Source organism: Gordonia sp. SID5947, assembly GCF_009862785.1.
Lineage (GTDB): Bacteria > Actinomycetota > Actinomycetes > Mycobacteriales > Mycobacteriaceae > Gordonia.
The window spans coordinates 4,315,374-5,011,469 of sequence record NZ_WWHU01000001.1 but is presented as its reverse complement, the minus strand read 5'-3'; the positions used below and the strand labels follow the sequence as shown (position 1 = coordinate 5,011,469).

Annotated in this window: 562 protein-coding genes, 4 tRNA genes and 34 pseudogenes (1 of these 600 cut by a window edge); 224 read left to right on the top strand and 376 right to left on the bottom strand. The window is 67.2% G+C overall.

The window, feature by feature from the left end:
• On the top strand, positions 1 to 260 hold a 260-nt coding region (locus GTV32_RS23710), incomplete at its 5' end, for a hypothetical protein (RefSeq protein WP_237421612.1).
• Between the two features lie 229 nt (positions 261 to 489).
• On the opposite strand, the pseudogene GTV32_RS22675 reads toward GTV32_RS23710, so the two are convergent.
• From GTV32_RS22675 to GTV32_RS22650, 6 genes and pseudogenes are all read right to left on the bottom strand, one after another.
• A pseudogene (locus GTV32_RS22675) lies at positions 490 to 2,547 on the bottom strand (ATP-dependent DNA helicase UvrD2).
• Between the two features lie 89 nt (positions 2,548 to 2,636).
• A complete protein-coding gene (locus GTV32_RS22670) occupies positions 2,637 to 2,921 on the bottom strand; it encodes a mycoredoxin (protein ID WP_161058437.1) in 285 nt (94 codons plus the stop codon).
• 64 nt (positions 2,922 to 2,985) lie between these two features.
• On the bottom strand, positions 2,986 to 3,930 hold the full coding sequence (gene nudC / locus GTV32_RS22665; RefSeq protein WP_343287149.1) for an NAD(+) diphosphatase: 945 nt from the start codon (positions 3,928 to 3,930) through the stop codon (positions 2,986 to 2,988).
• A pseudogene (locus GTV32_RS22660) lies at positions 3,927 to 4,996 on the bottom strand (potassium channel family protein). The gene nudC and the pseudogene GTV32_RS22660 overlap by 4 nt, the downstream one beginning before the upstream one ends.
• A gap of 37 nt (positions 4,997 to 5,033) precedes the next feature.
• Positions 5,034 to 8,426 carry a UvrD-helicase domain-containing protein gene (locus tag GTV32_RS22655; RefSeq protein WP_161058435.1) on the bottom strand — a complete coding sequence of 1,131 codons (3,393 nt, stop codon included), beginning with the start codon at positions 8,424 to 8,426 and terminating at the stop codon, positions 5,034 to 5,036.
• A complete protein-coding gene (locus GTV32_RS22650) occupies positions 8,419 to 11,997 on the bottom strand; it encodes an ATP-dependent DNA helicase (RefSeq protein ID WP_161062228.1) in 3,579 nt (1,192 codons plus the stop codon). The genes GTV32_RS22655 and GTV32_RS22650 overlap by 8 nt, the downstream gene beginning before the upstream one ends.
• Positions 11,998 to 12,091: 94 nt before the next feature.
• Between GTV32_RS22650 and GTV32_RS22645 the strand changes: the two genes are divergently transcribed.
• Positions 12,092 to 12,892, top strand: a complete 801-nt coding sequence (locus GTV32_RS22645) for an alpha/beta fold hydrolase (protein ID WP_161062227.1) — start codon at positions 12,092 to 12,094, stop codon at positions 12,890 to 12,892.
• Position 12,893: 1 nt separating this feature from the next.
• Positions 12,894 to 13,199: an MGMT family protein gene (locus GTV32_RS22640; protein WP_161058434.1), complete on the top strand. Its 306-nt coding sequence runs from the start codon at positions 12,894 to 12,896 to the stop codon at positions 13,197 to 13,199.
• A 62-nt stretch (positions 13,200 to 13,261) separates the two neighbouring features.
• On the opposite strand, the gene GTV32_RS22635 is transcribed toward GTV32_RS22640, so the two are convergent.
• The 6 genes from GTV32_RS22635 to GTV32_RS22610 form a co-directional block, all read right to left on the bottom strand.
• Entirely contained in the window at positions 13,262 to 14,005 is a 744-nt protein-coding gene (locus tag GTV32_RS22635) for a sirohydrochlorin chelatase (protein WP_161062226.1), read from the bottom strand.
• A complete protein-coding gene (locus tag GTV32_RS22630; protein ID WP_161062225.1) occupies positions 14,002 to 15,183 on the bottom strand; it encodes a uroporphyrinogen-III synthase in 1,182 nt (393 codons plus the stop codon). Before GTV32_RS22630 ends, GTV32_RS22635 begins: the two co-directional genes overlap by 4 nt.
• Positions 15,180 to 15,599, bottom strand: a complete 420-nt coding sequence (gene nirD / locus GTV32_RS22625) for a nitrite reductase small subunit NirD (protein ID WP_161058433.1) — start codon at positions 15,597 to 15,599, stop codon at positions 15,180 to 15,182. The genes GTV32_RS22630 and nirD overlap by 4 nt, the downstream gene beginning before the upstream one ends.
• Entirely contained in the window at positions 15,596 to 18,169 is a 2,574-nt protein-coding gene (gene nirB, locus GTV32_RS22620) for a nitrite reductase large subunit NirB (protein WP_161062224.1), read from the bottom strand. The genes nirD and nirB overlap by 4 nt, the downstream gene beginning before the upstream one ends.
• A 43-nt stretch (positions 18,170 to 18,212) precedes the next feature.
• Positions 18,213 to 19,688, bottom strand: coding sequence for a nitrate/nitrite transporter (locus tag GTV32_RS22615; RefSeq protein WP_161062223.1), 1,476 nt, complete (start codon positions 19,686 to 19,688; stop codon positions 18,213 to 18,215).
• 180 nt (positions 19,689 to 19,868) lie between these two features.
• Positions 19,869 to 20,723 carry a TIGR02569 family protein gene (locus GTV32_RS22610; RefSeq protein WP_161062222.1) on the bottom strand — a complete coding sequence of 285 codons (855 nt, stop codon included), beginning with the start codon at positions 20,721 to 20,723 and terminating at the stop codon, positions 19,869 to 19,871.
• Between the two features lie 159 nt (positions 20,724 to 20,882).
• On the opposite strand from GTV32_RS22610, the gene GTV32_RS22605 reads away from it, so the two are divergent.
• Together GTV32_RS22605 and GTV32_RS22600 are read left to right on the top strand one after the other, a co-directional pair.
• Positions 20,883 to 21,782: an RNA polymerase sigma-70 factor gene (locus tag GTV32_RS22605; RefSeq protein WP_343287420.1), complete on the top strand. Its 900-nt coding sequence runs from the start codon at positions 20,883 to 20,885 to the stop codon at positions 21,780 to 21,782.
• Complete coding sequence (locus GTV32_RS22600) at positions 21,770 to 22,246, top strand: SRPBCC family protein (protein WP_161062220.1); 477 nt, start codon at positions 21,770 to 21,772, stop codon at positions 22,244 to 22,246. Before GTV32_RS22605 ends, GTV32_RS22600 begins: the two co-directional genes overlap by 13 nt.
• On the opposite strand, the gene moeZ is transcribed toward GTV32_RS22600, so the two are convergent.
• Both moeZ and GTV32_RS22590 read right to left on the bottom strand, forming a co-directional pair.
• A complete protein-coding gene (moeZ, locus tag GTV32_RS22595; RefSeq protein ID WP_161062219.1) occupies positions 22,240 to 23,415 on the bottom strand; it encodes an adenylyltransferase/sulfurtransferase MoeZ in 1,176 nt (391 codons plus the stop codon). The genes GTV32_RS22600 and moeZ overlap by 7 nt on opposite strands.
• A gap of 102 nt (positions 23,416 to 23,517) precedes the next feature.
• Positions 23,518 to 24,501 carry a DUF3152 domain-containing protein gene (locus tag GTV32_RS22590; protein WP_237421996.1) on the bottom strand — a complete coding sequence of 328 codons (984 nt, stop codon included), beginning with the start codon at positions 24,499 to 24,501 and terminating at the stop codon, positions 23,518 to 23,520.
• A 264-nt stretch (positions 24,502 to 24,765) separates the two neighbouring features.
• Between GTV32_RS22590 and GTV32_RS22585 the strand changes: the two genes are divergently transcribed.
• Entirely contained in the window at positions 24,766 to 25,410 is a 645-nt protein-coding gene (locus GTV32_RS22585) for a TetR/AcrR family transcriptional regulator (protein WP_161062218.1), read from the top strand.
• 70 nt (positions 25,411 to 25,480) lie between these two features.
• Here the strand turns inward: GTV32_RS22585 and GTV32_RS22580 are convergent, their stop codons facing one another.
• Together GTV32_RS22580 and GTV32_RS22575 are read right to left on the bottom strand one after the other, a co-directional pair.
• Complete coding sequence (locus GTV32_RS22580) at positions 25,481 to 25,714, bottom strand: DUF3107 domain-containing protein (protein WP_161062217.1); 234 nt, start codon at positions 25,712 to 25,714, stop codon at positions 25,481 to 25,483.
• A 155-nt stretch (positions 25,715 to 25,869) separates the two neighbouring features.
• Positions 25,870 to 26,571, bottom strand: coding sequence for a ferritin-like fold-containing protein (locus GTV32_RS22575; RefSeq protein ID WP_161062216.1), 702 nt, complete (start codon positions 26,569 to 26,571; stop codon positions 25,870 to 25,872).
• A 304-nt stretch (positions 26,572 to 26,875) separates the two neighbouring features.
• Here GTV32_RS22575 and GTV32_RS22570 point away from each other — a divergent pair, with 304 nt between their 5' ends.
• From GTV32_RS22570 to GTV32_RS22560, 3 genes are all read left to right on the top strand, one after another.
• Positions 26,876 to 28,504 (top strand): DEAD/DEAH box helicase, encoded by a 1,629-nt coding sequence (locus GTV32_RS22570; protein ID WP_161062215.1) that lies wholly within the window; start codon positions 26,876 to 26,878, stop codon positions 28,502 to 28,504.
• Positions 28,505 to 28,545: 41 nt separating this feature from the next.
• A complete protein-coding gene (locus GTV32_RS22565; protein ID WP_161062214.1) occupies positions 28,546 to 29,829 on the top strand; it encodes a hypothetical protein in 1,284 nt (427 codons plus the stop codon).
• Positions 29,830 to 29,894: 65 nt separating this feature from the next.
• Positions 29,895 to 30,227 (top strand): VOC family protein, encoded by a 333-nt coding sequence (locus GTV32_RS22560; RefSeq protein ID WP_161062213.1) that lies wholly within the window; start codon positions 29,895 to 29,897, stop codon positions 30,225 to 30,227.
• Between the two features lie 21 nt (positions 30,228 to 30,248).
• Here the strand turns inward: GTV32_RS22560 and GTV32_RS22555 are convergent, their stop codons facing one another.
• On the bottom strand, positions 30,249 to 31,034 hold the full coding sequence (locus tag GTV32_RS22555; protein ID WP_161062212.1) for an AAA family ATPase: 786 nt from the start codon (positions 31,032 to 31,034) through the stop codon (positions 30,249 to 30,251).
• 86 nt (positions 31,035 to 31,120) lie between these two features.
• Entirely contained in the window at positions 31,121 to 31,528 is a 408-nt protein-coding gene (locus GTV32_RS22550; protein ID WP_161062711.1) for a hypothetical protein, read from the bottom strand.
• Positions 31,529 to 31,756: 228 nt separating this feature from the next.
• Between GTV32_RS22550 and GTV32_RS22545 the strand changes: the two genes are divergently transcribed.
• Entirely contained in the window at positions 31,757 to 32,725 is a 969-nt protein-coding gene (locus tag GTV32_RS22545; protein ID WP_161062211.1) for a diacylglycerol kinase family protein, read from the top strand.
• On the opposite strand, the gene GTV32_RS22540 is transcribed toward GTV32_RS22545, so the two are convergent.
• Positions 32,653 to 33,846, bottom strand: coding sequence for an MFS transporter (locus GTV32_RS22540; RefSeq protein ID WP_161062210.1), 1,194 nt, complete (start codon positions 33,844 to 33,846; stop codon positions 32,653 to 32,655). The two genes, GTV32_RS22545 and GTV32_RS22540, sit on opposite strands and share 73 nt — an antisense overlap.
• A 433-nt stretch (positions 33,847 to 34,279) precedes the next feature.
• Between GTV32_RS22540 and GTV32_RS22535 the strand changes: the two genes are divergently transcribed.
• Positions 34,280 to 34,534, top strand: coding sequence for a WhiB family transcriptional regulator (locus GTV32_RS22535; protein WP_161062209.1), 255 nt, complete (start codon positions 34,280 to 34,282; stop codon positions 34,532 to 34,534).
• 178 nt (positions 34,535 to 34,712) lie between these two features.
• On the opposite strand, the gene GTV32_RS22530 is transcribed toward GTV32_RS22535, so the two are convergent.
• The 4 genes and pseudogenes from GTV32_RS22530 to GTV32_RS22515 form a co-directional block, all read right to left on the bottom strand.
• Positions 34,713 to 36,218 (bottom strand): PAS domain-containing sensor histidine kinase, encoded by a 1,506-nt coding sequence (locus GTV32_RS22530; RefSeq protein ID WP_161062208.1) that lies wholly within the window; start codon positions 36,216 to 36,218, stop codon positions 34,713 to 34,715.
• Between the two features lie 64 nt (positions 36,219 to 36,282).
• Positions 36,283 to 36,498: a biotin/lipoyl-binding carrier protein gene (locus GTV32_RS22525; RefSeq protein WP_161062207.1), complete on the bottom strand. Its 216-nt coding sequence runs from the start codon at positions 36,496 to 36,498 to the stop codon at positions 36,283 to 36,285.
• Positions 36,499 to 36,950: 452 nt separating this feature from the next.
• Positions 36,951 to 37,277, bottom strand: coding sequence for a mycothiol system anti-sigma-R factor (gene rsrA / locus GTV32_RS22520; protein WP_161062206.1), 327 nt, complete (start codon positions 37,275 to 37,277; stop codon positions 36,951 to 36,953).
• Positions 37,274 to 38,010 (bottom strand): annotated as a pseudogene (locus GTV32_RS22515) (sigma-70 family RNA polymerase sigma factor). The gene rsrA and the pseudogene GTV32_RS22515 overlap by 4 nt, the downstream one beginning before the upstream one ends.
• Positions 38,011 to 38,354: 344 nt before the next feature.
• On the opposite strand from GTV32_RS22515, the gene GTV32_RS22510 reads away from it, so the two are divergent.
• Together GTV32_RS22510 and GTV32_RS22505 are read left to right on the top strand one after the other, a co-directional pair.
• Positions 38,355 to 38,852 (top strand): aminoacyl-tRNA deacylase, encoded by a 498-nt coding sequence (locus GTV32_RS22510; protein WP_161062205.1) that lies wholly within the window; start codon positions 38,355 to 38,357, stop codon positions 38,850 to 38,852.
• Positions 38,853 to 38,898: 46 nt separating this feature from the next.
• Positions 38,899 to 39,729 (top strand): SOS response-associated peptidase, encoded by an 831-nt coding sequence (locus GTV32_RS22505; protein WP_161062204.1) that lies wholly within the window; start codon positions 38,899 to 38,901, stop codon positions 39,727 to 39,729.
• A 16-nt stretch (positions 39,730 to 39,745) separates the two neighbouring features.
• Here the strand turns inward: GTV32_RS22505 and GTV32_RS22500 are convergent, their stop codons facing one another.
• The gene (locus tag GTV32_RS22500) at positions 39,746 to 40,774 is read right to left on the bottom strand and encodes a zinc-binding alcohol dehydrogenase family protein (protein WP_161062203.1); all 1,029 of its coding nucleotides are present in this window, start codon (positions 40,772 to 40,774) and stop codon (positions 39,746 to 39,748) included.
• 31 nt (positions 40,775 to 40,805) lie between these two features.
• Entirely contained in the window at positions 40,806 to 42,284 is a 1,479-nt protein-coding gene (locus tag GTV32_RS22495; RefSeq protein ID WP_161062202.1) for an NAD(P)/FAD-dependent oxidoreductase, read from the bottom strand.
• A gap of 225 nt (positions 42,285 to 42,509) precedes the next feature.
• Here GTV32_RS22495 and GTV32_RS22490 point away from each other — a divergent pair, with 225 nt between their 5' ends.
• Together GTV32_RS22490 and GTV32_RS22485 are read left to right on the top strand one after the other, a co-directional pair.
• The gene (locus tag GTV32_RS22490) at positions 42,510 to 42,935 is read left to right on the top strand and encodes a globin domain-containing protein (RefSeq protein WP_161062201.1); all 426 of its coding nucleotides are present in this window, start codon (positions 42,510 to 42,512) and stop codon (positions 42,933 to 42,935) included.
• A 71-nt stretch (positions 42,936 to 43,006) separates the two neighbouring features.
• Entirely contained in the window at positions 43,007 to 44,251 is a 1,245-nt protein-coding gene (locus GTV32_RS22485) for an MFS transporter (protein ID WP_202422898.1), read from the top strand.
• On the opposite strand, the pseudogene malQ reads toward GTV32_RS22485, so the two are convergent.
• Positions 44,248 to 46,379 (bottom strand): annotated as a pseudogene (gene malQ, locus GTV32_RS22480) (4-alpha-glucanotransferase). The gene GTV32_RS22485 and the pseudogene malQ sit on opposite strands and share 4 nt — an antisense overlap.
• A 146-nt stretch (positions 46,380 to 46,525) precedes the next feature.
• Here malQ and GTV32_RS22475 point away from each other — a divergent pair.
• Positions 46,526 to 47,140: a cysteine hydrolase gene (locus GTV32_RS22475; RefSeq protein ID WP_161062200.1), complete on the top strand. Its 615-nt coding sequence runs from the start codon at positions 46,526 to 46,528 to the stop codon at positions 47,138 to 47,140.
• Positions 47,141 to 47,147: 7 nt separating this feature from the next.
• On the opposite strand, the gene GTV32_RS22470 is transcribed toward GTV32_RS22475, so the two are convergent.
• From GTV32_RS22470 to GTV32_RS22460, 3 genes are read right to left on the bottom strand one after another with little or no spacing between them, the layout of a single operon-like run.
• A complete protein-coding gene (locus GTV32_RS22470) occupies positions 47,148 to 48,524 on the bottom strand; it encodes an FAD-binding oxidoreductase (RefSeq protein WP_161062199.1) in 1,377 nt (458 codons plus the stop codon).
• Between the two features lie 48 nt (positions 48,525 to 48,572).
• Complete coding sequence (locus GTV32_RS22465) at positions 48,573 to 49,220, bottom strand: SDR family oxidoreductase (RefSeq protein WP_161062198.1); 648 nt, start codon at positions 49,218 to 49,220, stop codon at positions 48,573 to 48,575.
• A gap of 47 nt (positions 49,221 to 49,267) precedes the next feature.
• Entirely contained in the window at positions 49,268 to 49,423 is a 156-nt protein-coding gene (locus tag GTV32_RS22460) for a hypothetical protein (protein ID WP_161062197.1), read from the bottom strand.
• A gap of 111 nt (positions 49,424 to 49,534) precedes the next feature.
• Between GTV32_RS22460 and GTV32_RS22455 the strand changes: the two genes are divergently transcribed.
• From GTV32_RS22455 to GTV32_RS22445, 3 genes are all read left to right on the top strand, one after another.
• On the top strand, positions 49,535 to 49,987 hold the full coding sequence (locus GTV32_RS22455) for a MarR family transcriptional regulator (protein ID WP_237421611.1): 453 nt from the start codon (positions 49,535 to 49,537) through the stop codon (positions 49,985 to 49,987).
• A 42-nt stretch (positions 49,988 to 50,029) separates the two neighbouring features.
• Positions 50,030 to 51,853 (top strand): MFS transporter, encoded by a 1,824-nt coding sequence (locus GTV32_RS22450; RefSeq protein WP_161062196.1) that lies wholly within the window; start codon positions 50,030 to 50,032, stop codon positions 51,851 to 51,853.
• A 150-nt stretch (positions 51,854 to 52,003) separates the two neighbouring features.
• Positions 52,004 to 53,512, top strand: a complete 1,509-nt coding sequence (locus GTV32_RS22445; RefSeq protein ID WP_202421895.1) for an MFS transporter — start codon at positions 52,004 to 52,006, stop codon at positions 53,510 to 53,512.
• A gap of 14 nt (positions 53,513 to 53,526) precedes the next feature.
• Here GTV32_RS22445 and GTV32_RS22440 read toward each other — a convergent pair whose 3' ends face one another.
• From GTV32_RS22440 to GTV32_RS22420, 5 genes are all read right to left on the bottom strand, one after another.
• A complete protein-coding gene (locus tag GTV32_RS22440) occupies positions 53,527 to 53,817 on the bottom strand; it encodes a hypothetical protein (RefSeq protein ID WP_161062195.1) in 291 nt (96 codons plus the stop codon).
• A 14-nt stretch (positions 53,818 to 53,831) separates the two neighbouring features.
• On the bottom strand, positions 53,832 to 54,482 hold the full coding sequence (locus tag GTV32_RS22435) for an LpqN/LpqT family lipoprotein (protein ID WP_343287419.1): 651 nt from the start codon (positions 54,480 to 54,482) through the stop codon (positions 53,832 to 53,834).
• A 38-nt stretch (positions 54,483 to 54,520) separates the two neighbouring features.
• Positions 54,521 to 55,030, bottom strand: a complete 510-nt coding sequence (locus GTV32_RS22430) for an O-acetyl-ADP-ribose deacetylase (RefSeq protein ID WP_161062194.1) — start codon at positions 55,028 to 55,030, stop codon at positions 54,521 to 54,523.
• A 45-nt stretch (positions 55,031 to 55,075) separates the two neighbouring features.
• Positions 55,076 to 55,294 carry a hypothetical protein gene (locus tag GTV32_RS22425; protein ID WP_161062193.1) on the bottom strand — a complete coding sequence of 73 codons (219 nt, stop codon included), beginning with the start codon at positions 55,292 to 55,294 and terminating at the stop codon, positions 55,076 to 55,078.
• Between the two features lie 92 nt (positions 55,295 to 55,386).
• On the bottom strand, positions 55,387 to 55,872 hold the full coding sequence (locus GTV32_RS22420) for a hypothetical protein (protein ID WP_161062192.1): 486 nt from the start codon (positions 55,870 to 55,872) through the stop codon (positions 55,387 to 55,389).
• 119 nt (positions 55,873 to 55,991) lie between these two features.
• Between GTV32_RS22420 and GTV32_RS22415 the strand changes: the two genes are divergently transcribed.
• The 5 genes from GTV32_RS22415 to GTV32_RS22395 all read left to right on the top strand — a co-directional run bounded on the left by GTV32_RS22415 (position 55,992) and on the right by GTV32_RS22395 (position 60,935).
• Positions 55,992 to 56,465, top strand: a complete 474-nt coding sequence (locus GTV32_RS22415) for an NUDIX domain-containing protein (RefSeq protein WP_161062191.1) — start codon at positions 55,992 to 55,994, stop codon at positions 56,463 to 56,465.
• Positions 56,466 to 56,622: 157 nt separating this feature from the next.
• A complete protein-coding gene (locus tag GTV32_RS22410) occupies positions 56,623 to 57,552 on the top strand; it encodes an NADP-dependent oxidoreductase (RefSeq protein WP_161062190.1) in 930 nt (309 codons plus the stop codon).
• Between the two features lie 54 nt (positions 57,553 to 57,606).
• Entirely contained in the window at positions 57,607 to 58,443 is an 837-nt protein-coding gene (locus tag GTV32_RS22405) for an aldo/keto reductase (protein ID WP_161062189.1), read from the top strand.
• Positions 58,444 to 58,513: 70 nt separating this feature from the next.
• Positions 58,514 to 59,698 (top strand): pyridoxal phosphate-dependent aminotransferase, encoded by a 1,185-nt coding sequence (locus GTV32_RS22400; RefSeq protein WP_161062188.1) that lies wholly within the window; start codon positions 58,514 to 58,516, stop codon positions 59,696 to 59,698.
• A gap of 34 nt (positions 59,699 to 59,732) precedes the next feature.
• A complete protein-coding gene (locus GTV32_RS22395) occupies positions 59,733 to 60,935 on the top strand; it encodes a serine hydrolase domain-containing protein (RefSeq protein WP_161062187.1) in 1,203 nt (400 codons plus the stop codon).
• A 4-nt stretch (positions 60,936 to 60,939) separates the two neighbouring features.
• Here GTV32_RS22395 and GTV32_RS22390 read toward each other — a convergent pair whose 3' ends face one another.
• Positions 60,940 to 61,593 carry a hypothetical protein gene (locus tag GTV32_RS22390; protein ID WP_161062186.1) on the bottom strand — a complete coding sequence of 218 codons (654 nt, stop codon included), beginning with the start codon at positions 61,591 to 61,593 and terminating at the stop codon, positions 60,940 to 60,942.
• Positions 61,594 to 61,705: 112 nt separating this feature from the next.
• Between GTV32_RS22390 and GTV32_RS22385 the strand changes: the two genes are divergently transcribed.
• From GTV32_RS22385 to GTV32_RS22365, 5 genes and pseudogenes are all read left to right on the top strand, one after another.
• Positions 61,706 to 62,362 (top strand): class II aldolase/adducin family protein, encoded by a 657-nt coding sequence (locus GTV32_RS22385; protein WP_161062185.1) that lies wholly within the window; start codon positions 61,706 to 61,708, stop codon positions 62,360 to 62,362.
• Positions 62,359 to 63,258 (top strand): carbohydrate kinase family protein, encoded by a 900-nt coding sequence (locus tag GTV32_RS22380; RefSeq protein ID WP_161062184.1) that lies wholly within the window; start codon positions 62,359 to 62,361, stop codon positions 63,256 to 63,258. The genes GTV32_RS22385 and GTV32_RS22380 overlap by 4 nt, the downstream gene beginning before the upstream one ends.
• A gap of 101 nt (positions 63,259 to 63,359) precedes the next feature.
• Positions 63,360 to 63,767, top strand: coding sequence for a RidA family protein (locus GTV32_RS22375; protein ID WP_161062183.1), 408 nt, complete (start codon positions 63,360 to 63,362; stop codon positions 63,765 to 63,767).
• Between the two features lie 174 nt (positions 63,768 to 63,941).
• Positions 63,942 to 65,338, top strand: a pseudogene (locus GTV32_RS22370) (FAD-binding oxidoreductase).
• Between the two features lie 25 nt (positions 65,339 to 65,363).
• On the top strand, positions 65,364 to 66,500 hold the full coding sequence (locus GTV32_RS22365) for a helix-turn-helix transcriptional regulator (protein WP_161062182.1): 1,137 nt from the start codon (positions 65,364 to 65,366) through the stop codon (positions 66,498 to 66,500).
• A 3-nt stretch (positions 66,501 to 66,503) separates the two neighbouring features.
• On the opposite strand, the gene GTV32_RS22360 is transcribed toward GTV32_RS22365, so the two are convergent.
• Positions 66,504 to 67,088: a TetR/AcrR family transcriptional regulator gene (locus GTV32_RS22360; protein WP_161062181.1), complete on the bottom strand. Its 585-nt coding sequence runs from the start codon at positions 67,086 to 67,088 to the stop codon at positions 66,504 to 66,506.
• A gap of 107 nt (positions 67,089 to 67,195) precedes the next feature.
• Between GTV32_RS22360 and GTV32_RS22355 the strand changes: the two genes are divergently transcribed.
• From GTV32_RS22355 to GTV32_RS22315, 11 genes are all read left to right on the top strand, one after another.
• Positions 67,196 to 68,971, top strand: coding sequence for an acyl-CoA dehydrogenase (locus tag GTV32_RS22355; protein WP_161062180.1), 1,776 nt, complete (start codon positions 67,196 to 67,198; stop codon positions 68,969 to 68,971).
• 32 nt (positions 68,972 to 69,003) lie between these two features.
• Entirely contained in the window at positions 69,004 to 69,765 is a 762-nt protein-coding gene (locus tag GTV32_RS22350; protein WP_161062179.1) for a 3-oxoacyl-ACP reductase family protein, read from the top strand.
• A gap of 44 nt (positions 69,766 to 69,809) precedes the next feature.
• On the top strand, positions 69,810 to 70,574 hold the full coding sequence (locus tag GTV32_RS22345) for an SGNH/GDSL hydrolase family protein (RefSeq protein WP_161062178.1): 765 nt from the start codon (positions 69,810 to 69,812) through the stop codon (positions 70,572 to 70,574).
• Between the two features lie 40 nt (positions 70,575 to 70,614).
• A complete protein-coding gene (locus tag GTV32_RS24205) occupies positions 70,615 to 71,403 on the top strand; it encodes an SGNH/GDSL hydrolase family protein (RefSeq protein WP_161062177.1) in 789 nt (262 codons plus the stop codon).
• A gap of 133 nt (positions 71,404 to 71,536) precedes the next feature.
• On the top strand, positions 71,537 to 71,722 hold the full coding sequence (locus GTV32_RS24200; RefSeq protein WP_343287418.1) for a hypothetical protein: 186 nt from the start codon (positions 71,537 to 71,539) through the stop codon (positions 71,720 to 71,722).
• A 189-nt stretch (positions 71,723 to 71,911) separates the two neighbouring features.
• The gene (locus GTV32_RS22335; protein WP_343287417.1) at positions 71,912 to 72,772 is read left to right on the top strand and encodes a DUF222 domain-containing protein; all 861 of its coding nucleotides are present in this window, start codon (positions 71,912 to 71,914) and stop codon (positions 72,770 to 72,772) included.
• Positions 72,773 to 72,987: 215 nt separating this feature from the next.
• The gene (locus GTV32_RS22330; RefSeq protein ID WP_161062176.1) at positions 72,988 to 73,488 is read left to right on the top strand and encodes a PH domain-containing protein; all 501 of its coding nucleotides are present in this window, start codon (positions 72,988 to 72,990) and stop codon (positions 73,486 to 73,488) included.
• Positions 73,475 to 74,620 carry a PH domain-containing protein gene (locus tag GTV32_RS22325; RefSeq protein WP_237421610.1) on the top strand — a complete coding sequence of 382 codons (1,146 nt, stop codon included), beginning with the start codon at positions 73,475 to 73,477 and terminating at the stop codon, positions 74,618 to 74,620. Before GTV32_RS22330 ends, GTV32_RS22325 begins: the two co-directional genes overlap by 14 nt.
• 5 nt (positions 74,621 to 74,625) lie before the next feature.
• Complete coding sequence (locus GTV32_RS23700; RefSeq protein ID WP_343287416.1) at positions 74,626 to 75,057, top strand: PH domain-containing protein; 432 nt, start codon at positions 74,626 to 74,628, stop codon at positions 75,055 to 75,057.
• Between the two features lie 110 nt (positions 75,058 to 75,167).
• Positions 75,168 to 76,979, top strand: a complete 1,812-nt coding sequence (locus GTV32_RS22320) for an FAD-dependent oxidoreductase (protein WP_161062175.1) — start codon at positions 75,168 to 75,170, stop codon at positions 76,977 to 76,979.
• A gap of 32 nt (positions 76,980 to 77,011) precedes the next feature.
• Positions 77,012 to 77,653, top strand: coding sequence for a TetR/AcrR family transcriptional regulator (locus GTV32_RS22315; protein ID WP_161062174.1), 642 nt, complete (start codon positions 77,012 to 77,014; stop codon positions 77,651 to 77,653).
• Positions 77,654 to 77,668: 15 nt separating this feature from the next.
• Here GTV32_RS22315 and GTV32_RS22310 read toward each other — a convergent pair whose 3' ends face one another.
• Positions 77,669 to 78,151 carry an NUDIX domain-containing protein gene (locus GTV32_RS22310; protein WP_161062173.1) on the bottom strand — a complete coding sequence of 161 codons (483 nt, stop codon included), beginning with the start codon at positions 78,149 to 78,151 and terminating at the stop codon, positions 77,669 to 77,671.
• A gap of 107 nt (positions 78,152 to 78,258) precedes the next feature.
• Here GTV32_RS22310 and GTV32_RS22305 point away from each other — a divergent pair, with 107 nt between their 5' ends.
• The 4 genes and pseudogenes from GTV32_RS22305 (at position 78,259) to rsgA (ending at position 81,245) form a co-directional block, all read left to right on the top strand.
• Positions 78,259 to 78,495, top strand: coding sequence for a hypothetical protein (locus tag GTV32_RS22305; protein ID WP_161062172.1), 237 nt, complete (start codon positions 78,259 to 78,261; stop codon positions 78,493 to 78,495).
• 2 nt (positions 78,496 to 78,497) lie between these two features.
• The gene (locus GTV32_RS22300) at positions 78,498 to 78,884 is read left to right on the top strand and encodes a VOC family protein (protein WP_161062171.1); all 387 of its coding nucleotides are present in this window, start codon (positions 78,498 to 78,500) and stop codon (positions 78,882 to 78,884) included.
• Positions 78,885 to 78,944: 60 nt separating this feature from the next.
• On the top strand, positions 78,945 to 80,210 hold the full coding sequence (gene aroA, locus GTV32_RS22295) for a 3-phosphoshikimate 1-carboxyvinyltransferase (RefSeq protein ID WP_161062170.1): 1,266 nt from the start codon (positions 78,945 to 78,947) through the stop codon (positions 80,208 to 80,210).
• 1 nt (position 80,211) lies between these two features.
• Positions 80,212 to 81,245, top strand: a pseudogene (gene rsgA / locus GTV32_RS22290) (ribosome small subunit-dependent GTPase A).
• A gap of 60 nt (positions 81,246 to 81,305) precedes the next feature.
• On the opposite strand, the gene GTV32_RS22285 reads toward rsgA, so the two are convergent.
• Positions 81,306 to 82,043, bottom strand: coding sequence for a GntR family transcriptional regulator (locus GTV32_RS22285; protein WP_161062169.1), 738 nt, complete (start codon positions 82,041 to 82,043; stop codon positions 81,306 to 81,308).
• A 63-nt stretch (positions 82,044 to 82,106) separates the two neighbouring features.
• Entirely contained in the window at positions 82,107 to 83,126 is a 1,020-nt protein-coding gene (locus tag GTV32_RS22280; RefSeq protein ID WP_161062168.1) for a LacI family DNA-binding transcriptional regulator, read from the bottom strand.
• Positions 83,127 to 83,268: 142 nt separating this feature from the next.
• On the opposite strand from GTV32_RS22280, the gene GTV32_RS22275 reads away from it, so the two are divergent.
• Genes GTV32_RS22275 through GTV32_RS22255 form a run of 5 tightly spaced genes read left to right on the top strand, consistent with a single transcriptional unit; the run spans position 83,269 to position 88,233 of the window.
• On the top strand, positions 83,269 to 84,444 hold the full coding sequence (locus tag GTV32_RS22275; protein ID WP_161062167.1) for a phytanoyl-CoA dioxygenase family protein: 1,176 nt from the start codon (positions 83,269 to 83,271) through the stop codon (positions 84,442 to 84,444).
• 19 nt (positions 84,445 to 84,463) lie between these two features.
• Positions 84,464 to 85,258 (top strand): SDR family oxidoreductase, encoded by a 795-nt coding sequence (locus GTV32_RS22270; protein ID WP_161062166.1) that lies wholly within the window; start codon positions 84,464 to 84,466, stop codon positions 85,256 to 85,258.
• Positions 85,258 to 86,331, top strand: a complete 1,074-nt coding sequence (locus GTV32_RS22265) for a Gfo/Idh/MocA family oxidoreductase (protein ID WP_161062165.1) — start codon at positions 85,258 to 85,260, stop codon at positions 86,329 to 86,331. The genes GTV32_RS22270 and GTV32_RS22265 overlap by 1 nt, the downstream gene beginning before the upstream one ends.
• A 13-nt stretch (positions 86,332 to 86,344) precedes the next feature.
• The gene (locus tag GTV32_RS22260; RefSeq protein WP_161062164.1) at positions 86,345 to 87,235 is read left to right on the top strand and encodes a sugar phosphate isomerase/epimerase; all 891 of its coding nucleotides are present in this window, start codon (positions 86,345 to 86,347) and stop codon (positions 87,233 to 87,235) included.
• Entirely contained in the window at positions 87,232 to 88,233 is a 1,002-nt protein-coding gene (locus GTV32_RS22255) for a Gfo/Idh/MocA family oxidoreductase (protein ID WP_161062163.1), read from the top strand. The genes GTV32_RS22260 and GTV32_RS22255 overlap by 4 nt, the downstream gene beginning before the upstream one ends.
• An 18-nt stretch (positions 88,234 to 88,251) precedes the next feature.
• On the opposite strand, the gene GTV32_RS22250 is transcribed toward GTV32_RS22255, so the two are convergent.
• The 7 genes and pseudogenes from GTV32_RS22250 to GTV32_RS22225 all read right to left on the bottom strand — a co-directional run bounded on the left by GTV32_RS22250 (position 88,252) and on the right by GTV32_RS22225 (position 95,216).
• Positions 88,252 to 89,430 carry a substrate-binding domain-containing protein gene (locus GTV32_RS22250; RefSeq protein ID WP_161062162.1) on the bottom strand — a complete coding sequence of 393 codons (1,179 nt, stop codon included), beginning with the start codon at positions 89,428 to 89,430 and terminating at the stop codon, positions 88,252 to 88,254.
• A gap of 113 nt (positions 89,431 to 89,543) precedes the next feature.
• Entirely contained in the window at positions 89,544 to 90,356 is an 813-nt protein-coding gene (locus GTV32_RS22245) for an ATP-binding cassette domain-containing protein (protein WP_161062161.1), read from the bottom strand.
• A gap of 7 nt (positions 90,357 to 90,363) precedes the next feature.
• Positions 90,364 to 91,422, bottom strand: a complete 1,059-nt coding sequence (locus tag GTV32_RS22240; RefSeq protein ID WP_161062160.1) for an ABC transporter permease — start codon at positions 91,420 to 91,422, stop codon at positions 90,364 to 90,366.
• A 34-nt stretch (positions 91,423 to 91,456) separates the two neighbouring features.
• A complete protein-coding gene (locus GTV32_RS22235; protein WP_161062159.1) occupies positions 91,457 to 92,482 on the bottom strand; it encodes a substrate-binding domain-containing protein in 1,026 nt (341 codons plus the stop codon).
• A gap of 121 nt (positions 92,483 to 92,603) precedes the next feature.
• Positions 92,604 to 93,356, bottom strand: a complete 753-nt coding sequence (locus tag GTV32_RS23695; protein ID WP_237421991.1) for an MFS transporter — start codon at positions 93,354 to 93,356, stop codon at positions 92,604 to 92,606.
• Between the two features lie 32 nt (positions 93,357 to 93,388).
• A pseudogene (locus GTV32_RS23690) lies at positions 93,389 to 93,931 on the bottom strand (MFS transporter); the annotation flags it as partial.
• A 76-nt stretch (positions 93,932 to 94,007) separates the two neighbouring features.
• Positions 94,008 to 95,216: a Gfo/Idh/MocA family oxidoreductase gene (locus tag GTV32_RS22225; RefSeq protein WP_161062158.1), complete on the bottom strand. Its 1,209-nt coding sequence runs from the start codon at positions 95,214 to 95,216 to the stop codon at positions 94,008 to 94,010.
• Between the two features lie 204 nt (positions 95,217 to 95,420).
• Here GTV32_RS22225 and iolC point away from each other — a divergent pair.
• The 6 genes and pseudogenes from iolC to GTV32_RS22195 all read left to right on the top strand — a co-directional run bounded on the left by iolC (position 95,421) and on the right by GTV32_RS22195 (position 103,160).
• Positions 95,421 to 96,408 (top strand): annotated as a pseudogene (gene iolC / locus GTV32_RS22220) (5-dehydro-2-deoxygluconokinase).
• A 33-nt stretch (positions 96,409 to 96,441) separates the two neighbouring features.
• Entirely contained in the window at positions 96,442 to 97,341 is a 900-nt protein-coding gene (locus GTV32_RS22215) for an aldolase (RefSeq protein WP_161062706.1), read from the top strand.
• 4 nt (positions 97,342 to 97,345) lie between these two features.
• Positions 97,346 to 98,218 (top strand): 5-deoxy-glucuronate isomerase, encoded by an 873-nt coding sequence (gene iolB, locus GTV32_RS22210; protein WP_161062157.1) that lies wholly within the window; start codon positions 97,346 to 97,348, stop codon positions 98,216 to 98,218.
• 75 nt (positions 98,219 to 98,293) lie between these two features.
• Positions 98,294 to 100,300 carry a 3D-(3,5/4)-trihydroxycyclohexane-1,2-dione acylhydrolase (decyclizing) gene (gene iolD / locus GTV32_RS22205; RefSeq protein ID WP_161062156.1) on the top strand — a complete coding sequence of 669 codons (2,007 nt, stop codon included), beginning with the start codon at positions 98,294 to 98,296 and terminating at the stop codon, positions 100,298 to 100,300.
• Complete coding sequence (locus tag GTV32_RS22200) at positions 100,297 to 101,358, top strand: Gfo/Idh/MocA family oxidoreductase (protein ID WP_161062155.1); 1,062 nt, start codon at positions 100,297 to 100,299, stop codon at positions 101,356 to 101,358. The genes iolD and GTV32_RS22200 overlap by 4 nt, the downstream gene beginning before the upstream one ends.
• 275 nt (positions 101,359 to 101,633) lie before the next feature.
• Complete coding sequence (locus GTV32_RS22195) at positions 101,634 to 103,160, top strand: CoA-acylating methylmalonate-semialdehyde dehydrogenase (protein WP_161062154.1); 1,527 nt, start codon at positions 101,634 to 101,636, stop codon at positions 103,158 to 103,160.
• Between the two features lie 94 nt (positions 103,161 to 103,254).
• Here the strand turns inward: GTV32_RS22195 and GTV32_RS22190 are convergent, their stop codons facing one another.
• Positions 103,255 to 104,262 (bottom strand): LacI family DNA-binding transcriptional regulator, encoded by a 1,008-nt coding sequence (locus GTV32_RS22190; RefSeq protein ID WP_161062153.1) that lies wholly within the window; start codon positions 104,260 to 104,262, stop codon positions 103,255 to 103,257.
• A gap of 104 nt (positions 104,263 to 104,366) precedes the next feature.
• Between GTV32_RS22190 and GTV32_RS22185 the strand changes: the two genes are divergently transcribed.
• Positions 104,367 to 105,437 (top strand): Gfo/Idh/MocA family oxidoreductase, encoded by a 1,071-nt coding sequence (locus GTV32_RS22185; RefSeq protein WP_161062152.1) that lies wholly within the window; start codon positions 104,367 to 104,369, stop codon positions 105,435 to 105,437.
• Positions 105,434 to 106,216: a TIM barrel protein gene (locus tag GTV32_RS22180; RefSeq protein WP_161062151.1), complete on the top strand. Its 783-nt coding sequence runs from the start codon at positions 105,434 to 105,436 to the stop codon at positions 106,214 to 106,216. Before GTV32_RS22185 ends, GTV32_RS22180 begins: the two co-directional genes overlap by 4 nt.
• A gap of 61 nt (positions 106,217 to 106,277) precedes the next feature.
• Here GTV32_RS22180 and GTV32_RS22175 read toward each other — a convergent pair whose 3' ends face one another.
• Positions 106,278 to 107,045, bottom strand: a complete 768-nt coding sequence (locus GTV32_RS22175; protein ID WP_161062150.1) for an IclR family transcriptional regulator — start codon at positions 107,043 to 107,045, stop codon at positions 106,278 to 106,280.
• Positions 107,046 to 107,212: 167 nt separating this feature from the next.
• On the opposite strand from GTV32_RS22175, the gene GTV32_RS22170 reads away from it, so the two are divergent.
• Positions 107,213 to 107,980 (top strand): CoA transferase subunit A, encoded by a 768-nt coding sequence (locus tag GTV32_RS22170; RefSeq protein ID WP_161062149.1) that lies wholly within the window; start codon positions 107,213 to 107,215, stop codon positions 107,978 to 107,980.
• A complete protein-coding gene (locus tag GTV32_RS22165) occupies positions 107,977 to 108,645 on the top strand; it encodes a 3-oxoacid CoA-transferase subunit B (protein WP_161062148.1) in 669 nt (222 codons plus the stop codon). The genes GTV32_RS22170 and GTV32_RS22165 overlap by 4 nt, the downstream gene beginning before the upstream one ends.
• A gap of 5 nt (positions 108,646 to 108,650) precedes the next feature.
• On the opposite strand, the gene GTV32_RS22160 is transcribed toward GTV32_RS22165, so the two are convergent.
• Positions 108,651 to 109,553 (bottom strand): LysR family transcriptional regulator, encoded by a 903-nt coding sequence (locus tag GTV32_RS22160; RefSeq protein ID WP_161062147.1) that lies wholly within the window; start codon positions 109,551 to 109,553, stop codon positions 108,651 to 108,653.
• Between the two features lie 82 nt (positions 109,554 to 109,635).
• On the opposite strand from GTV32_RS22160, the gene GTV32_RS22155 reads away from it, so the two are divergent.
• Positions 109,636 to 110,907: an MFS transporter gene (locus tag GTV32_RS22155; RefSeq protein ID WP_237421609.1), complete on the top strand. Its 1,272-nt coding sequence runs from the start codon at positions 109,636 to 109,638 to the stop codon at positions 110,905 to 110,907.
• Positions 110,908 to 111,075: 168 nt separating this feature from the next.
• Here the strand turns inward: GTV32_RS22155 and GTV32_RS22150 are convergent, their stop codons facing one another.
• The 9 genes from GTV32_RS22150 to raiA all read right to left on the bottom strand — a co-directional run bounded on the left by GTV32_RS22150 (position 111,076) and on the right by raiA (position 122,799).
• Positions 111,076 to 112,275, bottom strand: a complete 1,200-nt coding sequence (locus tag GTV32_RS22150) for a fatty acid desaturase (protein WP_161062146.1) — start codon at positions 112,273 to 112,275, stop codon at positions 111,076 to 111,078.
• A 68-nt stretch (positions 112,276 to 112,343) separates the two neighbouring features.
• A complete protein-coding gene (locus GTV32_RS22145) occupies positions 112,344 to 113,666 on the bottom strand; it encodes a fatty acid desaturase (protein WP_161062145.1) in 1,323 nt (440 codons plus the stop codon).
• 123 nt (positions 113,667 to 113,789) lie between these two features.
• Positions 113,790 to 114,863: a GNAT family N-acetyltransferase gene (locus GTV32_RS22140; protein WP_161062144.1), complete on the bottom strand. Its 1,074-nt coding sequence runs from the start codon at positions 114,861 to 114,863 to the stop codon at positions 113,790 to 113,792.
• 26 nt (positions 114,864 to 114,889) lie between these two features.
• Positions 114,890 to 116,008: a ferredoxin reductase gene (locus tag GTV32_RS22135; RefSeq protein ID WP_161062704.1), complete on the bottom strand. Its 1,119-nt coding sequence runs from the start codon at positions 116,006 to 116,008 to the stop codon at positions 114,890 to 114,892.
• A 90-nt stretch (positions 116,009 to 116,098) separates the two neighbouring features.
• On the bottom strand, positions 116,099 to 116,665 hold the full coding sequence (locus tag GTV32_RS22130; RefSeq protein ID WP_161062143.1) for a hypothetical protein: 567 nt from the start codon (positions 116,663 to 116,665) through the stop codon (positions 116,099 to 116,101).
• Between the two features lie 69 nt (positions 116,666 to 116,734).
• Positions 116,735 to 118,243: a wax ester/triacylglycerol synthase domain-containing protein gene (locus GTV32_RS22125; RefSeq protein ID WP_161062142.1), complete on the bottom strand. Its 1,509-nt coding sequence runs from the start codon at positions 118,241 to 118,243 to the stop codon at positions 116,735 to 116,737.
• 148 nt (positions 118,244 to 118,391) lie between these two features.
• Positions 118,392 to 118,886, bottom strand: a complete 495-nt coding sequence (locus GTV32_RS22120) for an Rv3235 family protein (RefSeq protein ID WP_161062141.1) — start codon at positions 118,884 to 118,886, stop codon at positions 118,392 to 118,394.
• A gap of 123 nt (positions 118,887 to 119,009) precedes the next feature.
• Positions 119,010 to 121,850 carry a preprotein translocase subunit SecA gene (gene secA, locus GTV32_RS22115; RefSeq protein ID WP_161062140.1) on the bottom strand — a complete coding sequence of 947 codons (2,841 nt, stop codon included), beginning with the start codon at positions 121,848 to 121,850 and terminating at the stop codon, positions 119,010 to 119,012.
• Positions 121,851 to 121,983: 133 nt separating this feature from the next.
• Positions 121,984 to 122,799 (bottom strand): ribosome-associated translation inhibitor RaiA, encoded by an 816-nt coding sequence (gene raiA, locus GTV32_RS22110; protein ID WP_161062139.1) that lies wholly within the window; start codon positions 122,797 to 122,799, stop codon positions 121,984 to 121,986.
• A 568-nt stretch (positions 122,800 to 123,367) separates the two neighbouring features.
• Here raiA and GTV32_RS22105 point away from each other — a divergent pair.
• The gene (locus GTV32_RS22105) at positions 123,368 to 124,027 is read left to right on the top strand and encodes a ComF family protein (RefSeq protein ID WP_161062703.1); all 660 of its coding nucleotides are present in this window, start codon (positions 123,368 to 123,370) and stop codon (positions 124,025 to 124,027) included.
• A gap of 21 nt (positions 124,028 to 124,048) precedes the next feature.
• Here GTV32_RS22105 and lpqB read toward each other — a convergent pair whose 3' ends face one another.
• Genes lpqB through mtrA form a run of 3 tightly spaced genes read right to left on the bottom strand, consistent with a single transcriptional unit; the run spans position 124,049 to position 128,230 of the window.
• Positions 124,049 to 125,818 (bottom strand): MtrAB system accessory lipoprotein LpqB, encoded by a 1,770-nt coding sequence (lpqB, locus tag GTV32_RS22100; RefSeq protein WP_161062138.1) that lies wholly within the window; start codon positions 125,816 to 125,818, stop codon positions 124,049 to 124,051.
• Entirely contained in the window at positions 125,808 to 127,547 is a 1,740-nt protein-coding gene (gene mtrB, locus GTV32_RS22095; RefSeq protein WP_343287415.1) for an MtrAB system histidine kinase MtrB, read from the bottom strand. The genes lpqB and mtrB overlap by 11 nt, the downstream gene beginning before the upstream one ends.
• Positions 127,544 to 128,230, bottom strand: a complete 687-nt coding sequence (gene mtrA, locus GTV32_RS22090) for an MtrAB system response regulator MtrA (RefSeq protein ID WP_267631395.1) — start codon at positions 128,228 to 128,230, stop codon at positions 127,544 to 127,546. The genes mtrB and mtrA overlap by 4 nt, the downstream gene beginning before the upstream one ends.
• A 96-nt stretch (positions 128,231 to 128,326) precedes the next feature.
• On the opposite strand from mtrA, the gene GTV32_RS22085 reads away from it, so the two are divergent.
• Together GTV32_RS22085 and GTV32_RS22080 are read left to right on the top strand one after the other, a co-directional pair.
• A complete protein-coding gene (locus GTV32_RS22085; RefSeq protein ID WP_161062137.1) occupies positions 128,327 to 128,962 on the top strand; it encodes a dTMP kinase in 636 nt (211 codons plus the stop codon).
• 323 nt (positions 128,963 to 129,285) lie between these two features.
• Entirely contained in the window at positions 129,286 to 129,990 is a 705-nt protein-coding gene (locus tag GTV32_RS22080) for a hypothetical protein (RefSeq protein ID WP_161062136.1), read from the top strand.
• Between the two features lie 131 nt (positions 129,991 to 130,121).
• On the opposite strand, the gene ahcY is transcribed toward GTV32_RS22080, so the two are convergent.
• The 11 genes from ahcY to GTV32_RS22025 form a co-directional block, all read right to left on the bottom strand.
• Entirely contained in the window at positions 130,122 to 131,588 is a 1,467-nt protein-coding gene (gene ahcY, locus GTV32_RS22075) for an adenosylhomocysteinase (protein ID WP_161062135.1), read from the bottom strand.
• Positions 131,589 to 131,720: 132 nt separating this feature from the next.
• The gene (locus GTV32_RS22070) at positions 131,721 to 133,229 is read right to left on the bottom strand and encodes an amino acid permease (RefSeq protein ID WP_161062134.1); all 1,509 of its coding nucleotides are present in this window, start codon (positions 133,227 to 133,229) and stop codon (positions 131,721 to 131,723) included.
• A gap of 155 nt (positions 133,230 to 133,384) precedes the next feature.
• Positions 133,385 to 134,308 (bottom strand): cation diffusion facilitator family transporter, encoded by a 924-nt coding sequence (locus GTV32_RS22065; protein ID WP_161062133.1) that lies wholly within the window; start codon positions 134,306 to 134,308, stop codon positions 133,385 to 133,387.
• Between the two features lie 147 nt (positions 134,309 to 134,455).
• Complete coding sequence (locus GTV32_RS22060) at positions 134,456 to 134,758, bottom strand: WXG100 family type VII secretion target (RefSeq protein ID WP_161062132.1); 303 nt, start codon at positions 134,756 to 134,758, stop codon at positions 134,456 to 134,458.
• A gap of 54 nt (positions 134,759 to 134,812) precedes the next feature.
• Complete coding sequence (locus tag GTV32_RS22055) at positions 134,813 to 135,145, bottom strand: WXG100 family type VII secretion target (protein ID WP_161062131.1); 333 nt, start codon at positions 135,143 to 135,145, stop codon at positions 134,813 to 134,815.
• 328 nt (positions 135,146 to 135,473) lie between these two features.
• Complete coding sequence (locus GTV32_RS22050; protein ID WP_161062130.1) at positions 135,474 to 136,529, bottom strand: PPE domain-containing protein; 1,056 nt, start codon at positions 136,527 to 136,529, stop codon at positions 135,474 to 135,476.
• 1 nt (position 136,530) lies between these two features.
• Positions 136,531 to 136,923 carry a PE family protein gene (locus GTV32_RS22045; RefSeq protein ID WP_202421881.1) on the bottom strand — a complete coding sequence of 131 codons (393 nt, stop codon included), beginning with the start codon at positions 136,921 to 136,923 and terminating at the stop codon, positions 136,531 to 136,533.
• Between the two features lie 52 nt (positions 136,924 to 136,975).
• Positions 136,976 to 138,256 (bottom strand): hypothetical protein, encoded by a 1,281-nt coding sequence (locus tag GTV32_RS22040; RefSeq protein WP_237421607.1) that lies wholly within the window; start codon positions 138,254 to 138,256, stop codon positions 136,976 to 136,978.
• A gap of 77 nt (positions 138,257 to 138,333) precedes the next feature.
• Positions 138,334 to 138,642, bottom strand: coding sequence for a hypothetical protein (locus GTV32_RS22035; RefSeq protein WP_161062128.1), 309 nt, complete (start codon positions 138,640 to 138,642; stop codon positions 138,334 to 138,336).
• 45 nt (positions 138,643 to 138,687) lie between these two features.
• Complete coding sequence (locus GTV32_RS22030; protein ID WP_161062127.1) at positions 138,688 to 139,014, bottom strand: YbaB/EbfC family nucleoid-associated protein; 327 nt, start codon at positions 139,012 to 139,014, stop codon at positions 138,688 to 138,690.
• A gap of 10 nt (positions 139,015 to 139,024) precedes the next feature.
• Entirely contained in the window at positions 139,025 to 139,435 is a 411-nt protein-coding gene (locus GTV32_RS22025) for a hypothetical protein (RefSeq protein WP_161062126.1), read from the bottom strand.
• A 179-nt stretch (positions 139,436 to 139,614) separates the two neighbouring features.
• Here GTV32_RS22025 and GTV32_RS22020 point away from each other — a divergent pair, with 179 nt between their 5' ends.
• Entirely contained in the window at positions 139,615 to 140,835 is a 1,221-nt protein-coding gene (locus GTV32_RS22020; RefSeq protein WP_161062125.1) for a CoA transferase, read from the top strand.
• 147 nt (positions 140,836 to 140,982) lie between these two features.
• Positions 140,983 to 142,428, top strand: coding sequence for a MinD/ParA family protein (locus tag GTV32_RS22015; protein WP_161062124.1), 1,446 nt, complete (start codon positions 140,983 to 140,985; stop codon positions 142,426 to 142,428).
• Positions 142,429 to 142,446: 18 nt separating this feature from the next.
• Here GTV32_RS22015 and GTV32_RS22010 read toward each other — a convergent pair.
• A pseudogene (locus GTV32_RS22010) lies at positions 142,447 to 143,075 on the bottom strand (DedA family protein).
• Between the two features lie 235 nt (positions 143,076 to 143,310).
• On the opposite strand from GTV32_RS22010, the gene GTV32_RS22005 reads away from it, so the two are divergent.
• Together GTV32_RS22005 and GTV32_RS22000 are read left to right on the top strand one after the other, a co-directional pair.
• On the top strand, positions 143,311 to 144,384 hold the full coding sequence (locus GTV32_RS22005; protein ID WP_161062701.1) for an alpha/beta hydrolase: 1,074 nt from the start codon (positions 143,311 to 143,313) through the stop codon (positions 144,382 to 144,384).
• Between the two features lie 189 nt (positions 144,385 to 144,573).
• Positions 144,574 to 144,873: pseudogene (locus tag GTV32_RS22000) on the top strand (TM2 domain-containing protein); the annotation flags it as partial.
• A gap of 13 nt (positions 144,874 to 144,886) precedes the next feature.
• Here the strand turns inward: GTV32_RS22000 and GTV32_RS21995 are convergent.
• Positions 144,887 to 146,889 (bottom strand): annotated as a pseudogene (locus tag GTV32_RS21995) (TIM barrel protein).
• Between the two features lie 221 nt (positions 146,890 to 147,110).
• On the opposite strand from GTV32_RS21995, the gene GTV32_RS21990 reads away from it, so the two are divergent.
• The 3 genes from GTV32_RS21990 to GTV32_RS21980 are packed head-to-tail and all read left to right on the top strand — an operon-like array spanning position 147,111 to position 150,215.
• Entirely contained in the window at positions 147,111 to 148,472 is a 1,362-nt protein-coding gene (locus GTV32_RS21990) for an MFS transporter (protein WP_161062122.1), read from the top strand.
• A gap of 51 nt (positions 148,473 to 148,523) precedes the next feature.
• A complete protein-coding gene (locus GTV32_RS21985; RefSeq protein ID WP_161062121.1) occupies positions 148,524 to 149,462 on the top strand; it encodes a shikimate dehydrogenase in 939 nt (312 codons plus the stop codon).
• Between the two features lie 39 nt (positions 149,463 to 149,501).
• Positions 149,502 to 150,215, top strand: coding sequence for a TetR/AcrR family transcriptional regulator (locus GTV32_RS21980; RefSeq protein ID WP_161062120.1), 714 nt, complete (start codon positions 149,502 to 149,504; stop codon positions 150,213 to 150,215).
• Between the two features lie 130 nt (positions 150,216 to 150,345).
• On the opposite strand, the gene truA is transcribed toward GTV32_RS21980, so the two are convergent.
• The 8 genes and pseudogenes from truA to infA form a co-directional block, all read right to left on the bottom strand.
• Complete coding sequence (gene truA / locus GTV32_RS21975) at positions 150,346 to 151,221, bottom strand: tRNA pseudouridine(38-40) synthase TruA (protein WP_161062119.1); 876 nt, start codon at positions 151,219 to 151,221, stop codon at positions 150,346 to 150,348.
• Positions 151,222 to 151,232: 11 nt separating this feature from the next.
• Entirely contained in the window at positions 151,233 to 151,841 is a 609-nt protein-coding gene (gene rplQ, locus GTV32_RS21970) for a 50S ribosomal protein L17 (RefSeq protein WP_161062118.1), read from the bottom strand.
• A 61-nt stretch (positions 151,842 to 151,902) separates the two neighbouring features.
• Positions 151,903 to 152,955: a DNA-directed RNA polymerase subunit alpha gene (locus tag GTV32_RS21965; protein WP_161062117.1), complete on the bottom strand. Its 1,053-nt coding sequence runs from the start codon at positions 152,953 to 152,955 to the stop codon at positions 151,903 to 151,905.
• A gap of 89 nt (positions 152,956 to 153,044) precedes the next feature.
• Positions 153,045 to 153,650 carry a 30S ribosomal protein S4 gene (rpsD, locus tag GTV32_RS21960; protein ID WP_161062116.1) on the bottom strand — a complete coding sequence of 202 codons (606 nt, stop codon included), beginning with the start codon at positions 153,648 to 153,650 and terminating at the stop codon, positions 153,045 to 153,047.
• Positions 153,651 to 153,674: 24 nt separating this feature from the next.
• Positions 153,675 to 154,082 carry a 30S ribosomal protein S11 gene (gene rpsK, locus GTV32_RS21955; protein WP_161062115.1) on the bottom strand — a complete coding sequence of 136 codons (408 nt, stop codon included), beginning with the start codon at positions 154,080 to 154,082 and terminating at the stop codon, positions 153,675 to 153,677.
• Positions 154,082 to 154,449, bottom strand: a pseudogene (gene rpsM, locus GTV32_RS21950) (30S ribosomal protein S13). Before rpsM ends, rpsK begins: the two are co-directional and overlap by 1 nt.
• Positions 154,450 to 154,620: 171 nt before the next feature.
• Positions 154,621 to 154,734 carry a 50S ribosomal protein L36 gene (gene rpmJ / locus GTV32_RS21945; protein ID WP_005207978.1) on the bottom strand — a complete coding sequence of 38 codons (114 nt, stop codon included), beginning with the start codon at positions 154,732 to 154,734 and terminating at the stop codon, positions 154,621 to 154,623.
• 108 nt (positions 154,735 to 154,842) lie between these two features.
• A complete protein-coding gene (gene infA / locus GTV32_RS21940; protein WP_005170487.1) occupies positions 154,843 to 155,064 on the bottom strand; it encodes a translation initiation factor IF-1 in 222 nt (73 codons plus the stop codon).
• Between the two features lie 461 nt (positions 155,065 to 155,525).
• Here infA and GTV32_RS21935 point away from each other — a divergent pair, with 461 nt between their 5' ends.
• A complete protein-coding gene (locus tag GTV32_RS21935) occupies positions 155,526 to 155,912 on the top strand; it encodes a phage holin family protein (RefSeq protein WP_161062114.1) in 387 nt (128 codons plus the stop codon).
• A gap of 14 nt (positions 155,913 to 155,926) precedes the next feature.
• Positions 155,927 to 156,640 carry an SIMPL domain-containing protein gene (locus GTV32_RS21930; protein ID WP_161062700.1) on the top strand — a complete coding sequence of 238 codons (714 nt, stop codon included), beginning with the start codon at positions 155,927 to 155,929 and terminating at the stop codon, positions 156,638 to 156,640.
• A gap of 41 nt (positions 156,641 to 156,681) precedes the next feature.
• Here GTV32_RS21930 and GTV32_RS21925 read toward each other — a convergent pair whose 3' ends face one another.
• Positions 156,682 to 157,521 (bottom strand): LLM class F420-dependent oxidoreductase, encoded by an 840-nt coding sequence (locus GTV32_RS21925; RefSeq protein WP_161062113.1) that lies wholly within the window; start codon positions 157,519 to 157,521, stop codon positions 156,682 to 156,684.
• 90 nt (positions 157,522 to 157,611) lie between these two features.
• On the opposite strand from GTV32_RS21925, the gene dtd reads away from it, so the two are divergent.
• Both dtd and fdhD read left to right on the top strand, forming a co-directional pair.
• The gene (gene dtd, locus GTV32_RS21920; RefSeq protein WP_161062112.1) at positions 157,612 to 158,064 is read left to right on the top strand and encodes a D-aminoacyl-tRNA deacylase; all 453 of its coding nucleotides are present in this window, start codon (positions 157,612 to 157,614) and stop codon (positions 158,062 to 158,064) included.
• 52 nt (positions 158,065 to 158,116) lie between these two features.
• A complete protein-coding gene (gene fdhD / locus GTV32_RS21915) occupies positions 158,117 to 159,001 on the top strand; it encodes a formate dehydrogenase accessory sulfurtransferase FdhD (protein WP_161062111.1) in 885 nt (294 codons plus the stop codon).
• A gap of 36 nt (positions 159,002 to 159,037) precedes the next feature.
• Here fdhD and map read toward each other — a convergent pair whose 3' ends face one another.
• From map to GTV32_RS21865, 10 genes and pseudogenes are all read right to left on the bottom strand, one after another.
• The gene (gene map / locus GTV32_RS21910) at positions 159,038 to 159,832 is read right to left on the bottom strand and encodes a type I methionyl aminopeptidase (RefSeq protein ID WP_161062110.1); all 795 of its coding nucleotides are present in this window, start codon (positions 159,830 to 159,832) and stop codon (positions 159,038 to 159,040) included.
• 34 nt (positions 159,833 to 159,866) lie between these two features.
• Positions 159,867 to 160,420: pseudogene (locus tag GTV32_RS21905) on the bottom strand (adenylate kinase).
• Positions 160,417 to 161,742 carry a preprotein translocase subunit SecY gene (secY, locus tag GTV32_RS21900; RefSeq protein WP_161062109.1) on the bottom strand — a complete coding sequence of 442 codons (1,326 nt, stop codon included), beginning with the start codon at positions 161,740 to 161,742 and terminating at the stop codon, positions 160,417 to 160,419. Before secY ends, GTV32_RS21905 begins: the two are co-directional and overlap by 4 nt.
• 230 nt (positions 161,743 to 161,972) lie before the next feature.
• Positions 161,973 to 162,413, bottom strand: coding sequence for a 50S ribosomal protein L15 (gene rplO, locus GTV32_RS21895; RefSeq protein ID WP_161062108.1), 441 nt, complete (start codon positions 162,411 to 162,413; stop codon positions 161,973 to 161,975).
• Entirely contained in the window at positions 162,413 to 162,595 is a 183-nt protein-coding gene (gene rpmD / locus GTV32_RS21890) for a 50S ribosomal protein L30 (RefSeq protein WP_161062107.1), read from the bottom strand. Before rpmD ends, rplO begins: the two co-directional genes overlap by 1 nt.
• Positions 162,595 to 163,260: a 30S ribosomal protein S5 gene (gene rpsE / locus GTV32_RS21885; RefSeq protein ID WP_161062106.1), complete on the bottom strand. Its 666-nt coding sequence runs from the start codon at positions 163,258 to 163,260 to the stop codon at positions 162,595 to 162,597. Before rpsE ends, rpmD begins: the two co-directional genes overlap by 1 nt.
• 61 nt (positions 163,261 to 163,321) lie before the next feature.
• The gene (gene rplR / locus GTV32_RS21880) at positions 163,322 to 163,726 is read right to left on the bottom strand and encodes a 50S ribosomal protein L18 (RefSeq protein ID WP_161062105.1); all 405 of its coding nucleotides are present in this window, start codon (positions 163,724 to 163,726) and stop codon (positions 163,322 to 163,324) included.
• 3 nt (positions 163,727 to 163,729) lie between these two features.
• Positions 163,730 to 164,266 carry a 50S ribosomal protein L6 gene (rplF, locus tag GTV32_RS21875; RefSeq protein WP_161062104.1) on the bottom strand — a complete coding sequence of 179 codons (537 nt, stop codon included), beginning with the start codon at positions 164,264 to 164,266 and terminating at the stop codon, positions 163,730 to 163,732.
• 12 nt (positions 164,267 to 164,278) lie between these two features.
• Positions 164,279 to 164,677, bottom strand: coding sequence for a 30S ribosomal protein S8 (rpsH, locus tag GTV32_RS21870; protein WP_161062103.1), 399 nt, complete (start codon positions 164,675 to 164,677; stop codon positions 164,279 to 164,281).
• 287 nt (positions 164,678 to 164,964) lie between these two features.
• Entirely contained in the window at positions 164,965 to 165,615 is a 651-nt protein-coding gene (locus GTV32_RS21865; protein WP_237421988.1) for an EthD domain-containing protein, read from the bottom strand.
• A 115-nt stretch (positions 165,616 to 165,730) separates the two neighbouring features.
• Here GTV32_RS21865 and GTV32_RS21860 point away from each other — a divergent pair, with 115 nt between their 5' ends.
• The 10 genes from GTV32_RS21860 (at position 165,731) to GTV32_RS21815 (ending at position 180,133) form a co-directional block, all read left to right on the top strand.
• Positions 165,731 to 166,822, top strand: a complete 1,092-nt coding sequence (locus tag GTV32_RS21860; RefSeq protein ID WP_161062101.1) for a PQQ-dependent sugar dehydrogenase — start codon at positions 165,731 to 165,733, stop codon at positions 166,820 to 166,822.
• Between the two features lie 28 nt (positions 166,823 to 166,850).
• Entirely contained in the window at positions 166,851 to 167,180 is a 330-nt protein-coding gene (locus tag GTV32_RS21855) for a LuxR family transcriptional regulator (protein ID WP_161062100.1), read from the top strand.
• Between the two features lie 154 nt (positions 167,181 to 167,334).
• Complete coding sequence (locus tag GTV32_RS21850) at positions 167,335 to 171,057, top strand: nitrate reductase subunit alpha (RefSeq protein ID WP_161062099.1); 3,723 nt, start codon at positions 167,335 to 167,337, stop codon at positions 171,055 to 171,057.
• The gene (gene narH / locus GTV32_RS21845; RefSeq protein WP_161062098.1) at positions 171,057 to 172,721 is read left to right on the top strand and encodes a nitrate reductase subunit beta; all 1,665 of its coding nucleotides are present in this window, start codon (positions 171,057 to 171,059) and stop codon (positions 172,719 to 172,721) included. Before GTV32_RS21850 ends, narH begins: the two co-directional genes overlap by 1 nt.
• Positions 172,718 to 173,395, top strand: coding sequence for a nitrate reductase molybdenum cofactor assembly chaperone (gene narJ, locus GTV32_RS21840; RefSeq protein ID WP_161062097.1), 678 nt, complete (start codon positions 172,718 to 172,720; stop codon positions 173,393 to 173,395). The genes narH and narJ overlap by 4 nt, the downstream gene beginning before the upstream one ends.
• A gap of 3 nt (positions 173,396 to 173,398) precedes the next feature.
• Positions 173,399 to 174,145 carry a respiratory nitrate reductase subunit gamma gene (gene narI / locus GTV32_RS21835; RefSeq protein ID WP_161062096.1) on the top strand — a complete coding sequence of 249 codons (747 nt, stop codon included), beginning with the start codon at positions 173,399 to 173,401 and terminating at the stop codon, positions 174,143 to 174,145.
• A complete protein-coding gene (locus GTV32_RS21830; RefSeq protein ID WP_161062095.1) occupies positions 174,142 to 175,362 on the top strand; it encodes an MFS transporter in 1,221 nt (406 codons plus the stop codon). Before narI ends, GTV32_RS21830 begins: the two co-directional genes overlap by 4 nt.
• A gap of 191 nt (positions 175,363 to 175,553) precedes the next feature.
• On the top strand, positions 175,554 to 176,222 hold the full coding sequence (locus tag GTV32_RS21825) for a MarR family transcriptional regulator (RefSeq protein ID WP_237421606.1): 669 nt from the start codon (positions 175,554 to 175,556) through the stop codon (positions 176,220 to 176,222).
• Entirely contained in the window at positions 176,222 to 179,491 is a 3,270-nt protein-coding gene (locus tag GTV32_RS21820) for a DUF87 domain-containing protein (RefSeq protein WP_161062094.1), read from the top strand. The genes GTV32_RS21825 and GTV32_RS21820 overlap by 1 nt, the downstream gene beginning before the upstream one ends.
• Positions 179,492 to 179,560: 69 nt before the next feature.
• On the top strand, positions 179,561 to 180,133 hold the full coding sequence (locus GTV32_RS21815; protein WP_161062093.1) for a DUF4262 domain-containing protein: 573 nt from the start codon (positions 179,561 to 179,563) through the stop codon (positions 180,131 to 180,133).
• Between the two features lie 115 nt (positions 180,134 to 180,248).
• Here GTV32_RS21815 and GTV32_RS21810 read toward each other — a convergent pair whose 3' ends face one another.
• The 4 genes from GTV32_RS21810 to rplN are packed head-to-tail and all read right to left on the bottom strand — an operon-like array spanning position 180,249 to position 181,703.
• On the bottom strand, positions 180,249 to 180,434 hold the full coding sequence (locus GTV32_RS21810; protein ID WP_161062092.1) for a type Z 30S ribosomal protein S14: 186 nt from the start codon (positions 180,432 to 180,434) through the stop codon (positions 180,249 to 180,251).
• Between the two features lies 1 nt (position 180,435).
• Positions 180,436 to 181,014: a 50S ribosomal protein L5 gene (gene rplE / locus GTV32_RS21805; protein ID WP_161062091.1), complete on the bottom strand. Its 579-nt coding sequence runs from the start codon at positions 181,012 to 181,014 to the stop codon at positions 180,436 to 180,438.
• Between the two features lies 1 nt (position 181,015).
• Entirely contained in the window at positions 181,016 to 181,333 is a 318-nt protein-coding gene (gene rplX / locus GTV32_RS21800; protein ID WP_161062090.1) for a 50S ribosomal protein L24, read from the bottom strand.
• Between the two features lies 1 nt (position 181,334).
• Complete coding sequence (gene rplN, locus GTV32_RS21795; RefSeq protein ID WP_161062089.1) at positions 181,335 to 181,703, bottom strand: 50S ribosomal protein L14; 369 nt, start codon at positions 181,701 to 181,703, stop codon at positions 181,335 to 181,337.
• Between the two features lie 444 nt (positions 181,704 to 182,147).
• On the opposite strand from rplN, the gene GTV32_RS21790 reads away from it, so the two are divergent.
• From GTV32_RS21790 to GTV32_RS21775, 4 genes are read left to right on the top strand one after another with little or no spacing between them, the layout of a single operon-like run.
• Complete coding sequence (locus tag GTV32_RS21790) at positions 182,148 to 195,935, top strand: amino acid adenylation domain-containing protein (RefSeq protein ID WP_343287414.1); 13,788 nt, start codon at positions 182,148 to 182,150, stop codon at positions 195,933 to 195,935.
• Positions 195,932 to 196,192 (top strand): MbtH family protein, encoded by a 261-nt coding sequence (locus GTV32_RS21785; RefSeq protein ID WP_161062088.1) that lies wholly within the window; start codon positions 195,932 to 195,934, stop codon positions 196,190 to 196,192. Before GTV32_RS21790 ends, GTV32_RS21785 begins: the two co-directional genes overlap by 4 nt.
• Entirely contained in the window at positions 196,185 to 197,282 is a 1,098-nt protein-coding gene (locus GTV32_RS21780; protein ID WP_161062087.1) for an ATP-binding cassette domain-containing protein, read from the top strand. Before GTV32_RS21785 ends, GTV32_RS21780 begins: the two co-directional genes overlap by 8 nt.
• The gene (locus GTV32_RS21775) at positions 197,282 to 198,061 is read left to right on the top strand and encodes an ABC transporter permease (protein WP_161062086.1); all 780 of its coding nucleotides are present in this window, start codon (positions 197,282 to 197,284) and stop codon (positions 198,059 to 198,061) included. Before GTV32_RS21780 ends, GTV32_RS21775 begins: the two co-directional genes overlap by 1 nt.
• Before the next feature lie 45 nt (positions 198,062 to 198,106).
• Here the strand turns inward: GTV32_RS21775 and GTV32_RS21770 are convergent, their stop codons facing one another.
• Entirely contained in the window at positions 198,107 to 198,949 is an 843-nt protein-coding gene (locus tag GTV32_RS21770; RefSeq protein WP_161062085.1) for an anti-sigma factor, read from the bottom strand.
• On the bottom strand, positions 198,942 to 199,523 hold the full coding sequence (locus GTV32_RS21765) for a sigma-70 family RNA polymerase sigma factor (RefSeq protein WP_161062084.1): 582 nt from the start codon (positions 199,521 to 199,523) through the stop codon (positions 198,942 to 198,944). Before GTV32_RS21765 ends, GTV32_RS21770 begins: the two co-directional genes overlap by 8 nt.
• A gap of 123 nt (positions 199,524 to 199,646) precedes the next feature.
• On the opposite strand from GTV32_RS21765, the gene GTV32_RS21760 reads away from it, so the two are divergent.
• Positions 199,647 to 200,654: an alpha/beta hydrolase family protein gene (locus tag GTV32_RS21760; RefSeq protein WP_343287466.1), complete on the top strand. Its 1,008-nt coding sequence runs from the start codon at positions 199,647 to 199,649 to the stop codon at positions 200,652 to 200,654.
• A gap of 36 nt (positions 200,655 to 200,690) precedes the next feature.
• Here GTV32_RS21760 and GTV32_RS21755 read toward each other — a convergent pair whose 3' ends face one another.
• Positions 200,691 to 201,089 carry a LuxR C-terminal-related transcriptional regulator gene (locus tag GTV32_RS21755; protein WP_343287413.1) on the bottom strand — a complete coding sequence of 133 codons (399 nt, stop codon included), beginning with the start codon at positions 201,087 to 201,089 and terminating at the stop codon, positions 200,691 to 200,693.
• Between the two features lie 211 nt (positions 201,090 to 201,300).
• The gene (locus GTV32_RS21750) at positions 201,301 to 202,011 is read right to left on the bottom strand and encodes a response regulator transcription factor (protein WP_237421605.1); all 711 of its coding nucleotides are present in this window, start codon (positions 202,009 to 202,011) and stop codon (positions 201,301 to 201,303) included.
• Positions 202,012 to 202,200: 189 nt separating this feature from the next.
• Between GTV32_RS21750 and GTV32_RS21745 the strand changes: the two genes are divergently transcribed.
• A complete protein-coding gene (locus GTV32_RS21745; protein WP_161062083.1) occupies positions 202,201 to 202,974 on the top strand; it encodes an acetoacetate decarboxylase family protein in 774 nt (257 codons plus the stop codon).
• Between the two features lie 150 nt (positions 202,975 to 203,124).
• Positions 203,125 to 204,108: an alpha/beta hydrolase family protein gene (locus tag GTV32_RS21740; protein WP_161062694.1), complete on the top strand. Its 984-nt coding sequence runs from the start codon at positions 203,125 to 203,127 to the stop codon at positions 204,106 to 204,108.
• A 12-nt stretch (positions 204,109 to 204,120) separates the two neighbouring features.
• Here GTV32_RS21740 and GTV32_RS21735 read toward each other — a convergent pair whose 3' ends face one another.
• A complete protein-coding gene (locus GTV32_RS21735; RefSeq protein WP_161062082.1) occupies positions 204,121 to 204,978 on the bottom strand; it encodes a glycosyltransferase family A protein in 858 nt (285 codons plus the stop codon).
• A gap of 115 nt (positions 204,979 to 205,093) precedes the next feature.
• Here GTV32_RS21735 and GTV32_RS21730 point away from each other — a divergent pair, with 115 nt between their 5' ends.
• Positions 205,094 to 206,095 (top strand): pirin family protein, encoded by a 1,002-nt coding sequence (locus GTV32_RS21730; RefSeq protein ID WP_161062081.1) that lies wholly within the window; start codon positions 205,094 to 205,096, stop codon positions 206,093 to 206,095.
• Between the two features lie 13 nt (positions 206,096 to 206,108).
• Here GTV32_RS21730 and GTV32_RS21725 read toward each other — a convergent pair whose 3' ends face one another.
• Positions 206,109 to 206,786 carry a CE1759 family FMN reductase gene (locus tag GTV32_RS21725; RefSeq protein ID WP_161062080.1) on the bottom strand — a complete coding sequence of 226 codons (678 nt, stop codon included), beginning with the start codon at positions 206,784 to 206,786 and terminating at the stop codon, positions 206,109 to 206,111.
• Complete coding sequence (locus GTV32_RS21720) at positions 206,783 to 207,898, bottom strand: LLM class flavin-dependent oxidoreductase (RefSeq protein ID WP_161062079.1); 1,116 nt, start codon at positions 207,896 to 207,898, stop codon at positions 206,783 to 206,785. Before GTV32_RS21720 ends, GTV32_RS21725 begins: the two co-directional genes overlap by 4 nt.
• 129 nt (positions 207,899 to 208,027) lie before the next feature.
• Here GTV32_RS21720 and GTV32_RS21715 point away from each other — a divergent pair, with 129 nt between their 5' ends.
• On the top strand, positions 208,028 to 208,540 hold the full coding sequence (locus GTV32_RS21715) for a DUF4878 domain-containing protein (protein ID WP_161062078.1): 513 nt from the start codon (positions 208,028 to 208,030) through the stop codon (positions 208,538 to 208,540).
• 153 nt (positions 208,541 to 208,693) lie between these two features.
• Positions 208,694 to 209,245: a DUF4190 domain-containing protein gene (locus tag GTV32_RS21710; RefSeq protein ID WP_161062077.1), complete on the top strand. Its 552-nt coding sequence runs from the start codon at positions 208,694 to 208,696 to the stop codon at positions 209,243 to 209,245.
• A 45-nt stretch (positions 209,246 to 209,290) separates the two neighbouring features.
• Here the strand turns inward: GTV32_RS21710 and GTV32_RS21705 are convergent, their stop codons facing one another.
• The 7 genes and pseudogenes from GTV32_RS21705 to GTV32_RS24190 all read right to left on the bottom strand — a co-directional run.
• Positions 209,291 to 209,599: a hypothetical protein gene (locus GTV32_RS21705; RefSeq protein ID WP_161062076.1), complete on the bottom strand. Its 309-nt coding sequence runs from the start codon at positions 209,597 to 209,599 to the stop codon at positions 209,291 to 209,293.
• Between the two features lie 255 nt (positions 209,600 to 209,854).
• Positions 209,855 to 210,097 carry an MbtH family protein gene (locus GTV32_RS21700; protein ID WP_161062075.1) on the bottom strand — a complete coding sequence of 81 codons (243 nt, stop codon included), beginning with the start codon at positions 210,095 to 210,097 and terminating at the stop codon, positions 209,855 to 209,857.
• Positions 210,094 to 228,093, bottom strand: a complete 18,000-nt coding sequence (locus GTV32_RS23685) for a non-ribosomal peptide synthetase (protein ID WP_237421985.1) — start codon at positions 228,091 to 228,093, stop codon at positions 210,094 to 210,096. The genes GTV32_RS21700 and GTV32_RS23685 overlap by 4 nt, the downstream gene beginning before the upstream one ends.
• Complete coding sequence (locus tag GTV32_RS21690; RefSeq protein ID WP_161062073.1) at positions 228,003 to 235,019, bottom strand: non-ribosomal peptide synthetase; 7,017 nt, start codon at positions 235,017 to 235,019, stop codon at positions 228,003 to 228,005. Before GTV32_RS21690 ends, GTV32_RS23685 begins: the two co-directional genes overlap by 91 nt.
• Positions 235,019 to 240,637, bottom strand: a pseudogene (locus GTV32_RS21685) (condensation domain-containing protein); the annotation flags it as partial. The pseudogene GTV32_RS21685 and the gene GTV32_RS21690, both read right to left, overlap by 1 nt.
• Before the next feature lie 38 nt (positions 240,638 to 240,675).
• Positions 240,676 to 240,813 (bottom strand): annotated as a pseudogene (locus GTV32_RS24195) (hypothetical protein); the annotation flags it as partial.
• A 77-nt stretch (positions 240,814 to 240,890) separates the two neighbouring features.
• Positions 240,891 to 242,999, bottom strand: a pseudogene (locus GTV32_RS24190) (AMP-binding protein); the annotation flags it as partial.
• Between the two features lie 596 nt (positions 243,000 to 243,595).
• Between GTV32_RS24190 and GTV32_RS21680 the strand changes: the two are divergent.
• Genes GTV32_RS21680 through GTV32_RS21670 form a run of 3 tightly spaced genes read left to right on the top strand, consistent with a single transcriptional unit; the run spans position 243,596 to position 246,575 of the window.
• On the top strand, positions 243,596 to 244,966 hold the full coding sequence (locus GTV32_RS21680; RefSeq protein WP_161062072.1) for an ATP-binding cassette domain-containing protein: 1,371 nt from the start codon (positions 243,596 to 243,598) through the stop codon (positions 244,964 to 244,966).
• Positions 244,963 to 245,757 (top strand): ABC transporter permease, encoded by a 795-nt coding sequence (locus GTV32_RS21675; RefSeq protein ID WP_161062071.1) that lies wholly within the window; start codon positions 244,963 to 244,965, stop codon positions 245,755 to 245,757. The genes GTV32_RS21680 and GTV32_RS21675 overlap by 4 nt, the downstream gene beginning before the upstream one ends.
• Positions 245,754 to 246,575 carry an ABC transporter permease gene (locus GTV32_RS21670; RefSeq protein WP_161062070.1) on the top strand — a complete coding sequence of 274 codons (822 nt, stop codon included), beginning with the start codon at positions 245,754 to 245,756 and terminating at the stop codon, positions 246,573 to 246,575. Before GTV32_RS21675 ends, GTV32_RS21670 begins: the two co-directional genes overlap by 4 nt.
• Before the next feature lie 12 nt (positions 246,576 to 246,587).
• Here the strand turns inward: GTV32_RS21670 and GTV32_RS21665 are convergent, their stop codons facing one another.
• The 8 genes and pseudogenes from GTV32_RS21665 to GTV32_RS21640 form a co-directional block, all read right to left on the bottom strand.
• Positions 246,588 to 246,929 carry a hypothetical protein gene (locus GTV32_RS21665; protein WP_161062069.1) on the bottom strand — a complete coding sequence of 114 codons (342 nt, stop codon included), beginning with the start codon at positions 246,927 to 246,929 and terminating at the stop codon, positions 246,588 to 246,590.
• A gap of 194 nt (positions 246,930 to 247,123) precedes the next feature.
• Positions 247,124 to 247,357 (bottom strand): MbtH family protein, encoded by a 234-nt coding sequence (locus GTV32_RS21660; protein ID WP_161062068.1) that lies wholly within the window; start codon positions 247,355 to 247,357, stop codon positions 247,124 to 247,126.
• An 85-nt stretch (positions 247,358 to 247,442) separates the two neighbouring features.
• Positions 247,443 to 256,598 (bottom strand): non-ribosomal peptide synthetase, encoded by a 9,156-nt coding sequence (locus GTV32_RS21655; RefSeq protein WP_161062067.1) that lies wholly within the window; start codon positions 256,596 to 256,598, stop codon positions 247,443 to 247,445.
• Entirely contained in the window at positions 256,595 to 283,525 is a 26,931-nt protein-coding gene (locus GTV32_RS21650) for a non-ribosomal peptide synthase/polyketide synthase (RefSeq protein WP_161062066.1), read from the bottom strand. The genes GTV32_RS21655 and GTV32_RS21650 overlap by 4 nt, the downstream gene beginning before the upstream one ends.
• Complete coding sequence (locus tag GTV32_RS21645; RefSeq protein WP_161062065.1) at positions 283,447 to 301,206, bottom strand: non-ribosomal peptide synthetase; 17,760 nt, start codon at positions 301,204 to 301,206, stop codon at positions 283,447 to 283,449. The genes GTV32_RS21650 and GTV32_RS21645 overlap by 79 nt, the downstream gene beginning before the upstream one ends.
• Entirely contained in the window at positions 301,203 to 301,583 is a 381-nt protein-coding gene (locus GTV32_RS24185; protein ID WP_343287470.1) for a hypothetical protein, read from the bottom strand. The genes GTV32_RS21645 and GTV32_RS24185 overlap by 4 nt, the downstream gene beginning before the upstream one ends.
• A 60-nt stretch (positions 301,584 to 301,643) precedes the next feature.
• Positions 301,644 to 302,363: pseudogene (locus GTV32_RS24180) on the bottom strand (condensation domain-containing protein); the annotation flags it as partial.
• Between the two features lie 67 nt (positions 302,364 to 302,430).
• Positions 302,431 to 309,216, bottom strand: a pseudogene (locus GTV32_RS21640) (amino acid adenylation domain-containing protein); the annotation flags it as partial.
• 664 nt (positions 309,217 to 309,880) lie between these two features.
• Between GTV32_RS21640 and GTV32_RS21635 the strand changes: the two are divergent.
• Genes GTV32_RS21635 through GTV32_RS21620 form a run of 4 tightly spaced genes read left to right on the top strand, consistent with a single transcriptional unit; the run spans position 309,881 to position 313,511 of the window.
• On the top strand, positions 309,881 to 311,434 hold the full coding sequence (locus tag GTV32_RS21635) for an ATP-binding cassette domain-containing protein (protein ID WP_161062064.1): 1,554 nt from the start codon (positions 309,881 to 309,883) through the stop codon (positions 311,432 to 311,434).
• A gap of 11 nt (positions 311,435 to 311,445) precedes the next feature.
• The gene (locus GTV32_RS21630; RefSeq protein ID WP_343287465.1) at positions 311,446 to 312,246 is read left to right on the top strand and encodes an ABC transporter permease; all 801 of its coding nucleotides are present in this window, start codon (positions 311,446 to 311,448) and stop codon (positions 312,244 to 312,246) included.
• Between the two features lie 44 nt (positions 312,247 to 312,290).
• Positions 312,291 to 313,094, top strand: coding sequence for an ABC transporter permease (locus tag GTV32_RS21625; protein WP_237421981.1), 804 nt, complete (start codon positions 312,291 to 312,293; stop codon positions 313,092 to 313,094).
• Between the two features lie 48 nt (positions 313,095 to 313,142).
• On the top strand, positions 313,143 to 313,511 hold the full coding sequence (locus GTV32_RS21620) for a GNAT family N-acetyltransferase (protein ID WP_161062062.1): 369 nt from the start codon (positions 313,143 to 313,145) through the stop codon (positions 313,509 to 313,511).
• A 27-nt stretch (positions 313,512 to 313,538) separates the two neighbouring features.
• Here GTV32_RS21620 and GTV32_RS21615 read toward each other — a convergent pair whose 3' ends face one another.
• From GTV32_RS21615 to rpsJ, 14 genes are all read right to left on the bottom strand, one after another.
• The gene (locus tag GTV32_RS21615; protein WP_237421604.1) at positions 313,539 to 314,636 is read right to left on the bottom strand and encodes a hypothetical protein; all 1,098 of its coding nucleotides are present in this window, start codon (positions 314,634 to 314,636) and stop codon (positions 313,539 to 313,541) included.
• On the bottom strand, positions 314,633 to 316,981 hold the full coding sequence (locus GTV32_RS23680) for a hypothetical protein (protein ID WP_237421603.1): 2,349 nt from the start codon (positions 316,979 to 316,981) through the stop codon (positions 314,633 to 314,635). The genes GTV32_RS21615 and GTV32_RS23680 overlap by 4 nt, the downstream gene beginning before the upstream one ends.
• Positions 316,968 to 318,194, bottom strand: coding sequence for an ATP-binding protein (locus tag GTV32_RS21600; protein WP_161062060.1), 1,227 nt, complete (start codon positions 318,192 to 318,194; stop codon positions 316,968 to 316,970). The genes GTV32_RS23680 and GTV32_RS21600 overlap by 14 nt, the downstream gene beginning before the upstream one ends.
• 168 nt (positions 318,195 to 318,362) lie before the next feature.
• Positions 318,363 to 318,647: a 30S ribosomal protein S17 gene (gene rpsQ, locus GTV32_RS21595; RefSeq protein ID WP_161062059.1), complete on the bottom strand. Its 285-nt coding sequence runs from the start codon at positions 318,645 to 318,647 to the stop codon at positions 318,363 to 318,365.
• Positions 318,644 to 318,877: a 50S ribosomal protein L29 gene (gene rpmC / locus GTV32_RS21590; protein ID WP_161062058.1), complete on the bottom strand. Its 234-nt coding sequence runs from the start codon at positions 318,875 to 318,877 to the stop codon at positions 318,644 to 318,646. Before rpmC ends, rpsQ begins: the two co-directional genes overlap by 4 nt.
• The gene (gene rplP / locus GTV32_RS21585; protein WP_161062057.1) at positions 318,877 to 319,293 is read right to left on the bottom strand and encodes a 50S ribosomal protein L16; all 417 of its coding nucleotides are present in this window, start codon (positions 319,291 to 319,293) and stop codon (positions 318,877 to 318,879) included. Before rplP ends, rpmC begins: the two co-directional genes overlap by 1 nt.
• Positions 319,294 to 319,296: 3 nt before the next feature.
• A complete protein-coding gene (rpsC, locus tag GTV32_RS21580) occupies positions 319,297 to 320,115 on the bottom strand; it encodes a 30S ribosomal protein S3 (RefSeq protein ID WP_161062056.1) in 819 nt (272 codons plus the stop codon).
• A complete protein-coding gene (gene rplV / locus GTV32_RS21575; RefSeq protein WP_161062055.1) occupies positions 320,115 to 320,540 on the bottom strand; it encodes a 50S ribosomal protein L22 in 426 nt (141 codons plus the stop codon). Before rplV ends, rpsC begins: the two co-directional genes overlap by 1 nt.
• Entirely contained in the window at positions 320,540 to 320,821 is a 282-nt protein-coding gene (rpsS, locus tag GTV32_RS21570; protein ID WP_005203946.1) for a 30S ribosomal protein S19, read from the bottom strand. The genes rplV and rpsS overlap by 1 nt, the downstream gene beginning before the upstream one ends.
• Positions 320,822 to 320,841: 20 nt before the next feature.
• Positions 320,842 to 321,678, bottom strand: a complete 837-nt coding sequence (gene rplB / locus GTV32_RS21565) for a 50S ribosomal protein L2 (RefSeq protein ID WP_161062054.1) — start codon at positions 321,676 to 321,678, stop codon at positions 320,842 to 320,844.
• 32 nt (positions 321,679 to 321,710) lie between these two features.
• Entirely contained in the window at positions 321,711 to 322,016 is a 306-nt protein-coding gene (gene rplW / locus GTV32_RS21560) for a 50S ribosomal protein L23 (protein ID WP_161062053.1), read from the bottom strand.
• A gap of 1 nt (position 322,017) precedes the next feature.
• Positions 322,018 to 322,710, bottom strand: a complete 693-nt coding sequence (gene rplD / locus GTV32_RS21555) for a 50S ribosomal protein L4 (protein WP_343287464.1) — start codon at positions 322,708 to 322,710, stop codon at positions 322,018 to 322,020.
• 11 nt (positions 322,711 to 322,721) lie between these two features.
• Complete coding sequence (gene rplC, locus GTV32_RS21550) at positions 322,722 to 323,396, bottom strand: 50S ribosomal protein L3 (RefSeq protein ID WP_161062051.1); 675 nt, start codon at positions 323,394 to 323,396, stop codon at positions 322,722 to 322,724.
• A 19-nt stretch (positions 323,397 to 323,415) separates the two neighbouring features.
• Entirely contained in the window at positions 323,416 to 323,721 is a 306-nt protein-coding gene (gene rpsJ, locus GTV32_RS21545) for a 30S ribosomal protein S10 (protein WP_003938093.1), read from the bottom strand.
• Between the two features lie 424 nt (positions 323,722 to 324,145).
• Between rpsJ and GTV32_RS21540 the strand changes: the two genes are divergently transcribed.
• The 9 genes from GTV32_RS21540 (at position 324,146) to GTV32_RS23945 (ending at position 333,452) form a co-directional block, all read left to right on the top strand.
• Positions 324,146 to 324,631, top strand: coding sequence for a hotdog fold domain-containing protein (locus tag GTV32_RS21540; protein ID WP_343287412.1), 486 nt, complete (start codon positions 324,146 to 324,148; stop codon positions 324,629 to 324,631).
• Between the two features lie 102 nt (positions 324,632 to 324,733).
• Positions 324,734 to 324,937, top strand: a complete 204-nt coding sequence (locus GTV32_RS21535) for a hypothetical protein (protein ID WP_161062050.1) — start codon at positions 324,734 to 324,736, stop codon at positions 324,935 to 324,937.
• Positions 324,938 to 324,940: 3 nt separating this feature from the next.
• Positions 324,941 to 326,740, top strand: a complete 1,800-nt coding sequence (locus tag GTV32_RS21530; protein WP_161062049.1) for an N-acetylglutaminylglutamine amidotransferase — start codon at positions 324,941 to 324,943, stop codon at positions 326,738 to 326,740.
• An 11-nt stretch (positions 326,741 to 326,751) separates the two neighbouring features.
• On the top strand, positions 326,752 to 328,734 hold the full coding sequence (locus GTV32_RS21525; RefSeq protein WP_161062690.1) for a prolyl oligopeptidase family serine peptidase: 1,983 nt from the start codon (positions 326,752 to 326,754) through the stop codon (positions 328,732 to 328,734).
• Positions 328,731 to 329,438, top strand: a complete 708-nt coding sequence (locus GTV32_RS21520; RefSeq protein WP_237421602.1) for a GntR family transcriptional regulator — start codon at positions 328,731 to 328,733, stop codon at positions 329,436 to 329,438. The genes GTV32_RS21525 and GTV32_RS21520 overlap by 4 nt, the downstream gene beginning before the upstream one ends.
• 125 nt (positions 329,439 to 329,563) lie before the next feature.
• Entirely contained in the window at positions 329,564 to 331,132 is a 1,569-nt protein-coding gene (locus GTV32_RS21515) for an NCS1 family nucleobase:cation symporter-1 (protein WP_161062048.1), read from the top strand.
• An 18-nt stretch (positions 331,133 to 331,150) separates the two neighbouring features.
• On the top strand, positions 331,151 to 331,888 hold the full coding sequence (locus GTV32_RS21510) for an aspartate/glutamate racemase family protein (RefSeq protein ID WP_161062047.1): 738 nt from the start codon (positions 331,151 to 331,153) through the stop codon (positions 331,886 to 331,888).
• Positions 331,889 to 332,088: 200 nt separating this feature from the next.
• Complete coding sequence (locus tag GTV32_RS23950) at positions 332,089 to 332,838, top strand: amidohydrolase family protein (RefSeq protein WP_202421877.1); 750 nt, start codon at positions 332,089 to 332,091, stop codon at positions 332,836 to 332,838.
• Positions 332,733 to 333,452, top strand: coding sequence for an amidohydrolase family protein (locus GTV32_RS23945; protein ID WP_202421875.1), 720 nt, complete (start codon positions 332,733 to 332,735; stop codon positions 333,450 to 333,452). Before GTV32_RS23950 ends, GTV32_RS23945 begins: the two co-directional genes overlap by 106 nt.
• Positions 333,453 to 333,486: 34 nt before the next feature.
• Here the strand turns inward: GTV32_RS23945 and GTV32_RS21500 are convergent, their stop codons facing one another.
• The 6 genes from GTV32_RS21500 to mftE all read right to left on the bottom strand — a co-directional run bounded on the left by GTV32_RS21500 (position 333,487) and on the right by mftE (position 339,429).
• Complete coding sequence (locus GTV32_RS21500) at positions 333,487 to 334,605, bottom strand: MFS transporter (RefSeq protein WP_161062688.1); 1,119 nt, start codon at positions 334,603 to 334,605, stop codon at positions 333,487 to 333,489.
• A 107-nt stretch (positions 334,606 to 334,712) separates the two neighbouring features.
• A complete protein-coding gene (locus tag GTV32_RS21495; protein WP_161062046.1) occupies positions 334,713 to 335,390 on the bottom strand; it encodes an FCD domain-containing protein in 678 nt (225 codons plus the stop codon).
• Between the two features lie 62 nt (positions 335,391 to 335,452).
• Positions 335,453 to 335,881: a PPOX class F420-dependent oxidoreductase gene (locus tag GTV32_RS21490; RefSeq protein WP_161062045.1), complete on the bottom strand. Its 429-nt coding sequence runs from the start codon at positions 335,879 to 335,881 to the stop codon at positions 335,453 to 335,455.
• A gap of 25 nt (positions 335,882 to 335,906) precedes the next feature.
• Positions 335,907 to 337,247, bottom strand: a complete 1,341-nt coding sequence (mftG, locus tag GTV32_RS21485; protein ID WP_161062044.1) for a mycofactocin system GMC family oxidoreductase MftG — start codon at positions 337,245 to 337,247, stop codon at positions 335,907 to 335,909.
• On the bottom strand, positions 337,244 to 338,686 hold the full coding sequence (gene mftF, locus GTV32_RS21480; RefSeq protein ID WP_161062043.1) for a mycofactocin biosynthesis glycosyltransferase MftF: 1,443 nt from the start codon (positions 338,684 to 338,686) through the stop codon (positions 337,244 to 337,246). Before mftF ends, mftG begins: the two co-directional genes overlap by 4 nt.
• Positions 338,683 to 339,429, bottom strand: a complete 747-nt coding sequence (gene mftE, locus GTV32_RS21475) for a mycofactocin biosynthesis peptidyl-dipeptidase MftE (RefSeq protein WP_161062042.1) — start codon at positions 339,427 to 339,429, stop codon at positions 338,683 to 338,685. Before mftE ends, mftF begins: the two co-directional genes overlap by 4 nt.
• A 182-nt stretch (positions 339,430 to 339,611) precedes the next feature.
• On the opposite strand from mftE, the gene GTV32_RS21470 reads away from it, so the two are divergent.
• Both GTV32_RS21470 and GTV32_RS21465 read left to right on the top strand, forming a co-directional pair.
• Positions 339,612 to 340,724 (top strand): CaiB/BaiF CoA-transferase family protein, encoded by a 1,113-nt coding sequence (locus GTV32_RS21470; RefSeq protein ID WP_161062041.1) that lies wholly within the window; start codon positions 339,612 to 339,614, stop codon positions 340,722 to 340,724.
• Positions 340,725 to 340,956: 232 nt separating this feature from the next.
• The gene (locus GTV32_RS21465) at positions 340,957 to 341,898 is read left to right on the top strand and encodes a hypothetical protein (RefSeq protein ID WP_161062040.1); all 942 of its coding nucleotides are present in this window, start codon (positions 340,957 to 340,959) and stop codon (positions 341,896 to 341,898) included.
• A gap of 88 nt (positions 341,899 to 341,986) precedes the next feature.
• Here the strand turns inward: GTV32_RS21465 and GTV32_RS21460 are convergent, their stop codons facing one another.
• From GTV32_RS21460 to mftA, 5 genes are all read right to left on the bottom strand, one after another.
• The gene (locus GTV32_RS21460) at positions 341,987 to 342,799 is read right to left on the bottom strand and encodes a mycofactocin-coupled SDR family oxidoreductase (RefSeq protein ID WP_161062039.1); all 813 of its coding nucleotides are present in this window, start codon (positions 342,797 to 342,799) and stop codon (positions 341,987 to 341,989) included.
• Between the two features lie 157 nt (positions 342,800 to 342,956).
• Positions 342,957 to 344,153 carry a pre-mycofactocin synthase MftD gene (mftD, locus tag GTV32_RS21455; RefSeq protein ID WP_161062038.1) on the bottom strand — a complete coding sequence of 399 codons (1,197 nt, stop codon included), beginning with the start codon at positions 344,151 to 344,153 and terminating at the stop codon, positions 342,957 to 342,959.
• Positions 344,154 to 344,231: 78 nt separating this feature from the next.
• Positions 344,232 to 345,509, bottom strand: coding sequence for a mycofactocin radical SAM maturase (gene mftC, locus GTV32_RS21450; RefSeq protein ID WP_161062037.1), 1,278 nt, complete (start codon positions 345,507 to 345,509; stop codon positions 344,232 to 344,234).
• Between the two features lie 53 nt (positions 345,510 to 345,562).
• Positions 345,563 to 345,907, bottom strand: coding sequence for a mycofactocin biosynthesis chaperone MftB (gene mftB / locus GTV32_RS21445; RefSeq protein WP_161062036.1), 345 nt, complete (start codon positions 345,905 to 345,907; stop codon positions 345,563 to 345,565).
• On the bottom strand, positions 345,907 to 346,005 hold the full coding sequence (gene mftA / locus GTV32_RS21440) for a mycofactocin precursor MftA (protein ID WP_161062035.1): 99 nt from the start codon (positions 346,003 to 346,005) through the stop codon (positions 345,907 to 345,909). The genes mftB and mftA overlap by 1 nt, the downstream gene beginning before the upstream one ends.
• Before the next feature lie 112 nt (positions 346,006 to 346,117).
• Between mftA and mftR the strand changes: the two genes are divergently transcribed.
• The 3 genes from mftR (at position 346,118) to GTV32_RS21425 (ending at position 348,324) form a co-directional block, all read left to right on the top strand.
• On the top strand, positions 346,118 to 346,744 hold the full coding sequence (gene mftR / locus GTV32_RS21435; protein WP_161062034.1) for a mycofactocin system transcriptional regulator: 627 nt from the start codon (positions 346,118 to 346,120) through the stop codon (positions 346,742 to 346,744).
• 109 nt (positions 346,745 to 346,853) lie between these two features.
• Entirely contained in the window at positions 346,854 to 347,909 is a 1,056-nt protein-coding gene (locus GTV32_RS21430) for a ferredoxin--NADP reductase (protein ID WP_161062033.1), read from the top strand.
• 37 nt (positions 347,910 to 347,946) lie between these two features.
• A complete protein-coding gene (locus GTV32_RS21425; RefSeq protein WP_161062032.1) occupies positions 347,947 to 348,324 on the top strand; it encodes a DoxX-like family protein in 378 nt (125 codons plus the stop codon).
• A 45-nt stretch (positions 348,325 to 348,369) separates the two neighbouring features.
• Here GTV32_RS21425 and GTV32_RS21420 read toward each other — a convergent pair whose 3' ends face one another.
• The 10 genes from GTV32_RS21420 to GTV32_RS21375 all read right to left on the bottom strand — a co-directional run bounded on the left by GTV32_RS21420 (position 348,370) and on the right by GTV32_RS21375 (position 356,788).
• A complete protein-coding gene (locus GTV32_RS21420; RefSeq protein WP_161062031.1) occupies positions 348,370 to 349,098 on the bottom strand; it encodes a DNA alkylation repair protein in 729 nt (242 codons plus the stop codon).
• Between the two features lie 2 nt (positions 349,099 to 349,100).
• A complete protein-coding gene (locus GTV32_RS21415) occupies positions 349,101 to 350,315 on the bottom strand; it encodes an FAD/NAD(P)-binding oxidoreductase (RefSeq protein WP_161062030.1) in 1,215 nt (404 codons plus the stop codon).
• 21 nt (positions 350,316 to 350,336) lie between these two features.
• On the bottom strand, positions 350,337 to 351,002 hold the full coding sequence (locus GTV32_RS21410; RefSeq protein ID WP_161062029.1) for a hypothetical protein: 666 nt from the start codon (positions 351,000 to 351,002) through the stop codon (positions 350,337 to 350,339).
• Positions 350,972 to 351,589, bottom strand: coding sequence for a hypothetical protein (locus tag GTV32_RS21405; protein ID WP_161062028.1), 618 nt, complete (start codon positions 351,587 to 351,589; stop codon positions 350,972 to 350,974). Before GTV32_RS21405 ends, GTV32_RS21410 begins: the two co-directional genes overlap by 31 nt.
• Positions 351,586 to 352,146 (bottom strand): hypothetical protein, encoded by a 561-nt coding sequence (locus tag GTV32_RS21400; RefSeq protein ID WP_161062027.1) that lies wholly within the window; start codon positions 352,144 to 352,146, stop codon positions 351,586 to 351,588. The genes GTV32_RS21405 and GTV32_RS21400 overlap by 4 nt, the downstream gene beginning before the upstream one ends.
• A complete protein-coding gene (locus GTV32_RS21395; protein ID WP_161062026.1) occupies positions 352,143 to 352,721 on the bottom strand; it encodes a hypothetical protein in 579 nt (192 codons plus the stop codon). The genes GTV32_RS21400 and GTV32_RS21395 overlap by 4 nt, the downstream gene beginning before the upstream one ends.
• 102 nt (positions 352,722 to 352,823) lie before the next feature.
• Positions 352,824 to 353,693: an SDR family oxidoreductase gene (locus GTV32_RS21390; protein WP_161062025.1), complete on the bottom strand. Its 870-nt coding sequence runs from the start codon at positions 353,691 to 353,693 to the stop codon at positions 352,824 to 352,826.
• A 52-nt stretch (positions 353,694 to 353,745) separates the two neighbouring features.
• The gene (locus GTV32_RS21385; protein ID WP_161062024.1) at positions 353,746 to 354,345 is read right to left on the bottom strand and encodes a TetR/AcrR family transcriptional regulator; all 600 of its coding nucleotides are present in this window, start codon (positions 354,343 to 354,345) and stop codon (positions 353,746 to 353,748) included.
• Positions 354,342 to 355,640: a cytochrome P450 gene (locus GTV32_RS21380; RefSeq protein WP_161062687.1), complete on the bottom strand. Its 1,299-nt coding sequence runs from the start codon at positions 355,638 to 355,640 to the stop codon at positions 354,342 to 354,344. The genes GTV32_RS21385 and GTV32_RS21380 overlap by 4 nt, the downstream gene beginning before the upstream one ends.
• A gap of 152 nt (positions 355,641 to 355,792) precedes the next feature.
• Positions 355,793 to 356,788: an o-succinylbenzoate synthase gene (locus GTV32_RS21375; protein WP_161062023.1), complete on the bottom strand. Its 996-nt coding sequence runs from the start codon at positions 356,786 to 356,788 to the stop codon at positions 355,793 to 355,795.
• A 73-nt stretch (positions 356,789 to 356,861) separates the two neighbouring features.
• Here GTV32_RS21375 and GTV32_RS21370 point away from each other — a divergent pair, with 73 nt between their 5' ends.
• Positions 356,862 to 357,797 (top strand): oxygenase MpaB family protein, encoded by a 936-nt coding sequence (locus GTV32_RS21370; protein WP_161062022.1) that lies wholly within the window; start codon positions 356,862 to 356,864, stop codon positions 357,795 to 357,797.
• Here GTV32_RS21370 and GTV32_RS21365 read toward each other — a convergent pair.
• From GTV32_RS21365 to GTV32_RS21320, 10 genes are all read right to left on the bottom strand, one after another.
• A complete protein-coding gene (locus tag GTV32_RS21365) occupies positions 357,731 to 358,708 on the bottom strand; it encodes a hypothetical protein (protein ID WP_161062021.1) in 978 nt (325 codons plus the stop codon). The two genes, GTV32_RS21370 and GTV32_RS21365, sit on opposite strands and share 67 nt — an antisense overlap.
• Before the next feature lie 49 nt (positions 358,709 to 358,757).
• The gene (locus GTV32_RS21360) at positions 358,758 to 359,513 is read right to left on the bottom strand and encodes an alpha/beta hydrolase (RefSeq protein ID WP_161062020.1); all 756 of its coding nucleotides are present in this window, start codon (positions 359,511 to 359,513) and stop codon (positions 358,758 to 358,760) included.
• A gap of 55 nt (positions 359,514 to 359,568) precedes the next feature.
• The gene (locus tag GTV32_RS21355) at positions 359,569 to 360,483 is read right to left on the bottom strand and encodes an alpha/beta hydrolase family protein (protein ID WP_343287463.1); all 915 of its coding nucleotides are present in this window, start codon (positions 360,481 to 360,483) and stop codon (positions 359,569 to 359,571) included.
• Positions 360,484 to 360,740: 257 nt separating this feature from the next.
• Entirely contained in the window at positions 360,741 to 361,931 is a 1,191-nt protein-coding gene (gene tuf, locus GTV32_RS21350; RefSeq protein ID WP_161062019.1) for an elongation factor Tu, read from the bottom strand.
• Between the two features lie 103 nt (positions 361,932 to 362,034).
• Entirely contained in the window at positions 362,035 to 364,140 is a 2,106-nt protein-coding gene (fusA, locus tag GTV32_RS21345) for an elongation factor G (protein WP_161062018.1), read from the bottom strand.
• A gap of 81 nt (positions 364,141 to 364,221) precedes the next feature.
• Positions 364,222 to 364,692: a 30S ribosomal protein S7 gene (gene rpsG / locus GTV32_RS21340; RefSeq protein WP_161062017.1), complete on the bottom strand. Its 471-nt coding sequence runs from the start codon at positions 364,690 to 364,692 to the stop codon at positions 364,222 to 364,224.
• A gap of 6 nt (positions 364,693 to 364,698) precedes the next feature.
• Positions 364,699 to 365,070: a 30S ribosomal protein S12 gene (rpsL, locus tag GTV32_RS21335; protein ID WP_007619326.1), complete on the bottom strand. Its 372-nt coding sequence runs from the start codon at positions 365,068 to 365,070 to the stop codon at positions 364,699 to 364,701.
• Between the two features lie 384 nt (positions 365,071 to 365,454).
• A complete protein-coding gene (locus GTV32_RS21330) occupies positions 365,455 to 366,390 on the bottom strand; it encodes a hypothetical protein (protein ID WP_161062016.1) in 936 nt (311 codons plus the stop codon).
• A gap of 175 nt (positions 366,391 to 366,565) precedes the next feature.
• Positions 366,566 to 367,198 carry a hypothetical protein gene (locus GTV32_RS21325; RefSeq protein WP_161062015.1) on the bottom strand — a complete coding sequence of 211 codons (633 nt, stop codon included), beginning with the start codon at positions 367,196 to 367,198 and terminating at the stop codon, positions 366,566 to 366,568.
• 171 nt (positions 367,199 to 367,369) lie between these two features.
• The gene (locus GTV32_RS21320; RefSeq protein ID WP_161062014.1) at positions 367,370 to 368,266 is read right to left on the bottom strand and encodes an exodeoxyribonuclease III; all 897 of its coding nucleotides are present in this window, start codon (positions 368,264 to 368,266) and stop codon (positions 367,370 to 367,372) included.
• A 224-nt stretch (positions 368,267 to 368,490) separates the two neighbouring features.
• Here GTV32_RS21320 and GTV32_RS21315 point away from each other — a divergent pair, with 224 nt between their 5' ends.
• Positions 368,491 to 370,017, top strand: coding sequence for a helix-turn-helix domain-containing protein (locus GTV32_RS21315; RefSeq protein WP_161062685.1), 1,527 nt, complete (start codon positions 368,491 to 368,493; stop codon positions 370,015 to 370,017).
• A gap of 33 nt (positions 370,018 to 370,050) precedes the next feature.
• On the opposite strand, the gene GTV32_RS21310 is transcribed toward GTV32_RS21315, so the two are convergent.
• Entirely contained in the window at positions 370,051 to 371,187 is a 1,137-nt protein-coding gene (locus GTV32_RS21310) for an HPP family protein (RefSeq protein ID WP_161062013.1), read from the bottom strand.
• A gap of 172 nt (positions 371,188 to 371,359) precedes the next feature.
• Here GTV32_RS21310 and GTV32_RS21305 point away from each other — a divergent pair, with 172 nt between their 5' ends.
• Complete coding sequence (locus GTV32_RS21305) at positions 371,360 to 372,856, top strand: aldehyde dehydrogenase family protein (protein ID WP_161062012.1); 1,497 nt, start codon at positions 371,360 to 371,362, stop codon at positions 372,854 to 372,856.
• 30 nt (positions 372,857 to 372,886) lie between these two features.
• Positions 372,887 to 374,005, top strand: a complete 1,119-nt coding sequence (locus GTV32_RS21300; RefSeq protein WP_161062011.1) for an NDMA-dependent alcohol dehydrogenase — start codon at positions 372,887 to 372,889, stop codon at positions 374,003 to 374,005.
• Between the two features lie 76 nt (positions 374,006 to 374,081).
• Here the strand turns inward: GTV32_RS21300 and GTV32_RS21295 are convergent, their stop codons facing one another.
• A complete protein-coding gene (locus tag GTV32_RS21295) occupies positions 374,082 to 375,134 on the bottom strand; it encodes a YdcF family protein (RefSeq protein WP_161062010.1) in 1,053 nt (350 codons plus the stop codon).
• Positions 375,135 to 375,272: 138 nt separating this feature from the next.
• Here GTV32_RS21295 and GTV32_RS21290 point away from each other — a divergent pair, with 138 nt between their 5' ends.
• Positions 375,273 to 375,710: a hypothetical protein gene (locus GTV32_RS21290; protein ID WP_161062009.1), complete on the top strand. Its 438-nt coding sequence runs from the start codon at positions 375,273 to 375,275 to the stop codon at positions 375,708 to 375,710.
• Between the two features lie 28 nt (positions 375,711 to 375,738).
• Here GTV32_RS21290 and GTV32_RS21285 read toward each other — a convergent pair whose 3' ends face one another.
• From GTV32_RS21285 to GTV32_RS21245, 9 genes and pseudogenes are all read right to left on the bottom strand, one after another.
• A complete protein-coding gene (locus GTV32_RS21285) occupies positions 375,739 to 376,368 on the bottom strand; it encodes a TetR/AcrR family transcriptional regulator (protein WP_161062008.1) in 630 nt (209 codons plus the stop codon).
• Positions 376,368 to 377,165 (bottom strand): enoyl-CoA hydratase family protein, encoded by a 798-nt coding sequence (locus GTV32_RS21280; protein ID WP_161062007.1) that lies wholly within the window; start codon positions 377,163 to 377,165, stop codon positions 376,368 to 376,370. Before GTV32_RS21280 ends, GTV32_RS21285 begins: the two co-directional genes overlap by 1 nt.
• A gap of 11 nt (positions 377,166 to 377,176) precedes the next feature.
• Positions 377,177 to 378,363 (bottom strand): annotated as a pseudogene (locus GTV32_RS21275) (acyl-CoA dehydrogenase family protein).
• Positions 378,360 to 380,384: a biotin carboxylase N-terminal domain-containing protein gene (locus GTV32_RS21270; RefSeq protein ID WP_161062006.1), complete on the bottom strand. Its 2,025-nt coding sequence runs from the start codon at positions 380,382 to 380,384 to the stop codon at positions 378,360 to 378,362. Before GTV32_RS21270 ends, GTV32_RS21275 begins: the two are co-directional and overlap by 4 nt.
• Before the next feature lie 7 nt (positions 380,385 to 380,391).
• Complete coding sequence (locus tag GTV32_RS21265) at positions 380,392 to 381,990, bottom strand: acyl-CoA carboxylase subunit beta (RefSeq protein ID WP_161062005.1); 1,599 nt, start codon at positions 381,988 to 381,990, stop codon at positions 380,392 to 380,394.
• Positions 381,987 to 383,147 carry an acyl-CoA dehydrogenase family protein gene (locus GTV32_RS21260; RefSeq protein WP_161062004.1) on the bottom strand — a complete coding sequence of 387 codons (1,161 nt, stop codon included), beginning with the start codon at positions 383,145 to 383,147 and terminating at the stop codon, positions 381,987 to 381,989. Before GTV32_RS21260 ends, GTV32_RS21265 begins: the two co-directional genes overlap by 4 nt.
• Positions 383,144 to 384,985, bottom strand: coding sequence for an acyclic terpene utilization AtuA family protein (locus GTV32_RS21255; protein WP_161062003.1), 1,842 nt, complete (start codon positions 384,983 to 384,985; stop codon positions 383,144 to 383,146). The genes GTV32_RS21260 and GTV32_RS21255 overlap by 4 nt, the downstream gene beginning before the upstream one ends.
• Positions 384,982 to 385,791 (bottom strand): TIGR03084 family metal-binding protein, encoded by an 810-nt coding sequence (locus GTV32_RS21250; RefSeq protein ID WP_161062002.1) that lies wholly within the window; start codon positions 385,789 to 385,791, stop codon positions 384,982 to 384,984. Before GTV32_RS21250 ends, GTV32_RS21255 begins: the two co-directional genes overlap by 4 nt.
• A gap of 385 nt (positions 385,792 to 386,176) precedes the next feature.
• Positions 386,177 to 387,112: a hotdog domain-containing protein gene (locus GTV32_RS21245; protein WP_161062001.1), complete on the bottom strand. Its 936-nt coding sequence runs from the start codon at positions 387,110 to 387,112 to the stop codon at positions 386,177 to 386,179.
• A gap of 233 nt (positions 387,113 to 387,345) precedes the next feature.
• Between GTV32_RS21245 and GTV32_RS21240 the strand changes: the two genes are divergently transcribed.
• From GTV32_RS21240 to GTV32_RS21225, 4 genes and pseudogenes are all read left to right on the top strand, one after another.
• Entirely contained in the window at positions 387,346 to 387,819 is a 474-nt protein-coding gene (locus tag GTV32_RS21240) for a hypothetical protein (protein WP_161062000.1), read from the top strand.
• A 78-nt stretch (positions 387,820 to 387,897) separates the two neighbouring features.
• A pseudogene (gene fadD1, locus GTV32_RS21235) lies at positions 387,898 to 389,492 on the top strand (fatty-acid--CoA ligase FadD1).
• A gap of 6 nt (positions 389,493 to 389,498) precedes the next feature.
• A complete protein-coding gene (locus tag GTV32_RS21230) occupies positions 389,499 to 390,575 on the top strand; it encodes a phosphotransferase (protein ID WP_161061999.1) in 1,077 nt (358 codons plus the stop codon).
• Positions 390,572 to 391,594 (top strand): NAD-dependent epimerase/dehydratase family protein, encoded by a 1,023-nt coding sequence (locus GTV32_RS21225; RefSeq protein WP_161061998.1) that lies wholly within the window; start codon positions 390,572 to 390,574, stop codon positions 391,592 to 391,594. The genes GTV32_RS21230 and GTV32_RS21225 overlap by 4 nt, the downstream gene beginning before the upstream one ends.
• A gap of 22 nt (positions 391,595 to 391,616) precedes the next feature.
• On the opposite strand, the gene GTV32_RS21220 is transcribed toward GTV32_RS21225, so the two are convergent.
• From GTV32_RS21220 to GTV32_RS21185, 8 genes are read right to left on the bottom strand one after another with little or no spacing between them, the layout of a single operon-like run.
• On the bottom strand, positions 391,617 to 392,519 hold the full coding sequence (locus GTV32_RS21220; protein WP_161061997.1) for an SDR family oxidoreductase: 903 nt from the start codon (positions 392,517 to 392,519) through the stop codon (positions 391,617 to 391,619).
• Positions 392,519 to 393,787, bottom strand: coding sequence for a hypothetical protein (locus GTV32_RS21215; protein WP_161061996.1), 1,269 nt, complete (start codon positions 393,785 to 393,787; stop codon positions 392,519 to 392,521). The genes GTV32_RS21220 and GTV32_RS21215 overlap by 1 nt, the downstream gene beginning before the upstream one ends.
• A 7-nt stretch (positions 393,788 to 393,794) precedes the next feature.
• On the bottom strand, positions 393,795 to 394,340 hold the full coding sequence (locus tag GTV32_RS21210; RefSeq protein ID WP_161061995.1) for a nuclear transport factor 2 family protein: 546 nt from the start codon (positions 394,338 to 394,340) through the stop codon (positions 393,795 to 393,797).
• A gap of 11 nt (positions 394,341 to 394,351) precedes the next feature.
• Complete coding sequence (locus GTV32_RS21205; protein WP_161061994.1) at positions 394,352 to 394,549, bottom strand: ferredoxin; 198 nt, start codon at positions 394,547 to 394,549, stop codon at positions 394,352 to 394,354.
• Positions 394,550 to 394,555: 6 nt separating this feature from the next.
• Positions 394,556 to 395,899 (bottom strand): cytochrome P450, encoded by a 1,344-nt coding sequence (locus GTV32_RS21200; protein ID WP_161061993.1) that lies wholly within the window; start codon positions 395,897 to 395,899, stop codon positions 394,556 to 394,558.
• Positions 395,896 to 396,696: an SDR family oxidoreductase gene (locus GTV32_RS21195; RefSeq protein ID WP_161061992.1), complete on the bottom strand. Its 801-nt coding sequence runs from the start codon at positions 396,694 to 396,696 to the stop codon at positions 395,896 to 395,898. The genes GTV32_RS21200 and GTV32_RS21195 overlap by 4 nt, the downstream gene beginning before the upstream one ends.
• On the bottom strand, positions 396,696 to 397,934 hold the full coding sequence (locus tag GTV32_RS21190) for a cytochrome P450 (RefSeq protein ID WP_161061991.1): 1,239 nt from the start codon (positions 397,932 to 397,934) through the stop codon (positions 396,696 to 396,698). The genes GTV32_RS21195 and GTV32_RS21190 overlap by 1 nt, the downstream gene beginning before the upstream one ends.
• Positions 397,934 to 398,515 carry a TetR/AcrR family transcriptional regulator gene (locus tag GTV32_RS21185; RefSeq protein WP_161061990.1) on the bottom strand — a complete coding sequence of 194 codons (582 nt, stop codon included), beginning with the start codon at positions 398,513 to 398,515 and terminating at the stop codon, positions 397,934 to 397,936. The genes GTV32_RS21190 and GTV32_RS21185 overlap by 1 nt, the downstream gene beginning before the upstream one ends.
• Before the next feature lie 64 nt (positions 398,516 to 398,579).
• Between GTV32_RS21185 and GTV32_RS21180 the strand changes: the two genes are divergently transcribed.
• The 6 genes from GTV32_RS21180 (at position 398,580) to GTV32_RS21155 (ending at position 404,181) form a co-directional block, all read left to right on the top strand.
• A complete protein-coding gene (locus tag GTV32_RS21180) occupies positions 398,580 to 400,046 on the top strand; it encodes an aldehyde dehydrogenase (RefSeq protein WP_161061989.1) in 1,467 nt (488 codons plus the stop codon).
• A gap of 63 nt (positions 400,047 to 400,109) precedes the next feature.
• Positions 400,110 to 400,856, top strand: coding sequence for an SDR family oxidoreductase (locus GTV32_RS21175; RefSeq protein WP_161061988.1), 747 nt, complete (start codon positions 400,110 to 400,112; stop codon positions 400,854 to 400,856).
• Positions 400,853 to 401,758 carry an NAD(P)-dependent oxidoreductase gene (locus GTV32_RS21170; protein WP_161061987.1) on the top strand — a complete coding sequence of 302 codons (906 nt, stop codon included), beginning with the start codon at positions 400,853 to 400,855 and terminating at the stop codon, positions 401,756 to 401,758. The genes GTV32_RS21175 and GTV32_RS21170 overlap by 4 nt, the downstream gene beginning before the upstream one ends.
• Positions 401,755 to 402,138: a carboxymuconolactone decarboxylase family protein gene (locus GTV32_RS21165; RefSeq protein WP_161061986.1), complete on the top strand. Its 384-nt coding sequence runs from the start codon at positions 401,755 to 401,757 to the stop codon at positions 402,136 to 402,138. The genes GTV32_RS21170 and GTV32_RS21165 overlap by 4 nt, the downstream gene beginning before the upstream one ends.
• Positions 402,135 to 403,487, top strand: a complete 1,353-nt coding sequence (locus GTV32_RS21160; protein ID WP_343287411.1) for an alpha/beta hydrolase domain-containing protein — start codon at positions 402,135 to 402,137, stop codon at positions 403,485 to 403,487. Before GTV32_RS21165 ends, GTV32_RS21160 begins: the two co-directional genes overlap by 4 nt.
• Before the next feature lie 40 nt (positions 403,488 to 403,527).
• Positions 403,528 to 404,181 carry a PaaI family thioesterase gene (locus tag GTV32_RS21155; protein ID WP_161061984.1) on the top strand — a complete coding sequence of 218 codons (654 nt, stop codon included), beginning with the start codon at positions 403,528 to 403,530 and terminating at the stop codon, positions 404,179 to 404,181.
• Between the two features lie 83 nt (positions 404,182 to 404,264).
• On the opposite strand, the gene GTV32_RS21150 is transcribed toward GTV32_RS21155, so the two are convergent.
• The 3 genes from GTV32_RS21150 to GTV32_RS21140 are packed head-to-tail and all read right to left on the bottom strand — an operon-like array spanning position 404,265 to position 409,060.
• The gene (locus tag GTV32_RS21150; protein WP_161061983.1) at positions 404,265 to 404,984 is read right to left on the bottom strand and encodes an ATP-binding cassette domain-containing protein; all 720 of its coding nucleotides are present in this window, start codon (positions 404,982 to 404,984) and stop codon (positions 404,265 to 404,267) included.
• Complete coding sequence (locus GTV32_RS21145) at positions 404,981 to 407,761, bottom strand: branched-chain amino acid ABC transporter permease/ATP-binding protein (RefSeq protein ID WP_161061982.1); 2,781 nt, start codon at positions 407,759 to 407,761, stop codon at positions 404,981 to 404,983. The genes GTV32_RS21150 and GTV32_RS21145 overlap by 4 nt, the downstream gene beginning before the upstream one ends.
• A gap of 54 nt (positions 407,762 to 407,815) precedes the next feature.
• Complete coding sequence (locus tag GTV32_RS21140) at positions 407,816 to 409,060, bottom strand: ABC transporter substrate-binding protein (RefSeq protein ID WP_161061981.1); 1,245 nt, start codon at positions 409,058 to 409,060, stop codon at positions 407,816 to 407,818.
• A gap of 333 nt (positions 409,061 to 409,393) precedes the next feature.
• Between GTV32_RS21140 and GTV32_RS21135 the strand changes: the two genes are divergently transcribed.
• Positions 409,394 to 410,242, top strand: a complete 849-nt coding sequence (locus GTV32_RS21135; protein ID WP_161062684.1) for an amidohydrolase family protein — start codon at positions 409,394 to 409,396, stop codon at positions 410,240 to 410,242.
• 13 nt (positions 410,243 to 410,255) lie between these two features.
• Here the strand turns inward: GTV32_RS21135 and GTV32_RS21130 are convergent, their stop codons facing one another.
• The 4 genes from GTV32_RS21130 to GTV32_RS21115 form a co-directional block, all read right to left on the bottom strand.
• Positions 410,256 to 411,005 carry an amino acid ABC transporter ATP-binding protein gene (locus GTV32_RS21130; RefSeq protein ID WP_161061980.1) on the bottom strand — a complete coding sequence of 250 codons (750 nt, stop codon included), beginning with the start codon at positions 411,003 to 411,005 and terminating at the stop codon, positions 410,256 to 410,258.
• Positions 411,006 to 411,008: 3 nt separating this feature from the next.
• The gene (locus GTV32_RS21125; RefSeq protein ID WP_202422848.1) at positions 411,009 to 412,748 is read right to left on the bottom strand and encodes an ABC transporter substrate-binding protein/permease; all 1,740 of its coding nucleotides are present in this window, start codon (positions 412,746 to 412,748) and stop codon (positions 411,009 to 411,011) included.
• 158 nt (positions 412,749 to 412,906) lie between these two features.
• On the bottom strand, positions 412,907 to 413,182 hold the full coding sequence (locus GTV32_RS21120) for a DUF2277 domain-containing protein (RefSeq protein WP_161061978.1): 276 nt from the start codon (positions 413,180 to 413,182) through the stop codon (positions 412,907 to 412,909).
• Positions 413,183 to 413,259: 77 nt separating this feature from the next.
• Entirely contained in the window at positions 413,260 to 414,228 is a 969-nt protein-coding gene (locus GTV32_RS21115) for an NADPH:quinone oxidoreductase family protein (protein ID WP_161061977.1), read from the bottom strand.
• Positions 414,229 to 414,277: 49 nt separating this feature from the next.
• On the opposite strand from GTV32_RS21115, the gene GTV32_RS21110 reads away from it, so the two are divergent.
• Positions 414,278 to 414,967, top strand: a complete 690-nt coding sequence (locus GTV32_RS21110) for a class I SAM-dependent methyltransferase (protein WP_161061976.1) — start codon at positions 414,278 to 414,280, stop codon at positions 414,965 to 414,967.
• A gap of 100 nt (positions 414,968 to 415,067) precedes the next feature.
• Here GTV32_RS21110 and GTV32_RS21105 read toward each other — a convergent pair whose 3' ends face one another.
• The 4 genes and pseudogenes from GTV32_RS21105 to GTV32_RS21090 all read right to left on the bottom strand — a co-directional run bounded on the left by GTV32_RS21105 (position 415,068) and on the right by GTV32_RS21090 (position 419,311).
• Complete coding sequence (locus tag GTV32_RS21105; RefSeq protein ID WP_202421873.1) at positions 415,068 to 416,036, bottom strand: hypothetical protein; 969 nt, start codon at positions 416,034 to 416,036, stop codon at positions 415,068 to 415,070.
• A 281-nt stretch (positions 416,037 to 416,317) separates the two neighbouring features.
• A pseudogene (locus GTV32_RS21100) lies at positions 416,318 to 416,967 on the bottom strand (SDR family NAD(P)-dependent oxidoreductase); the annotation flags it as partial.
• Complete coding sequence (locus tag GTV32_RS21095) at positions 416,964 to 417,911, bottom strand: alpha/beta fold hydrolase (protein WP_161061975.1); 948 nt, start codon at positions 417,909 to 417,911, stop codon at positions 416,964 to 416,966. The gene GTV32_RS21095 and the pseudogene GTV32_RS21100, both read right to left, overlap by 4 nt.
• Entirely contained in the window at positions 417,908 to 419,311 is a 1,404-nt protein-coding gene (locus GTV32_RS21090) for an NAD(P)-binding domain-containing protein (RefSeq protein WP_161061974.1), read from the bottom strand. The genes GTV32_RS21095 and GTV32_RS21090 overlap by 4 nt, the downstream gene beginning before the upstream one ends.
• A gap of 122 nt (positions 419,312 to 419,433) precedes the next feature.
• Between GTV32_RS21090 and GTV32_RS21085 the strand changes: the two genes are divergently transcribed.
• Entirely contained in the window at positions 419,434 to 420,051 is a 618-nt protein-coding gene (locus GTV32_RS21085; protein ID WP_161061973.1) for a TetR/AcrR family transcriptional regulator, read from the top strand.
• Positions 420,052 to 420,074: 23 nt separating this feature from the next.
• Here GTV32_RS21085 and GTV32_RS21080 read toward each other — a convergent pair whose 3' ends face one another.
• The 5 genes from GTV32_RS21080 to GTV32_RS21060 form a co-directional block, all read right to left on the bottom strand.
• On the bottom strand, positions 420,075 to 420,929 hold the full coding sequence (locus GTV32_RS21080) for an LLM class F420-dependent oxidoreductase (RefSeq protein WP_161061972.1): 855 nt from the start codon (positions 420,927 to 420,929) through the stop codon (positions 420,075 to 420,077).
• A gap of 74 nt (positions 420,930 to 421,003) precedes the next feature.
• Positions 421,004 to 422,041 (bottom strand): prenyltransferase, encoded by a 1,038-nt coding sequence (locus GTV32_RS21075; RefSeq protein WP_161061971.1) that lies wholly within the window; start codon positions 422,039 to 422,041, stop codon positions 421,004 to 421,006.
• A complete protein-coding gene (locus tag GTV32_RS21070) occupies positions 422,038 to 422,766 on the bottom strand; it encodes a class I SAM-dependent methyltransferase (RefSeq protein WP_161061970.1) in 729 nt (242 codons plus the stop codon). The genes GTV32_RS21075 and GTV32_RS21070 overlap by 4 nt, the downstream gene beginning before the upstream one ends.
• A 36-nt stretch (positions 422,767 to 422,802) precedes the next feature.
• Complete coding sequence (locus tag GTV32_RS21065; protein ID WP_161061969.1) at positions 422,803 to 424,086, bottom strand: glycosyltransferase family 4 protein; 1,284 nt, start codon at positions 424,084 to 424,086, stop codon at positions 422,803 to 422,805.
• 2 nt (positions 424,087 to 424,088) lie between these two features.
• Complete coding sequence (locus GTV32_RS21060; protein ID WP_161061968.1) at positions 424,089 to 425,768, bottom strand: FAD-dependent oxidoreductase; 1,680 nt, start codon at positions 425,766 to 425,768, stop codon at positions 424,089 to 424,091.
• A 99-nt stretch (positions 425,769 to 425,867) separates the two neighbouring features.
• Here GTV32_RS21060 and GTV32_RS21055 point away from each other — a divergent pair, with 99 nt between their 5' ends.
• A complete protein-coding gene (locus tag GTV32_RS21055; RefSeq protein ID WP_343287410.1) occupies positions 425,868 to 426,695 on the top strand; it encodes an acyl-ACP thioesterase domain-containing protein in 828 nt (275 codons plus the stop codon).
• Positions 426,696 to 426,826: 131 nt separating this feature from the next.
• On the opposite strand, the gene GTV32_RS21050 is transcribed toward GTV32_RS21055, so the two are convergent.
• From GTV32_RS21050 to GTV32_RS21010, 9 genes are all read right to left on the bottom strand, one after another.
• Positions 426,827 to 427,375 (bottom strand): DUF3558 domain-containing protein, encoded by a 549-nt coding sequence (locus GTV32_RS21050; protein WP_161061966.1) that lies wholly within the window; start codon positions 427,373 to 427,375, stop codon positions 426,827 to 426,829.
• Positions 427,372 to 428,268, bottom strand: coding sequence for a DUF3558 family protein (locus tag GTV32_RS21045; RefSeq protein WP_161061965.1), 897 nt, complete (start codon positions 428,266 to 428,268; stop codon positions 427,372 to 427,374). The genes GTV32_RS21050 and GTV32_RS21045 overlap by 4 nt, the downstream gene beginning before the upstream one ends.
• Before the next feature lie 13 nt (positions 428,269 to 428,281).
• The gene (locus tag GTV32_RS21040) at positions 428,282 to 428,476 is read right to left on the bottom strand and encodes a hypothetical protein (RefSeq protein ID WP_161061964.1); all 195 of its coding nucleotides are present in this window, start codon (positions 428,474 to 428,476) and stop codon (positions 428,282 to 428,284) included.
• Between the two features lie 105 nt (positions 428,477 to 428,581).
• Entirely contained in the window at positions 428,582 to 430,072 is a 1,491-nt protein-coding gene (locus GTV32_RS21035; RefSeq protein ID WP_161061963.1) for a hypothetical protein, read from the bottom strand.
• Positions 430,073 to 430,257: 185 nt separating this feature from the next.
• Positions 430,258 to 431,919, bottom strand: coding sequence for an allophanate hydrolase (gene atzF / locus GTV32_RS21030; RefSeq protein ID WP_161061962.1), 1,662 nt, complete (start codon positions 431,917 to 431,919; stop codon positions 430,258 to 430,260).
• A complete protein-coding gene (locus GTV32_RS21025) occupies positions 431,916 to 433,958 on the bottom strand; it encodes a 5-oxoprolinase/urea amidolyase family protein (protein WP_161061961.1) in 2,043 nt (680 codons plus the stop codon). The genes atzF and GTV32_RS21025 overlap by 4 nt, the downstream gene beginning before the upstream one ends.
• Before the next feature lie 5 nt (positions 433,959 to 433,963).
• A complete protein-coding gene (locus tag GTV32_RS21020) occupies positions 433,964 to 434,656 on the bottom strand; it encodes an urea amidolyase associated protein UAAP2 (RefSeq protein WP_161061960.1) in 693 nt (230 codons plus the stop codon).
• Positions 434,657 to 434,687: 31 nt separating this feature from the next.
• Complete coding sequence (locus GTV32_RS21015; protein ID WP_161061959.1) at positions 434,688 to 435,530, bottom strand: urea amidolyase associated protein UAAP1; 843 nt, start codon at positions 435,528 to 435,530, stop codon at positions 434,688 to 434,690.
• A gap of 55 nt (positions 435,531 to 435,585) precedes the next feature.
• Positions 435,586 to 437,127, bottom strand: coding sequence for an amino acid permease (locus GTV32_RS21010; protein ID WP_161061958.1), 1,542 nt, complete (start codon positions 437,125 to 437,127; stop codon positions 435,586 to 435,588).
• Positions 437,128 to 437,353: 226 nt separating this feature from the next.
• On the opposite strand from GTV32_RS21010, the gene GTV32_RS21005 reads away from it, so the two are divergent.
• Entirely contained in the window at positions 437,354 to 437,998 is a 645-nt protein-coding gene (locus GTV32_RS21005) for a TetR/AcrR family transcriptional regulator (RefSeq protein WP_161061957.1), read from the top strand.
• 146 nt (positions 437,999 to 438,144) lie between these two features.
• On the opposite strand, the gene GTV32_RS21000 is transcribed toward GTV32_RS21005, so the two are convergent.
• The gene (locus GTV32_RS21000; protein ID WP_161061956.1) at positions 438,145 to 438,864 is read right to left on the bottom strand and encodes a hypothetical protein; all 720 of its coding nucleotides are present in this window, start codon (positions 438,862 to 438,864) and stop codon (positions 438,145 to 438,147) included.
• Positions 438,865 to 439,218: 354 nt separating this feature from the next.
• Here GTV32_RS21000 and GTV32_RS20995 point away from each other — a divergent pair, with 354 nt between their 5' ends.
• Positions 439,219 to 439,722, top strand: coding sequence for a MarR family transcriptional regulator (locus tag GTV32_RS20995; RefSeq protein WP_161061955.1), 504 nt, complete (start codon positions 439,219 to 439,221; stop codon positions 439,720 to 439,722).
• 102 nt (positions 439,723 to 439,824) lie between these two features.
• Here the strand turns inward: GTV32_RS20995 and mmsB are convergent, their stop codons facing one another.
• From mmsB to GTV32_RS20980, 3 genes are read right to left on the bottom strand one after another with little or no spacing between them, the layout of a single operon-like run.
• Complete coding sequence (mmsB, locus tag GTV32_RS20990; protein WP_161061954.1) at positions 439,825 to 440,694, bottom strand: 3-hydroxyisobutyrate dehydrogenase; 870 nt, start codon at positions 440,692 to 440,694, stop codon at positions 439,825 to 439,827.
• 42 nt (positions 440,695 to 440,736) lie between these two features.
• The gene (locus GTV32_RS20985) at positions 440,737 to 441,903 is read right to left on the bottom strand and encodes an acyl-CoA dehydrogenase family protein (protein WP_161062682.1); all 1,167 of its coding nucleotides are present in this window, start codon (positions 441,901 to 441,903) and stop codon (positions 440,737 to 440,739) included.
• A 5-nt stretch (positions 441,904 to 441,908) separates the two neighbouring features.
• The gene (locus tag GTV32_RS20980; protein ID WP_161061953.1) at positions 441,909 to 443,450 is read right to left on the bottom strand and encodes a CoA-acylating methylmalonate-semialdehyde dehydrogenase; all 1,542 of its coding nucleotides are present in this window, start codon (positions 443,448 to 443,450) and stop codon (positions 441,909 to 441,911) included.
• 190 nt (positions 443,451 to 443,640) lie between these two features.
• Between GTV32_RS20980 and GTV32_RS20975 the strand changes: the two genes are divergently transcribed.
• On the top strand, positions 443,641 to 444,102 hold the full coding sequence (locus tag GTV32_RS20975) for a flavodoxin family protein (protein ID WP_161061952.1): 462 nt from the start codon (positions 443,641 to 443,643) through the stop codon (positions 444,100 to 444,102).
• Between the two features lie 6 nt (positions 444,103 to 444,108).
• Here the strand turns inward: GTV32_RS20975 and GTV32_RS20970 are convergent, their stop codons facing one another.
• The gene (locus GTV32_RS20970; protein ID WP_161061951.1) at positions 444,109 to 444,972 is read right to left on the bottom strand and encodes a DMT family transporter; all 864 of its coding nucleotides are present in this window, start codon (positions 444,970 to 444,972) and stop codon (positions 444,109 to 444,111) included.
• Positions 444,973 to 445,077: 105 nt separating this feature from the next.
• On the opposite strand from GTV32_RS20970, the gene GTV32_RS20965 reads away from it, so the two are divergent.
• The 3 genes from GTV32_RS20965 to GTV32_RS20955 all read left to right on the top strand — a co-directional run bounded on the left by GTV32_RS20965 (position 445,078) and on the right by GTV32_RS20955 (position 446,379).
• Entirely contained in the window at positions 445,078 to 445,359 is a 282-nt protein-coding gene (locus GTV32_RS20965) for a hypothetical protein (protein WP_161061950.1), read from the top strand.
• Entirely contained in the window at positions 445,356 to 445,850 is a 495-nt protein-coding gene (locus GTV32_RS20960; RefSeq protein ID WP_161061949.1) for a histidine phosphatase family protein, read from the top strand. Before GTV32_RS20965 ends, GTV32_RS20960 begins: the two co-directional genes overlap by 4 nt.
• Positions 445,851 to 445,998: 148 nt before the next feature.
• Positions 445,999 to 446,379 (top strand): metalloregulator ArsR/SmtB family transcription factor, encoded by a 381-nt coding sequence (locus GTV32_RS20955; RefSeq protein WP_161061948.1) that lies wholly within the window; start codon positions 445,999 to 446,001, stop codon positions 446,377 to 446,379.
• A gap of 16 nt (positions 446,380 to 446,395) precedes the next feature.
• Here the strand turns inward: GTV32_RS20955 and GTV32_RS20950 are convergent, their stop codons facing one another.
• On the bottom strand, positions 446,396 to 447,310 hold the full coding sequence (locus tag GTV32_RS20950) for an AraC family transcriptional regulator (protein ID WP_343287409.1): 915 nt from the start codon (positions 447,308 to 447,310) through the stop codon (positions 446,396 to 446,398).
• Between the two features lie 205 nt (positions 447,311 to 447,515).
• Between GTV32_RS20950 and GTV32_RS20945 the strand changes: the two genes are divergently transcribed.
• From GTV32_RS20945 to GTV32_RS20935, 3 genes are all read left to right on the top strand, one after another.
• Entirely contained in the window at positions 447,516 to 448,970 is a 1,455-nt protein-coding gene (locus GTV32_RS20945) for an aldehyde dehydrogenase (RefSeq protein ID WP_161061947.1), read from the top strand.
• A 44-nt stretch (positions 448,971 to 449,014) separates the two neighbouring features.
• Positions 449,015 to 449,812, top strand: a complete 798-nt coding sequence (locus GTV32_RS20940) for a maleylpyruvate isomerase N-terminal domain-containing protein (protein ID WP_161061946.1) — start codon at positions 449,015 to 449,017, stop codon at positions 449,810 to 449,812.
• A 78-nt stretch (positions 449,813 to 449,890) separates the two neighbouring features.
• Positions 449,891 to 450,727 (top strand): SDR family oxidoreductase, encoded by an 837-nt coding sequence (locus GTV32_RS20935; protein WP_161061945.1) that lies wholly within the window; start codon positions 449,891 to 449,893, stop codon positions 450,725 to 450,727.
• Between the two features lie 21 nt (positions 450,728 to 450,748).
• Here the strand turns inward: GTV32_RS20935 and GTV32_RS20930 are convergent, their stop codons facing one another.
• The 6 genes from GTV32_RS20930 to GTV32_RS20905 all read right to left on the bottom strand — a co-directional run bounded on the left by GTV32_RS20930 (position 450,749) and on the right by GTV32_RS20905 (position 457,856).
• The gene (locus GTV32_RS20930) at positions 450,749 to 451,717 is read right to left on the bottom strand and encodes an alpha/beta fold hydrolase (RefSeq protein ID WP_161061944.1); all 969 of its coding nucleotides are present in this window, start codon (positions 451,715 to 451,717) and stop codon (positions 450,749 to 450,751) included.
• Positions 451,717 to 452,853, bottom strand: coding sequence for a DNA polymerase IV (locus GTV32_RS20925; protein ID WP_161061943.1), 1,137 nt, complete (start codon positions 452,851 to 452,853; stop codon positions 451,717 to 451,719). Before GTV32_RS20925 ends, GTV32_RS20930 begins: the two co-directional genes overlap by 1 nt.
• Positions 452,854 to 452,997: 144 nt before the next feature.
• Entirely contained in the window at positions 452,998 to 454,137 is a 1,140-nt protein-coding gene (locus tag GTV32_RS20920) for an alpha/beta fold hydrolase (protein WP_237421976.1), read from the bottom strand.
• Between the two features lie 195 nt (positions 454,138 to 454,332).
• Entirely contained in the window at positions 454,333 to 455,061 is a 729-nt protein-coding gene (locus tag GTV32_RS20915; RefSeq protein ID WP_161061942.1) for a hypothetical protein, read from the bottom strand.
• 313 nt (positions 455,062 to 455,374) lie between these two features.
• Complete coding sequence (locus GTV32_RS20910; protein WP_161061941.1) at positions 455,375 to 456,190, bottom strand: carbon-nitrogen hydrolase family protein; 816 nt, start codon at positions 456,188 to 456,190, stop codon at positions 455,375 to 455,377.
• Between the two features lie 4 nt (positions 456,191 to 456,194).
• The gene (locus GTV32_RS20905) at positions 456,195 to 457,856 is read right to left on the bottom strand and encodes an NAD(P)/FAD-dependent oxidoreductase (RefSeq protein ID WP_161061940.1); all 1,662 of its coding nucleotides are present in this window, start codon (positions 457,854 to 457,856) and stop codon (positions 456,195 to 456,197) included.
• 158 nt (positions 457,857 to 458,014) lie between these two features.
• Here GTV32_RS20905 and GTV32_RS20900 point away from each other — a divergent pair, with 158 nt between their 5' ends.
• The gene (locus tag GTV32_RS20900; RefSeq protein WP_161061939.1) at positions 458,015 to 458,380 is read left to right on the top strand and encodes a VOC family protein; all 366 of its coding nucleotides are present in this window, start codon (positions 458,015 to 458,017) and stop codon (positions 458,378 to 458,380) included.
• 25 nt (positions 458,381 to 458,405) lie between these two features.
• On the opposite strand, the gene GTV32_RS20895 is transcribed toward GTV32_RS20900, so the two are convergent.
• Positions 458,406 to 459,197 carry a hypothetical protein gene (locus GTV32_RS20895; protein ID WP_161061938.1) on the bottom strand — a complete coding sequence of 264 codons (792 nt, stop codon included), beginning with the start codon at positions 459,195 to 459,197 and terminating at the stop codon, positions 458,406 to 458,408.
• 58 nt (positions 459,198 to 459,255) lie between these two features.
• Positions 459,256 to 460,710, bottom strand: coding sequence for an MFS transporter (locus tag GTV32_RS20890; protein ID WP_161061937.1), 1,455 nt, complete (start codon positions 460,708 to 460,710; stop codon positions 459,256 to 459,258).
• Between the two features lie 111 nt (positions 460,711 to 460,821).
• On the opposite strand from GTV32_RS20890, the gene GTV32_RS20885 reads away from it, so the two are divergent.
• On the top strand, positions 460,822 to 461,520 hold the full coding sequence (locus GTV32_RS20885) for a TetR/AcrR family transcriptional regulator (protein WP_161061936.1): 699 nt from the start codon (positions 460,822 to 460,824) through the stop codon (positions 461,518 to 461,520).
• 132 nt (positions 461,521 to 461,652) lie between these two features.
• On the opposite strand, the gene GTV32_RS20880 is transcribed toward GTV32_RS20885, so the two are convergent.
• The 15 genes and pseudogenes from GTV32_RS20880 to rplJ form a co-directional block, all read right to left on the bottom strand.
• Positions 461,653 to 465,609 carry a DNA-directed RNA polymerase subunit beta' gene (locus tag GTV32_RS20880; RefSeq protein WP_161061935.1) on the bottom strand — a complete coding sequence of 1,319 codons (3,957 nt, stop codon included), beginning with the start codon at positions 465,607 to 465,609 and terminating at the stop codon, positions 461,653 to 461,655.
• A 42-nt stretch (positions 465,610 to 465,651) separates the two neighbouring features.
• Positions 465,652 to 469,140, bottom strand: a complete 3,489-nt coding sequence (locus GTV32_RS20875) for a DNA-directed RNA polymerase subunit beta (RefSeq protein WP_161061934.1) — start codon at positions 469,138 to 469,140, stop codon at positions 465,652 to 465,654.
• 354 nt (positions 469,141 to 469,494) lie between these two features.
• On the bottom strand, positions 469,495 to 470,502 hold the full coding sequence (locus tag GTV32_RS20870) for a hypothetical protein (protein ID WP_161061933.1): 1,008 nt from the start codon (positions 470,500 to 470,502) through the stop codon (positions 469,495 to 469,497).
• The gene (locus GTV32_RS20865; protein WP_202421869.1) at positions 470,502 to 471,164 is read right to left on the bottom strand and encodes a hypothetical protein; all 663 of its coding nucleotides are present in this window, start codon (positions 471,162 to 471,164) and stop codon (positions 470,502 to 470,504) included. The genes GTV32_RS20870 and GTV32_RS20865 overlap by 1 nt, the downstream gene beginning before the upstream one ends.
• 76 nt (positions 471,165 to 471,240) lie before the next feature.
• Positions 471,241 to 472,482 carry an MlaD family protein gene (locus GTV32_RS20860; RefSeq protein ID WP_161061932.1) on the bottom strand — a complete coding sequence of 414 codons (1,242 nt, stop codon included), beginning with the start codon at positions 472,480 to 472,482 and terminating at the stop codon, positions 471,241 to 471,243.
• Complete coding sequence (locus tag GTV32_RS20855) at positions 472,482 to 473,867, bottom strand: MCE family protein (protein ID WP_202422837.1); 1,386 nt, start codon at positions 473,865 to 473,867, stop codon at positions 472,482 to 472,484. Before GTV32_RS20855 ends, GTV32_RS20860 begins: the two co-directional genes overlap by 1 nt.
• Before the next feature lie 2 nt (positions 473,868 to 473,869).
• A complete protein-coding gene (locus tag GTV32_RS20850; protein WP_161061931.1) occupies positions 473,870 to 475,204 on the bottom strand; it encodes an MCE family protein in 1,335 nt (444 codons plus the stop codon).
• Positions 475,204 to 476,313: an MCE family protein gene (locus GTV32_RS20845; protein ID WP_161061930.1), complete on the bottom strand. Its 1,110-nt coding sequence runs from the start codon at positions 476,311 to 476,313 to the stop codon at positions 475,204 to 475,206. The genes GTV32_RS20850 and GTV32_RS20845 overlap by 1 nt, the downstream gene beginning before the upstream one ends.
• Before the next feature lie 83 nt (positions 476,314 to 476,396).
• A pseudogene (locus tag GTV32_RS20840) lies at positions 476,397 to 477,473 on the bottom strand (MlaD family protein); the annotation flags it as partial.
• A complete protein-coding gene (locus GTV32_RS20835) occupies positions 477,470 to 478,804 on the bottom strand; it encodes an MCE family protein (RefSeq protein WP_161061929.1) in 1,335 nt (444 codons plus the stop codon). The gene GTV32_RS20835 and the pseudogene GTV32_RS20840, both read right to left, overlap by 4 nt.
• A 3-nt stretch (positions 478,805 to 478,807) precedes the next feature.
• Complete coding sequence (locus tag GTV32_RS20830) at positions 478,808 to 479,680, bottom strand: ABC transporter permease (RefSeq protein ID WP_161061928.1); 873 nt, start codon at positions 479,678 to 479,680, stop codon at positions 478,808 to 478,810.
• Positions 479,681 to 479,682: 2 nt separating this feature from the next.
• The gene (locus tag GTV32_RS20825; protein WP_161061927.1) at positions 479,683 to 480,489 is read right to left on the bottom strand and encodes an ABC transporter permease; all 807 of its coding nucleotides are present in this window, start codon (positions 480,487 to 480,489) and stop codon (positions 479,683 to 479,685) included.
• A 2-nt stretch (positions 480,490 to 480,491) separates the two neighbouring features.
• On the bottom strand, positions 480,492 to 481,724 hold the full coding sequence (locus GTV32_RS20820) for an ABC transporter ATP-binding protein (protein WP_161061926.1): 1,233 nt from the start codon (positions 481,722 to 481,724) through the stop codon (positions 480,492 to 480,494).
• A gap of 359 nt (positions 481,725 to 482,083) precedes the next feature.
• Positions 482,084 to 482,473 (bottom strand): 50S ribosomal protein L7/L12, encoded by a 390-nt coding sequence (rplL, locus tag GTV32_RS20815; protein ID WP_161061925.1) that lies wholly within the window; start codon positions 482,471 to 482,473, stop codon positions 482,084 to 482,086.
• Between the two features lie 92 nt (positions 482,474 to 482,565).
• Positions 482,566 to 483,090, bottom strand: a complete 525-nt coding sequence (gene rplJ, locus GTV32_RS20810; RefSeq protein WP_161061924.1) for a 50S ribosomal protein L10 — start codon at positions 483,088 to 483,090, stop codon at positions 482,566 to 482,568.
• A 124-nt stretch (positions 483,091 to 483,214) separates the two neighbouring features.
• On the opposite strand from rplJ, the gene GTV32_RS23940 reads away from it, so the two are divergent.
• The 3 genes from GTV32_RS23940 to GTV32_RS20800 all read left to right on the top strand — a co-directional run bounded on the left by GTV32_RS23940 (position 483,215) and on the right by GTV32_RS20800 (position 486,809).
• A complete protein-coding gene (locus GTV32_RS23940) occupies positions 483,215 to 483,343 on the top strand; it encodes a hypothetical protein (protein ID WP_272918241.1) in 129 nt (42 codons plus the stop codon).
• Between the two features lie 52 nt (positions 483,344 to 483,395).
• Positions 483,396 to 484,616, top strand: coding sequence for a glycoside hydrolase family 76 protein (locus GTV32_RS20805; RefSeq protein ID WP_343287408.1), 1,221 nt, complete (start codon positions 483,396 to 483,398; stop codon positions 484,614 to 484,616).
• A gap of 171 nt (positions 484,617 to 484,787) precedes the next feature.
• On the top strand, positions 484,788 to 486,809 hold the full coding sequence (locus GTV32_RS20800; RefSeq protein WP_161061922.1) for a CocE/NonD family hydrolase: 2,022 nt from the start codon (positions 484,788 to 484,790) through the stop codon (positions 486,807 to 486,809).
• Between the two features lie 15 nt (positions 486,810 to 486,824).
• Here the strand turns inward: GTV32_RS20800 and GTV32_RS20795 are convergent, their stop codons facing one another.
• Genes GTV32_RS20795 through GTV32_RS20785 form a run of 3 tightly spaced genes read right to left on the bottom strand, consistent with a single transcriptional unit; the run spans position 486,825 to position 489,875 of the window.
• Positions 486,825 to 488,459 carry a hypothetical protein gene (locus tag GTV32_RS20795; protein ID WP_161061921.1) on the bottom strand — a complete coding sequence of 545 codons (1,635 nt, stop codon included), beginning with the start codon at positions 488,457 to 488,459 and terminating at the stop codon, positions 486,825 to 486,827.
• Positions 488,459 to 489,361, bottom strand: coding sequence for an ABC transporter ATP-binding protein (locus tag GTV32_RS20790; RefSeq protein WP_161061920.1), 903 nt, complete (start codon positions 489,359 to 489,361; stop codon positions 488,459 to 488,461). Before GTV32_RS20790 ends, GTV32_RS20795 begins: the two co-directional genes overlap by 1 nt.
• Before the next feature lie 7 nt (positions 489,362 to 489,368).
• Positions 489,369 to 489,875, bottom strand: a complete 507-nt coding sequence (locus tag GTV32_RS20785; RefSeq protein WP_161061919.1) for a TIGR04338 family metallohydrolase — start codon at positions 489,873 to 489,875, stop codon at positions 489,369 to 489,371.
• Positions 489,876 to 489,972: 97 nt separating this feature from the next.
• On the opposite strand from GTV32_RS20785, the gene GTV32_RS20780 reads away from it, so the two are divergent.
• Positions 489,973 to 491,076: a YhjD/YihY/BrkB family envelope integrity protein gene (locus tag GTV32_RS20780; RefSeq protein WP_343287407.1), complete on the top strand. Its 1,104-nt coding sequence runs from the start codon at positions 489,973 to 489,975 to the stop codon at positions 491,074 to 491,076.
• On the opposite strand, the gene GTV32_RS20775 is transcribed toward GTV32_RS20780, so the two are convergent.
• The 11 genes and pseudogenes from GTV32_RS20775 to GTV32_RS24170 form a co-directional block, all read right to left on the bottom strand.
• Positions 490,974 to 491,804: a DUF2786 domain-containing protein gene (locus tag GTV32_RS20775; RefSeq protein WP_161061918.1), complete on the bottom strand. Its 831-nt coding sequence runs from the start codon at positions 491,802 to 491,804 to the stop codon at positions 490,974 to 490,976. The two genes, GTV32_RS20780 and GTV32_RS20775, sit on opposite strands and share 103 nt — an antisense overlap.
• 52 nt (positions 491,805 to 491,856) lie before the next feature.
• Entirely contained in the window at positions 491,857 to 492,312 is a 456-nt protein-coding gene (locus GTV32_RS20770; protein ID WP_161061917.1) for a VOC family protein, read from the bottom strand.
• A 68-nt stretch (positions 492,313 to 492,380) separates the two neighbouring features.
• Positions 492,381 to 492,650, bottom strand: a complete 270-nt coding sequence (locus GTV32_RS20765) for an excalibur calcium-binding domain-containing protein (RefSeq protein WP_161061916.1) — start codon at positions 492,648 to 492,650, stop codon at positions 492,381 to 492,383.
• A gap of 99 nt (positions 492,651 to 492,749) precedes the next feature.
• Positions 492,750 to 493,703: an L-lactate dehydrogenase gene (locus tag GTV32_RS20760; RefSeq protein ID WP_161061915.1), complete on the bottom strand. Its 954-nt coding sequence runs from the start codon at positions 493,701 to 493,703 to the stop codon at positions 492,750 to 492,752.
• 252 nt (positions 493,704 to 493,955) lie between these two features.
• Complete coding sequence (rplA, locus tag GTV32_RS20755) at positions 493,956 to 494,672, bottom strand: 50S ribosomal protein L1 (RefSeq protein WP_161061914.1); 717 nt, start codon at positions 494,670 to 494,672, stop codon at positions 493,956 to 493,958.
• A gap of 132 nt (positions 494,673 to 494,804) precedes the next feature.
• Positions 494,805 to 495,239, bottom strand: coding sequence for a 50S ribosomal protein L11 (rplK, locus tag GTV32_RS20750; RefSeq protein WP_161061913.1), 435 nt, complete (start codon positions 495,237 to 495,239; stop codon positions 494,805 to 494,807).
• Between the two features lie 127 nt (positions 495,240 to 495,366).
• On the bottom strand, positions 495,367 to 496,242 hold the full coding sequence (gene nusG / locus GTV32_RS20745) for a transcription termination/antitermination protein NusG (protein ID WP_161061912.1): 876 nt from the start codon (positions 496,240 to 496,242) through the stop codon (positions 495,367 to 495,369).
• A gap of 70 nt (positions 496,243 to 496,312) precedes the next feature.
• Positions 496,313 to 496,759, bottom strand: a complete 447-nt coding sequence (gene secE / locus GTV32_RS24175) for a preprotein translocase subunit SecE (protein WP_161061911.1) — start codon at positions 496,757 to 496,759, stop codon at positions 496,313 to 496,315.
• A gap of 37 nt (positions 496,760 to 496,796) precedes the next feature.
• A tRNA-Trp gene (locus tag GTV32_RS20735) sits at positions 496,797 to 496,869 on the bottom strand.
• Between the two features lie 296 nt (positions 496,870 to 497,165).
• Positions 497,166 to 498,329: a PLP-dependent aminotransferase family protein gene (locus GTV32_RS20730; protein ID WP_343287406.1), complete on the bottom strand. Its 1,164-nt coding sequence runs from the start codon at positions 498,327 to 498,329 to the stop codon at positions 497,166 to 497,168.
• A 98-nt stretch (positions 498,330 to 498,427) separates the two neighbouring features.
• Positions 498,428 to 498,565, bottom strand: a pseudogene (locus GTV32_RS24170) (hypothetical protein); the annotation flags it as partial.
• On the opposite strand from GTV32_RS24170, the pseudogene GTV32_RS20725 reads away from it, so the two are divergent.
• Positions 498,540 to 499,382, top strand: a pseudogene (locus GTV32_RS20725) (DMT family transporter); the annotation flags it as partial. The pseudogenes GTV32_RS24170 and GTV32_RS20725 overlap by 26 nt on opposite strands.
• A 167-nt stretch (positions 499,383 to 499,549) precedes the next feature.
• Here the strand turns inward: GTV32_RS20725 and GTV32_RS20720 are convergent.
• The 5 genes from GTV32_RS20720 to GTV32_RS20700 all read right to left on the bottom strand — a co-directional run bounded on the left by GTV32_RS20720 (position 499,550) and on the right by GTV32_RS20700 (position 501,504).
• On the bottom strand, positions 499,550 to 500,632 hold the full coding sequence (locus GTV32_RS20720; protein ID WP_161061910.1) for a fused (3R)-hydroxyacyl-ACP dehydratase subunits HadA/HadB: 1,083 nt from the start codon (positions 500,630 to 500,632) through the stop codon (positions 499,550 to 499,552).
• Between the two features lie 251 nt (positions 500,633 to 500,883).
• Positions 500,884 to 501,051 carry a 50S ribosomal protein L33 gene (rpmG, locus tag GTV32_RS20715; protein WP_003929651.1) on the bottom strand — a complete coding sequence of 56 codons (168 nt, stop codon included), beginning with the start codon at positions 501,049 to 501,051 and terminating at the stop codon, positions 500,884 to 500,886.
• 81 nt (positions 501,052 to 501,132) lie between these two features.
• Positions 501,133 to 501,206 (bottom strand) — tRNA-Met (locus GTV32_RS20710).
• 20 nt (positions 501,207 to 501,226) lie between these two features.
• Positions 501,227 to 501,299, bottom strand: a tRNA-Thr gene (locus GTV32_RS20705).
• A gap of 124 nt (positions 501,300 to 501,423) precedes the next feature.
• Positions 501,424 to 501,504: transfer RNA gene (locus tag GTV32_RS20700), tRNA-Tyr, on the bottom strand.
• Between the two features lie 148 nt (positions 501,505 to 501,652).
• Between GTV32_RS20700 and GTV32_RS20695 the strand changes: the two genes are divergently transcribed.
• Positions 501,653 to 502,144 (top strand): YajQ family cyclic di-GMP-binding protein, encoded by a 492-nt coding sequence (locus tag GTV32_RS20695; RefSeq protein WP_161061909.1) that lies wholly within the window; start codon positions 501,653 to 501,655, stop codon positions 502,142 to 502,144.
• 94 nt (positions 502,145 to 502,238) lie between these two features.
• On the opposite strand, the gene htpX is transcribed toward GTV32_RS20695, so the two are convergent.
• Positions 502,239 to 503,099: a zinc metalloprotease HtpX gene (gene htpX / locus GTV32_RS20690; protein WP_161061908.1), complete on the bottom strand. Its 861-nt coding sequence runs from the start codon at positions 503,097 to 503,099 to the stop codon at positions 502,239 to 502,241.
• Between the two features lie 89 nt (positions 503,100 to 503,188).
• Positions 503,189 to 504,208, bottom strand: coding sequence for a polyprenyl synthetase family protein (locus GTV32_RS20685; protein WP_161061907.1), 1,020 nt, complete (start codon positions 504,206 to 504,208; stop codon positions 503,189 to 503,191).
• Between the two features lie 102 nt (positions 504,209 to 504,310).
• Between GTV32_RS20685 and GTV32_RS20680 the strand changes: the two genes are divergently transcribed.
• Positions 504,311 to 505,585 (top strand): geranylgeranyl reductase family protein, encoded by a 1,275-nt coding sequence (locus tag GTV32_RS20680; protein ID WP_343287405.1) that lies wholly within the window; start codon positions 504,311 to 504,313, stop codon positions 505,583 to 505,585.
• Between the two features lie 26 nt (positions 505,586 to 505,611).
• A complete protein-coding gene (locus GTV32_RS20675; RefSeq protein WP_161061906.1) occupies positions 505,612 to 506,550 on the top strand; it encodes an oxygenase MpaB family protein in 939 nt (312 codons plus the stop codon).
• A 119-nt stretch (positions 506,551 to 506,669) separates the two neighbouring features.
• On the opposite strand, the gene GTV32_RS20670 is transcribed toward GTV32_RS20675, so the two are convergent.
• From GTV32_RS20670 to GTV32_RS20660, 3 genes are all read right to left on the bottom strand, one after another.
• Entirely contained in the window at positions 506,670 to 507,368 is a 699-nt protein-coding gene (locus tag GTV32_RS20670) for a demethylmenaquinone methyltransferase (RefSeq protein WP_161061905.1), read from the bottom strand.
• 129 nt (positions 507,369 to 507,497) lie between these two features.
• Positions 507,498 to 508,640, bottom strand: coding sequence for a glycosyltransferase family 1 protein (locus tag GTV32_RS20665; RefSeq protein ID WP_202421865.1), 1,143 nt, complete (start codon positions 508,638 to 508,640; stop codon positions 507,498 to 507,500).
• A gap of 113 nt (positions 508,641 to 508,753) precedes the next feature.
• Complete coding sequence (locus GTV32_RS20660; protein WP_161061904.1) at positions 508,754 to 509,911, bottom strand: phosphotransferase; 1,158 nt, start codon at positions 509,909 to 509,911, stop codon at positions 508,754 to 508,756.
• Positions 509,912 to 510,022: 111 nt separating this feature from the next.
• Here GTV32_RS20660 and GTV32_RS20655 point away from each other — a divergent pair, with 111 nt between their 5' ends.
• Positions 510,023 to 510,637 (top strand): Type 1 glutamine amidotransferase-like domain-containing protein, encoded by a 615-nt coding sequence (locus GTV32_RS20655; protein ID WP_161061903.1) that lies wholly within the window; start codon positions 510,023 to 510,025, stop codon positions 510,635 to 510,637.
• Here GTV32_RS20655 and GTV32_RS20650 read toward each other — a convergent pair.
• The 3 genes from GTV32_RS20650 to menD all read right to left on the bottom strand — a co-directional run bounded on the left by GTV32_RS20650 (position 510,589) and on the right by menD (position 513,997).
• Positions 510,589 to 511,089 (bottom strand): DUF3592 domain-containing protein, encoded by a 501-nt coding sequence (locus tag GTV32_RS20650; RefSeq protein WP_161061902.1) that lies wholly within the window; start codon positions 511,087 to 511,089, stop codon positions 510,589 to 510,591. The two genes, GTV32_RS20655 and GTV32_RS20650, sit on opposite strands and share 49 nt — an antisense overlap.
• A 135-nt stretch (positions 511,090 to 511,224) precedes the next feature.
• Complete coding sequence (locus GTV32_RS20645) at positions 511,225 to 512,145, bottom strand: hypothetical protein (RefSeq protein WP_161061901.1); 921 nt, start codon at positions 512,143 to 512,145, stop codon at positions 511,225 to 511,227.
• 178 nt (positions 512,146 to 512,323) lie between these two features.
• Positions 512,324 to 513,997 carry a 2-succinyl-5-enolpyruvyl-6-hydroxy-3-cyclohexene-1-carboxylic-acid synthase gene (gene menD, locus GTV32_RS20640; protein ID WP_161061900.1) on the bottom strand — a complete coding sequence of 558 codons (1,674 nt, stop codon included), beginning with the start codon at positions 513,995 to 513,997 and terminating at the stop codon, positions 512,324 to 512,326.
• 86 nt (positions 513,998 to 514,083) lie between these two features.
• Here menD and GTV32_RS20635 point away from each other — a divergent pair, with 86 nt between their 5' ends.
• From GTV32_RS20635 to GTV32_RS20625, 3 genes are all read left to right on the top strand, one after another.
• Positions 514,084 to 514,701: a class I SAM-dependent methyltransferase gene (locus GTV32_RS20635; protein WP_161061899.1), complete on the top strand. Its 618-nt coding sequence runs from the start codon at positions 514,084 to 514,086 to the stop codon at positions 514,699 to 514,701.
• Between the two features lie 132 nt (positions 514,702 to 514,833).
• The gene (locus GTV32_RS20630) at positions 514,834 to 515,934 is read left to right on the top strand and encodes an AbrB family transcriptional regulator (protein ID WP_161061898.1); all 1,101 of its coding nucleotides are present in this window, start codon (positions 514,834 to 514,836) and stop codon (positions 515,932 to 515,934) included.
• A gap of 46 nt (positions 515,935 to 515,980) precedes the next feature.
• Entirely contained in the window at positions 515,981 to 517,264 is a 1,284-nt protein-coding gene (locus tag GTV32_RS20625; RefSeq protein ID WP_161061897.1) for a saccharopine dehydrogenase NADP-binding domain-containing protein, read from the top strand.
• Between the two features lie 39 nt (positions 517,265 to 517,303).
• On the opposite strand, the gene GTV32_RS20620 is transcribed toward GTV32_RS20625, so the two are convergent.
• The 3 genes from GTV32_RS20620 to GTV32_RS23180 all read right to left on the bottom strand — a co-directional run bounded on the left by GTV32_RS20620 (position 517,304) and on the right by GTV32_RS23180 (position 520,108).
• Positions 517,304 to 519,121: a hypothetical protein gene (locus GTV32_RS20620; RefSeq protein ID WP_161061896.1), complete on the bottom strand. Its 1,818-nt coding sequence runs from the start codon at positions 519,119 to 519,121 to the stop codon at positions 517,304 to 517,306.
• 132 nt (positions 519,122 to 519,253) lie between these two features.
• The gene (locus GTV32_RS20615) at positions 519,254 to 519,907 is read right to left on the bottom strand and encodes a PaaI family thioesterase (protein WP_161061895.1); all 654 of its coding nucleotides are present in this window, start codon (positions 519,905 to 519,907) and stop codon (positions 519,254 to 519,256) included.
• A gap of 24 nt (positions 519,908 to 519,931) precedes the next feature.
• Positions 519,932 to 520,108, bottom strand: coding sequence for a hypothetical protein (locus GTV32_RS23180; RefSeq protein ID WP_202421863.1), 177 nt, complete (start codon positions 520,106 to 520,108; stop codon positions 519,932 to 519,934).
• Between the two features lie 127 nt (positions 520,109 to 520,235).
• On the opposite strand from GTV32_RS23180, the pseudogene GTV32_RS20610 reads away from it, so the two are divergent.
• Positions 520,236 to 521,200 (top strand): annotated as a pseudogene (locus GTV32_RS20610) (1,4-dihydroxy-2-naphthoyl-CoA synthase).
• Between the two features lie 7 nt (positions 521,201 to 521,207).
• Here GTV32_RS20610 and GTV32_RS20605 read toward each other — a convergent pair.
• On the bottom strand, positions 521,208 to 522,272 hold the full coding sequence (locus tag GTV32_RS20605) for an LLM class F420-dependent oxidoreductase (protein ID WP_237421600.1): 1,065 nt from the start codon (positions 522,270 to 522,272) through the stop codon (positions 521,208 to 521,210).
• Between the two features lie 222 nt (positions 522,273 to 522,494).
• Between GTV32_RS20605 and GTV32_RS20600 the strand changes: the two genes are divergently transcribed.
• The 4 genes from GTV32_RS20600 (at position 522,495) to menE (ending at position 525,726) form a co-directional block, all read left to right on the top strand.
• Positions 522,495 to 523,730 carry an inorganic phosphate transporter gene (locus GTV32_RS20600; protein WP_202421860.1) on the top strand — a complete coding sequence of 412 codons (1,236 nt, stop codon included), beginning with the start codon at positions 522,495 to 522,497 and terminating at the stop codon, positions 523,728 to 523,730.
• Positions 523,731 to 523,798: 68 nt separating this feature from the next.
• Entirely contained in the window at positions 523,799 to 524,080 is a 282-nt protein-coding gene (locus GTV32_RS20595) for a hypothetical protein (RefSeq protein ID WP_161061894.1), read from the top strand.
• Positions 524,081 to 524,221: 141 nt separating this feature from the next.
• Entirely contained in the window at positions 524,222 to 524,569 is a 348-nt protein-coding gene (locus tag GTV32_RS20590) for a DUF3349 domain-containing protein (RefSeq protein WP_161061893.1), read from the top strand.
• A 38-nt stretch (positions 524,570 to 524,607) separates the two neighbouring features.
• On the top strand, positions 524,608 to 525,726 hold the full coding sequence (gene menE, locus GTV32_RS20585) for an o-succinylbenzoate--CoA ligase (RefSeq protein ID WP_343287404.1): 1,119 nt from the start codon (positions 524,608 to 524,610) through the stop codon (positions 525,724 to 525,726).
• Between the two features lie 16 nt (positions 525,727 to 525,742).
• Here menE and GTV32_RS20580 read toward each other — a convergent pair whose 3' ends face one another.
• The 3 genes from GTV32_RS20580 to GTV32_RS20570 are packed head-to-tail and all read right to left on the bottom strand — an operon-like array spanning position 525,743 to position 528,089.
• Entirely contained in the window at positions 525,743 to 526,489 is a 747-nt protein-coding gene (locus GTV32_RS20580; RefSeq protein WP_161061892.1) for a pyrimidine reductase family protein, read from the bottom strand.
• Entirely contained in the window at positions 526,486 to 526,989 is a 504-nt protein-coding gene (locus GTV32_RS20575) for a flavin reductase family protein (protein WP_161061891.1), read from the bottom strand. Before GTV32_RS20575 ends, GTV32_RS20580 begins: the two co-directional genes overlap by 4 nt.
• A 53-nt stretch (positions 526,990 to 527,042) precedes the next feature.
• On the bottom strand, positions 527,043 to 528,089 hold the full coding sequence (locus tag GTV32_RS20570) for a YihY/virulence factor BrkB family protein (protein WP_161061890.1): 1,047 nt from the start codon (positions 528,087 to 528,089) through the stop codon (positions 527,043 to 527,045).
• Between the two features lie 87 nt (positions 528,090 to 528,176).
• On the opposite strand from GTV32_RS20570, the gene GTV32_RS20565 reads away from it, so the two are divergent.
• Positions 528,177 to 528,959 (top strand): DUF4396 domain-containing protein, encoded by a 783-nt coding sequence (locus GTV32_RS20565; protein ID WP_161061889.1) that lies wholly within the window; start codon positions 528,177 to 528,179, stop codon positions 528,957 to 528,959.
• A 13-nt stretch (positions 528,960 to 528,972) separates the two neighbouring features.
• Here GTV32_RS20565 and GTV32_RS20560 read toward each other — a convergent pair whose 3' ends face one another.
• Positions 528,973 to 530,046 carry a DUF1524 domain-containing protein gene (locus GTV32_RS20560; protein WP_161061888.1) on the bottom strand — a complete coding sequence of 358 codons (1,074 nt, stop codon included), beginning with the start codon at positions 530,044 to 530,046 and terminating at the stop codon, positions 528,973 to 528,975.
• 406 nt (positions 530,047 to 530,452) lie between these two features.
• On the opposite strand from GTV32_RS20560, the gene GTV32_RS20555 reads away from it, so the two are divergent.
• Positions 530,453 to 530,824: a PLDc N-terminal domain-containing protein gene (locus GTV32_RS20555; protein WP_161061887.1), complete on the top strand. Its 372-nt coding sequence runs from the start codon at positions 530,453 to 530,455 to the stop codon at positions 530,822 to 530,824.
• 20 nt (positions 530,825 to 530,844) lie between these two features.
• On the opposite strand, the gene GTV32_RS20550 is transcribed toward GTV32_RS20555, so the two are convergent.
• A complete protein-coding gene (locus GTV32_RS20550; RefSeq protein WP_161061886.1) occupies positions 530,845 to 531,369 on the bottom strand; it encodes a hypothetical protein in 525 nt (174 codons plus the stop codon).
• A gap of 113 nt (positions 531,370 to 531,482) precedes the next feature.
• On the opposite strand from GTV32_RS20550, the gene GTV32_RS20545 reads away from it, so the two are divergent.
• On the top strand, positions 531,483 to 531,695 hold the full coding sequence (locus tag GTV32_RS20545; protein ID WP_161061885.1) for a dodecin: 213 nt from the start codon (positions 531,483 to 531,485) through the stop codon (positions 531,693 to 531,695).
• Between the two features lie 56 nt (positions 531,696 to 531,751).
• Here GTV32_RS20545 and nadE read toward each other — a convergent pair whose 3' ends face one another.
• Positions 531,752 to 532,579, bottom strand: a complete 828-nt coding sequence (gene nadE / locus GTV32_RS20540; protein ID WP_161061884.1) for an ammonia-dependent NAD(+) synthetase — start codon at positions 532,577 to 532,579, stop codon at positions 531,752 to 531,754.
• Positions 532,580 to 532,597: 18 nt separating this feature from the next.
• Positions 532,598 to 533,110 (bottom strand): CinA family protein, encoded by a 513-nt coding sequence (locus GTV32_RS20535; protein ID WP_343287462.1) that lies wholly within the window; start codon positions 533,108 to 533,110, stop codon positions 532,598 to 532,600.
• Positions 533,111 to 533,382: 272 nt separating this feature from the next.
• On the opposite strand from GTV32_RS20535, the gene GTV32_RS20530 reads away from it, so the two are divergent.
• From GTV32_RS20530 to GTV32_RS20505, 6 genes are all read left to right on the top strand, one after another.
• Positions 533,383 to 534,225 carry an ABC transporter ATP-binding protein gene (locus GTV32_RS20530; RefSeq protein ID WP_161061882.1) on the top strand — a complete coding sequence of 281 codons (843 nt, stop codon included), beginning with the start codon at positions 533,383 to 533,385 and terminating at the stop codon, positions 534,223 to 534,225.
• 2 nt (positions 534,226 to 534,227) lie between these two features.
• Positions 534,228 to 535,406 carry an ABC transporter permease subunit gene (locus tag GTV32_RS20525; RefSeq protein WP_161061881.1) on the top strand — a complete coding sequence of 393 codons (1,179 nt, stop codon included), beginning with the start codon at positions 534,228 to 534,230 and terminating at the stop codon, positions 535,404 to 535,406.
• A gap of 151 nt (positions 535,407 to 535,557) precedes the next feature.
• Positions 535,558 to 535,887, top strand: a complete 330-nt coding sequence (locus GTV32_RS20520; RefSeq protein ID WP_237421599.1) for a hypothetical protein — start codon at positions 535,558 to 535,560, stop codon at positions 535,885 to 535,887.
• A 318-nt stretch (positions 535,888 to 536,205) separates the two neighbouring features.
• Positions 536,206 to 537,207 carry a DUF6745 domain-containing protein gene (locus GTV32_RS20515; RefSeq protein ID WP_202421859.1) on the top strand — a complete coding sequence of 334 codons (1,002 nt, stop codon included), beginning with the start codon at positions 536,206 to 536,208 and terminating at the stop codon, positions 537,205 to 537,207.
• 57 nt (positions 537,208 to 537,264) lie between these two features.
• A complete protein-coding gene (locus GTV32_RS20510) occupies positions 537,265 to 537,717 on the top strand; it encodes a hypothetical protein (RefSeq protein WP_161062672.1) in 453 nt (150 codons plus the stop codon).
• Between the two features lie 93 nt (positions 537,718 to 537,810).
• On the top strand, positions 537,811 to 539,394 hold the full coding sequence (locus GTV32_RS20505) for an HNH endonuclease signature motif containing protein (protein ID WP_161061878.1): 1,584 nt from the start codon (positions 537,811 to 537,813) through the stop codon (positions 539,392 to 539,394).
• Between the two features lie 26 nt (positions 539,395 to 539,420).
• On the opposite strand, the gene GTV32_RS20500 is transcribed toward GTV32_RS20505, so the two are convergent.
• Positions 539,421 to 539,951, bottom strand: a complete 531-nt coding sequence (locus GTV32_RS20500) for an ester cyclase (RefSeq protein WP_161061877.1) — start codon at positions 539,949 to 539,951, stop codon at positions 539,421 to 539,423.
• Between the two features lie 355 nt (positions 539,952 to 540,306).
• On the opposite strand from GTV32_RS20500, the gene GTV32_RS20495 reads away from it, so the two are divergent.
• From GTV32_RS20495 to GTV32_RS20480, 4 genes are all read left to right on the top strand, one after another.
• Positions 540,307 to 540,564: a hypothetical protein gene (locus GTV32_RS20495; RefSeq protein WP_161061876.1), complete on the top strand. Its 258-nt coding sequence runs from the start codon at positions 540,307 to 540,309 to the stop codon at positions 540,562 to 540,564.
• Positions 540,565 to 540,588: 24 nt separating this feature from the next.
• Positions 540,589 to 541,098: a nitroreductase family deazaflavin-dependent oxidoreductase gene (locus GTV32_RS20490; protein WP_161061875.1), complete on the top strand. Its 510-nt coding sequence runs from the start codon at positions 540,589 to 540,591 to the stop codon at positions 541,096 to 541,098.
• A gap of 298 nt (positions 541,099 to 541,396) precedes the next feature.
• Positions 541,397 to 542,266 (top strand): 1,4-dihydroxy-2-naphthoate polyprenyltransferase, encoded by an 870-nt coding sequence (locus GTV32_RS20485; protein WP_161061874.1) that lies wholly within the window; start codon positions 541,397 to 541,399, stop codon positions 542,264 to 542,266.
• Between the two features lie 25 nt (positions 542,267 to 542,291).
• Complete coding sequence (locus GTV32_RS20480; RefSeq protein ID WP_161061873.1) at positions 542,292 to 543,533, top strand: FAD-dependent oxidoreductase; 1,242 nt, start codon at positions 542,292 to 542,294, stop codon at positions 543,531 to 543,533.
• 14 nt (positions 543,534 to 543,547) lie between these two features.
• Here GTV32_RS20480 and GTV32_RS20475 read toward each other — a convergent pair whose 3' ends face one another.
• From GTV32_RS20475 to GTV32_RS20435, 9 genes are all read right to left on the bottom strand, one after another.
• Positions 543,548 to 543,871: a hypothetical protein gene (locus GTV32_RS20475; protein ID WP_161061872.1), complete on the bottom strand. Its 324-nt coding sequence runs from the start codon at positions 543,869 to 543,871 to the stop codon at positions 543,548 to 543,550.
• 108 nt (positions 543,872 to 543,979) lie between these two features.
• Complete coding sequence (locus tag GTV32_RS20470) at positions 543,980 to 544,879, bottom strand: Clp protease N-terminal domain-containing protein (protein ID WP_161061871.1); 900 nt, start codon at positions 544,877 to 544,879, stop codon at positions 543,980 to 543,982.
• On the bottom strand, positions 544,872 to 545,162 hold the full coding sequence (locus tag GTV32_RS20465; protein ID WP_161061870.1) for a helix-turn-helix domain-containing protein: 291 nt from the start codon (positions 545,160 to 545,162) through the stop codon (positions 544,872 to 544,874). Before GTV32_RS20465 ends, GTV32_RS20470 begins: the two co-directional genes overlap by 8 nt.
• A 75-nt stretch (positions 545,163 to 545,237) precedes the next feature.
• The gene (locus GTV32_RS20460; protein ID WP_161061869.1) at positions 545,238 to 546,950 is read right to left on the bottom strand and encodes an alpha/beta hydrolase; all 1,713 of its coding nucleotides are present in this window, start codon (positions 546,948 to 546,950) and stop codon (positions 545,238 to 545,240) included.
• Positions 546,947 to 547,249 carry a hypothetical protein gene (locus GTV32_RS20455; protein WP_161061868.1) on the bottom strand — a complete coding sequence of 101 codons (303 nt, stop codon included), beginning with the start codon at positions 547,247 to 547,249 and terminating at the stop codon, positions 546,947 to 546,949. The genes GTV32_RS20460 and GTV32_RS20455 overlap by 4 nt, the downstream gene beginning before the upstream one ends.
• A 161-nt stretch (positions 547,250 to 547,410) precedes the next feature.
• The gene (locus tag GTV32_RS20450) at positions 547,411 to 549,978 is read right to left on the bottom strand and encodes an FtsX family ABC transporter permease (RefSeq protein WP_161061867.1); all 2,568 of its coding nucleotides are present in this window, start codon (positions 549,976 to 549,978) and stop codon (positions 547,411 to 547,413) included.
• Complete coding sequence (locus tag GTV32_RS20445; protein WP_161062671.1) at positions 549,975 to 550,604, bottom strand: ABC transporter ATP-binding protein; 630 nt, start codon at positions 550,602 to 550,604, stop codon at positions 549,975 to 549,977. The genes GTV32_RS20450 and GTV32_RS20445 overlap by 4 nt, the downstream gene beginning before the upstream one ends.
• A gap of 150 nt (positions 550,605 to 550,754) precedes the next feature.
• Positions 550,755 to 551,888, bottom strand: coding sequence for a PLP-dependent cysteine synthase family protein (locus GTV32_RS20440; protein ID WP_161061866.1), 1,134 nt, complete (start codon positions 551,886 to 551,888; stop codon positions 550,755 to 550,757).
• A 7-nt stretch (positions 551,889 to 551,895) separates the two neighbouring features.
• Positions 551,896 to 552,252: a DUF4229 domain-containing protein gene (locus tag GTV32_RS20435; protein WP_343287403.1), complete on the bottom strand. Its 357-nt coding sequence runs from the start codon at positions 552,250 to 552,252 to the stop codon at positions 551,896 to 551,898.
• A gap of 175 nt (positions 552,253 to 552,427) precedes the next feature.
• On the opposite strand from GTV32_RS20435, the gene GTV32_RS20430 reads away from it, so the two are divergent.
• The 3 genes from GTV32_RS20430 (at position 552,428) to GTV32_RS20420 (ending at position 553,537) form a co-directional block, all read left to right on the top strand.
• Positions 552,428 to 552,649 carry a BldC family transcriptional regulator gene (locus tag GTV32_RS20430; protein WP_161061864.1) on the top strand — a complete coding sequence of 74 codons (222 nt, stop codon included), beginning with the start codon at positions 552,428 to 552,430 and terminating at the stop codon, positions 552,647 to 552,649.
• A gap of 69 nt (positions 552,650 to 552,718) precedes the next feature.
• Entirely contained in the window at positions 552,719 to 552,928 is a 210-nt protein-coding gene (locus GTV32_RS20425) for a hypothetical protein (protein WP_161061863.1), read from the top strand.
• A gap of 153 nt (positions 552,929 to 553,081) precedes the next feature.
• The gene (locus GTV32_RS20420) at positions 553,082 to 553,537 is read left to right on the top strand and encodes a helix-turn-helix transcriptional regulator (RefSeq protein WP_161061862.1); all 456 of its coding nucleotides are present in this window, start codon (positions 553,082 to 553,084) and stop codon (positions 553,535 to 553,537) included.
• Between the two features lie 10 nt (positions 553,538 to 553,547).
• Here GTV32_RS20420 and ccsB read toward each other — a convergent pair whose 3' ends face one another.
• From ccsB to GTV32_RS20375, 9 genes and pseudogenes are all read right to left on the bottom strand, one after another.
• Positions 553,548 to 554,564, bottom strand: a complete 1,017-nt coding sequence (ccsB, locus tag GTV32_RS20415) for a c-type cytochrome biogenesis protein CcsB (protein WP_161061861.1) — start codon at positions 554,562 to 554,564, stop codon at positions 553,548 to 553,550.
• Positions 554,565 to 554,596: 32 nt separating this feature from the next.
• The gene (locus GTV32_RS20410; protein WP_161061860.1) at positions 554,597 to 556,300 is read right to left on the bottom strand and encodes a cytochrome c biogenesis protein ResB; all 1,704 of its coding nucleotides are present in this window, start codon (positions 556,298 to 556,300) and stop codon (positions 554,597 to 554,599) included.
• Positions 556,297 to 557,101, bottom strand: a pseudogene (locus tag GTV32_RS20405) (cytochrome c biogenesis CcdA family protein). The gene GTV32_RS20410 and the pseudogene GTV32_RS20405 overlap by 4 nt, the downstream one beginning before the upstream one ends.
• A gap of 2 nt (positions 557,102 to 557,103) precedes the next feature.
• Positions 557,104 to 557,751, bottom strand: coding sequence for a TlpA disulfide reductase family protein (locus GTV32_RS20400; protein WP_161061859.1), 648 nt, complete (start codon positions 557,749 to 557,751; stop codon positions 557,104 to 557,106).
• Positions 557,752 to 557,759: 8 nt separating this feature from the next.
• Positions 557,760 to 558,368 (bottom strand): histidine phosphatase family protein, encoded by a 609-nt coding sequence (locus GTV32_RS20395; protein ID WP_161062670.1) that lies wholly within the window; start codon positions 558,366 to 558,368, stop codon positions 557,760 to 557,762.
• Between the two features lie 17 nt (positions 558,369 to 558,385).
• Positions 558,386 to 559,723 (bottom strand): glutamate-1-semialdehyde 2,1-aminomutase, encoded by a 1,338-nt coding sequence (gene hemL, locus GTV32_RS20390; RefSeq protein ID WP_161061858.1) that lies wholly within the window; start codon positions 559,721 to 559,723, stop codon positions 558,386 to 558,388.
• Between the two features lie 176 nt (positions 559,724 to 559,899).
• The gene (locus GTV32_RS20385) at positions 559,900 to 560,751 is read right to left on the bottom strand and encodes a DUF559 domain-containing protein (RefSeq protein WP_161061857.1); all 852 of its coding nucleotides are present in this window, start codon (positions 560,749 to 560,751) and stop codon (positions 559,900 to 559,902) included.
• Between the two features lie 182 nt (positions 560,752 to 560,933).
• Entirely contained in the window at positions 560,934 to 561,797 is an 864-nt protein-coding gene (locus tag GTV32_RS20380; RefSeq protein ID WP_161061856.1) for an SGNH/GDSL hydrolase family protein, read from the bottom strand.
• Positions 561,794 to 563,296 (bottom strand): PucR family transcriptional regulator, encoded by a 1,503-nt coding sequence (locus GTV32_RS20375; RefSeq protein WP_161061855.1) that lies wholly within the window; start codon positions 563,294 to 563,296, stop codon positions 561,794 to 561,796. Before GTV32_RS20375 ends, GTV32_RS20380 begins: the two co-directional genes overlap by 4 nt.
• 103 nt (positions 563,297 to 563,399) lie before the next feature.
• Here GTV32_RS20375 and GTV32_RS20370 point away from each other — a divergent pair, with 103 nt between their 5' ends.
• The 6 genes from GTV32_RS20370 to GTV32_RS20345 all read left to right on the top strand — a co-directional run bounded on the left by GTV32_RS20370 (position 563,400) and on the right by GTV32_RS20345 (position 571,397).
• Positions 563,400 to 564,794, top strand: a complete 1,395-nt coding sequence (locus GTV32_RS20370; protein WP_161061854.1) for a gamma-aminobutyraldehyde dehydrogenase — start codon at positions 563,400 to 563,402, stop codon at positions 564,792 to 564,794.
• 10 nt (positions 564,795 to 564,804) lie between these two features.
• On the top strand, positions 564,805 to 566,175 hold the full coding sequence (gabT, locus tag GTV32_RS20365; protein ID WP_161061853.1) for a 4-aminobutyrate--2-oxoglutarate transaminase: 1,371 nt from the start codon (positions 564,805 to 564,807) through the stop codon (positions 566,173 to 566,175).
• Positions 566,172 to 568,217 (top strand): primary-amine oxidase, encoded by a 2,046-nt coding sequence (locus GTV32_RS20360; RefSeq protein WP_161061852.1) that lies wholly within the window; start codon positions 566,172 to 566,174, stop codon positions 568,215 to 568,217. The genes gabT and GTV32_RS20360 overlap by 4 nt, the downstream gene beginning before the upstream one ends.
• Before the next feature lie 48 nt (positions 568,218 to 568,265).
• Positions 568,266 to 569,735 carry an NAD-dependent succinate-semialdehyde dehydrogenase gene (locus tag GTV32_RS20355; protein ID WP_161061851.1) on the top strand — a complete coding sequence of 490 codons (1,470 nt, stop codon included), beginning with the start codon at positions 568,266 to 568,268 and terminating at the stop codon, positions 569,733 to 569,735.
• Positions 569,736 to 569,802: 67 nt separating this feature from the next.
• Positions 569,803 to 570,351, top strand: coding sequence for a YdcF family protein (locus tag GTV32_RS20350; protein WP_161061850.1), 549 nt, complete (start codon positions 569,803 to 569,805; stop codon positions 570,349 to 570,351).
• An 89-nt stretch (positions 570,352 to 570,440) separates the two neighbouring features.
• Positions 570,441 to 571,397, top strand: a complete 957-nt coding sequence (locus GTV32_RS20345) for a hypothetical protein (protein ID WP_237421598.1) — start codon at positions 570,441 to 570,443, stop codon at positions 571,395 to 571,397.
• Between the two features lie 90 nt (positions 571,398 to 571,487).
• Here GTV32_RS20345 and GTV32_RS20340 read toward each other — a convergent pair whose 3' ends face one another.
• Positions 571,488 to 572,651, bottom strand: a complete 1,164-nt coding sequence (locus GTV32_RS20340; protein WP_161061849.1) for an acyl-CoA dehydrogenase — start codon at positions 572,649 to 572,651, stop codon at positions 571,488 to 571,490.
• Between the two features lie 104 nt (positions 572,652 to 572,755).
• Entirely contained in the window at positions 572,756 to 573,478 is a 723-nt protein-coding gene (locus GTV32_RS20335; protein WP_161061848.1) for a TetR family transcriptional regulator, read from the bottom strand.
• Between the two features lie 196 nt (positions 573,479 to 573,674).
• Between GTV32_RS20335 and GTV32_RS20330 the strand changes: the two genes are divergently transcribed.
• On the top strand, positions 573,675 to 575,711 hold the full coding sequence (locus tag GTV32_RS20330) for an acyl-CoA dehydrogenase (RefSeq protein WP_161061847.1): 2,037 nt from the start codon (positions 573,675 to 573,677) through the stop codon (positions 575,709 to 575,711).
• Between the two features lie 2 nt (positions 575,712 to 575,713).
• On the opposite strand, the gene GTV32_RS20325 is transcribed toward GTV32_RS20330, so the two are convergent.
• From GTV32_RS20325 to GTV32_RS20285, 9 genes are all read right to left on the bottom strand, one after another.
• The gene (locus GTV32_RS20325; protein ID WP_161062668.1) at positions 575,714 to 576,328 is read right to left on the bottom strand and encodes an EbsA family protein; all 615 of its coding nucleotides are present in this window, start codon (positions 576,326 to 576,328) and stop codon (positions 575,714 to 575,716) included.
• A gap of 53 nt (positions 576,329 to 576,381) precedes the next feature.
• The gene (locus GTV32_RS20320; RefSeq protein WP_161061846.1) at positions 576,382 to 576,798 is read right to left on the bottom strand and encodes a hypothetical protein; all 417 of its coding nucleotides are present in this window, start codon (positions 576,796 to 576,798) and stop codon (positions 576,382 to 576,384) included.
• Positions 576,785 to 577,570, bottom strand: a complete 786-nt coding sequence (locus GTV32_RS20315) for a hypothetical protein (RefSeq protein WP_161061845.1) — start codon at positions 577,568 to 577,570, stop codon at positions 576,785 to 576,787. The genes GTV32_RS20320 and GTV32_RS20315 overlap by 14 nt, the downstream gene beginning before the upstream one ends.
• A 60-nt stretch (positions 577,571 to 577,630) precedes the next feature.
• Positions 577,631 to 578,608 carry a porphobilinogen synthase gene (gene hemB / locus GTV32_RS20310; RefSeq protein WP_161061844.1) on the bottom strand — a complete coding sequence of 326 codons (978 nt, stop codon included), beginning with the start codon at positions 578,606 to 578,608 and terminating at the stop codon, positions 577,631 to 577,633.
• Between the two features lie 117 nt (positions 578,609 to 578,725).
• Positions 578,726 to 580,435: a bifunctional uroporphyrinogen-III C-methyltransferase/uroporphyrinogen-III synthase gene (locus tag GTV32_RS20305; RefSeq protein WP_161061843.1), complete on the bottom strand. Its 1,710-nt coding sequence runs from the start codon at positions 580,433 to 580,435 to the stop codon at positions 578,726 to 578,728.
• A gap of 112 nt (positions 580,436 to 580,547) precedes the next feature.
• Positions 580,548 to 581,480, bottom strand: coding sequence for a hydroxymethylbilane synthase (gene hemC, locus GTV32_RS20300; RefSeq protein ID WP_161062667.1), 933 nt, complete (start codon positions 581,478 to 581,480; stop codon positions 580,548 to 580,550).
• Positions 581,481 to 581,530: 50 nt separating this feature from the next.
• Positions 581,531 to 582,892, bottom strand: coding sequence for a glutamyl-tRNA reductase (locus GTV32_RS20295; RefSeq protein WP_161061842.1), 1,362 nt, complete (start codon positions 582,890 to 582,892; stop codon positions 581,531 to 581,533).
• Positions 582,889 to 583,689, bottom strand: coding sequence for a redox-sensing transcriptional repressor Rex (locus tag GTV32_RS20290; protein WP_343287461.1), 801 nt, complete (start codon positions 583,687 to 583,689; stop codon positions 582,889 to 582,891). Before GTV32_RS20290 ends, GTV32_RS20295 begins: the two co-directional genes overlap by 4 nt.
• A 172-nt stretch (positions 583,690 to 583,861) precedes the next feature.
• Positions 583,862 to 584,119: a glutaredoxin family protein gene (locus GTV32_RS20285; protein WP_161062665.1), complete on the bottom strand. Its 258-nt coding sequence runs from the start codon at positions 584,117 to 584,119 to the stop codon at positions 583,862 to 583,864.
• Between the two features lie 335 nt (positions 584,120 to 584,454).
• On the opposite strand from GTV32_RS20285, the gene GTV32_RS20280 reads away from it, so the two are divergent.
• The gene (locus GTV32_RS20280; protein ID WP_161062664.1) at positions 584,455 to 585,531 is read left to right on the top strand and encodes an HAD-IB family hydrolase; all 1,077 of its coding nucleotides are present in this window, start codon (positions 584,455 to 584,457) and stop codon (positions 585,529 to 585,531) included.
• 138 nt (positions 585,532 to 585,669) lie between these two features.
• Here the strand turns inward: GTV32_RS20280 and GTV32_RS20275 are convergent, their stop codons facing one another.
• From GTV32_RS20275 to GTV32_RS20230, 10 genes and pseudogenes are all read right to left on the bottom strand, one after another.
• Positions 585,670 to 586,833 carry a zinc-binding dehydrogenase gene (locus GTV32_RS20275; protein WP_161061841.1) on the bottom strand — a complete coding sequence of 388 codons (1,164 nt, stop codon included), beginning with the start codon at positions 586,831 to 586,833 and terminating at the stop codon, positions 585,670 to 585,672.
• 54 nt (positions 586,834 to 586,887) lie between these two features.
• Positions 586,888 to 588,087: a lysophospholipid acyltransferase family protein gene (locus GTV32_RS20270; RefSeq protein ID WP_161061840.1), complete on the bottom strand. Its 1,200-nt coding sequence runs from the start codon at positions 588,085 to 588,087 to the stop codon at positions 586,888 to 586,890.
• A 156-nt stretch (positions 588,088 to 588,243) separates the two neighbouring features.
• Positions 588,244 to 589,299 (bottom strand): NAD-dependent epimerase/dehydratase family protein, encoded by a 1,056-nt coding sequence (locus tag GTV32_RS20265; RefSeq protein ID WP_161061839.1) that lies wholly within the window; start codon positions 589,297 to 589,299, stop codon positions 588,244 to 588,246.
• Positions 589,300 to 589,439: 140 nt separating this feature from the next.
• Positions 589,440 to 589,541, bottom strand: coding sequence for an AURKAIP1/COX24 domain-containing protein (locus tag GTV32_RS20260; protein ID WP_003402602.1), 102 nt, complete (start codon positions 589,539 to 589,541; stop codon positions 589,440 to 589,442).
• A 242-nt stretch (positions 589,542 to 589,783) separates the two neighbouring features.
• The gene (locus GTV32_RS20255; protein ID WP_161061838.1) at positions 589,784 to 590,017 is read right to left on the bottom strand and encodes a helix-turn-helix domain-containing protein; all 234 of its coding nucleotides are present in this window, start codon (positions 590,015 to 590,017) and stop codon (positions 589,784 to 589,786) included.
• A gap of 189 nt (positions 590,018 to 590,206) precedes the next feature.
• On the bottom strand, positions 590,207 to 591,076 hold the full coding sequence (proC, locus tag GTV32_RS20250) for a pyrroline-5-carboxylate reductase (protein WP_161061837.1): 870 nt from the start codon (positions 591,074 to 591,076) through the stop codon (positions 590,207 to 590,209).
• Positions 591,077 to 591,139: 63 nt separating this feature from the next.
• Positions 591,140 to 591,997 carry a thioesterase family protein gene (locus tag GTV32_RS20245; protein WP_161061836.1) on the bottom strand — a complete coding sequence of 286 codons (858 nt, stop codon included), beginning with the start codon at positions 591,995 to 591,997 and terminating at the stop codon, positions 591,140 to 591,142.
• 37 nt (positions 591,998 to 592,034) lie between these two features.
• Positions 592,035 to 592,958 carry a sugar phosphate isomerase/epimerase gene (locus GTV32_RS20240; RefSeq protein WP_343287402.1) on the bottom strand — a complete coding sequence of 308 codons (924 nt, stop codon included), beginning with the start codon at positions 592,956 to 592,958 and terminating at the stop codon, positions 592,035 to 592,037.
• An 8-nt stretch (positions 592,959 to 592,966) separates the two neighbouring features.
• A complete protein-coding gene (locus tag GTV32_RS20235) occupies positions 592,967 to 594,574 on the bottom strand; it encodes a hypothetical protein (protein ID WP_161061835.1) in 1,608 nt (535 codons plus the stop codon).
• A gap of 174 nt (positions 594,575 to 594,748) precedes the next feature.
• Positions 594,749 to 595,669 (bottom strand): annotated as a pseudogene (locus GTV32_RS20230) (Ppx/GppA phosphatase family protein); the annotation flags it as partial.
• Between the two features lie 145 nt (positions 595,670 to 595,814).
• Between GTV32_RS20230 and GTV32_RS20225 the strand changes: the two are divergent.
• On the top strand, positions 595,815 to 596,642 hold the full coding sequence (locus GTV32_RS20225) for a hypothetical protein (RefSeq protein ID WP_161062662.1): 828 nt from the start codon (positions 595,815 to 595,817) through the stop codon (positions 596,640 to 596,642).
• Positions 596,643 to 596,695: 53 nt separating this feature from the next.
• Here GTV32_RS20225 and GTV32_RS20220 read toward each other — a convergent pair whose 3' ends face one another.
• The 4 genes from GTV32_RS20220 to GTV32_RS20205 form a co-directional block, all read right to left on the bottom strand.
• Complete coding sequence (locus GTV32_RS20220) at positions 596,696 to 597,382, bottom strand: response regulator transcription factor (protein WP_161061833.1); 687 nt, start codon at positions 597,380 to 597,382, stop codon at positions 596,696 to 596,698.
• A complete protein-coding gene (locus tag GTV32_RS20215) occupies positions 597,383 to 598,789 on the bottom strand; it encodes an ATP-binding protein (RefSeq protein WP_343287401.1) in 1,407 nt (468 codons plus the stop codon).
• A 152-nt stretch (positions 598,790 to 598,941) separates the two neighbouring features.
• A complete protein-coding gene (locus tag GTV32_RS20210) occupies positions 598,942 to 599,274 on the bottom strand; it encodes a GNAT family N-acetyltransferase (protein ID WP_161061832.1) in 333 nt (110 codons plus the stop codon).
• Positions 599,275 to 599,337: 63 nt separating this feature from the next.
• Positions 599,338 to 600,084, bottom strand: a complete 747-nt coding sequence (locus tag GTV32_RS20205; protein ID WP_161061831.1) for a phosphoglyceromutase — start codon at positions 600,082 to 600,084, stop codon at positions 599,338 to 599,340.
• 115 nt (positions 600,085 to 600,199) lie between these two features.
• Between GTV32_RS20205 and GTV32_RS20200 the strand changes: the two genes are divergently transcribed.
• Complete coding sequence (locus GTV32_RS20200; protein WP_161061830.1) at positions 600,200 to 601,633, top strand: APC family permease; 1,434 nt, start codon at positions 600,200 to 600,202, stop codon at positions 601,631 to 601,633.
• 79 nt (positions 601,634 to 601,712) lie between these two features.
• Here the strand turns inward: GTV32_RS20200 and GTV32_RS20195 are convergent, their stop codons facing one another.
• Positions 601,713 to 603,317, bottom strand: a complete 1,605-nt coding sequence (locus tag GTV32_RS20195; RefSeq protein ID WP_161061829.1) for an AMP-binding protein — start codon at positions 603,315 to 603,317, stop codon at positions 601,713 to 601,715.
• 170 nt (positions 603,318 to 603,487) lie between these two features.
• Here GTV32_RS20195 and GTV32_RS20190 point away from each other — a divergent pair, with 170 nt between their 5' ends.
• Both GTV32_RS20190 and GTV32_RS20185 read left to right on the top strand, forming a co-directional pair.
• Positions 603,488 to 603,967, top strand: coding sequence for a DUF2975 domain-containing protein (locus GTV32_RS20190; protein WP_161061828.1), 480 nt, complete (start codon positions 603,488 to 603,490; stop codon positions 603,965 to 603,967).
• Entirely contained in the window at positions 603,967 to 604,173 is a 207-nt protein-coding gene (locus GTV32_RS20185; protein ID WP_161061827.1) for a helix-turn-helix transcriptional regulator, read from the top strand. The genes GTV32_RS20190 and GTV32_RS20185 overlap by 1 nt, the downstream gene beginning before the upstream one ends.
• 27 nt (positions 604,174 to 604,200) lie before the next feature.
• Here GTV32_RS20185 and GTV32_RS20180 read toward each other — a convergent pair whose 3' ends face one another.
• Both GTV32_RS20180 and mshA read right to left on the bottom strand, forming a co-directional pair.
• Complete coding sequence (locus GTV32_RS20180; RefSeq protein WP_161061826.1) at positions 604,201 to 604,818, bottom strand: YbjN domain-containing protein; 618 nt, start codon at positions 604,816 to 604,818, stop codon at positions 604,201 to 604,203.
• Positions 604,819 to 604,822: 4 nt separating this feature from the next.
• Entirely contained in the window at positions 604,823 to 606,172 is a 1,350-nt protein-coding gene (gene mshA / locus GTV32_RS20175; RefSeq protein WP_161061825.1) for a D-inositol-3-phosphate glycosyltransferase, read from the bottom strand.
• Positions 606,173 to 606,293: 121 nt separating this feature from the next.
• On the opposite strand from mshA, the gene GTV32_RS20170 reads away from it, so the two are divergent.
• Together GTV32_RS20170 and GTV32_RS20165 are read left to right on the top strand one after the other, a co-directional pair.
• Positions 606,294 to 607,586, top strand: a complete 1,293-nt coding sequence (locus tag GTV32_RS20170; RefSeq protein WP_161061824.1) for a cytochrome P450 — start codon at positions 606,294 to 606,296, stop codon at positions 607,584 to 607,586.
• On the top strand, positions 607,579 to 608,184 hold the full coding sequence (locus tag GTV32_RS20165) for a TetR/AcrR family transcriptional regulator (protein WP_161061823.1): 606 nt from the start codon (positions 607,579 to 607,581) through the stop codon (positions 608,182 to 608,184). Before GTV32_RS20170 ends, GTV32_RS20165 begins: the two co-directional genes overlap by 8 nt.
• A gap of 12 nt (positions 608,185 to 608,196) precedes the next feature.
• Here the strand turns inward: GTV32_RS20165 and GTV32_RS20160 are convergent, their stop codons facing one another.
• A complete protein-coding gene (locus GTV32_RS20160) occupies positions 608,197 to 608,550 on the bottom strand; it encodes a DUF5313 family protein (RefSeq protein WP_161062660.1) in 354 nt (117 codons plus the stop codon).
• A 272-nt stretch (positions 608,551 to 608,822) separates the two neighbouring features.
• Between GTV32_RS20160 and GTV32_RS20155 the strand changes: the two genes are divergently transcribed.
• From GTV32_RS20155 to GTV32_RS20145, 3 genes are read left to right on the top strand one after another with little or no spacing between them, the layout of a single operon-like run.
• Positions 608,823 to 609,752 carry a zinc ABC transporter substrate-binding protein gene (locus tag GTV32_RS20155; protein ID WP_161061822.1) on the top strand — a complete coding sequence of 310 codons (930 nt, stop codon included), beginning with the start codon at positions 608,823 to 608,825 and terminating at the stop codon, positions 609,750 to 609,752.
• Between the two features lie 4 nt (positions 609,753 to 609,756).
• Positions 609,757 to 610,641, top strand: a complete 885-nt coding sequence (locus GTV32_RS20150) for a metal ABC transporter ATP-binding protein (RefSeq protein WP_161061821.1) — start codon at positions 609,757 to 609,759, stop codon at positions 610,639 to 610,641.
• Positions 610,638 to 611,513 (top strand): metal ABC transporter permease, encoded by an 876-nt coding sequence (locus GTV32_RS20145; RefSeq protein WP_161061820.1) that lies wholly within the window; start codon positions 610,638 to 610,640, stop codon positions 611,511 to 611,513. Before GTV32_RS20150 ends, GTV32_RS20145 begins: the two co-directional genes overlap by 4 nt.
• A 40-nt stretch (positions 611,514 to 611,553) precedes the next feature.
• Here the strand turns inward: GTV32_RS20145 and GTV32_RS20140 are convergent, their stop codons facing one another.
• On the bottom strand, positions 611,554 to 612,036 hold the full coding sequence (locus tag GTV32_RS20140; RefSeq protein WP_161061819.1) for a DUF2599 domain-containing protein: 483 nt from the start codon (positions 612,034 to 612,036) through the stop codon (positions 611,554 to 611,556).
• A 93-nt stretch (positions 612,037 to 612,129) separates the two neighbouring features.
• Here GTV32_RS20140 and GTV32_RS20135 point away from each other — a divergent pair, with 93 nt between their 5' ends.
• Entirely contained in the window at positions 612,130 to 613,194 is a 1,065-nt protein-coding gene (locus tag GTV32_RS20135) for a beta-mannosidase (protein ID WP_343287460.1), read from the top strand.
• Positions 613,195 to 613,201: 7 nt separating this feature from the next.
• Here the strand turns inward: GTV32_RS20135 and GTV32_RS20130 are convergent, their stop codons facing one another.
• From GTV32_RS20130 to GTV32_RS20115, 4 genes are read right to left on the bottom strand one after another with little or no spacing between them, the layout of a single operon-like run.
• Complete coding sequence (locus tag GTV32_RS20130; RefSeq protein WP_161061818.1) at positions 613,202 to 614,968, bottom strand: glycosyltransferase family 39 protein; 1,767 nt, start codon at positions 614,966 to 614,968, stop codon at positions 613,202 to 613,204.
• On the bottom strand, positions 614,965 to 616,482 hold the full coding sequence (locus GTV32_RS20125) for a glycosyltransferase (protein ID WP_343287400.1): 1,518 nt from the start codon (positions 616,480 to 616,482) through the stop codon (positions 614,965 to 614,967). The genes GTV32_RS20130 and GTV32_RS20125 overlap by 4 nt, the downstream gene beginning before the upstream one ends.
• Positions 616,479 to 617,999, bottom strand: coding sequence for an exosortase/archaeosortase family protein (locus tag GTV32_RS20120; RefSeq protein ID WP_161061816.1), 1,521 nt, complete (start codon positions 617,997 to 617,999; stop codon positions 616,479 to 616,481). The genes GTV32_RS20125 and GTV32_RS20120 overlap by 4 nt, the downstream gene beginning before the upstream one ends.
• Positions 617,996 to 619,975, bottom strand: coding sequence for a cellulose biosynthesis cyclic di-GMP-binding regulatory protein BcsB (locus GTV32_RS20115; RefSeq protein WP_237421597.1), 1,980 nt, complete (start codon positions 619,973 to 619,975; stop codon positions 617,996 to 617,998). The genes GTV32_RS20120 and GTV32_RS20115 overlap by 4 nt, the downstream gene beginning before the upstream one ends.
• 185 nt (positions 619,976 to 620,160) lie before the next feature.
• On the opposite strand from GTV32_RS20115, the gene GTV32_RS20110 reads away from it, so the two are divergent.
• Positions 620,161 to 620,961, top strand: a complete 801-nt coding sequence (locus GTV32_RS20110) for an alpha/beta hydrolase (protein WP_161061815.1) — start codon at positions 620,161 to 620,163, stop codon at positions 620,959 to 620,961.
• 10 nt (positions 620,962 to 620,971) lie between these two features.
• Here GTV32_RS20110 and GTV32_RS20105 read toward each other — a convergent pair whose 3' ends face one another.
• From GTV32_RS20105 to eltD, 12 genes and pseudogenes are all read right to left on the bottom strand, one after another.
• Positions 620,972 to 622,522, bottom strand: a complete 1,551-nt coding sequence (locus GTV32_RS20105; protein ID WP_161061814.1) for a carboxylesterase/lipase family protein — start codon at positions 622,520 to 622,522, stop codon at positions 620,972 to 620,974.
• Between the two features lie 155 nt (positions 622,523 to 622,677).
• Positions 622,678 to 623,442: a 5-oxoprolinase subunit PxpA gene (locus GTV32_RS20100; RefSeq protein WP_161061813.1), complete on the bottom strand. Its 765-nt coding sequence runs from the start codon at positions 623,440 to 623,442 to the stop codon at positions 622,678 to 622,680.
• A gap of 28 nt (positions 623,443 to 623,470) precedes the next feature.
• The gene (rlmB, locus tag GTV32_RS20095; protein WP_161061812.1) at positions 623,471 to 624,424 is read right to left on the bottom strand and encodes a 23S rRNA (guanosine(2251)-2'-O)-methyltransferase RlmB; all 954 of its coding nucleotides are present in this window, start codon (positions 624,422 to 624,424) and stop codon (positions 623,471 to 623,473) included.
• 1 nt (position 624,425) lies between these two features.
• Entirely contained in the window at positions 624,426 to 625,820 is a 1,395-nt protein-coding gene (gene cysS, locus GTV32_RS20090) for a cysteine--tRNA ligase (protein WP_161061811.1), read from the bottom strand.
• A 54-nt stretch (positions 625,821 to 625,874) separates the two neighbouring features.
• The gene (locus GTV32_RS20085; protein ID WP_161061810.1) at positions 625,875 to 626,354 is read right to left on the bottom strand and encodes a ribose-5-phosphate isomerase; all 480 of its coding nucleotides are present in this window, start codon (positions 626,352 to 626,354) and stop codon (positions 625,875 to 625,877) included.
• Positions 626,351 to 628,104: pseudogene (locus GTV32_RS20080) on the bottom strand (dihydroxyacetone kinase family protein). Before GTV32_RS20080 ends, GTV32_RS20085 begins: the two are co-directional and overlap by 4 nt.
• A complete protein-coding gene (locus GTV32_RS20075; protein WP_161061809.1) occupies positions 628,101 to 629,258 on the bottom strand; it encodes an ABC transporter ATP-binding protein in 1,158 nt (385 codons plus the stop codon). Before GTV32_RS20075 ends, GTV32_RS20080 begins: the two are co-directional and overlap by 4 nt.
• A complete protein-coding gene (locus GTV32_RS20070; RefSeq protein ID WP_161061808.1) occupies positions 629,255 to 630,388 on the bottom strand; it encodes an ABC transporter ATP-binding protein in 1,134 nt (377 codons plus the stop codon). The genes GTV32_RS20075 and GTV32_RS20070 overlap by 4 nt, the downstream gene beginning before the upstream one ends.
• The gene (locus GTV32_RS20065; protein ID WP_161061807.1) at positions 630,388 to 631,281 is read right to left on the bottom strand and encodes a carbohydrate ABC transporter permease; all 894 of its coding nucleotides are present in this window, start codon (positions 631,279 to 631,281) and stop codon (positions 630,388 to 630,390) included. The genes GTV32_RS20070 and GTV32_RS20065 overlap by 1 nt, the downstream gene beginning before the upstream one ends.
• 1 nt (position 631,282) lies before the next feature.
• Entirely contained in the window at positions 631,283 to 632,239 is a 957-nt protein-coding gene (locus GTV32_RS20060) for a sugar ABC transporter permease (RefSeq protein ID WP_161061806.1), read from the bottom strand.
• A 14-nt stretch (positions 632,240 to 632,253) separates the two neighbouring features.
• Positions 632,254 to 633,675, bottom strand: a complete 1,422-nt coding sequence (locus GTV32_RS20055) for an extracellular solute-binding protein (protein WP_161061805.1) — start codon at positions 633,673 to 633,675, stop codon at positions 632,254 to 632,256.
• A gap of 61 nt (positions 633,676 to 633,736) precedes the next feature.
• Positions 633,737 to 634,825 (bottom strand): erythritol/L-threitol dehyrogenase, encoded by a 1,089-nt coding sequence (eltD, locus tag GTV32_RS20050; RefSeq protein ID WP_161061804.1) that lies wholly within the window; start codon positions 634,823 to 634,825, stop codon positions 633,737 to 633,739.
• A 170-nt stretch (positions 634,826 to 634,995) separates the two neighbouring features.
• Here eltD and GTV32_RS20045 point away from each other — a divergent pair, with 170 nt between their 5' ends.
• A complete protein-coding gene (locus GTV32_RS20045) occupies positions 634,996 to 636,039 on the top strand; it encodes a sugar-binding domain-containing protein (protein WP_343287399.1) in 1,044 nt (347 codons plus the stop codon).
• 52 nt (positions 636,040 to 636,091) lie between these two features.
• A complete protein-coding gene (locus GTV32_RS20040; protein WP_161061803.1) occupies positions 636,092 to 636,883 on the top strand; it encodes a glucose 1-dehydrogenase in 792 nt (263 codons plus the stop codon).
• On the opposite strand, the gene GTV32_RS20035 is transcribed toward GTV32_RS20040, so the two are convergent.
• The 4 genes and pseudogenes from GTV32_RS20035 to GTV32_RS20020 form a co-directional block, all read right to left on the bottom strand.
• Complete coding sequence (locus tag GTV32_RS20035) at positions 636,868 to 638,367, bottom strand: FGGY-family carbohydrate kinase (RefSeq protein WP_161061802.1); 1,500 nt, start codon at positions 638,365 to 638,367, stop codon at positions 636,868 to 636,870. The genes GTV32_RS20040 and GTV32_RS20035 overlap by 16 nt on opposite strands.
• A 25-nt stretch (positions 638,368 to 638,392) precedes the next feature.
• Positions 638,393 to 638,857, bottom strand: a complete 465-nt coding sequence (gene ispF, locus GTV32_RS20030; RefSeq protein ID WP_161061801.1) for a 2-C-methyl-D-erythritol 2,4-cyclodiphosphate synthase — start codon at positions 638,855 to 638,857, stop codon at positions 638,393 to 638,395.
• A 149-nt stretch (positions 638,858 to 639,006) separates the two neighbouring features.
• Positions 639,007 to 639,669 (bottom strand): annotated as a pseudogene (gene ispD / locus GTV32_RS20025) (2-C-methyl-D-erythritol 4-phosphate cytidylyltransferase); the annotation flags it as partial.
• A 42-nt stretch (positions 639,670 to 639,711) separates the two neighbouring features.
• Positions 639,712 to 640,200 (bottom strand): CarD family transcriptional regulator, encoded by a 489-nt coding sequence (locus GTV32_RS20020; protein WP_161061799.1) that lies wholly within the window; start codon positions 640,198 to 640,200, stop codon positions 639,712 to 639,714.
• Between the two features lie 355 nt (positions 640,201 to 640,555).
• Here GTV32_RS20020 and GTV32_RS20015 point away from each other — a divergent pair, with 355 nt between their 5' ends.
• Both GTV32_RS20015 and radA read left to right on the top strand, forming a co-directional pair.
• Entirely contained in the window at positions 640,556 to 641,143 is a 588-nt protein-coding gene (locus GTV32_RS20015) for a hypothetical protein (RefSeq protein ID WP_202421852.1), read from the top strand.
• 126 nt (positions 641,144 to 641,269) lie between these two features.
• Complete coding sequence (radA, locus tag GTV32_RS20010) at positions 641,270 to 642,649, top strand: DNA repair protein RadA (protein WP_161061797.1); 1,380 nt, start codon at positions 641,270 to 641,272, stop codon at positions 642,647 to 642,649.
• A gap of 9 nt (positions 642,650 to 642,658) precedes the next feature.
• Here radA and GTV32_RS20005 read toward each other — a convergent pair.
• Positions 642,659 to 643,188: pseudogene (locus tag GTV32_RS20005) on the bottom strand (PaaI family thioesterase).
• A gap of 86 nt (positions 643,189 to 643,274) precedes the next feature.
• On the opposite strand from GTV32_RS20005, the gene disA reads away from it, so the two are divergent.
• Positions 643,275 to 644,357, top strand: coding sequence for a DNA integrity scanning diadenylate cyclase DisA (disA, locus tag GTV32_RS20000; RefSeq protein ID WP_161062656.1), 1,083 nt, complete (start codon positions 643,275 to 643,277; stop codon positions 644,355 to 644,357).
• A gap of 19 nt (positions 644,358 to 644,376) precedes the next feature.
• On the opposite strand, the gene GTV32_RS19995 is transcribed toward disA, so the two are convergent.
• The gene (locus GTV32_RS19995; protein WP_161061796.1) at positions 644,377 to 645,519 is read right to left on the bottom strand and encodes a CoA transferase; all 1,143 of its coding nucleotides are present in this window, start codon (positions 645,517 to 645,519) and stop codon (positions 644,377 to 644,379) included.
• Positions 645,516 to 646,703 (bottom strand): acyl-CoA dehydrogenase family protein, encoded by a 1,188-nt coding sequence (locus GTV32_RS19990; RefSeq protein WP_161061795.1) that lies wholly within the window; start codon positions 646,701 to 646,703, stop codon positions 645,516 to 645,518. Before GTV32_RS19990 ends, GTV32_RS19995 begins: the two co-directional genes overlap by 4 nt.
• Positions 646,704 to 646,815: 112 nt before the next feature.
• Here GTV32_RS19990 and GTV32_RS19985 point away from each other — a divergent pair.
• Positions 646,816 to 647,822 (top strand): annotated as a pseudogene (locus tag GTV32_RS19985) (LacI family DNA-binding transcriptional regulator).
• A 59-nt stretch (positions 647,823 to 647,881) separates the two neighbouring features.
• On the opposite strand, the gene GTV32_RS19980 reads toward GTV32_RS19985, so the two are convergent.
• Positions 647,882 to 648,667, bottom strand: a complete 786-nt coding sequence (locus tag GTV32_RS19980; protein ID WP_161061794.1) for a hypothetical protein — start codon at positions 648,665 to 648,667, stop codon at positions 647,882 to 647,884.
• A gap of 117 nt (positions 648,668 to 648,784) precedes the next feature.
• Positions 648,785 to 649,420, bottom strand: coding sequence for a carbonic anhydrase (locus GTV32_RS19975; RefSeq protein ID WP_161061793.1), 636 nt, complete (start codon positions 649,418 to 649,420; stop codon positions 648,785 to 648,787).
• Between GTV32_RS19975 and GTV32_RS19970 the strand changes: the two genes are divergently transcribed.
• Positions 649,419 to 650,315, top strand: coding sequence for an A/G-specific adenine glycosylase (locus GTV32_RS19970; protein WP_161061792.1), 897 nt, complete (start codon positions 649,419 to 649,421; stop codon positions 650,313 to 650,315). The two genes, GTV32_RS19975 and GTV32_RS19970, sit on opposite strands and share 2 nt — an antisense overlap.
• On the opposite strand, the gene GTV32_RS19965 is transcribed toward GTV32_RS19970, so the two are convergent.
• Together GTV32_RS19965 and GTV32_RS19960 are read right to left on the bottom strand one after the other, a co-directional pair.
• Positions 650,272 to 651,111: an alpha/beta hydrolase gene (locus tag GTV32_RS19965; protein ID WP_272918294.1), complete on the bottom strand. Its 840-nt coding sequence runs from the start codon at positions 651,109 to 651,111 to the stop codon at positions 650,272 to 650,274. The two genes, GTV32_RS19970 and GTV32_RS19965, sit on opposite strands and share 44 nt — an antisense overlap.
• 91 nt (positions 651,112 to 651,202) lie before the next feature.
• Entirely contained in the window at positions 651,203 to 651,583 is a 381-nt protein-coding gene (locus GTV32_RS19960) for a DUF427 domain-containing protein (RefSeq protein WP_161061790.1), read from the bottom strand.
• A 64-nt stretch (positions 651,584 to 651,647) separates the two neighbouring features.
• On the opposite strand from GTV32_RS19960, the gene GTV32_RS19955 reads away from it, so the two are divergent.
• The 3 genes from GTV32_RS19955 to GTV32_RS19945 all read left to right on the top strand — a co-directional run bounded on the left by GTV32_RS19955 (position 651,648) and on the right by GTV32_RS19945 (position 654,250).
• Positions 651,648 to 651,956, top strand: coding sequence for an antibiotic biosynthesis monooxygenase (locus tag GTV32_RS19955; RefSeq protein WP_161061789.1), 309 nt, complete (start codon positions 651,648 to 651,650; stop codon positions 651,954 to 651,956).
• A 29-nt stretch (positions 651,957 to 651,985) separates the two neighbouring features.
• Entirely contained in the window at positions 651,986 to 652,621 is a 636-nt protein-coding gene (locus tag GTV32_RS19950) for an LON peptidase substrate-binding domain-containing protein (protein ID WP_161062655.1), read from the top strand.
• Positions 652,622 to 652,747: 126 nt separating this feature from the next.
• On the top strand, positions 652,748 to 654,250 hold the full coding sequence (locus tag GTV32_RS19945) for an aldehyde dehydrogenase (RefSeq protein ID WP_161061788.1): 1,503 nt from the start codon (positions 652,748 to 652,750) through the stop codon (positions 654,248 to 654,250).
• A 257-nt stretch (positions 654,251 to 654,507) separates the two neighbouring features.
• Here the strand turns inward: GTV32_RS19945 and GTV32_RS19940 are convergent, their stop codons facing one another.
• The 13 genes and pseudogenes from GTV32_RS19940 to GTV32_RS19880 form a co-directional block, all read right to left on the bottom strand.
• On the bottom strand, positions 654,508 to 655,110 hold the full coding sequence (locus tag GTV32_RS19940; RefSeq protein WP_161061787.1) for a hypothetical protein: 603 nt from the start codon (positions 655,108 to 655,110) through the stop codon (positions 654,508 to 654,510).
• Positions 655,111 to 655,557 carry a hypothetical protein gene (locus GTV32_RS19935; protein ID WP_161061786.1) on the bottom strand — a complete coding sequence of 149 codons (447 nt, stop codon included), beginning with the start codon at positions 655,555 to 655,557 and terminating at the stop codon, positions 655,111 to 655,113.
• An 83-nt stretch (positions 655,558 to 655,640) separates the two neighbouring features.
• A complete protein-coding gene (locus GTV32_RS19930) occupies positions 655,641 to 656,048 on the bottom strand; it encodes a hypothetical protein (protein ID WP_161061785.1) in 408 nt (135 codons plus the stop codon).
• Positions 656,045 to 657,484 (bottom strand): MlaD family protein, encoded by a 1,440-nt coding sequence (locus GTV32_RS19925; RefSeq protein WP_161061784.1) that lies wholly within the window; start codon positions 657,482 to 657,484, stop codon positions 656,045 to 656,047. The genes GTV32_RS19930 and GTV32_RS19925 overlap by 4 nt, the downstream gene beginning before the upstream one ends.
• Positions 657,484 to 658,734 carry an MlaD family protein gene (locus tag GTV32_RS19920; RefSeq protein WP_161061783.1) on the bottom strand — a complete coding sequence of 417 codons (1,251 nt, stop codon included), beginning with the start codon at positions 658,732 to 658,734 and terminating at the stop codon, positions 657,484 to 657,486. The genes GTV32_RS19925 and GTV32_RS19920 overlap by 1 nt, the downstream gene beginning before the upstream one ends.
• The gene (locus GTV32_RS19915) at positions 658,734 to 659,999 is read right to left on the bottom strand and encodes an MlaD family protein (RefSeq protein ID WP_161061782.1); all 1,266 of its coding nucleotides are present in this window, start codon (positions 659,997 to 659,999) and stop codon (positions 658,734 to 658,736) included. The genes GTV32_RS19920 and GTV32_RS19915 overlap by 1 nt, the downstream gene beginning before the upstream one ends.
• Before the next feature lies 1 nt (position 660,000).
• Positions 660,001 to 661,224 (bottom strand): MCE family protein, encoded by a 1,224-nt coding sequence (locus GTV32_RS19910; protein ID WP_161061781.1) that lies wholly within the window; start codon positions 661,222 to 661,224, stop codon positions 660,001 to 660,003.
• A complete protein-coding gene (locus GTV32_RS19905; protein ID WP_161061780.1) occupies positions 661,221 to 662,279 on the bottom strand; it encodes an MCE family protein in 1,059 nt (352 codons plus the stop codon). The genes GTV32_RS19910 and GTV32_RS19905 overlap by 4 nt, the downstream gene beginning before the upstream one ends.
• Entirely contained in the window at positions 662,272 to 663,450 is a 1,179-nt protein-coding gene (locus GTV32_RS19900) for an MCE family protein (RefSeq protein WP_161061779.1), read from the bottom strand. The genes GTV32_RS19905 and GTV32_RS19900 overlap by 8 nt, the downstream gene beginning before the upstream one ends.
• Before the next feature lie 5 nt (positions 663,451 to 663,455).
• A pseudogene (locus GTV32_RS19895) lies at positions 663,456 to 664,306 on the bottom strand (ABC transporter permease).
• 3 nt (positions 664,307 to 664,309) lie between these two features.
• Entirely contained in the window at positions 664,310 to 665,074 is a 765-nt protein-coding gene (locus GTV32_RS19890; protein WP_161061778.1) for an ABC transporter permease, read from the bottom strand.
• Between the two features lie 90 nt (positions 665,075 to 665,164).
• Positions 665,165 to 666,054, bottom strand: a pseudogene (locus tag GTV32_RS19885) (3-oxoacyl-ACP reductase).
• Between the two features lie 95 nt (positions 666,055 to 666,149).
• Entirely contained in the window at positions 666,150 to 666,338 is a 189-nt protein-coding gene (locus tag GTV32_RS19880) for a ferredoxin (protein ID WP_161061777.1), read from the bottom strand.
• A gap of 157 nt (positions 666,339 to 666,495) precedes the next feature.
• Between GTV32_RS19880 and GTV32_RS19875 the strand changes: the two genes are divergently transcribed.
• The 5 genes from GTV32_RS19875 to GTV32_RS24160 all read left to right on the top strand — a co-directional run bounded on the left by GTV32_RS19875 (position 666,496) and on the right by GTV32_RS24160 (position 671,621).
• Positions 666,496 to 667,713, top strand: coding sequence for an acyl-CoA dehydrogenase family protein (locus tag GTV32_RS19875; RefSeq protein ID WP_161061776.1), 1,218 nt, complete (start codon positions 666,496 to 666,498; stop codon positions 667,711 to 667,713).
• A gap of 86 nt (positions 667,714 to 667,799) precedes the next feature.
• Positions 667,800 to 668,948 carry an acyl-CoA dehydrogenase family protein gene (locus GTV32_RS19870; RefSeq protein WP_161061775.1) on the top strand — a complete coding sequence of 383 codons (1,149 nt, stop codon included), beginning with the start codon at positions 667,800 to 667,802 and terminating at the stop codon, positions 668,946 to 668,948.
• Positions 668,945 to 670,585 (top strand): long-chain-fatty-acid--CoA ligase, encoded by a 1,641-nt coding sequence (locus tag GTV32_RS19865; RefSeq protein ID WP_161061774.1) that lies wholly within the window; start codon positions 668,945 to 668,947, stop codon positions 670,583 to 670,585. The genes GTV32_RS19870 and GTV32_RS19865 overlap by 4 nt, the downstream gene beginning before the upstream one ends.
• 98 nt (positions 670,586 to 670,683) lie before the next feature.
• On the top strand, positions 670,684 to 671,070 hold the full coding sequence (locus GTV32_RS24165; protein WP_343287398.1) for a hypothetical protein: 387 nt from the start codon (positions 670,684 to 670,686) through the stop codon (positions 671,068 to 671,070).
• Positions 671,071 to 671,072: 2 nt separating this feature from the next.
• Positions 671,073 to 671,621, top strand: coding sequence for a hypothetical protein (locus GTV32_RS24160; RefSeq protein ID WP_343287397.1), 549 nt, complete (start codon positions 671,073 to 671,075; stop codon positions 671,619 to 671,621).
• Positions 671,622 to 671,696: 75 nt separating this feature from the next.
• Here GTV32_RS24160 and GTV32_RS19855 read toward each other — a convergent pair whose 3' ends face one another.
• Both GTV32_RS19855 and GTV32_RS19850 read right to left on the bottom strand, forming a co-directional pair.
• Positions 671,697 to 672,845 (bottom strand): nitronate monooxygenase family protein, encoded by a 1,149-nt coding sequence (locus tag GTV32_RS19855; RefSeq protein WP_161061773.1) that lies wholly within the window; start codon positions 672,843 to 672,845, stop codon positions 671,697 to 671,699.
• Between the two features lies 1 nt (position 672,846).
• Entirely contained in the window at positions 672,847 to 674,490 is a 1,644-nt protein-coding gene (locus tag GTV32_RS19850) for an acyl-CoA synthetase (protein ID WP_161061772.1), read from the bottom strand.
• Between the two features lie 70 nt (positions 674,491 to 674,560).
• Here GTV32_RS19850 and GTV32_RS19845 point away from each other — a divergent pair, with 70 nt between their 5' ends.
• A complete protein-coding gene (locus GTV32_RS19845) occupies positions 674,561 to 675,382 on the top strand; it encodes a crotonase/enoyl-CoA hydratase family protein (protein WP_161061771.1) in 822 nt (273 codons plus the stop codon).
• 51 nt (positions 675,383 to 675,433) lie between these two features.
• Here the strand turns inward: GTV32_RS19845 and GTV32_RS19840 are convergent, their stop codons facing one another.
• The 3 genes from GTV32_RS19840 to GTV32_RS19830 form a co-directional block, all read right to left on the bottom strand.
• The gene (locus GTV32_RS19840; protein WP_343287396.1) at positions 675,434 to 676,849 is read right to left on the bottom strand and encodes a cytochrome P450; all 1,416 of its coding nucleotides are present in this window, start codon (positions 676,847 to 676,849) and stop codon (positions 675,434 to 675,436) included.
• Positions 676,850 to 676,880: 31 nt separating this feature from the next.
• Entirely contained in the window at positions 676,881 to 677,525 is a 645-nt protein-coding gene (locus GTV32_RS19835; RefSeq protein ID WP_161061770.1) for a TetR/AcrR family transcriptional regulator, read from the bottom strand.
• A 127-nt stretch (positions 677,526 to 677,652) separates the two neighbouring features.
• On the bottom strand, positions 677,653 to 678,690 hold the full coding sequence (locus tag GTV32_RS19830) for an LLM class F420-dependent oxidoreductase (RefSeq protein WP_161061769.1): 1,038 nt from the start codon (positions 678,688 to 678,690) through the stop codon (positions 677,653 to 677,655).
• Positions 678,691 to 678,782: 92 nt separating this feature from the next.
• Here GTV32_RS19830 and GTV32_RS19825 point away from each other — a divergent pair.
• The 3 genes and pseudogenes from GTV32_RS19825 (at position 678,783) to GTV32_RS19815 (ending at position 682,086) form a co-directional block, all read left to right on the top strand.
• A pseudogene (locus tag GTV32_RS19825) lies at positions 678,783 to 679,816 on the top strand (OB-fold domain-containing protein).
• Positions 679,817 to 679,858: 42 nt separating this feature from the next.
• On the top strand, positions 679,859 to 680,908 hold the full coding sequence (locus GTV32_RS19820; RefSeq protein ID WP_161061768.1) for a thiolase domain-containing protein: 1,050 nt from the start codon (positions 679,859 to 679,861) through the stop codon (positions 680,906 to 680,908).
• Complete coding sequence (locus GTV32_RS19815) at positions 680,908 to 682,086, top strand: thiolase domain-containing protein (RefSeq protein ID WP_161061767.1); 1,179 nt, start codon at positions 680,908 to 680,910, stop codon at positions 682,084 to 682,086. Before GTV32_RS19820 ends, GTV32_RS19815 begins: the two co-directional genes overlap by 1 nt.
• A 149-nt stretch (positions 682,087 to 682,235) precedes the next feature.
• On the opposite strand, the gene GTV32_RS19810 is transcribed toward GTV32_RS19815, so the two are convergent.
• The 3 genes from GTV32_RS19810 to GTV32_RS19800 form a co-directional block, all read right to left on the bottom strand.
• Positions 682,236 to 682,784, bottom strand: a complete 549-nt coding sequence (locus tag GTV32_RS19810; protein ID WP_161061766.1) for a carboxymuconolactone decarboxylase family protein — start codon at positions 682,782 to 682,784, stop codon at positions 682,236 to 682,238.
• Between the two features lie 125 nt (positions 682,785 to 682,909).
• Positions 682,910 to 683,371, bottom strand: a complete 462-nt coding sequence (locus GTV32_RS19805) for a nuclear transport factor 2 family protein (protein ID WP_161061765.1) — start codon at positions 683,369 to 683,371, stop codon at positions 682,910 to 682,912.
• On the bottom strand, positions 683,368 to 684,591 hold the full coding sequence (locus GTV32_RS19800; protein WP_161062653.1) for a cytochrome P450: 1,224 nt from the start codon (positions 684,589 to 684,591) through the stop codon (positions 683,368 to 683,370). The genes GTV32_RS19805 and GTV32_RS19800 overlap by 4 nt, the downstream gene beginning before the upstream one ends.
• A gap of 406 nt (positions 684,592 to 684,997) precedes the next feature.
• On the opposite strand from GTV32_RS19800, the gene GTV32_RS19795 reads away from it, so the two are divergent.
• The 3 genes from GTV32_RS19795 to GTV32_RS19785 all read left to right on the top strand — a co-directional run bounded on the left by GTV32_RS19795 (position 684,998) and on the right by GTV32_RS19785 (position 688,015).
• Positions 684,998 to 686,161: a steroid 3-ketoacyl-CoA thiolase gene (locus GTV32_RS19795; protein ID WP_161061764.1), complete on the top strand. Its 1,164-nt coding sequence runs from the start codon at positions 684,998 to 685,000 to the stop codon at positions 686,159 to 686,161.
• Positions 686,161 to 686,649 carry a nitroreductase family deazaflavin-dependent oxidoreductase gene (locus tag GTV32_RS19790; protein WP_202421850.1) on the top strand — a complete coding sequence of 163 codons (489 nt, stop codon included), beginning with the start codon at positions 686,161 to 686,163 and terminating at the stop codon, positions 686,647 to 686,649. The genes GTV32_RS19795 and GTV32_RS19790 overlap by 1 nt, the downstream gene beginning before the upstream one ends.
• 121 nt (positions 686,650 to 686,770) lie before the next feature.
• Positions 686,771 to 688,015 (top strand): cytochrome P450, encoded by a 1,245-nt coding sequence (locus GTV32_RS19785; RefSeq protein WP_161061762.1) that lies wholly within the window; start codon positions 686,771 to 686,773, stop codon positions 688,013 to 688,015.
• 47 nt (positions 688,016 to 688,062) lie between these two features.
• On the opposite strand, the gene fadD8 is transcribed toward GTV32_RS19785, so the two are convergent.
• Positions 688,063 to 689,703, bottom strand: a complete 1,641-nt coding sequence (gene fadD8 / locus GTV32_RS19780) for a fatty-acid--CoA ligase FadD8 (RefSeq protein ID WP_161061761.1) — start codon at positions 689,701 to 689,703, stop codon at positions 688,063 to 688,065.
• A gap of 182 nt (positions 689,704 to 689,885) precedes the next feature.
• Between fadD8 and GTV32_RS19775 the strand changes: the two genes are divergently transcribed.
• Positions 689,886 to 690,539 carry a GNAT family N-acetyltransferase gene (locus GTV32_RS19775; protein WP_161061760.1) on the top strand — a complete coding sequence of 218 codons (654 nt, stop codon included), beginning with the start codon at positions 689,886 to 689,888 and terminating at the stop codon, positions 690,537 to 690,539.
• Between the two features lie 99 nt (positions 690,540 to 690,638).
• On the opposite strand, the gene GTV32_RS19770 is transcribed toward GTV32_RS19775, so the two are convergent.
• The 3 genes from GTV32_RS19770 to GTV32_RS19760 are packed head-to-tail and all read right to left on the bottom strand — an operon-like array spanning position 690,639 to position 692,760.
• Positions 690,639 to 691,022, bottom strand: a complete 384-nt coding sequence (locus tag GTV32_RS19770) for a hypothetical protein (RefSeq protein ID WP_161061759.1) — start codon at positions 691,020 to 691,022, stop codon at positions 690,639 to 690,641.
• 2 nt (positions 691,023 to 691,024) lie between these two features.
• Positions 691,025 to 691,921: an SDR family oxidoreductase gene (locus GTV32_RS19765; RefSeq protein WP_161061758.1), complete on the bottom strand. Its 897-nt coding sequence runs from the start codon at positions 691,919 to 691,921 to the stop codon at positions 691,025 to 691,027.
• A 47-nt stretch (positions 691,922 to 691,968) separates the two neighbouring features.
• On the bottom strand, positions 691,969 to 692,760 hold the full coding sequence (locus tag GTV32_RS19760; protein ID WP_161061757.1) for an SDR family oxidoreductase: 792 nt from the start codon (positions 692,758 to 692,760) through the stop codon (positions 691,969 to 691,971).
• Between the two features lie 92 nt (positions 692,761 to 692,852).
• On the opposite strand from GTV32_RS19760, the gene echA20 reads away from it, so the two are divergent.
• The 4 genes in view from echA20 to GTV32_RS19740 are tightly spaced (each overlapping or abutting the next) and all read left to right on the top strand, a layout consistent with a single transcriptional unit that may run on beyond the window.
• Complete coding sequence (echA20, locus tag GTV32_RS19755) at positions 692,853 to 693,626, top strand: (7aS)-7a-methyl-1,5-dioxo-2,3,5,6,7,7a-hexahydro-1H-indene-carboxyl-CoA hydrolase (protein ID WP_161061756.1); 774 nt, start codon at positions 692,853 to 692,855, stop codon at positions 693,624 to 693,626.
• A complete protein-coding gene (locus tag GTV32_RS19750) occupies positions 693,626 to 694,525 on the top strand; it encodes a CoA transferase subunit A (RefSeq protein ID WP_161061755.1) in 900 nt (299 codons plus the stop codon). The genes echA20 and GTV32_RS19750 overlap by 1 nt, the downstream gene beginning before the upstream one ends.
• Positions 694,522 to 695,307 (top strand): CoA-transferase, encoded by a 786-nt coding sequence (locus GTV32_RS19745; RefSeq protein ID WP_161061754.1) that lies wholly within the window; start codon positions 694,522 to 694,524, stop codon positions 695,305 to 695,307. The genes GTV32_RS19750 and GTV32_RS19745 overlap by 4 nt, the downstream gene beginning before the upstream one ends.
• Positions 695,304 to 696,096 carry the 5' portion of a nitronate monooxygenase gene (locus tag GTV32_RS19740; protein WP_161061753.1) on the top strand. Its footprint extends 296 nt past the window's final position, so the window shows 793 of its 1,089 coding nt (coding positions 1-793); the start codon lies at positions 695,304 to 695,306; the stop codon falls past the right edge of the window. The genes GTV32_RS19745 and GTV32_RS19740 overlap by 4 nt, the downstream gene beginning before the upstream one ends.

The following is a 696,096-nucleotide window of genomic DNA, read 5'->3' as shown; positions in this document are numbered from 1 at the left end:
CCGCTGGGATGAACTCGATCTCGATCATCTACGACAAGGGCCACGGGTTCGCGTCTGCGATTCGCCCGTGGCCCGAAAGGTGCGGAGTTAACTTCTCCGCAGACTTCGTATCTGCACGGGAACCGCTGGGCGGCTCGCGCACCGGCGACTGCCGGATCTGCGAGCGCTACTGCTGCGGCGGGCGCATGCGTCGGACGCACGGGGGTCAGGTCGACACAGGAGCGGTCGCGACGGAGTTCGATACCGACGAAGTCGGCTGACGCCCAAGACATCGCCACAGGCACGCTGACGCTCGCCTGAATGTTGATTCCGTTCACTGATCCGCTCCTTTCCGTGCTCGCAGGCTTCCACATGTGAGGCGACCCGTTACGGACAAACAGGTAGCGCCCCGTGCTGACCAATCCAGACTAGGGGTGCGGCAAAATTCGCACAACCTATTTTTGACCAGCGGGTTTCGATACGGCCCGGGCTCGATATGGCGCGTACTCGCTACGCTCGCACGGACCTACTCAACCCAGGGCCGTTCACGAGGCCGAGGAGTTCTCGACCGAACTCCTCGAGTTTCGTCGGTCCGATCCCGGGGATCGCGCCGAGGAGCGGGCATCCACCGGGCGCTGGTCCGCCACCGCGTCGAGCATCGCGTCGGTGAGGATCGCCGACTCCCGCACTCCGCGCTGCCGGGCACGGTCGGCGCGCCAGGCCTTCAGCGCGGACACCAACGATTCGTCACGATCCTCGATACGGCAGCTCGCGCAGCGTCCCCGCACCCGAGACTCTGGGTTCACCAGTTCGGCGCCGCACACCGTGCACCGTCCACTCCGGTTCGGATCGAGGTCGATACCGTCGAGAAACCGGGTGCGCCGGCGCGTGGCACGTCCGGCCCCGATCGCGACAGGCTCCACGAGAGATAAAGGTGCTCGCGGGCCCTGGTGATGCCGACGTAGAACAGACGACGTTCTTCCTCGATCGCATCGTCGCCGTGGTCTATCGCCTGGGTGATCGGAACCGACCCTTCGGTGAGTCCGACCAGGAAGACCGCATCCCACTCCAGCCCCTTCGCCGCGTGCAGCGACGCCAGTGTGACACCCACCTGCGCGGGGGTGTGCCGCTCACCGGCACGCAGCGACAACTCACCCACGAGGCGTCGCAGCGTCATACCCGGCTGATCGGCGATGATCTCGTCGACGACGGCCATCAAGGTACGCAACGATTCCCATCGAGTCTTCGCTGTCGGGCCGGCTGGTTCGGTCTCACTCAGACCAAGCGGCGCCAGAACCGCGCGCACCACCCGCGTGGTGTCGGCGTCGGGCGGAAGATCGTCGCGGCCGGCGGCGGCCTCGAGATTGCGCATCGCCTGCCCGATCTCGGTACGCATGAAGAACGCCTCGGAACCCCGCACCTGATATGGGATGCCGGCCTCTGTGAGCGCCTCCTCGAACCGCTCGGACTGGGCGTTGACGCGATAGAGCACAGCGATCTCCGATGGTGAGGTACCGGAGTTGACCAGGTGTTTGATCTGCGCGGCAACACCGTTCGCCTCACGCACGTCGTCGGCGAACTCGGCCGGGCGGGGCACCGGGCCCCGCGGTCGTTGCCCACCAACTCCAGCCGGGTTCCCGGTGACCGCTCGGTCGCCGCGCCGATGACCTGATTCGCCAGCGAGACCACCTCAGGGGTGGAGCGGTAGTCACGTTCCAGACGGACCAGGGTGGCATCCGGGTGGCGACGCGTGAAGTCCAACAGGTACTTCGCTGTCGCGCCGGCGAAGGAGTAGATGGTCTGGTTCGCATCGCCGACCACCGTCAGGTTGTCGCGCTCCCCCAGCCACGTCTCGAGCAACCGCTGCTGGATCGGCGTGATGTCCTGATACTCGTCGACGACGAAACACCGATAGCGCGAACGGAAATCAGCTGCGTGATCGCTCTCTCGGAGCAGCTCGCCCGCGTAGATGATCAGATCGTCGAAATCCAGGAGCAGATGTGCACCATCACGTTTCGCGGCTTCGTAGGTGTCGAAGACGGCGGACACCATGTCGTGCGGGAACGGCGTGTCGCGACCGGCCGCGGCCGCCCGCGCGGCGTAGTCGCCGGGCGCTATGAGAGACCCCTTGGCCCACTCGATCTCCGACGTGAGGTCCCGCAACGACTCGCTGGTCGTGGTCAGGCCGACGTGGCGGGCGGCGCGGGCGACCAGCGGGAGTTTGTGGTCGAGCAGTTCCCAGCTCAGTCCGCGCGGCCAGAAATAGCGGAGCTGCCGTAGGGCAGCCGCGTGAAAGGTTTGCGCCTGAACCGAATTGCCGGGTCCGGCGATGTCCAGCGACCGAAGCCGCGAACGCAACTCTCCGGCCGCTCGCGTGGTGAACGTGACGGCGAGCACCTGGCTCGGGTTCACCTGTCCGCTGTCGATCAGATGCGCGATGCGACGGGTGATGGTCCGCGTCTTGCCGGTTCCGGCTCCGGCCAGCACACACACCGGGCCGCGGGGGGCGAGTACCGCCCGCTGCTGCTCGGGGTCGAGGCCGTCGAGGATGCGGTGAAGATCGGGCACCCGGTTCACTATGCCATCCGGCACGGACACCCGACCGTCACGCACAATCGTCGAGAAACTGCGCCCGGTCGGCGCAGAGGGGACAGAGATCAGACGCCGAGCTTGGCCTTGACATCGGCGATCGACGGATTGGTGGCCGTACTGCCATCGGCGTACAACACGGTCGGGACGACGTGGTTTCCGCCGTTCACGCTGCCGACGAACTCTGCCGCATCAGGGTTGAGCTCGATGTCGACCTCCTGCCACGTGACCCCGAGGCTCTTCAGCCCCGTCTTCAGGCGTGCGCAGTATCCACACCAGCTGGTGGTGTACATCGTCAGTTCGCCGGTGTCGGAGACCCGGGCCGAGGCGTCGTCGTCGATCACATTGCTCATGTCACCCATAACAGCACGAAACGGCGCAGTGTTCCCGGCGAGCCGACCGCCGACCCTCCAGCCGTCAGCGGTCCGCGTACGCCCATGCCGTGATGAGCGATCGCGCGATGGAGATCGACCCCGGCAGGCGCAGCCTGCGCTCGTCGGTGCCCGTGCCGACCGATCCGTCGGCACGCACCCACTCGGCGCCCTCCTCGAGCGCATCGATGACCTCGGCGCGGTCGAACCATACGGCGTCGCCGATCTCGCCGTCCAAGAACGCCAGCGGTTCGTCAGGGTCGCCGATGGCCGCGAATCCCAGCATCAGCGACCTCGGGAACGGCCAGGGTTGACTGCCGAGATAGCGAGGTTCGCGGATGGTGATGCCGACCTCCTCGTGGACCTCGCGGGCGACGCATTGTTCGAGCGACTCTCCGGGTTCGACGAAACCCGCCAGGGTCGAGTACCAGCCGTCGGGCCAGATCGCCTGCCGACCGAGAAGGACCCGGTCGCCACCGTCGTGCACGACCGTGATGATGGCGGGATCGGTTCTCGGGAACTCATCTGCCCCGGTGTCGACGTGCCGCCGCACCCAGCCGCCTCGCGCCGGGACCGTCGCCGACCCGTCGACAGGCGAGAAGCGTGCTGTGGCATGCCAATTCAGAATGCCCAGCGCGGTGGCGAGGAGCCCGGCCTCGTCGGCGTCCAGGCCGTGGGCACCGCGACGCGGGTCGTCGGTGGGACCGTCGATGTGATCGACACGCCGCGCCCAGAGATCATTGCCGCCCGGTGAGACACCGAGGAAGACCGCATCTGCCAGGGGCTCCGGGCCGAGGTCGACCGCGGCCATCCAGTGCAGACCACCGCCGTCGGCCACCGGGTAGCGGCCAGTGGAGTCGACCAGCAACACTTTGGCGGCCGGCCATCCCGCCTGCATGCGGGCCGGATCGTCACGAACCTCGTCGGCACGGTCGAACGTCGCTCGCGACAGCAGCGGCGGTTGGTCGAGGACGAACTGATCCCCGATCACTCGGACTGTCCCTTGCGCACGTACAGCAACCTGTCTCCTGCCTCGATCTGCTCGACCTCACTGTCGTCGACACGATGCAACACCCCGTTGCGCACCACCCGAGCACGATGTCACGGGTGTGCACGGGTGATCCACCCGTCTCGGTCGGATCGACCTCGCGTTCTGCGATCGCGTACCCCGCATCCGGCGTCAGCAGATCCTCGATCACCTCGACCACCGACGGAGTCATGGTCGCGATACCGAGCAGACGGCCTGCCGTCTCCGACGACACCACCACCGAGTTGGCACCCGACTGCCGCATGAGATGGGTGTTCTCCGATTCCCGGATGGACGCGACGATCTTTGCTCGCGGATTCAGTTCCCGCGCGGTCAACGTGGCCAGCACCGCTGTGTCGTCGCGGTTCGCGGCGACCACGATGCTCGCGGCGTGCGCGACACCCGCGAGCCGAAGCACGTCGGACTTCGTGGCATCGCCGCGCACGGTGACGAGGCCATCGGCGGCAGCGGCCTCCAGGATGTTCGGGTCCGAGTCGACCACGACGATCTCGGCAGGCTTGATGCCGTCGCCGATCATCGCGTCCACCGCGGTCCGACCCTTGGTGCCGTAACCGATGACGACCGTGTGATTACGCACGCTGTTCCTCCAACGCTGGATCTTGAGCGCCTGCCGCGACCGTTCGGTCAGCACCTCCAGTGTGGTTCCGATCAAGACGATCAGGAACAGCACGCGCAACGGTGTGATGATCAGAAGGTTGATCAGTCGGGCGGACGGGGTGAACGGGGTGATGTCGCCGTACCCGGTGGTCGAGAGGGTCACCGCGGAGTAATACATCGCGTCGAGAAACGACAGCGAGTTCTCCTGGACGTCCCGGTATCCGTCGCGGTCGAGATAGACGATGATCGAGGTCGCGAAGAGCGCGAAAACCGCGAAGACCACCCGCTTGCCGATCGCCCTGCCCGGACTCTGCTGCAGTTCCGGAATCCGGACGACTCCGACGAGTGCATAGTCGGGGCTGTCCGCGAGTTCCTCGGACCGCAGGCGTCGCCGAAACCCCCTGGATCGCATCAGCCATACCGCCGTTCGCTCACGAGTGGAATCTAGCTCATTTCGCCAGCATTGCAGCGAGCGCGGGCCGATCGGGCAGGTCGTCGGGCTCCAGCGTGAAACCGGACCGCACATAGTGGAACGCGGCGCGCACGTTCTCGAGCGGGACGCCGGCCAACTGTGCCCACGCGATGCGGTAGGCCGCGAGCTGGACGAAAAGCGATTCACGGCGCGCGGGTTCCGGCACCGACCCGGTCTTCCAGTCGACCACCAGCCACCGCCCGCCGGGTTCGGCGAACACCGCATCGATGCGGCCGCGGATCACCGTCGGACCGATCACCGTCTCGAACGGCACCTCGACCTCGGTCGGGCTGCGCTGCGCCCACCCGGACGCCAGAAACGCCTCACGCAGTTGATCGAGGTCGGTGTCGGGTGACGCGGTCGCATCGGCGGCGCCCGGCAACTCGTCGACGTCGAGCAGACGCGTCGCGCCGAACCAACGCTCGACCCAGGCGTGAAAAGCAGTACCTCGCCGGGCAGTCGGGTTGGGCTGGTATGGCGTCGGACGCCGCAGTCGTCGCGCGAAGGCCGCCTCGTCGGTGTCGAGCTCCACGAGCTGGCTCACCGACAGGTGCGTCGGCAGCTCCACGTCTACCTCGGCCTGGTTGGTGCTGTGATGTTCGGCGAGCAGGGCGGCGACCTCGGCGCGCCACGCGGCGATCTCCTCGTCGTCCTCGTCGCCGGGCAGCCGCTCGGACGTCTGCGCATCGAACAACGCGGGCGCGTCCCGGTCGGCGACGGCGTCGAGGACCAATCGGGCCGCGGCCGTCACGGCATCGCGACGCTCGCCGAGCAGATCCCGCGGCCACGGCTCACTGACGATGCGCTCGGCCAAGGGATTCACCGCGTCATCGACCGGGTCGGGCGCGTCGACGTCGATCACCATGTCGGTCGAATCCACATCAGGATCGGCGATGGAAGCCGCCATGATCGTCCGGATCTCCTCGAAGAACGGTGAACCACCCCGAGGCTTGTCACCCGTCTCGGACCAGTGATGTGCCGAGATCAACAGCTCGTGTTTCGCGCGGGTCAGGGCGACATAGAGCAGCCGACGGTCCTCCTCGAGCCTGCGCTGCCCGATCGCCTCCTTGTGTTCGGTCAGCGTCGCCTCCAGCTCCTTGCGATCGGCCACCGATCGCAGATCCAGCGCCGGGAAGCCTTCTGCATCGGCGTCGTCGGCGAGATCGCCCCGCAACGCGGCAGGCAGCTCCTTGGCGCTGCCCAGCCAGGTCGTGTCGGCACGACCACCGGGAAAGATGCCCTGACACAGATGCGGGAGCACCACGACATCCCACTCGAGCCCCTTGGCCGCATGCACCGTGAGAATCTGCACCCGCTGTTCGGCCACCTCGATCCGACCGGGTTCGAGACCCTTCTCGATGGTCTCCGCGGTGTCCAGGAATGCCAGCAGCCCAGGGAGATTCGCTCCGGGCCGGTCAGCGTAGGCGGTCACGTAGTCGGCAAACGCATCCAGATGCTCGCGTCCGGTGATCGCACCACGCATGCGATGCGCTCGGATCTGCGCCTCCACCGCCACCCCGATGGTGTGTTCGACGTCGGCGACGAGTTCGGGAAGCGGCTGTCCGATCCGGCGGCGCAACGACTCGAGCTGCGCGCCGAAAGCACGGATCCGGGCGTATCCCTGCGCGCTGTAGCGCTGTGCGTCGCCGGGATCGACGATGGCATCCGCGATTCCGGCGCGATCGACGATCTCAGTGGGCAAGACCGCATCGAGGGCATCGTCGAGCTCCTCCCGCGACGCCACCACACCGGTTGATCCATACGATTCGACCGCGGCCAACTCGGTGGCGCGCCGCCACAGAGTTGCCAGGTCACCTGCGCCGAGCTGCCATCGGGCACCGGTGAGTAGCCGCATCGCCGCAGTTCCGGCCATCGGGTCGGCGATCACCCGCAACATCGCGACGATGTCCTCGATCTCGGGCACATGCAGCAGGCCACCGATGCCGACGACCTCCGCGGGGATTCCCCGACTCTCCAGCTCCGCGGCCAACGGGGCGGAATCCTCGTTGCGTCGCACCAGGATCGCCGTGGTGGGCGGAACCTCGCCGGCCGCCTCCGCCTCCCGATAGTGCCGTTCCACGTGACCGGCAACCCAGTTCCGCTCGTCGACGACGGTCTCGGTGAGGGCAAGGCGGACCGAGCCGAGCGGAGCGTCCGGACGTGGCCGCAACACGCTGACGGGGATGCCCCGACGACGGAGCTCGTCCGACGTCTCGTTCGCGAGCCGCAACGCGTGCACCGCATTCCGCCAGCTGGTGAGCAATTCCAGCCGAACCGCGGGCGACGAGTCGGACTGCCGGAAGTCATCGGCGAACCGGGGTAGATTGGCCGCCGACGCACCTCGCCACCCGTAGATGGACTGGATGGGGTCGCCGACCGCCGTCACGGCAACGCTGCCGACGACGTCAGTTCCACGTCTCGGATTCGATACCCGGCCGGCCGGCGCCACGCCGAACAGTGTCGCCAGCAGGATTCGCTGCGAGTGACCGGTGTCCTGATATTCGTCCAGTAACACCGCTCTGAACGATTCTCTCTCGGCGGCAACCACTTCGGGATTTCGCATCACCAGTCGAGCCGCCAGCGACATCTGGCTGCCGAAGTCGAGGGCGGTGGCCGCACGCATCGACTCCGAGAGCGCCTCCACCATCGGGATCAGTTCGCGGCGCTCGTCGATGACGTCGCGTACCTTCAGCAGCGCCTGAGTGGGTGTGTCGCGCTGACGGGGTCCTTTCGGCAACGTATCGATCAACTGGTACAGGTCGTCTCCGGCACGTCGCAGGTCGTCCATGTCGACGAGGTGCTCGGCCATCTCGCCGTAGAGCTTCAGCACCGCCTCGGTGACACTGGCCGGGACCTTCTTCGTCTGCAACTCCCCGGTCCAGTTCGCGACCACCGAGAACGCCATCTGCCACAGCTCGGTCTCCGACAACAGCGTCGAATTCGGTTCCACCGGCAGCAGCAGACCGTAATCGGCGATGAGCCGACCCGCGTACGCGTGATATGTACTCACCTCCGGATCACCACCGCTCAACCGTGCGGCAACGGAACCATCGGGATCCCAGTTCCGCAACGCGGGCGAGGCCGCCAGCATCGACAGACGCCGCCGGATACGTGCTCCCAGCTCACTGGCCGCCTTCCGCGTGAAGGTCAGACCCAACACCTGATCGGGCGCCACCATGCCGTTGGCCACCAGCCACACCACCCGGGCCGCCATGGTCTCCGTCTTGCCCGCACCCGCACCGGCCACGACGAGGATCGGCTCCATGGGCGCCTCGATCACCGCCACCTGTTCCGGGGTGGGTGTGGGCAGCCCGAGTGCGGCCGCCAGCGACACCGCGGAGATCCTCCGCCGCCCGTCTCGGTCAGTCATCGATCACCGTCTTGCCGCGCAGTTGCGCCGGGCAGCTGGTGGCCAGCGCACAGTGGGCACATCCCGGGTTGAGCGTCGCGGCGAAACGCGGTCCCACACTGGCCCGGGCTGCCTTGCGTACCACCGTTATCCACTCATCCACTCGTTCGGCCGTGAGGGGCTCCTGGACCCGCTCGGTGGCACCGCTGTTCCGGTTCGCCGCCGAGACGTAGACGAGACGGCCGCCCCCGGGGTCCGCGTTTCCGGTGCCTTCGACCCCGCCGAGCGCCAACGCGAGTTGGTACGTCGCCAACTGTGCGTGATCTTGCGCGTCCGCCTTGGTGATCGCGGTCTTCGCGGTCTTCACGTCGACCACCACCGGCCGGCCGTCACGATCTCGCTCGAGCCGGTCGATCCGGCCGCGCAGGCGTACCGGCACCCCCGCCTCGCCCTCGGGATCGGCCTCCGGTGACCCGGCAGGCAACGTCGCGTCGATCTCCGCCTCGACGCCCATCTCCGACAACTCGTCACGCGAGAGCCGCAGCCAGTCACGGAAATTCGTGAGCATCGCCTCGGCCCGCTCGAGCTCCCGAACCGAATACCAGGCCGCCCCGGTGTCGACGCGATCCCAGATCCCGCGCAGCGCCGCTGTCACCTCGGCCGGTTCGATCTGGCCGGCCACGGCCTGCACCAGAGTGTGCACCAGGGTTCCGGTCAACGCGGGCGTGCCGTCACCGTCGCGCCCGCCATGTCGTTCCAGGACCCAGCGCAACGAACATCGTGTCAACGACTCCACGTTCGACGGCGACAACATCACCGGCCCGCGGTCGGGAGTCCACAGGGACGCATCCGTACTCGGTCCGGCCAGCCCGTACCAATCCTTTGGTGCGGCCCCTGGAATGTCGGAATCGGCAAGCTCGGCAAGCAGTTCCGCGGCCGCACGGGTACGCGCGTCGCTCGCTCCACTCCCGGCGCCGGTCACATCCGGCCCGCTCGCTCCACTCCCGGCACCGATCACATCCGGCCCGCTCGCTCCGCTCCCGGCGCCGATCACATCCGGCCCGCTCGCTCCGCTCCCGGCGCCGATCACATCCGGCCCGCTCGCTCCGCTCCCGGCGCCGGCCACAACCGCGGAACGCAACGTCGCGATCAACGACGGCAACGAGAGCACCCGGTCGACTCCCGGGTCCAACGGCAGTTCCGCAAACGGCTCCGCCGGTTCGGCCTCCACGGCATCGGACGAGGCGCGACGCGATGCGAGCGCATCGGCTATCTCCGCGACGAACCGCGACGGCGAGGCGTCACCGCTGCCGTCCTCCACCGCCGTGACCAGCAGTCGCCGTCGCGCCCGCGTACACGCCACCAGCAACAGCCGCCGTTCGTCGGCCAGCGCGGACGTGCTGCGCGCCACCGTGTCCAATGCCTCGGGATCGACGCCGTCGAGGAGATCGACCAACTGGCCGGTACCCAACACACTGCCCCGACTTCGCAGCGACGGCCACAGACCGTCCAGCACCCCCGCCACCGCGACGACATCCCATTCACGACCGGCGGCGGCATGCGCCGACAACACGGTGACGGCCTCGGCACCAGCGCCCGGAACACGGCTGTCCCGAGGAATCTGCAATGCCCCGAGGTACCGCACGAAACCCGCCGGGCCGGCCGCCGGAAGATTGTCGGCGAACCCGGCGGCGGCCTCGAACATCGCCATCACCGCGTCGAGATCCCGGTCAGCCTGCTCCCCTGCCGGCCCACCGCGGATCGCGCCGGCCATCCACCGACGCTCCAGTCCGGTCGCCTGCCAGGCCGCCCACAGCGTCTCCTCCACGCTGCGCCGCGCCGCATCGGTCCGATGAGCAGCGTCGACCACCTCCAGCACACGGACCAGCGGGCGGGCCTCGGCGTCGGTGAGAGCTCGGAGGTAACGTTCGGCCTCGTCGCGGTCGAGGATCGCGCGACGCAACGCGATCAGCGAATCTGTCGCCGCACCACCGTCGCCCGTCCGCTCGTCGAACCGGCGGACGCCCCGACGCAGCCGACGCATGGCACCCGGGTCGGCCCCGCCCACCGGGCCGGACAACAGTGCGACCGCTTCCTCCACCCCGAACTCCTCGACAGCCTCGTCGTCGGACAACCCCCGCGCCGCGACGGCACGCAAGACCTGCATCAACGCCGCGACGGCACGCTGACGGTGCAGGGGCAGATCGCTGGTCGGCGTGGTCACGGGGACTCCGGCCGAACGGAACGCGCGCCGCAGAGCCGGTAGCGCCAGCGAAACCGAACGCACGATCACGGCCATCCGCGACCATGGGACCCCGGAGAACAGATGCGCTCTACGTAACAGATCGGCGACCGCCGTCGCCTCCTTGGCGGCCGAGCTGAAGACCCTCACCTCTGCGCCGCCGAGCGGGTCCTCGACCGGCTCGGTGCCGGCCGGCCCCGACTCCGGCCCCGCGGGATACGGATGTGGGCGGGCTCCCGGCAGCCGGGAGGCCAGCGCGGCCCCGACCGCGGCGATCGCCGGATCATTCCGGAAGCCTTGTGCCAGCACGATGTCTCGGCCGGAACCTCGCTCGGCGAGGTCGTCGGCGAACCGCGGGCTCGCGCCTCGGAATCCGAACACCGACTGATCTGTGTCGGCGGCGACGATCGTCGAATCGGTGCCGGTTCCGATCAACGTCACCAGCGCCGCTGCCTGGGGATCGAGATGCTGCGCGTCGTCGACCAGGAGATGCCGGATTCGCCGACGCTGACCGGCGAGGAGCTCGGGATCGGTAGCGAAGGCCGACAACGCCGACCCGACGAGTTCCGCGGCATCGACCGCGGGTGCCGACGCACCGGGAGAATCCGCTCCGACCGCGCCGCGCAACAGCATGTTCTGCTCGTACTGGCCGTACGCCCGGCCCGCCGCCACCCACTCCGGGCGGCGATGGCGGCGCCCCAGCGCGGTCAGTTCCTCGGGGCCGACCCCGCGTTCGGCCGCCCGCATCATCAGATCGCGCAACGCCTGGGCGAACCCATCGGTGCCCAGTGCCGGCCTCAGCCGATCGGGCCAATACTCCGCACCGTCCTCGATGTCACCGGCCAGCAACTCCCGCAACACCATGTCCTGCTCGGAGCCGGTGATCAGGCGGGGCGGCGGATTCCCGTGCGCGGATGCCTGCAACCGGAGGACGGCGAACGCGTAGGAGTGCACCGTGCGCACCAAGGGTTCTCGCAGCGCCTGACCCGCGCCCTCGCCATCGTCGCTCCCCGATGCCGCCAACACACGCCGTGTGATCTCCTCGCGGAGCATCCCGGCGGCGCGGCGCGACGAGGCCAACACCAGCACCGACTCGGGATCGACCCCCGGACGGACGAGCCGGGACACCGCGGCATCGACGATCAGGGACGTCTTCCCCGTCCCCGGGCCGCCATGCACACGGATCGGCGACCACGGCCGTCCAGGGTCCGCCGAGGTCCATTCACCGATCGCGGCCTGCACTTCGGCAGGCCATCGCCGGGCGACGTCGTCGGCGCCGGCCCGGGGGGCGACCAGTCGCGTGCGTAGCGCGGTGCCGGTCCCGGGCGGGGAATCGACGCGTCGTGCCATGCCCCTATGGAATCACGCGACAACGACAACGGTTCTGCCACGACCCCGCGATCCCCAGGCGACGGCCCACCAGAGATGCGGCAGGATGGCAGCCATGTCGTTGACCACCTACGTCTTCGGGCCGGAGGGGCCGGAAGCGCCGCATGTCCTTGCGATCCACGGACTGACCGGGCACGGGAAACGCTGGGAGTCGCTCGCCGCCGGTCACCTCGCCGACCTGCGTGTGATTGCTCCCGATCTCCTCGGACACGGACATTCCACCTGGGTGCCGCCATGGTCGTTCGAGGCACATGTGGCGTCACTGGTCGATGTGGTCGACCGGTACGTCGCGGTGGCCGCCCGCCCATTCGTGATCGTCGGGCACTCGTTCGGGGGCGCCATCGCGGTGCGTCTCGCCCGGCAGCTGGGCACCGACTCCGTCCGCGGACTGGTGTTGCTCGACCCGGCCCAGGGGCTCGACCCCGCCATGGCGCTCGAGGTCGCCACCGACAGCCTCGAGCACTGGGACTACACGGACGCGGTGGCGGCAAAGGCGGCAAAGCGCGCAGAAGGATGGTCCGACGTCCCGGAAGATCTGCTGGACAAGGAGATCGACGACCACCTCATCGACAACGCAGACCGACGGGTCGGCTGGCGTGTGTCCGCACCGGCGGCCGCGACGGCGTGGAGCGAGATGGCCCGCGACGCCGCCTTGCCGCCGGCCGGTGTGCCGACCACCATCGTCGTCGCAGATCGCGTCGATCCCCCGTTCGTCCGACCCGCCTTCCTCGAAGCCTGCACTTCGCAACGTCCCGACACGGTCGAGATCGTGCACGCCGATTGTGAACACATGGTGCCGTTCCTTGCTCCCGAGCTCACCGCGCGCACGATTCGGTCGATGTTCGATCGGGCCTGACGTGGCGTCGGTCACCGAGGACGAGGTCGAGCAGGTACGCGCCCTGGTGGCCGCGATCCCGGTCGGCCAGGTCACCACCTACGGCGACCTCGCCGCGGCCGTCGGCCTGTCCAGTCCGCGGATCGTCGGATGGATCATGCGGACCGATTCGGCCGATCTGCCATGGCATCGGGTGATCTCCGCGAGCGGAAGACCTGCCGCACATCTCGCCGGCCGACAACTCGAACGCCTACTCGGCGAGGGAGTTCCGGTGCGCGACGGAAAGGTTGTGCTGCGGGAGTGTCGGTGGGACGTCCCGGGCCGGTGAGGGTGGTCTCGAGACGCCAGGCGAGCCGGCTGTATCGAGATCCCACTGCGCGACAAGGACCTTCAGCGCACCGGCTGCCGACGGCGATACGGGCTGACCGCGGCCCGCATCCTGGTCACGATCAGATCGACGATACGACGGTCGGCGCCGAGTGGATCGGCGACGGCGTCAGCACCGTAGGTGTGCAACCGGTCGTGGAAGAGCCCGGGCGCCAGCAGATGCGTTGCGATCACCACGCGGCGACCGTTCCGCGAGGCACGCTCGAGCGCCTCCGGCACCGACGGCGACGAGGTGGTGATGAATCCGACCTCGACCCGCCCCCCGATGAGAGATTCCAGCTGACGGGCCGCGAGATGAACCTGACCACAAGCACTTTCGTCGGATGATCCGGCCGCAGCCAGCACCACGGCATCTCCCGGCCGCCAACCCGCCTCGATCAACCGGAGCCGCGCCACGGCAGCGATCCCAGGGTCCGGTCCAAGCGCCCGGGTGATCACCGTATCCGGCCGCCCCGCTGCCGCGACATGGTGCGGGATGTCCTTGCGTACGTGATATCCCGAGGCCAAGAAGGCGGGGACGAGCACTGCGGGACGATCGACGTCCGCGATCACCTCGGCGGGCGTCGGTCCGAGCACGTCGACAAAGGCGGTCCGGGTGGTGCCGATCCGCTCGCTCACAGCCTCGGCGATCTGAGCGATCACGTTGACTCCGAGAGGATTTCGGGTCCCATGCGCGACCAGAACCGGACTGATGTCGCGGAGTCGATCACCCTCAGGCAAGATCGGGTCACTGCTCCTGCGCGTCATTCGGGATCGTCCTCTCCGTCGTACTCCAGATCGACCGCGAGTCGATACCCCCGCTTCACCACCGTCTGGATCATCTTGGGGTCCCCCAACGCGTTTCGTAGCCGTGCGACGGCCACCTCGACGGCATGCGTGTCGCAGCTGTCACCGGGGAGGCCCGTCAGGAGTTCCTGGCGCGAGACGACCCGACCTGGAACCGTCGCAAGGGCCTTGAGCAGACTCAGGCTGGTGGCCGACAGATCGCGGAGTTCGCCGTCGACGACTACGGCCTGACCACGAATGGCGGTGTCGTGACCGTGGATCCGCAGATTGTGACTGCGTCGCGGAAGCTCTTCGGTGATCAGCCGCGCCAGCGCACCGAGGCGGAACCGCTTCGGATAGATGGTCGGGATCTGCAAGGCCTCGAGCGGTCCAGCCGTGACCGACCCCACACACATCACCGGTACGGCGGTGCGCATGGCATGGACGAACGGCGAGAGCTTTCCCAATTCCTTGGCGCGGGTGAGGATCGCGGCCGCCGCCGGCGCACTCGTGAACGTGATGGCGTCGAGGTCACCCCTTGTGACGGCGCCGACCATCCGGTCGATGCGATCGACGTCGGGATGCATGTTCCAGCGGTAGACGGGCACCGGCAGCACGTGGGCCCCGGCGGCCCGCAGCACCGCACAGAAATCCGGCAACGGTTCCCACTCGGTGGTCGCCCCGTGCAACTGCACCGCGATGCGCACCCCGTCGACGCCCTGCTCGAGCAGCCGGTCGAGTACCTCCGACGACGACTCGCTCTCCGGAGACCACTCCTCCCGCAGGCCGGCGGCGCGGATGGCACCCTTGGCCTTGGGTCCGCGGGCGATCAGGCGACTCTTCCCGAGCGCGTCGATCAGAGACTCCGCGCTTCCCCATCCGTCGGCCGCCTCCACCCAGCCCCGAAACCCGATGCCAGTGGTGGCGACCATGAGGTCGGGCGGGTCGACGATGATCTCCCTCGTCACCCGCTCGAGCTCTGTGTCGTCGGTCAGCGGCAGGATCCGGATCGTCGGTGCTGCCATGATCTCGGCTCCCCGACGAGTCAACAGTGCCGCGAACTCATCTGCCCGGCGTGCAGCGGTGATGCCGATGGTGAAACCGGCCAGCGGCAGGTTCTCCGTGTCGTCAGGGGATGCGGTGTTCTTGTTTGTGCTCATCGGCGCGGAAAGAACACCTCGACCATGTCGTCGACGATGTGTACCGCATAACTCGCCACCGACGTCGTCTCGTCGTCGATGCACAGCCCGGTGCGCAACGAGAACACCTGCTTGCCCAGGGGACTCGCGACGGTCGGCTCACCCGAACGGTCACCGGTCACCCCGCGCGAGAGCACCGCGGCGTGGGAGAACGGATCGATGTTGCCGATCGCATACAGCCGCGTGCGGCCGACGACCGCCTCCCGATCGGTCTCCACCGCGGGCACGCGGAACAGTGCGGCCTGTTCGAAACCCGGGCCGAGGACCCCGACACCCCGGCCGATCGCCAGATCGGCCACTGCACAGGCCCGCACCCATTGCCCGGGCACCGCGTCGGGATGGGTCCCGGGTTCGGCGGGTTCATGAGCGAGGATCACGTCGGCACTCCTTCACGTTCGGGTTCGGTCACGTCATTGACCGCGAGTTGCAGTCCGGTCGCACGTGGCGGCATCGCAGGCATGTCGAGCAGCACCGGCACCTTCCGATCGGCGTCGGCGAAGCGGATCGTCGGGTCGACCACGTCGGGCGCGTTCACGAACGAGACGAAGCGCTTCAGTTTCTCCTCGTCGTCGAGTACTGCGGCCCATTCATCGCGGTACCCGGCGACGTGTGCTTCCATCGCCGCCTCCAGCTCGGTGGCCAGTCCAAGGCTGTCATCACAGACCACCGCACGCAGATGATCGAGACCGCCCTCCAACGACTCCAGCCACGGCGCGGTGCGCTGCAGCCGGTCGGCAGTACGGACATAGAACATAAGGTACCGATCAATGTATGCGACCAGGGTCTGGTCATCCACTCCACTGGCCAGGAGTTGCGCGTGCTTCGGGCTCTGGCCGCCGTTGCCGGCGACATAGAGATTCCACCCGTTCTCGGTGGCGATCACGCCCACATCCTTGCCGCGCGCCTCGGCACACTCGCGTGCGCAGCCCGACACCCCGAACTTCAGTTTGTGGGGCGACCGGAGTCCGCGGTAGCGATTCTCCAGGAACACGGCCATGCCGACGGAGTCCTGTACCCCGTACCGACACCAGGTGGACCCGACGCAGCTCTTCACGGTGCGCAGACTCTTCCCGTACGCCTGCCCCGATTCCATCCCTACGTCGACGAGCCTGCGCCAGATCTCCGGCAACTGATCGACCCGCGCCCCGAACAGGTCGATCCGCTGACCACCGGTGATCTTGGTGTACAGACCGAAGTCGCGGGCGATCTCACCGATCACGATGAGCTGTTCGGGGGTGACCTCCCCACCCGGCATCCGCGGCACCACCGAGTACGACCCGTTCTTCTGCATGTTCGCGAGGAAGTGGTCGTTGGTGTCCTGCAGAGCGGCCTGCTCCCCGTCGAGAATGTGATCGCTGGACGTGGACGCCAGGATCGAGGCGACCGTCGGCTTGCAGATCTCGCATCCCTGACCCGTCCCGTACCGCTCGACCAGTTCGGAGAACGTACGGATTCCGGTGACGGAGACGATCTCGAACAACTCGCTGCGCGACTGCCCGAAATGCTCACACAGCGCCTTGGACAGCTCGACACCCGATGCGGCGAGCAGCGACTTCACGCTCGGCAGACACCCACCGCAGGTGGTCCCGGCGCACGTCGCCTTCTTGATGTCGGCTATCTCACATGCGCCCGCCGCGATCGCCGAGCAGATCGATCCCTTGGAAACCCCATTACACGAACAGATCTCGGCATCGTCGGGCAGCGCGTCGATACCGACCCCGGGCCCGGCGGCAGGAGCGATCAGGGCGGCCGGGTCTCCTGGGATCTCGCGACCCACCATCGGCTTGAGCATCGCATACGCCGACGCATCGCCGACCAGGATGCCGCCGAGGAGCGTGGTGGCGTCGTCGGATACGACCACCTTCGCGTACCTGCCTGCCACCGCATCGTGATAGACGATCTCGAGAGCGTTCTCGGTGGTGGCCATGGCGTCACCGAAGCTGGCGACGTCAACGCCGAGGAGCTTGAGCTTGGTGGACATGTCGGCACCCGGGAAGGTGCTGCGCGTGCCGAGCAATTGGTCGGCGACCACCTCGGCGGTGCTGTACCCCGGCGCGACCAACCCGTAACACCGACCCTCCACCGCGGCCACCTCGCCGATCGCGTAGACGTCGGGGTCGTCGGTTCGACAGTTCGTGTCCACCAGTACGCCGCCCCGCTCACCGACGGCCAGGCCCGCGTCGCGGGCGAGTTGATCGCGCGGCCGGACCCCCGCCGAGAAGACGACCAGCGCCGCCTCGATCTCGCTGTCGTCACTGAGCGTGACGGTCACACCGCCCGACGCGCTGTCGGAGATGTCGGCGGTGCCGACCCCGGTGTGCACGGTCAGACCCAGATCGGTGACCAGGTTCTCGAGCACGGCACCACCGCCGGCATCGACCTGCATCGGCATCAGTCTCGGCGCGAACTCGACCACGTGGGGTGTCATCCCCATCAATTTCAGTGCGTTGGCGGCCTCGAGGCCCAGCAGGCCGCCACCCACCACCACGCCCGGCGCACCGGGGCCGGCCGCCTCGGCGGCATCCCGGATGGCGTCGAGGTCGTCGAGCGTGCGGTAGACGAAGCACTTCTCGTGGTCGTGACCGGGCACCGGCGGCACGAACGCATAGGAACCGGTCGCCAGAACCAGTGCGTCGTAGTCGATCTCGCGACCGCTCGAGGTGACCACCCGACGACCCGAGCGATCGACGTCGGTGACCGCCTCGCCGAGATGGGTGACGACCAGATCGTCGTCGTCGTATGCGTTCCCCTCCAGCGCCAGCGAATCACGCTGCCACGAGCCCACATACGAGGACAACCCGACACGGTCGTAGGCCGGATCCTGCTCTTCGCAGACCACCTCGACACGCCACGTGCCCTCGGCGTCGCGGTCACGCAGCGTCTGCACGAAGCGGTGACCGACCATGCCGTGGCCTACCACGACGACTGTCCTGGATTCGCTGGTCACTGGTAACTCCCTTGATGTTCGGCTTCGAGAACCCGACTCGCGGTCAGGCCATCGCCTTGTCGGTGGACCCGGGGTCCGTGGTCGATTGGTGGGACGTGCCGCCGGGTTCTGCCACCTGCAGATCGGTGGTGACGCCGGCGACGATCGGGCGACGGGCGTAGAACCACCAGGTGATGAGACCGGCGACCACGTAGAAGCCCATGAAGATCCAGAAGGCCACGGTCGCCGACTGATTCGACTTGTAGCTCGCCCGCAGGACCAGGTTGATCCCGACGCCGCCCAGTCCGCCTGCGGCACCGGCGATCCCGATCAGCGCTCCCGACATGCCGCGTGACCATTTCGCCTTGCCGTTCGCGTTGAGGCTGGTGAGGTTCTGCGACTTGTGTTCCCAGATTGTCGGGATGATCTTGTACACCGAACCGTTCGCGACCCCGGAGATCAGGAACAGCAGGATGAATCCGACGATGAACGCCGCGAGCACTCCGCCGCTGATGACCTTGCCGTTCGCGTCCGCGACAGATCCGGCGACCACGAGAATCGCAGCCGAGAACGTCATCGCGACAAAGCTGTACATGGTCACCTTGCCGCCGCCGACCCGGTCGGCCAGCTTTCCGCCGTACGGCCGGGACAACGATCCGAGCAACGGGCCGATCCAGGCGATCTGCGCGGCGGCGAGAGCCGGCTTGGCGGCGCCCGCGGAGGTGAAGCTGATGTTGAGAACCTGACTGAACGCGAACCCGAATCCGATGAACGAACCGAACGTCCCGATGTAGAGGAAGCAGATCAGCCAGGTGTCGCGGTGCTTGAGGCAGTCCAGCATTGCGCGGCCACTCGACGTCTGGTGATCGAGATTGTCCATGTAGATCGCCGCGCCGACACCGGCGAATGCCAGTGCCACAAGGTAGACGGCGCAGACCATCTCGGGCTGATCAGAGGCGAGCCAGATCACCAGCAGGCCGACCAGCTGGATGACGGGGACACCGATGTTGCCGCCACCCGCGTTGAGACCGAGGGCCCACCCTTTGAGCCGCTGAGGATAGAAGGCGTTGATGTTGGTCATCGACGAGGCGAAGTTGCCGCCACCGAAGCCGGTCAGTGCCGCGACGGCAAGGAACCAGCCGTACCCGAACTCGCCGGGGTTCATCATCAGCATCATCGTGAGACCGGTGGGGACGAGTAGCACGATCGCACTGAAGATCGCCCAGTTGCGACCACCGAAGCGAGCAGTGGCCTGGGTATAGGGAATTCGCAGGCACGAACCCACGAAAGTGGCCGTCGCAGCGATCACGAACTTCTGATCGAGGCTGATGCCGTACTCCGGGCCCATGAAGAGGGCCATCACCGAGAACAGCGACCAGATCGAGAAGCCGACGTGTTCGCAGATCACCGACCAGACCAGGTTGCGCTTGGCGACCGCCGCGTTGCCGCCGTCCCAGGCCTCTCGGTCCTCGGGGTCCCAGTCGGTGATCGTGTGATCGCGTGTCAGCGCGCTCCGCAACGCGGAGACGGATACAGGCATGGGCCATCCAATCGTGTGAGCTGGTGGTTGGCCGACGACATTGTCGGACGATTGGATCCCAAGTTAGAGAGCCCGTGTTGCCGGGACTTTCCCTCGCGTGACCGAAGAGTCACGTTGTGCTCACTTTGTGGCGCGTGTGCTGTGAGACGCTCCGCAGAGCCCCTACCTGCGAAGATCCACCTAGAGCAGCAGTCGGACGAGGTCGACGACACGCTGCAGACCGGGGAGGGCGCCTGCGGTCGCCCGCGGATGTAACGCGTGCACGGCCAGTCGGAACATGGTCGCGCGGAGCATCATCTGCGGCCATTCGGGCTGATCTGCCCAGCGATGCACCAGATCGTCGTCTGCGCCGCCCCACGCGAGCGAGTCGACGACGACGACTGCGGCGGCCCACGGAGCCGGGCGCCAGTACGGGACGATGTCGGTGATGCCCGGGGCGGCGGCACCGGCGAACAGCACCGTGCCGAAGAGGTCGCCGTGCACCACCTGCGATTGCAGATCGACATTCTTGCGAAGCGTGGCAAGAGTTTTCAACATCTGGACGCTCGCCACACCGTCTTCGGACGTCGGCTCGCCCATGGCGGCAGCACGAGCGGTGCGCAACGGGACGTCCTCCCAGGCCGCGCGGTCGGCGGCGGTGAACACGTCGACGTCGGTGTGCGGTGGCGCCGGGGATTGCAGCAGGAACCGCGGCCGCTCGAGTTCGGCCGTTGCCGCGTGCAGTCGGTCGGCGACCAGGACCACCTCGTCATGGCGCGGCTCGGGCACCCCGGCGATATAGGTGTCCGCACGCCATCCCGACACCACGTAGCGGCCGTCGGTGGCGCGGAAGGGGCGCGCCACCCGCAGCCCCTCGACGTAGAGCGACTCCCGGACCGATGCCGACCAGGCCGCACGCGCGTGATCCGGGACCAGCGACAACACGACCTCGCCCACACGCCATCCGCCGATCCAGGAATCACCCATGGGGATCGGCGGGTGGGCGGTCAGCCCGAACGTGTTGAGCACATGTTCGGGTGGCTCGAGGGTCTTCACATCTGCAGAGATTACCGATGGAACCAGGGAGAACGCGGGAGCGACGCACGTCGTCGACGCCCCGGTCTCGACTGCCGGATCAAGGGCCACGAGTCAAATGTGATGCACACCACACACCGGATCTGTCACAACCCCGTCACCTGCGGTGTCATTGGTGTTGTGACAGAGGCCGACGACGTGTTCACCGACCTGCGACCACTGCTGTTCGCCGTGGCCTACGACCTGCTCGGCTCGTCGACCGATGCCGACGACGTCCTGCAGGACTGCTATCTGCGGTGGCGGACCCGTCCCGCGACCGAGATCGAGGATCCGCGCGCGTATCTGGTCAGCGCCGTGAGCCGAACGGCCTTGAACCACCTCAGGGCCGCGCGGCGTCGCCGCGAGAGCTATGTCGGCAACTGGCTGCCCGAACCCATCCGCACCGACGAAGACGCGAGCCGCGACACCATCCTCGCCGAATCGATATCGTTCGCGATGCTCCTCGTCCTCGAAACCCTGTCGCCGGTGGAGCGGGTGGTGTTCGTGCTGCACGAGGTGTTCGACTATCCGCACGCCGACATTGCGGCGATGGTCGAGAAGTCCGAACCCGCCGTCCGGCAGATCGCGCATCGGGCACGCGAACACGTCCGTGCGCGGCGCCCCCGGTTCGAGGTCGACCACGACAGACGAGACCTCGTGGCGGACTTCCTGCACGCGGCGCACACAGGTGACGTCGGAGCACTCCTGTCGCTGCTCGACCCGGACGTGGTCCAGATCTCCGACGGTGGCGGACAGGTCGCCGCGTCGCGTCATCCGATCGTCGGTGCCGAGAGAGTCGCCAGATTCTCGATGGGCCTCGCCCGGACCTCGATGGCAGACGCCCGGGTGCGGATCGACAGCTTCAACGGCGCCCCGGCGGCGGTTTTCAGCCTCGACGACACCGTCGACTCGGTGGCCGTCTTCGAGATCGCCGGACACCGGATCACGCACTTCTACGCGATCCGCAACCCCGACAAACTCACGACCGTCGACCGGCGCCGCCGGCTGACCCGACAGAGGAGCACATCATGGAGACAGTGACCGCCGAGCGCACCATCGATGCACCCGTGCCGATGGTCTTCGACTGGATGAGCAACGCCCACAACTACACTCGCGCGCGCTGGGTCGTCACCGAACGACTGGTGACGCCCGGCGTCGAGGCGCCGTACGGCACCGGCGCGGTCCGGGTGCTGTGGTGGACGGTGGGTCGGTTCGCCGAGCGCATCACGAGCTACCGCCCGCCGCACTCGTTCGACTATGACGTGTACCGCAGCTTCCCCCCGTCGCGCCACGAGTTCGGGAGGGTTTCGTGCCGTGACGTCGACGGCGCCACCCACATCACCTGGACCACCACCTTCGAGTTGGCGATCCCCGTGATCGGTGCCGCGATGACACGTCTCGTCGCCCGTCCGATCATGCGACGTGCCTTCGAGCGCATACTCGACTCCGCCGTCGACGACCTTCGATCCGCGGCCGCCGACGACTCGTCAGCCCAGCGTCAGTAGACCGGCAGCGTCTTGTCGACCTGACTCGCCCACGCCGTCACGCCACCCTGCAGGTGGGTCGCGTCGGCGAACCCGGCACGTTTCAGTGCGGCCAGTGCCTCGGCGGACCGGATGCCGGTCTTGCAGTACAGCACTGTCGGGCGGTCCTGCGGCACCTTCGCCAGCCCGGCGCCCGAAAGGATCTCGTCCTTCGGGATCAGCGTCGCACCATCGATGTGGACGATGTCCCATTCGACGGGCTCCCGGACGTCGATCAAGGCGAGCTTGTCACCCTGATCGATCTTGTCCTTGAGTTCGGCGGGGGTGAGCGTGGAACCCGCCGCGGCGTCGGCCGCGTCGGTGGACACCACGCCACAGAAGTCGTCGTAGTCGATCAGCTCGGACACTCGCGCACCCTCCGGATCCTTACGGATCTTGATCGTGCGATAGGTCATGTCGAGGGCGTCATAGACCATCAGCCGGCCCAGCAGCGGTTCGCCGATGCCACAGATCAGCTTGATCGCCTCGGTGCCCATGATCGACCCGATCGAGGCGCACAGGATGCCCAGCACCCCGCCCTCGGCGCACGACGGCACCATGCCGGGCGGCGGCGCCTGCGGGTACAGGTCGCGATAGTTGAGGCCGCGACCATCCGGCGCGTCCTCCCAGAACACCGACGCCTGGCCTTCGAACCGGTAGATCGAACCCCACACGTACGGTTTGTGCGCGAGCACCGCTGCGTCGTTGACCAGATAGCGGGTCGCAAAGTTGTCGGTGCCGTCGAGGATCAGGTCGTACTGCGAGAACAACTCGATCGCGCCCTCTGGCTCGAGTCGCTCGTCGTGGATGTGCACCGTGACGTAGGGATTGATCTCGGCGATCGAGTCGCGGGCGCTCTCCGCCTTGGGACGGCCGATGTCCGACTGGCCGTGGATGACCTGGCGCTGCAGATTCGACTCGTCGACGACATCGAATTCGACGATCCCGATCGTCCCCACACCGGCCGCGGCCAGATAGAGCAGGGTCGGAGATCCGAGGCCGCCGGCCCCGATCACCAATACTCTGGCGTTCTTCAACCGCTTCTGCCCGTCCATCCCGACGTCGGGGATGATCAGGTGCCGGCTGTAGCGCGCCACCTCTTCGTTCGACAGTTCCGCTGCGGGTTCGACCAGCGGGGGCAAGGACGACACGGGCGCCTCCAGTACATCTGACTCAAAGTGGACTGTCGTACTCAACGGTCTGGACCCCGTGCTCATTCCGCCGCGCACGCCGGCGTGCCGCGGCCGCGGCGCTCACTTGTTGGGGAACGGCCAGGGATTCGGTTTGCAGACGAGGCTGCGATCAGCCTGCATCTGCGGGTCGAGCGCCATGATCTGGCTGTTGGCGACCCCGAACGACTGTTGCATCATGACCGGGGCGAGCGCCCCGTTCTCCTTGCACGGCTCGTGGGACTCGTAACCGATCCCGTGGCCGGTCTCATGGTTGACCAGGTACTGCCGGTACAACAGATCGTCGCCCTCATATGACAGAGCGCCGCGCACCCACCGCGCCTCGTTGAGCGTGACCCGCTTCTCCGGCGGATAGAAGCAGGACGTCTCGAGCTGGATCTGGTATCCACAGAGTTCGCGTGCGGTCGCCGGTGAGGCCAACGTGATCCGCAGATCGGGGTCGCCGCCCGTGATCCGGCGGAAGGACACCTTTCCGTCGCCGATCCAGCTGCGCTGATTCGCCAGTGTGGAGTCGACCATCTTCGCGAACGAACGATCGCCGCCGAAGTCCTGCGAGTTGACGCCGTTCTCCACCTCGACGCTGTACGTATAGACCTGCGGCCCGGTACCGACCTGCTTTCCCGCGCCGGGGACCACGTGATACGACTCTCGGCCCTTCTGCGTGTACGGGCCCCCGGCAGGCAGGGTGCCCGCAGGCAACGACGCGGCCTGGATGGTCCCGGTGGGCGCGCCGATCGGCTTGGTCTCCTTGCTGACGTCGGTGTTGCGTGAGGCCGAATCGGGATTGACGTCGGCAGCAGGCATCACCGCGGAGTCGTTCCCGTCGCGAACGGTCACCACGATCAGCACGATCGTCAAGACGATGAGCAGTGGGATCGCGTACGCCCGCCAGCCGTAGGTCGCCACGAACCGCCCGAGTGCACTCTGCTTCTTCCGGTCCGGCTGCGCGTCGCGGTCGACTCGAACACGCCCACTGTCGTCGGTGGGGTCCCAGCGCGCCCGCAAGGGCTGGTCAGGTCTCGGGCGCGTCCGAGGACCCGCCTCCATCGTCGACGGTCCGCCGGTCGACGGTCCGCCCGACGACGCACCGTCCCGCCTGGGTGCTCCCGACCCCATGTCCCTGCCACGTGCTCGCGTGCCGCCGGCCCCGGCGTCGGGTGCGCCCGCACCTGCGCTCCCGGAGTTCGGCCCGCCTCCTGGGTGACTCACAGGGTCAACTTTCTCACAGGTCAGCGTGGATCTGGGGAACCGAGGGCCGACTTCGGTCTGTGCGAATCGGTTCCGTCGTAGGCCCCCGAGTACGCTCAACGCATGTCGACCACCACGAACTCTGCGCACAGCGCGGGGCGGAGCACGCGTTTGCCACGCAGTGCACGTCGGATGCAGCTACTCGACGCCGCCAGCGAGATCTTTGTGGAGCGTGGCTACCACTCAGCCGGCATGGATGAGATCGCGGTACACGCCGGGGTCAGCAAACCTGTTCTCTACCAACATTTTCCGTCCAAACTGGATCTGTACATCGCGGTGGTGGACTCGCATGCGGAGAAATTGGTCAGCGACGTGAATCGGGCATTGCTGACCACCACCGACAACAAGCAGCGCGTGCAGGCGGCCGTACAGGCCTTTTTCGACTTCATCGACCAGGACAATTCCGGATACCGACTGATCTTCTCGTCGGACGCGATGGACCCCGCGGTGATCCGCCGGGTGGAGGGCGCCACCGAGGCCTGCGTGGACGCCGTCTACGGGCTGGTCATGCACGACTCCGGGCTCGACCCGTATCGATCGCGGATGCTGGCCGCCGGTCTGGTCGGCGCGAGCCAGGTCAACGCGCGCTACTGGCTCGAGGCCAAGCGCCCGGTCGACAAGCAGGCAGCCGTCGACACGACCGTGGCATTGCTCTGGGGCGGGCTGTCACACGTGCCGATGCACGAATCGGCCGACGACGAATCCTGACCGACCGGCGGCTGTCGGGCACACGGGGCGCTGTGCCCGGTCCCGACAGCAACCGATCGCAGGAGCCGGATCAGGTGGCTCCGAAGCCGACCCGCCGGTTTTCCGAGCTGCCCACCTCGACGTAAGCGATCTTCGCGACCGGCACCAACAAGCGTGCGCCCTTGTCGTCGACGAGAGCGAGCAGCTGCTGGCCGCCCGACAGCGCAGCCTCGACTTCGGCGTACGCCTTGTCACTGGTGAGCGTGGTCTGAATGGACAGCTCACGTGAACTGTCGGTGATACCGATCTTCACTTCGACGGCCATGGCCACCCTTCTTCTCCTCTGACGGCGCCCACGCCGACGAGCCGACACCGGTGGTGCCGACGCCGACGGCGCACGACGACTCTGTGCCGCACCAGGCTAGTTCAGCGTGCGACGGCCCCGACAGCGGCTCCGCTCACAGCGCAAACCGCGCGACGTCACCCCAGACCGAGGTCGTTCATCCGCTTCCCGTGTTCGTCGGCGATCGCATCGAAGAAGGTGGCCACCCCGTGCAGGGAGCCAGCCCCCGCGAACAGGAGGTCGGTGACCTCCTCCTCGGCCGCGAGAACCCACTGAGCATGCGTGACCGCCTCCCCGAGCAGCCGGCGACCCCAGAGGGTGAGGGGTGCTTTGAGCGCCGGATCCGCGGCCACGGCCTCGGCCACCTGGTCCCGGGCGAAGCGGGAGTTGGCGGTCTCGGCCATCACCTCGCCGACGATCGTCTGGGCGGCGACGGGCAGCACCCCCGCGGCCTGGGTGTAGAAGTCGGCGGCGAGCCCGTCACCGACGTAAGCCTTGACCAGCGCCTCGTACCAGGTCTTGGGGGTGGTGACCTGGTGGTACTGATCGAAGATCCCGCGATACCGTTCGACGGCCTCGGTCGGGTCGATGCCGCGGGCCGCCACCTGCGCGGCGAGCGTGTCGAAATGTCCGATCTCCGACGCCGCCATCCGGGCGATCGCGATCCGGCTGTGCACGTCTGGCGCCATCCGCGATTCGTCGATCAACCGGTAAAAAGCGGCGTACTCACCAGCGAGGAGTACTGCGAACAGCTTCGCGATCGCACCGCCGTCGTCGTCAATCGTTGGACCTGCGGAGGGCTGGGGCGTGACTCCGGATGGGGGCGGCGCAGTCGACATGGTGGAGATGGTAGGCGGGCCGTGGCGTTCACCAAGTACACTTGACAACGGTGCACTGACGCGACCATGACGATCCGGTGTCAGCGCGACAGGCTCACGGCCGGTCGACCGACCCGGATCGCACGCGCAGGCACCGGACAATGTGCGCGCACTCATCGTCGGGCGATGCAGCCCGGCCTGGCCACCACACAGTCACCGACCACGGTTTGCCCGGTCCACCCGGACCCCTTTCTCCGCAAGCCGCTCGATCCCACTGTGGTGCCTTTCGTGCGTGCGGGAAATGCAGAAAGGCATACAACCTCACATGAGCGATCCCATCGCGACACAGACGAACGACACCGCGCCGGCAAGTGGCGCGGACGACGACGTGAAGACCACCATCGTCGACGAGACCCACACCTCCCCCACCTTCGCCGAACTCGGCGTCGACGAACGGATCGTCTCGGCGCTGGCCGACGACGGCAAGACCCACACCTTCGCCATCCAGGAGCTGACCCTGCCGCTCGCGCTGTCCGGCGACGACCTGATCGGTCAGGCGCGCACGGGCATGGGCAAGACCTTCGGCTTCGGCGTCCCGTTGCTCCACCGCCTCGCACATGCCGAGGAGTCGGGCCTGCGCGCCCTCGACAACACGCCTCGGGCGCTCATCATCGTCCCCACCCGCGAGCTGTGCCTACAGGTCACCGGCGACCTCGAGGTCGCCGCACCCAAACTCGACGTCACCCTGGCCGACGGGACCAGCCGGCCACTGAAGATCACCTCGATCTACGGCGGCCGGCCGTACGAGTCGCAGATCGCCGACCTGCAGTCGGGGGTCGACGTGGTGGTCGGAACCCCGGGGCGGCTGCTCGATCTCGCTCAACAGGGTCACCTGATCCTCGGTAAGGTCTCGGTACTCGTCCTCGACGAGGCCGACGAGATGCTCGATCTCGGCTTTCTCCCGGACATCGAACGGATCATGTCGGCGCTGCCCACGCCGCGACAGACGATGCTCTTCTCGGCGACCATGCCGGGCCCGATCGTCACCCTGGCACGGACGTTCTTGCATCGTCCGACGCACATCCGTGCCGAACATGCGAACGATTCGGCGATTCACGAACGCACCACCCAATACGTCTACCGTGCCCACGCACTGGACAAGGCCGAGCTCGTCGCCCGCATCCTGCAGGCCGAAGGCCGCGGCGCCACAATGATTTTCACGCGAACCAAGCGGACCGCCCAGAAGGTCGCCGACGACCTCGGCGAGCGGGGGTTCTCCGTCGGCGCCGTCCACGGTGATCTCGGCCAGGTGGCGCGGGAGAAGGCGCTCAAACGATTCCGCAACGGCGACATCGACGTCCTGGTCGCCACCGACGTCGCGGCCCGCGGCATCGACATCGACGATGTCACCCACGTCATCAACTACCAGTGCCCCGAAGACGACAAGACCTATGTCCACCGCATCGGGCGCACCGGCCGCGCGGGCCGTACCGGCATCGCGATCACCTTCGTCGACTGGGACGAGATCCATCGCTGGGAATTGATCAACTCCGCTCTCGGGCTCGACATGGCCGACCCTGTGGAGACCTATTCCACTTCCGAGCATCTGCGGTCCGAGCTCGGCATCCCCGACTCGGCCACCGGACGGATCGCGGCGCCGAAGGGAAGTTCGGACAGCGAGACGAAGTCCGAGCGGCGCCCGAGGTCGGAGCGACCCAAGTCGAACCGGACACGCCGGCGCACCCGCGGCGGCCGTCCCGCGACTGCCGACGGCTCATCGACTTCCGACAAGACCGCGAGCACGACATCCGACAAGGCGCCTGCCGACGGTTCCTCGGACGAGGCAGGCGACAAGCCGCGTCGACGTCGTCGTCGTCGGGGCGGCGCCAAGCGCGGCGACGCGGCGAACGCACCGCACACCGAGGAGAGCCCGGCCGCCTCCGCTGCCGAGTGACCTCTACTCAGTAACTTCCCAGCGCGGCGACCGGAGGGTGCGTGGTACGAATCCGACCTGAGCGACGAACGCCGGTCGACCTCGTCGTCAGTGCTGCCATCGTGGTGATCCTGCTCGTCGTGGGGCTGGTGGTGTGGGTCAACAGCACGGCTCGCCACACCGACAGCGCTCAGGCTGCGGTCACCGCGCCGGCGGTCACCGCAGCGACCGCCGTGCCGGCTCGTCTCACACCGCTCTGGCACGCACGGTCACCGGTCACCAGCACCCCCGCGATCGCACGCTCGCTGGTGATCACCGCGGATGGCGGCTCGGTGGTCGGACGCGATCCCACCACCGGCCACGAGGTCTGGCACTATCGTCGCGATCTCGGCCTCTGCGCGGTGCTCGCGGCCTGGCCGTCGAGCAACAACGAGGTGCTGGCCGCCTATCGGAACTCCCGCGGATGCGGCGAGGTCACCGCGCTCGACGGCTCGTCGGGACAGCGCGAAGGCAGCCGCAGCTCGGACGCCGACGACCGCATAAACCTGGCGTCGGACTCCGGTTACGTTGTGTCCCAAGGTCCTACACGGCTCGAGACCTGGGGATCCAATCTGGTCCGCGGCATCGAGTACGGGCGCGTCGACGCTCCGGTCAAACCGGGTGTGCAGCCTGGCCGGACCGGATGCCGGCTCATGTCGTCGACGATCGGCGGCGACCGTGTCGCGATCGTCGAACATTGCGGAAACGAACCCGGGTATCGGCTGACCGTCCTCGGAGCGGTGTTGAACAAGGACGAAGAGGTTCAGCAGTACGGGTCGTCGTTGATCACCGACGGCACGTCCGGGCCGCCGCCGGTGGCGATCGCCATGAGCAGCTCCGGGATCGCGGTCTACGACGGCGGCGGGAATCGTCCGGCCCCGGCGTCGAACGACGCCCCGGCGGAAGCCCCAGCCCCCTCGGTCCGCCAGTTCACCACCGACGGCGTACCCACCGTGGTGAACACGGTTGCCGGTGCACCGGCGCCTCCCGACGGCGCCGTTCCGGTCACCAACGGCGGCCTCACGTCCTATTTCACCGGCGGCACGACCGTCGTGCTCAACGCGCAGAACGTCCATCCGATCTATCAGGTGCCGGGGGCCATCGGGTCCGGCGACGTGATGGCCGATCGGCTATTGCTCCCGACCGCGACGGGAATCAGCGTGCGCGACGCCGCCACCGGCCGGGAAGTGCGATCGATCCCTGTACAGCGTGACGGGTACACCGGCGGCCCGATCAGCCTACGGGTGCTCGGTACCACGGTGATCGAACAGTGGGGATCGACCGTCCAGGCCTACGGACCAGCGTAGCGTCGGCGAGGACGGCCGCGGCCGCGATCGCCGCGGCGACCCCTCGACGTCGAACGGAGCGCGCCATGACGATCTGCGGAGTGCTGGCCCAATCAACCGTGTCGGAGCTCGCCCGCGCCGAATCCTGGTACACCGCCGTCCTCGGCACCGGTCCGACCGACCGGCCGATGGACGGGCTCGTCGAATGGCAGTTCGGCGAACACTACGGCCTGCAGGTGGAACTCGAACCCGAGCGTGCCGGCCGATCGACGGTGGTCCTGGTCGAGTCGGACCTCGACGGGTTCGGTCGTCACCTCGACGCGGTGGGCATCGATCACCCGGCGATCGTCGACGCCATGACCGTGCGGTACCTGCAGCTCGAGGACCCCGACGGCAATCGGGTGGTCGTCGTCCAATGAAACCGACGGACGCGCCGTGGGTCAGACTGACGTACGGACCGGCTCACCCGCGTCCCAGTACTTCCACAGGTTCTCCGCGAGCTCTCGATATGCGTTCGCGCCCTTGTTCTTTCGCCCTCGCATAACCGAGGTCCCGGACGCCGAGGCCTCCGCGAACCGGACCGTACGGGGAATCGGCGGCGCCAGCACCTCGAGGTCATAACGATCCGAGACGTCGGACAGTACGTCGCGGCTGTGCGTGGTCCGCGCGTCGAACAATGTCGCCACAGCGCCGAGCATCGTCAGACCCGGATTGGTGATCTGCTGAACCTCGTGGACGGTGCGGAGCAATTGCCCGACGCCGCGATGGGCCAGCATCTCGCACTGCAGCGGCACCACGACCTCGTCCGCGGCGGTCAACCCGTTGAGGGTCAGCACGCCCAACGACGGCGGGCAGTCGATGAGGACCACGTCGTAATCCTCGGCGACCTCGGCGAGCGCTCGTTTGAGCGCGTACTCGCGCCCGGGACGCATCAGCAGCAGCGCCTCGGCACCGGCGAGGTCGATCGTGGCAGGCAACAACGTCACGTTGTCGTCGGTGTCGAGGAGCACGTCGGCGATCTCCTCCTCACCGAGGAGGACGTCGTGCACCGACGCCTCGAGCTGGTCGGGATCATGCCCCAGCGAAAAGGTAAGACAGCCTTGGGGATCGAGATCGACCACGAGAACTGACACGTCGAGGTCGGCGAGTGCCGCACCGAGCGACGCAACAGTCGTGGTCTTGGCAACCCCACCCTTTTGGTTCGCGATGGCGAGCATACGGGTCATGGCCACAACTGTACGGCCGATCAGCTCGCTCGTCGGGGTTAACGTCGGTCGGGCCGAAGAATCACGATCGGCGACCCGGCCAGAGTTCAGCGCTTGCGAGGGCGGCGACCGCCGGCCTCCGGCCCCTCTGGTTCGTACTCCCCCACCAGCCACCGCGTCGATGCCGGGCTGAAGATGAGGACCAGCACCGCCAGTGCCGCGATGGCCAGCGGGATGCCGAACCACGGCTGATGACTGTCGGTGAGCAGTGCGTAGGCGACCGGTAGCAGCAGGATCTGAGCGACGACCGCGATCGCGCGGCCCCAGCGCCGCCCGGTCAGCAGGGCGATCCCCCCGACCAGCACGCCCGCACCGATGATCCCGAACCACGCAGCCGTTCCGTAGCCGCTGATCGCGGCTTCCCGGTGGCCGCCTGCCTCGCGAATCGCGAGGACCACGGCGACGATGACCGCGATCGCACCTTCCAATGCGGTGACCGCTCCGGCCACCCGGATGGTCGACGGCGCCTGCCCCGGATCGGCCTGTTGTTCCGGCTCCCGATGCTGGTCGTCACCTGCATCGGCGTTGCCGCCCCGCTTCGTGCTCACGCGTCCAGCCTATGGGTGAGTCGTCGTGCGGCGCCGCTCACCCCCGCGAGACGACGCCTCGCGAAGGCGCGTGGCATCCGCACCGACGACGGGCGGATGTACGTCACACCTGCACACCCCATATCGTGGGGTCTCGTGCGTGTCATGCTCATCGTCAACCCGTTCGCCACGGCCACCAGTCCGGCCGGCCGCGATGCGCTCGCGCACACCCTCAGTTCGCGGTTCACCCTCGACGTCGAACACACCACGCACCGCGGCCATGCGGGCGAACTGGCACAACGCGCGGTCGCCGAAGGAGTCGACGTCGTCATCGTGCACGGCGGCGACGGATCGGTGAACGAGGCCGTCAACGGAATCCTGGGGTCCCCCGGGGCCACCGATCCCACCCGCCGACTCCCGAAAGTCGGCGTCATCCCCGGCGGCAGCGCGAATGTCTTCGCCCGTACGCTGGGCATCCGCTCGGACCCGCTCGCGGCCACCGCGCAGATCATCGACCTCCTCGAGGCCGGCCGGTGCCGACGGATCGGTCTGGGCCACACACAGGACCGCTGGTTCCTGTTCAACACGGGTATGGGCATGGACGCCGTGGTGGTCCATGCCATGGAGGACAAGCGCCACGCCGGCAAGGCTGCGACTCCGTCCCGGTACCTGTGGACGACCATCGCTTCCTTTGTGCGCCACGCTGCCAGCCGAGCGGCGTTCACGGTCGAGATCCCCGACCACGAACCGATCACCGGTGTCCGATACGGGTTCGTGAGCAACACCAGTCCGTGGACCTTTCTCGGCGACTACGAGATCCGAACGAATCCGACGACCGGATTCGACACCCGCCTCGGTCTGTTCGCGGCCACGTCGACGTCGGTGGCGCGGAATCTTCCCCTCGCGGCACGGCTCCTGACACACCGGAACCCGAAGGCCCGGCACCTGCACCGCGACGACGACCTGGCGTGGGTGCGATTCCGGGCAGACGAGCCGATCGACGTCCAGATGGACGGTGACTACATCGGCGCCCACCGCTCCATCGACTTCGGTTATCGGCCGGAGGCCCTCGCCGTGGTCGCACCCGACGACGAGACCATCAACACCAAGGCCATCACGGCGTAGGGAACAGCGGCGACGGCGAACGACGTCGTGGGTGCCAACCACGTCGATCCCACCGCCCAGGCTCCGAAGGCGCCGATCGCGACCATCTCCTCACCCACTCCGACCACCGAGGTGATCGTGGCACGGGCACCCGACGGGAGGCGGCGCTGCATGATCGCGTCCGCCATCACCAGCGACCAGCTGAAGACACCGAATGCGAAGGCCACCAAGATGATTCCCGCTGGATGGCCGGAAATGGCACCGAGGCCCAGGGCTGCGGCGCCGGCGAGGAGCCAGGGAACCAGACGCCGGGGCCGGAGGTCGGTGACGTCGGTGCGTGAAGCCGCATGGCCGCCGGCGATGTCGCCCACCGCCACCACCACCATGAGCATCGACACCCCTGTCGCGGCCGAACCCCACCACGCCGTGCCCGACCACATGGTGTCCGCCAGCAGCGGCAGATATTCGTCGAGCGCGGAAACCCAGGTCAACGCAATCGCCAGGACGACGACGCGACGCAGCAGACGGTCCCCGCGCAGGTGTGCGAACGCTTCGGCGACCACGCCACGCCACCCCGCCGCGTCGCTGTCGGGCCGAGTCCCACCGTCGCGATCCCGGTGAGCGGCGTCCTCGCGGTTCCCCACGCGCCGCGGGGGCGCATCCTCGGGCAGCATCGCCGACGCCGCGGCACAGAACAGGCACGCGATGACGCTGGCCGCTCCCGCTGCCGGGTAGCCACCCCAGGCGGTCAGCGGGATCGCCGTGGCGGTCCCGACGAGGACACCGGTTGCCCCCATCGCCCGGACGCGACCGGCGAGAGCTGCGTACTGCATCGCCTGCCCCCGTGCGGCGAGGGTGTCATAGAGCAACGCCTGCAGGGCGCCGGAGCGCAGCGCGGTCCCCACGGCCCACAGCACGAATCCGGCCGCGAACGACCCATAGGACGGCCACCAGGTCCACAACGCGAATCCCGCCCCGCTGCACACCGGCCCGGTCACCACCAGCAGTCGGCGCGGTATGCGATCGGCCAGAATCCCGGCCGGGATCTCGAACAGGAAAGAACAAGCCGACCACAGGATGAACAGAGATGAAATCGCCGCCGCCGACAAACCTGCTCCCGGTACTGTGGGGTCGGCGAACATCACCGCATAGAGCGGGTAGAGCGGGATGGCATCCTCGGCCAGGGCGGCAACAGAGGCGGCCGCCCTCAGTCGATGTGATGAAGATCAACATCGTCGTCGTGGCATGGCTCACAGAGTACTGCGGTTGACGCCAACACCACCAGTGATCCGTGACGACGACCTGGGAAATCAGGCGAATTTCGCGTGAAGAGCGGGTAGACTAATACATCGGTGCACATCGAGTGCAAGCACCCCCAGGAAATCGGGGTGGTCACCACAGTGATATTGCACACGTGTTAACGGAACACCATTGACTTCGCCTGGATTCGTGAAAGTATTCACAAGCAACAGTGCGGAAACATTCGGTGGGTCCGCGTGAACTAGCGGTTACAGCCACAACACACCAGACATGGGAGTTGTCGAGTGGTGCGTAAAAGCACCTGAAGGAGAAGGAATGGACTGGCGTCACAACGCAATCTGTCGCGACGAAGATCCGGAACTGTTCTTCCCAGTGGGAACCAGTGGCCCGGCCATCGCGCAGATCGCTGATGCGAAGCTCGTCTGCGCCCGGTGCCCCGTCACGGCCGAATGCCTTTCGTGGGCCCTGGAATCCGGCCAGGACGCAGGCGTCTGGGGAGGCATGAGCGAAGATGAACGGCGCGCACTCAAGCGGCGCACCGCGCGTACCCGGACGCGCAGCAGCGTCTGAGAGCATGACCCGAGCCGCGTGAGCGGCCATGAAAGAGACCCGGCCTCGGCCGGGTCTTTTTCGTGGAAGCCTGGGCTGAGATGTTGCACGAGTGGCCATTCGATGACCGCGACGCCGTAACACCAACCGGTACGACGTGATTCGGTTCGCGAGTACTGTGATCTCTTGCCACACATGGCTACCGGAGCGGGATGACGATACTCACCTCGGTGCCCCGACCCGTCGGGTTGGAGCCCATCGTGAGCGTGCCGCCCAGTTCGATCGACACCAGCGTCTGCACGATCTGCAATCCGAGTCGGTCCGAGGTTGCCACCTCGAATCCTTCTGGCAGCCCGGAACCGTTGTCACGCACCGAGATCCGCAATTCGCGGACGTCCCGGTCGGCAACCACCTCGATCTCGCTGTCAGACGTGGAACCCGTGAAGCCATGCTCGATGGCGTTCTGGATCAACTCGGTCAACACCATCACCAAGGGCATCGCGAGTTCCGCGGCCAACACACCGAGTCGGTCACGGTGGGTGACCCGGACCGTGGCATCCCCGGACGCCACGTCCACCAGGATGGGAACCAGCCGGTCGACCGCCTCGTCGAGGTCCACCTCTTCATCGACGCTGCCCGAGAGCAGTTCGTGGACGAGTGCGATCGACGCCACCCGACGGACCGCCTCGGTGAGGGCGCCGCGTGCCTCGGGGTTGGTGGTGCGGCGGGCCTGTAGCCGCAAGAGGGCCGAGACCGATTGCAGATTGTTCTTCACCCGATGATGGATCTCGCGGATGGTGGCGTCCTTGCTGATCAGCGCGAGGTCGCGGCGCTTCACCTCCGTGACGTCGCGGATCAGGACGACGGCCCCGGTACTGCCACCACGCGGCCGGAGGGGAACGGCTCGGAGCAATGCGGTCGCGCGCCGCGCATCGGCCTCCATCCGCATCCCGACATCCCGGTACGGTCCGGCCGGCGGTTCGCTGACGCCGACCGCCTCGTCGATCATCACCGCGACGTCCTCGGATTCGAACGGATCGGTCAGCAGGGAAGACGCCACCTCGGAGAGCCGAGCGTGGGTGAGTTCGGTGGTCCATCCCATCCGGTGGAACGCGGACAAGGCGTTGGGACTCGCGTAGACGACCATGCCGTTCTCGTCCACGCGGACGAAGCCGTCGCCCGCGCGCGGTGTGGACAGACCGCGCGGATTGCCCTCCAGATGCGGGAACGAGCCGTCGGCGACCATCTGGCACAGGTCGTTGGCAGAGTCCTGATAGGCGAGCTCGAGCGGCGACGGCAGACGGGGATGCGTGAGATCGATCGCGCGGGTCAGCACCGCGATCGGGCCGTCGGCGTCGGCGAAGCCGACCGGCACCGCCTCCCGCCGGATCGCAACCGAGCCGAGCCACTTCGGGTCCTCGTCCCGCAGCACCCGATCGGCGGCAAACGCACGTTCGAGTTGCCGGTTGACCTCGGGTTCGGCGATGCGCCCCACCTCGTCGCTCGGGAAGACCGTCGACGCGGTGTTGGGCCGGCACTGGGCCACCGTGACGATATCGCCGCTGTCAGTGCGAACCGACATCAAGAAGTCGGCGAACGAGAGATCGGCGAGCAGCTGCCATTCGGCGACCAGACGCTGTAGATGCGCGGCTGCGGCATCCGACAGCGTGGTGTGCTCGGCGAGGAGGTCTGCCAGGGTCGACATGACGTGATCGGTTCAGCGGAGCTGCGGCGTCGGTGGCGCGGGCGACGGTGGCACCGAGCGTTGGCTACTCGTAGACCGCGATGACGTCACCGGCCTGGATCACATCACCGACCTTGACCTTGATGTCCGCGAGAGTGCCGGATTCCTCTGCGAGGACCGGGATCTCCATCTTCATCGACTCGAGCAGGAAGAGCGTGTCGCCGACGTCGACCTGTTGGCCGGCGGTTGCCCGCACCTCCAGCACGCTTGCCACGATCTCTGCGACGACGTCTTCAGCCATGCACATAACCTAGCCCACTTCCGATGCCGCCATGACGGGGTCCGCGCCACCTCTCGGCGAGCTCTCGACGAGCCGTGCGGGGCCTCGGGGGCCGTCGGAACGAGGCGATTGGGATCGCGGACCCCCGACATGGGACAATCGAGGACGCACACAGCACGAAGGAGATCCGTCATGGGTAAGCGCGGACGCAAGAAGCGCGCTCGGAAGAAGAACGCTGCCAACCACGGCAAGCGTCCCAACTCCTGAGTCGAGCACGACTCAGCCGAGTACGAGCACACGTCCGGGCGCCGGCGACGACATCACGTCGACAGCGCCCAGCAGAACATCGAGAGCATCCACGGAGTTCTCGAGAGCAATGACTCTCGAGCACAGTGGATGCTCTCGACGTTTCTGGGGGGGCCGGCGCCGACGTTTCTCGGTGGCGCGAGACCGTTTCTCGGTGACGCGAGACGTCAGTCGACCGAGCCGCCGGTCTCCCGGACGATGACGGTTTTGCGGATCTCGACCCGCAAGCGGTCACGCAACCCCTCGGGCGCGTGATCGCCACCGCATTTGCGGTTGATCAGGGTCTTGAGTTGCTGCTCGATGCCGTAGTGGGCGAAGCACGACGGGCAGCTGTCGAGGTGGCCCTGGAGACGCGAACGGGCGTCCGAGTCGCACTCGTTGTCGAGCAGCAACCACACATCGGCGATCACCGCCGAACAGTCGAGCTGCAGGAATTCCGGATCGATGTCGTCGGAAGCCGACTGCGGCTCCTCAGGACGATACGTGCCGCTCATCGCGCCGCTCCGCTCTCCGAGGTCTGGGCGGACCGGTTGAACCCACGCTCGCGAGCCACGTCGGCGAGCAGTTCGCGCAGTTGACGGCGGCCGCGATGCAAACGCGACATGACGGTGCCGATCGGGGTGTCCATGATCTCGGCGATCTCCTTGTACGGCAGACCCTCCACATCGGCGTAGTACACCGCCATGCGGAAGTCCTCGGGCAATTCCTGCAGGGCCGCCTTGATGTCGTCGTCCGGGAGGGCATCGAGGGCCTCTATCTCGGCCGACCGCAAGCCGGTCGAGGTGTGTTCGGCAGTGGCCGCGAGTTGCCAATCGGTGATCTCGTCGGTCGGATACTGCGCCGGCTGCCGCTGCTTCTTCCGGTAACCGTTGATGTAGGTGTTGGTGAGGATCCGGTACAGCCAGGCCTTCAGGTTGGTGCCCTCGCGGAACGAGGAGAAGGCGGAGAACGCCTTGACATACGTCTCCTGCACGAGATCCTCGGCGTCGGCCGGGTTGCGCGTCATCCGCAGGGCCGCGCCGTACATCTGATCGAGCAGCGGCAACGCGTCGCGTTCGAAGCGCTCGGTGATGGCCGCGGGCGACTCACCAGGATCGGCCCGGCGGGGGCCTGCGACCCGGCACCGGCGGACTTCGACGACGCGTCGGACGCCTTCGCCGGGGTCGACTCCTGCTGGTCGATGTCCTGAGGCGACTGATCTGGTGAATCGGGTTCGACCACTACGATCCCTTCGGTGACGGCATGCGCGGAAAGGACATCCACGGCCGGCGCAGCCCTGCGGCGCGCCGACGCGGTCTTGCCGCTGTCGGTCAAGCTTACCGATGCCGTCGCGGCCGCGAGGCCGCGCGGGTCCACGGCCTCGGAGAACCTGTCGTGAACCGCTGGAGTGGGTGCGAGCAAGCCGGTGGTCATCAGGCTGATCGACCTTCCTTCGGAGTCGTGGGCGTTGTACCGGTCACGGCGACGAAACGGCTCATGGCCTCATCGCCAACCCAGTCAACAGACGAACCTCGACAAATGTTCCACGGTGACCGGTGCCTTCCGGTTCCGACAAGCAAGGAGGCGAGCCGATGGCCGCGACGCCCGCGGTGACCGCACTCGAACGGGCGGGCATTGCCCACACGGTCCACCGGTACCCCCACGATCCACGCAGCGAGTCCTATGGTGACGAAGCCGTCGCCGCGCTCGCGGACACCCTGGGTATCCACGCGGGACAGGTCTTCAAGACCCTTGTCATCGACGTCGGAGGAACACTCGCCGTGGCAATCGTCCCGGTACCGCGTCGCCTGTCACTCAAAGCGGCCGCCGCCGCGCTCTCGGAGGCGACCTCCGGCGGGACGAAGGCACGGATGGCCGACGAGCGGTCGGTGACCCGCTCGACCGGCTATGTCCTCGGTGGTGTGTCGCCGATCGGACAGCGGTCCGCCCTGCCAACCGTCGTGGACCGAACAGCGCTCGACTGGCCCGAGGTCTTCTGTAGCGCCGGGCGACGGGGCCTGGAGGTGTCGCTGGCGCCGGCCGACCTGATCTCTGTCACCCGGGCGGTGGTGGCCGACGTCGCCATCTGAGGCGCTCAGGCAAGAGATCGTCGGACCGCCGTGACAGCATGGACGCATGTGCGGACGTTATGCGGTGACCACCGACCCGGCGAAGCTCGCGGCGGAGATCGACGCCATCAACGAGGTACCGGTGCCGCTCGACCCCGCTTCGGGCTCCGGCGGTGCCGAGGATTCGTCCACGGCCGAGCCGGCTGCCGCCGCGGCGACTGCCGACGCCGAGCCCGACACGGCAGCGCGACGGATTCCCGGACCGAACTACAACGTGGCCCCGACGACCACCGTGATGACCGTGGTCAGACGTCACTCCCCCGATCACCCCGACGACGACCCCGCCCTCCGCATCCGCGCGATGCGCTGGGGCCTGGTGCCGCCCTGGGCAAAGGAGATCGGCAAGGGACCGCTCCTGTTCAACGCGCGCGCGGAGAGCGCGGCGGAGAAGAGTTCGTTCCGCTCATCGGTGAAGTCCAAACGCTGTCTGGTTCCGATGGACGGCTGGTACGAGTGGAAGAAGGGACCGCCCGACGCCAAGGGCAAGCCGACGAAGGTGCCGTTCTTCATGTCCCCGGTCGATGGCACTCGACTGTTCATGGCCGGCCTGTGGTCGGTGTGGCATGCCAAGGATGCGCCGAAAGACGAGGCACCGCTCCTGAGCTGTTCGATCCTCACCACCGACGCGGTCGGTCAGCTCCGCGACGTGCACGATCGGATGCCGCTGATCATGCCGTACGCCCAGTGGGAAGAGTGGCTCGATCCCGATCACACCGCACCGCGGGAACTCTTCTCACCGCCGGCCGAGGCTGTCGCGGATGCCATCGACATCCGCGAGGTCGCGCCGCTGGTCAATCGGGTCGCCAACAACGGACCGGAGCTCCTCGAACCCGTGTGAGCGCACCACCGCATCCTCAGTCGGGCACCAGCACCGCTGCGCCGTCGAATCGCCCCGCCTTGAGGTCGCGCAGCGCATGGTCGGCGTCCGACAGTGGGTACCGGTGGGTGGTGGCGGTGACGCCATGGCGTGCGGCCAGGCGCAGGAATTCGCGGCCGTCGGCGCGGGTGTTCGCCGTCACGGACCGGATCTCCTTCTCGTAGAACAATTCCCGCTGATAGTCGAGGGACGGTACGGCGGAGAGATGGATGCCGGCGATGGCGAGCACCCCGCCCCGATCGAGCGCGCGCATCGCGACCGGCACCAATTCGCCGACCGGCGCGAAGGTGATCGCCGCATCCAGCGGCTCGGGTGGGCTGTCGGTGGCATCACCGGCCGAGGACGCACCGAGCGAGAGCGCGAGTTCACGCGCACGCGAGCCCCGCGTCATGACGTGTACACGTGCACCGAGGGCGATGGCGAGCTGGGCGCACAGATGGGCGCTCGCACCGAAACCGTAGAGGCCGAGTCTCGGCGGCACCGTGACCGCGGGGTCGTCGGTCCCGCAGATCGCGCCGGCCCGTTTCAGCGCCCGATAGCCGATGATCCCCGCACACAGCAGCGGCGCCGCCGCGACGCTGTCGAGATCGTCCGGGATCCGGTAGGCGAACCCCGCAGGCACCGTCGTGTACTCCGCATAACCTCCATCGACGTCCCAGCCGGTGTACGACGAGGCCGGACACAAGTTCTCGGCCCCGCGCAGACAGTACGCACACGTCCCGTCGGTGCTGCGGAGCCACGCCACTCCCACGCGGTCGCCGACCACGAAGCCGTCGGCATCCGCTCCGAGTGCGACGACTTCTCCGACCACTTCGTGACCGGGCGTGATCTGGTCTCGACGGATCGGCAGATCACCTTCGGCGACATGCAGATCGGTGCGGCAGACCCCGCATGCGAGCACGCGGACCACGAGGTCGTCGGCGGTCGGCCGCGGCGTCGGCTTCTCCACGTATCGCAGCGGGTGTCCGTCGATCGGTCCCGGTCGAGTCACCGCCCACGCGCGCATGTTGCCAGAATAGGACGAGATGGGCCGATGATCAGCGGAAACGGTAGGCATCAAGCGGGAAGCGCTCCATCTGCCGCAGGGTGGCGAGGGTCGAGTTGGGTCGCAGGAGCGCCGCCTCGCCGTGCTGGTTGAAGTAGTAACTCCGCGCGGAGGCACAGTCGCCGTTGTAGAACACCGACGACTGCAGATGGTCGGTGACCTCCGCCAGAAACCGGTCGTTCGCCTCGTCGGTGACCTCGAAGGTCGTTCGGCCCTGACGCTGCAACTCACCGAAGAGACGACGCATGTGCTTCATCTGGCCCTCGATGGTCGTGAAGTACGACAAACCGCTGTACGAATACGGGCTGTTGAGCGACAACAGGTTCGGGAACGAGGGCATCGTGATCCCCTCGTAGGCCTGAAAACGGTTCTCGCGCCACCACTTCCCGAGGTCGCGGCCGCCCCTGCCGACGATCTGGAACGCCGGGAAGTTGACGTCCCACAGATCGAAACCGGTCGCGAGCACGAGCGTGTCGACAAGAACCTTCTCGCCGTCGGCCGTGACGATCCCGTCGGGTTCGACCCGCACGATCGACTGCGTCTGCAACGAGACGTTCGACCTGTTGAACGCGCGGAGGTAGGTGTTGGAGAAGGTCGGCCGCTTACAGCCGAAATCGTATGAGGGCGTCAGTGACCGCCGGGTCGCGCGATCGCGCACCTGAGCGCGCAGGTGCGCTTTGGCCACGAGGGCGGCCAGACGATTGCCGGGTTTCGCCTGCTTGAAGTGCAACACACCGAACACCATCAACGCCTCGAGCAAGGAGGTGTTGACAACCCGAGCGACCCGCTGCGTGAACGGCACCATGGCGAACATCTTCTGCACCACATGCGGGATCGCGAAATCCAGCTTGGGCACCACCCAGATCGGCGTCCGCTGGAAGACCGTCAATTCTTCCGCGGCATCGGCGATCTCCGGGACGAGCTGCACAGCGGTCGCCCCGGTGCCGATGATCGCGGCGCGCTCACCGGTGAAATCGTGGTCGTCCTCCCAGGCCGCGGTGTGAATGATCCGGCCACCGAACGAATCGATACCCGGAAAATCCGGCGTGTGCGGCTGCGAGAGAAACCCGGTCGCGGTGACGAGATGACGGCAGGTGCGCACGCCTTCGTCGGTGGTGACCCGCCAGAACTGCTGCGAGTCATCCCATTCCGCCCTGGCGACGAGTGTGCCGAACTCCATGTGCCGCTTGAGGTCATATCTGTCGGCGACATGGTCGGCGTAGCGCTTGAGCTCGGCTCCCGGCGCGAAAAGTCGTGACCAGTACGGATTGGGCTCGAATGAGTACGAATAGGTCACCGATGCGATGTCGACCGACAGACCCGGGTAATGGTTGACATGCCATGTCCCACCGAGGTCGTCTTCCCGCTCGAGGATGGCGATGTCATCGATGCCGAGGCGTTTCAACTCGATCGCCGCGCCCATCCCACCGAACCCCGCACCGACGATCACCACCTCATGGTCTGGCCGCATGTCCCGCTCCCGTGTGACGTCCGAGGTCTGGCGTCCCCAGAATTGCTGTTACGCGAGACACAGTAACCGCCTGCGCGCCGCGTGACCAGACTTCGTCGCCATCCCGCCCGTCACCGCTCCTCACCGCTCGCCGATCGTCCTGTGAGATTTCGGTTACCGCCTCGGCAACCACCTTTGTCGTCTCGGTAATTGCCCGGTAACGCCCGCTCCCCACCATCAATGTGCATGGACAAGACACTTCTCGAGCACAGCCTCTCGCTCGTCGATCTTCCCGACGACGGGCTCACCGTCCGCTTCTACGACATCCTCTTCACCCGATATCCGGAGGTGGAACCGATGTTCAGCCGGGAGACGCGGCAGCAGGCGGCCATGTTGCGTACGGCGATCATCTCCGTCGTCGATCACCTCGACGACACGGCGTGGTTGTCGGCGAACCTCGGCGCGCTGGGACGGCGCCACGCCGGCATGGGCGTGACCGAACCGATGTACGCCGCCGTCGCCGAATGCATGATCGCCGCGATGGCCGAGATCGGAGGTGATCGGTGGACCGTTGAGATGACCGAGGGGTGGAGCGAGGCACTCACCGCTGTCGCATCGTTGATGCTCGCCGGCTATCCGGCCGAGGACCAAACCGCGTCCGGCGCCGCATGACGCTCGCGGCCCCGCGGTGAACACCTGAGCGACGGGGAATAGTGACCGGCGTGCCGATGCTGGACAAGGGTATGCCGCAACAACACCCGAGTCCGGCCGGCGAGGGACCGCCGAACGCCGCGAGCCCGAGGGCATTCGTGTCGGCGGTCGCCGCATTCGCCGTGGTCATGCTCGGCACCACCTTGCCGACACCCCTCTACGCCATCTACTCCGATGAACTCGGCTTCGGGGTGGCCACCACGACCGTCATCTTCGCGATCTACGCGGCGGGCGTGATCGCCGCGCTGATCGTGTTCGGTCGCTGGTCCGACGTGATCGGCCGCCGGCCGCTGTTGCTCGCCGGTGCGGCGTTCTCGGTGGCGAGCGCGGTCGTCTTCATCACCGCGGGCCCGGTCTGGCAGCTGATGATCGGACGTGTCCTGTCCGGACTCTCCGCGGGCATCTACGCCGGCGCCGCGACCGCTGCCGTCATCGAGCTGGCCCCCGATGGATGGCGTCAGCGTGCGCCGGCGATCGCCACCGCCGCGAACATCGGCGGCCTGGGGCTCGGACCGCTGCTGGCAGGTCTGCTCGCCCAGTTCGCGCCCGCACCGCTGCATCTCCCCTTCGCCGTCGACTTGGTTCTCCTCACGCCGGTCCTGGTGGGGATCTGGCTGATCGCCGAGCCGGTCGAGGTCAGATCGGGGGCGCGGCTCTCGGTGCAACGGCTGTCGGTGCCATCGGAGGTTCGTGGCGTGTTCGTCCGCGCCGCGATCGCCGCCTTCGCGGGCTTCGCCGTGATGGGCACATTCACCGGCGTGACGCCGTCGTTCATCTCGCACATCCTCGGTATCGACAGCCATGCGGTCGCCGGCGTCGTCGTGGCGGTGCTCTTCCTGTCGTCGGCGGTCACCCAGATCGTCGGACGTGGCTATCCCACCGAACGTGCGCTGGTCGTCGGCTGCGCGATCCTGGTCGCCGGAACCGTGATCCTGATCGTCGGGCTCCTCGCCGCCTCCCTCACCACACTCGTCGTCGGCGCCGTGGTCTGCGGTGTCGGGCAGGGACTCTCGTTCAGCAAGGGCCTGGCCGCCGTCGTCGCGGCGAGCCCCAGGGACCGCCGTGCGGAGGTGACCTCCACGTATTTCGTGGTCGCCTACGTCGCCATCTCCATCCCCATCGTCGGTGAGGGCATCGCGGCCTCGCACTGGGGATTGCGAACCTCGGGCGTGGTGTTCAACATCGCGGTCGCGGTACTGGCACTCTTGGCGCTCCTGCTCACGGTGGTGGCCGTGCGGCGGTCACCACGCGCCGACGACGCGCCCGCGGCGACCTAACCGGCGCCTACCCCTTCGCCGTTCAGAGCCGCGACGAGACTCGCGAATCGAGCGTTGCCGGCGAGATCCTCCACCAGCACCGCCCGGCCGTCGTCGTCGGCGAGCGGGATGCGCCAGTTCGGATACTGTGCGGCACCGGTGCCCGGCTGATTCTGGATCCGCCGTTCGCCCACCGCGTCGACGAGCGCGACACCGAGCAATGCCGACGGTGTGGCCGCGATGAGGCGATAGAGCGCCTCGACCGTGCGCTGATCCGTCAGCGGGATGCCCTCGGGCAGCAGCCCGCGCGCCCGTGCCATCGCCAGCACGGCGTCACGCTCCCGCTCGTCACGCGCCCGCTCGGCTTGTTCGCCGGTCTCCAAGAGGCCCAGCCGCGAACGCAATTCGATGTGATCGCCTGCCAGATAGCCGACGGTCGGCGGCAGGTCGTGTGTGGTCACCGAGGTCAGGCAGAGCTGTCGATACTGTTCCGGCGGGATCGCACCATCTGGGCCGTGTTCGAACCAGAGAATCGATGTCCCGAGAATCCCACGCTGCGCCAGCGCTTCCTGGACATGGCGCTCGAACACACCGAGATCCTCACCGATCACGACGGCGTCGGCGCGCTCTGCCTCCAGCGCCAGGATGCCGATGAGCGCATCGTGGTCGTAATGGACGTAGGTGCCGTCGGCCGGAGTCTTGCCATCCGGGATCCACCACAGCCGGAAGAGTCCGAGGATGTGATCGACACGCAGACCTCCCGCATGGCGGAGCACGGTCCGGAGCATGTCGCGGTAGGGGACGTAGCCTGCCTCCGCCAGGCGTCGTGGATGCCACGGCGGCTGATCCCATCCCTGGCCCTGCTGGTTGAAACCGTCCGGCGGAGCACCGACCGTGGCACCGCGCGCCAGCACGTCGCCCAGCATCCAAACGTCGGCGCCGTGCCGGGCCACCCCGACCGCGAGGTCGGCGATGATCCCGATGTCCATCCCTGCCGAGCGTGCCGCATGTTGTGCGGTGGACATCTGCTGGTCGCAGATCCACTGGAGCCACGTGAAGTACTCGATCCGGTCCGCCAGACGGCGACGCTGCTCTGCCACGAAGGCCGGGTCGAGCAGCTGGTCCGACCACTTCGGATCGTCGGGCCCGTAGCGCTCGGCCAGCGCGCACCAGGTCGCGAAGCTGCCCAGCCCCTCCCCTCGCGCTTTCGGAAGGCTCGGTACTCCGCTTCCCTGGCCGCGTTCAGTGGCACTCGGTGAAGCTCCTCGAGCATCGCCATCTTGGCCCGGAACGACTTGTTGCGCTTGATCTTCCGAGGATTCAGATTGTCGTCGAAAAAGTTCCGCTCCAGGGCGCGCAGCGTCTTGCGGGTCGTCTTCTCCAGCCCCGACATCTCGGGGACGTCGGTCACCCGGATGTAGAGCGGGTTGACGAACCGGCGGGTCACCGGCAGGTAGGGCGAGGCCTCGACAGGTGCGTGCGGTTGTGCGGCATGCAGTGGATTCACCTGCAAGAAGTCAGCGCCGTAACTGCTCGCGGCGATCTCACAGATCTGGGCCAGGTCGGCGAAGTCGCCGACTCCCCATGATCGAGCAGATCGTGTCGAGTAGAGCTGAACCGCCAGCCCCCACCGTGTGCGTCCGGTCAGCCTGTCGGTGGTGGACAATCGCCGCGGCGTGACGATGAGCGGACGTTCATCGGTGGCCTCGGCGACGGGATCCAGCGCGTGGAGCACGTGATAGCCGGGCGGCAGGTCGCGTGGAACCTCGAATGTCGCACGCCCGACGAGTATCTCGTCGACCTGGCGCGGTTCCGACCAGACATCGAGCTGGGCCGGGTGGACCGTGGCACCGTCTTCGGTGGTGATCCACAGATGCACGGGGTTCCAGTGCGGGACGTGCACGACGAAGGTCGATCCGGAGCCCTCGGTGGACACCGTCACCGGCGGCAGCATCGCGCGCCACGGTTCGTCGTCGAGCGTGGCATGCGCCGCGGAGATCTCCTCGTGCGAACTCGCAGCGATACCCAGCGACCCCAGCACCGCGACGATCGTCTCCGAACTCACGTCGTGAGCGAGCTCGTCCCAGCCGATGTAGCTCGTCGCCACGCCGGCGCGCCGGGCGAGGCCGGCCAGCTGCCCGCGAGCCAGATCGTCGGTCGTCACATCTGAATCGTCTCAGGATTCGGTCACAACCGCGCGCCGTCCCGGCCATCCGGCGCCGACGAGGTCGCTCCGCTAATGTGATCCGCATCACCGAATCCAGTGGGCACCCGCGTGCCCTCGAAAGGGAGACCATGGCCGACACCTTGACCCTCGACCCCGACGCCACCGCGCTCGTCCTCATCGAATTCCAGAACGAGTTCACCAGCGACGGCGGCGTACTGCACGACGCCGTCTCAGAGGTGATGGACAAGACCGGGATGCTCGCCAACACCGTCGCGCTGGTGGACAAGGCGAGGGCCGCAGGCGTGACGATCATGCATGCGCCCATCACGTTCGCGGCGGGCTACGGCGAACTGACGCGACATCCCTACGGAATCCTGAAGGGTGTCGTCGACGGGAACGCGTTCGTCAAGAACACCTGGGGCGCAGCCATCGTCGACGATCTCACCCCAGGCGACGGCGACATCGTCATCGAGGGCAAGCGCGGCCTGGACACCTTCGCCAGCACGAACCTCGATTTCATCCTCCGCAGCAAGGGCATCACCACCATCATCCTGGGCGGTTTTCTCACCAACTGCTGCGTGGAATCCACCATGCGATCGGGCTACGAGAACGGCTATCGCGTGATCACGCTGACCGACTGCACCGCGGCCACCTCGGTGGCCGAGCACGACAACGCGATCAGTTTCGACTATCCGATGTTCTCCGAACCGGTGAAGTCGAGCGCGGTGCTGTCGGCCCTCTGACGCGCGGTCAGCCGAAGATCACACCCGGATTGAAGATGCCCCGCGGATCGAACGCGTCCTTGATCCCCCGCATCGCGGCGAGATCGGCCTCGCTGCGACCGAGATGAGTCCACGGTGTCTTTGCACGACCGATGCCGTGTTCCGCGCTGATGCTGCCCCCGTTGGCCGCGACGATGCCGAACACATGCGCGGTCACATGATCGGCGCGATCCTCGGGGACGTCGAGCAGATTGACGTGGATGTTGCCGTCCCCGATGTGGCCGAAGAGGATCGGGCGGCATGGATGATCGACCACCCCGGCCACCGCGTCGAGTTCGGCCAGCGCTTCGGGGAGGGCCCGGATCGGAACCGACACATCGAGTTTGACCACCGGGGTGGTGCTCGAACGCGCGATGGACTCGGTGTGCTGTTCGCGCGCCGACCACAGCGCGCGGGCCGGGCCCGGCTCGAGCACGGCGTCGGCTACCGGTGCGTTCTCCATTACCTCGAGGACCACGGCCTCCACATCGCCCGGTCCGGACGTCTCGACCAGCACGTAGAAGGGCGCCCGCGCGGCAACCGGGCGTCGTGATCCGTACTCCTCGACGAGCGAGATGCCCGCCTCGGACATGATCTCGGCGGCCTCGATGTTCAGTCCCCGCCCGGAGAGCGCTCCGAGTAGATCGATGGCATCGGCGACATGATGCACGGCTGCCACGGTCACCAGCGTGCCGTCCGGCGGTGCGATGAGACGGAACAGGACGCGGGTGATCACCGCGAGGGTGCCCTCGCTGCCGGCGAGCAGTCCCGGAAGGTCGTAGCCCACATTGTCCTTCACAAGCGATGTCCATCGACGCAGGATCCGACCGTCGGCCAGCACGGCTTCGATGCCGAGGACCTGCCGGCGTGTGTTGCCGTGCCGGATCATTCGGATGCCACCCGCGTTGGTCGCGACCAGCCCACCGGCGGTCGCCGATTCCCGCGAGGCGAGGTCGACGGGGAATCGCAATCCGCTCGCGGCGGCCTGACGATCGATCGCGTCGATCGTCGCACCGGCCTGCGCCCCGACGCACCGACCTATCGCATCGACGCCGTCGATGTCGGTCATCCGTGCGGTCGTCATGAGAATCAGCGGGCGCCGGGCCGGATCGCCACCGGCGGGCGGCACCGACCCGCCGACCAGTCCGGTGTTTCCGCCCTGCACGCAGATCACGACACCGGCATCGGCGCACAGCGCCACCACCGCGGATACCTCATCGGTCGTGCGAGGCCGGATCACTGCGTCCGCGTGGCCGGTCCACCGCCCGGTCCAATCGGTCAGATGACCGGCGGTCGCGCCGGCGTCATCCAGCACATGCGCATCACCGACGATCGCGCGCAGTTCGGTCAGCGGTAGCGAGGGCATCACTCGGTCCCGGACAACTCTCGAGTGTCGACCGAGAGCGCCGGCGACTCAGCCGAGCGCGTCGGCGACCGGGGTGTCGCCGTCACCGAACTCGATGGTCCGCCTGATCGTCGACGGGTCCGCGAGGACCGCGGCCGCCACCAGCGCGACGTTGTCGCGGCTGACCTCGCTGCTCGCCGACCGGTTGTCGCCCACGGTGATCCGTCCGCTGCCCTGCTCGTCGGTGAGCCGACTCGGCCCCAGAATGGTCCAGTCCAGATCGGTGCCCTTCAGATGCGTGTCGGCCTCCGCCTTCGCCTCGGCATATGGATAGAACGAATTATCCTTGGGGACACCATGATCGGGCCCGGCGCCGAAGTAGGACACCATCACATAGCGCGCCGCCCCGGCCGACTCGGCAGCATCCATCGATCGGATCGCCGCATCGCGGTCCACAGCGTAGGTCCGATCCGGGTCGCCACCGCCCGCGCCCGCCGACCAGACCACCGCGTCGTGGCCCGTCAGGACCGACGCGAGCCCGGCGCTGTCCAGCTCTTCCACATCGGCGACCACCGGTGCGGCGCCGGTGGCGGACACGTCCTCGACGTGTGCCTCATTGCGAATGATCGACGTCACGTCGTCACCGCGCTCGGCCAATGTCTTCGCCAGGCGCAAAGCGATCTTGCCGTGCCCTCCGATGATTGCCACGCGGGCCATCTTGGACTCCTCTCGATCGGGATCGTCTTCCATCCACGCTACCGACCTCAGGCCTTGGTGTGCCGCCGCATGAGCCCGACCGGCCGGATCAGCAGACAGGCGCCGGCAAGCCGGGGCACAACGCTGACGAATGCCGCCACCCTCGACACCGACGTCGAACAGCGGTGGATGAACTCACCGATCAGGCCGCCGACATGTCGCACAGCCGACCCTTTACCATTCGCTTACTTAGCACTAAGCAACTAATGTGCTCAGCAAGGACAACCAGTGACCGCGCGATCTCCACGCGGCCTTCGGGCAATGGGAGGCAGGCCATGACACGAGCCATGTCCGGTGACGGCATCGTCGGTGGCGCCGACGATGTCGCGACGCTGTATCACCTGCTCACGCGCATCAATCGCACACTGCGCACGCGTGGCGGAAGCCGCAATCTCAGTGCAGGCGTCGCCGCCGCGTTGTGGACGATCATCAATCACGCCCCCATCCGCCTCTCGGAGCTCGCCGACCGCGAGTCGGTAACCGCGCCGACGATGTCCCGGATCGTCGCGGCGCTCGAGGAACAGGGCTTTGTGGAACGAACCCCGGATCCCGACGACGGGCGTGCCCGGTTGCTGAATCCGACACCCGCGGGGGTGGAACTCATCTCGAACGCTCGTACCGAGCGCGCACGCGTGCTCGCAGAGGCACTCGACGGGCTCGACGACGCCGATCGGTCGACCGTCGGGCGCGGATTGGTGATCCTCGCCGACGCCCTCGGCACGATCTGACCTCATCCCCTACCGGTTCGTCCCGGCTCCCCAAGGACCCTCATGACCCCCAGCACCGTCACCTCGTCCGTCGGCCCGGCCGCCGATTCCCGATACAAGTGGATCGCGCTCTCCAACACCACGCTGGGCATGCTGATCGCGACGATCAACAGCTCGATCGTCCTGATCGCCCTGCCCGACATCTTCCGCGGGATCCATGTGAACCCGTTGCTCCCCGAGAACACGAGCTATCTGCTGTGGATGATGATGGGCTTCCTCGTGGTCACCGCCGTGCTGGTGGTCAGCTTCGGACGCCTCGGCGACATGTTCGGTCGCGCCCGCATGTACAACCTCGGCTTCGCGATCTTCACCGTGTCGTCGATCTTCTTGGCCATCACCTGGTTCGACGGCGATGCAGCGGCGATCTGGCTGATCTCGTGGCGCATCGTCCAGGGCGTCGGCGGCGCCTTCCTGATGGCCAACTCATCGGCGATCCTGACCGACGCCTTTCCCGCCGACCAGCGCGGGCTCGCCCTCGGCATCAACGGCGTCGCCGCGATCGCCGGCTCCTTTCTCGGCCTGCTCGTGGGCGGCCTCGTCGCACCCATCCACTGGAATCTGGTCTTCCTCGTGTCGGTGCCGTTCGGGGTCATCGGGACCATCTGGGCCTATCTCAGACTCCGGGACACCGGCGTGCGACGCCGGGCCCGGATGGACTGGTGGGGCAACGTCACCTTCGCGGTCGGTCTGGTCGCGGTCCTGGTCGGCATCACCTACGGCATCCAGCCCTACGACGGGCACAGCATGGGCTGGTCCAGCCCGATGGTGTTGTGCTGCCTGATCGGCGGCGTCCTCGTCCTGGTCGCGTTCGTGTTCATCGAGACGTGGGTGCCGAGTCCGTTGTTCGATCTGCACCTGTTCGCCAACCGTTCGTTCACCTTCGGCAACATCGCCAACCTGATGTCGTCGATCGGCCGTGGCGGACTCCAGTTCATCCTGATCATCTGGTTACAAGGAATCTGGCTCCCTCAGCACGGGTACAACTTCGAACAGACACCGCTCTGGTCGGCCATCTACATGATCCCGATAACCATCGGATTCCTGCTGACCGCACCGTTGTCGGGTGCGTTGTCGGACCGGCTGGGCACCAAATGGTTCACCACCACCGGAATGCTCATCACCGCCGGGACATTCGCCGCGCTCATCACGATGCCGGTCGACTTCCGATACCCGGTCTTCGCGGTCGTGCTGTTCCTCAACGGCGTGGGCATGGGGATGTTCTCGTCGCCGAACCGTGCCGAGGTCATGAACAGCCTGCCCGCCGACGCCCGCGGTTCCGGATCGGGCATGATGACCACGTTCCAGAATGCCGCGATGGTGCTGTCGATCGGCCTGTTCTTCAGCTTGATGATCAGCGGTCTCTCGGCGCATCTCCCCGCGACGATGGGCGCAGGCCTGACAGCGAACGGGGTGCCCGCGGTGCAGGCCGATCAGATCGCGCACCTGCCGGCGGTGGCCGTCCTCTTCGCCGCTTTCCTCGGTTACAACCCGGTGGAACAGCTCCTGGGGCCGCAGCTGTCGAGCTTGCCGCCGGCCGATCAGAACACGCTGACCGGACTGGATTTCTTCCCCCACCTCATCAGCGGCCCCTTCGCCGACGGCCTCACCGCCGCCTTCACCTTCGCCATCGTGTGCTGTGTGATCGGCGCGTTGGCGTCATTGTTCACCGTCGGCCGCAGACCGCAGCCCGCGGCTCGACGACTCGAGGACCCCGAGGAGGTTTCCGAACTCGCCGGGGCAAACCTCGATGCGTCTCCCGGCCCGGTCGCGGCGGTCCGGAAGCGGCGTAGCGCGCCCGCCGGTCGCGATCCGGTGTCGCCGAGGTGAATGGACGACGACGTCGGGTGCGGGAACACCGGCTGCCGGGGACACTGGCAGCGGGGACACTGGCTGCGGGGACACTGGCTGCGGCGGGTTCCGTCGGCCGTCAGCCGAATCCCGACCGACGGCGAGTCTCCGTCGTGTGAAGGAGCGTGCATGTCCTCCGTCAGCGAGTCCGGAAGGACCGTCCAGGAATACATCGACGACAGGCCGCTCTGGGCCGACGGCACAGAAACATCCACGTCCCCGATGACCGGTATGCAGTGGCGCATCTGGTGGCTGGCGGCGGCAGGCAAGTTCTTCGAAGGCATCATGATCTTCATGACCGGGGTCGCCCTCCCTCTGGTCACGATCGACTTCTCCCTCAGCACAACACAACAGGGCTTCGTCTCGTCCGCGTCCTTGGCCGGCATCCTGGTGGGCGCCACGGCCCTCGGTGGTCTGGCCGACCGTTTCGGCCGCAAACGGATGTTCATCGCCGAGATGGCGATCTTCGCCGTCTTCGTCACCGCGACCACCTTCGCGCCGAATTTCGTGGCGCTGGTGGTCTTCTTGTTCGGCGCCGGCATCGCGCTGGGATGTGATTACCCGACCGCCCACATGGTGATCTCGGAGAGCACCCCGACCACCCGTCGCGGGCGGCTTGTGCTCTCCGCGTTCGGGTTCCAATCCGTCGGCGCGTTTGCCGGCACCTTCCTGGGCTTCTTCATCCTGTACCACAACCCGGATGTCGGAGCCTGGCGCTGGATGTACGCGACGGTCATCGTCCCGGCCATCGTCGTGCTCATCGGCCGGTTCTTCCTGCCCGACAGTGCGCATTGGCTCATGTCCCGCGGGCGCCGGGAAGAAGCAGAAGCAGAGACGCAACGTCTGCTGGCCCGGCGGCCGGCCTATCCGACGCACGTCAGGTTGCGCCCGAATGCGGAGTCCGAGAACCAGTCCCGCCAGTCGGGCCGCTACCGGGATCTCTTCGGGAAGAAGTACCGGAGGGTGACGCTCTTCGCCTCGGCGCCCTGGGTCCTCCAGGATCTGAGCACCTACGGCGTCGGCATCTTCACCCCGGTGCTTCTCGCATCGGTGATCGGCAGACAATCCGACCTCAACTCGCTGCAGGATGTCATCCACAACGACATGCTGGGCGCCAAGGGATCCGCGGTGATGGACGTCGTCTTCGTCGCGGGCATCATCGGCGCCATCGTCCTCGTCGAACGAGTCGGTCGGCTACGCCTCCAGATCATCGGGTTCGTCGGTTGCGGCTCCGGCCTGTTCCTCGTCGCATTGGCGACGCTGTCGCCGCACAACTACCACATACCCCTCCTGTTCGCCGGTTTCGTGATCTTCTACTTCATGAACAACCTCGGACCGAATTCGATGACCTACCTCATCTCGGGTGAGGTCTTCCCCACCGAGATCCGGGGCAAGGGAGCAGGTTTCGCAGCTTCGACGGCCAAGGTAGGCGCGGTGTCGGCCGCGTTCTTCTTCCCGATGCTCGACGACGCGATCGGCACCAGCGCGCTGCTCTTCATCCTCGTCGGTACGACGATCGTCGGTGTCCTGGTGACGATTCGATTCGGCATCGAGACCAGCGGCACCAGCATCGGAGAACTGGGTGGGGTCGCGGACGATCCCGGCACGCCGGCACGCTCGGCATCGATGAGCGTGTGAGGCGGGCGTCCACCTCAGTCGTGGAACTCGTTCTTCGGCAGCCGCGGTCGCGCCCCGGCAGGCCAACGACGACCCGGTACGCGCAGGGCCCATCCGGCAGGCGCCACTGTGAAGTCCATCCACCGACCGTCACCGAGCCAGAGCGACCACAGATCCTCGTCGGGAAAGTCACCGATGCGGACGAACAGATCCTGCCCGGCGACGTGCGCGGTCATCCAGCCCTGGTCATCGGGATCGTCGACGAAGGTCGCCGTCGCCGCGAGCGCGGCCTCCAGATCGTCCACGCGGTCAGAACGTTTCACCATCCGTCGTCTCCCCGTCAGTCCTCGAAGCGAACCGAGCTGACCGCCGAGGCGATCGACCGTCGGAATGTCTCGCCCTCGCGGGCCGGCGCGGTTCCGGTGGTGTGCAGCAGATACGCGACGTTTCCGCGGCGATAGGCGGCATATCGGATCGCGCAGTACCAGGTCTGGTCGTCACCGACGTAGGTGCCCGTCTGCATCGAGGAACCCTCCGTCCGAAAACCCGGTTGAGTCCGGGTCGCCTCGTTCTCGCTCCACTCGGGTAACGCGCGCGGTTCGACGAAGGCGTGATCGATCAGGCGGGAGACGTCGGCGCCGTGGTCCACGACGAAACGCGTCACCACAACCGCCACGGTTCCGTCGTTGCCGTGATCGGCGATGAACAGATGGAGGTATCCCGCCGCGTTGGCCCGCCGCCAGATGTCTCGGTCGACGTCGATGAGCACCTCGCCCGGGATGGATCGTTCGTCGGTGACGCGGCTGGCGGCGACCGCCATGCGTTCGAGCCGTTCCAGGATCGGCGTCTCCTCACCGTCCTGTGCACGGGCGACTCGACGAGCCCTCGCCGCGGCGCCGTAGGCAACCGCATACGGGCGCAGGACCGTCGGCTCCACCAATCGGTCATCCCCCTGGGGTGCGCGGTCGAGATGATCGGTCTCAGCGGTCACCAGCCGAGGATAGTCACCGGGGACCGGCGAATGCGTGATCAACTCAGGGCGCGGCGTGTGAGATCTGCGATCTCGTCCGAAAAGGCAACGAGCGTAATGGATTCGACAGTGGAATTTGCATCTTTGACAGCCCGAACCTGTTGTTCGACCGCGTCGTCGAGGGGCCACCCGTACGCCCCACCGGAGATCAGCGGGAAGGCCAGGGACCGGGCGCCGAGCGAGTCCGCCAGGCACAGGCTGCGGCTGTAGCACGCCCGCAACGCCTGTGATCGGTCCTCGGTATCGGAGTAAATGGGCCCGACGGTATGGATCACCCAGCGAGCGGGCAGATCGCCGGCCGTGGTGGCAACGGCGGCACCGGTCTCGAGTCCCGACGGCAGGGTGGTCTCGCGGAGCAACCTGCATTCGCGGAGGATGGCGGGGCCGCCGGCGCGATGAATCGCCCCGTCCACGCCACCCCCGCCGAGCAACGACGAATTCGCCGCGTTGACGATCACGTCGGTGCGCATCGACGTGATGTCGCCGGTGATGACGTCGATACCGCTCATGCTCTCCAGATTGTAGGCGTGCCTACGGCGACATCGTAGGCGTGCCTACAGCGACGAGGAACTGTTCTGATGCCTGCCCGACTTGGACCGGTACAACATGTAGCCGCCGTAGATGGCCAGGCCGAACAGCGCGATCCAGAAGAGTCCCTTCAGGAGCGGGCCGACGATCGCCAGCGCGAGCAGCACCACCGCGATGATGCCGAGGATCTTCCAGAAGCCGAAGCCGGTTCCGGTGGTGCCAGTGGAGTTGGTTGGTGTGGTCATGACTCCACTCTGGACCTCTCACGTCCGCAAATCATCAGGCGACCGTCGAATTCGGGGAAAGATCAGGGGCATCCCTGACACGGAGCCGCGGGTCACCGCGGCTCCGTGTGCGGGAGCCGCGTCGGCTCGGTGTACGAGCAGCCGAGAGCGGCGGGCGAAGCGCAGCCGCAACGGTCCCGGAACCACGCGACGCCGATCTCGGCGACGCGGCGACGAGAACGACTCATCAGGTACCCGTGGGTGCACTCGTCGAACACGTCGTCGTAGAACCAGGTGTCGAGCGCGCTGCGCGGCACACTGAACGACGCGAGCAGAGGTGCCGACATGACCACGGTGGAGAGCCGGAGCAGGAACGTCTCCGAGCTCAGCGATTGGATCTGCGCGCATTCGACGTCCTCGGTGTCATCGATCGGACCCCCGGCCGGACCGATGTCCAGGATGGCGGCGCGCGGCATCTCCCCCATCGATTCCACGAGCCACCGTTCCATCGCGTGCCACGTCATGGCAGGGGACGCGCCGGCGGGGTCCGACGCCGTTCCGTGCATGTCCGGATGGGGATCTGGTTGCTGCGCGCTCACGGGCACCTCCTGTGGTCGGTATGGCGACAGTGAATCACCGACCACCGACAGGGACCGCCGGGCAGACTCCCGCCCTCCGTCCGAACGCAAACCGGTGGTCGCCTTGGCAGGATGGCCCTGTGCCCATCCCAGATTTCATCCGTGACCTCCGCCGCCATGTCGGACACGAACCTCTCTGGCTGTCCGGGGTCAGCGCGGTGGTTCTCGACGCGACCGGACGCATCCTGCTGACCCACCGCGCGGACACCCGTGAATGGGCGGTGGTCTCTGGCGTCCTCGAACCCGGCGAAGAACCCGCACGGGCGGTACTTCGCGAGATCGCCGAAGAGACCGGGGTGCAGGCCGAGCTGATACGCCTGACCAGCGTGGACGTGACGCCGATGATCGTGTACCCGAACGGGGATCACTCCCGGTACCTCGACATCTGCTTCCTCGCGCGCCATGTGGGTGGCGAGCCACATGCGGCAGATGACGAGAACACCGACGTCACCTGGTTCCCCGTGGACGACCTACCCGCCGAGCTCGCCGAGACGTCGCGGTTGCGCATCGAGCACGCCCTCCGGGACGACCCGGCGGCGTGGTTTCGCCAGTAGGTCCCCGGTCCGTCGGCGCGTATGCGCGTCCCTGCAGGTGACGCGTCCGCGCTCTGTGTGCGGAGATCCGCCGGAAAAGACGTCCACAGGCCCCAGCGCACGGCTCCGACATCGTCGCATCGGAATACTCGCCCCTGGCCGTACCCTTGAACCAGACATGGCCAAGAGATTCATCGCGACCGCCTACGGCGACCCTGCCGATGTACTCGAGTACGTCGACCACCAGATCCCGGCTCCCGCGCCGGGTCAGGTGGTCGTGCAGACCCGGGCCATCGGGATGAATCCGGTCGACATCAAGTCCGTGCGCGGTCAAACCGGGAGCGATGCGTCGAAACTGCCGATGCCCATCGGGTACGAGATGGCCGGCACGGTGACCGCCGTCGGCGACATCGCCGACCCCTTCGCGGTGGGTGACGAGGTGATCGTCTATCCCGCATCCGGCGCATATGCCGACAGCGTGCTCGCCGATGTCCGTGCGGTGCGTCCACGCCCCGCCGCGCTCGACGTCGAGCGGGCGGGCGGCCTGCTCCTGGTCGGGGTCACCGCGGCCGACGCCGTGCGTACCGCCGGCCTGACCGAGTCAGACGTCGTCCTCGTCCACGGTGGTTCGGGCGCGGTCGGCGCGATCGCCGTGCAATTGGCGGTACAGGCGGGTGCAACCGTCATCGCCACCGCGAGCCCCGCCAACCACCGGTTCGTGCGCGCACTCGGCGCCGTCCCCGTGTCCTACGGCGAGGGACTCCTCGACCGCGTCGAAGCAGCCACGTCGACGCCGATCACCGCCGTGATCGACACCGTGGGCAACGACGAGGCGATCGACGCCTCCCTGGCACTCGTCGACAACCCCGGCAAGATCGTCAGCATCGCCGCCTTCGGCCGCGCCGCCGACGGAATCGTCCTGGTGAACGGAAGCACCCCGGAAAGCAGACGACATCGCGCCGAAGCGGTCGACGATCTCATCGCCGGCGCCGCGGCGGGAACGCTGCTGACGGAGGTGGCGGCGACCTTTCCGCTCGCCGACGCCGCTTCCGCACTTGTCGAACTCGAACACGCACATCCGCGGGGCAAGTTCATCCTGTTGCCCTGACCCCACTGCCGTGACCCAACCGAAAGTCTGACCCAACCGAAAGGAAGTAGCCGAATGTCGGTTCCCACAATCACTCTCAACAACGGTGTGCAGATTCCCCAGCTCGGTTTCGGCGTTTTCCAGATCCCGCCGGAAGAGACCGAGGCGGCGACGCTGACCGCACTCGAGGTCGGCTATCGCCACATCGACACCGCCGAGATGTACGGGAACGAGAAGGGCGTGGGCGCCGCTCTCGCCGCGTCCGGGCTCGATCGCCGCGACGTGTTCATCACCAGCAAACTGAACAACGGCTTCCATGCCTACGACGACGCATTGGCGGCCGCCGATCAGACGTTGACCGACCTCGGTCTCGAACAGATCGACCTGTTCCTGATCCACTGGCCACTCCCCGGTGTCGGCGACTTCGTGGAGACGTGGCGAGCACTCGAGAAGTTCCACGGCGACGGCAAGGCGCGAGCCATCGGCGTCTCCAACTTCCAGCGCGCTCATCTCGAGCGGTTGTTCGCCGAAACCGATGTGGTCCCCGCGGTCAACCAGATCGAGGTCCATCCATACCTGACCCAGAACGCCTTGCGCGCTTTCAACTCCGAGCACGACATCGCCACCGAGGCGTGGTCGCCGATCGCCCAGGGCGACGTCCTCGACGACCCGGTGCTGGTCAAGATCGCACAGGAGAAGAATCGCACCACGGCTCAGGTCACCTTGCGCTGGCACATCCAGCGGGGCGACATCGTGTTCCCCAAGTCGGTGACCCGCTCACGTGTCGAGGAGAACTTCGCCCTCTTCGATTTCGAACTGTCTGTGGAAGACGTCGCCGCCATCGACGGCCTGAACAAGGACCGCCGTCGCGGACCCGATCCGGACGAGTTCAACTACATCCCGGAGAGCTGACCCGGCTGCGAAAACCGAGAACGACACGCCCGCGTCACACGACCTCGGTCGCTGGGCTCACAATGACCCCATGAGGATCTCCCAGCGCGCCGAGGCCGTCGCGCCGTTCTACGCGATGGAGTTCGGAAAGCGGGCCGCCGAACTCGAGGCCGCCGGTCACGACGTCGTGAAATTGAGTATCGGCGAGCCCGACTTCGGTGCACCGCCCGCTTTTCTCGCCGCGATCCGTGCGCTGGCCGACGGCAGGCCGCTGACCTACACCGGGGCGCTCGGGCTACCCGAACTGCGCTCGGCCATCGCCGGGTTCTGCGGGACCCGTTTCGGCGTGGACGTCGATCCGCGGCGCGTGGTCGTGACATCCGGCGCCTCCGCGGCGCTGCTGTTGAGTTGCGCGGCACTGGTCGACCCAGGTGACGAGGTGTTGGTGGCCGATCCCTCATATCCCTGCAATCGACAGTTCGCCGAGAGTTTCGGAGCGCGGGTACGTCTGATACCCACCAGCCCGGCGACCCGGTTCCAGCTCACCGCCGACCTGGTCGAAGGCGCCTGGGGCGAGCACACACGCGGCGTGATGGTCGCGTCGCCATCCAATCCGACCGGCACGTCGGTGCCATATGACGAGTTGGTCCGTATCTGCGCCGATGTAGCCGACCGCGGCGGATGGCGCATCGTCGACGAGATCTACCTCGGCCTCGCCGATCCCGGTCCCGACGGCGCCCACCCGACGAGCATCCTGGGCGCGGACCCAGGTGCCGTCGTGATCAACAGCTTCTCCAAGTACTTCGGAATGACCGGTTGGCGCCTGGGATGGTGCGTGGTGCCAGACGAACTGGTCCCGGTACTGGAACGGCTCGCGCAGAACTACTACATCTGCCCGCCGACGCCGGCGCAGTATGCCGCCCTCGAGTGCTTCACCGACGAATCGCTGGCGTTGAGCGAGGCCCGTCGCGAGGAGTTCCGGATCCGCCGCGACCTGGTCATCGACGGCCTGGCCCGGATCGGCCTCGATGTCCCGGTGGTACCCGATGGCGCCTTCTACGTCTATCTCGATGTCTCGGCGACCGGACTCACGTCGTCGGAGTTCTGCGATCGCGCGCTACGCGAGGTACACGTGTCCCTCACCCCGGGAAAGGATTTCGGCCATCACACGGCCGACGACCACGTCCGGTTGTCGTACGCGGCGTCGACCGACGAGTTGACCGAGGGAGTGCGCAGGCTCGGCGAGTTCATGGGTACGCTCCGGACACCGGCCTGAGACAGTCCGTCAGCGCATCGAGGAGGATGACAGCATGGGTCCACGCAGCATCGATTCACGAAACGTGGAGAGCGCGGTACGTACCGCGATCGATGCCGCGGTCACGGGTTCGCCTCGCGTACCCGGCGTGGTCGCGGGCGTGACCACCGACAAAGCGACTCTCACCCTGGCCGCGGCGGGGGTGCGGGCCATCGACGGTACCGATCCGATGACGACCGACACCGTCTTCGCCATGTTCTCGGCGACCAAGGCGATCACCGCAACCGTCGCCCTGCAACTCGTCGAACGCGGCCTGCTCGACCTCGACGCCCCGGCCAAGGAGTACGCTCCCCGGCTGCGAGACATCCAGGTGCTCGACGGGTTCGCCGACGACGGAAGTCTTCGGCTGCGGCCCCCGGCGTCCGATGTGACGATGCGTCAGTTACTCACCCACACAGCCGGTTTCGGCTACGACTTCTTCAATCAGGATTACCGGCGGCTGACCCGGGACCACGGCGTCCCGGCCGTTATCAGCGCCACGATCGAGTCGATCTCGACTCCGCTGTTGTTCGATCCCGGCACGCGCTGGGAGTACGGCAGCAGCATGGACTGGGCCGGACGCGTCATCGAGGGCGTCACCGGTCATCGCCTGGGAGACGTGATGTCCGAGCACCTGTTCAGCCCACTCGGTATGTCCGACACGTCGTTCGACCTCACCGACGACCTGGCGCGTCGGCGCGCCGTGTTGCACCACCGCGCGCCGGACGACTCGCTGTCACCGAACCACAAGTGGAAGATGCCCGACGATCCTGAGGTACAGATGGGCGGGCAGGGCCTCTACTCCACTGTGCGCGACTACATCGCGTTCATCCGGATGTGGCTCAACGACGGTCTTTCCGACTCCGGCGAGCAGATTCTGCGCCCCGAGACGATCGTCGAGGCGGGACGGAACCAGATCGGTGACCTCACGGTGACCAAGCTGCCCGGTGTGATCCCGGCGTTGTCGCATGACGTGGACTTCTTCCCCGGTGTTCCGAAGTCGTGGGGTCTCAGCTTTCTGATCAACGACGAGGATGCGCCCACGGGACGACCGGCGGGATCGCTCTCCTGGGCCGGGTTGGCCAATCTCTACTACTGGATCGATCGACGCACCAAGATCGGCGGATTCTGGGCGACACAGATCTTCCCGTTCGTCGATCCGACCGCCTACGACGCCTACCTGGACTTCGAGACAGTCGTATACCGAGCCATCGACTGAGGTCTCACGGGAGCGGTTTTCGCCACGCGGTGATGTTCACGGCGATCCGCTCATGCCGTGAGCCAGACCAGACCACCTCGAGTCCGCGCCGGCGTAGGGTCTCGACGATCTGTTGGACCAGCAGCGTCTCGGTTCGTTCGTACGCGGCGTGCTCGGCTTCGGAGTCGCCCGCCGACATCGCGTCGAGCAGCGCCGCCGGCAACGTGGGGTGCGGTCGAAAAGCGCTGTAGCCCAGGTACAGGACGGCTTCGTCGTCGGCCAGCCGTTCGGCGTCCTGCTCGTGAAAGAAAACGTAGGCCCATTCGCGGAACCCGTACCAGTCGTCACCGTCGGGGTCCGGGGTTCGTTCCCGGTCGATCTGCTGCGTGGCGCATCGACCACAGCACGAGAAGTTCATCCGTGCCAGCACCCCGGCCGCGTCGAGATCGTCGAACGCGGCACGCAGCCGCGCGTAGTCGCCGGTGTCGGTCCACTGCCGCTGTGCTTGCGCCCGATCGTCCCAGAGCCGGCGGACCTCGACGACAGCGTCGTCGGGCGACTCGCCGACATCCTCGGCCCAGTCCCGCGCGTCCGCCTCGATCTCGACGAGCCCGGTGAAGCCGGGGATCAATCGGGCCCTGACGAGACCACGCAGATCTGCGAGGTGCGTGCCTTGCATGAAAGAGCTCCATCCGACGGGTCTGATTGGCAATTGGACGCTGCTACCGCCCCGCAGGTTCCACGATCACGGCGGTTCGTCTGTTCGGACGACACCGCGTAATCTCTCGGACGTGCGCTTCTCCGAGGAACGCGCGGCGCTCGCCGCCGCTGCCCACCGACTGGCCCGCGCGGGGATGACCCATGGCACCGGGGGGAACGTCTCGACCCGGGTGGACGACCACGTCCTCCTCACCCCATCCGGATGCCGGCTCGCCGATGTCACCCCCGAACAGATGGTCGCGGTCGACCTCGACGGAACGGTTGTGGAGGACACCCCTTTTCGGCCGACTTCGGAACTTCGCATCCACCTCGACGTCTATCACCACACGTCGGCCGCCGCGGTCGCCCACGCCCATCCGATCGCCTCGATCGCCGCGGCCAACATCGTCGACGAACTGCCCGTCGTCCACTACACGGCCGCACTGATCGGCGGCACGATCCGGGTGGCGCCGTACGCGGTGTTCGGCAGTCGCGAACTCGGTGACGCGGTGGCCGCCGCGCTGATCGATCGCACGGCCGCCCTCATGCGCAACCACGGTTCCGTCGCATACGGCGACGACCTCGATTCGGCCTGTGACCGAATCGAACTCGTGGACTGGCTGGCCGAGATGTACCTGCGTTCGGCAGCGGTCGCCCCACCGGCGACCCTCAGCCACGACGACATCGTCGATGTCGTGGTCACCGCGACCCGTCGGCAGTACTCACCGTTTCCCGGGAGGAATTCATGAGAGTGGCGACGTTCGGCGCCCACGTTCTCGACGTACTCGCGCAGCCGGTGGACGAGATCCCCGACGGCCAGGGCGCGGCCCTGGTGCGCAACATTCGGATGTCACCTGCCGGTCCGGCGGGGGGCACTGCGATCACTCTCGCCAAATTGGGCGTGGAGGTCTATACCGTGGGAGCGGTCGGCGCCGACGACCCAGGCGATCTGCTGACCACGATGCTCAATCGCCGAGGCGTCAACACCGACCATCTCCTCACGGTCGACCAGCCGACGTCGATGAGCATGTTGCCGATCCGCAGCAACGGCGACCGCCCCGCACTGCATCTGCCGGGCGCCAACCTCGCGTACCCACTGGGCAACGCACCGTTCGAATTCCTGACCGGGGTGGACCATGTCCACATCGGCGCACCGGAGCTCCTCAACCCGCCAGAACTCGCCCCGTTGCTCGCCGACATCCGCGCCACCGGTACCACCATCTCCGCCGATATCCTCGCCGACGGCGACCCGGGTCTGCTCGCGTGGATCGAACCCGTTCTGCCACAACTCGATTACCTCCTCCCCAACGACGATCAGGTCTGCGGGTTCACCGGTGAGACGGACCTCATCACCGCGTGCCGCCGCCTCATCGATCGCGGCGTCCTCTGCGTGGCGGCCACCGCCGGGGCCGACGGCGCCCACGTGGTGACCGCCGACGACGCCGCACACGCACGCGCCCGCGACGTGACCGTGGTGGACACCAGCGGATGCGGCGACTCCTTCTCGGCAGGCTTCCTCGCGGCGCGCGGCCACGATCTGGGACTGCTCGCCGCCGCCGAGATCGGGTGTGCCGTTGCCGGGATCGTCGCGACCGGATTGGGCAGCGACCACGGTGATTTCACCTGGGAGTCGATCGTGGCCTGACGCTCGCGTCGACCGATCGCACGACCCCCAGAAATCTGGGTTGCCAACTCCCCCGATATCGGGGATGGGAATCGGCTTGTGCACGAGTCAGTCTCGAAGTCATGAGCACACCAGCCACCACCACCCGGATCAACCCGTCGTCGTGGAATGCACCCTTCCGGTTCGATCACGCCCAGTTGCGACCTGCCCCACGCGAGGTGTTCACCATCGCGGGTCAGGCCTCCGTCGACGACGACGGGCGCGTACTCCACGAAGGTGATGTCGCGGCCCAACTCTCGCTGGCGCTGCATCACATCGAACAGCTCCTCTCACACGTCGAGATGACCTTGGCCGACATCTTCTCGCTCACCATCTACACCACCGACATCCCGGCCACCCTCGCCGCCTACGAGGCCCTCACCGAGCGGCTCGACGCGCACGGCGCGACACCGCCCGCCGCGCTCGTCGGCGTCACCGGCCTTGCCTTCCCCGGTCTCGCCGTCGAGATCACCGCGCAAGCAGGCCGCTGACACCTGCTTGCGGTTCCACTCCCCTCCCGCCGCCGCCGGCGTACACCAAGCCGCCCACCCGCCGATCGAGTAGGCAGCGAGCGCAGGCCGCCCACCCGCCGATCGAGTAGGCAGCGAGCGCAGCGAGCCGCCGTATCGAGATCACCCACCCCCTCACGATTCAGGAGAATCACCATGTCCCTCACCTCCCCCGGCACCGCCGCAATCGCAGCCACCGTCGCCGGCCCGGTCCTGGCTCCGGCCGATCCCGGTTATGCCGACGAGCTGGCCGGCTTCAACGTTGCGGCGGTTCCTGCACCAGACGTCGTGGTCGGCGCCACCTCCGCCGCCGACGTCGCGGCCGCCATCGCCTACGCCCGCGAGCGCGGGCTCCGGGTGGGCGTTCGCGCTACCGGTCACGGGCCAGTCATCGACGGCGACCGATACCTCACCATCAGCACCTCCCGGATGACCGACGTCAGCGTCGATCCGGCCGCGAAGACCACACGGGTCGGCGCGGGAGCACGCTGGCGTGACGTCGTCGCCGCAACCGCGCCGCATGGTCTGACGGGCCTGGTCGGCTCCTCGTCGGCGGTCGGGGTTGTCGGGTTCACCCTGGGCGGTGGCCTGAGTCCGCTCGGCCGGCAATTCGGTTACGCCGCCGACCTCGTCCGGCGCATCGAGGTGGTGACGGCCGACGGCACCATCCGGACCGTGGACGCCGGGGCGGGCTCCGACCTGTTCTGGGCCTTGCTGGGCGGCCGCGACGGCTGCGGGATCGTGACCTCGATCGAGTTCGATCTGATCTCGCTCGCCACGATCTATGGGGGCGGCCTGTTCTTCGCCGGGTCGGCCGCCGCAGATGTGTTGCACGCGTGGCGCCGGTGGGCGCCGACGCTGCCGGACGAGGCCGGGACCTCGGTAGCCATCCTGCGGCTGCCGCCAGACCCTCAGCTCCCTCCGCCGCTGCAGGGTCAGATCGCCGTGCACGTGCGGTTCACCTACACCGGTGATCCCGCGATCGGAGCCCAGCTGCTCGCGTCGATGCGCTCGGCCGGACCGATCCTGCTGGAGAACGTCGACGAGTTGCCCGTCGCTGCCCTCGATGCCGTTCACATGGATCCGCCCGGCCCGATGCCCGGCCTCGAGCGCGGCTGTGCCCTCGCCGACCTCCCCGCCGAGGCGATCGACGCCCTGGTGGCCGCGGCCGGGCCGCAGGTCGCGAGCCCTCTGGCGATCGTCGAGCTGCGCCTCCTCGGAGGCAGATTGTCAGCTCCCCGGGGGTGCCGAATTCGGTGACCGGCCGCGCTGCCGCCTACAACGCAATCGCGATCGCGGTCCCAGACGGACCGCTTGCCGACCGGGCGGGCGCCCACGTCGACGCAGTGACATCCGCGCTCGAGCCCTGGGCGAGTGGCGGGCTGCTGAACTTCGTCGGGCAGGCGTCAGCAGCCGATGTGGCCGCCTTGTGGTCGACGGCCGACCGTGAGCGACTCGCCGATATCCGTGGTCGTCACGACCCCTGCGGTATGTTCCGTCGCGCCGAGCTGTCCGCCGAACGTCTGCCCCACAAATCTGGGATGGACATCTGACCTGCACAGACGGAAACTTGTGACCATGGCCACAGCCCTGACCGCCGAGCGTGTACGCCGCGACATCGACGTCCTCTCCCACGCGGGCCTGGGGGTCAGCGAGTTCATCGCCGAATCGGTCGCATCCCTCACGCGGGCCGTCCCGCATTCCGCCGCCTGCGCGGCAACCGTGGATCCGCACACCCTGCTGCTGACGAGCGTTCGTAAATACGGCTCGCTCGTCGGTCAGAACACCCACGATGACGAGTGGAGCCTCATCGAGTACGGCACGGTCGAGTCGTCGGCGTTCCGCGAACTCGCCATGACCGGCACCGACGCGATCGGGATGCATCAGATGACCGGCGGCGACACCCATTCGTCCCTCCGGATGGCCGAGTTCATGACGCCGCGGTTCGATTTTCGCGACGAGGCGCGACTGATCCTCCGCGACGGCCGGCAGGTGTGGGGCGGGTTCGCCTTCTTTCGCGAGGGCGGCGAGCAGCCCTTCGAGGATGCCGAAATCGATTATCTCGATTCGCTCTCACAGTCGATGGCCCGCGGCATCCGGGCCGGGTTGCTCACCACCGTCGTCGCCGAACCGCAGGCGGCGCCATCGGGTCCGTGTGTGATCATCGTCGACAGCGCGAACGAGATGATCCAGATGAGTTCGGACGCAGTGCAACAGGTCGCCGACCTGCTCGCCGGGGCCAACAGCGGAGCCGCCACGTCGGTCATCACGGCGCTGGTCGGGGCGGCACGCCGTTACGGACGGGGCGAGACCTCGGTACCTCCTCGACTACGGGTTCGCGGTGCATCCGGCATGTGGCTCGTGGTCCATGCGTCGCCGTTGTCGAACACCGCGGGTCGTGTCGGGGAGGTGGTGGTGACCATCGAGGAAGCACGTCCACCGGAGATCGTGCCGCTGGTGGTCGCGGCCTTCGGCCTCACCGCCCGTGAACGGGACGTCACGCAGATGGTCCTGCAGGGCGTGGCGACCAAGGACATCGCCACCGCGCTCCACCTGTCCGCGTACACCGTTCAGGACCACCTCAAGTCGATCTTCGGCAAAGCCGGTGTGCGGAGCCGGCGCGAGCTCATCGCCCGCATCTACTTCGACCAGTACGCACCGCGGATGAACGACCCCTTGCTGCCGTCGGGGTCGTTCGACGTGGCCGCCGGATAGCCGCTACCGGACCATCCGCACGGCCAGATCACCGTAGGTCCGGCCCAGCGTCTCGGGATCACGGTGTGTCCGCGACGGGAACCATCGGCACACGTCGACACACAGCGACGAGAGCGCCAGCACGGCATCGTCGGGTGCGTCGACGGTGAACTTCCCTGACGCCACACCCCGACGCACGATGGCCCCGAGAATCTCGGACGTATCCCGACGGATCGCCGTGATCTCGCGGTAGTGTTCACGCGTCAATCCGTGCAGTTCGTACTGCACGACTTTCGCGAGTTGATGGTGCTCGGCCTGCCATTGCGCGAATTCCCGTACGACCGCCCGCAGCCGCTCGTCGTCGGGCAGGGAATCATCGTCGACGGCCCGCAGAGCCGCCAGCACACCGCGGTGGCCCTGAAGTGCGATGGCGTAGAGGAGTTCTTCTTTCGATCGGTAGTGCGGGTACATCGCGGCGGCACTCATGTTCAATCGTTTGGCGATCTGGCGCGTAGACGTCCCGCCGTACCCGACCTCGGCGAAGGAGGCGATCGCCGCCTGACGGATCCGTTCGGCTGCCGCCGAGTCACCGGCACGCGTCACGGTCATCATCCACCTCGCTCCCGATCGCGGCCTTGTTGACCAGATCGCACTGTCCGGTGCATCATAAGCGAGCGCTTAGAAATGAGCGAGCGCTTAGTTGACGAAGGAGTCCCATGGCCGCCCCACTCTCCCGTCGCGATCTAGAGTTCCTGCTCTACGAATGGCTTGACGTCGAGGAGCTGACCAGCCGCGATCGGTTCCGCGAACACTCGCGGGAGACGTTCGACGCGGTACTGGAACTCAGCGAGGACCTGGCCACCAAACGCTTCGCCCCCTTCAACAAGCTCGGCGACCAGAACGAACCGTTCGTCGGTGACGACGGCAAGGTCGTGCTGCCCGCGGAGATCGGTTCCGGCATCGCCGAGTTCGTCAAGGCCGGCCTGATGGCCGGTTCGTTCGACGAGGAACTGGGTGGCATGCAGCTGCCCACCGTGATCAGTCGGGCATCGAGCGCCTGGTTCCAGGCCGCCAACGCGGCCATGTCGTCGTACACCTTCCTCACCATGGGCAACGCGAATCTGCTCGCCGAATACGGGACGCCCGAACAGCTCGACACCTGGGTACGACCCATGGTCGAGGGCCGCTTCTTCGGCACGATGTGCTTGTCGGAGCCTCAGGCCGGCTCGTCACTTGCCGACATCACCACCAAGGCCGAGCCGATGGCCGACGGCACCTACCGGATCACCGGCACCAAGATGTGGATCTCGGCGGGCGAGCACGAACTCGCGGAGAACATCGTGCACCTGGTTCTCGCCAAGGCGCCCGGTGGCGGACCCGGCGTCAAGGGCATCTCCTTGTTCATCGTGCCCAAGTACCTGGCCGACGGCACCCGTAACGATGTCGCGCTCGTCGGCCTCAACCACAAGATGGGCAACCGCGCGACCACCAACACGCTTCTCAACTTTGGCGATGGAACACACTCCCCGACAACAGAATCCGGCGCCGTCGGATATCTGGTGGGCGAGGAACATCGCGGCCTGAGCTACATGTTCCACATGATGAACGAGGCGCGGATCGGGGTCGGATTCCTGGCCACGTCCCTGGGATACGCGGGCTACCTGGCGTCGGTCGAATACGCCAAGGTCCGCACGCAGGGACGGCCCGTCGACCAGAAGGACCCGGCGAGCAAGCCGGTACCGATCATCGAGCACGCCGACGTCAAGCGAATGCTGCTGGCGCAGAAGTCATATGTCGAAGGCGCGCTGGCGCTCGGCCTGTACTGCAGCAAGCTGGTCGACGAACAGGCCACCAGCAGCGGCGAGGCCCACTCCCGGGCGGGTCTGCTCCTCGACGTCCTGACCCCGATCGCGAAGAGCTGGCCGTCGCAGTGGTGCCTGGAGGCCAACAGCCTCGCCATCCAGGTCCACGGCGGTTACGGCTACACCAAGGAATTCGACGTCGAGCAGTACTACCGCGACAACCGGTTGAACCCGATCCACGAGGGCACCCACGGCATCCACGGACTCGATCTACTCGGTCGCAAGGTGGTCATGCAGGGCGGGGCGGGCCTGAGCCTGCTCGCCGAGACCATCGGCGCCACCATCAAGCGGGCCGCCGCCGACGATGCCACCGCCCCGTATGCCGACGAGCTGCGGGTGGCTGTCGACCAGCTGGTCGCCACCACCGCCCAGGCGTGGTCGGCCGGCGATCCGGCACTGTCACTGGCCAACGCCACCGCCTACCTCGAGGCCGCCGGACACATCGTCCTGGCCTGGATGTGGCTGGAGCAACTGCTCGCGGCCGCAGATCAGACGGGCGACTTCTACGACGGGAAACGTGCTGCCGCCCAGTACTTCTTCCGCCATGAGCTGCCGAAGACCGAGGTGGCGCTGTCGCTGGTCGCAGCACTCGACCGCACCACCCTGGACACCGACCCGGCCTGGTTCTGACCGGTCGCCCACCAACCCCGAGGAGACAACAGATGGCAGTTCTGGACATGTTCAGCATGACCGACAAGGTGGTCGTCGTGACCGGCGCTTCGTCCGGCCTCGGCGTCTCGTTCGCGACCGGTTTCGCCGAGGCGGGCGCCGACATCGTGCTCGCGGCCCGCCGCGCCGAACGCCTCGCCGAGACCGCGTCGTCGGTGGAGGCCCTGGGCCGCAGGGCGCTCGGCGTCCCTGCCGACGTCGCCGACCCCGACCAGTGCCAGGCCGTGATCGACGCCGCGATGGAGACCTTCGGCCGAGTCGACGTGCTCATCAACAACGCGGGTGTCGGGACCGCGTTCCCCGCGACCCGCGAGACACCCGAACAGTTCCGCTCGGTCATCGACGTCAACCTCAACGGTTCGTACTGGATGGCACAGGCGTGTGGGCGGGTCATGCAGCCGGGCAGCGCGATCATCAACATCTCGAGCGTGCTCGGGATCACCACCGCGGGACTACCACAGGCGGCATATGCGGCGAGCAAGGCAGGCGTCATCGGCCTCACCCGCGACCTGGCCCAGCAGTGGGGGTCCCGCAAGGGGATTCGCGTCAACGCGATCGCGCCAGGCTTCTTCGCCAGCGAGATGACCGAGACGTACCACGACGGTTACCTGGACACGCAGCTGCCGCGCGTGGTCCTCGGACGCATGGGCGAGGGCGAGGAGCTGGCGGCCACCGCGGTCTGGCTGGCCTCACCTGCGTCCGGTTACGTCACCGGTCAGACCATCGCTGTCGACGGCGGGGTCACCATCACCTAGAACCTCCAGATCAACAGACCGGGCACGAGAAAGACAGGGGCACAGTGCGATACGTTGCTGTCGGCGACAGTTTCACCGAAGGCGTCGGAGATGAACCCGGCGGGGTGAACCCTCGCGGTTGGGCCGATCTGGTGGCGGCCGGTCTCGCCGCCCACCACGGCGAGATCCAATACGCGAATCTCGCGATCCGCGGGCGCCTGCTGGCACCGATCGCCACCGAGCAGGTCGACGCTGCGCTGTCGCTCGATCCCTTGCCGACCCTGCTCACGTTCAACGGCGGCGGCAACGACATGTTGCGCCCCGGCAGCGACCTCGCCGAACTGATCGAACTCACCCGCACAGCGGTGCGCCGATGCACCGACGCCGGGGTCCAGGTCGTCTTGCTCGCCGGCGCGGACCCGTCGTCGGGGCTGCCCTTCGGAGAGAAGATCCGCGACCGGGGTGAGTACCTGACCGCAGAGATCGCAGCGTTGGCCGCCGAAGAGGACCTGACGTTCGTGGACATGTTCCACGACAGCGAGATCCGACGCCCGGCCTACTGGTCCGACGACCGCCTCCACCTCAATTCGATCGGTCACCAGCGGGTTGCGGCGCACGTGTTGCGCGCCCTCGGCGTGCACACCCTGGCGGTGCCCGACCGGCCGGCGTCGCCGATCAGTGGCTACCGCTGGACCGAGGATCTGCGTTTCACCCGCAGCCACCTGGCCCCGTGGGTCATCCGCCGACTCCGGGGCCGATCCTCGGGTGACGATCGGGAGGCGAAGTACCCGATGTGGACCGCGGTCGAACCACAGGCAATGTCGCGGTAGTCGCCGTTCGCGGCGGCCGACAGGCTGGCACGATGGGCGGGTGTCCGACATCCGCCTCATCGCCGCCCTCGGCAGCTCGTACGCGGCCGGTCCCGGAATCCCGCCGGTGGACGACCCGGCTGCGATGCGCTCCTCACGGAACTATGCCCACCTCCTCGCCGACCATCTCGATGCCCGACTGGTCGACCTCTCGGTGTCAGGCGCGACGACTGACAACATTCTCCGCACCGACCAGATCTCGCCGACCGGCGCACGATTCGGGCCGCAGATCGACCGGCTGCCGGCCGATGCCGACGTCGTCACCGTCACCGCGGGCGGAAACGATCTGCAGTACATCGGATTCATGCTCGCCGCCGCGTGGCGCCAGCACGCGCCGGCATCGCAGATCGCGATGTTGGTCGCCGGAATGGTCAGCGATCCGGTTCCGGATCCGACGAATGACGACATCGAGCGCACCGCCGATGGCCTCGCCGAGGTGGTCGACGCGGTACGCGAACGCGCCCCACGGGCGCGAATCGTTCTGGTCGACTATCTGACCGCGATCACCGACCGCACCGTCGCGGGACATGACGTCCCTTTTTCCGCAGCAGATCTGACCAAGGCGCAGCGTATTCAGGCGGCCCTGCATGACGCTCACCTGCTGGCGAGAAACAGATCTGGTGCCAAACTGCTGTCCGCGTCCTCACTGAGCGAGGCGCACGCCCTTGGCGACCCGGCACCCTGGGTTTTCGGGTTCTTCACCGATCTCAACCGGGTCGGGGCGTCTTTTCACCCCAACGCCGAGGGCATGGCAGCGGTCGCGGAAGGGCTGCGCGAGTTGCTCGGATGACCGCTTGAGCCCTGCCGATGTTGTCGGGATAGCGCGGTAGTCTGAAGAGTCTGCCCGGTGTCGCAACGACCAAATTGGTTGCAGCCCTGAAGAATTCCTTGACTCGAACACCTGTTCGAGTAGACTGGTTGTCATGGGGGAGATCAGCTCGGCTATCGAGGTCATGCGTGAGGTCACCGTCGCCGATGCGGCGTCGGGACGGCAGGTGTTCGACGCGACGAAGGCGTTGATGGAACTGCGCAACCTGGTCGATCACCTGCTGGCGATACACGCCGCGGCACTCGACCGGCTGGGGGGTGGCGGCACAGTCCGGGGGTAAGACCCGCAACCTGTTGATGGAGATGGGTGCCGCACCCGGTGTGGCCGCCCGCTGGTTGCGCATCGGTGCCGCACTGGTGTCGTTGCAGCGGCTACCCGGTTACGCCGGCGACGGTGCGTTCTCCGGCGAACACGTCGATGCAATGGTGCAAGGGCTGGCCCACATCGCCCGGCGCGCCGCCGACGGACTGTGCGACGAGGAACGCCTCGAGCACGAACGGGCACTGATCGCCCAGACGCTCTCGGGTGCGACACCGACAGAGCTCGAGCAGACGGCACGGGCGATCGGCAACCAGATCGCCGCCGAAACCGGGGGACTACCCGCGGGGAAGATCGCCGGCTCAACGAATTCACCATCGTCGCGACCCCGGACGGACGGGCGGCGATCACCGGCGACCTCGACATGATCATCGGCGAAAAGCTGATCGCGGCGATCAACTCGTTGGCCCAACCACGCCCGGAGCCGGACGGTTCCCCCGACACCCGCACCCGTGGCCAGCAACGCGCCGACGCACTCGAACAAATCCTCGACGCCGCCGCCACCGCAGATTCGAGGCGGGTGACACCACCGAAAGCCCACCTCACCCTGACCATCCCCGTCGACACCCCCGACCTCGCATCACTGACCTGGTTGGGCCCGATATCACAGGCGACAGCCAAGATGCTGGCCTGCGACGCCGGCATCACCGAGATCATCATCGACGCCAACCGGGCACCCCTGGACATGGGCTACGAACAGCGCCTGTTCACCCCACACCAACGCACAGCCATCACCACCCGCGACCGATGCTGCATCAAATGCGGCGGCCCCGCCGCCTGGAGCCACATCCACCACATGATCCACTGGCACGACGGTGGCCCCACCGACCTCGACAACGGCTGCCTACTCTGCCCCTCCTGCCACGCCCACGTCCACGCCCACGGCTGGGACATCGTGATCGGAATCGACCGCCACCCCTGGCTCATCCCACCCACCACCATCGACCCACACCGAACACCACTACCCGCCCACAACCGCCGCACCATGCACCTCGACGAGACCGCCGCCTGACCCGAGCCGACCAGACCACCGAGGCGAAACAGACCACAGCGCAGCACATTCCACGTAGCACTTTTCCGCACAGTACCTTTTCGCACAGTACTTTTCCGCGCACCCGACCACCATCGGGACCGCGCACGACCCTTGACAACTCAACAGTGTGGGCGGCCCCGCAGACACAGTCGCGTCGACGTCCGCGCATCGACAGTCGAATAGACTCGGCCGCGATGGAACCGACACCGCAGTTTCTGCTCCGCGAACCCGTCCACCAGGTGGATCCACGTGCCGTGACCATGTGGCGGATGACACCGCTGCTGTCGGGTATCCCGGTCGTGGCCGTCGCCGTGGTCGTCGCAGCCCTCGCCGACCCGGCGCGTTGGGCAGCACTCGCGGTCGCGATCATCGCCGTCGTGCTCACCGCGTTCTTCGTGACCGTGGTACCGGGATGGCGGTATCGCTTTCACCGGTGGGAGATCAGCGATGATGCGGTGTACACCCAGTCCGGTTGGTTCGTCCGGACCAGGGTGATCATCCCGATCGCTCGCATCCAGGTGGTCGACACCGCGGCAGGTCCCATCGAACAGTTGCTGAACCTGGCGACCCTGACGGTCACCACCGCATCCTCGGCGGGGACCATCCGGATCGTCGGTCTCGACGCCTCGGCCGCCAGGACCTCCGCAGCCGATCTCACCGCGCGCACCCAGGCCCACACCGATGACGCAACCTGAGCGGCCCTTCGCGGACCGCTTCCGCGACGACTCCCCTGATGAGTGGCACCGCCTGTCCCCGTGGATGATCGCTGTCAGGCCGATCGAGCAGCTGCCCCAGCTCATCCCGTTGATCATCGCCATCGTCTTCGCAGGCCGCGGCGCGCCGGACATCAGCATCATCCTCACCGCGATCGCGATCCCGCTGATCACGATCGTGCCGTGGCTGGTGACACGCTATCAGGTGACCGATGAGCATGTGCGGGTCCGCAGCGGTCTGATCACCCGGAAGGTCGCGACCGCACGGCGAGATCGCATACGAAGTGTCGACCTCACCGCATCGGTACCGCATCGCGTGTTGGGGCTCAAGAAGATCCGGATCGGCACAGGCGGCGACAAGGAGTCGTCGGTGGTTGAACTCAACGCCATCCCGGCCGCCGACGCCGACAGGTTGTACCGCCACCTGATGGCGACCGCGGTGCGGACCGCGAACACGGTCGAGGCCACCGGGACTGGCCCGCCGTCGACTCCGCCGGAACAGCTGACCAGACTCCAACTCTCGTGGTTGCGGTTCGCGCCGTTCTCGTTGACCGGGTTCGCAGCGGCCGCCGCCGCGGGTGGCCTCGCGGCGCAGTTCGCCAACGAGGCCGGCCTGTTCGAGCAGGGCGCCACCGCAGCCGAAGAGGCCTTTGACCGCATCCGCGACATCCCGGTCCCGGTCGTGGTGACCGTTTCGGTGATCGCCGTCGTCGTCGTGGGTGCGCTGCTGTCCTTTGGCGGTTACGTACTCGCATACTGGAACTTCTCACTCGTCCGCAATCACCAGGACGGGACACTGCTCGTGCGTCGCGGCCTTCTCACCACCAACGCCGGCAGCCTCGACGAAGAGCGCGTCCGGGGCGTCCATCTGCACGAGCCGGTGCTGATGCGTGTGGTCGGTGGCGCGCGACTCAACGCGATCGCCACCGGATCGTCGAAGCATCCGTTGTTGCTGCCGCCCGCGCCGGTCGACGAGGCGGTCCGGGTGGGTCAACTCGTCGCACATGATGGCGACGAACTCACCGCGCCCCTTGACCGGCACGGCGCAGGGGCGCTGAGTCGGCGTCTGACCCGCGGCTTCTCGGGGGCCTGTTGTTCGCCGTCGTCATGGTGATCGCGGTGATCGGTCCGCTCACCTGGCCGTGGTTGATCGTTGCCGCGGTGGTTGCCGTCGCGTCGGCGGTGCTCGGACTACTGCGGTACCGGCATCTCGGTGTCCGTGTGAGCGAGCGGGCCGTGGTGATCGCCCCGCCACGCATCGCGCGCCACCGCTACGTCGTCAGCCGAGATGGAGTCGTCGGTTGGGCCTCGTCGGCGTCGTTCTTCCAGCGGCGTCGCGGCGTAGAGACGGTCGTGCTCGCCACCGCTGCCGGGTCCGAAGCGTATGCCGCCGTCGATCTCGATCCGGTCGCCGCGTCCGCGCTGATGACCTCGGTGTCATCAGAGCTCATCGCGCCGTTCGTGGTCGTACCGTCGACACCGCCCGATCGGCCATGGCGCGACCGAACAGTCGCCGATCGCATTTCGGCCCGCCACCCCACCGCCGAGTGAGACGATTGACCAAGTTTCTGAGACTTTTCCACGATTCAGTCCCACGCGCTCACAAAAGAGTGGTAAACCTCACAATCAGTCAGTGCTGACTGATTTGAAGGGACGGGGACATGGACGACGATCACAACGACTTCTCCCGGCGTTCGGTGCTGAGGGGCGCAGCCGCCGCGGCCGTGCTGGCCGGCACCGCCGTCGCGCTTCCGAATGTGAAAGTGCCGTCGGCACAAGCAGTTCCACGAACCAATACCCGCAGGCCGCGCGAGGTCGCCATCTTCGGTGGTGGCATGTCGGGGCTGGCCGCCGCGCATGAACTCATCGAACGGGGTTTCCGGGTCACCGTTTACGAACCCGCCTACCTGGGCGGCAAGGCGCGAAGTCACGATGTTCCGGGAACTGCGCGCGGCGGACGACTCCCCCTCCCCGGCGAGCACGGCTTCCGCTTCTTCCCGGGGTGCTATCAACACGTGACCGAATCGATGGAGCGTATCCCGCTGTCGCGGGGTGGCAACGTCAAGGACCGGCATCTCATCAACGTCGAGACCGCGGTCATCGCCTTCGACGAGGCCGGTTACGCACCCACCACGGCACCGGCGTCGATCATGGGTTTCGTCGACCACGCGCCGGCCATCGTCGCACTGGACAACCTCCGCAACGCATTGACCACGGGACTCAAATTCATCGTCGACGTACCCCCGCAAGAACTCGCCTACTTCGTGACACGGGAACTCATCATCGCGACCAGCTGTCAGGAACGACGACTGGGTCAGTGGGAGAAGCAATCCTGGATTCAGTTCGTGAAGGCGAAAGGCAAATCACCCGCCTACCAACGCTATCTGGCCGGCGCCCTCACCCGAGCACTGGTGGCGGCCAAGTCGCAGACCGCCTCGGCGCGCACGATCGGGCAGATCGGACTGGCCCTGGCCACCTCGGCAACGGGGCTGGTCGGTCAATACGACGCAGGCCTCGTCCACGGTGGCGTGGACCGAATTCTCAACGCCCCCACCAATCACGCCTGGATCGACCCCTGGGTCGCGCACCTTCGTCACCTCGGGGTGAATTTCGTGATGGGTGAGGGTGTCACCGACTTCCAACTCTCACGCGGCCGCATCACCGGCGCGGTTCTGGGATCCGGCGGCTCGGTCTCCGCGGATTGGTACGTCGCGTCCATGCCACTCGACCGTCTCCGGCCACTCCTCAGCCCGTCGTTGCTGGCGGCGGATCCGTCGCTCGCGGGCATCCGAGAACTCGAGGACGACTGGATGGTCGGCATTCAGTACTTCCTGTCCCGCCGCTCGGATATGCCGCCGAGCCACATCGCCGCGCTCGGCACGCCGTGGGCCTTGACCGGGTTGTTCCAGGCCCGGCCCTGGGACGTCGACTTCGCCAAGACCTATGGCGACGGCCGGGTCCGCGACTGTCTGTCCATCGACATCTCCGACTGGGAGAAGCCGGGCATCCTGTACGGCAAACCCGCAAAGCAGTGTTCCAAACGAGAGATCGCGCGGGAGGTCTGGGCGCAGATGAGCCGGGCGATGAACTCCGGCGGAAAGAAGATCCTCCGCAGCGAGGAGATCGTCACCTGGTCACTCGACCCGGGGGTCACCTGGTCACCACAGATCGCCAACGCGACGCCCCTGATGGTCAACACCGCAGGGTCATATCAACACCGCCCAACGGCCTACACGAAGATCCCGAACCTCTTCATCGGTGGCGATCACGTCCGCACCAACATCGACCTCGCCACGATGGAGGGCGCCAACGAGTCCGGACGGCGGGCCGCCAACGCCATTCTGACCGCGGCGGACAGCTCGTCCCGTCCCGCGCCGGTTCTCCCACTGTGGGAGTTGCCGATGCTCGACCCGATCAAGGCGGAGGACCGCAAACGTTATCGTGCGGGACTACCGCACTTCCTCGACGTCTGATCACCGCCCCACAGGGCGGATAGGATCACCGAGTGGACCGATCGGAGTTCGACGCGACACCGCGCGATGCGGGAACGGAGACACCGGAAACGGGGACACAACAGCGCGGAGACCGTACCCGTACCCGGATCCTCGATGCCGCGATCCGTGTTCTCGTCGACCGTGGATACGCGGGCGCGAGCACCCTCGCCATCCAGGCCGAGGCCGGTGTGAGCCGCGGCCGGCTTCTGCATCATTATCCGTCGCGCGACAAGTTGCTGATGGCCGCCGTCGATCATCTCGCGCGTACACGCATCGAGGCCATGCCGGCTCAGATCGATTGGCCTGCGGACCCGGCCCTTCGGATCGGTCCCGCGATCGACCTCGGCTGGACGACCTTTCACCAGCCCTACTTCGTCGCGTCGATGGAACTGTGGACCGCCGCCCGCACCAACACCGTCCTGCGCGACGCCCTATTGCCGACCGAACACCGCCTCGGCCCGACCGTCCGCCAGGCGGTCGCCGGATTCCTCGGTCCCGAATTGACCTCGCGCCCACGCTATCCCGAGCTGTACCCGCTGCTGCTCTCCAGCATGCGCGGGGTGGCCGCGACCTACCTGATCGATCCACGTGACCCGACCACCGACCCACACCTGGATCTGTGGAAGGCGATGACGGCCACCTACCTGCTGTGAGGCCACGAGGTGAGGTCAGTCGGTCCGTGCCTCGAGGCGGTCACACAACCGCTCGATGAACTCGGCCTGCGCCGGGTTCAGTTTCATCCGGGCGATATCGGGGACGACCCATTCCGCGCGGTCGACCTCCGGGAAACTCTGCATTCGACCCGAACGCGGGGGCCACTGCATCTCGAAGGTGTTGCTCACGACCGCGGACGTGTCCAGATCACCCTCGACCGCGAACCCGGTCACCACCTTCCCGCTCGCGAGCGTGACGTCGCCGAGTTCGAGAACCGGACCGTCCGGGGCCGGGGTGCCGATCTCCTCGGCGAACTCGCGCCGGGCCGCGTCGAGCGGCCGTTCGTCCGGTGCGTAGAGCCCCTTCGGCAATGACCACGCACCGTCGTCCTTCTTCGCCCACAGCGGGCCGCCCGGATGAGCGATGAGCACTTCGAGCGACGTCCCGGCTCCTCGGTACAGCAACAATCCCGCACTACGTCTCGATGTCGCGGCCATCGCACCATTGTGTCGTCTGACCGGGTCTGGGCCGAACGCGGCATCCCGCGAGAACAAACTCCACGCAGCAGACCGTGCAGGCTGCCGTGTCGGCTTATCGTTGGTGTATGTCCGACAGCCCACGCCACGATCACACCCCGGCCGATGCCCTGATCGACGACGATCCCGACGTGCCGCACGAGTACACGCATGACTCGGCCTTCGCATTCGGCGACGCGACTCCGATCGGCGAAACCGACCGGATCGCCCGCGAAAGGGCGATCTACGAGGCCGCCCGGCACGGCAACGACCTCAATCGCGGACATGCGCTCGGCGGGTCCGACGGGACCACCGAGGGCCAATAGACGTGGAGATCCTCAGCAGCCGGGTCCTGCTCCGCACGCGTGACCCGCAACGATTGCAACAGTTCTACCGGGACAGCCTGAAGCTCGCCGTCGCGCGCGAGTACCCGGGTGGCGTGGTCTTCCATGCCGGCAACGGCCTCATCGAGGTGCCCGGGCACATGAGCGACGACGTCGGGGGTGGCGGCGGAGCCGACGCCGCGCTGTGGCTCCAGGTCCGTGACGTCGAGGCCGCCGAACGCGAGTTGCGCGCCGCCGACGTGCCGATCACCCGGGAAGCACGTACCGAACCGTGGGGTCTGATCGAGATGCACATCGCCGACCCCGACGAGCGGACCATCATCGTCGTAGAGATCCCCGAGGACCATCCGCTACGGCGTGACACCCGGTGACCTGCCGCGGACCTGCGCCGTCCCACGGAGACCGCAATCAGCCATGACAAACTGGATCGCATGAGTATCTGGAGCGCACCCGTCGCGACCTCGCCGGTCGTCGCGACCGTCGAGTTGCCCGGCTCCAAGTCCATCACCAATCGGGCGTTCGTCCTCGCGGCGTCGGCCCAGGGCCCGTCGACCGTGCGGGGGGCGCTGCGAAGTCGGGACACCAACCTGATGCTGAACGCGATCAGCGGGCTCGGGATCGGGGTACAGACAGACAGCGACGACGAGACGACCGTCGCCATCGACCCCCGGCCCATGCACGGCGCCGAGGTCGATTGCGGCCTGGCCGGGACCGTGATGCGGTTCCTGCCACCGGTGGCCGCATTCGCCGAGGGCGTCGTCGCGTTCGACGGCGACGAGCAGGCACGCACACGGCCGCTCGCAACGATCCTCGACGGTCTGCGCGGCCTCGGCGTCGAGATCGCGGGTGACCGGCTGCCCTTCACGGTCACCGCGCGGGGCTCGGCGCGCGGTGGCGAGATCACCATCGACGCCTCCGCGTCGTCACAGTTCGTATCCGGCCTGCTGCTGTCGGCGGCGCGATTCGACAACGGCGTGACGATCCGCCACGTCGGTCCTCCCGTGCCGTCCATGCCGCATATCGACATGACCCTCGACATGCTGGCCACGGCGGGCGTGGTCGTCGAGCAGCCAGCTCCGGACGAATGGCGGGTGGCGCCGGGCCCCATCCGAGCCGTCGACTGGGAGATCGAGCCCGACCTCTCCAATGCTGCGGCATTCCTGGCCGCCGCCGCCGTCACCAACGGCGCCGTCACCGTGCCGCGGTGGCCCGTGAGCACCACCCAGCCGGGCGCGCAGATCGTCGACATCCTCGGCGAGATGGGTTGTGCGGTAAACCTTTCCGATGGACATCTGACCGTCCGGGGTCCCGCGAAGCTCACCGGGGTCAATATCGACCTGCGTGACGTCGGCGAACTGACTCCCACGGTTGCCGCGTTGTGTGCGCTCGCCGACGGGGAGTCGGTGCTGTCGGGTATCGGCCACCTGCGGGGCCATGAGACCGACCGACTGGCCGCGCTGTCGACCGAGATCAACCGGCTCGGCGGCGACTGCACCGAAACCGCCGACGGTCTGCGGATCGTGCCGGCGCCGATGCACGGAGCGGTCTGGCAGTCCTACGCCGATCACCGTATGGCCACCGCCGGTGCACTCATCGGCCTCGTGGTCACGGGTGTCTGTGTCGACGACGTGGAGACCACCGCCAAGACGTTGCCCGACTTCCCGGGGATGTGGCAGAAGATGATCGGGCACGTGTGACGTGACACGACGCGCCTCGAGCTACGACGAATCCGACGTCCGGATTCGTCCCGGCAAGGGCACCCGGCCGCGTACCAAGACCCGGCCAAGCCATGACGACGCCGAGGACGCCATGGTGGTATCGGTCGACCGCGGCCGATGGGGTTGTGTGATCGACGGCGATCCCGAACGTCATGTGGTCGCGATGCGGGCCCGCGAGCTCGGCCGCACGCCGGTCGTCGTCGGCGACCGCGTGTCGATCGTCGGTGACCTGACCGGGCGCGCGGATACATTGGCGCGCATCGTGAAGGTCACCGACCGAACCACTGTCCTGCGACGGACCGCCGACGACACCGATCCTTACGAACGGATCGTCGTGGCGAATGCGGACCAGCTGCTGATCGTGACCGCGCTGGCCGATCCGCCGCCGCGGACCGGTTTCGTCGAGCGTGCGCTCGCGGCGGCGTTCGTGGGGGTCTGATGCCGATCCTGTGCCTGACCAAGTCCGATCTCGCGGATCCCGCCGAATTCACCCGCGCCTTCGCCGATCTCGATCTCCCGATCGTGCTCGGCGGGCAGGCGGACCCGCTCGAGGCAGTATCCGACATTCTCACCGGACATATCACCGCGCTCATCGGACACTCCGGCGTCGGCAAGTCGACACTCGTCAATCGCCTTGTGCCCGATGCAGATCGGGCCACCGGCGTCGTCTCCGGCGTCGGCAAGGGTCGGCACACGTCCACGCAGTCGGTGGCGTTGCCGCTCCCCGGCCCCGCCGACCGACGGGGCTGGGTGATCGACACCCCTGGCATCCGCTCGTTCGGTCTGGCCCATGTGACCCCCGACGACATCGTCGACGCCTTCGACGATCTGCGCGATGCCATCGAGGACTGTCCCCGCGGATGTACGCACCTCGGTCCGCCCGCCGATCCAGAATGCGCCCTCGATCAGTTGGAGGGGAACTCGTATCGTCGCGCGATGGCGGTACGCGCATTGCTCGTCGCGGTCACCGACTCCCCCGCTCCCGACGCCCCACGTATGCACGACCCGTCCTGACCACCACGGCCGCCCCGAACCGACGATCGGGCAGTGCCCGATCGGTGCCCGGGGGACGGGTCAGCGATCGACGACGGTGGTCTCGAAGAAGTAGCGATCGGCGCGGTAGGCGTGCCTCCCGACCTCGACGACCCGTCCGGCGTCGTCGAACGCCGTGCGCTGCATGGTCAGCAACGGCGCACCGACGTCGTCGCCGAGGGCCGCGGCCTCCTCGGCATCGGCCGCCTTCGCCCCGATCCGTTGCCGGGCCAGCCGAATGTGCACTCCGCGCCCCCGCAACCCCTTGTAGAGACCGCCGTTCTCGAGTTCGCCGGCCGGTGGGCAGATGTCGGCGGGCAGATGATTGGTCATCAGCGCCAACGGTTCTCCGCCCGCACAACGCAGCCTCTTGACCGTGACCGCCTCCGCGCCGACCGCCATTCCCAGTTCGATGCGGAGGTCGTCGTCGGGCACCCCGATCCGATACTCGAGCAGCTGCGTCGTCGGATGCATTCCCGCCGTGGTCAAATCGTCGTACAGGCTGGTCAGCTCCACGGACCGGTGGACCGGGTTCTGCACCACCTGGGTTCCGACTCCGCGCTTGCGAACCACCACGCCTTTGTCGACCAGTTCCTGGATCGCCTGACGGATCGTCGGGCGGGACAACTTCAGCCGACTCGCCATGTCGAGTTCGTTCTCGAGTCGATCACCCGGCGTGAGGTCACCTCGCACTATTGCGGCCTCGATGGCCTGCGCGAGCTGATGGTAGAGCGGCACCGGGGTCGACCGATCGAGTTCCACCGGGATGGGCGTGATCACCACGACACATTAACACCGGTGACATGGACATTAATATGTCTTGACAAGAATCGATCGTCGAGATCAATCGGGAAGATTGTGTGGGGTGACGATCTGAATCCCCGACACCGCCGACGGCTGGTCGCCGGGGATCGCACCGTGGAAGCGCATCACCGACTGCGCCACCTGCCGCATGTCCGCCCGCAGATCATGGTGCAACACCGCGGTGAGGTGGCCACTGCGCAGCAGCGCCCGGTTCGCATCGCCGAGATCGTGTCCGATGAACGTCTCGCAGGTCCGCCCGGCGGCACCGAACGCCGCGACGATGCCCCGGTTGCCGCCGCCGATCGAGTACACCGCTCCGATGTCCGGGAACTCGCGCAGCGCGCGGGCGGCGAGCGTCTCGCAGGTCGCGTCGAGCCCGTCCGACTCCGACACCTCGACCACCCGACGGCCGGGATCGTAGGTGCGCATCGCCGACCGGAACCCCATCTCGCGCTCCTCTTCTCCGCGGAACATCGCACTGCTGGTGAGCACCAGCACGTCGGCTCGCACGTGCCGGAGCCATTGACACATCAGGTATCCGGCAGTGGCCCCGGCGGCACGGTTGTCCATCCCGACGTAGGCGATCCGCGTGCTCATCGGCACATCGGTCACCAGGGTGATCACCGGGACCCGCGCGGAAGTGAGCCGGCCGATTGCCGCGGCCACCTCGGGTGTGTCCGGCGCCTTCAGCACCACGGCATGACTGCCCTGTCGGGCGATCGCGTCGAGCTCGGCGATGAGGTCGTCGGTCTCCCAGGTCTCCCGGAGGTGATAGCGCGCCCGCATCACCGCCGGACGAAGTGCCGGGAACACCTGCTCCATCGCCTCACGCACCAGACCGGAGAACTGCCGCGGCGTCTCCATGACGAGGTCGATCAAGAAGCGTCGACCGGACAGCCGCAACTGGGTGCGCTGCCGGTCGAGATCGGTGATGGCCTGCTCGACCTGCAACACGGTTCCCTCACGCACGCCTGCTCGCCCGTGTAGGACCCGGTCGACGGTCGCTTCGCTCACCCCCGCCTGCCGGGCGATCTCCCGGATCGGATAGCGATGTGGCACGGGACACTCCTGAGGGATTCTTGATGGATATCTGCTCTTGTCCGGACAATAAGATCTTGCCATTCTGGTCAAGTGATCACGGCGGAACCGCCGAGGGCCCGATCTCGCATCCCGACCTTCATCCCGAGAGGAGCGCACGCACATGACACTGCGCAGCGCCACGACTCCCCGTGCCGGCCGAATCACCCCGACCGAGTGCGACCTCGACGACTTCATCGAACTCACGCGACGGAACACCGACCTCGCCGACTACCCGCACGCCACGAGCACCGAGCGCGGTGTGCTGTTCTACGAATCCGCGGACGTGGCCGCGCTGAGCGTCGGCGACCGCGAGGTGCTCGCCGACGAACTGGCCGAGGCCCTGCTGAACGGCCCTGGCATCGTGGTGTTCCGCGGCGCGTTCGACGAGCGCCACGGCCTCGTCGAAGCCACCGCGCTCTTCGGCGAGATCATCGCCGACCAGCACGCCGCGGGCGTCTCCAACGGTGACCACTTCGCCAAGCCGGGCGCCAATGACCGCGTCTGGAATGCCCTGCAGAAGTTCGCCGAACGCGACCCCGAATTGTTCACGCGCTACTACAGCAACGACGTGCTCGCCCTGATCAGCAAGGCCTGGCTGGGTCCGTGGTATCAGGTCACCTCCTCGGTGAATGTCGTGAACCCGGGCGGAGAGGCACAGAATCCCCACCGTGATTATCATCTCGGCTTCATGTCCACCGGCACCGCCGCCGAGTTCCGCGCGCACATCCACCGGTTGTCACCCGCGCTCACCTTGCAGGGTGCGGTCGCCCACGTCGACATGCCGGTCGAATCCGGTCCGACGATGTACCTGCCGTACTCGCAGACCTATGAGGCCGGTTACCTCGCCTTCAACCTGCCCGAGTTCCGGGAGTATTTCGCCCAGAACCACATTCAGTTGCCGCTGTCGGCCGGTGATGCGGTGTTCTTCAACCCCGCGCTCTTCCACGCGGCCGGCCACAACACCTCCGCCGACATCAGACGGATGGCCAACCTGCTCCAGATCTCGTCGGCCTTCGGCCGTGCGATGGACGCCGTCGACCGCACCGCGATCATGGGTTGGATCTACCCTGCCCTGCGCGAACTGGCCGTGGCCGGCGACGACAGAGCGGTCGCCAACGTGATCGCCGCCAGTGCCGAGGGCTACGCGTTTCCCACCAACCTCGACCTCGACCAGCCGATCACCGGACTGACCGGTGAGTCGCAGGCCGAGCTCCTGCGCCGTGCCATCGCCGACGACCTCGAGCCGGACGCGTTCCACGCCGAGCTCAAGGCACTCGACGCCCGGCACATCCCATGACCGAGAGGACCCACTGACGATGACCGACCGACAGGCGCTTGCCGACAAGGTGCTTGCCGACAAGGTGCTGCTGGTCAGCGGCGGGACACAAGGCATCGGGGCGGCGATCGTGTCCGCGGCCGTCGACGCCGGTGCCCTGGTCGTGTTCAGCGGCCGCAACGTCGAGAGAGGCAAGCAGCTGGCAGCGCAATTCGATGGCCTACCAGTTCGTTTCGTGCCCGCCGACCTCGCCGATCCTGAGGCCGCGTCCGACACCGTCGCAGCGACGGTCGCCGAGTTCGGCCGGATCGACTGCCTGGTGAACGCCGCGGGGACCACCACCCGCGGCAGCCTGCTCGACACCACACCCGAACTCTTCGACAGCCACGTCGCCATCAATCTGCGCGCCCCGTTCTTCACCATGCAGGCGGCCGTGCAGGACATGTCCGCCCGAAAAGCCCCGGGCAGCATCGTCAACATCATCACCATGTCGTCGTACGGAGGTCAGCCGTTCCTCGCCCCCTATTCGGCGTCCAAGGCAGGCCTGGTCGGCCTGACGAAGAACGCTGCACACGCCCACCGCTGGGATCGGATCCGGATCAACGGACTCAACATCGGCTGGAGCGAGACCGAGGGTGAGGCCGAGATCCAGAAACGGTTCCACCACGCCGACGACACCTGGGTGGACGATGCCAACGCCTCGGTACCGATGGGCAAACTGGGACAGCCCGACGAGATCGCCGACTTCGTGGTGTTCCTGCTGTCGGACCGCAGCGGGGTGGTGACCGGGTCGGTCATCGACTGGGATCAGATCGTGATGGGTGGAATCGACTGATGGGACTCACCGTAGGGGTCATCGGACTCGGACGGATCGGCAGTTTTCATGCCGACACGTTGTCGGCCATTCCGGCGGTGGACGACGTGGTGGTCACGGATGCCGTGCCGGCAGCCGTCGACTCGACGCTCGCCCGACTCCCGTCGGCGCGTGCCGTGATCGATGCCGACGCACTACTAGGGTCCGGCATCGACGCAGTCGTCATCGCGAGCGCCACCCCGACTCACGCCGAACTCATCGAGAAGGCCGTGGCCGCCGGGATCCCGACCCTGTGCGAGAAGCCGATCGCCTTGTCGGTCGCGGACTCCGCCGCGGTCGTCCGCCGGGTCGACGATGCCGGTGTACCCGTGCGCATCGGCTACAACCGTCGCTTCGATCCGGCCATGGCCGCGGCTCGTGCAACCGTCGCCTCTGGTGATCTCGGTTTCATCACCACCGTCCGGTCGACCACTCTCGACCCGGCGCCGCCGCCGCGTGACTATGTCGCCGTCTCGGGAGGGATCTTCCGCGACTGCGCGGTGCACGATTTCGACACGGTACGTTGGCTTCTCGACGACGAGGTGGTGGAGGTGTACGCCACGGGTGGCAACCAGGGCGATCCGCATTTCGCCACCGTGGGTGACGTCGACTCCGCCGCCGTCTTGCTGACCTTCGCATCCGGCACCATCGGCGTGGTATCGGTGACCCGTTACAACGGGCGCGGATATGACTGCCGACTGGAGGCACACGGCAGCGCCGACTCCGTCGTCGCCGGATGGGACGACGGCACTCCGGTCCGAAACCTGCAGAGCGGCTCGGGCTTTCCCGCCGGTACACCACACAGGTTCTTCATGGACAGATTCGCACAGGCATACCGGGCGGAACTCACCGCATTCTGCGACGAGGTCGCCGGTGACCGCAGGGGCGCGACCGCGTTGTGCACCGCGGCCGACGCACTCGAGGTGGCCATCATCGCCGAGGCGGCCGACCGGTCTGCCGCCACGCACCGACCGGTCCGCACCGATGCGATCCGGGCGCACCACGTCATCGCGAACCACCGTGGCACCGCCACCGTGGCATCGCACAACCAGTGAGGACCGACACCACATGACCACCAGCGAACTCCGCATCGCCGCCGCACCCATTTCCTGGGGAGTGTGCGAGGTCCCCGGATGGGGATATCAGCTCAGCCCCGAGCGAGTACTCGGCGAGATGCATGAACTCGGCGTCACCGCCGCCGAAACCGGCCCCGAAGGGTTCCTACCCGCATCACCCGCGCAGTTGCGTGACACGTTGGCCTCCTACGAACTGCGTTGCGTCGGGTCGTTCGTGCCGGTCGTCCTGCACAGATCCGACCACGACCCGACCCCCGCGGTGAACGAGGTCCTCGACCGACTCGAGACGTCCGGCGGTGACGTTCTCGTCCTCGCCGCCGCCACCGGCGTCGACGGCTACGACGACCGGCCGGATCTGTCCGAGGAGGAGTGGACGACGTTGCTGGCCAACCTCGATCGTCTCGGCGCGCTGGCGGAGAGACGCGGCGTCACCGCGGCGCTGCATCCCCACGTGGGCACGATGATCGAGAAGCGCGACGAGGTCTACCGCGTGCTGGAGGACTCCACGATCGGCCTGTGTCTCGACACGGGTCACCTCCTGATCGGCGGCACCGATCCCCTCGAGGTGACGCAGCAGTACACCGCCCGCATCACGCACGCGCACCTCAAGGACGTCAAGGTCGACCTCGCCCGACAGGTGCAGAGCGGCGGGCTCACCTACACCGAGGCGGTGGCACAGGGCATGTACGTGCCGCTCGGCGCCGGCGAGGCCCACATCGCCCGCGTGGTCGGAACTCTCGTCGATGCCGGCTTCGACGGCTGGTACGTCCTCGAGCAGGACACCATCCTCGACGACGAGGCAGACGGGGACGCCGCCGCAGGCAACGTCGCGGTGTCGATGTCGTTCCTGCGCAAGATCGCTGCACGGCCGGTGCGGGTGTGACCGCCCCATCCGGCCGTCCGCTACGGATCGGGGTGCTCGGTGCGTCCCGCATCGCCGAGTCGGCGATCGTCGGCCCGGCGCAGGCCCTCGGCCATCGTCTGGTCGCCGTGGCGGCCCGCGATCGCGGTCGTGCCGAGGCGTTCGCGCGCAAGTACGGGGTGGAGCGAGTGCTCGACACCTACCAGGATGTCATCGACGACCCCGAGGTCGACGTCATCTACAACCCGCTGGCGAACTCGCTGCACGGGCCGTGGAATCTCGCGGCCGTCCGGGCCGGCAAGCCTGTGCTCTCCGAGAAGCCCTTCGCGCGCAACGAGTCCGAGGCGCAACAGGTCGCCGCGGCCGCCGTGGCCGCGGGTGTGCCGATTCTCGAGGGCTTCCACTACCTGTTCCATCCCCTCATGGCGCGCACCGTCGAGTTGCTCGAGGGTGGGACGATCGGCGATGTCCGGCATGTCGAGGTGGTGATGGCGATGCCCGCTCCCGGTGACACCGATCCGCGGTGGTCCTACGACCTCGCCGGCGGCGCCTTGATGGACCTCGGCTGCTATTCATTGCACGTCTCACGCGTGCTCGGCCCGTGGTGCGGTGGCCCGCCGCGCATCACCGGCGGACGAGCCGTCCTCCGCGGACCTCAGATCGACGAGTCCGCGGTTCTCGACATCCGCTATCCCAACGGCGCCAGTGGAACACATGCGATCTCGATGGTCGCCGGCGACTATGTGTTCAGTCTCCGGATCGTCGGTGAGAACGGCAGCGTGTTCCTGCACGACTATCTCGCACCAAGCCGTGACGACCGTCTGACGGTGGTGTCGTCGGTGGACGGGACCGTCGCTGTCGAACATCTGGGCACCCGGTCGACCTACACCTACCAATTGGAGGCTTTCGCCGCGGCGGTCGAACACGGGACGGCATTGCCGATCGGTCTCGACGATGCCGTCACGAACATGCGGTTCCTCGACGACGCCTATCGCGCGGTCGGCCTCGAACCGAGATGACGTCGCGACCGAAGCAGGCTATTCGACAGGCGCGCACCGCACGAGCTTGCCGGCCTCTCGTGCCTTGATGGCCCACACCTCCTGCGCGTCGGCCGGCAACGCGATGTAGATCGCATCGATCTCGGGGTCGTCGATGAGGTCTTCGTAGAGTCCGTAACTGACCAAGATGCCCAGTCGGTCGGCGATCTCCCACGCGACCGCGGTGGACGCACTTGCCACCACCTCGATCGCGCCCGACACCACTCCGGGCGTACCCAGTTCACGCACCAGCGCGTCGTCGCAGGTATCCGCCAGCAGGCCCCACCGCACGCGTTCACGTCCGGTGTCCGTGCGGGGATCCGCACCGGCGGGCGGCCCCGTGGTACCGCGCACCATCAACTCGGGTTCCAGCGCGATCGCACCGTAGAAGCCGAGCCCTCCCGTGTTGGCGGGCTGCCCGGAATCACCGAGGAGCGAAGCCACCGCGTCCACGGCGGCGAGACCGAGCCCGGTCACGTCCTGGCGGATCGTCGTGAGGTTCACATGCCCGAGCACCATGTGCGGTCCGTCGTCGTAGCCGACCACGGACATGTCCTCGGGCACGCGAACACCGTTGTGCCGCATGACATCGATGAAGCCGACAGCCATCCTGTCATTCGCCAGGAAGACCGCGGTCGGTAGATTCCCCTCGGCGAGGAGTCGCTCCGCCGCCAGCGCACCGGCCTCCTCGGTGTAGTCGCCGACCAGGGTCCGGCATTCGTCGCGATAGCCGGCAGCGGTCATCGCTCCGAGGTATCCCCGCAGTCGTTCGGCGGCGCACGGATGGTCGCCGCCCTCGATGTGGGCGATGGAGGTGTGGCCGAGATCGATCAGGTGCTGAACCGCCATCTGCGCACCTCGCCACTCGTCGGTCCCGACCGTCACCGCCACGAGATCCGGGATACGCTCACCGACCACGACGATTGGGACGTCGCACACATACCGGTCCCCGTGCTCGGCACCCACCACGATGATCGCCGCGCATCCCTGGTCGGCGAGGTCCGCGCACGCGCGTGCGCGTGTCCGTTCCGCTCCGTGCAGCCCCAGCGCCAACCGATACCCGGCCGCGTCCGCCGCCGCATACAGTTCGGCGACCAGATCCGCCTCGAACGGGCTCGACGCCGCGAACACCACCCCGACCAGACGATGCCGACCGTCCCACGTCTCCCCCTGCACCATGACCGGTCCTTTCTCCTGCCTCACAACGTATCCCGCACGCAGACCGGAAGGTGGCGGAAACGAGATCCCGCCCGGTCCACGGATGGGCCGGGCGGGATCACATCGAACTCGACTCAGCGCCGTAGCTCGTGACTCAACGTGTCGAGTTCGTCACCACCGGCCATCTGCTGGGTGAGTTCGTCGAGAGTGATCTCGTCGTAGGTGCAGTCCAGCTTCTGCCTCCCACGGTTGAGCAACACGAAGTGGTCGCCCACCATGTGCGCGTGGTGCGGGTTGTGCGTGATGAAGACGACGCCGAACCCCTGGTCGCGCGCGGCCGAGATGTACCGCAACACCGTGCCCGACTGTTTGACGCCCAACGCGGCGGTTGGCTCGTCGAGGATGAGTACGCGGGCGCCGAAGTAGATCGCCCGGGAGATCGCCACACACTGACGCTGACCACCTGACAGCGAACCGATCGGTGCGTCGACGTCCGGCAGGTCGATGCCCATCTTGAACAGTTCTTCCTTGGTGGTCGCCCGCATCGCCTGGATGTCGAGCATGCGGAACGGCCCCTTGCGCAGTTCCTGGCCGAGGAAGAAGTTGCGCCACACCGGCATCAGCCCGACCACCGCGAGGTCCTGGTACACCGTCGCGATCCCGGTCTCGAGCGCGTGCTTGGGCGATTCGAGCATCGTCGTCTCACCGTCGATGAGCAGCTCGCCCTCGGTCTGCTGGTGCAGACCGGCCATGATCTTGATCAGAGTGGACTTGCCCGCACCGTTGTCGCCGAGGACGCAGGTCACCTCGCCTGCGTTGACCCGAAGGCTGATGTCCTTGAGCGCGATGATCGCGCCGTATGCCTTGCCGACGTTGCGGAGCTCGATCAGTGGCACCTTGCCGCCGCTGGACTCCGATTCGGGTCGTGTCTCCATTGCTGAACTCATCGTCGTGTCACCTCTTGGCCGCGTAGTTGCGGAAACTGTTGTTGGCGATCACCGCGAAGAGCAGCATCGCACCCATGAAGAACTTGAACCAGTCGGGATTCCAGCCGGCGTAGACGATGCCCTGATTCACCATGCCGAAGATGAAGGCACCGATCGCCGCACCGACCGCGGTTCCGTATCCGCCGGTGAGCAGACAGCCACCGACCACGGCGGCGATGATGTAGAAGAACTCGTTGCCGACACCTTGACCGGACTGCACGGTGTCGAACGCGAACAGCAGGTGCATGCCGACGAACCAGGCGCAGAACCCGACGAACATGAACATGCCGATCTTTACCTTGGTCACCGGTACGCCGACCGCACGCGCCGAGTCCTGGCCGCCACCGACCGCGAAGATCCAGTTGCCGACGCGGGTCCGCATGAGCACCCAGGTGGCCACCAGCGTGAACAGAATCCACCAGACCACGGTGATGCGCACCGACACCCCGAGCAGGGTGAACGACGACGCGAAAACCTTCTGCGCGGAGTCGAAGCCCTGCATGTCCGAGATGGAGGGGGTCGCGACCTGGCCGGTGACCAGCTTGGTCACCGCGAGGTTGATTCCGGTCAGCATCAGGAAGGTCGACAGGGTGATCAGGAACGACGGGATCTTCGTCTTCATCACCAGGTAGCCGTTGAAGAAGCCGACGGCCAGGGCCAGCACCAGAGCGAGTACCGCGCCGAGCCAGACGTTGAGGTGCAGGTTGTAGGCGAGCATCGAGGCGGCGAGCGACGAGAACGTCACCGCGACACCGGTCGATAGGTCGAACTCACCGCCGATCATCAGAACGGCGACACCGCAGGCCATGATGCCGATCGTCGAACTCGCGTACAGGATGGTGGCCAATGCCTCCGGGGTCCGGAACGGCGCGGCCACGACGCAGAAGAAGATGAAGATGGCGACCGCGCCGAACAGTGCGCCGATCTCCGGTCGAAGCAGCAAACGCTGCCACGGCTTCTGCCGTTTCACCCGCTCGTCGGTGACGACCTTGTGCGTGGACAGGTCGAGATCAGTTTGTGTACTCATCGGATTTCCTCGTGGTTCCTTGGCAGGACCCGCGTCAGCGAGTGCCGCCCTTGGCGTACTCGGCGACCTTGTCGATGTTCGATTCATCGATGAATGCGGGCCCGGTCAGAACGGCCTCACCACCGCCGATGGTGTTCCCGTTGGTGAGATAGAGCCACAGGGAATCGACTGCCTCGTAGCCCTGCAGATAGGGCTGCTGATCGACTGCCCACTTCACGTCGCCGTTCTGGATCAGGGGAACCAGAGCCGCGTTGGTGTCGAAGGTGACGATCTCGGCATTGGACCCGGCGTTGCTCTTGGACTGCACGGCGGTCTGCGCGATCGGTGCGCCGAGGGCCACGACGGTGTCGATCGACGGATCCTGCTGCAGCTTGGCGGTCATGGTCGCCTCGACCGACGGCATGTCCTTGCTGTTGACGTTGAGGATCTCGAAACCGCCACCGGTGAAGCCTTGCTTGACACCCGCGCATCGTGACTCGAGGGCGACCTGCCCCTGCTCCTGGATGACACACAGGACCTTCTTGCGCCCGTCCTTTGTGAGGCGCTCGCCCGCCGTCTTGCCGGCCAGCGTCTCGTCCTGGCCGAAGTATTGCTGGACGCCCATCGCCTTCCAGTCGTCGTAGCCGGCATTGAACGCCACCACCGGGATACCGGCGGCGAGAGCCTTCTTCACGGCAGGTGCCATCGCGTCCGGCTTGGCCAGCGTCAAGGCGATGCCGTCGACCTTGCTGTCGATCGCCGTCTGGACGAGGTTGGCCTGATTCGGCGCCTCCGGATCCGCGGAGTACTGCAGTTTGATGTTGTCCTTCTTGGCGGCCATCTCGGCCCCCTTGCGGATCAGATCCCAGAACGAGTCACCCGGAACCTCGTGGGTGATCATCGCGATGGTCTTGGTCGGGGTGCCGGCGTTGCCCGCGCCCCCGCCCCCGTTGTCGTCGTCGTCGGGCGCACCACCAGTGCTCGAACAACCCGCGACGATCAGCACCGCGGACGACAGTGCAGCGGCGATCCCGATCAGCCGACGCTGCCGGCGGCTCCGGCGACCTTCCGTGGAATCCATCGTTGTATCTTCCCTTCGCTGTACAGAGTGTTCGACGGAGCACTCTCCTGGAGATGATGTAATACCCGTCACATGGCCGCTGTCAAGACTTTGTCAAGACATTCTGATCTGACACGGCGAATCAGTGGGCTCCAACGGCACTGGCACCAGCGTTGGGAGGCAGCCGCAAGACGCCGAGCGCACACACCGCCATCAAGGCGCCGAGCAACAAGAAGGCTGCCGAGTATGCGCCCGCCGGCAGCCCGTCGGCGAGGGCGAAGGCGGACACCGCGACCGCCCCGAGAGCCACCCCGAACGCGGCGCCGAGCTCCTGGACCGCGGCGTGTACGGCATTCGCATCACTGAGTTCACCGGCGTCGACGTCGGCGAATGCCAACGTGTTGTAGGCGGAGAATCCCACCGAGCGGAGCGCGCCCGACGCCACCAGAACCGCCGCGATCACCACGGCCGAGGTCGCCTCGCCGAGCACCGCGAGTGCGACGAAAGCCACCACCGACACCAGGAGGTCGACCATCAGGACCCGCCGGATCCCCCACCGGCGCATCAGCGGCGTGGTGAGGGGTTTGATGACGACGTTCCCGGCGAACAGCGCTGTCACCATCGCGCCTGCGGCCACCGGCGTCCACCCGAACTGGAGCTGGAACATCAACGGCAACAAGAACGGAACCGCGCTGATCGCCACCCGATACACGGTTCCGAAACCCACCACGAAGGCAAACGACGACACGTGCAGCACCCGCAGATCGAGCAGCGGATACGGCGAGCTCTGCATGCGCCGAACAGCACCCACACCGGCGATCGCTGCGCCGACGACACCCGTCGCCACCAGCACCCATCGCGGCGAATCGGCCGAGATCTCCTGTGCGGCCAGCATCGCCGCGCCGACCGCCAGCGTGGTGAGCGCGACCCGAGCAGGTCGAGACGCCGCCGACCGACATCGACTTCCGTGGGCCGGCACCAGATGGCAGCGGCCACCAGGCCCGCGATACCGATCGGGATGTTGATGGCGAAGATGAGCCGCCAGTCCGCGTGCGTCACGATCAGGCCGCCGATCAGCGGCGCCGCCACCGGCGCGATGAGCGCAGGCCACGTCAGGTACGCGATGGCCCTCACCAACTGGGCGCGCTCGACGGTGCGTAACACGGCAAGCCTGCCCACCGGCACCATCATGGCGCCCCCTATCGCCTGCAGGACGCGCATCGTGACCAGACCCTGAAGATCAGGCGCCAGAGCGCATCCCGCAGAGGCCAGGGTGAACACCGCAACCGCGATCACAAACACCCGGCGCACCCCGAAACGGTCGGCAACCCAGCCCGACAACGGGATCAAGACCGCAAGAGTGATCAGGTACGAGGTCACCACGATGCCCGCGCCGAGAGGCCGGACCCCGAGATCTGCGGCGATCGCCGGAAGCGCGGTGGCGACGATCGTCGCGTCGAGGATCTCCATGAAGAGCGCACCGGCCCGAGAAGGGCAAGCGCGTACGGGAAGTCCGCAGATCGCGAGGCGCGGCCCGGCCGGTCGATCACCCCTGCGTGTCGGGTGAGACCCAGGTGCCCTCACGAACCGATGTGCTCATCGCATCGAGTACCCGGGCGCTGCGGACCGCGTCGTCGATCGTCGCGCCCGCTTCGGCGGGATCGGTGACCGACGCGCAGAACCGGGCCGCCTCGATCACCTTGAGATCGTCATAGCTCATCGGATTGGCGGCGCCGGGTTGGAACGCGGCGTAGTCACCGGCCCCCGGGCCGACGAATCTGGTCGCCACTGCCAGGTCCTGATACTCCTGGCCGCTGCCGACCTCGAGTTCTCCCATGCGCCGATAGTCCCACCGCACCACACCCTCGGTTCCATGGATCTCGAAGCCGTACGAGTTCTGCGCGCCGACCGAGACCCGACTGGCCTCCAGCACGCACCGCGCGCCCGAGGTCATCCGCATCTGTGCGGAGACGTAGTCCTCGTTCTCCACCGGTCCGCGTTCACCCCCGGAGGCCAATTGGTGACCGGACGTCGTTCCGGTCGGCCTGGGTCGGTCCGTGACGAAGACGGCCGTGTCGGCGACCACGGACTCGACGTCGCCCAGGAGAAACCACACCAGGTCCGCGCCGTGTGACGCCAGGTCACCGAGCACCCCGTTGCCACCGCGTGCGCGCTGAAAACGCCAGCTCAGGGCACCGTCGGGATGCGCTGCGTAATCGCTGAACAATCGGAACCGCGCATGGGTCACCTCCCCGATCCCGCCGGACGCGATCATTTCCCGCGCCGCGGCGACCGCGGGCACGTTGCGGTAGTTGAATCCGACCGCGGTACGCACGCCGGTGGCTCGCGCGGCGGTCGCGACCGCCGCAGCATCGTCTGCGGACAGACCGACCGGCTTCTCGATCCACAGGTGTTTGCCTGCCGAGACGACGGCACAACCGATCTCCCGGTGCAGAAAGTTCGGCGCAGTGACGCTGACCGCTTTGATCATCGGGTCGTCGACCACGCGCTGCCAGTCGGCAACTGTCGACGGCACGTCGAACTGGGCGGCCGCCTCGGCGGCGCGCACGGGGACCTCGTCGGCGATCACCATCAGCTTGGGCACCGGCCTCAACTCCGGATAGTGATGCCGGATGCGCGCGTAGGCCTGGGCGTGAGCACGTCCCATCCAGCCGAAGCCGACGATGCCGACCGGCAGCACGGCGGCGTCATCAGGCGTGGTCGCGGTGGTCGCCGTTGCGGCGTCGACTGTCATCTCCGATTCCCTTCGACAGGCCTGTGAGGCCATGTGATCTCCGACACCACTATGCCAGGTAAGAATGTCAGGACAAAGTATTGACTTTGAGTTGTGAACTGACGCACAGTGGATGGCACGGAAGCCGGGAAGCCAGTCCCGTCGCACGCCGCCCGTCCGACCACGAGCAGGGAGCAGTACGTGACCGCACAGCAACAATCCCGTTTGGGTGCCGCACCCGATTTCGACGTGCTGGCGATCGGTCGCAGCGGTGTCGACATCTACCCTCAGCAGATCGGGGTGGGCCTCGAGGAGGTCACGAGCTTCGGCAAGTTCCTCGGCGGCAGCGCGGCGAACGTGACCGTGGCCGCCGCGCGGCTCGGGCAGCGCAGCGCGCTCATCTCCGGCGTCGGCGACGATCCGTTCGGGCGCTTCGTACGCAGCGAGCTCGTCCGATTGGGAGTCGACAACCGATTCGTCGAGATCGACGACAAGTACGCCACGCCGGTCACATTCTGCGAGATCTTCCCACCGGACGATTTCCCCCTCTACTTCTATCGCAAGCCGAGCGCCCCGGATCTGCAGGTCACGGTCGACGACATCGACGCCGCCGCGGTCCACGACGCGCGCCTCTACTGGTCCACCGTCACCGGCCTGTCCGAAGAGCCTCGCGCAGTGCGCACTTCGCCGCGTGGGAGGCGCGTGGCCGGCAGTCGCTCACGGTTCTCGATCTCGACTACCGGCCGATGTTCTGGGCCACCGCGCAGGCGGCCACCGAGCAGGTCCGTCGTGCCTTGTCACATGTCACCGTCGCGGTGGGCAACCGCGAGGAGTGCGAGATCGCAGTCGGCGAGACAGATCCCCACGCCGCGGCCGACGCACTTCTCGACCTCGGGTGGAGCTGGCCATCGTCAAACAGGGCCCCAAGGGGGTACTCGGCAAGACACGCACCGAAACCGTCGAGGTCGCGCCCGTGGCGGTCGACGTCGTGAACGGACTCGGCGCAGGCGACAGTTTCGGCGGCAGCCTGTGCCACGGATTGCTCGAGGGCTGGCCGCTGGAGAAGATCCTGCGTCACGCCAACGCCGCCGGAGCCATCGTGGCGGGCCGGCTCGAGTGTTCGACCGCCATGCCCACCGCCGAGGAAGTGGCAGAGAAGGCCACCGGGGTCCCCGGCCCGGCCACCACCCGACAGGAGAAGCTCAATGTCTGAGGTCGCGACGCCCACCGGCCCCCCGGAGCCGTGATCGACCGCGACGCCGTCGCGGCCACGCGGTGTTCCACCTATGCCGAGGTGACGGCGGTCCGCGCCACTCATCCGCAAGCCATCGCCGAGGCCTGGGCCCGGCGCCGCAGGCGCCCGACGGTGACCGGTACCGACCGACTCATGATCGTCGCCGCCGACCATCCGGCTCGCGGTGCACTGGCCGTCGGAGCGAACCCGATCGCGATGAACAGCCGGTCGGACCTGCTCGATCGTCTGCGCACCGCGCTGGCCAATCCCGGCGTCGACGGGGTGCTGGCCACCTCCGATGTCCTGGAGGACCTGCTGCTCCTCGGTGCCCTCGAAGACAAGGTGGTGTTCTCCTCGATGAATCGTGGCGGTCTCGCCGGCGCGTCTTTCGAGCTCGACGATCGGATGACCTCGGCCACCGCGTCCTGGACCATCGATGCGGGCCTCAACGGCGCGAAGATGCTGTGCCGGGTGGACCTCGCCGACGAGGGCACGCTCAACATGATGACGGCGTGCGCGGCCGCCGTCGACGAGCTCGCCGCCGGCGGCTCGATCGCCATGCTCGAACCGTTCCTGTCCTCCCGCATCGACGGCAAGGTTCGCAACGACCTCACCGCCGACGCGGTGATCAAGTCGATGCACATCGTGCAGGGGCTCGGCTCCACGTCGGCCTACACCTGGCTCAAGCTGCCGGTGGTCGACGAGATGGAACGCGTCATGGACGCCACCACCCTGCCGACCCTGCTGCTGGGCGGGGACCCGCAGACCGCACCGGACGAGACGTTCGCGAGTTGGGAACGCGCCCTGCGTATCCCGTCGGTACGTGGCCTGATCGTGGGACGTACCCTCCTCTATCCGGCCGACGATGACGTGGCCACCGCGGTCGACACCGCGGTCAACCTGGTGAGGTGAGCCGATGAACAGCAAGTACTACATCCCGACGCGGTCTGCCACGGCCCCGCTGACCGTCGACGTCACGCCGGAATCGGCCGGCTGGACCGAATCCTCGCTCTTCGTCGTCGAACTCGGCGCCGGCGACTCCGTCACGCGGAACTCCGGTGTCGACGAGATCATCGTGGTACCGCTGTCCGGGTCGGCGATGGTGACATGCGACGGCACCTCGCTCGACCTCGCGGGCCGGCCGAGCGTTTTCGACGGGCCCAGCGACTTCGCCTATGTCGGACGCGGTTCCACGTTCACCGTCACGAGCGCCGATGGCGGTCGGTTCGCCCTCTGCGGCGCTCGGGCGGCGACGGAACTGCCTTTCCGGTACGTGCCGGCCAGCGATGTCCCGGTCGAGTTGCGCGGCGCAGGCAACTGCAGTCGGCAGGTGCACAACTTCGGTACCGCCGACGCCTTCGAGGCCGACTCGATCATCGCCTGTGAGGTGATCACCCCGGGCGGTAACTGGTCCAGCTACCCGGCCCACAAGCACGACGAGAACAGCGACAAGGAGTCGCAGCTCGAAGAGATCTATTACTTCGAGATCGCTGACGGGCCGGACGGCTCTCCGGGTTTCGGGTACCACCGGGTCTACGGCACACCCGAGCGTCCCATCGAGGTGCTCGAGGAGGTGCGCAGCGGTGACGTGGTGCTGGTCCCCCACGGCTACCACGGCCCGTCGATCGCTGCGCCCGGCTATGACATGTACTACCTGAACGTGATGGCCGGATCGGGTGAGCGCGCCTGGAAGATCTGCGACGACCCCGCGCACACCTGGCTGCGCGGCAGCTGGGAGCACCAGGAGGTCGACCCGCGACTCCCCCTGCACGAGAAGAAGTCCGGCTGATGGATCTCGATACGCCATGCGCACGCTCGTGGCGTATCGAGACCACCCCAACCCACCGACGAGAAAGAAGCCATCGTGGCACCGATCAACCAGGGACGCGCCGGAGCAGTCACCGGCGTCCGCAACCCCCACGGTGAATCGACCGTCCGTCTGACCGTCGCCCAGGCGACCGTCAGGTTCCTCGCCAACCAGTACGTGGAGCGCGACGGGGAGCGCACCAAGTTCTTCGCCGGATGCTTCGGCATCTTCGGGCACGGAAACGTTGCCGGCCTCGGCCAAGCGTTGCTGCAGAACGAGATCGATGACGTGAACAGCGGTCGTGAACTATCGCTCAAGTACGTGCTCGGGCGGAACGAACAGGCGATGGTCCACTCCGCGGTCGGGTACGCGCGGATGAAGGATCGCCTGCAGACCTGGGCGGTGACGGCCTCCGTCGGCCCCGGCGCGACCAACATGCTCACCGGCGCCGCGCTGGCGACCATCAACCGCCTGCCGGTTCTGCTGCTACCCGCGGACACCTTCTCGACACGCGCAACGTCGCCGGTTCTGCAGGAGCTCGAGCTCCCGTCGTCGGGTGACATCACCGTCAACGACGCGTTCAAACCGGTGTCCCGGTACTTCGACCGCGTCTGGCGACCCGAGCAACTGCCCGGCGCTCTACTCGGCGCGATGCGGGTCCTCACCGACCCGGCCGAGACCGGCGCGGCGACCGTCGCCATTCCACAGGACGTGCAGGCCGAAGCGTTCGACTGGCCGGAATCGCTCTTCGCCGAACGGACCTGGCATGTCGCCCGTCCGCTACCCGAGCGGCGCGTCATCGCCGAGGCCGCGGAGATCATCCGCTCGGCGCAGCGACCGCTGATCGTCGCCGGCGGCGGGGTGATCTACAGCGGGGCCACCGAGGCGCTGGCCCGCTTCTGCGAGCGCACCGGTATCCCGGTCGGTCAGAGCCAGGCCGGCAAGGGCTCGCTCGCCTTCGATCATCCGCAGTCCGTCGGCGCCATCGGGTCGACCGGGACCACCGCGGCCAACGCGCTCGCCGCCGAGGCCGACGTCGTGATCGGCATCGGTACGCGCTACAGCGATTTCACCACGGCCTCCCGGACCGCCTTCACCGGCGATGGTGTGCGCTTCGTGAACATCAATGTGGCATCCCTGGATTCGGTCAAGCACAGCGGCTACAGCGTGGTCGCCGACGCCCGCGAATCCATCGAAGCCCTCGACACCTTGCTCTCCGAGTATTCGGTCGACCCCGCTTATCGTGAGCGCGTCGGCACCCTCGCCAGGGAATGGGATGCCATCGTCGAGACGGCGTACTCCCCGAGTTCGGTCGGCACCAACATCGCCACCGGGGACGAGGCACTTACCCAGGGTGCGGTCATCGGGCTGGTGAACGAGACCTCCGATCCACGTGACGTGGTGGTCTGCGCTGCCGGCTCCATGCCCGGTGACCTCCACAAGCTCTGGCGCACTCGCGATTCGAAGAGCTATCACGTCGAATACGGATACTCCTGCATGGGCTACGAGGTCGCCGGCGGTCTCGGCGTCAAGATGGCATGTCCCGATCGCGACGTCTTCGTCATGGTGGGCGATGGTTCCTACCTCATGATGGCCACCGAACTCGTCACCGCGGTGCAGGAGAACCTCAAGGTGATCGTGGTGCTGGTGCAGAACCACGGTTTCGCCTCGATCGGCTCGCTGTCCGAATCTCTCGGCTCGCAGCGCTTCGGCACCAGTTACCGGTACCGCAGCGACGACGGTCGCCTCGACGGTGGGACCCTTCCCATCGACCTTGCGGCGAACGCGGCGTCACTGGGTGCCGACGTCATCCGGGCAGGCACGGCGGCCGAGTTCACCGACGCGATCAAAGCGGCGAAGGCCGCGGATCGCACCACCGTGATCCATGTGGAGACCGATCCACTCATCGGCGCACCCGACAGCGAATCCTGGTGGGACGTACCGGTATCCGAAACCTCGACACTCGAGTCCACCCAACAGGCCTACGAGGTCTACGCGCAGTGGAAGGCCATTCAGCGGCCGTACCTCAACCCCACCGACCTCAACAACGGAGGAGACCAATGACCACGGACCTGCGCATCGCCGTCCTCGGCGTCGGCATGATGGGCGCCGACCACGTCGCCCGCATCACGGAGCGCACCAAGGGCGCCACCGTGACCGTACTCAACGACTACGTTCCGGAGAAGGCCGAGGAACTCGCGTCGTCGATCCCGGGATGCAGGGTCATCAACGATCCCCTCGACGCGATCGCCGACCCCGAGGTCGACGCCGTCATTCTCGCCACACCTGGCCCCACGCACGAGAAGCAGCTGCTCGCCTGCCTGGAGAACAACAAGCCCGTCATGTGCGAGAAGCCGCTGACCACCGACGTCGCCACATCGTTGGAGATCGTCAAGCGCGAAGCGGAGTTGGGCCGCAAGCTCATCCAGGTCGGGTTCATGCGTCGCTTCGACCACGAGTACGAGCAGCTCAAGGGACTCATCGACGACGGGACCTTCGGTAAGGCCCTGATGGCGCACTTCGTCCACCGCAACCCTGCGGTGCCCCCGAGCTTCGACAGCTCGATGATCGTCAAGGACTCGCTCGTCCACGAGGTCGACGCGACGCGGTTCTTCTTCGACGAGGAGATCACCTCGGTGCAGATCATCGCCCCCGGAGCCAATCCGAACGCGCCCGAAGGCCTGAAGGATCCGCAGATCGCGATCTTCACCACCGAGTCCGGCCGCCACGTCGACGTCGAGTGCTTCGTCACCACCGGCGTCGCCTACGAGGTGCGCACCGAGCTGGTCGGCGAGCTCGGTTCGGCATTCATCGGCCTCGACCAAGGTCTGATCAGCAAGCGCCGCAACCCGGTCCAGAAGGACACCGGTGACGGCCGCAAGATCGCGGGAGTCTGGGGCGGCGACATCACTCCGTCCTTCGTCGAGCGGTTCGGCGTGGCCTACGACGTCGAGATCCAGCGCTGGGTCAACGCGGTGCGGGCCGGGACCAATGTCGACGGCCCCGGCGCCTGGGACGGGTACGCCGCTGCAGCCGTGTGCGCGGCCGGCGTCAAGGCTCTCGAAACCGGCGAGTCACAAACGGTCGAGATGGTCTCGCGCGCTTCGATTCCCGGCGCCTGAGGACGACACCCGATCGATCTTCACCGATCCCTCAGGACCAGGACCGACCGACCTTGACCGATCCCTCAGGACCAGCACCGACCGACCTTGACCGATCCCTGAGGAGGCCCGAAGCGCCAGCGAAGGGCCGTCACGAAGGGGCCCTTCGTGACGCTCGCAAGCTCGCTCCTCAGGGAACAGAACCCCGCGCCCAGTCTCGACCCGCCGGCTGCGCTGCCGAAGTCGAGATCACCCCGACCACCACCACACTTTCACCCCCCACAGGAGGACACCCCATGTCCACACCCACCATCAGCCACTGGGTCAACAACAAGGCCTACCCCGGCACCAGCAGCAAGACCGCGCCGGTGACCAACCCGGCGACCGGCGAGGTCACCGCGGATGTGTCGCTGGCGAATCTCGAGGACGCGCGAGCGGTGATCGACGCCGCCGCATCAGCATTCCCCGCCTGGCGCGACACCAGCCTCGCCAAGCGCACCGCGATCCTCTTCAAGTTCCGTGAGCTGCTCGAAGCACGCAAGCCCGAGTTGGCCGAGATCATCACGGCCGAGCACGGCAAGGTCTTGTCCGACGCTCTCGGCGAGATCAGCCGCGGCCAAGAGGTGGCGGAGTTCGCCTGTGGCATACCGTATCTTCTCAAGGGTGGGTTCACCGAGAACGCCTCGACCAAGGTCGACGTGTTCTCCATCCGCCAGCCTCTCGGGCCGATCGGCATCATCTCTCCGTTCAACTTCCCCGCCATGGTGCCGATGTGGTTCTTCCCCATCGCCATCGCCGCCGGCAACACCGTGGTGCTCAAGCCGTCGGAGAAGGACCCGTCGGCGTCACTGTGGCTGGCTGAGCTCTGGAAGGAAGCCGGACTGCCCGACGGCGTGTTCAACGTCTTGCAAGGCGACAAGCTCGCCGTCGACGAACTGCTGACCAACACATCGATCAAGTCGATCAGCTTCGTCGGCTCCACCCCGATCGCCCAGTACGTGTACGCCACCGGCACTGCCGCCGGCAAGCGCGTCCAGGCCCTCGGTGGTGCCAAGAACCATGCCATCGTGCTGCCCGACGCCGACCTCGACGTCACCGCCGACGCGATGGTCAACGCCGGGTTCGGTTCGGCCGGTGAGCGATGCATGGCCATCTCGGCGTGTGTCGCCGTCGGCTCGATCGCCGATGAACTCGTCGAGAAGATCGCCGACCGCGCCAAGACCATCAAGATCGGTGACGGTACCAAGAACAGCGACATGGGGCCGCTGGTGACCAAGGCCCACCGCGACAAGGTCGCCTCCTACGTCGATGCCGGCGAGAAGGACGGTGCCACCATCGTTCTCGACGGCCGACAGGTCGAGGTGGACGGTGGTGCCGGAGCGAGCGAAGCGCCGAGCGATTACACCGACGGTTTCTGGCTGGGACCGACCCTGATCGACAACGTCACCACCGACATGAGCATCTACACCGACGAGATCTTCGGCCCGGTGCTCTCGGTGATTCGAGTCGACACCTATGACGAGGCCCTCGAACTGATCAACTCCAACCCGTACGGCAACGGCACCGCGATCTTCACCAATGACGGTGGCGCGGCACGTCGTTTCCAGAACGAGGTGGAGGTCGGCATGGTCGGCATCAACGTACCCATCCCGGTCCCGATGGCGTACTACAGCTTCGGTGGCTGGAAGAATTCGCTGTTCGGCGACACCCATGCCCACGGTATGGAGGGCGTCAACTTCTTCACCCGCGGCAAGGCCATCACCAGCCGCTGGCTCGACCCCAGCCATGGTGGCCTCAATTTGGGCTTCCCGCAGAACGCCTGACGGACGATCAGCCGAGAGGTTGCCGTTTGACTCGCTGTCGAATTCGAATGGCAACCTCTTGTTCGGCAATCGCTGCCACAGCGAGGACGCCTGATCAGGCCGTCGGACGGGTCGCCGTGGTGCCGCGTATGACCAGCCGTGGCCGACCGACGATTGCCGGTGGATCACCGCCATCGATCATCGAGAGCACACCGATCACTGCGTCATCGGCCATCTGTCGCGCATCCTGGGAAACGGTCGTCAGTGGCACCCGCAACCCTGACGCAAGCCTCGCATCGTCATAGCCGACCACCGAGATATCCTCTGGCACAGTCTTCCCCGCGCGGATGATGGTGTCGATGACGCCAGTTGCGCAATCGTCGTTGAAGGCAATCACCGCGGTGGGTGGGTCACCCCCTTCGAGTACCGCATCCATCGCGCGGGCCCCGTCGATCTGCCCGAGTCCGCCGGGCACCACTCGCGGACCGGCGCCAAACCCACGGCGGCTCATCGCCGCACGGAAGCCGGAGCGCCTCTCGTGCGCGCCGGGCGCATCGCCACCGTCGATGTGCACGATGGCCGTGTGTCCGAGTTCCACCAGGTGATCAACCGCCAAACCGATACCGGCACTGTCATCACTGCGCACATAACCGGCGCGCGGATCGTCGCCCGCTCGTGCCACGACGACCACCGGAAGCCGTTCGACGATCGTCGACAACTCGATGTCGTCGAAGCGGGGACCCAGCAGGATCGCTGCCTCACACCGCTCGCGCAGCACCGTGTCGACCGCATTCGACTCAGATCGGCTCGGCGCGACAGCACTGATGACGACGTCGTACCCGGCCTCGGCCGCTGCGCGGTAGATCTCCTCGACGAGGTCGCCATGGAACGGCTCACGCAACTCGAAAGTGACACCGAGCAGACGCGACGACGATTGACGCAACTTGCGCGCCCGCTGATCCGGGACATAACCCATCTCATCGGCGATCCGGAGCACCCGATCGCGGGTCTCGTCGCTGGCGCCGGGCGCCCCGCGCATCACGATCGAGACGAGAGCTCTCGACACGCCCGCCGCCTGTGCGACGTCGACGAGCGTGGTTCTGCCGCCGCGTTTCTCGACCATGAATCCCCCTCTTGACCACTCGCGAACATCCGCACTACTCTAACCTAGATCGTTCTACTAGAACGTTCTAGTTGGTTCTCGCCCCCATCAGCCCGGAGATGCACATGACGTCCACGACCTCCCCTGCCACGGCAACCGACCCGCCCATCGGTGGTGCGGGACCCGCCCGTATCGCCACCATCGGGGCCGGACGAATCGGCAGCAATCACACCGAACTGCTCGCGCGGCATGTCCCCGGCGCGGTCGTCGCGGCGGTGGCCGACCCCGTCGACGGTGCGGCCGAACGGCTCGCCGCAGCCGTGGGAGCCGGCTTCGCGACCACCGACATCGACGAGGTGCTCACGTCGTCCGATGTGGATGCTGTTCTGATCACCGCGCCCGCGCGCAGTCACGCCGAACTGGTCTGTCGCGCAGCCGCGGCGGGCAAGCACGTCTTCTGCGAGAAGCCGATGGCCGTCACCGTCGACGAGGCCGACCGGGCGATTGCCGCGGCCGCCGACGCCGGAATCGTCCTGCAGATCGGGTTCAATCGGCGCTTCGCGCCCGGCTTCGCGGCCGCGCGCCGCGCCGTCGACGACGGTCGCGTCGGTACCCCGCAATTGCTTCGATCGCTGACCCGCGACCCAGGCCCCTGGAAGGCGGACCCCGCGCGGGTTCCCCAGTGGACGATCTTCCTCGAGACCTTGATCCACGATTTCGACACCATCTGCTTTCTCAACCCGGGCGCGCGCCCGGTGTCGGTGCACGCATTCGCCGACGCCTTGATCCGACCCGACGCGCGAGACACCGGGCATCTCGACACCGCCGTCGTGACCATCACCTTCGACAACGGCGCCATTGCGACCGCCGAGGCCAGTTTTTCCGCGTTGTACGGATACGACGTACGCGGTGAGATCTTCGGCTCAGCGGGTATGGCCACCGCGGGCGGCGGGCGGACCTCGGACATGACGTTCTACGGCGCCGACGGCATCGAGATCGACACCGCCCGGCGCGACACCGTGCTCCTGCATTCCGCCTACGTCAGCGAGCTGTCCGCTTTTGTCGACGCGGTGCGCAGTGGAGCGTCCGCCGTGGTCGGCGGCGCCGATGCGCGCACCGCGCTGCAGATCGCGCTGGCCGCCATCCGCAGCGTCGAGACCGGCACCACCATCACCGTCGACGAGGTGTCTCGATGAGCGCAGCCCCCTACCGCCTGGCCGCCAGCGCCGAGATGCTCTATCTGGACCGGCCTTTCGTCGAACGGGTACGCGCCATCCACGAGCGCGGCCTGATGGTGGAGATCTGGGACTGGTCGACAAAGGACATCGACGAGCTGGTCGCCACCGGCGCCGAGTTCGCCTCCATGACCGGCTATCTCACCGGCACGCTGACCGACGCGGACGGGATCGCCGCGTTCCTCGACTCCGCCGAGGAATCCCTCAAAGTGGCTGCCCGCCTCGGGTGTCCGAACCTCAATGTGCACGGCACCGGCCTCGGCCCGGAGGGACTGCCGGTGACACCAGTCGAGGTGGTGACACCCGACATGTGGCTGACCGCGGCGGACACCCTGCGCAGACTCGCCGAGCTCGGGGAGCGGCACGGCCGGGTGTTCACCCTGGAGAACCTGAACCTCGCTGTCGATCACCCCGGCACGCCGTTCGCCTCCGCCGCCGACACCATGGCCTTGGTCCGCGCCGTCGGCTCACCACACCTACGGATGAATCTCGACCTCTACCACGCCCAGATCGGTGAGGGGAATCTCATCGAGTTGACCCGTACCGCAATGCCTTACGTCGGCGAGATCCAGGTGGCCGACGTACCCGGACGCTGCGAACCGGGTACAGGCGAGATCCACTACCCGGCGATCGCCGCCGTCCTGAAAGAAGTCGGATACGCGGGGGTCGTGGGGCTCGAAGGCTGGGCCAAGGCGGACCCGGATGACGCTCTCAACGCGTTCGACGGGGCGTTTGCCTGAGGACCGGCCGGCGGGCCGTGTGAGGCACCGTCTGACGCTCATCATGAAAGATCCCGGCGTCTCATCGCCCATCCCGCAATCGGACGGATAGTTCTTGCGCCGCGTCCAGCAGCCGTTGTCCCATCTCGCGTCGACGCTCGGCGGTGAACCGGGTCTGGACCCCGGTGACGCTCAGTGCCCATCCCGGTGCGCCTGCCCTGTCGAACACCGCCGCCCCCAGACCCCAACTCCCTTCGACGAGGAGTGCGGGATTGGTGGCGTAACCGTCGTGGCGGGTGACGACGATGCGATCGCGGACGGCGTGCTCGGCATGTGAAGCGCCCCATGCGGCGTCGAGAGCGGCGCGTGCGAAGTATTCGTCGATATCCCGGTCGGGAAGATGGCTGAGGATCGCGAGTCCGGCCGACGCGACCCCGAGTGGGAAGCGGATGCCCTCGTGCAAGACGTGTGAACGCAGCGGGAAGCTACCCTCTCGGCTCATCACGCAGACCGTCTCGTCCCCACGCCGCGCCGAGAGGAACGCGCTCTCACCGGTGTCGCGGGCGAGACGTTCGACGATGTCGCGGGCCCGGGTCGTGATGTCGTAGCGCTGCGCGGCGCCGGAACCGAGCAGATAGAGTTCCGGGCCCAACGACCATCGGCCGTTCGACCCGTCCCGGTCCACCATCCCCTGGTCCGCCAACGCACAGAGCAGCCGATGCGCCGTCGGCCGGGCGAGGCCGGTGGTCCTGGCCAGAGCGGATGTCGTCGCGTCCTCGGCATCGGCGGAACCGAGCGCACGGAGCAGCCCCGCGACCCGGGCCACCACCTGGTTGTTCGATTCGGGCATTTGCCCATCCTAGCGTTCACTGTATGAACGCATGACCCCTATAAGTCTCAACAACCGAGCAATCAGAGCCGTGGATTCACAATGGGTTGATCCTGTGACATGCGATAGAGAACAATCGAGCGCGAGCACAAGGACGTTCATTGAACGAACGAGGAACGGAGCAGCAGGTGCCTTCGAAGGTTTTCGACACAGCGGACGAGGCGGTTGCCGACGTCGGGACCGGGGCATCTCTCGCCGTTGGTGGATTCGGCCTGTGCGGCATCCCCGACCGCCTCATCGAAGCCATCGCCGAACTGCCGTCGGCCGATCTCGAGGTGTATTCCAACAACTGCGGCGTCGACGACCACGGACTCGGCGTGCTCCTCTCGCTCGGACGTATCCGCCGCGTGACCGCGTCTTACGTCGGGGAGAACAAGGAGTTCGCGCGTCAGTACCTGGCCGGTGAACTCGAGGTGGAGCTCACCCCGCAGGGCACCCTGGCCGAACGGTTGCGCGCGGGCGGAACCGGCGTCCCGGCGTTCTACACGCCGGCCGGCGTCGGCACCCCGGTGGCCGACGGCGGAATGCCGTGGCGATACTCCGCGGACGGGTCGATCGCCATCGCATCGCCGCCGAAGGAGACCCGCATCTTCGGGACCAAGCGATACGTTCTCGAGGAAGCGATCACGGCGGACTTCGCGCTGGTGCACGCCCGGCTCGGTGACACCGCAGGCAACCTCGTTTTCGAGAAGTCCGCGATGAACTTCAATCCGCTGGCCGCCATGGCCGGGCGGATCACCATCGCGCAGGTCGAAGAACTCGTGGATCCCGGAGCGATCGACCCCGCCGACGTCCATCTCCCGGGCGTCTTCGTCCAGCGGGTCGTGCACACCGGACCGCAGTCGAAACGGATCGAGAAACTGACCACCAGGCCCACGATGGGAGACGTTCGATGACGACGACGAGCACGATCTCGAGGGCGGGATGGACTCGTGACCAGATGGCCGAACGCGCCGCGGCGCAGATGGTCGACGGTGAATACGTCAACCTGGGCATCGGACTGCCGACCCTGATCCCGGACCACCTCGGTGACGGCGTACGGGTCACGTTGCACTCCGAGAACGGAATCCTGGGCACCGGTGGATACCCCACCGAGGACGCCGTGGACCCCGACCTCATCAATGCCGGAAAAGAGACCGTCACCGTCACACCCGGCTCCGCGTTCTTCGACTCGTCGATGTCCTTCGGGATGATCCGCGGCGGACACATCGACACCGCAGTGCTCGGTGGCATGCAGGTCTCTCGTACCGGCGACCTCGCGAACTGGATGGTGCCGGGCAAGATGGTCAAGGGCATGGGTGGCGCGATGGACCTCGTCCACGGCGCTTCCCGGGTCATCGTGCTGATGGAGCACACGGCGCGCAACGGTGACCCCAAGATCCTCGACGCGTGCACACTGCCACTGACCGGAGCCGGCGTGGTCGATCAGATCATCACCGATCTCGGGGTGATCGACGTCGTGGGTGACGGCACGCTCGTCCTCACCGAGGTCGCGCCCGGAATCCGGGTCGAGGACGTGATCGCCTGCACGGCGGCGGAACTCACCGTCGGGTTGTGGTGAAGGGCTCACCGCCGCAGCCCCAGCACGGCGCGCACGGGTCTGGCCAACTCCATCACGATGTCCAACACTGCCTGCGCCGGCCGTGACGGCGTCCGCGTCGACGAATGCGCTATCGCGATATCCCACATCAGGGGCTTGTCCGCGCACGGCACCGCAACCGCGCCCGACAACAGATGCGCAACACTCAACGGCACCAGGGTCACCCCGAAATCCTTGACCGCCAAACTCATCCCGAAGAATTGATCGGCCACCTCGATCACCGTGCGCCGGCTCGGGATGTCACGGTCGACCACCGCACGGGTGCCCCATCCCGGCGGGTAATCGATCACCCGCTCATCGGCCAGGTCAGTGGTCACAAAGCTGCCGGCCCGCGCCAGTCGGTGTTCCGGCGAACACACCAGGACGAGCGGTTCGGACGCGAGCCGGTGGACGGTGACACCAGGTATCGGTTCGGGATAGGCGCCCAGGAACGCCAGGTCCAGCGTGCCCGTACGTACACCGACGATGTTCCCCGAGCTGCCGCGCGGATTCTGGCGCATGGCGATGGTGATGCCCGGATGGCGCCGATGGATCTCCGCGAACGATTCGGCCAGGTCGATGGAGACGACGTTGACCAGTGCTCCGACCGCGACCTCCCCGCGGATGTCGCCACGCACCCCGTCGACCGCGTCGAATACGTCGGCACGTGCCCGCAAGGCCGCCCGCGCCGGACCCACCACCGCCCGGCCGGTGTCGGTGAGCATGAGCACCGTCGGCGTGCGGTCGAACAGACGCTCCCCGACTTCCCGTTCGAGTCTCGCCACCCCTGTCGAGACCGCCGACTGCACCACGTTCAATGACCGCGCCGCCGCGGTGAACGTGCCCTGGTCCACGCACGCCAGGAAGTACTCCAGATGCCTCAGCTCCACGGGTTGCGCCCATCTGTTTTGGTGATGTCTACATCAAAATCTATCGCTTTTCATGAAACCCATCCACCGGGATGATGAGGTCATGACAACGATGACCACCGCCGTCACACCGGATCAGGGGCGACTCAGCCGATTCGTGGTGTTCCTGTTCGCGATGACCGCGGGCTCGTCTGCCGGCTGTCTGTATTACCTGCAGCCGCTCCTGCATGAGGTCAGCGTCGACTTCTCGATCTCCACCACGACGGCCGGTCTGCTGATCGCCGTCACCCAGATCGGGTATCTGCTGGGACTTGCCTTCGTCGTCCCGCTCGGCGACTTCGTCAACCGCCGACGGCTGGTGGCCGGCCTCCTCGCCCTCTCATGCGTCGCCCTGGTGGCCGCCGGTCTGATGCCCGCCTATGGCGGGCTGCTGACGATGGTGTTCGCCGTCGGGGTCTCGGCGTCGGCCGCACAGATCGTGGTCCCGTGGGCGGCCACCATCGCCGGGCCCGCCGAGCGCGGCGCGGTCGTGGGCACCGTGATGAGCGGGCTACTCATCGGAATCCTGTTCTCCCGTGTCCTGTCCGGTCTCGTCGCCGAGGTCGGCGGGTGGCGGGCCATCCTCTTCGTCGCCGCGGCGTTGCAGGTGGCGATGGCGGCGGCGGTGTGGTTCCGCGCTCCGCAGGCGCGAGCCGAGGCCGCGGGATCGGGGCAGAGCTACCCCCAGGTCTTGCGTTCGATCGTCGGTCTTGTGCGCACCCACGAGGTGTTGCGCCACCGCATGTTTCTCGGTGGGCTCACCATGGCATCCTTCAGCTGCATGTGGACGGCCATCGCCTTCCTGCTGGCCGGCGCCGGTGACTCCGACTACGCGTACTCGGAGGCTGCCATCGGCCTGTTCGGACTTGCCGGCGTCGCGGGTGCGCTGGTCGCGCCGGTCGTCGGCAAGCTCGCCGACCGCGGCTATCTCCGCCACACCCAGTACGGCGTGTGGGGCGCGCAGATCGTCGGGTGGCTCCTGTTGTTCGCCGGGGCGCATCACGTCGTGGTGCTGGTGATCGCACTGTTGGTCTTCGACTTCGGCGTGCAGGGTGTGCAGCTGGCGAATCAGACCGGCGTGTATTCGCTTGACGGCCAGGCTCGTTCACGACTGACCACGGCGTATATGGTCGCCTACTTCGCCGGCGGAGTGATCGGCTCGACGGTCGGCGGTTGGGCCTATCAGGCCGGTGGTTGGGCCCTCGTCTGCGAGATCGGGACGGGTTCGGCGATCGTCGGGCTCGCCACGTGGGCGTTGTTCTCCTGGACCGAGCGTAATCATCCTCTGCAGGGCCGAGCCGCGCATGCACTTCTCCGGGCTGCGGCTCGGGGGTGACGGGTGTCGATATGTCGGGCGGGGTCTCGATACGCCGGGCTCGCTGCGCTCGCACGGCTACTCGACCAACAGAAACGCGACCACAGCGACCGGCCGACCACACCGCTGATCGAGTAGCTTCCGAGCCGCCAGGCGAGACAGCGTATCGAGGTCACGCATCCGCCACGATCAGCGGCGCGACAACTTCTTTCGCCGCAGGTCAGCAATGGCGGTCTTCAGCCCACGAGTCCTCGGCATGCCGGCGAAGCGACGTTCCGACGCTGTCTCGGGTGCGTCGTCGGCGGTGTCACGCAGGAACCGATCGGGCAACGCCAGTTTGTTGATGGTGCGAAGCGTCTGCAGATACTGCACGAACAGTGATCCGGTGGTGTACGGCAGGTCGTACTTCTCACACAGTTCACGAATCCGCACCGACATCTCGGCATAGCGGTTGCTGGGCAGATCCGGATAAAGGTGATGCTCGATCTGGTAGCAGAGATTGCCGCTGAGGAAGGCGGTTGCCGGACCCGCGTCGAAGTTGGCGGTGCCGAGCATCTGCCGGAGATACCACTGTCCCGGCGTCTCGTCGGTCAGCGAATCGACGGTGAACTTCTCTGCGCCGTCAGGGAAATGGCCGCAGAAGATCACCACGTATGCCCACAGATTACGGATGAGGTTCGCACTCGCGTTCGCGGTCAGGGTGTGCACGTAGTTCGGACCGGTCAACGCCGGGAACAACACGTAATCCTTGCCGACCTGCTTGCCGATCTTGCGGAGGAAGACCTTGAGCTGCGGTACTGCAACCTCTTTCGGCTTGGTTCCGTTGAGGACCTCTTTGAGTTCGAGATCGTGGAGCCCGATCCCCCACTCGAAGGTGGCCGCGAGGACGAGGTTGAAGAACGGCTGCAGGATGCGGCGCGGCTCCCACGGCTCGTCACGGGTCACGCGCAGGATCTTGTACCCGACGTCGTGATCCATTCCGACGACGTTGGTGTACTTGTGATGGATGTAGTTGTGCGAGTGCTTCCAGTGCGGTGACGCACACACCATGTCCCACTCCCACGTCGTGGAGTGGACCTCGGGATCGTTCATCCAATCCCATTGGCCGTGCATCACGTTGTGCCCGAGTTCCATGTTCTCGATGATCTTGGAGAGTGCGAGCGCCCCGGTGCCGAGCAACCACAGCGAACGCTTGTGACTGCCGAACAGTGCCAGGCGGCCTGCGACCTCCAACGCGCGATGCGCGAGGATCGTGCGACGCAGATAGCGGACGTCACGAAGCCCTCGATCGGCTTCGACCTCACGTCGAAGTGCGTCGAGTTCTGCGCCCAGTGCCTCCACGTCCGCATCGCTGAGATGGGCGTAGGCATTGATGTCGGTTATGGCCATCGGCACCCATTATGCCCGCTTGGCCGATGGGCGACGCGCCGACCTCGAACCGGAGAGACCACCGAGGATCAGGCCGCCCGGCGCTGCTGCGCGGGCATCTCTGTCCGCGTGGCGGAGATGTGCGCACCGCGACCACGACGCCGCAACGCCCGGATCGCCGAACGCAGGCCGCGTCGTCGGCCTGTCTCGGGATCGATCGCGGCGACCAGTCGCGCACCCTCTGGGAGTCCCTGCTTGAACCGACGCTCCGACGCCGTTTCCGGGGCATCGTCGGCGGTCGCCCTGAGGTACTTGTTCGGCAACGACAACTTGGCGATGGTTCGCCACGACTTCGCGTACTGCACCGGGAACGAGCCCGTCGTGTACGGCAGGTCGTACTTCTCGCACAACGTCTGCACTCGGATCGAGATCTCGGCGAGCCGATTGCTGGGCAGGTCGGGGAAGATGTGGTGCTCGATCTGATACGACAGGTTGCCGCTCATGAACGCCAGCGCCGGCCCGCAGCGGAAGTTGGCGCTTCCCAACATCTGTCGCAGATACCACTCGCCCCGGGTCTCGCTGTCGATGTCCTGCTTGGTGAACTTCTCGGCGCCGTCGGGAAAATGGCCACAGAAGATGACCGCGTTGGTCCACACGTTGCGGATCAGGTTGCCCGTCAGATTTGCCGTGAGCGCCTTGCGGTAGGCGCGGCCCACGCCGACGCTCCGCCCGGCCGTCCCGGCCACCAGTGCCGGGTACACGACGTAGTCCTTGGCGACCTGCTTGCCGACCTTCTTGCCGACGTCGGCGAGATCGTTGCGGAACTGTTCTCGGGCCTCCGGCGTCTTGCGCTTCTTGCCGAGCTCGAGATGCTGTGCGGCGACGCCGTATTCGAAGAACAGGGCGAGTACCGTGTTGTAGACCAAGTTGCCGAGGTTGAACGGCCGCCACCGCTGATCGCGCGTCACGCGCAACAGGCCGTAGCCCACGTCGTCGTCCATCCCGAGCACATTCGTGTACTTGTGATGGATGAAGTTGTGCGTGTGCTTCCAGTGCGCGGAGGGGCCGGTGTTGTCCCATTCCCAACTGGTGGAGTGCACCTCGGGATCGTTCATCCAATCCCACTGACCGTGCATCACATTGTGCCCGAGTTCCATGTTCTCGACGATCTTGGCGACGCCGAGCGCGCCGGCACCCGCCCACCACATCGAGCGCTTCGACGATCCGAAGATCAGCGCCCGGCCTGCGAGCTCCAGACCGCGCTGGAAACGGATGGTGTTGCGTAGATAACGCGCGTCGCGCTCGCCGCGATCGGCCTCGATATCGGCGCGGATCGCATCGAGTTCCGCGCCGAGCGCCTCGATCTCCACCTCGGTGAGGTGCGCGTATTCGGGGATGTCGGTAATCGCCATATGTGCTCCCGTTCGCATCGACCTACCAAACCGTAACTTACGCAAGCGTAGGTTGAGGGGCGCGGTGATGTCCACCCGCTGGGCGAGATCACGGGGAGAATGTGACCCAACCCACCCGAAAGTTCACCCGCGGCGCAATTCGAATCCGATCAGGTCCTCGAAGACGCCGTCAGAACTGGCCGCGAGTTCCTGGGTCCCGAATTCCCGGAACCCGGCCGTCTGCGCCAGCGATCTCGAACCCTTGTTACTGGCTGCCGCGAACATCGTCAACCTGCGCAAACCCATGGCGTCGAGTGCATGGTCCACCACGGCGGGAAACGCCTCGGCCAGGACGCCGCTCCCCCGTGCGTCCGGATGCGTGTAGAAGCCCGCCTCGGCGCCGGTCACCTCGTCGATGTCGAGCAAGGTGATGTCGCCGAGATAGGTGTCGGACGACAGGTCGCCCACCACCCATGTACAGGTCTCACCACGCGCCGCCGTCCACCATTTGCGCAGCCGTTCGGCAGCCGCGTCCTCGAGGGTGAGCGGCACCGGACGCTCGAAGAGGTACTTGCGTGACACCGGGTCGTCGAGCGTCTCCCGGATCCGTTCATCGTCGGTCTCGGCCAACGGCCGAAGTCGGAAGCGTTCGGTCTCGAACGTGCTCGCGTGCCACGTGGTCTTCGGCGTCGACGAATCGTCGGCACGTAACGATCCCACCCAGGTGTCGCGGATGGTGCCCCGGAGCTCGATCCCGTCGGGAACCACGGCATCGAGTGTGAACCCAGAGGCGTGCGCGACCCGAAGGCTGGCCATGTTGCCCACCGCCGCCTCCCACCGCACGACACGCTTGCCCGCACCGAAGGCATGGTCGACGGCCAGCCGCACCGATCGTTTCATCACACCCAGCCCGCGGGCATCGGGATGGAGGGCGAAGCCGATGTCGGCGATCGCCCCGGTACCGCGGACGTCCACGTTGCCGACATGACGATGCTCGTGTTCGATCGCCCAGCCCATACCGGTGCCGTCCGACCATCCGCGTGGGATGTCGTCGAGCGCGAACTGCTCGGCGTCGGTGCGACCATACGGCGCGGGTACCGTTGTCCACCGGATCATCTCGGGGTCGGTCGCCATCTCCACGATCCTGGTGATGTCCGACGATCGGTGCGCACGCAGCGTCACGACTCCGTCGGTCAGGACCGGGACATCGGGCGACACCCGATCAGCCTAACCGGTCAGACCCGTCACACGCCGAGTGTGCAGTCGCCCGCCGCCGCACTGATGCACGTCTGGATCCGCTCCCCCTCGACGTGTTCGGTCCCCGACCTCAGATCGCGCACGCATCCCTTGTCCAGCATCACGACACAGCTCTGACAGATGCCCATCCGGCAACCGAACGGCATCATCACGCCGGCCGATTCGCCGGCCTCCAGCAGGGTCGTCGCACCGTCGATGTCGGCGGTCCGTCCCGACCGCCCGAATGTGACCGTTCCGCCTTCGGCACCCACGGCTCCTCGTTCGAGGGCGAACCGTTCGATATGGAGTCGGTCGTCGGCACCCGCGTCGGCGTACATCCGGTGGACCGCGTCGAGGAAAGAACTCGGGCCGCACGCCCACGTCTCGCGATCGAGCCAATCCGGCGCCAGCTCCACGAGGCGGTCGGGCGTCACCTTGCCGTCGGCGCGCGTGTATTGGATGTGCAGATCGACGACACCTTCGGCGGCCATCGCCGCGAGTTCTTGTCCGAACAGGAGGTCGGCGGGTGTCGGGGTGGAGTGGATCACCCGGATGTCGGCGCGCTGCCCCCGGTGGCGGATCATTCGCAGCATCGACATGATGGGCGTGATACCGCTGCCCGCCGTCGCGAACAGGATCTTGGCCGGGAGCGGCTCGGGCAGAACGAATTCGCCCGCCGGCGCGGCGAGGCGGACCACGGTTCCCGGTTGCAGACCTCGCACCAGGTGTGACGAGAGGAAGCCCTCGGGCATCGCCTTCACCGTGATCGCAATCGTCTTGTCGCCGCCGCCCACATCGACCGGCGCGGAGGTCAGCGAGTACGACCGCCACGTCCAACGCCCTTCCATCAGGACGCCGATGCCGACATATTGGCCCGGTCGGTAATCCTGGGCGAAACCCCAACCCGGACGGATGCGGATGGTGGCCGAATCCTCGGTCTCCGGTGTCACCGAGACGACCTTGCCCCGCAATTCGCGAGCCGACCAGAGCGGGTTGGCGAGGTGCAGGTAGTCGTCGGGCAACAGCGGGGTGGTGATCCGCGCGAATGCCGCGCGCGCCCATTGCGCGCCTCGACTGCGGGCCGCGACGCCGGCCACCGGTTCCTCGAAACGCTCGAGCCACCCCACCTGAGCACCCACCTCACTCGCGGCCTCGGGCCGCGTCGACAACCTACGCTTCCGTAGGTTACGCGACGACGACCACCGCCGCTCAGATGGTCAGAGCAACTCGAGCAGGAACGGGAGTTCTTGTGTGGCATACCAAGCCAGGTCGAAGTCCTCGACGTCGCCGACCGCGAGTTCGGCGTCCTGATCACCGAGGTCCGCGGCGTCGATCACCACGACGGCTGCCCGCACCTTGTCTTCGGCCTCGGCGACGTCGACATGGACGGAAGCGATGTCGCGTAACGGCACCGGACCACCGATCTTGACCACCGCGTCATCGAGATCCGGACGCAGGCTGACGTCGGCGATGTCAGCTGCGACAACCGCGCGGCGCGGCGGCAGTCTCGGGGTGTCCCCTGGTTTCGCGGTCCGCTCGTCCTTCGCGAGGTCGGCGTCGCCGTCGAGGTCTCCGAATTCGGGCGCCTCACCTGCCAGCAGGCGCAATGACGCCCGCGCGGCCTCCCGCATCGCCACCTCGGCAAGTTCCTCGTCGTCGCCGGCGAGGAACGACTCACGGAGCGCCGGGGTGAGGGCGAAGCCCGTTCCACCGATTGCCCGGAACTCCCCGTTCTCGCTGAGTTCCATCAACATGGCCAGTGTCGCCGGCAGATAGACCCGCATCGCAACCCGTCCCCTCACCCGTTCAGCACCGCTCGTTCACAACTCGGCCAACCCTATCCGCCGCCCCGATCACTTGGTCGCCTCGAGTTCCTCGTAGGCCTCCGTGACGTAGTCGGTCATCGCCGGGAGGTCGCTCAGCACCCCCCGATCCGCGATGAAGGCGAATTGCAGGCTGTTGCGGTAGTCGACGATGCTGATGGCGAGGGCGCGCTGCGCCATGAGAGTCGGGATCGCGTACACCTGCGTCACCGGGCATCCTCCGACAAAGCGGCGGGCCACCGGCGAGGTCCCCATGCCGACCGGGACGTTGTAGTTGCGCCGGTTCAGACTGCGGAACGCGCGCGAGCTGAACTCCGGGAACGGCACCACGCCGAGTTCGGGGAGCAATGGCCGCGGCCCCATCGAGAGTCGGCGCGACGACTGCGCGTACCGATTGGCCAGACCTGCGACCTGTGCGAGTCGAACAGCCGGATTATCCTCTCCGACAGGGAGATCGGTGACAAAGCTTGCTTTGCCCACGGTGATCCATCGTCCGTCGGCGTCCACTCGGCGCTCCACGGCCGGGTCACGCGTGGACAGCGGCACGACCACGCGAACGGTGTCGCCGGACTCCACCGACTCGTCGTAAGAGAGCATCCACCTGCGCATAGCGCCCGAGATGATGGCGAGCTCGACATCATTGACCGTGCAGTCGTAGCGATCGGCGATCTTGGCACAGCCGCGTCGCGGAACCGAGGCCACCGCGAATGTCCGGGTGGACGTTGTGGAGCTGTTCAGGCGGCTCGACGGCGCCGAGTCGGTGAGTTGCTGGACCGCACTCCCGACCCGTCGCAGGGTGCCCTCGGCAGTCGAGCGCAGGTCGGAGACGATGGAGTTGTTGTGCACCAGGGAGTCGACCAGGTCACCCGGCCGCGACAGCGCCTCGGCGATCGCACCGAGCGCGAGACTCGTGTTGCCGGGAGGCGAGCCGGGCATCCAGAGATCTTCGGACAACGCCTCGACCGAACTGGTCTCGTCGCAGATCACCTCGCTGATCTCGAGTGCTTCGTGGTCGTCGACCATGCATCGATGCGTCTTGGTGAGGATCGCGAGCTTGCCGTCGGGCAGCCCTTCGATGAGGTACATCTCCCACAGCGGTCGCGTCCGGTCGAGGGGGCGTGACATCACCCGGGCGATCAGGTCCTGCAGTTGGACGGTGTCACCCGGCCGCGGCAAGCCGGAGCGGCGGATATGGAAGTTGATGTCGAAGTCGCGGTCGTCGACCCACACCGGCCGGGCCAGCCCGAGGGTGACCTCACGGATGATCTGCCGGTATCGCGGCACCAACTGCAGGCGGTTCTCCACCAGAGCGACCAGCCGCGGATAGTCCAGGACGGGCGCGGACGGCGTTTCGGTACCCGCTCCCCCCGATGGCGGCGGATCGGGCGTCGTGCGTGCTCGTCGGTTGCGGTCGGCGCCTGCGCCATGTTTCTCCGTGTGGTCCGGATCGATCACGAGGAGAGCACCCAGATGCGTCGTGGAGCCCGACTCGTCCAGGAAGTAGAACATCGCGTCGTGCGCGGAGAGCCGGTTCACCACGAAGACGATCCTAGTGGTCGCGACGGATCCCGCCCGCCGGATGCCGCGTTCGTCCGCAATCGCGATACCGCCCCGAGCGGTTCACAAGGACACGTCGACCGACCACGCGAAGCCCGTGATGCCGAACACCGGGAACCGCACCGACCCGTCAGACGATCGTGAAATCGATCAGTTGCCAACGATATTCGACGTTGCGTGGCAGCCCCGGACGGTACTGGCCAGGGGCGACCCTGACCCGACAGGGCCGCTGTTCGATGCGCGCCGCGAACGCGCGGACGCGCTCACCGCGGCGACAACTTCCGAACACCTCGGCCTCGCCCGGGCCACGCATCTGCACATGGACACGCCGCAGCGCAGCGGCGCTGTCGGTGACCGGGGCCGACGCGCTCGACGGTGACCGTACCGGGGAGGGCACGCGAACGAGAGCCGTCAACTCGGCGAGCAGCGACGCGGTGGCGAGACCGTCGAGTTGGTTGATGCCGCGGCGCCGGTCGAGCACCTCGAGGACGAGCGTCACGGTGGCGATCGCGAATCGTCTCGCCTCGTGCGCGCGCACCGACGACGCGCAGGGCGCCTCCCGGCGGCCCCCTCCGGTCGACGTCGGCGGGGCCGCGGACCGGTCGGGCCCGTCTGCTACAGCCACCCGGATCGGCGGCTCGTACGGCGGGGCCGGGCGGATCAGGACTCGAGGCGTCTCCATGAGTATCGGACGCACCTGACGGGCTGGTGGTTCCCCTCCATCACGGACGAATCCGCCGATTTCTCGTCAGCGACGCTTCTTCTTGGACTTCGGCGGTTTGGCGCGGTTGCTGCCCTTCGAGTTCTCCCGTGCGGCGGCCCGCCGTTCCCGACGGCTCGCCGACACCAATGCCGGATCCTCGTGTTCCTCTTCCTCGGAGTGACTCTCGGTTCCGCCGCCCTCGGAGGGGCCCGTGTACGTCATCGGGACCTCGGGTTGCTCGACTCCCACGGCACGCAGGGCGGCCGGCGCCTGCTGATCGCCATCGGTCGGCGCCGGAGCCGGCGCACCGCCGTTTCCGACACCGGCGAGTGCCGGCGCGGCGGCGGGCGCAGGCGCCGGTGCAGGTGCCGGCGTCGCCTGCTCGGTCTGGACCTGCACGTTGTAGAGGAACCCGAGCGCCTCCTCCTTGAGGCCCTCGAGCATTCCGCTGAACATGTCGAAACCTTCGCGCTGGTACTCCACCACCGGGTCGCGCTGAGCCATCGACCGGAGGTGGATGCCCTCACGGAGGTAGTCCATCTCGTAGAGATGGTCCTGCCATTTGCGGTCGAGGACGGTCAACAGGATCGTGCGCTCGAGTTGGCGCATGGCGCCTTCGCCCGCGATCTCATCGATCTCGGTCTCGCGGGCCTCGTACGCCTTGTGCGCGTCCGCGACGAGGATCTCCTTGAGCTCCTCGGCGTCCACGTCGTCACGCTCACCGAATTCGTTCTCGCCGACGACCTCTTTGGGGTCGAGGTCGATCGGGTAGAGCGTCCTCAAGGCCTTCCACAACTCATCGAGATCCCAGTCCTCGGCGTAGCCTTCGGCGGTCGCACCCTCCACGTAGGCGCCGACCACATCGTCGATCATGGTCTGCACCTCGGCGCGGTGGTCCTCGCCTTCGAGGATCGTGCGACGCTCGCCATAGATGACCTTGCGCTGCTCGTTCATCACCTCGTCGTACTTGAGGACGTTCTTGCGGACCTCGAAGTTCTGCTGCTCGACCTGGGTCTGCGCGCTCCGGATGGCCTTGGTGACCATCTTCGCCTCGATCGGCACGTCGTCGGGCAGGTTGACGCGGTTCATGATCGACTCCAGGGCCGCACCGTTGAACCGACGCATGAGCTCGTCGCCCAGCGACAGGTAGAACCGGGATTGGCCCGGATCGCCCTGGCGACCCGAACGTCCACGGAGCTGGTTGTCGATACGCCTCGATTCGTGACGTTCGGTGCCCAGCACGTACAGACCGCCGGCGGCCTTGACCGCTTCGGCCTCCTCGGCCGCAGCGGCACGCGCGACCTCGATGGCCTCCGGCCACGCTTCCTCGTACTGATCCGGCGTGTTGACGGGATCGAGCCCGGCCTTGCGCAGTCGCGCGTCGGCGATGATGTCGGGGTTACCGCCCAGCACGACGTCGGTACCGCGGCCGGCCATGTTGGTGGCCACCGTCACCGCGCCGGTGCGACCGGCCTCGGCGATGATCTGCGCCTCCTGCTCGTGGAACTTCGCGTTCAACACGTTGTGCGGGATGCCGCGCTTGGTGAGCTGGCGGGACAGATACTCCGACCGCTCGACGCTGGTGGTGCCGATCAGTACCGGCTGCCCCTTCTCGTGGCTCTCGGTGATGTCGTCGACGACGGCGTCGAACTTCGCCTCTTCCGTCTTGTAGATGAGGTCGACCTGGTCCTTGCGGACCATCGGCTTGTTCGTCGGGATCGGCAGCACACCGAGCTTGTAGATCTGGTCGAATTCCGCAGCCTCGGTCTCCGCGGTACCCGTCATGCCGGCCAGCTTGTCGTACATACGGAAGTAGTTCTGCAGCGTGATCGTGGCCAGTGTCTGGTTCTCTGCCTTGATCTCGACGTGCTCTTTCGCCTCGATCGCCTGGTGCAGACCTTCGTTGAAGCGGCGACCGTCCAGGACACGACCGGTGAACTCGTCGACGATGAGGACCTCGCCGTTGCGGACGATGTAGTCCTTGTCCTTGTGGAAGAGTTCCTTGACCTTGATCGAGTTGTTGAGGTAGCTCACCAATGGTGAATTGGCAGCCTCGTACAGGTTGTCGATGCCGAGTTGATCTTCGACGAACTCGACCCCCGCCTCGTGCACACCGATCGTCTTCTTCTTGATGTCGACCTCGTAGTGCACGTCCTTTTCGAGCAGCGGCGCGATGCGCGCGAACTCGGCGTACCACTTGCTCGACCCCTCGGCGGGCCCCGAGATGATCAGCGGCGTCCGCGCCTCGTCGATGAGGATCGAGTCGACCTCGTCGACGATCGCGTAGTTGTGACCGCGCTGGACCAGGTCGGGCAACGAATGCGCCATGTTGTCGCGCAGATAGTCGAAGCCGAACTCGTTGTTGGTGCCGTAGGTGATGTCGGCGGAGTACGCCTCGCGACGCTGGTCGGAGTTCATCCCCGTGAGGATCACGGCGGTGTCGAGCCCGAGGAAGCGGTGCACGCGGCCCATCCACTCGGAGTCACGTTTGGCCAGGTAGTCGTTCACGGTGACGACGTGCACACCGTCGCCGGAAAGTGCGTTGAGGTAGGCGGGCAACACACAGGTCAGGGTCTTGCCCTCACCGGTCTTCATCTCGGCGATGTTGCCGTAGTGGAGCGCCGCACCACCCATGATCTGCACATGGAAGTGCTTCTGCTCGAGGACACGCCAGGCCGCCTCGCGGGCCACCGCGAAGGCCTCGGGGAGCAGTTCGTCCAGCGAGGCGCCGTCGGCGATTCGCTCTTTGAACTCGTCGGTCTTGGCGCGCAGCTCGGCGTCCGTCAGCGCCTCGACCTCGTCGGACAGGCTCTCGACATGCGATGCGATAGCACCGAGTCGCTTGACCATCCGGCCTTCGCCGACGCGTAGCAGCTTGTTCAGCACCGTGGATCGAGTCCCTAACTCTTGTCGACTACACACGAAATCCGGCCCGCAACCTGCACAGGCCGGATTCCATGGTACTCAGCTTGTCTTAGTGCAACCTGATCGGTGCCCCGATCACCTGCAGCGCATCACCTCACGCCAGACGTATCAATCCGTAGTCGAAGGCATGGCGCCGATAGACCACCGACGGTTTGTCGGTCTCCTTGTCGTGGAAGAGGAAGAAGTCGTGCCCGACGAGCTCCATCTCGTAGAGGGCGTCGTCGACCGACATCGGGATCGCCTCGTGTTCTTTGACACGAACCACCTGGCCCGGGTCGTGGTACTCGACACCGTCATCCCAGGCGTCGGTCGCGGCGTCGGCACCACCGTCGGGCTCGACACTGAGCTGGTTGTCGCGCAAGGGCGGCGCGCCGACCTCGGTGGCCTCGGCGACCGAGAGCGGACGCCGGTTGCCATAGGAGACACGGCGACGATCCTTCACCCGCCGCAAGCGCGACTCGAGCTTGTCGAGTGCACCTTCGAGTGCGGCATAGAAGTTCTCACCACACGCCTGCGCACGGGCCTTGGGCCCCTTGCCGATTGCGGTGATCTCGACTTGTTGACACACCTTTGACTGCCTGCGGTTGCGTTCGTGGTTCAGCTCGACGTCGAAGCGGAAGATGGAGGGGTCGAACCGTTCTAGGCGGGCGAGTTTGTCGCCGACGTAGACGCGGTAGTGGTCGGGTATTTCGACGTTGCGGCCGCTGATCGCGACCTTGGCATTGGGTTCGGCAGGTTCGTCGGCGGCAACGGTGCCGGGTGGTCGGACGAAGGCGAAACTGGGATCGAATGCCTGTTCGTCCACCGATGAGGAATCGGGCGAGGCGTCGTGTGAGGTGTCGTTCTCGGGCGGCCGGGCGTCACCGATCTTCGATTCGCGGTGGCCTTTGCGATGGATGACTGTTGACATATACAACTTCCTCCTCTTGATGGTTCCCGACCGACCACGCGGAACCCTCATCGACGCGAACCGCATCCGACCACCCGTGGTAGTGGCGGCATGGTGCCGCAGGTGGGACCGTCGTGTCCGTCGACTGCCAGTTCTCGAGCGTGCCTGCGGGAGTGCCGCGGCGTCCCGGGGCGCAAGAACTGTCTTGGTCGACAACACACACGTCAGATCGGTTGTCGCGCTGAGACTTTGTTGTCGGACAGGAATCGTGGCCATGCCAGCCGACGGCTGACACTCAGGAGCAGGGGCCTCACCTCCTCGCGAAAAGCGGCGGCTACCTGTTGTGCCTTCGACCGTAGCCCGAAGTTCGCCCACTGGCCACGTTTCGACGCAACACGAGCGATGTCCGTCGAGGTCGAGGCGAAGTTCCCGGTCGCAACGTACGACATGTCACACTTCGGGCCGTTGTCCACAGACACGAAATCCTCCACAGGCCGAGCGGCCGTCCCGAGCGTCGATCGACGGGCACCGAAGGTCGTGGCACCCTCGAGCGGTGTCCGTCCGCCGCCGCAGCCGAGCCGCGGCGACGATGAGGGAGATCGTCCGATCGGGCTCCGATCTGGTCGTCCCGTTGGAATGTGGCGGCTGCTCGGCGCCCGGGGTCCGCTGGTGCGCCGACTGTGCCGCCACACTCTCCGACGACCCGTTCCTGCTGCGGCCACGCGTGGAGATCGGTGTCGACGCGTGGGCGCTTGGTCGATACCGCGGCACGTACCGCGCTGCGCTCATCGCGATGAAAGAACACGGTCGGCGTGACCTCACGGTGCCGGTGGGCACCGCGTTGGCACGCGGCGTGGCCACCCTGGCCCGGTGGGGAGAGTTACCGGACGCCGACGACCTCACCCTGATCCCCGCCCCGACACGACGTTCGTCGGCCCGTCGGCGCGGCGGCGACCCCGTCGCCGCGTTCTCACGTGTGGCGGCGACCCGACTCGGCGCCCGAGTGCGGGTCTCGGAGCTACTGGTCACCACGGCGAGAGCCCGCGATTCGGCTGGTCTGGATGCCCGCCACCGGGTTCGCAACCTGTCCGGCGCGGTGACCCTGCGGCGAGCCAGGGTGGCGCCGCGGGGCACCATCGTGCTGGTCGACGACGTCCTCACCACCGGAGCCACGGCGTCGGAATCGGTGCGGGTCCTCGCGCGTCACGGTTGTGCGTTGCATGCCGTCATCGTCGTCGCGGGTGCCTGAGCGTCATCGGCAGACCGACGATCAGGGCAGGACCGGGATGACGTCGGGAGCCATGGCCGGCTCCACCTCCGTCCAGTACTGGTCGGGCTGGCCGTTCGCGCTTCCGAACCGCAACACGCCGCGGGTGTCACCGGCATAGACGGTGGACTGATCGGCCACCACCGCCCGCACCGGAGGCGACAGATTCCCGCTGAGCAACCCGACCGCGGGCATGCCGTTGATCGAGAGCTGCACGACCGGCGATTCGACCGCGTCGCGGGCGACCATCAGCGTCGTCGGCGACGCCCAGTCCAGCGAGACCGCCCGATTTCCGATGTTGTAGGCCGCGATCCGCGGACTGGTCAGCGACACCGCGCCCTCCGCATTGGTCGAGACCACCGCGAAGACCACCTGGCCGCCGACCAGCAACGCCGCACGCACCCCGTCGGGCGACACCTGCAGTTCGGTGATCGGTCCGCGCGCCACGGTGGCGATCGAGGACGCGTCGACGGTCGTCAGCCGGTCACTGTCGCCCGACCGCTCACGCACCCACTGGACCGGACGACCGTCGATCACCGTCCACACCGAGTTCTCGCCGGGACCGAACGACGGGCGGGTGATCGAGTCACCCGACACCACCGTTCCCATGTCCCCGCCGTACGGACCGACCGCGAGATCCAGGCGCGGGCCCCCGCCGCGATGAGCGAGCGCCGTGGCCACCCGTTGACCGTTCGCCGAGATGGTCGCCGAACGAACCGTGTCCCCGCTGCCCAGCGGACCTCCCACCGGGACGGTCCCGTTGTCGGTGACCTTGAGCAGCGCTCCCGACCGGATGATGTTGAGCCCCACGTCGGTTGCCGGCACCGCGGCCGGATCGAAGGCCTGCACGTCGGCGGTCTGCCACCCCGACGCACGCTCCGGGATCAGCGGACCGCCGTCGGCGTTGATCACGTACGGACCACCGATGTCGGCTCCGTCCAGCGTCCAGATGATCTGGGCGGCAAGGACCGTGCGATCACGGACGGATGTCGATCCGATGCCGGTCAACTCGATCCGGACCCCGCCGCCGGACAGCGGCGACACCGGTCCCCGCAACGCGGAGCCGTTCGGGAACCCGCTGTCGACCGAACCGTCGAGGTCGGCGGCCTGACCCGCGATGAGATGGTTGATCAGTTCCGTCGGCTCGGATGCCTTGCCGCCGTACAGCCACCGCGGGTCGGCCACGAGCCGCTCGAGGCTGCGATCGGTGAAGTAGAGATTCACCGAACGGTATGCGGCATCGAACTGACTGCGATCGATCATGGTGCCGTTGGGAAGCGGACCGTCGATCCGCCACTGGTCGCCGGACCGCACGAGCGTGAGCGCCGTCTCCACCCGGCCGGTCGCGGGCAGCAACTGGCCGTTGGTCTTGAGCGTCCCGACGTTGTCGCCGATCAGTCGGAGCCGCACCGCGTCCTCGTTGCGCTGATCGACGAAGACATTGACCTCGTCGACGACGAGCATGTCGCCCCGGTCGTCCCACTGCTCGGAGGCCGCCGGGGTGAGGAAGTTGCGGGCCGCGCGATGACCGTCGTCCGGGTCGGCGGTCGCCTTGAGGAAGGCACGAACCAATGACTCGGGGTCCATGTCCGACTGCGGAACCGGGACCGCATTGGTCGGCCCCTCACGCTGGAATGCGGTGATCGGTTGCGGCGAGGAGCTGTTCGGGATCGATCCGCAGGCACTCAGGATGCACGTCGTCAGCAGTGCGACGATCAGTGGCCACCGTCGTCGTCGAGAAACGGTGGCCGCGGGCGTCAGATCACGAGACATCGCCACCACCTCCGTCGTTGCGGTCAACAGGCGGGGACGGGTCGTCGGACTCGGCGTCCGTTTCGGTCCTGGCCGCGGCGCTCTTCGGGGTGCTTCGGGTCGGGCCGGACGATCTGCCCAGGCCGCCGACGGGTTTGAGTGGCAGCGGACTGCCGAGCAGTTTGTGTCCACGCACCAACGGCAGGGTCAGTCGGAAGCTGGCGCCCTTGCCGGGCTCCCCCCACGCCTCCAGGCGGCCCTGGTGCAGACGGGCGTCCTCGATGCTGATCGCCAGCCCCAACCCGGTGCCGCCCGACCGCCGGAATCGCGAGGGGTCGGACCGCCAGAACCGGTTGAACACGAGCTTCTCTTCACCGGGACGCAGCCCGATCCCGTGGTCGCGTACGGTGACCGCCACCGCATCGCCGTCCGAGCGCATGGTCAGCGTGACCGGTTTCCGTTCGCCATGATCGATTGCGTTCGCGAGCAGGTTGCGCAAGATCCTCTCGACCCGTCGGGGGTCGATCTCGGCGATCACCGGTTCGGCGGGCAGATCGAGGACGAGCTCGGTGCCGGTTTCCTCGGCGAGATGACTGACGGTGGCCAGGGCCCCGTCGATGGGGATCGCCATGTCCATGCGTTCGGCGGCCAGCTCGGCCATACCGGCATCGTGGCGGGAGATCTCCAGGAGTTCGTTGAGCAGCGTCTCGAAGCGATCGAGTTCCTTGTCGAGAAGTTCGACCGATCGCTTGCGGACGGGGTCGAGTTCGTCACGACCCTCGTACAACACGTCCGAGGCCATCCGGACGGTCGTGAGCGGCGTCCGCAATTCGTGGCTGACATCGGAGGTGAACTGCCGCTGCAGGCCACCGAACTCCTCGAGGTGGGTGATCTGCTTGGACAGGCTCTCCGCCATGTCGTTGAAGGACATGGCCAGCCGTGCCATGTCGTCCTCGCCTCGCACCGGCATCCGTTCCTTGAGCCGCCCGTCGGCGAACCGCACGGCGATCCGCGACGCCGACCGTACCGGCTGGACGACCTGGCGCGAGACCAGCCAGGCGATGGCGGCCAGCAGACCGAGCAGGACCACGCCACCGGTCAGCAGCGTGCCGCGGACCAGGTCGACGGTGTTCTGTTCGCTGGTGAGGGGGAACACCAGATACAGCTCCAGGCCCGGTACGGACGCGTTGGTCGGGGTGCCGACGACCAACGCGGGTTCGGTACCGCCGGACGACGACGGGATCGAGGTGTACTGATAGGCGACCTGGCCGCCTTGCACCATGTCGCGCAGATTGTCCGGGATCTCCGAGGAAGGGCCGACCCCACTGTCACCACCGTCCTCGTCGGTACCGGGCACCAGTAGGACGGTGTCGAAGGTGCCGACGTTGCCCGAGCTGTCGGTGGCGTCGACATCCCGGTCGGTGAGCAGAGACCTCGTCTGCCGGAGCCGGTTCTGGACCGATGTGTTGCCGTCGCTGCCGCCCAGGTCGCGTTCGACCGAGACACGGGCGCGGTCCACCTCTTCGGTGGCCGCCGCCAGTTTGACGTCGAGCAGACGGTCGGTGATCTGGCTGATCAGCACGAACACGAGGATCAGGATCACGACAAAAGACAGCACCAACGTCGACACCACCACGCGGAGTTGCAGTGATCGGCGCCAGATTCTGCTGAAGGCTCGACCGGCACTGCTCGCGATGCGGGTGATGCGCCCGAAGGTGCTGTTGACGCGGCGGCGAGGTCTCCCGATCACGGCGGGCCGGCCTTGTAGCCGACCCCCCTCACCGTCAGGACCACTTCGGGATTCTCCGGGTCGGTCTCGACCTTCGCTCGCAGACGCTGGACATGCACGTTGACGAGTCTAGTGTCCGCCGGGTGGCGATACCCCCACACCTGTTCCAGCAGGACGTCGCGAGTGAAGACCTGCCGTGGCTTGCGTGCCAGCGCGACGAGCAGGTCGAACTCGAGCGGCGTCAACGAGATCGGCACACCGTCACGGGTGACCTTGTGGGCGGGCACATCGATCTCGACCGGTCCGATCGAGAGCAGCTCGGCGGGCTCTTCGTCGGTGCGGCGCAGCCGTGCACGAACCCGGGCCACGAGTTCCTTCGGCTTGAACGGCTTCACCATGTAGTCGTCCGCGCCGGACTCGAGACCGAGCACCACGTCGACGGTGTCGGACTTTGCCGTGAGCATCACGATCGGCACACCGGAGTCGGCGCGCAGTACCCGGCACACGTCGATGCCGTTCATGCCGGGGAGCATGAGGTCGAGGAGCACGAGGTCGGGCCTGATCTCGCGAACCGCGGTCAGCGCCTGGGTACCGTCACCGACCACGAACGGCTCGAAACCTTCACCCCGAAGCACGATGGTCAGCATCTCGGCGAGCGCGGCGTCGTCGTCGACGACGAGGATGCGAGGCTTCATGTTCACAATGGTGACACTTTCGTGACCCAACCGCGGAGATGACGCGCCGAACCCACCGCGACGGCCTGGCCGGAGACCGCGTCGGCGATGGATACCATCGCCCTCGTGGGTCAACTGATTGCGGTGGAGGGACTCGACGGCGCCGGCAAGAACACGCTGGTGACCGCGCTCGTCGACCGGTGGCGCGACGACGGATTGCGCGTGTGGACACTGACATTCCCCCGATACGGGGCCTCGGTCACCGCCGACCTGGCGGCGGAAGCGCTCCACGGACAGCACGGTGATCTACGCGACAGTGTCTATGCGATGGCCCTGATGTTCGCCCTGGATCGGGCGGGCGCCGCCGACGGGATCCGAAAGGCCGTCGGGGAACACGACATCGTGGTGCTCGACCGCTATGTGGCATCGAACGCCGCCTACAACGCGGCCCGCCTCGGTCAGGATGCCGACGGCGAGATGGTCGGCTGGGTGACCGACCTCGAGTTCGGCCGATTCGGGCTCCCGGTGCCCGATCGGCACGTTCTCCTCGGGGTGCCGCCCGACGTCGCGATGGACCGCGCGGCCCATCGGGCGGCCACCGATTCGGCTCGACCGCAAGACCTGTACGAACGCGACCGTGACCTGCAGGTGCGGGTCGACTCGGTGTACCGGCAGCTCGCGCGTTCGCAATGGATGTCACCCTGGGTGGCGACGACCGACGGTGACGTCGAGGAACTCTCGAGACGTCTCTCGGCCGAATGAGGATCCGTGCCGAGCACCGGGGTTTTCGCTAGCCTGAAATGATCCCGCCCGTATGGAGGACGCCGTATTAAGGACGCCGCATGACCCACCAGCCAGCGCCCGGCGGAGGGGCTTCCCAAGGCCCCGACCCCGCGGCCACCGGCCCACCGTGGCCTGACGGCCGAGTGGCGGAACAGGCCGGGCCGGCCGCCGGGGCTCCTCACGCCCCCAGGCACGGCAGGCCCCACCCCGATGCGGATGCCGATGCGACGCCACCTGGTTCGACACCATCCGGGTCGTTTCTCCCGCCGGGTATGCCGCATCCCGCCCCTCCGATGCACGCGGTGCCGGGGCCACCGACAGGTGCCGCCCCCTACCCGCCGCCGTATGGGGCAACGCCGTATGGGGCACCGCAGTACGGGCCAACGCAGTATGGGCCACCGCAGTATGGGCCACCGCCGTATCCTCAGTTCTCCCACGGCGGATTCCCGCCCGCCGCGTATGGGCCCGGCGGCTATCCGATGCCGTACCCACCCCGACGACGACACACCGGCGCGGTGATCGCGGCCGCGGTCGTGGGGATGCTCGTGATCGTCGCCATGGCTGCGTTGTTCGTCACCGCCGCAGTCCGTTCGGCCGACCCGGACACCGGGGACGTGGCCGTCAACACGCCACCCACCGCCGCCGACGGCCAGCCGAGAACGGGCTCCGGAGGGACGGCCGCGAATCAGGCCGAGGTCACCGCCATCCGGTCGGCCATGCAGAACTTCGTCGACGCGGTCAATTCACGCGACGTGGGGCGGATTCAGGCATCCGTGTGCAGTGTGGTGCGCCCGCAGGTGACCCACCCCCTCGACCTCACCGGCAACGTCGTCCTCGACGAACTGTCTGCGGTCACCGTGACCGGGGACTCCGCCGAATCGACCGTGAGTACTCATCTCGAACTCGGCAACCAGCGGTCCAGTCCGAAGCAGAACCCCGAGAGCTTCACCCGCGAGAACGGCACCTGGTTCGTGTGCCCGGGTGCCGAACCGGACATCGGGACCTGACCCCGTTCGGGTCCGGGTCGGCGACACGGCCTTTCGCCTCCTGACCGTCGTCGAGAAGCCATCGGACACAAGGCAGCACCCGGGTTCCGTGCGGAACCCGGATGCTGGCTCATGTGGTCTCGCGGCGCGAGTCAGTACCGGTAGTGCTCCGGCTTGTACGGACCCTCGACGTCGACGTTGATGTACTCGGCCTGTTCCTTCGTCAGCTTGGTGAGCGTGCCACCGAGAGCCTCGACGTGGATGCGTGCGACCTTCTCGTCGAGATGCTTGGGCAGCCGGTAGACCTCGTTGTCGTACTCGTCCTTCTTGGTCCACAGCTCGATCTGAGCGATCACCTGGTTGGAGAAGCTGTTGCTCATCACGAACGACGGGTGTCCGGTCGCGTTGCCCAGGTTGAGCAGTCGGCCCTCGGACAGCACGATGATCGACTTGCCGTTCTCGAAGATCCACTGATCGACCTGGGGCTTGACGGTGATGCGCTTGGCCCCCGAGCCTTCCAGCCCGGCCATGTCGATCTCGTTGTCGAAGTGACCGATGTTGCCCAGGATCGCCTGGTTCTTCATCTCCCGCATGTGTGCGAGCGTGATGATGCCCAGGTTGCCGGTCGACGTGATGACGATGTCGGCCTGGCCGATCGCATCCTCGACGGTGACGACGTCGAAGCCGTCCATCAGCGCCTGCAGCGCGTTGATCGGGTCGATCTCGGTCACCTGGACACGGGCACCCTGTCCCGCCAGCGACTCGGCGCAGCCCTTGCCCACGTCGCCGTAGCCACAGATGAGGACCTTCTTACCGCCGATGAGAACGTCGGTGCCGCGGTTGATCCCGTCGATCAGGGAGTGCCGGGTGCCGTACTTGTTGTCGAACTTCGACTTGGTGACCGAGTCGTTGACGTTGATCGCCGGGAAGGTGAGTTCGCCGGCCGCGGCGAACTGGTACAGCCGCAGGACACCGGTGGTGGTCTCCTCGGTGACGCCCTGAACCGACTCGGCGATGGTCGACCACTTGGACTTGTCGGCCTCGAAGCTCGCGCGCAGCAGTTCCAGGAAGACCTTGTACTCGGCCGAATGCTCATCGTCGGCGGGCGGAACGACGCCCGCCTTCTCGAACTCGGCGCCGCGCAGGACCAGCATGGTGGCGTCGCCACCGTCGTCGAGGATCATGTTCGCCGGCTCATCGGGCCAGGTGAGCATCTGCTCGGCGGCCCACCAGTACTCCTCGAGGGTCTCACCCTTCCACGCGAACACCGGGATGCCCTTGGGCTCATCCGGGGTGCCGTGCGGGCCGACCACGATCGCGGCGGCCGCATGATCCTGCGTGGAGAAGATGTTGCACGACGCCCACCGGACCTGTGCACCCAGCGCGACCAGGGTCTCGATGAGCACCGCGGTCTGAACCGTCATGTGCAGCGAGCCGGAGATGCGGGCACCCGAGAGCGGCGACACATCCGCATACTCCCGCCGCAGCGACATCAGGCCCGGCATCTCGTGTTCGGCCAACTCGATCTCCTTGCGGCCGAAGTCCGCGAGGGACAGGTCAGCCACCTTGAAGTCGATCCCGTTGCGGCTGTCGGCGTGCAATGCCTGCGCAGTCGTCATGTGATCCCCTTGTCGTTCGCTGTCATGGCACTGCTCGTGCAGTGCGGAAGGCGTTCGACTCAGGCTATCGGACCCCGCCCGGCGGACCACCACCCGATCGCCGTGACCGGTCGGACGTCGGTGGCCGCACGACTACCGCTCCGCGGACCCCACGGGATCGGTGATCTCCCCGCGCTCGCGTTTGCCGACCATCGAGTGCCGCTGACTGTAGAGGAAGTAGACGGCCACACCGATCACCATCCAGATGACGAACCGGATCCAGGTGAGTGCCGAGAGGTTGAGCATCAGCCACAGACACGCCAGGATCGCCAGGACCGGGATCACCGGGCCTCCCGGGACGGTGAAGCCTCGATCGAGATCTGGCCGGGTACGTCGCAGCACCATCACGCCTCCCGCCACCACGATGAAGGCGAACAGCGTGCCGACGTTCACCATCTCCTCGAGCTTGTCGATCGGGAAGAATCCGGCGACCACGGCGACCACCACGCCGATGAGGATCGTCAGGCGGGCGGGCGTGCCGAACCGCGGATGCGTCTTCGACATGGCGCGCGGCAGCAGCCCGTCACGGCACATCGCGAAGAGGACCCGCGACTGGCCGAGCATCAGCACCATCACGACCGTTGTCAGACCGGCCAGCGCACCGATGGCGATGACCTTCTCCGCCCAGGTGACCCCATTGAGAGCGAATGCGTCCGCAAGGTTCGTCGCGTCACCGTCTTCGCTGGTGGCGAGTTGCTTGTAGCTGACCATGCCGGTCACCACGATCGTGACGAGGACATAGAGCACGGTGACGATGGCCAGGGACCCCAGAATGCCGCGCGGGACATCCTTGCGCGGATTGCGGGTTTCCTCGGCGGTGGTCGCGACGACGTCGAAGCCGATGAACGCGAAGAACACGATCGACGCTGCCGCCAGGACGCCGTACCAGCCGTAGGAACTGTCACCGCCGCCGGTGAGAAGCGAGAACAACGTGGAGTCCACGGACTTCTCGCTGCCGGCGCCATGCTCGGCAGGCGGCACGAACGGTGTGTAGTTGTCAGCCTTGACGTAGAAGAAGCCGACGATGATCACCATCAGCACGACGGCGACCTTGATCGCGGTGATGATCGCCGAGACCTGTGACGAGAGCCTGGTCCCGAGGACCAACAAGGTGGTCACCACGGCGATGATGACGATCGCACCCCAGTCGACGTCGTGTCCCCCGATCTCGACGGTGCCACCCGCGAATCCGAAGACGCTGCCGAGATAGCTCGACCAGCCCTTCGCCACCACCGCGGCACCGACCGCGAACTCGAGGATCAGGTCCCACCCCAGAATCCACGCGAGGAACTCACCGAACGTCGCGTATCCGAACGTGTAGGCAGAACCGGCCACCGGCACCGTCGAGGCGAACTCGGCGTAGCAGAGCGCAGCGAGCGCACAGGCGATCGCCGCCATCACGAACGAGATCGAGATCGCCGGGCCTGCCTTGTCGCCCGCGATCGACGCGGTGATGGTGAAGATGCCCGCGCCGATCACCACCGACACCCCGAAGACGATCAGGTTCCAGGCGGAGAGGTCTTTGCGGAGTCTGTGCTCGGGTTCATCCGTGTCAGCCATCGACTGCTCGATGGATTTCCGGCGGGTGAGCGGATTCGCCATCCGATGGACCTCCCGTTACCCGAGCCGGGTCTGGATCGCTGTCCGGCTCGATCGTCGCGAACGTCTGGTGAAGCGATTGCCTACGCTAGCCCACAGCCATTGCACGCGCGGCACGAATGCCGGTTCGCGTGTCTGGCCTGCGGCAGCGGCCGATGTCAGCCGCCCGAACCGCGGTCGATGTCCGGTTCGAGGTAGATGACCCGCGCCTGCGGCACCGCCGAGCGCACCCGGACCTCTGCCGCGTCGATCGTGTGCGCAACCGTGATGGCGTCCACCCCCGCCGGGATCGCGATCTTCGCGGCGACAAGCAGTTCCTCGGGCCCGAGATACTGGGTCTTCATGTGGATGACGCGGTCGACGCCATCGGCGGCCAACGCGTTGCGCAGCGCGCGATCCTCCTCCTCGGTCGCCCCTTCGCCGATCAACAGGCTCTTCATCTCGACGATCAGGATGATCGCGATGATGCCCAGGAGGACGCCGATGCCCAAGGTGCCGACACCATCCCAGACCGCGTCGCCGGTCAGCATCGTGAGCCCGACGCCCGCGAGCGCGAGCACGATACCGACGAGTGCGCCGGAGTCCTCGAGCAACACCACCGGCAGTTCCGGCGAACGCGAATTCCGGATGAAACGCCACCAACTGGCCTTGCCCTTCAACGGCTTCGACTCACGGTAGGCGGTGGTGAAGCTGTAACCCTCGAGACAGATCGCCACCACCAGGATGATGACCGCCACGAGCGGTGACTCGAGCTCGTGGTCGTGTGCGTGCTGGATCTTGTGGATGCCCTCGTAGATCGCGAACAGGGAGCCGAGACTGAACAGCACCAGGGCGACCACGAAGGAGTAGAAGTACCGGCTGCGCCCATACCCGAAGGGGTGCAGCTGGTCCGCCTTTTTCGCCGCTCGTTGTTGCCCCAGGAGGAGCAAGCCCTGGTTCGACGTGTCCGCAACAGAGTGCACCGCTTCGGCGAGCAGCGACGACGACCCGGTGATCAGGAATCCGACGAACTTCGCCAATGCGATCCCCGCGTTGGCCAGCAGCGCGGCGATGATCGCCCGCTTGGAGCCCTCGACTGACACGTTTCTCCTCCTTGGTCCGCACGATCGACTGCGCGACCCCCCAGTCCGACCGACGGTCGGACTCTACCGATCTGGCGAGCTCGGCGAGCAACGAACGAGGGGCCACCGCGCACGTGGCCCCCCGTCCGAGACCCAGCGGTCGAGCGGTCAGAAGGTGCTCTTGAAGGTGTTGCCGATGGACCGGTCGGTTTCTCTCATGCGTTCCGAGGCGTTCTGCACACCTCGGCCCAGCCCGTCGAGTTGCTCGCGCGCCTGGCCGAACAAGGCATCCCATCGGGCCTGGGCATCGTGGTAGTTGGCAGCCGCATCGGGCGATGTCCAGTTGCCCTGCAACTGATGGACCTGTCGCTTGAGCTGACCGGCGAGCTGCTCGAGGGCATTGAACTGCCGGCGGATGTTGCCCGACAGATCACCGAGATTGCCGTGGTCGTAACTGATCGTGCCTGTCATGGTCTCTCCTTGAAAATGGTTCGGGATGGATGATTTCGACGTGCTGTGCCCGGGTCAGATCCGGAGGCCACCGCCGATGCTCGCGGTGATTGCCTGTCCGGCACTGTGATCGAGGTCCTCGTACCCGGTGAATCCACTGGACAGGTTGGTCTCGATCTCTTGGAGGATGGCCTGCAGCTTGGTCGCCGAACCCTGCCAGTCGCTGCTGGTGGTGCCGAACGCGACCTGTGCCGTGCCCTTCCATCCGACCTGACCGTTCTCGGTGTGGCCCTGGATCGATCGCAGTATCCCCTGCATGTCGTTCACGATCTGGCCGATCGCCGCGGCCGAGGCCTGTGCATCGCCCAGGTCTACCTGGACCACGCTGTGGCCGCTTGTCTCGAACATGGTGTGTCTCCTTCTCTGTGACGGCACCGGAAGTCGGTGCGGTTGATATCCGAGTCGCCTGTTCCAGCCGGTCCCGGCCGGTCTTCGGACGGTCGGGTGTCACCACGCTGTGCCCGGGGAGCCGACATCGCATCAGGCGGGCGGCCGGTCTGAGTCCCGGCCCATGAGACCGCGACTCTCTCCGATCGGGTGCGGCGGTTCGCGAGCGTCGATGAATCGCGATCGCATCGGACGACGCCGAATCCGGCGATACGGGTGGCGGTCCCGCCCTCGTCGACGCGGCCGGGTCTACCGCTCGTCCGGTCCGCGACGACACCGGACTCGGACATCACGGTTCCCTCCCGAGATCGCGCGCGAGAGTCCCGGTCAGATACATCGGGTCGAGCGGCCGCCCAGCGGCGTTCGGGACATGGTGTGCGACAGCGTGTTCAGCGACGGCGAGCTCGGCCCACGTGGGCATCGGCCGCTCGACGGTCGCCGACCGGTCGTAGGCGACACCGGCCTGTTCCGGCGACACCGAGCTGCGCGTGGCTTGACGTTCCGGGGCCATGCCTGCGTGCGCGGCGATCGGCCCGAGCGGCGCGTTCGGTGATGGCGACACAGCCGCCATGTCGGTCTCCGACACGGGCACGCCGCCTTCGACCCCACCGGCAAGGACCGTCGGCGCGTAGCGCGTCTTGTCGGCCGCCGGTGTGGTGCCGCACTCCACCAGCGTGAAACCCATGGGTGCGCAGACCGGCCGCACGGACGACGGCGAGAGCGCGGGTGACTGCATGTGCGCAGATGACGTCCGGACCGCCGACTGTTGTGCCGAGCGTCGCGCTCCGAGCGGGTCCGCGAAGACGAGATCTGGTGCGGGCCCGAGGGCTTCCCACGGACGTGCGGCAGATTCGGTCGCGGCCTCATAGGTCTCCATCACACGCGCGGCCCGCAACTTCTGGTCGTGCAGGACCTGTTCGGCCCGCGCAGCAGCACCGACCAGGCCAGGTGCGACGACACCGACGACCGTCGCAACCTGCATCGCTTTCTCGGCCACATCGACCTCGACGAGGTCGGGCATGGAAAGCCGAGCCACCGTCACCGCGGCCGCCTGCCCCTCCGCACGGCGGGCATTGCGACCAGCAGCGGCCGCCGCCTCTGCGAACCACGACGTGAGGCGCGTCAGGGTTTCGAGCGCGGCGTCGGTGCGCGGCGACCGCCAGTTCACTCCGAGCGCGGTCAGGATCGAGGTGTACTCGGTGGCTGCGTTCGACAGGTCGGAAGACACCGCGTGCCAGGCGAATCCGGCATCGGTCAACGGGCCCGGGCCCGGGCCGGCGCGCAGGTCGAGGGCCAGCTTCTCGGTGCTACGCGCGCCCCAGATGACGCCGGTGAATCCGGTCAACTCACTCTCCTCTCGACGACGGCGATGTGGGGTGGGGTGGACTGTCGGATTCGACGCGTCGGTGGTGACGCGCGTCGGTGGTCCGAAATGCGGAAGCCGCGGCGTCGTCGGCTTCTCGGTACTTCGTCGCCTGCATGCGGAGCATCGCAGCGATCTTGCGGAGCTCCTCGACGCCGCGGGCCGCGTCCTCGGTGAATCTGCGGGCCACTGTGGTGAAACTGCACGCCGAGATCTCGGAGACCTCGTCCCGTCCGGCGGCGCGGACGATCAGTGCGGGAGTCGCCGCTCCCAGCGAACGTTGGAGCCGATCGGCAAGGCCGTCCAGACGTCCGGCAGCCGAGATGAGTTCTGCCGGTTCGACATCCAGCTTCTCTGTAGCGATCTCACCGGTCATGACTCCTCATTCTGTCGGTCATCCGGACGGTGGTCGTGCCGGCGGCGGGGACTCAACTCTCGACGACCGGTCGGTCCGTCTGCGGGCCGAGCCGGAGCTCGATGTCGGGTGATGGCATGCACTCCGGCTCCTTCTCGTCACCGAGGACCGCGGGCGACACGTCGGGGATCACACCGACCATCCGCTCACCGTTGACCCCGGTCACCAGGTAGTCGGGCGACTGACGATGTTCATTGGACGCGCCGGCGGCACGGGGGGTTCCGGTGGCGCCCAGAGGCGCCGGCGACGCGGAAACCGGCCCGGTCGATGCCACGGTCGCGCGGGTCGTCGGCTGCGTGTGGTGACCGGTGGGTTCGGTCATGCCGGATGCCGGGCCGGTGAACGGGCGCGGTGCGAGTGGGGCCGCCGCGGCACCGACGGTGCCGATACCGCCATCGCCTACATGGCCTGTGCCACCGACACCGCCCGCAGCGCCGAAACCGCAGGGATCGTCGGCGGTACTCACGGTCGACTCCTGCGCAGCGGGTGTGCGTGTGCACCCACCGGCAGTCGACCCCGCGCTGCTCGTCGGGGACGCCGCCGGCCGGACCGTCGCCGTCGACGACACCGCGGGCGACGCCATGTCGAGAACGGCGCCGGCCATCGCGAGAGCCGATTGCACGACAGCGCCGGGAGCAGGCGCGCCGGTGATCGGGACCGGTACCCCGTTCCTGGTCATCGACGCGGTGGGCCCCATCAGTTGTGCACGGGTCACCGCGACCTGTGCAGTCGCCTCGGCAAGTCCTTCGGTGGCGAATCCGACGGCGGCACCTTGTCCCAACGGGGTCGTGATGATCGGAATCGTCGCGGCGATCTTGCCGATCGTCGCCGCGATGATCCCCTGCACCGCAGCCAGACCGGAGCCGACGATCCCGGCCGCCACCTGGATGTCGAACGACATCCCGGAACCCTGCGCCGTCACCCGGGCGGTGTCGCCGGTGGCCATCGCCGACTTGCCGACGGCCGCCGCAGACGCGGTCCCGGTCCAGAGCTCGTCGAGCGCCCCGACAGCCCCGGAACTCATCGACATCGTCGTCTCGAGCACCTTCGACAAACTCCGTAAGAGCGCCGAGGGGTCGAGGTCTCCCGCGGTGAGATCGCCGGTGCCGAATCCGCCCAGTAGGTCGATCAGCGGTTTGACCAGGATGTCGAGGTCGATCTGCGGCAGTGGCGGTAGGCCTGGGAGGGGCGCCGACGGCGGCGGCAGCGTGGGCAGCGCGGGCAGCCCATGACCCGCCAGCACCTCGCCGACCGTCTTGTCCAGGACCGGTCCCAGGGGTGATGCGTCGATCATCTCCTGCACTGTCATCTCCGACGGGGCAGGTACGTCGGAGATCCCGGCGGAGAGCGGACCAGGACGCGGCGAGCCCGTCACAGGACCGATCGGATCGCGCAACCGCGCGCCGCGTCTTCTGACCGAAACTCGGACAGGCCGGCGACGGTGGCGGCCGCACTGCCGGCATGGACCGCCGCGAGGTTGCCGACCGACACCAGGTGGTTTGCCTGCGCCACGATGAAGGAGGCGAGGAACTCCTGGCCGATCAGCCCGAACACCGGAACCATCACCGCGGTGTTCGCTGCCGCGTCGATCGCCCCTGCGGCACCGACTGCGGTCGCCATGGCGGCGCTGGTCGCACCGAATGCCTCGACCACCTCGGGAACCACCGTCACGTCACTCAAAGCTGTTTCCTCTCTTCTCCGACGACCACGGACGTTCCGTTGTCCTCATCCACTGCACGGACGGGAGCCGAGCAGTTCAGCAAAGGATTCGTTGAACTCCTGCGTGATCAGCGCGCGCCGGGCAAAGGCGCGCTGGGCCGCCAGTGCCGCGGTCCCGACGATCTCTTCGCCCAGGCGCGGGCCGCCCAGATCGTTGGCTCCGGGAGCCAGCGACAAACCGGTCAGAGCCCCGAATCCGTTCACCTCGACGGTCACGAGATCGTCCGACGACGTCTCCCGGACGCTGATCGCCACGAGCTTCTCGCTCAGCTCGTACATGCTGTTCAGTTGCGCATTCGCCCTGGACTCGAGTTCATCCATCGCCCAACCCATGTCGCTCTCCTCAGACCGGTCGCAACCAGGAGACCCCGACGTCGTCGCCGCGGTCGTCGAGTTGCTCGGCGCGTGCGAGATCGTCGGGCCGAGGCAGTTTCATCGCGTCCACGACGTCGCGGGCGACCCCGGAGGCGACGAGGTGTTCGCGCAGGCGGATACCCGCGGCCGTCGCCGATTGCTGACAGAGTCGGAGGATCTCGCCGGCCAGTGTCGCCGACTCCTTCGACAGAGCGGACTGGTCGAGTCGAACCGACATCGGCAGCCCCTGGGGCGTGGTCACCACCGAGATCGCGCCGGACCGCGACCTCGCCGACGACAACGCCTGTGCCACATCACTTTCGATGTCGCCCGACCGTGCCGTGCCGATGTCGGGGTCCGGCCCCGGTCGGTCTCGAACGATGTGATCCTGAGATGTCATGGCGGTGTCCCCCTTCACGACCCTTGGACGCGTCGCGGTGGTGACCGGTTCCCGATCCGGCGAACCCGGCCGCAGATCCGAACCGACTCGGTTCGCCATGCCTCGCCGTGTCGTTGCACGGGGCCCGACAACGATCACCCGCACGTCCGACACCGATCGCGATCGGCGATGCTGTCAGGGTGACGTACACCGACGTTCCTCCCCACGGCGCACTCGACGGTCTCCGCGTACTCGAACTGGGCACGCTCATCGCCGGCCCCTTCGCCGGGCGGCTGCTCGGCGACATGGGCGCCGAGGTGATCAAGATCGAGGCCCCCGGCTCCCCCGACCCGATCCGGACCTGGGGCCAGGCCGAGAAGGACGGCGAGCGGGTCTACTGGACTGTTCACGCGCGCAACAAGAAAGCCATCACCCTCGATCTGCGTGCGCCCGCGGGTCGCGACATCTTCCTGGATCTCGTCGACCGCGCCGACATCGTGGTGGAGAATTTTCGGCCCGGCACCCTCGAGCGGTGGGATCTCGGCTACGAGGTGTTGTCCGAACGCAATCCCGGGATAATCCTGGTCCGGGTGTCCGGGTACGGCCAGACCGGGCCCGCGGCGAGCCGGGCGGGGTACGCGTCGGTCGCTGAGGCCGAGAGCGGTCTGCGCTACCTGAACGGCTATCCGGGCGAGGCCCCGCCCCGGCTGGCCCTGTCGATCGGCGACACGTTGGCCGGCATGTTCGCCGCGCAGGGAGCCCTGGCCGCCGTGTACCGCCGCACGGTCACGGGCCGGGGGCAGGTGGTGGACACCGCTCTCACCGAGGCATGCCTTGCCGTGCAGGAGTCGACGATCGCCGACTACGACCTCGCCGGAGTGGTGCGCGGTCCGTCCGGAACACGGCTCGACGGCATCGCGCCGTCGAACCTCTATCAGGCAGCCGACGGGCTACGCGTGGTGATCGCGGCGAACCAGGACACCGTCTTCCGACGACTCTGCACGGCCATGGGCCAACCAGGACTCGCCTCCGACCCGCGATTCGTCGATCATCAGGCGCGAGGAGTGAACCAAGACGAACTCGACGCGATCATCGCCGAGTGGGCAGGCGGTCACACCAGCGCCGATCTGATCGACATCCTCGGCGCAGCGGGCGTGGTCGTCGGCCCGGTCAACACCGTCGCCGAGGTGGTTCGTGACCCGCAGATGCTCGCCCGCGACATGCTCGTCCCGCACCACGACGAACGGCTGGGCCGCGACGTCCTCGGACCCGGCATCGTGCCGCGCCTATCCGAGAGCCCCGGTCAGGTGCGCTCAGCCGGTCCACCCCGGCCCGGCGCAGACAACGACGAGATCTATCGGGACTTCCTGGGTCTGGGCGACGAGGTGGTGGACGCGCTCGCCGAACAGGGCGTCATCTGAAGGGTCGCAACGGCCCCTTGGCCGCCAACACGGCTGGTCAGCGCCACCGGACGGGGCTACGCCGTTCGATGACGGTCTCGATCTTCGGTAGACTCTCGCAACGATGGCGTGCACACCATCAGACGATCTACAGGGGGACCATTCCGCATGACGTACGACGACTCCGGGAGTTTGGACAATTCCGGCGTGCCGGCGCCCCCGCCGTGGCTCCAGTTCGCCGAACCAGAGCCGCCAGCGGCGCCGCAGCCCACTCCCCGTGAGCAGCCGGCGTATCCACCGACGCAGGAACAGGCGCGTCGGGAGATGCCGCCCGGCCCGGACGGGCCCGGTGGGCAGGGCCCGCAGGCCGCGGACCCCGAACCGACCGACGGTGAGACGCGGCCGTTCGACGGGGCGCCGTTCGAGGGAGCGCCGTTCGAGGGAGCCGGGCCGCAACGACCACCCGCCGACATGCCGGGGCCCGGCATGCCTCCCCAGGGCATGCCGCCACAGCAGGCCGGTCCATTCCCGCATCAGCCGCCCCGGCAACCGCACTTTCCACCGCAGATGCCTCCGGGTGGACCCGGGTATCCGCCCGCGCCCCAGTTCGGCCCGGGCGCGCCGTACGGCGGCCCGCCGATGGGTCCGGCCGGCTACCGCGACCCGCAGTCCGGTCCCGGACTCGACGAGGTCGCGCTCATCCGCAAGGCGCGCCGCGCACCCAGCCGCGGTTGGCGTCGTGCGGTACACACGATGTCGGCCGGCGCCATCAACCCCGGCGAATCCGCCTCGGACATCGAGTACAAACACCTGCTCGAGCGCGTCAATCGGCCCGTCCGAGGCGACTACCGGATCGCCGTGCTGTCACTCAAGGGCGGCGTCGGGAAGACCACCACCACGGTGGGTCTGGGTTCGACGTTCGCGTCGTTGCGCGGTGATCGCGTCATCGCCGTCGACGCCAACCCCGACCTCGGCACCCTTGCCCAGCGAATCCCCCAGCAGACCCGTTCCACCGTTCGCGATCTGCTGGCCGACGCCAACGTCTACCGCTACTCCGACGTGCGCGCGCACACGTCCCAGTCGCCGAGCCGGTTGGAAGTCCTTGCCTCCGAACGTGACCCGGCGATGGCCGAGGCGTTCAGCGATGAGGAGTACCGCGGTGTGATGCGGATTCTCCAGCGGTTCTACAACATCATCATCACCGATTGCGGCACCGGTCTGAGCCATTCCGCGATGAACGGCGTGCTGGACATGGCCAACTCGATCATCCTGGTCAGTTCGCCTGCCATGGACGGCGCGCGCAGCGCAGGCGCCACCCTCGACTGGCTCGAGGCACACGGCTACGGCCACCTTGTCTCACGCGCCGTGGTGGTGTTGAGTTCGTCTCGTCCGGGCGCGTCGACGATCGACACCGACCAACTGGGCCAGCACTTCCTCACCCGGTGCCGCGCGGTGCACCAGGTCCCGTTCGACGATCATCTGTCCGAAGGGGCCGACGTCGACCTCGACCTGGTGAGCAAGCAGACGCGACGCGCCTTCACAGAACTGGCGGCCACCATCGCCGACGATTTCGCCACGGTGGCGCCGGAGCGTGACGAGCCGTTCTACCCGTGACGCCCCGGCCTCGAGTCCTCACACCGGCGGGTCCTCGCCGACCGTGCGGCGCGAGTGCCGCCACCGTCGACCGAGATGGATCGCGGTGGGGACCACCACGGTGAGGACGGAGGCGATGATGAACAGTTCGATGTTGTCCCGGATGATCGCCACCTGGCCGAGGAAGTAGCCGAGCATGATGATCCCGGCGGCCCACACAATACTGCCGAGCACGCTGAAAACGGTGAAGACCCGATAGGACATCCCGGTGAATCCGGCGACCACGGGTGTGAGGGTGCGGATGATGCCGACGAAGCGTGCGAAGAACACCGTCAGCGCCCCGAACCGCTCGAAATACCGATGGGTCCGTTCCAGTGGTTCCGGACCGATCCATCGCATCAGGCGGCCCTCGACGACCCCGAGCCGAGCCGCCGCCCGATCAGGTAGCCGAGTTGATCGCCGAGAATCGCCGCCAGTGGGACCGCGATGCACAACAACCACAGCGGTGCGAACGGATCCGGTTGCGCCGCAAAGACCCCGGCGGTGAACAGCACGGAGTCGCCGGGGAAGACGAATCCGATCAGCAGGCCGGTCTCGACGAAGATCAGGATGCATAGCCCGATCAGTCCGCCGGTCGCGAGGAAGGTGTCGATATCGAACGGGTTCATCGCCTTCAGCCTACGGAGAATCGCCGATTCACCGCGCGCGGCGGGCCGTCGAATCCGGTGCCGGACAGGCCGAGGTTAACTCGATGCAACATCCCGCGCAGATTGTGCCAACGTGCGGTTTACTCAAGACCAACGACGCCGGCGCGATCGTGGAGAGCCCGCCGCCGGTCCCGACAAGCCGTCACACCGACGTGAAGACGAGGAGGCCTCCGTGTCCGCTTCCACGCACCCGCCCATCTCCGCCGCATCCGCCCATACCCGCCCGAACAACGGAAAGGGCCGCGCGCTGCGACCGGTGGGCGACACCGAGATCCGCGTCGAATACCACACGATTCACGGTTACCGCCGCGCATATCGCATCGCAGGCAGTGGTCCGGCACTGTTGCTGATCCATGGCATCGGCGACAACTCGTCGACGTGGGACTCCGTCATACCGATCCTGGCGCAGCGCTACACGGTGATCGCACCGGACCTCCTCGGGCACGGCAAGTCTGAGAAACCGCGCGCGGACTACTCGGTGGCGGCCTTCGCCAACGGGATGCGCGACCTGCTCGTGGTGCTCGGCCACACCAAGGTCACCGTGGTGGGCCACTCACTCGGCGGCGGCGTCGCGATGCAGTTCTGCTACCAGTTCCCACGTTTTGTCGAGCGACTCGTACTGGTGGCGGCCGGCGGCGTGACGCGCGACGTCAATCCCGCACTGCGACTGGTCTCCATGCCGGTGGCACACGAGATCCTCACGGTGCTGCGCGTCCCCGGGGTGGTCCCGGCCCTACGGCTCGGCGCCCGGGTCCTCGCTGCCGCCCCTCGGGTGCCGGGCACCTCGACGATGTCGCTGCAGCGCCTCCTCAACGATCATGAGGACCTGATCCGTGTGCTGGGTGATCTCGCCGACCCGACGGCGTCCGCGGCCTTCCTGCGCACGTTGCGCGCGGTGGTGGACTGGCGTGGCCAGGTGGTGACCATGATGGACCGGAGTTATCTCACCGAACGGCTTCCGGTGCTGCTCATCTGGGGTGATGAGGACACCGTCATCCCGTACCACCACGCCCAGCTGGTGCACTCGGCGATCCCACATTCCGAACTCGAGACCTTCCCCGACTGTGGGCATTTCCCGTTTCACGCCGACCCGGAACGGTTCACCCAGGTGGTCATCGACTTCATCGAACAAAACGAGCCCGTGGTGTTCGATCCCGCCAACTGGCGTCAACTGCTCAGCGAGGGCCAGCAACGCGGCGGATTCGTCGGCGACGCGGAGACCGTCGGAGCGGTGATCGACGCGATCGAAGACGAGCGCAGCGCCACCTGATGACCGGTCACATGAATGATGCACCGGTCCCGGCCGACATGGGATGATGGGCCGATGACCTACCCGGGACAACCCCCACACGACCCCTACTCCCAGGGCGCCCATCAGCAGGCGAATCCGTATGGGGCCGAACAGTCTCCGTACGGACCGCAGGCCTACGGTCCATACGGTGCCGCATACCCGGGCATGGACCCCTGGGCACCGTACGGGCGGGATCCCATGTCCGGACTGCCCTTCTCGGACAAGTCCAAGATCGTCGCAGGACTGCTGCAGATCTTTCTCGGCGGCTTCGGCGTCGGGCGGTTCTATCTCGGCGACAATCAGACCGGTGCGATCCAGCTCGGACTCACCATCGTCGGCTGGATCACCGTCGTTTTCATCGTCGGGCTCTTCATCCTCCTGGGCGTCGGCATCTGGGCCCTGGTCGACGGCATCATGATGCTCACCGGCAGCGTGCGCGACAAGAACGGCCTGCCACTACGGCCCTGACCGGGCACGACGACTACGTGTCGACCGCGGGATCGGCTCCGCGGCGGTGCAACTCGGCCGCCACCCGGACCGGCGAATTGACCTCACCGTATCCGCGATAGCCGTGCCGGCGGCAGACGATCTCGAAGAACAGATCCTCGCCGATCGTCGGGGTGAAGAAATGGAAGAACTCACCGCCGCGGTCATCCGCGTCGTAGAGGACGTCAAAAGCGCGCATCTGTTCGATGATGCTGCCGGACAAGTCGAATCGTGCGATCAGGTCGTCGTAGTAGTTGTCCGGGATGGGCAGGGTACGCAATCCTCGGGCCCGGCATCGACGCGCGGTGTCGAAGATGTCGTCGCAGGCGAATGCGGCATGGGTCAGCCCACCGGGACGGCGCAATGGCCCGTGCCCATCGAGTTGGGTGGGAACCATCGACGCCACGATGCGCACCGCCGACCCCGACGAGGTGGGCATCGTCAGCGCCTGGCTCCGCATGGTGCCCACCGCGTCCGGGATGTCCAGGCCGTCGTCCACCCGCATGCCGAACACCGAGCGCAGAAGCAGCATGGCTCCTTCCCAGTCGGCGGTGGGGATACCCAGCCCGACGTGGTCGACCCCGGTGAAGAGCCTCGAGAGCGGCCCGGTACGGCGTGGGACCAGATCGAACCGCTCCTGCCATTCCGACGCCGACGCGACAGCACGCAGATCGATGGCCAGCGTCTCCGTCACGTCGAGTCGTACCACCTCGTCGCCCGACACCGGGTTCACCGTGCCCGGGCGGGAACCGGCGCCACGGCGACATCGAAGTCGGCGGCGCGCTGCTCCCACGCTGCCGGAGTGTCGCTGCGAAGGCCGATCTGCGCGATCGTCGGCATGTCGGCGGGTATCCCGGGAGCGGTCCACACCGTGCCCGCTGTCGCGTCGACGACGACCGCGATGTCGGCGTCCCGATACAGCCGCAGCCCGGTGACGCTGTCCACGCCCTGTAGGTCGAAGCCGATGTGCGACAGGCACTCCGCCACCCGCGGCGCCAACACCGGGCCCGCGGCGACCCGAACCGAGACGATGTCGCCGGCCGCGGCCGGTCCGAGCGGCGCATCGGAGACGGCACGGCCGTCCGCAGCTGCAGTGCCTTGTTCGGCAGCGCCATTCCGGTCGGGGCCCGTCTCGCCGGCGATCTCCGCCAGATACCGCAGCGACCGATGGGCGTCGCGAGCGGTACGCCCCGCATCCGCGTGCCGGAAGAGATCGCTGAACACCTCCAGCGACCACGGCCCGCGGTAGCCGCTCGCCTGCACGGCCCGGATGAACGTACCGAGATCGAAATTGCCCTGGCCGGGCAGACATCGATGGTGACGACTCCATTGCAGCAGGTCCATCCGCATCGCCGGGGCGTCGGCGAGCTGCAGGAAGAAGATCGACTCCGGAGCCAGGTCCGCAATCCTGGCCGGGTCGTCGCCACGGGACAGGATGTGGAAACTGTCGAGACAGTTGCCGAGGACAGGGTCGCCGACGGTTTCGACCAACCGTGCGGCGTGCCGGTAGTCGTTCACGTGAGTGCCCCACGCCAGCGCCTCGTACGCCAGCCGCTTGCCGCGATGCCGCGCCTTCTCGGCGGCGGTGGCGAGTTGCGCGCACAGTCGATCGTCCTCGCCCACCGCTCCCGGCAGCGGCGAGGAACACACCAGCAGCAGATCGCATCCCAGCTCGTCCATCAGGTCGAACTTTCGTTCGAGCCGGGCGAGATTTCGTGCGAAACGTTCGCCGTCGGTGCTGTCGAGGTCACGGAACGGTTGATAGAGGTCGATGGTGAGTCCGCGTTCGGCAGCGGCCGAGGCGATCCGGCGGGGGGACAAAGGCGACGCGACCAGATCGGGCTCGAAGATCTCCACGCCGTCGAAACCCGCGGCCGCCGCGGCGTCGAGCTTCTCGTCGAGAGTTCCGGACAGGCACACCGTGGCGATGGACGTGCGCGGCAGCAGATCGCCCCGGCTGGGACGTGCCGCGCCGATCGCACTGGCGTCTGTGGTCATCGTCAACCTCCGTGTGACGTGGGACACGATGGCTAGAATGTACCAAATGGTTCATTACCGAGTCCATCGAAGCTTCCTAGCGGCCGAGATTCCGAAGCTCAGAACTGCGCAAATGGCAACTTTATGAACTATCTGGTTAGTTGTCTTGACGATGCCGGATGCACTTTGTAGTCTCAGTCACACGCCGCCCCGCGGTGGCGCCCATCACACTTGGAGGACCGATGACCACCACCCATCACGACCTGCCGGCGCCCGCGCCGCGTAAGGCCGCGCTGGCCAGCTTCATGGGCAGCCTGGTCGAGTACTACGACTTCTTCATTTTCGGCACCGCGTCCGCACTGGTGTTCAACAAGATCTTCTTTCCCGAGTTCAGCTCCGGCGCTGGAACTCTCGCGGCCTTTGCCACCTTCGGTGTCGCCTACGTGGCACGACCCGTGGGCGCCGTGATCCTCGGACACTTCGGTGACCGGATCGGCCGGCAGCGGGTCCTGGTCTTCACTCTCCTGTTGATGGGCTCGGCAACGTTCCTGATCGGATGCCTGCCCGACTACCACGCCATCGGCATGGCCGCCCCCATCGCGCTGGTGACCCTGCGACTGCTGCAGGGTCTGTCGGCCGCAGGTGAGCAGTCAGGTGCGAGCTCGCTGACGGTCGAACACTCCGACTCCGGCAAGCGCGCGTTCTATGCGAGCTGGACACTGAACGGCACACAGGCCGGTCTCCTCGTCGGCACACTCGCCTTCATACCGGTGGCGGCCCTGCCCGAAGACGCTCTCCTGAGCTGGGGGTGGCGGATTCCCTTCTTGTTCAGCGCCGTCGTCATGATCGTGGCGTACCTGATCCGTCGCACGATGCCCGAGACCCCCGTCTTCGAGGCACTGGAGGATGGCGAAGGTGTCTCGCAGGTGCCGCTGTTCAACCTGCTCCGCAATCACTGGCGTCCGCTGCTCCGGGTCATCGCCTGCGCCCTGATCTCCACGATGAGCACCCTGTTCTCCACGTTCGCCCTGAAGTACGCGACCGACGACTTCGAGGTCTCCAAGAGTTCCATGCTGATCGTCAGCGTGGTCGCCAACCTCACGATGCTGTTCACACAGCCGCTGTGGGGACTGGCATCGGACCGGATCGGCCGCAAGCCGATCTTCATCGGCGGCTCGGTGGGCTGCGCGGTACTCGCCTTTCCGTACCTGTTCCTGCTCACCACCGGTTCGTTCTGGGTCATCCTGTTCTCCACACTCGTCATCCAGTCGCTGGTCTACGCCGCCGCCAACGCGATCTGGCCGTCCTTCTACGCGGAGATGTTCCCCGCGCAGGTCCGCTACTCCGGTGTCGCGATCGGCACCCAGATCGGATTCATGAGCAGTGGCTTCCTCCCGTTGATCGCAGCCGCCATCCTCGGCGACGGACGTATGGGCTGGGTTCCGGTCGCGATCGTCGTGGCCGCCTGCGCCCTGATCGCCGCGGCCGCGGCATCGACCGCCGTGGAGACACACAAGACCGACACGATGAAGCTCGGCGAGAGGGCCACCCGGCCCGGAACGCCGACCGATGACTCGCGAGTCCTCAACGGCGCCACGGCCTGAGAGGTAGGCCCCACCCGCCGACCGAGCATCCCCGCCCGACGAAAGAGACCCATGTTCCAATCTGAATTCGACACCGCCACAAGACGAGTCAACGATGGGGCGACGGTCTGCGCTTTGGTCGGGCAGGGGATCTCGCGCTCACTCACCCCGCCGATGCACGAGCGCGAGGCCGCCATGGCCGGCCTCGACTACACGTACCTCGTGCTCGACGTTCCGGCCTCTGTGGCGGCGACAACGGACCTCGGCCACCTGCTCGACCGTGCCCAGGCCGCGGGGATGCGGGGTCTCAACATCACCCATCCGTTCAAGCAACGCGTCCTCGCCCACCTCGACGCCCTTTCCCCCGGCGCCGAACGCCTTGGCGCGGTGAACACCGTCGTCTTCGACGATGAGCGACGCATCGGACACAACACGGATTGGTCGGGGTTCGCCCGCAACTTCGACCTCGGCTTCGGCGACGACAGCGAGGACCCGGTCTCACGCTCGACCGTCGTCCAGCTCGGCGCCGGCGGCGCCGGTGCGGCTGTCGCATACGCGATGCTGACGCGCTCGGTGCGGCGCTTCCACCTCGTCGATGCCGAGCCACGGCGCGCACGGTCGCTGGCCGACGCGCTGCGACCGTTGTTCCCGGCCACCGACCTGACCGCGGGCGGCACCGACGACTCGGAGACGTGGATCGCCGGAGCCGACGGCCTGGTCCATGCCACACCCATCGGCATGGCGGATCACCCCGGGATGGCCGTGCCCGTCGGGTTGCTCCGTCCGGACCTCTGGGTCGCCGAGGTGGTCTACCGACCAGTGGTCACCGAGCTGATCGCGGCCGCGCGGGCCGTCGGGGCACGGACCCTGACCGGCGATGGCATGGCCGTACACCAGGCGGTCGACGCTCTGCGCCTGTTCTCCGGACTCGAACCCGACGCCGGTCGAATGACCAGGCACATCGGCGATCTCATCGCGGAGGAGAGCGCAGCGGTACTGCGCAGCGCGTGATCGGCGACGACGCAGTGGACGAACGATAGAGTTCATGAGGTGACCACCGAGACCGTACGTCGGCGCGACAGCGAACGGACCAGGGCGAACATCGTCGCCGTGGCCACCAAGGAGTTCGCCAACAAGGGGTATGCCGGCGCCCGAGTCGACGAGATCGCCGACAAGACGCACACCACCAAGCGGATGATCTACTACTACTACGGCGACAAGGACGGCCTCTACGAGGCGGTGCTCGAGACGTCGTACGGCAAGATCCGACGCCTCGAACAACGGGTGACCCACATCGAGGATGATCCGATCACGGCCATCCGCCAACTGGCTGAGATCACCTTCGACCACCACGATCGGAATCCGGATTTCATCCGCATCGTCGCCGGTGAGAACATCCTCAAGGGTGCGCACATCAAGCACTCCGCAGCGGTACGACAACTCGGCAGCCCGGCGGTCGACATTCTCGGGCGCATCCTCGAGGTCGGCCGGGACCGGGGAATCTTCCGGACCGACGTCGACGCCCTGGACGTCCACCTCGCGATCAGCAGTTTCTGCTTCTTCCGGGTCGCCAATCGGTATACCTTCAAGACGCTCTTCGACCGCGACCTCACCGCCCCCGACCAACGCGTGACACAGCGAAAGATGCTGGGCGACATGATCGTCGCCTATCTCACCGACACCGGGACTGTGACCGACACCGGGACCGGCACCGGGACCGGGACCGGGACCGGCACCGCCTCTCCCCCGCCGACAGCAACCTGAAACCCGCCGACAGCAACCTGTTTCGCGTCGAGAGCAACGCAAGGCATACACCCGGCGCCGCGAGTTCTGGTGCTCTCGGCGCGAAACCGGTTGCTCTCGGCGCGAAACCGGTTGCTCTCGGCGGGGGTGGTCAGCCGCCGCAGCAGCCGCCCGACGAGCGCACGTCGCGCGTGATCAGATTGCGGGCGGCCAGTTCGTCATCGCTCGGATAGTCGACGCCGGTCAGACACAGACCGCGCGCGTCCGCCACCGGGATACGGCTGTTGCGCGACGTCTCGGCCAGGAGTCCGCGGCACCACTCCAGGTCGCGCCGTCCGTCACCGACGCTGGCGACGGCGCCGACCAGCGAGCGCACCATCGACCAGCAGAAGGCGTCGGCACTGACCCGCCCCACCAGCACGCCGTCGGCGTCAGCGACCCACTCGAAGCGTTGGAGATCGCGGATCGTCGTCGCGCCCTCCCGGCGGCGGCAGAACGCCGCGAAGTCGTTGAGTCCCACCAACGAGCGCGACGCGACATTCATCGCGTCGATGTCCAATGACCGGGACCACGTCGCGGTGGACCGCGCCGCCACCGGCTCCGCACCCCATCGCGCGTCGGTGAGACGGTAGACGTAGTGACGCCGCAAGGCGGAGAACCGGGCGTCGAAGTCGGTGCTGACTCGGCCGATTGCACGCACCCGGACGTCGTCGGGCAGCATCTTCGCCAGCCGGCCGACCAGGCGGGACGGGTCGCCGCCGATGGATCTGGTCTCCAAGCCCGATGGCGGGATGTCGGTGTGCGCAACCTGTCCGGTGGCATGGACCCCGGCGTCGGTGCGACCCGCGACGGTCAGTCGAACGGGTACCCGGAGGACCGTCGACAGCGTCTCCTCGAGCAGCCCGCACACGGTGCGCTGCCCGATCTGCCGTGCCCATCCGGCGAAATCGGTTCCGTCGTAAGAGACGTCGAGGCGCAAACGGCAGAGCCCGCCGTCACCTGATGCGGTGACGGCGGGCTCTGACAACTGCTCTGGACTCAGTCGTCCGACTTCTTGTCGGCGGCCTCGTCGGCGGTCGCGGCGCTCGACTCGTCGTCGACGGCGTCTGCCACGGCCTCGGCGTTCTCGACCTGCGCGTCGGTGGCCTCGGCCTCGACGGCCTCCACCACGTTCTCGGCGTCGGTCGCGTCGCCCTCGGCCACGACCTCTTCGGTCGCGTCGAGATTCTGCTCCGCAGCCTTCTTGGAGGCGGCAACGCGTGTGGCCCGGCTCGCCTCGCTCGACGCAGTCGACTCACGCACCAGCTCGATCACGGCCATGGGGGCGTTGTCGCCCTTGCGCGGCAGTGTCTTGATGATGCGAGTGTATCCACCGGGACGATCCGCGAAGAACGGGCCGATCTCGGCGAACAGGGTGTGCACGACATCCTTGTTCCGGATGTCCTTCATGACCTCGCGACGGTGGGCCAACGACCCCGCCTTCGCGTGGGTGATCAGCTTTTCGGCGTAGGGGCGCAGCCGCTTCGCCTTCGCTTCGGTGGTGGTGATGCGGCCGTGCTCGAAGAGCGACGTGGCGAGGTTCGCCAGCATCGCTTTCTGGTGGCTGGCCGACCCGCCGAGGCGGGCACCCTTGGTGGGCTTGGGCATTGTCTTCTCCTAGAAGAAACTCACGATCTCACGACCGGAAGTCAGGGTTTGGGCGACAGCCTTACAGCTGCTCGGTTTCAGCGAAATCCTCACCGGAGTCGGCGTCGAACGACGCGTCATCCGACCACGTGCCGGTGGCCGGGTCGTAACCGGCGACCTGCGACGGGTCGAAGCTGGCCGGGCTGTCCTTGAGGGACAGTCCGAGCGCGTGCAGCTTGACCTTGACCTCGTCGATCGACTTCTGGCCGAAGTTGCGGATGTCGAGCAGATCCGACTCGGTCCGGGCCACCAACTCGCCGACGGTGTGCACACCCTCGCGCTTGAGGCAGTTGTAGGACCGGACGGTCAGCTCGAGATCCTCGATCGGGAGGCTGAACGACGCGATGTGATCGGCCTCGGCCGGCGAGGGCCCGATCTCGATACCCTCGGCCTCGACGTTGAGCTCGCGGGCAAGCCCGAACAGCTCCACCAGGGTCTTGCCCGCCGAAGCGAGCGCGTCCCGCGCGGTGATCGAGTTCTTGGTCTCCACATCGAGCACGAGCCGATCGAAGTCGGTGCGCTGCTCCACACGGGTGGCCTCGACCTTGTAGGTCACCTTGAGCACCGGCGAGTAGATGGAGTCGACCGGAATCCGGCCGATCTCCGCACCCGACGCCTTGTTCTGTACGGCCGGCACGTAGCCGCGACCCCGCTCGACGACGAGCTCGATCTCGAGCTTGCCCTTGTCGTTGAGGGTGGCGATGTGCAGATCCGGGTTGTGCACGGTGACACCGGCCGGGGGCACGATGTCGGCGCCGGTGACGCTACCGGGACCCTGCTTACGGACGTACATGGTGACCGGCTCGTCCTCTTCGGAGCTCACCACGAGGCCCTTGAGGTTCAGGATGACGTCGGTGACGTCCTCCTTGACCCCTGGAACGGTGGTGAACTCGTGCAGGACACCGTCGATGCGGATGCTGGTGATGGCAGCACCCGGGATCGAGCTGAGCAGGGTACGACGCAGCGAGTTGCCGAGGGTATAGCCGAATCCCGGCTCGAGGGGCTCGATGACGAACTTCGAGCGGTCCTCGGCGATGATCTCCTCGGTCAGAGTGGGTCGCTGTGAGATGAGCATTTCGTTGATTCTCCTTGTGGCCGACCGCTATTTGACGGCCTAGAAGGTGGACCGAACAGCTGTTGCTGTCTGGCGTGTCGTGGTGACGATTACTTCGAGTAGAACTCGACGATGAGCTGTTCCGTGAGCGGCACGTCGATCTGTGCGCGCTCGGGCACGTTGTGCACGAGGATGCGCAGGGTCGACGGGACCACCTGCAGCCAGCCCGGAACCGGACGATCGCCCTGGATCTCCTTGGCGATCTGGAACGGAACGGTCTGCAGCGACTTCGGACGGACGTCGATGATGTCGTACTGGCTGACCCGGTAGCTGGGCACATCGACATTCACACCGTTGACGGTGAGGTGTCCGTGGGTGACCATCTGACGGGCCTGACGACGGGTCCGGGCAAGGCCGGCGCGGTAGACGACGTTGTCGAGGCGGGTCTCGAGGATCTTCAGCAGTTCGTCACCGGTCTTGCCGTTACGACGATTGGCCTCTTCGTAGTAGCGACGGAACTGCTTTTCCATCACTCCGTAGGTGAAGCGTGCCTTCTGCTTCTCCTGCAGCTGCTGCAGGTACTCGCTCTCCTTGATCCGCGAGCGGCCGTGCTGGCCGGGCGGGTAGGGGCGACGCTCGAACGCCTGGTCGCCGCCGATGAGATCGACGCGAAGACGACGGGACTTCTTTGTTGCGGGGCCGGTATAACGAGCCATGGTTTTCTAGTCCTCCCTTTCCCGCTAGACCCGGCGCCGCTTGGGCGGACGGCAGCCGTTGTGCGGCTGCGGGGTGACATCGGAGATGGTGCCGACCTCGAGGCCGGCGGCCTGCAGTGAACGGATCGCGGTCTCACGACCCGAGCCCGGTCCCTTGACGAACACGTCGACCTTCTTGACGCCGTGCTCCTGGGCCTTGCGCGCAGCGTTCTCCGCCGCGAGCTGAGCCGCGAACGGGGTGCTCTTGCGCGAGCCCTTGAAACCGACGTGACCCGAGGACGCCCAGCTGATGACGTTTCCGCTGGGGTCGCTGATCGACACGATGGTGTTGTTGAACGTCGACTTGATGTGTGCGCTGCCGTGCGGGACGTTCTTCTTATCGCGACGGCGGGTGCCCTTCTTGGGGCCTGCACTACGTGACTTAGGAGGCATTACTTCTTCTTCCCGGCGATGGTCTTCTTCGGGCCCTTGCGAGTGCGGGCATTCGTCTTGGTGCGCTGGCCGCGGACGGGCAGGCCACGACGGTGGCGCAGACCCTGGTAGCAGCCGATCTCGATCTTGCGACGGATATCGGCCTGCACCTCGCGACGCAGGTCACCCTCGACCTTCACCGAGGCCTCGATGTACTCACGCAGCTTCGCGACGTCTGCGTCGGTGAGATCCTTTGCCCGAAGGTCGGGGCTGAGCCCGGTACCCTCGAGGATCTCCTGGGAGGTGGTACGTCCAACTCCGTAGATGTAGGTCAGTGCGATCTCCAGCCGCTTCTCGCGGGGAGATCGACACCAGCAACACGTGCCATGTGGCGGATTTCCTTCTCTTGTCAGAGGTCTGCTCCCAGTCCGTCCCGAATCTCTTGTCGGGCTCCGGCCTCTGAACCGGAGGTAGGCGTCGACCCGTGTGTCGACACTGGTGTTGGGAGTGCTTCGTCGTTATGCAGTTGTCCTTCAAGCGACCCGGAGGGTTGCCGTGATCAGCCCTGACGCTGCTTGTGGCGCAGGTTCTCGCAGATCACCATGACCCGACCGTTACGGCGGATCACCTTGCACTTCTCGCAGATCGGCTTGACGCTCGGCTGAACCTTCACGTCCGCTTCTCCTTGAATGGTCGGGCACGGCGCTACCGCGCCCGTCGGTGTTTCTTCAGCGGCGACTGCTGCCGCCGCTGCGGTTCTTACCCGTGTTCCGGGGAAGTCTTACTTGTACCGATAAACGATGCGCCCACGACCGAGGTCGTACGGCGAGAGTTCCACGACGACCCGGTCCTCGGGCAGGATGCGGATGTAGTGCTGCCGCATCTTGCCACTGATGTGGGCGAGAACCTTGTGACCGTTCTCCAGCTCAATACGAAACATCGCATTGGGCAGGGGTTCGATGACTCGTCCCTCGACCTCGATGGCCCCGTCTTTTTTCGCCATGTCCTCCGCGATCCTGGCTGCTCATCCGGCGCTTCCATGGTGTGACCCGCGGGTCGGAAGCCCGGTTGAAACCGTGTTTATCCGTTAGTGTGATGACACCGAATCGGGTGACCGGTCTCATCGGCGGTGAAGCGCGTCGGACCCTGGGAGATCACCCGGCGAACTGCCGAATGACACGCAAGGACCGGCGTGCGATGCACACCGACGTTCAATGCTACGCGAACTGCGGTAACAGACCAAATGAGCCGAGAGTTGCGGTCGCGGAGCCACCGTTCATGCGCGTCGGCGCCCGAGCGGCACCTGCGCGACCGCGGCGCACGCCACCGGCCGATTCCTGCCGTGAACTGTCAGATGCGACGCATGCCCCGGTGTGCAGGCGGGGATTTCTCGAGGCCACGACCGGATCGCCCGACGATGCCGCCATCACCGACTCCCGACCGTCGCCTGGCACACTGTTGGCCATGTCCGCGTTCTTGATTCGTTCCGCATTCACCGGTTTCGCCCTGTGGATCGCGACCCTGATCGTGCCGGGTCTCGACTTCGTCGGCGGGTCGACGAACTGGGAGAAGTTCGGCATCGTCGTCGTGGTCGCGCTGATCTTCGGTGTCGTCAACGCGATCATCAAGCCGATCGTCCAGATCCTGTCGATTCCCCTCTACATCCTCACACTCGGTCTCATCCACGTGGTGATCAACGCGTTCATGCTCGAGATCACTGCGTGGATCACGCGCAACACGACGCATTGGGGACTGCAGGTGGACGACTTCTTCTGGTCGGCGATCTTCGGCGCGATCGTCATCTCGCTCGTCGGCTGGATCGTGGGCCTCGTCCTCAAGGAACCGGCGTGACGGCGCGCCGCGGGATGCCCGCCCGTCTCCTCGTCGCCGTCGGGATCCTGCTCGCAGTGCTCGGTGTGTCCGCCTGCGGCAGTGACGACAACGGTGGCAAGCCGCGCACCGTGACGGTGGTGGGCAGCGGAAAGGTCACGGGCACCCCGGATACCCTCCGCGCCGACATCGGCGTCGAGGCGACCGCGGCGGACGTCTCCAGCGCGCTCAACGAGGCGAGCGCGAAGGTACGCCAAGTGACCGATGCCGTCGTCGCCGCAGGTGTGGAACGCAAGGACATCCAGACCCAGCAGGTGGACCTCAGCCCCCGCTACTCCAGTCCCGCTCCCGGCGGTACCGCCGACATCTCCGGCTATCAGGCCACCAACACGGTGCGGGTCACGATCCGCGACATCGGCAAGGCGTCCGACATCTTGGCGGCCGCGGCCACTGCCGGCGGCGACAACACCCGGATCAGCAACGTCAGCTTCGCGATCGATGACGACGCGGACCTGATGAAGAAGGCCCGCGAGGCCGCTTTCGACGACGCGCGTAGTCGTGCCGATCAGTACGCCTCGCTGGCCGGCGATTCACTCGGCAAGGTGCAGACCATCTCCGAGACGACGAGCGGCCAGGATCAACCGGCACCGCTCAAGCAGGACTCGTCCGTTGCGGCCACCCGGGTTCCCGTCGAACCGGGCGAGCAGACCCTGACGTTCACTGTCACGGTCACCTACGCGCTGAGCTGAGCGACGTCCCATCCGCGCTCCCCCGACCACGACCCGGCCGGTCAGGCCCCGATGATCTCGGCCAATGGCTCCGTCGGATCACCGTCGCCCAGGATCTGGATCGCGACGTGGTCGGCCCCGGCGGACAGGTGCTCATCGACCTGCGCACGCACCGACGCCGCGTCACCATGTGCCACAAGAGCATCGATGAGTGCGTCGCTCCCACCGTCGGCGATGTCGTCGTCGGACCAGCCGAGTCGCTTGAGGTTCGCCACATAGTTGCGCAGGTGTAGATAGGGGTCGTCCACCGGCGGACGGCCGATCGCGCGGGCGGCCGCCGGATCGGTGTCGACCACGGCCTTGTGCTCCGGCGCCAGCAACACTCCCGACCCCAGGGTCTCCCGGGCCGCCGCGCTGTTCTGTGGCGGCGCCAGGTAGGGATGGGCACCCAGTGAACGTTCGGCCGAGAGCTTCAGCATCTTGGGCCCCAGGGCGGCGAGCAGACGACGTTCGACCGGCACCCCCTTGTCGTCGAGGACGTCGAGATACTCCACGACGGCCCCGTAGGGCTTCTTGTACTCGGCCGTCGCCTCAGGATGTCCGGCACCGATGCCGAGGTAGAAGCGTCCGGGAAAGTCCTTGTCGATCTCGACGTACTCGTCGGCGATGGTTGCCGCATCGGTGTTCCAGATGTTGACGATGCCGGTGGCCACGGTGATGGTGTCGGTGGACTCGAGAACCTTGCGCACCGGGCGTAGGTGCTCGGGCGATCCGCCCAGCCAGATCGTGCCGTACCCCAGTTCCTCGATACGGCGGGCCCGCTCAGGCGAGAACGTGCCCCACCAACCCCAGGCGCCGTGACTTCCGAACCGTGCGATGTGCGCTGATCTGTCTGTGGTCATGTCCGGGGCAACCGATGCTTCCGGTGCACTATTCCTATCCGACGCCCTGGGTGGTCCGCGCCGGCACGCGGTCATGGCACCCTGGTGCGCATGCGTGCTGTGGTCCAACGAGTCACCGAGGCATCCGTGGTGGTCGACGGCCAGACGGTCGGCGAGCTCGACCTCCCGACCGGCCGCCAGGGGCTGGTGGCCCTCATCGGGGTCACCCACGACGACACCGCCGAACACGCCGCCCTGCTCGCGGACAAGATCTGGCGGCTACGCATCCTCGACCCCGACGACCAGGGCCGGGAACGATCCGCATCCGATGCGGACGCGCCGATACTGGTGATCAGCCAGTTCACCCTCTATGCGAACACGGCCAAGGGCAGGCGGCCGTCGTGGAACGCCGCCGCGCCCGGACCGGTCGCACAACCACTGGTCGACGCCGTCACGGCGGCGCTTCGTGATGCGGGCGCGAGGGTCGCCACAGGCGAGTTCGGCGCCCACATGGAGGTGCGCCTGGTCAACGACGGCCCGGTGACCATCGTCCTGGACGTCTGATGACGCCCTGCTCTCGTCGGCGCGTCCGCCGCCGGGAGTAGCCTGAACGACGATGGGACGCATCACCGCTCGACGGCGGGTGACCAGAGTCCGCGCCGGCGCGTCGCCCACGACTCGCGCCGACGTGCTCGCCGTCGAGGAACCGTTGGAGATCCGGGTGGGCGGCTCGTCGCTGGCCGTCACCATGCGCACACCCGGCGACGATGTCGAGCTCGCGGCCGGTTTCCTGGTGTCCGAGGGCATCCTGACCGCCACCGCCGACCTTCAGACCGCACGTTATTGCGCCGGAGCGACCGAGGACGGGACCAACACCTACAACGTCCTCGATCTCACACTCGCAGAACATGTCTCCCCGCCGGGTACCACTGCCACCCGTAACTTCCTGACCACGAGCGCGTGCGGGCTGTGCGGGAAATCGAGCATCGACACCGTGGTGACTCGTTCGGCGTTCGATCCGACCACCGACGATCTGACCGTCGACAGCACCACCGTGCTCGGCCTCCCGGACCGTCTGCGCGACGGCCAGGCGGTGTTCGACAAGACCGGCGGTCTCCATGCCGCGGCCCTCATCGACGGCCGGACCGACGAGCTATTGGTGCTGCGCGAAGACGTCGGTCGACACAACGCGGTGGACAAGGTCATCGGCTGGGCGTTGCTCCACGACCTACTCCCCCTGACCGGCCATATCCTGCAGGTCTCCGGCCGCGCCAGTTTCGAGCTGGTCCAGAAGGCGGCGATGGCGGGCCTCCCGATGCTGTCGGCGGTCTCGGCGCCGTCCTCCCTGGCCGCCGATCTGGCCGAGGAACGGGGCATCACCCTCGTCGGCTTCGTACGTGACGAGTCGTTGGTGATCTACACCCGCCCGGACCGCGTCATCGTCGCGGATCCGACCGCCGACGATGAGCACTCCCGACGAACCGGCAATCGCTCGGCCTGAGGGCAGCGCTCGGCAGGCCGACTCCCGGCCACGGATTCACTCAGGACGTGACGTCAGAATCCTCGGACCGTCCGCGGTGACGACAACGGTGTGCTCCCAATGTGCCGACCGCGAACCGTCGTCGGTGACGACCGTCCAATCGTCGTCGAGCACCGACGTCTCGGTGGTGCCGAGCGTGAGCATCGGCTCGATGGCCAATGTCGATCCGATGACCAGGACAGGCCCACGATTCGGTTTGCCCTCATTGGCCAGGAACGGTTCCATGTGCATCTCGCGACCGATGCCGTGTCCGCCGTAGCCCGACACGATCCCGAACGATCGGCCGAACTTCTGTTCCGCGGCAATCGTTCCCGATTCGATGGCATGCGAGATGTCGGTGAGACGAGCGCCCTCGACCATCGCCGCGATACCCACCTCCATCGAGAGCCTGGTGGCCTCCGACAGATCCGAGTCGGCCTCTGAGAGTTCGCCGACACCGAAAGTCCACGCGGAATCGCCGTGCCAGCCGTCGAGGATCGCGCCACAGTCGATCGACACCAGGTCGCCCTCGGCGAGTACCACGTCACGAGACGGAATCCCATGCACCACCACGTCGTTCACGGAGCTGCAGATCGAGCCCGGAAAGCCGTGGTAGCCCTTGAACGACGGCACCGCGCCTGCCTCGCGGATCACCGCCTCGGCGACCTCGTCGAGATCCTGGGTGGTCACACCGGTTTCGGCGGCCGCGCGCACCGCCACCAGCGCCGCCCCCACGACAGCGCCGGCCGCAGCCATGGCGTCGACCTCACCCGCCGTCCGGAACGGAACCGGCTTCGGTTTACGAAATCCCATGGTGCAACCGATCTCTGGCGTCAGTTCGGTGAGCTCAGGACACGCCCGCGCCCAGCGCGCTCAACACGCGCTGGTGCACGTCCTGAACGTCACCGACCGCGTCGATGGTCTTGACCTGTTCGCCGTAATACTCGAGCAATGGCGCGGTCTCGTTGGTGTAGACCGCCATCCGGTTGCGGATCACGTCTTCGGTGTCGTCGGCGCGGCCACGCGAGAGCATCCGCTCGACGACCACGTCGGCGTCTACCTGGAACGAGAGCACCGCGTCGAGCGAGGTGTCGAGATTGGCCAGGATGTCCTTGAGTGCGTCGGCCTGCTCGGTCGACCGCGGGAACCCGTCGAGGATGAAGCCCTTCGCGGCGTCGGGCTCGCCGACGCGTGCACGCACCATGTCGACCGTGATCTCAGAGGGAACCAGGTCTCCGGCATCGAGATACCGCTTCGCCTCGATACCGACCGCGGTGCCCTGGGAGATGTTGGCACGGAAGAGGTCTCCGGTGGAGATGTGCGGGATGCCCAGGGCCTCGGACAGCAGTTCCGCCTGGGTGCCCTTGCCAGCGCCGGGGGGCCGAGAATCACGAGTCTCACTTGAGGAACCCTTCGTACTTGCGTTGCATCAGTTGACTGTTGACTTGCTTCATCGTGTCCAGACCCACACCGACCATGATCAAGACGGCCGTGCCCCCAAACGGCAGGTTCTGAGCCCCACCGCTGTTCCCGATCTCCAAGAACAGGTTCGGCAGTACCGCGATGATACCGAGGTAGATCGAGCCCGGCAGTGTGATGCGGCTCAGCACATAACCGAGGTAATCCGCGGTCGGCGATCCCGGGCGGATGCCGGGGATGAAGCCGCCGTACTTCTTCATGTCGTCGGCGCGTTCCTCCGGGTTGAAGGTGACCGCCACGTAGAAGTACGTGAAGAAGATGATCATCAGGAAGTAGACCAGGATGTAGACCCAGCTACTGGGGTCGGTCAGGTACTGGTTGATGTAGCGCTGCCAGGTCGACTGCTCGCCTTCCGAGTTCTGCGTCAGCTGCAGGATGAGCTGCGGCAGGTACAGCAGCGAGGACGCGAAGATCACCGGGATGACGCCTGCCTGGTTGACCTTCAACGGCAGATACGTCGACGAGCCGCCGTACATCTTGCGGCCGACCATCCGTTTGGCGTACTGCACCGGGATACGGCGCTGACCCTGCTCGATGAACACCACGCCCGCGACGATGAGCAGCGCCGCGACGCACACCAGGCCGAAGACGAGCCCGCCGCGGGTGTCGAGGATCATCTTGCCCTCGGACGGGATTCGCGCGGCGATGCCGGCGAAGATCAGCAGCGACATGCCGTTGCCGATACCGCGCTCGGTGATCAGCTCACCGAACCACATCACCACGCACGCACCGGCGGTCATGACGAGCACGATGATCGCGAGGCCGAAGATGGATTGGTCGTTGAGGATCTGGTCGGCCTGCGAGCAGTCCTGCAGAAGCTGTCCGCGATCGGCGAGCGCGACGATGCCGGTCGACTGCAGCAGGGCGAGCGCGACCGTGAGGTAGCGCGTGTACTGCGTCATCTTCGCCTGGCCGGACTGGCCTTCCTTGCGCAACTGCTCGAAGCGCGGGATGACCACCGTCAACAGCTGCACGATGATGCTGGCCGTGATGTACGGCATGATGCCGATCGCGAACACCGACAGCTGGAGCAACGCACCGCCGGAGAACATGCTGATCAACGAATAGATGTCGGCCGAGCTTCCGTGGGAGACCTCGTCGAGGCACGCGTGGACGGCCTTGTAGTCGACGCCAGGGGAAGGAATGGTCGCACCCAGTCGATACAGCACGATGATGCCGACGACGAAGAGGATCTTCTTCCTCAGATCGGGCGTCCGGAAGGCCGCGACGAGGGGGGAAAACACTAACTCCTCCTAGGAACGACCACGCGGATGGACTCGGACGTCCCCCGCGTGCTCGGCAATCGACGTTGATCGAAGCGTCAAGACAACGCTTGAACTCTAACAGTCACGCCATCGGCCCTCGTCAGCGCGACGGGATGATGCCCGCCTTGTCCGATGACCTCATGACGCCGAATACCGTCGGCGGGCGGACAGCGCCGTTTCCGTGCTGTCCGCCGCCGACGGTATGTGGCTCAGAGTTCGGTGACGCTGCCTCCGGCAGCGGCGATCTTCTCCTTGGCCGAGGCCGTGAACTTGTTGGCGGTGACGTTGACCGCGACACCGAGGTCGCCGTCGCCGAGCACCTTGACCAACTGGTTCTTGCGAACCGCACCGGCCGAGACGAGTTCGTCGACCCCGATGGTGCCGCCCTGCGGGAACAGCTTGGCGATGTCACCCACGTTGACGACCTGGTACTCGACCCGGTTGCGGTTGGTGAAGCCCTTCAGCTTCGGCAACCGCATGTGGATCGGCATCTGGCCACCCTCGAACGCGGCGGGCACATTCTTGCGTGCCTTGGTGCCCTTGGTGCCGCGACCGGCGGTCTTACCCTTGGAGCCCTCACCGCGACCCACGCGGGTCTTGTCGGTCTTCGCGCCCGGAGCGGGGCGAAGATGATGGAGCTTGATGGTCATTACTTAACCTCTTCGACTGTCACGAGGTGCCGAACCACGTTGATGAGGCCGCGGTTGATCGGGGTGTCCTCGCGGGTGACCGACTTGCGGATGCCCTTCAGGCCGAGGGTCCGCAGGCTGTCACGCTGGTTGCTCTTGGTACCGATGGTGCCCTTGATCTGGGTGATCTTCAGCTGTGCCATCACTTAGCTCCCTGACTCAGCGCACGTGCACGCAGCATGCCTGCAGGTGCAACATCTTCGATCGACAGACCACGACGTGCGGCGACCTCTTCGGGACGCTGCAGCATCTTCAGCGCGGCAACGGTGGCATGCACCACGTTGATCGCGTTGTCGCTGCCGAGGCTCTTGGCGAGAACGTCGTGCACACCCGCGCACTCGAGCACGGCACGCACCGCGCCACCGGCGATCACACCGGTACCCGGGCTGGCCGGGCGGAGCATCACGACGCCGGCCGCGGCCTCACCCTGCACGGGGTGGGTCACGGTGCCGCCGATCAGGGGCACGCGGAAGAAGTTCTTGCGAGCCTCTTCGACGCCCTTCTGGATGGCCGCAGGAACTTCCTTGGCCTTGCCGTAGCCGACGCCGACCATGCCCTGGCCGTCGCCGACCACCACGAGGGCGGTGAAGGAGAACCGACGTCCACCCTTGACCACCTTGGAGACGCGGTTGATCGCGACCACGCGTTCGAGCTGGTTGCGATCCTCACGATCGCGTCCGCCGCGGTCGTCGCGGCGACCACGGCCACCGCGACGGTCGCCGCCGCGCTGGTCGTTCCCCGCCGCAGCGGGGTTGTTGTTGTCGTTTCCGGCGGGTCCGTTTCCGCCGTCACGCTGACGTCCGGGCATCAGAGGTTCCCTCCGGTCATGTTGGTGAAGCTGGTGAAGATTGTCATCAGGCTGGTGCTCATCAGAAGGCAAGGCCTCCCTCGCGGGCGGCGTCGGCGAGCGCCGCGATCCGGCCGTGGTAGTCCTTGCCACCGCGGTCGAACACGACGGTCTCGACACCCGCGGCCTTCGCACGGGCGGCGATCAGCTCGCCGACCTTGCGTGCCTGTGCGGACTTGTCCCCACCGGCGGCGCGCACGTCGGCCTCGATCGTCGAGGCCGCTGCCAGGGTCTTGCCTGCCAGGTCGTCGATGAGCTGCACGTGGATGTGGCGCGAGCTGCGCTTCACCGCGAGACGCGGACGCTCCGGGGTGCCGCTGACCTTCTTGCGCAGGCGGAAATGCCGGTTCGTGGTCGCGGTACGACGACGAGTCGAGACGTCCTTGCCCAGCGGCTTGCGAGCGGTCTTGGTTGCGTTGTCACTCATGGCTTACTTACCCGTCTTTCCGACCTTGCGACGGATCTGCTCACCCTCGTAGCGAATGCCCTTGCCCTTGTACGGGTCCGGACGACGAAGGCGGCGGATGTTCGCCGAGATCTGGCCGACTTGCTGCTTGTCGATACCCGAGACCGAGAACTTGGTCGGGGACTCCACGGCAAAGCTGATGCCTTCAGGAGCCTCGATCGGCACGGGGTGGCTGTAGCCGAGGGCGAACTCGAGGTCACTGCCCTTGGCCTGCACGCGGTAGCCGACACCGAAGATCTCCATCTTCGTGGTGTAGCCCTGCGTGACGCCGATGACGAGGTTGTTCACCAGCGACCGGCTCAAACCGTGCAGTGCACGGCTGCGGCGCTCGTCATTCGGTCGGCTGACAACGATTGCGTTGTCCTCCTTGGCGATGGTGATCGGCTCCGACACGGTCAGGCTCAATTCGCCCTTGGGGCCCTTGACCTTCACGTTCTGGCCGTCGATCGTGACGTCGACACCAGCGGGGATCTCGATGGGGTTCTTACCGATACGCGACATGTGAGGACTCCCCTACCAGACGTAGGCGAGGACTTCGCCGCCCACGCCCTGGTTGGCTGCCTGGCGGTCGGTGAGCAGGCCGGAAGACGTGGAGATGATGGCCACGCCGAGGCCGCCCAGAACCTTGGGCAGGTTGGTGGACTTTGCATAAACCCGAAGACCCGGCTTCGAGACGCGACGCAGACCAGCGATGCTGCGCTCACGGCTGGGGCCGTACTTCAGGGAGACGACGAGGCTCTTCCCGACCTCCGCATCCTCGGTGCGGTAGTCGGTGATGTAGCCCTCGCGCTTCAGGATCTCGGCGATGTTCACCTTGATCTTCGACGACGGGAGGGTCACCTCGTCATGGAACGCCGAGTTGGCGTTACGCAGACGTGTCAAGAAGTCTGCGATCGGGTCAGTCATGGTCATGGTTGACCGTCAACCTTTCTCGTGGCGGTTCCCATACAGCGCCGATCCGGGAAAATGATCCCTGACCTGCGGTGGGCCTTCCACGAAGTGGATAGTTGTAGTAAAGGTTCTCGCCGCCGATGCCCTTGGTTTTTCACCGGCACCGGAGACTATTCGGTTGTGGCGTGCGCGCCCCGGGGAAGACCGCAGAGCGCAGGCAACCGCTCTAGTGTAGAGAATTCGCTGGCCAGACCCAAATCGTCCCTTCGCCGGAGCCAATCTGGCCTCCTGGATCAGAGCTCGCGCGATCAGCGAAAACGGAAGTCATACCTCGACGTCGGCACCACGTCGATGCTGCGGTCCGCACCGAAACGACCGACACTCTCCAACATCCTGGTCATCCGGTGCTCGAGTTCCTGCTGGTCACCGCCGCTCCCGTAGAACGCATGGACGTCCGAGACCGCCGCCATCGGGAACAGTTCCTCCACGATGGCGTCGACCACCGGGGCATTGTCGGTGAGCGGCCTGTTGACGATGTTCTGGTAGTAGCCGAAGGTCGCCTGGGTCTCGATGGCCACCTGCGTGTGCTCGTCGAGCCACCGGTGCAGCCAGTCGTCACGTGAGAGGTCCACGGGCCGACGGAGGAAGGCGACGTTGCTCAATGCGTCGACCCGGCTGCCGTCGGAAGCCAGCGCGGGATCGAGTGGCGCGCGCTCCTCCACCTCCCACGCGGCGATCCGTGCGACTCGCCCTGCGATCGCGTCGAGCACCGGACGCAGATCCTCGGCCCAGATGCTCACCACGCCACCGATCGGTGGGTCGAGTTCGTCGATGCGCATCGCACCGCTGACCGCATCGTCGGTGACGTTCACCTGCAGCCGGCGCGCGCCCGCGGCCGCGCACGCCTCGCCGAGATCCGCCGTACGCAGCGCGGAGGTCACATCCTCACCCCACACCATCGCAATCGCCTTCGTGTCCATGACGCTGCACGGTAGCTTTCCGACCCGGCCCGCTCATCCAGAACCGGGTGATGCACCGTCTGCGCATGACCGGGATCTCCGGCACCATCGAAGAATGGACCGGCGCCAGTTCCTCACCATCGGAGCAGTCGCGGGTCTGTCCGTCGCGGCGGTCGCGTGCGCCCGGGAGACCGGCGCGTCGTCGACGCCATCGCCGTCCTCACCTCCGCCGGAGCCCGGCGCGGGCAGAGTGACGGTGATCGCCGAAGGCCTGAACGTGCCGTGGGCGATCGGCTTCCTGCGTGACGGGAGCGCATTGGTCACCCAGCGCGACGATGCCACCATCGCGCGGGTCACGCCGGATGGGTCCGTGGTGACGGTCGGTGACGTGCCGGACGTGGCCCCGCGCGGCGAAGGCGGCCTGCAGGGCATCGCGATCGCGCCCGGAGACGAGACAACCGTCTTCGTCTACTACACATCCGACGAGGACAACCGATTGGTCCGGCTGGACTTCGACGGCCGCCGCACCAGTTCGCCCCGCCCGCTGCTCACCGGACTCGAAGCCGCCTACAACCATCACGGTGGCGCGATAACCGTGGGACCCGACGGATACCTGTACGTTGCGGTCGGCGACGCCGCCCAGCGCGACGTGGCGCAGGATCTGCGTGAGCTCAACGGCAAGATCCTGCGCCTTGGTCGCGACGGGCGCCCGCCGTCGGACAACCCGTTCGGGAACGAGATCTGGTCGTACGGGCACCGCAACGTCGAAGGGCTTGCCTTCGACGCCGCCGGGCGTCTGTGGGCAACCGAATTCGGTCAGGACGTCCAGGACGAGCTCAACGTCATCCGGCGCGGGGGCAACTACGGGTGGCCGCAGGTGGAAGGCCGCGAGACGCGGAACGGCGACGACACCCGTTTCATCGCACCTGCGGTGACCTGGACGACCGACGAGGCCTCACCGGCGGGACTCGCGTTCGTCGGCAGCACGGCGTACGTGGCGGCCCTGCGCGGCCGCCGCCTGTGGCGCGTACCGCTCGACGGCGACGGAGCCGCCGGCGTACCGGTGGCGATGCTGGCGGAAAGCCACGGCCGCCTTCGCTCGGTCGCGGCCGCACCCGACGGCTCGCTGTGGATCGGCACCAGCAACACCGATGGACGCGGACGGCCCGACGCGGGTGACGATCGGATTCTGCAAGTCACCGTGTGACCGACTGTCAGCTGCCACAGTTGATGTCATGGATGCCACCCGCCTTCCCGAACTCGTCGACCAACTCCTCACCACCGCCCACTCCGCGCGCAGCGGTCGCGCCGCACAGACGCTCTACGGCAGCGCCGACCACCACCTGCGCCAGACGGTCATCGCCCTCGTGGCCGGCCACGGCCTGACCGATCACGAAAGCCCCGGCGAGGCCAGTCTGCAGGTACTGCGCGGTCACGTGACCCTCTCGACATCGCAGGCGCAGTGGCAGGGCGTCGACGGCGATCTACTCGCCATTCCGCGCGAGCGACACGGCCTTACGGCTCAGCAGGACTCCGCCGTGCTGCTGACCGTGGTCACAGGCTGATCGCATCCGCCGCCGTTCCGATACCGAGTTTCACCTCCGGCCGACCGCCGGGTGAACATCGGTTGGCGGTCAAAGGTGGCGGAAGACCGTTGGTCATCATCCGATTTCCGACATTTCACCTTTCGGAGACCAAAGAACCGTATGGTTTTCGAGTGTGAGCCGATCTACGGGAGTTGACGGCGAGGCGGCGAAGGCACTGCTGGGCATCGGCAGGTTCTTCACCCGGTGGGATGAGAGCGACGACGGCCGTGCGGTGTTCCGTCGCGGCGGGCGTGCGGGCGACGTCTTCTACCGCGACCGCTGGAGCCACGACAAGATCGTGCGGTCGACCCACGGGGTGAACTGCACCGGATCCTGCTCCTGGAAGGTGTACGTCAAAGACGGCATCATCACCTGGGAGACGCAGGAAACCGACTACCCGTCAGTGGGACCCGACCGGCCCGAGTACGAGCCCCGCGGATGCCCGCGCGGCGCGGCGTTCTCCTGGTACACCTATTCCCCCACCCGCGTTCGTCATCCGTACGCGCGCGGAGTCCTGGTGGAGATGTACCGGGAAGCGCGGGCGCGGCTCGGTGACCCGGTCCTCGCCTGGGCCGACGTCGTCGGAGACCCGTTGCGTCGCCGGTCCTACCAGCAGGCACGAGGCAAGGGCGGCCTGATCCGGGTCTCGTGGGACGAGGCGACCGAGATCGCGGCGGCCGCCCACGTGCACACCATCAAGACCTACGGACCCGACCGGTGCGCGGGCTTCTCCCCGATCCCGGCGATGTCGATGGTGTCCCATTGTGTCGGAACACGATTCATCCAGCTGATCGGTGGGGTGATGACGTCGTTCTACGACTGGTACGCCGACCTTCCGGTCGCCAGCCCGCAGGTCTTCGGCGACCAGACCGACGTTCCGGAATCGGGCGACTGGTGGGATGCTACGTATCTGATGATGTGGGGCTCCAACGTGCCGGTCACCCGGACGCCGGACGCGCACTGGATGGCCGAGGTCCGCTACCGGGGGACCAAGATCGTCACGGTCAGCCCCGACTATGCCGACAACACCAAGTTCGCCGACGAATGGCTACCCGCGCAGGCCGGCACCGATGCCGCACTCGCCATGGCGATGGGCCACGTGATCCTGACGGAGTTCTTTGTGCGCAGGCGTACGTCGTTTTTCGACGAGTACGTACGCACCTACACCGACCTGCCGTTCCTGATACACCTCGAGCAACGCGAAGGCGACGGGAACCAGGACTACGTGGCGGGCAAGTTCCTGACGGCCGACGAGCTCGGCGACGCACGCGTCGCTCCCGAGGAGGATGTCTGGAAGACGGTGATCCTCGACGAGGCGACCGGACAACCGGTGGTGCCCAACGGTTCCATGGGATTCCGCTATGCCGACTCGGGCGTCGGTCAATGGAATCTCGACCTCGACGGAGTCGTCCCGGCACTCACCCTGTACGGCGAGTCCGCCAAAGCCGTGCCGGTGTGCTTCCCTGCCTTCGACGCGCCGGACGGGAGCGGTTCGGTCCTGCGTCGCGGCGTTCCCGCCCGTCGCGTCGGCGGACACCTCGTGACCACGGTGTTCGACCTGATGCTCGCGCAGTACGGGGTGGCCCGAGACGATCTGCCCGGCGACTGGCCCAGCGGCTACGACGACGTCGACACGCCCTACACACCCGCGTGGCAGGCCGAGATCACCAGCGTCCCCGCCGAAGCGGCGATCCGGATCGCGCGCGAATTCGCCGAGAACGCCGAGGAATCCGAAGGCCGCTCGATGATCATCATGGGTGCCGGGATCTGCCAGTGGTTCCACGGCGACGCCACCTATCGCTCGATCTTGTCGCTGCTGATCCTGACCGGCTGCATGGGCCGCAACGGCGGCGGCTGGGCGCACTACGTCGGGCAGGAGAAGTGCCGGCCCATCACCGGCTGGATCTCCCTCGCCAACGGGTTGGACTGGACGCGACCGCCACGCACGATGACCGGTACGTCCTACTGGTACATGCACACCGACCAGTGGCGCAACGACGGCTATTCGGCGGCTTCCCTGACCTCTCCCCTGTCCCGCGGGGTCCTCGACCACGCGCACACCGCCGACGCGATCGCGCAATCCGCACGCCTCGGCTGGATGCCGTTCTATCCGCAGTTCTCCAGTAATCCGCTCGACGTCGCGGAGACCGCGCAGGCCGCCGTCGACCGCGGCGAGGCCGAGGACATCGGAAGCTATGTCGCGCAGGGACTCACGTCTGGCGATCTGACCCCGGCGATCTCCGACGTCGACGCACCCGAGAACTGGCCGCGCACGCTGGTGCTGTGGCGCTCGAATCTGATGGGATCGTCGGCGAAGGGCAACGAGTACTTCCTGCGACACCTCCTCGGCACCCACCACAATGTGCTGGGCACCGAGAATCCGGACGCCCCGCGTCCGCGTGACGTCGTGTGGCGCGACGAGGCACCGGAAGGCAAGCTCGACCTGCTGATGTCGGCCGACTTCCGCATGACGTCGACCACTCTGCTCTCCGACGTGGTGTTCCCGGCGGCGACCTGGTACGAGAAGCACGACCTGTCGTCGACGGACATGCATCCCTTCGTGCATGCCTTCTCGCCCGCGATCGATCCGCCGTGGGAGGCCAAGACCGACTTCGAGATGTTCCACCTGCTCGCCGCAAAGCTGTCGGCGATGGCACGCACTCATCTCGGGGTGCGCCGGGACCTGGTGAGCGTCCCACTGCAGCACGACACCCCGGGCGAGATCGCCCAACCGCACGGTCGGGTGGCCGACTGGTGGGGTTCCGACGGAGCCGTGCCGGCACGACCGGGTCGCAACATGCCGAAGTTCAGTGTGGTCGAACGCGACTACACAGCCATCGCAGACAAGCTCGGGACCATCGGCCCCCTCGCCGATTCACTGGGCTTCACCGTGAAGAACGTGACCTACGAGTTGACCGAACAGACCCGAAAGCTCGCCGAATCGAACGGGGTCATGCTCGGTGGTGCGGGCGACGGACGACCGGCGATCGACACCGACGCGAAACTCGCCGAGGCCATCCTCACCCTCTCGGGAACCACGAACGGCGAACTCGCCGTACAGGGTTTCCGCAGCCTCCAGCAGCGTGTCGGGTTCCAGCTCGACGATCTGGCCCGCGGGTCCGAGGAGAAGCGGATCCGGTTCGCCGACACCCAGCAGGCACCGGTGCCGGTGATCACCTCGCCGGAATGGTCGGGATCGGAGACGGGCGGACGACGCTATGCACCGTTCACGGTGAACATCGAGCGACTCAAGCCCTTTCACACCCTCACGGGCCGTATGCACTTCTACCTCGATCACGACTGGATGATCGACATCGGCGAGTCACTTCCGATCTACCGGCCACCTCTGGACATGCACCGCCTGTTCGGCGAGCCGAAGCTCGGTCCCGACGGCGCCCGGCAGATCACGGTTCGATACCTGACGCCCCACTCGAAGTGGTCGATCCACTCGGAGTACCAGGACAACCTCTTCATGCTCTCGCTCTCCCGCGGCGGGCCCACGGCCTGGCTGAGCCCCGACGACGCGGCATCGATCGATGTGCGCGACAACGACTGGATCGAATGTGTCAACGCGAACGGGGTGGTGGTGTGTCGCGCGATCGTGAGTCACCGCATGCCGAACGGGGTCTGCTACGTCCATCATGCCCAGGAACGCACCATCGATGTGCCGAAGTCCGAGGCGACCGGCCGCCGGGGCGGCATCCACAACTCGGTGACACGGTTGCTCGTCAAGCCGACGCACATGATCGGCGGCTACGCCCAACTGTCCTATGCCTTCAACTATCTCGGACCCGCGGGCAACCAGCGCGACATCGTCTCGACCATCCGGAAACGCAGTCAGGAGGTGACGTACTGATGCGCGTCATGGCCCAGATGGGCATGGTGATGAACCTCGACAAGTGCATCGGGTGTCATACGTGTTCGGTCACCTGCAAGCAGGCGTGGACGAACCGGGCAGGCACCGAGTATGTCTGGTTCAACAACGTCGAAACCCGCCCAGGCCAGGGCTATCCGCGCCGCTACGAAGATCAGGAGCAGTGGCGGGGTGGCTGGCATCTGGACAAGAAGGGCCGGCTCCGGCTCCGCACCGGCGGTCGGCTGCAGAAGTTGCTGACGCTCTTCGCCAGCCCGGTGCAACCGACCCTCGACGACTATTACGAACCCTGGACCTACGACTACCAGACACTCGTCGACGCGCCGCTGGGAGACGACTTCCCGGTCGCCAGACCCAAGTCACTGATCACCGGCGAGGACACCAAGGTCTCGTGGTCGGCCAACTGGGACGACAATCTGGGCGGGGCACCCGAGATGGGCGGCCTCGATCCCGTGGTCGAGAAGTTGCGGCGGGAGTCCGAGGATGCGATCAAGTTCAGTTTCGAACAGACGTTCATGTTCTATCTGCCACGGATCTGCGAGCACTGCCTCAACCCGTCGTGTATGGCCTCGTGCCCGTCGGGCGCGATCTACAAGCGGTCCGAGGACGGGATCGTCCTGGTCGACCAGGACCGCTGCCGGGGCTGGCGTCAGTGCATCACCGGATGTCCCTACAAGAAGATCTATTTCAACCACAAATCCGGCAAGGCCGAGAAGTGCACGCTCTGCTATCCGCGCATCGAGGTGGGACTTCCCACGGTGTGCTCCGAGACCTGCGTGGGGCGGCTGCGGTATCTCGGACTGTTCCTCTACGACGCCGACGCCGTGGCGGCGGCGGCGTCGGTGCCGGACGAGAAGGACCTGTATCAGGCACAGCTTGATCTCATGCTGGACCCGGACGATCCCGAGGTGATCGCGGCCGCACGCGCCGGCGGCATCCCGGACGACTGGCTCGACGCGGCCCGCCGTTCGCCGGTATACGCCCTCGCCAAGAAATACCGGGTCGCGTTGCCGCTGCATCCGGAATACCGCACGATGCCGATGGTCTGGTACGTCCCGCCGCTGTCTCCCATCGTCGACCTGTTGTCCGAGCAGGGGCACGACGCGGAGGATCACCGAAATCTGTTCGGCGCCATCGACTCCCTGCGCATTCCGGTCGACTACCTGGCCGAACTCTTCACCGCGGGCGACAGCAGCGTGATCGAAGGCGTGCTCCGCAAGCTCGCGGCGATGCGCGCATACATGCGGGACGTCACCCTCGGTCGCGAACTCGACGCATCGATCCCCGCACGGGTCGGCATGACCGAGGAGCAGATCTACCAGATGTACCGGCTGATGGCGATCGCCAAGTACGAAGAGCGCTATGTGATCCCGACGGCCCACCTCGAACAGGCGCACGAGCTCGAGGAGATCGGCTGCTCCCTGGACTACGACGAGGGCCCTGGCATGTTCGAATCGTCCGCGTTCGGTGAGGCGAGTGGACGGCCGGCACCGGTCTCGGTGGAGACCTTCCACGCCCTGCGACAGCGCCAGACCAGCGACACCGCAGCGGGTTCGGAGAGCATGTCGGGTCGGACCAACCTGCTCAACTGGGACGGCAACGGCGTCCCCGACGGCATGTTCCCGCACCGATCGGAGCGACCATGAGATTCTCGCGTCGCCGTGCGTCCGATCATGCGGTGGTCCGCCAGGTGGCGTCGGTGTGTCTGGGCTACCCCGACGACGACACCCTAGCCATGGCTCCGCTGCTCGATGCCGCACTCTGCGAACAGCCGGCGGACGAGCCGATCGCCGGGCTCCGGACCTTCGTCGGACACCTGCGGGATTCCGATCCGAAGGTCTTGCGTCAGGACTACATCGATCTTTTCGACCTCTCTCGCAAACACACGCTCTACCTGTCGTATTGGACCGCAGGCGACACCCGCAGACGCGGCGAGGAACTCGGTGTGTTCAAGAAGCAGTATCGGGACAGCGGTTTCGTGGTCGACCTGCGTGGTGAGCTGCCCGACCATCTCCCGATCGTGCTGGAGTTCGCGGCACGGGTCGATTCGGATGCGGGCACCCACCTCCTGCAAGAGCATCGGCCGGCTCTCGAACTCCTGCGCCTGTCGCTCGTCGAACGGCGCACCCCTTATGCCGATGTCGTCACCGCCGTATGCGCAACCCTCCCCGGCGAATCGCCCGCGGATCGTCGCGCCGTGATGGCCATGCAGGGGGCGCCGCCACCCGTCGAATCAGTGGGTCTCGAACCGTACGACCCGAGGCTCCTTCCGATCTCCCCCACGGCGCCGCGAGCGGGCGTGTTCGACGAGGTCGGGTAGATCATGGACGTGGTGTTGTGGGGAGTCCTGCCCTATGTGACGTTGGTGCTGCTGATCGGCGGCACCGTCTGGCGGTATCACTACGACAAGTTCGGCTGGACGACGCGCTCCTCGGAACTCTACGAGTCCCGGCTGCTGCGTATCGGGTCCCCGCTCTTCCACTTCGGGATCCTGGTGGTGATCATCGGTCACGCAATGGGTTTGGTGATTCCCGAATCGTGGACCGATGCCATCGGCGTGTCCGAGGACATGTACCACGTGACGGCTGCCGTCTTCGGATTGATCGCGGGGGTCGCCACCCTCAGCGGCATCGCCATCCTGATCTATCGGCGACGTCGCTCCGGTCCGGTGTTCATGGCAACCACCGCCAACGACAAGGTCATGTACGTGGTGCTCACCGCGGCGCTGATCCTCGGCGTGTACATCACGCTGATCGGCACCGTCCCGGGGGCCGAGGGCGTGAACTACCGCGAGACCGTCTCACCTTGGTTCCGCTCGATCTTCTACCTTCAGCCCGACGTGCACGCGATGGGCGAGGCGCCCTTGCGCTTCCACATCCATGTCCTCGTGGGGATGCTGGTGTTCGCGATGGTGCCGTTCACGCGCCTCGTCCACGCATTCACAGCGCCGGTGCACTACCTGTTCCGGCCCTACATCGTCTATCGGAGCCGAGACGCCGCACAGGCTCCCGGTAGCCGTACCGCCCGGCCCGGTTGGGCGCCCGTCGGAACCAAGGATCGGCAACGATGACCACAGCGACCCCCACCCCCGCCGCGTTGCGAGCCGGACAGAGCCTGAATCTGTTCCTCGCCACGCTCGCCTTCACCATCAGCTTCTGGGCGTGGAACCTGATCGCACCACTGGGCGTGCGGTATTCGGACGTCCTGGATCTGTCGTCGACGCAGAAGTCGGTCCTCGTCGCCATCCCCATCATCGTCGGATCGGTCGGTCGAATTCTGACCGGCGCGCTCACCGACCGATACGGCGGGCGGCTGATGTTCCCCGTCCTGCTGGTGGTGACCGCGCCGTTCGTCATCCTCGTGGCCGTGGCCGGCGAGATCGGTTCGTACCCGATGTTGCTCATCGTCGGGTTCTTCCTCGGCATCGCCGGCACCACGTTCGCGGTCGGCATCCCCTTTGTGAACGCCTGGTATGACCCGTCCAAGCGTGGTTTCGCGACCGGCATCTTCGGCGCGGGAATGGGCGGCACCGCGCTCTCGGCGTTCTTCACGCCACGGTTCGTGAGTTGGTTCGGATATGTCGCGACCCATGTCATCATCGCGGTGGCCTTGATCGTCGTCGCGGTCATCGTCTGGATGTTCATGCACGACGCGCCGCAATGGAAACCGAATCGCGATGCGGTGGCGCCGAAACTCGTGGCGGCCGCCAAGCTGCCGATCACCTGGCAGATGGGCTTCCTCTACGCCGCGACGTTCGGCGGCTTCGTCGCCTTCTCCACCTACCTGCCGACATACCTGAAGGACATCTACGATTTCGACCTGCAGGCGGCCGGTACGCGCACGGCCGGATTCGCGGTGGCCGCGGTCATCGCACGGCCCGTCGGCGGCATGCTGTCGGACCGGTTCGGACCGCGCCTCATCACCGCGATATCCACTGCGGGCGCCGCGCTGCTCGCGGTGTGGATGATCACGCAGCCGCCGCTGGAGTTCCCCGCCGGTCTCGACCTCGTACTGATGGCCGTATGCATGGGGCTCGGTTCCGGTTCGGTGTTCAGCTGGGTGGCGCGCGACGCCCCCACGGCCCGCGTCGGTTCGGTGACCGGCATCGTCGGCGCAGCGGGTGGCCTCGGCGGGTTCTTCCCGCCCCTTGTGATGGGCGCGACGTACAACGCGGAGGCACACAGTTACACGGTCGGGCTGGTCCTGCTGGTGATCACCGCCGCATGCGCATTGGTCTTCACCATCTTCGGGATCAAGCGCCGGCCCGACCCCGAGACCACCGGCTGACGCGGCCCGTCGCGCGACATCATTTCGTTTCTGCGCCATCGATCGAGGTCGCGGGAACGAAATGATGTCGCGGGCGCGGTCGGGAGCCATCGCGGGGCCCTCGACCCGAGCCGCGGTCGGCGCGTACCGATATATTCCTCAACGATGACCGCAGCACCCATGCCGCCGGCCGCCTCGAGGAGTCACTGACGTTGGAACACCATCCGCTGACGCCATCGCAGAGCGCCGTGTTGTTCGTGCTGATGTCGCAGGCACGGGACGTCCCCAATCCGGAGCTACGAGCACTGGCGCCCGAACTCACGCGGCAGAGCCGGCAGAAGCTCAATGACCTCGGCCTCATCGAATCGGCGAAGGGCGCCCGCAACAGTTACGTACACAGCCTCACCGATCGCGGGTGGGCTTGGTGTGCAAGAGAACTCGACCAGCCGCCACCGAAGGGTGCGCAGCCGCCCATTCGTGCTCTCTACGCGGTCATGGCGGGCATCGGACGCCACCTCGCTGCCGACGACCTGCGCCTGCACGAGGTGTTCCGGCCGGCGTCCGCTGATCCGGCCCCCGAGACGGCAACCGCGGACACGGCGCCCGTCGCGGCCGGCGACGACATCGAAGGTCGGATCCGCGACGTCTACACGCACACCGCAGGCGGTCCGGGCGCCTGGGTCCCGTTGACCGCGCTCCGTCTGCGCCTTTCCGACGTCGCCACCGCCGAGCTCGACGACGCGCTCGTCCGCCTGCAGCGACGACCAGGTGTGAGTCTCATCCCGCAGGAGGACCAGTTGCTGTTGACCGACGCCGACCGGTCGGCCGCGGTCCGGGTCGGCTCCCAGCTGTGCCATCTCTTCGCGATCGAGGACATCTGATGGACGAACCGACCCGGCAGGCGCTGGAGTCGATCCGGCTCGACTGGGCCGCGACTCCCGACGATGTCTGGGGTTCGCAGGCGCCGCTGCATGTCCGGGGACTGCACGAGCCCACCGTCGACGAGATCCTCCGTGCCTTCGACGACGCGCGCCGCAGCAGCGCGGCGAGCCCTCTCGGCGTGGCCGTACGCGGGCCGGCAGGCGCCGGAAAGACCCATCTGCTGGGTCAGGTCCGCGAGCGCGTGCAGGCGGCCGGTGGATACTTCTTTCTCGTCAAACTCCTGGACGGCGAGGACTTCTGGCGTTCGGTGCTGGTCGCGATGCTCGAGGATCTGAGCCGTCCGACCCCGACGCACCGATCGCAACTCGCCCAGCTGCTCGACCGCCTCGGGCGCGACACCGGGGTGGCACCGGACGATCTGGAGGCCGTGACGGGCATCGCCGAGGTGACCCCGCCGATCCTCGACCGATTCATCGCCTCGGTGTACACAAAGCACTCACGACACCGTCGGCGGTCCCAGCACATCCTGCGCGCACTCGTGCTGACCGAGGCGGACGACTTCGCCACCAAGGATCTCGGCGAGGCCTTTCTGCACCTCGACGTCGACGACGGTCAGGAGTTGGCCGTCTGGGGCATCCGCAACGCTCGACTCGGCTATCACGAGATCGTCGAGAACATCTCCCGGATCATCGCCTTCGACAATGCGTCGGTGCTCGCCATCGACCAGATCGACACCCTGATCGAGGCCGCCAAATCGGAGAATCGCCACGACGAGAACGCCGTCGAGAAGGTGGCGCACGGGCTCATGTCGATCCGCGAGACGATGAGCCGCACCGCCGCGGTGGTCTCGTGCATCACCGCGGCCTGGGACTACCTGGAGCACCGGGTCACGGCGTCGGCGACCGACCGTTTTCGCCAACCGCCCCATCTGCAACGCCCATCATCCGCCGATTTCGGACGGGCGTTGCTCGCCAAGCGTTTTGCGCCGTGTTTCGCCGAGGTCGGGTTCCACCCGCCGTATCCCACCTGGCCGGTGACCGACCGGGCGCTCGCCGGGTCGGTGGACTTCACCCCGCGCGAACTGATGCGGACCGCCGACCGGCACATCGGCGCGTGTCTGCGGGCCGACACCTTCGCGGAGATGACGTCGCTGACGGCCGATCACCAACCCGAGACCTCGTCGCGCACGGACGAGAATCCTGCGCTGGCTCAGCTCGATCGGCGTTTCGACGAACTGCTCGATGTGATCGACCCGGCAGCCGCCACGGCCCCCGAGACCGAGGATCGCGTCATCCCGCCGATACTCCAGGCCGGACTGGCATCGTGGATCGAGGCACTCGGCGACGCCGGCACCGCCTTCAAACAGGACCCGAAGCCAAGCCCCAAAGCCGTTCTCCACGGACGTATCCGGCGCATCCTGGACCCAGAGACCGACGCCGAGCAGTCGTGGGCGTTCCGTGGGCTCGCCGCCACACACCACCGCGCGGTCCAGGCCCGCCTGGCGAACGCGACCACCGCGGCCGGACTCTCGCGCGGGACCGCGGCCCGCGCCCTCATCATCCTCCGGCGCGGCCCGTGGCCGTCGGGCGCCAAGACCCAGGAGTTGGTGGCCGACTTCGAGCAACGAGGTGGCCGGGTCATCGCATGGTCCGACGAGGACATCCAGGTGTTGTCGGCGCTGGCCCGATTGCGTTCGGAGCGTTCGGAATTCCTCACCGAATGGATGGTCCGGCGCAACCCGGCGGCCAGGGTCGGGTTCATCAAGGAGATTCTCGAACCCGCCGTCGATGCACCGCTGCCGGTCATCGCATCGACACCTGCGCCGACCAGCGCGAGGCGGTCCGACGCTCCGCGCGGCTGGACCGCACCGGAGCCGGCCCGCCCCGTCGACCGATATGCGGTTCCGGCGCTCAGCCAGATCGCGCAGGATGTGGTCCTGGGGGCGTTCTCGCGCACGAACGGTCCGGCCGCGACGCCTCCGCCGGCTCCGCACCGCGATCGCGCGACGCCCATGGACGGCACCGCGGCGATCCCGCTCGGAGTCGTTGCCGGCGACCGACGTCCGGTCAGCATCGGACTCGAGGCCCTCCGCAAGCACACCGCGATCTTCGCCGGTTCGGGTTCGGGCAAGACCGTGTTGATCCGGCGGATCGTCGAAGAAGCCGCCTTGGCAGGCATCTCCTCGATCGTTCTGGACGTCAACAACGACCTCGCACGATTGGGCACGTCCTGGCCGGCGGGTACCCGCGACTGGCACGCCGAGGGCGGCGGCACGGACGACGAGCGCAGGTCGGCCGACTATCTCGCCGGCACCGAGGTCGTCGTCTTCACCCCCGGTCGCGCCAACGGCAGACCGTTGAGCTTCCGGCCGCTGCCGGATTTCGCCGAGATCCTCGACGACCAGGACGAGTTCACGGCCGCAGTCGAATCGGCCGCGGCCGGGCTCATCCCGCGGGCCATGGTGTCCGGGAAGACCGCGAAGTCGGTGCAGTCGCGCGCGGTCCTCCACGACGCTCTCCGGTACTTCGGCAGACGCGGCGGCGGCACCATCGCCGACTTCATCGACGTGCTCGCAGATCTGCCCGACGAGGTGAGCGGGCTGATGAACGCGCACAAGTTCGCCGGCGAGATCGCCGAGAACCTCAAGGCGGCGCGCGCGAACGATCCCCTGTTCGGCGGCGACGGTTCCCCGGCGGATCCCGGCATGCTCCTCACCCCGTCGCCCGGGTTCCGGGCTCGGGTGTCGGTGATCAATCTCGCGGCGCTGACAACTGACGACAAGCGAAACAACTTCGTCAACGAGCTGCAGATGGCCCTCTTCGCCTGGATCAAGAAGAACCCGGCCGGCGGGCGACCGCTCGGCGGGCTGCTCGTGATGGACGAGGCGCAGAACTATGCGCCGTCGGACCGGACCACACCGTGCACCCAGAGCACCCTCGCGCTGGTGTCGCAGGCCCGCAAGTACGGACTCGGCCTGGTCTTCGCGACCCAGGCACCGAAGGGCCTCGACAACAAGATCCCCGGCAACTCCGCGACCCAGTTCTTCGGCCTCCTCAACAGCCCCGCCCAGATCGCGGCGGCCCAGCAGATCGCCAAGACCAAGGGCAGCGCCATCCCCGACGTCGGGCGGCTGGCGACCGGGGTCTTCTACACGGCTCTCGACGGCGGGGTGTTCACGAAAACGCAGACGCCCCTGTGTCTCTCCTACCATCCCGCGAGCCCGCCGACCGAGGACGAGGTCGCCGCAATCGCCCGCGGAGACCGCTGACCTGCCGTTCTCGGTTCTGTCGGACCCTTTTGCTCTACTCGGGGACACCTTCGAACAAAGGAGCGAATCATGTCCGACCATGCCGCCGCCATCCGGGGACTGCGACGCTGGCACCCGAACCCGTTGGTCCAGGACACGATCAACCGCATCCGGGTTCACGGATGGGCGGTGACCGCGATCAGCGAACAGTGCTCATGCCGGTCCGACGAATGCCATCCACCGGACTGCTCGTTCGCGTACACATCGGGGATGGGGCTGCACAGCATCCCCGAACTCGCTGTCTACGGCCTCGACGCGTGGACGAGCCGAGAACTCCTGAACGAACTCGGCGACATCTTCCACACCTACGACTGGCGCGACGCGGTCGATCGTGGGGTGGAGATCACCGTGAGTTCGCTCGAGGTGCCGATCCGCGTCGTCGAGATGATCGACAAGGACGATCTGATCGTGACCAACGAGTTGTTCCCGGATGCACCTGCCCTGCAGGCGGTGTGGGCCGATGACTTCGGGAGGTTTCCGTGGGACGAGGGCTACGCGCGAGCCGAACTCGATCAGAAGCTCGCGGGCGTCGTCGGGACGGGTGCCGAGCGGGTGCGCCCCCAACGCATCATCAGTCGCGGGACCGAGCGACGACGGCGCTGAGAGCGCAATCGGCCCCACCTCTCGCTCGAGAGGTGGGGCCGATCGTCAAACCTGTTGAATCCGTAGCACTGATCCGCGCTGAGCGCGGATTGTTGCTACGAAATCGCGGGAGAAGTCACCAGCTGGACTTCTGCACGCCCGGGAGCTCACCGGCGTGTGCCATCTCGCGCAGGCACACACGGCAGAGGCCGAACTTGCGGAACACCGAATGCGGACGGCCGCAACGGTTGCACCGGGTGTAGCCCCGCACGGCGAACTTGGGCTTTTTGTTGGCCTTGTTGACCAGAGCCTTCTTTGCCATGTCAGTTGTCCTTCACGGAGTTGTCTTTGAACGGGAAGCCCAGCGCGCGAAGCAGTGCGCGGCCTTCGTCGTCGGTGGTGGCCGAGGTGACGACGGTGATGTCCATACCCCGCGGCCGATCGATCTTGTCGATGTTGATCTCGTGGAACATCGACTGCTCGTTCAGGCCGAACGTGTAGTTGCCGTTGCCGTCGAACTGACGATCCGACAATCCGCGGAAGTCGCGGATACGCGGGAGGGCGATGGACACGAGACGGTCCAGGAACTCCCACATCCGGTCGCCGCGCAACGTGGCGCGAGCACCGATCGGCATTCCCTCACGCAGCTTGAACTGCGCGATGGACTTGCGGGCGCGACGGATCTCCGGACGCTGACCGGTGATCAGGGCCAGGTCCTCGACCGCACCGTTGATCAGCTTGGCGTCGCGGGCTGCGTCGCCCACACCCATGTTCACCACGACCTTGACCACGCCGGGGATCTGCATGACGTTGTCGTAGTCGAATTCCTTGTTGAGCGCGTCCTTGATCTCGTCACGGTAGCGCGTCTTCAGCCGAGGCTGGACATTTTCAGTAGTGGTCATGTCAGATGTCCTTCCCGTTCTTGCGGGAAATCCGGACCTTCTTGCCGGTCTCCGCGTCCTCGCGGTAGCCCACGCGGGTCGGAGTTCCGTCGGAGTCGACGACCATCACGTTCGAGACGTGGATCGAGGCCTCCTGGGTCACGATGCCGCCGGAGGCTGCGCCACGCTCGTTGGCCGAGGCAGCGGTGTGCTTCTTGATTCGGTTCACGCCCTCGACCAGGACACGCTGCGTCTTCGGGTAGGCCTGGATGACCTTGCCCTTGGCGCCCTTGTCCTTGCCCGAGATGACGATCACGGTGTCACCCTTGTGCACCTTCATGTCAGATCACCTCCGGTGCCAGCGACACGATCTTCATGAACTTCTTCTCACGCAGCTCGCGGCCGACCGGGCCGAAGATGCGGGTACCGCGGGGGTCGCTCTCACCCTTGAGGATGACGGCGGCGTTCTCGTCGAAACGGATGTAGCTTCCGTCCGCACGACGGCGCTCCTTGGAGGTGCGCACGATGACCGCCTTGACGACCTCACCCTTCTTGACGTTGCCGCCCGGGATGGCGTCTTTGACAGTGGCGACGATCACATCACCAATGCCGGCGTAGCGCCGCGAGGAACCGCCCAGCACGCGGATACAAAGGATTTCCTTCGCACCGGTGTTGTCGGCGACCCGCAGGCGAGATTCCTGCTGAATCACTCGTCAATCTCCTTGACCTGGATGTTGATGTCCGTCGGATTGCCGACCCGACGCACACGGTCCGTCACCACCGGACACGCGCCTGCCTGGGGTTTTGCGTCCGACATGGCGTCAGACCGTCATCCCAGTGGGTTCACGAGCCGATTTGCGACACAGCTGTGCCGCAGGCAACCCCACAAGTGTAGGGGAAACCGCAGGTCGGAACCAAATCGCACTCCCGCCCGACCCGCTCTCCCGACGATACGACCCTCGCCCGGGTTTGCGGCCCGGGGTTTGAGTGAGGCCTCGACAGGCAAACCTGGGCGCCGGGTGGCGGGGAGCGCTGGGGCCGTCGAGCAATCGAGATCCAGACCAATCTGCACCACTGTCCCGCGCGAAGCACCCAACAGACGGCCGACGCACCGGCAACCCGCCGAGCCACCAGCCGACCAGAGGGAGGACCGCGTGACCACCGACAACGCCATCCGGACCGATATCGGGAACACCGCCCCCCACGGCGCGATCCCGATGACCGCCGCTCAGCGCGGCATCTTCTACGCCCAGCAGCTCGATCCCGAGGTGCCGATGTCGGTGGCGGCGTTCGCGGAGTTCCGCGACGACGTGGATCCCGATGTGATGGAACGCGCCGTCGCCGCCACCGCCCAGGAGACCGAGTCGGGCCGCCTACGCCTGATCGCCACCGACGACGGTGAGCCGGTCACGCTGGTCGACGACGATCGTTCGATCATCCTCGGCAGACGGGACTTCTCCGACGCCGACGATCCGCGCGCCGAGGCGATGGCGTGGATCGACCGACACCGCTCACGCGCCACAGACCTCTACCGCGACGAACTCCTGCAGACCTATCTGCTGCGTTTCGGTGACAAGCACCACATCTGGTACTGCTGGGGTCACCACCTCGCCTTCGACGGCTACGCCGCGATGTACATGATGATGCGTGTCGCCCAGCACTACACCGCGATCGTCGGTGCGGTCGAGGTACCGCCGGCCGACATCGCGTCGATGGCCCAGATCGCCGAGTTCGACGAAAAGTACCGCTCTTCAGAGGCTTTCGCAGAGGACCGCCAGTACTGGGCGGACCACCTTCTCGACGACGCCGGCTCGCTCCCCGAGGTCACCTCCCTGTCCTCGGCGGCCGCGGCCGCCGCCCCCACCGCCACCGTGCGGGCGCGCACGCTTGCCCCGCCCCTCGTCGAACGCATCCGTGAAATCGCCCGTGACCACGGCGTCCGGCCCGCCTCGGTGATCACCGCGGCGGTCGCCGTCTACCTCGCCCGCTTCGCCGACCGCGACGAGGCGATGCTGAGTCTGCCGGTCGCCGCCCGCGACCGCGACATCTTGCGCACATCGGCGGGACTCACCTCGAACGTCGTGCCGGTGCGCGCCCGAATCGGTGCACCTGACGCGGACCCGGTGACGCTCGGCGACTTCCTCCGAGCGGTGAACGACGAAATCAAACAGGCTGTGCGCCACCAGAAGTTCCGTCACGAGGACATCACCGCCGACGTACTCGGGTCACCCGGCGGACGCCGCGGCTTCTTCGGCCCGATGGTCAACGTGATGCTGTTCTTCGAACACATCGATTTCGGCACGCTCCGAGGCGAGCTCACCGTCCTGTCCACCGGCCCCGTCGAGGACGCGTCGATCAACGTCTACGACGGGTTCAGCGGTGGTATGCGCCTCGATCTCGAGGCCAACCCGAATGTCTATGCCCCCGACGAGATCGAGCGACACCATGACCGGATCGTCTCCTTCGTCGAGCGGTTCGTGCTGGCCGATCCCGGCCGGCCGATCACCTCGATCCCGCTGCTCTCCGACGACGAGGGAACGGTCGCCGAGCGGTGCGCGACCGGCGAGGTGGTCGATCTCGGTGAGACCACCCTGGTGGATCTGCTCACCGACTCGGCCCGCCGCCACAGCGCCGCGACCGCGATCATCGATGTCGACGGTGAAACCCTCGACCACGCCGAGTTCGCCGCCCGCGCAAGGTCGGTCGCCGATGGCCTGCGGGCCCGCGGGATCGGGCCGGAATCGGTTGTGGGCGTTGCACTCCCGCGCAGTGTCGAACAGATCGTCGCACTGCACGGCGTGACTCTCGCGGGCGGGGCGTTCCTGCCGATCGACCCGGCCGAACCGACAGCACGCCTGCAGCACATCGTGGAGACCGCGCGGCCTGCCGTGGTGATCACCGCGGGCGGGGACGCCGTGGCCGACCACGAGGTCGACACCGTCGGTCTCGACGAGCTCCGGACCGACGCCCACCCCGGGCGGGGACGCCATGCGGTCCACACCCCCCGCCCGGCGCGGCCACATGCCGATCATCCCGCCTATGTCCTGTTCACCTCCGGCTCGACCGGCAAGCCCAAGGGCGTCATCATCAGTCACCGGTCGATCGTCAACCGGCTGACGTGGATGCAATCCCGGTATGCCCTCGACAGCTCCGATCGCGTGTTGCAGAAGACCCCGGCCACCTTCGACGTGTCGGTCTGGGAGTTCTACTGGCCCATGGTCACCGGGGCGACGATGGTGATACCCAGCCCGGACGGCCACCGCGACCCCTGGTACCTGCGCGATGTCATCGCCCGGCACGCCGTCACCACCACCCACTTCGTTCCGTCGATGTTGTCGGCCTTCGCCGCGGCGCACGGCGGCGACGACGGCGCGGTCGACGATCTGCGGTCACTGCGCCGGATCGTCACCAGTGGCGAGGCACTCACCCCGGACACCGTGGCGGCGGTCGGACGCCTGACCGATGCGCCGGTACACAACCTCTACGGCCCCACCGAGGCGGCCGTCGACGTGACCTTCCACGATCACTGCACATCCGATGCCGGTGCGGTGCCGATCGGAGCGCCGGTCTGGAACACCACGGCCCAGGTCCTCGATCATCGGCTCGCGCCGCAGCCGATCGGGGCGATCGGTGAGCTCTACCTCGGTGGCATCCAGCTCGCGCGCGGCTACCGGAACCGGCCGGATCTGACCGCAGCGCGTTTCGTGGCCGACCCGTACGGCGGCGGCACACGCCTCTATCGCACCGGCGACCTGGTACGGCGTCGCGGCGACGGCGAGCTGGAATATCTGGGACGCACCGACTCTCAGGTCAAGATCCGCGGCCAGCGGGTGGAACTCGGCGAGATCGAGGCCGCCCTGAGCAGCCTCGACGGCGTCCGTGCCGCCGGTGTGATCATCCGCGACGACGTGGTGGCCGACGAGGCCGCCGTCGTCGGATATGTCAGCGGCGAGGATCTCACCGACCGCACCTTGCGGGCCGAGCTCGCCGACCGTCTCCCCGAGCACATGGTCCCGACGGCGATCGTCGTTCTCGACGAACTGCCGACGACCGCCAACGGCAAGCTCGACCGCCGTGCACTGCCTGCCCCGCCCCGGCAGGCGTCCACGGAGAATGTGGCACCGGAGGGGCCGATCGAACATCTGGTGGCCGACACCGTCGCCGCCGTGCTCGGCACCGACCAGGTCTCGATGTCGGACAACTTCTTCGCACTCGGCGGCAACTCGCTGTCGGCGACCCGTGTGGCCGCTCGGCTCTCCAGAGCGAGCGGGCGGCGGATCGATCTGCGCGCCGTGTTCGACAGCGCCGAACTCGTCGGCATCGCCGAGACGATCACCGCTCTCGGGGTGGATGAGCAGACGCTGCAGTCGGCCACCGCGGCCCCCGACACCACCGTCGACCACGTCGACGGGCCCATTCCGCTCTCCCCCGCCCAGTACCGGCTGTGGCTCGCCGCGCGTCTCGATCCGGAGGCCGCCGCAACCTACAACATCCCGTTCACCGTCCGTCTGGTCGGCGAGCTCGACGTCGACGCTCTGCGGGCGGCTCTGAACGACGTGGTCGGCCGCCACGAACCGTTGCGCACGACGGTGGCCGAACGCGACGGCATCGCCTACGCGGAGGTCACCGACGCGTCTGCGACCCATGTCGAGCTCGGCCTCTTCGACGCGACCGGCGGCGACCGCGCCGAGATCACCAGTGCCCGTGAGTATGCCGCCGCGCCATTCGAGCTCGTCCGCTCGCTGCCGATCCGGGCACGTCTGGTCCGCACCGGCGACGAGGACCACCGGCTGACGGTCGTCATCCACCACATCGCCGCGGACGGGTGGTCGCTGGCGCCACTCGCCGCCGACCTCGCGGCCGCCTATCGTGCGCGCCGGGACGGCACCGAGCCCGACTGGCCCGCACTGCCGCTGACCTACTCGCAGGTGAGCGCGGCTCGCCACGCGTGGCTGACGGATTTCGGCCCCGGCTCGCCGGTCGATGCCGACCTGCAGTACTGGACCGAGCAACTCGCGGGCGCCCCCCGAGAGACCGAGCTCCCCTTCGATCGCCCTCGACCGCGAACTCCCGATTCCGCAGGCGCCACCCTGCACACCGGGATCTCGGCGCCCCGCCATCGGGCGTTGCGCACGTTGGCCGACGAGAACGACGCGACCACCTTCATGGTGTTGCACGCCGCGGTCGCCGCGCTGCTGCGCACCCTGTCCACGTCGTCCGACATCGCAGTCGGCACCCCCGTGTCCGGTCGTGGCGACGCCGAGATCGACGGCCTCGTGGGCATGTTCGTCAACACGGTGGTGTTGCGCACCGAGGTGGACAAGGGCGCGGGGTTCACCGACCTGGTCGCCGACGTGCGCCGTCGCGACCTGGAGGCCTTCGCACATGCGGATCTCCCGTTCGATCGCCTCGTCACCGATCTGAACCCGGACCGGTCGGGCAACATCCACCCGTTCTTCCAGGTGTCGATCGCGGTGGAGGACAGTTCGGCGATCGAACTGGAATTCGCTGGGCTGAGCGCGACCGCGTCACGCGTGGAGATCGGGCAGACGAAGTTCGATCTGCAGTTCACCTTCACCGAGCACACCGATTCCGACGGCGGTCCCGGTGGGCTGGGCATCGACATCGACTATGCGACAGCGCTGTTCGATCGTGAGACGGTCGCGGTCCTGTCGACGCGTCTGGTCCGGCTCATCGATGCGGTCACCGCTCGCCCGGAGACCTCCATCGGCGACATCTCCCTCCTCGACCCACACGAGCAACTCGACCTCGTGCCGGCGGTCGGTGCAGGCCGCCGACCGGTGGAACATCTGAGCCGCATCCTTGCCCGCGCCGTCGACGCCGAACCCGATCGCGTAGCGGTGAACGATGGCACGTCGGTCCTGACCTACCGCGAACTCGACGCGGCGGCCAACCGTCTCGCGCGGCTGCTCATCGCGCACGGTGCCGGACCGGAACGCCATGTGGCGGTCTCGTTGCCGCGCAGCGCCGACTGGATGGTCACCCTGTGGGCGATCACCCGTACCGGCGCCGCGTGGGTACCCGTCGACCCCGACTACCCACCGGAGCGCATCGCGTTCATGGTCGACGATTCCGGCGCCCGGCTCCTCGTCACCGATACGGCGTCGGCACCGTCGTGCGACATCGTCGGCGCTCGCGGCGACGACGCACCGCAGACCGTAGTCCTCGATGACCCGGCCACCGCCGCCACGCGGGAGAGTCTGTCCCACAGCCCGATTCGTGCAGACGAGCTCGACGGACCCACATCTGTCGACCATCCCGCGTATCTGATCTACACCTCGGGGACCACCGGCAAGCCCAAGGGCGTCGTGGTGAGCCACCGTGGTCTCGCGGATTTCGCCGCGCAGCAGGTGGTCCACTTCGGGCTGACCCCGCGCTGTCGCACCCTGCACCTCGCGTCACCGAGCTTCGACGCCTCGGTGCTCGAAGTGCTGATGGCGGTGTCCGCCGCGGCGACGATGCATGTCGCACCGCCGAACACGGTGGGCGGCACCGAACTCGCTCACCTGATGCGGTCGGAACGGATCACCCACGCCTTCCTCACGCCGTCGCTGCTCACCACCATGTCGCCCGAGGAACTTCCCGACCTCGCCGCGCTGGTCATCGGCGGCGAGCACCCCAATCCCGAGGTGGTGCGTCGCTGGTCGGCCGGACGTGCCTTGTTCAACGCCTACGGCCCGACCGAGACCACGGTGGTGGCGACGATCTCCGAGAACATCGCCCCGGACGCCCGTGCCCTCACCATCGGACGTCCGATCCGCGGCATCGCCGCGATGGTGCTCGACGAACGGTTACGTCCGGTCGCACCTGGAGCCGTCGGCGAGCTCTACATCGCGGGACCGCACCTGGCCCGTGGCTACCACGGCGTTCGGCCGTTGACCTCGAAGAGCTTCGTCGCCAACCCGTATGGGGACCCCGGCGACCGGATGTACCGAACCGGCGACCTGGTGCGCTGGAACACCGACCGAGAGTTGGAGTTCCGCGGCCGGGCCGACCACCAGACCAAGATCCGCGGCCATCGCATCGAACTCGGTGAGATCGATGCCGCCCTGGTCACCGACGACGCCGTCACGGCCGCCGTCACCACCACCGCCGGCGAAGGCGCACAGACCCGCCTGGTGTCGTATGTGACCATCGAGCCCACCGTCGCGGACGCGGCACGGCAGCGACCCGCAGGCGACACCGCCCGCGCGGTCCGCGAGCGGCTCACCCACCGTCTCCCGCGTCACATGATCCCGCACACGATCATCGAGCTCGACGCGATCCCGACCACCCCCATCGGCAAGGTCGACATGCGAGCCCTGCCCGACCCGGCGACCGCGAACAACTCGGCCGTCGGCGGCGTGGACCATGTCGCACCGCGTACCGACACCGAGCGAGCGGTGGCCGCCATCGTCGCCGACCAGCTCGGTCTCGACGTCACCGACGTCGGCCGCAACCACGACTTCTTCGACCTCGGCGGGAATTCGTTGTCCGCCACACAGATCGTCGGACAGCTCGAACAGATCGGTGGTCGCCGCATCGCGGTGCGCGACATCTTCGACCACTCGACGGTCGAAGAGATCGCACGACTCGTGGAGCCCGCCGACGCCGTCAGTGCCGATCATCGGCCACTGGCGACCCTGCGTCACGATGCCGATCTCGTGATCGAACCCGGACCCGCACAGCAACAGCTCTGGTTCCTCAATCAGCTGACACAGGAACCCTCGGGTCCGAACACCGAGCGACGTGGATCGGGGACGGCCGGCCAGTACAACATCGCGTTCGCGCTCGATCTGCGCGGTGATCTCGACGTGGCCGCGCTCGACGGGGCGCTCCGTCACGCCGTCGAGCGCCATGAACCGTTGCGCACCGTCTTTCCTGCGCACGACGGCAACCCGGTCATCGACATCCTGCCCGCCGACGCGGTGCCCCTGGATCTCACGCCGACAGAGATCGACGGCGGCGAATGGGCTGCCGAGGCAGAGCGCCTGGCGCGCACGGCCTTCGACCTCACAACCCAGGCACCGATCCGGGTGATGCTGCATCGCATCGTCACCGGGTCCGGCGCCGAGGACGAGGACGCCAGGGACCAAGGCGGCGAGGGCCACCACAAGCTGACCATCGTCGTGCATCACATCGCTGCCGACGGATGGTCGATGGCGCCGCTCGCGCGAGACATCGCCGGCGCCTATGCGGAACTGCGAGACGGTCGATCACCGTCGCAGGCCGCGCTCCCGGTCGGCTACCGCGACTATCTCCGGTGGCAGGCCGAGAATCTGGAGGGCCGGCTCGACGAGCTGGCCGGGTGGTGGGGTCGAGAGCTCGACGGTCTCGACTCCACCCCCATCCTGATCCCCGAGCCCGCCCCGGCGCCCTCCGACGGCGACAGCACCGCCGCGGCCGGTGTGGTGGAGGTGGAACTCGACAGCGCGCTACGAACTGCGCTGGGCGCCATCTCAGGCGGCCGGACAACGGATTTCATGACGATCCATGCGGTCTTCGCGGCACTCCTGCACCGGCTGCACGCCGACCCGGACACCCATGTCGGCGGCACGCCGTCGGATGTGGTGATCGGCACGCCCGTGGCGGGCCGCACGGACCCGCGGCTGTCCGACCTGGTCGGCATGTTCGTGAATTCGGTGGCGCTGCGCACCCCGGTGGACGGGTCGGCCGGGTTCACCCATCTGCTCGACGAGATCCGGCCCCGCGACCTCGAGGCCCTGTCGCAGGCCGACATGCCGTTCGAGAACGTGGTGTCGACGGTCAATCCACCACGGACGGGCCGACATCCGATCTTCTCCATCGCGCTCGCGTTCGACGCGGTGCCCGCCGGGGCCTCGAACTCCGCGCTCGGCGTCGACGTCCATCTCGACGGACTCGAGGTGTCCGCGCACGAGGTCGACACCGGCGCGGCTCGTTTCGATCTCGAACTGCGTCTGCGCGGCGACACGGCGCGATTCACCTATGCCACCGACGTCTTCAGTCGTGAACGTGTGGAGGCGATCGCGCGGGCACTGGTCGAGATCACCGAACAGATCGTCGCCGATCCCGAGCGGCCGATCGACGATCTTCCGTTGTCGATCGGCGGGCCGGAGCCTGTCGCGGCACTCGCGCGGCCACGCCACCTCGCCGACATCCTGCAGTCCACGGTCACCGCGCATCCGGACGCCGTCGCGCTTCGCGACGGCGAGAGCTCGTTCACCTACTCAGAACTGGATCGTCGAGCCGCGCGGTGGGCCGCCCGCCTCGAGATCCTGGGCGTCGGCGCCGAGGACGTGATCGCCGTGGCGATGGACCGCTCGGCGGAATCGGTTGTCGCCACCTGGGCGGTCACCCGTGTCGGGGCGGCCGTGCTCCCACTCGACCCTCGTTACCCGTCCGATCGGGTGGCACAGATGCTCGACGACGCACGGGCCGTCGTCGGGATCACCGGGCCGGACCGGTTCGGCGAACTACCGCACCATCTCTGGTGGCTGACCACCGACGAGCTCGATCTGCTCCCGGTCGTGAGCGATCACGCGGGCATCGCCGCAGGCGACGTGCGGCGCAATCCGGACACGGTGGCGTATGTCGTGTACACCAGCGGGTCGACCGGAAAGCCGAAGGGCGTCACGGTGACCCATCGCGGTCTCGCCGCCTACGCTGCCGCGCAACAGCAGCAGTACCAGACAGGTGAGGGAGACCGCACCCTCCACTTCGCCTCGCCGGGATTCGACGCGTCGATGCTCGAATTCCTGATGGCCTTCGCGTCGGGCGCCACGATGGTCGTCGCCCCTGCCTCGATCTACGGCGGCGACGAACTCGTGGAGTTCATGGCACACGAACAGGTCACACACGCGTTCATCACCCCGGCGGCACTGTCGGCCGCCACCGGTTCCGACCTCCCCGCCCTCCGATCCCTGGGTGTCGGCGGCGAAGCATCGAGCCCTGCCCTGGTCGCTCAGTGGGGCGCGGGCCGGCGCTATCTGAACCAGTACGGCCCCACCGAGACGACGATCGTCTCGACCGCCTCCGAGCCGCTGCGTCCCGGGGATCCGATCACCATCGGCACACCCATACCCGGGTGCAGCGCCCTGGTCCTCGATCACCGGTTGCATCCGGTGCCGTCGATGGTGCCCGGTGAGCTCTACCTGTCCGGGCCGGGGGTGGCGCGCGGGTACCTAGGACGCCCGGACGTCACCGCATCCCGCTTCGTCGCGGCGCCGGACGGGTCCGGAACCGTGATGTACCGAACCGGCGACATCGTGCACCGCGACCTGACCGGATCGCTGATCTATCACGGCCGCACCGACAACCAGGTCAAGGTTCGCGGCTTCCGTATCGAGCTCGACGAGGTCTCGGCCACGCTCGCCGCGCACCCCGACGTCGACTTCGCGACCACGCTGGTCCGCGGGACCGGTGCCGACGCCGTCCTCGCGTCGTATGTGACGTTGCTCGAGCACACCGATCCGGCGACGGCACCAACCGGTGGCGACCTGCGGAACACGGTGCGTGGCCGGCTCCCCCGCCAGATGGTGCCGTCATCGGTCACCGTCCTCGACCGCATCCCGTTGACCACCAACGGAAAACTGGACCGGTCGGCACTCCCCGAGCCGGTCACCGCGGCCGATCCGGGTGGTCGCGCGGCGGCCACCCCCGCCGAGGCCGCGGTCATGGCGATCCTGGCCGATGTCCTCGGCATCGACACCGGGGCCGTCTCCGCCGACGACGACTTCTTCGGACTCGGCGGGACGTCCCTGCAGGCGACCACGGTGGTCGCACGCCTGAATCACACCTATCCGGCAGTGGAGTGGCGCGTGCGGGACATCTTCGACACGCCGACCATCGCCGGATTGGCGCGTCTGGTCCCTGCAGGCGCGGTGGCCGCCGACGCGCCCACCCGGCCCGAGCCCGCCGCCGATCGGCCACGGCCCACACGGGTGCCGCTGGCACCGGTCCAGCGTCGCCTGTGGTCGCTGGCGCGCACGGCGCCCGACGCCACCGACTACCTGATGCCGTTTGCGGTCCGCCTGACCGGCACGCTGGATCGGGAGATCCTCCGCGACACGCTGATCGACCTCGTGAACCGGCATGCCTCCCTGCGCACCGTCTACCCGCTGATCGACGACGAACCGGTCGGTGTGGTGCTCGACGATGCGGCGGGCATCGTCGGTGACCTCACCCCGATCGCATCGGACGACGAGGCGCAACGGCGTCGGCTGCTCGCGCCCATGGACGTCACCGCGGATCCACCGCTGCGCGCCGCGGTCATCGAACACGACGGTGACGAACACACGTTGGTGCTGGTGATCCATCACATCGCCGCCGACGGCGCCTCGCTGCCCATTCTGATGGGTGATCTCGTGAGCGCCTACACCGAGCGTGCCGACGGGCGCACCGAGACGTGGGCGCCGGCGATCGCCGACTACCGCGACTACGCACTCGAGATCGCCGGCGACGGCGACGTCTCGGACTCCGCCGAGACCGACCGTCGGTACTGGGCCGAGGTCCTGTACGGGGCACCGGCCGAGTCGACGATCCCGGTCTCGTCACCCGCCGATCAGCCCGGCGGCGACCAGGGTGCGTCGGTGGTGACGGCGATGGACGATGACCTCCGGGTCGGGCTCGCCGAGTTCGCCCGCGAACACTCGACCACTCCGTTCGCGGTGCTGCACACCGCTCTCGCGGTCCTCCTGCACCGTCTGGGCATCGGTGACGACATCGTCATCGGCACCCCGGTTGCCAATCGTGCGCCGCGCGGATCCTCGGCCGGCTACGACCGCGTCGTCGGGATGTTCGTGAACACCCTGGCGTTGCGAACTCGCCTGTCACCGGAGCAATCCGTCGCGCACCTGCTCGACGTGACCCGAGCCGCCGACCTCGCGGCACTCGACCACCTCGATGCCCCGTTCGACGACGTCGTCTCCGACGTCAACCCCACTCGTGAAATCGGCAGGCATCCGCTTTTCCAGATCGCGTTGTCGGTGCACGACTTCGCCGAGTCGGCGCTCGACGGCGACGGATCGATCCCGATGACCGACGAGCTCACGCTCGGACTGTCCGAGATCGGCACGCGTACCGCCAAATTCGACATGCAGTTCACCGTGACCGGGATGGCACCGGCCGCATCCGAGGCGGCCGTCGAGCTGACCTATGCGGCGGCGCGATACTCCCGCACGGATGCCGAACAGATCGTCACGCGGCTGTTGCGTGTCGTGCGCGCCTTCATCTGCGACCCGCAACGCGCGGTCGGGGACATCCGGATCACCGACCCGCTCGAGGTGGCGGCGGTCAGCCCCGCCTCCGGGTCGGACGCGGCACGGCAGGCAACCTTCGGCGACCTGCTGGCAGATGCGGTCCGACGCAACCCTGAGGGCTGGGCAGCGGTCACCGACGGCGACGCCATCACCTATGCCGACCTCGATGCACGATCGAATCGACTGGCTCGCGTCCTACTCGGCCGCGGCGTCGGCGACCGGCCGGAAACCGTTGTCGCGATGGCCATCCCCCGATCGATCCAGGCGATCGTGACGATCTGGGCGATCATCAAGTCCGGCGCCGCATACGTGCCGGTCGACCCGACCTACCCCTCGGAGCGAATCCGTCACATGCTCGACGACAGCGGGGCGTCGATGGTGGTCACCACATCGTCGCGCCGTGCGGGTTTCGGTGACGACGTCCCGGTCCTGGTGCTCGATGATCTGTCCACCCGGACCCGATTGGGTCATTCGTCGCCCGCACCGATCCGCGACAGCGAACGGGCCGCGCCGGTCCGCACGGACCAACTGGCCTACATCATCTACACCTCGGGCTCCACCGGCCGGCCCAAGGGCGTCCTGGTCCCGCACAGCGGTCTCGCGGCCGTCCACGACGAGTTGGCGACCCGGATGCGGCCCGACACCGATTCCCGTGTGCTGCATTTCGCATCGCCGAGCTTCGACGCATCGGTGCTGGAGTTCCTCATGGCGGCCGCCGGTGGCGCGGCGCTCGCGATCGTCCCGCCGGAGATCTACGGCGGTACCGAACTGGAGCGGTTCATCGGCCGTCATCAGGTCAGTCATGCATTCATCACCCCGGCGGCGGTCGCGACGATGGACCCCGCGCAGGTGCCGCGACTCCGCGAACTCGCCGTCGGCGGCGAGGCGTTCGGAGCCGAGTTGGTCCGTCGGTGGGCTCCGGGACGCATGATGTTCAACGTCTACGGCCCGACCGAGACCACCGTGATCATCACCGGCAGCAACGCTTTGGAGCCGGGCCGGCCCCTGACCATCGGCACCCCGAACAGCGGGGTGGGCGCGCTGGTACTCGATCGGCGGCTGCATCCGGTGCCCATCGGCGTGGTCGGTGAGCTCTACCTCATCGGTGACCAGGTCACCCGCGGCTATCACCGGCGACCTGAGCTCACTGCGACCCGGTTCGTCCCGGCGCCGATGGTCGCCGGCGACGAGCGCGCCGGTCACCGCATGTACCGCACCGGTGACCTGGTGCGCTGGATGCCCGATGGCCGCATCGAATATGTCGGCCGTGCCGACAACCAGGTGCAGGTGCGCGGCTTCCGCATCGAGCTCGGGGAGATCGACGATGCGTTGGCTGCCCACCCCGCAGTCGACTTCGCGGTCACCGTGGTCGACGAGTCGGCAGGGGCTCCGACGCTGCGCAGCTACGTGACCACGTACCCGGGTGCGGCGCTGGACACCGACGGCGTCCGCGCCCACCTCGGATCGCGCCTCCCGCGGCACATGCTGCCCTCGTCGATCACCCAGCTCGACGAGGTGCCACTCACGCCGACCGGCAAACTCGATCGCGAGGCGCTGCCGGTGGCGTCGGGCGCATCCCCGTCACGGGCGCCGCGTCCGGGCATCGAGCAGCAGATCGCGGCGGTCTTCACCGAGGTGCTCGATCTCGAGGACGATTCGGTGGGCGCCGACGACGGCTTCTTCGATCTCGGCGGAAATTCCCTGATGGCCACAACTGTCGCGGCCAGGCTGGGCGACCTGCTCGGCTGCGAGGTTCCGGTCCAGACGCTGTTCTCCGCGCCGACCGTCGCCGAACTGGCCGCGGTCGCCGAGACGGCAGGCCGCCGGGCCGGCAGCGAACCCGGCGGTGCGCCGCCGATCTCCGGAGTGGGCTTCGAGCCGCTGCTGGCACTTCGCCGGCCGTCGGCGCACGCGCAGCAGGCGCAACCTCCGCTGTTCGTGATCCACCCGGCGATCGGACTGTCGTGGAGTTTCGCGTCGCTGCTGCCACACGTGACGTCGGATCGACCGGTCTACGGATTGCAGAATCCGACGCTCACGGGCGAGGCGCCGGCCCCATCGATCTCCGAGCTGGCGGCCGACTACGTGGCCCGAATCCGCAGCGTCGCCCCACATGGGCCGTATCACCTGGTGGGTTGGTCGCTCGGTGGACTCATCGCCCACGAGGTGGCGATCGCGCTCCAGGACGCGGGCGAGGAGGTTGCTCAACTCGTGCTGCTCGACTCGTTCGTGCTCGCCGACCGTCCCGACCTCGCGACGGAACCCTCGGTCTCGGAACTGTTGGCCGAGTTCGGCATCACCGCGGCCGAGGCCGGACACGAGCCGACGGTCACCGACGCGTGGCGGGCCGTGCGCGCCGCGGGCGGCCCGCTCGCCGGACTCACCGAGGCCGACTTCACCGCCGTCCACGAGACGTTCCGGCATGCGACACCGCTGGCCGCTCACTGGCGTCCCGGTGTGTTCCGCGGCGACATGACCTTCGTGACCGCGGCGGCCGACCCGCCACCGGGGCGTCCCGCCGTGGACGACTGGCGCGATCACGTCTCGGGCGAGATCGCCGAGACGGTCGTGCACTGCACACATGCGCGAATGTTGCTGCCGGAGAACGTGACCGGATTCGCCGCCGCGATCGACGATACGACGGCCCCGGTCACCACCGATCTGACCACCGACAACGGAACACCCAACCAGGAGGACGCATGACAAATCCGTTCGACGACACCGAAGGAGTGTTCTTCGTGCTGGTCAACGACGAAGGACAGCACTCGCTCTGGCCCGAATTCGCCCCCGTACCGGAGGGCTGGCGCATCATGCACGGACCCGCCGGACACGATGATTGCCTCGCCTACGTCGAGGAGAACTGGCGAGACATGCGGCCGGCCAGCCTCATCCGGGCGATGGAAGCGGCCGCGGCTGAGAAGGGGAGCGAGGACCGCATTGGGACGGCACAGCATGACTGACGCCACCGACCGCACCAGTGACCGCACCGACGCCGTCGAGGAGATCGGCGGTACGCACGCCCTCCGGCTGACGGACGTGCGAAAGACGTATCGCTCCGGCCTCTTCGGGCGCGGGCCGCGGGTCCACGCGCTCGACGGCCTGGACCTCACCGTCCCGACCGGCACCGTCCATGCGCTGCTCGGGCCCAACGGCGCGGGCAAGACCACGACCGTCCGGACCGTCGCAACCCTGCTCCGGCCCGACGAGGGAGAGGTGGAGGTCTGTGGACTCGATGCGGTGGCCGAACCGGACGCCGTGCGCGCCCGGATCGGCGTCTCCGGCCAATACGCCGCCGTGGACGGCACTCTCACCGGGTTCGAGAACCTCCGTATGGTCGGCCAGCTGTACAAGCAGTCCCGCGGCGAAGCATCCGACCGCGCCCGTGAACTGATTGCCGACCTGGCGCTCGAGGATGCCGCCGACCGGCCGATGCGCACCTACTCCGGTGGCATGCGCCGCCGGCTCGACCTCGCCGGCGCCCTCATCAACCGGCCCGAGCTGATCATCCTCGACGAACCGACCACCGGGCTCGATCCTCGTGGACGACGCCAGATCTGGGAGGTCATCGAGGCCCAGGTGGCCGCCGGCACGACCGTGCTGCTGACCACCCAGTACCTCGAGGAAGCCGATGCCCTCGCCGACGCCATCACCGTCATCGATCACGGACGCGTGCGGGCACAGGGCACCGCCGACGAGCTGAAATCGACCACCGCACAGTCGATCCTGACCATCGAGGTGCGGGAGGCCGACGATTCCGACGAGCGGTCCGGGCTGGTGGCCACCACCCTCGCCGAGATCGGACTCGGGATGCCGAGCCGCATCGGACCCAATCGGTGGTCGGTGCCGGTCGCCGACGGCACCCGCAGCGGCGTGGACGCCGTGAAGGTCTGCGACCACGCCGGCATCGACGTGATCGACGCCGAGGTGACCACACCGACGCTCGACGACGTCTTCCTGCGCCTCACCGGCAGACCGGAGGACGGTGACCCCGACGACGACCCCGACGCCGACGCGGCGCAGGCCCGCACCGAACGATTGGAGCGCGTGTGATGTTTGCCGACACCGCCGTCATCGTCGAACGGAACCTCCTGACCGTCCGACGAATCCCGACCCTGCTGGTGAGTGCCACGATCCAGCCGCTGATGTTCGTGTTCCTCTTCGCCTACGTTTTCGGCGCGACCTTCGGCGGCGGATCGTATCGAGAGTTCCTGATGGCCGGGATCTTCACCCAGACAGTGGTCTTCAATGCCGCCTTCACCACCGTCGGGCTGGCGAACGACATGTCCGACGGCATCATCGACCGGCTCAGATCCCTGCCGATGTCCCGACTCGGCGTCATCGCGGGCCGGGTCACCTCCGACATGCTGCTCGGGATCCTCGGACTCGGCGTGATGGTGGCCTGCGGACTCGCCATCGGCTGGCGGGTGCGCGGCAGCGCGCTGGACGCGGCCATCGCCTTCGGGGTCTTGCTGCTGTTCGCGCTGGCGATGGCATGGATCGGTGCGGTCACCGGATTGGCAGCACCCAATGTCGAAGTGGCCCAGAGTATCGGGTTCCTGTGGATGTTCCCGGTGACCTTCCTGTCGAGTGCGTTCATCTCGGCCCAGAGCCTGCCGGGCTTCCTGCGGCCGATCGCCGAATGGAACCCGGTCACGGCGGTCGCCACCGCCTGCCGCCAGAAATTCGGCAACGCCTCGCCGCCCGACTTCCCCGCCCCCACGGGCTGGGTGGCCGAACATGCGGTCGGCTATTCGATCGGGTGCAGTGTCGCCATCCTGGCAGTGTGCATCCCGTTGTCGCTCATCCTCTATCGCAGGTCCACCGCATAGCGGCTCACATACCGTCCCGGATCGACTGATCCGGGACGGTATGTCTCACAGCTGGATCTGGGTGAGGATGGGTGTCGTGGGCTGGGCCGAACCGCCCCGCGGTTCGATCGTCACCGCCAGCACCGTCGAGCTGTCCAGGTCCTCGACGAGCGACGGCGAGTCGGCGCCACCCGGCGGGATCAATCCCGCCGAGACCGGGTTGTCGGCCTTGCCGACCAGCCACAGCTGGAATTCGCGATCGTCGGGTATCGGATTGCGGAGGTCACGGAGCAGAGCGACCGCCTGGTTGCGCTCACGGGAGGTGACCACCGACATCGTGCCACGATCGTCCTGCAGGTCACCGACGGCGAGCTGGGCGTCGGGCGCCTTGAGGACGTCGAGCACCTGCTGATCCGATTCGGCCACCGTGGAGGAGGCGGGCGGCTCGGGAGCAGTCGTCCGGCCGACGATCACACCGACGCCGAGCGCCACGACGACCGCGGCCGCAGCAGCGGTGACGGCGGTGGCCAGTCGGCGGCGCCGGCGACGTCGGTCCATCGGCACCACGTTGTCGCCGTGTTGCGCTCCCGGCCGATCCGGCTGCGGCGGAACCGGTTCGTCCGGCCCGCCGGCCACCGCCCCGCCCGCGTCCGCCGCCTGCCTGTCGACGGTGGCGGCGAAGACCGTCTCGAGAACACGATCGCGCAGCGCATTCGGCGGATCGAGCGCATACGTACTCGCGAGATCGGCCATCGCCGAGCAGGTATCGGCGATGCGGGCGTCATAGATCCGGCGCTCCACCGGCGAGAGCCCGTCCAATTCGCGTTGCACCCGGGCGTTCTCGGCTGCGGTGAGGACGTCCACGGCGAACAGCTCGACGTGGTCGTCGAGCCAGTCGGTGTCAGGCATCGTTCTGGCTCCTCAAGCAGTTGCGCAGCTTACGCAATCCATCCCGGATGCGGGATTTGATGGTGGGCAACGGAGTCGAGGTCTGCTCAGCGACCTCCGGATAACTCAACCCGCTGAAATACGACATCTCGATGCTGTCACGTTGCAGATCGGTCAGCCGGTTCAGACACGCCCGGAGCTCGTCGTTCTCCTCACGATCGACCACGATCTCCAGCGGCGCAGGCATTCCCGCCGGCGCCTGGTTGGTGGCACCGTACTCCGCCACCTTGCGGTGCTGCAGCTCTTCGGTCCGCACCCGGTCGACGGCGCGGCGGTGTGCGATCGTCATCATCCAGCTGATCACCGTGCCGCGCGCCGGGTGATAGTCGGCTGCCTTCTGCCAGAACTGAAGATAGGCCTCCTGAACCACCTCCTCGGCGTAGTTGCGGTCGCGCACGACACGAAGGGCCAGGCCGTAGATCCGAGCGCTCGTGAGGTCATAGAGACGCGCGAACGACCCTCGGTCGCCGAGCGCCGCATCGGCCAGGAGCGTTCGGAGAAGATCGGTGTCGTTGTCCGCACCTGTCGAAGTCACCTCACCAAGGTATCCAAAGAGTCACACATCAGGCGCGGGTTCACCGCGTCTCGGGCCCCTGGAGCACGGTCGGGTTCATCACCTAGACTGAGCAGCCACGCGCTCGGATCAGAACGGAAGTGCATCGTGGGAAGAAGTCAGCGCCTCCTCGTGGGAGCGATCCTGACGGTGGTCGCAACCGTCGCGGCACTGGTCGCCGGCGTACCCGGCATCTCCCGGGCGGCGGGGCAATCCCAGGTCGTCAGCCGATACGACGACGATCCTCAGCAGGTCACGCTGATGGTCCACTCGGCTTCGATGGGACGCAACATCCCGGTCACCGTGCTGACCCCACGCAACCGGAAGACCCCGAGTCCCACCCTCTACCTCCTCAACGGCGCAGGCGGCGGCGAGGACTCGGCGACGTGGGATGCCCGGACCGACTACAAGAAGTTCTTCGCCGACCAGAACGCGTATGTGGTGACACCGATCGGCGGCGCCTTCTCCTATTACACGGACTGGCAGCGCGACGATCCGGAGCTCGGTCGCAACAAATGGCAGACCTTCCTCACCAAGGAACTCCCGCCGCTCATCGACGCCGAGTTCAACACCACCAAGCGCAACGGCCTCGCCGGGATCTCCATGGCAGGCACCTCGGTACTGAACCTGGCGATCGCCGCACCCGGTCTGTACAAGTCCGTCGCGGCCTTCAGCGGCTGCGCCCGCACCAGCGACCCGCTCGGGCAGGAATACATCCGGCTCGTCGTGCAGGATCGCGGCGGAGCGAACATGACCAACATGTGGGGCCCCCGCAACGGGCCCGGATGGCGCGCGAACGACCCGTACCTCAACGCGCAGAAGCTCCGCGGGACCAAGCTCTACATGACCGCGGGCACCGGCCTGGCGGGACCACATGAGCAACTGAGCGATCCCATGGTCGGTGGCGATGCCCTGTTCCTCGCGAACCAGGCGGCACTCGGCGGATTGATCGAGGCCGCGATCGACCAGTGCACCAGGCAGATGGCGACGCGGCTCGCCGACCTCCACATCCCGGCCAGCGTCAAACTACGACCGAACGGGACGCATTCGTGGGGTTACTGGCAGGACGACCTACACCAGACCTGGCCGCGGATGGCCGCCGACCTGCGCTGACGGTCCGACCCACCACCCGCCCGCAACGCCGGTCGGTCACCAGCGATCGAGGCTGGTGTATCCGTCCTGGAGGGCCCGGGCCAGCAGGTGCGTCTTGGTCGGCGCATCCCGTCCGACCGCGGAGTACTTCGCCCGAATCCGGGCCAGGTGGGTGCTGACCGTCGACGCCGAGATGAACAGGGCGGCAGCGGCATCTTCCTTCGACTCGGCGGCGAGCCACCCGAGCAGCACCTCCACCTCGCGTGCGGAGAGCACCGGACGTCGATGTGACGTCATCGCGCCGTCGTAGTTGCGGTGGTCGGAGATGCGGGCCACCCCGCGATCCGACCGCACCCCATCTGCCGCGAGGTCGTGCGGCGCGGGGACGCCGCTGTCGCCGCGGCGGGCGGCCGCGTCGCGCGTCAAGTGAATCGGCACTCGGGAAATGGCGGTCACTGGTCATCCTTCGCTCTGCGCAACCGTGTGCGGAATACGGTCTGTTGTCCCACGGAGCGCCCCAGTCCCCCAGGCAAGACCGCACCACAGGTAATGAACATTAGGCATTCGATGCCGAGAGCGTTAGACCCAGAACTGGGGACATCATGTGTGTGCGCACCCGGGCAGGCTGACGGCGATGTGACCGACCGAGCAGTTTCGGATGCGCCGGTCAATCCTCGAATCGACCGGGCCCGTCCCGGCGCGACGACCGGTCGGCCGCGGAGTTCCGGCCCGGAACCGGTAGCCAGCCGTCCTCGACGGCACGCTTGAACAGATCGAGTTTCGTCCGCGTGGGTCGCCCGGCAGCGGCGTACTTCTGGCGGATGCGTTTGAGATACTCGTTGACCGTCTCCGCCGTCACCCCGAGGGCCGCCCCTACGCCGGCGGATGTCTCTCCCGACGCATACAGGGTGAGCACCCGCTGCAGCTGCGGGCTGAGGTCGACGGCCGCGAGTTCCGGATCGGCATCGATCGCGGCCGCCCATTCGGTGGTCAACACCTCGCAGCCCGACCCCGCCGACCTGATGGCGTCGACGATCTCCTGTTCGGATGCCGATTTGAGGATGACACCGAGGGTGCCGGCCCGGGCCGCCGAGCGAAGCAGCGAAGGATGTTCACCGGATGTGTACACGACGGTGCCGATCCCCGCTTCGGTCAACCGGGTCACATTCTGACCTGGTGTGGTCCCGTCGTCGAGACGCAGATCCAGGATGACGATGTCGACCCTGATCCCCTGCCCGAGCAGGCCGCCGACCGTGGCCGCCGAGCAGGCGAGCTCCAGGTCGGGCTGCCGATCCAGGATGCGTTCGATGCCCCACACCGGAGAAGGGTGATCGTCGACCATCCCGACCCGCAGTATCGCCGGCCCATCCGGTGTCATCGCATCCCTTCCCGGTCCGCACTTCTGCACTCGAGGGTATCGGCAGCACCGTCGGCGCCGGCGTGCAACCCGGCGACCGCGCAGCAGTTGCGTCGATCCCCTGGCCCACGGACAGTCGACCTGGCACCATGGAAACGAGAACATGTTCTAGTTGATCCGATTCCGCTCGATCCCGAGGAGAACTCGTCGATGGCTTCTGCCGCATCCACCCACGACGTACTGGGCACCACCGTCACCATGCCGGTCGAGATCCGGCATGCCCGGTGCTTCGTCGCCGGCTTCACCGCGGACAGTGCTGCTGTCGAACGCGCGATCTGGGGCGGTGGCGACGTCGGCGGCACCTATCCGCGTCCGCTGCGCATCCGTCCCGGGCGCACGATGTGCATGCTCGTGTTCGTCGACTACGTCGACGGCGACCTCGGTCCGTACAACGAGTTCGGCGTCTGCTTCCTGGTCGAGGACCCGACGCAGCCTCCGTCGTCGCCGATCACGGCCCTGCGATCACTGATCGGTGGCGATGCGCGTGCGCTCATCCATCATCTGCCGGTCGACGGCGACTTCACCCTCGCCGCAGGCCGCGGCATCTGGGGGTTCCCGAAGACCCTCGCGGACTTCGAGGTCGACCACGATTCGGGCACCAAGCACGGACGCATCGTCTCCGACGGACAACTCGTCGCGGACCTGACGGTGCGGCCCGGTATCCGTGTCCCCGACTCCGCGCAGGACACCGTGCTCAACGCATACTCCCAGCTCGACGGCGTTCTGCGGATGACACCGTGGCGACTCACCTCGGCCTCGGGCACCCGCACCCGGATCGGCGGCGCCGACCTCGTGCTCGGCACCCACCCGATCGCCGACGAGTTGCGTTCACTGAAGCTGAGCAAGCACGCACTGATGTCGTCGTCGGTCTCCCGGGTGACGATGGCCTTCGAGGATGCGACCGTCATCTCGGCCACTCCGTGACCTCGGTGTAACAAAGCGCGACCGCCGAACGACTATCTTGTGAGTTCGTCCGCCCGCCACGCGTGGGCTGGCCTCGACGTGTCGATTCCCGGCAGACGTCGCACCCGGAGTGAAGGAGTGAATCGCACTGTGAGCCCCATCAGGCGCCCGATGATGGTTCTGTTGATCGTCGTCGGCTCGGTGGCAGCACTGCTCTCCGCGGCCGGCATCGCCAAGGCCGCGCCTGCGACGTCGCGGATCGTGAAGGTTGTCCACGACGGTCCGCAGCAGGACACCTTGACGGTGTATTCGGCCGCGATGGGAAAGAGCTTCCCGGTGGAGGTGCTCACCCCGCGTGACCGCAGCACACCGTCTCCGGTCTTCTACCTCCTCAACGGTGCAGGCGGCGGCGAGGACGGGGCGACGTGGGCGGCTCGCACGGATTACAAGAAGTACTTCGCCGACAAGAAGGCCTATGTCGTGACGCCGGTCGGGGGTGCCGCCTCGTATTACACCGACTGGCTGCACAACGACCCCGAACTCGGACGCGTCAAATGGCAGACCTTCCTGACGAAGGAACTGCCCCCGCTCATCGACGAGCATTACTCGACCACCGGACGCAACGCCATCGGCGGCATCTCGATGTCGGGCACGTCGGTGTTGAACCTGGCGATCGCCGCACCGAAGCTCTATCGCGCCGTCGGCGCGTTCAGCGGATGTGCCCGCACCACCGATCCGCTCGGTGAGGCCTACGTCCGGATCGTCGTCGAGAGCTTCAGCACCCGCAAGGTCACCAGCATGTGGGGGCCGCCCGGTGGTCCGGTGTGGCGCGCGAACGATCCCTACCTCAATGCCGAGAAGCTGCGGGGGACCAAGATCTACATGACCAGTGGCAACGGGCTCCCCGGCCCGCACGAGACGCTGAACGATCCCTCGGTCAAGGGTGACGCCGCGTGGCTGGCCAACCAGACCATGGTCGGCGGGGTCCTCGAGGCTGCCGTCGGACAGTGCACCAGCCAGATGCAGCGGCGTCTCTCGGACCTCCACATCCCCGCGGACGTCAGCGTGCGACCCAATGGCACCCATTCCTGGGGCTACTGGCAGGACGACCTTCGCCGGACCTGGCCGAAGATCGCGCGCGACCTGGCATCCTGACGGCTGACGGCGTCAGTCCTGGTCGGTGGTCATCGGCGACTTCCGCTTGTCCTCGCGCGCAAAGAGTCGCCATGGTCGCCACGTCCGCGTCTCGGGATCGAAGGGCTTCACCCGCACCCACCAGATGAGCAGGGACGTGTACAGCAGCGGTGACTGCGCGACCATGAACACCGCCTGCCGACGCCGACCATGCAGCTTGGTGGTCCGCACGGCCGCGGCCCGATACTCTCGATTGGCCCATGGGCTCAATCGGAATCGGCGCGGCGACACGGCGGCCAGCATTCCCGGCACCACCCACACGACCGCGTCGGCCTCGCACAGGGTGAAGTACAGATCGATGTCTTCGTGGGTCCCGGGAAGGTTCGGCACCTGCGACCGCACCGATTCCCACGCGGTACGGCGAATCGCCATGTTGTTGCCCGCCAGCGTGAACGCTTCTCGGCCCTCTGCGAAGCGTGCGGCGTTGCGCCGCTGCCGATTCTCCAAGCGGTCCTGGCGCGGGACGTCGTACAGGTAGTCGAAGCCGGTGACGGCGGCGACATCTGGGCGTGCGGTCATGAACTCGGCGAGTGCTTTGCACCAGTTCGGATCCAGCCGCGTGTCCGCGTCGATCCGACCGATGATGTCGGCTGAGGACGCGTCGAAACCGGCATCGCGGGCCCACACTACGCCCTGTCGCGGTGCCGTCACGATGCGGATGGGCAACCGATCGGCGAACGACTCGGCGACGGCGATCGTCCGGTCGGTGCAGTTGTTGTCGACGACGATGCACTCATCCGGTGCACGGGTCTGGGCTGCAATGTGTTCCAGGCATGCCTCGATGACGTCTTCTTCGTTGTACACCGGGATCACCACGCTGACGGTGAACATCTCGCTCCTCCATCGCTGTCTGTGCTCGTCGCATGGTAACCACAGCCGATGTCGGCAGGGCCGGCGCCGCGCTTCTCTAGACTGAGACCGACAGCCCCACGTCGGAGGATGGCCCATGAGCAATCTCGAGATCCAACCGCCCGAGCTCGACTGCAGATCGGGCGCGTCGGGTTCCTCGCAGCGGCCGACCATGGACGTGCTGACCGCCCGCGACGTCCCCCTTGGCGGCCCGCGGGCGATGACGGTCCATCGCACGCTGCCGCAACGCAGGCGGTCGCTGATCGGCGCATGGTGTTTCGCCGACCACTACGGCCCCGACGACGTCTCCGCGACCGGTGGCATGGACGTTCCGCCGCATCCCCACACCGGGTTGCAAACGGTGAGCTGGCTGTTCTCGGGCGAGATCGAACACCGGGACACGCTGGGCAATCACGCGATGGTCCGACCGGGCGAGCTGAATCTGATGACCGCGGGTCACGGAATCGCGCACACCGAGGTCTCGACACCCGACACGACGATGCTGCACGGCGTGCAACTGTGGATCGCCCTGCCGGAATCCGCGGCGGACACTCCACGCGATTTCGCACACCACGTCCCGGCCGTGGTCGAGCGCGAGGGTATCGCCCTGCGGGTGTTCCTCGGGGAACTGCTCGGCGAACGGTCGCCCGTCCACACGTTCACGCCGCTGGTGGGGGCAGAGATCACCATGGTCCCCGGCGCCGAGATCGAACTACCGGTCACCTCGTCGTTCGAACACGGCATCCTCGTCGACGCGGGCCGCATCCGGCTCGTCGACTCCCCCACCGCCCCCCTCGAGCGCACTGAAATGGGTTACGTGGGCGTCGGGGCCACCCACCTGCGGTTGCGCAACGATGCCGACGAGGAGGCGCGGCTGGTGATCATCGGCGGCACCCCACTCGACGAAGAGATCATCATGTGGTGGAACTTCCTGGGGCGCAGCCACGACGACATCGTCCGCTACCGGCAGGAGTGGACCGATCACAGCGAGCGATTCGGGCAGGTCGAGGGCTACCAGGGCGACGTGCAGCACCTGCCGGCGCCTGCCCTGCCCACCACGCACCTGCGTCCACGGCACAACACGCCCGGACGAGCCTGACGCCCGTCGCCGATCAGGCCTGCTCGCCCAACAGCTTTGCGAAATTGGCGATGCCGGCCGCCTCTTTCGCCGACTGACCCCCGCGACCATCGTGCACGTCCGCACGAGCTCCGTGCACCGGTGCTCCGGCCGCCGAGAGTGGGTGGCCCGGACGCACCGCGACGACGAGTTCGGTTGCCGCACGACGGATTCGGTCGGAGAGCAATGCGGTGTCATCCGACGTGCCCGCCCAGTCCTGCGCCGCCGCGTACACCCCGGTCGGCACGACCATCGCGCGGAGATAGGCGAACAGCGGGCGCAGAGCATGATCGAGCACCATCGAGTGCCGTGGGCTGCCGCCGGTGGCCGCGACCACCACCGGCACACCATGCATCCGGTCGACCTCGACGAGGTCGAAGAACGACTTGAACAATCCGCTGTAGGACGCGTTGAAAACCGGTGTGGCGACGATCAATCCGTCGGCCCGGTGCACCGCATCCACTGCGCCGCGCACATCGCCGACCGCGAATCCGGTCGTAAGCGACCGGGCGATGTCGACGGCGTGATCACGGAGATCGATGACCTCGACGTCGACGGCCAGCTCGTCGCGCGCCGCATCCTCGATCACGGCGTCCACGAGCCGATCGACGAGCAGGCGGGTCGACGACGGGTCACCGAGTCCGGCGTTGACCGCCACCACACGGATGCTCACGAGCGAACCTCCTCGGGCCGACCTGTGCGGCCCGCATCGGCGGCGTCCCGGGCAGCCACCAGTGACGCGTGGGTCGGCGCCTCGGGTACCTGCGCCGGACGGCCCTGCGCGAAGCCGGCCCGCAGATCGGGCAGGACCTCACCGAGCAGGTCGAGTTGCTCGAGCACCGTCTTGCGCGGCAGACCGGCATGATCCACCAGGAACAGCTGGCGCTGGTAGTCCCCGAAGGTCTCGCGGAACGACAGCGTCTTGTCGACGAATTCCTGTGGGCTGCCGACGGTCAACGGCGTCTCGGAGGTGAACTCCTCCAGAGACGGACCGTGTCCGTAGACCGGCGCGTTGTCGAAGTACGGGCGGAACTCGCGCACCGCGTCCTGTGAGTTCTTGCGGATGAAGAACTGCCCGCCGAGCCCGACGATTGCCTGGTTCGCCGCGCCGTGACCGTAGTGCTCGAAACGCTCGCGGTAGAAACCGATCAACTGCTGAAAGTGCTCCTTGGGCCAGAAGATGTTGTTGGCGAAGAACCCGTCGCCGTAATACGCGGCCTGCTCCGCGATCTCCGGGCTGCGGATCGAGCCGTGCCACACGAACGGCGCGACATCGTCCAACGGCCGCGGCGTGGACGTGAACGAGGTCAGCGGGGTACGGAACTTGCCCTCCCAGTCGACCACCTCCTCGGTCCAGAGTCGGTGCAGCAGATGGTAATTCTCGATGGCCAACGGGATGCCCTGGCGGATGTCCTGACCGAACCAGGGGTAGACCGGGCCGGTGTTGCCCCGGCCGAGCATGAGGTCGACGCGTCCGTCCGCGAGATGCTGCAGCATCGCGAAATCCTCGGCGATCTTCACCGGGTCGTTGGTGGTGATCAGCGTGGTGGCGGTGGACAGCTGAAGCGTGCTGGTCTGGGCGGCGATGTAGGCGAGGGTGGTGGTCGGGGACGACGAGAAGAACGGGGGGTTGTGGTGCTCACCGAGCGCGAACACGTCGAGACCGATGTCTTCGGCCTTCTTGGCGATCTCCACGATCGCCGTGATCCGCTCGTGCTCGGTCGGCATCCTTCCCGTGGTGGGATCGACCGTGATGTCACTGACGCTGAAGAGTCCGAACTGCATGTCACGCCTCCTGTGTGTGATGCGGATGCGAATGTCATCCAGTCTAACCGGACCACGGTCCGATTAATTCCGGCGATGGCGCCTCATATGCGTAGGTTAGTGTTGGCTCACCCAAGAGGAGGAGACGAAATGAAGGTACGGAAGTCCGTGGCCGCCGCGCTGCTCGCCGGAGCGACGATGCTGGTCGTCGCCGGCTGCTCCGACGAGGCGAACGACACTGTCAGCAGTGCCGCCAGCGGCGCGTCCGCAGCGGTCGCGTCGGCGGCAAGCAATGCCAAGCAGGCCGTCGTCGGGCTGAGCACCGACGACGCTCAGGTGATCTTGCGCAAGTCGGTCGACCCGGCCACCTCGTCCGAGGAACTCGACGCTGTCGTCGACACCACGAACCCGGTCACCAAGGCCGCCATCCAGGGTTATGCGAAGGCGTCGAACATGGCGGGCTACACCCCCGAGGTGTACACGGTGAAAGAGGTGAAGGCCGACGGTGACGACAAGGCGGTCGCGACCGTCTCGCTCAAGAGCCCGCATGCACCCCAGCCGGTCGATCTCACCCTCGCGTACGTGAAGGTCGACGGTGACTGGAAGCTCGCCGGAAGCGCAGTGACCCAGCTCTCGTCCATGGGCGGCCAGCACGGGGGCTGAACCCCGCGCCCCGCTCGCCGACTCTCGCCGCATCCCTGACAGGGATGCGGCGAGTTCGTTGTGGGGGTGTGCTGCGCACTCACCGGCAGATCGTGAGCGAATCAGGAAGAATGGACCGGCGACCCACCCCCACCGGCCGCCAGGAGGTTCGCCATGCGGGTGACCGAACACCCCACCCAGCCGATCGACGCCCCGATCACCGATCGCCACCTGCGGTGGCCGCCATCCGAGGATCACGAACAGACCGCCTTCGAACCGCAGTCGTCAGCGGCGACGCGCGTCGACGGACCTCTGCCCCGAGTCGGCGAGCTCTGGGATCTGCCGGCGCACACGGTCGACCCGACGTGGTCGGATCCCGCGTGGTCCGCGGCGGCGGCACATCAACATCTGCCCGCGCATGCGACCGGGACGCGGTTCGCTCTCCCGCCCGGCCACCGACAGCGCAAACGGCCGGCGCCGGGTACGGCGACGGCCGCTGTGGTGGCCTCCTCGGTCTCCCTGCCGCTGGCGCTGCTCGGGATCGGGGCGATCCTCGGGTTCGTCGGTGTCGTCCTGGGGATCGCGGCGGTTGTCCAGATCGGTTCGGGACCGGAGCGACGTCAGGGAACCGGACGGGCGGTGACGGCCATCGTCGCGGGCACGGCGAGCGTCATCGTCGGCACACCGATCCTGCTGGTGATCCTGGCCGTTCTCGCCGTGATCTGAGACCGACGCCGCCTGAACGCGGCGCCGCGGCCATCGGGAGTCGGCCTAGCCGACTGCGCGCAAACCGCCCTCGGCGCCGCCCTCGATGTCACGGGCCAGCCACGCGACGACCTCGCCGACCACTCGATTGCGCTCGGTGGTGCCGTCGATGCGGGTCAGGGACGGCATGCAATGCAGCAGCCCGGCATGAAACGCGGCGTCACGGGAAAGACCGTGGCGGTCCATCACGGTCTCGTATGACGAGATGCTCTCGTCGAGAGCGCCGTAGGTGACGACGTCGTCGCCGAAGCGCACCGCAGCGAGGCGGGGCGTCACCTGCGCTCGCCGCTGAATGTCCTCTAGCACGTCATTCATCTTCACAGCCACTCCCCCGACCTCGTGATGTCGACCCTGGCCACTCTGCCTCCCAGTTCGGACTGGCACCGGGTCCTTGTATATAGCTTGCCTTGCTAAAAGCCCTTTGGGAACCGGTGACGCGTATCTATCGGCGAATCCACAGAAACTCTGTGTTAACTGCCATGTTCAGATGTTACGTCCGTGACCAATGTTATTGGAGGGTCCAATGAGCTTGATGTGCAAGCGTTATCGGTGCGACATTTCGCCGCGATGTCACTCGGAAGTCGACCCGTTCTGAGCCGCCTTATCCGCCTCCATGGCGTCGATCAGGCTCTTCGGACGCAGATCCGTCCAGTTCTGCTCGACGTATTCGAGGCACGCGGCGCGACTGTCCTCACCGAAGACCTTGGTCCAGCCGGCCGGGATGTCGGCGAACGTCGGCCACAGCGAATGCTGGTTCTCGTCGTTCACCAGCACGAAGAAGCGGCCGTCCTCGTCATCGAAGGGGTTGGTCATGGTCGGTCCTTTCCACTCTCACCGGTCACCTGCGTGTGACCGCCATCGATAGTCAACCATTGGTTCAATTCGGGTCCGATGACCTCCAGCGCCGAAGCGTTCGCCAGACCGAGGTGGTCGGCGTCGACGTCGACGTTGGTGATCGAACCGTTCACATGGGGTTCCCAGCCGCGGGCGACCGCGCTCGGGTCCTCCTTGTCCCTCGTGGCCGTGAACACCAGCAGCGAACCGTCGAACGGTGCTGGTCGGAACTGTTCCACGAGCGCCTCCCCGGTGGCAAAACTGTCCATCACCCACTGCACCTGATCGGCTCTCAACAGGCCCATCGACGATATCTGCTGCCGGATGATCTCCGCGACGTCCTCGGCGGACTCCGCATGAACGTCCTCGCCCAGGTCGAACAGGTCACGCCAGCCGCCGAGGAAGTCACCGACGAAATCTCCACCGAGCTGGACGCCCACGGATTCCTCAGCCGACTCCGGTACCGGCGAGGAGTCCATGACGCCGAGGAATGCGACCTCCTGCCTCTCGGCTTGCAGCGCCGTCGCCATCGCGTAGGCGACGTAACCGCCCAGGGACCAGCCGAGCAGATGGTAGGGGCCCTCGGGGGAGATCCGGCGGATCTCGGCGAGGTAGCGGTCGGCCATCTCCTCGATGGATTCGGCACTCGGCTCCCCGCTGACCGCGTGCGGATCCTGGACGCCGTAGACGGGACGGTCCTGCAGATACGGGACGAAGCCGCCGTAGAACCAAGCGAGACCGCCGGCCGGATGGATACAGAACAGCGGCGGCCGGGAGCCCTGGGCATTCAGCGCGATGACCACATCGCCACCGGCGCCCGACCCGCCGCCGATCCGGGCCGCGAGGCCCCGCGGGGTCGGATCGTTGAACAGCCAGGCGAGCTCCACGTCGGCGCCGCGTTCGCGTAGCTGCGCGATCACGCGGGTCGCCGACAACGAGTTGCCACCAAGGTCGAAGAAGCTGTGGAGCGCGCCGACGCCGTCGACGCCGAGGACCTCGGCGAACACCTGCGACACCATCCGCTCCTCATCGGTCGCGGGTTCCACGTACTCCTCGGCATCGGTACCCAACACCGGTTCGGGCAACGCCCGCTTGTCGAGCTTGCCGACCGGCGTCAGGGGCAGCGAGTCGAGGACGGCGATACCCGCGGGCACCATGTGCGAGGGCAGCCGCGCGCCGACGAACTCACGCAACATCTGGACGTCGACCGCGGAGTCCGCCACGACGTATCCGGCCAGTGCCGTCGCGACCGATCCGCCCACGCCGAGAACCACCGCCGATTCGACCGCGGGATGTGATGCGAGGACCGCTTCGATCTCACCCAGCTCGATACGCAGCCCGCGCAACTTCACCTGGTCATCGGAACGACCCGCGTACTCGAGTACGAGCTCGCCTGCCTCGTCGCGTCGCCAGCGCACCACGTCGCCGGTCCGGTACATCCGCTCGCCGGCGCCCCCGTACGGGTTCGCCACGAATCGTTGCGCCGACAGCCCGGGACGGTCGAGATAGCCGCGCGACAATGCGCCACCCACGGCGTACAACTCACCCGGGACCCCGACGGGTACAGGGTGCAGACGACCGTCGAGGACCAGGAGTTCCACACCCGCGAGCGGGCGGCCCAGCCGAACCGGTCGCCCGGCTTCCATGGCGGAACTCAGGGTGATGCCGATCGTCGTCTCCGTCGGACCGTAGAGATTGTGGATCGGCACGTGCGGTGCCCACGCCTCCACCATCGACGGCGGGACCGCCTCACCGCCGGCCATCAGCCCTTCGAGGTGAGGCAGTCCGGCCGGGTCGAGCGTCGACAGGACGGTCGGGGTGAGGAATGTGTGGGTGGTGCGATGCTGGTTCATGAAGTCCTGCAGCGCCGGACCACCCACCGCATCCGCCGGCCGGTACGCGAGAGTTCCACCCGTGACGGTCGCGAGCAGGTATTCGAGCACCGATGCGTCGAAACTCGGTGAGGCGAAGCCCAGGACCACCGGCGCGTGGCCGACCGCCAGTCGCGTCGACTCCTGTGCGGCGAAGTTGGCCAACCCCGTATGGGTCACCGAGACCCCCTTCGGGCGTCCGGTGGAGCCGGATGTGTAGATCACGTAGGCGACGTTCTCGGGCCGGACCCGACCCAGGGTCTCGTCGCTACGCAGCGGGCCGTCGCCGAAGCCGCCGATCTCGGCGCCCACTGCCTCGTTGTCGAGACGAACCCAGGCGAACCCCTGATCCGGCAGGTCGCCGGTGGCGGTGGTGAGACCGAGGATCGCACCGGAATCCTCGACCATGGTGGCCACCCGCTCGGCCGGATAACCCGGGTCGATCGGCACGTAGCCCGCGCCGGTCTTGGCCACCGCCCAGATCGCGGTGAGCAGTTCCACCGAGCGGCCGATCGCCAGCGCCACCAGCGACTCGACACCGATGCCACGCGAGATCAACCACCGCGCAAGCCGATTGGAACGACTGTCGAGCTGTGCGTAGGTCAGCGAAGCACCGTGGCCGTCGACAACCGCGATCCGATCCGGGTATCGGGCGGCCGCGTCGCCGAACATCTCGACCAGCAACCGGGGTTCGGTGCCGGCGCCACCGGACACGTGCGCGAGCGCTCGTCCGTCGACCGGACCGATGAGGGGGATGTCGGCGGTGAGCATGTCCGGCCGGGTCGCGACGGCCCGCAGGATCTGCACGAGCGCATCGATGAAGACCTGGATCTGACGCTCGTCGAAGGCCGCCGGAAGGTACTTGAGCGTGAGCGAGATCCGTTCCCCGGCAACCGGTGACGTGGACATGTTCAGCGGATAGTGCGTTGCGTCGGTACCTTCGAAGTCCTTGATCTCGAGGCCACCGGTCAGCGCTGCGTCGGTGGTCGACAACGAGTCGGTGTCCACCGGATAGGACTCGTGCACCGTCAGCGTGTCGAAGAGGGCACCGTCGACATCGGCCGAGGCCGTCAACTCCGGCAACACCAGGTGCTGGTGGTCGAGTACCGACACCTTCGCCGCCTGCAGCCGACCCAAAACCTCCGAGATGGGTGCGGCGGGATCCACGTCCACCACGGCCGGCAGGGTGTTGATGAAGAGCCCGACCATCGACTCCACGCCCTCGAGATCGGCCGGCCGACCCGACACCGTCTCGGCAAAGGTGACCACCTGATTACCGGTCAGCCGCGAGAGCAACACGGCCCAGGCGAACTGCAACACCGTGGCCACCGTGGCGCCCTCGGCACGTCCCACCGCCTCGATACCCGCGGTCAGCTCGGCATCGAGGATCGTCGACCGATCCTGCGGCAACGATTCCGGCGTCGCCTCCACCCCCGGTGCCACCAAGGTGGGGCCCTCAAGCGGGGCCAGCACCTCACGCCAGGCCGCCAGCCCGGCTGCTCGGTCGACGTCGGCGAGGCGCCGCAGATGGTCGGCGAAGTCCCTGTCGCCGCGACCGATCTGACCCGTATAGGTGACGCCCCCCGCGTAGAGGGCCAGCAGATCGGCGAGCACCAACGGTCCCGACCATCCATCGATGAGGATGTGATGGTTGGTGACCACCAGGTGGGCGGTGTCACCGTGGCGGATCAGGGCGAACCGCATCAATGGCGGCGCCTCCAGGTCGAACGGCACGGACCGTTGGGTGTCCGCGATCCGGCGGATCACGTCGTCGGCGGGGCCGTCGGGCGCCACCTCGTCGACGTCGACGACCTGCCACGGCAGCTCGACCGTCTCCGGGACCACTGCGACCACCGCCCCACTACCGGTGCGCACGAAGCCCGACCGCAACGCCCGGTGATGGGCGAACAGGGCCTCGGCCGCGCCCCGCAGCCGCGCGACGTCGATCTCGCCGCCCAGTTCGAGGATCGACTGCACCACATACACATCCACCGATGACCCCGCACCGTGGTGCCCGGCGATCTCCGACTCGAAGTGGAGTCCGCGCTGCAGTGGCGCCAACGGCCAGACATCCGCACCCGGGTACCGCTGGGCGAGGGCGTCGAGGTCGGCCTGCGTGACCCCCGTGCCCGGCACGTCCGACGGCGACAGGCCCGGATCGGCCTCGGCCAGTGTCGCCACCACGGCCGCCAGTTCGTCCGACCATCGTCGCGCGAGATCGGCGGCATCGTCGGCCGACAGGATCCCCTGCACGAACAAGAAATCCGCCACCAGCTCGCGGTCGCCGTCCACGACTCCCGGACTGTGCGGCATGGAGACCTGTCGGGTGCCCACGTTCACCGTGAGGACATTCATCGCCGTCATCGCGCCGCTCACCGACGCCGGCAGCGAGGGTGCATCCGAATCGACCATGAACGGGAGTTCGATCTCTTCGCGGGTCCCCCGGGTACCTGCGCCGAAGAAATTGAAGCCGATCGAGGGCAGCGGGCAGCCGGCCAGTCGCCGATCACCGCCGAAACGCAACAGCCCGAACCCGATCCCGCGATCGGGGTGACCGAGCCGTTCTTCCTTCGCCGCCTTCACCGCGTGCACGATGCCGTCGGCGGGGTCGACGGACATCGGTGAGATGGCGGTGAACCAGCCGACGGTTCGCGACAGATCCGCCGTTCGCGGGTCGGAACCGCGCTCGACGACCTCCTCGTACCGGCCATGCCCCTCCATCAGCACCGAGACGGGCGAGTCGTCGGCGATGGCATGCGACTGCTGCCAGGACCGGACCGCGCGTGCCAGCGCCGCCACCAGCGCGTCGTTCACATGGCCGCCGAACGCCTCCGGCACGGTCGTGAGCAGCGCCTCGGTCACCTTCGGATCGATTCGGACCCGCTGCGTCGCAACGGAATCAAAGCGATCTCGGACACGGTCCAGCGGCGCTCCGAAGCTCGTCGGCGCGCGGTCCACGCGCACCAGCCAGTGATCGACCTCGTCCTCGCGGTCGGCAGCCTGCGCCTCGAGGGCGGCGTGCCAGGCACGCGCCGACGTCACCTCGGCCCGCACGGCCGGTTCCTGTCCCGCCTGCAGTTGACCCCAGACGGTCACCACGTCCTCGATGAGGATGGGCCACGACACCGCATCCACGGCGAGATGGTGGATCGCCAACACCACGCGTGCGCCGTCGGCGCCCGTCACCAGCATCGCCGACACCAATTGCCCGACTGCGGGATTCAACTCACCGAGGGCAACGGCATGCGCCGCGTGCAACTCGTGACCGAACTCGGCCGACGTGGTCCTCGCGTCGGTGGTCGTCGCACCGACCACACATCCGCGACCGTCGCCGGACGTACCGATCCACCGACCCTCGTCGAGGAACAGACGTCCCGACATCACCGGATGCGCGGCCACGACCGTCTGCAGCACCTCTCGCAAGGTGGCCGCGTCGAGTCCGTCGGGCGCGACGAGCACCACCGACTGCGAGAAGTCGGCGAAATCGTCTGCGGAGTCCGACAACTCGAGCATCCAGGAAGCGACCGGCGGAATCACCATCTCCCGGCCCCCGCCGGACGGCTCCGCCAGCAACGCCATGTCCGCGCCACCGGCCGCGACCGCACGCGCCATCGCGCGTACCGACTTGTGTTCGAACACGTCCCGTGGCGAGACCACCAGGCCGGCCGCCCGCGCGCCCGACGACACCTGGATCGCCAGGATCGAATCGCCGCCGAGTGAGAAGAACGATTCGACCACGCTCACCCGGTCGACACCGAGTACGCCCGCGACGACCTGCGCCAGCGTCTCCTCGACCGACGACTCCGGAGCCACGTGATCCTCGGCGCCGCCCTCGATCTCCGGCATCGGCAGAGCCCGCCGATCGAGCTTGCCGTTCGCAGTGAGCGGCAGGTGGGTGACGGGGACGATCAGCGCAGGCACCATGTAACCGGGCACCGCCCGCGCCACGATGTCACGCACGGACTGCGACTCCGGCTCGACACCGGATTCTGCGACCACATAACCGATCAGCTGTTCACCACGGCCGGGCAGGTCGACGACGCTCGCAGCGGCCGCGGCCACCCCCTCGACGCCGAGCAGGGCGGCTTCGATCTCGCCGTACTCGATACGGAATCCGCGCAGCTGCACCTGCGCATCGCCGCGTCCCAGATACTCGATGTCGTCGCCAACGCGACGTGCGAGGTCGCCGGTCCGATACATCCGGGCGCCGTCGGCGAACGGGCTCGCGACGAATCGCGTCGACGACAGGCCCGGCCGCCCGAGATAGCCCTGCGCGAGTTGCCCACCGGTGACATACATCTCGCCCACGACCCCTGGCGGCACCGGATGCAGTCGGTCGTCGAGGATGTGGATGGCGAGCGAGTACAGCGGACGACCGATCAGCGAGGCGTCGCCGGCAGCAACCAGCGCACGGTCGAGCGGGCGGAAGCTGACGTGCACGGTGGTCTCGGTGATGCCGTACATGTTGACCAGCCGCGGTGAGTCGCCTGGGTGATCGTCGAACCACCGGCGCACCTGATCGAAACTCAGTGCCTCGCCGCCGAACACGACGTACCGCAACGGCAGATCCACGCTGTTGCGTCGGCGAGCATCGACGAGTTGATAGAAGGCCGACGGTGTCTGGCTGAGGATCGTGACGCCCTCGGCGGCCAGCAGTTCGACGAACGCGTCGGGGTCTCGCGCCAGGTTCCGGTCGACGATGACGAGCCGGGCACCGGACAGGAACGGCCCCCACAGCTCCCAGACCGAGAAATCGAATGCGTACGAGTGGAACATGGTCCACACATCGGTGGGAAGGAACTCGAAATCGCCTGCCGCGGTGTCCATCAAGGTCACCACATCCCGGTGGGTGACCTCCACTCCCTTCGGTACGCCCGTCGACCCGGAGGTGTAGATCACGTACGCCCGCGACGACGGCGGGATCATCACCGGTGGCGGTACCGGCCGCGCCGCGCCCTCGGCCGCGAGATCGGCCACGTGCACGGTCGTCACGCCCGCGGGCAGCACCGTGAACAATTCGTGCCCTGCGGTCGCCGCATCCGTGATCACGGTGTCGACTGCGGCGTCTGAGACGATGAACGCCAGGCGGTCGGCGGGATTCGTCGTGTCGAGCGGCAGATAAGCCGCCCCCACCTTCAGCACACCCACGATCGCGGCGACGAGATCCACCGTTCGTGCGGTGGCGACACCAACCAGATCACCCACCCCGATACCGCGCATCGCGAGTGCGGCCGCGACCGCGTCCGAACGTGTCTGCAACGCCTCGTAGGAGAGGGTGACGCCACCTGCCGTCACCGCCTGCCGTCCACCGTGCTCGTCAACGGTCGACCGGAACAGATCGACGAGGGAGAGACCGGTGTTGACCGTCTCGAGCACCGGTGCGGGCATGGCCGCGATCTGCGCGGCCTCGGTGGCCGACAGCAGGGTGACGTCACCGACCGGCCGGTCGACCGACTCGACGCACTCGGCGAGTACGCGCACGAACCGGTCCGCCATCGTCTCGATGGTCGACCGATCGAAGAGATCTGTCGCGTAGACGATCTGGGCCGGCCAGGCCTCATCCGGCGAGTCGGCCGCGATACCGAAGGTCAGGTCGACCTTGGCCGGGGTCTCGGGGGCCTCCAACGGCGAGATGCTCAGGCCCGCGACCGCGGTGGCCCCGACTCCCGCCGCGAGTTCGGGCAAGGAAGCCTGATGGAAGGTCAGCAAGATCTGGGTCAGCGGCGCGAACGCTTCCGACCGGACCGGGTCCAGATGATCCACCAACGCCTCGAAGGGAACATCCGCGTGCCCGAAGGCGTCGAGATCGGTCACCCGGACCTGGTCGATGACCTCGGCGAAGGACATCGTCGGATCGATCTGTGCACGCAGGACCAGGGTGTTGACGAACATGCCGACCAGGGCGTCGAGTTCGCGCCTGCCACGCCCGGCCACCGGGGTGCCGACCGCGATGTCGCCGGTCGCCGACAGCCTCGCGAGCAACACCGACAACCCGGCGTGCACCACCATGAAAGGTGTCACACCGAACTCCCTGGCGACCGACCCGATCCGCTCGACAACGTCCGCGGGAACGCGGAACGGCACCTGATCGCCGCGCTGGCTCGCGACCACCGGCCGCGGACGATCGGACGGCAGCTCGAGCACGTCGGGCAACCCGGCCAGCTGTTGCGACCAGTACGAGAGCTGTTGTGCCACCACTGATTCGGTGTCGCCTGCCGAGCCGAGTACCTCGTGCTGCCAGATCGCGAAGTCCGCGAACTGTACGTCGAGTGGCGCGAATTCCGGGACGGCCCCGGCGGAACGCGCAGCATACGCGGTGACCACATCACCCACGAGCGGAGCCATCGACTCGCCGTCGGCCGCGATGTGGTGAGCCACCAACGCGAACACCCACTCGTCGTGGTCGACGTGCCACAGGCGCGCGCGCAGCGGCCATTGCACGGTCACGTCGAAGCCCTCGGTCACGGCCGCTTCCAGCGAGGCCGCGGAATCGACGACCGACCAATCCAGTCGATCGGCGATGCCGTCGGCAGCCGCGATCTCCTGGATCGGCGACCCGTCGACCGCGGGGAACGTGGTGCGCAGCACCTCATGCCGGGTGACCACGTCGACGAGCGCCGAACGCAGCGCGGCGACGTCGAGCGCGCCGACCAGCCGGAGGACCACCGGCACGTTGTAGGTCGACGCCGACGGATCGAACTGATTGATGAACCACATACGCGACTGGGCGAACGACAGCGGCACCCGCCCGGGCCGCGGCGTCACGGCCACCACCGGTGCCAGACCGAGGCCCCTGCCGTCGAGCCCTCGGGCGAGTTCACGGACCGACGGCGCCTCGAAGACGTCGCGAACCGACACCTCCGCCCCGGACACCTCCGAGACGCGGGCGGCCACACGGGTGGCGGAGAGCGAGTTGCCGCCCAACTCGAAGAAGCTCTCCGTCACGCTCACCTGCGCGACGCCGAGTACCTCGGCGAACACCTGTGCCACCGACTGTTCGGCTGCATTGGCGGCGGCCACGAACTCGCGGTCCACGTCGACCACCGGCTCCGGCAGTGCTCGCTTGTCAAGCTTTCCGACCGGCGTCAACGGCAGCGCATCGAGCACCGTCAGACTCGACGGCACCATGTGCGACGGCAGTCGACTGCCCACGAAAGTCCTCAGCGCACCGGTGTCGACGTCGTCGCGGAGTACGACGTAACCCGCCAGGGCCGTGGCGACCGAACCGCCGACGCCGATCACGACCGCCGACTCGACGGACGGATGGGAGGCGAGCGCAGCCTCGATCTCCCCCAATTCGACGCGCAGACCACGCAGCTTCACCTGATCGTCGCTGCGGCCCAGGTAGTCGAGTGCCAGCCCGCCCGAATCATCGCGCCGCCAGCGCACGACGTCGCCCGTGCGATACAACCGCTCCCCGTCGGTCCCGAACGGATGCGCGACAAAACGCTGCGAGGTCAGTCCGGGTCGCCCGATGTATCCGCGCGCAAGTGCACCGCCCGCGACGTACAACTCGCCGGCCACACCGACCGGCACCACCCGCAACCGCGAATCCAACACCAGGAGGCCAACTCCCGGTATCGGACCGCCGAGCGTCGTCGGTACTCCGGGCCGCATCGCGTCACTCATCGCCACCACGATGGTCGTCTCGGTGGGCCCGTACATGTCGTGGAACCTGACGTGCGACCCCCAGCGCTCCACCATCGCCGGCGGAACCGCCTCGCCGCCGGCGGCCAGCACCTGCAGATCCGGCAGGTCCTCGGGCTTCAGGGTGGCGAGGACCGTCGGCGTCAGGAACGTGTGCGTCACCCGCTGCCCGCGCATGAACGCGGCCAACGGCTCCCCGCCCAGGGCGTCCTCGGGGCGGTAGACGAGGGCCGCACCCGCACCGACGGCCATCAGCCATTCCAGGACCGACGCGTCGAAGCTCGGCGATGCGAACCCCAACACCCGCGATCGATCGGTCACCGCGAACCGATCGACCTCGGTCAGCGCGAAGTTCTCCAGCGTGCGAGCCGTGAGCGCAACGCCCTTCGGGGTACCGGTCGAACCCGACGTGTAGATGACGTAGGCGACCGCATCGACGTGTGGCGTGCCGATCAGTTCGCTCGGCGCCAACGCATCCGGACTCATCCCGTCTATCACCGGCCGGACCTCCGGGGAATCCAGTGTTGTCCAGCCGACCACGGTTCCCATCTCGGATCGGTGGCGTTCGACGGTGAGCCCCACCCGGACACCCGAGTCGGACAGCATGTGCTCGATGCGATCGGCAGGGTAGGCCGGATCGATCGGCAGGTGGCCCGCGCCGGTCTTGGCGACCGCCCAGATCGCGGTCAGCAACTCGACCGATCGGCCGATGGCCAGTGCCACCAGCGATTCGACGCCGACGCCCTGCGAGACCAGCCATCGTGCCAGCTGATTCGATCGGGCGTCGAGTGCGGCATAGGTCAGCTCCGCCCCGGTGGCGTCCACCACGGCGACACGATCGCCGTGGCGGTCGACCACATCGGCGAACATCGCACTCAGCAGCCGCGGAGGCGACGGGGGCCCACCGCTCACCGGAGCCAACATGGCCACGTCGGACGGGGTGATCAGATCGATGTCCCCCACCGCGACGTCCGGGTCGTCGACCATCGACTCGACGACCCGCAGCCACGACATCACGAATCCGCGAACGGTCGATTCGTCGAAAAGCGAACGCGCATAGACGAAGTCGACGGTCATGGGTGATGACGCGGTCCGTCCGGTCACCGCCACCGACAGCTCGAACTTGGCCACCTGATCCGCCAGTTCCAGCGGCTCCGCCACGAGTCCGGCGGTCTCGAGCGCCGCGGTACCCGGGTCGTCGTCCACATGGGTGAACGCGATCTGCGCGAGCGGCGGGAAGGCAGTCGACCGGGTCGGCGCGAGCTCGTCGATCAGCTCCTCGAACTGGACGTCGGCGTGGGCGAATGCGTCGAGATCTACCTGCCGTACCTGTGCGACGAGGTCCGAGACGGACTGCGCAGGTTGCACTGCGGTCCGCAGCACCAACGTGTTCACGAACATCCCGACCAGGTCAGCGAGCGCCGCATCGGTCCGTCCGGCGATCGGTGTCCCGATGACGACGTCGTCGGTGGACGCCAGCCGGGCGACCAGGATGGCGAGCGCGACATGCGTCGCCATGAACGGGGTGACACCTTCGCTGCGGGCGAATTCCTCGACCCGTCGGGCGAGATCATCATCGACGGTCATCGACACCACGCCGGCCGTGGTCGCCATGACAGCCGGCCGTGGCCGATCCATCGGCAGGTCGGTCACCGACGGCAGGGCCCGGAGGTGGTCACGCCAATAGCCGAGCTGTCGCGCCAGCCGACTCGACGGATCGTCGACGTCGCCGAGCATCTTGCGTTGCCACAGTGCGTAATCGCCATACTGCACGGCGAGCGGGGGCACGCCGGGGACGTCACCGCCGACCCGCGCCATGTAGGCGGTCAGCAGGTCCCGGACGAACACAGCCGTCGACGAACCGTCGAACGCGATGTGATGAACGGTCAGCACCACGTCATGGGTGTTGTCGCCGGAGCGCCACACACGCCCACGAATCGGCAGGTCGACGGTCACGTCGAAGCCCTCGGTCGCCGACACGGCCACCTCGTGCTGGTCGTCGGCCACGCGCCAATCGAACAGGGCGCGGGCGCGATCGGCGGTGAGGATGTGCTGGATCGGACCGTCGCCGTCGGTCGGATACACCGTCCGCAACACCTCGTGCCGTTCGATCACGTCACCCAGTGCGCCCACCAGCTCGCCGAGATCGAGCGCACCGGTGAGGCGAAGGGCCATCGGAATGTTGTAGGCCGACGACGCGGGGTCGAACCGGTTGATGAACCACATCCGCGACTGCGCCAGGGACAGCGGCAACCGATCCGGTCGCCGGCCGGCGACCAAGGGCGCCACGGTCTGTCCGCGGCCGGCGACGGCCTCGATCAGCTCCCGCACCGACGGCGCCTCGAACAGGTCCCGCACCGAGACGTCGACACCCAGGTCGTCGGCGACCCGTGCGGCAACCCGCATCGCCGACAACGAGTTACCGCCGAGACCGAAGAACGACTCGGTCACGCTCACCCGGTCCACGCCCAGCACGTCGGCGAACACCGTCGCCACTGTCGCCTCGGCGTCGGTCGCCGGGGCGATGTACTCCCCTGCCTCGAACACCGGGGCGGGCAACGCCTTTCGGTTGAGCTTGCCGGAGCTGTTGAGTTCGATGTCGTCGAGCAGCATCCACACCGACGGTCGCATGTACTCCGGCAACGCGTCCGCCACCACCGCCTTCACCGCGGACTGCTCGATCGAGGCCGGCGCCAAATACGCGACGAGGTGTTGGCCGCCGGTCGGCGCATCGACCACCGCACACGCCGCATGCACCACACCGGGCGCCGAGGCGATGACCGACTCGATCTCGCCCAGCTCGATCCGCTGACCACGCAACTTCACCTGAAAATCGGTGCGTCCCAGATACTCGATCTCACCGCGGTCACTCCACCGGACCAGGTCACCGGTACGGTACAACCGCGAACCCGGCGCCCCGAAGGGATCGGCCACGAACCGTTCGGCCGTGAGCGCGGGGCGGGATGCGTAGCCACGCGCCAACTGCACGCCACCCAGGTAGAGCTCGCCGGGCACGCCCTGCGGGACCGGACGCAACCGCGCATCCAGCACATACGTCGACGTGTTCCACTCCGGGCGGCCGATGGTGACGTGTTCGGCTCCCGTCACGTCGACCGCGGTCACGTCGACGGTGGCCTCGGTCGGGCCATACAGGTTGACGATCTTCGTCCGCGGCAGCGCCTCGTGGGCATGGGTCGCCACCGCGAGCGGGAGCGCTTCACCCGAGGTGAGCAGCCAGCGCACCCGGTCGAGGGCACTCAACGTGTCGGCGGGGACCACGTCGAGAAAGACCGACAGCATCGACGGCACGAAGTGCACCGACGTCACGCCCTGACGTGCGATGAGATCGGCGATGTAGACCGGCTCCAGGTGCCCACCCGCGCGCGCCACGATCATCGTCGCACCCGTCATCACCGGCGCGAAGAGCTCCGGCACCGAGACGTCGAAGGTATACGGCGTCTTCAGCATCACCCGCTCGTCCGCGTTCCAGTCGAACACCTCCAGGCACCAGCGCATCCGATTCAGCAATGCCCGATGCGACACGGTCACGCCCTTCGGCCGACCTGTCGAGCCCGAGGTGAACAGGGTGTAGGCCGCATCGTCGGATCGCAGCGGCGCCGGCCGGTCTTTGTCGGTCACGGCCGGCACCGACCGGTCGACCACCCCCGATGTGTCCACCTCGATCGTCCGCACTCCCTCCGCGACGGCAGCGCGGCCCGCTCCGACGAGCACGATCCGGACGTGGGCGGTGTCGATCATGTACTCCACGCGATCGTTCGGGGTGTCCGGATCGATCGGGACATACTGTGCGCCGGCCGCCAGCACCGCATGCACCGCGACGACCATCTCCACCGAGCGGTCCAGCGACACCCCCACGGCCACACCGGGCGCCGCACCGGCCGCGATCAGTCGGCGGGCCAGGACGGCGATCCGGGCGGCGAATTCGGAGTACGTGACGGTGCGGTCCCCGAAGACCAGTGCAGCCGCGTCTGGCGTCCGGACAGCCTGCGCGGCAACGATCTCCGGTACCAGATCGTCCGGGACATCGACGACCGGTCCCACCGACCAGCCGTCGACGACGGCCCGCTCCTGCGCCGAGATGACGGCCACGTCGCCGACGGCGACGGCCGGACTCGCGACCAGGTCGGCCAACACCGACACGAAACGGTCGGCCATCCTCTCGACGCTCGAATGGTCGAAAAGATCGGTCGCGTAGACGATAGAACACGGCCAGTCTTCCTCGGCTGCAGCCGAATTCACCGTGACGGACAGGTCGAGCTGGGCCGGCACCCACGCCGGCTCGATCGACTGTACCGACAATCCGCCGACCGACTGGTCGGTGGATTCCGCCGCGGCCGCCGGATCGAAGGACAACATGACCTGTGCCAGGGGCGCGAACGCCTCGGAGCGCGACGGGTTCAGCGCCTCGACGACCGTCTCGAACGGGACGTCGGCGTGCGCGAAGGCATCGAGATCGGTCACCCGCACGTCGTCGAGCAACTCGGCGAACGTCGTCGCGGTGTCGACCCTGGTCCGCAGGACGAGAGTGTTGACGAACATCCCGACGAGCGGATCGAGCGATGCCTGGCCGCGGCCCGCGATCGGGGTCGCGATGGTGATGTCATCGGTGGCCGAGAGCCGCGCCAAGAGCACCGCGAGCCCGGCGTGCACCACCATGAACGGTGTGACACCGAATGCGCTTGCCACGACGCCGATCTGCCGGCCGACCTCGGCCGGCAACGCGAAGTGGACGCGTGCGCCGCGATGAGAGGCCACCGCGGGGCGCTCCCGGTCGGCCGGGAGTTGGAGCACATCCGGCGCGTCGACGAGCTGATCTTTCCAGAACGACAGCTGACGACCCACCACCGAGTCCGGCGCATCCGGTGACCCCAGCACGCTGTGCTGCCAGATCGCGTAGTCCGCGAACTGGACTGCCAACGGCGCGAACTGCGGTTCCAGCCCCTGCGCGCGAGCAAGATATGCGGTCACGAGATCGGTCACCAGCGGCAACATCGACTCGCCGTCGGCCGCGATGTGATGCGCGATCACCGCGAGCAGGTACTCGTCGTCGGAGACCGCGAGAAGTCGTACCCGCACCGGCCATTCGGTGGTCACGTCGAAACCGGTCGTCATCGCCGTCTCCACGTCGGACGGCGCGTCCACCACGGCCCAGTCCAGCCGTTCGGCGACGTGTGCGGCGGAATCGATCACCTGCACCGGCATGCCGTCCACCGACGGGAACGTCGTCCGGAGCACCTCGTGACGCCCGATGGTGTCGACGACGGCCGCCCGCAGGGCCGCCACGTCGAGTGCGCCGGACAGTCGCAGGACAACCGGGATGTTGTAGGTCGCGGTACCGGGCTCGTACCGGTTGATGAACCACATCCGGGTCTGCGCGAACGACAACGGGATGGGGACGGGACGCGGGCTCAGCGCGACCAGCGGTGCCAGACCCGCTCCACGCGAAGAGACCGCGGCGGCGAGGTCGCGGACCGTCGGGGCGTCGAAGATGTCACGGACCGACACCGCGGCCCCGAACTCGTCGGCCACCCGTGCCGCCACCCGCATCGCCGACAACGAGTTTCCGCCGACGGTGAAGAACGACTCGGTCACGCTCACCTGCTCCACACCGAGCACGTTCGCGACGATCGCGGCGACGGATGCCTCGGCATCGGTCGCCGGCGCCACGTGGTCGGCCGCCTCGAAGACGGGGTCGGGCAGGGCACGCCGGTCCAATTTGCCTGCGCTGTTGAGGGCGATGTCGTCGAGCAGCATCCACATCGAGGGACGCATGTACTCCGGCAGTGCCTCGGCCACCGCGGCCCTCACAGCTGTCTCGTCCACCGTCGACGGAGCCACGTATGCGACGAGATGCTGTGCTCCGCCATCGGTCCCGACGACCGTGCACGCCGCATGCACCACACCGGGCGCCGAGGCGATGACCGACTCGATCTCGCCCAGCTCGATCCGCTGACCACGCAACTTCACCTGAAAATCGGTGCGTCCCAGATACTCGATCTCACCGCGGTCACTCCACCGGACCAGGTCACCGGTACGGTACAACCGCGAACCCGGTGCCCCGAAGGGATCGGCCACGAACCGTTCGGCCGTGAGCCCCGCCCGCGATTCGTAGCCACGCGCGACCTGGACGCCACCGAGATAGAGCTCGCCCGGCACACCCGGCGGCACCAAGCGCATACGGGCGTCGAGGACGAGTGTCGACGTGTTCCACACCGGGACACCGATCGGCACCACGTCGGGCGCACCGGTCACGTCCGCGTACGCCACCTCGACGGCGGCCTCGGTGGGACCGAACAGGTTGACGATCGACACCCGACCGAGCAACCGGTGGGCGTGCGCGACGACGGGCGGCGGCAACGCCTCGCCCGAGCAGAACAACCATCGCAGCGTGCCGAGCGCTCTGATCTTCTCGGCCGGCACCACATCGAGGAACACCGACAGCATCGACGGCACGAAATGGACCGACGTCACGCCTTCACGGGCGATCAGGTCGGCGATGTAGGTCGGGTCCGCATGCCCGCCCGGACGTGCCACCACGATGGTTGCACCCGCCATCACCGGGGCGAACAATTCGGGCACCGACACGTCGAACGTGAACGGGGTCTTCAGCACCACGCGGTCGCCGGCCGACCACGGGTACCGGTCCAAACCCCACCAGAGACGGTTGACCACCGACCGGTGCGACACCGTCACACCCTTCGGGCGACCCGTCGACCCGGAGGTGAACAACGTGTACGCCGCGTCGTCGGCTCGTAGCGGCGCCGGTCGCTCCGCATCTGACACAGGAGCGACCGACAGATCCGCTGGACCTGAGCAGTCCACCGCGTGCACCGCGACGTGATCGCCGAGGGCACCCACCGAGGGCGGAACAGCATCGCCGGCGACCAGGACCACGCCGACACGCGCCGTCGCCACCATGTACTGGACACGGTCGGTCGGGATCGCGGGATCGATCGGCACGTAGTGGCCACCCGCGGCGACCACGGCATGCACGCCGACGACGAGTTCGACCGACCGATCGATCGAGATACCCACGGCAACACCGGGACTCACACCGGCCTCGATGAGCTCACGCGCCAGTGTCGAGACCCGCGCGCCGAATTCCGCGTAGGTCAGCGCGCGATCGCCGAAGACCAGAGCGGTCGCATCGGGCGTCCGCAGGACCTGTGCCGCAACAGCATCGGCGACCGAACCCGGCGGCACACGGACATCGGCGCCGACCGAACGGTCGGCAATCAGTACGCGCTCTTGCGCGGTGAGCAGGGGCACGTCGGCGACGAGCGTCTCGGGTGCAGCGGCCGCGGCGCGCAGGATCTCCAGCAGGGCATCGGCGAACACGCGTATCTGCTCGTCGGCGAACGCATCCGGCAGGTACTTGACCGTGATCGACAGCCGGTCTCCCATCGGCGAGGTGATCATGTTCAGCGGGTAATGCGTCGAATCGCTGACCACGGCTTCGCGGATGTCGAGCCCGCCGGTGAGCGCGGCGTCGCCGGTCGAGAGCGACTCGGTGTCGACCGGATACGACTCGTGCACCGTCAGTGTGTCGAACGATCCGGGGGTCTCGGTCAGCGCCATCAGCTCCGGCAGCCCCAGATGCTGGTGGTCGAGGACGGACACCTTCGCCGCCTGCAACCGTCCGAGTACCTCCGAGATCCGCGCCGACGGGTCCACGTCGACCACCGCGGGCAGGGTGTTGATGAACAGGCCGACCATCGCCTCGACACCCTCGAGGTCGGCTGGTCTGCCCGACACCGTCTCGCCGAAGGTGACCACCCGGTTACCGGTCAGCCGGGCCACCAGCACCGCCCAGGCGAACTGCAGAACCGTCGCCACGGTTGCCCCTTGGGCTCGAGCGAGCGCCTCCACGGCCGCCGTCAGCTGCGCATCGACGACCACCACGTGGTTCCTCGGCAACGACTCCCGGGTCGCCACGCTGCCCGGTGCCACCAGCGACGGGCCTTCGACAGGAGCCAGCACCGCACGCCAGGCGGCCAGACCGGCCGCGTCGTCGACGGCGGCGACGTGCTTCAGATGGTCCTCGAAGTCGCCTCCGCCCGTGCCGATCTGACCGGTGTAGGTGGAGCCCGACGCGTAGAGCGCCAGGAGGTCGGCGAGCACCAGTGGACCGGACCATCCGTCGAACAGGATGTGATGATTGGTGATGACGACGCTCACGCCGTCGGTGTCGCGGGCGAACACCACACGCAGCAGGGGCGGCGCGGAAAGGTCGAACGGTTCGACACGCTCCCGATCGGTGATCTCGCGGACTCGCGCCTGCCGTTCTGCGTCGTCGACCGCACCGAGATCGACCGTGCGCCATGGCACCCGGACCTCGTCCGGTATCACGGCGACAACCGCACCGCCCTCCGTCTGGACAAAGCCGGACCGCAGCACACGATGGTGTGCGACCAGCCCATCCACCGCCGAACGCAGTCGCTGCTCGTCGACCTCGCCGCCGAGCCGCAGCACCGCCTGGCTGACATACACGTCGACGGTGTCCTCGGCGGCGCCCGCCCCGAGGTGAGCGCGGACTGGAGATAGAGCCCCTCCTGCAGTGCCGTCAGCGGCCATACCGGCGCACCCGGATACCGCTCGGCCAGCATGTCGAGGTCGGCCTGGGTCACCCCGGAGCCCGGGATGTCCGACGGCGACAGTCCGAGATCTTCCCCCCGCGCGACGACCTCGACTATGGCGGCCAGTTCTGCCGACCAGCGGTCGGCGAGGTCCCTGACATCGTCGGCAGTCAGGATCCCGCCGGCGAACAGGAAGTCGGCCGACAGTTCCCGGCCACGGGCTGTCACGCGCGTCCCGACGTTCACGGTGACGACGTTCATCGCGGTCATCGCACCCGCCACCGACGACGGCAGCGCCGGTGCATCGACGTCGACCAGGAACGGGACCTCCACCGGTTCGGCGTCGGCGCCGCGGCCGCCGGCACCGAAGAAGTTGAAACCGATGGACGGCAACGGCCGACCGGCCAAACGCTCGTCGCCACCGAAACGGAGCAACCCGAAGCCGACACCGTGGTCGGGCTGGGCCAGCCGTTCCTCCTTGGCCGCCTTCACCGCGTGGACCACGTCGTCGGACGGGTCAACGAGCATCGGGGCGATCGTCGTGAACCATCCCACCGTTCGCGACAGGTCCGCGGTACGCGGGTCGGCGCCCTTCGCGAGCACCTCCTCGTACCGGCCATGTCCTTCCACGAGCACGCCGACCGGTGCGGAGTCGGCGATCCCGCGCGCCAGCTGCCAGGACCGGACCGCGCGGGCCAGACCGGCGAGGAGCGCATCGTTCACATGGCCCGAGAAGGCCTCCGGCACCACCGTCACCAATGCCTCGGTGACCGCCGCGTCGATCCGGTGCGGGACCGAACCAACCGTCGAGAACCGGTCGCGCACAGGGTCGATGGACGACCCGAGGTCGGTCGGCGTACCCGAGCGTGACAACCAGTGGTCGACCTCACCCGAACGGTCCGCACACCGGTCGGCCAGCGCCGCGTGCCATGCGCGTGCCGACGTCACCTCCGGCCGTACCGCCAACTCGTCTCCGGTCACCAACTGGCCCCACACGGTGATCACGTCTTCGATCAGGACCGGCCACGACACCGCGTCCACGCAGAGATGATGGATGGCCAACACCACCCGCGCGCCGTCTGTCCCCGTCACGAGCACCGCCGAGACCAGCACCCCGTTCGACGGGTCCATCCGCGCCAGTGCCGCTGCGTGCGCCGAGCGCACCGCCTCGGCGAACTCCGGCGTACCGATCGCCGCAGGCGTCGACACCCCGTCGACCACCGGCGGGTGACCCACTCCCGCGGTCTGGCACCACCGGCCGCCGGTGAACACCAGACGCGACGACAACATCGGGTGTGCGTCGGCGACGGTACCGAGCACCGCACTCAGGACGGTGGTGTCCAACGCGTCCGGCGCCACCATCACCACCGATTGCGAGAAGTCCGCGAAATCCTCAGGGGTGTCGGACAACTCCAGCATCCACGACACCACCGGCGACAGTTCCACCTCCCCGGTGGTGTCGCCTTCGGGCTCGTCGACCAACGGCAACCGATCGCCACCGGCCGCCACCGCCCGGGCCATGGCACGCACGGTCTTGTGTTCGAACACCTCGCGCGGCGACAACGAGAGTCCGGCGGCACGGGCCGCCGACGACAACTGGATGGACAGGATCGAATCCCCGCCGAGCGCGAAGAACGACTCGACGACACTCACCCGATCCACACCGAGCACCCCGGCCACCACTGCCGCCAGCGTCTCCTCCGCCGACGACGACGGCGGCACGTAATCGGCGGCCCCCGTGTCGATCACCGGTGCCGGCAGGGCCCGCTTGTCCAGCTTGCCCGCCGGGGTCAGCGGCAAGGCGTCGAGCGTTGCGATGCTCGACGGGACCATGTGTGCGGGCAGGCGTTCGGCGACATGGTCGCGCAGTACCGCGGCGTCCACCGATCGGCCGGCGACCACGTACGCCGCCAGTGCGCTCGCGACCGAGCCGCCCACCCCTATCACCACTGCCGACGACACGGCCGGATGCGATTCCAGGGCCGCCTCGATCTCTCCGAGCTCGATGCGCAACCCACGCAGCTTCACCTGGTCGTCACTGCGCCCGACGTACTCGAGCACCAGCCCGCCCGTCCCGGCGCGCCGCCACCGGACGACATCGCCGGTACGGTACATCCGCTCGCCACGGCCCGCGAACGGGTTGGCCACGAAACGTTCTGAGGTCAACGACGGACGGCGCAGATATCCGCGGGCCAGGGCGACCCCGGCCGCGTACAGGTCGCCGGGGACCCCGATGGGGACGGGATGCAACCGGCTGTCGAGCACCAGGAGACCGACACCGTCGATCGGCCCGCCGATGTGGACCGGCGACCCGGGCGTGAGGGCGTGACTCATCGCCACCGCGATCGAGGCCTCGGTCGGCCCATAGGCATTGAAGAAGGAGAGCTCCGACGACCACCTGTCGACCAATGTCTGGGAGACCGCCTCACCGCCCGACATCAGGACGCGCAGATCCGGCACCGACTCGGGCTCGAGGGTCGCGAGCACGGTCGGGGTGAGGAACACGTGGGTCAGTTGTCGGTCCCGGATCAGCTCCGCCAGCATGTCGCCACCCAGGACGCTGTCCGGCCGATACACGAAGGTCGCGCCCGACGTCGAGGCGAGGAGCCATTCCAGGATCGACGCGTCGAAACTGGGGGAGGCGAATCCGAGAACACGCGACGACGTGTCGACGCCGAAGCGGGCGACCTCCGCGACCGCGAAGTTGTGGATGCCCCGGTAGGTCACCGACACGCCCTTCGGGGTACCGGTCGAACCGGATGTGTAGATCACGTAGGCGACCGCGTCGAGCCGCGGCACGGTGGTCAGCTCGTCGGCTCGGATCGGCGAATCGTCGAGTGCACCGGCGACGTCGTCCGATCCGATGGTCTCGACCGGGCTCCACCGGACTTCCGAGGGCAGTGTCGCACGGCGGCGCTCGGTGGTCAGCCCGATCCGGACCTGCGAGTCGGTGAGCATGTGCTCGATCCGCTCGGCCGGGTAATCCGGGTCGATCGGCAGGTAGCCTGCGCCGGTCTTGGCCACCGCCCACATGGCCGTCAGGAGGTCGGTGGATCGGCCGATCGCCAGCGCGACAAGCGATTCGGTGCCGACCCCCTGGCGAATGAGCCAACGTGCGAGCTGATTGGAGCGGGAGTCCAGTTCGGCATAGCTCAGCTCGGTTCCCCGCCCGTCGGAGACCGCGACCTGATGTGGGTGCGCCCGGGCGACCTCCCCGAACACCTCCGCCAGCAGCTGCGGGGCCGCGGACGGGCCGCCCGTGACCGGGAGCAGCGCCGCCGCATCCTCGTCCGCGAGGAGGGGGGTGTCGCCGATCGGGCGGGCCGGATCGAGCGTGAGCTGATCGAGCAGACGGACCAGTTGTCCGGCCAGGTGCTCGGCGGTCCCGCGGTCGAACAGGTCGACGGCGTAGATCACCGAGCCGTGCCAGCGGTCACCTCCGTCCGCGATGCCGACGGTGAGATCCACCTTCGCCGGAACAGCCTCGACAGCAATGGAACTCACTTCCAGGCCGGCGACGTCCTCGGCGAGCACACCGCCCTGGGCGAATTCGGCGAGCACCGATTGGTCGAAGGAGAGCAGGACCTGGGTGAGCGGGGCGAAGGCCTCCGACCGTACCGGTTGCAGGTGCTCCACCACGGTCTCGAACGGCACGTCGGCGTTCGCGAACGCCTCGAGATCGGTGACCCGCACCTGGTCGAGCAGCTCGACGAACGACATGTCCGCGCGGGCCCGCGTCCGCAGCACCAGTGTGTTGACGAACATCCCGACCAGCGGATCGAGCACTCGCTGTCCACGACCGGCGATCGGAGTACCCACCGCGACGTCATCGGTCGCCGACAGGCGACCCAGCAACACCGCCAGTGCGGCATGCACCACCATGAACGGTGTCACGCCCCGTTCACGCGCCAGCACCGAGACCCGATCGACCACCCAGGTCGGCACCTCGAACGAGACCTCCGCGCCGCGCTGTGAGGCCACCACCGGACGTGGCCGATCCGCGGGCAGCTCGAGCACGTCGGGCAGTCCGGCGAGTTGTGTCGACCAGTAATCGAGCTGACGCGCCACCACCGACTCCGCGTCGTCGGCAGAGCCCAGGACCTCGTGCTGCCAGATCGCGTAGTCCGCGAACTGCACGTCGAGAGGGGCGAACTCGGGCTCGGCACCCGATACCCGCGCCGAGTACGCCGCCACCACATCGGCGACCAGCGGTCCCATCGACTCACCGTCGGCAGCGATGTGATGCGCAACGAGGCCGAACACGGCTTCGTCGGCGGAGGCGTGCCAGAGCCGCGCCCGCAGCGGCCACTGTGTCGTCACCTCGAAGCCACCCGAGATCGCTTCCTGCAGTTCGTCTCCCGAATCGACGACGGCCCAGTCCAGCCGTTCGGCGACCGATTCAGGGGCATCGACGACCTGGATCGGGACGCCGTCCGGCGCCGGAAACGTCGTGCGCAGCACCTCATGCCGGATCACCACATCCGTCAGCGCGGCGCGCAGCGCGTCCTCATCCAGATCGCCGGCGAGGCGCAGCAGCACCGGGATGTTGTAGGTCGACGCCGCCGGGTCGAACTGATTGATGAACCACATCCGCAGCTGCGCGAACGACAGGGGCACCCGGTCCGGCCTCGGTGCCACGACCGTGACGGGTGCCAGCGCCACACCACGACCGCCGACCACGTCGGCCAGGCCCCGCACCGACGGCACGTCGAACACATCACGCACCGACAGGTCGACATTGAACGCCTCACCTGCGCGCCCGACGATGCGTGCGGCCGCCAGCGAATTGCCACCGAGATCGAACACCGAATCGGCCACGCTGACCCGTTCGAGGCCGAGCACGTCCGCGACGATCTCGGCGAGGATCTTCTCGGTCTCCGTACCGGGTGCGACATATTCGGCCACCGTGAGGATCTCGGGCTCGGGCAGCGCCCGGCGATCGAGCTTCCCGTTGACGGTGAGCGGCAACTGATCGATCAGCATCACCACATCGGGCACCATGTAGCTCGGCAAGGCGCCGGCGGCGGCGATACGGATCTCCGACGGAGCCGCGTCGGCCGCCTCCTGGAGCACCACGTAGCCCACCAGCAACTCGTCACCGTTGTCGCGTTGACGGACCGCGACCGCGGCCGCATCGACACCTTCGGCGGCCAGCAACGCCGACTCCACCTCGCCGAGTTCGATGCGGAACCCACGGAGTTTCACCTGTGCGTCGGACCGGCCGAGATACTCCAGGCTCCCCTCCCGGCGGATCGCGAGATCGCCGCTGCGATACATCCGCTTTCCGTCGCCGGCGAACGGGTCCGCGACGAAGCGCCCCGACGTCAGGCCGGGCCGGCCGAGATAGCCTCGCGTCACCTGCGTGCCACTGACATAGATCTCGCCGGGCACGCCGTCGGGCACCGGACGGAGACGATCGTCGAGCACGTGAATCGTCAACGCGGGCAGCCCGTCACCTACGTCCGAACCCTTGGCCGACGCGACGAAGTCCGGATCCAGGGCCCGGAAGGTCGAGTGCACCGTCGTCTCGGTGATCCCGTACATGTTCACCAGTACCGGACCGACGGATCCCTCCCCCTCGATCCGGTCCTCGTACCAACGGCGCACCTGCGCGAAATCGAGTGCCTCACCGGCGAACACCATGTAGCGAACACTCGCCGGCAGCCGGTTGCGCGACGACGGGCGGACGGCAGCGGCCAGCTGGTAGTAGGCCGACGGTGTCTGCGAGACCACGGTGACCGATTCGGTGGCGAGCAGCTCCGCGAACTCGTCGGGGCTGCGCGTGGTCAGGAAATCCACCACCACCAGCCGACCGCCGAACAGTAGGGGCCCCCACATCTCGAAGACCGATACGTCGAAGGCATAGGAGTGGAACATCGTCCACACGTCGGCCTCGGTGAACCCGTAGTGCCGCTGAGCCGCCGACATCAGCGCGATCACGCTGCGATGCTCCACGACAACCCCTTTGGGACGGCCGGTGGAGCCCGAGGTGAAGATCATGTACGCGACCTGGCGAGGGTCGACGGCCGCGGGGAGCGCATCGGTGCCCGACGCCCCGGCCGACGTCAGCTCATCGATGGTGCTGCGCTCGACGTCGAGGAAGCCGAGGGTCTCGCGACCGTCGTGGTCGGTGATGATCAGCGACGGCGCAGCGTCGGCGACGACGAAGGAGAGGCGCTCGGCCGGGTGCGACGTATCGAGCGGCAGGTAGGCCGCGCCCGCCTTGAGGATGCCGAGGATCGCGACCATCACCTCGACGGTCCGAGGGGTGGCCAGCCCGACGACGCCTCCCTGCACCACGCCGGCGGCGAGCAGCCCGGCCGCCACCGCATCCGACCGCTGGTCGAGTTCGCGATAGGTCAGCGCAGCGCCGTCGAGGTCGGTCACCGCGACCCGTTCCGGGAACCGATGGACAGCCGAGCGGAAGACACCCGGCAACGAACCCCAGTCCGATGTCCCGGCCACCGCGTAGGCACGTCGTCTGATCTCTTCGAGCGCACCCTGTGTCGCGGTGGCGATCGCGGCGGGGTCGAGACCGTCCCGTGGGATCAGCGCCGTCACGATCGCACTCACCGCAGCCTCGGTGTCGAGGCCGCGGGCGGTGAACACGGCTGCGGTCGCACTCACACGCGTGTTGAGATCGGCGAAGGTGGTGGAACCACCGGCACCCGACAGTGCGATCGTCTCGGGTTCGATCTGCGCCGCGATGGTGATCAGGTCTCGAGTCGGCGGACGCCGCCCCCATGCCGTAGAAATGTCCACCGCATCCACACCGAACACCGTCACGTCCGTTCGCTACCTTTCGCCTTGACCGAATCCGTCGGGTCGCCACCACTGGTACCGCTGCTGCCGGACCGCCCACCGGCGATCACCGCATGGGCGCGGTCACGCAGTTCGGCCAGCAGTCCGTCGAAACCCTCCGGGCCGGATTCCGCCAGCCCGGGAACAAGCGTCATGAGAGCCATCGTCAACGCCGAATCTGCATCGGATGCAGCAGGATTCATCGCGCTGGTCATCACCTCGAGGTCACCGAAGCCCAGTTCTGCCGAACCACCGACCGCCACGGCGTCGCGGTCGATCGCGGCGGCCTCGAAGACCAGTCCGGCCAGACTCTCGTCGGCGTCGTCCGCCGGCACCGCCGCCGCGGCCACCACCTCGTCGTCGAGACGGATGCTCACATCGCCGACCACACATTCCGGGTCGGCCGCGACCGCCTCGAGTACCCGGAGGTATCGCAGAGCCATCCGCTCGATCGTCTGCCGATCGAAAAGATCGGTGGCATAGAGGAACTGGGCGCGTAGCGCGCCCCCGTGCTCGTCCCGGTCCGGGTCGTTCGGGAAAAGGGTGAGCTGGAGGTCGACCTTCGCCGATGCCAGCTCCTCGTGTACCGGCTCCACGGTGAGCCGATCGAACTGCAGCGTCGGGAAATCCACGTCCTGGAACGCCAGCATCACCTGATAGACCGGGTTGTACGACGTCGGCGTCTTGGGCAGGGTCCGGGACACGATGTTCTCGAAGGCGACGTCGGTGTGCGACATGTCGGCGAGATCGTCGTTGCGCACCCGCTCGAGCAGATCGACGAACCGCTCCCCCGCACTCACCCGGGTCCGCAGGGCCAAGGTGTTCACGAACATCCCGACCACATCGTCGAGGCTCTGCTCGCCGCGGCCCGCGAACGGTGTCCCGATCACCACGTCGTCGCGACCGGAGACCCGGTTCAGCAGCAACGCGAACGCCGCGTGGATCACCATGAACGACGTCGTGTGGTGTTGCCGTGCAACGACATCCAGATTCGCCACCACCGAGGCGGGGACCTCGAAGTCCACCGTGTCGCCGCGGAAACTGGGCGTCTTCGGCCGGGAATGGTCGTGCGGCAGCTCCAGCCGTTCGGGCGCGCCCGCCAGCCGTTCGTCCCAGTACGCGAGCTGACGCTCTTCCTCGGTGACGCCGTCGCCGTCCGTGACGGCCAGCCGCTCCGACAGCCACAGGCTGAAGTCCGCATACTGCACCGGCAGTGGCTTCCACGCCGGCTCGGCCCCCGCACTGCGTGCCGCGTACGCGGTCATCAGGTCACGGGCCAGCGGTGCCATCGACGCCCCGTCTGCGCTGATGTGATGGACGACGAACACCAGGATGTGCTCGTGCGCAGAGACCTTCAGCAACACCGCGCGCACGGGCGGTCTGGTGGTGATGTCGAATCCCTCACCGGTGACCTGGCCGATGGCCGACTCGATCGATGTCGTGACGGTGCGCTCCTCGATGGTGAGCTCACTCTCCACCACATCCGCCGGCATGATCACCTGGATCGGCTCGTCCTTGATCATCGGGTAGGTCGTGCGCAGCGATTCGTGCCGGCGCACGATGTCGGTGGTCGCGAGCTGTAGCGCGACGACATCGAGATCTCCGGCCAGACGCAAGGCCATCGCGACGTTGTAGGCCGCCGAACGGGGGTCGGCGCGGTTGACGAGCCACAGGCCGCGTTGCATGCCGGACACCCGCACCAGCTCGGCCCGGCTGCGCGCGAGCAACGGCGGGGCGCCGAGCCCGGTCGGTCCGCCTGCGAGCGCATGGGCGAGCGACGACACCGTCGGACGCTCGAACAGCAGCTTGACCGGCACCTGACGATCCAGGAGCGCGGAGAGTCGGGACGTCACCTTGGTCGCCGAGAGCGAACTGCCACCGAGGTCGAAGAAGTCCGCGTCCGCACCTACCCGATCCTGTCCGAGCACCTGACCGAAGATGCCCGCGACCACCGCCTCCATCTGCGAGCTCGGTGCGCGATAGGGTGCCGCCATCGCGAAGTCCACGGGCGGAAGGGATTTCCGGTCGATCTTGCCGGCGGTGGTGAGCCGGAATTCCTTCACGATGACCACCGCATGCGGAACCATGTAGCCGGGCAGTTGCGCCGCCGCATGTTCGAGAATCCGCTTGGGTTCGGCAGTCACGCCCTCGGCGAGACGCACGTAGGCGACCAGCACGTCGTCGCCACCCGGACCGGGGACGCCGAGGCTGACCACCTCGGTCACCAACGGGTGGTGCAGGATCGCGGCATCGACCTCGCCCGGCTCGATCCGCAACCCGCGGATCTTGAGCTGGAAGTCGGTGCGACCCACGTACCGCAGGTCTCCGGCGACCGTCCGTACCGCTCGGTCGCCGGTGCGATACATCCGTTCGCCACCCGCGAAGGGATTCGCCACGAAACGTGTCGCGGTGAGGTCGCGCCTGCGATGGTAGGCACGCGCGAGCTGCAGCCCGGACAGGTACAGCTCTCCGGGCACCCCCGCGGGCACCGGTCGCAGAGTGCGGTCGAGCACCAGGGCGCCGACCCCCGGCACCGCCTGCCCGATGGTGACCTCGTCGCCCTCGTGCAACGGACCTGCCGCGGTGGCCCAGATCGTCACCTCGGTGGGGCCGTAAAGATTGAAGAACGCCCGGCCTGCCCTCGCCCACTTGCGCATCAGGTCGGGAGGACACGCCTCGCCGACGCTGATCACGCGACTCAGGCTGGGTACGGCGGCCGGTTCCAGGGTGGCGAGTGAGGACGGGGTCATCACCGCGTGGGTGACCCGATGGCGCTCGATCACGTCGGCGAGCTCGTCGCCGCCGAACACCCCGGCAGGACTCACGACGAGTTCGGCGCCCGTGCCGAGTGCCATCAGGATCTCGAAGATGGACGCGTCGAAACTCGGTGAAGCAACGTGCAGGACACGGGAGCGCTGGTCGAGTCGGAGGATCTTCTGCTGGTTGGCCACCACGTTGGCGAGACCGATGTGACTGAGCGCGGCCGCCTTCGGCCGCCCGGTGGACCCCGAGGTGTAGATCAGGTAGGCGAGGTCGTCCACGCGGGGAGCACGGCGCAGTTCACCGACGTGCAGGCGCGCGCCGCTGTGGCCGGCCAGTTGCAGCTCCACGGCGGCGTCGTCGACCTCCAACCAGGAGACTCCTTCCGGCGCCTTGTCCCGGATGCCCGTGGACGTGAGTCCGAGCGCGGCCCCGCTGTCCGAGAGGATCTCCGCGAGCCGTGAGGGCGGGTGGCCGGGGTCGATGCTGACGAACGCGGCGCCCGACTTGACCACCGCGACCATCGCGAGCACCGACAGGTGTGAACGCGGGATGCAGATGGCGACCACGTCACCGGGGCCGAGCCCGCGGGCAACGAGTTCCCGGGCGAGTTGGTTCGAGACGACCTCCATGGTCGACCAGGTGATGGTGGATGTCCCGCTGATCGCGACCGCGGCCGGATTCGCTTGCACCACACCGGCCATCAGGAGGTCACGCATGGTCTCCGGCATCACCCGGGACTCCGCCGGAGCAGTCAGGGACGCCAACTCCTCCGCGCCGACGAGATCGATCCTGCCCACCGGCGATTCAGGAGAATCGATCATCGCCCGCAGGACCGTCTCGAGCTGCATCGACACCCGTTCGATCGTCCGGTGATCGAAAATGTCAGCAGCATAGGCGAATTCCACGTCCAGGCCGGTCGCACCCACCTGATCGGTGACCGTGACGGACAGGTCGAACTTCGCGGCGGGCACGCGGGCGTCGAGCATCTCGGCCGACTCGACCCAGTCGCCCAGAGCGGTCGCCTGACCGGGATGCATCGTCAGCGCCACCTGGAACAGCGGTGTGTGTGCCGCAGACCGTTCGGGGCGATGGCCTCCACCACACGCTCGAACGGGATGGTGGAGTGCCGCATGGCCCGGGTACGGGTGGTGTGTGACCGATCGAGCAACTCCGCGGTGGTGTCCTCCGGGCGAATCGAGGTACGCAGCACCACGGTGTTGACGAACATGCCGACCAGATCGGCGGTCGCGGGCTCGTCGCGGCCCGCGACGGCCGTGCCGATCGCCACCTCGTCGACCTCCGCCCATCTCGCGAGCAGAACCGCGAATGCCGTGTGTACGACGGAGAACGGCGTGACGTTGTGATCCCGCGCGAGTGAACGGACGCCGGCCGCGAGGTCTGCGTCGAACGCGGTGTCGACATATCCACCGTTGCCGGTCGCGACATGCGGACGCGGATGATCGGTCGGCAACGGCAGGAATCCCGGCAGCCCGGCCAGCTCCTCCTCCCAGAACGCGAGTCCCTCCCGGGCCACCGGCGTCGGATCGTCAGGCTCTCCGAGCAGGCGATGCTGCCAGATGGCGAAATCGGCGTACTGCACCGTCAGCGGCGGCAATGCCACCGCGTTGCCGGAACGGCGTCCGGTGTAGGCGACGAAGAGGTCGCGGATGAGCGGGACCAACGAGAACCCGTCACCTGCGATGTGGTGGAGGACGACGACCACGACGTATCCGGTGCGATCGCGAAGAATCCTGGCCCGGAACGGGATGTCGTGCGCCAGGTCGAACCCCCGCGCGGCCTCCGCGGCGATCGTCTCCTCGACTGCGTCGTCGACGACGGCGACATCGATGTCGAGGACGTCCATCGCCTCGGCGCGCGACAGGATCTCCTGGACCGGCTCTCCGCCGACGGACGCGAACCGCGTACGCAGGGTCTCGTGGCGTTCGACCAGGTCACCGAGTGCGCCTTGCAGGGCATCGATGTCGACGTCGCTGCCGAGCCGCACCGCTCCCGGCATGTTGTAGGTGCTGGCGACCGGATCCATCCGGTTCACGAACCACAGCCGCGTCTGCGAGTGCGACAGCGGGATGGTATCCGGACGCTGCTCCACCCGCGTCAGCTCCGGCCGGCCGTCGACCCCACCCCGCCGCGAACGCTCCGCGATCTCACCGACATCGACCGAGGTGAACACATCGGTGAGATCGATGCGCACATTGTGTTCGACCCGAGCCCGCGACACCAGACGTGCCGCCATCAGCGAATCGCCGCCGAGCGCGAAGATGTTGTCGCGCAATCCGACACGATCGGCACCGAGCAGTTCTCCGATCAGCGATGCCAGCGAGTGCTCCACCGGCGTGCGTGGCGGCTCATAGGTGATCGCCGGCCGCAGGTCCGGCGCGGGCAGCTGCTTGCGATCGAGTTTGCCGGTGGCATTGATCGGGAACTGATCGAGCAGCACGGCAGCCGACGGGACCATATGCGACGGCAGATGGCGGCGGCACCAGGCGAGCGCGGCGGCCGTACTGACCGACTGATCGTCGGAGCGCAGGTATGCGACCAGCACAGGTCCCGGCGCCAGGTCGGTCCGCGGTATCACCGCGGTAGCATCCACGCCCGGCATACGCTCGAGCATCGACTCGATCTCACCGGGCTCGATCCGCTGCCCGCGGATCTTGACCTGGAAGTCGGTGCGCCCGAGGTAGTGCAGCTGCCCGTCGGGACTCCAGCGAACCAGGTCGCCGGTGCGGTACATGCGGGAACCGTTCGGGCCCAGCGGATTTGCGACGAAACGGTCGGATGTCAGGTCGGACCGGCCGACGTAGCCGTCGGCGAGCTGGCATCCGGCGAGGTAGAGCTCGCCGGCCACACCGGCGGGAACGGGCCGCAGCCGGTTGTCGAGCACATAGACGTCGGTGTTGGCGACCGGCCGTCCGATGGGCACCGGACCGTCCGCGGCGACCACCCGGTACTCGGTGACGTCGACCGCGGCCTCGGTGGGACCGTAGAGATTGACCAGCTCCGCCGACGAGCCCCCAACACCCGGTCGGCGAGCTGACGCGGCAATGCCTCACCGGAGGTGAAGACCCGGCGGACGGTGGGCGGCAACAAGGTCAGGTGACCGTCGTTCTGCAGTACCTCGGTGTAGACGTCGAGCATCGAGGGAACGAAATGCAGGACGTTGACCTGCTCCTCGGTGATCAGGTCGAGAAGGTATTCGGGATCCCGGTGCCCGTCCGGCCGGGCGATCACCATCTGGGCACCCTGGGCCAACGGCCACAACAGTTCCCAGACCGAGACGTCGAAGGTGAACGGCGTCTTGTAGAGCACCTTGTCGCCCGCGGCCAACGGATAGTTGTCCTGCATCCACGCCAGCCGGTTGTGCACCGCGGCATGTGAGACCTGCACACCCTTGGGGGTTCCGGTCGATCCCGAGGTGAAGAGCACGTAGGCGGCTTCGCTGCCACCACCGGTCACACCGACCGTCGGGCTCTCGTCGGGAGTGGCCGGATTCTGCGCCTCGGCGTCGAATCCGATGGCACTCAACAGTGTTTCATCGACGATCAGGCGGGCGGCGACGGTGTCGACGATGAGTCGGCGGCGCTCGTCCGGCTGTGCGGGATCGACGGGGACGTACGCCGCGCCGACCGACAGCGTCGCGTAGATCGCGGCGACCTGGGCGACCCCGCGGTCGAGGGCCACCACCACGTGGTCCCCACGACCGATCCCCGAGTTCAGCAGGTGCGTTGCGATGAGATTCCGGAGGCGATCGAACTGGGTGTACGTCCAGCGCCGTCCTCCGGAGGAGATGGCGACGTCGTCGCCCCGGTCACGAACCCGTTGTGCGAACGCGGCGAGCAGGTGGGCATCGGGATCCGGCGGCGTCGCCTGCGGGCCGTTGCCGAGACCGACCATCTCGTCACGCTCACCGTCGAGCAGCAGATCCACGTCGCCGATCACCATGTCCATCTCGGCGAAGACGCGATCGAGAAAGGTGAGGAAGCGCTGGAGGTGTCCCTCCAGTTCGACGGTCGAGTAGAGATTCGGGTTGCCATGGAAGTCGACGACCAACCGCGCGCCGGGGCTGGCCTGATAGACGTTCAGCCGCAGATCCTCCAGGATTCCCGAGGTGAGGATCTGGTAATCGACCGTGGCACCGGTCAATTCGATCGGCTTGTCGAAGAACATCAGGTTGATGATCGGGCCGAAGGACGCGGTGTTCGCATCCTGCAGGCCGGCGTCGATACGGATGTCCTCGAACCGGTACCGCTGGTGCCGGAGCGCGCCGGTCAGCTCGAGCTGGACCTGCTCGATCAACCCGCGCATCGTCAGCCGTGAGGCGTCGCGGACCCGGACCGGCAGCATGTTGGCGAGCATTCCGCTGGCACGCTTGATCTTTGCCGTCGCCCGACCCGTCACCGGAAGGCTCAGCACCACGTCGTCGGTACCGGCCATCCGCGCCAGATAGGCAGAGAAGCCCGCGGTCAGCAGCACAGCGGCCGACGTGTTGAATTCGGCTGCGACGCGGTCGAGGGCGGACTGCTGGGTCGCGCTCAGCTCCGAGCCGGCGACCAGGTTGCGAGGCGAGAGTTCCGCGGCCACCGAACGGTGCGCGAGGGTGACCCGCTCCGGCAGATCCCGGACCCGGTCGACCCAGTACTCGCGGTCGGCCTCCCGCCGCGTGCCGGCGATGTACTTCTTGTCGTCTTCGACGAGTTCTGCCAGCGTCGCACCTCGGCTGGGGACGAACTCGGTTCCCTCGACCGCGGCGTTGTACCGGGTCACCGCGTCGAGCACGGCGGTCAGTCCGGCGTATCCGTCCAGCGCGATGTGATGTGCCCGCACGTACCAGAAGGAACGGTCGTCGGCGACCCGGAGCAGCGACGACATGACCAGGTTGTCACGACGCAGATCCATGTGTTGCTGATAGTCGTCGTTCATCCAGCGGAGGGCCGCGCCGACGGGATCGGCATGGTCGCGGAAATCGATGAAATGGAGATCGTTGTCGAGACTTTGATCGACGATCTGCATCGGGACGCCGTTGACTTCCACGATCCGCGTGAAGGCGGACTCACGTTCCCGGGCATTAGCGACGACGGCCTGACGGAAGAGTTCCCGATCGAGTGGTCGGTCTTTGTCCCGAATATCGAGATACTGAGCAACGGTAACGGAATAGTCTGCAGAGAGATTTTCGGCAAACCACATCCCGCGCTGTGCAGCGGTCAGCGCCAAGGGCACGAGTTCTGCCCCGTCGTCGGTGTCTGTCTCAGTGGCGTCATGGGCGTTCTCGACAGAACCCATAGCCCCTCTTTCCCAGGTCAGCGGCCAGCCCGGCCGGGCGTCGGTTGTCGGTCAACCGGCGCTCGGGACGTTGTGGGCTGTCTGTTCGCGGGAACTCCGTTCCCACGCAACAGTGTGCGTCATTATCCACCTTTCACAACGAACTTCACCATGATTCGGTTGAATGCATGAGCCCACTCGGGGGCAACCGAATCTCCGGTAAACAGCTAGCTCACGATAGGAATTCGGCGCGGCGACCCGGATCGTTACGCAACGATCTTCCTCGTCGTCCAAACGTACGAATACGGCGCGTGGCGACGTAATGATTCGGTATCCGAGAGCGAGAATCCCTCCAGATCGTGCACACGATTTCGGTACCATCGCCCACATCGGACGTGCGGTATCGCCCAGGGGGCCCGCGCCCGGCGTCCCGGAACATTCCACGCGGTGCCGCGCCGCCCGAGACGGGCGGTGAACGGCCGCCCGGCTCGGGTGACCGAGATGCCCGAGAGGAGCAGTCGATGGCCGAGCAGTCCGGCGGGCCCACGGGCCCCGGTAGCCGCCTGCCCGCCACCACCGACGACCGGGAAGCGCAGACGCACGCTTTCGCCGACCCATCCGCCGCACCCCGACACGCAGCCGTCGTCGCCGACGAGGCACCGACATCGCGCCTCCGTTCGGCATCCGGCGATGATTCCGGTCCGTCGGCCGCCGCCGACTCATCCGACGTCGCATCGGGCTGGACCATCGTCGACCCGGCCACCAAGGCATCCCTCACCTCGGCATCCTCCGAGGGGGTGTCCTCGACCTCGCCGGCAACACCGGCTGCCGACCCCGCCGCGGGGCCCGCCGAGGACGGAACCGCCTCGACACCGCCCGCCATCGAGGTCGTCAACCTGCACAAGCGATTCGGCGACAACGTCGCGGTCGAGAACGTCAGCTTCTCGGTCGCGAGGGGTTCCATCCTCGCGCTGCTCGGCCCCAACGGCGCGGGCAAGACGACCACCGTCAACATGCTGTGCACCCTGCTCAAACCCGACGGCGGCAGCGCGGTCGTCGACGGCCACGACGTGACGACAGACGCCGCGGGGGTCCGTCGATCGATCATGCTGACCGGCCAGTTCGCCGCACTCGACGAAGCACTCAGCGGCCGGGACAACCTGATCCTGTTCGGCCGCCTGATGGGTCTGCCCAGAGCTGCGGCGCGGTCGAGGGCCGACGAGCTGTTGGCGTCGTTCGAGCTGACCGCGGCGGCCAAGCGGAAGGTCGGCGAGTACTCGGGCGGTATGCGCCGACGGATCGACATCGCGTGCGGTCTCGTGACGCAACCATCGATCGTCTTCCTCGACGAGCCCACCACCGGACTCGACCCGCGCAGCCGCCAGGAGGTGTGGAAGCTCGTCGAGTCGCTGCGGCGTCAAGGCGTCACCACCCTCCTGACCACGCAATATCTCGAGGAGGCCGACACCCTGTCCGACCACATCGTGGTGATCGACAAGGGTCGGGTGATCGCATCCGGAACCGCGGACGAGCTCAAGGCTGCGACGGGCGCCTCCCACTACCAGGTGACACCCACCGATCCGGACGACCTGCATCGCCTGCTCGGATGCCTGCTCGCGTCCTCGGACACCGGCACCCCCGGCATCTCATCGGCCGAGATCCCGGCGGCCGGCGGACCCGACGAGGTCGCGACCTTCGTCACGGTGCCCGCCACAGCCGGGGCCGACACGCTGGTCGAGATCGTGCAGCGCACCAAAGACGCCGGCATCCGCCTGTCCGATGTGGCACTGTGCCGTCCGAGTCTCGACGAGGTCTTTCTCGCGCTCACCGATCCGGCGAACACGACGGCGGCCGCGCCGACTTCCCACGACGACCAGAGTCCCGCAAGATGACGATCGGGGCCGCGACCTCCGTCCGTCCGCGGACCCGCGCAGGCGCGCAGTGGTGGACGCTGACCGGCCGGGGGATCTCCTCGCTGGTCCGCAACGGAGAGATCATCTTCGCGTTCGTCGCACCGGTACTCCTCGCGATCTGCTTCTATGTCCCGCTGCGCTCGATCATGAACGCGGACCCCGGCATGGACTATGCGGACTTCCTGATGCCGATCATCTCTCTGCAATCGGTGAGCTTTGTCGCGTCATCGGCGGCGATGCGTTCGGCGGTGGACGCCACCAAGGGCATCAATACCAGGTTCCGGACCATGCCGATGCCCACCCTGATCCCTCCCCTGGCGCGAATGGGAACCAACACGGTGTTGCTGGTGATCTCGGTGGTCTGCGCGACCGTGACGAGCCTGGTGATGGGATGGCGGCCGAACGGTGGCGTGTTCGACACGATCGGTCTGTTCGCGGTCGTGCTGGTGGTGGGGATCCTCATCGCCGTGCTGGCGGACGCTGTCGGGTTGCTCTCCAACAGTCCGGAAGCCACCAGTCAGGCATTGTCACTGCCCATCCTCATCCTCGGCATGCTCTCGACCGGGTTCGTTCCCGAAAACCAGTTCCCGGAATGGATTCAGCCGTTCGTGCGGAACCAGCCGATCTCCCAGTTCGCGACCGCGATGCGGTCGCTGAGTGATGGCACCGCGACGCTCGACCTGCTCACGCCGACCATCTGGTGGTGCGTCGGCCTGGCTGTCGCCGGCGGTGTGCTGACCGCGCTGGGCGTGCGCCGGGTGGTGCGATGACCGCCGTCGTGGATGCCCCGCCGAACCGGCTGCCCGTGGAACGATCGGCACGAGCCTTCGTCGGGCAGAGCGCGGTTCTCGCCTGGCGCCAGATCTCGGTGATGGTGCGGGATCGTGGCACCTTCCTCCAGCTGGTTCTCGTCCCGTTGCTGACCCTGGCCATGTTCAAAGTGGTGCTCGGCGACGCGATCGGCAGTGCGACCGGGCAGGACAGCACCTACGGCACAGTGCCGTTGGTGATCCTGGTGAGCGCCATGTTCGGCTCGGTTGCCGCAGGCATCCGGCTGAACCAGGAGCGCGGCACCGGTCTGCTCGCGCGCTTGTATGTGCTGCCGATCAACCGTGCGGCCGATCTGACCTCCCGGCTGCTGAGCGAGATCTTCCGCATCATCGTGGTGACGGCCTTGCTGATCGCGGTCGGGTCGACGATCGGCTTCGACATCACCGGAGGCGTCGTCGCGGTGGCCGGGATCTTCGGGGTGTCACTGATGTTCGGCGTCGCCTACGCGATGCTGGTACTGGCACTCGCGGTCAGTGCTCGCCCCTCGGCGCCGCTGGTCCCGCTGCTGTCGCTGGTCTCGAGTGTGCTGATGTTCTTCAACTCCGGCTTCTCCCCCGTCGAGGCCTATCCGGGATGGCTGCAACCGATCGTCGAGAACCAGCCGATGAGTCCGGCCATCGAGGTGATGCGGGCGCTGGCCGCTGGTGGGCCCATCGCGGAGAACCTGATCAAGGTCGTCGTGTGGACGGTGCTCATCGTCGCCGCCTGCGTGTACCCCGCGTTACACGGCTACCGGAAGGCCGCGACGTCGCGCTGAGAGCGGGTCGGCTCAGCCGACCGAGCGCAGCATCCCGTATCCGTCACCGATGTCGCGGGCGAGCCACTCCACCACCTGGCTGACCGCGGTGGAGACGGCCGACGGCTCATGGAGCGCGCCGATGCGGGGCAGGCAGTGCAGGATCGCCGCTACCAGAGTGGAACCGACGCCGAGGCCGTTGCTCTCGGCGACGAGGTCGTAGCTTCGCAGCGCACCGGCCAGATCCTGGTAGGTCGCCGAATCACCGCTGTGACGGACGGCGGTGAGGCCCGGGGTCACCTCGGCACGCCGATGGACTTCGTCGCACGTCGCCCGCAATCGCGTGAACTCCCACGAACCCATCTCACCGTCCATGCCTGACCTGCTCTCCGTCGCCCGAAAAAACGTTTGACGATCCTCCGGATTCGGGAATTCGCTTGGGGAAATGATGACAGATATTCCCTTCGGTTGTCACCGGAGGACATCACAAAAATTCACCGGTGGCGATGTCGGGTACACCGTCGTGCGGTGCACATGGACGTCTGTGGCGCCGTGACCACGCCGTTCGATCAGCCGTCGGCCGATGCGGCGCGGTCGCGTTCCATGGCGTCGATGAGACTCTTGGGCCGCAGGTCGGTCCAGTTCTCCTCCACGTATTCGAGGCAGGCCGCGCGACTGTCCTCACCGAAGACCTTGGTCCAGCCGGCCGGGATGTCGGCGAACGTCGGCCACAGCGAATGCTGGTTCTCGTCGTTCACCAGGACGTAGAAGCGTCCGTCCTCGTCGTCGAACGGATTGGTCATGATCGATCGTTCCTCTCGCTGTGGATGGGCGGCCACTCGGCCGACCCGGATGATGTACTTCTGCCCATCGTCGACACCTACGTCGTCATCGGGCCTCCAGGCGTTCTGCCAGCCACGGCCCGATGATCTCGAGCGAGGTGGCATCGGCCAGTCCCAGGTGATGCGCATCGACATCGATGTTCGCGATGGTCCCGGTGACGAACCGGCGCCACGACCAGCGGACCGAGGCGGGGTCGGCCTTGTCGGCGGTCGCGGTGACCACCGCGACGGGCCCGTCGAACACCTCCGGATGGTAGGTCGTCACGATGTTCTCCGCGGCCTCGAAGCTGTCCATCACCCACTCGACCTGCTCGGCGCGGAGCAGCCCCATGGCGGCGATCTGCTCACGGACCACCGCGGCGACCTCCTCTGGGGTCCGCGCATGGACGTCGTCGCCGAGATCGAACAGATCGCGCCACCCGCCGAGCATGTCCCCGACCACCGAGCCGCCCTCGTCCTGCGCCGGGGCGACCGCCTCGCCGGCCGGCGAACCGTCCGCGTCCCGTTCGGACGGCGCAGCGGCGTCCATGATGCCCAGGAAGGCCACCTTGTGGCCGTCGGCCTGCAACATCGTCGCCATCGCGTGGGCGACGTGACCACCCAGCGACCAGCCGAGGAGGTGATACGGCCCGTCCGGTGCCACCCGACGGATCTCCTCGACGTACCGTGCGGCGAGCTCGTCGACGGTGGCCGCGCTCGGCTCTCCGGAGACCACATGTGGGTCCTGGAGGCCGTAGATGGGCCGACCCTCCAGATACGGGGCGAGTCCACCGTAGAACCACGCCAACCCGCCGGCCGGATGGACACAGAACAGCGGCGACCGGTTCCCGCCGCGCCGCAACGCCAACAGGGTCTCCCCGACCGCGCTGTCGGTTCCTGCGTCGATGCGTGCGGCCACACCGCTCACGGTCGGGTCGCTGAACAGCCACGCGAGTTCCACGTGCGGTGCGTGATCGCGCAGCCGGGACACCACCCGCGTGGCCGACAGTGAGTTGCCGCCCAGATCGAAGAAGCCGTCGGTCGCGCTCACCCGGTCGACGTCGAGGATGTCCGCGAACACCGCAGCCACCTGCCGCTCCGATTCCGTGGAGGGTTCGACGTAGGCCGTCGGCTCCGACACCGGCTGCGGCAGAGCCCGTTTGTCGAGCTTTCCGACCGGCGTCATCGGCAGGGTGTCGAGCACTGTGAACGACGCGGGGATCATGTGTCGCGGAAGACGATCGGCGAGATGGTCCCGAAGTCCACCGACGTCGAGGTCCGGGTCGCCGACGACGTAGGCGGCGAGCGCCGAAACCGGCGCTCCGACACCGAGGACCACGGCCCGCCGCACGTCGGGATGCTCTCCGAGGACGGTCTCGATCTCGCCGAGCTCGATTCGCAAGCCGCGCAGCTTCACCTGGTCGTCGCTGCGGCCGCCGAACTCGATCGTGTACCGTCCGGCGCGGTCGAGGGCCCAGCGGACCACGTCACCGGTGCGGTACATCAGTTCACCCGGATCGCCGTACGGAGTGGCGACGAAACTCGCCGCGGTCTGGCCGGGTCGCCCGAGATAGCCACGCGCCACTGCCTTCCCGACCACGTAGAGCTCGCCTGCCGTGCCGAACGGCACCGGGCGCAGCCGTTCGTCGAGCACCACCAGCCGCACCCCGCGGAACGGGCTGCCGACGTAGACCGGCTCGCCCGCGAGCAACGGTGGCGTGTAGGTGACGGCGATCGTCGTCTCGGTGGGCCCGTACGCGTTGTACAGGTCGACATGTGGGGCCCACTCGTCGACAAGTGTCTGCGGAACCACCTCACCGCCGGTGGTCAGTGACTTCAGGTCGGGCAGTCCCTCGGCGCTCAGTGTGGCGGCCACGCTCGTCGGCACCATCGCATGGGTGATCCGCTGCTCCACGAGATACCGGTGGAGATCGTCACCGCCCACTGCGTCGGCCGGACGATAGATCAGGGCACCACCACCGAACATCGTGACGACCAGTTCGAAGATCGAGACGTCGAAACTCGGCGACACGTAGCCAAGAGTGCGCGAGCCCGCCTCGTACGGAATGGATTCGATCGACCCCATCGTGAAGTCGTAGAGCCCCCGGTGGGTCACCGCGACCCCCTTCGGCCGCCCGGTCGATCCCGACGTGTAGATCACGTACGCCAGGTTGTCCGGGCGTGGGACGCCGCGTAGTTCGTTCGGCGACAAGGGGTCCGCCGAGATCTCGGTGTCACCGAGCCCATGTCCGCGGATCTCGTCGCCGGTCATGGTCAGCCAGCGCGGTCCGGTGTCGGTGAGGTCCGCGACGGCCGGCACGGTCAGTCCCAGCTCGGCTCCGCAATCGTCGATCATCGTCAGGACGCGATCACGCGGGTAATCCGGGTCGATCGGGACGAAGGCCCCGCCGGCCCGCACCACCGCCCAGATCGCGGTCATCAGCTCGACCGAACGCGGGATCGCCAGTGCCACCCGCGAATCCGGACCCACACCCAGAGCGATCAGGACTCTCGACAGACGATTCGCGCGCGCGTCCAACTCGGCGTAGGTGAGTCTGCCGCCCATCGCGTCGACCACGGCCTCGCGCCCGGGCCATTCCCGCGCCGACCGATCGAACATCTCGCCGAGCAGCACCTGTCCGTCGGAGGCCGGGCCGGACACCGGCACGAGCTGCGCGCGCTCGGTGTCTTCGAGCAGATCGACATCCCCCACAGCGATCTCCGGCACCGCGGTCACCGTGTCGAGCAGCGCGATCAGGCGGCGGGCGAAAGTGGCGACCGTCGGCTCGTCGAAGAGGTCGGTGGCGAAGACGATCGACCCCGCCCACGGCTGCCCCTCCGGGGCCGCGGACACCGCGACCGTGAGATCCACCTTGGCCGAGACCTCCGGGGCCGTGAGTGGGGTGATCTGCATTCCGTCGATCTCCGCGCCGGCGAGGGCTGCCGGTGCGAAATCCGTCATCGCGGACTGATCGAAGGTGAGCGACACCTGCGTCAGCGGGGCGAAAGCCTCCGACCGCACCGGATTGAGTCGCTCGACGACCGCCTCGAACGGCACGTCGGCATGCTCGAAGGCGCTCACGTCGACCCGCCGCACCACGTCGATCAGCTCCCCGAACGGCATCGACGGATCCACCTGTGTCCGCAGTACCAGGGTGTTGACGAACATGCCGACGAGGTCGTCGAGCACCCGGTGCCCGCGCCCGGCGGTCGGTGTGCCGATGGCTATGTCGTCGGCGGCCGCCAGACGCGCGAGCAGCACAGCCAGAGCGCTCTGCACCACCATGAACGGTGTCGCCGCATGTGCCTGCGCGAGCCCACCGATCCGTCCGGCGATCGCGGCCGGGATCTCGAAGTGGCTCACCGCACCCCGGTGGCCCGCCACTGCCGGACGCGGACGATCGGTCGGCATTTCGAGCACGTCGGGCAGACCCGCGAGCTCGCGACCCCAGAAGTCGAGTTGGCGTCCGATGACCGACTGCGGGTCGTCGGGTGAGCCGAGTTCGCGCTGCTGCCAGAGTGCGTAGTCGGCGAACTGGACGGCGAGGGCGGGCCGGTCCGCGGGTGTACCGCGACGGCGGGCGGCGTAGGCGGTCATCACATCGGCGACCAGCGGGGCGATCGATTCGCCGTCGGCAGCGATGTGGTGCACCACCACGGCGAGGATGTGGTCGTCTGCCGAGGAACTCCAGAGACGCACTCGGACTGGCGATTCCGATGTCACATCGAAGCCGCGTGAAACCGCGCTCTCCAGATCCGCGCGGGTGTCGACCACGGCCCAGTCCGGACGCCCGCCCGGCTCATCGACGTCATGCACGAGTTGGCGGGGAATGCCGTCGCGCTCCGGATAGGTCGTCCGCAATATCTCATGGCGAGTCACCACATCCGTCATCGCCGTCCTCAGGGCGCCGGCGTCGAGGTCACCCTCGAGTCGAAGGACGATCGGGATGTTGTAGGTCGTCGCGGACGGGTCGAAGCGGTTGATGAACCACATACGTTGCTGCGCAAGTGAGAGCGGGATCTCGTCCGGGCGCGGCGTGACGGCGACGATGGACGTCGCCTGCTGACCGGAACCGGGCGCCACCAGGGCGACCAGTTCACGCACCGACGGGGCGTCGAACAGCATGCGGACCGGCACCTGCGCATCGAGCGCCTCGGCCAGCCGCGCCACCACCCGCGTCGCCGACAGCGAGTTGCCACCGATGTCGAAGAAGCTCTCGGTGACGCCGATCCGGTCCACGCCGAGAACGTCGGCGAACACCTGCGCCACGAGCTCTTCGAGGGCGCCCGACGGAGCGACGAACTCGCCCGCCGAGGCGAAATCGGGCTCCGGCAGCGCACGGCGGTCGAGTTTGCCCGCGGTGTTGCGCGGGATGTCGTCGAGCACCGTCCACACCGATGGGCGCATGTACTCCGGGAGCGCCTGAGCGACATCGTGTTTGATCACGTCGACGTCGATGGCGTCGCCGGCGAGATAGGCGACCAGGTGTTCGCCACCCGCAGGCGCCGTGACAACGGTGGCCACCGCGTGAACCACGCCGGGCGCCCCGGCCAGCACGGACTCGATCTCGCCGAGCTCGATTCGCTGGCCGCGCAGCTTGACCTGGAAATCGGTGCGACCCAGGTACTCGAGCTCGCCCTGATGGTTCACCCGCACCAGGTCGCCGGTTCGGTACAGCCGCGAACCGGGCTCGCCGAACGGGTCCGCGACGAACCGCTCCGCGGTCAGGTCCGGCCGTGCCGCGTACCCGCGGGCGAGCTGCACACCCCCGACGTACAGTTCGCCCGCGACGCCGGCGGGTACCGGCCGCAGGCGTCCGTCGAGGACATGAGACGTCGAATTCCACACCGGCACACCGATCGGGGTGGTCGAATCGTCCTCGTCGACCGTGTCGACGTGTTGATAGGTGATCTCCACCGCGGCCTCGGTCGGGCCGTAGAGGTTGAACAGGTCGGCACCGGGCAACCGGGCGCGTGTCTGGGCGGCCACCGCGGGCGGCAGCGCCTCACCTGTCGTCGAGAGGATTCGGACGGTGTCGAGGGTGGCCAGCCGCTCGGGTCCGGCCAGTTCGAGGAAGACCGACAGCATCGACGGCACGAAGTGGACCATGGTGGCCCGGTGCTCGGCGATCTGCTCGGCCACGTACACCGGGTCGAGGTGTCCCTCTGCGGCCAGGACCAGCGTCTGCGCACCGATCATCAACGGCGCGAACAGTTCCGGCACCGAGCAGTCGAAGGTGTACGGGGTCTTGAGCACGACGGTGTCCGCGGTACCGATGGGCAGCTGGTGCAGACCCCACCACAACCGGTTCAGGACCGCCTCGTGCGACAGGGTCACACCCTTCGGCCTGCCGGTCGATCCGGAGGTGAAGATCGTGTACATCGCGTGCTCGGGCCGCAGCGGCGCGAGACGGTCGGCGTCGGTCACCGGTGCGGTGTCACCGGCGAGACCTGCACCGGTGTCGACCGTGAGCACGTCGACGTCGACCTCTCCCAGTGCGGACGGCGTCGCGTCGGGTGCCACCAGCACCAACGCCACCCCGGCGGTGTCCACCATGTATCCGATGCGCTCGACCGGAGCAGCGGTGTCGATCGGGACATACTGCCCGCCTGCGGTTACGACGGCATGGATGGCGACCACCATCTCGACCGAACGCGGCATGCAGACACCCACCGCGACGTCGGGACCGACGCCGCGCGAGATCAATTCGCGCGCCAGGGCATTGACCCGGCCGGTGAACTCCGCGTATCCGACTGCGCGGTCGCCGAATCGCAGCGCGGTGGCCGACGGGGTCCTGCGCGCCTGCCGGGCCACCACGTCGCCGATGAACTCGTCACTCACCAGCACGTCCGCGCCCTGTGCGCGCTCGGAGTCCTCGTGACGCTCCGACCGATCCAGGATCTCCGCGTCACCCACCGGCCGCTGCGGCTCAGCGGTCAGCGTGTCGAGCAGCCGGACGAATCGGTCGGCGAAGGTTCGCACGGTGACACGATCGAACAGGTCGGCGGCGTAGACGATGTCGCCGCGCCAGCCACCGTCGGCACCGTTCGTCGCCACCCCGAACGACAGGTCGAGTCGCGCAGGCGGCACCCCCGGGTCGACCACTGGGGTCACCCGCAGACCGGTCGGATCGTCGTCTGCCGGGCGATCGCCGGCGACGTCGGCCATCGTGGCGAGCGAGTCACCCGCCTGCACCAGGCTCTGGTCGAACGAGAGCATCACCTGCGTCAGCGGCGCGAACGCCTCCGAGCGCAGCGGATCGAGTCGCTCCACCAGATATTCGAACGGCACGTCGGCGTTGGCGAGCGCGTCGAGATCGGTGCGCTTGATCAGCTGCAGCACATCGTCGAAGGTTGCCGAACCCTCGATGTCGGTCCGCAGCACCAGCGTGTTGACGAACATGCCCACGAGGTCGTCGAGGACGGCCTGCCCACGACCGGCGGTCGGGGTGGCGATCGCGATGTCCTGCGTCGCCGACAGCCGGGCGAGCAGGACCGCCAGCACGGCGTGCAGCACCATGAACTCGGTGACGCCCTGTTCCCGCGCCAGCGACTCGATGCGTTCGGCGGTATGGCGCGGGATCGAGTACTCGACGAGGCCGCCGCGCATCGAGGCGACCTGCGGACGCGGGTGATCGGTCGGGAGTTCGAGGACGTCCGGGAGCCCCGCGAGGTGATCGGTCCAGTAGGCGAGCTGCTCACCCAGCACCGACGACGGGTCGTCGGCGGACCCGAGGACACGTTCCTGCCATAGCGCGACATCGGCGAACTGCACGCTCAGCGGCTCGAAGTCGGGCGCACGTCCGGCCGCGCGGGCCTGATGCGCGAGCACCAGGTCGTGCATCAGCGGCCGCATCGACTCACCGTCCGCGGAGATGTGATGCGCGACGAGCATCAGGACGTGGTCGGCCGGTCCGGTTTGCAGCAGTCGCGCACGGATGGGCAATTCCGCGGTCACGTCGAACCCGATGGTGGCCGCGGCGAACAGATCGCGTTCGGAGTCGGCGATGTCCCAGTCGAGTCGGTTCGCGGCCTCCTCGGAGGTCAGGATCTGCTGGACGGGATCACCGTCGAGCTGCGGATAGACGGTGCGCAGCACCTCGTGCCGGGTCATCACATCGAGGAGAGCCGCGCGCAACACGCCGCCGTCGAGCGGCCCTTCCAGGCGCATCGCCACCGGGATGTTGTAAGCCGGTGAGCCACTGTCGAACTGGTTGAGGAACCACATGCGTTGCTGCGCATTGGAGAGCCGGATACGGTCCGGGCGCGGCCCGGCGACGATCGGTTCGACGGCCCCGGACCCGGCGACGAGTCGTCCGGCGAGGGCACGGACGGTCGGCGCCTCGAACAGATCACGCACCGCGAGATCGAGTTCCAGCGCCTCGGCAAGTCGTGCGACCACACGGGTCGCCGACAGCGAGTTGCCGCCGAGCGCGAAGAAATCGTCGGTCGCCCCGACGTCGTCGACGCCGAGGACCTCGGCGAACACCCGGGCCACCGTCCTTTCCTGTGCGGTGTCCGGTGCCACATGTGTCGCGGACTCGAGCACCGGCTCGGGAAGTGCGGCCTTGTCCAATTTGCCCACCGGCGTCAGCGGCAGGGCGTCGAGGAAGGTCACCGACGAGGGCACCATGAAGGCCGGCAGTTGTTCACCCACCGCTGTTCTCAGTGCTTCGACGTCGACCAGCCGGTCGGCGACAAGATACGCGGCCAGCGCGGTGGCGACGGAGCCGCCGATGCCGACGACCACCGCCGTCGTGACACCCGGATATGCGGTGAGGACCGATTCGATCTCGCCGAGTTCGATGCGTAGACCACGCAGTTTCACCTGGTCGTCGCTGCGGCCCGAGTACTCGACGACGAGGGCGTCGCTACGGTCGCGACGCCAGCGCACGACGTCGCCGGTCCGGTACATCCGCTCGCCTTCCGCGCCATACGGATTCGCGACGAATCGTTCGGCGGTGAGTGCTGGGCGATCGAGATATCCGCGTGAGAGGGCGACCCCGGTTGCATAGAGCTCGCCGGTCACGCCGACGGGAACCGGCCGCATCCGGTCGTCGAGAACCAGCAGTCCGACACCGGCCAGCGGCCCGCCCAGCCACACCGGGGCGCCCGCCACCATCGGCGCCGACAAGGTGAGGCCGATGGTGGTCTCGGTGGGACCGTAGAGATTGTGGACGGCGACATGCGGCGACCAGGCCCCGACGAGCGACTGCGGTACCGCCTCACCGCCGGCCATCAATGCCGACAGATCCGGCAGCGTTCCCGGCTCCAGCGTGGCGACCACCGTCGGGGTCAGGAACGTGTGGGTGATGCGCTGCGCACGCATGAAGGATTGCAGCAGTTCACCGCCGACCGCGTCGTCCGCACGGTAGATCACGGCGCCCCCGGCGGCGGTGGCGAGCAGGTATTCCAGCACCGACGCGTCGAAACTCGGTGACGCGAAACCGAGGACACGCGGCGGATGGTCGTCGTCTGCGCGGACGCCCAGACGGGTCATCTCCTGCGCCGCGAAGTTCGCCAGACCCGAATGCGTGACCGAGACGCCCTTCGGCCGGCCGGTCGAACCCGAGGTGTAGATCACGTAGGCCACGTTGTCCGGCCGGACCACGGCACGCTCCTCGTCGAGGGCGGAAGCGTCGAGGGCGGCGATCTGCGCGGCCACGTCGTCGGCATCCAGGCGCAGCCACTCGAAGCCCTCGTCGGGCAGCGCACCGGCGCGAGACACCGTGAGTCCGAGTGCGGCACCGGAATCGGTGACCATGGACGCGACACGAGCGGCCGGATAGTCGGGGTCGATGGGGACATAGCCGGCACCGGTCTTCGCAACCGCCCAGATCGCGGTGAGCAGGTCAGCGGACCGGCCGATCGCCAGAGCGACCAGGGATTCGACGCCGATCCCCTGTCCGATCAGCCACCGCGCCAGACGGTTCGACCGCTCATCGAGTTCGGCGTACGTGCGCTCCTCACCGTGGGCATCGACGACCGCGACCCGATCCGGCCACCGGTCCGCGGCGGCGGCGAACAGATCTGCGAGGACCACCGGTCCGGCACCCGGCCCACCCGACACCGGCGTGAGCTCCGCCGATTCGGTGTCTGCGAGCATCGGCACGTCGCCGATGGCACGGTGCGGTGCGGCAGTGACCGCGTCGAGAATCCGGGACAGTCGATCGATCATCGACCGCGCGGTGTCGGCATCGAACAGATCGGTCGCGTAGATCATCGAGCCACGCCACGGTCGACCGGGGCATCGGTGGCGAATCCGACCGTCAGGTCCACCTTCGCGGAGGCTGCGCCCGGATCGACCGGTTCGATGGTCAGGCCGTCGGCGGTGACGGCGGCCATCGACTCACCGTTCGTCCGGTCGGTCGGTGTCTGGTCGACGGTCAGCAGCACCTGGGTGAGCGGGGCGAAGGCTTCCGACCGAACCGGATTCAGGTGGTCCACAAGTTGTTCGAACGGGATGTCGGCGTGGGCGAACGCGTCGAGGTCGATGGCACGTACCGCATCGACCAGTTCGGCGAACGGCATCTCCGCCTCGCCCGGCGCCCGCAGCACCAGGGTGTTGACGAACATGCCCACGAGGTCGTCGAGCACTTCCTCACCGCGACCGGCGATAGGGGTGCCGACAACGATGTCGGTGCTCGACGACAGGCGGGCCAGCCATGCCGTCAAGGCGGCGTGCAGCACCATGAACTCGGTGGCACCGTGGGATCGTGCGATGTCGCGCACGCGGTCGGCGACCTCCGCCGGGATCTCGAAGTCGACGGTCGCTCCTCGCAGTGAGGCGACGGCGGGACGCGGGCGGTCGGTGGGGAGATCCAGCACATCCGGCAGGCCGGCGAGGCGGGTGGACCAGTGGTCGAGTTGCTCGCGGACCGGCGACGACGGATCCTCCGGGTCTCCGAGCACCCGGTGTTGCCAGAGCGCGAAATCGGCGAACTGGACGGGCAACGGGGGCAGGTGCGGTTCTTCGTCCCTCGCCCGGGCCGTGTACGCCGCGATCAGATCGCGCGCGAGTACCGGTCCGGATTCGCCGTCGGCGGCGATGTGGTGCACCACCAGCACGACGAGATGGTCGCCGTCGGCCAGCGTGGCGACCCGTCCCCGCATCGGCAGTTCGGCGCTCACATCGAATCCCTCCGCGGCCACCGACATGGCGAGCTCCGCGGTGTCGACAAGGGCCCAATCCAGCTGTGAGGCTGCCGATTCGGTGTCGAGAATCTGCTGATAGGGACGACCCTCGGACGCGGGGAACACGGTCCGCAGCACCTCGTGACGCGCCATCACGTCGTCGAGCGCCGTCCGCAGCGCCGCGAGATCCAGGATGCCGGTCAGCCGCAAGGCGACCGGGATGTTGTACGCAGACGACGATGTGTCGAACTGATTGATGAACCACATCCGCTGCTGCGCATACGACAACGGCGGTTGCGCAGGCCTCGCACCGGCGACCAACGGCGGCCTCGCCCGCCCGGTGCCGGGCGCGAGTGCCTCGGCGAGTTCCCGGACGGTTGGCGCGTCGAACAGATCCCGCACCGCGACGGCCGAGTCGAGGGCGTCACCGATCCGGGCCGCGACCCTGGTCGCGGACAGCGAGTTGCCGCCGAGTTCGAAGAAGCTGTCGGTCACCGACACCCGTGCCATGCCGAGCACCTCGGCGAACACGTCGGCGATCGTCTGCTCGGTGCGGGTCGATGCCGGGACGAACTCCCCTTCGGTGAAGACCGGCTCGGGCAGCGCCCGGCGGTCCAGCTTGCCTGCGCTGTTGAGCGGTATCTCGTCGAGAACCATCCACACCGTCGGGCGCATGTACTCCGGCAATGCAACGGACACGGCATGTCTGACCTCATCGAGGTCGAGGCTGCCGCCGGGAATCGACGCCACATACGCCACCAGGTGATCGGCACCTCCAGGCGCGGCCGAGACGGTGGCGGCGGCGTGGACGACGCCCGGTGCCGCCGCGATCGCGGCCTCGATCTCACCGAGCTCGATGCGTTGTCCGCGCAGCTTGACCTGGAAGTCGGTGCGCCCCAGGTAGACGATCTGACCGTCGCCGTCGACAGACACCAGGTCGCCGGTGCGGTAGAGGCGCGCGCCGGGCGCCCCGAATGGATCGGCGACGAACCGCTCGGCGGTCAGGTCGCTACGCGAGGCGTAACCGCGGGCGAGCTGCACCCCACCGAGATAGAGCTCACCGGGGATCCCCGGGGCCACCGGCCGCAATCGCGAATCCAGCACGTACGCGGTCGAATTCCAGAACGGCAGGCCGATCGGCACCGAGCTGGCGGACTCGTCGACGGTCTCGACACGCTGATACGTGATCTCGACTGCCGCTTCGGTGGGCCCGTAGAGGTTGTAGAACGCGGCGTCGGGTATCGATGCCCGGACCTCGGCCGCGACCGCAGGCGGCAACGCCTCCCCGGTGGTGGACAGATACCTGAGCGAGGTCAAGCGCGAAAGACGCTCGGGGCCGGCGACATCGACGAAGACCGACAGCATCGACGGCACGAAGTGCACCATCGTCGCGCGGTGCTCGGCGATCAGATCGGCGAGATAGATCGGGTCGGCGTGTCCGCCGGGGCGGGCCACCAACAGCTGCGCGCCGGCCACGAACGGCGCGAAGAGCTCCGGCACCGAACAGTCGAATGTGTACGGGGTCTTCTGCACCACCACGTCGTCTGCGGTGAGCGGGAAGCGGTCCAGGCCCCACCAGAGCCGGTTGACGACGGCGGCATGGGTGAGGGTGACACCCTTCGGCCGCCCCGTCGAACCCGAGGTGAAGATGGTGTAGATCGCATTGTCGCCGGTGACCGCCGCGTGGCGTTCGGCGTCGGAGACGGGCTCGACGGGACCGTCGACCGGACCCGAACAATCGACGGTGACGACCGGGGCGTCGGCTGTGTCGGCGGCCACCCGGACCTGGCGGGCCGTCGCGTCGTCGGGTCCGACGAGGAGGGCGGCGGCACCCGCCGTCGCGAGCATGTACCCGGCTCGGTCGGCAGGGGTGTCGACGTCGATCGGGACGTACTGTCCTCCGGCCGCGACGATCGCATGGATGGCGACCATCATCTCCACCGAGCGCGGAATGCTCACGGCCACCGCGACGTCGGGACCGACGCCGAGCGCGATGAGCTCGCGGGCGAGGGTGGCGGCGCGCGCCCCGAACTCGCGGTAGGCGACGACGCGGTCGTCGAACACCACGGCCGTGTCGTCGGGGCGGGCGGCGACACGTGCGGCGACGAGCTGGTCGACGGTCTCGGTCCGGACCGCCACCTCGTCCCCGGTCGCGCGTGCCAGCGCCGCGGCCCGCGCCGGTCCGCTCAGGAGATCGATCTCGCCGATCGTCATGTCCGGGCTCTCGACGACGCCGGTCAGGATCGACACCACGGCGGCCGCGAATCCGGCCACCTCGTCGTCGGAGAATGCGCTCGGCAGGTATTTGACGTTGAGTCCCAGGTCATCCCGGGTCGGCGTGCTGAACAGGTTGAGCGGGTAATGGGTGGCATCGGTGAAATCGATGCCGGCGATGCGGAGCCCGGCCGCCCTGCTCCCATCGGCGACCGCGTCACCGTCCACCGGATATGACTCGAAGATGGTGAGCGTGTCGAAACCGATCTCGCCGACGGCCTCGGCGATCTGCGGGAGGCCCAGGTGCTGATGGTCGAGCAGTCGGGTCTTGCTCTCCTGCAAGGCGGAGATCGCGTCGGCGACCGTTGTGCGCGGATCGACGGCCACCGCCACCGGCAGCGTGTTGATGAAGAGGCCGATCATCGACTCGACGCCGTCGATCTCCGGTGGGCGTCCCGACACCGTCTCGCCGAAGGTCACCGTCTCCTGGCCCGTCATCCGGGACAGCAGAACGCCCCAGGCGAACTGGACAACCGTCGACAAGGTCACGTTGCGGGTGCGGGCGAACTCCTCGAGCCGGCGCGTGGTGTCGGGGCCGACGAACACCGCGTGCTCGGCCGGCATCTCCTCCACGGTCGCCGCGGCACCGGTCGAGACCAGCGTCGGCCCGTCCACGATGGAGAGTTCGTCACGCCACGCGTCGACGGCGGCGTCGCGGTCCTGCCGGTACAACCAGGCCAGGAAATCCGCGTAGTCGGTTGTCGACGAGAGGGCCTCATCGTCGTCGACGACGTAACCCTCGATCAGATCGGCCAGCACCAGGGGCCCGGACCACCCGTCGAACAGGAGGTGATGGTTGGTCACGATCAGCGCGGCGCGAGACCCGGGAAGGGTGGCGAGCACGAAGCGGATCAGCGGCGGCGCCGCGAGATCGAATCGCTCGATCCGCTCACCGGTGGCGATCCGAGCCAGCCGGACGTCCGCCTCGGCATCGCTGAACCCACTCAGATCGACTGTTCGCCAAGGCAGTTCGACATCATCGGGCACCACGACGGCGAGCGCGCCACTGGCCGGCTGCACGAAGCCGGAGCGCAACACTCGATGTCGTCGGAGCAGACGCGCGGCGGCGCGTCGTAGCCTGTCAGCGTCTTGATCTCCGTCCAGCCGGATGACGGATTGGGTGACGTAGACGTCGACCGAATCGTCGGCACCGGCGTGGCGGGCAGCCTCGATGTACAGGCCTTGCTGCAGCGGCGACATCGGCCAGAGGTCGGCGGCCGGGTAGCGCGTCGCGAGGTCGTCGATATCGAGCTGGGTGAGATCGGCACCGGGCACATCCGACGGCGTGGGGCCCATGTCGCCGACACGGTCGACCTCGTCGACGAGCACCGCCAGCGCGTCCCGGAATCCGGCGGCGATCTCCTCGACCTCCGAGCTGGTCAGCGCGTCGGCCGGATGTCCGAAGGCCGCGACGATCTCGCGACCGTGTGCGCCGGCGGCGATGTGGACATGCACGTTGAGCGCGGCGAGTGCGCGCATCCCGCCGGCGATCGTGCCCGGCAGTGTCGGCACATCCGCGGCGATCGCGAATCCGGGATCATCCACGACCGGAGTGGATTCCGCGGAGACCTCGCCTGTGACACCCATGAAGTTGTAGAGCACCGGCGGCAACGCACGGTCACGGAGTTCGCTCGCGTCCGCGTAGCGCAGCGGCGCGAAACCGAGGCCCTTGTCCGGGGTGGTCGCGAGCATCTCCTTGACCGCACGCACCGTGTCGACCCGGGTACGCTCCACGTCCGGCGAATCGAGCCGCACCGGAGTGAAGGCGGTGAACCACCCGACCGTGCGCGACAGATCGGCACCGGGCTGGACCTGCTCTTCACGCCCATGCCCCTCCACCATGATGGACACGTCGTGGTCGGCGTCGGCGTACTCGGCCTGACGCCTCTGCCAACGCTGGACCGCATCGGCGAGCGCGGCGATCAGGATGCCGTTCGGGTCGGTGCGGAATGCCGAGGCCACGCGGGTCAGAACGGCTTCCGAGATCGTCGTGTCGACCGTCGACGTCACGGTCTGCACGCTGCGTTCGCGGTGGCGCGTCCGGTCCAGCCGCCGGCCGAGGACGGTGTCGCGACGCGGCAGCCGATCTTGCCACAATGCCATTTCGGACTGGCGCGTCCGCGCGAGGTCGTCGAGCACCCCGGCCCACCGGCGAACCGACGTCACCTCGCCCGGCAGGTCGATCGACGCCCCGGCACAGCGCTGCGCCCAGGCGGTGCCGAGTTCTCCGGCGAGGACCGGCCACGAGACGATGTCCATCGCGATGTGGTGCACCGCGATCATCAGTCGACCCGCACCGCCGGCCCGTGAGCGTAGCCCGGTGGCCTCGACGAGGTGTCCGGCCGTCGGGTCGAGGCGGCCCAGTGCGGCGCGGTGTTCGGTGCGCAGCAGGTCGTCGAAGGCGGGGGTACCCGCAACGGCGTCGGTCTCGACGATGCGGACGGCGGCTGCCGGGTCGAAGGCGGCCGCGCCTGCGGTGAGCAGCCACCCGTCGTCGGGTGTCTCGACGAGAGTCGCCGTGAGCATCGGATGATTGGCCACGACGCCGTCGAACATCGCCCGCAGATCATCGAGGTCGACGGCGGCGGGCAGAGTCAGGGTGACCGTCTGCGAGAAGTCGGCGAAATCTGCTGCGACGTCGGACAACTCGAGCATCCAACGCACGCCCGGAGGCAGCGTGACGGGTCCGAAACCGCCACCCTCGTACTCGGGAAGCGCGTCGACGGCGCGGTGCGCGGTCGCCCTGGCGATGGCACGGATCGTCTTGTACTCGAAGATGGCCCGCGGGCTCACCTCGATCCCCGAGGCCCGCAGCAAACTCGAGAGCCGGATCGACATGATGGAGTCGCCACCGAGACCGAAGAACGACTCGGTGACCGACACCTCGTCGAGTCCGAGCACTTCGGCGACGACATTCGCGATGGCGCGTTCGGTGTCGGTTTCCGGCGCCACGTACCCCATCTCCGGCGCGCCGAACTCGGGAGCGGGCAGTGCCTTGCGATCGAGCTTTCCGGCCGAGTTCAACGGCAGCCGGTCGAGCACCGTCCACGCGGTCGGGCGCATGTACTCCGGAAGTGCGGCGGCCACGAAGGCACGGAGTTCATCGAGATCGGGTGCGGTGTCCGGGGCGCCGGCGAGGTAGGCGACGAGGTGCTCGCCGCCGCCGGGGGCGGTAGCCACCGTGGCCACCGCGTGCATCACGCCCGGCGCCGATGCCAGCACTGCCTCGATCTCGCCGAGCTCGATGCGCTGACCACGCAGCTTCACCTGGAAGTCGGTGCGGCCCAGATAATCCAGGCGGCCGTCACCGTGACGTCGGACCAGATCACCGGTCCGGTACATCCGCGCACCGGAGGCACCGAACGGGTCGGCGACGAACCGTTCGGCGCTGAGATCCGGCCGGGCGGCATAACCGCGTGCGAGCTGGACGCCCCCCACATACAGTTCGCCGGGCACCCCCGTCGGGACCGGCTGTAACCGGCCGTCGAGGACATACGCGGTCGAGTTCCACACCGGCACACCGATCGACACGGTGCCCTGATCGCCGCCGACCGCTTCGATCGGCTCGAAGGTGATCTCCACCGCTGCCTCGGTGGGACCGTAGAGATTGTAGAAATCGACGGCCGGCAAGAGTTCCCGGACCTGCGCTGCGATCGCCGGCGGCAGCGCCTCTCCGGTTGTCGAGATGATCCGCACGGTGGTGAGGGACCGCACGCGTGCCGGTCCGACCACGTCGAGGAAAACCGACAACATGGACGGCACGAAATGCACCATGGTGGCGCCATGACGGTCGATCTCGTCGGCCACACGGTTCGGGTCGAGGTGTCCGTCGGCATCGAGCACCAGCATCGTCGCACCGACCGCCAACGGGGCGAACAGTTCCGGCACCGAGACGTCGAACGTGTAGGGAGTCTTGAGCAGCACCGTGTCCGAGGCGTCGATCGGCAGTTGCGCCAGGCCCCACCGAAGGCGGTTCACCACCGCCTCGTGCGACAGGGTCACCCCCTTCGGACGGCCGGTCGACCCGGAGGTGAAGATCGTGTACGCGGCGTGCTGAGGACGCAGCGGGGAGATCCGGTCGGCGTCGGTCACCGGGGCCGCCTCGGGGATCTCGCTGCCGGAGCAGTCCACCACCACCGTATCGACCGACAGATCGTCGATCGCGGAACGTCCGCCGTCGACGATCACCAGGGGCGCTGCGGCGGTCGTCAGCATGTACTCCACCCGGTCCACCGGCGCCCCGACATCGATCGGCACGTACTGGCCGCCCGCCGTGACCACCGCATGGATGGCGACGACCATCTCGACCGACCGTGGGATGCACACGCCTACCGCCACATCGGGACCGACGCCGCGGTCGATCAGTTCGCGCGCCAGGACATTGACCCTCGAGGCGAACTCGCGGTGCTCGACGACACGGTGGCCGTGCCGGAGCGCCGGCGCGGTGGGATGGTCCTGGCCGAACTCGCGTACGAGGTCGGTGAGCAGCATGCTGCCGATCTCGGCGGACTCGCCCGCGGAGATCGCGAGTTGCTCGTCGACCTCTGCCTCGGTGAGGATGCGGATGTCGCCGACCAACGCATCGGTGCGATCGCCGATCGCCTCGAGAATCCTGAGGAATGCGCGAACCAGTCGCTGCACCGTCGGTTCATCGAAAAGATCTGCGGCATAGATGATCTTGCCGGCGAGTTGTGCACCGTTGTCCTGCAGTCCGAATGTCAGGTCGAATTTGGCTGCGTCGGCGTCGGGGTCGACCGCGCTGATCTCGACGCCGCCGACATCGATCGCGGTGGTGTCACCGGCGACACCGCCACCGGCCTGCTCCAGGATGAGCATCACCTGCGCGAGTGGTTCGAACGCCTCCGACCGCACCGGATCGAGGGCCTCGACGACCTGTTCGAACGGGACGTCCGCGTGTGCGAAGGCATCGAGATCCACACGCTTCACGTCGTCGATGAGAGCGCCCACCGAGACCTCGGGATCGACCTCTGCTCGCAGCACCAGCGTGTTGACGAACATGCCGATCAAGTCGTCGAGCGCGGCGTGGCCACGTCCCGCGATCGGGGTGGCGACGGCGATGTCACGGGTCGCCGACATACGTGCGAGCACGATGGCGAGGGCAGTGTGGAGCGCCATGAACAGGGTTGCACCGTGCCCGCGTGCCGCGGTCTCGACAGCGCTCCGGAGCGGACCGTCGACCACGAAATCGACGGTGCCGCTGCGCATCGTCGAGACCCGTGGCCGCGGACGGTCGGTCGGCAACTCGATCGCGTCGGGTAGGCCGGTGAGCTCCGCGCGCCAGAACGAGAGTTGGCGAGCGATGGCCGAATCCTCGTCATCCGGTTCGCCCATCTGCTCGCGCTGCCAGAGCGTGTAATCGGCGTACTGGAGCTCGAGTTCGGCCCATCGCGGTACCTGTCCCGCGTGCCGGGCGCCGTAGGCGGTGATCAGATCGCGGGCGAGCACGGAGCACGATTCGCCGTCTGTCGCGATGTGGTGGGTCACGAGCACCAACAGGTGTTCGACGGGATCAGTGCCTACGCGTGCGATCCGCGCACGGAGGGGCAGCTCCGCGGTGACGTCGAAACCGCGACGCACGATCGCCAGGGCGTCGTCCTCGCTCCCGACCGCCCAGTCGGTCGTCGACTGTGCCGCGGGGAGGATCTGCTGGTACGGCAACCCGTCGGCGCTCTCCGGATACCGCGTCCGCAGTACCTCGTGGCGCGCGACGACGTCGTCGAGTGCCTGCCGCATGTCGTCGAGGTCGATCTCACCGCGAATTCGGAGAACCACCGGGATGTTGTAGGCGGGCGAGCCGGGGTCGAGGCGGTTGATGAACCACATCCGCTGCTGCGCGAACGACAGCGGGATCCGTTCGGGACGGGGCTGCGGCGCCAACGCCGGACCGGTGGCGATCCGTGTTCGCGATGTCGCCACGCGGCCGAGTGCGGTCGCGAGGTCGCGTGCGGTGGGCGCATCGAACAGCGCTCGCACCGGAACCTCCACCCCCAACGCTTCGCCGACCCGAGCGGCGACCCGCGTGGCAGACAGCGAATTACCGCCGAGGTCGAAGAATGCGTCGACCACCGATACCCGGTCCAGACCGAGCACGTCGGCGAACACGCCGGCGACGGCTGCCTCCGCATCGGTTTCCGGTGCCACGTATTCACCTGCGACGAACTCCGGCTCCGGCAGGGCCCGACGATCCAGTTTGCCCGCCGAGTTCAGCGCGATGTCGTCGAGCACCATCCACACCGACGGCCGCATGTACTCCGGCAGCGCCTCGGCCGTCACCGCCTTGACGTGGTCGAGGTCGACCGCTTGTCCCGATGCGCCCGCCACGTAGGCGACGAGATGTTGTCCACCGTCGGGACCGTCGGCCACCGTGGCAGCCACGTGGACCACCCCGCGGGCCTCGGCGATGGCGGCCTCGATCTCGCCGAGTTCGATCCGCTGGCCACGCAGCTTCACCTGGAAGTCGGCGCGGCCCAGGTAATCCAGTTCGCCGCGCGTGTTCCACCGGACGAGATCTCCGGTGCGGTAGAGACGCGAACCCGGTTCGCCGAAGGGATCGGCGACAAACCGCTCCGCGGTCAGGTCCGGCCGCGCCGCGTACCCGCGCGCCAACTGCACCCCGCCGACATACAGCTCGCCGGACACCCCTGCGGGTACCGGATGCAACCGGGCGTCGAGGACATACGACGTCGAGTTCCAGACCGGCACACCGATGGCCGTCGAAGTGGCGTCATGGTCCACCTCGTCGATGCGCTGGTAGGTGATCTCGACGGCAGCCTCCGTCGGGCCGTAGAGGTTGTAGAACAACACCTCCGGCAGCAACGCGCGCGTTCCCGCGGCCACCGCGGGTGGCAACGCCTCTCCGGTCGTCGAGACGATCCGGAGGGATTCGAGCGCCCGCACCCGTTCGGCGCCGGCCACCTCCAGGAAGACCGACAGCATCGACGGCACGAAATGCACCATCGTGACGCGGTGGGCGGCGATCTGCTCGGCGACGTGGACGGGGTCGAGATGCCCGTCTGCCCGCAGCACCACCATCCGCGCACCGACCATCAGCGGGGCGAAGATCTCCGGGACAGAGCAGTCGAATGTGTACGGCGTCTTGAGCATCACCGCGTCACTCGAGTCGATGGGCAGCTCGTCGAGACCCCACCACAGGCGGTTGACCACCGCGTCATGGGGCAGGGTCACGCCCTTCGGCCGGCCCGTCGAACCGGACGTGAAGATCGTGTAGACCGCATGCTCGGGCCTAAGGGGCGCATGGCGGTCGTCGTCGGTCACCGTGGCGCACGACGGGTCGTCGAGATCGACCTCTCCCCCGGCGTCCACCTCGACGACCTGGAGTTCGCCCGCGAGGTCGTCGATCGCCGCCGGACGGTCGGCGTGCGCACCGACCAACACCACCTCGACACCTGCGGTGTCGATCATGTACCGAGCGCGGTCGGTGGGCACCGAGGTGTCGATCGGGACGTACTGACCACCTGCCGTGACGACGGCGTGGATCGCCACCACCATGTCGATCGAGCGCGGAATGCACACGGCCACCGCGGTATCCGGCGCCACGCCGACCGCGATGAGTTCGCGGGCCAACATGTTCACCCGCGCGCTGAACTCGCGATAGGTCAGGGTTCGGTCACCGGAGATCAGTGCGGTGGCCGAGGGCGTCGCGGTGGCCTGCCGGACCAGCGCGATGGGCACGGTGTCGCGCGGCACCTCCTTGTCGAGTCCGGCCGAGCGGGCATGCTGCCGACGGCGGTCGCTCTCGCTGAGCAACTCGACATCCCCGACGGGTGTGTGCGGCGCGGTGACGAGTTCACCGAGCAGTCGCTCGAAGCGGGCGGCGAACTCGACGATCGTCGCCTCGGTGAACAGGTCGGTCGCATAGATGATGTTGCCGCCGAGCGCCGCTGCCGCGTCGTCGGCGCTCTCGGGCGAGACCTCGATGGTGAGGTCCACCTTCGCCGACGGTGCGCCGGCGTCGATCGGCGTGACGGTGAGCCCGGGCAGCGAGACCTCGTCGGAGATCGCACGCTGGTAGGCCAGCATGACCTGGGTCAGTGGTGCGAACGCCTCGGAACGCACCGGGTTCAGTTTCTCCACAAGATGTTCGAACGGCAGATCGGCGTTGGCGAAGGCGTCGAGATCGGCGGTCCGAGTGGTCGCGACGACGTCGGCGAATCCCATCGCGGAGTCGATCTCGGTGCGCAACACCAGTGTGTTGACGAACATGCCGACGATCTCGTCGAGCTCGGCGCGCCCGCGCCCGGCGACCGGGGTGCCGATCGCGATGTCGGAGGTGCCGGACAACCGCGCGAGGAGCACCGCGAGGGCCGCGTGCAGCACCATGAACTCGGTGGCCCCGAGTTCACCGGCGAGGGCGACGATGCCGCGTCTCGTGTCGCTCGGGATGGTGAAACGGATGTTCGCCCCGCGCATGCTCGCCACCGGCGGGCGGATGTGGTCGGTCGGCAGGGTGAGCAGGTCGGGCAGCCCCTCGAGGGCGCGTGTCCAGTGGTCGACCTGCCGTCCGAGAACCGAGGCCGGGTCATCGCTGTCACCGAGCACGCGGTGCTGCCAGAGGGCGAAGTCGGCGAAGCCGACGGCGGGCGCAGGCAGGTCTGGGGTCCGCCCGTGGCGACGCGCCTCGTAGGCGCTCAGCAGGTCACGCACCATCGGGCCGGTCGATTCGCCATCGGCCGCGATGTGATGGGTGACGACGAGGAAGAGATGGTCGTCGGTTCCCAGCGATGCGATCCGGGCGCGGATCGGCATGTCGGTGGTGACGTCGAATCCGGTGGTGGCCACCGTCGCAATTGCCTCGAAAGCCGCTGTCGGATCAGTGATCTCGGCCCAGTCGAGGTTCGCTCGGGCCTCGTCGGCGCCGACGATCACCTGGTGTGCGCGTCCGTCCGAGGCCGGGAACACGGTGCGCAATGTCTCGTGCCGCTCCACGACGTCGCCGAGCGCGCCGCGCAATGCGTCGATGTCGACGGGGCCGCGCAGTCGTAGTCCCACCGGCAGGTTGTATGCCGGGGACCCCGGTTCGAACCGGTTGATGAACCACATCCGCTGTTGAGCGGTGGACAGCGGGATGAACTCCGGTCGAGGACCGGGGACCAACGGTTCGACGTGGTGACCCCCCGCATCGACGCGGCGTGCGAGATCACGGACCGTGGGGGCCTCGAACAACTCGCGGACTCCGACGTCGGCCTTGAGGGCACCGCCGATGCGCGCGGTGACCCGGGTGGCCGAGAGCGAATTGCCGCCGAGATCGAAGAAGCTGTCGGTCACCGAGACCCGGTCCACGCCGAGGACGTCGGCGAAGACCTGCGCGATCGTCTCCTCGATCTCTCCGGCCGGTGCGACGAGTTCACCGGTGACGAACTCCGGTTCGGGCAGGGCCCGGCGGTCGAGTTTGCCCGTGCTGCCGAGCGGCACGTCCTCGAGGGGCATCCACACGGTGGGCCGCATGTATTCGGGTAGCGCACCGGCCACCGAGTCGCGGACCGCGTCGAGATCGAGGGAATGGCCGGGACCGCCTGCCACGTACGCGACGAGATGTTCGGCGCCGCCGGCGGCGGTCGTGACGGTGGCGGCCGCGTGCACCACACCGGGTGCCGACGTCAGTACCGACTCGATCTCGCCGAGTTCGATGCGCTGGCCGCGCAATTTCACCTGGAAGTCGGTGCGTCCCAGATACTCGATCTCGCCCTCGTGATTCCAGCGCACCAGGTCACCGGTGCGGTAGAGCCGGGCACCGTTGCCGAACGGATCCGCCACGAAGCGCTCCGCGGTGAGATCCGGACGCGCCGCATAACCGCGGGCGATCTGGACACCGCCGAGGTACAGCTCACCGGCGATCCCCGGCGGCACCGGCCGCATCCGGTCGTCGAGGATCCACACCGTGGTGTTCCAGACCGGACTGCCGATCGGTACCACCGTGGCGTGCTCCTCAACGGTCCCCACGGCCTGCGCGGTCACCTCGATCGCGGCTTCGGTGGGCCCGTACAGGTTGTGCAGCGACACGTGTGGGAGACGTTCCCGGGCAACGCGGGCCAGCGCAGGCGGTAGCGCCTCACCCGCGATGTAGAGGTGACGCAGCCCGGTCATCGCAGCGAGATGCTCGTCGTCGACGATGTCGAGGAACGCGGCGAGCATCGACGGGACGAAGTCGACCGCGGCGATCCCGTGCCGGGCGATCAGGTCGGCGAGGTATGCGGGGTCGGCATGACCACCGGGTCGGGCGACGATCACCCGGGCGCCGATCAGGAACGGCGCGAACAACTCCGGAACCGACACATCGAAGGTGTAGGGCGTCTTCAGGATGGTGGCCGAGCCCGCCTCGACATCGCCGAATGTCTCGATGCCCCACCGGAGCCGGTTCACGACCGACCGGTGGGAGACGGTGACTCCCTTGGGCCGACCTGTCGATCCGGAGGTGAAGATGGTGTAAGCGGCGTGCTCCGGGCGCAACGGCGCGCGGCGGTCGGCATCGGTGACCGGCGCGGTCACGTCGGCCGGAACACTCGCGTCCACCACCACGGTCGTGACGCCCGCTGCGGCGATCGCCGCGGGGACGTCCCCGGTCCCGATGAGAACCCTTGTCACCGAAGCTGTGTCGATCATGTATCGCACCCGGTCGGCAGGTGCCTCGGTGTCGATCGGCACGTACTGGCCGCCGGCGACGGTGATCGCGTGGACCGCGACGAGCATCTCGATCGACCGGGGCAGGCAGATGCCCACCGCGTCGTCGGGTCCGACCCCGGCGGCAATCAGCGAGCGGGCCATCGCGTTCACCTGCGCGGTGAACTCGCCGTAGGTGATCTCGCGATCACCGTCGACGGCCGCGACAGCGGTCGGCGTGTGGGCGGCATACGCAGCAGGACCGGCGCCGACGAAGTCGGAGACCTCTCCGGTCAGGGTGCCGTGGCTCCAGCTCTCGATGGTGCCGCGCTCGGCCGGCGCCAGCAGATCGACATCTCCGACACGGCCGGGATCGTCGGTGCCCAAGGCGATCAGGATCTGCGCGTACGCGTTGCCGAGGTTCTCGATCTCGGCTTCGGAGAACGCATCCGGCAGGTACTTGAGCTGGAGCGACAGTCCCGCAACCGGCGCTTCGGAGGTCGACCCCGATGCCCCGCGGGCCGGCGCGGCGATCAGGTTGAGGGGGTAGTGCGTGGCGTCGCCGGTGCGGATCCCGGTGATCTGCAGCTCGGACGACTGGCCGTTGTCGGCGATCGCATCCGCATCCACCGGATAGGACTCGTAGACGGTGAGCGTGTCGAACAGCGCGTGGTGGCCGGTGGCCGCGGCGATCTCCGCCAGACCCATGTGCTGGTGGTCGAGCAGTCGGGTCTTGGTGTCCTGCAGGGCGCGTACCGCGTCGTCGATCCGCTGGTCCGGATCGATCGTGACCGCGACCGGCAAGGTGTTGATGAACAGGCCGACCATCTGTTCGACGCCGTCGATGTCGGCGGGCCGCCCGGACACCGTCTCGCCGAAGCCCACCGTGGTCTGGCCGGTGAGGCGGGACAACAGCACCGCCCAGCCGAACTGGAGCAGGGTCGAGGTGGTGACGCCGAGTCGGCGGGCGGCGTGGCCGAGGGCGACCCCCAGGTCTGCGCCGATGTCGATGCGGTGATCGCGCGGCCGCGCATCATCGGTGGCGATCCGGCCGGGCGCGACGACGGTCGGACCGTCGAGGCCGGCCAGCGCTTCCGACCAGACCGCACGCGCCGCCGCCTCGTCGCGGCGGGCGAGCCACTTCAGGAACGTGGCGAAATCGCCGCTGTCGGTGGAGGTCAGCGGGCGACCGCCGAAGTACATGGCGAACAGGTCACCGACGATCAGCGGTCCCGACCACCCGTCGACGACGAGGTGATGACTGGTGACGACGAGCGCTGCGCGTGCACCGGGCTGCAGCACCAGCGCGAATCGGACGAGGCCGGGCTCCTCGAGAGCGAACGGGCGGCGCAGCTGCTCCTCCACGATCGATTCGAGGCGGTCGTCGCGGCCGGCCGCGGAGTCACCGGATTCATCAGTCTCGCCCCGCAGATCGATCGTGGTCCACTCCGGCTCGACATGGGGTGGGACCACCGCCACGACGGCACCGTCGGTGGTCCGTACATATCCCGACCGCAGGACACGGTGGTGATCCAGAAGAGTCGTGGTGGCCGTGCGCATCCGCTCGGCGTCCAGCTCGCCGGCGAGCTCGATGACGGCCTGGGTCACATAGACGTCGATTTCTGCGGCGGCCGACCCCCGGCCGTCCGCGGGAGCACCGAGTTCGGCCTGGAAGTAGAGCCCCTGTTGCAGAGGTGTGAGCGGCCAGATCTCGGCACCGGGATAGCGGGTGGTCAGATCGTCGATCTCGTCCTGGCGTAGTGGCGGTCCGATGAGATCCGACGGCGACGGGCCGGGATCCGACACCTCGGTCGCCGCGACGATGGCGGTCAGCTCGGCGGTCCAGCGGCGGCCGAGCTCGGTGACCTCGTCGTCGGTCAGCGAACCCGGCCGGTAGGCGAACGATGCGCGCAGTCGTCGATGCCCGTCGATCACGACGGTCTGCACGTCGACCGACAGCACATGTGGTGTGACCAGAGCACCGCTGACCGTCGACGGGAGCTCGACATCGTCGCCCGACGGCACGAATGCCTCGCTCGCGGATCCCGTGTCCTGCCGGTCCGCCGCCGCGACGTTGCCGAAGTAGTTGAAGCCGATCGCAGGCAACGGCCGGCGGCCGAGCTCGGTCAGTTGGGCCACGGTGGCGGCATCGGTGTCGCCCTCGGCGAGGACACGTGGCGCCAGGTAGCGCAGGATGCCGAATCCGAGGCCGTGGTCTTCGCGGCCGCGGAGTTCTTCCTTGGCCTCCTTGACCGTGCGCACGACATCGTGGTTGCGCCGCACCGGGATACGCACCGGGGAGATGGTGGTGAACCATCCGACCGTGCGCGACAGGTCGGCCGTTCGCGGGTCGTCGCCGCGAGTCGCGACCTCGGTCTCCCGGCCGTGGCCCTCCACGCCGAAGACCACCGCCTCCTCGGTGCCCGCTCGGTGAACGCCCGTCCACCCGTGCACGGCCCGCGCCAGAGCGGCGAGCAGCGCGTCCTGGGTGCCCGCGCCGAACGCCTCCGGCACCGTGGTGAGCAGCGCCCGTGTGGTGTCTGCGTCCACCAGCACCGGGACCGTCACGGGCCGCGCCGCCGAATCATCCTGTCGCGACGGGGTTTCGACGCGATCGAGTTCGCGGCCGAGACGTGGCGGGTCGGCGGGCAGCCTCTCCAGCCAATAGGGCAACTCCCGCACGCGGTCGGCAGCGCGATCGGCGAGCAGTGCCGACCACCGGCGGGCCGAGGTGCCCTCCGGTTGTGGAGCGGGCGCGAGGCCGGACCCCAGCTGGGACCACATGGTCGCCAGGTCGACGACGATCGTCGGCCAGGACACCGCGTCGACGGCGAGGTGGTGGATGACGATCAGCAGACGGGCACCGGTACCGACGGCCGCGTCGGCGGCGGGTGCCTCGTCGGTGTCCGGCACCAGCACGACGCAGCGCAGGATGTCACCCGTCGCGGGATCCAGTTCCCCGAGCACCTCGGCATGCCGGTCGGTGATCGCCCGCGCGAACTCGGCACTGCCGGCCGCCGCGTCCACCCCTACACACCGCACCAGCCGCTCGGTGTGCGCGGTCGCACCGGTGTCGAGATGCCATCGCCCGTCGACCTCACGCAGCCGGGCGGTCAGCATCGGATGGGCGGCGACGAGTGCGGCGAGCATGTGCCGCAGGTCTTCTGCGGTGAGCTCCGCCGGAAGATGGAGGAGATTGGCCTGCGAGAAATCGGCGAAGTCGGCGGGCGACTCGGCGTGTTCGATCATCCAGTCGACGATCGGCAGGATCACCATGTCGCCGGACGGTCCGTCGGGCAGCTCCGCCAGCGGCTCCGCCGCGGCACCGACCACCCCTGCGGCGGCGGCCATGGAGCGGATCGTCTTGTGTTCGAAGATGTCCCGAGGCGTCAATGCCAGACCCGCGGACTTGGCGGCCGAGGCCAGTTGGATGGACATGATGCTGTCGCCGCCGAGGGTGAAGAACGAGTCGGTGGCACCCACCGCGTCGGCGCCGAGAAGTCCGGCGACGATGGCGGCCAATGCACGTTCCGCCTCGGTGGCGGGTGGGACGAATTCGGTGGCGGCCACGAAATCGGGTTCGGGCAGTGCTGCCCGGTCCAGCTTGCCTGCCGGCGTCAGGGGCAGCGCATCGAGCACGATGACCTGAGCGGGCACCATGTGCGCGGCGAGACGCTGTCCGGCCTCACCGATCACCGCGGCGGTGTCGAGTGTGGCCTGCTCCTCGGCGACGAGATAACCGACGAGCCGAGTCCGGCCCGCGGCATCCTTCGCACCCAGGGTCAGCGCTTGCGCGACTCCCGGGGACACGGTGAGAACGGCGTCGATCTCACCGAGTTCCACTCGCTGACCGTTGATCTTCACCTGATGGTCGGCACGTCCGGCGAACTCGATCTCGCCGGCCGGGGTGCGCCGGACCAGGTCGCCGGTCGCGTACAGGCGGGAACCGGGCAGCCCGAGAGGATCCGCGACGAACCGTGCGGCGGTGAGGCCCGCCCGCTCCAGGTACCCCCGTGCGAGGCCGGGGGCGGAGAGGTACAGCTCTCCGATGACCCCGTGCGGCACCGGGTTCAGGCGCTCATCGAGGATGTAGGCGGTGAAACCGCGGATCGGACGACCGATGGTGACCGGTCGACCCGGCAGGGACCGGCCCGCAGTGGCCCAGATCGTCGTCTCCGACGGCCCGTAGAAGTTGAACAGTGCGCGCCCGTCGATCGCCCAGCGTTCGATCAGCTCGGGCGGACAGGCTTCACCACCCGTGGCCAGGTGCTTGAGTGTGGTGAGACCCGCCGGATCGACGGTGGCGAGCACGGTCGGCGTGATCAGGGCATCGGTGACCCGGTACCGGCCGATCAGCGCAGCCAGTTCCGCGCCACCGTAGATCTCGGCCGGCGAGATCACCAGGGTGTGACCGGAACCGATGGCCCAGATCATCTCCAGCATCGACGCATCGAAGCTCGGCGACGCGACATGCAACACGCGGGTGGCCGGTCCCGAGGACACCTCACGCAGGGCCTGCACCAGATCGGAGATACCGCGGTTGTGGACGGCCACCGCCTTGGGCCTGCCGGTCGATCCGGACGTGTAGATCAGGTAGGCGAGGTTGTCCAGGCGCACCGGAGCGAGTCGCTCGTCGTCGGTGACCGCATCCGCCGATTCGGACTCGGCGGCCTCGAGGACGTCGTCACCGTCGAGGACCAGCCATTGCGGCCGGTCCCGATCGCCGAGGGTCGCGAGGTCGGCCGTCGTCGTGAGGCCCAGGGCAGCACCGGAATCCGTCAGCATGTGGTCGATGCGGTCGTCGGGGTAGGTCGGATCGATCGGCAGGTAGACGCCGCCGGCCTTGATCACCGCCCAGGTGGCGATCACCGACTCCATCGAACGTGCGATGCCCACCGCGACGACGACCTCCGGCCCGACCCCGTGGCGGATCAACGTCCGCGCGAGACGGTTGGTGCGGGATTCGAACTCGCGGTGATCGATCGTCACCTCACCGCTGATGAGCGCCGGGTGATCGGGATCGAGGGTTCGGTCGGCCAGGACCTCCGGCAAGGTCTTTCCGCCGCCGAAGGTCTCGGTGGCGCGTGCGGCGGCGGCGAGCTCGGCGCGCACGGCGTCCATCTCTCGCCGCTGGGCCTCGTCGAGCAGGTCGATGTCGCCGACGACGGCGGTGCGGTCGCCGGTCAGCGCGGTCAGCACCCGCAACCAGGTGTCGGCGAAGCCGCGGATCGTCGGCTCGTCGAACAGAGCTCGCGCGTAGAGGAATTCGGCTGTCAGGGCGGGGGTCTCGTCGTCACCCGGCTGCTCGAGGACACCGACGGTGAGATCGAATTTGGCATCTCGTTCGGCGATGTCGAGTGGCTCGATCTCCAGCCCGGCGCCGGTGAAGGCCGCCCTGGCCGCCGTGTCGTCGGCCGCGTAGGTGAACGCGATCTGGGTGAGCGGTGCGTGCGCCGTCGACCGTTCCGGTGCCAGCGCGTCCACGAGTTGCTCGAAGGCGACGTCGCTGTGGGCGAACGCGTCGAGATCGACGCCACGGACCTCGCCGAGGAAGTCGTCGATCGACACCGCCGGATCAACGGCGGTGCGCAGCACCAGCGTGTTGACGAACATGCCGATCAACTCGTCGAGGACGGCTTGTCCGCGTCCGGCAACGGGCGCCCCGATCACCACATCGCGGGTGGAGGCGAGGCGTGACACGGTCAGCGCGAGCGCGGCATGGCACACCATGAACGGGGTCAGTCCGGTCTCGGTCGCGGTGCGGTGTACGGCGGCCGCGAGGTCCGCGGGAACGCCGAGGCTCAACCTCTCGCCGTCGGCGTCGAGCACGGACGGCCGCGGTCGGTCCATGGGCAGATCGGTGACCGCCGGGAGGTCGTCGAGCACCGACATCCAGTGGGTGAACTGTCTGCCGATCGGCGACGACGCGTCGTCGGTCCGGCCGAGCGTCTGGTGCTGCCAGAGCGCGAAGTCGGCGTACTGCACGGCAGGCGGCTCGGTGGGCGACCCGTCACCGGTGCGCGCGAGGTAGGCACGCACCAGGTCGGCGGCGAGGATCTTGGCGGATTCCCCGTCGAACGCGATGTGGTGGCACACCACGATGACGTCCGTGGTGTCGGAATCCGATGCACGCCAGATCCGGCCGCGGATGGGCAATTCGGTCGCGACGTCGAATCCGCGTGTGGTCGCATCCATCAGGTCGCCGGACTCACGCCCGATCGACCAGTCCAGCCGCTCGGCGGCGTCATCGACGTCGAGAATCCTCTGCGTGGGTCGTCCGTCCACGGTGGGGTACACCGTGCGCAGGACCTCGTGCCTGCCGACCACATCCACGAGCGCGTCGAGCAGCGCGTCACGATCGACGTCGCCGTGCAGCCGCAGACCCAACGGGATGTTGTAGGCGGCCGACGCCGTGTCGAACTGGTTGATGAACCACATCCGCTGCTGTGCGAACGACAACGGGAGCACGTCTGGTCGTGGCAGCGCGACGATCGGTGCCGTCGCACCGGTTCCCGGACGGACCAGCTCGGCCAGCGAACGGACCGTGGGCGCGTCGAAGAGGTCGCGTACCGGCACCTCGGTGTCGAGTGCGCGGCCGACACGAGCCGCGACCCGGGTTGCCGACAGTGAGTTGCCGCCGATGTCGAAGAAGCTCTCGGTCACCGACACCCGTTCGACGCCGAGCACTTCGGCGAACACTCCGGCGATGGTCTTCTCGGTGTCGGTGGTCGGCGCCACGTGCTCGCCTGCGTCTCGCTCGGGCGCGGGCAGTGCGCGTCGGTTCAGCTTTCCCGACGGGGTGAGCTCGACCCGTGCGAGGGGCATCCACACGGTGGGCCGCATGTACTCCGGCAGCATGCGGGCCGCGACCGCCTTGACCGAGTCCAGATCGATGCCGGTCCCGCCGGTCTCGTCGCTGGTACCCGCGAGGTAGGCGACCAGGTGCTCGGAGCCGTCGGCGGTGGCCGCGACGGTGGCGGCGGCATGCACCACGCCGGGTGCGGACACCAGCACCGCCTCGATCTCGCCGAGTTCGATGCGCTGCCCCCGGAGCTTGACCTGGAAATCGGTGCGGCCCAGGTATTCCAGGTCGCCGTGCCGGCCCGCACCGACGTACCGGACCAGGTCGCCGGTGCGATACATCCGCGCACCGGGCTCGCCGTCCGGGTCCGCGACGAACCGGTCGGCGGTGAGGTCGGTCCGCGATGCGTAGCCGCGGGCGAGTTGCACGCCGCCGAGATAGAGCTCGCCGGGTACCCCGATCGGGACCGGGTGGAGTCGGGCGTCGAGCACCCGCGTCGTGGTGTTCCACACCGGACGGCCGATCGGCACCTCGGTGTCGCCGTAGCGCACCTCGTGGAAGGTGACATCGACAGCCGCCTCGGTGGGCCCGTACAGGTTGTGCAGCCGCGTGTTCGGCAGGGCGTCGAGGGTGGCCGCGGCCACCGCGGGCGCGAGCGCCTCACCCGAGGTGAACAGCTGGCGGATCGACGTCAATCCGGCGAGACCTTCGGCACCGAGAACGTCGATGAATGCCGACAGCATCGACGGCACGAAATGCGTGGTGGTCACCCGCTGCTCGCGGATCAGCTGGGCGAGGTAGGCCGGGTCGCGGTGACCGTCGGGTCGCGCGACGACGAGGGTCGCGCCGACCATCAAGGGCCAGAACAGTTCCCACACCGACACGTCGAAGGTCACGGGCGTCTTCTGCAGCACCACGTCCGAGCCGCGCAAACGATAGGAATCCTGCATCCAGGCCAACCGGTTCACGATGGCGGCGTGCGTGACCACGACGCCCTTGGGGCGGCCCGTCGACCCGGAGGTGAACAGGGTGTACGCCGCATGGTCGCGCGTCAGCGGCGCGAGACGGTCGGCGTCGGTGACCGGCGAGCTGTCGTCCGCGACCGGCGCCGTCAGATCGGCGACCACGACGCGACGGTTCGAGTCGGCGAGTACGTCCGGCACATCGCCGGGACCGACGATCACGGCGGTCACCCGAGCCGTGTCGAGCATGTGGTCGATCCGCTCGGAGGGGGCCTCGGGATCGATCGGAACATAATGGCCGCCGGCGGTCACCACCGCGTGGATCGCGACGAGCATCTCCGCGGATCGCGGGACGGCCACCGCCACCGCGGTGTCCGGGCCCACCCCGGAGCGGATGAGCTCGCGCGCGAGGCAGTTCACCCGCGCACCGAAGTCGGCGTACGAGTAGGTCCGCTCGCCGTCGACCAGCGCCGTGGCGCTGCGGTGCAGCCGCACCGCGGCCGCGATCGAGTCCGGCAGCACCGGGGCTTCGATGTCGACGTCGAGCCCGTGGGACCAGGCGCGCAGCTTGCCGCGTCCGGCGGCGTCGACCAGCGGGACATCACCGATCACGGTGGCCGGGTCGCTGACGACCGCACGCAGCACGGCGACATACCAGTCGGCGATGCGCGCCGCGGTCTCGTGATCGAACAGGTCGGTGGCGTAGACGATCGAACCGTCGAGGGCGACGAGGCGGCCGTCGTCGGTGCGGGTGGCGGACAGACCGACGGTGAGGTCGAAACGTGCTGCGGGCTCGACGGGTTCCGCCGGCGCGATGGTCAGGTCCGGCAGCTCGATCCGGGTCTGCGCATGCTGCTCGAGCGTGAACATCACCTGCGCCAGCGGGGCGAACGCCTCGGATCGGGTCGGCGCGAGCCGTTCGACGAGATGCTCGAACGGGACGTCGGCGTGGTCGAAGGCGTCCAGATCGGTGTCGCGGACGGCGGTCAGCAGTTCGTCGAAGGAGATGCCCGGATCGATGTCGCTGCGCAGCACGAGGGTGTTGACGAACATGCCGATCACGTCGTCGAGGGCGGCCTGTCCGCGTCCGGCAACCGGCGTCGCGATGGCGACATCGGAAGTCGCGCCGATCCGACCCAGCAGCCCGGCCAGCGCCGCGTGCAACACCATGAACGGGGTGGCTCCGTGCCGCCGGGCGAGGTCGTCGACGGCGTCCACGAGCTCGTCGGGAACGTCGAACTCGGCGAGCCCACCGCGCATCGACGCGACGGCGGGACGCGGGCGGTCGGCGGGCAGTTCGATGACGTCGGGCAGGTCGGCAAGCTGTTCGGTCCAGTACGAGACCTGCTGTCCCACGATCGAATCCGGGTCATCCGCGGTGCCGAGCACCCGGCGCTGCCACAGTGCGAAGTCGGCGTACTGGACGGACAGATCCGGCCAGTCCGGTGCGCTGCCCGCGGTCCGAGCGGTGTAGGCGGTGACGATGTCGCGCAGCAGCGGAGCGAGCGACTCACCGTCGGCGGCGATGTGGTGGATGATCACGACGAGCAGGTACTCGTCGTCGCCGGTCGAGGTCAACGCCGCCCGGATCGGGAGATCGCGGGTGACGTCGAACGGTTGCCCGGCCAGGCCCAGCGCCGCGGCGGTATCCGTGGGGCGGTGCCACCAGGAGTTCTCGTCCCGCAGGACCTCAGGGTCGAGAATGTGTTCTGCCGCGTCGCCGTTCTCGTCCGCCGGGAAGACAGTGCGCAGGCTTTCGTGGCGGGTGATGACGTCGGCGAGCGCGGCGCGCAGGGCGTCGGCGTCGACGCGGCCGGTGAGCGTCAGCGCGAACGGGATGTTGTAGGCCGGTGAGGCCGGGTCGAACTGGTTGATGAACCACATCCGCTGCTGTGCGCTCGACAGCGGAAGACGTTCGGGCCGTGGGGCGGCAGCGGTCAGCGCGTCCACAGCCGGGCCGCTCGAGTCGGCCACCCGGGCCGCGAGCGCGCGCACGGTCGGCATGTCGAAGAGGTCGCGCACCCCGACCTGCGTGCCGAGCGTGTCGGCGATGCGTGCGGCCACCCTGGTGGCCGAGAGGGAGTTGCCGCCGAGATCGAAGAAACTGTCGGTTGCCGACACGGTCTCGAGACCGAGGACGTGACCGAACACGGCGGCGACGGCGCGTTCGGCGGCCGTCTCCGGTTCGACATACTCCCCCACCGCGAATTCCGGTTCGGGTAGCGCGCGACGGTCGATCTTGCCCGCGGTGTTCAGCGGCATCGTCTCGAGTACCGACCAGACCGTCGGGCGCATGTACTCCGGGAGCACCTGCGCGGCAGCCGATCGGACGGTCTCGAGCTCGACCGTCTCACCGGCGACATAGCCGACGAGATGGGGGTCGCCGTTGGGGGCGGCGGTGACCGCGGCCGCGGCATGTACCACTCCCGGCGCGGCGGCGAGCACGGCCTCGATCTCGCCGAGTTCGATCCGCTGCCCCCGCAGTTTCACCTGGAAGTCGGTGCGGCCGAGGTACTCCAGCCGGCCGTCTGCAGCGTGCCGCACGAGATCACCGGTCCGGTAAAGGCGGGCCCCGGGAGCGCCGAACGGATCCGCGACAAACCGATCGGCGGTGAGGTCAGGGCGGGACGCGTATCCGCGTGCGAGCTGCACGCCACCGAGGTAGAGTTCGCCGGCCACGCCGGGCGGCACGGGCCGCAGGCGCGCATCGAGTACGCGCGCGGCGGTGTTCCACACCGGACGGCCGATCGGCACGGTGCCGTCGCCGGGCCGGACCTCGTGGAAGGTGACGTCGACCGCCGCCTCGGTGGGTCCGTACAGATTGTGCAGCCGGGCGTTCGGCAGCGCGTCGAGTGCGGCGGCGGCCACCGCCGGCGCGAGTGCCTCGCCGGAGGTGAAGACCTGACGCAGCGCGGTCAGGTCGGTGAGGCCGTCCACCCCGACCACGTCGACGAAGGTCGACAGCATCGACGGGACGAAGTGCGCGGTGCTGACCCGCGACTCCCGCAACAATTCCGCGAGATAGTGCGGGTCGCGGTGGCCGTCGGGTCGGGCGATCACGAGTTCCGCGCCGACCATCAACGGCCAGAACAACTCCCACACCGACACGTCGAAGGTGCTCGGCGTCTTCTGGATGACGGTGTCGGTGGTGTCGATCGGGTACGCCGACTGCATCCAGGCCAGACGATTCGAGATCGCCTCGTGCGTGACCGTCACGCCCTTCGGGCGGCCGGTCGATCCCGAGGTGAACAACGTGTATGCGGGATGACTGCCCCGCAGCGGTGCGATCCGGTCGGCGTCGGTGATCGGCGCGACGCTGTCGTCGGTCGGCTGCTCGGCGTCGACGATCACCACATCGGCCTGCGCCACATCCAGGACGCGCACGGTGTCGGCGGTGGCGAGCACAAGGGACGCTCCCGACGTGTCGAGCATGTGGGCGACGCGGTCGGCAGGCGCTTCCGGGTCGATCGGCACGTAATGACCGCCGGCCGCGACCACCGCGTGCAGACCGACCAGCAGGTCCACCGACCGTGGGACGCAGACGCCCACGGCGACGTCCGGGCCGACGCCGCGCACGATGAGATCGCGAGCCAGGGCACACACTCGCGAACCGAACTCGCGGTATGTGACCGTGACGCCCTCGAACGACAACGCGGTCGATTCGGGCGTCGAACGCACTTGGGCGGCAACACGGTCCGGGATCGTCATGTCGGCGACTTCGACATCGTCTCCACTCGCCCACTCGGAGACCATCACGCGATCGGCATCGCTGATGGTGTCGACCTCGGCGAGCACGCGGGCGGGCTCGCCGACGAGGGTGGTCAGCACAGTGCGGACGTGGTCGGCAACGCGGACGACGTCATCCTCGCCGAGGACGCTCGGCAGATATGTGAAGGCCAGCTGCATGCCGTCGCCGGCCGGGCCGACGATCAGGTTGAGCGGGTAGTGCGTGGAGTCGGCGAAATCGACACCGGTGATGTCCAATCCGGCCGCCCGACTGCCGGAGGCGAGGGCGTCCGAGTCGACCGGGTAGGACTCGTAGACGGTCAGGGTGTCGAACAGGACGGCATGTCCGGCGATCGCACCGATGTCCGCGAGGCCGAGGTGCTGATGGTCGAGCAGGCGGGTCTTGGCATCCTGCAGTTCGGATGCGACCTCGCCGAGGGTCTGCGTGGGATCGCAGTCCACCACCACCGGGATGGTGTTGATGAACAGGCCGATCGCGGCTTCCACGCCGTCGATGTCGGCGGGCCGGCCCGACACCGTCTCACCGAACGCGACCACCTGCTGCCCGGTCAGACGCGACAGCATGAGCGCCCAGGCGACCTGGATCGCCGTCGACGGTGTGACCCCGTGGTCGCGCGAGAATCGGTGCAGTCCGGAGACCAGTTCGCCGTCGAGGTCGACGTGCAGCGCCACCGGCGTCTCGGCGACCGCGGGTTGTTCGGGCGCCAGCAACGTCGGCCCGGCCAACGGGGCCAACGTGTCCCGCCACGCCTCACGAGCGGCCGAGCGATCGCGCTCGGCGAGCCAGCCGAGGAAGTCGGCGTAATCGGCCCGTGCCGTGGGCGGCGCCGGGACCGCGTCGTCTGCGAGATAGGCGGCGAACAGGTCGGCGATCACCAACGGCCCGGACCATCCGTCGAGCAGGATGTGGTGGTTGGTGATGATCAGCCGGTGCTCGCCCGCCGGCATCGCGACCGCGACGAACCGGATGGGGCCGGGACGGGCGAGGTCGAAACGGGTGATGCGCTGTTGACCCGCCAGCTCCGTCAGGCGGGCCTCGGCGGTGTCGGCGTCGAGGGCGCTGAGATCGACACTCTGCCAGTCGGGTTCGACGGCCGGGGCGACCACGGCGACCGGCGTCCCGCCGGCCGTCCGCAGATAGGCGGAGCGCAGGACGGCGTGGGCTCGGAACAGCTCGCCGGTGGCCCGCCGCATTCGTGCTTCGTCGATACCGCCTGCGATCGCGATGATCACCTGGACCGAGTAGACGTCGATCTCCCCGGGGCGGGCGGCGATCTCCGATTGGAACAACAGGCCGTTCTGCAGAGGGGACAACGGCCAGAGGTCCGCACCCGGGTATCGGCTGCCGAGGTCGTCGATCTCGCGCTGGGTGAGACCGGTCGTCGCGACATCGGATTCGGACAGACCCGGATCACCCGTCTCGTCGAGTCCGGCGACGATGGCGTCGAGAGCGGCTTGCCACCGTCGCGCGATCTCGGTGACCTCGGCCTCGTCGAGGACCGCGGCCGGGAAGCTCAGGTCGGCTCGCAGGGTGCGGCCGTCGCCTGCGGCGACCGCCGAGACGTTGACCGCCAGCGACGACAACGCAACCATCGCGCCCGACACCGACGGGGCAGCACCGGGGCGCCCACGGCAGGCAGGAAGCCGCCGGCGTCATCGCCGGCAGCGTCGCCAGACGGTGTGGCATTCGCCGGACCGGCCACGTTGCCGAAGTAGTTGAAGCTGACCGCCGGCAGCGGCAGATCGGCGAGCGGCGAGTCCGCCCGCAGGTAGCGCAGTGATCCGAATGCGATGCCGCGATCGGGCATGGCGGCGCGGGAGTCCTTGACCGACTTGACCACCGACGAGACGTCGGCGCCTGCGGGGACATCGACCGACAGCGGCGCGATACTGGTGAACCATCCGACACCGCGGGACAGGTCGGCACCCGGCGCGATGCCTTCCTCTCGTCCGTGGCCTTCGAGGAGGATCGCGACCCGATCACCGGTGGCCGGGTCGGCGACCGCGAGCGCCAGCGCGGCGAGCAACGGGTTGTCGGCGCCGGTCCGGTAGCCGTCCGGGACCCGGGTCAGCAACGATTCGGACAGTTCGGCGGGCAGCGTCCACGAGATCGTCCGAACGGTGGACTGACGATCGCGGGCCCGATCGAAAGGCCGGCCCACCTGCTCGGGTGCCGACCGCAGATGATCGGCCCACATCGCGAGTTCGTCGTCCCGTCCGGCGAGGTCGGTGAGCACCCCTGCCCAGCGACGCATCGACGTCCCGGTCGGTTGCAGCGAGATCGGCTGTCCCGCCGAATGATGCGCCCATGCGGTCACGAGATCGGTGATGATCGCCGACCACGAGACGGCGTCGACCGCGAGGTGATGCACGGCGAGGACGAGCCGTCCTCCGCCGTCTCGGCTCCGGAGTCCGTGTGCCGCCAGCACCGCGCCCGTGCCCGGATCGAGTCGATCGAGCGCTTGTGCGTGGCCCTCCCGGACGGCCTCGACGAAGGCCGGTGAGCCGATCGGGGCATCGACGTCGCTGATCTCGACCGCCGCGTCCGCATCGAAGTCGTTGCCAGCGGTCAGTTCCCACTCGCCGTCGTGCTCGACGAGCCGCGCGCTGAGCATCGGATGGTGTGCGACGACGGCGGCGACGACCGTGCGTAGGTCGTTCCCCGAGATCCCGTCCGGCAGAACGAGCACACTGCTCTGGGAGAAGTCGGCGACGTCGGACGGGCGGTCGGAATGTTCCAGCATCCAGTGGATGGCCGGGGTGAGCGCGATCTCGCCCGCTCCCCCACCCGGGTACTCGTCGAGTTCGGCGACGGCCTCGGCGCGCGCCGCGACGGCCAGGGCGCGCACTGTGCGTCGCTCGAAGATGTCGCGAGGGCTGATGGTGTAACCGGCGGCGCGCAGGGCGGACGCCACCCGGATGGACATGATCGAGTCGCCGCCGAGGGCGAAGAAGGATTCGGTGACCGAGATCCGGTCCACACCGAGGGCCCCGGCGAAGACGCCGGCGATCGCCCGTTCGTCGTCATCAGCGGGCGCCTCGTAGCCCGTCTCCAACGCGGTGAAGTCGGGTTCGGGCAACGCCCTGCGGTCCAGCTTCCCGGAACCGCCCAGCGGGATGGCGTCGAGCAGGACCCAGGCGGTGGGCCGCATGTACTCCGGCAGCGCCTGCGCCGCCGCCGCGCTGGCGGTCTCGGCAGAGGCCGGGCCGACCAGGTAGGCGACGAGGTGTTCGGCACCGGTCGACGACCGGGCGACGGTGACCGCGGCGTGCACCACCTCGTCGACACCGGTCAGGACCGCCTCGATCTCTCCGAGCTCGATACGCTGTCCGCGCAGTTTGACCTGGAAGTCGGTGCGCCCCAGGTATTCCAGCTCGCCGGCGCGATTCCAGCGGACCAGGTCACCGGTACGGTACAACCGGTCCCCAGGTGCACCGAACGGGTCGGCGACAAAACGTTCCGCCGTCAGGTCGGCGCGGGCCGCATATCCGCGGGCGATCTGTACACCACCGAGATACAGCTCACCGGGCACGCCGACCGGCGCCGGACGCAACCGGTCGTCGAGCACCCAGGTGGTGGTGTTCCACGTCGGACGGCCGATCGGCACGACATCGCCGACCGCCGTCAGTTCCTGATGGGCGACCTCGACCGCTGCCTCGGTGGGACCGAAAAGGTCGTGCAATCCGGCCCAGGGCAGCGCGGTTCGGGTGGCCTTCGCGACGGCCGGCGGCAACGCCTCGCCGGAGGCGAACACGTACCGCAGCGATGTGAGCCGAGACAGCGCGGTGTGATCGACGACGTCGAGGAAGACCGACAACATCGACGGCACGAAATGTACCGATGTCACCCGCTCCGCCTCGAGCACATCGGCGAGGTAACCCGGATCGGTATGGCCGCCCGGGCGGGCGATCAGCATGCGCGCGCCCGCGAAGAGCGGTGCGAACAGCTCCGGTACCGAGACGTCGAAGGTGTACGGCGTCTTGAGGATCACGGTGTCCGACGCGTCGAGCGGGAACGCGCTCAGTCCCCACCGCAGGCGGTTGGCCACCGCCCGGTGCGACACCGTGACGCCCTTGGGCCGGCCGGTCGAGCCAGAGGTGAAGATCGTGTACGCGGCGTGATCCGCATGCAATGGTGCGCGGCGGTCGGCGTCGGTGACCGGCGCGATGGCCATGTCGACGGGCACGTTCGTGTCCACCGCGAGAACGGTCGCGCCTGCGTCGAGGATCGCCGTTGGTGCCGCGCCGGGGCCGACGAGGACGAACGAGGCATCCGCGGTCTCCAGCATGTGACGCACCCGCTCGGCGGGCGCCTCGGTGTCGATCGGGACGTACTGTCCGCCGGCGGCGATCACCGCGTGGATGGCCGTGACCATCTCCGGCGAACGCGGAATGCAGACGCCGACAGCGTCGTCGGGTCCGACGCCCTGGCGGATCAGGTCCCGGGCCAGACTGCTCACCCGCGCCGCGAACTCGGCATAATCCACGGTCCGACCCTCGAATCCGAGGGCTGGTGCACCCGGTGTGCGGCGCGCCTGTTCGATGATCGCGGTATCGAGGGTCTCGCCCGGGAGCGTGACGTCGGCACCGGTCGAGTTCTCCCGGATCTGGTCGGCCTCGCGGTCGGTCACCAAAGTGGCGTCGCCGACCGCCGTCGACGGGGTGCGTGCCAGATCGCCGATCAGCGAGGTGAACTGGGCGGCGAACCGCTCGATGGTGGCCTCGTCGAAAAGATCGGTCGCGTAGACGATGGAGCCGCGCCATCCGTCGTCGGGGCCGGAGCCGGTGGCGAGGTCGATGGTGAGATCCACTTTGGCGGCCGGCGCCGGGAGCGAAGCGAGCGGGCCAGATGTGGCCGGCGCCGGGAGCGAAGCGAGCGGGCCAGAAGTCGCCGGCGTCGCGGCCATCGCCGGACGAATCGACAGTCCGGGTAGATCCATCTGGGGCGAAGGGTTCTGATCGACGGTGAGCAGCACCTGGGACAACGGCGCGAAGGCTTCCGAACGGACCGGATTCAGTTTCTCGACAAGGTATTCGAAGGGCACGTCCGCATGTGCATAGGCATCGAGATCGGTTCGCCGGACCTCGTCGAGAAGATCGGCGAAGGTCGTCGAGGTATCGATCTCGGTGCGCAGGACGAGCGTGTTGACGAACATGCCGACGAGTTCGTCGAAGGCCGCGTGACCACGACCGGCAATCGGTGTGCTGACGGCGATGTCGGCGGTGCCCGACAGTCGCGACAACAAGACGGCGAGCGCGGCGTGGGCGACCATGAACGGCGTGACACCACGGTCGGCGGCGATCGCGGTGACCGACGCCGCGACGTCGGCCGGTATCTCGAAGTCGGCCGAGGCGCCGCGCAGCGAGGCGACTGCCGGACGCGGACGATCCGCGGGCAGCTCGAGGACATCTGGGATCGAGGCCAGTTTTTCTGTCCAATAACGGGTTTGGGTGGCGATCGCGGAGCCCGGATCGCCCGGGTCGCCGAGCACGGCACGCTGCCAGAGTGCGTAGTCGGCGAACTGTACCGACAGGGGCGCCCAGTGGGGGGCACCACCGGCGATCCGTGCCCGGTACGCTGCGAGCACATCGGCGAGTAGCGGCCTCATCGATTCACCGTCGGCGGCGATGTGGTGGACGACCAGGGCGAGCAGGTGGCGCCGCGCATCTCCGGCGTCGGAACCGAGTACCGCGCGCACCGGTAGTACGCGAGAGATGTCGAAACCGGTCGACACCGCGGCGGTCACCGCAGCGGTGATCTCGTCGGGGCTCCCGGTCACCTGCGCCCAGACCGACTCGGCGTCGAGGTCACCGACGGGATGGATGATCTGTTCGGGCGCGCCACCATCGAGGTCGTCACCGTCGACGACGGTGCTCCGCAGCACCTCGTGCCGGCCGATCACGTCGAAGAGCGCTGCCCGCAAGGCATCTCGGTCCAGATCGCCGCGGAGCTCGAGCACCAACGGGATGTTGTATGCCGCCGAGTCCGGATCGAACCGGTTGATGAACCAGATCCGCTGCTGCGAGTACGACAGCGGAAGGTGTTCGGGCCGTGCGATCGAGCCCGGCGTGACGGATGCCCGGACGTCGCTTTCCGCGGCACTCACCACCCGCGCGAGATCCCGCACGGTCGGGTGGTCGAACACGTCCCGCACCGCGACGGCGGTGCCGGTGGTTGCGGAGATCCGCGCGGCGAGGCGCGTGGCCGACAGCGAGTTGCCGCCGAGGTCGAAGAACGAGTCGGTCGCGCCCACCCGATCGCGGTCCAGCAGATCGGCGATGATCTCGGCGATGTCGGCTTCGCCGGGGGTCGCCGGGGCGACGAACTCGACGGTCGAATCCCATTGGGGAGCAGGCAGCGCACGTCGATCGAGTTTGCCGCTGGTGGTCAGCGGAAGCGCGTCGAGCACGATGAGCGCCGACGGCACCATGTAGCGCGCGAGCCGCCCACTCACCGCGTCGGTGAGTGCGTCCGGGTCGAGGTCGACCGGAGAGTCGGCGTCGGGTACGACATAGCTGACAAGGCGGGTGCCGATGCCATCCGCGGAGACACCCAGTGTGACCGCGAGATCGACGCCCGGCTGCGCGGCGAGGACGGCGTCGATCTCGCCGAGCTCGACGCGCTGGCCGTTGATCTTCACCTGGAAGTCGGCGCGTCCGGCGAACTCCAGCTGATGGGTACCGGTGTGCTCGTGCTCCGTCCAGCGCACGAGGTCCCCGGTGCGGTAGAGCCGACTTCCCGGCGCGCCGTACGGGTCCGCCACGAACGTCGAGGCCGACAGCCCCGGCCGATTGAGATAGCCGAGGGCAAGTGCCTCGCCGGCCAGGTAGAGCTCGCCGACGGCGCCCACCGGTACCGGGTGCAGCCGCTCGTCGAGCACCGCGACCGCGAAGCCGCCCACCGGACGGCCGATGGCGATCGCCTCGCCGGGCATCAGCACGGCCGAGGTCGCCCAGACGGTTGCTTCGGAGGGCCCGTAGAGGTTGAACATCTCCCGGCCGGGAGCCCACGCCTCGACGACCTCGGGCGGACACGCCTCACCCGCCGTCGTGAGGTGACGGAGCGAGGTCAGTCCGTGCGGGGTCATCGTCGCGAGCACCTGAGGTGTGATGACAGCGTCGGTGACGGCCCCGTCGGCCATCACGTCGACGAGGCCGGGGCCGCCGAAGACGTCGGCCGGGGAGACCACCAGGGTGACCCCGAGTCCGATGGCCCAGGCCATCTCGAAGAACGCGGCATCGAAGCTCGGGGACGCCACGTGCAGCACCCGGGTGTCGGACGCCGTTCCCGAGATGGTTGCTTGTGCGGCAATCATCTCGGCGACACCACGGTGTGACACCGCGACAGCCTTGGGCCGACCGGTGGAGCCCGAGGTGTAGATCAGGTAGGCGACGTCGTCGAGACGTGGGCCGCGCGTCCGCTCGTCGTCGGCGATCGCCGCGCCGGACAACCCGGCCAGTCGCGTCTGTGTGTCCGGATCGTCGACCGCGATCCAGCCGACACCGTCGAAGCGCTCGTCGAGGCGGGTCACCGTGGTCGTGAGGGCCACGGCCACACCGGAATCGGCGAGCATGTGGGCGACACGGTCGGTGGGCAACGCCGGGTCGATCGGCAGGTACGCGGCGCCGGTCGCGATCACCGACCAGACCGCGATGACAGACTCCACCGACCGGCCGATCGCCACCGCGACCACATCGCCCGGTCCGATGCCCTCGCCGATGAGCAGGCGCCCGAGTCGGTGTGTGCGGTCGCCGAACTCGTCGTAGGTCATCGACCGGTCGCCGAGGATCAACGCCGTACGGTGGCCCGGGACCTCGCGGGCGGCGAGGATCTCGGGGATCGTCTGCGGCGTCGTCCGTGCGGGGGTCGTCATCGGCGCCAGCGCGGCACGTTCCCCGGCGTCGACGAGCACGATGTCGCCGACCGCGCATCCGGGTGCGTCGACGAATCCGGCCAGCAGGGCCCGATACATGTCGGCGATACGACTTATCTCGTTGTCCGAGAAGGCGTTCGGGAGATACTTGAACGTCAGTTCGAGGTCGTCGCCCGAGGGCGCGGCTGCCAGGTTGAGGGGGTAGTGCGTGGCATCGGTCAGCGACACCTGTCCGATCTCCAGACCGGCCGCCGCACTGCCCGCGGTCACCGCGTCCGCATCCACCGGATAGGACTCGTAGACGGTCAGCGTGTCGAACAACTCCTGGTGCCCGGCAGCCGAGGCGATGTCTGCGAGTCCGAGGTGCTGGTGATCGAGCAGCCGGGCCTTGGTGGCCTGCAGATCGGCGAGCCCGGCGCGCACCGATTGGGCCGCGTCGACATCGACGACCACCGGGAGCGTGTTGATGAACAGACCGATCATCGTCTCGACACCGGGGAGCTCCGGTGGTCGGCCCGAGACCGTCTCGCCGAAGGTGACCGTCGTTCGGCCGGTCAGTCGGGACAGCAGCACGCCCCACGCGTATTGGAGGACGGTCGGGACCGTGGCGTCGGTGTCGCGGGCCAACTGTGTCAGCCGCGCAGCGAGATCGGTTCCGGTGGCGATCGTCGCGTCGCGCGGTAGTTCCGTTGCGGTGGGGCTGAATCCGGGCCGCACGAGGGTCGGTCCGTCGACCTCGGCCAGCGTCTCGCGCCACGCCGCCAGTCCGGCATCGTCGTCGCGCCGGGCCAGCCACCGGAGAAAATCACCGAAGTCACGGGAGACCGTCTCGTCGGTCCCGGGGAGTTCGAGGCCGCCGTGGTGGGCGAACAGTTCGGCGAGCACGAGCGGGTTCGACCAGCCGTCGAGAAGAAGGTGATGGTTGGTGACGACGAACCGGGTCACTCCGCGGGGCAGACGGATCAGCCGGAAGCGCAACAACGGCGGCGTGGCCAGGTCGAACGGTGTGATCCGATCGGCCAGCGTCAGTTCGTCGGCCCGGCGTTCGGCCTCGCCGGCCGAGAGTTCGCCGAGGTCCACGGACTCCCAGACCAGGTCGACATGCGTGGGCACCACCGCGACCGGGGTGCCCGATCCGGTCCGCAGATATCCGGAGCGCAGGACCCGGTGATCTCCCAGGAGCCGACGAGCCGATTCCCGCAGACGGTCGGCGTCGACGTGCCCGTGGATGTCGATGACGCCTTGGGTGACATAGACATCGAGGCCCGAGGAGGCCGCTCCACGATCCCCGGCCAGGGTGCGCTCGGCCTGATAGAACAGACCGCGCTGCAACGGCGTGAGCGACCAGAGGTCGGCACCCGGGTAACGCACCGCGAGGTGATCGATCTCGTCCTGTGTGAGGCCGGTGGGCGCGACGTCCGACGGGCTGAGCCCGGGGTCGCCGACCTCATCGACGTGGGCGGCGATCTGCGCGAGCGCCTCGGTGAATCCGGCGGCCAGCGCCCCGATCGCATCCCCGTCGAGAACCGCTGACGGCGCGCTGAACTCGGCTTCCAGGATGCGACCGTCGTCGGTCGGCACGGTGTTGATGTTGACGGCCAGCTGCGCGAGCGCGGCCATCGTCCCCGCGACGGTCCCGGGCAGGCGGGGCGCATCGACGGCGGGCGCGAAAGCGACGTCTCCGTCGGTCCCCTCACCCACCGCGTCTGCCCGGCGACCCGCTGCGCCGCCACCGAGGAAGTTGAACGTGATGGGCGGCAACGGACGAGCCGACAGCGGCGAATCGGGACGGAGATGACGCAGTGCGCCGAAGGCGATGCCGTCATCCGGACGTTCGGCGATGGCCTCCTTGGTGGCCTTGACCAGCGACGCAACCGGTGCGGTCGGATCGATGTCGAGGGTGACCGGGGAGACGCTGGTGAACCAGCCGACGGCGCGGGACAGATCGGCGGGCGCCGGTCCCACATGTTCTTCGCGCCCATGGCTCTCGAGCAGCATCGACACCGGGACCGGCCCGCCGTGATGGCGCGCCACGGCGAGTCCGAGGGCGGCGAGCATGATGTCGTCGGCCCCGGTCCGGAATGCGCCGGCGATCCGACCGAGGACCGCTTCGGTCAACTCTGCGGGCACCCGGAATGTCTCGGACCGGACACTCGATTGCCGGTCGCGGTCCCGGTCGAGCGGCGCGCCGAGCAGGGTCGGATGTTCCGGCAGGTGCCGCTTCCAGATCGGCAATTCCGACGCGCGTGAGACTGCGAGGCCGTGGAGGACTTCCGCCCACCGCCGCATCGATGTTCCGTTGTCCGGCAGCGTGATCGGATCGCCCGAGCGGTGCTGCGACCAGGCGATCGCGAGATCTGTCACGATGGTTCGCCACGACACGGCGTCGACGGCGAGATGATGCACGGCCACCACCAGCCGGCCCGGGCCGCCACCTTCGCCCCGTATACCGGTAACGGCGATCATCCGTGCCTCGGCCGGTGACAGACGGCTCAGGGCGTCGGCGTGCGCAGCGCGAACGACTGCGTTCGCGGCGCCGGTACCGGCCCGTTCGGCCGATTCTTCAGCGGTCCACACGGCCAGGGCGTCGGTGCCGGAGAACGGCTCGCCGGCTCGCATCGACCATCCGTCGGCCGTTTGCGACAGCCGCGCCGACAGCACCGGATGATGCTCGACGACGGACTCGAGCACGGCAGCCAGCCCGGCCTCGCCGGCTTCCGACGGCAAGGTGAGGACGAGCGCCTGCGAGTAGTCTGCGAAGTCCGACGGGCCGTCGGCGTGTTCGAGCATCCAGTGGACGGTCGGCGTGAGCGCCATGTCGCCGGCGGCGCCCCCCGGCAGCTCGTCGAGGAGTTCGGCCGCGGCCCCGTCGACTGCGCGGGCGAGGTCACGAACCGTCTTGTGTTCGAAGATGTCCCGCGGACTCAACGGGAACCCGGCACCACGCAGCAACGACGACACCTGGATCGACATGATCGAGTCGCCACCGAGCGCGAAGAAGGATTCGGTCACCCCGATCCGGTCGACGCCGAGCACACCCGCGATGACCTCGGCGATCCGACGTTCCGCATCGGTCCCCGGTTCAACCGTCCCGGCGGACTCGGACGTCCCGAAGTCGGGTTGGGGCAGAGCGCGACGATCGAGCTTGCCGGCACTGCCGAGCGGCAACTCGTCGAGCACCGTCCACACGGTGGGCCGCATGTACTGCGGCAACGCATCCGCAACCGCCCGACGCGCGGTGTCCACGTCAACCGTCGAGGCCGGCGCGAGGTAGGCGACGAGATGCTGCGCACCGCCGGGCGCGGTGGCGACGGTCGTCGCCGCGTGCACCACCCCCGGCACCCCGGCGAGCACCGACTCGATCTCCCCCAGCTCCACGCGCTGCCCGCGCAGCTTCACCTGGAAATCGGTGCGGCCCAGGTATTCCAGTGCACCGTCGCGGTTCCACCGGACCAGGTCACCGGTTCGGTAGAGCCGCTCGCCGGGCATCCCGTACGGGTCTGGGACGAATCGGTCGGCGGTGAGTTCGGAGCGCGTCGCGTATCCACGCGCCACCTGCACCCCGCCGAGGTACAGTTCGCCCGGCACGCCGACCGGCACCACCCGCAGGCGGGCATCGAGCACGATCGTCCGGGTGTTCCAGGTCGGCCGGCCGATCGGTACCACGTCACCGACGGTGTCGAGCTGCTGGTGTGCGACCTCCACGGCAGCCTCGGTCGGGCCGAACAGGTCGTGAAGTCCGGCGTGCGGGAACGTGTCCCGGGTGGCGGCGGCGACCGATGGCGACAACGCCTCGCCCGAGCAGAAGATGTATCGCAGGCGGGTCAACCGGGCCAGCTGCCGGTCGGGGACAACATCGAGGAACACCGCCAGCATCGACGGTACGAAATGCACGGACGTCACCTGGTGTGCGTGCAGCACGTCGGCGAGGTAGGTCGGGTCTGTGTGGCCGCCGTGGCGGGCGACCAGCATCCGTGCTCCCGCGATCACCGGCGCGAAGAGTTCGGGTACCGACACGTCGAAGGTGTAGGGCGTCTTGAGGATCACCGTGTCATCGGTCCCGAACGGGAATGTCGCGAGCCCCCACCGCAGGCGGTTGAGGACCGAGCGGTGACTGACCGTCACTCCCTTGGGGCGGCCGGTCGAACCGGAGGTGAAGATCGTGTACGCCGCATGATCGGGCCACAGCGGTGCGGTCCGATCGGCATCGGACACCGGCTGTGCCTCCGGCGCTTCGGAATCGATCGGCGTGGTGGCATCGACCTCGACGACTCGCGTCCCGTTGTCGGCAACGGGCGACGGACGATCACCGGGCGCGACGAGAAGTAGTGTCGCACCGGCGGTGTCGATGATGTAGCCGGCCCGCTCCGGTGGAGCCTCCGTGTCGATGGGGACATATTGTCCGCCGGCCGTCACCACCGCGTGAATCGCGATCACCATCTCGGCCGACCGTGGGATGCACAGCGCCACCGCGACGTCGGGTCCCACACCGAGGGCGATCAGTTCGCGGGCCAGTGTGTTCACGCGGGCGGCGAATTCCGCGTGGTCGATGACGCGGTCGTCGACCAGGAGTGCGGGCGCTCCCGGATGGCCGGCGCCGAATTCGGTCAGCGCCTCCGGCAGGGCCTGTGCCGGCAGATCGACCCGCTCTCCGGTGGCATCGTCGACACGCTGTGCCGTCTCGGCTTCGTCGAGGATGGCGAGATCTCCGACGGCGGGGTCGGCGCCGGCGGCCGAGGACGCAGCGATCTCGATCAACAGGCTGTGGAAGGCTGCGGCGATCCGCTCGGCTCCGGCGGCGTCGAAGAGGTCGGTGGCGTAGATGATCTTGCCGGCCAACGCGCCGTCCGCGGTCTCGGTCAGTCCGACGGTGAGATCGAACTTGGCGGCATCGGCACCCGGGTCCTCGGCGATGATCTCGAGGTCGCCGACCGTCCTCGGTCCGAGCCCGCTCTGGTCGAGGACCAGCAACACCTGGGCAAGCGGTTCGAAGGATTCCGAACGCACGGGATCGAGCGCCTCGACGACCCGCTCGAACGGCACGTCGGCATGGGAGAAGGCGTCGAGATCGACGCGTCGCGCCTGACCCAAGAGCTCGCTGAACGACTGGTGCGGGGTCACCTCGGTGCGCAGCACAAGCGTGTTGACGAACATGCCGACGAGATCGTCGAGAGCGACGTCACCGCGCCCGGCGACCGGCGTGGCGACGGCGATGTCCGAGGTCGCCGACAACCGCGCCAACAGCACGGCCAATGCGGCATGGACCACCATGAAACGCGTGGTGCCATGTACACGCGCGAGTTCGTCGAGACCGCGCCGGATGTCCTCGTCGACGCGGTATCCGACCGATCCACTGCGCATCGACGACACCGCGGGCCGTGGGTGGTCGGTGGGGAGTTCGAGAACGTCGGGGAGGCCGGCCAGCTGCGTCCGCCAATGACCGAGTTGGCGTGAGATCTCCGAGCCGGGGTCCCGTTCGTCGCCGAGCGCCCTCCGCTGCCAGATCGCGTAGTCGGCGTACTGCAGCGCCATGGGTGGCCAGCTCGGCGAGTCGCCTTGCGCCCGTGCGGTGTACGCGATGGCGAGGTCGCGGGCGAGTACGGGTCCGGATTCGCCGTCGGCGGCGATGTGGTGGACGACCACCACCAAGAGGTGCTCATCGGGGCCGACCGCCGCGAGTCGCGCGCGGATCGGTAGTTCACCGGCGACGTCGAAGCCACGAACGAGGAGTTCACGCGCCTGCGCCTCGTCACCGACCGCCCAGTCGAGTTGCGGTGCGGCGGTATCGGTGTCGGCGATCTCCTGGTAGGGCGTGCCGTCGGGACCGGCCGGGTAGCGGGTCCGCAACACCTCGTGGCGCGCCACCACGTCCGCGAACGCCCGGCCCATCGCGTCCGAGTCGACCGGTCCGCGCAGGCGGAGCAGCACGGGGATGTTGTAGGCCGGTGATGCGGGGTCGAACTGGTTGATGAACCACATCCGCTGCTGAGCGAACGACAGCGGTAGCGGTTGCGTGCGGGGCTGCGAGCCGGCAACCGAACCCAGCGCAGGCAGGTCGGTGCGCCGGACCCGTGCGCCCGAGACCAGTTCGGCGAGTTCGCGTGCTGTCGGTGCGTCGAACAGGGACCGGACGGGCACATCGGAACCGAGCGCGTCGGCTACCCGCGCGGCGACCCGGGTCGCCGACAACGAGTTGCCACCGAGATCGAAGAAGCTGTCGACCACCGAAACGCGGTCGACGCCGAGAACGTCGGCGAACACATCGGCGACGGTTGCCTCGGCATCCGATTCCGGGGCCACGTACTCCCCTGCGGTGAACTCGGGCTCCGGCAGGGCCCGGCGATCGAGCTTGCCTGCCGAGTTCAGCGGGATGTCGTCGAGAACCATCCAGACCGTCGGACGCATGTACTCGGCGAGCGCCTCCGCGATCACCGACTTGACCCGGTCGAGATCGATCGGATGCTCGTCAGAGCCTGCCAGGTACGCCACGAGATGATCCCCGCCTGCCGGCGCCGTGGCCACCGTCGCCGCCGCATGCACCACACCGGGCGCCGCGGCCAGCACCGACTCGATCTCGCCGAGCTCGATGCGCTGGCCGCGCAGCTTGATCTGGAAATCGGTGCGCCCCAGGTAATCCAGTGATCCATCACGACGATGACGCACCAGATCACCGGTTCGGTACAACCGTGCCCCCGGCGCCCCGAACGGATCGGCCACGAACCGCTCCGCGGTCAGATCCGGACGGGCTGCGTAGCCGCGGGCCAACTGGACACCACCCACGTAGAGCTCACCGGCGGCACCCCGGGGCACGGGGTGCAGGCGGGCATCGAGCACGTGTGCGGTCGAGTTCCACACGGGCTCGCCGATCGGCACCGAGCCGAGCGACGCGTCGACATCGTCGATCCGCTGGTACGTGATCTCCACGGCGGCCTCGGTCGGACCGTAGAGGTTGTAGAACAAGACGTCGGGCAACAGGTTCCGCGTCTGCGCGGCCACGGCGGGCGGGAGTGCCTCACCCGTGGTGGACACGATGCGCAGCGAATCGAGCGACCCCACCCGCTCGGGACCGGCGACCTCGAGGAACACCGACAACATCGAGGGCACGAAGTGGACCATCGTGGCCCGGTGTCTCGCGATCTGCTCGGCCACGTAGACCGGGTCGAGATGACCGTCGGCGTCGAGTACCAACAGTCGGGCGCCGACCATCAGGGGCGCGAACAACTCGGCCACCGAGCAGTCGAAGGTCACCGGCGTCTTGAGCACGACCGTGTCAGAGGCGTCGATCGGAAGTTCGTCGAGTCCCCAACGCATGCGGTTGACCACCGCGTCGTGCGGGACGGTCACGCCCTTCGGCCGTCCCGTGGATCCGGACGTGAAGATCGTGTAGGCGGCATGGTCGGGCCGTAGGCGTCCGCGGCGCTCGTCGTCGGCCAGGGGCCTGTCGTCGCCGACGATCACCGAATCGCACTCGACCGTGACGATCGCCGCACCCGACTCGACGACCGCGGACGGGGAACCTCCCGGACCGACGAGCACGATCTCGGCTCCGGCGGTGTCGAGCATGTATCGGATCCGGTCGACCGGGGCTGCGACATCGATCGGGACATATCGTCCGCCGGCCGCGACCACGGCGTGGATCGCCACGACCATCTCGGTCGAGCGCGGGATGGACACGCCCACTGCGACATCCGGCCCGACGCCGCGTCCGATGAGTTCTCGCGCCAGCACCGTGACACGGGACATGAACTCGCCGTAGGTCAGGGTCCGATCGTCGGACACCAGGGCGGGCAGGTCCGGCGTGGCGGCGGCCTGCCGTGCGACCGCGTCCGCGATCGTCTCGGCGCGGACCCGTACCGTCTCACCGGCGGCGAGCGCCCGGCGACGTCGGAGGTCGTCGGCATCGAGGACCTCGAGGTCGCCCATCGGACGATCCGGCTCGAAGACGACCTGGCGGATGGTCCGTTCGAAGAGTGCGATGAACTCGCCGACCGTGTCGCCGTCGAACAGATCGGTCGCGTATTCGATGACGCCGGAGAGGACCCCGTCGCCGCCGACGCCTTCGATGAAGGTGATCGCGAGGTCGTGATCGGTCAGGTCGCGATACTGCTCGACCAGTTCCGCTGTGACACCGGGCAGTTCGAACCGCGCGCCCTGGGCGTCCTGAAGCAGCAACAGGACCTGGAAAATCGGCGAATGCGCGGTGCTGCGCGTGGGCTGGAGTTGCTCGACGATCATGTCGAACGGGATGTCGGCGTTGCCGAGGGCCGCGAGGTCCCGGTCGCGGACGTCGTCGAGCAGCGCCCCGAAGGCCTGTGATGGGTCGACAGGGGTGCGCAACACCACCGTGTTCATGAACATGCCGACGAGGTGGTCGAGTCCACGCTCGCCTCGGCCGGCGTAGGGCGTGCCGACCACCACATCGCGGTCGCCGGTCAGGCGGTGCAGCACCAGCGCCCACGCCGCGTGCAACACCATGAACAACGACGCGTTGTGCGACTGTGCGAACTGCCGGACGGCTGCGAAGAGTTCGCCGTCGACCTCGAAGGTCACCGCATCGGCCCGGTTGCTCTGCACCGGGGGCCGCGGCCGATCGGTGGGCAGGGCGATCACTTCCGGTGCCCCGTCGAGCTCGTGCCTCCAGAAAGCCAGCTGTTGTGCCGCAAGCGAATCGGAGCTCTCCGGATCACCGAGGACGTGGCGTTGCCAGAGGGTGTAGTCCGCGTACTGGACCTCGAGTTGCGGCCGGTCGGCGCCGCCCGCGCCCCGGCGGGCGGCGTACAAGGCCACCAGGTCCTGCGCCAAGGGCGTGAGTGATCCGCCGTCGCTGATCACATGGTGGGCCACGAGGGCGAAGACGAACTCGTCGTCGCCGGCCCGGAACTGTCGGGCACGGATCGGCGGCGCGCTCTCCAGATCGAATCCGACCCCGGTCACCTCGGCGAGAGCGGCGTCCACGGCTCCGTCATCGGCCGGTATGCGGGCCGGCGACGTGATGTCGAGATCGGGCTGGTAGCTCCCGACGGCGAGCACGATCTGTTCGGGCACACCGTCCGTCGACGGGAAACGCGTGCGCAGGATCTCGTGTCGGCCGAGGAGGTCGCGGACTGCTGCGTCGAGCGCCGACGGGTCGAGATCGCCACGGAACCGGAGCACCAGGGGAATGTTGTAGACGTGGCTGCCCGGGTCGAGGGCGTCCAGGAACCAGATCCGCCGCTGCGCATACGAGAGCGGTATCGGCGACGGTCTGGCGGCCGCGACGAGTTCGGGTCGATGGACGTGCTTGCGGCCGGCCACCCGGGCGGCGAGATCGCGAACCGTCGGCGCCTCGAAGATGTCCCGGACGGACACCACCAGGTCGAGATCGTCCTTACACCTCGCGGCGATCTGCGCGGCCACCAAGGAATTGCCGCCGATACCGAACAGCGACTCGACGACACTGACCCGATCGACGTCGAGGACCGATTCGAACACCGTGGCGATCTGGCGCTCGGACTCGTCGCGCGGAGGTACGTAGACGGCCGAGCTCTTCGGCGCCGGTACCGGAAGCGCCTTGCGATCGAGTTTGCCGTTGACGTTCAACGGCAACTGATCGAGGATCATGACCACGTCGGGGACCATGTAGTCCGGAACCCTGGCGCCGACCGTGGCACGTATCCCGTTCTCGTCGAGATCGCCTCCGCCCGGCGCATTCCCGACGACATAACCGACCATCTGCTCGGGCTGACCGTCGCGTTGCCTGATCGCCGCGGCCGCGGCGTTCACGCCCGGAGCGGCGAGGAGGGCCGCCTCCACCTCACCGAGTTCGATGCGATATCCCCGCAGTTTCACCTGTGCGTCACTGCGTCCGACGTATTCCAGCCCGTCACCGCGGGGGATCACCACGTCGCCGGTCCGGTACATCCGGGCACCGGGCTCGAAAGGATCGGCGACGAATCGCGTTGCGGTCAGGTCGAATCGGCCGAGATAGCCACGGGTCAGCTGAGGACCGGCGAGGTAGAGTTCGCCGGCCACTCCCTCGGGCACGCGGGCGAGACGCTGATCGAGAACGTACGCGCGGCTGTTCTCGATCGGCGCACCGATGTCGGACGCGACGGTCCGGGCGACGAAGTCGACCCCGAGCTCGCGCCTGGTCACGTAGACGGTTGCCTCGGTGGGCCCGTACATGTTGTTCAGTGCCGGTCCCGGATTGCCGTCGATCTCCAGCCGGTCCTCGTGCCATCGGCGAACCTGACCGAAATCGAGCGCCTCGCCGGCGAAGATCATGTAGCGGATCGACTGTGCCAGGCGATCTCCCGCCGGCGGCCGGACGGCCGCGGCGAGTTGATAGAACGCCGACGGGGTGAGGTGGACGACGGTGACCTGTTCCCGCTCCAGGACTTCGACGAAGTCGGCAGGTGACCGGGTGGTGAAGTAGTCGAGAACCACGAGGCGGCCACCGAAGCTCAGCGCCGCCCAGATCTCACCGACCGACACGTCGAAGGCATACGACTGGAACATCGACCAGACGTCGGTGGACGACAGGTCGTACAGCCCGCCCATCGTTCGCAACAGGGTCACCACGTCGTCGTGGGTGACCACCACGCCCTTGGGCTTGCCCGTGGAGCCCGACGTGTACATCACGTAGGCGGGATGCGCCCCGTCGACACGGTGCGGGAGGACATCGTCGTCATGCTCACCACTGGCGTCGGCAACCGTCGACAGGACCGCATCGAGGTCCTGCCATGTCGCGATGGTCTCGTCGTCGGCGAGGACCAGCAGCGGCCGCGCATCGTCGACGATCGTCTGGAGCCGTTCGAGGGGATGTGAGCGGTCGAGGGGCAGGTAGGCGGCACCCGACTTGATCACGCCGAGCAGCGCGACGATCAGTTCCGCGGTCCGCGGCATCGCGACGCCGATCAAGACCTCGGGACCGGCACCGGACGCGATGAGGCCGGCGGCCAGCCGGTCCGAGCGCTCATCGAGTTCCCGGTAGCTCAGGTTCGCGCCGTCGAGGTCGACGACCGCGGTCCGGTCGGCGAACCGGTGGGCCGCCGAACGGAAGAGGCCGGCGAGCGAACCCCAGTCCGAGGAGCCCGAGACCTCGAATGCGATGGAACGGATCTGCTCGACAACTCGATTCGCCTCGGCGGCGATCTCACCCGCGGCGAGCCCGTCCTTGGGGATCAGTCCGGTGACGGTACCGACGACCGCGGACTCGGCATCGAGCCCGCTGTCGGCGAGCACTGCCGCGGTCGCGGCGACCTGCGCCTGGAGCGTCTGGAAGGTTATCGGGCCGGCTGCCCCGCTCAATGCAGCCCGATCCGGCGCCAGGGCAGCCGCCATGGCGATCAGGTGCAGGGTGGATGGCCTGGGTCCCCAACCCGGGGAGAGGTCCCAGTCAACGTGCTCGGAGGCCGTCACGCGCTATCGGCACCTCTCACCGGGATCACGGCACCGTCGACGGTTTGCGCGGCGGCAGCGCCGCCGTCGTGGCCGACCACCTCGGCAGCACGCCTGCGTAGGTCACGGACCACGGAATCGAGCTCTCCGGGACCGGCGGTGACCAGGTCCGGAACACTGCTCATCAACGCCATCGTGAGGCCTGCGTTCGCATCGTCGGCGGGCAAGCCGGCCGACATCGCGACCTTGATCGCCTCGAGGTCGCCGAATCCCAGGGTGAAGCCGTCTCGCTCGACCGCGATCGCCACCGGATCCGCCTGCGCGGCCCGGGTGACGAGATCTGCCAGCGTGACCACGTCCGGCGTGGTGCTGGTGTCGTCATCGGCGAGATCGAGCACAATGTCTCCAACGATACAAGTCGTGTCCGCGGCGACCGCCTCGAGGACCCGGAGGTACCAACCCGCGATCCGCTCGACCGTGTCCGCGTCGAACAGGTCGGTCGAGTAGAGCAGCTGCGCCTTCATGGCGCCGTCGGACGTCGCTCCGGCGGGATCGTCCGGGAAGAGCGTCAGTTGCAGGTCGACCTTCGCCGATGACAGCTGCTCGTCCTCCGGCGAGATCCGCAGACCCTCGAGTTCCAACGTCGGGAATTCGATGTTCTGGAACGCGAACATGACCTGGAACAACGGATTGTGGGAGGTCGGTGCGATCGGCAGAACGCGCGAGACGATCTGATCGAAGGCCACGTCGGTGTGTGCCATGTCGACGAGATCCTCGTTGCGGACCCGCTCCAGGACTGCGCCGAACGAGTCGCCGACCGACAATCGGGTGCGCAACGCCAGCGTGTTGACGAACATGCCGACGACGTCTTCGAGCGCCGAGTCGCCGCGGCCCGCATACGGCGTGCCGATCACCACGTCGTCGTTCCCGGAGATGCGGCTCAACAGCACCGCATACGCCGCGTGCGCGACCATGAACAAGGTCGTGTTGTTGCGTCTCGCCACCGATTCCAATGCCCGGACGAGATCGGCGGGCAACTCGAACTCGACGGTCCGCCCGTCGAAGCTCGGGTACGAGGACGGGGCCGGTCGGTCGGGAGGTCGATCTGGTCTGGTGCACCCTCGAGGCGATCCGCCCAGTACTGCAGCTGACGATCCCCTCGGTGACGTCGTCCTCATCGACCGCCGCCAGCTGCTCCGCCTGCCACAGGGTGAAGTCCGCGTACTGCACCGTCAAGGGCGCCCAAGCCGGTGCCGCGCCGCCGCGCCGTGCCGCGTACGCGGTCATTAGGTCGCGGGCGAGCGGTGCCATCGATGCACCATCGGCACTGATGTGGTGGACGACGAACACCAACACATGCTCGTCGGGGCCCACTCGGAGCAGGGACACCCGCAACGGTGCCTCCGACACGATGTCGAAACCTTCCCCGGTCACCCGGGCGATCGCGTCGGCCACGTCGCCATCGACATCGGTGACCCGCAGATCGAGTTCGTCGACCACGTCCTCGGCGGGAATGATGACCTGGATCGGCAGGGCGTTGACCATCGGATAGGTCGTCCGGAGCGACTCGTGTCGGCGGACGAGATCCCCCATCGCGGCCCGCAACGCGTCTGAATCGAGCTCTCCGGACAGCCGAAGAGCAAGGGCAACATTGTAATTGGCGGAATCCGGGTCCGCCCGATTGAGCAGCCAGAGGCCACGCTGGACTCCCGACACGGGCACCATCTCGGCACGGTTGCGGGCGGTCAACCGCGCCGCCGACCGACCGGTCATCGTCGACGTGAGGTGCGCGGCGAACTTTGCCGCGGTGGGCTTCTCGAACAGATCCTTCACCGGGACCCGGCGGTCGAAGACCGCGGCAAGCCGCGAGACCGCCTTGGTCGCCGACAGTGAGTTGCCCCCGAGTTCGAAGAAGCTGTCGTCGACACTCACCCGGGAGACACCGAGCACCTGCGCGAAGACGTCGGCCACCACCGCTTCCATCTCGGTCCGCGGGGTGACGAACTCCTTGGACGCCGAGAAGTCCACCGGCGGAAGCGTTGTGCGATCGATCTTGCCGACCGGGGTGAGGTCGAAGGAATCCACGACGACCACCGTCTGGGGGACCATGTACACGGGAAGTCGCGCCGCGGCGTGGTCGAGGATGTCGTCCGGCGACGGCGCCGCCCCGTCGCTCGCCGTCACATAGGAGACGAGGACGGTCTCGCCACCGGGACCGGGCAGGCCCAGACTGAGCGCGTTCGCAATCGCCGGATGCTGCATGAGCACCGCGTCGACCTCGCCGGGCTCGATCCGCTGACCACGGACCTTGATCTGGAAGTCGTTGCGACCCTGATAGATCAGCGCACCATCCGCGGTTCGGACAACCCGGTCCCCGGTGCGGTACATACGACTGTTCGGTTCGTGTGGATTCGCCACGAATGCGACGGCGGTCAGATCCGGACGAGCGTGGTAGCCACGCGCGAGCTGGACACCGGTGAGATACAGCTCCCCGGGCACCCCGACCGGTGTCGGCCGCAGCCCGCGGTCGAGCACGAGGGCGCCCACCCCCGACACCGCCGGGCCGATCGTCACCGGATCATCGGCACACATCGGTCCCGCCGCAGTCGACCAGATGGTCGCCTCGGTCGGTCCGTACAGGTTGAAGAATCGCCGACCGGCGGCGACCCACCGGCGCATCAGGTCCGGCGGGCACGCCTCCCCCACGCTGACCACCGTCGACAAGCCCGGGACGCGACTCGGCTCCAGCGTGCCGAGGGCCGAGGGGGTCATGACCGCGTGTGTCACGTCGCCGTCGGCGATCACCTCGTCGAGTTCGGCGCCACCGAACACCTCAGCCGGACTGACCACGAGACGACCGCCCGCGCACAGTGCCATGGTCATCTCGAAGACCGACGCGTCGAAGCTCGGCGACGCGACGTGCAGCACGCGCGCGGTCGGCCCGACCGACAGGGTTTGCCGCTGGTTGGCCACCATGTTCGCCAGTCCGCGATGGGTGACCGCGGCCGCCTTCGGCCGTCCCGTGGAACCCGATGTGTAGATGAGATAGGCCAGGTCGTCGACGTGTGGCATGGAGACGAGCTCACCGTCGCCGATGCGCGTCCCGCAATGGCCCGCGACCTGCAACTCGATCGTCTCGTCGTCGATCACGAGCCATTCGGCGCCTTGCGGGGCGTCGTCGGCCGCCTCGCGGATGGTGAGGCCGAGGATCGGGGCCGCGTCGACAAGCATTCCGGATCGTCGCTCGGCGGGATGCCGAGGGTCGATGTTCACGAACGCGGCGCCGGTCTTCGCAACCGCGACGGTCGCGATCACCGATTGCGCGGACCGCGGGATGGTGATGGCCACCAGCGCACCGGGGCCCGCGCCCCGCGAGATCAGTTCGCGCGCCAATTGATTGGTGCGCACCTCGAACACATCCCAGCTGGTCGTCGAACCGTCGCCGACGAGCGCGGGCGAACCCGGGTCAGCGGCCGCAGCGCCGCGCGCCAGGAGCTCGCGCAGTGTCTGGGGTGCGGCCGAGTCCGGCGACCGGCCGGTGAGTGCGGCGATCTCGCCGGGCGCCAGCAGGTCGAACTGGCCGATGATCGCATCCGCGTCGGCCACCATCGCACGCATCATCCTGATCAGTCGATCCCCGATCGCCGTCACCGTGGACTCGTCGAAGAGCTCGGTCGCATAGGAGATCTCGATGTCGTACCGAAGGTCCCCCGACATCCCGTCCGTGGCACGCTCGGTGACAGAGAACGCGAGGTCGTATTTCGCGGCGGGCACGCGGGCATCGATGACCCCCGTCGAATCGTCCCAGTGCCGCAACTCCCCGGACTGATCCGATTGCATCGTCAGCGCGACCTGGAAGAGTGGCGTGTACGACGACGAACGCTGCGGCGCAACCGCGTCCACCACTCTCTCGAATGGGACGTTGGCATGGGCCATCGCCCGCGACCGCGCGGTGTGTGCGGTGGCGAGCAGATCACGCACGGTCGCCTCGGTACCGACCGCGGTGCGGAGCACCACGGTGTTGACGAACATGCCCACCAGGTCGGCGGTGAGTTCGTCGTCACGTCCCGCGACGGCGGTTCCGATCGCGACGTCGTCGGTGTCGGCGAGGCGGGCGAGTACCGCCGCGACGGCGCCGTGGATCACGGCGAACGGGGTGACCGATGTCTGCCGCGCGAGCGAGCGGATCCCCGACACCAGCTCGCTGTCGATGGTCGCGTCGACATAATCACCTGCGCCACTTGCCACTTCACGGCGAGACCGGTCGGTGGGCAATGCCAGGAGATCCGGCATCCCGGAGAGCTCCGCACGCCAGAAGTCGAGCTCGCGGGTCTGGAGTTCGCTCGGACGCTCGACGTCGCCCAGCATCCGGTGCTGCCACACGGCGAAATCCGCGTACTGGATGGGCAAGGGCGCGAAGCGGGGCGGATGCCCGTCGCAGCGAGACCGGTAGGCCGCCATGAGATCTGTGATGAGAGGTGCGAGGGAGAAGCCGTCCGCGGCGATGTGATGGAGGACCACCACCGCGGCGTAACCCTCGGAGTCGGCGAACAATGCCCAGCGGAAACCGATCTCGTCCACCAGGTCGAATCCACGGACCGCCTCACCGGCGATCGCATCCTCGAGAGTTCCCTCCACCTGGCGGACCTCGACCTCGGCCAGCTCGCCGAGGTCGGCAACCGGGACCACCTCCTGTGCCGGTTCACCGGCGACGGACGGGTAACGGGTCCGCAGGGACTCGTGCCTCTCGAGCACGTCGAGCACGGCACGGCGCAGCGCATCGAGGTCGGCGTCCGGTCCCAGACGGATCCCGCCCGGCATGTTGTAGGTCGCCGCGTCCGGGTCCATCCGGTTGATGAACCACAGCCGGGTCTGGGCATGGGACAACGGGATCACGTCGCCGCGGTCGGCGACCGGGCCGAGCGTGGGCAGATCCGCATCGGCGGTGACGACCGCACGACGGGCCATCTCGGCGACGTCCGAGCTGTCGAAGATGTCGGTCAAGCGCAGCGAGAGGGCGTGCTCGGTCCGCGCTCGCGACACCAGGCGCGCGACCGTCAGCGAGTCAGCGCCGATCGCGAAGATGTTGTCGCGCAACCCGACACGCTCGACACCGACGAGGTCTGCGACGAGATCGGCCAACGCCACCTCAACCGTCGACGCCGGCGCCTCGAACGGCACGTCGGCACTCAGCGTCGGCGCCGGCAGTGCCGACCGGTCGAGTTTGCCGGAAGCGTTGACCGGGAAGTCGTCGAGGACCACCACGGCCGACGGCACCATGTGCGACGGAAGGTTCTTGCGGCAGAACGCGAGGACTCCCTGTTCGGAGACGGTATCCGACGTCGAACGCAGATAGGCGACGAGCATCGGGGCGCCACCGTCGTCGCTGCGGGCGACCACGACGACGGCGTCGACATCGCGAACACCTGCGAGGACCGCCTCGATCTCCCCGAGTTCGACCCGCTGGCCGCGGATCTTGATCTGGAAGTCGGTGCGTCCCAGGTACTCCAGCTCGTCACGGTCGTTCCACCGGACGAGGTCGCCGGTGCGGTACATGCGCGCTCCCGCCGGCGCGAACGGGTCGGCCACGAAGCGGTCCGCGGTGAGATCGGGACGCCCGGCGTACCCACGAGCCAACTGTGCGCCGGACAGGTACAGCTCACCCGCCACCCCGACCGGGACCGGCCGGAGGCGGACATCGAGGACACGGACGTCGGTGTTGACCACCGGGCGACCGATGGGCACCGGCCCGGCCTGCTCGGTCACGCGGTGTTCGGTGACGTCGACGGCCGCCTCGGTCGGACCGTAGAGGTTGCACAGCTCGACCGAGCTCACGGCGCCGACCTTGTCGGCGAGCGCCCGGCTCAGCGGTTCGCCGGATGTGAACACCCGTCGCACGGTGGGCGCGAATACCGTTGCGGCACCGGACACCTCACTCGTCGGCGCGAGGGCGGACCGGTCGCGCTGCGAGAGGATGTCGACATAGGCATCGAGCATCGACGGGACGAAGTGCAGCGTGGTGACGCCGGCGTCCTCGATGAGGCGGGCGAGATATTCCGGGTCACGGTGGCCGTCGGGGCGGGCGATGACCATGCGGGCGCCGGTCCGCAACGGCCAGAACAGTTCCCAGACGGAGACATCGAACGTGATCGGTGTCTTGTAGAGCACCGCGTCGTCGCCGCCGATGGGGTGGCCGTCCTGCATCCAGCCCAGCCGGTTGAGCACGGCGCGTTGTCCCACCTCGACGCCTTTGGGAACGCCGGTCGATCCCGAGGTGAAGATGACGTAGGCCGATGCGTCGCCGCCTCGGACGGCGGCCGGCGCGGTGCTCGGCGGCAAGGGGTGCGAGTCATCGAATCGGGCCCAGGACAGATAGGCGGCGTCGATCACGATCTCGGCGCCGACCGCGTCCGCGATCAGGGCACGGCGACGGGCCGGCTGCATCGGCTCCACCGGCACGTAGGCGGCGCCGACCGTGAGCACCGCATAGACGGCACAGACCTGCTCGAGTCCACGGGGCAGCGATACCACCACCCGATCTCCGGACACCACCCCGTCGTCGACGAGCCGGCCCGCGAGACCGTTGCGGAGCGCGTCGAACTCGGCGTAGGTCCACGTCCGGCCGTCGAACTCCACCGCGACCGCGTCGGGGGTGAGTCCCACCTGCCGTTCGAAGTCGTCGAGCAGCGTGGTGTGGTCGTCGGGCAGCTCGGCCCGCGGACCGGACCCGGTCTCGAGGAGGGCGGCGGCCTCCCCGTCGAACAGGAGGTCGACAGCGCCGATCGGGAGGTCCGGGGCGGCGACCAATCGGTCCATGAAGGTCAGAAAACGTCGGAGGTGCCCGTCGAGTTCGTCCTGGCGGTAGAGCTCCGGATTGCCGTGGAGATCGACGACGAGCCGCTCGCCCGGCCCGGCCTGATAGAGGTTGAGCCGGAGATCCTCGAGGATGCCCGACGACAGGATCTGATAGTCCACCCTGGCGCCCACGAGTTCGATGGGCTTGTCGAAGAGCATCATGTTGACGATCGGGCCGAACGACGCGGTGTTCGAGTCCGCCATCCCCGCGTCGAGCCGGATCTCCTCGAACCGGTAGCGCTGGTGGCGCATCGCGCCGGTCATCTCCAGCTTCAGCTGACCGACGAGGTCACTCGTCGTGAGACCGCGCACGTCACGAGCGACGATCGGCAGCATGTTGGACAGCATCCCGCCGGCGCGTTTGATCCGTGCGGTGGCACGGCCGGTCACGGGAAGGCTCAGCGCCACGTCGTCGGTGCCGGTCATGCGGGCCAGATACGCGGAGAAGGCCGCGGCGAGCAACACCGCGGGCGAACCCCCGATCTCCGCCGCGCGTTCCTCCACCGCGTTCTGCTGTGCCGGATCGAGCACACTGCCGGCGATGAGGTTGACCGGGTGCAGCGGCGCAACGGCCGCGCTGTCCGCAAGGCTGACACGTTCGGGCAGGTCGGCGGCGCGTTCGGCCCAGTGCGCGCGGTCGGACTCGTGCCGGCTGCTCTCGGTGTAGCTGCGGTCGTCGGCGACGAGGTCGGCGAGGTCGGCGCGCCGCCGATCCGTGCGATCACGACCCTCGACGACGGCGTTGTAGCGTTCCAGGGTTTCCTGCATCGCGGTGAGCGCCGCGTATCCGTCGATCACGATGTGGTGCGCGCGCAGGTACCAGAGGGCCCGATCATCGGCGACACGGATGAGCCTGGTGACCGTGAGCTGATCGGTTTCGAGATCGATGGTGCGCTGATAGTCGGCGTCCATCCAGCGCGACGCCGCTGCCATCGGGTCCGAATCGTCCCGCAGATCGACGATCGCGAGCGAGAAGTCGACCGTCGGATCGACGACCTGCATCGGCACCCCGTCGGAGTCGATGATCCGCGTGAACGGGGACTGCAGGTCCCATCCCACCTCGCGCACCAGGCGTGCGAAGAGGTCGATGTCGAGCGGTCGGTCGGTGTCGCGGATGTCGAGATAGTTGGCGACCGTCACCGAATAGTCCGGGGACAGGTTCTCCGCGAACCACATACCCCGCTGGGCTGCGGTGAGTGCGAGTGGCTGGTACCCCGAGACGTCCGCTACGCGATCATCCTTCGGGTGCATTCCACTCACTCTCGTCTGGACGGGAGTAGGTCCGCGCGGTGCTGACAGGCGTGCACTCGAACCGCGATCCGAGCGCACAGCAGCACACGGCATCTCTACCGTTTCGTACCTCGTCCGCTGCCCTGGTCGGCCGGCCGGCCGATCGAGCAACGGTCCCCCGACCCTCCAATTTCGCTGTCGATCAACAATTAGTGTTCGTAACTAACCGCTCGGGTTCACGTCGTATTTCGCGTCGCGATGCCGGTTCGTTACACAAACCCACCAACTGTCCGACGTCGAACCGTAACGAACGGCGCCCGGATCGCGGTAATCCTATGCCGGGCGCGGAGGTGATCGAGCGGCCCGACCCGATGACCATCACGCGGCCGACGAGTCGATCAGCTGCTCATATCCGCAGTATACGGAGCGAACCTGTGGAGAAGCTGTCGGCATGCCGTCAGGTTGCCACGAAAGACCGTGGGCTCGTCGCGGCGCGACACCCGCACCTCGCGGTCTCGCGGGGTCGTCGCCTCGCGCGCTTGATCTGCGTAAGTTTGAAGTGGTAACAGCCCCGTCACGCTCGATCTCGTCGACCCGGAAGAGGAGCGGAATGCCTGAGCAGACACGAGGGCGGCGCCCGGTCGATGACGCGTACCGCACCGACGACGCCGACCTCGACCCCGTCGAGGACGTCCCGCGCGGCGACGCGGAATCGCCCTCGACCGAAGCGCACCGGACGTGGGACCCCCTGACGGATCCGCTCGATCCCGCTGATCTCCTCCCGCTCGACGAGCCGGGCGATCCCAGTCTGTGGGAGCGCGACCGACATCCACGCGATACGCCGACGTGGGCGGACTTCGGACCGTCCCAGAGCCCGAACGGTGCCGCGCCACATCATGAGGAGGAGCCGATCAGGGAGACCGCAACCTCGCCGCGATACGCCGCCGGTCCCACCCGGGTTCCGCCGACCTCCTACCCCGAGACCGCCTATCCCGACCCCGGCTTTCCGGAGCCCCGCTTCCCCGAGACCCCGTTCCCCGAGCCCCCCTCCCCTGGGCCGACCGTCGCGGCCCCGCCCGACGAGGGACCCGCGGTGACGGCGGTGGCCGACCAGCCGGTGCCCGAAGCCGTACAGAACACGGTCACCGACCGGATTCCGAGAACTCCCGAACCCGCCGTCGCGGCGGTGGGTCTGCAGAAACGGTTCGGCGATTTCGTCGCCGTGAGTGACGTCACGTTCTCGGTCGCCAAAGGCACCATCCTCGGCCTGCTCGGCCCCAACGGCGCCGGAAAGACCACCACCGTCAACATGCTGTGCACGCTTCTCAAACCCGATGCGGGCAGCGGACTCGTCGCGGGCCACGACATCGTGCACCAGGCGGCCGCGGTCCGTCGGTCGATCATGCTGACCGGCCAGTTCGCCGCACTCGACGAATCGTTGACGGGACGGGAGAACCTCATCCTGTTCGGTCGCCTGCTCGGACTGACGAAACCTGCCGCCGGCGAGCGCGCCGACGAACTCCTCGCGGCCTTCGGATTGACCGACGCGGCGCGCCGCCGGGTCGGTGAGTACTCGGGCGGTATGCGCCGCCGGATCGACATCGCGTGCGGCCTGGTCACCCGTCCCGAGGTGGTGTTCCTCGACGAACCGACCACCGGCCTCGACCCGCGTAGCCGGCAGGAGGTCTGGCAACTCGTGAAGAGCCTTCGCGACCAGGGCGTGACCACCGTTCTGACCACGCAGTACCTGGAGGAGGCCGACGAACTCGCCGACCAGATCGTGGTGATCGACCACGGCCGTGTCATCGCCCGCGGGACCACCGACGAACTCAAATCGCAGATCGGCACTTCGGTCTATCAGGTCACACCCGCCGATCCCGCGGAGGTGCCCGCCGTCCGCGAGGCACTTGCCGACCTGCTCTCCGGATCGCCGCAGACGTCGTCGCCTGCCACCGCATCGCCGGATGCGCCGCTCGACGAGGGCGAGTCGCCGATCTCGGTGTCGGTGCCCGCTCCCGACGGTGCCGACACGTTGGTCCAGATCGTCCAGCGGACGAGCGCCGTGGGCATCCGTCTCTCCGACGTCGCCCTGCGACGGCCGTCCCTCGACGAGGTCTTCCTGGCCCTCACCGAACCCCAGACCACGAAGGTGTCGGTCCCCTGATCACGCACACCATCCCGGACCCGACCGGGACCACAGAGACCGAGCGGCCACACATCCGCCCGCAGCGGCAGTGGTGGGCACTGACCTCGCGTGGCCTGACCGGCATCGTGCGCAACGGCGAGATCATCTTCGCGATGATCGCTCCAGCGTTCCTCGCCGTCTGCTTCTACGTGCCACTTCGATCGCTGATGGACGCCTACCCGGGCATGAACTACGCCCAGTACCTGATGCCGATCATCGCCCTGCAGTCCGTCGGCTTCGTCGCGTCGGCCTCGGCCATGCGATCGTCGATGGACGGGTTGCGCGGCATCAACCTGCGCTTCCGGGTGATGCCGATGAGCGCCTTTGTCCCGGTCGCCGCACGTGGGTCGGCCAACGCGGTGCTGTTGACGATCTCTCTGGTCTTCGCGACCATCGCGAGCCTGCTGATCGGCTGGCGTCCACACGGCGGGTTCCTCGGGACCGTCGGCCTGTATGCGGTGGCCCTGACGGTAGGACTGCTGGTCGCGGTGATCGCCGACGCACTCGGCCTGCTGGCCAGCAGCCCGGAGGCGACGAGCCAGCTGCTCGGGTTGCCGATCCTCATCCTCGGCATGCTGTCGACCGGGTTTGTCCCCGAAAGCCAGTTCCCGGAGTGGATCCAGCCGTTCGTCCGCAATCAGCCGGTGTCCCAGTTCTCGAACGCCATGCGCGCGTTCAACGACGGGACCGCGACGTGGTCGGTCGTGGCCCCGACGGTGTACTGGTGCCTGGGGATGGCCGGTCTGGCCGCAGCCCTCCTCCTGTGGGCCGAACGGAGGCTGCGGTCATGACGACGACCTCGCACATGAGTTCCACCGCGGCGGCCGCCGCGACGATGCCGACCGGGGAAGTCCCACCTGAGCACTCCACCGATGCCTGGGCGACGCAGACCAGAATCCTCACCGGCCGGCAGCTGTCGGTCTGGTTGCGCGACTACTCGACGCTCGGCCAGAGCCTGCTGTTCCCGGCCTTGTCGATGGTGATGTTCAAGGTCGTCCTGGGTGACGCCGTGGGCAACGCCACCGGCCAGAACAGCGCGTACGGGACCGTGCCGCTGGTGATCCTGGTCGGCGCCATGTTCGGCTCCATGGCGGCGGCGGTCCGGCTCAACCGGGAACGCGGCACCGGCCTGCTGGGCCGTCTGTACGTGTTGCCGATCAACCGCGCCGCCGATCTCAGCGCACGCATCATCGCCGAGCTCGTCCGCATCCTGGTCTCCACCGTGATCCTGCTGGTGGCCGGCCTCTTCATCGGGTTCCGGTTCACCCAGGGTGTGTGGGCTGTCGTTGGCATCGTCGGGGTCGCCCTGCTCTATGGCATGGCCTTCTCGACGATGGTCCTCGCGGTGGCCGTCAACACCAAGCCCGCGGCTCCGATCGTGCCGATGATCTCGCTGTTCTCGAGCGTCCTGATGTTCTTCAATTCGGGGTTCAGCCCGCTCGAGGCGTATCCGGGATGGCTGCAACCGATTGTGGCGAACCAGCCCATGACGCCGGCGATCGAGGTGATGCGATCGCTCGCCGTCGGCGGGCCCATCACCGAGAACCTCATCAAGGTCATCGTGTGGGCCGTTGCGCTGCTGGCGACCTTCGTCTACCCCGCCCTGCGCGGTTACCAGCGCGCCGCCACCGATCACTGACGACGTCGGTACCGCGACCGGGACCACCGCGAGCCGTAAGCTCACACCATGGCCACTGACAAGACCGGAGCCCAGACCTCCGTCGCCGACGACCCGGCGCAACGCCGCTACGAGATCACCGTGGAGGACGCCGGTACGCCGCAGATGGCCGGATTCACGGCCTACCGCGACCGTGACGTCGAGGGCACCGGGCAACGCATCTTCTTCCACACCGAGGTCGCCGAGGAGTTCGGCGGACGCGGCCTCGGCACCATCCTGATCCGGGAGGCCCTCGACGCGACCCGCGCCGGGGGCCGGGTCATCGTCGGCGTCTGTCCGATGGTCGCCGCGTTCCTGCGCAAGAACCCCGATTACGCAGATGCGTCGAGCCCGGTGACACCGGAGGTGCTCACCTGGCTGGAGGCCGAACTCAACTGAGTGCGCAACCGCGTGGTCGGCAGGCGGTCACTCGTCGGACGTCGACACCGGGACCGTCGCGGTGTGTTCCGAGATCACTCCGCAGACGCCGTATTCGATTCGTCTGATGGTCGGTCCCGTGTTGACGACGATCGACGCGACCAGCGAGCGACCCGGCGGTAGCACCCGTGCGGTGACCTGACCACCCTCGACGGCCCGCAGTTCGTCGACGAGCACATCCCGCAGACGATGCACGAGGTCGCGTTCGGGCGTCGTGTTCAGTGCACCGTCGTCGAGGAGCAGGACCGAGACCCCCCGACGGCGGGCCTGCCACACCGCATCACGAACCGGCTCCGACTCCCACGCCGGAGCTCGTATCCCGTCTCTCAGCTGCGCCTCGGTGAGGCGGACCTCGGCCACCTCGCCGACCGTGAATTCGTGCCCGTCGACGATCTCGCCCAGGATCGGTCGGGCGCGCCGGCCGAGCCGGGACAGCTGGCGGCCACGCTCGGCGGCGGCGGCCGCCGTCGCGGCGTCGGTCGCGGCCTGGGCGACCGCTCGTTCGCGGAGAACGCGGATCCGTTCCGCGAGCGGGCGCGCCATCAGCACGAACAGCATCGCGAGGACAAGGACCGGGTAGCAGAACGCGGTGTTTCCCGCGCCGGTCACGAATCCCATCCCGATCGACTCACCCCAGAGTCCGGCCAACACGGTCCCGCACAGCGCGCCCACCCAGGCGACCACGGGGCGGCCACGGATCGCGACCAGGGTGAAGACGATGGTCGCGGCCGAGACCGGCGGCGCGGTCTGCAACTGCAGGTACGTCTGCGCGGAGAGGCTCCACAGCGAGATGGTGAGCCCGCAGACCGCCATCGCCGTGACCGGGATGGCGGCCGACGTCGGAAACCGTGGGCCCCGCGTCCGCTGGACGATCGAGGTCGCGACGGCGAAGACCATCAGTCCCGCGACCAGGCCGGCCCAGTTCTGAACCGACCTGATCTGCCAGCCGGCACCGACCGTCACGACCGTGTAGACGACGGCAAAAACGCCCAGCCCACGCGCGACGGTCGACGAGCCGAGCCCGAACACGTCCACGGTCGCCTCGTCGAGGTCCCGATCGTCGGAGTGCTGGGGTCTGGGCATCATGGCCGCCGCCACGCGACGACGACGGTGGTCCCCCGGCCGGGCGCACTCACGATCTCGGCCGTCCCGCCCGGCAGCGACGCCATCCGCAGACGAATTCCGGTGGCGATCCCGTACCGTTCGGGCCCCACCGCCTCGGGGTCGAAACCCCGCCCGTCGTCGGTGATCGCGATCCGCACCGCGTCGTCGCCGAAATCCCCACCGACCACGCAACGGGCGTCGGCCCCCGCGTGCCGGTGCCAGTTCCGGACCGCTTCGCCCGCGGACTCGGTCAGCGCCGCGACCACCTCGGCGGGATACGAGACAGATCGATCGTGCACGAACAACTCGCTGCGTACGTCGTCGCTCACGGACGCCGCAGACGCTCGGACCCGCTCCGCGAACTGGGTCGCCGAGACGACACCGACGTCGTGATCGTCGCCGCGGTCGAGTTCTTCGAGCGTCGAGGAGGCCTGTTCCGCGAGCCGCGGGTCCGGACGGCCGGGTGCGACGGCCAGCAACGACGCGATCACCTTGTCATGGATCACCGCCGCGAAGCGTGCGCGCTCGGCTTCCTGTGCCATCTCCGCGGCGCCGGTGGCAGCAGAGGCCAGGATCTCCGCGCGGCGGGAGTCGAGGAGTCGCACATTCGCCATCGTCGCGATCGCGACGGCCAGGAACACCCCGCTCAAGGCCATCGTCAACGGCGCGCTCAGCAGCGCGACCGGCCGGATCTCACCGAAGCGTCCGATCTGGTTGGCCGCATGTACGGCCAGCGTGGCCGTGATTAGATGCGTGATGGCCCAGCGGGTGCGCGACATCAACACCAGCCCGATACTCGGCACCGACGGGAACTGCACCATCCACACTGCCCAGTGCGCCGGACCGTCGGTGACACCGCGCCATGCGACGAACCAGAGGAGTGTCGCGACCAGGTAGCCCCCGCGGACGCGTACATCAGGACCACGTGTCCCCGCGGAACCGGACGGAACGACGCCACCACCAGCAGAAAAGCCGGTCCGACGACGAGCACCAGGCTCACCGGTGTCCACCAGACCGCGGTGAGGTCGGCGCACCGCACGGCCACCGGGAGCATCACCGCCGTGAACGTGAGAAGGCCCAGACCGATGAACCGCGCACCGGTGCGCTGCATCCGGAGCAGGTCGGAGTCGTCGCCCACGTCGTGGCCGCGCAGGCCCCGCAGGCGCTCGACGACCATGCTCCGCCTCGGTGTGTGGTCGATCACCTTCGAAGTTCATCAGATGCGGAGTCGTGTCGACCAGCCTCTGTTCGGACGGTCCTCCGATCACCGATCCGCGACCACGTGCCACCCGAGATCTCGCCATCGCCAGTGACGTCGTATCGCCGCGTCGCGTCGTCGACGTTGACGACGATCGTCGCGCGGGTGGGACGTCCCGGCGGCAGGACTCGCGCGGTGACCCGACCGCCGGTGAGACCGTCCAACTCGTCGACGAGCACGCCGTCGAGCCGGCGCTGCAGCGGATCGTCGGCGATCGGGCCACCGTCGTCGAAGAGCAGGACCGAGACCCCCGTTCCCGCGCTCGCCACACCGCTTCCCGCACCGGGACCGAATCCCAGGCGGGCGCGCGGATGCCGTCGCGCAGTCGGGCTTCGACCAGTCGCACGCGCTGCACCTCGGTCGGGGTGAACTCGTGGTCTCGGGAGACCTGTTCGAGCAGCGGCCGCGCCTGCTGGTCGAGCCTGCCGAGTTGGCGGTCGCGTTCGTCTGCGGCCGCATTCGTCGCAGCTTCCGACGCCGCGTATCCCAGCTCGCGATCTCGCAGCGTTCGGATGCTGCCGGCCATCGGACGCAGCATCACCACGAACAGCGACGCGAAGACCATCACCGGGTACACCCACGAGGTGTATCCGAGTCCGGTGGCGAACCCGGGACCCCGAAACCCTCCCCATATCGACGCGGACACGCTCATCGTGACCGCGCCGATCCACGCAAGGCCGAGCCGGCCGCGCACGGCGAGCAGGGCGAGGACCACGATTCCGGACACCGCCGCGGGAAGACACTGCAAGGTCTGGAAGGTGCCCACCGGCACCGACCACCAGGCTGTCGCGGTTCCGATGATCATCACCGCCACCACGGCGACCCCCGTTCGGAACGGGAACGGGTCGCCCGCGACCCGCACCAGACCCACCAGATCCGCGGCCAACAGCACGAATGCGACCAGCAGGCCCAGCCAGTTCGCCGGCCCGCGGATCTCCAGACCCGAACCGATGGTGACCACCACGTAGACGGCACCGAACGCCACGAGCGCGGCCACGACCGGCAGCGATCGCAAACCGAACAGGTCCATCTCGTCGGGTCCGCCCGACGCCGGGTCACCCTTCGACATCACGAGTCCACGTCAGCACCACCACGGTGCCGCGGCCCGGCGCGCTGCGGATCTCTGCGTCGCCGCCCGCCAGTGCGGCCATCCGTCTTCGTATCCCCACCTCGACCCCCAACCGTTCAGGAGGTACTCGCACCGGATCGAAACCCTCGCCGTCGTCGGCGATCGCCACCGTCACCCGGTCTGCACGGAAATCACCGACGACGAGACGGGACGCACCAGCACCCGCGTGTCTGCGGGTGTTACGGATGGCCTCACACATCGCTTCGACCATTCCCGACACGACATCGCGGGGGTATCGAGCGAGGGGCGCACGGCTGATCGACAACTCACGTCCGACGTCGTCATCGGTCGCCGCGATCGCGATGCGCACGCGCTGCGCGAACTCATCGACACCCAGCGTCGCCTCCGGAAGCTCGTCGTCGCGCCGGTCGAGTTCGTCGAGTGCGGTCGCCGCCTGGGCGCCGAGCCCGTTGCGTGGCCGTCCCACGTCGATCGCGAGCAGGATGGCGATGACCTTGTCATGGATCAGTGCCGCGAAGCGTGCGCGCTCGTTCTCCTTCGCCATCGCGGCCGCCGACGTCGCGGCCGCCGTCACCGCCGCAGCCCGGGTCTCGTCGAGCAATCCGGCCGTTCGCACCGTCACGACCGCGACTGCGAGGAACACGCAGTTGAGAGCGATGGTGACCAGCGACCCGAGGTAGAACTCGGGACGCAGATGTCCCGCGAGACCTATCTGGTTGGCGGTCTGCGCCAGGAAGGTGGCGACCACGATGTGCCCGATGGCGAGCAGCGAACGGCCCGCCATCCCGAACAGCAGACCGGGAACCCCGGGGAACTGAACCAGCCACACACTCCACCACGACCCGTCGGGCGCCACGTCTCCGTCCCACGCGACGAACCAGAGCGCGACCGCGACCAGGAACGCGACGCTCGACAGCGTCGCGAGGCCGGTCAGTTTCCGCACCGACGGCCGGTAGGTGGCGCCGATGACGAGGAGCGCAGGGCCGGCGACCAGCGCGGCGCTCAGCGGGGGCCACCACGGATCGGTCAGCTCCGACCGGGCGGCCATCACCGGCGCCAACCCAGCGGTGAAGATGAGCAATCCGCAGCCCACGAACCGTGACCCGACGCGTTGCACCCGGGCGCGATCGGTGACGTCCGACGGACCCACGAGGCGGCCGCGGACCATATCGCTCGCGGTCTCCCCGCTCATCGGATCATCACCATCTGCCCACCCCTGGGAATCGCATCGCGAACTCGTGACGATGCCTCACCGCACGCACCCCCACGATTGTGGGCCGACAACGGGCCGGAACGCGAAACGGCCCGCTCCCCTGAGGGAGCGGGCCGTCACGATGTGGCTCTTGCGGAGAGGCCGCTACTACTTGGCCTTCTCCAGCACCTCGACGAGGCGCCACCGCTTGGTGGCCGAGGTCGGGCGGGTCTCCATGAGCCGCACGCGATCGCCGACGCCGGCGGTCTCGTTCTCGTCGTGTGCCTTGACCTTGCTCGTGGTCCGGATGATCTTGCCGTAGAGCGGGTGGCTCTTACGATCTTCCAGCTCGACCACGATGGTCTTCTGCATCTTGTCGCTGACCACGTAACCGATCCGCTCCTTGCGGTTGTTACGTACTTCGGTCTCGGTCACTTTCTGGTCCTCACTCATGCGTCATCACCGTCCGGTCCCGACGCCAATCCCAGCTCACGCTCACGCATCACGGTGTAGACACGCGCGATCTCGCGACGCACGGTGCGCAGGCGGCGGTTGTTGTCGAGCTGGCCGGTGGCCATCTGGAACCGAAGGTTGAACAGCTCTTCCTTCGACTCTTTGAGGCGATCGACCAGATCGGTATCGCTGAGCTCACGCAGCTCGTTCGCAGCAACTCCGAGTGCCATCAGAACTGCTCCTCTCTGGTCACGATCCTGGTCTTGATGGGGAGCTTGTGCTGCGCGCGACGCAACGCCTCGCGAGCGGTCTCCTCATTGGGGTAGCTCATCTCGAACAGCACGCGACCCGGCTTGACCGGGGCGACCCACCACTCGGGCGAACCCTTACCGGAACCCATGCGGGTCTCGGCGGGCTTCTTGGTCAACGGGCGGTCCGGGAAGATGTTGATCCACACCTTGCCGCCACGCTTGATGTGCCGGTTGATGGCAATACGTGCCGATTCGATCTGACGGTTGGTGATGTACGCACCTTCCAGCGCCTGGATGCCGTAGTCACCGAACGTCACCTTGGTGCCGCCCTTGGCCTGGCCCTTGAGGCTGGGATGATGCTGCTTGCGGTGCTTGACCCGACGAGGGATCAACATGGATCAGCCCTCCTTTTCCGTGGCCGCGCCGGCAGTGGCCCCCGCATTGGCTTCCACAGCCGGAGCATCGGCGGCACGACCCGCTTCGGTGCTCGTCGCGGTGGTACCCGAGGAACCGCTGCGACGCGGCCGGCTCGGCCGGCGCGGACGGCGATCCTCGGCGGCGGGCGCAGCTGCGGACAGCTCTCGCTTGCCACCGACGATGTCGCCCTTGTAGATCCAGACCTTCACACCGATACGGCCGAAGGTGGTCTTGGCTTCGTAGAGTCCGTAGTCGATGTCGGCGCGCAGCGTGTGCAGCGGCACGCGACCCTCGCGGTAGAACTCACTGCGGCTCATCTCTGCGCCGCCCAGGCGACCCGAGCACTGGACCCGGATGCCCTTCACGTTCGGCTGACGCATCGCCGACTGGATCGCCTTGCGCATCGCGCGGCGGAAGGCCACACGGTTGCTCAGCTGCTCGGCGACGCCCTGGGCCACCAACTGGGCCTCGGACTCTGCGTTCTTCACCTCGAGGATGTTCAGCTGCACCTGCTTGCCGGTCAGCTTCTCCAGGTCGCCACGAATCCGGTCGGCCTCGGCGCCGCGGCGACCGATGACGATGCCCGGACGGGCGGTGTGGATGTCGACGCGAACCCGGTCACGGGTGCGCTCGATCTCCACCTTGGCGATGCCGGCGCGCTCGAGTCCGGTGGACAGGAGCTTGCGGATGGCGACATCCTCTTTCACGTACTCCGCGTACTGCTTGTCGGCGTACCACCGCGAACTCCAGTCCGTGGTGATGCCCAGACGGAAGCCGTGCGGGTTGATTTTCTGACCCACTACTGGGCTCCCTTCTTCGGCTGACGCGACCGGCCGCGACCGGCGGTGGCCTTCTCGGGAAGGCTCTCCACGACGACGGTGATGTGGCTGGTGCGCTTGCGGATGCGGAACGCACGACCCTGTGCACGCGGCTGGAACCGCTTGAGCGTGGGGCCTTCGTCGGCGAAGGCGGTGGCGACGACCAGGGTCCGGCGATCCAGATCCAGGTTGTTCTCCGCATTCGCGACAGCGCTGGCGAGGACCTTGTACACCGGCTCGGATGCCGACTGCGGTGCGAACCGCAGGATGTCGAGGGCCTCGTCGACGTTCTTGCCGCGGATCAGATCGATCACGCGACGCGCCTTCATCGGGGTCACGCGAACGAACTTCGCGGTGGCCCGAGCTTCCGGATTCGCAGCGGTTGTCTTATCGGTCTTTGTAGTCATCACCGGCGCTTCGCTTTCCGGTCATCCTTGATGTGACCCTTGAAGGTGCGGGTAGGGGCGAACTCGCCCAGCTTGTGCCCGACCATGTTGTCCGAGACGAACACCGGGACGTGCTTGCGACCGTCGTGAACGGCGAAGGTGTGACCGATGAAGTCGGGGATGATGGTCGAACGGCGCGACCAGGTCTTGATGACCTGCTTGGTGCCCTTCTCGTTCTGCGTGTCCACCTTGGCAAGCAGGTGGTCGTCGACGAACGGGCCCTTCTTGAGGCTGCGTGGCATTCTCTAACTCCCTCCTGTGCTTATCGCTTGTTCTTGCCGGTGCGACGACGCCGGACGATCAACTGGTCGCTGGCCTTGTTCTTGCGGGTACGGCCTTCCGGCTTGCCCCACGGGCTGACCGGGTGGCGACCACCCGAGGTCTTGCCCTCGCCGCCACCATGCGGGTGGTCGACCGGGTTCATCACGACACCACGGACGGTCGGGCGCTTGCCCTTCCAGCGCATACGGCCGGCCTTGCCCCAGTTGATGTTCGACTGCTCGGCGTTGCCGACCTCGCCGACGGTGGCGCGGCAGCGCACGTCGACGCGACGGATCTCGCCGGACGGCATACGCAGGGTCGCGTAGCCACCCTCCTTGCCGAGCAACTGGATCGAGGCACCCGCGCTGCGGGCCATCTTGGCCCCGCCACCCGGACGCAGCTCCACGGCGTGGATCTGGGTACCGGTCGGGATGTTGCGCAGCGGCAGGTTGTTGCCGGGCTTGATGTCAGCGGTGGCACCGCTCTCCACCACGTCGCCCTGCTTCAGGCCCTTGGGCGCGATGATGTAACGCTTCTCGCCGTCGACGAAGTGCAGCAACGCGATCCGCGCAGTGCGGTTCGGGTCGTACTCGATGTGAGCGACCTTGGCGTTGATGCCGTCTTTGTCGTTGCGACGGAAGTCGATGAGCCGGTATGCACGCTTGTGGCCGCCACCCTTGTGACGGGTGGTGATGCGGCCGTGTGCGTTGCGGCCACCACGACCGTGCAGCGGGCGGACCAGCGACTTCTCGGGATGGTCACGGGTGACCTCCGCGAAATCCGCGCCGGACGAACCGCGACGACCCGGGGTCGTCGGCTTGTACTTACGAATAGCCATGAGTCTGTAGTCCCTCTACTCTCGAGTCCCGGTCAGCCGACCGGGCCTCCAAAGATCTCGATGGGCTTGCTGTCAGCGGACAGCGTCACGATCGCGCGCTTGGTGGACTTGCGCTGGCCGTAGCCGAAGCGGGTGCGCTTGCGCTTGCCCTGCCGGTTGGCGGTGTTGACGCTGGTGACCGTCACGTCGAAGATCTGCTCGACCGCAATCTTGATCTGGGTCTTGTTCGAGTCCGGGTGCACGATGAACGTGTACACGTTCTCTTCGATCAGCCCGTAGCTCTTCTCCGAGATCACCGGCGCCAGGATGATGTCACGCGGGTTTGCCTGCGTAGCCATCTCAGGCCTCCTTCGATTCAGCGGCGACGGAAGACTTCGTCTCAGTCGCGGAATTCTGTGCGATGAACGCGTTGAGCGTCTCGACGCTGAACACCAGCTCGTCCGAATCCAGGACGTCGTAGGTGTTGAGCTGATCCGGCGCGATCGGCAGAACATTCTGCAGATTCGCGACGCTCTTCCATGCGGCATCGTCCTCACGGCCGAGCACCACCAGGAACTTGCGGCGATCGCTCAGTGCCTCGAGGAACTGGCGAGCCGACTTGGTGGACGGGGTCTGCCCGGCAACCAGTTCGGTGATCACGTGGATGCGCTCGTTGCGGGCCCGGTCGGACAGGGCACCGCGCAGGGCGGCTGCCTTCATCTTCTTGGGGGTCCGCTGGCTGTAGTCACGCGGCTGCGGTCCGTGAACCGTGCCACCGCCGGCGAACTGCGGAGCGCGGGTCGAACCCTGGCGGGCGCGGCCGGTGCCCTTCTGGCGGTACGGCTTGGCTCCACCACCACTCACCTCGCCACGCGTCTTGGTGGCGTGGGTGCCCTGGCGGGCGGCGGCCTGCTGGGCCACGACCACCTGGTGCATCAGCGAGATGTTGGCCGGGGCGTCGAACAGCGCGGCGGGCAGATCAACGGTGCCGTTGGTCTTTCCGTCGGCGGACTTGACGTCCAGCGTCAGCTTGGTGGCTGTTTCGGTCTTCACTGCGTCGGTGCTCATTGCGCACCACCCTTCACTGCGTCGCGGATCACCACGATGCCGCCCTTGCGGCCGGGGATCGCGCCCTTGATCAACAGCAGACCGGCGTCGGCGTCAACCTTGTGCACGGTCAGGTTCTGCGTGGTCACGGTGTCGTTACCCATACGTCCCGCCATCCGCATGCCCTTGAACACGCGGCCCGGGGTGGCACAGCCACCGATCGAGCCGGGCGCACGGTGCACGCGGTGCGCGCCGTGGCTGGCGCCCAGACCGGAGAAGCCGTGGCGCTTCATCGGGCCGGCGAAGCCCTTGCCCTTGGAGGTACCGGTCACGTCGACCTTGGTGCCGTCGGCAAAGATCTCCGCGGTCAGTTCCTGGCCGATCTCGAGCTCCGAGACGTCCGCGACGCGGATCTCGGCGAGGTGGCGACGCGGGGTGACCCCGGCCTTGGCGTACTGCCCGGCGACCGGCTTGGTCACCTTGCGCGGGTCGATGGCGCCGTAGGCGAGCTGGACGGCGGTGTAGCCGTCACGGTCCGCGGTACGGAGCTGGGTGATGACGTTCGGTCCGGCCTGGATGACCGTGACCGGAACGACACGGTTGTTCTCGTCGAAGACCTGGGTCATGCCGAGCTTGGTGCCCAGGATGCCCCGTGTGGCACTTTGGTTTGCAGTCGTGCTCTGGTTACTCATTTGTTCTCTCGCCCCCCGCCTACTGGATGTTGACGTCGACGCTGGCCGGCAGATCGATGCGCATCAGCGCGTCGACCGTCTTCGGCGTCGGGTCGAGGATGTCGATGAGTCGCTTGTGGGTGCGCATCTCGAAATGTTCGCGGCTGTCCTTGTACTTGTGCGGCGAACGGATGACGCAATACACGTTCTTCTCGGTGGGCAACGGCACCGGGCCGACCACGCGTGCCCCGGTACGGGTCACGGTTTCCACGATCTTGCGCGCCGAAGCGTCGATCGCCTCGTGGTCGTAGGCCTTGAGCCTGATGCGGATCTTCTGTCCCGCCACGCTGTGTCCTCTTCCGTCAGTTGTTCTCGACAGACAAACACCGCGTGGCCTGATCCGACACTGGAGGCCGGTGGACACATGACCGCCCGCGTGAGATTCGGGGATCGACGCTGTTCATCTATCGTTGTACGTAGCTCGTCACTTGGTACGAGCCGGTTGTGCTCCGGCACCCGCGGTCGGGCGTGTCGTGGCCGTACCACTGATTCAGGGCACGCGTTACACGCCCGGTCCCGGTATCCGGGGCCTGGGAGTCATTCACCTGAAGGCGCCCGCAGAAACTCTCACACATGGTGAAACCTGCGTCCGCCGCTCAAGGCAACCCGACAAGTATGCACCAGGTCGGGGCGCTAAGCCAAATCCGGCCGGGTCAGAGCGCGGACCATCCCACGTTGACGTCACCTTACCCGAGAGTAAGATCTGGGCCGTGAGTGACACCGGCTCGTCGAGCCCCACCTATGCCCTGCGCCGCAGACTTCCCGACAACGCGATCGGCCATGCGCTCTTCTCGCTGGGCATGGTGGCCCGGGTGCCCTACTTCGGCACGGTGCTGCCGATCGTCAGCGAGATGCGGCCCGGGTACTGCCGGGTCACCGCACCCAAATGGTTCGGCGTGCACAACCACATCGGTACCTTCCATGCGATCGCGGCGTGCAACCTCGCGGAGGCGGCGATGGGCATGCTCATGGAGGCGACCACCCCGACGAGCCACCGTTGGATCCCGAAGGCGATGAACACGCAGTACCTCACCAAGGCGACCACCCGCCTCACCGCCGAGGCACAGCTGACGGAACCGGTCGATTTCGCGTCGATCACCGACGGCACCGACGTCGTGGTCGGTGTCCGCATCCTTGACACCCACGGCACCGAGGTCGTGCACTGCGACATCACCACCTGGGTGACGCCCGCCTGAGCACACGCCCTCGCCGCGCGACGCGACAGTCGGCCCGCTCGACACCGACAGAAGTCCGCAACTCATGCTGCCACCGGCGCCGGTTACTCCTACTCTTAGACGATGACGGCCGGACACGCCCAGGTTGCGTCCGCCGACCCCGTCGATGGGGTCCGCGACGCCGGCGACGAGGACGAGTTCCATCACGATGCCGCGAAACGCGGCGTGGCCCGCCCCCGGGGCGTGACGCACCCGCGTCCTCCGGCCCACCACCGTCACCTGGCCGGCGACCCGGGCCGATCCGATCCGGCACCGCGCGAGGGATGACCGATGTGTGGCGTGTGTGGTGAGATCTGTTTCGGCACAACCACTCCGGATGTAGGCGCGGTGGCGGCGATGACCGGTTCGATGACCCGTCGCGGACCCGACGGATCCGGACTCTTCGCGAAGGGTGCGGTGACGCTCGGCCATCGACGCCTCAAGATCATCGACCTCTCCGAACGCGGCGCACAGCCGATGATCGATCCCGAACTCGGTGTGGCCCTGGTGTTCAACGGCTGCATCTACAACCACCGGGAACTGCGGAAAGAACTCGAGAGCAAGGGATACCGCTTCTTCTCCCATGCCGACAGCGAGGTCATCCTCAAGGCCTTCCACGCCTGGGGTCCGGACTGTGTCGACCGCCTGATCGGGATGTTCGCCTTCGCGGTGGTCGACACCGACTCCGGCACGCTCACCCTCGCGCGCGACCGCCTCGGGATCAAGCCGCTCTATCTCGCCGAGACCCCCGGCCGACTCCGATTCGCATCATCGCTGCAGGCGCTCCTGCGCGGCGGTGACGTGGACACCACCATCGACCGGGTCGCGCTGCATCACTACTTCAGCTTCCATTCCGTCGTCCCGGCGCCCCACACGATCTTCAACGGCGTCCGCAAGTTGCCCCCTGCGACCGTACGAACCATCACCCCGGACGGCCGGAGCACCGAGCGACGCTACTGGGCACCGACCTTCGCCCCGCACCCCGACCGAGCCGACTGGGACGAAAGGCGCTGGCAGCACGAACTCCTGGATTCGTTGCGGACATCGGTGCGGCGCCGCATGGTCGCCGACGTCCCCGTCGGCGTGTTGCTCTCCGGAGGCATCGACTCGTCACTCGTGGTCGCGTTGCTGGCCGAGCAGGGACAGACCGACCTGGCGACATTCAGCATCGGATTCGACTCTGCGGGTGGAGAATCCGGGGATGAGTACGAGTACTCCGATCTCGTCGCCGACACCTTTGCCACCGACCATCACAAGATCCACATCGGTACCGACCGGTTGTTGCCTGCCGTACCCGGCACGATCGCCGCGATGAGTGAGCCGATGGTCAGTCACGATTGCGTGGCCTTCTATCTGCTGTCCGAAGAGGTCAGCAAGTCCATCAAGGTGGTGCAATCCGGCCAGGGTGCAGACGAGATCCTCGGTGGTTACGGTTGGTATCCGACGTTGCGGCACACCCCCCGTGACGACACCACCGCGGCGTACGCGAAGGTCTTCTTCGACCGCGATCACGCGGCGATCGCCGAGCTGCTCGGCGATCGGTACCTGCTGGCGGAGGACTACGACCCCAGCTGGGAGTTCGCGCACGCGCACCAGTCCGCGCCCGGGGCCCGCACCGCGGTCGACGCGGCGTTGCGGCTCGACACGACCGTCATGCTGGTCGACGACCCGGTCAAGAGGGTCGACACGATGACGATGGCGTGGGGACTCGAGGCGCGGGTCCCCTTCCTGGATCACGAGTTCGTGGAACTCGCGGCCACCTGTCCGCCCGACCTCAAACTCGCGCACGGCGGCAAGGGAATCCTCAAGGACGCCAGCAGATCCCTGCTACCGTCGGCCGTCATCGATCGCACCAAGGGATACTTTCCCGTGCCCGGCATCCGGCACCTCGACGGCGGCGTGCTCGATCTCGTCGCCGACACCCTCCGCTCGACCGCGGCGATCGATCGCGGGCTGTTCCGTCCCGAGGCACTCGACCGGTTGTTCGCCGATCCGAACGGTCTCCGCACCACCCTGGATGCCAACGAGCTGTGGCAGGTCGCCATGTTGGAGATGTGGCTCCAGACTACGGAAGCAGGCACGGCGTCATGAGTACGAGCGGGATGACGCGCAGCGGCGCCGCGACGGCACGCCACGGTGACGCACTGCCCGTACCCGCCCTCCGTTTCGACGACCGCGGCTGGCACACCTACGGCGCATCGGTGTCGCCGGACGGAACCGCGTTCGCCTACATCGTCGATGACGGCACCGGCTATCCTCGTGCCGCACAACGCTCGTTGTCCATCGCGGGGGTCGGCGAACTCCGCTGGGTGAGCCTGCCCGCCACCGGGCCGGTACGCAAGATCGTCCACTCCACCGACAGCCGATGGCTGGCGGTGGAGATCGCCCCGAGTGGCGGCGAGCACCACCAGGTGTGGGTGGTCACCACCGATCCCGACGACGACACCGCGCACCGGATAGGCGCGACGCGCACCGACGGCGACGGGCAGAGCCACTCCCATCTCGCCGGTGGCCGTTCGTTCGGCACCGTCTCCCTCGTCGGATGGGACACCGACTGGGTACTCATCACCGCGACCGAATCCGACGGCACCGCACATTCGCTACGGGTACACCCGGGCACCGCGACGACCATGACACTCGACGTCCGTGTCGGCGGAGCCCTCATCGACTCGTGGAAGGGCGCCACGCTCGTCCGCGTCGGCCCCCGCGGTTATCGCGACCTGCTGTTGCTGCGCCGACGGGTCGACACGGCGTCCGGCAGCGTGACGATGACGCCGCTGCTGCCCAACGACCCCGGCGCGGTCACCGACGACGGTTACATCCTCGATCAGGGTTTCGACCACCCCTCGCTCGTGTTCACCGGCCCTCCGCAGGATGCCGAACGCGATCTCGACAGCGTCCAGGCCATCGTCCGCAGCGATTTCGACAGCAAGTATCCGAGGCTGCTGGGCGTCGAGGTCGGTCGGCACGGCGTACGGTTCCGGGTGCTCGCACAGCGTCCGGATTCCGGTCTCGACGAGTTCGCGGTGAGCAACGATCAGTCCACGGTGGCGATGCTCTGGAATGTCGATGGGCGCAGTGAATTACAGATACTCACCCTGCCGGATCAGACCTTGCACGAGCCGATCGACCTGCCGGGCGAGGTGGCAGCCGAGCTCTCCATCAGCGCGGCCGGCACCCTGCTCACCGTCACCGTGTCGAGTCCGCAGCACTCCCCGCTGGTCCACCTGGTGCACACCGGGACCGGAGAGGTCATCGCGGTGCGCGACGACCTGGTCGCGGGCGAAGGTCCGTCGAGCGCCCTGGCCCCCGAAGTCCTCGAACTGTCCGCCCGCGACGGGATGCCGCTGTCCGGCCTGCTGTTCCGTGCGCGACGCGACATCGCGGGCCCGACCGTCCTGTATTTCCACGGCGGTCCCGAGGCGCAGACGCGCCCCGACTACAACTTCCTGTTCGGACCACTCGTGGACGCCGGGATCACCGTGTTCGCCCCGAATGTACGTGGGTCGTCGGGATACGGCCGGCTGTTCTCGCACGCCGACGACCGGTACGGCCGCTACGCCGGTATCGACGACGCCGCCGACTGCGCCGAACACCTTGTGGCGCAAGGTATCGCCGATCCCGACGCGATCTACTGTGCGGGACGCTCCTACGGCGGCTACCTCACCCTCGCCTGCCTCACCTTCCATCCGGACACGTTTGCCGCCGGGATCGCCATTTGCGGGATGAGTGACCTCGAGTCCTTCTTCCGCAACACCGAGCCGTGGATCGCGGTGGCGGCCTATACGAAATACGGTCATCCCGAATCGGATCGAGAGCTCCTCGCCGACCTGTCACCGATCCATCGCATCGCCGATGTCCGGGCGCCCCTGCTGGTGGTGCACGGCGCCCACGACACGAATGTCCCGGTGAGTGAGTCCCGGCAGATGGTCGACGAGCTGCGCGCCCGGGGCGCCGTGGCCGAGATGCTGATGTTCGACGACGAAGGGCATGAGATCGTCAAACGGCACAATCAGCAACTTCTGACCGAGGCCGTGGCGGGTTGGATTCTCGGCCACCCCGCCGGCAGCGGAGCCGCCCGATGACCGCACGCATGACCGACCGACTGATCGCCCAGCTGGTGGAGACACGGTCGGAGAGTGCGCGCGCCAACGTACTCGAAGAGCTCCGGCGGCTGATCCTGTCCGGCGGTGCACCGCCGGGTGCCCAGATCCCGCCGGGTGAGGTCGCCGAAGCCTTCCGGGTGAGCCCCATACCCGTGCGAGAGGCTCTCAAGACATTGGTGGGCGAAGGCCTCGTCGTCCACCAGCGCAACGCCGGTTACCGGGTCAGCCACCTGTCGATCGACGAACTCCGTGAGATCTACTTCGTGCGAGGCACCCTGGAGCAGGCGGCCCTGGCGCGTGCCGTCGAACGCATCGACATCGCGGGCCTCGAGCGCGCCCGCGGCCGGCACGACGAGATGATGACGGCCCTGAAGTACGACGACCGCAAGGCCTTTCATGACATCTCGCGGCAGTTCCACCGCGAGCTGACCACCCCATGCGCGATGCCGCGGTTGCTCAACATGTTCGAGGCGACCTGGAATCTCACCGAACCTTTCCAGGTGATGCGGGCCGTCGGGCCGGCCACGCAGGAAGCGCTCAACGACGACCATGCGAAACTGCTCGACGGCTTCGCCGCCCGCGACACCGCCGTGGTGCTCGAGGTGGGCCAACTCCATCATCGACGGCTCGAGAGCGCCATCGTGGAGACCGCTGCCGAACTCGGGGTCCGGCGCGACGACTGAGCCGCACGGGCCCGGTGGGAAATATATCCGTTCGTTAATTCACGGGTAACAATCCGTTCTTAGCTTGATCATCATCAGCGTCCCCGATCACCCGGCGCTGACTCCGTCTGACCGGGAGAGCCATCATGTCCGCACCTTCTGCCGACGTCGCGACCGCCCACGAGAGTGCGGCGGGCGAGAGCGTCATCAAACTCGGATATCACCAGAACCTCACGAACTCCGATCTCGCGCCACTGAGGAAACAGAAGTGGACGTGGTACAACATCTTTGCGTTCTGGATGTCCGACGTGCACAGCGTCGGCGGCTATGTGTTCGCGGGCAGCCTGTTCGCGCTCGGGATCGCGGCGTGGCAGGTGCTGGTCGCGCTCCTCGTCGGCATCGTCGCCGTCAACATCCTGTGCAACCTCGTCGCCAAGCCCTCGCAGTTGGCCGGTGTGCCCTACCCGGTCACCACCCGAATCGCCTTCGGGGTCAAGGGCGCCAACATCGCGGCCATCATCCGAGGTCTCATCGCGGTGGTCTGGTACGGCATCCAGACCTATCTGGCCTCGGTTGCCTTCGGGCTGCTCGCCCTGAAGTTCTGGCCCGGTCTGGAGCCGTGGGGCGATGTCGATCAACACGGGTTCCTCGGCCTCAGCGCGCTCGGCTGGGCCGGATTCATCCTCATGTGGATCCTGCAGGCATTCGTCTTCTGGAACGGCATGGACACCATCCGCAAGTTCATCGACTTCTGCGGTCCGGCGGTGTACGTGGTGATGATCGCACTCGCCGCCTATCTGATCGTCAAGGCGGGCTGGAGCAACGTCAGCTTCGACCTGTCCGAGGGCCCCGGCCTGTCGGGGTGGTCCTCGGTCACCCAGATGATCAGTGCGTTCGCACTGGTGGTCTCCTACTTCTCCGGCCCGATGCTGAACTTCGGTGACTTCTCCCGCTACGGCAGGTCTTTCGCCGAGGTGAAGAAGGGCAATTTCTGGGGGCTGCCGGTCAACTTCCTGTTCTTCTCCCTGCTCGTGGTGTGCACGGTGTCGGCGGGCGCAACCGTGATCGGTCACGACGAGGACGGCTCGATCATCACCGACCCCGTCCACATCGTGGACAAGATCGACAACACCACGGCCGCGGTCCTCGGCGTACTCACCTTCGCGATCGCCACCATCGGGATCAACATCGTGGCGAATTTCGTGTCACCCGCCTTCGATTTCTCGAATGTGGCGCCGACGAAGATCACCTGGCGGACCGGCGGCATGATCGCCGCGATCGGCTCGGTCCTCATCACGCCGTGGAACCTCTTCAACAACCCCACCGCGATCCACTACACAATGGACACGCTCGGTGCGGTGATCGGACCACTGTTCGGCATCCTGATCGTCGACTTCTATCTCATCAAGAAGCAGAAGATCGAGGTCGACGACCTGTTCAGCATGGAGGCCGGCAGGTCGTACTCCTACCGCAACGGATGGAACCCGATCGCCGTGATCGCGGTCATCCTCGCGTCGATCCTGCCGATCGGCTTCGTCATCTGGGGCACCGCCTATCAGGCGAGCTTCACGTGGTTCATGGGTGCGGCGGCCGGTGGCGTGATCTATTGGCTCGGCATGAAGTTCGCGCCGGCGAGTTTCATCTACGACGCGGGCATGGTGCCGGCGGACCTGCCCACGGCCAAGGACGGCAAGCTCGAGCCGTCCGCGCTCTGAAAGGCGCAGCGTCAGACGATGCGCATCTGCATCATCAATCCGAACACCGCGGCGGCGATGACCGACGTCATCGCCGCCGCGGCGCGTTCCGTCGCCCGCCCCGACACCGAGATCCTGGCCGTGACCTCGTCGATGGGGCCCGCGTCCATCGAGAGCCACTATGACGAGGCACTGGCCGTCCCCGGACTGCTGCGTGTCATCGCCGAGCACCCGGACCACGACGGCTATCTCGTCGCGTGCTTCGGCGACCCCGGCCTCGATGCCGCGCGCGAGCTGGCAACAGCGCCCGTCATGGGGATCGCCGAGGCCGCCATGCATCTCGCGGCACCGCTCGGGCGTGGGTTCTCGGTGGTCACCACCTTGCACCGAACCATCGGCCGCGCGGCCGATCTCGTCGACCGCTATGGATTCTCCAGGCAGTGTCTGGGAATCCACGCCTGCGACATCCCCGTCCTCGACCTCGAGACCAACCCGGCAACCGCGGAGATTCTCGAGAAGTCGTGCCGAGAGGCGCTACAGGCCGACGGTTCCGACGTGATCGTCCTCGGTTGCGCCGGCATGGCCGACCTCGCGCATCGCATCAGCGACGCCATCGGCACCCCGGTGATCGACGGGGTCGGCGCCGGCGTCGGCATGCTGTCGTCGATGGCCGCCATGGGTCTGCGCACCGGGACCGCCTCCGGGGAGTTCGCCACTCCCCCGCCGAAGATCTACTCGGGATCGTTGGCGGGCTTCGGAGATTCTGCGCGAACGTGAGAAGCGTGTCGGACCCTGCGGTTTCGCGCTTCGATACGAATCGACATACTCCGGTAACACCGCCGAAACCATTGCGGCCGATAGTCACTACTGCACACACGAACGACCCGTCCGCGACCTCGCGGTGACGATCCGGGAACAGATCCGGGACAGGGTTCCACCCCGCAGCTCTGTCCTGCGGCCTGCCCGGAGGTACCACGATGGACGAAGATTCCTGCGATCTGCTGATCAGCAACGCCTATCTCTACGTCGACTCCGACCGGGAGGTCCCCGACGGGTGGATCGCCATCTCGGATGGGCGCGTACACAGCATCGGGACGGCCGCCGACGAGATGCCCACGGCCACGACCCGGATCGACGCCCACGGACAACTCGTCACGCCCGGCCTGATCAACGTCCACCACCACATGTATCAGAACCTGACCCGTTCGTTTGCGCCGGTGGTCAATGCCGGACTCTTCGAATGGTTGACCACGCTGTACCCCCTGTGGGCGCAGATCGACGACGAGTCGGTCTACCTCTCCAGCTGGATCGCGATGGCAGAGCTCCTTCTCGGCGGATGCACCCTCTCGTCCGACCACATGTACCTGCACCCGCGAGAAGGCTTGACGGATGCGCAGATCCGCGCCTCCCGTGACCTGGGCTTCCGGTTCTACGCGAATCGGGGCTCGATGACCCGCTCCACCGCCGACGGCGGTCTGCCACCCGTACAGGTGGTGCAGGAACCCGATGTGATCCTCGCCGACTGCGAACGTCTCATCGACAACTACCACGACCCGTCTCCCGGGCGATGTGCCGAGTCGCGCTGGCACCGTGCTCCCCGTTCTCGGTCACCGCCCAGCTCATGTCCGACACCGCCGCACTGGCCGAGACCCGCGACGTCCGACTCCACACCCATCTCGCCGAGGACCGGGATGAACTGGCGTATTGCCAGGAGGTGTACGGGATGAGCCCGGTCGACTACTTCGACAGCGTCGGTTGGATGCAATCACGTTCTTGGGTCGCCCATTTCATCTACCCGTCCGACGACGAACAGGCTCGCATGGCCGCCGCCGGGGTGGGGGTTGCGCACTGTCCGAGTTCGAACATGCTCATCGGTGGCGGAACGGCCGATGTCGCGCGGCTCCGTGCCCTCGGGGCCCCGGTGGGCCTGGGATGCGACGGATCCGCATCCACCGATCACGGCTCACTCTGGCTGGAGGCCCGCGCGGCGCTCACCCTGGGTCGCTACCGTGGCGGTTCGGCCGCGATGACCGCCCGTGACGTACTGGATGTCGCGACCCGCGGCAGCGCGGCGTGCCTCGGCTGGGACGACGAGACCGGTCATCTGCGCCCCGGCGCCTGCGCCGACCTCGTCATCTGGACCGGGTCGGCGATGGCTCTCGCCGGCGCCGTCACCGATCCGGTCGAGTCCTGGCTGCGGTGCGGACCGATGATCGCGGACACCACGATCGTCGCGGGCCGGATTCTGGTCCGGGACGGGCAGATCCAGAATCCCGCCGTGGGCGACGTCCTGTCTGCCCACACGCTCGAGGCCCGGCGCATCCAGAGGGTGGCACTGTGACGCGACCACCCACACGGCCCGCGCCCCTCGCTCATCAGACCTTCATCGTGACGTTCTTCGCCGCGAGCAGCGTGGCGAGCCCCTGCGGAACGAGCGCCACACCCAGCACCGACATCGCCACGGTCCAGGACCCGGTCACGTCGTGGAGCGCGCCGATGGCGATCGGGCCGGCCGCAGCCACGACATAGCCGACCGACTGGGCCATCCCCGACACCTGACCGGTGACCACCGTCGACGGGCTGCGCAACACCATGAACAGCAACACCAGACTGATCGACGACCCCGGCCCGAACATGATCAGGATGACCCACAGCGTCGTCCACTCATGGACGGTCACCAGACCGACGAACCCGACCGCGCACACGGCCACCACCCCGAGCGTGATCGCACGCTGATCGGCGAACCGGCCGGCCACGATGGGGATCACCAGTGATGCCGTCAGGGCGACCACCTGACCGATCGCGAGCGTGGCACCCGCCTCGGCCGCGGTGCGCCCGCGGTCGATGAGATACTGCGGCAGCCAGGCGCTGAACGTGTAGAAGATGATCGACTGCGCTGCCATGAAGGTCGTGATGGACCAGGCGATCCGATTGCGCCACAACGAGGTCGGTGCGGCGGTCACCGACACCCGATGCACTCGCGCCAGTTGCGGCACCCAGACCACCAGGGCCAGCAGCGCGAGTAGCGTCCACGACGTCATGGTCAACCGCCAGTTGCCACCGTCGAGATCGTCGATCGGGATGGTCAGTGCGGCGGCGACCGCCGCCCCGCCCGACAGCGTCATGGAATACAGCCCGGTCATGAGGCCCGACCGGTGTGCGAAGTCGCGTTTGATGAGCGCAGGCAACACGACGTTGCAGATCCCGATCGCGGTCCCGATCACGGCCGAACCCACCAGCAGGCTCACCGTGACGGGGACGAATCGCAGCCCCATGCCGAGGACGAGCACCACCAGCGAGGCGAAGATGGTCCGTTCGATCCCGTACCGCGCGGCGATGCGCGGAGCGATCGGCGCGCTGATCCCGAAGAACAGCACCGGCAACGTGGTGAGCAATCCGGCTGCCGCACTGCCGAAACCCAGATCGCGCATGATGTCGTCGACGAGCGGCGCCACCGAGACCACCGGCGGACGCAGATTGGCTGCCACGAGCATGATGCCGATGGCGGCGACCACGGCCGCCACACCACGCGGCGTATCGTGCCCCGGCGCCGCGTCGGCCGAACTCTCCGCCGCCGTCAGCACCGTACGATCCTCTGCGGTCACGACATCCCCCGCAGCGCTTCGTCGAGATAGGAATGGACCGCAGCGCGGGCGGCGCCGGGGTCGCCGGCCTCGATCGCGTCGACCACCGCGACGTGTCCTGACGGGTGAACACCATCGGTCAGGGTCGCCGCCACCACGTGCTGGTGGAGGCGCTGCATGACCTCGACGATGCCGTCGTACAGCTCGAGCAACAGCCGGTTACCCGAGATCGCAACCAGTGAGATGTGAAAAGCCATGTCCTCCTGCGCATATGCCGACACGTCCGCATCAGCGAAGGCTTGCTCGGCGGCCCGGAGCCGGTCACGCAACCCGGCGACCTCCGCCGCCGACGCACGCTCGGCGGCCGCGGCCGCCGCCTCCACCTCGATGGCGCGACGCGCACCGAGCAGATCGTGATGCGCCGAACCGGGAACGCAACTCTCGATCGCCGCAGCGAGCAGGTTGCGACTACGGACGTAGGTACCGTCGCCACGTCGGGGAACGAGCATCCCGGCGTGTTCGAGCGCCCGCACGGCTTCACGGATCGTGTTGCGCCCCACTCCGAATTGCTCGACGAGTTCCGGCTCGGCGGGGATTCGCCCGCCCACGGCCCATTCGCCGGACCGGATGAGGTCACGCATCCGATCGACCACGAGCTCACTGGTCCGTCGGGGAGGGATGATCAGGTTGTCCACCCAAAGAACCTAACATCCCATGTTTGTGCGGTGTCGGCGCCCCGGTCACCACACCGGAACGATCACCCCGAGACGTCGAGCGCCGCGATCACCTTGCTCGGCTCGATCCACACCACCAGCTCGCCGGGCACCCCGTTACGGGCGCCGAACTCTTCGGCGCGGTCGGCACCCATGTATCGCTCACCGCACAGCGTCGCGATCCGCTTCACCTCGGCGAGATCGTCCCCGGTGACCGCGCGGCCCTGGATCTGGACGAAGCCGTACGGTGGTTCGGGAAGATCGACGGTCAGCACCACGCGCGGATCTCGTTGGATGGCACGAGCTTTCGAGGTCGCTGAGCCGGTGTTGAAGGCGATCCGGTCCCCGTCGACCACGAACCAGATGGGTGCGGCGAGCGGTCGGCCATCGCCGGCGAGATATCCGAGGTGGCCCGTCTTGGTGCCGCCGGCCAGGAACTCACGGATCTCAGGATCGTCGATCGATGCAACCATTCCCCCACCATACGGGCGCGGCGCGTCAGCGGGCCGCCAGCACGTCCGCGATCCGGCAGGCCACCATCATGATGGTGGCGTGCGGTCCGCTGCGCCCCGCGGTCGGCAGGATCGACCCGTCGACGATCCGCAGCCCACGAACCCCGTCCACACCGCCGAGTCCGTCGGTACGCGATCCCATCGGCATGCTGCCCCACGCGTGCTGCGAGGTCCGCACGATCGGATCGACGGCCACCGATCCGGGCTCCACGATGTCGGCGAACGCGGCCGACCCGAGCATCTCGGCGACGACCGCCACACCCCGATCGAGTCGCACGGCCTCCGCCACATCGACGACACCGAGATCCACCAGCGGACCGCTACCGGCCATCTGCACCGTGCCCCGTGTGCCGGGCCGCATCGGGGCGACCCCGATCGCCGGACCGACGGGTGGGAGACCCTCGACATATCGGGCCATATCGCTACTGTAACAACGTATTTCCATGTCATCGTCGGTATGGACCACAGATTGCAGCAGTGCGGTCGGGGGTCCGTCGACGGTACTGCGGTAGTGCACCAGCACTTCCCGGTGCTCACGCACGGCGAGGGAGTCGAGCCCCGCCTGCGATCCGAGGCCGGTCCGGAGCAGGATCACGGCGGTGCCGATCGCGCCGGCGCACAGCACCACCTCGCTCGCGGAGACCCGGTCGTCGCCGATCATCACCCCGGTCACCGCTGCTCCGGACACGTGCGCGCCGGTCCACTGCAGACGTGCCACCTCGGCGTCGGCACAGATGGTCAGATTCTCTCGGTTCAGCGCACCTCGCAGGTATGCCTCGGCAGCCGTCCGGCGCACCATGCCGTCCCGGTTGGAGCGCACGCGGTTGAGTCCGACGATCGGCCACCTGTCACCGAGTGGACGCGCCGGAACGATGTCGCTCCAATAGGATTCGAAAGTGGCCGTGACCTCTGCCAACTCGTCGTCGGCGAACGGGGACACACTCATCGTGCCCCCACGACCGTCCAATTCGGTATACGCGGCGTCGATCTCGTCGATGCCCCATCCGGGCGGCCAGTCCACGAAGTCGTCGGCGTGCCATCGCATGAAGTAGCCACCGTTCACCGACGACGACCCGCCGAATCCGCGACCACGGACAACGCCGAGCCCCGAGGACTCGGTGTGCGGTACCGCGTAGGGTGAGCCGATCGAGATCGGCAGGCTGCGGAGATCCCGGACGGCCTCGGTGGGCCAGTCCGACGAACCACGCTCGAGCAACACCACGCTGCGAGCGGGGTCCCGGGACAACCGCTCCGCGACCACACAACCCGCGCTCCCGGCACCGACGATCACCACATCGGCGCTCGCGGGGAGGTCGCCGCGAGTCATGTCTTGCTGGTGATCACCGGTCGCAGAGCGCCGAAATCGCGGTGGCTCAACGCCCCCTGCCACAGCCCGGTGCCATACGCGAGATCGTCGAGGCGCCGGAACAGGGTGTAGGCGACGGGTCCGAGCGCAGGCCCCGCTTCCGGCTCCGCCACCACCTGACGCACCCAGGACACGATGCCCTCGGTGACCGCGACCTCGACGGCGAGTCGGCGGAATCGGGCCGACACGATTGCGAGGATCACGGCGACCGGCCAATAGTGGCGACAGATCGCCCCCGCCGCCTGCAGGAGTCCGAACCCGACCGCACGTCCTGTCAGCTGCGTCGCGACGATCGGCGCGTCGGGGAGTTCGCCGAGTCGTCGTCGCAGACGCATGCCGACCTGACCGAGGATGATCATCGCGATCGCCAGACCGATCTTGGTCCGGGTCATCAGCGCGACCACCGCGACGGCCATCGGCACGGTCATCACGACCGGGGCGGCGAACCCGCCATGGCGGTCCGCGAGGTACGACGCCCCGGTGCCGTAGTAGCGCCGTCGATCGAGCACCGAACGCATCCCGGTCCGGTGATCGTGCGACACCCGGGCGATGGGGTCGTAACGGACCCGCCAGCCCGCCTTGTGCGTCCGCCAGCAGAGATCGACGTCCTCGGCCACCCGCAGCGTCTCGTCGAAGTCCTGAAAAGCACTGCGCCGCACGATCATTGCCGCACTAGGCACATAAGAGACACGACTACCGGGGACAACCGAGCATTCGTCCGGCCCCATGTCGAGCGACGAATAACCGTTCTCGTACCGTTCGGCGAGGGAGGCATCGCAGTCGTCGCGACTGAGTCCCACGATTCGTGGTGCCACGATCGCCACCGCCGGATCCGAGAAATGCCCCAGGAGCATGGTGAGCCAATCCGCGGGGGGAACCACGTCGGAGTCGAGGAAGGCCACGAACTCCGTGGTCGCCGCGGCCGCCCCCGCGTTGCGAGCGGCCGACGGCCCGCGGTTCTCGTCGAAGCGGATCACGGATGCGCCGCGTCCGCACACCCGGATGGGTTCCTCGGAGCCGTCGTCGACCACGATCACCGTCGCGCCGGAGACCGCCTGCAGCAGACGGTCGACCCCCTGCTGATTGCCGTGCACCGGCACGACCACCGTGACGTTCTCCGGGCGCGGGCCAAACATGGGGCGCGGGTTGGCAATTCCGCTGTCGAGCAGACGGCGGGCAAGACTGCGGGTGGCCGCGTCGACGACCTCGATGCGGCCGTCGGCCGATGTCATACCGAGCGCCGCATCCGTCAGGCGGAGCATCCGGGTGGGGGATCCGCCGACGAGATACCGGAGATCCTGGTGGGGCGCACACCGCATGTCGATCTGGACCTGGAAACCGTCCGGCAGGCTGTGGTCGACGGCCGACGTCGCGGGCAGCTCCTTTTCGACGGCGGTCATGCGAGGCGCCCCGACCGGCCGACCGACCATGCGCCGACGGCCGCCACCAACCCGGTGACCAGGGCGTCGGTCACGCTCGCGCCGTGCTCGGCACTCGCACCTGCCGGATCACCGAGCACGCCGTTGTCGCTGACCGCGGCGACCCCACCTTCGCGTAGCGCGGGCAACAACGAGGCGATGGGAGCCGCGTTGCCGGCCGCGGCTTCCGACAGGATCACATGTTCAGGTGAAAAGTGGAGCAGCACAGACGTTTCGGTCATCCCGGCGTGCGCGTCGGCACCGGGGGTGGCGCAGGGGAACCATGCGGCATCGCGGCCCTCGTAACGCAGCGTGTCGACTGCCGCGGCCACGGTGGGCCCGTTGCCGCCGTGCCCGTTGACGAAGACCAACCGGTCCGCCCAGCGGCAGGCGCTGCGCCCGTACTCCACCAGGAGAAGATGCAGGGCCTCGTGGCCGATGGAGATGGTGCCGGGGAAACCTTCGTGCTCGCCGCTCGCTCCGTAGTTGATCCCGGGGGCGGCCACCACGACAGGGGCCTCCGGCTCGTCGTCGGCGGTCGACGGGTCCGCCGTCGACAACCGGTCGGCCGCGAGGCCGGCGACGAGCGCGGCGATCCTGCTGTCGGTGTCGAGCGGAAGATGCGGACCGTGCTGTTCGGTGGCCCCCAGCGGCACCAGGAGCGTGACCGACCGATCCGACAGTTGAGGCCAGCACAGCTGTCCCAATGCCGCCCGACGCTCCATTCGTTCAACTCTAGCGACGGTGTCCGCGCGTGTTAACCGAGTCGGTGCAATTAGTTTGATTCGATTTCCGTCATCCGGCGATTGCCCAGGCCCAGTTGTCCGAGCGATCGATCGGTTGTGGGATGCTGGTCCGACAGACGTGAGACCCGACACATCGGGCGGGTACGGACCGGGAGGACATCATGACGTCAACGACGCCGCGCAACAGCGGAAAGAGCGGGCCCCTCAGCGCAATCCGTGTGGTCGAGTTCGCAGGCATCGGACCGGGCCCACATGCGGCGATGCTGCTGGCCGACCTCGGTGCCGACGTCGTACGCGTCCAGCGGCCGGGCACCCTGCCGGCACCCGGCCGCAATGCGGACGCCCTGCTCCGCGGCCGCCGGGTCGTCGAGGCGAACCTGAAGGAGCCCGCCGACCGCGAGACCATCCTGCGCCTCGTCACCAAGGCAGACGTGGTGCTCGAGGGCTTCCGGCCCGGGGTGATGGAGCGACTCGGCTTCGGCCCCGATGACCTCTCCGCCATCAATCCCGGCCTGGTCTACGGCCGGATGACCGGGTGGGGCCAGGATGGTCCGCGTGCAGACCGCGCCGGGCACGACATCAACTACATCTCACTGACCGGGATGCTGCACGCCATCGGCCGCAAGGAAGACCGCCCGGTCCCGCCGCTCAACCTCGCCGGCGACTTCGGTGGCGGTTCGATGTTCCTCGTGATGGGCGTGCTCGCCGCGCTCCTCGAGCGACAGACGTCCGGCGCCGGACAGGTCGTCGACGCCGCCATGGTCGACGGCGCCTCGGTGCTGGGCCAGATGATGTGGGCCTTCCGCGGGACCGGACTCTGGAGCGACGCGCGCGGGGTCAACATGCTCGACACCGGCGCGCCATACTATGAGGTTTACGAGACATCCGACGGCAAGTACATGGCCGTCGGAGCCATCGAGCCGCAGTTCTACGCCGAGCTGCTCAACGGTCTGGGGCTCGCCGAGGCCGATCTGCCCGATCAGAACGATATTGCCAACTGGCCCAAGCTCAAAGAGGTGTTCACCGACACCTTCAGGTCGCGTACCCGCGACGAGTGGGCCAAGGTCTTCGAGGGTACCGACGCCTGCACCTCGCCGGTTCTCGACTTCTCCGAGGCCCCGGGCGATCCGCACATGGCGGCGCGTGCCAACCTCGTGGAGATCGACGGCGTGATGCAGGCCCAGGTCGCTCCCCGCTTCTCCCGGACCTCTCCGGAGACCCCCGCGGGCCCGGACCGCGAGGCGACCGACCCCGCCACCCTCTGGCAAGACTGACCCCCTCTTCCCACCCCACCCCCCAACACCGCAGCCGCGACGGTTTCCGTCATCCGCGACCCCATTTACCCGTCGCGGATGACGGGAACCGTCGCGGCTGCGGTGTTGGGGGGTGGGGTTGGGGTGGGGGTGGGTGTTGCGGTGGGGTGTGGACAGGAGGGTGGGGAGTCGGGTTGTCCACAGATGACGGTTGGGACCGTTCACGGCCGCATCACGCGTGGATGATCGCCGCATGGACGAACACCACGCCACCTCCCCGACTGAGATGTTCCGCAGGCGCAACGCTCTCGACGTCCGCGGGTCCGACGATCGACGACTGCGGCGGGACGTCGACAGCGGCACCTTGATCAAGCCATGGCGAGGCGTCTATCGTGCTGCGCCGGAATCGAGTTCCGCGGATGCCGCCTATCTCACCCGGGTACTCGCCGCCTGCGAGGTCGCCGAGATCGACAAGGTGGTCAGCCATCATTCCGCGGCCGCGATCCATCAGCTACCGGTGCTACACCCCGACCACACGAACGTGCACTTCACCGTCAACCGTCCCGCCGGCGGGCATCGGCGGGGCCACGTCCTCCATCCGGCGCGTCTCACATCCGACGACGTGGTTTTCGTCAACGGCATCGCCGTCACGTCTCTCGCGCGCACCGCGGCCGACATCGCGCGGACCGGGAACGTGGTCCAGGCCGTATGCATCTTCGATTCCGCACTACGCGCGGGCGCGACCGCCGACGAGCTCCGCGACGCCGTGGTCCGCAATCGCGGCCGGGTCGGCAACGCGGTGGCTCGAGCCGCTCTGCCCCACGCCAACCGACTATCGGAGTCGATTGCCGAATCATTCAGTCGCGCACTGATCATCGGCTTCGACGACATTCCCACCCCCACCGTGCAGCACGAGCTGTTCACGCCCTCGGGACTCTTCGTCGCGCGGGTAGACCTGTACTGGGCGGAGGAAGGAATGGTCGGTGAGGTCGACGGTCGCGCGAAGTACACCGCCGACCTCGCGCCCGGAGAGGATCCCGGTGACCGGGTCTGGGACGAGAAGCGTCGCGAAGACACCATCCGAGACCTCGACGAGACCGTCGTGCGGTGGGGGTGGCAGGAATGCATGCACCCCGAACAGCTCCACGCACTGCTGCGCCGAGGCCTCGAACGCGCCCGCCGCCGCCGCCGATGAAACCCGCCAGCCGCGACGGTTCCCGTCATCCGCGACGGGCAAATGGGGGCGCGGATGACGGGAACCGTCGCGGGTGCGGAAAGGAGGGTCAGACTTTGGAGTTGCCCATGTCGATCTGGAACTCGGCACCCGTGACCGCCTTGGCGCCGTCCGACGACAGATACAGCACGGCATCGGAGATCTCGTCCAGCGATGCCACCGGGTGATGGTCGAGGACGGAGGTCAGATGCGGTGTCACCCAAGGCATACCGAAGATCCGGTGGGCCTCGGTGTCGGCGAGCCCCATCGGTGTGTCGACCGCATAGGGATGGACGCTGTTGACCCGGATCCGATGCTGTCCGAGCTCCTTGGCGGCCGTCTGGGTCAGACCGCGCAGCCCGAACTTCGAGGCCGAGTACGACGCCTGCAGCGGCATGGCCTTCAGCCCGGCGACGGAGCTGATCACGACGATGGAGCCCCCGTTTCCGGCCTCGAGCATCGCCGGGATGGTGGCCTTGAGGGTCTTCCATGTCCCGACCAGGTTCACGTCGACGACGTCGGTGAACTGTTCCTCGGAGAGCTCCCACACGGCACCCCACGTGAGAATGCCCGCGTTGGCGATCACATGGTCGAGCCTGCCGAACTGTTCGACGCCGTCTGCGACCAACTCCTGCTGGAACGCGAGGTCGCGCGTATCACCCTGCCGGGCAAGGATTTTTCCGCCCGCTTCCTCGACGAGACGGATCGTCTCGGCGAAATCGTCGGCGGTCGCCGACGGATAGGTGGCGTGATCGGCCACCGGTCCGGCGATGTCGAGACCGATGATCGCCGCACCCTCGCGGGCGAATCGCAGCGCATGGTTTCGCCCCTGTCCGCGGGCGATTCCGGTGATGTAGACGACCTTGCCGTCGAATTGGCCCATCCGCCGAGTCCTCATTCTCTCGTCCTGGTCACCCGGGGCGGTCGTCTCGTCTCCGTCCGCCCGGCGTCGGAGAAACGCGAACACCCGCCACGGGTGAACTGTGTCGCAAAAACTGTAACACGTTCTACTTTGTGGCGGGTGTTCGTGATACGAGAGATCAGCTGTCGCCGAAGGTGCGTTCGAAATCCTCCGGGATGATCAGGTCGTCGCGCGAGAGCTCCTGAACGCTCTTGTGCCCCAGACCCATGACCACACCGTCGAGGCCCATCCGGAGCAGGTCCAGCACATTCTCCACACCGGCCTGACCGTTGGCCGCCAGCCCCCAGAGGTATGCGCGACCGATCATGACCGCCCGCGCACCGAGGGCCAGCGCCTTCGCCACGTCGCTGCCGCGGCGGACTCCGCCGTCGAGCAGCACATCGACCTGCGTACCGACCTGATCCGCGATCGGCCCGAGCAGCCGGATCGTCGCCGGGGTGCCGTCCAGGTTGTTGCCGCCGTGGTTGGAGACGGAGATCGCCGAGGCACCGATGTCGACGGCCCGTTTTGCGTCGTCGACGCGGGTGATGCCCTTGACCATGAACGGGCCGTCCCACTGCTCACGCAGCCACTGCAGGTCCTCCCAGGTGGGCGGCGGAGTGTTCATCCACTGCCCGTAGGCACCGAAGAAGGTCGGACCCGGCACACCCTTGGGAGTGAGGTTCGGTGCGGTGAGATCGGGGATCTCGACCTTTCCACCACGCACCCAGTCGAGCGCATAACGCGGCTTGACCGCGATCTCGGGCGCCAGCTTGAGCAACGCCTGGAAGTCGACCTTCTCCGGGATCTCGGGACTGCCCCAGTCGCGACCGATGTTGAACACCCAGTCGGTGGTGACGATGAGTCCCTTGGCGCCGGCCTCCTTGGCACGCTGTGCGCGCGCGAGGATCTCGTCGCGGGTGCCGAGCCAATAGAGCTGGAAGAAGACCTTGTCGTTGACCGCCGTGACCTCTTCCACCGCGTGGGACGCGAAGCTCGAGAGTCCCATCGCGGTCCCCCGGGCGGCCGCCGCGCGCGCCACCGCGACCTCACCGTCCGGATCGACGGCCTGCACGCCGGTCGGCGAGATCATCACCGGGAAAGAGAGTTCCTGACCCATCACCGAGGTCGACAACTCACGATCGGCCTGCGCGCCGACGACGTGCGGCGCGAAACCGAGCTCGGAGAACGCATCGACGTTGTCGCTCAGCGTGATACCGGCCTGCGTGCCGGCGACCAGGGACGAGTACACCGACTTCGGCAATCGCTTCTTGGCGCGACGCTGCGCCTCATGGACGGTTTCGAACCACGGATTGCGGGCCCAGGGATTGGCCATTGTCTTTCCTACCTACTTCATTGGGTGATGGCAGCACGGATCACCCGCGGATCGGGCATCTCGGCACTGCTGGATGGATCAGAGTGTGAAGCCCGCGAGGGGGTTCTCATCACAGCTCTTCGACGGCGGGGCCCCGACCGGCAGCAGGTCGCCGTCGGCCTGACGGGTCATCAATGTCAGTGGGGTTCCGCGCGAATGATCTTTGTTCGCAGTCGGTTTGGTGCGCTCACCGGCGAGCAGCTGCTCGCCGTAGCCCTGCACGCACTCCGGGTCGGGCCCGGCCAGGGGCAGGCCGGTGAAGAACTTCGCCGCCATGCAGCCGCCGCGGCACGCGTCGAAATGTGCGCACTTGGTGCAGGCACCGGCGTTCTGCGGTTCCCGCAGTTCGGTGAACAGATCCGAATGCTGCCAGATCTCCTGGAAACCACCGTCGGAGAGGATGTTGCCGGCGAGGAAGTTCTCGTGGATCGCGAACGGGCAGGCGTACACGTCGCCGACGGGATCGATCAGGCACACCACACGTCCGGCACCGCACAGGTTCAGGCCCGGCAGCGCGCCGCCGCCGTCGACCCCACCGAATGCGGAGAGATGGAAGAACGAATCGCCCGTGAGAACTCCGTCGCCGTGTGCGACGAGCCAGTTGTAGAGTTCGCGCTGCTGTTCGGGCAGCGGGTGGAGGTCGTCCCACACATCGGCGCCACGCCCCGACGGGCGCAGTCGGGTGATACGCAGGGTCGCGTTGTACCGGTCCGCCAGGGCCTTGAACTCATCGAGCTGCTCGATGTTCTGCCGGGTCATCACCACACTGATCTTCGCGTCGGCGAACCCGGCCTCGTGCAGGTTCTCCAGCGCGCGCACCGCCATGTCGAAGGAGCCAGGTCCGCGAACCGCGTCGTTGACCTCTGCGGTGGCGCCGTCCAGGGAGATCTGCACATCGACGTAATCGGATGCGGCCAATCGTTCCGCCACCGCCTTGTCGATACGTAATCCATTGGTGGAGAACTTGACTCCCACCTGATGGCTGGTCGCGTAGTCGACGAGCTCCCAGAAGTCGGGCCGCACGGTCGGTTCGCCACCACCGATGTTGACGTAGAAGACCTGCATACGCTGCAGTTCGTCGATGATCGCCTTGCATTGCTCGGTGGAGAGTTCGCGCGGATCACGCTTCCCCGACGACGACAGGCAGTGCACACAGGCCAGGTTGCATGCGTAGGTGAGTTCCCAGGTCAGGCAGATCGGGGCATCGAGGCCCTTCTCGAACTGGTCGACCAGCCGTCCCACCTTGGGGGTCTTCGGGGCGGGTGGCGCAGGTGCGACGAGATCCGTTGCGCTGGGCGGACGTTCCAATGTGGTCATCGGTGGTGACTCCTCAGGGCTGGGCGAGGCGGGACAGTGCTCATACGGCGGGCTCAGGCGGCGGGGCGAGGGATGATCATGCCCGAGTCGGCGAGCGCACCGAGCGCCTGCACGTAGAGCGGACGATCGGACTCGCCGATACCTGCGGCGGCCAACGCGTCCGAGGCGCTGGGATGGTCGCCCAGCGAGGACACGATGTCCACGACCGTCAGGTTCTTCAGGAACGAGAGCTTGCGGGTGCCGAAGTGGTAGAGCAGGGCGCCGAACGGCTCGGGTCGCAGCGCGACCTTGGGATTGAGAGCCCACGCCCCACCGGAATCGAATTGCGGTGCCGGGCCGGCGCCGGCGGTCGCGTCGACGCGACCGCCGGACACCGGTGCAGATGTCGGGGTCGACATCAGTAGACCCCGCACATCCCGTCGATCGACACCTCTTCGACGAGGGACTCGCCCACGAGCTCGGTGTCCTGAGTCGACGTGACTGACTGATCGGCCATGATCCAACCTCCAATTTCTGCCGGTAGTGATGCGGATCACCGCATACTATAATGGCACTCGGTGCATAAAAACAGCCCCTGGCCAAAAACTGACAAGACGGGCAGGTGACCAATGACCCCATCGGAGGCGGAGGCGGTGCAGCCACTCGTGCGTACCGCGCACGCCGGCCGCCGGCCGGTCACCTCGCGCGCCCAGATCAGTGCCGTCGCGATCGACCTGTTCACCGACAAGGGTTTCGAAGAGACCAGCGTCGACGACGTCGCCGACGCGGTCGGCATCGCGCGCCGCACACTGTTCCGCTACTACCCGTCGAAGAACGCGATCGCGTGGGGTGATTTCGATGCACACCTCGCCGAGATGCGCGCCCTCCTCGCCGACATCCCCGACGATCTGTCGGTGGCCGAGGCACTCCGGCGCGCCCTCGTCTCGTTCAACGAGGTACCCGACACCGAACTCGCCGCCCATCGTCGACGGATGTCGCTCCTCCTCGGAGTGCCCGCGCTCCAAGCACACTCGATGATCATGTACGCGGAGTGGCGTCAGGTGATCGCCGATTTCTGCGCACACCGCCTCGACCTGGGCGAGCACGATCACCTTCCCCAGACGATCGCCTGGATGTGCCTCGGCACCGCACTCGCCGCCTATGAGCAGTGGCTCGCCCTTCCGGGCTCCGACCTCGAAGCCCTCATCGTGGCCGGCACACGTACTCTGTCGCAGGGAGTCGGCGCGCTGTCGTGATCGGCTCCGCATGCGTTATCCTGGGACTAGAACGTGTTCTAATTTTGGTTCGGCACGGTAACCACGGACGCCCGTCCGGACGTACGGCCAGACACGGAGAGGTGGCGAGATGACCGAGTTGACACCGCATGGGTCGCGCAGTGTGATCCTCACGGTCGCCGAGGTCATCGACGAGACCGCGGAGGCCCGATCGGTCGTCTTCGAACTCCCCGACACCCTCACGGACTCCTTCACCGACTACAAGCCGGGTCAGTTCCTCACGCTGCGGATACCGAGTGATCAGACCGGTTCGGTGGCGCGGTGCTACTCGCTCGCGTCCGCCCCCGGCACCGACAAGCTCCCGAAGGTCACCGTCAAGCGGACGGTCGACGGTTACGGGTCCAACTGGGTGTGCGACAACCTCACCGCCGGCACGCAGATCGAGGTCCTGCCACCGTCGGGCGTCTTCACCCCCCGGGAACTCGACACCGACCTCCTCCTCATCGCGGCAGGCAGCGGCGTCACCCCGGTGATGTCGATCCTGAAATCGGCACTGCACAGCGGGACCGCACGGGTCACGTTCTTCTATGCCAACCGTGGTGTCGACGACGTGATCTTCGCCGACGAGCTGCGCGACCTGCAACAGACACATGCCGACCGGCTCACGGTCATCCATTGGCTGGAGTCCCTCCAGGGTCTGCCCACCCACGAGGTCCTGGCCACCACCTTCCGCCCGTACGCAGACCACGCGGCCTACATGTGCGGCCCCGGCCCGTTCATGGATGCCGTCCACAAAGGCCTTGCGGGCGCCGGGTTCCCGCATCACAACGTGCACACCGAGGTCTACAACTCGCTGTCCGGCGACCCGTTTGCCGACGTCGAACTCGACGAGGTCAGCGAGGCCGAGGACGCGGAGGCGGCCACAGTCGAGGTGGGACTCGACGGCGAGACGCACAGTCTGAGGTGGCCCCGGAAGAGGTCGCTGGTGGACATCATGCTGGCGGCCGGTCTCGATGCCCCCTACTCCTGCCAAGAAGGTGAATGCGGCTCGTGCGCCTGCACCCTCACCGAGGGTACGGTCGAGATGGGCAACACGGGGGCACTCGATCCGGAGGACATCGCCGACGGTTACATCCTCGGATGCCAGGCGCACCCGACCTCGGACTCGCTGAAGATCGAGTTCTGATTCCTGCGCGCGAGAACTCCGACGACAAGGACTGACGATGAATCCCGAACGACTGGCACGCGGCCTCGCCGGAATGCTGTTGACCATCGGCACACTGCATTTCGTCGCGCCGAAGCCCTTCGACGAGATCATCCCGAAAGAGATACCCGCCGATCCACGGACCCTCACGTATGCGTCGGGTGTCGCCGAGGTCGCCATCGGCGCCGGTCTGCTGGCACCGCGCACACGACGCGCATCCGCCGCACTCGCCGCTGCGCTCTTCGTCGCGGTCTACCCGGCGAACATCAACATGGTGCGACTGTGGAAAGACAAGCCGGCCGCGATGAAAGCAGTCGCGATCGGACGGCTGCCGCTGCAGTTCCCGATGATCTGGGCGGCCGCGAAGGTGTTCCGCTCCACGCCGAGGAGCAGCTAGACCTCCGCACGCGGTGCTGCGACCTCGATGTGCGGCGATACGCGCTCAACGCAGTGACCGCAAGTACGTCCGCTCGCCGGGGTCGAGATGCTCCGTCGCGTAACTCAGTGCCGTGCGGCCCATTTCAGCCGCGTGGACACCCAGGTAGTCGGTCAGCAAGCCACGATCCACACGTTTCCCCAGTTCCCGCAGCATCCATCCGGTGGCCTTCTGGATCAGATCACGTCGATCGTCGAGCACCACCGGCACCACAGCGAGCGTTGCGTCGGCGATCCCGTGCTTGAGGAACGCGAACGTCCCGACGATGCCGGCCCGTCGAAGCCATAGGTCGGGCTGTACGGCCAGTTCGACCAGTGGCCGATGGTCCCCACGCCCGACCAGCCATTCGCCGAGGATCGGATCCGCCGACGAATCGATGAGATCCCAGTTGTCCACCCGGCCCTCGTGCAGGGCTCCGAGATAGAGCTCGATCCACTCGGCCTGCGTGGTGCCGGACGAAGCGCGCTCGTACTCCGCACGGAGCAGGAACAGCGCGAGCAGACGATGTTCGTGAACCGGCGAACCGAGCAACTCCCGGACCACCGCCGGCCGCACGTCCCGAAATCGCTTGGCCACCTTACGCAACGACGGTACGGTGACACCGACGAAGACATCACCTTCGCCGTACTCGCCCGGCCCCGTCTTGAAGAACCGCGCCGAATTCGCCGCTCGCGCCGGGTCCGCCACCTCCGCGACCGCGGCCACGATCTCCGATGCCGAGAACGCGGCGACCACTGTCAGCCGATGACGTCGGCGATCGGGGTGCGCGTGAGGAGTTTCGGCCGTGTCTTCATGACCGCGCCGACCTTGCCCGCCCCGACCACGCCGGTGAGGATGCCGTCGCGACTGTAGTAGGCCAAGAACTTCCGTCCGTCGTCGTCCACCAGGTGGACCTCGTCGGTCGATTCCGGACGGCCCAGAACCTGGATCTTGAGATCGAACTGATCGCTCCAGAAATAGGCCGGTGTCGCGGGGATCATCGCGTCCGTCTTGGCGATCCGGTGCGCGACGACACTCGCCTGTTCGACGGTGTGCGTCCAGTGCTCGACCCGCCTGGTACCGCCGTCCTCGGTCCGCCAGTTGGCCACATCACCGAGGGCGTAGACGTCGGGCGCCGACGTCGCGCCGTGTTCGTCACAGGCGATACCGCCACCGACCTCGCGGGGGGCGACCTCGATTCCCGAACCGTCGAGATAGTCGACGACCGGGGACGAGCCGATCCCGACCACCACCACGTCGGCGTCGACCTCGGTGCCGTCGGACAGACGCACCCCGCGGACCCGGAAACCGTCGGACAGCACCTCGTCCACCCCGATACCGGTGCGGACGTCGACGCCGTTGGCGGTGTGCAGACGCGCGACCAAGGTGCCGATCTCAGGCCCCAGCGCGGCGACGAGCGGTGTCGGTGCCGGTTCGACCAGTGTCACCGTCAAACCGCGCAGGTGAAGACTCGCAGCGACCTCGCAACCGATGAAACCGGCGCCCACCACGACCGCACGCGTCGCACCGTCGAGTTCGCCGCGCAGGGTGAGGGCGTCGTCGATGCTCCGCAGCACGTGGACACCGGGCACGTCGTCGCAACCAGGCAGTGACCGGGGGCGCAGTCCGGTGGCGAGGACCAAGGTCTCGTACGCAACGGTCTCGCTGTGCGCGGGATCGTCGATGCGCTCGACGGTGACGGTGTGATCGTCCGGGGCGATCGCACTGACCCGCTCCCCGACCCGCAGGTCGATCGACGAATCGCCGAAGAACTCGGCGGGCTTCAGGTCGACGCGGTCGTCCTTGCCGAGCAACACCGACTTCGACAACGGCGGGCGATCATACGGTGGATGGGGCTCGGCCCCGATCAATGTGATCGTTCCGGCATAGCCGTTGGCGCGCAGGCTCTCGGCGACGCGGATACCACCCAAACCCGCTCCCACCACGACCACACCCGCGGTTGACCCACTCATCTGCGTCCTCCCATGACGTCGTCACATCGGTGCCCACGAGGTGCACACCGGCCCCGCGGTATCGGGAACACGCGGTGGCCGGCGGCGCTGGGCCGCCCGGGGATGCGCTGACGCACCCCTCTCATCGGGTGACATCGCCGACCATCTCGAGGTCCGCGAGCCGCCAATTCCCCCGACATTACGCATAGTGGCCCACCGAGCGGTAGAGGTGTGCTCACCTTCGGTGCTGTCGGGGCGGGCCAGGCCGGGCAACGTCACGGTCTGGTCGGTGAACACGATCATCTGGGCCTGGTCCGCGGCGTACGCGTTGACTCCGACACCGACCACCCGGACCGACATCGAGGCTCCGGCCGTCACCGCACCCGGCAACACCACATCGGGCCCCTCGCTCCGGTACTGCAGGAGCAACGAACCCGTCAGGTGCGCGGCCACCCCGTCGCGGTCCGGCGGTGTGGACCCGGGCCCGAACGTCATCAACGCCGTGACCGCCTCGCTCGTCGCGGCCTGCACGGTGTCGCGCTGGGCCTCGTCGGGAACCGGACGCGAGCGCTCGGCAGCCACAAATCCCGTGATCGCCACCACCGTCGCGATCAGCGCGATCGCCACGGCCACACCGAACCAGCGCCGACCACGCCGGGTGAGCTGCAACCCGCCGGTCATCTCTGGCCCGCCTGACTCATCAGCCACCCGGCCGGGGTGCGCGTCATCGTGATCTCGATGGTCACGCGACGATCGCCCCGGTCCCCACCGACCAGCGTCGGATCGGTGGCTTCGGCGACCATGAGCACGCGCGCCTGTGCGCCGACATCATCGGAGGACGGATCCGTGATCAGGCCCGCGGACACGACCTGCCCGGTACTCGGCTGGTCCTGCCTCCCGATCTCGGCAGCAAGGGCATCGCGCGACGCGGCGAGCCGATCGTGTTGCTCCCCGGTGGTCACCGCCAACGCCCGGTCGACATAACCGCCGGGATCCCGGGGATCTGCGGTCAGCAGTGCGGTCACGGCCGACCGTGATCCGTCGAGCGCATCGGTAGCGGCATCGGCGCGCTCGGACGCGGATCGGTTGTGCACGGCGAACACCACGATCCCCGCGGCCAGGAACACCGCGACAACGCCGGCAGCGATGGCCACGACCACAATACGTCTCGATCGTCGACGGGCCCGATCGCGCAGCGGGCCGGCCGCCGCGATGCGCGCCAGACGCGCACTGCGTGTCGCGTCGACGACCCGCTGCCGCGCCCGCTCCACGCGCTCGGCATCGACCTCACTCACGAGACCACCTCCACGCGGGTCAGCAGCCAGCGTTCCCCGAGCTTGTCGAATCGCGCTGTGACCGAGACATTCTCGGTGATCGGGACGCCACCGGGTCCGCCACCCGCCGCGGCGACGGGCGTTGTCACGATCTCGGCGCGGATCAGCACGTCCCCGTGCTCGGGACCGGCGTCGACGATGCCGACGACCTCCGGCGTCCACACGATGCTGCGGGCACCATCGGAGGGAGGACGGGTCAACTCGGTGGCGTATCGCGCGGCGAACTCTCCCCCGACCAGCCCCCGCGCCCGGTTCCGATCGGCCTGCCATGTCGCGCCGTCGACCGAGAAGACCTGCGCCACCACCTTTCCGGCGTCCCGTCGCAGCTCATCGCGGCTCGTCGCGGTGGCGGAGTCGGCCGAAGAGATCCGCCATTGCCAGGCCAGTACGGCGATCAGGACGACCAGCACGACCACGATCGAGCCGACGGCGAGGATCGCCGACCTCACCGAGAGGATCCGGGTGCCACTGCGTGGGCGCACGGTACGGGGCGGGTGCGCGGCTCGGGATCGGGTCATGGGATGTACTGCACCGCCGAGAGCTTCAACTGTCCGTCGTCAGGCGCGACCAGCACGCGAAGCCGGAACTGCCGGACCGCAGGCTTCCGTCCCGCCGGCGTGTCGCCCGCGAACTCGACCGTCGCCGCCACCAGGACCGCCGCCTCGTCGCCGGACCGGCCGGATACGCCTGCGCCGTCGACGTCTCCCCGCGCCACCGTCCCCTGACTCTGGACGAATCGGCTGTATCCATCGGCCGATTGGGCGAACTCGTCGTAGAACGCACCGGTCGCACCGTCGAGGATGCGCCGCGCCTGATCGGGCCGTCGATGATCGGCACTGAGCAGGAGGGAGACCCGCGCCACCGCGGCGCGCTGGAAATCGCTGTCGGAATACGACCGCGCCGCGCGAACCCACATCGTCGTCCCGACGGCAGCCGCGACCACGGCGGCAACCGTGACGATCGTCATCAACCACCAGAGGCGCGACCGGCGCCGCACACCGGTCTCGATCTCGGCCGCCCGCAGCTCATCAACCGCCGAGCGCAACTCGGCACGCGCGGTCCGCTCGTCGTCGAGCAGACGGTCGCCGGCCATGCGTTGTTCCTCTCACCGATGACCCCGACACCACCGTCGGGCCGACTCCACCCTAACGGTGACGCCGGACACAGCCACCGGGGCCGCCGTGCGCCCGGCGGACTACCGCCGGCCCTCGCCGATACGCTGCGAATATGCCGCACGCTGATCGTGGTCGTAGTCCAAGAACATGCTGTCCAGCTTGGTCATTCGACGCGACATCCGCTTCATACGCTGCGGGATCGTCGCATTGGCGTGGACCCAGGCCATGGACCGGGGCGCTGTCACGCGAACCCGAGGCCGGGCGATGATCGACACGACCTCGGCCGCCACGTCCTCCGGATCGACCGGCCGGACGAGCGAGTTGGTCCGCAGGCCCGAGATCAGACCGGTTCTGGTGAAGGTCGGCAGCACGGTGCTGACGCGCACCCCGGTGGACGCCAACTCGGCGTCGAGCGCTTCCGAGAACTCGATGACAGCGGCTTTCGCGCCGTTGTAGATGGTCAGTCCGGGAGTCGGCAGACGGCCCGCGACCGACGCGATGTTGACGACCTGGCCGCGACCTCGTGCCACCATCCGGCGGGCGGCGAGCTGGGTGCCCGTCAGCACTCCGATGACGTCGATGTCGAAGGTGCGCCGGATGAGGGCCTCGTCGTAGGCCAGGAACTCCCCGACCGGCATGATCCCGGCGTTGTTGATCAGCACGTCGATCGGGCCGAGGGCGTCCTCGACACCGGTGAGGAAATCGTCGAACGACTTGCGGTCGGTGACATCGACCACGAATCCTTCGACACCGAGGTCGGCGGCCGACTTGCCCACCGCCTCCTCGTCCACATCGCCGAGGGCGACCACCGCACCCGCGTGGAACAGCTGTGTCGCCGTTTCGAATCCGATGCCGCGGGCACCGCCGGTGATGGCGATGACCTTGCCGCGCAGGGCGGCTCGGATCTGGTCGTGGTCAGGTGTACGGCTGAGACGGTCGCGCAGGGACATGACTGATCCTTTGGTGCTGAACGGGATTGACAAAAACAGAATCGAGCGACGGTCACCAGATCATCGGCGCCAGGAACTTGGTGGCCAGCGCCCGCACCTCGTCGGGTTCCTGGCGACTCTCGTCGGACGCCGGAACCTCGAGATAGGAGATCACCAGTCGAACGTGGAGTTCCACCGCCTTCAGCAGATCGTCGGCAGGCATCGTGGCGCCGGCGTCGCGCAGCGTGGCCGCCACCCGATCGGTCACCATGTCGATGAACAGGGCCGTCACCGATGCGGTGATGCCCTTCATCTCCGAGTCGGTCAGGACCAGACGACGCATCAGCGGATCGTCGGACACCATGACCGCACCCTCGGCGAAGGCCTCGACGAGCGCCTCGGAAGGACCGAGTCCCACCACCGCCTGCTCGAGACGGTGCATGCCGCGTTCGTACAGATCGTTGGCGACGGCGAGGAGCAACGTCTCCTTGTTGGGAAAGCGGCGATACAGCGTGCTCCTGCTGATGCCTGCCTGCGCCGCGACCTCGTCCATGTTCGCACGCCGGACCCCGACGGCGGCGAACTCCGCCCCCGCGGCTGCGAGAATCGCCTGTTCCTGGTCCTCTGGACTCGATGTGTTGCGCGTCTTCCGCGGCGCTCGTGTCGTCGTCATCGGCGTCGGATGTTCACCGGGAGCTTGTCTTTGGGCACCGGAAGGGAGCTGTAGTCCATCGGGACGGTGTAGCTGTCCGGTACCGACCACTCATAGTCGCGCACCAGATTGTGCAGGATCGTCTTGATCTCCATCTGGCCAAAATACAGGCCGATGCATTTGTGCACGCCGCCGCCGAACGGCATCCAGGCCATCCGGTGGCCCTTGTCCTCGGCACGGTCCGCCGAGAAGCGCTCGGGATCGAACATGTCCGGGTTGGTGAAGAACTCGGGGTCACGGTGATTCGTGAGATTGGGCACCGATACGAAACTCCCCGTGGGGACGTAGTACCCCTGAACCGAGGTGTCCTTCACGGCCATCCGGGGCTGCACGGGTACCGGCGGACACAACCGCAGGGATTCTTTCATCACGAGGTCGATGACCGAGAGCTTGCCGAGATCGTCATATCCGAGTTGCGGATTCAGCTCCATCGACTGCTCGCGCGCCTTCTCCTGCCACTCGGGCGCCTTCGCCATGCGGTAGGCCATCTGCGTCATGGTGATGGTCGAGGTGTCATGGGCGGCCATCAGCACGAAGATCATGTGGTTGACCACGTCCTCGTCGGTGAAGCTGTCGCCGTCGTCGCTCTCCGCGTGACAGAGCACCGAGAACAGGTCGGGCGTCTCTCGCGCCCGCTTGGCAGGGATGTTCGAGTAGAAGAACTCCTCGAGCACCTTCCGGGACCGGAGACCCCTCCACCACCGCCCGCCGGGAACGGGCCGGCGCACGTAGGCGGATCCCGCACGCACGGTGTCGATGAATGCCTTGTTGAGCTTGTCCGCATCACGCTTGGGCAACTCGACGCCGAGGAAGACCTCGAGGGCGACGTCGAGCGTCAGCTCCTTGAACTCGTCGAACAACTTCACGTCGCCGGTGGGGAACCGCGCGATCCGGTCCGCGATCATCGGCTGCATCTCCTGCATGTAACCCTTGAGCGCCGACGGCGTGAAAGCCTGCTGGAGGATGTGCCGATGGTGTCGGTGCTCGTCGAGATCCATCAGCATGATGCCGCGATTGAAGAAGGGACCGATGAGGTAGTTCCAGGCGGGGCCGTTCGCGAAGGCCCTCTCACGGTTCATCAGGATCTCGTCGGCCGCTCGGGGCCCCGCTGCGATCACCATCTGGATACCGAGTGCGTTGAGGCCCGACACCTGCCCGAACCGGGCCAGCCGTTCGTCGCCGAACGCGAACGGATCACGGCGCATGGCCATCATCTCGAGAATCCCGTTGCGCTCCGCGCAGGGCACGTCGAGCATGTCGCTGCCGGCCGGGGCCTCGGCAATCACCGCCGGCCACCGGCTCGAGCCTGTGGAAGTCACGTCCACGCCTCCTCACACGCACTGATCAGGGGACGGCTGTGACCCCGATCGCATCTACGAACCATTGGAACAGATAATGGAAAATGTATCTAGTCCCGGCCACGAGGGACACCTCGGTCCGTCAACAGTGCGTGACACCGCACCAACCGGGCACGCCACCACTGGTCGCGGAGCTCATCGGCCATCGGCACCGTGTTCCGATCGACGGCGTGGCCGGGCCCGAACCAGCGCGTGCCGATGGATCCTCCGACGGGCAGGAAGGGCACACCCACATCCGCACCGAACAGCGCACCGGTGCCGAGCCCACACGCGTGGTCGAGGTCGGGCAGCGCGGCAGCCGCCGCGACCCCGGCGGCGATGCCGACCGCGGAATCGAGCGCAGACGACACCACGACCGGCAGGCCGATCGAATCCGCGATCTCGAGCGTCGCCCGCATCCCGCCCAGCGGCGCGACCTTGACGATGGCCACGTCGGCGGCCTCGGCGGCGACCACCCGGTACGGATCGGCTGCCTTCCGAATCGATTCGTCCGCGGCGATCGGGACATCGACGGCACGGCGCACGGCAGCGAGTTCTTCCACTGTCACGCATGGCTGTTCGATGTACTCGACGTCGCCGATCGCCCGGATCGCGCGGATCGCCTCGTCCACACTCCAGGCGCCGTTCGCGTCGACACGCACCCGCGCCACCCCCTCGCGGGCGGCGGCCACCCGCGCGACGTCGTCATCGAGGCCCTGGCCGGGTTCGGCAACCTTGACCTTCGCCGTCGACGCCCCCGGATAGCGTGCAAGGATCGCGGCGACCTCGTCCGCCGGGACCGCGGGAACCGTCGCGTTGACGGCGATCTCGCCACGTACCGGCGCGGGCGGCCCCTGGTACGCCGCTTCGATACCGGCTGCGAGCCATGACGACGCCTCGTCATCGTCGTACTCCACAAAGGGGCCGAACTCACCCCAGCCGGCGGGCCCCCGAAAGATCATCGTCTCGCGCACGGTGAGTCCGCGGAACCGCGTGCGCATCGGCAGACGCACCACCAGCGCGGTGGCGAGTAGTTCGGCCGTCGTGGGCAGCGTGTTTCTCGGCATCGCCGGTCCCTTCGCGCGAATCTGCTTGGAACAAATCTTTCACTTCGTTCCAAGCTGGGCTAGTCTCCATGCCATGTCAGTCAACCAGGACTACGAGCAGTCGATCCGTGAGGCCGCACCGGTCATCGTCGACGACGAGGCCGATGCGGCGGCGGCCTCGCCGCGACTGGGCGCCGATTCACTCGTGTGGAAGTTCTACGGCGACAGCCGGGGGATCCTCGGCTTCCAGCGCCTCGCCGGTACGGAGAACTGCATCGAGCAACTCGGCCAGGCGGTGCTCGACCACTCCGTCATCTTCGACGACTTCCTCGGCCGCGCGCGCCGGACCGGGCCGCCGGTGATGAAGACGGTCTACAGCACCGAGCCGCAGAAGTGGGGGCGCACAGTTCGCGACTTCCATCGAGAGATCAAGGGGGAGATCAGCGACGGATCGCGTTATCACGCACTCAATCCCGAGCTGTTCTATTGGGCGCACGCGACCTTCGTCGATCAGGTGCTCTACATCACCGACACCTTCATCCGCCGGCTGAGCTACGCAGAGAAGGTTCAGGTCTTCGAGGAGAGCAAGGTCTGGTATCAGCTGTACGGGGTCAGCGCGCGCAGTCAGCCACAGACCTACGAGGAGTTCCTCGCCTACTGGGACGACATGCTGAACCGGTTCGTCCCGCACAAGACGGTCGTCTACGCCACCGGCTACATCCGCCAGGGGCTGCCCCGGCCGAAGAAGATTCCCGCACCGGTGTGGAAGGTGCTGTCGGCCCCGCTGAACGCCTTCATCCGCACGGTGATCGTCGGCACGATCCCGCAGCAGATGCGTGATGTGTGCGACCTGGAGTGGGATGCCAAACGGGAGAAGCGCTTCCAGCGTTTCGCTGCGGCCATGCGGGCGGCGAACCCGCTGTTCAACCGGCTGCCGCTGAAGTGGCTCTACGTGCCATGGGCTTACCAGGCGTGGCGTGAGATCGGTGTGGACCCGCGGCCGTTGTACAACAAGAAGGGGTCGTCATAGGCCTGCTCTCCAGGTGATCGTAAGCGCGGCGCGCAAACGATGTCCCCGCCGAGCGCCCTGCTGATCGTGGGACCGATCCGCGCGAAATCCGCTGCCGCAGAGGACAACGGATAGACGTCGGCGATGAGGGCCAGCCAGTGATAGATCTGGCGGAGATCGTCGCTCGACAACGGCCCATTGACCCAATCGTCGTCGTTCCACGTTTCCCGTTGCCAGGCCTGCCACGGGTAGTCCGCGTCGACGGACGGGGACACCGAGACCAGACCCCGGACGATCACGTCGTTGCGGTCGGCTCCGGACTCCACTCGCCACCGGTCGACCACCTCGACGTATTGCGCGTAATCGTCGGACGTCCAGGTGCTCACGGGGAACCGCTTCCACCCCGCGCGCCGGACCGTCCTCGCAGCCTTTCCCTCCAGTACCTGGCTGGGATGCCGTGGGTCACCACCACCGGCGAAGTACAGGAACCACGTGAAGCCGGTGGGCCCGAGCCGCTCGATCACGTTGCCGCCGCGGTCTGGTTTGAGGAGTTCGAACGCCTTCGCCGGGTCTTCTCGGCTCGCCTGCGCGGCCTCGTGCAGGAGGCCGCCTATCCGGTCCCGGTCGGCTGCGACCGCGGCGATCCGACGCTTGGTGTCGCCCGGACGCCGACCCTGGCAGAAGGCCATGGTGTGCCACAGCAGGGTGATCGCATCATCCGGCGTCGACATCGCGGCAGCCGCCATGCCGAACAGCTCCGTGCGGCAGATCGTGTCGCCGAAGCGAATCTCGGGCAGACCGCGCTCGGCGAGATGGGCCGACCACCATGCACGGCCGACGGTCACGGTGTCGGCGAGCAGTTCGGCGGTGCGGTCGGCTGCGGCAAGCCATTCGATCAGGACGGGTGGTGCGGCGAGCTCGTGGGGAATCATGCTCATTAGGACGCAGACCGATGCCGCACGGTTCCTTCTCTTCTGGCCGCTATGTCGCCCTGAGGAATTCGCCTGCCGCCGAACCGAAGTCGACAGCGCGGTCCCGGTGCACGCTGTGCCCGGCGTCGATCATGGTGAAGCCGCCGTCGGGCAGCGTCTCGCTGAGCGAGCGGAGATGCTGCGGCGGAAGGAAGCTGCGTCGTCCCCCGGAGATCACGAGCGTGCGTGCGGTGACCGTCTGCAGTCGCGTCCACCAGTCGGGGTCGGCGACCTCGAACTGAGGCGAGACGGCGGTGGCCACGCGTCGGTCGAAACGGATGATCGGTACGGGATTTCGGACGGCCCAGCCCAGGCCGCGCACACGCTCGCCGAGAGACGCCGCGACGACGATGTTCTCGTCGAGGTCGTGCTGATCTCGTGGCATCGGCGGGATCTCCTCGAGGACGAGACGTCGCACCCGTCGGGGCTCGGCCATCGCCATCCGGAGCGCGGAGTGCGCGCCGAGCGAATGCGCCACCACGTCCGCCACACCGATGTCGAGTTCGTCGAGGACGAATCTCAGATCGTCGCGGAAATCGTCGAGCTGATAGGTCGGCGCGTGCGCGCTTCTGCCATGGCCGCGGAGATCGACGGCGACGACCGTTCTGTCCTCGCGACGAAGAGCGCGAGCGAAGGCTCGCCAGGTGGCGTGATCTCCTGCCATGCCGTGTACCAGCAGCACCGGCGGACGGTCGCGGTCGACCCCGGCGATCCGCACGTTCAGTGCGAGGTCCCCGGAAGACGTCGGTCGATGCAGCACGCGCATGTCATCGAGGGTAATCAGCGGTGGTGTCGGTGCGATCGCCGGTCTCGCCTGCGGTTCAGTCGCGAAACCAGCCGCTCTTCTTCGCACGCATGACCATGTCCTGCCAGTAGCCCCACTGATGGGTGCCGAGAGCCGGATAGTCCGTCGTGATCGGGACTCCGGCGATCGCCGCGCCCACCTCGAAGGTGCGGGTCTGCGCGAGCGATATCACCTCGATCGGTGTGCCCTTGATGGATCCGATCGCATCGGTGTTGTACCTCCCCCACACCCCCGACGCCGCACCGACCCGGATGTGCATCCCGCGCATCCGGGGAATCTGGACGACAGCGTCGTTGCGCACCCACCGTTCGTTCCATGGCAGCCCCCACATGCTGTCGGCACTGAACGGTCCCACGCCGGCGGCCATTCCGGCGTCGATGAGGGTCAGTCGCACCGCTTCCCGCATGGTCGGCGCAGACAGGTTGAGGAAGCCGGACATCGAGAAGACATGGGAGACCCGCTTCCGGTGGTACGCCCCGTAGATCATCGCCGCGTTGCCGCCCATCGAGATGCCCATGAACGCGTACTTTCCCCGCGGACCGACCGCGAGACCTCGCGCATCGAGTTCCCTGACGATGGTGTTCAGCCGACATGTCCAGCGATAGCGGTACTTGATCTTGTTTCCCGGACTCGCGGCATTCCAATCGGTGTAGAAGCTCGCCAGTCCGCCGACCGGCTCCACCACGTTCACGCCGCCCTCGGCGATCCGCTGAATCCGCGTCTCATGGCGCCAGCCACTCTTGTCCCCGGTCGCGCGGAGACCGTCGAGCGCGATCACCGTCTTGTAGTTGCCCCACCGCGTCCACATGTCCACCGGCGTCGAGGGCATGCCGCAGCCCGACACGTAGAAGCGACCGAAGGAGGCTGCGTTCGCAGTACCCGCGCCGGCGACGCCCGTCCCGATGGCCGCGGCCAGCGCGAGCAGGAGCACGAGACAACGTCGCCGCGCGACGGCAAAGCGCCCACGGTCGGAGAGAACTGGCACCGCTGCACCGTAATTCGTCGCCGCCGCCGACCGCCACGGTTGTGACCACAGATCCGACACATTGCAACCACCGTGTTACCAAAGTGACGCGTGTGATTCAGTCGGATGGCCGGACGGGTGGAGAAAACGAAAGGCGCCCGGTCACTTTCGTGACCGGGCGCCTTCGGCTGCTCGTCTGGATCAGCAGTTCGTCTGGATCAACATCACTTGTTGATCTTGGTGACGCGGCCTGCACCGACGGTGCGGCCACCCTCGCGGATCGCGAAGCGCAGGCCCTCGTCCATGGCGACCGGCTGGATGAGCTTGACGCTCATCTCGGTGTTGTCGCCCGGCATGACCATCTCGGTGCCCTCGGGGAGGGTCACGACGCCGGTCACGTCCGTGGTACGGAAGTAGAACTGCGGACGGTAGTTGTTGAAGAACGGGGTGTGACGACCACCCTCGTCCTTGCTCAGGATGTAGGCCTGGCCCTCGAACTCCGTGTGCGGAGTCGTGGTGCCCGGCTTCACGATGACCTGACCGCGCTCGACGTCCTCACGCTTGAGGCCGCGGAGCAGCAGACCGGCGTTGTCGCCCGCCTGCGCCGAATCGAGGAGCTTGTGGAACATCTCGATACCGGTGACGGTGGTCTTGGTGGACTTCTCGCGGATGCCGACGATCTCGACTTCCTCGTTCACGTTGACCTCGCCGCGCTCCACACGACCGGTGACCACGGTGCCGCGGCCGGTGATGGTGAAGACGTCCTCGACGGGCATCAGGAACGGCTTCTCGGTCTCGCGGACCGGGTCCGGGATCGACTCGTCGACCGCGGCCATGAGCTCCTCGACGGACTTGACCCACTCGGCGTCGCCCTCGAGCGCCTTGAGCGCCGAGACCTTGACGACCGGAGCTTCCTCGTCGAACTCCTGGGCGGCCAGCAGTTCGCGGACCTCCATCTCGACGAGCTCGATGATCTCGTCGTCGTCGACCATGTCGGCCTTGTTCAGGGCGACGAGGATGTAGGGCACACCGACCTGGCGGGCCAGCAGCACGTGCTCACGGGTCTGCGGCATCGGACCGTCGGTGGCCGCGACAACGAGAATCGCGCCGTCCATCTGGGCCGCACCGGTGATCATGTTCTTGATGTAGTCAGCGTGACCGGGGGCGTCAACGTGTGCGTAGTGACGCTTGTCGGTCTCGTACTCCACGTGCGAGATGTTGATCGTGATACCACGAGCCTTCTCTTCCGGAGCCTTGTCGATCTGATCGAACGCGAAGCTCTGGTTGAGATCCGGGTACTTGTCGTGCAGCACCTTGGTGATGGCCGCGGTCAGCGTGGTCTTGCCGTGGTCGACGTGACCGATGGTGCCGATGTTCACGTGCGGCTTGGTCCGCTCGAACTTCGCCTTCGCCACTTGATTGTCCTCCTGGACTGTTGTTGCTCTGTTGGGTGGATCCCAACAGCTGTTTTCGGTTACTTACGTTGTTGCGCCGCAGCGCTTGTCGCGGGGCGACCGACTACTCGCCGGTTGCCTTCGCGATGATCTCCTTCGACACGTTCGCGGGAACTTCCGCGTAGGAGTCGAACACCATGGAGTAGTTTGCCCGGCCCTGGGTCTTCGACCGAAGGTCTCCGATGTAGCCGAACATCTCCGACAGCGGAACCTGTGCCTTCACGACACGGGCACCACTGCGCTCCTCCATGGCCTGGATCTGGCCACGGCGGGAGTTCAGGTCGCCGATCACGTCACCCATGTAGTCCTCCGGAGTCGTGACCTCGACGGCCATGATCGGCTCCAGGATGACCGGGCTCGCCATCCGCGCGGCCTCCTTGAGGGCCTGCGAACCGGCGATCTTGAAGGCCATCTCCGAGGAGTCGACGTCGTGGTACTGACCGTCGAGCAGGGTGACCTTCAAGTTGACCAGCGGGTAACCGGCGAGCACGCCGTACTGCATCGCGTCCTGCGCGCCGGCATCCACCGACGGGATGTACTCACGCGGGACACGACCACCGGTGACAGCATTGTCGAACTCGTAGGTGGCGCCGTCCTCGGCGTCCACGAGCGGCTCGAGCTTGATGATGACCTTGGCGAACTGCCCCGAGCCACCCGTCTGCTTCTTGTGGGTGAACTCGTGCTTGTCGACGGTCTTGCGGATGGTCTCGCGGTACGCGACCTGCGGCTTGCCGACATTGGCCTCGACCTTGAACTCCCGCTTCATGCGGTCGACCAGGACGTCGAGGTGCAGCTCGCCCATACCGCCGATGACGGTCTGGCCGGTCTCGTCGTTGAGGGACACCGTGAAGGTCGGGTCCTCTTCGGCGAGCTTCTGGATCGCGGTGCCGAGCTTCTCCTGGTCGGACTTGGTCTTCGGCTCGATCGAGACGTTGATGACCGGGTCCGGGAAGCTCATCGACTCGAGCACGATCGGTGCATTCGAATCGCACAGGGTGTCACCGGTCGTGGTGTCCTTCAGACCGATCATCGCGTAGATGTGACCGGCCCAGGCCTCGTCGACCGGGTTCTCCTTGTTGGCATGCATCTGGAAGAGCTTGCCGATGCGCTCCTTCTTGCCCTTGGTGGCGTTGAGCACCTGGGTGCCCGGCGTCACGTGGCCGGAGTACACGCGGACGAAGGTCAGCTTGCCGAAGAACGGGTGCGCCGCGATCTTGAACGCGAGAGCCGAGAACGGCTCCTCCGAGGACGGCTTGCGCGAGAGGACCTCTTCCTCGTTGCCAACGGCGTGGCCCTCGACCGAGGGGACGTCGAGCGGCGACGGCAGGTAGTCGATCACTGCGTCCAGCATCGGCTGGACACCCTTGTTCTTGAACGCAGAACCGCACAGCACGGGGTACAGCTCCCGCGTGACGGTCAGCTTCCGGATGGCGGCCTTGATCTCGTCGACGGTGAGTTCCTCGCCACCGAAGTACTTCTCCATGAGCTCTTCGTCACTCTCGGCGACGGTCTCGAGAAGCTGCTCGCGGTACTCGGCAACCTTGTCGACGAGATCGGCGGGGATCTCCTCGATCGTCGGCTCTGCGCCGATCGCGACGGTGCCGCGCCAGGTGATCGCCTTCTGCTCGATCAGGTCGACGACGCCGTCGAAGTTGTCCTCGGCACCGATCGGGAGCTGCAGGACCAACGGCTTCGCGCCGAGGCGGTCCTTGATCGTCTGCACGGTGAAGTAGAAGTCCGCACCGAGCTTGTCCATTTTGTTGACGAAGCAGATACGAGGAACCTCGTACTTCTCCGCCTGACGCCAGACCTGCTCCGACTGCGGCTCGACGCCTTCCTTGCCGTCGAAGACGGCAACGGCGCCGTCGAGGACACGCAGGCTGCGCTCGACCTCGACGGTGAAGTCGACGTGACCGGGGGTGTCGATGATGTTGATCTGGTTGTTGTTCCAGAAGCACGTCACCGCGGCGGAGGTGATGGTGATCCCCCGCTCCTTCTCCTGCTCCATCCAGTCGGTGGTCGAGGCACCGTCGTGGGTTTCACCGATCTTGTAGTTCACACCGGTGTAGAAGAGGATTCGCTCGGTGGTGGTGGTCTTGCCGGCATCGATGTGGGCCATGATGCCGATGTTGCGAACCTTGTTCAGGTCGCTGAGCACTTCCTGTGCCACTTGGTTTCCCTTCGGGAATTGCTGTTGAACAAAGACTGTGCGCTCCGCGTGACCGGAATCCGGTTCACGCGGAGCACGTTCTCACCAGCGGTAGTGCGCGAACGCCCGGTTGGCCTCGGCCATCTTGTGGGTGTCCTCACGACGCTTGACCGAAGCGCCGAGACCGTTGCTGGCGTCGAGCAGCTCGTTGGCGAGACGCTCGACCATGGTCTTCTCGCGACGCTGACGGCTGAAGGTCACCAGCCACCGCAGTGCGAGGGTGTTCGCGCGGCCCGGCTTGACCTCGATCGGCACCTGGTAGGTGGCGCCACCGACGCGGCGGCTCTTCACCTCGAGGGTCGGCTTCACGTTGTCGAGTGCGCGCTTGAGGGTGACGACGGGATCGGTACCGGTCTTCTCGCGAGCCTGCTCGAGCGCCTGGTAGACGATGCGCTCGGCGGTCGACTTCTTGCCGTCCAGCAGGATCTTGTTGACCAGCTGGGTGACCAGGGGCGAACCGTAGACCGGGTCGTTGATCAGGGGGCGCTTGGGTGCGGGTCCTTTACGTGGCATGACTTATCAGTTCCCCTTCTTCGCGCCGTAACGGCTACGGGCCTGCTTACGGTCCTTGACACCCTGGGTGTCGAGCGAGCCGCGGATGACCTTGTAGCGAACACCCGGGAGGTCCTTCACACGACCACCGCGGACGAGCACCATCGAGTGCTCCTGAAGGTTGTGACCCTCACCCGGGATGTAAGCGGTGACCTCGACGGAGCTGGTCAGGCGCACACGGGCGACCTTTCGCAGCGCGGAGTTCGGCTTCTTCGGGGTGGTGGTGTAGACGCGGGTGCACACGCCACGACGCTGCGGGCTCCCCTTGAGGGCCGCGGTCTTGGTCTTCGCGGCCTTGTCGTGACGGCCCTTGCGGACCAGCTGATTGATGGTTGGCACTAGGTGTTTCTTCCTTTGTCGGCAGTCCCCGCCTGCGTCTCGTCGACGCTGTCGGCAGGCTTGTAGTTGTCGTGTCGCGGTTTGTGCTCCGGGCAAGCACGGGGGTCGGAAATCCGGCCCGTGGCTTCCACAACTCGCCCCACCAGCCCATACGCGCTGGTCAGTACATTATCGCTACCCCGATGTCGGGCGTGTCGTACACTCGACGGCGGTCTCGCTTGTCAGGCCGCGAGCTCCCGGTTACCGGGCATGCGGACTGGCCCAGCATGTGCCGGGCACCGGCGATCCACTCTACCGATCGAGTTTGCACAGGTCAAAAAACGGATTCACCCATATCGACGACCGACCAACAGATGGTGAACCACCGGTGACCTCTCTGGTTGCTCAACGATCATCCTCGGGTCTTTGTTCCGCATCCTGCCGCTCGACCAGGGCCGCCGACTCCTCGTCGTCCCAGAGCTCGAGGGTCTGCACCACCCAGAAGGTGGCGAACTCGGCGAGCAGGGCCACCTCGACCCAGAAGACCCACGACTGGCTCGCCGAGTGGACGCAGATGATGCCCAGGAGCGTCAGCGCCATCACCGCAGCGATGACGGCGTAGGCCCACGGGTACCAGGAGTGCACGTCATCGGCCCCACGATCGGCCAGTGCGGCAAGGCCGTTGAAGAACACGACGAGGATGAGCCCGATGAACATCGACACGGCGGCCACATCGTGGGTCGAGCCCGGGATCCAGGTCCAGTGACCGGACAGACGCACGAGGACGAGGATCACCGCGAGCACCCCGAGGCCCCGCGCGACGATGCCCGCCCACGTCCGGTGCGGTGACGAGGCGTACCCCCGCAACCTGCCGAAGACGAACCACAGGACGAGCCCGGCGGCGGTGGCCGCGAATGCCGCCCACACGTTCCACCGCACCCAGTCGGGGCTGGTGAAACCGGGCGGTGGCGAGCCGACCGGTGTCGGGATGAAGGCGACGAGAAACGCGAGAAACCCTGCGTAGTTCAGGAGGACGTCCTCGACCTCCGACCGGCCCTTGTACGCCATGAGCATCGCTCCCGTCGCGCACAGCGCGCCGATGAAGACCGCGTGGACCGACGTGTAGTAGTACCTGCTGATCGACGACTCGATCCGGCCTGCCTCGATGCTGTCGACGGCGATCGCCACCCCGAGCATCAGGACCAGCGAGACCAGCCCCACCCGGATGTTGCGGTAGGTGTCGATGGTGTCGCCTCGACGTCGCGGCTCCACGTGCTCGTCGGCGAATCTCCTGATCCTCTCGACTCCGGATTCGACGATCCTCGTGTCGAAGATGCTCATGCCGAAGCCCCTTTGCCGTCCGCGGGATCACCGAGACCGATGCCATCCATTGGATACGGATCTGCGACGACCCGAGCGGGTTTCGCCATTTCACCCACTCGAGGTGCAGAACGGCTCGGGCCGGCCCAGGAGTTCAGGGCCGGCCCGAGCCGGAGCAGGTCGCCCGCCTAAGCGGCTAGGGCGTGTTCCACCACGTGACGACGGACGGCCACGCCTTGGGGTTGGACGTCTGATATCCGATGTAGGCGCCGATCGCCGCACCGATCGCCGCACCGGGAACGGTCCAGATGAGGAACCCGATCAGGCCACCGATCAACGTGTACAGGGGCGTGTTCCCCTTCCAGCCCGCGTTCAGTTCCCGCCACATCATGTCGTAGCGCTGCTGCTTGCTGATCCGCTTCGCGCGCGGTTTGGCCGTCTGCTTCCGAGTTGCGTCGGTCGCCGCGGCGTCGAGGACGGACCGGTATCCGGCGCTCACCACGGGCGTGAAGGTCGCCGTGCTGCGATCGACGCTGACCGACCAGCGCAGTGGCACGCGGAAGCCGTCCATCGTGCCGACCAGTGGCATGACGTCCACGACCTGGCCGTCGACGTTGCGGACCTGCAATTCGGTACCGGCCGCAGCGGGCGAGAACACGCCGTCGCGCAAGGTCGCGACGACGCTGCGGCCATCCGCCGCATAGCCGGCGGAGACGAACGGAGTGGCCGTCGCCCGGGTCGGCGCGGCATGCGCATTGGCCGACGGGATGACGAGGGCGACCGCGGTGAACGCGGCGATCGCCAGGAGAACACGGTGAATGTGCTTCATTTACCCCAACTTCGATGTGAACCGTGACTGCCCTCAGGCGAGATGCTGAGAGACGGCTGAACATTAGCCCGGCAGTCGGACAAAACCGCATCGAAGGTGTGGCACGTGCGCCAGATCACCCCCGCTGTCGACCGATGAGACGACAGCGACGAACGCCCGTCGGAGCCAACGTCATTCGGACGACTGGGGCAGTTTCACCTTTCCGGCACCACGCTTCGCGGGATTCGACGGCGGCGGCACGACCGGGCCGATGTCGCCGTCGGGCGCGTCGTCGAGATCGACGATGACCGGTGCGTGGTCACTGGGTTTGCTGCCCTTCCGCGCCTGCCGGTCGATCCACGCCGACGCGACACGATCGGCGACCGGTCCACCCGCGAGAATCAGGTCGATCCGCATCCCCAGATCCTTGTGGAACATCCCCGCCCGGTAATCCCAGTAACTGAAGACCCGGTCGTCGGGCCACCGGTCACGGACCACATCACGCACACCCAGCGCGTCGAGATCGGCCAGCGCCCGTCGCTCCGGCCCGGTCACGTGCGTGTGCCCCGCGTAGGCGGCCGGATCGAACACATCGGCATCGGTCGGCGCGATGTTCATGTCGCCGCAGAGCATCGTGTTGTCGGCGCCGGCCGGACCCGAGGCGGCGGCGACACTGTCGCGCAGGCGCGCCAGCCATTCGAGTTTGTAGTGGTAGTGATCCGAGTCGGGCACCCGGCCGTTCGGAACGTACAGCGAGTACACCCGGACTCCGCCACAGGTCGCGGAGACCGCACGCGCCTCGGTCGGTGAATCCGCGTCGGGGAATCCGGGTACGCCGTCGAAACCCGATCGGACATCGTCGAGGCCGACCCGCGACAGGATCGCGACACCGTTCCACTGACCTTGCCCCACATGGGCGATCTGGTAGCCACGTTCGGCGAGGTCCGCGCCCAGCACGTCGTGGAACGCGTCGTCGGACAGCTTGGTCTCCTGAAGACACACCACGTCGGGTGTCCGCTGATCGAGCCAGGGCAGAAATCGCGGAATCCGCTGCTTCACCGAGTTCACGTTCCAGGTCGCCACACGCATGCGGTCAACCGTAGTCGCGCTGCTCGAACCGACGGGTCGCCCGGCGGCATGCGCCCGAACACGTCCGGAGCCAGAGTCTGGCGTATCGGGGTGATGTGTGTCACGTTGAAGACATCGACCCACTCGACCGTCCCTCCGCATCGACGCCGCCGCGTCCGGTCATCGAGCACTCGTGGCGGCGGTCGGCGCTGTCCGGGGTCCGGCCCGACGACGCGACGCCGACCATGCTGGTCGACATCGCGTCGGCCGATCCCCTGCTGGATGCCGCCCGGCCGGTGCTCGACGACGCCGCCACCCGGCTCGGTGACAACGACATGAGCCTGCTGCTGGTCGACCACGAGTGCCGGATGGTGACCCGGGTGGCGTCCGGCAGTGCTGTCGAACGCAGACTCGACGACGTCGGTGCGGCGCCGGGGGTGCCCTTCGGCGAGGACATGGTCGGTACCACAGCCCTGGGTACACCTGCCGAGATCCGCGGCGGGATCGCGATCAACAGCAGCGAGCACTACCTGGAACAGTTCAAGGCCCTGAGCTGCTTCGGTCAGCCGATCATCCATCCGACCACGCGGCGACTGGCCGGCATCATCTGCATGACCGAGATCTCCGATCGGATCAATCCGTTGGCGGTGCCCTTCGTCAACGGGATCGTGGCCGACATCGCCGATCGGTTGCTGGATCGCTCCCGGGCGCACCAGCGGCGGGTGCTCGACGCCTTCCAGCGCGCGGCACCCCGACGTGACGTCGCCGTGGCCGCCATCGGCGACGATCTCCAGTTGACGAACGCACTGGCCGCCGAGTTGCTGTCGCCGACCGACGTGGGGGCGTTGCGCATGGTCGCCGCCGACCCACAGCTGCGCGAGACCGCCATGCCGCTCACCCTGGTGTCCGGTATCGACGTCGAGGTACAGGTCGAGCCGATCGCCGGCGCTCGCGGAGCCGCCCTCTTCCGCTTCCGGCCCGTGATCGCTGCTCCGTCGTCACCCTCGGCGATGCCGACGACCGCGGCGGCTCCCCCGTCCAGCGTGGCGGTCTCCGGCGAACCGGGCACCGGCCGCAGCACTCACGCACGGTCTGCCGCGCATGACTACGGGGCTCCTCCCGTGGTTCTCGACGTCGCCGATGAACTGATCGCGGGGCGCCATCCGGACGTCGTCGCCGCGCTCGCGCTCGCCCGCGACGAACGCTCGCCGCTCATCGTCGACGGCGCCGATCTGCTCGACGACCGGTCCGTCTCGATCCTCGGCAAGGCGGCTGCGCGGGCCGGCCGGGACACACCGCTGATCGTCGTGAGCGGGCCTCGCGAGCAGGTCGGTGCCGGTGTCGCCGCCCTTCTCTCGCGCTGCGTCACGCGCATCGACCTCGCGCCCCTGCGCCATCGCACCTCCGAACTCGCATCTCTCGCGACCGGGATGCTGACAGAGATCGATCCTGATCTGTCGCTGTCCGGTCGGGCCACCGATGCGCTGCTGTGTCAGGACTGGCCCGGCAACTTCTCCGAGCTGGCCGCGGTGCTGCGACAGGCATCCACGGCATGTGCGGCGCGCGCGGCAAGGGTCGTCGAGATCGGCGACCTACCGGTCCCGTATCGGACCACCAGTCGCGCCGCCCATCTCTCCGGACGCGAGCAGGCGGAACGGACGGCGATCGTCGACGCCCTCGACCGGGCCGGCGGCAACAAGGTGCATGCCGCCCGCGACCTCGGGATCAGCCGCACCACGCTGTATGCACGGATGCGGGCATTGGGGGTCTGACCACCGTCGTCGCCCTGGCCACCGGTCGTGCCCTCAGGCGTTCAGCGTCTGCCGCGCGAGCGCCGCGATCAGGTCCGTCTGTGTGACGATCCCGACGATGTGCGCGCCGTCGACCACGGGAACGGCGGCGCTCGGCCCGTCCGAGAGCATCGGAAGCATCGCCGCCACCGGGGTGTCGACCGACGCGACGGGCAGATCTGTCGACATGACGTCCGCCGCGCACGCGGCGGGCCGACGATTCGCCAGGCGGCCGAAGAACCTCTCGGCCACGCGGCCCGCGGCCGGCTCACGCAGGCGGACGGCGAGGTGCAGCTGGAAGACCACCCCCGCGAACTCCCCCGAATGCCGCACGACCGGCAACGAGGTGAATCCGTGGACCCGGAAGAGTTCGGCGACGTCGGCGAGCGATGTCTCGGGGGCCACCGTGACCAGATCCCGCGACATGACGTCGCCGGCATCGGCCGGGCCCACGCGATGTGCGGTCGCCTGGAGTTCGGCTGCACCGATCAACCGGGCCAGATCCGCGACGCCGAGATTGAGCGATTGCCGGTAGCGCGCAAGGATGCCCGTCAGCTCGTCCTCGCTCAGGCCGAGCCGCTCGGCCGGTGGTGGTTCGGGGTCGAAGCGCCGCAACGGGTAGTGCCTGCCGGTCGCGCGTGCGTAGACCATCGCCACCAGCACGAGCACCGCCGTGCCGACGGCGACCGGCGTCACGGCGAACCGAAAGCCGAGGGCGTGTATGGCGTCGGGCGAGAGCGCAGCGGTCATGGCGACCGCGCCGGCGGGCGGATGAACGGCGCGCGCCAGGATCATCGCCGCCACCGCGAGACCGACCGCCAGCGCGACCCTCGGGAGGGCGATCGGGACCAGCATGGTCACCGCGACACCGATCAGCGCCGAGAGCGTGTTGCCGACCACGGCGGGCCACGGCTGTGCCAGCGGGCTGCTCGGCGCGGCGAAGATGAGCACCGCGGTCGCCCCGAACGGCGCGATCAGATAGAGCCCCGACTGCAGATCCACCTCGGAACTCACCAGGACCATCCCGAGAACTGCGAGGCCGACCGCCGAACCGGCACCGGCACGCAGCGCCTCGCGCGGCGGGCCGGACACATGGGCGGGCCCCAAGCTGCGAACCGCATCGCGGAACCTCCCGGATGTGCTGTCTGTCATCGGTCTCCTCTGCGCGAATGTCGAGGGACAACGCTAACGGGCACCTCCTCGCACTGTTCAGGCCGGTGTTCAGATTCTGGACAGGGCGTCGACCCGCACAGGTGGCAGAAATGAGTCAGGTCACATCTATGACCCGGATCACTCTGATCTCGCCACCTGACCAGGAGGTTTCATGACCGCCGTTGCCACCGACCTACTCCACGGGGTACGTGACTTCATATCCCGCGACCGACCGATGCTGATCGGTGGTGAGTGGGTGTTCGCCGGGTCAGGGCGAACCTTCGAGACCATCGACCCGGCCACCGGCCGTCCGATCACGTCCGTCGCGCACGGGGACGCGGCCGACGTCGATCGGGCGGTCCGGGCGGCACGGGCCGCGTTCGAGACCGGCCCGTGGTCGCGGATGAAGCCCAACGAACGTGAGCGGCTGATCTGGAAGGTCGGCGACCTGCTCAGCGAGCGGGCAGCGGAGTTCGGGCAACTCGAGGCCCTCGACAACGGCAAGGCGGCCACCGTCGCGACCGCGGTCGACATGGCGTGGTCGGCCGACATCTTCCGCTACAACGCCGGACTCGCCACCAAGATCACCGGCAGCACCGTCGACGTGTCGATGCCGTTCGTCCCCGGCGGCGAGTTCCACGCGTACACGTTGCGCGAACCCGTCGGCGTGTGTGGGCTGATCGTGCCCTGGAACTTCCCGTTGCTGATGGCCGCGTTCAAGCTGGCGCCCGCGCTGGCCGCGGGGAACACCGTCATCCTCAAGCCCGCCGAGCAGACCCCGCTCACCGCGCTGCTTCTCGGAGAGATCTTCCAGGAAGCGGGATTCCCGCCCGGAGTTGTCAACATCGTCACCGGGTACGGGGAGGCGGGTGCCGCGCTGGCCGCCCACGACGACGTCGACAAGATCGCGTTCACCGGTTCCACCGAGGTCGGCAAGAAGATCGTCGAGGCCGCCAAGGGCAACCTGAAGAAGGTGTCGCTCGAGCTCGGGGGCAAGAGCCCGAACATCGTCTTCGCCGATGCGGATTTCGAGAAGGCCGTCGCGGGTTCGGTTGCCGCATGGATGTTCAACCACGGGCAATGCTGCGTCGCGGGTACCCGGCTCTTCGTGGAACGCCCCATCTTCGACGACTTCACCGCCGCGGTCGCCGAGGCGGCATCGCAGGCGAAGATCGGTCCGGGCCTCGATCCGGCCACCGCACTCGGGCCACTGATCAGCCAGGAACAGTTCGATCGCGTGTCGGGCTACCTGTCCGCGGGACTCGCCGACGGTGCCCGCGCGCTGACCGGCGGGCGACGTTGGGGTGACGAGGGATTCTTCATCGAGCCCACGGTCTTCGTCGACGTCGAGCCCCACTTCTCGATCGTGTCGGAGGAGATCTTCGGTCCCGTGGTCGCGGCGCTCCCGTTCGACGCCGACACCGGTGTCGCGGCCGCGGCGAACGACTCGATCTACGGTCTGGCCGCGGGCATCTGGACGCAGGATCTCTCGAAAGCCCACAAGACCGCCCGCCAGATCAAGGCCGGCTCGGTATGGGTCAACCAGTACAACGGCTTCGACACCGCGATGCCGTTCGGCGGGTACAAGCAGTCGGGCTGGGGTCGCGAACTCGGCAGCTCCGCGATCGACCTGTACACGCAGACCAAGGCCGTCAACGTCGCGCTCTAGCGACACCCCTTCCACAGAGGAGCACACCACATGTCCATCACCACCAAGGCGGCCGTACTCACCGGTCCCGGCAGGCCTTTCGAACTCGTCGAGCTCGACCTGGACGAACCCAGAGACGGCGAGGTACTGATCAAGTACACCGCTGCGGGGCTCTGCCACTCCGACCTCCACCTGACCGACGGCGATCTGCCGCCGCGCTATCCGATCGTCGGCGGCCACGAGGGTTCCGGCATCATCGAGGCGGTCGGCCCGGGCGTCACCAAGGTCGCGCCCGGCGATCACGTCGTCTGCAGCTTCATACCCAACTGCGGGACCTGCCGCTACTGCTCGACCGGCCGGCAGAACCTGTGCGACATGGGCGCCACCATCCTCGAGGGGTCCATGCCCGACGGTTCGTTCCGCTTCCATTCCGGCGGTGATGATTTCGGCGCCATGTGCATGCTCGGGACATTCGCCGAGCGGGCGACGATCTCGCAGCACTCGGTCGTCAAGGTCGACGACTGGTTGCCACTGGACAAAGCGGTGCTCGTCGGATGCGGCGTGCCGTCGGGCTGGGGCACCTCGGTCTACGCGGGCGGTGTACGTGCCGGTGACACCTGCGTGATCTACGGCATCGGCGGTCTCGGCATCAACGCCGTGCAGGGCGCGGTCTCGGCGGGTGCCAAACACGTCGTCGTGGTCGATCCGGTGGCGCTCAAGCGTGACACGGCGATCAAGTTCGGGGCCACCCACGCCTTCGCCGACGCGGCCGAGGCAGCGGCGAAGGTCGACGAGCTGACCTGGGGCAAGGGTGCCGATCAGGCGCTGATCCTGGTCGGCACCGTCGACGAGGAGGTCGTCGCGCACGCAACCGCGGTGATCGGCAAGGGCGGCACGGTGGTCATCACCGGCCTCGCCGATCCGGCCAAACTCACCGTCCACGTGTCAGGGACGGATCTGACCTTGAACCAGAAGACCATCAAGGGCAGCCTCTTCGGATCGGCCAACCCGCAATACGACATCGTGAAACTGCTGCGGCTCTACGATGCGGGCCAGCTCAAACTCGACGAGCTGATCACCCAGACCTACACCCTCGACCAGGTCAACGAGGGCTATCAAGATCTGCGGGACGGCAAGAACATTCGCGGTGTGATCGTCCACGACGCCTGACCGGCCGCGACCGACCCCGGTCCGGGCACGACGACCCTTTCCGTGCCCGGGCCGGCCCACGCGAGGTCGTCCGACGTCAGCGCACCGACACATTCCAGACGGCCACCAGCCACGGGACCGACACCGTCAGGATCAGTACGAGGTTGAGCCATCGGTGTTCCCACATGATGGCCGCGAACTCGCGGAGCCCGGCGTTGGGACCGAAGTACGACGCCGTGCGGGATCCCGTCGCGAAGCCGTCGATCTCATTGCCACGCATCAGCATTGCTGCTCGGAGCGCATGATAGTCGCTGGTGACCACCGCGACCTGCCCATGGACACCCCGATCTGCGAGGATTCGCGCCGAGAACGCGATGTTCTCCGCGGTGTCGGTCGACCGGGCCTCGGCCAACAGGGCGTCGCCACGAACTCCACGAGCACGCAGATGTTCCGCCATGGCCGCCGCCTCCGAGATCTCCTCGTCCGCACCCCGGCCGCCCGAACAGATCAAGATCGGCCGTCGGCCGGCCGCCTCCGCCCGATCGAAGACCTCCAGAGCGGCGTCGAGCCTGCCGGCGAGCAGCGGCCCCACCCGCCGGCCGTCGATCAGCCCGGCTCCCAACACGATCACCGCGTCGACCGGTTCACGCCGGGCCCGTCGTCGAGCCAGGACACCGTAGACCGCCGACCACACGACCGTCGCCAGCAGCGCAGAGCCCAGATACGCCGCGGGCACACCGATCGCGGCGAGGAACAACAGCATCCGATGATCCGCCGCGGGTGTCAGCGCGCCGGCCAGCAGCCCCACCGCGACGCCGACGACGTAGACCACGAGCAGTACGCCCAGCGCGGTCGACAACATCATCGCCGGACGCCGGCCCTCCCGGCGCAACAGCTCTGCTCCGGTGCGGAGCAGATACACCCCCAGGGCGGCTGCCGCGACCAGACCGGTGACCGCCACCACGGCCAGCAGCATCGCCCCCGACAACTCGCGTCCGCGGCCGCCCGCCACCGCGACGACCACCACCGTCGCCACGATCACGACGACACCGGCCGCAAAGATGCCCGGCAACAACCGTCGCGGCTCCCGCCAGGCGCTGACGACGGCGCCGAGCACGAAGAGGACCAGCACGATGAGCAGGGCACCCATGTCGGCAATCATCGCAGCCGAGGCGGTCCGAACGTGCTCGTTGCGGCGCACCGATCGCCGTGCCGACCCAACCCGGTCGGCGGCGTCGCCCGGGCTCCCGGTAGGAAGGAGAAGAAGCCCGGCGACGGAGGTGACGGCATGAACAGGACAGTTGGCAGATTCTGGACATCGACGATCGTCGTCGCCGCATGTCTTCTCGGTGTCACCGCCTGCGGCGGAGAACCCGCGTCGACGCCCGCCACGGAATCGGGGGCGTCGTCCCAGACGGTCGTCGACAACCCGATCGATCCCGGCTCGCTCACGCAGGTCGCCGACGCCGTCCGCGACCAACACCTCGAGCTGACGGGCGAAAAGGACGTGACCGCCCAGGTCTGCCCGAGCGCCGGTTGTTCGGCTGCCACACAGTTCGACCAGGCGACGTTCATGAAATTTCCGACCACCGGACGCGCCACGGGTTACGCGGGGGGACAAGACGGCGCTTACCAGGTGCTCGACCTGGTGGTGACGTTCCCCGAGACCATGCCGCCCGACACCCGAACGCAGTATCAGAACGCGGTGCGCATCGCGGTTCGCTGATCCGGTACCCGCTGCGGCACAACCGAACTCACGCCGGTTCGGCCGATCGCAGGGCGGCGGTCACGAGGTCCGTCCACGTCGCGACCACCTGCGCACGGCGTTTCGAGTCGTCGGAGAGCGTGTCGGCCAGTCCGAGGCCGCGGGCGAGGTCGAGAGTCACCTGAGCGACGCTGCGCGCCTGCGGGTTGGTGCCGTCGGGGTCCAGGGCCTCCACCGTCATCTGATGTGCCGCATGCGCGAACCTGTCCTCCATCGGCAGGATCAGTTCGCGCAGCGCGAGATCGGAGGCGGCCGCAGCCCACACCTGCAGCGCTGCCTTGAATTCGGTGCCGGTGTAGATCCGGACCGCGCGATCGACGGCCGCGGACACCCGGTCGGCTCCCGCGGGCATCGCGGTGATCGCCGTCGACGCCGTCGAGGTCATGTCCTCGAAGACCTGCTCCAACGCCGCGGTGATGAGCGCTTCCCGTGTGGGGAAATGATGCTGCGCCGCACCCCGTGACACACCTGCCCGTTCGGCCACCGCCGCCACCGTTGCCGCCGACCAGCCGTCGAGAGCGAGTGCCTCGATGGTTGCTCGCAGCAGTCGTTCCCGAGTTATTCGCGACCGCTCCTGACGCGGCTCGCGCGGCGACGGTTGGCGGTTACCGGCGGTCATCAGTCCGCCGACACCGACAGGTCCCAGCGTGGCGCCCGCTTCGACAGGAACGCGGTCATCCCTTCGCGCGCCTCCTCCGACGCGAACAGAGCAGCCGACTCATCGGCACGCTGCCCGGCCAGCCCCCGGAAACCGGACAGCACAGCCGCGGTGGCCAGCATCTTCGACGCGGCCAGCCCCTGCGGGGAGGCACGCCGGATTCCGGCCAGCACTGATGCCACCCCCGCGTCGAGGTCGTCGGCCGACGCAAAGGCCTCGGTGACGAGCCCGTTCCGCACCGCGGTCGACGGGTCGAACGTCTCGCCGGTGAGGAAGTACCGCCCGGAAGAGCGTGCGGTCATCTTCGGGAGCAACACCAACGAGATCACCGACGGCGCCAGTCCGAGCCGGGCCTCGGTGAGAGCGAAGGTGCATCGAGGGCCGGCAAGCGCGATGTCGGCGGCACCGAGCAACCCGAACCCACCGGCGCGGACGTGGCCGTCGACCTTGGCGATGACCGGCTTCGGCATCTCCAGGATGACCCGCATCAGATCGATCATCGCCGAAGTCCCCATCGCCGACGCCTCCGCGACGTCGGCGCCGCGCGCGAGTGCCTCACTGAGATCTGCACCGGCACAGAATGTCCCGCCCGTGTGAGTCAGCATCACGGCACGGATCCCGGGATCACGTTCGGCGGCGCGCAGGCCGTCGAGCAGTTGTGCGACGAGGGCCTCGCCGAGTGCGTTGCGGTTCGCCGGGGAGTCCAACGTGAGAGTGAGGACCTCGTCGACGAGGTCCGAGTGGACCACTTCGGTCATGGGCAACCTCCTCAGTAGGACTTGGGCAGACCCAGGCTGGTCTGCGCGACGAAGTTCAGGACCATCTCCCTGCTGACCGGCGCGATCCGCGCGATCCGCGCCAGGCTGAGCATCGGGGCCAGCCCGTACTCACTGGTCAACCCGTTGCCGCCCATGGCATGCACGGCGTGGTCGACGAGCCTCACGCAGGCCTCGGCAGCGGCGTACTTCGCCATGTTGGCCGGTTCCGCGGCGCCCCAGTCGTCCCCGCGTCGTACAGGGTCGCGGCCTTCTGCATCATCAGCTTGGCCATCTCGATCTGGACCTTGCCCTCCGCGAGCGGGTGCGCGATCGCCTGATGCGCACCGATCGGCGTCTTCCAGACCGTCCGGTCGTTCACGTAGGCGACCGCTTTGTCGAGGGCGAACCGGCCCATGCCGACCGCAGACGCCGAGGCCATGATGCGTTCCGGGTTGAGCCCGGCGAACAACTGGCTCAGGGCCGCATCCTCGGAACCGACCAACGCATCGGCCGGCAGCCGAACGTCGTCGAGGAACAGCTGGAACTGCTTCTCGGGGTTCTGGAGTTCCATGTCGATCATCGTGTACTCGAAGCCCGGTGCGTCGGTGGGCACGATGAAGAGCGCAGGCTTAAGCTTGCCCGTCTTGGCGTCCTCGGTCCGGGCCACGATGAGGACGGCCTCGGCTTGATCGACCCCCGAGATGAACACCTTGCGGCCGTTGAGCAGCCACTCGTCACCGTCGCGGCGTGCGGTGGTGGTGATCTGATGCGAGTTCGATCCGGCATCGGGCTCGGTGATGCCGAACGCCATGGTGATGGTGCCGTCGGCCAGCCCCGGGATCCAGCGCTGCTTCTGTTCGTCGGTGCCGAAGCGCGCGATGATGTTTCCGCAGATCGCCGGCGATACGACGAGCATCAGCAGGCCCGTGCCGGCCGCCGCGATCTCCTCCATGACGATCGACAGTTCGTACATCCCCGCGCCGCCACCGCCGTACTCCTCCGGCAGGTTGACGCCGATGAATCCGAGTTTGCCCGCCTCGCTCCACATCTCGTCGGTCTTGCGTCCCTCGCGAGCGCATTCCCGAAAGTACTGCTGACCATATTTCGCGGCGAATGCGGCCACCGAGGCTCGCAGATCGGCCCGCTCAGGGCTCTCCACGAACGGGTTTGCGGTCGCGTCGTCCAGGTGTGCGGTCATCCGTTTGTCTCCTCTTGCTCCGGGTTGTCCGAATGGTCGGCATCTGCGTCGTCGGCACTGATCACCGCGAGCACGTCGCCGACCGAGAGTTGTTGTCCGGGTTCGACGGACAGGGTGGTCACCACGCCGTCGACCGGCGCGGACACGGTGTGTTCCATCTTCATCGCCTCCAGCCACAACAGCGGCTGCCCCGCAGTGACCCGGTCGCCCTCGGCCACCGCTGTCCGTATCACCGCGCCGGGCATCGGCGCGAGCAACGAACCCGGCCTGGCCACCGCGGACGGATCGACGAAGCGGGGCACGCGGCGCAACGCCACCGACACCCCCGTGCCGTCGACGAAGACACGGTCGCCGTGGCGGGACACGAGCAAGGTACGACGTACACCGCCGGCCTCGACCACGACATGGGTCGGCGAGGCTTCCACCACCGACACCCCGGATTGGTCGACCAACTCGACGCCGGTACGACCGTGGCGGTAGCGGACCTCGATCTCTTCGTCGGCGCGCACGTCGACATAACGCTTGACCTGTGGGCCGGAGGCCAGGTTGCGCCACCCCGCGGGCAGACTCGGCTGAACCACCGCGGCGCCACGACGTGCCGCGGCGTCGGCCAACGCTGCCGCGGTCGCCGCGATCCGCACGTCCTGCGCCGAGGTGAGCGGCCTGGACAACTCCTCGAGACCGACCGTCTCGATGAATCCGGTGTCGGTGGCCCCGGAGAGAAAGTCTCTGTGCCGCAACGTGTTGACAAGCATGCCGCGATTGGTGACCGGACCGTGGATGCGGGCGTCGGACAGTGTGCGCGCGAGCATAGCCGCCGCGCGCGGGCGGTCTGGCGCCCAGCTGATGACCTTGGCCAGCATCGGGTCATAGAAGGTGGATATCTCGCTGCCGCTCTCGATTCCGGAATCCACCCGGATGCCGGGGCGGTCGAGCGGACCGAAGGTGGTGTCGCCGGGCAGGTCGATCGCGTGGACCGTGCCCGACTGCGGTTGCCAGTCCGCGGCCGGGTCCTCGGCGTAGAGTCGCACCTCGATCGCGTGGCCACTGGTGGGCGGTCTCTCGGACGGGAGACGATCCCCCGCGGCCACCCGAAGTTGCCAGCCGACGAGGTCGGTGCCGGTGGTCAGCTCGGTCACCGGATGCTCCACCTGCAGACGCGTGTTGGTCTCCAGGAAGAAGAACCGTCCCGACTCGTCGGCGAGGAACTCGACCGTCCCGGCGCCGGCGTAACCGATCGCGGCCACCGCGGTGCGGGCAGCGTCGAACAATCGGTCACGTAGGTCTCCGCCGATCCGTTCGACGAGCGGGGCCGGAGCCTCCTCGACGATCTTCTGGTGGCGGCGCTGGATCGAGCATTCGCGCTCCCCCACCGCCCAGACGGCACCGTGGGTGTCGGCCATCACCTGCACCTCGATGTGGTGGCCGCGCTCGACATAGGGCTCGCAGAACACCGTCGGATCGCCGAACGCCGATTGCGCTTCTCGTGCTGCGGCTTCCACCGCACCAGATAGTTCGTCGAGCGTACGGACGATCCGCATGCCGCGACCGCCACCGCCCGCGGAGGCCTTGATCAGCAGGGGCAGATCGTCTGCGGTCACCGCCGCCGGATCGATGTTGCCGAGCACCGGGACGCCGGCGTCGGCCATCAGCTTCTTGGCGTTGACCTTCGATCCCATCGCGCTGATCGCGGCGGGCGGTGGTCCGATCCAGGTCAGGCCCGCGTCGATCACGGCCTGCGCGAATTCGGCATTCTCCGAAAGGAACCCGTAACCGGGATGGATCGCGTCCGCGCCGGCCGATCTTGCTGCCTCGATGAGCTTCATGCCCTGCAGATAGGTCTCTGCCGAGGTCGAACCCGGCAGCCGAACCGCTACGTCGGCCGCCCGCACGTGCGGCGCCCGCTCGTCGGGGTCGGAGAAGACGGCGACGGTGTGCATGCCCATCGCACGTGCCGTCGCGAACACGCGGCAGGCGATCTCGCCGCGGTTGGCAACCAGAATGCTACTGATCGTTGTCATCTCCGCCTCACATCCGGAAGACGCCGAAATTGCTGCTGCCCTCGACCGGACCACTGTGGATGGCCGACAGGCACAGACCGAGAACTGTTCTGGTGTCCCGGGGATCGATGACACCGTCGTCGTAGAGCATGCCCGACAGGAAGGCCGGTACCGACTCGGCTTCGATCTGGGCCTCGATCATCTGTTTCATGGCTGCGTCGGCCGACTCGTCGACGGTGCCGCCCCGCGCCTCGGTGGCCGCACGGGACACGATGGAGATGACGCCCGCGAGTTGGGCGGCACCCATCACCGCGGACTTGGCGCTCGGCCAGGCGAACAGGAACCTCGGGTCGTAGGCTCGGCCGCACATGCCGTAGTGACCTGCGCCGTAACTGGCACCCATCAGGATGGAGATGTGCGGCACCGTGGAGTTGGAGACGGCGTTGATCATCATCGCGCCGTGCTTGATGATGCCGTTCTGCTCGTACTCCTTGCCCACCATGTATCCGGTGGTGTTGTGCAGGAACAGCAATGGGGTGTCACTGCGATTGGCGAGTTGAATGAACTGCGTGGCCTTCTGCGACTCCTGACTGAACAGGACGCCCTGCGCGTTGGCGAGGATGCCGATCGGGTGGCCGTGGATGCGCGCCCACCCGGTACACAGTGAACTGCCGTACTCCGGCTTGAATTCGTCGAAATCGCTGTCGTCGACCACTCGGGCGATCACATCGCGCGGGTTGAACGGGATCTTGAGATCCGAGGGCACGATGCCGAGCAGTTCCTCTGCGTCATATCGTGGTTCGATCGCGTCGGCGACCGGGCCGGGCCCCTTCTTGCGCCAGTTGAGCCGTGCGACGACGCGCCGGCCGATGCGGATCGCGTCCTGCTCGTCGGCAGCGTAATAGTCCGCCAGGCCGGACTGGCGGGCGTGCATCTGGGCACCACCGAGCGATTCGTCGTCGCTGTCCTCACCCGTGGCCATCTTCACCAATGGCGGCCCACCGAGGAACACCTTCGACTGGTTCTCGATCATCACGACGTGATCACTCATGCCCGGGACATAGGCCCCGCCGGCTGTCGAGTTTCCGAAAACCAGTGCGATGGTGGGTATTCCGGCGGCCGACAGCCGGGTCAGGTCCCGGAACATCCGGCCGCCGGGAACGAAGACCTCTTTCTGGGTGGGCAGGTCCGCACCACCGGATTCCACCAGCGAGATCATCGGCAGACGGTTGGCCAGCGCGATGTCGTTGCAGCGCAGGATCTTGCGTAGCGTCCACGGATTGGAGGTACCGCCACGGACCGTCGGGTCATTCGCAACGATCATGCATTCGACACCCTCGACGACACCGATCCCGGTGACCACCGACGCACCGACCTGGAAGTCGGAGCCATATCCGGCGAGTGGACACAGTTCGAGGAACGCGGAATCCTCGTCGATCAGCAACTCGATTCGCTCGCGCGGGATCATCTTGCCGCGTTCGCGATGCCGGGCCACATACTTCTCACCACCGCCGGCGAGTGCCTTGTCGAACTCGACCTGCAGTTCGGCGAGTTTGTCGTTCATCGATGTGCTCGCGGCCGCGTAATCCTCGCCCGCCGTGTCGAGCATCGAGCGGATCGCCGTCACAGCTGATACCCCAACCGTTTCGCCGCGAGGCCCGAGAGGATTTCGGTCGTACCGCCACCGATACCGATGATGCGCATGTCCCGGTACTGCCGCTCCACCTCGGTGCCCGTCATGTATCCCATGCCGCCGAAGAGTTGAACGGCCTTGTTCGCAACCCATTCGCCTGCCTCGACCGCGGTGTTCTTCGCGAAACACACCTCGGCGATCAGATCGTCGTCCGAGTCGACCTTCCGTTCCACGACTGCGCGGGTGTAGGTCCGCGCGATGTCGATCCGACGAGCCATCTCGGTGACGGCCTCCTGCACGGATTGTCGTGCGATCAGCGGCTTACCGAAGGTTTCCCGATCCCGGACCCAATCGAGGGTCAGGTCAAGGCAACGCTGGGCACTCGCGTAGGCCTGCACGGCAAGGCCCGATCGCTCGGTCACGAACGCCGTGGCGATCTGGGCGAAGCCCGAGTTCTCCGCACCAACCAGATTGGCCACCGGCACGCGCACATCGGCAAACGACAACTCGGCGGTGTCGGAGCTGCGCCACCCCATCTTGTCCAGCTTTCGGGTGACCGTGAATCCCGGGGTGTCCTTCTCGATGACCAGCAACGAGACCCCCGAAGCACCCGGCCCACCCGTGCGGACCGCGGTCACGACGAAGTCGGCACGAACAGCCGAGGTGATGTATGTCTTCGCACCGTTCACCACATAGTGGTCACCGTCGCGGACCGCAGAGGTGCGCAGGTGTCCGACGTCGCTGCCACCGCCGGGTTCGGTGATGGCGAGGCTGCCGATCTTCTCCCCCGCGAGTGTCGGCCGCACCCAACGGTCGATCTGGTCGGGATCACCCGCGCCGATGAGGTGGGGCAGGGCGATGCCATGGGTGAACAGGGAGGCGAAGACTCCGCCCGCTGCTCCCGCGTAGTGGAACTCCTCCCCGAGGATCGATCCGTCGACGAGGTCGCCACCGGACCCGCCGACGTCCTCGGGAATACCCAGGCCGAACAAACCCAACTTGGCTGCCTCACGGTGCAGGTCACGCGGGATCAACCCCTCCTGCTCCCACTCGTCCTGGTAGGGCAGCACATGCCGCTCCACGAATGCCCTGACGGTGGAACGCAATTCGAGACGTTCCGGGGTCTCCCATACCGGGCTGCTGATCGTCACTGGCTCTCCTTGTGTTGATTCGGCCCGCTCGCTTCGCGCCCGGCGCCGGCCTGACTCGGCCCGCTCGCTTCGCTCCCGGCGCCGGCCTGACTCGGCCCGCTCGCTTCGCTCCCGGCGCCGGCCTGCTTCGTGAATGCGATCGGAATGGGTACCGGTCGCGACCGCAACCACTCCCCCATCCCCTTTGCCTGCGGGTCGAATCGGACATTCTCGGCGACACCGCGGCCGAGAACGCCGTCGATCACGAAGTTGACCGCGTTCAGATTCGCGAGCCGATGGCGACGCACCGGGAGGTCGGCCACCTCCGGCAGCAGTTCCCTGAGCAGATCGACGTCGAGCGTGCTGTCGAGCCAGGGAAAGTGGTCTGGATTACGCACCCACACACCGATGTTCGCGCTACCGCCCTTGTCGCCGCTGCGCGCGCCGGCGATGGTGCCGAGGGGCAGCGACGACGTCGGCCCCCAGTCCGCCGAGGTCTCGGTCGGTTCGTCTCCGACATCGTCGGGCACCTCGGCACGCAGAGGGCTCGGCGGGATCCGTTCGACCACCCCGTTCTGCAGTGCCACGCGGTGATCGACGGCCTCGGCGTCGACATAGCCCGGCTCGAAGACGCCGTACGGGCTGCCCTGCCCGGGAGGGTTGGTCGCCGCGAAACCGGGGTAGCTCGCCAGCGCCAGTTCGATGGCCGTCGACGAGAACGCGCGGCCCACCTTCTTCGCATCTGGATCGCGGACCACGCAACGGAGCAGCGCGCTCGCCTGTTCCTCGGTCTCGGCATCCGGTCGGTCGAGCCGGGACAGCTCCCAGTCGATCTCGGCAGGCGCGGTCGGCAGGGCCGCGGTGAACTGATCCTTGAACAGCTCTGCCTTCGCCTCGATGTCGAGCCCGGTGAGAATGAGGGTGATCTCGTTGCGAACTCCTGCAAGACGATTCAGCGACACCTTGGTCGTCGACGGCGGCGCCTCGCCGCGCACCCCACTGATCGCCACCCGATCCTCGCCGGACTGGCCGAGTTCGATGGTGTCGAGTCGCGTCGTCACGTCCGGACCGAGGTACCGGGGCCCACCGACTTCGTAGAGCAACTGCGCGGTGACCGTTCCGACCGTGACCGCACCTCCGGTGCCAGGATGCTTGGTGATCACCGACGACCCGTCGGCGGCGACCTCCGCGATCGGGAAACCCAGGTGACCCATTCGGGGCAGTTCACCGAAGAAGGAGTAGTTGCCGCCCGTCGCCTGCGCGCCGCATTCGATGACGTGGCCCGCCACCACCGCTCCGGCAAGCGCGTCGAGATCGTGATGTTCCCAACCGAATTCGCTGGCGGCCGGCCCGACCGTGAGGGACGCATCGGTGACCCGGCCGGTCACCACGATCTCGGCACCGGCGTCCAGAGCGGTCTTGATGCCGAACGCTCCGAGGTAGGCGTTGGCGGTCAATGGCTCGCCTAGCCCCAGTTCTGCGGCTCGATCACGAAGGTCGTCACCGTCGACGAAGGCGATGTCGGCGTTGATGCCCAGCTTCTCGGCGAGCTCGCGCAACGAAACCGCGAGGCCGTGTGGATTGAGCCCACCCGCGTTGGTGACGATGCGGACGCCCTTGTCGATCGCGAGTCCGAGACAGTCCTCCATCTGCCGCAGGAATGTCTTGGCATATCCCGACCGGTGGTCCTTCATCCGGTCCCGGCCGAGGATCAGCATGGTCAGTTCGGCCAGGTAATCCCCTGTGAGGTAGTCGAGCTCGCCGCCCTCGAGCATCTCTCGCATCGCCGAGAATCGGTCACCGTAGAACCCGGAGGCGTTCCCGATCCGGACGATTCTCCCGGCATGTGTGTCGGTCATCGCTCAGCGGGCCTCTCGTCGGCAGTGGTCGACGGTCTTCCCGGCCCCGGTGGTCCGGCGAATGCCTGCGCGATGCCGGCCCAGCGCGTCGCCTCGGTACCGATGATCTCCAGATCGAGGTCTGCCTGGGAACGTCGCTGGGTCACCAACTGGCAGAAGTCGATCGCAGGGCCGCGCACGATGTCGGTGGCGTCGTCGGGCCCCCAGGTCCACAATTCACCCGACGGCGCAGTGATCTCGTACCGGAACGGGGCCGCCGGTGGGGTCAGGCCGTGCACCGCGTAGGCGAAATCCCTGGTGCGCACACCGATGTGGACGACACCGCGAATCCGGTCGGTGGGCACCGTCGTGACGTCGAGTGCGTCGGCGACGTCGAGACCGTGGGCCCAGGTCTCCATCAGGCGAGCGGTTGCCATCGACGCTGCGGACATCGGCGGGCCGAACCACGGGATCTTCACACCCTCCGGCACGGCGCCCAGTGCCTCGGCGAGGTCGGACCGGGCGCTCCGCCAGTTCTCGAGAATGCGAGCGGGTGCGTCTGCCGCCCCCTCCTCGGCCGCGGTGTCGACGAACCCTGTGGGATTGCGGGCCGCGTCGTCGAGGACCCGGCCGAACGCATCCGGATCCGTGGCGGCGAGGGCCGCCACCCGGTCGGTCCATGCGAGATGAGCGATCTGATGCGCCACCGACCACCCCTCGGCCGGTGTCGGCTGCGCCCACCCGGCATCGTCCAGAGCGGCCACCAGAGTGTCGAGCTCCGCCGATTGCGCCGTCAGATCCGCAACGAGCCCCTCCACGATCGACATGCGACCAGCGTCACACAGGCAGTCGCGAAAATCAATCACGCATGATTGTTTTCCGTCGACAGCAACCAGAATCGCGCCGACAGCAACGGGTATCGCGCCGACAGCAACGTGGGTAGCCCCGAAAGCAACGGGTGTCGCGCCGACAGCACCCACGCAGGCTCGACGAGCGCCCAGGATTGTCCGCGGTGCAATGTTCGTTTGGTTGCCGTCGGCGCAGTCGAGGTTGCCGTCTGCGCAGTCGAGGTTGCCGTCGGCGCAGTCTAGGTTGCCGTCGGCGCAGTCTAGGTTGCCGTCGGCGCAGTCTAGGTTGCCGTCGGCGCAGTCGAGGTTCCCGTCGACGGAATCGAGGTTGCCGTCGACGGAATCGAGGTTGCCGTCGGCGGAGTCAGCGGTAGTGCACGTCTGCCGCGCCCCGACTGAGCAACATCCCATCGTGCGCATGCATCGTGGCCTCGAACGACGCGATCCGACGACCGACCTTCACCGGCGTCACATCGACGACGACGTCGGTGCCCTGCACCGCCGGCGACCGGAGAAAGCTGATCGCCAGATCGGCGAGTTGATAGTCGCGCCCGGCAGCGGCGTTCGCCTGACCGGCCAGCGCGCACCCCTGCGCGACCACTGCGGCGATCACGCCTCCGTGCATCGTGCCGAACAGGTTGCCCATCCACGGCTCGGTTTCCACGGTGAAACGCACGCCAACGCCGAGCGGGTGGTCGACGGTGTCGATCCGGCCGTTGAGGAGCTCGGTCAGGTGGCCCGCGGGTCGGGTTCCGGCCGCGATCTGCTCGACGATCGCGCGGCCGTCGAGCCCCGGTTCGATGACCGGCGGCATCGGTCGTTGATCCGCAGCGTCACCAACGGGCGGCGGAGCGTCGACACCCCGCCCACCGCCCGGGTTGCCGGAAACCGTCCGACCCACGCCGACGTTGCGCGCGGTGCCCGAACAACAGATCCGGCCCGTCGACGTCACGATGTCGACGCGGGTGGTCCCGAACATCTCGTCCCGCACCAGCAGTTCGGCTTCGCCCGTGACCAGGTCGCCCACATCGACATGCCCCTGCATGGAGATCGCGAGGCGGGCCTGGACGCATGGCGACCGCTGCGGGTCGGAGGCGATGAAGGGCAGCCCTCCGAGGTGATCGAACAACACCGCGAGCGCCGGTAGATCGATCCGGCCACGATGATCCACGAGGTCCGCGCCCACGCGCTGCTCGGCACGCACGGTCGCCGGTCCGCTCACCGCGACGTTTCCGATACCGAATGCCGTGACCGGATCGCGCGGCACGATCCGGGTGGGCACAGCCCTGTCGCCAGTCATGTCTACGGTCCTATCAGCACGGGCCGGCGCACGGCGAACCGAGCGGACGCTCGGACGGCGTAATGAGACGCCATTCACAATCGGCGACCTCACCAGCATCTCCCGCCCCTCTGAAGCCCCGCGCGGCAGTCTCGGATCCGTAACAGAACCGGCGCACACCTGTACGCCCAGACCTGGCTCCGACACCCTGACAGACGAGAACCTGTGCTCGACCGGACTGGAGGGAACCGCTGATGACGGGACGCCGGACAACGATTCGAACCGCGACATGCGTGACCGCGGCGGTGGGCATGGCGATGGGTGCCATCGCGGGCAGTGGAGCCGCGTCCGCAGCGCCCCCGAAAGCGCTCCGGGTCGACCAGGTACCGAATGTGGGAGTCACGGTCGACAAGAACGGACTCTCCGGCGGTTTCGCCGCCAATCTCGCGGCCACGGCCACGAGTGCCGACGCCACCCGCCTGCGGATACTCCCCGTGGGCGATGCGTGCGCGCGGACCCTCGGTCAGACCCGCGTGGCCATCACCTGGCGGAACGAACGCACAAACCGCACCGACGACGTCGTGTTTCCCACGTGCACGGCCGGCAGACCGTCTTCGGGGGCCGAGATCCGTGCCGGCCACGGCCGCATCTCCTTCACCACCACGATCATCGGCCGGGCCGATCGCGCGTTCACCGTGACGCCCGGGGTCGGGTGGTTCATCCACTGACATCTCGCCGCTCGTGCGGGAGTAGACATTCTCCAGAATCTGTTCACAGCAAACGAGAACACGTTCTAGAGTGACGGCATGGCCGAGACGGTAACCCAGCTCCTGCAGGAGCGCGCAGACGACGACAACCTGGCGATCACCTACGAAGGCAGGCAGTGGTCCTGGCGCGAGTACATCCTCGACGCCCAGCGCGCCGCCGCAGCCGTGCTCGGTCTCGCCGATCGCTCCCGGCCCATGCATGTCGGCGCCCTCCTCGGCAACACGCCGGACATGCTCATCGCGCTGGCGGCCGGGGCGCTCGGCGGGTACGTGACCGTCGGGGTGAACAACACCCGCCGGGGTGACGGCCTCGCCGCCGACATCGTGCGAGCCGACTGCCAGATCCTGATCACCGATGCGGAGCACCGCTCGCTGCTCGACGGCCTCGACCTGCCCGGCGTCCGGATCCTGGACACGTCATCGGACGAATGGGCCGCGCTGCTGGCCGGCGCCGGCGACCTGACGCCACACTCGGTGCCCACCGCGACCGATACGTTCATGTTGATCTTCACCTCCGGAACCAGCGGCAATCCCAAGCCGGTTCAGTTCGCGCACATGATGATCCCGTTCGCCGGCCCGGTCCTGGTCGAGAAGTACAGCGTCGGACCGGGCGACGTCTGCTACCTGTCCATGCCCCTGTTCCATTCCGCGTGCCTGATGGGCGGCTACTGCGTGGCGCTGTGCGGTGGCGCGGCGATGGCCCCCGCCAAGTTCTCCGCATCGACCTTCTTGCACGACATCCGCCGCTACGGCGCCACGTACATGAACTACGTCGGCAAACCGCTCGCCTACATCCTCGCCACCGAGGAACAGCCCGACGACGCCGACAACCCGCTGCGCGTCGCGTTCGGCAACGAGGCCACCGACCGGGACATCGACGACTTCTCCCGCCGCTTCGGATGCACCGTGTGGGACGGCTTCGGTTCCACCGAACTCGCGATCATCATCACCCGCGAACCAGGCACGCCGCACGGTTCGATCGGAAAGGGATATCCCAATGTAGCCGTGTACAACTCGGACACAGTGACCGAGTGTCCACGGGCGGAGTTCGACGATACGGGAGCCCTGGTCAACGCCGACGATGCCATCGGTGAACTGGTCAACACCGATGGCGCAGGCATGTTCAGCGGCTACTACAACGACGCAACCGCGACCAGCGAACGCCTGCGTCATGGCATGTACTGGTCGGGCGACCTCGCGTACAAGGACGCCGACGACTGGATCTACCTGGCGGGCCGCACCGGCGACTGGATGCGGGTGGACGGTGAGAACCTGGCCGCCGGGCCCATCGAACGCATCCTGCTGCGCCTCCCGGAGATCAACCGCGTCGCGGTCTACGCGGTCCCCGACGAACATGTCGGTGACGCCGTGATGGCTGCCGTCGTCCTCCAGGACGACGCGGAGCTCACTCCCGAGGCATTCGCCGAACAGCTTGCGGCCCAGGCAGATCTCTCTCCCAAGGCCTGGCCGCGCTATGTGCGCATCGCCGACGACCTGCCCACCACGGCGACCAACAAGATCCTCAAGCGGGAACTGAAGAAGGAAGGCCCCGCGCGGGCGACGGCACCCTGTGGGTGCGCCCGCCACGAGCCAAGGATTACGTGATCGCCGATGCCTCCACTGCGGCGGTCTGAACGCGGATGACACTCTCGCACGCCGGGGACACCGGCCGGTCGGCCATCCCGACCGATGTCGAGGGCCTGTCGCCCGAGTGGTTGTCGGAGATGCTGCGGGCGAATGGTCACGATGTCGGAATCACCTCGGTCCGATCAGAGCCGGTGGGGTCCGGCCAGATGGCCGGCTCGTTTCGACTCACCCCAACCTGGACGTCCCAGGGCGACCTGCCCGCCACGATGGTCGCCAAACTCGCGACGGGGGAACGCCCGCAACGAGAGTTCGCATCCGGCGTGTTCCGCAACGAGGTGCTCTTCTATCAGCGCCTGGCCCCCACTGTCACCGCGCCCGTCCCACATTGTCACGCGGCGGTGATCTCCGACGACCACACCGAGTTCGTGCTCCTGCTCGAAGACATGGCGCCGTCGGTGCAGGGTGATCAGATCGCGGGGTGCACGCCTGAACAGGCCCACGCCGTGGCCCTGGCCGCGGCCCGACTGCACGCTCCGCGATGGTGCGACGAGAGCCTCGCCGCCCTACCCGGACTGTATCTGCCCACGCACGACGATCGGGTCCTGATGGATTCGGTCCTCGAACCGATGGCCGACGTGTTCCGTTCGAGATTCGCCCTGTCCGGACGCGAAGCGGCCGCCATCGACTGGTTGGTGGCGACTGCCGGGGATTGGTTGGAACGGCCACCTCGACGTTTCGCCCTCATCCACGGGGATCTGCGTGTCGACAACATCCTGTTCGGCCCCGACGGCGGGGTCACGATCGTCGACTGGCAGACCATCACACTCGGCAATCCGTTGCGGGACATCGCATTCCTGCTGTCCACCAGTTTGACCACCGAGGATCGTCGAGCACACGAGCGGACGATCGTGGAGGCATACCACGCCGCACTGCTCGCACAGGGTGTGACCGGCTATTGCGTCGACGACTGTTGGTCCGATTACGTCGACTCGCTGATCCAGGCGCCGATGATCATCGTCCTCGGGTGTGGTGCGGCGATGCCGACCGAGCGCGGCGACCGGATGTTCATGGCCATGCTCCAGCGTGCGGCGGCCGCCATCGACGACCTGAATCCCGGTGCGCTTTCGTGAAACTGGTGATCGGTGCCAGTGGTTTCCTGGGTTCACACGTGGTACGGCGCCTCGTCGATCGCGGCGAACAGGTCCGAGTGCTCGTTCGCGAGACGAGCGACACCCGGGCCATCGACGATCTGGTCGTCGACCGTGTCGTCGGTGACCTGTTCGACGCCGCGACGGTGTCGGCCGCACTGGCGGGTTGCGACGACGTCTACTACTGCGTGGTCGACACGCGGGCCTGGTTGATCGATCCGGAGCCGCTCTTCCGGACCAACGTCGAGGCGCTGCGGGCTGTCCTCGACGTCGCGGTACAGGCCGACCTGCACTCGTTCGTGTTCACCAGCACGCTCGCGACCATCGGCCGCGTCGAGGGGCGAGCGGCCACCGAGGAAGACGAATTCAACTGGGCGGACAGGGCTTCGGACTACGTCCGGTCCCGCGTCGCGGCCGAGAACCTGGTCATCGATTACGCGCGGGACAAAGGGCTACCCGCCGTGGCCATGTGCGTCTCCAACACCTACGGCGCCGGTGACTGGCAGCCGACGCCGCACGGCGCATTCGTGGCGGGAGCAGCACTCGGTGCGATGCCGTTCTCGGTGCGCGGCATGGCTGCGGAATCGGTGGGCATCGACGACGCCGCCGACGCATTGGTGTTGGCAGCCGAACGCGGCCGGCCGGGCGAACGGTACATCGTGTCGGAGCGCCACATCGACCTCGGCGAGATCATCACCGTCGCCGCACATACCGCCGGCCGTCGGCCACCTCGCCTGGTCCTCAACCGGTTCGCACTGTACGCGTGCGGCACCGTCGGCTCCGCACTCGCGAAGCTCACGCGCCGGCCGCATCGACTGACCATCACATCGGTACGCCTGATGCATTACATGTCCGCGATGGACCACGGGAAAGCGGAGCGCGAACTCGGTTGGCACCCAAGCCCCGTCACCGACGCGGTCGCCGAGGGCGCGCGGTTCTGGATCGATCGCGCAGCGCAACGCCGAGCCGACCGCGCCCGCGCCGGGCCTCACCGCAGATGACCGCGCGGCGCCGACGCCGTCTTCACGCCAGCAGCTCGGCCAACTCAGCCAGACTGTATGGCGCACTGTCCTGATGATCGCGATACGCGATGAACGCGGCCTGCTGCGGTTCGTACCGCCCGATGAAACCCCCCGCAGCCGTGAATATCTGACCGGTGACACTCTTGGCGGCATCGCTGGCCAGGAACACATACAGGGACGCCACGTACTCGGGCGGCGCTGGATCCAATGCGGCGTCCCTGGTGAGATCGTCGAGAATTCCTCGGCGGTGCAGACTCTCGATGTGCGCGACGTAGTCATCGCCGCTCGAGAGCCGCGACTTGGCTCCCGGCATCACCACGTTGACCCGGACGCCGTGCTCGGCGAGATCGGCCCCGCCTGCGAGCGCGAGCGCGTTGACACCCCCCTTGGCCGCCGGATAGCCGCTGCCACCGAAGATCCCGAGTGACGCCGCCGAGCCGGTCAGCACGATCGACCCGGTCTCTTGTCGTGCGAACACCCGCCCGGCGGCCTGCATGAGATGGAAGGCGCTCATCAGGTGCGCGTCGATCTGTTCACGGAATTGTGCGTCGGTGATGGTGAGGACGGTCGAACCCGCAGGCTCGGCGATACCCGCACAGTTGATCGCTATGTCGAGCGCGCCGTACTCCCCCAGCGCGGTGTCCACCATCTGCTGTGCGACACCGTCATCCCCTGCCGAGCCGACGACGCCGACCGCATACCCGCCACCACCGCGGATCTCGGCGACGGTTTCCTCCACCGCCACCGGGTCGCGGCCGTTCACCACGATCGACACGCCCCGACCGGACAATGCGTAGGACACCGCGAGGCCGATGCCGCGGGTTGCCCCCGCAACCACGGCCACCCGCCCGGACAGGCTCAGATCCGGGGTATCCCTCGCTGACGATGTCCGGCCGTCTCGCATCAGACGCCGCTACCCACCGGCGTGATCGGGAGTGAGCGTCCCCGATCGGTGAACTCGAAGGAGGCACCCGAACTGAACCGCGCGATCGCGACCTCGCCCGATTCCTTGTGCGCCTCGCTCCCGCGTGTCATCACGAACTCGATGGCCTCGTCGATGTCGTCACTCGACCCGACCGTCCAGTGCGCGTCCACCGCGGTTCCGATGGCCTGCAGTGGCTCGTGATGTCTCGGCTCCAAGAGCGTGACCCATCCGCCGTCGGCCACGGCGTCGGAGCGCTTCGGGATACGCACCACAACGTCGTCGCCGCGGGCCTCGGCGGTCACGCCGCTGTACTGCCGGGGTCCGAGCACCGGGTGCAGGTTGATCACCGCGGCCAACCCCTCCGCATCCGAGGACAATCCGAGTGCGGCCCGCAACCGGTCCGCCGACAATCCCGCGATCCCGGTCAGCTGCTTGCGGAAGATCTCGCGCGCCTGATCCTCGCTCTCGGCGTGCCGGCGCACCGACAGCAGGAATCCGAGGGACAACAATTGATGTTGTAGGGCAACCTCTTCCGCGATGCGGGCCAGAGCGGACCGTGACCACTCGCGGAACTGGAGGTCGGCCACGAGCGACCCACGGTAGTCCGTCAATCCGTCGTCGGCGGACGAGTCGATGGGGCTGAGGACCAACTGGCCGGCCCTGGTGGTGAACATCTCCCCGGCATCGGCCGGCAAGGGGAGTTCCTCGCGGTCCGGTTCGATCGTCACCGTCCACTCGCAGTGCGGCATACGACCGGCCGGCGTGCGCGGGGGCCGGTGGACCGGCCGGATACGGGCACGACGGTTCGTCGCGATCGCGGTCGCGTCGAAGGTCGGGTCCTCGATGTCGTGGCACATCGTTGTGACGTAGTCGTCGCCCATCGGCTCGACGTCCATCAGCGCACCGCAGTGCTGCAGGAAGAACGAACCGTGGTACTTGTCGGTCACCTCGTAGCGGAAGTCCATGAACTGCGGTGGGGCTCCGATGTCGAGTTGCAGACATTTGAACATGTCCGCCACGCCGTCGCCGTCGATCCCGAGAGCGGTTCGCATGCGGTGCGTGTACACCGGACTCGCGGCCATCCACTCCTCGATCGCGACCTGTCCCATCACTTCTCGTCCGAAGGCACTGATCAGGTGAGCCATGCCGCTGCGGTCGATCAATTGGCCCGAGAGCAACAGCTCGGGGACGAGGGTGGCCAACTGTTCCTGACTGAGGCCTTGGTAGGCCGGGGCTGGGTGAGTCATGGTCAGATCACCAGAACGGAACGGGCGCTTTGCCGAACGGATACCACCCGGGGAGGTCACCCGGTGCCGACTTCTCGATGCGCTTGAGCATGCCGTCGCTCATCGCATTGTTCTTGAGCAGCTCTACGAACAGTGCCGAGACGTTGCCGAAGTCGAAGAAGTCACGCTGCCAGGAGAACTGGAAGTTTCCGGCGTACTTGAACCAGCTGCCCTGGATGCCTTCGAGCGCGTAGTTGGTACCGTCCTCACGCTTGCGCTCATAGACCTGCTTCCACAAACCGATCATGTCGCCGGTCTTCTCGTCTATGACCCACGCCTGATAGGGGTATTCCCACCCCTCGAGCCCCTCCATCTCCTGCCCGAGCGCGAGGTCACGGATCTCGTCGCGGCCGACTGCCATGAAGTCCTTCTCGGGACCGTAGTTCCAGCCGTAGGTGGCGTCTTCGGTGTAGAACTCGGCGAGCGGCTTCCAGTCACCTGCCTTCTCGGCCGCGACGTTGGCGTCGAGCCATCGCTGCTTCATCTCTTCCAGTTCGGCACGATCAAAAGACATGTCACTCCACTTCACTCGTCGTCTTCGACAATTCTCAGGGCTTGGGTCGGGCAGTACATCACCGCTGCCTCCACCTCGGCTCGGCGGCTCTCGTCGGGCTCTTTGTCAAGGATCTCGACGTGGTCGGCATGCGCCTTGAACACGTCGGGCGCCTCCATCTCGCACATCCCGTGTCCCTGGCAGAGATCCAGATCCACTTCGACACGCATCGCTGATCACCGCCTCCGGTACTTCACGCGGCAGGGTTGCTGGAGCTGCACGACCATCTTGGAGTGATCGTTGCGGTAGGACTCCGACGGTTGGAGCATCTCGAACTCGTAGTTCTGGAACAGCACGGAGAAGATCGCCTTCAGCTGCATCATGGCGAACTGTGCTCCCACACAACGATGCCGACCCGCGCCGAACGGAATCCAGGTCCAGCGATTCGCGATGTCCTCCTGCCGAGGCTTGTCGTAGCGATCGGGATCGAAGGTGTCCGGCTCCGGGAAGTCCTCCGGCAGACGATTCGAGATGGCCGGCGAGACGGCGATCGACTGGCCCGCCTTGATCTCGAAGTCCTCGACACGAAAGTCTTTCTGCACGACGCGCATCAGGATGATCAGCGGCGGATGGAGCCGCAACGCCTCCTTCAGCGCATTCTCCAGCTGCGGCATCTGCCTGGTATGGGCGAACGTGTACTCGGGACGCTCCCCGGCCGGGGTGTCCCCGTAGATCTCGTCGAGTTCGCCGTACACCCGTGCCATGTAGTCGGGGTTGCGCAGCAACTCGATCAGGGTCCATGCCGCGGTCCCCGACGTCGTGTGGTGGCCCGCGAACATCATCGAGATGAACATGCCGGTGATGGTGTTCGCATCGAAGCCGACCTGGACGAGCACGTCCATCAGGTCGCGATCTTCTTTGTTCTCGGTCGGATCCGCGATCCGATCATTCATCACGCCCTGGATGAACTCCACCAGCTCCGCCCGAGCCTCGTCACGCTTGCGGAAACTCTCGATGTCGGCCTTGTAGTCGACGTATGCGATCGGGTCGGTGCCCTTTTCCAGATCGTGGAAGAGATGTGCGATGTGCCCGTTGAGGCTCTCACGGAACTTTCGTCCGATCAGGCAGGCCGACGATGTGTAGAGCGTCAGCTCGGCGAAGAACTCGAGCAGATCGATCTCGCCCTCGTCGCCCCACTTCGCGATGATGCGCTCGACCTCGTCGGGGATGGTCACCGCATGCTGTTTCATGTGCGGGCCCTTGAGGGCCGCGTTGTGGATCGCCTTGGAACGCTCCTCGGGATCGGTGTCGAACACCACGCCCTCACCGAATACCGGCGTCATGAAGGGGTAGGCGGCCGCCTGGTCGAGATCCTCTTCGGGAGCCCGGAAGAACTCTTCGTTCGCGGCGGCACCGGAGACCAGGACGACCTCGCGATCGGCGAGCTGGAACATGCCGACATCGCCGCATTCCTCGCGAATGCGCCAGAACAACGCGATCGGATCACCGGCCAGCTCGTCGAGATGTCCGTGTTCGCCCTCTCCACGAGAGACACGCTTGGGCTGGGTCAGAGCAGTCATCGCTGTTCTCCTTCGGGCTTCTGGTCACGTGCGAGAGCGCCTTCGGCCTCCACCTCGACCACGCGCATGTGCGCGCCGCGCGGCATCGTGACGATCGCGGTCACGGCCTGGGCGATGTGCCCGGGCTCCAGGAAATTGCCGTGCCGGGCGAGCCCGTGGCGAATCCAGTCGTTGAGCATCAGCTCGGTGGTCTTCTGATCAAGGTCCATCCCCATCCCGGTCAGCACCTGGCCGGGCCGGATCACGCTGGCGCGCACGCCCGTCCCCTCCAGTTCGAGCTGTGCGGTGGAGACGAGTCCGTCGATGCCGGCCTTCGCGGCCACATAGGCCGACGACCATGGCCGCGGATGCAGGACGACGTCGGAACCGATGAAGACGTAGTCGCCGCGTCGCCGTTCGATCATGCCCGGCACCACCGCGCGGTACAGACGATGGGCTCCGACGAGATGGATGTCGATCTGCGACGCGAAGTCCTCGGAGTTCACCTCATAGGACAGGCCGACGGCGAGGTCGCCCGCACCGCTCACGACGATCTCCAGATCACCCAGCGCGGCTTGCGCTTTCGCCACACACTCGGTGACCGACGCCGGGTCGGTGATGTCGAGCGGGACGGCGACCGCTTCGCCGCCGGCCGCGGTGATCCTCTCGGTCAACTCCTGCAACTTCTCCACCCGTCGTGCGGCGAGTGCAACCGGATATCCTGCGGCGGCGAGGACCTCGGCGGTCGCGGCACCGATGCCGGATGACGCGCCTGCGACCAGCACCGGTCGACGATCGGGATGGGCGATGAATGCCATCAGCGCACCTGCACTTTCACGGGGAGTTCGGCGAATCCACGCACGTTGACCGAGTGGACGCGGACCGCGTTGTCGATGTCGATGTCCACGCCACGGATGGACCGGGCCACCTCGGTGAGTCCGATGTTCGACTCCAGTCGAGCAAGGTGTGCACCCAGGCAGAAGTGTGTACCGAGCCCGAAACTCATCAGCGCCTGGCTGCAATCACGTCCGATCTGATACCGGTGCGCGTCGCCGAACACGTCCTCGTCGCGGTTCGCGGAGCCCACGAGCAGGAGGACCCGGTCACCCGCCGGAATGGTAAGACCCCCGTACTCGACGTCAGAGAGCACGCGGCGCAACACCATCTGGGTCGAGTTGTCGTACCGCAGCGTCTCTTCTGTCCAGTCCGGGACACAGTCGGCGTCGGCGAGCGGTTTGGCCAGCTCGTCCGGGTTGCGCCATCCCCAATACAGCGCATTCGCAAGCAATTTCGTGGTCGTCTCGTTACCGGCAACCACCATGAGGACCATGAAGCCGACGATCTCGTCCTCGGTCAACCGGATCTTCTCGCCGGTCTCGTCGTCATCGATCTCGGCCTCGATGAGCGCCGAGACGAGGTCGTCACCGAGGTTCTTCCGACGATCGTCGATCAACGCCGAGTAGTACTTGTGAAGCTCGATATAGGCGTAGACCGCGGCCTCGGGGATGTCGAGAACGCCTTCTTCGCGGTGCAACAACAGATCTGACTGATGTCGCAGGTGCGCGCGGTCTACCTCGGGCACACCGAGCAGTTCGGAGACCACGTCCATCGGCAAGAGACCGGCGAAGTCGGCGATGAAGTCGAACTCACCCTTGTCGAGGCACTTGCTCCAGTGTTGGTGGGTGAGCGCGGTGATCCGCCCGGAGAGATCGCCGACGCGGCGCGGCGTGAACCCCTTCGAAACCAGCTTGCGGATGCGCATGTGTTTCGGATCGTCCAGGGCCAGGAACGACATCGACTTGTGGGCATCCGGTCCGTACGAGGACGGATCCATCGAGACGCCCCAGCTGTTGGACAAGGTGACACTGTCGCGGAACCCCGAGCGGACGTCCTCGTGCCTCGCCAATGCCCAGAAGTCCATCCCGGCGTTGTGATACACGGGTGCCTCACGACGGAGGCGCCGGTAGGTCGGATACGGATCCTCGTGGAACTCATAGGCATACGGGTCGAACGGGACGAGATGCTCCATCCCCGTTCCCGTGGCGGTTTCGGTCATCATTTCTCCATCAGTAGATGTGCGGCTGCGACAAGACGTTCGGAGGTCTGCTCGTACGTCATGTGGCCCATTCCCGCGTGCACCAGACCGCCGGCGTAGATCATCTCCAGCGCATCGAGGAGCGGACCCGGGTTCTCTGGCTCCACCTCGAGCGCCTCGGCCAGACGCCGGCGGATGAAGCCGCCGATCCGTAGCCGGAGATGTTCCACATCGGGATCCGTCCCCAGGAGCGCCATGGTGACCGCGCCACCGAGTTGTCCCTCACCCGCGACCACCATCGACACCTCCCGAAGCACCTGTGCGACCCGCTCGGTCGGTGCCGCCGAGAGGTCGGGCTCGCCGACCCCGGCGCTCAGTCGGCGCCAGAAGACCTCGGCGACGAGGTGACTCTTCGAGGAGAAATAGGTGTAGGCGGTCGCGGGTGCGACGCCCGCCAACTTGGCCACGGTGCGGACGGTGAGTCCGTCGAATCCTTCGTCGTTCAGCACCTCGACCGCGGCGTCCGTCAATCTCGTGACGGTCTCGGCCTGCTGCTGGGTCAGTCTTCGGCGAGTGGATTCCTGGGATACAGGACTGGACATGTGAGCGAGGCTACACTAGGTTTGAACTTGAGTCCAGACACCTGTCCAGATGGAGTTCCAGCCAATGTCCTTACGTCCTGCATCGTCGTCGGAACTGCTGATCGACGGCAAGCTCACACCTGGTGGTGGCGGCACCTTCGACGTCGTGAACCCGGCCACCGAGGAGGTCCTCGGCCAGGCCGCCGAGGCCACCGCTGCCGACATGGATGCGGCCATCGCCGCCGCCCGCGTAGCCTTCGACACCACCGAATGGTCCCGCGATCACGCACTGCGGGCGCGCTGCCTCCGCCAACTGCGCGACGCGCTCCTCGCACACGGCGACGAGCTGCGCGACCTGACGGTCGCCGAGGTCGGCTGCCCCGTGTTCCTCACCAGCGGACCACAATTCGAGGGACCGGTCACCGATCTGGGCTACTTCGCCGACTTGGCCGAGGGTTATCAGTGGACCACCGACCTCGGTGAGGCGAAGCCGATGGGCATCAAGAACACCCGGGAGATCCGCAAAGAGGCGGCCGGCGTGGTCGGTGCGATCACGCCCTGGAACTTTCCGCATCAGATCAACTTCGCCAAGATCGGACCCGCACTGGCCGCCGGCTGCACCGTGGTGCTCAAACCCGCACCCGACACGCCGTGGTGTGCGGCCCTGGTGGGCAAGGTCATCGCCGAGGAGACGGACTTCCCACCCGGCGTGATCAACATCGTCACCTCCACCGATCACGCGCTCGGCGCTCAGTTGTCCACCGACCCGCGCGTCGACCTCGTCTCGTTCACCGGGTCCACCGCGACCGGCAAGAAGGTGATGGCCGGCGCCGCCGAAACCCTGAAGAAGGTGTTCCTGGAACTCGGTGGAAAGTCGGCTTTCATCGTGCTCGACGACGCTGACCTGGCATCCGCCTGTTCGATGGCGGCGTTCAATGTGGTGACCCACGCGGGGCAGGGTTGCGCGATCACCACCCGGCTCGTCGTCCCACGGGAGAAGCTCGACGAGGCCATCGCTGCGACCCGTGATGCCCTGGCGGGCCTCGGAGCAGGCGACCCGACCGACGCCGGAACCATCTGTGGCCCCGTGATCTCGGCCGCCCAGCGCCGGCGCGTCGAGTCCTACATCGAGCTCGCGAAGACGGAGGGCGGCACCGTCGAGATCGGCGGCGGGCGGCCAGCAGACAAGGACAAGGGCTTCTTCGTCGAGCCGACCCTGATCTCGGGCCTCGACAATTCCGCCCGCGCCGCGCAGGAGGAGATCTTCGGGCCGGTGCTCGTGATCCTGCCGCATGACGGGGACGAGGATGCCATCCGCATCGCCAACGACTCACCGTACGGCCTGTCCGGTGCTGTCTGGGGAACCGATTCGGCCCGAATCGACAAGGTGGTCAACGGAGTTCGGACCGGCACGATGGGGATCAACGGCGGGATCTGGTATGCGGCCGACGTCCCGTTCGGCGGGTACAAGCAATCCGGCATCGGCCGGGAGATGGGGGTCGCCGGGTTCGAGGAATACCTCGAATCCAAGGCCGTCGCGACCCCGGCGTAGAGACGTATCGAGACCTCGCAGACCCACCACATCCTGAAAACGACCCGACAAGAAAGCAGCACAATGACTTCCGAGACCCGAAGCCGTTTCGACGGCAAGACCATCATCGTGACAGGCGCCGCCGGAGGAATCGGCGAAGCCTACGCGCGCGCGTTGGCCGCCGAGGGCGCCAACGTCGTGGTCGCCGACCTCAATGACGAGCAGGGCAAGCAGGTTGCCGCCGATATCGGCGGTCTCTACGTGAACACCGATGTCGCCGACGAGCAGTCGGCGCAGGCGCTCGCGACCGCCACCGTCGACGCCTATGGGACGATCGACGGTCTGGTGAACAACGCCGCCATCTACGGCGGCATGAAGCTCGACTTCCTGATCACGGTGCCGTGGGACTACTACAAGAAGTTCATGAGCGTGAACCTCGACGGGGCACTCAACGTCACCCGCGCGGTGTACCCGCACATGACCGACGGCGGCGCCATCGTCAACCAGTCCTCTACGGCGGCCTGGCTGTACAGCGGGTTCTACGGCCTCGCCAAGGTCGGCGTGAACGGTCTGACCCAGCAGCTGGCCACCGAACTCGGCGGTCAGAACATCCGGGTCAACGCCATCGCGCCCGGCCCGATCGACACCGAGGCGACCCGCTCCACCACGCCGAAGGAAATCGTCGCCGACATCGTCAACCGTCTGCCCCTCAAGCGTTTCGGCACTCCGCAGGATCTCGTCGGCATGTGCCTGTTCCTGCTCTCCGAGGAGTCGAGCTGGGTCACCGGCCAGATCTTCAACGTCGACGGCGGGCAGGTCATCCGCTCATGAGCGACAAGCGGGCGAGCGCAGCGACGGGGAATGTGACCGTACGCCTGGGTTATGTCGGCCTCGGCAACATCGGCGGCCCGATGGCGGGTCGTCTCGCCAAATGGGACGGCGGCCTCACCGTCTTCGACCTCTCCGACGAAGCCGTCGGAAAGGTCGTCGACCAGGGAGCCACCGCCGCGTCCTCGTTGGCCGATCTCGCGGCGAGATCCGACATCATCGGCATCTGTGTTCTCGATGATGAGCAGGTGCGCACGGTGGTCGCCGGTGACGACGGGCTGCTCAGCGGGGCCGCACCCGGCACCATCATCACGGTCCACTCGACGATCAGCCCGCAGACCGCGGTCGACCTGGCCGCGACATGCGCCGAACACGATGTGACACTGCTGGATGCGCCGATCTCCGGCGGTGCCGCCGGCGCCGAGCAGGGGCGCCTGGCCATCATGGTCGGTGGCGATCGCGCCTCTTACGAGACCCTGAAGGAGCCGTTCGGCCTGGTGGCGGGAATGCTCGTGCACGCAGGCGACGACGTCGGAGCGGGTACCAAGATGAAGTTGGCACGCAATCTCCTGCACTTCATCTCGTTCACCGCCGCCGCGGAGGCCTCGAAACTCGCCGAGGCCGCCGGAATCAGCATCACCAAGCTGGGCAAGGTGGTCCGGCACACGGATGCGATCACGGGCGGAGCCGGCTCGATCATCTTGCGCGACACCACCGCACCCATCGAACCCGACGATTTCTGGTATGACGTGTTGAGACCCGTGCGAACCCTGGGCGAGAAGGACCTGTCGCTGGCGCTCGAACTGGGACGAGAGCTGGACGTCGACCTTCCGCTCGGTGACATCGCACTCCGCGACTTCGCCACCGGATTGGGTGTGCCACATCGAGAAGGAGAGAAACGATGACGTCAGCTGACGAGACCACCAGCCCACAACGGCAGAAGGGCTTGGACATGATGTCCAAGGTCTACGGGTGGGAGATGTCCGACGGGCCGGGAGACTTCTTCGCGCACACGGCAGATCAGGTCTTCGGTGAGGTGTGGACACGGGAAGGGTTGTCGGTCCGCGACCGTCGCCTGATCCTGCTGGGTGCGCTCGCCCAGGCCGGGCAGATCGACGTGGCCGAGATACAGGCCGGGGCGGCGCTGACCAACGGCGAGCTGACGCCCGAACAGCTCGAGGAGATCAGCCTCTTTCTCTGCTACTACATCGGCTGGCCGTTGGGCACCAAGATGCACTTCATGTTCGGCGACGTCATCGGGAAACACCAGAAGAAGCAGAAGTGACGTCGGCAGTCGTTTTCACAGAGCTCACCGGTGGCGGTGGCTGCTCGATCATGAGCGCCACCCCCGGCCCTGATCTGAGCGCACATGACTTCCGGGAGAACGAATACGCCGCTTCCGGGGTCGCGACTCGCTTCACGCACGCCGGCCCCGGCTCCGTGTCCCCTGTCGGCGAGGACGAATACGCGACTCGCATACTGGTACGGCGTCCCCGGCGCGACGCCGACTTCAACGGCACCGTCGTCGTCGAATGGCTGAACGTCAGCAGTGGATCGGACGCCGCACCCGAATACACTTACCTCGCCGAAGAACTCGTCCGTGGCGGCTACGGCTGGGTGGGCGTGTCGGCTCAGTACACGGGCGTGATGGGCGGGCCGGGTTCGGTTGACGGCCTCGGCGAGAGCGCCGCGGGCACGCTTGCCACAAAGGATGCGCAACGCTATACAGGCCTCCATCATCCCGGTGATGCGTACTGCTACGACATCTTCGCGGCCGTGGGGCGATCGCTTCGCTCACCAGGCGACGATCACCCGCTGGGTGGCCTCTCCGTCCGGCGGCTGCTCGCCGTCGGCGAATCCCAGTCGGCAATGGCCCTGACCACCTACGCCAATCTGTTCGCCACCGAGCACGAGGTGTTCGACGGGATACTCATCCACAGCCGTGCCGCCTCCGGCCTGCCCCTGGGAGAGACCGGAACCGCGATCGACGTCGATGCCGTGTTCGCCGCGGAACCCGTGACCATCCGCACCGATCTGCCGATCCCGGTCTTCATCGTCCAGACCGAGACCGACGTGCTGACGAACTTCCGTTTCCACCGGGCACGACAGCCAGACACCGACCGCCTGCGCGTCTGGGAGATCGCCGGCACCGCTCATGCCGACCTCCATCAGATCGGGCCGTACGAGCACCTCCTCGGGTGTCCGACCCCCGTCAATCGAGGGCAGCAACGCTTCGTGCTGCGCGCGGCCCTGCATCATCTGAACGAGTGGACCGTCGGGGGGCCGGTGCCGCCGACCGCATCTCCCCTCGAACTCCAGGGCACCGTGGACACAACACGATTCATCCTCGACGACGTCGGCAACGTCCGGGGCGGCGTCCGCACCCCGTGCGTGGACGCACCGACAGAGGTCCTGAGCGGCATCGTCGGCGACGGCGTCCCGCGGATCTGTGTCCTGTTCGGGTCCACCACTCCGATCCCTCCGCAGGTGCTGTCCACGCGCTATGCGGGACGCGGCGACTACGACCGGCAGTATCGGGCGGCCACCACCACGGCCGTCGAGTCGGGCTTCATACTCGCTGCCGACCGCGACGAGGCCCTGGCCGACGCGCGACACGATCTGATCCCCGGCTGACCCCCGCCCGAACGCCTTCGACGGCAAGAAACGAGACAGCATGGAATTCACGCTCGAGGACATCTCCACACAGGAGTTCGAGCGCCGCCGCGCGCTCTACGGCCCACTCACGGAATCGGTTCGGGAGCTGATCGACGCGGTGATCCGCACCGAGACCGACGAGGACATCATCCGTGATGCGCACGGACAGATCTCCTCGGTGGTGGAATCGTTGCGGGCCAAGCAGATCGACGGTGCGTTCGGCGTCCGGCATACCGCCGACCTCAAGGGTATGCCATGGGGCAATGCCGTCATCGGGCTACGCAACGCGGTGGCTCCACCGCTGCACACCACGCGCCACGACGACGGGCTCATCACCACCGACTTCACCCTCGGTGCCGCCTATGAGGGTCCTCCGGGATGCGTGCACGGCGGGGTGTGCGCGATGATCCTCGACCACGTCCTCGGTCAGGCCGGCAGTGCCGACGACGTCCCCTGCTACACCGGAACCCTCACGACGAAGTATCTCCGTCCGACGCCCCTCGGCAGACTGCGCGCGGAGGCGATCATCGTGAACAGAGACGGTCGCAAGAAGATCGTGCGCGGAGCGATCTCCGACGCGAGCGGTGAGACCGTCACTGCCGAAGGGGTCTTCATCGTCCCGAAGGACTGGGCGGGCGTCATGCCCGAGGCCGCGGGCACGCCCGACCCGTGACGTCGGGTGGCCGCCGCACGCTCATGAACACGATCGCTGCGGCATGCCGCCGGTGACCATGGCTTCACCCGACGGCACGAGCCTCACCCGACGGCGCCGAGATAGGCGCGCTCGATCCGCTCGAGATCGCCGGCGAGTACGGACGATTCCTCCTCGAGCCGCACCTGCCCGTGGACCAGTACGATCGCACGATCGGACACCTCGAGCGCGAGCCGGACATGCTGTTCCACCAGCAGCACCGCGGTGCGCTCCGACGCCGCGACGTCCCGCAGGACCGGCAGGATCGACTCCACGACGACCGGCGCAAGTCCCATGCTCAGTTCGTCGATCAGCAAGACCTTCGGTCGCTGGAGCAACGCCCGGGCGATCGCCAGCATCTGCTGTTCCCCACCCGAAAGTTGCCCGGCGGCCACGCCCAGACGGGCGGTCAACGCCGGAAAATAGTGCAACACTTGATCGATGGACTCCCGCGCCGCACGACCGCGTTCCCGGACCGCCAGGCGCAGGTTCTTCTCCGCCGTGAGTCGTCGGAACAGCGCACGATCGTCGGGCACGATGACCATACCCGCGCGGACCGCTGATCGTGGTTTCCCGGACGGCAGCACCTGACCCGCCAAGGACACCGATCCACCCAATCCCGGCAACAAACCGGCCAGAGTCAACAGCAACGTGGTCTTGCCGGCACCGTTGGGGCCGAGCAATGCGATCACCTCGCCGCCCTCGACCGAGATGTCCAGTCCGCGGACACACGGGGCCGCACGGGAGTAGCCGGCCTCGAGCCCATGACACTCCAGCACCGTCACGACGTCACCTCCTCTGTCGCCACCGGATGCGAGTTGCCGATCGGAGCGGCGCCGTCCTGGTCGTGAGACGCCACCGGCGTACCGAGATAGGCGGCGATCACCGCGTCGTTCGTCCGGATCTGTTCCGGTGTGCCGGTGGCGATCACAGTTCCGAGATCGAGCACGACAACTCGGTCGCAGACGCTGAGGACCAGGTCCATGTCGTGATCGACCAGCAACACGGACACACCCAGCGCGCGCGCCGCCCGTAGCCGCTCACCCAGCCAGCGGCTCTCGGCACTGTCGAGTCCGGCGGCCGGCTCATCGAGCAAGGCGACCTGTGGTCGACCGGCGAGAACTCTGGCCACCGACACCAACTGCCGCTGCCCCTGGGAGAGATCCGCCGCCAGGATGTCGGCGAGATGCGTGATGTCGAGCAGGCTCAGCACGGTGGCGACCGCCTCGTCGGTGTCACCGGACGATCGCGCGGCACCGACCGTGACGTTCTCCGCGACGGTGAGTTCGTCGTAGAGCTCGATGTCCTGGAACGTGCGGCCCAGACCTGCCCGACTGCGCCGATGAGGCGCAAGACCACTGATCTCCTTGCCGCCCAGCATCACTCGTCCGGTCGAAGACGCGAACCCGCCGATCGCATCGATGAGAGTGGTCTTGCCTGCCCCGTTCGGTCCGATGAGTCCGATGATCTCGCCTTCGCGCAGATCGAAGCTCACATCGTCGACCGCTACCACCTGGCCGTAGCGCACGGTCACTCCGGCCACCTCCAGGATGACCTTCTCCCCCACAGCTCGTTCGGCCGTCGGTGGGCTCGGTGAGATCGCGGGCGCCTCGTCAGCGGTCGGCGTCCCTCTCCCGGCGAAACCCGGGATGCGAACCCGGTGCAGGTAGCCGGCGAGACCGTCCGGACTGGTCACCACGGTGAGCACCAACAGGATTCCGCTCACCAGCATGTAGTACTCGCCGAAGCTCAGATAGCGATCCGAGATGAAATAGAGGATGCCGCCCGGGGCCAGCACTCCGGCGAGCAGGCCACCCGACACCGACGTCACACCGGCCACGTAGAAGACCGCGAACAACCCGATACCGGCGAAGACCGTGAAGGAGCTGGCGGTGGCGAGCGTCTGCTGGTACGCCAGCAGCGCACCACCCAGACCGGCCACGAACGACGCGATGGCGAACGCCAGGAGCTTGGTGACGCCCACGTTGATGCCCGCTGCCGCGGCAGATCGCTCGTTGGCCCGCACCGCCAGCATCGATGCACCGAGGGCGCTTCCACGCAACCGAGCGACACTCAACGCCACCAGAGCGAGCACGATCAGGCACACCACCCCGAACGCGACCCTCGGATAGCCTTCGCCGGCACCGATCCCGAGGTCGACACCGAACAGGCTCGGCGGGTCGACGGGTGTGCCCTGCAATCCACCGTTCAGGCTCGGGTTCCGGAACCAGAAGGCCTCCAGGAAGACCGCAAGAGCCAAGGTCGCGACCATGAGCGGCAACCCCCGCACCCGCAACGCCGGAAGGCCGACCACGACACCGATGATCATCGCGCCGCATGCCGCCAGAATGGGTGCGATCGGGAACGGGACCCCGAGGTCGGAGGTGATCTTGCTGAGCCCGAATGCGCCCGCGCCGGCCAGCGTGAGCTGAGCCAGCGAGACCTGACCCGCGTACCCGGTGACCACCACTTGGGAAAGCGCGATGACGGCATAGATCATCGAGGCGATCACCGCGAGCCGCAAACTGCCCGATGTCGCGTACAGGGCGCCGAGCGCCACCACGCATCCGATCGCTCCGGGCACCAGCAGACGTCGAGGCCGTGGCGAGCGTCCCAGGTCCTGCCGGGTGATCGCGCCACGCCCCGGTAGCGGTTGGCCCCGAACGAGAAGGAACGCCAGGATGAGCAGCAACGGAACGGCTTCGGCGACGCCGGCCTCGGGGAACCAGTCGACCGTCGACTGCAGGTTGGTTGCCTCGGACTGAAGCATCCCGATGAGCAGTCCCGCGCCGACCGTCAACGCGATGCCGGTGAAGTTGCCCACCAGCGCGGCGGCCAGCGCCGGCACGATGAACATCGTGTACGCCACCGGGTTGAGCGGGACGATGGGAGCGATCACGATACCGCCGATACCGGCGACCGCCGAGGAGAGCGCCCAGTTGCTCACCGCTATCTTGTCCGGCGACAGGCCCGTGACGAGAGCCCCTTTCTCCGACTCGGCCGCCGCTTCGGTCGCGATACCGAACCGCGTGTAGCGCAACACGAGTCCGGCACATACCGCCAAACCGATGACCACCGCGGCCAGCCACAGTCGGTCCGACGACACCGCACTGTCACCGATCCGGAGCACCTGTGGTGTGAAGATCGCACTCACGGTGGGGGTTTCGGTCCCGACCCGAAGTGCGATGAGGGCCTGGATCACCAACATCAGACCGATGGACGCCACCGCCTTGGCCAGCGCAGGCGCTGTGCGCATCTGGCGGAAGACAAGGAGATAGAGCACCACACCGAGCAGTGCCGAGATGGCGACCGACACGATCATCGCCGGCACGATGCCCCAGTCACCGCCGAGATCGATCGTTGCCGGGAACCCCGGAATGGGGTTGAGGAGCTCGCCGTGCCGTAGAAATCCGAAAGTATATGCCGCGTAGAGCGCGACCGCGCCCGTCGCGAAGTTGACCACGCCCGAACTCTTGAAGGTCATCACGAGTGCGAGTCCGAGCGCGGCGTACACCGCGCCGTTGCCGAGGCCCAAGGCCAAGAAGGCGAAATGCTGAGTCATATGCGAACCCCGATCGGGGGTCGCCGCCACCGGCGACCCCCGATCGCTCTCGACCTAGTTGTTGACAGCTTCGGTGTTCTCGAGTTTCGTGTCAGCGCCCACGTCGCTGACCAGAATCGCCTTGCTGCACAGCGTCTTCAGCTGCGGGACGGCCGAACCGTCGCAGGTGAAGGTGAGACCCGGGGCGGCCGGATACGGCACATCCTTGGCCGCCGCGAACGCCGACATGACATCCTTCGGCGTGACCGGACCGGTGAGCGACTTTCCGACCTCGCCGAGCGACATCATCACCTGGTAGCCGAGGTAGGCGAGACCTGCCGGATCATCATCCGGTGCGTACGTCGCCATCACGCTGCGGTACAACTCGACGGACGGATCATCCGAGTTCAGATTGACCGTCGTGAACGCCTTGGCACCGCTCACCGCATCCGCACCGACGCCGTCGATCACCTGCTTGTCCAGGCAACTGGCGATCAGATACTTCTTGACCGTCGGTGCCGCTGTCTGCAGCGCCTTGATCGTCGAGATGCACTGACTGGTCTCCCCGAGGACCGTGACCGCACCTGGCTTTCCGGCCAGTCCCGCGGTGATCTGCGGAGTGGGATCGGCAGCCGATGCGGGAATGGTGATGACCTCCATGTCCACGCCCGCCTGCTTGAAGATCGGCGCGCCGATCGCCTTCACCGACGCCGCCGCGTCACCGGCGTCGGAAATGACCACCGCGACCTTCTTGACGCCTTCCTTGGCCGCGGTGGCGGCCTGACCGGCGAATACGGCGACGATGCCACCCGAGAGCATGAACGCACCAGAGGTCATCATCTCGACCTGGGAGACCGGGGCCTGGGCGATGTACGGGATACCCGCGCCCGCGACGATCGGCAACATGACCGCCCCTTGCGATCCGAACGGCGCCACGACCGCGGCCACCTTCTGCTCGACCATCTGATTCGCGCAACTCGTCGCCGAGGCCGGGTCCTCCTGCTCTTTGCAGACGACCAGATCGATCTTGTGACCCCCGAGGCCACCGCCGTTGTTGTTCAGGTACTGCGTGGCGGCCTCACCGCCTTCCCGGACCATCGGGACGCTGATCGGGCCGCCTTCGGGGGTGATGAACCCGATCTTGACCGGGTCTCCGGTGGCCGCATTCGACGGGAGTGCCGACGTGGCTCCCGCGGATCCGGCGGAGTCAGATGAACTGTCGTCAGCACACGCCGTGACGCCGCCGACGAGGAGCAGTCCGGCTGCGCCGATCGTCGCCGTCGTGCGGAGGACACGCTTGACCGAATGCGATGGTTTCACTGCAGGTCCCTTCAGAGGTGAACGGCAGATCTGGACAGTTCACAGACCGCCGGAGGAGCCAAGGGTGAACATCGCGCTCGCCATTTGACTTCCGGCAGAACTGTAACGCGTTGCAATTGCTGTTCGACGTGAATTCGAAGAATCCGACAAGTGACCCCATCACCACCAAGTTGGTCACTCGCCCAACATGTTTGACCGCCGTCAGAAGACCGGCCCCGGGCCGGTCACCCCCACTCGACGGGCAGCGGTAGCGTGGTCGGTGTGAACACCGTGGTTCAGGGTGAGGGCGACAGCGTTCCGTTCGGGCGGGCGGAGGCCCGAAAGGTGCGCGGCATGTGGCAGCGCCTCGGGTTGCCCGGCCTGATCGACATCCACACCCACTTCATGCCGAAGCCGGTCATGGACAAGGTGTGGGCATACTTCGACTCCGCCGGCCCACTGATAGGCCGCGAGTGGCCGATCACCTATCGCGCCGACGAGGATGTCCGGGTCGCCGCCCTGCAGGACTTCGGGGTCCGCGCCTACTCGTCACTGGTCTACCCGCACAAACCCGACATGGCGGAGTGGCTGAACGGGTGGGCGGCCGATTTCGCGGCGCACCACCCCGATTGCCTGCACACTGCCACCTTCTACCCGGAGGAGTCGGCGCCCACCTACGTCTCGAAGGCGATTGCGCGCGGGACACAGGTGTTCAAATGTCACATCCAGGTCGGCGACTACTCACCGCTGGACTCTCTGCTGGACGGTGTCTGGTCGCAGATCGCCGACAGTCGCGTACCCGTCATCATCCACTGCGGGTCCGGTCCGGCGCCCGGAACGCATACCGGGCCGGCGCCGATCGCCGCACTGCTCCACCGCTTCCCGTCGCTGCGACTGATCGTCGCCCACATGGGCACGCCGGAGTACACCGAGTTCCTCGATCTCGCCGAGCGCTATCCGGAAGTCCGGTTCGACACCACCATGTCGTTCACCGACTTCTCCGAGGAAGGCGCCCCGTTCCCGAAAGACGAGTTCGCCCGGCTGCGCGACCTCGGCGACCGCATCATGTTCGGTAGCGACTTCCCCAACATCCCGTATCCCTACACTCACGCGCTCGAGGCGGTCGAACGCCTCGACCTCGGCGACGAGTGGCTGCGCGGTGTGCTGTACGAGAACGCAGCTGCGTTGTTCGGAATCGGCTGAGGTCCGTCGGGTCTCACAACACCTGGGACAGGAAGGCCCGCAACCGCTCCGATTCGGCGGCGTCGAAGATCTGCTCGGGTCTGCCGGTCTCCACCACGACACCGTGATCCATGAACAGGATGCTGTCGGAAACATTTCGGGCATAACCCATCTCGTGGGTGACGACGACCATAGTCATCCCCTCCCCGGCGAGATCGGCCATCAGCGCCAGCACCCCCTTGACGAGTTCCGGATCGAGCGCCGACGTCGCCTCGTCGAAGAACATCACCTGCGGTTCCATCGCCAGCGCCCGGGCGATGGCCACACGTTGCTGCTGGCCGCCCGACAGACTCCCGGGCCGCGCATCGGCCTTGTTCGTCAGCCCGACGATCTCGAGCTGGCGCATCGCGACGGCGCGCGCCTCCTCTTTGCCGAGCCCGCGGAGCTTGCGCGGTCCGAGCGAGATGTTGTCCACGACCGTCTTGTGCGGGAACAGATTGAAGTGCTGGAACACCATGCCGATCCGTCGCCGGAGCTCGTCGGGATTGTCCTCGAGGACCGAACGGCCGTCGAGCAGCACGTCCCCTCGGTCCGGCTCATGCAGTCGGTTGAGCACCCGCAGCAGCGTCGACTTCCCGGACCCGGACGGTCCGATCACGGTGGTGGTGGTCCCGGCGTCGACCTGGATGTCGACTCCACGCAGCACGTGGTTCTTGCCGAACGACAGATGCAGGTCGGTACCCGTCAGGGAGACCGCCTCACGCGCGGTGATGGTGTCGGCCACTTCTCATCCCTTCTCGACGGCGGTCGCCGGCAACGGATCGTCCTCGACCTCGGCCGGGCGGCCCGTGCGCAGGCGGTTGTCGATGTAGTTCACCAGGTGCGTGAGCGGAATCGTCAGGACCAGGTACACGATGCCCGCGGCCACCAGTGGCGAGAGGTTTCCGGTCTGCGCATTGAGGTCCCGGCCCACTGCGAACAGCTCGCGTTGACTGGCGAGCAGCCCGAGGAAATAGACCAGCGAACTGTCCTTGATCAGGCTGATGAACTGATTCATCAGGGCGGGCAGGACGCGCCGCACACCTTGCGGGATCACGACGAGCCGCATCGACTGCCGGTAACTGAACCCGATGGCGCGCGAGGCCTCCATCTGACCGTCGTCGACGCTCTGGATACCCGATCGGAAGATCTCACCGATGTAGGCCGCGGCCAGCAGCGCCAACGCCACGGCCCCCAACCAGTAGGGGTTGTTCCCGGTGAGGTTCTTGACCACCGGGCCGACACCCAGGCCGACGAGGAGGATCACCACCACCGCCGGCAGGCCGCGGAAGATGTCGGTGTACACACGTGCCGGCCAGCGCAGCCATCGTGAACGCGAGATACCCGCGACGGCCAGCAGCATCCCGAGGATCGTGCCGAGGACACCCGAGACCAGCGACAGGATGAGGGTGTTGACCAGGCCCGTCTTGATCAGGTCGGGGAACGACTCCTTGTACAGGTCCCAGTTGAAGAAGGTGCTACCGAGCTGGGCGAACGTACCCTTCGGGGCCGTCGCCTCGTCGGCCTTGCCCGCGTCCTTCGCCTCGTTCTCCTTGGCGATCGCGGCGAAGTCGGGCAGTTCCGGCTCGGGCGCGGCCTTGCTGCCCGGTTTCCAGCCGTCGGGCAGCTCACGCGGGACCCAGTCGCTGTACAGCTTCGCGTAGGTGCCGTCGGCGATGATGGCATCGAGACCGGAGTTGAGGGCTTCGACGAGTCTCGGCTTGTTCTTGCCGACCGCCCATGCGACGAAGTTGTTGACGCTGAAGGTGTTCTCGACGATGGCGGTGCCGTCACCGTCCTTGACCGCCCCCTCCGCCTGCTGTGAGGGAGCGACCCAGGCGTCGATCTGGCCGCTCTTCAGATTCGCGTACGCGGTTGCGTAGTCGGGGAACTTCACCGGGTCGAGCTTCAACGTGTTGATCACGTAGTCGTCCTGGACCGTGCCCTGCACGACACCGATCCGGGTGGAGTCACTCAGATCCGAGAAGCCCTTGATGGATCCGCTCGTCGGTGCGACCAGTGAGAAATAGCCGAAGTCGTAGCCGTTGGTGAAGTCGACCGTCTTGCGTCGCTCGTCGGTGGTGGTGATCGACGACGACCCGACATCGAACCGGTTGTTGGCCACCTGCGAGAGCAGTCCGGCGAACTCGGTTCCGGAGAACTGGATCTGCAGACCCAGCTTGGCCGCCACCGCCTTGAGCAGCTCGTTGTCGAAACCGGTGAACACGCCCTGCCCGTTGACACAGATGCTGGGACCGGCATCCGACAACGTGCCCACCGAGATGGTGCCGGGCTTGAGCAGTCCGAGGGCATCGATGTCGATCTGGTCGACCGGCGTGGTGGTCGCGGTGGTGTAGCGGTCCTCGCCGCCCTGATCGGCTGCCGCCATGTTGGTGGGGGCGGCCGACGCCGATGCCGCGCCCGCCGGCGCACAGCTGTCCGGTGGGGCGGCGGCCGCACGCGGGGCCGGTCCGCCGACCGCAGCCATCAGTCCGATGACGGCGACGACGACCAGCAACGCCAGGTGGCGGACTGATCTGGGAGCAGAGCGAGCCGAGGCCGGAGGGGTGGCGGTCACCTCAGCACATTAGCGACCGATGCGGCGGTGTACGCAACGGTTCCGCTCATCGCCGTGCCGAACCCCGATCACGCCGTCTCGCGTGCCGCCATGCGTGCGCGCACCTCTGGCCGACGCAGCGGCGGCACCGTCTTGGGCGGCTGCCGTCGCTCGGGCAGCACGTCGAGCAGCGCGTGCGTCGCCTCGGTGACCTGCTGCACGGCCAGCTCGAAGGCCTCCACGTTGGCCGCCGAAGGATGGCGGATGCCGCTCACCTTGCGGATGTACTGGCGCGCCGCCGCCTCGATCTCCTCGTCGGTGGCCGCGGGCTCCAGACCGCGCAGCTCGGTGATGTTGCGACACATGTCAGGCTCCCTCGGGTCTCGATATCGACGAACTCTCCTCGCCACGCTCGTCGACTACTCGACCAGCGAGGAGATTGTCAATCGGCGATCTTCACGACCGCCTTCCCCAGGATCCGCCCTTCGGCCAGATCGGTCAACGCCTTGGGCAGTTCGTCGAGCGAATAGGTGACGTTCACCTGCGGCTGCATGCCGGCGGCGATCATCTCGGCGAGTTCGTCGTGCAGCAGCTCCGGGACACCGGGATGGGTGCGCACGTATTCGCCCCACGCCGCACCGACGACCGCGATGTTGCGGAACAGCACCCGGTTCAGCTTGACGGTCGGGATGCCGCCCGCGGCGAAACCGACCACCACGTAGCGGCCGTCGGGGGCCACCTGGCGCAACGCCTCGTCGAAGACCTCACCGCCGGACGGGTCGATCATCACGTCCACACCTTCGGGGGCGACCTCTCTGAGCTTGGTGCCCCATCCTTCTTCGAGCTGGACGATCTCGTCGGCACCGGCGCTGCGCAGCAATTCCTCGGCACCCTTGCGGTGGACGATGGCGATCACCTTGGCGCCCATGGCCTTTGCCACCATGATCGAGGCGGTGCCGACACCGCCTGCCGCGCCGAGGACACCGACGATCTCGCCGGGCGCGGTCTGTGCGCGGATCTTCAGCGCGAACAGCGCCGTCTGGTAGTTGATGCCCATCGCGGCACCCTGGTCGAAGCTCAGTCCCTCGGGCAGGGGCAGCAACTGCTCCGGCGCCGCGGTGACCTGCTCGGCGAACCCACCGACGATCGACGCCACGAGGACCTTGTCGCCTGCCTTGACCGACGAGCCCGACGGCGCCTCACGCACCACACCGGCCACCTCGGTACCCGGCGTGAAGGGGGTCGGCAGCCGCAGCTGGTACTTACCCTGGCTCATCAGCAGGTCGGGGAAGCAGACACCACACGACTTGATGTCGACGAGGACCTGTCCGTCCTCGGGCACGGGGTCGGCGACATCGGTCAGTTCCAGTCCAGCGGGTCCCGTCTCGGCAGTGAGCACTTGTGCTTTCATACGGCTCACCCTACGCGGCCGCAGATGGCGACCGGATAGGATCTCGGGTATGACTGCATCGTCGGCAAGGATGCCGAACGCACCATCGCCGGAGCGCCTGAGGGTGGCCGAAGATGCCCCGGGTTTCATGCCCCTCGACGAGGCGCAGACCCTTTTCGAGATCGCGGGAGAGTATCTGGCCCAGCCGAATTCGACGCGGGTCGGGGTCGAGATCGGTACCTATTGCGGCAAGTCGACCGTCTTCCTCGGTGCGGCCGCCGAAGCCTTCGGGGCGACCATCGTGACCGTCGACCATCATCGTGGTTCCGAAGAGCACCAACCCGGCTGGGAGTACCACGACACATCGCTCGTCGACCCGCACACCGGAACCCTCGACACGTCGGCACGGTTCCGGCAGACCATGTACGACGCGAAACTCGAGAACACCGTCATCGGCATGCTCGCCGGTTCGGCGATCGCCGCGAAGGTGTGGGCCAAGCCCGCCGACTTCGTGTTCATCGACGGGGGCCACAGCATGCAGGCCGCGCAGAACGACCTCGACGGGTGGGCACCCTGGGTGCGCGTCGGCGGGGCCCTGCTCATCCACGACGTCTTCCCCGACCCCGCGGACGGCGGCCGGCCGCCCTACGAGATCTACCGCCAGGCCCTGGCGACCGGCCAGTTCACCGAGGTGCGCGCCGAGGGATCGTTGCGCGTACTGCGCCGCGACGGCGGCGAGGTCGGCCTCCCCCTCGGCTAACCCGCGCCCCCGCGCCCCGGCGCCCCTGGTTCCTCCCCCGGGTATCGCCGAACTCTCCGCAAGCTCGTGGAGGGTTTGGCGATACCCGGAGGAGGAACGGTCACGAGATGAGTCCGGCGGCACGAAGGGTCGCGATCACCCTCGCGTGGAGCACATTTGGGTGGTGAGCGTCAGACCAGGTCCAGCGCACGACGTGTGGTCCGGTCATGCGGATCGCGTCTTCGCGCAACTTCTCCTCGTAGATGACGTCCTCGGGCAGGCGCTCATCACCGAACGGATTCGACCGGTGGTACTTGAAGCGACCGTCGAACTCTCCGACGACTCGGAGTCGGCCATCGCGGCCTCGCCATCCGAAGTCCCCTCGCACCGACTTCGCACGTCCGTCGACGTTCACCGTGATCTCCACCTGGAGTTCCGGCGGCGGGATCACCGGGCTCTGCGCCAGCGCAAGGCGGCTCACGGATTCACCGACACTCTCCGACAATCCGTCGGCCGATGCCAACGCTGCACGCAACATGGCGATCCCGCGACGGCGCCGCGAGTGTTCTGCCTGCTCCACCAGCTCCGTCATCGTCACACCGAGATGCAGGCCCGAGTCGAGAACGCTGACCGCCTGCGCCAATGTGCTCATGCGCGCGACATCGCACACCGAGCGGGCCAACGAGGTGACCGGAATCCCGTCGACGACGACGATGTCGCTCTCGGACAGTGCGGCCTGGTGGATGATGCCGCGTTTGATGTGCTTTCCCGTGGTCCTGGACGTGAAATGAACCTTCGACAGGTCCGGTCGCAGCATCGGGACGCGATGCATCACGGCCGCCGAGATGTGGCTCGCAACTCGCTTGGGTCCGCCGTTGAGTGCGGCGACGATCACTGTCGCACGGTGTCTTTCGAGCTCGGCGGCGTGCGACTGCGCGGATTCGTCGGCGGTGGGCAGGTAGGCCCCGTGCCACACCCGCTCCGTCGTCCCGGCCCGGACGTTGCGACTCAGTGCGCTGTCGGTGACGCCCGAGGCGAGCGCGTGGGCGCGAAAGACGAGATCGTCGGCGCCGATGTGGGAATGGTCCATGGGCAGACATCATCACCCGATTCGCGTGCGGCTCCAGACCTCCATCCACAGGCCGGCTCCACAGGCAGGCCCCACCTGGTTCCTCCCCCGGGTATCGCCAGATCCCCCACAAGTCGGCGGAGGGTTTGGCGATACCCGGGGACGAAGGAGTTGGGGAGTGGCGGGGCGGGTTAGGTGAGGAGGGTTTGCAGTTTGCCCAGGACGTCCGGGTAGCGCTGTAGGTGTGCGCCGCCATTGACATCGAAGGCGGCTCCGGTGATCCATGCGGCCTTGTCCGACGCGAGGAACACCGCCATGTCGGCGATCTCCTCCGGACGACCGCTGCGCCCCAGCGGGGTGTTCTCGACGTACTCGTCGGTGAGACCGGGAACCATCGCCAAACCGGCCGTCAGCGGGGTGTCGACGATACCGGGCTGGATCGAGTTGACCCGCACCCGGCGCGGGGCCATCTCCAGCGCCGCCACCTCGACGAGCATCGTCACACCGGCCTTCGACGCACAGTAGGCGCCCATGGCGCTGCCGGGCTGACGTCCGTTCAACGACGAGATCACCGTGACACTGCCCCCTCGACGACACGTCGGCCTGCGTGTTTGAGCACGAGAAACGATCCGGTCAGACAGACGTCGATGGTCGTCTGCCAATGTTCGAGCGCCAGTTCGGTGATCGCACCGGGGATCGTCAGACCTGCGCAGCTGACGACGGCGTGCAGATCCTGCACCGCCTCGAAGCCTGCCGCCACCGACTGCTCGTCGGTCACATCCATCGTCACCGACGAGGCCCCTCCGCCGATCTCGTCGGCAGCCGTCCGCGCCGCGTCGGCGTTGACGTCGGCGATCGTGACGAGGTACCCCTCGGCGGCGAGTGCCCGCGCGGTGGCGAGACCGATCCCCGAGGCCCCGCCGACGACGACCGCGGCGCGCGAGTCGCTCATGACGCACCACCCGTGGCGGCCTTCTCGGCCGCAGGCGCGAGATGCGCGGTCAGGAATGACACCTGATGCGCGAGTGCTGGTTCGAACCAGTCCTTACCCGCAAAGATGTCGAAGTGATCGCACGGATAGTGACGCACCTCGGCGCGCGCCCGGAACCCCGCCTTCGCCGCAGCGTGCGGCGGGGCGCCCTGATCGAAGTCGGCGATCTGCATGAGGACGGGCGCCGAGACCGCACGCGCGATCTTGTCGGCACGGAAACTCCCGAGCTCCAACCCGATCGACGCATCCACCTCATTGCGCCACGACGGTCCGGCAAGCGCCAGATAGTCCTCGTAGAAGCCCGGCGAGGTGAGCGCTGCCTTCTCGCCCGGTCGACCGACCACCGGCATCATGGTCGGCGGCCGCCCCATCTTGGCTGCGATGGCGCTGCCGATCCCGGCGACCGTCGATCGCGCCATCGCGCCGGCTCCCACCTGTGGATAGTGGTGGACGCCCGCCGCCAGACCGTTGACGAGAGGCACCACCGAGATCACCGCGCAGATGTCGGTACGGTCCGCGGCGACGATCAGCGCATGCCCGCCGGACTGCGAGACGCCCCAAAGGATCACCCGGTTCGGGTCGACCCCTTCCTGACGCTTGGCGGCGTCGATCGCGGCGCGATAGTCATCTGCCTGCCCGGTCATCGAGATCCGTTGCCGTGGTTCGCCACCCGACAGTCCGAACCCCCGGTAGTCGAAGGCGAGGACCGCCAGACCCGCGTCAGCGAGGCCTTGCGCATACGGCTCGAGGCCGGAGTCCTTGGTGCCCGCGAACCCGTGTGCCATCACCACCACCGGGCGGCCGGCCGGGGAATCGAACACCGATGCGTCATCATTGCGGAAATACCAGGCGTCACAGCCCGTTCCGTGGGAATCGAAGGTGATGGTCGTCCTGGTCGTCGTCATCGCGATCCTCCAGGTGCTGCCGTGGCGGCGACCAGCGGCTCGTCGGGTTGTTGGACGCGGGCCCAGTTCGGCGCGCCGTGACTCCGGGCGCGTGCCAGGCCCGCAGGCATCTCCTTGGTCCGGATGTCGTGTTCGTACAGGTAATGATCGAGTTGCTGGGTATGCCGAGGCCGGTCGAGCATGTGGCCGGTGAAGAACTGTTGATCCTCCACTATCACCCGATGCATCTCGGGCTCCGAGGGCAGCCGGTAACGCCCGACCGCGTAGGCGGCGATCAGTCGTGACTGACATTCGACGAACGGGAACAGCGTCGGGGTGGCCTGCGCGAAACCTGCGAACACGAGATCGTCGATGCCCGGCCGGAACATCCGCTTGTACAGGTCGATGCGGTTGTCCGGGGCACTGATGAAGTCCGGGTCGAAGAACGGGAAGGTGATGTTGTAGCCCGTTGCATAGATGATGATGTCGAAATCGTCGGAGGTGCCGTCCTCGAAATGCACCGTCTCACCGTCGAACCGCGCGATGTTGGGTTTCGGGATCACATCACCGGAGCCCAGGCGCAGCGGCAACTCCACCGACTGGGTCGGATGTGCTTCGAAGAACTTGTGATTCGGCGTCGGGAGCCCGAAGTCCTCCGGACGACCCGCGGTCATCGGTTGCATGACCTGCATGAACTTCCGTTGCCAGGAGAACGGGATGTACGGCGAGGTGTGGTAGTACTTGTCGGCCGGCTTACCTGCGAAGTACTTCGGGACGATCCAGGCGCCCGAGCGCGTCGACAGTGTCAGTCGGTTTCCCAGCGCCTTGGACGACAGCTCGACCGCGATGTCGGCGGCACTGTTTCCGAGGCCGACGACCAGAATCCTCTTGTCGGAGAATTCATGTGGCGTCTTCGGATCGATGTAGTGGTGGGCGTGCATCGTGGTGCCGGTGAACTCGCCGGGGAAATCGGGAAACCTCGGATCCCAATGGTGGCCGTTGGCCACCACGAGCAGGTCGAACCGGCGTCGTTCGCCTCGCTGGGTCTCCAACTCCCATCCGCCGCCGTCGAGCCGACGGGCGTGGGAGACCGCATTCTCGAACTCGATGTTGTCGAGCAACCCGAACGCGTGCGCGTAGGAATCGAGATAGTGCTTGATCTGCGAATGATGCGGGAAGTCCGGGAACTCGTCCGGCATGGGGAAATCACGGAACGACAGCTGGTGCTTGGATGTGTCGATGTGCAGTGAACGGTAAGCGCTGCTGTGGCCGTTCGGGTTTCCGAATGCCCAGTTGCCACCGATCCGGTCGGACGATTCGAAGCAGGTATACGGCACGCCGTAGTCGGCGAGCATCTTGCCAGAGGTGAGACCACTGATCCCTGCCCCGATGACCGCGGTACGCGGTAGATATGTGCTCATGGTTCCTCACCTGAGTCGCCGGGAAACCGGACGGTAGACAGATTGTTCATTCTGTCTACCGCATTTCACCACCGAGGTAAACAGATTCCGGGATTTGTCCAGCGTTTTGCTAGGGTGCGAACGTGAGCGAGGCATCGACGAATGCGCGGCCGACGGGGACCGTCAGTGCGCGACTGCTCGACGCGTGCGAGAAGTTGCTCGCCGAGAAGGGAATCCGATCGACCACGATGCAGGAGGTCGCGGAGACCGCCGGGGTGTCCCGGGCGTGGCTCTATCGGCATTTTCCGGACAAGTCCACCCTCATCGGCGTCGCGATCGTCCGCCTCAACGAGTCCTTCTGGGGCGGTGCCGTCGCCGAACTCGACGCGATCGAGGGCCTGGATCGACAGGTGAGCGCCGGCGTGCGGATCGGGCGCGGCGCATATGACGACCCCGGCACCCTGCTGATGCGGCTGCGCACCACCGAGCCCGACGAGTTCGCCGCGTGCGCCGGGGCGGGCGTCGCCGGTCTGGTGCCCGATCTCGCCGCCTTCTGGCGTCCGTTCATCGACGCCGCGGCGCAGCGCGGCGAGATCCATCCGGATCACGATCTCGTCGAGGTGTCCGAATGGGTCGCACGGGTGCTGATCAGTCTCGGTACCGTTCCAGGCGAGACCGTCGACCCTGATGACGCCGACGCCGTGCTGCGTCACGTCCGGCGCTACCTGATGCCCGCCCTGCGAGCTGCGCCGGAGGACTGATCTCCTCGTGCCGGTTGGCCGACTCAGACCGCGGCCGGGGCCAGACCGAGTTTCCCTGCGAGCTTGGCGAGGTAGCCGCGTGCACGTTCCACGCTGTCGTCGGGCAGGCCGTAGAGAACGGTCGTCACCCCGATCTCACGGAATTTGTCGAGCCGCTCCGGAACGGGTTTGAAATCCAGCACGACGATCTGCGGTTCGCCGTCACGCCCGGCCTCTGACCAGATCCGCTTGAGGAGTTCCACCGAGCCCTCGATGTCGTCTTCACCCGGAGTCGTGATCCATCCGTCCGCACTGCGCGCCATCCATCTGAAGTTCTTCTCGTTACCGGCCGCGCCGACGAGCGTCGGGATCGACGACTGCGGTTTGGGCCACGCCCAGCTGGCACCGAAATCGACGAATTCCCCGTGATATTCGGCCTCTTCCTCGGTCCAGAGCGCGCGCATCGCCTCCAGATACTCGCGCAGCATGGTCCGGCGACGCTTCGGCGGCACACCGTGGTCTCCGAGTTCGTCCAGGTTCCAGCCGAATCCGACTCCGAGGGTGACACGTCCACCCGAGATGTGGTCCAGCGTGGCCAGCGTCTTCGCCAGCGTGATCGGGTCCGATTGCACCGGGAGGGCGACGGCGGTGGCCAGGCGGATCCGTTCGGTGACCGCGGCGGCCGCGGCCAGGGACGTCCACGGATCCAAGGTCCGCATGTACCGATCGTCGGGCAGCGAGGAATCCCCGGTCTGGGGATGCGCGGCGTCGCGGCGAGTCGGGATGTGCCCGTGTTCGGGCACGTAGTACGCGGCGAATCCGGCCTCTTCGATCAGTGGTGCCAGCACGTGGGGCTTGAGCCCACGATCACTGGTGAACTGCACGATTCCGAAATCCATGAACCCTCCAACGCCACGCCGGGATACGCCACGTCGACCCTCTGGACGACTGACTGGACACCAGTCTAGGCCATTCAGCGCCCGACGGCCAGGGTTTGCCGCACGTCGCGGAAGATCCCGTTGCCCGCACTGGTCCGACTGATCGCGTCGGCAGCCAGAATGACCGCCGCCGACGTCCAGCAACTCTTCTCGACGGGCCACCGCTTGCCGTCGGAGTAGACCAGTCCCGTCCAATAGGAGCCGTCGGGATCACGAAGGTGCTGAATGGATTCCACGAGTGTGACCGCGTCTGCGGTGTCCCCGAGAGCATCGAGCGCCAGCGCGAGCTCACACGTCTCCGCGCCGGTGACCCACGGTCGATGATCCACGCAGCGAACGCCTTTGCCTGCGACCACGAATTCGTCCCACCGACGCGCTATGTGCTCCTGCCCGGCCCGGCCACGAAGCGCACCACCGAGGATCGGGTAGTACCAGTCCATCGAGTGATCCGACGGCGGTTCGAAGATCTCCGGCCGGTCCCGGATCGCGTCCCCGAGTGCCGCGTGCGCGGCGACCCACTCCTCGTCGGGCTGGCCCACCTCGTCGGCGATCCGGACCGCGCAATCGATGGCCTGGAAAATGCTTGCGCTGCCGGTGATCTGAGCCTGGTCGAACATCGCTCCGGTGCGATGGTCTCCGCCCCAGCGGAACGCACCGTCGGGTCGCTGGAACTTCATCACCAGATCGATCGCCGACCACACCATCGGCCACATCCGATCGAGGAACACCGAGTCGCCGGTGATCAGGTAGTGGTGCCAGACCCCGACCGCGATGTAGGCACAGAAGTTGCTGTCGACGTTCGCATCTTCGACGTGTCCGATGACGGTGCGAATCGGCCACGAGCCGTCCTCGCGCTGCAGGCGGCGCGACCATTCGTAGGCCGCTTCCGCCTCGGCGACACGTCCGGTGACCGACAGCGCCATCGCGGATTCGATGTGATCCCACGGATCGGTCTGTCCGCCCGGGAACCACGGCAGTGCTCCCGAATCCTCTTGCATCGCAGCGACTGCGGCGCCCGTGGCATCCACCTGCTGCGCGGTCAGCACCCCGGCGATTGCCGGAAACCGCGTCACGGTGTCCCGGAGTCGGCCGGCTTCCGTAGGTAGAGCGCCACCGACTTGCCGATGAACGGGTTGAGCGCCTGCTCCCCCACCCGCGTCAGCCACGGCTTGCTCATCATGTCCCAGACGAGCAGCTGGTGATAGCCCTTCACCAGGAGATTGTCGTTGTTCTCCACGCCGACAGCACATTTCAGCCACCAGTACGGCGCATGCAGTGCGTGCGAATGGTCGGTACCGGTGACCTCGAGGCCGGCCCTGGTCAGCTTGTCCGCGAGCTCGGAGGCCTTGTAGATGCGGACATGCCCGCCCTCCACCTCGTGATACTCGTCGGACAGTGCCCAGCAGACCTTTTCCGGCCAGTACCGCGGGACCGTGACGGCCGCGACCCCGCCCGGGCGCAGAATGCGCACCATCTCGGCCATCGCGGCCTCGTCACCTGGGATGTGCTCGAGGATCTCCGACATCAAGACGACGTCGAAGCTGTTGTCGGCGTACGGAAGACGAAGTGCGTCACCGACCTCGGCGCGCGCTTTCGCATCCGCGGGCACGTGCCCTTCGGCCATCATCGCGTCGAACATCTCGCCGACGTCGGCCATATCGGATTCGGACTGGTCGAAGGCGATGACATCCGCGCCACGCCGGAACATCTCGAACGAGTGCCTCCCCTGCCCGGCACCGATATCGATCGCCTTGGTCTGCGGACCCACCCCCAGGCGGTCGAAATCCACTGTCAGCACGCGCGTTCCCTTCGTCGATCGGTGATGTTGCTGTGGTCAGCCCGCGACCGGGCCGGACTCGTTCGCCACGCCCCCGTCGCGCGCGACCCGTTCCAGGACGGTCTCGTAGTGAGCTGCGGTCTTGGCGGCCACCGCCGCCCAGCTGTAACGCTCCTCGACACGGCTCCGGCCTCCCCGCCCGAGCCTGCCCCGCAGCTCGGCGTCGTCGAGCAGGCGTCCGATGGACTGCGCGAGCTTGCCGGAATCGCCCGGCGGCACGAGCAACGCTGCCTCCTCCGCGGTCCCGACGACCTCGGGGATCGCGCCGGCGCGCGTCGCGACGAGCGGCGTCGCGCAGCTCATCGCCTCGACCGCTGGGAGTGAAAAGCCCTCGTACAACGATGGGACACAAGCGACCTCGGCAGACGCCAGCAGGTCGGCCATCTCCTCGTCCTCCAGTCCGGAGACCACTCGGACGCGATCACCGATGGCCAGGTCGTCGATCATCTTGGCCGACGGACCGTTCGGGTCGAGCTTGGACACCAGGACCAACTCGGTCTCGCGTTCGGCACTGAGCTTGGCGACCGCCTCGAGCAGGTAGGAGACACCCTTGAGCGGTGCATCCGCACTCGCGACGCAGACGATGCGTCCCGGCACCCGCTCGACACCGGGCCGAAAGACGTCGGTGTTCACGCCGAGAGGGATGGTGGTGATGCGGCCCGACGAGATGTCGAATGCCTTCCGAATGTCCACCTCGCTGCTCCGGGACACGGTGAGCAGCTCCGGGATTCGGCGGGAGACCCGGCCCTGCATCCGGAGGAACGAGTGCCAGCGCCAGGCGGTGATCTTGCGCCAGCCCTTGGCCGCCTTGACCGCCAGGGTGCGGTCGCGCGTGATCGGATGGTGGATGGTGGCGATCAGCGGGAAACCGGCGCGCTGGATGTCGAGCAGACCGTAACCGAGGCACTGGTTGTCATGGACGATGTCGAAGTCGTCCCGTCGTTCCTTCAGCATCCGGGCCACCCGCAGACTGAAGGTCAGGGGCTCGCCGAAGCTGGCCGTCCACATGGAGCCGACCTCGAGCAGATCGATCCAGTCGCGGTACTCACCAGGTCGCGGCGTACGGAACGGATCCGGCTCGTCGTAGAGCGCCATGCTCGGCACCTCGGTGAGCTTGACCCCCGCGTCGATGGCAACCTGGTCGAGTTCGGGATATGGCTGGCCGGAGAAGATCTCGACCTCATGGCCGAGCAACGCGAGCTCCCGGGACAGATGGCGGACGTAGACTCCCTGACCGCCACAGTGCGGCTTGCTGCGATACGACAGCAGTGCGACGCGCATCCCTACTGCACCGGTTCCATACCGGCGGCGACCTCGAACTCGTTGAGCGACACGAACTTCACGCGTCGACGACCGGCAGACTTACCGGCATCCTTCTCGGCTGCGTCGATGGCCTTCCAGCCATCCATGCCGATGCGGCGGGCGCCGCGGTCCGCGACGATCTCAGCGACGTCGTCGCGAGACGTGGCCGGCCCCGAGAAGACCCCCGCCACATAGTCTTTCAATATGGCTTCCGCGGTCTCCTGGCCACATATCCGATTCATGCCGATCCCCCCGGTCGCACCACGTTTGATCCATCCAGCGACGAAGAGTCCCGGCACGACCTCACCGTCGGCCGCGACCTGAACTCTGCCGTCGGTGTTCGGCACGACGCCGTTCACCTCGTCGAACGGCAGATCGATGACAGGTACACCACGATAACCGATCGCCCGCAGCACCACGCCGGCGTCGATGTCGAAGCGCTCGTCCGATGGCGTCACCGCCACCCGTTCGGTGCCCGGGGCGTACACGTTTCGCACGCACGTCAACCGCTCCACATGCCCGTCGCCTGCCAGCTCCATCGGCGAGACCAGGAAGCGGAAGACGATTCGCCGGTTTCCCTCGGTGGTCGGCCGCTCGGCGACCTCGCGCGCGAGACGGATCTTGGTCGCGATCGTCGAATCCAGGGTGTCGGCCTCGAGCGCAGCCTCGCTGGCCGGATCGAGGACGAGTTCGTCGGGGTCGATGACCACATCGACGCCCTCGACGTCACCGAGAGCCAGGAACTCGCTGTTGGTGTACGCCGCCTGCGCGACACCGCGCCGGGCGAGCAGGACGACCTCTTTCACATTCGACTCACGCAGGGTTGCCAGCGCGTGGTCGGCGATATCGGTCTTCGCGAGTTCGTCGGGATCACTGACCAGGATGCGCGCGACGTCGAGGGCCACGTTGCCGTTGCCGACCACCACCGCCCGCTCGGAGGACAGATCGACATCGAGATCGGCGTAGTCGGGATGGCCGTTGTACCAGGCGACGAACTCCGTCGCCGGGATCGACCCGGCCAGATCCTCCCCCTCGAGCCCCATACGCTTGTCGGTGGACGCACCGACAGCGTACACCACCGCGTGATAGCGCTCGACAAGCTCTGCGTGGGTGATGTGCTTGCCGACCTCCACATTCAGGAAGTACTGGAAGTTCCGCTTCGCCGCCGTGGCCGCAAACGTCTTCTCGACGCCCTTGGTGGGCGCGTGGTCGGGGGCGACACCGGCCCGCACGAGGCCGTAGGGAGTCGGCAGCCGGTCGAACATGTCGACTTTGACCTGAGGCTTGCGCACGAGCTCCTCGGCCGCATAGAAGGCGGCCGGTCCAGCACCGACGATGGCGACATGCAGTTCGCCCTCGGGCAGCTGCGGCGCCTTCTTCGGCGGCACCAGACCGCCTTCGACGTCGTGGTCCTTGTAGTAGTCGGCGTTGATCTGCAGATACGGCTCATCCCGCTCATCGAGTTGGTCGTCGGGGAGGATCGCCTCCACCGGGCACTCGTCGATGCACGCCCCGCAGTCGATGCACGTCTCGGGATCGATGAACAACATCTCCGCCGTGAAGAACTCCGGCTCATCGGGCGTGGGGTGAATGCAGTTGACCGGACACACGCTGACACAACTGGCATCGTTGCAACATGGTCGGGTGATCACATGCGCCATCTGCTGTTTCCTCGTAATCCAACACGTGGAACGTGTTCTAGTTTTCTCGTCCTGCGTATCTTAACTGTAAAGATACCGGCGACGGAAAGTAGGGACCGAGTGACCGCCCCACCTAGCGGGACTGACATCGAACCACTGCGGGATCGGAAGGACGGCGCTCGATACTTCGAAGCCGGCTATCGCGTGCGGACCGGCGACGTCGATCAGGAGATGCGTGTACGGCTCGATGCCGTGGCGCGATACCTGCAGGATGTCGCCAACGACAACATCGAGGCCACCGACTACGGCGCGTCCGACCCGTTCTGGATCGTCCGGCGGACCGTGATCGACGTGATCCGCCCCTTCTCGTGGCCCGCCGCCGTCACCGCGCAGCGCTGGTGTGGCGCACTGTCCACGCGCTGGACCAACATGCGCGTGCGCCTGACCGCCGATCACGAGACGAACCGCTTCAACCCCGAGGAGCGCGCACCGGGACTCATCGAGACCGAGGCGTTCTGGATCAACGTGAACAATCAGGGCATGCCGTCGAGGATCACCGACGAGATGTTCGAGATGCTCTCGGAGATGACCGACGAGCACCGGCTGCGCTGGAAGTCGATGAACCCCGACAAGGCGCCCGACCCGTCGTCGATCGAGCTGGAGGATCGCGAGCACGTTCTGCGGATCACCGATTTCGATCCGTTCAAACACCTCAACAACGCCGCCTACCTCGAGGCGATCGAGGATGAACTCGTCGATCATCCCGACCTGGTCGACGGTCCGCACCGCGCCGTGATCGAGTACCTGCGTCCGATCGTGCCCGGTGTTCGGATCACCCTACGGCGGGTGCGGGAGCCGGAACGTCTGCTGGTGTGGATGCAGATCCCCGGCGATGACGGCACACCGGTGGTCGCGGCGACGGTGTCCGTCTCGAAGTTGAACAGGTAAGGCCCCGGATCCCGCGGTGCGTCTGGGCCCACGCGGGTCGTCGGGGCTCACGCGGGTCGTCGACGGCCCGCGTCTCCAGAATCGGCTCGCGTCACCAGAATCGACCCGCTGTTGCGCGCGGCGAACCGGGTCTACTGACCACCGCTGAGCAGCAACTCCATCAGCTTGATCGGCGCTGCACACGGATCCGCGGCCACTGCGGCGGTGCGCGGCTCGACCCACCAGGTGAACACGCCGCGGCTCGGGGCGCGCGCGGTGACCCCGCAGACCGCGGGCCGTTTCGGGTCGCGCTGGGTGAATGCCGCCTGACTGGCCACCTTGATGTTCTCGGTCTCGTAGCCGAGCTTCTTGGCGGTCTCCTTCTCGACGTTCGGGTCGCCCCACTCGAACCAGTTGAAGGTGACACTCGCCGAGGTCGCGCCCTCCACCAGCCACCGGCAGATGGCCCCGTTGAAGGTGCCACGGGCGACACTCCCGCCGACCGCCTGGGCGATCTGCGCCGTCGACAGAACCTCGCACTCGAGGAGCAGCTTGTCGTATTGATCGGTGTCGACGTGGCCCTCCTGCTCGTTGTCGGCGGCGCCCACCGCCACGGGCTCGCCGTCGATATCGCGGGCGCACGCGGTGCCGAGGCCGAGCACCAGGAGGAGGGCCGCGATCAGCATGAGGACGCGTTTCATGAGGCACGCTCGATCGAGAGCCGGGCGAGTTCACGCGTCGAATCGCATATCTGCTCGGTCGTGGGTGGGGGTTGGTCGCTCCCGAGTGCCTGCGTGCCGGAACTCACCGACCATTCGAAGAAGTCGGCTCCGAAGGCGATGCCGATCTCGCAGATCCCGAGGTCGGAGGCGATGAAGCCCTTGTGCCCGTCGATGTCGAGGTCCTTGGTGGACGCACGCGACAACTGCTCGGTCGCCCGTTCGCGACCGATCGGGGACCCGCGATACCAGTTGAACGACGCCACCGGTCCGGTGCGGTCGCTGCTGCCGTCCCATTCGCAGACCGACGGATTGTTGACGGTGTTGCCGAGTCCGGCGAACCTCGTGATACGGGTGACCTCTTCGGTCGTGACGCCGCCACACGCGCCGAAGAACGGTCCGCTGCCGGCCTTGCCGGGTGCGTCCGCCGTGGTGGGTGCGGCCGGATCGTCGGAATCGTCCGAACAGCCCGCGAGTGCGACAACGAGCACGAGGACGAGCGAGACGAGAAGCCCGCCGTGCATCCGAAGACGATCGAGTTCGCGGCGTTCCCGTTTGGTCGGACGGCCGGCACCGCGATCTCGGCGCGGCTGACTCGCGACCACCTCTCGCGGAGGCGGCGGCGGGCTCCGGTCGATGTAGCATTCGGCGGCCGCGGGCGCGGACACACGCTTGCTGATCAGCGCGGTGACCTCGACGACCCGCTCGTGACCGTGGAGTCGGACCCGTACTTCATCGCCGACGGCGACCGGCTGCGCCGGTTTGGCGGTGGCGCCGTTGACGCGCACGTGTCCGCCGCGGCATGCGGCACCGGCCGCTGAACGGGTCTTGGTGAGCCGGATCGCCCAGATCCAGCTGTCGACGCGTGTGGTCATCGCTCCTCGGGGCCTACTTCTGACGGGTCAGAAAGTAGTAGCCTGCGCCGGCCCCCACAAGGCCCAACAGGATGGCGAGCGGCCAGTTCAGCAAGAAGCCGACGAGCAGGAACACCACGATGCCGGGTGAGACGGCTACCAGGCTCATACCCGGGTGCGCACGGACGACTTCGGAGACCGCTTTGCTCTTCGCCGGATCTACCGCCATGGCTCCTCCTTGGTGAGCGGACCGGGGTGACGCTGAACGTGGTCTCCACTGTAACCACGAGGGCGACCCATACCGTGTGACCGGCTCGGACGCGGCGCGGCCCGCCTAGGAGGCGTCTTCGGAACCGGCCGACGCCGAGTCACTCTGTGGCGAGGACGAGTCTGTCGACGAGTCGTCTGCCGTCGACGACCCGTCGGCCGAGTTCGAGGATTCACCCCCGCCCGACGTCGGGTCCGAATCGGTGGCCTCGCCGCTCGGCGAGGTCACCGAAGTGCCGTCGACGGCGACCTCGGAGCCGGCGTCGTCGGTTCGAGCGACCTCGGAGCCGGGGTCCCCGGGGCCGGTCACCCCGGGGCCGGTCACCTCGGAACCGGCCGCGGCCGAGGGTGTCCTCGTGACCGACGGCCCGGCCGCGTCCGGCAGGCCGAAGGGGGACGCGAACTCCGGGAGGGACACGACGGGAACGATCTCGTCGGGGTCGAGCTCGCTCAAATCGAGGGACGGCACTCCGAGGTGGTTCGGACGGTCCTGTCCGTTGACATCGACCATCGGATTCAGGGTCAGCTTCTGACCCAGCCACTCGATCGTCGTCTCACCCTGACTGCCGTAATCGCTCGTGAGACGGACGAAGTTCCCGCTGAGGAGGCCGTGGTCCCCGCCGAAACCCAGGCGGGCGAAGTCCTTTCCGAGGGTGATCGGCAGGTTCCCCGCGCCGCTGACGTCGGTCATCACCGCAGCGATCACCGTGCCGAGCACCGAGGCGGGATCGAACAGGATGCCGGTCGGGTCGGTGAGGCCGAACTGCAGCTCGCCGTTCGGTGCCGTCCAGCGGAAGTCGAAGGTGCCCACGACGTTCACGCAGGCGCCGACACCGTCCGCGTAGGCAGCGGTGAGTCCGCCGAAACAGCTGACGTGGCCGATGCCGGGAAGGGTGATCGGCAGCGGGATACCGACCAGCGACGTGGTGACGTCGTCGGTCGTCCATGCGTTCGCCATACCGACGACGGCGAACGCGTATGCCTCGCGGCCATCACTCGCGCCGGCGGTGGCCAGACTCACCGGTAGATACGAGATCGCCGTGGCCTCGCCCCCGGTCGAGGCGAAGGCGAACTGGAATCCGCTGCCGCCGATAGTCGCCTCACCCTCCGGAAGCTCGGGATGCCGCAGGTCCGGGATCGACTGCCAGGCGGCGGGCAGCAGATTGTCGACGGTGTCGACGGCGTCGTAGATCCCCGACGCCGCACCCCATGCGTCGACCGGAACGAGTTCGATCCGGCCGGGTGCCACCATCGCGAGGCCGACACCGGTCGAGCGCGAACAATCCGCGCCACCGTTCGCGGCGCCGGACCCGCAGAGCTGGACCCGCCATTGGTCGGCGACGCCGGCGCCACCGCCGTTCACGACGTCCATCAGGCCGTCCGCGAGCGTTCCCAGCTGCCCGAGACCGGAACTGCCGCCGAGCACGTCCAAGACGACGCCGGAGATGATGTCGTCGACCGTCGCCGCCCCCGCCTGTCCCGATCCCGTCGTCGCTCCGGCACCGACCGCCACGACCGTGGCCAGAGCCGTGACGCCGACGGCGAGCCGGTGACGCACCCGCGGACCGCCCCGTCGACGTCGGTGTTGTCGAGATAACCGAATTCCGTTGCGCCCCAAGTCGGTCATCCGCCCCACTCCCCTGCCCGCCCGAACAAGCCGGCTCATTCAAACACGAGATTCGCGAGGATTACGCGCTTTCGGATAATTGTCCGACACCGGCCGAGTGACGGCGACCGGCACGGTCACCAGCGGATGCGGTCCAACGCCTCACCGCGCTCGGCCGCATCCGCCGCACAACCGAACCCGACCACCCATCGGCCGTCCGACAGCTCTACGCTGCCCAGCATCATCGGGGCGGGCAGGGCGGCGAGGAACTCCCCCAGCGCTGTCGGCGACAGCGTCCACACCTCCCCCTCGATGGCCTGGCCGTGCTCGGGGTCGCGGACGAGACCTGGCTTCGCCGGCGTGGTGTCCAGGGCGACGAGGCGATAGCTCGGTGCCGTACGGATCTCTTCCGACCACCGAGCCCCCCGCGCGGTGAGTTCGTGGGTCAACGGACCACCGCGCATATGCGCACCGAAGACCGCCAACTCGATTGCCGGCGCACCGCCCGACTCGGGCCATGCGGCAGGTACCGCGTCGATCGGGCCCGAGAGAAACCGCCGCGAGAGGTCGGCGACCACCGCATCCTCATGGGCACGCCCCAGGAAGGTGATCCCGAATTGCGCACGGGTACCGTCAGCCTCATCGACCTCGCCTGCCGGTACGGCCAGACCGCACAGATCGAAGAGGTTGCAGAAATTGGTGTAGGTGCCCAATCGGGAGTTCACGCCGATCGGGTCCGCGGCCACATCGGCCAGAGACGGGTGCATCGGCGCCGTCGGGACCAGCAGGGCGTCGGCATCACCCCATTGGGCCATCGCCTCATCGCGCAGCTCGACGAGCCGGCGTCGCGCCGCCAGGAGCTCCACCGCACTGAAACGTGCTGCACCACTGATGATCCCGGCCACCGTGGGGTCGATCCCGGCCGACGGTTCGGCATCGTCGATGAATGACCCGACCGCATCGTGACGTTCGGCGACCAGGGCATCCTCGTACAGCAGCTTCGCCGCGTCGAGGAAGGGCGCCAGGTCGACGGTCTTGATCCGGAGACCGGCCGCCTCCGCTCGGGCCACCGCCGTGCCGAACGCTTCCCGCCAGGCGTCGTCGAGCTCGGGGAGCTCTGCCGGGACCACGACGGTGGGCTGCTCGGGCGCGGCAAGACGTGTCGCGGAGCCGAATGGTCTCGGGCCCGCCGCACTGGCCATCACGGCCATCGCCCGATCGGCCATGTTCAGGTCGACCGCGAAGACGGTCACCGTGTCGTAACTCGCGCACGCAGGCACCACGCCGTCGGTCGAGACCACCCCGAGCGTCGGTTTGATCCCGACGATCCCCTGCAGACCAGCGGGCACCCGCCCCGATCCGGCGGTGTCGGTGCCGATCGCGATGTCGGCCAGGCCAAGCGCCACGGCCACCGCTGACCCCGAACTCGAGCCCCCGGAGATGCGATCGGCACGGCGCGAATCCCGCACCGCCCCATACGGACTGCGCGTACCGACCAATCCGGTCGCGAACTGGTCGAGGTTCGTCTTGCCGATCACCACCGCACCCGCAGCGCGCAACGCGGCGACGACGGGGGCGTCGACCGACGCCACGTACGCGTAACCGGGACACGCGGCGGTCGTCGGCAGCCCGGCCACGTCGACGTTGTCCTTGACCGCGAGGACGATCCCCGCCAGTGGACCGCCGGCGGCCAGCTCCCGATGATCCGCCTCGACGTCGCCGCACGGGCGCAGGGTGACGAACACCTCCGGACGATCGACCTCCTCGATGCGCCGATAGATGTCGGTGATCCTGCTCATGCAACCTTCCCTTCGTCCATGGCCTCCTCGTGGCCCACGGCATCTATCGCGGCCACGACTGCGAACTCGCCCTGACGTGACCATCGTTCGCGCTCCTCGGCGCGCGCTGCTTCCATCGTGGTGCGCCTCCTCGCGATGTCCGCGGCGTTCCGGTCGAGGAACCGCTGGTGCTCGGCGAGCGAGAAGGATCCGTGGGAGATGCGCACACTGTCGCCACGACCGGCCGCGACGTCGGCACGCATGTCGAGGAGTTCGTCCGAACTGACCGGGTACCAACGGATCTGATCAAAGAACCGGAGCAGCCACGGATGCTCCGGTTCGAAACCCGGGGCCTGCGACGGGTAGCGATGGTTCCACACCTGGGTGGTTCGGCCGACGAACTGGTACCCGCCCGGCCCCTCCATGCCGTAGATGCACATGTAGGCGCCACCGATCCCGACGGCGTTCTCGGGTGTCCAGGTCCGCGCCGGGTTGTATTTGGTGGTGACAAGTCGGTGGCGCGGATCGAGAGGAACGGCGACCGGTGCACCGAGATACACATCTCCCAGCCCCAGCACCAAGTAGCTTGCGTCGAAGACGATCTCGTGCACGTCGTCGACAGAGCCCAAGCCGTTCATCCGACGGATGAACTCGATGTTCCATGGGCACCACGGCGCGTCCGAGCGGACACCGAGCATGTACCGTTCGATGGCCTCACGGGTTGCCGGGTCGTCCCACGACAGCGGCAGATGGACGGTCCGGCTCGGGACGACGAGGTCCTCCGCCGCCGGTAACTGACTCTCGCATTCGTTGAGCCACGCCAGCATTCGCTCCTGTGACCACACATCCGGATCCGCTTTGACCTGTAGCGACCGGATGCCGGGGGTCAGATCGATGAGGCCGGCAGGCCGCTCCGCGTCGATCCGCTCACTCAACGCGTGGACCCGCGCCCGCAACGCGAGATCGAGGTGCATGTCGCCGTACTCGACGAGGATGTTGTCGTCGCCGCTGCGGCGGTAGGTGACCGAGGTGGTGCCGTCCGCGGTGGTGGTGGAACCGAGAATCCCGCCGTCCGGATCCCCGCCGGCGGAGAGCACATCCACGAAGCAGGCCCGGCGTCCCAGCCCGGTCTGCGAGGGTGACGCGGTCTGATCGCTGCGCACCGGGACGAATCTGACGGTGTCGCCGGGCTTGAGCTGCCCGAGTTTCCAGCGCTGCGCGGTCACGACGGTGACAGGACAGACAAAACCACCGAGGCTCGGTCCGTCGGGCCCGAGAAGGATCGGGGTGTCGCCGGTGAAATCCAGTGCGCCCACCGAGTACGCGTTGTCGTGGATGTTGGAGGGGTGCAATCCCGCCTCGCCGCCGTCGGTGCGAGCCCACCGTGGCTTCGGCCCGATCAGACGAATCCCGGTTCGGTCCGAATTGAAGTGCACCTCATAGTCGGTGCCGAACAGGTCGTCGATGTCGTCGGCGGTGAAGAATTCGGGTGCGCTGTGCGGCCCGACGGTCACGCCGAGCTGCCAGGAGTGGGTGAAGGCGGGTTGTTCGTCGCCGAGGACGCGTCCGGTCACGCCGACGGGCAGTCGCGCGGAGCGGAGTTCATCGCCGTCGGCGAGTGTGCGGCCGGCCAGCCCCCCGAACCTGCCCAAGGTGAAGGTCGACTTGCTCCCCAGATAGTCCTCGGCGTCGACTCCGCCACCGACGGCGACGTAGACGCGCATGCCGAGATCGGTGGCCGGGCCGACGTCGAGCACGTCTCCCGCCGCGACGGGGTGAGACACCCATTGCGGCACCGAGATTCCGTTGATGGTGACCACGGCGGGAGCTCCGGTCACCGCCACCACCGTCGCCTCGGCGAAGCGCAGCGCCGGACCCATCATGGTGGCTTCCAATCCGGCAGCGTGTTCGGGATTGCCCACCGCCCGGTTGGCGAGGCGGAACGACAGGTCGTCCATCGGTCCCGACGGTGGCACGCCCACCTTCCAGTAACCGACCCGGCCGGGCCAGTCCTGAATCGTGGTGAGCGGCCCCGCGCGGAGGACGGTGATGGTGGCCATGGAAGTCAGCTCCTCGTGTGTGTTCCGGGCGTCTGACGATCGGCCGGGCGCGTGACGATGACGCGAACCGCCGTCGGGTCGAACCCGTTGCAGGGGTTGTTGATCTGCGGGCAGTTGGAGATCAGCACCAGGGTGTCGACGTCGGCCCGCAACGCGAGCCTCTTCCCGGGCGCCGACAACCCGTCGACGATGCCGAGGGATCCGTCGGGGTCGACCGGCACGTTCATGAAGAAGTTGACGTTCCCGACCAGATCCCGTTTCCCGAGGCCGTGGCGCGCCCCGCCGATCAGGAAGTTCTCCACGCACGCGTGCTGATGTTTGGTGTGGTGGCCGTATCGCAAGGTGTTCGACTCTTGCGAGCACGCGCCACCGAGCGTGTCGTGGTTGCCGACCTCGTCGTCGACGATGGTCATCATCGGATTCGATTCCTGATCACGGATGACCGTGCCGGTGGTGAGAAAGATGTTGCCCTGCGCGGCGATGGTGGCCTGCGCCGAGTAGCGGATGCCGTGGTCGCGGCCGCCGTAGAAGAGAGTGTCCACGGCCTGGTTTCCGTACAGGTCGACGATGGTCAACACGTCCCCCGCAGCGACGATGCCCGACCACGGTGCCCGTTCACCCACCTCGGCGTCGTCGATCACCGCTCCGGGCACGAGTGCCAACTCGGCTGCGTCGCGCTGGGACAGGGTGGTGGTCATGATGGTTCTCCTTGCGGAATCGATCGAGTTCTCAGAAATGAGCTGCAGCCCAGGCATCTTCGGAGTTGGCAACGGCACGCTGGTACTCCGGATCTGTCGACGCGACAGAAGACAGCAGGCCATCGAGGTCGTCGAGCGCCCGCCACCCGAGCACCTCGAGGGGGCCCGCGGTGAACACCGGTGCGGGATCGAGAGGATGCGCGGTGTTGACGATCGCGACGACACACGGCAGATGCAGGACAAGGTCGACGGACTTGTCCGGTCCCGCTGAACCCTTGGACGTGAGCGTGCCGTCGGACTCCACCACGACACCGTGGAAGAACGACAACGAGGGCGCGACGTCGGCGGGGGTCAAGCCGTTCTTGGCAGCTGCCAGCGTGAACAGTTCACGGCCTGCCGGACTGTCCGAATGTGCTGCCCCGGCACCGTACTTGGCGAAGTTCCCACTCGCGGTGGTGGTGCCGCACAGCGCGTCGTGATGGGCGCTGTCATCGGCGACGACGGTGGCCAGGACGCGGCCCTGGTCACTGAGCAACGGGTGCCCGGTGGTGAGGTACGCCTGCCAGGGCACCTTGACGGTGTCGGCGACGTTGAGCCGTTCCCATGGAGCCTCGGCGCGCCAGAGCATCACATGCGCGCAGGCGCTGCCCGCGACGTCGCGCAGGCGCAACCGGGTTCCGCGAGCCAGCACCTTGGTGGTGTAGCGACCCCCGGGAACGGTTTCGGCCCAGGTCAATCGGGCGGGATCGAGATCGTCGGGCGGGTTCGGCCAGTCGGCGGCGGGTACCACCGGCATCGAGTCGGTGATGGTGCCGGCCTGCGAACGCGCATGAGCGCGGGCGCCGGCGGTACTGGCGGTGGTGGCTGTGGTCATGCTGATGCAACTCCTCGGAGGATCGGGTGTCGGTCGCGGGAGGAAGGACTTCGGCTCAGGCGCCGACCGTCACGGGCTTCGGGTGCTCTTTGCCGCGGGGGAAGCAGGCGATGCCGACGAGCACGGTGATCGCGATGCAGATCGGGCCTGCCCAACGCAGGATCGGCATCTCCCCCGCCGGATCGAAGACCTCGGCGCGCGGCCACGCCAGGTTGACCACCATGAGCGCGCCGTACACCACCGCCAGCAGGTTCACGACGATGCCGAGTCGTCCCATCGAGAACAGCTTCTTGCCCTCGGCGTCGACGGCCACGCCACCCTTCGGCCAACCCTGCAGGCGCCGGTAGAGCATCGGTCCGGTCACCGCGAGATATGCCAGGTAGATGAGGATGATGCACACACTGGCGAGGGTCGCGAAGATCGCCGAGTTGCCGACGTTGACGACGAGGATGCCGATGCAGAGCACTCCGATCAGGATCGAGGGTGCGATGGGAGTGCCAGTGCGCTTGTTGACGTGGGACAGCGTCGCGGAGAACGGGAGCCGGCCGTCGCGAGCCATGGAGAACATGAGTCGCGAACATGCGGTCTGGATCGCCAGCGTGCAGATGAAGATCGCGACGGCGACGTCGCAGAGCAGCACCTTGCCCCAGAAGCTGCCGAGCACGGAGTCGAGGACGTAGGGCAGCCCGCCGGTGGCGAGTTGTTCGTCGAGGGTCGGGGCAGCCATGAGCGCGCCGAGCAGCATGAGTCCGCCGCCGATGGCGGACACGGTCAGCGCCAGGCGGATCGTGCGGGGTGCGACGCGACGCGGGTTGCGGGTCTCCTCCGCGAGCTCGCCCGCCGAGCCGAATCCGACCATCACGTAGGCCGCCATCAGGCCCGAGACGATGAACGCCCAGATGTAGCCCGGCTGCTGGCCGGGGATACCGGTGTCGAACACGACGTCGGGTCCGCGCTTGGCGTGCGTGAAAAGGGCGAGGACCACTGCCGTCACACCGACGAGCTCACAGGTCACGCCGATGTTGTTGATACGGCTCATCCAGGAGATGCCGACGCAGTTGATGGCCGTCACGATCACCAGCAGGATCGAGCCGAGCAGCACCGCATTGGCCGCACCGCTGGTGCTGGTGAGCATCGGGTCGTCACCGATGATCTGGAAACCGGTCCAGACCGATGGGAGGACCACCTGCAGTGCGATTGCCGCCGCGGATGCGGTGACGATCTGGGCGATGATCATGAACCAGCCGCCGAACCATCCGATCACCTCGCCTCCCATCCGCCGCGACCACTGGTAGATGGCGCCCGAGATCGGATACCGCGCGGCGATCTCCGCGAAGCAGAGCGCGACGAGGAACTGGCCGGCGTAGACGATGGGCCAGGTCCAGAAGAACGCCGGCCCGCCGAAGCCGAAGCCGAGACCGAAGAGCTGGAAGATCGTCGTGAGGATGGAGACGAAGGAGAACCCCGCGGCGAAGGAGGCGAACTTGCCGAGCGAGCGGTGCAGTTGTTGGTCGTAGCCGAAGTCGGACAGATCGCCGGCGTCGCCGCCCGAGGACGCGGGCGGTTGCGCGGATGGCGTGGTGGCGGTGGAGGTCATGATCGTTCGCCTCTCTACTGAGGTCGGAGCTCCACGGTGAGCTTTAACTGTCGAGTGATAGATAATCGCCCGACGATTTCTGTCGAATGACAGAATTGTTTCGGGGCGGAAAACGCACGCTACGAGTGTGTAACACCGCGCAGGTCAGCGCGCGGCGGGACAGCCTGCCGTGCACTAGGGTGAAGCTTCCGAGAGACCGAAACGAACGATGAACGGGGACCATCAGATGGCCACGCGGCCCGCTTCGACGCGCACAGCCGCCAGCCCGGGACGTCCCCGTCTCGTCAAACCGCGACGGCACGGTGACACCGCCCGGGACGAGATCCTCGATGCTGCTGCCGAACTCTTCACCCGACATGGCTACACCGGCACATCCACACGGATGATCGCCGATGCGGTCGGGGTACGACAGGCATCGCTCTATCACTATTTCAAGACCAAGGACGACATCCTGGCGGCATTGCTCGCCACCACGGTCGACCCGTCTGTGGAGCAGGCGCGGCAACTACTGGCCTCCGAGGGTGAACCCGGGCAACGCCTGCTGGAACTCGCCCGCTACGACCTGACCCAGCTGGCGGAGGCCCGGTGGAACCTCGGCGCGCTGTATCTGTTGCCGGAGGTGGCCGACGACAGGTTCGCCGAGTTCCGGGCCGCCCGCCAGGAATTGGCGGCCGCCTACGAGGCCCTCGCCACCGACGCCCTGGGCGACCCCGCGGACACCCGCGGACTACTTCCCTTTCGCCTCGTCGAGTCGGTGATCATGATGCGCTCGGACGAGACACGGGGCGAACTCGGTGCGCACACGGTCACAGGACTGGTCGACACGATCGTGGGTGCGATCGAGATGCTGGTGGCGCAGCCCAGACGGTGACGGTGTCCGAACACCGCGCCTCCCAGATGTCGGCAGCCTCGGCAGGGGCCACGACAGGCAGGTGTCGTGACGGCCCCCACCGAGGCTGCGCTCAGAGGCGGATCGATGGACGCTGACCGGCGGGTGGACCGCCGGTCAGCGAGTGGTCAGGAACCGGCGTCCGGTTCGAAATCCCACTTCGAGCAGCCGTAGACGATGTTGTCGACATACGACGTCGGCGTCGTCGAACCATTACGCACGCCGTATTCGGTGACCCACGCACGCGGATTCTGGTCGGCGATCTGGGTCAGGGTCCGAAGGTTGTTCTGTCCGGCCGCTTGTCCGGCGATCGGTTGCGTGCTCCACCAACGTCCGCGCGCGAGATCTCGGCGCGTCACGAAGTTGTCGGCGTTTGTGACACCGTTCTTCGAGGGCTGCCAGACGAGAGTGGTGAATCCGGAGACCACCCGGTCTGTCCGCTTCGCGTCACGCACCCTGATCTGGAAAGTGGCGGATGTGCCCTTGAACATGAAACCGAGAGCATTTCGCTGTCGCGCCAATTGCGGTAGCGGCGTGCTGAAACCCGGATGGAAGTAGCTCGCCGGACCCCGGCTGTTCTCCAGCTTCAGCGAGCCCTTGCCCGATTGACCACCCGGACCCACCACGAACTTCGGTTCGTGGCCGTCGAGGCGCGTCCAGCCCCAGGTGGCAACCGGGGGAAAGACATTGGTGTGGATACACGGGAATCCTGGCGGAAGGATCGGATCGAGACTTCCGTTGGGACCGGCGTTCGCATTCGACACACCGGAGACGAGCGAAAAGGCGGCGGCAGAAACCGCGACGACCGCCAAACGTGCGGACAGGGACCGACGACCACGAGAAAACATGGGGACTCCTCTATGTCAGGTGGAATTCTTGTCAGGGATATGACCCGTTCACCCCCCACGCACAGCGCGTATGCCCTTTTGCTTCGAATACCGCGCTCGAGTCATGGATTTGCGTCAATCATGTTCGTGATCGGTAGAAATCACCTGCCTCGAGCTGCTCGGAAAGAGACCGCTGAATCCGGTGTCATTAACACTATTCCGCAGCGCTGCGCCTGGGACGCTTTTAGCGATATTAAATCGACATCCTACTGAACCGAATCCGCTACCCATGAATACCGCATCTACGAATTCGACTGCGCCACTGGCCGGAAACGAGAGAACGACCGGCTCGGTGCCGTCCTTTAAGCTGAGCCCATGGCAGGCCGCAGCATGCGTTTCGATCCGATCGCCGAGGCGCGTCAGAACTGGGCCGATGCCGGCTGGGGCGACGTCGCGGACGGCATGGTCGCGGTCACCTCGGTGATGCGCGCACATCAGATCCTGCTGGCGAGAGTCGAGGCGGCGTTACGGCCGTACGACCTCAGCTTCTCGCGCTTCGAACTGCTGCGTCTGCTCGCCTTCTCGCGACAAGGTGCGCTGCCGATCACCAAAGCGAGCGATCGGCTGCAGGTGCACGTCACCAGCGTGACCCACGCGATCCGTCGCTTGGAGGAAGCCAAGTTGGTACGCCGCGTGCCGCATCCGACCGACGGACGAACCACGCTCGTGGAGATCACCGACCTCGGCCGATCGACCGTCGAGGACGCCACGACGACGCTCAACAAGGAGGTGTTCGGCGCGGTGGGGATGAACGGCGACGAGATGGCGTCGATGGTGACCGCGATCCAATCTCTGCGCCGCAACGCGGGAGACTTCTGACTGCGCCGTCGAGCGGCGGCCAGAGACCTCATTCCCCGCCGACGACCCTTCGCATGCGAAAGGTCACCGACGAGGGATGAGGTCTCCTGGGAGCACGATCGGTCAGTGCAGCGAGGTGATGATGGCGCTGAAGTCGAGATCGGCGTGCTGCTCGGCGAAGGCCTTGTAGAGCTGGGCGGCGTGCGTCCCGAGCGGCGCACGGGACCCGGTGCTGGCCACCGCATCCATCGCGAGGCCGAGATCCTTGTTCATCAGCGCCGTCGCGAAGCCCGGCTTGAAGTCGTTGTTCACCGGTGAGGTCGGGACCGGCCCGGGGACGGGGCAGTTCGTCTGGACCGCCCAGCAATTGCCGGTGGCCCCGGTGATCACGTCGTAGAGCGCCTGATCGGAGAGGCCGAGCTTCTCCGCGAGCACGAACGCCTCACCGACCGCGATCTGCTGGACCGCGAGCACCATGTTGTTGCAGACCTTGGCGGCCTGGCCGGCCCCGGCAGCACCGCAGTGGATCACCTTGCCCGCCATCGGATCCAGGGTCGAGCGCGCAGCGGTGAACGCATCGTCGGCACCGCCGACCATGAAGGCGAGCGTGCCGGCGACCGCCCCCTTCACCCCTCCCGACACCGGGGCGTCGAGCTGGGCGAACCCGTGGTCGGCGGCCTGCTCGTTGATCGCACGCGCGTCGTCGACCGAGATCGTGGAGCTGTCGATGAACAGCGCGCCGGTCGGTGCCGCCGGCAGGATGTCGGCGTAGCACTTCTTCACGATCGCCCCGCTCGGGAGCATCGTGATCACCACCTCCGCGGCCGCCACGGCCTCCACAGCCGTCGGAAACGTCTCGATGCCGTTGTGCTCCGCCGTGGTCACCGCTTCCGGCACCGGATCGAACCCGTGGACGGTATGCCCCGCCTTCACGAGGTTCGCCGCCATCGGCCCACCCATGTTGCCCAGTCCCAGAAAGGCGATCGTCGTCATTGTCGAGTCTCCCAGTGTGAATTCGGTTGCCGGTGAAACAGTTCAGTTCTCGCGGTGGCGCGCGGCGATGGACCTGCCGACCACGACGCGCATGATCTCGTTCGTGCCCTCCAGTATCCGGTGCACACGGAGATCCCGGACGATCTTCTCCAGACCGTATTCGTTGAGATATCCGTATCCACCGTGGAGCTGGAGCGCCTGATCGGCCACGGTGAAGCAGGTATCGGTGACGAAACGCTTCGCCATCGCGCACTGCTCGACCTTGTCCGGTGCGTCGGCATCCAGCGCGGCCGCCGCCTGCCACAGCATCAATCGCGACGCCTGCAGGGAGGTGGCCATGTCGGCGAGCGTGAACCGGATGGTCGGCTCGTCGATCAACGCGCCGCCGAACGCCTTACGCGAGGCGACGTACGAGGCCGCCCGATCGAACGCCGCCTGCGCACCACCGAGCGACGACGCCGCGATGTTGATGCGGCCACCGTTGAGACCGTTCATGGCGATGCCGAATCCGATGCCTTCTTCCCCACCGAGCAGGTTGGCGGCCGGCACCCGGACCTCGTCGAGGATCACCTGCGCGGTGGGCTGCGCGTGCCAGCCCATCTTGCGTTCCTGCGCACCGAAACTCAGTCCCGGCGTCCCGTTCTCGACCAGGAAGGTGGAGATGCCGCGCGGTCCGCTGTCGCCGGTGCGGGCCATCAGCACGTAGACGTCGCTGCTACCCGCGCCGGAGATGAACTGCTTCACGCCGGTGAGCACATAGTCGTCGCCGGACCGGACCGCGCGGGTCGAGAGGGCGGCCGCATCCGAGCCCGCCCCCGGCTCGGTGAGACAGTAGCTGGCCACCGCCTCCATCGAGGCCATCCGCGGCACCCACGCGGACCGCTGCTCGGCGGTGCCGTAGCTGTCCACCATCCAGGTGCACATGTTGTGGATGGAGAGGAAGGCCGCGACTGCCGGGTCGGCATACGCGAGCTGCTCGAAGATGCGCACGCCGTCGAGGCGGCGCAATCCACTACCACCGACGTCATCGGAGCAGTAGATGGCGGCCATCCCGAGCTCGGCCGCCTCACGCAGCTCGGCCACCGGGAAATGGTGGCTCTCATCCCATTCCAGCGCGAACGGCGCCAGTCGCTTGGCCGCGAATCCGGCCGCGGTCTCGACGATGACGCGCTCGTCCGCGTCGAGACCGCTGTCGGTGATCGTCGTCATCGACATCAATCCATCGTCGGGATGACGAACTCGGCGCCGTCCTTGACACCGGAAGGCCAACGGGTCGTGACCGTCTTGGTCTTGGTGTAGAACTGGATCGACGCGGGTCCGTGCTGGTTGAGATCGCCGAACCCGGACCGCTTCCACCCACCGAAGGTGTAGTAGGCCACCGGAACCGGGATCGGTACGTTCACGCCGACCATGCCGACGTTGACGCGCGCGGTGAAGTCACGAGCGGCGTCGCCGTCCTGCGTGAAGATCGCGACACCGTTGCCGTACTGGTGATCCGAGGCGAGCGCGAGCGCTTCCTCGTAGTCGGCGGCACGCACGATCTGCAGTACCGGACCGAAGATCTCGTCGACATAACTCGTCATGTCCTTGGTGACGTGATCGAAAAGGGTTGGCCCGATGAAGAATCCGTTCGAGAGATCCTCATCGCCGTACTGCTGCTCGTCGCTGGTCCGCTCGCGGCCGTCGATGACGAGTTCGGCGCCTTCCTCGACACCCTTGCCGATGTATCCGCGAACCCGCTCGAGCGCCGCGGCGGTGACCAGCGGCCCGTAGTCGGCCTTGGGGTCGAGACTGTGGCCGACACGGAGGGCGTTGACCTTGTCGACGAGCTTGGCGCGCAGGCGTTCGGCGGTCTGCTCGCCGACCGGCACGGCGACACTGATCGCCATGCAGCGTTCACCCGCGCTTCCGTAGCCCGCACCGATCAGCGCATCGACGGCCTGATCCAGGTTGGCATCGGGCATGATGATCATGTGGTTCTTGGCGCCGCCGAAGCATTGTGAACGCTTCCCGTTGGCCGCGGCCGTCGAGTAGATGTACTGGGCGATGTCGGAGCTGCCGACGAAACCGAGTGCCTGCACATCGGGGTTGTTCAGCAGTGCATCGACGGATTCCTTGTCGCCGTGGACGACCTGGAATACGCCGTCGGGCAGACCTGCCTCGCTGAACAATTCGGCGAGGCGCACCGGCACCGACGGATCACGCTCACTCGGCTTGAGGATGAAGGCGTTGCCACAGGCCAGCGCGGGTCCGGCCTTCCACAACGGGATCATCGCGGGGAAGTTGAAGGGCGTGATGCCGGCCACCACACCGAGCGGCTGGCGGATCGAGTGGACGTCGATACCGCCGCCGGCGCCCTCGGTGAACTCACCCTTGAGCAGATGCGGGATACCGATCGCGAACTCGATGACCTCGATGCCGCGCTGGATGTCCCCCTTGGCGTCGGCGTGGGTCTTGCCGTGCTCGAGGGACAGCAGAGTGGCCAGTTCGTCGGAGTTCTGGTTGACCAGGTCGACGAAACGCATCAGAACCCGGGCCCGACGCTGCGGGTTCCAGGCCGCCCACTCACGCTGCGCGTCGACCGCGGTCGCGACCGCGGCGTCGACCTCCGCGGTACTGGCCAACGGCACCTTGGCGGCGACGGCACCGGTGCTGGGGTTGAAGACGTCGGCGAAGCGACCCTCGGTGGCGGTCACCAGACCACCGTTCAGGAAGTGCGGAACAGTACGGACGTTGGCTGCATCAGTAGCGGACACGTGTAGATCACCTTGATTCACAGTCGGATGGCGAGCAGGCCCGTGTGGCTTGCATCTCTCAATAGTAGGACATCCAAGTAAATCTGCAACCCCGCCCCACCTGCGGTTTGTTGCCCGGCATTGATTTAGGGTAGCCTTGCTTTGCTAATTTGGTCGCGGCACCTCGAGGTGCGGACGAAAGGGGTCTGTCATGTCGGTCGTCATCCTGTACGGCACCGAAACGGGAAACGGTGAGCTGGTCGCCGACGCCATCGCCGATGTTCTCGCAGCGGATCACGATCCCTCGATCTACGACATGAGCGAGTTCTCGGTGGACGACCTCGATCCCGCGGACTTCCTGGTGGTGGTGTGCTCGACCTACGGAGAGGGCGAGCTGCCCAGCGGCGCCGAGCCGTTTGCCGAGGAGCTCGACGACGTACAGCCGGATCTGACCGGCGTGCGCTTCGCCGTGTTCGGACTCGGGGACCGTGTGTACGGCGAGACCTTCAACCGCGGCGGCGAGATCATGGCCGAGAAGCTGACCGCGCGCGGGGCCCAGCAGGTCGGCGAGCACGGGCGCCACGACAACTCATCGGCGGTCAAGCCGGCGGGACAGGCCACCGAGTGGGCCAGGAGCATCGCGGCTGTCGTCGAACCCGTCAACGCGAGCTGACGCCGGTCATCGGACCATGACCGCGTCGCGTGCGGCGCCGCGGGCGAGGTTGATCTCCTCGGCACGGATCGCGGCCAGTTTGGCGAGTTCGAGCACCGCACGGACCATCACGGCGAGAACGACACCCAGGAACAACGCGGTCGGCACCGAGACGTTGAGGTTCTCACCGAGGAGCACCACCCCCAGTCCCATCGAGACCGCGAGTTCGATCACGGTCAGCGCCGGGAACGACGTCTGCAACTCGCCTGCGCCGAAGGCCCGCTGTTGGGCGACCACACCACCTGCCGCCACCACCAGGAAGAGATAGAACTCCGGCTGGCGGAATGCCCCCGCGAAATCATGGATGAACTGGTAGGCGACGGTCTTGACGAGAAGCGCGGACATGCCGAACAAGGCACCGGCGGTGACCCCGTAGAGAAGCGCTTTGTAGTGCTGGTTGGACCGTTCGGCGGCCAGCACGCAGCCGGCGAGGACGACGACCACCGCACCGATCGTCACGACCATCAGCAGTCCCCCCGGCCTGCGGAGCGACGGTTCGGGCCGGGAGATGGCGAGGAACACCGTCACACAGACGACCAGCACCGCACCCCAGGTCCACTCTGTCTTCTGCGGCCACCGATGATCGGCCCATGCCTCCATGGGCAGGGCGAACAGGATCGCGAGGACCACGAGCGGTTGCACGAGCAGGATGGAACCCAGCCCCAGCGCCGCCACCTGCGCCGCGAAGCCACAGAGCGCGACGGTGGCACCGATCCACCAGCCCCGACCGATGGCGCCGCTGGCGTGGGACGCGCGCTGACGCATCACCGTGCCGCCGGCGATCAGTACCGCTGCGACGATCGCCAGCAGCGCGGGAACCCAGGAGTGCACCCTGCCCAGGCTATCGGTTGGCGAGCGCGGTTCAACCTGCTCGGATCGACGCCGGTCACGGTGTGTGTCCGCCACGATGTCGGCCCGGCGTCGTAAGTTGGGGGCATGCGGTACCAGGCCGAGCTCGAGAACCTCACCACCCTGGACGCCCTCGCGATCACGCGAGCGTGTTCGTCACCGGAGGCGGTCATGGAGCTGATCGACGAAGCGGTCGACGAGTGCATCGAGTTCGACGAACTCGGCGACGAACACCTCGCGGCCGGCGAGCACGAACACGCCGCGTTCTGCCGTCAGGAAGCCGCCGCATGGCGCGCGACGGCCGCGGTGCTGCGTTCGCTCGCGAGGTCACATGCCAGGACCGAGCGGCGTACCGCGGGCGTGGCATGACGCGGACGCTGGTGCTGATGCGCCACGGGAAATCCGGATATCCGCCCGGCGTCGGAGACCACGAACGCCCCCTGGCCGATCGCGGTAGACGCGAAGCCGCACTGGCCGGCCGATGGATGGCCGATGAGGGGCTGACCATCGACGCGGTGGTGTGTTCGACCGCAACCCGCACGCGCGAGACCTTGGACCGCACCGGGATCCTCGCCCCCACCACCTACGTCGACGACGTCTACGGCGGCGCGCCGCACGAGATTCTCGAGGCATTGCGCATCCACGCACCGGCCGACGCCTCGACGGTGCTGGTCGTCGGGCATTCGCCCGGGATGCCGGCCACCGCACTCACCCTCGATTCCGGCGGACACATCGACCGCTTCCCGACGTCCGCCTATGCCGTGGTCACGATCGGGCTCCCCTGGGAGCGAATCGGTGTCGACGTCGACCCGGACGCCCACCTCATCGGGGTCCGCATCCCCCGTGCATCCGGCGACTGACCGGACGCGCCGAACCGTCGCGTCGTGACGGCCGTCGAGCACAGCGGTGCGGTACCGTACGGCCACGGATTGCACTCTTGCGCAATTCGTCTATCCGTCAAATCGGTGAGCCGATGCTCTCGGATCGTCGCCCGCAAGGAGACTCCACGTGCCCAACAGGTCCTCGACCACCGCAGACGGTCCCGAGCGGCCGTTGTACGAGATCAAGGCGAATCTGTTCAAGGCACTCGCCCATCCCGCACGCATCCGCGTACTCGAGGTGCTCAGCGCCAACGGGGATCCGACGGCGGTGAGCGAGTTGCTCACGATCACCGAGATCGAGCCGACGCGCCTCTCGCAGCACCTCGCCGTGTTGAAGCGGCATCACGTGGTGGCAGCCGAACGCGTGGGCAGTGCGGTGTTCTACGAACTGGCGCATCCACAGATCGCCGAACTGTTGGTGATCGCCCGGACCTTTCTCGCCGACACGCTCGGCGCGAGCCGTGCGCAGCTCGACGCGGTCGCGTCGTTGCCACCCCTGTCGAGGTGAGGAGCGGATCCAGCGCCTACCGGCCGCCCGCGATCAGCTCCCGACGTCTGGCCAAGGGCGGACACCCGAACCACCGGCGGCAGCTCCGTGTGAGTGTGCTCTGCTCGGAGTAGCCGATCTGGCGCGCGACCGCCGACAACGTCACCCCGCGATTGGACAGCAGCGAGTCCGCCAGATCCCGTCGCGCATCGTCGACGAGTTGCTCGAATGTGGTTCCGCAATCGGCCAGTTCGCGTTGCAGGGCGCGCGGATGCATCATCAGCAGGCGCGCGACGCTGTCGAGATGCGCCGCCCCGGCGGGTAACGCGCGGACGATCAGGCCGGTGACCGCGTCGTCGAGAGCGCGCTCCCGCTCGTGGCCGGCCATGAATCGGACGGCGACGTCGTAGGCGACCGAGTCGACCTCGGGCAACCGACGATGCATCAGCGCGCGCGGGAACACCACCAGATTGGCGTCCGCCTCGAAGTCGACCGCACATCCGAAGTAGTCCCGATAAACCCGCGGGTCGGACATCGGCGGATGGTCCAGGGTGACGCGGGTGGGCCGGAAATCGATGCCGCCCCGCAGCTTGAAACTCGACATCGTCACGCCCATCGCCAGCTCGACAACATGCGGTCGATAGGGAATGCGCCGCAGCACGGTGCCGAACTCGTACGCCACATCCCGGGCGCCGTGATGGAGCGTGACGGTGATCGCCGGGCTGTAGACATGGGCGAACTCGGCGACCTGACGCAGGGCCTCACCCATCGTCTCGGCGTTGCGGGCCGCGATGGCGACGGGTCCGAGGATGTCCGGGTCCTGGCGCGCCGCGAGCCGCAGACCGAAGTCGGGCACATCGAACTCGACGGCGCACAAACCGATGCGCGTCGACAGCGAGGTGAACGGAACGAACCTGTCGTAGGCGCCGACCACTGCCGGATCGATCCCCACACGGGCCAGCATCGTCGCGGCCGAACCCCCGGCATTCGTCGATCAGCTCGGGCGCTTGACTCAGCGACGAGGCGCAGATCAGGTCCGCCATGTGTCGAAGTGTCAATAATTGGTCGTGAGATGTCAAGAAATCACCGATTCGGTGAGTGAGCATGGACACATACGCCACGTATCGCGGCTGCCGACACACGATGAGGAGTCTCCGATGACCACAATCGAATCCGTACGCACGTCGTTCTTCATCAACGGTGGGTGGCACGCACCGTCGGGATCGTCGACCCTGCCGGTGATCTCACCGCTGACCGAAGAGCAGATCGGCTCGGTGCCCGCCGCCACCACCTCGGACGTGGACGCGGCGGTCGACGCCGCCCGAACGGCCCGCCGCCTGCCGGAGTGGCGGGACATCTCCCCCGCCGAGCGCGCCGCACATCTCCGCCGCTTCGCCGACGCACTCGAGGACCGTGCCGAGGACCGCGCACGCGCCGTCACGTCGGAGAACGGGATGCCGATCGGGCTCGCCCGCTTCGCCGAAGGCGCCGCCCCCGTTCAACTCCTGCGCTACTACGCCGACCTCATCGAATCCACTCCCGTCGAGGAGCGACGCACCAGCCAACCGCTGCCGGGCACCACGGTGGTGCGGCGCGAACCGATCGGCGTCGTCGCGGCGATCGCCCCATGGAACTTCCCGGCCGTGTTGTCGATGTTCAAGATCGCCCCGGCGCTGGCCGCCGGATGCACGGTGGTCCTGAAGCCGTCGCCGGAGACGAGCCTCGATTCCTACATCCTGGCCGAGGCCGCAGTCGCGGCCGGGCTGCCCGACGGCGTTCTCAACATCGTCAACGGCGGCAGTGACATCGGGCAATATCTCGTGGCACATCCGCACGTGGACAAGGTCGCGTTCACCGGTTCCACCGCGGCCGGCCGCGAGATCGGCAAGGTCTGCGGAGAGCTGATACGTCCGGTGACCCTCGAACTCGGCGGGAAGTCGGCGGCCCTCGTGCTCGACGACGCAGACCTCGAACAGACGGTCACCGGCCTGGCCACCGCGTCGCTGCTCAACACCGGCCAGACCTGTTACATGTCGACTCGAATCCTGGTCCCCGCCAACCGTTACGACACCTATCTCGAGGCGATCAGCGCGATGTCGGCCGGTCTGCCGATCGGCGATCCGATGGACGAGAGCGTCGCGATCGGCCCGCTCGCCAGTGCACGACACCGGGACCGGGTGCTCTCGATGATCGCCCGCGCCCGCGACGAGGGCGGAACCATCACCACCGGTGGCGGCACACCCGCCGCCGTCGACCGCGGGTTCTTCGTGGAGCCGACGGTGTTCGGCGGGGTCGACAACTCGGCGACCATCGCGCGCGAGGAGGTCTTCGGACCGGTCCTCACCGTCCTGCGCTACGACGACCTCGACGACGCGATCGCACTCGCGAACGACTCCGCCTACGGGCTCGGCGGCACGGTGTGGACATCGGATCCCGACCGGGGCGTGGATGTCGCACGCCAGATCGAGACCGGTTCCTTCGGCGTCAACTACTTCAACCTCGATTGGAACTCACCCTTCGGGGGCGTCAAGGCGAGCGGCATCGGCCGCGAACTCGGCCCGGAGGGGCTGGCCGCCTACCAGAACCTCAAGTCCATCTTCTTGCCCGGCTGAACCCGGCGACCCCACCCACCCTGTACTGACGGAGGCGAACAACCATGTCCGATGCCGGAGTCACCGCGGCCACCGCGCTGGTGAACGACACCCTCACACTGCTGGACCGACTCGAGCCCGCCGATTGGGCGGCCGACAGTGCCTGCCACGCTTGGCGCGTCCACGATGTGATCACCCACATGGGCTTCTTCTTCAATTTCATCGCTGATCCGACCCTGGTGTTGCCAGACAATCCGAGCGGCAAGGCGGAGAGGCTCAACGACGCCGCGGTGCGGGAGCGCGCGGACTGGTCGGTGCAGCAGGCGACCGACTATTACCGGGCCCAGTCCGAAGCAGGCCTCGCCGCTCTCGCGGCGCTGCAACACGAGGACCTGCGGGACGTCCCGCTGGACATGCAGGACCTGGGTATCTACCGGATGAGTCAGCTCAGCGATGCCGTCGCCTTCGACCACCTGACCCACCTCACCTCCGACCTCCTCGAGCCGTACGGCCCGGTGTCGAGCGTGCCGATCTCGGTGGCTGCCGCCATCGATCCCGCGATCGACTGGATGATGTCCGGTCTGCCCCAGATGAACGGGGCAGCACTACATCCGACTCTCGTCGCCCCGATCGGTCTCCGCCTGACCGGGGCCACCGACCGGACCTTCGTCATCGCACGCGGCGCCGACCCGTCGTCGGTCACGGTCTCCGAGACCGACGACCTGCCCGACGATGTGGCGACATCGTCGGCCACCGACTTCCTGCGGTGGGGAACCACCCGAACCTCGTGGCGTTCGGCGGTCGTCACCGAGGGCGATCGCGCGCGGATCAGCGCAGTCCTCGATGCCGTCGACATCGTCTGATCCCCGCCGGCAACTGTCACCCTCCCCCGACATCTCGCGAATTAACCTTCCGAAGATCCCGAACGAACGGAGCACTCCATGTCCGAATACCTGAAGGACAAGGTCATCGTCATCACCGGCGCCGCAAGCGGCTTCGGGAAACTCATAGCCGAGAAGTGTGCTGCCGGAGGTGCTCACGTGGTGGGCGTCGACGTCGACGGCGCCGGTCTCGCATCCGTGGTCGACGGCATCCGCGCCGCCGGCGGCTCGGCGAACGCACAGGTCGCCGACGTCACCGACTTCGAGCAGGTGCGGGCCGCGGCGCAGGCGGCAGTCGACGAGTTCGGCGCCATCGACGTGCTGGTGAACAACGCAGGTGTGATGCCACTGGCCTACTTCGCCGACCACGAGCGCGCGCTGCCGAAGTGGCACAAGGCCATCGACATCAACATCAAGGGTGTGGTCAACGGGATCTCGGCAGTCTATGACCAGATGATGACGCAGGGCCGCGGACAGGTCGTCAACATCTCGTCGATCTACGGCAACGCGGGCATCGAGGGTTCCGGGGTCTACAGCGCCACCAAGGCGGCCGTCACCACCTTGTCGGACTCACTACGTATCGAGGCCAAGGGCAAGATCAAGGTCACCACCGTGAAGCCGACCGGTGTCACCGGCACCAACCTGGCATCCTGGATCGTGAACGAGGCAGCCATCGCGGGTCTCGTCGGACAGCGCGCAGTTCCCTTCGGCGAACACATGACCGCGCTGCTCGACGACGATCTGTCGGAGGAACTGACCGACGTCAACTCGATCCAGTACTGGCTCATCAAGCCGGACGACCTCGCGGCGGCCGTCGTCCACGTGATCGATCAGCCGTGGGGAATCAGTCTCAGCGACATCACCGTTCGCGCCAGCGGTGAGGACTATCTGTACTGACGCCCGATCCTGTCCCGCCGTTCACGCACCGGTGTACGGCGGGACGGCCACGCACGGCACCGGATGCGGATGTGCCGGATCGAGTGCGTTGAGGACGAACCCGGCCGAACGCCGATTCGCGACGATCGAGAGATGGTCCGAATGGTCGAGTGGACAGCCCTGCTGCACAACGATGTTCACCACATCCGTACCGGGCGGGCCGGGAAGCAGCCCGTTGCGGTAGGGAGTCACGATCTCGTCGTCTCGAGTGGTGATGTTGGTGTAGCGAACACCCGGCAGATATGGGGTGCCCCGACGCACCGCCTGGTTGAAGTCGGTATCGGATGGACGCGCCGTGCAACCCGCGCACTGCGATGGGGTCAGCGGCGGGATGCCGAGCCGCCGCTGCACCAGGGCCACCAGCTCACTTCGGGTGTCGTCCTCGTCAGGACCCTGCCGCCAGTACGGGGCCAACGACACATAGTTGCCGACCAGGCCCCGCCCGCCGAGGTATTTCATCCAGTACGTGGGGATCTCGGTGCCGAGTGAATGACCGACGATGTCGACTTGCGACGCTCCCGTACCGGCCAGAACCCGGTCGACGAACGTCTTGAGTTGCCAGGCGCCGTCTTCCTTGACGCCGAGGCCACCCAACGCCGACAGCGGCCACACCGGCGACAACGCCCCGTAGGTCGGGGCGAACACGCAATAGCCGGCGTTCGCGAGAACCGGTGCCAGAGTTCCCCAATTGGTCTGGCGCCCACCACCGCTACCGTGCACGAGCACGACCGGACGCGGATGTGCGGGCGAAGGGCGGCACCGGAAATCGTTGGTCCCCGGCAGCGACCCTCCCGGGTGGCGCAACTCCGCGTCGATCCCGGCCAGGAAGCTGTAACTCACCGGGAGCGGCGTCGACGGTCGGGCACCGGCCGCGCCGGCTCCGGCAAGTCCCACGATCGCGGCCAGCGCCATTCCCAGCGCGACCCACCTCGCTCCTCGTCTTACTCGCATCAGTCCCCCTCCGTGGCCGCATCGCCGTCGGCGTCGTCGGTGACCAGATCCAGCCGCACGCCGAGCAGCCGAACAGGTCGATCCCGTTCGAAGCCATCGAGCAACGCGACCACGACCGGTTCGATCTGGTCGTACACCGTGGTCGGCGCGGGCAACTTTCGAGACTTGGTCCGGGTGAAGAACGTCGACGTCCGCAGCGTAACCGCAACCCGGAACACCACCCGCTCCTGCGCCAGAACCTGATCGAGGACGTCGCGCGCCAGCGCCTGCGCGGCGCGACGCATCTCCTCCTGGTCGACCAGATCGACCGGGAAGGTCCGCGACTTCGAATGCGATCGCGCGAGCCATGGTTCCTCGGTGATCGTCGAATCACCACCACCGCGACACAGCACATAGAGCCAGTTGCCCTGGTGGGGACCGAAAGTCTCGATCAGTTCCTCGCGCGGGGTCGCGATGAGCTGGTTCACCGTGTCGACGCCCCGGGCGGAGAGTTTCGCGGCGGTCTTCGGACCGACACTCCACAGATCGCGACACGGCTTGTCACCCATCACCGTCAGCCAGTTCCGCGAATCCAGCAGGAACACCTTGTCGTCTGCGGACTTCTTGGCGAAGCCGGTGGCCATCTTCGCGCGCTGCTTGTTGTCACTGACACCGATCGAACACGCCAGTCCGTTCCGGGCCAGGACGGCCGCCCGGATCTCGTGCGCGGTCTGGCGGATGCGCGCGTCGTCGACCTCGGGCCCGGCGGCGTCGACGCCGCCGTCGTGCGGGATCGGATTCACCCCGACGTATGCCTCGTCCCATCCCCACACCTCGACCGGATGGCCGAAGCTTCGCAAGACCGCCATCACCTCGCCCGACGCCACGTCGTAGGCGGGGACGTCCAACGGCAGATAGACCGCGCCGGGAAGCTTGCGATATGCGGCGCGCAGCGGCATCCCGGCCCGGACGCCCACGTCCCGCGCCTCATACGACGCACAGGTCACCACTTTTCGCGCCTCGGTGGGATCGCCGTTGCCACCGACGATCACCGCGACGTCGACGAGCTCCGGGCTCCGCAACCGCTCGACCGAGACCTGGAACTGATCGAGGTCCACGTGGAGCAGCCAGCGAAACCGCCGTGCAGTGTCAGCCACGGTCTCAGCGTACGACGCCCGGCCACTCCGGCGGACCCACCGTGATTTTCGGGTCGGACCGGCTGTCGGTGGCAAGGCAACCGACAGCCGAGCCCGACCCGACCCCGCGACGACGCCCTCCCCTGCGTCGACGTCGACAGGACTCTAGAAACTGAAGAACCACGGGCTCGGCCCGCACGCCAATCGTGCGAATCGTTCGGGATCGAGCGCACGAAGGGCGATCGACATGGCCCGCGGCGAATAGGACATCGACAGGTGGTCGGATGTGTCCTGTTCGCAACCATCCTGCAGCACAATGTTGTTCACACCCGGACGACGGATGAACGTGAGATCGAACGGTGTGGTCACCTCGTCGTATCGTGAACCGACGATGGTGTAGTCGACACCCGGGAACACCAGCTTCGACCGATTGAGATTCTTGATGAACGGCGAATCGACGGTCTGCTGGATTCCCGAGCGACCGACCAAGAGCTCGGTGACACCGAGGACGTTGAATGCGGGTCCGAGATTGTTGATCCCGCGGCCGAGCGCGCCGATTCCGAGCAGTGTGGTGCCCTTGTGGGTGGCCCCGTAGGTGATGAGCTTGCCGATCTTGGAACGCTCGGGGTGGTCGTAGTCGGCGCCGCCGCCGAACTTCATCCATTGACGCACCATCAGGCCGCCCTGCGAATGTCCGATGACGTCAACCTTTTTCGCGCCTGTCGCCTTCAGGACACGATCGACGTAGTCGCCGAACTGCGCCGCCGAGTACTCGATCGCGACCTCACCGTTGGTGCCCGGCAGGACCACACCGAGGCCACCACCGTTGAGGAGATCGGTGCGCCCGTAATTCGGCGCGAACACGCAGTAGCCCGCCTTTTTCAGGACCGGCGCGAAGGCCGCCCAGTTGTTGTAGGCATTCTCCCAGGTCCCGTGCGCGAGCACGACGGGACGTTGCCCGGCCTTCGGCTTGCAGTTCCAGTCGTTGGCACCCGGCGGTGCGACGTTCGGATGGAACTGCGAGTACACGAACGCGGACCAGAACCCGCGCTGCACCGGTCCGACGCCCACGGTGTCGACGATCGGACCGAGCGGACGGGTGGCGACGTCGCGGCGCAGACCGTTGACCGCTCGCGGGGAGCCCGGGGTGGCGTGCGCGTTGATGTAGTCGGTGAGTTCCTGCGCGCGGGCGATCTCGGCGGGAGTCGGCGTCGCAACGGCGGCCGCCCCGCTCTCCGACGGCTGCGCCGACACCGACGGTGCCACGCTCGCGCCGACCGCCATGGTGGTTGCCACCGCGATCATCAGCGCCGCGAGCCGCCCAAATGTCCCACCCCGCCCAACACCGACCACGGCCAACATCCCCTCTGACGTGCTATTACTGCAGCTCACGACGGTTACCCTCGAGTAGGTTACCGATGCGTAAGCTACCGTAAGGTAAGTCACTCTCCGTTGTCCAGTGATCCGAGCCACTTTCTGGCCGTGAAGTGACCCGGAGCGTCACCTCCGGGCCGAGATCCGAATCTCCCGCAGGTCGAGTCCGACGCCTCGGCATGCCTCGCGCAAAGCATCGGGGTTGTAGACGAGCAACGAGGACGCGGAGGTGTCGCGCCTGCCGCCGGACTGCACGGACCAACGGCCGGCATCGGGATCGGAGAAGAAGACACTGGCTTTGCTGACATAGATCGACAGGAGCTGGCGGGCGTTCGCACCGAGGCAGGGCAGGGCATCGCTCAGCACGCGCCGCAGCAGCGCCCTGTCGTCGTGCAACGGCCGCGGCCGCAGGTGTAGCGCCCGCGATGCGGTACGACAGTCGGTCGGGTCCGTCAACGCATGGACGGCGACAAAGGCGAACGCGATCCGGACCACCGCCAGCCCATCCGGGTCGGCCGACCACCTCGGGTACGCAGCGATCGACTGTATCGCACGGACCGGCAGGGCTCCCGGAATATGCGCAAGATGCTGTGGACCACAGCCGTTTTCACTCAGCGCCTCGGTGACCATCTCCTTGAGGATGCTCACGCGCTGAGCGTGCTTGCGCAGCATGCCGGACAACGCTATCGAGGATTCGAAGCTCAACGCGAACCGTTGAGGCGCATCGAGGACCGCGTCGAGGCCGGGAATGACGACCAACTCCATGATCTCGACCGCTTCGAGAAGCTCCAATGGCCGCCGGATCGCATCGTCGGGCATGCCGCGCAGGCGGATGGTACTGAGCGTGTCGGGCACAGGTCCCCCTTGTGGTGGTTCTTCGGATATTCCGCACGACCCCGCCCCGACACGTGGGTGCATGACGACCGAATCTGCCGGCTTGCCGACCGGCATCGGATTGTGAATGACTTGTCGAAACCTCTTGTCGGAGATGACACCTCGGTCCGGTTACGCGACCGGATGCGGTCGCCGGCAGAGGTGGAGACCGACCCCCAGCGCCCTTACTGTTCGGTAACTTTCGGACGCGTAACGTTACCGTAGGGTACGGAGGCCGCAGTGTCCAGAGGCAAATCCCGTCATTGCCTGGGACTTCCGGCGATCGAACGTTCGGTCACAGCCATCCACGCCGGTACAGATCCGGGCGACGGTCGGCGAGATACGGGTAGCGCAGCCGCGACCGCGCGAGCGTCGAACGGTCCAGATCGGCGACGACGAGGTCTGGTTCGCGGCCGGCCTCGACACGTACCTCACCCGTCGGAGCGACGATCTCGCTGCGCCCGCCGTAGACCAGATCTCCTTCCCTGCCACAGTAATTCGCGTACGCGACGAACACCTGGTTCTCCAGCGCACGTGCGCGGAGGAGCACGTCCTGCACGGCGTCGTATTCGATCATGTTCGCGGTGGGCACGCACACGGCATCGGCCCCGCGGACCGCAAGTGACCGGACCAGCTCCGGGAACTCGACCTCGTAACAGGTCAGCAGACCGAGACGCCATCCACCGACATCGACAACCGGGGGTACGGTCGCGCCAGGTGTGACCATGCCGCGGTCGAGGTCGCCGAACAGGTGGGTCTTGTGGTGCGTGGCGACCGGGGTGCCGGATCGGTCGACACACCGGATGGCGTTGTAGACCAGCCCCTCCCGCCCCCGCTCCGCACATCCGTACAGAACGCCGACCCGGTGGTGCCGCGCCATTGATCTGACCTGCTCGGCGATCGCCCCGCCCGGCGGATCCGCGAGATGGCGCGCCGCCTCGGCGTCGAGGGAATATCCGGAGACGACCATCTCGGGCGTGACCAGGAGGTCGACCGATCGACGTGCCGACTCCTCGAGCGCCGCGTCGAGCCGCGCCATGTTTCCCGGGACGTCGCCGGTTCGGGATTCACACTGCCAGAGCGCTATTCGGAGGTCCTTCGTGAGCCCCATCGTGTCACAGCCCGATGTCGATCGGACCGAGTTCGTCGTAGCGATCGCCGGGACCGGGATTGTCCGGGTGCGACGATCCGCCGAAATGCCTGATCACACCCCACACCGCGTTGAGCGCTGTCTGCACGGCCCCCTCCACCCAGGCGGGCATGAACGACACGTCGTCGCCTGCGATGAAGATGCCTCGCTCGGCGACGGGCAACTGATCCTGCCGGTGGAAATGCCCGTACATGCGCGTGTTGTACCGATAGTGGCCGGGCAACGCTCCCTTGAATGCACCCAGGAAGTGCGGTTCGGCCTCCCAGGACACGGTCAATGGCCGTCCCACGATGTGCGCGGCGATGTCGACCTCGGGGTAGATCTTGCGTAACGCGTCCAGCGCCAACGAAACGCGCCGGTCGACGGGGTGTGGCAACACCTTCAGGGCGTCACTCATCCACGTGTAGCTCAGGCAGATGACGCCCGGACGGTCGGGACCGTTGTCGAACAGGTAGGTACCGCGCGTGAGACGGTCGGTCAACGTCATGCTCATCGTGTCGCGGCCTGTCGCCGGGTTGCGGTCGGTCCAGAACGGCCGGTCGACCATCACGAACGTCTTCGACGACTGCATGTATCGCGTGCGATCCAGCGCCATCCACAGGTCCTGTCCGAACAGGCTTTCGTCGCACTCGATCTCGGTGGAGAGCAGCCATGCCTGACAGGTGGCGACCACCGCGGCGAATTCCCGCGAATCACCCCAGTGGTCGACGACCTCGATTCGGTCGGGGCCGAGACGTCGGATCGCGGATACACCGGCCCGCGGAACTCCGCTGTGCAGCGACGACAGGCTGGTACCGACCGGCCAGTGACGGATGTCGACGGGGCTGTCGGACCACAGTTTGCGCGGAACCTGCTCGGCTCCGCCGACGATGAGATACTGCTCGGTGTCGCAGTTGGTCACCACCACTCGAAGGATCTCCAACATCGAATTTGCGAAGTCGGAATCCCAACCGCCGGTGCCGAATCCGACCTGACCGAACAGCTCCCGATGACGGAATGAGAGCGACCCGAACTCGTCGGAGGTCGCCAGGAAGTCGTAGAAGCTGCGGTCGTCCCAGTCGATGACGAGCCGGTTCCACAGTGCCTTGAGTCTCGGGACGTCCCGTTCCCTGATCGCGCGTTGCAGAGCGGAGAACCCGGCGACCCGTTCCAGCGCACTGTCCCAGGCGTTCTCGATCTCGGTGTAGATCGGCGGCAGGTCGTCGAGAGTGCGTGCGTAGAGCGTCTCTCCCCCGAGGTCGATGACGGTGCTCCCGGCCGCCGAGGTGAGCGGGTTCGGAAATGGGCGGCTGCGCAGGCCGAAGGTGTCGACGTAGTGGAAGAACGTCGACGACGACGCCGGGAAGCGCATGCCGCCGAGCTCGGCGACCTCCGGCGCCCCCGGCACGAAGTGCTCCGACCGGAGGCGGCCGCCGATCCGCTCGGGCTCGTAGACCACCGGGCGCAACCCGACTTTCATCAACTCGTACGCGGCGACCATCCCCGCCATCCCCGCACCGACGACCGCGACCTCGGCACCGAGAGCATCGGCGGGCACCGAGCCGATGCCGGCGGGATGAGTGATCCAGTCGTCGTGGGCGAACGGGAAGTCGGGACCGAAAATGGTCACGTGCCGGTCGGGCTGCACCGTCCCAGCGTATGGCCCGGATCCACCGCGCGCGCGACACATCGGGTTGTGACGCGCCGAGCCATGTGCGCAATGAGGACGCCAGATGTCCGCTATCCATAGGAGACTCATGGGTATCGGAGCTCGACCCACGCACCATCACACAGGAGAGGCACATCATGGACTGGACACTCGAGGTTGCGTTTCTGCCCGTCACCGATGTCGACCGGGCGAAGGAGTTCTACACGCGAATCGGTTTCAATCCCGACCACGACCAGTCCCCGACCGACGACATCCGGTTCGTCCAGATGACGCCGCCCGGGTCGAACTGCTCGATCGCGTTCGGAAAGGGCATCGTCGACGCCGCACCGCCGAATGCCGGGACCCTGATGCTCTGTGTATCCGACATCGACGCCGCGCGTAAGCACCTGATCGACGCCGGAGTCGATGCCAGCGAGGTCGACATCCAGGCATGGGGTCACTTCGTGTACTTCGACGATCCGGACGGGAACCATTGGAACGTGCAGTACCTGCCCTACCGGTAGGCGGGCTGCCGGTGCCTCCGCCTGGTCACACCGCGTTGGCACGGACGCTGTTGAGCACCTTGAGCATCGTCTCGCGATACGCCGGATCTCCGGTCAGGACCGCGAAGGCGATGATCGAGGGCGCAGCGCGTCCGCCGGGCGCGTATACGTAGCGCATCCCGACCCGGGTCCTCGTCACGTTCGTCCCGACCATCGGACCGGTCACATCGGCGAAGGTGGTCTGCGCATCGATCGGGCGCCAGTCCCGCGGATCGATGTACATCTTGTCGCCCACCTCGAGGACCTCCGCCGGTGTGCACACCGCGGCGCACTGCTGGTAGCCGATACGCCCGCCGACACGGCTGTCGCCGGTGGCCTCGAAACAGGTGTAGCCGCCGGTCGTCTGGACGGTCGACTTCGTCGAGTAGATACAGTCCCAATGAGCAGGGAAGGCGAACCCGAACGGCAGCCGCTTCGGTCCGACCTCGTAGGGCCGGTCGGCCACACTGAAGTTCGCGCCCGCCACCGGGCCCGGACGGCCGTCGATGGCGGCCAGGGTCGGCGCCGGGGCCTCGGTGGACGACGAACTCGGCGACGACACGCTCGACGCGGACCCACTGGGGACCAGGGCGTCCGACGCCGCGGCATGGCGCGGCAGGTCCACCCTGGAGAGCAGCGCGACGATCCCGGCCAACAGCAACACCACCACCAGGATCCCGATGCCGAGGACCGTGAGCGCGGGCGCCGAGCTGCCGGCCCCGCCCAGCGGCGGTTCGGCCATGAGCCGCTCGTCGTCGAACTCGTCAATCGGCACGAAATCGTCGTCGCTGCCGCTCATCGGTTTCCCCTCTCGGCCGCCCCCGATCGGCCGCCTGCCGAGCAGCATAGCGGTCGCGTCAGTGCGGTTCTTCGGTCGAACGCGAATCGGTCAGCGTCAATGCACCCCAGCCGGCGATCAGACCGACGACCACGGCCAACACGGCGTAGGTGATCCGTTCACCTTGGAAGAACGACGTCACGAGGTCGCTGCTCCACACCCCGGCGGGCAGACTCGCGGTCACCAGCGCGGCGATGAAGGTCCCGACGACGGCGGTCCCGATACTCGTGCCAACCTCCTGCGCGGTGTCGTTGAGCGCCGTGCCGATCGAGGTCCGGTTCTCGGGCATCGCGTCGACGAGGGCGACCGCGCAGATCGTCATGACCGTCCGCAGACCGACGGTCATGATGACCATGAAGACCGCGATGGCCAGGTAGCCGTGGTCGACTCCCCAGGCGAGACCGGCCAGCGAGATGGCCAGCAGTGCGGCGCCGACGAGGCACGCGATCCGATGGCCGAACTTCTTGGCCAACCCCTCCGAGATCGGGGTCGCGGCGATCATCGTGATGATCATCGGCAGATTCGCCAATCCGGCCTTCACCGGACTCCACCCGTAGGCGTACTGGAAGTGCAGGATCAGGCCGAACATGACGCCGGCCATGGCGATCGAGGTGCCGATCTGGGCGATCGCGGCACCACGCACCGTGCCCGTCCGGAACACTTTCAGATCCAGCATCGGCTGGCTCGCCCGACGCTCATGCCAGACGAAGGCGACCAGCGCGAGGACCGCGCCGAGCACACAGCCGAGCGTGGCGAGCGAGGCCCAGCCGTGCTCCACCCCGCTGGTCAGCGAGTAGCACGCCAGACCGATCGTGGCGATGCTCAGGACGGCGCCGGGGAGGTCGAGGCGGTCGCCGGTCAGATCCTCGGGACGGTCGGCGGCCACCCCGAGTCGAACCCCGACCCAGGCGATGAGTGCGATCGGCGCATTGACGACGAGCAGCCATTCCCACCCGACGTGGGCCAGCGCGGTGCCGCCGAGCAGCGGCCCCAGGATGAAACCACTCATGCCCACGACGATCATGATCGTCATCGCACGCATGCGCAGGTCTTGGGCATCGAAGAGCCGGAACACCAGCGAATTGGTGATCGGCGCCATCGCGGCGGCAGCCACTCCGAGGGCCGCCCGTAGTGCGATCAGCTGCCCGGCCGAGTTGACCGCGACGACCAGCAGACTGATCAGGCCGAACGCCGCGAGACCGACGAGCAGCACGCGGCGCCTGCCCAGTCGGTCGGCGGCCGAACCGGCGGTGAGCAATAGCCCGCCGAACGTGAGTGAGTATGCACCGGTCACCCATTGCAGTGCGGTGGTACCGCTACCGAGGTCGCGACCGATCGTCGGCAGGGCGATGGTGAGCAGCGTGTTGTCGACCATCTCCACGAAGAAGGCCAGACACAGTGCAGTGAGCGGAATCCACGCGGCACGCAGAGATCCGTAGGTCCGGGACGGAGTCGATTCGGTTACCGAGTTCATCACCACACCTCCTTTCATCGAACGTTGTTCGAGTCTCGAACATGGTTCGAGAATAGAACGTTGTTCGATCCGCCGCAAGGGCGCTCCCGGCGATGTGATGGGATAGACGTCATGGCACCGGAACGACAAGGCACGCGACGTCGCGTCACGCACTCTCTGGACACAGTCATCGAAGCGGCGGTCGGCCTTCTGGACGAGTCCGGCGAATCGGCTCTCACGTTCCGCGCGCTCGCCGCTCGCCTGGGCGGCGGCGTGGGCAGCATCTACTGGTACGTGTCCAACAAGGACGAGCTTCTCGACCGGGCAACCGACCACGTGCTGCAGGGCGTCCTCGCCGACACCGAATCGCTCACCGCTGATGGCGACCCGATCGACAACATCCGGTCGCTCGCGGACGCACTTTTCGCGACCATCGCCGAGCGGCCCTGGTTGGCCGCCTATTTCATGCGCAACACGACGATCCAGGCCAACGGACTGGTCTTCTATGAACGGCTCGGCGAACAGGTGATGCGCTTGGACCTCTCACCGCGACAGAGCTTTCACGCGGTGTCGGCAGTGCTCGGATATGTCATCGGGGTGGCCGCCGACCTCGGCCAGGAACCCCCGTCGGAAGTGCTCGACGGAACCGTTGCGGCCGAGACCTATCTACACGGGATCGCCGACCAGTGGCGGGCGCTCGACCCTGAGCAGTTCCCGTTCATGCACCACATCGTCGACGAGTTCGACAGCCACGAGGACATCGACCAGTTCCGCGCAGGCCTCGAACTGCTGCTCAACGGCATCCGCCTCCAGGCAGAGGCACGACGATAGGTTCTGGCCGAACCTGCAGCTTCTGGCCGCAGTTTCGGCCCCAAGCCGGAACACGAAACCGCGGCCAGAAACCACGGCCAGAAACCACAACGGCCCCCGCACCGAAGTGCGGGGGCCGTCAGGTGCGGCTACCTAGCGGTAGTCGTTGGAGAACCCGTAGTCGTCCAGTGGCACCGCAGCACCGGCGGGCGCACCGAAGGTGCCGTCCGGGCTGTAGTAGGTGTCGTCGTAGGACGGCACCGCGTAGGCCGCGGCACGCGCTTCCTCGGTCGGCTGGACCTGGATGTTGCGGTACCGGTTGATGCCGGTACCGGCCGGGATCAGCTTACCGATGATCACGTTCTCCTTGAGACCGATGAGCTTGTCGCTACGGCTGTTGATGGCCGCATCGGTGAGCACACGAGTGGTCTCCTGGAACGACGCCGCCGACAGCCACGACTCGGTCGCCAGCGATGCCTTGGTGATACCCATCAGCACCGGACGTCCGGCCGCCGGCTCGCCACCCTCGGTGACGACGCGACGGTTCGCGTTCTCGAACTCGGCGCGCTCGGTGAGCGAACCGGGCAGGAACTCGGTGGCACCGGAATCGATGATCGTCACGCGACGCAGCATCTGACGCACGATGGTCTCGATGTGCTTGTCGTGGATCGACACGCCCTGACTCCGGTAGACCTCCTGGACCTCGTTCACCAGATGCACCTGCACCTGACGCGGTCCCATCACGCGCAGCACCTCGTGCGGGTCGGCGGCACCTTCCATGAGCTGCTGCCCGACCTCGACATGATCGCCGTCGGCGAGCAGACGCTCACTGCCGTCTTCGTGCTTGAAGACACGCAGACGCTGACGCTTGGAGATCTTGTCGTACACGACCTCCTCGGAACCGTCGTCGGGAACGATGGTGATCTTGTAGAAACGATCGTCGTCCTCGAGGCGGATGCGTCCGGAGACCTCGGCGATCGGGGCCTTGCCCTTGGGCACGCGGGCCTCGAACAGCTCCTGGACACGCGGGAGACCACCGGTGATGTCCTCGCCGACGCCGCCCTGGTGGAACGTACGCATGGTCAGCTGGGTACCCGGCTCACCGATCGACTGCGCGGCGATGATGCCCACCGCTTCGCCGATGTCGACGAGCTTGCCGGTGGCCATCGAACGGCCGTAGCACATCGCGCACACCCCGGTACCGGTCGTACAGGTCAGCACGGACCGCACCTTGACCTCGGTGATGCCCGCGGCCAGCAGCGCTTCGATGGCCGGGTCGCCCAGGTCGTGACCACGCTCGACGATCACGGCGCCGTTCTCGTCGACCGCGTCGGTCGCCAAGGTACGGGCGTACGTCGAGGTCTCCACGTGGGCGTCGCGGATCAGCGTGCCGTCGGCCTGCTTCTCGGCGATCGTCGTGGTGATGCCACGCTCCGTGCCACAGTCGGTCTCACGCACGATGACGTCCTGGCTCACGTCCACCAGACGACGGGTCAGGTAACCCGAGTCGGCGGTACGAAGCGCGGTGTCGGCCAGACCCTTACGAGCACCGTGGGTGTTGATGAAGTACTCGGCCACGGTCAGGCCCTCGCGGAACGAGGACTTGATCGGACGCGGGATGAACTCACCCTTCGGGTTGGTGACCAGACCCTTCATGCCCGCGAGCGAGCGGATCTGGGTCATGTTGCCCGCCGCACCCGACTTGACGATCATCGGGATCGGGTTGTCATCCGGGTAGTGGGCCTCCATCGCCTGGCCGACCTCTTCGGTGGCCTGCTTCCAGATCTCCACGAGAGCGTCGCGACGCTCTTCCGGGGTGAGGGCACCACGCTGGAACTTGCGCTCCAGGCCGTCGGCCCGCTCCTCGTACTTGTCGAGGATCTCCTTCTTGGCCGGCGGCACCAGCACGTCTGCCATCGACACGGTCACACCGGAACGGGTGGCCCAGTAGAAGCCGACGTCCTTGAGCTTGTCCACCGTCTGCGCCACCACGATCATCGGGTAACGCTCGGCCAGGTCGTTGATGATGACGGCCTGACGCTTCTTCGGCATCTGCTCGTTGACGAACGGGTACTCCACCGGCAGCAACTCGTTGAACAGCACGCGACCCAGGGTGGTCTCGAGCTGCCACGGCTGTCCGTACTTCCAGCCGTCGGGGAACTCCTGCGCCTCGATGTCGGCGGGCGGACGCTGATCGGTCAGCCGCACCTTGATCGCCGACTGCACGGTGAGTGCACCGCGATCGACGGCCATGATGGCCTCGGCCGGGCTGGAGTACACGCCACGCTCGACATCGTCGGTGTCGGCCGCGGTGTACTCGCCTGCCGCACCCTCGGTGAGGGTGGTCAGGTAGTACAGGCCGGTCACCATGTCCAGTCGCGGCATGGCCAGCGGGCGACCCGAGGCCGGCGACAGGATGTTGTTCGACGACAGCATCAGGATGCGCGCCTCTGCCTGCGCCTCCGCCGACAGCGGGAGGTGCACGGCCATCTGGTCACCGTCGAAGTCGGCGTTGAACGCCTCACAGACCAGCGGGTGCAGCTGGATGGCCTTGCCCTCCACCAGCTGCGGCTCGAAGGCCTGGATACCGAGGCGGTGCAGCGTCGGCGCACGGTTCAGCAGCACCGGGTGCTCGGCGATGACCTCTTCGAGGACATCCCACACCGCGGGGCGCTGACGCTCGACCATCCGCTTGGCGGACTTGATGTTCTGCGCCTGGTTCAGGTCGACGAGACGCTTCATCACGAACGGCTTGAACAGCTCGAGAGCCATCAGCTTGGGCAGACCACACTGATGCAGCTTGAGCTGCGGGCCGACGACGATGACCGAACGGCCCGAGTAGTCGACGCGCTTGCCGAGCAGGTTCTGACGGAAACGACCCTGCTTGCCCTTGAGCAGATCGCTCAGGGACTTCAGCGGGCGGTTACCCGGTCCGGTGACCGGGCGTCCACGACGACCGTTGTCGAACAGGGCGTCGACCGACTCCTGCAACATCCGCTTCTCGTTGTTGACGATGATCTCGGGCGCGCCGAGGTCGATCAGTCGCTTGAGGCGGTTGTTGCGGTTGATGACGCGGCGGTACAGATCGTTCAGGTCGGAGGTCGCGAAGCGGCCACCGTCGAGCTGCACCATCGGACGCAGCTCCGGCGGGATCACCGGGACGGCGTCGAGCACCATGCCGAGCGGTGAGTTGCCGGACTGCTGGAACGCCGCGACGACCTTGAGACGCTTGAGCGCACGCAGCTTCTTCTGGCCCTTGCCGCTGCGGATGGTTTCGCGCAGCGAATCGGCCTCGGCATCGATGTCGAAGGTCTCGAGGAGCTTCTTGATCGCCTCGGCACCCATGGCGCCGGCGAAGTACTCACCGAAACGCTCGTCGAGCTGGCGGTAGAGCTTCTCGTCGATGATCAGCTCACCGGGGCTCAGCTTGACGAAGCGGTCCCAGATCTCCTCGAGGTCGTCGAGCGCACGCTGAGCGTGATCGCGCATACGACGCATCTCGCGCTCGGCACCGTCGCGCACCTTGCGGCGCACGTCGGCCTTGGCACCCTCGGCCTCCAGCTCGGCCAGATCCTGCTCGAGCTTCTGCTGACGCTCGTTCAGGTCGACATCGCGCTGATCGGCGATGGCCTTCTTCTCGACCTCGATCTCGGCCTCACGGGTCGAGAGCTCCGCGTGGCGCAGCTCGTCGTCGACCGACGTGATCACATAGGCGGCGAAGTAGATGATCTTCTCGAGATCCTTCGGCGCCAGGTCGAGCAGATAACCGAGACGGCTCGGCACACCCTTGAAGTACCAGATGTGCGTGACCGGGGCGGCCAGCTCGATGTGACCCATGCGCTCACGACGCACCTTGGCGCGGGTCACCTCGACGCCGCAGCGCTCGCAGATGATGCCCTTGAAGCGCACGCGCTTGTACTTGCCGCAGTAGCACTCCCAGTCGCGAGTCGGTCCGAAGATCTTCTCGCAGAACAGGCCGTCCTTCTCCGGCTTGAGCGTGCGGTAGTTGATGGTCTCCGGCTTCTTGACCTCACCGTACGACCAGTTGTGGATGTCGTCGGCCGTGGCCAGGCCGATCTTCAGTTCGTCGAAGTAGTTGACGTCGAGCACTTGTTACCTTTCGAGAGCTCTAATGTCGTAAAGCGGTGAGGGTCAGTTCGCCAGGTCGTCGACCGTGGCGGATTCGTTGCGCGACAGGTTGATACCCAGGTTCGCGGCGGCGCGCTCGAGATCCTCGTCGTCGGTGTCGCGCATCTCGATCGCGGCACCGTCGGAGCTGAGCACCTCGACGTTGAGGCAGAGCGACTGGAGCTCCTTGAGCAACACCTTGAACGACTCCGGGATACCGGGTTCGGGGATGTTCTCGCCCTTCACGATCGCCTCGTACACCTTCACGCGGCCGACCACGTCGTCCGACTTGATGGTGAGCAGCTCCTGCAGTGTGTAGGCGGCGCCGTAGGCCTGCATGGCCCAGCACTCCATCTCACCGAAGCGCTGACCACCGAACTGCGCCTTACCACCGAGCGGCTGCTGCGTGATCATCGAGTACGGACCGGTCGAACGAGCGTGGATCTTGTCGTCGACCAGGTGGTGCAGCTTGATGATGTACATGTAGCCGACCGACACCGGGTACGGGAACGGCTCACCCGAGCGACCGTCGAACAAGGTCGCCTTGCCGTCGCCGTTCACCATGACCTCACCGTCGCGGTTCGGCAGCGTCGAGGACAGCAGTCCGGTCAGCTCCTCCTCGCGAGCGCCGTCGAACACCGGGGTGGCGGTGTTGGTGTCGGGCTCCGCCGAATACATCTCCTCGGGCAGCTTCGACGCCCAGTCCGGCACTCCGCTGGCGACGTCGATGTTCCAGCCTGCCTTGGCGACCCACCCGAGGTGGGTCTCCAAGATCTGACCGATGTTCATACGACGGGGCACACCGTGGGTGTTCAGGATGATGTCGACCGGCGTGCCGTCGGGCAGGAACGGCATGTCCTCCTGCGGGAGGATCTTGCCGATGACGCCCTTGTTGCCGTGGCGGCCGGCCAGCTTGTCGCCGTCCTGGATCTTGCGCTTCTGGGCCACGTAGACGCGGACCAGCTCGTTGACGCCGGGCGCCAGATCGTCGTCGTCGTCGCGGCTGAAGACGCGGACGCCGATGACCTTGCCGGTCTCACCGTGCGGCACCTTGAGAGAGGTGTCGCGAACCTCGCGCGCCTTCTCACCGAAGATCGCGCGCAGCAGACGCTCCTCCGGGGTCAGCTCGGTCTCACCCTTCGGGGTGACCTTGCCGACCAGGATGTCGCCGTCGCGGACCTCCGCACCGATGCGGACGATGCCACGCTCGTCGAGATCGGCGAGGACCTCGTCGGAGACGTTCGGGATGTCCCGGGTGATCTCCTCGGCACCGAGCTTGGTGTCGCGAGCGTCGATCTCGTGCTCCTCGATGTGAATCGAGGTGAGGGTGTCCTCCTCCACGAGCCGCTGGCTCAGGATGATCGCGTCCTCGTAGTTGTGACCCTCCCACGGCATGATCGCCACGAGCAGGTTCTTGCCCAGGGCCATCTCACCGTTCTCGGTGCACGGACCGTCGGCGAGGACCTGTCCGGTCTCCACCCGCTGACCCTCGTCCACGATCGGACGCTGGTTGGCACAGGTGCCGTGGTTGGAGCGGGCGAACTTGCGCATCCGGTAGGTGTCGCGGCTGCCGTCGTCGGCCATCACGGTGATGTAGTCGGCCGAGACCTCCTCGACCACACCGGTCTTGGCGGAGACGAGGACATCGCCTGCGTCGACCGCGGCACGCAACTCCATGCCGGTGCCGACCAGCGGCGACTCGTTACGGACCAGCGGCACGGCCTGACGCTGCATGTTCGCACCCATCAGGGCACGGTTCGCGTCGTCGTGCTCGAGGAACGGGATCATCGCGGTCGCGACCGACACCATCTGGCGCGGCGAGACGTCGAGGTACTCGACATCACCGATGCCGACGAACTCGACCTCGGAGCCCTTCTTACGGACCAGCACGCGGTCGTCGGTGATCCGGCCGTCGAGGTCGTAGGCGGTGTTGGCCTGACCGATGAGGTAGCGATCCTCCTCGTCGGCGGTCATGTACTGGATGTCGTCGGAGACGACACCGTCGACGACCTTGCGGTACGGGGTCTCGATGAAGCCGAACGGGTTGACCCGCGCGTACACCGACAGCGAACCGATGAGACCGATGTTCGGACCCTCAGGGGTCTCGATCGGGCACATGCGGCCGTAGTGCGACGGGTGCACGTCGCGGACCTCGAGGCCGGCGCGCTCACGGGACAGACCGCCGGGGCCCAGGGCCGACAGACGACGCTTGTGGGTCAGACCCGACAGCGGGTTGTTCTGGTCCATGAACTGCGACAGCTGCGAGGTGCCGAAGAACTCCTTGATCGCCGCCACGACGGGACGGATGTTGATCAGGGTCTGCGGCGTGATCGCCTCGACGTCCTGGGTGGTCATGCGCTCACGCACGACACGCTCCATACGCGAGAGGCCGACGCGGATCTGGTTCTGGATCAACTCGCCGACGGTACGCAGACGACGGTTGCCGAAGTGGTCGATGTCGTCGACCTCCACCGGGACCTCCACACCACCGGGGACGGTCATGTAGGTCGTGGTGTGCGGATCGGCCTCGTGCAGGCGGACCAGGTACTCGACGGTCGCGACGATGTCCTCGCGCGTCAGTACCGAGTCGCCGTTCATCGGGTTGGCGGCCAGACCGAGCTTCTTGTTGACCTTGTAGCGGCCGACGCGGGCCAGGTCGTAGCGCTTCTCCTTGAAGAACAGGTTCTCCAGCAGATTCTCCGCGGACTCGCGGGTCGGCGGCTCGCCCGGACGCAGCTTGCGGTAGACCTCGAGCAGCGCCTCGTCCTGATTGGCGGTGTTGTCCTTCTCCAGGGTGGACATCATGATCTCGGAGAACCCGAAACGCTCGGCGATCTCCTCGTTGGTCCAACCCAGCGCCTTGAGCAGCACGGTGACCGGCTGGCGACGCTTGCGGTCGATGCGGACGCCGACGGTGTCGCGCTTGTCCACGTCGAACTCGAGCCATGCACCACGACCCGGGATCACCTTCACGGTGTGGAGGGTCTTCTCGGTCGTCTTGTCGATGTTGGAGTCGAAGTAGACGCCCGGGCTACGGACGAGCTGGCTCACCACGACACGCTCGGTGCCGTTGATGATGAAGCTGCCCTTGTCGGTCATGATCGGGAAGTCGCCCATGAAGACGGTCTGCGACTTGATCTCGCCGGTGTTGTTGTTGATGAACTCTGCGGTGACGAACAACGGCGCCGCGTAGGTCATGTCCTTGTCCTTGCACTCCTCGACCGAGGCCTTGACCTCGTCGAAGTGCGGATCGGTGAAGGACAGCGACATCGAACCCGAGAAGTCCTCGATCGGGGACAGTTCGTGCAGGATGTCCTCGAGGCCGCCGGTGGGGTTGTCGTCGCCGCGGGCGATCGCCTTGGCGCGCCACTCCGGCGAACCGACGAGCCACTCGAAGGAATCGAGCTGGAGGTCGAGGAGGCCGGGGACCTCCAGTGGCTCACTGATCTTTGCAAAGGATGCGCGCTTGGGCGCGCCCGGAATGGTTGAGGTGGACTGGCGGTCGAGTGCCAAGATACGTCCTTCCAACACGAAGTGTTCTACCTAGCTCGGTGCTTGGCTTGATGGGCCGTTCGCTGGTGACACCCTGATTTCGGCGATCACCACGAGCACACACAGCAAAGGTGGCTTGAGGAAGGATCGAGAGGTGGACAGGAGGCAGCCAGCGCAACGTCCAACTGTAGCAGAAAATAGACGTACTTTGTCAAGCCACGTCTGGAAGCGAGTACGCGCTGATGGCTGCCTGCACGTCATTCACTGGTGACAGCCTGGCCCGACAACGCTATTTCGTCAAGCGCTACGCGCATCTTTTTGCCGAAGATTTCCCGACCGGGCGCGCAGGCACCCGCCATGACCAGATGGCGCAGGTCAGAATGCCTCGACTTGGCTGATCAGCCAGTCGTCACCGTGCTTGACCATGGAGAACTGATACCTGGGTGCCGCGCTCTGACCGGAAATTCCGGCCTGCTTCTGGCTGACGATCAGGTTCGCCACCACGCGCGCTGTCGCGCCGTCGCCACCGCCCGACAGGTCGGCGACACCGACCGATTCGACCCGGCAATCCGCGACCTGCTTGGTCTGCTTGAGGATCTCGCGCTGCTGCGGCAGGTACTTGTCGAACTCGGAACGCGCATTGCCGGTCAGCACCGCGCGCGCCTCGTCCGCCCATTTGTCGACATCGAGCGTGTCGACCGTCAGCGAACAGGCCTTGCTCTGTACCTGAGACGTGAGCTCCGTGGTGGCGGGCTGGTCGATGAAGGCCTTGTTCGAGCTGATCGAGGCCCCGGGATGGAGTCCGGCGATCAGCGCGAAGATCCCGAGCACCACGGCGACACCGATCAGGATGCCGATGGCACGCCGACTGAACGGGAACATGCCCGACGTCGACGCGACCGCGGGCTCGGCGGGGGTGCCGGCGGTGCCGGCACGGTTGGCCGAGGAGGCAGCGGCGTCACCGGTCCGCAGTGTGGACACGCGGGCGACCGGCCGGGTCTTGCCCGCCGGCTTGGCCTTCTCGGCGGGTTCGACGTTGCCGTCGGCGGGCTCGACGTTGCCGTCGACGGACTCGACGTTGCCGTCGACGGACTCGACGTTGCCGTCGGCGGACTCGACGTTGCCGTCGGCGGACTCGACGTTGCCGTCGGCGGACTCGACGTTGCCGTCGGCGGACTCGACGTTGCTGTCGGCGGACTCGAGGTTGCCGTCGACGCGCTCGAGGTTGCTGTCGACGCGCTCCGGGCTCGGAGTGCTCTCGGCCGCCTGCGATTCGGACTCCGGACGGGGGCCGCCGGGACGCTGCCCACTGCCGGCGACACGCGGGGTGTAGGGCTTGCGACCGGACTTCTTACGCGGCGGGCGCGGGTTCTGCGGCGCCATCAGTTACCTCCCCCTGGTGTCCCCGCCGGAGCCGTGCCCTGACCGCCCGGGGCGGCGCCACCGGCGGCAGCGCCCGGATCCTGGTATGCGAGCGACTCGAGCGGTGCGATGTCGCTGGCCTTCCACGAGTCGCCCTCCTTGGTCATCGAGACCGAGAACCCCATCGTCTGGGTGACACCCGCTTCGTTCTCACGCTTCGACGTCGCCGCGACATAGACGAGCACCTTGGCTTTTCCGCCGTCCGCGTCGACCTCGGTCGGCGCACTCCGAAGGAGCCGGGAGCTCAACGAGGCGGCCTGTGGGCCCGCCTGCGTGATCATCGAATTCAGGTTGCTGACGTCCTGGCTCGTGATCTGCTCGCGTGCCTTGCCGGTCAGCGACCCGTCGACGCGACGCTTCCATCCCGCGGTGTCCTTGGGGTCCACCGTCGTCACGTTGATGATCGCCTGTTCCGCCCCGTTGACGGCCCCGTCGCGCGCCTGCTGGATCGGCTTCTGCACGAAGTACGCCTGGTACCCCTGGTAGCCGAACCATGCCGCACATGCGGCCGCAGCGACCACCAGCAGCAGCGCCAGCAAGCTGGCCACCGTCCGTCCGCGGTCGCGGCGGCCGGTCGAGGCTGCGGAGTCGTCGCGGCTGGCTTGGGGTGTGTCGCTAGTCATCGGCCGTCACTGTAATGGTTGGCACCTGAGAGGAGGCCAAGCGAGCTGCGCCCGCGGGCCCCCTGACGTGGTGAGATCACTTCGGGTGGACTCCCATCAACGCCGCCAGCTGCTGTGCCAGCGGGTTGAGGTTCAGCCTGTCCGGGTCCTTCTTCGGGATGTTGTCCCACGGCTGCTTGTAGGCCGGGTTGGCCAGCGCCGCCCGATCAGCACTGCGCACACCGGTCGGATTACCCACCGGAACCGAACACTTCGCATTCGTGTTGAACGGGAACTCGTCGTAATGGATGTCGAACGACGGATCCTTACGCTTCATCTCCCGGATCATCGCGTCCGTACTCTCATAACCCCGCGTACATGCCGCCGGATTGTTGGTCTCCAACACCACGCCGAAGTGGATCTGACCGTCACCCGGTGCAGGCGAATGGCTACCGGCCGAGAGGGCGGACAACATCGCGAAAGTCGTCGAGGTGGCGTAGCTGGTCGGCTCGATGGTCCGCAGGGTGCCGGCCAACTGCTTCACCACCGTCGAGATGTCACCACCACTGCGCTGCAACAACTCCGAGATCTGCGTCGCCGAGGCCGTGCCCGTCGTCAACAACCTCCGCAGATCCGGATCCGAGGACGCCAACGTCGCCGTGATGAGATCCAGATTGCGTGACCACGACAAGATCGCATCGGACTGGTCCGCCTGCGTCGCCAACACCACGTTCGAATTCTGGATCAGCGAGATCGTCTCATCCAACGAGTCATAACCCGATCGCGACAACTTCGACAGCGAATCCACCAACCGGGTCAGGTTCTCGCCCTGACCGTTGAACGCCTTGCCGAGTTCGGTGATCACCGTGTGCAGGTCATCGACCGGAATCGACGACGTGAAATCGATCGCCGAGGACACCACGTCCTCCAGCGGCGGCGGCACCGACGTCTTCGTGATCACCGACCCATCGGCCAGGAACGGGCCCTCCGACGACGTCGGCTGCAGATCCACGTACTGCTCACCGATCGCCGACCGATTCGCCACCACCGCGGTCGCCGACGCCGGGATGTCCGGGCCGCCCGAGTTCAACTCCAACGCCACATCGACACCCGAACGCGTCAGCGTCAACTTGCCGACGCGACCCACCGGGACACCCTGGTAGGTCACCTCGGCGTTGGTGAAGATGCCTCCCGAATCCTTCATCGACGCCGTCACCGTGTACTGACCGATGCCGGCCAGCCGGTCGAGCCGGGCGTACTTCGCGCCCACGTAGACGAGTGCCACCAGTCCGACGACGACGAACACGATCAGCTGAATTCTCGCGACCTTCGACAACATCACTTGGCTCCGATCATGCTGAGCGGACCGTCGATGAAGCGCTGGCCCGGCTGAGCCGGCGGCATCAGCGTGTATTGCTGATCGGTGTCACGCTTCTTCTGCGACTTCGCCGACGCCGGCGACCGGGTGGAACCAGACGCGGGATTCATCGGATACGTGCCGCCCGACGGCGGGGTGTTGGGCCCCGGCCGCGCGTCCGGCCCCGGCGGAAGCAACGTGATGGTCGGCCAGCCGTAGCGCGGGCCATTGCCCCCGACGTACGGGTTGCTGGGGTTGACGGGCACATTCACGCGCGCCGGCGGTGAATACTTCGGCGTCCCCTGGCCGACGCCGAGCGCCTCGAGCTGATTCAGCGTCCGCAGGTCCAGCGTCATGAACAAGTTGGTCGCGTCACCCTTCACGCCTGGCAGGAGCCAGTCCGGGAACGGAACGGTGAGCATCAGCGGCGCAGCCGTGATGAGATCCGGTGCGGCCTTGGACAGCTGCGTCAACACCGGGCGCAGCGCCTTGAGGTCGGTGATGAGCGCGTCCCGGGACTTGCCGAGCACGTCCGTCCCGACCTTGCCCAGGTCGTCGAGCTTGGTGAGCAGATCCACCAGTTCGGGCCGCTGTTCCTCCAGCACCGCGACACCCGCGGGCAGTTCCTTGAGGATCCGCTCGATCTGCGTCTTCTGATTCGACGCCCGCGTCGACAGCTTCGCGAGTCCGTCGATGGCGTTGACGATGTCGTCACGCTGTCGGTTGAGTCCGGTGATCAGCGTCTGCGACTGTTCCAGCAGACTCCGGAACACCGGGCAGGACTGTCCCTTGGGCGAAACGTCACAGGGCTGACTGGTCGAGCCGGCCAACGCCTTGTTCAGTTCCGTCACGATCGGTTCGAGCTGGTTGATGCCGCCACCGTTGAGCAGCATCGACAGCGCGCCGAGGACCTGTTCGATGTCGGTGGCCGTGCGGGTGCGATCGAGCGGGATCGGCTGCGCGGGATTCTGGCGCGGCGACGACTCGGCATCCTTCGGCTCGCTCAGCGCGACGAACTTCTCACCGAGCAACGACGTCTGCTGCACGGCGGCAGTCGCCTTGTCCGACAGGTCGATGTCGTTCTTCACCTTGATCTTGACCTGCGCGTACCACTCGTTGTCGGGCACCTCGACGGACTCGACACGTCCGACCGGGATGCCGTCCTTCTTCACCATCGACTGCGGGACGAGGTCCAGGATGTCGGCGAACTGGATCTGATAGGTCCGGGGGTTGTCGCCCGTGTCCACACCACCCGGCAGCGGGATCGACTGGATCCCGTTGCCGCAGCCCGTGACCGCGAGCACCGCAGAAACCATCGCCGCCGCGAGCACGGCGCGAATCGACTTACGCGACAGAATTTCTCGCATCATCAATTCCCACCTGTCCCGGAGCGTGCGGACGGACGCGTCGTGGTCGGTGTGCTCGACGGCCGTTTCGGCGCACCGGGGCCCGTCTCCAGACCCGGATCCGGGTTGCCCGGATTCGTACCCGGTGCCGGGTATCGCTGGAGCTTGTTGTTGCTCATGATGCCGAATGGCAATACCGGCAGGAGCGGATCGAGAACGCCCTTGGTGATCTGCTGGCCGATGTCCTCACACTGGCTGATCAGCGGACTCAGCGTGGTGCTGAACTGCTTCGCCTGAGGATTGCCGGGTAGCAGCTTGCCCAGGTCGAGCAGTCGGCACTGGGCGCCGATCAGGTCCTGGAGATCCGGGATGGTCAGGCGCATCGCCAGGGTTCCGGACTCCGCGTCGTACGCGTTGATCAGGTTGTTGATGGTCACCGGCAGGACGGTGAGGACTTCCTTCAGGTGGTCCTTGGTGTCCAGCAATGCCTTGGTCGTGGGCTGCAGATCCTTCACCGTTTGCCCGAGCTTGTCCCGGTTGTCCTCGACGAACGTGGCGACGTCGCCGAGCGCGACGGACAGCTTGTTCAGGGACGCCGACAACTGGGTCCGCTCCCCCGCCAGGAACTTGTTGAACGACGCCATCTGCGTGTTGAACTGGCGGACCTGCGAATCGTTCTCGCGCAGCGCACCCACGAAGACGTTGAGGTTCTTCACGGTGTCCACGATGTTGCCGCGAGAGTTGCTCAGCGTGGTCGACGCCTTGGAGAGCTGCTCGATCGCATCGCCGAGCTTGGCGCCATTGCCCTTCAGGTTGTCCGCGCCGGTGGCGATCACGTCGCTGACCGCACCGTTCTTGTTCGCACCCTCCGGACCGAGCGCCTCGGAGAGTTTCTTGACGCTCGAATAGATCTGGTCGACCTCCACCGGGACCATTGTCTGGTCCAGCGAGAGGGTGATGTCGCGGGGCGCCTTCTCTCCCCCGGAGTAGGCCGGGGTGAGTTGCACATACCGGTCGGCGACCACCGACGGGATGATCTGGACGGCACGGACGTCGGCGGGCAGATCGATCCCGCGATCGACCGTCATCGTCACCCTCACGGTCTTCCCCTCGGGAGTCACCGAGTCGACCTTGCCGACCGGTACACCGAGCACGCGGACGTCAGAGCCCGAGTAGATGCCGACGCTGCGGCTGAAGGTCGCAGTGATCTTGGTGGTACCGATCACCGCGAACGCCCACCACAGGACCCCGGCGACGATCAACGCGAGGATCAGGCCGATCACGAGCATCACGATGTGACGTGGGGTGAACCACCGGCCGGGGCCGGAGGTGCGGCTGAGGTCGGGAGCTGTGGTCATCAGCCGGCCTCCGTTCCACCGTTGTTCTGGAGCTTCTGCTTGTTGGGCGGTCGGGTGGTGTTCTGCTGCGGCAGACCGGGCGGCAGCAGGTTGGTCACCACGGACTCGAACCAGCGTCCGTTGCCCAGCACGTTGGCGTAGAGCCGATAGAACGGCGCCATGTAGGTGATGGTCTTCCGCAGGTTGTCGTTCTGGGAGATCAGGAGCTTGTTTACGTCCTGCAGCGAGTCGAGCGCGGGTCCGATCTGGGCCTGGTTGTCGCGCACAATCCCCGACAGCGAGTCCGACAGGGTCGTGGTGGTCGACAACAGCTTCGAGATGGCCTTCTGCCGATTGTTCAGTTCGTCGAGCAGCTGGCCCGCACCGGCGATGAGCCGCACGAACTCCTGATTGCGATCGGCCAGGATCTTCGACGTGTCCTTCGTCGCCGCGAGGAGGTGCTGGACCTCCTGGTCGCGACTGGCGATGGTCTGCGACAGCCGGGACAACCCGTCGAGCGACGGACCGATGTCACCTGCGGTACCGGAGAATGCCTCCGACAGCGACTCCATCGAGTTCGCGAGCTGATCGGTGTCGAGATCCTCGATCTGATCGGCCGCGTCGGAGAACGCCTCGATGACGTCGTAGGGCGAGACCGTGTCGGTCAACGGGACGTCGGGATCGGCGGGCTCGCTGCCGCGCGGGTTCAGTGCCAGGTATTTCTGGCCGAGGATCGTCTTGATCTGGATCGACGCCTGCGTCTGGTTGCCGACCCACGTGTTGGTCACCCGGAACTTCACGTTCACGCGGTCGCCGTCGAGCGTGACGCCATCGACCTCGCCGACCTTCACGCCCGCCACCCGGACCTCGGCACCCGGCTTGAGCCCGGCCGCCTCGGTGAACTTCGCGGTGTAGCGTGCGCCCGCCCCGACCAGCGGGAGTTGGTTCAGATAGAACGCCGAGACGGCCATCATCAGCAGCACGAGGATGCCGATGGCACCGATGCTGACGGGGCTGCGACGTCCACCGAATCGCCGGTGGGAACTCGACGGCGGCGGTGCGCCACCGTCGTCGGAGGTGTCGGCGCGTTCGGCGTCCGCGTCGTCGGCGCGCGCCGCCGCGTGACGCACCTCGTCACTCGAGAACTGCTCGGTCCGGGCGTCGTCGCCCTCAGGCTGAGCATGCCGGTTCTGTTCGTCAGCCACAGATCAGCCCCCGGCCTTTCGTCTTTCCAGCAACGGGTGGCCGCACTGGTGTACAGCACATGATTGATGTCGGGCAGCGGTACCACCGGCTGCGTCAGCAGCGGGGACTTGCCGTTGCCCGCGACGACGTCGATGCCGCAGAGATAGAACTGGAACCAGGAACCGAAGGTCGCCGCCCGGCCGATCTTCTGCAGTTTGACCGGCAGGTTCGTCAGCACCTTGGCGACGTCCTCGTCGCGAGCGTTGATCTGATCCGACAACGACTTCAGGCCGGCGATGTCGCCCTGGATGGCCGGGCGGGTCGGTTGCAGGATCGACGCGGTCACCGCGGTCAGGTTCGACACCGAACTGATCGCCGAGCCGACCGAACCTCGTTGCGCGGCAAGGCCCGTCACCAGCTTCTCGGTGTTGTCGAGGAGGGCGGTGAACTGCTCGTCGTTGCGATTGACGGTGTCGAGCACCGTCGTGAGGTTGGTGATCAGCTGCCCGATCACCTTGTCCTTGTCGGCGATCGCGTTGGTCAGATCGGCAGTGCTGCTGATCAGTTGCGAGATCGTCCCGCTCTCGCCCTGGAAGACCTTGATGATCTGCTCCGACAGCTTGTTGACGTCGTCGGCGGACAGTTCGCGGAACAACGGCTTGAAGCCGTTGAAGAGCTCGGTGAGGTTCACCGCGGGGTGGGTGTCCTGGTGGCTCGGATCGGTTCCGAACGTGTATCCGGTGCCGACTGTCTGATCGGGATCACCCGCGCCCTTCTCCAGCGCCAGATACCGCAGCCCGGTCAGGTTCCGATAGCGGATGTAGATCTGAGTGCCCTCGGGCAGCCGATCACGGTTGACGTTGAACGCGACCATCGCCTGGTTGCGATCGTGGACCTTCACGTCGGTCACCTGGCCGACGCGGACGCCCGCGATGCGGACGTCGTCGCCCTTGTTGAGCAGCGCGGCATCGGAGAAGACGGCCTTGAAGTCGCTGTCGCCGTCGCCGCCCGCGTTGGCGATCGTCAACGCCAGCAAGCTGGTGGCGACCACGGTCACCACCGCGAAGACGATGAGTTTGATCAGTGGTCCGGTGATGGATTTCATCGGATGGTGACCTGCGCTCCCTGTAGCGATACGCCGCCGATCGTCGTGACCCAGGTCGGAACCTTCTCCGGGTCGGTGCCGTTGGCGCCGCCGTAGATGACCTTCAGTTGCTTCACGTAGTCCGGGTCGTCGAACGGGTTCGCCCGGACGGATCCCGCCGGGGTGGCGGAGAACTGCGGCTGCGGCAGCGTCGGCATCGTGCGCGGGCCGGGGTTGCGCGACGGCGGCTGGTAGGAGCCGTCGGCGAGCCCGCCACCCGGGTACTGCGGGAACGGACGACCGTTCTTGGCCGGCTCGTAGCAGACGGCGGGCGGGTCGGTGTCGAGCAGTCGCGGCTCGTCCTGGTTCGGGAGGTAGCGACCCCGGGGATTCACGAACTGCAGGTTCACCCGCACGCCCGGGTTGTCGGTGCCCTGGCCGACGATCTTGCGGGACTCCGGGATCAGCGTCGCGAAGTTGTGGAAGGTGCAGACGAATGTCGGCGACTGCTTCGCCAGACCGACCAGGAACGGCTCGGAATCCACCGCGAGGTCGATCAGGTCGGCCCGATTCTGGCGGAGGAACTTCGTCGTGTCGGTCGCCGCAACGCCCACGGTCGCGATGAGGGTGCGCAGATCGCCCTGACGCTCGACGATGGTGTTGCTCGTGGTCCGGAAGTTGTCCAGGGCGTCGATGACGTCGGGCAGCGCCTCGGAATAGGTCTGCGAGAAGCTGGCGAGCCCGCGCAGGGTGCCCTGCAGCTCGGGCATGTTGTCGTTGACGCGCATGAAGATCTTGTTGAGCTCGTCGAAGGTGACGCCCAACTGCTGTCCCCGGCCTGCGAGCGCCTGCGACAGCGAGGTCAGCGTGACGTTGAGGTCCTGCGGCGGGATCGCCTTCAGCACCGGAAGCAGCTTGTCGAAGAGGTCCTGGACCTCGCGCGCGTTGCCGCTCTGATCGGTGTAGATGGTGTCGCCGTTGGCCAGCGTCGCGGCCGACGGATCGTCGGTCGGGACCTGCAACGCCACATATCGCTCGCCGAACAGGGTCTTCGGCAGGATGCGCGCAGTGGTGTTCTGCGGCAACTGCGACGCCATGTCAGGGGTGAGCCCCAGGGTGACCGCGACCGTGCCGTCGGGTGCGGGGTCCACGGCACGGACCTCGCCGACGACCACGCCGCGTGCCTTGACGTCGGCGTTGGTGGGCAGCGCGTTACCGGTGGAGTCGGTCTTGAGGGTCACGTCGGTGAACGTCGTGAAGCCGTCGTTGAACTTCGTGACGGTGACCACGAAGAACATCGCAACCACGACAAAGAACACCAGCCCGAGCAGCCGGCGACGAATCGTCGACATCGGTCAGCCTCCCACTCGCACGGTCGTCGTGGTGCCCCAGATCGCGAGCCCCAGGAAGAAGTCCAGAACCGCGATCAGGACGAGCGCAGCACGCACGGCGTGCCCGACCGCCACGCCGACGCCCGCGGGGCCGCCGGTCGCGTAGTAGCCGTAGTAGCAGTGCACGAGGATGATCACGAAGGCGAAGACCAGCACCTTGCCGAACGACCAGAGCACATCTCCGGGTGGCAGGAACAGGTTGAAGTAGTGGTCGTACGAACCACCCGACTGCCCGTTGAAGACGGTGGTGATGACGCGCGACGCCAGGTAGGCCGAGAGCAGTCCGAGCACGTAGAGCGGGATGACCGCGATGAACCCGGCGATCACCCGCGTGGAGACCAGGAACGGGATCGACGGCACGGCCATCGACTCGAGCGCGTCGATCTCCTCGGAGATGCGCATGGCGCCCAGCTGAGCGGTGAAGCCACATCCGACCGTGGCCGAGAGCGCGAGACCGGCCACCAGCGGCGCCACCTCGCGGGTGTTCACATACGCGGAGAGGAAGCCGGTGAGTGCCTGCGAACCGATCTGATCGAGTGCCGCATACCCCTGCAGGCCGACGACGACGCCGGTGAAACCGGACATCAGCACCATCACACCGATCGTGCCGCCGATCACCGCGAGTCCGCCCGACCCGAAGGCGACCTCGGCCAACAGCCGCAACACCTCGCGGGTGTAATGGACCAACGTCTTGGGAATCCACGCGAGGGTGCGTCCGTAGAACGACATCTGCTCGCCCGCGCCGTCGAGCAGCTTCAGCGGTTTCCGCAGTTGCTTGCGGGCCTCGTACAGGTAGTACTCGGGCCGCGATTTGGAGATCGTCACTCCACCGGCCATCGCTAGCTTCCCTTCGGCGGAACGATCTGCAGGTACACCGCAGTGATGATCAGATTGGCGAGGAACAGCAGCAGGAAGGTGATGACCACGCTCTGGTTCACCGCGTCACCCACACCCTTGGGACCGCCCTTAGGGTTGAGCCCCTTATAGGCGGCGACAACGCCTGCCAGCACACCGAAGATGGCGGCCTTGAGTGTGGAGACGTACAGGTCCGGGAGTTGCGCCAGGGCGCCGAACGACGCGAGGTATGCACCGGGGGTGCCGCCCTGCACGACGACGTTGAAGAAGTAGCCACCACCGATACCGACCACCGCGACCAGTCCGTTGAGCAGCATCGCCACCAGCACCATCGCGATGACACGCGGAACCACCAGGCGCTGGATCGGGTTGATACCGAGCACCTCCATCGCGTCGATCTCCTCGCGGATGGTGCGGGAACCGAGGTCGGCGGCCACCGCCGACCCTGCGGCACCGGCGATCAACAACGACGTGACCAGTGGCGATCCCTGTTGGATCACCACCAGGACGCTCGCCGCGCCGGTGTACGACTCCGCACCGAGCTGCTTGATCAGCGAACCGGTCTGCAGCGACACGATCGCGCCGAACGGAATCGCGATCAGCGCGGTCGGCAGAATCGTCACACTGGCGATGAACCAGGCCTGCTGGATGAACTCACGCCACTGAAACGGACGCACGAAGGACTGACGCGCGACGTCGACGAAAAGCTGCACGATGTTGCCGGTCTGGGCGAGCGCGCCCGTTCCGGCCTGAGCGATCCGATCAACGCCACGCGTGGTGGCACTGGTCATCCTTACTGACTCCGACCGTCGTTGGGCTGCTGGAACTGCCGGCCGGTTTCGATCGGCTGCGTGACGGTGTTGTCGTTGGCGCCCGATCCCACCGGAGGTGTCGCCCAGCTCTGGGTGGGCGCGTCACTTCCCGCGTAGTCGGAGCCTGCGGCATGGGCCGGGGTCCACTCGCCCGATGAGTGGGCGGCTCCGACGGGCACGTTCTCGGTGTCCTGGTCGGCGGCATGCGCGTCGGCCTCGGCGCGCATCCGGTCCTCCTCCTCCATGCTGCGGCGGATTGCTTCCTGAGCATTCGGCGGCATGGTGTGCAGCATCTCGTGCACCCGCTGGCGGTGGCGGGCCACGGCCTTGCGTTCTGGCATACCTGGATTGGGCTGGACCTGCGGGATGATCTCGGAGAAGTCGTCCTTGGTGCCACCGCCGCCGATACCGGCGGCCTGCATGGCCTCTTCCTGCTTCTGCACCGCCTCGTCCTTCTCCTCGGACATGCCGATCGGACCGAACCGGTCGCCGGAGAGGAACTGCTTGACCACCGGCTGCTCCGAGGTCAGCAACTGCTCACGCGGACCGAACATGACCAGTTCCTTGCGGAACAGCATGCCGATGTTGTCCGGGATGGTGCGGGCGATGTTGATGTTGTGCGTCACGATCAGGATCGTCGCGTCGATCTGCGAGTTGATGTCGATCAGCAACTGGGAGATGTAGGCGGTACGCACGGGGTCCAGACCCGAGTCCGGCTCATCGCACAGGATGATCTGCGGATCGAGCACCAGCGCACGCGCCAGACCGGCACGCTTGCGCATACCACCGGAGATCTCACCGGGCAGCTTGTCCTCGGCACCGGTCAGACCGACCAGGTCGATCTTCTCCATCACGATGTCGCGGACTTCGTTCTCCTTCTTCTTCGTGTGCTCACGAAGAGGGAAGGCCACGTTGTCGAACAGGCTCATCGAACCGAACAGAGCCCCGTCCTGGAAGAGGACGCCGAACAGCTTGCGGATCTCGTACAGTTCCTTGGCCGAACACTGGGTGATGTCGGTGCCGTCGATGACCACCGAACCCTGCTCCGGATGCAACAGGCCGATCAAAGTCTTCAGGAACACCGACTTGCCGGTACCCGACGGCCCCAACAATGCAGACACCTCACCTGTCGGCAACGTCAACGACACGTCACGCCAGATGTTCTGCGATCCGAATGACTTGGTGAGCCCCTCGACGCTGACCTCTACACCCACTGCATCCTCCCAGACATTCGCTGCCCCCTTGCGGCGGTCGGTGCGACCACACACGAACCGGTGACATTTGTGGTTGGGGTCACTGTAGCCGACACCCCATCATCACCACACCGTCCGTGCCACCGACTGGGTCGATCGACCCAAGCCCCCAAGCTGGCCGCCATCCCCTTACCCGTCGGTAACTTCGTCCGGAAGATGAGCGTAGCCGATCGCACCGTCGGATGGAAAGTGCGCTTCCGATCACAGTCCAGGGACAACTATGGCCCGTGGGATATCTCACCCACGGGCCATAGTTTTTCGCGATCTGTAGCACTAGTCCGCGCCCAGCGCGGATTGTCGCTACGGAACCGAGAGGGGTCTTACTTGACGGACACCGAAGCGCCGGCCTCTTCGAGCTTGGCCTTGGCAGCCTCGGCAGCTTCCTTGTCGACCTTCTCCAGCAGAGCCTTCGGAGCACCCTCGACGAGGTCCTTGGCTTCCTTCAGGCCCAGGCCCGAGACGATCTCGCGGACCACCTTGATGACCTGGATCTTCTTGTCGCCCGCGCCCTCGAGCACGACGTCGAACTCGTCCTGCTCGGCAGCGGCCTCGGCACCACCGGCAGCCGGAGCACCGGCAGCGGCGACGGCGACCGGAGCGGCCGCGGTGACCTCGAAGACCTCTTCGAACTTCTTCACGAAATCGCTGAGCTCCAGCAGGGTCAGTTCCTTGAACTGATCGATGAGCTCGTCAGCGGTGAGCTTCGCCATGGTGGCGTCCTTCCTGTCAGTCCCCAGACGGGGCTTGGTTCATCCCGGCACGGATTCGCGCCCGCCCAAGGATTGGTGTGTTGCGGCGAGTTCTACTCGCCGGCTTCGTTCTTCTTCTCCTGCAGGGCCGCGGCGAGGCGCGCCACCTGCGAAGCCGGCTGGTTGAACAGACCGGCAGCCTTTGCCAAGTTGCCCTTCATGGCACCGGCGAGCTTGGCCAACAGAACCTCACGGGTCTCCAGGTCGGCGATCTGTTCGATCTCCGCCACGGACAGCGCACGGCCGTCCATGGTGCCGCCCTTGATGACCAGAGCCTTGTTGTCCTTGGCGAACGTCTTCATCGCCTTCGCGGCCACCACCGGCTCGCCTTCGATGAAGGCGATCGCGGTCGGACCGGTGAACAGCTCGTCGAGCCCTTCCACGCCCGCCTCGGCGGCGGCACGCTTCACCAGGGTGTTCTTGGCGACGGAGTAGGTTGCACCCTCACCGAGGGAACGACGCAGCTCGGAGATCTGCTTGACGGACAGGCCACGGTATTCCGTGACGACCGTCGCCGTAGCTCCCCTGAACTGCTCAGCGATCTCCGCGACTGCGGCGACCTTTTCGGACTTGGCCATACTTCGCCTCCTCTCTCATCACTAGAGTTGGGTCGGGCCCAACCTGAGCCGAGAGGGGCGAGGTGACGTCGAGAAAGACTGCCATCAATACAAAAACGCCCCGGGCACGCAGAAGGTCCGGGGCGTGAGCAGGCACATGAGCACGCTGCTGATCCTCGTTCTCCCTGCGTGGGCCGCCGACCTCGTCATCGTCGATGACGTGGATCGGACCTTCGGTCGGGATCTCTCCCGACAACCGACGGTCTCCGGTTGAACCGATACGGCACACGGATATGTGCCACACCAAGCGGAAAGGCTACCCGACCGTGGCGGATGCAACCAAATCGGCGGCCGACGGACCTGGGCCGACGGTCGCGAACGACCGCGCGGCACTGGCCGCCGCGGCGGTGACCGACCGCCATCTGCGGCGGATGATGTGGACGCCCGGCACCCGGCTCGCCGCAGTCGCGTGGCCGATCGGCACGGTCGCCGGTCACTTCGGCACGTGGCACTACTGGTGGCACGCCCACCTGGCGGACCTGCTCGTGGACGCCGCCGTCCATCGGCCGGGTGGCGACCGGCAACCGTCGACAGGTGCGCGATTCGATCCCGATACCGCCGACATCGTCACCAGGCTGTTACGCGGCATCCGTCTGCGCAACCTGGGCAAATGGACCAACAACTACTTCGACGACATGGCGTGGCTCGGGCTCGCCATCGAGCGCGCCGACCGGCGTCTCGGGCTCCGCCACGAGGGGGCGGTCCGCACTCTCTCGGGCCGCCTGGCCGATGCGTGGATGCCCCACCTCGGCGGCGGCATCCCGTGGCGCACCATGGACCTGTTCTTCAACGCACCGGCCAACGGTCCGGCGGCGGTCCTGATGGCCCGCACCGGCCGCGTGGACCGGGCCGCGGCGATGGCGGACTGGATGGACGCGCGTCTGGTCGACGGGACCTCGCACCTGATCATCGACGGCATCAAACCCGCCGCGCGTCCCGACATCATGGAACGGGTCCCGGCGATCTACACCTACTGTCAGGGCGTCGTACTCGGCGCCGAACTCGAGTTGCTCCGGCTCACCGGCGACACCGTGCATGCCGAACGTATCGACCGACTGCTGACGGCGGTACAGACGCGGGTGTGCGACGACGATGTGATCCCCGGGGCGGGCGGTGGCGACGGCGGATTGTTCGCAGGCATCCTCGCGCGGTACCTGGCGCTACTCGCGACCGACCTGCCTCCGATCATTCAGGGGGCCGACGACCTACGCCGACGGGCGGCGCAGATCGTGACCACGAGCGCCGAGGCCGCCTGGACGAATCGCGTGGAGACCGATCACGGTCCGGTCTTCGGTCCCGATTGGCGCAAGCCGGCGGACCATCCGTGCGATGAGGGCGCAAAAGCCCAGCTCATCGACGGTGCGGTCCATTCGTCACAGGTCCCCGAACGAGACCTGTCGGTCCAGCTCTCGGCGTGGATGGTGCTCGAGGCGGCTGCCGCCGTCGACTTGCGGTTACCGGAGCATGTCCAAAACGAGGCTACCTAGTTAGCGATCCGATATCGGGGCTGAGATACCCTCGTCCGACGAGGTGAGGAACGCCACATGTGTAACGTCCGTCACCTCGCCGCCGACACGATGGGTGTCGGGGAATCGAGTTTGGCGACGATGCCCTCGTGCATGACCTGAGAGGCACTCGCCTGGGCAGGGTGATGCACCATGACGTACCAGTTGGACCAACCCGCGCAACCACGCCGCGGACGCACTGCGCGGCCGGTCGGAACCGGCAGCGCCCCGCATTTCGGTTCGCTTCCTCTCGGCGATCCCACCGGCGGCTCCGACGGCATCCGCTGGCGCGAACAGGTCGACGGCAAGCAGCTCTATCCGCGCGTGGCGATCGACCGCGACGTGGTCCTCACCATGAGCGACGGTGTCCGGCTGCGGGCAACGGTGGTCCGCCCGGCCAACCGGTTCGGTCAGACGGTCCTCACGCCCTACCCTGCGATTCTCAACATCAACCCCTACAACCGGGTCGCGATCGACGCCCTCGACCACGCGCTGCACGCACCCGGACTCAGCAAGGCCCTGCAGACGGCGTCGGCGTCCATGGACGGGGCGGGAACCGGTCTCGAAGGTCTCACCACCTTGACCAAGACCCTCTCCGGCGGGGTGCTCGACGTCTTCGGAATCAACCGGAACCTCGTCCGCAGCGGCTACGTGCAGGTCATCGTCGACGTCCGGGGCACCGGCGCGAGCCAGGGCAAGTGGCAGATCCTGGGCGCCCGCGAACAGGCGGACTCGGTCGAGATCATCGACTGGATGACCGAACAGGACTGGTGCGACGGTTCCGTCGGGCTGACCGGCTGGTCGTACTCGGCGATCAACTCGCTGCAGGCGGCCGACAAACGGCTGCCTGCGGTCAAGGCCGTCTTCGCGGTGGAGGGTTGCGACGACATCGTCCGCGACATCTACATCACCGGCGGCATGCCGTCGGCGTTCATCCCCACCTGGCTGTCGGTGGTCAATCTGCTGAAGTGGCTGCCCAATCCGTCGAGCCCGGTCCGCGACGTCTTCCGCGGTGACACGGCACGCTGGCTGCGCGATCGGCTGAAGTCACCCGCCACCGAGATCACCTCGTTGCTCTGGGGGTTCCTCACCGCCCGCGACGACCGGATCTTCGACGACCCCTACTTCGATGAGCGCGACCCCGTGGTCGACCGGATCGAGGCCCCCACCTTCACCGTCGGCGCGTGGCACGATCTCTTCGGCCGCAGCGCGACGGGAGTCTACGAGCGGCTCCAGATGGAGCCCGGGCGCAAGCAGATGGTGGTCGGAGACGGGTACCACGTCGACGTCGGGTCGGGATACGGCGGAAAGTTCGCGCCACCTCGGCTCGATGTGCTGGAGCGAGCGTGGTTCGACCGCTGGCTCAAGGGTCATCGCAACGGGATCGAGTACTACGGTCCGGTCACCATGTTGCAGCAGGGCGGCGCGTGGACCTCCGGCCCGAGCTTCCCTCGGCCCGGGGTGGTCACGCAGCGGCTCTATCTGACCGACGCCCCGTCGGGCACCGCCGACCACGCCACACACGACGGCTCTCTGAGCGCGAGCCCCGTCGACCGCATGTCGTCGCTCACCGTCCATCCGGACGCGCGGGGCGCGGTTTCGCGTGACATGACTCAGGTGACCGCCGGCGCCACGATGATCTTCGGCCGCTCGTTCACCGCCGATGCGCGGTTCCAGGAACGGGGCGGACTGTCGTTCACCACGGCACCGGTCGACGAGTCGACGACGATCAGCGGACCGATGAACCTGCGACTGAACGTGGCCACCACCGCGCACGAGGCGATCTGGGCGGTCACCGTCAACGACGTCGCGCCCGACGGGACGTCGACCGTGCTGACCAACGGCGCCCTCTCGGCATCGAACCGCGCGCTCGATCCGTCCCAGTCGACATATGCCGCCGACGGAAGCCTGCTCTCGGCCCATCACTATCTGTCGCGCAAGCGGAAACTGCCGGTACCGGCGGACGAGCCGGTCCGCATCGACGTGGACCTGGTCCCCACCGACGCCGTCCTCGAGCCGGGACACCGGCTGCGCGTAGACGTCTACGCGGCCAGCTTCCCGCGGTACCTCACCGTGGTGCCCGACCTGATCAAGGCGCGCGGTCGCCGGCAGCGGCTGGTGCTCGACCCGCGGCACCCCAGCCATCTGACGTTCTGTTCGGGCGGCAGCTGGTAACCGGGGACGAGATCGTCACGGTGCGGGGACGTCGCGGCGGGCGAAACCGATCACCCCGAGACCGCCGACGACCACCGCGACCGCGGTCAGGACGACGATCCCGGCCACGGATGCGTCCTCGGCCGGCACCGTCCCGACGGAGTACAGCGGCGAGATCCGCAGCGCCCATGTCGGCCAGTCGAGCGTCGCACCGAGAAATGCGACGAAGGTCGCGTAGCCGAGCAACGCCCACACCACGGACTGGGCTCGCGGCCACCATCCGAACAGAGCGGTCCCGATCGCGCCGAAGACCGCGACCGCCGGGAGGTACTCCAGGCCCGCGAGGACATTTCGGCCCACCTCCCCCGCATCGTCGACCTGCACGCCGACCACCACACCGAGGGCGAAGGTCGGGACGATCAGGACGAGGAGCAGCCCCACCAGGATCACCGACAGCTGCGTCACGATCCACCGCGGCCGCGCGACCGCTTGCGACAACATCAGCTCCAGCCGTCCGGTGTGCTCGTCGGAACGCAGCCGCCCGACCGCCGAGATGAGATAGCCCCCGGCCATCAGCGCGAGGATCGCGATGGTCAGCGCCAGGTAGGTATCGATCCCGTGTGACGAGTCACCTCCTCCGAGCGCCTGCGCCAGTTGTGGATTGCCGGCCACCGCGTCGGCGACCTCCTGGGCGAGGCCGCCGAACACGACTGCCACGGCCAGTCCGCCGACGGTCCAGCCCGCGATCGAGCCCCGATGTTCGACCACCGCACGTCCGAGGACCGAACGGATCATCCCGCCGGCCGACCCGGGTCCCGGGCGGGCCGCGAGCAACCCTGATCCCAGATCACGGCGCGCGGACAGCGACGCCCCGACCACGATCAGCGCCGCGGCGACGCCGACGGCGAGAGCGATCGGCCACCAGCGCGCGTCCGACGCGAACGGCCGGGTCTCCTGCTGCCAGGCCAACGGCGACAACCACTTCCACGCCGAGTCGCCGACGTCACCGATGGCGCGGGTCGCATAGGCGAGCCCGAGGACCACCAGACTCGCGGTGTAGGCCTTGCGAGCCCGCCGGATCCATTGGGCGGCGCACAGGGCGGTACCGGTCCACACCGCACCGAGAGCGAACAAAGAACTCGCGTACAGCACAGCCCGCTGCGCATCGCCGCCCTCGGCCACCAGGGTGATCAGAATCCCGATCGCGACGAACAGAAGCGACACGAGCGCACCCACCACCGCTGCGACGTGCGGCGCCCAGGAGGCGACGGCGCGTGATCGCATCAACTCCAGCAGCCCGGACTCCTCCGGGGTGCGCGTGAACCGGACGACGAGATGGGTCGCCATCAACGGCAGCGCGATCGCCGCGACAAAGGCGAACTCGTTCGCCGCCACGCCCCCGAGATTGTCTGCCCCATAGGGGGTCCCGTTGATCGCGGCGATCGCGGCATCTCCGGATACCGCACGACCATAGGAAGCGAGCAGCTCCGGCGTGCCGTAGGTGCGGTCGATGGCGACGATGGTCGCGACGTAGCCCGCCACCACCGACACGACCCAGGTCAGATAGACCTTCCAGCCGGTCCGCCACTGCAGGCGAAGCATCGGCCCGACACCTGCCGCGGCCGCCCCGGCGGCCTCCGTCGAGCCACGCCGTTCCGCGACGACGGTCATCACCCGACTCCGCTGTACGAACTCAAGAACAACTCGTCGAGGCTCGGGGGCCGGACGGTGAGAGAAGCCACGCCGGCCGCCAGCACCGCGGCGAGGGCCTCCTCGAGGGCTGCCGATCCGACGTCGAATCGAACGTCGAAGGTCGTGTCGTGGCCGGCGGACACCTGCAACCCGACCACCCCGTCGACAGCGTCGAGGCCGGTGGGACGACGGTGGGTTCGGGCGAGGACACGAGTCCGTGATCCCTTGCGCAACTCGTCGAGTCCCCCGGACCGCACGGTGGCACCGTCGCGGATGATGGTCACCGCGTCGCTCAGAGCCTCCACCTCCGCAAGGATGTGGCTCGACAGCAGCACGGTGACTCCCTGCGCGACCCGGTCGCGCACGGCGTGCTGGAAGACCTCCTCCATCAGCGGGTCGAGCCCCGACGTCGGTTCGTCGAGGATGAGCAGTTCCGCGCGGGAGGCCAGCGCCGCGATCAACGCCACCTTCTGCCGGTTGCCCTTGGAGTACTCGTCGACCTTCTTGGTGACGTCGAGTCCGAAGCGTTCGACGAACTCCGCGCGACGGCGCGAGTCGAGGCCCGCGCCCCCCGACGCGAGAACGTCGATGCACTCGCCACCGGTCAGGTCGGGCCACAGCGCGACGTCACCCGGCACATACGCGAGCCGTCGATGCAGGCGTACGGCGTCCTTCCACGGATCACGTCCGAACAATCGGATCCGTCCCGTATCCGCTTTGATCAGTCCCAGGACGGTCCGGATGGTCGTCGACTTCCCGGCACCGTTGGGACCGAGAAATCCGTGCACGCGACCGGGTTCGACGGCCAAGGTCAGCCCGTTCAGTGCGCGTGTCCGACCGAACGATTTCGACAATCCTTCGACATCAACGATGAGGTCCACAGGGTTATCACACCACTCCGCTGTCACCGAAGACCACGCGATAGACGAAACCCGCCTCCGGCCCCAGGACGAGCGTCACCAGATCCGTCAGTCCGACGGCGAACCCGCGACCGTGCGCCGGCCCCGACGATTCGTCGAGGTGATGGGCGAGCTCGTGAAGCACCACGAGTTCGCGCAGCGCCCATCGACCATCGGCTGACGACGGGATCGCGATCTGCGGCTCGGCATCCGGGGATCGCACATACTCCGCCGACCGATGACCCCGACGCTCCCTGACCCGTACCGGCAGGGTCGCGCGCCCGAACCGGGCACGGACCGACGGCATCGCCAGCACGCGATCGACGTAATCGCGGACCGACGCGATCGACCCGAAGTGTGCCTCGACGGGCAGGGTGAGCTCGGTTCCGGCGATCTGGACCGTGCGGTTCGATACGGCGCGATCGAACATCCGGTGCACCAGACGTTCGGCCTCATAGAGCCGGGCGCGGCCGGAGTCACGCGGCCGCGTGGTCACGCCATCACCCGCCGAATCCCCTCGGCGTCCGAACACCCATTACGCTCTGACCGTCGGTCCCCCGCCCCGGCAGCTCCCCGGAAAGGAGACGTCCACCGTGAGTTCTCCGTCTCTGGGCGCTCGGACCAGGGCCCGCGGCCTGGCCATCGCCGACCGCGCGCGTCGGATCCCCGGTGCGAACCTCGTTCTGCGGATCATTCGCGATCTCGCGGTGAACGACCTGACCGATCGCGCCATGACGCTCGCCGCCCAGGCCTTCACCTCGGTGCTTCCCATCGTCATCCTGCTCACCGCGTTGCCGAATCACACCTACCTGACCAAGGCGCTCGACGGCCTCGGCGTCGACCCGGGGCGCGTCGACCCGGGGCGCGTCGACATCGCTTCCACCAGCACCCCGCAGTCCCTCACCGCCTTCGGCATCCTGGGCGCCCTGATGACGATCGGCGGCGCCACCTCCCTCTCGCGCGCCCTGGGTCGCATGTATGTGTCGGTGTGGGAGGTGAACAAACTCCCCATCTCGGGTTGGTGGCGGTGGGTGGTGGTCATCTTCGCCATCCCGCTCGGCGTGGTCGCGCAAGGGCTCGCCGCCTCGCTGCACGGCATCTCGTTCACCGACGTCACGATCGACGGATACGGTGCACTGGGGGTGACGCTCGAGATCGTGGCGACCTTTCTCATCTGGTCGATCATGTGGGCGACACTGCCGCGGCTGCTGGTGAGTTCGCAGGTCCCGATGCGCCTGCTGGCGCTCAACGGTGCGGTCACCGGCATCTTCGTCACCGTCCTGATGGTGGGCAGTCGGCTCGCCCTGCCGACGATCATGGGCGAGACCACCAACCACTACGGCACACTCGGCATGGTGTTCGTGGCGATCAGCTGGTTGTTCTTCTTCGCGGGGATCGTGGTGGTCTGTGCCGTCGTCATCCATTCGCTGGTCTCCGACGAAGGGACGGTCGGGACGTGGATGCGTGCTCATGTCGGGGCTCCCCGGCCCTCGCGACGCGTCCAGCGAGACAACGCGTTCACCCTGGCGCCCACCTCCCCGACGACCCGACCGGACCGTAGCTTCTCACCCCTGGCGTTTCACCCTCCAGCGCCTCATCCCTCCAATTCGCCCCGAGGACCACCGAATTCGCGATCGGCGCCGATTCGCGCGCGGCGTCCCGCACGGTCGCCCGCCCGACGGGCGGCCTCGGAATAGCCTGCCGACGAACTCGCCGGCCGCCACGTGCCCCTCGCCTTCGACTCCGAACGATAGAAGTCAGCGACCTCGATCTCCTTGTCTCGCAAGGCCACTGCTGTCGACGAGGGCTTTCGCGCGCCGTCCGGGTCGGCGTTGAGCGCCTCGGCGCGGGCGTCCTCTCGGGCCTCGCTGAGCCGCTTGCCGATCCGCTCGGCGAACGCCGACTGGAAGTTGAGTCGCGCGGTGATCGGTGAGAGCGGCTTGGTCTCGACGACCCGTCGCGCCCGCCACCCGCCCCCACGGGTGACGACCCGGGAGAACTCTTCACCCTTGTAGGCGCCCGACCTCAGGTAGGCGTCGCTGGCCGCCACCATCTGCACCACCAACGACGTGTAGAGGGTCTCGCAGGTGTCGATGTCGGACCCGAACCCGTAGGCCATGACGAACGTCGAGTTGCCGGCCACGTCGACGGTCACGTCGTTGGCCTGCGCGATCGCGACGAACAGTTGCACATATGTGCGCAAGCCGCGTTTCCCGGCGGTACCGATGGAGATCTGCCGGGTGACCGGCGCGGTGTCGCGCCGGTCCGCCGGATCGTGCGAGCGGGCCACCGCCAGGTCGATCGATGCCGCGGTCGCCAGACGCTGCGCCGCCTGCATGAACGTCTCCGCCTCGTGCGGATTGTCGGTGCCCTCGGCCTGCCGCAGCAGGGCCGAGATGCGGGTGAGCAGCTTGTCGTCACGCATATGTATCAGACTATCGAGCGGCCTGATCGGTTCCACTCCGCGCGAAATTGCTTCAGCGCTCGGGCGCCCACCGTGCGATGTCGTCGTCGGAGACCTCGCGTACGTCGGTCCGCTGGGTCATCCGGAGGTGGTTGCCGAACGGGTCGCGGAACGCACAGTCGACGCCGTACGGCTGGTCTACCGGTTCCTGCGTGAACTCGACGCCCTTGGCCACCAGGTCGGCGTAGGTGCTCGGGCAGTCGTCGGTGGCGAGGATGGTCGTCCCGAGCGCGCCGCTGGTGAGCAGATCACGAACTCCGGCGGCGGCCTCGTCCGAGATCGCCGGGGGCCCGGGTATCGAGAGCAGGATCTCGCGGTCGGGCTGATCGGGTGCGGCGATGGTCAGCCAACGCATGAATCCCATGTCGACATCGGAGGTGACCGCGAAACCGAGTTTGCCGACGTAGAACTCGAGTGCGGCGTCCTGGTCGAGCACATAGATGGAGTGGATGCTGATTCCGTTGATCATGCGCCAGAGGTTACGACGGTCGGGGTTGCCAGACGCCGGTTCTCGTCCTCATGCGGAGAGAACACCGTTCAGTGTTTCTCACAGGCGATGCCGTCATTGTCGCGGTCGTGCGACGATTCCTGGTTGTACAGGTCGTTGTTCACCGTGAAGTTGGTGACCGGCGTGCCCGATGTCGAGTCGACGGCACCGGATTGACCGACACCGTGCGGGTAGTCGGCGTTGAGCGCCTTGCAATTGGAGTATGCAGAGGCACCTGCCGGAGCAGCCACCATCAACGGTGCGACCGCCAGGGTCACCGTTGCCAACATCCCGACGACGATCTTCCGCGAGGACTGCATGGCAGCCACCTCTTCCCACATTCGTTGACGAATGCGCTGACGGTAGCCCCGCGGCTTCGGACCGGGAATCGGACCAGGTTGGTCCGAACGACCGAATGGCTAGAGTCCGAATTTCGCCTGCATCGCCCGCAGGGTTTCCGCCGACGTCATCAATCCGGACAGCTCCTCATCGGACATCGGCATCTCCAGGCGGGTCCGCGCTCCCCCGCGGTCGACGATGGTCGGCAACGAGAGACATACGTCGTCGAGCCCCTCGTAGCCTGCGGCGACCGTCGACACCGGCAGCACGCGGTGCTCGTTGTTCAACACCGCCTCGACGATGCGGGTGGCAGCCAGGCCGATCGCGTAATTCGTCGCGCCCTTGCCCTCGATGATCTTGTAGGCGGCGTGGATCACCTCGTGGTGAATGCGTTCGCGAGCGGCCCCGTCGATGGCCTGACCGTCACCCAACGGCTTCCATTGCAGCAGCGGCACACCGCCGATGCTGGCCGAACTCCACAGCGGGATCTCGCTGTCACCGTGCTCGCCGACGATGTAGGCATGCACGTTCTGAACTGCGACATCGCAGTGCTGCGCAATCAGGAACCGCAGTCGCGACGAGTCCAGCACGGTGCCCGAACCGAAGAGCTGATTGTTCGGCAGCCCACTGAATTTCAGCGCCGCGTAGGTCACGATGTCGACCGGGTTGGTGACCATCACATAGACCGCGTTCGGGGCCACCTCGAGAACGCCGGGCATGATCTTCTTCGTCAGACCGATGGTGGCCTCGGCCAGGTCCAGCCGCGATTGGCCGGGCTTCTGCTTCGCGCCTGCCGTGAAGACCACCACGTCGGCATCGGCGCAGACCGACACGTCGTCGTCGCCGATGATGTCGGCGCGTGGGACGAACTCGAGTCCATGCGACATGTCGAGGACCTCGGCGGTCACCTTCGCGGTGTTGATGTCCATCAACGCGATCGTCCGTGCCACGCCCCGGATCAGCGACGCATAGGCGACGGCGGTGCCGACCGCGCCCGCTCCGATGATCGCCAGCTTCGTCGGTCGTACGTCCATCAACTCACCACCTGGTCGTGTGCGGCCGCCCCTGGCCGCGATTATTCACGGCCGCGGCAGGGTGTGCAGCGCGACGACGGATACAACTGCGGTGCCAGCGGGTCGCGACGACAACTATTGACGTCGAGGTCCGCTCACGCCGCATCTGGAGACGAGCCCCGAGACGGGCGAAGCCCCCGACCGATGTGGTCGGGGGCTTCGACGCGTATCTCACCGCTCCCTGCGGAGCGAGCCTGCGAGCGTCTCGAAGGGTCAGGCCTGGGGCGGCTCGGCGAAGTTCCGGGTCACCAGCGGGTCGACCGGGATGCCCGGGCCCGTGGTGGTGGAGACGGTGACCTTCTTGACGTAACGCCCCTTGGCCGCGGACGGCTTGGCACGCATGATCTCGTCGTAGGCGGCACCGTAGTTCTCGGCCAGCTTCTCGACGTCGAACGACGCCTTGCCGATGACGAAGTGCAGGTTCGCGGCCTTGTCGACGCGGAAGTTGATCTTGCCGCCCTTGATGTCGTTGACGGCCTTGGTGACGTCGGTGGTCACGGTGCCCGTCTTGGGGTTCGGCATCAGACCGCGCGGGCCGAGCACGCGTGCGATGCGGCCGACTTTGGCCATCTGGTCCGGGGTGGCGATCGCGGCGTCGAACTCCAGCCAGCCGCCCTGGATCTTCTCGATCAGGTCCTCGGCGCCGACCTCGTCGGCGCCGGCAGCGACGGCCTCGGCGGCCTTGTCGCCGGCGGCGAACACGATCACGCGGGCGGTCTTACCGGTGCCGTGCGGCAGGTTGACGGTGCCGCGGACCATCTGGTCGGCCTTGCGCGGGTCGACGCCCAGCCGGATGGCGACCTCGACGGTCGAGTCGGTGTTCTTCGACGACGTGTCCTTGGCGAGCTGCGCAGCTTCCAGCGGGCTGTACAGCTTGCTCTTGTCGACCTGCTCCGCGGCGGCGCGGTAGGCCTTGCTCTTCTGTGCCATTGCTCTGTTCTTTCTCCGTGAATGATTTTCGGGTTGGTGGTAGCTGGGCCGAGCCGGCCCTCCCACGTTTACCGCCGGTCGAGTCGCCCCGAAGCATGCGCTGAGGGCGTATCGAGACAGCGGTGGGCGAGATCAGCCCTCGACGTTGATACCCATCGACCGTGCAGTACCGGCGATGATCTTCGCGGCCTGGTCGATGTCGTTCGCGTTGAGGTCTTCCTGCTTGGTCTTGGCGATCTCACGGACCTGGTCCATGCTGACCTTGCCGACCTTGTTGGTGTGCGGCTCGCCGGAGCCCTTCTGCACACCGGCAGCCTTGAGCAGGAGCTTCGCAGCCGGCGGGGTCTTCAACTTGAAGTCGAACGAGCGATCTTCGTACACGAAGATCTCCACCGGGATGACGTTGCCGCGCTGCGACTCGGTCGCCGCGTTGTACGCCTTGCAGAACTCCATGATGTTCACGCCGTGCTGACCGAGCGCCGGACCCACGGGCGGAGCCGGGTTGGCCTGGCCTGCCTGGATCTGGAGCTTGATGATCCCGGCGATCTTCTTCTTCTTGGGAGGCATCTATTGTTCCTTGTTTGTTTTCTTGCAGATCCACGTCCGCTGGAGACGTGAAAGTCTTGTTGTCACTCGTCCGGCCTTCGTGATGCTCGCTCGTTCCTCGCGGGCTCCCGCTCGGGGCCGGACGGGGCTAAATCTTTTCGACCTGGTTGAAGCCGAGCTCGACCGGGGTCTCGCGTCCGAAGATCGACACCAGGACCTTGACCTTGCGCTGCTCGGCGTTGACCTCGCTGATCGACGCGGGCAGGGTCGCAAACGGGCCGTCCATGACGGTGACGGACTCGCCGACCTCGAAGTCCACCTCGATGACCGCGGTTGCCGCAGCGGCAGCCGCTTCGACACCCTCGGCACCGGCACCCTTGGCGGCGGCGGGCTTCTTGGTCTCGACGCGCGGCATCAGGAACTGCAGCACCTCGTCGAGCGACAACGGCGACGGCTTGGAGGTCATCCCGACGAAACCGGTAACACCCGGGGTGTTGCGCACGGCGCCCCACGAGTCGTCGTTGAGGTCCATGCGCACCAGGATGTAGCCCGGCAGCACCTTGCGGTTGACCTTCTTCGGCTGGCCGTTCTTGATCTCGGTGACCTCTTCGGTCGGTACCTCGACCTGGAATATGTAGTCGCCGACGTCGAGGTTCTGCACACGGGTCTCGAGGTTGGCCTTCACCTTGTTCTCGTAGCCCGCATAGCTGTGGATGACGTACCAGTCACCGGGTGCGCGGCGAAGCTGCTTGCGAAGTTCCTCGACCGGGTCGAGGTCCTCGGCAGGCTCCTCGGCGACAGCCTCGTCGGCGACGGCTTCGTCACCGGTGTCACTGTCCTCGGCGGCTTCGGCTTCCTCGACGACGGCCTCGCCGCCGTCGACGGCTGCGGCGTCATCCTCGGCGGCCTCGACCTGCGCCTCGACACCGGGGTCGTCGGTCTCGTCGGCGGTGTCCACCGCCGACGTGTCGACCTCACCGATCGACTCTGCGGTCGGTTCGATCTCGTTCTCCGGGGTGCTCACTGCAGCCCACGCTCCTCTGTCGGTTCCGGTCGTCCTGGCCTGGGCCTGTGCCCCACTGGTGTGGGCGGCGTCAGCCGAACAACCAGAGAACTCCCTTGGCGAAGGCGAGGTCGAGGCCGGAGATGAAGGCGGTCATCACGATCACGAAAATCAGCACGACGATCGTGTAGGTGATCATCTCGCTGCGCGTCGGCCAGATGACCTTCTTCAGTTCGGCGACGACCTGCTGCAGGAAAACCCAGATCCGAACGAACGGATTGCGACTCTCGCCGGCAGGTGCCTTCTTCTTGCGTTCTTTGACCGCGACCGCGGATCCGGTGTCGGTATCCGTGTCGCCGTCGGTGCTGGAGGCACTCGTGGACGAACGACGACCCCTCGACGAGCGCTTGCCCGACGGACGCAGTTCACCTGACTCCGCGCCGTCGACGTCTTCGCGACCTTCGAGCTCCTCCACCGACTCGGCAGAGGTGTCCTCCGCGGCGTCTTTGGCGCGGGCAGCTCGATCTCGCTTGCTCACTTCGAGGTCCTCTCGTCTACGTATGCCCTCACCAGGGCAGGGGCGACAGGACTTGAACCTGCAACCTGCGGTTTTGGAGACCGCTGCTCTGCCAGTTGAGCTACGCCCCTTTGCGACTGTGCGTGGCTGTAAGCCACGGTACAGCTGCCTTCTCGACCTCCTCAGATCGGAAAACTCCCGACAAAACCAACGCGCCACCCTATGGGCAGCGCGCAAGTCTGAGTCAATCCAGACACTTCAGTGTAGATCACTGCCCAGGACAAACCCAAAACGGGCGCCAACCCCTTGCCGAACCCGGACCCGGGGCGGGGTTTATCCCCCGGGTATCGCCGAACTCTCCGCAAGTTCGTGGAGGTTTTGACGATACCCGGAGGAGGAGCGAGCCAGCGGCCCCAGGCGTTCGTTCCTACAGTGCGCCCGCCAGGATCTCCACCGCCTCCGCGTACCGATCCGGCGACGCCGCGGCGAAGTTGAGCCGGATATACGGGCCGGTCGGCTCGGTCGGAAACCATTCCCCACCCGGTGAGATCGACAGTCCGCGCGCCAGCGTCCGGGCCGCGACGAGCTCGGCATCGGTCGGCGATCCGTCGGCTCCGTGGGCGGGCAAGGCGGCCCAGAGGTTCAGGCCACCGCGCGGCACTCGCTCCACCTCCACCATCGGGGCCCCGGAAGCGAGCGCACCGACCAACGCGTCGCGCCGGGCCTCCAGTGTCCGGCGCAGACGCAGCAGATGGGTGCGCCACGCCGGCCGCGACACCACGTCGAGTGCCACCGCCTGCAAGACCGGCGCGACATACAGATCCGACACGGTCAGCGCGTTCTCGATTCGTGTCCGGGCCGGCCCGCGGGCGAGCAGCGCGGCGACCCGGACCGTCAGCGACAGGCTCTTGGTGAGCGATCGGATGTAGACCACGTGCCCGTCGGTGTCCGAGCACACCAGCGGCCGGGGCCGGGACTCCATCGCGAAGTCATGTGCCCAGTCGTCCTCGATGACAAAGGCCCGGTGCGCGCGGACCACCGCCAAGACCTCGTTGCGCTGAGCCGCCGTCCAGACATCACCGGTCGGGTTCGCGAAGGTGGGTTGCACATACGCCAGGCGTGCCCCCGACGTCGCGAACGCCTCGTCGAGGTCGACCGCGGCGGGCGCGCCCTCGGTGCGTGGCACGGGCACGATGACGAGCCCCGCCTGGCGCGCTGCCGCGATCGCACCCCAGTAGGTCGGCGATTCCATCACGATGGGGTCGCCGGGGGCGGCGAGGGCACGGAAGGTCGCGGCGAGCGCAGCCTGGCCGCCGGAGGCGATCACCGCGTCGGTGTCCCGCCACCCGTCTGCGTCGAGTTCGTCGACGAACCAGCGTCGCAGGTCGGGCAGACCGGCGGTGGGCGGACGATGGAATATGTCCGCCCGCCGGGCGACTCGCGTGAAAGCGCTGCGAACCTCGCGGGCGGGCAGCAGCTCGACGTCGGGGTAGCCGCTGTGCATGGCGATGGTGTCGTGGGGATCTGCCGCATCGTCGAGCCGATCGAGGACGCACCAGCACGTTCCGGGCCGAGTGCCGCGGTCTGCCACGCGACATCGGCCCGGCCCGACGCGGCTGAGCGTCGCCTCACGAATGTCCCGGAACCGGAACGGGTCTCGACGACGCCCTCGGCGACCAACTGCGCGAGCGCGCGCTGCACGGTCACCGGTCCGGCCCCGAACCGCGAGGCCAGCGCGCGCGTGGAGGGTAGTCGGCTCCCCGCCTCGGCAGCGGCGGCGACAGAACGGAGATGCTGCGCGATGCGGTCGCTGCTATCGTCGGACATGAAGATCAATAATAGCGCTATCGGACTTCGGGTCCCTCCGCTTTCGCAGTCGGGCATCCTGTGGGGTCTGCTCGGCGTGGTCGCTTTCTCCTTCACCGTGCCGTTCACCCGAGTCGCAGTGCAGGGACTCGACCCGATGTTCATCGGTTGTGGGCGCGCCGTCGTCGCCGCCGGACTTGCCGCGATCGCACTCACGGCCGGTCGTGCCGCCCTCCCGACGGCTCGGCAGCTGCTACGGCTTCTACCGGTGTCGTTCGGCGTGGTGGCCGGGTTCCCGATCCTGACGTCGCTTGCACTCCGCGACGTCGGTGCCGGGCACTCGGCGGTGATCATCGGCATGCTCCCGGCAGCGACCGCCGTGGTGGTGGTGATGCGGACCCGGGAACGCCCCAGCCGACGGTTCTGGGTGGGTGCAGCGCTCGGTGCCGGCGCCACCGGCGTGTTCACCGTCGCTGCTCACGGCGACGTCGGAGCCGCGAGTATCAGCGATCTGTATCTGCTCGGTGCGGTCGTGCTCGCGGCGATCGGGTACGCACAGGGCGGCATGATGGCCCGCGAACTCGGAGCCTGGCAGACCATCTGCTGGGCACTTCTGCTTGCGTTGCCGGTCATGCTGGCCGCCACGCTCATTGTCACCGGCGGTCGATTGCCGCACGCGACGACCGGTCAGTGGGCGGCGTTCGCCTATCTCAGCGCCATCAGCATGTTCCTCGGCTTCTTCGCCTGGTATCGAGGGCTGGCCCTGGGCCCGATGACGACGGTGAGTCAGATCCAGCTCGTGCAGCCGGTGCTGACCGTCGCGTGGGCGGTCCTGCTGCTCGGCGAGCCACTGTCGCTGCCGCTGGTGATCGGCGGCGCCGCCGTGATCATGTGCGCCGGGTTCACCGTGCGCAGTCGGGTGGCCGCGACCTCCACCGACGCGACAGCGCGGCAGGAGATGGATGATCCATCCCCGCCGCGCTGCGCTGAGTGTGTTCGGGTCCGTCAGTTGAACTGGACGTGCGCCTGTGCACGACCGAAGATCTTGCGGTCACCCTGCTTGGCGACCATCGCGATCACGCCACGCCGGGTCTCCGGGTCGAGCGACTTGATCTTGCCGGTGAAGTCGACCTGGGCGTAGCCCTCGGCGGGAACGTACACGGGGCTGGTGAAGCGCACGTTGTACTCGAAGATCGCCGCGGGATCGCCGACGAAGCTGCTGATGAAGCTGGCGCCCAGCCCCATCGACTGCATGCCGTGCGCGACGACGGTCTCCAACCCGATGACCTTCGCGACCTCGTCGGAGAAGTGGATCGGGTTCGGGTCGCCTGCGACACCGGCATAGTTGACCAGGTTGCCGCGGGTCAGGGTCTTGGTGACCGGCGGCAGCTCCTGGCCGACGCTCAGGTCGTCGAAGTCGATCGCCGCGTACGGCTTCGGGTCGACCACCGGATCCGGCTGGGAGTACCGGTCGAAGGGACCGTGCACGGTGTGCGGCATCTCCGGCTCGCGGTCGACCTTCATCATCACGTGCTCGAGCTTGTCGAGCACCTCGGGATCCGCCTCGACGGCCGGACGGGCCACCAGGCTCGTCCAGGTGGTCATCACGGGCTCGTCGCGCTGGTTCCAGATGATGTTCTTGGTGACCAGCACGTCGGTGCCGGCCATCTGCCGGAACGAGTCGAGTGAGACGTCGCAGATCAACTGGTCGCCGACCTTGATGGGGTTGTGGAACACGAGACGCTGATCGGTCTGCATGATCTGCCACAGGTCGTAGCCGGTGACGACGTCTTCGAACAGGCGACGCTGGGCGATGATGCCGAGCACCGACACGAAGGTGGGGGCCGCGATCAGGGTGTCGTGGCCCATCTCCTTGGCAGCGGCCTCGTTCCAGTGCACCGGGTGGTCGTCCTGGACGGCGCGGGCGTGCTTGCGGACCTCTTCGCGCCCGACCTCGTAGTAGTCGTCGACGGTGTAGTTGAAACCCACCATCTCCTTGGTGTGGGCGGCGATCTCCTCAGGGGTGAGTTTCACGCCCTTCTTCAACGCCTCGATCCGTTCCTGAACCTCGGCTTCGCTGACTGACATCGAGTGCCGCTCCTTTGCTCGGCCATTCCGCAGATGGCCAGGATCTCGTGGACTGTTCCTCGTCGTGACGAGGTAGGGCATGGTCCACGGCGGTAGCCGTCGCGTGGAGGGCAACTCCCATCGCTACCGCTTGGTGTGTACTGCCGTTCGTGCTCTCAGGGGGTCCGACGACGGAGTCCCCCTGCCACGGTAATGGCTGCGGGCCACCTCATCAGAGGTAGCCCGCGTATTTGCCATGTTCCGCTGATCGCTCAGCGCGATTCCTTGTGCGCCTGATGCTTGCCACAGTTCGGGCAGAACTTCTTGATCTCGAGGCGATCGGGATCGTTGCGACGGTTCTTCTTGGTGATGTAGTTGCGGTGCTTGCACACCTCGCACGCCAAGGTGATCTTGGGGCGAACATCTGTTGAGGAGGCCACTTCGTTGCCTTCTTTCGGGTGGTACGTGGCGGGCTCGGCAGCCCTTTGCGTTTCGGGTCCGAGCTGGTCGGCACCGATGTGTAGCGGTGGAGGGACTCGATCCCTCGACCTCACGATTATGAGTCGTGCGCTCTAACCAGCTGAGCTACACCGCCATGTGGACTGGGGTCCAGCGAGCCCCCTGACGGAATCGAACCGTCGACCTTTTCCTTACCATGGAAACGCTCTGCCGACTGAGCTAAGGGGGCGTGCCCGAACGAACCCGCAGGCTGTTCGAGAGCCTTAACGAGGTTACACACGAACCCAGGCGCTCACCAAATCGCTGGTCAGCGACCGGTGGCGAGCGCCATGAGTTCAGCGTGGACCACGTTGTGGCAGGTATAGGATTCGAACCTATGTAGCTTGCGCGACGGATTTACAGTCCGCTCCCTTTGGCCGCTCGGGCAACCTGCCGTTGCTGTACTCCCGGTCGCCGTGACGCCCGCAAGAACAACGCCGTGAAGAATACAACGAGCAGCCCATGTCCACGCAAACCGGCTGCTCAGCGACGCACGGCCGGGTTCACACCGCGACGTCGGGCGCGACGGATAGGCTGTCGGGCATGGCTGATTCATCGTTCGACGTGGTGAGCAAGGTCGACCGTCAAGAGGTCGACAACGCCCTCAACCAGGCCGCCAAGGAACTGTCGCAGCGCTACGACTTCCGCGGGACCAACACCGGCATCGAGTGGTCGGGCGAGGAGGCGATCGTCATCACCTCCGATGCCGAAGAACGCGCCCAGGCCGGACTCGAGGTCTTCAAAGAGAAGCTCATCCGCCGCGACATCTCGCTCAAGGCCTTCGACGCCGGTGAGCCTGCGGCGTCGGGCAAGACGTTCAAGATCTCCGGGAAGATCGTCGAGGGAATCGACTCCGAGCACGCCAAGAAGATCTCCAAGAAGATCCGCGACGAGGGCCCCAAGGGCGTCAAGGCGCAGATCCAGGGCGAGGAGCTGCGGGTGTCGAGCAAGAAGCGCGACGACCTGCAGGCGGTCATCTCGCTACTCAAGGGCGAGGACTTCGGCATCGCGTTGCAGTTCGTCAACTACCGCTAGCGCGGCCCCAACCGTCGAGCGAGCAGCCGGGCGAGAGCAGCGAGCCCGGCATTTCGAGATCACCCCCGACGACGCCGCGCCGACCGGCCGCCCCCTAACCCCGGCCCGACCGCCGGGCCATCTCCTGCAACCGCGCGATACGGTCCGGGGTCGGCGGGTGCGACGAGAACATCTTGGCGACGTTCCCCCCGCGGAACGGGTTGGCGATCATCATGTGGGACTGCGACTCGATCTTCGGGTCCGGCGGCAGCGGCGCCTGATCGATCCCGCCGCTGATCTTCGCCAGCGCCGAGGCGAGTGCCAGCGGATCGCCGGTGAGCTCCGCACCCGACTCGTCGGCCTGGTACTCACGCGACCGCGACACCGACATCTTGATCAACGACGCCGCCAGCGGCCCCAGCAGAGTGATCATCAGGACCCCGAGGATGCCGGGACCGTTCCCGTCACGATTCCCGCCGCCGAAGAAGAACGCGAAGTTCGCCAGGCCGGTGATGACCGACGCCATCGCCCCGGCCACCGACGAGATCAGGATGTCCCGGTTGTAGACATGCGACAGCTCATGGCCGAGCACGGCACGCAGCTCCCGCTCGTCGAGCAACCGCATGATGCCGGCGGTGCAGCACACAGCGGCGTTCTTCGGATTGCGACCGGTCGCGAACGCGTTGGGCGACTCGGTCGGGCTGATGTAGAGCGCGGGCATCGGCTGGCGGGCCGTCGTCGCGAGCTCTCGGACGATCCGGTACAGCACCGGCGCCTCGACCTCGGTCACCGGCTGCGCATGCATCGACCGCAATGCCAGCTTGGCCGAGTTGAAATAGACGTAGGCATTCATTCCGACCGCCGCGAGCACCGCGAGCAGCAAGATGGTCGGGCTACGGAAAAGCGCCCCGATCCCGACGATGATCGCCGACATCAGACCCATCAGCGCCGCGGTCTTCAGGCCATTGAAGTGCATCTGTCCCTCGTTCTGAGCATCCGACCCGGCGCCCGTCGCCAGGTCCTTCACATGCCGAACGAACAGATGGCCCCCTGAGTTTCCCCGCTCTACCCGGTCCGATCGATGGTGTATCGCACGAGCGACGACAACGCCGTGTGCGCGGGCCCCTCGGGCAGCTGTGCGAGCTCGGCCTCGGCCTCGTCGGCGTATGCGCGCAGACGGTCGTGCGCCGCGACCATGCCGGGTGACGCATTCAGCACCTCGATGGCCTCCGCGACCGCCGCGTCGTCGGTCACCGGCCGCGCCGCGCCGGTCTGGGGATCGATGAGCAGTTCGCGCAGCCGCGTGGACGCCGCGTCGTCGCCACGCAGCGCGTAGAGCACGGGCAGGGTGTGCACGCCCTCGCGCAGGTCGGTGCCCGGGGTCTTTCCGGAGTCGCCGGTCGCCGAGCTGATGTCGATGATGTCGTCGGAGATCTGGAAGGCGGTACCGATGATGTCGCCGAGGCGCGACAGCCGTTCGATGCGCTCGGGAGCCGCGTCCGATGCCATCGCGCCGAAGCGTCCGGCCGCCGCGATGAGCGAGCCGGTCTTCTCCCAGACCACCTGCAGATAGTGATCGATGGGGTCGCCGCCTTCGCGGACTCCGACGGTCTCGCGCATCTGTCCGGTGACCAGCTCGGCAAACGTCTCGGCGATGATCCGCACCGCATCGGGGCCGAGAGTCGACACCAGCCGCGATGCCCGTGCGAACAGGAAGTCGCCGGAGAGGATGGCCACGCTGTTGGTCCACCGCGCATTGGCGCTCGGCGCACCGCGCCGCAACTGCGCCTCGTCCATCACGTCGTCGTGGTACAGCGTCGCCAGATGGATCATCTCGACGACAGTCGCCGAGGTGATCACCTCGGACGCCTCGGGACGTTCGCCGAATTGGGAAGCCAGAATCGCGAACATGGGACGGAATCGCTTGCCCCCGGCCCTGGCCAGATGCGTCGCGGCTTCGGTCATGATCTCGTCGCCCGACGAGAGTTCAGCCAGTAGCAGGTCCTCGACCTGCGCCAACGATCCCCGCACGGTGTCGGCGAACTCGTCGGTGCCCAGGTCCAGCCCGGCGAATGTGGACTTCACGCGTTCCACCGCTCCATCTCGTCGTCGGTCTCGAGGGCCGCCGGTCACAGTCGGGGCCTGCTGCCGAGCGTAGTCGCTGATGCGGGCCGACATACTGGTCGGGTGAGTAGCGACATACCCCCGCCCCGGATACCGCAGCGCGCCGAGGTCCTCGTCGTGGGTGCCGGTCCGGGCGGATCAGCGGCGGCCGCGCATGCCGCGGCCGCGGGACACGACGTGGTCCTGCTGGACGCGGCCACTTTTCCCCGCGACAAGACCTGCGGCGACGGACTGACGCCGCGTGCGGTCGCCGAGCTCGACCACCTCGGCTTCGGCCACTACCTCGACGACCGGCCACGACTCGACGGTCTCGCCCTGCACGGATGGGGAACCGCACAGCAGATCCGCTGGCCCTCCGGGCGCTTCCCCTCCTTTGGCAGTGCCGTGTCGCGAGTCGAACTCGACGACGAGATCCGCGCGCTCGCGGTGGCGCGGGGCGCCCAGATGGTTCAGGGCGCGAAAGCGATCGACGTGTCGATGCGCGACGGCCGGATCGCGGAGGTGGTGGTCGACACCGCCGACGGCGTCCGATCGATCGCGGTGCGCGACGTGATCGTCGCCGACGGCGTGCGATCCGGGCTCGGCAAGGTGTTGGGGCGCGAATGGCACCGCGACACCGCGTACGGGGTGGCCGCACGTGCTTATGTGCGTTCGGGGCGGGCCGACGACAACTGGATGGGCTCGCACCTCGAACTGCGCGGCCCCGACGGCACACTGCTGCCCGGATACGGATGGGTGTTCCCGCTCGGCGGCGCCGGCGACAACTTGCTCAACGTCGGCGTCGGCGCACTCGCCACCGCGAAGCGCCCCGCGCACATGGCGTTGCGCCCCATCCTCGAGCACTACGCGCGGATGGTCGGCGACGAGTGGGCGATCGAGGGCCCCCCGCAACGTCTCACCTCGGCCCTCCTCCCGATGGGTGGTGCCGTCACCGGCGTGGCCGGCCCGAACTGGATGCTCATCGGCGACGCTGCGGCATGCGTCAACCCACTCAACGGCGAGGGCATCGACTACGCGCTGGAGAGCGGTCGTCTCGCCGTCGAGATGCTCGACGAGACACGGCGTTCTCCTGACCACACCACCCGGTGGCGCGACGTGTTGATCGGGCAGTACGGCCTCGCGTTCTCCGCGGCCCGAAGACTTGCCGGGGTGCTGACGGTCCCGCAGGCCGTGCCGACCCTCGGCAGGCCCGGCATCCGTTCGGCCCATCTGATGTCGATGGTGGTGCGTGTGATGGGCAACCTGATCACGCCTGACGACGCCGATCTCGTGGCGCGCGCATGGCGGACGGCCGGCCGGGTGTCGACCCGGATCGACGACCGCCCACCGTTCCGATGACACATTCTCGGTGATATGTTTCAACGATGACCGCAGTCCGCCGCGCCGCCCAGGCCAGACGAGCCGTGCAGAATCGCGTGGCGTCCCGATATCGGCTGCGCGGCGTGATCGACGCGATCGATGTCGATGACGACTCGTCCGCGATCGCCTCGCTGCTCGCCACCCGCGAGTTCCCCTGGGGTATCACCCAGTCGCTGAGCTTCGCGCTCTTCCGCACCTACGCGGTGCCCTCGATCGGCGAATTGCTCTACGACACAGGACAGTTCACCGAGGCGACGCAAAAGCGCTACGACGACACCGTGCTACTGCTCGATGCACCGATCGAGCACGGCTTCGACAGTCCCGCCGGTCGTGCCGGAATCCGTCGCATCAACCAGATGCATGCGATGTACGACATCTCCAACGACGACATGCTGTACGTGCTGTCCACCTTCGTCGTGTGCCCGGTTCGGTGGGTCAACGCCTATGAATGGCGGACGCTCACCGACAACGAGATCCACGGGCTCACCACGCACTACCGGACACTCGGAAAGCGCATGGCCATCAAGGACATCCCGATCAGCTACGACGAGTTCGAGCGGTTCTACGAGGATTACGAGAAGCGTCACTTCGCTTTCAGCTCCAAGTCGCGGGCGGTGGCCGATTCGACGCTCGACCTGCTGGGCACGTTCCTGCCCTATCGGCTTCTGCCTCGATGGCTGGTGCGCCGGATGTCGTTCGCGCTCATGGACGATCGCCTGCTGACCGCGTTCAACTACCCGAAGCCGACCGCGGTCGAACGCATCCTGGTTCGCGGCGGACTCAAAGCACGCGGCCTTGCCATCCGGCTCGTCGCACGCCCGCGGACCGAACCCCTCTACGGACGGCAGACACCCCAGGTCCGCGGCTATCCGCGCGGATACCGTCTCGAAGAGCTCGGCACGTTCACCCCAGGCTGCCCGGTGGCCCACGCGCCGGCCGAATGACTCTCCCCCGCACCAGTCTGCCGAGCCAAGCCACCCCATCTTCTGCCGGTCGAGCGAGTCACCCCCCTCTGCCGGTCGAGTAGACGACGAGCGCAGCGAGGAGTCGTATCGAGACCCCCTCAGCGCACTGCCGAGTGAATCGCCGCGATCCCGCCGGTCAGGTTCTGCCACGCGACATCGGAGAAGCCGGCGGCCCGGATCAGCTCTGCGAGACCGGCCTGGTCGGGCCAGGCCCGAATCGATTCGGCGAGATACACATACGCGGCCGGATTGCTCGACACCTTGGTCGCAACCGCCGGCAGCGCGCGCATCAGATACTCCATGTAAACGGTTCGGAACGCGCGGAAGGTCGGCGTTGAGAACTCGCAGACCACCAGCCGGCCACCGGGTTTCAGAACCCGTCGCAGTTCGGCCAGTGCGGTCGGCGCGTCGTGGACGTTACGCAGTCCGAACGAGATGGTGGCCGCATCGAAGGACTCGTCCGCAAACGGCAGCGCCATCGCATCGGCCGCCACCTTGGGCACATCGCGATGCGCGCCGGCCTTGAGCATCCCCAGCGAGAAATCCGCGGCGACGCAGTGCGCACCCGACGTCGCGAGTTCCACCGTCGACACCGCGGTCCCGGCCGCCAGATCGAGCACGATGTCGCCCGGACGCAGATCGAGGGCCTTGCGGGTCTTGCGCCGCCAGCCGCGGTCCTGCCCGAACGACAGCACCGTGTTGGTGCGGTCGTAGCGCTTGGCCACGCCGTCGAACATGGCCGCGACCTCGGCCGGATCCTTGTCGAGCGTTGCGCGTTCTTGCGGCCCGGTTCCCATGTCGACAACGCTACCGGCAGCCGGAGATGCAGCGAGAACCGATATGGATGCGGTCTCTGCGAGAGCTCGCGACAATGATCTCCTCGAGGTCTCGCTCACACCGCATCCATATCGCGGTCGCCGCCGATCTCAGCCCGCGAGCGGCCGTTCCGCCAGGTCACCGCCGATGACCGCACGATAGTGCGCGATCAGTTCGTCACAGATCACCGGCCACGTACGAGACCGCACCGCTGACAGCGCGGCCCGACCCATCTCGGCTCGCAAGGTGTCGTCGCGCAGCACGCCGAGCACCGAGGGCAGCCGGTCGGCGAACTCCCCCGGCGGGAGCAGGTAACCGGTGCGGCAATGACCGACCAGGTCGCGTGGGCCGCCCGCATCGGGACCGACGACCGGCAACCCACTGGCCATCGCCTCCTGGATGGTCTGACAGAACGTCTCGTGTTCACCGGCGTGTGCGAAGACGTCGAAGCAGGCATATGCCCGCGCGAGGTCGGCACCACGCAGCTCCCCGGTGAACACCGCTCGCGGCATCATCGCCTCGAGCCGAGCACGTTCGGGCCCGTCCCCGACGATGACGAGTTGCACCGACGGGTCATCGGCCACCGACGCCAGGCGTTCCACGTGCTTCTCGGGCGCGAGCCGGCCCACGAACCCGACGACCAGGCGGCCGCGCGCCCAGTCGGCGCGCAGCACGGCGTCGGCGTTCCCGGGGCCGAACTGTTCGAGATCCACTCCCCTGCCCCAGCGGTGTAGTCGCGGGACACCATGCGCCGCAAGCATTCTCATCGTCTCTGTGGAGGGCGCGAGGGTCCGGTCGCACATCTCGTGCAATCGGCGGGTGTAACGCCATGCCAGCCGCGACGTGACCGCCAGTCCGTAGCTCGCGGCAAACCCCGCGACGTCGGTCTGGAACACCGCGACGGTCGGCAGATCGAGACGGCGGGCCGCGGCGGCACCGGCCGCGCCGACGACGAACGGCGACGCCAGATGCACCACGTCAGGATTCATGTCCCGCAACGTGCGGTAGAGAATGGGCGTGGGTACCCCGATCGGCAATGACGTCACCTTGGGGACCATCACCGACGGCACCAGATGAACCGGGGTCCGACGGCCGAGGAGGCGCGGCGCTGTCACCTCGCCCCGAGGCGTGTCCGGCGCGATCACCAGGGCGTCATGGCCAGTGCGTTCGAGGTGCTCGACCACCCGCAGGACGGAGTTGACCACTCCGTTGCACTGCGGCAGGAAACTCTCGGCGACGATCGCGACCCGCATGGGCCCCATGGTGCCCCGACGGCCTGTCAACTGCTGTCGGGCGCGGTGAGTGGTGCCCGAACACTCGATGAACTCTGGATGAGCCGGCGCCGGCAACCCGCGACGCTGCCAGATCAACACCCTTGGCAGATCAGATCCTCCAGCACCGCGAAACTGTCATGGGCGGTCACACCCGCGACGGCGCGCTCCACCCCGACCCGCGACACGTCGAACGGCTGCATGCGTTCACCCGCCTCCGCCGTACACACTGCCGCGAGGAACATCTCGGTGATCGCCGCGCGGTACAACGTCCACATGCGGTCGGGGTCCAGGTCCACACCCATGGCGGCGAGCCGCCCGACATAGCGTTCCACCAGCCCACGTTCGATGTCCCGGAGCAAACGCGGCTCCACCGACGCGGTGGCGAAATACGCGACGTCGCGGATGCCCACGCCTGCCGACGCGATCTGCCAATCGAGAAACCCGGGCGCACCCATCTCGAAGAACACATTGCCCAGATGAGGGTCGCCGTGGGTGAACGTCCTGGGTTGGCCCGCCCAGAACGCGTCGATGTCACCGCTGCGCTCGTAGAACATCCGGCACCGGCGCTTGATCTCGCCCGGGATGAGATCGGCCGCGTGTCCGGTGATGTCGGCGAGAAAGCGCCGGCGGACGAGATCGGCGATCCTGATCTCCGACGCCGACCGGTGGGTCAACGGCTGCAGGTTGCTCTCGAAACGCTCTGTCTCCCAGAATGTCCCATGAAGGTCGGCCAATGCGTCGACCACCGCCTGCGCTTCGGTCCGGCTCACGGAGTCCACGCAGGTACGGAATTCGGCTGTCCCCGACAGGTCCTCTAGCACCAGAACGCTGCGTTGCCGGTGTCGATCTGACTGGGCCACGTGACATCGCGGTATCCGCACCGGCGGGTTGTCGCCGAGCGCGCGGTAGGCGAACACCTCCCGTGTGCCCAGTCGGAAGACGTTCATCAGTACGTGCTGTAAGTAGTTGCGCGGCGGCAACTTCACGAACAGGGTGGCGGGTAGATCCGTCTCGGATGTCACGGACAGGCGCGCCCGCGCGGCGGTGCCGGAGTCGTGGTCGAGTACGTCGATCGACGTGATCGCCGCCGACGGCAGACCCAGCGCGCCGGCCAGCCACGATGTGGTCACATCGTCGATGCGGAGGGGGATGCCGGCCCGAGACGGGACGGCCCGGTCGAGCGCGGCTCGCGTGGCCTCGACGATGCCCACGCCCATCCCCATCAGGGCGCCGGCAGTCGGTGATGCCATCGGGAATCCTGTCGCTGTCAGTGTGGAGCCTGATGGTGGCAGATGCGGGCGGCCTGCGTCAGCGAAGTCGGCAGACAGGTGGTCGGCCGTGCGGATGGCAGGCTGAAAGGCATGACCGAGATGCTGTTGTTGAGTCGGTGGTTGGGTGCAGTCCCTGCCTTCCTCACGGCCCGTGCGGGACCCGACGCGCGCGTCGGCTTCGTACCGACGGCCTCGTCGATCTATGCGGACCGGGCCTGGGTCGACGTCGATCGCAGCACCCTACGCGACCAGGGGTTCACCACCGTCGAACTCGACATCGAGTCGATGCCGGCCTCCGAACTGTCCGTCTCACTCGACGATCTGGACGCGGTGTTCGTCTCCGGCGGCAACGTCTTTCACCTGCTGGCAGCGATGCGCGACACCGGGTTCGCCGACATCCTCACCCGACGCGTCCGTGCCGGCCTGCCATATCTCGGCGCGAGCGCCGGGGCCTGCGTCGTCGGACCCGACATCGAACCCCTCGGCATGCTCGACGACCCGGCCGAGGCGCCCGGACTCGTCTCGACCACCGGACTGGGTTGGATCGACGAGGTGGTGGTGCCGCACGCCGACGGCATCGTCAGCGGACTCGCGGTGGTCGACGAACTGCGCACGCGTTTCGCCGATCGTTTCGCGCTGCGCTTCCTCGACGACGATCAGGCGTTGCTGGTCTCCGGCGCTTCGGTCTCGGTCGTCTCGTCCTGATCCGGGTGGACGGGGGTCGCGGCTGAGGATCGGGCGAGAATCCGCCTGTTGATCTCGGACAGCGCGATCATCACCACACCGACGACGAGCCACCCCACCACGGCGATCGAGAGCGCCGGGATGATGGCGAGCGTCCAGCTCCGGCCGGCCGGCCGCGCCAGATCGGGGTTGGTGACGTCGTACTCGACGCTGATCCGCTGGCCCTGGGTCAGCTCGGTCGGGTACAGCAGCCCCAGGCGGGGACTGTGGAACTCGCCGTCGGGTGTCTGGAAGTTGACGGCCGCGTGCAGGCGATCCGCCGACACCACGTCTGCCATCACTGTTGCCCGGTTCTCGTCGATCTGCCGATCGTTGCGGTGACACCCTGCGACGAGGACCAGGCCCATCGTGGTGACCACCATGCCGAGCAGAAGCAGCACGATCTGCACGCGGCGCAGGATGGTCGGGTTCACGGCGACCAGCTTAGTCGTCACCCCACTCGGCCCTCTCGTCACCGGTCCTGGCCGCACCTTCAGCTTCTGGCCGCACCTTCAGCTTCTGGCCGCACCTTCGGCTCGAAGCCGGAACCCGGAACTGCGGCCAGAAGGTCATGCGAGTCGTGCGGCGAGCTCGAGCGCGCGCAGGATCTTTGCATGCAGGCGTTCTGGATGCCTCAGATCCGCCCACGACCATCGGACCACCACGTAGCCAAGGGCACGCAACGCATCCTCACGTACCTTCTCCTCGTAGAGCACCTCCTCGACGTCACGCCCATACGTGGCGCTCCGGTATTTCGCCCGCCCGTCCATCTCACCGACCACACATCCCGCGATGAGGAAATCGACCCGGGCCACGAAACGACCGCACTCGTCGTGGATGACGTGTTGGATCTCGGGTTCGGGGATGTCAGGAAAGGTCAGTATGACGGCCCGGCTGTACGACTCCGCGACGCTCTCCGCGCGGCCATCGGCCACCGCGAGCGCACGGCGCAGCGTCGCCGCACCATGTTGGCGTCGGGCTCGTGCGGCATGTTGGTCGAGCACGTCGCGTCCCACCCCGAGGGCGAGGGCGGCGTCGAGCGCACACACGGCCTGGTCGAATGAGCCCATCCGTGCCACATCGGCGGCCGTGCGACCCAGCGTCGTGACGCGCCGCCCGTCGATGATCTCGATGTCCGACGGCTGCAGGCGCCGATCACGATGGAGGAACACCGTCGGGGTCTCTCGTCCACCGGACGTGGTCACGAAATGCACGAGTTGATGATCGGGCTCGAGCAGCGGAAGCCGATGAACGGCCGCGGCCGACGAATGGCTGAGTACGCGCTCGTCTCCCCCGCCCAGTGACGCCGCGAACACCCGCTCCCGATACTGCTCGTCGCGGTCGCTCGGCGCCGCATCCGTGGCGCGATAAGTGCCCCGCCACACCCGATCCAACACGTTGTCCGCGACCGCCCCACGAAGTTCGGAGTCGTCGACGAACACCGCCTTCGCTCGATGGACGAAGCCGAACGCGTCTGCATGGAGATCCATACCCCGTTTGACGCAGCCGCCCACCCGACGGATCCAGCGACGGATCCAGCGAATCTTCTGGCCGCACCTTCAGCTTCTGGCCGCAGCTTCCGCTCGAAGCCGGAACCCGAAACTGCGGCCGGAACGGGGGGGACCTTGGGGGCGGGGGCGGGGGGCGGGGGGCGGGTGGGGGGTGGGGTTACGTCAGGCGGGCGGCGATCGCGGCGTGGACATCGCGCAGCGCGGTGCGGTCAGTGGTCACCTCGACCACCTCCACGCCACCCGACGGCGCCGGTTCGCCCAGCACCGACGACAAGTCGCCCAACGCGACGCGACGGTGCGGGATGTGGAAGCCGGCGCACAATGACGCGAGATCAGCGGAATGCGGTGTGCCGAAGACCCGCTCGTAAGCCCCTGTGTACGGGCCGCTGTTGTACCGCGGGTCGCCTTGCTCCAGCAGGCCGAAGATTCCGCCACCGTCGTCGTTGGCCACCACGATCCGCAACGACGACGGTCGTGGTTCGCTGGGGCCGATCACCAGCCCGGTCACGTCGTGGATGAAGGTCAGGTCGCCCATCAGGGCGATGGTGTGCGCACCCGGCGAGGAGCGGTCCAGCGCCAGGGCCGCCCCGATGGCCGTCGAGTTGGTGCCGTCGATGCCGGCGACCCCGCGGTTCGACAGCACCCGCACACCCTCGGTGACGCGACCCGCGAGCGCGACGTCGCGGATCGGGTTGCTCGCGCCGACGACGAGCTGATCGCCCGGTCGCATCGCGGCACTCACCACCCGCGCCACATGCAGGCCTGTGGTGGCGGACGGTTCGTCGAGCATGTCGTCGAGTTCTGCGTCGACCGCGCCCAGCACGCGCTGCTGCACGGCCGCGCACTCCTTGAGCCACTCCTCTCGCGGCTCCCCGACGGGCTCCACCCGGGTGCCGGTGGCGAACACGTTGCCGGAGACATCCGGCCAGCGTGGACCGGTGGTCAGCGCGTAGACACGGACCTCGGGGTCGGCCAGCAGTCGCGAGACACCGCGGTGCAATGTGGGACGCCCGCAGATGATCGCCTGCTGGGGTCGCACAGTGTCGAGCGCCAGGGGGTGCAACGGTGTATGCGCTTGCGGGGCAGTCGGTTCCGCGACGGTCGGGATACCGGCCAGCGCTGGATGGGTACCGGCGCCATGACCCGAGACGACCACCGTGTCGAGCGACAGATCGATCGGGATCGGCACATCGAGCTTGCCGACCGGAGCCTGCGTCCACGGGAGCCCGTCGGCACGGCCGGCGAAGATGCCGAGATCGTCGTCGGGGCCGACGCTCGCATCGGGCACCAGCGGTTCACGCAACGGGATGTCGAACTGCACCGGACCTGCGTTGCCGGTGCGGGCACCACGGGCGGCCGCCAGCACACGTCCGACTGCCGACCGCCACTGGCTGTTGGTGTCGAGGTCCTGCTCGGCCAGGCCCAGGCTGATCGTCGCGCGGACCTGGGTGCCGAAGATGCCGAACTGTTCGACGGTCTGGTTGGCTCCCGACCCCAGCAGCTCGTAGGGACGGTTGGCGCTGATCACCACCAGCGGCACTCGCGCATAGTTCGCCTCGAACACCGCCGGGCTCATGTTGGCGACGGCGGTTCCGCTGGTCATCACGATCGGCACCGGCTGCCGCGACGACACCGCGAGCCCGAGCGCCAGGAACCCCGCCGACCGCTCGTCGATGCGCACGTGCAGCCGGATACGGCCGGCCGCCTCGGCTGCGTGCAACGCGAACGCCAACGGCGCGTTGCGCGACCCCGGGCACAGCACCGCCTCGGTCACACCGCAGCGGATCATCTCGTCGACGATGACGCGGGCCTGCAGAGTCGAGGGGTTCATACCTCCCAGCGTAGGACGGCAGCCGACGTCATCTACACGCTGTAACGGCTGTGGTGCGCGTCACCGCCCAGGGGCACCATGGAGTCATGGGCTTCTATGACGACCGCATCCTTCCGCACCTGATCAACGTGACCTGCGGGATGTCCTCACTCAGACCCCTTCGACGACGAGCCTGCGAGGGGCTGACGGGCAGCGTCGTCGAGCTCGGATTCGGCTCCGGACTCAACGTCGGCGTGTACCCCGACACCGTGACCAGGGTCTCGGCGATCGAGCCCTCCGACGGGGGATGGCGACTCGCCTCCGACCGCATCGCGTCTTCGCACGTCCCCATCGAGCGCGCCGGCCTCGACGGCCAACGCCTCCCGTTCGACGACGACACGTTCGACGCCGCTCTCACGACCTTCACGATGTGCACCATCCCTGACCTGCCCGCCGCATTGTCGGAGGTCGCCAGAGTGGTGAAGAGCGGAGGCACGCTGCATTTCCTCGAGCACGGTCGCGCGCCGGACGAGAAGGTGCGCCGCTGGCAGCACCGCCTCGAGCCCATCCAGAAGCGCGTGGCCGGCGGTTGCCACCTCACCCGCGACATCCCGGGCGTCCTCGCCGACGCCGGTCTCACCGTCACCTCGCTCGACCAGTTCTACGAACCCGGCCCGCCCAAGTCCTTCAGCGCCATGAACCTCGGCATCGCGCAAGTCGCGTAGCCCGTCCCGCCGGTCGAGCCCCCTCCTGCCGGTCGAGTAGACGACGAGCGCAGCGAGGAGTCCCCGTCCTGCCGGTCGAGTAGACGACGAGCGCAGCGAGGAGTCGTATCGAGACCCCTTAGGGTGGACCGAGTGCGTCGCTGGATCGTGTTGGCCCTCCTCACCGCGATCGCGACCTACCTTCTCGAACTACTCGAAGTGGATGCGGCCGCGCTGTTCGCCGGCCTCGTGGTCGCGGGCGCACTGGCCATCGCGGGTTTGGCCCCGCGCCGACGATCCCCGTCACGCGACTCTGTCGACTCCGACGATCCCGCCGACGGTTCCACACCGCCCGCGCTCCCACGGCCGGCGATGCTCGCCGCGCAGGGCGTGCTCGGCGTCTACATCGGCACGATGGCCGATCCGGAAACCCTTTCGGGCCTCGGGTCGTCCTGGTTCCCGGTGCTCGCCGTCGGCTTGGGCACGCTGGCGCTGTCCGTGGTCGGCGGTGCGTTGCTCGGACTGCATCGTCTGGTTGACCCGTTGACCGGATCGCTGGCCCTGGTGGCCGGCGGCGCGTCCGGACTCGTCGCCCTCACCAGGGAACTCGGCGGCGATGAGCGCATGGTCGCGGTCATCCAGTACCTGCGGGTCGCGCTGGTCACCATCACCATCCCCCTGGTGGCCTCGGTGGTCTTCGACGCGCAGTCGTCCGACGCCTCGGTCGCGGCACCGAGCGCCGGCGACCAGGCGTGGGGGCTGGTGTTGCTGGCCGTCGGCCTCGGCGTCGGCATACCGGTCGGTCGTCTCATCCATCTGCCGGCCGCCGGCCTCCTCGGTCCGATGGCCGTCGCCACCATCGCCGAACTGACCGGCCTCGCGGGCGACGCCGCCGTATCCACCATCCTGCTGACCGTCGCCTACGCGCTGATCGGCTGGCAGGCCGGGCTGGGATTCACCATGGACCGCCTGCGGGCGATCGGCCGGGTTCTCCCGGCGGCGCTGGTGCTGATCCTGGCGATCGGCGTGGGTTGCGCGCTGCTCGGGGTGTTGCTGTCGGCGTGGACCGGCGAATCGATGTTCGACTGCTACCTCGCCACCACGCCCGGCGGCATCTACGCGGTACTCGCCGCCGCCACGGCGGCCGGCTCGAACGTCGCCTTCGTCGTCGCGGCCCAGATCCTGCGCGTGTTGTTGATGCTGTTCGTGGCCCCGTTCGCGGCTCGGGCCGCCGCTCGGCGACTGGCGCGGTGAGGGCATCCCCTCGACCGGGTTTCGGGACGTGTCTAGAGTCGAGTGCATGAACGGGGACGCCATCTCACCAGCATCAGAATCGAATGCCCGCGAGTTCGACGTCGTCGTATTCGGTGTCACCGGGTTTGTCGGCGAACTGACCGCCCGATACCTCGCCGAGCACGCACCGACGGGCACCAAGGTCGCGTTGGCCGGTCGGTCGGAGACCAAACTCGCGGCCACCCGCAAGCGGCTGCCGGCCCGCGCGCACGATTGGCCGCTGATCGTCGCCGACTCGTCGTCGCCGTCCTCGCTCGACGCGATGGTCGCCCGCACCCGGGTCATCTGCACCACCGTCGGGCCCTACCTTCGCTATGGCGAGGCACTCGTGGTCGCCGCAGCGAGCGCCGGCACCGACTACGTGGACCTCACCGGCGAGGCACCCTTCATCCACTTCTCCATCAACAAGGCGCATGAGACCGCGGTCGCGACGGGCGCCCGGATCGTGCACTCGTGCGGGTTCGATTCGGTCCCTTCGGATCTCGGCGCCTATCTGCTGTACAAAAAGATCGCCGACGACGGTGCGGGCGAACTCACCGATACCACCTTCGTCGTGAAGTCGTTCAAGGGCGGCATCTCCGGCGGCACCATCGACTCGATGCGTGTCATCGCCGAGGAATCGCGTGACGCCGAGACGCGACGTCTGCTGCTCAATCCACATTCGCTGTCGGGTGAGCCGGGAAAGACCCCGCGGCCTGCGATCTCGTCGGAACCCAGCGACATGAGCATGATGAGCGCCAAGAAGGTCGACCCGTCGATGAAGGGGACCTTGGCACCGTTCTTCATGGCCGCGGCGAACACACGTATCGTCCGCCGCACCAATGCTCTGCTCCACAACGCGTACGGCCAGAACTTCCGCTATGCGGAGACGATGTCGGTCGGCCAGGTCCGCGGGCTCTCCACCCTCATCGCCGGAGCCGTCGCGGTCGGTACCGGGGCCTTCCTCGGCGCCATGAGTTTCGGCCCCACCCGCAGGCTTTTGGACCGTGTCCTGCCGAAGCCGGGCGAGGGACCCAGTGAAAAGGCCCGGGAGAAGGGCTTTTTCGTCACCGAGACCTACACCACCACGACCACCGGCCGCCGGTACCGGTCCCAGATGCGCATGAAGGGCGATCCCGGTTACAAGGCGACCGCGATCATGCTCGGTGAGAGTGCTCTGACGTTGGCGCTCGAACGTGACCGCCTGTCGAATCTGACCGGTGTGCTGACGCCGGCAGCCGCCATGGGCGACGTGTTCGCCGACCGCCTCCGGGCCGCAGGCGCCACCCTCGACGCCGTCGAACTCGGCTGACCTTCGTCGACAGCAACCGGAATCGCGCCGACGGAACCGTCAGACGACGACCGTCGCACCCTCGACCGGCTTCACCGCGTCCACTGTCCGCCGTGTGATCGACGGAATCCCGTCGCCCGGCAGGGCGTCGGTCTCGGTGACCGCCGGACCGGTGGTGGTCCCCTGGGCAACCAGGGTGCCGTAGAGCCTGGGCTCCCCTTCGGCATCCCGCTCACCCTGCACCGAGGTCACCGCGTACGACCCTTCGGGCAGGGCGATACGGTGCGTCCCCCCGGCCTCCACGATGTAGAAGTCGGTCTGCGGCAACGTGTTCGACGCCGCTCCGCCGGTGAACACGGTGACCGCGATGTCGTGATCGCTGTCGTTGTGGATCGTCAGACCGTCGGCGTCGGTGGTGTAGTACACACCGTCCGCGGCCCCGTCGGCGCCGGTCGCGAAGGTGGGCCAGAGGATGCCGGTCGTCAGCCCGTCGGATGGATCCCAGAACCGGTCGTCGGGATCGGCGACAGGGTCTGCGGTGTCACGGATCGCGCCGCCGAACGGGTTGAAGTTGTAGCTCAGGGTCTGATCGTCCTGAACCACCACCATCCCGTAGATGATCGCCCGCCCGGCCGAATCACGTTGACCCTGCATGACATAACCCGAGATGTCGCCGGAGGCGTCGATCGTCGTCGAACCGCCAGCCGGCACCACGTAGACGCCGTCGCCGTGCGGAACGTTGAACTGGTCCACCGCGATGATCGCGACATCGGTATCGGTGGTGTTGGTGAAGGTGATGGTGTCGGCATCCGCGTCATATGTGTAGGTGATGCCGTCGTTGTCGACGATCCGGTAGTTGTCGCCGATCAGCACCTGGAAGTCCGACGGGTCCAGATACTGGTTCTGCGGGTCGATGCCCGACCACACCAGACGAGCGGTGAGCACCCTGATCGCTTGTGCGAGTAGCGAATCGTCGGTGTCGGCGGCGGCGAGACGAGTTCCCGACGACAGTTCCGCCACGGTCCGGGCCGGCAGGGAGAAACGCTCCCCCGGGCCCAGCAGTCCGACGTAATCGGTACCGTCGCCACGGCTTCGCCGGCTCAGAACGCCCGCGGTGACGAGACTTTGGTTGAGGAAGATCAGGCCCTCACGGCCCGGACCGTTCACCAACCGGTAGAAGACACCGGCCCCCGCTGCGGGGATCGCGGCAGCGGCGGCGGCGGTACCACCCGGCTCGCCGACGAACTCATCGATGTGTCGGGCCGCGCCGGCCGAGCCGGAATCCGGAACGGCGGTCTCCGCGGCACCACCGGCGCGCGTGCCCCCACCGACAGTCGAGGACGCGTCGGCGCGATGACGGCCCGGCGACGTGGGATCTGCGCGATGACGACCGGGCGTTGCGGTGTCGGCACGGTGGCGACCCGACGAGCCGGATTCGGTCGGAGTCGTCGTCGGTGGCGGCTGCGTCGTCGGAGTCGAGGCGATGGGCGGCTGTGCAGTCGGCTCGGGTGCCGCGGTGTCGTCTCCGGCCGCGTCGCTCTCGGGTTCGTCGGCCGAGGATTGGTCGGGCCGGCCCGCCGCTCCATCGTCGGGCGACCCGCTCCCGCCGGCGCCTGCGTCCGGCGACTGTTCGTCGGCCGAGGTTGCCGGGGTGTCCGGCTGTGTCGTCGGGTCCGGGGCGGTGGGCGCGGCAGTCGGCTCTGCCGAACCCGTGTCGCCCGACTCGGAACCGGACCCGGTCTTCGACGGTGACGAGATACCAGGATCGCCTCCGGCGCCCTCGTCAGCGGCGGCGATCGCCGCGGGCGCTGCGATCACCAGGGCTGCGGCGACGCCGGATGAGGCGACGATCCGCCGGGTACGACTCAGCCTCTGCACCGACGATCTCGTCATTCCAGCCCCTCAGCGTCACGACCGCACCTGATCCCGGCATTGTGGCCGGGATCTCAGGGGTTCGATCGTGAAATGGACCGGTGACGTTACCGATTCGCGAAGTCGGCGACGCGGACGCTATTGCTGACCGGGATTGAGCTTGATGAACAACGCGTCCATCTCAGCGCACAACCGGTCGCCGTCGTGGATCGTGCCCTTGATGAACACCTTCCGGCCGTCGACCTTCTCCGCCCAGGTCCGGCATTGCAGCGGCGTGTTCAGCGGGGTGATGGATCGGTACTGGACGGTCAGATACGCGGTCCGGCTGACTCCCTGGATCGCCACCGCCGAGGCGTACCCGCCGAGGTCGTCGAAGGCCACCGCGACCTGTCCGCCATGCGCGGCCTTGTTGCCGCCGAGATGGAAATCACGGAAGGTCACGGTCGCGAAGACCCCGTCGTCGTTGACGTCGGTGACCTCGAACGGCGGCAGGGTGATGTTGCCGCGAGCGGGCAGGTCGATGCGCGTCCCGGCAGGTGAATGCCACTCGTCGATCCGCACCGCCGCGAGCTTCTCGTTGATGGCCGCGAGCTCGTCGATCAGTTCGTCGGCCAGCTCCGGGGTCGGGCACGCGTACCTGGCACGGTCCATCAGCGTCCGGACCTGCTCGCTGAATTCGCCGTATCGCGGGCCGCCGCGTTCGGTCGTGATGGCCGTGTGCGCGCGAAAGCCACCCTCGTGGGGATCCTCGACCTCGGTGGAAGTATCCGGACTCACGGCACCATCACTCATGGACCAACCGTATAGAACGGTCGATCAGCGGTCGCGACGTGGCCGCAGCGGGTCGTCGCGCACCGGATCATCCTCGGTGAGCGCATCGGGCTTCTCGTGGCGGTCGCGCAGACGTACGGCGCGCCCGATCACCAGCGCGAGCAACACCGAGACCATGACCCACACGGGGACGACGATCGCGACGATGACCCAGCCCGACATCAGTCCAGCATGTCAAAGGTCGGCGCCGGTCCACCACTCGTTCCCACATGCGATCAGTGATTCACCGGAACGCGGCCTTCCGAACGCCCCCGAACGTTTCCGGGATCTCGCGTCCTAGGCTATCGGCATGAGCAACTCCGACTCCGCCCCTGGCCAGCCGTTCGACGCCGAACAGTGGGCGGTGGTGCCGGGCTTCACCGACCTGACCGACATCACCTACCACCGCCACACGGGCACCGGCCGTGAGTACGGCATCGTCCGGATCGCCTTCGACCGGCCCGAGATCCGCAACGCCTTCCGGCCGCACACGGTCGATGAGCTCTACCGAACCCTCGACCATGCTCGCCGGTCCCCGATGTCGGCACGGTGTTGATCACCGGCAACGGTCCGAGTCCCAAAGACGGCGGCTGGGCGTTCTGCAGCGGCGGCGATCAGCGGATTCGCGGTCGGTCGGGCTACCAGTACGCCACCACACACGATTCCGATGTGACCGGCGCCGGTGCCGACACCGTCGACGACGCGCGCGTGAAGGCCGAGGGCGGCCGGCTGCACATCCTGGAAGTCCAGCGGCTGATCCGCACCATGCCCAAGGTGGTCATCGCGGTGGTGAACGGTTGGGCGGCAGGCGGCGGCCATTCGCTGCATTCGGTGTGCGACCTGACCCTCGCCTCACGCGAGCACGCCAGATTCAAGCAGACCGACGCCGATGTCGGCTCCTTCGACGCCGGGTACGGCAGCGCGTACCTCGCCAAGCAGGTCGGCCAGAAATTCGCCCGCGAGATCTTCTTCCTCGGCGAGGCATACGACGCGGACACCATGTACCAGATGGGAGCGGTCAATCGCGTTGTCGCACACGCCGATCTCGAGAACACCGCGATCGAGTGGGGGCGCAAGATCAACGGCAAGTCGCCGACGGCCCAACGCATGCTCAAGTTCGCGTTCAACCTCACCGACGACGGCCTGATGGGCCAACAGGTCTTCGCCGGCGAGGCGACACGACTGGCGTATATGACCGACGAGGCGGTCGAGGGTCGAGATGCGTTCCTGGAGAAGCGTTCTCCGGATTGGGATGCGTTCCCGTACTACTACTGACGGAGCCTCAGCCGACGATCTCCCGCAACTCCCGCATGTCCTCCACACGCTCCTTGTGCGAGCCGGCCGCGGGCGACGCGAGGATGCAGCCGACCCCGGCGCCACGGAACGCCTCCACCCGCTCGGTGACCAGCGAGCGCGAACCGATCAGCGACATCGCGCGCACGAGCTCGTCCGGGACGGCTGCCGCGGCCTCGGCCTTCTTGCCGTCGAGGTAGAGGTCCTGGATCAGCTTCGCCTCGTCGGCGTAGCCGTACCGCACCGCGAGCGCGTTGTAGAAGTTCTTGCCCCGGGCGCCCATGCCACCGATGTAGAGGGCGGCATGGTGACGCACCGACTGCAGCGCGTTCTCGATCTCCTGCTCGTCCTCGGTGATGAGGGTGGCTGCCTGCACGACGATCCGCAACGGCGGCAGCGACGGGTCGCGCTTGGCCTTACCCGCGGCGAGCGCCTCACCGAACGCGACGTCGACGTACTCGGGGTGGAAGAGGAACGGCTGGAACTCCTCGAACAGCTCCGCGGCGAGTTCGGTGTTCTTGGGCCCGATGGCCGCCAGCAACATCGGGATGTTGTCGCGAACCGGGTGGTTGATGATCTTCAGCGCCTTGCCGAGCCCGCTGCCGCCGTCTTCTTCGGTCAGCGGAAGGCGGTAGTGCTTGCCACGGAAGTCGGTCTTCTCGCGACGCCAGATCTTGCGACAGATCTCCGCGTGCTCACGCGCCCGGCCCAGCGGGTAGTCGTACTTCACGCCGTGGAAGCCCTCGATGACCTGGGGGCCGGATGCGCCGATGCCCAGGATCGCGCGGCCGCCACTGATGTAGTCGAGACCGGCTGCGGTCATCGCAAGGTTCGACGGGGTCCGCGAGAACATCGGCAGGATCGCGGTCTGCAGTTGCATACGCTCGGTTTTTGCGGCGATGTACCCGAGTTGGCTGACGGCGTCGAAGCTGTACGCCTCCGGTACCGCGACGCGGTCGACACCGACCGATTCGAAGTCGGCGAGGTTGTTGATGGTTTCGCGGAAATCGCCCGCGTAGTTGATCGGCATCCCGAGAGTCATCGCAGCAGTCATGGTCGGATTCTTGCACAGCTGTCGCGCTGGTCACACACCTGTCCGAGCGTTCGATCCGGCCGTATCGGGAGGGCGGTCCGCCTCATCCGATGGCGGAATGACGGCGGAGACATGAACAGTGCGTGAACAAATCGATATTCTTGGCAAACTCCCAGGTCAAATCGTGCATTTCGGGCGCACATGAGTTAGGTGACAGGGGCTGTCGAGCCGCATCATATGAGCATGACCGGAGAGATGCTGATACTCGTGCTGCTGGTGATCACGGCACTTGGCTTCGACTTCACCAATGGATTCCACGACACCGGCAACGCCATGGCGACCTCGATCGCCACCGGCGCTCTCAAGCCCAAGGTCGCAGTCGGCCTCTCGGCGATCCTGAACCTGGTCGGCGCGTTCCTCTCCGTCGAGGTCGCCGCCACCATCACCAAGGAAGTGCTGAACATCCAGCAGACCTCCGGTGACGACAAGGGCGACATCATCTCCGGCCTGACGCCCACCACAGCGCTGCTGATCATCTTCGCCGGTCTCATCGGCGGCATCCTCTGGAATCTCTTCACGTGGCTCTTCGGTCTGCCGTCGAGCTCGTCGCACGCCCTGTTCGGTGGCCTGATCGGCTCGGGCATCGCAGCACTGGGACTGTCCGGCATCAACTGGCACGGCGTGTTCTCCAAGATCATCGTTCCGGCGTTGCTGGCCCCGGTGATCGCATGCGTGGTCGCCTCCTGCGGCACGTGGCTGGTCTTCGCCATCACCAAGCGAATCGCCCAGAGCAAGAAGGAAGAGGGCTTCCGCTACGGCCAGATCGCCAGCGCCTCTCTGGTGTCCCTGGCCCACGGCACCGGCGACGCGCAGAAGACCATGGGCGTCATCGCGATGGCCCTGATCGTCACCGGCCACCTCGACGCCTCGTCGGTGAGCCACGGACTGCCGTTCTGGATCGTGTTCAGCTGCGCCGGCATGATCGCCCTGGGCACCTATCTCGGCGGCTGGCGCATCATCCGGACCCTCGGCAAGGGTCTGGTCGAGATCAGCTCGCCGCAGGGTATGGCCGCAGAGGCCTCGTCGGCGGCCATCATCCTCACCTCCAGCGCCGCGGGCATGGCCCTGTCCACCACCCAGGTGGCGACCGGCTCGATCCTCGGCTCGGGCGTCGGCAAGAAGGGCGCTCAGGTCCGCTGGGCCGTCGCCGGCCGCATGGCCATCGCGTGGGTGACCACCTTGCCGGCCGCCGGCCTGGTCGGCGCGCTGTGCTTCGGCATCGCCCACCTGCTCGGCAACGCCCTCGGTGCGCTGGTGATCTTCGGCATCCTGATCGTCGCGTCGGGCTACATGTACTGGCGCGCCCAGCAGAACAAGGTCGACGCCGGCAACGTCAACGCCGAATGGGACGAGTCCACCAACTCGATCATCCCGGCCGAGCACACCGTCATCACCGAAGCCAAGGCACCCGTCGCCTGATACCTGACCCTTCGTGACGTTCGATCCGCAGGGACCGGAGCGTCACACATGAAAGGACGAACACCCCGATGGACATCGTCGAATCAATCGGCAAGGTTCTGATCGTCGGACTGATCTTCGGTGCCGGCCTGCCCGCCCTGTTCGCGTTCGGACTTCGGTTCCATGCCGAGGGCGCAGCCGAGACCAACGCGGACGGCACTGTGTCACAAGGCAACCCGGCGCTGCGCGCTCTTGGATACGTCATCTTCGGTGTGGTGGCACTACTGATCCTGGTCGGCCTCCTGTGGATCACCCGCCAGACCATCTACTACTACACCGACATCAAGATCTTCCCCTTCGGTTACAAGTAGCCCCCGGCGTCCGCACGCCTCCGGACCTCCTGACCGGGTCGTCCGGGCCGCTCGTCATCACTGTCGGGACCTTCTCCCGACCACTTACAATCGGCACCAACACTCTGTGCTGCCGCCGAGGAAAGAAAGGGGGCCGTATCCGTGGACAGACCACAGTTTCTCCAGAGAATCGTCGAATGGCTGCGCGCCGGTTACCCCGACGGCGTGCCACAGGGCGACTACATCCCACTCGTGGCCCTGCTGCGCCGCCAGCTGACCGAGGACGAGGTCCAGGAGGTCTCCGTCGACCTCATCAAGCAGTCCCCGCCGCCGCCCGAGCCCATCTCCAAGATCGATGCCGCGGTGCGGATCACCAAGGTCACCCACGAACTCCCGCACGAGGCCGACATCGCGCGCGTGCGATCACACCTCGAGGCCTCCGGCTGGCCCTTCAACGACAGCCCGCTGTCCGGCCGGCCCGACGATCATCCCGACGGTGATGAATCCTGAAGACCCTGCACGCCCTGCACCTGCCTGCCCGTCCCGAGGTGCTCGATCGCCGCGCCGAGCTGTCCGCGATCCTCGACGGTTCCGCGGCCTTCGTCCCGGTTCCCGACGATCCCCGTGAGGTGGCGACGCTGAGCGAAGCGCTCGGTGTCGGGGACCCGATCGACGACCGTGTCTCGCTCGTGGTCTCCACATCGGGAACCACCGGCGTGCCGAAGGGCGCGCAGCACTCCCCCGCATCCCTGGCGGCGTCGGCATCGGCCACCGCGGCGCGCCTCGGCGGTCCGGGCAACTGGCTGCTCGCGTTGGCCCCCCACCACATCGCGGGGATACAGGTGCTGTTGCGCGCCTTGGCCTCCGGGTTCGTCCCGGCCGTCATCGACGTCGCCGGCGGCTTCGATCCCGATGCGTTCGCGGACGCACTGGACAACCTCGACGGTCCGCGCCGATACACGTCCCTGGTCCCCACCCAGTTGATCAAGGCACTGGACTCTCCCCGCGCCACGGCCGCCCTGCGAACCGCCGACGCGCTGATGGTCGGCGGCGCCGCGACTCCGATCCCGTTGCTGCGCAGAGCGATCGATGCGGGAATACCGATCACCCGCACATACGGGATGAGTGAGACCGCAGGCGGTTGTGTCTACGACGGTGTCCCCCTAGACGGCGTCACCGTGCGGATCGACGACGCGAATCCCGACGGCGTCGGCCGCGTGATCCTCGGCGGTTCCGTTGTCGCCCATGGCTATCGGAACCGGCCCGACCATCCGGCCTTCGCCGAGCCGGGCTGGTTCCGCACCGACGACCTCGGCAACCTCGATGAGGACGGTCTGCTCACCATCGTGGGCCGCGCCGACGAAGCGATCTCGAGCGGCGGACTCACCATCGTGCCGCAGGTGGTGGAGGCGGTGATCCTCGACGACCCGGCAGTCGCCGAATGCGCGGTGGTCGGGGTGCCCGACGACCGGCTTGGCGAGAAGGTGGTCGTGTTCGTGGTCGCCTCGGGCACAAAGGCTCTCGACGCCGAGCGGATTCGCGGGGCGGTCACCGAACGTCTGGACCGCTACGCCGCGCCACGCGAGGTCATCGAGCTTCCCGAGCTCCCGGTGCGTGGCCCGGGCAAGGTGGATCGTCGCGCGCTGCGCGCCCGGTATTCGGGATAGGTTCCGGGTCCGCCGGTCAGCTGGACCCACGGGTCACGTACCGCAAGAAGAGGTAATCGTCGTGGGCCACCGAGTGCAGCAGTTTCGCACGCACCGGTACCGGGAGGAGACTCGCGTCCTGCGGCGCGGCGGCCAGTCCGGCGCCCGCCGGCTCGGCCGTCAGGACGGGCGCGAGCGTGAGGCACAGTTCTTCCACCAGCCCAGCAGTGGTGAGCGCGGCGAGCAGCGTCGGCCCACCCTCGCAGAGGATCCGGCGGAATCCGCGGGCGCGTAGCTCACCGAGCGCCTCGGCGAAGTCGATCTCGCCGTCACCGGTGGCGATCACGTCGGCGTGTTCGGCCACCGACGTCGTATCGGCTCGTTCGGTGGTGATCACGAGCGGTCGAGGGCCCGATGCCATGGCCGGCGAACTCGAGGGTACCGAGCAGGTACGGGTGACCATCGCGATGCGCGGAGCCGCCGTCGCCGACGGCCCCAGCTGCCGCTTTCGCAATGCGGTGAGCTCGTCGTCGAGGACCGCCGGACCGTACCTTTCGACCCGTGCGGTGCCTGCCCCCACCAGGATCACATCCGCCATCGCCCGCAGCGCATGGAACAGACGCTGATCGGCGCGCGACGACAAGGGTCGAACCTTCCCCCGGAACACCGCCGCGCCGTCGAGACTCATGACCATGTTGGCGCGCACGCCGTCGGGCCAGTCCGCGTATCGCTGCTCGGCCAGCGCCACCACATCGAGGTCGTCGTCGTGTCCGGGCTCGCTCACGCGTCACGTCCCGCATCGAGGTCGTGTACGTCGGAGAACGTCACCCACGACTGCGCACCCGGTGCGGAGACCCGCGAACCGCTGTCGACCGGATCGAGCAGGAAGGCGTCGTGGTCGCCTGCGTCGAATCGTCGCACCGTCTTGCCGACGAACCAGAAGGCGGCGTCATCGAGAATCGGAAGCCCGTGTGGCCCCTCGGACCACGCACACCGGGTGAACTTGTCGGTGTCGTATCCGCTGTGCGCACCGAACAGTGCCGCGATATCGGTACGTTCCCGCGGAAGCAGGTGTACGGCAAGATACTCGGCCTGCTCGGCAATGTCGTGGGTCTGGTTTCGCTTCGAGATCCCGACGAGGAATCGACGCGGATCGATGCTCGTCTGGCTGGCGAACCCCACCAGGCATCCGGCGCGCCGACCGTCGGCGTGTGCGGTCACCACGAACATCGGGTAGTCGATCGCATCGACCATCTCGTCGAAGCCGCTCTGGTCGTCACCCAACTCGATCCTCCCGTCGGTCGTGACCGCCGCGCTCCGCGTGCGCCACTCGGTGGTCAGCGGTCGGGCGCGTCGGTGCCGGAACCCTTGGTTCGCCGCAGCTCTCGTCCTTCTTCGATGAGTTTCTGGTGCTTGTCGTCGTTCTTGTCCGATGCACGCGTGTCACGCGGTGGTGATTGCAAAGTCTCCTCGGCGGGCAGACCCGCCTGGAGCTGGCGACCACGTTCGAGCTCGGCATCGATCTCCGCACCGAACAACAATGCCAGATTCGTCAGCCACAACCACAAGAGGAACACGATGACGCCGGCAAGCGCTCCGTACGTCTTGTTGTAGCTACCGAAGTTGGCGACGTACAGACCGAACAGGACCGACGCGATGATCCAGGTCAGGATCGCCACCACGGCACCGACACTGACCCACCGGAACTTGGGCTGCTGCACGTTGGGGGTCGCGTAGTAGAGGATCGCGACGATCACCACCACGAAGACCAGCACCACCGGCCAGCGAGCGATGTTCCACACCGTGACCGCGGTGTCGCCCAGACCGATGACGTCGCCGACTGATTTGGCGATCGGGCCGCTCACGGCCACCATCACCGCGACGGCCGCGGCCATCACCAGGGCGAGCAAGGTGACACCCAGCATCAGCGGACGCAACTTCCACACCGGTCGGCCTTCGTCGACCTCGTACATGCGGTTCATCGCCCGGCCGAACGCCCCGACATAGCCGGACGCCGACCACAACGCGCCTGCGAGGCCGATGACGAGCGCGAACCCCGCCGACGGTGCCTCCACCAGCTGCTGCACCGGACCTCGTAGTGTGTCGACGGCCGATGACGGGCCGAGATCGTCGACCAGTTGCAGCACCGAGTCGACCGTCTTCTGCCCCTGACCGAAGATGCCCAGCAACGACACCATCGCGAGTAGGGCGGGAAACAGCGAGAGCACCGCGTAGTAGGTCAGCGCTGCCGCCAGGTCGGTGCACTGGTCACGGGAGAACTCGCGCGCACATTTGCGCAGCACATACCAGGTCGACGGACGCGTGAGATCCGTGGGCGAGTCGGGAAGTCGCTCGTCTTCCGGGTCCGCAAGTTTGTCGGGCATGGAGCTTCAAGTACCCGGCGCACCGAGAACTCAACCCTCCCTGATACATCTCACCGGTGTGCGGGTCACGTCTGCCAGCATGGGTTGATGGCGGATTTGTCGTTGCCTGACCTTCCGACGTGGCTGGTGATCTGCAGCTGGACGAGTGTGGCCCTCGGCATCGTGTGCGCCGTGGTGTTGGTGGTCGATCTGGTCCGGCGCCCACAACCGATGGCCGTCATGAACGCCGTCTGGCCGATCTGCGCCCTGTTCGGCTCGGTTCTCTGGGTCGGCGCGTATCTGGCGTGGGGCCGGGCGCCGCAGCCACGACCGTCCGACGATGCGAATCGCCACAGCGATCATTCCTCCACCGAGATGGCGCCGCTGGGACTCGCGCCGCAGCCACGCCCGTACAGCAGTTCGGTGTTCGTGGGCACCAGCCACTGTGGCGCGGGGTGCACGGTCGCCGACCTTCTCGTCGAATGGCTGATCTTCGCCGCGCCGTCCGTGGCCGTGCTCGGCGGCATGGACTGGCTGTTCTCCGATGAGATCTACGCGGGGTGGGTGATCGCCTATGTGGCCGCGCTGATCGTCGGAATCGGCTTCCAGTACTTCGCGATCGCACCGATGAACCGCGATCGCGGGCGACTGCGTAACCTGCGAGCGGCCGGTCGTGCCGACGTGCTCTCGCTGACTGCCTGGCAGATCGGTATGTACGGGATGATGGCGATCGCTCAACTCGCGGTCTTCCCGGCATGGCTGGGCGGGCCCGTCGCGATCAACACCCCCGTTTTCTGGGCGGTGATGCAACTGGCCATGCTCACCGGCTTCGTCACGTCGTTCCCGGTGAACTGGTGGTTGATCAACGCCGGGGTGAAGGAAGCGATGTGAGAGCGGGCAGAGTCTACTCGCAGCCGACCCCGTCACCGTCACGATCGAGGCCCGACCGGTAACCGGGCTCGCCGGCGTGGATCGGTGCCGCCCCGGCCGCACGCACGGCCGAGCAGTTGGCGTAGTAGGCGCTGCCGCCCTCCGGAGCGGCCGGGGGTGCCACATACTCCGGTTGCGTGGTGGTCGGCGGTGGCGTGTATGCGGGTGCGGGAGTTGCTGTCCGCGTGGCCGTTTCCGACGGTTCCGGCATCTGGGAGGTGGTCGCGACCGGGGTGCCGCCGCAGCTTCCGAGAATGCGCACCATCGCGTCCTTCTCCGCCTGTGTCACCCACAGTCGGTACAACGCTTTCACGTCGATCTGGCGGGATACGTAGGCGCAGCGATAAGACTTGTTCGACGGCAGCCAGGTGGCCGCGTCGCCGTCGCCCTTCTGCTGATTCGCCGGGCCGTCGGCGGCCTGCAGGTTGCGCGGATCGTTGGCGAAGTTGCGGCGCTCCAGCGCCGACAGCTGCTGGGCGCCCTTCTGCCACGCATCCGAGAGCGCGACCACATGATCGATCTGTACCGCCGACGACGTCCGCACGCCACGCTGGAACGCGATGGTCGCGCCGGTGTACGGGTCGTCGAGCGTACCGGTCTGCACGGCACAGCCATTGGAGCCGGGCTTCACGGTGATCGCCGTGAGGTCGCGGCGCAGGATGTCGTTTCGTGTGTCGCAACCGTTGTGCCCGCCTGCCACCGAAACATCGTCGGTCCAGGACTGTCCGAACTGATCGCGGGAGTAACCGGTCTTGGGGGCGCGGCCCTTCACTGCCAGCGTCTCGAGCTTCGCGAGCGAGCCGTCGGCCGCATTCGCGGAAACGGTGGTCGCGGCGGTCGCGGCAACGGGTTGCAGTGTCGGTTCGGTCGATGACGTCGTGGTGGACGCGACCGCAGGCGTCGAGGTGGTCGCCGTCTTGGCAACCGGTTCCGACTCGTCCGATCCGCCGACCACACCTGCGGCGATCAGGGCCGCCGCCACCACGACCACGGCTCCCAGAGCCGTCCACCAGGTGCGCGAGACTCCCGACTTCGGCTGCGAATTCATGTGTTCACCCTTGTTCCTCGGCTTTCCCCACCCTCTCATCGGCGACCGAAGACGACGCGTTACGACACCGGGCTACACGCGTTCATCGCTCCGCCGAGGTGACGCCGGCGTCAGCGTCGCCGGTCGTCGCTGGGCCAAAACGCAGATGCTCTATGGATGAGGCGTGGACTGTCCCTCGGGACTCCGCTGTTCCTGACGAGCGCTATGGCACACCGCAACTTCCCTGTCGCTCAGTCAGACGACAAACCGAACTTGCCACAACGACATTCGCGGGATAGGTGTAACCATTCCTGTGAGACGGGCGATTTGACCATTACTGCCTCCCGGCGCGGTCCGCGAGGCGCATGCGTTCCTTCCCTTCGACCGCGACCGAGTTGGGCCAGGAATGTGAAGGAGAAGTGCACCGATGCCGTATCTCGGCTTGATCTACCTGGTGATCCTCGTCATTGCGTTGATCGACATCATCAACACCGACGACGCGGTGATGCGCGGCATGCCGAAGATCGCGTGGGTCCTGCTCGTCGTCGTACTGCCGTTGATCGGCGCCCTGCTGTGGCTGGCGTTCGGCCGCCCGACCGGGGAGGAACGCCGCCGCCCCGCACCCGGTGCCGCGTCGGAGTACCCCGAGTATGACCATCCCGGCCGCTACATCCCGGCTGATCCGGAGGCCGACCGCGAGTTCCTCCAGCAACTTCGCGATCGCGCCGAGCAGCAACGACAGGCCGCCCGAGAACAGCAGCGGCAGAAGCAGGAACCAGACGATCCGCCGGACAACTGACATGGTCGCCGGCGGTCTGTTCAACTACTGCCTTTCGCTGCCGTGACGCTCCCGGCCGGCGGGATGGCAGGCGCACCAACCCGCATCCACACCTCCCGGATACCCACGCCCACCAACACGAGCAGCATCGACAGCACGGTCCGCAGCTCGACGCCGTCGATCGTTCCCGGCGTGGCCAGATAGAACAGGCCGAGCGCCACAAACGGCACCGCCACCGTGATCACGCCGGGCACCAGCCGGCGGGCGGTAGCGGCGTCGACCAGTGCAGCGATCACCACCACGACGAACGCTGCGAGTGCGTACCAGGATGGGTCCTGCCACCAGTGTGTGTACATCGGCTGCCACGCGATCCCGACGACCTGCGCGTCGATGCTCGTCAACGGCGTGTACGCCGTCCACTCCCCATCGTGTGCGAATGAGGCAGCGATCCGGGAGTTGCTCTCCCACCAGGTGATCCCACCGGCGAAGAGTGTGGCGACCACGAACACCCACCACCCGACGTGCCCGGTGATGCGGGCGGATCTGAGGACCGTCGAACGTGTCATGGACTTACTATGACTGCTCAGGCCGCATGAGCGGTCCGCAACAGGTTTCGACCGCGGCTGCCCCGGGCACCCTCCGTGGAGGCGAACACAGCCATCAAGCGGAGGAGGACTCTATGAGTGACAACGTCTATCGCGTAACCGAGATCGTCGGCTCGTCGACCACCAGCATCGACGACGCGATCAAGGGCGCTATCTCGCGTGCCGACACCACCGTTCAGCACCTTGAATGGTTCGAGGTGACCGAAACACGTGGCCACATCGAAAACGGTCAGGTCGCGCACTTCCAGGTGACTCTGAAGGTCGGCTTCCGCCTCAACGACGCCTGAGATCTATCCCGCGAATCGTGCGCGCCCACGGAACAAGGGGCGCGCACGACCGCGGGTCAGCTACGCCACCAGGTGTCGTACGGATCGGCCGGCAGCGACCGCTTGTGACGGGTGCGGAGATAAGTGGATTCGATGATGTCGGCGGCCGCGCGGTCGATGTCGTCGCCTTGCAGATAGCGGTCGATGTCGGCGTAGCTGACACCGAGCGCCTCCTCGTCCGGGAGTGCCGGGCGATCGTCCTCGAGGTCCGCCGTCGGCACCTTGGTCCACGTGCTCTCCGGCGCTCCGAGGTGGCGAAGCAGTTGAGCGCCCTGACTTTTCGTGAGACCCGCCAGCGGATTGACGTCGCTGCCGCCGTCTCCGTACTTCGTGAAGAATCCCGTGACCGCCTCGGCCGCATGATCGGTACCCACCACCAGCAGGTTGCGCTCGCCTGCAATGGTGTACTGCATGATCATCCGTTGCCGTGCTTTGACATTGCCGCGGACGAAGTCGCTGATCTGCTCGACACCGAGTCCGTCTGCGGTGGCCGTCACGGCTGCGTCCACGGCCGGTTTGATGTCGATGGCGAACGTGTGGGTGGGTTCGATGAACTCCAACGCAATGGCGACGTCGGACTGGTCGGCCTGTTGGCCGTACGGCAGTTGCACCCCCACGAACTCTGCGTCGCGCTCGTCATCGGCGAGCCGGTCGGCGGCAAGGCGGCCAAGGCGCCCGGCCAGCGTGCTGTCCTGTCCGCCGCTGATACCGAGGACAAACCCTCGCGCCGGCGTGCTGCGCAGGTAGTCGACGAGGAACGACACCCGTCGCTCGATCTCCTGCTCGGGGTCGATGGACGCCGCGGGATTCAACTCTCGTCTGATCTTGTCCTGGAGATTGCTCATTGTCACCGCACTCCTTGCTCAGTCGGCTCTGTTGTCGTTGGGCAACTTCGTAAGTGGGGACCCACTGGCGACCGCGAGCAGCAGATCGAGACCCCGTCCGATGGTCTGGGCGAGGACACTCTCGGGCTCGCCGGCAAAGATGTGGTGTTCGGTCCGCACATCACCGCGGTCGTACACGCCGAACCACACCGTGCCGGGTGGCACGTCCTCGTCGCATTCCGGTCCGGCTTCGCCGGTGACCGCCACTGCGATGTGGGCATCCATCAGCTCGGCGACACTCTTCGCCATCGCATGGGCGGCGTCGCTGCTCACCACTGGCCCGGGCGGCACATGCAGCACAGAGTGCTTGACCTGCTTGCGGTACGCGACGATTCCGCCGCAGTACCACTCACCAGACGACGTCGCCTTGCCGAGATGAGCGGCGAGGTTTCCCGCGGTGAGCGATTCGGCTGTGGCCACCGTGAGTTCGTGTCGGCCGACGAGCTCAGCGAGCCTTTCACACCGTTCGTGTACGTCATCGTCGGTGGGCACACGATCTTCGGGATCACTGACCACGTCTGCTCGCCTCCTGGTCGGTCACGACTTCCGAACACTACAGATACCCAAAGCCGACGGTCGCAAACCGCCCCTTCGCGTATTTCTGATCCGGATACGCAGATGTAACCATTTCCATACGGTGGACGATCTGACCAGTGCCGTCGGCAATGAAGGAGAAGCAGACCCATGCCATATCCGGGCTCCACCAGCAATGATCTCCCCCGCCGCGCGAAGGCCACCGGAGCCGGACTCCGAGGGTCCACCTCATGGCATTGACGGCAAGCGGCCTCACCCGCGCATTCGGGCGTCATGTCGCGGTCGCAGGCGCCGACATCTCGGTGCGATCGGGGGCGATCACCGGTCTTGTCGGCCCCAACGGCGCCGGCAAGACCACTCTGTTGCTGATGCTCGCAGGGTTGCTGCGTCCGGATACCGGCACGATCACCGTGGATGGCGACGAGGTCGAGTCGTCACAGTTGCGGTCGACGGTCGGCTGGATGCCAGATGTGTTCGGCACCTGGGACAGCCTCACCACCACCGAGATCCTGGCCACCTTCGGTAGACTGCACGGACTTTCGCGCATGGCGGCCCGCGCTCGCGCCGAGGAACTGCTCGAACTGGTGCATCTCGCCGAGTTCGCCGACCGTCCCGCCCACGAGTTGTCCCGCGGACAGAAGCAACGGCTCGGGTTCGCGCGCACCCTGGTCCACCGGCCACGCGTACTGCTGCTGGATGAGCCCGCCTCCGGAATGGACCCGCGATCCCGGGTGGAACTGCGCGATCAACTGCGCGCCCTGGCGGACGACGGGTGCGCGGTGCTGATCTCCTCGCACATTCTCACCGAACTCTCGGAGATGGTCGACGACGTGATCATCATGACGGAGGGGCGCACCCGCCCCACCGCCGAGCCATCACCCGGCCATCGCTGGCGTATCCGTGAGGCCGGGCAACCCGCAGCCTCGGCCACCATGATGCGCTTCGACGACGAGCATGGCGCCGCCCAGCACCTCACCGACCTCATCACCGCCGGTCGGCAGGTTGCCGAATTCGCCCGTATCGATACCGAACTCGAGGATGCCTACCTCGCCCTCGACGCCGACAGGACGTGACGATGTCGCCCACCACAGAGCACGCACCAGTCACCGAGACGCCCGCACCGCGATCGCGACAAGTGCGCCGATGGTGGTCTGCCGTCGGCGTGCTGATAGGTCTGGAGGTGCGCCAGCGGGTGCGGACCACCCGCTGGAAGATCACCCTTGCGGCGGCGTTCGCCGTCATCTCGGCAGTGGTGTTCGGCTCGATGTTCATCGCGCTCAACCCTGCCGGGACCGACTATCGCGACTGGGCACAGAACCTGTACGCCGTCGTCCTGGGTGCCCTGCTGTTCCTCGGGATCGTATTGGCCCCCACCCTCACCGCGACCACCATCAACGGTGATCGCAAAGACGCCACGCTCGCCGTGGTACAGGCCACCCCGATCAGCAACTGGCAACTCGCGCTGGGCAAGTTGATCGGCAACTGGGTGTGCTGTCTGGCACTCATGGTGGTGGCGCTGCCGTATCTGGTGTGGGCCATCGTGGCCGCGCCCTACGGTATCGGGCCCGGGATACTCGGCGCCGTCGTCTGCGGTCTACTGTTCGCCTGCTATTGCGGTATCGGACTGGGCTTCTCGGCACTCACGGCACGGCCCGCCGGTTCGGCGGTACTCACGCAGGCAACGGTGTTCTTCCTACTCCTTGGCCTGCCAGCGCTGTTCGGACTGCTGTACAGCACCACGGCCCAACAGCACCAGGTGATCCGGGCCCACTACTCGTGGCCCGAGAACTCGACCGCCCCGACGTCTGCCCCTCCCGCCTGTGAGGATGTCGAGGAGTCGGAAACCTTCCATCACACCGAGCGCATCTGGTGGCTGCTCGCACCGAACCCGGTGCTCATGCTGCCCGACGTGGTTGCCGCTCATGACAATCCACCGGTGTACGGCTGGTACGACGGAGATCGTCCGCCCGGCCCGACGGTACTCACGCCGATCGCCGAAGCCTTGTCGACCGCGCGGATGGGCCCCTTCATCGACGCGCCGAAATGCAGCGAGCAGCAAGGGTTTTACAGCAGCTCCAGCGGTCCCGGTGAGTTCTACCGTGACGAGCGCGCTTACCAGCATGCCCGCATCGGAGACAGCTGGTACCTGGGCTTGCTGGTCAATCTGGCATTCGGTGGGATCGGGTTCCTCGTCGCGGTCCGCCGCTTGCGGGTCCCTGCCGGGAAGCTGTCGAAGGGTGTTCGCATTGCGTGATCGAACGTCGCGTCGGCCGCGAGGCCGGAGTGTTCAGTTCTGGCTCACCTGCGCGGTGGTCGTCGTCGGGCTGGTAGCTGTAGCTGCGATCGCCATACCGCGGGTGTTTCATCGCGACCCCTGCGACTCGGCAGTTCCGTTCGCTGTCGATATGGGCTTACGCCTGTCCGACGACGAAGAAGTGGTCTCCTGCGAGACGTATCCGAGTTTCCCCGACTCGTCAGTGAAGGTCATGGTGCGTACCCGCTCGCCGGAGACGCGATCGGCATTCCTCAAGAGATGCGACGCCAGTGAGGAACTGGGCCGATCGTTGATCAGCTTCGATGACGGCCCGTTTCACGAGGAGGTCCGCCGGCCGAATCTGACGCGCAGCGAGCAAGTCTTCATCGCGGACACACACGGGTACAACGAGCTCAGACTCAGCTACGACGAAGGCGTCGAATCGGGACTCCTGATCACTGTTTGGGCAATCGACATGTGACGTGGCGCCGAAGACCTGTTCGTTGCCGGCGCCACAGGGTTGCGCTCACCGCTGTCGAGTGCCACTCTTGAATGCTATGACTAACGGAAAGGCGGACACCGCCACCATCGCGTGAGCGCCGTGCCGTTCGCCTCGCCGACTCCCCATCGAGTCGTTTCACGCAATTCTCCTCGCCGGCCGCTTCGCGACATCTCCGTTGCCCGAGATCGATGGCTCGCCCACGGCCTGTCTTCCGAGCGCGCCGATCGCCCAACCGCCGAAAGTGCTGTCGCACAGCTCTACCAGCGTTCCGGCTTCCGAATACCCGAGTTCATCTGGGTGTCGTCCCCGCCGGCGGCAGTGGAACTGATCGAAGCCCAAGGCTTGTTCTCGCCGCTCGCCTCCCTCGACGGGGCCTCAGGGCGGATCGCGCACATGATCTCCCGATCGCGTCGGCGGCTCAACCCGACTGTCCAGCATTGGATGCGGTCCAACCGTCGCCACCCCGACATCGGGGCCGCGCGATCGATGACTGCCGACGAAGCGATCGCACTGGGCGTCGACGTCACTACCTTTCTCGGTACCGCGGTGCGAGATTCGCTGCGTACCAGCTTGTTCGACGGTGTCGCATCGATCATCCGAACGGTGACGCCATCGGTCACCGGACTCGTCACCTGGTACGGGCAACAGGAAGCACATCGCGTCGGCTTCCATGATGCGTTGCGCAAGTGGAGCACGATCCGCTTCTCCACCGACGATCTGGAGCTCCTCGCGATCGAGTCCGCACTGGTGGCCGCCACCGGCTGGTGGTGGCCATTCGACGCCGTCTGCATCATGGCCGAACGACCGACTTCGCTGCACAGCGAACCGACGCCAGGAGGTGTGCACAACGAGCGTCGACTGCACCATCCAGACGCTCCGGCAATTGAATTCGCCGATGGTCGATCCGTCTACGTTCTGCACGGCACCATCGTGCCCGACTGGGTGATACGCGATCCGACAGCCGAGCGCATCTCGCGGGAACGCAGCATCGAGGTCCGCCGATCCGCGATCGAACGCATCGGTTGGGATGTCTACATCGACGCGGCCGGCCTCTCGCTGGTGGACCAGACCGACGACCCCGGCAACCCCGGATGCTCACTCCAGCTCTATGCGTCGCCACATGAATGGCAAACCAACGGAAAGATCCTGCTCGCGGTCAACGGTTCTCGCGAACGTGACGGCCACCGTCGGCGCTACGGGTTGCAGGTGCCGGGCTGGGTGCCCAACGCGTTAGAGGCCGCGGCCTGGTCGTACGGCATTCGCGGTGCCGACTACGCCCGACTCGTCCGTCGAACCTGAATCTCCCACCGATCAACCCACTCACGTCCATTTCCGCCACAACAAACAACAACGGTGATCGCCATGACCTTGACCCTGTCTGCCCTGACCACACTGACCGGCCTCGACGTACTCGACTACCTCGACCAGAGCGTCTCCATCCCCGTGATCGACGGGATGCAAGCTCAGGGCGACCTGATCGTCGTGCCCCACAGTCTCGTAGCTGACGACGTCGTCACCTTCGAGGCGACACGACCACGGCCGGTCCCGCTGTCCGGTGTGGAACTACTCCGCAGCAGTGCCGGTGGCAATCCGCACACCCTCGTCGCCGACGACGGAGAGTGCGTCTGGCTCGCACCCATCTCCGACCGCAGCGGACTCGGCCTCGGCATTCTCGACACCCGCGTCACCGCCTACCTCATCCATCCCGAACACGGCGCCACCGGCATCGCACCCGGCCGGTACGTGATCCGGCGACAACGTGAACGCGGCGTCGGGCTGTTCGGTTCGGTGCGAATGGTCGCGGACTGAGTGCGCCGCAGCCGAATTGGGGGTTGCAATCGCCCAGCCGCTGTCGTAGACTCGAACATACGTTCGAACATGCAGATCCGGGGGGTTCACGCAGTGTCGACCGACGGTCCGATATCCGAGGTGGAATCGCTCTACCAGCAGCTCGACGACCTGCTCGAGCAGATCCAACAGGTCGAGACCTCGCCGGCGTCCGACGACGCCATCATGGCTGTCGCGGAGTCTCACGAGCGCGCGTACCGCCGCATGAGCGGCGTCGGGCATCGTCGCGTCATGGACGTCTCCGATCGGGGCCTCGTCGGCGCACTCGGTTATCGGGGGCTTGCCGACTTGATGTCACACCGACTCCGCATCCCCGACGCCCGTCGCCGCATGAGGCACATGCGCATGCTGGCCCAGATGCATTCTCTGCAAGGCGAACTCCTCCCTCCGCGCTACGCGCATCTCGCCGCCGCGGTGGCAGATGGTGCTGCTGCACCCGCCCACGTCGACTCCGTCCTCGACACACTGGCCAAGATCCCGAACCGCGTGCCCGCCGATGTTCAGGATGCAGCCGAGGCGATGATGGCCGATTTCGCACGCGAACTCACTCCCAAGCAGCTGACCACGGTCGGCATCGAGTTGCTCGCGCGGATCGATCCCGACGGGGCGCTCACCGACGATGCCGACCGGAAGCGGCGCCGCAAACTACAGCTCGGCAACCAGGACGTCCAGTCGATGAGTGACCTCAGTGCTGTCCTCTCACCCAAGGCTCGCGCCCTGCTCGAGGTGGCGCTGGCGGCCTGGGCCGCTCCCGGCATGAACAATCCCGACGACGAGAACTCGCCCGCCGGCGGCCAGGGCGACGCCGACATCGAGCAGTTGAAGGAGGCCGCCGACCGCGACTCCCGAACGCAAGGCCAACGCAATCATGATGCGTTGGAAGCACTTCTCGATGCAGTCGTCAACCAGGGCGCCCTCGGAAAGAGCCACCGCGGGTTTCCACCGCATCTGATCATCAAGATCAGTGAGTCCGAACTCCGTGCGCTCGCCGGTCTCGGAGCCACCGCAACCGGTTCACGTCTGCCGATCAAGGATGTGGTCGAGCTCGCCGCACGGGCCCACAGCCACCTGGCCGTGTTCAAGGACCACACCGCACAGCCGCTGTACCTCGGCACCTCGAAACGGTTCGCCAACCGTGCTCAACGTCTGGCGCTCTTCGCCCAGCCGGGTGGCGGCGGCTGCTCCACACCCGGCTGCACGCAACCGTCCGCGCACGTGGAAGTACACCATTCCGAACGGGATTGGGCCGACGGAGGACTCACCGACATCGACAAGATGGGTCCGGCATGCCCTCGTCACAACCGGATGGTCGGCCCCAAACCCGGCCAATGGACCACCAGCATCATCCGCGAAGGGCCCGACGCCGGCAGGACAGGCTGGTCGCTGAACCCGAGAATCGGTCCACCCCCACCTCCGCGTGTGAACCGGGCGCACGAGGTCGGCGAACTCCTCGAACACTATCTGCGTCGAGGGTCGATCGGTGACGCGCCGCAACCGAAGAGTTCCGTGATGCCGTCCCGTACAACGGCCACGGCCGCACGCACGCTCTCACGTACCCGGAGAAGGCGTGTACGCCGCACTCGACGGATCGGTCCGAAGTCCGGCGGGCTGAGCAGGCTCGGACCACGGGTGCGGTAGGCCCAAGGATGCAGAGCCCGATGATGTCACCGACGACGGGAAGCCTTCATCTGCAACCGTTGCATCCGCGCCCCCGCCCGTTCTCCCACGCTCCCCCGCGCCGGCAACGCGCCGATCTGTCGCGCGAACTCGGCCATATCGGTGGAGACCCGGACGTGACTGGCAAGTCCGCCACGGAACTCGATGATCTCCCGGACATCGAACTCGACGTCCTTCCCTGTGGGCGCCAGACCGGGCGGATCGAGTGGCCCGGTGTGCGTGCCCGCCGCCGCCCACGCAAAGCTCACACGGGGCGCGCGCGGATGAAAGAAAGGGCCATCCGCCAACTCCAGGGTGAGGTCGGGGATCGCCGTCCACACGGTGGTGTAGTAGCCGCCGACCTGCCCCCGGCCGTAAAGAGTGGTAGGTGCACCACTGTGTTCAAAGACGACGTCATCCGTCATCACCGACGTGAACAGATCCGGGTCGTGCGTATTGAAACCCCGCACGAGGTCGGTGACGAATCGTGTGACGGTGTTCTCGTCCACAGGCATCTGCGAAACGTCATCGAGGGCCATCGCACCTACCTCACAAGACAGTGTGGCTACGTCGGATCTTACCGCTGCGGCCCTCCGAGTAGCCCCGTCTCCCAAGAAATCCCGTTCCCCGGACCGACGCAGACCATCAGGTGGGCATCGACGAAAGTCCGCAGGAGGTGTCCATCGGTCGAATCAATTTCTCTCGATATCAAAGCCTGCATGTGCGAAAATCTAGTCGGCGCCCGCACTCGAAGGACAGGTTTACAGTGACGCGGGCCCACTGACCCGATTGCTTAGTGTCTGTAACGAAATTGTCAGTGGAATTTGTTGGGTGCGTTGCACAGCGAACAATCAGGGCCTGATTCAATCGCGCACATCTCCGAGGAGAGCAACCATGATCACCCGTATTCGCAGAGTCGTCGTCGGCGTCGCCCTCGGCGCAGCCATCTCGATGCCGTTGGCGCCCGTCGCCTCGGCGGTGACGTCAGACGCCCCCGTCCCCGCCTCGCACGACGCCGCCACCATCTACGTTCCCGACCTACCGGTGCCACTACTTCCGGTCCCGCTGCTGCCGGTTCCGTTGGTCCCGATCTTCCCGCTCCCCGACGTGCCGAAAACGGTGTGCATCACGGTCGTCTGCTTCCCCGTCTGACGTGTCCTCCGTCTCGCCGCCGCCATGTCGATGACGATCCCCGATCAAGATCTGGACAGTGTCAACACGGTCCAGCGCCGCCTCGCGCAGATCGCATTCACGCCCGCCGGGCAGTGGTACCTCCGGACCGTCGCACCGCGAGTCGACCCGACGCTCATCCGACTCACCCGTGGTTGGACGAGTTCGATCGGACCGTCTCCACGATTCGTGCTGGTGACGCATACCGGCGCCAAATCGGGAATCGAGCGGACCACGCCGCTGATCTATTTCACCGATGCGGGCAGGATCATCCTGATCGCCTCCAATTACGGCGGAACCCGCCACCCGGCGTGGTACCACAACGTCACAGCGAATCCCGTCGTGCAGATATCCGCGGGCCGCGGCACCGAATCTTTCCGCGGTGAAGAATTGACCGGCACCGAGCGCGACCGACTGTGGGACAAGGTCAAACAGACGATGCCGGGATATGCCACGTACGAGGCGTTGGCCGGTGATCGCACGATTCCGCTCCTGGCGTTCAGACCCATCCGCTGATGACGCCCGAGATTCGATTAATGCACCACCCATAACTTCGACCGAATTCAACCGCACAATCTTGACGCTTCCCCTTCCGCGACTGTCGGATTCATGCCACCGGGATTCGCGCCACTGGGATTCACCGGCGCCGGCATGCCGACACTCCGGGGACCACAGACATGGTCGCCGAGGGACCCGACACGGGACGACCCTCGTGGACGCGCAACACCGATGGCGACGGCGGTCGGCATCATCCGGCCCGGACTGCGCGCGGCCAGCCACGGCGCGGGGGCACGTGCGTGGCAGGATCGACCTCGTGGCAACCCCGAAGCAGTGGCTAGAAGGCGCGCGTCCGCGCACGCTGCCCAACGCGATCGCACCGGTCGTCGTCGGCGTCGGAGCAGTCCGTGATCTCGGCGATGTGGTCTGGTGGAAAGCGGTCCTCGCGCTCCTGGTCGCGGTGGCGTTCATCATCGGTGTGAACTTCGCGAACGACTATTCCGACGGAATCCGCGGCACCGACGACGATCGGGTCGGGCCGATGCGGTTGGTCGGGTCGGGCGCGGCCTCCCCCGGCGCGGTGAAACGTGCCGCGTTCGCCTGCTTCGCGGTCGGGGCGGTCTGCGGACTGGTCCTCGCCATCAGCACTGCCTGGTGGCTGGTGGCGGTGGGCGCGATCTGCATCGCCGGTGCGTGGTTCTACACCGGCGGCAGCAAACCGTACGGGTACATCGGGCTCGGCGAGATCGCTGTCTTCGTCTTTTTCGGGCTGGTCGCGGTACTCGGCACGCAATACGTGGTCGGCGACCTGGTCGATTGGGTCGGCCTGCTGTGCGCCATCGCGATCGGTTCCATCTCGTCGGCCGTGCTGGTGGTCAACAATCTTCGCGACATCCCGACCGACACCGAATCCGGCAAGGTCACCCTGGCAGTCCGGCTCGGCGACAAGAGGACTCGCATCTTCTTCGGCGCGCTCCTCGTGGTGCCGCTCGTGGTCAGTGTGGTCCTGGTTCTCGCGACGCCGTGGGCATTGCTCGGCCTTCTGGCCGCCCCGCTGGTGTGGATGGCCTTGAAACCCGTGCGCGCCGGCGCCGTCGGCCCCGGCCTCATCCCCTCGCTGGGTGGCACCGGCCAGGCGATGCTGCTGTGGGCGGTACTGACGGCGGTCGGACTGGTCGTCGGCTAGGCCGGGTCCACGGGTGGTCAGAACCATGGTGCAGCCCGAACGCACAACCTGCCTGGTCGTCGGCGGCGGCCCGGCGGGCATGGTGTTCGGTCTGCTCCTGGCCCGTGCCGGCGTCGACGTCATCGTTCTGGAAAAGCACTCCGCCTTTCTGCGCGACTTCCGCGGCGACGTGGTGCATGCGTCCACCCTCACCCTGCTCGACGAACTCGGGCTTGGCGAACGGTTTGCGGAACTGCCACATCGCACGGTCGAGCGCGCCGAGGTGCGGTTCGACCAGGGAACCGCCGTGCTCGCCGATTTCACCCGGCTTCCCGGCCCGCACAAGCACATCGCGCTCGTTCCGCAGTGGGATCTTCTCGATCTGCTCGCCGATGCGGCGGCTGCCGAGCCGACGTTCACACTGCGACGCAACGCGGAGCTCGTGGACCTGTACCGCGACCACGAAAAGATCACCGGAGCCGTCTATCTGGATCGGTCGACGGGAGTCGAGCACCGTATCGACGCAACACTCACCGTGGCGTGCGACGGTCGCGACTCGCGAGTGCGTTCCGCCGCCGGATTACGCCCGCGCACGTTCGGAGCGCCGGTCGACGTCCTGTGGTTCCGCGTATCCCGCCGCGACTGTGACACCGCGGGCGCGTTCGGCCGTATCGGTTCCGGACAGATCATGGTGATGCTCGACCGCGGGGATTACTGGCAATGCGCCTATGTCATCGGCAAGGGAACCGAACCGCGTCTCCGCGCCGCGGGTATCGATCGGTTCCGCCGGCAGATCGTCCGACTCCAACCGTGGATGGCCGACCGGGTCACAGAACTGACCTCCTTCGATCAGGTCAAGCTGCTCACCGTGGAACTCAACCGGCTGGCACGGTGGGACCTGGACGGGCTACTCCTCATCGGCGACGCCGCGCATGCGATGTCGGTGGTCGGGGGCGTGGGTATCAACCTGGCCGTCGCCGATGCGGTGGCCGCTGCCAGGATCGTCGGACCCGCGCTCGCCACCGGCGGCGCCGTCGACCGATCGGTGTTGCGCCGCGTTCAGCGCCGGCGATGGTTACCGACCGTGTTGATCCAGGCCGGGCAACGGATTGCCCACCGCGTGGTGCTCAGCGGTGCCGCCGACGACACGCGCACGTCGCGAAGTCGCTTCCCGTGGCCGCTCCGACTCGCGGCGCGCCATCCGATTCTGCAGGGAGTTCCCGCACGGCTGATCGCGCTCGGGCCGCTCCCGGAACACGCACCCGAGTGGGCTCGTCGACCGCAGTAGGCGAACCGTCGACCTCACCCGCGCCGACGTCCGGGATCGGCGGCCTCGGCAGGCCGTAACGCCCAGCCGGGCACCCAGTGCGTCACCTTCTCCTGCCGCTCCTTTGCGGTGATCGTGTAGGTGACCTTTCCGTACCACTCCCCCCACTCCGAACGAGCCCAGGCGGTGAGCACGCCGAGATGCACCGACCGGATCTGCAGACCGTCCGGAAAATACTCCCCGGTGTAGTGCGGGGTCTGCGGGTACAGGGCGTTGAGATCGACGAGCACGGCCTTGTGACCGACCGGGAAGTAGACCGGTCGTCGTGGCTGGCCGCTGTCGCCGCCGATCCACTTCATGCCCACTCATCGAACACTAGTTCGAATGGACGATGCGGACAAGCCGACCGCCCTCCGATGAGAGGGCGGCCGGCTGATCACGTTGTGCCAGAGGGCATCACGCGGGCGTCACACGCCTGCGTCGACCTCCGGCAGGCTCGCGAGCACTGCAGACCTCAGATCGTCGGCACTGGTCGCCGACTCGATGACGGCACGGGATGCGGCGTCACCGGCATCGATGATGCCGATCAGCAGATACTCGGGCCGCAGACGGCGGTCTCCCCGCTCACGGGCGAACTCGAGGGCCTTTCCGAACACCTCGCGGGTCTCGGCGGCGAAGCGGGGGCGCGACCCACGGCCACGCGGGCCGCGTCGTCCACGCCCCGGCTCCCAGGGACCCTCGTCGTCGGCGAACGGTCCACCCGGACCGAATGGTCCGGGACCGAACCCGCCGCGGCCGAAGCCTTCCGGACCGAACCCGGGGCCGAAACCGCCGGGCCCGAAGCCTTCCGGACCGGCACCCTCGGGACCGCAGCCTTCCGGGCGAGGCCCATGACCGCGGTGCGGCCCGTGCCGGTGCCCGCGACCGCGACCACGGCCACCGGGACCACCGGGACCACCACGTCCGCGGCGGCCGTACCCGCGGTCCGGGCGCTGCGCCCATCCCTCGGAGACGTCCTCGCCGAATCGGCCGCGGACGGCCTCGCGCACCTTGTCGAGGTCGATGCCGATGCTGCGCAGCGCATCCCGATCTTCTTCATAACGTTGTTTCGCCGACTCCTCGGAGGTCGCCTCGGTGGCCTCGGCAGTGTCGTCGTCGTTCTCGGCGTGATACTTCTGCGCCGCCTCGCGTGCCGACGTCAGGGTCAGGCCCTGCTCGCCGAGCAACGTGAACAGCGGACTCCGGGCGTTGCACAGCATGCCCAGGAGGATGTGGTCGTTGCCGAGTTGCCGGTGACCCAGGTCGCCGGCCTCCTGCATGGCGAAAGCCAGCAGCATTCTGTCATCACGGTTGAATCGCTCAAACATTGTTCATGTCTCCTTCTGACCCACTCGCGCGGGCCTCTCGGTGTGAATGTTTCTGGTGCACGGCTTGGCGGCTGATCTGCAGGACCTCTGCGATCGACTGCCAGCTCCATCCGTTGGCACGCGCGTTGGCGACCTGGACGTCCTCGAGACGGTCGGCCAGGGTCCGCAACGCTCGCACCGCGGCCAGCCCCCGGGCGGGGTCGCTGCTCGCGGCGTCACCCGCGAGGTCGGCGCCGGTGGCGTCGTCTTGTGCCGTATCGGTCGGATTCTGTTCGTCGTGCATGGTGTCAGGTTATGTTGACAACGCACTGTTGTCAAGAATTATTGACACGGGTTTGTATGCAGGCCCGACCGCCGATCACCAGGGCACGCGCAGTGGGATGTCGGGGATACGACCCGGCAGGTCGATGTCGCCGGTGCGTCGCACATAGCGAGTCGGGTCGTCGCCGTTGATCACCCGCACGACGTTGCGGAACGCGTCGGAGTCCGGATCGTGCCAGTAGGAGCTGTGTGCGCCGGCGCCCTCGAGCAGTGCACGGTGGCCGGTCGCGTCCGGGCCGGTGAATCCGGTGTCCATCCGCACCACCCCGGGCGCGACGTCGGGGTCGGCACCATGCGGGTTGCCGGGCACCGACTGCACATACTGGATCGGATCGCCCGGAGCGGTCAGCGAGTAGCGCTCGACGTGGGGGTTCGCATTGCGCCACGGACCGTCGAACACCCCGGTGCCCGCCGACGACGCGTAGACGACCCGGTCGGCGCGCAAGCCGAGTTGCTCGGCCGAACCGACCACCGAGCCACCGTAGGAGTGTCCGATGAACGTGGTCTTCGCGTCCGGGGTGTACCGCGCGAGTTCGGCGTCGAGCGCGGCCCCGAAGCCGACGAGACGCGGCGCCATGATGCGGGCGAAACCGGTTTCGACCGCGGAGCCGTCGATCGACTCGACCAGCGCCGAACCCATGCCGAACAGCCGCCCGATGGGCCCGGCCCCCGCGCCCCTGCCGAGCGCATCGGTCAACCCCTCGAAGCCGGCCTTCTGGGGCAGGTCGCCATCGAGGTAGACGAACACCGGGCCATCGGTTCTTTGCGCGAGATCCCTTGCTATATCGGCAGTCTCGGAAGATCGGTTCATGTTGCTGTGCGTCCCCGGAACGTACACGGTTGCGGTGCGGATGCCCGGACCGATGGTGCCGACCATCTCGACGGAACGACCGCCGGCAGTGTTCTCGAAGACGATGAATCGACGTTCTGCGGTGTCGTCGGCGCCGTCCGGGTCCCGGACTCGGCGCAAGAAGTCCTCGAGCACTGCCGCACGCGGGCCTGCCGCCCGCCCGGCCTGGCGCTCCTCGATCAGCGCGTTCCGGATGTTGATCTCGTTGGCGTCGGCCCGGGTGTCGAAGTCGACGCCGTCGAGGTTGCCGATGGTCTGCGGGTCGGCGTGCATGATGCGTCGGCGCTCGTCGGCAGGTATCCGGGACCACAAATCGTGTCGTTGGACCGGCGTCATCGACCGCAGGATCGACACCGTCCCTTCAGGATTCACGCTGGGCGCGGCGGGACGAGGGACGTCCGGGTCGCCACCTCGCCGCGCCGCGACGAGGTCGTCGGCGAGACCGTCCAGGCGCGCGCCGTGCTCATCGTCGAGTCGGGCCACCGCATCGAGGCCACTGGCGATCGCCGCCTCGAACATCGTGGCGTCGCCCGCTTTCGACGAATCCGCGTGCGCAACCGTGCCGACGTCAGTGACCACGAATCCACCGGTGATGGCGGCATCCACCTGCCGCAATACCAGTTCCCGCGCATGGGTCAGGTCGGCGCCGGCGTCGTTGGCCTCGTCGGCGATCTGGTTCAGGACGTTGCGGATCTCGTTCGCTTGGTCGCGTCCCCGGGCGATGGCCTGCTCGGCCGACGCCCGGCTGTCGCCGCGCCAGTCGGAGGCGGCGTCGAATGCCCGGATCGCGGCGTCAAGCGCGCCGTCCAGGGATGCCGCACCGTCGGCGGCGGCCGCACTCGCGGCGGTGACACGGCTGATGTCCCATTCACGGAGTTCGGCGATCGTCGGACGTGTCAACGCCGGACGCCGTCTGTGAAGGCCTCGGCAGCGGACCGGTCGTCGAGGTCGGCGTCGACCCCCAGGCGATGCAGGAGGACACCCATCGACTCCAGCCGGTCTGCCACCGCTGCTGTGGTGGTTCGCGTCGCCGCGGCCGCGGCGCGCAACGCCGACGCCACCCGACTCGACGGACACGGAACATGTTCCAGCGCAGCGACGTCGATGGACCGTATGACGTCCGACTGAGCACGCCACGTGGCCGCCGTCCGCGCGATCTGATCGGGCCGGAGACCGAAGCCGGCTGGTGAACTGGTCACGGGGATACGACGCAAGGCGGGCCGTCGGGGTTCCCCCGCGCCTTCCCCTTCCGCAGCCGCGACGGTTCCTCTCATCCGCGACGGCATTCAGGGGGCGCGGATGACGGGAACCGTCGCGGCTGCGGAAGGGGGTGCGGTGGGGGTGGGTTGGGTTGGGTGGGTTACTCGGTGAGGATCGACTCGCTGATGTTCATCCGGGACGCCCGCATGGCCGGCACCAGCGACCCGACAACACAGAGCGCACAGGCCACCCCGATGAACAGCAGCGTCGACGGTCGCGGCGAGTACGCGATGTCGACAGATGTTGTGGCGGAGAGGATCTTGTCCGACAGGAAGTGGAGCGCACCGCCGAGCACCAGACCGGTGAACGATCCGATCAGCGCGATCCCGGCCGCCTCGGCCACCACCATCCGTGAGATGAAACGACGCGACGCGCCCATCGCACGCAGCACCCCGAGTTCGCGGCGACGCTCGATCACCGAGAGCAACAAGGTGTTCAACAACGCGACCGCCGCCGCGAGCGCGACGATCCACTGGATCGCCACCGTGAACGCACCGGCCTGCTCCGCCTGATCCTGCGCGGCCTGCAGTGCCTGCTCACCGGAGTGCACGTACACCGAACGGCCGCCGACCGACGGGTTCGCCGCAGCGATCGCCTCGAGACGTTCGCGGATCTGCTCCTGGTCGACATCCGGGTCGGTGGACACCTGCAGGTAGGTGTCGCCGGGCCGGTCGAACCAGTCGGCCAGTAGCGAGTTGGCCATGGCCGCGGTGCCCGATCCGATCGAGATGTAGTCGACGGTGTCGCGAACCACCACGTCGCGGTAACCGCTGGGCGTCGCCATCCTGAGTGTGTCGCCGCTCCCGACGTCGAGCGTCCGGGCGAGCACATTCGACAGCAGGATGCCGTTGCCCGCCAGTACCTGCTGCAGCGCTTGCGGGTCCGCCTTCTTCATGAACGGGGCCAACGAGTCGGGTTCCAGACCCTGCACCAAGATGCGGTCCTCGCCGACGTTGATGTTCGCCCACTGGGCGCCCACCACCTGCGTGACGCCGGGGACCTGCTCCACCTCGCCCTTCACCGCCGTCGGGAGCGGCGGGCCGGTCGGGATCCCACCTTCGTCGGTCGACGACACGTAGAAGTCCGGATCTGCCAGCCCGTCGAGCGAATTCGAGATCGAGCCGACCAGATTGTCCAGCGCACCCGACGTTCCCATTCCCACCGCCACAGCCACGGCCACCGTCATCAGGGTTGCCCAGGCCCGCCGCGGCGCGCGTTCGGTGTTGACCGCCGCGAGCTGACCGGGCCCGCGAAATCTGCGACACAGCGCGACGACGAGTCCCACCAGCGGGGTGGTCAGCGCGTAGCAGACGAGCAACGCTCCCACCGCGTACACGGCACCCGCGAGGATCGCTGGCCGGTCGGGCACGGTGGTCGCGACGAACCAGGAGGCGATCAGCAACCCGACCCCGACGATGGCGGCGATCCACACCGAGCGCCGGCGTTTGGATGTACCGTCGGCGACCTCGCCGGCGATCATCGCCTCCACCGGCGACACCGCGAACACCGACCGCGCGGCAAGCGACGTCGCCGCGACACAGGCCACCACGCAGGCGACGATCGCGATCATCGGGGCGTACCAGGGCAGGTGGTAGCTCACCGCGGTCGCCAACGTGTCCGACTCCGCGTCCGGAATACGGCTGATCGCCCATCGCCCGGCGAGGATGCCGATCGGTACACCGATCAACCCGCCGGCGAAACCGAAGATCGCGGACTCGCCGAGCAGGTCGCCGACGAGGTGTCCGCGCCGGGCGCCGAGAGCGCGCATCATCGCAAGCGACTGCCTTCGCGACGCGACGGCCATGTTCATGGTGTTGAAGACGAGGAACCCGGCGATCACCAGCGAGATGAGCGAGACGAGGAGGGTGGCGTCGCGGGTGATCGAGCTGGCGACCTCTGCCTGTTTCGCACGGAAATCCGGGTCGACCACCACCGCACGACCGTCGACGACCTGCGCTACACCGGCCTTGAGGGCCGGGATGTCTGCTCCCGGTTTCGCGACGATGAGGATCGAGTCGAGCTTGCCCGTCCGCGTCGCCAGACGTTGTGCGAGACCGAGATAGGCGAAGATGAAGTTGCCCTTGTTGAGCACCGCGGCCTGCTCGCCCTCGACCACCGAGATGACACGCACCGAAACGCCGTTGAGGTTCAGTTGCTGACCCTTGCGCAGGCCGGTCCCGGCACCGGCGACGATGCCGTCCTCGAGGTCCTGCTCCCCCAACCCCGACGACTGCTGCACCGAAACAGCCTGTCGCAGTTCACTGGACAACGCGGTGACGCGGAAATCCGAACCGAGCAAGGCGATCTTGCGGTCGTCGATCACCACGGAGTCGCGGATCAGCGGTACCACCGACTTCGCCTCCGGGACGTTCGCGCGGATCTCGCCGGCCAGGTCTTCGTCGATGCCCGAGTCCGCGATGGATGCGACCTCCACCTGAGCCGTCCCGGTGATCGCCGCATTGACCTGCCGGACCGACTCGGTGAGCGATCCGTACAGACCGAGCACCGAGATCAACAACGCCGACGCGACGACCACCACCAACAGCGATGTGGCCACCCGCAGTCGGTGGGAGCGGATCTCGCGCAGATTCAGCACGCGGATCCGCGAGAGTCCGGAGGCGACCGAACGAACAGGGTTCGTCGGGCCGGTGGTCCGGAGATCGCTCACGCGATCTTCCCGTCGCGCACCGTGATGGTCGTGTCGGCGACGTCGGCGGCATGGGCATCATGCGTCACCATCACCACCAGGCGATCCGCGGTGTCGTGCGCGACCTCCGACAGCAACTCGAGAACCGAGTCCCCCGTCTTCGAATCGAGATTCCCGGTCGGCTCGTCGGCCAACAGAATCGTCGGATCCATGATCAGCGACCGGGCGATCGCCACCCGCTGCATCTGACCGCCCGACAACTCCGACGGCCGATGGTCTACGCGCCCACCGAGACCGACCCGCTCGAGCAGTTCGATCGCCCGCGGCTTGGCCTTCCGCAACGACTGACTGTCCAGCAGTCGCGGCAACGCCACGTTCTCCCACGCCGACATCGTCGGCACCAGGTTGAAGAACTGGAAGACAAATCCCACCCGATGCCGCCGAAATGCCGACGCCCCCTCGTCATCGAGCGACCCCAGATCGACCCCGTCCACCGAGATCGACCCCGACGTCGGGGTGTCGAGCGCACCCAGAACATGGAGCAACGTGCTCTTCCCCGCTCCGGACGGACCCACCACCGAGGCGAACTGCCCACCGGCGAGACTCAGATCGACGCCGTCCAACGCCCGCACCACCTGATCACCCATCCGGTACTCCCGCACCAGATCAACGGCCCTGACCAGCGGTTCACGCTCGAGATCGTCCACACGCGCATGCTATCCCACGGTGATGAGGTGACCCTAAGTGGCGACCCTTCGAGACGCTCGCAAGCTCGCTCCTCAGGGAACAGGGTCGGGTCAGGAGACTGCGGCGGTCCACGTCCCGGAGGTGAAGAACTCGTCGACCACGGCGGTCGCCTCGGTCAGGTCGAAGCCGTGCTCGTCGAGCCAGCCGTCGTCGAAATAGGTGTTGCCGTACCGGTCACCCGAATCGCACAGCAGGCTCACCACGCTGCCGGGCTGCCTCGCGGCCACCATCTCGGCGACGATCTGCAATGCGCCCCACAGGTTGGTCCCGGTAGAGGCGCCGACGCGTCGACCGAGGCGGTCGCTGAAGCGCCGGGCGGTCGCGATGGACGCGTCGTCGGGGACACCGATCATCCGGTCGATCACCTGGGAGACGAACGACGGCTCCACGCGCGGTCGGCCGATGCCCTCGATCCGCGAACCCACCTCGGAGGTGAGCGTTCCGTCGCCGGTGTCGTAGGCAGGCAGGAACACCGAGTTCTCCGGATCCACCACGGCCAGCCATGTGGGATGGCGCCGGTAGCGCACATAACGTCCGAGCGTCGCCGACGTGCCGCCGGTGCCCGCCCCGACCACGATCCAGGTGGGGATCGGATGATCCTCGTCGGACATCTGCGCGAAGATCGATTCGGCGATGTTGTTGTTGCCGCGCCAGTCCGTGGCGCGCTCGGCCATGGTGAACTGATCGATGAAATGCCCGCCGAGTTCGGCTTCGAGCCGGAGAGCCTCGGCGTACACGTCGCCGGCGCGTTCCACGAAGTGGCAGCGACCACCCTCCCGCTCGATGAGCGCGGTTTTCGACGGGGAGGTACTCGAGGCCATCACCGCGATGAACGGGACGCCGATCAACTTCGCGAAATATGCCTCACTGACCGCGGTCGACCCGGACGACGCCTCGATGACGGTGGTGCCCTCCCGGACCCAGCCGTTGCAGAGTGCGTAGAGAAACAGTGAGCGAGCCAGGCGATGCTTGAGCGAACCGGTCGGGTGGGTGCTCTCGTCCTTCAGATAGAGGTCGACGCCGACCTCACTTCCGTCTTCGGCGGTCCACCGCGACCACTCCGGCAGCAGGACGCGGTGCAGGTGGGTATCGGCGCTGCGTCGACCGTCCGCCTCGATCAGGCGTACCGCGTTCTCCGACCACGTGCGGTCGCCGCGATGGTCGACGATCCTGGTCGGCCTCATCAACGACTCAGTCGGCCTGGCCGCGCAGGCGTGATTGCAGATCGTCGTGCCGGCGCCGCCGAGCCGCATCGACGGCCGCGATCTGCCGGTTCACGCGCAGACGCAGGGACTTGAACAGGACCATCCCCAGCGGCAGCGCGATCAGGACGCCGAACACCGCGGCCACCAACAACGGCACCTCGACCCCGGCGAGCGCACCACCACCGATGATGATCGCCGCGACCGCGACGACCAGCGCGAGCCGCGCGAGGGTATAGAGCACCAGCGACAGCGCAACACTGCCTGCGGTCGCCTCGCGGTCGGTACTGGTGTCCGGGGTACTGGTGTCAACGCCACTGGTGTCCACTGCCTTGTCTTCACTCACGGTGTCAAGGGTACTGCGCGTGAGGTCGCCCAATTGCGGCGATCGGGACGTCGCGAATGTCGGTTTTGCACTCTCTTTACCAATTGCTGACCGTTCGAGTACCCGGCCACCCGGCGTGTATCCATGAACCAGACCCCGCGTTCACATCGTTGCAGGCGAGAGAAGAGGTATCGACATGACTGTCATCGACTCAGCCACCCCCGGCATCATCACCCCTGGTCTTGCGAGTCAGCACACCCTGACCCCCGGCCAGGTCGCGTCCATGTTCAACGTCAACCCGAAGACGGTGGCCCGCTGGGCCAGCTCCGGACTGCTCGGTTCCATCCGTACCCCGGGCGGTCACCGTCGCTTCCGTGAGGCCGACGTCGTCGAACTGCTGAACCGCCGCACTCACTGACCGTTTTGACCGACTGGGTCGACCCCGTCGCATGGCAACCTCACGTACGCTTGTAGACGGGAGGTTGCCATGACGTTTCTGTTCGCCTTGATCGGCATTGCAGCGATCGGTTTTCTGCTGTGGCGCGCCTTCGGCCCTCAACTCGCCGATCGCGAGGATCATGACGACCGACCGACCCGGCCGATCGGCCCGGTCGGTCCCGACGACGATCCCGATTTCCTCCTCGATCTCGACCGTCGCACGCGGGGGCCCAACGGTTCCGACGCCGACGACGTCTGACGTATCCACTCACCTGACCGACGCGTACCCTACCCGCAGGTAGGGTAGTCTCTTTCCATCACGCAGGCCGCCCACCAGGTGGGTCGGGCGAAAGGTGCCGGAGATCAACGAACAACGCGGGGATGTTCTACGTTGAGCCCCCGAGAACTGCGCATGACACAGGGCGATGACCCAAGCTTCGCGGAGAAGTTGGGGCACCTCTTCGAGCATTCACGCGACGAGAACGGCGCGCCCTACACCGGCAAGAAGATCGCCGAGCGCGCCAACAACCTCGGATACTCGCTGTCGGATGCCTACATCTCCCAGCTCCGCACCGGGAAGGCCCGCACACCGTCCTTCCGGACCGTCGAGGCCATTGCGCGAGCATTCGAGGTCAGCGTCACGTACTTCCTGGCCAATCCCGACGAAGACCTCGAGCGCGTCCGCCAGCAGCGCGACTACGTGGAGATGCTGGCCACCACCGGCACCCACCTGTCCGGGATCGACGTCCAGTCGATCTGCCCGGACACCATCGACGTGGTGATCGCTCTGCTGAAGATGGTCAAGGCCCAGGCGCTGGAGAGCAAGGAAGCGCCACCCGGCGCGGACAGTGGTCAGAGTCCCGCGTAGCGGACGGTTCTCAGAGTCCCGCGTAGGAGTGCAACCCGGACACCACCAGGTTGATGATGAAGAGATTGAACAGCAGGGCGACAAAGCCCGCGACGTTGATCCAGGCAGCGGCATTGCTGCGCCACCCGGCCGTCGCGCGGGCGTGCAGATAGGCCGCATAGATCACCCAGGCGATGAACGACACCGTCTCCTTGGGGTCCCAGCCCCAGAACCGGCCCCATGCCGACTCGGCCCAGATCGCCCCGCAGATCACGCCGAGACCGAAGAGCGGGAAGCCGAACACGACGCACTTGTAGGCAAGCCGGTCGAGGGTGTCGGCGTTGGGGATTCGATCGATCACCCGCCGCACGCCGGCAACGAAACCCGACCCGGTCGCCGCCGGATCGTCGCTCTCCGGCCGCCCCCAACGCATCTTGATCAGATAGAGCGCACTGGCCACGCCCGAGACCAGCAGCACACCCGAGGACACCGAGATGATCGAGACGTGGATGGCGAGCCAGTAGGACTTCAGTGCAGGGACCACCGGCGCGGCCTGCGTGTAGAGCCAGCGACCCCCGATGAACATCAGCAGCGCGACCGGCAGCAGCACGAAGGTCAGCAACGGCCGATGCGCGGGTTTGCGTAGTACGACCAGACCGGCGATGACACATGCGGCACACGTCAGCGAGATGAACTCGTACATGTTGCCCCACGGCGCGCGGCCGGTGGCCATGCCGCGCAGCACAATGGACGCCACGTGGGCGATCAGCCCGACGACGACCACCGGATAGGCCATGTTGCCGAGTCGGTCGCCAAGACTGCGACGAGGAGTGTCGGCGACCTTGCCGGGCGCGCGGTCGTCCACGGCGACGCCGGACCCACCGGCGGTGACCAGCTGGGCCGCCGACGAGAGTTTGCGACTACGTGCCCCCGCGAGCGCCGCGAGGAACAGGAGCATCGCGAGCACGTAGATGGTGATGGCAGTACCGAAAAGAAGGTCGGAATACCGCGCCAGTGTCTCGTCGACGTGCATCGAACCGGTGTTCATCGCACTCGTCCTCTCAGTTCCTGTCGATCCCGCTACAGTCGCCGCCCGCGTATCCGACGAACCCGCGAGGTGCGCTCGGCGTCAGGGTCGCCCGGATCGCGAACCAGGTCGTGGGCCTGCTCCTCGAATCCCTCGCCCCAGCCCGCCTGGTCGGTGCGAGCCAGGCCGGCAATTTCTACTACAGTACGTCGTTCGCCGTGGTCACCGGAAACCGATCCGGGCGCGGGCACGAGCCGGACCCAGATGCGCCGGCGCCGGATCAGCAGCGACACCAGCAGTCCGCCGAGCATCACGATCGCCGAGACCAGGACCCAGACCTGCGCGGGATCATGGGAGACCTGCACCGACACCCATCGCTGATAACCGTCGAACCGCACCGAGGTGCCGTCGGCGAGGGTGTGGCTCTGCCCCTGCGAGAGGTTCACCTGCGCCCGCTGCTGCAGACGTCCCTGTTCGATGAGCGTCTGGTCGAGCGAGTACGCGTTCTGGGGTTTACCGGTGTCGAGGCCGGTGTCGCCCTCGTAGATGCGAATCGCCACGGCCGGATCGTCGGGCACCGGCGACGACGAGGTCAGCAGCGTGCCGTGGTAGTTGGCGGTCGGGGCGAACAGGCCTTCGAGGGCCACCTGATGCGAACGGCGCTCGTCTTCGTTCGGGTAGAGCCCGGCCGGGGTGTCGAAACGCGCCGCCCCCGACGACATCATCGTCTGCATCTCCTCCGGGATGAACAGTGCCGTCTGCCGGCGCTGTTCACCGTTCGGGAAGGTCACCGTGAACGTCGGGGCGTATCCGTTGCCGAGCACGTAGACACGGTCCCCGGCCACCCGCAGCGGGTCGTTCACCCGGATCGTCGTCGACACCCAGGTCGACGGATCGGTGCGCTGCGTGCCCTCGGTGTAGCGCACCTTCGCCGTGTACATGTCCGGCTGTCCGTTGGGCAGGAAGGTCGCATCGAAGCTGTCGACGCGGAAGCAGAACGGGTTGAGGTCTGTGCCGTCGACGAGGTTGCCGGCGCGGAAGGAGTCGTAGACGGCGGTCGAGGTGTTGCAGAGTCCCTGCTCGCCGTCCGCCACCAGGCTGCGGGTGCCCTCGTAGCCGTACAGCTTGCCGAAGGCGATCGACACGAGCAGCGCGAGCAGTGCGAAGTGGAAGACCAGGTTGCCGAACTCACGCAGGTAACCCTTCTCCGCGGAGATCTCCACCACGCCGTCATCCTTGACGACGGTGGTACGTCGCCACCCGCGGAGATTGCCGGAGATGCGCTGCGCCAAACCCTCGGGATCGCCGTCCACCTCGTGCTCCACGTGGCGCGGAAGTCGCTTCAGGTTCCGCGGGGCGGCAACGGGTTTGGCACGCAGGCTGTGAAAATGCTCGATCATCCGCGGGGTGAGACACCCGACGAGTGAGATGAACAACAGCACGTAGATGGCGGTGAACCAGGCGCTCGCGAACACGTCGAACAGCTGGAGTCTGTCCATCCACTCGCCGAGCCAGCCGTGCTCGTCGATGTAGGCGAGCGTCTTCTGCTCGTTCAGCGGCCGTTGCGGGAGCAGTGCGCCGGGGATCGCGGCGAGGGCGAGCAGGAACAGCAGGACCAGCGCGGTCCGCATCGAGGTGAGCGACCGCCACAGGTTGCGGGCCGGCCAGAGCACACGGCGGAAGATCCAGTGCGGGCGGGACGGGCCGGGCGTCGGTCCGGACACCTCGGCGTCGGGGGTCACGTCGGTCTCGGTCATACGGGCAGCTCCGTGTCGGTGATGAAAGCTTCGCGCACCCACACGATGAACTGATCCCAGAGCCCGGTGACCAGCGCGATGCCGACGGCGATGAGCATCATCCCGCCGAAGATCTGGATCGCGCGTGCATGATTGCGCAGCCAGCCGAGGCTGCGCAGGGCCCAGGCCGACGAGAACGCGAGCACGACGAACGGGATGCCGAGGCCCGCGCAGTAGGCGACGATGAGTGCGACACCCTTGGCGGCGGTCGCGCCTTCGGTTCCGCTGGCGGTGGCGATCACGGCAGCGAGGGTCGGTCCGAGGCAGGGTGTCCAGCCGAGGGCGAACACGGCGCCCAGCAGGGGCGCACCGACGAGATTCGACATCTGACGGGGCGCGAACCGGAACTCGTGCTGGGCCATCGGCACGAGACCGATGAACACCAGACCCATGAGGATGGTCACGACGCCACCGATGCGTTGCAGCACTTCACGATTCACGACGAACGTGTTGGTGATGCCGAGCACGGTCGCGGTGGCCGCGACAAAGATGACGGTGAATCCGAGGACGAAGAGTCCGGCGGCGACCGCAACGCGCGAGCGGCCACGCTTGGCGGGCTCCCCGACGGTGACCGCGGGGCTTCGGCCCCGACGAGTCCGGCGAGGTAGGAGAGATATCCGGGCACCAGGGCACCACGCATGGCGAGGCGAAGGAGACCAGACCGGCGACGACACACGCAGCGAGTGCGAGGAGCAGCGGTCCGCTCGACACCGTGGTGGCGAACGTGTCGCCGATGGCGGCCTGGGGGGCGAGTTCGATCATCGTCATGGTCGGCCCGGTGCGGATGGAGCTGACGACGACACCGGGGCCGACCGGCTCGAGGAGGCGACCGGCTCCGCCGCCACCTTGCGGACGATGGCGTCGAGTTCGTCGGCCGTGACCGCCTTCAGCAGCACCGTGGCCGGACGGTGCTGCCGATCGAGCACCACGGTGGTCGGCACCACGGCGGTGGGTGTGGTGAGGCTCGACAGCGTCATGCCGCCGTAGTCGTAGATGGACGGGTAACCGACCTGACGGTCGGCCACGAAATCCTTCGCCGACTGGCGGTCGTCGCGCAGGTTGATGCCGAGGAAGTCGACGCCGAGATCCTTGGTCTGGTCGTAGACGCGCTCGAGGTCGTCGGCCTCACCGCGGCAGGGCCCACACCACGAACCCCACACGTTGATGACGACGACCTTGTCGCGGAACCGTTCGTCGGACAGCGAGAGTGGCTCGTCGGTGACGAGATCCGGCCCCGACAGGTCGGCGACCTTCTTGCGCTCGGCGGGCGGATAGTTGATCACGGTCTGCCCACCCGGGGAGACGAATTGGAAGGTGTCCCCCTGGGCCACCGCGTCGTCGCCGGTGCCGCAGCCACTGACCACCCCGATCAGGGCGGCCAGTACCGCGACCAGCAGACAGAACCTTCGCACGTTCGTCCTTACGCTCCCGTTGCCAACGGGTCCGACGCGCCGGCCGGCTCGGAGTAGATGATGTCGACGAGAGCGTCGCCCTCGTAGATCAAGCTGGTCAGCGAGGCCAGCGAGCACTGCCGGCGACGCGGGTCGTGCCAGAGACGCTGGCCTTCCAGGAAGCGGCGCAGTGTGTAGACCGGCAGCTGATGGCTGACACAGACGGCTTCGTGACCGCGGGCGGCGTCGCGCGCCTTGTTGGCCGCGGCCAGCATCCGGTGCGCGAGCTGGATGTATGGCTCACCCCACGACGGGGTGAACGGGTCGCGCATCTTGGGCCAGTGCCGGGGCTTGCTGAGCGCGCCGTCGCCGACCGAGACCTTGAGCCCCTCGAAGACGTTGTCGGCCTCGATGAGTTCGTCGTTGGTGACGATGGTCAGCCCGTGGGCGCCGGCGATCGGTGTCGCCGTCTCCTGCGCGCGCTGCAGCGGCGACGCGAACACGGCGGTCACGTCGTGGTCGGCGAGAGTGTCGGCGACCTTGTTGGCCTGCGCGCGCCCGCTGTCGGACAGCCGGAACCCCGGCAGGCGCCCGTAGAGGATGCCGTCGGGATTGTGCACCTCACCGTGCCGCATCATGTGGACGATCGTGTTGGTCACTGGGACTCCCCCGTCGGATTGGCCGCTGCGCGTGCGGCGGCCCGCGCCGCGGCCGGCAGCGCATCGGCGATTCGTGAGAAAGCATCCTCGTCGAGCGCGGCGCTGACAAACCAGGCCTCGAACGCACTCGGCGGTGCGTAGACACCGCGTTCGAGCAGCGCGTGGAAGAACGGCGCGAACCGCCAGGTCTCGGTGGCCTTGACGCCGTCGTAGTCGGTGATCGGTTCGGTCTGATCGGTGAAGAAGATGCTGAGGAGGTTGCCTGCCTTCTGCACCCGGTGCGCAACGCCCTCGGCGGTCAGCGCCTCGGTGAACAGCTCCGCCAGGCGGTCGGCGTTGGCGTCGAGCGCGGTGTAGGCCTGCGCGTCGGCGTGCCGGAGGGTCGCCAGGCCCGCCGCCACCGCGACCGGGTTCCCCGAGAGCGTGCCTGCCTGATAGACGGGCCCGGTCGGGGCGAGGTACTCCATGATGTCGGTGCGGCCGCCGAAGGCCGCCGCGGGCAGACCGCCGCTCATCACCTTGCCGAAGGTGTAGACGTCGCCTGCCACGCCCTCGATGCCGTACCAGCCGGCCGGGCTCACCCGGAACCCGGTCATGACCTCGTCGATGATCAGCAGGGCGCCGTGCCGTCGGGTCAGTTCCCGCAGCCCTGCGTTGAATCCGTCGTGCGGGGCGATCGCGCCCATGTTGCCCGCGGCCGCCTCGGTGATCACCGCGGCGATCTCGTGACCGAATTCCTCGAAGGCCTTCGCGACGGCCTTGAGGTCGTTGTAGGGCAACACGAGGGTGTCGTGCGCGGAGGCGCCGGTGACGCCGGGCGAGGTGGGCAGTCCGAGGGTCGCGACGCCGGAGCCGGCGTCGGCGAGCAGCGCATCGACGTGCCCGTGATAGCAGCCGGCGAACTTGATGATCTTGGTTCGACCGGTGAATCCGCGGGCCAGCCGGATCGCCGACATGGTCGCCTCGGTGCCGGAGTTGACCAGCCGCACGCGTTCGACCGGGTCGACGCGGTCGATGATCTCCTCGGCCAGTTCGATCTCACCCTCGGTCGGGGCGCCGAAGGAGAGGCCACCGGCGGCCGCCTTCTGGACCGCCTCGACGACGGCGGGGTGGGCGTGGCCGAGGATCATCGGCCCCCATGAGCTGACCAGGTCGATGTAGTCGTTTCCGTCGACATCGGTGAGGTGGCAGCCCTTGGCCGACGCGATGAAGCGCGGGTCGCCACCCACCGCGGAGAAGGCGCGGACCGGCGAATTGACACCGCCTGGCGTGGCCGCGGTGGCGCGGCGAAAGAGTTCTGCGGACTTCGCGGCGGCATCAGCGGATGGGGTCACGGCCTCCAGTGTTCCAAACGGCGCCGACCTGGCCCAAATCGTTCAGGCTGCTCTCAGCCTGCGGTGACAGGTCCCGTGACGCCGGTCACCGATTCGGCCGAGGCCGATATGGATGCGGTGTGAGCGGGCCGTCGAAACGACTGTTGATGCGGAGACCCGCTCACGCCGCATCCATGTCAACGATGGCTCACGACCCGCTGCTTGAGGTGCTCACGCCGACGAACCAGATCGAGCACGGTCGCCTCGGCGTGCTCCCACTCGTGCACCACCCGCTGATAGCTGAACCGCAGTGTCACATAGCCGAGGCGGGTGGCCTCCTCGTCCCGGCGGCGGTCCTTCTCGATCTGATCCGGCGAGCGATCGTGGTACTCCACGCTGTCGATCTCGATGATGAGGCGGTCACCCACCAACAGATCGACACGACCCACACCGGCGATCTGATACTGCGTGCGTACCCGGATGCCCAGCGCCCGGAGTCGGAGCCGCACCATCGACTCGGTGCCGGACTCGGCCTTCGCGTCGCATCGGTCGAGCAGGCGGCGGATGCGGCGAGGGGCACCGACGAACTCCGCATCGATGTCGCACCTCTCCAACAGGTCCTGATGCAGGATCGAGTCGCGCACCACGACGATGCCCTCGTCGTCCAGGCACTTGAGCGCATGCCGCAGGGCGATCCGGATCTCGTCGACGGCGTCCACCTCGCGCTCCGGCGGCGCGTACTGCTTGCAATAGCGGCGCTTGCCGGATCGATGGGCCGCTTCGCGGCCACGGATGTGCATCGTGCTCGGCCCGGGCGGAGTCCAGACCCCATGGAGTCTCAGCGCCGACACGCAACTGACCACCCCGCCCGAGGTCACCGCGGCTGCCACCGACGTATCCGCCGTCCGGGTCGCATACCAGCCGCGCCGCAACAACCGGAGATCGCCGTCTTTGCGGGCCCGGCGAAGATCGGTCTGCGTGACACCGAGGCTTCGCAGCTGCGCCCAGGATGCCACGCCGTACGGGATGTGGAGGTCGGTCAGATCCATGCCGTGAGCGTGGCGCATAACTGCTCACAGAAACCGGTTGTGCCCGGGGCGATCCCGGATCTGTGGAGTGTTTCGTGACTGTGGACGAGCGAGGGGTGACATGAGTGCGGTGTCAGCGGGTCGTCGCGACGATCATTGATGCGGCGCCTCGCTGACGCCGCATCGATATCCACCGCCTGCGACTAGCTGATTGCCCCGGCCACCTGTTCGGCTATCGCCTGCTGCCCCAGCTCGTTCGGATGGGCGGGGGCCGCGCCGGTCGCACCGGCCTGCGGCTCGATCCACCGCGTACCGGCCGGGGCGCAGGCGTCATGGCCTTCCGACACCTCGGACATGTCGACGAAGGTCGCGCCCGCCTGTTCGGCGGCGCGCTGCACCGACCGGTTGAGAACCGCCTGCAGCTCACGGAGATACGGGACGTCGCCGGCCGCGACGCGCATCGTCGGATAGCAACCGGTCTGCGCCGGAAGGATCCATGGGTATCCCACTGCCAGCACCTGCGCGTCCGGCGCCTTGGCCCGGACCGCCGCGTAGGCACGCACGAGTGACGGATAGGTGCGCTCGCGGACGATGTCGAGGTACTCCGCACCATGCGCTGCCCGGCACGGCGAACCACCCGGATCGGTGGGCGCCACGTCGGAGCAGGCACGGATGGCGGTGGTGTACACCGCACTGTCGTTGCCGCCGACCATCACCGTCACCACATCGTCGTCACCGGAGAGCGCCTCCAATTGCGCAGGGACACCGGCATACTGGGCGGTGAAGAAGTCGGCGGTGTCGGCGCCGCTGCAACTGACGTCGTCGAGCCGGTATCCGCGGGCGGACGCGAGCAGATGTGCGAAGTTGCGCGCCGACCGCAGGCACAACACCGGTGAATCCTCCACCAGCGGTTGTACTCCCGCCGCTGCGCTGTAGCTGTCGCCGAGGTTGACCTGCCGCAGCTGGGGCGGCACCGATGTCGACGTGTCCGCGCCATCGGTTTGGTCGGCGGCGCAGCCGGCCACCATCAGTGCGAGCACCAGCAGCAGACCGGCGAACTTGCTCATGCGTCGGCCCCCAGCAGCATCAACAACAACTCCGCCCGGGTCCGCGCATCGGCCAGGTCCACCTCCAGCATGTCCTCGATCCTCTCGATCCGGTGCCGCAGGGTGTGCCGGTGCACCCCCTGCGCGGCGGCCGCGACGCCCCAGTTCCCGTTCGCCTCGAGGAATGCCAGCAGACTCGCACGCAGATCCGTGCCGTGCTCATCGTCGTGGGCGATCACGGGTGAGAGGCGTTGTGCCGACGCGTCGGCGAGCGCCTGCCGGACCGGGTTCATCGTCAGCAGCGATCGGTTGCCGCACAGGTCGACGAGCTGCCCGACCGCGGCCGAACGGCACGCCAGCCGCGCCTGCCGTACCGATTCGCCCACGTCACGCAGTTCGGCTGCCGGTCCGATCCCGCCCGCCACGGGACCGCTGCGGTTCATCATGGCCAGCAGGCCGACGGCGAACTCCACGTGATCGTCGCCGCGCAACAGGGCGATCAACTCGGCATCGTCCCGGTGGACGAACACCGGTCGCCAGCGATGGTCGAGTTCGTCGACGAGCCTGCGACGTCCCTGCGTGGCCGCGTCGGGGTCGGCGAAGGTGAAGACCGCCGCGCGTACCCGTCCGGCCGGATCTGCCGCACGCCCGAGTATCCGGTGCAGGCCCGGTCCCGCGACGGTCCCGTCGCACACGAGGGCGAGCGCATCGTCGTGCAGGTCCACGATGTCGCGGGTGACCTGTCGCGGCTTGGCGTGTTCGATCGCGAGCAGCGAGGTGGCGTGCCCGACGAGCATGCGCGCGACGTCGTCGAGGGAGGACGGACCGACCACCCCGAGATGTCCGTAGGTGCGACCACCCGACCCCACGCGGGCCACCGTGATCGTCGCGTCGTCGGTCAGCCACACCGCGCCCGCGGACGCGGGGTCGCGCACCACCAGGTCGCGAATCCGGTTGAGATCGGCCGACGGAACGGCGCGCGGTGCCGACGCCACCACCGACAGGCCGGTGTCGAGGAGCACCACGTGCTGGTCGATGGCCTCCGCCAGCTCGCGGATCAGCGCCGAAGAACCTCCCGACGCCGCAGCCCGGGTCATCCGAGGCTGCGCCTTGGTGGCCGTGACCAACCGCGCCGACCGTTGCGCCGCGATCTGATCGAGCACTGCTCGGGTCACCGCCGAGAACGGGACCGGCAGCGGAACCTCGAACAACGGCAACCCGAGGTGGTCGGCGGCCTCGGCCATATCTGCCGGCACCTCGTCGAATCCGAATCCCACGCCCAGGCCGACCGCCGCGACCCCTACCCGGTCCAGACCTGCCAGATACGCCCGGCGGGCGACCGCGTCGTCACCGAGGCGAAGCCCGGTGGTGAGCAGAACCTCCCCACCCGACAACCATTCGCCCGCGTTCGCCAGCTCCGACGACACCGCGCAGTCGAGCGAGCGGCCCAGCCCGGCCGCGCCACCACGAAGCGCCAGCTGAAGCCTGCGCTGCGCCAACAGCCATCGGACGGTCGTCACACAGATAACCCTAGCGACGAATGGACATGTTGGAGTGAACTCAGCCGGTGCCTGTACAGAATGTCAGGCCACGTCGCGTCGCGTGGAGGCGAACACTGGACCCATGTCCGTACTGCAGAATTTCATCAACGGCGAGTTCGTGGCGTCCACGTCCACCGAGACCATCGACATCGTCAACCCCGTCGATGAGTCCGTGGTCGCCGTGTCGCCGGTCTCCACGCCCGCCGACGTCGACTCCGCGATGGCCGCCGCCACCTCGGCCTTCGCCACCTGGAGCACCACCACCCCGGCCGAGCGCCAGAAGGCACTGCTGAAGCTCGCCGATGCGATCGAGGCCGGGTCCGACAAGCTCGTCGCCGCGCAGGCCCGCAACACCGGCCAGCCCAAGGAGCAGATCGCCGCCGAGGAGGTGACCGTCGGCGCCGACCAGGTGCGGTTCTTCGCAGGCGCGGCCCGCATGCTCGAGGGCAAGTCAGCGGGCGAGTACATGGCAGGCCACACGTCGTTCGTCCGACGGGAGCCGGTCGGCGTGATCGGCCAGGTGACGCCCTGGAACTACCCGCTCATGATGGCCATCTGGAAAATCGCGCCGGCCATCGCGGCCGGCAACACCGTGGTCCTCAAGCCCTCGGACACGACGCCGGAATCGACCCTCGTGCTGGCCGAGATCAGTCAGGGCATCCTCCCGCCGGGAGTGCTCAACGTGGTCCTCGGCAACGGCGAGACCGGGGCTGCCGTGGTCGGTCACCCCACCCCGCGGATGGTGTCGATCACCGGTTCCGTGCGGGCCGGGATCGCGGTCGCGGTGTCGGCCGCGCAGCAGTTGAAGACCGCGCACCTCGAACTCGGCGGCAAGGCACCGGCGGTGGTGTTCGCCGATGCCGACCTCGACAAGACCATCGAGCCGCTGGCGGAGGCCGCGTTCTTCAACGCCGGGCAGGACTGCACAGCGGTCACCCGCGTGCTGGTACACGAGTCCATCCACGACCAGGTCGTCGACCGCCTCGTCGCGGAGGCCGAGAAGGCGACCGTCCCGCCCCTCAACAACATCAACCACTTCTCCAAGGTCACCGCCATCCTGGACGGAATCCCACCGCACGCAACAGTGGCGACTGGAGGAAAACGCAAGGGCGACAAGGGATTCTTCGTCGAGCCGACGATCATCACCGGCGTGCGACAAGACGACAAGCTGGTCCAGGAGGAGACCTTCGGCCCGGTCATCACCGTTCAGCCGTTCTCCGACGAGCAGCAGGCGATCGAGATGTCCAACGATGTGGCCTATGGTCTGGCGTCGAGCGTCTGGACCACCGACCACGGGACGGCCATGCGGATGTCGGCCGCCCTCGACTTCGGCTGCGTCTGGGTCAACTGCCACATCCCGCTGGTCGCCGAGATGCCGCACGGCGGATTCAAACATTCCGGCCACGGAAAAGACCTGTCGCTCTACGGTATCGAGGACTACACCCGCGTCAAGCACGTGATGAGCAACATCGAGTGAGGTGAACGGGATGACCACCATGGCCCACCGGCTGCCGCAGAAGCGGCACCTGGTCACCGAGCTGCCCGGACCACGGTCGGCCGAGTTGACCGTCCGCCGGCGGGCCGCGGTGGCGCCCGCCGTGGGTTCGGCCGCCCCGGTGTACGCGGTCGACGCCGATGGTGGCGTGATCATCGATGTCGACGGCAACTCGCTCATCGACCTCGGGTCCGGTATCGCCGTGACCACCGTGGGCGCGAGCAATCCGGCGGTGGCCGACGCCGTTGCCGCACAGGCTCATCGGTTCACCCACACCTGCTTCATGGTCACGCCGTACGAGGGCTACGTCGCGGTGGCCGAGAAGCTCAACGAGCTCACGCCGGGCGACCACGAGAAGCGCACTGCGCTGTTCAACTCCGGCGCCGAAGCGGTGGAGAACGCGGTCAAGATCGCACGGCTCGCCACCGGCCGAAACGCGGTGGTCGCCTTCGACCACGCCTATCATGGCCGCACGAACCTCACGATGGCGCTGACCGCCAAGACGATGCCGTACAAACACAGCTTCGGACCGTTCGCCCCCGAGGTCTACCGCATGCCGATGAGCTACCCCTACCGCGACGAGCTGGGTGTCGACGGCGTGGCCGCCGCGAACCGCGCCATCAGCATGATGGACAAACAGATCAGCGCCGACAGCCTGGCGGCGGTGATCGTCGAGCCCATCCAGGGCGAAGGCGGATTCATAGTCCCCGCACCGGGATTCCTTCCCACCCTGGCGGGGTGGTGTCGGGCCAACGGGGTGGTGTTCGTCGCCGACGAGGTGCAGAGCGGCTTCTGCCGCACCGGCGACTGGTTCGCCTGCGACCATGAAGGGGTGATCCCCGACCTGGTCACGATGGCCAAGGGCATCGCGGGCGGGATGCCGCTGTCGGCCGTCACCGGACGCGCCGAGTTGATGGACGCCGTGCACCCGGGCGGGCTCGGCGGCACCTACGGCGGAAATCCGGTGGCGTGCGCCGGCGCGCTCGCTGCCATCGACCAGATGATCACCCTCGACCTCCCGGCACGCGCCCGCCACATCGGTGACCTGATCCTGTCGTCGTTGTCGGCCACCGCGGCATCGCTCGCCGAAAACGGACGCGAGGTGATCGGCGACATCCGCGGCCGAGGGGGCATGATCGCCATCGAACTCGTCCGGCCCGGCACCACCGAACCCGATGCCGAACTGGCCAAATACGCAGCCGCACAAGCCCTCTCACGCGGTGTCATCGTGCTCACCTGCGGCACCTTCGGTAACATCCTGCGGCTGCTGCCGCCTTTGGCCATCGACGACGAATTGCTCCGCGAGGGACTCGACATCATCGCCGAGGCCCTCTCCGCCGATCAGCAAGGAGACCGCGCATGACGGACACGGCAGCTCAGGTCACCGATTTCGGACATCCTCTCGATCCACTGGACGCCGATGAGTTCCGGGCGGTGACCGCCCTTCTCGCTCGTGAGCACGGCGTCGGCGAGGGCTGGCGGATCGCCTCGATCGAGCTCGCCGAACCGTCGAAGGCACAACTCGCGACCTACGCCGCGGACGGCGTCGTCCCGTCGCGCCGGGCCGTCGTCATCTGCCTGGACTCCGGCGAGAACGCCACCTACAAGTCGTTCGTGACCCTCGGCGGGGATCCCGAATCGTCGGGCACGGTGGACTCCTTCGAGCATCTCCCGGGTGTCCAGGCGAACTTCACGGTCGACGAGTTCGAGGAATGCGATCGTGTCCTGCGTGCCCATCCGGATGTCCAGGCGGCACTCGCGCGACGCGGTATCACCGACCTCGACAAGGTGTTCATGGACACGTGGACCTACGGCGGCGTGGTGATCCCCGAGGAGTTCGAGGGGCGCCGACTCGGCTGGTCGGACACCTGGGTGCGCAATGCCGACGGCGCGAACCCGTATGCCAACCCGGTTGCGGGCCTGCACTGTGTGATCGATGTGAACACTATGGAGTTGTTGCGCATCGAGGATGCCGCCGCCGGGAGCGCAGCGAGCGGGGCGAATGAACCCGCCGCCGGGAGCGCAGCGAGCGGGGCGAATGCACCCGCCGGCTGGTTCGAGCGTCCCGAGGTGATGGGCGAGTATGTGCCCCGGCACATCCCACAGCGCATCCGTGACGAGTCCCGTCGTCCGCCGTTGAAGCCGCTCGAGATCACCCAGCCCGACGGGCCGTCGTTCACACTCGAGGGAAACCTGCTCACCTGGCAGAACTGGTCGCTGCGGGTCGGCTTCAACTACCGCGAGGGCATGACGCTGCACACCGTGAGCTACCACGACGCCGGACGGGAACGCAGTGTCGCGCATCGTCTCTCGTTCGCCGAGATGATGGTCCCCTACCGCGACCACTGTGAGGACCACTATCGCCGTACCGCCTTCGACATCGGCGAGTGGGGCCTCGGCTTCATGACCACGTCCCTGGAACTGGGCTGCGACTGCCTCGGCGAGATCCGCTACCTCGATGCGGTACTGCACGACAGCGCCGGCGAACCCTTCACCATCACCAACGCGATCTGCATCCACGAAGAGGACAACGCGGTCCTCTGGAAACACGTCGACCACGACGCCGGCGCCGAGGTCCGCCGGATGCGACGTCTCACAGTGAGTTCCCATGTCACGGTGGCCAATTACGAGTACCTGATCTATTGGCGCTTCTATCAGGACGGCAACATCGAGTGCGAGGTGCGGGCCACCGGCATCATGGTCACCACCCCGATGCCACCAGGCGTGACGTCGAACCCACACGGCACCACCGTCGACGATCGCACCTACGCGCCGTTCCACCAGCATTTCCTGGTCGCCCGGCTCGACCTCGACATCGACGGTACCGACAACACCGTGTTCTCGTCGGAGACCGTTGCAGAACCGATGGGCCCCGGAAACCCACTCGGGCTGTCGCTGATCCAGCAGAACATCGCGTTGCGGACCGAGTCGGAGGGCATGCAGAACATGAACTTCGCCACGCAACGTACGTGGAAGGTGGCCAACACCAACGTCACCACAGCTCTCGGACATCACCCCGCCTACAAACTGGTGCCGACCGGCGCCCTGCCGTCGATGTTCGATCCCGCGTCGCCCATCTTCCGTCGGGCAACTGTGATCGGACACACCCTGTGGGTGACCCCGAACAATCCCGACGAACGTTGGCCGGCGGGTGAATTCGTGAATCAATCGGACCACGACACCGGCCTCGGCGAGTGGACAAAGGCCGATCGCCCCATCCTCGACACCGACGTCGTGCTGTGGTACACGTTCGGCATCCATCACATCACCCGCCCGGAGGACTGGCCGGTGATGCCTGCCGATACGGTGTCGTTCTGGCTCAAGCCTTTCGGCTTCTTCGACCGGAATCCGGCGCTCGACGTCGAACCCTCACCGGGATCGCACAGTTGTCACCACGATGGCTGAGTCCCGTGCCCACCTGCTCGCGCGCAACTGACAAGGATGTGAGATCGAATGAGCAACAACGAGGTTGTCGACCCACAGGCCGTGCTCGACGGCGTCCCGACCGGACTCTGGATCGACGGAGCGTCGGTACCGTCGACGGGCGGTGGGACGTTCGCGGTGTACGACGCCGCCACCGAGGAGGAGCTCGTGTCGGTCGCCGATGCGACCGTCGAGGATGCACGCCTGGCGCTCGACAAGGCGGTGGCGGCGGCAGACGACTGGGCGGCCACGCCGCCGCGCGAGCGTGGTGAGATCCTCCGCCGGGCATTCGAGATCCTCACCGATCGCGCCGACGATCTCGCGATGCTGATGACACTGGAACTCGGCCGGGCGCTCCCCGACAGCGTCGCCGAGACGAAGTACGGCACGGAGTTCCTGCGCTGGTTCGCCGAGGAGGCGGTGCGCATCGACGGCCGGTTCACCAAGTCTCCGGCGGGCACCGGACGCATCCTGGTCTCGCATGCGCCGGTGGGGCCGTGCCTGGCGATCACTCCCTGGAACTTCCCGCTCGCGATGGGGACGCGCAAGATCGGGCCCGCGCTGGCCGCCGGGAACGTGATGCTGGTCAAACCCGCGCACGAGACACCGTTGACGATGCTGGCCCTCGCCGAGGTGTTCGCCGAGGCCGGACTGCCCGGCGGCGTGTTGTCGGTGCTGCCGACGAGCAGCTCCGGTGACCTGTCGACGGCCATCATCACCGACGACCGCATCCGCAAGATCAGCTTCACCGGGTCCACCCCTGTCGGTCGGAACCTGTTGGGGCAGGCGGCCGAACGAGTTCAGCGGACGTCGATGGAACTCGGTGGCAACGCCCCGTTCCTGGTGTTCGACGACGCCGACGTCGACGCCGCCGTGGAGGGCGCGTTCGCCGCCAAGATGCGCAACGGCGGCGAGGCGTGCACCGCGGCCAACCGGTTCCTCGTGCAGTCGGGCGTCGCCGAGGAGTTCACCGCCAAGCTGACCGAGAAGATGTCGGCGGCCCGCCTCGGCCCGGGTTACGAGTCCGGGGTCACGCTCGGGCCGCTGGTCAGCGCCAAACAACGCGACAAGGTCGCCGAGGCGGTCGACGGCGCCATCGCCGACGGCGCCCGAGTCCGCTTGGGCGGCAAGGTACCCGAGGGCAAGGGATTCTTCTATCCGGCCACCGTCCTCGATCAGGTCGATCCGTATGCACCGGTGACCCGCGGCGAGATCTTCGGTCCGGTCGCGGTGATCAGCACCTTCGAATCCGAGTCCGACGCCGTGAAGGCAGCCAACTCCACCGAATACGGTCTGGCCGCGTATTTCTACACGCGCGACCTCGACCGCACGATGCGCGTCGCGGAGGCTCTCGATTCCGGCATCGTGGGTGTCAACCGCGGTGTGGTCTCCGATCCGGCCGCGCCGTTCGGCGGTGTCAAGCAATCGGGCATCGGCCGCGAAGGCGGCAGTGAGGGCATCGAGGAGTACCTGACGGTGAAGTACATCGCGCTCACCTGACGGGTGGGTGCCGTGCCGTTCACCTGCATTCCCTGCAGGATCCGGTGAATTTTGTACACTCGTGCACATGCGTGTCAGGGTCACCGCCGTTCTCGTCTCACTCATCGCCGCTCTGGGCCTCACGGTCGCCGCACCCGCGCAAGCCGCGCCGGGTCCCGGCAGTTCCGACCTGTTGTCGCCCAACAGCCTGTTCCTCTGGCAGAGCCCTCCGACGCGATACATCGTGGTGCTCGGCGCCAAGATGGGAACGTTCGGTCAGACGCCGGGTGTGCTTCAGCAACGGATGAACGTCGCCGCGAGCCTCGGCCGCTCACATCCGTTCAACCGCATGATCGTCTCCGGCGGGAACACCTGGTGGCTTCCGGTGTCGGAGGCACAGTTCATGAATGTGGGCCTGATCAAACGCGGTGTGCCGGTGTGGCAGATGGTCAACGAGGGCGCGTCCACCAGCACTGTTCAGAACGCCAGCAACACGGTCGGCATGCTCAAGGCGATGGGCGCCTCGGGTGCGTTGATCGTCACCAACGGCTTCCACATGCCGCGCGCCATGAACGACTTCCGCGCCGCGGCCACCAAGCAGCACGCTCGTCTCGAGTTCCGTCCGGCTTACGCCTGACAACCAGAGACCGCATCTCTCGCGAACAACCTCTGCCACGCGAAAGGTCTCTCGCGACAAGAAGGGTGTCTGCGGCAAGCAACCCGCAGATGAAACCGGTTGCCGGTCCGGTGCGTCTGATTCCCATGGAGGCTTTCGCATCTCTGCAGGGCGCGGCAAACCGCGCTGAACTCCTCTCGGCCGGTTTTGCCGACCACGAGATACGGGCAGCGGTCCGGTCGGGCGTGCTGAACGTGCTCGCCGCCGGGGTGGTCATCCCGGCAGAGCTGCTCGACGGCACACCGGAGCAGCAGCACCGTGAGCTGTCGCTCGCGTGGGCACGTCGAAGCGCGACCCCCGGCCGTGCGCTGGCCGGCACGTCGGCCGCCTCGGTGCTCGGACTCCCGGCGTGGGGACTCGACACCAGCCGTGTCGTGGTTGCCGAGTTCGGCACCAGATCACGGTCGAGGTCGACCGGTGTCATGCGCGTGGTGTCGGGTCGGCGGCCCGCCTCGACGGTCGTCGGCGGCGGCGCCGAGGTGCTCTCGCCGGCTCGCGTCGTCGTCGACATCGCCCGGCACGCACCACGTATTCCGGCGATCGCGGTCGGAGATGCTGCGCTCCATGCCGGCTTGTGCAGCACAGCCGAATTGGCGAACGAACTCGATCTCATCACGGGGATGGCCGGCGCCGCCCGCGCCCGGCGGGTCATCGGTGAACTCGACGGCGCTGCCGAATCGGTTCTGGAATCGCGGAGTCGGATCGAGATCCTCGACGCCGGGCTGCCCGCGCCGGAACTGCAGGTGGACCTCTACGACGCGTGGGGCAACTGGGTGGCGCGAGTGGACTTCTACTGGCGCCTCCATCGGGTCGTCGGAGAGAGCGACGGGAAGTCGAAATACTCGGGCAGCGAGGGCAACGACCGGCTTCTCCACGAGAAGGGTCGCACGGACGGGCTCGTCGAACTCGGCAACCGCGTGATCCACTGGGGCTGGAGCGAGGTCGACCAGCGTGCGCGTCTGATCGCGCGTCTCACGACGATGCTGTCGGCCTCGGATGCCGCGTGACACACGAAAAACCTCACCTGTCGCCGGGGACCTTCCGCGCGACGGCGGTCGGTGACGACAGGTGAGGTTTGTCGGACGGGGACGTAAGAGTCAGCGCAGCAGGGCGCGGCTCATGACGACGCGCTGGATCTGGTTGGTGCCCTCATAGATCTGGGTGATCTTCGCGTCGCGCATCATGCGCTCGACGGGGAAGTCACGGGTGTAGCCGGCGCCGCCGAACAGCTGCACGGCGTCGGTGGTCACCTCCATGGCCACATCGGAGGCGAAGCACTTCGACGCCGCGGAGATGAACCCGAGGTTCTTCTCGCCACGCTCCGCGCGGGCCGCCGAGGTGTAGACCATCAATCGCGCGGCCTCCACCTTCATCGCCATGTCGGCGATCATGAACTCGACGCCCTGGAACTTGCTGATCGACTGCCCGAACTGCTTGCGGTCCTTGACGTATTCGATGGCCTTGTCGAGCGCGCCCTGGGCGATGCCCACGGCCTGCGCACCGATCGTCGGTCGGGTGTGGTCGAGGGTCTGCAGCGCGGTCTTGAAGCCGGTGCCCTCGTCGCCGACGATGCGGTCCTCGGGGATGGTGCAGTCCTCGAAGTAGAGCTCGGCGGTCGGCGAACCCTTGATACCGAGCTTCTTCTCCAACGGTCCGACGGTGAAGCCCGGATCATCCTTGTGCACCATGAACGAAGAGATCCCGTTGGCGCCCTTCTCCGGATCGGTCACCGCCATCACCGTGTACCAGGTCGACTTGCCGCCGTTGGTGATCCAGCACTTGGAGCCGTTGAGCACCCAGTTGCTGCCGTCCTTGCGGGCACGGGTCTTCATCGACCCGGCGTCGGAGCCGGCCTCCCGCTCGGAGAGTGCATAGGACGCCATCGCCTCGCCGGACGCGATCGACGGCAGCACCTGCTTCTTGAGTTCGTCGGAGCCGTTGAGGATCAGGCCCATGGTGCCGAGCTTGTTGACGGCCGGGATCAGCGACGACGACGCGCACACCCGGGCGACCTCCTCGATGACGATGCAGGCGGCGACCGAGTCGGCACCCTGGCCGTCGTACTCCTCGGGCACGTGGATGGCGTTGAACCCCGACGCCACCAGGGCATCGAGTGCCTCCTGCGGGAAGCGCGAGTTCTCGTCGACGTCCGCGGCGTGTGGCTCGATCTCCTTCTCGGACAGCGCGCGAATCGCCTCGCGGAGCGCCACATGCTCCTCGGGCAATGCGAAGACGTTGAATTCCGGGTTACCGAATCCCATGATCACTCCTTACGAGACCGTGCAATATGACACTGCGTGCCATCCGATACGTCCAGGCTAACGTACTGCGGCACTCAGTGCCAACCCTGTTCGGAGGGTTTGCTTCATTGTCCGTGATGCCGCTGCTGCGCACGCAGTTGTTCGCCGACCTGCCGGGCGATCTCATCCGGCGACGTCCCGTGCGGGTAGGTCACGACCGACACCACGTCGCGGACCTCGTCCCAGGTGTGCTCGACGACAGTCCCGGCCGGGGCGAAACCGGCGCGCACGCGTGCGAGTTCGACCCGCAGTCGCTCCATCGTGGCGTCGTGGTCGCCACGGACCATCGACCGTAGGAGATAGTTGTGCGCTCCGGTGACCGCCGCGGCATAGGCGACCACCCGGACCGGTGATTCGCCGGGAAGTCGCGTGCGCAGGAAATCCTCGAACAGGCGTTGATAGCGGTACGTGGTCACCAACTCACGGTCGCGGAGGGCAGGAACCTCCTGCACCACCTGAAACCGGCGGACGGCAAGCTCATGCGTGTCCCGGAAGTGCGCGAACACCAATTCGGCGGCCGAGCACACCACGATCCACGGATCTCCCTCGGATGCGTCGAGATGGACGGCGACCTGGGCCAGCAGTGCTTCGTGGTCGGCAAAGATGACGTCTTCCTTGGCACCGAACTGTCGGAAGAACGTGCGCCTCGAGATGCCGGCGGCCGCCGCGATCTGCTCCACCGTCGTCGATTCGTAGCCCTGGTCGGAGAACAACCGGATCGACTCGGCGACCACATGGACGCGGAAGTCCGCCGGGTCGGGGGTCAACGCATCGATTGCGGTCGGCATGGGTTCAGTATCACCGACGGGCACGACTTTTCTGCTTCTGGCCACACCTTTCACCACGGGCACGTCGTGAGACCGCAGCCGGAAGCCGATCGTGCGGCAGGGAACCCGGTGTGCGTCCCGGAACACACTGCCCACTGCCCGTCGCAGCCGCCACAAACGCCTCAACTCGCGCCGCTCCAGTACGTAACGTGGGGGCATGGCAACTCCCATCGAGAGTCCGGAGCATTCCACCACCGCGCAGGCGCGGGTCACCGACGATCCCGACGCCGTCGCACCGCCCACCGACGATCTGACCGACGACGAGCGGGCGTTGCTCGTCGACAACCTCCGGTACGTCCTCGACGGGCGCTGGCGGGCCACCCGCGATCTGGTGCGCGAGAGCGCCAATCGGTCCGACCTGCTCCCCGATCCGTCTCGAACCCTCGACGAGGCCCGCGCCCGCATCCTCGACGAGATGCGCGAACTGGCGCAGAACGGTTTCGCCGCAGCCGGTTTCGCATCCGACCACGGCGGATCGGGCGACGTCGGCGCGTCCATCACGGCCATCGAGATGCTCGGGTACGCCGATCTGTCGCTGATGGTCAAGGCAGGCGTTCAGTGGGGGCTGTTCGGCGGGGCCGTCGAGAACCTGGGCACCGCGCGTCACCATGACCGCTACGTCACCGACATCATCAACCTGGATCTTCTCGGCTGTTTCGCGATGACCGAGACCGGGCACGGATCCAACGTGCAGGCGTTGGAGACCACCGCGACCTACGACGCCGACACCCAGGAATTCGTCATCCACTCGCCGACGCCGTCGGCGCGCAAGGACTACATCGGGGGTGCCGCTGAGCACGCACAGGTGGCCGCCGTGTTCGCTCAGCTCGTCACCGGCGGCCCAGGTGAGGAGCCGTCGAGCCGCGGCGTGCACTGCTTTGTGGTGCCGATCCGCGACGAGAACGGCAACGATCTGCCGGGCGTCACCACCAGCGACTGCGGATACAAGGGCGGGCTCGCCGGCGTGGACAACGGCCGGATCACCTTCGATCAGGTCCGCGTCCCGGCGGAGAACCTGCTCAACCGCTACGCCGATGTGGAGGCCGACGGCACCTACACATCGCCGATCGAGAACCCGAACCGGCGCTTCTTCACCATGCTCGGCACGTTGATCCGCGGTCGCGTCAGCGTCGCCGCCACCGCGGGCGCCGCGGGCCGCAAGGCGCTTGCACTGGCGACCCGTTATGGGTTGGTCCGCAAGCAGTTCGAGGCGCCTGAGGGCACCGACGAGATCGTCGTGATGGATTACCTGGCGCATCAGCGCAAACTGCTGCCCCTCATCGCCAAGTCGTTTGCGGTCGCGTGCGCGCAGAACGAGCTCACCTCCGAGCTCCACGAGGTGCAGTCCGGTGCCGCCGACGACTCCGATGCCGGTCGTCAGCGCCAGCTGGAGAGTGACGCCGCGGGGCTCAAGGCGTATGCCACCTGGCATGCCTCGCACACCATCAATGTGTGCCGCGAGGCGTGTGGCGGTGCGGGCTATCTCGACGAGAACCAACTCTCGATAATGCGTGGCGACATCGACGTCTTCACCACCTTCGAGGGTGACAACACGGTTCTGACCCAGCTCGTCGGCAAGGAGCTGCTGTCGGCGTACGCCGATGACGTGCAAGGCCTGTCGACGGCCGGGTGGGTCCGGTTCGTCGTCGGGATGGCACGCGACGTGGTGGTCGAGAAGACCGCCGCGCGACAGGTCGTGCAAACCCTGATCGAGGGCTCCGACGAGGACACCGAGAAGTCGAACCTGACCAACCGCGGCACTCAGATCCGTCTGTTGCGCAACCGGGAGGATCACCTGACCCGAACGTGTGCCCAGCGTCTGCGCGTCGCCCTCGACGACGGCAACGACGCCTTCGAGGTCTTCAACAACGCCCAGGATCACCTGCTCAAGGTCGGGCGCGCCCGGACCGAACGCGTCGTGCTCGAGGCGTTCATCCAGGCCATCAACGACTGCGACTCACGATCGGCGGCAGAGGTCCTGGGCAAGGTCTGCGACCTGTTCGTCTACTCGGCACTCGAGAACGACCTCTCGTGGTTCCTGATGCACCGCCATGTGTCCGTGGAACGCGCGAAGGCGATCCGTCGCGGAGTCAACGAGTTGTGCATGGAACTACGGCCGCACGCGCGCAGCCTTGTCGACGCGTTCGGAGTGCCGGAGGAACTGCTCACCGCAGCCATGCTGGCAGACGACTGAACTCAGCTGTCGTCGCGTCTGCCGCGCGGCGGCAGCCCCATCTGCGCGGCCTGGTGCGCGACGGTCAGTTCGTCGCGAAACCGTCCGACGTCGCGCGCCCACGCCTGAGCGATCCCGCCGTCGACGAGCTTCACACCCACACCTTTGCGGCGGCGGGGCACGGCGGGCAGTTCACCCAGCGCACGAGCACTCTCCCAGGTCTGGTGCTCGGGACCGTTGTTCTCGGGGTAGATCTTGGCGATATCGGTCAGCGGGAGCGTTCGGGTGCCCTGCTGCAGGGTCGCCTCGGTGAGCCGGACGCTGACGTGGGTACGGGCCGCATGGACCTGGACGACCGAGAACCCGACGAGGATCACCGCGAAGATCATCATCACCGGCCAGTGGACCTGCCCGGGTCCGGCGATCTCCAACGCGAGCACGGCGCCGATCAGGACCGGCCCGATCGCCACCACCCACCAGCTGCCACCCGGCTCGGAGAAGAGGAGCTCCCCTTCGTCGATCGGCTCCGGGAGTGGGCCGTCGTCGGTTTCGGTGTCGTCGTCGGTTTCGGTGCCGTCGGAGGTTTCGGTGTCGTCGGGACGGGGCTCGTCAGCGGCGGCCTCTGCGTCCTCGGGCATGTCGTTCGCCTCGTCGTCGGGGCGCTCGTCCGGTTCGGTCACGTCGGGGCGGCTCACTTCAGGCCTGGCGTCGGCGGGGTGGCGGCGGCGTACCAGCTCTCGGCTTCCGGCCGGTATGCCAGCAAGGAACCGAACAGCCCGACCAGGGCCGCCACCAGCGCGAACGCGAGGATGGGGAGACCGAAACTGACGATCAGCAGCATGATGACCACCACCAGCGTGAGGGCCGAGAGCGACGACCGCCATCGCGCGTCACCGACGAAGGCCTTGCTGCCGATGAGGATGTAGCAGACACCGATGATCACCACGATGACGCCGACGCCGATGGGCAGCAGTGTGGGACCCGACGAGACGATGCCCAGCACGATGAACAGGACCCCGAGCGCCGCGAGAAGGCCGCCCGAGATGGTCCAGCATCGGTAAGCCCAGACGACGAGTTTCGGTCGCTGGGCGGGATCAGGACTCACCACGGGATTCGTTTCCTTCGTTCGACTGCGGACGCGTGGGCTGGCCATCCGGAGGAGATTGCTGCCCGCCACCATACGGCCACGACTGCGGGGCCGCGCTGCGATCGTCAGCGGCACCCGGCGCCCGCGTTGACCCATCCGTGGGAGGCCCCGGCGGGTACTGGGGGTGATGGGAGTACTGGGGATACTGCGGGTGCTGGGGATACTGGGGGTGCTGGGGATATTGCGGGTGCTGAGCAAACTGCGGGTACTCGGGAATCTGCGGCGGCCGCTTGCGATGATCGGCCATGTCCCGGCAGTACTGCTCGGATTCGCGACGGAGCAGCAGCACGGACGCACCCACGGCCGCGACGCCGCTGATGATCATCGGGACCATCACCCATCGTGGCTCGACATCGCCGAACACGCTGAAGACCAGATTGACCGTGATGAACACGCCCATCGCGGCCACGATCAGACGCGCCCAGTTGTAACCGTTACGGGTGAACAACACCAGGGTCGCGGAGACGGCGGTGAGTGCCAGTCCGAAGACCGCGAGCACGGCGATGAGGGTTCCGCTCGATGTGAGCAGGTCGACCTGCTCACGCGGCGTATCCGCGGGCAAGGTCCGTACCTGCCGGTTCCACGCATCACGCAGCGCCGGGTACTGGCCCACGAAGGCGACGATCTGACCGATGATCACCACCGCCCACAACTCGGTGGCGATGGACATGGCGTCCGGGCGATCGGGACGGGTACCCCGATCGAGCGGCGCCGGCTGGGTCGGTGCGGTCATGGCTCCAGCGTAATGAATGGTGGAATCCGACCGCACGGGCCGAGCCGGGCGCACCTGCGCCTACCTCAGACGGTTGGCCACCTCGGTTGCCCAATAGGTGAGGATGATCGAGGCGCCGGCCCGCTTGATGGATGTGAGTGATTCGAGAATCGCCCCGTCGCGATCGATCCAGCCGCGTTCGGCGGCGGCCGTGATCATCGCGTACTCGCCGCTGATCTGATAGGCGGCCACCGGTACGTCGGCGATCTCGGCGGCATCCCGGACGATGTCGAGGTAGCTCATCGCGGGCTTGACCATCACCAGGTCGGCCCCCTCGTCGAGGTCGAGGCGGATCTCTCGCAACGCCTCGATCCGGTTCGACGCGTCCTGCTGGTAGGTCCGGCGATCGCCCTCCAGCGACGACCCGACGGCCTCACGGAACGGCCCGTAGAACGCCGATGCGTACTTGGCTGCGTAGGCCAAGATGCCCGTGTCCGTGAGCCCCTCGGCGTCGAGGCCTGCGCGGATTGCGGCGACCTGACCGTCCATCATGCCGCTCGGGCCGAGCAGATGCGCTCCCGCGTGGGCCTGTGCCGACGCCATGGACACATACCGGTCGAGGGTGGCGTCGTTGTCGACCCGCCCCTGATCGTCGAGCACACCGCAGTGTCCGTGATCGGTGAACTCGTCGAGGCAGGTGTCGGCCATGAGCACGGTGTCGTCGCCGAGGTCGGCCGACAACGCCCGCAGTGCCCGGTTGAGCACGCCGTCGGGGTGGTCGGCACCCGAGCCGACGGCATCCTTGTCCGCAGGGGCCGGGACCCCGAACAGCATCAGGCCGCCGACACCGGCACGAACCGCCTGCTCGGCTGCCCGGCGCAGCGAATCCGGCGTGTGCTGGACGACGCCCGGCATCGACGAGATCTCCCGCGGCTCGTCGATGCCGTCGGCGACGAACATCGGGAGCACGAGATCCTGGGGCGCCACGACCGTCTCGGCCACGAGACGCCGCATCGCGCGGGTGGATCGCAGTCGGCGTGGACGGATCACCGGAGCCATGGACGCACTCTCCTTCGCTGACGTGCCCTTCGAGACGCTTCGCTCCTCAGGGAGCAGGTGGAGACTTCGCTCCCGAGGGAGCAGGTGGAGACTTCGCTCCCCAGGGAACGGGTGGGGCTACGAGCGCGACCGCCGCGACTTCTTCCGCGGAGGCGGCAGTGCACCCTCGGCGCGCAGCCGGGCGGCGTGCTCGGCCAGCGCGTCCACCAGATCGGTCACCGCGGCGCTCTCCGGCTGCACGTCCACGCGCAATCCGAATTCCGTTGCGGTCTCCGCAGTCTTGGGGCCGATGCACGCGACAATGGTGCGCGCGTGCGGCTTTCCTGCGATACCGACGAGGTTGCGCACCGTGGAGCTGGAGGTGAAGCACACGGCGTCGAAGCCACCGGTCTTGATCATCTCGCGCGTCTCGGCGGGCGGCGGTGCCGCCCGGACGGTGCGGTAGGCGGTGACGTCGTCGATCTCCCACCCGCGCTCACGCAGCCCCTCGGAGAGGGTCTCGGTGGCGATGTCGGCACGGGGCAACAGGATGCGGTTGACCGGGTCGAAGACGTCGTCGTACGGCGGGAAGTCGTCGAGCAGTCCCAGCGAACTCTGCTCCCCGGAAGGGATGAGCTCGGGCTGGATGCCGAAGGTGCGCACCTTCTCCGCGGTGGCCTCGCCGACGCAGGCGATCTTGACACCCGAGAAGGCCCGGGCGTCGAGACCGAACTCGGCGAACTTCTCCCACACGGCACGCACCGCGTTGGTCGAGGTGAAGACCACCCACTGGTAGCGGCCGTCGACCAGACCCTTGACGGCCCGTTCCATCTGGGCCGGGCTCCGCGGCGGCTCGACCGCGATCGTCGGCACCTCCTTGGGGATGGCACCGTGCGATTGCAGCCGCTCGCTCATGTCGCCGGCCTGGTCCTTGGTACGCGGCACCAGCACGGTCCAGCCGTACAGCGCCCGCGATTCCCACCAGGAGAGCTTTCCGCGGTGTCCGACGACCTTGCCGATGGTCAGGATCAGCGGCCCGACCAGCGCATTGCCCTGCTCGTTGAGCGAGGCCAGGGTCGACTCGATGGTCCGCTGGGCGCAGGTGGTGCCGTTGACGGTGATCGCGACTGGGGTCTGCGCGGCCATGCCGTGTTCGGTCAGCGCGCTGGCGGTCTCGGCGAGATGTCCGGCGGTGGCGTGCAGCACCAGCGGCCCGGGCGCGGCGGCCAGCGCGGCCCAGTCGACACCCTCGGACCGGACGTCGGCCTCGGTGTGACTCGATCCGAGCGGCATGCCCGCGTAGCTCGGTACCACCGATGCGGCGGGGAGTCCGGGCAGAACCTCGAACTGCACCGACGACCGCGAGACGGCGTTCACCTCGGCGAGGACCGAGTCGGTGGTCAGAGGATCACCCGAGACCACGCGCACCACGTCGTCGCCCGCCCTGGCAGCGGCCACCAGCGTCTTGGCGACCTCGGCTGGATCGCCGAGGGCCGGATGCACCACCGATGTCTCGTCGGAGTCACCCTCGACGACGTCGGCGGCCTTCGCGGACTCGGCGTCGGCCGGAGCGGATTTGCCCGCGTCGTCCTTGCCCGCATCCTTCGGCGTGGCGTCCTTCGCGGTGTCCTTGCCCGTGTTCTTGCCCGACCGCGCCGACGACTCGGTCTCGACGCGCGTGGCGGCACCGATCATGTCGACGACACCGGCGGGGACGTCGGGGTCGATGTAGGCCGTGGTGGCCTTCTCGATGACGTTTCGGGCGCGCACGGTCAGCAGGTCGGGGTCACCTGGTCCCGACCCGACGAACAGGATCCGTCCCGGATTGACCTTTTTCGTACGGCTCATGAGTTCGCACTCTCCTGCCCCTGTCGGAGCTGCAGTTCTCTCTGCTACCGGAGTCGCGGGGGTGAGGGGCTCGTTTGTCGCGACCCGCTCACCATGGGCGCCGAGGGCGCCGCTAGGCTTGCGAACCGCGGCTGACGAGCACGCCCGCTCCCAGCTCCAGCAGTTCGGCGGCGAGATCCTTGCCGAGTTGTTCCGCACGATCGATCGGCCCCACCACCGAGGCCCGGATCACGTCCGATCCGTCCTCGGCCGCCACTGCCGCGCGAAGCGACAGTTCGGCGAAGATGCGCCCGTCGTCGTCGATCGACTCGACCACCTCGGCAATCGCTCCGACCGGGGCGGTGCACCCGGCTTCGAGAGCCGCGAGCACCGATCGCTCGGCGTCGATCGCCGTACGTGTGGACGCGTCGTCCAACTCGGCGAGTATTCTCACCAGTTCGGCATCGTCGGAGCGGCACTCCACGGCCAAGGCCCCCTGTGCCGGTGCCGGTAGCAACACCACCGGGTCCAACGACTCGGTGACTGCATCGACCCTGCCGATGCGTACCAGACCGGCCCTGGCGACCACGACTGCGTCGAGTTCACCGCTGGCGACTTTGCCCAACCGAGAGTCAAGGTTGCCTCGTAGGGGGCGGATTTCCAAACCGAGACCCAATGCTCTAAGCTGTGCCGCCCGTCGCGGTGCCGAGGTGCCGACAGTGGACCCCGGCGGCAGCTCCCCGAGGACCATTCCATCCCTGCTGACCAGTGCATCTCTGGGATCCTCGCGGGGTGGCACGGCAGCGATGGTGAGTCCGGCTTCGGGTGCTGTCGGCAGATCTTTGTACGAGTGGATCGCGACGTCGATCTCGTCGTTGTGCAGCGCCACGCGGATCGCCGTGGTGAACACCCCGACGCCGATCTCGGCGACCGGGGCCTGCGACGCGTCTCCGGCGGTGCGGATGATCACGAGTTCGGTCGGATGCCCGGCGGCGATCAGGGCGTCGGCGACCGTCTGCGCCTGGGTGGTGGCCAGCAACGAACCGCGTGTACCGATACGGATCACTCCCTCCGAGGGAGCGGGCCGATCGTCTGCGCTGCGGGTCTGTTCGGCGGTCACTTCTGCTCGGTCCGGCCGGCGTCGCCCATCTCCGGAGCCGAAACCGATTCGGCGGCACCCGGCCTGAGCTCGAAAAGTTCACGCAGCGCCTCGGCGTAGTGGTCGCCGTTCGGCGTCGAGGCCAGTTGCTTCACCCGGACCGTCGGGGCGTGCAGCAACTTGTCCACGACGCGTCGCACGGTTTTCGCGACCTCGTCACGCTGCGGGTCGTCGAGACCCGGGAGGCGGGTCTCGAGGCGCAGGATCTCCGCCTCCACGACGTCGGCGGCGCGCTGGCGCAGCGCGGCGACCGTCGGGGTCACCTCGGCCTGACGTTGATGGGTGAGGTAGTCGGCCAGCTCGGCGGCCACGATCGAGCGAGCAGCGCTGGCGTCGTTCTCGGCAGCCTGGGTCTCGGAGTCACCGCGCAGGCCCTCGATGTCGACCACGTGGACCCCGGGGAGCCGCCCGGCCGCCGGGTCGACGTTGCGGGGCAGTCCGAGGTCGCAGATGACGAGCGGGCGGGCGTCGGTCCGCGCGGCGAGTGCCGAGTGCACCTCTCCGACGCTCACCACTGTGCCGACCGATCCGGTGCAGGTCACCACCACATCGGCAACGGCCATCGCGGCCGGCAGTTCGTCGAGGCCCGCACCGCGGACCGTGATGCCGTGATTGGCGGCGATGTTGCCGGCGAGATGTTCGGCGTTGGCCACGGTGCGGTTGACCACCACGAGATCGCGCACGCCCTCTCGGGCCAGCTGCGCGGTCGCGAGGCCGCCCATCGCCCCCGCACCGACGACGACGGCCGAACGCAGGCCGGCGGTGGTATCGGCGCGCTCGGAGCTCGACAGGACGGCCTGGGCGCGATGAAGGGCCACCGACACCACAGAGGCGCCCGCGCGATCGATCCCCGTTTCGGTGTGGACACGTTTGCCCACGCGCAGCGCCTGCTGCGCGAGCTCGTGCATGACCCGGCCGGTGGACTGATTGGCATCGGCGTCGAGGTAGGCGTTGCGGATCTGTCCGAGGATCTGTTGCTCGCCGACGACGAGCGAGTCGAGTCCGGCCGCGACGGTGAAGAGGTGTTCGACGGCCGCCTCCGAGTAGCGGACGTAGGCGTGGCGGGTCATCTCGGTGACGGTCATCCCCGAGTGGTCACCGAGGACAGCGCCGACCGCCTCGAGTGCGGGGTGGAACGCATCGACGACCGCATAGATCTCCACGCGGTTGCACGTGGAGACGAGCATCGCCTCGGAGATCGCCCGCGACGACAGCAGTTCGTCGACGAGCTTGGGCCGATCGTGGTCGGAGACCGCCAATCGCTCGAGCACCTCTACGGGTGCACTGCGGTGCGAGACCCCGAACAACAAAACACTCACGCCGTCACCGTTTCCTCACCCGTGGGCGACCCCATTCGATCCATGCGGTCCGCACCCATCGCGGGTTCCCTGTTCGACGCACGCACACCCGCGGTCCGGCCGGTCGAGGCCGATCCGGCACGCGGTCGCGTCGCGTTGAACGCCAATACCTGTAGCTCCAAGGCTAGATCAACCTGCCGGACGACGACATCGGAGTCTGTCCTCAGTGTCATCTGAGTGACGTTGAGGAGCTGACGGACGCCGGCCCCGGTGAACGCGTCACAGGCGGACTGGGCGGTCGCGTCGTCGGTGGCGATCACCCCGATCTCGATGGTGCCGACGCCCTGATCTGCACAGACATCTCCGATGGCCGACAGCGGAGCGATCACCGGGCCACCGGGCTCGATACTGCTGCCGATGAGGTCGGGGTCCGCGTCGAACATCGCGGCGACGCGGAAGCCCCGGCCGGACCCGGCGTGCTCGAGCAGTGCACGTCCCAGACGTCCCGCCCCGGCGAGCGCTACCGCGTGCGCGCTGTCGGTGTGGAGGGCGAGCGAGATCCGCGCCGTGAGGCGCCCCACGTCGTAGCCGACCCCGCGGACGCCGTTGGCGCCCACATGGGACAGGTCTTTGCGGAGGATCGCCGAGTTGACGCCGGCGGCGGTGGCGAGTTGCAGGCTCGAGGCCACCAGCACACCCTGCTCGCTGAAGGACCGCAACACATGCAGATAGGTCGCAAGCCGGGTCACCGCCGGTCCGGGGATGTCCGCGCTCACCGCGGAGGAGGAGTCTTCGGAGGGGATCCCGACTTGTCGGATGCGGGGGCCCCAGAGCCTGTCGCGCTGCCGCTCACGGTCTGGTCATCCTCCTCCGGCCGTCGGCGGAAACCACCCGCCATCCCCCATCCAGATCCCCGTACCGGACCTCAGCGTATACCGCACGACAACCGGTTCCACCCGCGCCCACCGGGTCCCGCCCACCCCACTGGTCTCAGCCGTCACGCTGCCCGAGATCGGCACGCAGGCGTGGCTCGTCGATCTCCCAGTAGCTGTGTTCCTCTCCGTCGAGGAGCAGGACCGGCAAGCGGTCACCGAACTCGGCTCGCACGGTGGGATCCCCGTCGTCGGCGGCCCGATCGACATCCACCTCGGCGTAGTCGATGCCGATCTCCGCACAGATCCTGGCCAGGTCGGCACGCGCGGTGGCGCACGCAGAACAGTCCGCTCTGGTGAGCAAGGTCAAGGGCATGGTGTCTGCCATCGATCACCTCCATCGTGGCCGTGTGGTCGGCCTTGTCACAGTGCCAGTGTGGCACTCTCGCTGCGGAGCCCGACTAGTCTGGACCGTGGCTACTGTGGACATCCGGAGACGGAACCGAAGGCGTGGGAGGTTGACCTGTGGGCGAAGCTCCGGACGGCGCCGGGAGCGAAGCGAGCGGGCCACATGTCGACGGCGCCGGGAGCGAAGCGAGCGGGCCACATGTCGACGGCGCCGGGAGCGAAGCGAGCGGGCCACGTCAGCACGGCGCCGGGAGCGAACCGAGCGGGCCAGAGAGCGATGCCGTCGATGCCGTCGACGACACCGTGCTCGACGGTGACGACTGGGAGACCCACGCAGACACCATCGACCCGTCCGGCACCGGCGGTGACGACGGACTCGACGACTCGGGCGACGACGACATCGTCGACGACGACGACGAGGACGACGAGGACGCCTCCCGGGTGGCCACCTGGATCTCCGAACGCGCCCGTGCGACCAGCGGACGTTTCCGACAGACCGCTCATGAGCTCCGTCAGGCCCTGGCCGGCGAGGCGAGCGCCCGGGTCGCCGTCGACACCCTGCGGGCACGCCCGCCATCGGACGAGACGCCGCCGCAGACACAACTCGATCTGACCGCTGCCGCGTTCTTCGACGTCGACAACACCCTTGTCCAGGGCGCGTCGATCATCCATTTCGCGCGTGGCCTTGCCGCGCACAAGTACTTCACCTACGGCGACATCTTCGATTTCGCGTGGACTCAGGCGAAGTTTCAGATCACCGGCAAGGAGAACCCCGACGATGTAGCGGAGGGCCGCGAAAAGGCACTCTCCTTCATCGCCGGTCGCCAGACCTCGGAGCTGGCACAGCTCGGCGAGGAGATCTACGACGAGTACATCGCCGACAAGATCTGGCCCGGCACAAGGGCTCTGGCGCAGCGCCATCTGGACGCGGGTCAACAGGTGTGGCTGGTGACGGCCACCCCGGTGGAACTCGCGCAGACCATCGCCGAGCGTCTGGGGCTGACCGGGGCGCTCGGCACGGTCGCCGAGAGCGTCGACGGTGTGTTCACCGGCCGGCTCGTCGGCGACATCCTGCACGGTCCCGGAAAGGCGCACGCCGTGCGCGCGCTGGCAATCCGCGAAGGCCTGAATCTCAAGCGCTGCACGGCATATTCGGACTCACACAACGATGTGCCCATGCTGTCCCTGGTGGGCACGGCGGTGGCGATCAACCCGGACGCCGACCTTCGCGACGTCGCGAAGGTGCGCGGCTGGGAGATGTACGACTTCCGCACCGCCCGCAAGGCGGCGAAGTACGGCGCGACCACGGCACTCGTTCTCGGCGCGGCGGGAGCCGGAGCGGCGACCGCGACGCGCTTCTGGCGGCAGTCCCGAAACTGAACCCCACCCCTCCCGCACCCCCTCTGCCCTCCTCCGCACCCGCGACGGTTTCCGGCAGCCGCGCCCCCATTTACCCGTCGCGGATGACGGGAACCGTCGCGGCTGCGGGACGGGGGCGGTGGGGAGGGTACGAGGGGGTTAGAGGGTGGTGGTGTCCGACATCGGATCGATCAGGACCTTCGCGTGGTGTTCGGCAGCGCCCAGTGCGTCGAAGGCGGCCGGCACCCCGCCGAGCCCGACGGTTGCGGTGATCAACGGACTCGGGTCCACCTGTCCGTCGGAGATCATGTGCAGAGTGTCCCGGAATTCGCCTGGGTCGTAACCGAAGGCGAAGCGCAGATCGATCTCTTTGTTGATCGTCATCGCCGGCCGGAACGTGTCGGGCTGCATGCACACACCGACCACCACGACTCGCGACCGGAACGGCGCGTGGGAAACGATGTCCTCGATGATGCCGGGGACGCCGACACATTCGAACACGACCGGCCCCTTCGGCGTCGCACCGACGCGTTCGGCGAGACGCATCACCTTCCACCACGGCACCCCGGGGATGCGCTGCAACTCGTGCATGGCGCCGAAGGCCGTCTCGAACAGGTCGCTCGCGCGGGTCAGATACTTGCGCCTCTCGGTGCACGCGTCCCATGGCGAGTCGGTCGTCGGATCGACCACCACATCGGCACCACAACGCCGCGCGAGAGCACGCCTTCCGGCCGACAGGTCACTGGCCACCACCGAGCGAACACCCGCCGCCTTCAGCATCAGGATCACCGCGAGCCCGATCGGGCCGCAGCCGATCACCACCGCGACGTCACGCTTGCTCACATCACCACGCCGCACGGCATGGTGCGCGACGGCCATCGGCTCGGTGAGAGCTGCGAGGTCTGCGCTGACGTTGTCGGGCACCGGCATCGTCAGATCCTCGGACACGAGCACCAGATCGGCGTAGGCCCCCGGCGCGTGGACCGACAGACCGGTCAGATGGACGTCGTCGCCATGCTTGATCATCGGCAGTGCCACCACCGAGGTGCCCGGCGCCCAGCGCCTACGACAACCCGGCCCGTAGGCAACCACGTCCCCGGTGAACTCGTGGCCCATCACCACCGAGTCCGTGGACCGCATGAATCCGCTGTAGCCGACCTCGTCGGCGACAGCGGCGGTCGCGTCGCACTGCGTCCGGGCGTGGAGGTCGGAGCCGCAGATCCCAGCACGGATGACGCGGATGAGCACCTGCCCCGGACCGGGGGTGGGCGTCGGGAGTTCCACCACCGACAGCTCACCGTCGCTACACGCCACAGCCTTCATCGTCGATCCCCGCCCTTCGTCGCCTCGCTGTCTTCCGGCGACGGCCGGGTTCGATCAGCCGAAATAGACGCTACCGCGACGGCTGAGCATACGGAACAAGGTCTGCTGAATTTCCTCACGGACATGATCGGTGAGGTCGAAGACCACCATCGGATCGTCGGCGGAACTCTCGCCGTAGGAGGCGGTGTCGATCGGGCGACCGAAGTGGATATGCCATTTGGACGGCAGCGGCACCACCCCGAGCGGACCGAGCCACGGAAAGGTTGGCGTCACCGGGAAATACGGTAGCCCAAGAACTTTCGCGAGCGGCTTGAGGTCGGCGATCATGGGATAGATCTCTTCGGAACCGACGATGGAGACCGGCACGATCGGGGAGGCGTTGCGCAGCGCGGTGGTCACGAAGCCGCCACGCCCGAACCGCTGCAGCTTGTAGCGGTCCTTGTACAGCTTGCCGATGCCCTTGTAACCCTCCGGCCACACCGCCGTCAGCTCACCGGCCCGCAGCAGCCGGTCCGCGTCGTGGTTGCAGGCGAGGGTGGCGCCGATCCGGCGGGCGACCTCACCGACGCCCGGGGCGTCAAATGCCATGTCAGCAGCCAGGACTCGTAGATAGCGCCCGGCCGGATGATTGTCCCGGACGGCCAGCGACGTCATGATCGCGTCGACGGGCAGCGTGCCGGCGTGGTTTGCCACCAGCAGCGCACCGCCCTCGACCGGGAGATTCTCGATCCCGCTCACCTCGACGCGGAACCACTTCTCGTAGACCTGCCGCAGCGCCGGGAACCACACCGACTCGGTGAAGTGCGGATCGAACCCGAACTCGTCCACCTCGTACTCACCGGTCATCCGTTCGCGGATGAATCCGGCGGTCGCGGTCAGCGAGTCCGCAACCGCTCCACGGATGCCGGAGAGCGAGAACAGCGGGCTCGAGCGTGACGGCCCCAGGTGCTCGACGAGCGGCTCCGCGGGCAGCCGCACGTCATCGTTGATCGGCATGACCCGCGCGGGCGGCACGCCGAAGCCGTCGGTATTGGGATGTCCGGGTTGTACGGCTTGTCCGGAATTCCGTTGTGTTGCGCCACTTTTCACGGGATGGGAACCGGCGGGCTGCTGACTGGGATGGCGGGCGCGCCCCTGTTCACGCGCGGCACGACGGCTCGTCTGCGGTGGCTCGAACCCGCCACCGGGCGTCGCGTAGAGCTGGATCACCTTTGCAGTACGTGCGTCATCGGCGCCAGCTGCCAAGAGTCTCACCCCTACGTTCAACGTTTGCGTTCGGACCCCGACGGCCACAATGGCATCTCAGCGATTATGCTACGCGCTCATCGGACTGGGTCTGGTGTCCAAGTCTAAGGCCTAGGTCTCGATCACGCACAGGTGTGTGCGAAGTAACACCACCGACCGGCAGCCTCATTGCAGCTGATGCGCCGCATCGACGACCCGCCGTTCGAGTGACCGCCAGGCGTCGGGGGCGACCACTGCCGACGATCCGCCGCGTTCGATGAAGTCGTCGAGGGTCTCCAACGTCGAAAACCGCGGCACGAACCCGAGTTCCGAGCGCATCCTGGTGGTGTCGAGGACACGACCGTAGGTCAGGAACTCGGTTTGGCTCGACCGGAGTTTGGCGGACCGCAGGTCTTGGAAGACCCCGCTGATCGGCGCCAACAGTCCACTCGGCACCGGCAGCTCGATGTGGCCGATACGTCGGATCGCCTGGGTCAGCGTCACCACGCCCTCCCCGGACACGTTGAAGGTGCCGGGCCTGCTGGTGAGCGTCACGTGCTCCATCGCCGCCAGGGCGTCCTCCTCGTGCAGGAACTGCAGGCGCGGCTGATATCCGATCACGGTCGGGACCACCGGCAGCGAGAGATACGAACCCATGCGGGTGTTGATCCGCGGCCCGAGCATCGCCTGCGGCCTGACGATGGTGACCTCGATGTCCTGCCGGCGGCGACCGAGCCCGCGGACATAACCCTCGATGTCGAGCAGGTCGCGGCCGTACCCACGCTTGGGCTCACGCCGCGCAGGCGTCTCCTCGGAGAAATGCGACGGATCGTGCGCGCTGGCGCCGTAGACCATCGCGGTAGAACGCAAGATCAACCGCTTCACCGACGGGCTGCGCTGGCAAGCGGCGCAGACCTGCATCGCACCGACGACGTTGAATTCCTTGATGGCCGCCGAGTGCGGCGCGGTCTCCATGATCGACGTCGCCGCATGGACCACGGTGTCCACCTCGTAGCTCGCGATCGCCTTGGCGATCGCAGGCCGACGGATGTCGAGACGCAGGAACTCGGCACGGCCCATGCGGCGCATCAGATCTTTTCGCGGCAGGCGCGAGTCGACCGCGAGCACCCGCTCGATGTCGGGGTTGGCCGCCAGCCTCGCGACGAGGTAGCCGCCGAGAAAGGTCGAGGCACCGGTGACCAGCACCGTCCGCGGCGTCGCGGTGTCCCGCTCGTCTGACATGCCACCAAGGCTAGCGGGCGCTCACGTGCCGCGCTCGGCGCACGCGATGAACCGCATGCGGGAGGAACTCCTCGGAGAAACACGAAGAACCCGCCATGGGCGGGTTCTTCTCGGCAGGTCGCCGGGTAGGGCTCCGACGACTATTTGCCGAGTTTACGACGCTGCACCCGGGTCCGCCGCAGCAATTTGCGGTGCTTCTTCTTCGACATGCGCTTGCGGCGCTTCTTGATCACAGAACCCATCGGGGTGCTTCCTCACGGTTGACGCTTCTATTTCTGACAGTCTGGTGTGCCCAGCCATGCGTGGCGCAGCGCGTAGGCATCAGCACGCGAAGTCCCACATTACCGGTCCGTGGTGGTCAAGCGAAAATCAGGTCGCCAGATGCCACAACTCCCCCGGCCGAGACGCGCGATGTGGCGCCCTCAGCCGAGGGAGTGGAGATGCCGATCGGACCGTGTGACGGCCCGGCACCGAGGGACGGCTTCTAGCCGACGTCGAAGTACGAGGTCTCCAGGTAATCGTGCACGGCCTTGGCGTGCACCCGGAACGAACGACCGACGCGCACGGCCGGCAGTTCGCCGCTGTGCACGAGCCGGTACACCGTCATCTTCGATACGCGCATCAGCGATGCGACCTCGGCGACTGTGAGGAATTGCGAGCCCGAGGCCGCATTGCTCACCGCGCCGGTCCTGTCACCAGGCTTTTCTGCAGGTGCCATGAATTACTCATACCTCCGGTGCACGCGTCGCGGCCGCCGGCTTCCCCTCCGGCGGACATCAGACACGCACGTGCTTAAAGGAGCTTAGCGTGGCTGATGTGAAAAAAGCGACGTGAGTTGTGTGAATGTTGGGGCAATTTTCGCGTGAACCCCTACATCCTGGGGTTTCACACCCCGGCGACCACAAATTCAGGGGGTGTCGGAATCCGCTCGACGCCCGTTCGAGCCCGACAAACCCTCAACGTCGGGTCGATGTCCGGCCTTCGCACTCGCCTGTGCGCACGCCCTGGTCGCCTCGTACACGCCGTGCCGGAAACCGTTGGCCTCGAACTCACGGATCGCTGCCGCCGTCGTGCCACCGGGCGATGTCACCGCGGCGCGGAGATCGACCGGCGACAGCCCGGATTCGCTGAGGAGCAGTCCGGCTCCCCGGATGGTCTGCACGGCCATCTCGCTGGCCTGCGGCCTGCTCAAACCGAGCGCGACACCGGCGTCGATCATCGCCTCGGCCATCAGGAACACGTAGGCGGGCCCGGATCCCGAGACAGCGGTCACCGCGTCCATCTGCTTCTCGGGCACCACCGCGACCTTGCCGACAGACTCGAGAAGCGCCACGACCGCGGCCAGTTGGTCGTCGCCGACGTAGCGTCCCGCCGACACCGCCGACATCGCCTCGTTGACCAGCATCGGGGTATTGGGCATCACCCGGACCACCGGGGTCCCGGCCTGCAGGGCGTTCTCGTACCGCGAGATCGGAATGCCTGCCACGAGTGACACCGTGACCCGCTCGGAGTCTGCGCTGTCGTCGGCAGTGGCCAGTTGCCGGAGCACCGAGTCGACATCGTCAGGCTTGATCGCCAGGAACACATAGTGCGCGCCTTCGGCGGCCGACGTCACGTCGGTCACGAGGACGCCGTACTCGTCGGCGATCTCCTTGGCCCGACTCGACATCTTCTCGGCGACGACGAGGTTCTTGGTCTGCTTGCCGGACTGGATCAAGCCGGCCAGTAGTGCCTCGCCGATCTTTCCGCCGCCCACGATGGCGATGCGTTCGGTCACGAGTGATGCCTTTCGGTGAAGTCTGATGCCGGTACGGGCGCGGCCCGCGACGGGCAGGTCCCGCTATGAACGTTGTGGGATGAGGGCGAGCTGTCGCGACTGCGCGACGACCGTCCCGGTCGAGTCCACCACGAGGTGGTCCTCTTCGAACATCCCGGGTCCCACCTCGGTACTGGTCGCGGCGAACCGTAGCCACCCGGGCGCCGGATGACGGCGGACGTAGGTGGTGAGCTGGACGGTGGGAGCCCAGCCGAACAGCGCGAGGTTCATCACCACCGGCGGCGAGATGTCGCACACCAGTACGGCGAAGTTCGTGTCCGGTTCCCCGCCCTTGGGGCGCACCCATCCGCGCACGACGGGCTCGCCGGTCTCGCCGCGTGCGATCGGGAAGGTGTCGGCATCGAGCACGACATCGAGCGCAGGCCCGAGGTGGTTCACCTCGGCCATCGGCGAATCGTCGAGCCCGATGCCGCTGGGCGGTGGTTCGACAGGAGTTCCGTCGAGCGGCGTCGGAGCCGTGTGATGCGGAGCGCCGGTGTCGGGACGCGCACACGTGATCGACGACGACACCATCGTCCGACCTCCCTGCACGGCGTCGACGGTCATCACGGTGACCGTCCGGCCGCGCTTGCGCACGAGCACCTCGAGATCGATCGCCGCGGCATCCGGGGCGGCGAGGTAATCGCTGCTGATGGCGACCGGGATCTTCGCGTCCTCCGCGTCGTCGGCGGAGCCTCCCTGCGGGGCGAGATCGCTCAGCGCCAGCCGGGCCGCGTGCGCCACCACCATCTGCAGACTTCCGCCGTGCACCTTGGGTCCGATGGTGAACACGGGGTCCATCACCGTGCGGTAGGTGATCCGGTCGTCTCCTGATCTGCCCACCTCGGTGAGTGCCAGGACATCGGCCAATTTCTGGGTCATCGATCCGCTCTCTTGACTGGGACCGGACCCGACGCGCTCACGCGTGGTCGGTTCGGACCCGATCGGGCTTGCCGGACGGCAGCTCCCGTCGGAGATGCTGCCGCGCAAAATCTAGCGAACGGGCCAACAGTGCACTGCGTTCGGGTTTGTTCCGGGCCGAACTCGTGGTGACCTCCAGCACAACCGCACCGTCGAAGTCGCTCTCGGCCAGACGGCGACACACCTGCGCACAAGGCTGATTGCCGTCCCCGGGGAGCAGGTGCTCATCGGTCGCGGCGCCGTCGCCGTCGGCGAGATGGAGGTGGTTGAGCTGTGATCCCATCCGCTCGAACATCGCGAGGGCGTCCACTCCCGCGGTCGCCGTGTGGGACAGGTCCAGGGTGTAGTTGGCGTAGCCGTCGTCGGTCGGGTCGATCGACTTGCCGAACGCCGACGCCGCGAGCCCGGGGCCGCCCCCGCGGCCGGCGAGTCGTTTCGCCGACCGCTCCCCCGCGCCGAAGATCCGGTCGGCACGCATCGGGAACATGTTCTCCACGGCGACCGCGATACCGCTGTCCTCCTCGAGTTCGGCGACGAGATCGTCGAACCCCTCGACATAGGCCCGCTGCCAGCGAAACGGCGGATGCACCACCACGGTCTGCGCGCCCAGATCCTCGGCGGCCTGCACCGACCGCGCCAGTTTGACCAGCGGGTCACGACCCCAGACGCGCTGGGAGATCAGCAGACAGGGAGCGTGGATCGACAGGACGGGCACCTGGTAGCGCTCCGAGAGGTATTCGACGTGGCGGATGTCCTGACTGACCGCCTCGCCCCACACCATGAGTTCGACACCGTCGAAACCGAGATCCGCGGCGTAGGCGAACGCGGCCTCGGTGTTCTGCGGATACACCGAGGCCGTGGACAACCCGATCGGGATCTCGCGCGTCCCGGGACGTGTTTGCGATGGCACGGAGTCGGTCACGGGACGGCTCAGGTCGCCAACAACACCAGTGGGCCGATCGTCACGATCAGCCCCACGCCCAGCGCGAGCAGGGTGGTGGTGAGGTCCTTGGTGCGCCGCACGAGGTGCGCGAAGGTGACGATCCCGAATATCACCAATACAGCCAGTACCAGCGCAAAGTAGACGTTCCACTTCCACAGTTCGGTGAAGCCCCAGAACAGGCCCACACCGATGACCAGTCCCGCGATCGACTGTCCGATCACCAGGAGCCACGCCACCGCCGGCGAATGCTCAGCCCGCCCGGCCGGCCGTTTCGTGTCCTTGTCGGCCTGCTCGTCGTCGGTCTGCTCGGCAACGGTCCGCGCGGCGTCGGTCCGCTCGGCTTCGGTCTGCTCGTCGGCGGTCGCCGCAGGCGCGTTCGCCGGCGCGACGTCACGGTCGCTGGTCGTCGCGACCGGGTCGAGGGCCTCGGCGCGTGCGGTCTCGACCGCCGCAGCCCGACGGCGACCGGCGCGGGTGCTGAGGTCGTCGGGAGCCGGGCCGTCGGTGCCCGGATCGGTGTCGGTGTGATCCGCCTCGGTCTCCGCGTCCTCGACGACCCCGCCGATGTACTCGGTCCGGGCGTCGGCGGGATCCGACGGCTCGGGAACGGTCGGCGCGGCAAATGCGGCGGTGCCGCCCACCGACAGATCCTCGACGTCGGGTTCCGGATCGGTGTCGCCGACGACGTGGTCGGGCTCGACCAGGCCGTCGAACTCGGGTTCGTCGGCGACGAACTGCTCACGCTCGCGAGCCGCCGCCGGGCGGGCCGACCGGTCGGTCTTCTTCTGCTTGTTCTTGAGCCAGCCGAAGCGCCGCTTCGGGGGCTCGGGCTCCTCGTCGATGTCGGCGAACGCACGGTATGCCTCGAAGTCGTCCGCGGCTTCCGGCTCGTCGGTGACCTGCGACGCCCCGGCCGGAGAGGCCAGGTCGTAACCGTCGACGTCGTCGGGCTCCACAACCACGAGTTCGTCGTCATCGCTGTCGCCCACCACCGGGATGATCCCGGTCACCGCGTTCGCGTTCGCCGCCTCGGCGGCCGATGCACGACCACGCGGCGCCGGACCCGGCCGGTTCGCGCCGGTCCCGGGCGCGCCGCGCCCGGCGCCCGGTGAGGCACTGAAGTCACGCGTGGACGGGGAGGCATATCCGGGCATGCCACTCGCGGTGGGACCGGACGGCCGACTCGACGGTGGCGCCGAGGAGGTCGGACCGGACTTGGCCGGCGGGAACGGCGAAGGCGACCGGTCGGCGACCGGCCGGTCTTCGGCATAACGCCGCGCGACGGGGTTCGCGGAACGCGGGAACGAGCCGGTCTCGTCACGACCGCCATCGGCAGCTGGCGGCTCCGGGGCCGGCCGGCGGTTGCTGTCGGTCTCTGGCTCGGCGGTACCGGCATCGGTGTCGTCGGCCGATCGGACGCGCGGGATCTCACCGGTCAGTTCGGACACCGACACCGAACCCTCACGGCCCACTCGGCGCCTGCCCCGCCCCTCGCGGGTACCACCGGAGGTGGCGCCGCCCGCCTCGCGACTCCGTGCCAGCAATTCCGACACGGAGATCGGTCGTGAGTCCGGTGCATCCGGTTCGTTCGCCATCAGAGTGCGCTCTCCGTCCTCGAGATCAACCCGCCCCCACGCGGGACATCGTCGTCATACGTGTGTCCGATGTCCTCCGCCACTGCGGATCGGGCACACCGGTCATCCAACGCCGCGGTCCACCCCCCTGGTTCCCACGGCTCCGTCTCCGATGGACTCTGCCGACTCTGCCGGCTCCGAGTCGAGCCGACGCAGGATGACCCCCTCGCGCAGCGCCCACGGACAGATCTCAAGTGTATCGACTGACAACGCCCGCATGGCCGCCTCCGCCACAAGAGCTCCGGCAACCAGCTGACCTGCACGGTCAGCGCTCACCCCCTCGAGCTCGGCGCGGTCGTCGCGGGTCATCCGCGAGATGAACGAGATCAGCTGACGGAGCCCGCTCGACGTCAACTGCCGCGTCACGCGGGGCCCTGCGCTCGACGGCGCGGCGCCGGTCAGCCGTGCCAGGCTCCGGAATGTCTTCGACGTACCGACCGCGAGGTCGGGTTTTCCCGGATCGATGAGTTCCTTCGCCGCGGGCCGCAACTCGGCGTCTAGCCAGTCCCGCAGTACCGACACGCGGCGCCGGTCCGGCGGATCACCGGGCAGCCATTCCCGTGTGAGCCGGCCGGCACCGAGCGGCACCGACAGCGCCACCTCGGGTTCCTCGTCGACCCCGTTGGACATCTCGAGTGAGCCGCCGCCGATGTCGAGGGCGAGGATGCGGCCTGCGCTCCAGCCGTACCACCGCCGCACGGCCAACGACGTCAGTCGTGCCTCGTCGGGGCCGGAGAGCACGGTGACCTGGACGCCGGTCTTCCGTGCGACCTCCGCCAGCACCTCGTCGCTGTTGCTCGCGTCGCGTACCGCCGACGTCGCGAAGGCCATGATCTGCTCACAGCCCGACGTCGACGCGATGTGGGTGAACTCGTCCACTGACTCGATGAGCTTGGCGGACGCGCGATCGGACAGGCGGCCGCGGTCATCGATCTGCTCGGCGAGGCGCAGCACGGATTTGGTCGAACTCATCGGGGTGGGATGGCCGCCGCGGTGGGCGTCGACCACCAGCAGATGAACCGTGTTGCTGCCCACGTCGAGCACTCCTAGACGCACGTCCTCAAACCCTACTGCGTCGTCGCCGACGGCACCTCGGAGACCCACGCAGCGGTCCGGAACCCGGCGCGTCCCCGCGCGACATGCGAACACGCCACAGGCGGTTACCGTGGACACCATGGCCGACACCGAAGCATCCACGCGCATGCGACCCGCGCCCGAGGTGGATCTCGACTTCCCGCGTGAATGGTACGAATTCGCCGATCCCGACAATGCCGAACACGTCATCCGCGCGGATATGACGTGGTTGCTCTCGCATTGGACCTGTGTGTTCGGGACGCCGGCTTGCCAGGGCATCATCGAGGGCCGCGAACACGACGGCTGCTGTAGTCACGGCGCCTACCTGTCCGACAAGGCCGACCGTCGCAAACTGGCCGAGGGTATGGCCATGCTGACCCCCGACGACTGGCAGTTCCACAAGAAGGGCTCCGGCAAGGATCCGCTCGGGCCGCGCGGCTACCTCGAAGAGGGCGAACTCGACGACGAGCCGGCACTCAAGACGAGAAAGTACAAGGGCGCCTGCATCTTTCTCAATCGACCGGGCTTCGAGGGCGGGACCGGTTGCGCATTGCACTCGATGGCACTGCGGCGGGGACTCGAACCGCTCACCGTGAAACCCGAGGTCTGCTGGCAATTGCCGATGCGTCGCGAGGAGAGCTGGGTGGAGCGTCCCGACGGCACCGAGGTCCTCCAGACCACCATCACCGAGTTCGACCGACGCGGCTGGGGCGAGGGCGGCCACGACCTCAAGTGGTACTGCTCCGGCTCTCCCGACGCGCACGTCGGCGCCACGCAGGTCTGGGAGTCCTATGGCCCGGAGCTGACCGAACTGATCGGCAAACGCGCCTACGACGCGCTCGCCGCCGCGTGCCGGCGACGAAACGGGCTGGGGCTGATCGCGATTCATCCGGCGACCGCCGCCGCGACGACCCGCCGGGAGACCGACATCAAATACGAGATCCTCGAAGACTGACCTGTCGGCCTCGGCGACGGGTCACCGAATCGCGTCGATGTGCGGGAGCCGGTCTACGGTTCGAACTTGTAGCCGAGACCGCGCACCGTCACGAGATGTTTCGGAGTGCCCGGGTCGGGTTCGATCTTGGACCGCAGGCGCTTGACGTGGACGTCGAGGGTCTTGGTGTCACCGACGTAGTCGGCGCCCCAGACCCGATCGATCAACTGGCCACGGGTGAGGACCCGTCCGGCATTGCGCAACAGGTACTCGAGGAGGTCGAACTCCTTGAGCGGCAACGTCGTCGTCTGACCGGCGACAGCCACCGTGTGGCGCTCCACGTCCATCCGCACCGGCCCCTCCTCCAGCACGCCGATGGTCAACTCCTCGTCGCCCACGTCGCCGCCGCGGCGCAGCACGGCACGGATGCGCGCGATCAGTTCACGGGCCGAGTACGGCTTGGTGACGTAATCGTCTGCGCCCAGTTCGAGACCGACGACCTTGTCGATCTCGCTGTCACGGGCGGTCACCATGATCACCGGCACACCAGAGCGCGCCCTCAGTGACTTGCAGATCTCGGTCCCCGACATGCCGGGCAGCATCACGTCGAGGAGGACGATGTCCGGACTGACCCGGTCGAACGCGGTGAGCGCCTGCGCCCCATCGGTGACGACACTGGCCTCGAATCCCTCTTTGCGGAGCAGGAAGGCCAACGGGTCGGCCAACGATTCCTCGTCCTCGACGATCAATACGTGCGTCACCTATGCAATTCCTTTGGTCGACTCGGGTGATCCGATCCGGCGCATCGACGCCGGATCGTGGGGTTCGGGCGGTTCCAGATCGTCGTCGAGGGCTTCCGGGGACATGTCCTGCGGGATGCTGAGGGTGAACGTGGATCCGGTGCCCGGCTTGCTCCACAGCCCGATGTTGCCGCCGTGATTGGCCGCCACATGCTTCACGATGGCCAGACCGAGACCGGTGCCCCCGGTATGGCGTGACCGTGCCTTGTCCACGCGGAAGAATCTCTCGAAGACGCGCTCTTGGTTGTCGGGTGCGATGCCGATCCCGCGATCGGTCACCGCCAGCGCCACCATCGGGCGACCCTGGGTGGTGGTGATGCGGCGGCTGATGGAGACCGTGGTGTTGGCGGGCGAGTACGCGATGGCGTTCACCACCAGGTTGGACAATGCGGTCAGCAGGAGCCGACGATCGCCGCGCACCGTCAGCCCGGACGGCTCATCCGCCCGGAGGGTGATGGAGGCGGCTTCGGCGCTGGTGCTGGCGGTGTCGACCGCTTCGGATACCAACTCGTCGACGTCGACCGCGACGAACTCCGATGTCTCGCCACCCTGCAGACGCGACAGGGCGATGAGCTCGCTGACCATGTTGCCCAGGCGACCGGATTCGATCATCACGCGACGTCCGAAATGCTGGACCGACTCCGGGTCGTCGGAGGACTCGAGGAGAGCCTCGGCGAGCAGGCCGATCGCGCCCACCGGTGTCTTCAACTCGTGCGAGACGTTGGCGACGAAGTCGCGCCGGGTCGCCTCCACGCGGGAATGCTCGGTGTCGTCGACGCCGTAGACCACCGCGTAGCGCTCGTCCTCGTGCGCGACGAGCCGCACGAGGCATCGCACCGATTCGACGTTGCGCGCCGTGGTACGCCCGGTGGAGATGAAACCGAGCGACGACTGGGTCGGGGTGAACTCGAACCGCGCCTCGACCTCGGTGTCGAGAACTTCTTTGGCCGCATCCCACACTGCGTCGGCGAGCAGCCGATCACGGACGACGCCGAGTTCCACCGCCTGATGGTTGTAGAGGACGACGTCGCGGAACCGGTCCACCACCGCCACGGCACTCTCGCTGTGCCGCACGATGAGACTCAGCAGTCCGGCCTTGGTCATCCGCCCGTCGTCGGTGGTCACGTCGACGTCGGTGTCACGCAGCTCCGCCGCGTCGTCCACCTCGCGCGGTGCGTGCGCGGCGTGCAGGCGCGTTTCCAGCAATGAGGTCGCCACCTGAGCCGAGGTCGCCGAGGGCGAACTCTTCTTGGGAGCGGGTCTCCACACACGGCCGGCGATCCAGCTCCGGCCGTGCCAGCCGAGTCCGACGAGCACTCCGCAGAGCAGCGCGAGCGCGAAAGCCGCGACCAACAATGCAACGGTCACAATTGCAGCTTACGGCGCACCAAACGCATACTGCACATTCCCGGCCATTGTTCCGCGGCTGTTCACCGGTTGTTCGACCGTTCCGGACACGCCGCGGACGGGCGGTTGCTACACCCGACGCTCCCGTCGCGGTCGGATGGCCCGACCGCCCGTCACTGCGGTACGGAGACCGCCATGTCGGCGTACTCGGGGTTCTGGGAGATGAATCGCTGCACATACGAGCAGACCGGCATCACCTGCTTACCGGTTGCGCGGATGTCGTCGAGAACATACCGAACCAGTTGTCCCGCATAGCCATGACCGCTGAACTGCTCGCGGACGACCGTGTGGGTCAGCACCACCTGATAGGGCTCCGAGACATAGTCGAGATAGCCGACCATCTCGTCGTCGCCACTGCCGTCGGCCGCCGGATCCGGCGTCAAGATCGCTTCGTACCGCTCCTGAGCAGGGGAATGGTTGATACGCAAGGTCCCGACGTTCGCCATGGCATCCAATGTAGCGCGCGCCACACCTTGGGGACCATGACGATTTTGTTACAGCTGGTCGAGCTACTTCTGCCCCTGCGCGGCAACGGCTGCGGCGCCGGCCGCGGCGGCCTCCGGGTCCAGGTACGTGCCCCCGGGGTTGAGGGGTTTCAGGTCCTCGTCGAGGTCATAGCGCAGCGGGTTGCCGGTCGGGATGTTGAGCCCTGCGATATCGGCATCGGAGATCTCGTCGAGGTACTTGACCAACGCGCGCAGCGAATTGCCGTGCGCCGCGACCAGGACTGTCTTGCCCGCCCGGATGTCGGCGGCGATCGTCTCGGTGAAGTACGGGACCATCCGCGCCACCACGTCTTTGAGGCATTCGGTCACCGGCACCTCGGCGAGGTCGGCATACCGCGGATCGTCGGACTGGCTGTAGCGGGCATCTCGCTCGATGGGCGGCGGTGGCGTGTCGTAGCTGCGACGCCACAGCATGAACTGTTCCTGGCCGTACTTCTCGAGGGTGTCCGCCTTGTTCAGCCCCTGCAACGCGCCGTAGTGACGCTCGTTGAGCCGCCAGTCGCGGGTGACCGGGATCCAGTGGCGATCCGCCTTGTCGAGAGCGATCTGCGCGGTCTGGATCGCACGGCGAAGCAGCGACGTGTACAGGACGTCGGGCAGGACCTCGTGTTCGACGAGCAACTCACCGGCACGGACCGCCTCGGCTTCCCCCTTCTCGGTGAGCGCGACGTCGACCCAGCCGGTGAACTGGTTCGACGCGTTCCACTCACTCTCGCCGTGCCGCATCAGGATCAAGGTGCCGTTGCTCATGGGAAGAGTTTCGCATAACCACCACGGCGCCACCGTCTGCGCCCGCACGGCGACGAACCGGCCTCAGAACCACCAAGAGCGCGCAATCCGGTCAAATCGGGTCTAGCTTCTCTACATGACCGTCAGCGCGGAGACCGGGGCGGCCGGCGCCGGAAAACCCGAACAGCCCGAACTCAGGCGTGTGCTCGGATGGAAACTGCTGTTGCTGTTCATCATCGGCGACATCCTCGGTACCGGCGTCTACGCGCTCACGGGCCAGGTGGCCGGCGAGGTGGGCGGCGCGGCCTGGGCGCCGTTCCTCATCGCCTTTGCCGTGGCCACCCTCACGGCGTTCTCCTACCTCGAACTCGTGACCAAATACCCCCAGGCCGCCGGCGCCGCGCTGTACGTGCACAAGGCATTCGGCATCCACTTCATCACGTTCATCGTGCTGTTCACGGTGATGTGTTCGGGCATCACGTCGGCCACGACGGCGTCACGGGCGTTCGCGGTGAACATGCTCACGGCGTTCAGCGGTGGCGACAAGCCGGACGCCACCAGCCCGGCCCTGCTGTTCTTCGCGATCGCGTTCCTGCTCGTCGTCATGTTCATCAACTTCCGCGGGGTCGCCGAGGGTGTCGGGACCAATTTGGTGTTGACCCTGGTCGAACTCTCCGGTCTGCTGCTGGTGATCTTCATCGGCTACTGGTTCATCGTCGGCGGCAACGCCGAGCACTGGGATGCGGTGATCGCCTTCGAGACACCGGACGACAAGAACGTCTTCGTCGCCATCACGGCCGCCACCTCGCTGGCATTCTTCGCTCTCGTGGGGTTCGAGGACTCGGTGAACATGGCCGAGGAGTGCAAAGACCCGGTGCGCATCTTCCCGAAGGTGATGCTCAGCGGATTGGCGATCACCGCGGTGGTCTACGTGCTCATCTCGATCGCCGCCGTCGCGATCGTCCCCGTCGGCGTACTGGCCGAGAGTGAGACGCCACTCGTCGACGTCGTCCAGGCTGCGGCACCCGACTTCCCCATCGGCGACCTCCTGCCGTGGATCTCGATGTTCGCGGTCGCCAACACCGCGCTGATCAACATGATGATGGCCAGCCGTCTGCTGTATGGCATGTCGAAGCAGGGCGTGCTCCCCGCGTTCCTGTCCTACGTTCACCCCGGACGACGGACGCCGGTCGCAGGCATCATCTTCACCACGGTCATCGCCCTGTGCCTGCTCGTCTATGTGAGCGCGGACCCCGAGAGTTCAGTGGTGGGCCTCCTGGGCGGCACCACCGCTCTGCTCCTGCTGGCCGTGTTCACCGTGGTGAACGTCTCGGTGCTCGTTCTCCGGCGTAAACCAGTGCAGCACAAACACTTCCGCACATGGACCCCGCTCGCGGTCCTCGGCGCGGTCACCTGCGGGTATCTCACGCTTCCGGTGACCGGCCGAGACTCCGAGCAGTACGTCATCGCCGGATGGTTGCTCCTGCTCGGCGTGCTCCTATGGGCGATCACGTACTGGCACCACAGACGCCGTCACGTCCCCGAGGGGCACCTCGAGGACGTGAACTGAGGGCCCGGTCCCCGAGCAGCCGCACCGCTCCGCCGGTCGAGTAGCCGGACGACGGAGCGGCGCTCCGCGGGTCGGCGGCTCAGCGCCGCAGGTCCTTCCGCAGGATCTTCCCCGACGCCGATTTCGGGATCTGCTCGATGAACTCGACGGCGCGGACCTTCTTGTGCGGCGCGACCTTCGCCGCGACGAACTCGACCACCTCGGCCTCGGTCAGTTCGGCATCGGGCTGCTTGACGACGAAGGCCTTCGGGATCTCCTCGCCGTCCTCGTCGTCGACGCCGATCACCGCGGTGTCGGCGATCTTCGGATGCGTCAGCAACAACGCCTCGAGCTCGGCGGGCGGCACCTGATAACCCTTGTACTTGATGAGCTCCTTGAGCCGGTCGACGATGTAGACGCAGCCGGTCGGATCGACCTGCGCCATGTCGCCGGTGTGCAGGTAGCCGTCCGCGTCGATCGTGTCGGCGGTGGCCTGTTGGTTGTTCAGGTAGCCCAGCATCACGTTCGGGCCCTTCACCCACAGTTCCCCGGGCGCGGACAGTCCTTCCGACGGGAGCGGGATCTCATCGCCGGTCGCCGGATCGACGAGCTTGTTCTCTGTGTTGGGGATCGCCCAGCCGGTCGACGAGAGCGGCGGCTCGTCGAGCCCGAGTGCGGCTTTCGTGTCGACCGGGATCTGATGACTGACCGGTGACAGTTCGCTCATGCCGTACCCCTGCAGCATGTGCAGGTCCAGGCGCTTGGCGACCGCCTTACCCAGCTCACCGTCGAGCGGGGCCGCCCCCGACATCATCACCTGCAACGAGGACAGGTCGTAGTCGTCGACAATCGGATGCTTCGCCAGCGCGACCGCGACCGGCGGCGCGATGTAGGCGCTGGTGACCTTGTAGGTCTGGATGTTCTCCAGGAACTCGACAAGGTCGAAGCGCGGCATGATGACCAGCCGGCCGCGGTTGTACAGCGCCGCGTTGAGCAACACGGTCATGCCGTAGATGTGGAAGAACGGCAGCACCGCGATCACCACGTCGTCGTGGGTCATCCCCTGCAGCGGTTTGATCTGAGCGACGTTGGCCACCAGATTGCGATGACTGAGCGCGACGCCCTTCGGGTTGCCGGTGGTGCCCGAACTGTAGGGGAGGGCGGCGACATGCGTGGCCGGGTCGATCGCGATGTCGGGAGCGGGCAGTTCCGGCCCGAGCAGGTCGACCGCGTTCGGGTGACCGGAGCTCTCCTGTCCCTCCCCGTCGAGGACGATCAGGTTCTCGTCGGCGATGCCGACCTCTGCGGCCGCCGCCGCGGCCTGCTCGAGCATCGGCGAGATCGTGATCAGCATCGTCGCCTTCGAGTCGGTCAGCTGCTTGGCGATCTCCGGCGCCGTGAACAGCGCATTGATCGTCGTCGCGGTGCCACCGGCACGCAGAATCCCGTGGAAGACGGTCGCAAAGGCCGGGATGTTCGGCGACAGGACGCCGACCACGTCTCCGACACCGATGCCGCGCGCGGCCAAGGCGCCTGCCGCCGCATCGATCTGGCCGATCAGACGCCGATAGGTGGTCTCGTCTCCCGACTTCGGATCGACCAGGGCCACCCGGTCGAGGTCGTCGTCGGCGATCGACCCGAACAAGAAGTCGTACACGCTGACATCGGGGATCTCGACGTCGGGAAAGGGACTCGTGAAGCTCATGACACCTCCGTTGGGGGATTCCGGGTAAATCGTAGCAACATCCATTGTCATGATTCACCAGAACGCATGTCCGCATCGCCGGTTTTCCGCACCGCGATCCGACAGGTCAGCGTTCACCAGACATCGTGAAACCCATTGACATTCGATATTCCTACATCGATTATCGATATATGAACGTTGACAAGCGAGTGGTCGCACTCTTACGGACGGCGCTGATCGCTCTGTTCGTCGTGATGGTCGTGCTGCAGACGCTGTCCTTTCCCGGGCAGTTCGCACACATGGCCGCGGAGTCACCGGACATGGCCTACCTCCGATGGCCCGCCACGGCCCTCACCGCGTTCCTCATCGTGTGCGTCGAGGTGGTGATCGTCTGCATCTGGCGCCTGCTGACCCTGGTACGCGGCGACCGGATCTTCACCACCGCTTCTCTCATCTGGGTCGACGTGATCCTGTGGTCGATCCTGGCCGGCTGGCTGGCCTTCGCGGCCGCGTTCCTCTACGTCGGCCTGCATGCCGACGATCCGGGACTGCCCCTGCTGATGTTCGTCTGCCTCACCGCCGCCGGCGTGATCGGACTCCTGATGGTGGTGATGCGGGCACTGCTCCGGCAGGCGACCGCGCTGCGCGCAGACATGGACACGGTGATCTGATGCCGATCATCGTCCGCATCGACGTCGAACTGGCCAGACGGAAGATGAGTGTCGGCGAGTTCGCCGAACGGGTCGGCCTCACCCCGGCGAACGTCTCGGTGTTGAAGAACGGTCGCGCCAAGGCGATCCGGTTCAGCACCCTCGAGGCGATGTGTCGTGTGCTCGATTGCCAGCCCGGCGACCTGCTCGAATATGTGGACGAATGACCGTCCGCCGGAAGACGCCGCGCGCGTTCAGTTCTCGTTGCCGTCGGCCAGGGCGGTATCGGGCTGCTCGCCCGCCCGGTCCACTGCGGTGTCCCCGGGTACATATCGTCCCTCGAGGGGTTCGCCCGGCTCCGGGAGCGACTCCTTGTCGATGAGGTGCTCGAAGGCGAGGAGGTTGCGCAGGGATTCGCCACGCGAGACCCGCCACGCCCATTCACGCTGGATCGAGGCCAGGAATCCGATCTCCAAGAGGGTGTTGAAGTCGCCGTCGGCGGCCTCGAGGACCTGCCCGAGCACCCGATCCACCTCGTCGGCGCTCAGTGCGTCACCCGAGATCCGGCCGACCAGATAGATGTCACCGGTGTTGTCGATGGTGTACGCGACACCGTAGAGACGACGATTGCGGCGGAGCAGGTACCGGTAGACACCTTCGTGGTTCTCGTCCGGACGCCTGCACACGAAGGCCTCCACGCGCACCCCGTGCGGACCCGCGGTGAGCAGCACCGTGGTCTTCAGCTTGCGCTCGCCCGGCAGCTCCAACACGATGTGCTCGGCTTGGGCACCGCCCGCGTCTTTGCGACTGAACGAGATCTCCCGTTCTGTCAATGCGTTCTCGAGCAGTTCAACGATCTCTGCCTGGTTCACTCGATCACCCTTGTCCCACACTCATCTTGGACCGGCGCCTGCGCCAGCGCCGGGAACCGCGCCGCGCCGTGGCCGCGCCCGCAGCCGCCGGGTTACGGCTGGCGAACGACTGCATCGCCCCTGAATAGCTGGTGAGCAGCTGGGTTGCGGTGTGCTCCCACGAGAACTGCTCGGCATGCGCCCGGGCGTTCTGCCGGAACAGTCCCAGGCGGTCGGGATCGGCGAGGAGTCCGCCGATCGCGTGGGACCAGTCCTCGACGTCGTGCCCGTCCACCAGCACCCCGGTCCGACCGTCCGCGACGGCCACGCTCAGGCCGCCGACGTCGGCGGCCACCACCGGTGTCCCGCAGGCCTGCGCCTCGATGGCGACCAGGCCGAAGCTCTCCGAATAGCTCGGCACCGCAACCAGGTCCGACGCCCGGTACACCTGGGCGAGCCGGTCGGCGGACTGCGGCGGCAAGAAGGTCACGGCATCGGTGATGCCCAGATCAGCGGCCAGATCGATGAGAGAGGTGGGTTGGGCCAGTCCGGTACCCGACGGCCCGCCGACGATGAGGACGCGGACCGCACGCCCCTGCCTGCGCGACCGCTCGACGATGGGTGCCGCCGCGGCGAGCAACACGTCGGGAGCCTTGAGGGGCTGGATGCGTCCGACGAAGGTCAACACCGTCTCATCGTCGCGGAGGCCGAGCTCGGCCCGCGCCCAGTCGCGCGGGCCGGGCGAATACACGTCGAGATCCGCGCCCGGGGTCACCACGTCGATCCGTGAGCGGTCGGCGTTGTACATCGACACCAGCTCGGTCGCTTCGGTCTGGGTGTTCACCACCATGCGATCGGCCTCGTCGACCACCTGCTGCTCGCCGATCACCCGGAGCATCGGTTCGGCTGTGTCGCCCTTCGCCAAGGATGCGTTCTTCACCGCGGCCAGCGTGTGCGCGGTGTGGACCAACGGCACGCCCCATCGGTCCCGCGCGAGCCACCCGACCTGGCCGGACAACCAATAGTGCGAGTGGATCAGGTCGTAGTACCCGGGCTTCTGCATGGCCTCCGCCCGCAGGACGCCCGCGGTGAATGCACACAGCTGAGCAGGAAGATCACGTTTGTCGAGGCCTTCGAACGGCCCGGCCACCACGTTGCGGACGGTCACCCCGGGTGCGGCCTGGACGCTCGGTGCATCCGACGACGACGTCGCGCGGGTGAAGATCTCGACCTCGACGCCACGGCGCGCCATCCGTGTCGCCGTCTGCCAGACGTAGACGTTCATACCCCCGGCATCGCCGGTACCCGGCTGCGCAAGCGGTGACGTGTGCACGGAGATGAGTGCCACGCGCCTCGGCAACGGGGGGCTGGTCATCCCTCCACCTTAGAGAAAGTCGGCGGGACCGCTCGGCCCGGCCGCATCGCCGTCCCGACCTCCCCTGACCAATCGCCGAGCGGTGGTTGACACAATCGCGATGGTGTCTCACTCTCGAAACATGACATCCAAAGTGTCTTCCGCTGTCCGGTACGTCCTACGATCGGGACCGTCGTGGGCGGACCCGTACCCGATGTACGCGGCGCTGCGGCAACACTCCCCGGTCCACCGGGTGCCGGCCGACGATGCCGACGGTGCCGAGGGCGGCGACTTCTGGGTCCTGACCCGGCATGCCGACGTCATGGCGGCCGCCAACGACACGTCGACCTTCTCCTCCGCGCAGGGGCTCACCGTCACCTACGGCGAACTCGATGCCATCGGCATGGCCGACCACCCGCCGATGGTGATGCAGGATCCGCCGGTGCACACCGAATTCCGCAAGCTGGTCGCGCGCGGCTTCACTCCGCGACAGGTCGTCGAGGTGGAACCGAAGGTCCGCGAGTTCGTCGCCGAACGCCTCGACCGACTGCCCGCCGACGGCCCAGCCGACATCGTCGGAGAGCTCTTCAAGCCGCTCCCGAGTATGGTGGTGGCCCACTATCTCGGTGTGCCCGAAGAGGATTGGCCCCGGTTCGACGGCTGGACCCAAGCGATCGTCGGCGCCGCCTCGGGTGTCGGCGGGATGGCGGCGGCGGGCGAATCGGCCGGTGCGGCGACGATGGAGATGCTCTCGTACTTCACCGAACTCGTCGACCACCGCAGGCGACACCCCTCCGACGACACGGTCTCGCAGCTCGTCGCCGCAGGCCTCGCCGACGACCCCGACGATCCCGCCGGGCTCCTCTCCATCCTGGCGTTCACCTTCACGATGGTCGCCGGCGGCAACGACACGACGACGGGTCTGCTCGGCGGCAGCGTCGCGCTACTGCATCAGCACCCCGATCAGCGGCGACGGCTCGTCGCGGACCCGGACCTGATCCCGGGTGCCATCGACGAGTTCCTCCGATTGACCTCGCCCGTACAAGGTCTGGCGCGCACCACAACTCGCGATGTCTCGTATCCGGCGCCGGACACCCGGCGCGCGGGGCATCTCCCGCCCGACGCGCACGACGGCGCGGTGACCATTCCTGCCGGCCGCAAGGTGCTGCTCTGCTACGGTTCGGCCAATCGCGACGCGGACGTCTACGGTCCCGATGCCGACGACCTCGACGTGACCCGCCGGCCCCGCAACATCCTCACGTTCAGCCATGGCAATCATCACTGCCTCGGCGCTGCGGCGGCCCGGATGCAGGGGCGGGTCGCCCTCACCGAACTGCTCTCGCGACACCCCGATTTCACCGTCGACGTCGACGGGATCGAGTGGGCGCAGGGCAATTACGTCCGACGACCGACCTTCGTGCCGTTCCATGTCTGATACCCGGGCCACGGCCGACTGGCTGGCACCCGAACGCGCCGAGCTCGCCGCACAACGCATCCTCGACATCGCCGAGCAGATGTTCATCGAGAAAGGTGTGTCCATGGTGACCATGCGTGACATCGCCTCCGCCGCGGGATGCTCACGCGCCACGCTCTATCGATACTATCCGGGAAAGTCGGAAGTGCTTGCCGCGTATGTCGATCGCGCCGCGACCGAGCTGGGCGCAGCGATCGCCGCAGCAGTGCGGCACGAACCCGATGCGGGCGCCCGGCTGGTTGCCGCGGTGACCACGGCCGTCGACGGTGTGCGATCGAATCCAGCCCTATCCGCCTGGTTTGTCTCCGACGCTGCGGCACGGTCGGCGAATCTGGCATTGCTCTCACCCGCCATCGAGGAGATCGCGGTGGAGTTCCTGGGCGACATCGCCCCGGATGTCGACCCCACGCAACGACGTGACCGCGCGCGGTGGGTGGTGCGTGTCATCCTCTCGCTGCTGACGAGTCCGGGCGAGACCGCGGCAGACGAGCGAGTCATGCTGGAGCGCTTCGTCGTCCCGGTGGTGACGACCGCCGGGGCACGCGTACCACGCGGCTGAGTCGCCGAGGGCTCACCGCCCGCGATACTTCCTCCGGTACTCGTCGTAGAGGTCGGCGTTGCGGTCCCGCTCGAGTTTGTTGACCAGGTCGGGATCGAGTCCGTGCTGACTCAATCGGTGACGGCGGTACACCCGGTTGAGCGCGATCGAGAAGAAGATGTACGGGATGATGATCGGGATCGTCATGTTGAGCCGCACCACCAGATCCGCCGGTACGAACAACATCGGCGTGATCAGCAAGAGACACGGGATCGCCCAGCGGACGACCATCCGAATCGTCGCACCTGGTCCGGCCAGATCACGCGTCACCCATTCGTTCATCGACGGCGGGAGCTTCGCCCCGTAGGCGTATCGCACATATTGCATGGCCGTCGGGGTGGTTCGCTCTTCGGTCACGCGGCACCGCCGCGCCGCATCGTGTGGATACGCCGACCCATTTCGCTGCTCCTCATGTCCGGTGCCCCACGACCCGAGGGTAGTCACCGCGCTTCCCGTCAGGGCGATATCGATAGTACACGATTGAATTGATGGCTATCGGTGTCGCGAGCCCGTGTGGCCGGTCCGATTCGCCGCTCGCACGGGGACTCCCCTACACTCCTTTCGGTAACGATTGTCATTTGCGTGAGGCGGAGAACACGATGAGGCGAACACTGGCTGCAACTGTTGCCCTGCTCGGAGCGGGGGCCATGGCCCTGGCCGGGTGCTCGGGTACCGACGACGGCACCGACTCCGGCACGCCGACGGTGGTCACCTCGACCAACGTGTGGAGTTCCGTGGCGTCGGCGGTGGCAGGCGACAAGGCCACCGTGACCTCGCTGTACACCAACTCCGAAGGTGATCCCCACGAGTTCGAGGCCTCCGCCGCCGACACCGCCGAGGTCACCGACGCCGATGTCGTCGTGTTGAACGGCGGCCACTACGACGCCTACATGGAGGACGCCATCAAGGGCTCGGAGGCGACCGCGATCAACGCCTTCGACCTGCTGGCCGGCGAGGGACACGACGCCGGCGACGGTCACGATCACGGTGACATGAACGAGCACGTCTTCTACGACCTGGCCGTCGTCGGGGAGGTCGCGACGGAGGTCGGCGACGCGTTGGCGGACAAGGACCCCGCCAACGCCGAGACATTCCGCACCAACGCGAAGGCCTTCAACGAGAAGATCACCGGTCTGCGTGGGCAGTTGGCCGACATCAAGGCGGCTCACGACGGGACCAAGGTCGCGCAGACCGAACCGCTGGCCGGCTATCTGCTCGACGAGGCCGGACTCATCGACGTGGCGCCCGCCGGTTTCACCCAATCGGTGGAGGAGGGGCAGTCCCCATCGGCCGCAGACCGGGCCGCCATGGAGGATCTGCTCTCGTCTCGCACCGTCCATGCCCTCGTCTACAACACGCAGGCGGTCGATTCGGTCACCGAGAGCGTGCTGGCGTCCGCCCAGAAGTCGGGTGTCCCGGTGGTGAAGTTCACCGAGACCCTGCCCGACGGCGTCACCGACTACATCGCGTGGCAGTCCGGACAGATCCAGGCGTTGAGCGCCGCCCTGGGTGACCATGCCGCACACTGACACCATGGCTGATCCCGACCACAGCGCCACCCCGGCGGCCGCCCGGACGACCGCCGCCGGGCCGGGCGCGGTGGCGACCTTCGAGCACGGACGACTGGCCTTCGGGACGCGGGTTCTCTGGGACGACCTGAATCTGCGCATCGCGCGCGGCGAGTTCATCGCGGTGCTCGGTCCGAACGGTTCCGGCAAGACCTCGTTTCTACGTTGCCTCCTGGGTCAGTACCCGCTCGACTCGGGCCACCTCGACGTCACGGACGCGATCGGATACATCCCGCAGCAGCACGCCGACGACTCCGATCCGATGGCCATGCGTGGCCGCGACCTCGTCGGCTTCGGCGTCGACGGCGGCCGCTGGGGTATCGGGCTCCGTGGTCGAGCGCGCCGTAAGCGGCTCGTGGACGCAGCGCTGGCGGAGGTGGGGGCCACCGCCTACGCCGATGCCCCGATGGGCCTGCTGTCCGGTGGCGAACAACAACGGCTGCGGGTCGCCCAGTCGCTCACCGGCGATCCGGCGTTGCTGCTCTGCGACGAACCGCTGTCGAGCCTGGACCCGACCAACCAGCAGCTCGTCGTCGAACTCATCGACGAACGCCGTCGCAACGCCGACACCGCCATCGTGTTCGTGACTCACGAGATCAACCCGATCCTCCCCTACGTCGATCGGGTGCTCTACCTGGTCGGTGGACACTTCCGCATCGGCACGCCCGACGAGGTGATGACCACCGAAACCCTCTCGAACCTGTACGGAAGTGACGTCGAGGTGTTGCGCGTCAACGGACGGCTGCTGGTGATCGGCGGCGAGGACGCTCACCACTGCGAGCATCGGCCCGAGCCACCGACGGCCGGCGTCCAACCGGGCGACGACGGAGGGCGGTCCGGCCTCACATGACCGTCGCAATCCCGCAGGCGGCCGCGGAGATACAGATCAGCAGACTCTGGGATCTCGGCGAGACGGCCGAACTCCTCGGGCGTGGCTTCGTCCAGCAATCGCTCATCGCGGTCGCGCTGCTGGGTCTGCTCGGCGGCATCCTCGGTCCCCTCATCGTGGCCCGGCAGATGTCCTTCGCCGTCCATGGCATCAGCGAGTTGTCGGTGACCGGGGCTTCGGCCGCCCTTCTGCTCGGCATCAGCATCAACGTCGGTGGTGTGATCGGCGCGGTCGTAGTCGCGGCAGTGTTCGGATTCATGGGAAACCGGGCGCGCGAGCGGGATTCGGTGATCGGTGTGGTGATGGCCTTCGGTCTCGGCCTCGGCGTGCTCTTCCTGTCCCTCTACGGCAGTGCGCGAACCGGATTCGCGATGCTCACCGGACAGGTCGTCAGCGTGGGCACCGGTGGTCTGACTGCGGTCGCGATCACGACCGTCATCGTGGTGATCGGCATGGCGGTGATCTACCGGCCACTGTTGTTCGCGTCGCTCGATCCGCGTGTCGCCCTCGCGCACGGGGTTCCGGTCCGGACCCTGTCGGTGGTCTTCGCCGTGCTGATGGGTCTCGCGTGCGCCCAGGGCGTCCAGATCATCGGCGCCCTGTTGGTGATGTCGTTGCTGATCACACCGGCTGCGGCCGCCGCCCGACTCACCGCGAACCCGACGACGGTGATCGTGTTGTCGGTGGTGTTCGCGGAGATCGCCGCGGTGGGCGGCTTGATCTTGTCGCTGGCGCCGGGCCTACCTGTCTCGGTGTTCGTGACCACGATCTCGTTCGTGATCTATGTGGTCTGCCGCTGGGCCGGCCACCGGCGCACGTTCGCGACGCGCTGACCCCGCGCCCGATCGACGAGTTTCGTGCCCGATCGACGCGTCACTCCTCGGGCGCGCCCGGGTTACAGCGGGTCTCGATCATCACCTGATCGGTGACCACCGGCCGCGACGGCTCGATGTTCCAGCTCGGTTTGTCGGGCTCGACCGCGCGCGCAAAATCCCAGTGGCAGTCGAACTGTGCACGCATGCCCGGGGTGTCGGCATCCGGTTCCATCGCCAGCACCTCGCTCCAGGCGACGTCCGCGCCCCGCTGATCGTCGGTCCGCCGTCCCGACGGTGTCGGGTGGATCTGCAGGCTGGCCCCCACGTCGGTCTGCACCCAGTCGACATGGTCGACATACGGCGGCCGCAGCACCGGCGTCGCGACCGGTGCGGCAGTCGCCGATGTCACCTCCGACGACGAGGGGGTCGGCGACACACTCGAGACCGCGACGTCCCCCGACGATCCGCATCCCGCGACCACGATGACCCCGGCCGCGACACACCCGAGCGCACCGGCCACCCGATTGAGATCGACATCCATAACCCGGACCCTACTGCCGCGGCGGAGTAGTCTCCGTCTGTGCATCGGCTCCGGACGGTTGCCTGGCTGTACGTCCTTCTGGTTGCGACGTCGATCGTCGCAGTCGGATGCTCGACGTCGAGTTCTTCCGACGGCTCCAGCGACCACAACGATTTCAGCGGCCGCGTCACCACCACCCCCACCGGCCTTCAGCTCGACGGACACGACTGGTGGCCGACGGGCTTCAACGCCTACCAACTCGGCACCGATTGGTCGGTCAACCGGGGTTGTGGAGCCGAGGTCGACCTCGACAAGTACTTCGCCGCCCTCCCGCCGCGCGCGTTGACCCGCATCAGTCTGTTCGCGATGTTCGCTGTCGACAAGACGTCGGGACTGGTCGACTACGGTCCGCTCGACGCGGTCTTCGCCGCCGCCGCCCGCCACGGACAGATGATCCTTCCCGTGCTGACCGGCAGCACCGGCGCCTGCGAGGACGGCAGATTCAAGGACCGTTCCTGGTACGCCGACGGTTGGCGAACCAAGAAATCATCGGGCGGCATGACCTTCGCCGAGTGGATGACCACCGCCGTGAACCGATGGAAGGGCCGGCCGACCGTCGCGGGCTGGGAACTGGTGGGCGAACCCGAGGCCAGTATCTGCAGCGACCGCGGCTGCGACTGGCAGGCGCGCGAATGTCCGGGCGGCGGCGCCGCGGTACTGCGGACGTTCTTCGACGAGGCGGGCGAGCAACTGCGTTCCATCGATCCCGCCCGTCCGATCTTCGCCGGGCTCATCGGTGGTGATCAGTGCGGGACCGAAGGCGACGACTATGCCACGGTCGGGGCGTCGGCGCAGGTCGACGTCCTCGACTTCCACGACTACGGCGGGGGACCCACCGATTACGGTCCGGCGGGCAGCGATCTGCCGACCCGGATCGAGCAGGCACGCCGCCTCGGCAAACCGATCGTGGTCAACGAGATCGGTATCAACGCCGGTTCCTGTCTGCCGGTGGCGACCCGCGCGGATCAGTTCCGCGACAAGCTCTCCGAACAGCGGGCGGCGGGGACCGCAGGTGGATTGCTCTGGGCCTTTGTCCCCGACCCGCGGCCCGACGAGTGCACATACGACATCGGCCCCGACGACCCCGCCTGGAAGGTCGTCGCCGAGAAGGTCGGGTGACCCGGGATCAGCCGGTCACGGCCCGTGTCGGTCCACCCGCGGAAGATGTCGCCGCTTCCTCCGCGTCCTCTTTCTCCGACTCATCCACCTTGATCTGTTCCGCTTCGGTCATCTCTGCGGCGGGCGTGACCCGATAGATGCGCCAGTCCGGCAGATCCGCACCCTGGTTGGGCGCTTCGACCATCAACACCCCGATGCCGCCGCCGTTCTCGTAGAGCGTGGGATAACGGATGTTCAGCGCGTCCGAGGCGCCACGGCCGGTCAGCGGCACCGAGAGCATCAGCTGGATGTGGTGCGCCACGGGGTCGTTCACGGCCTCGGCGAAATCTTCGTCCGACGGGATCACGAACTGTTTGGGACGCGCCGACTGCGCGATGACGGCGAAGCCGTACACGGTGTCGCACAGGACGCTGCCGTCCGGGAGATGCAGCGCGTCGAGATACTGGGCCAGGGACCGTTCCGTGGAGAACGACCGGATCGTCCGCTGGGCGTCGAGGTCCTTCTGGTCCACCGAATCGGGATCGGGGAACATCACTTGCTCGAGCGCGAACTCCTGGGGTGCATACTTCGTCGAGGTCATGCCGTACGCGGTCACCGGAACCGCCACCAGCATGGTGACGACCGCGACGAGACCCAGTGCGACATAAGTCTTCTCCTTGCGGCGATCGGCGACCTCCGGCATGTGGGCGGCCGTGCCCAGCCGCCGGAAGGGCTGTGATCTGCTCGCCGGTACCGCTATCAGCGCGACCACCGCCGCCAGCAGGACCACGGTGATGTAGAAGCGCAGGAACCCGAAGGTGGAACCCCGGGCATAGCTGACGATCTGGAAGAACAGCACCGCACCGATCAGCGGCAGTGGCGCCAACAGCGGCGCCAGGCGCCCCCAGCGCCGCCGGACGACGATGACGAGGGCCAGCAACAGCGGGAACAGTGGTGCGAGGATCAATACCTCGACGAGCGAGAACCTCAGAGCGGTGAAGGCATTCGACGATCCGCTGCCGCCCGACAGCTCCAGGATCGCCGTGTTGCCGTACTGGGATGCCACCTGCGCGAAGAAGCTACCGGTGATCAACCAGCTCGTGATCGCCCACACCACAAAGGCCACGGCACTCGGCAGTGCGAAGATGCCCATGTCGAGGAGACTCCGGGACACCCGGTCGTCCTTGGGCGAACGCCGGTAGGATGCGACGGCGACGACGATCCCGCCGGCCAGTGCTGCCGCCGCGCCGTCATAGCGTGTCAGGTAGGCGAAACCGAGAGCCATGCCGGCGGTGACCAACTCGTGGACGTCGTCGGTGTCGTTCCACCGCATACCGCGCCTGACCGCCCACGCGAGGAAGAACAGATACGGCGCCTCGCTCATCCCGTTGGCGCCGTAGAACACGATCATCGGGTTGAGTGCGTAGGCCAGTGTCACGGTGATCGAGATCCACGGCGCCACACCACGATCGCGCGCGATCCCGGACACCTGGATCACCGACCCGGCCATGAACGCCGACGACATGATCGCCGCCGAGATCGCCGAGGTGGTCATCGCCGGGAAGATCGGGGTCAGCGCGGTCAGTGGCAGCTGGGCGAGAGCCGTCAGCGGCGTGAAGATGAAGCCGATCGCGGAGACATGCGGATCGCGGCTGAACAGCACGCTCTGGGCGGACTGCACGCGGGACAGGGAGTCCCCCATGAAGAACCGGACCTCGGTGGCGAGGTGCACCCCGGCGATGAGGTAGAGGATCCACACCACCACGAACAGCGCGATGATCTGCCGGCGGTTCATGCGGTACCCGCGCTCGTCGACGGCTCGGCGGCCTCCTCGTCGTCACCTGCCTCCTCCGAACTGGTCGACAGGCCGTGAAAGGTCTTCTCCCAGTACGACGGATTGAACAGCATCTGCCACATCCCCTTGATCGCGGCGATGCTCATCAAGACCCAGTAGGCCGGCACGATCAGCGCGGACCAGATGAGTTTGCTGCGGCCGTCCTCCCGGATCGAGATGAGGTTCATGTAGATGGCGGCACCGTTACCGAAGATCAGCGACACCAGCGAGAGGTAGTAGATCGGCCCGGGGAAGATGTCCGCGAACACCTTCGGCTGCCCTGCGAACCAGATCACCATGATCAGCCAGAAGACCATGTTCATGCACGCGATCAGCGGGGTGCCGGCGATGAGGAGCGTAAACCGATACCACCCGACCGCCCCCAGGATCCGCCACAGTGCGACCGGACGGCGCATGTGTACCAGCCACGTCTGCATGTAGCCCTTGTACCAACGTGAGCGCTGCCGTACCCAGTTGATCGCGTCCACGTTGGCCTCCTCCAACGTCAGCGAATCGAGCACGGCGGTGCGGTATCCCCGCCCCGCGATCCGTACGCCGAGATCCGCATCCTCGGTCACGTTGAACGGATCCCAGGCGCCGATGTCGTCGACCACGGCGCGGATGAAGTGGTTCGACGTCCCCCCCAACGGAATCGGCGAGCGACTCACCATCAGGCCGGGTAGCAGGTAGCTGAACCAGATCCCGTAGTCGGCGGTGAACCATTCGGTGAGCACGTTGTCGCGCGAGTTGTGGAAGTTCAGCTTGCCCTGAATGCAGACCACCGAGTCGTCCGAACCACGGAATGCGGCGACCACGCGGCGCAGCTGCAGCGGATCGGGCAGGTCCTCGGCATCGTAGATGGTGACGATGTCGCCGGTGGAGAAGTGCAGCCCGTAGTTGCACGCCTTGGGTTTCGTGCGCGGCTGTGCCGGCGGCACCAGGACCACGGTCACCAGATCGTTGTCGCCGACGTCGCGGGCCGCCTCGATCGTCGGCGCGTCGTCTTCCTCCAGCAGCAACAGCACCTGCAATTTGTCGGGTGGGTACTCCAACGACTCCATCGCGGCGATCAGGTCGCCCACCACCTCCGGCTCCCCGTACGCCGGCACGAGCACCGTGTAGGGCGGCAGATCGTCGTCGGCGATCGCCATGGCCTCGTCGTCGGTGATCACGATCGCGCCGTTGACCAACCCGCGCCGGAAGATGAGGACGCGGTCGACCAGCGCGAGGATGTAGACCACGGTGGCGATCGACACCAGGGCGGCGATGGTGGCGATCGGGAAGATCACCAGGAGCGCGACGATGACCACCACCAGCGAGAGCCCGATGATCTTCTGCCCGCGGCTGAACGGCACCGACGCGGTCATCTCCGGGTCCTCGTCGCGGAGCCGTTCCACGGCGTCGTACAGTGCGGCCTCACGGTAGTCCGGGTCGGCCAGCAACTCGTCGACACCACGTGTCTCGCCGTTTCTCACGATTCTCCCCCGATCGCGTCGACCTGCGTGTTGATCAGGTCGGTGGCACACCCGACCAGCAGATCCCGGTCCTTGAGCTGAGGTTGGAGGTCGATGGTGACCGCGTTGCCCCGGAACAGGACGGACAGGAATGTCGACATGTTGCGTGCCACGGTGAGGTCCGGGGACGGGAAGGCGGCGTCGGGTTCGTGGTTGTCGACCGACAGCAGATTGACCCGCTGCGTGCGCCGTCCGTCGGTCCAGGTCCAGTACAGCCGGTTGAAGGTCAGGTAGCTGTCGTCGTCGACGATCGTCTGCAGATAGCCGGTGACGCCGTGGGGCAGCTCGACCGGCATCGGGTCGCTGAACCGGTCACCGACGAGGTCGTAGACGAAGATCGCCGGATAGACCTCGAACCGCAACGGATTCGAAGCCTCGATGGCGTTCACCTGGACCTTGCGCGGGCGGGCGAACTTGTCGAACTGGGTGCTGCCCTGCGATTGGAAGAGATCTTGGACGGTCATGCTGGATTCGGGACCATAGAGACGGGTCACCCAGTCGTAGCGAGTCACGCTGCCCTGCACCCAGCCCGACGGCACAGCCATCGGAGGGCGTGTGTTCAGCCCGTCGACACGCGCGCTGGGTATGTCGCCATAGGACGGGATGGGGATGAAGAACATCGCGACCGCGAACAGGACCAGCGCGATCCCGGGACGCCCTACCTTGCGCACCGACACCGGGTACATGGATCGGCCGAGGGGACTCCAGGATTCGTGGGGCTGACGTCGATAGTCGACGTAGAGCCAGGCGCTCGCCACGAGGGCGGCGCCCACCGCAGGCACGGTCTGGTAGACGATCCGCGCCGCGTCCGGGAACAGCACCCGCACCCCGATCAGGGCGGCCACGCCGACCGCCGCCGCGATGGCCGCACCGGCGAACCCCCGCCGGCGCGTCCGTCCGGTCGCCACGCCGGTCGCCATCGCACCGAACAGGACCATCACCACACCGGCGGCGAGCGAGTCACCGCCCAGCGGCAGCACGATCATCCGGTACGGCACCGGAAAGATCATCAACAGCAGCAACCACGCCCATCCGTACCGCCCGACGGGCCGCAACCCGAACACCATGCAGGCACCGCCCAGCAGGAACACCCAGAGGGCGAGCAGGTCGACGTGCGAGGTGAGGTACGCATCGGGATACCGGAGGTTCATCACCTTCACCGAGATGGCCACCAGCAGCAGGACCACCCCGACGATCGCATCGGTCTGACGGTCGTAGATCGGCAATTCCGTTGCGCGGCGCCAGGATATGCCGACTGCGGCGATTCCGACGAGGATCACGGCGGCCGGCAGGTAGGTGATGATCGTGCCGGCGCGCATCTCGTCGACCACCGCTCCGAGGGTCTGCCAGAACGCGATGGCCGTGGACGCCAGGAGGAGGCCCCACCGCACCGCCACCACGACCCCGGGGTTCTGTGCGAGACGCTCACGTAGTCCCGGACCGCGGACCGCAGCTGCCGGCGCGGTGCCGGTGGTCATGACGTCGGCGTGGTCGGACCGCGGTGACGTCGCCTGCGCAGCAGGATCGTGCCCAGCACCACCAGCCCGGCGAGCAGCACGGCCGCCACCAGAACACCCGCGATCGCGAACCCTGCTTCCGCGGCATCCGAATCGGATTGCTGCTGACCAGCATTCATCTCGTCGGAGGCCACCGACACCGGGTCGTGACCGGCCACCTGGAGGATCGCGTCCCCGCCGGCCGACGACCAGCGATCTCCGGTCGAGAGCCAGCTCAGCAGGCCGTCGAGATCCCGCGCATCGTTCGTCGACGTCGCGACCAGGAGGCTACGGTCACCCGCGCGGGTGACCTCGAGCGCTCCGAAGTTGACACCCGGATTGAGGGTCACCGACGACGTCTGCTCCGAATCACCCGAACCGGAAACAACTTTCAGCGTGCGGCCGTCCGATTGCAGAGGCAGGTTCAGATCGGGCAGCCCACCGCCGTCCGACGAGATCAGGATCGCCGGCTGATCGGAGGAACCCGCGTCGTCCATCGACACCACGTCGAGCCCGAGCGGTACGGCCGACAGTTTCTGAAGACCCGACGCGATCGACACCGCCCGGGACACGTCGGCGGGATCTCCCTTGGTCCATGCGAGTTGGGTCCGCGGCATCAGCGCCTGCGGCAGGGAGCCGAAACCGCCCGGCTGTGGCGGATCGGCCTCCTCGGTCTGGACCTCACCCGCCGAACTCAGGCTCAACGTGCTGCGATACCCGGTGCCACAGCTCTCACCGAGGTTCCCTCGCTCGAGGGTCACCGTCAGCTCGGTGTACCGGCTCAGCAGTTCGTCGGGGACGTCGACCCAGGTGTCGTAGGTACCGCTCTCGTCGGTGGGGATCGTCGAGATCACCCGGTCCCCGATCCGCACCGAGAGCAGACCGTCGGCGTCGGCCGGGCCGGGGCTGTAGGAGCCGGTGAGCTGGACCCGGATCCCCTTGGACGGCCTGCCCAAGCGGGTCTGGTCGATACCCACCGTGAGACTCGGCCAGGCCGCCGAGGTCACGCTCTGGTCCGAGACGCCGAGGTCGGAAAGGTTCGTCACATCCGGCGCGATCTGCGGCGCGGCCCGGAGAGATCCGGCCACCGCCGAGGAACTCAGCGCGATCGGAGCGAGGCTGGACGTCAGGAACTGCGTCTGCGTCACCAGTTCGTCGGACGAACCGCCGATCTCGAGGTAGGCGCTACCTCGGTTGTCGTGGAGACTCAAACCGGGCGAGGCATCCGTGTTGATCACGATCTGTCGTTCGAGAGGACCCGGCACCGTCGGCGGTGTCGCGCCGCGCGGCAGCGCCACGGTCTCGATCGGCACCTGCGCGGACCCGTAGTTGGACACCACCGCGGTCGCCAGGTTGACCGCGGCCTCGCCCTCCGCCGATTTCACGTCCTGGGGGATGTAGATGGTGAGCCCACGCAGCACCGGCGGGAGAAACTCCGCGACGTCCGTCGGGATCGCCTCACGCCCGGTGTAGGCGACCGAGGTGTTGGTGATGCGCAGCGCGTGATCGGCGTCGAACTGGCAGAACCCCTCTGCGCGCAGATATCCGCGCAGGACGATGTCCGCGGCGTTCTTCTCGACGCGCACCCCACGTAGCGGAAGTTCGATGGGCGCGTTCGGTGCGGTGCTGACGGGGGTCCGGGAGATCAGCCGGTCGCCCTGCAGGACGTCGATGCTGCCACCGGTGACGAACGCGGGGATCTGCACGTTGCCGCGCAGCACCGACGGGGTGAGGTCCTTCGGGACGGGCAGGGTGAGACTGGTCTCGCCCTGCTGACCGGGTAGGGAGATCGTCGACGACGCCCCCAGCTGACCGAGACCCATCGGAGGCGGCGGATCGCCCGGAGCGGCCAGGGCAGGACCTGTTCCTGCACACAATGCCACCATCAAGCCCGAGACGACCAGGAAGACGGCCGGGCGCAGCCCGACACGACGACCAGACCTCTGACGAACGTCCATCGGACCCCTTCATTCGCGACCGCCCCGCGGTCGTCCGCACACCTGCCGGACGACGCATTGTTACTGAAGTGAACCTAATCGACCGACCGCGGATGTGTCAGAGATAATCCCGTTCTCGCACGTCGTTGCCCTTTCGAGTCGCAACCGTTTCCCGATGGGCGGGCAGTTCTGGAACGATGGGCGAAGTGTCGAGCGTGACCGCGGGTGTACAGGTCGACGGCGGCGTCTACGTCGATGTCGGCGGACGAGCGCTGTGGCACTTCCACGGCGGTGATCCCTCCGGCCAGGCCATCGTGCTGCTGCACGGTGCGTTCGGCTCGGCGGCCACGTGGGGCGCGCAGATCGCCGACTTCACCGGCGTCGGACTGAACGTCTACGCACCCGAGCGCAGCGGGCACGGTCACTCACCCGATCACGACGGCCCGTTCAGCTACGCCGACATGGCCGCGGAGACCATCGGCTACCTCGAGACCGTGGTGCGCACGCCCGCCCATCTGGTGGGCTGGAGCGACGGTGCGGTGGTTGCCCTGCTCGTCGCCCGTGAACGACCCGACCTGGTCAACCGGATGGTGCTGGTGGCCAATTACGTCAACACCGACGGCCAGGAGGCCGCGGAGTTCTTCAGCCTGATCCAGCAACGGAATCCGTCCACGGTGGAATTCCTGCGCAGTGGATATGTCGCCGTATCACCTGACGGCCCCGAGCATTTCGACGACGTGTACGACAAGACGGTCGCCATGCTCAGCCGCGAGCCCGAATACGAGCTCGACGACTTCGCCGATATCGTGGCGCCGACCCTGGTGGTCGCGGCCGACCGGGGCGTCGTCCGTCTCGAGCACGTCCTCGCACTCTCCCGAGTGCTTCCCCGCGGTCGCTTCGCCGTGCTACCGGGCACCCACATCCTGCCGGTGGAGTCGCCGGAGCTCTTCAACCCGCTGGTGGTCTCGTTCCTCGCGGCGGATCCGGCGAGTCACTGGGCGCCCTGACCCGCGCGGGTCAGGCCGAGGCGTGGACCTTCTGCCACGCGGCGCGGCGGGCGCCCTCCGGATCTGTCTGCACCCGATCGGGATCGTCGATGACCAGCACCTTGCGGCTGCCCGTCTCGTAGGCCGGCCATCCCACCCCGGGTACCCCGGCGGTGGCGAATGCACCCCACCGGTCCTGCACATCGGCGATCACCCGACCGGTGGAACGCCAATCCCCGACCGCGAGACCGGCACCCAGCGCTGTGCGATAGGCGCCGAACACCGCGAACAGTTCGGTGGCGTGGGTCGCCCCGACGCCGGTCGCCGCCAGGATGCGGGTGTGGAAGTCGTATCGGTAGACGTAGGTCGGCGCCACCCGGCTGTGTCCCTCGGCGAAAGACACCATCGGCGCCCAGAAGACCGCGTCGGCCGCGAGCTGGATGTCGTCGCGCTCACCGCCGTTGTACAACGCCCTGATCTCCCGACGATCCTGTTCGTCATTGACCCGGACCAGCGCCTTCTCGGCGTCCGGCAACACATTCCAGAACTTGGTGAACAGCTGTCCCTCGTCGTGGTTGCTGCCGATGATCAGCGGCAGCGGAAGCGTCGTGCCGGCCGCGGCCGCGTCCAGCGGCGACGCGGGCAGATAATCTCCATCGACGACCGGGCCGTACGGGATCGGGTCGTCGACGCCGGCCGCGGAGGCGAACTTCATCAGACGGTCGCCGGCACGCATGATCTCGTTCGCCGACGACCGCGCGAGCAGCGTCTGCGCATCGGCAGCCGATATCGGCTCGGCGTCGGTGTCGACCCGGGTGGACCGGCGCTGCGGGTCGCGCAGCAGGCGCAGGAACTCTTCGGCGTAGATGCGTGCCGAGTCCTTGCCGATGACGAGTTCGGTGGCCGGGCTCTCGGCGATCGCGCGGTGGAACAGGCCACTCGCCGCGGGCGTGCTCAGCAGGCTCACCACCGAGGTACCACCGGCACTCTCACCGAACACCGTCACGTTGTCGGGGTCGCCGCCGAACGCGGCGATGTTGCGCCGCACCCACGAGAGCGCGGCCACGTGGTCCTTGAGGCCGAGATTTGAGTCGAACGGCCGGTCCTCGGTGGCGTACGCGCCGAAGTCGAGGAACCCGAACGGCCCGAATCGGTACTGCACGGTCACCACCACCACGTCCTGCGCGCGGGCCAGCAGGGACCCGTCGTAGAGCGGGGTGGCCGCGGTGCCGAGGATGTACGCACCGCCGTGGATGAAGAACATCACCGGTCGTGGGGTCGACGACGGCCGTTCGGGAGCGAAGACGTTGAGGGTGAGGCAGTCCTCGCCCGTCGGTTGATACCTGCCGGGTGCCACCGCGGTGAACTGCTTCTCCTGGATCGCCGCCTTGGCGAACCGGGTGCAGTCACGGACGCCGGGCCACGGATTGACCGGCTGCGGATCGCGAAAGCGCAGGCCGGCCACGGGCGGCGCGGCGAACGGGATGCCCTTCCAGCTGATGGTGCCCCGCCGGGTGCGCTTACCCCGCGCCCCCTCGACGATGCCATCGGCGGTGGTAACCCTGCTATCGATCGATGTCATGTACCCCAACATAGACGACACACGTCGCCCGTCGACCGAACCCGGCTTTGTCCGCCGACAGCAACCCGTTCATCGCCGACAGCAACCACCTTCTTGCCGACAGCAACCACCTTTTCGCCGACGGCAACTTCGGTCGGCACTCGCGGCCCCAGACCTCACAGGGCCGAGACCGAGACACCCGCCTCCCGGAGTGCGTCACGGACGGCACGCGCGTGACCGACTGCACCGGGGGTGTCACCGTGCAGACAGACGGACTCGGCATCGACGACGATGACCGAACCGTCGACGGCGGTGACGGTGCCGTCGGCGACCAGACCGACCACACGTCGAGCGATCTCGTCGCTGTCGGTCAGCACCGCGCCCTGCTCGGTGCGCGGCACCAACGTCCCGTCCGGCCGGTAGGCACGATCGGCAAAGGCCTCTGCGATGATCGGGATCCCGGCCTCCTCGGCGCGACGCAACACCACCGATCCCGGCAATCCCATCAACGGCAGCGACCGTCCGAGTTCGACGATCGCCGCGACCACCGCGCCGGCTTGGACATCGTGACTGACGATCGAATTATAGAGTGCGCCATGCGGTTTCACGTATGACACCTCGGCGCCGACCGCGCGTGCGACACCTTCGAGGGCACCGATCTGATAAATGATGTCGGCCGTCAGCTCGTCGGGGGCGACGTCCATGAACCGCCTGCCGAAACCCGAGCGGTCCGGATACGACACCTGCGCCCCGATCCGTACTCCCGCGTCGACCGCCGCTCGACAGGTCGCCATCAGCTCTGCCGGCGTTCCGGCGTGGAATCCGCAGGCGACATTCGCACTGGTGACCACACCGAGCATGGCCGCGTCGTCGCCGACACCCTCGCCGAGATCGGCGTTCAGGTCGATGACCAGATCGGCTGATCGGCTACGTCCACCCATGCCGCGAAGTCTAGCGGCCGGGGCGGGGCTACTGTCGTCGCTGGCGAGCGAATTCGGCCAGTACGACGCCGGCGGCCACCGAGGCGTTGAGGCTCTCGACGTCACCGGCCATCGGGATCGACAGGATCGAGTCACAGGTCTCGCGCACCAGCCGCGACAGACCTTTGCCCTCGGAACCGACCACGATCACGGTGGGCCCGGTGCCGTCGTAGTCGTCGAGGGACACATCCCCTTCGGTGTCGAGGCCGACGAGCTGAGTCCCGTCCGCTGCCCAATCCTTCAGCGTGCGAGTCAGGTTCGGCGCCTGCGCCACCGGCAGCCGAGCGGCCGCACCGGCACTGGTCCGCCACGCGACCGCCGTGACACTCGCGCTGCGGCGCTGCGGGATGAGCACGCCGTGGCCGCCGAACGCCGCGACCGAACGGATGACCGCACCGAGGTTGCGCGGATCGGTGATGTTGTCGAGGGCCACCAGCAGCGGAGGAGTACCGCTGTCGACGGCGGCGCGCATCAGGTCGTCGGGGTGGGCGTACTGATACTCCGGGACCTGCAGGGCGATGCCCTGGTGCATACCGTTCGACGACAGGCGATCGAGTTCGTTCTTCCCGACCTCGAGGATCGCGATGCCGAAATCGCCTGCCATCTTCACACTCTCGGCAACACGCTCGTCGGGTTCGGAATTGGTGGCGAGGTACAGCGCGGTCGCGGGCACACCGGCGCGCAAACACTCCGCCACCGGGTTGCGTCCGAGAACGTACTCGGGGCCGTCGTCCTTGCGGGTGCGTGCGCCGCCCCGGCCGCCGGTGGTCTTGGCCGCCGCCTTGGCGCGCTTGTGGGCAGGATGGTACGGCCGGTCCACCGCCTTGGGGGTGGCGCCGCGTGCCTCGAGGCCGCGACGTCGCTGCCCACCCGAACCGACGGTCTGCCCCTTCTTGCTGCCGGTCTTGCGCACCGCGCCTTTACGTTTGGAGTTCCCTGCCATGTCAGGACGTTCCCTTCAGCGACCACTGCGCACCGTCCGGTGTGTCGGTGACCTCGATACCGGCCTCGGCGAGTCGATCGCGGACCGAATCCGCGGTCGCCCAGTCTTTTTCCGCGCGCGCCTGCGTTCTGCGTTCCAGCTCGGCGCGCACCAGGACGTCGAGCGCGGCGGTGGCCGCACTCTCATCCGCGGTGTCGTCGGACCAGTGCTCGTCGAGCGGGTCCACACCGAGGATGCCCATCATCGCCCGCACCGACGCCGCCGCCGCGAGCGCTCCCGCTCCGTCGCCCGATTCGAGTGCGGTGTTCCCCTGCCGTACGACGTTGTGCACCACAGCCAGACCGGCGGGTACGCCGAGATCGTCGTCCAGCGCGGCGGCGAAGTCGGCCGGGATCTCGCCGACCGCGACCTCACCGACACGCGACGACACCCGCGTGACGAAGGATTCGACCCGACGGTATCCGGCGGCCGCTTCGGTCAGCGCCCCCTCGGAGTACTCGAGCATCGAGCGATAGTGGGCACTGCCCAGGTAGTAGCGCAGTTCCACCGCACGGACCCGCGACAGCATGGCCGGGATCGACACCACGTTGCCCAGCGACTTGCTCATCTTCTCGCCGCCCATGGTCACCCACCCGTTGTGTAACCAGTAGCGGGCGAACGGGTCGCCCGCGCCATGCGCCTGCGCGATCTCGTTCTCGTGATGCGGGAAGATCAGATCCATACCGCCGCAGTGGATGTCGAACTCCGGACCGAGCAGCGAGGTGGCCATCGCCGAACATTCGAGATGCCAGCCGGGACGGCCGGGACCCCACGGTGTGGGCCACGAGGGCTCACCCGGCTTCGCGGCCTTCCACAGCGTGAAGTCACGTGCGTCGCGCTTGCCGGTTCCCGCGCTCTCACCCTGATGGACGTCGTCGAGACGGTGCCCGGAGAGCGCCCCGTAATCGGGCAGGCTCAGCACGTCGAAGTAGACGTTGCCATCCGATTCATAGGCGTGGCCGCGGTCGATGAGTCGCTGCATGTACTCGACCATCTGGGTGACGAAACCCGTGGCGCGCGGTTCGCCCGACGGTGCCAGCACCCCGAGTGCGTCGTAGGCCGAGTCGAAGGCACGCTCGTGGGTTGCCGCCCACTCCCACCAGGGCCGGCCGGCCTCCTCGGCCTTGCGGAGGATCTTGTCCTCGATGTCGGTGACGTTGCGGACGAACAGGACGTCGAGGCCCTGGTGTTCGAGCCAGCGCCGCAGCACGTCGAAAGCGATTCCGCTGCGCACATGGCCGATGTGGGGCACACCCTGGACGGTGGCACCACACAGGTACACCGATGCGTGTCCGGGGTGCAGCGGAACGAAGTCGCGCACCTCTCGGGAAGCGGTGTCATAAAGGCGCAGGGTCACGACGTGCCATCTTACCCGGTTTGACGTCGGCGAACGCGCGCGGCCCGCCGCCTCTCAGCAGGCGCTTCCGGTGCTCTGCCCCTCGTAGCCGCGCACGGCGTCGACCTTCGCCGCCGAGGCGCTGGTCGGGTCGAACTCGTAGCCCAACCATTCCCTGGCCAGTCGACGCGCGAGTTCCAGCCCGACGACGCGCTCACCGAAACACAAGACCTGCGCGTTGTTGGACAGGACCGAACGCTCGACCGAGTAGCTGTCGTGGGCGGTGACCGCCCGGATGCCGGGGACCTTGTTGGCGCTGATGGCGACGCCGAGCCCGGTGCCGCAGATCAGCAGGGCACGGTCCGCCTTCCCGTCGGCCACCATCCGGGCCGCGGCCACCGCGACATGGGGGTAGTCGGTGTGGTCGTCGGACCCGACTCCGACATCGGCGACCTCGGCCACCCGCTCGTCGGCCTTCAGGTCGGCCTTGAGGGCTTCCTTGTATTCGTAGCCCGCATCGTCTGATCCGACGACGATACGCAGTTCTGGACTCATCGGATTCCTTCCGTCGTCGTGTTCTCGGTGACGCCCGCGATGGCGTCGGCGACCGTATGGAGGCACATGGCCAACGAGGTGGCGCCGGCATCGGGTGTGCCGAGACTCCGTTCGGCCAGCGGCCGGGCACGTCCGACCTTGGGGCGAAGTCGTGCGGTGGCCTCGGCCGCCTCCGCGGCCTTCTCCGACGACGATCGCCAGGCGGTTCGCCACTCCTGCCCGTCGGCCACGCGCTGTTCGAAGTCGTCGACGAAGGGGAGCAGGGCGTCGAGCATCGTCTTGTCACCGGGAGCCGCTCCGCCGAGGGCGACCAACGCGTCGTAACCGTCCCGGAGACCTCCGGCGAGGGCGGCCGGTTCCGGGCGCCCGGTGTCGCCGAGTCTGGTCCCGATCGCGCCGAGCAGCGCACCCCACAAGACACCTGAGGTCCCACCGGCCTTCGCGGCCCAGGCCTTGCCTGCCGCACCGAGCACCGACCCCTGGCCGGCACCGGCGGCCACCGCCTGATCGGCCGCCGACGCTGCGGCCCGCGATCCCTTGACCATGCCGCGACCGTGATCGCCATCTCCGGCGACGGCGTCGATCCGGCCGAGTTCCTCCTCCGCCGCGACCAGCATCTCGGCCATCGCCTGCAATACTCGCGCCACCACGGCGCCGCCTGCGCGACCGTCGTCGTCGGCGAGCGCCGCGAGATCCCGCTGCCCTCGCCCGGCCGCGCCCTCGTCGACGCTGCGCCGTTCGCCACCGGACCGAGACATCGCCCCCTTGCGATACGCGGGAGTGTCCGCCGGTGCGCGCCAATATTTCTCGAGCTCGTCGTCGAGCCACATCACGGTGAGTGAACAGCCGGCCATGTCCAAGCTGGTGACCAACTCCCCGACCTCCGGTTCGACGACGGTATATCCGTGGTCCCGCAGGAGCCCGGCCACCGTGGACCAGACGACGAAGAGCTCTTCGTACTTGGTACGGCCCAGGCCGTTCAGGATCACCGCGACACGTTTCGACGACGACTGCGGAGCATGCTCGAGCACGCCGTCGACAAGCGTCCGGGCCAACTCGTCCGCCCGCGGCAGCGGCTCGTCGGAAACCCCCGGTTCCCCGTGGATTCCGAGGCCGACACCCATCGTGCCCGCCGGCACGGTGAACAGCGGATGATCGGCACCCGGCATCGTGCAGCCGTCGAAGGCGACGCCGAGTGTGCGCGTGGCGGCGTTCGCGGCTTCCGCCACCCGCACCACCCCGGTGATGTCGAGACCGGCCTCAGCCGCCGCGCTCGCGCACTTGAACACGGTGAAATCACCCGCGATCCCGCGACGCTTCTCCTCGTGTCCCGCCGGCGCGCTCGCGACGTCGTCGGTGACCGCGAAATAGTGTGCGTCGACACCTTCCGAACGCAATTCGGAGACGGCGAGACCGAAGTTCATCACGTCGCCCGCGTAGTTCCCGGTGGTCAGGAGGACGCCGGCATCACCGTGCGCGGCACGTGCCACCGCGGCCGCCTCGTCGGCCGACGGAGACGTGAAGATGTTCCCGACCACCGCGCCGTCGGCGAACCCTGCGCCGACGACGCCGCAGAACGCGGGGTAATGGCCCGAGCCACCCCCACCACCACGGCCACTTTGCCCGGGGGTGTGGCGGTCGCGCGGACGACACCTCCGGGCACCCCGACGACCTGCTCCGCATTCGCGTCGAGGAAACCGGCGAGCATGTCCTCGGTGAAGCGTGCCGGGTCGTTGTACAGCTTGGTCATCGCAGTCGATCTCCGCTTTCGGTGTCGAACAGGTACACGCGCTCCGGCGACGCGGTCAGCACGACCCGCTCCTCCGCCTGGTGGGTGTCCTGTGCCGGGGTGACGGTCACGATGCCCTCTTCCATCCCCGGCACGGTCGATGTCGTCAACCCGAATTCCAGGAGATGCTCGAACCATGCCACCTCCGCGTCGACGCCGGCCGCGTCCTCGCGAGTCCCGCGAGCCAGTGCGCAGTCCTGTGGACGCACCCCGACGGTGACCGATGTGCCGTCCGGAACCGAGGTCGCCGACGACTCCAGATACCCCGCGCCGGCGCCGATCTCGACCCGGGTGCGACCGTCGACGATGCGGACCACGCCGGGCACCACGTTGATCTGCGGCTCGCCGACGAACTGGGCGACGAACAGATTCGCCGGATCGTCGAAGACCTCGTCGGGCGTACCGAACTGCTGCACGACCCCGTTGGCCATCACGGCGAGGCGGTCGGCGAGCGACAACGCCTCCACCTGGTCGTGGGTCACCACGATCGTGGTGTAACCGAACTCGCGCTGCAGCACCTTCAACTCGCGGCGCACCCGGTTGCGCGCCGAGGCGTCGAGATGGCTCAGCGGTTCGTCGAGGAGCAGGACCGGCGGGTTGCGCACCAGTGCCCGGGCCAGCGCCACGCGTTGCTTCTGGCCGCTGGAGAGCCCCGCGGGGCGTAGCGACAGCAGGTCTTCCATCTCCAGACGGGTCGCGATCGAATCGACCATCTGCTCGGCGCCGGAGACCTTGCGGGCCTTGAGCCCGTAGAGAAGATTCTCTCGGACCGACATCGGCGGGTAGAGCGCGTAGCTCTCGAAGCCGACACCGACACCTCGCTTGGCCGCGGGCAGATCCGAGATCTCCCGGTCCCCGATCTTGATCGATCCGCTGGTCACGGTCTCGAGGCCGGCGATCATCCGCAGGGTGGTGGTCTTGCCGCAACCCGACGGCCCCAGCAGTGCCACCAGCTCGCCCGGCTCGATGGCGAGGTCGATCCCCTTCACGGCGGTGAACTCCTCCCGCCCACGTGCCGCGTAGGTCTTGACCAGTGCGTCGAGAGTGAGACTCTGTGCCCCTGCGGTGTTGTCTGTGGTGGTGGTCGTCGCGCCGCGACCGCGGGTGAAACTCATCGTGCTGCCTCCACGGATGTCTCGTGCCGGTTCCCGCCGAGACGGACGGTGTCCCCGTCTCCCGCTGCGAAGAAATGGACGTCTGAGCGGGCGATGGACATCACGGCATCTGAGCCTTCGCCCACCCCGTGCCGCCCGGTTGTCAGTGCGATCAACTGTTCGCCCGCGACCTCGACGGTGAGTTCGATGTTCCGGCCGAGTCTCTCGGCCAGCACCACGTGGCCGCGCAACTCGACGTCGACCGAGGTGTCGACCTGTGAGCCACGGACATGGAAGTCACACGGCCGCATCCCGACTCGGATCCGATCACCACGCGACACCGGAAGGCCGTCGGGTACCGCGACCTCGAGCCGACCGTCCCCGAGGCGCACCACTCCGTCGTCGACGACTCCGTCGAGCAGGTTCATCTCGGGCTGACCGAGCGAGCGCGCGACAAAGGTGTCGGCAGGACGGTTCCAGAGTTCTGCCGGTGTGCCGATCTGGACGAGACGACCCTCTCGCAGCACCCCGATCCGGTCGCCGAGTGCCAGCGCCTCCTGATAGTCGTGCGTGACGTACACCGTCGTGGTGTTCGACATCGCGCCCAGCTGTTTGAGTTCGGCCCGCATCGCGGCACGGAGCTTCGCGTCGAGATGGCTGAGGGGTTCGTCGAGCAGATACACGTCGGCGGGACGGACGAGCACCCGGCCCAGTGCCACGCGCTGCCGCTGTCCGTTGGAGAGTTCCCGCGGAAACCGTTTGAGCAGATGGTTGATGCCCAGCGTGGTGGTGACCTGATCGATTCGCTCCGCACGCTCGGCATCCGAGTACTTCCCGGTGCGGCCGGACTTGAGCGGCGACGCCAGGTTCTCGCTGACCGTCTTCTGCGGGTACAGCGCGTAGCTCTCGAAGGCCATCGCGACGTTGCGGTGATAGGGCTCGACCCGCGTCATGTCGACGCCGCCGATGTGTACCGAACCGCCGTCCACGTCCACCAGGCCCGCAATGGATTTCAGGGTGGTGGTCTTCCCGGCGCCGCTCGGCCCGAGGATGACGAAGAACTCACCGTTCTCTATCGCGACCGACAGGTCGTCGACCGCCGTGACCTTTCCGAACCGTTTGGTGATCTGTGAGAGATCGAGTGTTGCCATCAGGCCTTCACCGCCCCGAATGAGAGTCCACGAACGAGATACCGCTGAATCGTCAGCGCCAGGATCAACGGAGGCAGGGCCGCGATGATCGCTGCCGCCGCCGTCAGGTTGTAGTAGGCCTGCCCGCCTCCGCCGAGGAACTTGGTGATCGCGACGGTGACCGTGCTGGCGTTGCTGTCGGCCAGGATCAGCGGGAAGATGTAGTTGTTCCAGGCGAAGATGAACGCCAGCAGCGCGGCTGCCGCGATGCCCGGACGGACGATGGGCAGAGCCACCATGACGAACGCGCGCTTGCGGGTGTAGCCGTCGAGCAACGCCGCTTGCTCGAGATCCTCCGGGAGATCCTGGAAATACGATCGCAGAATCCACACCACCAGCGGCATGGTGACCAGCTGCAGCACCCAGATCATTCCGACCTTCGTGTCGAAGAGACCGATCTGGTTGTAGATCACGAACAGCGGCACGATCACCATCAGCTCGGGCGCGAACCGGAACGAGAGCATCTGGAACATCAGGTCGTTGGAGCCGCGATACTGCCAGCGGCCGGCCGCATAGGCAGCCGGGATACCGATAACGAGGGAAACGATCACGGCACCACCGCAGTTGATGAGACTCGTCAGCAGCGATGCCTTGAAGTCCACACTGGTCAGTTCGGTTCCCCTGCTCGACAACACGGTGCCGAAGTTCTCCCAGGTCGGGCTGAAGCGGAAGAAGGTGGTGGTCTGCTGCTCGTCGTTCTTCAACGCCAGCAAGAACATCCATACGATCGGGAACAGCGAGAAGACGAACCACACGAGAACCGTGAGGTCGGCCGCCACCGAGCCTGCGGTGAATCGCTTCCGCCCCGGCAACAATTCGGCCGGTGCCAGCGATGGCTTCCTCAACTTCGGCATGTCAGGACTCCGCTCCGGCAGCACGACGCTGCGCCTTGCCGAGCACGCTCACGAGGATGCGCGCTGTGATGAACACGATGATCCAGAGCAGCAGCATGTATGTGCTGCCACGCGAGTAGTCGAGATTGATGATCGAATCCTCGAACGCCCCGATCTGCAGGGTGCGGGTCGCGACACCCGGGCCACCTGCGGTGAGGACGTAGATGTGGTCGAAGACCTTCAGGTTGTCCATGAACCGGAAGATGACCGCGACCAGGATGTAGGGCCAGATCATCGGGAGCATGAGCTTGCGGAACATGTAGAACCAATTCGCGCCGTCGACCTCGGAGGCCTCGAACGGTTCCTTGGGCAGCGACCGGATGCCGGCCAGCACCAGGATCGCGACGAAGGGCGTGAAGATCCACAGATCGACGAGGATGACCGACCAGAGCGCGTTGGAACTCGAGAGCCAGTCGAAGGTGTTGCCCAGCCCCAGAACATGGTTGAGGATGCCGAACTGCGGGTTGAACATCAGCTTCCAGATCACGCCCGCGATCACCGGCGCGATCATCAACGGCAGGATCAGGACCTTCTCGAAGATCCGCCCGACGAAGCTCGACCGGTTCAGCAACAGTGCGAGGCCGACCCCGAGTGCCGTCTCCACCGCGGTGGCGACGACCGCGAAGATCGCGGTGACCGACACGCTCTTCCAGAAGATCTGATCGCCGAGCACCGACGCGAAGTTCTTGAACCACACGAAGTGGGGGTCCGGGTTCACCGCGGCATAGTTGAGGAACGCGTAGTACGCGCCGACGAAGAACGGGTAGAGGATGCCGATCACGATGATCAGCGCGGGCAGCGAGAGAAGGTACGGTCGCGCCTTACGTCGCCAGGTCGGCACCTCCGGGAGGTCTCTGGCCGCCGGCTGCGCTGGTTGCTTCGGCGTCGCGGGGGGCGCCTTGGGGGTCTGCGTCGTCATGGATGCCAGAACTCCTACAGGTTGACCTTGGACGTGTTGGTCTTGGCGAGGCTCCTCAGCCGGGATGACGCATCATCCCCGCCGTAGATGTCCTGCAGCGCGACCGCCCAGTCCTTGGTGGTGTCGAAGAACTTCTTCTGGGGTGTGAACTGGATCTTCGAAGATCCGATCACCGTCTCGAAGGTCTCGAGATATCCGGGCTGGTCGGCCGCCACCTTCTTGAAAGTCGTGTCGAACACCGACTTCCGTACCGGATCGGCATAGATCCCGCCCTCCACGGCCTTGTTCATCGACTCTTTACCGGTCGCCCATTGGATGAACAGCCAGGCCGGGAGCTTGTTGGCGGAGTTGGCGTTCATCGCCCAGCTCCACGTCCACAGGTTGGTCTTGTAGTTGCCGTCCGGCCCGGCCGGGCCGGGGTACCAGCCCAGGTTGCCCGCCTGTGCACTGGCTCCGGGCTTGTTCTTCGGGTATGTCGCCGAGTCCGCGTCGTAGACCATCATCGCGGTCCCGTCCCCCAGATCACCGGTGGCGTTGGGGTAGTCGTATGTGGTCCACGACGTCGGACCGGCCTTGTGCTGCATCTCGATCCACTTCTCGGTGAAGTCGATCGCCTTGTCACTGTCCATCTCGGCCACCAGCTCGTTGCCGTTGAAGGAGTAGTCGATCGCCCCCTCACGGGTGTACTGCGTCATGAACCCGGGATGGATCGTCGCCCATGATTTCGATCCACGCGTGGCTATCCCGTACCGGTTCGCGGACCGATCGGTGAGGTCGATGGCCAGCTGCACGAAGTCGTCGAAGCGGTCGGGCAGGCGGATACCTCGCTTGTCGAAGTACGCCTTGTTGTACGCGACCACGTTGTTCTCGAAACCCCATGGAATCGCCCACTGTCCGCCTGTCCCCAGCGGGCTACCGGTCTCGAAATCCCAGCGGGTGGACGTCCGCAGACCTTCGAAGATGTCGTCGAAATCGTATTCGGCGCTGGTGGCCGCGGAGTTCTGCAACCATGGCCCGAGGTCCTCGATCCACCCTGGCGGACCGTACTGCCAGATGAAGTATGCCCCGAGCATGAACGCATCGTGTTTGCCCGTGCCCCCGGCGAGTTCGGTGTTGAGCTTTGTGAAGTAGTCGGCCTCGGGGACGAGGTCGACGTTGACGTTGATCCCGGTGAGCTCCGTGAACTCGTGCAGCAGTGGTTGATACGACTGCTGGTACGGGTGCGGGGTCTGCAGGATGTTGATGGTCGATCCGGCCGCCTTGCGCCAGTCGAAGCCGCCGGTGATCGCCGACGCACCGTTGGGCGCATCGGTTCGGCCGCCGATCCCGCAGGCACCGAGCACCGGCACCGTGGCGGCCGCTACACCCGCGAGCCCCAACGCCCGCAACATGTTCCGGCGTGACATCTGCGGTCCGCCGAACCGTTCTCCACTCATCTGGCCCCTGTCCTCCGTATCACTGTCATGTCGCCGTCGGTGATGTCCACATCGGTCCCGATCACTGCGGGATGAGCGAGACCTTGACCGATTCGGTGCCCTTCGCGACGAGATCCAGGCCCTTCTGGAAGTCGGCGAGCGGGAGCTGGTGGCTGCAGATGTCGTCCATCGGCAACACGCCGGACTCGATCATGCGTATGGCCGCAGGCCAGCAGTAGGGCCCGAGATGGGCGCCGAGCACGTCGAGTTCTTTGTCGTCGCTGATGATGCTCCAGTCGACGGTCACGTCACTGCCGAAGACGCCGTACTCCACGTAACGGCCGAGCTTGCGCAGCAGATTGAGTCCCTGTGGGACGGCTGACGGGTGCCCTGTCCCCTCCAGGTACACATCGGCGCCATAGCCGTCGGTGAGGTCCCGGATGATCTCCACCGGGTCTTCCTCGGCGATGTTGATCACCCTGTCGGCGCCGCACCTGGCGGCGAGTTCGAGCTTCTCGGTCGCCATGTCGAGAGCGATCACGTGCATCGGGTTCTTGGCGCGTGCACCGGCGACCATACCCAGGCCGATGGGACCGCAGCCGGCCACCACCACGACGTCCTCGAAGCTGATCCGTGCTCGTTCCACGGCGTGCAGCGAGCACGACAGCGGCTCGGTGAAGGCAGCGTGGTGGGCGGGGATGTCAGGAGACACCTTGTGCACCAGCGCTTCAGCCGGGTAGACCATGTAACTCGCCATCGCGCCCGGCGTCCGCCGCTTGAATCCGTAGAGATCGTGCGGCGCGCACATGTGGTACTCGCCGCGCTTGCAGTACCGGCACTCCCAGCAGGGCACGATCTGTTCGGAGACCACGCGGTCGCCGACCGCGATGTCCCAGCGGCCTGCGGCGGCCTCGTCGAGCGCGACGACCTTCCCGACGAATTCGTGACCGGGGATCACCATCGTCTCGGCCCACGCCGGCCGATTCTCGTCGCCCCAGAACTTCGCCGCACCGTGGTAGCACTTCAGGTCGCTCGCACAGATGCCGACGGCCTCCACCCGGACCAGTGCCTCACCCGGTCCCGGCCGGGGCACCGCCACTTCCTCGAGGCGGTAATCCTCGGGACCATGGCAGATCACCGCCTGCATCTTCTCGGGAATCTGGTCGGACATCCGCTCTCCTTCTCCGTCCGGTCTCGGCTGCCCTCCAGCCCGATTGGGCGGATCACGCTGGGCCTGCCGTGTGGCTGGTGTCACAGTAGCGAGCTGTCGTAGCAAATGTCCAGAACGAATGTTCACAGAATTCATTTCATGATCATCTGTTCAATGACATACTCGTGAGCGTGGGACGGTCAGCACAGAACAGCCAGGCCGCCGGCCATCCGGCGCCGCACGACGCCGAGAACGGCCATTTTTCTCCTGCGCTGCTCTACGCCGCCGCGAAGCTGTACTACTCGGAGGACGCGACGCAGGCGGAGGTCGCCACTCAACTCGGCACCAGCCGGGCGACCGTCAGCCGTCTCCTGGCCGAGGCGAAGCGGCGGGGCATCGTCCGTATCGAGGTCGTTCCCCCGACCGGCGCCGAAAACGGCGATCTCGCCGACCGGGTGGCACGCGCCATCGGGTTGACCTCGGTGCACCTGAGTCTCCCTCTCCCGGCGCCTGGGCCGGGTCGTACCAGCGTGGACGTGATGGGCGGGACGCTCGCGCCGGTCGTCGCCCGCGCGCTCGCCGGCGCCGGACTGCTGCCCGGCGACGTGTTGCTCGTGTCGTCGGGTCGGACCGTCTACGAGGTCGCCCAGTTCGAGTTGGCCTCGCTGCCCGGCGTACTCGTGGTACCCACCGTCGGAGGCAACGATCAGCCCGAGGCCTGGTATCAGACGAATGAGATCACCCGACTGATCGCCGATCGGGTCGGCGGGCGTCCGAATTACCTGTTCGCACCGGCGCTGCCGGGACCCGACCTCTACCGTTCGCTGCTCAACGATCCGACGATCGAGCGGATCGTCCGCCTCTGGCCACACGCGCGCGCAGCATTGATGGGTGTCGGCGCCCCACCGCTGATGCGTTCGGACATCCCGCAATTCGTCCCCACATCATCCGCCTCCCTTCGAGATTCGGTGGGCGACGTGTGTTCGCGGTTCTTCGATCGCGACGGCGCTGCGGTGGATTTCGAGGGCGGCGACCGACTCATCGCCGTCGAACTCGAGTTGCTGCGCCACGTCCCCGTCGGTATCGCCGTCGCCGTGGGCGCAGACAAGGTCGAATCCGTCATCGCCGGCGCGCGCGGCGGATATTTCAATCAGTTGGTGACCGACCCGGCGACGGCGCTCGCGATCGTCGAGCGCGCCGATGCTCTACCGGACGGCGCCGTCACCGGCGCCTGACATCCGTTCCATCCACGACAACGCACCACCCGACCAGCCATGAGGTGACCCAGTGACAACCATGCCCAGCACCCAGCACACCGGCCATCTCGAGTTGCGCGGCAAACGCGCATTGATCACCGGAGCCACCAAGGGAATCGGCGCCGACATCGCCCACACTCTGGCCGCGGCCGGGCTGCGATTGGTGCTGACCGGCCGGGACGAGACCGAACTCGCCTCTGCGCGTACGAATCTGACGGAAGAATTCGGTGTGGACGTCGAGACGGTGGCCATCGATCTCGCGGACGTGTCCGCGCCGGAGCGCCTCGCCGATCTCGCGGTCGACCCCTTCGACGGACTCGACATACTGATCAACAACGCCGGGGTCTCGTACCCCGAGAAGGCGATCGACATCGATCCCGGACATTTCGACGCGACGATCACGATCAATCTCCGGGCTCCGGCACTCCTTGCCGCCGCCGTGGGCCGCCATCTCGTCGAACAGGGCACCGGCGGCTCGATCGTGACGGTGGCGTCGGCCGCCGCGCTGGCACCGCTGTCCGAGCACTATGCGTACTGCGCGTCCAAGGCCGGATTGGTCATGGCCACCAAGGTTCTCGCGCAGGAGCTCGGACCGTACGGCATCCGCGCCAATTCGGTGTGTCCGACGGTCGTCCTCACCGAGATGGGTCAGCGAGTCTGGGGTGACGAGGCAAAGGCGGCCCCGATGCTCTCGCGAATCCCGCTGGGCCGCTTCGCACTCCCGCACGAGGTCTCGAACACCGTCGCATGGCTCTGCTCGGATGCCGCGAGCATGATCAACGGCGTCGACATCCCTGTCGACGGCGGCTACACGATGGGTTGATGCCCCGACGTGGCGATCTCGGTCAAGCGATGGACCTGCGACTTCGTTGCCGGATAGAGCTCCTGCCACGTGGCATAGAGGTCGTCGTATAGTTCCCGATACTCGGGCCGCGGTTCGACAACCCGGGCGATCTTGGCCCAATCCGTCTGCGGGGGAACCAATCCGACGCCGATGGCGGCCAAGAGCGCGTCGCCGTAGCTGGCCCCGATGGTTTGCTCGGGGATGAGCTGCGGGCGACCGGTGATATCACTCATCGTCTGCACCCAGACATCGCTGCGCACCCCGCCACCCACGGCGACACTGCGCGTCGCGACATGCGCGTCGTCGAACCTGTCGAGTATCTGCCGGATGCCGAACGAGATCCCCTCGTAGGCAGCTCGGAACAGATGACCGCGTGTGTGCCGCAACGTCACCCCGGCCACCACACCGCGCGCCTTGGCGTCGAACACCGGGGTGCGTTCACCAGCCAGATACGGCAACACCAGCAATCCCTCACTGCCGGGTCGAACGGCTGCCACCTCGGCGGTGATCTCGTCGAACGCCGCTCCCCCCGTGATGGTCTGCAACCAGTTGATGAGACTGCCCGCCGTCGAGGTGCCCGCCGCCAGAGCCAGTGTGTCGGCCTCGATCCCCGCCGTCGTCCAGAGTGCCGGATCGCTGTGGTAGGCATCGATGATCTGCACGAGGAACATCGTGGAGCCGTACATCAGCATCTGGTCGCCGGACTTGCGGACCCCTACCGAGAACCCCTCCGAATACGCGTCGACGGTGCCCGCGACCACCGGCGTACCCGCGGGCAACCCGGTTGCCTCGGCAGCCTGATCGTGGACATGTCCGACGACCTCGGACGGCCAGACGAGGCGTGGGAGGGGCAGATGGCCGCAGATCCGTTCGGCCCACGCATCGTTCCACCGGAAGTGCCGGGTCTCGTAGAGCGGGTCACACTGACTCGCCGTGTGATGATCGATGACGTACTCGCCGGTGAGTTTCGCCGCGACATACGAATTGGAGCTGTACCAGCGGCGGGCGCGGGTGAAGACCTCCGGCTCGTGGCGGCGAACCCATTCGATCTTCGGTCCCACCGCCTGGCTCGACAGCACGGTGCCGGCACGTTCGATGATCTGCTCCGGGCCGAGCTCGAGGGTCAAGAGGTCGATCTCCTCGCTCGCCCTGGTGTCGATCCCGTAAAGGATCGCCGGGCGGCACGGATCGAGTTCCTCGTCGGTCAGCACCAGACAGGGACCGACCCCACTCACGCACACTCCGGCGATCCGTGTTCCGCGCGGCGCCTGGGCCACCAGACGCCGACTGAGATGACAGACCTCGTCCCACCACACCCGGTCCGGATCGAACTCGGCCCACCCTGGCCGCGGCAACGACACGCTGTGCGACAGCGTCTCGGCGGCGACAACCGAGCCCGAGGTGTCGACGAGCACCCCTTTCGAACTGCCGGTACCCATGTCGATTCCGAGCAACAGATCCACGTGCTACACCCTAACGGCCTCGGTCTCAGCGCCCTTCGAGCAACGCGGTGGCGACGGCTGCCACACCCTCGCCCCGGCCGGTCATTCCCAGTCCATCGGTGGTGGTCGCCGACACCGACACGGGCGCGTCGAGCGCCGCACCCAACACCCGCTGGGCCTCATCACGCCGCGGGCCGATCTTGGGCTGGTTACCGATCACCTGGACCGCGGCGTTCACCACGTGGAACCCGGCCTCCGCGACGAGCTGCCGGACATGCTCCAGCATCCGCACCCCGGAGACCCCGGCCCACTCGGGACGTCCCGTTCCGAAGACCGAGCCGACATCACCGAGTCCGGCCGCGGAGAGCACCGCATCACACAGGGCGTGCGCTCCGACGTCTCCGTCGGAATGACCTTCGCAACCCGGCGCGTCGGGAAAATGGAGTCCGACCATCCAGCACGGCGCCGCGGCGTCGACACGGTGCGCATCGGAACCGATGCCGACTCTCATGACCGGTGCTCCTGGGTCGGGTGGTCTCGATACGTCTCCTCGCTGCGCTCGTCGACTACTCGACCAACGGCAGGCCTCTCCCGACCGGCGGAAGGGGTGGCTCGACCGGCAGAAGGGGTGGCTCGACCGGCGGGAGATGATTCGGCGGTGATGTCCCGCGCGATGCGGAGATCCCACGGGGTGGTGATCTTCATCGCCAGCGGGTCACCCGCCACCACGTGGACCGGGATACCGGCACGTTCGGCCAGTCCCGCATCGTCGGTGGCCAGGCCGGACGCATCGGCGTGGGCCTGCATCAGCGCGGAGCGGGTGAACCCCTGCGGGGTCTGGATGGCACGTAGACGCTCGCGATCGACGGTCCGGACAACCAGCTCGCCGGGCGTCGACGAGCCCGTCACCGGTTCGACCTCTTTGAGCGTGTCGACCACCGGCAGCCCCGGGACGACCGATGGATGACCGGAACGGACTGCCTCGACGACCCGATGAAACACCTCGGGCGGCGTGAAGGGACGTGCCGCGTCATGGACCAGCACGATGTCGGAGTCGGTGCCGGCGATACCGGCGCGGACAGATTCCGACCGATGGGATCCACCTGCCACCACGGTGGCATCGGGGACGAGGCGCGCGGCCTCGTCGATCAGATCTGCGGGAACCACCACGACGACCGTGTCGGCGACACCCGCTCGCAGGATGCCGTCGACACAGCGTTCGAGAATGGTCGTACCGCCGCCCAGATCGACGAAAGCCTTCGGGATCGACTCACCCAGCCGGCTCCCCGACCCCGCGGCCGGAACGACCACACTCACCGTCACTCCGGCGCCGCCGGGATGCCAGTCACGTGTAGTTCAGTCGGATCAGGAGGCCGCGGCCAGCACCTCGTCGAGAATGCTCGTCGCCTTCTCGTCGTCGGTGTTCTGCGCCAGCGACAGTTCGTCGACCAGGACACGGCGAGCGCGAGTCAGCATGCGCTTCTCGCCTGCCGACAGTCCGCGGTCCTGCTCGCGACGCCACAGGTCACGAACGATTTCGGCAACCTTGATGATGTCGCCCGAGATGAGCTTCTCCTGGTTCGCCTTGAAGCGGCGTGCCCAGTTCGTGGGCTCTTCGGTATGCGGGGCGCGAAGCACCTCGAAAACCTCACCGAGACCCTCCGCGCCGACCACGTCACGCACACCGACGTATTCCAGCTTCGTCGAGGGGATCTGAACGGTCATGTCACCATCGGCAACTTTGAGAACGAGATATTCGATCTGTTCGCCCTTGATGGTCCGAGTCACGATGTCCTCGACCCGAGCAGCACCGTGATGTGGGTAGACAACGGTGTCGCCAACTTTGAAATTCAATGTTCCGTGCCCCTTTCGAGTAGACCCAGTCTAGCACGGGCGTCCGAGAGGGCCCACACAACGGTGCAGGTCAACGCGCTGTACCGGGCCGTCCGGCCATACCTCGCGGGGCTACGGACCAGCACAAACCGGGCCGTGATCGGCCCCACAGCGCCGGCGCCGAAACCCACTCCGGCACATCATCGCACCACCGTCCGCGGCACCAATCCGGCACCCGATCGGACTTTTGCCATCGCCGCCCACTACGCTGCGTAGTGCAGGGTTCACGCATGTGCGTATCGGCCTTTCGAATACCTGGGAGGAACGGGTGTCAGTGCTTCGGAAAACCGCTCGGCGTTCGGCTGTCCGTACGCGCATGGGGCGTACGGCCAAGGTGACCGCGATCGCCGCCGCGGGCATCGCTCTCGCACTCGGCAGCACCGCGTGCGGCGCGGGCCAGATCTCGCAGACGGCGAGCCAGGAACCCGCCGTCAACGGCAACCTGGCCAACATCGGCTCGATGCAGCTGCGCAACGTGCAGATCATGTACCCGACCGACAAGTCCGACGAGGTCTTCGGCAACGGCGGGCCGTTCGAGATCTCGTTCGTGATCAGCAACGTGGACCCGGTCCTCAACGACCGTCTGGTCGCCATCGACGCCCCTGCCGGCGGCAAGGTGACCATCGAGGGTGACACCAGCATCGCTGCGGGACAGGCACTTCGCGCCGGCAAGCCGGTCGGGCTGCTCGAGCCCGAAGACGTCCAGACCACCGACGAGGAGAAGCGCCTCACGGTCACGCTGTCGGGAGCAGGCGACTCGGTCGCACCGGGCCTGACGACACCGCTGAAGTTCCGCTTCGAGAAGTCCGGCGAGGCCACCGTCGACACACCGGTCGACTCCGGCACCAGCCTGCCGCGCCAGGACAAGATCCGCGAGGCCGAGGCCCCGCCCGTCGAGCACTGAGCTCCGCCGGCGCCTGCCGACATTCGAACCATCCGCCCCCATCTCCGGACTGACCGGGATGGGGGTGGATTGCGTTGCGGGGACTGTCACCGGCCGGTTGTCAGGGGCGGTCACTAGGCTGACCGGGTGGCAAAACCGAAGTCGTCCTTCCGCTGCAGTGCCTGCGGGCACGCGGTCGCGAAATGGGTGGGCCGCTGCCCGGAATGCGGCGAATGGGGCACGGTCGACGAAGCCGCCCCGATCGGTGGCGGCGGCGGCAACGCGGTCGGCGGCATCGTCCCGACCCGGCCGGCCCGACCGATCACCGAGGTCGATGCGAACTCGTCGGTCGCCATTCCCACCGGCATCGAAGAACTCGACCGGGTCCTCGGGCGTGGCGTGGTGCCCGGCTCGGTGATCCTGCTCGCGGGTGAACCGGGCGTCGGCAAGTCGACACTGCTGCTCGAGACGGTCAAACACTGGGCCCACCGCGGCCAGAAGGCGCTCTACCTCACCGGCGAGGAGTCGGCCGGACAGGTTCGGATGCGCGCCGAGCGCACCGATGCCGTCCACCAGAACGTGTATCTCGCGGCCGAGACCGATCTGGCGACCATCCTCGGCCATGTCGAGGAGGTGAATCCGTCACTCGTGGTGGTCGATTCGGTCCAGACGGTCGTCGCGACCGGAACCGATGGTGTCACCGGTGGCGTCACCCAGATCCGCGCGGTGACCACCGCCCTGGTGTCCATGGCCAAGAATCGCGGGATCGCCGTCGTGCTCGTCGGACACGTCACCAAAGACGGCGCCGTTGCCGGTCCACGTTCGCTCGAGCATCTGGTCGACGTCGTCCTGTCCTTCGAGGGCGACAAGCATTCCAGTCTGCGGATGGTGCGCGGTATCAAGAATCGTTTCGGCGCTGCCGACGAGGTCGGCTGTTTCGAACAGCGCGACGACGGCATCCATCAGGTACCCGACCCGTCCGGGATCTTCCTGCATCAGCGAGAGGCCGACGTCACCGGTTCGACGACGATGGTGACGATGGACGGCAAGCGCGCACTGGTCGGTGAGATCCAGGCGCTCGCAAACAAGAGCACGATGGCGACACCCCGCCGAGCGGTCTCCGGCCTCGACTCGGCCCGCGTGGCAATGGTGCTGGCCGTGCTGCAGGCTCGGCTCGGCGCGCCTCTCAACGATCAAGAGGTCTATCTCGCGACGGTCGGCGGAATGCGCGTCACCGAGCCGGCCGCGGATCTGGCGATCGCACTGTCGGTGAGTTCGGTGCTCGACAACACCCCCATCCCGCACACCACGGTCGCGATCGGCGAGGTCGGGCTCGCCGGCGAGGTTCGGCGGGTGTCCGCGGTGGCCAAACGGGTGACCGAGGCCAAGCGACTGGGCTTCCGTCACGCCATCATCCCGGCCGGCACCGACGAGACGTTGCCGTCGGGGATCCGCGTCACCCGCGTCGGTGACCTCGAACAGGCAGTCCGCGCGGGGCTGGCGAATATGGTCGACGCACCGTTCTGAGCCGCGAGGTCAGGGGCGGGACAGGCGCCGCTTGTACTCGTCCGAGATCTGGCTCTTGTCGAGGTGATCCGCGAAATGTTCGCGGGCGTTGATCGACACGAAGATCGCGTGGGCCACCGCGACCGGCTGATCGGGGTCACCGATGTGGGCAACACCCTCGGTGTAGAGCTTGCGACGCTGACGGCCGAGCAGGGTGGCGGTGAACTCCAGCGTCGACCCGACCGGGATGGGGCGCAGGAAGTCGACCTCGAGGTGCCCGGTGACCGCCGACGGACCGACGAGCAGCGGCGCCATCCCCATCACGTCATCGAAGGCGGTGGTCAGGATGCCGCCGTGCAACACCCCCGGTCCCCCTCGAAGTGCGTCTCCACGGTCATCGACGCGGTGATCGTGAAGTCCTCACCGGCATACATCTCGAGGTGCAGACCGTGCGGCGAATCCTCACCACACCCGTAACACATCGGATTGTGCATCCGCATCCGCTCACCCGGCCGCACGGCCTTCGGGTGACGTTCGACGGGGTCCAGGTCGGTGGGCACCACAAAACCACTCTTCACGTCCCGATACCCTATCGGTGTACGGCCGCCGGCGGACAGCCGCGTGCGTGCCACGGAGAAGAGGCGTGATGGTCGAGATCGCGAAGTCAGAGCTGACCAGGGAGACCCTGGCACGGGTGGCCCCGGGTACCGGCCTGCGCGACGGCCTCGAACGCATCCTGCGCGGCGGCACCGGCGCCCTGATCATCCTGGGTCACGATTCCGACGTCGAGAAGATCTGCGACGGTGGGTTCCACCTCGACGTCGAGTTCGCCCCCACCCGCCTGCGCGAGCTCGCCAAGATGGACGGTGCCGTGGTGCTCTCCACCGACGGCAAGCGGATCGTGCGGGCCAACGTCCAGCTGGTGCCGGATCCGTCGATCCCCACCGAGGAGTCGGGTACGCGACATCGCGCCGCCGAACGCACCGCCATCCAGATCGGACATCCGGTGATCTCGGTCAGCGCGTCGATGTCGATCGTGAGCGTCTACGTCGACGGCGCGCGGCGCGTGGTCGAGAGTCCGGATCCCATCCTGTCGCGCGCCAACGTCGCCCTCGCGACGCTCGAGCGGTACAAGACCCGCCTCGACGAGGTCATCGCAGGACTGTCGCGCGCCGAGATCGAGGACTACGTGATGCTCCGCGACGCGATGTCGACCGCGCAGCGGATGGAGATGGTCCGGCGGGTGTCGGTCGAGATCGAGGAGTACGTTCTCGAGCTCGGCGCCAACGGCCGCCAGGTGAGTCTGCAACTCGAAGAACTGATCAGCGACAACGACACCATGCGTGAGTTGTTGGTCCGCGATTATTACGCCAGCCCCGAGCCGGCGAGCACCGAGGAGGTCCGGCAGGCCCTCGAGAGCATCGAGCAGTTGTCCGACGCCGACCTGCTCGACCTCACCCTGCTGTCCGGGGCCTTCGGTTATCCGACGACCATCGAGGCCCAGGACACCGCGATGAGCCCGCGCGGCTACCGGCTCCTCGCGCGGATCTCGCGGCTGCAGTTCGCGCACGTCGACCGGCTGGTGCGGAGCTTCGGAACGCTGCAGGCCCTCCTCGCGACGAGCGCCGCCGACCTCCAGGCGGTCGAGGGCATCGGCAGCATCTGGGCCCGTCACATCCGTGAGGGGTTGTCGCGGCTGGCCGAGAGCAGCATCGAGCGATACGAGTAGCGACGGCGGCGACGACTCGCTACGCGTCCTGGAACAGCACGCCGTGTTCGTCGAGGCGTGGCGGCGCCGAGCGGTAGGTCGCGGGCGTCGCGCTCATCCGGATCGGATTGGCCACCTGTCGGATCGGATCGTCACGTCGCGGGTCGTCTATCTCGACGACAGGCGTCAGTCCGAGTCGCTCGGCGAGCGCGATGGCATCCGCGATGTCGTTGAGCGGACCACACGGCACCCGCCGGCCGGTGAGTGCCGCGAACCAGTTGTCGGCGGTGTCCTGGGAGAGAAGCGAATTCAGGATGTCGACGAGATCGCCTCGATGCGCGACCCGGTCGCTGTTGGTCGCAAACCTGTTGTCGGAAGCCATCTCCGGCCTGCCGAGAGCGTCGACGAGCGCAGCGAATTGACGGTCGTTGCCGACGGCGAGTACCAGCGGGCGGTCGGCGGTCTCGAAGACCTCGTAGGGCGCGATGCTCGGATGGCGGTTGCCCATCGCATGCGGGACGACCCCGGCCGTCACGTAGCCCGACGTCTGGTTGACCAACGCCGACAGCAGCGACGAGAGCAGGTTGACCTCGATCCGCTGCCCCTCGCCGGTCCGGTCCCGGTGGCGCAACGCCGACAGGATGCCCACGGCGGCATGTAATCCGGTGATCACGTCGACCATCGCGACGCCGACCTTCGTCGGATGGTCCGGATCGGCACCGGTGATGCTCATGAGGCCGCCGACAGCCTGGATGAGGAGGTCGTAGCCGGGGAGCTGATGGTCGCCGCCGAATCCGGTCACCGAGCAGTAGACGACGTCGGGATTGATCGACACGGCGTCCCGGTACCCGAGACCCAGCCGGTCCATCGTGCCGGGCAGGAAGTTCTCCACGACCACGTCGGCGCGCGCGACCAGTCGTCGGGCGGCGGCGAGGTCGTCGGGGTCGGTGAGATCCAGTGCGGCCGACTGCTTGTTGCGGTTGACCGACAAGAAGTACGACGATTGCGCGTCGTCGGGATCGCCGACCCACGGCGGTCCCCAGCTGCGGGTGTCGTCGCCGGCACCCGGCCGTTCGATCTTGATCACCTCCGCCCCGAGGTCGGCGAGCAGCATGGTCGCATACGGGCCGGCGAGCACCCGGCCGAAGTCGGCGATCACCAGGTCGTCGAGGGCACCGCTCACCGGAATGCGCCCTCGCCGGTCAGGGCCTTGCCGATGGTGAGCTGATGTACCTCGGATGTGCCCTCGTAGGTGAGCACCGATTCCAAGTTGTTGGCGTGGCGGATGACCGGGTATTCGAGCGTGATCCCGTTGGCGCCCAGGATTGTCCGGCACTGGCGGGCCACTGCGATCGCCTCGCGCACATTGTTGAGTTTGCCCGTGCTGACCTGCTCCGGGGTGATCTCGCCGCGGTCCTTGAGCCGGCCGAGGTGATAAGCCAGCAGATGACCCTTGCCGACCTCGAGTGCCATGTCCGCGATCTTGGCCTGGGTCAGCTGATATCCGGCGAGGGGCTTGTCGAACACCTCCCGCGTCTTGGCGTAGTCGACGGCCACCTCGAGGCAGTCCCGGGCGGCGCCCACCGATCCGAAGATGATCCCGAAGCGAGCCTCGCCGAGACTGGTGAGCGGGCCGCGCAATCCGCGCGCCTCCGGCAGCATCGCCGACTGCGGCAGGCGGACGCCGTCGAGCACCAGCTCCGAGGTGACCGACGCCCGGAGCGAGACCTTCTTGTGGATCTCCGGCGCCGAGAAGCCCGGCGTGTCGGTCGGCACCACGAACCCGCGGATGCCGGCCGCACCCTCCTCCAGATCGGTCTGCGCCCACACCACCGCGACGTCGGCGATCGAGCCGTTGGTGATCCACATCTTGGTGCCGTTCAGCACGAAGTCGTCGCCGTCACGCTTGGCGTGGGTACGCATCCCGGCGGGATTGGACCCGAAATCGGGCTCGGTCAACCCGAAGCATCCGATGGCGTCGCCAGAGGCCATGCGCGGCAACCACTCCTGCTTCTGCTCCGCACTGCCCCAATGATGGATGGAGAACATGGCCAGCGAACCCTGCACCGAGACCAGGCTCCGGATGCCGGAGTCCACCGCCTCGAGTTCGAGACACGCGAGGCCGTAGGTGGTGGCGCTCAGGCCCGGGCAGCCGTAGCCCTCCAGATGCATACCGAGCGCACCGAGCGACCCCAGCTCCTTCGCGATGTCGCGGGCCGGGAGCCGGCCGTCCTCGAACCATTCCGCGATGTGCGGCCGCAGACGTTCGTCGCCGAATTTCCGGACGGTGTCCCGGATCGCGATCTCCTCCGGCTCGAGAAGTGAATCGAGCGCGAAGAGCTGGCTCAGGGTCTGCGGTCGGGACATCGGGGCCTCCATCGAGCGTGCGAGAACGATTGCAAGAACGTTTGCATCGACTAATGTAGGGCTGCTGCGTTGAGCCGTCAACCGGCGTGGGACCAAAGGGAGGTGAGCGTGCATGCGAGACGGGAACCGGGCTCCGACCCTCAAGGAGATCGCCGAACGCGCAGGTGTGCACGTCTCCACCGCCTCCCGCGTCCTGCGTCAGCCCGAACCGGTCGACGGCTGGTCGGCGTCGGCACTACGGGTGCGCGAGGTCGCGGTGGAACTCGGCTATCAGCCCAACCTCTGGGCAGCCAGTCTGCGGACGCGGAAGACCACCACCCTCGGCGTGGTGATGACCCGCCTGACCGACGGGGTGGTCGCGACGACCTATCAGGGCATCGAGGAGGCCGCCTCCCTCGCGGGATATTCGGTCCTGCTGTCGAGCCCGCCCGACGACCTCGACGCCCAGCGCCGCGCGATCGAGTTGCTGGTGGGCCGCCAGGTGGACGGCCTGCTCCTCAGCAGTCTGCACGATCCCGGGCGGCCGTTCATCGAGAGCCTCCGCATCGGCAACGTCCCGATGCTCGCGGTGACCCGCCACGCCGGGTCCGGCCTGCCCTTCGTCGGCGGCGACGACCTCCGGGGCGGCCACCTCGCGGCACGGCACCTGCTCGACCGCGGGCACACCGACATCGCCGTCGTCGCCGGGCCTCGCCACGCCACCACAGCGGGCGACCGCTTGGCGGGCTTTCGCGACGCGCTCCGCGGGGCGTCGGTCGAACTGCCCGCAGACCGGATCGTGCACTCCACGTTCGAGGTCGACGGCGGCATCGCCGCCGGCCGCGCCCTGCTCGACTCCCCGCGCGTCCCACCGCGATCTTCACGGTCTCCGACACCATCGCGATCGGCGTCATGGGCGTCGCCCGCGACCTCGGCCTGCGCATCCCCGACGACCTGGCGCTCGTCGGCTACAACGACATCCCCGTCGTCGCGCAATTACCGGTGCCGCTCACCACGATCCGCTCGCCCGCGCACGAGATCGGCGCGACGGCGGCCCGACGGTTGCTCGAACTGGCGGCCGGCGACGAAGCGGAGACCGTCCGGTTACCCGTGCAACTCGTCGTCCGCGCCACCACCTGAGGCGATTTCGTAGCAATACTCCGCGCCCACCGCGGATTGTTGCTACCGAATCGACGGAGTCACGGCTGGGCCGGCGCCACCACGTTGAACGTGATCGGCGCGGACTCCTTCTCCCCTATCTTCCCGATGGCTTGGTAGGCCCCGACCGCGATCGGCACGCGCGGCTTGTCGCAGCCGGGGCTGCTCGTGGTGCCCGACCATGTGATGGTGTCGCGCACCTGCTGCGAGGGTTTGAGGTTCACGTTGTTGACCGTCTGCAACGGCGAGCAGTCACGAGCCGACCAGAGCGTCCGCGTGCCGTCGAGGGTGCGGACCACCACGTCCTGCGCCGCCTTGCCGACGTCGCGCGTGCAGTCGGTGAGACCGGCGTTGGTGGTGACGATCGTGAAGACCGGCTGATCGCCGGTCGAGTAGGTCGGCTTGTCGGTGTACAGCACCACCGAGATGTTCGCGTCGGGGCACAGGCCGGATGCCGGCACGGGGCCCGGAGCCTGCGCGGCTCCGCTCGGCGCGGGCACCGACGACGACACGGCCGAACCGCCGACCCCCGCGGCAGCGTCTGCGCCGGGCACTCCGCTACTGGAACCGCTGCCACCGGTTCCCCCACCGGAGACCTGACCGCTGGCCGACGGGTCGGAGGACTCGGCAGGCGGCTCACTCGAATACGCCGTCGACGACGCAACGGATGACGAGGCCGCCGAATTCGACGGGTCGCCACCGTTGCTCCCGGTCGCCCAGATGATGAGTCCGATGATCAACGCAAGCGCGACGGCGGCACCACCGATGGCGACGATCCGACGTCGCCAATAGATCTCAGGTGGTAGCGGGCCTTGCGGTTCGATCACGGGACCCACGCTAACGGCCCCTGTTCACGCCGCGTCCGATCCCGCTCGGCGTGTCGCACAAACAGGGCCTGACCGGCCAAAAGTCTAAAGTTGGGGTTCAGCCCGCAGTCGGTCGGTTCAGGCGTCGACGGTCTCGACGCCGTCGATCTGTCCGATGACGCCGCGGATCTGTGCCCGTCCCTCGCCGAGCTGATAGGTGAGCCCGATGATCGCGAGCCTTCCGTCGGCAACCCGGTCCGCGATGACGCGGCTGCGCTCGATCAGCTGCCGACCGGTCTCCAGGACGTGCCGCGCCTCGAACTCGTCGACGCGCGTCAGCCCCTCACTGCGGCCGGCCAGGATGCTGGGACTCACCTTCTCGACGAGCTCCCGGATGTAACCGCCGGGGATCTCCAGGTTGTCGAGCGCGTTGAGCGTCGCCTTCACCGCGCCGCAGCTGTCGTGGCCGAGGATCGCGATGAGCGGGACCTCGAGGACCTCGGCGGCGAACTCCAGCGACCCCAGCACTGCCGAGTCGATGACCTGACCCGCCGTGCGGACGACGAACATGTCGCCGAGTCCTTGATCGAAGATGATCTCCGCCGACAGCCGCGAATCCGAGCAGCCGAACAACACGACGTGCGGGTGCTGTCCCGATGTCAGACGCTCGCGATCCTCGATACCCTGTTTGGGATGTTGAGACTCGCCGGCGACGAACCGATCATTCCCTTCCTGCAGGATCTTCCAGGCTTCGGTGGGAGTCACTTGGCTCATGGCCACTAGTGTGCCACCGGCCGTTCTGCTCGGCTGGTTCGACCTCCACGAGCGCGACCTCCCCTGGCGCGCACCCGGACTGTCCGGCTGGCAGATCCTGATCAGCGAGATCATGTTGCAGCAGACGCCGGTGTCCCGCGTGGTCGGGCCGTGGCGCGAGTGGGTGCAGCGATGGCCGGTGCCGTCGGCCATGGCGGCCGCATCGCCGGGCGAGGTGCTGCGGGCGTGGGGCAAGCTCGGCTATCCCCGCCGGGCGCTGCGACTCCATGAGTGCGCGACGGTACTCGCCGAGCACCACGACGATCGCGTCCCCGACGACGTCGACACCATGCTCACACTCCCCGGCATCGGGGACTACACCGCCCGGGCCGTGGCCTGCTTCGCCTACGGGCAGTCGGTTCCGGTGGTGGACACCAACGTCCGGCGGGTCATCGCCCGGGCGGTGCACGGCCGGGAACAGCCGGGCAATCCGTCCCGCACCGACCTCGCCGATGCCACCGCCCTCCTGCCGCGCCGCGCGGACGACTCCGTCGACGCCACGGCACCGCGATTCTCCGCCGCGCTGATGGAACTCGGCGCGCTGGTGTGCACGGCCCGCAACCCGCGGTGCGACGACTGTCCGCTCGTCGACTGCACCTGGATCCGGCTCGGCAGGCCCGCCCACACCGGGCCCGTCCGCAAAGTACAGAAGTTCGCCGGCACCGACCGACAGGTCCGCGGACTGCTACTCGACGTCCTGCGTGGCACCGATCAGCCGGTGCTCCGCGCACGATTGGACACCGTGTGGACCACCGACACCGCACAGCGCGACCGGGCCCTCGACTCACTGCTCAGTGACGGTCTGGTCGAACTCACCGACGACGGTCGGTTTTGTCTTGCAGGGGAGGCGAATTGATGACCCAGCCGGCCGAGGTGGTCGGCAGTCCGGCCGCAAACGCCTCCACCGCACCGCGATAGATGTCCGGGGCGTCGTCGTGCACCAGATGCCCGGCGTCGGGCACCTGTAGGTACTGCGCCCGGCCGCTGGTCGAACACATCATGCGCATCTGGCCCGGCGGTGTCACCGAGTGTTCGGCCTCGATCACCAGCGACGGAACCCTCACCGTCTCCCACTCGGACCAGAATTCGCGACCACCCCACTCCTCGGCGATCTCCGACCAGACGGGCAGGCTGCCGTGCAACCGCCCGTCGTCGAAGGCCTCGTAGAAGTAGCGGCCGGCGACCTCACCGAACATCTCCTGCGCGTGTGACATCGATTCGAACCGATTGGGCCAGCTGTCGAACCAGGGCGTCCAGCTGCGCGTGGACCGCCCGCGAAAGTCGGGCGCCATGTCCTCGATCACCAACGCCGACACCATCTCCGGATACGCCGCGGCGGTACACCAGGCGTGCAGCGCGCCCATCGAGTGGCCCACCAGAACGGCAGGCCCCTGATCGATCCACACCAGGATCTCGGCGAGATCGGTGACGAAACGCTCGGTGCTCAACTCAGCGCGGTCGGCAGGCGCCTCGACGTCGGCGCCGGTGTGGAAGGCGGCGTCGAAGGTGAAGACCCGACCGTGCCGACGCAGCCACGGGATCTGGCGGCGCCACGTGCGTCCGCGTCCCATCAGCCCGTGCAGCAGGACGATCGGGCCGACACCGCGAATCGGCTGGCCGTCACTGTCGGTGGGCCCGCCGTGATCGAGCAGACCGATCTCGGTGCCGGCCGACTGCGCGATCGCGGAGCGGGGCTCGGTATCGGCGGCGGTCACGATGCCAGGGTATGGCAGCGGCCGCGGATCAGCCCGACGCCACGTCGACGTCGACCGACACCCGACCCGGATAGAACGCGACATGGTCGGCGATCTCCGCGACGGCGTCGTACGGGGACCGGTAGATCCAGACCGCGTCGGTCAGCACCTCGGACTCCAGGGTGAGGTCGTAGTAGTTGCACTCGCCCTTGTACGGGCAGAACGTGGTGGTCGTACTGTCGCGGAGCAACGAGGGGTCGACGCATTCTCGCGGTATGTACTGCACGGGCGGGTACTCCGCCTCGCGCAGGGTGAACGCATCCGACGTCCGCGCGACGACGGCGTCGCCCACCTTGACGACGACGCGACCACCCGTCGGCGACACCGTGATGGGGTGATCGGGCCCCGGTTCCAATTTCCCGCGTGCCATGGCACCTCCGCTCGGTCACTGAACTGTCGATACCTCACTCCAGCATGCCAGTAGGGTGGGGCCCATGGCAGTTGTGAAGATCAATGCGATTTCGGTTCCCGACGGTGCCGGACCGGAACTCGAGAAGCGGTTCGCGAACCGTGCCCACTCCGTGGACGGCTCCAAGGGCTTCCTCGGTTTCCAGTTGCTGCGCCCGGTGAAGGGTGACGACCGGTATTTCGTGGTCACCCAGTGGGAGTCCGAAGAGGACTTCCAGGCATGGGCATCGGGCCCGGCGAAGGAGGCTCACTCCGGCGAGCGCGCCAAGCCGGTGGCGAGCGGAGCCGATCTGCTCGAGTTCGAGGTCGTCCTCGACGCCAAACCCAGCGCCTGACAGGCGTGCCGCGCGCCCCGGGCACGCCGATGTTCCCGTTGGGGACCGCGCTGCTGCCCGGTGAGCCGCTACCGCTACGGATCTTCGAGCCGCGATATCGGCAGATGCTCGCCGACTGCGTCGGCACCGACGAGCAGGGATCGGTGGTCGACGGGCCCGTCGACGCAGGTTTCGGCGTGGTGCTGATCGCACGCGGCCACGAGGTGGGTGGCGGCGACGTCCGACACGATGTCGGCACCTTCGCCCGGATCGAGAACCTGATCCGCCAACCCGATGGTCGGGCCTCGCTCACCTGCACCGGTACGACGCGGATCCGCATCGTCGAGTGGCTGCCCGACGATCCCTATCCGAAGGCCGTCACCGAGGATCTCCCCGAGCCGCGGATCGGTCCCGACGATCACCCGCGGGTCATCGAACTCGGGCGCGCGCTGCGCGCCTTCGTCGACGAGGTGGCCGCCACCCGGCCCGAGGCGGTGCCGGTGGGTCTACCCGATTTCGACGTCGCCGACCTCGGCGACCACGGCTTGTTCGAGTGGGCCATCCGCCTGCCCATCGGCCCCGCCGACCGGCAGCAGTTGCTCGAATGCAACACCGTGTCAGAACAGATCACGGTTCTCGACGATGTGGTCGAAGGGCTCACGGCAATGATCCGATTCGGCCGTTGACGCCCTGGGCGGGTTGCTGAGGCCGGATTCGTCGGTGATGGGCGACGACCACCCCTGGCCCCGAAGTTAGAACGTGTTCTAGTATCGGTTGTGGAGTAGTTCACACCACCACCCAGGAGCACATCTATGACCGAGACCGTCGAGTCCCGTCCGGCATCCGACCTGGTCGGCGCCGGCGACCAACCGCAGCTGTTCATCGGTGGACAGTGGGTGGATCCGCATTCGACCGAGACGCTCGAGGTGTTCTCGCCCGCCACCGGCGAACGAGTCGGTTCCGTACCCCTCGCCGACGAGGTCGATGTCGACAACGCGGTCAAGGCCGCACGGGCGGCATTCGCGTCGGGGGTCTGGCGCGACACCCCGCCGGCCGAGCGGGCAGCCGTCCTGAGCCGCGCGGCGGATCTGATCAACGAACGCATGGGCGAGATCAGCAGCCTGGTCTCCGCCGAGATGGGCGCCACCCCGACCGACGTCACCACCCTCCAAGGGCTCGCCGGCACCGGAGTGCTGCAGGGATATGCCGCCGCCGCCACCGATTTCGCGTGGGAGGAGAAGCGCGCCGGGCTGTTCGGCGAGACACTGGTGACCCGCGAGCCCGTCGGCGTCGTGGGCGCGATCATCGCGTGGAACGTGCCATTGTTCCTGCTGTGCAACAAGTTCGGTCCCGCGCTCGCCTCCGGCTGTTCCATCGTGCTCAAGCCCGCGCCCGAGACCCCGCTCAACGCGAACCTGCTCGCAGAGCTCTTCGTCGAGGCAGGCGTCCCCGAGGGCGTGATCTCGGTGGTGCCGGGTGGTGTCGCCGCAGGCCAGGCGCTGGTCGACCATCCCGACGTCGACAAGATCACCTTCACCGGCTCCACGGCCGCGGGCCGAGCGATCGCCGCCCGCTGCGGCGAGACCCTCAAGCGCTGTTCGCTCGAACTCGGCGGCAAGTCGGCTGCGATCGTCCTCGACGACGTCGATCTCGAGGCGAACATCCACATGCTGGTCTTCTCGGCCGGCCTGATCAACGCCGGACAGGCGTGCGTCGCCCAGACCCGCGTTCTGGTGCCGCGCTCGCGTCACGACGAGATCGTCGATGCGATGGTCGCCACCGCGAAGACCTTCACCCCGGGGCTGCCGACGGCGGAGGGCACGGGCCTCGGACCGATCATCACCGCCAAGCAGCGCGACAAGGTCGAAGGCTACGTGGCGAAGGGCAAAGAAGAAGGCGCCACCGCCGTACTCGAGGGCACCCGTCCCGAAGGCCTGGAGAACGGCTTCTATGTCACCCCGACGATCTTCACCGGCGTCACCAACGACATGACGATCGCCCGCGAGGAGATCTTCGGCCCGGTCATCAGTGTGATCGCCTATGACACCGTCGACGAGGCTGTGACGATCGCGAACGACTCCGATTACGGTCTGGCCGGTTCGATCTGGACTGCCGACGTCGAGCGCGGCGTGGCGATCGCCAAGCAGGTTCGCACCGGCACGCTCGGGATCAATTGGTACGCCATCGATCCCGGCTCACCCTTCGGCGGTTACAAGAACTCCGGCATCGGCCGCGAGAACGGCCGCGAGGGACTCGAATCCTACGTCGAGCACAAGTCGATCCTCATGCCGATGGGATACACCTCCGAATCCTGATCTCTCACAGGAGAACGGGGCCGACCACCACACGTGGTCGGCCCCGTTTCTGTTCGCGCGAGGTCTCGATACGTCTCCTCGCAAGCTCGTCGACTACTCGACCAACAGAACATGGCGTCGCCGATCGAATGGCACCCGAGCCACCATCCGCCGATCGAGTAGCACCCAGCCACCATCCGGCGATCGAGTAGCACCCGAGCGAAGCGAGGGCGCGTATCGAGATCTCCGACAGGGTCCGTGACCCCAGAGTGATTTCGTCAGCCGGCAGGCGGCGAGGACGGGGCAGGCGTAGACGATGGCGCCGGCAACGGCACAGCACCGGGCGGTGGCGTGTCCGTCTGTTCGATGCGGCTACGGAACGAATCGTCGGTGATCACATCGATCCCGTTGATCATCCACCGATCCCCCTGCTTGACCATGGTGAAGGTCAGGCGACTCGGGTCGACGCGGACGAGTTCCTTCTTGTTACGGGTGACCGACTGATTCATGAAGATCAGCACCTGCGAGGTGTCCTTGGTGTTGGTCACCACGCCTGCGTCCTGGATGGTCACCGCGGACACGACACCCTGCTTACGCACCTCGGCGGCGAGATTGTTCTTGGTGACGAGGTCGTCGTAGGTCGGCTTGGCCGCCCCGGTCAACACCGACTTCGACTCCGCGATGTGCTGATCGACATTCTCCGGCGTGTACCCGAACATGGTGGTGGCATAGCCCTTTGCCGCCTCCAGCGAGGAATTGCGGGCGTTCTCGGTGGCCCGGTCGTCGAAGAACCGAATACCGAGGAAGACCGTCACCGCCGTCGCGGCGACGAGCAGGATGACCAATGATGCCGCGACGATGCGACCGGTGGTGACACGCATCTACGTCACCCACTCGAAGTTGGTCATCTTGAGGTCGCCGTTGATCCGGGTCATCTGCACCCGCCACCGGAACGTCTGAACGATCGTCTCCTCCTTGGGATCCGGATTCTTCATCTGCCATCCGTAGACGACGATGGCGGTTCCCTCGTCCGGCTCCGCCTTGGTGACGGCCTCCGACAAGATCGTTGTCTTGGTGTCGATCTTCTGGTCCTTGACCAGCCCGACGGCCTGCTTCATCGAGTCCTGCATCTGCTGCTGGGCTTTGCCACTCGTCTTGTCCTGCAGCGTCTTCAGCGCGTCGTCGACGCTGTCCGGGTTCAGCGTGGTCAGGTTGACGATCATCTGGGACGCGAAGTCCGAGTACTCGGCACGCAGGTCGTTCTTCTCGTCATAGCGGTTGATGCCGACTGCGAACACCACCGAGACCGCGACGAGCGCCACGATCACGAGACCGCACACCGACGCCAGGACGATGTGCTTCGTCCTCGACGAGTCGGTGCCCTTGTAACGGACCGACGAGCCGTCGCCGGTCAGACGGCTGTCACGGCTGCGCTGCGCCGCTGCGGTGCGCGCACGCCGACGCTCGCGATAGGTGACCTGTTCCCCGCGACCGCGGTGGTCCTCTCCTCGACGCCGGAGTCGCCGGTGCTCGCGCGCTCCGCACCCGCAGTGGTGGTGCCGGGATCAGTGACAGCCGCCGGTTCATCGGCGCCCACCGGTTCGGCGGAAGCCGCGTCGGCGCCCTCCGACGACGACACTTCGGACGCCGGCTTGTCACCGCCGCCCTCTGCCGGCTGCGACGGTCGTTTCCGGCCCCGACCGAGCGGGGCCTTGCGAACCGGGGCACGCCGAACAGGCGTCGACGGGGCCGACGCAGAATCCTCCGTGGTTTCCGGGCTGGGGTCGGGCGTGGTGTCCTCGGGTTTATCCGAGGTCACTTCTGCACCGTGCTGCTGATCATGCTCTCCCATGTACTGTCTTGTCCTTGTGAATCCTGCCCGAGACCGGCGTTGTAGGTCTTGCCGTCCGGACCGATGTAGTCACCCGTCTTCGGATCGTACGGGGTGGCATACACCGCGGCGCCGGGCGTGTAGCTCGACGGAGTGGCCTGGGTTGCCTCACCGGCCGCAGGCTTCGCCTGCCCGCTCACCGGCGCTTTGAGCCCGAAGGGCAGGCCCTTCGGGAAGGGGACGTTCTCCCCCTTCGGCTTGTAACCCGTGCGGCATTCCTCCGGCGTGGGCGCCCGGCGGCCCGGGAACTCCGCGCACGGGAAGTTGCGGGCACCACGCACCGCCAGGTTCGAATCCTGCGGCACGCGACACAGCATGCCGGGCGGGATGTCCCGGGCGGTCTGAACCGCCGGCGATCGCCACTGCGACGCGGGGATGAAGCCCATCGTGCAGGTTCCCGGGTCCTGGAACCCCAGCGCGAAGTCCACGTTTGCCCCGTAGTGGCCGTTCTCCGTGTTCAGCGCTGTCACCAAGGCGGCGATCAGTCGCGGATAGATCACCACGATCTGCTGCAGATTCGGGTGGTAGACGGCCAGCGTCTTCGCTGACACACCCAGATTCGAGATGAGCATCGGCAGCGTCTGGTTCATCGACGAGAACAGTTCCTGCGTCTGCGACGCCGTGGACGGGCCCTTCTGGAGGATGTCGGTGACCTCGGGGTTGTTGGCCCTCAGCTGGTCGGTGAACTTCGTGACGTCGGCGGTCCACGAGCGGATGTCGTCGGCGGTCTGCGACTGGGTGGACAGCAGCGGTCCGGCCTGGTCGATGAGCTTCATCAGCGGCTCGGTGTTCTTGGAGGCGTCGCCGACCAGCAGTGTCATCGAATCCAGCAGACGTTGCAGTTGCTCACCGGTGCCGTTGAAGGCCTCGAAGGCCTCGTCCATCACCGAACGCAGTTTGGTGTCGCCGACCTTCCCGAGCAACGCGTTCGCCTGGTCGAGCATCGTCGAGATCTCGACGGGCACCTGCCCGCTGTCGACCACCGAGCCGTCGTGCAGGTGACCGGTCGGCCCATTGGGCACCGGGGTGAACTCCACGTACTGCTCACCGATCGCCGAGACGCTGCGCACCGCGGCCTGCGACGACACCGGGATCTCGGTTCCGTTGCCGATCGACAGATCGGCCACCACACCGTTCTCGGTCAGTTTGACGGCCGTCACCTTGCCGACGTTGACGCCCCGAAAACTGACGTTCGCGTTCTGGTAGAGGCCTCCGCTGCTCGGCAGTTTCACCTCGACGCGGTACTCGCCGATGCCGAACATCGACGGGATCCGGATGTAGAAGATCGCCATCGCGATCAGCGAGATCACCGTGACTATCGCGAAGATGAGCAGCTGGATACGGACAAAGCGCGTGATCTTCATCAGTTCCCCCCGCTCTTCTTCGATGTCGGAGCCGAGGAGGCCGGGGTGCGGCCGGACGGCTTCTTCTCACGCGGCTGCATGCCCGCCGGGCTCAGCGGCGAGGTGAACGGGTCGAGGCCGCGCTTGGCCGCACCGGCCTGCCGCCCGACGATGCCTTCGGGTCCGACGAGACCCACCGAGGAGAGCAGGCCGCGGGACAACCGTTGGAAACTCAGGTCGAGCACGAGGTCGCTGTTCACGTAGTCACCCTTGACGATCTTGGGAATGGCCCCCTCGTAGAACGGGAAGGTGAGGAAGAAGCCCAGCGACTGTGTGAGCGCCGGTCCGGTCGCCTGCAGCTGATCGAGCACCGGCGCCAGGTTCGAGACGATGGTCTTGATGTCCTTGTCGTTGGCGTCGAGGATGTCGTTGCTCGTCTTCGACAGCTTCCCCAACGCTCCCAGCGTGTCGATGAACTGCTGCTTCTGCTCGTTGAGGAGCCCGAGGATCTCCGGCCCGTCCGAGAGAGCCTTCTCCACCGTCGGCGTCTGCTCGTTGATCGACGCCGCCAGCCGATCGAGTCCCTCCGTCGCCCTGATGATGTTGGCCTTCTGCCGGTTCAGATCACCGACCAGGGTGTCGAGTCGCGGGACGAGCTTGCGGATCGTCTCCTGACGGCCGGTGAAGACAGAGTTCATCTCGTGCACGATGTCGCCGAACTGAGCGAGACCACCACCGTTGAGCACCACCGACAACGAGCTCAGCACCTGCTCGGTGGTCGGGTATGTGCATGCCGCCACCTGTTGTGCCGCGTTGATGTCCGGCACCGCCGGGGCGCCCGGACTCGTCGTGATGTTCGACTGCTCAGGACATTTGGTGAGCGGGATCTCGTCCCCCGCCTCCATCACGCCGCCGGTCGGATTCTCCGGCTGGACGATCTGGAGATGTGACGATCCCAGCACGCTCGTCATACCGACCATCACGTGGGACCCACGCGGCACCTTCACGCCCGGGTCCAGCCGGATGTCCACGTGGGCATTCCAGTCCTGCAACGTGATCGGTCCGACGCTGCCGACGGTCGCGTCGTCGATCATCACCGGCGCGTTGGATTCCAGGCCGGCCGCCGTCGGGATGATCGCGGAGATCTCGTACGAACCGTTCCCGGTGCCCTGCGCACCCGGGATCGCCAGGCTGTTGAGTCCCTGGAAACTACACGCCGACAGGCCGGCCATCACGACCACCAGAAGGGCGGCCAATCCCGTGCGGCGCATCAGTTCTCACCCCCGAAAGGCACGAGGAGATTGCCGAGGGCACTGCCACCGCTGTTGTCGTTCTTGCGGGTCTGCGCATCCTGCTGCCGGATCCCCGCCTGCGCGCGGGCCTTGACGTCGGCGTTCTGGTACTGGATTTGGTCGGGCCGCGCATTGATCCCGGTGACCGGATTGGTCAGGAACGGCGGATAGTTCATCGAGATCGAGGAGAGCACCGGCGCGAGCGTGTCCACGCACTTGTCCACCTCTGCCTGACTCTGCCCGGGCCGGTCGTTGGCTTGCATCGATCCGCACAGCAGGGTGATCAGATTGGCACCCATGCCCAGACCGAAGATGCCCGACAGCGAGCCGGTCATCGGGTTGTAGATGTTGTAGAAGTTCGCCAGCTGGTGTGGCCCCGAGTGCAGCAGACCGCGGATCTGTTCGTCCTTGTCCGCCAGGATCTTCGTGGTGTCCGAGAGGTTCTTCACCGAGCCGGAGAGCGCCTTGCCGTTCTTGTCGATGAAGTCCTGCACATCCGACATCGCGGAATCGAGATTGTGCAGGGCACCGTTCAGCTCGTCGGTGTTGTCGCCGAGTACCTTGCTGACCGATGCGATGCGACCGTTGAACTGCATCAGCTGCTCATGGCTCGTCGACAACGCGTCGGTGAGCTTCTGCAGACTGCGGATGGTGGCGAAAAGATCGCCGCGGCCTGCCGAGAGCGTGCCCATCACGTCGGAGAGTTCCTTGATGGAGGCATTGATCGCTGCCCCGTTGCCGTCGAGGTTCTTGTCCGCGACGTCGATCACCTTGGCCGCCGACCCGGGGTCGGCGCCCTTGGGCCCGACCGCCTCGGTCAGCTTGGAGAGCTGCTTTTTGATGTCGTCCCATTCGACTGGGACCGCCGTCCGGTTCATCGGGATGTCGGCGTTCTCGGCCATCTTCGGTCCACCTGCATAGACCGGCGTCAGTTGGACGAACCTGCCCGACACCAGACTCTGGGCGACCACCACAGCTTTGGCGTCCGCCGGAATCGGAGTGTCCTTGTCCACCTGCATCTTGATCTCGACGTCACCGTCGCGCGGCGAGACCGAGGTCACCTTGCCGACGTTCACGCCGAGAACCCTCACGGGGTCGCCGTCGTAGAGTCCGCCCGCGGACGGGAAGTACGCCGTGATGGTGTTGGTGGTCGCCTTGGTGAAACCCACGAAGCCGATGACGATCACCAAGATCGCCAGTACGACCGCGGCGATGACCGCCCAGACGCGTTTACCGATGCCCATGTCAGCCCCCCTGCTTCGGTGTCGAAGCCGGCGCCTTCGGATACTCCAGCTTGGGCGCCTTCGGCTTCGGCGCGCTGTCGTCGTACCCGGGAACCAGCTTGAAACCGTTGGGATTCAACGGGTTCGTGTAGTTGAAGGCTTGCCAGATCTCCGGATACTTCCGCTGCAGGGTCTTCATGAACACAGCGGTGTAGTCGCCGAACGTCGGGATGCCGACCAGCGACGAGAAGTACGGGCCGGAGGCCACCGCCTCGCCGAGCACGTTGGCGTAGGGACCGAGTTCGTCGATCGCCGACCGTAGGCTCGACTCGTTGTCGGTGAGGATCTTCAGGACGCCGTCGAGCTTGTTGAGGACCGGCGTCAGTTGAGCGTTGTTGTCCTTGATGAAGCCGCTGATCTGTGCGCTCACATCACGGGTCCCGGTGATCAGCTGCGCGATCGCCGCCTGACGCATCTGCAACTCGCCGACAAGCGAATTCGCGTCCAGCAGCAGTCGGTTGATCTGTTCGCTGCGGTCGCCCACGATCTTCGTCACCTGGTTGGCCTTGCCGAGCAGACCGCGCAGCGCGTCGTCGCGATCGGCGACCGACTTCGAGAGTCGCGCCACCCCGTCGACGGCTCCGCGCACCTGCTCAGGCGTGTCGGAGAAGGTGTCCGACATGACATCGAGGGCCTTGTTGAGCTGGTCGGTGTCGGTCTCGGCGAGAGTGTCCGTCGCCCCTTCGAGTGCATCGGTGAGCGAATAGGGCGCGATGGTGTTCTCGTTGGGTATCTCCCCGCCGGGCCGGATGCGGTCCGGGCCGTGCGGCACGATCGTCAGGTTGCGACGGCCCAGCACGGTCTCGGTCTTGATCGCGGCCTGCGAGTCGATGCCCATCTGCACGGTGTCGTTCATCCGGAAGGTCACCTGCGCCTTGGTGCCGCCGTCGGTGTTCGCCAGCGAAACACTCTGCACCGTACCGACATTGACACCCGAGACGGTCACGACATCGCCCGAGACCAGGCCACCCGCATCGTCGAAGTAGGCCTTGTAGGTACTGATCGGCGAAAGGTAGGGCAGCCGGTCCATCTGCATCGCCACGATCACCACCAGTGCGGTGATCACCACGCCGATCACACCGATCTGCGCGCGACTGCGTCCGCCGCGCTTGTCCTCGCGCGCGATGTCGGCTTCGCCGGACGTCGTCCGTTTGTTGCGGAACACTCCGCTGAAAGGAAGGCTCATTCGAACTTGCACCTCCCACCGGGTCCGGTCGTGTCGCCTGTCGCATCGATGTTGGTCCAGCTGATCTGCTTACCTCCGGGACCACTGAAGATGATCCGGACCTTGCAGAGCCAGATCTGCAGCCACGCGCCGTAGCTGCCCAGGTTCGACAGCTTCTTGAAGTCACCGGGCAGTCGCTGGATCAGGCTGCTCACGTAGTCGCCGCCCTTGAGGAACTGCTCGGATGTCTTGCCCAGATTGGTCGTCGAGGACTGGATGTCGGGCCGGGTGGAGACCAGCAGATCGGACAGTCCGTTCGTCAGTTTCGAGGTCTGGGTCAACGCGTTCCCGATGGTGCCGCGCTGCGCCGACAGCCCACTGACGAGCTGCTGGAGCAGATCGACGCTCTCGTCGAACCCCTTGCGGTCCTTGTCGAGGGTGGTCAGGGTCTGGTTCAGGTTGTCGATGACCTGACCGATCAGCGCGTCACGGTCGGCGAGGGCGTTGGTGAACTGCGAGGTGTTCGACAGCAGGCTGTTCAGGCCGGCCCCCTGCCCCTGGAACACGTCGATCAACGACGACGACAGTTCGTTCACCTCAGCCGGGTTCAACGTCCGGAACAACGGCTTGAAGCCACCGAGGAGCTTGTCGAGGTCGAGCGCCGGTTCGGTCTGTCCCACCGGGATCTGGTCACCGGGCGAGATCGTCTCGCTCGGGTCACCGGTCCCCTTCTGCAGTTCGAGGTAACGGTCGCCCGTCAGATTCTCGTACCGGACGAGGGCGTGCACGGACGTCGGCAGCGCGTACTGCTGGTCGACGGTGAATTCCACCTCGGCCTGGTTGTCGCGTGTGAGCGATACACCCTTGACCGAACCGACCTGGACCCCGGCGATCTTCACCTTGCTGCCCGGCTTCATCGCCGACGCACTGGTGAACAGTGCGGAGTACTCCTCGGACTTACCCGATCGGTACTGGCTGAAGACGACGACGAGCGCCACGAACACCAGGATCATCACAACCGCGAAGGCTCCGAGCTTGATGACAGTTGCGCGAAATGCGCGGGCACGATTATCCACGGGGCGGTGCTCCGAACAACAATTGGAAGATCTTTGTCTTGTCGGCCTTGGGCGTGGTGCGGGGCTGATACGGCACGGCCGCGGTGTCACTCACGTAGAACGGGGTGTGCTTGGTGGAGTCCTGGTCGGACAGCCCGTCCACACAGGTCGGCGGCCCATCCGCATTCACCGTCGGGAGGTCTTCGGGATAGCGGTACGGCTCTTTGCCCGGCAACAGGCCGGCGTTGAGCTTCAGCAGGCCGTCGTTGAGACCGAAGATGGGTCCGGCCTTCTGACCGGCCACCGCGACCGCGTTGATGAAGCACTTCAGACCGGGTGCCTGATAGCCGAGCAGCCGGGCCGTCGGGTTCAGGTTCGACAGCGCCGAGATCAAGGTCGATTTCGACGGGGCGAGGATGCCGTTGATGGTGTTGGCCATCCCCGTCGCATTGATCAGCAGTGCGTCGAGGTTGGCGGTGTTGTCCACCAACGTGTCTCCGACATAGGTGAAGTTGTCGACCGTCCGCATCAGATTCGGCATCGAGTCCGCATACACATTCGTCACGGTGGCGGTTTGGCGAAACAGTGAATTGAGCTCGGGGAGATGCTTGTTGGTGGTCCCCACCAGCTTCGACAACTGATCGACGGCCACGCCGACCTGATCACCACGTCCCGAGAGGGCGGTGTTGATCGCTCCGAGCGTCGCGTTCAGCTTCTCGGGCTGCAGCTTCGCGAGCACGTCGACAAGCTGCTGGTAGACCGTGTTGAGCTCGACCACCACGTGGTCGGCGTCGATGGTCTGACCCGACTGCATCGTCCCCGACGCCCCGGTCGACGGGACCACGAGGTTCACCGCCTTCGCACCGAAGATGGTGTTCGATTTGATGTCGGCGGTGACGTTGCCCGGGATGAGCGCCATCTGGTCGCTTGCGATGTCGAGCTTCAGGACCGCGTTGTCGCCGTTCTCCGAGATGGACGCAACCCGGCCGACCTCCACACCGCGCAGCTTGACCTTGGCGTCCGGGTTCATCACGAGTCCGGCCCGCGGCGCCTCCAGCGTGACCGGCGTAGTTGACGCGAACCAGCCGAGGAACTGCCCGGTCGCCGCCGCGATGACCGCCACCAGCGACACGACCATGACCGTCGCCGCCGTCCGGCGGACCGCTCTGCTGCGCTCCTGTCGTCTGACCATGTCCCTTATCCCGCCAGGTTGAACTTGCCGTCGGCGCCATAGATGGCGAGCGACGTCAAGAGTGTGATCACGACCACAACAACGAGCGATGCGCGAACCGCGTTCCCCACCGCGACGCCGACGCCGACCGGCCCCCCGACGCGTTGTAGCCGTAGTAGGTGTGGATGAGCATCACGGCCACGGCCATGCAGATCGCCTGCACGAAGGACCAGAGGATGTCCGACGGGATGAGGAACGTGTTGAAGTAGTGGTCGTAGACACCCGGTGACTGTCCGTAGATGAACACCGTGGCGAACCGGCTGGCGATGAACGACGCGAGCGACGCGAGCGCGTAGAGCGGGATGATCGCGATCAGCCCTGCGACGATCCGGGTGCTGACGAGATACGGGATCGAGGAGATCGCCATCGTCTCGAGGGCATCGATCTCCTCACTGACACGCATGGCGCCCAGCTGCGCCGTCGCGCCCGCGCCGATCGTGGCCGCGAGTGCGATACCCGCGATCACCGGGACCGCGATGCGCACGTTGATGAATGCCGAGAAGAAGCCGGTCAGGGCCTCGACGCCGATGTTGGCGAGCGAGCTGTAGCCCTGGACGGCGATGGTGCCGCCGGTGAAGAGCGTCAGGAACCCGACGACCACCACGGTGCCGCCGATCATGGCGAGCGCGCCGGTGCCCATCGAGATCTCGGCGATGAGACGCAGGGTCTCCTTCTTGTAGTGCTTGATCGCGCGCGGGATGGCGATGACGCTGTCCCAGTAGAAAAGGGCCTGATCGCCGATCTGATCCCAGTCTTCGCCGGCACGCTTCGCGGCAACTCGGGCAGTGCGGAACCTGGTGGTGAACGGAAGAACCATGGGTCAGCCCGCCGTCGCTTTCAGACCGACCGCGGTCACCACGACGTTGACCACGAACAACGCCATGAACGAATACACCACGGTCTCGTTGACGGCGTCCCCGACGCCCTTGGCGCCACCCTTGACGTTGAGCCCCTGGTAGCAGCCCACCATCCCGGCGAACAACCCGAACAGGGCCGCTTTGACCATCGAGATCATCAGCTCGCCGAAACCGGTGAGCAACGTGAGGTTGGCGATGAATGCGCCCGGGTTCACGTCCTGGAGGAACACCGAGAACATGAATCCGCCGCCGATGCCGATCGTGCACACCAGGCTGTTGAGCAGGATGGCAACGCCGGTGGACGCGATGATGCGCGGGACGACGAGCCGGTGAATCGGGTTGATGCCCAGCACCTTCATCGCGTCGATCTCTTCTCGGATGGTGCGCGCACCGAGGTCGGCACAGATGGCGGTGGCTCCCGCACCCGCGACGATCAGCACCGTCACGATCGGTCCGATCTGGGTGATCGTGCCCAACGCCGCGCCGGCACCCGAGAGATCCTGTGCACCGATCTCGCGAAGCAGGATGTTCAGCGTGAAGCTGACCAACACGGTGAACGGGATGGCCACGAGCAGGGTGGGAACCATCGAGACCCGAGCGATCGCCCACGATTGTTCGACCGTCTCACGCCATTGAAATGGCCGGCGGAACAGCTCCCGTGCGGATTCGACCCCCAGGGCGACGAAGTCCCCAACACCTGCCATAGGCGTGGCGAGCTTCTCAAACACCAGCACTCCTTACCCCCGGGGGAATCCCCCCGACGCTGTGCTCGCCCAGCGAACACCGCGAACTTATCACGTGGTCAAGACACGTTCTGGTCAGTCGACCAATTCACTCGCCGAGAACGTCCGGCTCGCATCACGGTCGGCAAAGTAGCTGGTCAGCGTCTTCGCCAGGTCGCCATCTTCCCATGCAGCCCCCACTGCAGTGAAGGTTTCTTCCACCGTCGGAGCGGCCATCAGCATAACTTTGGCCCCGTATACCACGAAGACCTGTCCGGTAACTTTTTCGGCATCATTTCCCGCGAGAAACTTCACCAGCTTCACCACATGCTCGGGCGCGAGCGGATCAGCGCCGTCGTCGGGCGCCGCTCCGAAGACATCCGAGGTCATCGGTGTGCGGGCACGGGGGCAGATCGCATTGGCGCGGACTCCGTACCGCTCGAGCGCTCGCGATGCCGAGACCGTCAAGGCGATGATCCCGGACTTCGCCGCGGCGTAGTTCGCCTGGCCCCCCGGCCCGAGCAACCCGGCTTCCGACGCGGTGTTGATCAGCCGCCCGTAGACCGGCCCCCCGGCGGACTTCGAGGCACTGCGCCAATGGCTCGCCGCGTTGCGGTTGAGCAGGAAATGTCCGCGGAGGTGGACCCGGATCACCAGGTCCCACTCGTCGTCGGTCATGTTGAACAACATCTTGTCGCGGGTGATCCCGCGTTGCTCATCACGATGTCCAGACCACCGAGATCCTCGGTGGCGGTCCGCATGATCTCGGCGGCCGTCGCGGATTCACCGATGTCCCCCGCGACCGGTACCGCACGTCCACCGGCCGTCGTGATCACATCGATGACATCACTCGAATCGAGCGACGCGGCAAGGTCGTTCACGATCACCGTGGCTCCCTCACCGGCCAACCCGATCGCCTCAGCGCGACCGAGCCCCCCACCGGCTCCGGTAACGACCGCCACACGTCCGTCCAACGACTGACCCACGCCAGTTCCCTCCTCAAGGCTGCAACAAACTAGAACCTGTTCTAGCACGAACGCGCTCGGAGGGGAACCGCTTGGTCAGATTCCCGTCGTTCGGGTCACTCGAGGGAGAGCGCGGACTTGGGGCAGCTCGCCACCACCTGCCGCAGCTCCTCCTCACGCTCGGCCGGGACCTCTTCCTTGAGAATCACCAGGTAGTCGTCATCATCGAGGTCGAATACATCCGGTGCCATGCCCACGCACACGGCGTTGGACTCACAGAGGTCGAAATCTGCCTTGATTCGCATCCTGGCCACTCCTTCGAGACGGTTCGTCTGGTTGACGGGCTGTGTCATTCAGGTTAGAACGTGTTTCAGAAGTTGGCGAGTACCACTCACCATCCCCCGGTTGATCACTGTGACATATCGCCGGGCCGCCCCACTCGTCCCAGGACACGGAGACCCGATGCGCATCGCCTACACCGACCAACAAACGGACCTTCGTCGGGAGTTGCGATCCTACTTCGCGGCCCTGATGACCGACGAGCGCCGAGCCGCCCTGACCGGCGGCGAAGGTGAAATCGGCGAGGGCGACGCCTACCGCGACGTGGTTGCCCAGATGGGTGCCGACGGGTGGCTCGCCCTCGGCTGGCCGACCGAGTTCGGCGGTCAGAACCGATCCATGATGGACCAGCTGATCTTCACCGACGAGGCCGCGATCGCTGGCGCGCCGGTCCCGTTCCTGACCATCAACTCGGTTGCGCCGACGATCATGCACTACGGCACCGACGAGCAGAAGGCGTTCTTCCTGCCCAAGATCGCGGCGGGACAGTTGCACTTCTCCATCGGGTACTCGGAACCGGGCGCGGGTACCGACCTCGCCGCGCTCCGAACCACGGCGATCCGCGACGGCGACGAATACGTGATCAACGGCCAGAAGATGTGGACCAGCCTGGTCCCCTACGCCGACTACATCTGGCTCGCCTGCCGAACCGATCCGAGCGCCCTGACCGAGGACGGAAAGAAGCGCGGCCTCAAGAAGCACTCCGGCATCTCCATGATCATCGTGCCCGCCACCGCGGAGGGATTCAGCTACACCCCGGTGCACACGATGGCCGGCGTCGACACCAGTGCCACCTACTACCAGGACGTCCGGGTGCCCACCTCTGCGCTGGTCGGCGAGGAGGGCGGCGGCTGGCCGTTGGTGACCAATCAGCTCAACCACGAACGCGTCGCACTGTGCAGTGCTGCCCCCATCCAGACCGCGCTGCGCGAGACGATCGAGTGGGCACAACACACCAAGACCGGTGACGGGCAGCGCGTCATCGACACCGCGTGGGTCCAGAGCAACCTCGCACGGGTGCACGCCAAGGTCGAGTTCTTGAAGTTGATCAACTGGAAGATCGCGTCGATCGCCGCATCCGGCGCCTCCCCCAGCCCCGCCGACGCGTCCGCGACGAAGGTCTACGGCACCGAGTTCGCCACCGAGGCGTACCGATTGCTGATGGAGATCGTCGGACCCGCCGCGACATTGCGTCGTGGCAGCACCGGCGCGCACCTGCAGGGCCGGCTCGAGCGGTTCCAGCGGTCGTCGCTGATCCTCACCTTCGGTGGCGGGACGAACGAGGTCCAGCGCGACATCATCGGCATGCTTGCTCTCGGATTGCCGCACCAGCGCCGGTAGCCGCCCACCATCCGCTGGTCGAGTCGCCGCGACGAAGGAGCGGCGTATCGAGACCACACCACCCCACACCGAAAGCAGCACGAACAATGGATTTCACACTTCCCGAAGCCGGCGAGGACGTACGCGGGCTCGCGCGTGACATCGCCACCAAGATCAGCACTCCGGAGCGGGTCGCCGACCTCGAGGCCGCCGACGCGTCGCTCGACACCGAGCTCTGGCGCGAGCTGGGGACCGCCGGACTGCTCGGCCTCGAACTGTCGAGCGATGTGGCGGGCGAACGTGGCGGTGACCTCTCGGCGATCGAGAACGCCCTCGTCGCCGAGGAGCTCGGTCGGACGCTGGCCCGCGTCCCGTTCACCGTCCACGCCTGCGCCGCACTGCCCGTCGTCGCGGCCAGGGGCACCGCGACGCTGCGCGAGGCCCTCCTCGGCCCCGGCGCGGGTGGCGACACCATCGTCACCGTGGCGTTCGAAGAGGACCTCGGCTCCGACGTGACGGCCCCGACCGCCGCGGTGACGCGGTCCGGTGATCGCCTCACCCTCACCGGTACCAAGGTGAACGTCCCGTACGCCGTGGCCGCGAACACGTTGGTGGTCAACGCGATCGGCCCCGACGGCCCGGTCGCCGTCGTCGTGCCCGCCGACGATCCGGGCGTGCAGGTCACCGCCACCGCGTCGACCGGCAAGATCCCCACCGGCCAGATCGACTTCACCGACGTGACGGTCGGTCCAGAGCGCATCCTCGACGGAGGCGTCACCGCCGTCCACGACGTCGCAGATCGCCTGACACTGGCGATCTGCGCGGAACAGTCCGGGATCGTCTCCCGGGCACTGGAACTCACTGCCGAGTACGCCCGCGAACGGGAGCAGTTCGGCCGTGCGATCGGCTCGTTCCAGGCGGTCGCGCAGCGACTCGCCGACGGCTACATCGACTCCCAGGGCCTGTCCCTCACCACCACCCAGGCCGCGTGGATGCTCGCAAACCTCCATGGTGATGCGCCGACCGGCACCGAGACAGATCTGCGGACGGCGATCAACACCGCCAAGTTCTGGGCGACCGAGGCGGGCCATCGCGTCGCCCACACCACCGTGCACGTCCACGGTGGCGTCGGGTTGGACACGAGCCACCCGGTGCACCGGTACTTCCTGCGCGCCAAGCAGAACGAGTTCACCCTGGGGTCGTCGCCGGTCGTGCTCGCCTCCATCGGTGCCGTACTCGCCGACACACCGGTGTGACACTCGCAGCGCTGCTGTCCGCGCTCTCAGAGGTCGACGACCGCGGACTTCGCCACGACGACGAGTTCATCTCGTGGCGCTCCCATGTGGCCGCGTCCGCCGCTCGGGGTACCGCCCTGCGACGTCTGCTGCCCGCGGATCGTCCGCCGCACGTCGGCGTGCTCATGGAGAACTCACCCGAGTTCAGCTATCTGCTCGGCGCCGCGGCGATGGGCGCATTCGTCCTCGTCGGGTTGAACACCACCCGACGAGGGGCGGGACTGGCCGCGGACGTCGCGCGTTCGGACTGTCAGCTCGTGTTGACCGACAAGCGAACACGGCATCTGCTCGACGATGTGGATCTGGGCGGGGTTCCGGTGATCGACGTCGACGATGACCACTGGGTGATCTCGATACGCGACTCGCTCCGCTCGCCGCTACTCGATCAACAGGAGAACCGCGACGAAGGAGCAGCGCCCACCCGACGGTCGACTAGCCGCGACGAAGGAGCAGCACCCACCGGACGGTCGAGTAGCCGCGACGAAGGAGCGGCGTATCGAGACCACTCCCCCCAGCCCGACGACCTGATGATGCTGATCTTCACCTCAGGAACCACCGGCGACCCGAAGGCGGTCCGTTGCACGCAACGGAAGTTCGCCGAGAGCGGCCGGATGCTCGCGGAGCGATTCGAGATCGGACCCGACGACTGCGTGTATCTGGCGATGCCGATGTTCCATTCCAACGCGGTCATCGCGGGCTGGTCGGTCGCATTGGCCGGCGGTGCATCGATCGCCTTGCGGGATCGATTCTCCGCCAGCGGTTTTCTGCCCGACGTCCGTCGTCACGGGGTCACCTTCGCGAACTACGTCGGCAAACCGCTGAACTACATCCTGGCCACACCCGAACGTCCCGACGATGCCGACAACACGCTACGGATCATGTACGGCAACGAGGCCTCTGCCCGGGACCGGCTCCGATTCGCCGAACGTTTCGGCTGCCGTGTCGTCGACGGTTTCGGCTCCACCGAGGGTGGTGTCGCCATCACGCGAACTCCCGACACTCCGCCGGATGCGCTCGGGCCTCTGCGTGCCCCGACCGCGCTGATCGACCCGCAGACCGGCGATCCGGTTCCCGCGGGCGAGATCGGCGAGATCGTCAACTCGTCCGGACCCGGACTGTTCAGCGGCTACTACAACGACCCCGAGGCATCGTCGGAACGCCTCCGCGGCGGCGTCTACCACACCGGCGACCTCGCGTGGGTCGATGACGCCGGCTATCTCCACTTCGCCGGCAGGCTCGGCGATTGGCTTCGCGTGGACGGGGAGAACCTCGGCACCGGACCGATCGAACGTATTCTGTTGCGCCACCCGCACATCCGGCAGGTCGCCGTCTACGGCGTGCCGGTCGAGATCGGCGACGAGATCGAGGCGGTGCTCGTGTGCGACGGCGAGATGGACGCGGAGTCGTTCACCGACTTCCTCCGCGCACAATCCGATCTCGGGCCCAAGCAGTGGCCGCACCGGGTCCGGGTGACCGACGCCCTGCCCGACACGGCAACGTTCAAGACCGTGAAACGAACGCTGCGCGACACCCAGGAGCCACCCACCTGGGTCCGCGACGGCCATCGCTACCGGCACCCGGCGGCCACACCCGGCTGACCAAAGAGCACGCAGGACTCCCACAAACACGCAATACATACCGTGTTTGTGGGAGTTTTGGCAGCACCCGATTCGGCATGGACCCGATCAGGCGGTTCATGCGTCCAACCTTCATGAACGATTTCCCCGCCGGCCGTGACCGGATCACCTTCCGTCGTGACGCGCTGGCCCAAGGCTTCACCGACAACCAGCTCGCTCGCGCGGTGAGCGACGAGCAACTCACGCGGATATGGCCGGGCGCATTCGTCCCGACGGCCGAACTGCCGTCGAAACCTGAGCAACGACATCGCCTGCGCTCGTCCGCCGCCTTCGAGCTCAGCGGCCGCGGGTTTGCACTGAGCCACGAATCGGCGGCCCTGCAGCACGACCTGTCACTTCTGAACCCGCGACTGGACCGCGTCCATTTCGTCACGGGCCTCCGGGCCGGGGGCGGGTCGAGAAGCAACGCCATCTCCATGCCGGTCTGCTCGATCCGACCGATGTGACCATGATCGACGGTCTCGCCGTGACCACGATGGAACGGACGGCGATCGATGTCGCCTGCAGCGGAGGATTCGCGCAGGCGCTCGCGGTCATCGACTCGGCCTTGCGACATGGCGCCGACCGAGACGCGCTGGCCACGCTTCTCGAGGACCGCAGGCGCGGTGTTGCACAGGCCCGCCGGGCACTCGGCCTCGCCGACGCGGGCGCGGAGAACGCGGGTGAATCGTGGGGCCGTGCCCAGATCATCGAGGCCGGTCTGCCGGTTCCGCGCCTCCAACATGAGTTCTTCGACTCGAATGGCGACTTCATCGCGCGCACCGACTACGACTGGGTCGGCAAGCTTGCCGCCGAGTTCGACGGGATGACGAAGTATGAGCGGCATCTCCGCCCAGGTGAGACCCCGTTTGACGCCATGCGCCGGGAGAAGGAACGCGAGGATGCCCTCCGGCGCCTCGGGGTCATGGTGATCCGCTGGGTGTGGACCGATCTCCGGCATCGTCGGGTCGTACCGATGGTTCGGGAATGGCTCGAGCGAGAGGGGATCGCCGCCTGACACAGCAAGAACTCCCACAAACACGCAATGCATACCGTGTTTGTGGGAGTTCTCCGTGTTGTCGGACGCGAAGCGTCAGGCGACCGGCGTACCCAGGGTGCGGTTCATCCTGGCCACCGCCTCGTCGTACTCGCTCACGAGTCCGGCGATCATGTCCGCCACCGGCACGATCTCATTGCACCGTCCGACGATCTGGCCGGCAGGCATCGCGACCACGTCGGGATCATCGGCCGCCGAGATCCGCGCGTGCGCCTCGGCGACGAGCAGGTTCTGCAGCGGCATCGGCAGCGGGTCCGGCGCACCCGGCGCATCCCACGCGTCGGTCCACTTGGTCTTCAACAGGCGTGCGGGTTTGCCCGAGTAGATGCGACGCCGCACGGTGTCCCGCGAGGTCGCCTTCAACAGCGCCTTCTGGACGGTCGACGGCCCGTCGGCATCGGGTTCCATGCCCAGCTTGTACTCGGCAGCGGTCAGCCAGTACGTGCCCATCCACACGCCCTGGGCACCCAGTGCTATCGCGGCGGCGATCTGCCGGCCACTACCCACTCCGCCCGCGGCCAGCACTGGTGCCGAATCCTGAACGGCATCAACGAGTTCGGGCCACAGGATCATCGATGTGACCTCGCCCGTGTGCCCGCCACCCTCGTAACCCTGTGCGATGACGATGTCGACACCGGCCTCGACGTGGTGCAGGGCATGGTCCTTCGCACCGGCCAGAGCGGCCACCAAGACGCCGTTGTCGTGCGACGTCTGGATCACGTCCGACGGCGGTGAACCGAGTGCGTTGGCGATCAGCTTGATCTGGCCGTACTTACGCGCATGCTCCATCGAGATGTCGACGTGTGACCGGGCCACCGAGTGCAACCACCCGAGCACCCCGGCGTCCACCCGATCGCCGTTCGGCAGGGGCGGCACGCCCAGGTCGTCGAGTGTGCGCTCGACGAAGGCGCGATGCTCCGGTGAGATCATCGAGTCCAGATCGACCTTGCTGCCCTCGGTCGGGATCTTCGCGGGCATCACGATGTCGACGCCGAACGGCTTGCCGTCGGTGTTCTCGTGCATCCACTCGAGGACCTCGTCGAGTTCGTCGGCCTCGTTGAAGCGGACACAGCCGAGCACACCGAGGCCACCGGCGCGACTGATCGCGGCGGCGACATCCTGGCTCGGGGTGAACCCGAAGATCGGGTATTCGATGCCGAATCGATCGGCGAGTTCGGTACGCATGTCAGCTCTTCTCCGGCGCGCCGAGCGCCTCATCTGCGGGACGTTCCTGGGTGATGCCGGCACCCCACCGGTAGTCGGGTTTGCCCGCCGGAGATCGCTTGATCTCGTCGACGAACCACACGCTGCGGGGACATTTGTACCCCGCGAGTTCTTTTCGGACGACGTCGTTCAGATCGGCCAACGCGGGACGTGCATCTCCGCGACTCGCGATCACGGCGGCGACCCGCTGGCCGAACCGGTCGTCGGGAACTCCGACGACCACGGTGTCGAACACATCCGGATGGGCCTTGAGGGCGCCCTCGACCTCTTCGGGGAACACCTTCTCGCCGCCGGTGTTGATCGACACCGATCCCCGGCCGAGCATCGTGATGCTGCCGTCGGCCTCGAGTTGGGCCGAGTCGCCGGGCAGTGAGTAACGAACCCCGTTGAACTCCCGGAAGGTCTTCGCCGACTTCTCCGGATCGTTGTGATAGCGCAACGGGATGTGCCCGGACCGCGCCAGCACTCCGACCTCGCCGCTGCCCGGCTCGACCGGAGTTCCGTCCTCGCGCAGGACATGGGTCTCGCTGTCGGCGTTCACGCGCGGTCCACCGGTGTGCGGGGTGTCCTTGGCGACCACGCCCAACCCGCCGAAACCGGTCTCCGACGATCCGATCGCGTCGATGATCACCGCGTTCGGGAAGCGGTCGAGGAACTGCTCCTTGATGCTCGGCGAGAACAGACAGGCCGACGAGGCGACCGACACCACGCTGGACAGGTCATAGTCGTCCTTCTGCGCGAGAGCCTCGATCATCGGACGTCCCATCGCATCTCCGGTGATGAAGATGACGTTCACGCCGTGCCGTTCGACGGCCTCCCACGCCGCCGGGCCGCTGAAGTCCGGGTAGACAACAGCTTTGCCACCACCGAACAACGCCTGGAACACCGCCCACTGCGAGCCGCCGTGGATGAACGGCGGTATCGGGAAGCGCACCAGCTGTCCGCCGTCGGCGCCCGCACGTGCCAACTGCCATTCATCGGCGACGGGTTCACTTGTGTACCAGTCGATACCACCCCCGAGGACGCGCCAGACGTCTTCCTGACGCCACACCACGCCTTTCGGCTTGCCGGTGGTGCCGCCGGTGTAGAGCATGTACAGGTCGTCCTCGGAGCGATCCTCGAAATCCCGCTCCGGCGAGGACTCGGCGATGGCGTCCTCGTAACGGATCGCATCGTCGTAACCCCCACAGCTCAGCTCGGCGTCGGTGCCGTCCTCGATCGCGATGCGGTGCCGGATCGACGGCGCTTTCGGCAACGTGTTGCACACGCGTTGGCAGTACTGGCGTTCGTGGATGAGCACCGACATCCCGGAATCGGTGAAGATGTGTTCGAGCTCGGACTCCACGTACCGGAAATTGACGTTGACCATCACCGCGCGGGCCTTGAAGATCGCGACCATCGCCTCGACCGACTCGATGGTGTTCCGGCTGTACAACCCCACCCTGTCACCCGGCTGCACACCGAGATCGCGGAGCTTGTGAGCGAGCGCATTGGACCGTGCCTCCAGTTCGGTATAGGTCCGCGACTCCTCACCCGAGACGAGGGCTGTTCGTTCGGGCATGAGATCGACCGCATGCTCGATGAGGTCGGCAATCGTATAGGCCATGGCTTCAAAATTAGAACGTGTTATCGTTTCGGGCAAGCAGCAATCACGACTGGATTCGCGAGGGACGACGATGACCACATTTGCCGGTTCCGACACTGCCACCGAGCGAGGACCCGACTGCCTCGTCGAGAAACGCGGGCACGTTCTGGTCGTGACGATGAACCGCCCGGAAGCGCGTAACGCCCTGTCGGCCGAGATGATGCGGATCATGGTGGAGGCCTGGGATCAGGTCGACAACGATCCGGACATCCGGGTGGCGGTCCTGACCGGCGCCGGCGGCGCCTTCTGCGCCGGCATGGACCTCAAGGCGATGAACAAGAACTCGCCCGGCGACACCGCTGATTCGGGGTCGTGGAATCCCGCCAGCCTGCCGGCTCTGCTCAAGGGTCGCCGTCTCACCAAGCCGTTGATCGCCGCCGTGGAGGGTGCCGCCATCGCCGGTGGCACCGAGATCCTGCAGGGCACCGACATCCGAGTGGCCGGCGAGAAGGCGAAATTCGGTGTGGCCGAGGCGCGTTGGGGGCTGTTCCCGCTGGGCGGCAGCGCCGTTCGGCTGCCGCGCCAGATCCCGTACACCATCGCGGCGGATCTCTTGCTGACCGGCAGGCACATCACCGCCGCCGAGGCCAAGGAGTACGGCCTCATCGGTTATGTGGTGCCAGACGGTTCGGCGCTCGACAAGGCACTCGAGATCGCCGAGACCATCGCGGCCAACGGCCCGCTCGCCGTCCAGGCGATCCTCAAGACCATGCGCGACACCGAGGGCATGCACGAACTCGACGCCTTCGAGATCGAGTCCAAGCTCGGCATCTCCGTCTTCAAGAGCAAGGATGCGAAGATCGGACCGAAGGCCTTCGCCAACAAGGAAAAGCCGGTCTTCACCGGCGAGTGATCGCGATTCGGTAGCAGCAGTCCGCGGCCAGAGCGCACTGTTGCTACCGAATCATGCGTTCAGGGCCGGCTCCCGACGCGGCTCCAGCCCCAGCTCGAAGTCCCGTGGCACCATCGTCAGTCGTTCGTCGACGGCGAGTCGATAGTCGGGATCGGCGGTCAGGTCGTAGCGGTGGAGCAGACACGCGAGGACCAGCACTGCCTCGTGGATGGCGAACTGCCTGCCGATACATGCCCGCAGTCCACTTCCGAACGGCTTGTAGCTGTGCGCGGGCCGCTGCTTGATGTTCGCCGGCAGGAACCGATCCGGATCGTAGACGTCGGGATCGTGCCAGACGGCGGGATCGCGATGCACCTGACCGAGGACGATCACGGCCCAATCCTCCGGCCGCATCAGATATCGATCCGCGAGCACGGTCTCCGACCGCGGACTCCGGGCGAATGCCGGCACCGTCGGCCAGATCCGGAGCGCCTCGTCGAGACACCGGCGGATGTAGCGGAACTTCGGCACCTGCTCGAAGGTGGGTGTCGCGTGGGGATCGCCGCCGAGGATCTCATCGGCCTCCCGCTGCGCGGCGGCCAGGCACTCGGGATTTCTGGACAGATAGTAGAGCGTGAACGACAAAGCCCCCGAGGTCGTTTCATGCCCGGCCACCAGGAATGTCAAGATCTGATAGCGGATGTTCAACGGCGACAGACGCTCACCGGTCTCCGGGTGGGACACGTTGAGCATGATCCCCAGGAGGTCGTGCTGTGCGCTGGAGCCGGCCCGCTCGGCGATCAGGTCGTCGAGGAGCCGATCCACATAGGCCTGCTGGTCGGCGTTGCGACGATCCAGGTACCTCCCGAGGAGCCGACCGCCCGGCGCAGTCAACAAGCCACCCTTGCGCCTGCCGGTCTCCAATGCCCGGATCATCGCGTCCACGAAGGGGTGCGGCTGCGATGTGGTGAACGATCCGAAGTCGTGGCTGAACGCGGCACGGCTGAGAGTCTCCATGGTCAGCTTGGTCATCGACCGGGTGACGTCGACCGGCCCGCTCTGGCGATCCCAGTATTCGAAGAGCTCACCGGCCGTCTCGAGCATGATCGGGTGATACGACTGCATGGCGGCCTTCGTGAAGGCCGGCATCAGCAGTTCGTGTGCCAGCTGCCAATTCGGTTCATCGTTGTGTGCGGTGAACAAGCCGTCGCCGGCGTACTGACGGAGCGCCGTGATCGCCGGTGGCAGTGCCTTGCAGAAGCGCGACTCGTCGCTGAGTTCGGCGGTGAGCTCCGCGGTCGAGACGAACACGAAATTCTGCCGGAAGATCCGCATCTCGTAGATCGGACCGAGATCGGCACCCCATTCGAGAAGACTCAGCAACGGATGTCGAGGATCGGACACGCCGAGATCACCGATGAAAGGTTTACGCCGGCCGGCATGCGGAAAGGACTGCCCCGACCAATCGTTCTTCAGTTTCCTGCCCACGGTTCGACGATGCGCGCGGCGCCAGAGGATGTCAATCCGCCTCTGGGTGGATATTCGCCACCTCGATCGGGTTGGCCGCGCCTGCTCCCGCCGCGACCGCCGGAGCGACCCAGCGCCGCAGATAGAGTCGCAGATCCGCACCCGACCGGGCGGGCTCACCCGGGTCGACGATGAAGGATTGCAGTGTCCGCAACATGAACTCGACCAACTCGTCGAGGTCGGCGTCGTTCCAACCCTGGGCATGCCAATCGACACCGACCTCGTCGATGATCGATCGCCCGAGGCCAATGGCCTCCGGCGAGGTGACCTCGTCGAGATACCGCGACCTGCCCGCAGCATTGAACATCAACGCGAAGCGTTGGTTGGCACGCAGTTGTTCGATCGTGATGGCGATTCCTTCGACCACCGCATCGGCCGGGCTCACGATCTCGCGCAACCGCGCGGACAACTCCAGGAGGAACTCGGCCGCCGCCGATTCGGCGGTCGCCAACACAATGGAATCGGCACCCGAGAAGTAGCGGTACACGGTTTCGCGCGGTACTCCGGAACGCTGTGCGACCCGCCGGACGCTGACCGATTCATCGGCTTCGATGAGTTCGGCCGCGACCTCGACGATGCGATCGATCGTCGAGGTGTCGTCGACCGGCGTGGAATCTTCCCATCCGTCAGTCAGCATCGGTCACCGCCCCTCGGCCGGATCGAGATCAGATCCGCTGGGCCGCCTCCCGGGCATCGCCTTCGAATCAACAGACCGCTCAATTCTTCTCACCGCCGCCTCTTGTCACCACCGCCGACGCCATGGATCAGACCAACGTGGCGAGTTGTCGGATCGTGTCTGTGTCGCGAGCGGTCACCAAGAGCATGCTGACGCCGGCGGCCTCCCACTGTTTGATCTGCGCGCGGACCTCGTCGGCGGTCCCGACGATCATCGTCTCCCGGACCATCTCGTCCGGCACCGCTGCCATCGCCTCGGCCTTCTTTCCGGCGCGGAAGAGGGCGCCGATCTCATCGACGGCATCGCCGTACCCCATCCGGCGGTACAACTCGGCGTGAAAGTTCTTCTCCTTGGCACCCATCCCACCGACATAGAGCGCCGTCGACGGCCGGTACCGCTCGATCGCGGCCGAGACGTCGTCGGTGATGACCACCTGGGCGGTCGCCGCCACCTCGAAATCGTCACGAGTGCGACGTGCGCCCGACCGCGCGAATCCTTCGGCGAGCCATTCCTCGTACTGGTCGGCGAGCCGCAGACTGTAGAAGATCGCCAGCCATCCGTCGGCGATCTCCGCGGTCTGCGCGACGTTCCTGGGCCCTTCGGCACCGAGCCAGATCGGGAGGTCGGCTCGCAGCGGGTGCGTGATCGGTTTGAGCGACTTGCCCAGACCGCTCGATCCGGGCGCCTGTGCCGGATACGGGAGCGGGTAATGCTGCCCCGCGTTGCGCACCGGCGCCTCCCGCGCCAGCACGTCCCGCACCACCTGCACGTACTCACGCGTTCTGGCAAGCGGTTTGGTGAACGGCTGGCCGTACCAGCCCTCGACGACCTGCGGCCCGGACACTCCCAGCCCCACGATGTGGCGACCGCCCGACAGGTGATCGAGGGTCAGCGCGTGCATCGCCAACGATGTCGGCGGCCGTGCGGAGAGTTGCGCCACAGAGGTTCCCAGCTTGATCCGCTCCGTCGCGGCACCCCACCATGCCAGCGGCGTGTAGGCATCCGAACCCCATGATTCCGCCGTGAAGACCGCCTCGAACCCCACGTCTTCGGCGGCCGCGATCAACGCCGGAGCGTTGTCGATGGGCCCCTGTCCCCAATAACCGAGCTGTAGTCCGAGCTTCACCTGGCGTCCTCCAACGTCGCCCCGGCCGCGGCGGGTCCGAGTCCGTGACATGCATCTTGTGCCTCAATACTAGAACGTGTTCTACTCGATGCGTGAGCACCAGCACAACAGCACCCCGTCCGGCCCCGGCCAGCCCCGTCGCGGCGGTACCCGAGCCGGAGTCCCCGATCCTCACCGCCCCCTTGAAGAACTCGTTCGAGTACACGCGTTCGCTGGGTCCGGTCTTGAGTCAGTTCGCACTCGCGCTGCGCGACGGCCGCATCGTCGGCTCGAAGAGCAGCGGCGGTACCGTCTCGGTCCCGCCCGTCGAGTTCGATCCCGCCGGTGGCGCCCCCACGAGCGAGTTGGTCGACGTCGCGTCGACCGGCACCGTCGTCTCGTGGTCGTGGCAGCAGGAGCCGCTCGACCCGCAGCCCCTCGACAAGCCGTTCGCATGGGCGCTCATCAAGCTGGACGGTGCCGACACGTCCCTGCTGCACGTGGTCGCCGTCGACTCCGCCGACGACATCTCGACCGGTCTTCGCGTGCACGCCGTCTGGCGCCCCGCACGGGTGGGCCGGATCGACGACATCGCCTACTTCGCTCCCGGCGAGGCCGGCGACGCCGCCCCGGCAAACGAGGCCGAGAACCCGAGGGCGACCTCGTCGTCATGACCACGCCGATCACCACCGAGATCGCCCACTCCGCAACCGAAGAGGAGTCCTGGTACCTCGAAGGGCTCAAGGCAGGCAAGCTCTACGGCTCGCGGATCGGTTCCGGTGTCGACGCCGGGCGCGTCTACTTCCCGCCACGCAAGGTCAGCCCCGCCGACGGCGCCGAGGCTGCCGAGCGGGTGGAGCTGGGTCAGACCGGGATCGTCACGACGTTCTGCATCGTCAATGTGCCCTTCCAGGGTCAGCGGATCAAGCCGCCCTACGTGGCCGCCTACGTCTTGCTCGACGGTTCGGACATCCCGTTCCTGCACCTCATCCTGGACTGTGCCGCAGAGGATGTGCGGATGGGCATGCGCGTCAAGGCCGTCTGGCTTCCCGAGGACGAGTGGGAGCACTCGATCGGCAACATCAGCCACTTCGCCCCCACCGGAGAGCCCGACGCCGAATACGAGACCTACCGCGATCACCTCTGATCGATCATCTGACACTTCTTCGCTGAAGAACTAGGAGCACCTGTGACACTCCCCCGGATTGCGATCATCGGGTTCGCGCACAGCCCGAACATCGTCGGGACCCACGGCACCACCAACGGTGTCGAAATGCTGATCCCTTGTTTCCAGAAGCTGTACGCCGACATCGGCATCTCCCGCACCGATATCGAGTTCTGGTGCAGCGGATCGTCGGATTACCTTGCCGGACGCGCATTCTCGTTCATCTCGGCCATCGACTCGATCGGCGCCATGCCGCCGATCAACGAGTCACACGTCGAGATGGACGCCGCGTGGGCGCTGTACGAGGCCTGGGTGAAGATCGCCACCGGCGAGGTCGACCTCGCGCTCGCGTACGGATTCGGCAAGTCCACCGCGGGCAACATGGATCAGACCCTCGCCCTGCAGACCGATCCCTACACCGTCGGACCGCTGTGGCCCGATGCCCGCTCCCTCGGCGCCCTGCAGGCACGTGCCGGCATCGATTCGGGAGCCTGGACCGAAGCCGACATGGCCGCGGTCGCCGCCCGTACCACCGGAGCCTCGGTCGACGACCTGCTCGCGGCCGACCTCGTCGCCGATCCGCTTCGCGCACACGACATCGCCCCGTACACCGATGCGGCCGCCGCGGTGATCATCGCCAGCGAACGACGAGCCCGTGAGCTCGTCGCCAACCCGGCGTTCATCACCGGCTGGGACCACCGCATCGACACCCCGAACTTCGGGGCGCGTGACCTGACCACGTCGCCGTCGACCTCGCTCGCCGCCGACACCGCCTTCCGCCATCGCACGCGGGCGGTCGACGTGGCCGAGATCCACGCACCGTTCACGCACCAGGAGTTGATCGTGCGCAACGCGATCGGCCTGCCCGATTCGGTGCGGATCAACCCGTCCGGTGGCGCACTCACCGGGAACTCGCTGTTCTCGGCGGGTCTGCAGCGGGTGGGCTACGCCGCACACGAGATCCTGACCGGCCAGGCCGAGACCGCGCTGGCACATGCGACGAGCGGCCCGCTGTTGCAACAGAACATGGTGGTCACCCTGAGCGCTGACGAGAATGCGGGAGACGAGAACTGATGGCACACAACAATCGCGCGGCGGTCCTCGGCACCGGCCAGACCAAGTACGTCGCCAAGCGACACGACGTGACGATGGCGGGCATGTGCCGCGAGGCCATCGACGCCGCCCTCGCGGACGCGAAGGTCTCCATCGACGACATCGATGCGATCGTCATCGGAAAGGCCCCCGACCTCTTCGAGGGTTCGATGATGCCCGAGCTCGCGATGGCCGAGGCCATCGGCGCGGTCGGCAAGCGGATGATCCGTGTCCACACCGCCGGTTCGGTGGGCGGCTCCACCGCGAACGTTGCCGCATCCCTGGTGTTCGCCGGTGTTCATCGTCGAGTGCTGGCCATCGCGTGGGAGAAGCAGTCGGAGTCGAATGCCATGTGGGCGTTGTCGATCCCGGTTCCGTTCACCAAGCCGGTGGGTGCGGGTGCGGGCGGATTCTTCGCACCGCACGTCCGGTCCTACATCCGCCAGTCGGGCGCACCGTCGCACATCGGCGCGATCGTCGCGGCCAAGGACCGGCGCAACGGCTCCAAGAACCCACTGGCCCACCTCCAGCAGGCCGACATCACCAAGGAGAAGGTGATGGAGTCCCAGATGCTGTGGGACCCGATCCGTTACGACGAGACCTGCCCGTCGTCGGACGGTGCGTGCGCGGTGGTGATCGGTGACGAACAGGCAGCCGACGACGCCGTGTCCGCGGGTGATCCGGTGGCCTGGATTCACGCCACCGCGATGCGTACCGAACCGCTCTCGTATGCCCACCGCAACGTCGTGAGCCCGCAGGCCGGCCGCGATGCGGCTGCTGCCCTGTGGAAATCGGGCGGCATCAGCAATCCCCTCCAGGAGATCGACGCGGCCGAGATCTACGTTCCGTTCTCCTGGTTCGAACCGATGTGGCTGGAGAATCTCGGGTTTGTCGGTGAAGGCGAGGGCTGGAAGCTCACCGAGGCCGGCGAGACCGAGATCGGCGGACAGCTGCCGGTCAACGCCTCCGGTGGCGTGCTGTCGTCGAACCCGATCGGCGCTTCGGGCATGATCCGCTTCGCCGAGGCCGCCATCCAGGTGATGAACAAGGCGGGCGACCATCAGGTCCCCGACGCCCGCAAGGCCCTCGGGCACGCGTACGGCGGTGGCTCGCAGTACTTCTCGATGTGGCTGGTGGGGGCGGACAAGCCCGCCCACTGACCCGCACACGCGCTGACAGCAACACGGATCCCGCTGACAGCAACCGTCCTTTCGCCGACAGCAACCTCTCACTCATCCGAGCGGTTGCTGTCGGCGAAATTCGTGTTGCTGTCGGCGGGATCCGTGTTGCTGTCGGCGGGGAAAGAGGGTCAGCGCCGGGTCTCCGGTACAGCGCACGCAGCGCCGTCGGACATACCTGTCGGCCGCACACCGAGCGATTGATTGAGCCGCGCACGCTGGTTCTCCCACGCGACGGTCGCGGCCAATTCGGCGATCTGCCCCTTGGACAGCTCCCGGGCGAGCTGATTGCGCAGATCCGCCAGGTCGTCACCGACGGCAGGTGTCACGGTCATCGCCTCGGCAAACGCCAGGACTGTCTTCTCCAGAGCCGAGTAGGCGTCGCTGTCCCGGAAGTTCGGTAGATCGCGCATCTGCCGTTCGGTGACCCCGGCACCGCGCGCCAGAGCGGACCCGATGTCGAGACAGAACTCGCAACTCACCAGGCCGGCAGCCTTCAGCTCGGCGAGCTCCTTCAGCTTCGGATCGAGACGATTGCTGAACAGCAGCGCCGACTCGTACACGCCGGTCGCCGCGAGCAGTTGCGGCCGGCGGCCGAGCCAGCCTGTCAGATCGCCCCGATGTCGTTTCGACGATCCAAAGGCATTGATGTAGCCGCGGATCCGCTCGACCGCACGCATTTGCTCACCCTTTCCGCCGACAGGCGTGGGGCGCTGCAGCAACAAAACCACCCCACCTCTCGTCATCCACCTTCGTCCGCGACGAGATGGAAAACAAGAGATGGGGTGGAAAAGTGGTGTCCGCCTCAGGCAGGCCGGACGGACTTGATGGTCTTCTCGACCTCCCAGAAAGCCCGCAGCGCACTCAGTTTCCCGTCGGCGTCAGCACGATAGGTGAACACCCCGTGCGCCTCGGAGATGTGTCCGGCGATGTGCGTGACGATCTTCCCGACGTAGGCGACCTCGTTGCCACAGATGATCTCGCTGTCGAAGACGAACTCGATGCTCTCGGTGGTCGCGATCGACTTGTCCCAGAACTCCGAGATCTCGGCGTGTCCGTGAAATCCCTTGCCCTCGGGATCGAACATCGACGGCCCGACCGGATCCTCTACCGACCCCTCAGCGGCAAAGTTGTCCAACCACGCCTGCTTGTCGCGGGCCTCGACGAGCTCACGTGATCGCCGCCCGGCCACCACCGCGGGATGATTCTCGCGGTCGATGTTCAGGTAGGCGGGCGAGTCGTTCAGTCCGGTGTCCTGCGCGGTCATTTCGTGCCGTAGTCGACCTGGAGTTCCTTGACCCCGTTGATCCAGCCGTGACGGAGACGTCGCGGCGACTGGAGCCGACTGATGTCCGGGACGAGATCGGCGAGCGCGTTGAACATCAGGTTGATCTCCATCCGTGCCAGGTTTGCACCGACACAGAAGTGCGCACCGTTACCACCGAAACCGACGTGCGGGTTGGGATCACGCAGGATGTTGAACGTGAACGGATCGTCGAAGACGTCCTCGTCGTAGTTGGCCGAGCCGTAGAACATGCCGACGCGCTGGCCTTCCTTGATGTCGACGCCACCGATCTGGGTGTCGCGCTTGGCGGTGCGCTGGAAGGCGTTCACCGGAGTCGCCCACCGCACGATCTCGTCGACAGCGGTGGCCGGGCGCTCCTTCTTGAAGAGCTCCCACTGATCGGGGTTCTCCAGGAAGGCATTCATCCCGTGGCTGATCGCGTTACGGGTGGTCTCGTTGCCCGCCACGGTCAGCAGGATGAAGAAGAACCCGAACTCGGTCTCGTCGAGACTCTGTCCGTCGATGTCGGCGTTGACCAACGTCGAGACGATGTCCTCGACCGGGTTCTTCCGACGCTCCTCGGCCATGTTGTAGCCGTATCCGAGGATCTCCGCAGAGGCCATCGCCGGATCCTCGGTGAACTCGGGATCGTCGTAGTTCATCATCGCGTTCGACCAGTCGAACAGCTTCTCGCGGTCGACCTCGGGGACTCCGAGCAGGTCGGCGATGGCCAGCAGGGGCAGGTCGACGGCGACGTCGGCCACGAAATCGCCGGTGCCCTTCTCGGCGGCCTTGCCGACGATCGTGCGCGCAGCATTGTCGAGCTTGTCCTCGAGCGCCTGGACCGCACGCGGGGTGAAGGCCTTCGAGACCAGCTTGCGCAGGCGGGTGTGATCCGGCGGATCATGGTTGATCAGCAGAGCCTTGGTGACGTCGAGCTGATCCTGGGACATGTCGTCCTCGAATCGCATGATGACGCCGTTGGTGGCAGTCGACCAGTCGTCGTTGTTCTTGGAGATCTCCCGGATGTGGGCGTGCTTGGACACCACCCAGTAGCCGCCGTCGTGGAAGCCACCCCCCTTGCCCGGAAGTTGGGCGTTCCACCAGACGGGAGCGGTCTTACGGAGTTCGGCGAACTCCTGGACCGGAATCCCGTTTTCCAGCAGGAACGGGCTGGTGAAGTCCCAGCCTTCCTCCTCCATGAACGAACATTTCGCCGCAGCGCCCCCGATATCGGCGCCGGTCGTCGCACCCTGAGCTTGGGTCACGTCACACCACCTCGCTGTGAGATTAGAACCTGTTTCAATCTCATTAGACCACACTGTGACCCAAAAGACAGTCCCCAACGAGAACTTGTTCTAGTTTTGCCGGCCGCGCGAGCCCACGAAGTGGGAAAATGCTACCAACATTCGTTGCCACATCGGCGATGCGGGCCGTTCACGACGCACAGCGGGCCCGACATGAGCCGGCAACCGCGCAACCACGCTCCGGCAGAACGCGTTCTGAAAACACGATGCCCGACGACCGCCCCGGCCGTAGACGCGAATGAGAACTTGTTCTACTTTGATGAGGTCGTAGAAGAGTGAACAGACCGTAGAGGAGTTGGGCATGGGTGTGCCGGTGATCGTCGAGGCAGCGCGGACGCCGATCGGCAAACGAGCCGGGTGGTTGTCGGGCCTGCACGCCGAGGAACTCCTGGGCCTCGCCCAGCGCGGACTCGTCGACAAGGCAGGCATCGATCCGGCCATCGTCGAGCAGGTGATCGGCGGATGTGTCACCCAGGCCGGCGCCCAGGCAGGCAACATCACGCGCAAGGCCTGGTTGGCCGCGGGACTGCCCGAGCACGCCGGAGCAACCACGATCGACTGCCAGTGTGGTTCGGCCCAGCAGGCCAACCACCTCATCGCAGGCCTCATCGCAACGGACGCCATCGACGTCGGTATCGCGTGCGGTATCGAGATGATGTCGATGGTCCCCCTCGGCGCGAACGTCGGTACCGAGGCGGGCCCGTATCACGCGGACTCCTGGGCGGTGGACATGCCGAACCAGTTCGAGGCAGCCGAGCGTATCGCCCAGCGACGCGGCATCACCCGATCGGACGTCGATGCCCTCGGTGAGCGCAGTCAGCGTCTCGCGAAGCAGGCATGGGACGAGGGGCGGTTCGACCGCGAGGTCCTGGCTCTCAAGGCACCCGAGCGCACCAAAGAGGGCGAACTCACCGGAAACGTCCTCGACGTCACCAAGGATCAGGGACTGCGCGAGACGACCCTCGAGTCACTCGCCGGCCTCAAGCCGGTCCTCGACGGCGGCATCCACACCGCGGGCACGTCGTCGCAGATCTCCGACGGCGCCGCTGCCGTTCTCATCATGGACGAGGCTAAGGCGCGCGCTCTCGGTCTCACGCCCCGCGCGCGGATCAAAGCCCAGGCACTCGTCGGTGCCGAGCCGTACTACCACCTCGACGGTCCGGTCCAGTCGACCGAACGTGTCCTCGAGAAGTCGGGAATGGCGCTCTCCGACATCGATCTCGTCGAGATCAACGAGGCCTTCGCCTCGGTGGTGCTCAGCTGGGCCCAGGTCCACAACGCGGACATGGACAAGGTGAACGTCAACGGTGGTGCCATCGCACTCGGACATCCGGTGGGCAGCACCGGTTCCCGGCTGCTCACCACGGCGCTGCACGAGCTCGAGCGCACCGACGGTCAGACCGCTCTCATCACGATGTGTGCCGGCGGCGCGCTGTCCACCGGCACCATCATCGAACGGATCTGATGCCGGTCATGGATCCCAACGCGCGGCCCAAGCAGCTGGGTTCGCCGGCTGTTGCGTCGCTGATCAAGGTCGGCTCACGTCTCAACACGAAGCTGTATCGCCTGACCGGCGGCCGGCTGGGCAAGAACTGGCGGATCGGCGCAGCCATGCGCAAGCCGGTCCCGGTGTGTCTGCTCACCACCACCGGCCGCAAGAGTGGCGAACCACGCACCGCACCGCTGATCTTCCTCGAGACGGACAGCTCGTTCGTGGTGGTCGCCTCGCAGGGAGGGTTGCCGAAGCATCCCGCCTGGTATCTCAACCTCGTCGAGAATCCTGACGTGACCATCCAGGTGGGCAAGGAGATCCACGAGCTGCGTGCGCGCACGGCCTCGGACACCGAGCGGGACGAACTGTGGCCGCAGCTGGTCGATCTCTACGCCGATTTCGACACCTACGCGGCCTGGACCGACCGGAAGATCCCGGTGGTGATCTGCGAACCACGCTGATCCGCTCCGGCTGACCGACTGAACGGGACGTGCGGCGTCCTGGCCATGGACCGACCTCTTCGGTGTATTTTCGAGTGATGTGGACCACACTCGGGCCACTGCCGCGACCCGCGAGGACGTCATGACCGCATCGGACACCCGCAATTTCTCCGACATCGACTTCACCGACCCGGATCTGCTCGAACGTGGTCTGCCACTGCTCGAGTTCGCCGAACGTCGCGCGACCGCGCCGGTCTGGTGGAACAAGCAGCACATCGGACCCACCTACTTCGACGATGACGGCTTCTGGGTGATCAGCAGGCACTCGGACATCAGGTCCATCTCCAAGGACACCGCGACCTGGTCGAACTGGGCCAAGGGTGCGGTGATGCGAGTGCCCGAGAGCGCGACACGGGAGCAACTCGACGCGTCGAGATGCTTCTTGCTCAACATGGATCCACCGGAGCACACCCGGATGCGGAAGATCGTGTCACGCATGTTCACCCCGCGGGCCGTGGCCTCACTGGAGGAGCATCTGTCGACGGCCGCACGGGAGATCGTGTCGGCCGCGGCCGACAAGGGCAGCGGCAATTTCGTCGACGACGTCGCCATCCATCTGCCACTGCAGGCGATCCTGGGCCTGCTCGGCGTACCGGCGGCCGACCACGATCGCCTGTGCGATCTCGCCGACTCGATGGTCAACCCGGAGGACCCCGACTCGAAGTACGATCCGCTCACTGCCCACACCGAGATGCTCGCCTACGCCTACGCGATGGCCGAGGACCGGCGGAAGAATCCTCGCGACGACCTGGTGACAACCCTCGTCGAGGCCGACATCGACGGGCACGCTCTCAGCGAACTCGAGTTCGGATTCTTCGTGATCCTTCTCGTCATCGCCGGTAACGAGACAACACGTAACGCGATCACCCACGGCGTCAACGCTTTTCTCGACAATCCCGATCAGTGGGCGCTCTACCGCGCCGAACGTCCGGCGACCGCCGTCGACGAGATCATCCGCTGGGCCACGCCGGTGCACTGCTTTCAGCGCACCGCGACGATCGACACCGAGGTGGCCGGCATCCCCATCGCGGCCGGCCAGCGCGTCGGGTTGTTCTACAGCTCGGCGAACTACGACGAGACCGTCTTCGACGACCCGTTCACCTTCGACATCACGCGAGATCCGAACCCGCACCTGAGCTTCGGCGGCAACGGCGCCCACTTCTGCATCGGCGCGAACCTCGCGCGGCTCGAGATGAACCTGATGTTCGGCACCCTCGCCGACCTCGTCCCGGACATGTCCAAGGTCGCCGAACCGCAGCGCATCCGGTCGGGTTGGCTCAACGGCGTCAAGGAACTTCGGGTGTCGTACAACGCGCCGGTCGAGTAGCGCGCGAGGAACGGCTCGCGACCACTCGACCGGCGAAACGACGATTCTCAGCCGACCCCGCGCTCCGAGTTCTCCCAGAACTTCGCGCGCAGGGCCTTCTTGTCCGGCTTGCCCAGCGCGGTCAGCGGCAGCGACTCGACGAAGACGACCTGCTTGGGTGACTGCACCGCACCCTTGCGGTCTTTCACCGACTGTTGGATCTCCTTGGTCACGCGCTCCTTGGCCTCGTCGGTCTGATCCGCGTCGCCACGCAGCACGACGACGGCGGTGACCGCCTCGCCCCACTTGTCATCAGGCACACCGATCACCCCGACCTGACCGACCGACGCATGCTCGGCGACAACGTCTTCCACCTCGCGTGGGAACACGTTGAAGCCGCCCGTGACGATCATGTCCTTGGTTCGGTCGACGATGTACCAGAACCCGTCGGCGTCTTCCCTGGCCACGTCACCGGTGCGCAGCCAGCCGTCCCGGAAGGTCTCCGCGGTCTGTTCCGGCAGACCCCAGTACCCGCCGGCCAGCAACGGCCCGGCCACGCAGATCTCACCGGGTTCGCCCTGGGCCACCGGCTTGTCGTCGGGCCCCAACAGGGCAGTGCGCAGGAACGCCGACGGGCGACCGCAGCTGCTGAGTCGTCGGGTGTCCTCACCGGGCTTCGGATGATCGTTCTTGCCGAGGTAGCTGATGACCATCGGCGCCTCGGATTGCCCGTAGTACTGCGCGAAGATGGGACCGAAGCGTTCGATCGCCTCCGCGAGGCGCACCGGATTGATCGCCGACGCACCGTAATACACGGTCTCCAGCGAAGAGAGATCGCGCGTCCGCGAATCCGGATGGTCCATCAGCGCGTAGAGCATCGACGGCACGAGCATTGTCGCGGTGATGCGCTCCTCCTCGATCACGCGCAGCACCTCGGCGGGATCGAACTTGGCCATGACCACCATGGACCCGCCCTTGATGAGGGTCGGCACGAAGAATGCTGCACCGGCGTGCGAGAGCGGCGTGCACATCAGGAACCGCGGGTTCTCCGGCCACTCCCATTCGGAGAGCTGGATCTGGGTCATCGTCGACATCGCTCGGGCGGTGCCGATGACGCCCTTCGGTTTACCGGTGGTGCCGCCGGTGTAGGTGATCGAGACGACGTGGTCGGGCGGGAGGTCGGCGGCGGCGAGCGGCCTGGGCTGATAGTTGGCCGCCTCGGCGATCACGTCACGGCCGTAGGCCGCGAGTTCCTCCGGGACCGGTCCGAGTGTCAGCACCTGCTTGAGGCTCTCGACGCGCTCCATCAGCGCCGCCGCGCGCTCGACGAACATCGGCACGGGATCGATGACGAGAGTGGTGACCCCGGCGTCGGACAGGACGTAGGCGTGGTCGTCGAGCGAACCGAGCGGATGCAGCGCCGTGCGGCGCCACCCCTGGGTCTGCCCGGCGCCGATCACCAGCAGCACCTCCGGCCGGTTGAGCGCGAGCAACCCGACGGTCGATCCGGTTCCCGCGCCCATCGATTCGAAGGCCTGCTGGTAGCGGCTGACCGCGTCGGCCATCTCGCGTCCGGTGAGCTCGGTGTCCCCGAGGAACAGCACCTTGCGGTCGGCGTGGCGGCTCAACGCGGCCACCAGTAGGTCGCCGAGATGGGTTCCACCCCGCAGATGGTCGAAGTCGGTCGTCGCATCCTGAACATCAGTCATGGTCATCAACACTAGGACGTGTTACAGACATAGGGAAGAACCGGGACCATATTTGCCGCCATGACATGGCAATATCCCGTCATCGAATCAGGCGATCCGGACATAGAACACGTTTCATTTTTTCGCCTTCCGGTTCCTCGCCGGCCGCACACGCCCCCATCCGCTGAACTACGATCGAGGCCATGACCGATCTGGATCTGGCGACCACTCGCCGCGACATCACCGACGCCCTTCTGACCGCGCTGGAGCGACGCCACGAAGTCCTCGACGCGATCGTCGAGGCCGAGAATCGTGCGGAGGCCGTCGACGCCGTCGCCGTACTCCTCGGCAAGTCGAAGCTGGGTGCCGAAGCCATTCTCGGCATGTCTCTGCAGCAGCTCACCAAGGACGAGCGCCGCAAGAACCAGGCCGAGCTCGACGACCTGAACAACGCACTGACCTTCACGCTCGCCGAGCGGCCGGCCAGCAGCGGCGACACCTTGGAGCTGCGGGCCTTCACCGGCGACGACGCTGACCTGTTCAAGGTCCGTACCGAAGAGTTGAAGGTCGCGGGCGACGGGTCCGGCAGCCCGGCGGGCGACCTGTCCGACGAGATCGCGAAGGCAACCGAACGCGTCGACAACGAGGACGCCGTCTGGCTCGTCGCCGTCGAGGGCGGCACCAAGGTCGGCATGGTGTTCGGTGAGCTGGTCAACGGCGAGGTGGACGTCCGGATCTGGATTCACCCCGAGCACCGCAAGAAGGGATACGGCACCGCGGCGCTACGCAAGTCCCGTTCCGAGATGGCGGCGGACTTCCCCGGCGTGCCGATGGTGGTCCGCGCGCCCACCGCCTGACCTCAGTCGTTCACAGCCGATATGGATGCGGTGTGAGCGGGCGCCGGCGACAATAGTCGTCGCGAGTCGCCGCTCACACCGCATCCATATTCAGTCAGGTCAGGTCTTGCGGCGCGGGACCCCGAATCGGGCGACGATGGCCCGGATCTTGTTGTCCTCGTCGACGACGAAGGACTCGGTCACGTGTGCTGCCAGGCCGAGCGTCTTGGGCCGGACATGCACCCAGTACCGCGTCGACACCATGTGCCCGTCGACCTCGGCAGTGAAGTCGCTGATGCGATGGATCAGCCGGTACTGCGGTCCGCGCGCGAGACTCCGGGCCAGATGAGCACCGTTGCGACCGGTCTTCATGCCCATCTCGGTGCGCGTGCAGTCCGGGTGCAGCGCAACCCCGGAGGGGTCGTGACTGACCAGCGCGTCCACATATGCCCGGGCCGCTGCGATGAGCTCCGCTGCGCGCTCTGGCCCTGCGGTCGGTGTCACCGCTACCGCGCGCCGTAGACGGGCACCGGCACCGGCGACTTCGCCAGGATCTCCTCCACCACCGGGCCGAGTTCGCTCGGCGCCCAGCGTGATCCCTTGTCCTGCTCGGCGCTGCGCTGGAACGCGTCGACCACGGTGACCTTGCCGCCCTCGACCTCGAAGACGCGGCCGGTGACCGAGGCGGACTCCGGTGATCCGAGCCAGACCACGAGCGGGGAGATGTTCGCCGGGTCCATCGCGTCGAACGATCCGTCGGCAGGCGCGGCCATCTGTGCGGCCATCGCCTCACCCGCGCCCATCGTCATCTGGGTGCGCGCCGACGGCGCGATCGCGTTCGCGGTCACTCCGTAGCCGGCCAGTTCGGCGGCGGCCTGGATGGTCAGGGCGGTGATACCGGCCTTGGCCGCAACGTAATTCCCCTGCCCGACCGAACCGAACAGTCCGGCGCCCGACGAGGTGTTGATGATCCGGGCCGCGCGCTGCTCACCGGCCTTCGACTGTGCGCGCCAGTATGCCGCCGCGTGGTGCAGCGTGACGAAATGCCCCTTGAGGTGGACGCGGATCACCGCATCCCACTCGTCCTCCGACATCGCGACCAGCATCCGATCGCGGACGAAACCCGCGTTGTTGACCAGGATGTCGAGGCCGCCGAACTCGGTGACCGCGGTTTCCACCAGAGCCGCACCGTCGGACCAATCGGCGACGTCGGCCACACCCGCGACCGCCGATCCGCCCGCGTCGTTGATCTCACCGGCGACGGCGTGCGCGGCATCGGCGTCGAAATCGTTGACCACGACCTTGGCCCCGTCGGCGGCGAAGGCCAGCGCGTGGGCGCGGCCGATCCCCTGGCCCGCGCCGGTCACGATTGCGACGCGCCCCTCATTCAGCTTGTCAGCCAAGACTTCTCCCCTTGTGTCGATTGATCGGTCCTCACGGTGTGATCGGATCACACCTGATTGTCTGCGGTGGCGACGGCCAGGAACGCCGGTTTCTCACCACCACCATGCACGGTCAGTGTCGATCCGGTGACGTAACCGGCCAACGGACTGAGCAGGAACGCCACCGCGTTGCCCACATCGGCGGGCATCGCGAGCCGACCCATCGGGATGGTCGCGCCCACGGCGGCAACACCGTCGTCGTCACCGAGATGCAGATGCGCCTGCTCGGTCAGCACGGCTCCGCACACGACCGAGTTGACCCGTACATGTGGTGCCCATTCGATCGCTAGGGATGTCATCGCGTTGTCGAGGCCCGCCTTGGCAGCGCCGTAGGCCGAGGTCCCCGGCGACGGCCGGTGGCCACTCACACTGGACACGTTCACGATCGCGCCGCCGGACTCCTGCTGCCGCATCACCGCGTGTGCGGCGCGCGCGACGTTCAGCGGCGCGAGCAGGTTCAGCTCGACGATCTTGCCGGTGAACCTGGGTGAGGCGTCGGCCGCCAGCGCGAACGGCGAGCCGCCCGCATTGTTGACGACTCCGTCGAGCCGGCCGTGGGTCTGCACGATGCCGCGAATCATCTCGTCGACCGCGTCGGCATCGCGGACGTCGCAGGCGACGAACTCGACGTCCGGGTCGTCGCCGGGGTTACGTCCACACACCACCGGGACCGCGCCCAGTTCGGCGAGCACCTGCGTGATGCCGGCGCCCACACCGCGCGTGCCGCCGGTCACCAGGACCACCTTCTTGTCGATGCCGAGGTCATGGCCCTGACCTGCGGCCTGCGACTGTGCCTTCATGGGTGCTACCCTACCAAACAACCAAGCACTTGCTTGGTTCCGGCCGGGTTCGCAAACGGCCTGGTTCCAGGCAGTACCCGAGAGGAGCTGGTGTGCCGATCACCACGACACGCACCGAGAACGGCATCGCGACCGTCACGGTGGACTACCCACCGGTCAACGCGTTGCCGTCGGCGGCGTGGTTCGAACTGGCCGATGCCATCACCGCCGCGGGCGAGGACATGTCCACGCATGTGGTGGTCCTGCGAGCCGAGGGACGCGGCTTCAACGCGGGCGTCGACATCAAGGAGATGCAGGCGACCGACGGCTTCGACGCCCTGATCGGCGCCAATCGTGGCTGCGCGGCCGCCTTTTCCGCCGTCTACGACTGCGCGGTCCCGGTGATCGTCGCGGTCAACGGCTTCTGTGTCGGCGGCGGGATCGGGCTCGTCGGCAACGCCGACGTCATCGTCGCCTCCGACGACGCGGTCTTCGGCCTTCCCGAGGTGGACCGCGGCGCCCTCGGCGCTGCCACGCATCTTGCCCGGCTGGTACCGCAGCACATGATGCGCACGCTGTACTACACGGCGCAGAACGTCACCGCCACACAGCTCGAGCACTTCGGGTCGGTGTACAAGGTCGTCCCGCGCGACGAACTCCTCGACACCGCACTCGAGATCGCCGAGAAGATCGCGACCAAGGACACCCGCGTGATCCGTGCGGCCAAGGAAGCCATCAACCACATCGATCCCGTCGACGTGAAGAGCAGCTATCGCCTCGAGCAGGGCTTCACCTTCGAACTCAACCTCGCCGGGGTGGCCGACGAGCACCGCGACGCTTTTGTCAGTACCGGTAAGACGCTGAACACAAATGGAGGACGCGCCTGATGACGCCCACCCCGACCGACAAGACCAGTTCGCTCGACGACGTCGTCGGCGAGCTGCGTGACGGAATGACCATCGGTATCGGCGGCTGGGGCTCACGCCGCAAGCCGATGGCGCTGGTGCGCGCTCTGGCGCGTTCCGACGTCAAGGACCTCACCGTGGTCACCTACGGCGGACCCGACCTCGGATTGCTCTGCGCCGCAGGCAAGGTCCGCCGCGTCTACTACGGCTTCGTGTCCCTCGACTCGGCGCCGTTCTACGATCCGTGGTTCGCCAAGGCACGTACCGACGGTGCCATCGAGGCACGGGAGATGGACGAGGGCATGGTCAAGTGCGGCCTCGAGGCGGCAGCCTCGCGAGTGCCGTTCCTCCCGATCCGCGCAGGACTCGGCTCGGACGTGCCGAACTTCTGGGAGGGCGAACTCAAGACCGTCGACTCCCCCTATCCCGCCGCCGACGGCCGGACCGAGACCCTGATCGCGATGCCGGCGCTGCGCCTCGACGCCGCGTTCGTGCATCTCGACCTCGCCGACCATCGTGGCAATGCCGCCTACACCGGCGTCGACCCCTACTTCGACGACCTCTACTGCGCAGCCGCCGAGCGCCGATACCTCGAGACCGATCAGCTCGTGTCCACCGAGGTGCTCGTGAAAACCGTTCCCACCCAACGTCTGCTGCTCAATCGCATGAACGTCGACCGGGTGGTACACACACCGAACGGCGCACATTTCACCTTCGCGGGCGACTACGGCCGCGACGAGAAGTTCCAGCAGTTCTACGTGGAGTCGGCGAAGGATCCCCAGGCGTGGACGGCGTTCTCGAAACGCTTCCTCGAGGTCGACGAAGCCGACTACCAGCGCGCGGTCACCGAGTGGCAGGCAGAGCAGGAGGATCAGAAGTGAGCACCCGCACCGACACCGGATCGTCGGCGGCCGAGGCCGTCGAGATCACCCGCGCCGAGATCTGCGTCATCGCATGCGCCGAGATCTTCTCCGGCGCCGGCGAGATCATGGCGTCCCCGATGGCTCCGACGCCACTGATCGGCGCGCGGCTCGCACGCCTGACCACCGAACCCGATCTGCTCATCACCGACGGTGAGGCGCTGATCCTGGCCGACACCCCGGCCATCGGGAAAACCGGACCCATCGAGGGCTGGATGCCGTTCCGCAAAGTGTTCGACGTGGTCGCCTCGGGCCGCCGGCACGTGGTGATGGGCGCCAACCAGATCGACCGGCACGGCAACCAGAACCTCTCGGCGTTCGGTCCGTTGCAGCATCCGACACGCCAGATGTTCGGCGTGCGTGGCGCTCCCGGCAACACCATCAATCACCCGACCAGCTACTGGGTGGCCCGCCATTCGCCGCGCGTCTTCACCGACCAGGTCGACATCGTGTCCGGCGTCGGATACGACAAGATCGACCCCGACAACCCCGCCTACCGCTACCTGAACATCCCGCGCGTGGTGACAAATCTCGGCGTCTTCGACTTCGAGGGTCCCGACCACACGATGCGCGCGGTGTCACTGCACCCGGGCGTGACAGCCGACGAGGTCGCCGAGAACACCGGCTTCGAGATCGCCGGTCTGGCCTCCGCCCCGACGACCCGCAACCCGTCCGACGAGGAACTGTCGCTCATCCGAGATGTGCTCGACCCCAAGGGTGTCCGGAATCGAGAAGTGAAATGACCGGATCTCCCGCACGTGCGGCGGGCCTGACGACCAGGTTCACCGAGCTCGTCGGCGTCGAGTACCCGATCGTGCAGACCGGTATGGGCTGGGTGTCGGGCCCGTCGTTGACCTCGGCGACCTCCAACGCGGGTGGTCTCGGCATCCTGGCATCGGCGACGATGACCTACGACGAACTCGAGGCAGCGATCGCCAAGACGAAGTCGTTGACCGACAAGCCCTTCGGGGTCAACATCCGCGCCGACGCGACCGATGCCCCGGAACGCATCGATCTCCTCATCCGCGAGCGCGTGAAGGTCGCATCCTTCGCCCTCGCTCCGAAGAAGGAGCTGATCGCGAAACTCAAGGATCACGGCGTCGTGGTGATCCCGTCGATCGGCGCGGCGAAGCACGCTGTGAAGGTGGCCTCCTGGGGTGCCGACGCGGTGATCGTGCAGGGCGGCGAGGGTGGCGGGCACACCGGTCCGGTGGCCACCACACTGCTCCTGCCCTCGGTACTCGATGCGCTGGGCGACAGCGGAATTCCGGTGGTTGCCGCCGGCGGGTTCTTCGATGGCCGCGGTCTCGTCGCGGCACTGTCCTACGGCGCCGAGGGCGTCGCGATGGGCACACGCTTTCTGCTCACTGCCGACAGCGCCGTCCCGGATTCGGTCAAGCAGGAGTATCTCCAGCGCGGTCTGGGTGACACCGTGGTGTCGGTCAAGGTCGATGGCATGCCGCACCGCGTGCTGCGTACCCCGCTCGTCGAGGCACTCGAGAGCGGCAGCCGCCTGAAGGCCCTTTACGCCG

Excerpts from the sequence above, each read along its gene's own strand:
- GTV32_RS22670 (WP_161058437.1), bottom strand. The coding sequence starts at position 2,921 with ATGAGCAATGTGATCGACGACGACGCCTCGGCCCGGGTCTCCGACACC.
- GTV32_RS22655 (WP_161058435.1), bottom strand. The coding sequence starts at position 8,426 with ATGACTGACCGAGACGGGCGGCGGAGGATCTCCGCGGTGTCGCTGGCG.
- GTV32_RS22650 (WP_161062228.1), bottom strand. The coding sequence starts at position 11,997 with ATGGCACGACGCGTCGATTCCCCGCCCGGGACCGGCACCGCGCTACGC.
- GTV32_RS22645 (WP_161062227.1), top strand. The coding sequence starts at position 12,092 with ATGTCGTTGACCACCTACGTCTTCGGGCCGGAGGGGCCGGAAGCGCCG.
- GTV32_RS22635 (WP_161062226.1), bottom strand. The coding sequence starts at position 14,005 with ATGACGCGCAGGAGCAGTGACCCGATCTTGCCTGAGGGTGATCGACTC.
- GTV32_RS22630 (WP_161062225.1), bottom strand. The coding sequence starts at position 15,183 with ATGAGCACAAACAAGAACACCGCATCCCCTGACGACACGGAGAACCTG.
- GTV32_RS22615 (WP_161062223.1), bottom strand. The coding sequence starts at position 19,688 with ATGCCTGTATCCGTCTCCGCGTTGCGGAGCGCGCTGACACGCGATCAC.
- GTV32_RS22600 (WP_161062220.1), top strand. The coding sequence starts at position 21,770 with ATGGAGACAGTGACCGCCGAGCGCACCATCGATGCACCCGTGCCGATG.
- GTV32_RS22590 (WP_237421996.1), bottom strand. The coding sequence starts at position 24,501 with ATGGAGGCGGGTCCTCGGACGCGCCCGAGACCTGACCAGCCCTTGCGG.
- GTV32_RS22585 (WP_161062218.1), top strand. The coding sequence starts at position 24,766 with ATGTCGACCACCACGAACTCTGCGCACAGCGCGGGGCGGAGCACGCGT.
- GTV32_RS22580 (WP_161062217.1), bottom strand. The coding sequence starts at position 25,714 with ATGGCCGTCGAAGTGAAGATCGGTATCACCGACAGTTCACGTGAGCTG.
- GTV32_RS22575 (WP_161062216.1), bottom strand. The coding sequence starts at position 26,571 with ATGTCGACTGCGCCGCCCCCATCCGGAGTCACGCCCCAGCCCTCCGCA.
- GTV32_RS22570 (WP_161062215.1), top strand. The coding sequence starts at position 26,876 with ATGAGCGATCCCATCGCGACACAGACGAACGACACCGCGCCGGCAAGT.
- GTV32_RS22560 (WP_161062213.1), top strand. The coding sequence starts at position 29,895 with ATGACGATCTGCGGAGTGCTGGCCCAATCAACCGTGTCGGAGCTCGCC.
- GTV32_RS22555 (WP_161062212.1), bottom strand. The coding sequence starts at position 31,034 with ATGACCCGTATGCTCGCCATCGCGAACCAAAAGGGTGGGGTTGCCAAG.
- GTV32_RS22540 (WP_161062210.1), bottom strand. The coding sequence starts at position 33,846 with ATGTTCGCCGACCCCACAGTACCGGGAGCAGGTTTGTCGGCGGCGGCG.
- GTV32_RS22535 (WP_161062209.1), top strand. The coding sequence starts at position 34,280 with ATGGACTGGCGTCACAACGCAATCTGTCGCGACGAAGATCCGGAACTG.
- GTV32_RS22530 (WP_161062208.1), bottom strand. The coding sequence starts at position 36,218 with ATGTCGACCCTGGCAGACCTCCTCGCCGAGCACACCACGCTGTCGGAT.
- GTV32_RS22525 (WP_161062207.1), bottom strand. The coding sequence starts at position 36,498 with ATGGCTGAAGACGTCGTCGCAGAGATCGTGGCAAGCGTGCTGGAGGTG.
- rsrA (WP_161062206.1), bottom strand. The coding sequence starts at position 37,277 with ATGAGCGGCACGTATCGTCCTGAGGAGCCGCAGTCGGCTTCCGACGAC.
- GTV32_RS22510 (WP_161062205.1), top strand. The coding sequence starts at position 38,355 with ATGGCCGCGACGCCCGCGGTGACCGCACTCGAACGGGCGGGCATTGCC.
- GTV32_RS22505 (WP_161062204.1), top strand. The coding sequence starts at position 38,899 with ATGTGCGGACGTTATGCGGTGACCACCGACCCGGCGAAGCTCGCGGCG.
- GTV32_RS22500 (WP_161062203.1), bottom strand. The coding sequence starts at position 40,774 with ATGCGCGCGTGGGCGGTGACTCGACCGGGACCGATCGACGGACACCCG.
- GTV32_RS22495 (WP_161062202.1), bottom strand. The coding sequence starts at position 42,284 with ATGCGGCCAGACCATGAGGTGGTGATCGTCGGTGCGGGGTTCGGTGGG.
- GTV32_RS22490 (WP_161062201.1), top strand. The coding sequence starts at position 42,510 with ATGGACAAGACACTTCTCGAGCACAGCCTCTCGCTCGTCGATCTTCCC.
- GTV32_RS22485 (WP_202422898.1), top strand. The coding sequence starts at position 43,007 with ATGCCGCAACAACACCCGAGTCCGGCCGGCGAGGGACCGCCGAACGCC.
- GTV32_RS22475 (WP_161062200.1), top strand. The coding sequence starts at position 46,526 with ATGGCCGACACCTTGACCCTCGACCCCGACGCCACCGCGCTCGTCCTC.
- GTV32_RS22470 (WP_161062199.1), bottom strand. The coding sequence starts at position 48,524 with ATGCCCTCGCTACCGCTGACCGAACTGCGCGCGATCGTCGGTGATGCG.
- GTV32_RS22465 (WP_161062198.1), bottom strand. The coding sequence starts at position 49,220 with ATGGCCCGCGTGGCAATCATCGGAGGGCACGGCAAGATCGCTTTGCGC.
- GTV32_RS22455 (WP_237421611.1), top strand. The coding sequence starts at position 49,535 with ATGACACGAGCCATGTCCGGTGACGGCATCGTCGGTGGCGCCGACGAT.
- GTV32_RS22450 (WP_161062196.1), top strand. The coding sequence starts at position 50,030 with ATGACCCCCAGCACCGTCACCTCGTCCGTCGGCCCGGCCGCCGATTCC.
- GTV32_RS22445 (WP_202421895.1), top strand. The coding sequence starts at position 52,004 with ATGTCCTCCGTCAGCGAGTCCGGAAGGACCGTCCAGGAATACATCGAC.
- GTV32_RS22440 (WP_161062195.1), bottom strand. The coding sequence starts at position 53,817 with ATGGTGAAACGTTCTGACCGCGTGGACGATCTGGAGGCCGCGCTCGCG.
- GTV32_RS22430 (WP_161062194.1), bottom strand. The coding sequence starts at position 55,030 with ATGAGCGGTATCGACGTCATCACCGGCGACATCACGTCGATGCGCACC.
- GTV32_RS22425 (WP_161062193.1), bottom strand. The coding sequence starts at position 55,294 with ATGACCACACCAACCAACTCCACTGGCACCACCGGAACCGGCTTCGGC.
- GTV32_RS22410 (WP_161062190.1), top strand. The coding sequence starts at position 56,623 with ATGGCCAAGAGATTCATCGCGACCGCCTACGGCGACCCTGCCGATGTA.
- GTV32_RS22405 (WP_161062189.1), top strand. The coding sequence starts at position 57,607 with ATGTCGGTTCCCACAATCACTCTCAACAACGGTGTGCAGATTCCCCAG.
- GTV32_RS22400 (WP_161062188.1), top strand. The coding sequence starts at position 58,514 with ATGAGGATCTCCCAGCGCGCCGAGGCCGTCGCGCCGTTCTACGCGATG.
- GTV32_RS22395 (WP_161062187.1), top strand. The coding sequence starts at position 59,733 with ATGGGTCCACGCAGCATCGATTCACGAAACGTGGAGAGCGCGGTACGT.
- GTV32_RS22390 (WP_161062186.1), bottom strand. The coding sequence starts at position 61,593 with ATGCAAGGCACGCACCTCGCAGATCTGCGTGGTCTCGTCAGGGCCCGA.
- GTV32_RS22380 (WP_161062184.1), top strand. The coding sequence starts at position 62,359 with ATGAGAGTGGCGACGTTCGGCGCCCACGTTCTCGACGTACTCGCGCAG.
- GTV32_RS22375 (WP_161062183.1), top strand. The coding sequence starts at position 63,360 with ATGAGCACACCAGCCACCACCACCCGGATCAACCCGTCGTCGTGGAAT.
- GTV32_RS22365 (WP_161062182.1), top strand. The coding sequence starts at position 65,364 with ATGGCCACAGCCCTGACCGCCGAGCGTGTACGCCGCGACATCGACGTC.
- GTV32_RS22360 (WP_161062181.1), bottom strand. The coding sequence starts at position 67,088 with ATGACCGTGACGCGTGCCGGTGACTCGGCGGCAGCCGAACGGATCCGT.
- GTV32_RS22355 (WP_161062180.1), top strand. The coding sequence starts at position 67,196 with ATGGCCGCCCCACTCTCCCGTCGCGATCTAGAGTTCCTGCTCTACGAA.
- GTV32_RS22350 (WP_161062179.1), top strand. The coding sequence starts at position 69,004 with ATGGCAGTTCTGGACATGTTCAGCATGACCGACAAGGTGGTCGTCGTG.
- GTV32_RS24200 (WP_343287418.1), top strand. The coding sequence starts at position 71,537 with ATGGGGGAGATCAGCTCGGCTATCGAGGTCATGCGTGAGGTCACCGTC.
- GTV32_RS22330 (WP_161062176.1), top strand. The coding sequence starts at position 72,988 with ATGGAACCGACACCGCAGTTTCTGCTCCGCGAACCCGTCCACCAGGTG.
- GTV32_RS22325 (WP_237421610.1), top strand. The coding sequence starts at position 73,475 with ATGACGCAACCTGAGCGGCCCTTCGCGGACCGCTTCCGCGACGACTCC.
- GTV32_RS22320 (WP_161062175.1), top strand. The coding sequence starts at position 75,168 with ATGGACGACGATCACAACGACTTCTCCCGGCGTTCGGTGCTGAGGGGC.
- GTV32_RS22310 (WP_161062173.1), bottom strand. The coding sequence starts at position 78,151 with ATGGCCGCGACATCGAGACGTAGTGCGGGATTGTTGCTGTACCGAGGA.
- GTV32_RS22305 (WP_161062172.1), top strand. The coding sequence starts at position 78,259 with ATGTCCGACAGCCCACGCCACGATCACACCCCGGCCGATGCCCTGATC.
- aroA (WP_161062170.1), top strand. The coding sequence starts at position 78,945 with ATGAGTATCTGGAGCGCACCCGTCGCGACCTCGCCGGTCGTCGCGACC.
- GTV32_RS22275 (WP_161062167.1), top strand. The coding sequence starts at position 83,269 with ATGACACTGCGCAGCGCCACGACTCCCCGTGCCGGCCGAATCACCCCG.
- GTV32_RS22270 (WP_161062166.1), top strand. The coding sequence starts at position 84,464 with ATGACCGACCGACAGGCGCTTGCCGACAAGGTGCTTGCCGACAAGGTG.
- GTV32_RS22265 (WP_161062165.1), top strand. The coding sequence starts at position 85,258 with ATGGGACTCACCGTAGGGGTCATCGGACTCGGACGGATCGGCAGTTTT.
- GTV32_RS22260 (WP_161062164.1), top strand. The coding sequence starts at position 86,345 with ATGACCACCAGCGAACTCCGCATCGCCGCCGCACCCATTTCCTGGGGA.
- GTV32_RS22250 (WP_161062162.1), bottom strand. The coding sequence starts at position 89,430 with ATGGTGCAGGGGGAGACGTGGGACGGTCGGCATCGTCTGGTCGGGGTG.
- GTV32_RS22245 (WP_161062161.1), bottom strand. The coding sequence starts at position 90,356 with ATGAGTTCAGCAATGGAGACACGACCCGAATCGGAGTCCAGCGGCGGC.
- GTV32_RS22240 (WP_161062160.1), bottom strand. The coding sequence starts at position 91,422 with ATGAGTACACAAACTGATCTCGACCTGTCCACGCACAAGGTCGTCACC.
- GTV32_RS22235 (WP_161062159.1), bottom strand. The coding sequence starts at position 92,482 with ATGGATTCCACGGAAGGTCGCCGGAGCCGCCGGCAGCGTCGGCTGATC.
- GTV32_RS23695 (WP_237421991.1), bottom strand. The coding sequence starts at position 93,356 with ATGCTGGCCGCACAGGAGATCTCGGCCGATTCGCCGCGATGGGTGCTG.
- GTV32_RS22225 (WP_161062158.1), bottom strand. The coding sequence starts at position 95,216 with ATGACAGTCGACGCCGCAACGGCGACCACCGCGACCACGCCTGATGAC.
- iolB (WP_161062157.1), top strand. The coding sequence starts at position 97,346 with ATGAACAGCAAGTACTACATCCCGACGCGGTCTGCCACGGCCCCGCTG.
- GTV32_RS22200 (WP_161062155.1), top strand. The coding sequence starts at position 100,297 with ATGACCACGGACCTGCGCATCGCCGTCCTCGGCGTCGGCATGATGGGC.
- GTV32_RS22195 (WP_161062154.1), top strand. The coding sequence starts at position 101,634 with ATGTCCACACCCACCATCAGCCACTGGGTCAACAACAAGGCCTACCCC.
- GTV32_RS22190 (WP_161062153.1), bottom strand. The coding sequence starts at position 104,262 with ATGGTCGAGAAACGCGGCGGCAGAACCACGCTCGTCGACGTCGCACAG.
- GTV32_RS22185 (WP_161062152.1), top strand. The coding sequence starts at position 104,367 with ATGACGTCCACGACCTCCCCTGCCACGGCAACCGACCCGCCCATCGGT.
- GTV32_RS22180 (WP_161062151.1), top strand. The coding sequence starts at position 105,434 with ATGAGCGCAGCCCCCTACCGCCTGGCCGCCAGCGCCGAGATGCTCTAT.
- GTV32_RS22175 (WP_161062150.1), bottom strand. The coding sequence starts at position 107,045 with ATGCCCGAATCGAACAACCAGGTGGTGGCCCGGGTCGCGGGGCTGCTC.
- GTV32_RS22165 (WP_161062148.1), top strand. The coding sequence starts at position 107,977 with ATGACGACGACGAGCACGATCTCGAGGGCGGGATGGACTCGTGACCAG.
- GTV32_RS22155 (WP_237421609.1), top strand. The coding sequence starts at position 109,636 with ATGACAACGATGACCACCGCCGTCACACCGGATCAGGGGCGACTCAGC.
- GTV32_RS22150 (WP_161062146.1), bottom strand. The coding sequence starts at position 112,275 with ATGGCCATAACCGACATCAATGCCTACGCCCATCTCAGCGATGCGGAC.
- GTV32_RS22145 (WP_161062145.1), bottom strand. The coding sequence starts at position 113,666 with ATGGCGATTACCGACATCCCCGAATACGCGCACCTCACCGAGGTGGAG.
- GTV32_RS22130 (WP_161062143.1), bottom strand. The coding sequence starts at position 116,665 with ATGCGGGTCTATCTGCCGGCGACACTGGCCATGTTGATGGAACTCAGC.
- raiA (WP_161062139.1), bottom strand. The coding sequence starts at position 122,799 with ATGTCAACAGTCATCCATCGCAAAGGCCACCGCGAATCGAAGATCGGT.
- GTV32_RS22105 (WP_161062703.1), top strand. The coding sequence starts at position 123,368 with ATGAGGGAGATCGTCCGATCGGGCTCCGATCTGGTCGTCCCGTTGGAA.
- lpqB (WP_161062138.1), bottom strand. The coding sequence starts at position 125,818 with ATGTCTCGTGATCTGACGCCCGCGGCCACCGTTTCTCGACGACGACGG.
- ahcY (WP_161062135.1), bottom strand. The coding sequence starts at position 131,588 with ATGACGACTGCGCAGGCATTGCACGCCGACAGCCGCAACGGGATCGAC.
- GTV32_RS22070 (WP_161062134.1), bottom strand. The coding sequence starts at position 133,229 with ATGGCGAATCCGCTCACCCGCCGGAAATCCATCGAGCAGTCGATGGCT.
- GTV32_RS22060 (WP_161062132.1), bottom strand. The coding sequence starts at position 134,758 with ATGACAGGCACGATCAGTTACGACCACGGCAATCTCGGTGATCTGTCG.
- GTV32_RS22055 (WP_161062131.1), bottom strand. The coding sequence starts at position 135,145 with ATGTTCGAGACAAGCGGCCACAGCGTGGTCCAGGTAGACCTGGGCGAT.
- GTV32_RS22045 (WP_202421881.1), bottom strand. The coding sequence starts at position 136,923 with ATGACCGGTGAGATCGCTACAGAGAAGCTGGATGTCGAACCGGCAGAA.
- GTV32_RS22040 (WP_237421607.1), bottom strand. The coding sequence starts at position 138,256 with ATGATCGACGCATCACCCCTGGGACCGGTCCTGGACAAGACGGTCGGC.
- GTV32_RS22030 (WP_161062127.1), bottom strand. The coding sequence starts at position 139,014 with ATGGGTTGGGCGATGGATGAACTCGAGTCCAGGGCGAATGCGCAACTG.
- GTV32_RS22025 (WP_161062126.1), bottom strand. The coding sequence starts at position 139,435 with ATGACATCTCAGGATCACATCGTTCGAGACCGACCGGGGCCGGACCCC.
- GTV32_RS22015 (WP_161062124.1), top strand. The coding sequence starts at position 140,983 with ATGACGTACGACGACTCCGGGAGTTTGGACAATTCCGGCGTGCCGGCG.
- GTV32_RS21990 (WP_161062122.1), top strand. The coding sequence starts at position 147,111 with ATGACCACCACCCATCACGACCTGCCGGCGCCCGCGCCGCGTAAGGCC.
- GTV32_RS21985 (WP_161062121.1), top strand. The coding sequence starts at position 148,524 with ATGTTCCAATCTGAATTCGACACCGCCACAAGACGAGTCAACGATGGG.
- rplQ (WP_161062118.1), bottom strand. The coding sequence starts at position 151,841 with ATGCCCAAGCCCACCAAGGGTGCCCGCCTCGGCGGGTCGGCCAGCCAC.
- GTV32_RS21965 (WP_161062117.1), bottom strand. The coding sequence starts at position 152,955 with ATGCTCATCTCACAGCGACCCACTCTGACCGAGGAGATCATCGCCGAG.
- rpsD (WP_161062116.1), bottom strand. The coding sequence starts at position 153,650 with ATGGCTCGTTATACCGGCCCCGCAACAAAGAAGTCCCGTCGTCTTCGC.
- rpsK (WP_161062115.1), bottom strand. The coding sequence starts at position 154,082 with ATGCCTCCTAAGTCACGTAGTGCAGGCCCCAAGAAGGGCACCCGCCGT.
- infA (WP_005170487.1), bottom strand. The coding sequence starts at position 155,064 with ATGGCGAAAAAAGACGGGGCCATCGAGGTCGAGGGACGAGTCATCGAA.
- GTV32_RS21935 (WP_161062114.1), top strand. The coding sequence starts at position 155,526 with ATGTCCGCGTTCTTGATTCGTTCCGCATTCACCGGTTTCGCCCTGTGG.
- GTV32_RS21930 (WP_161062700.1), top strand. The coding sequence starts at position 155,927 with ATGCCCGCCCGTCTCCTCGTCGCCGTCGGGATCCTGCTCGCAGTGCTC.
- GTV32_RS21925 (WP_161062113.1), bottom strand. The coding sequence starts at position 157,521 with ATGACCACAGACAGATCAGCGCACATCGCACGGTTCGGAAGTCACGGC.
- dtd (WP_161062112.1), top strand. The coding sequence starts at position 157,612 with ATGCGTGCTGTGGTCCAACGAGTCACCGAGGCATCCGTGGTGGTCGAC.
- fdhD (WP_161062111.1), top strand. The coding sequence starts at position 158,117 with ATGGGACGCATCACCGCTCGACGGCGGGTGACCAGAGTCCGCGCCGGC.
- map (WP_161062110.1), bottom strand. The coding sequence starts at position 159,832 with ATGGGATTTCGTAAACCGAAGCCGGTTCCGTTCCGGACGGCGGGTGAG.
- rplO (WP_161062108.1), bottom strand. The coding sequence starts at position 162,413 with ATGACCATCAAGCTCCATCATCTTCGCCCCGCTCCGGGCGCGAAGACC.
- rpmD (WP_161062107.1), bottom strand. The coding sequence starts at position 162,595 with ATGGCACAGCTGAAGATCACCCAGATCAAGGGCACCATCGGTACCAAG.
- rpsE (WP_161062106.1), bottom strand. The coding sequence starts at position 163,260 with ATGCCCGGACGTCAGCGTGACGGCGGAAACGGACCCGCCGGAAACGAC.
- rplR (WP_161062105.1), bottom strand. The coding sequence starts at position 163,726 with ATGAGTGACAACGCAACCAAGACCGCTCGCAAGCCGCTGGGCAAGGAC.
- rplF (WP_161062104.1), bottom strand. The coding sequence starts at position 164,266 with ATGTCGCGTATCGGTAAGAACCCCATCGAGATCCCCGCTGGTGTCGAC.
- rpsH (WP_161062103.1), bottom strand. The coding sequence starts at position 164,677 with ATGACCATGACTGACCCGATCGCAGACTTCTTGACACGTCTGCGTAAC.
- GTV32_RS21865 (WP_237421988.1), bottom strand. The coding sequence starts at position 165,615 with ATGGTGTGGGGTGAGGATGTGACCTCCGCGCTGCGTACGGCGGATCTC.
- GTV32_RS21860 (WP_161062101.1), top strand. The coding sequence starts at position 165,731 with ATGGACCGGCGCCAGTTCCTCACCATCGGAGCAGTCGCGGGTCTGTCC.
- GTV32_RS21855 (WP_161062100.1), top strand. The coding sequence starts at position 166,851 with ATGGATGCCACCCGCCTTCCCGAACTCGTCGACCAACTCCTCACCACC.
- narH (WP_161062098.1), top strand. The coding sequence starts at position 171,057 with ATGCGCGTCATGGCCCAGATGGGCATGGTGATGAACCTCGACAAGTGC.
- narJ (WP_161062097.1), top strand. The coding sequence starts at position 172,718 with ATGAGATTCTCGCGTCGCCGTGCGTCCGATCATGCGGTGGTCCGCCAG.
- narI (WP_161062096.1), top strand. The coding sequence starts at position 173,399 with ATGGACGTGGTGTTGTGGGGAGTCCTGCCCTATGTGACGTTGGTGCTG.
- GTV32_RS21830 (WP_161062095.1), top strand. The coding sequence starts at position 174,142 with ATGACCACAGCGACCCCCACCCCCGCCGCGTTGCGAGCCGGACAGAGC.
- GTV32_RS21820 (WP_161062094.1), top strand. The coding sequence starts at position 176,222 with ATGGACGAACCGACCCGGCAGGCGCTGGAGTCGATCCGGCTCGACTGG.
- GTV32_RS21815 (WP_161062093.1), top strand. The coding sequence starts at position 179,561 with ATGTCCGACCATGCCGCCGCCATCCGGGGACTGCGACGCTGGCACCCG.
- GTV32_RS21810 (WP_161062092.1), bottom strand. The coding sequence starts at position 180,434 with ATGGCAAAGAAGGCTCTGGTCAACAAGGCCAACAAAAAGCCCAAGTTC.
- rplE (WP_161062091.1), bottom strand. The coding sequence starts at position 181,014 with ATGACCACTACTGAAAATGTCCAGCCTCGGCTGAAGACGCGCTACCGT.
- rplX (WP_161062090.1), bottom strand. The coding sequence starts at position 181,333 with ATGAAGGTGCACAAGGGTGACACCGTGATCGTCATCTCGGGCAAGGAC.
- GTV32_RS21785 (WP_161062088.1), top strand. The coding sequence starts at position 195,932 with ATGACAAATCCGTTCGACGACACCGAAGGAGTGTTCTTCGTGCTGGTC.
- GTV32_RS21780 (WP_161062087.1), top strand. The coding sequence starts at position 196,185 with ATGACTGACGCCACCGACCGCACCAGTGACCGCACCGACGCCGTCGAG.
- GTV32_RS21775 (WP_161062086.1), top strand. The coding sequence starts at position 197,282 with ATGTTTGCCGACACCGCCGTCATCGTCGAACGGAACCTCCTGACCGTC.
- GTV32_RS21770 (WP_161062085.1), bottom strand. The coding sequence starts at position 198,949 with ATGCCTGACACCGACTGGCTCGACGACCACGTCGAGCTGTTCGCCGTG.
- GTV32_RS21750 (WP_237421605.1), bottom strand. The coding sequence starts at position 202,011 with ATGACACCGGATGGGCCGGCGATACTGCGGGTCGGGATGGTCGACGAT.
- GTV32_RS21745 (WP_161062083.1), top strand. The coding sequence starts at position 202,201 with ATGGCTTCTGCCGCATCCACCCACGACGTACTGGGCACCACCGTCACC.
- GTV32_RS21740 (WP_161062694.1), top strand. The coding sequence starts at position 203,125 with ATGATGGTTCTGTTGATCGTCGTCGGCTCGGTGGCAGCACTGCTCTCC.
- GTV32_RS21735 (WP_161062082.1), bottom strand. The coding sequence starts at position 204,978 with ATGTTCACCGTCAGCGTGGTGATCCCGGTGTACAACGAAGAAGACGTC.
- GTV32_RS21730 (WP_161062081.1), top strand. The coding sequence starts at position 205,094 with ATGAGCAATCTCGAGATCCAACCGCCCGAGCTCGACTGCAGATCGGGC.
- GTV32_RS21720 (WP_161062079.1), bottom strand. The coding sequence starts at position 207,898 with ATGCAGTTCGGACTCTTCAGCGTCAGTGACATCACGGTCGATCCCACC.
- GTV32_RS21715 (WP_161062078.1), top strand. The coding sequence starts at position 208,028 with ATGAAGGTACGGAAGTCCGTGGCCGCCGCGCTGCTCGCCGGAGCGACG.
- GTV32_RS21710 (WP_161062077.1), top strand. The coding sequence starts at position 208,694 with ATGCGGGTGACCGAACACCCCACCCAGCCGATCGACGCCCCGATCACC.
- GTV32_RS21705 (WP_161062076.1), bottom strand. The coding sequence starts at position 209,599 with ATGAATGACGTGCTAGAGGACATTCAGCGGCGAGCGCAGGTGACGCCC.
- GTV32_RS21700 (WP_161062075.1), bottom strand. The coding sequence starts at position 210,097 with ATGACCAACCCCTTCGATGACGAGGACGGCCGCTTCTTCGTGCTGGTG.
- GTV32_RS21680 (WP_161062072.1), top strand. The coding sequence starts at position 243,596 with ATGGCCGAGCAGTCCGGCGGGCCCACGGGCCCCGGTAGCCGCCTGCCC.
- GTV32_RS21675 (WP_161062071.1), top strand. The coding sequence starts at position 244,963 with ATGACGATCGGGGCCGCGACCTCCGTCCGTCCGCGGACCCGCGCAGGC.
- GTV32_RS21670 (WP_161062070.1), top strand. The coding sequence starts at position 245,754 with ATGACCGCCGTCGTGGATGCCCCGCCGAACCGGCTGCCCGTGGAACGA.
- GTV32_RS21665 (WP_161062069.1), bottom strand. The coding sequence starts at position 246,929 with ATGGACGGTGAGATGGGTTCGTGGGAGTTCACGCGATTGCGGGCGACG.
- GTV32_RS21660 (WP_161062068.1), bottom strand. The coding sequence starts at position 247,357 with ATGACCAATCCGTTCGACGACGAGGACGGACGCTTCTACGTCCTGGTG.
- GTV32_RS21655 (WP_161062067.1), bottom strand. The coding sequence starts at position 256,598 with ATGATCTACGCGACCGATCTGTTCGATGCCGACACCGCGCGGTCGATG.
- GTV32_RS21650 (WP_161062066.1), bottom strand. The coding sequence starts at position 283,525 with ATGGTTGCGTTGTCGTCGCTGGCGGTCAACGTCTCGGCGGTCGCCGCA.
- GTV32_RS21635 (WP_161062064.1), top strand. The coding sequence starts at position 309,881 with ATGCCTGAGCAGACACGAGGGCGGCGCCCGGTCGATGACGCGTACCGC.
- GTV32_RS21625 (WP_237421981.1), top strand. The coding sequence starts at position 312,291 with ATGCCGACCGGGGAAGTCCCACCTGAGCACTCCACCGATGCCTGGGCG.
- GTV32_RS21620 (WP_161062062.1), top strand. The coding sequence starts at position 313,143 with ATGGCCACTGACAAGACCGGAGCCCAGACCTCCGTCGCCGACGACCCG.
- GTV32_RS21615 (WP_237421604.1), bottom strand. The coding sequence starts at position 314,636 with ATGATGCCCAGACCCCAGCACTCCGACGATCGGGACCTCGACGAGGCG.
- GTV32_RS23680 (WP_237421603.1), bottom strand. The coding sequence starts at position 316,981 with ATGTCGAAGGGTGACCCGGCGTCGGGCGGACCCGACGAGATGGACCTG.
- GTV32_RS21600 (WP_161062060.1), bottom strand. The coding sequence starts at position 318,194 with ATGAGCGGGGAGACCGCGAGCGATATGGTCCGCGGCCGCCTCGTGGGT.
- rpsQ (WP_161062059.1), bottom strand. The coding sequence starts at position 318,647 with ATGAGTGAGGACCAGAAAGTGACCGAGACCGAAGTACGTAACAACCGC.
- rpmC (WP_161062058.1), bottom strand. The coding sequence starts at position 318,877 with ATGGCACTCGGAGTTGCTGCGAACGAGCTGCGTGAGCTCAGCGATACC.
- rplP (WP_161062057.1), bottom strand. The coding sequence starts at position 319,293 with ATGTTGATCCCTCGTCGGGTCAAGCACCGCAAGCAGCATCATCCCAGC.
- rplV (WP_161062055.1), bottom strand. The coding sequence starts at position 320,540 with ATGACTACAAAGACCGATAAGACAACCGCTGCGAATCCGGAAGCTCGG.
- rpsS (WP_005203946.1), bottom strand. The coding sequence starts at position 320,821 with ATGCCACGCAGCCTCAAGAAGGGCCCGTTCGTCGACGACCACCTGCTT.
- rplB (WP_161062054.1), bottom strand. The coding sequence starts at position 321,678 with ATGGCTATTCGTAAGTACAAGCCGACGACCCCGGGTCGTCGCGGTTCG.
- rplW (WP_161062053.1), bottom strand. The coding sequence starts at position 322,016 with ATGGCTACGCAGGCAAACCCGCGTGACATCATCCTGGCGCCGGTGATC.
- rplC (WP_161062051.1), bottom strand. The coding sequence starts at position 323,396 with ATGAGTAACCAGAGCACGACTGCAAACCAAAGTGCCACACGGGGCATC.
- GTV32_RS21535 (WP_161062050.1), top strand. The coding sequence starts at position 324,734 with ATGACGGCCGGACACGCCCAGGTTGCGTCCGCCGACCCCGTCGATGGG.
- GTV32_RS21530 (WP_161062049.1), top strand. The coding sequence starts at position 324,941 with ATGTGTGGCGTGTGTGGTGAGATCTGTTTCGGCACAACCACTCCGGAT.
- GTV32_RS21525 (WP_161062690.1), top strand. The coding sequence starts at position 326,752 with ATGACGCGCAGCGGCGCCGCGACGGCACGCCACGGTGACGCACTGCCC.
- GTV32_RS21520 (WP_237421602.1), top strand. The coding sequence starts at position 328,731 with ATGACCGCACGCATGACCGACCGACTGATCGCCCAGCTGGTGGAGACA.
- GTV32_RS21515 (WP_161062048.1), top strand. The coding sequence starts at position 329,564 with ATGTCCGCACCTTCTGCCGACGTCGCGACCGCCCACGAGAGTGCGGCG.
- GTV32_RS21510 (WP_161062047.1), top strand. The coding sequence starts at position 331,151 with ATGCGCATCTGCATCATCAATCCGAACACCGCGGCGGCGATGACCGAC.
- GTV32_RS23950 (WP_202421877.1), top strand. The coding sequence starts at position 332,089 with ATGGACGAAGATTCCTGCGATCTGCTGATCAGCAACGCCTATCTCTAC.
- GTV32_RS23945 (WP_202421875.1), top strand. The coding sequence starts at position 332,733 with ATGTCCGACACCGCCGCACTGGCCGAGACCCGCGACGTCCGACTCCAC.
- GTV32_RS21500 (WP_161062688.1), bottom strand. The coding sequence starts at position 334,605 with ATGCTCGTGGCAGCCAATCTGCGTCCGCCGGTGGTCTCGGTGGCGCCG.
- GTV32_RS21490 (WP_161062045.1), bottom strand. The coding sequence starts at position 335,881 with ATGGTTGCATCGATCGACGATCCTGAGATCCGTGAGTTCCTGGCCGGC.
- mftG (WP_161062044.1), bottom strand. The coding sequence starts at position 337,247 with ATGACTCGCGGCGACCTCCCCGCGAGCGCCGATGTGGTGATCGTCGGT.
- mftF (WP_161062043.1), bottom strand. The coding sequence starts at position 338,686 with ATGACCGCCGTCGAAAAGGAGCTGCCCGCGACGTCGGCCGTCGACCAC.
- mftE (WP_161062042.1), bottom strand. The coding sequence starts at position 339,429 with ATGGAGCGTCGGGCGGCATTGGGACAGCTGTGCTGGCCTCAACTGTCG.
- GTV32_RS21470 (WP_161062041.1), top strand. The coding sequence starts at position 339,612 with ATGACGTCAACGACGCCGCGCAACAGCGGAAAGAGCGGGCCCCTCAGC.
- GTV32_RS21465 (WP_161062040.1), top strand. The coding sequence starts at position 340,957 with ATGGACGAACACCACGCCACCTCCCCGACTGAGATGTTCCGCAGGCGC.
- GTV32_RS21460 (WP_161062039.1), bottom strand. The coding sequence starts at position 342,799 with ATGGGCCAATTCGACGGCAAGGTCGTCTACATCACCGGAATCGCCCGC.
- mftD (WP_161062038.1), bottom strand. The coding sequence starts at position 344,153 with ATGGCCAATCCCTGGGCCCGCAATCCGTGGTTCGAAACCGTCCATGAG.
- mftC (WP_161062037.1), bottom strand. The coding sequence starts at position 345,509 with ATGACCACATTGGAACGTCCGCCCAGCGCAACGGATCTCGTCGCACCT.
- mftB (WP_161062036.1), bottom strand. The coding sequence starts at position 345,907 with ATGTCGACCCCGACATCTGCACCGGTGTCCGGCGGTCGCGTCGACGCG.
- mftA (WP_161062035.1), bottom strand. The coding sequence starts at position 346,005 with ATGGCCGATCAGTCAGTCACGTCGACTCAGGACACCGAGCTCGTGGGC.
- mftR (WP_161062034.1), top strand. The coding sequence starts at position 346,118 with ATGACCCCATCGGAGGCGGAGGCGGTGCAGCCACTCGTGCGTACCGCG.
- GTV32_RS21430 (WP_161062033.1), top strand. The coding sequence starts at position 346,854 with ATGACCGAGTTGACACCGCATGGGTCGCGCAGTGTGATCCTCACGGTC.
- GTV32_RS21425 (WP_161062032.1), top strand. The coding sequence starts at position 347,947 with ATGAATCCCGAACGACTGGCACGCGGCCTCGCCGGAATGCTGTTGACC.
- GTV32_RS21415 (WP_161062030.1), bottom strand. The coding sequence starts at position 350,315 with ATGAGTGGGTCAACCGCGGGTGTGGTCGTGGTGGGAGCGGGTTTGGGT.
- GTV32_RS21400 (WP_161062027.1), bottom strand. The coding sequence starts at position 352,146 with ATGACCCGATCCCGAGCCGCGCACCCGCCCCGTACCGTGCGCCCACGC.
- GTV32_RS21395 (WP_161062026.1), bottom strand. The coding sequence starts at position 352,721 with ATGGCCGGCGACCGTCTGCTCGACGACGAGCGGACCGCGCGTGCCGAG.
- GTV32_RS21390 (WP_161062025.1), bottom strand. The coding sequence starts at position 353,693 with ATGTCCCTGCGCGACCGTCTCAGCCGTACACCTGACCACGACCAGATC.
- GTV32_RS21385 (WP_161062024.1), bottom strand. The coding sequence starts at position 354,345 with ATGACGACGACACGAGCGCCGCGGAAGACGCGCAACACATCGAGTCCA.
- GTV32_RS21380 (WP_161062687.1), bottom strand. The coding sequence starts at position 355,640 with ATGCTCGACGTGCCCTGCGCGGAGCGCAACGGGATTCTCGAGATGATG.
- GTV32_RS21375 (WP_161062023.1), bottom strand. The coding sequence starts at position 356,788 with ATGCCGAGAAACACGCTGCCCACGACGGCCGAACTACTCGCCACCGCG.
- GTV32_RS21370 (WP_161062022.1), top strand. The coding sequence starts at position 356,862 with ATGTCAGTCAACCAGGACTACGAGCAGTCGATCCGTGAGGCCGCACCG.
- GTV32_RS21365 (WP_161062021.1), bottom strand. The coding sequence starts at position 358,708 with ATGATTCCCCACGAGCTCGCCGCACCACCCGTCCTGATCGAATGGCTT.
- GTV32_RS21360 (WP_161062020.1), bottom strand. The coding sequence starts at position 359,513 with ATGCGCGTGCTGCATCGACCGACGTCTTCCGGGGACCTCGCACTGAAC.
- rpsG (WP_161062017.1), bottom strand. The coding sequence starts at position 364,692 with ATGCCACGTAAAGGACCCGCACCCAAGCGCCCCCTGATCAACGACCCG.
- GTV32_RS21330 (WP_161062016.1), bottom strand. The coding sequence starts at position 366,390 with ATGAGCATCTTCGACACGAGGATCGTCGAATCCGGAGTCGAGAGGATC.
- GTV32_RS21325 (WP_161062015.1), bottom strand. The coding sequence starts at position 367,198 with ATGAAGCACATTCACCGTGTTCTCCTGGCGATCGCCGCGTTCACCGCG.
- GTV32_RS21320 (WP_161062014.1), bottom strand. The coding sequence starts at position 368,266 with ATGCGTGTGGCGACCTGGAACGTGAACTCGGTGAAGCAGCGGATTCCG.
- GTV32_RS21315 (WP_161062685.1), top strand. The coding sequence starts at position 368,491 with ATGCTGGTCGACATCGCGTCGGCCGATCCCCTGCTGGATGCCGCCCGG.
- GTV32_RS21310 (WP_161062013.1), bottom strand. The coding sequence starts at position 371,187 with ATGACAGACAGCACATCCGGGAGGTTCCGCGATGCGGTTCGCAGCTTG.
- GTV32_RS21305 (WP_161062012.1), top strand. The coding sequence starts at position 371,360 with ATGACCGCCGTTGCCACCGACCTACTCCACGGGGTACGTGACTTCATA.
- GTV32_RS21300 (WP_161062011.1), top strand. The coding sequence starts at position 372,887 with ATGTCCATCACCACCAAGGCGGCCGTACTCACCGGTCCCGGCAGGCCT.
- GTV32_RS21295 (WP_161062010.1), bottom strand. The coding sequence starts at position 375,134 with ATGGGTGCCCTGCTCATCGTGCTGGTCCTCTTCGTGCTCGGCGCCGTC.
- GTV32_RS21290 (WP_161062009.1), top strand. The coding sequence starts at position 375,273 with ATGAACAGGACAGTTGGCAGATTCTGGACATCGACGATCGTCGTCGCC.
- GTV32_RS21285 (WP_161062008.1), bottom strand. The coding sequence starts at position 376,368 with ATGACCGCCGGTAACCGCCAACCGTCGCCGCGCGAGCCGCGTCAGGAG.
- GTV32_RS21280 (WP_161062007.1), bottom strand. The coding sequence starts at position 377,165 with ATGACCGAAGTGGTCCACTCGGACCTCGTCGACGAGGTCCTCACTCTC.
- GTV32_RS21270 (WP_161062006.1), bottom strand. The coding sequence starts at position 380,384 with ATGACAACGATCAGTAGCATTCTGGTTGCCAACCGCGGCGAGATCGCC.
- GTV32_RS21255 (WP_161062003.1), bottom strand. The coding sequence starts at position 384,985 with ATGACCGACACACATGCCGGGAGAATCGTCCGGATCGGGAACGCCTCC.
- GTV32_RS21250 (WP_161062002.1), bottom strand. The coding sequence starts at position 385,791 with ATGTCGATCGTGGAGGGGCTCGTTGCGGATCTGACGGCGCAATCGGCG.
- GTV32_RS21245 (WP_161062001.1), bottom strand. The coding sequence starts at position 387,112 with ATGACTGGCGACAGGGCTGTGCCCACCCGGATCGTGCCGCGCGATCCG.
- GTV32_RS21240 (WP_161062000.1), top strand. The coding sequence starts at position 387,346 with ATGACGGGACGCCGGACAACGATTCGAACCGCGACATGCGTGACCGCG.
- GTV32_RS21230 (WP_161061999.1), top strand. The coding sequence starts at position 389,499 with ATGACACTCTCGCACGCCGGGGACACCGGCCGGTCGGCCATCCCGACC.
- GTV32_RS21220 (WP_161061997.1), bottom strand. The coding sequence starts at position 392,519 with ATGCGAGACGGCCGGACATCGTCAGCGAGGGATACCCCGGATCTGAGC.
- GTV32_RS21215 (WP_161061996.1), bottom strand. The coding sequence starts at position 393,787 with ATGACTCACCCAGCCCCGGCCTACCAAGGCCTCAGTCAGGAACAGTTG.
- GTV32_RS21210 (WP_161061995.1), bottom strand. The coding sequence starts at position 394,340 with ATGTCTTTTGATCGTGCCGAACTGGAAGAGATGAAGCAGCGATGGCTC.
- GTV32_RS21205 (WP_161061994.1), bottom strand. The coding sequence starts at position 394,549 with ATGCGTGTCGAAGTGGATCTGGATCTCTGCCAGGGACACGGGATGTGC.
- GTV32_RS21200 (WP_161061993.1), bottom strand. The coding sequence starts at position 395,899 with ATGACTGCTCTGACCCAGCCCAAGCGTGTCTCTCGTGGAGAGGGCGAA.
- GTV32_RS21195 (WP_161061992.1), bottom strand. The coding sequence starts at position 396,696 with ATGGCATTCATCGCCCATCCCGATCGTCGACCGGTGCTGGTCGCAGGC.
- GTV32_RS21190 (WP_161061991.1), bottom strand. The coding sequence starts at position 397,934 with ATGACCGAAACCGCCACGGGAACGGGGATGGAGCATCTCGTCCCGTTC.
- GTV32_RS21185 (WP_161061990.1), bottom strand. The coding sequence starts at position 398,515 with ATGTCCAGTCCTGTATCCCAGGAATCCACTCGCCGAAGACTGACCCAG.
- GTV32_RS21180 (WP_161061989.1), top strand. The coding sequence starts at position 398,580 with ATGTCCTTACGTCCTGCATCGTCGTCGGAACTGCTGATCGACGGCAAG.
- GTV32_RS21175 (WP_161061988.1), top strand. The coding sequence starts at position 400,110 with ATGACTTCCGAGACCCGAAGCCGTTTCGACGGCAAGACCATCATCGTG.
- GTV32_RS21170 (WP_161061987.1), top strand. The coding sequence starts at position 400,853 with ATGAGCGACAAGCGGGCGAGCGCAGCGACGGGGAATGTGACCGTACGC.
- GTV32_RS21165 (WP_161061986.1), top strand. The coding sequence starts at position 401,755 with ATGACGTCAGCTGACGAGACCACCAGCCCACAACGGCAGAAGGGCTTG.
- GTV32_RS21155 (WP_161061984.1), top strand. The coding sequence starts at position 403,528 with ATGGAATTCACGCTCGAGGACATCTCCACACAGGAGTTCGAGCGCCGC.
- GTV32_RS21145 (WP_161061982.1), bottom strand. The coding sequence starts at position 407,761 with ATGACTCAGCATTTCGCCTTCTTGGCCTTGGGCCTCGGCAACGGCGCG.
- GTV32_RS21135 (WP_161062684.1), top strand. The coding sequence starts at position 409,394 with ATGTGGCAGCGCCTCGGGTTGCCCGGCCTGATCGACATCCACACCCAC.
- GTV32_RS21125 (WP_202422848.1), bottom strand. The coding sequence starts at position 412,748 with ATGGCTGCGGTCGGCGGACCGGCCCCGCGTGCGGCCGCCGCCCCACCG.
- GTV32_RS21120 (WP_161061978.1), bottom strand. The coding sequence starts at position 413,182 with ATGTGTCGCAACATCACCGAGCTGCGCGGTCTGGAGCCCGCGGCCACC.
- GTV32_RS21115 (WP_161061977.1), bottom strand. The coding sequence starts at position 414,228 with ATGAAAGCACAAGTGCTCACTGCCGAGACGGGACCCGCTGGACTGGAA.
- GTV32_RS21110 (WP_161061976.1), top strand. The coding sequence starts at position 414,278 with ATGACTGCATCGTCGGCAAGGATGCCGAACGCACCATCGCCGGAGCGC.
- GTV32_RS21105 (WP_202421873.1), bottom strand. The coding sequence starts at position 416,036 with ATGGACCATTCCCACATCGGCGCCGACGATCTCGTCTTTCGCGCCCAC.
- GTV32_RS21095 (WP_161061975.1), bottom strand. The coding sequence starts at position 417,911 with ATGACGACGACCAGGACGACCATCACCTTCGATTCCCACGGAACGGGC.
- GTV32_RS21090 (WP_161061974.1), bottom strand. The coding sequence starts at position 419,311 with ATGAGCACATATCTACCGCGTACCGCGGTCATCGGGGCAGGGATCAGT.
- GTV32_RS21080 (WP_161061972.1), bottom strand. The coding sequence starts at position 420,929 with ATGGATTTCGGAATCGTGCAGTTCACCAGTGATCGTGGGCTCAAGCCC.
- GTV32_RS21065 (WP_161061969.1), bottom strand. The coding sequence starts at position 424,086 with ATGCGCGTCGCACTGCTGTCGTATCGCAGCAAGCCGCACTGTGGCGGT.
- GTV32_RS21060 (WP_161061968.1), bottom strand. The coding sequence starts at position 425,768 with ATGGCGCATGTGATCACCCGACCATGTTGCAACGATGCCAGTTGTGTC.
- GTV32_RS21050 (WP_161061966.1), bottom strand. The coding sequence starts at position 427,375 with ATGAAACGCGTCCTCATGCTGATCGCGGCCCTCCTCCTGGTGCTCGGC.
- GTV32_RS21045 (WP_161061965.1), bottom strand. The coding sequence starts at position 428,268 with ATGACCACACGCGTCGACAGCTGGATCTGGGCGATCCGGCTCACCAAG.
- GTV32_RS21040 (WP_161061964.1), bottom strand. The coding sequence starts at position 428,476 with ATGGCGGTAGATCCGGCGAAGAGCAAAGCGGTCTCCGAAGTCGTCCGT.
- atzF (WP_161061962.1), bottom strand. The coding sequence starts at position 431,919 with ATGAGCAGGATCACCGACATCTATCGGCGCATCGAGGAGGTCGATCGT.
- GTV32_RS21025 (WP_161061961.1), bottom strand. The coding sequence starts at position 433,958 with ATGGCCACCATCACCGTCCTCCGCGCGGGGCCGCTCACCACGATTCAG.
- GTV32_RS21020 (WP_161061960.1), bottom strand. The coding sequence starts at position 434,656 with ATGACCACCACCCTGTCCCAGCGCGACGCAGCCGAGTTGGCACTCGTG.
- GTV32_RS21015 (WP_161061959.1), bottom strand. The coding sequence starts at position 435,530 with ATGACCACAGCCACCACCGCCAGTACCGCCGGCGCCCGCGCTCATGCG.
- GTV32_RS21010 (WP_161061958.1), bottom strand. The coding sequence starts at position 437,127 with ATGACCTCCACCGCCACCACGCCATCCGCGCAACCGCCCGCGTCCTCG.
- GTV32_RS21005 (WP_161061957.1), top strand. The coding sequence starts at position 437,354 with ATGGCCACGCGGCCCGCTTCGACGCGCACAGCCGCCAGCCCGGGACGT.
- GTV32_RS21000 (WP_161061956.1), bottom strand. The coding sequence starts at position 438,864 with ATGTTTTCTCGTGGTCGTCGGTCCCTGTCCGCACGTTTGGCGGTCGTC.
- GTV32_RS20995 (WP_161061955.1), top strand. The coding sequence starts at position 439,219 with ATGGCAGGCCGCAGCATGCGTTTCGATCCGATCGCCGAGGCGCGTCAG.
- mmsB (WP_161061954.1), bottom strand. The coding sequence starts at position 440,694 with ATGACGACGATCGCCTTTCTGGGACTGGGCAACATGGGTGGGCCGATG.
- GTV32_RS20985 (WP_161062682.1), bottom strand. The coding sequence starts at position 441,903 with ATGACGACGATCACCGACAGCGGTCTCGACGCGGACGAGCGCGTCATC.
- GTV32_RS20975 (WP_161061952.1), top strand. The coding sequence starts at position 443,641 with ATGTCGGTCGTCATCCTGTACGGCACCGAAACGGGAAACGGTGAGCTG.
- GTV32_RS20965 (WP_161061950.1), top strand. The coding sequence starts at position 445,078 with ATGCGGTACCAGGCCGAGCTCGAGAACCTCACCACCCTGGACGCCCTC.
- GTV32_RS20960 (WP_161061949.1), top strand. The coding sequence starts at position 445,356 with ATGACGCGGACGCTGGTGCTGATGCGCCACGGGAAATCCGGATATCCG.
- GTV32_RS20945 (WP_161061947.1), top strand. The coding sequence starts at position 447,516 with ATGACCACAATCGAATCCGTACGCACGTCGTTCTTCATCAACGGTGGG.
- GTV32_RS20940 (WP_161061946.1), top strand. The coding sequence starts at position 449,015 with ATGTCCGATGCCGGAGTCACCGCGGCCACCGCGCTGGTGAACGACACC.
- GTV32_RS20935 (WP_161061945.1), top strand. The coding sequence starts at position 449,891 with ATGTCCGAATACCTGAAGGACAAGGTCATCGTCATCACCGGCGCCGCA.
- GTV32_RS20930 (WP_161061944.1), bottom strand. The coding sequence starts at position 451,717 with ATGCGAGTAAGACGAGGAGCGAGGTGGGTCGCGCTGGGAATGGCGCTG.
- GTV32_RS20920 (WP_237421976.1), bottom strand. The coding sequence starts at position 454,137 with ATGATCGCGGTGGCAACCACCATGGCGGTCGGCGCGAGCGTGGCACCG.
- GTV32_RS20910 (WP_161061941.1), bottom strand. The coding sequence starts at position 456,190 with ATGGGGCTCACGAAGGACCTCCGAATAGCGCTCTGGCAGTGTGAATCC.
- GTV32_RS20900 (WP_161061939.1), top strand. The coding sequence starts at position 458,015 with ATGGACTGGACACTCGAGGTTGCGTTTCTGCCCGTCACCGATGTCGAC.
- GTV32_RS20895 (WP_161061938.1), bottom strand. The coding sequence starts at position 459,197 with ATGAGCGGCAGCGACGACGATTTCGTGCCGATTGACGAGTTCGACGAC.
- GTV32_RS20890 (WP_161061937.1), bottom strand. The coding sequence starts at position 460,710 with ATGAACTCGGTAACCGAATCGACTCCGTCCCGGACCTACGGATCTCTG.
- GTV32_RS20885 (WP_161061936.1), top strand. The coding sequence starts at position 460,822 with ATGGCACCGGAACGACAAGGCACGCGACGTCGCGTCACGCACTCTCTG.
- GTV32_RS20870 (WP_161061933.1), bottom strand. The coding sequence starts at position 470,502 with ATGGCGCCGCAGAACCCGCGCCCGCCGCGTAAGAAGTCCGGTCGCAAG.
- GTV32_RS20865 (WP_202421869.1), bottom strand. The coding sequence starts at position 471,164 with ATGACTAGCGACACACCCCAAGCCAGCCGCGACGACTCCGCAGCCTCG.
- GTV32_RS20860 (WP_161061932.1), bottom strand. The coding sequence starts at position 472,482 with ATGTTGTCGAAGGTCGCGAGAATTCAGCTGATCGTGTTCGTCGTCGTC.
- GTV32_RS20855 (WP_202422837.1), bottom strand. The coding sequence starts at position 473,867 with ATGCGAGAAATTCTGTCGCGTAAGTCGATTCGCGCCGTGCTCGCGGCG.
- GTV32_RS20850 (WP_161061931.1), bottom strand. The coding sequence starts at position 475,204 with ATGACCACAGCTCCCGACCTCAGCCGCACCTCCGGCCCCGGCCGGTGG.
- GTV32_RS20835 (WP_161061929.1), bottom strand. The coding sequence starts at position 478,804 with ATGTCGACGATTCGTCGCCGGCTGCTCGGGCTGGTGTTCTTTGTCGTG.
- GTV32_RS20830 (WP_161061928.1), bottom strand. The coding sequence starts at position 479,680 with ATGGCCGGTGGAGTGACGATCTCCAAATCGCGGCCCGAGTACTACCTG.
- GTV32_RS20825 (WP_161061927.1), bottom strand. The coding sequence starts at position 480,489 with ATGACCAGTGCCACCACGCGTGGCGTTGATCGGATCGCTCAGGCCGGA.
- rplL (WP_161061925.1), bottom strand. The coding sequence starts at position 482,473 with ATGGCGAAGCTCACCGCTGACGAGCTCATCGATCAGTTCAAGGAACTG.
- rplJ (WP_161061924.1), bottom strand. The coding sequence starts at position 483,090 with ATGGCCAAGTCCGAAAAGGTCGCCGCAGTCGCGGAGATCGCTGAGCAG.
- GTV32_RS20800 (WP_161061922.1), top strand. The coding sequence starts at position 484,788 with ATGACGTACCAGTTGGACCAACCCGCGCAACCACGCCGCGGACGCACT.
- GTV32_RS20795 (WP_161061921.1), bottom strand. The coding sequence starts at position 488,459 with ATGACCGTCGTCGCGGAACGGCGTGGCTCGACGGAGGCCGCCGGGGCG.
- GTV32_RS20775 (WP_161061918.1), bottom strand. The coding sequence starts at position 491,804 with ATGCGTGACGACAAGCTGCTCACCCGCATCTCGGCCCTGCTGCGGCAG.
- GTV32_RS20770 (WP_161061917.1), bottom strand. The coding sequence starts at position 492,312 with ATGATCAACGGAATCAGCATCCACTCCATCTATGTGCTCGACCAGGAC.
- GTV32_RS20765 (WP_161061916.1), bottom strand. The coding sequence starts at position 492,650 with ATGCAGTCCTCGCGGAAGATCGTCGTCGGGATGTTGGCAACGGTGACC.
- GTV32_RS20760 (WP_161061915.1), bottom strand. The coding sequence starts at position 493,703 with ATGGACGTACGACCGACGAAGCTGGCGATCATCGGAGCGGGCGCGGTC.
- rplA (WP_161061914.1), bottom strand. The coding sequence starts at position 494,672 with ATGGCACAGAAGAGCAAGGCCTACCGCGCCGCCGCGGAGCAGGTCGAC.
- rplK (WP_161061913.1), bottom strand. The coding sequence starts at position 495,239 with ATGCCTCCCAAGAAGAAGAAGATCGCCGGGATCATCAAGCTCCAGATC.
- GTV32_RS20720 (WP_161061910.1), bottom strand. The coding sequence starts at position 500,632 with ATGTCAGTCAGCGAAGCCGAGGTTCAGGAACGGATCGAGGCGTTGAAG.
- GTV32_RS20695 (WP_161061909.1), top strand. The coding sequence starts at position 501,653 with ATGGCTGATTCATCGTTCGACGTGGTGAGCAAGGTCGACCGTCAAGAG.
- htpX (WP_161061908.1), bottom strand. The coding sequence starts at position 503,099 with ATGCACTTCAATGGCCTGAAGACCGCGGCGCTGATGGGTCTGATGTCG.
- GTV32_RS20675 (WP_161061906.1), top strand. The coding sequence starts at position 505,612 with ATGACCGCAGTCCGCCGCGCCGCCCAGGCCAGACGAGCCGTGCAGAAT.
- GTV32_RS20670 (WP_161061905.1), bottom strand. The coding sequence starts at position 507,368 with ATGGGAACCGGGCCGCAAGAACGCGCAACGCTCGACAAGGATCCGGCC.
- GTV32_RS20665 (WP_202421865.1), bottom strand. The coding sequence starts at position 508,640 with ATGCGGGTCGCGATCGTCGCCGAGAGTTTCCTGCCGCAGTGCAACGGA.
- GTV32_RS20660 (WP_161061904.1), bottom strand. The coding sequence starts at position 509,911 with ATGGCATCACCGACTGCCGGCGCCCTGATGGGGATGGGCGTGGGCATC.
- GTV32_RS20655 (WP_161061903.1), top strand. The coding sequence starts at position 510,023 with ATGACCGAGATGCTGTTGTTGAGTCGGTGGTTGGGTGCAGTCCCTGCC.
- GTV32_RS20645 (WP_161061901.1), bottom strand. The coding sequence starts at position 512,145 with ATGGATCTCCATGCAGACGCGTTCGGCTTCGTCCATCGAGCGAAGGCG.
- menD (WP_161061900.1), bottom strand. The coding sequence starts at position 513,997 with ATGAACCCCTCGACTCTGCAGGCCCGCGTCATCGTCGACGAGATGATC.
- GTV32_RS20635 (WP_161061899.1), top strand. The coding sequence starts at position 514,084 with ATGGGCTTCTATGACGACCGCATCCTTCCGCACCTGATCAACGTGACC.
- GTV32_RS20625 (WP_161061897.1), top strand. The coding sequence starts at position 515,981 with ATGAACGGGGACGCCATCTCACCAGCATCAGAATCGAATGCCCGCGAG.
- GTV32_RS20615 (WP_161061895.1), bottom strand. The coding sequence starts at position 519,907 with ATGAGTGATGGTGCCGTGAGTCCGGATACTTCCACCGAGGTCGAGGAT.
- GTV32_RS23180 (WP_202421863.1), bottom strand. The coding sequence starts at position 520,108 with ATGTCGGGCTGGGTCATCGTCGCGATCGTCGTCCCCGTGTGGGTCATG.
- GTV32_RS20605 (WP_237421600.1), bottom strand. The coding sequence starts at position 522,272 with ATGACTGCTGCGATGACTCTCGGGATGCCGATCAACTACGCGGGCGAT.
- GTV32_RS20600 (WP_202421860.1), top strand. The coding sequence starts at position 522,495 with ATGACCGGAGAGATGCTGATACTCGTGCTGCTGGTGATCACGGCACTT.
- GTV32_RS20595 (WP_161061894.1), top strand. The coding sequence starts at position 523,799 with ATGGACATCGTCGAATCAATCGGCAAGGTTCTGATCGTCGGACTGATC.
- GTV32_RS20570 (WP_161061890.1), bottom strand. The coding sequence starts at position 528,089 with ATGCCCGACAAACTTGCGGACCCGGAAGACGAGCGACTTCCCGACTCG.
- GTV32_RS20565 (WP_161061889.1), top strand. The coding sequence starts at position 528,177 with ATGGCGGATTTGTCGTTGCCTGACCTTCCGACGTGGCTGGTGATCTGC.
- GTV32_RS20560 (WP_161061888.1), bottom strand. The coding sequence starts at position 530,046 with ATGAATTCGCAGCCGAAGTCGGGAGTCTCGCGCACCTGGTGGACGGCT.
- GTV32_RS20555 (WP_161061887.1), top strand. The coding sequence starts at position 530,453 with ATGCCGTATCTCGGCTTGATCTACCTGGTGATCCTCGTCATTGCGTTG.
- GTV32_RS20550 (WP_161061886.1), bottom strand. The coding sequence starts at position 531,369 with ATGACACGTTCGACGGTCCTCAGATCCGCCCGCATCACCGGGCACGTC.
- GTV32_RS20545 (WP_161061885.1), top strand. The coding sequence starts at position 531,483 with ATGAGTGACAACGTCTATCGCGTAACCGAGATCGTCGGCTCGTCGACC.
- nadE (WP_161061884.1), bottom strand. The coding sequence starts at position 532,579 with ATGAGCAATCTCCAGGACAAGATCAGACGAGAGTTGAATCCCGCGGCG.
- GTV32_RS20530 (WP_161061882.1), top strand. The coding sequence starts at position 533,383 with ATGGCATTGACGGCAAGCGGCCTCACCCGCGCATTCGGGCGTCATGTC.
- GTV32_RS20525 (WP_161061881.1), top strand. The coding sequence starts at position 534,228 with ATGTCGCCCACCACAGAGCACGCACCAGTCACCGAGACGCCCGCACCG.
- GTV32_RS20520 (WP_237421599.1), top strand. The coding sequence starts at position 535,558 with ATGGGCTTACGCCTGTCCGACGACGAAGAAGTGGTCTCCTGCGAGACG.
- GTV32_RS20500 (WP_161061877.1), bottom strand. The coding sequence starts at position 539,951 with ATGGCCCTCGATGACGTTTCGCAGATGCCTGTGGACGAGAACACCGTC.
- GTV32_RS20495 (WP_161061876.1), top strand. The coding sequence starts at position 540,307 with ATGATCACCCGTATTCGCAGAGTCGTCGTCGGCGTCGCCCTCGGCGCA.
- GTV32_RS20490 (WP_161061875.1), top strand. The coding sequence starts at position 540,589 with ATGTCGATGACGATCCCCGATCAAGATCTGGACAGTGTCAACACGGTC.
- GTV32_RS20480 (WP_161061873.1), top strand. The coding sequence starts at position 542,292 with ATGGTGCAGCCCGAACGCACAACCTGCCTGGTCGTCGGCGGCGGCCCG.
- GTV32_RS20475 (WP_161061872.1), bottom strand. The coding sequence starts at position 543,871 with ATGAAGTGGATCGGCGGCGACAGCGGCCAGCCACGACGACCGGTCTAC.
- GTV32_RS20470 (WP_161061871.1), bottom strand. The coding sequence starts at position 544,879 with ATGTTTGAGCGATTCAACCGTGATGACAGAATGCTGCTGGCTTTCGCC.
- GTV32_RS20465 (WP_161061870.1), bottom strand. The coding sequence starts at position 545,162 with ATGCACGACGAACAGAATCCGACCGATACGGCACAAGACGACGCCACC.
- GTV32_RS20445 (WP_161062671.1), bottom strand. The coding sequence starts at position 550,604 with ATGGGTGATCAGGTGGTGCGGGCGTTGGACGGCGTCGATCTGAGTCTC.
- GTV32_RS20440 (WP_161061866.1), bottom strand. The coding sequence starts at position 551,888 with ATGAGGCCGACCAGGATCGTCGACCATCGCGGCGACCGCACGTGGTCG.
- GTV32_RS20430 (WP_161061864.1), top strand. The coding sequence starts at position 552,428 with ATGACTGTCATCGACTCAGCCACCCCCGGCATCATCACCCCTGGTCTT.
- GTV32_RS20425 (WP_161061863.1), top strand. The coding sequence starts at position 552,719 with ATGACGTTTCTGTTCGCCTTGATCGGCATTGCAGCGATCGGTTTTCTG.
- GTV32_RS20420 (WP_161061862.1), top strand. The coding sequence starts at position 553,082 with ATGACACAGGGCGATGACCCAAGCTTCGCGGAGAAGTTGGGGCACCTC.
- ccsB (WP_161061861.1), bottom strand. The coding sequence starts at position 554,564 with ATGAACACCGGTTCGATGCACGTCGACGAGACACTGGCGCGGTATTCC.
- GTV32_RS20410 (WP_161061860.1), bottom strand. The coding sequence starts at position 556,300 with ATGACCGAGACCGACGTGACCCCCGACGCCGAGGTGTCCGGACCGACG.
- GTV32_RS20395 (WP_161062670.1), bottom strand. The coding sequence starts at position 558,368 with ATGATGCGGCACGGTGAGGTGCACAATCCCGACGGCATCCTCTACGGG.
- GTV32_RS20385 (WP_161061857.1), bottom strand. The coding sequence starts at position 560,751 with ATGGATCTGACCGACCTCCACATCCCGTACGGCGTGGCATCCTGGGCG.
- GTV32_RS20380 (WP_161061856.1), bottom strand. The coding sequence starts at position 561,797 with ATGAGCAAGTTCGCCGGTCTGCTGCTGGTGCTCGCACTGATGGTGGCC.
- GTV32_RS20370 (WP_161061854.1), top strand. The coding sequence starts at position 563,400 with ATGTCCGTACTGCAGAATTTCATCAACGGCGAGTTCGTGGCGTCCACG.
- gabT (WP_161061853.1), top strand. The coding sequence starts at position 564,805 with ATGACCACCATGGCCCACCGGCTGCCGCAGAAGCGGCACCTGGTCACC.
- GTV32_RS20360 (WP_161061852.1), top strand. The coding sequence starts at position 566,172 with ATGACGGACACGGCAGCTCAGGTCACCGATTTCGGACATCCTCTCGAT.
- GTV32_RS20355 (WP_161061851.1), top strand. The coding sequence starts at position 568,266 with ATGAGCAACAACGAGGTTGTCGACCCACAGGCCGTGCTCGACGGCGTC.
- GTV32_RS20350 (WP_161061850.1), top strand. The coding sequence starts at position 569,803 with ATGCGTGTCAGGGTCACCGCCGTTCTCGTCTCACTCATCGCCGCTCTG.
- GTV32_RS20345 (WP_237421598.1), top strand. The coding sequence starts at position 570,441 with ATGAAACCGGTTGCCGGTCCGGTGCGTCTGATTCCCATGGAGGCTTTC.
- GTV32_RS20340 (WP_161061849.1), bottom strand. The coding sequence starts at position 572,651 with ATGGGATTCGGTAACCCGGAATTCAACGTCTTCGCATTGCCCGAGGAG.
- GTV32_RS20335 (WP_161061848.1), bottom strand. The coding sequence starts at position 573,478 with ATGCCGACCGCAATCGATGCGTTGACCCCCGACCCGGCGGACTTCCGC.
- GTV32_RS20330 (WP_161061847.1), top strand. The coding sequence starts at position 573,675 with ATGGCAACTCCCATCGAGAGTCCGGAGCATTCCACCACCGCGCAGGCG.
- GTV32_RS20325 (WP_161062668.1), bottom strand. The coding sequence starts at position 576,328 with ATGCCCGAGGACGCAGAGGCCGCCGCTGACGAGCCCCGTCCCGACGAC.
- GTV32_RS20315 (WP_161061845.1), bottom strand. The coding sequence starts at position 577,570 with ATGACCGCACCGACCCAGCCGGCGCCGCTCGATCGGGGTACCCGTCCC.
- hemB (WP_161061844.1), bottom strand. The coding sequence starts at position 578,608 with ATGGCTCCGGTGATCCGTCCACGCCGACTGCGATCCACCCGCGCGATG.
- GTV32_RS20305 (WP_161061843.1), bottom strand. The coding sequence starts at position 580,435 with ATGAGCCGTACGAAAAAGGTCAATCCGGGACGGATCCTGTTCGTCGGG.
- GTV32_RS20285 (WP_161062665.1), bottom strand. The coding sequence starts at position 584,119 with ATGCCCTTGACCTTGCTCACCAGAGCGGACTGTTCTGCGTGCGCCACC.
- GTV32_RS20275 (WP_161061841.1), bottom strand. The coding sequence starts at position 586,833 with ATGAAGGCTGTGGCGTGTAGCGACGGTGAGCTGTCGGTGGTGGAACTC.
- GTV32_RS20265 (WP_161061839.1), bottom strand. The coding sequence starts at position 589,299 with ATGTCAGACGAGCGGGACACCGCGACGCCGCGGACGGTGCTGGTCACC.
- GTV32_RS20260 (WP_003402602.1), bottom strand. The coding sequence starts at position 589,541 with ATGGGTTCTGTGATCAAGAAGCGCCGCAAGCGCATGTCGAAGAAGAAG.
- GTV32_RS20255 (WP_161061838.1), bottom strand. The coding sequence starts at position 590,017 with ATGGCACCTGCAGAAAAGCCTGGTGACAGGACCGGCGCGGTGAGCAAT.
- GTV32_RS20245 (WP_161061836.1), bottom strand. The coding sequence starts at position 591,997 with ATGACCCAGAAATTGGCCGATGTCCTGGCACTCACCGAGGTGGGCAGA.
- GTV32_RS20235 (WP_161061835.1), bottom strand. The coding sequence starts at position 594,574 with ATGGCGAACGAACCGGATGCACCGGACTCACGACCGATCTCCGTGTCG.
- GTV32_RS20225 (WP_161062662.1), top strand. The coding sequence starts at position 595,815 with ATGCGACCCGCGCCCGAGGTGGATCTCGACTTCCCGCGTGAATGGTAC.
- GTV32_RS20210 (WP_161061832.1), bottom strand. The coding sequence starts at position 599,274 with ATGGCGAACGTCGGGACCTTGCGTATCAACCATTCCCCTGCTCAGGAG.
- GTV32_RS20205 (WP_161061831.1), bottom strand. The coding sequence starts at position 600,084 with ATGAGCAACGGCACCTTGATCCTGATGCGGCACGGCGAGAGTGAGTGG.
- GTV32_RS20200 (WP_161061830.1), top strand. The coding sequence starts at position 600,200 with ATGACCGTCAGCGCGGAGACCGGGGCGGCCGGCGCCGGAAAACCCGAA.
- GTV32_RS20195 (WP_161061829.1), bottom strand. The coding sequence starts at position 603,317 with ATGAGCTTCACGAGTCCCTTTCCCGACGTCGAGATCCCCGATGTCAGC.
- GTV32_RS20190 (WP_161061828.1), top strand. The coding sequence starts at position 603,488 with ATGAACGTTGACAAGCGAGTGGTCGCACTCTTACGGACGGCGCTGATC.
- GTV32_RS20185 (WP_161061827.1), top strand. The coding sequence starts at position 603,967 with ATGCCGATCATCGTCCGCATCGACGTCGAACTGGCCAGACGGAAGATG.
- mshA (WP_161061825.1), bottom strand. The coding sequence starts at position 606,172 with ATGACCAGCCCCCCGTTGCCGAGGCGCGTGGCACTCATCTCCGTGCAC.
- GTV32_RS20170 (WP_161061824.1), top strand. The coding sequence starts at position 606,294 with ATGACATCCAAAGTGTCTTCCGCTGTCCGGTACGTCCTACGATCGGGA.
- GTV32_RS20165 (WP_161061823.1), top strand. The coding sequence starts at position 607,579 with ATGTCTGATACCCGGGCCACGGCCGACTGGCTGGCACCCGAACGCGCC.
- GTV32_RS20160 (WP_161062660.1), bottom strand. The coding sequence starts at position 608,550 with ATGCAATATGTGCGATACGCCTACGGGGCGAAGCTCCCGCCGTCGATG.
- GTV32_RS20155 (WP_161061822.1), top strand. The coding sequence starts at position 608,823 with ATGAGGCGAACACTGGCTGCAACTGTTGCCCTGCTCGGAGCGGGGGCC.
- GTV32_RS20150 (WP_161061821.1), top strand. The coding sequence starts at position 609,757 with ATGGCTGATCCCGACCACAGCGCCACCCCGGCGGCCGCCCGGACGACC.
- GTV32_RS20145 (WP_161061820.1), top strand. The coding sequence starts at position 610,638 with ATGACCGTCGCAATCCCGCAGGCGGCCGCGGAGATACAGATCAGCAGA.
- GTV32_RS20140 (WP_161061819.1), bottom strand. The coding sequence starts at position 612,036 with ATGGATGTCGATCTCAATCGGGTGGCCGGTGCGCTCGGGTGTGTCGCG.
- GTV32_RS20130 (WP_161061818.1), bottom strand. The coding sequence starts at position 614,968 with ATGAACCGCCGGCAGATCATCGCGCTGTTCGTGGTGGTGTGGATCCTC.
- GTV32_RS20120 (WP_161061816.1), bottom strand. The coding sequence starts at position 617,999 with ATGACCACCGGCACCGCGCCGGCAGCTGCGGTCCGCGGTCCGGGACTA.
- GTV32_RS20115 (WP_237421597.1), bottom strand. The coding sequence starts at position 619,975 with ATGGACGTTCGTCAGAGGTCTGGTCGTCGTGTCGGGCTGCGCCCGGCC.
- GTV32_RS20105 (WP_161061814.1), bottom strand. The coding sequence starts at position 622,522 with ATGACATCGATCGATAGCAGGGTTACCACCGCCGATGGCATCGTCGAG.
- GTV32_RS20100 (WP_161061813.1), bottom strand. The coding sequence starts at position 623,442 with ATGGGTGGACGTAGCCGATCAGCCGATCTGGTCATCGACCTGAACGCC.
- rlmB (WP_161061812.1), bottom strand. The coding sequence starts at position 624,424 with ATGGCAGGGAACTCCAAACGTAAAGGCGCGGTGCGCAAGACCGGCAGC.
- GTV32_RS20085 (WP_161061810.1), bottom strand. The coding sequence starts at position 626,354 with ATGAGTCCAGAACTGCGTATCGTCGTCGGATCAGACGATGCGGGCTAC.
- GTV32_RS20075 (WP_161061809.1), bottom strand. The coding sequence starts at position 629,258 with ATGAGTTTCACCCGCGGTCGCGGCGCGACGACCACCACCACAGACAAC.
- GTV32_RS20070 (WP_161061808.1), bottom strand. The coding sequence starts at position 630,388 with ATGGCAACACTCGATCTCTCACAGATCACCAAACGGTTCGGAAAGGTC.
- GTV32_RS20065 (WP_161061807.1), bottom strand. The coding sequence starts at position 631,281 with ATGCCGAAGTTGAGGAAGCCATCGCTGGCACCGGCCGAATTGTTGCCG.
- GTV32_RS20060 (WP_161061806.1), bottom strand. The coding sequence starts at position 632,239 with ATGACGACGCAGACCCCCAAGGCGCCCCCCGCGACGCCGAAGCAACCA.
- GTV32_RS20055 (WP_161061805.1), bottom strand. The coding sequence starts at position 633,675 with ATGAGTGGAGAACGGTTCGGCGGACCGCAGATGTCACGCCGGAACATG.
- eltD (WP_161061804.1), bottom strand. The coding sequence starts at position 634,825 with ATGTCCGACCAGATTCCCGAGAAGATGCAGGCGGTGATCTGCCATGGT.
- ispF (WP_161061801.1), bottom strand. The coding sequence starts at position 638,857 with ATGAGAGTCGGCATCGGTTCCGATGCGCACCGTGTCGACGCCGCGGCG.
- GTV32_RS20015 (WP_202421852.1), top strand. The coding sequence starts at position 640,556 with ATGGGGCGTACGGCCAAGGTGACCGCGATCGCCGCCGCGGGCATCGCT.
- disA (WP_161062656.1), top strand. The coding sequence starts at position 643,275 with ATGGTCGAGATCGCGAAGTCAGAGCTGACCAGGGAGACCCTGGCACGG.
- GTV32_RS19990 (WP_161061795.1), bottom strand. The coding sequence starts at position 646,703 with ATGTCCCGACCGCAGACCCTGAGCCAGCTCTTCGCGCTCGATTCACTT.
- GTV32_RS19970 (WP_161061792.1), top strand. The coding sequence starts at position 649,419 with ATGGCCACTAGTGTGCCACCGGCCGTTCTGCTCGGCTGGTTCGACCTC.
- GTV32_RS19975 (WP_161061793.1), bottom strand. The coding sequence starts at position 649,420 with ATGAGCCAAGTGACTCCCACCGAAGCCTGGAAGATCCTGCAGGAAGGG.
- GTV32_RS19960 (WP_161061790.1), bottom strand. The coding sequence starts at position 651,583 with ATGGCACGCGGGAAATTGGAACCGGGGCCCGATCACCCCATCACGGTG.
- GTV32_RS19955 (WP_161061789.1), top strand. The coding sequence starts at position 651,648 with ATGGCAGTTGTGAAGATCAATGCGATTTCGGTTCCCGACGGTGCCGGA.
- GTV32_RS19950 (WP_161062655.1), top strand. The coding sequence starts at position 651,986 with ATGTTCCCGTTGGGGACCGCGCTGCTGCCCGGTGAGCCGCTACCGCTA.
- GTV32_RS19945 (WP_161061788.1), top strand. The coding sequence starts at position 652,748 with ATGACCGAGACCGTCGAGTCCCGTCCGGCATCCGACCTGGTCGGCGCC.
- GTV32_RS19940 (WP_161061787.1), bottom strand. The coding sequence starts at position 655,110 with ATGCGTGTCACCACCGGTCGCATCGTCGCGGCATCATTGGTCATCCTG.
- GTV32_RS19925 (WP_161061784.1), bottom strand. The coding sequence starts at position 657,484 with ATGAAGATCACGCGCTTTGTCCGTATCCAGCTGCTCATCTTCGCGATA.
- GTV32_RS19920 (WP_161061783.1), bottom strand. The coding sequence starts at position 658,734 with ATGCGCCGCACGGGATTGGCCGCCCTTCTGGTGGTCGTGATGGCCGGC.
- GTV32_RS19915 (WP_161061782.1), bottom strand. The coding sequence starts at position 659,999 with ATGGGCATCGGTAAACGCGTCTGGGCGGTCATCGCCGCGGTCGTACTG.
- GTV32_RS19910 (WP_161061781.1), bottom strand. The coding sequence starts at position 661,224 with ATGAGCCTTCCTTTCAGCGGAGTGTTCCGCAACAAACGGACGACGTCC.
- GTV32_RS19900 (WP_161061779.1), bottom strand. The coding sequence starts at position 663,450 with ATGGTCAGACGACAGGAGCGCAGCAGAGCGGTCCGCCGGACGGCGGCG.
- GTV32_RS19880 (WP_161061777.1), bottom strand. The coding sequence starts at position 666,338 with ATGCGAATCAAGGCAGATTTCGACCTCTGTGAGTCCAACGCCGTGTGC.
- GTV32_RS19875 (WP_161061776.1), top strand. The coding sequence starts at position 666,496 with ATGCGCATCGCCTACACCGACCAACAAACGGACCTTCGTCGGGAGTTG.
- GTV32_RS19870 (WP_161061775.1), top strand. The coding sequence starts at position 667,800 with ATGGATTTCACACTTCCCGAAGCCGGCGAGGACGTACGCGGGCTCGCG.
- GTV32_RS24165 (WP_343287398.1), top strand. The coding sequence starts at position 670,684 with ATGCGTCCAACCTTCATGAACGATTTCCCCGCCGGCCGTGACCGGATC.
- GTV32_RS24160 (WP_343287397.1), top strand. The coding sequence starts at position 671,073 with ATGATCGACGGTCTCGCCGTGACCACGATGGAACGGACGGCGATCGAT.
- GTV32_RS19855 (WP_161061773.1), bottom strand. The coding sequence starts at position 672,845 with ATGCGTACCGAACTCGCCGATCGATTCGGCATCGAATACCCGATCTTC.
- GTV32_RS19850 (WP_161061772.1), bottom strand. The coding sequence starts at position 674,490 with ATGGCCTATACGATTGCCGACCTCATCGAGCATGCGGTCGATCTCATG.
- GTV32_RS19845 (WP_161061771.1), top strand. The coding sequence starts at position 674,561 with ATGACCACATTTGCCGGTTCCGACACTGCCACCGAGCGAGGACCCGAC.
- GTV32_RS19835 (WP_161061770.1), bottom strand. The coding sequence starts at position 677,525 with ATGCTGACTGACGGATGGGAAGATTCCACGCCGGTCGACGACACCTCG.
- GTV32_RS19815 (WP_161061767.1), top strand. The coding sequence starts at position 680,908 with ATGGCACACAACAATCGCGCGGCGGTCCTCGGCACCGGCCAGACCAAG.
- GTV32_RS19810 (WP_161061766.1), bottom strand. The coding sequence starts at position 682,784 with ATGCGTGCGGTCGAGCGGATCCGCGGCTACATCAATGCCTTTGGATCG.
- GTV32_RS19805 (WP_161061765.1), bottom strand. The coding sequence starts at position 683,371 with ATGACCGCGCAGGACACCGGACTGAACGACTCGCCCGCCTACCTGAAC.
- GTV32_RS19800 (WP_161062653.1), bottom strand. The coding sequence starts at position 684,591 with ATGGAGGAGGAAGGCTGGGACTTCACCAGCCCGTTCCTGCTGGAAAAC.
- GTV32_RS19795 (WP_161061764.1), top strand. The coding sequence starts at position 684,998 with ATGGGTGTGCCGGTGATCGTCGAGGCAGCGCGGACGCCGATCGGCAAA.
- GTV32_RS19790 (WP_202421850.1), top strand. The coding sequence starts at position 686,161 with ATGCCGGTCATGGATCCCAACGCGCGGCCCAAGCAGCTGGGTTCGCCG.
- GTV32_RS19785 (WP_161061762.1), top strand. The coding sequence starts at position 686,771 with ATGACCGCATCGGACACCCGCAATTTCTCCGACATCGACTTCACCGAC.
- fadD8 (WP_161061761.1), bottom strand. The coding sequence starts at position 689,703 with ATGACTGATGTTCAGGATGCGACGACCGACTTCGACCATCTGCGGGGT.
- GTV32_RS19775 (WP_161061760.1), top strand. The coding sequence starts at position 689,886 with ATGACCGATCTGGATCTGGCGACCACTCGCCGCGACATCACCGACGCC.
- GTV32_RS19760 (WP_161061757.1), bottom strand. The coding sequence starts at position 692,760 with ATGAAGGCACAGTCGCAGGCCGCAGGTCAGGGCCATGACCTCGGCATC.
- GTV32_RS19750 (WP_161061755.1), top strand. The coding sequence starts at position 693,626 with ATGACGCCCACCCCGACCGACAAGACCAGTTCGCTCGACGACGTCGTC.